The organism is Pseudomonas sp. TMP9 (assembly GCF_037943105.1).
In the GTDB taxonomy this organism is placed as follows: Bacteria; Pseudomonadota; Gammaproteobacteria; order Pseudomonadales; family Pseudomonadaceae; genus Aquipseudomonas.
In genome coordinates this window covers 980,418-1,903,163 of the sequence record NZ_CP149803.1, presented here as the reverse complement: position 1 = coordinate 1,903,163, position 922,746 = coordinate 980,418, and the positions used below count along the sequence as shown (strand labels likewise).

Sequence of the window (922,746 nt, the reverse complement as noted above, 5' to 3'; positions counted from 1 at the left end):
GCCGCTGAGAGCAAGGAAGCTAGAAATGCTGCTACGGAGTGTTAAACACAAACCCCAAACCGCCCACGGCAAACAGCATCGGAAACTGATGCTGGGAAGGCTGAAGGCGGCAAAGGCCGTGAAAGAAACTCATCCTTACATCCGTTGGATTGCAGTCGAAGATTTATCTTCATGCACAGAATGCCGGCTTCTGCACGGTAAGCACTTCAGTGTCATGGACTCTGCGTGGAAAGACTGTCTACCGCCGATACATGAGAACTGCCGTTGCCGCATAGTGGGCGCTCGGAAATTGCCAGACGACACTTTTGCTGAGCTACTTTTAGATTTTTTTGATACTTGAAGGAGAGCCTGCAAGGCATGGCTGCTTATTCAAAAAATTCGCATACCCTAAGTCAGAGACTGTCAGGGATAAGCGGATAACTGTGCATCGACGCACAACAATACTAGGGGTATGAGAATGACCGCTGCTGAAAAGCTAGTAGAGACTCAGTTCAAATTTGATGGCGTGATGATCGAGCATGTCATCATGCACCGTATTCATCCGAAATCTCCCGAGAAAGAACTGACCGATCCGACCACCAGCAATAAGGTGATTACGCTCTCACAGCCGGCATTGGATACCCTTCAGAAAAGAATTCAGCATGCCCTCGGAAACAAGTCTCATGGCATAGAAATGTCTATTGCAAGCACAGAGGCTGATAGCTTTTTCCAAGTGGCTTCGGGGATGGTTCACGCGCTCAAAGAAGACTTCATCGAAGAATCTAAGGGGCTGGCCAAATCACTCAGTAAGGCACAACTAAGTACAAACGCTCCAGGCGGGATGCTTGTAGTGATTCGCGGTCGAGTAGGTGAACAAACACTGCCGTTTGTCGCCGTAATCAAGGCGGAACCTCAAGATGGTTTCCGTGCCAAAGAACATGACGGCCAAGTAGATGCTGAGTACCTCTCGGAAATTCTGCTGACGGAGACTCAGCGACTCTACAAAATTGGTTTTCTCGTTGAAGTTGCTAGCACACCTGCTGGCAAGGACGGGCGCTCGGCAGGAGGCTATCGGGCCTTCTTGTTCGACCATCTGATGACAGCAACAGAGACTAGAAGCGCTGCTGCTTATTTTTACAGCGGTTTCCTTGGAATGAGTATTCAGGCGTCATCCAAGAAACTGACCCAAGATTTCTTCGAGTTCACTAGGGCATTTATCGATACTGCACCGATCCCGCAGGACGACAAACTGGATCTACACGAAGCGCTACGGACAGAGTTGAAAAGCCAGGATGCCACCATTAGCGTTTCGGCTTTTGCAACCAAGCACATGCCGGACCCTATACGGGCTGAGTACTCCGGCTTCATGAGTGCCAAAGGGTTTCCTGAAAACGCGATCAACAAAGACACAGGCTATATTCAAGCCAAGCTCAAACGCCGCAGGAAGTATGTGTTTACTAACGGTGTTTGGTTGGTCACTCCACCAGGAGAAGCCAAAGATATGGTCGAAATAGATACGACCAACGATGGCGAAACAGTCGTCACAATTAAGGGTGGCCTTGAACGGCAGCAATAGTGGACATTGAAGCGTTCCAACAATATCTCCAGAAAACTCATTTGTCTTATAAGCAGTGGGGGCTGCATGTTGCCCAAAAAATAGAGGCGCTACTTAGGGCTGATGGTCTGCCGGTAAGCTTCATCAAGATACCTGTAACGCCACGAGTGAAGGCGCCTGAGTCGGCCCTTGGCAAGCTGGGCCGCAAGGGTTACACCGACCCACTCCGGCAGATGACTGATTTGGTGGGTGTCCGCTTTGTTGTGTTGCTCGCGGAAGAAGTGGATCTTGTCTGCGATGCAATTCAAAGAGAAACGTCATGGGATGCCAACGTATCCCGAGATGTCGAAGAAGAAATCAAAAAAAACACCAAAATTTTTGACTATCAGTCGCAACACTTTGAAGTACGGCCACGGGAGCCGATGGTTTTGGACGGAGAGACCATCTCCACTGATATGTGTTGTGAAGTTCAAGTTAGAACCTTGTTGCAGCATGCCTATGCAGAAATGGTTCACGACAACATCTACAAGCCTAGCGGTTTAGTGCCCGTTAAGGCCGAAAGATATGTCGCTCGAAGCATGGCTCTGATGGAAACGACAGATGAGCTATTCAGCCAAACAATGGGGTGTTTGAAAGAAGCAAATGCCCCGCGCGTAGAGCTGCTGAAAGACATCACCGCAATCTATCGCGATAAAGTTGGCGGCCAGTATTTGGCTGCTGATGACAAGAGCGCCATCGTACTGATAGACGAATTCCGTGAGCGACTTAGTGATGGATTGGCGAGCGATATCCGTGCGCTCCTAGAGTGCAAGAAGTACATCCCTTTACAGATCACTAAGCGGGCAGCCTCTGTGCCATTGTTCAACCAAGCAGCAGTATTGTTCGTGTACTGGTTGGCACTCAACCACGATACCGATGACTTAGTGAATAGGTGGCCTCTTCCAGGCTATCGGAGTTCGCTGGACACTATTCTGAGTGATCTTGATCGCCGACCGAGCCGCTGATGCTACTTTGGTTGGTCTGTAAGTTATCTCTTTAAACCCAATTAAAAGCTCTCCTGCAGCACGCCGCCGATTATGGCGGCGTGTTCGTTTCTGGCGCTCAGTCTTCCTGAGCGCCCAGCAGCAGGAAGCGCTATGCGACCTGAAACCCCACGCGGTATCCGCAACTTTAACCCTGGCAATATCGACCGCGTAGCCGGCGTGCGTTGGCAGGGCCAGGCCACTGACCAGAGTGGCGACGCGCGCTTTGTCGTGTTCAACGGCCCGCGCTGGGGCGTCCGTGCTATTGCGCGGGTGCTGATCACTTATCAAGACAAACGCCGCGCCAAAGATGGCAGCCGCATCGACAGCGTGCGCGAGTTCATTGAGCGCTGGGCACCAGCCAGCGAGAACAACACCGACGCCTACGCCAAGGCCGTTGCCAGTGCCCTGAGCATTGGTCCGAATGATGAGGCCGTAGACGTTTACCGCTACGACACCATGCGCGCCCTGGTACTGGCCATCATCCGCCACGAAAACGGCCTCGGCCCACTGCCTGGTGGCGCTTGGTATGGCGAGCCCATTATCGCTGATGGCTTGGCTTTGGCCGGCATCGTGGCGGGTGCGCAGCACGGCCAGCTGCAGGTGGAGGTATGAAGCTGATCGCCGAGTGGCGTCGTTGCCATACCTTCTACAGCGTGCAACTGGCGGCGTTGATCGCCTTGTTTGGTTTCCTGCAGGTCACGCTGTTGCCGATCTGGCAGGTACAGCTGTCGCCCACGGCTTACGCCGTACTCAACAGCCTACTGGCCAGCTTGTTGTTTGTCGCCCGCCTGATCAAGCAGGGGCCAAAGACAGAGGTGTCGCCATGAGCGCACGCATGCTTGGCCGTCGCCTCGGCGGGTTGGCACTGTCGGTGCTTGGCCTCTTGGTGGATGCATGCCGTTGGGTCGACACCTGCTCTGCGGGTAGCTCGGCGGGTAGCTGGATATCGCCGCGTGTGATCCCCATGGGTCGCCCTGGTAAGACAGGCATTGCCGCCGCGCGCCGCCATGCCCGGAAAGCCCGTAACAAGCGCCGAGCACGCCGCCATGCTTGAGCGCCTGAGCACGCCGCTGCCGTCCGGTTTAACCCTAGCCCTGCTGGCCTGCCTTGTGAGCGGCGCAGCAGGTGCTGGCATCGCCTATGGCTTCGGCTACCGCTACGCCGATGCGCAGGGCACCGCAAATTTAGAGCGCCTAGAGCGCCGTTTTTCCGACCAGGCCAGACAGGCCGCTGAGGACAACCTGCTGCGCTATCAGCAGCAGGTAACCCGTGCCAACGAAACCGAGACCCTGCTGCTGGCCACGCAGGATCTGATCGCAGGTAATGCCAAACAGATCGAGGAGCGCATCCCGCATGTCACCACCCTCTACCGGCCGGCACCTGCTGCCGAGCCTGTTGCTATCCCTCATTGCGTTTTCACTGCTGGTTGGTTGCGCGACTACAACCTCGCCCTCGGTGTGCCCGCCCCAGGAACAGGCACCACTGCCATCCACTCTGCGCAAACGGCCTGGGCTGCCCCCGGCACTGACGCCGAACTATTGGAAAGCGGCGTCACCCCAGCCGACATCCTGGCCCACGCCAAAGACTATGGAATATGGGCCCGCGCTCTACACGCCCAGCTCAATGCTCTGCTCGATCTCCAGGAAAAGGACTGACACCACATGGATGTAGCTGACCTCGCGCAAGACAACGACTTCACCGAAGCCGCGCTGCTTGCTCACCAGTCCGGCCTGCAGCGTCGCTCGGGTGTATCCGCTTACCGCTGTGAGGAATGCGGCGATGCCATTCCCGAAAATCGACGCCAGGCCGAGCCCGGTACCGAACATTGCATCGAATGCAAAAGCACATTGGAACAGCTGCAGAAGCGAGGTTTGCGATGAACTTTGAACAACTCAACTTCGGCTTCGGTGCCATGCAGTGGCTGATCACCGCTGCCATCGGTGTGTACTCCTGGTTTATGAGCCGACAGGCAGCCAGTACCCAAGAGCTGCTGGAACTGCGCACGCGCATCGTCGCCCTGGAAGAACAGGCGCGCCATCTGCCAAGCCAAACCTCAATCACAGGGTTGCTGGTTAGCTTAGAGGCTGTGCGGAGTGACCTGGGCGGAATGAAAAATACGATTGGTGGCGTGCAGCGCTCCGTCGAGAACATCAATGCCTACCTGCTTCAGGAGAAGTCGCGAGCATGAGCCAATATGCCGAATACCTGCGCCAGGATATCCGCCTGGTGATCCTGCGCCTGCTGGTTGAAATGACCGCGTACCGCGCCAACAGCTCGGTACTGACCATGGCCCTAGACAGCTACGGTCATACACTCAGCCGCGACCAGGTCAAAACCGAGTTGAGCTGGCTGGCTGAGCAAAGTGCCTTGACGCTTGAGGATGTTGGCCCGGTGTTGGTGGCCACCCTCACTGAGCGCGGCCAGGACATTGCAGCCGGCCGCGCCCGCGTGCCTGGCATCAAGCGTCCGGGGGCCTGACCATGGCTGGCAAGTCATCCATCACCCGCCTGCCACCGATGGTCAAGGCGTACATCCAGAAGCTGTTGCGCGAAGACCGCATGACGCTGGATGACATGCTGTCCGATATCCAATCTCGCTTCCCCAATGAGAAAGCCCCAAGCCGCAGTGCGCTGGGCCGCTTCAAGATGGGTTTCGACGAGCTGACAGAAAAAGTCCGCACCCAGCGTGAGATGGCTGAAGCGTTTGTCGGTGCCTTTGGCGAGGACGCTTCCGACAAGACCGGTGTGCTGCTGGTCGAGGCCATCTCGACCCTGACCTACCAGGCTGCCATGGGTGCCCACGAAAAGGACGAGGTGACCATCGCCGAAGTCTCGGCCCTGGCCCGCGCCGCCAAGGCCACCATGGAAGCCCGCACCATGAGCGTGAAGGAGCGCCTGGCTGTCGAGAAGGCCACAGAAGAGCGGCTGATACGCGAACAGCAAAGCAAGCTCGACGACCTGGGCAAGACCGGAGCCTTGAGCCCAGAAACACTCAAGCGCATCCGTCAGGAGGTCTACGGGCTATGAGCGATAAGCAGCCTGCTATCCAGTTATTCAACTACCAGAAGCAATGGCTGCTGGATCGTGAGCGCTTCAAGATCGCCATGTTCGCCCGCCAAACCGGCAAAACCTTCACCAGCACGCTGGAGATCGTCGATGACTGTTTCGATGTCGAGTCGCGCGGTGGCCGCACTCGCTGGGTGATCCTGTCCCGAGGCGAGCGCCAGGCCAAGGAGGCCATGGAGGAAGGCGTGAAGAAGCACTGTCGCGCCTACAACATGGCGGTGCAGGAGATCGAGGGCGAGTTCAAAGGTAGCAACGGTGAGCGTTTCACCATGTTGGATGTGGTGCTGCCGGGTGGTTCACGCATCACCGCGCTTCCAGCCAACCCCGACACGGCCCGTGGTTTCAGTGCCAACGTGTTCCTGGATGAATTCGCCTTTCACCAGGACAGCCGCAAGATCTGGACGGCGCTGTTCCCGGTGATCTCCAACGGCTGGAAGCTGCGCATCACCAGCACGCCCAACGGCAAGGGCAACAAGTTCTACGAGCTGATGACCGACAAGAAACTCGCCGATATCTGGTCGCGTCATGTGGTCGATATCCACCGAGCAGTGGCCGATGGCCTGCCACGCAACATCGCCGAGATGCGCGCGGCTCTCAATGATGAGGATGCCTGGGCCCAGGAGTTCGAGCTGAAGTGGCTGGACGAAGCCAGCTCCTGGCTGAGCTACGAGCTGATCAACGATGTCGAGCATGACCAGGCCGGACGCCCCGAGCTGTATACCGGTGGGCCGTGCTTTGTCGGCGTCGATATCGGCGCGCGCAATGACCTGTTCGTTATCTGGGTACTTGAGCAGATCGGTGACGTGTACTGGACGCGGGAGATCATCACCCGCAAGCGGGCTTCGTTCCACGAACAGGACGCACTGCTCGATGACGTGTTCGCCCGCTACCGCGTACTGCGCTGCTGCATGGATCAGACCGGCATGGGCGAGAAGCCGGTGGAAGACGCCAAACGCAGTCACGGCTCCACGCGTGTCGAGGGTGTGATCTTCGGTACCGCCAGCAAACTGACCATGGCCACACGTGGCAAAGAAGTGTTCCAGGACATGCAGATCCGCATTCCCTTGGGCGACACCGAACTGCGCAACGACCTGCACAAATTACAGAAAGTCGCTGGCCCAACTGGAGCCCCGCGCTTCATTGCCGAGTCCGACTCAGCGGGCCACGCCGACCGCACCTGGGCGTGCTTCCTCGCCCTCAACGCCAGCGACGGCCCTAATGGCCCAGTCACCGTCAAATCCCGTCGCCCACGTCAGGGCGTACGTATTACCCAGGGGTACGCATGAGCAGCAAAGGTCTGTGGGTTAGCCCCACCGAGTTCGTCCGTTTCAGTGAGCCTGCATCAGGCAAAGGGCTCACCGACCATATCGCCAGCCGCAGTCGCAGCTTTGACTCCCAGGCCTTGGGTATGTACCTGCCCAACCCTGACCCGATCCTCAAGGCCCAGGGCAAGGACATCACCGTCTACCGCGATCTGCGCAGTCAGGCCCTGGTAGGTGGGAATATCCGTCGTCGCAAGTCTGCAGTGCTCGCTCTGGAGCGCGACCTTAAGCGCGGCAATGCCCCGGTGCGGGTCGAGCGCTTCATCAGCGACTGGCTGGCCGACCTCGATCTCGACCGCATCATCCGCGAGATGCTCGATGCGCCGTTGTTCGGCTTCCAGCCAATCGAGCTGATGTGGCGTCCGCTGGGCTTGCACCTGGTGCCCGAGGATCTGCTGGGCAAACCGGCCGAGTGGTTCCTCTACGACCAGGACAACCATCTGCGCTTCCGTGCGCGTGATGCCGGCCTGCAGGGCGAACTGTGCGATCCGCAGCGCTTTGTGGTGGCGCGCCAGGATGCGACCTACAACAACCCCTACGGCTTCGCTGACCTGTCCATGTGCTTCTGGCCTGTGGTGTTCATGAAAGGCGGGCTCAAGTTTTGGGTGCAGTTCACCGAGAAGTACGGCACGCCCTGGGTGATTGGCAAGCACCCGCGTGGCGCGGCCACCTACGAGACCGACCTGCTGCTCGACAGCCTGGAGACCATGGTGCAGGACGCCGTGGCAGCGATCCCGGATGACTCCAGTGTCGAGATACTCGAAGCGGCAGGCAAGAGCGCCAGTGCCGATGTATTTCGCGAGTTGCTGGTGTACTGCCGTAGCGAGATCAACGTGGGCCTGCTTGGCCAGAATCAAACCACAGAGGCCGAGAGCAACCGCGCCAGCGCCACGGCTGGTCTGGAAGTTACCAAGGACATCCGCGATGGCGACAAGAGCATAGTTGCCGCCACCCTCAATGCCGCCATCCGCCTGGTGGTCGACCTCAACTTCGGGGAGAACGTCGCTGCCCCCGTGTATGAGCTGTGGGAACAAGAGGAGATCGACAAGACGCTGGCCGAGCGCGACAAGAACCTCACCGATGCCGGCGTGATGTTCACCCCGGCCTACTGGAAGCGCATGTACAACCTGGAAGAGGGTGACATCGTTGAGGCGCCTGCTGTCGAACCCGATCCGGCCTTTGCTGAGCCGACCCTGCGGCCGATCTTGGATCAGGTCGCGGTCGACCAGGTAATCGACAACCTGCCGGCCGAGCTGCTCCAGGAGCAGGCTCAGCAGGCCATCGCTCCGGTGATCGAGGCGCTGCTGCGCGGTCGCTCGGAGACCGAGGCTCTGGGCCTGCTGGCCGAGGCCTACCCATTGATGGATGACCAGGCCCTGCAGCAGACCCTGACCCGCCTGCTGTTCATCGCCGGTACCTGGGGCCAGTTGACTGCCAGCGCGGATCGGGAGGACTGATGGCCAAGGCACCGACACCAGCCGACCTGCAGGCGATCTTTGGCCTAGAGCCAGAGAACGCCATCGCCTACCTGAAGGCCAAGGACTACGCCATCACCTGGAACTGGCAAGAGATGCTCGATCAAGCGCATGACCAAGCGTTCACTGTGGCCAAAGCGATGCGCCTCGATCTGCTCTCGGACATCCGCGCCGCCCTGGAAACCGCCTTGCAGGATGGGCAAACCCTCGCGCAGTTCATCGAGCAGCTGCAGCCTGTGCTGGAAACTCAGGGCTGGTGGGGCAAACAGGTGATCGTCGACGGTGCGGGCAACGCCGAACTGGTGCAGTTGGGCAGCCCACGCCGGCTCAAGACCATCTACCAGACTAATCTGCAGAGCGCCTACATGGCCGGGCGCAAAGCCAGCATGGAAGACAGCAGCGACAGCCACCCGTACTGGCGCTACGTGGCCATCCTCGACGGCCGCACCCGGCCCAGCCACAGCGCCCTGAGTGGCAAGGTGTACCGCCACGACGATCCGGTGTGGTCGGCGATCTACCCGCCCAACGGCTTCAACTGCCGTTGCCGGGTAACTGCTTTGTCCGGTGCTGCGCTCCAGCGCAAGGGACTCCAGGCGGAGAGCAGTTCCGGCCGCATGCAAACCGAAACAGTGGAGATCGGCGTGGACAAGCGCACAGGTGAGATCCGCACAGCGCAGGTGACTGGTGTGCGCACCACCAATGCAGCCGGTAAGCCAGTGATGTTCCGTACCGACCCAGGCTTCAACCATGCACCAGGTACCGGGCTGGCTGAGGCATTGAAACGCAAGCAGGCCAGCGCTGGCCTGCAGGAGGTTTGAAGTGTTCACCGTCCAGCTGGAACACCAACGTCTGCAGGAAACCCTGCGCACTATCGAGTGGGCCATAGGTGACCTGACTCCGTTGATGCGTGGCATCGCCGCCGAGCTGGCCAGCCAGACGGAGGAGAACTTCGAGGAGGAAGGTCGGCCCGACTGGACGCCGCTGTCGGATGTCACCACCGAGCGCCGGAAGAATTCCGGCAACTGGCCGGGTCAGATGCTGCAGGTAAGTGCTGCCGGGTTGGCTGCATCCATCTCCAGCCAGTCAGACGACAGCTCCGCCCTGGTCGGCAGCAACAAGCCCTACGCGGCCATGATGCAGTTCGGCGGTAGCAAGTCCGACTTCCCGCACTTGTGGGGTGACATTCCTGGCCGTGAGTACTTGCCCATGGGTGCCGATGGCCAACTGCAGCCCGAGGCCGAGGAAGCCATCCTCGACCTGGCCATGGATCACCTGAAAAGAGCCGCCGGCCTGTAAGGCCTTCTGCTGCGTTCTGCGGGGGTATGCGCTCCGGTTCATCGCCCCACACCTCATAGAATCGCTGTAAAGGCTTTATAAAGCCGTATTGCCCCGTCCCCACCCTAGCTCTCGGATGCAAATCCAGCAGCGCATCGCGAATCCCCCAGAAAACTCTTTAAACCCGATTAAAAGTCTGTGGCCGGGTCACAGGCCAGGCTGTGCGCATGTACTACCACCCAAGCGCACAGCCCATGAAGCCAATCCATATCTTCAAGCCCGGTAAGCACGTCGCTATGAGCGGTGCGAGCCTCAATTTCAGTGAATCCGACCTGGCCGCAACGGTGCGCGTCTACGACCCAGCCTTGCACGAAGCGCCACTGGTGTTTGGTCACCCCAAGCACGACGCCCCGGCCGGTGGCTGGGTCAAGTCACTGGCCAGTTGTGCTGACGGTCTGGAGGCCGTGCCGCACGAAATTGATCCGGCCTTCGCCGAGCTGGTGGCCAGCAAGCGCTACAAGAAGATCTCCGCTTCCTTCTATCACCCTGACTCGCCGAGCAACCCAGTGCCAGGCGTTTACTACCTGCGCCATGTCGGCTTTCTCGGTGCTCAGCCACCTGCAGTGAAAGGTCTGCGCTCTGTCGATCTTGCAGAGGGCGAGGAAGGTGTCGTCGAGTTCTCAGACTACGGCCACGAAGTGGGTGCCAGCCTTTGGCGGCGCATGCGCGACTGGCTGATCTCCGACCGTGGCTTGGAGGTCGCTGACCAGGTCATCCCCGACTGGCAAATCAAATCCCTGGACGAAGTCGCACGCCGTGAAGACGAGCCGCGTCCCTCCTTTTCCGAACCAACCACCACCACGGCCGCAACCACCGAGCCATCCACCCAAGAGGAAAGCACTGTGACGCCCGAAGAAATCGCCGCTATCCAGGCTGAAAACCTGCGTCTGCAGAACCAGGTGCAACTGCACCAGGATCAACAGCTCAAGTCCCGCAAGGACACCACCCATGCCGCCAACGTGGCGTTCGCGGAGGAACTGGTGGGCACGGGCAAGTTGCTGCCTAAACACACCGCCGCACTGATCGCCGCTCTGGACTTCGCCGAAGACGGTGATGCACCGCTGGAGTTTGGTGAAGGTGATGACCGTCAGCCGGTGTCTGCCGGCCTCAAGGCCATCTTCGGTGACCTGCCGCAACAGATCGACTTCGCCGAGCAGGCCAGTGGTGCTCGCCGTGGTGGCGCTGTGCCGGCCGCTGATCTGGAGTTCGCCGAGAAGAACACCGACCCCGACCGCCTTGCCCTGCATGCCCGTGCACAGCAACTGGCCGTGGATAAGAACATCCCCTACGAGTCGGCCGTGCGCCAGCTCATCAACCACTAAGGAGTTGACCAGCCATGGCTGACCGTCTCAAGCAACTGCGGATCGTCGATCCGGTACTGACCAACATCGCGCGCGGTTACCGCAACGCACAACTTGTCGGCGAGGCGCTGTTTCCGCTCGCTGACATGGACAAGGAAGCGGGCATCGTGCCGCTGTTCGGCAAGGAAGCATTCCGCCTGTGGGATACCGAGCGCGCCATTCGCGCCCAGTCCAACGTGATGACCCCGGACGATGTGAACACCCTGGACGTGGTGCTGCGTGAGCATGACCTGGCCTACCCGGTGGACTATCGCGAGCAGGCCGAGTCGATGTTCGACGCCGAATCCCGTGCCGCCAAGCGCGTTAAGGAGAGCATCGACCTACGCCGCGAGGTGGCCTGTGCCAGCTTGGCGCAGAACACCAACACCTACCTTGCTGGTGGGAAGGTTGCACTGGCTGGAGCCAGCCAATGGAGTGCCAATGGCGGTGATCCGATCCAGGTGATCGAAACCGGTAAGGAAGTGATGCGTTCGCGCATTGGTATGCGGCCCAACACCATCTTGATGGGTGCCTCGGTATACGCCGCGTTGAAGTTCCACACCAAGCTGCAGAACGCACTCAGTGCGGGCGACAAGAAACTCCTCACTATTGAGCATTTACGCGCCTTGTTCGGCATCCAGAACATTGTGATCGGTGAAGCGCTGGCCGGCGATACCGCCACGGCGGATATCTGGGGTGACAACCTGGTACTGGCCTATGTGGCTCAGCAAGGTGCAGGCGAGAAGTCGGACTACGAGACGCCGTCCTTCGGTTACACCCTGCGCAAGAAGGGCATGCCGGAAACCGACAAGTACGACACCAACGGCGGCAAGGTGCGCTACGTGCGCCACACCGACATGTACAAGCCCGTGGTGGTCGGCGCTGACGCCGGTTACCTGATCTCCGGCATCATCACCTGAGGTGAGCCATGACTGATAAAACCAAGGCCTACCGCGTTGTAGGCATCGATCTGGACATCGACGGCGAGCGCGTGCCCGAGGGCAGCGAGATCGAACTGGTGGCCGAGCCGTCACCCAAGCTCGCTCGCTACTTGGAGCTGCTGGGCACCGTAGAACCCTCCAACCCAGAAAAGCCCACCAAGCCTGAGGCTCCGGCCAAGGCCGAGAAGCCCACCAAGCCTGAGGCTCCGGCCAAGGCCGAGAAGCCGACTAAACCTGCGGCTCCGGCCAAGGCCGAGAAGCCGGCTGCTGATGCATCGGCCACGGGTGATAACCAGGGCAACGAAGGCGACGACAAGAAGGCCGCCGACAACGCTGAGGAGAACAAAGCATGAAGTCGCAACAAGTGATTCTGACCACTTCGGTGGTCGCTGCAGCCGACCTGATTCGCCGTCGCTTCGTTGGCTTTGACGGCAACGTCTGCGCCAATGGTGTTAAAGCGCTGGGTGTGGCTGAGGCTGATACCGCTGCTGGAAATGTGGCTCCGGCCAATGTGCTCGGCGTGATCCTGGTCGAAGCCGCTGCAGCCATCTCGGCCGGTGCCGAGGTGCAGTCTGATGCCAGTGGCAAGGCCATCACCAAGGCGGCTGGTGTCAGCAACGGCATCGCCTGGGACGCCGCTACGACGGCTGGCGATGTGATCCGCATCGTTCGCGGTATCTGAGGTTAGCCATGCACTACTGCACCCGCACCGATATCGGCAAGGCCATCCCGGAGTTGACGCTGATTCAGCTCTCCAACGATGACCCTACCGCCGAGCTGCCCGATGAGAGCGTGATCGAGGACGGCGTCCGCCAGGCTGAAGAGCTGGTGGACGGTTACCTGCGAGGCCGCTACGACCTGCCGCTCGATCCGGTACCGAGCGTGCTGCGCGATGCCGTGGTGTATCTGGCTCGCCATTGGTTGTATCAACGCCGCCCCGAGGGAGCGCTCCCCGAGGCGGTGAAGGACAGCCGTAAGGACACCCTCAAGCTGCTGGAGAGCATCCGTGATGGTGTGGTCACCCTGGGCATGCCTACGGGTGAGGCGGCCCCGGAGCCGGGCAAGATTCGCGCCCGTGCTCGCCGTCAGCAGTTCGGCAGTGACCTCCTGGAGCGTTACTGATGAGCCAGACCGAGCAGCTCCTGGATGCGATTGTCGAGCGGCTGAAAACCGCAATGGGCCGCGACCTGATGGTGGAGCTGTTCCCGGAGAACCCGGCGCAGTACCGCCTCAACCATCCGCGCGGCGCTGTGCTGGTGGCGTTCGGCAAGTCCACCTTCGGTGGTTCTCAAGCCACCGATGCAATGTTCCAGGAACGCAACCTGGTCATCAGCCTGACCCTGGTGTTTCGCCAGCTCAACGGCAAGGACGGTGCAGTCAGTTACCTGGATAGCATCCGCGGCACGTTGACGGGGTGGTGGCCACCGCATTGCGACCAGGCATGCCGCCCGGTCTCCGAGCGTTTCATTGGTCATCTGCAGGGCGTGTGGCAGTACGGCCTGGACATCGCAACCCGTGCAACCCAATTGCAATCCATGGCACCAACGGCGGGCGCACCGCTGTTGCCGCCCACCTTTGAGGGAACCCTATGAAACTCAAACGTTACCGCTACTCCGGCCCACAGAGCGCCGCATCGCTGCGCGTCGGTAAGTCTGGTGAGTTGCTGGATGTACAGCTACAGCCTGGCCAGCCCGTCGACCTTCCGGCAGACCATGAATACACCCTGGTACTGCTGGCGTTGAAACACCTTGAGCCGCTGGCGGATGAACCCGCACCGACCGAGAAGAAAGGAGATAAAGCGTAATGGCTGCCAACTATCTACACGGTATTGAAACCCTGGAAGTCGAGCGCGGCCCGCGTGCCATCCGCGTGGTCAAGTCTGCGGTGATCGCCCTGATTGGCACCGCCCCGGCTGGCCCGGTGAACAGCCTTACGCTGTCGCTGAATGATCGCGATGGCGCGCAGTTTGGCCCTGAGTTAGCTGGTTTCAGCATTCCGCAAGCGCTGGGCGGGATCTATGACTTCGGTGCGGGCACCGTCATTGTGGTCAACGTTCTCGACCCGCTTATCCACCGCACGGACGTTGTGGCTGAGGCAAGTCAATTCGGCAATAACGACCGCCTCCAGCTGGCCCATGGCGCACTGCAGGTGTTGGCGCTTAAGTCGAGTGACGGTGCCACCACCTATCAGCTCGACACCGATTACACCCGCGACCTGTTGAGCGGTGTGGTGGTGCGCAAGGCAGGTGGCAGCATTCCAGCCAATGCCCAGGTGAAGGCCGATTACACCTACGCCGACCCAAGCAAAGTGACCTCGGCCGATATCATCGGCGCGGTGACGATTGCCGGCCTACGCACCGGCCTCAAGGCATTCCCGGATAGCTACAACCTGTTTGGCTTCTTCCCCAAGCTGTTCATCGCACCAGGTTTCTCCACGCTTAGTGCGGTTAGCGTTGATCTGATTGCTGCAGCAGAGATGATGGGCGGCGTGGCCTACATCGATGCACCTATCGGCACCACGCCGCAGCAGGTTCTGGCTGGTCGTGGCCCGGCCGGTAGCATCAACTTCAACACCAGCAGCGACCGGGTGCGTTTGTGCTATCCGCACGTCAAGGTGTACGACGCTGCTACCGATGGCGAACGCCTAGAGCCGCTGTCGATCCGCGCGGCAGGCCTGCGCGCCAAGATCGACTATGACAAGGGCTACTGGTGGAGCAGCTCAAACCAGGAGCTGATCGGCGTGGTCGGCCTGGAACGTCCGCTGACTGCTCGGGTGGATGACCCGGACAGCGAGGTCAACCTGCTCAACGAAGCGGGCGTGACCACGGTGTTCAACAGTTTCGGTACTGGTTTGCGCCTGTGGGGTAACCGCACGGCCGCTTGGCCGACCGTGACTCACATGCGCAACTTCGAGAACGTGCGCCGCACCAAGGACATTGTCGATGAGTCGATCCGCTACAGCTCGCTGCAGTTCGTTGACATGCCGGTTACCCAGGCGCTGCTCGATAGCGTGACGGAGAGCGTCAACCTGTTCTTCCGCAAGCTGATCGGTGACGGCGCGTTGCTGGGTGGCGAGTGCTGGTATGACCCGGCACGCAACCCACAAACGGAGCTGGAGCTGGGGCATGTGTTGTTCAACTACAAACTGACGGTACCGTTGCCATTCGAGCGCGGCACCTTCGAGACTGAGATCACCGGGGAATACCTGGCCAACCTGAAGGGGACTGCATAAATGGCAGGCGTAAACGCACATCGCATCACCAACGCCAACCTGTACCTGGATGGTCAGGATTTTTTCGCCAAGTCCGAGGAGATCGAGCTGGGCAGCGTCAAGGCGGTCATGTCCGACTTCCAGGGGCTGGGTATGGTTGGTTTGATCGAGCTGCCGGATGGCCTCGACAAGCTGGAAGGCAAGATCGTCTGGAACAGCCTGTACAAGGAAGCTGGCAGCAAATTGGCCAGCCCCTTCAAGACAGTGCAGTTGCAGTGCCGCAGCAACGTCCAGGTGTTTAACAACAGTGGCCTGGTGGACGAGATTCCGCTGGTCACCCTGATGACCATCATGCCCAAGGAGTACAACCTGGGCAGCTTCAAACCGCGCGACCCCTCGAAGTTCGAGACCCCGTTCTCGGCCATCTACGTGCGCCAGCTGCTGAACGGTGAGGAAGTACTGCTGCTCGATTACCTGGCGAACATCTTCCGCGTCAATGGCGAGGATCAGTTGGCCAAGTACCGGCGCAACATCGGGCAGGCATAGCTGTAACGGATGGGCATGGATGCCCAGGACACGGAAGTCAGAAGCCCCGCCAAGTGCGGGGCTTCTTCTTTTAAGCCTTGCGCTTCAGGGTGCTGATATAGCCGCGCAAGTGGGTCAGTGCGGCATGCTCAGGGTTGAGCCCGCGCAGCTCAGTGCGCCGCTCGCTGCCATCAGGCAGGTAGGTCAGCAGCTCGTCATCGATCTCGATATAGCTGGCCGTATAGGTCTCGCCTTCATGCTCCAGGGTTACGTCTTCTTCCATTGCAGCCTCCGCGCTGGGTGATGGGTACATCTCTTTAAATCAGATTAAAAGGCAGCGCCACGCTTAGGCGCGATGCTCAGGACTCTTGTACAGAGCAACCGATCTCATTGATCAACCTGGAGCATAAAGCATGGCCGATAAAACCAACGTCACTCTCAAGTATCCCTTCACCACTGCTGCCGGCCAGAAAGTAGAGCGATTGGAGTTCCGCCGCCTGACCGTTAAAGACTTGCGCGCAGCCAATGAGCAAGCCTCTGGCAATGCTGCAGTCGAGGAGCTGGTACTGATGTCGCGCTCCGTTGGTCTCGTTACTGAAGATCTGGATGCCATGGACATTGCGGACTACAAGGCTGCCCAGGAGCGATTTCAAAAACTGTCGGATTGATACCAGCCACCTCGACGAATGCGAAGCCTTGCTCGCCAGGTGGTTCCGCTTTCAGCCCTCGGAGATCGAGGCGCTGACAGTAGAACGCTTCCTGACCTGGTGCGAACAGGCCGAGCAACAAATCCGCCAGCAAAGCGAAGTCAGCCGTGAGCAACCGTAGCCTTAGAGTAGGTCTTGAGATCGGCGCATCCGCCCGTGGGGTTATGCCCCTGTTGGGTGGTGTGCGCCGTACCCTGATGGGCCTGGGTGATACGGCCGGCAAGCTGACCCGGCAGCATGCCGAGCTGGGCGCTTCCATCAAGCGCAACCTTGGCACGTTGGCACCCAGTACCGTCGCCGCGCTCAACCGAGACTACGTGCGCCTTGGGCAGACCCTCGACACGGTGCGGCGCAAGCAGGAACAACTGACCGCTCGCCTGGCGCGCCGCGACCAGTTGCGCAGTCAGCGCGCCGAGCTGCGCTCTGGCTTGTTAGAAACCGTGGCAATCGGTGCCAGTGCGGCGCTGCCAGTGAAGCTGGCCATCGACTATGAGTCGGCCATGGCCGATGTGAAGAAGGTGGTCGACTTCGATACGCCGGATGGCATCGTCAAGCTCGGTGACGAGTTGCTGCGCATGACCCGAACACTGCCTTTGGCCGCTTCGGATCTGGCTGCCATTGCCGCCAGTGGTGGCCAACTGGGTGTGGCTGCAGCTGATATTCCCAAGTTCACCGAGACTGTGGCGAAGATGTCCACGGCCTTCGACATGTCGGCCGAGGAAGCCGGTGACTCGATGGCCAAGCTGGCCAACGTGTACAAGATCCCTATCGCGCAGATCGGCCGTATCGGCGATGCGATCAACCACCTGTCCAACTCCTCACCGGCCAAGGCGCGCGACATCGTTCAAGGCTTGAACCGGGTGGGTGGTGTGGCCAAGCAGTTTGGTCTGGTCGAGACCCAGGCAGCAGCTCTGGTCACCGCTTTTGTCAGCCTTGGCAAGCCGCCAGAAGTAGCCGGCACCGCCATCAACGGCATGCTGGCGAAGCTGGCCACCGCCGACAAGCAACCGAAGAAATTCCAGCGTGCCCTGCAGGAAATGGGCATGACGGCTGAAGGCTTGAAAGCCTCTATCGGCAAAGACGCTCAGGGGACACTGACCAGCTTCCTCAACACCATCAGCAAAGTCCCGAAAGCCGATCAAATGGGCGTTCTGGTCGACCTGTTTGGCTTGGAGTACGCCGATGATGTAGCGGTACTGGCGGGTTCGATGGAGACCTATGCCAAGTCCCTGGCCTTGGTAAACAAGGCCTCGGACTACGATGGCTCGATGGAGAAGGAATTCCAGGCGCGAGCATCTACCACTGCAAACAACTTGCAGCTGCTGAAAAACGGCATGACTGAGCTGGGGATCAATCTCGGCTCCGCTGTGCTGCCGGGATTGAATGATCTAGTCAGTTCACTACGTCCGGTAGTGTCTGGCTTTGCCACTTGGGCCAAAGAGAACCCGGAACTGGTCAGCGGCGTGATCAAGCTGGTGGCCGGAGCCGTTGCGCTGAAGCTGGGCGTCGTCGGCCTGTCGTATGGGCTGAGTCTCGGGGCTTCTGGCCTGAACGGCGTGGGCATCGCGATCTCGCTGCTATCCGGCAAGTTCACCATGATGCGCGCGATGCTATTGCTGGGTGGCCGGCTGGGGCCGTTCATCACCGGGCTTAGTCTGTTGCGTGGTGGGGCGATGCGGCTTGCGCCTGCCCTTGGCATGGCACGCACGGCGGTACTCTGGCTGGGCCGCGCACTTTTGATGAACCCCATCGGCCTGATGATCACTGGTATCGCGCTCGGTGCTTACCTGATTTACCGCTACTGGGAGCCGATCAAGAGCTTCTTCGGTGGGTTGTGGACGGAGATAAAAGCCGGTTTCAGCGGTGGTCTTACGGGCATTCTCGGGCTGCTGGTTAACTTCAGTCCGCTGGGCATGTTCTACCGGGCATTCAGCGGCGTGATGAACTACTTCGGGATCGAGCTACCGGGCAAGTTCACCGACTTTGGCAGCATGCTGGTTACTGGTTTGGTCAACGGTATCAAGAGCATGGCCGGGGCCGCCAAGGATGCCGTTGTTGGCCTAGGTGATGATGTTACCGGGTGGTTCAAAGACAAGTTGGGGATCAAAAGTCCAAGCCGCGTCTTCATGGCAGCTGGGGCCAACGTCTCGGAAGGCGCAGCGATTGGCATCACTGCCAAGCAGGGTCTGGTCAAGCGTGCCGCCTTGGGCATGGCTGCAGCGACGGCCATCACCTTTGCCACCCCGCAACTTGCTGCAGCTGATGGGCCAGCAGCAACGGCAAGCCGCGTGGCGAACTTGGCGCGCAGTGCAGGCTCGGCCGCATTGGCAGGTCAATCCGGTGGTGGCGTCACCATCCACTACTCCCCACAAATCACCGTCCAGGGCGGTGGCCCTGGTACCCAGGAGGCAGTGCAGCAAGCCCTGCAGCTTTCGCGTAATGACCTGGAGAAATTGATGCGTGAAGTCTTGGCGGATCAACAGCGGAGGGCCTTCTGATGTGGGCAGTACTCGGCGATATCGAATTTGAAGTGAAGTATCACCCTGGCCGGCAAGATGAGCGTTCAGCCGCGGACTATGCCCAGCATGCGCTGATTCAGGGCAAGCCACGTGCGGAATGGGTGGGCGACAGCCTGGACGAACTGACGCTGGAGCTGACCCTGCACTCGATGCTGGTCGACCCCGAGCTGCAGATCCGTCGCCTCAAGGCGGCGAAGAGTGCCCATGAGCCGCTGCCGTATGTGCTGGGCTCGGGTGACTATCGCGGGATCTACCTGCTGACTGAGGTGTCGGTGACCACCCGCAAGACCGATGCCGAAGGGCGGCTGGTTTCCGCAACGGTGAGCATCAACCTGCTGGAGTACTCCGGTAAATACACCAAGCCGTTGCCCAAGCCTCGGGCGCTGGTGTCCAACCTAGCCGCCAACCCGCTGGCCCGCATTGACGGGGCAACGCCTGCGCTGGTTACACCCACGCAAAAAGTGTTGGGCCTTGCTAAAACCGCTGCCAACTACCTGCAGGCCGGGGTGGAGGCCTTGAGTTTTGTAAAAAACCTTCGTGATAACCCACTTGCCATGCTGAGCCAGGCTCCGCGTTTGCTTGGGCTGGCTGGGCAAGCGTTGGCTCCATTCCAGGGGTTGCAGAGTGCGGCAGCCGAGATGCTAGCCAGTGGCGCTGACCTTGTGACCATGGGCAACAATGTGGCCAGTGATGTGCGCCAGGCGGTGGAAGTGGTTCAGAGCCTTCGCAATAACCCACTGGCGCTGCTCGATCAGGCTCCGCAGCTACTCGGTCGGATCAGCCAGGGGATGCCCTTGGATGGCCTGCAAAGCTCAGCGGTCAGTTTGCTGGCGGGTGGTAGCGACTTGTTGAAGCTGGGCGTTGATGCAGCTGGTGACGTGCAGCGCGCGGTCGCTGCCTTTAGTCCTGTGTCCGTTGAGAGCGTGGTGGGCAAAGTTGACTACGCGTCCAGTCAAATGCAGTTAGCCGTGAGCCGTTTGGATGCCAGCTCTACTCGCTTGGCCAGTCTGGCCGTCAATGTGATTACCAGGAGAGCCTGACGTGCCTGCCGAATATCTAACCCACACCACCGTTGAGGGGGAGCGTTGGGATCAGCTGGCCTTCATCTATTACGGCGATGCCATGCGCTATGAGCCGATTGTCCGTGCCAACCCGCAGGTGCCAATAACCCGCTCACTTACCTCTGGGCTGACCTTGCGCATTCCCGTGCTCGATGTCGTTACCAGCAGCGAGGATCTGCCGCCGTGGTTCAAGTGATCGATATCCCTGGTCGTGACACGGCCGAGCCTACCGTGTGGCGTATTGGCTATCAGGGCCGCGACCTGACAGCCGATCTGGCCCCCTACGTGCTGGGCGTGACTTGGACGGATTACCTCAGCGGCCAGTCTGACGAGATCAGCATCGAGCTGGAAGACACCGACGACAAGTGGCTCACCAGTTGGTACCCAATCAAGGGTGACGCGCTGACCTTGAGCATGACCTATCCAGGGCAGGCCCCATTGAACTGCGGCAGCTTTGAGGTGGATGAGATCAACGTCAGTGGGCCGCCCTCGACGGTGGTCATGCGCGGTTTGGCGGCGGGTATCAGCAAGGGCGTGCGCACCCGCAAGGGCTATGCCTATGAGAGCACCACGCTTGCCGAGATCGCTGCACAGTTGGCCAAGCGCAATAAATTCGAGCTGGTTGGCGAGATCAAGCCTCTGCGGATCGACCGCATCACCCAGTTCCAGGAGCGTGACTTGGCTTTTATCACCCGCGTGGGCCGGCAGTATGGCTATGCCGTCAAACTGCGTGAGAACAAGCTGATCTTCACGGCCATGGCTGGCCTACGCGATGGGGCACCGGTACGCACCATCAGCCGCAAGGAGTGCAGCCGTTACGACATTAAAGACAAGATCAAGGATGTGTTCCGCACAGCCAAGAACACCCACCACGACCCGGACACCCAGAAAACTATCAGCAGCCAGGCGCAGGACACCCGCGCCCCGGATAGCCAGGTGGGCATGGAGACCAGCGCCGACGAACTGCGCATTAACCAGCGCGCCCCGGACGCCGCCAGCGCCCAAGCCCAGGCTGATGCGGCCCTCGGTGAGGCCAATGACGAGCGTGCCGGTGGCAGCCTGACCCTGCCTGCAGACCGTCGCCTGGTGGCTGGCGCAGTGGTGACACTGGATGCCACTTGGGGGCGTATGGCCGGTGACTATCTGATCAACCAAGCGCGCCACAACAAACGCCGCAGCAGCGGCACCACGGCCGATATCGAGATCCGCCGAGTCACGGCCGCGCCGGTACCGGCGATGCCATATCTGACCGGTGAATCCAGCCAGACCAACGCCGAGGCAACCGCATGAGCAGTGAAACGCTGGACGGCCTGCAGTTCGGATTGGTCAGCTCGGTGGACTACATCAGCTGCAGGGTGAAGGTGCGGCTGGAGGAGTTCGAGGGCTTAGAGAGCTGGTGGCTAAAGGTGCCACAACGGCACACCAAGGCCACCAAGAGCCGCCCACTGATGCCGGAGATCGGCGAGCAGGTGGCTGTGCTGCTTCAGCGCGACGGCGTCAACGGGGTGGTGCTGGGCGGGATCTATTCGACCGCCGAACCGCCACCCGTAACGGACGAGAACACCCACTACCTGCGCTTCAACGACGGTACGACCCTAACCTATGACCGAGCCAGCCATGCGCTGGTAGCTGACTGCGCAGGGAGCGCACTGATCAAGACCGCCACCACGGTTACTGTTGAGGCCGGTCAGCCAGTGCTGGTAGTAGCGCCCAGGGTTACCTTGGATACGCCTGAAACAATCTTGACCGGTAGCCTGCAGGTTGCTGGGGCGGTCACTCTGGCCGCAGGCCTGCAGGCTGTTGGGGATATCCAGACTCAGGGCAAGGTGCTGGATCAGGGCGGAAATTCGAACCATCACAGCCATTAAAAAGCCCCGCATGCGGGGCTTTCTTTAAGGCTTTTTCGGCGGTGGTGCGACAGGTTTACTTGCACTAACAGGTTGAGGCTTTTGCTGCAGTGTTGGTTGCCACCCATCCTTAAAGACCACTCGGGTTGAGCCTTTTTTGGGATCGTCTGCCATTAGAGAGTCTCTACTAAATCTAGGGTCATGGATTTTTGGGTGGCGGTGCGGGTGCTCTTTCGCTCGCCGGTGGGGTGTATCCGCCTTGCGCGGGGCTTCGATCATTCCGGGATGGCTGGTAACCACGCTCTTCAGTACGGTTGCCTTGACGTTTATCGCTCATGCTTCCTCTCCTTGTTGTGCATCTCTGACGTGGAACAGCTCAAGGGTTGCTATTTCTTTGGCGAGAATAATGATCCCTGCTGAATCAGTTCGGGCGCGCTCAAACCCTCCGCCTTCACTCATGATCCATGCTTCTTCTAGATATATTTGCTCCGGCGATGGGCTGCTTGAGGCAAACGATTTCCCCCCAAACCTTCCTGAAATCTGACGTCCGTCAATCAGCGTAGCAATCACCCAGTAGTGCATACGCTGACTGAAAACAAAGTCCCATGGCCTACCTGTCGGATGGGCTACTGATCGTTGAAGAAGCTGGGTTTTGCGCAGTCGCAGAAAGGCCCAAGCCCAAAGGACAGGAGCGACCAGCAGCACCATCACATAGAACAGTACGTAAAGTGTTGGGCTGATGGTTTGAAGGCCGCTGTACTCGACAGCGTAAATGGGACCTAGCAGCAGCGCGTAGTTAACAGAGCTATATGCGACGGCATCGACCAACTGCTGCGATGTGTCTTTATTGTCGGCTGGTTGTAACAGCGAATAGGTTTTCAGACTGATAAAGCCCGGCACCACGAAGGCTATAAAAATCACCAGTTTGTCGACTTCCCAGATGTCCATGATGATTCCTTGTTTGTTTACTGGAGTGATCTTGCCCATCTTTAAACCTGATTAAAAGGCCGAGCGGGTTAGTTTCATCACCATGGGCACATGACCACGCCCACCCCCTATACCAGCATTACCTCCGCCCACTGGCAGCCGGCTCTCGGTACGCCCGGTGAAGTGGTCGAGGGCCTGCGTGATATCGACCAGGCCATTCGCATCATCCTGATCACGCCGCGTGGCAGCGACCCCCACCGTCCTGAGTTCGGCAGCGACATCCACCTCTATATCGACTGGCCCACCAACCGCGTAGTGCCGCACCTGGTCCGCGAGGCTGTGGAAGCCATTCGCCGTTGGGAACCCCGCGTCACGGTGGTGACGGTACTGGTCGAGATCGTGGAGGAGCGCATCACTCTGCGCGTGCAGTGGAAGTTGGCTGATGGGGTTATCCAGCAAACCGAGGTGCCCTATGCGCGCTCTGCCGCCGCCTGAATTCGTCAAGATCGACCCTGCCGCCATTGAGGCTTCTCTGATCTCTCGGTACGAAGCTAAGTCCGGTAAGACCTTGTATCCGGCACAGATAGAGCGTCTGTTTATCGATCAGGTGGCCTACTCGCAGTCCCTGGCGCTGATGGCTATCCAGCATGCCGGCGAGCAGCTCCTGGTACGTTTCAGCTCAGCCCCGATCCTCGATTACCTGGGCGAGCTGGTTGGAACGCCGCGTTTGCTCGCGAAATCTGCACGCTGCACTCTGCAGTTCAGCGTCAGCGAGGTCGCGACACTGCCGCTGCTCATCCCTGCCGGCACCCAGGTGACCAACCAGGATGGTCGTCTGGTTTTCACTACCGACGCGGATGCCACCATCCAAGCTGGGCAGATCCAAGTGCATGTCTCGGCATCTTGCGAGACGGCAGGCTTCGAAGGAAACGGCTGGGCTGCGGGGCAGATCAGTGTATTACCAAACTCTCCCTTCGACGGACTGGTGGCCAGCAATGTGACCGTGCCGGTCGATGGTGCCGACAAAGAGCAGGATGACCGCTACCGTGAGCGCATCATCCTGGCCCCTGAGGCTTACACCAACGCCGGCAGTCGGGGCTCCTACCGTTACCACGCGCTGTCGGTTCACCAGTCGATCATCGACGTGGCCGTGCATGGCCCGGACGATGGTCAACTGGATGGCCATGTCGCCGTCTACCCGCTGACCGCTAGTGGCTTGCCGTCTGCAGAGATGCTCGCCCTTGTGCTAAACGACCTGAGCGGCGAGAAGCGCCGACCGTTGTGCGACACCGTGCATGCCTTGGCACCTCCCGAGGTTGCGTTCGTCATTCAGGCCAGCCTGACTTTTTATGCAACTGCAGACCGAGCAGGAGCTATGAAGCAGGCTCAAATAGCCGCCGATGCTTGGGCTGCTGATCGACGTGCTGGCCTGGGCCGAGACATTGTTCCCGAGCAGCTAACGGCCGTGCTGCAGGTGGCCGGGGTGTACCGCGCCGCTGTGGCCCTGCCGGTGCTGACTGACGTGCAGTCGCACCAGTGGGCCAACTGTACTGGCATCGTGCTGACGGACGCCGGGGTGGTCGATGGCTGAGCAGCAACTGCCACCGGCGCTGGCTGGTGATGAGCGCTTCGCTCAGCTGTGCGAGCTACTCGCAGAGACTTACGCCGACCTCGATATCGGGGCGATAGCGGTTTACCTGGTCGACCACGTAAAGGCATCACTGCTGCCGACTTTGGCAGAGCAGTTCTCCTTGCTCGATGAAGCGGCCTGGCTGCTTGCCGAGTCCGAATATACCAGCCGCAACTTGATCAAAAACGCCGTCACCTTGCACCGCTATAAGGGCACGCCCTGGGCGATTCGTGAGGTGATTCGGCTTTTGGGCTTCGGTGAAGTAACCCTGCAAGAGGGCCTAGCCGGCCACACCCGCAACGGCTCCATCAGCCACGACGGCAACCAAGTGCACGGTGACCCAGGCTCCTGGCCCATTTACCGAGTGTTCCTTCAGCGTGCCATCACCAACGACCAGGCCGTGCTGCTGCGTAGCCTGTTACTCACTATCGCGCCAGCGCGTTGCCGCCTGGCATCGCTCGACTATCAGGCCGTCGCGATCCGCCATAACAGCGTGGCAAGCCGGGACGGCCAATACAACTACGGGAGCAGCTAATGACAGACCTCACCGAAACGACACAGTGGGCACCGGGCATCTATCAGCTTGAAACCAGCGACCCTGTGCTCGCTGGCCCGGAAGGGATCGACAATTTACAGGCTAAACAGCTGGCCAATCGCACGGCCTGGCTAAAACAGCAGGTGGAGTCCGCGCAAGCAGGGATGATCGTTCATGCGTCAGCCCCCGATCCACACAAGCAGTACCGCTTGCGTGGGGTATTCACCAGCCTCAGTTCCAACACCACGCTTACCGCCGCCCATGAAGGCGTGATCGTGCTGGATGCAACGGCAGGCGATCGCACGCTAACGCTGCCGGTCAACGATGCCGCGTTTGGCGTGCGTGACCTGCTCATCCGCCGAACGGACAACAGCGGCAACCGGGCCAAGGTGCAGGCCAGTGGTGCGGACAAAATCAAGTTTCACACCCACCTTAATGCAGCCGGGTACAGCTTTTTGTACCTGATGGGTGCGGGCGACTGGTGGCACCTGCGTAGCGACGGAGCTGGTGGCTGGTGGCTAATTGGCCGGCATGACAGCACGCCACTTGGACGCCTGAGCTTTGAAACATCAACCGCAATCCAGCCGGGCGGCTATGCGTTGCCGCACGGCGTGCTTCTTGTTCGCGCGGAATGGCCCTGGGTGTGGGACCACGCCCAGGCCAGCGGCATGCTTGTTGATGATGCTGGGCGCGCAGGTTTTGAGGGCTGCTGGACGCGCGGGGATGGTGCTACGACTGTGCGGTCGCCAGATGTGCGCGCTGAGTTCTTGCGTGCATTAGACGAGGGTCGAGGGATTGACGCGTCTCGCATTGCGGGCAGCTATCAGAAGGGGTCGCTTGTCGCTGTAGATGTAAACGCTCCTGCCCCTTTCTCGCCTGGTTCCAACATTGCGGATGCTGCCGCATCAAGGATGCGGCTTGGCGTCGATGCCGCCACTTTATCTGATTACACAGGCGCTTCCATATCAGGTTCAAACCCTGACGTTATCTACCCACTATCTGGCGGTGCCGAGGCCGTTTCGGGCGTATCACGCTCCCGCAACCTCGCGCCCCCCGGTCGCATCAAACTAATCTGAGGAGCCCAATATGCACACATACATCGAAGACAGCGCGCGCGTCCTCACCGGCCCGGTCGAGCTGCCAGTTACTCCGGGCGTCGGCATCCAGATTCCGAGCAACGCTATTCAAGTTGAAGCGCTACTTGATGAGCCACCAGCGGGCCGCGTTTGGGCGCTGGTCAATGGCCAGCCGCAGCAGCTGGCTGACCATCGCGGCGCGGTTTACAGCACCGCTACAGGTGCCGCCGAACACCACGCCGAACTGGGCGAGCTGCCCGAAGGCCTCACTTCAACACCACGCCCGTCTGCGGATCACCTCTGGTCACGCGGTGCGTGGGCCTTCGACGCAGCCAAACAGGCAGCCAACCGGCTGGCGTTATCGGTAAGCCTCTGTGCAGCCGTGGACACTGCCGCTGACGCCGCCCGCCGTGCCGTTGCCGGTGACCCATTGCGCGCAGTGGAATATGACAAGGCCGCTGAGCAGGCCCAGGCCTTTGCCGCTGCCGACTACCTGGGTGAAGTACCGCCCATGGTCGCCGCCTGGGCCATTGGCGGGCGCACCGCGCAGCAGGCTGCAGAGAACATCTTGGAAGAAGCCGCGCAGTACAACACCGCTCTGGTGTACCTACGCACCGTGCGCCTGAATGCCAAAGAACTGATTCGCAACGCCATGGCCGCCGGCAACACCGAGCAAGCCGAAGACATTGCAGCTGAAACCATCGCCAGCATCGAGGCCGCAGTGGCTGGCATCGGCAACAACGCAGGGGTGTAGGCATGGGTAGCATTCAGCTGTTGTTCAGCACAACACATCACCCATTCAGCGGGCTAATCCGCGCAGCAACCTGGTCACGCTGGAGCCACGTTTCTCTGGTTGCTGGGGGGCATGTAATTGAAGCCGTTGCCCTAGAGGGTGTGCGTCAAGTTTCCAAGGACTACGCCATCCAGCGCGCCTCGGCTTTTAGCCTGGTCGATCTGCCAGCCCGTAATCCGCAGGCAATCATCGACGCAGCGCGTAGCCAGCTCGGCAAGCCTTACGACTGGACGGCCGTTGCCGGTCTCGGCTTACACCGTGAATGGCAGGAAGATGATTCGTGGTTTTGCTCAGAGTTGGTGGCCTGGGCGGCTGATCAGGCGGGAGAGCCATGGTTCCGGCTCGAGGCGCTGCGTCGGATAACGCCTCAGCACCTGTGGATGCTGTCGCCTGAGCGAGGGCTTTGCGCAATAGAAGGATAAGAGAGGGCTGCCAGCCTGGGTGCGCTAACACCCAAGCTGACCGCCAACCTGCAGATCAGGCCTGCAAGCCAGCCAAGGCCCCCTGCTCACGCGTGAGCGGCGGGGAGCCTACCAGAAGTGCAAAAGGTTTGCAGATGATGAAAGACATTCGTTGTGGCCAGTGTGGCCGAAAGCTGGCCAGCGCCAGTGGTTTTACCGAACTACAGATCAAGTGTCCACGTTGTCGGACGCTTAATCACCTGAAGGCCGAGAGCCTCCTGCTAACGCCATCGAGCGCAACCAGCCATCAGGAGGCACCATGCACGCACAACCGATCATCCCCTGGATAGGTGGCAAGCGCCGCCTTGCAGACCGGATCTTCCCCTTGTTCCCTCAGCACAGTTGCTACGTCGAACCGTTCGCGGGCGGCGCAGCGCTGTTCTTCCTCCGGCCGGTACCGGCCGAAGTCGAAGTGCTCAATGATGTTAATGGCGACCTGATCAACCTCTATCGGGTGGTGCAGAACCACCTGGAAGAGTTCGTCAGGCAGTTCAAGTGGGCGCTCAGTAGCCGCCAGGTGTTCAAGTGGCTGCAGATGACCCGAGTTGAAACCCTTACCGACATCCAGCGCGCAGCCCGCTTCTATTACCTGCAGCAGTCCGCCTTCGGTGGCCGCGTGGATGGCCAGAGCTACGGCACAGCCACCACACAGCCACCTGGGCTCAACCTACTGCGGATCGAGGAGGCGCTTTCAGCAGCTCACCTGCGGCTCAGCAACACCTACATCGAGCACCTGAGCTGGCAGGAGGTCATGAAGAAGTACGACCGCGAGCACACGCTGTTCTATTGCGACCCACCGTACTGGGAGACCGAGGGTTATGGCGTGCCCTTCGGGTTCGAGCAGTACCTGGAGATGGCCAGGTTGCTGAAGGAGATCAAGGGTAAGGCGATCATTAGCCTCAACGACCACCCAGCCATCCGCGAATGCTTCGCCGACTTCCACATGGAGACGACTGACATTAAGTACACGGTGGGCGGTGGTAAGGGGAGTGATGCGAAGGAGGTGCTGATCTTCAGCTGGGACGTTCAAGCTGAGCCTGCTGGTTTGTTCTGAATATCGGAAACCGCAGCCAATTGACTACGGAAGCGACTCATAGACTGGTGTTGGCCAACTCCGGTCAGTTAGAGAACTAACATGATGAACCTGATAAATAAGTTGAAGCAGCTATGTGCTTTACCGCAGAAGCAGCGTAAGGCCAAAGAAGCGGTGCAGACCGCGCAGTGGTTTGAAGCTGAACTCAAGAAGATACATAGGGATCTGGATAATCCCGAAAGGTAGAAAGAACAAAGCCGCCTCAGGGCGGCTTTGTTCTTTAATGCTGACTGGGCGCAAGGCTCACCGGGTACAATTCTTTTGCCACACTCGCAATTTGAGTAAAAGGTGATTATCTCAACTCAAGCCCCGAGTTTTTCGCGCGCGGCGTCACTTTGATAACTCAACACTCCGCACTGCGCAGGTGAACTCAGGTGCCTAATTGATACGGGCAACTCTTACGCCGCCGTCTTTGACCGCGCAGAAAAAAACCCCAGCATTTCTGCTGAGGTTTTTATCAACACATCAACCTCGATCGTAATCGGGGTTGAGTAAACCGATTCTTAGCTGAACTGGTTCATGGTGTTGTCTTTGCCGCCGGCCTTCAGAGCGGCTTCGCCAGCGAAGTACTCTTTGTGCGCATCGCCCAGGTCGGAACCGGACATGTTCTGGTGCTTAACGCAGGCGATACCTTGACGGATCTCCTCGCGCTGAACGCCTTTCACGTAGGCCAGCATGCCTTGGTCTGCGAAGTACCCTTTGGCCAGGTTGTCGGTGGACAGCGCGGCGGTGTGGTAAGTCGGCAGGGTGATCAGGTGGTGGAAGATACCAGCCTGAGCAGAAGCGTCGCGCTGGAATGTGCGGATGCTTTCGTCTGCGGTCTGAGCCAGTTCAGTGGCGTCGTAATCAACGCTCATCAGCTTGGCACGGTCGTAGGCGGAAACGTCTTTACCGGCGGCAACGAGGTTGTCGTAAGCCTGCTGACGGAAGTTCAGGGTCCAGTTGAACGATGGGCTGTTGTTGTAAACCAGCTTGGCGTTCGGGATGGTTTTACGGATTTCGTTAACCATTTCTGCGATCTGGCCGACGTGTGGCTTCTCGGTTTCGATCCACAGCATATCAGCGCCGTTCTGCAGCGAAGTGATGCTGTCCAGTACGCAGCGTGCTTCACCGGTGCCAGCACGGAACTGGAACAGGTTGGAAGGCAGACGCTTAGGACGCAGCAGCTTACCGCCACGGTTGATCACAACGTCGCCGTTCTGCATGTCAGCAGCAGAGACTTCTTCGCAATCGAGGAAGGAGTTGTACTGGTCGCCCAAGTCGCCCGGCTCTTTGGTCACGGCGATTTGCTTGGTCAGGCCAGCACCCAGGGAGTCGGTACGTGCAACGATCACGCCGTTGTCGATGCCCAGCTCGAGGAACGCGTAACGAACAGCGTTGATCTTGGCGATAAAGTCGGCGTGAGGAACAGTTACTTTACCGTCCTGGTGACCGCACTGCTTCTCGTCAGACACCTGGTTTTCGATCTGGATGCAGCAAGCGCCTGCTTCGATCATGCGCTTGGCCAGCAGATAGGTGGCTTCTGGGTTACCGAAACCAGCGTCGATGTCGGCGATGATTGGCACGACGTGGGTTTCGTAGTTGTCGATCTGATTCTGCAGGTCAGCGGCTTTGGCGTTGTCGCCAGCAGCGCGGGCAGCATCCAGAGCGGAGAACAGCAGGTCCAGTTCGCGGGCATCAGCCTGGCGCAGGAAGGTGTACAGCTCTTCGATCAGGCCGGAAACCGAGGTTTTCTCGTGCATGGACTGGTCTGGCAGCGGACCGAAATCCGAACGCAGAGCAGCAACCATCCAACCCGACAGGTAGAGGTAGCGTTTGTTGGTGGTCTTCAGGTGCTTCTTGATCGAAATCAGCTTCTGCTGACCGATGAAGCCGTGCCAGCAACCCAGCGACTGCGTGTAAACGGAGGAGTCAGCGTCGTACTCGACCATGTCTTTGCGCATGATGTCAGCAGTGTACTGAGCGATTTCCAGGCCGGTTTTGAAGCGGTTCTGTGCGCGCATACGGGCCACAGACTCAGGGTCAATGGCGCTCCAGCTGCTGCCAGCAGCGGCTTTAAGGGCGGCAACGGCTTTGATGTCGTTTTGATAAGCTGACATGGTCAATCCTTCAAAGTATGTGTGTGGTTAAGCACCGACTTCCCCGCTGAGCATCAGTGTTTGATCACCAATGTTGCTGGAGGTTGTTGCAGCCAACTGCAGATCGCCGAGACATCGACGTGAGACGGAATTGATCCGGGAGGAGGGTGACGTGCTAACAGAACGCTTGCTTCAGCTGTTGCAAATGACTAGGTCGTTTGGCGTTTCCGGCGGGTGATGGCCGTTATACGACTCAACTGGCTGTGCGTAATACGTGCTGTTGCTAAACGCTTCCCCGTCCCTCAGGACAACTTCGTTCCAGTCGCGATCTCATTGAACGGCCTTGTGAGCTTTACAACGCAAATCGGCTCTGACGGTAAGTTGGAGCGCGATTCGGAGGGCTTTTCAGCACCTCTGATTAGCGGGAGCGCGGCCATGATGCCTCCGCTCAAAGTGTTCGTCAATTATTTTGTAGTGCTTTTTGAATGACTACTACATAACCCTGAAAACCTACGCGTCATTCGCTGGGGTGGCTCTAGACGGCGGTTCGCGGCATGAGGTTTTGCCCGTGATGGAAAGCCTTTGCAGCGGCTGCACGTTTATCTGGTGAGGCGAGGTGATGAGCGGTCGTGTGCGCTGGCATTGGGTGCTGCAACACATTGCGTATGACGTGTTTAGTTCACTACGTCGACCTTGACGCGCAGGCTCATGTCTTCACGGCCTTGGGTTGCACGCTGCTGCAGAACGTCACTTTTCTCACCCTGACGTTGCTCGCTGACGCCGCCAATGCTAATCCATTCGCCCAACCGCCCACTCACTCGCGTGTCGGTGCTTTGCACATCGATAACGCCAGGTTGCGACTGGCTAAGGCGATCACGGTTGCTGCTAATAGCGATGTGCACGCGCTCGCCGCTGAGGCTGACGGTCACGTAGAAACCGCGGGTGAAAGTGCGATATTGGGTGTTGCTGTAGGGCTGGCCATACGCATCACGGCCTCGGGTAGTCAGCGGCACGCTCTGACCGACTTGAATCAGCGCCGGATAGCCTTCAGTCGCTTGGACTTGCTGAGTGCCACCGCTGCGGCTGTCGGTGCTGCGGCGAATGATGCGCACTTGGTCGCGGCCATTAATTTCGCCCTGACCAATTTGAATGTCAGCATTACCCGCACTGATGCTGCCGTCTGCGCGGTAACCACGGTCTGACTGAAAACCTGATTCATTGCTGTCAACGCTAATCAGTAAACGACGGGGTTCGGTGTCAAGTTGCAGCAGCAGGGTGCGTATTTCAGCAATTTTCTCAGGCGCAGCATTGACGATTAGCTGATTGCCATAGGCGTTAACTTTGCCTTCATGGCCAAGCACTGATTGCACCACGCTGAGTACTTCATCAGCGGTGCGGAAATTGAGCGGGATCACCTCGGTAGCGGCGCCAGCAAGCAGACTACAAAAGAGCAGGGCGGTAATAAGCAAGGCACGAACTTTCATAGCAGAAAACTCCGTAAATCAGCGTCGGTAATGCTGGTGTCCCAGGCTTGATCAAACTGTGCGCGGCGCTGGCGATTGCGGCCCGGGTCTTGGTACAGAGCGTAACCGCTGGCTTGGCCCACTTCGGGCAACAACAGCAAGCCACGGTCATCGGCCAGCAGAAACGCGAGACTTTCATTAGGGTAATCGGGGTGTAGTTTGCGGATCTGCAGGTTGCTCGACAACCGACGCGAAAGGCTTAGCAAGCGGTGACCTTCTTTGACGGCGCGGCCTGGATCGCGCAGCAGAATACGCAGTTGGTTGCGCGGGCTGGCCAGAAGAAAGCGGCTACAGGCAGCTTGCACGCTGCTGTGGTGGTAGAGCCAAGGCTCCAGATCGTGGCTGTAAATACACAGACTACGCTGCGCCTGTTGCAGCAGCGCCAAGGCGTGGGCGCGGGCTTGTTCGGGCTGGCTGAAGCGTTCCAACGTGGTGTGTACGCCAAGCGTGAAAGGTGCCGGCTCGGCGCGTGGGTTGTCTGGGCAAGAGCTGCTGGGGTTGTGCACAGTAAAACGCCCCGGTGACTGGAACTCGATGGCAGGAAGCTCTGTGGGCTCGCGGCATTCGGTTGGTTCACTCGGGGCGTTTTCGTCGTTCATCTCAGCCTCTAGGTGCTGCTGCGCACCATGTCCACATGGGGGATGCCGGCGTCCAGATACTCTCCACTGACGATGGCAAACCCAAGCTTTTCATAGAAGGCGGTGGCCTGCACCTGGGCGCTGAGCATCTGCTCGGTCAGGTTACGTTTTTCCGCCTCCGCGATCACCGCGTTGATCAGCGCCACGCCCACATTCAAGCCGCGCCAGTCCTTGAGCACCGACACCCGGCCGATATGGCCGTCGGCCAGTAAGCGTGCGGTGCCGATTGGGTATTCGCCTTCAAGGGCAAGAAAATGCACAGCATCGGCATCTTCAGCATCCCATTCGAGCTCTGGTGGCACGGCTTGTTCCGCGATAAATACGGTTTCGCGAATGCGCCGCAAATCAGCGTTGTCCTTCTGCCAGTCGGCCAGTCGAACGTGTATCTCACTCATCAGCAAACTCCAAACTGCCTTGCTTGACCAACTCAACCAGCAGATTACGCCCTTCGTCATGGGTGAGCCACGGCCCGAGGTTGTCGATGTGCAACGCATCGGCTGCGCACACCAATTTCAGTAACTCGCGCAGGCCTGCTGAAAACAGGCGGCTGTTGCCGCTGGCGAAAAGCACCAAGTCGTCGCCGACTTCTGACCAGGCCATGCGGGCGCTGGGGTTGCGGATCATCACCGCGCCGTCTTCGAGGCTTGCCAGGAAGGCGTCTTCGTCAATCTCGATGCCAGTAATCAGCTCCGGATACTTGGGCTCGGTCATAAATTGGCCGAACCAAGTCATCAGCAAGCGCTCATCACTCATGTGTTCGGTGAGCAGGGCTTTGAGCCGGTCTAGGGCGTCACGTTGAATCTGCGTCGGGTCGCTGGTAGGCATCGCGTCGGCGTCGCTGTAGCGTTCTTCATCAGGCAGAAACTGGCCGAGAAAATCAGTGAAATGGGTCAGCACTTCAGCGGCGCTGGGCGCACGGAAGCCTACGGAATACGTCATACAGTCATCCTCAGCGGTACCACAGTGGGCCAGAAGCGGCGGCAGATAGAGCATGTCGCCGGGCTCCAGAACCCATTCTTCAGTTTTAGCGAATTGAGCAAGGATCTTCAGATCCGCGTGCGGCAGCATCGGGCTGTCGGAGTTACAGACTTGGCCAATTTGCCAGCGGCGCTGACCTAAGCCCTGCAGCAGGAACACATCGTAATTATCGAAATGCGGGCCTACGCCACCGCCGGCTACGGCGAAGCTGACCATCACATCATCAATGCGCCACTTGGGCAGAAATTTGAATTCTTCAAGCAACTCGGCCACTTCCGGGACAAATTGATCGACGGCTTGAACCAGCAGCGTCCAGTCGCGTTCCGGCAGTTCGGCGAACGCGTCTTCAGCGAAGGGGCCGCGACGCAGCTCCCACGGTCGCTCGCCGTGTTCGATGACCAAGCGTGATTCGACTTCTTCTTCCAGTGCTAGGCCAGCCAGTTCGTCTGGCGAAATAGGGCTCTCGAATCCGGGGATGGCTTGGCGCACCAGCAAGGGTTTTTTCTGCCAGTAGTCACGCATGAACTCGCGTGCGGTCAGTCCACCCAGCAGTTGTAGCGGAGTATCAGCATTCATCGCTAAGCCTTTGAAGTAAGTGAATACCCATAAATAAAAACGCCCGGCGCAGCCGGGCGTCTGGGTGCAGGTGTTGTTTAAATACGTTTGGCCTGAGCGGCTGCGTTGCCGATATAGCTGGCTGGGGTCAATAACTTCAGCTCAGCTTTGGCTTCAGCAGGCATGTCCAGGCCGTCAATGAAGGTTTGCAACGCTTCAGGGCTGATGCCTTTGCCGCGGGTCAGCTCTTTGAGCTTCTCGTAGGGGTTTTCGATGGCATAGCGACGCATAACAGTTTGGATGGGCTCGGCGAGCACTTCCCAGCAAGCATTTAGATCATCAGCAATTCGTTGAGCATTAAGCTCCAACTTGCTGATTCCCTTAAGGCTGGCCTCGTAGGCAATTACACTGTGGGCGAAACCCACACCCAGGTTACGCAGCACGGTGGAGTCAGTCAGGTCACGCTGCCAGCGCGAAATCGGTAATTTGCTGGCCAAATGCTGGAGCAGTGCGTTGGCGATGCCCAAGTTGCCTTCGGAGTTCTCGAAGTCAATTGGGTTGACCTTGTGCGGCATGGTCGAAGAACCGATTTCGCCAGCAATAGTGCGCTGCTTGAAATAGCCGAGGGAGATATAGCCCCAGATATCACGGTCAAAGTCGATCAGGATGGTGTTGAAGCGCGCTATAGCATCAAACAGCTCAGCAATGTAGTCGTGCGGCTCAATCTGCGTGGTGTAGGGGTTGAACTGCAGGCCCAAGTCACCTTCGATAAACTGGCGCGCGTTGGCCTCCCAGTCGATCTGCGGATAAGCCGACAAGTGGGCGTTGTAGTTGCCCACGGCGCCGTTGATCTTGCCGAGCAGCGGAACGGCTGCAACTTGAGCGATTTGCCGCTCTAGGCGGTAAACCACGTTGGCCAGTTCTTTACCCAGGGTGGTCGGCGAGGCTGGTTGGCCGTGGGTGCGCGAGAGCATTGGCACGTCGGCAAACTTGATGGCCAGCTGACGAATTGCTTCAGCGGTTTGGCGCATCAACGGCAGTAGCACATCATCACGGCCAGCACGAAGCATCAGGGCGTGGGACAGGTTGTTGATGTCCTCGCTGGTGCAAGCGAAGTGGATAAATTCACTGACCTTGTCCAGCTCAGGCAGCTTGGCTGCTTGTTCCTTCAGCAGGTACTCCACGGCTTTGACGTCGTGGTTAGTAGTGCGCTCAATTTCTTTGACGCGTTCGGCATGCTCGACGGCGAAATTTTCGGCCAGCTCATTGAGCACGGCGTTAGCTTCAGCGGAGAAAGGCGCCACTTCGGCAATGTCTTCGTGGCCGGCCAGGCGCTGCAACCAACGCACCTCGACCAATACGCGAAAACGGATCAAACCGTATTCGCTGAAAATCGGGCGCAGAGCGCTGGTTTTGCCGGCGTAACGGCCATCAACGGGGGAAACCGCGGTGAGCGAGGAAAGCTGCATGGGGAGGCGTTCTCGGACAATCGGGCGTGGAAAAGGGCGCGTATCATACATGAAATCGGCCGCTTGGCCGTGATTGACTGTTGCCGTTCAGCGGCGCGCACTGCGCGCTATCGACAGCAAGCTGGCGCTGAAAATCAGTGCAGCACCGATCAGCGAGGTTGCGTCTGGTGTTTCACCCCAACGCAGCCAGGCGATCAGCCCAGCAAACACAATAGCCAAGTAGGCAAAGGGGCCGATCAGGCCGGGGGATGCCAGGCCGTAAGCTTTGGACATAATGATCTGGCTGGCCGTGGCCAGCAGCCCGATCACCAGCAGCAAGCCCAATTCATGTTGGTTCATGGGCTGCCAAGCCCAGGTCAAGGGAACTGCCGAGAGCAAAGCACTGAACAAGGAGAAGTAGAAGACGATGCGAAAAGCCGGTTCGCTGTCGCTCATCTCGCGAATGGAGACAAACGCAAACGCCGCAAGAACGCTGGCAGCCAGACCAACCAAGGCTTGACTGTCCAGCAGTGCAGCCGATGGCTTGGCCACCAGAAGCACTCCAACCAGGCCAATGCCTGTGGTCAGCAACATGCGCTTAGTCAACGGCTCTTTAAGCCACCACCACGCAATCAGTGGGGTAAACAGCGGCGCTGAGTAGGTAAACAGCATGGCGTCAGCCAGGGGCAGTTGGGCAATGGCGTAGAAAAAACAATACATCGCCGCCAGGCCAAAAGTGGTGCGCCACAGGTGGGATTTAAGTCGCGTGGTTTTGAGTGGGCGAAAGCCTTTAAACACAATCAACGGCAGAAAGAACAGCACCCCAACCAGGTTGCGAAAAAACACCACCGATTCGTTGTTGACGCTGACAGATACCTCACGAATACCGACACCCATCAGGCTAAACAGCAGGGCAGATACCGTCAGCAGTGCGGCGCCCTGCAGCGTTTTGTCGGCGCGCATACCCATGCTCACGTTCGCCGCAGCGGGTGGAGTTCCTTGAGCAATTTGCTGCGGCTAAACACCATCTGCCAGCGGTGACCGCCCAATTGCCGCCATAGCCGTGCAGAGCGAATACCGGCGAGGAGCAATGCGCGAATTTTTGCGGCATTGTTGGCCTGCTGCAGGTGCTGCATGTCGCCTTGTACCTGAATACGCTGGCGAAAAGTGCTGATGGTGTCTTGATAAAGGCTGCCGCAGTTGGCGATGACATTTTCATGGGTCGGACCGAAGTGCTCAACCTGCTGCTGCACCTGATCGAGACGGCTGCCCATCACTTGCAACATATCACCGCGCTTATTCAGCTGACGTTCCAGTGAGATCAAGGCCAGCGCATAGCGCAGTGGATCACGCTGCAAACTGGCTGGGTCGCGTTCAAGGGCGCTGATCAGCGCGCGGTAACCGTCTTGCAAATTAAGGTCATCACCGCCATAAACATCCAGCGTCTGCTTTGGGTCGCGCACCAGCAGGCTGTTGATCATGCAAGCTACGGCGGGTTCGCCGATTTGGCCGGTGCGGGCCAGCTTATCGACCAGAACCGCAGATTCAAATACCGCGCCGAGGGCGACCAGCTGTTCTTGTATCGGATTCATGGGCGTTGCTCTCGGCGGGTCCAGGGTTCGGCTGTTTCGATTACACCGCCGCCTAGGCAGATTTCACCGTCGTAAAAGACCACGGATTGCCCTGGCGTCACGGCGCGTTGCGGTTCAGCGAAGGTTACACAATAGCCGGTGGCGGTGCGCTCCAAGGTGCAGGCCTGATCACTTTGGCGATAACGTACTTTGGCCGTGAGCACTCGCGGTGCGCTGAGATCAACCGGGTTAACCCAGTAAATATCCGACACCCGCAGTGCACGGCTAAACAGCCATGGATGATCATTGCCTTGGCCAACCACCAGTACATTGCGTGTCAGATCCTTGTGCAAGACGTACCAAGGCTCGTCACCGGCGTCTTTGAGGCCGCCAATACCCAAGCCCTGTCGCTGCCCCATGGTGTGATACATCAGCCCATGGTGAGTACCGATCACTGTACCGTCTGTGGTTTCGATGGCGCCGGGCTGAGCAGGCAGATACTGCTTGAGAAAGTCACTGAAGCGCCGCTCACCAATAAAGCAAATGCCGGTGGAGTCTTTCTTTTTCGCCGTGGCCAGTTGGTATTTCTCGGCAATAGCGCGCACCGCAGGCTTTTCTAACTCACCGACTGGGAACAGGGTTTTAGCAATCTGTTCGCCGCCCACTGCATGAAGGAAGTAGCTTTGGTCTTTGTTCGGGTCTAGCCCTTTGAGCAGCTCGGTGCGCTCATCAACGTCACGGCGGCGCACATAATGGCCGGTGGCGATGAGGTCGGCGCCGAGCATCAGGGCATAGTCGAGGAAGGCTTTGAACTTGATTTCGCGGTTACACAGGATGTCCGGGTTGGGTGTGCGCCCGGCTTTGTATTCGGCCAGGAAGTGCTCGAATACGTTGTCCCAGTATTCGGCGGCAAAGTTGGCGGTGTGCAGTTTGATACCAATTTTGTCACACACAGCCTGCGCATCGGCCAGATCGTCCATGGCCGTGCAGTAGTCAGTGCCATCGTCCTCGTCCCAGTTCTTCATAAACAGGCCTTCGACCCGATAGCCCTGTTCTAGCAGCAGGAGAGCAGAGACGGAAGAGTCGACGCCGCCGGACATGCCGACGATGACGCGCTGGGTAGTAGGATCTGGCATGGGAATACGCGACACGGCTGAGAAAAAGAGCGCGATTCTAGCAGGCTGCAGCGCTCGGCCGTTAATCGCGGATCAGTGACAATGGAAAACACAGCCCACTGAGGTAGTCATCAATGCAGCGCAGCACTAACTCGCTGCGCCAGCGCTCAGGTTGCGCAACTAGCTCGTCGCGGGTTAACCAGTGTGGGCCAATAATGCCATCATCCAGTACGTACTCGGGGCGATGACGCAGCGCCTTGGCGGCAAAGCAGACGCGCTGGTACGTCACGCCGTTGCTGGGTGCTGTGTACAGATAAATGCCGGTCACGCCGGTTAGTTCGACATCCCAGCCCGTTTCTTCGAGGGTTTCACGAATAGCTGCCTGCGACAGGCTTTCATTGGGGTCCAGATGCCCGGCGGGCTGGTTAAAGACAGCGCGCCCTTCGGCCATTTCCTCGACTAAGAGGAAGCGACCTTGGTCCTCGATGACGGTGGCGACGGTGATGTGGGGTTGCCAATCCATTGAAATCTGACCTGTTAAGAAAAAATTGATCATAACGTGAACATACCGCTGCCAAAACGCCCAAACCCCAGCGCAAGGCTGGGGTTTGGGGTGTTACAGGGTATTCAGCGTCGGTGTGGTTTTAATTCAGGGTAGCTAAAGCTGCATTAAACGTCGCACTCGGGCGCATCACTTGACTAGTCAGTTGCGGGTTAGAACGGTAGTAGCCGCCAATATCAACAGGCTTTCCCTGCACAGCCGCGAGTTCCGCAAGAATGCTTGCTTCACCGTCACTCAAGGCTTTGGCCAGAGGGGCGAACTGCGCCTGCAACTCTAAATCTTCACGCTGCGCCGCCAGCTCCTGCGCCCAATACAGGGCTAGGTAAAAATGGCTGCCGCGATTGTCCAGTTCGCCGGTTTTGCGCGATGGCGATTTGTTGCTGTCAAGCAACGTGCCAGTGGCGGCGTCAAGGGTTGTACCCAGCAGCTTGGCTTTAGGGTTGTGGGTCTTGATACCCGTTTCTTCCAGCGAAACGGCGATGGCCAAGAACTCACCGAGAGAGTCCCAGCGCAGGTGATTTTCTTCGATCAATTGCTGCACATGCTTGGGCGCCGAGCCGCCAGCGCCGGTTTCATACATGCCACCGCCGGCCATTAGCGGCACGATAGAGAGCATTTTTGCCGAGGTGCCCAGCTCCATAATTGGGAACAGGTCGGTGAGGTAGTCGCGCAGCACGTTGCCGGTAACCGAGATGGTGTCCAGACCGCGAATCAGCCGTTCCATGCTCAGACGGATGGCTTGGTTGTAATCCATCATGCGGATGTCCAAACCGGTTAAGTCATGGTCCTGCAGGTAGGTTTCAACTTTCTTTTGCAACTCGCGGTCGTGGGCACGCTCAGGATCGAGCCAGAAAATCGCCGGGGTAGCGGACTGGCGGGCGCGGGTAACGGCCAGCTTGACCCAATCACGGATCGGCGCATCTTTGGTCTGACACGCGCGCCAAATATCACCAGCTTCTACTTCGTGCTGCATCAACACGGTGCCGTCGGCCAATACCACGCGCATGCTGCCATTGGCGGTCATTTCGAATGTTTTATCGTGGGAACCGTATTCCTCAGCCTTCTGCGCCATCAACCCGACGTTTGGTACGCTGCCCATGGTGGTGGGGTCGAATGCGCCATTGGTTTTGCAGAAGTTGATCATCTCCTGGTAGATGCGGGCATAGGTGCTTTCCGGCATCACTGCTTTTGTGTCTTTGAGCTTGCCGTCTTTACCCCACATCTGCCCGGAGCTGCGGATCATCGCTGGCATTGAGGCGTCAACAATCACGTCACTGGGGATGTGAAGGTTGGTGATGCCCTTGACCGTATCCACCATGGCCATTTCTGGACGATCGCTGTAACAGGCGTGAATATCATCGAGAATTTCTTCTTGCTGCGATGCGGGTAGGGATTTGATTTTGTCGTAGACGCTGCTGATGCCGTTATTGGGGTTAACGCCCAACTCCTCAAACAGCTTGCCGTACTTATCGAACACACCCTTGTAGTACACGCTAACTGCGTGACCGAAGACGATTGGGTGTGAGACTTTCATCATGGTTGCTTTGACGTGCAGGGACCACATGACGCCGGTCTCTTTGCAGTCTTGCAGGGTTTTTTCAAAGAATTCACGCAGCTTGCGGCAGCTCATGTACATGCTGTCGAAGACTTCACCGTCTTGCAGGGTGAGTTGTTTTTTGACCTCGACAGAGCCGTCCTCGCCAACAAACTCAATCCGCACATCACCAGCCTTGGCCATGGTGATCGATTGCTCGCTGGAGAAGAAATCACCGCCGCGCATGTAATCAGCGTGGGACTGTGAGGCCATGCTCCACTTACCCATCGAATGCGGGTGCTTGCGCACAAATGCCTTCACTGCCGCGGGCGCGCGGCGGTCAGAATTACCCTCACGCAGCACCGGATTGACTGCGCTGCCGAGCACTTTGCTATAACGCGCATGGGCCTCTTTTTCAATTGCTGTTTGCGGGTCTTCGGGGAAGTCCGGAATGCTATAGCCCTGAGCCTGTAGCTCTGTGATCGCATCTTTAAGCTGTGGCACTGAAGCACTGATGTTGGGCAATTTAATAATATTGGCTTCAGGTGAGGTTGCCAGAACTGCCAGCTTGGCTAAATCATCGTCGATCTGCTTATCGGCACCTAGCTGGTCAGCGAAACTTGCGAGGATGCGCGCTGCAAGAGAGATGTCGCGTGTTTCGACGGCAATTCCAGCAGAGGCTGCGAAGGCTTCTACAATAGGCAGGAGCGAATAGGTCGCAAGGGCTGGGGCTTCGTCAGTGAAGGTATAAATGATCTTCGAAGGGGTAGGCATTTAGAGTTAACTCTCTTCTTTGCTGAGCGTACATAAGCACTCGACATGCGCTGATAAGCGTTTGAGCCCAAGGAATAATCGGGCTTGAAATCGAGGTCTAGGCGCTGTGATGTTGGATGCACCAGTAGAGTGTTGAGCGTTCGAGCCTTTGAATCGATGTGCCAATCAAAGGTTTCAAGACCTAAGCGTTAGTTTTCACGCCTGTGCCTTATGACCTATCAGTCGTGGCCGCAGTGTATCACCGAGGCCATGCGCCGCAGAATGCCTTGGCGCATAAGACCAACGGACATATAGTTCCACCTGATTCAAGTAGGTTACTCTCGGGTAATCTGACTGTTTAACCACAAGACGGAGTCCAGCATGGGATACCAAAAGATCCAAGTGCCAGCAATCGGTGACAAAATCACCGTTAATGCCGATACCTCTCTGAACGTACCGAACAATCCAATCATCCCGTTTATCGAGGGTGATGGCATAGGTGTTGATATCAGTCCAGTGATGATCAAAGTCGTTGATGCAGCCGTGCACAAAGCCTACGGCGGCGAGCGCAAGATCTCCTGGATGGAAGTCTACGCCGGCGAAAAAGCCACTCAGATTTACGACCAAGACACCTGGCTGCCCCAGGAAACGCTGGACGCGGTCAAAGATTACGTCGTTTCCATCAAAGGCCCGTTGACCACGCCCGTGGGCGGCGGTATTCGTTCACTCAACGTGGCCCTGCGTCAGCAGTTGGACCTCTACGTCTGCCTGCGTCCAGTACGTTGGTTCGAAGGCGTGCCTAGCCCAGTGAAAAAACCGCAAGACGTCGACATGACCATCTTCCGTGAGAACTCGGAAGACATCTATGCCGGCATCGAGTGGAAGGCCGGCTCGCCGGAAGCGATCAAAGTCATCAAATTCCTCAAAGAGGAAATGGGTGTTACCAAGATCCGCTTTGACCAAGACTGCGGTATCGGCGTTAAGCCGGTTTCCAAAGAAGGCACCAAGCGCCTTGCCCGCAAAGCACTGCAGTACGTGATTGATAATGATCGCGAATCGCTGACCATCGTGCATAAAGGCAATATCATGAAGTTCACCGAAGGTGCCTTCAAAGAGTGGGCCTACGAAATTGCTGCTGAAGAGTTCGGCGCCACCTTGCTCGACGGTGGCCCTTGGATGCAGTTCAAGAATCCGAAAAGTGGCAGAAACGTCATCGTCAAAGACGCTATCGCTGACGCCATGCTGCAACAGATTCTACTGCGTCCCGCTGAGTACGACGTAATCGCCACCCTGAATCTCAATGGCGACTATCTGTCTGACGCGTTGGCCGCTGAAGTTGGCGGTATTGGTATTGCGCCTGGCGCCAACCTCTCCGACACCATCGCGATGTTCGAAGCCACCCACGGCACTGCACCGAAGTACGCCGGCAAGGACCAAGTGAACCCAGGTTCGCTGATCCTTTCCGCTGAAATGATGCTGCGCCATATGGGCTGGACTGAAGCCGCTGATCTGATCATTAAGGGCACCAATGGCGCTATCTCGGCCAAGACTGTGACCTATGACTTTGAGCGCCTGATGGACGGTGCCAAGCTGCTGTCTTGCTCGGCATTCGGTGACGCCATGATTTCGCACATGTAAGCAAATCAGAAAATAAAAAGGCCGGTCATCTGACCGGCTTTTTTGTGGCTGTCTAACTGCCGAGGACGACTCAGGCTTCTGCAGTTAAGCCTTGGGCTTGCTTGACTGGGGAAGGGGCGTCAGTGGTGACGCTAGGCCCGCCGATGTTAACCGCATGCAGCCCTTTGGGGCCTTGAATAATATCGAAGCTTACCGGCTGGCCAGCCTTCAGCGTTTTATAGCCGTCCATTTGGATGGCCGAGTAGTGGGCGAACAGGTCGTCATCTTGACCATCAGCGAGGATGAATCCGTAGCCTTTAGCGTTGTTGAACCACTTGACCTTACCGCTAACCATGCTGATATCCCTCTGCAAAGGACTCCATAGCTGGAGTATCATCCACTCATTCCACAGGCTAATTGGCGCAAGCCGGAAACCCTGTGAAACCCCTTTGTACCCACTCAAGGTACTCATTGTTTGTAACACCCTTTTGCCGATAGTCAAGGCAATGCTGCAAGTGGCTGAGAAGCCGTTCAAACTCTGTCCAGTACAGACTACTCGCCCATTAACGAAGCAATTCAGCATGCATGCACGTAGCCAGATTCGACTAACATTCAATCAGGATCGCCCCGCAGATTATGAGGACGATTCCGTGGGCATAGCTGTCCAGGAATCCAAGCCTGATCTGCAGGCTCCTCCCATGTATAAAGTGATTTTGTTTAACGACGACTACACCCCTATGGATTTTGTGGTCGAGATACTCGAGGGGTTTTTCAGCCTTAACCGAGAGCAGGCGACCAAAATCATGCTGACCGTCCATACAGAGGGGCGTGCAGTGTGTGGAGTGTTCACCCGTGATATTGCTGAAACCAAAGCAACACAGGTGAATCAATATGCGAGAGAGAGCCAGCATCCGCTACTCTGTGAAATTGAGAAGGACGGTTAACGCCGGCCACTTGGGCATGAGGTGAAGCTATGTTAAATCGAGAGCTCGAAGTCACCCTCAATCTGGCTTTTAAGGAGGCTCGTACCAAGCGTCATGAATTTATGACGGTTGAGCACTTGCTACTGGCCCTCCTAGATAACGAGGCCGCCGCCGGTGTTTTGCGCGCGTGCGGGGCCAGCCTAGATAAACTGCGGCAAGAACTGCAGGAATTTATTGACTCCACCACACCGCTGATTCCGCAGCATGATGAAGAGCGCGAGACGCAGCCTACGCTGGGTTTTCAGCGTGTTCTGCAACGCGCAGTGTTTCACGTACAAAGCTCCGGCAAACGTGAAGTGACCGGAGCCAACGTACTGGTCGCTATTTTTAGCGAACAGGAAAGCCAAGCGGTATTTCTGCTTAAGCAGCAGAGCGTCGCGCGCATCGATGTGGTCAACTTTATTGCTCACGGCATCTCCAAGGTCCCTGGTCACAGCGGTCATGCGGAAAGCGAACAAGAAATGCCGGACGAAGAGGGTGGCGAATCCGCCAGCTCCAGCAACCCTCTGGATGCTTACGCCAGTAACCTGAATGAGTTGGCTCGCCAAGGTCGCATTGACCCTTTGGTGGGTCGTGAACTTGAAGTTGAGCGCGTCGCGCAGATTCTCGCCCGTCGGCGAAAAAATAATCCGCTACTAGTCGGTGAAGCCGGAGTGGGTAAAACAGCCATCGCCGAGGGTTTGGCTAAACGCATTGTCGACAACCAAGTACCTGATCTGCTTGCCGACAGCGTGGTCTACTCACTTGACCTCGGTGCGCTCCTAGCGGGCACCAAATACCGTGGTGACTTCGAGAAGCGCCTCAAGGCGCTACTCAATGAGCTGCGCAAGCGTCCGCACGCCATCCTGTTTATTGATGAAATCCACACCATCATCGGTGCCGGTGCAGCGTCGGGTGGGGTAATGGATGCGTCCAATCTGCTCAAGCCTATGCTGTCATCGGGTGAAATTCGCTGCATCGGTTCGACGACCTACCAAGAGTTTCGCGGCATCTTTGAGAAAGACCGTGCTCTGGCGCGGCGCTTCCAAAAAGTTGACGTGGTTGAGCCTTCGGTCGAAGACACCATTGGCATCCTGCGAGGGCTCAAGGGCCGCTTCGAACAACACCACGGCATTGAGTACAGCGATGAGGCTCTGCGTGCAGCCGCCGAGCTCGCCTCACGTTATATCAATGACCGGCACATGCCGGACAAAGCCATCGATGTGATTGACGAAGCCGGTGCCTACCAGCGCCTGCAGCCAGTCGATAAGCGGTTGACCCGTATTGATGTGGCGCAGGTCGAAGCTATAGTGGCGAAAATAGCGCGTATTCCGCCAAAGCATGTCAGCAGCTCGGACAAAGAACTGCTGCGTAACCTTGAGCGTGATCTGAAGCTCACGGTGTTTGGTCAAGATGCCGCAATTGATTCACTCTCAACTGCAATCAAGCTGTCACGCGCAGGGCTGAAAGCGCCTGACAAGCCAGTGGGTTCTTTCCTTTTTGCCGGCCCTACCGGGGTTGGTAAAACCGAGGCAGCGCGGCAATTGTCCAAGGCGCTGGGTGTTGAGCTGATTCGCTTTGACATGTCCGAGTACATGGAGCGTCACACTGTTTCACGGCTGATTGGTGCGCCGCCGGGCTATGTTGGTTTTGATCAGGGCGGTTTGCTGACTGAGGCAATCACTAAAACGCCGCACTGCGTGCTGCTGCTTGATGAGATCGAGAAGGCTCACCCGGAAGTCTTTAACCTGCTGTTGCAGGTCATGGATCACGGCACCCTGACGGATAACAACGGGCGCAAAGCAGATTTCCGTAACGTAATTGTGATCATGACCACCAATGCCGGTGCTGAAACAGCCGCGCGTGCCTCTATTGGCTTCACTCACCAGGATCACACGTCTGATGCCATGGAAGTGATCAAGAAAAGCTTTACGCCGGAGTTCCGCAACCGTCTGGACACCATTATTCAGTTCGGCCGTCTGAGCCATGAGGTGATCAAAAGTATCGTCGACAAGTTCCTTACCGAACTGCAGGCGCAGCTTGAGGACAAACACGTCACGCTGGAAGTCAGCAACGCCGCGCGAAGCTGGTTGGCGGAAAGTGGATATGACGTTCAGATGGGCGCTCGACCGATGGCGCGGCTTATCCAGGACAAGATCAAGCGGCCGCTTGCTGAAGAGATCCTATTTGGTGAGCTGGCTGATCATGGTGGCGTCGTGAATATCGATATCGAAAACGGTGAGTTGACCTTCGATTTCGAAACCACAGCTGAGCTTGCCTAACAGGCAAACCTAAAGTTTGCTTTCTTGCACCCACAAAAACGCCCAGCATTGCTGGGCGTTTTTACTGGAGCTTGGTGTAACAGATGCCGGGAAAACTAAATTTCCCCAGGCCTGTTAACGGGCGCGGTAAGTGATACGCCCTTTGCTCAAGTCATAAGGCGTAAGTTCAACACGAACTTTGTCACCAGTGAGAATGCGGATGTAATTTTTGCGCATCTTTCCGGAGATGTGCGCAGTAACGACGTGCCCATTTTCCAACTCCACACGAAACATGGTGTTGGGCAGGGTGTCGACGACAGTGCCTTCCATTTCGAAGCTGTCTTCTTTCGACATGCAGTAAAGCCCTCGGTATCCAATGAATGGCCCGGTGCAACTGGCGCCAGGCAAAAGCGGCGTGCATTGTGCCCGAAATTTGTAGTTTGCGCCAAGGGCTTCGGTTAAGCGCTGATCCAGCGCTGATTAATAAACAGCTCGATAGGGCGGTATTGGGTCTTGTAACTCATCTTGCGACAGTTTTTGATCCAATAACCCAGATACACCGCTCGCAGCTCTAAGCGGGTTGCTTCGGCAATTTGCCAGAGGATGGCAAAGCGCCCGAGGCTGCGTCGTTCCTCGCTGGGCTCATAAAAGGTGTACACCGCAGACAACCCATTGGGTAGCACATCAGTGACGGCTACAGCCAGGAGACGGTTATTCTCGCGGAATTCATAAAAGCGGGTAAAGACCAGATCACGTACGAGAAATGTCGCGAATTGTTCGCGGTTTGGCGGGTACATATCGCCATCAGCATGGCGTTGTTCGATGTAGCGTACATAAAGCTCGTAATATTCTTCGGTAAATGCCGGTTTAACCAAGCGTATTTCAAGGTCTTGATTGCGTTTGAATATACGACGTTGTTGGCGATTAGGGCTGAACTGCGCAGCAGGAATGCGCGCCGGAACACAGGCTGAACAGCGCTGGCAGTGGGGGCGGTAAAGGTGGTCACCGCTGCGCCGAAAGCCCATTTCTGACAGCTCAGCGTAGACATCCGCATCCATGGGCCGACTGGGGTCGAGGAATAACGTTGTAGCTTCCTCGTCAGGCAGGTAGCTGCAGGGGTGTGGTTGAGTGGCGTAAAACTTCAGGCGGGCCAGCTCAGTCATGATTGGCTCTCAAGGACGGGTCTTGCATTCAGTGTAAGGCAGCTTAGCGCGCTCGCCTAGGCAGCCCAGTCAGCCTGATTAGGTTGGTCAAGATGCTGACTCAGGTAACGGGAAAAATCCGCGCGTGAAATCGTCTGAGCGCCAAGGCTGAGCAGGTGATCTGTTTGCATCTGGCAATCAATCAACACAAAGCCCCAATCTTTCAAATGCTGAACCAAGCTGACAAAGCCAACTTTAGAGGCGTTATCCCCACGGCTGAACATCGACTCACCAAAAAAGAGCTGGCCCATGGCCAGGCCGTATAGGCCGCCTGATAGTTCGCCATCGCACCAAACTTCGACTGAGTGCGCTACGCCGCGCTTATGCAATTCAAGGTAGGCGTTCTGCATGGGGCTGGTGATCCACGTTTCAGCTGCATAACTGCGTGGTGCTGCGCAGGCGCGAATCACCTCGGCAAACGCATGGTCAAAGGTCACCTGGTAACGACCTTGACGCAGCACTTTGGCTAAGCTGCGTGAGATGTGCAGCGCGTCGGGCAGCAAAACAGTGCGCGGATCCGGCGACCACCAGAGAATCGGCTGCCCATCCTGAAACCAAGGGAAGCAACCGTGGCGATAAGCCTGAACCAAGCGCTCAGGCCGCAGATCACCGCCGGCAGCCAGCAGGCCATTGGGCTCGCGCAGCGCTTTGTTCAGCGGCGGGAATGTCAGCGAGTCGCGTTGCAGCCAAGTCAGCATGGGCAGAGCCGAGGTTGAGCGAAGAGGAGGGTAGGGCGGACGTTGGGCCCGCCTAAAAAGTGATTAATTGTCGTCGAGGAATTTCTCGACATCCAGCGCTGCCATGCAACCTGCGCCAGCGGAGGTGATGGCTTGGCGATAAACGTGATCGGCCACGTCGCCGGCAGCAAACACGCCTTCAATACTGGTGGCGGTGGCATTGCCCTCATTGCCACCTTTAATAAGTAAATAGCCGTCGCGCATCTCCAGTTGCCCTTGGAATAAATCGGTATTGGGTTTATGACCGATAGCGATGAATACACCTGATAACGGCAGGTCGGTGGTGATACCTGTTTGTGCATCCTTGAGGCGCGCACCGGTAACGCCGGTGTTATCGCCCAGCACTTCTTCCAACGAATGATTCCAGTGCAGCACCACATTGCCGTTGGTGGCTTTGTCGAAGAGCTTGTCCTGGAGGATTTTCTCCGAACGCAGCTTGTCGCGGCGGTGCACCAAGTGAACTTCTTTGGCGATATTCGACAGGTACAAGGCCTCCTCAACGGCGGTGTTGCCACCGCCAATCACTGCAACCACTTGGTTGCGGTAGAAAAAGCCATCGCAGGTGGCGCAAGCGGATACGCCCTTGCCGGCAAATGCTTCTTCCGAGGGCAAGCCCAAGTATTGCGCCGATGCACCAGTGGCAATGATCAGCGCATCGCAGGTGTAGGTACCGCTATCACCTTTCAAGGTGAAGGGACGTGACTGCAACTCGGCGGTGTGGATATGGTCGTGGAGAATCTCGGTATCGAAGCGCTCGGCATGTTTTTGCATGCGCTCCATGAGTGCTGGGCCGGTTAGACCTTGAACGTCACCCGGCCAATTGTCGACTTCAGTGGTAGTGGTCAGTTGGCCACCCGGCTGAATGCCGGTAATGATCACGGGTTTGAGGTTGGCGCGGGCAGCGTAAACGGCAGCGCTATAACCGGCAGGACCGGAACCCAGAATGATCAAGCGTGAATGCTTGACTTCGCTCATAAAAACACCCCATAAGCCTTTGTCACAAAAGAGAATGCATGCTCCAATTGAGCTGCACGGAAGATATCGGTCGATATGCTACACCGAAGCGGCTAAAGAGCGAGAGTCAAGCGCCAGAGCCGGCCTGAGCGAATGGCTGGACATGCCACGGCCCGGTTAAACCCGTACAATCGCCACACAATTTTAATTGTTAATCCTCTATTCGGCGTCTCTGACGCAGGAACACATGCGTTTTGAAGAAATCTAGCCCAACCGCACAACTCCCTCTCTGGCGTCAGCAGCTCCCTTATCGATTAAAAGAAGGCGCGCTGATTGGCTTAGGCGCACTCTGCCTTTACCTGTGGATGGCGCTGCTTACCTATGACGCAGTGGACCCAGGCTGGACTCATACCAGCAATGTCGAGCAAGTACAGAACGCCGCCGGTCGAGCTGGCGCTTGGTTCGCTGATGTTTTATTTATGGCATTGGGCTACTTCGCGTACCTGTTCCCGCTGTTGCTGGCGGTAAAAACGTTGCAAGTATTCCGCGCCCGTCATCAGCCATGGCAGTGGAGTGGTTGGCTGTTTTCTTGGCGGCTGATTGGTTTGGTGTTCTTGGTCTTATCAGGCGCGGCGCTGGCCTTTATCCATTTTGATGTGAACACCTCCATGCCGGCTTCTGCTGGCGGTGCTCTAGGTGAAAGCATTGGGGTGTTAGCAACGGCCGCACTCAACATCCAGGGCAGCACGCTGTTGTTTATTGCTTTGTTTCTGTTTGGGCTGACGGTGTTTACTGACCTGTCCTGGTTCAAAGTGATGGACCTCACAGGCAAAATCACCCTGGATTTACTTGAGCTGATTCAAAACTTGGCCAACCGCTGGTGGAGTGCGCGAGTTGAGCGCAAAGAATTGGCGGCGCAGCTGCGTGAAGTTGACGAGCGCGTCAGTGAAGTGTCCGCACCGATCGTGCTGGACCGCAGCGAGCAGGCCAAAGTCAAAGAACGCTTGATTGCGCGCGAGGAGTCGCTAAACAAACATATGACTGATCGGGTCAACCGCCCGGCCCCTGTCATCACACCACAGGCGGCACCAAAAGCTGCAGAACCTAGCAAGCGCGTCCTGAAAGAGAAGCAGGCGCCGCTGTTCGTTGACAGCGCCATCGAGGGCACGCTGCCGCCGATTTCCATACTTGACCCCGCAGAAGTCAAAAAGGTTGCTTACTCCCCTGAGTCGTTGGCGGGAGTGGGCCATTTACTGGAGATTAAGCTTAAGGAATTCGGTGTCGAGGTCTCGGTTGACTCGATTCATCCGGGCCCGGTGATCACTCGCTACGAAATTCAACCAGCCGCCGGGGTAAAAGTCAGCCGCATTTCAAACCTGGCCAAAGACTTGGCCCGTTCATTGGCCGTGCCCAGTGTGCGTGTGGTGGAAGTCATCCCTGGCAAGACCACCGTAGGCATCGAAATACCCAACGAAGACCGTCAAATCGTGCGGTTCTCAGAGGTGTTGTCATCCCCCGAATATGACGATGCCAAATCCCCGGTAACCTTGGCCTTGGGTCACGACATTGCGGGCAAGCCGATCATCACGGACTTGGCACGCATGCCGCACTTGTTGGTCGCAGGCACCACCGGCTCGGGTAAATCGGTCGGGGTCAACGCCATGATCCTGTCGATTTTGTTTAAGTCCACGCCGGAAGAGGCGCGCTTAATCATGATCGACCCGAAAATGCTCGAATTATCGATCTATGAGGGTATTCCGCACCTGTTATGCCCGGTAGTGACCGACATGAAGGAAGCCGCCAACGCGCTGCGCTGGTCGGTGGCCGAAATGGAGCGTCGTTATAAGCTGATGTCGAAAATGGGTGTGCGTAACTTGGCGGGCTTCAACCGCAAAGTTAAGGATGCCATCGATGCTGGTGAACCACTGCCCGACCCGCTGTACAAGCGCGAAAGCATCCACGACGAAGCGCCGCTGCTGAAACCTCTGCCTACCATCGTGGTAGTGGTCGACGAATTCGCCGACATGATGATGATCGTCGGTAAAAAAGTTGAAGAGCTGATTGCGCGCATCGCGCAGAAAGCCCGTGCGGCGGGGATTCACTTGATTCTCGCGACCCAGCGACCTTCAGTGGATGTGATCACCGGTTTGATCAAAGCCAACATTCCAACGCGCATGGCCTTCCAGGTATCTAGCAAGATCGACTCGCGAACCATCCTTGATCAAGGCGGCGCTGAACAGTTGTTGGGCCACGGTGACATGCTTTACATGCCGCCGGGCACCAGTTTGCCTATCCGTGTCCACGGCGCGTTTGTTTCTGATGAAGAAGTCCACCGCGTGGTCGAAGCCTGGAAGCAGCGCGGTACGCCAGACTATATTGAAGAAATTCTTAACGGTGCTGAGGAGGCCGGTAGTGGCTTCGAAGGCAGCGGTGAGGGTGGTGACGATAGCGAAACAGATGCGCTGTACGATGAGGCGGTCAATTTCGTCTTGGAAAGCCGCCGGGCCTCTATTTCGGCGGTGCAGCGCAAGCTGAAAATCGGCTATAACCGCGCCGCACGCATGATCGAAGCCATGGAAATGGCCGGTGTGGTTACCTCAATGAACACAAATGGCTCTCGCGAGGTCATAGCACCTAGCCCCGTTCGCGATTAAAGCCTCGCCCTGAATTGATAAGGAGTCCCATGCGCCTGATTCGCATGTTGTTGCTGAGCGTATTAAGTCTTACCAGCGTGGCCGCTATGGCTGACGACGAAGTGGCGGTGCAGCGCTTAACCGAGCTGCTCAACCAAGCGCAGACCATTACGGCGCGTTTTTCCCAGCTGACCTTAGACGGCAGCGGCACCCAGCTGCAGGAAACTTCAGGCCAACTTGCGCTCAAGCGCCCGGGCTTGTTTCGCTGGCACACTGATGCTCCGATGGAGCAGTTACTGGTCTCCAACGGTGAGAAAGTCTGGCTGTATGACCCGGACTTGCAGCAAGTGACCATCCAGACGTTGGATCAGCGCTTGACCCACACCCCAGCGTTGTTGCTTTCTGGTGACGTTTCAAAAATTCGTGAGAACTTCGAAATCAGCCACAAAGAAGGCGGCAATGTGGTCGATTTCATTCTTAAACCAAAATCTAAAGACACCCTGTTCGACAGCCTGCGTCTGTCGTTTCGTAACAAGGTGCTCAACGATATGCAGCTGATCGACAGTATCGGTCAACGCACCAACATTCTTTTCCTCAGCGTGAAAATGAATGAGCCGCAGGACGATGCGCAGTTCACGTTTGAGATCCCGGCCGGCACGGACGTGATTCAAGAGTAAAAAGCCTAAGAGCACGAGATTTTAAAACGCCGTCATGGATCTATTTCGCAAGGCCCCCGTCGCTCAACCCTTGGCTGCACGCTTACGTGCGGCCAGCCTGGATGAGTACGTCGGCCAAGAGCACCTGCTGGCTCGCGGCAAGCCGTTACGCGAAGCATTGGAGCAGGGTGCGCTGCACTCAATGATCTTTTGGGGCCCGCCTGGCGTTGGTAAAACCACCTTGGCGCGGCTCTTGGCGCAGGTGTCTGATGCGCATTTTGAGACGATTTCTGCTGTGCTGTCCGGGGTTAAAGAAATCCGGCAAGCCGTGGAAATTGCCCAACAGCATGCTGCGCAATATGGCCGCCAGACCATTCTGTTCGTCGATGAAGTGCACCGTTTCAACAAGTCCCAACAAGATGCATTTCTGCCCTACGTGGAAGACGGCACGCTGATTTTTATCGGCGCCACCACAGAAAACCCCTCGTTTGAGCTGAACAACGCCTTGCTTTCGCGCGCCCGCGTGTATGTGCTTAAAAGTCTCGACGAAAGCGCGCTGCGCAAGCTGGTCGAGCGCGCGCTGAGCGACCCGAAAGGCCTGGGCGAGCGCCAACTCAGCTTGCCTGAGGAAAGCTTCAAAATCCTCCAGGCCGCTGCCGATGGCGACGGCCGTCGCTTGCTGAATTTTCTCGAAAACGCCGCTGACTTAGTCGAAGACGGCCGCGAGATTGGCAGCGAGTTGCTGCTCAATCTACTTGGCGACACCCGCCGGCGTTTTGATAAGGGCGGTGAAGCGTTCTACGACCAAATCTCAGCGTTGCATAAATCTGTACGTGGCTCCAGCCCAGACGGGGCGCTGTACTGGTTTGCACGCATGCTCGATGGCGGCTGTGACCCGCTGTACATCGCGCGACGCGTGGTGCGTATGGCCAGCGAAGATATTGGCAATGCTGACCCTCGCGCCCTAACCCTGTGCCTAAATGCTTGGGACGTGCAGGAGCGCCTGGGCAGTCCTGAAGGCGAATTGGCGGTGGCTCAGGCAATTGTCTACTTGGCCTGCGCGCCGAAAAGTAATGCGGTGTACAACGCCTTCAACGCCGCTATGCGCGACGCGGCCGAACACGGCTCGCAGGAAGTCCCTCTGCATCTGCGCAACGCCCCGACCAAATTGATGAAGGAGCTGGGCTATGGCGACGAATACCGCTATGCCCACGATGAGCCTGAGGCTTATGCGGCGGGTGAGGATTACTTCCCCGACACCTTTGAACCACGCGAGTATTACCAGCCAGTGCCGCGTGGCTTGGAGCTAAAGATTCGCGACAAGCTGCAGCATTTGAAAAATCAGGACCGCAATAGCCCTCGCCAGCGGAGAAAGCCATGATTCGTGTAGCGTTAGCCGTCGCCCTCGGCGGAGCGGTGGGCTCTGTGTTGCGTTTTCTCACTGCCAGTTGGGTCGCCGGGCAGTGGCCGCGGCATTTTTATTTGGGCACCTTTACCGTCAACATTATTGGCTGCCTGCTGATCGGTTTACTGTCAGGCTTATTCCTGCTGCGCAGTGATCTGCCCATCGAGTTGCGCAGCGGTTTGATCATTGGCCTGCTCGGCGGCTTCACTACTTTTTCCTCATTCAGCCTGGAGTTGCTCAAGCTGTTTGAAAGCGGCCGTCACAATGAAGCATTCGTCTATCTACTGTGCAGCGTGGTCGGCGGCGTGCTCGCCGTTTGGGCCGGTTTTGCCCTGGCGCGCCTTTAGCAGCAGCCATGTCAATGGCGCGCAATGTGGCACGCGACCCAGTTAAAGCCTTAAACTGCGCGGCATTGCGCGCCATGGCCACGGCCATGCAAACCCTTGTGTTGTGTTGAGACCCGAACATGCTTGATTCCAAACTCGTCCGTACCCAGCTCCTTGACGTGGCTGAGCGCCTCGCTGCCCGTGGCTTTATCCTCGATGTTGCGCGTTTTGAAGCGCTCGAAGCTCAGCGTAAAACCCTGCAAACCCGCACCGAGCAGCTGCAAGCTGAGCGCAACAGCCGCTCCAAATCCATTGGTCAAGCCAAGCAGCGCGGTGAAGACATTGCGCCGCTGCTGGCGGAAGTGGATCAGATGGGCAGCGACCTTGAGCAGGATAAAGCTGAGCTCGACACCATCCAGAGCGAACTCGATAATCTGCTCTTGAATATCCCCAACCTGCCCCATGAGTCGGTGCCGGTTGGTGCTGATGAAGACGGCAACGTTGAAGTCTCGCGCTGGGGCACGCCGCGCCACTTTGATTTTAAAATTCAGGACCATGTCGCCTTGGGCGAGCAGCACGGCTGGCTGGATTTTGAAACCGCCGCTAAGTTGTCCGGTGCACGCTTTGCCGTGCTGCGCGGCCCTATCGCCCGACTGCACCGCGCCTTAGCGCAATTTATGCTCAACCTGCACACGAGCGAGCACGGCTATGAAGAGGCCTACACGCCTTACCTGGTTCAGGCTCCAGCGCTGCAAGGCACTGGCCAGTTGCCGAAGTTCGAAGAAGACCTGTTCAAAATCAGCCGCGAGGGCGAAGCCGACCTTTACCTGATCCCGACTGCTGAAGTGTCGCTGACCAATATTGTCGCCGGTGAAATTCTCGACCCTAAACACTTGCCGCTGAAACTGGTGGCGCACACCCCGTGCTTTCGCAGTGAAGCCGGTGCCTCGGGCCGTGATACGCGCGGCATGATCCGTCAGCATCAGTTCGACAAGGTTGAGATGGTGCAGATTGTCGAGCCTAGCCAGTCCATGGAGGCATTGGAAAGTCTGACCGGCAATGCGGAGCGTGTGCTGCAACTGCTCGAGCTGCCGTACCGCAAACTGGCGCTGTGCACTGGCGACATGGGGTTCAGTGCAGTGAAGACGTACGACCTAGAAGTGTGGGTGCCGAGCCAAGATAAATATCGCGAAATTTCTTCCTGCTCCAATTGCGGCGATTTCCAGGCGCGCCGCATGCAAGCGCGCTACCGCAACCCTGAAACCGGCAAGCCAGAGCTGCTGCACACCCTCAATGGTTCAGGCCTAGCGGTGGGTCGCACCTTGGTCGCGGTGCTGGAAAACTACCAGCAAGCCGATGGCAGTATCCGTGTACCAGACGTATTGAAGCCCTATATGGGTGGTATTGAAGTCATTGGTTAACCCGGATTTCAGTTACCTGTGACGGGGCGGCCAAAGCCGCCCCGTTTTGTTTAGCCGATCGAGAGTGTGTGTCATGGATTTTCTGCCCCTGTTCCACAACCTGCAGGATCGTCTGGTATTAGTGGTTGGGGGCGGCGAAGTCGCCGTGCGTAAGTCGCGTTTATTGCGTGATGCCGGCGCGCGACTGCGGGTTGTGGCGCCCGAGATTCGTGATGAATTGCGTGAAATGGCCTTGGCGGGCAACGGCGAAATAGTGCTGCGCGATTATCAGACAACTGACCTCAACGGCGTGGTGCTGATTATTGCCGCCACCGATGATGAGCCGTTGAACGCGCGAATTTCAGTTGAAGCCCAAGCCTTGTTTATCCCCGTCAATGTGGTCGACTCGCCCAAGCTGTGTAGCGTGATTTTTCCGGCTATTGTCGATCGCTCACCGCTGATCGTGGCAATCACCAGTGGCGGCGATGCGCCGGTGCTGGCACGCCTGATTCGCGCCAAAATCGAAACCTGGATACCCGCAACCTATGGGCAATTAGCCGGTTTGGCCAAGCGCTTCCGTGCTCAAGTCAAAGGACTATTCCCGGATGTGCAGCGGCGCCGGGTGTTCTGGGAAGATGTGTTCCAAGGCCAAGTGGCCGAAAGCGTTTTTGCCGGCAAACTGCAGGAAGGTCAGCGCCTTTTGGAAGAAAAAATTGCCGGTATCGCGCCGCGTACGCTGGGTGAGGTGTACCTCGTGGGTGCAGGCCCAGGCGACCCTGACTTGTTGACCTTTCGCGCCTTACGATTGATGCAACAAGCTGATGTGGTGCTCTATGACCGGTTGGTAGCACCAGCCATTATTGAGTTATGCCGCCGCGATGCTGAGCGCATTTATGTGGGTAAACAGCGGGCCGAACATGCGCTGCCGCAGGACCAAATCAATCAGCGCTTGGTGACATTGGCTAAAGAAGGCAAGCGCGTGCTGCGCCTTAAGGGCGGTGATCCGTTTATTTTCGGCCGCGGCGGCGAGGAAATCGAAGAGCTGGCGGCCCATGGCATTCCGTTCCAAGTGGTGCCGGGTATTACCGCTGCTTCAGGCTGCGCGGCCTATGCGGGCATTCCACTGACGCATCGCGATCACGCGCAGTCTGTGCGCTTTGTCACTGGGCACCTGAAAGACGGTAGCAGTGATTTACCGTGGAGCGAGCTGACGACGCCGACTCAGACTTTAGTGTTTTACATGGGCCTGGTCGGGCTGCCCATGATTTGCCAGCAGTTAATCGCTCATGGCCGAGCAGCGACGACACCTGCCGCCTTGATACAGCAGGGCACCACGCAGAATCAGCGGGTGTTTACCGGCACACTAGCTAATTTGGCTGAATTAGTTGCGCAGCACGAAGTACGAGCACCGACCCTAGTGATCGTTGGTGAAGTGGTACAGCTACGTGAGAAACTGGCCTGGTTTGAGGATGCTCAAACCAGGCTTTGATCACGCCCAGCCCAAAGCTGCTCGGCTCGCTGCAGGGCGCTTTCACGCGATTCACCGAGTGCGCGCAACCCTAAGGCGACTGTGCTAATCACAGCCAGTTGCCCATATTCATCGGCCACTTCACCGCGCCAAAACGCCGCTAGGTGAGCGGCTTGCAAGGACGGCGGCTTGACGTGGCGAAGGGCTGAAAGCGCCGGCCATTCTTCATCCCAATTAACGCCATTGGCCGTACCGTACAGGTGGCTGGTAACGTCCGGGTTGATCTCGATCTCGCCGCCGTCACCCTTAATTACTATGGCGCTGTCGCCTAGCAATTGGCTGGCCTCACGGTGCACGGCCTGATAACCGGGATGGAAGATGCTTTGCAAACCGCAACGTGCACCCAGCGGATTGAGGATGCGCGCCAGAGAATGGATCGGTGAGCGCAGGCCGAGAATATTGCGCAGGTCGATCATGCCCTGCAGTTGCGGCATCCAATCGCCCAGCGGGATAAACGCCAACTGCTGTTGATTCAGCGCGTGCTCGACGCTTTGCCAATTACGGCACAACGGGATACGCAGGGTGTCGAGCAGCTGCTCGCTGTACATGCGCCCGGCGGTGTGCGGACCACCGCCGTGCAGCAGAATGCGAGTACCGCCATTGGCGAGCGCTTTGGCTGCCAGCAAAAACCAGGGCAGGTGGCGTTTTTTACCGGCATAGCTCGGCCAGTCCAGATCCACCGGGATAGGCGGCGCCTTTAAACGCGCACGCACGGCTTCGGCAAAGCCGGCCATTTCTTCGGCGCTCTCTTCCTTGTGCCGCAGCAGCATCAGAAACGCACCCAGTTGGCTTTCCTCAGTTTGACCATCGAGCAACATGCCCATCGCTGCGCGAGCTTCCTCGCGGGTTAGGTTGCGTGCGCCGCGCTTACCTTTACCTAAGATGCGCACAAATTGGGCAAATGGATGCTCTGCGGGTGTGACGAGATTGATGGGCTTCATAGGCAATTGGTCGGCTTAGGCAGGCCCGCCAGCTTGGCGGCGAGTTTGGCAGGAGCGCCATTGAACAGGCGATTGAGGTGAAGGCTGTTGCCTTTTTCAGGGCCGAGTGTGCTTGCAATAAATTTGATCAAGGGCCGATTAGCGGGTGACAGCTGAAATTGGTCATAAAAGCTGCGCACCAGAATTAGAATTTCCCAGTGCTCGGGGCTTAGGCTAATCCCTTCGCGCTGCGCTAACACCCCGGCCGTGGCCTCAGACCAATCCGTCAATGTGAGCAGATAGCCATCTTTATCCAGCGCGAGGCTGCGTCCTTCAACATCCAGCAGGCTCATAGCCACGTGTTCACTTTGTCGTATTGACAGCTGAGTGCCACAAAACCTGAATAATCGACCATGGTCAGCCGGGGTGGCGACGCAAGCCCACGGGCCCTAACGTCTTCATCTAAGGCGTACAGCCGAATGCGCTCAGGCATCAGCTCAAGCGCTAGCCATTGTGCGCTGCCAGCCTGCAAGGCATACACCGCATCGCCGCATAACAGCAGGGCATCCTGGCCGCCGAGAATACGCAGGCAACTGCTCAGGCGGCTGTCGGTAAAGGGGGAATGAGAGAGCACGTGCAAGGTAGCCATTAGAGCGTAATCACCTGGTCGTAACGGTCAATCAACGCGCTGATCTCAGCATCGTCCAGAGGTTGTGTGGCAATAATACTGGGCTGCTCAGGTAAACCGCGTTCTACCAAGCTGCGCTGGGAGACATAGAGCGCTTCTACGCCAAACATCGGCAACGCTTGGAGATTGGCGCTGAGGTCTTTTTGCTGCAAGCGAGCGGGCAACTGCAAGGCGCTCAATTGCAGTACGCCATCATCCAGAAACAACATGCCAATGGGCAGATCAAAAGCACCCCCGGCTAGTGCAATATCCAGTGCCTCCCGAGCACTTGGCCCCGCCCAAGGCGCTTGCCGACTGATGATTAGCAGCGACTTACTCATCTTAAGGGCCTCCAAAGCAGACTAAGCGATCCGCTAATTGCGTCGCTTCATGCAGTTGGCCGAGCCCGGAAAGCGCCCAAGGTGCATCCAAATTGGCGGCTGGGCGTGAATACCGCTGGGCTTCCTCAGCGTTCAATACGCCACGGCGTAAGGCCGCGGCGATACACACCACGGCATCTAACTGCTGAGCGTGCACCCATTCACGCCACTCACGGGTTATGTCTAGTTCATCCTGAGCAAAGACCACATTACTCGAGGCGCTGTGAACACCCTCCTGATAGAAAAACAACCGCACGATTTCATGCCCGCCCGCCAATGCCGCCTGAGCAAAACGCAAGGCGCGCCGCGAGGAGGGCGCATGAGCAGGGGAGAACAGGGCGATGGCGAACTTCATGGCGAGCCTAGTGGGCTGATTTTGCAGAATGATAAAGCTTGAGCCATCAAGATGCGCGTAGCAGGTTGATAAAAACATCAGCAGTGATTATCAACACCCTGCGCCGAACAAGAAATGAGTGATTCACGTGATAAGCAGACGTAAAAAAGCCCGCCGGGGCGGGCCTTCACAGCTGTGTGATCAGTCGCTGCTGCCCATGATGCCTAGAATCTGCAACAGGCTGATAAACAGGTTGTAGATCGATACATACAGGCTGATGGTGGCCATGATGTAGTTGCGCTCGCCGCCATGAATGATGGCACTGGTTTGGAACAGGATGCAGGCCGACGAGAACAGAACAAACCCTGCGCTGATCGCCAATTGCAGGCCGCTAATCTGGAAGAAGAAGCCAGCAACCATCGCGCCCAGCAAGACAAAAAATCCTGCTGTGATAAAGCCACTGAGAAAGCTCATGTCTTTACGAGTGGTCAACACGTAAGCGGACAGGCCGCAGAACACCAGCGCCGTCATGGCGAATGCGGAGCTGACGACCTCAGCTCCATTAGCCATTCCCATGTAGCGATTAAGGATTGGGCCTAGCGTGTAACCCATGAAGCCGGTGAGTGCGAGGGTTGAAACCAGGCCCCAAGCCGAATTACGCAACTTTGCGGTAAGGAAAAACAGGCCGTAAAAACCGATCAGTACCACAAAAATGTTCGGGTAAGGCACGTTGGCGCGTTGCGCCATATAAGCCACTAATCCGCTGAAGGCCAGCGTGATGGCTAACAGGCCGTAAGTGTTGCGCAGCACGCGGCTGACTTCTTGCTGCTCGACCTGACTGTGGTCAAGTGCATAATTCTGTTCGTTCATGGCGACACTCCTGTGGTGGCTGATGGTTGCGTAACCAAATTCAGACAGATAATAGCAGAGCGATGCATTGAACCTATACGCAGTGTTTGACAGCGTGTTGCGTTCGGGTAAGATTGCCGCCCGCAAACGCCGGAAGCGTGGCAGAGCGGTTGAATGCAACGGTCTTGAAAACCGTCGAAGGGGAGACTCTTCCGTGAGTTCGAATCTCACCGCTTCCGCCATATTCTTTATGCCGTCAGTGGCAGTGCCAAACTTAATTGGCGCTTGCTTTTTGACGGCCATGCGTCAAGCTGATTTTTAGTAAATTCTTCAGCTGTGCAACCCAACCAGTCGCAGTTAGCAACTGATTCGAAACGGGGTGACGCGTGATTAAAGTGCTCGTTGTTGATGACCATGACCTCGTACGCACTGGCATCACCCGCATGCTGGCTGACATCGACGGTTTTCACGTCGTGGGTCAAGCTGAGTCTGGCGAAGAGTCGCTGAAAAAAGCCCGCGAGCTTAAGCCTGACGTTGTGCTGATGGATATCAAGATGCCGGGTATCGGGGGTCTTGAGGCAACGCGCAAACTGACGCGCAGTCACCCTGATCTTAAAGTGCTTGCCGTCACCGCTTGTGAAGAAGACCCATTCCCCACGCGTTTATTGCAAGCCGGCGCTGCGGGCTACCTGACCAAGGGTGCTGCCCTGGAAGAAATGGTCCAAGCAATCCGTATGGTATTTGGTGGCCAGCGGTACATCAGCCCGCAGATCGCTCAGCAATTGGCGCTTAAGTCGTTTCAGCCGCAAAGCAGCAACTCACCTTTTGATTTGCTTTCAGAGCGGGAAATTCAAATCGCTTTGATGATCGCTGGCTGCCAGAAGGTTCAGGTGATTTCCGACAAGCTATGCCTGTCACCGAAAACAGTGAACACCTACCGCTATCGCATCTTCGAAAAACTATCGATCACCAGCGATGTTGAACTGGCTTTGCTGGCCGTTCGCCACGGCATGATTGATGCCGGCAGCTGACAGTGACAGCATGATCTTCGATTCAAGCGCCTTTCTCTCCACCTGCAGCGGTCGCCCTGGCGTTTACCGCATGTTCGACGCGGATGCCAAACTGCTTTATGTGGGCAAAGCCAAGCACCTGAAAAAACGCCTGGCCAGTTACTTTCGGCAAAATGGTTTGGCGCCGAAGACAGCCGCTTTGGTGGCTAAGATTGCGCAGATCGAAACCACTATTACCGCCAACGAAACTGAGGCGTTGCTGCTTGAGCAGACGCTGATCAAAGAGTGGCGGCCGCCCTACAACATTCTGTTGCGCGACGATAAATCTTATCCCTACGTATTTCTTTCCGATGGAGACTTTCCGCGGTTGAGCATCCACCGCGGCGCAAAAAAGCAGAAGGGCCGTTACTTTGGCCCGTACCCCAGCGCCGGCGCTATTCGCGAAAGCCTTAACCTGTTGCAGAAGACCTTTTTTGTGCGCCAGTGTGAGGACAGTTTTTACAAAAATCGTACCCGACCCTGCCTGCAATATCAGATCAAGCGCTGCAAGGCGCCTTGTGTTGGATTGGTCGAGCCTGCCGAGTACGCCGACGATGTACGCCACTCGGTGATGTTCCTCGAAGGCCGCAGCAATGCCCTGACTGATGAACTGTCCACCGGCATGCAAGCTGCGGCTGGCAATCTCGACTTCGAGCGTGCGGCGGCAATGCGTGATCAAATTTCGCTGCTACGCCGAGTGCAAGATCAGCAGAGCATGGAGGGCGGCACCGGTGACGTCGACGTGGTCGCAGTCATGGTCAATCCAGGCGGTGCCTGTGTGCATCTAATCAGCGTGCGCGGCGGGCGGGTGCTGGGCAGCAAGAACTTCTTCCCGCAAGTGGCCATCGAGGAGGATGTGAGCGGCGTATTGCTGGCCTTCCTCGCGCAGTATTATTTGAGCAGCCAAGAACGCGACCTGCCCACCGAGCTGATCGTCAATGCTCAGCACGAAGACTTCCCCGTGCTGATTGCTGCAATTGATGAGCTGCGCGGCCGCGAGCTGAGTATCAGCTACCGTGTGCGTGGTACGCGTGCGCGCTGGCAGCAGCTTGCAGTGACCAATGCCGAGCAAGCCCTGGCTGCGCGCTTGGCTAATCGGCAGCACGTAACCGCGCGATTTGAGGCCTTAGCTCAAGCGCTGGATATGGATGAAGTGCCGCAGCGACTGGAATGCTTCGACATCAGCCACTCCAGTGGTGAAGCGACCGTTGCCTCCTGCGTGGTATTTGGCCCCGAAGGGCCGCTGAAGTCTGATTACCGCCGCTACAATATTGAAGGTATAACCCCCGGCGATGACTACGCCGCTATGTACCAAGCCCTCACGCGGCGTTTTAGCAAAATCAAAGACGGCGAAGGTAAGCTGCCCGATATTCTCTTGGTCGACGGTGGCAAAGGCCAGCTGGCAATGGCCCGCGAGGTGCTGGAAGAGCTGGCCGTGCCAGACTTAATTCTGCTCGGTGTGGCCAAAGGCGCAACCCGCAAACCAGGTCTGGAAACTTTATACCTGAATGACGCTGCCCATGAGTTTACCTTGCCTGGTAATTCTCCGGCCCTGCACCTGATCCAGCAAATACGCGATGAGTCACACCGTTTTGCTATCACTGGTCACCGTGCGCGCCGCGGTAAAACACGCCGCACCTCAACGCTTGAGGAGGTTGCAGGGGTAGGACCTAAGCGCCGGCGTGAGTTGCTCAATCACTTTGGTGGGCTGCAAGAGTTGTCCCGCGCCAGTATCGAAGAAATTGCTAAAGCACCCTCAATCAGTAAAAAACTCGCCGAGTTGATTTATGCCGCACTGCACAGTGAGTAGAATGCTGACTCTTTCTTCCGCCAAGTTGTGTCGATGAATATCCCCAACCTGCTCACCGTGCTCCGCGTCCTGCTGATACCGGTGTTTATTATGATGTTTTACCTGCCCTTCAGTTGGAGCTACTGGGCCGCTAGCGCGGTGTTCTCGGTTGCTGCAGCCACTGATTGGTTGGATGGTTACTTGGCACGCCGCTGGGAGCAAAGCACGCCATTTGGTGCTTTCCTTGACCCGGTCGCGGATAAGTTGATGGTGGCAGTGGCTCTGGTCCTGCTGGTTGATGAGCACTCCAACCTTTGGTTGACGTTGCCAGCGGCGATTATTATTGGTCGCGAGATTGTAGTCTCGGCGCTGCGCGAATGGATGGCAGAGCTCGGCGCGCGGGCTCATGTAGCCGTGTCTAAACTGGCCAAATGGAAAACTGCCGCACAAATGGTGGCGTTGGTGATTCTGCTGGCAAATCCGGCAGCATTTACTGCCTGGGTTGTCTTAGGTTACGTGCTGCTGATAATCGCGGCCGTGCTCACTCTGTGGTCGATGGCGCAGTATCTGTTAGCCGCATGGCCACACCTGAAGATCACCTCTGATAAGAAATAAGCTTTTTTGAATCAAAGGGTTGACGGCAAGCTGCGAAGCTATAGAATGGCCGCCGTCAACACGACAAGCGGGAATAGCTCAGTTGGTAGAGCACGACCTTGCCAAGGTCGGGGTCGCGAGTTCGAGTCTCGTTTCCCGCTCCAGATTTCAACGATCAGTTTTATACGATCGTTTCGCTTTAAGGCTGAGTAGCAGAGTGGTTATGCACCGGATTGCAAATCCGTGAACGCCGGTTCGATTCCGACCTCAGCCTCCAATTAAAAGAGCCTCGTAGATCACTGATTTACGAGGTTTTTTCATATAAGTTGAAACCTTGCGAGGCGCACAAGGGCTGTATATAGTCCATGTCTTGCAATGCAGCGCTACCGCCCGAATGGCGAAATCGGTAGACGCAAGGGACTTAAAATCCCTCGGGGGTAACCCCGTGCCGGTTCGATTCCGGCTTCGGGCACCACACATAGATTTAGATGCAAAAATGCACCTGTAATCCTTTGAAACCGGCTTTTTAGCCGGTTTTTTTGTGCCTGCCATTTGTTCACGGGGCCGTGTGCAGCCTGATAGACTTACCATGCACTTTCCAAATCATTGCTCAAGGTTTCCCATGATCAAGAAATGTTTGTTCCCTGCAGCCGGTTACGGCACCCGATTTTTGCCAGCCACCAAGGCTATGCCCAAGGAAATGCTGCCGATCGTGAACAAACCGTTGATCCAGTATGGCGTCGAAGAGGCGCTGGAAGCCGGCTTGACGGAAATTGCCATGATTACCGGCCGCGGTAAGCGCGCATTGGAAGATCACTTCGACATCAGCTACGAACTCGAACATCAAATTCGCGATACGGATAAAGAAAAATATTTGGTCGGTATTCGCCGTCTGATCAACGAATGCAGCTTTTCCTACACCCGTCAGGTTGAGATGAAGGGCCTGGGCCACGCTATTCTTTGTGGCCGTCCGCTGATCGGTGATGAGCCTTTCGCCGTGGTTCTGGCGGATGACCTGTGCCTGAACTTGGACGGCGATGCGGTGTTGACGCAGATGGTTAAGCTGTTCAAGCAGTTCCGCTGCTCAATCGTTGCCATCCAAGAAGTGCCACCCGAAGAGACTCATAAATACGGCGTGATTTCGGGTGAGATGATTCGTGATGACATCTACCGAGTAAACAGCATGGTCGAGAAGCCTAAGCCGGAAGATGCGCCTTCGAACTTGGCTATTATCGGGCGCTATATTCTTACGCCGGACATCTTCGAGCTCATTGAGCAAACCGAGCCTGGCAAGGGCGGAGAAATTCAGATCACCGATGCACTGATGAAGCAGGCCCAGAACGGTTGCGTAATCGCCTATAAGTTCAAGGGCAAACGCTTCGATTGCGGCGGCGCAGAAGGCTATATTGACGCCACCAACTTCTGTTTTGAAAACCTTTATAAGACTGGTAAAGCGTTTTAACTGAACCTTTGGCGCGTCAACTAACAGCCACCTTCGGGTGGCTGTTTGCATTCAGGTCGTTAGCATAGGCTCGGCGCCGGGCCCTAGCGGCTGGCCATAGCTAAACTCGATATAATGACCGGCCGGATCTCTTACGCCGCAATAATATCCAACGGGATAGGGCTCCTCCCGAGGCTCCCAGACCAAACATCCTGCTCGTCGTGCCTGCTGAGCCATGCTGTCGACTCCGTCACGGCTCGCTAAGGCAAAGCCGAAATGGCTGTAATCATCGGCTGCTAAGTGCCGCTCCTGACCGCCTGGCATGATCACAAAAATAAAGCTGTGCTCTTTATCGGGTTCCGCCATCCAGACAATCGTTGAGCCTTTACCGGCGCGTCGGTGTATCACCCGCATTGCACAGAACTGCTCATAAAAAACTACACATGCTTCTACATCGGGCACATGTAACGCCAAATGGGTAAGGGTAGGGCGCATAACTGTTCTCCCTCTGTTGGGTAGTTTCAAGCCAAAGCCTAGCCCGGCTTGGGGTATGCTTGCAGCCTGCTATGGAGACTAAAATGACCTACGACTTCGACCTGTTTGTAATCGGTGCTGGTTCTGGTGGCGTGCGTGCTGCACGATTTTCAGCGAGCTATGGCGCACGTGTAGCGGTTGCCGAAAGCCGTTATCTGGGTGGCACCTGCGTCAACGTCGGCTGCGTACCTAAAAAGCTGCTGGTTTATGGTGCCCATTTTGCCGAGGACTTTGAGCAAGCTCAGGGATTTGGCTGGTCGCTTGGGCAAACCAGCTTCGACTGGACAACTCTGATTACCAATAAAAACCGCGAAATCGATCGACTCAATGACATCTACCGTAACCTGCTTGTTAATAGTGGTGTGACCTTGCTTGAAGGCCATGCACGCATCGTTGATGACAACACTGTCGAGCTGGGCGGCAAGCTTTACAGCGCCAAGCACATCTTGATTGCTACCGGCGGCTGGCCACATATTCCTCAAGTACCTGGGCATGAACATGCTATCGGCTCGAATGAAGTGTTCTTTCTCGAGCAGCTTCCCAAGCGCGTGTTAGTTATTGGCGGTGGTTATATTGCTGTGGAGTTTGCCTCCATCTTCAATGGCCTTGGTACGCAGACCTCACTGCTTTATCGAGGTGATTTATTCTTGCGTGGCTTTGATCAAGCGGTGCGCCTGCACTTACAGGAAGAGCTAATCAAACGTGGTCTTGATCTGCAGTTCAACAGCGACATTGCGCGGATCGATAAACAGGTTGACGGTAGCCTTCATGCCACTCTCAAAGATGGGCGCGTAATAGAGGCAGACTGTATTTTTTACGCCACCGGTCGGCGGCCTATGCTGGACAATTTAGGCTTGGAAAATACCCATGTTGAACTGGATGAGCGCGGCTACATCAAGGTTGATGAGCATTACCAGAGCAGCACGCCCTCCATCCTCGCTATCGGTGATGTAATTGGTCGCGTTCAGCTGACACCGGTGGCGTTGGCTGAAGGCATGGCGGTGGCCAGACGCCTGTTCAAACCCGAGCAATACCGCACAGTCGACTATCAAATGATCCCGACAGCGGTATTCAGCTTGCCGAATATTGGCACGGTCGGGCTGAGCGAGGAGCAGGCGAAGGAGGAGGGCTACAACGTCACCGTCTTTGAAAGTCGTTTCCGTCCGATGAAACTGACAATGACCGAAAGCCAGGAGCGTACGCTGATGAAACTGGTGGTGGACACAGATACAGACCGCGTACTCGGTTGCCATATGGTCGGCCCGGAGGCTGGCGAAATCGTACAGGGCCTGGCGGTTGCGCTCAAAGCAGGCGCTACTAAGCAGATTTTTGACGACACCATTGGCGTGCACCCAACGGCTGCCGAAGAGTTCGTCACCATGCGCACCCCTATACCGTCCTGAGGTCAGCATGACGCAATTGTTTTATCTTGCCGATTTGTTTGGCGTTGCGGTATTTGCCATTACCGGTGCGCTGATGGCGGGGCGTAAATCCATGGACCTGTTCGGCGTGCTGGTTATTGCCATCATCACCGCACTGGGCGGCGGCACCTTGCGTGACCTGATCTTAGACAACCACCCGGTCAGCTGGATTCGCAATGATATGTATATTGTCATCGCCTCATTAGCAGCTGTTGGTACCGTAATCTGGGTGCGCCTGACCAAGCCAATTCACGAGAAAGGTCTACTTCTGGCCGATGCTTTTGGCCTGGCGATATTCACCGTAATCGGTACTGAAATCGCCATGCAGCATAACGTGCCGCATAGCACAGCGATAATCATGGGAGTCATGACCGGTGTCGCGGGCGGAGTGATGCGGGATGTGATCTGCAATGAAATCCCGCTGATCTTCCAGAAGGAAATCTACGCCACCGCCTGTATTGCCGGTGCCTTGGTATTTATCGGCATGCGCCAACTGGGCACACCACACTGGGTAGATACCGGCGTCGCGATGCTCACAGTCTTGCTGACGCGTCTAGCGGCCATTCGCTGGCGCATAGCTTTGCCCAGTTTTCACTTGCTGGATCGTGATTGATTATTGAGTGGCGTGATCACCGGTAATGACGGTGATCACTGCCGAGGGCACGATTATCTTCTGCGTGAGTACGCCAACTAATCGTGATTGCGAGCGCTGGCGAGCGCAATAGTCCAGTTTGCAGACGTACGAGAAAAGGCCATGTCACAGTAAGAGCCTGCGTACGCTATTTAACATAATATACATTATACGAAGCCTTAGAGGGGCTGAGGGTTCACAAGGATGTTAGTCGTGCTTCTGCTTTCGGTCGCTCCGCTCGCTGCAGCAGCAGTACGACCGGCTAAGCGTTGTGGGTCTGAGGCCCATTGAGTTGCATCGCCGCGACCGGTCCAAGGTGCAACGCGTGTGCCGTCGACTATGCATTGCCAGTTTAGGCCATCCGGAAACAGCTCACAGTCACTAGCCAAAGCGTAGCGCGTGCCGTAAATCTGGGAATAAAGAATCACCAAGTCAGGCACGTCAGCCTGGGGAATGGTTTGGGATTCAGGCTGCCCGTATCCGGAAATGGATGGCCAAGAAGTAGAACCGGTAGTGCCACCAGTTCCGCGCTTGATGTGGCCAGAAACACGCCAAATTGAGGAATCAACAATCTGAGGCGGCGAAGGCTCAGAGTAGGTGGTAGGTGGCTGGGTTTGTAGGCCGGGTGGGGGCGGATTAGTAAGGCCGAGATGCTGAACCTGTGCTTGAGGAAGAGCGCCCTCCTCGGCTTTTTCGCTAATGCCAAAGCCGCCGGTAAAAATGCCGACGACGTACCAGAGGCCAAGCGGAATACCGATCAGCGGGCCGAGGATGCTGAAAATAATGAACGGCGAACGCCAGATAGTACCGCGCTTGTCTGCCTTAGATTCATCGCCAACAGTGCCTGTGGCTGACTGTGTAGCACTGCTGTAGTACTTATAAATGTTCTTTTTGTACTGGCCGAAAGTCTGACGGATGAGCTTACTTTTAGGGATGTTTTGGCCAGTGGGTGCGCCTAGGTAGATATCAACGCGATACTTTTTAGCAGAGCCGATGGCAGTCAGCTTGGTCATTTTGTAGGTCTGTTCAACCAGAATACGAACCCAAGAAGCAAGCTGAGACAAGTCCTGAGTCACAAGGACAATGCGCATAGAGCGACCATCAGAATCAACACGGTGGCGATGCTCAGCAAGCAGAGACTTGTCAGGCAAAGAAGCTTGGTTAGCCTTGAGGCCGGAAGGCCAACGACGCCAGAGTTCATCGAGAATCAAGACAGAGCCATTAGGGATGAAGTCTGCCAAATCTGCACGTTCAAACCAATCCTCGGGAAGCTGGGTAATCTGGCTGCCGGGTGAACCGAAGTCAGCAATTATGTCGTCGACTTCAAGCGGAATATTGGTAACGACGTGCCGCCCTTCCATGATTGAAGGCAAAACAACATGCTCAACAACGCCGTAACTTTTGCCGTGCCCTGGTAAGCCTACATAAGCCTCAATTGCCATATATCACCCAATGAACGGAATGCGGCGAAGGATGAAGCGAAGGATATACGCCGACAAAATTAGAATGATGCCCTCGCCCACTGCAAACTTTTGGGCAAAGAATAAAACATTGCCGGAAATGCCCGAGAGTGCAGAGGATGCTTGAATAATAAAATCGGGAACGGGCAAGGACTCAAAGAAAGAGGCCATGCCGTCTAAAACTTCCTCATATACCTTGCGCGGTATCCAAAGTAGTAAATCTTTTAGCCAAGTCAATATTTCGGTAAAAGTTTCGGAAAGCCAAGCCATTAGAGAATCAAACATATGTCACCTATGCGCTAAGGAATACACGAACAGCAGCCAATGCATGAATTGCAAGAAATACAAAATAGAGCGGATCAAGCCAGCTGGAGTTGTCACAAAAGGCAGAAGCGCTAACTGAGCCAATAATGGTTGTCGTACCAGACATGGAACAAGAGCCGCCGCCATTGAGTCTAATACCTTTGATGGCAGTCATTATTGGGGCCGCAGCAATTCGCCCAGTAAAGGTTGAGGTTGTTTCAGAAAATCCGGGGACTTCTTCAAGTTCGGGGGTTTCTAGAGGACCGCCAGCACCAGAGGAGCAGTTACCGTCAGTACAATCGCCGAAGCCGTCGCCGTCGCCATCGGGGTTTGTATTCTTGTCGGGGCAAGAAGATCCGGTGCATGTGCCAGATATTGAAGTTGTATTGCCGTCAGCATCTTTTTCGGTTTTAGTCGTGGTTTTAGTAGTAATGCTTGAACATGAGTTAATGCCGCTACAGGTGGTCTTTGTAGCGGTATCAGTCTTAGTAATGGTGCTAGAGCCGTCTGGCTTAGTTTCAGTTTTTACATCAGTTTCAATATTGACAGCATCTTTTGTTGGTTTAGTGTCAAAACACTTTTTAACGCCGTTAACGGTGCCACATGATTGGCCTTCTTTTTCTGTGCTTTTCTCAGAGTCACAACGAAGGGTGCCGTCTGCCTGTTCAATATATTGGCATGGCTTGTCTTTAGTAATTGTTTCGGGCTCAGGCTCTTTAGGGGAGTCGGTGTAATCAACCTCAGGGCCTGTTGTGCATTTTTGACCGGTGTAATAAGCCTTACCACGACATGTATAGTTGCCAATACCATTAACAGTACATTTTTGTTCAGTAGTTGAGACTACGCAGGAAGAAAAACAGGCGGATTGTTCTTGGCCTAGTTGGCCGCTTGGGAGGACGACAGCATAAGCATCGGGCGCAGTGCCGGACTTTGTAAAAGTGGTTGATTCGCCAGATTTGGCTTCGCATTCGTTAGGCTTAGGGGATTCGCATTCGCCGGTTTCGGTGTTGTAGGTTGAGTCAGTTGGACAAGAAGTCCCATAACGACGAATAGTCTCTGAACGACCAGTTGAATTGTTAATCTGACAACCAACGAAATCAGGGGAATACCATATAAGACCGGTAAACCTATTATTGCCACCCAAGGTTATATGAGTAGCTTCCCAAGCCTGACAAGCAGCAGTCGGATTGTCGTATACAGAACCATTGGCACGCTGCCAATAATAATCAGAGGCATATGCGAATGATGAAGTAAAAAATAAAAAACAAAACGAGATTAAAAAGCGCATATCACCACCCATGAAAACAAAGAAAAGCCGAAGCGGCACCGGTAATAAAAAGAGTCAGTAACCAGACTTGTTCCATATCGTCCTCACAAAGAAAAAGGGGGGCCGAAGCCCCCGCAGTTGCAACGGGTGGGGGTTCGCTTACTTGATCATGCCAAGCAGTTTGCGGGCGCCCATACGAGCAACCAGAGCCAGCGCGATAACGCCAGCGATACCGAGAATACCGGCAACAACATCGGTAACAGATACAGCGCTTACGATTGCTTCCATGGTGTAAACCTCACTTAATCATTGAGAGAAGAGATCGGCAGCACCAACCGGCGAACCAGCAAGTACCGACGAGTACAAATCCAGCCATAAACGCAGCCGCAAGTTGTGCGGGGTCGAGCAATTCAAGGCTGAAAGGTTGAGGCACTGGGACCAATTCCCAGATACCGGAACAGAGGGGGGCACCGTCCGGAGCGATGGCGACTGAGCCGTCACAGCGGAGAACGCCCGAAGACATTTAGGCAGACGCCTGTTGGCGAACTGGGGAAGCAACAAGCTTGCGACCTTGGCGAGGGTCTACCTCAACGTTAATACGACCATCCTTGATGCTGAGGACGACTTCGCATTCATATTCGCCAGCGGGTTGGACCTGCTGAGGAGTTTCGCAGTAGTAAGAAAATTCCTGAGGAAACGGAATATTTGGCAAATGGGCATAAGCGGTGGCCATGGTGTAAGGCTTTTGCTTTGCAGAAATACCGCTACGAGAAGTACCGGTGGTTGTAACTTTGATAAGCATTGCGGTCATCGTGTTGCCCTCTTACTTAGTGGCAGCTCAGCGCGGAGGCTGGCCGTTTGTTAGCCCAGTTGGGCGAAATTAGTAGCCCATCCATTCAGCAACGCAGGAGGTGCCTTTTTCGTCGCGAACAACAAACCAGAGCTTTTCAGGTTTGACGCCGGCTGCTTTGCGTTCGGATAAGAGCTGTTCGGTTTGCTGAACTGATGCAAGCAGGTGGGGTGCCATAAAAGAAGTTTGCACCTGGGCGCGTAGTTGCAAGTTGCGGCGCTGGGATTCGCTGACCTGAGTACCTTGAAAACTCACGGTGCGCATGGGAAGCCCTCAGGGAGTGGAAGGCCAAGGAACTCGCACGCGTCAAAAGTGCAATCAGGACAGACGGCAAAATGAGGAGCTTTGTTGTGATCACAGATAACGCCGGCAGAGGTTGGAACACCGCCGAGGATTTGGCCCATGTCATCGCCGCAGCAGTCACAAAGAACGCGATCTAAATCGATCATTTAAATAGACCTCATGTGTTTTTGTGCGTCGCGTTGTAATTGCATGGAAATATTGCCAACGTTGCGGCGTTTTTGACCTTTAGGGAAAACGTAAGAAGTCTTAAGGGCTTGGAAATAGCCACGCTCGAAAAGGTTAAATTCTGGTGATAAATCAGGGTGAGGATTTTTATAAGAATCGCCACGGTTAAAAGAAGAAAAACCAGAGTTATAAGCTTCGGATAGTGGAAACATTTAGGCCACCAATCGCAGTTGGCGAGCTTCTGGCATGCGGTACCAGGCAGGCGGCTGAATGTCGAAAGTCTTGGTGACCTCGCGAGCCTCGCGGACGATGACAGTCGCGGAACGGGTGTTGTCGTATGGGCGAGCAATATCAAGGCCGATGCGGCGAAGGCGCGCCCGGTGGGTTTTCGTCTGAGATTTGTCAAAATCAAAGGCCTGACCATTGGCCCAGTTAATGGCATACATCGCGGTGATGTTGGCGGCGTATGTTGAAGTAACGACGCCCTCATCTATCAGCTGCTGCGCAATAGTCACAATGTCCATAGCAGTCACCTTCAGGCGGTCATCGACCTTCAAAAACTCATCGTGGAGTTGGGCAAATTGGCCCTCATCGAACAGACCCCAAAAGGACAAGCCTTTGCGTTTGAGGAGTTCGCTTTTTAGTTCCTGCTCAAAACGGCAAATGCCGTTGTCTATGCAAAATTTGTGTACACGTTGGACATGGGCGTATTCAAGTGAGGTTTCGCCGTAGAGGCGTTTGACCTTGGCAAGAACGCCTTTTTTGCTGGCCATTTCGAAAGCCTTGTCGTAAAGCTTTCGGTACTGAAGCCGACCGCCCTCACCATTGCCTTCTGGCGTCCAAACACAGGTGCGGCCATTCGGGTAAAGGAAGCCGACAGAGTGGCCAATTGACTGTGTAGAAACGCCGCGAAGGAACGCCAGAACGTTGTCCTTGCCCAATGCGGCATTGGTGGTCAGGTCGATACGTTCGATGGTTGCACCGTCTGCAATGAGTGCCTGATCGAACTTGCCGCGCATACCCTTAACCTGACACTGCTGAACGGTGGTGCAACGAGTAAAACCGGGCAGCCCGTACTCGGCCAGAAGCGCGTTGTAGACGTTTACGCACTGCTGAATAGTGGTAAACCCAAAGAGGTTATCGAGGCGGTTTATCCGAGAAGGATTGCCGTCAACGGTGAGTTTGCGGCCCTGAATATTTATTGTGATCGAGGAGCAGTGGCTACCGCGGTGCTGAAACTTGGGCTGCTTGGTGCTGAGGATTTCATGGGTGTTGGCATCAATCGTCAGGCTGTAGACGTCGCAGACCGTTGGCAGGTCGTGGTCAAACGTCTGAGAGAGTCGAAGCCAGTCAATGAACATAAAAGTCCGCTTTTCGCCTTGTGACATAATCACAAATGATTTGTGCGCACTTTATAGCCTAATCACACATGACAAAGCAACACGTGCAAAAATCATATTCAATAAAAATCACGTGTGATGGCGAGGTGGAATCATGGCGAAGACGTACAGGCTCAGGGATGAAGCCGTAGAAGCGCTGAACGCTAAACGGATAAAGCTCATCGTCGAGCGGAAAGAGGACGTGAAAGAGAGCGACCTACTGGGCGCTTTGATATGGAAGCACCTGGGGACGCTAAAGGCGGAGGACGTGAAGGCTTACCGCGAGGCGGTTTTGGGAAGGGATTAATTCCGGAAAGTATGGGAGTCCATACCAAAGTGGGGGTGTAACAGCACCCCCACCCGTTCGGCGCGGAAATCTCAAAAGCAAAAGGCACCTTCGCTGCGCTTGGCAGGGGTTCCCCCTCGCTACGCTACCCCGACCGATGAAAAGTCACCTGGTGCGCACTTAGAGGCATCCGCGCTGCGCTGGATCAGGGGCAAGCCCCTGCGCCCGGAGGGCTACCCGGAGTTGATCAGTGATGAGGTGGGTTTAGAGATCGACGGCACGGCGAGCCGGGCAGTTAATTAAGGTAACGTGCAGTGCGTTACTATAAACCGGACGAACGGTATGTTTTCGGTAACGTTACCGCTGGTATATTATCGGTAACGTGACTATAATTACACCATGAACAGCAAACATGGTGACGCCGAAATGATCGACCCAACAGACAAGAAAACAATATCCCTCCCCCTGATCCAGCCTAAGCGCGGGCGCGGCAGACCATCGACCGGCGCAGCGCTGACACCAGCGCAGAAGCAGAAGGCATACCGCGAGCGTCAGAAAAGTAACGTTACCGCAAAAGGGGAATGCTCAATTGTGCTGCGCGAGGCATTGGAACGCCTGGGAGAGCGTCAAATTGTATTGGAGAAAGAACTCGGGGAATGGGCCAAAAGAGCAAGAGAAGCGGAAAGGAAATTGAAAGATATTGAAGCCGGTAACGTTACTAAAAAGGAGGTGTGGCAGCTTCAATGCAAAAACGAAAAAGGACGCTGGAGAGTGTCCGACCAATACGAAACAGAGCGGCAGGCAGAAGACGCAATGATGAAAGTGCATAACCCTGAATTCTGGCGAATTCGCAAAAAATAACGTTACTATAATTCAAGAACTGCCCTGCAAGCAGCCTGCAAAGAGTCAAGACGGGCATCCATTGCGGTGCCCTCGTCATCGAGCTGGATCAGGCGACGGCGTAACTCGCGGACCTCAGAAACAAGCCTGGGGTAATCATCAAGCAAATGCTGTACAGCTTCGGAATCACTCCGACCGGCTGCGTATAACCGCGCCTGGTCGATAGAGTGAGGGGGAATGATTACGGTAACGGGCGTTCGCATAATAAACGTTACATTAAATCGGCCCCGGAGCTTACAGCATTATCCGCAGCCGACTGAACGTAACGTTACCATTATACGAAGCCTTAGAGGGGCTGAGGGTTCACAAGGATGTTAGTCGTGCTTCTGCTTTCGGTCGCTCCGCTCGCTGCAGCAGCAGTACGACCGGCTAAGCGTTGTGGGTCTGAGGCCCATTGAGTTGCATCGCCGCGACCGGTCCAAGGTGCAACGCGTGTGCCGTCGACTATGCATTGCCAGTTTAGGCCATCCGGAAACAGCTCACAGTCACTAGCCAAAGCGTAGCGCGTGCCGTAAATCTGGGAATAAAGAATCACCAAGTCAGGCACGTCAGCCTGGGGAATGGTTTGGGATTCAGGCTGCCCGTATCCGGAAATGGATGGCCAAGAAGTAGAACCGGTAGTGCCACCAGTTCCGCGCTTGATGTGGCCAGAAACACGCCAAATTGAGGAATCAACAATCTGAGGCGGCGAAGGCTCAGAGTAGGTGGTAGGTGGCTGGGTTTGTAGGCCGGGTGGGGGCGGATTAGTAAGGCCGAGATGCTGAACCTGTGCTTGAGGAAGAGCGCCCTCCTCGGCTTTTTCGCTAATGCCAAAGCCGCCGGTAAAAATGCCGACGACGTACCAGAGGCCAAGCGGAATACCGATCAGCGGGCCGAGGATGCTGAAAATAATGAACGGCGAACGCCAGATAGTACCGCGCTTGTCTGCCTTAGATTCATCGCCAACAGTGCCTGTGGCTGACTGTGTAGCACTGCTGTAGTACTTATAAATGTTCTTTTTGTACTGGCCGAAAGTCTGACGGATGAGCTTACTTTTAGGGATGTTTTGGCCAGTGGGTGCGCCTAGGTAGATATCAACGCGATACTTTTTAGCAGAGCCGATGGCAGTCAGCTTGGTCATTTTGTAGGTCTGTTCAACCAGAATACGAACCCAAGAAGCAAGCTGAGACAAGTCCTGAGTCACAAGGACAATGCGCATAGAGCGACCATCAGAATCAACACGGTGGCGATGCTCAGCAAGCAGAGACTTGTCAGGCAAAGAAGCTTGGTTAGCCTTGAGGCCGGAAGGCCAACGACGCCAGAGTTCATCGAGAATCAAGACAGAGCCATTAGGGATGAAGTCTGCCAAATCTGCACGTTCAAACCAATCCTCGGGAAGCTGGGTAATCTGGCTGCCGGGTGAACCGAAGTCAGCAATTATGTCGTCGACTTCAAGCGGAATATTGGTAACGACGTGCCGCCCTTCCATGATTGAAGGCAAAACAACATGCTCAACAACGCCGTAACTTTTGCCGTGCCCTGGTAAGCCTACATAAGCCTCAATTGCCATATATCACCCAATGAACGGAATGCGGCGAAGGATGAAGCGAAGGATATACGCCGACAAAATTAGAATGATGCCCTCGCCCACTGCAAACTTTTGGGCAAAGAATAAAACATTGCCGGAAATGCCCGAGAGTGCAGAGGATGCTTGAATAATAAAATCGGGAACGGGCAAGGACTCAAAGAAAGAGGCCATGCCGTCTAAAACTTCCTCATATACCTTGCGCGGTATCCAAAGTAGTAAATCTTTTAGCCAAGTCAATATTTCGGTAAAAGTTTCGGAAAGCCAAGCCATTAGAGAATCAAACATATGTCACCTATGCGCTAAGGAATACACGAACAGCAGCCAATGCATGAATTGCAAGAAATACAAAATAGAGCGGATCAAGCCAGCTGGAGTTGTCACAAAAGGCAGAAGCGCTAACTGAGCCAATAATGGTTGTCGTACCAGACATGGAACAAGAGCCGCCGCCATTGAGTCTAATACCTTTGATGGCAGTCATTATTGGGGCCGCAGCAATTCGCCCAGTAAAGGTTGAGGTTGTTTCAGAAAATCCGGGGACTTCTTCAAGTTCGGGGGTTTCTAGAGGACCGCCAGCACCAGAGGAGCAGTTACCGTCAGTACAATCGCCGAAGCCGTCGCCGTCGCCATCGGGGTTTGTATTCTTGTCGGGGCAAGAAGATCCGGTGCATGTGCCAGATATTGAAGTTGTATTGCCGTCAGCATCTTTTTCGGTTTTAGTCGTGGTTTTAGTAGTAATGCTTGAACATGAGTTAATGCCGCTACAGGTGGTCTTTGTAGCGGTATCAGTCTTAGTAATGGTGCTAGAGCCGTCTGGCTTAGTTTCAGTTTTTACATCAGTTTCAATATTGACAGCATCTTTTGTTGGTTTAGTGTCAAAACACTTTTTAACGCCGTTAACGGTGCCACATGATTGGCCTTCTTTTTCTGTGCTTTTCTCAGAGTCACAACGAAGGGTGCCGTCTGCCTGTTCAATATATTGGCATGGCTTGTCTTTAGTAATTGTTTCGGGCTCAGGCTCTTTAGGGGAGTCGGTGTAATCAACCTCAGGGCCTGTTGTGCATTTTTGACCGGTGTAATAAGCCTTACCACGACATGTATAGTTGCCAATACCATTAACAGTACATTTTTGTTCAGTAGTTGAGACTACGCAGGAAGAAAAACAGGCGGATTGTTCTTGGCCTAGTTGGCCGCTTGGGAGGACGACAGCATAAGCATCGGGCGCAGTGCCGGACTTTGTAAAAGTGGTTGATTCGCCAGATTTGGCTTCGCATTCGTTAGGCTTAGGGGATTCGCATTCGCCGGTTTCGGTGTTGTAGGTTGAGTCAGTTGGACAAGAAGTCCCATAACGACGAATAGTCTCTGAACGACCAGTTGAATTGTTAATCTGACAACCAACGAAATCAGGGGAATACCATATAAGACCGGTAAACCTATTATTGCCACCCAAGGTTATATGAGTAGCTTCCCAAGCCTGACAAGCAGCAGTCGGATTGTCGTATACAGAACCATTGGCACGCTGCCAATAATAATCAGAGGCATATGCGAATGATGAAGTAAAAAATAAAAAACAAAACGAGATTAAAAAGCGCATATCACCACCCATGAAAACAAAGAAAAGCCGAAGCGGCACCGGTAATAAAAAGAGTCAGTAACCAGACTTGTTCCATATCGTCCTCACAAAGAAAAAGGGGGGCCGAAGCCCCCGCAGTTGCAACGGGTGGGGGTTCGCTTACTTGATCATGCCAAGCAGTTTGCGGGCGCCCATACGAGCAACCAGAGCCAGCGCGATAACGCCAGCGATACCGAGAATACCGGCAACAACATCGGTAACAGATACAGCGCTTACGATTGCTTCCATGGTGTAAACCTCACTTAATCATTGAGAGAAGAGATCGGCAGCACCAACCGGCGAACCAGCAAGTACCGACGAGTACAAATCCAGCCATAAACGCAGCCGCAAGTTGTGCGGGGTCGAGCAATTCAAGGCTGAAAGGTTGAGGCACTGGGACCAATTCCCAGATACCGGAACAGAGGGGGGCACCGTCCGGAGCGATGGCGACTGAGCCGTCACAGCGGAGAACGCCCGAAGACATTTAGGCAGACGCCTGTTGGCGAACTGGGGAAGCAACAAGCTTGCGACCTTGGCGAGGGTCTACCTCAACGTTAATACGACCATCCTTGATGCTGAGGACGACTTCGCATTCATATTCGCCAGCGGGTTGGACCTGCTGAGGAGTTTCGCAGTAGTAAGAAAATTCCTGAGGAAACGGAATATTTGGCAAATGGGCATAAGCGGTGGCCATGGTGTAAGGCTTTTGCTTTGCAGAAATACCGCTACGAGAAGTACCGGTGGTTGTAACTTTGATAAGCATTGCGGTCATCGTGTTGCCCTCTTACTTAGTGGCAGCTCAGCGCGGAGGCTGGCCGTTTGTTAGCCCAGTTGGGCGAAATTAGTAGCCCATCCATTCAGCAACGCAGGAGGTGCCTTTTTCGTCGCGAACAACAAACCAGAGCTTTTCAGGTTTGACGCCGGCTGCTTTGCGTTCGGATAAGAGCTGTTCGGTTTGCTGAACTGATGCAAGCAGGTGGGGTGCCATAAAAGAAGTTTGCACCTGGGCGCGTAGTTGCAAGTTGCGGCGCTGGGATTCGCTGACCTGAGTACCTTGAAAACTCACGGTGCGCATGGGAAGCCCTCAGGGAGTGGAAGGCCAAGGAACTCGCACGCGTCAAAAGTGCAATCAGGACAGACGGCAAAATGAGGAGCTTTGTTGTGATCACAGATAACGCCGGCAGAGGTTGGAACACCGCCGAGGATTTGGCCCATGTCATCGCCGCAGCAGTCACAAAGAACGCGATCTAAATCGATCATTTAAATAGACCTCATGTGTTTTTGTGCGTCGCGTTGTAATTGCATGGAAATATTGCCAACGTTGCGGCGTTTTTGACCTTTAGGGAAAACGTAAGAAGTCTTAAGGGCTTGGAAATAGCCACGCTCGAAAAGGTTAAATTCTGGTGATAAATCAGGGTGAGGATTTTTATAAGAATCGCCACGGTTAAAAGAAGAAAAACCAGAGTTATAAGCTTCGGATAGTGGAAACATTTAGGCCACCAATCGCAGTTGGCGAGCTTCTGGCATGCGGTACCAGGCAGGCGGCTGAATGTCGAAAGTCTTGGTGACCTCGCGAGCCTCGCGGACGATGACAGTCGCGGAACGGGTGTTGTCGTATGGGCGAGCAATATCAAGGCCGATGCGGCGAAGGCGCGCCCGGTGGGTTTTCGTCTGAGATTTGTCAAAATCAAAGGCCTGACCATTGGCCCAGTTAATGGCATACATCGCGGTGATGTTGGCGGCGTATGTTGAAGTAACGACGCCCTCATCTATCAGCTGCTGCGCAATAGTCACAATGTCCATAGCAGTCACCTTCAGGCGGTCATCGACCTTCAAAAACTCATCGTGGAGTTGGGCAAATTGGCCCTCATCGAACAGACCCCAAAAGGACAAGCCTTTGCGTTTGAGGAGTTCGCTTTTTAGTTCCTGCTCAAAACGGCAAATGCCGTTGTCTATGCAAAATTTGTGTACACGTTGGACATGGGCGTATTCAAGTGAGGTTTCGCCGTAGAGGCGTTTGACCTTGGCAAGAACGCCTTTTTTGCTGGCCATTTCGAAAGCCTTGTCGTAAAGCTTTCGGTACTGAAGCCGACCGCCCTCACCATTGCCTTCTGGCGTCCAAACACAGGTGCGGCCATTCGGGTAAAGGAAGCCGACAGAGTGGCCAATTGACTGTGTAGAAACGCCGCGAAGGAACGCCAGAACGTTGTCCTTGCCCAATGCGGCATTGGTGGTCAGGTCGATACGTTCGATGGTTGCACCGTCTGCAATGAGTGCCTGATCGAACTTGCCGCGCATACCCTTAACCTGACACTGCTGAACGGTGGTGCAACGAGTAAAACCGGGCAGCCCGTACTCGGCCAGAAGCGCGTTGTAGACGTTTACGCACTGCTGAATAGTGGTAAACCCAAAGAGGTTATCGAGGCGGTTTATCCGAGAAGGATTGCCGTCAACGGTGAGTTTGCGGCCCTGAATATTTATTGTGATCGAGGAGCAGTGGCTACCGCGGTGCTGAAACTTGGGCTGCTTGGTGCTGAGGATTTCATGGGTGTTGGCATCAATCGTCAGGCTGTAGACGTCGCAGACCGTTGGCAGGTCGTGGTCAAACGTCTGAGAGAGTCGAAGCCAGTCAATGAACATAAAAGTCCGCTTTTCGCCTTGTGACATAATCACAAATGATTTGTGCGCACTTTATAGCCTAATCACACATGACAAAGCAACACGTGCAAAAATCATATTCAATAAAAATCACGTGTGATGGCGAGGTGGAATCATGGCGAAGACGTACAGGCTCAGGGATGAAGCCGTAGAAGCGCTGAACGCTAAACGGATAAAGCTCATCGTCGAGCGGAAAGAGGACGTGAAAGAGAGCGACCTACTGGGCGCTTTGATATGGAAGCACCTGGGGACGCTAAAGGCGGAGGACGTGAAGGCTTACCGCGAGGCGGTTTTGGGAAGGGATTAATTCCGGAAAGTATGGGAGTCCATACCAAAGTGGGGGTGTAACAGCACCCCCACCCGTTCGGCGCGGAAATCTCAAAAGCAAAAGGCACCTTCGCTGCGCTTGGCAGGGGTTCCCCCTCGCTACGCTACCCCGACCGATGAAAAGTCACCTGGTGCGCACTTAGAGGCATCCGCGCTGCGCTGGATCAGGGGCAAGCCCCTGCGCCCGGAGGGCTACCCGGAGTTGATCAGTGATGAGGTGGGTTTAGAGATCGACGGCACGGCGAGCCGGGCAGTTAATTAAGGTAACGTGCAGTGCGTTACTATAAACCGGACGAACGGTATGTTTTCGGTAACGTTACCGCTGGTATATTATCGGTAACGTGACTATAATTACACCATGAACAGCAAACATGGTGACGCCGAAATGATCGACCCAACAGACAAGAAAACAATATCCCTCCCCCTGATCCAGCCTAAGCGCGGGCGCGGCAGACCATCGACCGGCGCAGCGCTGACACCAGCGCAGAAGCAGAAGGCATACCGCGAGCGTCAGAAAAGTAACGTTACCGCAAAAGGGGAATGCTCAATTGTGCTGCGCGAGGCATTGGAACGCCTGGGAGAGCGTCAAATTGTATTGGAGAAAGAACTCGGGGAATGGGCCAAAAGAGCAAGAGAAGCGGAAAGGAAATTGAAAGATATTGAAGCCGGTAACGTTACTAAAAAGGAGGTGTGGCAGCTTCAATGCAAAAACGAAAAAGGACGCTGGAGAGTGTCCGACCAATACGAAACAGAGCGGCAGGCAGAAGACGCAATGATGAAAGTGCATAACCCTGAATTCTGGCGAATTCGCAAAAAATAACGTTACTATAATTCAAGAACTGCCCTGCAAGCAGCCTGCAAAGAGTCAAGACGGGCATCCATTGCGGTGCCCTCGTCATCGAGCTGGATCAGGCGACGGCGTAACTCGCGGACCTCAGAAACAAGCCTGGGGTAATCATCAAGCAAATGCTGTACAGCTTCGGAATCACTCCGACCGGCTGCGTATAACCGCGCCTGGTCGATAGAGTGAGGGGGAATGATTACGGTAACGGGCGTTCGCATAATAAACGTTACATTAAATCGGCCCCGGAGCTTACAGCATTATCCGCAGCCGACTGAACGTAACGTTACCATTATACGAAGCCTTAGAGGGGCTGAGGGTTCACAAGGATGTTAGTCGTGCTTCTGCTTTCGGTCGCTCCGCTCGCTGCAGCAGCAGTACGACCGGCTAAGCGTTGTGGGTCTGAGGCCCATTGAGTTGCATCGCCGCGACCGGTCCAAGGTGCAACGCGTGTGCCGTCGACTATGCATTGCCAGTTTAGGCCATCCGGAAACAGCTCACAGTCACTAGCCAAAGCGTAGCGCGTGCCGTAAATCTGGGAATAAAGAATCACCAAGTCAGGCACGTCAGCCTGGGGAATGGTTTGGGATTCAGGCTGCCCGTATCCGGAAATGGATGGCCAAGAAGTAGAACCGGTAGTGCCACCAGTTCCGCGCTTGATGTGGCCAGAAACACGCCAAATTGAGGAATCAACAATCTGAGGCGGCGAAGGCTCAGAGTAGGTGGTAGGTGGCTGGGTTTGTAGGCCGGGTGGGGGCGGATTAGTAAGGCCGAGATGCTGAACCTGTGCTTGAGGAAGAGCGCCCTCCTCGGCTTTTTCGCTAATGCCAAAGCCGCCGGTAAAAATGCCGACGACGTACCAGAGGCCAAGCGGAATACCGATCAGCGGGCCGAGGATGCTGAAAATAATGAACGGCGAACGCCAGATAGTACCGCGCTTGTCTGCCTTAGATTCATCGCCAACAGTGCCTGTGGCTGACTGTGTAGCACTGCTGTAGTACTTATAAATGTTCTTTTTGTACTGGCCGAAAGTCTGACGGATGAGCTTACTTTTAGGGATGTTTTGGCCAGTGGGTGCGCCTAGGTAGATATCAACGCGATACTTTTTAGCAGAGCCGATGGCAGTCAGCTTGGTCATTTTGTAGGTCTGAATCGCCCCTAGTTTCGTAGACACCTCCACGCCTCATAATAAGGCCCATCAGGAGGTGCCATGAGCAACCCGCGTTTTTCCGAAGAGTTCAAAATTGAAGCAGCTAGGCAGGTTACCGAACGGGGCCTGCCGGTCGCTGAGGTGTCCGCTCGTCTGGGCATGTCGACACACAGCCTGTATGCCTGGGTGAAGCGCTACAGCAAGCCTGCGGAGCAACGCCTGCAAGAGGATGATCAGCACGCTGAGTTACGGCGCCTGCGCGCCGAACTCAAGCGTGTAACTGAAGAGCGAGACATCCTAAAAAAGGCCGCCGCGTACTTTGCCAAGGAGTGCGGCTGAAGTACGCCTTCATTAATCAGATGTCAGCGAGTTACTCGATTCGCCGTCTGTGCCTGACGTTGAAAGTACACGTCAGCGGTTACTACGCATGGCGGGCTGAGCCCAAGTCGGCGCGCGCTAAGGATGACCTGCGACTGCTTGGCTTGATAAAGCACTCTTGGTTAGAGAGCGGCGGCGTCTACGGCTACCGTAAAATTCATGACGACCTGCGCGAGCTTGGAGAGGTCTGCGGTCGGCATCGTGTTGCTCGACTGATGCGTAAAGAGGGGCTGCGTTCGCAGACGGGCTATCGACGACGCCCGGGACGTTACGGTGGTAAGCCGCCAGTTGCCTCTCCAAACTATTTGGAACGTCGCTTCAATGTCACAGAGCCCAATAAAGTATGGGTGACCGACATTACGTACATCCGAACTTACGAGGGCTGGCTGTACTTGGCAGTGGTGCTCGATCTGTTTTCGCGTCAGGTCATTGGCTGGTCAATGAAACCGAACATGACCAGCGACTTGGCAATAGATGCGTTACTGATGGCGGTCTGGCGACGTAAGCCGAAGCAGGAAGTCATGATTCACTCAGATCAGGGGAGCCAGTACAGCAGCTCAGACTGGCAAAGCTTCCTGAAGGCCAACAACTTGCTAGGAAGCATGAGCAGGCGCGGTAACTGTCATGACAACGCTGTGGCTGAGAGCTTTTTCCAGTTACTGAAACGAGAACGAATCAAGCGGAAAGTCTATGGTTCTCGGCAGGAAGCACGCAGTGACGTGTTCGACTACATCGAGATGTTTTACAACCCGAAACGGCGTCATGGTTTCAATGATCAGCTGTCACCGGTAGAGTTTGAAAAGCGATATTTCCAGAGGCTGGCCGGTGTCTAGAAAACCCGGGGCGATTCAGTGATCGAGGAGCAATGGCTGCCGCGATGCTGAAACTTGGGCTGCTTGGTGCTGAGAATTTCATGCGTGTTGGCATCGATAGTCAGGCTATAGACGTCACAGACCGTGGGCAGGTCGTGGTCAAAAGTCTGAGAAAGCCGAAGCCAGTCGATGAACATGGAAATCCCTGTCAATATCTGGATGCAGATACAAGATGGACAGGATGATAAGACTTGAATTCACCGACATGCAAGCCTTTTTGTTCCGGTATACCGGAACTGTACGAAACACCAGTATATAGGATCGACGATGAGTGGGAGCAGCCTGGAGCGAGCAATGACCATCGCAGACAACCTAAAGAGATACCGAGCAGCGAAAAAGCTCAGTCAGCGCGAGGTATGGGAAGCGGCAGGAGTGAGCAAATCGAGTTACACGTCATACGAAGCAGGACGAGCAGACCCAACAGGAGAGGTGATAGTCAGGCTGGCAAAGGCACTTGGAGTAACAACTGACGAGCTACTGCTTACAGAGCAAGAAAGGTCGGTATCCGAAGACCTAGAGCCGATCCTGAAAAGATTCGAAGCCCTGCCGCCAGAAATACGGAATCAGGCACGGATTGCACTAAAAGGCGTGCTGTTCGGGTACGAGCAAGAAGCTCTGCGCTAGGCAAATACCATGGGAGTCCGGGGTAAAGTGGGGGTGTAACAGCACCCCCACCCGTTCGGCGCGGAAATCTCAAAAGCAAAAGGCACCTTCGCTGCGCTTGGCAGGGGTTCCCCCTCGCTACGCTACCCCGACCGATGAAAAGTCACCTGGTGCGCACTTAGAGGCATCCGCGCTGCGCTGGATCAGGGGCAAGCCCCTGCGCCCGGAGGGCTACCCGGAGTTGATCAGTGATGAGGTGGGTTTAGAGATCGACGGCACGGCGAGCCGGGCAGTTAATTAAGGTAACGTGCAGTGCGTTACTATAAACCGGACGAACGGTATGTTTTCGGTAACGTTACCGCTGGTATATTATCGGTAACGTGACTATAATTACACCATGAACAGCAAACATGGTGACGCCGAAATGATCGACCCAACAGACAAGAAAACAATATCCCTCCCCCTGATCCAGCCTAAGCGCGGGCGCGGCAGACCATCGACCGGCGCAGCGCTGACACCAGCGCAGAAGCAGAAGGCATACCGCGAGCGTCAGAAAAGTAACGTTACCGCAAAAGGGGAATGCTCAATTGTGCTGCGCGAGGCATTGGAACGCCTGGGAGAGCGTCAAATTGTATTGGAGAAAGAACTCGGGGAATGGGCCAAAAGAGCAAGAGAAGCGGAAAGGAAATTGAAAGATATTGAAGCCGGTAACGTTACTAAAAAGGAGGTGTGGCAGCTTCAATGCAAAAACGAAAAAGGACGCTGGAGAGTGTCCGACCAATACGAAACAGAGCGGCAGGCAGAAGACGCAATGATGAAAGTGCATAACCCTGAATTCTGGCGAATTCGCAAAAAATAACGTTACTATAATTCAAGAACTGCCCTGCAAGCAGCCTGCAAAGAGTCAAGACGGGCATCCATTGCGGTGCCCTCGTCATCGAGCTGGATCAGGCGACGGCGTAACTCGCGGACCTCAGAAACAAGCCTGGGGTAATCATCAAGCAAATGCTGTACAGCTTCGGAATCACTCCGACCGGCTGCGTATAACCGCGCCTGGTCGATAGAGTGAGGGGGAATGATTACGGTAACGGGCGTTCGCATAATAAACGTTACATTAAATCGGCCCCGGAGCTTACAGCATTATCCGCAGCCGACTGAACGTAACGTTACCATTATACGAAGCCTTGAGTTCAAACAGTCACGCCGCCTGAGCTTAAGTTCCAAAAGCTTTGCTCTTGTTTTGACTACGTATGAATGGCTTATGTTGATCGAGTGCGTACGTTCAACAGCACACGACCTCTGCTTGGGCACGTTTGCATATAGCGATGCGCTTCGACTACGTCGTCGAAATTGAACACCTTATCGATTAATGGCTTGAGCAAACCATCAGCAGTTAGTTGATTAATACCTTGCACAGCCTTGGCCACGGCGGCTTGGTCTTGAGGAATATTCAGCTCTTCCTTGCCCGTGAAGTTGCCGATGCAGTGCACGAAAAACTGAATGTTCTTTTGGAACGCCGCACAGGCTGGAAATGGCGTTTCATTGCCGCCTTGCAGGTCAAACAGGATAAGCCGGCCACGCGGCGCGATAGCATCGCCTAACAGGCACATTTGCGGACCGCCTAAGGCGTCCATCACCACATTGACGCCACGGCCATCGGTCAGTTTGCTGACGCGGCTCACTAAGTCCTGTTCTTCAGTGAGGATGATGTGATCAGCGCCCAACTGCTTGAGAAAGGCGCTGTCGTCGGCATAGGCCGTCGCGGCGATTACTGTGGCACCTAGCGCTTTGCCCATCTGCACAATATACGGCCCCCAGCAGCGACTGGCCGCCGTTACCAGCACCGTTTCGCCCGGCTGCAAGCGTGCCAGCTCAACAAACCCGAGCCAGCCGACCATCGAGGGTAAATAGTGCACGGCAGCCTGTTGTGCGCTCAGACTTTCTGGGTATCGAGCCAGCGAGCTGCGCGGCAAAACCACGTGCTCAGCATAGCTTGGGTAATGGTTCGCGCTGTGCCCCGGGAAGCTGGCAACCCGATCGCCCACGGCTAAATCTTCAATTCCGTCACCGACGGCTAACACCACACCGGCCACTTCATGGCCAAGGCTGGCGGGCAACTGTGCCAACGTGGGTGCTAAGTTCTGCCGCCAGAGTACGTCGTGCCAGCTGACGCCCACGGCTTCAACACCGACCAGCACTTCACCCGCTGCAGGCGCAGGGATATTTCGCTCTTCGATCTTGAGGACGTCGGCCTCACCAAACTCATGGAAACGCACTATGCGGGACATCGCAAACCTCTTCGGTTGACCCATTCAGGCCACGGACTTTATCTGGGCTCTGCCGGCAATTCCACCGCTCAAGGCTGATATTCACCATGCGTGTCGGTGATGATCAATCGTCAGCCGCTCATTTACGTGTGCATATTGCCTGTTAGCAGCATTCAGCATTAGCCTGACTGGCCTGCCACACCGCCGCCACTCGAGAATGGACACTGGATGAACCGTAACGATCTTCGCCGCGTCGATCTCAACTTGCTGATCGTCTTTGAAACGCTGATGCATGAGCGCAGCGTAACGCGTGCGGCGGAAAAGCTGTTTCTGGGTCAGCCAGCCATCAGCGCGGCCCTCGCCCGTTTGCGGAGTTTGTTTGATGACCCGTTATTCGTTCGCACTGGTCGCAGTATGGAGCCTACTGCGCGGGCGATGGAGATCGCCACCCTGCTCTCACCGGCGCTGGATTCGATCTCTACAGCCGTCAGCCGCGCTGCGGAATTTCACCCTGCCACCAGTAATGCGGTGTTTCGCATTGGTCTATCAGATGACGTCGAATTCGGTCTACTGCCACCGTTGATCAAGCGCTTGCGCGCCGAAGCGCCGGGTGTGGTGCTGGTGATTCGCCGGACTAATTACCTGCTGATGCCAGCGCTGCTGGCCTCCGGCGAAATTTCCGTAGGGGTGGCCTACACCGAAGAGTTGCCAGCCAATGCCAAGCGCAAGGTCCTGCGCCGGAGCAAACCGAAGTTGCTGCGCGCGGACTCTGCTCCAGGCTTACTGAGTCTGGATGACTTTTGTTCACGGCCGCATGCGTTGGTATCGTTTGCCGGCGATCTCAATGGATTTATCGATGTAGAGCTGGAGAAACTCGGCCGTAAACGGCGGGTTGTGCTCGCCCTGCCCCAGTTCAGTGGTCTTGGCACCCTGCTTTCGGGTACGGATATTCTCGCCACCGTCCCGGATTACACCGCTGCTGCGCTGAGCTCCGCCGGAGGGGTGCGCACTGAGGAATTGCCCATTACGGCGCAGACTTTCGAGCTGCATATGGCCTGGCGCGGCGCGCAGGACAATGATCCGGCCGAACGCTGGCTGCGTTCGCGTATTCAGATGTTCTGCGGTGACCCGGACAGCCTGGAATAGGCTCGTTAGCGCTGGGTCAGGCAGTGATCACATACGTGTTCGTTGATACGTACCTGTAAATAATCATTCTGATTGATACACATCTTCGAATCGTTCGATTCGCCGCAATAGAGCGCTCGCCGCAGACTCCGCCGCCTCACAACACCCAGGCGCGGAAGCACACATGGCACAGTCGACACTAAACCTTTGGCATTTTCCTCTGGCTCTTGCGGTGGTTCTGCTATTAAGCGCCTGCGGTAATGCACAAAACAGCGCACAACAAATGCCGCCTGCAAAAGTCAGCGTGGCCGAAGTGATCGAGCAACCGATAACCGAGTGGGATGAGTTTACCGGTCGTTTGCAAGCGCCAGAGTCAGTCAATATCCGCCCACGGGTCTCCGGCTTGATTGAACGCGTTGCCTTTAATGAAGGCAGCTTGGTGAATAAGGGTGACCTGCTGTTTCAGATTGACTCACGGCCCTTCCAAGCCGAGGTAATGCGCCTTGAGGCCCAGCGTCAACAAGCGAGCGCCAGTTATTCGCGCACCCAGAGTGAAGCCCGCCGCGGCGAGCGCTTACGCAAGAGTAACGCCATCTCCGCCGAGTTAGCCGATGCCCGTGCCAGTGCCGCCGCAGAAGCCAAAGCAGCGGTGGCCGGCATCCAAGCGCAACTTGACAATGCGCGCCTCAACCTCAGTTTTACCCGTGTTACCGCGCCCATTACCGGGCGCGTTAGCCGGGCAGAAATCACCGAAGGTAACCTGGTCAATGCCGGGCAAAGCCACCTCACCACCTTGGTGAGCACCGATAAGGTCCATGCCTATTTCGACGCTGATGAGCGCGTATTTCTTAAATACGTCGAGCTGGCGCGCCAAGCTGGCAGCCAAACCCGCGATGCCAGCCCCGTGTACTTGGGCCTTTCCAATGAAGAAGGCCACCCGCACTTGGGTCAGTTAGATTTTCTCGACAATCAGGTCAATCCGCAGACCGGCACTATCCGTGGCCGCGCCGTGTTCGATAACCGCGATGGGCGCTTCACCCCTGGCCTTTATGCACGCCTCAAGCTGGTGGGCAGCGGCCAATACACGGCCGTGCTGATCAAGGACGAAGCGGTGGGAACTGATCTGGGCAAAAAATTCGTGCTGGTCCTCGATCAGGATAACGCCGTGCAATACCGCGCTGTTGAGCTGGGGCCCAAGCTGCAAGGCTTGCGCATCGTGCGCAGCGGTTTGGTCAAGGGTGAGCAGATCGTGGTTAACGGCCTCCAACGCGCCTTCCCCGGCGTAATGGTTGACCCGCAACGCGTGGCCATGGCCGATGAGCAGACCTTGGCTGAATTGACCCAACAGCGCCAGATCATTGCGCAACATAGCCGTCCAAAGGTCGCCGATAAAAACAGCCCAAGCAGCACGGCGCCTCGCGGTTAATGCGCGATTAATTAGGTAAAACGACGATGAATTTCTCGCAATTCTTTATTCAGCGGCCGATCTTTGCCGCGGTGCTGTCATTACTGATCCTGATCGGTGGCGCGATCTCGCTGTTTCAGTTACCGATCAGCGAATACCCAGAAGTGGTGCCGCCCACTGTGGTGGTGCGTGCCGCATTCCCCGGTGCTAACCCTAAAGTCATCGGTGAGACCGTAGCCTCACCACTGGAGCAAGCGATAACGGGTGTAGAAGGCATGCTCTATATGTCGTCGCAAGGCACCGCAGACGGCAAGATGACCCTGACGCTGACCTTCGCCCTCGGCACCGACTTGGACAAAGCCCAGGTACAGGTGCAAAACCGCGTCACCCGCACCATGCCAACCCTGCCGAGCGAAGTGCAGCGCCTCGGTGTGACTGTCGATAAAGCCTCGCCCGACTTGACCATGGTGGTGCACCTGACCTCACCGGACGACCGCTACGACATGCTCTACCTGTCCAACTACGCTGCGCTCAACGTCAAAGATGAACTGGCGCGCTTAGATGGTGTGGGGGATGTGCAGCTGTTTGGTCTGGGTAACTACTCGCTGCGCGTGTGGCTGGACCCCAATAAAGTCGCCTCACGCAACCTCACCGCCAGCGATGTGGTTAACGCTATTCGCGAGCAGAACCGCCAAGTCGCGGCCGGCTCGCTCGGTGCGCCGCCGTCCGATGCCGGCAATAGCTTCCAGTTGTCGATCAACACCCAAGGCCGTTTAGTGTCTGAGGAAGAGTTCGAGAACATCATCATCCGTGCGGGTGACAATGGCGAAATCACCCGTCTAAAAGACATCGCCCGCATTGAGCTGGGCTCCAGCCAATATGCCCTGCGCTCGCTGCTGAACAACAAGCCGGCGGTGGCTATTCCGGTGTTTCAGCGTCCGGGTTCTAACGCCATCGAGATTTCCGATGCAGTGCGTGAGCGCATGGCGGAACTGAAGCAGAGCTTCCCGCAGGGCGTTGATTATGAAATCGTCTACGACCCGACCATCTTCGTGCGGGGCTCCATCGAGGCTGTGGTGCACACCCTGCTTGAAGCCGTCATCCTAGTGGTGCTGGTGGTGATTGTGTTTCTGCAAACGTGGCGTGCCTCGATCATTCCACTGGTCGCAGTGCCGGTGTCGTTGATCGGCACCTTTGCCGTGATGCATATGTTTGGCTTCTCACTTAACGCGCTCTCTTTGTTCGGCTTAGTGCTGGCCATCGGTATTGTGGTGGATGACGCCATCGTGGTGGTGGAGAACGTCGAACGTAATATCGGTCTGGGTAAAACTCCGGTTGACGCCACCAAGCAGGCGATGAAGGAAGTGACTGGGCCGATCGTTGCCACGGCCCTGGTGCTGTGCGCGGTGTTTATCCCAACGGCCTTTATCTCCGGGCTCACCGGACAGTTTTACCAGCAGTTTGCCCTGACCATTGCCATCTCCACGGTGATCTCAGCCATCAACTCGTTGACCCTGTCCCCTGCCCTCGCAGCCATTCTGCTGAAAAGCCATGACGCGCCGAAAGACCGCTTCTCCAAGGTGCTCGATAAGCTGTTTGGCGGCTGGTTGTTCACGCCATTCAACCGGGTGTTCGAGCGCGCCAGCCTTGGCTATGTCGTCACGGTAAAACGCGTACTGCGTGGCAGCGGTATCGCTCTGTTTCTGTATGCCGGGTTAATCGGCCTGACCTATCTAGGCTTTGCCAGCACCCCGAGCGGTTTTGTCCCCACGCAAGACAAGCAATACCTGGTGGCCTTCGCGCAACTACCGGACGCTGCCACCTTGGATCGCACCGAAGCGGTGATCAAGCAGATGTCGGAAATCGCCGGCAAACACCAAGGCGTCGCTAACACTGTGGCCTTCCCAGGTTTGTCGATCAACGGCTTCACCAACAGCCCCAATAGCGGCATCGTCTTTACCCCGCTTAAACCCTTCGATGAACGAAGCGATCCGTCGATGAGTGCCACTGCGATCGCGGCAGAATTAAACGCGCAGTTCAGCGAGATTCAAGACGCTTATATCGCCATCTTCCCGCCACCCCCGGTGCAGGGTTTAGGCACCATCGGTGGCTTCCGTTTACAGGTGCAGGACCGCGGTAATTTGGGGTATGACGAGTTGTATGTGCAAACCCAAAACGTCATCGCTAAGGCCCGACAACTACCAGAGCTAAACCCGATGTCGGTGTTCACCAGCTACCAAGTCAATGTGCCGCAGATTGATGCCGCGATTGACCGCGACAAAGCCAAGATCCATGGCGTGGCCATCAGCGACATTTTCGACACCATGCAGATCTACCTCGGTTCGCTGTACGCCAACGACTTCAACCGTTTTGGCCGTACTTATCAGGTCAACGTGCAGGCCGAGCAACAGTTCCGCCTGGAGCCGGAGCAGATCGGCCAACTCAAGGTGCGCAACAAACGAGGGGAAATGGTGCCGCTGTCGGCCTTCCTTAAGGTTAGCCCGAGTGCTGGCCCGGACCGGGTGATGCACTACAACGGCTTCCTCACGGCCGAAATCAACGGCGCCGCCGCGCCCGGTTACAGCTCCGGTCAGGCTGAGGCCGCTATCGCCAAATTGCTCAAGGAAGAACTGCCAAACGGCATGAGCTTTGAGTGGACCGACCTCACCTACCAGCAGATTTTGGCAGGTAACAGTGCGATCTTCGTCTTCCCGCTGTGTGTACTGCTGGCCTTTTTAGTGTTGGCCGCCCAATACGAAAGCTGGAGCCTACCGCTGGCGGTGATTTTAATCGTGCCGATGACGCTGCTGTCGGCCATTACCGGGGTGATCCTGACCGGCGGCGACAACAACATCTTTACCCAGATCGGCTTAATCGTACTGGTAGGTCTGGCTTGTAAAAACGCCATCCTGATTGTGGAGTTCGCCAAGGAAAAACAGGAAGAAGGCATGGATCGCGTTAGCGCGGTGCTGGAGTCTTGCCGCCTACGCCTGCGGCCCATCCTGATGACCAGCTTCGCTTTCATCATGGGGGTTGTGCCGTTGGTGTTGTCTAGCGGCGCCGGTGCCGAAATGCGCCATGCCATGGGTGTGGCAGTGTTCAGCGGCATGCTCGGGGTGACCTTTTTTGGTCTGCTGCTGACGCCACTTTTCTATGTGCTCATCCGCGGCTTTGTAGAAAAACGAGAAGCCAAAAAAACCGCCCGCTTGCAGCAGGGGCAACGCTTGGGCTTGCCTTGAAACTGCACAGGTAAAACCGCGCAATCTTTTTTCGCCCCACGGCTGTTGCTCCTTGCCGTGGGGTTTTTTTATGCCAGAGTTGTGAGTGCGATAAAACACTGCAGATTTACGAGTGATGGTTCGCACGTTTTGCGACCATTGCTTGATCGTGCCTCAGTCACCGGTACCTGCGCCGAGTGCGGCTATTAGGAGCGTTGTACATGAACCTAGACACTTGGCTGTTGTTCGCAAGCGCTGCATTGGTGGTGATTTTGATTCCGGGGCCATTGTCACTGCTGATGGTCAGTAACAGTTTGAACTATGGCCTGCGCCGCTCAGCGCCTGCCTTTATCGGCGGCGTGTCAGCCTCAATTTGCTTGCTGAGCGCTTCGGCGCTTGGCCTAGGTGCCCTGCTGTTGGCTTCGCAGGAATTATTTAGTGCGCTGAAAATTGTGGGTGCGCTTTACCTGTTCTACCTCGCCTGGCAGAGCTGGCAAGCCTCACGCCTGGCCGCCAAACCGATGGTTGCCGATGAGCCACCCGCCAACCCAAGTGCCCGTGGCATGTTCTGGGAGGCCTTTGGCTTAGGCGCCAGCAACCCTAAAGATATTCTGTTTTTCGCCGCCTTCTTGCCGCAGTTCATCAGCGCAGCGCAGCCCATGCTTAATCAGTTGCTGGTGATGATCGTCACGTGGGCGGTGCTGGATCTGGCCTGCAAGTTGTTCTACGGCCTCAGCGCTCAAGGTGCAGCACGCCACTTGCGTTCGGGCAAAGGTCAGGTGTGGTTTAACCGCATCAGTGCGGCCTTGTTCGGCGGGGCCGGTGCTGCTTCATTGCTCAGTCGTTAGGGCGCAGCTGTCGGGTTTGGCGGCACACGCCTGAATCACCGTCAATAAATAGGCGATGGCATCACAGCCCTCGCCTTTTTTTATTGAGGCCGAGTCGCTGCCAGCGGTCAGGCTCGCAGCGCCACGCTCAGCGTTACCCGTGCAGAACCAACATCCAGCTGAAAAGTAGCCAGCACGCGCTTCCCAGTCCGAGTGGCTAATCGCCTCGCTTACGCGTGATGATCAATCAGGCAGCTTGATTAGGCAGCAACACGCTGGCCTATAACATCCCATACTGGTTGTGAGTGGTGCATTGGCGCATTAGATTAGCTAATTATCTTAGGCACCCATCATAAGTAGAAGGGATAAACATGGCGCTTACTGACCAGTCCACCCGTATCCGTGACGGCGAAGAACTCGACGCTGCGGTCATCGACCAGTACCTCAAGGCGCATATCCCCGGCCTCACAGGCGAGCCACGCATCAGCCAGTTCCCCGGCGGCGCCTCGAACCTGACCTACCTGCTCGAATACCCGGATCAAGAATTTGTTCTGCGTCGCCCGCCCTTTGGCCACAAAGCCAAGTCCGCCCATGACATGGGCCGCGAGTACCGCATTCTCAACCAGCTCAACGCCGGCTTCCCCTACTGCCCCAAAGCTTATGTGCATTGCACAGACGAGTCGCTGATCGGCGGTGAGTTTTATGTCATGGAGCGGGTCAACGGCATCATCCTGCGCTCGGACATGCCTGCTGAGCTGAATTTCAGCGAAGCGCAGACCCGCGCACTGTGCAAAAGCTTTATCGACAAAATGGTCGAGCTGCATAACGTCGACTACCAAGCCTGTGGCTTGGGTGATTTAGGCAAACCGGAAGGTTATGTACAGCGCCAGATCAGCGGTTGGAGTGATCGCTACGGAAAGGCTCTAACCCCGGACGCACCATTGTGGGAGCCGGTCAAAGCCTGGCTCAAAGATAAGATGCCGGCTGATCACCACAAGCCTGCCATCGTGCACAACGACTACCGCTTCGATAACGTGATTCTCAACCCGCACAACCCAAGCGAAATCATCGGTGTGCTGGATTGGGAGCTGACCACCATTGGCGATCCACTGATGGATTTGGGTAATACGTTGGCCTACTGGATTGAGGCGGCAGACCCTGCACCGGTTCAAATGATGCGCCGCCAACCGAGTAATGCGCCCGGCATGCTCACCCGCCAGCAGTTTGCCGATTACTACGCCGAGAGCTCTGGCATCGAGATCAAAAGCATTGATTTTTACTACACCTACGGTTTGTTCCGTCTGGCCGGTATTGTGCAGCAGATCTACTACCGCTATTTCCATGGCCAAACAAAAGACAAGCGCTTCGCTCAGTTCATCCATATGAACAAATTGTTGGAGCAGATGAGCCTCAACGTTATCAATAAATCACAGCTGTAAACGGCCGGACAGGCCTCTTAACGCGATAAGGAAAACACCATGTCCAAGACTCATCTGTTCGACCTAGACGGCAAAATTGCCTTTGTTTCCGGTGCCAGCCGCGGTATCGGCGAGGCCATTGCTAAGTTGCTGGCGCAGCAAGGTGCACATGTCATCGTCTCCAGCCGCAAAATTGATGATTGCCAGAAAGTTGCCGATGCGATCATTGCCGACGGTGGTAAAGCCACAGCGGTAGCCTGCCACATTGGTGAAATGGAGCAGATCACTAACGTCTTCGCGCAGATCAAAGAGCAGTTCGGCCGCCTGGATATTTTGGTCAACAACGCCGCCACTAATCCGCAGTTCTGCAACGTACTGGACACTGACCTGTCGGCGTTCCAGAAGACCGTTGATGTGAACATTCGCGGTTACTACTTTATGTCTATCGAAGGCGGCAAGCTGATGAAGGCCAATGGTGGTGGCAGCATCATTAACGTTGCCTCGATCAACGGCGTATCGCCGGGTGAATTCCAAGGCATCTACTCGGTCACTAAGGCGGCTGTGATCAGCATGACCAAGGTGTTTGCTAAGGAGTGCGCGCAGTTTGGTATCCGTTGCAACGCCCTGTTGCCTGGCTTGACCGACACCAAGTTTGCCTCAGCGCTGGTTAAGAATGATGCCATCCTCAAAATCGCCTTGCAGCGGATTCCGCTTAAGCGCGTAGCCGACCCAAGTGAAATGGCGGGCACCGTGTTGTACCTGGCCAGCGATGCCTCCAGCTATACCACTGGCGTAGCGCTGAACGTTGACGGCGGTTTCCTCTCCTGAGTAGAAAGGCACCTGAAGGTTTTCAGGCCTGCGTTAAGGTTTAGAACCTGGACGATGCACCTGCCCCATAAAATCCGCGGCCTATTCGGGCCGCGGATTTTTTTATGGTGCGCTCGGCACCCGCTTATTTGAGCAAATGGTCAGCTTGTGAGTGCCTCTTATCGGGCGAACGTCGTCGCCCTATTGATGTGGGCGCTTCGCCCACAGGCCAATCCCCACCATTTATGCTGTCGATAAAGGTTTTGCATGCCGCGCTCAAGCCAATTTTCCTTAGTGATACTGCCAATTTTGCTGTTGTTGATCGCCATGACCTCGATCCAAAGCGGGGCTTCCCTGGCCAAAGGCCTGTTTCCGGAAATTGGCGCAAGCGGCACCACAGCGTTGCGCTTAAGCCTCGGCGCGCTGATTCTGTGCATGCTGATGCGGCCCTGGCAGGCCAAACTGACGCTAACGTCCTGCCGTTCTTTGCTGGCGTATGGATTGTCGCTGGGCGGCATGAATTTATTGTTTTACCTTTCTCTGAAGACCATTCCGCTGGGCATCGCTGTTGCGCTGGAATTCACCGGCCCGCTGAGTTTGGCGCTGTTATCGTCACGCCGGCTGCTGGATTTCGTCTGGATTGCCTTGGCCGTATTCGGTATTTGGCTGCTGCTGCCCACCGGCCAGAGCGATGTACCGCTGGACCCAGTAGGCATGGCGCTGGCACTGGCTGCCGGGCTGTGCTGGGCGCTGTATATCGTGTTTGGGCAAAAGGCTGGGGCCGAACATGGCCGGCATACCGTGGCGCTGGGCACTGTCGTGGCGGCGTTGTTGGTGTTCCCAATAGGTGTATGGCAGGCCGGCAGCGGCATGTTTTCACTGGATTTATTGCCGATCGCGCTCTGCGTGGCGGTGCTTTCATCAGCCCTGCCTTATAGCTTGGAGATGATCGCCCTCACCCGCTTACCGGCCCGTACATTCAGCATTCTGATGAGCATGGAGCCGGCCATCGCTGCGCTCTCAGGTTTATTGTTTCTCAGCGAGCGCCTGACATTGAGCCAATGGCTGGCGATTAGCGCCATCATCCTTGCCTCAGCAGGTACTGCCGCCACCTTTAAACCCAAAGCCAAACTGCTTTAACCGCGCGGGCTGGGTGACTCTGGTTTCAAGGCTTAAGGCTCAAGCGGACCGTCAGCTTCACTGCTGAACTGCAGCTCGGCCAAGCGCGCATACAAGGGATTGCTCAGCACTAATTCGCTGTGGGTGCCGATAGCTGCCAGCTTGCCGTTTTCAATCACCGCAATGCGGTCGGCACTTTTAACTGTGGCTAAGCGGTGCGCAATCACCAGTGTTGTGCGCCCCTGCATGAGGCGTGGCAGTGCTTGCTGGATCAGGTGTTCGCTCTCAGCATCCAACGCACTGGTGGCTTCATCAAGCAGCAGAATCGGTGCATCCACCAGCAAGGCTCGGGCAATGGCTAAGCGTTGACGCTGCCCGCCAGACAAGCCTAAGCCAGCGTCGCCTAAGTGCGTTTGATACCCATCGGGCATTTTCATAATGAAGTCGTGGGCATGCGCCGCCTCGGCCGCGGCCTGCACGTCAGCCAGCGTCGCGTCTGTGCGGCCGTAGCGGATATTGTCTTCCACAGAGCCAAAAAACAGCGCCGGGTTCTGTGACACCAGGGCAAAACTGCTGCGCAAATCAACTGGATCAAGCCGCTGGATGGCTTGACCATCAATCAGAATGCGTCCCTCTTGCGGGTCGAAAAAGCGCAGCAGCAAATCAAACAATGTCGACTTACCGGCCCCTGAAGGGCCGACCAGCGCCAACGTTTCCCCCGGCGCCACCTGCAGATCGATACCGTCTATGGCAAAACTGCCGGGGCGTGAAGGGTAAGCAAACCGTAGGCCTTGTAACTCGATATGGCCCTGCACCGGCTGGGTTAATTGCAGCCGGTCAATGGCAGGCGGAGTAATTTCATTGCGCGCCTGCAGCAATTCGGCGATGCGCTCAGCAGCGCCAGCCGCCCGTTGCAACTCGCCAATCACCTCACTCAAGGTGCCAAAGGCTGAACCAACGATCAGGCTGTAAAAGACAAATGCGGCCAGCTCTCCGCCAGAAATCCGCCCGGCGATCACATCCATACCGCCCACCCAGAGCATCACTCCCACCGCACCCAACACCAGCACAATCACCACGGTAATCAGCCACGCGCGCTGGGCTATGCGTTTACGTGCCGTGTCAAAAGCGGCCTCAGCGGACAAACCAAAGCGGCGTTTGTCTTCATTTTGGTGGTTATAGGCTTGCACCGTTTTAATTTGCCCGAGCACCTCGCCGACATAACTGCCGACATCGGCGACGCGGTCCTGGCTTTGCCGCGACAACGCCCGCACCCGTCGGCCAAAAATCAGGATCGGTGCGACCACCAGTGGCAGCGCCATCAATACAATGCCACTGAGCTTGGCGTTGGTGACCACCAGCAGCACGCTGCCACCTATTAGCATGATCAGGTTACGCAGCGCCATCGACAGCGATGAGCCGATCACCGATTGCAACAGTGTGGTGTCTGCGGTTAAGCGTGACTGAATCTCTGAGCTGCGGTTGCTCTCATAAAAGCCTGGGTGCAATTCGATTAAGTGGTTAAACACGCGTTTGCGAATGTCCGCGACAAACCGTTCGCCAATCCACGACACCAAATAGAACCGGGTGAACGTGCCGATCGCCAAGGCCAGCACCAATACGAAAAAAAAGCCGATTGATTGCTGCAGCGCCGCTGGCGATTGTGTCGACAACCCCTGATCAACCAGTAACTTGATGCCCTGGCCCATCGACAAGGTGATGGCGGCGGTAAACATTAGCGCCAGTAAGGCGCCAAGCACGCGCCAGCGATACGGCGCAATAAAACGCCACGCCATGCGTAAAGCGCTGCGTTGGCGGGATGATAAGACTGAAGGCATACACACTCGCTATGGGCGCAAACGCCGCTTAGGTAAGAAAACTGCTGCGCACCACACCAAACGGCGATGGATTGAACGCCTACAGCAACAGATGGGGACGGGTTGGCAGGTGATCAAGCAGCAGGGCCAGTCCACCCTGCAGAAAACCGCCTAAAGCTTGCACGCGACAGCCGGTTTCAGGCACGCCGGTCGCATCGCCGCAAAGCTGACTGTTCGCCGGCGGCGCCGCTACTTGCCCAGCGGGTACAGCAGCTCTTCTTTATAACCGGCCCACACGCGCACTGCATCGGGGAAGGCATCGTCCAGCGTCACGTCGCCGCTGTCTACCAGCAGCGGCCTACCTTCTAAGGTGGCAAGTTTGCGTTTAGTAGCGACTACCCGCAGGTGCTCAAGGCCGATAGCACGTAACACCCGTGGGCTGATCTGTTGGTTACCGCGACCAATGATGTGACCCTGACCGCCGATAGCAGTCACCAGCAAGCGCGACGCATGGCCGTCAACTAACTCGAATAGCTGCGCCTCGGTGACATCACCGGCCAACAGGTGACCGTTCTCGATCACATCAACGCCAAGCAGCGTGGTCTGCAGCCCAAGGTTTTGCGCCAAGCCATGCAAGGTCGAGCCAGGGCCGAAAACGTAGCGCACATCGGCGTCCCAGCTTTCCTGCAACCAATCCGCCAGATCGCCCAACACCAGCTCTTCAGACTCGACACCGCCCTGCTTGACCTGCTGAACATAGCCGCCTTCCTGCGGCACGGTCAGTTCGCCATACCAGCGCGCAGTCACCCGGCCTTCGCGCAGGGCTTGTTCATCAATATCGCGCACCTCACCGCTGCTCAAGCGCACCAAGCCACCTTCGAGCAAGCGTGCGGTCAGTTCACCCGCTGCACGCGGGCTGATGGCATACACCCCAGATTGGATTTTTACCCCAGCCGGAATGCCCAATACCGGTTGACCGTCACGCACGGCGGCGCAGACATCCCGCGCCGTACCATCGCCGCCGGCAAATAAAATCAAGGCCACGCCAGCGTCTTGTAGCAACTCCACTGCTTTTCGGGTGTCGGCCGCGCAACATTCGCCCGCGCTTAATGCCCCGACCACGCGGTGGGCAAAGCCCATCTCAGTGAGTAAGTCAGCGCCCATGGCGCCGGGGAATGTGACAAAGTGCAAACGCTCGCGTAGCCCTAACAGCACCTCAAGCGCTGTCTGCGTGCGCCGTGCTGCTTTAGCCTCAACACCTAAGGCCAAGGCTTGCGCGGCCATGCCGTCACTGCCTTTAAAGCCTGCAGGGCCGCCCAGTCCCGCCACGGGATTAATAATCAAACCGATATGAAAAACCGCCATAACGTCCTCTTGTCCACAGCCTGCAAACACCTAGGCGCAGGGTTTGTATGGCGCAATGCCTGCATGGTGCCTAAATCGTGTCTGAAACGGGCACGTTGACCTGTGTCTTGCGCCGGTTTTTTGCCGTCGCAGTCACAGCGCCGTCATCTGATGCTCATAAAATCGCGCTTAACGATGAGGAGATAAGCCATGCACAGCTCGCAAAACAACCCACAAAAAACCACGCCAGCACCGATCGGTGGCTTTGTCATCGATGCCCAAGGTCGAGAAGTCCCGATCACTGAAGACATGATCCAGCACGCCTGTAATGCCCTAGAGCAAGCCCAACAGCAAGCGGCCTCATCCACAACGAAGTGACGGTAATGCTCGGGCAGCGCTCGCTGCCCTTTGCTACACCTGCTTTAACTTCGCGCCTAGCGCCTGTACCAGCCCCGCTAAAACCTCATTGTGACCGTTTAAGCAGACCTCAAGCCCGTCGATTTCGCGACGCATGGGGTAGTGTTTGCGCAGCGTGTCGAAGGCTGTGCGTCGGCTGATATCGTCGCCCTGCAGGCTGCGCCGAAAATCTGCGTCATCGCGGCGCGGGTCATACACCGCGCGGCAAATGCTCGCCAAGGCCCAAGCGGGATCGGCGCCGGCGTCAATTGTCAGGCTATTCAACCAAGCAGTTGGCATCAGCTGCGACAGCTCAATAGAGCCTGCCACCTTCAAGTGCTGACACAACGCTTGGTACACCTGCGCCGTACCCCGCAGCTTGCCATCCAGGCTGTAACCGGCAATGTGCGGCGTGGCGATACGGCACAGCGCCGCCAAGGCAACATCCACTTGCGGCTCGCCTTCCCAGACATCCAGCACCACGTGCAGATCACTGCGTTGGCTTAACAAGTCCCGTAATGCGCGGTTATCCACCACCGCGCCGCGGCTGGCGTTGATCAACCAACTGCCGGGTTTCAATGCGGCTAAGCGCTGCGCGTCAAACACGTGATAGGTCGGATGCTCACCCAGCTTTTGCAGGGGCGTGTGCACGCTGAGCACATCGCACTCATCCAGCACCTGCTGTAGGCTGACAAAATCACCCCCTTCTAACGACTGGCGTGGTGGGTCGCACACCAATACGCGCCAGCCTAAACCGCGCATAACCTTGACCAACCGACTGCCAACCTGGCCCGCACCGATTACGCCGTAGGTGCGCGATGCTAAATCGACGCCCTGCTGCTCAGCCAACACCAACAAACTGCCCAGTACATAATCAACCACGCCACGGGCGTTACAGCCCGGTGCGCTGGCCCAGCTGATGCCTGCTTGCTGAAAATAATCAAGGTCTAGATGGTCAGTGCCGATGGTGCACGTGCCAACAAACTTCACCGCTGAACCTTGCAGCAGGGTGCGGTCAACGTTCGTCACTGAGCGCACCAACAGCAGGTCGGCATCGGCGACTGCAGTGGCATCGATGCCCCGGCCAGGCAGGCATCTTATTTCAGCAAACCCGGCGAAAAACTCATCAAGCAGGGGGATATTTTCGTCGGCGACAATGCGCATGGCAGGCTCCCGTGATCAGGCCGGCATTCTAACCCGACACGCACGGTTGGCGAGGATGAGACGTTGCCCGCGAATGATTGGTTAAACATGTCGCCTTAGGATTCCTGACCACGCCGTCAAGGCGTAGACTGCGCGGTTTCCTGAATACTGCCGGATGATCGTCATGCTTGCCCAAGCCCGCCTGCAACGCAGCCGCAATGAACTGTGCAGCCTGCTGAAGCTGGCAACCCCCATTATCATTGCCCAGTTGGCCAACACTGCGATGGGCTTCGTCGACACGGTGATGGCGGGCCGAGTCAGCCCGCAGGATTTAGCGGCCGTGGCGCTGGGTAACTCGATTTGGATTCCGGTGTTTCTCTTGATGACCGGCATCCTCCTGGCCACCACGCCGAAGGTCGCGCAACGTTTCGGTTCTGGCGCGCACGCAGAAATCGGTCCGCTGGTGCGCCAAGCACTATGGCTCGCATTGGCCGTGGGTATCGCCGCTGCGGTGATTTTATGGAATGCCGAAATCGTCCTCGTGGTGATGAATGTCGATCCGGTATTGATCGAACCTGCCATGGGTTACCTGCGCGCAGTGGCCTGTGGCTTCCCGGCTGTGGCGCTGTATCACGTGCTGCGCTGCTTCAGTGATGGCCTGGGTCATACCCGCCCCAGCATGGTCATTGGCTTGTTGGGCTTAGCCCTGAATATCCCGCTCAATTACATCTTTATTTACGGCAAGCTCGGTGTGCCGGCCATGGGCGGCGTGGGCTGCGGCTGGGCCACAGGCTTGGTGATGGTGTTTATGTTCTTAAGCATGCTGTGGTGGGTGAAGTGGGCACCTTTTTATAAACAGAGCGCCATTTTTAGTCATTTTGAGTGGCCGCAATGGACAGTGATCAAGCGTTTGCTCTCAGTTGGCCTGCCGATTGGCATTGCGGTGTTTGCTGAGGCGAGCATCTTCGCGGTGATCGCTCTGCTGATAGGCGGTTTGGGAGCCACTGTGGTGGCTGGCCATCAAATTGCCCTTAACTTCAGCTCCATGGTGTTTATGATCCCCTACTCCCTGGGCATGGCAGCCACCGTGCGGGTGGGCCAGGCATTGGGTCGTGGCGAGCCACGGGAAGCACGCTTTGCTGCCGGTGTAAGCATGGCTGCGGCGTTAGGTTATGCCTGCCTGTCAGCGAGCCTGATGCTGATTTTGCGTGAGCAAATTGCGCACACTTATACGCCCGACAAAGCAGTGATCGCAGTGGCCACCACCTTGCTGGTGTACACCGCCCTGTTCCAGTTTTCTGATGCCATTCAGGTCACCGCCGCCGGTGCGCTGCGCGGGTATCAGGACACGCGCGTAACCATGATTCTGACCTTGTTTGCCTATTGGGGTATCGGCTTACCCGTGGGTTACGCACTAGGGCTTAGCGATTGGTTAGGGCCTGCCAGTGGCCCAAGCGGGCTTTGGCAAGGGTTGGTAGTCGGTTTGACCTGTGCGGCCATAATGCTGGGCATACGTTTGGCGCGCAGCGCGCGTAAACGCATCCGAGCCGTTAAGATGGCCTAATGAAAACTCACCTGCTGCTTTTAATCTGCGCACTGTTGCTGTGCGCCTGTACGCCTGCCGATGACGGCATGGCGCTGCAGGACGATTATCTGAAGCGCCTTAGCAACGCCCTAGATGTCGACCCAGCGCAGCACGTAGACTCGGCCGAGATCATCCGCTATCGCCTGCCGGCGCGCCGTGAGCGTGTGATAAACATCCCAGAGGTGCGCATTAGCCTGATTGAGTTGCTGGTCGAGGTGCGTCGCTGCCCCAAACTGCAACAGCAAATTAGCCTGCGCAATAACAGCCTAGGCAAACAACTGTCGCCCAGCAGCCGCTTAGCGTATGAAGGCGACTTGCTGCGCGCCATTGATGCCTGTATTGACTATGTGCGCGGCGATGAAGAGCAGGCGCTGCTCGGCACCTTGGCGCAACTGGCACAAGACAAACGCGCGCAGTTGCCGGCCGTATTCTGGAATGCCCTCAATGCCAGCCCCGAGGTTGAGCGTTACTTAAGGTTTGATGAGCACGCGCTGGCACTGAATGCCGATAAAGACAGCGCGGCCTTGGATGCGCTGGCGCAACTGGCGCGTATTGGCCACGCCCTGCCAGCGACCTTACCGCCGAGCGCTGAGCAGCTTGATCCGTTGTTTTTTGCCTTGCATGCCAGCGATAAAGGCGGCCAGTTGATCCACAGCCTGGTCAGCCTTACCCATAGCCTCAACCAAGGCAGCCGCATGTTGCAAAACCGCCAGCAGCAAAGGCCCGTCTGCCCCACGGGTAAGGCCACAGAGCGTGGGCGCATTTTGCAGAACATCTTCGTTAAGTATTACGCCGGCAGCCTGCAACCTTATTTAGCGCAAGTGGACCAGCGCGGGCAAAGCTGGAGTGACAGCTTGCGCTCACTCAGCAACGTGTCGCAGGTGCCGGCGGCAACTCATCAGTACCTGCAAAGCCTGAGTGCAGACCAAGACTCGTTATGGGCAGACTTCCAAAAAGCGACTGTTCGTCATGTGCGCAGTTGGCAAGACATGCTCAACAGCTGCGGCTTGGCTCCCGGTCAGTCGGGATGGAACGGCAGCGCGGCTAACGCCGAATAGTAAGCCTCAGAGAGCAGCCCACGGCCCGCCAGCAGATGCGCCAGATAGTCCTGACTCGGCAGCAAACCTTCTTCACGAAAAGCCGGGTTGGCGATATACACCCAAGCCGCTTGCACACCATGCGCCGTCCTAACCGGCAAGCACTCGCGGCTGTAGTAGATCGGGGTGCCTTCGAAGTGATCCAGCTTGGTCATTTCACGCGCGCTCTCCAAGCGATACAACACGCCCTCCACTAAACCCTCACGCGCATGCTGGATATTGGCGTAAGCCCGGCCCGGAGCCCGGTCCATCGCGCGCTTGTTGAAACACAGGCCATAGCCCGGCAGACGGCCAGGTAGTGCTTCAAGCACGGCCAACCCGCGCGCCTGCATCCGCGCCGGATTCATATTTGAGCCGTAAGCGAAGTACCAATTCATTGATCAAACTTCTTGCGGATTAAATACAAATAGGTCGCGCCGTCTTCAGCCTGCTCAACCAGTTCATGACCCAAAAATACGCAGAATTTAGGAATGTCGCGGCGGGTCGAGGGGTCAGTGGCAATCACCTTAAGCAAGCCGCCAGCCGGCAGTGCGCGCACTTTGTTGTGCAACATCATCACCGGTTCCGGGCAGAACAGGCCGCTGGCATCGAGGGTGTCATCGGGTATTACGGTCGTTTGCAAAGACATCACTGGGCTCCAATTGCAGGCCGTTATTCTCGCGCAAAGCTGGGGAAAAGGTCACCTTTGTTGGCTAATCAGGCGACCTTGTGAAGCTTCTACTTGCTTAACCGGCGTAGGTGACAAGTGACTTCTTCGCGGTCGTGATAGAGCTGCTTGCAGGCAATCGACACCTTGATTTTACGCTCAGCAAAGCCATCTTCCAGGCGCTGCAACAGCCGCCGCACCTCGGCATAGCGCTGCTTCATCGGTAGCTTGAGGTTGACCACCGCTTCACGGCAATGGCCCTCGCCGATCCAGGTTTCCAGCAGAGCAGCGCTGCGCGCTGGCTTTTCGACGATGTCGCAGACCATCCAGTCCACGGGTTGCTTGGGCTTCCAGGTGAAGCCATCCACCATTAAATGCTGCACCAGCCCACTGTCCATCAAGCTTTCAGCCATGGGCCCGTTATCGATGGCGGTGACCAACATGCCGCGCTTGACCAGCTGATAGGTCCAGCCGCCCGGTGCCGCGCCCAAATCAACGCCGGTCATCTCGCCGGACAGGCGCTCATCCCACTGCTCGCGAGGGATAAAGGTGTGCCAAGCTTCTTCGAGTTTAAGAGTGGAGCGGCTCGGCGCCTCGCGGGGGAATTTCAGCCGTGGAATGCCCATGGGCCAGATCGCTGAATTACTCGCCTCAGCCATGCCAACGAACACTTCACGGCCGCTCTTAAAGGTCAGCAGCAAGCGCGGCTTGTTGTCATCCTCGACCAACTTGCCAGCCTTAGTCAGGGCATTGCGCAACGGCGCTTCAAACTTCTTACAGAAATTCGACAGCTCCTTACCGTCGTTGGTATCCAATACCTCGAGCCACAGGCTGCCAAACACTGGGGAATCAGCCAGATGGTTGAGCAGCACGCTGATACGGTCCAGTTCCGGCAGGTTAATAAACACACCGCGCGCCCATTGCCGGGGGAAAATCAGCTGACTAAAGCGTGTGCCGCGCATCAAGCGCTCAGCACCGCCTGCCTCGGTACAGATAAATTCAGAGCAAGCCGTGCTCGGTTTAGCCTTGGCATAGCCGGCTACGTCAAGGCGCGCCGCATGCTCGGCGACTTCCGCGCACACCTCATTTTCGAAACCAGGGCGGCAGTGCAGCAGTAGCGTGTCGATCGCAGGGGTATGCATTGGGGTTCTCCTTAGGGCGCGCATCATAGCTGAGTGGGGAACCCTTAGCCCGGTGACCTGTCCAGTTAGAACTGCGGCGCTTTGGCGGGGCATTACGAATACGCGGTAAAAAGCCCAACCCCACGTGGCGGAGACCCCGCACGCACTGACCCGTCCAGCGCCTTTTAGATAGCAAGCATGACCCGACGGGGCTAATGTGAAGCTCTGCGGCAATTAACCCGGCTTGCACCGTGGCAAGCCACAGGAGATGCACAATGCCTTCTTTAGACAGCTTGAACAGCCGTCGCACGCTGGACGTTGACGGCCAGCGCTACCACTACTTCAGCCTGCCAGATGCAGCTAAAACGCTGGGTAATATCGACCAGTTGCCGATGTCGCTGAAAGTCTTGCTGGAAAACCTACTGCGCTGGGAAGACGGCAAAACTGTTACGGGTACTGACCTGCAAGCCTTGGCTGACTGGCTTAAAAGCCGCAGTTCTGAGCGCGAAATCCAGTACCGCCCAGCCCGCGTATTGATGCAGGATTTCACTGGCGTACCCGCCGTGGTTGATCTTGCGGCCATGCGCGACGCCATGGCCAAAGCCGGCGGCGACCCGCAGAAAATCAACCCGTTATCGCCCGTTGATCTGGTTATCGACCATTCGGTAATGGTTGATAAGTTCGCCACCGACGGTGCATTTGAGCAGAACGTTGCCATGGAGATGCAGCGCAACGGTGAGCGTTATGCCTTCCTGCGTTGGGGCCAGCATGCCTTTGATAACTTCAGTGTGGTGCCGCCCGGTACCGGCATTTGTCACCAGGTTAATTTGGAATACCTCGGCCGCACCGTCTGGACCAAAGAAGAAGACGGCGTAACCTTCGCCTTCCCCGACACGCTGGTGGGCACCGATTCGCACACCACCATGATCAACGGCCTTGGCATCCTCGGCTGGGGCGTTGGCGGCATTGAAGCGGAAGCGGCAATGCTCGGCCAGCCGGTATCCATGCTGATCCCCGAGGTGATTGGCTTCAAGCTCAATGGCAAACTTAAAGAAGGCATCACAGCCACCGATCTGGTGCTGACCGTGACGCAAATGCTGCGCAGCAAAGGCGTGGTCGGTAAGTTTGTCGAATTCTATGGCGATGGTCTGGCCGAGCTGCCGTTGGCCGATCGGGCCACCATTGCCAACATGGCCCCGGAATATGGCGCGACCTGCGGTTTTTTCCCAGTCGATGCGATTACCCTGGCGTATCTGCGTTTGTCTGGCCGCCCAGAGCAGGCCGTCAAACTGGTCGAAGCCTATTGCAAAGCCCAAGGTTTGTGGCGTGAACCAGGCGTTGAACCGCTGTTCAGCGACAGCCTGGAACTTGACATGAGCGGCGTAGAAGCCTGCCTCGCTGGGCCGAAACGCCCACAAGACCGCGTCACCCTGCCCAATATCAAACACGCCTTCGATGACTTTATCAGCTTGCAGGTTAAGCCTGAAGCGGGCGCAGAGGCCCTCTTGCTCAGCGAAGGTGGCGGCGGTACGGCAGTGGGCACTAACGCGCTGGTTGGCGAGGCCGACTACCAGCATGAAGGTCACACCTATCGCTTAAAAAATGGCGCAGTGGTTATCGCCGCTATCACCTCTTGCACCAACACCTCGAACCCCAGCGTAATGATGGCCGCCGGCTTACTGGCGAAGAAGGCCGTGGAAAAAGGCCTGCAGCGTAAGCCTTGGGTTAAAAGCTCATTGGCTCCCGGTTCAAAAGTAGTCACCGAATACTTCAACGCAGCGGGCCTGACCCATTACCTCGACGCGCTGGGCTTCAACCTAGTGGGCTATGGCTGCACCACCTGCATTGGTAACTCCGGGCCACTGCTGGAGCCAATCGAGCAGGCTATCCAGCACTCTGATCTGACGGTTGCCTCGGTATTGTCGGGTAATCGCAACTTTGAAGGCCGCGTGCATCCGTTGGTAAAAACCAATTGGCTGGCGTCACCACCCCTGGTAGTGGCTTACGCCCTGGCCGGCAGCGTGCGCATCGATATCACTCGCGAAGCCTTGGGTGAAGACCAGAACGGTCAAGCGGTTTACCTCAAAGATATATGGCCAAGCCAAGCGGAAATCGCTGAGGCCATGCTCAACGTTGACACGGCCATGTTCCATAAGGAATACGCCGAGGTGTTCAGCGGTGATGCGCAGTGGCAAGCGATTGAGGTGCCGCAAGCGGCTACCTATGCCTGGCAGGCTGATTCGACTTATATCCAGCACCCGCCCTTCTTCGACACCATCGCCGACGCGCCGCCGCCGGTGACTGATATCCACCACGCGCGCATCCTCGCCCTGCTGGGCGACTCAGTCACCACCGACCATATTTCCCCAGCCGGTAATATCAAGGCCGACAGCCCAGCAGGTGCATACCTGCGCGAACAAGGCGTTGAACCGGTCGACTTCAACTCCTACGGCTCACGGCGCGGTAATCACCACGTGATGATGCGCGGCACCTTCGCCAATATCCGCATCCGTAACGAGATGCTTGGCGGCCAGGAAGGCGGCTACACCCTGCACCTTCCCAGTGGCGAAAATGTGTCGATCTACGACGCTGCCATGCGCTATCAAGACGCTGGCACCCCGCTGGTGGTGATAGCCGGTAAGGAATACGGCACCGGCTCAAGCCGCGACTGGGCGGCAAAGGGCACCAACTTGCTCGGCATCAAGGCGGTTATTGCCGAAAGCTTCGAGCGCATCCACCGCTCCAATTTGGTCGGCATGGGTGTACTGCCTTTGCAGTTCAAGGCTGGACAAAGCCGTAAAAGCTTGAAGCTGGATGGCAAGGAGACGCTGACTGTCCGTGGTCTTGACGGGGTTGAATTGCGTCCATCAATGACGCTCACGCTGGAGATCCTGCGTGCTGACAACAGCTGCGAGAAAGTCGAGGTGCTGTGCCGCATCGACACCCTTAATGAAGTGGAATACTTCAAGGCCGGCGGCATCCTCCACTATGTACTGCGCCAGTTGATCGCTGCCAAGTAAGCCACTGCGTGGCTGTTCTAAAGCCTGCGCTTGAGTAAAAAGAATGCCGCACCCAGTCGTGCGGCTTTTTTTATTCAACTTTTAGCGGCGATGGCCGATCATGGATGCATTAAACGAAGGATTCCATGAGCCATGCGAAACAATCAGCCGATTACCCAGCGCGATCGTACTTTCCCAGACCAGCAACGGCTGATCTCCACCACCGACCTCAAAGGCCAAATCAGCTATTGCAACGATGCTTTTGTCGAGATCAGTGGTTTTACCCGTGATGAGCTGATTCGTGCACCGCATAATTTGGTGCGCCATCCAGACGTGCCCGCAGCGGTGTTCCAGCACATGTGGGATACCCTGAAAAAGGGCCGTCCGTGGATGGGCATCATCAAGAACCGTTGCAAGAACGGTGACCATTACTGGGTCAATGCCTACGTCACCCCGGTGACGGAAAATAATCAGCTGATCGGTTACGAATCTGTGCGCGTTAAGCCGACCAGCGAGCAAGTGCGCCGCGCCGAAGCGCTTTACCAACGCATCAACAGCGGCCAATCCGCCATCCCTAGCAGTGATCGTTGGCTGCCCGTGCTGCAAGATTGGCTGCCGTTTATTCTAATCAGCCAAGTGGGATTTCTCATTGGCGCTTGGCTTGACTCCAGCTGGGGCTTTGCCCTAGCCGCTGCCGTATCAATACCGCTGGGCCTGGCGGGGTTGAACAGGCAACAGCGCGGTCTGAAACGCTTGCTGCGGTTAGCTGACCAAACCACCTCTGACCCGCTGATTGCGCAGATGTACACCGACAGCCGGGGCGCCCAAGGCCGCCTGGAAATGTCCACTCTTAGCCAAGAAGCACGTCTGAAGACCTGCCTAACGCGCCTCCAAGACACTGCCGAGCAACTGACCTTGCAAGCCAAGCAAGCCGACACCCTGGCGCACAGCAGTTCCGCGGGTCTTGAGCGCCAACGCAGTGAAACCGATCAGGTTGCCACCGCCATCAATGAAATGGCTGCCACCACCTTGGAAGTCGCGAGCAACGTAGCCCGAACCGCCATTGCCACTCAGGACGCCAATCGCCTGACCCGTGCGGGGCGCACCATTGCCAGTGAAACCCGCCAAGCCATTCAGCGCCTGTCGCAATCGGTCGGCGATACCGGTGAAACGGTGACCCGTCTGGCTCAAGACAGTAACGAAATCGGCGGTGTGGTTGATGTGATCAAAGGCATCGCTGACCAAACCAACCTCCTCGCGCTGAACGCCGCTATTGAAGCCGCGCGGGCTGGCGAAATGGGCCGTGGGTTCGCGGTGGTCGCCGATGAGGTGCGCTCACTGGCGCAGCGCACTGCCGAGTCCACTGGGCAAATTCATCAACTGATTGCCAAGTTGCAACGCACCGCCGAAGAAGCAGTGACCGCCATGGAAGTTGGCCGCAGACAGGCCGAAGAAGGTGTTGCGCGCGTGCAGCAGGCCGATGATGCGTTGGCGGGTATCAGTGAAGCCGTGTCGAATATCAGCGACATGGCCAACCAAATCGCCGCCGCCGCCGAGGAGCAGAGCGCCGTGGCTGATGAGGTTAACCGCAGCATCACCACCATCGCCCAACTGACCGACAAAACTGCCGGTGAAGCACACGAAACTGCCCTGCTCAGCGAAGCCCTGACGGCAACTGCACACGGTCAGTACGCCTTAGTCGAACGGTTTAACCGTTAAACCTGCGTCGGCGCACAGACGTTCGGTGTGCGCCCAACAGACCTCGCCGTACCTGCAAAGCAATGCGCCACCTGTACCCAGCACACCCGCCTGCACAGGCTTGGTGTGCTGGGAGCAGGCACCTCACAGTTTGGCGTAACCATCTGTTCAGTCGTACGGCCGTCACGGGCCGACTCACCGCTGTGCATTAGACCGATGAACATTTCACACCCCTTTCTCCTTAGTCGCTTCAGCTAAATACCTTTGGCATGCGCTTGGCACTGGCAGCAACGGGCTTTCCTGGCTTGTGGTCAGCGCACGAACATGAATAGGATTCATGCGAAAGTGTGAGTCGCTGCAAAAGCGCGCAGCTTTGCTATCATCGTCGCCTTTGTTTTAGCCCTTCAGGTAGTTCCTCATGTCCGATCGTAACGCCCGTCTCCACGCCCTGCAGAAGGCTCTCTCTGAGCGCATCCTGATTCTTGATGGCGGCATGGGCACCATGATCCAGAGCTACAAGCTGGAAGAAGAAGACTACCGGGGCACCCGCTTTGCCGATTGGCCACAGGATGTGAAGGGTAACAATGACCTGCTGATCCTTAGCCGTCCGGACGTGATTGGCGCTATCGAGAAGGCTTATCTGGATGCCGGCGCGGACATTCTGGAAACCAACACCTTTAACGCCACCCAGGTGTCCCAAGCTGACTACGGCATGGAAAGCCTGGTGTATGAGCTAAACGTTGAAGGCGCGCGCCTGGCGCGTCAGGTGGCTGATGCTAAAACCCTGGAAACCCCGGATCGTCCGCGCTTCGTCGCCGGCGTCTTAGGCCCAACCAGCCGAACCTGCTCGCTGTCCCCGGATGTAAACAACCCGGGCTATCGCAACGTTACGTTTGACGTGCTGGTGGAAAACTACGTCGAGGCCACCCGTGGACTGATTGAGGGTGGTGCTGACCTGATTTTGATTGAAACCATCTTCGATACCCTGAATGCCAAGGCAGCAATCTTCGCCGTGCAGCAGGTATTCGAAGACGACAACATCGAACTGCCGATTATGATCTCCGGCACCATTACCGACGCCTCCGGCCGCACCCTGTCGGGGCAAACCACTGAAGCGTTCTGGAACTCAGTACGCCATGCTAAGCCGATTTCGGTGGGGCTGAACTGCGCCCTCGGTGCTAAGGACCTGCGTCCTTACTTGGAAGAGCTTGCTGCTAAAGCTGGAACTTATATTTCTGCACACCCCAACGCCGGCCTGCCAAACGCCTTCGGTGAGTACGATGAAACTCCGGCTGAAACAGCTGCGGTGATTGAGGAATTCGCCGCCTCAGGCTTCCTCAATATCGTTGGTGGCTGCTGCGGCACCACGCCTGCGCATATTCAGGCCATTGCTGAAGCGGTGAATAAGTACCCGCCACGGGCCATCCCGGAAATCCCCAAGGCCTGCCGCTTATCTGGCCTAGAAGCCTTCACCATCGACCGCAGTTCGCTGTTTATTAACGTTGGCGAGCGTACCAATATCACCGGCTCAGCGCGGTTCGCCCGGCTGATTCGTGAGGATAATTACACCGAAGCCCTGGAAGTTGCGTTGCAACAGGTAGAAGCCGGTGCGCAGATCATCGACATCAACATGGACGAGGGCATGCTCGACTCCAAGGCGGCGATGGTCACCTTCTTGAATCTGATTGCCGGCGAGCCCGATATCTCCCGCGTGCCGATCATGATCGACTCCTCCAAATGGGAAGTGATTGAAGCCGGCCTCAAGTGCATTCAGGGCAAGGGCATCGTTAACTCGATTTCCATGAAAGAAGGCGTCGAGCAGTTTAAGTACCACGCCAAAATGTGCAAACGCTACGGCGCGGCTGTGGTGGTGATGGCGTTTGATGAAAAAGGCCAGGCCGACACGGCTGCGCGCAAACGCGAAATTTGCCAGCGCAGCTACGACATTTTGGTCAACGAAGTCGGCTTTGCGCCGGAAGACATTATCTTCGACCCGAACATCTTTGCCGTGGCCACCGGTATCGAGGAACACAACAACTACGCAGTAGACTTTATCGAGGCCTGCGCCTTTATTCGGGATCACCTACCCTTTGCACTGACCTCGGGTGGCGTATCCAACGTCTCGTTCTCCTTCCGTGGCAATAACCCGGTGCGTGAAGCGATTCACTCGGTGTTCCTCTATTACGCCATCCAAAACGGCCTGACCATGGGCATCGTCAACGCCGGCCAGCTGGAAATTTACGACCAGATTCCCAAAGAGCTGCGTGATGCGGTCGAAGACGTGGTGCTCAACCGTACCCCGAACGGCACCGAGGCGTTATTGGCGATTGCTGATAACTACAAGGGCGATGGCAGCGTCAAGGAAGTTGAAACTGAAGAGTGGCGGACTTGGGCGGTCGTTGAGCGCCTTAAACACTCTTTGGTTAAAGGCATTACCAGTCACATCATCGAAGACACTGAAGAATGCCGTCAGCAGTGCGCACGGCCCATTGATGTGATTGAGGGCCCGCTGATGGCGGGCATGAATGTGGTCGGCGACCTGTTCGGCGCCGGCAAAATGTTCCTGCCGCAAGTGGTTAAATCCGCCCGCGTGATGAAGCAGGCGGTCGGTCACCTGATCCCCTTTATCGAGCTGGAAAAAGGCGACAAGCCGGAGGCAAAGGGCAAGATCCTTATGGCCACGGTAAAAGGCGACGTCCACGACATCGGCAAAAACATCGTTGGCGTGGTGCTCGGCTGTAATGGCTACGACATCGTCGACATGGGCGTGATGGTGCCGGCGGAGAAAATCCTGCAAACGGCGATTGCCGAGAAATGCGACATCATCGGCTTGTCCGGTCTGATCACACCATCGCTGGATGAAATGGTGCATGTTGCCCGCGAAATGCAGCGCCAGGGCATTACCCTGCCCCTGATGATCGGCGGCGCGACCACCTCCAAAGCGCACACGGCGGTGAAGATCGAACCTAAGTATCAGAACGACGCGGTGGTCTACGTCACCGACGCCTCGCGCGCAGTCGGCGTAGCCACCCAGTTGCTGTCCAAAGAGCTCAAGCCCGGCTTTGTCGAGCGCACCCGCCTGGACTACATCGAAGTACGCGAACGCACGGCCAACCGCAGTGCCCGCACCGAGCGCCTGAGCTACGCCAAATCGGCCGCCAACAAACCTAAACTCGACTGGGCCAGCTATCAGCCAACCGTCCCCAGCTTTACCGGGGTCAAGGTGCTGGACAATATCGACCTCAATGTATTGGCCGAGTACATCGACTGGACGCCGTTCTTTATCTCTTGGGACCTGGCCGGCAAATTCCCGCGCATCCTCACCGATGAAGTGGTTGGCGAAGCCGCCACGGCGCTGTATGCCGACGCCCGCGAGATGCTGCAAAAGTTGATCGACGAGAAATTGATCAGTGCCCGCGCCACATTTGGCTTTTGGCCGGCGAATCAGGTGCAGGACGATGACCTCGAAGTGTATGGCGCTGACGGTCAGCCGATTGCCATGCTGCACCACTTACGCCAGCAAACCATTAAGCCGGATGCCAAGCCGAACTTCTCCCTGGCCGACTTCGTTGCGCCAAAAGACAGCGGCATCACCGATTACATTGGCGGCTTTATTACCACTGCCGGTATTGGCGCCGAAGAAGTCGCCAAGGCCTATCAAGACGCTGGCGACGACTACAACTCAATCATGGTTAAAGCCCTGGCTGATCGCCTGGCCGAAGCCTGCGCCGAATGGCTGCACAAACAAGTGCGCACCACGCACTGGGGTTATGAGCCGCAAGAACAGCTCAGCAATGACGAGCTGATCAAAGAAGCCTACAAGGGCATCCGCCCTGCCCCCGGCTACCCAGCCTGCCCGGACCACACCGAGAAAAAAGCCCTGTTTGAACTGCTCGATCCGGTCGCCGAGTTCAACAAAGCCGGCAACAGCGCGGTATTCCTCACCGAGCATTACGCCATGTTCCCAGCAGCCTCGGTCAGCGGCTGGTACTTCGCCCACCCCCAGGCGCAGTATTTTGCCGTCGGCAAGATCGACAAAGACCAAGTGGAAAGCTACACGGCGCGCAAGAAACAAGACCTCAACGTCAGCGAACGTTGGTTAGCGCCGAATCTGGGGTATGACAACTAAGCACGGATAAGGTGTAGGTGAACATTCACCCGCGCCTTTGTTTTCACGGCTGGGAAAGTAACCGAGGGGCTTGAGGTTTTTTGAGGAGCCATGCGTTAAGAGGTCTGCGCTAAATCTCCAGCAGGCTAACCGCGACGCGAAAACGCTCAAATTGCTTTTTAAGCCCTGACGCCTGAGGTGCCCCGAGCGTTTTTCTTCAGCAGGATCATCGACGCCTCGTCGTAGGCATGCTGGAAGGCGTCTGCGCCGATCCACGCCACGGCTGTGTCTTCATCTTCATCGTGGAAGATCGCGCGATAGGTGATCAGCAGGCCCATCATAAAGTCGGTAGCCGCCTCTTCCGCTTCTTCAGCAACCACCAGCTCCAATACCGGGTATTGCAAGAACACCACACACATCGCGAGCAGGCTGATGCCTTCGCTGACCTTCATCGCCTGGAACAAGTCATCAAATTCAGCTGGGTCGAAACCGTTCTCTTCGATGTCTTTGAAGTCGAAGGTACTCAGATCGATTTCGACATCATCAAACGGCTCGTTGACCAGCGGATTAGCCAAGACCGGATGTAAGGCAATGGTCTTGGGCTTCCCCGAACGGTTTTGCTTAGCCTTGGTTTTTGCCCGCTGGGCGCGTTTGTGCTGTTTGTCAGGGGAAGCCATGCAGACGAGTTCCTTGTAAGGTGCAACCAAGTGGGAGGCCCGGAAATTAGGCGCACAGTGTATTGCGTCTTGGCCGGTGTAGTCGGCCAAAATCGCCCCTCATGTGTGCCTATAAACCAGGGTGATTGCCAGCCGCTTGCGGATTAGCTCGTGGTTTTCAACGCGGGGGCTACATCAATAGCGTGAAGCACACGATGCTGGCGCCAAGCAGGATATTGATACCCACCCAAGGCCGGATACTGGCCAGTGCTGCACCGCCCGCATCCCAATCGCCGGCTGCCACCGCACGGTCAAGGCGTTTGTACAGAGCAAACCGTATATGGAAAAAGATCGCCACCATCAAAACCCCTAAGACGGCCATCACTGTCCAGTCCAGCGGCATCTGAAATGACCCGCCCGACTGCACCGTTTGCTTAGCGACCCGCCCAATCATCCAAAGACCGCTGACAAGTGTCAGGCTGGCTGCCACCAGAGCTGCCCGAAAGAATCGGCCCAAAGCGATGTGCATTAAATTCACCCGCTGCGGCTTATCCAGCGATGATAGAGCTGGATGCAAAAAGAAATACGTAAACACCATGCCGCCAATCCAGATGATCACTGAAAGCAGATGGACAAGTTTCAGAAGGCTGTAAATCACGATGCATCCTTTTTCATAGGTGGTTTTTTGATAGGAAGAGCGTATCCGACTTCTCAGCTGATTGAGGCAGTAAAAGACCCCGATTTATTTTCAGCCTGTTACCGATTTCTGCCTGCGACCATCGTCCGCTTCAGGTCGTGAGCGGCCTGTCGTCAACAATCATCTCGACCGTGATGGGGCTTAATTAAACAGCCGCACTGGGGGGAGTAAGCGAGTGAACACCTATCAAAAAACCGCCTGCGCGTGGCGGTTTCTTGAAATTCCAGGCGCTTACTGCTGCATTTCTTGATCGGTGAACATATCCGCAAACAGCATGCTGGACAGGTAGCGCTCACCGGAATCCGGCAGGATGACCACGATGGTTTTGCCTTGCATATCCGGCTCGGCCGCCACGCGCAATGCAGCAGCCATGGCCGCGCCACAGGAGATACCGCACAGAATGCCTTCTTCACGCATCAGGCGCAGGGCAACCGCTTTCGATTCGTCATCGGTCACCAGTTCAACCCGGTCGACCATACTCAGGTCGAGGTTGCTCGGTACAAAGCCTGCGCCAATGCCCTGAATTTTATGCGGGCTGGGTTTGACTTCATCACCGGCAATGGTCTGGCTGATCACCGGCGAGGTGACCGGCTCGACGGCCACCGAGAGAATCGGCTTGCCCTGGGTCAGTTTGATATAGCGCGAAATGCCGGTGAGGGTGCCGCCGGTACCGACGCCAGAAACCAGCACGTCAATCGCGCCGTCGGTGTCATTCCAGATTTCTGGGCCGGTGGTTTTTTCATGGATCGCCGGGTTGGCGGGATTGTTGAACTGCTGCGGCATGAAATAGCTGGACGTGTCGGAGGTGGCGATTTCTGCAGCCTTTTCAATTGCGCCTTTCATACCTTTAGCCGGCTCAGTCAGCACCAATTCTGCGCCAAGCGCCTTGAGCACTTTGCGCCGCTCCAAGCTCATGGAAGCAGGCATGGTCAACAGCAATTTATAACCGCGCGCGGCGGCGACGAAGGCCAAGCCAATACCGGTATTACCGGAAGTGGGTTCAACAATAGTCATGCCTGGAGTGAGAACGCCACGCTCTTCTGCGTCCCAAATCATGCTCGCGCCGATGCGGCACTTTACCGAATAGGCTGGGTTACGGCCCTCGATCTTGGCCAGAATGGTCACTCCAGCTGGGCCTATGCGATTGATTCGAACCAACGGGGTGTTACCGATGGCGTGGGCGTTGTCAGCGAAGATGCGGCTCATGGCGGAGTCCTTTTAGGCGTTGCCGAATAAGCGTTCAAGCCTAAGGCCCGTTCGGGCAACCGTCTAGCCATGCACGCGGCACAACTGGAAACCTAATACACCAGCACCAAACCGTGATACTGCTCAAGTGACCCGCCATTCAGTGACTGAATGGGCCGTCTACGTTCACAGTCACCGAGGCCGCGCGTTATAGTTAGCCTTTAGACACTGAACCCGCAGGCATGGCCTGCCCGTTACCGTTCGAGGATTTACCGATGAAGTTTGAAGGCACTCAGTCTTATGTCGCCACCGACGACCTCAAGCTTGCGGTCAATGCCGCCATTACGCTGGAGCGTCCGCTGCTGGTCAAAGGTGAGCCGGGTACCGGTAAGACCATGTTGGCCGAGCAATTGGCCGAATCCTTTGGGGCACGCCTGATCACCTGGCACATCAAGTCCACCACCAAAGCCCACCAGGGCTTGTACGAGTACGATGCGGTCAGCCGCCTGCGTGACTCGCAGCTGGATTCGGACAAAGTTCACGATGTGCGCAACTACATCAAAAAAGGCAAGCTGTGGGAGGCCTTTGAGGCCGAAGATCGGGTGATTCTGTTGATCGATGAAATCGACAAAGCCGATATTGAGTTCCCCAATGACCTGCTGCAAGAACTCGACAAAATGGAGTTCTACGTTTACGAGACCAACGAGACGATCAAAGCCAAGGTACGGCCGATCATCATCATCACCTCGAACAACGAAAAAGAACTGCCGGACGCCTTCCTGCGCCGCTGCTTCTTCCATTACATCGCCTTCCCCGACCGTGCGACCCTGCAAAGGATCGTTGACGTGCATTACCCCAACATCAAGAAAGATCTGGTCGCAGAGGCGCTGGACGTGTTCTTCGACGTGCGTAAAGTCCCGGGCCTGAAGAAAAAACCTTCCACCAGCGAGTTGGTTGACTGGCTCAAGCTGCTGATGTCCGACAACATCGGCGAAGCGGTCCTGCGCGAGCGCGACCCAACCAAAGCCATCCCGCCACTGGCCGGTGCATTGGTCAAGAACGAACAAGATGTGATGCTGCTGGAACGCTTGGCGTTTATGAGCCGCCGCGCGAGTCGTTGATTGCCTCCCCTCTCCCGCTTGTGGGAGAGGGGCCGGGGGAGAGGGTATCAGCGACCGCGTGTCGCCTGCCCCACCCTCTCCCTAGCCCTCTCCCTGAAGTGAGAGGGGATTGTCCCCAGATGCCACGAGGATGCAGCCATGCTGCTCAACCTGTTCAATGAAATGCGCGCCGCTAAGGTTCCGGTGTCGGTGCGTGAGCTGCTGGACTTGGTCAACGCGTTAAAACACAACGTGGTGTTTGCCGACATGGACGAGTTTTACTTTCTCGCCCGCGCCATTTTGGTTAAAGACGAACGCCATTTTGATAAGTTCGACCGCGCGTTTTCGGCCTATTTCAAAGGGTTAGAAAACCTCAATCAACACATCGAAGCGCTGATCCCCGATGAGTGGTTACGCAAAGAATTTGAGCGCTCGCTGACCGATGAAGAGCGCGCCAAGATTGAATCTTTGGGCGGCCTCGACAAACTGATCGAAGAGTTCAAGAAACGCCTCGACGAACAGAAAGAACGTCACGAAGGCGGTAACAAGTGGATCGGCACCGGCGGTACCAGCCCGTTTGGTTCAGGCGGCTTCAACCCGGAAGGTATCCGGGTGGGGGATGCGGGCAAGCGCCAAGGCAAAGCGGTAAAAGTCTGGGATCAGCGCGAGTATAAAAACCTCGACGATCAGGTCGAACTGGGTACGCGCAATATCAAGGTGGCTCTGCGCCGTCTGCGCAAATTCGCCCGCCAAGGTGCCGAGGACGAGTTGGATCTGGGCGGCACCATCGACCACACCGCCAAAGACGGTGGCCTGCTCAATATCCAGATGCGTCCAGAGCGGCGCAATGCGGTCAAGCTGCTGATTTTATTCGATATTGGCGGCTCGATGGACGCCCACGTTAAGGTCTGCGAAGAGCTGTTCAGCGCCTGTAAAACCGAGTTCAAGCATATGGAGTATTTCTACTTCCATAACTGCGTGTACGAATCGGTGTGGAAGAACAACCTGCGGCGCACCTCTGAACGTTTCTCCACGCAAGACCTGCTGCACAAGTACGGTGCAGACTACAAAGTGATTTTTGTCGGCGATGCGGCTATGGCGCCCTACGAAATCACCCAAGCGGGCGGCAGTGTCGAACACTGGAACGAAGAACCAGGCTACGTGTGGATCAAACGTTTCATGGACAAGTACAAAAAACTTATCTGGATCAATACCTACCCCAAAGACGCGTGGAGCTACACCGCCTCGACCAACATCATGCGTGAGGTGTTGAACGACCAAATGTACCCGCTGACCTTAAGCGGGCTGGAAGAAGGCATGCGCTTCCTCTCCAAATAGCACGTCAGGTAAAGCACAAAGGCCCATCAGGGCCTTTGTGCTTTTTGGGCTAATTTAACGCCAATGCCGTTTCTGCACCTTCTGGCTACGGCCCACGCCGATAAGCATGCCGCCCAGTATCAGCAGGCTTTCCAGCAACCAGGCCAATAGCAGCGCGCAGGCAATGCCCCAGGCGATGGCTTGCGGTGCCAGCAGCACTTGGTAGCGATAAGCGGCAAAGGTTTCGTCCATCAGCGCAGGGTCTGCCGCTATGGCCAGGTGCCAGACCTGAGCGTACCAAGGCCCTTGCATGGCTTGGCTTTCACGCTCAAGGAAGGCTGAACGTTCAACCAGTGTGCCTAGGCTCTGGGCATCACTGCGCATTACCGGGTCAGCGCTGGCCTGGTAATGGCCGACTAGGGCGACCAGATCGCCTTTGAAGAAGCGCTTGGCCGTGTCGCGAAAGCCCTTAAGACCCAACTCTGCTTCGATGCGATGGGCTTCGACGCGTTTGCTGTAGTCATCGATAAAGCCCGGCACTTGCACGCCAATTAACAACCCCAAGGCAAACAAGGCCAACCGCAGATAACTTCTAAACATTGCACCCTCCCCCATGAATCATGTGCTGACTCAACCGCTCATGCCCTGCGCCACACACTCACCGCCGCGCCACAAACGCCACTCACCCGGCTGGTAAAGCGTCCAGCTCTCGTTCTCGGTCAGTGGTTCGGTGGCTATAACGCTGACCACGTCATTGGGCGTGGTTTCTGCCTGAAAATCCACCTGCATGTCAGCATCTTTCAAATGAGCCGGGCCAAAAGGGGCCCGCCGGGTGATGAACGCCAGCTTGCTCGAACAGAAACTGAACAGCCAATCGCCATCACTGAGCAGACAGTTGAACACACCCTGATGACGATATTCAGCGCAGGCACTGACCAGGGTTGGCAGTAACTGCTCCATCGATACCGGTTCAGGAAACGCCTGACGCAGGCGATTGAGCACATCACAGAAGGCCGCTTCGCTGTCGGTATCGCCAACCGGCCGGTAGTTATCCAACTGCGGGGCGAAATCGGTCAATTGGCCGTTATGGGCGAAACACCAGTTACGCCCCCACATCTCACGCACAAACGGATGGGTATTGGCCAGGCAAACGCTGCCAACGTTGGCTTGGCGAATATGGCCAATTACCACTTCGCTTTTAATCGGGTAACGCTGCACCAGTTGTGCGACTTGTGATTCGCTACTGGCCTGCGGGTCTTGGAATACGCGCAGGCCGCGTCCTTCGTAGAAACCAATGCCCCAACCATCACGGTGCGGCCCGGTGCGGCCGCCGCGTTGCATCAAGCCGGTAAAGCTAAAGACAATATCGGTTGGCACATTGGCGCTCATGCCGAGCAATTCACACATGGTGCAACGCCTTGCGCAGGTGTTCAGCGTGTCGCTGCAATCTGGCCTCCGGGCGCTAACGCCACACGGGTAAATACATTCAAACTAACCCGAGATACCACTGCGGTGTATGGCGTGGTAGCGGCTAAGGCTTAAGGGCAGGCTGACGGGCAGTCGCTGGTCGGCTGGCTCGACATCACCAGCAATAGGCAAGGGACATGGTTGTTTAGCGCAGGATAAGAACTGTTAAAGGCGCGGCTCAAGGCGCAAACGCCGATCGCCCCGTGCATCGTAGCGCGTGTCGCCAAAATCTTCGGTATCGCGCGTCATCATCTCGCGCAGCGTCGGCTCGTCAGCAGCAACCGGTGCGGGGCCCTTGCGTGCGCGCCACCACAGTTGCACAGGCCAGCGAATGGCCACAAACACTAGGTACAGACTGAATGCGATTAAGCCATACATGCTCAGGTCCGCCACCGCGCGCCACGCGTTGTCACCGACATCCAGCAGCAGGTCCATGGCGGTAATGGCAATCGCCGGAGCGAACTGCTCTTTGCCGGGGTCGACCACGGTTGGGCCGAACAACAGCACCAGTACCAGCACCCGCAGCGGCTCGCGCAGGTAGCGCCACATCCAAATGGTCAGACGAAACCACACCAACAGACAGCCAAGCGCCGCCAGTAAATAGGCACCCCAGGCAAACAGGTAGTCGTTTTCAGTCATAACACCTAAATTCTCTGGTAGTGAAGTTTCGGTCGGCCTATGGGCACAGGGTCGCGCAGATTTCAGCAGCCGACGGGGCAAGCGGCGCCTATGATAACGGCTTTTGCCTGCTGCGGCGTCCCCGCTGTCAGCCACAGGAGTTGTTTCATGCCCCACGCCCCCATTGCCCGCGCCGACCACGCAGCCGACCCTTATCGCTGGTTGGAACACCGTGACAACAAAGAGGTGCTGGATCATCTCAAAGCGGAAAATGCCTACCTTGAGCAGCAACTCAGCGGCCAATTAGCGCTGAGCGAATCGCTGTTTCAAGAGATTAAAAGCCGTATTCGCGAAACCGACCTCAGCCTGCCCTCGCCTTGGGGCCCTTATCTGTATTACCAGCGCACCGTCGCCGGCGATGAATACCCACGGCATTACCGCTGCAATAAGCCTGCTGATGGCACGTTGACGGTTGATGAGCACAGCGAGCAGTTACTGCTCGACCCCAATGCGCTTGCCGATGGCGGTTTTATCTCGCTAGGCACGTTTAGCATCAGCCCGGATCATCAGCGCCTGGCCTACAGCCTGGACACCAGCGGTGAAGAAACCTATCAGCTGTTCGTCAAGGAGTTGGCCGACGACAGCCTGATCGAACTGCCGTTTGCAGACTGCGACGGCAGCATGACCTGGGCCAATGACAGCCAGACCCTGTTCTTCGGCGAGCTGGACGAGACCCACCGCCCTCACAAGCTCTATCGCCATACCCTTGGCACAGACTTAGCCGACTTAGTGTTTGAGGAACCTGACGGGCGTTTCTTCCTCAGTTGCTACCGCAGCAGCTCGGAACGCCAATTAATTATTCACGTTGGCAGCAAGACCACCAGTGAAGCTTGGGTGCTGGATGCCGCAGCCCCCCACGCCAGCTTTACCTGCGTGGCGCCCCGGGAAGAAGGCCATGAATATGACATCGACCACGGCATGCTGGACGGCCAATGGTGCTGGCTAATCCGCAGCAACCAACCCGGCATCAACTTCGCCCTGTTCAGCGCCAGCGAAGCAGCCCCGAGCCGCACGCATTGGCAGCTGCTGCGCGCCCATGAGCCGCAAATCATGTTCGAAGGCTTCAGCCTTAACCAGCAGGCGCTGGTGCTCAGCCTGCGCGAAAACGGTCTGCCGATCATCGAGGTGCAGCCACAAGGGCAGCCGGCGTATCGCGTGCAACTGCCCGATGCCGCATACAGCTTGTATGTGCAAGACAGCTTGGAGTTCGACAGCCCAGCGATTCGCCTGCGCTATGAAGCGCTTAACCGTCCGGCGCAAGTGCGTCAGCTGACGTTGGCCAACGGCGCGCAACAGGTGCTCAAGCAAACCCCGGTACTCGGCCCGTTCGATGCTGACAGCTATGTCAGCCAGCGTGTGTGGGCGACTGCGGCAGACGGCACTCAGGTGCCGATCAGCCTGGTGGCCAAGCGCGAGGTACTCGGCAGCAGTGCCCCGCTCTACTTGTATGGCTACGGCGCATACGGCGAAAGCCTCGACCCGTGGTTTTCCCACGCGCGCCTATCGCTGCTCGAACGCGGCTTTGTCTTCGCCATCGCCCATGTGCGCGGTGGCGGCGAGTTGGGTGAAGCCTGGTATCGCGCTGGCAAACTTGAACATAAGCACAACTCGTTCAGCGACTTTATTGCCTGCGCCGAACACCTGATCGACAGCGGTTACACCCAGCCCAGCCAACTGGTGATCAGTGGCGGCAGTGCCGGTGGCTTGTTGATGGGCGCGGTATTGAACAAGCGCCCGGAACTGTTCGCCGCCGCCATCGCAGAAGTGCCCTTTGTTGATGTGCTCAACACCATGCAAAACCCCGATCTACCGCTGACCGTTACCGAGTACGACGAGTGGGGCGACCCCAACCAACCGGATGTCTTCGAGCGAATCAAGGGCTACGCGCCCTACGAAAACGTGCAGGCCCAGGCCTACCCGGCGATTCTCGCGGTGGCCGGCTACAACGACAGTCGCGTGCAGTATTGGGAAGCCGCCAAATGGGTAGCCAAACTGCGCGCCCATAAGACCGACAACAACCTGCTGCTGCTGAAAACCGAATTGGAGGCCGGGCATGGCGGCATGAGCGGCCGCTACCAGGCGCTCAAGGATGCTGCGCTGGAGTACGCCTTTATCCTGAAGATTCTGGGTATGGACGCCGAGCAGAACGGATAAGGGCTGAGTAGCATCCCTGAACGGCATGCCTAAGCATAGGCATGCCGTTCAGCTTTACGTCTCAGTGGGGTATGGCGAACTTCTGTTGCGGCAGAACGATTTGGCTCAGCAGTCGCAATATTGGCGAGCAATATTCGTAGCCTGCTTCAGTACGATCTCGAATACACCGAGTGGCAATACGAACAACTCGCTCTTCATCTGTGAGTAAACGCGCTTACCGAAACCCCATAAGGGTCGCCGAGATGCTTCTAGATTAACTCCAGACCAAACTGTTCAATAGCGGATAGACGACTCCAACTGCAGAGACTGCGGCAATTGCTCGGCAAGAAAATCGAACAGCCGGCGCAGACCAGCTCGCTGGCGTTGATCTTCATGTATCGCCAGCCACATCTCCAGCTCAAAGCCAAACAACTCAGGTGCCAGTGCTACCAGCTCGGACTCCTGCGCAGCCAGGCTGGCATGGCATAAGCCGATGCCCAGGCCCGCTCTTAGTGCCGCTAGGCGTGCCATGGCGCAATCTGAGCGAAATGCCAAGTCTTCGATGGACAGCGGAAAACCATGCTCCTGCCAGTGCGCATGACGCCCCAGATGTCGGTCATATCCGATCAGCCGGTGCACAGCGAGCGCATCGCGGGTATTCGGTGTGCCGTGCCGATCCAAGTAGTTGCGATGCGCATACAGGCCCAGACGGCTGCGCCCCAAGCCGCGGGCAAGCAAGGCATCCTGCTGCGGGCGTTGCATGCGGATGGCTAAGTCTGCTTCGCGGCGCAACAGGTCTTCATTGTGCTCGGTAATAGAAAGTTCCAGACGCAAACCTGGGTTGTCTGTCTGGAACTCGGCCAACAGAGGTGTCAGCACCTCAACACCGATAACCTCGGGCACGGTGATACGCAGACTCCCCTCCTCGCCATCGTCTCGGGCACTGCGTTGGATAGCCGCCACTGCACTAGCCATAGCCTGTGCAGGCTCGCAAAGGCGTAGCGCTGCTTCGGTGGGGACCAAGCCTTCCGGGGAACGAGTAAATAGACTGGTTCCGAGCTTGGCTTCCAGACGCGTGATCTGGCGGCTCACGGTTGGTTGTGTACTCAGTAGGCGCCGCGCTGCAGCGCTGAGACTGCCGCACTCGATTACCGCTAGGAAGTAGCGATATAGATCCCAATCAGCCGACGTATCCGTCGTTTTGTGCATAGCCACTCCACGTTACTGAACGTTCCCGCGTAATGCGGTGCTGACTTAAGGTGGGTAGATTAACAGCCCTTGGAATCTGCACTATGCCCTCGCCGAGCCCCTTCCCCTTTGACCGCTCCCGCCTGGCCGCCCTGCGCGCTCGCGAGGATGCCACCTTCGTCCAGCGCACGTCTCGCTCTCAGGTCTTGCGCCAAGAGGCACGCCAATTCATGCCGCAGGGCGTGCCGATGGCCTGGATGATTTCGCTCAACCGCTTCAGCCCGCCCTTTATTCACTCGGCCAGCGGCGCGGTGTTCACCGATGTGGATGGCAATGATTACCTGGACTTCAACGTCGCCGACCTGAGCATGACCATGGGCTATGGTCCGGCCCCTATCGTAGAGGCGGTAAGCCGCCAGGTTCGTCAGGGTGCGCAGTTTCTTTTGCCCACCGAAGACGCTGTGGTGGTCGGTCGCCTGTTGGCCGAACAGGTGGGCCTGCCCTGCTGGCAATTCACACTGTCTGCCTCGGGCGCGAATGTCGAGGTCATGCGCATCGCCCGGCATATTACCGGACGCGAGAAAATCGTCATCTTCGACGGCCATTATCACGGTCATATCGACGAGACCATGGTCAGCCAAAGTGAGCATGGCGCGGTGCATCAGCAGCTTGGCTTGGCCAAAGGCAGCGCAGCTAACACCCTGATACTGCCGTTTAATGACCTAGACGCACTGGAGCAGGCGCTGGCAAGAGGTGACGTGGCCCTGGTGCTGACGGAGCCGGCGCTGACCAACTGCACCCTGGTTCATCCTGCTCCCGGCTACCTGGAGGGCATGCGCCGCCTGACCCAGCAATACGGCAGCCTGCTATGCCTGGATGAAGCGCATACCTTTCAATTCGCCCATGGCGGTTTGACTGGTGCCTGGGACCTGCAGACCGATTTTGTAGTGCTCGGCAAGGGACTTGGATCGGGTATCGCATTCGCGCTCTATGGCATGAGTGCAGATATCGCTCGCCATCTGGAGCGCTTCACCGACAGTGACATTGGTCCAGCAGGCTTAGCCACTGGTGGCACGCTTTACGCTTCTGCACTCGCAGTGAGTGCTGCCCGCGCCAGCCTGGAGCAGGTGCTGACTGCTGCAAATTACCAGCGTATCGAACGCCTCGGCCAGCGCTTAGCTGAGGGCCTTCGCTTGGCATTCGCGACCTATGACCTTCCTTGGCAGGCATTCCAGCTCGGCCCGCGCGCGGGTTTCTGCCTGACTGCCGAACTGCCACGCAACGGTGCCGAGGCCAACTTGTCGATGGATGCGGAGTTCATCGACTGCCGTCGTTTGTTTATGGCCAATCGCGGTATCTGGGATGGCATTCTCTCAGCTGGGCCTCAAGTATCCTTTGCCCATAATGAAGCCGATATCGACCGCTATGTTGAAGTCGCCAGCGCCTTCCTTGCAGAACTCTTTGCCTGAGAAAACGGATGAATTACCTGAAAAACCTGGATCTAGCTAAATCCGCCGATCGCCTTCTCAACCATGGACCAACCACTCTGGTGACCTTCGAGCATGCTGGCGTACGCAACGTGATGGCTGCTTCTTGGGTCATGCCGCTGGACTTCGATCCGCCAAAGGTGCTGCTGGTTTTGGATGGCAGCACCTTTAGTTGGCCCCTGCTGGAGGGGTCAGGCAGTTTCGTGCTCAATCTACCCTCTCGTATCCAGGCTGAACTGACCCTGGCGGTTGGATCTTGCAGTGGTAACGATGTCGATAAATTCGCCACCTTCGGCATCGGCGAAGCACGCGCTCAGGTGGTACAGGCACCGATCATCCCTGGCTGCCTGGCCTACCTGGAATGTCGTGTGATCGAGGAGCCGCACATACAAAAACGCTATGACCTGTTCATAGCAGAAGTGGTGGCGGCCTATGCGGATGAGCGAGCGTTCAGCAACGGTCGTTGGCATTTCCCAAATGAAAAACTGCGCACTATTCACTATTCTGGCGGAGGCACTTTTTACCCCACCGGTATACCGTTCAACATTAATCAATAAAAATAGACACTGCGCATGAAGACCTATAAATGATTGATAACTTACATACACCAACTCAAAAAACCTATCTTACACACTCAATCATACTTGAAAAAAATACAGATAAAAGCGCCAACTGCATATTGACCCCAACAAAGAAAATCCCACCAAAAACCACCGCGCACGGCTTTAAACTTAATGGGCGACACATGATAAATCTTATTTTTTACAGGACGCAAAGAAAAATAAGATAGGCGGCCGCAAAATCTGAGTGCAACACCTGACCTTTCCGGTACGGTGCTGCCCCTATGTCTTATACCGAACTCAGCGTTGAAGAGCGCGCCACCATTCAAATCGGTCGTGCCCAGGGCTTCAGCCTGCGCGAGATTGCCTGCTTGATCACTCGATCCCCTTCGACCATCAGCCGGGAGTTGCGGCGTAATCAAGGTGCCTGTGGCGGCTACTCGGCCCGGGTGGCACAACAGCAGATGCAAGCCCGCCGGCAGGTGTGTCGACCGATGCGAAAGCTGTTGCCGGGTAGCGAGCGCTTCGCGTTGGTGACCCATATGCTGCGTGAGCGTTTGTCTCCCGAGCAGATTGCCGGCAAGCTGCGCAGCATGAATATTCCCAGCCTCAGAGAGGCCTACGTCTGTCGCGAGACGATCTATAACGCGATTTATGCCCTGCCGGTCGGCGAGCTGCGTAAGGAGTTGATCATCTGCTTGCGCCAAAGCAAGACGACGCGCAGACCGCGCTCTGGCGGCGTGGATCGGCGCGGCCAGATCCCTGAAATGGTCAGCATTCACGTGCGCCCCCCTGAAATCGAAGACCGGCTTATGCCGGGGCATTGGGAAGGCGACTTGATCAAGGGTAAAGCCAACGCCTCATCTGTAGGCACGTTGGTGGAGCGCACCAGTGGTTACTTGATGCTGGTGAAGATGAACGACGCGACGGCGACCTCGGCGATGGAGGGCTTCAGTGCAGCGCTCAATGGCATGCCGTTTGCGATGCGCAAGAGCATGACCTACGACCAAGGACGGGAGATGGCGCGGCACGCTGAGATCACCCAGAAAACGGGTGTAGCGATCTTCTTCTGTGACCCTCATAGCCCTTGGCAGCGAGGTAGCAACGAAAACATCAATGGCCTGATCCGCCAGTACCTGCCCAAAGGCACAGACCTGTCGGTACACAGCCAGGCAGAGTTGGATGCCATCGCTCTGCAACTGAACATGCGGCCGCGTAAGCGCTTCGACTTCAAGTGCCCCATCGAAGTTATGGGCGAGGTGATGCAAGCAGCCATGACAATGCGGCATGATGCTCCGACTTCAATTCATTAACCGTGTTGCACTCAGCTCCTGCAACCGCCATATATCACTTTTTTATTATTTATTTTATGCCCATCGGCATATTTGGCAGCTTGCGAAAAAACTTTACGCTGGGATGACGACCCACCTTACAGCATGCAATCAGATGCAGGCGAGGTTATTGGTATATCGGTAGATTTTAGTCGAGCCGTTATTGCTCGATTAGGATGTAAAGCAAAACTACGCAAACTCCCTTGGGCAAGAGCCTTGAAAGAGTTTGAAAATGGTAGGTTAGATATTCTACCGGACGCTTTTCGCAGTCCTGAGCGAGAATCTTATGCGTTTTTTTCTGGCCCAGTAGTACCCGCTTCTAGAAATATACTTTTCATTCATTCAAGGCTGAAAGAAAATTTTTCCGCAACCAACCTAATTGATTTAAAGAACACTTCTTTTCGTTTAGGCGCTCAAATTGGCGTAATATATGGCCAAAGCTATGAGGACTTAATGAACTCTCGTGAGTTCGCCCAGAGAACTGTAAAGGTATCAAAGCGATCCAATCTTTGGATGATGCTGGGTAAAAATCGCATAGACGGTGTGATAGCAAGCGAATTGACTGGGATGTATGAGATTAATCAGCTGGGACTTACTGACAACATAGAAGCCACACAAATAGTAGCTTCCGGTGACCAAGCTGAATTTGCCTTTAGCAAAGTATCTACAAGCGCATCATTTAATTTAGCGTTCACATCTATTGCGCGCGAACTGGTGCTGGACGGGACGTACAAACGCATCAAGGAACATTACGTTAGTTTTTAATTCAACTCGATCAAAATGAACTTCAGGCAAGTTGATACCTCTGTATTGGGCGAAGAATAGGGTCTTCTGAAGGCGCCTGGAGTCATCGAGCCACAGCACATTTGAACGCTTTGGCGATCATCACTTAACCGGTTTCCTGCAGCGTGTTTAATAACTCACTCAAGGGACATGATGCGGCGCGGGCACCGGCGCTAAGGGCCGCTGCCGTTGCTCACGCAGTAATGGCAGCTCTTCATCGCGGCGCGGCGGATTGACCGCTGGCGCTGTAGGTACGGTTAACAGGGGTGGGTTGCCGTCTCTCGGCGCTGGCAGATGAATCGGCGCAACGGGCGCATAGGGCTGCGGCGTCGCACGCCCAGGGGCGTCGTGTGCAGGAGCAGTGGTCGGCTGAGCCCAGGCCGCTGGCAGGCTGACGATCGCCACAACGGCAAGCACAAGGTTGATTCGCATTGCCTAACTCCTGATTAGTCTGAGGGCTATTAAGTGCATGGGGATGAGGCCATCTGTAAGCACTCAGATTTTGAACAGCCAAGAGTCGCAAAGTGCCGCGTTGACGATTCTAAGTGATCGTCGGTCAGGCTAGACTGCTGCAAAGCCAACCTGTGAGACACCCGATGAGCATCAGTACCCCCCCTTCCGCCACCAGCAAGCTTGATCGCATCCTCGCCGACAACCAGCGTTCGCGTGAAGAAGGCTATCGCGACAAGGCGCTCAAAATGTACCCCCACGTGTGTGGCCGCTGCGCTCGGGAATTCTCTGGCAAGCGCTTGAGTGAGTTGACCGTACACCACCGTGACCACAACCATGACAACAACCCGCAGGACGGTTCCAACTGGGAACTACTGTGCCTGTTCTGCCATGACAATGAGCATTCGCGCTATACCGATCAGCAATATTTCAGTGAAGGCTCGCTCAGTACGCCGAAGACGGCTCAGGCCACACACAACCCCTTTGCCGACCTAGCGGCACGGCTGAAGAGCAAAGAATAGGCCCCAGCCTACCCACCCCGTATAATCCCCGGCCTTTAATCTTGGTTGCCGTAAGGCACAGAAAAGGCCGGACACGTGGCAAACAAACGATACAGCTGTATTGGGTTGTTCAACCCAAAATCCCCAGAGAACGTCGGTTCGGTCATGCGTGCAGCAGGCTGTTATAGCGCAGCCTCGGTGTTTTATAGCGGCAAACGCTATGCGCGGGCCCGCGACTTTGTCACCGACACCCAGCGCATCTATATGGATATTCCACTGATCGGCGTTGAAGACCTGCAGCAGATCATTCCCATCGGCTGCACACCGGTCGCCGTGGAACTGGTCGAAGGCGCACGCCCACTGCCGCAGTACACCCACCCCGACCGCGCCATCTATATCTTCGGCCCCGAAGATGGTTCGCTGAGCAAGGAAGTCCTCGACTGGTGTGAGGATGTGATCTACATCCCCACCCAGGGCTGCATGAACCTCGCGGCCACCGTCAATGTGGTGCTCTACGACCGCATGGCAAAAGGCCTCAACACCAAATCCGGGTTGGGCCTCAAGTAGTTAGCGCAACAGCTTGCTGTCCAGCACGTCAGAGGCGCCGCCCATGACGTTCTCGCTGATCTCGATAAAGTCTTGGGTGCTGGCTTTGTCTAGACGCATCAGGCCTCGGGTCACGTCATCCAGCGAACGCGGTTGGGTTGAGCCTTTGGTCGCCTGGCGAATTTCCCGATCAAGCTCCTGCAGCAACAGAACAGCGCGAGCGGTGACCGGGCCGCTGGAATTGTCCGTGCGTAAGCTTTTTACCGGTTTACTCCAACCAATCAGCTGTTCACGGAGCTTCTGGTAGCGCTCTTCGCTGAGGCCGCCGGCGCGGCGCATCAGTTCGATGGCGTAGTATTCAGCCAGGCCTTCGGTGATCCAGTCACTGCGGTCACGGTCGCTGATGCGGCTAAACACATGCACCAATTCGTGGACCAAGGAGCTGGTGCCGTTTTCACTGACCAGCGGACGATCGCTGTGCATGTAATACGAGTTGGCTGCCGACAGGCCGCCGCGCCACATGGGGTCACCGGCGCCGACAATCAGCAATTTGGCAGGGTCGCGCGGGAATACGTCTTGGGCGTGCGGCCAGACAAAGGTCAGTAAGGTCAGGACATCCATGCGGCGCATGCCCTCACCCACTGGCGCGGCCACGGTCACATCCGTCTCACCGAGCTTGGCGCGGCGTGTGCCGACTTTACCGGCGACAATCCAGCCGGTCGGACGATCAAACTTACGCTCAGGGTTATCGATGCGGAATTTATTTTTGCCAATGCGCGGCCAGCCGGTTTCAACACTCTTCCAGCCTTTTGGCAGGTCGAATTGCAAGCGCGAGACCAGTACGGTTTTATCTTCCTGACGCAATTTTACCGCCGGCACTAAGTCGTCACCGCGCAGCAAGGCCCAGTCATTAGTCATGCGCGCATCGAAACTGCCTGAATCGCGCTTATTGTTGATGCGCACGCGGTAACTGAGGGTGGCTTTGCCATCAGCGGGCTGCCAGGTACCGCGCGCTGTGCTGTCTTGGGTCCACTCACCGTCAGCTTTAAAGTCGCTGTAAACATCATCCTTGCCCAAGTTGAAGGCCAAGCTAATGACAGGTGCGCCTTTCTCTAGGGTCAGGCTGACCTCGGCCTGATCGGTGTCCGGCAAGAAGCGCACGTGGTAGTCCAGATCGATATTCTTCGCCCACAGCGGCGCACTCAGGCTCAGCAGAAAAACAGACAACACAGCACGGCGCATCGACATGGCAAAGCTCCACAGTGCAAATAATTGATTGAGAGACCTATAGGCAGGTATTGGCCGGCGAGGTTCAGCCAGCGCGGAAAATCATATGCTCTTCCCACTCATCTTCGGCCACGCTGTTTTCGCTCAGCATGCGCCCGGCCTGAGAAATGCGCTGTTTGTGCACCTGTTCGGTGTCTCCGCACACCAAGTGATGCCACAGCAGCAAATCTTTACCCTCACTGACCAAGCGGTAGGCGCAGGTGGGGGGCAGCCATTGAAACCGGTCGGCCTGAGCTGGCGTGAGCTGGATACAGTCGGCGACGTACTTGCGCCGGTTGCTGTAATCAGTGCAGCGGCAGGTTTTCAGGTCCAGCAATTTGCAGGCGATGCGCGTGTAATAAACGCTGCCATCGTCTTCATCCTCAAGCTTTTGCAAGCAGCACAGGCCGCAGCCATCGCACAGCGATTCCCACTCATCCTGATCCAGCTGCTCGAGGGTTTTGCGTTTCCAGAAGGGTTCGACTTTGGCGGCCATGGCGAAGGTACGTGAAGGGCGAAAAGGCCGGCAGTCTAGCCGCTTGACCTGCGCCGGCCAAGGGCGGAGTGCCGAATGGACAAAGACCTGTTAATAGCCGCGAACGAAATCTATACGCCCACGTAGTGCATCACCGCCACGCCAGCGCGCTAGGTTGTCGACAAACAGCTGCACCAACAGGCGCGGATCGGTGGGTGCGGCACTGTGCCCAGTAAGCAATAGGCGTGGCGCTTGCCAGAACGGATGCCCCGCAGGCAGGGGCTCCTTGCGGCAGACATCAATCACCGCGCCGGCCAGTTGGCCCCGCTCCAACGCTGTAACTAAGTCGGCATCGACCACCGCGACGCCGCGCCCAGCATTGATAAACAATGCGCTGGGTTTGCAGCGGGCGAACAGCTCCGCGTCATAGATATCGCGGGTGCAGGCGGTGTCCGGCAGCAGGTTGATCATGTAGTCCGCCTCGCCCACCAAACAGGGTAAATCGTCAAGCCCGGACACCTGAGTAAAGGGTGCGAGTGGTCGTGGATGGCTGGCAATACCAAGCAATCTGATACCGAATGGCGCCAGAAACTGCGCCACACTCAGGCCGATATCGCCCGCGCCGACAATCAATACTGTGCGGCCAATCAGGCTATGCGGTTGGCGGTTATCCCAGCGCTGCTCGACCTGAGCGGCCAGCCTTACGAGAAGCTCGCGCTCATGGGCCAACACATGACACAGCACATACTCCGCCATCACTTGACCAAAAATACCCACAGCCCGCGTTAACGTGTAGTCAGTTGGCAAACCCTTCGCCAGCAGCGGCGTAATGCCGGCCCACGTCGATTGCAGCCACTGCGGCGGCAAGCCCTGATGCAGTAAAGGTGCGAGTAAATCGGGCTGTCCTAGCCAAACCGAGCAACCTGCAGCATGGCTTGCTAACTCAACGGGGTCAGCGCTGCTAAACACCCCTAGTTCAGGGGCCTGCTGGCGCAATAATGCTGCATACCGCTCATGCGCAGCTTCTGCGATTAACACCCGCAAGGTGGGCTTATTGGCAGCAGGCATGGCGGTTACATCGGGTCGTTGCGGCGCAGCAACTCATCCGGCAGATGCTCGATATATTCATCTTCAGGTGGCGGCATTTGCAGGTGGTAGCCCTGCTGGTCAAGGTTGGCCAGCACCTTATGAATGTCCTCACGCGCCAGTTCGCGCTCAGGGGTCAGCACCATCTCGAAGGCCAGCGCGGGCGGGCCGAAGGCCAGCAGTAAGTTTTTCGGTACGCGTTTGAGCGCATCGCTGCGCAGCACGTAGAGGTACATTTCGTTTTTGCGTGGGCTTTTGTAGATCGAGCAGATGCGCTTCACGCGGATTCTCCCGTTTCAGCCAAGCAATCAAGCAACGCTTGGCCCATCAATTCACGCCGCCAGCCGCGCAGCGACGCCGGCAGCTGATAAGGCCCTTTGGGGTAACCGGTTTTCAGCAGGGCTTCGAGGGTTTTCTTACGCAGCATGAGCTCTGGAGCAATCTGCAACCGCTCACCTTCGCGCTGGCCTATGACGCGCAGCTTTTTCAGCAAGGTTGAAGCCTCTAGCGGCAAGGGCTCGGGCAAGGTTTCAGGCCAGTCGCTTGGTGCAGTGGCAGCGGCTTGTTTAATCAGCTGCAGAATAAACTCACCGTCCTGACGCACGGTTTTCGGGTGCATGTCTTCGATGCGCGCCAAGGCCACTAAATTGTCCGGCTGGGTGCGCGCCAGCGGCCACAGCGCGTGTTCGCGGATGATGCGGTTACGCGGCTGATTGCGTTTACGCGCTTGCTCCTCGCGCCAGGTGCACAACGCTTGCAACACCGCTAGCTGTTGGCGCGAGAGTTTCCAGGCCAGCTTGGCCTCACGGTAGAGAAGTGTCGGATCGACTTCACGAGTGAGGTTACTGACCAACTCAGCACCGTCATCCAGCACCCAACTGTATTTTTCGGCAGACAACTGCTGCTTAAGACGGCTGTAAACTTCAGCCAAATGCAGCACATCTTCGGCGGCATAGCTGACTTGGGTGGCTGATAACGGCCGCTGAAGCCAGTCAGAGCGCGTCTCACCCTTGGGCAGTTCGATATTCAACACCGCCTGCACCAGACGCGAATAGCCCATGGAGAAACCAAGATTGAGATAACCGGCCGCCAGTTGGGTATCAAATAAGGGCGCCGGCAGAGTGCCCGTCAAACGCAGGAAGACTTCAAGATCCTCGCTGCAGGCATGCAGCACCTTGACAACGTTGGGGTCTTGCAGCAATTGGGTAAATGGCGTCCAGTCGCTTATCAACAGCGGATCAATCAGGTACGCCCGCTCACCTTCACTGACCTGCAGCAAGCCGGCAATCGGGTAAAAGGTGTCGACCCGCATAAATTCGGTATCAACCGCCACAAACGCAAGCGTGCGCCATGTTGCGCAATGCTGCGCCAAGCTGGCGTCATCACCAATCCACTGAATATCAATCGCCACTGGGTTCTCCCATCAAGAATGCCGCGCAGTATATATCGCCGTGGCGCATGGCCGGGCATTGACGATGCGCGACAGGCTGCATAAGCGCTATTCTGGCCTGAGCTCACTCTCTCCATGGGGAATAACAACAATGAAAAAACTGCTTGGCCTGCTTGTGGCCTTAATTGCTGCGGCGGCGATCTATCTGATCGTCACGCCCAGTCCGATTGATCCGCTGGCGTGGGACGCACCCGCCATCCCACCGATGACTGGGGTGCTGGAACCCAATGACACCTTGATGAAAGCTGAGCTGGTTGGCCGCGGCCAAGTGCATGGCCCGGAAGACACCGCAATTGATGCTCAAGGTCAGCTCTACAGCGGCTTGCATGACGGCAAAATCGTGCGCATAAAGGCCGATGGCAGCATGGAAACCTTCGCAGACACCCAAGGTCGTCCGCTGGGTATGGATTTTGATGCCCTGGGCAACCTGATCGTCGCTGATGCTTATAAAGGCTTACTCAGCATCAATGCCCAAGGCCAGATCACGGTGCTGACCACCGAGGCTGAAGGCGTACCCTTCAAATTTACCGATGACCTGGACATCGCCCGCGATGGCACCATTTATTTCAGTGATGCCTCCGCGCGCTTTGAACAACCCGACTACCTGCTCGACCTGCTAGAAGCGCGCCCCCATGGCCGACTGCTCAGCTACAACCCGGCCACTGCTGAAACCCGTGTGCTGCTAAAAGACCTGTACTTCGCCAACGGTGTGGCGCTATCCGCCAATGAAGACTTCGTGCTGGTTAACGAAACCTACCGCTACCGCATCACCCGTTACTGGCTGAGCGGCGCTAAAGCGGGCAGCCATGATATTTTCATCGACAACTTGCCGGGCCTGCCGGACAACCTGCAGGGCGACCGCAACGGCACGTTCTGGGTCGCCCTGCCCTCACCGCGCAAAGCTGACGCCGACATGCTGCACCGCTCACCGTGGGCCAAAGCACAACTGGCCAAACTGCCGCGCGCTTTCTGGCCAAAAGCGGTGCCATATGGCTTTGCCATTGCCCTCAACGAGCAAGGTGAAATCATCCGCAGCCTGCATGACACCAGCGGCACCCATCTGCGCATGATCACTTCAGTCAAACCTGTGGGCGATTACCTGTACTTCGGCAGCCTGGATAACGACCGCATTGGTAAGCTAAAAATTCGCTAACCCTTTCAAAGCAGGCCCTTGGCAAGTTTGCCAGTGGGCTTGCCGTCTGCAATAGGAATGAAGATACGCTTCGCTCAGCAACTATCAGGACGTTTTTACAAGCAGAACAGCAAAGCCAAAAACCGAACCTCTTGACAAGAAAATCGCTGCTATCTTGATAGTTCAAACCTTCTCAACAGGCTTTGTCATGGATATAAATGCTCTTTTTACCCAAGTAAACAGCTTGCCCTCAATCCCTCGTGTTGCCCAAGACTTGATCCAGCAGTTCGACAACCCGCATACCAGCCTGGACAGCGTCGCACGCAATATCAGCTTAGATCCGGTGATTGCTGCCAAGGTGCTACGCCTTGCCAATTCCGCGCGTTTTCGCGGTGCACGCGAATGCACCAGCGTTGAAGATGCCGCCATGCGCTTGGGCTTTAACACCCTGCGCACATTAGTCCTGGCGTCGGCAGTCACAGGCGCCTTCCACGCACCGCCTGGCTTTGACCTCAAGGGCTTTTGGATACATAGCTTTCAAGTCGCCAGCATCAGCCGGCTGCTGGCCAAGAATCGTGGCGTTGCAGTTGAAACGGCTTTTACCTGCGGCATGATGCACAACATCGGCGAGCTACTCATCCAGACTGGAGCGCCTGAGCTAGCAGATCGCCTCAACCAGAATGGCAAAGATATAGGGGCCGCCCAGCGGGTTGCGCTGGAAACGCTGCAACTGGGCTTTGGCTTCCCCGAAGTCGGCGCGGAACTGGCGCGTCGCTGGCAACTGCCTGAGTTGATCCAGCATGCTATCGCCTTTCAAAGCCGACCGTTCCAGGCTCCGGTCGATATGCCACTGCCTCGGGTATTGGCCCAAGCAGTGTCAATTGCCGAAGCATTACGCGAGTACCCTGGCGAAATGTCCAAAGCGGTGGAAACCTTACAGGGCCCTCTGTTTGAAGGGCTCGATGTGGCCAGCCTGCTGGACGAACTGCCGGCGATTCTGGATGCCGACAAAGGCTTTGCCGAGCTGCTTGGCTGAGCACACAGCCCCACGAAGCGTTCGCCCAGCGCTTAGTGGGTATGGCTACTTACTGGCGATCCAGATGGTGTGCCGAGTGCCCTTATTGCCGTGGGCATAGACCTGCACTTCTTCCACCTTAAAGCCCGCCTTGCGCACTTTTTCGCTGAACACTCGATCAGCGCTGGCCGACCACACCGCTAATATTCCCTTGGGGCGAAGCGCTTGAAAGCACCGCTGCAGGCCCTGAGCAGAATAAAGCCAGCCATTGCGCTTTTGCGTGAGGCCCTCGGGGCCGTTATCGACATCTAGCATGATTGCGTCATAACGTTGATCGGCACTTTTCAGGCAATTGGCGACATCATCCTGAATCACCCGTGTGCGCGGATCGAGGAGCGGATAGCCCGCTTTAGCACCAAGCGGACCGCGGTTCCACTCCACCACGCCCGGTACTAACTCGGCCACTTCCACTTCAGCCGTTTTGCCTAAATTCTGTAACGCTGCTGCCAAGGTAAAGCCCATACCGAGGCCGCCGATCAGCACCCGCGAATCCGGACGGCCCGCGACTTTCTTGCAAGGAATGGCTGCCAGCGCATCTTCGGAGCCATGCATGCGGGTGTTCATCAGCTGGCCACCATCACCGCCAGCGATCTTGATGACAAAATCCTCGCCATACTCAAATAAGCACAGCGCGCCAGAACCATCGGGAATCGGGGCGGTATCGAGCAAGACAAAACGCTTCATGTGCCGTGGCAACCTCGGTCAAAGCAAAACGGGCAGGCAGCATGCACATAAAAAGGTCACGATGCAGCGTCTATTCATAGAAATTCTTCTGCACAGGCCATGGTTATGATGCGTGCAGCCCTTTTGCCCACAGGATGACTGGCATGCCTCTCGCCCAATTGATCAGCGCCGCCCAACTGCAACAGCGCCTTGCTGAGCCCGACCTGCTAATTCTCGATTGCCGCTTTGCCTTGGAAGATCTGGCCTACGGCCAGCGCAGCTTCAGCGAAGGGCATATCCCCGGCGCGCAGTTTGCAGACCTGGAACGCAACCTGTCCGGCCCCATCCAACCCGGCATCACCGGCCGCCACCCGCTACCCGCCCCCGCACAGTTGATGCACCACCTGCGTGAATGGGGCCTGAATGCACACAGCGACGTGGTGCTGTATGACGACGGCCCTGGCGCATTTGTTGCCCGCGCCTGGTGGCTGCTGGCCTGGCTGGGTAAACGCGACGGTGTATACCTGCTTGATGGAGGCCTCAAGGCGTGGCGTGAAGCTGGCGGTGCATTGACCCACGACCTGCCCTCGTCCGCACTCGGCACCTTCATCGGTCGCGCCGATAACACCTTACTGGTCAGCGCGGCACAGTTGCAGCAGCGTTTGCACGACAACCGACTGACGCTGCTAGATGCTCGTGGCCTGCCCCGTTTTAGGGGTGATGTGGAGCCCCTTGACCCGATTGCCGGGCATATTCCGGGCGCGAAATGCGCGGCCTTCACGGACAATCTGGACAGTGATGGACACTTTCTAAGTGCCACCCAGTTGCATCAGCGTTTCGGCGCGCAACTCGATGGGCGCTCGCCTAGCGAGCTGGTGGCCTACTGTGGCTCGGGGGTAACCGCCTGCCACAATCTGTTCGCCCTTTGCTTGGCCGGCTATCCCTTGGCCCGGCTCTACGCCGGCTCGTGGAGCGAATGGATAACCGACCCTAGTCGGCCCGTCGCCACAGGTGACTAAACACCATCAAGTCATACGTTTGTCCGACAATTCAGCTGTGGTTTAGCCAATATAACCGCATATTTACCCAGCAATCCTCTCTATCTCGGGAACTTCAAAGGCTTGGCAGGGGTCATGAAAAGTTGGTAGTTTCCGCCCCCCCGCTAAACCTAGGATTATTCCGTGTCCCCAAAATTCGTTAAAACCAGCCTGTTTCTTGCCCTTGCAACGGCTGCCAGTCATGGTGTTGCCAGTGGTTTTGCCATCAACGAGCAGAGCGTCAGCAACATGGGCACCGCTTTCGCCGGTCGCTCTTCCTCTGCTGATGATGCCAGCACCGTATTTGGCAATCCGGCAGGTATGGCACTACTCAAGCGTGAACAAGTCAGCGGCGGGATTGCCCTGATTCACGCAAAAACCGATATCGACAACGCCAGCGGTTCCGCCATCGGCAGCAATGACGGCGATATGGTGCCGTTTATCGGCGCGCCAATGGGCTATTACGTCAAACCGTTGGACGATAACTGGAGCTTCGGTTTGGGGCTGTATGTACCGTTTGGCTTGGTGACCGATTACGAACGTAACTTCCAGGGCCGCTACCACGGCGACCGCAGCGACGTGCGGGTTATTACCCTGCAGCCGACCCTGAGTTATCGCGTTAATGAACAGCTGTCGGTGGGTTTTGGCCCAACCATTAACCGCATCGATGGTGAGCTGACTTCCTTTGTGCCGAACGCCCTTACTCCAGGCAGTAACGACAGCCAAGTGAAGATCAAGGGCAATGACACAGCACTGGGCTTCAACCTTGGCGTTCTGTTTCAGATCAATGAGCAAAGCCGTATTGGCATGACCTACCACTCGATGGTTGATTACACCTTAAAGGGCGATACGCAGATTGAAGGTAGCGGTTTTGGGCCCTTTTCTGGCAGAAAATTTGATACAACCCTGGCGCTAAAAACTCCAGAGTCGGTGGATTTCTCCATCACTCACGAGCTCAACGCTGATTGGACCCTGTATGCCGGCAGCACCTGGACGCGCTGGAGCCGTCTAGAAGAGATTCGTGCTGTGAATAAGGGTGTACCGGCACCGATAAACAACAAGATCGGTAATATCGTTGAGCCACAAAACTGGCATGACACCTGGGCCCATGCAGTGGGCGCTGCTTACAAACTGAACCGTCAGTGGACGCTGCGAGCGGGCTTAGCCGTGGATCAATCGCCAACCAATAACCTCAACCGCTCACCCCGTATCCCCACTGGCGACCGAAAAGCCCTAAGCCTGGGCACAGCCTGGAGCCCGAATGAGGACATGACCATCGATCTGGCCTACTCCTACCTGATGGAAAACGACACTGATATCGAGCGAAGCGACTACCGCTCTACTTACAAAAACACCGCCCATGGCCTAGGTGCCCAGGTGACCTACCGCTTCTAATTCAAGCGCTGCTTTGCGGTACACTGGCGCGACTACAACAACAATAAAGAATTGTCTGGAACAATTTTTAACGTCGCGTAGCGACCGCCCGCAAGTGGCCGCCAAGGATGGCAGGCCAACCATGCCGCCTGAGACAGCGCTTATGTCTGTACTTTGCACCACCTTGCCCGAACAGCTCAGCCTGCTGTTGGTGGACGACCACCGGATTTTTCTCGATGGCCTTAGCCTGGCCCTCGCCCCGCTCTGTAAAGACCTGCAGATTCGCACGGCCGAATCAGCCGCTGACGCCGAAATCTGCCTGCAGCACGCCAGCTTTGACTTGATCTTGCTCGACCTACGCTTGCCCGATATGCCAGGCCTAGCGTTGCTGCAACGCTGGCAACAGCAGGGCCGCATGACACCGGTAGCGATCCTCAGCGCCAGCGATTCTAACCTTGATGCTCAGGCTGCCCTGGCCGCCGGCGCACTGGGCTTTATCTCGAAAAGTGCCAACAGTGATGAACTGCGCCAAGCCGTGACCCGCGTTCTGCTGGGCGAAACCCTGCCCACACCGCAGCAGGGTGACAAAACCCAACTGACGCCACGCCAACTAGAAATCCTCCGGCTGCTGGCCGATGGTTTGCCGAACAAATCCATCAGCCGGCAACTGGGGGTTTCCGAGGACACGGTGAAGACCCATTTGAAATCACTGTTTCAAGAGTTCGCCGTGCACACCCGCACCGCCTGTGTCAGTGCCGCGCGGCAACGGGGTTGGCTGTAGGCGGCTAGGCGCACTTTCAATCAGGTAAAAGTACCGCCAGCGCCTGACGCAAGCGTGCCGGCAATAGCGGCTTGCCGAGCAAGGTGACGTGCGCGCGGGTGCAGCGCTCCTGCAGGTCTGCGCCGATATCAGCTGTAATCAGTAGGGCTGGCAGCATCAGGCCGGCCTCTTCACGCAAGCGCTCGATGGCGCGTAAGCCATCCTCGGTGGCGGCCAATCGATAATCGCTGATCAATACCTGCGGCTGGGCGTGGGCCATGCATTGCAGTGCTTGCGCAGGGTCAGCACAGGCCCAGACTTCACAGCCCCAACGCTGCAACAAACCGCTCAGGGCCTCACGTCCTGCGGGGTCGTCTTCCAATAACAGGATGCGCCCAGTCAACGCGTTTGCCGCTGGGGCGGGCGGTTGCCATTGCCCAGCATCAGCCTGCGGCAGTTGCAGAATAAACCGTGAGCCGGCGCCTAGGCTCGACTGCAACTGCAGCGGGTGATCGAGTAACTGCGCCAACTGCTGGACGATGGCCAAGCCCAAACCTAGGCCACGCTCGGCATTGCGTCCGGGATTGGCCAACTGGCGAAACTCTTCAAAGACTTGGCCCTGTTGTTCTTCGCTCAAGCCCTGACCATCATCACCGACCTCCAACTGCACCACGCCCTGCTCCACCCGGGCATGCAGCCAGACATTCCGCGCCTGAGCGTGGCGCAGGGCATTGCTGAGCAGGTTGCGTAACACTCGCTCAAGCAAAAGTGGGTCGCTGCGCACCCAAATATCAGGGCATTGCAGCTGCAACTCAGTAGCCGCGGCGCAGGCTTCGCTGCGGGTTTCATCGGTGAGGCGTGTCAGCAAAGGGCGCAAAGCGAACACTTCAAGCTTGGCCTGCACACCGCCGGGTAAGGTCAGGCGGGTGTAATCGAACAGTGACTGCAACAGCCGACTGAGTTGCTCCACGGCAACCGCCAAGCGGCTGCTGATGCGGTGCACGCCGGGGTCTTGGTTTTGCTCCAGCAGGTGCTGGGCATAAAGCCCCATGGCATTCAACGGCTGGCGCAGGTCATGGCTGGCCGCGGCTAATAAACGCAGCTTGCGCCCATCGTCAGCCTCGGCGCGTTGGCGGGCGAGGTCGAGCAGACGCAGGTTAAGCCAGGCGCCTCGTTGGCCATGCTCTTGTAAATACGCACCGGCACTGCCGATTACGTTGGCGCAAAACAAAAACATCCCCTGATAACCCAGCGTTGCGCTGCCGCCCGTGCTTAAAAAGCCCAGCAACAGGAATAATCCACAGACACCCCAAGAAGCCGTGCTCACCGCGCGAAATGAGACGCCTAGCAGCACATAGCCAAACAGCAGCACCAGAAACAGCCCGTCATAGGGCATGACCAGCCCTTGACTCCAACTCAGGTTGATAATCACCGCAACGCAGGCACCGTTGAGCCCATAAGCCGCTACATAGGCTAACAATGCACGCCGCGCCGGGCTTTGTGGCCGGCGGCAATAGAAGAATGCCCAGAGCGCGCCAGCAATGCCCACTGCACGCACAGGCAACAGGCTGAGACCGATTGATGGGGTTAGCAGTAATAAATCAAGGGCGGTGTAGACCAGCTGAAAAATCACCGCTGCGCTAATAATGAGCAATAAGCGCCGCCGAATTCGCTGCACCCGATGCTCGACAAATTCATTTTCCAGAACGTCGCTAAAACGCAGCCTGTGGTAGCCACGGCGCTGCTGGGTAAGCAGCACAGACTCCTGCTGCTCGAGGGTCATAGCAGGCCTTCGTCATTGCAATTGAGGCGTAGGTGGGTCCTGTTGTTTGGCGGCAATGGCGTCATAGGTTTCCACCCGGTGCTGATCTTCAGCGCTGAATAAACGTTGGCGTAGACGCTGTTGCTCGCGCTGCTGATCCGCAGCGCTGAGGCCGCTGCCTTGCAAGCCCGCATGCTCCTGCTGATAAGCGGCATAGCGTTGTTGCCAGGCGCGCTCGTTGCGCTGCTCGCTCAGCAAGCGCTCGATTGTTGGCGGATCATAGGTCAATGCAAGGAGTTGACGCACCTGCTGTTCGCTCGCGCCCTCCTGCCAGAGCTTCTCACTTTGTATTTGCATGGCCTGAGCCTGCGCTTGGCGCTCTTCACTGGCGCGCATGGCTTCTGGTAGTTGGCTGCGCAAGCGTTCCTGAGCGTGCGCTTTACCTTGCTCGCTGAGATCACTACGGGCCATCAACGCCAAGTTATCAAGAGTGTAACGGCCGTACGCTTCTTCGGCCCCAAACAACGCTTCAGCCGCTGCGCTGGAAAAATGCACTCGGCGTAACAGCGCCAGCTGCTCGAAGGCCTGTTGCAAGGCGACCAGCTGACCATCCGAGGTGCTTTGCTGAGCACTGCTTAGGGGTTGCTGCAGCAATGCCAGGCTCGCGCGCTTGTAATCCATGTAGTCACCAAGCAGGCCAATAAACTGGCCTAAAGCAGGCTCCGGTAAACGTTCGCGAGCATCAGCGAGCATGGTGTCTACAACTGTTTCTAGCCCCGTCTGATCGGCAGCGCTGAGGAAGTAATCCAGATAATCACGAAGTGCCAAGCTGAGCTTTAGATTACCGGCACTGTCCGCCATAAGTTCACCATCCACCTCAGTACCCTGCAAGCCCGGCAGGCTCGCTGGTGGGGCAATGACGGCAACAGACGAACTTGGTTTTGTGGCGTGCAGCGGCGCAGCGGCGGCGATGCCCCGAGGCGTATTAACGACCGACGCAACGCCGGGCGCTTCGGCTACAGCAGCAGGCCATTGCCAATAAAGCGTAAGGCCGACAACGCTGCCGGCCACTAGCACGCCTGCAACAGTTGAACGTAACGACAGGGCCATGTGGCCTCCCGAATGCGGGCTGCAGGGTACAGCCCACCGGTTTGACGGTCAGACGCCTTTATTTTTCAGGCGGTTGGCATGCTGGCGATACAGCGAAACCGGCTCGGTCCAGCCGCGCACGCCGAAAAGATGATTGATCGCATCCACGTGGTTCATGTTGTAGCTATCACCGATCACCTGCCCGAGGTACGTCGAACAGACGCCAACCAAGCCGTCGTTCTTTTCGCTGCCAAAGGCCAATCCGGTGATCGCTAAGAACGGATCAACCGCATCGAACACGTTTGTGTAAGCGCTATTACCAGTCCACGAGAAGTAACGAATAGTGTGCCCGCGCACGTTGTGCACTTCAGTGGATTTAGCGCAGTAACTGCTGGTGTTCACGCCCCATGGGTGACGATTATTGAGTGCAGCAGTGCCTGCGGTGGTCAGGGTTCTCAGCGCGGCCAAGCCATTTTGTGGGTTGTTGCTGCCGGACAGCAGGTTAATCACCCCGCCAATAGCATTGGCTAAACCGTTGGCCCCGCCTTCAATGGCACTGTTGGGTGGGATCACCCCGCGCAGCACATCGGCGACTTTGGAACCTTTATTGACGCCATTGACCGATGTCACCGACGCCACCAAATCAGGACGCAAAGACGCGGCCACTCGTGAGGTCGGCGAGCCTTGGCTATGGCCGATCAAATTAACCTTGCCGCCATTGGCACTGGCCCACGGCACAATCTGCTGGGCCAGCGCGGCGCCGCGTTGTTCGCTGTCATTGAGGGCCGAGACGCTGGCGACAAAGACCTTGGCGCCGTCACGCTCAAGGTTCCAAGGGATGGTGTGAAAATAGTTGATCAGACCGCCGATGGTGTCAAAGCCAGTCACGCCATGCACCAGCACGATCGGGTATTTAGTCTTGGTGTAATTGGCCTGTGCCTGAACTGCACCGACCAGGGCAACAGCCGCTAAAGCAGTGGTGATAACGCGACGCATGGGTGCCTCCTTGTTTTTATTGTTAGTACGCCGGGGAACTGCGTCCGGCGTACTAACAACAATAGGCAGGCACTGGCTGCTGAGCTATCGCCCAGATGGGTGAGTGAAAGGTTTCACTTTATGCATGGCCAAACGCTGTTGGCCGTGAATCGCTGCTAGGGTGGCGCCCGCAGGTTTAAAACCCACACCAACATGAGGAATGCCGTCGATGTTAACCATCACGCTGGGGCCACTCACACTGAGTACGGCCCATGTGCTGTTGATGATCAGCCTGCTGCTGGCGACTTTCGCCGGCTGGTACATCGGCCGACGCAGCGCGGTAAACCCAGAAAAGCAGCTTTTCCGCTTATTGTTGGTGGCCCTATTGGGCGCGCGGCTGGCGTTCGTTGCCGTCTACTTTGCGCACTACCGCGAGCAGCCTTGGCAGGCGCTGGATATTCGTGACGGCGGCTTTATTGCATGGCCCGGTGTGCTGGCTGCCCTGCTGTTGGGTGCCTGGCAGGCGTGGCGCATGCCGGCCATCAGAACACCCTTAGCCAGCGCACTGGCTGTCGGGGTGTTCAGCTGGGGGCTGGGCAGCCTGGCGCTGTATGGGTTTGAACAAGGCACGCGCCTGCCTGAGTTGTCATTAACAGACAGCAACGGCGATACGGTGGCGCTGCACGACTATGTCGGCAAACCGCTGGTAGTGAATCTTTGGGCTACATGGTGCCCACCGTGTCGGCGCGAAATGCCGGTATTGGCTGAGGCGCAGCGTAACCACCCTGAATTGACCTTTTTGTTCGTCAACCAAGGCGAGGGCCCTGGTGAGGTCAACCGTTACCTAGAAGCCCAAGCGCTGGGACTGGCTAACGTGTTGCTCGACAGCGGCGGCCGCCTGGGCCAGCACGTTGGCTCCATGGCACTACCAAGCACGCTGTTCTACGACGCTGAGGGCCGGCAGTTGGGCAGCCACTTGGGCGAGTTGTCCCGCGCCAGCTTGGCTCGCGCGCTTGAGGTGCTGCAAGAGGATCAATAACGCAGGAGGGGCTTGATCAGCGTGACAGTGCTCAGCGCTTTTTATGTAGCCTTAGCGCAACTTGGCTGACCTGCGGAATAACGCACGCCAGGGCTGACGGCGGCGTTAAATTCTTTGAGCGCCGTTGCCCCAATCAGCAATGGGTATTCGAAGGCGCTGCGATCGGTCAGGTTGATCTCAATATTCTTCAATTCATCGCCCACGCAAATGTCCATTTCAATGACTGGGCGAGCGCTATACAGCTGCTTGTCACCGGGTTTACGGTCATCGGCGCGACGTTTGATATAGCTCATGCGGGTCAGCGGCTTTTCGATGATTGGCGTCTGCTCAGGGTTGTCTGAACCCAGCTGGAAGCGCACCCACTCGCCGCCATCACGCTCGAACATTTGAATATTCTTAGCGCTGAGCGAGGCGGTTTCAGCGCCGGTGTCGAGTTTGGCGGGCAGATTCAAGGCCAGTTCATGCAAGGCAACGTGCTCATGCAGGCCGAATATCTGCGGTTGGTTGGCCAGCGCACCTGTGGTGAACAGCGTGCAGCCCAAGGCGCATAGGAATGCGGCGGTGGTTTGCTTACGCGTTGTGCGGGCAAGGTTTGCCATAACGAAACTCCAAGATGCTTAAACGATGCAGCGACATTACCGCTGCTCGCTGAACTGAGACTGAATCAGCCACTTGCCTAACAAAATCGCCCCGCCATGGTGACCCGTGGCGGGGCGAAGTTTGTTTCAGGCAGTGGCGGGTTTAGATCACTTCAAATCGAAGCGATCCAAGTTCATCACTTTGTCCCATGCAGCGACGAAATCGTGCACAAACTTGGCTTGAGCGTCGTTCGCGGCATACACCTCAGCCAACGCGCGCAATTGCGAGTTGGAGCCAAACACTAAATCAACTTGGGTGCCGGTCCACTTCAGCTCGCCCGTTTTACGATCACGGCCTTCCAGCACTCCATCGCTACCGGGCTTATGCCACTTGGTGCCCATGTCTAGCAGGTTGACGAAGAAGTCGTTGCTTAGGGTTTCTACGCGCTTAGTGAACACGCCATGCTGGGCTTGGCCAACATTGGCATTGAGTGCACGCAAACCGCCGATCAGCACGGTTAACTCAGGTGCGGTCAGCGCCAACAGCTGCGCTTTATCAATCAGCATCTCGGCTGCGACGCCCTCGTAACCCTTGCGCGCATAGTTACGGAAGCCATCGGCTTTAGGTTCCAGCGCCTCGAAGGATTCGACATCAGTCTCTTCTTGTGAGGCGTCCATACGCCCTGGTGCGAACGGTACCACAACCTCGACACCGGCCTTCTTCGCCGCGGCTTCAATTGCAGCAGCACCGGCAATAACAATCAGGTCCGCGAGGGAGACTTGCTTACCGCCACTGGCTGAGGCGTTAAAGGCCTGCTGAATAGCTTCCAGCGCAGTCAGCACCTTGGCCAATTCGGCGGGTTGATTGACGGCCCAGTCCTTCTGCGGCGCCAGACGAATACGCGCGCCGTTAGCGCCACCGCGCTTGTCACTGCCGCGGAAAGTGGAGGCCGACGCCCAAGCGGTGTTAACCAACTGACTGATCGACAGACCACTGGCCAATACCTTGGCCTTGAGGGCCGCGACGTCCTGTGCATCCACTAGCGCGTGGTTAACGTCTGGGATTGGGTCTTGCCAGATCAGCACTTCTGCTGGCACCAGCGGGCCGAGGTAACGAGCACGCGGGCCCATATCACGGTGCGTCAGCTTGAACCAAGCACGGGCAAACGCATCAGCAAACACATCAGGATTCTGATGGAAGTGCCGCGAGATTTTCTCGTAGGCCGGGTCCATACGCAGCGACATATCCGCTGTGGTCATCATCGGCGGGTGCTTTAGCGCAGGATCATGAGCATCTGGAATCAGGTGCTCAGGCTTGCAGTTAATCGGTGTCCACTGATGAGCACCGGCTGGGCTTTTGGTCAGCGTCCACTCGTAACCGAACAGCATGTCGAAATAACCATTGTCCCAGGTGGTGGGGTTTGGCTTCCAAGCACCTTCAATGCCGCTGGTAGTGGTGTGCACGCCGATGCCGGTGCCAAATTTGTTGATCCAGCCAAAACCCTGATCTTCGATGCCACCCGCTTCCGGCTCAGGGCCGACCAATGTCGGATCGCCGGCGCCGTGGGATTTACCGAAGGTGTGACCACCAGCCACCAAGGCGACCGTTTCTTCATCGTTCATGGCCATACGGGCGAATGTTTCACGCACGTCGCGGCCTGAACCCAGTGGGTCGGGGTTACCGTCCGGACCTTCCGGGTTGACGTAAATCAAGCCCATCTGCACGGCAGCCAGCGGGTTTTCCAGATCGCGCTCGCCGCTGTAACGGCTATTGGCCTTGTCGCTGGTGGCCAGCCACTCGGTTTCCGAGCCCCAATAGGTGTCTTGTTCTGGCTCCCAAATATCAGCACGACCACCGGCATAGCCGAAGGTTTTAAAGCCCATGGATTCAAGGGCAACGTTACCGGCCAACACAAACAGGTCAGCCCATGACAGCTTGCTGCCGTACTTTTGCTTAACCGGCCAAAGCAGACGACGGGCTTTATCCAAGTTGCCGTTATCCGGCCAGCTGTTAATTGGCGCAAAACGCTGGTTACCAGTGCCCGTACCGCCTCGGCCATCGTGGATGCGGTAAGTGCCGGCTGCGTGCCATGCCAGACGAATCATTAAGCCGCCGTAGTGACCCCAGTCAGCTGGCCACCAATCTTGGGAATCAGTCATCAACACGGTGAGGTCTTTGACCACCGCATCCAGATCAAGGCTGTTGAATTGGTCGGCATAATTGAAGCCCGCACCCATCGGGTCGGACTTGCTGGAATGTTGGTGCAAAATATTCAGGTTGAGTTGATTGGGCCACCAATCAGCATTCTTCGGCGCGCTGCCCGACATCGTATTTTTACTAGCACCACCCGAAAACGGGCACTTTGCATCATTTGACATGAATTTCTCCTGTGTATTGGCCTAACTGATGCACCTAGCATCGTGGCTAGAGCGCAAACGGGCCAATAGGATTTTGGTATGAGCGTTATAGGGGTACGACAGCATGGGCAATTCGAACCTGGATACAATCGGCGATGCCGAGGTAACGGCCTAAATTAACCGCAAGAAAAGCGCTGGGCGGGTAAATTTCAGCCTGAAAATCAGCCTAATTGCATGAACCATGGCCACTCATACGCATGAGCAATGACTGGCGACTGCGAGCAGTTGCAGCGGCTCGGTAACCCTAGAGCACGCTTGGTAAAACCCCTCTCGCCAGCAATCTGAGCTTGTTTGCCTATCCATGGGCGATCATCCTTAGGCGCCTTGGCAGCTTGGTTCGGTCAGCCAAGCCTTTAACCCGAGCCTGCACAGTAGTTGCCTGAGCCTACTTGCCAAGTCTTTTGGAGATTTAGATGTCCCGCCCCTTGTCCCTTATACCGCTCCTCAGCCTGATTGCCTTTGCATGCTTTGCCATGCTCAGTGGGGCGCTGCTGCTGCAGTATCTGCTCGGTTGGGAGCCGTGCACGTTGTGTATTCAGATTCGCTTGTGGCTGCTCTGCGGTGGCGTTGTCAGTTTGCTGATCATGGCGCTAGAGGTCGCCAGGCTGCGCTGGCTGACGCTGCCTGTGTGGCCGCTGTTGCTAGCAGCTGTCGGCATGGCGGTGTATGACAACACGCATCTGGTGTTGATCGAGACCGGCATGTTGGAAAGCTCCAGCTGCTCGCCCTTCCCCTTCTATGCCTTTTACCTGCCGCTGCATGAGTGGCTGCCCAGCGTGTTTATGAGCGCCGGTGTGTGCGGGCAAAACGACTACAACATTATCGGCTTGCCGTTTACTCACTGGACGCTGCTGAGCGTCGTTCTGCTGTTGGCCTTGTGCCTGTTCACGGCTTGGCGCGCCATTCGCCGTTAATCTGCGGATCGGCGCTTAGCCAGCCACCGCCAAGGGCTGCGATTAGCTGCACGCTGGCAGTCAAGCGGCTACCCAGTAAGCTGAGATTGGTGCGCTCGTTGTTCAGCGCCGTGGCTTGCACATTGACCACCGCATTGAAGTCGACAGTGCCGGCGCGGTACTGATTGTCGATCAAACGCAGGGATTCGCGGGCAGCGTCCAGCGCGTCTTGCTGGATCAGCGCTTCCTGCTGCAGTACACGCAGTTGCACCAAGCTGTCTTCTACCTCGCGGAAGCTGTCGAGCACCGCTTGGCGGTACTGCGCCACAGTTTGATCGTAGGCCGCTTCGCTGCGTTCCAGCTCGGCGCTGCGCACGCCGCTGCGCACGCCACCATCAAACAAGGTCAGCGCCAGTTGCGGGCCAAGCGACCAAAAACGGTTGGGCACGTTGATCCAGTCGGCAAAACTGCTGCCCCGGTAACCGCCACTGGCGGCAATGCTTAGGTCTGGGTACCACGCCGCTTGCGCCACGCCGATGTCGGCATTGGCGGCCATCACCCGGCGTTCAGCGGCGGCCACATCCGGGCGGCGCTCGAGCAATTGCGAGGGGAGTGCCACAGGAATTTCCGGCAGCGTCGGCAGTTGCTCACGCACGGCGATACTCAGCGCACTGGGCGCTACGCCAATCAACACGGCAATCGCGTGTTCCAACTGGGCGCGCTGCCAGGTGAGGTCAATGGCCTGGGCTTGGGTGCTTTTCAGCTGGGTCAGCGCCTGGCTGACATCGGATTTGGGCACGATGCCCACGTTGTACTGGTTTTGCGTAAGTTTTAGTGAGCGCGCATAGGCTGCGACCGTGGCATTGAGCAGACGCTGCTGGTCATCCAGCACGCGCAGTTGCAGGTAGTTCTGCACCAACTCCGATTGCAGGCTGAGCTTTAGCGCGGCCAAATCAGCGGCGCTGGCCTCAAAACCGGCCCGGCTGGATTCCAGTGAACGGCGCAGCTTGCCCCAGATATCCAGCTCCCAAGCAGCATTCAAGCCGAGGTCATAACCTGTGGACACCCCAGCAGCGCTTGAATTGTTGGCGCTAAAACCCCCTTGACTGCCTGCGCCCTGCCCGCTGCGGCTGGCACCTGCGCTGCTCGACAGGCTCGGATACAACGCGGCACGCGCACCCCGCACCAAGGCGCGTGCTTGGCGATACTGCGCCTCGCTGGCGGCCAGGTTTTGATTGGAGATATTCAGCCGTTTAACCAGCGCATTCAGTTCGCCGTCGCCATACAGCTGCCACCAGTTGCCGCGCTCCAGCGCATCGCCAGGCGTGGCTTGCGTCCAGCCTGCAATTTGTTTGAACTGCGTCGGCGTTTGCAGCGGCGGACGCTGGTAATCCGGGCCGATGGCGCAGGCGCTCAGGGCCACACTTAAGGCCAGCAAGATGGGCAAACGATAAGCAGCTAAAGCCTTCATAACGGGGTTTCCAGAGCAGCGTCAGTGCGCACACCGCGCCAGCGGTTAACCCGATGGCGCAGGCGGTCGAAATACAGGTAAATCACCGGCGTGGTGTACAGGGTTAACAATTGGCTCAGCACCAGCCCACCGACGATGGTGATGCCCAGCGGCTGGCGCATTTCTGAGCCTTCGGCGCTGCTGAGCATCAGCGGCAATGCACCAAGAATCGCGGCTAGCGTGGTCATCATGATCGGACGAAAGCGCAGCAAACAGGCCTGACGGATGGACTCTTCAGGGCTTAGCTGCTGCTGGCGTTCCAGCTGCAAGGCTAGGTCGATCATCAAAATAGCGTTCTTTTTAACGATGCCGATCAGCAAAAACAGCCCCAGCAGGGAGATCAGGCTGAACTCAATACTCATCAGTTGCAGCGCGAGCAACGCACCGACGCCGGCCGAAGGTAAGGTTGAGAGAATCGTCAGCGGATGGATGTAGCTCTCATACAACACGCCGAGGACGACGTACACCACCACTAGGGCCAGCAAAATCATCCATGGCTGGTTTTGCTGGGTTTGTTGAAAAGCTCCACCGGTGCCGCTGAGCATGCCTTGCACCTCAGTCGGCAAGCCGACACGCGCCACAGCACGCTCGATCGCCGCCGTGGCTTGGTCCAAGCTGACGCCTTCGGCCAGGGCAAAACCAATATTTTCCACCGCAAACTGGCCCTGATGGTTGACCCGGTCCTCTTCCAAGCTGCGTTCCCAACGGGCAAAACTGGACAACGCCACCCGCGCACCCTCGGCCGTGATCAGCTGAATTTGATCCAGCGTTTCCGGGTACTGGGCGAACTGCGGGTTGATTTCCATGACCACGCTGTACTGGTTGAGGCTGTCATAGATGGTCGAGATTTGCCGCTGGCTGAACGCGTTATTCAGTACACCAGTGATCATATTCATATCGACGCCCAAGCGCTTAGCCACGTCGCGGTTTACCACCAGACGAATTTGCTGGGTGCCTTCGGCCTCCTTGGCGTCAATATCGGTCAGCTCCGGTAGCGCACGCAGCGCATCGCGCACCGGTGGCAACCAAATACGTAATTGGTCGAGATCACCGGACAACAGCATGTATTCGTTTTCTGAGCTGCGGCCCTGCCGGCCGCCGATCTGCAAATCCTGATCGGGCATCAAAAACATTCGCCCACCGGGTACTTTTGGCACCGACTGGCGCAGACGGTTAATGACCTCCTGCGCGCCGATTTTGCGCTCGCTGATGGGTTTCAGGCGCACGATCATAAAGGCGTTGTTGATCCCGCCACTGCCGCCAATGAAGCCCGCCACACTGTCCACCGCCGGGTCAGCCAACACGGCGCGCCGGTAAATTTCCATTTTCGGTTGCATAACCTGGAACGACAGACCGTCATCACCGCGGATAAAGCCGATCAGCTGGCCAGTGTCCTGTTGCGGTAAAAAAGTTTTCGGCACGCTGACAAACAGGAAGATGTTCAGGGCAATGGTCGCCAACAAGCTGAACAGCATCAGTAAGGAATGCTTGAGTGCCCAGTTCAAACCCCGCGCGTAAAACGCCAACACGCGCCGCTGCACGGCCCCGCCCCAACGCTGCATGGCGCTGGGCGCGTGTTCAATTGTTTCGGCCTTAAGCCAGCGCGCGCAGAGCATTGGCGTCAGGGTCAGTGACACCAGCAGGGAAATCACGATGGCCACGGCCAGGGTGATGGAGAACTCGCGGAATAAGCGCTCGACAATGCCGCCCATAAACAAAATTGAGATAAACACCGCCACTAAGGAGAGGTTCATCGCCAGCAAGGTAAAGCCCACTTCACGTGCGCCCTTAAAGGCCGCTGCCATCGGCGTTTCACCGGCTTCGATATGCCGCGAGATGTTTTCCAGCACCACAATGGCGTCGTCTACCACCAAGCCGGTGGCAATAATCAGCGCCATCAGCGACAGGTTATTCAGGGAAAAATCCAACAGGTACATCGCGGCAAAGGTGCCGACCAGCGACACCGGTACCGCCAGTGCCGGAATCAGCGCCGCACGCCAACGGCCGAGGAAGGCGAAGACCACCAGAATCACCAGCACCACGGCGATCAGTAAGGTTTGCTCAGCTTCATGCAGGGTCGCGGTGATCACCGGCGAGCGGTCCATGGCCACTTGCAGTGAAATACTGGCGGGAATCACCGCTTGTAGCGCCGGCAGTTGCGCGCGAATACCGGCAATGGTTTCAATAATATTGGCCCCTGTCTGGCGGTTAATCACCAGCAGAACCGCCTGCTCATCATTGTAGAAACCGCTGTTGTAACGGTCCTCTACCCCATCAGTGACGGTGGCCACATCAGCCAAACGCACGGCGGCGCCGTCTTGGTAGCGGATAATCAACGGCAGATAATCAGCGGCTTTTTCCAGTTGATCACTGGCCTGCACCTGCCAATGCCGCTCGGCGTCTTCCACTGCACCTTTGGGCCGCTTCGCATTAGCCGCGCTGATGCTCTGGCGCACTTCATCCAGAGCAATGCCGTAGTGATCAAGCAAGCGCGGTTCCAACGCCACGCGCACCGCAGGCAGAGAACTGCCGCCAATCTGCACCTCACCGACGCCGGTTACCTGGGCGAGTTTTTGCGCCAGGATGGTCGAGGCTACGTCATACAACTGGCCTTTATCCAGTACCTCGCTGGTCAGCGACAGCACCATGATCGGTGCCTGCGACGGGTTGACCTTGGCGTAAGTCGGCATGCTGCGCATGCCGCTGGGTAGCAGTTCGCGAGCAGCATTGATGGCGGCCTGCACCTCGCGAGCGGCGGCGTTGATGTCTCGATCCAAATCGAACTGGATCATTATCCGCGTATTGCCCTGGCTGCTGCGGCTGTTCATCTGGCTGATGCCGGCGATGGTGCCGAGCGAGCGCTCCAGCGGTGTGGCCACGCTGGACGCCATGATCTGCGGGCTGGCACCCGGCAGGTTGGCCTGCACGGTAATGGTGGGAAAATCCATCTGCGGCAGCGGCGCCACCGACAGCAGGCCGAAGCTCACCCCGCCCAGCAGCAGAATCGCCAGGCTCAGCAGTAAGGTGGCAACCGGGCGACGGATAAAGGGCGCGGAGAGGTTCACGTTACGGCCTCTGCGAGCGCCCAATACCGTTTGCTTGAGGTCAGTGAGTGGCTTTTTTTGCTAGCCCGGATTGCATCCGGGCTTCGCGTTAGCGCCTTGCCCATAACAGGAGCAGGCTTGCGCGCGATCATTGGCGGCGCCAACGTATCGCCTGCAAGCTGGCGCCTACAGAAAACACTCACACCGCCACTCACACCGCCACTCCCGCTGCGCTGCGGCCGCTGATGCGCCGCGACAGGCGATCGAAATACAGGTAAATCACCGGTGTGGTGAACAGCGTCAGGACCTGGCTCAGCAGCAAGCCGCCCACCATCACCAAGCCCAATGGCTGGCGCAGTTCAGCCCCGGAGCCGGTGGCCAGCATCAGCGGGATGGCACCAAACAGCGCAGCTAAGGTGGTCATCAGAATTGGCCGAAAGCGCAGCAATGCCGCCTGGTAGATCGCCGCTTCCGGCTGCATGCCTTGGTTGCGCTCAGCGTCGAGGGCAAAATCGATCATCATGATCGCGTTCTTTTTGACGATACCGATCAGCAAAATGATGCCAATAATCGCAATCAGCCCCAGCTCATTACCGCTAATCAGCAACGCCAGCAACGCGCCAACACCGGCCGAAGGCAAGGTCGACAGAATGGTGATCGGGTGGATATAACTCTCGTAGAGCACGCCGAGGACGATGTACATGGTGACGATGGCCGCCAGAATCAGCAGTAAGGTGCTCGACAGCGATGCGCGGAAGGCCTCTGCCGCGCCTTGAAAGCGTGTTTGCACCGCGGGCGGAATAGCGATCTGCTGTTTGACCTGCTCAATTACCGCCACCGCCTCGCCCAGCGACACGCCGCTGGCCAAGTTGAAGGACAAGGTCGCCGCTGGGAATTGGCCGATATGGTTGATCAACAAACTGGCCGCGCGCTCCTCAACCCGCGCCAAGGTGGACAGCGCCACCTGCTGGCCATCAGCGGCTCTGACGTAAATCTCGCGCAAGGCGGCCGGGCCAATACTGCCGGCATTCGCGCTTTCCAGCACCACGCGGTATTGGCTGGCTTGGGTGTAGATAGTGGAAATCTGCCGCTGGCCGAAGGCGTCGTACAGCGCGTTATCAATATCGGCCACACTGACGCCGAGTCGCCCGGCGAGGTCGCGGTCGATGTGGAGAAACACCTGTAAGCCGCTGTTCTGCAGGTCGCTGGCTACATCCGTGAGTTCGGGTTGCTGGCGCAGTGCGCTGACCAACTTTGGCGCCCATGTTTCCAGCAGGTCGGTATCCGGCGACTCCATGCTGAACTGGAACTGGGTGCGGCTGACCCGGTCCTCGATGGATAAATCTTGCACCGGCTGCAGGTACAAGGCGATACCGGGAATGCGCGCCAGCTGCGGGCGTAGACGCTCGATGATCTGACTGGCGCTAACGTCGCGCTCGGCCCGTGGCGTTAAGTTGATCAGTAAACGACCGCTGTTCAGCGTCGGGTTATCACCGTCCACCCCGATATAAGACGACAGGCTGGCCACGGCCGGGTCCTCCAGCAGCACCTCGGCCAGCCGCTGCTGGCGCTCACTCATGGCCTTGAAGGAAATCGACTGCGGCGCTTGCGAAATACCCTGGATCAGCCCCGTGTCCTGCACTGGGAAGAAGCCCTTGGGCACCACGAGGTACAGCAGCACCGTCAACACCAGGGTGCCAATGGCCACCAATAGCGTCAGTGGCTGATGCTTGAGTACCCAGCTCAGCCACACTCCGTAGCGGGCGATCATGGCGTCGATCACCGCGCCCGCAGCACGGTAGAAGCGCCCTTCTTCTGCGGGCTTTTGCACGGTGAGCAAGCGCGCGCACATCATCGGCGTCAGTGTCAGCGACACCACCAGGGAAATTAAGATGGCCACGGCCAGGGTGATGGCGAACTCGCGGAACAGCCGCCCGACCACATCGGCCATAAACAGCAGCGGAATTAGCACGGCGATCAGCGAGATGGTCAGTGAAACCAAGGTAAAACCAATCTGCCGAGCGCCTTTAAGTGCAGCGTTGAGTGGTGTTTCGCCCTCTTCCAGATGGCGTGCGATGTTTTCCAGCATGACGATGGCATCGTCGACCACAAAGCCGGTGGCAATGGTCAGCGCCATCAACGTCAGGTTGTTGATGGTGAAGCCGGCTAGATACATCACGCCAAACGTGCCAACCAAGGACAGCGGCACAACGATAGAGGGAATCAGGGTCGCCGAGAGTTTGCGCAGAAACACAAAGGTCACCAGCACCACCAGCGCGATGGCCAGCAGCAGCTCATGTTGCACGCCCTTGACTGCCGCGCGGATGGTTTCGGTGCGGTCAGTCAGCACGCTGACCTCGACGCTGGCCGGCAACCCTTGGGTGAGGCTGGGCAGCAACGCCTGAATACGCTCGACCACCTCAATGACGTTGGCACCGGGTTGGCGTTGCACATTAATCAGCACCGCCTCGCTGCGGTTAGCCCAAGCGGCCAGGCGCTGGTTTTCCGCGCCGTCGACAATAGTGGCGACATCTTTCAGGCGCAGCGCTGCGCCATCCTTATAGCCGAGGATCAGTTCGCGGTATTCATCTGCGGATTTCAGCTGGTCGTTTGCATCCAGTTGCGACACCCGGGTCGGGCCGTCGAAATTACCTTTAGGCTGGTTAACGTTGCTGGCGGTGATCAGCGTGCGCACATCACTGAGGTTAAGGCCGTAAGACGCCAGCAATTGCGGGTTGACCCGCACGCGTATCGCCGGGCGCTGCCCACCGGCCAAGGTCACCAGACCGACACCACTGGTTTGCGCGAGTTTTTGCGCCAGGCGGGTGTCGACCAAGTCAAACACCTGCGGCAGCGGCATGGTTTTCGAGCTGATGGCCAAGGTCATTACCGGGGTGTCAGCCGGGTTGACTTTGTTGTACACCGGTGGCGCCGGCAGATCGTTGGGCAGCAAGTTGCTGGCGCCATTGATCGCCGCCTGCACTTCTTGCTCAGCGACACCCAGTTGCACGTCTAGGTTAAAGCGCAAGGTGATCACCGACGCGCCGCCTGAGCTGGCCGAGGACATTTGCTTAAGGCCGGCCATTTGCCCGAACTGGCGCTCCAGCGGCGCAGTGACCGCGCTGGTCATCACATCTGGGCTGGCACCTGGGTAAAGGGTCATCACCCGGATAGTCGGGTAATCCACTTCCGGCAACGCCGATACCGGCAACAGCCGATAGGCGAGCACGCCGCTGAGGAAGATCGCCAGCATGATCAGCGTGGTGGCGACCGGGCGCAGGATAAATACACGGGAAACGTTCATTCGGCGTGCGGCACTGCTGAGCGCTCAGGCGCGGCTGGCTGTGCTTGAGTGGCAGCCGGCTGGTCGCTGACCACCTCGACCTGATTGCCCGAGCGCAACCGATCGGTGCCTTCCAACACCACGCGGTCGCCCGCTTTAAGCCCCTGCTCAACCACGCTGACCTGGCCGTCGCTAGGGCCGATGCTGATGGGCGTCAGCTGCACCTTGTCTTCTGCGTCTACCACATAGGCGAAGGTGCCACCCGCGCCAAACTGCAGCGCGGCGGCCGGCATTAGCGTGACGTTCTGCAGGGTTTGCACGCGCAGGCGCACGTTGACGAATTGGTTGGGGAAGAGCATTTCTTCGGCATTGGCAAAACGCGCCTTGAGCTTGACCGTGCCGGTGGCGGTGTCGATCAGGTTATCAATGCTTTGCAGCTGCCCTTCTGCCAATTTTAATTTTTCACTACGGTCCCAAGCCTCGACCGTTAGCGTCTGGCCTGCGCGCATTTGCTGCACCACGGCCGGTAATTCAGCTTCTGGCAGAGTAAACATCACGGAAATTGGCAGAGTCTGAGTGATCACCACCAGCGGCAATGCATCGCTCGAACTGACTAAGTTGCCGGCATCCGCCTGACGGATACCCAGGCGGCCACTAATCGCTGCACGCACCTGGGTGAAATCAAGATTAAGTCGCGCTGTGGCGACATCCGCCTGCAAGCTTTTTAGGTTGCCACGGTACTGATTGACCAACGCTTCTTGGGTATCGAGGGTTTGTTTGGCAATCGAGTCTTCGGCAAACAGGCCGCGGTAGCGCGCCAAATCTAACTCGGCGTTGCGCAGCTGCGCTTGGCGCTCTTGCAGCGCACCTTGGGCCTGCTGCAGGGCAATGTCATAGGCGCGCGGGTCGATCACCGCGAGCAGTTCGCCGGCTTTGACCTGCTGGCCATCCTTGAACAGCACCTTGACCAATTCGCCGTCCACCCGGCCGCGTACATTAACGGTGTTGTAGGCCGTGACGGTACCCAAAGCCTTGAGCTCGACCGGGAAATCACCCTGGCTAACATCCGCCACCCGCACCGGTATCGGCCCCATATCGCCAAAAGGTCCGCCGCGCATAGACGACGGCTGCGGCTTATTCGGCCAAAACCACCAGAGCAGCAGAAGCAGCAACGCGAGCAAGAGCGCGCCAATCAGCCATTGGCGGGACAGATTTCGGGAACGGACGGTGGACTGTGAATCAGGCATGGCAACGATCGCTTACGTGGGGAGCCTGAACGATATGGGCTATCAGCCGGCCTGCAAAGGCTCTTTACCGGCTATTTACCTTTCTTATGCGTTACTAAATGTCTGATCCGAATAGAAAATTGTCGGAAACAGTGCTCAACGTCGCGTAGTGACGGCCCGCAGGGTGGCCACCAGGGATGGCAGGCCATGAATAAAAACGGCCTGCAGAGCAGGCCGTAATCAACATCCGGGGGTGCTTACTTGAGCACCGCCATTGCCGCTGCGTAATTTGGCTCATCGGCGATTTCACCGACCAGCTCGCTGTGCAGCACTTTGTCATGCTCATCTAGCACCAGGACTGCACGGGCTGCCACACCGACCAGCGGGCCGCTGGCAATGGCTACGCCGTAGCTCTGCAGGAAGTCAGCACCGCGCATGGTCGACAGGTTGATGACGTTGTCCAGGCCTTCAGCACCGCAGAAGCGTGCCTGGGCGAATGGCAGGTCAGTGGAGATGCACAGCACCACGGTGTTGGCCAGTTTACTGGCACCAGCGTTGAAGGTACGCACCGAGGTGGCGCAGGTAGGCGTGTCAACGCTTGGGAAAATGTTCAGAACTTTGCGCTTGCCGGCCAAGCTGGCCAGGCTCACATCACTCAGGTCAGCGGCAACTAGGCTAAACGCCGGCGCTTGTTGACCAATCTGCGGCAGTTGACCGGTGACTTCAACCGGGGAGCCTTTAAGGGTGACTTGTGCCATGGGGACGATCCTTTCAGCAAAAATGGACAGGGGTAATACGTTAGGGCGTGAACCTACCAACTGGCAAGCCCGCGCCCTCTGATGGGCAATAGGCAGCGCTAAACAAACGTCCGGCTGGCCTAACCGCCCGAACGGTACATCAATTTTTAGCGAAATGATCCTTGGTCAGTTTGACCACGATCGGGCTCAGTAACAGCAGCGACAACAAGTTAGGAATCGCCATTAGGCCGTTGAGGGTATCCGCTACCAGCCACGCAAAGTCCAGCTGGGCAATCGCGCCGAATGGCACCGCCACCACCCATAGAATCCGGAACGGCAATATGGCTTTGGTACCCACCATGTATTCCCAGCACTTCTCGCCGAAGTAGCTCCAGCCAAGGATGGTGGTAAAGGCGAACACCACCAGAGCGATGGTCAGAATGTAACCGCCAACGCCGGGCATGGCCGACTCGAAGGCTGCCGCAGAAAGCGCTGCACCGCTGACACCGCTGGTCCATACGCCAGACGTAATAATCGCCAGGCCAGTCATTGAGCAAATGATGATGGTGTCGATAAAGGTCCCGAGCATACCGATCATCCCCGAGCGGACCGGGCTGTTCGTGGTACCGGCTGCTTGAGCAATACCGGCAGTGCCCAGGCCTGCTTCGTTGGAGAAAATACCGCGGGCCACACCAAAGCGAATCGCCGCCATCACGGCCGCACCCGCAAAACCACCCGTGGCCGCCGCTGGGCTAAAGGCGTAGGTGAAAATCATGTCAAAGGCTGCTGGAATTTCCGAGGCATTGACCACCAACACCACCATGGCGGCGATGATGTAGGCCACACACATAAACGGCACCAACGTCGCCGCCACTTTACCGATACGTTTGATGCCACCGAGGATGACCATACCGACAAAGACCATGGTCACAACACCTGTGACCCAAAGCGGCACATTGAAGGTGGTTTGCAGGGCGGCGGCCATGCTGTTGACCTGGACCATGTTGCCGATACCAAAGCCGGCAAAGCCACCAAAGATGGCGAATGCGGTGCCCAGCCACAGCCACTTTTTACCCAAGCCGTTTTTGATCGCGTACATCGGGCCGCCAACGTGCTCGCCGCGCTTGTCCTTCTCGCGGTAATGCACCGCCAGCACCACTTCGCAGTACTTGGTGGCCATACCGACCAGCGCGGTGCACCACATCCAGAACAAGGCGCCCGGACCGCCAAGAAAAATCGCGGTGGCCACGCCGGCAATGTTGCCAGTACCCACGGTAGCAGCCAGGCAGGTCATCAACGCCTGGAACGGGCTGATTTCGCCGCTCTCCGCATCGCCCTTCTTGCGGCCCTGCCACATCAACTTAAAGCCTGCGCCGATCTTGGTCAGCGGCATAAACTTCAAGCGCAACATGAGGAACAGGCCGGTACCGAGAATCAGCACCAGCATGGGTGGACCCCAGACAATGCCATTAAGCTGATTAACCAGGGTGTTGAGGAATTCCATGTTCATTTCCTTATTTTTGTAGTGAACGCGAGGGAGGTAGCCTTCGCTTGTCCGAATGCCGGGTAGGCCTTGCTTTGCACCAGTAGCGAGCCGGATCGGCAGGCTGGCAAACAGCAGATCGGGTGCTGTCCGCTAGCACAACGACTGCCCGAATATCGGCAACAGTCAGTATATGAAGACTGTCATAGGGGTTTTCACTGTTTAGATTTAAACGCTTAGCTATTTTAAGCGTATCGCGCAATTTAACCGCGATTTAACTTGAATAATCCAGCTTTTAGCCGCATAAAACCGGCTTAAAAGTCACGCCGATAGAACAGATCCAGGGAACTGGCCAAGCCGCTGGCAGCCTCAAGGTAGAGCTTGCGGCTCAGCTCATAGCGCAAGGCAATGGTGTTAGCCGGCTCGAACACACCCACGCCGTAACGCAGGCTCAGGCGCTCGGACAGGTTGCCGCTGGCCACCACGCGGGTGGTGACACCGCTGCCTTGGGTGTCCAGTTGAAAGTCACCGATGCCCAAGCCCTGAGCTAAGTTGCTAATCAGCGGCGCACTGCCCGCCATGCCCAAAGCCAGAGCGGCTTGAGCAAACACGCTGTTATCACCACCGCCCTGCCCCAACGGCCGCCCCATCACCAAGTAGGACAGCGCCTGCTCTTGGCTCATGGCCGGTTCGGAAAATACCGTGCTGGTGGGTTGCGCCGCATTGCCGTTTAGGCGCAGGCCAGCGGTAACATCATTGACCTGACGCACCGCTTCGATATCCACAAACGGCTGGTCGATAGGCCCGGCGAACAGCAGGCGCGCACGCCGTAGGGTCAAGCGCTGGCCATAGGCACGAAAGCGCCCTTTGTTGAGGTTCAACTCGCCTCGCGTGTCGAGGTCATTGCCGATATGCACGCGGCCTTGTAGCTCGGCATTTAAACCAAAACCGCTGAAGGTCAGGCGCTCCTGGCCCACCTCGACATCAATGTCCATGGCAATCGCCGTGGCCGGCTGCTGCGCACTTTCGAGGCCCACCACCCGTGCATCGCTGGAAATTTGCACCGTCGACGCTGGCAGCTCGCGAACGGTAATTGCTCCACTGGGGATCAGCAGCTTACCGGCTACTGACAACTGCTGATCACGCAGGCGCAGGCGTAAATCAGGCTCAACCTCCAGTGCGGCATAGGGCTCAACCGTGACGGGCAAACGGCTGCCACGCAGCTGCACGTCGGCCTGCAGGCCATCGGCCCAGTTCAACTCGCCATTCAAACTGCCTTGGCCCTGTTCGCCGCTGCGCCAATCGCCTTCCAGCACCAGCCGCTCACCCATAACCTGCGCCTGCAGTTGTAGCTGCTCGATGTTCATCGGCAGCTCGCCACCGGCTATTTCAGCGTTTATTACCCCTAATGTGCCGTTAATCTGCGGCGCCAACAGCCCACCAGAAAGGCTACCCGCGCCATTCAATTGCCCAGCGATGCGCTCCACCATCGGCACAAATGGCCGGACCAGCGCTAAGTCCAGACCATTTAAGCGAAAGCTGCCGGACAACGGTTTGCTGGCCGGGCGCGGATCAAGCTGAGCCTGCACGGCTAACTCGCCAATGGCCGGGCCACGCAATTGCAGCGCAGCATCGATGCGCTGTGGGCGTATCTGCGTGCTCAAGCGCAGGCTGTCATAAGCAAAATCCAACCACTGTTGTTGATCGCGAATACGCCATACGCCGCTGCCGGCATCCAATTCAAGGCTGCCACTGGGGCCGCTGGGCGGCAGGTCTACCTGCAGTTTGCCGTTGAGTTGGCCCTGCCATTGGAAGTCCTTGGGCCACCACTGCGCCAGGCTGTCCATGGGTAAGTTACTCAGCTGGTAGTTCAGCTTGAGGTGCGGCAATAGACGCTGCTCCGTGCCACATAGGCTGGCTGAGCCTGAACGCCAGCAATGTGCGCCCACGCTGAGCTGCCCGCTGACCAAGTGCAGCAACGATGCCGGCTGTTGCAGTTGCCAGTCTTGACCGCCACTTTGCACCTCGCCACGGCTGAGACTGCCGCGCCAGTTGCCCTTGTCCAATGTCCCGGCCACGACCAGCTGGCTATTGAGCAAGGGACCTTGCAGTTGCAGTTCTCCGCGCTGTTGTTTTTGATCACCGCTCAGGGTGGCGGTCAGCCGACCCAGCTCGGTGTCACCGAGCTGAATACCTTGTGCATCGAGCTTTACGCGCCCGCGTTGAGCGTTGTTGAGGCTGGCGTCGAGCGTGAGCTGTTGTAAGCGCTGGGTTTTATACGCCAAGCGCTGCCCTTGCATGTGCAACTGGCCCTGGGGCGCGTGCAGCTTGCCAGCCAGGTCAAGATGGCCGTTGAGCTGGCCTTGCAGGCCCGGCCAGAGCTGACCCAAGCGTGGCATCGCCAGCAGCAACCGGCCGCTCAACCCTTGGCGCAAGGCGGCCTTGCCGCTGATGCGGTTATCGCCGAGGCGGATATCCAGCGCACTCAGCTCGCCCTGCTCCAGGCCACCGGTAAATTGCGCCAGTAACTTAGCGGGTTGGCCGCGCAAGCGGCCGCTAAGATCAATGTCGGCATTGAGGCTCAGCTGTTGGTTGCTGAAGCTGCCGGAACTGTTCAATGGCCCGGCCAATTCGCCGGGCAGCTCGGCCAACCAGTAAGAAGGGTCAAGCTGACTCAGTTGCAGGCGCACATCCCAGCTCAGCGGCTCGGCAAAGCCCAGGCTGACCTGGCCTTCAGCACGACCTTGGCCGGCTTGCACACGTAACTCGGGTAAATACAGTTTTTGCAGGTCGCCGCTCAGCGGGCTTTGCAGGCTAAAAGCCCCAGCTGGGCCGTCCAGTTCGGCGGCAAAATACCCAAGGTAATTGCCCTCTGAATACGCCAACTCACCCGTGAGCGCATGCAGGGCCACAGGCAGAGGCTCTGCCAGTGGATAGAGGCGCTGCCAAGGAAAAGCCTGCCAGTTGACCCGGCTTTCTAGGCTCAAGCCTTGTTGCCAGTTCAGCGCGCCACTGAGCTGCACCTGCTGCTCGGGGCTAGCGGTCAGGCTCAGGTTGCTGATTACTGCGCTATCAGCCTTAAGTAGCCCAGCCAGCGCCAAGGCTACCGGCCCCTCGCTTGCCGGCAGGCTGGCCGTGCCGATAACGTGATAACCGGCCTGCAGATCGCCCTCGGCATTCAGCTCAACCTGTTCAAGATTGAGGCTTTCAGGCCACTCCGCGCGGGCTTTGAACGTAGCAACCTGCACGCGCACCTGTGCGGGCATGTGCTCAGCCAAGGGCTGCAGCCAGCCGCTTAGGTTACCCTGCAGGTAACCGCTGCTGCTGGCTGTGACGTTCACCCGCTCGCGCAAGTCGCCCTCAAGGTGCACTGTCACGGGCCACGCTTGCTGCTGCGCCGGCAATTGCAGCTGGCCACTGAGCTGCAGCGGCCAGTTGCCACTGGTTTGCAGGTGGCCAGCCAACTGCAAATCCAGGTCAGCAGCACTCAGGCTGAGGCTATCGAGCTGAATGCCTTGGGCCGTCCAACGAGCAGCCAGTTGCAGGCCACGCAGTTGTTCAACGCCATTCAGCTGCAGGCTGTCGATCTGCACATCACCTAATTGCAGCGCCAGCGGCAGGCTGAAATCCGGCAGGCTAAACGGTTGCTTGTTGGGCTGCTCGCGTGCCGGCAATGACACACTGATTAGCCCACTGTGCAACTGCTCGATACACAGGGTCAGGCGCAGTAGGCAGACAGGCGACCACTGCAAACGAGGGGCTAGCACCTCAACGCGGCTATCACCCTGCTGCCAGCGCAGTTGCTGCGCGCGCCAACTGCCACCCAGGCGCCCAGTGAAACCCTCTACCTGCAACCCCGGTAGCTGCGCCAACAACCAGCGGCTGCCGCTTTGCGTACCCAGCAACACGCTTAGGCCCAGCACAAGTACCAGCAACAGAGCCAGCCCGGCGAATAGCGAGTGGCGCAGCCAGCGCTTCACAGCTCCGGCCCCATGGAGAAATGCACGCGGACACCGCCTTGATCATCCAGCGGGTGCGCCAAATCGAGGCGCAGCGGGCCCAGTGGCGAGACCCAGCGTATGCCAACGCCCACGGCGCTTTTCAGCGACGGGATTTGCAGGGAGTCGAAGGTATTGCCTTGATCAACAAAACTCGCCAACCGCCAGCGCTCGGTCAGGCTGTATTGGTATTCCAGGCTGGTGCTGAACAGGTAACGACCACCGACCTTGTCCCCCTCGTCATTTTCTGGTGACAGACTCTGGTAGTCATATCCGCGCACGCTTTGGTCGCCGCCCGCAAAGAAGCGCAGCGACGGCGGTACTTGGGCAAAGCCATCGGACTCGGTGCCGCCTAGCTGTACCCGGCCCAGCAATCGATGGCGTTTAAACACGGTGGTCAGGCCTTTGAGCTGAATATTGCCGTGCAGCACATTGGCATCCGACAACAGCCCATTAGCCGCCCCGGCCAGATCGAACTGCAGACGGTAGCCATGGTTGGGGTCGATCTGATTATCACTGCCCAGATAGGAATAGCTGATTCCCGGCATCAGCAGCGTGCTGGTGCCGGCGTCATCGCCCAGGTCGTATTGTTCGTGTCGCCACTTCAGCGACACGACTCGCTGCCAGCCATTGTCCAATTGGCGGTGCCATTCCGGCCCGAAGGTCAGTAAACGGCTTTTGCTGTCGGTATCGGCCAACTCCTCGGCCTGGTAACCGCCGGCGACCCTGAGTTTATCGGTCAGCGGCGGATCAAGCGGGACGTCGTACCACAGGCCGACATTTTGCCGGGGGGCCGACAGCTCGACTTCCGCGCCATAACTGTGACCCTGTGGATTGGCCCAATGCCGCGTCCAGTTCGCTCGCCCACGGGGCCCAACATCAGTGGAAAACCCCAAGCCCAAGCCCATGCTGCGTGGCTTACGCGCCTGTAATTGGACTTGCACCGGGATCTGCTCGGCCGCTGCGCTGCTGGGGTTGGCGTCCACCTGCACCGACTCAAAATAGCCACTGGAACGCAGCGCCTGATACAGCTCAGCGATCAGCACCGAGTCATAAGGTGTATCGGCTGGGAACGGCACCATGCGCTGCAGCAGCTGTTCATCAAAGGGTGAGTCCCCCAGAAAATGCACAGCCCCCAGTTGATAGCGTGGACCGCTGAGATAAATCAGCTCGATGTCTGCGACCCCATTATCCGGGTCGATCGTCAGACGCTGCTGGCTAAAACGCCCTGCGAAAAAGCCATAACGTGAAGCCTGGTTCTGGATGTCTCGCTTAGCAGCGTCGTAACGACCGTGATTGAGCTGGACGCCCCTACGCAGCTGTGGATCATTCGGGAGGCGAAAATCACGCAGTTGCGCCGCCGGACCTTCAATACGCACCACCACATCACGCAAGCGCACCGGCTCACCAGGCTGGATGCGCAGGGTCAGACGCGGCGTTGCGCCCTCACTGACCTCTGCTGTGATCTGCGCTTGGTAGTAGCCCAGCGCCTGGCTGGCTTTCTCGGCCTGGTTCTCGGCCACCCGGCGAAAACGCTGAAGGGCTTCAGCATCGCGCTCGCCTAGGCTGCCGATATAACCTTCGATATTGCGTTTGAGTGCGCTATTAGCCGGCTCAATACGTACGCGCAGCTCTGCCTCGGCCAAGGCCGCAGCACTCAGCAGTAAGACAAGCAGACCGGTAACAAGGTTGGGTAACACAGGCATGGGGCGATGCTAGCACGGACGCTGGGCCGGTTTAGAGCCTCCGCGCAGGGAATTAGTTGCGACTCGATAGGGCTTGGCCTATCGAGTCTTGAGGCTTAAGCGCTGGCTTTGACCGCTATTTGCGGGCTGGCATGGAAGAACACGTGCTCGATTATAGGGCCGATGGCCACTGTGCCGACCTCCTCATAACCCTGGCGTTTGTAGAAGTCCAAGTAATGCGCATTACCCGTGTCGAGCACCACGCCTTGGGAGTGGGCATCTTCTGCGCACCAGTTATGCAGGGCTTCCAGCAACTGCTCACCCAAACGCTGCCCCTGATACTCCGGGTGCACACCGAGTAATGGCAACACGTGATACTGCCCAGGCGGCAGGCAGGCGATTACCGCATCGTGGTATTCCAGATAGCGCTTGGTGCAACCGAACCCCGTAGTCAACAGCATGCGCATGCGCCAGCTCCAGCTCTCGGTGATGTCCATGCGGCGCTGCGGCGGCGCGATCAGCGCCATGCCGATCAGACGGTCATCAATCAACAAGCCAATGGCGGGCAGGTCCTCGGCAAAATGTTGCTGCACCAACTCACGCACAGTGGCGCGCACACGTTGGTCATAGCCGGGCCGCTCAGCTTCAAACAGGTAGGCGAACGTGGGGTCGTGGCGGTAGGCGTGATACAGCAGCGAGCGCGCTTCGCGATCGTAACCGCTGTCGAGCATGCGAACTTCGGCGAGAGTATTGGGCATATGTTTGACCTCTGTCGTTCTTGATTTATGGGCCTGTGGCTACGGTAACACCGCGCCCCACTGACCGCCACAGACTGGCCGCTTGCGCCTGCAATGGGCTAGCATCGGCGCTTTCCAGCGTCTTATTGAGAACTGCCGCCCATGAAGATCGTCTCCTTCAATATCAATGGATTGCGTGCGCGCCCGCATCAACTGGCAGCACTCATCGACAAGCATCAGCCGGATGTCATTGGCCTGCAAGAAACCAAGGTGGCGGATGAGCAGTTCCCCGCAGAGCACATCCGCGAGCTGGGATACCACGTGCACTATCATGGCCAGAAAGGTCATTACGGCGTCGCCCTGCTCTCACGCGAAGCCCCCTTAAGCCTGCACAAGGGCTTTAGCGGTGATGCTGATGACGCTCAGCGGCGCTTTATTTACGGCACATTTGCTGACGCCCAAGGCAACCCCATTACCGTGATGAATGGCTATTTCCCGCAAGGTGAAAGCCGCGACCATCCGACCAAGTTCCCGGCCAAGCAACGCTTTTACGCCGACTTGCAAAACCTGCTGCTGGATCAGTTCAGCCCCGAGCAAGCGTTGGTGGTGATGGGCGATATCAATATCTCGCCGGAAGATATCGACATCGGTATCGGTGAACCGAACCGACTGCGCTGGTTAAAAAGCGGTAAGTGCAGCTTCCTGCCGGAAGAGCGTGAATGGCTGGCCACGCTGAAGAACTGGGGGCTGGTCGACAGCTTCCGCCATCTCAACCCTCAGGTGAGTGACCGTTTCAGCTGGTTTGACTACCGCAGTCGCGGTTTCGAAGACGAGCCTAAGCGTGGCCTACGCATCGATGTGATTCTCGCCTCCCAAGCACTGCAGGCACGGATCGAAGATGCCGGTGTCGACTACGATCTGCGCGGCATGGAAAAACCATCAGACCATGCGCCAATCTGGCTACAACTCGGCGAATAAGCCTGTAATAGAGGCATCATTCGGGTAAGTGGCTGTCATATTGCAGTCACCTATTTGTCTTATCGTCGTGGCACTTTCACTCACCCCCATAAGGTGTTTGCCGCATGCCACGCAGCCACTCTGCTTCAGATCGTGATACTTGGGCCCGCACCATCAGCTTTTTGCTGCTCGCCTCCATCTGCTACGCCCTGCCCTGGTCGGTTTTCGCGGCCCTGCCCGCCGCAACCGATAACAGCAGCGTACTGCGCATCCAAGGCTCCAACACCATTGGCGCTAAGTTAGGCCCAGCGTTGGTTGAAGGGCTGTTCGAAGAACAAGGCCTAACGGCCATTCGTACTGAGGCCGGGGCAGTCGAAAACGAGCAACGGGTTATCGGTAAGACCGCTGATGGCCGCCGCGTAAGCATTGATGTATTCGCCCACGGCTCAGGCACTGGGTTCACTTCATTGGTCGATGGCAGCGCTGAACTGGCCGCCTCATCTCGGCCGATTAAGGACAGCGAGACCAACAGCCTGCAAGCGCTGGGTGACATGAGAAGCCCTGCGGCCGAGCAAATTATCGCGCTTGATGGCTTGGCCATCATCCTGCACCCAGATAACCCCATCTCCGCCCTCAATACTGCACAAGTGGCGCAGGTGTTTGCCGGTGAGTTCACCGACTGGGAGCAGCTGGGCGCGCGCCCTGGCGTCATCAACCTGTATGCCCGTGATGATCAATCTGGCACCTACGACACCTTCAAAGAGCTGGTACTCAGTGCCAACGGTAAAACCTTGGCCACCACTGCCAAGCGCTTTGAGTCCAGCGATAAGCTCTCTGATGCTGTAAGTCAGGACCGCAATGGCATCGGTTTTATCGGCTTGCCCTATATTCGCCAAGCCAAGGCTGTGGCCATCGCGGCCGGCGATTCGCAACCCATGCTGCCAAGCCTGACCCTGATTGCCACCGAGGACTACCCGCTGTCACGGCGCTTATTTCTGTACAACCCGCCGCAGTCGAGCAACCCATGGGCTCGCGCGCTGCTGCAGTTCGCCCACAGCCCGCGCGGCCAGGCGATTGTTGAGCAGAGTGGATTTATCGCGCAGACCGTTAAGGCGGTGAAAATTCCACCCCAGGCGACGATGCCGGCTGACTACCAAGCTCTGGCGCAAAACGCGCAACGCTTGTCGGTAAACTTCCGCTTTCAGGAAGGCAGCGCCAGCCTTGATAACAAAGCCCGGCACGACCTCAACCGGCTAATGAGCTACTTACGCGAGCAAAATAAGCTCAAGGGTGATGTGGTGCTAGTCGGCTTCGGGGATGCTAAGCCCGACCCGGCCCGCGCAGAATTGTTATCCAAGCTGCGCGCCATGGCTGTGCGTCGTGAGTTGAATCAAGGTGGCGTGACCTTCCGCGGCATCATCGGCCTTGGCGATGAGCTACCTGTTGCCATCAACAGCACCCAAGACGGTCGGATCAAGAATCGCCGCGTGGAGGTTTGGATCTACTGATACACAAGCTACCAATTCAACCTGAGCGTGCTTGACGCCAGGTCCTGCTGTCTGTGAGCCTACCTGCTGATGCCGCAGTTACTGAGTTGCTTGTTAACTTGGACAGGCATTTGAGGTGATGCAATGGATACGCTAATAACCCTTCTCACTGCTCCGCTGTTCGGCACCCCCGCCTGGTTTTGGCTGACATTTTTGCTGATCGTTATCGGGTTGTTGGTGCTCGACCTTGGTGTGCTGCACCGCGATAAACATGAAATCGAGATGCGTGAAAGCCTCCTGCTATACAGCGGCTACTTCAGCGTGGGGGTCGCCTTTGGCGGCTGGATTTGGTGGCAACTCGGGGCGACTAAAGCACTGGAGTTTTACACCGGCTTTTTGATTGAACAGTCACTGTCGATGGATAACGTGTTTGTGATGGCCGCGATCCTCAACTTTTTCGCCATCCCCAGGCGCTATCAGCACCGCGTATTGTTCTGGGGCATCGTGGGGGTGATTGTGCTGCGCGCCTTGATGATCGGGCTGGGTGCGGCGCTGGTGAATAACGTTGCCTGGGTGCTATATGTATTCGGTGTATTTTTGCTCATTAGCGGCGCGCGTATGCTGACCACGCAGGCACAACAACACCCGGACTTAAGCGAAAACCGCGTGCTGTTGTTTTTTAAGCGCCATGTAAGAATCACAAATAATACCGACCATGGGCGCTTCTTGATCCGGCAGGATGATCAAACACTTGGCAAGAGCCTGCTGTATGCCACCCCGCTGCTGCTTGCGTTGATGCTGATTGAGCTTGCTGATCTGGTGTTCGCCATGGACAGCGTGCCGGCGGTTCTGGCCATCTCCCAAGACCCTTTTATCGTTTACACCTCGAACATCTTGGCCGTTCTCGGTCTACGCGCGCTGTACTTTGCCTTGGCAGCCCTGATGCACCGTTTTATCTACCTGAAATACGCCTTGGCATGGGTGCTGATGTTTATCGGTGGCAAAATCTTGCTGCATGATCTGGTCGACGTGCCAGCCTTGCTTTCACTGGGCGTAACAGTCGGTCTGCTCGTCGGTGGCGTATTGTTATCACTGCGTAAAACCCGCGCACCTGAGGCAGAGAATCGAATCGCTTGAATACTCCCGCCATCACCATTGAAGCGCTGCTGCAGCGCGATCAACTGCACTGGCAAGTGCGCATGGGCCGCCGCTGCCTAACCTTTAATGATGAAAAAACCGCGCGCGCGTTTGCCGCGCAACTGCACATGCGCCTGCTCTGGTTACAACACAGCAGCCACCCACAGGACCGAGCAGCCCCGCCTGATAACGCGCACTGAGCCCAATACGCACAAGGCCCGCAATTTGCGGGCCTTGTGTTTTGCCATTCTGAAACGCCTTAACGGCTGGCTTTCATCATGTCTTTGGACACGTACTTGCCAATCTCGAACTTACCAATAGCGGCGCGGTGCACTTCGTCCGGACCATCAGCCAGGCGCAGCGTGCGCTGCATGGCGTACCAGTAAGCCAACGGGAAGTCGTTGGAGACGCCTGCGCCGCCGTGAATTTGGATCGCCCGGTCGATCACTTTAAGCGCCACGTTAGGTGCGACCACTTTGATCTGGGCAATTTCACTGGCAGCAATCTTATTGCCGACGGTGTCCATCATGTACGCCGCGTTAAGGGTCAACAGGCGCGCCATGTTGATCTCCATCCGCGAGTCGGCGATCAGGTCGATGTTGCCGCCCAGACGCGCTAACGGCTTGCCGAATGCTGTGCGGCTGATAGCACGCTCACACATTAGCTTCAGCGCGCGCTCGGCCATACCGATGGAGCGCATGCAATGGTGAATCCGGCCTGGGCCAAGGCGACCCTGAGCAATTTCAAAACCACGGCCCTCGCCCAGCAACACGCTATCGTAGGGCACGCGCACGTTCTCAAACAGCACTTCGGCGTGACCATGGGGGGCGTCGTCATAACCAAATACCGGCAACGGGCGCACCACTTTCACCCCTGGGGTGTCCATCGGCACCAGAATCATCGAATGCTGGGCATGGCGGGGACCGTCTGGGTTGGTCAGGCCCATAAAAATCATAATCTTGCAGCGTGGATCGCAAGCACCCGATGTCCACCATTTAGTGCCATTGATGACCCATTCGTCACCGTCGCGCACGGCGCTGGCTTGCATATTGGTGGCATCGCTCGACGCAACACCCGGCTCGGTCATGGCGAAGGCAGAACGGATCGTGCCGTCCAATAACGGCTTGAGCCACTTTTCCTTCTGCGCTTCGTTGGCGTAGCGCACCAACACTTCCATGTTACCGGTGTCGGGCGCGGCGCAGTTGAAGGGCTCGGCACCGATCAGGGAGCTGCCCATAATTTCCGCCAGCGGCGCGTATTCGCTGTTAGTCAGACCGGCGCCCAATTTCGACTCCGGCAAAAACAGGTTCCACAGACCTTCAGCCTTCGCTTTGGTTTTCAGCTCTTCCATGATTGCAGTGGGCTGCCAGCGATCGCCTTGGTTGACCTGTTGTTCAAACACGGCTTCGGCGGGATAGACATGGCTCTCCATAAACGCGCTGACGCGTTCACGCAGTTGCTGAACCTTGGGGGAGTAGGCGAAATCCATGGGGGGCTACCTTCTGACTTCTGACGCTGATTTTAGGGAACTCGATGACGTGAAATGATGCTAGAGCAGGGCTTAGGATTTATCTAATCTATTCTCACCGTGTATAAACATTCATCACCGATATATGATCCAGTGATTCCGACAACCTGCCGAGTGAGCGTGTAATGAATCTGAACAAGGTCGACCTCAACCTCTTTGTCGTTTTCGATGCTATTTACACCGAAGCGAATCTAACCCGCGCCGGGCAGATTGTCGGCATTACCCAACCGGCAGTCTCAAATGCGCTGGCGCGCCTGCGCGAAACCTTTAATGACCCGCTGTTTGTCCGCACTGCTCAAGGCATGGTGCCGACTCCGATGGCGCAGAACATCATCGGCCCGGTGCGCAATGCCCTGCAGCAACTGCGTATCTCGGTGCAAGAAAGCCGCATTTTCAACCCGCTGCAGGCCAATAAAACCTTCCGCATCAGCATGACTGACCTCACCGAGGCGATCATCTTGCCGCCGCTGTTCCAGCGTCTGCGCCGAATGGCGCCCAATGTGAATATCGAAAGCATGCTGGCCCGACGCCGCGAAACCACCAAAGAACTGGCTGCTGGCCGCTTGGACTTTGCCGTCGATGCACCGCTCAACACCGACCCGCAGGTGCGCCATGTGCGCTTGATGGAGGACCGATACGTCTGCGCCATGCGCCGCGGTCACCCGATGGCTAAGGAAAAAATCAGCCTCGAGGACTATATGGGCATGACCCACATCCATATTTCCAGTCGCCGCAGCGGCCTCGGTCACGTCGACTTAGCGCTGGGCCGCATGGGCATGCAGCGTAAAATCGCCCTGCGCTCGCAGCATTACCTGATGGCCACCACGGTACTGCAAAACACCGACATGGTGATGACCGTCCCAGAACGCTTCGCCCGGCGCAATGATCTGCACTTTGTCGATCTGCCTATTAAAGACATGACGCCATTAGAAACCCACATCTATTGGCACGAAAGCACCGACCAAGACCCCGCTAACCGGTGGATGCGTGAGCAAATCATTGAGATAGCCCAGCAAGCCTTGGCTCAGGAAGCTAAAGCAGTAAAAGCATTAACTTGACCTGTTAAGTTATTGATAGTTAATTCAATTAACCCCTCTCTGGCTCTCATAATCGCCTGCCGACGCTACCGTGCAGGCGTTCACACTGACGACTCTATCTGCTCCTTGTGCGCACCGCTGTTGACTTGACAGGCGCTTGTCGCACCTTTACGTTAACGTAAAGGTCAATCACGAGCCTATTTATGGTCATCTCCACCTACTCCATTTCCGATCTGGCCCGCGAACTGGATATCACCACCCGCGCCATTCGTTTTTACGAAGAACAACAGATGCTCAGCCCTGAACGGCGAGGGCAAGAGCGTATTTATACGGCCAAAGACAAGGTCACCTTAAAACTGATCCTGCGCGGCAAACGCATTGGTTTTTCCTTGGCTGAGTGCAAAGAACTGATTGAGCTGTACGACCCGGTACACGGCAATCGTAAGCAGTTGCATACCTTTATGAGCAAGATCGCCGAACGACGCGTGCAGCTTGAACAACAGCTTCTAGACATCCAACAGATGCAGTTAGAGCTGGACACCGCGCAGGAACGCTGCGTTGCTGCGCTGGCTGAAACCGATAAAAAACAATTGATTACCTCCTAAACCTAAGAATAAATATCACAGGTGGAACCATGAGCTATCCGTCCCTGAACTTCGCCCTTGGCGACACCCTCGACATGCTGCGCGAACAGACACAAGCCTTTGTCGCTGCGGAACTGGCACCGCGCGCCGCCGCCATCGACAGCGAAAACCAGTTCCCTGCCGATATGTGGAAGAAGTTGGGTGACATGGGCCTGCTCGGTATCACCGTCGATGAAGAATACGGCGGCTCTGGGCTTGGCTACTTGGCCCACGTGATTGCCATGGAAGAAGTCAGCCGTGGCTCAGCGTCGGTGGCCCTCTCCTACGGCGCGCATTCAAACCTGTGTGTCAATCAGATCAAACGCAACGGCACGACCGAGCAAAAAGCCAAGTACCTGCCCAAGCTGGTCAGCGGTGAGCACATTGGCGCACTGGCTATGAGCGAGCCAAATGCCGGCTCCGATGTGGTGTCGATGAAGCTGCGCGCCGACAAACACGGCGACCGTTACGTGCTTAACGGCAGCAAGACTTGGATCACTAACGGGCCGGACGCTAACACCTACGTGATCTACGCCAAAACCGATCTGGACAAAGGCGCACATGGCATTAGCGCCTTTATTGTCGAGCGCGACTGGAAGGGTTTTAGCCGTGGCAATAAGTTCGACAAGCTCGGCATGCGCGGCTCCAACACCTGCGAGCTATTTTTCGACAACGTCGAAGTGCCGGAAGAAAACATCCTCGGCCAGCTCAACGGCGGCGTGCGCGTGCTGATGAGCGGCCTCGATTACGAGCGTGTGGTGCTCTCCGGTGGCCCAACCGGGATCATGCAGGCGTGTATGGATGTGATCGTGCCGTACATCCACGAGCGCAAGCAGTTTGGCCAGAGCATCGGCGAGTTTCAGCTGATCCAAGGCAAAGTCGCCGATATGTACACCCAGCTCAACGCCAGCCGCGCTTACCTCTATGCAGTCGCCCAGGCCTGCGACCGTGGCGAAACCACGCGCAAAGACGCTGCGGGGGTGATTCTGTACACCGCCGAACGCGCCACACAAATGGCCCTAGATGCGATCCAGATTCTCGGCGGCAATGGCTATACCAACGACTACCCCACCGGCCGCTTGCTGCGCGACGCCAAGCTCTACGAGATCGGCGCCGGCACCAGCGAAATCCGCCGCATGCTGATCGGCCGTGAGCTGTTCAACGAAACCAAATAAGCCAGAGCCGCTAAAACCGTAGCCCGGATAAGCCTTGGCGCAATCCGGGGGCGATCAGTGCGGCACACAGCTCCCGGATTTGATCCGGGCTTCTTCGGAGCGAGCCAGATGGCCATCCTGCACACCCAGATCAACACCCGTTCGCCGGAGTTCGCCGCCAATAGTGCGGCGATGCTTGCCCAGGTAAACGACCTGCGCGCCCTACTCGCCCGCGTTCACGAAGGCGGCGGCGTCAAGGCGCAGGAGCGGCATACTTCCCGTGGCAAGTTGCTGCCGCGTGAACGAATCAACCGCCTGCTGGATGCCGGCTCACCCTTCCTCGAAATCGGCCAGTTGGCTGCCTACGAGGTCTACGGTGAAGATGTACCGGCGGCGGGTGTGGTGGCCGGTATCGGCCGGATCGAAGGTGTGGAATGCATGATTGTCGCCAACGACGCCACGGTAAAAGGCGGCAGTTACTACCCGCTGACGGTGAAAAAACACCTGCGGGCGCAAACCATCGCCCAGCAAAACCGCTTGCCGTGCATTTATTTGGTGGATTCGGGTGGTGCCAACCTGCCCCGTCAGGATGAAGTATTCCCGGATCGCGAACACTTTGGCCGGATCTTCTTCAACCAAGCCAATATGAGCGCCATGGGCATCCCACAAATCGCTGTGGTCATGGGCTCTTGTACCGCAGGCGGCGCGTATGTGCCGGCCATGGCCGATGAAGCGATTATGGTGCGCAACCAAGCCACCATCTTCCTCGCGGGTCCGCCATTGGTAAAAGCGGCCACGGGGGAAGTGGTCAGCGCCGAAGAGCTGGGCGGCGCCGATGTGCACTGCAAAGTCAGTGGTGTAGCTGACCATTACGCTGAGAGTGACGAGCACGCACTGGCTCTGGCGCGGCGTTGCATCAGCAATTTGAACTGGCGCAAGCTTGGTGTACTGAATAACCGCGCGCCGATCAATCCGCTGTACAGCAGCGAGGAGCTGTACGGAGTGATCCCCGCGGACGCCAAGCAGCCATTCGACGTGCGTGAGGTGATCGCCCGCACCATCGATGGCAGCGTATTCGATGAATTCAAAGCGCTGTTTGGCGCCACTTTGGTCTGCGGCTTTGCGCATATCCATGGCTATCCTGTGGCGATCCTCGCCAATAACGGGATTTTATTCGCTGAATCGGCGCAAAAAGGTGCGCATTTTATCGAACTCGCCTGCCAGCGCGGCATCCCGCTGCTGTTTTTGCAGAACATCACCGGTTTTATGGTCGGACAAAAATACGAAGCCGGCGGCATCGCCAAGCATGGCGCCAAGCTGGTTAACGCCGTGGCCTGCGCCAAGGTGCCGAAATTCACCGTGATCATTGGTGGCAGCTTCGGTGCAGGCAATTACGGCATGTGCGGCCGTGCTTTTGAGCCGCGTTTTCTGTGGATGTGGCCGAATGCGCGCATTGGCGTAATGGGCGCTGAACAAGCCGCTGGCGTGCTGGTGCAGGTCAAGCATGAGCAAGCCGCCCGCGCCGGACAGAGCTTCTCAGCCGAGGATGAAGCGGCGCTTAAGCAGCCGATCCTTGAGCAATACGAGCGCCAGGGCCACCCCTACTATTCCAGCGCCCGGTTGTGGGACGACGGGGTGATCGACCCGGCGCAAACCCGTGATGTGCTGGGCCTGGCGCTGTCCGCCAGCCTCAACGCGCCAATTGAGCCGACTCAGTTCGGCGTATTCCGTATGTAGGGTGGATGACGCTTCACCCATCCACCAACTGGATGATCCACGGTGGAAGAGAAAAACGTCTTCCACCCTACCAAAGGACCGAGTGATGACTGACTTCACCACCATCCAGCTCGAAACAGACCCGCGCGGTTTCGCCACGCTTTGGCTCAATCGCGCCGATAAAAACAACGCCTTTAATGCCGAGATGATCCGCGAGCTGATCCTCGCCCTCGATGCGGTCATGGCTGACAAAGCCCTGCGCTTTCTGCTGCTGCGCGGCCGTGGCAAGCATTTTTCTGCTGGCGCGGATTTAGCCTGGATGCAACACGCCGCCACACTCGATTACAGCGCCAACCTGGCCGACTCGCGCGAGCTGGCCGAGCTGATGCACAACCTCTATCAGCTGAAGATCCCATCACTGGCGGTGGTTCAGGGCGCCGCGTTTGGTGGTGCGCTGGGCCTGATTAGCTGCTGCGACATGGCCATCGGCGCGGTTGATGCACAGCTGTGCCTGTCTGAAGTGCGCATCGGTCTGGCCCCGGCGGTGATCAGCCCCTTTGTTGTGCAGGCCATTGGCGAGCGCGCGGCGCGCCGTTATGCGCTGACGGCCGAGCGTTTCAGCGGTGAGCGGGCCCAGGCGCTGGGTTTGTTCGCCGAATGCTATCCGCTTGCTGAGTTGGACGCTCAGGTCGAACACTGGATCCACACCCTGCTGCTCAACAGCCCGCAGGCCATGCAAGCCAGCAAAGACTTGCTGCGTGAAGTCGGCAGCGGCGTGCTGACCCCGGCGCTGCGCCGTTACACCGAAAACGCCATCGCCCGCATCCGTGTCAGCCCTGAGGGCCAAGAGGGCTTGCGCGCATTTCTGGATAAACGCCAACCCGCTTGGCAGGAGCCATCCCCGTGAGCCTTAAGCATATCGACACCTTGCTGGTGGCCAACCGTGGCGAAATTGCCTGTCGGGTAATGCGCACCGCTAAAGCCATGGGCATCAAAACCGTCGCCGTGCACAGTGCTATCGACCAGTGCGCCCGCCATGTGCGCGAGGCTGATATGGCGATTGATCTGGGCGGTGCTAAGCCCGCGGAAAGTTACCTGCTGATCGACAAAATCATCGCTGCCGCCAAGGCCAGCGGTGCCCAGGCGATCCATCCTGGCTATGGTTTTCTTTCGGAGAACGCCGGTTTTGCCCGCGCCATCGAAGCGGCCGGGCTGATATTTCTCGGCCCTCCCGCCGCCGCCATTGACGCCATGGGCAGTAAATCCGCTGCCAAAGCCTTGATGGACACCGCCGGCGTACCGCTGGTGCCGGGTTATCACGGCGAGGCGCAAGATGCGCAAACCTTCTGCGACGCGGCCAAGCAAATCGGCTATCCGGTACTGCTCAAAGCCACGGCAGGTGGCGGCGGCAAGGGCATGAAGGTGGTCGAGCGCGAGAGCGAACTGGCCGAAGCCCTGGCCTCCGCCCAGCGTGAAGCGCAGTCATCGTTCGGCGACTCGCGCATGCTGGTGGAAAAATACGTACTTAAACCGCGTCATGTGGAGATTCAGGTTTTTGCCGACAGCCACGGCCACTGCCTGTACCTGAACGAGCGCGATTGCTCGATTCAGCGCCGTCACCAGAAAGTGGTCGAAGAAGCCCCCGCACCAGGCCTGACGCCTGAACTGCGCCGCGCCATGGGCGAAGCCGCGGTAAAAGCCGCGCAAGCCATCGGCTATATCGGGGCTGGCACGGTGGAGTTCCTGCTGGATGAGCGCGGCGACTTCTTCTTTATGGAGATGAACACCCGTTTGCAAGTCGAGCACCCAGTGACCGAGCTGATCACCGGACTCGACCTCGTCGCGTGGCAAATTCGCGTGGCCCATGGCGAAGCGCTGCCGATGACCCAAGAGCAGGTGCCGCTGCACGGCCACGCCATCGAAGTGCGCCTGTACGCAGAAGATCCGGACAACGACTTTCTCCCGGCTACCGGCTCGCTCAAGCTGTACCGCGAAGCAGCAGCCGGCGAAGGCCGCCGGGTAGACAGCGGCGTTAGCGAAGGCGATGAAGTCTCGCCCTTCTACGACCCCATGCTCGGCAAGCTGATCGCCTGGGGCGAAAACCGCGAAGAGGCGCGTCTGCGCCTGCTGGCCATGCTCAAAGAAACCTGTGTGGGCGGCGTGCGCACCAACTTGGCGTTCCTTACCCGCGTGCTGGCTCACCCGGCCTTTGCCGCAGCAGAGCTGGATACCGGGTTTATTCCGCGTCACGAAGCCCAGCTACTACCAACGGTTAGCGAATTGCCTGCTGAGTTTTGGCAGTTGGCCGCCGAAGCCTTCGTGCAGAGCGAAGCGCCCCAGCAACGCCATGACGACACCCACTCGCCTTGGGCCTGTAACAACGGCCTGCGCCTGGGCCTGCCGGCAGAAACCGACCTGCACTTAAGCTGCCAGGGCGAACACCAGGTGGTGCGCCTGCGCCACGCGGCCGCCTCAACGGTGCAATTGCACGGCGAAACGCTGTCGGTAACCTGTGATGGTTTACGCCAGCAGTATCAGGCGATCCGTCGCGGCGGCACGTTGTATCTGCACTACGCCGGCGAATTACGCAGCGTTCAGCGTTTCGACCCCATCGCCGAAGTCGACGCCAGCCACAGCCAGCACGGCGGCCTGACCGCCCCCATGAACGGCAGCATCGTGCGGGTACTGGTCGAAGCCGGTCAGCAGGTCGAAGCCGGTACCGCCTTGGTGGTGCTGGAAGCGATGAAGATGGAACACAGCATCCGCGCCGCCCATGCCGGCACGGTCAAAGCGTTGTATTGCAGCGAAGGTGAGATGGTTAGCGAGGGCGCGGTGCTGGTGGAACTGGACGAAGCCAGCGCATAACAACGTAGGGTGGACATCGCGTTTAATGTCCACCAGGGCATTTGCAGCGAATGGTCATGGCGGACGGGAAAACGCCAGCTGCGCCTCTTTATCAACCATACGGAGAAAGTGCATGAACCTACCCAAACACGTGCGCTTGGTCGAAGTCGGCCCTCGCGACGGTTTACAGAACGAACAACAGCCGATCAGCGTTATCGATAAGGTGCGCTTGGTCGATGACCTGTCCGCCTCAGGTCTGAGCTATATCGAGGTCGGCAGCTTCGTTTCGCCCAAGTGGGTGCCGCAAATGGCCGGCAGCGCCGAGGTCTTTGCGCACATCCAGCAGCAGCCGGGTGTTACCTACGCCGCCCTCGCCCCCAACCTGCGTGGTTTTGAGGCCGCGCTGGAAGCCGGCGTGAAGGAAGTCGCCGTGTTTGCCGCCGCCTCTGAGACCTTCTCACACAAGAATATCAACTGCTCAATTGCCGAGAGCCTCGAACGTTTCGCACCGCTGATGGACGCCGCCAAACAGCAGGGTGTGCGCGTGCGCGGCTATGTTTCCTGCGTACTGGGCTGCCCCTATGACGGCAGTGTGCCGCCCGAGCAGGTCGCCAGCGTTGCCCGCGAGCTGTTTGCCATGGGCTGCTATGAAGTGTCGCTGGGCGACACTATTGGCGCCGGCACCGCGGGGGATACGCGCAGATTGATCGAGGTGGTAGGCCGCGATATCCCTCGCGATAAACTCGCCGGGCACTTTCATGACACCTATGGCCAAGCTTTAACCAACATTTACGCCAGCCTCCTGGAAGGCATCAGCGTATTCGACAGCTCAGTCGCCGGCCTGGGTGGCTGCCCCTACGCCAAAGGCGCCACTGGCAACGTGGCCACTGAAGATGTGTTGTACCTGCTTAACGGCCTAGGCATCGACACGGGCATTGATATGGCTAAGTTGATCGCTACCGGCCAGCGTATCTGCACCGTGCTGGACAAACCCAACGGTTCGCGGGTAGCGAGGGCCAGACAGGCCCACGCCTAGTTAGCTGAACTACGTAGCCCGGATAAGACGCGGCACGCGGCGCAATCCAGGGAATATCTCCTGGAACCGCAAGCAGCCCCGGATTGCGCCAAGGCTTATCCGGGCTACGCGGTTGTGTTTGTGTAAGGCGGCCGTGACAAAGCATGTGTTTGGCTGGCAGCTTTTACCAATGGATAGAGGGTTTACGTTCGCGTGTAAGGTTTTATTTACATACTGTAAAACGTCGCACTTAGCGTTGCCGCCCGTTGCCTGACTGCGGTGTACAGCAGCTACAAACGCGACCACTGCCAATCAGGTCTGCCGCCTAACCGGTCAACGCAAACATGCAACCAACCCGTAGCCTTGGTGCAATAAACCAACTAAGCCCTTTGGCCTAACAGCAATGATGAGGAAAGACGATGCAACAGCCCCTGTGGACGCCTTCTGCCGAACGTATTGCGGCGACCCGGATGGACGGCTTCCGTCGCTTCGTTAACCAGCGCTCCACCGTGCAACTGACCGACTATTGGGCGTTGCATACTTGGAGCGTGACGGAACGTGAAGCCTTTTGGCAGGCCATTATCGAGTTTTTCCAGATTCACTTGAGCCGGCAGCCGAACGCTGTGTTGCAGGAAGGCAGCGCGATGCCCAGTGCCAACTGGTTCCCCGGCGCTACGCTGAACTTCGCTGAACACTTGTTGCGGCGCCGGGATAATCACACCGCGTTGGTCGCTATCGGTGAAGACGGTTCCCGCGAGCAGTTGAGCTATGCCGACCTGGCTGCGCATGTCGCCGGGCTGCAACGCAGCCTGAAAGATGCTGGGGTTGGCATGGGCGACCGGGTGGCAGCCTTTATGCCCAATACGTGGCAAACCTTGGTGGGCATGCTGGCTGCCAGCAGCCTCGGTGCAACCTGGTCGAGTTGTTCGCCGGACTTCGGCACTCAAGGGGTGATTGACCGCTTCGGTCAGATCGAGCCCAAGGTACTCATCGCTGCAGCGGGTTATCGCTACGCTGGCAAACGTATCGACTTAACCGCCAAGCTCAACGAAATCCTCGAACGGCTGCCCTCTTTGCAGCAGCTGATCGTGGTGCCTTACTCCAACACCCAGACCCGCGCCGCTGACTTCCACTGCGCCGCCAAGGTCGCGCTGTGGCAGGACTTTTACCAACCCGGCGGCGAGCCAGCATTCACGCCGGTGCCATTCGACCACCCGCTTTACATCCTCTATTCCAGCGGCACCACCGGCGTGCCCAAATGCATCGTCCACGGCACCGGCGGCACCTTGCTGCAGCATGTCAAGGAGCTGGGCCTGCACACCGACCTGAGGGCCGACGACACGCTGTTCTACTACACCACCTGCGGTTGGATGATGTGGAATTGGCTGGTATCCGGCTTGGCGTTGGGTGCGACCTTGGTGCTGTTCGACGGCTCGCCCTTCCACCCCGGTGCCGAGCGCCTGATTAACTTGATCGACGCCGAGAACATCAGCATTTTTGGCACCAGCGCCAAGTTTATTGCGGCGCTTGAAAAAGCCGGTGCCAGGCCGAGCAACACGCACAGGCTGCAACACCTGAAAGCCATTCTCTCCACCGGCTCGCCGTTGTCCCACGAAAGCTTCGAATATGTGTACCGCGAGATCAAAGCGGATGTTTGCCTGTCATCAATTTCCGGCGGCACCGACATCGTCTCCTGTTTTGCACTGGGTAACCCGGTGCTACCGGTGTGGCGCGGCGAGTTGCAGTGCAAGGGTTTGGGTATGGATGTACAGGTATGGAATGAAGCAGGCCAACCAGTAATCGGCGAGAAAGGCGAACTGGTCTGTGCGCAGCACTTCCCCTGCATGCCGGTGGGCTTCTGGCAGGACGCGGACGGCAGCAAATTCCAGGCCGCCTACTTCGATACCTTCCCCGGCCTCTGGGCCCATGGTGACTATGCGGAAATCACCGCGCATGGCGGCCTGGTGATCCATGGCCGCAGCGACGCGGTGCTCAACCCCGGTGGCGTGCGCATCGGCACGGCCGAAATCTACCGTCAGGTCGAGAAGGTCGAGGAAGTGCTGGAGTCCATCGCCATCGGCCAAGAATGGGACGATGACGTGCGCGTGGTGCTGTTTGTGCGCCTGCGCGACGGCGTCAAGCTGACCGAGGCGCTGCAAGCGCAGATCCGCCTAGTGATTCGCAGCAACACCACGCCGCGCCACGTACCAGCCAAGATCATCGCCGTGACCGATATACCCCGCACCATTAGCGGCAAAATTGTCGAACTGGCGGTGCGCAATATGGTGCACGGCAAACCGGTGAAAAACACCGATGCCTTGGCCAACCCGCAGGCGCTGCAGCTTTATTGTGATCTTGCCGAGCTGCGCGACTAAACCAGCCGGCCCGGCAGTATCTACCCGGGCCGGCTATGGGCCTCAGATGCCCTTACGCCCGGGATCTTCGGGCGGCAGGTCATGCTCAATATCTTCCAGCTTCAACTCAAGGCCCCACTCACCGGCCGAAGCAGCGGGCGCTGGCGGCCGCGGCGCAGCTGCAACTGGCGCAGGGACTGCTGCTTCAACCGGCACCGATGCGGTGGGATTGTCCCGATAAAGCTTAAGCTTGAGGCGCACGTTGTTGGCCGAATCGGCGTTCTTAACGGCTTCTTCTTCATCAATCGAACCGTCATTGACTAAGTCGATGAGTGCCTGATCGAAGGTTTGCATGCCGAGGTTCTTGGATTTCTCCATGATCTCTTTGATATCGCTAAAATCACCGCGTTTGATCAAGTCACGAATGGTTGGCGTGCCCAGCAGCACCTCGACTGCCGCCCGGCGCTTGCCGTCGACGGTTTTCACCAGCCGCTGCGAAACAAACGCCTTGAGATTGTTGCCCAGGTCGTTGAGCAACTGCGGGCGACGATCTTCCGGAAAAAAATTGATGATGCGGTCCAGCGCTTGATTGGCGTTGTTGGCGTGCAGCGTGGAAATCGCCAGGTGGCCGGTGTCAGCAAACGCCAGCGCATGCTCCATGGTTTCACGGTCACGAATTTCACCAATTAAGATCACATCCGGCGCCTGACGCAGGGTGTTCTTCAGCGCGGCGTGGAAGCTGCGGGTGTCGACCCCGACTTCACGCTGGTTGATGATCGACTTTTTGTGCTTGTGCACATACTCCACCGGGTCTTCGATGGTGATGATATGGCCGCCACTGTTGCGGTTGCGGTAATCGATTAAGGCCGCCAGCGAGGTCGACTTACCTGAGCCGGTACCGCCCACAAACAACACCAGGCCGCGTTTTTCCATCACGGTTTTAAGCAACACCTCCGGCAGTTTGAGGTCTTCGAACTTGGGGATATCCAACTTGATATTGCGCGCCACAATCGACACTTCGTTGCGCTGCTTAAAAATATTGATGCGGAAACGCCCAACGCCGGCGATGGAAATCGCTAAGTTCATCTCCAACTCACGCTCAAATTCTTCGCGCTGCGCACTGTCCATCACCGACTCAGCGATTGCTGCCACCTCGCCGGCCTTAAGCGCTTCGGCACTCAGCGCCTTAAGCACGCCGTTGAACTTAGCGCAGGGCGGCGCACCAGTTGACAGATAAAGGTCGGAGCCGTCCTGACTGGACAGGACTTTGAGCATTGCATTGAGGTCCATAACGACACATCCCGCAGAGTGGATAGATTACTTTAGGCCAAGACCGGGGCGTGCCTTGAGGAAAATCCACGCACCTTTGGCTCAAGCGCTAAGCGGTTGAAATACTGGCACAATACGCCTCCTTTAAAACGAGGTGTTCGTCATGGCAAAGGCAATGGCCCGCCACATTTTAGTGAAAACAGAAGCGGAAGCGACGGCGCTGAAAAAGCGTATTGCCACTGGCGAAGCATTCGATGTGCTGGCGCGTAAACACTCCACCTGCCCATCCGGCAAAAAAGGCGGCGACCTTGGCGAAGTGCGGCCGGGGCAGATGGTGCATGCCATCGATCAGGTGATTTTTAAAAAACCGGTGCGTGAGGTGCACGGCCCGGTGAAAAGTCAGTTTGGGTACCACTTGGTGCAGGTTTTTTACCGAGAATGACTCCCCATGAGCATGACCGCCGAACAGATCGCCGCTTTCTGCCTGAGCCTGCCCGGTGCCCGTGAGGACATCAAATGGGCTGGTGTGCGGGTGTTTTCGGTGGCCGAAAGCAAGATGTTTGCCCTGTTTCATTTAAACAGCCACAACAGTTTGGCCTTTAAGGTTGATAACGAGCTGTTTCTCAGTTTCTGTGACCGCCCTGGCATCCAGCCTGCGCCTTATCTGGCTCGCGCACGCTGGGTGAGCATGGCCGCGCCCTACCCACTGGGCGACAGCGAACTGCAAGAACTGCTGATGCGCTCGCATCAGCTGGTGGTGGCTAAATTGCCTAAGCGCCTGAAGCTGGCGCTGCTGCGCTAACCACTCGGCCGGGGGGACTTACGCACTAACGAATCTTACTGGCAGTCCCGCCCATCCCATCTGCTGCCCTTTATGGCCATAAACCGCTACCACGGAAAAGGGGACGGATTTATTTATTGGCACCCTCGCCAACCGGCAAATAAATCTGTCCTCTTTTCTGTCTTTATTTATCGTCACCCTGCGCATAAAAATCTTTCTTGCTCAAACTAGGACGATCAAAATAACAGGGGACAGACCACGGTTTCAGTCAGCCTCAGCAGCGTGTTTCGGTCGCCCTGGCTTTCCGCGGGTCACCCTTCGCCCCAGCACGCGTTCCACCTCTGCCGTAAACCTTGGGCTCCCAAGCGCATAGTTCCCGTTGGTAGCTGAACGGATCTGATCCACCAAGCCAGGATCAAGCTGATGCCGAAACAGCTCACGATAGGCCTCCGCCCGTGCCCCATCCGCCTCGCCCAACGCTTGGTACAAAGAATGTCGCGTGATCAATGCTGACTGCTCAGCCTGGGCATTCGCCCGATAACTCGACCAAGGATATTCCGCCGGATGCTCCACCATTCCAGCACGCACCGGGTTCATCTCAATGTATCGATAGCAAGCCAGTACATAACTGTCCTCCTGCATCAAGCAGGAGCGGAAGCGACCTTCCCACAAAGTGCCGCTGCGGCGATAAGTACGATTGATGTATTGCACATAGCGCTGACCAAGGCCCTTCATCAGCATTCCAGCGCTTTCCGGCTTGGCTGGGGTCAATAGCAGATGAACGTGGTTGGTCATAAGGCACCAAGCATGGATCGCGCAGTCATGCTTTCTGGCTTGATCCGCAAGGTGCTCCAGATAGAACAGGTAATCTTCCTCGGCGAAGAAACAGGCCGAACGATTATTCCCTCGCTGAATCAGGTGCAACGTGACTCCCGGCAACAGCACACGCGCTCGACGCGGCATATGGAAACTCCTTTTCCATAGGATAACGCCAGAAGATTAGACTAGACGTGGATAATCGTGGTCTGTCCCCTATTATTATTTGTCTGCGTCAAGGCAAAACGACCCGCAGGCCGCGCTCTGGTGGTGTGGATCGACGCGGTCAGATCCCCGACATGGTCAGCATCCACGTGCGGCCGCCAGAAATCGAAGACCGCTTGATGCCCGGCCACTGGGAGGGTGATTTGATCAAGGGCAAAGCTAACGCCTCGTCTGTCGGCACCTTGGTGGAGCGCACGAGCGGCTATCTGATGCTGGTGAAGATGCGCGATGCGACGGCGACCGCTGCAATGGAGGGGTTTAGTGCGGCGCTTAACCGTATGCCGCTGGCGATGCGTAAAAGCATGACCTACGACCAAGGACGGGAGATGGCGCGACATGCCGAAATCACCCAGCAGACCGGGGTAGCGATCTACTTCTGCGACCCGCACAGTCCTTGGCAGCGCGGCAGCAACGAGAACATCAACGGCCTGATTCGGCAGTACCTGCCCAAAGGAACGGACTTGTCGGTGCATAGCCAGGAAACGTTGGATGCGATTGCCTTGCAAATGAACATGCGCCCGCGCAAACGCTTCGACTTTAAATGCCCAATCGAAGTTATGGGGGAGGTGATGCAAAAGGGTATGGCGATGCGGCATGATGCTCCAGCCTCAATTCAATAACCGTGTTGCACTCAGCTCCTGCAACCGCCCAGTATTCTGCGAGAACCGAATATCATCAGCCGCGTGAGCTGTAATATTCCCTACACCTTTTGCACCTCTTAAAGCGCAACGCTAACCATCAGCCCGCCGCACGCCGCTCAACTAAAGACTTTATGTACTTCAGCTGTTCCAAGATAAAATCAGAAAAGCTTGACGCCAACACATCAACCCCATCCAATTCGGAACTAATCTCTACAACTTGCCAATTATTTTTTGCGTCGAAAGCATATAGCACATCGCTAGAATTTCCACCGAATACGTAAATACCCTCATAGCCCTCAATTTCCCGGCCGCATATAGTCGAATATTTCTCCGGACCATCATCAAGATGAAATGCCGCGTCTAACTCCCCGAAACCAAACTCGGTGAGGAATTCCAGATAGTCAGCTGGAACCTGCTGACGATGTGACTCATCAACATTGCATAACGTCGCACTCGTGTCTGTTATGCGGTAGCCGTAATTACCCTCATAGTCCTCTGAGGACGTCACAGCATCAATCAATGACTTTAACTCTTCTTTATTTTTCATAATCATTTACCAAATATTTTTTTCCGCTGGCCCTTGGGCCCTGTGAATACCACCTTGGTGCTCCACACCTCTCATGGCAGGTGTAATATTCCACCATTCTGGGCGGCCGCAAAATCTGAGTGCAACACCTGACCTTTCCGGTACGGTGCTGCCCCTATGTCTTATACCGAACTCAGCGTTGAAGAGCGCGCCACCATTCAAATCGGTCGTGCCCAGGGCTTCAGCCTGCGCGAGATTGCCTGCTTGATCACTCGATCCCCTTCGACCATCAGCCGGGAGTTGCGGCGTAATCAAGGTGCCTGTGGCGGCTACTCGGCCCGGGTGGCACAACAGCAGATGCAAGCCCGCCGGCAGGTGTGTCGACCGATGCGAAAGCTGTTGCCGGGTAGCGAGCGCTTCGCGTTGGTGACCCATATGCTGCGTGAGCGTTTGTCTCCCGAGCAGATTGCCGGCAAGCTGCGCAGCATGAATATTCCCAGCCTCAGAGAGGCCTACGTCTGTCGCGAGACGATCTATAACGCGATTTATGCCCTGCCGGTCGGCGAGCTGCGTAAGGAGTTGATCATCTGCTTGCGCCAAAGCAAGACGACGCGCAGACCGCGCTCTGGCGGCGTGGATCGGCGCGGCCAGATCCCTGAAATGGTCAGCATTCACGTGCGCCCCCCTGAAATCGAAGACCGGCTTATGCCGGGGCATTGGGAAGGCGACTTGATCAAGGGTAAAGCCAACGCCTCATCTGTAGGCACGTTGGTGGAGCGCACCAGTGGTTACTTGATGCTGGTGAAGATGAACGACGCGACGGCGACCTCGGCGATGGAGGGCTTCAGTGCAGCGCTCAATGGCATGCCGTTTGCGATGCGCAAGAGCATGACCTACGACCAAGGACGGGAGATGGCGCGGCACGCTGAGATCACCCAGAAAACGGGTGTAGCGATCTTCTTCTGTGACCCTCATAGCCCTTGGCAGCGAGGTAGCAACGAAAACATCAATGGCCTGATCCGCCAGTACCTGCCCAAAGGCACAGACCTGTCGGTACACAGCCAGGCAGAGTTGGATGCCATCGCTCTGCAACTGAACATGCGGCCGCGTAAGCGCTTCGACTTCAAGTGCCCCATCGAAGTTATGGGCGAGGTGATGCAAGCAGCCATGACAATGCGGCATGATGCTCCGACTTCAATTCATTAACCGTGTTGCACTCAGCTCCTGCAACCGCCCTGCCTTACCGCCAAATTTATTCTCGATAACATGATGGGCATCGTAATTTCTAGTAGCCTGATTTCCATATTTATCAATGTACGTTTCTTTCGGCCAGCTCGCGCCCGTGTTTTTTTCCCACTCTACTCGCAGACTTGGCAACTTACTGTCAAACTCTGCCCTGTTCAACTTAACCTCTTCTTTAGATAAGCGTGAATAAGTGTTCTCTCGCAGGTCAGCTTTCAAAAGCTCCAATTGTTGAGGGGTGAACTGCCTGCCGGTCAAACTCTGGATATCCGTAAGATACGACTTTGCATCCTTCGGCGTTCTGCAAGGTAGTTGTCGCGTCAGCCGTGTTTTTAAGCTGCCATTTTCAGTGTCGTTTGCTCCCTGTCCGGATTGAGTGTGACAGCGCCTACGGGGTGCCAATTTCGAGTCGCGCCTGACCAGCGATGTGGGTGTTGATTGCGAGCATGCTGGTACAGCGCATGACGCTTGGCCAGCACCTCTTGATCCTCGCCACGATGCCGCTGCGCCGGAGTCACGAAGCGGATGCGGCTGTGCCGGTGTTCGTGGTTATACCAGCGCATAAAGTCGCGCACCCAGCTGCGTGCAGTGCCCAAACTTGCAAAGCCATCCTTGGGCCATTGCGGGCAGTATTTCAGGGTTCGAAACAGCGATTCTGAGTACGGATTGTCGTTGCTCACTCGCGGCCTTCCACGCGACGGCGTAATGCCTAGGTCGTACAATTTGCTCAGCAGCGTCACTGATTTCATCGGCGCGCCGTTGTCCGAGTGCAGCACCAAGGGCTTACCGGCGCAGCGCTCGTTGAGCACAGTGCGCTGCATCAATTCGGCCGCACGTTCGCCACTTTCCTGCTCGTAGACTTCCCAGCCGACGCCCTTGCGGCTGTAAATATCCTCGATCAAATACAGGTAGTAATACTTCCCGCGCACCTTTGAAGCCAGGTAAGTGATGTCCCACGACCAGACCTGGTTGGCCTTCGTAGCGTTGTGCGTGGTCGGCGCGGCATGCTTGTGCGGTGCATGACTGCGCCCACGTCTAAAATAATAGGGGACAGACCACGATTTACGGAGAAATTAATCGTGGTCTGTCCCCTATTGTTACTATTAGCTAAATAAGGCGCAGACGCTCCAGCTAACGCTGCCCCAAAATTTCCGCCTGCTACACCTTGTAATGCTGCCGTCACGGCCTGTGCCGCACGCTGCAAGTCACTACCCGTGCCATATTCAGCCAAGGTTTCTTTGTAGGCTTTAGTTGATTGAAGCTCTTCGGGTGTGGGGTTTTTATTACCCTGTTTCGCAAGCTCCTCTTTAGCCGCTTGGTTTGCTTTGATCTCCCCGTGAGTACGCAGGACATCGGCCACCTGACTACCGATTTCGGCAATGGCTTGCACTTCACGCAGGCGGCGTTGCTCTTTCTCTTTGTCAAAAATCGGGCTGAGCGCTTCGTGGGCGCTTTCAACGTCGCGATTGAGGCTGGCGACATCCTGCTGCTGGTTCTGTGTGTCGCGGATTTCGATTTGGCCTTCGGAGACCGCCGCGCGGGTGGCGCTGCTGTCTTCCCCACCACGGCTAAGACCGCTCAGCAGGCCGCCGGCCATGTTGCCGAGAAATTGCTGGCCGACTTCGCCGCTGCTGCTGACACTCACGCTCTGTTGCTGGCTGCTGAACTCGGCTTTGTTGCGAATATCACTCCAGCCGAGGGTACCGGTGCTTAAGCGGTTTTTCTCCGCCTCGGCGGTGCTGCCGATCACCGCGCCATCGAGCTGGGTGTGTTTGCCCGACTAAAGGGGTCGGAGTGAATTATCCAGCAGCCAAAACTCGCGAACCGATCAAAATCAATTCACTCCGACCCCTTTAACTCATTGTTGGGCGTTGCGGTCGGGCAATTAATACAGCTGTAGTTACTGTGCGGACTATCTTCGTCAAGAAGGCTGGTCACAGTAAACAGTGCACCCAGTGCTCGCTTCACGGGATCATCCGAATACTGCGCATTACCGCCCAAAAATACCGGCAAATCGGAAACCGAATCTGTCATAGGCAACAATCCGAAAAATACGCTCTTATCGGGACGGTTAACTTGAAACACACGCTGGTCGTCATTGTTAAAACCCGCTGCGGCCGCGTCTCGGTGGAACTGTATAGCGTCAACGGGCGCACCCGATAGCTGGATAGTGGTCATTTGCACGTTAGAAAAATCGTAAGCGCTCCATAAACCCCATCTACCTCTGATGGGGTTTGGCCGTCAGTATGCGGATGTCGGCGGGCAGTTCCACGGCAGCAGCGCTTCGTAGTCTTCGACACTTTTGGCCAGCGGCAGGCGTTCGAGGATGCGGCGCAGGTAAGCGTAGGGTTCCTGGCCGTTGGCCTTGGCGGTTTCGATCAGGCTGTAGATTTGCGCGCTGGCCGTGGCGCCCTTGGGCGTGTCGCTGAACAGCCAGTTCTTGCGGCCGATGACGAAGGGCCGGATGGCACGCTCGGCGGCGTTGTTGTCGATGGGCAAGTGGCCGCCTTCGACGTAGCGCGCAAGCCGGCTCCAGTTGTGGGCCAGGTAGTTCACGGCTTTGCCCAGGGCGTTCTGGCGGGTGACCTGGGGCTGGGTTGTCTCCAGCCAGGTTTTCAGTTGCGCGAGGATTGGCAGGCTGTGTTGCTGACGGCCCTGATGGCGTTGCTCGGCGCTGGCGTCCTTGAGCTCGCGCTCGATGCCGTAGAGTTTGTTGATCAGGTTCAACGCCACGTCGGCCCGCCCGGTCTTGCCCTTCGGCTGCACCTTCTGCGCTTCAATAAATTTACGCCGCGCATGCGCCAGGCAGGCCAGACGCTCGACGCCCGCTTGCGCGGCCACGGCGTTGTAGCCGGCGTAGTCGTCGGTCATCAAATAACCACGGTAGCCGGCGAGCAGGCGCAGCGGCACGTCCTGCGCACGGCTGGTTGTGTAGTCGAAGAGGATCACTGGCCTGTCTGGCGGGCCGCCGGTTTGCACCCACATCCAGGATTGGCTGCTGGGGTCGCGCCCCGGCTCTTTAAGCACCTGCACACGGGTTTCGTCGCAGTGGATCACTGGCCCCTCCAGCAGCCAATCGCGCATCAGGTTGAGCAGCGGTTGCAGATGGGCGCCGCACTGGATCACCCAAGCGCCAAGGTCTGGCGGGGGATGTCGATGCCGTGGCGGTTGAGGACCTTCTCGAAGCGATACAGCGGGGTGCCGTCGACAAACTTGGTGCTCAGTAGCATCGCCAGTACGCTGGGACTGGCCATGCTCTTTTCGATTAGTTGCGCCGGCTTATCGGCGGTGATCGGTGCGGCTTCGCAGCCCTTGCAGCCGTAAGTTTTGCGGATGTGTTTGATCACCCGGATTTGCATCGGGATGATCTCCAGCTGTTCGCTGGTTTCCTCACCGATGATCTGCTTACGGCAACCGCAGGCGCAGGTCAGTTGGTGCTCGGGCAGCTCGTGGATGACTTCGACGCGCGGCAGCTCCGCCGGCAGCGGCTTGCGCTTGCCACGACGTTTAACCGGGGCGACAACCTCTTCCTCGACGTCATCGGCAACGGCTTCAGGCGCGGCTTCGACCAGGCTTTCGGCTTCGTTGAAAATCTCCAGCTGCGGCGAATCGGGGTCGATGGTCTGCTCGGATTTGCGGCCGAACAGGCGCTGGGTCAGCAGGGTGATTTGTTCGCGCAATTGCAGAATCTGCCCATCCTTCTCCGACACCTGCCCATGCAGCGACAGCAGAAGCTGTTTCAGCAAAATAGGATCGTCAGGAAGGGTTTCGGGCATGGAAATCATGCCGTGGATTATACCGATTCAGGTGACGAAACGCGGGGTCAAAACCTTGTGAGGGCGGTTACGCCACAGATCGATACCGTCCAAAAACCAGTTCAATTCCTGAGCCGTCATCACGATGGCATCCTCGCCGGGATCGGGGTGCGACTTGAACCTTTCAGCGTCCAAACGCTTGAGCCACAAGCAGAAGCCGTTGCGCTCCCAATACAAAATCTTCACCCGGTTGCGCGAACGGTTGAGGAATACGAACAACACCGGGGCGAACACCGCGACCTTGATATCCAGCTCGACCAGGGCAGCCAGGCCATCAATGGACTTTCGGAAGTCGACAGGCTTGGGGTAGAGATAGACTTTTTCGACTTTTGCATCAGGGCGCATCATGAGCGGGCTCCAGAAAGAAATCGGGAACACAGCATCAGGTCGCGCTTGGATCATTTGAAGGTGGGGTTTATGGAGCGGTTACGAAAAATCCATCCCCTTGATGGCCACCCAGGTCAGCAAACCACCCTGACTGTGACCATAGATGCGCAGGACTAAAGGGGTCGGAGTGAACTATCCAGCAGCCAAAACTCGCGAACCGATCAAAATCAATTCACTCCGACCCCTTTAACTCAGGATACCTTCCAAACCTCCATCTTTGAAAAGTCCTCAATATCCAATCGCCACATATCTATGTCTATATAGATATTGTCACATTTACATGCCACGTTATCGTCAGGCAATGATGGAATGACATCCCCGCAACGCAGACACTTGTAGAACAGGTCCTTATCCTTGGGAACCTGTGACGTATCTGAATAGCCTGATCCAGCGACTGTAAATTTGCGACTCATCTCACCACCTCCAAGTATTTATTATCTAATAACCGCTGGAGTGACTGCCGGAATTTGTACTGCGTTGCTCCACCAGTTGCACCGAAATCAGCAACTGGAGCCGCCGGCCCTACTTTGACATCATCAATCAACTTAATTACACGATACTGAGTATATTGTCCCTGATCTGCACCTGGCACCATTCCGCGCTGGCTGCCTGTTGCACCAGGCGTACCCGCGTATCTACCACTGGGCTTACCAAACCTGTCTATGATGGTACCTGGCGGCACCGCTTGTTGCGTACTGGATACAAACCCACCACCCGAAGGCCAAGGCAAATTTCTTTCCGAAACAAATTGCCCTGTAGATACATCCCGATAACGACCTGTATTGAAATCAAAAACAAATTTTGCGCTTGCTGGGTCAATACTCTCTTTAACAACACTCCCACCCGCAGAAACACTCGTACCGGCCTGGCCTACCCCTTTTGCACCCTCAGCCGCCACTTTGGCGGTGGTGCCGTCTGGGGCCCGCAGAACCGGCACCTTCGCGCCGGGCACAGCGATGGTAGCGATGCCGAGTACGCCGAACAATATATTGCCCGCCGCGTTCCAGTAGTCACCCTCTAAACCTTGCTCGACACCCTTGCTCGCCTGCGCCGTGCCATTAGCCGCCGCCAAGACGCGGATCGTATTACCAAGCCCACCGCCAAGCAGGTAAATCGCCTCATTGCCGGGCTTGGCCATAGCCTCTTGTGCGCTGCCTATTCTGGCTACGCGCAATGCCTCACGATACAGCTGCTCGTTTTGACTTGGCTCACGAAACCAGTCCGCACCGTAGGCATTTCGCGCTTGGCTACTGCCTGCGTACTCATAGTCGTAACTGAGTGGCTGGGTGGAGTACAGCAGTTGCATCAGGGCAACCTGAGCTTGTGCCTCGCCATAAACCCGAACCTGCTCGCTCAGGTAGATTTGTAGATAGCCCGTCAGTGTCCGGAACTCTTCAGGACTCATTTTTTCAGGGCTTGCGACGTATTTCTTCAACAACTCATCGCTGCGCTGATCGGCGCGCTCAAGCATGACCAGTTGCCTAGCCGTTTCTACGGTGTACTGATTCTGCAATTGTGCTTCGCGGGCCTTGTCTCGCTGAGCTTGGGATTGCGCACCGAGAAAATTATTCTCTACCGCATTCCTCCCCCCCGACTAAAGGGGTCGGAGTGATTTATTTTTAACCACCGGCCGACCAGAGCCTTGATAGCCGACCGAGCGCCCCAACTGAATTGCTATCGACTCCCGAAAGCGATCATTACCCAGGGGGTAGTTGTGCGCGCTGGCCTCTCGCATAACGTGGATGGCATTCGGTTCGAGATGGCCAGCAAATAGCGCCCGATAGGCACACTGCCTCTCTAACTCGTTATACGCCAGTCCTTGGTAAAGAGCATGATCGCTGATCAACGGATCAGTCTTCCCCCACCCATGCCAGCCGTAGCTTGACCAGCGATACGCCTCAGGCACGGTAACCATTCCCGCACGTACAGGGTTCAATTCGATATACCTGTAGCACGTCAGTAAGTACTCAGCAGCGTTGATCAGGCTGGCCTTGTGCCGACCTTCCCACAAGGTGCCTGAACGCCGGTAAGTGCGATTCACATACAAAACATACATGCGGCCCAGATGCTGCATCACGCGGGAAATGCCCGACTCGTCAGCGGGCGTCATTAGAAGATGCACATGGTTGGTCATCAGCACGTAAGCATGCAATTGCACCCGGTAACGCCTCAATGCATCGCCCAGCACCGCAAGGTAGAACTGGTAGTCTTCATCCTGGAAAAAGCAGGCCTCGCGATTATTGCCGCGCTGCACCACGTGCGCCGGCACGCCAGGAAGATACATCCGTTGTTTTCTGGGCATGGCAAGCTCCTTTGCCAATCTCGTCAACCACTAGCCTAGCTGATCAAAATTTATTCACTCCGACCCCTTTAGTTTTATCTAGCCCGCTGCCGCTTTAGTTGGGGTGTCTCAGGAAACGGAATTTAAAGCACGTTGAGCATGTTGGCGTAGCTGCCACTCTCAAAAAGGATCGTTTTCGAGAAGCCGCCGTGAGAAAGAAGGCTACGCCAGTGCTGGTCTTGCCTATGCCATTCTTGAAAACCGCTCTCGTAACCATTAGCTGGAACTGCCGAGTTTCGAGAACGACCATAACCCCGCGTCGAGCAATAACTGCCTAGCGCAAAGCCTTGCAGTTGCTGGTTAGAGCATTCCTTAGCGTGCTTTAAATTCCGAATCCTGAGACGCCCCCTACCTACCCAGGGGGTACTTTAAATTATCGCAATGACTTTCAAGTACTTCACCCCCTTGACTCCGGCATAACTCGTTACGTACACCCACTGAAAATTATTCATTCCGTGAGTGAGCGACGATAACGCTCTGGCCTATGCGCATAAGGTGCCGGCGCTCTGAAGGTCACTCAGCCAAAATAATCGCGCCACCATCAGTAAATACAAAAGGCTCTAGTTCGCTAACAGAGATAGTTGATATTTTGTCTAAAATTGAATTTACTGATTTTTTTAGCAACCACTTATGCCTTGTTTGAGCTTGCATTTGACGATTGTCATGGCTTATTCCGCTCCATTTGAGAGAAAATTCAAATGCTAACTCATCAACTGTAGCGCCTGAATTTTCAATAACAAAATACAGTGGTTGATGGTGGCTGTATTTCATCATCTCATGCAGCGTACACATGAACGAATTAAGCATTGCGTCAGATTGCACGACATCTACACCGATGAAATTCAATGCATAATTTTTATCATGTAGTTGCCTGAATTTTTCAAACAGTGGGCTTTTGGGGTGTATAAACTTATCCGCAGATTCAATGCAGGCCATCCACATATAAAAAAGCGCAACTGAGCTATTGTAGGCATTATGTTGTTGCTGTGGTGAGGTGCTATTTATTTCTAGTAGTTTAATAGTGATTTTCTCAAGCACCGCGTCGCCAAAAAAATCATTCTGAGCAAAGGTCATTTGGATGGATGTTAAATACCAGGCATGCTGTATTTCTATTTTTGCCAGAGCTGTGGTCGTGAGGTGATCTGTTTTGTATACAGTATCCGGACTGCCAATCACAATGATTTTTATAACTCCATTCACAAAATCGCCCATGCAAAGACTAGATTTTATAAAACACCCCTTATCTAAATAAGTGAGATTATTTATAATATTGGCATTGGAAAAGAAGAAAGGATTATTATTTTTAACAGCCAAGCCTTCTTTATTTTCAATTAGAGCCATCCATTGATAAAAAAGCGAAAGTGCGTGATTTTTATTAAAAGCGCGTTCCAGCTGCATGTTCATAAATAGAGTTTTCCTGATAAATATTTTAATACATATAGTAAATCTAGCATGGTTAAGCAATTATCGGCTGGAATCTCAATGCGTTGTTGCGGTATATGGACTGGAGCGGTGGTCAATACACTTTGCGCTTTGTCGAGAGTGCGTGGAACTGAGAAGCTGAGTGCGCTGCAGTTTATTCCCAGTCTGCCAGAAAGATTGGGCGGCTTTTGCGCTGCCCCGGTCCATACTTAGCTTCGCGCAGGGAACACAAACTCGTCATGTGCGGTGCAAATAAGTCGATGATCCAGTATATGCAAAATCGCGAGATTCTCAACATCGAGTTGCCAAGCACTATGGCTTCAAATTGTCGACCGAGTCCGCAGCACGCACCTCGTTGCGATCAGGGGCGCGACCCCATGATCAGATTCAGAACATCTGGCCTCGGAGCGCCTTGCTGCTGGCGCAGCTGGCCGTTTTCGTCCGGGTAAAAAATCGCCGGCGTGGCTGAGACGCCCATCTCCGTCATCAGGTTAAGGTTGCTGTCGAGTTGTTGCTGGATCGTGTCTGGGATTTTCTTCAGTCCTTGCAACTTGCTGGCCTTACCCGCGGACTCATGCTCATGCAGCGCCGCCTGCTGATCCTTGGCGTTGAGTAATGCAGCAGCCTTGGCGACACTGTCTTGACGCAGCATGCCGACCAACACGTGACGAAGCTGCACATCACCAGCTTCGACCCAAGGCCGCGCCTGTTTCCAGAACATGTTGCAGTACGGGCAGTTGGGGTCGGAGATCATATAGATGATGCGCGGTGCCTTGGGGCTGCCGTCGGCGATCCAGGTGCTGCGCTCCAGTTTGCTCAGCATTTCCTTGCCCAGCGGTTCATACACCAGCTTATCCAGCGGCTGCTGTGAGAGGTCTTCACCCTTGGCATTGAGCAGGCTGCCAACCAGCACATGCTCGCCGTCATCGGTCAAGTACAGCGCAACACCTTGACCGTTGTAGCGAGCGGCATAGCCCTGCAGGCCGCTTGGGGCATCGAAACGCTGGATGATTTCGGCACCGCGCGCTTCGACTGCCTTGATCGGTTCGGGCCAATCCTGAGCGTGCAACAGGGGTGCGGTCAGCATGGTTAAGGCTGCAAACATTACTGTGAGATTGATTTCTTTTTTCATGCTCATGGATCCTTCTTCAATATTTCGAGTGATCGAGCCAGACTGGCGCGGGAGAGCTCGCCCAGGTGGCTGCTAACCTGGCGACCCTCGGCGTCGTAGAACAGCGTGCTGGGCAGGGCCATGGAGCCGACGTGCTGGCCCAGGCGGCCGCCGCTGTCGAGCAGTACGTTTTCCAGCCCCAGGGCCTCAGCCTCCAGGTACTGGCTGACCACGCCCTGGCCTTCACCTTGGTTGACGAACAGGATGGTCAGCTCCGGATGGTCGTGTTGCGCCTCGGCCAGTACTGGCATTTCGCGGCGACACGGCGGGCACCAGGTGGCCCAGAGGTTGACCACCAATGGCTTTCCGACATAATCCTCAAGCGCCACCGTGGCACCCTTGCTGTCCCTGAACGAAAGCTCTGGCAATCGCGTGCCTTGTTCCAGGCCGTATAGGGTCAGGCTGCCTAGGCCCCAGCTCAGTAAGCCGACAGCCAGCGCGCTGGCCAGCGAGGTTCTGATGGCCGGCGTACGCCAGGTCAACCAGGCGCCTAGCAGCAGGGCAGCCAGCAAACCAGGCCAGGCGATAAAGCCTCCGTCACGGATATCCAGTGCCTGCCAGGGCTGCTCGCGGTAGTGCTCGAAATACACCGCAACGAACGCCACTCGGGCGACCAGCATGGCCACCACCAGCAAGCGAAACAGCTGTTTCTCAGGGTTTACCGCGCCGCGCCGGCCGACGTACCAGCCGGTAAAAGTCGCCAGCAACAGGCTGAGCAGCAACAGCACATGGGCGGTGCTGAGTGCCAGCGGCCCGATACTGGTCGTTAACATCACCCACGCTCCTGGGTATTGGTCCATATCTGCAGAAACTGCTCGGCATCCACCGCGCCGGTGATCCGCTGCGAGCGGCGTTCCTCACCGTCCGGGCCGATCCACAGTAGAGTCGGCGGGCCCAGCACTTGGAAGCGGCTGAGCAGCGCACGACTCGCGGCGTTGCTCTCGGTCACGTCGGGGCGCAGCACGCGCACCCCTTGCAAGCTGGCCTTAACTTCGGCGTTGCCAAACACGGTTTTCTCCATGACTTTGCACGACACACACCAGTCCGCGTAGTAATCCACCAGCACCCATTGGCCCTCGGCTTTGGCGGCAGCCAACTCACGCTCCAGCGCGGCTGGCTCGCTCAGCCCGATAAAGTGCTGTTCGCTCGGTGCAGCGGCAACGCTGGTACCGGCATACACCTTGAGCGGCTGCAGCGGATCGCTGGCGCCACCGGCGGCACCCAATAGCAGCGCCATGCCCCAGATGCCCAGCAGTGCACCAGCGGCCTTACACAGACTGGTGTGCTGCTGCACCTGATGCGCCAGTTGCAGCAGGGCACTGGCCAGCAGAATCAGCAGCGCACCCCACAAGCCCAGCCAGATCGATTCGGCCAGCAGCGGGCGGATCACCAGCAACGCGGTAACCAGAAACAGGAAACCGAATACCACCTTGACCCGATCCATCCACGCGCCTGGTTTCGGCAGGAAGCGATTGCCCAGGGTGACCAGCAACAGCAACGGCGTACCAATACCTAGGCCCAGGGCGAACAGCACCAGGCCGCCGTGCAGCGCGTCACCACTTTGCGCGATATACAGCAGAGCAGCGGCCAGAGGCGCGGTCATGCACGGCCCGACCAACAGACCGGAGAACAATCCGAGCATGCTGGCACCGAATAGGCTGCCGCCTTGCTGCTTTCGCCCGGCGTTTTCCAACCGGTCACGCAGGGCTGCCGGCAGCTGCAACTCGAACAGGCCGAACATTGGCAAAGCCAGCAGTACAAACAAAGCGGCGAAGCTGGCGAGCAACCAGGGTTGCTGCAGTAGGCCTTGCAAGTTGGCACCCATCAGTGCGGCCACTACCCCCAGCGCTGCATACACCAGCGCCATGCTCACCACGTAGGTCGACGCCAATGCCAAACCGCGCCGCGGTGAGGCGCCACTGCCGACCACAATGCCGGCGAGAATCGGCAGCATCGGTAAAGAACAGGGGGCAAAGGCCAGCAGCAGGCCCAAGCCGAAGAACACCAGTAGGCCGAGGGCCAAGGTCTGGCTTTGCAGACCGCTGGCCAGGGCCTGGTCCTCCGCCAGGGCGGTGCCCGAATCGCTCAGTACGCCCGTTCTGGACAGATCAAGCTGCTGGGTCTGTGGTGGGTAGCAGAGCCCGGCATCGGCGCAGCCTTGCCAGCCGATCTGAATGTTGCCGCTCGCCCCGGCTGGCAGGCTCAGTTCCAGGCGATTACGATAGATCTGCGAGTCACCGAAGAACTCATCGCTATAAGGTAGCCCTGGCGGCAGCTGCGGCTCGACGCCGGCCGACAGACCGCTGAACTGCAGACGGTGCTGGTAGAGGTAGTAACCGGGGGCAATATCCCAGCGCAGCAGGGTTTCACCATTGGCTTGCGGTTCGACGCTGAGGTCGAACGCTTGCTCGGCAGGGAGGAAGTCCGCCTGCTGACTGCTATCTGTCAGCAGTGGGCTAGTTGAGAAACTGGAGGCTTGTACCGGCTGCATTAGCCAGGCACATAACAGAGAGAACAGTAGTAGCGTCCGCATGCATAACCACGTCTGTGAGTGTCGAGGTGCGGAGAATCGCAGTTGGCGGTTAAGTCAGGATTAACGATGTGATAATCGGCGGAAATTACAGTCGCCGGTTATCATTCTTTGCCTCGCATAACGCCGACTTAATCCTGACAACGGATACTTCAACCTCCACCACGGACCGGTTCCATGTACATATTGCTGACTGAAGACAATGCCCTGATCGCCAGCGGCGTCGTGGCCGGGCTTACCGCCCAAGGCTTTCGCGTGATGCACGCCTCTACAGCGGCCGAGGCCGAGGCGCTGCTGCGCACGGTGCAGTTCGACGTGCTGGTGCTGGACCTAGGCCTGCCGGACGAAGATGGTTTAAGCCTCTTGCGTCGTCTGCGCCAGCGTGGCGTGAGCGTGCCCGTGTTGTTGCTGACGGCCCGTGACTCGGTAGCTGATCGGGTGTCCGGCCTGCAAAGCGGTGCCGACGACTACCTGGTCAAACCCTTCGACCTGCGTGAACTTGCCGCGCGCCTGCATGCATTGCTGCGCCGCGCCGCCGGACGCGCCAGCCCGCAAGTCGAGCACGGCCCGCTGCGCTACGACCCGGTGGCCTGCCAAGCATTTCTGCATGAACAACCGGTCGATCTGTCCCGTCGCGAGCAGGTGCTGCTGCAGGCGTTGCTACAGAGTCCGGGGAGGGTGCTCAGCGGCGAGCAGCTCAAGGATGCGGTGTACGGCCTCGATGGCGAAGTCGAAAGTAACGCCCTCAACGTGCATATCCATCACCTGCGGCGCAAGTTGGGCAACGGCATCGTCGAAACAGTACGTGGCCTGGGTTATCGCTTGGGACCTGCCGGGCATGCTGCCAGCGCTGACGAGAGCAACAGCCCATGAGCCTGCGTCTACGCCTGACCCTGATCCTTGGTTCTGCATTTGTACTGCTCTGGTCGCTGGCCGCCGTGTGGATGCTGTTTGATCTGCGTAATCAGCTGACGCTCTCGCTCGATCAACGCCTGGCCTCCTCGGCGCGGATGGTTGCCGGACTGCTAGCCCAGCTGCCGCCACCGCAACAGGGGGAAAGCGCTACACCGCTCAGCACCGAGCAGCTGGGCATACCTGAAGGCATTGCCTGCCAGATCAGCTCGGTGCGCGGGGAAATCCTGGCCAGCAGCCGCGCCGCGCCGAACAGTGCATTTGGCTTGACGGAAACCGGCTTCAATGAGCGCACCATTGGCGATCTCACCTGGCGCACCTTCACCTTGGTCGAAGGCGATATGCGGGTGACCACCGCCGATCGGCTGGATGAGCGCGATACGCTCAAGCGTTCCATTCTGTTGGCTGCCGCCGCCCCCGTACTGCTGGCTTTGGTGGGCAGTCTGTTGGTGCTCTGGTTTGGCCTCAGCCGTGAGCTATCGCCTTTGCGGCGCATCCGTCAGGCGTTAGCCCAGCGCAGCGCCGACAGTATCGAACCTTTGCAAATCGAAGGCCTACCCCGAGAGCTGCAACCGCTGGTGGCAACCCAGAATCAACTGTTTCAACGTATCGCCCATACTATCGAGCGCGAACGCCGGCTGACCGACGATGCCGCGCATGAACTGCGTAGCCCGCTGACGGCGATCAAGACCCACCTGCAAGTGGCTGGGATGACCGAAGGGGAAGCGGCCCGCCAGGCATTGGCCAACGCCGAAGCGGGTGCCGACCGCCTGCATCAGACCCTCGAGCAGTTGCTGCTACTGGCCCGAGTGGAGGGCCGCCTGCCGTTTGACGAAAACCTGCAGTACAGCGCAGCAGAAGTGGCACAAATGGCCATTAGCGATGCTCAGCAACAAGGCAAGCCACCCATCGAACTGCAGCTGCTCGACGCCAGCGCGCAGCGCTTGCTGGACATGCCGCGGACTCTGGCAATTGCTGCGCTGCGCAACCTGCTGGAAAACGCCCAGCTACATACCCCACCGGGTACCGCTGTAAGCCTGAGTGTGCAATTTCGTCAGGGTAAACTCTGCTTTAGCGTGCGCGACTTCGGGCCTGGAGTCGCCCCGGACAAGCTCGCCAAGCTGACAGAACGCTTCTGGCGCAACTCAAGCAGCCAGGGCAGCGGGCTTGGGCTTTCGATCGTCAAGGCCATCGCCGAGCGCTATGGCTGTGAGCTTGAGTTTGTAAATACAGATGACGGCCTGTGTGTGAACTTACTGGCGGCTACCCACACGTGAAGAGCGGCGTGCTGAAAAACTAGCCTTCGTCAGCCAGCTGCGCCGGTGTTATTCATAAAACCTAACCTGATTATGTCCCTATCTCAGTCAGCGCCGTGATGTCTCTTCTGGAGCAAGGAGTTGCCAGCATGACTGCAGCAATGGCTAAGCGAGGCACCATCGCCGCCAGATCCAACGGACGCGCTGGATTTCCCTGACTCACGCGCTTAATCCAACCTCCAAGATCGTGCTGCTGTATTGCGCCCCAATACAGCGCCTTAGCACTGCTCATCGGTAAGCAAACACGCTTTCCACCAGCATCGAAAGCAACCTGTAGGCACTCGACAATACTTTCAACCGGCGTAACGCTGCCACCAAGGCTCATGTCACCCAACACCACCATCTGGCCTTGAGCTGGGCGACCCATGAGTCCTGAAGCAAAAGCAACCAAACTTGGCAGTGCCAAATGGGTCAGCGGCTCGGTTTTTTGTATTTAGACCATATGCAGATGAAAGTCATGCTCTAGCACTTTGGCTGATGCGCGGAGCGTTCGCCTTGAAGTGGTCGGAAGCGATCCTGACTTGCTCCTTGCGCGGCGCTGCTGAAATTCCAAAGCCCGGATGTAGCAAGCCTGCCGCTGCGCTTGGTGACTTGCAGTACGATCCGGTACAGCCCAGGCATACCTTTGCGGCTCAAGCCGATGGCGTGGATTAAACCAGGTTTACCTGACCCTTCGGGAATCAGTCCACCACCGCCCTGCTCTTCCACCATAACGAAATGCTCTTCGAGCGTTTCGTTGTCGATGTAGCTGAAATGCACATCGTAGAACTCCATGCCGCCGATTTTCTTTAGGGAAGCTCTGAAAAGGCCCTGTTTCGCCAAATCGCGGTCCTCTAACCCACATGGTTACTAGGCTGAATTTTTCGAGGAAAACCTTTTTCAGACCATCCTTAGCTGTTCTTTCTCGCGCCCCCCCGGTGTCAGGCTAGTTGTCGCCTGAGCTGTTTTATCAAAACGATAGATCGGGGGCGTCAAAGAGAGCTGTAATGTCGAGCTATTCACCTGAGCGTAAAGCGGCCCTTATTCGTAAATTACTGCCGCCGCAAAACATGTCCGTGGCCGAGTTGTCGCGTCAAGAAGGCATCTCCCAGGCCACCCTGTATGCTTGGCGCACGAAGCTCAAAGCAGGAGGCGCGGTAGTGCCCGGAGACAAGAACAACGCCGATGACTGGCCGGCTGAAGCCAAGTTCGCAGCGGTATTACATGCGTCCACCCTGAGCGAGATCGAGCTTAGCGAATACTGCCGCAGCAAGGGCTTGTACCCCGAGCAAATCAGCGCGTGGCGTCAAGCCTGCATCACGGGCCAGCTGTCCGCCAAAGCGCAGCTCAAGGCCGAGCGAGATCAAGTACGTGCCGACAAGAAACGCATTACCGAATTGGAGCGCGAGTTGCGCCGCAAGGACAAGGCGCTGGCGGAAACCGCCGCCATATTGGTGCTGCGAAAAAAGATGAATGCCTTCTGGGGAAACGACAGCGAGGACGTATGACCTCACTGCCAGAACGGCAACAGCTCGTTGAACGCTTTAACCTGGCCGTCGCGTCGGGTGCGCGCAAGGCGATTGCCAGTGCAGAGATCGGCCTGTCGCTACGCAGCTTGCAACGCTGGGCGCTGACACCAGTGATACAGGCCGATGAGCGTACGACCACGCGACGTCCGAGGCCGAGCAACGCCCTGGGTGCCGATGAGCGCCGCACCATTCTGGATGTCTGCAACAGCCCGCCATTCGCCAGCTTACCGCCGAGTCAGATCGTGCCAAGGCTGGCCGATCAAGGCCGCTACCTGGCCTCAGAAGCCACCTTTTACCGCGTGCTGAAAGCCGCTGATCAGCAGCACCAACGCGGCCGTAGCCATGCGCCGCACAAGCACGCCGCACCGACTACGCACAGCGCAACCAAGAGCAATCAGGTCTGGTCATGGGACATTACCTACCTGCCGTCGCCAGTGCGCGGGCAGTATTACTACCTGTATTTGATCGAGGACATCTACAGCCGCAAGGCCGTAGGCTGGGAGGTTTACGAGCAAGAAAGCGGCGAGCGGGCGGCCGAACTGATGCAGCGTACCGTGCTCGGCGAACGCTGCGCGGGGCAACCCTTGGTGCTGCACTCGGACAATGGCGCGCCAATGAAATCGGTGACGCTGCTGAGCAAGTTGTACGACCTGGGCATCACCCCATCGCGCGGACGACCGCGGGTGAGCAACGACAACCCCTACTCAGAATCGCTGTTTAGAACCCTGAAATATTGCCCGCAATGGCCGCAGGATGGCTTTGCCGATTTGGACGCAGCACGCAGCTGGGTACGCGACTTCATCCGCTGGTACAGCCATGAGCACCGCCACAGCCGCATCCGCTTCGTAACGCCTGCACAGCGCCACCGTGGAGAGGATAAAGAAGTGCTAGCGCAGCGTCATGCGCTGTACCAGCAAGCCCGTCATAAACACCCGCATCGCTGGTCAGGTGCAACGCGAAATTGGCAACCTATTGGCACCGTCACACTCAACCCAGAGAGGGAGCAGCCAGCACTGAAAATAGCAGCTTAAACACACGGCTTACGCGACAACTACCTTGCAAAACGCCGCTCCAACTATATGATCACTCCCGGCGCGACCATCAATATAATCATCACCACCCATTCCGTTTAGCCGATCACTAAATACAGAATCACTACCATATATACTGTCATTCTTATCACCACCCTCAAATTCAAGGGTGTTATACAATGACGCATCATAAACAATTGACGTTCCATTCAGAAAAGACTGGTCGAGGCTTTTGCCAAGATCATCTTTATCGTCCTTGGAATCAATCCGAGCTTGATAATTACCCTTAACATAATAATCAACAGAGCTTATAGAACCATCTGTTTTATCAATATATGAAGCCTTTCCAAGCACCCCTTTATCAACCACATGCGCTCCACCAGAAACTGCAGGCGGTGCGATTACAGGCTGATCTTTCTCAGAAACCGAAATATTAAAATTATTGGCAAACCCTGAGCCGGTAAAAAACTTACGGATAGTAACTTGACCGCCTGCCTCACCCTTAATCAGAACATGCAGATCACCATTTTCGCTACGACGATACGCATTATCATAATCATCTGTAAATTCATAACTGGAACCGCCTATTGAATATATTTCCCCAACCGCCCGCCCAAACAAATGCAATGTATTGGATCCGGACTGATCTTCGATTATGTCGTAGCCACCATCTTTCTCATAATAATAGTGCTCATTGCCGGCACCACCTTTTAGCAGGTCGTCACCTTCACCACCGTAAAGGTGATCATTCTCAGCAACGCCGACCAGAGTGTCATTACCCTTGCCACCGTAGAGTTGATCGTTGCCGCTCCCACCTTCAAGGTAGTCGTTTCCGTCTTCGCCTTTAAGAACGTCGTTACCGGCACCGCCGTAGAGACGGTCGTTGCCTTTGTTGCCTTCGAGGACGTCCGCACTATCGCCTCCAAAGTAAACGCGGTGAACCAACGGATTAAAGCCACCTACCGGGTCAGGCATAACTAGTACATCAATGCCGCTGGCAATATCTTGGTAATCGAAGCCGTCCTTGGCGGCATAGTCGGTAACTTGTTGATTCTCGCTAATAGTCCACTTCGTGATCAGGCCAGCCAACATATTGGAGCGATCAGTAATCCACTCATCAGTAATTTTGCCAGTGCCTGTTTGCTCGTTGTAAAGACTGAGTCTCTGGCCCGCCGAAAACTCAACTGGTACTCTAATCACTGATAATGCGGCTAGCGCAGCACGCGCACTAATGTCAGTACGAGCAAGCTCTGCTAAAGCTGAAGGGTCTTCAGGTAGCAACTGCACACTGGCTGCTTGAAGTTGCGCAGTGCCATATGAAGCAAAAAAAGATTGAGCAATAAGCGTAAACATAACCTCTTCGGTTGACTCAACCACTTGGCCTTGTGTAGCGCCACGAATCATGTCTAATACACGGCTAAGGCCAACCTGTTCAATCAGGGTACCGAAAGGCTTAGCCTCTTCAGGCAAGATGTATGTGAGCGATTTAGATATTAACGCCCATAGCTCATAAGGATTGCCCTTCGCCTCCCAGAGCGTTTCGGCAAGGATTCCAATATCGGGAAGGGTTTGATCGATAAATGATTGAAACGAAGTAAAACTATCAAAGCCAGCAAATAGCGCTGCTTCCCAAGCTGTACGATAAGAGTCATATGCAAACAGAAGGTTTTTTAAGTCATCAAGGCGATCCACTTGCTGGCCATCTCCCGAACTCAGCAAGCGCCAAGTCTGATTAGAGTTAAGGCCGCTAAATAAGATTGATCCAGCCCAGCCTGCGTTGACGCCGCCACCAGCCAAAGGATCCCTAGCACTGTCGCCAAAAGGCAGTTCTGCAAAAAGAACTTCACCCACACCGGTAGCATCTCTTTCGGCTATCTCGTCAATAGTGGGAAACAACCAAGTTCCGTCTGGCTGGATTCGGTCGGTACTGAGAATGTCCTCCAGCGCCCTCTCAGCCACCTTGTTCGAGGCCAACTGCATCAACTCATCAGAATACTCGACACCGCGCAAGACCATCTGTTGCGCCGAATAGGCACGAATCATAGCGGAGTACGCACCTTGGCCAGCATTCGCCTGAGCCGCGCCATGTAACCAAGTTTGCACATCATCGCCACTTCCCCCAAGCACAGAGCCCAGCATGTCAGCGATAAACTGATAAATATGGCTGTAATCGCCTAATGGATTGGATGTGCTTTGATTTTTCGGCCCTTCTGCAAACAGCGCACTAATTTGACCATGCTGTTCTTGAGTGAGAAATATATTCATGTCTGAACTTCCCTATTCTTCTACTATTAATGAATCAACAAATTTAATCACTTCTGCATTGACTGCCTTCCAGTTAAGGAAAAACTCAGGTCCGAAGTAGTATTTAATCTGAGGGCCACGGGGGTGCTGGAAGTAGGTCATGCACCCCCCCGGATTTTCTGGGGTTTCGCCCGCGCACAAAAAGATAAAGCGGCCACCGAGCGGGGTTTTTATCTGGGGATCAAGCGGTTCATAGGTGATTTTCCCCCAACCACCACCCACACGCTCCTTAACATATTCTCGCAGCCCCAATTCATGGCGATCCCTGATGGATTTCCAGCGCCACTCTTTGAAGTAGTTTTCGATGCTCTTGTCGGATTCATAACCGCTATCAATTATTTCGATGCGAACGACATTAGCACCTTCGGCGCGTCTCGATGTGGGCAATGGTTCCCCCATGCTTAGGTCGACAAATACATTCGCCCGAACTGCCTTACCCTTAAAAATTTGTCGTACATCGCGCGTGTCGGTATAGGGCTCCGGCATATACCCGACAGGAAAGCGAAATAACACGCCACCTATTTTCAAATCACTAGACTGCTCCCAGTATGCCCCATGCAAAGCCCGGTAAGCATCGGTATTCGTAGCAGGAGCACTGTAATTAGCCTTGTATTTACACCAACCCAACACTGTTAATGAAAAGCCAACCAGCACAAGCCACTTAACAGACTTTAAATACCTTCCCCACCGCTTAATTGCTACATCTTGCATTAGCATACTCCTACCAATTAATTAACTATCAAAAAAGGGGGAGGGCGGTTGCAGGAGCTGAGTGCAACACGGTTAATGAATTGAAGTCGGAGCATCATGCCGCATTGTCATGGCTGCTTGCATCACCTCGCCCATAACTTCGATGGGGCACTTGAAGTCGAAGCGCTTACGCGGCCGCATGTTCAGTTGCAGAGCGATGGCATCCAACTCTGCCTGGCTGTGTACCGACAGGTCTGTGCCTTTGGGCAGGTACTGGCGGATCAGGCCATTGATGTTTTCGTTGCTACCTCGCTGCCAAGGGCTATGAGGGTCACAGAAGAAGATCGCTACACCCGTTTTCTGGGTGATCTCAGCGTGCCGCGCCATCTCCCGTCCTTGGTCGTAGGTCATGCTCTTGCGCATCGCAAACGGCATGCCATTGAGCGCTGCACTGAAGCCCTCCATCGCCGAGGTCGCCGTCGCGTCGTTCATCTTCACCAGCATCAAGTAACCACTGGTGCGCTCCACCAACGTGCCTACAGATGAGGCGTTGGCTTTACCCTTGATCAAGTCGCCTTCCCAATGCCCCGGCATAAGCCGGTCTTCGATTTCAGGGGGGCGCACGTGAATGCTGACCATTTCAGGGATCTGGCCGCGCCGATCCACGCCGCCAGAGCGCGGTCTGCGCGTCGTCTTGCTTTGGCGCAAGCAGATGATCAACTCCTTACGCAGCTCGCCGACCGGCAGGGCATAAATCGCGTTATAGATCGTCTCGCGACAGACGTAGGCCTCTCTGAGGCTGGGAATATTCATGCTGCGCAGCTTGCCGGCAATCTGCTCGGGAGACAAACGCTCACGCAGCATATGGGTCACCAACGCGAAGCGCTCGCTACCCGGCAACAGCTTTCGCATCGGTCGACACACCTGCCGGCGGGCTTGCATCTGCTGTTGTGCCACCCGGGCCGAGTAGCCGCCACAGGCACCTTGATTACGCCGCAACTCCCGGCTGATGGTCGAAGGGGATCGAGTGATCAAGCAGGCAATCTCGCGCAGGCTGAAGCCCTGGGCACGACCGATTTGAATGGTGGCGCGCTCTTCAACGCTGAGTTCGGTATAAGACATAGGGGCAGCACCGTACCGGAAAGGTCAGGTGTTGCACTCAGATTTTGCGGCCGCCCCCTCTATTTTATCGAAGGGACCAGTCATGTATCGATATAAACTTGATAACTTGTTCTGGCGCATCTTCTAAGGAAGCCCTGTAGTCCGTAACAAAACTAATCCCCGTCAATATTCTTCCACTTTTTTTTAGAAGAAAGTCATCATCCGCATCATTAAACAAAACATCAAACTCCCTTTCTAAGCTCCGAAGATCATCCCCCACGCTGACACTATTAAATTTCCCGCGATACCCTTCACCTACGGCAATTCTATAAAGCCTTCCGGTATTTTCGAAGTACAGCGAGACCGCCTCATTCATAAATCGATATGACAATAAAAGCTCATTACCAAAACCGATCCTTCTCTTAATTCCGACCCAAGAGTTATTCTTAAGGAGAATGTCACGAACAGGTACTTCCGGACCGTACCACTCAACCTTACCAACTTTTTCGCTAACATTGGAAAGCGATTCACCTAAAGAGAATCCTGCTGCTGACATACCTGGAACAAGGTCAGAGTACAAATCAGGGAATAAATTTCTCATAGATCACTTCCAGCCCTTCCACTCACCGCTCTCATATTTCAGACGATTTCCTTGGGTATCATAGTATTGTTGATAACGCGTAATAGTGCCCGGACTAAAATCAGGCGACGGATCAATTACCCGTATTTCTATATTTTTATTGCCAATCTTCTCAGTACTAACAAGCTTATAGTACGGACTATCACCGTGGGTTCCACCGCCCGGATGGAACTCTACCTCTTTTATTGTCGGGTGTCCTTCAACGTTAAAGACCTGTGCTTTACCTGAAGTACCAGCCAATGGTGCTTTCGGCGTAAGACTCGCACCATCAAGCGTTAGCGACTGCTTGATGTCATCAATCGATTTACCCCACATGCTCGACGGCGATTCAGCAATATTTCGAGGAATCCCTGCTTGCGCGGCCAGATCGTCTCTCAGCCCAACACGCGCAATTGCAGAAGTAGCCGGCACTTCAGCTGCACCAGTCGCTTTTGCACCCTCAGCCGCCACTTTGGCGGTGGTGCCGTCTGGGGCCCGCAGAACCGGCACCTTCGCGCCGGGCACAGCGATGGTAGCGATGCCGAGTACGCCGAACAATATATTGCCCGCCGCGTTCCAGTAGTCACCCTCTAAACCTTGCTCGACACCCTTGCTCGCCTGCGCCGTGCCATTAGCCGCCGCCAAGACGCGGATCGTATTACCAAGCCCACCGCCAAGCAGGTAAATCGCCTCATTGCCGGGCTTGGCCATAGCCTCTTGTGCGCTGCCTATTCTGGCTACGCGCAATGCCTCACGATACAGCTGCTCGTTTTGACTTGGCTCACGAAACCAGTCCGCACCGTAGGCATTTCGCGCTTGGCTACTGCCTGCGTACTCATAGTCGTAACTGAGTGGCTGGGTGGAGTACAGCAGTTGCATCAGGGCAACCTGAGCTTGTGCCTCGCCATAAACCCGAACCTGCTCGCTCAGGTAGATTTGTAGATAGCCCGTCAGTGTCCGGAACTCTTCAGGACTCATTTTTTCAGGGCTTGCGACGTATTTCTTCAACAACTCATCGCTGCGCTGATCGGCGCGCTCAAGCATGACCAGTTGCCTAGCCGTTTCTACGGTGTACTGATTCTGCAATTGTGCTTCGCGGGCCTTGTCTCGCTGAGCTTGGGATTGCGCACCGAGAAAATTATTCTCTACCGCATTCCTCCCCCCCTGAGCCCCCGCTACCGCATTGGCCGCATCGCCGCCCACCGCTGCACCGGCTAAACCCGAGGCCAGGGTCGAAAGTGCCGAAACCGTCTGCTTCTGCTCTTCTGTCAGGTCTTGCGGTTTGGTGTCGCCATACAGTTGCTTGATGATTAACCCGGCCATGACTTCGCCGGTCACCGCACCCGCTGCACCTGCTCCTGCCGAGTTACCCTGGGCCTGTGCCACCACAGCCCCCAGCACGGCATGCGCCATGACTCGGGCGGCTTCGTTATCACCCAGTGTCTGTTTGATGGTTTGCGCGACATAGGGCGCGGCCGCCCCGGCAATCGCGCCGTTGATATTGCCGCCTGCCAAACCTTGCAGCGCAGCGGTGACAGCTTGCGCCACGCGCTGGTAGTCGCCGCCGGTACCGTAGGGGGCCATGGCGTCTTTGTAGGCTGTGCTGCTCACCAGCGCTGTTTGATACGCCTCGCGCTCTTTGTCGGTGGCACCCGCGCCCGGCTCATGGATGCCCTTTCGTTCCAGTTCGGCCTTGCCTTCGCGGTTGGCGTTGATCTGGCCATGCGTACGCACCACATCCATGACCTGACTGCCGATTTCGGCAATGGCTTGCACTTCACGCAGGCGGCGTTGCTCTTTCTCTTTGTCAAAAATCGGGCTGAGCGCTTCGTGGGCGCTTTCAACGTCGCGATTGAGGCTGGCGACATCCTGCTGCTGGTTCTGTGTGTCGCGGATTTCGATTTGGCCTTCGGAGACCGCCGCGCGGGTGGCGCTGCTGTCGTCCCCGCCACGGCTCAGGCCACTGAGCAGGCCGCCAGCCATATTGCCGAGAAACTGCTGGCCGACGCCGCCGTTGCTGCTGACCCCAACGCTCTGTTGCTGGCTGCTGAACTCGGCTTTGTTGCGAATATCACTCCAGCCGAGGGTACCGGTGCTTAAGCGGTTTTTCTCCGCCTCGGCGGTGCTGCCGATCACCGCGCCATCGAGCTGGGTGTGTTTGCCTACATCGACTTGATAGCCACCTTGTCCGGCAAACAGGCCAGTTTGTTCTTGCACACTGTCATAGCGTGATTTCAGTTTGTTTTGGCTGGCGCTGACATACCCGCTGCCGGTCATGGTGCCGAAGGTAAAACTGCCACCGGCACTGAGGCTTTGTTGTTTGGCGTCAAAACGGTCGCTGTCTTGCAGGCTTTGCAGCGTCAGGTCGCCGCCCACATCGGCAACGATGCGCTCGCCACTGACCTGTGCGCCTTGCAGGGCGGTATCCCGGCCGCTCACTAGGCTGACCTGCCGACCGGCATCGGCAGTCGCTTCTGTCCAGGTGGTGCCGTTACCTTTTTCTTTGCCGGTGCTGGTGTTGGCATTGGCGAAAATGCTCAACCCCGCGCCGCCGTCGCTCACGCCGAGACTGATCCCCACGTTGCCGCCACCGCTCTTGTTAGAACCGGTGACTTTCTGCGTGTTGGCCGCCGCTTCCAGCTTGAGGTCTTGTGCGGCTTTCAGTCTAAGGTCGCGACCGGCCTGCAAAGCGCTGCCGGTGATGTGCAGATCACCGCCCACACCTTGGTTGCCCGTCGCTTCAATGCTCAGATCGCGGCCGGCATTGAGGTCACTGCCTTGGCTGACCTGTTGTTCTTGGTTATTTTTCGAGCTGGATTTCTGCGTGCCCAGTGACAGGCTGATACCGAAGAATTGGCCGGCATTTTCTGCCGTCATGCCGCCGCCCATTTCCGCCGCCTGCATGGCTTGATAGCCGCTCAAGCCTGCTTTGACCCCTTGCAGCGCCGCCATGCGGCTGTCACCGCCCTGCTCTGATTCGCGCGCCGCTTGGGCGCTCTCGTAGCTGGTATTGAGCGCTGAGTCCACGCTACCCGAGAGGGCCAAGGTCAAACCGCTCTTCTTACTTTCCTGACGCTGCTCGCTGCGATTTTGGTTTTGCGCCGCGCTGATGATGACTTCCTGGCCTTTCAGTGCGATATCGCGCCCGGCTACGACATCCGAACTCACCACACTCAGCTGCTTGCCAGCCTGAATGTCCACATCGCCCTGGACGCTGCCAAGGGTGCTGGCACGGGTGGTTTCGCTTGTGCTCTTTTGGCTGCCTTTGAGGCTGGATGAACCCAAGGTGACGCCTATACCACCGCTGCTCATCAAGCCGGATTTCTTTTTCGCCTCAAAGCTTTCGCGGTACGTACTCTCGGTCACGCCACGAATGTCGACATCATTACCCGCCAGCAGAGAGGTGGCGTCGGTGGACACCACATCGCTGCCGTGCACACGGATATCCCGCTTGGCCTCGAGGTCTACCGTGTCCGCACTGATCAGGCTGCCCTGCGCTTCGCTCGAAATCGTCTTTTGAGACTTGGTCTTGCTGGAGCTGGAAAGCATTCCCTTTTTGGTTTTATGGCTATAAGACGACTGCGAGGACGTATTTTCAGCGGCGAGCAGGCTGAGATCTTTGCCGGCATACAGATAGGCCTCGCCTTCGGCCCGCAACTCACTGGCGACCAACGTCATATCATTGCCAGCAACCGCCAGCAGATCGGTACCCGCATCGACGTCTACGCCCTGCTGACGAACACTCTGCGCTTCTTTGATTTGATGCTTGCTGCTGCTCTTGCCGAAGCTTCCTTTCTTCTTCTGGAATTTCTCGTAGTAGCTGTAATCCTCATCGGCTTCAGCCAGCATACGCAGATCGTTCTTCGCCTCCAGACTGACGCTTTCTTCGGCCTTAAGCTTGCTAGCGCTGAGCACGAGGTCATTGCCAGAGTCAATACTGAGATCACCACCCGCCTCAATCACTGAGGCTTGCTGGCGCACAGAAGCATTTTCCTGGTTGATACGCTTCTTACTGCTCTTGTAGCGATACTCACTGCTGCTTTCGTTGGCGGCTGCGCCCACCAACACATTCCTGTCAGCTGTAAGCGCTACATCACCAGTTGCTTTGACCTTACTGGCAATCACCGTCAGGTCCTGATCAGCCTCAGCCTTGAGGTCACCACCGACCTGCACGTCACTGCCGTACTGGGTGGTGCTGGATTGGCTCCATAAATGGCGTTTGTCCTTGCGCATCTGGCCGTTTTCGGCCTGAGCGGAGGCGATGATCAGGTCCTGCCCGGCACTCAGGCTGGCGTCGCCGCCGGCCTTGAGGCTGCCACCGATATTCTGAATATCGCGTCCTGCGGAGAGGGTCAGGTCGTTGCTGGCTTCGATGCCTGCTGCCTTGTCGACCACACTGGTGAGCTGGCTGAAGTTACGCCCGCTGCGTGCTTCCTGGGTGATGGTTCGCTCGTTGCGGATATCACCGGTCAAGGCAATGGCTGTGACGTCTTTGCCGGCGATGATGCCGCCTTGGGCGTTGCGGATGCTGTCGGTGGCGAGCAGGCTCAGGCGCTCGCCCGCTTGCATCAAGCCGCTATTACCAATGCTGTTGGCCGTCGCGCTGAGATTGTTACTGGCGCGCAGGGTGCCGCTGTTGTTCAGGTTACTGCCGCTGATCAGCGCAACATCCTGCCCTTGAATCAAGGCACCACCCGGAGCCAAACGGTCATTGGCCTGAGCCAGGTAGAGCACTGGCACCAGAACCCTCTGACCATTCACGACCTGCTCCTGCATCCAGACGATGTCGTGGGTCAGGGCAGCAACTTGCTCGGCAGTCAGGGCAATACCGGGGGCCAGATTCAGCGCTTGTTTGCTGGCGATAGCGTTGTTCATCAGGTACTTGAACTGCGCTTCGTCAGAGTTCAAACCCGCCAGGAAGCGCTTGCCGGTACGCGCAGCAATGGCCTGCTGGATAAGGCGCTGTTCATACAGGCCATCACCCAGACGGCGTTGGGTTTGATCCGGGTTGTAACCAACGGCGTTGAGCAGGTAGCCGGAGTTAAGGAACGTTTTCAGGTTGGCAAAAGCGGGATTGGTTTCGATCAGGTAGGGGTAACCCGGGTCGTTGTTGAGCTGGAACAGACCATTCTGCCCTTGCGGCAATGTAAAACCAGGCAGTGCCAGCGGGTCGACCACGAGTTGCTGACTGTCTGCCGGTAACTGCGCATTAAGTTGTACGATCAGGGGTTGGCTGCTGCCGGTGACTTGGGTGTCGAGGCCCGGTGCAGTGCCAGCCTGAGCGGCCTGGTTATTCAGCACCGAGGAGTTGGTCAGGCTTTGCGTGGCTTGAATACTGACATTGCCGCCAGCCTGGATGATGGCTGGAGCACCAGAGCCATTTGGCGTCTGGGTCTCAATATCGCTGGTCAGTGTCCAGGCATAGAGCGCGCTGGGTACTTCCTTGGGTAAAGCTGCGGCGTTGTAGGGGTTGATGTGGTTGTCGCGGAAGCGTTCATCCGTACCATCGGTGACACGCCCGGTATTGAAGCGCCGAATACGCTCGATAATGCCACTGGCCGCGCCCATGTTTTCCAGGGTGATGCCGGTGATGTTGATATTGCCGCTGGCACTCAGGCTGCTGTAACGATTGGCAATGGCGTCGCCCTGAATAGTCAGGTTGCCACCACTGTGGATTCGCGCGGCGGCGGAGTCTTCCTCAACCGTGACGTTGAAACGCTCAGTGGCGACGTAATCGACGTTATGGTGATCTCCGCTGCAGTCGTAGCACACCACGCTGATGCTGCCAGCCGTCAGCTGCTTGCCTGATGTAAACACTTCCTTGCGGTTGGTCAGGGTGGTCGCCCGTAAGCTCATGTCGCCACTGGACTCGATGCTGCCAGAGCGGTTTTCCAGCAGGGTCGACTTATTGCCAGCACCATCCTTGGCAATGGTCAGCGCACCCAGGCTGTAGATATCGGCATACAGGTTGCTGATGCGATCAGCCAACAACTGCATATCGCCACCGCTAAACAGCAGGCCGCCCTGATTGATCAACTGCGCTGCTTCGATGTGCAATGCCGCAGCACTGCCCAGGGTGCCTTGGTTGTTGAGGCTGGCCGCCTTGACGCTCAGGTCATTGGCAGAGGTGATCTTGCCGGCATTGCTAAGGCCGGTACTGATATCAATTCGGGCACTCTCCGCACTGCGCAATTCGGCAGCGCTGCCCAGGTCGGCACGGTTGGCAGTCAGGCTCAAATCGCCTTGGGCCAGCAGCTTGCCATTGCCGGTGTAGGCATCGCTCAGGGTCAGGTGCAGTGCGCCATCGGTTTCGATACGGCCGTGGTTTTCCCAGCGCTCACCGCTGGTGGTGATGCCATCAACGGCAAGCAGGGCGCCGGTAGCGCTTTGGGTGAGACGGTTGATAGCGATGTTGAGCGTCTTGGCTTGCAGCGAGCTGATATTGCTCCACTCATCCAGGCTGAGATCGACCGCACCGTTGGTGATAAAGCGACCGCCTGCCTGACCAAGCGCCGTCAGGTCGATAGCAAAACCCTGATCACCCACGTGACGCACCGTACCGCCGAGGTTGCTCAGGCCCACGCTGCTCAGGGCAAATGCACCACTGCCAATCTCAACCAAACCGGCGTCGTTGTTGAACTGCCCGCCCAGCACAAACCGGCTCTCGCCCTCACCACCCAGGGCGCGCAGTTTGCCGCCGTTGTTGCTCAGGGTATTGGCAGCCAGTTGCAGATCACTGGCGGATTCAATCAAGCCGTTCTGGTTATTCAGGTTCGCGCTGAGATGTAGGTCAAGAGCTTCACCGGCCAGGGTGCCGCCCTGGTTATCTAGGTTGGCCGCCGTGACCTTGATGGTTTGCTGGGCCAGAACTTCACCGTCCTGGTTGTTCAACTGGTGACCGCTCAGCTCGAGGTCTTTCTGCGCAACGATACGCCCGCCCTGGTTTTCCAGTGTCTGCGCGTTGAGCGTTGCGTCACTGGCGCTGAGCAGCTTACCGGCGCGGTTATCCAACGTTTGCACATCCGTGTTCAGGCTGCCGTGGGAGGTAATGGTGCCGGGGTTTGTCACCGTGCTGGTTTGCAGGCTCAGGGTGGCCGTGTTGTTCAGGCTACCGTCGGCACGCACGCCAGCCTCGACCACGCCCTGATTGCGCAGCTCGCCGCCTTTAACGGTGAGCTGCTGGGCGGCTGCCAGGCTTTCCTTGACCAGCGTCTGCCCACTGGCGTCTACAACGGCATTGCGCCCGGCGAAGGTGTCGGCATTCAGTTCGATGCTCTCAGCCTTGAGCTGTAGATCGCGGCTGGCAGCGCTACGGGCCATGCTCAGTTGGCCATTGGCGTCGATTTGGATATCACCGGCACTGGCGGCCATGTCGCCGGCCAATTTTACGCCCACACCTTGTTCGGTGCCGACCAAACGGATTGCCCCGGCATACATGCCGCCCAACGCCGAGCTGTCGATGGCCAGTTGCGGTTTGGCGCTGCCATCATCGGCTTTGGCGGTGGCATTGAGGCTGGCGGCGTCAACTTCGTTACGCCCGGTAATCACATTCAGCTGGTTGGCATGCAATTCGGCGTTGATCTGCGCACTGCGGGTAATCAGGTCGAACTGGCTGACATTGCGCGCATTGAGGCCATCGCCTTCGATGCTGATCTGCCCGCCGTTGACATCGAAACGATCAAGCTTACCGTTCTCGACAATCGGTTTGCCGGTGCTGAGGGTGACGCGCGGGGTATTGATGAAGCCGCAACCATCGCAGCTGATGCCATGCGGGTTGGCGACGATGACCGCGGCGGACTTGCCTGCCACTTCGGTGTAGCCCTTGAGCTGACTGGGGCTGCCGCCGTTGACCTCATTGAGGATGATATTCGCCGCCCCGCCCGTGAGGTTTGGGTTACCCATCACATAGCCGCCCAACTGCGTCTGCACCAGCGCCTGGGCGCTGTTGTTGAGAATCAGGCCCTGCTGGCTGACGTTGAAGTCAGTGAACTTGTTGTGCGACAGACCACTGCCATTGGGGGTGGCGATATTGACCATGGGCACGCCATTGGCGGCCTGGGTTAGCGCAGCGTTATTGCCGGCCTGGGCATCCAGCGCCAGTTCGGCCGCGGTAGTGACGATCGGATTCAGGAAGAGTACGCCGATCAAGACACAGGCAATATTTTGGAAAAAGGGCGCGCGAACGTCCATGTAATAACTCCAACCCGTAGGGCTTTAAATTCGAAAATCAGCAAAAAATCAGAAGAACAGGTCGACCCGGAAGTACACCGGATGCTCCTGGCGCTCGATGGCGTCCGGGCGTTCCAGTGAACGGGCGAAGGTCACCGATGCGGCCAGGTGCTGGCCGCGAGCACTCAGCTCGATGGCGTTGCCGGAGAGGCGACCATGCTGGTCGGGGTTGTAACGCCCGCCGCTGATCACGCCCATGTCGTAAGCGAAAGCCACGCCGTACTCACTGACAAAGGGCTGCAGCGGTTGCCAGCTCACCGCCTTACGCCAGCGCACTTGGTTGCGCCAGTAGGCGCCGCTGTCGCCGGACAGCGATTGCTCCTTGAAGCCGCGAACCGAACTCAAGCCGCCGACGCTGATGCGTTGCGGGCTAAAGAGCACATCGTCGCTGCGCTGGCCGTTGGCCAGGCTGTCGAAGCTGAACGACTCGCCCCACAGCTGAAAGGGCTGCAGGTAGCTCAGGGTCAGGCTGTATTTGTTGTAGCGCGCGACCGGCTGGCCGCCTTGCGGGTTACCGCTGCGCTGCGCATCAAATGCGCCGGTACCGTGTTGCCAGCCGAGATCGGCGTTTACAAAAGCACTGCCAATACGCCGACCATGGTTAACGCCCAACTGCGCTTCGGACAGGCGCTGGCTGGAGACATCAATCAGGTTGCCGAGGATAAAGTTGTTGCTGCGCAGGTGGCTGACGCCAATGCTGGCGGCCGTTTTACTCAAGCTGTCGCGGTGCAGCACACGTTCGCCACGCAGGGCGTGGGTGTTGCTGTCGCCATCTTGGTCGAAGGCAAAACCGTTGGCTTGGCTCTCGGTGCGGTAGTAACTCTGGCTGTAGCTGTAATTGAAGGTCCACCAGCCATACGGCAGGCTGTAGTTGAGGCTTTGGTTGTGCGAGTGGCGGTAGCTGTCACTGACGGTATCGCCGCCGGCACGCAGGCTCAGTTGATCGGCCAGGCCCAGCGGGCTGTCCCAATCCAGCCCCAAGCCCCACTGTTGCTCACCGGTACTCAGCTGGCCATCGTTGTGCCGTGCCAGGCTGACCCGCCACGGCTTGCTGCGCTGCCCTTGCAGCTGCACGCGACTACCACCAACTTGCTCACCTGGCACCAGCTCCAATTGCGCCTGACGCGATGGTAGGCGATTGAGCTGCTCGACTAACTGCTCCAGCTCGCGCAGGTTCAGCACACGCTCGCGCGTACCGGGAAAACTCATGGCCAACTCGCGGATCGAGGCCAACTCCGAGCTATTCAACCCCTCCAGCTGGCCCTCGACCACGGTGACCTGCAGCGTGCCGCTGGCGAGATCCTGCTGTGGCAGATAGGCGCGCGTGGTGACATAGCCACGACCGAGGTAGTGGTTTGTGAGGTCTTTGAGCAGCTGATTAAGCTGGCCAATGCCAAGACACTCGCCACTGTAGGGTTTGAGCAAGGAGGCCTGATCCGCCGGGCTCAGCAGCGTGGCACCAACTAGGTTGATTTTCGCGATGACAAAACAACGCTGATCCTCCGCAACCGGCTGAGCGGGCAATGGCTCGGCTTTTTCAGGCAGCTGCTGCAGATCATCCAGACGGCGCTGCTGATCTTGCAGCAGACGTTCTTGACGTTCGCGGATAAGGTCACGTTCACCTGGCGTTTGCGCCAGTGCTACAACAGGAACAAGCAAACACATCAGGCAGACGGCCACAAAATGGCCGGAAGCCATTTTTAACGTCGCGCAGCGATGGGCCGCAGGGTGGCTGCCGAGGATGGCAGGCCATAAAGGTCTACTACAAAGCGCCATGCTTTCAGTCCTTTGAATAGCGAATATACAGAAGCAAAAATGCGGCGCGCACTAAAGCACAAGGCTTCTAGCTATCATTCAGACCATGCGTGAACTTGCGCACATACCGGCCATTCAACCTTAATCACAAAGTCCAGATGCGTTGAAAACTGACCGGGGGGTTGGTGGGCACCTGATGTGACAGGTTGGAATCAACTGATTATTAACGAGCGCTGTACGCGCCGCTCAAACGCCTAAGCAGCCCCTACAGCGCTAACTGCCGCGTAAACAGCGCATACCAATAAATGCGGCGAATAGTCCCCACCGGTCCATCTGCTGCCCTTTATGGCCGTAAACCGCTACAATCGCGCCCCTTTCGCGCCCGTGCGCCCGCTCAACTGGACCAAGATTCGTGATCTCCACCGCTAATATCACCATGCAATTTGGGGCTAAGCCCTTGTTCGAGAACGTTTCCGTGAAGTTTGGCGGCGGCAATCGCTATGGCCTGATCGGGGCGAACGGCTGCGGCAAGTCGACCTTTATGAAAATCCTTGGCGGCGACCTGGAATCAAGCGGTGGCCAAGTGATGCTGGAGCCGAACGTGCGCCTCGGTAAGCTGCGTCAGGACCAGTTTGCTTACGAAGAATTCAGCGTGATCGACACCGTGATCATGGGTCACGAAGAGCTGTGGAAGGTTAAAGCTGAACGTGACCGCATCTACTCGCTGGCAGAAATGAGCGAGGAAGATGGCATGAAGGTCGGTGAACTCGAAGGTGAGTTCGCGGAGATGGATGGCTACACCGCCGAATCGCGCGCGGGTGAATTGTTGCTGGGCTTGGGTATCGGCATCGAACAGCATTTCGGCCCGATGAGCGAAGTGTCGCCGGGTTGGAAACTGCGCGTATTGCTGGCCCAGGCGCTGTTCTCTGACCCAGAAGTGCTGTTGTTGGATGAGCCGACCAACCACTTGGATATCAACACCATCCGTTGGCTGGAAAATATTCTGACCCAGCGCAACAGCACCATGATCATTATTTCTCACGACCGTCACTTCCTTAATAGCGTATGCACGCACATGGCTGACCTGGACTACGGCGAGCTGCGCCTGTTCCCGGGTAACTATGACGAATACATGACCGCTGCAACCCAGTCGCGCGAGCAATTGCTGTCGGATAACGCCAAGAAGAAGGCGCAGATCAACGAGCTGCAAAGCTTTGTCAGCCGCTTCTCGGCCAACGCTTCGAAATCTAAACAGGCCTCCTCACGCGCCAAGCAAATCGACAAGATTCAGCTGGCCGAGGTCAAGCCCTCGAGCCGTATCAGCCCCTTTATTCGTTTCGAACAGAATAAGAAGCTGCACCGCCAGGCTGTGATGATCGACAAGATGGCCAAGGGTTTCGACGGCAAGGCTTTGTTCAAGAACTTCAGCTTTCAGGTTGAAGCAGGCGAGCGCGTGGCGATTATCGGCCCGAACGGTATCGGTAAAACCACCCTGCTGCGCACTCTGGTCGGTGAGCTGACTCCGGATGCTGGTAGCGTTAAATGGACCGACAGCGCCGAGCTGGGCTACTACGCCCAAGACCACGCCGACGATTTTGCAGACGATATCAGCCTGTTCGACTGGATAGGCCAGTGGACCACCGGCGAGCAGGTGATCCGCGGTACCCTCGGCCGTATGCTGTTCAGCAACGATGACATCCTCAAGTCGGTAAAAGTTATCTCCGGTGGTGAGCAAGGCCGCATGCTGTTCGGCAAGCTGATTTTGCAAAAGCCCAACGTGCTGATCATGGACGAGCCGACCAACCACTTGGACATGGAGTCCATCGAGGCGCTGAACCTGGCGCTGGAAAACTACCCGGGCACGCTGATTTTCGTCAGTCATGACCGGGAGTTTGTTGGCTCCCTGGCCACACGCATTATCGAGCTGTCGGCCAACGGCATTAATGACTTCAGCGGCACCTATGACGATTACCTACGCAGCCAAGGCGTGATCGTTTAATAACGCTGAAAGAAAAAACGCCCCGTTCGCAGAGTCTGTGAACGGGGCGTTTTTGTAGATGGTTGCCACTGACTCAGGCGTAGTGGCGCTGTAAAAAGTCGATTAACAGTTGGTTAACCTGTGCGGCTTGCTCGTTCTGAATCCAGTGCCCGCAGTCTTTGAGCACATGATGTTCCAGCTGCGCGATGCATTTGGGCATCTGTTTTAGGGTGTAAGCCTCCAGTGTTCCAACCGGATCTTGGTCGCCGAGCAAGAACAGCGCGGGTTGCTCGATCTGTCGGCCGGCCAACGCCTCGGTACGCTGCCAATTGCGCTCGAAGTTGCGGTACCAATTCAACGCGCCGTAAAAGCCACGACCGGCGAAGGTGTTCAGGTAATACTCGAAGGCGGCATTGTCACACCAGGCCGGCAACGTAGCTGGGTCGTGCATGCCATCGAACAGTCCGGCGCCGACCGGTTTCTCCTGCAGAAAGTGATCCCTGGGTACAGCCGCTGAGGTGTTGTGCATCATCATGCGCAGGGTGCGCGGTATGTCAGCATCCATCTCGGCCTCGGCCACACCCGGCGTCTGAAAGTGCAGGATGTAGTGAAAACGCTCGGCATACAGCTGACGCATGATGTCGATAGCTGGCTGCTTAGGCCGGCCGCCAAATGGCACGGCCATGCCCACCACGGCCTTGACCCGCAACGGTTCAAGCAATGCCAGGTGCCAGGCAATCGGGGCGCCCCAATCGTGGCCCACTACACACACCTGATGTTGACCGAGCTGCTCCATCGCAGCCTGAATATCAGCGCAGATCGTTATCACGTCATAGGCGGCGGGATCACCCGGTGCGCTGCTCTGGCCATAGCCACGCATTTCCGGGATCAGCACGCGGTAGCCGGCTGCCGCCAACGGTGCAATCTGCTGACGCCAAGAATGCCAACACTCAGGGAACCCGTGCAGCAACCAGACTGGCCGCCCTGCTAATGGCCCCGCGCTGTAAAGGCTTAGGTCGATACCGTTGACCTGGAGTATGTGATGCTCAAGCTGATCCATATGCGCCTCCCTTAGTGCTGCCACTCTGACAAAGATGCACCTTGAAGTGCGACTTTATTGAACCGCCGAATACAGCTGCAGCCATCAGCCTTGGGCAGTGCTCCAGTCAATCCATTGCAGCTGCCACGTCGCGAGAATCAGCAAGCCGAAGCCGATGCGGTACCAGGCAAAGACGGCGTAACTGTGATTGGCAATAAACTTAAGCAACGCGCGCACAGCAATCATGGCGAAGATAAACGAGGTGACAAAACCGATGGCAAACACCGGCAAATCACTGATCTGAAACAGCTCGCGGTACTTATAGCCCGAGTAAACCGCCGCACCGACCATGGTCGGCATGGCGAGAAAGAAGGAAAACTCCGTGGCGGCCTTGCGTGATAACCCAAACAGCAAGCCGCCGATAATGGTGGCACCAGAGCGTGAAGTACCTGGGATCATCGCTAAGCATTGGGCGAAACCGATTTTCAGCGCATCTTTCCACGTCATGTCATCCACGCTTTCAGCATGCACAACGTGCGTGCGCCGTTCAGCCCAGAGCATGATCACCCCGCCCACCACCAGTGCCAGCGCCACCGTGATCGGGTTAAACAGATAATGGTGGATCAGGTCGGCGAACAAAACGCCCAACCCCACTGCCGGCAGAAAGGCAATTAGCAGATTGCTGGTAAAGCGTTGCGCCTGTGGCTCATTAGGCAGCCCCACAACAATGTCGAAAATTTTGCGCCGGTACTCCCACACCACCGCCAGAATCGCCCCCAGCTGGATGATGATGTTAAAAGCGAACGCACGCTCGCCGCCGAAGCCGATCAAGTCGGCCACGATAATCTGGTGGCCCGTGCTGGAAATCGGCAGAAACTCAGTAATCCCTTCAACAATGCCCAGTATCAGTGCCTGAACAGCCACCCAAAGATCCATTACCACTCCCATGTACGTGCTTTTTCTAGCACACATAATAAATTTGATGAGCGTGCATGTGCACTGTCACCGGGTCTGTATTGCCGGTTTTAACCGGAAAAAAACAGGAAAAACACTGACTTACCTGCAAGGGCGCAAAGCCTAGCAGAGAACCAGCGCGCTTGGCGCCTGCCTGCTGCGCAGTAAAAGCCTTACGATCTAGAAAGCTGCAAACCATTTTCGCTTCGGTTGCCTGCTCATTAGCCTAAAGTCTAAGGCAACGAAGGTCGTTACTTACCCTATAAAGCTCTGCTACGCCCAAACAACATGGAAGAAGAACGCTATGAATAGCCTACGCAGCCTGCCCATCAACCGTCGTCTGTGGCTAATTCTGACGGTGGCCATCGCCATGCTGATTATTCAGGGTGGGTTATTTCTCAAGCAGGTCCATAGCGATCTGTACACCGCCAAAGCAGAGAGAACGCAACATGTGGTCCAGAGTGCTGCGGGTATTTTGCAGCACTTCCACAGCCTAGAAGCCGCAGGCACGCTGCCCCGAGCAGAAGCGCAACAGCAGGCGATGGAGACCATTCGTGGCCTGCGCTATGCCGGGCAGGAATACTTTTGGATCAATGACCAGACGCCGGTGATGGTTATGCATCCGACCAATACCAAACTGGAAGGCCAGAATTTGTCTGGGTTCAAAGACCCCGATGGCAAGGCCCTGTTCAATGAAATGGTCGCTATCAGCAAGAGTCAGGGAGCAGGCCAGGTTGATTATCGCTGGCCAAAGCCCGGGGCCAGCGAGCCCGTACCAAAGGTTTCTTATGTGCAGTTGTTTCAGCCTTGGGGTTGGATAATCGGTTCTGGCATCTATGTGGATGATGTGCAGGCCGAGTTTCAGGCCCAAGCACTGAAAGCCATTGCCATTGGCTTAACCATTGCCGTGCTGCTGGCCGCGCTGGTCGCGCTGATCTTGCGCAGTATCACCCTGCCACTGCAGCAAGCCGTCAGCGCCATGGCTAATATCGCCAGTGGCGATGGCGACCTGACTCGGACCCTCAATACCCACGGTAACGATGAGCTAACCGCTCTGTCACGCCACTTCAATGCCTTTACTGACAAGCTACGGTTGGTGATCAAACAGTCGCTCGACTCCGCTGGCAAGCTCGATGTCGCCGCCCGCGAATTAGGGCAAATCTCCTCACATGCGCAACAACATAGTGAAGAGCAGTCGCAACAAATGGAACTGGTGGCTACGGCGATTAACGAGGTGACTTATGCCGTGCAAGACGTAGCAAAGAATGCCGAGCACGCCTCAACTGAAGTCCACGCAGCTGAAAAGCATGCCTTACAAGGCCAACAGAATATCGAAAGCAGCCTGCGCAAAATCAACGAGTTGTCTGGCACCATCGACCAGGCAGTGACGGTGATCCAAGCACTGGCGCAAGAGAGCACGCAAATCGGCAGCGTTCTTGAAGTAATCCGTTCAATTGCCGAACAAACCAATTTGCTGGCGCTGAATGCTGCTATCGAGGCAGCTCGCGCCGGCGAGCAAGGCAGAGGTTTTGCGGTAGTCGCTGACGAGGTGCGTTTGCTGGCGCAGCGTACGCAAAAATCCACGGCCGAAATCCAAGTAATGATTGAACGCCTGCAAGGCAACTCTGAAGCAGCGGTTAGGGTTATTAATGACAGCAGCAAAGCCTCGCAACTGACCATAGAGCAAGCCAGTCAAGCCGGTGCAAGCCTGACGCTGATCGCCAGCGGGCTGCGTAATCTGACGGGTTTAAACGCTTCCATCGCCAGTGCGACGCTGCAACAATCGCACGTGGTAGAAGACATCAACCAGAACGTCACTCAAGCCGCCAGCCTAGCCCAAAACAATGCAACGGCTGCGCAGCAGACCAGCAATGCTGGGCAGCACTTAAGCCTGCTAGCAGAGCAGCTCAATAAGATACTTGGCCAGTTCAGGGTATAGATAAGTAATGAGCAGCATGGAGCACCAGGAAGTTGATCTGAGCAAACCGCAGAATCAGGACCTGATCTGGGACTTGGACAGCATTGCCCGACGCGAGCTGGCCGAGCGCTTTATTAGGCTGTTCGAGAACCGCCTGTGTGTTTACTCAGAATCGACGCGCCAGCTGTACACCAACTACGACTTGCACTTCCCCAGTGACATGGGCCGTAAAATGGTGGTGTTGCCCAACCCTTATGCCTTTCACGACACCTTGCACGGCATCGAATCACATGCCGTGCGCAAAACGGGGCTCTGTGTGCTGCCAGGTGTCGTACTGCACAAGCCAGGCCTGCTCCTGACCACCATGCTCAGAGACAATGGTCCTGCACCAAAAACTATGCCGTTCAAGCCTGCACTGGCGCAGATCATCAGTAATCAGAAAAAAACCGGGGATATCTTTCTACCGATCATGATGAAAGGCGATTTGCGCGAGTTCGACCAGCAAATGCCTTACATCCACCTGCACCGCTTGCAGGTCAGCCAGCTGACGCGGCTGTCCACCTTTGAGCGCGACGATATTCAGCAGACCATCACCCGCAAACTGCTGATGCTCTATCGCCAAGCAGACAGCCTTAGCTGCCAGTAGAGCGCGCTGCTCGCCCTTTAAAATTTCTTACCTGCTAGATCTTATATGGCACTTTTGTAGCGCAGTTAGTCCTGCTAACCGGCGACGCAGAAGTCAGTCCAAACATGCATGCCACAGCGCTCACCACACGCTAATCGCCTCATTGTATCGGGTGGGGTTAGGTTTAACTGAGCGGGACACAGTCAATAAAAAAGCAGGTTGTCCCGATCGACGACCTGCTTTTTTATCCACAAGAAAAGTGGTGGCTGCCCCGCTATTGCTGGCTGACCCAAAATACTGCGCTGACAACTACAATCACAATCAACGCTAATATCGCCTTGGCATCTGCCGCACTGTCTGTATTGTCCGGCTCGCTATGTTCGGTCATGGCCTACCCTCTTGTTGTGTTTATGGGTGCATTACCCATTGCAGTTAAGACCAGCGCCCCCACTTACTCAAGCCGGCGGCAATGACAGATGACCGTCTTATCTCTTTAAGTTCTTTCCATATACTCAAACATCACTTTTGCGCATAACCCTGAACTGGTATCTTGCGCAGCCTCCGCCGGGGCTGCGCGGCCGTGCGCGCTGATGATGAGCTGTAAAAAGCCTGACAACGGGACACTCCATGTACGTATATGACCAGTACGACCAAAAAATCGTCGAAGACCGCGTTAAGCAGTACCGCGATCAAACCCGCCGTTATTTGGCTGGCGAACTGAGCGGTGAAGAATTCCGTCCGCTGCGCCTGCAAAATGGCCTGTACATTCAGCGCTACGCGCCGATGCTGCGCGTCGCCGTGCCCTACGGCCTGATGTCCTCGGCACAAGTGCGCATGATGGCCAAGATTGCCCGCGACTATGACAAAGGCTATGCGCACATCAGTACCCGCCAGAACGTGCAGTTCAACTGGCCAGATTTGGAAGACGTTCCCGATATCCTCGCTGAGCTGGCCACGGTGCAGATGCACGCCATCCAAACCAGCGGCAACTGCATCCGCAACACCACCACCGATCAGTTTGCCGGTGTGGCCAAGGATGAACTCATTGATCCACGCCCCTGGTGCGAAATCATCCGTCAATGGTCGACTTTCCACCCTGAGTTCACCCATCTGCCGCGTAAATTCAAGATCGCCGTTAACGGTGCGGTCAGCGACCGGGTTGCGATTGAAGTGCATGACATCGGCCTGGAAGCGGTGCATAACGATGCTGGCGAGCTGGGTTTCCGTGTCTCCGTCGGTGGCGGCCTCGGCCGCACCCCAATCGTCGGCAGCTTTATCAACGAGTTCTTGCCGTGGCAGCACCTGATTAGCTACCTCGATGCCATCCTGCGCGTTTACAACCGCTATGGCCGTCGTGATAACAAGTACAAGGCACGCATCAAGATTCTGGTAAAGGCCCTCACCCCCGCCGTGTTCGCTGAGCGTGTAGAGGCTGAGTGGACCCACTTAAAAGACGGCTCAAGCACCCTGACTGAAGCTGAAGTGGCGCGTGTTGCCGGTCACTTTATTGACCCCAACTACAAAGCCCTCGACGACCAAGAGGCAGCGCTTGTTGCGCTAGATGCCGAGCATGTCGGCTTTGCCCGCTGGCGTCAGCGCAACACCTTTGCTCACAAAAAGCCGGGCTATGTGGCTGTCACCCTGTCGCTTAAGCCGACTGGCGTGGCGCCAGGTGATGTCACCGACAAGCAGTTTGATGCCATTGCTGACTTGGCTGATCGTTACAGCTTCTGCGAAGTGCGCAACAGCCATAACCAAAACATCATTCTGGCTGACGTCGAACAGGCGCAGTTGTTTACCCTCTGGGGCGAACTACGTGAGCATGGTTTTGCCACGCCGAACGTCGGCCTACTGACCGACATCATCTGCTGCCCAGGCGGTGACTTCTGCTCGCTGGCTAACGCCAAGTCGATCCCCATCGCCGAAGCCATCCAGCGCCGCTTCGATGATTTGGACTACCTGTTCGACATTGGCAATATCGACCTGAACATCTCTGGGTGCATGAACGCCTGCGGCCATCACCACGTCGGCCACATCGGTATTCTCGGTGTAGACAAGAAAGGTCAGGAGTTTTATCAGGTGTCCCTCGGCGGCAGCGCTGGGCGTGATGCCAGCCTGGCGCAAATCCTCGGCCCGTCTTTTGCCGAAGCAGACATGGCCGATGTGATCGAGAAAATCGTCAAGGTCTATGTCGAACAGCGCAGCGAAGAAGAGAGTTTCCTCGACACCTTCCGCCGTGTCGGTGTAGCCCCGTTTAAGGAGCGCATATATGCAGCGAATCATTAAGAATGGCCAACTGGTTGATGAAAGCTGGCACCTGCTGCCCAAAGACGCCACGTTGGACGGCATTTCCAACTGTGACGACCTGATTGTGCCGCTGAGCTTATGGGTCGAGCACAGCACCGCGCTCAAGGCTCGCGATGGCGGACTGGGTGTGTGGCTGGAGGCCGGTGAGGAAATCGAAGAAATCGCTGATCAGTTGGATAACTTCCAAGTCATTGCACTCAATTTCCCTGCCTTCACCGACGGCCGCCATTGCTCCACCGCTTACCTGCTGCGTAACCGCTATGGGTACACCGGCGAAGTGCGCGCCATTGGTGATGTGCTGCGCGATCAGCTGTTTTCGTATTTACGCGTAGGCTTTGACGCCTTCGCCCTGCGCGAAGACAAAGACCCGAAGGATGCCTTGAAAGCGTTTGAGGAATTTAGCGAGGTGTACCAAGCCTCAACCGTCCAGCCGCTGCCGCTATTCCGTCGTCGTGCCTGATTAAGCCACGCGACGCAATCTGCGCGACGCAAAAGGCCCGGGAAACCGGGCCTTTTCGTATCAACGCTGCTTAGCCTAAATTGACCAGTACGCGCCCCACTTGCTTACCCGCCAGTACTTGAGCAATCGCCGCTGGTAATTGCTCCAGCGTCACTTCACTGACCAGCGCATCCAAGTTGACCTTCCACTGCAGCGACAGCTTGTCCCACATGGACGCTTTGACCACCAGCGGCAGCTCGACCGAGTCAACCCCGAGCAAATTCACCCCGCGCAGGATAAACGGCAGTACGCTGCCCTTAAACCCCACACCAGCAGTCAAGCCACAGCAGGCTGCGCTCGCACCATAACGCAGCGATTTAACCACGTTAAACAGGATGTCCCCGCCCACGCAGTCCACCGCACCTGCCCATTGTTCTTTGAGCATCGATTTGTCGGTGCCCTCAAGTAATTCAGAGCGCAGCACAATCTGCTGCGCACCCAGCGCCTTAAGGTACTCTGCTTGCTCTGCTTTGCCTGTCGATGCCGCAACCCGAAAACCCAACGTGGTCAGCAGCGCCACTGCAACGCTGCCAACACCTCCCGTGGCGCCGGTGACCAACACAGTGCCCGCATCTGGCGTCAGCCCGACCTGCTCGAGTTTGTCCACGCACAGCGCAGCCGTCAGCCCCGCGGTGCCCAACACCATGGCCTCACGCAGCGACAAGCCTTTGGGCCGTTTAAGCGCCCAGCTGGCGGGGATGCGAATGTACTGAGCGAAGCCGCCGGAGGTGTTCATCCCCAAGTCATAGCCAGTGACAATCACCTCATCGCCTACGCTGAACTCGGCCACGCTTGAAGCTTGCACCACACCGGCGGCATCAATACCGGGCGTGTGCGGGAAGCTCTTGGTGACGCCGCGGTTACCGCTGGCTGACAACGCATCCTTGTAGTTGAGCGAGGAATATTTGACTCGAATCAGCAGCTCACCGGCTGGCAAGTCATCAATCTCACGTTGCACAATCACTTGTTCGAAACCACCCGTTGCGTTTTCACGGGCTTGCAATGCATTGAACTTACTCATGCTCTTCCTCTGTATGACGGATCGATTACCAGAAGCGCTGTTGACTCAAGCGGCTCAGCCAGTTCAGGACAAAACGATCCAGCGCTACGCTGCCCGCCAGTCCTACGCGCTCCTGCAGGGATTTCTTCTCGGCATAATGCAAATGAAACAGCTCGGCGCTTTTCGCACGCTCGGCCAGGTATTCGTCACTGGTTTTCAGCTCATCAACCAATTGCTTCTCCAATGCCGCCAGGCCCAGCCAAACTTCGCCTGTGGCTATTTGGTCCATGTCCAACTGCGGCCGGTATCGGGCAATGAACCCTTTAAACAATTCATGGGTGGTTTCTAGGTCTTCCTGAAACTTCTCCCGACCCTTTTCGGTGTTCTCGCCGAACACCGTCAGGGTGCGTTTATATTCACCCGCGGTGAGTACCTCAAAATCGATGTCATGCTTCTTCAGCAAACGGTGCACATTAGGTAACTGGGCCACCACACCAATTGAGCCGAGGATGGCGAACGGCGCGGAAATAATCTTCTCGCCAATGCAGGCCATCATATAACCGCCGCTGGCTGCGACCTTGTCAATGCAGATGGTCAGCGGCACGCCCGCTTGGCGAATGCGCGCCAACTGCGACGACGCCAAGCCATAGCTGTGCACCATGCCACCGCCACTCTCCAAACGCAGCACCACTTCATCTTGAGGTGTTGCCATAGTCAGTAAAGCAGTGATCTCGTGGCGCAGGCTGTCGGTGGCTGAGGCTTTTATGTCACCGTCAAAATCCAGCACATAGACGCGTGGTTTTTCACTGTTGGTTTTTTTCGCCAGCTTAGCCGCCTTAGCCTCAGCCTTGTCGGCTGCCTTCAACTGATCCTTGCTGAGCACCGCGTGTTGCACACGCTGGTGTAACTGCTTAAAAAAATCATTGAGCTTGCGCACCTGTAACTGGCCCGTGTTCTGGCGACCTTTGCCACGCAGCGCGGCAATCGTCACCAGCACCACCATAATGGCCACAACTAAGGTGACTGTCTTGGCTAGAAAGCCTAAGTACTCTGCAAAAAACTCCACATGTTCCCCCTTGCCCCAATGGCAGCGTCCGTTCGCCGTTAACGCTGAATTGCCTGTCAGCATACCGAGGGCATCGGTTGCCGGCCAGCAAGCAAGGTCCAGACATTCAGCGCATTCATGCAATTCAAACAAGCGTATGTTTTTACGTTGACAGCCCCTGTGCTTCCTCATACCCTCGCCAAACTTTCACCGTACCGGAAACGAGCGGACGTGGGCAGCATCTACCTGATTCGACATGGCCAAGCCTCCTTCGGTGCAGACGATTACGATGTGCTATCGCCCATCGGTATACGTCAAGCTGAAGTCTTGGGCTCGCACCTTGCGCAACTTGGTACGCGCCTTGATCGCTGCGTCAGTGGTGACCTGCGTCGCCAGCAGCACACGGCTAACAGCGCATTGCAGCAACTACGCGCTGCTGGTAGCAGCGCGCCGACGCTGGAAATTGATGCCGCGTTTAACGAATTTAATGCCGATGCGGTGATTCGCGCCCTGCTCCCGGACATGCTTGGCGAAGAACCTGAAGCGCTGCATATTTTGCGTAATGCGGCGAGCCACCGCGCTGAATTCCAACGCCTGTTCGCTAAACTCATTGGCCGATGGATTTCAGGGGACTACGACACGCCTGGGCTGCAAAGCTGGCACGATTTTGTTACACACGTTCAGGGGGGCCTCAACCGCCTGCTGGAACAAGCCGACAGTAAACAAACTATCGCTGTATTCACCTCGGGCGGCACCATTACTGCCCTGCTCCATCTGATTACTGCCATACCGCCTGCGCAAGCCTTTGAGCTTAACTGGCAAATTGTTAACACCTCACTCAGCTGCCTGAAGTTTCGCGGCAGCCAAGTGAGCTTGGCTTCCTTCAACAGTCATGTGCATTTGCAACTGTTGAAGGCGCCGGAGCTCATCACGTACCGCTGAGCGACGGCCCACCGCACCCATCACGGGCGCTAGAAAAAACCTGAAAAAAGGAAGAAACCATGAGCGTTGCAGACATCGTCAATACCATGCAGTCCAAATTCAACGCCAGCGCTGCTGCAGGCTTGGACTTGGTGTTCCAATTCAACATCGAAGACGGCGAAAACTACGCCCTGATCGTCAAAGACGGCACGTGCACCGTTGAAGAAGGCAATAACGCCAACGCCAGCGTGACCCTGATCATGGACACCGAAACCCTGAAAGGCATCACCAGCGGCGAAACCGACGGCATGCAAGCCTTTATGTCCGGCAAACTGCGCGCTGAAGGCGACATGATGCTGGCCATGAAACTGGGCGAGCTGTTCCCGGTATAAGCTGCAACGCTGTAAAGTTTCAGCAAAACCGGAGTCCTTGACTCCGGTTTTTTATTGCCTGCAGATTCCGCAAAATCCTTTAGCGCTTGAGCTTAATCGCGGCAATGCACCGATTGACCGGCGGCGAAGGTCTGCTTAACTGCGCGGTCATCACCGAGCATGATTAGGGCGAAGAGTCTCTCCTCAAGCGTCTTGGCCTGCTGCATGCGATAGCTGATAAGCGGCGTGGCGTTGTAGTCGAGCACCACGAAGTCGGCATCTTTACCCGGCTTAAAGTTGCCAAGATTGTCGTCCAGATACAGTGCATGGGCGCCGCCAAGGGTGGCGAGGTACAGCGACTTGAACGGATCAAGCTTCTTACCCTGCAACTGCATAACCTTGTACGCCTCGTTCAGCGACTGCAACTGGCTAAAGCTGGTGCCGGCACCTACATCGGTGCCCAGACCGACGCGCACACCGTGCTTCTCGAGCTTATTAAGGTCAAACAGGCCGCTGCCAAGGAACAGGTTTGAGGTCGGGCAGAAGGCCACGGCTGAACCGGTTTCGGCAAGGCGCTTGCACTCGTCGTCGCACAAGTGCACGCCATGGGCGAATACCGCGCGCGCACCGATCAGCTGGAAATGGTCATACACATCCAGATAGGCCGAACGCTCAGGGAACAGCGCTTTCACCCATTCGATTTCCTTGAGGTTCTCGGACAGGTGCGTGTGCATGTAAAGCCCCGGGTATTCGCTATACAGCTTCCCGGCTAACGCCAGCTGCTCTGGGGTGCTGGTCGGGGCGAAACGGGGCGTCACCGCATAATGCAGGCGGCCTTTGCCGTGCCAACGCTCGATCAGCTCTTTGCTGTCGGCATAGCCTGATTCTGCGGTGTCGGTCAGGTAATCTGGAGCATTGCGGTCCATCAGCACCTTGCCGGCGATCATGCGCAGGTTCAGCGCCTCGGCGGCTTCGAAAAAGGCGTCCACCGACTGCTTGTGCACACTGCCAAATACCAACGCGGTGGTGGTGCCGTTGCGCAGCAGCTCTTTCAGGAATATACCGGCCACGTCGCTGGCATGGGCCTTGTCGGCAAATCGCTGCTCAGTCGGGAAGGTGTAGACATTCAGCCAGTCCAGCAGTTGCTCACCGTAAGAGGCGATCATCCCGGTTTGCGGGTAGTGGATATGGGTGTCGATAAAGCCGGGCGTGATCAGGGCATCAGGGTAGTGAGTGACTTCCACCCCCTTAAGGCTAGGCAGCAATTCGGCTGCATGGCCGACGCTTACCACGCAACCGTTTTCGATAACCAGCAGGCCGTCTTCAAAGTACTCATAGGATTGCTCAACACCCACCACGGACGGGTCGGCGATGCTGTGCAGGATGGCGGCGCGGTAGGCTTTCAAGTTGTTATTCATTATTAAATCACTTAGTTAGTGTCTGCGAGCGTGGTGCGCTGAACGGTGAGCGTGGCGATGCTCAACGCCAACCTATTTGGACACCGTGACTTCGCCCATGGAGCAGCGCATGCGCTGCATTGCATTGCATCAGCATGCAGACGGTGTTCAAACGTAACGCGCTTGGTGTGCGGACCGCTCAACCCGAAATAAGCAGAATCGTGCTTTCAAGAATGGCGCAGTGAGTACCCGCAGGCATACGCACAGTTTACCGCTCACCTCTTCGCTGGGCATTTTTCCATCCCAATGGGTATCCGCTGCGCAGACTGGCTGCTGCACAACTGGGTCATGCACGAACAACGTCTTTCGGCCTGCCTGGGTAAAGAGACGAATGGGGCCAATGCTCGCCACTCTACACGTGTTTAGAGTGGCGATTTTCACTGAGGGTGGGCGGCTTGCTGAGCAAGCAGAATGCTGAGTAAGTTACTCAGCAAATCACTAGGCCCATTGCGGCCCGGGGTTTACTGCCAATCTTTTAGCGCCTGCTTGGCCGCCGGATTCATGGGCTCGGCCAGTAAGCCTGCGGGCGTGCGGTTGATGCTGTACACCGCATCATCAGCCAGCGGCAGGTAGGTCACACGGCGCGCCTGAGGGTCAAAGATAAACAGGTCGTGATGGCCCAACCGCAGCCAGCGCCATAGATCAATGCCGTAAGGGCTGCGCGCCAGTTCAACCCGGGTGTGCTGCGCCAGGCTCTGTTGTTCGATAGAAAGAAAACGCCCAGAGAGCGTCTCAAGCCGATACCCCGGTTGCAGACCAATCAACGCCGCCAAGCCTTTCCACTGCAAAAAACGCGCATCTAATTGCCAGAGATCACCTTCCATGGTCACTGTACGCTCACGATCACCCTCCAGCAGGGTGACGCGATACAGCGGACCGTCAGCCTTAAAACTCAAGGTGGCTAATGGCGCACCTTCGCCAATCGGTGCGTAGCTGCGCAAATCATTGGCAAGCATGCCAATCAATGCTGCCAAGGCGAGAAATGCCAGGCCACAGGTGCCACGTAACCAACCCAGAAACCACTGACGATTAAACAAAATGCGTGCCGCAATAAAAGCGACCAGCAACGCTAACACCGCCGTTACCCATGCCAGTCCGTCGTATTGCATTGCCGTGCATTCCTTATGCTTGAAATTGCCGGCATTATGCGCAGCTGCCTGCCTGGCGAACAGCGAGCGAGCAGCACAATTAGACGTAGGGCTTGTTTTTTATGGCCTGCAACCTTTAACAGCTCATTTTGATAGCGCCTTAACACCGCGCTTAACATGGCCGCCGGTAACTATATGCCGTTCCCGTTTGAACTCAGTGTTGATCTGTCGACGCTCGCGATACTGGCCATGGTGGCGTTTATTGCAGGCTTCATTGACGCGATTGCAGGCGGCGGCGGCCTACTGACTATTCCGGCGTTACTGACGGCCGGCCTGCCACCGCACTTGGCGTTGGGCACCAATAAACTGTGTGCGACTTTCGGCTCAGCAGCGGCCAGTTACACCTTCTATCGGCGCAAGTTGTTTGACCCCAGCCAATGGCGTAATGCACTGATCGGTACCGCAGTGGGTGCGTTGCTTGGCGCGGCTATGGCGCAATGGCTGCCGTCTGCATGGTTAAACCAGCTGCTGCCAGCGGTGGTATTTGCCTGCGGTCTGTACCTGCTGTTTGGCAAAACACCTGCTGCGCCACTGCTCACCGATGCGCCGATTGCCAAGGGTCGACAGTGGCCGCAAAGCCTAAGTTTGGGCTTTTATGACGGCGTGGCAGGCCCGGGCACAGGGGCTTTTTGGACGGTGAGCAGCCTGCTGCTCTACCCGCTCGATTTGGTCAGGGCCAGCGGCGTGGCACGCAGCATGAACTTTGTTAGCAATATTTGTGCACTTAGCGTGTTTATCATCAGCGGCCAAGTGGCTTGGCTGCTGGGCATCTGTATGGGCCTGGCGCTGATGGTTGGGGCGTTTCTGGGTGCGCGCACGGCGATAAAGGGCGGTTCGAAGTTTATCCGCCCGGTATTTATCCTAGTGGTGCTGGGTCTAACCGTGCGCTTAGCCTGGCAGCATTGGTTCGGGCTGGCCTAAACGGCGGGCAACATAGACATCAATCAAATAACGCGCAATTGAGCGGGCAGCCGGTAACGGTGGCAAGTCATGCACATTAAACCAGCGGGCATCTTCGATCTCCTCGACCTGCATGACGATATCGCCAGAGGCGTATTCGGCATGAAAACCCAGCATCAACGAATGCGGAAACGGCCAACTCTGGCTCGCGAGGTAATGCACATTGGTGATTTCGACGCCGACTTCTTCGCGCACTTCGCGGGCGACGCAGTGCTCCACTGATTCACCCGTTTCAACAAAGCCTGCCAAGGTGCTGTAGATGCCGCTGACAAAACGCGGAGAACGCGCCAAGAGCACCTCATCACCGCGAGTCACCAGCACAATCATGCTCGGGGAAAGCCGAGGATAATGCTGCACCTCGCAGCGCTGGCAATGCATCGCGCGGTGACCGGGAACAGCTTGCATCGACCCGCCACAACCGCCGCAGAAGCGATGTTGGCTGGCCCAGGTGCCAATCTGTGTGGCGTACCTGAGCATCTTGAAGGTGTCTGTATCACCTTCCAACATAAACTGGCGCAGGCTCTGCCACGTGCAGCCAGGCACATTAAAGGGCTGCTCCAGCTCAAGCAGGTAGACCGCGTCACCATCAAAATGACCCAAGCCATGTTCGGCGATGACCGGTAAATCTTGCTTGTTCAACCACTCACGGGGGAACAGAACGCCGTTGCTATCGGCCATAAAGTGCTGCTTAACATGCACTAGAGCCCAACCGCCGGGCTGCTGGCTATCGAGAAAACGGGCTTGCCAACGTTGCATACTCAAACTCCCAGCGGCAGGCCAAGCGCTCGCACGCTTTCAGCCGCAAGGTCGAGCACACTTGGCTGGGTTTCCGGACGCATCACTGCACCGCCTTCAAGGTAATACTCAAGGCTGCTGAGGGCATCGGCGAGGGTTTCAAGCATTTGTTCGGAGGGCATCTGCGGCGCATCAAACATTTGCTTTTGGATGTACTCAGCGCAGGCACCGACCAATGCCGCAGCGCGCTCCTGACCGAGGAACCACAACCCCCCGCGAACCGCCTGCAGGCTAAATGGCACATTGGACAAATGCATGCGTTCACCGCCTGACTCGAGGTAGGCGGTAATCGCCCGCTTAGTCATCGCCAAACCTGCTTGCGCCTCATCAACCACGACAATGCGCGCTTCATTGAGCTGATGCAGGGCAAATGATTCGGCCTCACCACCCGGCTGCGCTTGGGCTGGCCGAGCCTGTTGGCGCTCACCACGCTCTAAGCTTGCGACCATGCCTTCAACGTACAGCACGGCATCGGCCAATTTATGCAACTCCTGGGGCTGCGGCGCGCTCTGCTCGCTCCAATTGGCGACCACTTGCAATTGTGCATTTAGGGAGTTGCCAGCTGAGCTAAGGCCAACCATGCCAAGGGTCTTGCTCAACTTGCCGAGCACGGCATGCAAGCTTTGCAGGCTATCGCTCTGCAACGTGCCGCGCTCGATCAGATCGAGCATGTCCTTAACGCTAGTAAGCTCCTCACGTATCGCTGAACTCAGCGAGCGCATCACCGCCTGCCCAGGACCTGCCAGACGCTGGTATTCCTCTTCCAGCAAATGGTCGGTAAAAGGCAGCGGGGTTAAGCCAAACACTTCACCCAAAGCCGCGGCTTGCGGCCCGCGGCTATCGGCCAGTGCCACCAGATAAAGCAGCTCTTTGAGCAAGCCACGGGGCGCTTCGTACTGGCCGTTGAGTAGCATCTGTTTCAGTTCGCGATCAATACGCGAGAACAGCTGCTTACGTGACTTGCGCGCCAGTAATTGACCGTCAACTTGCGCTTCGACCGTTGCGGCACCGACCCAGCACAACCGGCCGCGCGGCTCGTTAGCGAACAGGCTGTCGAGACGGGTTAATGCACGCCCCATCAATTTAAGGCTGGCCTGTGGATTCTGCTCACGGATAAACCCGAGCAACCCCACTTGGTACATATGCCGCAAACGTCGGCCTTGGCTTTCGCGCGCCGCACCGTCAACCGTGACCGGCGCAGTGCGCGGGCGAGCGTGGTCGAGACGCACGCTAAAAAAGAAGCTTTCAGGCAAGCCGGGCTGACCGCCGGCCTGGCGTAAATCATTAATGGCCGGCAACAGCAGTTCCGGCATTTCTTGGCGATGCGCGTCGACACTTTCTAGGTAGCGGCGCAGCACGTGCAGCGCATTGCTCAAGGCTGAGAGCTGCACATCGCGTTCTTCACCGGCGCCTGCGGGGATGTCTGTGGCCTGATCCAACACTTCCTGCGCCAGCAGCTCGGCACCGGCCAGCTCAATCAGATTCAACGTACCGCGTACCTGATGCAGATTTTCCACTGCCTGCTGCAACAAGCTGCCGTTGTGACGATCGGCGATAAAGTGTTCGAGGCTCGACTCGGCCTCATCCATGGTGGTGAACAGCTCATCGCGCACCAGGTTAAGCGACGTGGCTCCAGATACCATGGGCTATTGCGCCTCCCGCGTGGGTGATAAAAGTATGTGCAAAGGCTGCATCAGTCAGCGAACTCCGGCTTCTGCTTGCTCATATGGGCCGTCATGGCCACGCGCAAATCCGCCGATTGCAACATGGCAGCGTTCCAAGTGGCGATGTATTCCAGACCATCATTCACGCTGTGGTCGCGCATGTAGCGAATCATCTGCTTGGTGCCACGGATGGCCACTGGCGACTTGCTGGCGATTTCGCGGGCAATGCCCATCACACCCTCAAGCAAAGCATCGGCATCAGCATAGGTGCGGTTAACCAAACCAATGCGCTGCGCCTCTTCGCCCTCAATGGTGCGACCGGTGAAGGCCAGTTCACGCATCATGCCATCGCCAATAATGCGCGGCAGACGTTGCAAGGTGCCCACGTCAGCCGTCATACCGATATCGATTTCTCGGATGGCAAATTGTGCATCAACCGTTGAGTAGCGCATGTCACAGGCTGAGATCAAATCGATGGCGCCACCCAAACAGTAGCCTTGAACGGCCGCCAGCACCGGTTTACGGCAGTTATCCACGGCATTAAATGAGGCCTGTAGATCGAGAATTTTGCGCCGCAGTTTTTCCGCATTACGGCCAACATCAGGGCCCATCTGGCTGCCGAGGGATGCCAGCATCATCAGATCAATACCCGAAGAGAAATGCTTGCCGGCGCCCGAGATCACCACTGCGCGCACCTCATCGGTGTCATCAGCCCAGCGAAAAATCTCGATGATCTCGCACCAAAAGTCAGCGTTCATCGCGTTAACTTTATCCGGGCGATTGATCACCACATGGGCGACCTTATCTGCCAACACGACATTAAAGGCTTTGTAGTCGGACACGGCAGTCATCCTCAGCTTGAGCGCGAGCGCACTATGAAATGTTCTTATGTTAAAAATCGAGCAACTATAACAATCAACCGCAAAAAGTCGATGCTGGCCACTGTGATGCAGAACACGCCACTCACCTTAACCTCAAATTTTACCTATCAGCGCTAAGCGCTTGATCTGCCGAGATAAGCACCAGAGCAGGCGTTTGCAGGAAACTGGCCGCGCGTCCGCGGCCAGGCAAACATCAGCCCTTGATACAGTCGACGGTGTAGACCCCCTCCTCACGCTGCAGGCCGTGCACGTCAGCGACAAAGCCTGGGAAGCTGCGGTCGAAGGCCCGCGCAAAGGCGAGGTAATCAATGATCGAGCGCGTCTGCTCAGTAAAGCGCTCGCCCGGCATAATCAGCGGAATACCTGGCGGATACGGCACCAGCATCACTGCCGCGATCCGGCCTTCGAGCTGCTCGATGGGCACCGCCTCAACCTCACCGCGCACCAGTTGGTTATAGGCATCGGCAGGCTTAATCGCTACTTCCGGCAGTACCGTGTACATACGTTTGAGTGCTTTTGCCGTGGCGTTTTCGCGGTAGCAGGCATGCAGCGCATCGCATAAATCGCGCAAACCCATGCCCTGATAAAACGCTTTACCGGCGTGAGCGATTGACGGCAGCACAGCGTTCAGCGGCAGATTAGCGTCATAGCTGCGTTTGAACTCAAGCAACTCGGTGAGCAGCATGCTCCACTTGCCCTTAGTGATGCCCATGGAGAACAGCACAAGGAAGGAGTAAAGCCCGGTTTTCTCCACCACCAGACCACGCTCCCAGAGGAACTTACTGACCACCGCCGCCGGAATTCCGCGCTCAGCAAGCTTACCGTCGGCGGTCAATCCAGGCGTCACCAGGGTCACTTTGATGGGGTCAAGCAGCACATAGTCTTCGGCGACATCACCAAAGCCGTGCCAGTCCGCCTCAGGTTGCAACAGCCAATCCTGAGTCACCACATCGTCGGCGCCTTCGGCTTTAGCGGGCTGCCAGATGCTAAACCACCAATCATCGGCGCCTAGGCTCTGTCGTAGATTGGCCAAGGCGCGGCGAAAGCTCAGGGCTTCATCGAAGGTTTCTTGAATCAGCGAGCGCCCTGCTGGCCCTTCCATCATCGCCGAGGCGACATCCAGCGAGGCGATGATGCCGTACTGCGGCGAAGTGGAGATGTGCATCATAAAGGCTTCATTGAAGCGATCCCGGTCCAGCTGGCGCAGTCCGCCATCCTGCACGTGAATCATGGATGCCTGACTGAACGCTGCCAGCAACTTGTGCGTGGAGTGGGTGGTAAACACCAGCGGCGCATTTTCGGTACGCGCGGTGCCCATGCCATAGCGCCCAGCATAAAATTCATGAAACGCTGCATAGGCATACCACGCCTCGTCGAAATGCAGCACCTCGACGCTGTTACCCAACGTCTGCTTGATCAATTCGGCGTTGTAGCACAAGCCGTCATAAGTGGAGTTGGTCACCACCACCAGCTTGACCATCGCCCCACTGCTGCTCGGCACACGCCCTCGTGCCAGCGGGCTGGCGTCGATTTTGGCTTGGATCGACTCACGGCTGAACTCGGATAATGGGATCGGTCCAATAATGCCCAGCTCGTTGCGCTCGGGGCAAAGATAGAGCGGGATGGCGCCGGTCATGATGATCGAATGCAGAATTGACTTGTGACAGTTGCGGTCCACCAGCACCAAGTCATCACGGCCAACCATGCTGTGCCAGACAATCTTGTTAGCGGTCGAGGTGCCATTGATCACAAAATACGTGTGGTCGGCACCAAAGTTACGCGCCGCGCGCTCTTCGGCCTCGGCCAAGGGCCCGGTGTGATCAAGCAGCGAGCCCAGTTCCGGCACCGACACTGATAAATCTGAACGCAAGGTGTTCTCGCCAAAAAACTGGTGAAACGCCTGCCCCACTGGACTCTTACGATAGGCCACGCCGCCGCCATGGCCGGGGGTGTGCCAGGAATAGTTGGATTGTGCGGTGTGCTGCACCAGTGCTTTGAAAAATGGCGGCAGCAAACCGTCGAGGTAATTACGTGCCGCGCGGGCTACTTGGCGGGCGAGAAACGGTACCGTGTCTTCAAACAGGTAAAGAATGCCGCGCAGCTGATTGAGATCAATCATCGCCTCGGCCGGGGCATTCTCGATGGTGACTTGCTCGCCGATGGCAAAAATCGGCAGGTGCGGCGCGCGGCGACGGGCGATGCGAATCAGCTCAAGCATGTCCTGCAACAGGTTGTTGTTTTCCCCTGCGCCCTCGGCAGCCACCAAAATGCAGGCCAGGCCGTGGTGGGTGGAGGCAACAATGCGCCCTTCCGCCGAACTTGTTGTCGAGAGAATACTGAAGCCGTCCTGCTCCAATTCTTGGGCAATGGCGCGCACGCGGTCACCAGCCACGGTATCGGCCTTGATGTCGCGGTGCACAATGAGGACGGGGAACTTGAGGTCTTTATACATTGTGGCGTCCCTGAAGGATGACAGGTGCAGGCCTGCCTATCGCTTCAGGTTAGAGGCTCGCACTGACTGGCGTAACCCCCTTTACGTGACGCTGTACGAAAAGGTCGCGGGTGAATAATTAGCCCGCCCGCTGTAACTGTCGTTGCCGGGCAATAACAGCTGAGGTGGTCAGGCGCTAGGTTGCTCCATCAGCAGCCACAGAGGCAAGGCGCCAGCAGATTTTTCGATAATCGCCAGGCGCGTCATATGCTCAGCAAGCTCGGCCGCGCTTGCCTGAATCACAGGTGTGCGAAGCCTATCTGTCGGCAAGCGACGAATAGCGCTGGGTTGCTGACGACCGTTACTGTCACCTTCGGAGCCATCACCGGCCAAGGACAGGTTGGTCTGCCCGCCGGTCATGGTCAGGTAAACGTCAGCAAGAATCTCGGCATCGAGCAATGCGCCGTGCAAGTCACGACCGGAGTTGTCCACGCCGTAACGCTTGCACAGTGCATCAAGGCTATTGCGTTGGCCTGGATGGCGTTCGCGAGCCATCATCAGGGTGTCGAGGATGCTGCAATAATCACTGACCTCGGCCCGATCATTTTGCTTGAGCAGGTTAAATTCGTTAGCAATAAAGCCGATGTCGAACGCGGCGTTATGGATGATCAGCTGCGCACCCTTGATGAACTCAAAGAACTCATCGGCGACTTCTTTAAAGCGTGGTTTGTCCTTAAGGAACTCATCGGTGATGCCGTGCACAGCGATGGCACCTTCATCGCTTTCGCGGTCCGGCTGCAGGTAGACATGGAAGTGGCGTCCGGTCAGGCGCCGGCCGATCAGCTCAACGCAGCCGATTTCGATAATCCGGTGACCATCCGCCACCGGCATACCCGTGGTTTCAGTGTCTAACACCACACTACGCATACTTGAGGCCTCGTATTTCATCCACGCCGCGATTGGCCAGTTGATCAGCACGCTCGTTACCGGGGTGGCCAGTATGGCCGCGCACCCACTGCCAGGTGACAGTGTGCCGATTAACCTGCTTATCCAACTGTTGCCACAGGTCAGCATTTTTTACAGGTTGTTTGGCCGCGGTTTTCCAACCGCGTTTTTTCCAGTTCGGCATCCAATCCTGAATACCCTGCATCACGTATTGCGAATCAGTGACCAAACGCACCTCGCAGGAACGCTTCAACTCGGCCAAGGCGCGAATGGCGGCAGTCATTTCCATGCGATTGTTGGTGGTGTCGGTTTCACCGCCCCACAGCTCTTTTTCTACGCCTTTGAAAATCATCAGCGCCCCCCAGCCGCCCACGCCAGGGTTGCCTTTGCAGGCGCCGTCGGTATAGATCTCGACCTGTTCACTCATGTATCTGCAATCTCTCGCTTGAAGTATCGACCCACATTATTTCGGCGGTATGTCGCGGCGGCTGACTTTAGCCACGGGCATTGGCAACAACTTACCCATCGTCTGTCGATTGGACTGACGTGATGGACGCAAGCCAACCACTAACTTGCGCGCCACCAGGACATAAAAGCCGCCACCGGGAAGCTGCCAAGCTGAACCGAGCCGCTCCAGCCCAGCTAACCGCGCCTGCCAAGCCGGCGAAGAAACCGGCGGACGATAGCACCCGAAGCGACGTTTCTCCAGCGCGAAACCCAGCAGGTGCAACCAGTCATGCACCCGGCTGGGCGCGATACAGCGGGCTTGGTGCAGTGCATCGCGGGTAAACACATGACGCATGCCCCAACTGCTCTTGGGATTGATGCCAACTATCAGCAGATGGCCACCCGGCCGCACGCTGCGCGCTGCTTCTCGCAACAAGCCATGAGGTGACAGACTAAAATCCAGACCATGCTGCAACACCACCACATCGGCGGCAAATTCAGTCAATGGCCAGGATTGCTCCTCACACACAATCTCAACCCCTTCGAACGGAGCCCCCAAACGTACACTGCGCTGAATTTGCTGGGCATGCGGCGGGGCGTCAGCGGCGGGCCCGTAATGAACCAAGTAGCCGCCAAAAAAGCGCGCCAACTCTTCTTCCAGTAATTGCCGCTCCTGCTCTAGCAAAAATTGCCCATGGGCGCCGCCAAACCAATTGCGCGCTGCACCCATCAGGTCAAGCCACTCGCTATCGGCATGTGCAAACGGATGATCGGACATAAAAAACACCTTCGTAGCCAGCACTGCTAATGCACCCTAAGATGAACCCTTATGCCCTGTTTAGCGACCTACTGATGATAAAAATAGACGCATTGCCTGCCTTCACTGACAACTATATCTGGTTGTTACAAGACCTCGACAAACGCCGTTGCGCCGTGATCGATCCCGGTGATGCTGCGCCAGTCGAAGCGTGGCTCGCCGCCAACTCTGGCTGGCTGTTGAGCGACATTCTGATCACCCATCATCACTTTGATCATGTGGGGGGTATTGAACGACTCAAGGCCGCCACTGGCGCACGGGTGCTCGGCCCCGCCAACGAGAAGATCCCGGGGCGTGACGTGGCGCTGAACGATGGCGACAAGATTGAAGTGCTGGGTTATCACTTCGACATCATTGAAGTTGCGGGGCATACCCTGGGACACATTGCTTACATCCAGCCCGAGCAGCACTGGTTGTTTAGCGGCGACACTTTGTTTGCCGGTGGTTGTGGTCGCTTGTTTGAAGGCACCGCCGAGCAAATGTATGCCTCGCTTAGCCGTCTCGTCGCCCTACCTGAGCAGACTCAAGTGTTCTGTACCCATGAGTACACCCTGAGCAACCTGCGTTTCGCCGCCGCTGTTGAACCTGAAAACCCCGAGATCAGCCAACGCCTAGAGCAAGTCAGACAATGGCGTGAAACAGGCCAAATCAGCCTGCCTTCATGCATGGCGCTGGAGCGTACCACTAATCCATTTTTACGCAGTGCACAGCCGGCGGTCATCGCCAGTATCGCCGAGCGCGACGGCCCTGGGAACCGCTCGCCCGTGCAGGTATTTGCCGCGCTGCGCACCTGGAAAGACCATTTCTAAACCTCGACAACCACACAAAAGACTGGTTAAAACTTGACCACAGGCATGCTGGTTTCTAGAATCGCCCGATCTTTTCGCCGGGAAGTACTTCGCCGCTAATGCCTCTATCACCACGCAAGACCTTGAATTTAAAGGCATTGGCACAAAGCGCTAAGACGCTTATGGTGATCATGTGTGTAACCCTGGCAGGCTGCCAAACCAGCAGCCCGCATCGGGTAGACAGCGGCAACGACATCGACCGCGCCGTCGGCCTTGAGCAAGACCCAGAATGGCCCACTAGCAGCGTGACGCCTGTGCCTGAAGAGCCCAAAGACATTTGGGAGCGGGTGCGCAACGGCTATCAGTTGCAAGACACCATCACCCTCAATCCACGTATTGAACAACAACGCTTGTGGTTCGTCAGCAACCCTTCTTTTATTGAGAAAGCCGGCGAGCGCAGCAGCCCGTATATCCACTTCATCGTTGAGCGCTTAGAGCAGCGCAATATGCCGATGGAGCTGGCGCTGCTGCCGATGATCGAAAGCTCGTACAACCCGTTGGCTTACTCACATGCCCATGCAGTCGGGCTTTGGCAATTCATCCCCTCAACCGGGCGCAATTTCAACCTGCGCCAGACCAACTGGTACGACGGTCGCCGCGATGTCATGGCCTCAACCGATGCGGCGATTAGCTACCTGACGCGCCTCAAAGAAATGTTCAACGGCGACTGGCTGTTGGCGTTAGCCGCCTATAACGCGGGTGAAGGTCGGGTCAGCCGAGCGATTGAGCGCAACCAAAAATTAGGTCTGCCGACTGATTACTGGAACCTCTCACTGCCGGCCGAAACGCAGAATTACGTGCCCAAGCTGCTGGCACTCTCGCAAGTGGTGATGACGCCGCGAGCTTATGGCGTAAGCCTCAACCCGATTGCCAACGAGCCTTACTTTGAGCAGGTCGAATTCAAGCAAAGCATGGACCTTGCACGCTTGGCGGCCATGGCTGATCTGGATGAAGATGAGCTTTACCTGCTCAACCCCGCCTTCAAGAAAGGCATCACTCTGGACGGCCCGCGGCACCTGCTGGTGCCAACCGATAAGGCAGAACTGCTGACCGCGAATCTGGCGCTGATGAAGCCCCAGGAGTTAGTCGATTGGCAACAGTATCGCGTGCGCTCAGGCGACAGCCTGCATAGCATTGCCAATCGCCACCAACTGACAGTGGCCACGTTAAAGGACATCAATAAGCTCTCCGGTAACCACTTACGCATTGGCCAAATGCTCAGCATTCCCGCGCAACCCGGCGTAATCGCGAGGGTACCGCTGTACCAACGCTCAGTGGCGGCCAGCACACCAAGCCGCACTTATCGGGTGAAGCGCGGCGACAACCTCTGGCAGATCGCCAGAGATCACAAGGTCACGGTTAAGGATGTAACGCGCTGGAACGCCCTCGCAGCGAATAACCTGCGGATCGGCCAGGTGTTGACCCTACAAGCGGGTCCCCCAAGCAGCGCCGGTACGGCACGAAAAAGTGCAACCTTTTACAAAGTGCGCCATGGCGACTCCCTGTACCTGATCGCCAAACGCTTCAAGGTGCCGATGAAAACGTTGCAAAATTGGAATCCCAAAGCCGGTAAAGCACTTAAGCCGGGGCAAACGCTGACGCTGTATAGCGCCGACTGATCAGGCCCTCTTGCTCATCGCCTCCAAGCAACGCCCGGTCAACTGGGTAAAGCGCTGAAAGGCGATAAATTGCTCATGCTTCAACGCACGCCCTGACACCCGGCAATCGGCATACAGCAAGCCAATTTCCCGCGTACCCGCCAGCAACGGCGCAATAAATAACATGCCTTGCCCCAGCCGCTGACGAATTGGCTGAGTGACTAACTCATTCAGGCTGTTGCTGGCTGGGACGCCCATCCATAGCGCTTCTTTATTGCGCAATGCGTAACTGAATATATGCGGCTGTTCGGACTGCGAAACCGGCAAGATAAAATCATGACGCCACGCCTCGGTGCCTTGGCCAATTACCCGCTTGGCGCGGAAACAGCTGTGTTCATCGGCCAATACCAGCAGCATGATGCGCTCAAGCCCCGCACCCTGATGCAGCCCCTTAAACAGTGTATCGAGCACCAAGCTAAGATCGGCACGCCGCGAAACCAGCAACCCAAGATCCTGCAAGGCTTGTTGCAGAATCAGTAGATTGGGCTGTAATAGCTGCGCTTTGCGCTGCTCCTGCTGCAGGCGGATCTGTTCCGGATCAGTATTGGGGATCAGCTTGCACAGCCGACTGGCGTCAAAGGTCGCCGCCATCTTCACGGTTTCATCGGCGCTGGCCAGCACCTGATGCAGGGCTTCCTGCGGCGTCACCCCAATGAAACTGGCCAACTGGCCGACCAGCTCTTCCATGGCTGGGGTATCCCAGCCCTTCAGCGCCGCCTGACTGATTTTCGCCCCAAGGGTCACCGCTTTCACAGCCGGATCATTTTGGCTGGTCGACTGATGCGCCAGGCTAACGGTGTCGCCCAGGTTCCAGCTTTTCACCAACGCCAAGCTTAACTGGCGAAAACTGGTGCCCAGCAACTGCAGCACCACCTCATCTTCATTGACCCCAGGTTGTGCCAAAGCACTGGCTAAATCATCCGCCGCATCACCCGCGCAGCCCCAAAACGCTAATTCGCCGACGTGATGCAGCAGGGCTGCAATAAACACTTCCTCATTATTTTTACTGAGTACGTAACCGGCGATATTGCGCGCCTGCACAGCCGCATGAAACGAGCACGCCAGCAGTTCAGCCAACTGATCACGGGAGCTGCGCGCCAGCAAGCCATCAATCAAACTCACCGCCAGGCCGATCTGCCGGACACTGTCGAAGCCGATCAGCACGATGGCCCGTGAGATGGTGCGGATAGGTTCTTGAGAGGTAACCGCTCCATAAACCCCACCTTCAAATGATCCAAGCGCGACCTGATGCTGTGTTCCCGATTTCTTTCTGGAGCCCGCTCATGATGCGCCCTGATGCAAAAGTCGAAAAAGTCTATCTCTACCCCAAGCCTGTCGACTTCCGAAAGTCCATTGATGGCCTGGCTGCCCTGGTCGAGCTGGATATCAAGGTCGCGGTGTTCGCCCCGGTGTTGTTCGTATTCCTCAACCGTTCGCGCAACCGGGTGAAGATTTTGTATTGGGAGCGCAACGGCTTCTGCTTGTGGCTCAAGCGTTTGGACGCTGAAAGGTTCAAGTCGCACCCCGATCCCGGCGAGGATGCCATCGTGATGACGGCTCAGGAATTGAACTGGTTTTGGACGGTATCGATCTGTGGCGTAACCGCCCTCACAAGGTTTTGACCCCGCGTTTCGTCACCTGAATCGGTATAATCCACGGCATGATTTCCATGCCCGAAACCCTTCCTGACGATCCTATTTTGCTGAAACAGCTTCTGCTGTCGCTGCATGGGCAGGTGTCGGAGAAGGATGGGCAGATTCTGCAATTGCGCGAACAAATCACCCTGCTGACCCAGCGCCTGTTCGGCCGCAAATCCGAGCAGACCATCGACCCCGATTCGCCGCAGCTGGAGATTTTCAACGAAGCCGAAAGCCTGGTCGAAGCCGCGCCTGAAGCCGTTGCCGATGACGTCGAGGAAGAGGTTGTCGCCCCGGTTAAACGTCGTGGCAAGCGCAAGCCGCTGCCGGCGGAGCTGCCGCGCGTCGAAGTCATCCACGAGCTGCCCGAGCACCAACTGACCTGCGCCTGCGGTTGCCGTAAGCAGATCATCGGTGAGGAAACCAGCGAACAGCTGGAGATCATCCCGATGCAAATCCGGGTGATCAAACACATCCGCAAAACTTACGGCTGCAAGGGCTGCGAAGCCGCACCGATCACCGCCGATAAGCCGGCGCAACTAATCGAAAAGAGCATGGCCAGTCCCAGCGTACTGGCGATGCTACTGAGCACCAAGTTTGTCGACGGCACCCCGCTGTATCGCTTCGAGAAGGTCCTCAACCGCCACGGCATCGACATCCCCCGCCAGACCTTGGCGCTTGGGTGATCCAGTGCGGCGCCCATCTGCAACCGCTGCTCAACCTGATGCGCGATTGGCTGCTGGAGGGGCCAGTGATCCACTGCGACGAAACCCGTGTGCAGGTGCTTAAAGAGCCGGGGCGCGACCCCAGCAGCCAATCCTGGATGTGGGTGCAAACCGGCGGCCCGCCAGACAGGCCAGTGATCCTCTTCGACTACACAACCAGCCGTGCGCAGGACGTGCCGCTGCGCCTGCTCGCCGGCTACCGTGGTTATTTGATGACCGACGACTACGCCGGCTACAACGCCGTGGCCGCGCAAGCGGGCGTCGAGCGTCTGGCCTGCCTGGCGCATGCGCGGCGTAAATTTATCGAAGCGCAGAAGGTGCAGCCGAAGGGCAAGACCGGGCGGGCCGACGTGGCGTTGAACCTGATCAACAAACTCTACGGCATCGAGCGCGAGCTCAAGGACGCCAGCGCCGAGCAACGCCATCAGGGCCGTCAGCAACACAGCCTGCCAATCCTCGCGCAACTGAAAACCTGGCTGGAGACAACCCAGCCCCAGGTCACCCGCCAGAACGCCCTGGGCAAAGCCGTGAACTACCTGGCCCACAACTGGAGCCGGCTTGCGCGCTACGTCGAAGGCGGCCACTTGCCCATCGACAACAACGCCGCCGAGCGTGCCATCCGGCCCTTCGTCATCGGCCGCAAGAACTGGCTGTTCAGCGACACGCCCAAGGGCGCCACGGCCAGCGCGCAAATCTACAGCCTGATCGAAACCGCCAAGGCCAACGGCCAGGAACCCTACGCTTACCTGCGCCGCATCCTCGAACGCCTGCCGCTGGCCAAAAGTGTCGAAGACTACGAAGCGCTGCTGCCGTGGAACTGCCCGCCGACATCCGCATACTGACGGCCAAACCCCATCAGAGGTAGATGGGGTTTATGGAGCGCTTACCTTGAGAGGGGTTGTAGTACACACTATTGCCGATGCGCAGCACCTTGGTGGTCAGCGCCGCGTCGCGCAGCAGAACATCAGCCAATTGCTGAACCGATGATTTATTGCCCTGCGTCAGACGATGCAGGTCTTGCACCACCGCCGCTAAGGCGGGGAGTTCAGCGTGGTTGAAGCGATCAATCCATGACTGCAAACCATGGCATGTTGTTGGCAAAATAATGTCCTCACAGTGGGTTATTTCAGTGTAGCCAGATTGCCACTCTTGCTCAGCGCCGACCTCACCCTTTTTCCAGCGGATACAAGCTGTTAATGTGCCGGACCAGTAGCCCACAAGACGCCACGGATCGGATATTTCACTTGATACGTCCCCTCCTCTCGCTCCTCCTCTGTCTGGCTATCAGTTCGCCTACTTGGGCCACCCTGTATAAAAGCCACGGCTACGCCCAATTTGGCGAGCTGAAGTACCCCGCCAGCTTTACCCATTTTGCGTGGATCAACCCAGAAGCGCCCAAAGGCGGCACACTGCGGATGATGGCCAACGGCACCTTCGACACGCTCAACCCCTACACATTTAAGGGCAGCAGCCCGATCAGCAGCGCTAATTTTCTGCAATACGGCGTCAATGAGCTTAATGCGCCCTTGATGGTCGGCACCGGTGCCTACGACCCCTCCGGCGATGAGCCCGCATCCAGTTACGGACTGATCGCCGAATCGGTGGAATACAGCGATGACCGCAGTTGGGTGGTGTTTAACCTACGTCCAGAGGCACGCTTTCATGATGGCAGGCCGATAACGGCTTATGACGTGGCATTTTCTTATCGCTTACTGCTTAAGGAAGGTCATCCGCAATACCGCAGCAACCTGCAAGACGTGCAACGGGTCGATATCCTCAATCGCCACAGCATTCGTTTTGTGCTGAAACGCGCCAATAACTCGCTGCTGATTCTACGTTTAGGTGAACTGCCAGTGCTGGCGCAGCACTACTGGAAAGATCGAGACTTTAAAGCCACTACTTACGAGCCGCCTTTAGGCAGCGGCCCTTATCGCATTACCCACGTCAGCCCTGGGCGCAGCTTGCGGTTTGAGCGAGTTAAGGACTGGTGGGGTGCAGACTTGCCGGTCAATCGCGGTAAATACAATTTTGATCGCGTTGAGGTGGAGTTCTACCGCGACAGCCATGTGGCCTTTGAGGCGTTCAAGGCCGGTGAATTTGACATTTACATCGAGCAACAAGCTAAGAACTGGGCCAACGGCTATCGCTTCCCCGCCCTGAGCCGAGGCGAGGTGATCCGCGCCGAAATTGCCCACCAAATCCCAACCCAAACCCAAGCCTTGTTTATGAACACCCGCCGCGAGGTGTTTGTTGATCGCCACGTGCGCGAAGCTCTGGGCCTGATGTTTGATTTCGAATGGGCTAACCGCGCACTGTTTAACAGCTCCTACATCCGCGCTAAAAGCTACTACCCCAACAGCGAGTTTTCGGCCACCGGTAAGCCGGAAGGTGCGGAGTGGTTGCTGCTGTCGCCCTATCGCAAACAATTACCGGCGCGTTTATTTAGCCAGCCATTCAGCATGCCGCAGACTGATGGACGAGGCATTCCCCGGGAAACCTTGCGCCGCGCCCTCGGTCTGTTGGGCGATGCCGGTTGGAAGCCATCCGGCCAACGCCTGCTAAATAGCCAAGGCAAACCGCTGAAGTTTGAAATTCTGCTGGTCAATCCGAATCTTGAACGGATTCTCCAGCCCTTTACTGAAAACCTTGCCAGCATTGGTATCCAAGCTAACTTGCGCACTGTTGATCGCGCGCAATACAAGCAGCGCCTCGACCAATATGATTTCGACATGATCCTGCTGACCCTGCCGCAAAGCCTGAGCCCAGGCCTTGAGCAGTCACTGTATTTCCATTCCTCACAGGCCAAGATCAAAGGCGGCAGAAATTACGCAGGCGTTACTCACCCCGTGGTCGATGCCATGATTGAAAAACTATTGGCAGCGCAGACTCGTACCGAACAGGTCGCTGCTACCCGCGCGCTCGACCGCGTGCTGTTATGGCAGCACTACAGCATCCCCAACTGGTATATCGATTACCACCGCCTGGCATACCGCAACCGATTTGCTTTCGTCACCCCGCCGCCCTACACATTAGGGCTGCGTACTTGGTGGCTAAAATCCATGGAGAACGCTGAATGACCCATGCATTGCGCACCCTGTTAATCCGTTTTAGCAGCATTGCTCTGCTTAGCGTAGCCGGCCTGGCCATCGCCAGCCCCAAGCATGCACAAACCCTGTACGACGAGCCGCCCAAATACCCGGCAGGCTTCACTCATTTCGATTACGTCAACCCGGATGCACCCAAAGGCGGCACGTTGCGCCAGGCTGGATTTGGCGGTTTTGACAGCCTCAATCCGTTTATTAACAAAGGCGTGGCCGCCGATGATATCGGCCTGATCTACGACACCCTGACCCGCCATGGCCTGGATGAGCCCTTTAGCGAATACGGCCTGCTCGCCGAAAAGATCGAGAAAGCCCCGGACAATTCTTGGGTACGCTTTTATCTGCGCCCTGAAGCACGCTTCCATGACGGCCAACCCGTGACGGCTGAGGATGTTAAGTTCACGTTCGAAACACTGATGAGCCAAGGCGCGCCGATGTACCGCGGCTACTATGCCGATGTCGATAAAGTAGAAGTCGAAAGCCCGCTGCGCGTACGTTTTGTCTTCAAGCACGCCGGTAACCGTGAGCTGCCGCTAATCGTCGGGCAGCTGCCCGTGTTGCCGAAACACTGGTGGGCCGAACGCGACTTCAGCAAAAGTAACCTTGAAGTCCCGCTGGGCAGCGGCCCTTACAAAGTGGCCAATGTGCAGGCCGGCCGCTCAATCCGCTATGAACGCGTCACCGACTGGTGGGGCAAGGACCTGCCGGTTAACCGCGGCTTTTACAATTTCGACACCCTACAAATCGACTATTACCGCGACAACACCGTGGCCCTAGAAGCGCTCAAGGCTGGGCAATTCGACTACTGGCTAGAAACCAGTGCCAAGAACTGGGCCACCGCCTACAACAACGAGGCTGTAGCCAACGGCCAGCTTATTAAAGAAGAAATCACCAATCACAACCCCACCGGCATGCAGGGTTTTATCTTTAATACACGGCGTCCGCTGTTCAGCGATCTCCGGGTGCGCGAAGCCCTTGGCCTGCTGTTTGATTTCGAGTGGACCAACCGCCAGTTGTTTAACGGCGCGTATACCCGCACCCGCAGCTATTTTGACAACTCCGAATTGGCTGCAACCGGCCTGCCCTCCGTTGATGAGTTGAAACTGCTTGAACCATTACGTGAGCACATCCCGACACAGGTATTCAGCGATGAGTATCAGCCTTCGCTGACCAATGGCAGCGGCATTATTCGCGAGCAGCAACGCCGTGCTTATCAGCTGTTGCAAGAAGCAGGGTGGCGCGTGGATGGCGACAAGATGCTCGACAGCAGCGGCAAGCCCGTGAGCTTCGAGTTCCTTCTGGCGCAAACCGAATTCGAACGTGTCCTGCTGCCGTTTAAACGTAACTTGGCCGACTTGGGCATCGAGTTGGTGATCCGCCGCGTGGATGTCTCTCAATACATCAACCGCCTGCGCTCGCGCGATTACGATCTCATTGTGAGTGGTTTTGGTCAGTCCAACTCGCCGGGCAACGAACAGCGTGAATACTGGCACTCCAGCAGCGCTGACAACCCCGGCAGCCGTAACTTTATCGGCCTTAAAGATCCCGCGGTAGACAGCTTGGTTGAAGGCCTGATCGGTGCCGACTCACGCCAGAGCCTGATCACCCATACCCGCGCCCTCGATCGCGTGTTGCTGTGGGGCCATTACGTGGTCCCCAACTGGCACATCAAAACCTGGCGCGTGGCTTATTGGAACCGCTTTGAACACCCCAAAGTCAGCCCAAAATATGACATAGGCCTGCACACCTGGTGGGCCCGCGAAAAAACCCCAGAAGCCGCTGCCGATGCAGCCTCCGCTCAGCCCAACGCAGACGTGGAGCAATAAGATGCTGGCGTATATCTTTCGTCGGTTGCTGCTTATCATCCCCACGTTGCTGGGCATCTTGCTGATCAACTTCATCATCATCCAGGCCGCCCCCGGTGGCCCGGTTGAACAGATGATCGCCAAACTCGAAGGCTTTGATGGCGCCACCAGCCGGATTGCTGGCGGCGGTGCTGAAGTCTCGGTCGCGGGCTCCAACTACCGCGGCGCCCAAGGCCTCGACCCCGAACTGGTCGCGGAAATCGAACGCATGTATGGCTTCGACAAATCGGCCCCGGAACGCTTCTGGCTGATGCTCAAGAGCTACGCGCAGCTGGATTTCGGTAGCAGCTTCTTTCGTGATGCCGAGGTCATCGACCTGATCATTGAGAAAATGCCGGTATCGATCTCCTTAGGGTTGTGGAGCACGCTGATTATGTACCTGGTGTCCATCCCGCTGGGCATCGCTAAGGCCACCCGCCATGGCAGCGCCTTCGACGTTTGGACCAGTTCGATCATCATCATTGGCTATGCCATCCCTGCGTTTCTGTTTGCCATCTTGCTCATTGTGCTGTTTGCCGGCGGCAGCTATTGGGACGTGTTCCCGCTGCGCGGGCTGACCTCGAACAACTTCGAGGAGCTGAGTTTTAGCGGCAAGCTGCTTGACTACTTTTGGCACTTGGCCCTGCCCGTCACGGCGCTGGTGATTGGTAACTTCGCCACCCTGACGCTGCTGACCAAAAACAGCTTTCTCGATGAAATTAACAAGCAATACGTGGTCACCGCACGGGCTAAAGGCTTGAGCAATAACCGCGTGTTGTATGGCCATGTGTTCCGTAACGCCATGTTGATTATTATCGCCGGCTTCCCAGCGGCCTTTATTGGGATTTTCTTTACCGGCTCTTTGCTGATCGAGGTGATTTTCTCCCTCGACGGCCTCGGCTTGATGAGCTTTGAGGCGGCGATTAACCGCGACTACCCGGTGGTGTTCGGCACCTTGTTTATTTTTACCTTGCTCGGTTTGGTGGTGAAATTGATCGGCGACATTACCTACACCTTGGTCGATCCACGCATCGACTTCGAAAGTCGGGAGGGTTGAGATGACACTTTCGCCAATCAATCAGCGTCGCTTCCAACTGTTCAAGGCGCATAAGCGCGGCTGGTGGTCACTGTGGATTTTCCTTGTGTTGTTTTTTGTCACGCTCGGCGCTGAACTGATCGCCAACGACAAGCCGCTGGTGGTCAGTTATGACAACGAACTGTATTTCCCGGTATTCAAGCGCTACCCGGAAACCACATTTGGCGGTGAATTCCCGCTGCAGGCGAACTACAAAAGCCCGTATATCCAAGAGCTGTTTAATGAAAAGAACGGCTGGATGATCTGGCCACCGATCCGCTACAGCTACTCCAGCATCAATTACGACCTGCAAGTGCCGGCGCCAGCGCCACCCTCTGGGGAAAACTGGCTGGGCACCGATGATCAGGGCCGCGATGTGTTGGCGCGGGTCATCTATGGCTTCCGCATCTCGGTGCTGTTTGCCCTGATTCTGACCCTCGCCAGCTCGGTGATCGGCGTGTTTGCTGGCGCCTTGCAAGGCTTTTATGGCGGCTGGGTCGACTTGGTCGGCCAGCGCTTTCTGGAAATTTGGTCGGGCTTGCCGGTGCTCTACTTACTGATCATCCTCGCCAGCTTTGTACAGCCCAATTTTTGGTGGTTGCTGGGCATCATGTTGTTGTTTTCCTGGATGAGTCTGGTAGACGTAGTGCGCGCCGAGTTCCTGCGAGGGCGCAACTTGGAATATGTGCGCGCCGCGCGTGCGCTGGGTATGCCGAACGGCTCAATTATGTTTCGGCATATCTTGCCTAACGCGATGATTTCGACCATGACCTTTATGCCGTTCATCCTCACCGGTGCGATTGGCACACTCACCGCACTGGACTTTCTCGGCTTTGGTCTGCCCCCCGGCGCACCTTCGCTCGGTGAATTAGTGGCCCAAGGCAAGTCCAACCTGCAGGCCCCGTGGTTGGGTATCAGCGCTTTTGCCGTGCTTGCCCTGATGCTCAGCCTGCTGGTGTTTATCGGCGAAGCGGCACGCGATGCCTTCGACCCGAGGAAATAACATGACCGACTCCAACACCCTCATCGAAGTCCGTGATCTGTCAGTCGAGTTCGTTACTGGCCGCCTCAAGCAGCGTGTACTCAACACCATTAGCTTCGACATCAAGCGCTGTGAAACCCTGGCCTTGGTGGGCGAAAGCGGTTCAGGCAAATCGGTGACCGCGCATTCAATTCTGCGCCTGCTGCCCTACCCGATTGCCCAGCACCCCAGCGGCAGCATTCACTATGCCGGGCAGGACCTACTCAAGCTAAACGAGAGCAAACTGCGCGGCATCCGTGGTAACCGCATTGCCATGGTCTTCCAAGAGCCCATGACCTCGCTCAACCCGCTGCACAGCATCGAAAAACAAATCAATGAAGTGCTGGCCTTACATAAAGGCCTGCGGGCTAAAGCGGCCACTGCGCGGACCTTGGAGCTGCTGGAGTTAGTCGGCATTCCCGAACCCCATAAGCGCCTAAAAGCTTACCCACACGAGCTGTCGGGCGGCCAACGGCAGCGCGTGGTCATCGCAATGGCGCTGGCCAATGAGCCAGAACTGCTGATTGCCGACGAGCCAACCACTGCGCTCGATGTCACCGTGCAGCTGAAAATCCTCGAACTGCTGAAGGATTTACAAGCGCGCTTGGGTATGTCGATCCTGCTGATCAGCCATGACCTTAATTTGGTGCGGCGCATCGCTCATCGCGTTTGCGTGATGCAGGGCGGGCATATCGTCGAGCAAGCTGCCTGCGAAACCCTGTTCCACGCGCCCCAGCACCCGTATACCCGTGAACTGCTCGGTGCCGAGCCTTCGGGTGGGCCGGTCGATCAACCACCGGGCAAGCCGATGCTCGAAGTTGATAACCTGCGCGTCTGGTTTCCGATCAAGAAAGGCCTATTACGCCGCACGGTCGACCACGTAAAAGCGGTGGATGGCATCAACTTCAGCGTGCCGCAGGGTCATACGCTGGGCATTGTTGGTGAAAGTGGCTCGGGCAAGTCCACCCTAGGTTTGGCTATTCTTCGTCTACTTGGCAGTCAAGGTGGCATTCGCTTCCAAGGGCAAGCCATTGATCAGCTCTCGCAAGAACAGGTGAGACCGCTGCGCCGGCAAATGCAGGTGGTGTTTCAAGATCCGTTTGGCAGCCTGAGCCCGCGTATGTCGGTGAGTCAAATTGTGGGGGAAGGCCTGCAAATTCATCGCATGGGCAGCGCAGCCGAGCAGGAACAAGCGATCATCGACGCCTTAGTCGAGGTTGGTCTCGATCCCGATACCCGTAACCGTTATCCCCATGAGTTTTCCGGTGGTCAGCGTCAACGCATTGCCATCGCCCGCGCCTTGGTACTCAAGCCCGCATTAATTTTGCTTGATGAGCCCACCTCGGCACTCGACCGTACTGTGCAGCGCCAAGTGGTCGAATTGCTGCGCTCGCTGCAGACTAAATATAACCTGACCTATTTATTTATTAGCCATGACTTAGCCGTGGTCAGGGCATTAAGCCATCAGGTGATGGTGGTTAAACAGGGCAAAGTAGTGGAGCAAGGCCCGGCGGCACGTGTCTTTGCCGCGCCACAGAACATCTATACACAGCAATTGCTGGAAGCGGCCTTTATGGCCCCAGCTGACTAATTCTTGTAGAGCGGAAGAGGAATCACACCCATGGGTTTTCTAAGCGGCAAGCGCGTACTGATCGTTGGCGTCGCCAGCAAACTGTCCATCGCCTCCGGCATCGCGGCAGCCATGCACCGTGAAGGCGCCGAACTGGCCTTCACCTACCAGAACGAAAAGCTCAAAGGCCGCGTTGAAGGCTTTGCCGCTGATTGGGGTTCAAACCCAGAGCTGTGCTTCCCCTGCGATGTAGCCAACGACGAAGAGATCGCCTCAGTATTCGAAGCATTGAGCAAGAAGTGGGATGGCCTGGATTGTATCGTTCACTCGGTAGGCTTTGCCCCGGGCGATCAACTCAATGGCGACTTTACTGACGTCACCACCCGTGAAGGCTTCCGCATCGCTCACGATATCAGTGCTTACAGCTTCGTTGCCCTGGCCAAAGCCGGCCGCGAAATGATGAAAGGCCGCAATGGCAGCCTGCTTACCCTGTCCTACCTGGGTGCCGAGCGCACCATGCCCAACTACAACGTCATGGGCATGGCCAAGGCGAGCTTGGAAGCCGGTGTGCGTTACCTGGCTGGCAGCTTGGGCCCTGAAGGCACTCGCGTAAATGCCATCTCCGCAGGCCCGATCCGCACGCTGGCAGCCTCCGGTATCAAAAGCTTTCGCAAGATGCTCGCGGCCAACGAAAAGCAGACCCCGCTGCGACGCAACGTGACCATCGATGAAGTCGGCAATGCCGGTGCGTTCCTCTGCTCAGACCTCGCCTCAGGCGTCAGCGGTGAGATTATGTACGTCGATGGCGGTTTCAACACCACCGCGATGGGCCCGATGGAAGAATAATTGCGCAATTGCCAGCAACAAAAAATGCCGCTCAATTGAGCGGCATTTTTAATTGCGGCGCACTGATCAGAAACGCTCGATGTCCGCGGCTTCTTCCAGTTGCTTACGGAACGCGGCGAAGTCCTGTTGACCAACGCGTGAGGCAAGGAAGCGGCTGTACATGGCCTTGTCCTCATCCGACAGCGCTTGCTGCGGTTGGCTCACGCCATTAAGACGAACGACCACATAATCGCCGTTGCTCAGGCTAATACCGTCGAAGCTAGGCTTATCGGCAGCTTCAGGCTTGGGCATGCGGAACAGCGCCTGCAACACCGCAGGCTCAACACCTTCTTGGCTGCGCGTTGCCGCCTCCACAACATCCCAACCCTGCTTGGCATCGGCCTGTGCAATCGGCGTTTTACCCGCACGCAAAGCAGCTAACTGCTCTTCAGCTTCGACTTTAACGGCCTCGCTTGCACGAACCTTGATCAACTGGGCGCGAATACTCTCAGTCACTTGCTCAAGCGGTAGCTGCTCGGGCTTGTTGTGCACGCTCACCCGTACCACCACGACGGTGTTCGGATCGAGCTCAATCACGCTGCTGTTACTGCCGCCTTCCAGCACTTCATCGCTGAACGCTGCCTGGATAACCAGACGGTTAGCGGTCAGACCTTCAGTGCCACCCTCGCGGCCGAACGCCTCAGTGGTGTTGACTTCAAGACCTAACTCTTGAGCAGGCTGCGCCAGATCTGATGCTTCAAATGCAGCATTTTCAAGATCTTTTGAGACCTCAACAAAGCGTTGCTCAACTTGACGCGTTTTCAGATCTCGTTTTAATTTTTCTTCCAAACTGGCAAAGCTGGGCACTTCCGGCGCCTGAACATCTAACAGCTTGATCAAGTGCCAGCCGAACTCACTGCGAACGGGCGCTGATACTGCATTTTTGTCCAGTGCATACAACGCCTCTTCAAAAGTCGGATCGTAAACACCTGGGCCCGCAAAGCCCAGATCACCACCCTCACCTGCCGAACCTGAGTCATCGGAGAACTCTTTAGCTAAGTCTGCAAAGTCCTCGCCTTTCTCAAGACGCTTCTGCAACTCAACTAATTTAGCTTGAGCCTGCTCGTCAGACAGCTTGTCGCTAACCTCAGCCAGAATGTGCGCAGCACGTCGCTGTTCGGCTAAGTTGGCGATTTCACTTTGATAGGCGGTTTCAAGCGCTTCATCTGTGACGTCAACCTGGTCAAAGAAGGCCTCTTTTTTTAGCTCAACGTATTCCAGCACCACTTGTTCAGGGCTCATAAACTCGCTGGCTTTGGCGTCGTAATAAGCCTTTACGTCGTCATCACTGAGGATTACCGCGCCAGGATCAGCCTTGAGGGTCAAGGTGGCGAAATCGCGGGTCTGCTTTTCTAATGCAGCGAAGGCTTGCACTTGGGCATCGGTGACGAAACCGCTGTTAGACAGGCCAGCGCGCAGTTGGCCAATCAACATTTCCTGCTCCAGCATCTGGCGGAACTGCAAACGGTTGTAACCCAACTGACGAATCACTTGATCAAAGCGCTCAGCGCTGAACTGACCATCAACCAGAAACTCAGGTGTTTTCAGAATCAATTGGTCCAACGCTTGTTGCGAGAATGCAAACTTGGCATCTTGAGCACCAGAGAGAAGCAAAGTGCGCTCAACTAGGCCGTTAAGAGCAGCTTCACGCAGCAATTTTTCGTCGAGCAAGGATGCATCGAAGTCGCGACCCAACTGCTGTAGCAACTGCCGCCGCTGCATCTCAACCGCTTGGCTAAGGTCAACGGAAGTGATTTCCACACCATTCACTTCGGCCGCGTTCTGGCTGTTACTGGTGCTGGTGAAAATCGCATCAACGCCCGTCAATGCAAGCAGCGCAACAATAATGCCGATGATGGTTTTGGCAATCCAACCTTGTGAATTGTCCCTGATATTTTGCAGCATGCGTCCCCCAGAACGGCTGTGAAAAAAGCAGCCGCGCAGTGTGGGTAAAATCCGGATAGAAGAAAGGCGCATCAGTGGATGCGCCTTCTCGTAACTGGCGAAGCGGACCGAACTCAGGTAGCAGATTCGTTGCCATCGACTGAATAAAACAAGCCGAACGTTCCACCGCGCAACAGATCAGCTATTCAGCTGACCTGCAGGGTAAAGCCGAAAGAAGCTTAGTTAACAGCGTCTTTCAGTGCTTTACCGGCTTTAAAGCCTGGGATCTTGGCTGCAGCGATGCTGATCGGGTTACCCGTTTGTGGGTTGCGGCCAGTACGAGCAGCACGCTCTTTGACAGCGAACGTACCGAAACCAACCAGTACAACAGAATCACCGGCTTTCAGAGCGCCAGTAACGGATTCAATGACTGCATCCAGCGCGCGGCCGGCAACAGCTTTTGGGATATCAGCAGATGCGGCGATGGCATCGATCAATTCCGACTTGTTCACTCTTAAGTCCCCTTAATTTATATTGAGTTTGTTTCTTGCTTTTAAATGTAAGCGAAGCTGGTACTTGAGAGCCTGCTGACACAATAAGAGCCGCTTTATAACAAGGGCTCTAAAAATGTGTCAAGGAACCTCTCCGGCTAATGCGTGCTAATTCGCTCCTTGGAATCAGTCTCGCGAGCCTCATCCTTCGCAACCATGGGAGCCGCATCAGGCAAGGGCTGCGGCGCGTATTGCAGCGCAATTTGCAGGACCTCGTCAATCCATTTAACCGGTTTAATCTGCAGGTCTTGCTTAATGTTCTCCGGAATCTCTTTCAAATCGCGCACATTCTCTTCTGGAATGATCACGGTCTTGATGCCACCACGGTGCGCGGCCAGCAGTTTTTCTTTCAGCCCACCAATCGCCAATACCTGACCACGCAAGGTGATTTCGCCGGTCATTGCCACATCAGCACGCACCGGTATCTGGGTCAGGGCTGAAACCAAGGCCGTGCACATGCCAACGCCGGCGCTGGGGCCATCTTTCGGAGTCGCGCCCTCTGGCATGTGGATATGGATGTCTTGCTTCTCATAGAAGTCCACAGGCACGCCCAAGCTTTTTGCCCGACTGCGCACAACCGTCTGTGCAGCCGTGATCGATTCAAGCATCACATCCCCAAGCGAGCCGGTCTTAATAAGCTGCCCTTTGCCGGGTACCACGACTGCTTCGATAGTCAACAACTCACCACCGACCTGTGTCCAGGCAAGCCCGGTAACTTGGCCAATTTGGTCCTGCAACTCGGCCAAACCGTAGCGATGCTTATGCACACCGAGAAAATGCTCTAACAAATCAGCTGTAGCAGTAACGTGGAAGCGTTTCTCGGTGGTGTGCTCTTTAACCACCTTGCGGCACACTTTGGCAATCTGCCGCTCAAGGCCGCGCACACCTGCCTCGCGGGTGTAGTAGCGAATAATGTCGCGGATCGCCGCCTCTTCAAAGACCAGTTCAGTCTTTTTCAGGCCATTGCTCTGTACCTGCTTGGGCACCAAGTACTTGATCGCGATGTTGACCTTTTCCGCCTCGGTGTAGCCAGGCAGTCGGATCACCTCCATGCGGTCGAGCAACGGCCCCGGGATATTCATCGAGTTGGCCGTGCACAAGAACATCACATCCGACAGGTCGTAATCGACCTCCAGATAATGGTCGTTGAAATTGTGGTTCTGCTCAGGGTCCAGCACTTCAAGCAACGCTGATGCCGGATCACCGCGCATGTCCTGACCCATTTTGTCGATTTCATCGAGCAGGAACAGTGGATTACGCACCCCCACCTTGGTCATTTTCTGAATAAGACGGCCCGGCATGGAACCGATGTAGGTACGCCGATGACCCCGAATCTCAGCCTCATCACGAACACCGCCCAAGGCCATGCGCACAAACTTACGGTTAGTGGCACTGGCAATCGACTCAGCCAACGAGGTTTTACCGACACCCGGCGGACCGACTAAACACAGCACAGGCCCTTTGATTTTCTTAACGCGCTTTTGCACCGCAAGGTACTCAAGGATGCGCTCCTTGACCTCATCAAGGCCGTAATGATCCGCATCCAAGATGCTTTCAGCGCGCGCCAGGTCAAGGCGCACCTTGCTCTGAGTTTTCCATGGCACATTGACCAGCCAATCGATGTAGGAGCGCACAACAGTGGCTTCTGCTGACATCGGTGACATCTGCTTGAGCTTATTAAACTCGGCGTTAGCTTTGGTCAGCGCTTCAGTCGTCATGCCGGCATTATCGATGCGCTTTCGCAACTCATCGAGTTCGTTATGCCCTTCCTCGCCATCGCCTAGCTCTTTCTGAATGGCCTTCATTTGCTCATTCAAGTAGTACTCGCGCTGGCTGCGTTCCATCTGCTTCTTGACGCGACCGCGGATACGCTTCTCAACTTGCAACAGGTCAATCTCTGCATCGAGCAACGCCAAAACGTGCTCAACCCGTGCAGTCAGGTCGGTGATTTCGAGGATTTCCTGCTTTTGTTCGATCTTCAGCACCATGTGCGCCGCCATGGTGTCGACCAAGCGAGCTGGCTCATCAATGCCGTTAAGCGAGGCTAGCACCTCTGCCGGTACTTTCTTGCCGAGCTGCACGTATTGCTCAAACTGGCTGATCAGGCTGCGGGTGAAAACCTCAGCCTCACGGGACGCCACGTCAACCTCGTCCAGTAGCTGCACTTCAGCACGGCAATGACCGTCGACCTCAATAAAGCGCTCAACCTCACCGCGCTGCTCGCCCTCAACCAGCACCTTAACGGTACCGTCCGGTAGCTTTAGCAACTGCAGGACAGTGGCTACAGTGCCGACACGATAGAGCCCGGCTTCATCAGGGTCGTCATCGCCAGGGTTCTTTTGCGCAAGAAGCAGAATTTGCTTCTCACCGGCCATTGCAGCCTCGAGGGCTTCAATGGATTTTTCACGCCCGACGAATAACGGAATGACCATGTGCGGATAGACCACAACATCGCGCAACGGCAGGAGAGGCAATTCGATGGTTGTCTTCATGATTTGGACTCAACGGCGGCCATAGGGCCGTAAACAGAGGGGATGACCTTGAAACTAAGATGGGGGTAGCCCAAACAAAAAACAAGCCGATAAGGAGGAAAAGCAAAGGGGCCCATAGGCCCCTTGCTTTCAACATGTTGCGAAGCTTTTTACGCGTCAGGCGCAGCCTTGGCAGGCAGCTCCTTATTTTCATAAATCATCAACGGCTTGGATGTGCCTTCGATGACGCCTTCATCGATGACGACCTTGCTGACGTCGGACTGCGACGGAATTTCATACATGGTATCGAGCAAGATACCCTCAAGAATCGAACGCAAACCGCGAGCACCGGTTTTACGCTCAAGCGCTTTGTGCGCAACCGATTTCAACGCATCTGGACGGAACTCCAGCTCAACGCCTTCCATCTCAAACAGCTTGGCGTATTGCTTGGTCAAAGCGTTCTTAGGTTCTGTCAAAATCTGCATCAGAGCCGCTTCGTCCAGCTCATCGAGGGTGGCAATAACTGGCAGGCGACCGACAAATTCAGGAATCAAACCGAATTTAACCAGATCATCCGGCTCGACAGCGCGCAGGGATTCACCCACTTTCTTACCGAAATCCTTGCTGCGTACTTCGGCATTGAAACCAATGCCGCCTTTGGTTGAACGGCCCTGGATAACTTTTTCCAGACCCGAAAACGCACCACCGCAAATAAACAAGATATTGCGTGTATCAACCTGCAAGAACTCTTGCTGCGGATGCTTGCGCCCGCCTTGCGGCGGAACCGAAGCAACAGTGCCTTCGATCAATTTGAGCAGCGCCTGTTGCACACCCTCACCAGAGACATCACGGGTGATGGATGGGTTATCTGACTTGCGCGATATCTTGTCGATTTCATCAATGTAGACAATGCCCATCTGGGCTTTTTCCACATCGTAATCGCACTTCTGCAGCAGCTTTTGGATGATGTTCTCAACGTCTTCACCCACATAACCGGCTTCGGTCAGGGTAGTGGCGTCGGCAATGGTGAAGGGTACGTTGAGCAAACGCGCCAGCGTCTCAGCTAGCAGTGTTTTACCCGAGCCCGTCGGGCCGATAAGCAAAATATTGCTCTTACCTAGCTCAACATCGTCTTTCTTTTCACGCTGATTGAGGCGTTTATAGTGGTTATAGACCGCGACCGCCAAGACTTTTTTCGCTCGCTCCTGACCGATTACATACTGGTCGAGGATTGCGCTGATTTCCTTGGGGGCAGGCAATTTGTGCGCGTTGCTTTCGGCCTGAGCTTCCTGCACCTCCTCGCGGATGATGTCGTTGCACAGGTCGACGCACTCGTCGCAGATAAAGACCGAGGGGCCGGCAATTAATTTACGCACTTCATGCTGGCTTTTGCCGCAGAAGGAGCAATAAAGCAGCTTGCCGTTGTCCTCGCCGTTGCGGGTGTCAGTCATTCGATCAATCCAATCCGGTAGGCTTAAAACACAAGATGGGGGTTTAGGCAGGCTTTTTCAAGCCTGCTGAGGGCAGGAAAACCGAACCACCCTATCCTGGGTTTAATATATTAAGCAGGACGTTTTTCAATCACTGCATCGATCAAGCCGTATTCACGAGCGGCTTCAGCACTCATAAAGTTATCACGGTTGGTATCGCGCTCGATTTCTTCCAGGGTATGACCACTGTGCTTGGCCATCAACGTATTGAGGCGCTCTCGGATAAAGAGAATTTCTTTAGCATGGATTTCGATGTCCGATGCTTGCCCCTGAAAACCGCCAAGTGGCTGGTGGATCATTACGCGAGAATTAGGCAAGCAGAAACGCTTACCTTCCGCGCCGGCAGTCAGCAAAAAGGCACCCATGCTACAGGCCTGGCCAATGCAGGTGGTCGACACATCAGGCTTAATGAATTGCATGGTGTCGTAAATCGACATGCCCGCCGTTACCGAACCGCCCGGAGAATTGATATAGAGGTGAATATCCTTGTCCGGGTTCTCCGCTTCAAGAAACAGTAACTGCGCGCAGATCAGATTGGCCATGTAATCTTCTACAGGTCCGACAAGAAATATCACGCGCTCTTTGAGCAGGCGCGAATAGATGTCGTAGGCGCGCTCACCGCGAGCGGACTGCTCAACAACCATGGGCACTAAGCCGCCAGCGGCTTGGATATCAGTCATTTGCTGCATAAAAGGATTGCGGGACATACGTACACTCGCTCCCTAAATAGTCATATTGCAAATGCGCATAAGCCAGCGCGAAGGCTGGCTTATGACGCGTTCGAACGAGGTAAAGGATCAGTCGGCCTGAGGAGTTTCTACCGGCTTGACAGCTTCTTCGTACGAGACCGATTTGTCGGTCACGTTGGCCTTCTGCAAAACAGTATCTACAACTTGTTCTTCCAGTACAACCGAACGTACTTCGTTCATTTGCTGGTCGTTTTTGTAATACCAGGCCACAACCTGCTCAGGCTCTTGGTAGGCCGACGCCATTTCTTGAATCATTTCGCGAACGCGGCTGTCATCTGGCTTCAGCTCACACTGCTTAACCACTTCAGCTACAACTAGGCCCAACACAACACGGCGTTTGGCTTGCTCTTCAAACAACTCAGCGGGCAGCTGGTCAGGCTTCAGGTTGCCGCCAAACTGCTGGACAGCCTGAACGCGCAGACGATTAACCTCATTACTGATCAGCGCCTTAGGCACTTCGATTGGGTTAGCAGCCAGCAAGCCATCCATCACTTGGTTCTTAACCTTAGATTTAACAGCTTGGCGCAGCTCACGCTCCATGTTCTTGCGGACTTCAGCACGGAAGCCTTCCAAGCCGCCTTCTTTAGCACCAAACAATGCGAAGAATTCTTCATTCAGCTCAGGCAGCTGGGGTGCTGCAATGCTGTTGAGCGTGACGCTGAACTCGGCCGTTTTGCCCGCTAGATCTAAATTCTGATAATCCGCCGGGAAAACTGGGTTGATAACAAGCTCTTCGCCTGCCTTAGCACCCACCAACGCTTCTTCAAAGCCTGGGATCATGCGGCCAGAGCCGAGAACCAGCTGAGTGCCTTTAGCCGAACCGCCAGCAAATGCTTCGCCGTCGATCTTGCCAACAAAATCGATATTCAGTTGATCGCCATTTTCAGCGGCACGCTCAACGGTTTCAAAACGGGTGTTTTGCTTGCGCAGAATTTCCAGCATGTTATCGACATCAGCATCAGCCACTTGCGCATGCAGACGCTCGATCGCGATGGATTCAAAGCCGGCAACGGTGAACACCGGGAACACTTCGAAGGTAGCCACGTATTCCAGGTCTTTGCCTTTCTCGAAAGACTTCGGCTCAACGGCCGGAGCGCCCGCTGGATTGAGCTTTTGCTCAACAACGGCTTCATAGAAGGTGGATTGGATAAGATCGCCCAATACTTCCTGACGCGCGGAGTCTTCATAACGCTGGCGGATCACGCTCATGGGTACTTTGCCAGGGCGGAAACCGGCGACTTTGGCGCTACGGGCCGTCTGCTGCAGACGCTTGTTGACTTCAGCATCGATACGCTCGACAGAAACGCCAACGGTCATACGACGCTCAAGGGCAGAAGTGTTTTCAACGGAAACTTGCATGAATAATCCTCGTTGCACAGACATAAGCCGGCCGCTTACCGACCCCTAAAGGGGTTTGCATTCTAGAGGGTCAATTTGCAGAAGTCACCCTAGGTGCAGGCGGCAAACGGGAGGGAGCTAAAAGATGGTGCGGACGGAGAGACTCGAACTCTCACACCTTGCGGCGCTGGAACCTAAATCCAGTGTGTCTACCAATTCCACCACATCCGCGTGGTAAAGCTTTATATAAAATCGCCAGGCGTTAACCTGGCGCTTTTAGAATATGGGGTGGACGATGGGGATCGAACCCACGACAACAGGAGTCACAATCCTGTGCTCTACCAACTGAGCTACGCCCACCATATTGCATTTGCTTGAGCCAAGATCGCCAATGGCGCACCCGGCAGGACTCGAACCTGCGACCATCCGCTTAGAAGGCGGATGCTCTATCCAGCTGAGCTACGGGCACTTATCCATCTGCAGATGCAGATTTAAAGCTTTCGGCTTCGGAAAAAACTTTGCAGCTTCGACCTTTGCCGTCTTACCCAGCGACAGGCTGTGCTCGACAAGCGGGGCGAATGTTATAGAGCTGATTTCCGGCCGTCAACAGGGAAAGTTAAAAAAATCAGCCATTTAAAGGAGTTACGCGATAACCCTGGCAACTGACTTTGCCCCACAGCATGGTCATGCGAGAATACGCACCACTTTTACATACTTTATTTAATGGTTAACCAAGCGCAATGACTGCACAACTGATCGATGGCAAAGCAATTGCCGCCAGCCTGCGCCAGCAGATCGCCCAACGCGTCGCCGAGCGACGCCAACAGGGCCTTCGCGCGCCCGGTCTTGCAGTTATTCTGGTGGGCAGCGATCCCGCCTCCCAGGTTTATGTGTCACACAAGCGCAAGGATTGCGAAGAAGTCGGTTTCCTTTCACAAGCCTACGACTTACCAGCGACCACCAGCCAGGCTGACCTAACGGCGTTGATCGACCGCCTTAATGATGAGCCCAGCATCGACGGCATTCTCGTGCAGTTGCCGCTACCAGAGCACCTCGACGCCTCCTTATTACTTGAGCGCATTCGTCCGGACAAAGACGTCGACGGCTTCCATCCCTATAACATCGGCCGCCTGGCCCAGCGGATGCCATTACTGCGGCCCTGCACCCCGAAGGGCATCATGACCTTACTGCAGAGCACGTGCGTGGACCTTTATGGAATGCATGCCGTGGTCGTGGGCGCTTCGAATATCGTTGGCAGGCCGATGGCGATGGAATTGCTTTTGGCTGGTTGCACGGTCACCGTCACGCACCGCTTTACTAAAGATCTGCCTATGCATGTTGGCTTGGCCGATATTGTTGTAGTGGCCGCCGGGAAACCAGGCTTAGTCGCGGGTGAATGGATCAAGCAAGGCGCTATCGTCATTGACGTCGGCATTAATCGTCAAAGTGACGGCAAGCTTATTGGCGATGTTGTGTATGAAACGGCCCTGCTCCGGGCTGGCTGGATCACACCAGTGCCCGGCGGAGTAGGCCCCATGACCCGCGCCTGCTTGCTGGAAAACACCCTGCATGCGGCTGAGCATCTGCACGACTGATTGAGTAGTGGCATGGTGATTTCAGCACAGATATCGTCAAGGCTACCCGCATCTGTTTATTAAGCGCATCCGTGTGTGGCTTTATCTATTAACGTTACAACCAAATGGAATCAAACCATTGCTCAATAAAAAACCGCTCGTGAGCGGTTTTTTATTGAGCATTAACGCTAGTCAGCCAGGCGCCAAGTCGTAGCCCCCTTACCATCCTCAAGCACCACGCCCATACCTGTAAGCTGGTCACGAATTCGATCTGATTCGCCCCAGTTTTTCTCAGCGCGGGCCTGCAGTCGCGCCGCAATCAGAGCATCAACGGCCGCTGCGTCGACCTTGCCGGTTGCCCCTGCTTGCAAAAACACCTCAGGATCAAGCTGCAACACGCCCAGGACTTTAGCCAACTCTTTCAGGTGTGCGGCAAGACCGGCAGCTGCGCGGGGATCACCCTCACGCAAACGATTGACCTCACGAACCTGCTCAAAGAGTACGGCGCAAGCTTCTGGAGTATTGAAGTCATCATCCATTGCCGCCGTAAAACGCTCAGCAAAGGCTTCGCCGCCAGCAGGAGCAACGTCAGGCAAACCCTTCAGGGCATTGTAGAAACGCTCTAATGCTCCCTTGGCTTCCTTGAGGCTGTCTTCTGAATAGTTAATCGGGCTGCGGTAGTGGCTGGACACCAGCAGGTAGCGCACCACCTCCGGGTGGTACTTTTCTAACACGTCGCGAATAGTGAAAAAGTTGCCCAGCGATTTGGACATTTTCTCGCCATTCACGCGCACTGCACCGGCGTGCATCCAAGCGTTGGCGTAGGGCTTGCCGGTGGCCGCTTCACTTTGAGCGATTTCGTTTTCGTGGTGCGGGAACACCAAGTCCGGACCGCCGCCGTGAATATCAAAGGTTTCACCTAGGCAGCAGGTCGACATCACGGAACACTCAATATGCCAGCCAGGGCGACCAGCGCCCCAAGGCGACTGCCAGCTTGGCTCACCGGGTTTGACGCCTTTCCACAACACAAAATCCAGGGGGTCTTGCTTGGCTTCGTCGACCTCGATGCGCGCGCCGACTTTTAGGTCTTCGATCTTTCTACGTGACAGCTTGCCGTAGCCAACAAATTTACCGACTCGGTAATACACATCACCATTGCCCGGCGCATAAGCAAACCCTTTGTCAATCAAGGTCTGGATCATCTGGTGCATACCAGCGATATGCTCGGTGGCACGCGGTTCCTGATTCGGGCGCAACACATTCAGTCGCGTTTCATCTTCATGCATGGCGGCGATCATGCGCTCAACCAGCACCTCAAACGGCTCACCGTTGTCGTTGGCGCGCTTGATGATCTTGTCGTCGATGTCGGTGATGTTGCGCACGTAGGTCACGTCATAACCGCGGTGGCGCAACCAGCGCGTGACCACATCGAATGCCACCATGACCCGCGCATGACCAATATGGCAAAAGTCATAAACCGTCATGCCGCACACATACATGCGCACCTGGTTACCCACCAGCGGCTTGAACGCATCTTTGCTTTTGGTCAGCGTGTTGTAGATCGAGAGCATTGCAGTTCCTTGGAAACCTCAGGCCAGCGCACCGGCCTGGCTTTAATCAAATCGCCTGAGCCTTAAGTCCAGGCATCACGCAGCGTTACAGTACGGTTAAACACTGGTGCACCCGGCTTGCTGTCCTTGATGTCCGCACAAAAATAACCTTCGCGTTCGAACTGGAAGCGCTCTTCCGGTGCTGCATTGCCCAGCGATGGCTCAGCGCGACAGCCCTTGAGTACCACTAAGGAATCCGGATTGATGTTAGCGAGGAAGCTACCACCCTCTTCGTCCTTCTCAGGGTTGGCAGAGCGGAACAAACGGTCGTACAAGCGTACTTCACACTCAACACTTTCAGCCGCTGGTACCCAGTGGATTACACCCTTGACCTTGCGCCCTTCCGGGTTTTTGCCGAGGGTATTTTCGTCATAACTGCAGCGCAGTTCGACGATATTGCCGTCGGCATCCTTAATCGCTTCGTCAGCGCGAATCACATAGCTGCCGCGCAGCCTGGCCTCACCACCTGGGATTAAACGCTTAAAGCCCGCTGGCGGGACTTCTTCGAAGTCACTGGCGTCGATATAAATCTCGCGGCTGAATGGCAGAACCCGTACGCCCATCTCTTGTTTTGGATGGCGCGCCAATTCAAGGCTCTCAACTTGACCTTCTGGGTAATTGGTGATGACCACTTTAAGCGGCTTGAGCACGCACATGGCGCGAGCGGCATTGGCGTCTAAATCATCACGGATGGCAAACTCAAGCATGCCGACATCCACCACGCCGCCAGCGCGATTGACTCCAATCATGTCGCAAAATGCACGGATCGAAGCCGGTGTGTAGCCACGACGACGAAAACCGGACAACGTCGACATGCGCGGGTCGTCCCAGCCATTCACGTGCTTTTCATCAACCAACTGCTTGAGCTTGCGTTTGCTGGTGATGGTGTAGTTGAGGTTAAGCCGGGCAAATTCGTACTGGCGCGGCTGCGCCGGTACCGGTAACTGGGCCAGAAACCATTCATACAGCGGACGATGGTCTTCGAACTCCAGCGTGCAAATCGAGTGAGTTACGCCCTCAATGGCATCTGACTGGCCGTGGGTAAAGTCGTAGCTGGGGTAAATGCACCATTTATCACCTGTCTGATGGTGATGGGCATGGCGAATGCGATAAAGAATCGGGTCGCGCAGGTTCATGTTCGGCGAAGCCATGTCGATCTTGGCCCGCAGCGCGCGAGCGCCATCGGCAAACTCACCGGCTTTCATGCGCGCGAACCAGTCGAGATTCTCTTCAACGCTGCGCTCGCGGAACGGGCTGTTCTTACCAGGCTCAGTCAGATTGCCGCGGTATTCGCGGGCCTGTTCTGGCGATAGGTCGCAGACATAAGCATTGCCAGCTTTGATCAATGCAACAGCCCAGTCGTGCAGTTGGTCGAAGTAATTGGAGGCATAACGCGCCTCGCCCGCCCACTGAAAGCCCAACCACTGCACGTCACTTTTGATTGCGTCGATGTACTCTTGGTCTTCCTTAGCCGGGTTGGTGTCGTCGAAGCGCAGGTTGCACTCGCCGCCAAACTCGCGAGCCAAGCCGAAGTTCAAGCAGATCGACTTGGCATGGCCGATATGCAAGTAGCCATTGGGCTCTGGCGGAAAACGGGTGATGATTTTCGCGTGCTTACCCGCGTCCAAATCAGCCTGGACAATGGAGCGAAAAATATTAGCGGCGGCGACAGCTTCTGGCTTGCTCATGGGGTCCTTGATCATGCAGGTGCGCGGCACAGGGTAGGCCGACTAAAACAAAGCGCTTATCATAGCCGAAGCTGTCAATCCCCTGACAGGCCCAAGAGCCGCTTCAACTCGTATTGCTGCGGCTTACGGATTTATCGACAGAGCGATTACCTCAATGATTAAGCTGCACACCAACCACGGCGTCATCACCCTTAACCTGTTCGAAGACAAAGCTCCAGAAACCGTGGCTAACTTCAAGCAGTACGTTAAAGAAGGCCATTACGACAATACGGTTTTCCACCGCGTCATCAGTAACTTTATGATCCAGGGCGGCGGTTTCGAGCCCGGCATGACGCAGAAAACCACCCGTGCCACCATCAAGAACGAAGCCAACAACGGCGTTGCTAACAAAATCGGTACCGTGGCCATGGCCCGCACCATGGAGCCGCATTCAGCTTCGGCGCAATTTTTTATCAACGTCGGGGACAACGGTTTCCTCAACCACAGCGCGCCCACCGTTCAGGGCTGGGGCTATACAGTGTTTGGTGAAGTGGTTGAAGGCATGGACGTGGTCAACGCCATTAAAGCGGTCGCCACCACCAGTAAATCCGGCCATCAGGATGTACCGGTTGATGATGTGATCATTGAGCGCGCCGAGATTATTGAGTGATCTTACTGATCTCAGATCTGCATCTTGAACAGGAGCGCCCGGATATCAGCCGGGCGTTCCTGCGCTTTCTCGAAACTCGCGCCATTCACGCTGACGCCTTGTATATCCTCGGCGATTTCTTTGAAGTGTGGATTGGCGATGATGCCATCAGCCCCTTTCAACGCTCGATTGCCCAAGCGCTTCGTCAGCTCAGTGAGCGCGGTACGCGCATTTACCTCATGCATGGCAATCGTGATTTCCTCATCGGCAAGGCTTTCTGTCAGGAAGCAGGTTGCACGCTGTTACCCGATCCCTGTGTGATCGAGCTTAACGGCGAGCGCGTGCTGCTGATGCACGGTGACAGCCTGTGCACCCAAGACATTGGCTACATGAAGTTGCGCCGCTGGTTGCGCAACCCCATCTCGCTGTTTGTGTTGCGCAACTTACCGTTGTCGACTCGGCAAAAACTGGCGCGCAAGCTGCGCAATGAAAGCCAGGCGCAAACACGCATGAAGACCCGCGAGATTGTCGACGTCACCCCCGATGAAGTGCCGCGCATCATGGCCGCAAACAGGGTACGCACATTGATCCACGGTCACACGCATCGCCCCGCTACTCATCAACTGTTGGTCAACGGCGAGCTGGCGCAACGTATTGTGCTGGGTGATTGGGATAAGCAAGGCTGGGCACTTGAGGCCAACAGGCAGGGCTTGCAGCAAAGTGCCTTTGCTCTTAGCTAAGTGTTTGCGCACCGGTTTTGATCCCATCAGGGTCGACGCGCAGTAGACAGTAAAGGGGCTTTACAGCGTCGGCACACCGCTGTGAAAGCGCAACTCGGTATCTGGCGACTCAATCAACTCGCGCTCCACCGCCCTAACCCGCTCGATGGTCTGCTCAATGTCGCGCGCATCACCATACTGGTAAGCCAGCTTCAGGTAGCCCTGAAAGTGCCGCGCCTCGCTTTTCAGCAACCCGAAGTAAAACTTACCCAGCTCTTCATCAAGGTGCGGCACTAACGCCTCGAAACGTTCACAGCTGCGCGCCTCAATAAATGCGCCCACCACCAACGTATCGACCAACTTAAGCGGCTCATGGGTACGCACCACTTTACGCAGCCCTGAGGCATAGCGCGCTGCGGACACCGGACGCAGGCCGATTTTGCGGCGTTTCATCAGGCGCAGCACCTGCTCGTGATGCACCAGTTCTTCGCGAGCAAGGCGCGACATGGCGTTAAGCAGGTCAGCATAGGTGTTGTACTTGGCCATCAGGCTTAGGGCCGTACTGGCCGCTTTAAACTCGCAGTTCTTATGATCAATCAACAGGGTCTGCTGATCAGCCAACGCCGCCGTGATCCAGGCATCTGGCGTTCGGCAACCGAGAAAATCATGGATTTCTGGTAGGTTCATGGCCGTCCCTCGCTTATCAGGCGACCAAAGACAGCCTGAAAAGGCATGAGCAGATAGGCAAAACAGCGCAACACAGCATCGGTTTCAACTGGCAGATACATAAATTCACAAAACTAGATGGGCAAGATTGATTAGGCTACAGCGCGGCCATTATACGAATGAGCACGCGAACAGCCACTCGATTGACGCCGATCAAGCACCAAGCATACGGCAGCAATCTATAGTGATGGACAGTACAACAACTGCACACGGAGATGATCATGCAAGCTATTCGCAGCATTCTGGTGGTGATGGAGCCTAAGCACACCGAAAATCTGGCACTCAAGCGCGCTAAATTGATTGCAGGCGTCACTCAATCCCACCTGCACCTGCTGGTGTGCGACAAAAAAAGTGATCACAGCGCTTACTTAAGCGACCTCACCAGCGTGCTCAACAGCGAAGGCTTCAACATATCCAGCCAGCAGGCTTGGGATGACAGCCAGCATCAGACCATCATCAACGTGCAGCAGGCCGAAGGCTGCGGCTTGGTGATCAAACAGCATTTCCCAGACAACCCGCTGAAAAAAGCCCTGCTGACGCCGGGTGACTGGAAATTACTGCGCTACTGCCCTGCCCCCGTGTTAATGGTGAAAACTGACAAACCATGGACGGGGAGCATCATCCTCGCAGCCGTTGATGTGGGTAATGCCGATGGCGAACACCGCACCCTGCACACCGGCATTGTCAGCCACGGCTTTGACATTGCCACCCTAGCCAAGGGTGAGCTGCACGTACTCACTGCTTATCCGGCGCCCATGCTCTCAGCGGCTGACCCGACCTTTCAACTGAAAGAAACCATCGAGGCCCGCTACCGCGAGCAATGCAAAGCGTTCCAGGTTGAATACGAGATCAGCCCTGAACGTTTGCACATTGTCGAAGGTCCTGCCGATGTCCTGATCCCGCAAACCGCACGCCGGCTCAATGTTGGCGTAACCGTGATTGGTACCGTGGCGCGCACAGGTTTATCCGGCGCGCTGATTGGTAACACCGCTGAGGTGATCCTCGACTCCCTTGAAAGCGATATTCTGGTGCTTAAGCCAGACGACATCATTGACCATCTGGAAGAGCTGGTGGCCCAACGCTAATCGGTTGCACAACCGCGAAAACTGCTTTGACGCGGTTGCGAGACCCAGCGGTCTGAGTAGCTAATAAAAAATACCCACATCAGCCGATGTGGGTATTTTCGTTTAGGCTCGGATGATTCAACTGCGGCACATTCAAAGGCCAGCGAGCGCTCTAGCAGAGCGTTCTAACCCATTGCACTGCAACGGACTTTGGAGCACATAAACAAACGCCCCGAACCGGTCGGGGCGTTTGTTTTATAGCTTCAGGTAACGGCGCAGTTTCACGCCGCCAGCGCAGCTACGCTTTCATAAGTCAAAAAGCCTTAAGCTTTTTTGACTTCCCAGCCGGTCAGCTCGGCCAAGGCCTTACCAATATCAGCCAGTGAACGCACGGTTTTCACGCCAGCGTCTTGCAGCGCAGCGAACTTCTCGTCTGCAGTGCCTTTGCCGCCAGAGATGATTGCGCCAGCATGGCCCATGCGCTTGCCCGCAGGGGCAGTCACACCAGCGATGTAGGAAACAACTGGCTTGGTCACATGTGCCTTGATGTAGGCAGCCGCTTCTTCTTCAGCCGAACCGCCGATCTCACCGATCATTACGATCGCCTCAGTCTTCGGGTCTTCCTGGAACAGCTTCAGGATGTCGATGAAGTTGGAGCCTGGGATCGGGTCACCGCCAATACCAACGCAGGTGGACTGACCGAAGCCGGCGTCTGTGGTCTGCTTAACAGCTTCGTAGGTCAGGGTGCCGGAACGCGACACGATACCGACTTTGCCTGGCAAGTGAATATGGCCTGGCATGATGCCGATCTTGCACTCGCCCGGCGTGATAACGCCTGGGCAGTTAGGACCGATCAGAACCACGCCCAGCTCGTCGCACTTAACTTTGGCTTCGAGCATGTCGATGGTGGCGATGCCTTCGGTGATGCAAACGATCAGCTTGATACCGCCCATGGCCGCTTCAAGGATCGAGTCCTTGCAGAACGGAGCCGGAACGTAGATCACGCTCGCAGTTGCGCCCGTCTGCTCAACCGCTTCACGCACAGTGTTAAACACTGGCAGATTCAGGTGAGTGGTGCCGCCTTTACCCGGGGTCACGCCGCCAACCATCTGGGTGCCGTAGGCAATGGCTTGCTCGGAGTGAAAAGTACCCTGCGAGCCGGTGAAGCCCTGGCAGATAACTTTGGTGTCTTTATTGATCAGGACGCTCATTATTTGCCCTCCGCAGCTTTGACGACTTGCTGAGCAGCGTCAGTCAGGCTGGTTGCCGCGATGATATTCAGACCGCTTTCGGCCAGAACCTTAGCGCCCAGTTCAGCATTGTTACCTTCCAGACGAACAACAACCGGAATCTTCACGCCGACTTCTTTCACAGCGCCAATGATGCCTTCGGCAATCATGTCGCAACGCACGATACCGCCAAAGATGTTCACCAGCACGGCAGCTACGTTGCTGTCGGACAGGATGATCTTGAAGGCCTCGGTGACGCGTTCTTTAGTGGCGCCGCCGCCTACGTCAAGGAAGTTGGCTGGCTTGCCGCCGTGCAGATTGACAATGTCCATGGTGCCCATGGCCAAGCCTGCGCCGTTAACCATGCAGCCGATGTTGCCTTCCAGCGCGACGTAGTTCAGCTCGAACTTGGCGGCATGGGCTTCACGCGGATCGTCCTGGGACGGATCGTGCATAGCGCGCAGCTTAGGCTGACGGTACAGGGCGTTGGCGTCGATGTTGATCTTGGCATCGAGGCAATGCAGGTTGCCGTCAGCCTTGATCACCAGCGGGTTTACTTCCAGCAGCGCCAGGTCGTAGTCCTGGAACAGCTTGGCCAAACCGACGAAGATTTGGGTGAACTGCTTGATCTGATCACCTTGCAGGCCCAGCTGAAAAGCCAGGTCGCGACCCTGGAACGGCTGAGCGCCGACCAGTGGATCGATGGTGGCCTTGAGGATCTTCTCAGGGGTGTCGTGAGCGATCTTCTCAATGTCCACACCACCTTCGGTGGATGCCATGAACACGATCCGACGGCTGGAGCGATCCACAACCGCGCCCAAGTACAGTTCCTTGGCGATGTCTGTGCACGACTCAACCAGAATCTGGTTGACCGGCTGGCCGTTAGCGTCAGTCTGGTAAGTCACCAGACGCTTGCCAAGCCAGTTGGCAGCGAAAGCCTTAGCGTCTTCTTTGCTCTTAACCAGCTTCACGCCGCCGGCTTTACCGCGACCACCGGCGTGCACCTGAGCCTTAACGACCCACTCAGTGCCACCGATTTTGTCGCACGCTTCTGCTGCTTCTTCTGGTGTGCTTACCGCAAAGCCTTTAGATACGGGCAGGCCGTATTCAGCGAACAGCTGCTTACCCTGATACTCGTGGAGATTCATGCTTGTCTACCGTCTTCGTTTAGGTATAGCGCATACGGTGCTGCACTTGTGATGCCGCACCACCTGTGACTGCTTCTAGAGCAGTCCGACACATCTTCCGCGCAGCGACATTGATCGTACGCGGGCAACTTGCCGTGGTTCTTCCTGCTAATCAGCCGCCTTTACCGGCAAACAACAACGGTACAGGCGGCCGCTAAATCAACTAACGACTTAACGTTTTTTGCGGTTGGCGATGTGGATGGCTTGGCCATTCACTGCCAGAGCGGCTTCATGCAGTGCTTCGGACAGGGTTGGGTGGGAGAACACCATCATCCCCAGATCCTCAGCGCTGGTGCCGAATTCCATACCGATTGCGCCCTGCTGTACCAGCTCAGCAGCGCTCGGGCCAATTACATGTACACCCAAGACGCGATCGGTCGTGGCGTCAGCAATGACCTTAACCAAACCACCGGTGTCGTTAGCTGCCATGGCGCGGCCGCTGGCTGCGAACGGGAAAGTGCCGACGTTAACGGCAACGCCTTCAGTCTTCAGCTGCTGCTCGGTTTTACCGACCCATGCAATTTCCGGATGGGTGTAGATAACCGATGGGATCAGGTCATAGTTAATCTGAGCTTTGTGGCCAGCGATGCGCTCGGCGACCATGACGCCTTCTTCCGATGCTTTGTGTGCCAGCATCGCGCCACGCACCACATCACCCACGGCATAGACGCCCGGCACGCTGGTGGCGCACTGGTCGTTGACAAAGATGTAGCCACGCTCGTCCATATCAACACCACTATCGGATGCCAACAGATCAGTGGTAACTGGGCGGCGGCCAACCGCAACGATCAGCTTGTCGAACACGATCTTCTGCTCGCCTTCGGCGTCGGTGAAGTTGACAGTCACTTGCTTTTTCTTCACTTCGGAACCGGTGACGCGAGCGCCCAGACGAATGTTGAGACCTTGCTTGGTGAAGGTTTTCAATGCCTCTTTGGCGATTTGCTCATCGGCGGCGGGAAGGAACTTGTCCAGCGCTTCCAATACGGTGACTTCAGCACCCAGACGCGCCCAGACCGAACCCAGTTCCAGACCGATCACACCCGCGCCGATCACACCGAGCTTCTTCGGCACGCTCTGGAATTCCAAGGCACCGGTGGAGTCAACGATCACATCTTGATCAATTGGCGCCGGTGGGATGTCAATTGGCTTGGAGCCAGAAGCCAAGATCACATTCTCAGCGTCGATGATCTGCGTCTTGCCATCAGAACCCGTGACTTCAACCTGCTTACCTGCCAGCAGTTTGCCGTGACCTTCAAGCAGCGTCACACCATTAGCTTTGAACAGGGTAGCAACGCCGCCGGTGAGGTTCTTCACGATATTAGATTTGCGGCTAATCATCGCCGGTACATCAATCGTGAGGCCCTTGGCTTCGATACCGTGGATAGCGAAATGATCCTTCGCTTCGTAATACTTCCACGAACTGTCCAACAGCGCTTTGGATGGAATGCAGCCGACGTTCAGGCATGTACCACCGAGGGCAGTTTTGCCCTCTTTATCCTGATATTTCTCAATGCAGGCCGTTTTCAGACCGAGTTGAGCGGCTTTGATCGCGGCTACATAACCACCTGGGCCGGCACCGATGACTACCACATCGAATTTCTGGGTCATAACGTATTCCTTCTCGGGTAAACCGGACGGCCCTTGTTACAGGGCCGCCGTGGGAGAAACTGGCTTAGATATCCAGCAGCAGACGCGCTGGATCTTCCAGCAAGTTTTTGATGGTCACCAGGAAGGTCACGGCTTCCTTACCATCAATCAGGCGGTGGTCGTAAGACAGCGCCAAGTACATCATTGGACGGATCACCACTTGCCCATTAACAGCCATCGGGCGCTGAAGAATATTGTGCATTCCCAAGATCGCCGCTTGCGGCGGGTTGACAATGGGGGTCGACATCATCGAACCGAACGTGCCGCCGTTAGTAATGGTGAAGGTGCCGCCGGTCATTTCATCAATGGATAATTTACCGTCACGGGCTTTCTTGCCGTAGGTGGCGATACCATTTTCGATTTCAGCCAGGCTCATCAGTTCCGCATTACGCAGCACTGGCACCACGAGACCACGGTCACTTGAGACCGCAACACCCACGTCGGCATAACCGTGGTAAACGATATCGGCGCCATCAATCGACGCGTTGACCGCCGGGAAGCGCTTCAGCGCTTCTGTGGCTGCCTTGACGAAGAACGACATAAAGCCCAAACGCACGCCGTTATGAGTCTTCTCGAATAGGTCTTTGTACTTGGAGCGCAGCGCCATCACTTCGGTCATATCAACTTCGTTGAAGGTGGTCAGCATGGCCATGTTCGACTGAGCTTCAACCAAACGACGAGCAACAGTGGCGCGCACGCGGGTCATCGGTACGCGCTTCTCAACCCGATCACCGGCAGCAAGCATGGGCTCGGCAGCAGCAGGCGCAGATGGTTTAGCCGATGGAGCCGACGGTGCATTCTTTTTCGCTTCAACCGCTGCAACCGCATCTTCCTTGGTCACGCGACCACCTTTGCCAGTCCCGGCAAGGCTGCTTGGGTCGATACCGTTTTCTTCAGCGATCTTGCGCGCCGCTGGCGACAAAATAGCGTCATCGCCTGAAACAGCAGGAGCCGCCGTTTGAGCAGCCGTGGCAGCAGCAGGAGCGGACGCCGGAGCAGCAGCGCCGCTGCCTTCACCTAAAGTGCCCAGCAGTTCGTTGCTGAGCACGGTGTCGCCTTCATTTTTGACAATTGTCGCGAGCACGCCGTCGGCCTCGGCCAGCACTTCGATCACTACTTTGTCGGTTTCAATGTCGACGATCAGTTCGTCACGTTTAACCGCATCGCCCGGCTTCTTGTGCCACGTGGCCACGGTGCCGTCGGCAACCGATTCCGGGAAAGTAGGGGCTTTGATCTCGATAGCCATTGTGTGTGGTTCCTTAAATTCGGTTTCTTCTAGCAGGCGACCCAGTTAGCCGCCCGCTGCGCGAAGGCGTTAAACAGTAAAGGCGTCTTGCAGGAGTTTTTCCTGCTGTTCGGCGTGCAACGATGCGTAACCACAGGCAGGTGCGGCAGAAGCATCACGACCGGCGTACTCAAGGAACAGCGTTTTCTTCAATGCTGTCGCCACGCGCCGCATGTGATGCTGACTGCAGTACCAAGCGCCTTGGTTCATCGGCTCTTCCTGACACCAGACGATGTGCTTGAGGTTCTTGTAAACGGACAGCGCCTCAGTCAGATCCTCTTCCGGAAACGGATACAGCTGCTCGATACGGACGATGGCAATATCCTCACGACCTTCACTGCGACGCTTTTCCAGTAAGTCGTAGTAAACCTTGCCGCTGCACAGCACCAACCGATCAACCTTTTTCGGATCGATGTTGTCGATCTCTGGAATAACGGTTTGGAACGAACCTTCAGCCAGATCTTCCAGCGTCGAGATGGCTAATTTGTGGCGCAACAGTGACTTCGGCGTCAATACGACCAACGGCTTGCGCAATGGACGAATCATCTGCCGGCGCAGCAAGTGGTAGATTTGCGCAGGGGTGGTCGGCACTGCAACTTGCATGTTGTGCTCAGCGCACAGCTGCAGGTAACGCTCTAGACGCGCCGAACTGTGTTCTGGCCCCTGCCCTTCATAACCGTGCGGCAGCAGCATAGTCAGCCCGCAAAGACGGCCCCACTTATGCTCACCGCTAGAAATGAACTGGTCAAAAACCACCTGAGCACCGTTGGCAAAATCACCAAACTGAGCTTCCCAGATCACCAGTGCGTTAGGTTGTGTGGTTGCGTAGCCGTACTCAAAGGCCAGTACCGCTTCCTCAGAAAGGAAAGAATCGTACAAATCAAATGCAGGCTGGCCCTCATAGAGGTTTTTCAGTGGCACATAGGCGTTTGCATCTTTCTGGTTATGCAACACCGCATGACGGTGCGAGAACGTGCCGCGGCCGATGTCCTGGCCAGTCATACGAATCGGATGACCTTCGAACAAGAGCGTGGCATACGCCATTGTCTCGGCGTAACCCCAGTTGATCGAGAGCGCACCAGCGCCCATCTTTTGCCGGTCTTCAAGAATCTTTGCCACTTGCCGCTGCACGACTAAACCTTCTGGAATTTCCAGTAGTTTGTTCGAAAGCTCTTGCAGGGTTTTCAGGTCAAAGCGGGTGTCATGGCGAGCAGTCCAGGTGTGACCTAGGTAGGGACGCCAATCGACGAATAGTTCTTTATTCGGCTCTTTAACCAGGCTCTTAACCACATGCTGACCGTTATCCAACGCGGTGCGGTACTCATCGATTTTGGCCTGAATTTGCTCAACCGATTGGCTGGACGAACCCATCAAAGCATCGGCATACAGTTCACGGGTGGTGCGCTGTTTGCTGATTTGCTGGTACATAATCGGCTGGGTGCCGCTCGGCTCGTCAGCCTCGTTGTGGCCGCGACGACGGTAGCAAACCAGGTCAATCACCACGTCACGCTTGTATTGCATGCGGTAATCGACAGCCAGTTGGGTCACAAACATGACTGCTTCTGGGTCATCGCCATTTACGTGCAGGATGGGCGCTTGAATCATTTTCGCCACATCGGTGCAGTACTCAGTGGAGCGTGAGTCCAGCGGGTTACTGATGGTGAAGCCAACCTGGTTGTTGATCACGATGTGGATCGTGCCGCCCGTTTTGAAGCCACGGGTCTGCGACATCTGGAAAGTTTCCATGACCACACCCTGACCGGCGAATGCCGCGTCACCGTGCAAGGAAACGGGTAAGACTTTTTCACCTGCAGCATCGTTACGACGGTCTTGACGAGCACGTACGGAGCCCTCCACTACCGGAGAAACGATCTCAAGGTGCGACGGGTTGAACGCCATGGCCAGGTGCACTTCGCCACCGGCGGTCATTACGTTGGAGGAAAACCCTTGGTGATATTTCACGTCCCCAGAGGACAGACCCGCAGTTTTTTTGCCTTCAAACTCGTCAAACAAGTCGCGGGGGTTCTTACCAAAGGTGTTCACCAGCACGTTTAGACGGCCACGGTGAGCCATGCCAATGACGATTTCCTTGGTTCCATAGGAGCCGGAACGCTGGATCACTTCATCGAGCAAAGGAATTAGGCTCTCAGCACCTTCCAAACCGAAACGCTTAGTGCCCGGGTACTTGGTACCTAGGTACTTTTCCAGCCCTTCAGCTGCGGTCAGACGCTCAAGCAAATGGCCCTGCACGTCAGCCGAGAACTGCGGACGACCGCGCACACTTTCAAGGCGCTGCTGGAACCAGCTGCGCTGCTCAGAATCGACGATGTGGGTGAACTCGGCACCGATGGTGCGGCAATATGTCTGCTGCAACGCATCGCGGATTTCGCGCAGGGTAGCTTCTTCCTTACCGATGAACATCCCACCCGTGCGGAAGGTGGTGTCCAAGTCGGCGTCAGTCAAGCCATAGTGATTGATGACCAGATCCGCAGGTGCAGGACGTTGCCAAAGACCAAGCGGATCGAGCTGAGCAGCCTGATGGCCACGCATGCGATAAGCCTGAATCAGGCGCAGCACTTCAACTTGCTTCTTTTCGTGCCCACTGCTCACGCTACCAGCGGACACCGGTTGGGCGCGGCGCTGATTTTTTGCGAGCAGAACGAAATGATCGCGAACTGTTGAGTGCGATACGTCTGTGGCGGCGCTGCCGTCAGTCGGCAACTTCTGGAAGTAGGTGCGCCACTCTTCTGGCACAGCGTTGGGGTCGTGCAGGTAAAGCTCATAGAGCTCTTCCACATAGGCAGCATTACCACCGGATAGGTGGGCACTGTCCCACATGCGCTGCATCACGCTTTCTTGCATGCTTGGTCACCCTCGGTAAGGGGACACCACCGGCGAAGAAACCGCACGGCTATCAGTCTTGAAGCAGCGACTGATGAGCCACTACGGGTCCCGCAGATAGTCCGGGCACCAGCCCGAATGCCCCTGCTGGTCGTCATATTGTTCAAAGTAGAACCGCCGCTTTGTGAGCAACCGTTCTGGCTAAAACTACGGCGCTGGGTTGAGTCAGCGCCGTAGGTGTTACTGGTTTAGCAAACAACCGTGAATCAAGTACCGCTTTGCAGCAACATATTACGTACGTGGCCGATTGCCTTGGTTGGGTTGAGACCCTTAGGGCAAACGCTTACGCAGTTCATGATGCCGCGGCAACGGAAAACGCTGAACGGATCATCTAGTGAAGCCAAACGCTCTTCGGTCTTGGTATCACGGCTGTCAGCCAAGAAACGATAAGCTTGCAGCAACGCGGCAGGACCCAGGAACTTATCTGGGTTCCACCAGAACGATGGGCAGCTGGTGGAGCAGCAAGCGCACAGAATGCACTCATACAGTCCATCAAGCTTCTCGCGTTCTTCTGGCGACTGCAGACGCTCAATGGCCGGAGCCGGCGTATCGTTCTGCAAAAATGGCTGCACCTTCTCATACTGCTTGTAGAAGATGCTCATATCCACGGCCAAGTCACGTATGACCGGCAGACCCGGCAAAGGACGAATGACCAGCTTGCCGCCTTTGAGACCTGCGACCGAAAGTGGCGTAATGCAGCCCAAACCATTCTTACCATTGATGTTCATGCCATCAGAGCCGCAAACGCCCTCACGGCAGGAACGACGGTAGGACAGGGTTTGATCCTGCTCTTTGATCAGGGCCAGTACGTCGAGGACCATGACGTCTTTACCGCCGACGTCGACTTGGAACTCCTGCATAAATGGCGCTGGATCCTGCTCTGGGTTGTAGCGATAAACGCTGACTTGCAACATATCAGTCACCCTTAATAAGTCCGAACCTTGGGTTCAAACGCTGGAACTGTCTTCGGCGTTAAATTGACGGCACGCTTGGTCACGCGCTTGTCACTCGGGAAATACAGGGAGTGACACAGCCAATTTTCGTCATCACGCTCTTCAAAGTCTTCGCGGGCATGGGCACCACGGGACTCTTTACGAGCCTCCGCCGCCACCGCAGTTGCATCGGCAACTTCGAGAAGGTTTTGCAGTTCTAACGCTTCGATTCGCGCAGTGTTAAACGCCTGGCTCTTATCCGCGATCTTAACGTTCGCGATCCGCTCACGCAGGTCGGCCAATTGTACGATGCCCTTCTGCATGTATTCGCCAGTACGGAACACACCGAAGTAGTTTTGCATGCAGTTCTGCAGTTCTTTACGCAGCGGCGCAACGTCTTCACCCGTGGTGCGCTCGTTGACGCCAGCCAAACGCTTCAGGGACAGCTCAATGTCAGTTTGCGAAGCGCCGCGCGCTTCAACGCCTTCTTTAAGCGCTTTTTCCAAGTGAATACCGGCCGCACGACCAAACACCACCAAGTCCAGCAGCGAGTTACCGCCCAGACGGTTAGCACCGTGTACGGATACGCAAGCAACTTCACCGACTGCAAACAGACCGTCGATAATCTTGTCGTTACCCTGAGCATCCTGAGTAATAGCCTGACCATGAATATTGGTCGGCACGCCGCCCATCATGTAGTGGCAGGTCGGTACAACTGGAATTGGCGCAACAACCGGGTCAACGTGGGCAAACGTCTTCGACAACTCGCAGATACCTGGCAGGCGGCTGTGCAGCACCTCCTCGCCTAGGTGATCGAGCTTGAGCATCACATGATCGCCATCCGGGCCACAGCCGTTACCGGCGAGGATTTCCTTGACCATGGAGCGGGCGACTACGTCACGACCCGCCAAATCTTTGGAGTTGGGCGCGTAGCGTTCCATGAAACGCTCACCGTGCTTGTTGATCAGGTAGCCGCCTTCACCGCGGCAACCCTCGGTCACCAAAGTACCAGCACCGGCAATACCTGTTGGGTGGAACTGCCACATTTCAATGTCTTGCACCGGCACGCCAGCACGCAAAGCCATGCCGATACCGTCGCCGGTATTGATCAGGGCATTAGTGGTGGACGCATAGATGCGACCAGCGCCGCCAGTAGCCAGCACAGTGGCTTTGGAGCGGATATAGACGGTTTCGCCAGTTTCGATGCAAATAGCGATGGTGCCAACGATTGCGCCGTCTTGATTTTTCACCAAATCGACTGCGTACCACTCATTCAAGAATGAGGTGCCAGCTTTCAGGTTGGCCTGGTAAAGCGTGTGCAACAGGGCATGACCAGTACGGTCAGCTGCGGCGCAGGTGCGGGCTGCCTGGGTCGGATCATCCGGCCCTTTAGACTGACCGCCAAACGGGCGCTGATAGATACGGCCCTGTTCGGTACGGGAGAACGGCAGACCCATATGTTCCAGCTCGAATACCGCTTCTGGACCTACGGAACACATGTACTCGATCGCGTCTTGGTCACCGATATAGTCGGAGCCCTTAACGGTGTCGTACATGTGCCAGCGCCAATCATCATTTGGATCAGCCGAGGCGATGGCGCACGTAATGCCACCTTGGGCAGAAACAGTGTGCGAGCGGGTCGGGAAAACCTTGGTCACCACAGCAGTCTTGTGACCACCTTGGGCCAATTGCAGCGCGGCGCGCATGCCGGCGCCACCGCCACCAATAATAATGGCGTCATACGAAAGAGTAGGAATAGTTGTCATGAATCAGTTACCCCAAAGAATCTGCACGCCCCAGGCAAAGAACGCGAACATGGCAACGCCACACGCAGCCTGAAACAGAAAACGCACGGCAGTCGCCCACTTACCCAGCGCCATCGGCGTCAGGTAGTCGGTGGAAATTGTCCACATGCCAACCCAGGCGTGAACGCTAAGCGCCAGCAGAGTTAACAGGCTAAAGATGCGCATTGCGTTATTGGAGAACAGCGAATGCCACTCGGCATAACCCAGACCTGGGTTAGCTATTACAAAGCCAAGCAGAAACAGCACGTAAGTCGCGAGAACGACAGCAGAAACACGCTGCGCCATCCAGTCATATAGACCTGAACGCGAGAAGTTCGTGACGTTGGTTACCATATCCACACCCCCAGCAACACAATCACAATCGCCGATATGACGAGAACAATTTGCGAGCCCAGTTTGCCGCCTTCCAGCGTCTCACCGACACCCAAGTCCATGATCAAGTGGCGTATGCCTGCCACCAAGTGGTAAAGCAGAGCGGACAACAGACCCCAAATCACGAACTTAGCCAGCGGGCTGGACAAGGATTCTTGCACCTGGGCAAAGCCCTCTGCAGAGGTCAGCGACTTGTCGAGGCCATACAACATAATGGCGATACCAACAAAGAGGATGACACCGGAGATACGGTGAAGAATGGAAGTGTAAGCAGTGAGTGGGAGTTTGATAGTCCTAAGGTCGAGGTTTACAGGTCTTTGGCTATTCACGGCTTTTTCATCACACTGAGAGCCCCTAACAATCCAGGGCAAAGTTGTCGGGAAGTGCACTGGTCAGGTACCCATCACCCAAGGAGTGACAACCACCAGATTACGGGCATACAGCCCGCGGTAGTTGGGAAAAGAGTATAGACAGTTAGGTTACTAATGACAATGCAAAGCACCCTACCTAATAGCGCATTGCGCACTGTTTAAAAATGTCGTAGAGCACCGCTTGCAAGCGCCGAAATGGCCCGCAAACCCTTCTGCCAGCTGGGTTTTCGCAAATTGACATTCGAATTTATCTCACTATAGTGATGCGGGCCCTACGTGGGGGCAGTCTGATGATTTCAAGCATAACTAGGAGGCCACACATGGCTGACAAAAAAGCGCAGTTGATCATCGAGGGCGCAGCCCCCGTCGAGCTGCCCATTTTAAGCGGCACCGTTGGTCCCGATGTAATTGACGTGCGGGGCTTAACCGCCACGGGCCGTTTCACCTTTGATCCTGGCTTTATGTCCACCGCCTCGTGCGAGTCGAAGATCACCTACATCGACGGCGACCAAGGCATCCTGCTACACCGCGGCTATCCTATTGAACAACTTGCTGAGCAATCCGACTACTTGGAAACCTGCTACCTGCTGTTGAACGGCGAACTGCCGAATGCAGAGGAAAAAGCCACTTTCGTCAGCACCATCAAGAACCACACTATGGTTCATGAGCAGTTGAAGACCTTCTATAACGGCTTCCGCCGTGACGCCCACCCAATGGCCATTATGTGTGGCGTAGTCGGCGCCCTCTCGGCTTTTTATCACGACTCGCTGGACATCAATAATCCGCATCACCGCGAAGTTTCGGCCATGCGCCTAATCGCCAAGATGCCAACCATCGCCGCCATGACCTACAAGTACTCAATGGGTCAGCCGATGATGTACCCGCGTAACGACTTAAATTACGCGGAAAACTTCCTGCACATGATGTTCAACACCCCGTGCGAGATCAAACCGATCAGCCCGGTGCTGGCTAAGGCGATGGATAAAATCTTTATCCTGCACGCTGACCATGAACAAAACGCCTCAACTTCTACCGTGCGCTTGGCAGGCTCTTCGGGTGCCAATCCGTTTGCCTGTATCGCCGCAGGCATCGCTGCACTATGGGGCCCGGCACATGGCGGCGCTAACGAAGCCGTGCTGGCTATGCTTGACGAGATTGGCAGTGTCGACAACATCGACACTTTTATCGCCAAGGCCAAAGATAAGAACGATCCCTTCAAACTGATGGGCTTCGGACATCGCGTTTACAAAAACCGTGACCCACGCGCCACCGTGATGAAGCAGACGTGCGATGAAGTATTGAAAGAACTGGGCATCACCAACGATCCTCAACTGGCGCTGGCCATGCGCCTAGAAGAGATCGCCCTAACCGATCCGTACTTTAAAGAACGCAACCTGTACCCGAACGTCGACTTCTACTCAGGCATCATCCTCAAGGCTATCGGCATTCCGACCAGCATGTTCACCGTGATCTTTGCTCTGTCACGGACGGTTGGCTGGATCTCGCATTGGAAGGAAATGCTCTCGAGCCCTTACAAAATTGGCCGCCCACGCCAGTTATACACCGGATACACGCAGCGCGATTTGAAAAAATAATCCAGCGTGTACTGCAAAAAGGCTGCCTTCGGGCAGCCTTTTTCATATTTGGGGCGTTGGCTTTATTGCTGTTCGGCCAGCTCACGCAGGCCCAACAGCGTATTGAATGGCGCATCAACAACGAAGGTATTGGCCAGCCACGCCGGCACGTTGCCACCCGGATCAGAATGAACTTGGTAGACCACCTCAATCTCATCACCACGCGGCGTGAAAGTCCAAAAACCTTCAACCTTACTGACGCGAACAAGACCGGGCTGACGCGGCAAATAATCAGCAACGCCACGCAGGGTTCGTGTTATCGAACCGTCAGCATCACGCACCGTCTTTACTTGCACGATTGAGTCGCGTGACCGTACCGGCCAAGGCGTGCGGAAACGACTGTAGGCCCAGCTCAGATCCCCCTGATGCTTGAGTAGCTTCTGCTCGCTGCACGCATGAATCCAAGCGCACGCCGCATTAACGTCATTTTGCAAGGCCAATAACCGCGGCATGTCCACATGCATCCGGGTGACCCCGCGAAAGGCTTGAAAGCTTGAGCCGGGGATGGCCTGCAGATAAACCTGAATACCCGCCTCATCCTTGACCAAGCGCCACTGCGCTGCCTGCGCGCTATTGATGAGCAGCACTGCCGCCATGCCCAATAACGCCCGCGTACACCTATTCATAATGTCCCCTGCAACTCATAAACCAATGCTGCAGCTTCAAACTACAACTGCGGTGCTCTGCTCTAACCAACCCAGTAACTGCATGGCCTGGGCTGTATTGCTGCCGCATACATACTCAGCCGCCTGGAACGCCGAACAGACCGCAGGGCGCTCGGGCTGACCAAATATCAGGCAGTGGTTATCCGCGCTCAGTTGCACACAACGCACCCCGGCAGGCTTGCCAGTGGGCATGCCGGGGATCGGAGAACTAATCGAGGGAGCAATGCAGCAAGCACCGCAGCCGGCACGGCAATTCATAAAGGGTAAACCTCGGGGTAAGCAAAACTGAAATTCAGCAGGAACAGAAACATCCACTGCAACCCGCCATAGCGCTAACGGTCGACCCTGCCGGGTAAAGCTCAGCTGCAGATTGATGACTAAGCGTCAGCCTGAATGGGGCATTTACCCTCAATTAGAGTGACGGCCCTGCAGCCGGGCTAACAGGCTTGAAGTGTCCCAGCGGCTGCCCCCCATGGCCTGTACGTCAGCATAAAACTGATCGACCAGCGCCGTGACTGGCAGTTGCGCGCCGTTGCTGCGCGCCTCGGCCAGAAGAATCGCAAGGTCTTTACGCATCCAATCCACGGCAAAGCCGTGCTCAAACTCACCGGCCAGCATGGTTTTATGGCGATTTTCCAATTGCCAAGACTGCGCCGCACCCTTGCTGATCACCTCCATCGCGCCCTGAGCATCAAGCCCGGCACATTGAGCAAAATGCAGCGCCTCAGACAAACCCTGAACCAGCCCGGCGATACAGATTTGGTTAACCATTTTGGTCAACTGGCCGCTGCCAGCCTCGCCCATCAACCGGACCATGCGTGCGTAGACCTGAATAACCGACTCAGCTTTGGCATAAGTCGCTGCATCACCACCGACCATAATGGTCAAAGCGCCATTCTGCGCACCTGCCTGACCACCAGAAACCGGCGCATCAAGAAAGCCTAATTGCAGTGCTGCGGCTTGTTCGGCTAATTCTCGGGCTACCTGAGCAGACGCCGTGGTGTGATCAATCAGCACTGCGCCCGGACGCATGCCAGCAAAAGCGCCCTGCTCGCCCAATACAACGCTGCGAAGATCGTCGTCATTACCCACGCAAACCATTACAAATTCAGCATCCAAAGCCGCTTCACGCGGGGTAGGCGCATGGCTGCCAGCATACTCGGCAGCCCACTGCACAGCTTTGGCTGCCGTGCGGTTGTACACACGCACCTGATGCCCCGCGCGCGCTAAATGCCCAGCCATCGGGTAGCCCATTACGCCCAAACCGATAAATGCAAGCTTTGCCATATGCACCTCAACCTCAATCACCTGTAAGCCTGCTGCCAGTCAGGCAAACAGCCTTGTTTAACTGTGCATCGGTAACACTCAGCCGATACGAATCTGACCGCAAGCATGCCCGCCACATAGGGTAAGCGCCAGCACAGCCGTGATCCAAAACTGTATTAATGCACTCAGACAAATCATCCACATCAATAAATACCCTGCCGCTAAGGGTTTTATCAGCGCAGATCGAACGCCGAGAATTGCCGCAGGTCTTAGCAGCGCAAAGCAGATGACGAAAAAAAAACCCTTGGGCATACTTACTCGGCCTTTTATCAATTGCCAGTGCAGTGGCGCGACTTTAAATCCCTCTTCTAAGGAATTACAGATGTTCAAGGTCAATGAATATTTTGATGGCACCGTAAAATCCATTGCTTTCGGCATGGCCGAAGGCCCTGCCACCATTGGTGTGATGGCCGCAGGTGAGTATGAATTTGGCACCGACCAGCTGGAGATCATGCATGTAGTCGCTGGTGCCTTGAGCGTAAAACTGCCTGGCAGCGAGAGCTGGGAAACCTTCACCAGCGGTAGTCACTTCACCGTGCCGGCCAACAGCAAGTTCCAGCTCAAGGTCGCCGCTGATACCGCCTACCTATGTGAATACCGTTAAGCCTGAAAGTCTTGGCAAACCGGATGTTTACTGGTGGCCTCTCAAACATTAAACCCAAGCTTACGCACTAAAATTAAACCCGATGCCCGCCCGAGTATCGGGTTTTTTGCTTTGTTGCCTGGGCACTTAGCAGAGCATCTAGATGATCATGTGACCAATTCTGCAGCCTGCTAATGAGCTTGATTGTGCTAGAGCCGGGGCTACCATGCCCGCCGCGGCCCAGCGCCGAACGATCGATAGAAGCAGCGAGACTTATGACCAGTATTCGCGAACGTAACAGAGAGCTGATTTTACGCGCAGCCAGTGAAGAGTTCGCCGACAAAGGCTTTGCTGCCAGCAAAACCAGCGACATCACGACCAAGGTCGGGGTGCCCAAGCCCAACGTTTACTATTACTTCAAGTCGAGACAACACCTCTACTGCGAGGTGTTGGAAAGCATTATTGAGCCCTTGCTGCAGGCCTCTTCACCGTTCAATCAGCTTGGCAAACCTGCCGATGTGTTGCGCGCTTATATCCGCTCGAAAATCCGTATCTCCCGTGAACTGCCGTCAGCCTCTAAAGTGTTCGCTAGCGCGATCATGCAAGGCGCGACTCATCTTACTGCCTAGCAAACAGCGCAACTGAATGCCCAAGCCAAGCACAATATTGCTTGCATCCAAGCTTGGATTGATCATGGCCTAATGGCCGAAGTTGACCCGCACCATCTGCTGTTCACCATCTGGGCCGCGACCCAGACCTACGCCGACTTTGACTGGCAAATCTCCACCGTGACCAGAAAAGCCACCTTGGATGAAGCTGACTACGAAGCCGCCGCGCAGACCATCATTCGCCTGGTGATCAAAGGCTGTGAAATTGAAGAAAACCAACCTATGGCCTCAGAGCACGTCACGCTTAACTGAGCGGGTGGCAGTCAGCCCCTTTGCAGCAGCCCACTTGCTGGCGATGAAGGCAACGCGCTGACGCCTTCAGCTCTTGCGTCGCCCTTTCTGGATCACCCCCGCATGCGCGGTAAGTGCAACCGACTCCACCGCCCGGATGACGCATTGCTCATGGATGTCGAACGTGAGTAAGCAATACCGTAGGATGAGTCGGAGCGCGCAGGGTGAGCCTGTGATACCCAACAGGAAGCGAGAACCGACTAAATGGGTATCGCTGCGCTCATCCTACACACCCCTTTCGATCTGCCCGGTAAAACAGTGTCACGGCCTGTTTGCCGGGTGGATCGATTCTAGTGCGCAGGACCGTCACATAAGACCCTGCGCACTAGAATTGAAGCTGGTCCAGACTTAGAGAGATCGCCATGCCTATCGATCCGTCTTTCAATCCAACTTCTCTGCTGCACGAGCTGTTCGCCAGCGCCATCAACGCCGCCCATCCGCGCCACGTTTTGGCAAATTACCTCCCCGCAGACCGCAGCGGCCGCGTCATCGTCATTGGTGCCGGTAAAGCGGCCGCAGCCATGGCTGAGGTAATCGAGCAGGAGTGGCAAGGCGACGTGTCCGGCCTGGTAGTGACACGCTACAAGCACGGTGCCAATTGCCAGAAAATTGAGGTGGTTGAAGCCGCGCATCCGGTCCCCGATGATGCGGGTGAGCGTGTCGCCCGCCGCGTCTTAGCGCTGGTGAGTAACCTCAACGAAAGCGACCGAGTGATCTTCCTGCTCTCCGGCGGCGGCTCGTCCCTGCTCGCCCTTCCCGCGGCGGGCATCTCGCTCGCTGACAAGCAGGCAATCAACAAAGCGCTGCTGAAATCCGGGGCCAGCATTGGCGAGATGAACTGCGTGCGCAAACACCTATCAGCCATAAAGGGCGGGCGCTTGGCGAAGGCCAGCTGGCCGGCCAGCGTGTACACCTATGCGATTTCTGACGTGCCCGGTGATGAAGCGACAGTCATCGCCTCCGGCCCGACCGTGGCCGACCCCACCACCTCGGCCGAGGCGCTGGCGATTCTTGCCCGCTATCAAATAGAAGTCCCCGCCAACGTGCGCAGCTGGCTGCAAAGCCCCGAGTCGGAAACAGTCAAACCCGGCGACCCGTGCCTGACGCGCAGCCACTTCCAGCTAATCGCCCGCCCACAACAGTCACTGGATACCGCTGCGGCGGTGGTGCTCGCAGCAGGTTTGCCGGTGCTGATTCTCGGCGACCTGGAAGGCGAGTCGCGCGAGGTGGCCAAGGTCCACGCTGGCATCGCCAAACAGGTGGTGTTGCATGGCCAGCCGATCAAGGCGCCCTGCGTGATTCTCTCCGGCGGTGAAACCACCGTCACCGTGCGCGGCAGCGGCCGTGGTGGGCGCAATGCCGAATTTTTGCTCAGCCTCACCAACAGCCTTAAGGGCTTGCCGGGCGTGTATGCCTTGGCCGGTGATACTGATGGCATCGATGGCTCGGAAGATAACGCCGGGGCTATCATGACCCCAGACAGCCACGCCCGGGCCGCCGCACTGGGCTTAAGCAGCAGTGATGAGCTGGACAACAACAACGGTTATGGCTACTTCGCCGCCCTCGGCCAGTTGATCATTACTGGACCGACCCGGACCAACGTTAACGATTTGCGCGCCATTCTTATTCTTGAAGGTTCTCCCCCAACGATCGCCGAAAAAAAGTAAAAACCTCGCGCCCCTTGGCTATGCGATTAAAAACATCGCTAAGGTCCGCCAGCTGGTAGAAAACGGTGCCAATTTGTTTCGCCTGAATTTCAGCTACGGTGAGCACACCGATCACGCCGAGCGTTACCATTGGGTGCGTGAAATCGAAAAACAGCTGAACACCCCGATCGGCATCCTCATGGACCTGCAAGGGCCGAAACTGCGCGTTGGCAAATTTGCCAAGGGCAAGGTCATGCTGGAGTTCGGGCAAAGCCTGCGCTTGGACCTAGACAAGACCCCAGGCAACAACGAGTAGGTCAACCTGCCGCACCCAGAAATTATCGAAACGCTGCAGCCGGGCATAAGCCTGCTGCTCGATGATGGCCGCTTGCACCTGCAAGTCTCCGCTTAACACCGTGATGCCGTCGATACCCAGGTGATCGCCGCGACTTGACCTTTAGCCTAGAGCTGGCGGCCGAATGGGTCGCACTGTCGTTTGTGCAACGCCCGAACGGCATCATCGAGGCACGCGATATGACTACAACGCCGTGCTGGCGGCTATCGCCCTGAGCCGGGTGCATCGTCAAGTTTGGTTGCCGGCTCTTGGCATCGCGTTGACGCTAGTGCTGCAACCGGGCTTCAGCACACTCGGCTTATCCGCGTAGACCATGCCTTTTATTCTTACTTGCTGGTTGATACGTGCGAGCCAACGGCTGCTGCGTAACGTCACAAACGACTGCAGACCGCTGCCGCTTCGCCAGGACAAAAGCTTGCATCGGCAGGATAAAACTCCCTAGGCTGCGCGTTTAGTCGTTGGTCTTTTGCCGTTGGTTTTGACAACCCCGGCGCAAACGGAGCTGCCAGAACGCCATGGATACGCCGCAAAATCTGCGTCAACGCCTGTACAGCATCATTTTTCATACCGATACCCCGGCTGGACAGCGCTTCGACCGCTACCTGCTGCTGACCATTCTGGCCAGTCTGGTGGTGGTGATGCTTGACAGCATCGACAGTATTCACAGCCAGCACGCAGGATTAATGGCCGGTATTGAATGGGCATTTACCGCACTGTTCGCCATTGAATACGCGGTGCGCTTGTATTGCTCACCTAAGCCGTTGCGCTATGCCTTTAGCTTCTTTGGCCTGATTGATTTGCTGGCGATTTTGTCGGGCATACTCGCGCTGTTTTTCGCCGACAGCCAGTACCTGCTGATCATCCGCGTGATCCGCATGTTGCGGGTATTTCGCGTACTGAAGCTCAGCCCTTACTTGCGCCAAGCTAATTTTCTGCTGACAGCATTGCGCGGCAGCAAGCAGAAAATCATCGTGTTTTTCGCCGGTATCGCCACCTTGGTCACGGTGTTCGGCACGCTGATGTATGTCATCGAAGGCCCGGCACATGGCTTTACCAGCATCCCCAAAGGTATCTACTGGGCCGTGGTCACACTGACCACGGTCGGGTTTGGCGATATCGTGCCGCAGACGCCATTGGGCCAAGCACTTTCGACCCTGGTAATGATCACCGGCTACTCAATCATCGCCGTACCCACCGGCATCTTTACCGCCGAACTGGCCAATGCCATGCGCGGCGATGAATTGAGCCACGAGTGCCCCAGCTGCGCCAAAGACACCCACGAACCTGCAGCGGCCTTCTGCAACCGCTGCGGCAGTTCGCTGTTTCCTCGGCAAGGCCAACAAGGTTAGTTGGCCTGCGCTGACGACAGCGCAGAGCTCTGCCCTTTTCCAGCATCTTTTGCTTGGAGAGCCGCTGTCAGCCGCGCTCGATCGGCGTTGACGTAAGCTCGAAGGGGCTGTTGCTGCGGCGCTGATTGCGGTCTTCACGCGGGGTGGCACCGAAGAAGTTACGGTAAGCGCTGGAGAAGTGTGGCCCGGAGGAAAACCCGCAAGACAGGCCAATCTGGATGATCGATTTGCTGGTTTGCATCAGCAATTGGCGGGCTTTGTTCAGGCGCAGTTCCAAATAGTACTGGCTGGGCACGCGGTTGAGGTATTGCTTAAAAATTCGCTCCAGCTGACGGCGTGACACGCACACATGCTGGGCAATTTCATCGGTGGTCAGCGGCTCCTCGATGTTGGCTTCCATCAGCAGCACCGCCTGAGTCAACTTGGGATGGCTGGAACCCAGACGGTTCTGCAAGGGGATGCGCTGACGCTCGCCGCCTTCACGGATGCGTTCCACCACCAACTCTTCCGAAACCGCACCGGCCAGTTCGGCCCCATGGTCGCGGGCCAGTAAAGCCAGCAGTAAATCGAGCACCGCTAAGCCGCCGCAGGCACTCAGGCGGTCGCGGTCCCAGTCAAACAAGTGGCTGGTCGCAATAACCTTGGGGAAGCGTTCGCTAAAGTCATCTTGCCAGCGCCAGTGCACAGAGGCGCGGTAACCATCAAGCAAGCCTAATTGCGCCAGCGGATAAACCCCGGCGGCAATAGCACCGATCACACAGCCGCCGCGCACCACCTGTTTAAGCGCCGCAGAGAGCGCGGCGGGCATTGGTCCGGGCGGTTCATCAGCCAGCAGGAAGAGCCTGTGACAGCCTTCAAGCTTGCCCACCCAAGACTCACCCGGCAGCCGCCAAGCCTCGTCGAGCGGCGCTTCAGCCTGCAAAAAGAGCAGTTCATAGACCACTTCAGGATGGACGCGCTGAGCGACGCGCAGCGCCTCCTCAGCCAAGGCTAACGTCAGGGGTTTAGTGGAAGGCCAAAGCAGGAAGCCAATTCGGTGGGCATTCATGGTCGCAGTTTAGGCTCTGTTGGCAATTATTAGCATCACTAGAATGGCTGCAGGTGTTGCCACGGGTTATTTAAGGCTGCCCGAGAGGAACTGCTGCAGACGTTCGGATTGCGGATTAACGAGGACTTCACGCGGGCAACCGCGCTCTTCCACCACGCCTTTGTGCAGGAAGATCAGCTGATTGGACACCTCGCGGGCAAAACCCATTTCGTGAGTCACCACCACCATGGTGCGGCCTTCCTGAGCCAGGTCCTGCATCACCTTAAGCACCTCACCGACCAACTCCGGGTCAAGAGCTGAGGTTGGCTCATCAAACAGCATCACCTCAGGCTCCATGGCCAGTGCACGGGCGATGGCCACACGCTGCTGTTCGCCACCGCTCATATGCGCCGGGTAGGCGTCTTTGCGATGAGCGACACCGACTTTGTTGAGGTAATGTTCGGCTTTTTCTAAGGCGTCTTTTTTACTCATGCCAAGCACATGCACCGGGGCTTCCATGACGTTTTCCAGGGCGCTCATGTGCGACCACAGGTTGAAGTGCTGAAAGACCATGGACAAGCGCGAGCGCATACGCTGCAACTGCTTGGCATCAGCAGCCTTTAGACCACCGTCCTTGTTTGGCACCAACTTCAACTCTTCGTTATTAAGCAGAATTTTGCCGCCATGGGGCTGCTCAAGCAGATTGATGCAACGCAGAAAGGTACTTTTGCCCGAGCCACTGGAACCGATAATGCTGATCACATCACCGGCCTTGGCCGCCAGCGATACGCCCTTCAATACTTCGTGGCTGCCGTAACGCTTGTGCAGGTCCTGGACTTCGAGTTTGAACATGGTCAGAGTCTCTTTACGAATACGTGGAAGGTCAGGACTTGCGCGGCGCCAGGTATGCCAACCAGCGCCGTTCGGCCAGCTTGAACAAGCGCACCAGGATAAACGTCAGGCACAGGTAGAACAGGCCGGCAGTGATAAAGGCCTCAAACGGCAAGTAATATTGCGCGCTGACGGTACGCGCCGCGCCGGTGATATCAACCAAGGTGACGATTGAGGCCAGCGACGTGGTGTGCAGCATCATGATCACTTCATTGCTGTACTGCGGCAGCGCGCGACGCAACGCCGAAGGCAACAGGATGCGCCGGTACAGCTTGCCGCGTGACATGCCCATGGCCTTAGCAGCTTCGATCTCGCCATGCGGGGTGGACTTGAGGCTGCCAGCCAAAATCTCGGCGCTGTAGGCGCTGGTATTGATGGCAAACGCCAGGCAAGCGCAAAAGGTGGCGCTGGACAGATAGGGCCACATAAAGCTGTCACGCACGGCCTCAAACTGGGCCAAACCGTAATAAATAAGAAACAGTTGCACCAGCATCGGCGTACCGCGAATCACATAGGTATAGAGCCAAGCCGGAAAGTTCACTAATGGCGATTTTGATACGCGCATCAACCCCAAGGGGATGGCCAACGCCAGGCCGCACGCTAGGGAAATCAGTAGGATTTTCAGGGTGACCAGTACGCCGCCAAAATACAGCGGCAGGCTGTCCAAAATTACGCTGAAGTCAAAAATCATGGCTGCGCTTCCCCGCTCACAGATCGGCGGCTTTGATGCCGACCGAGTAACGTTTTTCCAGGTAACGCAAGGCCAACAGCGACACACTGGTCAGCACCAAGTACAACCCTGCAACCGCGAGATAGAAGGTAAAAGGCTCACGAGTGGCGTCTGCAGCGCTCTTGGCCTTGAACATCATGTCTTGTAAGCCGACCACAGAAATTAATGCGGTGGCCTTGGTTAACACCAACCAGTTATTGGTAAAGCCTGGGATGGCGAAGCGAATCATCTGCGGCACTAAAATACGAAAGAACACCTGCAGGCTGCTCATGCCATAGGCGGCGCCCGCTTCAGACTGACCTTTGGGGATGGCCATAAAGGCCCCGCGAAAGGTCTCCGACAGGTAAGCGCCAAAGATAAAACCCATGGTGAATACGCCGGCAATAAAGGGGTTGATATCGATGTAATCGTCGTAGCCGAGCATGGGAGCAACCCGGTTCACGATGTCTTGGCCGCCGTAGAAAATCAGCAAAATCAAGACTAAATCAGGAATCCCGCGGATCACTGTGGCGTAAGTTTCGCCTAACAGCGCCAGCCACTTGATCGGCGATAAGCGTGAAGCTGCGCCCAACAGCCCCAAGACGATGGCAACTGCCATCGACGTCAGCGCCAGAATTAGGGTGAGCCAAGCACCCTCCAAAATGGTCGAGCCATAGCCGTTGAGCATGCTCTGCATACCTCATGCAAACGCCAGGCGGCGCGCGGGAGTGCAACAAAAAAGTGGCGCAGACCAAGGTAACCAAGGCCTACGCCACCTTCAGTAAAGGCGACGCAGGAAGAGCAATCAGTCGCCGTAGACGTTGAACTGAAAGTATTTGTCCTGAACGGCTTGGTACTTACCATTGGCGCGGATGGCCAAGATGGCGGCGCTGATTTTATCAGCCAGTGCTTTGTCGCCCTTGCGAACGGCAATGCCTTGACCTTCGCCGAAGTATTTAACATCGGTAAAGTCCGGCCCTGCAAACGCAAACCCTTTGCCGGCGTCGGTTTTCAGGAAGCCGTCATCGATGTTCACCGAATCAGCAAGGGTGGCATCCAGGCGGCCAGAGGACAGGTCCAGGAAGATTTCATTTTGCGAGCCGTAACGTACGATCTCGGCACCTGCTGCAGCGAAAACATCGGTGGCGTAGCGGTCATAAACCGAGGAGCGCTGCACGCCGATCTTTTTACCTTTCAAGTCAACGGCCGGGTCTTTCAGCTCAGTACCTGCCTTCATCGCCAGCTTGGCAGGCGTGGCGTAGTACTTACCGGTGAAATCCACTGACTTCTTACGGTCTTCGGTGATGCTCATCGAGGACAGCACGGCGTCGAATTTGCGTACTTTCAGTGCAGGGATCAGCCCGTCAAATTCCTGCTCGATCCATTTGCATTCAACCTTCATCTCTTCGCACAGGGCGACGCCGATGTCGTAGTCGAAACCACTGATGGCACCTTCAGGCGTTTTGAAGGCGAATGGCGGGTAAGCCGCTTCAATGCCGATACGCAGAGGCTTGGCCTCTTCAGCCATGACCAGCGGCGACAGCATGGACAGCGCCAGGGCGCCGAGAAGTGCAATCTTCTTCATCGTGTGACTCCTTCGAATGGGTATGGCATCAGGTGGCAGAGCATGTCGGTGACTGCATCCAGCCTTGCGTAAAATGTAGTGAGTCGCCGCTAAGCTGCGCAGCACGCAGGCACAAGCAGCCCCAACCGGGTGAGCGGCATTCTAGCGACAGCTCGAAAGTCGATATTTCTTCAATGCGACAACTAATTACAAAAGGCCCGGACGGGTGCAGCGGGGATATTGACAGCCGGCAAAAACAATGGGCCGGCAGAAAAGACTTTTAACCCATCACAAAAGCAATTAATGCGCCATTTTAATCAAGACCCTTTGATCATTGGGCTTGGCTGGCGATTGTGTGTTTAACCGCTGAACACGTTGCGCACCCTATCAGGGCAAAACGTTCCCGCACACCTCATAAAAGTGCGCCCTGTTACCGCTCAATACAAAACCAAAATACGCCTATACCTCAACAAAACCCGACTTTTCGCCGTAACCGCGGGCAATCCATTGGTTGATAGCGCCTTAAACGCACAACGCCCTGCCCGGCTTGTGGCCGAAACAGGGCGTTGCTTGCAGGCAGGCTAACCGAAGTCAGGCCACCTGCATCTCGCGGTGAGTGTCGATAAGGTGCTGCACCACGCCAGGATCGGCCAGCGTGGAGATGTCGCCGAGTGCATCGTATTCGGCGGTTGCGATCTTGCGCAGGATGCGGCGCATGATCTTGCCCGAGCGGGTTTTCGGCAGGCCAGGGGCCCACTGAATCACGTCCGGCGAGGCAATCGGACCGATTTCCTTGCGCACCCAGTTTTTCAACTCTTGGCGCAATTGCTCGGACGGCTCTTGGCCGTTGTTCAAGGTGACGTAAACATAAATGCCTTGGCCTTTGATGTCGTGTGGCACACCCACCACGGCAGCCTCAGCGACCTTCGGATGAGCCACCATGGCGCTTTCAATTTCAGCAGTGCCCATGCGGTGGCCAGAGACGTTAAGCACATCATCCACACGCCCGGTGATCCAGTAGTAACCATCTTCGTCGCGACGCGCACCGTCACCGGTGAAGTACATGCCTTTGAAGGTTTTGAAGTAAGTGTCAACAAAACGGTCGTGATCGCCATACAAGGTGCGCGCTTGGCCCGGCCAAGAGTCGATGATCACTAAGTTGCCCTCGACAGCGCCTTCAAGCAGGTTGCCGAGGTTGTCCACCAACGCCGGTTGCACGCCGAAGAATGGCCGGGTTGCCGAACCCGGCTTAAGTGCGGTCGCACCCGGTAGCGGGGTGATCATGATGCCGCCGGTTTCGGTCTGCCACCAAGTATCAACAATCGGGCAACGTTCTTTGCCAACGGTGCTGTAGTACCAGTTCCATGCTTCCGGGTTGATCGGCTCACCCACCGAGCCAAGCAAACGCAGGCTGGAGCCATCGGCACCGGCAACGGCCGCATCACCCTGTGACATCATCGCGCGGATGGCGGTCGGTGCGGTGTAGAGGATATTGACCTTGTGCTTATCGATGATCTTCGACACCCGGGAGATGTCCGGGTAGTTGGGGATGCCCTCAAACAACAAGGTCGTTGCGCCATTGGCCAGCGGGCCGTAAACGATATAGCTGTGACCGGTGACCCAGCCCACATCGGCGGTGCACCAGTAGATATCACCCGGCTTGTAATCGAATACGCGCTCATGGGTCATGGCCGCATACAGCAGGTAGCCACCGGTGGTGTGCTGCACACCTTTTGGCTTGCCAGTGGAGCCTGAGGTGTAGAGGATAAACAGCGCTTCTTCTGCGCCCATTTCCTTCGGCGCGCAATGGCTGGAGGCCACGGCCATCAAGTCTTCGTACCAAATATCGCGGTGCTGGTTCCACTTGATATCACCACCGGTGCGTTTGCACACGATGACTTTCTGAATGCTCGCGGTTTCCGGGTTGGTCAACGCATCGTCAACGTTGGCTTTCAGTGGGATTTTCTTACCGCCACGCAAGCCTTCATCGGCAGTGATGACCACCTTTGACTGACAGTCGATAATCCGCCCAGCCAATGCTTCTGGGGAGAAGCCACCGAACACCACCGAGTGGATAGCGCCGATGCGGGCGCACGCCAGCATCGCCACCACCGCCTGCGGGATCATCGGCATATAAATGGTTACGACATCGCCGCGGTGCACGTCCTGGCCACGTAAGGCATTAGCGAACTTGCACACTTGCTCGTGCAGTTGGCGGTAGGTGATTTCTTCGTGCTCAGAGGGGTCATCACCTTCCCAGATGATCGCCACCTGATCGCCACGCTCTTCTAGATGGCGGTCGAGGCAGTTGTAGGACACGTTCAAAGTGCCGTCGGCAAACCATTTGATATCGACACGGTGATCGTCGAAGGAGGTTTGCTTGACTTGGGTGAACGGCTTGATCCAGTCCAGGCGCTGAGCCTGCTCGCGCCAGAAGCCATCGGGGTTGATCACCGACTGCTGGTACATGGCTTTATAAGTGGCCTCATCAGTCAGCGACTGGGCCGCAAACTCTGGGCGTACGGGATACAAAGACGCAGCACTCATTAGAAACACCTCGATGGATAGTTGTTGTTCTATGCCCCATTTTGTAGCCAGCAGGCCACTGCAGGGCCATTCGACCATGGTCTTAACGCGCCGCAACCTTAGTCTAAGTGGCTGACTTGGACATTTTGCGAGCTAATAAACTTGGGTGCGTGAAGCACTGCAGCTCACCAGAGCTTAGTATCAGGCGAGGCCAGCCGCTACCTATCGCTTAATTCAAACGTAAGCGCTCCATAAACCCCATCTACCTCTGATGGGGTTTGGCCGTCAGTATGCGGATGTCGGCGGGCAGTTCCACGGCAGCAGCGCTTCGTAGTCTTCGACACTTTTGGCCAGCGGCAGGCGTTCGAGGATGCGGCGCAGGTAAGCGTAGGGTTCCTGGCCGTTGGCCTTGGCGGTTTCGATCAGGCTGTAGATTTGCGCGCTGGCCGTGGCGCCCTTGGGCGTGTCGCTGAACAGCCAGTTCTTGCGGCCGATGACGAAGGGCCGGATGGCACGCTCGGCGGCGTTGTTGTCGATGGGCAAGTGGCCGCCTTCGACGTAGCGCGCAAGCCGGCTCCAGTTGTGGGCCAGGTAGTTCACGGCTTTGCCCAGGGCGTTCTGGCGGGTGACCTGGGGCTGGGTTGTCTCCAGCCAGGTTTTCAGTTGCGCGAGGATTGGCAGGCTGTGTTGCTGACGGCCCTGATGGCGTTGCTCGGCGCTGGCGTCCTTGAGCTCGCGCTCGATGCCGTAGAGTTTGTTGATCAGGTTCAACGCCACGTCGGCCCGCCCGGTCTTGCCCTTCGGCTGCACCTTCTGCGCTTCGATAAATTTACGCCGCGCATGCGCCAGGCAGGCCAGACGCTCGACGCCCGCTTGCGCGGCCACGGCGTTGTAGCCGGCGTAGTCGTCGGTCATCAAATAACCACGGTAGCCGGCGAGCAGGCGCAGCGGCACGTCCTGCGCACGGCTGGTTGTGTAGTCGAAGAGGATCACTGGCCTGTCTGGCGGGCCGCCGGTTTGCACCCACATCCAGGATTGGCTGCTGGGGTCGCGCCCCGGCTCTTTAAGCACCTGCACACGGGTTTCGTCGCAGTGGATCACTGGCCCCTCCAGCAGCCAATCGCGCATCAGGTTGAGCAGCGGTTGCAGATGGGCGCCGCACTGGATCACCCAAGCGCCAAGGTCTGGCGGGGGATGTCGATGCCGTGGCGGTTGAGGACCTTCTCGAAGCGATACAGCGGGGTGCCGTCGACAAACTTGGTGCTCAGTAGCATCGCCAGTACGCTGGGACTGGCCATGCTCTTTTCGATTAGTTGCGCCGGCTTATCGGCGGTGATCGGTGCGGCTTCGCAGCCCTTGCAGCCGTAAGTTTTGCGGATGTGTTTGATCACCCGGATTTGCATCGGGATGATCTCCAGCTGTTCGCTGGTTTCCTCACCGATGATCTGCTTACGGCAACCGCAGGCGCAGGTCAGTTGGTGCTCGGGCAGCTCGTGGATGACTTCGACGCGCGGCAGCTCCGCCGGCAGCGGCTTGCGCTTGCCACGACGTTTAACCGGGGCGACAACCTCTTCCTCGACGTCATCGGCAACGGCTTCAGGCGCGGCTTCGACCAGGCTTTCGGCTTCGTTGAAAATCTCCAGCTGCGGCGAATCGGGGTCGATGGTCTGCTCGGATTTGCGGCCGAACAGGCGCTGGGTCAGCAGGGTGATTTGTTCGCGCAATTGCAGAATCTGCCCATCCTTCTCCGACACCTGCCCATGCAGCGACAGCAGAAGCTGTTTCAGCAAAATAGGATCGTCAGGAAGGGTTTCGGGCATGGAAATCATGCCGTGGATTATACCGATTCAGGTGACGAAACGCGGGGTCAAAACCTTGTGAGGGCGGTTACGCCACAGATCGATACCGTCCAAAACCAGTTCAATTCCTGAGCCGTCATCACGATGGCATCCTCGCCGGGATCGGGGTGCGACTTGAACCTTTCAGCGTCCAAACGCTTGAGCCACAAGCAGAAGCCGTTGCGCTCCCAATACAAAATCTTCACCCGGTTGCGCGAACGGTTGAGGAATACGAACAACACCGGGGCGAACACCGCGACCTTGATATCCAGCTCGACCAGGGCAGCCAGGCCATCAATGGACTTTCGGAAGTCGACAGGCTTGGGGTAGAGATAGACTTTTTCGACTTTTGCATCAGGGCGCATCATGAGCGGGCTCCAGAAAGAAATCGGGAACACAGCATCAGGTCGCGCTTGGATCATTTGAAGGTGGGGTTTATGGAGCGGTTACATTCAAACAGCCATGGCTCAAGCCGCCGACCAAAGATGAGCTCTGCTGTAAAGCGCTTTTGATAGCGCGCAGAGTCCGAACCAGGTTGCTCATCCAGCACCGGAAACCGATCAAACGTTGCATGCCAGCGTTGCGCCAGGTTGATGCTCTGTACACCCGGTGTATCAGCTGAGACCGACAGCCAATAGCAAGCGTGTTCGGTAGGCATAAGCCAGCAACAGCGCATAAAGCCCTAGGGCAGCATGGCGTTGATCGACGGGTTGATGCTGAAGAGCTGCCCGAGCATGGCGACGTTCAGCACAAAGTAGGTAAACGCCACCAAAGCGGCGAGCGTGCTGAAATAAGCCGACGCATCCCTCCGCTGAATAAACAGCACCGAGGCAAATGACGCCAAGCTGGCCGTTATCAGAATGGCCACTTGGCTGAGAGTGCTGAACAGCCCCCAGAACTGATACAACCAAAACAACACACTTGCCGACAACGCCAGCGCATCAAGGAACGAAGCAATGCGTATGACTGGCGATAACTGGCGCGTGTGCAAGCTGTGATCAATATCGAAAGCGGCTAGGTAGCGCTTGAACAACTGCTGCTGATACCTGTGATGGCCGGCGCGGTGCCCCTCGCTTAAGGTCAGCACCTGCTGCGATTCAAGACGTGCCAGTTCGCAGTTGAATACACCGATATCATCGACACGCTACTGCGCATCTCTGCGGTTTATGGTGCACATAGCCATCCTTGCTGCAGCCTATCAGGTGATCGGCAACTCATGCTCTAGCAGGCCTGCGCCCGACTAAACTTGCCTCACCCAGCGTTATTGGACACTGCCATGAACGAGCGACACAGCGCCTTGCTTGACCGGGCGCTGCCCAGCAAGTCACCTGCCGACACCTGGGCCAAATTGTGCTGCGAACACGCACTGCTGGCCGTCGAGCAAGGCTGTTACGGTATCGGTGCGGTTCTGATCAATCAACAGCAGGAACTGCTCTGCAGTGCGCGCAATCAGGTGTTTACTGAAGGCCACTACCACAGCGGCGGCCATGCCGAGATGCGCGTACTGGATCAGCTTGAACAGCATCACCCTCAGCTCAAGCGCGACGGCCTGACGCTCTATGTCAGCCTGCAGCCCTGCTTGATGTGTTATGCACGCATCCTGCTCGCCGGCATCACCCGCGTGCGCTACTTGGCCTGCGACAAACCCGGCGGCTTTAGCAAGCAACGGTTACCCGCCGCCTGGGCCGAACTGGCGGCACGCACCTCCATCAAGCAGGCCAGGGTCAACCCGTACTGGATCAACCTGGCCGAACAGGCAGTCAACACCCTGCAAGATCGCAGGGCGTTGCGTGAGCGGGTGGTCGCCGCATGGCAGGGCATGATACCGGACTAAACCCTACTCCTTACCCACGCCATGCTGGCGCAGTTTGTTGGCAATGGTGGTGTGTGAAACGCCAAGGCGTTTACCCAGCTGGCGGCTGCTGGGGTGATCGTAGAACAGACGCTCGAGCACGGCTTTTTCAAAGCGCCCAAGAATGTCGTCCAGCCCGCCTTCCACTGAAAACTCGCCCAGCGGCTGTGGCGCGCCGTAATCAGGCAGGCGGATGTGTTCGCCCTTCACCACGCCGTTTTCGCACAACGACACCGCCTGAAACAGCACGTTCTCTAACTGACGCACATTGCCCGGCCAGTGATAATGGCCGAGTTTGTCCAGCACCTGCGGTGCCAGTTTGGGCAGCGGGCAACCGATCTGTCGGCTGGCTTGATCAAGAAAATGCTCAACCAGCGGAGGCAGGCCATCAAGGCATTCGCGCAATGGCGGAATATGCAGGCTGAGCACGTTAAGGCGGTGGTACAAATCTTTGCGAAACTCGCCCTTGGCGCACAACTCAGACAGGTCAACTTGGGTCGCGCACATCACCCGCACATCCAAATACACCTCTTCATCACTGCCCACTCGGCGAAAGCAGCCATCTTGCAAAAAACGCAGCAATTTGGCCTGCAAGCGCGGGCTCATTTCGCCGACGCCATCGAGAAACAGCGTGCCGCCAGCGGTGAGCTCTAGCAGGCCCAACTTGCCTTCCGGGCGCGCGCCCTCAAAAGCGCCAGGGCCATAACCGAACAGCTCGGTTTCGGCCATGGATTCCGGCAGCCCAGCGCAGTTCAGCGCCATAAAGGGTGATTGCCCGCGCGGGCTGGCCAAGTGGCAGGCGCGCGCCAACAGTTCCTTGCCGGTGCCGGTTTCGCCCTCAATTAACAGCGGCGCATCCAGAGGTGCCATGCGCCGCGCTTCGCGCACCACCGCTGCCATGATTGTGGAGCTCTGGAAAATCGAGTCAAAGCCGCGCAGTTCTTGTTTACGTACGTTATAGATCCGCTCACCCACGCGATCGGCGCGGTGCAAGGTCAATACCGCGCCGGCGAGCGCATCACTTTCATCGTGCTCGGTTTGCAACGGGGCAATGTCCGCGAGAAACACGTCACCTTTAATCTTCACGCGCAGGCCATTGATTCGCGATTTATTAGTGCGCACCAGCTCTGGCAGGTCGAAATCCTCGGCGTAACGCGACAGCGCAATGCCCGGCACCTCATCCACGCGCACGCCCAGCAGCTGCGCGGCGCTGCGGTTGGCGGCAACAATTGAGCCACCCATATCGATGGACAACACGGGGAAATCCAGCGCGCCAAGCAATGCATTCAACTCTAAATGCCGCCGTTCGCTGGGCATCAGGCCCACACGTTTAACGCCGAATACCCCGGCAATGGCCTCAAACTTGGGTCGCAACGATTGGAATTGCAGGTTGATCAAGTTCGGGCAATGCAGATAGATGGCATTACCCTGCTCGCCGCCGACCTCGCCTCGGGCGACGTTGATGCCGTATTCGACCAGCAGATTGAGGATGTCACGCAGGATGCCGACACGGTTCTGACAGTGGACTTTGATACGCATGGCACGGCTCTGATCAGGCTTGTTATTGGGCCACAACGCAAAACATCGGTGCGCATGGCAGATTATTCGTCAAGAATATGTGACAGATTGACGCAACCGCAAGACGATACTTCGCCGCATTGCCGAATACGTAACCAATTCTTTACGGATTATCCGCTTCATCACGCAGCCAACAGCATCAACAGGGGCTGCACCCCGGCCACTATCGGCGTATTCCTGGCTCATACAACAACAAAGCCCCAGCAGGAAGCACTGATGACGCGCACGCACTACGTAGCTCGCGAACCAAATAACAGCGGCTTTATTGATTACCCAGAGGTTGAGCATCAGGTCTGGAACACCCTGATCACTCGCCAGCTGAAGATAATCGAAGACCGCGCCTGCCAAGAATACCTAGACGGCATCGAGCAACTCGACCTGCCCCATGAGCGCATTCCGCAGCTCGGTGAGATCAATCAGGTGCTGCACGCCAGCACCGGCTGGCAGGTCGCGCGAGTACCGGCGCTGATTCCGTTTCAGACCTTCTTCGAGTTGCTCGCTAACAGACAATTCCCGGTGGCAACTTTTATCCGCACCCCTGAGGAGTTGGACTACCTGCAAGAGCCAGATATTTTTCACGAGATTTTTGGCCATTGCCCACTTCTCACTAATCCCTGGTTTGCCGAATTCACTCACGCTTACGGCAAGCTTGGCTTAGCCGCGAGCAAGGAAGAGCGCGTTTACCTGGCGCGGCTGTACTGGCTAACCATCGAATTTGGCTTGGTCGATACCTGCCAAGGCCGTCGCATTTACGGTGGCGGTATTCTGTCCTCACTGAGAGAAAGCCAATATTGCTTGTCCAATGAACCGCAGCAGATGATTTTTGACCCAATCGAGGCGATGCGCACCCCGTATCGCATCGATATTCTGCAACCGGTGTACTACGTCCTACCGGACCTCAAGCGCCTGTTCGAGTTGGCCCATGAAGACATCATGGGCATGGTGCAACACGCCATGCGCTTGGGCCTGCATAAACCGAAGTTTGCACCGAAAGTCGCCTAACCACTTAGCGACACAGGTAGGGTGGGCTGAGCGCAGCGATACCGAACATTTTTCGATTGATGGGTATCGCGAGACTCCACCCACCCTAAGGCTCATCCTTAATTTCTGGAGAAATCTAATGTCCCTTGCCCAAGCCCAATGCGAAGCCTGCAGCGCCGATGCGCCGAAAGTCACCGATGACGAACTGGCCGAGCTGAGCCGCGAAATCCCCGAGTGGAATATCGAAGTGCGTGACGACCACAAGGAGTTGGAGCGGGTTTACCTGTTCAAAAACTTCCGGCATGCCCTAGCCTTTACCAATGCAGTCGGCGCTATTGCCGAAGAAGTCGACCACCACCCGGCGCTGGTCACCGAATGGGGCAAAGTCACCGTAACCTGGTGGAGCCACGAGGTGCGCGGCTTGCACCGTAATGACTTCATCATGGCGGCACGTACCGATGCGCTAAACGCCAGCGCCGAAGGCCGTAAGTGAATCATTTTCAAGCGGTAAGTCGAGTGCCCGGCGACCCGATTTTGGGTTTGATGGATGCTTACCGCGCGGACAGCAACCCAGCTAAGTTCGACCTAGGCGTGGGCGTGTATAAAGATGCCCAAGGCCTTACGTCCATTCCCCGCGCGGTCAAATTGGCTGAACAGCAGCTGCTTGAGAACGAAACCAGCAAAAGCTATATCGGCGGCCATGGCGACCCGCTGTTCGACAGCGTGCTCTGCCAGCTGGTGCTGGGTGTGGACAACCCGCTGCTGGCCGAGCGGGCGGCCGCCACCCAAACGCCTGGCGGCACAGGGGCCTTACGTCTGTGTGCAGACTTTATCGCCCACTGTTTGCCGGGGCGCGGTATCTGGCTAAGTGACCCAACATGGCCAATCCACGAAAGCATTTTTGCCGCCGCTGGGCTGCGCGTCAGCCATTACCCTTACGTCGGCGCCGACAACCAGCTGAATGTCGACGCCATGCTCGCCGCGCTCAGTCATGTACCCAAGGGTGATGTGGTGTTGCTCCATGCCTGCTGCCATAACCCCACCGGCTTTGACTTGAGCGCGCACGACTGGCAACGGGTATTGGCGGCGGTCAAGGCGCGCGATTTGCTGCCCTTAATCGACTTCGCCTACCAAGGCTTTGGCGATGGCCTGGAACAAGACGCCTTTGCTGTGCGCTTGTTTGCCGCTGAGTTGCCGGAACTGCTGATTACCAGCTCCTGCTCAAAGAATTTCGGCCTGTACCGTGAGCGCACGGGCGCACTGATTGTTTGCGCAGCAACGGCGGGAAAACTGCAAGATGTGCGCAGCCAGTTGGCGTTTATTGCGCGCAACTTATGGTCCACCCCACCGGCTCATGGGGCGGCAGTGGTGGCCACCATTCTGGCTGACGACGAGCTGCGGGGGCTGTGGGTCAATGAGCTGGAAGGCATGCGTAAACGGGTGGCCAGCCTGCGCGGCGGTCTAGTTGAAGCCTTAGCGGCCTTTGGTTTAAGCCAGCGTTTTGCCCATATCGACCAACAGCGCGGCATGTTCTCCTACACCGGCCTCTCACCCATGCAGGTACAGCGTCTGCGCGATGAATACAGCGTGTATATGCTCAGCAGCGGCCGGGCCAACATGGCCGGTTTGGAGGCCAGCCGCTTGAAGCAACTGGCCAGCGCGATTGCTCAGGTCTGCGCAACCTGACTGGGCTGAACGGGATCAACCGAGTAAACCCGCCGCAAACCGCGCCGCTTGAGCTCAACGTTCAAGTGGCCGCTTGCCGGCGCAGCTTTGCTATAGTCAGGCCACACCCCTCGCGTCGAGACGCCTGTGTCCCGTTTGTCCAATACCGTGTTTCGTTTATACCAGCGTACCTTGCACAGCTTGGCGCTGTATCCAACCCTGATTGCCTTAGGTTTTTTTGCGCTGTGCTTGCTGGTCATGCACATTGAATATCAGCCTTGGATGATGTCGCTCAAGCGCAGTGTTGATGTGGGCTTGGTGCGCAATGCCGAAAACGCCCGACTGATTCTCAGCACCCTAGTTGGCGGCATTCTGACCTTGACGGTGTTCAGCTTCTCCATGGTGATGGTGGTGCTCAATAACGCGGCGGCTGCCCTCTCGCCACGGGTGGTACCCGGCCTGATCAGTGACAAAGGCCATCAGAAAACCCTTGGCTTTTACCTCGGCACCATTCTTTATTCGCTGCTGCTGATCACCAGCATTGAACAAGCTAATTCAACCTTTGTCCCCAGCCTGGGTGTGCTGCTTGCGCTGGCCATGGGCATCGCGTGCCTTGGCCTATTTGTGCATTTTATTCACTCGATTTCCCGCTCGATTCAGGTCGAATACATCCTCAACAACCTGTATCAAACCACCTTGGAAAAACTCGCGGCCCGCGAGGCCAAACTGTCCTGCATCGACATCCTGCCCAGCTGGCCAGACGATGAGCGCTGGGAGCAGGTGTGCGCTCGGCATAACGGCTATTTCAAGGAACTGAACACCAACGCTATCAACACCATCTTGTGTGAGCACGACCTGCATATGACGGTGATGATCCACCGCGGTTTTTTTGTCATGAGCGGTCGGCCGTTGTTCAAGCTAAACCGCACAGTAGACGCGGACATAGCCAGCAGCCTGCTCGATTGCTTTGACTTTTTTATCGAAGAATACGCCCACGCTCACTACCTATTCGGCTGCACGCAAATCTCCGAAATCGCGGTCAAGGCCCTCAGCCCTGGCATCAACGACCCCGGTACGGCGATAACAGCCATCGACATGCTCAGCGTGCTGTTCAGTAAACGCTTGTCCCTGCCGGACCTCGATTTCGCTCCGCTAGACGATGAGCCCCCACGCTTATTCCATCACGAACTCTCGCTGGATGAATTACTGCAACTGGTGTTTGGCCCTATTCGCAACTACGGCAGCGATGATGCCAGTGTGTTGTTTGGGCTGTTACAGGCGTTCAAAAATCTGCTTTACCACCCGCTGCGGCCGCAGCAGAAAACAGATGTGCTCAGGCATGTAAGCAGCGTGCAAGAAACAGCGGATCACTGCCTGCATAACAGCCGGGACCGCGAAGCGATCAACCAATTGATTGCGCGTATTAACCAAACCAGCGAGCTCAAACAGCCTATTGCCTTGCTCGCAATACCCCGCCAAACCGCCACTCAGAAAATTAATTAGCACGCTTATCAATCGATATATAGTGTTTATAAACAATAAGTTAATGGCGGTACTTAATGCTTTATCGACCGCCTGCGATTTGCCTTATGGGGCTGTTTTGCTTAGGGTAGGTTCCTATGCGGACCTTACTTGCCCCTATTAGCTCGTTGCTAGGAGGGGTTGCACTCTTACTCCTCGGCAACGGCCTGCTTAACACCTTACTGACTCTGCGTGGCGTTGCCGAAGGCTACTCCACCTCAATGCTCGGGCTGATTATGTCCGGGTACTTCGTCGGTTTTCTCCTTGGCACCTGGCTAGCGATTCCGCTGGTTCGCCGCGTTGGGCACATCCGCGCGTTTGCCTTTTGCGCCGCCCTTGCCGCCATTACTGCACTGCTGCATGTGCTGATCGTCGATCCTTGGGTTTGGTTGGGTTTGCGTGTGCTGTATGGCTTGGCGCTGGTCAGTTTGTACATGGTGATCGAGAGCTGGCTTAACGCGCAGGTGCCAAATGAAAAGCGTGGCCAAGTGTTTGCCGTGTACATGGCGGTTAACCTTGGCGCCTTGGCTGCCGCGCAGCAACTGCTCAACTTGGCCGCTCCTACAGATTTCGTATTGTTTGTACTCGCCGCCATGCTGATCAGCGCAGCCCTAATGCCCATCACCCTGACTCGTCAGGTGCAGCCCAGCGTGCCGGATACCCTGCACACAAACCTGCGTCAGATTGCCGGTATTGCCCCGCTGGCAATTGCCGCCGCCGGGTTGTCAGGCCTTGCGCTGGGCGCGTTCTGGGGCATGGCCCCGGTGTACGCCTCTCTCAGCGGTTTTGATGCCACCGGTGTGGGCCTGTTAATGAGCAGCAGCATCCTCGGCGGGGCTCTCTTGCAATGGCCCATTGGTATTTACTCCGACAAACATGACCGCCGCTTGGTCCTGCTTTGGGTGGTAGCGCTGGCGGTGCTGGTGGCGCTGCTGATGAGTTTGTTACCGGCTGGCCCCTTGCTGCTTGGATCGATATTCGTTTGGGGCGGCCTGGCCTTTGCCATCTACCCGATCGCCGTGGCGCAGCTAATCGACCAGTTGCACAGCGATGAAATTCTCGCCGGTTCCAGCAGCTTGCTGATGGTTAACGGTATTGGCTCAGTCTGCGGCCCGCTGATCGCCGGTGTGCTGATGGACCATCTCGGCGCACAGGCGCTGCCCCTGTACTTCGCCGCGGTCCTTACCGTACTGGCCGCCTACACCTTTTACCGGCTGCGCCATGTCAGCGACTTGGTCAGCGCGCCAGCAGGGCACTTTATGCCCATGCTGCGCACCAGCCACACTGTTTTTGAACTGCTGCCTGAAGCACCGGCAATAGATGAGCCCACCGCTCACCAAGATCCGCAACACCCGGCGCAGCAGACGCCGGGATAAAAAGAGGCGAGCGCGTTACTGCGAAATCGCACCTATAGCTCGTCGGCTTTTGTCGGCGCGTCACTGCACCCAATTAACTGGACAGGAAGACAGCGCATGTTACTTGCCACCGATCTCGATGGAACTTTTCTCGGCGGCGATCCCAAGGATCGTTTAAGCCTTTACCAAACCATCGCCGCTCACCCGGAAATCCGCTTAGCGTATGTCACGGGACGCAGCTTGGAGTCGGTGTTGCCACTGCTGGCCGACCCGACCCTGCCACAACCAGATTTCATCATCTCTGACGTCGGCGCCAGCTTGGTGCATGGCGACACCTTGCAGCCGATCCAACCGCTGCAAAGCGCCGTCGACGCGCTGTGGCCCGGCGACAGCCAAGTGGCCAGCGCCATCGAACGCTTTGCCCTCGAACGCCAAGACGTGCCGCAAGTGCGCCGCTGTTCCTACTTTTGCAGCCCTGAACAAGCCGCCAACCCGGAACTGCTCACAATTGCCGAGAGTCTGGGCTGCGACCTGCTCTACTCCGCCGAACGCTACTTGGATTTTTTGCCCAAAGGCGTCAACAAGGGCAGCAGCCTGCAAGCGTTGATCGACTGGCTGGAACTGGACCACGACCAAGTGCTCACCGCCGGCGACACCTTAAATGACCTGAGCATGCTCAGTGGCCAGTTCAAAGGTGTGTGCGTAGGCGCTTCCGAAGAAGGCCTGCTGCAAGCCACCCGACAATTCTCGCGGGTTTTCCACGCTGAACGTGCTGGTTGCGGCGGCATTCTTGAGGCCTTTGTGCATTTCGGCTTTCTCGGTAAACAAGGTATTGCGGCCGAAGGCAAGCAAGTCGCCGAACCGGGCAAAGCCGATTTGGTAATGGTTTACCACCGCCTGCCATATGAAGAATTTCGTGGTAAGGACGGTAAATTGCAACGCCGTCGCCCCACCTCGCCCAACGGCATTATCCCCACCCTGCTGAGCTTTTTTGGCGACGGCCGAGCGGGCTCCTGGGTGGCTTGGGCCGAGCATGATGAATACAGCGGCGAAACCTTCGAGAGCCACACCACCGTCGATGCCGAACGCTACCCCAAGCTGACGGCTGCGCGTGTGGCGCTAAGCAAAGAAGAAGTCGACATTTTTTATAAACGTTTCTCCAAGGAAGCCTTCTGGCCGACCCTGCATACCTTCTGGGAGCGGGCCAATTTCCGTGAAGGCGACTGGCAGGTATTCCTCAAGGTCAACCGTGCCTTTGCCGAACGCACGGCCCTAGAGGCCGCAGAAGGTGCGACCGTCTGGCTGCATGACTACAACCTGTGGATGGTTCCAGGCTACTTGCGCGAGCTGCGCCCGGACCTGCGCATCGCCTTCTTCCACCACACCTATTTCCCCTCGGCCGATGTGTTCAACGTGCTGCCGTGGCGCAAGCAAATCATCGGCAGCTTGCTGCAATGCGATTACATCGGCTTTCACATCCCCCGTCAGGTGGAGAACTTTGTTGATGCCGCGCGCGGCGTAATGCCGCTGCAAACCGTCAGCCGCCAGAACTGCGCACCACGCTTTATCACCTATGGCTGCGCCGTGGGCTTGGAGCGCATGACCACTGCTGTGGACACCGGCACGCGAGTGGTCAAGCTTGGTGCGCATCCGGTGGGGTTGGATATCAACCGCGTCAGCAGCGCGCTGGAATCGCCGAAAATCAAAGACATGATGGAGCGTCTGCGCGCCGAGCTTGGTAGCGTCAAACTGATCCTCTCGGTAGAGCGCCTCGACTACACCAAAGGCATTCTGGAAAAGCTCAACGCATACGAGCGTTTACTGGAAGAAAACCCCGAACTGCTGGGCAAAGTCACCCTGGTCACGGTCTGCGTACCGGCGGCCAAGGAAATGACTATTTATGACGAGCTGCAAGGGCAAATCGAACAAGCCGTAGGCCGCATCAATGGCCGCTTTGCCCGTATTGGCTGGACGCCCCTGCAGTTCTTCTTCCGCAGCCTGCCATTTGAAGAAGTAAGCGCTTGGTACGCCATGGCCGATGTGATGTGGATTACCCCGCTGCGCGATGGCTTGAATTTGGTGGCCAAAGAATTTGTCGCCGCACAAGGCTTGCTGGGCGGGCGCGGCGTGTTGGTGCTGTCCGAGTTTGCCGGCGCTGCCGCTGAACTTAAAGGCGCATTATTAACCAACCCACATGACCCGGTAGACATGGTGCAAACCTGCTATGTCGCGCTGAACATGCCCAAAGTCGAGGCCCAAGACCGCTTGCGCGAGCTGTTTGATATCGTCAGCTACAACGATATTCGCCGCTGGGGCGATGAGTTTCTCGCCGCCGTCAGTGACCCGGAAGAAAAACTCGACCGCGCATTGGGTCTGGTGGTCTGAACCAAGCCTGCACCACAACAGCCCGACCGTTTGGTCGGGCTGTTGCATTAAGCGTTAACACATCCGCACATCCATGTTGCAATTGATCCTCCATGGCACGCCAAACCACGCAAACTACTCAACTCATTGAAAGCAGAAGAAGGAGCCGATAATGACCATCCCAAGTTCAACAAAACTGCACATCGACATTGTTTCTGATGTGGTTTGCCCGTGGTGCATTGTCGGTTACCGGCAGCTGGAAAAGGCGCTGCAAGCCAGCGGCACCGACTATGAGCTGCATTGGCAGCCGTTTGAGCTGAACCCCGACATGGCGCCCGAGGGGCAAAACCTACGCGAACACCTGAGCGAGAAATATGGGGCTACCAAGGAGCAGTCGCACGAGAATCGTCTGCGCATAACACAGGCCGGCGCAGAGCTTGGCTTCGAATTCAGCTTTGCCGACGACATGCGCATGCACAATACCTTCAACGTCCACCAGCTTCTGCATTGGGCCAATCAGCAGGGCCGCATGCACGACTTGAAGCAGGCCCTTTTCGTCGCGCACTTCACCCATCGCCGCAACCTGTCGGACCATAACGTGCTGGCAGATGTGGCTGCTGAAATCGGCCTAGAGCGTGCCGAGGCGCTGGCCGTTCTTGAAGACCAACGCTTCTCCAGCGAAGTGCGCGCCGCTGAAAGATCGTGGATTAGCCAAGGCATCAGTGGCGTCCCAGCGGTGATCTTTAACCACCGCCACCTTGTCACAGGCGCGCAGGGAGTCGAAAACTACACACGCATTTTGCAGGAGTTGGCAGCGGCGCAAGACTGAGCAGAAAATTCATCGACCAGTTCAAGAGTACCCAAAGCTTTACCCGCTCCAAGCGCACGCCGGGTAAGGCGACATTGGCCAAAACGATTGCGGTGGCGTTCGGCACAGTTTTGTTAAGTAAACCGCCCTTCTTGAACACTACCAGCACCAGCACCAGCAAGGCCATCGCCACCGTCAGTAATCAGGCCAGCCACCACACACTGCGCCATTCCACTTGCGGGGCATAAAGGGGCAAATGGAGGCTGTTGATAAACACGCCATAGCGGGTGCCGCTGGATACTAGGCCCATGGCCAAACCACGGTATTGGTAGGCGACTACACAGGCATTGAGGCTGCTGCATGAGCGCATCAAGTTGACTGTTGTCAGCGATACACTTGCAGCAACCTTCGGCACTGCCTTCCCCCGAGCATGAACGGGGCGAGCATCTGATCCGCTTTTTATCCAAAATCTGAGTCTGTTATCCATACAACTGCACTCGCCTCGCCTGAATAAGACCGACGAGGCCCTAATGAGCGAACGTATTCCCGCGCAGAGTATCGAGACCGTTGACCCGCGCAAGGCTATCTGCGTGACGCCTTGCAAAGCTGGCGGGCCGATTCATACCCACAGTGTTAACGGCCGCTTTCTCAATCTGCGTTTGTGCTGCGTAGGTTTGCTGTTGCTGATTTTCTTCGGCACGCCACCCTCTAACTGGACTGGGATTAGCGCCAGACGAATTCGGGCGCGTTATCGCCTACGTCTGCCCCGCCGCAGTGCAGGCTGTTTGCAGCGGATCGCGCATTGAGTTTGGTGGTTTGAACCAAGCCTTTACTGACTAAAAGCCCGGCGCAAGGCCGGGCTGATGGGTATTTAAGTTGTAGCTGGCTGTAATCTTCGCGCCATTGGGTAAGCCGTTAGCCCATTTGCGCATCAATGTTGCAGATGATCCGCCATGTCACGCCAAAGCGATCCGTCAACACGGCTGAACTTGTAGCCCAAAAAGTCGGCTGCAGCGGCATCTCAACGGTGCCTTGCGCTGATAACGCTGCAAACAGACGCTCAGCCTCCGGGACGTTTTCCACCTGTAAAGAAATAGCGCACCCCTTGATGCCTGCGTAAGGCGTGCCCGGCACCGTGTCGCACGCCATCAGCATCTGATCACCGCGGGTGAGGCAGCCATGAATAATCCGCTGGTGATAGTGCTCCGGCACATTCGGTGCCTCAGGGCTGTCGCCGAAGCGCATCAAGTCGACGCTGCCATTTAGGCACTCGGCATAGAACTTAAACGCTGCTTCGCACTGACCGTCGAAGGTCAAATAGGCATGAATTTTCATCTGCTGGCTCCTTAGCGTTAACTGTCGTTAGGCATACATAAGCCTGGCCATAACACGGCAAGCCTATAGAGCAGACCGCGCAGCGCTGGTGACGTTCGCCAAACACCCAGCCAGACGGCATTTGCACTGCTGGCGGCTCAGCTTGTTTGGGTCAATCGTAAAGGTGCAGTCCACGTGTTAGAAATCCACTTTGCCCCTGCCCGCCTTGATCGCTCCACGTTTAGTTTTACCTTCAAGGCGGCGCTTTTTTGAGCCCATGGTCGGCTTGGTTGGGCGGCGGGCTTTCTCGGTTTTGCCGGCATTGCGAATCAGCTCAGCCAAGCGCGCCAACGCATCCGCTCGGTTTTGCTCCTGAGTGCGGTATTGCTGAGCCTTGATGATCACTACCCCTTCGGCGGTAATACGGCTGTCACGCAGCGCCAACAAGCGCTCTTTGTAGAACAGCGGTAAAGAGGATGCTTGGCTGTCAAAACGCAAGTGCATGGCGCTGGAGACTTTGTTGACGTTTTGCCCACCCGCGCCCTGAGCACGAATGGCAGTCAATTCGACTTCGTCATCGGCAAGGTGAACGCTGTTGGTTATGACCAGCATGGGCAGGCTTCAATACAGGAAAGGGTGCGCAGGATAACGCGAACGCTTACTGCATTGCCTACACGGCGTAATCGCGTGGTGATGCCCAGGCGTGGCGCATCAGACTCAGCCGCACCAATCAGCGCCTTTGCCAAGCGCAAAAACGCGACGGCGATCAGCGCAACCTTACACATTTGTAATCGCCTAGCTTGAGCTTGCTGTCAGGGGGCGTTGGTTAATGTGGTCCCAAGCCAAGCGCTTGACCGCTGATACCAGTGGCCCACTGAACTTAAGAGGATTACCCACCATGAAATCGATCAAAACCCTGCTTGTACCGGCTGCCCTAAGTGGTGCCAACGTGACCATGGCCGAAGGCGGCGCAGACCTTACGTACCTTCGCCCGCATGGAGCAAGCCCGTGAAATGTCGATGCACGCGTACCAAGCGATCCAGCGGCAAGCCGATATCGCCACAGCCATCAGTCACGCCGAACACAGCAATAGCGTTAAGTACTAATCACCAAGCGTGTGATTAGCGCAGAAAGTTGAGAAACAGCCGCTTTACCCGAGCGACTGCAGAGCTCGTCATAACGCTATCTGCAGCCTTTGCCTGCCAAGTTACCCCCGGCTTGCCTAGCCCTTGGGCCTCAGTCGCGCCTCAGACCGAATATATTTACCCCAAAAGCCTGCTCGCTAAACCCGCCAAACTTAAGTCGCCCCTTGCCACGTAAAGAGCAAAGAGATGCAACTCAGCTTGTACAGCACTGCTCTCATCTTCTCTCTTCAAGCGGCTTGTACAACTCTGCAGGCAACCTTGTACAACTCGCATGCAAGCTCCGCGTTCAAATCTAGCGCCTTCAGCCGGTCTCTCAACCTACCTTCCCTGCTCAGAAATCCCTTGTTTTTCTGCCACTGCAGCCACATCACGAACTTAGCTGCTTCGCTCCGCCGGCTATCGATAGAATTTATCAATTCATAACTATAAATTGTACAAATCATTGTCTATGTATAAGATTTGTCCAAGAGATAAATTGCTAATTAGCGAAATCCCTTCTTATCCGCATCAAGCAGTCGCAGCCCCCAGGGGCAAGAGAGTTAATTTTATGCAATCACAAATGAGCATTGCCCAACGTTTGAGCCTTGGTTTCGGGCTTATTTTGTCGCTGATGATCGTGATTACACTTATCGGGGTGCAGCGCGTCGGCTTCATTGATGCGACCCTGGCCTCAGTAAGTGAAGGCGCTTCGCTTAAACAGCGCTATGCCATCAATTTTCGCGGCAGCGTACATGACCGTGCCATTGCCATTCGCGATGCGGTGCTGGTGGATAACAACCAAGACCTCGAGCGGCAGCTGCAGGAAATCCGGCGCCTCGATGCCCTGTATCAGGACTCTGCCCAATCAATGAATCAACTACTTCGCGAGCAGGCGCCCTCGGCCGATGAGCAGCGCATGTTGAGTGATATTCAGACGATTGAGCGCAGCACCCTAGTTCTAACCGAACAATTAATCAGCCTGCGCCGCCAAGGTGACACAGCCGCAGCCAGCAAGATTCTGCTGGAGCAAGCGGCGCCGGCTTACGCTGGATGGCTAAAAAGTATTAATGCCTTTATCGATTTTGAGGAAGCCAATGTCAGTGATGATATTGGCGCCGTTCGTGAAGCGGCTAATGGCTTTCGCTTGCTGATTTTGCTGGTGACTGCGGCGGCAGTGCTGTTGAGCGTTGGTGTGTCGGTGTTGATCATCAATAAGCTCAAATCCACCTTGGGTGCTGAACCCTACGAAGTGGCCCACGCGATTCAGCGCTTGGCCGATGGCGACTTAAACCAGCGCATCCAGACTCGCTACCCAGCCAGCGTTATGGCTGATCTGCAGAACATGATTAAGCGTTTGGCTGAAACCATCACTCAAGTGCGCAGCGCCGCCGGCGAACTGACCTTGGCCTCCGAGCAATTGCTGACCACCTCTGACAGCAACAACCAACAAATCCGCTTGCAGTCCAGCGAAGCTGAGCAAATGGCCACTGCCATTAACCAGATGGCTGCCACCGTTAATGAAGTGGCCAGTTATGCTGCCAGCGCAGCCTCTGCCACCCGTAATGCTGACAGCGAAGTGGCGGCGGGTAATCAGGTGGTCAGCGCTACCGCTACTGCCATCCAAAACTTGGCGCGCACCCTGGAAAGCGCCGCTGAGAGCGTGCAGCAAGTGTCCACCGACAGCGAAAGCATCGAGAAAATTATCGAGGTCATCACCTCCATCGCTGACCAAACCAACCTACTGGCACTGAACGCCGCCATTGAGGCCGCGCGTGCTGGCGAGCATGGCCGCGGTTTTGCGGTGGTGGCTGACGAAGTGCGCTCTCTGGCCACCCGCACCAAGGATTCCACCCGGGAAATTCGCGGCATGATCGGCAAACTGCAAGAAGGCGCTGGCAAAGCAGCCGATGTGATGTGTAACAGTCGCCAGCTGGCTCAGCAAACCGTGGAGCAAACCGGCCAAGCAGAACATGCGCTAAATAAGATTCGCAGTGAAGTCACCGCCATCAACGAAATGAACGCGCAAATCGCCAGCGCCGCAGAGGAGCAAAGCGCGGTGGCTGAAGAGGTCAACCAGAACATCAACCGCATTCACGATGCCACCTTAGAAACTTCGGCCGGCTCCGAGCAAGTGGCTGCTTCCAGCCGTAAGCTTGCGACCTTAGCTAATCGTCTGACTGACAAAGTGAGCTTCTTCAAACTTTAAGGCTGGGGTTTTCTGAGCAATCAGGCCAAGCGTGTTGGCCTGATTGCAGGAAGCTTGCGGCGTCTAGGTGAATGCTAGAAGCGGCGAAGAGGCCGGCTTACTGGTTGCCAGACTTTCCACTGAACGCGACTCGCAGGCCCTGTGGGCTCACAGCTGAAACCTTTTCTTCAACATTAGCCGCAGCCAAAACCAAGTCAGTCGGCTAATTTAGCCCCCTGTTTACTCTAGAGATCGGTCATGGATTCAATCACCCAAGCGCTGCTCGGCGCGAGCATTCAAGGCGCCTTACTCGGCCGTTGGCAGGGGCGCAAGGCGCTGCTGTATGGCGCTATGCTCGGCACCTTGCCGGATCTGGATGTGATCATCGATTACGGCGACGCCGTGGCTGACATGACCTACCACCGGGGGTTTAGCCATTCGTTATTCTTTCTCAGCGGGCTCGCAGTCCTGCTGACCTGGCTAACCCAGCGTTTTAGACACAACCCTGGTTACTCATCACAACGGTTATTTATCACCCTGTGGTTGGTGCTGATTACCCATCCGCTGCTCGACAGCTTCACCAGTTACGGCACCCAATTATTCTGGCCACTGATGCCGACCCCCACGGCGTGGTCGAGTATTTTTATCATTGACCTGCTGTACACCGTGCCGCTGTGTATCGCGGCGGCGTTGGGGCTGATGTTTGGTTTGCGCGACAAAACCGCTAAGGCCTCGGTATTTGCGCTGCTGGTTTCATCGCTGTACTTGGCATCGACCTTGGCCGGCAAATACATGGCCGAACAACGGGTCGAGGCCGAACTAGCGCGTCAGGGTATCCAAGCGCAGCAGCTGTTTAGCACGCCGACACCCTTTAACAGTTTGTTATGGCGGGTGATCGTCTTGGACGGCGAGGACTATCACGAAGCGCTGGTCAGCTGGTTCGATGATGCGCCGCCACAATTAGAGCGCATCCCCCGTGGCACCCATTTGGCGGCAGCCTTGGCCGGCTCGGCGGCGCATGCGCGCTTGGCGTGGTTCACCGATGGCGTATTGCGTTACGACCAGCTGGGCGAGCAACTGGTGGTCACCGATATACGCTTGGGCATGACCGGCTTTCACCCGTTCCGCTTCGACTTCGCCTCCCTGGAAAGTGACCAATGGCAGATACATGACGACATTCAGCGCCTGCCCACTGAACGCGGTGATTTCTCCCGATTGCAATTATTGTGGGCGCGCACCTGGCAGCCGGATGTGCAAATCCCGCTGCTGGCGTGGGCCGACGAACTGCGTAGAACGCCAATAACCAGCAGTTACGGCCAGTAGCAGCCTTTAACTGCTGAGCGCCGCCACGGTTAAACCGCACCCAGTAAAAAGGGCGCACGCGTGCCACGCCTGCGCCCTTCTCTATTGCGGCGGCGTATTGCTGGTTTAGCGCCCCGCCAGAGCCGGTACGACCCGTGGTCGTAGCACTTCCCCAAGCACCGCCAGCAGGCCGATGGCACCGGCGATCCAGTACCACTGCGCAACCGGGTCAACCATCAGCCAGCCTAGGGCGTGCAGGAACACCACCATGATCAGCACCGGGCACACATAGCGCACCATAAACAACCACAGCGCGTAGCCCAGCGGCGGCAAGCCCAGCTCATCGCGCATGATCTCGCTGCGCAGTGCGTAGCCGGCTAGCAGCACCATAAAGATCCCGCCCAGCGGCATCATCCAGCGCGAAGTCAGGTAATCCAGCCAATCAAAGAAGTTCTTGCCCATGGGCGTCCAGCCCGCCATCAGGTTGAACGAGAGCATCGCCAGCAGGCTGATCACCAGCAGTACTGCTCCCGATGCGGCGGCGGCTTTAAAGCGGCTGACGCCGTACTTCTCATTCAGGTAGGCCACCGTCGCTTCGATCATGGAAATCGCCGAGGTCAGCGCGGCAACCGAGACCATGGCGAAGAACAACACGCCAAAGGCGGTGCCAAATGGCATCTGTTGGAAGGCCAGCGGCAGGCTCATAAAAATCAGCCCAGGGCCTGCGCTCGGGCTCAAGCCGTTGGCAAAGATGATGGGGAAGATCGCCAGCCCCGCCAGCAGCGCCACGCAGGTGTCGCAGATCGCCACCACAAAGGTGGTGCGCGCAACCGATTGGCCATCCGGCAGATAGGAGCCGTACGTGAGAATCGCCCCGGAGGCCAAGCTTAGGGTGAAGAAGGCATGGCCCAGAGCAGCCAGCAGCGCTTCGCCGGTGATTTTCGAGGCATCAAAGCTAAACAGAAAATCGAAACCCGCACTAAAGCCGCCACTGGTAAAGGCATAGCCCACCAGCACCAAGAGCATCACGGCTAGGCCCGGCATCATCCAGCGCACCGCGTTCTCGATACCCTTTTGCACGCCTTTAGCGACGATCCACAGGGTCAGCAACGCCACCAATACGCTCCAGCCGCCGAGCTGCCAGGGGTTGGCGTTATGCGCTGCAAACACCCCTGCGAGCGCATCGACACTGGTCGCGGCGAGCGAGCCGTCGAGCATTTTCACCGTGTAGGCAAACGCCCAACCGGCCACCACCACGTAGAAGCACAAAATCATAAAGCCGGCGAGCATGGCCATGCCGCCCACGGCCTTCCACAGCTGGCTGCCACCACTTTCCTTAACCACTCGGCTGATCGCATCAATCGGGCTGCCACGACCGCGGCGGCCAATGGCAATCTCGGTCATCATCACCGGGATGCCGATGGCCAAGATGCAGGCCAGATACATCAACACAAACGCACCACCGCCGTATTCGCCGGTGATGTAAGGAAACTTCCAGATATTGCCCAAGCCCACAGCGGAGCCGGTTGCAGCGAGGATAAAGCCCCAGCGCGAGAGCCAGAGGTTTTTCGGTTTTTCACGGGGCATGCGTCACCTGCTTGTTTTTATCTGTGACGAAATAGAACCCACAGCGCTTGTGGCGCGGCGGAGCGATGGCTTTTATAAAGCCGGATTCGCCAGAGCCCAGCGGCCGCTAAGCCGCTGGAGTCACTGAGCGTCGGGTTGCATCTGCGGCGCCGCCTGCTTAAAGGCATCCAGAGATTCGCAACGCGCCGCCATGGCGAGGATGCGCGGGTACGCATCAAGGTCACAGTTAAAACGGCACGCATTATACAACTGCGGAATCAGACACGCCTCCAGATATCCGGGGCGCTCGCCAAGCGACAGGCCCTCATTGAACAGCGCAAGGCCTGCTTCGATGGCGCTAAACCCGCTGTGCAGCCAATGTTGATACCACGCCTCTTTGCCCGCTTCGCTCACCCCCAGCTCACCGCTGAGGTACTGCAGCACCCGCAGGTTATTCAGCGGATGCACATCACAGGCAAGGTACAGCGCCAATGCCCGCACCTGCGCCCGCTGCACCGGGTCGCAAGGCAGCAGCGTGGTTTCGGGGAAGACTTCTTCGAGGTACTCGATAATTGCCAACGATTGAGCAATGGGCACAGCGCCACGGCTATCATCGATTAAAAGCGGCAGCAACTGCTGCGGGTTCAACGCTTGATAGTCAGGGTTATGCTGCTGGCCGCCGTCTTTAACCAAATGCACTGGCACTTGCTCATAGGCCAAACCTTTAAGGTTAAGCGCAATGCGTACCCGGTAAGCAGCGCTGGAGCGCCAATAGCTGTACAACGTCAACATCAAAAAGCTCCCGCAGCCCGGATGAAATCCGGGAGGCCCTGACGATTTCCCGGATTGCATCCGGGCTGCGATTCATATCCTTCTAAAGCCTGATCCATCGCGCCAAACAGGCTGTGGCCGACGGCGTCGAACAGCTCGAATAGCGTTTCAGCAGCTATCCACCCTCGTAGCCCGGATGGAATCCGGGGGGTGTTCTGAAGATTTCCCGGATTGAATCCGGGCTACGCCTCATATTTTTCGACCACTTGGTCAATCGCGCCAAACAGGCTATGGCTGACGGCGGCGAAAAGCTCGAATAGCTCTTTAGCTTCTATCCACCCTCGTAGCCCGGATGAAATCCGGGAAGGCCCTGACGATTTCCCGGGCTGCATCCGGGCTACGCCTCATATCTTTCTACAGCCTGATCAATCGCGCCAAACAGGCTATGGCCGGCGGCGTCGAACATCTCGATACGCACTCGGTCACCGAACTTGAGGAACGGGGTTTTCGCCTCGCCACTTTCGATGATTTCCAGCATGCGTTTTTCCGCCAGGCAGCTGGAGCCGGCGCTGCGGTCGTAGTTCGATACGGTGCCGGAACCGATAATGGTGCCCGTGCCCAATGGCCGGGTTTTCGCGGCGTGGGCAACCAAGGTCGGGAAGTTAAAGGTCATGTCCACGCCAGCATCCGGCTGGCCAAATAACGCGCCGTTGATATGCGATACCAGCGGCCGGTGCACTTTGCCGTCGCGCCAGCTATCACCCAGCTCATCCGGCGTAATCGCCACCGGCGAGAAACTGGACGACGGCTTGCTCTGGTAAAAACCAAACCCTTTGGCCAACTCACCCGGAATCAAATTGCGCAGCGACACATCGTTGACCAGCATCAGCAGCTGGATATGCCCGGCGGCCTCGGCAGCACTGGCGCCCATCGGCACGTCATCGGTGATGACCGCGATCTCGGCTTCCAGATCAATGCCCCAGGCTTCATCGGCCATCTGAATTGGGCTATGCGGCGGGATAAAGCACTCAGAGCCACCCTGGTACATCAGTGGGTCATGCCAGAAGCTTTCCGGGATCTCGGCGCCGCGCGCCTTACGCACCAGCTCCACGTGATTGACGTAAGCACTGCCGTCAGCCCAGTGATAAGCGCGGGGCAAGGGGCTGTGGCAGGCGGCTTGATCGAAGGCAAATGCGCCCTCCTCCAAGCCATCGTTAAGACGCTGATACACCGCTTCCAGCTTGGCTTTGCTCACTGCCCAGTTATCCAGCGCCGCCTGCAAGGTGGCGGCGATGATTAGCACCTTGACCGCGCGCGTTAGATCACGGGAGACCACAACCAGTTCGCCATCGCGGCCGTGTTTGAGGGATGCGAGTTTCATCAGGATTCCTTGCCCGGCGCATGCCAGGAATTTACATAGTCGGGGACCTCGACGCCGGCAGCGGCGTCGCCGATTTCCAAGGCACGGCGCGTATCAATCATCACCGCCACTTCATCAATAAAAGTGGCCGGGTCGATCTGGGCCTTTTTCAACGCTTTAGGATGCGGGCCGTGGGGGAAGCCGCACGGGTGCAAAGTGACCATGCCCGGCTCAATATTGTCGCGGCTAAAGAAGTTGCCCCGGTGGTAAAACAGCACTTCGTCGTAGTCATCATTGTTGTGATAGAACGGCACTTTTAGCGCGCCGGGGTCGCTTTCCACCGGGCGCGGAGTAAAGGTGCAAATCACCAAGCCATTGGCGACAAAGGTGGTGTGCGCCGATGGTGGTAGGTGATAACGATGGCTCATCAACGGGCGGATATCGCGCCAGTTGAGCCGCACCACAGTGTTATCGCCGTGCCAGCCGACTACATCCAGCGGGTTGTAGGGGTAAGTGACGGTGCTGATCTGGCCGCGCCGCTTGATGCGGACTTGCCAGATGTTCTCGTCCTGCTGCGCCTTAAACGCCTCATCAATACGCGGATGCTCCAGCACTGCCGGGTCAAAAATCGCCTGCGGGCCAACCAAGCCTCTATCCGGCAGTTGATACGCGCCGTCGCTGCTTTCAATCAGCAACATAAAAGTCGGCTGATCGGCCTCGATACGCCATGCAGTGCCGCGCGGGATCAGCAGGTAATCACCATCGCGATAGGTCAGGTGACCAAAGTCGCAGTAAAAGTGCCCAGCGCCTTCATGGATAAACAGCAGGTCATCGCCGTCGGCGTTACGCACCAGATGACGCATGGCGCCAACGGTTTTCCACACGCGCAGCTTTACATCACTGTTATGCAGCGTCAGCGGTGCGGCCAGCGGGCAATCATGCTCACTGACGATGTTATTGAAGTTGAACGCATGCGGGCGCAGCGGCCCCTGCCAGTCAATCCAGCCAGTGGGTGGATGCGTGTGGTGCAGGTGCGCGGTGGGGCCAAAAAAGCCCTCGCGACCCATCTCGCGCTCATAGGTGCCTTCGGGAAAGTCGCAGTGCGCCTGGCGCGAACAGTCGCCTTCACGCAGGGGAAAACTGATCCAGTTACGGCTCATGGCCGGTATCTCCTCAATCCAACGCTGGCGTAGGGTGGGTTAGCGGCGTTAACCCTTATGGGTCGTATCTTGCGATGCGTGAACGCCGCGTAACCCACCAATCCGACACCGCAATGGTGGGTTGCGGCGCAGCGAAATCATGGTGAATTCCGGCCATCGTGCCCGCGCCTAACCCACCCTACGGTTTACCGATCAATCGGCGCTGATTACGCCGCGCTTGATCTGGTCTTCTTCGATGGACTCGAACAGCGCCTTGAAGTTGCCCTCACCAAAGCCCTGGTTGCCCTTGCGCTGAATGATCTCGAAGAAGATCGGGCCAATCACCGTGTTGGTGAAAATCTGTAGCAAGATGCCGTCATCACCAGGGGCGCCGTCGATCAAAATGCTCAGCTCGCGCAGCACATCGGTCGGCTCGCCATGCCCGGCCACACGGGTGTCGACCTTGTCGTAATAGGTGCCGGGGGTGACCATAAAATCCACGCCATTGGCGCGCAGTTGGCGCACGGTGGCGTAGATGTCTTCGCTGCTTAAGGCGATGTGCTGAATGCCCTCGCCGTGGTACTCGCGGATAAATTCTTCGATCTGCGACTTGTCGTCCGACGACTCATTGATCGGGATGCGAATTTTGCTGCACGGCGCCGTCATGGCGCGCGACAGCAAGCCGGTGAGTTTGCCTTCGATATCGAAATAGCGAATTTCACGAAAGCCGGCGATGCGTTCATAGAAGCCCGACCAGACGTCCATCTGCCCGCGCTTAACGTTGTGGGTCAGGTGGTCGAGTTCTTTAAGGCCCACTGAATTGTCATTTGGCGTACGGCCTGCGATGTATTCAAAGTCGACGTCGTAAATACTTTTATCGCTGCTCTCGTTGGCATAGCGGTCCACCAAGTACAGCAACGAGCCACCAATACCCTCGACGCAGGGGATGTTCAGCTCGCCAAAATTAGCGTGGCTGCCCACCAGCGTGGCGCCCTGGGACTCCACATAAGCAGCAGCTTGGGCGGCGTTTTGCACGCGAAAAGCCATGGCGCAGGCGCTTGGACCATGCTTTAAACCGAACTCACGCACATGCCCGGTCGGGCTGCCATTGAGCACAAAATTGATGTCGTGCTGCTGGAACAACCAGACTTCTTTGGAGCGGTGCTTGGCCGTTTCGGTAAAGCCCATGGCGGTGAACAGCTCACGCAGCTGCTGGATGCCTTGAGGCGTCGGTGCGGTGTATTCAACAAATTCGAAACCGTCAGTGCCAATCGGGTTGTGCGGCTGGATCTTGTTCACGGCGTTCATTGCGCCTCCTCGTTGTTGTGGTGATCAACCGCTGCGACGTCTGGTCGCACAGCAGTGATTGACCTCATAACAACTGAGCAAGGCGGCGCTCACAAGCAGGCCCAAGCCCCTAAACCGTCGCGCAAGCCAATACTTTCGGCAAGTTTTCATTACGCACAGAAAAGCGAGACGCTGAATGACCGAAAGCACCCAACACGCGTAACGATAAATTTACAAAGCGGTCGATCTACCTGCCAAGTGCAGTGCCGCCTTAGCCTAGAGGCAATCCGGGAACACTACAGGCGACCACCAGCACACCCGGATTGCATCCGGGCTACTGGCTGTTTGGAATCCGCGAGAAAGTGTCGTGCTCACAAGAACCGTAGGGTGGATGACGCCTCATCCATCCACCAATGCGAGCTCACGGTGGATGAAAATAGCGTCACCCACCCTACGCTTTTGCCCAGCGCAGCTATCAGTGCTGCAAGTTACCGTAGAGCTTGGCGTACAACCCGCCTTCGGCGATCAACTCTTTGTGCCCACCATCTTCAGCAATGCTGCCGCCGTCGAATACCAGCACCCGATCTGCCTGTTTCACCGCGCTTAAACGGTGGGCGATGATCAGCGTGGTGCGACCGCGCAAAAACTGGTTCAGCGCTTGGTGCAGGGCGTATTCGGTGGCGGCGTCCAGAGCCGAAGTAGCTTCATCGAGGATCACCACTTTGGGCTCGGCCAAGACCATACGAGCAATCGCTAGGCGCTGGCGTTGGCCGCCGGACAAACGCACACCGGAGCGCCCAACAATGCTGTCGAGGCCCTGCGGCAAGGCGCGAATAGTGTCGCCCAACTGGGCTATTTCCAGTGCTTTCCAGCAGGCGTCATCCTTGCGTTCGCGGCCCATGCACAGGTTGGCGCGCACGCTGTCGTTGAACAGCGCCGGATGTTGCAGCACCACCGCCACGTGTTCGCGCACCGCTTCAAGGCCGATTTCTTCTTGGCTGCAGCCGCCAAAACGAATAGTGCCGGCCTGCGGGGTATACAGCCCTAAGAGCAATTGCACCAATGTGCTTTTGCCGCCGCCGCTGGCGCCCACGATGGCGACCTTCTCACCTGGGGCAATGCTCAGGTTGAGCCTGTTCAATATCGGCTCGTCTTTATAGGCAAAGGTCAGTCCGCTGACGTCGATGCCGACCGTGTCGTGACCTTTAAAAGGGTCGGCGCGGCCGGGGTATTGCGGCTCGTCTTGGCGCGCCAGCAACTCATTGATTCGCGTCAGCGCGCCGCCCGCCGCGTAGTAGGCATATTGCAGGCTGAGCAGTTGCTCGACCGGGCCGATCATAAACCACAGGTAGCTGAACACCGCGAGCATCTGGCCAATCGACAAGTCGGACATCAGCACGGTGAGCATGGCCGCTGCACGGAACACATCAATGCCGAACTGAAACAGCAGACCGCTGGCGCGGTTAGACGCATCGGTCTTCCACTGAGAAGCCACGGAGTAATCACGCACTTCCCTAGCGCGACCACCGAGACGGCCAAGGAAGAAGCCTTGACGGTTACCGGCGCGGATTTCCTGAATCGCTTCAAGGGTTTCGGTCAGCGCTTGGGTAAAGCGTGAGGTGCTGTCGTTTTCCAGCTTTTTTAGGTGCTTAACGCGTTTACCCAGTTGAATGGTGGCGTAGATCACCAGAGGGTTGAACAGCAAAATCAGCAGCGCCAACTGCCAGTGCATCCAAATCAAAATCGCCGAGGTGCCAGCCAGTGTCAGCACCGCCACCAGGAAGCGGCTGAGGGTTTCCCCGACAAACTTATCGAGGGTGTCCAGGTCGGTGACCAGGTGAGTGGTCACTGTGCCACCACCCAAGCTTTCGTATTCCCCCAACGAAATACGCTTGAGCCGCTCAATCAAGCGAATGCGGATGCGGTACACAATGTCTTTTGAGAGCCGCGCGAACAGGCGCGCTTGCACCACGTTGAACACCAGCGCACCGCCACGCAGGAACAAACTTAGCACCAGCATCAAGCCGATATAGCCAGCGGCGACCTGCCATTGCGTGGGCAAAAAGTTATTCATCACCTTAAGCGCGGCATCGCCATCGTTGAGCAGCACCTCATCCACCAGCAACGGCAGTAACAGCGGGATCGGCACGCTGCACAGCGTGGCCAGTACCGCGACACAATTAGCCCAAATCAATGCCTTACGGTGTTGCAAGGCCATGCGGCGGATTTCTGCCCAACTCAAGCGTTCAAGCATGTGTAACGCGCTCCAGCCAGCGCGCTAACAGCGGCTGCAATGTATCTAAGGGTTGATATCCATTGGTCAACAGGGCCACCTGACCGTTGTTTTGCGCAAGCAACGTCGGGAAGCCGGCAATGCCCAAGTCCTGAGCCCAACTGCAATCTGCTGCCGTGGCTTCACGCTGGGCCGTGCTGTCAAACGCTTCAGCGAAGACAATCCGCGGGATGCCGGCCCGCTCAGCCAACGCCACCAAGACGCTGGCACGGGTGACGTCGACGCCTTCGGTGTAGAAAGCACGTTGGATCAATCGGGCCAGTGGCCACACCAACGCAGGGGCCAGATTGCGCGCCGTAACCAGGGCGCGACAGGCAGGCTCGGTGTCGTAGACCAAACCCTCGGGCAGGCCTTCAGTGAAATTGAACAGTTGCCCGGTGCTGGCATTCACCGCCTGCCAGTAGCCCAAGTAACGCACGCGTGCGGCCGCATCAATGGCCACGCCATCACGGCGCAAACCTCCCAGCACCAACTGCAAGCCAACATTGACCGCCGCAGCCTGCTCAGCAAGGGACTCCAGCACCGGAGCAAAGCCCCAGCACCATGAACACATCGGGTCCATCACATACAGAAGGCGCGCTTGCATGGTTAAGCCTCGCGCGCGTGGCGAGGGTTGTAACCCAGTGGGTGTGGCTGGTTGCGCGCTTTGGCCAGTTCAATCTGGTGTTGCCGCTCACGGGCGCCAGCACGGGTTTTCTCCGGCAGCGAGTCCCAGCAATACGGACAACTCACGCCTGGGGTGTAGCGTTCAGACTGACGATCAGCCACCGATACGGGCGTGCGGCACGCGTGGCATTGGTCATAATCGCCCTCGCTCAGGTCGTGACGGACGGTGACGCGGTTATCAAAAACAAAGCAGTCGCCCTGCCACTTGGTGTGCTCCTGCGGCACTTCTTCCAAGTATTTGAGGATGCCGCCCTTGAGGTGATAGACCTCATCGAAGCCTTCACCCAGCATGTAGCTGGAGGCTTTTTCGCAGCGAATACCGCCGGTGCAGAACATCGCCACCTTCTTGTGCTTGGCCGGGTCGAAGTGCGCCTTGATGTAGTCGGGGAACTCACGGAATGACTTGGTTTTCGGGTCTACCGCGCCCTCGAAGGTGCCAATCGACACCTCATAGTCATTACGCGTGTCGATCAGCAGCACCTCGGGGTCGCTGATCAGCGCATTCCAGTCTTTAGGCTCAACATAGGTGCCGACTTTCAGGTTCGGATCAACGCCGGGCACGCCAAGGGTGACGATTTCTTTCTTCAGTTTGACCTTGGTGCGGTAGAACGGCTGCTCGTCGCAATAGGATTCTTTGTGATCGATATCCGCCAAACGGAGGTCTTGACCGAACCAGGCGAGCAGCCCATCAACGCCGGCACGGCTGCCGGACACGGTGCCATTGATGCCCTCTTGGGCAATCAACAAGGTGCCTTTAATACCGTTATCCAACAGGGCTTGCAGCAGAGGCTCACGCAGTTCGTGGAAGTCCGGCAGGGACACAAATTTATACAGCGCGGCGACAACGATCTTGTCAGTCATGTGCTCAACCTTCAGTAGTCGCCCACGTAAAGGGCGGACTGGGATAGAAAAAATACGCCGAGCCAGGACGGGTTATGACCTGGCTCGGCGGGGCTGCAGTTTACGTTTGTTGCGGTGGCCCGTGTAGAGGCGAATTGCCTCAGCTGCCGCCCTTGCAGGTCGGCGAGGCTGGCGCGCGGCCCTGCTGCGACCATTCATCCGGGGTATAGGTATGCAGCGCCAGGGCATGGATCTGGCCCATCAACTCGCCCAGGCTGGCGTAGGCTTTTTGGTGGCGTTTGACCGCATTCAACCCGGTGAACTGCTCGCTGACAATCACCGCTTTGTAGTGGGTTTCTTGGCCACGGCTGTGCATGTGGCTTTCATCCAGCAGCTCAAGATGCTGCGGTTGCAGGTGCGTTAAAGCGGCCTGTAGCAGGTCTATTTTTGGCATCGTAGGCTCTCTCAGGGCTTTTTCGGGGTTAGCTTGCTGGACATTTCTGCCAGCAGTTGGTTGACCTTAGGCACTGCAGTTTCCAGTTTGCTTTGGGTCAATTGCGCCGACTGCGCGGTCAGCGATGGCATTTGCTCGAGGACTTTCTTACCCAGCGGTGATTCATAGAAGCGAATCAGGTCTTTCATCTCCTGCTCATTAAAATTGCGGGTATAGAGCTTGACCATGTCTGGCTTGAGCCTGTCCCAGCCGACTGCTTGTTCGAGTGCAGCATTGGCCTGGGCTTGGTAGGTTTCCAGCAGCGCTTTTTCGCTCTGCGGTGCGTTGCTCTCAGCAAAGCGCTGGGCGAACATCTGTTGCACTTGGGTGAACACCGGCACTGCCAGCCGGTCAGCACGCGCCAACAGCAGGAAGCGCTCAGCATCGGCGGCGTGGCTTTTGGCATCGGCCAGCACCTGAGCACTGCCGCACAGCAGCAGTAAGGCAGCGCAAAAGGCAGGTAAACGTGGCATGAACTACTCCAGGACAAAAAGAGCCTTGTTGACTCAAGTGCGCGCATTTTGTGCCCAATGCTTGCCCTACTCAAGCGTGCATCCAGTTGCAGTGCATGGCCGTTGCCGCTCAATGTTGAACCTCTAAGGCTGCAGCGCGACCTAAGCTGGCATACGCTCAGGCAAGCAAATGCTTGCGGGCAACCCACCTGCCGCACGCACAATCATCAAGGAGCCGCTATGAGCCGCACTGAAACCGACAGCCTGGGCCCCATTGAAGTAGCTGATGAGGCCTATTGGGGTGCACAAACGCAGCGCTCGCTGGTTAATTTCGCCATCGGTGAAGAACGCATGCCTTTGCCGGTGGTGCACGCCTTAGCCCTGATCAAAAAAGCGGCGGCGCGGGTCAACCAACGCATCGGTAATTTGCCCGATGACTTGGCGCGGTTAATTGAGCAAGCGGCCAATGAAGTGCTGGCCGGTCAGCACGATGAACAATTCCCACTGGTGGTTTGGCAGACCGGCAGCGGCACGCAAAGCAATATGAACGTTAATGAGGTAATTGCCGGGCGCGCCAATGAGCTGGCCGGCAACGGTCGTGGCGGCAAAACCCCGGTGCACCCTAATGATCATGTTAATCGTGCGCAAAGCTCCAACGACAGCTTCCCCAGCGCCATGCACATCGCCACGGTGCAAGCGCTGCAACTGCAACTGCTGCCGGCTCTGCATGAACTGCGCGATGGGTTGCAGGAACACACTATGCGCCATGCGCACCTGGTCAAAACCGGGCGCACGCACCTGATGGATGCCACCCCAATCACCTTCGGCCAAGAGCTGTCGGCCTTCGTCGCGCAGTTGGAGTATGCCGAGCGAGCCATCCTCGCCGCCCTGCCCGCCGTCTGCGAATTGGCTCAAGGCGGCACGGCGGTGGGCACCGGCTTAAACTCGCCGCAAGGTTTTGCCGAAGCCATGGCCGCCGAGTTGGCAGCCTTGAGCGGCTTGCCACTGGTCAGCGCGCCAAACAAATTTGCCGCCCTTGCCGGCCACGAGCCTTTGGTGGCGTTATCGGGCGCACTGAAAACCTTGGCGGTGACGCTGATGAAACTGGCCAATGATTTGCGCTTGCTCAGCTCCGGCCCGCGCGCCGGTTTTGCTGAAGTGCGTTTACCGGCCAACGAGCCGGGCAGCTCGATCATGCCAGGCAAGGTCAACCCAACCCAATGCGAAGCGCTGTCGATGCTGGCCTGCCAGGTACTGGGTAACGACAGCACCATCAGTTTTGCCGCAAGCCAAGGGCATTTGCAGCTCAACGTGTTTAAGCCGGTGATCATTCACAACCTGCTGCAGTCGATACGCTTGCTGGCCGACGGCTGCCACAACTTCCAGCAACACTGCATTGCGGGCCTGCAGCCGGACGCGGCGAAAATGGCTGAGCACCTTGAACATGGCCTGATGCTGGTGACCGCGCTCAACCCCCATATCGGCTACGACAAGGCCGCGCAAATTGCTAAACAGGCGTATGCCGATGGCACCACGCTGCGCGAAGCCGCGCTGCAGTTGGGCTATGTAAGCAATGAACAATTCGACGCGTGGGTGCGCCCAGAAAACATGCTCAAGGCAGGCCAACATGAGTGAGACGATAAAGAGCGGTGCAACACCACTTGAGGGCGACGGCAAACGCATCCTGATGATTCTCGGCACCCCGAAAAACAGCAGCTTCTGTCATGCCTTAGGTGAGGCTTATGCCCAAGACGCGCGCAGTAAAGGCCATGTGGTGCGCCTATTAAAACTCGGCGAAATGACCTTTGATCCGGTGCTGCGCGACGGCTATGAGCACAGCCAACAACTGGAACCCGACCTGCTGGAAGCGCAACGGCAAATTCATTGGGCCGAGCATTTAGTGTTTGTTTATCCGGTCTGGTGGGGTGGTATTCCGGCGTTACTTAAAGGCTTCTTTGATCGCACGTTTCTGCCCGGTTTCGCCTTCAAGTACCGCAACCGTTCGCCGCTCTGGGACAAACTGTTGAGCGGGCGCAGCGCTGACCTGCTGGTGACCATGGACACCCCGCCGTGGTATTACCGTTGGGTTTATGGCGCCCCTGGGCATCGGCAGATGACCCGCACCATTCTTGGTTTCAGCGGCATAAAGACCCGACGCTTGGCCGAATTCGCGCCAGTGCGCCCTTCCTCTGAAGAGCAGCGTCAAGGCTGGTTACGCCGCGCCGAAGCGCTGGGTGTGCGCGCCTAATTGTGCAAGCAAACATCCCGTGCTTAAACTTCAGCCTTAAGCCTTCAGCCTTCAGCCCTTAGCGGCTAAACCTCAAGCGGCTGCGGCCAAGCGCGCCTTACGGGTGCGCCAGCCGGTTAAGAGCGAAGGCCCTAAGGCAGTCAGTGCCGATCCCAGCACCACCAGCATCGCGCCGCCATAGGCCAACGCATTGATCTGCTCTGGTTGCACATACTCAGGCCACCAGCTGGCAGCAAGGGCCACCGAGGCAAAGGTGACCAGGGGGGTGATGGCTAACGCTGCGCTGACCCGCGAAGCCTCCCAATGGGCCAATGCCTCAGCAAAGGCGCCATAGGCCACTAGGGTATTTAGGCAACAGGCAAACAGCAGCCAGCCTTGCAACGGGCTTAACGTCAGCGCTTGCAACGGCTGCGCCCAGGGCGTCAGCAGCGCAGCGCACGCCAGGTAAATCACCATCATCACTTGCAGCGAGCTCCACACCGTTAGCAGCTGTTTTTGCGCCAAGCCATAAAACGCCCAAACAAACGCCGCCAGCAAAATGGTCAACACCCCGGTGGTGTAAACCGTCAGCGAGGTCAGCAACTCATCTAGGCGCTGATTGAAGAACAAGGCAAAACCGATCAGCAAGACCAACAAACCCAGGCCCTGGCCGAGGCTAAAACGCTCACGAAAGATAAACAAACTGCTGACCAACAAAAGAATCGGCGCAACCTGAATCACCAGTTGCGTGGTGCCGGGGCTAAGCAGCTTAAGACCGATCAGATAAAGCACGTAGTTGGCCGTCAAGCCGGCTATTGCCAGCATCAGCAACCACGCGCCTTTCTTGCCCAACGGGCGAAACGCCGGCAAGCGTTTACTGGCAGCCAGATAGGCCAGCAGAATCGAACCGGACACCAGCAGGCGATACCAAGTCACGGTCACCGGGTCCATCACCTGCAACACTTGCTTGAGCTTGATCGGCAGCACGCCCCACAGCACTGCCGTTGTCAGTGCCAGAAACAAACCAAACAGCCAGCGACCAGAAGAAATGTGCATACAGGTTCCGCAGTGAGCGCCGCAACCATTGCCCAGTGCTGGCTGAAGAGACGAGACGATAGTTTAAGGTGCCTGCTATAACCAGCACAGCTACAGCGGGGCATCAGCATGCCGGGCAACTGTACCGCTCACCCGGCAGTATCAGGCCAAAAGATTGACGCAGAAATCGCAAAGAGCCTGAAAAACTCCCGCAACGGTCGACAAAATGACCATCCATCGTTAAGTGGGCTGGATCATCAGGCGAGGTTTAGACTGACCTCAGCACTTCATTTTGCGGGAGGCTTACCTATGTTCGGTCAACGCACCATCGATCACAGCCCTGGCACTCACTATCGCAGCGAGCGTGTCAGCGCGGTCAACGGCCAGTACTTTTTCTCCACCCGCGAGGGATCACTGGAGGGGCCTTACTTCACCCGAACGGATGCAGAACGCGAAATTGCTTTTTATATTCGCCGGATGATTACGGCTGGCGAGATCATCGACAGCCGCACGTTCTAAGCGCAGGCCCGCAACCAGTAAACACGGTCGGCCCTATTTAAGTGCTGCAGCCAACTCGTGCTGAGTTGGCCGCCACCTGCTGTGGGCCAGCCGGCTGCATGGTCGACTCTACTCCCCGTTGCTTTGCAAATACGCCAGAAAATCATCTTGGGGCAGCGGCCGGGCGAACAGGTACCCCTGCGCGAAGTCGCATCCGGCGGCCATCAGTAGATCGCGTTGCTCGATGGTTTCCACACCCTCTGCGACCACCTGCATATCAAGCTTGTGCGCCATGACGATAATGGCCTCTACGATCGCTTGGTCGGTCGGGTCCTTGACCATATCGCGGACAAAGGATTGGTCGATTTTCAGGTAGTCGATGGGGAACGTCTTCAGGTAGGACAGCGCCGAGTAACCGGTGCCAAAGTCATCAAGCGAAATCTGCATACCGGCTGTGTGAACGCGCGACAGGCTGTCCTTGACCATAGAGCTCGCGTCGAGCAGAAGGCCCTCGGTGATCTCGATGCAAATGCTCGCCGCCGGCAGGTTGAGCTCGCCTAGATGCGCAAACCAGTCGTGCTGTAAAGCGGCATCGAAAAACTGCCGTGGCGATTTATTCACACTGACCTGAACGCACGCCGCACCCATATCGCGCCATTGCTTAACCTGCGAGGCCGCCTGACAAAAGACCCAGTAGCCAATCTCATCAATCAAGCCATTCTGCTCGGCCAACGGGATAAAATCGGCCGGCCCGACCATGCCGCGTTGCGGGTGACGCCAGCGCAACAAAGCCTCCGCCTTGACGCAGCGCAGAGTCGACAGGCGAATAATCGGCTGGTAGTAAACCATCAACTGACCGGCAGCTAGTGCTCCGTGCAGATCATTGTTTAGCTGCATACGCTCCTGCGCCACCTGCTGCATGGTCGCGGTGAAATAGCTGCAGCGGTTACGTCCCTGCGCCTTAGCCTGATACATGGCCTGATCGGCTTGTTTGAGCAGCGATTCGCTATCAGTGGCATCGGCTGGAAACAGCGTGATGCCGATGCTAGCCGAGATATGGCTGATCTCAGCACCCAAAGCAAAAGGCCGTGCAAGCGCCTGCACGATCATCTGCGCCACCTGCTCAATACGCAGAGCATTATCAACTCCGGACAAAATCACGGTGAATTCGTCGCCGCCAAGGCGTGCCACGGTATCCCCCTCGCGCACACAGTCACTGATGCGGTGCGCCGCCTCAACCAGCAACTGATCACCACAATCGTGGCCGAGGGCGTCGTTGATTTCTTTGAAGTGATCGAGGTCAATAAACAGCAGCGCCAGAGGGATTAGCTGATCACGTAGGGGCTTGATCTCCTGTTCCAGCCGATCACGGAACAAGTTACGGTTGGGTAAGCCGGTCAGCAGATCGTAATTGGCCTGCTGCCAAATAGTCGATTCCGCGAGCTTTTTCTCGGTGATGTCGGTGAACATGCCCACCCGCCGCAGCGGTGTGCCGTCTGCGTGGAAAATGGTGCTGATCTTCAGCCATTCAGCGTATATCTCACCATTCTTACGCCGATTGTAAAGCTCGCCCTGCCAGCGACCGGTGGACGTCAGCGTCAGCCACATGTCCCGATAAAAGCCGGCGGGTTGCTGACCTGAGTTCAGCAACTTGGGGGTTTGGCCAACCGCTTCTGCCGCGCTGTAGCCCGTCGTGATGGTGAACGCCTCATTAATGGCAACAATGCGGTTGTCGATATCGCACACCATGATCGCCTCGGTAAGCGACTGATAGACCAGCGCCGCCAGTTGCAGCTGCTCTTCGTTGGCGTTGCGCTCGGTAACGTCCAACACCACAACGTTATAAACCTGTTCGTCGGTGGCAAAGGTGGCGTCGACCTGCAGCGTACGTGGCGTCTGGTCTTGGCGCATCACCTCGACTTCGCAGCGTTGCGCTACATCACCGGCGGAAACCCTCAACAGGAAGGCATTGAAAGCGCACAAATTGACCTGAGTGACGAATTGAACAAACCGCATACCCGTCAGTACGGCACGCTCCATGCCAAGTTGACGGGCACCGGCTAGATTAGTTCTGATAATCGTGCCATCGGCGCGCAGCGTGAAGTAGCCCGCCGGGGCGAAGTCATAGAGATTCGTGTAGCGCACTAACGCCGCTTCGGCATCATTGCGGGCGGCTTGCAATTGCTCGTTCTGCAGTTGCAGTTCGATCTGGTGAACTTGCAGTTCGTGCACCAGCTTCTGTGCATCAAGTACCGACTGCTGAGCCTCGACCGCCGGCACATGGCCCGGCAGGGGCGCTTCGGCTCGCGCGCGCAGTTCTGCGGCAACCACCTTGCTGCTAGGCGCACTACCACGGGGAGCCTGGGTCATTCCATTCACCTCAGAAAGACTGCTACGGGGGAAGAAGTTTATACCTGCGGGATGAGTGTAGAAGAGCTCTCAGGAAAGCCCTTTACAAGAGCACATGGCACCGATGGACAGTCGATGTGTTATCCCGCAAGCCGGCCTTCACTCGCGCAGTTCCTTTTCGGTCTTTAGATCGGCCCGCGACTGCTTTAATTCGCTGGTTTGCGCACTGAACCGCTGCTCCAGCAGGGTCCGCGCTTTGTTCAATACGTTTTCCAGCAATTTTGCCTCATCCAGCTCACTGGCCTGCTCACCATAGCGACCCTGCAACACTTCCAGCGCCTCACGCAGCGTGGCCTCTAGCGCCTTGGTCACGCTGATATCAACGAAGGTGATGACCACGCCGTCAATGCGCTTAGTCTGGGTAAGGTAAGGCAAGATGCGTACGGCAAACCAACGACCATCATGGCTGACAACCTGGCGCTCACAGAAAATCAGAGTACGCAGCACTTGGTGTGCATCGTCGGCCATCCGCGGATAATCCAAGTCGCTAACAAGGTCGGTAATTGGTCGCCCGGCATCAGCGGGGATCAGCCGGATGATCTGGGTAGTTTGCGTGGTGAAGCGCCGCACCTTGAGTTTGCCATCGAGGAACAGCGTAGCGATGGCAGTGCTGTTGAGCAGGTTTGTCATGTCGTCGCTGGCCAACGACAGATCCTCTACCTTGGCGTTCAGCTCATAGTTGACGGTTTGCAGCTCCTCGTTCAGAGACTGCATTTCTTCTCTGGATGTTGTCAGCTCCTCATTGGCACTCTGTAATTCCTCGTTGGTGCTTTGTAGCTCCTCGTTGGTCGATTTGAGTTCTTCCTGAAAGGTCTGCATTTCTTCGCGGGTGACCTGCACCTCCGCGCAGTATCGTTGCAATTCCTGACGCAACTCGTCTAGTTCGGCATCAGGCGCAGTGCCAGCGCCAGCGCGGGCCAAGGCAGATTTTGCAGACGCTTTGACGACGGGAAGATCGGTAAACACGATCAATACCATGCCTTTCAGCGCAATCGGTCTCCGCAGATACTGGATCGTCACTGCCACATGCTGAGTGCCTGCGTTACTGATTACCTTTATCCGCTCTAAGGTAATTGCCTCTGTTTGTCGCAGGGCCTTGCTGAAAGCGGGATACAAGGGACCAACCAGACCTTCGCGGGCCATGGTGAAGATGCTCAGGTTGGCATGACCGGCGGCTGGCTCGAGGTATTTACCGATCCTACCGCTGATATACACAATGTCACCCTGGTCATTGGTGAGCACCGCCGCTGGGGCATAGTTCTGCAACAGCGCATCTGTCTGCGCTTGGACCTGCTGCGCAGTCTGGGCCGCGTGCGACGCTAAGGGGGCGAGTGAGGCGTCAACACGTTCGGCGCCATGACTGACGAAAATATCGCGGCTGGCACGGCTGGCGCGCGGTGCTATGGGGAATTCAACCTCGCCGGTGCGCAGACTATTCCCCAGTCGCCGGTATATCCGATTTTTACCGGGCAGTAGCGGCGCAAACAGATCGTCAGCGTGTCCGATAGTTTCCGAAGTACCGAGCAGCAAAATGCCACCAGGTTTGAGGCTGTAGTGGAATAGCGGTAGCAGCTTTTTCTGCAGATCGGCTTCCAAATAAATCAGCAAGTTACGACACGTGACCAAGTCGAGTTTGCTGAAAGGCGGGTCCATCACCAGGTTTTGCGGAGCGAATACCACCATTTCGCGGATTTCCTTACTCACGCGATAGCCACGCTCCTCTTGCACGAAGAAGCTGCGCAGGCGCTGTTCTGAGACATCAGCGGCGATGTTGGCTGGGTAAATGGCGTTCCGGGCGCGGGCGATAGCGTCAGTATCGAGGTCGGTGGCAAATATTTGTAAGGTATGCCGAGCGGCTATTGGCTTACCTGCCTGCGCTTGCTCCAGCGCTTCGCGAAACACGATGGCCAGCGAATAGGCTTCCTCGCCGGTCGAGCACGCGGTGGTCCAAGCGCGCAGCGCACCGCCTTCAGGGTTGGCGGCGAGCAGAGCCGGTATGACCTCCATCTTCAGTTGCTCCCACACCTCTGGGTCTCGAAAGAAGCTGGTCACCCCGATAAGCAACTCCTTGAACAGCAACGCCCCCTCTTGGGGGGTTTCACGTAGATAGCGCACGTATTCGGTAAGGTTATTGAGTTGATGCAGGCCCATGCGCCGTTCGATTCGACGGTAGAGTGTGCTCTTTTTGTAGAGCGAAAAATCTTGACCGGTCTGCGTACGCAGCAGCAGCACGACCTTCTCTAGCCCGCTTTGATCTGAGTCGATACGATCAATTTCGCTGCGTTCGAGCAATAACGGGGTGTGCTGAAGGTAGGTCATGATCTTCCCCGGCAGCACTTCAGCGGCGGCCACCACATCGGCTAAGCCCGCGGCGATAGCGCTGCGCGGCATGCTGTCGAACTTTGCTGTCGGCGGATCTTGAACAAACACTGAGCCTGCGCATTCCTTGATATCACGCAGGCCCAGCGTGCCATCCGAGCCCATACCAGAGAGGATGACGCCGATGGCACGCTCCTGTTGATCGGCCGCCAGCGAACGAAAAAAATAATCGATGGGCAGACGCAAACCCCGCGGCGCAACTGGCTCAAGCAGGTGCAGCACGCCATGCAGAATGGACAGGTCCGTATTGGGTGCAATCACGTAAACGTGATCAGCTTTTACCTTCATGCGGTCGGTGATTTGCATCACCGGCATAGCGGTGACGCGTTGCAGCAGCTCAACAAGGAAGCCCTTGCAGGTCGGGTCGAGGTGCTGGACGATGACAAAGGCCAGGCCGCATGCGGGTGGCACATGAGCGAGGAACAGTTCAAGCGCCTCCAGCCCCCCTGCCGAGGCACCCACACCGACGATGGGAAACGTGCCATCGGCTGGCGCAACGGTGTCCGTCAGGGCCAGATTGTTCAATGCAGCAGTGGCTTTGCGTAACGGCTTGCTGCCCTCTGCCAATGGCTGAGTACCCGCCGTGACAGCCAGCGTTGAGGATTTGACCATGGGCGAGGACTCTGTCGGTTACACCGAAGAGATGATCCTACTCTGAATGCGCCTTAAGGCATGTCCAAACCATGGGAACGGCAAGTCGGATAGGCTCACAAGGCCGCTTGCTCACGATATATTTGGTGAATGGTCGCCGTCAGGCAGCTAAAAAGCGGCCGCTGTGATGCATTCGCACAATGTAAACCTTCAGCACGCTGGCTACTGACGTTCAACCTAGCCAACGAACTGAAAGCCAAACACAGGCCAAGGCGCCGCCTTCAAAGCGCCGCCGGTTAGTTAAGATTGGCGCAATTGAGCAAAAAATCAGCGCACCGCTTCAAACAACCCGGTGGCGCCCATGCCGCCGCCCACGCACATGGTGACGATGCCGTAACGCAGGTTGCGCCGCTGCAGTTCACGCACCAGATGGCCAACCTGACGTGAGCCCGTCATGCCGAATGGGTGGCCGATGGAGATTGAGCCGCCATTGACGTTGTACTTAGCGTTGTCGATTTCCAAGCGGTCGCGGGCATACAAGCACTGCGATGCAAACGCCTCGTTCAGCTCCCACAGGTCGATATCAGCGATGCTTAGACCTTTGGCCTTGAGCAACTTAGGCACCGAGAACACCGGACCAATGCCCATTTCATCTGGCTCACAGCCAGCGGCGACAAAACCACGGAAGAACGCCAGTGGCTTGAGGCCAAGTTCAATGGCTTTTTCCAGGGTCATCACCAGCGTCATCGACGCGCCGTCGGATAACTGCGAAGCGTTGCCGGCGGTAACGGAACCGTCGTCGGCAAACACCGGCTTGAGCGCTGCCAGGCTTGCCAGCGTGGTGTCAGTACGGTTGCAATCGTCATGGGCGACGATGCCGTCGACGATGCTCTTCTCGCCGGTGGCCTTGTCCTCAACCTGATACTTGACGTGCATCGGCACGATTTCATCGTCGAATAAGCCATCGGCCTGCGCCTTAGCGGTACGCTGCTGGCTTTGCAGGGCGTAGGCGTCCTGCGCCTCGCGGCTGACGTTGTAGCGACGGGCAACGATCTCGGCGGTCTGCCCCATCGGGTAATAGATGCCCGGCACTTCTTTTTGCAAACGCGGGTTGAACAGATTCTGCGTGTTCATGCTTTTTAGGGTCATGGTGATCGACTCAACACCGCCGGCCACGATCACATCACTGCAGCCCGACGCCACCTGGTTGGCGGCAATGGCGATGGCTTGCAGGCCCGATGAGCAATAACGATTGAGGGTCATGCCCGCCACGTGAGTACCCAAGCCCGAGAGCACGGCCACGTTGCGGCCAATGTTCATGCCTTGCGCGCCTTCGTTGGAGCCCGCGCCAACGATGCAGTCATCGACCAGCGCCGGGTCAATGCCCGTGCGCGCCAGCAGTGCATTAACGCAATGAGCCGCCATGTCATCAGGGCGGGTCAGATTGAACTTGCCGCGAAAAGACTTAGCCAAACCGGTCCGTACGCTGTCAACGATCACCACTTCACGCATGCTGCACCTCATTGTTGTAGGGCTTAATGAACGATGAGAATAAGACTGAATAATCGCAGACCGCGATGATCATTCATCTGCCGTATGCGCAACCATCCCCGCGCTTAGGCGCATCGCCATTTAATGCTTGGCGAACGCCGCCTCTAGCGCCTCATTCAGGGTACGCAGCACCTTAATCCGCGCAAAGCGTTTGTCGTTGGCTTCCACCAGCGTCCACGGGGCATTTTCGGTACTGGTGCGGTCAACCATATCGCCCACCGCATCACGATAAAGCGGCCACTTGTCGCGGTTACGCCAATCGTCTTCAGTAATTTTGAAGCGCTTAAAGGGAATCTGCTCGCGTGCTTTGAAGCGCTCCAGCTGAGTTTGCTGATCAATCGATAACCAGAACTTCACCAGCACCACACCGGCTTCGCAGAGCTGCTCTTCAAAATCATTGATCTCGGAGTAGGCGCGTAACCAGTCCCCCGCTGTGCAAAAGCCCTCAACCCGCTCAACCAGTACCCGGCCATACCAAGAGCGGTCAAACAGGGTAAATTTGCCACGCGCAGGGATATGCCGCCAGAAGCGCCACAAATAGGGTTGCGCACGTTCTTCCTCAGTCGGCGCCGCCACCGGCACGATGCGGTACTGGCGCGGATCAAGCGCGCCAATTACCCGGCGAATCGCCCCGCCTTTACCGGCGGCGTCATTGCCTTCAAACACCGCGACCAAGGAGTGGCGGCGCATACGTTTGTCGCGCATTAAACTGGAAAGGCGCGCCTGCTCGCTAACCAGTTGCTCAGCGTAATCGTCTTTTTCCAGCGCCTGGTTCATGTCCAGGCTATCAAGCAGCCCTCGATGATCCAGGCTTGAGGTCAACGGCGCTGAATGGGGCTGAGGCCGAGGAAGGTCTTGGTTCTTTAGCGCGGCTTGCAGGCCATCGAGAAGAATGCGCCCCACTGTCAGGCTGCGGTAATACTCATCCACACCCTCGACCACATACCACGGCGCGTAATCGCGGCTGGTCCGGCGCAAAACACGCTCACCGACGCGCACAAATTTGTCGTAGGTTTTTGATTGCTGCCAGTCCAGCGGGCTGATCCGCCAGCTGTGCAGCGGATCATCGTGGAGGGATTTAAGCCGGGCCTTCATATGCTGCTTAGAAAGATGAAACCAGAACTTGAAGATCAACGTGCCTTCGTCGCAGAGCATGCGCTCAAAACCGAGGGTGGTATCGATGGCCTGATCGAGCACCGCATTCTTGATGCGTTTGTGCACCCGGCCACGGAGCATTTGGCTGTACCAGTTACCAAAAAACACACCGATGCGACCCTTGGGCGGCAATTGCCGCCAGTAGCGCCAGGCCGGCGGGCGAGCCAGCTCCTCATCGGTTTGCTCATCGAAGGTCTGCACCTGAATCAGCCGTGCATCCATCCACTCATTAAGCAGCTTGACGGTTTCACCCTTACCCGCACCCTCAATGCCGTTGATCAATATAAGTACGGCAAAGCGACCTTGCTGTTGCAACTCGTATTGCGCCTCCAACAAGGCCTCACGCAGGACTGGCGCTTCGGCGTCGAAGGTTTCTTTATCAATACAGCGGCCAATCTCAGCAGATTCGAACATGCTTCACTCCCTGACAATAGCGCTTGAGCCTCGCGCATTGGCGGTGACGGGTTGAGTAAAACGCAGCCCATAGAGCTAACGCCGGGTGATCAATCCTTGCTTGGCGACGCGCGTCAGCTGGCGCACAGTTTCTTCCAATTGGGCTGCCGATGGCGCCTGAATCACCGCCATATCAAAGTGATTGCTGGCGAATCGCGTCAGCGACTCACCGTCATGCACAAAGTTGATCAAAAAAGCGCGCGGCCGCGGCCAGCGCTTGGGCCAACAGTCTAGATAACGCAGCAGCGTTGGCTGATGGCTGCCGCCAAGCAGGATTTTTGGGTTCTGTGTAACCAGCCCCGAGGTGATTGGGGCCAAACGAATAAGCGGTTGGGGACTGTGCATCGCTGTGTCTCCGCCTCATTGAGTCCGCTGGGCAGCGGTGAGAGGCGACACCGAACCAGCGCTTTAGCGGTATTTCGAAGCCTCCGTGGAGTACTTCTTGGGATGTGCATTGAGCAAGCAACCCGGCGCCCCGCAAGTAGCTGTTTAAATCGGCGCATGGGTTGGCATCCTAGAGAAGCCGGCGAGAAGCTGTCAATACGCGGCCCGCTCAGCACGTCGCAACAACTATCGATTAGTCCGCGTTAGCCCTGCACACCGAACAACAGACGCCGCGTATTCATAGGTGCGGCAACCCATCAGTGAGGCCTAAACAACCCTTGCAACGTTACGCTGGGTAACAGCTAAGTCAGTTAATAGCCGGTAAAAAACTTACGCCTCGGCATAAACAACCGAAATAGAGCGCTGTAACTTGATCTTTTAGCTGCTGGCACGTTTTCTGCCAGTGAGAATGCGCTGAAGTACACGCCACTGGATAGGCGTTGGGGCTGCATGGACTGCAATGAATAACCCGATAAACCCTAGCGAGAGCATCAATGAATAATAATAAAACCCTGCTAGCACTTTGCCTGGGCGCCGGTTTAATGGCCTCCGGTACCACTCATGCATTCTGGTTCGGCTCATCTGGCTACACGCAAACTAAGTACCCGGTGGTGCTGTCCCACGGCATGCTCGGCTTCGACAGTATTCTGGGTGTCGACTACTGGTATGGCATTCCGGCTGCGCTGCGTCGTGATGGCGCCAGCGTGTACGTCACTGAAGTCAGCCAGCTGAACACCTCAGAGTCTCGCGGCGAAGAACTGCTGGCTCAGGTTGAAGACATTGTTGCCATCAGCGGCAAACCTAAAGTTAACCTGATTGGCCACAGCCATGGTGGTCCAACCATTCGCTACGTCGCCGCCGTCAGCCCCAACCTGATCGCCTCAGCCACCAGCGTTGGCGCCCCGCATAAAGGTTCAGCCACTGCCGACTTTATCCGTCAACTGCCACCCGGCTCTGCCGGTGAAGCTGCTGTATCGGGCATCATTAACGGCTTGGGCGCGCTGATCAACTTCCTCTCCGGCAGTTCCAGCACCAGCCCACAGAACGCTCTTGGCGCGCTGGAGTCGCTGAACAGCCAAGGTGCTGCACGCTTTAACGCCAAGTTCCCACAAGGCCTTCCAACCTCAGCCTGTGGTGAAGGCGCTTATAAAGTGGGTGGTGTGCGTTACTACTCTTGGAGCGGTACCAGCCCGGTGACCAACATCATCGACCCAAGTGACCTGCTGCTAGGCGCCACTGCGATGACCTTCAACGGTGAGGCTAACGATGGCTTAGTCGGCCGTTGCAGCTCGCGCATGGGTAAGGTGATCCGCGATAACTACCGCATGAACCACCTTGATGAGGTTAACCAGACGTTGGGCCTGACCAGCTTGTTTGAGACCGACCCGGTTACGGTCTATCGCCAACATGCCAATCGCCTGAAAAACGACGGCCTGTAAACGATTTGCCAGGGGCTCCCTGCAGCCCCTGGCTTTTCTAACGCCCGCCCATCGCTCGTCCGAATGCCTCGTCTTAAATACCCCGTTAAAGAGCCACCGTGAAAAAAATCCTGTTGTTGCTGCCGCTGCTGTTCGCTGCTTTCCTTGCCCTCGCCTTGTATATATCGCCTGAGGATGATGCGACTGCGCCTATCCGCGCAACAGCCGCGCAGCCTGCGCCAAACGCTTATGCGCCGCCGGTTGAGCCACCTCAAAGCAGCCCAACCCACACAGTTGAACCCCTGAAAACCCTGCCTTCTTCATTTGGCGGCACCACGGTGGATGGCGTGTTTCGCCTGGATGCCGATGGCAACCTGCTGATCAGCGAAGATATCCGCCGAATTTTTGATTACTTCCTTGCCGCAGTCGGTGAAGAGCCGCTGCGTACCAGCGTTGAACGACTGCGCGCTTACATCGCCGCGCAGCTGCCGGAAAACGCCCGTGCACAAGCCCTGAACCTGCTTAATCAGTACCTCGATTACAAACGTGAGCTCGTTTTACTTGAACGCGACCTGCCGCAAATGAGCAATTTAGAGGGCCTACGCCAACGTGAAGCAGCCGTTCAGGGGTTGCGCGCGCGTCTCTTCGACTCAGAAACCCAGCAGGCGTTCTTTGGCCGGGAAGCGGCCTACAACCAATTCACCTTGCAGCGCATGGGGATCTTGCGTGACAGCCAACTCGACGATGCTGGCAAAGCTGCCGCCGTCGACCGACTTCGCAACAGCCTGCCGGCAGAGATGCAAGACGCGGTATTGCCGCAACTGCAAAACGACCTACGCCAGCAAACTGCAGAGCTGCAGGCCGCGGGCGCTAAACCGGAACAGATTCGTCAGTTACGCCAGCAATTGGTCGGTGCCGAAGCCACGCAACGCCTTGAAGTGCTGGATGGGCAACGCGCCACATGGAAGAAACGCATTGCCCAATACAGCAGCGCTAAAGCCGCCATCCAGAACAACGCGGGCATGAGTGCCAGCGACAAGCGCGCAGCCATTGCCCAGTTGGCCGCAGAAAACTTCGATGAGCGCGAACAACTGCGTTTAGACGCCGCCGAGCAGCTGGCAAAACCCGACGCGCAATAAGCCTGAAGGTAACAAGCACAGGCAGCGTTTGATCCTGTTCGCGTGAGCTTGTGGCTAATGTGCCCAGCCCCTCAACCCTCTTCCCCGGCCCCTCCCATAAATCAACGAGGGGTGAAAAACCCGCGCGGCGCTGAGTAAACAGCAGGCTCAATTATTGGCCGGTTGCGATGAGCGCTCGCCGCCCTGAGAAGACGTTAAGGCTCCAGCAAATACCGCTCACGGTTATAGGCCAGGTAGTACTTGTTAACGCTGCTCACATAGCTAACCACGCCCATGCCCATCTGCTCCATGGCCACCCGCTCGACCTGGAAGAACCACTGGTTAGGGTTCAGGCCACGCCGGCGCGCTTCCGCCCGCAAGCCCTGCACCCGCTGTGGGCCCATGTTGTAGCCGGCCAAGATAAAGGCCATACGCTCGCGCTCGTTAAGTTGCGGGCTGTTGAAGTAGTTACGCCGAATCATCGCCAGGTACTTGGCACTGGCCTGCACATTGTTGTCCAGCACGCCAATGTTGCTGACGCCAACGCTGCGCGCCGCCGCTGGGGTGATCTGCATCAACCCAGTTGCCCCACCTGCCCCCCGTGCTGCCGGGTTGAGGGTGGACTCTTTGAACGCCACAGCGGCTAAGGTTAACCAGTCAAAATCATGCTGGGCGGCATAGCGTTGCAGCACCGGGCGGACTTTTTCCAAGCGTTGGCGCTCAACGCGGCCGAGCGGGTAATGCACCTTGTATAAACGCCGGTAGACACGCTGGAACGCTGCATCCTGATCCGCTGGGTCGCGGTATTCCTTAAGAAAGCGGTCAATGCTCGCGCCGAGAATGGGCGTATCACGGCGCACATACCAACGCATGTCACCATCGCTGGCCAGGTGCAGGTGGCGATCCAAGCGCAGCTTGGGCATCACCTTGGCCCAACGCTCGGCAATCGGCTGCTCGACCGCTGTGACGCTGAAGATGCCCGCCTGGACCATTTCCAACACATCTTCGACGGCCAGCGTCGGGTCGACCCACTCAACAACAATCGGTGAACGCTTACTGTCAATCAGTCGCTGATTAAGCGCGCGTACCGCCTCCCCGGCGACGCTGCCGGCGGGCAAGGCCAAGCTGCGCCCGGAGAGCTGTTCGAGGTTTTGGTAACGCCGGTTGCCCTGTTTGGCGACGATGATCAGCGGCACATTGCTACGAATGGCCGCGCTGGGGCTCAGTTGGCTGCCGCGCGGGATGTTTAACAGTTCACCGGGTGCAACTAAATCACCCTCGCCCCGCTGTAAGGCAGCCAGCAACTGATCTTTTGCCCGTGGGATGACCTTAAGCTTAAGCGTGCGCCCATCGCGGGCGTTACGGTTGAGGTACTGCTCAAAGGCACGCATGCGCTGGTACTCAACACCAATACTCTGGCCTTTGACCTCGCCGGAGCTGTTGCGACTCTGGTTGACCAGCACACGCAATTCACCACTGCTGCGAATAGTCGGCAGATCACGGGCGGCCTTGCTTTGCTCAACTTGCAGCGGGCCGACCACGCGCGCCACTGCTGTGCAAGACAGCAGCAATAAGCAGCAGGTAAACAGCACTCGCAGCATCAAGGTTCCTGAGCAAAATCGGCTAGGGGCCCCATGCAACGGCGTGACTAAACCGCCTGTGCACCGGGCAATTGACCGCTTACGCGGAGCGCGGAGGTTGGCACAGCACGCATCCAGATGCCAGCCAACGATCACACACAACATCATGTATAGAGCTTAAGTTATTGTATTAATTAACTTTTAATCTTATAGAAATTGCTCTGCTATGCTGCCGGATCAATTCAGCAGGGTGCACCATGCAACTCATCGACATTGGCGTCAATCTGACTCACCCAAGCTTTGCCGACCAACGCGAAGCGCTTCTCGAGCGCGCCTATGCAGCGGGCATTCAACACATGCTGCTGACCGGCACCAGCCTCAGCGAAAGCCAGCATGCCCTAGACCTGTGCCAGCAACTGGATGCGCGCGCCGAGCACCTGTTCAGCACCGCCGGCGTGCACCCCCACGATGCCAGCAGCTGGAACAGTGACAGCGTCGCCGAACTCAAGGCCTTGCTGGCTAATCCTCGGGTGCGTGCAGTGGGCGAATGCGGGCTGGACTTCAACCGTGATTTCTCACCTCGCCCGCAACAAGAACGGGTACTGGAGCAGCAGCTCGCGCTAGCAGTGGAGTTGCAGCTGCCTGTGTTCTTGCATGAACGCGATGCCGACGAGCGTTTGCTGGCGATTCTGCGCCATTACCGCGACCAGCTGCCGGCGGCCGTGGTGCATTGTTTTACCGGGGACAAGCGCGCCTTGTTCAACTACTTGGATATGGACTTGCATATTGGCATCACCGGCTGGATTTGCGATGAGCGGCGCGGCAGTCATCTGCATCCGCTGGTTAAAGAAATACCCCAAGGTCGCCTGATGTTGGAAAGTGATGCGCCGTTTTTATTACCACGCAGCCTTCGACCTAAGCCGAAAAATGGACGCAACGAGCCCGCCTTTCTCTTCGAGGTGCTGCGTGAAGTAGCGCTGCACCGTGGTGAAACCGAGCAGGCACTGGCCGATCACAGCAACGCCAGCGCTCAGGCATTTTTTCAGCTGCCCGATTTTATACATGCAGTCGAATAAGCCGCTTTTACCCGGCAATGCGCGCTACTTGACAAGCATCAATAGGCTTGCCAGCGCCTTAGGTGAAAATGCGGGTACGCTGCTGAGTAATAACACTCACTAAAGAGACATCTGCATGAGCCATTGGATTAGCGATCTTTCCCTGAAATACAAGTTCTGGGCCGTGAATGCCGTGGCCTTTTTCACCACCCTATTGCTGGTGCTCTATGCCCTGCACCTTGAGCAACAATCACTTTATGACGCCGCCAAGCAGGACGCGCAGCAGCAAGCGCAACTGCTAAGCCAGTGGCCGCAAGGTCAAGCCCTACCCAGCGGCAGTAATTTGATCAGTGTTAGCGCAGGCCAACTACCGCGCCTGCCAGATAACCAAGGCAGTGCCTTGCTTAACGCACGCGGCTGGGTCGCTTTAAATGGCAGCGACGGCGTGATCGGTGCTCACGTCATCGTCCGCGAAGACGGCCAACGCCTGGCCATCACGGCATCGGCACCGACGTTGCTGGAGGTATTTTTCACCCGTGCGTTCAGTTATGCCTGGGTGGTTGCCGTGTTGATGCTGCTGTTATTGGCCGCCTCGCAGTTGCTGATTCGCTTTCTCTTAAGCCACCTCAACACCCTTAAAGACGTGATGCTACAAGTGGAAAAAAGTGGCGATCTAAGCGCCCGTGTACCCCTCAACTGTGGTGATGAAGTCGGCCAAATGGCCAGCGCCTTCAATGCCATGCAGGCCGGCTATCAGCGCGTGGTGGGTATTGTCGCGCAATCTGCGGCGCAGCTGGATCAAGGCGCCGAGCGCCTAGCAGGCAATATGCGTGACGTGCGCCACGGCATGCTTGAGCAGCAAAATGAAACCGAACAAGCCGCCACGGCCATCAACGAGATGTCCGCCACCGTGCACCATATTGCCGAACATACAGCGACCACCCGTGATCAATCACAATCCGCCGAACAACTGACGCGCAGCGGCCAGCAGGTGGTTAATCGCGTGGCGTTGTCGATTGCTGGGTTGTCCAGTGGCGTGCAGCAAACTGCGCAGATGATTGAGCGTCTGGCAGCCGACAGCCAAAAAATCAGTGGTGTGGTCAGTGAAATTCACGGCATTGCCGAACAAACCAATTTGCTCGCCCTGAACGCGGCGATCGAAGCCGCCCGCGCCGGGGAAATGGGCCGTGGTTTTGCCGTGGTCGCCGATGAAGTGCGTAACCTGGCCAAACGCGTACAAGGTTCCACCACGGTCATTTCACAGATGATCAACACCCTGCAAAGCGGCACCCGCGACGCCGTGGATTTTATGCAAGACAGCTCGGCCAAGGCCGATGAATGTGTGCAACAAGCTGATGAGGCCGGTCAGGCCCTGACTGCCATCACTGAATCGGTGACGCAGATGCGTGAAAGCAACACGCAAATCGCTGTCGCCGCCGAGCAACAGAGCCAGGTCGCCGAAGAAATGAACCGCGCCGTGATGCGTATTCGTGATGTCACCGAACAGACTGTCAGCATGACCGGTCAATCGGCAGTCACCAGCGCCGATCTGGTCAACTTAGCCGGCGCATTAAATACCGCCATTCGCCAACTTAAGCTTTGAGACACCGGCCGTTACAGCGCAAACCGTGACTGAAATGGCCGGATTTTTTTCTCAGCCAAACACCGCCACTGTCTGCCGGCTGATTGCCAGCAACTCACCCGTTGGCGACCAAAGTGCGGCAGCCACATGGCCGTAACCGTCGCGGGCATGTTCGATTTGCGCACGGTACAGGCACCAGTCTTGGGTGGTGAGCTCGCTCATCGGTTGAATAAACTCGATGGTCCAGGTCAGCGAGCTGCCCGGTGCCGGTGAACTCAAATGCGGCAGCACGGCCGGTGGCCAGGCATCAACCAGCGCCAACATATGCGCCTCACTCACTGGCTCAGCGCTGCTTTGATCACGCAGGCGTACCCAGCCGCCCATCTCCCGCGATGGATTGCCGGTAAACGGCATACCGCCAAACGCCCAGCGCATGGCCAGGTAGCGGGTAAATTCGGGGGTTATGTTGGCGATGTAGGGCATTTCCTGGCACTCATCCACGCCCTTAGCCTGCGGAGCAGCCTCGGCTTGGACCGCGATGCGCGACTCGCGCCCAGCACCAAAGCTGCCCTGCACGATGGTTACCACTTGGCCGTCTTGTATGGCACGCCCCAGCACCTGGCTGACGGCCTTACCTTCACGCAGCACGTCCACTTCAAAACTAATCGCTACATCTGGCGCGGCTGGGCCAACAAAGGTAATGGCCAAAGAGCGTGCCGGCCGGCCATCTGGTACCCGAGCACGCATGGCCTCGAACACCAACGCTGCCACCAAGCCGCCAAAGCTGGCACGACCTTGCGCCCATTGCGGGGGAATTTGCACAGCATGCGGGTTATCGCGCACCGCCTGGAGTAACTCGGAAAAGCCCATAACCACCTCAACCACTAAAGATGGGGGTGATCTTAGGGCAAAGATGGCAGTGATTGGCATGGCATTTCAGCCAAATAAGCCGGAGGTATACCCCGTGATCATCCCGTGGTGTGGGTAAAGTCTTTGGCCAATCTTTGCAACGCCCGATCAGCCTCTTGCTCAGCCTGCTGCATGGCTTCGCGCCAACCGGTTACGCACGGCCGTAGATCAACCTCAGCCTCGGCCCGCAGCAACCACTGCCAGTGGTCATGCCAGTCGCCCAGTGCTGACTGTGCGTATTTAAGGCGCATGCGCGCGCGCCCCGAAAAACCCGCTAACTGCGGATAAGCCTCAGCGGCGTAGCGCAGACGTTTAACCAGCAAACGCAGGCGGTGGCGATCATGCGCGGGGTCAAGCAGGGCCTGCGCCAGACGTTTATGGTCTTTAGCCAAGCGCCGCCTAATCAGCTTATGCAAGCCGCGCAACTCGCCACGGCCAGCCGCCTCTCGCCACTGCTGCGGCCACTCATCCAGTGCACGCAACAACTGAGTCAAGGACGCACTGCCGAGCAAGCTGCTGTAACCCTGCAGCAATTGTGTATGACGTGATTGCGCGGCGGCATGCATGCCTTGCTGCTGCAAATAGCCCTGCAGCACCTCAAGGTCGCGTAGCGGCCCGGTCAAGCGACCCAACTCAGCAGCGCGCTGTTGCAGATCGGCGCACGCAGGTGCCGCCGTCAGAGGCCGCAGCAGGCTGCGCAACTCGCGCAAGGCGATGCGCAGGTCATGCAGTGCTTCATCGTCTGTGTGCGCCAGCAGTCGTTCACGGCAGGCAAACAGGCGGATCTGTGTACGCAGCACATGCTGCTGCACTTCATTAATCAAGCCTTGCATCGCTTCACTCCTGTGACAGTGCTCATGAGCTTACGCGCCCTGGGAGCAGCCACCAGTGGCCAATAGTCGCTACAACTCCAAGCGGGTAAAGCGCCACGGCAGTGCCCGCCGTAGCGTTATTAAATGCTGACGCAACACGGCTGCCGACGGTGCCTGCCCGGCATAACGTTGCGCTTCAAAGGCCGTAGCAAAATCAGTAATCGCTTGTGCTTGCGCAGGCAGTAGCAGGCCTGCCCGCGCCGCATAATCACGCGGCCCTTCGCCGGGCGCACGAGGCACGCCATGGCGCGTTAACAACCCCTCGAAACGGCGGAACAGACGCTGCTGCACATCACGTTCGCGCTGCCAGGGTTTGAACAGCCAGAGCGCAAGCAGACCCAGTAGCACGCCACCACCGCCGACTAAGCCTGCCACCAGCGACTTAGCATCGACCTGCCCCAGCCAGCGCTGGAGAAACTCCAACTGCTGCTGGCTCTGGTAGCCGAGTACCCAGCGCTGCCAGCCGTAATTAACGTTGTCCCAGGCCAGGCGCAGTTCATTTAGCCAACTGAGGTTGCGGTAGCGCAGCGGTGAAAAGGGGGAATCTTCGAGAAAGCTCTGCTCCCCCGCCAAGGCCTCTTCCAAGCCCATGTCGATGCGCTCGGGCGCAACCTGAAATGTGGGATCGACGCTGACCCAGCCCTGCCCCGCTTGCCAATACTCAACCCAGGCATGCGCATCAAACTGCCGCACCTGCACGTAGTTGCCCGACGGATTGAATTCACCGCCCTGATACCCTGCCACCACCCGCGCTGGGATGCCGGCAGCGCGCAGCACATAGGTCATGGCCCCAGCGTAATGGGCGCAGAAACCGCTACGCGTTTCAAAGAGGAAATCATCAATATTGTTCACCCCCAGCGTTGGCGGACGCAGGGTGTAGGCATAAGGCTCGCGGTTGAAATGGCTCAGCAGCGCCTGCACCAGTTGCTCAGGCTGAGGGTAGTCGCGCTTGAGCTGTGCAGCCCAAGCACGGCTGCGCGGCTCGCCTTGTTCCGGCAGTTGTAACGCACGGCGCAATGTTTGCTGACTCGGCTGCAGCTCACGCAACGCCTGCGGCCAGGAGGTAACCTGATAGATCAACGAGCGGTCCACCGGCTGGCGCCGTTGCAGACGAAAGTCACTCATTTGCCGAGTCTGCTCCAGCGTGGTTTCGGCCACATCCAGGGCAAACAGCCAGCGCTGTGAGCTGGGCTGCATAACGATGCTGTAGCTCAGCGCTTCACCCTGCTTTTGCCACTGCGCGCCAGGCGCAAACTCGGCGTAATCAGATTGTGACCAACGCCGCCCATCGAATTGATCAAGAGTCAGCGCACGCCAATACAACTCGCTGCGCGGCGGCGTGTCACCGCTGAAACTGGCGCGAAAAGCCAAGGCCGCTGAGCGGCTGAGATCAGCGACGTCAGCCGGTGTCATGCTGTTCGACAGGCCCGTAGTGGCTTTGTCGTTGGGCACGGGTAATGACCACAGCGGACCCATACGCGGAAAAAATACAAACAACAGCAACATCACCGGCAGCGCTTGCAGGAGCATGCTCGCGGCCAAACGCGCGGTTGGCCACGGCTGGTTGGCCAGGCTGCTTTGCTGCAGGCCAATCAATGCTGCAAGCAAGGCTGTCACGGGCAGTAGGCTGTAAAACGCCATCAGCATGCTGTCATCGAACAGGTAAGCGGTGACCACCACAAAAAAGCCGAGGAAAACCAGCACCAAGGCATCACGCCGCGTGCGCATTTCCAGCAACTTCAGCACAAAAGCGGCGATCAGCAGCACCACGCCGGCGTCTAAGCCCACCAAGCTGCCGCGCGAGAGAAATACCCCAACCGCCGCTGCCAGCATCAACGCACCCTTGACCCAAGCATTCGGGTAGCGTGCGCGCATACGGAAGATCTGAATACGCCAGGCTGCACTGCCCAGCCACAGGCCAATAATCCATAACGGTAGATGCGTCAGGTGCGGGATGATCACCAACACCTGCGCCACCAGCAGCCACGTCAGGCTGACCCGTGGGATTGAGCCTATCCGGCTCATGGCCCGCGACCGAACAAGGCCAGAGCGCGCAGACAGGCATCGCGGTGCAACTCACCACTGTCGGCGCTGAGCAGTTGGCCGGGCAAGCTCAGGGCAAAGGCCTGCTGGCGTTCGCTGAGTTGCAACACCCAGTGGCAGAGCAGCGACAGGCGCATCTCTGCATCACCGGCTAAAGCCTCGAAATCCAGTTGCACGTCTCGCCCGGTGATTGCAGCAAAATCTTTGACCAGCAGCCCTTGACCCCGGGAATAGGCCTTCCAGTGCAGACGCCGTTTGGAGTCGCCCGGCTGGTACGCCTTCAGCCCTTGGTAATCATCGACCCCTTGCCCATGAGGCCGGCTGCCCTGCTCGTCTTGATCATCACTGCTCCCGGCGGACAGCGGCAGATCACCGGGTAAAGGTCGCGGGTAAACCAGTACTTGCTGCTCTAAATCCACCCAGCTCCAGGCCACTAAAATACCCAGTGGGAAGCGGCTCTCAACCCGCAGCCGGCCTGGCCGTAGCCAGCCACGCTGGATAGCCGGCAGGTTCAACTGGCACTCACTAACGCCCTGTGCGGGCACATCCTGAACCTGCATCTCAGCCACAGGCCAACCCAGGCTGACCGCTTGATGGGGCCGCTGGCTGCTTTCTAGGCGCACGCGAAAACCGGCGGGCTCGCCAACAAACACTGCCGGCGAACTGCCAGCCTTAAGAATCAAACCAGCAAGGTTGCGGTAGGTATGCAGAATGGCGACCACAAACACCGAGGCCAAGAGGAAGGTCAGGCCATAGGCCAAGCTATTTTGATAATTGATCGCTGCCAGCAGCATCAACAGCAGCGCCAGCATAAAAGCCGCACCGACTCGACTGGGGATGATAAAAATGCGCCGTTGGTTAAGCCGCACGCTGGCAGCCGGCGGGATGCGCCGAGACAACCAGCGGTTCCAGCGCGGCCTTAACTGAGCGATCAAAGCGCTGGCACCTCACGCAGCAACCACTGCACCAAGCTGCCCGCGCCATGCCCAGCCGGGTCGGCACGCTCGCGCAAGCGATGACCAACCACCGAGGGCAGCACAGCCTGCACGTCTTCCGGGATCACATAATCACGCCCAGCCAGAAACGCCCATGCCCGCGCGGCAGCCAGCAATGCCAGGCTGGCCCGTGGCGAAAGGCCCCAAGCGAACTGCGGCTGGGTGCGGGTGGCATCAACCAAGCGCAGCACATAGTCGATGAGCGCATCGCTGGCGCGCACTTTCGGCACTTCGGCTTGAATAAGCGCGAGTTCAGCGTGATCCAGCAATGCCGGCAGAGTGGGTAGCAACGAGCGCCGCGAATCACCCAGCAGCAAGGCTTTTTCCGCCGCTTTACCGGGATAACCGAGCGACAGACGCATGAGAAAACGGTCCAGTTGCGACTCGGGCAACGCGAAGGTACCGCCCTGACTCACCGGGTTTTGTGTGGCGATGACAAAGAAGGGTTCAGGCAGCGGCCGGGTTGCGCCCTCGATAGTCACCTGGCCCTCTTCCATGGCTTCGAGCAGCGCACTCTGGCTTTTCGGCGTGGCGCGGTTGATCTCATCAGCCAGCACTAATTCAGCAAAGATCGGTCCCGGATGGAAGACAAACTGCCCGCTGTCTTTATCGAATACCGAGGTGCCGAGAATATCGCCGGGTAACAAATCGGAGGTGAATTGGATACGCTGAAAGCTTAAGCCCAGCACTTTGGCCAACGCATGGCTAAGGGTGGTTTTGCCCATGCCCGGTAAGTCTTCAATCAACAAATGACCCTGGGCTAAGAGGCAGGTCAGCGCCAGACGCACCTGCGGCTCCTTACCCAGGAGCACTTGATTGACCGTCTGCAGCACCGCTTCCAATTTGACGCGCATGTATCACTCCTTCAAAGCCTGAGCGGCGATGCTACTGCGCGGCGTTGCCACGGCATAGCGGCCAGAAACTTTTGCTGACGAACTTGTGCGGCCAATAACTCAAGAGGGCCGACGCAAATCAAAACGATCAGTGGTGCGGGTATAGGATGCGCCGCCTAAACGCCCAATCAGATCGAGCTTGCCGGCATCGACTCGCCCCTTATCATTGAGCACGTACGGGTCGATATGGGCCAGCAGCACTTCAACAAACAGCAAGTGGCAGTTGGAGGCTGTCGGCGGGTAAGGCTTAGCCTCGATCAACCGGCACTCAAACGCCACGCTCGCCGCTGCCACGCGAGGCGGCTTAACCTGCACTGATGGCACGCTGGCAATACCGCACTGCGCAAACTCGCTGATGCCGTAAGGCAGCACGGCGGCGCTTGCATTCATCGCGTCAGCCTGCTCAAAAGACACCAGCTGGATAACCAGTTCGCCGGTGGCTTGCACATTGAGCAAAGTGTCCTTGAAGCTGCCATCAGCGCGGTGATTGACGTTAACCAGCAAGGTCGCCGGGTCATCGCTGATCACGGTGAAAAAGCTAAACGGTGCGAGGTTACTGACCCCATCTGCCGACAGGGTTGAAACCCAGGCAATCGGGCGTGGGGTGATGGTTGAGGCCAGCCAACGGTAGCGCTCAAGCGGTTCGAGGGTGCTGAAATCCAGTTGCATTAGCGGCCTGCTCGCGATTCACGGATATAAAAGCGTGCACGCTCAGACTTCGCCGTACAACCCTTGTAGGCCTCAAACTGCTGCTGGGTTTTCGCCGCCGTCAGCAGCGACAAGGCTTTGGAGTAACTTACCGTACCGGTAAACCCCTCGGCTTTGGCCAAGTCCAGCTCGCGCCAAGCGGCGTCTGATTGGTTGGCGCAGCTGTTTCGATAGGCGGTTTTACCCGCACAACCGCTGAGCACCAACAGCACCAAAGGTAAGGCGATCCACAGTTTCATCTGCTCACTCCATAGGTTAAACACACGATTAATGAGTGATCAGGCCGCGCATGACGGCTAATCACAGGACAACACCACCGCCACTATGACGCGCAAACCTAATAAAAGTGCAACGCCCTAAGCCGTCGCGCAGTAGGCTGCAAAGGCGTGGATGCTAGTAAATCGCGCCTTGGCGGGGCGGCCGAGCGCGCGTATGTTCGCCGCATGAATGACGACACGACAAATGATGGAGAACATCCGCATGGGTAAGCGCATTGCGCTGGTACTGGGTTCTGGTGGCGCGCGGGGTTATGCGCACATCGGGGTGATCGAAGAGCTGGAAGCCCGTGGTTATGAAATTGCCTGCATTGCAGGTTGTTCCATGGGCGCGGTGGTGGGCGGGATTTATGCCGCGGGCAAGCTCAAGGAATACAGTGAATGGACGCAGAGCCTGGATTATCTCGACGTATTGCGCCTGCTGGATGTGAGCTTTCACTTAGGCGCGATTCGCGGTGAGAAGGTCTTCGGCAAGATTCGTGAAATGGTCGGTGAGATTGACATTGAAAACCTATCAATCCCCTTTACCGCTGTGGCCACCGACCTCACCAACCAGCAAGAAATCTGGTTTCAGGAAGGCTGCCTGCATCAGGCCATGCGCGCGTCAGCAGCCATTCCCAGCCTGTTTACCCCGGTGATCCAAGGTAACCGCATGCTGGTCGACGGCAGCTTGCTTAACCCGCTGCCTATCGTGCCGGTGGTGTCCAGCCACTGCGATTTAATTGTCGCGGTCAACCTCAACTCAACCCATCAGCAGCATTATGAGCTGCCGATCATCGAACGAACACCTGCGCTGAAGGGGCGTTTCGACCAGATGATGAGCACCCTTGGCTCACGCATGCCCTCGTTCAAACGCAAAACCGGTGACGACGATGAACTGCTGTTGCTCGATGACAACAGCAGCCCACTGCAAGCCGAAGCCATGAACCCTTGGCAACAGAACGCGCGCGGCAGCTTAGGTAAACCCGCTGCGCCAAAATCCGCCAGTGGCTCGCGAGTGGCCGACCTCAGTGGTCCGGCCTCGTTACTGGAATTGATCAACCAAAGCTTTGAGGTGATGCAAACCTCGTTGGCGCAGTACAAGATCGCCGGCTATCCGCCGGATATTCTGATCAACGTGCCCAAGCGGGTGTGCCGTTTTTTTGAATTCTACAAAGCCCCAGAGCTGATCATGCTCGGCCGCCAGATCGCCAGTGACACCCTCGACAAGTACGAGCGCGGTGAGCGTTAGAGCCTCTCAACAAGTGGGCTCTGGCAGCAACTAAACAAAACGGCCAGACGCGAGCTGCAAAGCGCGTTTGGCCGTATTAACTCTCCGGGCAACCCCTAGACGTGGTGATGCTCGCCGCGCTAAGCCTGCACCCAAGCATTTCGAATACCCACACGTGACCTAGATCATCAGCTGTACGGCTTTTCTGCTGGCTCGGCGCTGCTGACCAGCGTGCTTTTGCTGGGAATCTCAACCCAGTCACTCAGCAGGCTATAGGCCACCGCCAACAAGGTTGGGCCGAGGAACAACCCCATAAAACCGAATGCCAAAATGCCGCCAAACACCCCCAGCAACACCACGATCAATGGCAGGTTTCCGCCACGGCTGATCAGGTAAGGCTTGAGGATGTTATCGACTCCGCTGATCACAAAAACACCCCAAATCAGCAGGAAGATACCCATGCCGACTTCGCCTTGCCAAAACAACCAAGCCACAGCAGGGCCCCAGATCAGTGGCGGCACCATGATCAAACTAAAACCAAAGGTCAAAATACCCAACACCAGAGCGCCCGGCACTCCAGCGATGGTGAAACCGATCCAGGCGAGGATGGCTTGCGCGGCGGCAGTACCGATCACCCCGTTGACCACGCGCTGCACTGTACCGGCGACTAACTCCAGGTAATGGTCGGCGCGCGAACCGATCAAACGCTGCAACAGGCTTTGCGCAAAAGCCGCTAAGCGCGGCCCATCACGGTAAAAAAAGAACACCAGAATCAAGCTCAACGCCAGCTCCAGCATGCCCCCACCAATCTGCGCGCTGCGTAGCAGTAACCAGTTGCCGACTTGGCCAAGATACGGCTGCACCGTGGCAAAAAATGCTGAGCCTTGTTGATCAATCGTTAACCAAAAGCCCATCAAACGTTCGCCAATCAGCGGTACGTCAGCCAGCCAGGTGGGCGCTGGCGGAAAACCTTCAACCTGGAAGCCCTTAAGCAGCTCGGTAAAGTCCTTGATGTGATCGGCCAAGTTAAAGCCCAGCATCACCAGCGGCACCGCCACCAGCACGGTCCACACCAGTGTCAGTAAACCAGCAGCCAGCGATTGGCGGCCGCCAAGCAGACGTGTCAGTACGCGCATCACCGGCCAACTGGCAAAGGACAGCACTGCAGCCCAAAACAGCGCCGACCAAAACGGCGCCAGCACCCACAGGCTTGCGCCCAACAAAACCAGAAGCAGTATCTGCACCAGCAGCCGATCGTTATTGGCCATTCACCCAGCTCCCTGCAAAACGAAAACGGCTCTGCCATAAAGGGCAGAGCCGGATAATTGATAACGCTTAGCGAAACGCCGCAGACGTATTAGCGCAGCACGGTGAGTTGCACACCTTTCACATCAGGCTCACCCAGCTCCAAACGACTGGCGCGTATACGTTGTGCAACCAGCGCCTCACGCCACGCTTCAGCCTGCGCACCACTGATAATGACACGCAACGTGCTGTCGAGTTTAAGGCTACGCGCCATCAGCTCAACCCAAGCCGTGCTCGGTTCGACCTGCTCTACAAGGCGCAGTTCACCCGTGCTTTTCAGCTGCCGCTGCAACGTGGCCGGTGTCGGCAACACCTCACCCAAGGCCGCATTCGCCGTTAACAACTCGGCATGCAGGTAGGCGCGTTTATTGCCACGGGTGATGCTGTACAGCGCGACCAAACTGTCCTGACGCGGCGCGGCCAGACGCATCAGTGCGTAGGTTTGCTGGTTGTCGGAACCCATCAGCGTGGCGTTATTAAACACGGCGTTTGCCCACAGGCTGCTCGACCCACACTCACGGCCTACGCACCAATACAGCAGCTCAGCATCTTGGCTTTGCAAAGCGGCGCGAGCATAGGCGAACGCCTCATCGGCGGTATGGGTGCGCGGCAATTCATAGGTTACGGCGGTAAATTGGCCGCGTGTGGCCACTTCCTGCTCATAGCGTAAGGTGCCACTGATGCGACGGATCGTGCCTTGCGGGTAAATGCGTTCCTGATCAGCCGCCTGGTTAAAACTGACAATTTTGCTCCCAGCAAAACGCGGCAGCACTTCAAGATCTTGGCTGCCGGCAACGTCAGCTAAAGCAGCCGCGCTGACCAGCATCACGCTTAAGCCGAGGACGAAGCGGTTAAAGCGACTCATTTGATCAACATCGACTGGGCAGCCTTGACGATTTTTTCGCCGTCTTCTTCACGCTGCGGTACTAACAAGCCGCGCTGCACTGCCGGTCGGACCGACAGCTCATTCATCCAGCGCTGCAAGTGCTCCAGCCCTTCGACCGAAACGCCAGCCCAATCGTGAATACGCACCCAAGGGTAGGTGGCGATATCGGCGATGCTGTAATCATCGGCGAGGTACTGCGCTTGGCCCAAACGGCTATCAAGCACTTCATATAGACGCCGAGTTTCGCGCTGGTAGCGATCGATTGGGCCTTGGAGTTTTTCCGGAAAATAGCGGAAAAACACATTGGCTTGACCTTGCATCGGGCCAACACCACCCATTTGAAACATCAGCCACTGGATCACCCGCGAGCGGCCTTTGCCGTCTGTGGGCAGCAGTTGCCCGGTTTTTTCGGCCAGGTACATCAGAATGGCACCGGACTCAAACACCGCGAAATCATCGTTATCACGATCAACAATCGCCGGGATACGGCCATTGGGGTTGATGGCGAGAAAGGCTGCTGATTTCTGCTCTTGCTTGTCGAAACTCAATGCCTGCACGTTATAGGGCAGCTGCATTTCTTCTAGAGCGATGGACGCTTTATGGCCGTTTGGGGTGGCGGCGGTATACAGGTCAATCATGCGAATCTCCGTGGCTATCGCGTCACCTTTCCCCAGTTGCCTTTGCCAAGTCAAGCCGCGCCCAAGAATGCTTTGAAACAGTCTGCTACCAAGGCGGCGCCGCTGTCGTCATCCAGGTGCAAATGATGGCCGCCCGGCAGCTGAGCCACCTCGATGGCCACGCCCTCAACCAGCTGGTTAATGCTCGGTTGCGCGAGCAACATGCCCTGCTCCGCCATCACCAGTTTGGCCGGGCATTGTAGACCGGCGATAAAAGCCAGGGCGTGGTCATGGGTCAAACGCAGCGGCGATGGCAGCGTTAAGCGGCTGTCAGTGCGCCAGGTGTAACCACCGGGGACCGGCATAAGGCCGCGCTGAGCCAGCAATTCAGCCGCTTCACGGCTGACAGCACCCACGCCGCGCATACGCGCCTCCACCGCGCGGTCAAACTCGGCATACACCGGTTTGCTTTTACCGGCCAGGGCCAGCTGTGCGGTTAATGCTTCACCCAGTTTTTGCGGTGCAGTATTGGCCTCACCGGTGTAAGGGATCAGCCCATCAATCAGTGCCAGCCGCTCAACACGCTCAGGCATGGCCGCCGCCAGCAACACCGAGACAATGGCCCCCATGGAATGGCCCAACAAGGAAAAACGCTGCCAGCCGAACTGCTCAGCGACCTGTAAAACATCGTGGGCATAATCCCAAATGGCGTAACTGCCGCCTGGCGGGCGGTGATCAGAGTGACCGTGCCCGGCAAAATCCAACGCGACGATGCGCAAACCCGGTAATAACGGTGCCAGCCGGGCAAAGCTTGCGGCGTTATCCAGCCAGCCGTGCAGTGCAATCACCGGCAGGCCGTCTTCTGGCCCATACAGATGGGCCGCCAATTCAATGTGCGGCAGGCGCAGGCGCACCTCTTCAAAATTCAGGCTCATGCATGTTGCTCATCAGTGGGCTGGCCGGACCAGCGGAGGAACAATTTTTTCAGCAGTTCTGCGGTGTCTTGCGGGCGCTCCAAAGGGAACATATGGCCACCAGGCAACGTCAGGTATTCACCTTTCGGTACGCGCCGCACCAGATGCGCATGGTGCGGCATAACCACCCGGCTTTGCCGACCGCGAACCATCGCCAACGGCACCTGCAGTTGCTGGGCACGGCCGGGGCTGGTGTGCGGGACGCTGCGGTAAATACTGATTTCGGTGGCGGGATCAAAACGCAAGCGCAGGCTGGTGGTGCCTGCTTGCAAGCCATGCTGGATATAGGCGTCTAAACACTCCGGGTCGAAGCTGCGAAACAGTGTTTTAGCAGCAAAGTAACCACGCGCTTCAGCCATGTCGACAAACTCTTCGCGCCGGCCCAAGGTGCGCCCGGCAGGCGTGATGCGGTCGATAAAGCCAAAACGTTTGGCCGCGCGGATCACCATTTTGTCGGCAAAGGTCAGTACCGGCGAGTCAAGCATCACCACCCCGAGGTACAACTCAGGGCGCAGCAAAGCGGCGTGATAATGCAGCACCCCGCCCAGCGAATGACCGACGCCCCAGACCGGTTGCGGGTTGGTTTCAAGGTGATGAATCAATTCATCAACCAGGTTGCCCCAGTTGTCATTCACCGGGAAGCGCGGATCATGACCATGCTGCTCAAGGTGCTGCACCTGATAATCAGGGGCCAGCGCGGCGAACAGCTTGCCGTAGGTAGCCGAAGGAAAGCCGTTGGCATGGGCGAAGAATACAGACTGGGTCATAGCAGCGGGCTTATCAGGGAAGTTACGGATAATTGTCCGGCAGCCCTGTCGATGCAGCAATGACAAGACAGCCGGTGAATGACGGCGCTATGGCCAAAACCGCTGGGAGCCCGCCGGCGCGCAAACGCCGGCGAGTGTTTGATCAGCGCTGCGCCGGGCCGTTTTCCCCCAGCGGCACGATGGCCATGGTCAGGCGCGAGATGCAACTGGCCTTGCCGTCCTCGCCACTCAAGCGAATATCCCACACATGGGTAGTGCGGCCTAAATGCAAGGGTTTGGCCACTGCCGTTACCCGGCCGCTGCGCACACCGCGCAAGTGGTTGGCGTTGACCTCAAGGCCGACGCAATAGAACTTACTGCTGTCGATGCACAGGTGGCTGGCGGTTGAACCGAGGGTTTCGGCCAGCACCACCGATGCACCGCCATGCAGGAGGCCATAGGGTTGGTGGGTGCGTGAGTCGACCACCATGCTGGCGGTAATCGACTCGTCATCGAAGCATTCAAAGCGAATATCCAGCTGTTCGCCGATGGTATTTTTTAAAAACCCATTGAGCTGGTCGAGGTTTGGGGTTTGCTGCCAGACGGCCATAAGTCAGTCCTTCGAGTTAAGTTTTAGCGCACAACTGGCCGTCACCTGCGTGCCGGCCGTAGGCTCGATCAGTTGTGCCAAAGCACCACTTCGCTGCGTTCAGCCCACTCACCGAAGCGCTCACCATAAGTGCCTTCAATCACCGCGCGCTTGATTTTCAAGGTCGGCGTAAGGAAGCCGTTGTCCACTGCCCAGACCTCCTGCACCAGCACCAAGCGTTGCAGCCGCTCATGCTTATCGAGGCTTTTGTTGACCTGCTCCAGCAGGTTTTTCAAGCTGGTCTCCAGCTCGACACGGCTGCTATTAGCAGCTTCGCTGCGGCCTACATCAGAGAGCACACACAGCGCCATGGGCTGGGTCATACCGTCACCGACCACACAGACCATCTCAATACGCGAATGCTCGCCCAAGCGGTTTTCAATCGGCGCCGGCGCGACGTACTTGCCTTTACTGGTTTTAAAAATCTCTTTAATCCGCCCGGTCAGGCGCAGATTGCCATCGGCATCTTGCTCACCTTTGTCACCGGTGCGCAGGTAGCCATCGGCGGTCATGGTTTCCGCGGTTTTTTCGGGGTCTTTGTAATAACCCTGCATGGTTGCACCGCTGCGCACCTGTACCTCGCCGTCTTCGGCGATGCGTACCTCAACACCGGGGCTGTTCTGGCCGATCCAGCCTTGCTTGAACTTACCCGGGCGGCACACATGTGAGTAACCGCAGTTCTCGGTCATGCCATACACCTCAAGCACATCCAGACCCAGGCGCTTGTACCAATTGAGCAAGGCCTCTGGCACCGGCGCCGCGCCGGACAATGCATAGCGCACGGCATCCAAGCCCAAACCAACCAGCACTTTTTTACCAACAATGCGGCCGATGATTGGCAGCTTGAGGAGAAAATCCAGCTTCTCAGCGGGCATCTTGCTGTAAACGCCCATCTGGAACTTGGTCCAGATCCGCGGCACGCCAAACATGACCGTGGGCCGTGCGCGCTTGAGGTCTTCAAGGAAGGTGTCAAGGCTCTGCGCAAAGAAGATCGTCTGCCCCGCGTAGATCGAGGCTAACTCGACAAACATGCGCTCGGCCACATGGCACAGCGGCAAGTAGGACAAGACGCGGTCATCCTCACCCACCCCGAACAAAGTGGTGGCCTTGCTGGCTGCGAAACCTAAGTTTTTGAAGTGGTGCATCACCCCTTTCGGTGTGCCTGTGGTGCCAGAGGTGTAGATGATAGTGGCGAGCTGATCGGCGCTAGGTTTGGGGTTATCCTGAATCGGCGTGCAGGCTTGCAGGTCGTCCCAAACAAAACTGAACTCGCCTTGCGCACGCAAGGGCAGGCCAATGGTCGGCACCTCATCAGGTACACCCGGGGCCATGGCCGGCCAGTCATCCAGCTTGCCGATAAACACCAGTGCCGCCTCGGAATGGCGCAACACTTGGCCAACCGACTCAGCTGTCAGGTTGGGGTACAGCGGCACTGATACGTGACCGGCCATCCAAATGGCTAAATCGGCAACAATCCAATGCGCGCAGTTCTTCGAGATGATTGCGATGCGGCTGCCCGCAGGCAGTTCGCGAGCACGCAGCCAGTTGGCGGCGCGGCGCGCATGCTCGCCCACATCGGCCCAACTCAGTTCCTGCAACTCACCGCCCGGCAGTGGTTGCACCATGTAGCGTTTATTGGGGTGCCGAGCCTCACGCTCATAGAACACATCAAGGGGTAAACGGATTTCATCAGCCACAGGGCATCCTCCTTTGTAGTTTTTATGGAGCCAACCAAGCAATTGCTTGGTTGGACTATTCCACGCACAAAGGCGGCCCGCAAGAGGAGAAATGTTTCGGTGTGTAGTAGTGGCCTAACTGCGCGTCTGGTGCAGGTGCACAGACAGATGCATCAATCCGGCGACCAGTTCGTCGCCTTCCAATAAGGCCAAACTGGCGGTGTCCATGGGTAACGGCTGTTGCCGATGTCCGTGTATCAACAACCCGGCCAGCGCCCCCACAAGAGGCTGATGGGTCACCAGCAGGAGCTCTTGCAGCGGATACGCTGCAAGCTCTCGCAGGGTGTGGCGCAGATCGCTTTCAGGCGTTAGCCAAGGCACGGTGACCCGGTTACCGCTAAACGCCAGCGCCTCACAAAGCACATCCGCCGTCTGTTGTGCACGCACAAAGGGGCTGACCAGCACCACTTGCACCGGGCGATCGCGTAAGTGCTCAGCCGCCTCACCCACCTGTTGCCGGCCATAAGCCGTTAGGTTGCGCTGGGCATCACTGCGCGCTGTCGGCTCAGCTTCACCGTGGCGCAGCAGCCACAGTTTCATCGCCCGGCCCTGACCATTGAAGGTGTCACAGCTTGGGCTCTTCATCGCGCACCGGGTGAGCAGCGGGCGCAATGCTGTGCGGGGTTTCGCCTTGGGGTGCTTGCGGGGTTGGCCAATCAGCAAACGGCCACGGCTTTTCATCGCTGTTAAAAGTACCAAAACGACCAATCTGCGCGAGGTACTGGCTCAAGCTGTCGCCCAACCCGAGCAAAGCGCCATTCGGTGCGCCGTAAAACAAGCGATAACCCAGTTGCAGCACCACCACGGCGCCCAGAAAAATAACTGCCAGTTGCCAGACGATGGTGTAAATCACCATCCACAGCATGCGCAACAACATCGATTCGCGCTGCAGGTGTCGATTGTCATTAGTCATGTTCATCTCCTTAACAGCCCTTAACGATAAATTTCAAAAACCGCTGGTGGGAATAAAATCAACGTCGGTTTTTGCCTCTGCATTCATCAGCGCTCCAATCACCTGATCCAGCGTGCGCCCTTCAAACACGATGGCATGCAAGCCTGCCACCAGTGGCATGTAGACCTGCAACTCCTCGGCTTTAGCTTTTAACACCTTGATGGTGTTCACCCCTTCCGCCACCTCGCCCAAACGCTCAACGGCATCTTTAAGGCTCAAGCCTTCGCCGAGGGCAAAGCCAACTTGGTAATTACGACTTTTGGCCGAGGAGCATGTAACGATCAAGTCGCCCACGCCGGCCAAGCCGAGGAAGGTCATGGGGTTAGCGCCGAGCTTGACGGCGAAGCGGGTCATCTCGGCTAAGGCTCGAGTAATCAGCATGCTTTTGGTGTTTTCGCCCATGCCCATGGCCGCCGCCATGCCGGCGATAATCGCATACACGTTTTTCAACGCACCGCCCAACTCAACACCAAAACGGTCTGCGCTGGCATACACGCGAAAGGTGCGGCCATGCAGCGCTGCTTGCACTTGCTGGCAGAGGTCTTCGTCCTCACTGGCCACCACCGAGGCGGTCAGCGCGTGCTCGGCCACCTCACGGGCTAAGTTTGGCCCTGAGAGCACACCGATACGGGCTTGCGGAGCAATGTTCTGCAGAATCTGGCTCATCAACAGAAAACTCTGCGCCTCGATGCCCTTGGTGGTGCTGACCAGCAGCTTGCCGGCCAGCTGCGCCGCCACCGGCTGCAACACCTGACGCAGCGCGCTGGAGGGCAGCGCCACAAAAATAAGCTGACACGCATCAAGCGCCGCCGCCAGATCAGTCAGCGGCTCAACGCCGAGGTGAACCTTGATACCTTTAAGGTAACGCGGGTTTTCCCGGTTCTGCCGGATCGCCTCTGCCTGCTGAGGGTCGCGCATCCAGTGCAGAACGTGCTGGCCATTTTCAGCCAACAAATTAGCAATTGCAGTGCCGAAGCTACCGCCGCCAAGCACTGCGATGGGGTGCTGATCAGTCATAACGCATCCGTAGTGGCCATTTGAGTTCTTGCTGGCGCGCATTATACGGCGCTGAGCCCGTGCGACCAATTTAAGCCACGACTATCAGCCACTGCAAAAGCCAGAAGCCTCAGTTACCATGCTGCAAATCGGCAAACAAACTCGAGCGTTCGCATGGCCAAAACGCCTCCACTGGTGCACCTGATCAGTGCCCTGTCTCTTCTGGTACCACCGCTGGTAATGGCTGAAGACTTATTCGGCTTAGACCAACCGTTGCCTGAAATTCTCAGCGCCACCCGCCTGAAACAATCCCCGGCCGCCGTACCGGGCAGCGTTTCGGTGATTGACCGCGCGCTGATCGAAGCCAGCGGTGCGCGCGACATCCCCGAGTTAATGCGCTTAGTGCCCGGCATGATGGTCGGCTATGTCAAAGGCAACGAAATCACGGTCAACTACCACGGCGGCCAAGTAGGCACAGCCCGGCGCATGCAGGTGCTGATTGATGGGCGCTCGGTGTATCGACCGGGCCTGGCCACCGTTGACTGGGTCGACCTGCCACTGGCCATAGAAGATATCGAGCGCATCGAAGTGTTTCGCGGCCCTAACACCGTCAGTTACGGCGCCAATGCCCTGACTGGGGTGATTAGCATCACCACACGCAGCCCCGCTAACAACCATGGCACGCGACTTAAATACACCCACGGCCAACGTGGGATTGATGACTGGTATGGCAGCCAAGCCTTTAGCAGTGGTAATGGTGATTTCCGCCTGTCGCTCTCGGGCCAGCAAGACAGCGGCTTTGATCGCACCGACATAGAAGACTCCTACCGCGACAGCCGCCGCAGCACGCGCATGCACTTCAGCGCCACCCATGCGCTGGATGACAGCCAAACACTCGATTGGCAACTGGTCGCCAAAGAAGGCAGCAACCAAAAAAACTTCTATTCCAACGAAGAAGCACTGGTCAGGGACGTGGTTCCAGTAGGCGACACTAACAAAGACATTAAGGCCCGCGATTACTCTGCCTCAATGCGTTGGAGCCTTGACACCAGTAGCGCCCACAACCTGCAAGTGCAGGCCTATGCGCAGCGCTGGGAAAGGGTTCAGGAATGGCGTACCTGCGATCTGGCGCTTTCTTTTACCCCGGAAGTCAGTGCCCTGCAGCAACTCGACCCGAAATTGCTTGATTCGGTCGCCCGCCTCCTCAGGCAGCGTAAAGCAATACCCTTATCAGCCGGGCCACTGGCCTTCGCCATCGGTGAGAATTTCTACAAAAATGGAGGCGCGTTGCAGGCAGCAGTGTGTGGCGACATCAACAACAACATCAATGAAACTCGCTATGACCTTGAGCTGCAGGACACCCTCAGCCTCAGCGACGACCTGCGCCTGCTCAGCGGTATGAGCTACCGCAAAGATACAGCCGACTCACAAACCTACTTCCAAGGTGGCCTGCAAAACGAAGTGTGGCGCGTGTTTGGCCACCTGGAATGGCACCTGAGTGAGCACTTCGTCCTGCAGGGCGGCAGCATGTTTGAGACGGATACGCTGAGCGGGGACTCACTGACCTCGCGCATTGCCCTCAATTACCTGATTACCCCGCGCCACGGCATACGTTTTGTCTATTCCGAAGCGGTACGCTCGCCAGACATGCAGGAGAACAACGTTAACTGGTCGTATCTCATAGAAAATCTCAACCCAAACCTCAACGGTCGAGATTCGGCCTATTACTACGCCACCGCACAAGGGCCCGGCAACCTGCAGCAAGAAATCATGCGCTCGCGGGAAATTGGCTATAACGGCCAGTTCGATTTCGGCCTGCAGATCGATATCAAACTGTTTAACGAAGAAATACACCGCTTAATCGCCGAACCGCTGGATATCACCGAATTCGTGCAAAACAATGACAACTACATGTGGTTTCGCGGCGCAGAAACCGAAATCGACTGGGCCTTCACCGCTTCAGACCGTTTGCGCCTAACCTATGCTTATGTCGATTTCGAAACATCAGAAAAATCCTACCGGCGCCTAACCGCACGCTACAGCGGCTCCGCCGGCTATCTGCGTGACTGGGGTGACGGCTGGTCGAGCAGCCTGTTCTATTACGGCGCCGACTTACTAAATCAACGTCGCTTCGAGCGCGCCGATTTGCGCATTGCCAAGCGCTTCAACTTTGGCAAAAGCGATCTGGAACTGGCGCTAATGATGCAACAGCGCCTGGATGATGAAGCGCTAACCTGGCGCGAGAATTTGTATGACCAGCGCCGCATGGTTTCTGTCAGTGCGCAGCTAGAATTTTAGATGCCCGCGTTTTCAAGGATTATCACCGAGGCCAACGGATGCGCCGCCTAATAGTGTTTTGCTCATGCTTACTGCTGGCACTGCCCGCTTGGGCTGCTGAAATCATTTTCAGCGCCAGCACGGACAGCCCAGCCACTCAGGCATTCGTCAACGACCTGCAACTGCGCAGGCCGCTCGACCACATCAGCCTCGTTGTTTTAGACCAACTGCCAGCACCCTCGCAATTGCCTGAGGCCAGCCGCCTGGTTTTGCTCGACAGGCCCTCGCTGGACTGGCGTTTAGCCGACCTTGCCGGCCCGCCCACTCTGGCGCTGCGCATCAGCCACCTAGAGGCAAACTCCTTACCGACCATATTGCCTGCGCAACTGAGCCTGCTTTGGAGTGACCCCTCACCGCAACGGCAAATGCATTTGGCACGTTTATTGCTGCCCAACGCCAAGCGCGTCGGGCTTTTATTTGATGGCGGCAGTGAGTTTCTTTTGGATGAATATCAACGCGCCGCCACCGAGCACGGCATGACGCTGGTGAGCAGACACTGGAGTGACACGCGTGACAGTCGACCATTGCTTGACCTGCTGTCACACAGCGACCTGCTGCTGGGTATCAACGACCCTGAATTGTTCAATTCCCACACTGTGAAAAACCTATTGCTCACCAGCTACGCGCGTCAGCGTTCAATTATTGGCCCCAGCGCCAGCTTTGTTCAGGCCGGCAGTTTGGCCAGCAGTTACAGCGACCGGACCGATTGGTTGAATAGTGTTGAAGCGTTGCTCGATCAGCCACCGGCGGCTTGGCCACAAAGCGCTTACCCCCGTTTTTTCAAGGTCACCAGCAACCCTCAGGTTGCACGCTCGCTGGCCATTGAATTGCCCAGCAACGAATCCCTGGCACAAAAGCTCGCTGAAGGAGAAGCTCAATGAGGCTGCCACGTCGCTGGAATATCCACACCCGCACGCAGCTGATCAGCGTCGGACCAGCGTTGTTAATAACCCTCTTGTTGACTGGTTTTTTTACCTTCGCCCGCCTTCAAGAATTGCAACAGGAGCTCAAGCAAACCGGTCAGCTGATCGCCAGCCAGCTGGCTCCTGCCACTGAATACGGGGTTATATCCGGCAACCTGACGGTGCTGAAATCACTGCTTGGGGTCACCTTGCAAACCCCACATGTGCGTTTTCTGGAGGTGCGCGACCATAACGATCGCGTCTTGCTTTTCGTTGAACAGCCCAATGGTGACACCCTTACGCGCGCTGAAGTGAGCACCTTTGAGGCGCCGATCATCCTGCAGAAAGTCACCCTCAATGCTGACTTTATGCACAGTGACAACGTCGATCTTTCACCGCCACCGAATGACTACCTGGGCCGCGTGGTCGTGGGCATCGCCAGCGACGCGTTTAACAGCCGCCAACAGGAGATTTTGCTCAAAGCGGGCCTACTCGCGCTATTTGCCTTGGCGTTGACCTTTATGCTTGCCCGTAGCCTTGCCCGACGCTTGTCAGAACCCCTCAGCGCCATGGGCCAAGCGGTTAGCGCGATTCAGGCCGGCAATTACCAAACCACGCTGCCGGAAACGGGTGAGGGTGAGCTGCAATCCCTGGCGCAACACATCAACAGCTTGGCCCACGGCCTGGCCCGCGCCAGTGACGAACAACAACGGGCCATGACCTTACTGACCCAAGCACGCGAACAAGCCGAGCTGGCTAACCGGGCCAAATCTGACTTTTTAGCGATGATGAGCCATGAACTGCGCACGCCCATGAATGGTGTGCTGGGCATGTTGCAGCTGATGGAAACCACCGAAATGACTCAGGAGCAGACGGAGTACGCAGCCATAGCCACCGAGTCCACCGAGCACCTGCTCAAGGTCATCAACGACATTCTCGATTTCTCGCGCATTGAACGCGGCGCCTTAGAACTGGAACACATTCCCTTCAACCTGCCAGACCTGATGCACAGTTCCATGCACATGTTCCAGCACAGTGCCAAGCAGCGTGGCTTGCAACTGGAACTTGATATCCAGGGAGGCCTGGAGCACTTACAGGTCAAGGGCGACCCCACGCGTATCCGGCAAATTCTGGTCAACCTGATCGGTAATGCATTGAAGTTCACTGAACACGGCCGCGTCAGTGTGCACTGCACCTGGCAAGCGCTAGATGATCAGGTGTTGTGGTTCAATTGTGCGGTGCATGACAGCGGTATTGGCATTTCCCCCGAACGCCTGGAGCCTATGTTCGTTGCCTTCCAGCAAGCTGACACTTCTATTTCAAGACGTTACGGGGGCACGGGGCTGGGTTTACCTATCGCCCGTACGCTCGCCGAGCGCATGGGCGGCACCCTGCGCGCGGTAAGCCAGGAAGGTCACGGCTCGGTCTTTACCCTCGAAGTGCCGCTGCCGTTTTCTCAGCAGGTGGCCTTAGTGGCCAGTGAAGACTCGCACACACCCGATCAAGGCCAAGGCCAGTCCCTGCTGGTGGTCGAGGACAATCCGGTCAACCAAACAGTGATCGAAGCCATGCTGCGCAGCCTGGGCTATCAGGTCAGTTTGGTTGGCGACGGTGCCCAGGCCGTGCAGCACGTCAGTCAGCAGCGTTACGCCGCGATCCTGATGGATTGCCGCTTACCCATTATGGACGGCTACGAGGCCACTCGGCAGATCCGCCGTTTGCCCGGCTGCAGCGATATACCGATCATCGCCCTAACCGCCAACGCCCTGCAGGGCGACCGCGAAAATTGCCTGCAATGCGGCATGAATGACTACCTGACAAAACCGTTTAAACGGGCGGATATACAGCACATGCTGCAACGCTGGCTGCCGCATCGACCTTCGACGGGTAGTCAAGATGACGGAACTGCTGCAGGCTAATGGGCATGGACGCTTTTAAAGGCCCACACGAACAGAGTACAACTGTACTCACAACGCTGTGACTTTCACCCCAACGCAACAGTCTATGGCTAGGCTGTTGCAGGCGCAGCAGACTGCGCCGCCAGCCAGAACGTTTCGCCCAGCCTTGGCGCATGGGACATATTGAGGAGCTCGCATGACCAAACAAAATGCCTTCACCCGGGAAGACCTGTTGCGCTGCAGCCGTGGCGAACTGTTCGGCCCAGGTAATGCGCAACTGCCCGCGCCGAACATGTTGATGATTGATCGCATCACCCACATCAGCGACACGGGCGGCAAGTTCGGCAAAGGCGAAATAGTTGCCGAGCTCGATATCACCCCAGACCTGTGGTTTTTCGGCTGCCATTTTGAAGGCGACCCGGTCATGCCAGGCTGCTTGGGCCTTGACGCCATGTGGCAGCTGGTTGGTTTTCACCTCGGCTGGCAAGGCCAACCCGGCCGTGGCCGCGCGCTGGGTTGCGGCGAAGTGAAGTTCTTTGGCCAGGTCCTGCCGACCGCCAAGAAGGTCACTTACAACATCCATATCAAACGCACCATCGCCCGCTCGTTGGTCTTGGCCATTGCCGATGGCACCGTCAGCGTCGATGGCCGCGAAATCTACAGCGCCGAAGGCCTGCGGGTTGGCCTGTTTACCTCTACCGATAATTTTTAAAGGACTCACTGCATGCGTCGCGTCGTAATTACCGGCCTGGGCATCGTATCCTGCCTAGGCAATGACAAAGCCACCGTGTCTGCCAGCCTGCGTGCCGGTAAGTCAGGCATCCGTTTCAACCCGGCCTACGCCGAAATGGGCTTGCGCAGCCAGGTCTCCGGCACGGTTGATCTCAACCTTGAAGAGCTGATCGATCGCAAGGTTTATCGCTTTATGGGGGATGCGGCAGCCTTCGCTTACCTGTCCATGCAGCAAGCCATCGCTGACGCCGGCCTGAGCGCCGAAGCCATCTCCAACCCGCGCGTGGGTTTGATCGCAGGCTCCGGCGGCGCGTCCACCTTCAACCAAATGGAGGCCATGGACATCCTGCGCGAGAAGGGCGTCAAGCGCGTCGGTCCTTATCGTGTACCTCGGACCATGGGCAGCACCGTTTCCGCCTGCTTGGCCACACCGTTTAAGATCAAGGGCGTGAATTACTCGATCTCCTCCGCCTGCGCCACCAGCGCCCATTGCATCGGTAATGCCATGGAGCAAATCCAGCTGGGTAAGCAGGACATGGTGTTTGCCGGCGGCGGCGAAGAAGAGCATTGGAGCCAAAGCTTCTTGTTCGACGCCATGGGCGCCCTCTCCACCCAATACAACGAAACCCCTGAAAAAGCCTCGCGCGCCTACGACGCCAAGCGTGACGGTTTCGTCATCGCCGGCGGTGGCGGCATGGTGGTGGTTGAAGAACTGGAACACGCCCTTAAGCGTGGCGCCAAGATCTATGCGGAAATCGTCGGTTACGGCGCCACCTCCGATGGCTACGACATGGTCGCGCCAAGCGGCGAAGGTGCGGTGCGCTGCATGCAGCAAGCCCTGGCCACTGTTGATACGCCCATCGACTACCTGAACACGCACGGCACCTCGACGCCGGTGGGCGATTTAGCAGAAAGTCGTGCCGTGCGCGAAGTGTTTGGTGCCAAAGCGCCAGCCATCAGCTCAACCAAGAGCCTGTCTGGTCACTCGCTTGGCGCGGCTGGGGTGCAGGAAGCGATCTATTGCATGTTGATGATGGAAGGTAACTTTATCGCCGGCTCGGTCAACATCGATGAAATTGACCCAGAAATAGCCGACCTGCCAATCCAGCGCAGCACCGTCGAGAACGCCCAACTCGACACCGTGATGAGCAACAGCTTTGGCTTCGGCGGCACCAACGCAACCTTAGTACTCAAGCGCTGGGCGGGTAAATAAACCAACGCTTGTTTTGCATGTAAAAAGGCCACCGTGAGGTGGCCTTTTTCGTTGGTGGTGCGGCAAGCATTTTTGCTACCGCTTGCGTGGCGTGAGTCAGTGACGACACCGTAGGTAGATAAAGCACCCTGAACTGACGGGTTACGACGCAGCCAGATGTGCATCAGTCGACAACACATCTGCTGACGCCTAGCCCACCCCGATCCCAAGGTCGGCATTAGGCGGGTAAGCCAAGATCAAATCGAGAAGCGCGCCACCAACGCCGTTAGGTCAACGGCGAGACGTGACAGCTCCTGGCTGGCGGCCGAGGTTTGGTTGGCCCCAGCAGATGACTGCATCGACAGGTCGCGGATGTTGACCAAGTTGCGGTCCACTTCACGTGCCACCTGGGCTTGTTCTTCTGCTGCGCTGGCAATCACCAGGTTACGCTCGTTGATCTGTGAAATAGCCACTGCGATTTCATCCAGCGCCTGCCCGGCGGCCTTGGCTACATCCAGGGTCGAACGCGCTCGGCTGTTGCTGTTTTGCATGGCGTTTACGGCTCTATCAGTACCCTGCTGAATGCCGCCGACCATCTGTTCAATTTCCTGAGTTGATTGCTGGGTACGGTGTGCCAGCGCTCGAACTTCATCCGCCACCACAGCAAAACCCCGCCCAGCATCACCTGCGCGCGCGGCTTCAATCGCGGCGTTGAGCGCTAATAAGTTGGTTTGTTCGGCAATCGAGCGAATCACATCCAAGACTTTGCTGATATCACGCACCTTACCTGCCAGTTGTTCAACCTCGGAGGCAGTGCTGGTGACGTCTTCAGCCAAGGAACTGATTGAATCAACGGTCTGGCGCACTTGCTCGCGGCCATGCTGCGCGGTGCGGTTGGACTCTTTAGACGCCTCAGAGGTGCTGACGGCATTGCGCGCTACTTCTTCTGATGCACTGGTCATCTCATTGACAGCGGTAGCAGCCTGCTCGATTTCATCGTTCTGCTGGTGCAAACCACGGGTGGAGTCCTCTGTCACCGCACTCAGCTCCTCAGAGGCGGAGGCCAGTTGCGTTGAAGAGTCGGCAATACCCTGAATGGTGCTGCGCAGACTCTGTTGCATGGTTTTTAGCGCACCCAACAAGCGCGCCGGTTCATCGCTGCCTTGCACCTCAATTGATTGAGTGAGGTTACCGCTCGCCACCACTTCGGCCACCCGCACCGCTTCAGCCAGCGGTGCGACGATGCTGCGGGTCAGCAGCATCGCCAGAATCACGGTTAGGCCCAGCGCCAAAGCTATAACGGCAATCACCCACAAGCGCGCGCTGACAAACACCTGGTTAGACTTTTCCACCGCAGCGGTGGCGCCAATTTGGTTAATTCCCGCAAGCTCAATTAACGTCTTGGTCATGCTGTCGGCGTGGCCATTAAGCGCACCGTTAGCTATCGCCAAAGCTGCATCCAAATCGTTCTGGCGGACCGCCTGTACAATCTGCCGCTGCTCGCGTAGATAATTACCTTCCGCCTGGGTGAAACGCTGATAGCTCGCTTTTTCTTCAGGCGAAGAAATATATTTCTCATAATTATCTTTTGACTTAGCCAAGGCGCCATAGAGATCTTCAATCTTAGACAAATTAGCCGTAGCCATGCTTTCATCAGTATTGAGCATTAAACGCAGGGTCATTGCTCGAAGGCGCAGCACATCCTGGCTTAGTTCGCCCACACCTATAATGCTAGGCAGCCATTTACTTTTAACTTTATCGGCCTGCGTGTTCATTTCAGCCATTTGCAGCAGCGAAAAGCTGCCAAGCAATAGCACCAGCAGGGCTACCAAACCAAAGCCGAGCGTCGCTCTGGGTGCAATGTTAAGGTTTCTGAGTGTCATGGATGGCAGCCCTACAAAGTTTATGGTTATTAGTTGTTTAGTTGATGGGTTCAGTGCTGGCCTTAAGTAACACGGCTCTAAGTACGCTATCGACTGTGCGGTGTGATTCTTGAAGCTTTGCATATAAAAAACCCGAGCCAGGCTCGGGTTGGTAGTTGTAACTGACCCTACATCAGCGCACGGTAAAACGCTGCTCAACCAGCTTGCGGTCATCTTGAAACACCATAAAGTGCCATTCGCCAGGCACCACTTCATGCGCTTCAGTAAATTCAAAGGCCATGACTTCTTTCGCCGCATCAGTGACCAGCTTTTGCGTGACGACAAATTTGTCATGGCGTTTGCCGTCTGGGGTGACCACGCCTGGCGTGAGGTAGAGCAGAGTCAGCGGCGAGTCGCCTACCATTTTGCCCGCAAGGCTATAACGCAGACCAAATTTACTGCCCAGCTTGGCCGGGATCACCGCGCCCGACTCGATGACCTGATTGTTGCGGGCTAGCACCCGCTCACCGGCCTGAAAGTCTTGATAATCGTTGACGAAAATGCCGTATTCGACCGGGCCTTCTAGCTGAACGTCGGCCAGCGCCAAGCTGCTGCTCAATACAAGTGCAATGACACTACTTAAAGCAATGGGGTGCATGTTGCGCTCCTTTTTAGATGAGCGCGAGCCTATGACATCGGTGTGACAAGGCGATGACACGCTCACTCTGCGAGCTCGGCCTGCACCTTACGTGGCAGCACGGCGAGGAAATTATCGCGCGCCACCTGCTGGGCGACATCCTCAGGTAGGGCGTCGAGAAACGGCTTAAAGCCCGTCATATTTTCGGCCAAGCCATTAAAGCGGCCAACCACATCAGAACCCAACATAAACCGCGCCGGGTAGCTGCTGACCAATTTTACCCAAGCCGGATCAGGCTTACCCTCGGCATCCAGCAGGTAAGGCTGGAGCAGGGTCCAAGACAGGTCGATATACAGATTGGGATACTGCTCGATCATTCGCTGCAGCGTCGGCAAGAGAAATTTCAATTTTTGCTGATGCCGATGAATTTCCATGCTGGTGCCAGCATGCGCCCAGATAAAACGCACATGTGGATGGTTGCGCAGTGGGTCTTCAATTTCCTGCAAGTACAGCGGGTTGCGCTCACGCTTAGAGGTGATGTTGGAATGCAGCATCACCGGCAGGTCATACTCGGCGGCCAGATGAAAAACACGCGCCAGTGCCTCGTTATTGGCACGCGGGGTATCGCCATTGATGAGCGCGGTGAGGTCATCGTGGCGGGTAAATACCTCACCTATGCCCTGCCAAAGCCCGGGGTCAAGTTCGAGCATGCGACGGATGTGCGCGTCGGCATTCTTATCATTCGGGTTAAAGCCTGATAAAAACGGGTGCAGTCGCTTGCGCTGCTCGGCTGGCACTTGCTTGTAAGCATGTGCCACCAGCACATCAGTGGCGCTGTACCAATAGGCGTCAGCATCGTCGCCGGCGTAGTAACGTGGCCGCTTGGGCTCATCTTCATGCCACTTCTTCGCCACCGGAATACCAGAGAGCATCACATGCTCGATGTTACCGGCGGCCATTTGCTCAAACAGCTCGGTCATGCCGGCGCTTTCCTGAAAGAAATCGACGTAGTGCAGGTGGGCATCGCTGTAACGATACTCCCGGGCCTGGGCGCACTGAGCGGTGAGGCCTAGGATCAAGGCGAAACTGATTCGTAGGGCATGCAAGTGGGTGTCCTCCTGACAGACTAAGCACATAGACTCCACGTATTAAACGCAAGTTCATCCCGCTTTGTCCTCCAGCTGGCAACTCACGAGCCGAGTTACAGCTATCGCACCGCCGGCTGCACGCTGGCGGAGAAGTTTTGTTTCACTGCCAAGACATCCAAACAGCACGTGCTCGGGTATAACCTTCGGCACGCTCACACATTCAGGAACCCGTGCATGGCGCAGCCGTTGTTTGATTACGAAAGCCATCTTGAGGCCTGTGCTCAGCAGGACGAACGCGCATTCCAGGCGCTCTACCAACAGGAAGCTGCGCAAATGCTCGGGTTGGCCATCACCTTGCTCGGCCGCCGTGATCAGGCTGAAGACTGTATGCACGATGCGTTTGTGCAGATCTGGCGTAACGCCCAGCGCTTTCAGCGGGCACTTGGTAGCGGTCGTGCGTGGATCTACAGCATCCTGCGCTACCGCGCGCTGAACCAGCTACGCAGCCGGGGGCGCACGGTGGAACTGGATGACGACTTTATCGAACGCGCCGCCGATGACAGCCCGCAGGCCGCCGAACTGCTGGAACAACAAGGCGAACATCGAGCGCTACGCCGCTGCCTGCAGGGCATCGAACGCAATCGCCGTCACCCAATCCTGCTGGCCTTCTATCACGGCCTGACCCATGAACAAATCGCCAACCGCCTGACCACCCCGCTTGGCACTATTAAAGGCCGTATCCGCGCCGGCTTACGCGCACTGCAGGAGTGCTTGCACACATGATTACGCAGCAACCTGCCGAACGCCGCGCATTGATCGGCGAATACGTCTTGGGCCTGCTCGATGAGGACGACACCGCTGAGGTGCGCGAGCTGATTGAACACGACAGCGACGCCGCGCAAATGGCCCTGCAGTGGCAGCAGCACTTTCTTGAGCTGAGTGACCAATTGCCGCCACAGACACCCTCAGCGCAATTGTGGCAACGCCTGCAGGACAGCCTCGGCCTGACGCCAGCCATCAGCCGCGTCAACAGCTGGCGAGCTTGGTGGCAAAGCCTGACCACCTGGCGGCTTACCAGCGCGGCCCTAGCCTTCGGCCTGATCATCGCCGTGCTGCCTGATTTTTGGCGCACTGATACTGCGGCCAACAGCTTCACCGTGGTGCTGCAGGCCCCAGGTGAAGCAGCCAAACCAGGCTGGGTGGTTCATGTTGATGGCGCTGGCAGCCTGCGGCTGCAGCCATTACTCGATGACCAGATCCCGGACGACCGCTCCGTGCAGTTCTGGACGCTGATTGATCCCGCTGTTGGTCCGCGTTCGTTGGGTCTGGTCGAGCCAGGTCAGCCGTTGCAATTGTCCGCCGAACAGATCGGCGCCGTGCAAGCGGGACAGCTGTTCGAGCTGACTCTGGAACCGGCTGGCGGCTCCCCAAAAGACCGACCCACTGGCAAGGTGCTGTATATCGGTCGCGCAGTGATGGCTTCGCTTAATTAAAACGACCTCGGCCTGAGGTATTCAGGCTGGGAGAAATTTATTTTCAGTCCGTGACATCCAAACCCTCACTCATGGGTATAGCTATCAGGTGTTTCATCGAGGCACCTGCAAGGCAGGCATTGTTCGGCCTTGCATCGATGCTGAATAACCCCATGAGAGAACACACATGAATACGCTAAAAACTGCACTGACTGCTGCCGTTGCCACCGCTACGCTGAGCCTCGCGGCTGGCAACGTCAGCGCCGCTACATTGCTGGCGCTGGGTGCCGATGGCCAGCTGTTTAAGATTGACAGCGCCAGCCAGAAAGTCACCGCGACCATGTCTGCCAGCAGCCCAAGCCCACTGCGCGGCTTGGATGTGCGCCCGGCCAACGGCATGCTCTATGCGCTCGGCAGTGACAATCAGCTCTACACCCTGGACCTGACCACTGGCGCAGCCAGCAAGGTCGCCAGCCTGAACAAGCAGCTACCGGGCAGCGGTCAGGCAGTTATCGACTTCAACCCGGTGGCTGACAAGATGCGCATGCTGGCGGCCGATGGCACCAATTTTCGCGTCAACGTCGAAACCGGCGAAGTGGTCGTCGACGGCTCCGTAAACTATGACGCCGATGGCCCGCATAAAGACAAAAGCGCTCAAGTAGTGGCTGGCGCTTACACCAATTCATACGCCGGTACTCAGGCCACTGCGTTATACAACGTCGATCTGGCCAGCAGCAGCCTGATGCTGCAAAACCCGCCGAACGATGGCATCCAGCAGGTAGTGGGTATGGTCGCCGAGGGTCTGAAGAACGCCGCGATGGACATTGCCAGCGACGGCAAAGGCGGCAACACCGCCTACCTGCTGACCGGCACCACGCTGCATACCGTGGACCTGGCCAGCGGTATGCCAACGACGCTGGGCGATATTGCTGGCCTGCCGGGCACTATCATTGATATCGCAGTACTGCCGGGCATGTAAGCAAAGTTGAGGGGAAGGCCGCCAGGCCTTCCAGTTCAAGGTTTACTTGGCAAAGGTTTCATCGAACAGATCATCCATTGCCTTGAACGCGCGGGTTGCCACCAGCGGGTTGTAGTGGTTGTTGCCCGGCATATTCGCCTCTGGGTTAGTGAAGGAATGCACCGCGCCACCGTAGCTGACCAGCTGCCAATCGGTTTTAGCAGCCTTCATTTCGGCGATAAAGTCATCGACTTGCGCCTGCGGCACGATCGGATCATCGGCGCCATGCAAGACTAAGATCGGCGCTTTGATGTTCTGCGCATCAGCAGGATTAGGGGTGTCCAAGTTGCCATGGAATGACACAAACCCTTTTAGGTCAGCGCCAGAGCGGGCCAATTCCAGCACCGCTGTGCCACCCAAACAGAAGCCAATTGCGCCCAGCTTGCTGGCATCCAGCGCGACCTCGGCGGCTTGCGCTTTAAGCACGTCTACAGCGGCCTGGGTGCGTTTACGCAGCAGCGCACGGTCAGCGCGAACTAAGGTCGCGGCAGCCTGAGCTTCGCCGGCATTGCTTGGGCGTATCGCCTTGCCGTAGATGTCGGCCACAAACACCACGTATTGATCCCCGGCAACATGCGCGGCTTTCTTCGCCGAATTTTCAGTCACGCCCATCCAGTTAGGCACCATCACCAGACCCGGGCGTGCAGTGGTCACTGCATCGTCATAAACAAGCAGGCCTTCGAACGCTTCACCGTCAATTTCATAAGGCACCGGCTCAACCACCACTGCGGCTTGGGCGACGCCCAGCATGCCGGCACATATCAAGGGCAATAAGGTTTTCTTAGACATCGTGGAGTTCCTCTGTGTGGGTTCAGTGCAGCCACTGGCTGCGTTAACGCGATGAGCACGCACTCGACCATAAAGGCCTACGCCTTACATGCCTAGCGCCGATCACCGCGTAACGCCGCCACCTGCGCTTGTAACAGCTCACGCTTAACCACCTCGGCGGCCACCGGCGCGCCCGCAACCAAGGTGATGCGCGACCATAAGCGTTTGAACAACCCTTTGTGCGGATCACGGCTAAAAAAACTGCCCCACAAGCCTTGCAGCGCCATGGGAATGACCGGCACCGGGTTAGCGTCGATGATGCGTTCGATACCGTTTTTGAACTCACTGAGCTCGCCATCGGTGGTCAACTTGCCTTCGGGGAAGATGCACACCACTTCACCATTGCGCAGGTATTCAGCAATTTTCTTGAAGGCGGCGTCGTAGATCAGCAAGTCTTCGTTACGCCCGGCAATCGGCACCGTGCCGGCGGTACGGAAGATAAAGTTGAGCACCGGTAGGTTGTAGATTTTGTAGTACATGACAAAGCGCACCGGCCGGCGCACCGCCCCACCGATCAGCAATGCGTCAACAAACGACACATGGTTGCACACCAGCACCGCTGAGCCCTCATCAGGAATCGCCTCCAGCCCCTTGTGCTCAACCCTGTACATCGAGTGGCTGAGCAGCCAGATCATAAAGCGCATGCTGAATTCGGGAACAATCTTGAAGATGTAGCTGTTGACTGCGATGTTCATCAACGAAATGGTCAGGAACAACTGCGGGATCGACAGCTCAGCGACACTGAGAAACAAGATCGAAACAATCGCCGACACCACCATAAACAGCGCATTAAGGATGTTATTGGCCGCAATCACCCGCGCCCGCTCTTGCTCCACGGTGCGCGACTGGATCAGCGCATACAGCGGCACGATATAAAAGCCGCCAAACAAACCAATGCCAAGGATAGAGCCAAGAATCAACCAGCCTTGGCTGAAACTGAGCACGGTGAGCCAGTCATGCGCGATGGCCGCTTGTGGGAAGCCGCCCGAAAACCACCAAAGCAAAATACCGAAGACGGTTAGACCGATTGAGCCGAAGGGTACTAGGCCGATTTCAACTTTGTGTCCGCTCATGCGCTCACACAGCATCGAGCCTAGGCCAATGCCTAAGGAGAATACGGTGAGAATCAGCGTCACCACACTTTCATCGCCGTACAGCCACTCTTTGGCATAGGCCGGAATCTGCGTCAGGTACACCGCGCCAAGAAACCAAAACCAGGAGTTACCCACTAACGAGCGCGACACTGCCGGGCGCTGGCCCAGGCCGAGCTTCATGATCAGCCACGACTGACGCAGGATATTCCAATCCAATTTAAGCTGCGGCATGGCCGCTGCTGCTGCCGGTATACCGCGGCTGGCCAGGTAACCGCCAACGGCGACCAGCACCACGCAGGCAGCAACGATATAGGCGTAGCCGCTGCTGGCCATGATGATGCCAGCGCCAATGGTGCCGGCGAGGATGGCCAAAAAGGTGCCCATTTCTACCAGCGCGTTACCGCCCACCAACTCCTGCTCTTTAAGATGCTGCGGCAGAATCGAATACTTCACCGGCCCGAACAAGGCTGACTGAGTGCCCATGGCAAATAATACGGCGAGCATCAATGGCAGGTTGCCGAGCAGCACACCCGCGGCGCCCAGCAACATGATCACAATCTCGGCGAACTTGATCTTGCGGATTAACGCGTCCTTAGCGAATTTCTCACCGAACTGGCCGCCAAGGGCTGAAAACAAAAAGAACGGCAGAATAAACAGCAAGGCGCAAAGGTTGATCAACAAGGCCTTATCAGCCCCGGAACTGATCTTGAACAGAATGGCGAGAATCAGCGATTGCTTGAAGATATTGTCGTTAAAAGCACCCAGTAATTGAGTGATAAAAAACGGCAAAAAACGCTTTTTACCCAGTAACGCGAATTGTGATTGTTCGGTCATCGTCCGTTTACCTGTGTGCTGTGGCTAAGCGAGTGATCAGGCATTTGACTGCAAGAGCACCCAACAAAGCCACCGCAACAGCGATTTTTTGCTGCAGTTTCAGCAAATAAGCCGCACTAAAGCGGTAACTGCCCAAGCACACCACGCAGTAAAAAAAACACCAACAGGCCGCCACCAATAGTGGCCAGTAAATGCCGCGTGAGTGCAGCGATGGCAATGGTCAACACACCTGCCAGCAAATAGGCGTTGTCCAAGTTAAACGCCCACTGCTGACCATCGGGTATCAACATGCCCGGCAGCACGATGGCGCTCAACACGGCCGTCGGTACGTAATGCAGGCTCTGGCGCACCAAGGGTGGAAAACGCAGATCAGCAAAGGCAAACAAACTGTAGCGAATGGCAAAGGTGATCAGCGCCATACCGAGGATCAGCAGCCATATATTCATAACCCGCCCTCACCATCAGCGGCTGGCGCTTTATAGCGCTCCAACAGCACACCAATCGCAATGCCGCTCAGCGCCGCTGCCATTAATCCCAGCTTGTACGGCCAGGCATAACAGAGCAACGCCACCGCACCGGCCACCAGCGCTGCGGCAATTTGCGGTTGGCTGCGCAGCGCCGGCACCACAATGCCGATAAAAGTTGCCAACATGGCGAAATCCAGCCCCCAGCCCGCCAGGTTCGGCACACTCTGACCAAACAGCGCGCCCACCAGCGAACTGCTCACCCACGCCACATACAGCGCCAGCGCCACGCCGGCGTGGTACCACTGGCCATGCTCGACCATGCCACGGGCCAGGTAACGGCGTTGCACCACGGCAAAGGTTTCATCGGTCAAACCAAACGCCAACGGCACCCGCCAACGCTGCGCCAACCCACCTACATAAGGTTGTAATGCCGCGCTGTAGAGCACATGACGCAGGTTAACCACCAAGGTGGTGAGCAGAATTACCAGCGTACCGCTGCCCACTGTCAGCAAGCTGATGGCAATAAATTGCGCAGAGCCGGCATACACCAACAACGACATGCCCAACGCCTGACCGATGCTGAGCCCAGCAAGGCTTGCCAGCGCGCCGTAGATCAAACCAAACGGCACAATACCGACGATCATCGGGATGCTGTCACGGCACCCATAGAGAAAATGCTGCAAACGGCTCATGCGCCCTCCTTAGTGCGTAATAGCGTGCCGCATCGCAGCCGCGTCGTCTTGAACAATCGTGCGCCTCGGCGCTGCAACACACTGATTTGTCGCAATACAGCCTGCATGGCACTGGCTAAACTGCAGGCAACCTTGACCTAGGATGTGCTCATGCCAGAAACCCTCGACACCTTGCTGAATTTTGCCAGTGCCTTGGCCGCTGGCTTGTTAATCGGCGCTGAGCGCGGCTGGCAAGGCCGCAATGCGGATGACTCCACGCTGGTTGCGGGCATTCGTACATTCGCCCTGAGTAGTCTGCTCGGCGCCTTTGCCATGCTGCTCGGCGAGCACTTTGGTGCAGCGGCATGGGCTGTGATCTTCGTTGGGTTTGCAGCCTTGGTGGTGGCCTCCTATTTTGGCGAACTGCAACGCCTGGGTGATATGGGCCTGACCAGTGAAGTGGCATTGCTCTTAACCTTTCTGCTGGGCAGCCTAGCCATGGCCGGTTATGCCGGCCTCGCCGCAGCCGGCGCGGTGGCCGTGGCGCTGCTGCTTAACCTTAAGCAATCGTTGCACGGTGCTTTGCAGCGCCTTAGCGAGGCGGAGCTGTCCGGCGCGCTAAAACTGCTGTTTATTTCGCTGGTGTTGCTGCCGGCACTGCCTAATCAGGGCTATGGGCCTTGGCAGGCGTTCAACCCCTATGCCATCTGGTGGATGGTGGTGCTGATCGCCAGCATCGGCTTCGCCGCCTACGTGGCGATTCGTCTGGTGGGCATGCGTCAGGGCTTGCTGATCACTGCGCTGCTGGGCGGTGTGGTGTCGTCCACAGCAATGACCGTGACCTTAGCGCGGTTAGCACCAGGGCGTAATTTGCATGCCATTTTGGCGTGCGGCCTGCTCGCCACCTCGGCCCTGATGTTCCCGCGTATCCTGCTTGAAGTCGGCTTGGTCAATGCCAGCCTGTTACCACAGCTTTTTTGGCCTTTGGGCACGGCCACCTTGGTCTATGCCGGCGGCGCCCTGCTGTATTTTCGCCGCGCGGGCACAGAAAGTGAGGAAGCTGCTGAGCCGCCGCTAAAAAACCCATTTGAATTGGGCCCGGCGTTACGCTTTGCCGCGCTGCTGGCGTTGATTCTGCTGCTGGTCGAAGGAGCGCAACGTTGGCTCGGTGATGTCGGCGTTTACTTGGTGGCGCTGGTCTCGGGGCTGGCTGATGTAGATGCCATCACCCTTTCTTTGGCACGCACTGCCCAAGGTGATTTGAATGCCCAAGTAGCCGTGCAGGGGATTTTTCTGGCGGCGCTGAGTAACAGCGTGGTCAAAGCTTTTTTGGTGGCGGTGATTGGTGGCCGCCAGTTGGCACTGATGACCGTGCCGGTTATGGCAGCCGGCTTGCTCGCAGGCGCGGCAGTGTTGCTGTTGCTGTGAGTCAATGCAGGTAAGCCACTTGGGCGACCTAGCTGCCGATTTATTCGCTCGGCGGATCATCCAGCGCCATGACCCCAGCGGCTTGTTCGAGCAGGTCGCTGGGTAAACTCTTACTGGCGCGAGCGCCCAAGAGTTTGAGGTTTTCCACCCGACTGATGATGTTGCCCCGGCCCTCACAGAGTTTATTACGGGCGCCGGCGTAGGCTTTGTCCAGCTGCTGCAAACGCATGCCCACTTCATCCAAGTCTTGAATAAAGGCGACAAATTTGTCGTACAGCGCGCCAGCACGCTCAGCAATTTCACGGGCATTTTGGCTTTGCCGTTCCTGCCGCCAGAGGCTGTCGATCACCCGTAACGTGGCGAGCAAGGTGGTGGGGCTGACGATCACGATGTGTTGGTCGAAGGCTTCTTGAAATAGGCCTGGGTCCGCTTGCAGCGCTGCGGCAAAAGCCGCTTCGATGGGCACAAACAGCAAAACAAAATCCAGACTGTGCAGGCCCTCAAGACGCTGGTAATCCTTAAGCGACAGTCCCTTAAGGTGGCTGCGCAATGAAAGCACGTGCTGCTTTAGCGCCAGCTGGCGGGTCGGCTCATCATCGGCAGCAATAAACTGCTGGTAAGCGGTCAGGCTGACCTTGGCGTCCACCACCACCTGTTTGTCACCCGGCAGCTGAATCAGTACATCCGGCTGAAAGCGTTCGCCGTCCGCACTCTTCAGGCTGACTTGGGTGTGGTACTCGCGGCCCTTCTCTAAGCCTGCGTGCTCCAGCACGCGCTCCAACACCAGCTCGCCCCAATTGCCTTGGATTTTTTGGCCTTTGAGCGCACGGGTTAAATTGGTCGCTTCATCGCTTAGACGTTGATTGAGTTGTTGCAAGCGCTCTAACTCTTTACCCAAGGAAAAGCGCTCACGGGCTTCTTGCTGGTAGCTTTCTTCCACGCGCTTTTCAAAGGACTGGATGCGTTCTTTAAGTGGATCAAGCAACTGCCCAAGTTGCTGTTGGCTGGTTTCAGCAAAGCGCTGTTCACGCTCATCAAAGATTTTGCCGGCGAGCTCAGCGAACTGTGCACGCAATTCATCCCGCGAGCCTTGCAGGTCACTCAGGCGCTGCTGATGGCTGTCTTGCTGCTCCTTGAGTTCGGCGCCGAGGGCCGCGCGCTGCGCATCGAGGCGACGGATTTCAGCTTCTTGTTGATCACGCTGTTGGGTCGAGGCTTGCGCGGCTTCGCGGGCGATCTGCCGCTCCTGTTGGAGCAAATCGGTTTCGCGGCGCAGCGCGGCTAATTCAGCGTGCTGGTTGGCTTTGATCTCACTGATGTCGACGATTTCTTCGCGGCAATCGTCAACCTGTGCAGCCAGCCCGGCCTGAGCCAGTTGCGCATTACTCAGCCGCTCTTGCAGCAGGCTGAATTCCACGTGCCGGCTGGCGAGGCGGCGTTGCAGCGACCAAACAAGGTAAAGAAGAGGCAGCCCCGCAACGGCAACACCAAACAGTGCAGGAACCAGTGCGGTGGATAAATCGATGGGCATAAGCGGCTCCGCAGAAAAGTACTGGCAGTATAACCAGTACTAACGCCTGAGTCAGAGCTGTTTCAGCAGGTGCTGTGCCTCGAGAGAGCCCTGCCCGGCGGCCAATTCCAGCCAATGCCGCGCTTTTTGCGGCTCATGACTGCGCGACTGGCCATACAACTGACCTAGTTCCAGTTGAGCCCCCATATCGCCCGCGCGGGCAGCCTGACGTAGCAGCTCAAAGCCCATGCGTCGGTCACGTGGGTTGCCACAATCGCGGCACAGCAATTGCCCCAACCGACTTTGCGCCTGCACCACGCCCTGCAGAGCAGGTTGCTTGAGCAGGCGCCCGGCAAAGCGCTTAACACTCGGCGCCTCACCCAAGCGCGGGCTGTCGAGTAACCAGAGGGCAACGCGCGCCGGTAAACGTGGCGCGTTAACTGATTGAGCAGCAGGGATACGAATAATTACGCGAGGCATAAAAAGCAGAGGTGGCTGACGAGGCGCGCCACTCTACTCTTTTCCTCGCCGAGGTAAAGCCTTGCACAACCCGCCAACCGGCGGGCTAGAGCAAGCGCGCAGGTTAATCCACAGAAGCTGTGGATAACTTGGTGGATAACATGGGAGCAAGCGCCCTTATCGCTTACCCTGCGGGGCCCGAAGTCAAACTGGTGGTTTTTTCACCAACATAAAAAATCTATATAATTCATTGACTTATAAAATCAACAAAAAGAATCAAGCGCTTACGTCAATTACCGCATCCAGCTTGACAAGGCGCGACGCTAATGTGCACAAGTTGATGCGGCACGCCGTCGCACTGCTCTTTTTTAGCGCAAAACACGCAGTTAAAGGCGGCCCATCAAGGCTCGCGGTGATGAGCGACAATCCAACTAGAAACCCGCTAACCATGATTGGCAGTATGGCGAACATGGGGTAACGTCCGGCCACGCAACTCCCCCACTATGGATCAGTGCTTATGCCCAGCCGGCGCACCTGGCTGCGACTTGTTGCTTGCTTGGTTGTATTGCTCATCCTACTGGGTGCTTACAGTTATATGAGCCTCAGCCGCTTATTAGTTCGCGAGCAGATTGAACACCTCGAATGGCGCGGCCTGGGCCTCAGCACTCACGGTATCGCGCTGGACTGGCTCAGCTTGCAGCACCCCAATGGGACGTTTGAGCTGGAAACAATACAGCTGCCATGGCGCGGACTCAGCCTAACACTGCCTTTTTGGCAGCAGATTGACATCAGCCGTTTGCAACTGAGCGTACCCACTCAACCGACACCAATAAACTCTGATGTCGTCACGTTAGAGCAGCCGCTAGAGCAGCTGAGTGCGCTTATCCATCGGCTGCCGCAGCGCGTGCAGGTTGCTGCGCTGCATATCGAACTACCCTGCGCCGGCAAACGCTGCCAGTTGCTTGGCGATGTGCACCTGAACACGCTGAGCACAACAACTGCGCAGCAGCTGGAGGTGCAGCTCAACTTTAAGCAGCAACAGGATCAACTGCGCTGGCACGCTCAAGTAAAGGTTGATGCGGGTGCGGCGGACCTGCAACTGAAGCTGGCCATCAATGACCAGCCGCAATTTAAGCTCAGCAGCCGCCTGCAGCGCACCGATACCGAGCAGCACTGGCAAGGTGATCTAACGGCTGACCTAAGACACAGCGCGGCGCTGCAGCGCTGGCTTAGCCAATGGTTGCCCAGCGCCACGGTTAAACTGACGGCAGCGCCAACCGCTGCGCAGCTTGCCGCCAGCTGGCAACTGCAACTGGCGCCGGGGCCCCTCAGCATGGCGTTGCTGCAGCAAGCCCGCGGCCGTATCAATGCCAGCGCAAACCTCAGTGAACCTTGGCCGATACCGGCTATCGGCCAACTGCAGGGCACTTTTAAGCTGGCCGCGCAGGCGCTGGATGGGCAGTGGTTAGCCGAGAGCCTGAGCGCTCAGCTCAACCTTGAGCAGATCCCCAGCGAGCTGATGAGTGGCTTGCCGTCAGCGTTGCGGCCGGATGCGTTGCAATTGAATATCCAGGCCGCGCCACTGCCTACAGTTATTGCTCAAGCGTTGAGCGGCCGCGCCCTGCCCTTGCAACTAAACCTTACGGGTAAGGGCCGCAGCCCGTTTGCGCTGCACGGCACACTGCTCCTAGCCAATGGCCAGCCTTGGGGCTTGCAACTGCTGAACGGCGCGCTTAGCGCCAGCAGCCCTGCGCTGCAGGTAGAGGGTTGGGATATCGGCGCATTACAAACGCAGCTGCAACTTGACGGCTACCTTGATCAACAGCAGGTAGCAATCACCGTGGGCAAAGGCTCACGCCTCAACCTGCAGCACTTAGGTCGTGAGAGTTTTCGGGTGCAGAAACTTGAGGCCAGCAGCAGCAACCTGCAGCTCAAAGCCCAGCTGGCAGCGGGTGGCGTTCAGGACTGGCACGTGCAAGGCCCACTCGACCTGAGTGCACAGCCGCACCATGCGCACTTGCAAGCCCAGCGCTGGTATTGGCAAGGGCCGCTCGATGCCCGTCAGCAGCAGGTGCACCTTGACGGCACGCTGCGCAACGAGGCGGGGTTGCAGGTCAAACTGCAGGCGCAACACGACAGTGCCAAGGGCCTCAGTGTGCAGGCGCAATTGAGCGAACTGTTCCTGCGCACAGGCAATCCGCTGCAAGCCAGCTTTACTGCCTGGCCGGCTTTGCTGGAGCTGAATAATGGCCGAGTGAATGCCAGCGCCAGCCTCACGCTGGCCAGCGCTCAGCAACTGCCCACCGTCAACCTCGAACTGAGTGGCAAGGGCCTCAATGGCATTTACGACCGCACTGCGCTGGAGGGTTTAAGCGGCCAACTAAATCTGCGCATCGACCCTAAGCAACTGCAACTTGAGTTAGCTGAGCTGCGCCTCGACCAAGCCAACCCGGGCATTCCCTTAGGCCCACTGCAGTTGCAAGGTCGCTACAGTGCCGCCCTGCAAACACCCGCCTCCGGCCAATTACAGCTGCAGCACGCAGAGATGCGGGTAATGGGTGGCCACCTGACCCTCACACCTGGGCAGTGGAACCTTAGCGACCAACCCCTGCTGTTTGCGCTGCAGATGCAAGGCCTGGAACTTGAGCAGCTGTTTATCCTCTATCCCACAGAGGGGCTTGCCGGTACGGGCACCCTCGATGGCCACTTGCCGCTGCACATCAGCCACCACGGCGTGACCATCGAACAAGGCCAATTAAGCGCACGCGAACCCGGTGGCCAGCTGCAATTTCACTCCGAACGGATTCGCGCACTGGGCCGCAGCAACCCGGCCATGCAGTTGGTGACTCAGTCATTGGAAGATTTTCGCTACACCACCCTGAGCAGCCAGGTCGATTACAACCAACAAGGTACGCTGCTGTTAGCCATGCGTTTGCAGGGGCAGAACCCCGCTATCGAACAAGGCCGACCGATCCACTTCAACATCAACTTGCAAGAGGACATCCCAACCCTGCTGGCCAGTTTGCAATTGACCGACAAAGTCAGCGACATCATCAAGCAGCGCGTGCAACAGCGTATGCTGCAGCGCAACGCCAAGACGGCTCCAACCGAGCCATGATTCAGATCAAGGAGAAGCGCCATGCGCTTGCGTAATTGTTTCGCCGCCCTGCTGCTCGTGCTGTTCAGTACAGCCTGCACCCCGACTGTGCAGCTGGCGATGCCCAATGAGCCGATCAACATCAACCTCAATGTGAAGATCGAGCACGAAATTTATATCAAGGTGGATAAAGCCCTGGACAGCATGTTCAGCGAATCCAGCGGATTGTTCTAAGGAGCCCAAACATGACTATGTATAAACGCCTTGCCAGCCTGTTACTGCTGCTTAGCCTGAGCCTGCCAGCCGTGGCCTTGAACCTTAATGAAGCCATGTCAGCCCTTGGCGATGCTAAAGCCAGCGGCCAATTGGGTGAGATGCCTAACGGTTACCTGGGGGTTGTCAGCAACACCGCACAGGCAGCCGAAATCGCCAAGCTGATCAACCAAGCGCGGCGCGCCGAATACCAGAAATTAGCCGCCCAGAACGGTATTCAGCTAAGCGATGTAGAAGCCATCGCTGGGCAGAAAGCCCTCGGTAAGACCCCGGCCGGGCAGTTCATCCAGCGCCAAGGCAAATGGCAGGTTAAATAGCCTGCCGGCAAGAACCAAAGGGAGCGCATTGCGCTCCCTTTGGCTTTAACCCGCACACACTCAGCGCGATTAAATCACCGGGTGCCCGGCTTTAGGCTTGAAGTACAGGGTTTCACCGCGGCCTAGGTTGGCTAGGCTGCCATGATCCTTGGCCACTTCCGCCTCAATCAGCTCGCTTTGCCCGGCGACTTTAAGCGTCACACGGGTCGTCGCACCCAAGGGACGAATGTCGCGCACCTCCCCGGCTTGGTGCCCGTCCTGCGCGTGGCGCGAGAGGTGAATCTCGTGGGGACGGAACAGCACATGATGGTCATCGCCAACATATAAACGGTTGGCATCACCAAGGAAGTGGTAGACGAAATCGCTGGCCGGATTCTCATACACCTCAGCCGGTGAGCCGATTTGCTCGATCACGCCTTTGTTCATCACCACAATGCGATCGGCCACTTCCATGGCTTCTTCTTGGTCATGGGTGACGAACACGCTGGTCAGGTTGACGTCTTCGTGCAGCCGCGCCAACCAGCGGCGCAACTCTTTACGCACCTTGGCATCCAGCGCACCGAAGGGTTCATCCAGCAACAATACGCGTGGCTCCACGGCCAAGGCGCGGGCCAAGGCTATGCGCTGACGCTGACCGCCGGAGAGTTGTTCGGGGTAACGATCACCCAGCCAATCGAGCTGCACCAAATCCAGCAGCTCATGGACCTTGCGCTTGATCACCGCCTCAGTGGGGCGCTGTTTCTTGGGTTTCATACGCAGGCCGAAGGCGACGTTGTCGAACACGGTCATGTGACGAAACAGCGCATAGTGCTGAAAGACAAAGCCGACGTTACGGTCGCGCACATCGTGGTTAGAGACATCTTCACCATGGAACTCAATGCTACCGCTGTCGGGCGTTTCCAGCCCGGCGATGATACGCAGCAGCGTGGTCTTGCCGCAGCCAGAGGGGCCGAGCAAGGCCACCAACTCACCACTTTGAATATTCAGGTTGATGTCGTTCAGCGCTTTAAATGCATTGAAATTCTTGCTGACGTTACGAACTTCGATACTCATGCTTTATTCCTCGCCAGCATTGGCTTTAACACGGTTGATACGGGACTCACTCCACTGCTTGAGCAGGAGGATAAACAGCGCCATAAGCAGCAACAGGCTGGCCACACTGAACGCGGCGACGTGATTGTATTCGTTATAAAGAATCTCAACATGCAGCGGCAGCGTATTGGTGTAACCACGAATATGCCCGGACACCACTGATACCGCGCCAAATTCGCCCATAGCGCGCGCGGTACAGAGCACCACGCCATACATCAGGCCCCATTTGATATTGGGCAACGTCACATGCCAGAACATCTGCCAACCATTAGCGCCGAGTAGGCGTGCGGCCTCCTCTTCTTGGGTACCTTGCGCTTGCATCAGCGGGATCAGCTCGCGCGCCACAAAGGGCACGGTGACAAACACCGTCGCCAGGACGATCCCCGGCAGAGCGAAGATGATCTGGATGTCGTGCTCACGCAACCAGGGACCGATAAAACCTTGAGCACCGAACAGCAGCACATAAACCAGCCCGGCAATCACCGGCGACACTGAGAACGGTAGGTCAATCAGGGTCACCAAGATGCTTTTGCCGCGGAACTCAAATTTACTCACGCACCAAGCAGCGGCCACGCCGAAAACAAGATTGAGCGGCACCGCGATAGCCACAGCAAGCAGCGTCAGCTTCAGAGCACTGATCGCATCAGGTTCAATGATCGAGGTGAAGAATACGCCGACACCCTGTTTAAGGGCCTCGGTCACCACAACAAACAGCGGCATTAGCAGAAACAACAAAAACACCAGCCAAGCACTGACCACCAGTACGCGACGACCTTGGGCAGTGCCACGACGCGCGGCATTGGTGGCGGCACTGGCCGTCAGGGGTGTAGATGACATACCAGGCTCCTTATGAACGACTGATGCGACGCTGCAGCAAGTTAATCAGCAGCAGCAAAATAAACGACACCACCAGCATCAACACGCCAATAGCGGTTGCCCCGGCGTAGTTGTACTGGTCCAGCTGAACCATGATTAAGAGCGGCAGAATTTCAGTCTTCATGGGCATATTGCCCGCGATAAAGATCACCGATCCGTATTCACCCACACCCCGGGCAAAAGCCAGAGCAAAGCCGGTCAACCAGGCCGGCAATAGCGCGGGGAGCAGCACATAGCGCGCAATCTGCAACGGTTTAGCACCGAGACAGGCAGCAGCTTCTTCCACTTCACGGGGAATGTCTGCCAGCACCGGCTGCAGGGTGCGCACCACAAATGGCAGCGTCACAAAGGTCAGCGCGAGGGTGATGCCAAGTGGGGTGTAAGCGATTTTGAACCCCAGGTCGCTGGCGAACTGACCGATCAACCCATTTGGCGCATAGAGCGCAGTCAAGGCAATGCCGGCCACAGCAGTTGGCAGAGCAAAAGGCAAGTCGATCATGGCTTCGATAACCTTGCGCCCAGGGAAGGTATAACGCACCAACACCCACGCCAGCAGCGTGCCGATGACACCGTTGATGAGCGCGGCGAGGAAGGCGGTACCAAAGCTCAGCTTCAGCGCGGCGATGACCCTCGACGAAGAGATGATGGCCCAAAACTGATCCCAGGTAAGCTGGGCGGCATGCACAAACATAGCACCCAGAGGGATCAACACTAAGAGGCTGAGGTACACCACGGTGTACCCCAGCGTCAGCCCGAAGCCGGGTATGACGGGGGAAGTACGGCGAGACATGTTTTTGGCCTTGGCGTAGGGCGAAAGAAGGCGTGCTTTGTGTAGGGTGGAAGTCGCTTTTAACTTCCACCAGCGGCGCTCGCAGAGTGCGATGGTGGATCGGTGAAGCGTGATCCACGGGGCGGCCATCCACCCTACGAACGACGGCTTACTGCACTTGATAGATCTGGTCGAAAATGCCGCCATCGTTGAAGAACTTGGGCTGTGCTGTTTTCCAGCCACCGAAATCACCGTCGATGGTCACCAGCTTGAGGTCAGAGAACTGCTGACTAAACTCCTTGGCAACGTCCTGATTACGCGGACGGTAGAAGTGCTTAGCGGCCAGACGCTGACCTTCGTCGCTGTACAGGTAGTTGAGGTAAGCCTCAGCCACTTTGCGGGTGCCTTTCTTATCAACGTTCTGATCAACCACTGCCACCGGCGGCTCAGCCAGAATCGACAATGAAGGCGCAACGATCTCAAAGTTCTTGCCGCCCTCTTCCTTCAGCGCCAGGTATGCCTCGTTTTCCCAAGCCAGCAACACATCGCCAATACCGTTATTGATGAAAGTAACGGACGATCCACGCGCACCGGTGTCCAGCACAGGCACGTTTTTGTAGAGTTTGGCGACAAACGCCTTGGCTTTTTCTTCACTGCCGTACTTCTGCTGAGCAAACGCCCAGGCTGCGAGCAAATTCCAGCGCGCGCCACCCGAAGTTTTCGGGTTCGGGGTGATCACTTCTACACCGGGCTTAACCAGGTCATCCCAGTCCTTGATGCCTTCGGGGTTACCCTTGCGAACCAGAAACACGATGGTCGAGGTGTAGGGCGTGCTGGCATTCGGCAGGCGCTCTTGCCAGTTTTCCGGGATCAGTTTGCCGAGCTTGTGCAACTCGTCGATGTCACCTGCCAACGCCAGGGTCACCACGTCAGCACGCAGGCCGTCGATTACCGCACGGGCCTGTTTGCCCGAACCGCCGTGGGATTGCTGAACGGTGATGGCCTCGTGGCTCTGGGCTTGCCAGTGTTTGTTGAAGGCGGCGTTGAATTCGGTGTAAAGCTCACGGGTCGGGTCATATGACACGTTGAGTAAGGTCTGTGCCGCGGCCGGGCCGGCGATCAGAGCGCTGGCGAGGGCCGCCAGGGCGAAACGACGAATAGACATGGTGCTGCTCCTACTGGGACTGAATCAGAAATGGCGTTCAATGGGGTCGACTGCTTAGCTGCACATTCGTGACGTGCAGCGCGTATTCATGGGTGTGTGCATGGCTCGACTCTTTTCATTTCACGCCCTCCGGTGGTCCGGTCGGGGTGTGTTGTTGAACATGAACTCAGGTGTTGTGGCTGCTTTGAGGGTTCAGGCGGAATTTCTCCTTGCGCTCAATCTGCACCACCTGGCCGTTGTGCACGGTGATTTCCACTGCGCCAAACTTCAGCCCCTGCAGGGCTGCCTGGATTTCTCGCAGAATGCTCACTTCGTCCTGACCTTCTAGGTTTCGCACGGTTGCGGTCATTTCTAAGCTCCTTATAAAAGCCACTGGGTAGCGGGCAAATAGGCCTGGCGAGTGGCTGGGCTGCGGATAGTAGAGGCGCATCTCATATTCCTATAAATACTATTTAAGAACATTTATATAATTATTTAGCATATAAAAAATCAAAGGGTGCGCAACGTCCAATTACCACTTATGGAATAAGCAAATAATTTCTTATTCTTTTTGATATCGACCCGCTCTGCCTACACTGCAGCCATTCACACCTGCAGGAGGGCGCACGATGCGCAACCAGACGATCCGTTATCTGATAGTGCCGGGCTGGCAAGGCTCCGCCGACGAGCACTGGCAAAGCCATTGGCAACGCAGCCTGCCCGGTAGCTCTCGGGTGGAGCAACGCGACTGGCTAAACCCTGACCGCCAAGCCTGGGTTGCCGAGTTGCAGCGCAGCATTGACAGTGATCCGCGCCCGACCATTTTGATTGCCCACAGCTTGGGCTGCATCACGGTGGCGCATTGGGCGGCGCAGGCACCTGTGGAAGCACTGAGCCGAGTTCGTGCCGCGTTACTGGTCGCCCCGGCGGATGTGCAACGAGCCGACTGCCCGCCAGCACTGCAAAACTTCGCACCCATCCCCCAGCATCTATTGCCGTTTCCCAGTCAGCTTATTGGTTCGGACAACGACGGCGCCGCCAGTGCAGCCAGGGCGATTGAATTGGCTCGCGACTGGGGCAGTGAGGCGACCATCCTTGAGAATGCCGGGCATATCAATGTGACGTCTGGGCATCGGCGCTGGGAGCAGGGCTTCGCCTATCTCTATCGCCTGCAAAGTCGCAGTGAGCGGCGCACTCGCCTGCGCGCGTAAGGCTTGCGCCCTGCGGTTCGGCGCAACCAGCCTTACTTCAGCAATCTTATTAAGGTGGCTGCTCAGCGGCTAAACAGCGCCCATCAACCCTCGCATATTTGATTTCAGTTATATCAATAGCATTAAAAGTTTCTTTTTAAGAATAAAGAACCTGTGCAGTATCACCCCCTTATTCTGGCCAAAAGGTCAGGCTTCAACCCCGCGCTGCTCGTCAGCGCCGTGACGAGGAACGACTGCATCATGCTGAAGAAAATCTTGCTGGCCAGCGCCATCATCTCAAGCCTAATGGGTAGCGCCATCGCCGTGGCGGATGAGACGCCAATTCTGAATGCCTCCTACGACATCGCCCGCGAGCTGTTTGCCGAAATCAACCCCAAGTTTGTTGCTCACTGGAAAGAACAGACCGGTAAAGAGTTAAAAATTGACCAATCCTTCGCCGGCTCCTCGCGCCAGGCGCAGGACATCATCCAGGGCAAGAAGGTCGATACCGTGACGTTCAACCAAGTGACCGACGTGGATATCTTGGCCAAACGCGGTTTATTGCGTGAGGACTGGGCCAAGCAGTTCCCCAATAACAGCTCGCCCTACTACAGCACCACGGCGTTTCTGGTGCGCAAAGGCAACCCGAAGAATATCCAAGGCTGGGACGACTTGGCCCGCGACGATGTGAAGCTGGTCTTCCCCAATCCGAAAACCTCCGGCAACGCCCGTTACAGCTACCTGGGCACCTGGCTGCACGCCAACGAAAAATTCAATGGCGATGAAGCGCAAGTGAAAAACTTTGTCGGCAAAGTGCTGCGCAACGTTGAGAACTTCCCCACTGGCGGGCGCGCTGCCACAGTGGCCTTTGCCCAGAACGGCCAAGGTGACGTGCTGCTGACCTTCGAGTCGGAAGTGGTCAACATCGCCAACAGTGAAGAATTTAAATCCGGCGAATACCAGATTGTTGTGCCGCCGGTCAGTGTGCTGGCCGAGTTCCCGGTAGCGCTGGTGGACAAAGTCGTCGACCAAAAAGGCACCCGTGAGGTGTCCAAAGCCTACCTGGACTTCCAGTACAGTAAAGACATCCAGCAACTGCTGACCACCTTCAACTACCGAGTGCACAACCCAGAAGTCGTGGCGGCTACCGCGGCGCAGTTCCCGCAGATTCGCCTGATCAACCCAACCGAAGTACTTGGCACTTGGGATGAGATCACTGCCAAGCATTTCGATGCCGATGGTATCCTTGACCAACTTTTGGCCGAAGGTCGCTAAGGCTTCATCGGTTTGAGCAACAAACAGCCGCCGTCTTTACGGCGGTTTGTGCTTTCAGGGATTTATGTGTGGCTAAGACACCCCGCTTCTTTCTGCAGAACCCGCTGCTACCAGGCTTTGGTCTGAGTTTCGGCTTCAGCACCTTTTACATCTCGCTGGTGATCCTGTTTCCGCTCTCGGCGTTGCTGCTGTATGTCAGCGACATGAGCTGGGCGCAGTACTGGCGGGCGATCAGCGATCCGCGCGTGGTGCAAAGCTATAAGGTGACGATTAGCGGCGCGTTCTACGCCACCGTATTCACCGTATTGATCGGCATCTTGCTGGCGTGGATCATTACCCGGTATGACTTCCCCGGCCGCCGTTTAGTGGATGCGCTGATCGACCTGCCCTTCGCCCTGCCCACCTCGGTGGCGGGTCTGACGTTGGCCACCCTGCTGGCGCCGAGCGGTTGGTTAGGACAGTGGCTGGAACCCATGGGCATCAAACTGGCCTACGCCTACCCCGGCATTTTGATTGCCATGGTGTTTACCAGCCTGCCGTTTGTGGTGCGCACGGTGCAGCCGGTGCTACAGGATCTAGGCCGCGACTACGAGGAAGCCGCCAGCACTCTGGGCGCTAATCGTGTGCAAACGTTTTTTTACGTGGTGCTGCCCACCCTGATTCCGGCGCTGCTGACCGGCGCTTCGCAATCGTTTATCCGCAGCCTAGGCGAGTTTGGCGCGGTGATCATGATTGCTGGCAACATCCCGTTCAAAACTGAAGTGACTTCGCTGATGATTTTCGTGCGGTTGCAGGAGTTCAACTACCCCGCGGCTGCGGCAATTGCCTCGGTCATTCTGCTGGCCTCACTGGTGCTGCTGTTTAGCCTGCAAGTGCTGCAAGGCCGCCTGTTCAAATGGCAACGGCAAGGCATATGAAAAAACCTCAATACTGGCACCAATGGCTGTTGATCGGCCTTGGGCTGAGCCTGATCACCCTGATTCTGCTGGTGCCGCTGGCGCTGATTTTCACTAAAGCCTTCTCCGGTGGCCTGGCCTTGTTGTGGGGCAACCTGGGTGAGGACTTTATGCTCCACGCCATCGGCCTAACCCTGCTGGTGGCGGCGCTGACGGTGCCGATCAACCTGTGTTTCGGCATTCTGCTGGCCTGGTGCGTAACCCATTACGATTTTCGCGGGCGCAAGCTGCTGACCACCCTGCTCGACATCCCGTACGCGGTGTCACCGGTGGTGGCCGGGCTCTGTTACTTGGTGGTGTATGGGCTGGAACACGCGCTGGGGCGCTGGTTCTACGATAACGGCATGCAGTTGATGTTTGCCTGGCCGGGTATCGTCATGGTCACGGTGTTTGTCACCGCGCCCTATGTGGCGCGCATTCTGATTCCGGTGATGCAGGCCCAAGGCCAGGATGAAGAAACCGCAGCACTGTGTCTGGGGGCCAATGGCTGGCAGATTTTCCGCCACATCACCCTGCCGAAGATCAAATGGGCACTGCTGTATGGCGTGGTCATCACCAATGCCCGCGCGGTGGGTGAGTTCGGTGCGGTGTCAGTGGTGTCCGGCACCATCATCAACCAGACCCTGACCCTGCCGCTGCTGGTCGATCAGCTGAACAACGATTACAAGCCCGCCGCCGCTTTTACCGCCGCTGCGCTGCTGGCCTGCATGGCTCTGCTGACCTTGCTGCTGAAAACCTTTATGGAATGGCGGCAACGCAGCCTGATGCAACGTTCTGAGGCGGTTTAGCGGTTTACTCGCCACAGCAAAAGGCCCACTGAGTGGGCCTTCTTTTACACGGTCGATACCGTCCTGGCTGTAAGCGCAACGCCGGGCTGCTAAAGCGCGGCCGTGCTTACAAACACGGCTAATCAACCATCACGGCTGCAGGTTTACTCTTCGCTGATGATGAGCTCAACGCGGCGGTTCATCTGCCGGCCCGAGGCCGATTCATTACCGGCAACCGGCATGCTCTCGCCTTTACCTGCAGCACTCAAACGGCTTGGTGCAACACCTTGGCCTGTTAGGTAACTCATCACCGATGCAGCACGGCGCTGGGACAAGCTGAGGTTATTTTCTTCACTACCGACGCTATCGGTATGCCCTTCAATCATCACGCGCCGCTCAGGGTTCTGCTTAAGAAAAATCGCTAACTTGCCCAGGTTATTCGCCGTACCCGCACGCAACTCGGAGCGAGCCGTGGCAAACAGTACATCGCCCAGAGTCATGACCAAGCCACGCTCAGTTTGCTTGGCATTCAGCTCGTCCAGTTGCTGCTGCAACTGATCAGCCTCACGGGTGCGTGAATCCAAACGTGCGCCTTCGCGTTGGGCGCTAAGGGCTTTGCGCTGATCTTCATAAAACCGCGCTTGCGCTAAGGCGCTGGCGATTTCTACTTTACGGTCAGCCATCACCACCAGATGCTGACCCAGTGCTTGCTCCTCTGCCTCGTCTTCACGCGGTTGTTCGGCAACGATCACCGCCTGCTCAGCCGCTTTAAGCGCCACCGGTGCCCGGGTATTAAGCTGCGGGTCAGCTTGCAGGCGCGTAAGTTTAGTGCGGGCATCCGCTGCACCTTGCGGCATAGTCGGCGGAGAAGCACAGCCAGCCAGGGTCAGGCTGATGGCAGCAGCCAGCAACAGGTACTTCACGTTATGGGCCGTGTTCATTGTTGAGCTCCTGTGTTGCGCTGCATTTCTTGCTTGAGGCTGTTGGTGCTTTTACGCATTTCGTCGTTAACAACGTTGGCCTTGGTTGCTTGCGACTTGGCCAGCGCCAATTCGGCTTCAACCCGCGACTGATCCGCCAAGCGCTCAGCCATCAACATTTGTTCGCGCTGGACGGCCAAATTAGCCGCAGCCAGTTTCTCCCGCGCAACGCCCAACTCCGGCGAGGCGTAGTCAGCCACACGCGCTTGTTCGGCATTGCTGATCGCCGATTCAGCCGCTTGCAACGCTTGATTGGGCGCTACCGGCGGTGCGGCGCAGGCGCTCAGCAACAGCAGCCCAGTAAAGAGGCCGGCCAGTCGTAACGCAGTCGTGCCAGAAAGCATGGATGAAGTCCTGTTCATAGGTATGTCCTCAAAGCAATTACGGGTGAGCGGGCGGCGGTTTTTTCCACGCGCACACTCAGGTTGGCTAGACCGCAGCGCTAAGCAGCACTGCAGCGAGCATTTTTAGCGGCCGGAGCAACGGCTCACGACGCAGCTGGGCGCAGCGTTCTGCGCCATGTTTAGAGCAATCAGCAGGCTGCCCACGGCCAGCCCGGCATAAGCGAGGGCGAAGGCCAATAAAAGTGGGCGGAAGTCCATGTTCATCAGGTTTCTCCAATCAGCCGACAAGCGCCTTGGTTGCAAACAGCACCGCGCTTAAACGGGGCCACTGTCACGCTGGCTTTTGCGGGCAAAAAAACCTTGGACCTGAGCATCAGCATCGCTGCGGGAGAAGCCATAACGCGCCTGCAGCAAGCCTGCTAAACGCTGCATATGGCCGGCATGGTGCAGTTCAGGGTTGTGTAACGCGCGCGCCCATGCCATTCGCATGGCGCCTAGGTGCTGACGCCATTGGCCTTTCAGATGCTGCAATGCGGGCAGATTCATGGCCGTCCTGGCGCAGCACAACGAGTGACACCTTCATGACAACCCACACACACCATCAACTGATCAGGTCGCATAGCTGCACACATGTTGAACTCCCTTATCAGCGCTGCTCTTAGGCTAAGGACGCAGCTTGCAGAGCCAACAATCGCAGTAACAGCAGAGCCTGTCGGTACGCTGGCGCGCATAGCGTAAACATTGCGAAAAGAGTTTCGCGGCGGGTGCGTACGGCGGCGCACAGACGGGTTTGCCAGAGCCCCCTAAGCTGGTGCTCGGCCGTCAGTGACGGATCACGACAAGGAGCTGCACCATGGACCTTTACCGTCACCACGTATCAGGCTTCTTCAGCCAGCGCAGCAGCGCCGAACAGGCGCTAGCTCAGCTGATACAGCGCGGCTTACACAGCGAGCAACTGCAGATAGTTACTAGCAGCGTCGACGCAGCTACGGCGTCTGTAACACCGGCACGCCGCAACAAAGCCCTGAAAAACACGTTGTTCGACACCACCATTGGTGCCGGCATTGGCATCGGCATGGGTGCGTTGCTTGCAGTGGCATTGATCGTCAGTGAGGCCAGCCTATTCCATGCCAGCCCGCTGCTCACATCCTTCGCGCTGATGGGTGCGGGAGCTCTTATCGGTGGTTTTTTAGGCCGCGTCATTGGTGCATCAGCGTTCGCCGGCCAGCCTTATGGGCGGTCCAACATGCCGGCCAATAGCGCTACTTACAGCGATGTGGTGCTGGTGGCGCAAACTCACAACGCACAGCAAACTCACATGGCTCGCGAGGTCATTAAGGCCACAGCAGGCTTGGTTAAGGACATCAACATGACGCCGGCCAGCGCGCCACAGACCCAGCGCTAAAGCCGAGCGCAGGCCAGGAGACAGCGCAGCAGCTGAGAGCTGGGCAACGATGCCAGGCGCACGCCTCACCTCAGGTGAAAACGCGCCAACTCGCTCGCGGTCAACACGCGCATACGACGCGGCTCGGTGCTGTTAATCGCCTCAAGCAGCGCCAGCGGCACCTGCATTTCCTTAAAGTAGGCCACCTGACTGGCGCGGCTTGCACTGGCCTTAGAGGCGGAATGTACGGAATCACTGCCAGGGTAATAAGGCCGGTGTATAGCAACATGACCGCGCACTGTTTTAGCGTGGCCGGCTGCCAGTAGGTATACGCAACTGCCTTGGCACACTGCACCACTTGGCACCCACGTATCGAAGCCCGTTTCGCGCAGCAGCCGACCCATGCGAATGGCCTCACTGACGCTGCCGCCAATACTGTCGAGCATGACCACCTTGCGGTTAAATTTACCCGGGTTGGCCTTGATGCCCTTGAGCAAGGCCTCATAATCGCCCGGCACGATGTCCTCGGAGACTTTCGCCACCAGGATTGGCCCAAGGGTCTTATCCGGCCCGGCCTGCACCTCAACTTTGGCTAAGGCATTATTGGCGCAGAGCAGCACCGCGCAGCTAATTACAGCCTGAAACACTCTCCGGCGCATAAATCTGATAATCCCTAACGCAACATTATTTATCGGTGGGCAAGATACCCTGCAGCGACGCTTACGCCTACGCGCAACAACTTCAATTAAATCGCCCATTTCACCGCAGAGAGTGCCCCGTGGCCACGATGTTCGAAATCCAGCAGCAAAACCCTGAACGCTACCGCCAGCAAACCCGGCGCAGCACGCTGATCATCGCCTTGGGGTTTGTTGCCCTGGCGATGCTGTTGTCCACCGCGGCGGTCATGCTATTTGGCCAACCGGGAGGGGATAATTTTCACTGGAACATGAGCGGCGTGGTGCTCGCCTTAGTGCTGACGGTGGCCGTGGTGCGCCGTGTGATGTGGACTAAACCATGGATGGCTGCTGCTGTTTATGGCTGGCGACTAAAGCGCAGCCTCATGCGCATCACCAACGTGATGCACCATGTCAAAGCGGGCGTAGCGGTACATGATCCAGACGCGATGCACCTGCTGCGCTTCTACCACCTCGGCCTGACCCAAATGCACCAACTGGACGCCAACTCCAGCGCACTCAGCGAAGCCGTTGCGGAAATCGACCGGCATAGAGAACGCATGCAGAGCGTGGGGATGGATATTGATCAGCCAGCACTCGATTCCAACTGGATTGCAGCGGTGAAAAAAATCAGCGCGGTGCGCAGCTAAACGTTATGGCGGTTTACTGATCGGCGATTGAGCGATGGCCATAATGGCCCCGTGGACTAACCTGCGGTCAGGATCACGGCTTGGCTTGCGCCAATCATTCACTCCAAACACCCGCGGAACGCTCACCATGCACAGCCCTCGCACCCCTCGGCACCCAATCAGATGGCTATTGTTCTGCATGGCCTGGCTGGCCTCGTGCGCCTGGGCGACGGAGGCCTTGGATGCCACGGTAATGCCGGCGGGGGCGCTGTCGCTCAGCGAATTTGTCGCGCTGCTGGAAGACCCTGAGCGAAACCTGACGCTGGCAGATGTTCAAACCGCGGCACAGGCCGCGCGCTTTAAGACTGACTTACCGGCCAGCAGCTCCCTGAACCTCGGCTTTACCCGCTCCGCTTACTGGTTGCGCTTAACGTTACGCAATCACAGCAACACACCGCTTGAACGCATGTTGACGGTTGATAACCCGCGCATCGCGTTTATCCAAGCACACCTGCCCGATGCCAGTGGCCAGTACCGGTCAATCGTTACCGGCAGCGACGTACCCAACTCACGCCTCTACCCCAACCGTAATTTTGTTTTCCCCCTGACCTTAGCGCCCGCCAGCGAGCAGGTGGTGTACCTACGCATCGCGTCCAATATCGGTTTGCTGGTTCCACTGCAGCTGTGGTCACCGGCGGCCTTCCATGCCCATGAGCGCAATGACTACCTGGTGCAGGCTTGGTACTTCGGCATTGTCAGCGCCATGATCCTGTTCAACCTGATGCTGTTCTTCGCCCTGCGTGACCGCATTTACCTGCTGTATGTGGTTTTTGTAACCTGCCTGGCCTTCACCTTGGCAATCAAGAACGGCTTAGTGGGCGAACTATGGCCGGGCGGCACATTGCTTGATATGAACGCGGCCTATTACTCAGGCGCATCACTGACCCTCAGCGCGCTGCTGCTCTTTATGCGCCGCATGCTGCGCACTGATCAGCTGATGCCGCGAACAGACCGGTTGTTACTGGGCATGATCATCTTCTTCGCCCTCACGCCGCTGGCGTTTGCCTTAGCCCTGCCAACCCTGGTTCGCGCAGGTATCGTGCTGTACATGGCCAGCGTTGTAGTGATTCTGATCGTGGTGGTGGCGTGCGCCCTTAAACGTCAGCGCAATGCCTATTTCTTCTTGGCCGCTTTCGCCGTTCTCATACTGGGAGCCGCGACCACCTTGCTTAGGGCGGTGGGTGTCTTGCCAACCAACGCCTTCACGGTGGACGCTATTCAACTGGGCTCAGCCGTGGAAATGCTCTTACTGGCCTTCGCGCTGGCTGACCGCTTTAATGTGATGCGCCGTGATAAAGCCCAAGTGCAGACTGATTTACTGCGCGCCCAACAACAATTGCTAGACACCCTGCAAAACTCTGAGCGCCAACTGGAGCAGCGGGTTGCAGAACGTACTGATGAGTTGCAGTTACTCAACAGCAAGCTCGAAGCCTTGAGCCTAACTGACGGCTTAACCGGCATCGCTAATCGCCGTGATTTTGACAGCATCCTGCAGCAGGAATGGCAGCGCGCCCAACGCTTAAGCCAGCCTTTAGCGCTGGGCATACTCGATGTGGATTGGTTTAAACGCTACAACGACCTCTATGGCCACCCGGCGGGTGATGTGTGCCTGCGACAGATCGCGCAAACGCTAGCTTCCACGGTGTGCCGCGCCAGCGACTTTGTGGCCCGCTATGGCGGTGAAGAATTTGTCTTTATTGCACCCATGACCGAAGCCAGCAACGCCATGGACATTGCCCACAAATTAGTCCAAACAATTGCTGATCTAGCCATGCCGCACAACGACTCGCCCCTCGGTTGCGTCACGGTGAGCATTGGTGTGGCGGTCATGGTTCCCAGCACCGAGCACAACGCCGAGGTCATCGTGCAGCGCGCGGATGCCGCGCTCTATCAAGCCAAAACCCAAGGCCGCAACCGCACGGTATTGGCAGAATAATAACAGGCGAGCAAAACGCTGGTCGGGGCATTGCGTCGACTGTTTATAACGGCTGAAGCACGAAGCTGATGGCACTTGAGTGGGACAAGGGCATTAGTACGCGCTGGTTTGCCGGCAAACCTAGCCACGCAGCCTGTATTTTTAACAGACAAGAAAAAGCCCCGTAATTCATTGAATTACGGGGCTTTTCTATATGTGGCGGGAAGACAGGGATTCGAACCCTGGGTACTATCGCTAGTACAACGGATTTCGAATCCGTCCCGTTCGGCCACTCCGGCACCTTCCCGTGCGGCGCGCATAATAGCAGCAGAAGTGGATTTGGCGAACCCCCGTTTTTAAATTTCTCATATGCATTCAGGTGCTTGCGATTGAAGGCCAAGCGCGAACGCAACGCTTGCATGGCGCTTGGCTGAATCGCAAACAGTAAAAAGGGGCATCGAAATGCCCCTCTGTTCATTTACGAGCCAAGCAAAGCGGGTTAAACCGTCAGACGCGTCAGCGCCTCGCGGTATTTATCCGCTGTTTTCTGCGCCACATCAGCCGGTACTGCAGGTGCTGGTGGTTCTTTATTCCAACCGGTGGACTCCAACCAATCACGCACAAATTGTTTGTCGAAGCTCGGCGGATTGGTGCCTTCCACATAGCTGTCAGCCGGCCAGAAGCGACTGGAGTCGGGGGTCAGGGCTTCGTCCATGAGGGTCAGGGTACCGTCCTCATCAAGGCCGAATTCAAACTTGGTGTCGGCGATGATGATGCCGCGCGTGGACGCGTATTCAACCGCAGCGCTGTACAGGGCAATAGAGGTGTCACGCACGTTGGCGGCTAATTCGGCGCCGATGATCGCTTCGCACTGGGCGAAAGAAATGTTCTCGTCGTGATCGCCAACGGCGGCCTTGGTCGAGGGGGTGAAGATCGGCTGCAGCAGTTTGGCCGCTTCCTTAAGCCCCGCTGGCAGTTGAATGCCGCATACGGTGCCGCTCTTCTGGTATTCCTTCCAGCCAGAACCGACGATATAACCGCGCACAATGGCTTCTACCGCAACCGGCTTAAGGCGCTTAGCGACCACTGCGCGACCTTCTACCAGCGGCAGTTCCGCCGCCGAGACGATGTCTTCGACCTTGTCGCCGGTGAAATGGTTAGGCACCACATGGGCCAGCTTGTCGAACCAAAAATTAGAGATGGCGGTGAGGATTTTGCCTTTTTCCGGAATCGGTTCATTGAGGATCACATCGAATGCCGAGAGGCGGTCGGTGGCCACCATCAGCATGCGTTTGTCGTCAATCTCGTAAAGATCCCGGACTTTGCCCGAATAGATTTTCTTCAGGCTCAGGGTGGTAGCTGTGCTCATGTCGGAATTTCCGCCTTTGGTAAACAAAACAGGCGAAACCCGCCGGGTTTCGCCTATTGGTCGTGCCAATGCAGCTGTTAACTGCTGTTAGCCAAGGTTTTCCTGGATCAAGTCCAGCACCTTGCGTGCGACATCAGCCGGAGCAATGGTATTGAGGTCTTTTTCCACGGTGACTTGCACACTATCGCCAACAGCGGTCAGGCGAACCTGATAGCGCTCAGCGCGGGCGTCAATTTCTTCTTTGCTCGCCCCGCCGCCAAACACCTTGCCGAAGAAGCCTGGCTCATCATCCGGCTTTTGCGCCCGCTCAGCTAAGTTGATGAAGTACACACCCAGACTGCGATTGATGTCGTCGATGCGCACATCGGCCATTTCCAAGGAGCGACCCACACCCGACCATGCCCGGTCGAAATCAGCACCCAGGCTCAGCACTGGGTTACCGTTGCCGTCCTCGGACAGGCTGACGCGGTTAGGCGCATCGTAGTCGCGAGCGGCCAGCAAAGAGACGGAACCACCCTGCTCGGCACTTCGGGCAAGGCTGACCAGCATTTCATCCAGCAGGGCTGCATCCAGGCTTGGGTTGCTGCTACGAGTGGTGAAAGCCACATCGGCCGTGCTACCGGCTGGGCGCTCGGCGCTGACCACGAAAATTTCGCTGGTATTGCGCTGAACGCCTGGCTCGATGCGCACACGTACGCGCGTTTCGGCGTCGGTGGTAAGGCCAGCAGTGTCGCTGTTCAGGCGACGCACCATGGTCTCAGACAAGCCATCAAAACGTTGCCATGCGGTGCTGAATTCACCGGTTTGCGGACGTTCTTCAGCAATCTGGAAGCCGTTATCAGCAAAAAACTGACGCGCCACCGGCCACACTTCGGCAGGCACGCGCTGCGCCACAACCCAGCGCGACTCGCCACTTTTTTGCAGGCTGAACTCGCTCACATCAGCGCCTGTGCTTAATGACTGTGGGCGCGGCACGGTGAATTCGCCGCTATCAGTGGTGGTGGCAACTTGTTGCGGCACCGGCAGCAGGGGGTCAATACGCTTAGCGTCAACATTTGCCGGGATTTGCATGGCGGCCGTCTGACGGGCTTCGAGGTAGTCGCTGCCGCGGTCACGGAAGTAGCCGTTTTCGCCATAGATCCAGCCACAACCGCTGGTACCAGCGATGATCAGGGCTAATGCAGAGAGTCCGGTGAGTCGCTTCATGCGTCGTAATTCCTCAATTAAACCAATACGCCGGACTGGCGCAGGGCCTGACGCAGCGGTTCATGACAACGTGGGCTGAGCCAAGTCAGTGGCAGACGGATACCGTCCGGCATCAAACCCATTTCATGCAACGCCCATTTCACCGGGATCGGGTTGGATTCAATAAACAGTGCCTTGTGCAACGGCATCAAACGATCGTTGATGGCACGCGCAATAGCGGTTTCACCCCGCATGGCTGCAGCGCACAAATCACTCATGGCGCGCGGGGCAACGTTGGCGGTTACCGAGATATTGCCCTTACCGCCCATCAGCATCAACTCGACGGCGGTGGCGTCATCACCGGAATAAACCAAGAAGTCTTTGCTTACACGGTCGAGCACTTCCTGACCGCGCTGCAGGTCGCCAGTGGCTTCTTTGATGCCAATGATGTTGTCGATTTTGGCCAGACGCTCAACCGTCTCCGGCAACATGTCGCAGACCGTACGACCGGGCACGTTGTAAAGAATCTGCGGAATGGCCACCGATTCAGCAATGTGGCGAAAATGCAGGTACAAACCTTCCTGAGTCGGCTTGTTGTAATAAGGCGTAACCAGCAGGCAGGCGTCAGCGCCAACATCTTTGGCGGCGCGGGTCAGCTCGACTGATTCCCGAGTGGAATTGCCACCGGTTCCCGCGATAACTGGGATGCGCCCAGCCACCTGAGCGACGATTCGGCGGATCACTTCAACGTGCTCACCGACATCAAGCGTGGCGGACTCACCCGTGGTGCCGACCGCGACGATGGCGTTGGTGCCCTCTTGCAGGTGGAAATCCACCAGTTTGCTCAAGCTGTCCCAATCAAGATCACCTTGTGCATCCATGGGCGTAACCAGTGCAACCATACTGCCCGCAATCATGCAACCGCTCCTGCCGGAAAAAGAGAGCGTAATGGTACTGGTGCCACCTGCCTTGCACAAGGGAAGTACCGAGCCCAAGCACAGACAATCTTTATTGGCGTAACGCCGCACATTCCTCACCGCTGAGCCCTACCGGCATTCCCCTAAGCGGTGCTTTTCGCTACCCTTCGGGCTTTGATCAGTACGGTGCAGGCGAGCTGATCGTTCAACGTTTAGGAAGGCTGCATGTCCACCCCCTCAGTTCGCGAACAATTTTTGCTTATCAGCGCCCTTGGCCCCAACGCCATGGAGCTGACCAACGTGTTGTGCCGTACCAGTCACGAGAACCGTTGCGCCGTCGTCAGCACTCGCCTCAGCCGGCACGGCGAATACAGCGCTTTAGTGCTGCAAATATCGGGCAGCTGGGATGCGTTGGCGCGCCTGGAGTCGAGCTTGCCCGCGCTGGCTAAAAAGCACAGCTTCACGGTTAACGTGATTCGCAGCGCCGCCTCGGAAAGCCGCCCGCAGGCTTTACCCTATGTGGCGTATGTCAGCTCGGCCTACCGGCCGGACATCCTAAATGAGTTGTGCCAGTTTTTTATCGACCACCAGGTCGAGCTGGAGAACCTCACGTGCGACACCTACCAAGCCCCGCAAACGGGCGGCACCATGCTCAATGCCACACTGACTGTGACCCTGCCTGCCGGCACACAGATCAGCTGGTTGCGCGACCAGTTTCTCGACTTTGCCGATGCGTTGAATTTGGATGCATTGATTGAACCTTGGCGTCCACAGAACCCATAAGGAGCAGCGTTTTATGGCCGTAGCACTCGACACTCCAGTTGCAGATTTTCAAGCAGAGGCCACCAGCGGCCAGACCATCAAGCTGTCTGAGCTAAACGGCCAGCAGGTGGTGATCTACTTCTACCCCAAGGACAGCACCCCCGGTTGCACCACGGAGGGGCAAGGCTTTCGCGATCAGTACCCGGCGTTTCAAGCCGCCAACACCCGAGTGTTTGGGGTATCCAGGGACGGCATGAAGTCTCACGAGAACTTCAAGGGCAAGCAGCAGTTCCCCTTCGAACTGATCTCTGACAAAGATGAAGCCGTCTGCCAACTGTTCGATGTGATCAAATTGAAGAAGCTCTACGGTAAGGAATACTTAGGCGTGGACCGCAGCACCTTTCTCATCGACCAAGAGGGTGTGCTGCGCCAAGAATGGCGGGGCGTCAAAGTGCCAGGTCATGTTGATGCCGTGCTGGCCGCCGCCCAAGCCTTGAATAAAGCCTAAGCCCCGGTCCAGACAAGAAAAAGCCGGTCAAGTGACCGGCTTTTTTTGTGCCCGGGCCATTACGTTTTATGGCTGCGATATTGGCTCGCTGCGAGGCCAAGCATCGATCACGGCCTTGCACAGGGTCGCCAGCGGAATAGCGAAGAATACTCCCCAGAAACCCCAAATACCGCCAAACAACAATACCGCGCAGATAATAGCCACTGGGTGTAGGTTGACCGCCTCGGAGAACAACAAAGGGACCAAGACATTGCCGTCTAGCGCCTGGATAATTGCGTAAACCATCATCAGGTAGATGAACTGGTCACCAAAGCCCCACTGGAAAAGTCCGATCAATGCCACCGGCACCGTCACCACTACCGCACCGATATATGGCACGACCACTGACAGGCCGACAAACAAGGCCAGCAACGCCGCATAGTTAAGACCCAGGTAGGCAAAGGCAATGTAGGTGACCACGCCACAAATTATGATCTCAATAACCTTGCCACGGATGTAGTTGGCAATCTGCTTGTTCATCTCCTGCGCCACCTGGGTGATCAGCACTCGCTCAGACGGCAGATAGCCGCGAAACCATGCGCCAATCAGCTCACGATCCTTGAGAAAAAAGAACACCAGAATCGGCACTAAGACCAAATAGATCATGATACTGACCAGCATCGGCAGGCTGGAAAGAGAAAACGACAGCGCCCACTGACCGAACTTACCAACCTCGCCTCTTGCAGCCTCAATCAGCTGCAGAACCTGCGCATCAGTGATAAGCGTCGGGTATTGCTCCGGCAACAATAGAAATAATGACTGCCACTCACCCAACATGCGCGGCAGCTCATTAAAAAGGGTACTCAGCTGTTGCCACAGTATCGGCATCAGTACCAACACAAACAGCGCGAGCATGCTCATGAACAAGGTGAATACCAACCACACCGCTACAACTTGGGGTAAACGTAAGCGCTCAAACGCATTGACCAATCCCTGCATCAGAAACGCCAACACCAGTCCGGTCAACACCGGAGCAAGCATGCCGCCTAGGGTCAGGATGACGGCAAAGCCAACGATCAGCAGCAACGCCAGCACTACCGCCTGTTCATCAGAAAAATAGCGATAAACCCAATCCTGAAACACCTTGACCATTATTGCTCCTCGCCAGCGATACAGCATTTATATGGCACGTTTAACAGTACCCAAAGTAAGCAATCTAGGCTTTGCGTAGCCAATAGCGGTAAATACCGCCTTCGACTTCTTCGCGCAAAAAATCGTGCCCGGCCAAACTGGCGAAGACACGAAAATCGCGCTGCGAGCCGGCGTCGGTGGCTTCAACCTTAAGCACGGCACCACTGGCCATGCGATTGAGCTCCAGCTTGGCCTTGAGTAACGGCAACGGACAGTTGAGGCCGCACGCATCTAAGTGCACATCGAAGTCTTCGGCAGGCCATTGCATATCGATCATTTGTCCGCTTTTAAGAGGGCCGCAAGGATAACCAAGACCGCACAACTCTGGCCAGCACCGCTGCCAGGCAGCTACAGTAGCCCTTTGTTCGACACGAGCTTTTTGCATGAGCCTTTTGCGCCCTACCCTGTTGACGCTCGCTTGCCTGCTGGCAGCCCCTGGAATGGCCAGCGACTTGCCTTCCCTGGGTGATGCCAGTTCCGCCATCGTTTCACCTCAGCAAGAGCACCAGCTGGGGCGCGCTTGGCTGAGTTTAGTGCGCGGCCAAGTCAGCCAGCTTGATGACCCGCAACTCAAAGACTTTATCGAGACCAGTGTTTATCGGCTGAGCGAAACCAGCCAACTGCAAGACCGCCGATTGGAGTTCGTACTGCTCAACAGCCCGCAGATAAACGCCTTTGCCGCTCCAGGCGGGATCGTAGGGGTCAATGGCGGCCTGTTCTTATATGCCCAGACCGAAGCCGAATACGCCTCAGTGATGGCTCACGAACTGGCGCACTTGTCGCAGCGTCATTTCGCCCGCGGCCTCGAAGCACAGCAGCGCATGCAAATTCCGGTAATGGCCGGCTTGCTGGCGGGTATCGTTGCCGCCGCCGCTGGCGCTGGAGACTTGGGCATTGCAGCAATCGCGTCGACTCAAGCGGCAGCCATGCAGGAGCAACGACGCTTCTCCCGTCAAAACGAGCAGGAAGCTGACCGTATTGGCTTGGTCAACTTGGAAAAAGCTGGCTTCGACCCTCGCGCCATGCCGAGTATGTTTTCACGTCTAATGCGCCAATATCGCTATGACCGCAAACCACCAGAATTCTTGCTGACTCACCCTGTTTCAGAATCGCGCATTGCCGACACGCGTAACCGTGCCGAGCAATACCCGGTTTCAGGCATCACCGACAGCGTGCGCTATCAACTGATGCGCGCGCGCGTGCAGCTGATCTACGAAGAAACACCTGGGGTGGCGGCCAAACGTTTTCGCAATATGCTCGACGAAAATCCGAAGATGGAAGCCGCTCGCTACGGCCTTGCCATTGCACAACTGAAAAGCGGGCAACACAAACAGGCCCGCGAAACTCTGCAGCCGCTGCTGCAGAGCGCCCCAAACGATGTGAGCTACAACCTGGCGCACGTTGAACTGGACATGGCGGCCAATCGTTTAAGCGATGCGCAAAGCCGGATTACCCGACTGCTGAGCCTTTACCCGAACAACTACCCGGTTAACCAGGCCCATATCGATTTACTGATGAAGCAGGTACGCACCCAAGAAGCGGAGCGCGCCCTCGACGAAATGCTGAAACGTCGCGGTAAGGACCCAGACGTCTGGTATCAAGTGGCAGAAGTGCGCGGCCTAAGTGGCAACACCATCGGCCTGCACCAGGCCCGCGGCGAGTATTTTGCGTTGGTCGGCGATTACAATCAGGCCTTGGAACAGCTCGACTTCGCTAAGCGGCGCGCCACTAATAACTTCCAGCTGGCGTCACGCATTGATGCCAGGCAGCGAGAGCTGATCGAAGAACAACGCATCATCGAGCAGATGCTGCGCTAAGGCAGTCAGCTGTGCAGACAAAAGCCAGGTCAATACCTGGCTTTTTTGTATGCTGAGCTTAAGCGTTACCACTTAATTTAAGCCGCGCCGCCTGAGTAAAATCAAGCATGCGCTTGAGCGGCCTAATGGCTTTAGGGATAAGCGCCGGGTCGACAAAAATCTCGTTACTGCCCTCACGCAAGCACGCCAAGGTGCGCTCCAACGTATTCATCGCCATCCATGGGCAATGGGCACAGCTGCGACAGGCCGCGCCGTTACCGGCGGTAGGCGCGGCAATAAACTCTTTATCCGGGCACAGCTGCTGCATTTTGTAAAAAATGCCGGCATCAGTCGCCACGATAAACGTCTTATTAGGCAAGTTTTGCGCGGCAGCAATTAGCTGGCTGGTGGAGCCCACCGCATCAGCCAACTCAATCACGGCCATCGGCGACTCCGGGTGCACCAGCACGGCCGCAGCCGGATACAGCGCCTTCATGGCTTCTAACTGCTTAGACTTGAACTCCTCATGGACGATGCAGGCGCCGTCCCACAGCAGCATGTCGGCACCGGTTTTATTCTGGATATAACGACCCAAATGCTGATCCGGCGCCCAGAGAATGCTCTCGCCGTTATCCATCAAGTGCTCAACGATTTCCACTGCGCAGCTGGATGTCACCACCCAATCAGCCCGTGCCTTCACAGCTGCCGACGTATTGGCATACACCACCACGGTGCGCTGCGGGTGTTGATCGCAAAACGCCGCAAACTCGTCCACCGGGCAACCCAAATCGAGCGAGCACGTCGCCTCCAAGGTTGGCATCAGCACGCGCTTTTCAGGGTTGAGAATCTTCGCTGTTTCGCCCATGAATTTAACGCCTGCCACAAGGACTGTCTGCGCGCTGTGGGCATTACCAAAACGGGCCATTTCTAGCGAGTCGGAAACACAGCCGCCGGTCTCCTCGGCCAAGGCCTGCAGCACCGGGTCGCAGTAGTAGTGCGCAACCAGTACGGCATTCTGTTTTTTCAATTCAGCGGCGATTTCAGCCCGATAAAACGCTTCTTGCTCAGGCGTTAACGGCTTAGGTTGCTTAGCATCGAGGTGGGCTTGCACCAGCAGGCGTTCGGAAATCTGCGTCATCTCATCAGGCCCTGTGAAGGTCTATTAGCGCGGTGCTCAAGTATACCCGTCAGCATGCAGTCAGAGCAGGCAGGTAATCACCACGCAGAAGTGGTCGAGATAAAAATACGGGTATAAAAAAACCCGAAAATTCTAATTCACAGAATTTTCGGGTTTCTCGACCTTCCGAAGAAGGAAAATGGTGGGTCGTGTGGGATTCGAACCTACGACCAATTGGTTAAAAGCCAACTGCTCTACCAACTGAGCTAACGACCCAAAGCGAGGCGTATAATACTGATTTAGCTCAGAATTTCAACACATCATAGTAAATATATTAAAAATAACGAGTCGGGTCATCGATTCCCGCTGCAGCAAAACCTGCCGCACGCAGACGGCAGCTATCGCATTTACCGCAAGCGCGGCCCTGTTCATCCGCCAGATAGCAGGAAACTGTCAGCGCATAATCAACCCCTAGCTGAACGCCCGCCTGAGCAATCTGCGCTTTGCTCATATTCTGCAGCGGGGCCAAGATACGAAAGCCCGACCCATCAACCCCAGCCTTAGTGGCCAGATTAGCCATGCGCTCAAAAGCCTGGATAAACTCGGGTCGGCAATCCGGGTAACCGGAATAATCCACCGCGTTTACGCCAATAAAAATGTCCCGTGCGCCCAGCACTTCAGCCCACCCCAATGCCAGCGAGAGAAATACGCTATTGCGCGCCGGCACATAGGTCACCGGAATGCCTTCCGTCGGACTTTGCGGCACATCAATGCGGGTATCGGTCAGTGCGGACCCCCCTATGCCATTGAGATTCAGGCCAATAACCTTGTGTTCGACCGCGCCTAGCTGCAATGCAATGCGTTCGGCGGCCTGCAGCTCTGAGCGGTGGCGCTGACCGTAATCGAAGCTCATGGTGTAACAGCTGTAGCCGTCGGCTTTGGCTAACGCCACCACAGTGGCCGAGTCCAAGCCGCCAGACAGCAGGATTACTGCTCTTTTATCACTCATCTCAATGTCCCGGTTCATCATTCCAGAGGATCTTGTGCAGCTGCATCTGCAAGCGCACAGGCAGGTTGTCAGCAATGATCCACTCAGCCAACGAACGCGCACTGAGCTCATGGTGGCTGGGCGACATCAGCACCTCGCCAACACGCGCATCCAAACCGAACTGAATAAGCTTGCTCACCGCCCAGTCATAATCTTCACGAGAGCAGATAACGAACTTGACCTGATCATTGGGCGTCAGCAGCGCGATATTCTCGTAGCGGTTGCGCGCAACTTCCGCCGAACCCGGAGTTTTCAGGTCAAGCACCTTGCTCACGCGCGGGTCGACTGCCGACACATCCAGCGCCCCGCTGGTTTCCAGCGACACTTGATAGCCGGCATCACACAGGCGTTTGAGCAAAGCGATGCAATTGGCTTGTGCCAACGGCTCGCCGCCCGTCACGCAGATATAGCGCGGCGTGTAGCCGGCAACTTGCTCGACAATGGCATCCAGCGTCATGAGCTCGCCGCCACTGAAGGCATAAGCGGTGTCGCAATATTGGCAACGCAGAGGACAGCCGGTCAGGCGAACGAACACAGTCGGCAAGCCAGCGGTGCGGGTCTCGCCCTGCAGCGAGTAGAATATTTCGGTAATGCGCAGAGTTTTTTTCATATCAGCCACGGGCGTGACAGCTAAACAGGCCGTCCGCCTCCGTTGCGGGAAAAGGGCGCGGATTGTAAACGAAAAAAATCCTGGGTAAATTTTTAACGTTGCGTAGCGACCGCCCGAAAGGTGGCTGCCAAGGATGGCAGGCCATAAAAATCCCGCTAGACATTCTAAGCGTCGCGAGGTGACGGCTAGATCGGTACTCGCAAACTACGATGAGGCATAAAAAAACCGCGCAGGGCGCGGTTTTTTTAGTTAAAGATCAGCCCCTAGGGCAAACGCTGTAAATCTCGCTGCGCCAATTGCGCCGCCGAACTGCCCGGATACTGCGCGATTACTTGCTGCAGGATTCCCTTGGCCTTGTCGCTATTACCCAGGCGCTGCTCAACATCAGCCAGCTTAAATAGAGAGTCGGGCACCTTAGCGTGGTTCGGGTAGGTTTGGCTGACGCGCGCAAACGCCTGGCCGGCACCCTGCAAATCACCATTCGCGAGGTTCACCTCGCCCAGCCAATACTGCGCGTTGCCTGCGTACTGACTATTCGGGTATTTGCGCAGGAACGCTGCAAACGCCTGACTGGCCTTATCGAAGTCTTTAGCCTTGATCAAATCAAAAGCTGCTTCGTAGAACAGTTTTTCCTTGGCTGGGTCAGCCGGCTCATTACCGGCCGACGCTTGAGCCTGCCCCACTGCTGGCGGGGTTGGCGTACCGTTGGCGTTAATCGCGCCAGCGGGTGAAGAATTTTGGCTAGCTGCAGCACCTGCTGCGCCACCACTCAAACGCTTATCAAGGTCCTGATAACGTTCAAGGCTTTCTTGCTTCAGACGCTGAATCTCGTTCTGTTGCTCTTCCAGCGTACCGCGCAGTTGCGCGATTTCGCTTTGCATCTGCTGTAACTGGTTGAACAGCATGCCCTGCGCCGAGACAGGAGCCGCAGCCCCTGCCTCCGCGTAGGTGCCGGACGTACCGTAACCAGCAGGCGGATAACTGCTGCCGTAACCGGCATTGTTATCCACCACGGGAACCTCAGCCAATGCCGCAAGCGGCAGGCTGAGCACCAAAACGGTTAAAGCACGGCGGCACGTTCGCATATCGAATTACTTACGCAGTTCGACGCGACGGTTTTGAGCCCACGAGGACTCCTCGTTACCGGTAGCGATAGCGCGTTCTTCACCGTAGGAAACCAGTTCCAGCTGAGCTGGGGAAACGCCCTGCAGTACCAGGTAACGCTGCACAGCCTTGGCGCGACGCTCGCCCAGTGCCATGTTGTATTCACGAGTACCGCGCTCGTCAGCGTGGCCTTCCAGAACTACGCGAGCGCCATTGCCTTGCAGGTCTTTGGCGTGCACGTCCAGAGCGCGCATGGCCTCTGGCTTCAGGTCGGAGCTGTCGTATTCGAAGTAGAAGGTGGTGATAGCGCGCAGAGCAGCTTCTTCGCTCAGGCTGCCATCAACAGCGCCAGTGTTAGCGCCGTAACCAGCGTTAGGATCGATAGCGCCTTCGCCAGCAGCGTCGCCGCCTTTGGAGGAACAACCTACAGCCACGGCGAGAGCCAAGCTCAGTGCAGCAAACTTACCAAATTTCAGCATTTCCATCATATAGCTCCTAATGAACCCCAGTGTGTTAAGCAGTATTTCAAACAACAACGGTAAAGCGCCGCATCAGTTCAGGTAAGGGGACCAAGAAGGCTCTCGAACTTCGCCTTGAGCGGTAGGAAGAGGGAGCCTCACACGTCCATTAGTGGACGCCAGTACCAAGACTCCCCGCCCCTGCTGGCGGGTGGCGTAGATTACCATGGTGCCATTGGGCGCAACAGTAGGCGACTCATCCAGACTGGTGTCTGAAAGTATCCGCAAATTGCCGCGCTGCAGGTCTTGTGCAGCCACCTTGAACACGGTGTAACCATCCTGGCGATGAATCATAACCAGGGTTTTTTCATCCGCAGACAACTTCGGGTTGGCGTTGTAGTTACCGATAAAGGTCACACGCTCGGCCGAACCGCCGTTGATGTTGGTTTTGTAGATTTGTGGTTTACCCGAACGATCCGAGGTGAAGTACAGGGTCTGACCGTCCTTACCCCAAAACGGCTCGGTATCAATCGAGGCCTGGTTAGTCACGCGGCGAATCTGACGGCTGCCCATGTCCATCACGTATATCTCTGGGTTGCCGTCTTTAGACAGGACAAATGCCAGACGATTGCCATCCGGTGACCACGCTGGCGCACCATTCAGGCCTTCAAAGTTGGTGATCTGCTCGCGCCGACCGGTATCGATGTGCTGCACAAAGATTCGTGGACGCTTCTGTTCGAACGACACATAGGCAATGCGCCGACCGTCGGGTGCAAACGAGGGAGAAAGAATCGGCTCGCGTGACTGCAACAACGTCACCGCACGCGCGCCGTCATAGTCGGAGCGCTGCAGGGTATAGCGGGTGTTATTGACCGAAAAACGCTCGGCCGTGACGTACAACATGCGAGTGGAGAATGCACCCTTAACACCTGTTAACTTCTCGTACGACTGATCGGCGATGTGGTGAGCCATGTCACGCAGCTGGTCAACACCACCGCCCACGCTACCGGTCATCACTTGTTGCTGGGTCGTCACGTTGAACAGCGCGAACTGGATCTGCAGACGACCCGCATTCGGCACAATGCTACCGGCCAGCACGTACTGCGCACCCAGCGCTTGCCAATCGCGGTAGATCACTTCACTGGCCTGAGTCGGCAAGCTGATCATATTCTGCCGCGGGATCGGCTCAAAAACACCCGAGTTACGCAGGTCATTGCCAATAATCTCGGCCATGTCCTCAGGCAGAACACTGCCGCCTTGCCAACCAAACGGCACCACAGCAATCGGCGTGGCACGATCGGTGCCACTGCTGATCACCAGCGGATCAGCGGCCTGAACGGTACCGACCAGTAGGGTCAGGCCGAGCAGAACTATTCGCATCAGGGTATTCACAGGCCTAAATCCTCCGGTTTGAAGACAGCGCGTCGCTGCCGGTAAAGGCGATCAAAAGTAGCGCGGTCCAGTTGTTGCATTTCAGCGATACGACCAACGTTGCGTACTGCTTGCACAGCCGAGTTATCAAACGGCGAATCACCACTTGAACGCGTTACGCTGGCATTAGTAATGGTGCCATCGGGCAGCATCTCAATCAGTACCTCGACACTCATGCCGTTGCGCGCAGAGGGCGGACGCCGCCACTGCTGACTGACCAACATCACAATCAAATCATCCAAGCTGCCTGCAACCTCATCACCGACGGTGTCAGCCAGAGCCTGTTGTCGCCCAACATCATCGGACAACAACTCAGCTAAGGCTGCAGCTTTTTTGTCTTCTACCGCTTTACGATTAGCCGCCTCTGTTGCTTTTTTCTTCGTGTCGTCCGCTTTTTTCTTCTTCGCAGCTTCAGCAGCGGCTTTCTTTTTCGCCTCTTCCGCTGCTTTTTTCTTGGCGTCTTCTGCCGCCTTTTTCTTCGCGGCGTCGTCAGCGGCCTTCTTCTTGGCTACATCGGCGAGTTTTTTCTGCTCGGCGGCTTTCTTGTCGGCATCAGCTTTTTTTGCGATGTCGGCTTTCTGAGCCTCTTGGGCTTTCTTTTGTTCCGCAGCCTTGGCGGCTACTTTCTCTTGCTCGGCTTTCTTTTGTTCAAGCTGCTCGGTTTCATACACCGGCGCTGTAGTTTTCTTGGTTTCACCGGCAATTTTCTGGTTGGTCTGAATGGTCGCCTGGCTCTGCGACTGCAGCTTGTACAACGTCGCCTGCACCACCGGCTTAGCCGGCGGCAGGTCCGGGGCAAAAGCAAAGCTGACGAACAGCATGGCGAACATGATGACGTGCAGCGCCACGGCCCAAACCACAGGCCAAAACAGACTTTCCGAAGGCGAGCGCTCGCGCTGATAATGCATCAGGGGGCCTCGGTAATCAGCCCGACGTTAGCCACGTCAGCTTGCTGCAAGCCGCCCATCGCCGCCATCACCGTGCCGTAGTCAACAGACTTATCGCCACGCACGAACACTTGCACCTGCTTACCTGTGGCACGGCTCTGGCTGATGATGGCCGTGACTGCACGGGTCATTTCTTCCAGCGTCAGCGCTTGGTCCTGCACGGTATCGACATCGACTTCGGTGCCCATGTTCCAGTAATAGGTTTTGTCGGCCTTGATCGAGATGGTCAATACCTGGGAATTATTGTCCTGCGGCAAGACTTCACTGCTGACTTTTGGCAGATCGACCTTAACCCCTTGGTTGAGCATGGGCGCAGTCACCATAAAGATCACCAGCAGCACCAACATCACATCGATGTAAGGCACCACGTTCATCTCGGAGACCGGCTTGCGTCTGTTACGAATTCTGGCCATGACTTAAAACCTTTTTTGAAGAGCGCCTAAGGCTTAGTCGTCGCTGGTGTGGACTTTTCGGTGCAAAATTGCCTGGAATTCGTCAGCAAAGGTGTAGTAACGGCCGATCAGCATTTCGCCTCGCGCGGAGAAACGGTTGTACGCAATTACCGCAGGAATGGCGGCAAACAAACCGATTGCGGTGGCAATCAACGCCTCAGCAATACCTGGCGCCACAGTCGCCAGGGTGGCTTGCTGGACTTGGGCCAAACCGCGGAAGGAGTTCATGATGCCCCACACTGTGCCGAACAGGCCGATATAAGGGCTGGTGGAACCAACAGTGGCAAGAAAAGGCAGGCTCTGATCGAGCTTCTCTTCTTCACGGGAGATGGCCACGCGCATGGCGCGTGCCACGGCATCCATCACCGCGTCTGGGTCTACGCCAGGCTGCTGACGCAGACGTGAGAAATCCTTGAAGCCTGCGCGGAATATTTGTTCCAAGCCAGAATCTGGATCAGGGTTACTGCCCACCTGACGGTAAAGTTTGGACAAGTCGATACCCGACCAGAAGCGCTCCTCGAAACTATCCAAAGCACGCTTGGCCGCACGCAACAGTGCCGTGCGTTGGAAAATGATCACCCACGAAAAAACCGAGGCGGCCACCAGTGTCAGCATTACCAATTGCACCACCAAACTGGCGGCGCTGATCAAACTCCAAATCGACATGTGGTCAACGGCGTTGGCTTCCACGCTTACTCTCCTGCTTTAGATTTACCCGCGCCGCCTTGCTCGGCAAAGGCCGCGTGCAAGGTTGGGGGAATAGCCCGGGGTTTCAAATTATCGGCGCGCACACAAGCCACCATAAACTGCCCTTCACAGAGCAGCGCATCATCCGTTGCCCGCCTGACCTGCTGACGAAAACGCAGGCTGGCACGGTTTAATTCAATCACTTCGGCGCTTACCAGCAGTTCATCGTCAAGCTTGGCTGGGGCGTGATAGCGCGCTTCAGCTGAGTGCACGACAAATAACAGGCCCTCCTCGGCTAACGTCGACTGGAGAAACCCCAGATCACGTAAGCGCTCAGTGCGAGCCCGCTCCATAAATTTTAGGTAATTGACGTAGTAGACGATGCCGCCCGCATCGGTGTCTTCAAAATAAACCCGACAGCGAAAGGTGGACGGCTGAACTCCGTTTTGCGCGCGCATACTCTAGTCTTAGCTCCGGGTCTTGCCAATTGGGTAGAGCAAGTATTTTTCTTACTCCGTGACACCATCAAATGGCTCAGTTACCGGCAGCTCACCCATGCGCTTGGGTACATTAAGACCAAAATGCAGGTAAGCATGCCGGGTAACCACACGTCCGCGTGGGGTGCGCATGATGTAACCCTGCTGAATTAAGTAAGGTTCCAGCACATCTTCAATGGTGTGGCGCTCCTCACTGATGGCGGCCGCTAGGTTATCTACGCCAACCGGGCCGCCGTCAAATTTCTCAATCATGGTCAGCAGCAGGCGACGGTCTTGATGATCTAAACCGCGCTCATCGACATCCAGCAGATTCAGCGCCAGGTCCGCAATCTCGCGGGTGATATCACCCGTACCGCGGACTTCGGCAAAGTCGCGTACCCGACGCAGTAAGCGGTTGGCAATTCGTGGCGTACCGCGCGCGCGCCGGGCAATCTCAAATGCTCCGCGGGGTTCAATCGGCAAACCCAGAATGCCCGCCGAACGCGTGACGATAGTGGTCAGGTCTTCAGTGTTGTAGAACTCAAGGCGCTGGACGATACCGAAACGGTCGCGCAATGGATTGGTCAGCATGCCCGCACGCGTCGTGGCGCCAACCAGCGTAAACGGCGGCAAATCGAGCTTGATTGAGCGTGCAGCCGGACCTTCACCGATCATAATGTCGAGCTGAAAGTCTTCCATGGCTGGATAGAGGACTTCCTCGACAATCGGCGACAAGCGATGAATCTCATCAATAAACAACACATCGCCCGGCTCAAGATTGGTCAGCAAGGCTGCCAAATCACCTGGACGCTCTAGAACGGGACCCGAGGTGCTCTTGATCGAGACATTCATTTCCTGAGCGATGATGTTGGCCAAGGTGGTTTTACCCAACCCGGGAGGACCAAAAATCAGGGTGTGATCGAGCGCCTCGCTGCGCCCACGAGCCGCCTGGATAAACAGCTCCATCTGCTCGCGCACACTAGGCTGGCCGATGTAATCAGCCAGTTTTAGCGGGCGAATGGCGCGGTCCACCTGCTCATCACGCTCACGCGGGGCAGCGGTAATCAGGCGATCAGCTTCTAGCACTAGAGCATTCCCTTCAGGGCGCGACGAATCATATCTTCACTGCTCAAACCGTCTTCCTTAATAGCGGATACAGCACGGCTGGCTTCTTGGGGTTTGTAGCCGAGCGAAATAAGTGCGCTCACGGCGTCATTCTCAGCGCTTGAGACTGCACCACCCGCGCGAGGTTCCACCACTAGAGCGGACATACCGGGCACCGTTTCCCATGCTTTGAAACGATCTTTGAGCTCAACCAATAGGCGTTCGGCAGTTTTCTTACCAACACCAGGGATTCTCACCAACACCGAGGTGTCTTGCGCTTGCACGCAGCGCACCAACTCATCCACCTCAAGCCCGGACATCAAGGCCAAGGCCAGCTTTGGCCCGACGCCATTAAGGCGGATTAACTCGCGGAACAGCTCACGCTCACGCTTCTCAAAGAAACCATAAAGCAGGTGAGCATCTTCGCGCACCACCAGATGGGTGTGCAGCGTCAGCGGTTCACCCACTGAGGGCAAGCGGTACAGGGTCGTCATGGGCACTTCCAGCTCATAACCCAAACCATTTATGTCAATAATCACATGGGGCGGCTGTTTTTCCGCCAGGGTGCCGCGCAAACGTCCGATCACCGCTGCTTTTCCTTAAAAATTACCTTACAAACGAAGACGACCCGCGCGCCGCTTGGCGCCGACCAAACCGTGTGGGAGCAGGCTCTGCCGATGATGGGCATGACACAAGGCAATTGCCAGGGCATCTGAGGCGTCAATCTGCGGCTTCTGCACCAGTTTAAGTAGGTGCATGACCATCATCTGCACTTGTTCTTTGTCCGCCCCGCCGCTGCCGGCGATCGCCTGCTTAACCTGGGTGGCGGTGTATTCGGCGATATCCAGCCCTGCTTCAATGCCTGCCACAATCGCCACGCCGCGGGCTTGGCCAAGTTTGAGTGCAGAATCGGGATTGCGCGCCATAAACACCTGCTCAATGCCCATGGTCACAGGGCCGAAGGTTTCGATGACTTCGCGCACACCGCGAAACACCACTTGCAGGCGCTCCGGCATAGTGCCGTTGCCGGTGCGTATACAGCCTGAAGCGACGTACTCGCAATTGCGTCCGTTATCACGCACCACGCCATAACCGGTAATACGTGATCCGGGGTCGATACCGAGAATCAAGGTCATGCCCTACTGCCCACTCAAGGCACCAGCTAGCTCAACTGGCACACTGTCTATTTATCCAGTTGCCGAGTATAGAGCTAGGTCACTGTCGCGTCACCCAGGGAGACGCTTTAATAAATCCGGGGCTTAGGGGTTAATAAACTCGAAAAACCGCCGCTTTAGTGACCATTCAGCCAAGCTGCTCGATGAGTTCGTCAGGGATTTCAGCGTTGTGGTAGACCTCTTGCACATCGTCAAGATCCTCCAACATGTCGATCAATTTGATGACTTTTTGCGCCGTTTCTAGATCATCAATTGGTGCACTGATTGACGGGATCATGGCGATTTCCGCTTCATCCACTTTAAAGCCAGCAGCACTGAGCGCTTCGATAACGGCATGGAAATCAGCAAAGCCTGTGGACACCAGCGCCGAACCATCCTCGGCCATTTCCACATCATCGGCACCGGCTTCCAGCGCCGCCTCCATGAGTGCATCTTCATTGACGCCCGCCGCAAAGCTGAGCTGCCCTTTGCGGTCGAACATATAGGCCACCGAGCCGTCGGTGCCCAAGTTACCGCCGCATTTGGTAAAGGCATGGCGCACTTCAGCGGCCGTGCGATTGCGGTTATCGGTCATGGTTTCGACGATAATCGCCACACCGCCCAGGGCATAACCTTCGTAACTGAGCTCAGCAACATTGTCCGCTTCGTTGTTACCCGCACCGCGAGCAATTGCACGGTCAATGACATCACGCGACATGTTGGCGGTCAGCGCTTTATCCATGGCCAGACGCAAACGCGGATTGTCTGCCGCCAGAGGGCCGCCATGCTTAGCAGCCACAGTCAGCTCGCGGATGAACTTGGTAAAAATCTTGCCGCGTTTGGCGTCTTGACGCCCTTTGCGATGCTTGATGTTGGCCCATTTGGAATGACCAGCCATAACTCACTCCGTTTCATTAAACTGAAATTGCGGGGTGTGAGCGCACAAATATCTGCCCCACCCCATAAGCAAAAAGCCTGGAAAACCAGGCTTTTTGACTCGGCTTATTCGGCCTTGGGTTGCTCGCGCAGGCGGATATGCAATTCGCGCAGCGACTTGTTATCCACCTCACCCGGCGCCTGAGTCATCACGCAGGCAGCGCTCTGGGTTTTCGGGAAGGCAATCACTTCACGGATCGATTGTGCGCCGGTCATCAGCATCACCAGGCGATCTAGGCCGAAGGCCAAACCACCGTGAGGCGGCGCACCGAACTTCAGAGCATCGAGGAGGAAGCCGAACTTTTCCTGCTGCTCGTCTTCGCTGATGCCCAGCACACGGAAGACTGTCTGCTGCATTGACTTGTCATGGATACGGATCGAACCGCCACCCAACTCAGTGCCGTTCAGAACCATGTCATAAGCGCGCGACAGAGCGGCGGCTGGGTTAGCCTCCAACTCTGCTGGGCTGCAACTTGGCGCAGTGAACGGGTGGTGCATAGCCGTTAGACTGCCGTCGTCGCTTTCTTCGAACATCGGGAAGTCGACAACCCACAATGGCGCCCATTCACAGGTCAACAGGCTCAGGTCATGACCGAGCTTGATGCGCAGCGCACCCAAGGCTTCGGAGACAATCTTGGCCTTGTCAGCACCAAAGAACACGATGTCACCATCCACTGCACCGACGCGATCAAGGATCACATTGATGTTGTCCAGCGGGATGTTCTTAACGATCGGCGACTGCAGACCTTCAACACCATTGGCACGCTCGTTGACCTTGATGTAAGCCAAGCCCTTGGCACCATAAATACCGACGAACTTGGTGTAGTCGTCGATCTGCTTGCGCGGCATGCTCGCCCCGCCCGGCACGCGCAGGGCTGTCACGCGGCACTTCGGATCGTTAGCCGGACCCGCGAACACCTTGAAGTCGACATCTTTGAGCTGGTCGGCGACGTCTACCAATTCCAGCGGGTTACGCAAGTCCGGTTTGTCGGAGCCGAAACGGCGCATGGCTTCGGCCAGCGTCATATGCGGCAACTCGCCGAACTCGACGTCCAACACTTCTTTGAACAGCTGGCGAATCATCTTTTCGGTGATGGCCATGATGTCGGCCTCATCCATAAAGCTGGTTTCGATGTCAATCTGGGTGAATTCTGGCTGACGATCAGCGCGCAGGTCTTCGTCGCGAAAGCACTTAGCGATCTGGTAGTAACGGTCGAAGCCGGCAACCATCAGCAATTGCTTGAACAGCTGTGGCGACTGCGGCAGTGCGAAGAAGCTACCCGCGTGGGTGCGACTCGGCACCAGATAGTCACGCGCGCCTTCAGGTGTAGCGCGGGTGAGGATCGGTGTTTCTACATCAAGGAAGCCGTTGTCGTCGAGGTAACGACGAATGCTGCTGGTGATGCTCGAACGCAGCTTCAACTTAGCCGCCATCTCTGGGCGACGCAGGTCAATAAAGCGGTAGCGCAGGCGAGTTTCTTCGCCGACATCGGTGTATTCGTTGAGTGGGAACGGTGGGGTTTCCGCTTCGTTCAGCACTTCTAGCTCATAACCCAGTACTTCGATAGCGCCGGAGGCCATGTTGGCATTACGCGCACCCTCTGGGCGCACGCGTACTTTACCGGTGATTTTCACCACGTACTCGCTGCGCACTTTATCGGCAGCGGCAAAGGTTGCCGCGCGGTCCGGGTCGAATACCACCTGAGCGAGACCTTCACGGTCACGGATGTCGAGGAAAATCACCCCGCCATGGTCACGGCGGCGATGTACCCAACCGCAAAGGGTGACTTCCTGGCCGTCCAGGCTCTCGTTCAGTTGGCCGCAATACTGGCTGCGCATCATGGTGGTGGTCGCTTCTCTTGAGTCTTGAATTCGTTGGGCCGCAATAGTTGCGACGCTCGTTGGCCGGCGGGCGTATGCGTCATGTTGCGCAAGTGCGCTGTTTTCAGGGGCGTTAAAGGCTGGTGATGCATGTGCACCCACCCGCGAACCCCACAAAATCCGGCAGGGCTGGATTATATATGGTTAGGCCGCCACATGCAGCCGCCGCTCTGCGCGCTTTTGCCAGGCTTTTCTATACTCAAGTACGCGTCGTTGTGGTCATGAATACCCGGAGAAGCTTATGGACACATCAAACTTGACGGAAATCCCCAGCGATTTGCTGGCGGATTTTCGTTTGGAATCCAGCGAACAATTCCAACGCTGTGAGCAATTGCTGATTGAGCTTGAACACGCCCCCGATGACCGCGAACGCCTGCGCGAGTTATTTCGCTCGGTGCATACACTTAAGGGCAATCTGGGTTACATCGGTTTAGACAAACTGATGCTTATACCGCAGGCCATGGAGGATGTGCTGTCATGCCTGCGCGAAGGCCAGTTGCGCTTCGACAGTTTACTGGGTGACATTCTTCTATTGACCCTCGACCACCTTAAAGAGCAAATCCATCATGCCCTCGGAGGCCCCGCGGAGCAGCTCAGCGCCAGCCAGAGCCAAGCGTTGGGCCGAGCACTCAGCGATCTCGCGCAAACACCCACTGCACAACAAACCGCCCTGCGTAGCGCCCTGCTGCAGCAACTTGACCCCAACTCACAGCCGGCCAGTATCAGTAACCCCGCACACCTTGATGCGGCACAACTGTTGAATCGTTATGGCATCGAGCCTGACGCAGATTTGTTGTTCTTTATCGACTTGATGCAAGCCAGCGAGCGTCGCTCACACTTCTGGCAGGGCCGCGGCTTGCGCCAACTCGACCTAGCCTTGGCCATTAATCAACTAGGCGGCGAGCCAGAACAACCCGCGCAACTGACAGCGGCCATTTGTTTGCACGATATGGGCATGGCTTTTCTGCCGCTTGAGGTGCTGCACAAGGACGCTCACCTGAATCGCGAGGAGCGCCGCCAAATGCAAGCCCACCCGCGCCTTGCCCACGATTTACTCAAGCGTATGCCGCAGTGGGATGCAGCGGCGGAAATGGTCCTGCAACATCAGGAACACGCTGACGGCAGTGGTTACCCGAAAGGGCTGAAAGAAATCGAAACCAGCCCAGGCGCGCTTATTATCAACATCGTTGATACCTTCGACGCGCGCACCCATGAACGCGCGCACCAAGCGTTGAACAAACGTCCACGCCTGCGAGCCATTCTCGAAATCAATAATCTTGCTGGGAGTCAGTTCAGTGCGCATTGGGTCGCGCTGTTCAATCGAGCGCTGCAACAAAACCCCTTATTGGCCAAGCGCTGAGCCCTTTCGCTGAGCAATTGTGCTCAAGGATCACTGCGCCATCTAAAAGCTCTACGCCTAAGCATGCCTAACAGAGATAAATTGAACCCGGGCTGAGCATTGACGTCCAAACATCACTGTTATTGATTTAACCGACAACAATCCTCGGCAGCACCCATGATAGTCTCTGCCCATTACAGCGGGCAGCCGAGCCCCCTAACGCCTGGAGAGAAATGCAATGGAAATTAATATTGGAATTGCTGAGAAAGACCGCGCCGCCATCGCCGAAGGCTTGTCGCGTCTGCTTGCTGACACCTACACGCTTTACCTGAAAACCCATAATTTCCACTGGAACGTCACCGGCCCGATGTTCAATACCTTGCATTTGATGTTTGAAGGTCAGTACACCGAGCTGGCATTGGCCGTGGATGACATTGCAGAACGTATCCGCACCCTCGGCTTCCCGGCACCTGGTACCTACGCGGCTTATGCCCGCCTCTCCTCTATTAAGGAAGAAGAAGGCGTACCGAGCGCACAAGACATGATCAAGTTGCTGGTCCAAGGTCAAGAAGCAGTCGTACGCACTGCACGCGGCATTTTCCCGTTGCTGGAAAAAATCAGTGACGAACCTACCGCTGACTTGCTCACCCAGCGCATGCAAGTCCATGAAAAAACCGCGTGGATGTTGCGCAGCCTACTGGCCGCCTAGTTAAGTAATCTAGCGCCCCACAAGTAACGCGGACGTGCTCGCCAAAGTGTTGATGAAACAAGCCTTAGCGTCGGATATGTGTGGGCTACAACAGAAAACCCTCGGAAGCCTCATGGCCGAACCGAGGGTTTTCTGCTTTAGGGCGTTTGGCTCAAAGCAACTGAGTTATTCACGTCCAACAAATCCAGCATGCGCCCAGCAGCCACTGGGCTTTTGCTAGGCGAATCAACCACAGCTGTTCTATGCTTTAGCACATTGCAACCTTGACACAGTGACGTGCATGAACACCCCAAGAAAACTTCCAAATATATTAGACCTCTATCCCGAAGAAACGCGTGATGCTGCAGCGCTGCTAAAAAAAGCGGTGCCGCTGATGATGCGCCACAATATCCCGCCAAATCCGGTGCATTACGCGCTCTGGTACACCTACAGCAAAGGGCTTGAGCCTGAGCTCAATCGACGCCTGGATAAAGCCGTCGCAGACTTCGACAGTTTCCCCGTAGAGACGGCAGCCAAACTGTTTCGCGAGTTTATTATCCACGGTGAGCTTGCAGAGGCGCGCGCAGGCCAGCAGCAGGTGATTGAGCTAGTCGACGATATTGAAAGCAATGTCTCATGCAGCATCACCGGCAGCAGTAATTATCAAATCAGCCTGGAACATGGCCTGGCTGCACTGCAAGAGCCCGTCATCGACGACCTGCCAGGCGTTTTGACGGAATTGCAAGAAAGCACGCAATTGATGCAAGAGCAGCAAACCAAATTTCTCTATCGGCTAAATTCTGCACAGGAAGAGATAAAAATCCTGCGCAGTCAACTCGAACGCGCCCACGTCGCCGCAACATTGGACAACCTCACGCAGGTGTTCAACCGTAACGCCTTCAGCCGGCTCCTTGAGCAGGCCCTGCAAGCGGGACATGAAGGCCTTGCCTTGGTGATGCTGGATATCGATCACTTCAAACAATTTAATGACCAATACGGGCACCCCTTGGGCGATCGGGTGCTGCAGCATGTTGGCCAACTGCTACGTGAGTCTCTCCCGCCTCGCGCTATTGCCGCGCGTTATGGCGGCGAAGAGTTTTGCATCATCCTGCGTGACTGCCCAGACACCACCAACGCCCATGCGTTTGCCGAGCAATTGCGCCTCAAGATTCAGGCATTACGCATCAAAGTGCGTCGCACCGACGAAGTACTCAACAGTATCACCGCCTCTTTTGGCTTTGCTTTGGCGGCGCCAGACGATGATCTGGAAAGCTTACTGACCCGCGCCGACGATGCGCTGTATAAAGCTAAACGCGAGGGTCGCAACCAAGTTAATCCGATCCTTGTGCAGGCAGCGCTGCAGGCTTGATTGAGAACCCCACCTCTTTACTGTTAAATACGCCCCGTGTCGCTGAACCTATTGCAAGGCTCAGCACGCAGGCTGGTTCTTCGCGCTTTATTCCCCTTCTAAGGTAACTACGCGCAACCAGCTATTCCTGATCGTTATTTAATTAAGTGAGCTCATTGAATATGTTGAAAATTATCCACCTATTAACAGGTGCTCTGGCCCTGTTGCTTTCTTTTGCCCCAGCCCTGCGCAACACCCCAGAAACATTACTGCAACAACCTGATGCCCTGTGCCTTGGCTTGTTCGGTTTACTGAACCTGCTGCTAGCGCCCCTGCTACCCATCTGGCATGCAGGCTTGCGTCATCAAGCACAAAACCTGGTTTGCGCCTTGCTGGTGCTTGGCACCCTGCTGCAAGCACTGATTCTGCTCGCGCCTCTGCCGGTAATTGCCGACCAACCTGCCAGTCTATTTAGCCTGATCATTATCGCCGCAGCCGTAGTTATCCACCTGGCGACCAACCTGCGCATTCAGTCGCGTAACACTGCGAGCTCGCAAGACTTGGGTGATCGCGAAACAGGCACGGTTAAATGGTTTAACACCTCAAAAGGCTTCGGCTTTATTTCGCGCGACTCGGGCGACGATATTTTCGTGCACTTTCGCGCAATTCGTGGCGAAGGCCACCGCGTGTTAGTCGAAGGCCAGCGGGTCGAATTCGCCGTGATGCAACGCGACAAAGGCCTACAAGCTGAAGACGTAATCGCTGCACTGCCGCTACGACGTTAATCGTCACAACGCAAAAGGCCCGCACAGAGCGGGCCTTTTGCGTTCTAGAGCTTCAGTAATGAGGCGGCGGTGCCTCATCTTCTGCTAGGCCGAACTGCGAACCAACCTCGTCCTGACGCTTAATCAAAGCCGCCACCTGTAACTGCAAACGCTCCAACAGGCGCTGCTGCGCCACGAGCGCATCGTTCAGTGCTTGGATGGTGTCGTCCTGAAAAGCCAGGCGGCTTTGCAGATCGTTAATGCGTTCTTCTGTTTCCACCGGTCAACTCTCAACAAAACAAAAATTATCAGTGAGTACAACGCGTAATCGCGCTTTAACCTGCGCCAGCTGCTCAGCTGTATACGCCTGTGCCGGATGAAGACCCCACACCGGCGCCGGCCAAGCCGCATCATCACGACGCCGCACGATGACATGCATGTGCAGCTGATTGACCACATTACCCAGAGTTGCAACATTCATTTTATCGGCTGCAAAACAATCCTTGAGCACCACCGCAAGCTCAGTTGTTTCGTGCCAGAGCTGTAACTGATCGGGCGCATCCAGCTGAAACAACTCACTGACCGCGTCACGACGCGGCACCAAGATAAACCACGGGTACTGCGCATCGTTCATCAGCAGCAGGCTGCACAAAGGGTAATCACCCAACCAGACGGTGTCCTGCTGTAACCGCGAATCCAGAGTGAACATAACCTTTACCTCTAAGCAAAACCCGATCAGTGACGTGGAAAAGTATTTACCCCCCGAGCGACAACGCTCAGCCACCTGCTTTGACAGCCCTGATAAGCGCAAATCTAATGCGCGCGACCAACCGCAGGGCCACAAAAAGAGACAGCATTACGCCTGCATAGGATACGCCGAAGCAGAAACGCCAGCACGGCCGATCAGAGCCCGCCTCAATTGCACCAACAAACAGCACCCACCCATAAACCTTGCGCCCACATGCACCAAAATTGTTCCCTTCGGTAATAACTGGGTACAGGTGGCATACCGAGCAGTGGCGACAGGGCAGCAACGGCTTAGTTTCTGTACAAAAAACAACCCCATAAAAAGCCTTTTATTACTGATGGAAATAGAAATAACGCCCTAAAACTCATCGTAAAACCGACGCAACCCCTGAAAAACGGCTAGCAGAGGTTAGCTTGAGGATTTAAAAGTCGATTTTTGAGTTTTGTGCACGGCTTTTGCTTAGAGGATCAGTGACAAAGCGAACTGCAGCGTTTGGTAGCCCACATTTCCAGCATGCACGCTTACAAAACCGTCAGCTTTGACCTAAAGCACGCCAGCAGCCTCTACAAAATTGCGACATGATTCATAAGCTTTCGCGACATAAGCGTGAAGAAGTCGTAGTGAATAGACTGCAACTATCGCCATCATAGGCAGCGTGCTATAAGTTACCGCCGACACAAAAAGAAAGAGTCGTCTCAATAAAAACCAGCCAGACGGCGCAAATTTTCTAAACCAAGGAGCAATCACGATGCAAGTGATGAAGTGGAGCGTAATCGCCCTCGCAGTAGCAGCGGGCAGTACCCAAATGGCCATGGCTTCGAGCCAGTCTGACTCGAAAGGTTTCATCGAAGACAGCGACCTAACACTTAAAAATCGCAACTACTTCTTCCAGCGCGACTTCAAGAACAACGCCCCAGGCCAAAACAAAAGGGAAGAATGGGCTCATGGCTTTATGGCTGAGCTCACCTCAGGCTTCACCCAGGGCACAGTTGGCGTTGGTGTTGATGCGTATGGCTATCTAGGCATCAAACTTGATAGCGGCGACGGTCGTAACAACACCGGCCTGCTACCTATCGACGGTGACGGCACCGCTGAAGATTCATATTCTGAAGCCGGCGGTGCAGTTAAGGCTCGTATTTCAAACTCAGTTCTCAAGTATGGAGAAATGCGTACCGAAGCCCCTGTCTTTGCTACCTCCCACAGCCGCCTGCTGCCGGAAACTGCTACCGGTTTCAACGTAACCAGCAACGAAATTGAAAACCTGTCTCTGGAAGGCGGTTACTTCACTGCCTACAACAACCGTGCCTCCACCAACAGCGATGACGAATTGCTGTTGAACTACGGTGGTGGTGAAGTCGGCGACAGCATTGGGTTCGTTGGCGGCAGCTACAGCTTCAGCGATGATTTGAGTGTGACACTGTATGGTTCCAAGTTTGAAGAAACCTGGAACCAGTACTACCTGAACACCAACTACAACCTGAGTCTGTCTGAAGATCAGAGCCTGAACTTCGACCTGAACGTTTATCGCACTTCCGACACCGGCGATTCTCTGCAGGGCGATATCAGTAACACCACATTTAGTTTCGCTACTGTCTACTCTATCGGCTACCACAGTATTTTGGCTGCCTACCAGGAAGTAAACGGCGATACTCCATTCGACTACGTGGGGGGCGACTCGATTTTCCTGTCCAACTCCATGCAGTACTCTGATTTCAACGGCGCTAACGAAAAATCCTACCGCGCGGGCTACACCTATGACTGGACTGGTCTAGGCGTACCAGGCCTGACCACCATGGCCACTTACGTTAAGGGTACGGGTGTCGACGGCACTGATGCAGATGTTCTTGGTGGCTACGCCGGCCTGCAAGGAAAAGGCGGCAAGCATAGCGAAACCAACTTGGACATTAAGTATGTCTTTCAAGATGGCCCAGCCAAGGATCTTTCCGTACGCTTCCGCCAGGCTTTTCACTATGCTAACGACGCACAAGGCGAAGGCGATATCCACGAGTTCCGTGTAATCGTCGACTACCCACTAAGCGTTCTGTAACTCAGACTGCTTAGCTTGTAAAGAAAGCCCGACTTAGGTCGGGCTTTTTCTTGTCCGCTGAAAACTTAAATCGGCAAGGCGTAGGTACCCGTTACATGCGCGACCAACTCATCCTCGTACCCCAGCGAATACACCGATACCTCACAAACCGCCTGCCGGCGACTTAGGCGCAAGATCCGCGCGTGGGCCAATAAATCAACAGGCTTTGGCTTGACCAGAAAGTTGATATTCAAATTCGAGGTCACCGCCATTTCCACTCGCCCTAGCCTACCCAGCACCACTGCATACATCGCCGCGTCAGCCAGCGCCATAATGGTTGGGCCGGATAATGTGCCGCCTGGGCGAACCAATTTGCTGTGAAATGGCACGCGGGCTAATGCGCCGTCAGTATCCAGCCGGTCGATACACAGGTTGATATCTTCCGCCATCGGCAACCCCGCTCGAATCAGCGCCTGCACTTGCTCCGCTGTCAGTGTTGACACACATCTCTCCTTTATTGTTAAGCGCCGGCATCCTGTACGCCTGTGTACAGGCACCGTACAATGCCGGCCATTGAAAACCTCTTGCAACCGACAGAACAGCCAAATATGCGTACCAGCCAGTTCCTGCTCTCGACCCTTAAAGAAAACCCTTCCGATGCCGTAGTGATCAGCCATCAGCTGATGCTGCGCGCCGGCATGATCCGCAAACTAGCATCTGGCCTTTATACCTGGTTGCCCATGGGCCTGCGTGTGCTGCGCAAGGTCGAGAAAGTGGTGCGCGAGGAAATGAATGCCGCTGGCGCCTTGGAGGTGCTGATGCCCGGGATTCAGCCTGCGGAACTCTGGCAAGAGTCTGGCCGTTGGGAGCAATACGGCCCAGAACTGCTGCGCATGAAGGACCGCCATGGCCGCGATTTCTGCGCCGGGCCAACCCATGAAGAAGTGATCACCGATCTGGCGCGCAACGAGCTGAACAGCTACAAGCAGCTGCCAATCAACCTGTATCAAATCCAGACCAAGTTCCGTGACGAAACGCGTCCACGCTTCGGCGTGATGCGCGGCCGTGAGTTCATCATGAAGGACGCCTACTCCTTTCACGTCGACCAGGCCTCCTTGCAGCAAACCTACGACCGTATGCACCAGGCCTACTGCAATGTGTTCACTCGCCTCGGTCTAAACTTTCGCCCGGTGCACGCTGATACGGGCTCCATCGGTGGCACCGGCTCTCACGAGTTTCATGTGCTGGCCGAATCGGGTGAAGACGATATTGCCTTCAGCAATACCTCAGACTACGCCGCCAATATCGAGAAGGCTGAAGCCATACCGCGAGAAACTCAGCGCAGCGCCGCAACTGAAGCCATGCGTTTGATCGACACCCCGAACACCAAGACCATCAATGATCTGGTTGAAGGCTATAACCTGGCCATCGAGAAGACCATTAAGACCCTCGTGGTGCATGGTGCCAAGCCCGGCAGCCTGATCGCCCTGATCATTCGTGGCGACCACGAGCTGAACGAAATCAAAGCGGCCAATTTGGAGCAGGTTGCTAGCCCTTTGGCCATGGCCACTGAAGACGAACTGCGCGCCGCGATCGGTGCCGGTGCTGGCTCCCTCGGCCCGCTGAACTTGCCGCTACCGTGCATCGTCGATCGTTCAGTCGCATTCATGAGCGACTTCGCCATCGGCGCCAACATCGACGATAAGCATTACTTCGGCGTCAACTGGGAGCGCGACTTGCCGCTGCCGGATATAGCAGACCTGCGCAACGTCCTCGCGGGCGACCCAAGCCCGGACGGCAACGGCACCCTGGAAATTAAGCGCGGCATTGAAGTCGGGCATATCTTTCAACTGGGCACCAAGTACAGCGAAGCGCTGAACTGCCAGGTACTCGGCGAAAATGGCAAGCCGGTAACCCTAACCATGGGCTGCTACGGCATCGGCGTCTCCCGTGTGGTGGCGGCAGCCATTGAGCAGAACTTTGATGAGCGCGGCATCCTTTGGAATGATGCCTTGGCGCCCTTCCAGATCGCCTTGGTACCCCTGCGCTACGAAACTGAAGCGGTTCGTGAAGCCACCGACACGCTGTATGCGCAACTTACCGCAGCAGGATTTGAGGTGTTGCTTGATGACCGTGACAAAAAGACCAGCCCGGGCATCAAATTCGCGGACATGGAATTGGTGGGCATCCCGCACCGTATTGTCGTCAGCGACCGTGGTTTGGCCGAAGGCAACTTGGAATACAAGAGCCGTAAAGAAACCGAAGCTCTGGCCGTGCCTGCAGCTGACATTATGAGTTTTATCCAAGCCCGCATCAGCCACTGATCTCAGCCCTTTAGCACGAGTCATCATGTACCAGCGAAACACCCTCAGCCTCATCGCCACCCTGTTGGGTGGCAGCCTGTTCCTCAGCGGTTGCGCTAACCAGTTGCCGCAACGCAGTGAGCATGAGGAGCGCACTGAGCGCAAATTGCTCGATCACAGCCTGCAGATCGATGTGGGTGAACCACGGGTGCTGGAATTACCGCAGCGCCGCGTTCGCGTGTATGAGCAGAAGACCTTCGAGGTCACCGCATTTGATGTGACGCGTCGTTATGACCGCTACACCCCCTATCAGCCGTGGCGCGAGCTCTATGAAGTGCCACTTGGGGCACTGGCTGTGGTCGGTGGTATTAGCGCTAATGTGCTGAATGTGGCGCTGCTCGGTAGCTTGCCTGACAGCGCAACCAAGGACTGGATAAGTTACGGCTTTGCCGGCCTTAACCCGGCGATCAACGTCGAGTCCAATGGCCGCTCGCAACAGAACCTCGCCAGCTTGGAAGAACGCCGCCATGACGCGCGCTTGGAATACTCAAGCCTGCCATGGGCTGAGCGCACGGTGCTGATCAAAGCGGGCGAGCAAACCCATGAACTGTTAACCGACCGCAACGGTGTTTTACGTCTGAATTTGCTCGACAGCCCATTCGCTGAGCAGGATGTCACCCTGATTAGCACCCTACTGTTAAGCGTTGCTGATGATCAGGGTTCAGCACGCGCTGATGCTTCATTGCTGGTCAGCCGCACGCTGCGTGGCAAGCTGCAAGAAGCCCATGAGCTGATTTACAACGACCTTGAGGGCGATGACGTTGCTCAATGGGTACACCGAGTTAAACGTCTGTCGGAACTGGGCCTCGAAGAGGAAGCCAGTGAGCTGGAACAAAGCTTAATCGAGCTAACACGCAACGATCCGGAACTGCAAAAGATCTTTATGCTGGCCTTGACTCAAGATGCCGGCCGCCTGGTCGCTGACCCTGGCAACGACTAACTGTCTTGTGCAGCCGCGCTTTACCAGCGCGCTGCACGGCCTAAGTATTGGACGTCTGGCACGTCAAACCCTGAGTAAAATCTGACGGCTCAACGCCGCACGATAAACCCGGCAACCCCTTGCAGCGTCTGCTCTTGCAAATCCAATGCACTGACCTGAGCATGCTCTGGCCCTTGCTGCAGCCAACCACTCAGTTCGGCCACCCCCGCTTCTTCGCCCTCGAACAGCACCTCAACCCGACCATCCGCCAGGTTGCGCACCCAGCCATCAAGTTCAAGGCGCTCGGCCTGGAGCGCGGTTGCCTGACGGAAACTTACCCCTTGAACATCACCACTGACGTAGCCATGCATGCATATACGCGCCATGGGCTTACTGCTCAGCCTTAAGCGCAACTAGGCGGGCAGTCAGACCGGCAGCGCTCTGCTCACCCAGTAGGCGCTCACGCAGGCGGCCTTGACCGTCGACGATGTAGGTCACCGGCAGCGCTTCGGCGCGGGGTAATTGATAGCGCTCAGCCGGGTCTTGCGCGAGCACGGTGAAGGTAATACCCATGTCTTGCGCGGCTAAGCTGAGTTTTTCCCCTTGCAACGCATCGAAGTTAACCCCGAGCACCTGCACGGCTTGGTCCTTGAGTTGCACCTCTAGGGCATTCAGTTCAGGAATCTCAGTCCGGCACGGCGCGCACCATTGTGCCCAGTAATTAATCACTAACCACTGGCCATCCAGCCGCTCAGCCGCTACCTTTCGTCCATGTTGATCGACACCCATGTCCTCAGCGCAACCGGCCAGAATCAGACCTATGCCAACGCCCGCTACAGCACGAATGATTGCTTGGAAACGCATTGCCATCCATTCGCTCCCTGATTCAATAAGGTTGATATGACGTTAGATGCCTTGCGCCTAGAAGTGCCAGACATCGTCGAAACCGACGTTGCGTCACTGGCCACGCTCAACGAGCAATTGGCTCAGGCTCGCTTGCAGTCGCCAGAGGTGGCCGTGCAGCAAGTGCTCAGCCTGCTGTTTCAGCTTAACCGCAGCGCTATGACCTTACTCGAAAGGCAGCGCGCACTGCAAAGCTTGAGCGATCAGTACCGGCATTATTGCAAGGCCTACCAGGGCGAAAATCCGCCAACGGCGTTGTTCGTGCACCTGTGCAATGAACTGGCCATTGGCTTTAAGCGCCTGCTGTTGCAGATTCTGCAAGGTCGCCAGCCATCCTTGCCGCATCTGGCCTGGTGTTTGTACATGGCTCAGCACTTTCTCGCCCAAAGCCTGCTGCGTCACTATCAGTTGTATCAAGAACCGCCGCCTAGCCTATGGCGCGACAGCCATCTGCTGTATTGGATCGGTGAGTATCAGGGCTGCCTGGATGAGCCGGTGGCAGCGGCATTTATTCCGCAACCGGCGAGCACCTTGCGCGGCCTTTATCAGCAGATGTTACTGCTGGCGCTGAGCAACCCATTCCACTTAGCTGACGGTGAATGTGCGCTGCTATTTGGCGCGCTATCGCCCTTGGCCAACTTAGCCCGCCTGCTGCCTTGGGATGAGGAAGAAGAAATCGAAGGGCCGGTCATCGACCTGAGCGAAGCCCAGCCTTGCCTCAGCTATGCACAGACCCCCCAAGGCAGTGCTGATTACTTACGCCGCTTTGAACTGGGGCCCCTGCTGGTCGCCCTGCATGATCCGGCGCCCCTGCAAAGCACTGCTGAGCGCCAAGTATTGGAACGGGTGCAAATGCACTGGTCCGGTCGCCAGTTGCGCCGCCATACTCGCGCGGAGCTCAGCTCCGAATGCAATTTGATTGTTGGGCTCAACGCTATTCATGCGCAGTTGCTGGAACAACGGCCCAAGCGCAGCAGTGTTCAAATGCTCGATGCCAGCGCTGGCGGCGCCCGCTTGTTATGCAGCACTGAGGCGGCTGGGCAACTGTCAGTGGGCCAACTGGTTCTTCTTCTCACCGGCAGCGATACACCGACCTTGGCACTGGTGCGCTGGCGTCATTTAAACAATGAAGGCCTGCATCTAGGGTTGCGCTACCTGAAAGGCTTACCCCGTGCGGTATGGCTGCGCCGCGCACCGAGTGCCCAGACACACCCGGGTGTGCTGCAAAGCACCCCCGCACCGGGTAATGGCTGGCATCATGGTTTGTGGCTGCTTCACGGGCAATTCGTGGAGGGGGAAAACGTCTGGCTGCAAATGGCCAGCGCGCACAACCAGGCCATCTTGCCGCTGCCGAAGGCGAACCTGCTCACCGCCTCGGTCACTCGCTATCCGATGCAACTGGCCTAGACGCGCAGATTGTTAGGCTAAAACTGCGAGAAAGGTCACGCCGCACGGCGGCCGAGTGCACAGTTTGATCAACAGGGCCGAGCTTATAATTACGCGCACTCACGCTTGCTGCGATTTGTTACTAGCCGGGAACACCACCATGACCCAAGCCCTCGATAAGTTGGTCGGCCCAGTGCCAACTGCCATCGTTAATCTCGCCCGCTTACACGTCACCCCATACGAAGGGCGCGTGGCGGAGTTCAACGTAGCGGCATGGCTGCACCTGCCTGGCCTGGCTAATCTGCCAGTGTCACTGCTTATCAGCTACCGCGACGGCACTGCGCGCCGTGAAGTCATGGTCGATCACGGCAAGGTTAATCCGCACAGTAAAATTCTGCTGTCCAGCATCGCCCGTTTGCCGGTCAACGTTAAAATCGAAGAGATGCAGGTCCGCATGCGCTCTGCCGTTCCGGCGACGAGCCTGGTTGTTGAGGAGTTATTTGTACAAGCGGTCGAACTGGCACACGTTGACACCCGCCAAGCCCTTGCCTGATAGCGCCGTGTTAAGCCAAAACCCCGCGTCTCGCGGGGTTTTGCGTTTAACGCGACAGCCGTGCAACCGCTCCACGCAAGTAATCTGAGTCTGGCTGCATAGCCGTTTCGTCGACTTGAGCTTGCGCCCTAGAGTCGTTCAGGTTGACCAAGGAATGCGGCAAGCTGCTAAAGCGTAAACCGGTAACGCGATTGAGGCGTTTGAGGGCCTCTTGCGGGTCACGCTGATCCAGATGAATCACACTGCCTTTTGTAGCTGTCATAACGCCTTCACACTCCGCCAAGCCTTGCCCCAATGGCCACCTGATCGCTGTATGAAGGCTTATTAGCCAGAAGCGTGCCAGCTCGCCGATCGCCATGCTTGGCGAACTGCCGAATCACAAGCGCCGCCGAGCGCCAGCAGCACAACGCTGCAAACTGACGTTTTACGTCACTCCAGTGACTTAGCCTGAGGCTGCAGCCACTGCGCCAGGTCACCATCAAATAGCGCCGCTTGCGCGTTTTGCAACGTTGCCAAGCTGCTGCGTAAGGCCGGGTACCACGCCTCATCTAGCTGCTCAGGCAGGTTCTCAGCTCTTGGCAGCGGCCACGGGCTGTGGCTGAGTAATTGTTGCAGTGAGTAATGACTAAGGTCGCGGCTGAGTACCCAGTAACCCGATCCCGTTGGCGCAACAAGCTTTTGTTGTTCGAGAAAAAACAAAATCTCTTCCCACTCATGCTCAGCCAGTAACCAGCCTTGGCGATGCATATCGCGCAAACGCACCTTCAAGCCTGATTGCTGACGCTCATAAAAAACCCGCAAAACGCCAAGCGCCATCAACAGACGTGGCATCTCACGTTTGCGCCAGTGCTGGGGAACGCCCAGGTTGCAGACCAATTGAGCGCCGAAGAGGATGATCAGCCAAGACAGATAGATCCATAAAAGAAACAACGGCACCGTAGCAAACGCGCCATAAATCAGCTGATAACCAGGGAAAAGGCGCACATACAGGCCAAACAGCATCTTGGCTGCTTCAAGCAAAATCGCTACAAATAGCCCGCCCAGTAAAGCATGACGCATCGGTACATGAGCATTCGGCACCGTGGCAAACAGCAAGGTAAACGCGGCGACGCTAAACAGCAGCGGCATAAATTTGAGCAAGGCTTGCACACCCAGCAAAGCGCCCGGCCCGGAAATCAGCGAAAGTGAGGTGAAGTAGGTGCTGATGGCAAAACCACCGCCAAGCAGCAAGGGCCCTAGGCTGAGAATCGCCCAATACAGAAGAAAGCTCGACACGCCACGGCGCGGTTGGCGCACGCGCCAGATGGTATTGAAGGTCTTCTCGATGGTCACCAGCATCCAAAACGCGGTGGCGGCTAACAGTGCCACGCCAATCCAGGTCAGCTGCCGCGCTTGGGTGGTGAAGTCGCGCAGGTATTGCTGCAGGGCTTCGCCGGCGGACGGTACGAAGTTGCTGAAGATAAAACTCTGGATTTGCTCGCCCGTATCCTGAAACGCCGGAATCGCGGAGAGCATGGAAAACGTCACCGTCATCATCGGTACCACCGCAAACAAGGTGGTGTAGGTCAGTGCCGCCGCATTATTAGTGCCTTGGTCAGCAATAAAGCGCTGCAGCAAAAAGCGCCAAAATTCCCAGAGAGTGTTGATGCGTTGCAACATGCCTGCTCCTTAGCCATTTGCACCCTGGCAACCTGCTTACTGGGCGCCGTTAGCGGTTAGAATAGCTTCCATCGAAGGTGACCGGCGACCCGACCATGACCGCTATGACGCTTTACCATAACCCGCGTTGCTCTAAATCGCGTAACGCACTGCACCTGTTGCAAGAGCGCGGGTTCAGCCCAACCATCGTGCGCTACCTGGAAACGCCCCTGAACGCTGTCCAGTTGCAGACGCTGTTAAGCACGCTCGGCCTGAACGTCAGGCAACTGCTGCGTACCGGCGAAGATGACTACAAGGCCCTGGGCCTGAGCAACCTGCAATTGACTGACGAGCAACTGTTCGACGCCCTGCTCAGCCAGCCAAAATTGCTTGAACGACCCATTTTGGTTGTCGGTGACAAAGCAGTTATCGGTCGCCCGCCTGAAACCATTCTGGAGATTTTACCGTGAGCTCAGCCTACATCTTGGTGCTGTATTACAGCCGCCATGGCGCTACCACCGAAATGGCCCGACAGATTGCCCGCGGAGTGGAATTGGGCGGTTTAGAAGCGCGCCTGCGCACTGTGCCGGCGATATCCGCCGAATGCGAGGCAGTTGCAGCGGATATTCCGGCAGAAGGCGCGTTGTACGCCAGCTTGGATGACTTGAAAAACTGCGCAGGTCTGGCACTCGGCAGCCCGACCCGGTTTGGCAACATGGCCGCGCCACTCAAGTACTTTATCGACAGCACCAGCAGCCTGTGGCTGACCGGTAGCCTGGTGGGCAAACCTGCCGGGGTGTTTACCTCAACTGCCAGCCTGCATGGCGGCCAGGAAACTACTCTGTTGTCGATGCTGCTGCCGCTGCTGCACCACGGCATGCTGATTACCGGCCTGCCTTACAGCGAAGGCGCTTTGCTGGAAACACGTGGCGGCGGCACGCCTTATGGCGCCAGCCACCATGCCGGGCAAGATGGTAAACGTGCCCTCGATGAACATGAAATCGCCCTCTGCCGCGCACTCGGCCAACGCCTGGCGCAGACTGCAGTAAAACTGGAGAGTCACCGTGGCTAAAGTCGCAAAACCGTTACCCTCGCTGGAGTGGCTACAGCCACGCTTGAACATCAGCCGCGTACTCAGCCTGTTGTGTTTTTTTGGCATTGGCGCGGCGCTGGTGGTGTGGAACCTGTGGTTCGCCAACATCCCCAGTAATCTGCTTTGGATAGTCCTTGGCGCTCAACTTGCACCGCTGCTGCTGTTAACACCGGGCATGATTCTCGGCACGGCACGCGCCCACGCCTGGACCTGTTTTGTGGTGAATCTTTATTTTATCCAAGGCGTACTGGCGGCTTTCGACCCGAGCAAAGCGTTGTACGGTTGGGTGTTGTCCGGGTTGAGCTTTAGCCTGTTTTGCGCAGCGCTAATGTTTACCCGCTGGCGCTTTCAGTACGAACGTAAGTTGGCTGGGGAAATCTAGGCCAAAAAGAAGTGATTGAGCGTTGTAAAGGCGTTCAATCGGCCTTACCAGCCCAGCGTTTCCTTGAGGAAAGGAATGGTTAATTTGCGCTGGGCCTGCAGCGACGCTTGGTCAAGCCGCTCAAGCAAGTCAAACAAAGCACTCATGCTGCGCTCACCTCGAGTCAGGATAAAGCGCCCGACTTCATCGCTCATGTGCAAGCCGCGGCGCGAGGCGCGAAGCTGCAAGGCGCGCAACTTATCTTCATCGGATAATGAGTGCAGTTGAAACACTAACGCCAGCGTTAGACGCGACTGTAAGTCAGCCAACTTGATCGGTAACTCGCGCGGCGAGGTATTGGCCGCAAGCAACAACCGCCGACCGCTGTCGCGCAGACGGTTGAACAGATGAAACAGCGCTTCTTCCCACTCACTGTGCCCAGCCACTGCATCTAAATCGTCCAAGCAGACCAGCTCGCAGCCTTCCAAGTTATCCAGCAGCGCCGGACCGTACTCGACCACCTCCGCCAGAGGCAGATACACCGCTGGCTCGCCGCGTTGTTCAAACCGCAGGCACGCCGCCTGGAGCAAGTGGCTACGCCCCACGCCCTCGCCGCCCCACAGGTAGATCAGACTTTCGGTCCAGCCCGCATCGGCCTCGCACAACCGCTCGACATAGCCCAGCGCCGCAGCGTTGGCTCCGGGGTAGTAATTGGCAAACGTGGCGTCATCACGCAAACGCACACTTAGAGGCAGTTGAATGGGTGTCATGCGGGGTTGGATGGCTCATCTGGAGCGCTGGCTGGCTCACCGTAAAGATCGGAAAGTTTATAGAAATCATGCAGATGACGCACTAAAACCATCACCACTGCGGCAACCGGCAAGGCCAGCAAGATGCCAGTAAAGCCAAACAGTTGACCACCCGCCATGATCGCGAAGATCACTGCCACGGGATGCAGCCCGATGCGATCGCCCACCAGCAGCGGCGTCAGCAGCATGCCCTCGAGCATTTGCCCGACGATAAACACCGCGGCAATACCCATTAGCGGGTAGACGTCCATTCCGAACTGGAACAAGCCTGCCGTCATGGCGGCGCCAAGCCCGACCACGACACCGAGGTACGGCACGATACTGGCCAGACCCGCCAGCACGCCGATCAACAGGCCAAGCTCTAGGCCAATCATCATCAGCCCGGTGGCATACATCACGCCCAGCGCCAACATCACCAGTAACTGGCCACGCAAGAACGCGCCCAGCACTTCATGGCATTCACCGAACAGCTGCACAACCAGACTCTCGCGACCTCGCGGCAGCAGGCTGCGCAGCTTGGCAACCATCAGGTCCCAGTCACGCATCAGGTAAAAGCTCACCACTGGAATCAGCAACAGATTGGCCACCCACGCCAACAGCGCCAACCCCGAAGCGGTGGCAGTAGACAACAGCATGCCGACGATATCGGTGGTTTTACCCAGTTGCCCGGACAGCGCCTCTTTCAGCTGATCAAACCGCCAAAAACCATCGCTCAAACCTAATTTTAGCTGAACCCACGGCAACGCTTGATGCTGTAACCAATCCAGTATTTGCGGCACCAGCTCATACAAACGCACCAGTTGCTTACCGAGCATGGGCACCAACACCAGCAACAGAATGGCCATGACCAATGTAATCAGCGCAAAGACCACCACCACACCCCACGTGCGCGAGAGCTTCCAGCGCTCTAAGCGATCAACCAGCGGGTCGCCCATATAAGCCAGCAGCACGCCGATCAAAAACGGCGTGAGAATCGGCGCCAGCAGGTACAGCAAACCGCCCAGTAATAACGCGGCGACTGCCCATATCCAACGATGCGAGTCGATCATGCTCCGCCCTCCTTGTGCCAAAATTCTAGGTTGAAAGCGCCCAGGCCTGGACGCTTGAGTTACGCATAAAACACCGCTTGCGAGCTGCGATCGTTAAATCAATACCGGCACGTAACGGCGGCAAGCTACCAACTAAACCTCAGCACTGTGCCTTGCGCGACGTTAGGCGTCGCAGGCTCCGCAGCGGTGACGGGCGGTGTGACTGCAGGGTCCGCATCAACGGGTGGTACGTCTGCTGGGACTTCCTGCAGCCGCGCCAGGCTCAGTTGTGCACGCAATTGGTCGGCATTGGCGTTGACGCTAAACGTCAGCGTGTCGCCCTGAACCGTGCGCAGTTGCGCGGCGAAGGGCTCAAGAATACGTTGCAGTTCTGCGTAACGCGCCAGATCGACGCCGCGCACTTCAACGGTCAAGCCCGTGGCCGCGCCTGCCGCCACAATAAAGCGCGGCGCCAAACGCTGACTGACCTCGCGCAAGATGGCATCTGCCAGTGCGCTTTGATCGGCGCCTTTAACCGTACCTTGCTCACGCTCATCGCCCAGCCACAGCCGCCACTCAGCCTGCCACTGACCGTTGGCTTCACGCGCCAGTACGGCCAGCAAAGCGTCAGCAGCGTAACGCTCGGAGGCTTCACTCAATGCCGCCGGTTGGTTGCTTGTAAGGTTTTCTGGCACCGCAAGTAATTGCTCCGCTAAGTCAGCCAACGGCAGGCGCAGCGGCAGCCCGCGGTGCTGAGCCGCCTGCATAAAGGGAGCGGCCACCTCCTGACCATCACCCAATAAGCGGCTGCCATCGCTGGCATCACTCAGCCACCACAGCAAAATACTCGGGCGATTGGCACCCCACAGCGCCAAGCCGGCCTGGCGCATGCTACGTTCGGTGCTCAGCGGATCAAAATCAACCTGCAACACCTCGCCTTCATAACTAAATTGGCTGACGATTTGTTGCGGGTCGTTGCGCAGCGCCGCTAATGCCGGGCTTTGCGCCGCGTCGGTTTTACCGGTTAAGCGCAGTACCAAGGTGTCCAGCGCACGGCTCAGTGCAGCAGCGCGTTCCTCTGGCTGCTGGCTGCTGACCGCTTCACGGACCTGGTACAAATCACTCACAGGCGCGGCAAAAGCTGGCAGAGCAACAAATGAAAGACAGGCAAGCAGTAGGCGAGTGGCGAAACGCATCTATAAATTCTCGACGGACGGAAAGTGGCATACAGGTCAAGTGTAACAACAGCAGTGCCGGCGCAGGTCACGCGTGGCCGCTGACAAGGGCTAAGGGCAGCGAGTTTAGTGGCTGTTAAGGCCCTTTCCCAAGGCATTTTCAGTTCCGCATGGCCTGCAATCAGCAGATTGCGTGCAATTTAGCCACATTCGGCAGCTGCCCCAACGGCCACAACCGGCGCGGCTGGCCGCTGCCGGGTAAGCCTGATAAAATCGCGCGCCTTCGTAGACCGCCACCGCACGCGGCGGTGCCCATCCGAATTTCCCCTAAAGGCCTGGATCAATGAGCAAGCAACCCTCCATTAGCTACAAGGACGCAGGTGTAGATATAGATGCCGGCGAAGCCCTGGTCGAGCGCATCAAAAGCGTGGCCAAGCGCACTGCACGTCCGGAAGTCATGGGTGGGCTGGGCGGCTTCGGCGCACTCTGTGAAATCCCGGCTGGCTACAAGCAGCCCGTACTGGTCTCCGGCACTGACGGCGTCGGCACCAAACTGCGCCTGGCGCTGAACCTGAACAAACACGACAGCATCGGCCAGGACCTGGTCGCCATGTGCGTCAATGACTTGGTGGTGTGCGGCGCTGAACCGCTGTTCTTCCTCGACTACTACGCCACCGGCAAACTTAATGTTGATGTCGCGGCGACCGTGGTCACCGGTATTGGCGCAGGCTGCGAGCTGGCTGGCTGCTCATTGGTTGGCGGTGAAACGGCTGAAATGCCTGGCATGTATGAAGGCGAAGACTACGACCTGGCGGGATTTTGCGTCGGTGTTGTGGAAAAAGCGGAGATCATCGACGGCTCCAAAGTGGCCAACGGTGATGCCCTGATTGCCCTGCCGTCTTCCGGCCCTCATTCCAACGGCTACTCGCTGATCCGTAAGATCATCGAAGTGTGCGGCGCGGATATCGAAACCACCCAGGTTGACGGCAAGCCACTGGCTGATCTGCTGATGACGCCAACGCGCATCTACGTCAAGCCACTGCTCAAGCTGATCAAAGACACCGGCGCCGTTAAAGCCATGGCCCATATCACCGGCGGCGGCTTGCTCGATAACATCCCACGGGTGCTGCCAAAAGGCGCACAAGCAGTGGTCGATGTGGCCAGCTGGACGCGGCCGGCGGTATTTGATTGGCTGCAAGAGCAAGGCAATGTCGATGAACATGAGATGCACCGCGTACTCAACTGCGGCGTCGGCATGGTGATTTGTGTGGCGCAGGAACACGTCGACATCACCCTGCAAACCCTCACAGCTGCCGGTGAGCAGCCATGGGTAATCGGCCAGATCACTGCAGCGACTGAAGGTGCTGCCCAGGTCGTACTGAACAACCTGAAACAGCGCTAATGCCGGCAACGTGTAATGTGCTGGTGCTGATTTCTGGTTCCGGCAGCAACCTGCAGGCGCTGATTGACAGCACCCAAACCGGCGCTGACTCCTCCAAGAGCAGCCCGGCTCGTATCTGCGCGGTGATTAGTAATCGCGCCGATGCTTACGGTTTGGCGCGTGCGAAACAAGCCGGTATCGCCACCCAGGTGCTTGACCACAAGCAGTACGACGGCCGTGAAGCTTTCGACGCCGCGTTGATGCATGCCATCGACAGCTATGATCCGCAGCTGGTGGTGCTGGCCGGTTTCATGCGCATTCTGACCCCTGATTTTGTCCGTCATTACGCGGGGCGCCTGCTGAATATCCACCCCTCCTTGCTGCCAAAGTACAAAGGCCTGCATACCCATCAACGGGCGCTGGATGCCGGTGACAGGGAACATGGTTGCAGCGTGCATTTCGTCAGCGAGGAACTCGATGGCGGCCCCTTGGTCCTACAGGCACTGGTATCGGTGCAAGCGGATGACTCCACGACGAGCTTGGCGCAGCGCGTGCATGCGCAGGAACATGTCATTTATCCATTGGCTGTTCGCTGGTTCGCTGAGGGCCGCTTGCAGCTAACGCCGCAAGGGGCCATGTTGGATGAGCAACTGTTGCCGGCCAGCGGATACCAAACTCGAACGCAGCCTTGAACTTAACCAGGAGACACCATGGGTCGCGCCTTATTGTTCGCCCTCTCGCTTATTTGCCTGCCAGCATTGGCTGTCGAGCTAAAACCTTTCTCAGCCAGCTACACCGCCGACTGGAAGCAACTGCCCGTCAGTGGCAGCGCCGAGCGCAGCCTGCAAGCCTTGGATGATGGCCTGTGGCAACTGAGCTTTGAAGCTTCCATGCTGGTGGCCAGCGTGACTGAACAAAGCACGCTTCGCATCGATAAAGAAGTGTTCCTGCCACACACCTATCTGTACGAGCGCAATGGCTTGGGCAAAGGTAAAAAAATTGAGCATGACTTCGACTGGCAAGCCAAACAGGTCATCGGCAGCGATCGCGGTAAACCTGTTCGCCTACCGTTGAACCGCGGCTTGTTGGATAAATCGACTTACCAGTTAGCCTTGCAATACGACGTGGCCGCCGGCACCCAAAGCATGAGTTACCAGGTGGTCGATGGCGACGAGGTGGAAACTTATGATTTCCGCGTCCTTGGTGAAGAAGTGGTGCGGACCAAGGCGGGCTTAATTGATGCGATTAAGGTCGAGCGAGTGCGCGACCCGACGCAAAGCAGCCGTAAAACCATCCTCTGGTTCGCCAAGGACTGGGACTACCTGCTGGTGCGCCTGCATCAGGTTGAGACGGACGGCAAGGAATACCAGATCATGCTCAAGGAAGGCACGGTCAATGGTAAAACCGTCGCAGGTCGGCAGGACTGATCGCGCCCTGCCTACAAAAAAACCGAGCCGGTGGCTCGGTTTTTTATACAGGCTAATCGGTCGAATCAGGGCCGTTTATGCGACCTGTTTAGAGCGGATAAAACCTGACCTGCGGCAGCCCGCTAAACGGCTGCTGGTCATCACCACATCAGATCATCCGGCACTTGATAGGCCGCGTAGGGATCATCGGCATCCGGCGCTTCGGTTGGGGTGTTGAGCAACACCACACGCTGCGCATCGCGCTCCTGAATCTTCAACGCCGCTTCGCGCGGGATGACTTCGTAGCCGCCACCGTGACGGACAATGGCCAATGAGCCGCTGCTGAGTTTATTGCGCATCAGCGCGTTCACCGGTAAACGTTTAACCTTCTTATCGTCGACGAAGTTGTAGTAATCCTCAGTGGTCAGCTTGGGCAAACGCGACACTTCAATCAGTTGCTTAACCTGAGCGGTGCGGGCTTTTTGCTCGACCTTTTCTTGCTGCTGGCGGTTTAGCGCTTGATCGCGCGCGGCCTTCTCGGCCATGGCCTGTTGCGCAGCAAGCTTTTGCGACTCGTCCTTTTCAATGTGTCCTTTTTGCTCCAGACGCTGCTTTTTCTGTTGTTCCTTGCCGACCTGCTTAGCCTGCTTTTCGTTGACCAGCCCGGCTTTTAGCATCTGGTCGCGTAGTGAGAGAGCCATAACCTACCTTTCCAAGCATCAATATTGAATGGCCGCAGCCACCCGTAACATGCCGCATATGGGCATGGGGCGCCCACCTATTCAGTCGCTCGGGGTGAGCTTCTCGAGCTTCTTCGCCTCACCCCATAGCGCATCTAAGTCATCCAGGGTGCAATCTTGCATAGCCCGACCCGCTTCGCGCAATGCCTGCTCGATAAAACGAAAGCGCCGCTCAAACTTAGCATTGGCTGCACGCAAGGCCGTTTCCGGGTCAACGTTAAGGTGCCGCGCCAAGTTGCTGACCACAAACAACAGGTCGCCGATCTCCTCGCTGATGGCTCCGGCGTCGTTCTCGCTCATGGCCTCGAGCACTTCATCCAGTTCTTCGCGCACCTTATCGACCACTGGCAAGGCATCCGGCCAATCGAAACCAACCTGAGCCGCGCGCTTTTGCAATTTAATCGCCCGGCTCAGTGACGGCATGCCCGTAGGCACATCATCCAGCAGCGACAGTTGCTCGGGAGCAGCGGCTTTCTCAGCACGTTCTTCAGCCTTGATGGCTTCCCAGCGTTGCTTGACTGCCACCTCATCCAACTTGGCCACTTCTACCGCGCCATACAGGTCGCCATCGGGGAACACATGAGGGTGACGGTGCAGCAGCTTACGGGTGATGCCATCGACTACGTAGGCAAACTCGAAGCGCCCTTCTTCGCGCGCCAATTGGCTGTAATACACCACTTGAAATAGCAGGTCGCCCAGCTCACCGGGCAGGTGGTCGAAGTCAGCACGCTCGATTACATCGGCCACCTCGTAGGCTTCTTCAAGGGTGTGCGGCACGATGGTCGCGTAGCTCTGTTTAAGGTCCCACGGGCAACCATGCAGTGGATCACGCAGGCGTGCCATGAGGTGCAGCAGGTCATCGAGTTGGTACATAAATGTCTCGGCCTATACACCGGCACAGCATCAATTGCCGGCGCAAAAACATAATCATACAGCCTTGATTAGCCCCGCGCGCCGTTGCGACGCGCTGGACATGCTAGGCCGCTGTTATCGCTTCATTCGATTGTTTGATTGGCCGCCAGCGGCGCAGCAACATATACAGGGTCGGAATGACAAACAGCGTGAAGAACGTGCCGACCAACAGACCGCCAACAATCACCAAGCCAATCTGCTGACGACTCTCTGCCCCCGCACCCGTGGCAATTGCCAATGGTACCGAGCCCAGCACCATGGCCCCGGTGGTCATCAGAATCGGCCGCAGGCGCTGCACCGAAGCCTCAATCACCGCCGCCCGTACTTCATGGCCTTGGCGCAGCAATACATTAGCGAACTCGACGATCAAGATGCCGTGTTTGGTAATCAACCCAATCAGCGTCACCAGACCAATCTGCGAGTAGATATTTAGAGTGCCGCCAAACAAGGTCAGCGCCAGCAAGGCGCCAGCCATCGACAACGGCACGCTGAATAAAATGATCAGGGGGTCGGTGAAGCTCTCAAATTGCGCCGCCAGCACCAAGAAGATAAAGGCCAACGCCAAGACGAAAATCAGCGCGATACCCGAACTGGACTCTTTGAAATCCCGCGAGGTACCGGTGTAGTCATACTGAGTTTCCGGCGGGAACACCGTGCGGGCGGTGTTCTCCAGATGCGTCAAGGCTTCGCCTAAGGTGAAGCCGGCACCGACGTTAGCGCTAACGGTTACCGCGCGCAGTTGGTTGAAGTGATTAAGCTCACGTGGCGCTACGGTTTCGCGCACCTCGATCAAATTCGACAGCTGCACCATGCTGTCATCGCGGCCGCGTACATACACACGCTCAAGGTCTTGCGGGTTGCTGCGGTCGACGTCTTGCAGTTGTACCAGCACATCGTATTGCTCGCCATTTTGCTTGAAGCGGGTGACCTGGCGGCTGCCGAATAAGCTTTCCAGGCTGCGGCCGATAGTGGCGACATCAGTACCCACCGCCACCGCCTGCTCACGGTTAACCGCGACCTTGAGCTGCGGCGCGTTGAGCTTAAGGTCACTGTCCAGGCTTTCCAGGCCGGGGTAGTCTCGCAACTCGCTCAGTAATTTATCAACATAACCCTGCAACTCGCGGTACTCCATGGAGGAGCGGATGACGAAATTGACCGGCTGATTACGTGCGCTCTGCCCCAGCGGCGGACGATTGACCGGGAAGGCCCGCACGCCGGCAATCTCTTGCATCTTGGGCAGCAGTTCATTACGAATTTCGAACTGACTGCGCGAACGGTCAGCCCAATCTTCCAGTTTCATAAAGGAAATGCCTTGGGCCACAGTCGGGAAGCCGGCAATCACCAAATAACGGTTGGTTTCTTCAATGCTGGCGTAAGCCGCCTCCAGCTCACGGGCATAGCGGCCGGTGTAGTCAATGGTGGCGCCATCTGGGCCGCTAAACACGCCAATAATGGTGCCCGTGTCCTCGGTTGGTGCCAGCTCGGACTTAAGCCCAGCAAATAGCAGCACGCAGGCCACGATGGTCAGCACTAACACCCCTACAACCAGTACCCAGAGGTTCAGCGCCTTGGCCAGCGTGTGCTTGTAGCTGTAGGTCAAACCATTGAGGAAATTCTCAATGACGGTGTACACACGGTTATGCCGCTTATTGGGCTCGTGGGGCTTTAGCAACAGCGCGCACATCATCGGCGTCAACGTTAAGGCCACGAAACCCGACACCAGTACCGCGCCGGCCAGGGTCCAGGCGAATTCAGTAAACAGTTTGCCGGTGGTGCCCTGCATAAAACCAATAGGGGCGAATACAGCCGCCAGCGTCAGAGTCATGGCGATGACTGCAAAAGCAATCTCGCGGCTGCCCTTAAAAGCCGCCTGCATGGGCTGCATGCCCTCTTCGATATGCCGGTGAATGTTCTCCAACATGACGATGGCATCGTCCACCACCAAGCCGATGGCCAGCACCATGGCCAGCAGCGTCAGGGTATTAATGGTGAAGCCCATCAGCGACATCAGGGCGAATGCACCGATCAGCGACACCGGAATGGTCACCAGCGGAATAAGGGTGGCACGCAGCGAACGCAGAAAGATAAAGATGATCAGAATGACCAGCCCAACGGCTTCCCAGATGGTGATGAAGACGTTGTCGATGGACTCGCGAATAAACTGTGAGTTGTCGTTCGCCACTGCCATGTGCATGCCGTCAGGCAGTAAGGCACGCACATCCGGCATTGCCGCTTCAAGCCCATCCGAGATGTCCAGCGGGTTGGCCGTGGCCTGCTTGATCATGCCCATGGATACCGCAGGCTTGCCCTTGAAGCGCACGATGCTACGCTCATCCTGCGCACCGATTTCGGCATAACCAACGTCGGCTAAACGCAGCAGGTAACCGCGAGAATCATCGAGTATCAGCTGGTTAAACTGCTCGGGCGTGTTCAGGTCCGTTTCCGACAGCACCGTAAATTCGCGCTGCTGCGATTCAATGCGACCGGCTGGAATCTCGACGTTCTGCCGGCGCAAAGCATCTTCCACGTCCTGCACCGTGAGGTTGTGCGCCGCGAGCTTTTCTGGATCCAGCCAGATGCGCATAGCAAAGGTGCGCGCACCGCGAATCTGCACTTCAGAGACACCGGGAATGCTTTGCAGGCGATCCTTGATCACCCGCTCCAACACATCGGTGATCTCCATGGCGCTGTAGCGCTCACTGTAAAACGCCAGCCAAATCACTGGCTGCGCGTCAGCCTCAACCTTTTGCACGATCGGTTCAGCAATCTCATCCGGCAGCAAACCGCGCACCCGACCTAAGCGGTCGCGCACATCATTAGCGGCTTCGTCGGAATTACTGCCCAAGCGAAATTGCGCGGTGATCTGGGTATTTTCCGAGCGGCTGATGGAGCTGACAAAATCCAGCCCCTCGATGCCTGACAGCACATCCTCAATCGGCTGAGCGACCTGGGACTCCATGATCTCCGGGCTTGCCCCAGGGTAGGTGACGTTAACCGTGACAATCGGCACGTCGATATTCGGGTACTCGCGCACCGCCAAGCGGTCGTAGGCCATCAACCCGAGCAGCACCACAATCAATGACAGCACCGTGGCAAATACGGGCCGACGGATGCAAATATCAGACAGGGTCATGGCCGCGGCTCCACCGCCTTGGTGCGCACTGGCGAGCCCGCGCGGACCTTCTGCCAGCCGGCACTGATCAGGGTTTCACCGCCTTGCAGGCCCTCAACCACTTCGACCTTACCCGCCAAGCGCTTGCCCAACGTGACCTCGCGCAATTCAACCTTACCCGCCACCACTAGGTTGACCAGGCGCTGCTCGCCCACGGGCATCACGGCTTCTTCTGGGATGACCAGGGCATTCGGACGTTCAGCCAGAATCACCGAAACCCGGACAAATTGCCCCGGGCTCAACCGCCCTTCGCGGTTGCTGAGGTGCGCGCGGATTGCTTGGCTACGCCCCGCTTCATCTAAACGTGGGTTGATGGCAAAAATCTCACCACTGAAACGCTCCCCCGGATAGGCATCCAGGCTGACTTCAACCGATTGCTTGAGACGAATCTGGCTGACCGCTTTTTGCGGAATACTAAAATCCACTTTAAGCGGATCGAGTACCTCAAGATTAACGATATCCTGGCCTTCGCTGAGGTAATCGCCAGGGCTGACCTGGCGCAAGCCCAGCACGCCGGCGTAGGGAGCAAGAATGCGGGTCTTGTCTAGCCGTGCTTGCGAGAGGGCCACGCTGGCGCGCGAGGCTTGCTGCTGGGCGTTGGCTTCATCCAATGCCTGGGCATTGCTGGCACCCCGCTTGAACAACATCTGTGCGCGCTGAAAGTTCTTTTCCGCCAAGTTCAAGTTGGCGTTTGCCAAAGCCAATTCTGCTCGCGTAATCGCGTCATCCAAACTGACCAGCAGAGCACCGGCTTCAACACGCTGGCCTTCAGCAAAATGCAGCTGGGCTATACGGCCACTGATTTCGGGGCGGATCATCACCGATTCGTCCGGCGTCAGCGAACCAAAGGTCACCAACTCATCACGCACCAGCAGCTGTTCAGGCGTAACCACCTCAACCAGCGGTCCTTCATTGGCAGAGACCTGGGCACTGGCAAACAAACACAGCAAAGCGGCGGTGGCGAACAGAGTAGGCAAAGCAGGCGCGCGGGCAAACATATACAACCTCTAGTGCGTGTAGAGGATCAGTCTAACGGCCGGGCCATTCAGCTCAGCCGTTAAAAATGTTTCCCAATATTAAAATTGACGGCAGGTTACTGACGCATACCGCGGCCACTGATCAGCAGGCGGATGCAGATGCCGTAGAGCACGGCGGTTGCGACCAGCATGAAGCTGATGGCCACCCCGATCCGGATATCAGAAACCCCGAGGATGCCGTAACGAAAAGCGTTGACCATGTGCAGCACTGGGTTGGCAAGCGACACCGTTTGCCAAAACGGTGGCAGCATGGTGATTGAGTAGAACACCCCACCCAGATAAGTCAGCGGCGTGAGGACAAAGGTTGGGATGATCGAAATGTCATCAAAATTGCGCGCAAATACCGCGTTAATAAAGCCGCCAAGAGCGAAGATCGTTGAGGTCAGCAGCACCACTAGCACGGTCACGCCTAAGTGATGCACCTGCAGCTTGGTGAAAAACATCGACAGCAGGGTGACGATAAAGCCGACTGCCAGGCCGCGCGATACCCCGCCAATCACATAGCCAGTGAGGATGATGTGCGGCGAGACCGGCGAGACCATCAGCTCTTCAATCGAACGTTGGAATTTGCTGCCGAAGAAGCTCGAGACCACGTTGCTATAGGAGTTGGTGATCACTGACATCATGATCAGCCCCGGCACGATGTACTCCATGTAGGTGAAGCCGCCCATGTCGCCGATCTGCCGGCCGATCAGGTTGCCGAAAATCACGAAATACAAAACCATGGTGATGGCTGGCGGGAGCAGGGTCTGCGGCCAGATGCGGGTAAAACGGCGAATCTCACGATAGACGATGGTACGCAGCGCCACCATATTGGCGGCAAATTCAGAGTTCAGATACGCCGTGCTCATACCGTCCCCTTCACCAGATTTTTTTCCACTAGGGAGACGAACAGCTCTTCAAGACGATTGGTTTTATTGCGCAAGCTGAGTACCTCGATATTGTGCAGCGCCAACTGGCGGAACAGCTCGGTAATGCCTTGGGCCTTGTCCACTTGGACTTCTAAGGTGTGGTCATCAAGCAACTGCGCCGGGTAGCCAAGCAACGGCGGCGCGGCTTGCAAGGAACCTTTCACGTCGAGCAGGAAGGTCTCCACATGCAGCTTCTTCAGCAGGTCTTTCATGCTGGTGTTTTCGACAATCCGCCCGTGATCGATGATGCCGATGTTGCGACACAGGTGCTCGGCTTCTTCCAGGTAGTGAGTGGTCAGAATAATGGTGATGCCCTGCTGATTTAGCTCGGTGAGAAAACTCCACATCGAGCGGCGCAGTTCGATGTCGACGCCTGCGGTCGGCTCATCGAGGATCAGCAAGCGCGGCTCATGCACCAGCGCGCGGGCAATCATCAGACGGCGCTTCATACCGCCGGACAGTTCGCGTGACGGCACGTTGTGTTTGTCCCACAAGCCCAGCTGTGTGAGGTATTGCTCAGCCCGTGCCTTGGCAATCTTCGCGGGAATGCCGTAGTAACCGGCCTGGGTCACGACAATGTCGAAGGCCTTCTCGAACTGGTTGAAGTTGAATTCCTGCGGCACCACGCCCAAGCAGCGCTTAAGCGCCGAAGGCTGTTTATCCAAGTCGTGGCCAAACACATTGACGGTGCCACTGCTTTTGGTCACCAGGGTGGAGAGAATGCCGATGGTGGTGGACTTGCCTGCACCGTTGGGGCCAAGCAAGGCAAAAAAGTCACCTTCGGCCACATCAAGATCGATGCCATGTAACGCTTGAAAGCCGTTGCCATAGGTCTTGGTCAACTGGCGAATGGACAGAGCAGTACTCATAAAAATGTGCACACCTGGTCAATAAAAGAAATGTGCGCGGGCTGCGCCACGCAGCGTGAAGGGGGCCAAGTCTAGCCCTTGAATCGCCTTCACCGCAGCTCTTTTGCCGCACGCTGTCAGCGGCAAGGCGGTCTCGCAGCCTAGCAGCGAGCGCGCAGGAAGAAACTCGGAAGTTTCTGATGGTGCTTATCGACCTTGTCGATAGACTGCTTCAGCAGATCAGAAGCGCGTACTCAGGCTGAGGGTATTTCGCTGGCGAAGTCACCACTGATCGACAGCGCATCCTCGACAAACAGATGCGGGTAGCAGGCAGCCAAGTGCTCAAAGAACAGCTGCTCCGGCACGTCAGCAAACTGGCCGTGGTCACGCAGGTATTCCATGTGGCGTTCACCTTGTTGGTTGAATGGGTGAAACACGCTGTCGTTAACCCCGTCAAACTCCAGCGCAGCCACGTTAAATAGCTGGCACAGCGCCAAGTTAAACGCCGGTGTGGCTTTGACCCAGCGGCCATCAAGGTACAACTCGGTGTAGCCATGCATGGCGAATACATCGCTGCGCAGCAATTGCAGCAGGCGCGGGGTGGCTAAATGATTACGCACATCAGCCAGGCCAATGCGCGCGGGGATCGCGCAGTGGCGGGCGCAAGCGGCGAGCACATTAGCCTTGGGCACGCAGTAACTTTCCATCGTTTGCAGGGCGTGACTGGCTTTAAGCGTTGCGGGGTCGCGGCTGAACACATAGGGGTTGTAACGAATCTGATCACGCACGGCGTAGTACAGATTAATTGACTGTTCGCGTGGGTCGCGGCTGGCCCCGCGAAACTTTTCTGCGAACTCCACCAGCGCTGGGTGGTCACTATCGATGAAGCGGCTGGGCTTGAGGTATTCGCGCATAGGGGCTCTCCAAGGCTGAGGACCCAGTCTAGCGACGCGAGTGCGGCCGATGTAACGACGATTCAGCCAAGCTCACCGCTCTTGTCGCCATTCCCGGCGACTGCGCCCATGATGGTGCGTCATACACATCGTCATCACGGAGGATTTTGCATGCTCGCTCTCTGGTTAGTGGCCCTGCTATTTGGCACGGCCTTCCTCGCCCACCGCCGCAATGCCCCGCTCCCCGCGCTGGCAATAGTGGGTGGTTTTTTGATCTTAATGGGCATTTTCAGCCACGCACCCGCATGGTTGATGGGTGTTTTCTGGCTTCTTCTGTTAGCGGTGGCGTTGCCTCTGTTGCTGCCACAGCAACGCCGCAGCCTGCTCAGTGCGCCATTGTTTAAGTGGTTTAAACACACATTACCGCCCATGTCAGCCACCGAACGCGACGCCATTGAAGCCGGAACAGTGTGGTGGGATGGCGAATTGTTTAGCGGTCGTCCGAACTGGGACACCCTGCTCGCGTACCCCAAAGCGCAACTCACCGAGGAAGAACAGGCCTTTATTGACGGCCCAACCGAAGACCTCTGCGCCATGGTCAGCGACTGGCAGATCGGCCAAGACATGGACCTACCTGCCGAAGCCTGGGCACATATTAAGAGTCATGGTTTCTTCGCCCTGATCATCCCCAAGCAATATGGCGGCAAGGGTTTCTCCGCCTACGCCCACTCCCAAGTGGCGATGAAGCTGGCGACTCGCTCAGGCGATCTGGCCTCTACCGTGATGGTGCCCAACTCGCTCGGTCCCGCCGAATTGCTGCTGCATTACGGCACCGATGAGCAACGCGACCACTATTTGCCGCGCCTGGCCAGTGGCGAAGACATCCCCTGCTTTGCCCTCACCGGCCCGTTGGCAGGCTCCGATGCTGGCGCCATGCCAGACACGGGCATCATCTGCAAGGGTCAATGGCAAGGCGAAGAAGTCATCGGCCTGCGCCTGAACTGGGAAAAACGCTACATCACCCTAGGCCCTGTAGCGACCTTGCTCGGCCTCGCCTTTAAGGCCTATGACCCTGAGCATCTGCTGGGTGAAGAGGAAGACCTAGGCATCAGCCTGGCTCTGATCCCCACTGAGACTGCCGGGGTCGAAATTGGCCGCCGCCACCTGCCGCTTGGCGCCGCCTTTATGAATGGCCCGAACAGCGGTAAGGATGTATTTATCCCGCTGGAGTACCTGATCGGCGGGCAGGCGATGCTCGGCAAAGGCTGGATGATGTTGATGAACTGCCTGTCGGTGGGTCGTTCCATCTCATTGCCGGCCGTGGGTACTGGTGCGGCTAAATTCACCAGCTTAACCACCGGTCAGTACAGCCAAGTGCGTGAGCAGTTCAACGTGCCGCTGGCCGCCTTCGAGGGCATCCAAGAAGCCCTGGCACGCATCGGCGGCAACGCCTGGCTGATGGACAGCGCGCGGATTCTTACCGCTAATGCGGTGGACTTGGGCGAAAAACCTTCGGTGCTGTCGGCCATCCTTAAATATCACCTGACCGAACGCGGCCGCGAGTGCATCAGCCACGCCATGGACGTGCACGGCGGCAAGGGCATTATCATGGGCCCGAATAACTACCTCGCTCGCTCCTGGCAAGGTGCGCCGATCTTTATCACCGTGGAGGGTGCCAATATTCTCTCGCGCAATCTGATGATCTTTGGTCAGGGCGCGATTCGTTGCCACCCCTATGTGCTCAAGGAAATGGCCCTGGCCAACCACGCCGATCAAGACCAAGCGCTGCAGGAATTCGACGGATTACTGCTGCAACACATCGGTTTTGCTGTAAGTAATGCCGCCAGTAGCCTGCTGCTCAGCTTGGGTTTTGGCGTGTTCAGTCAGGTACCGGGCGATCACATCAGCCGTCCTTATTTCCGCGCGCTCAATCGCTTAGCCGCCTCGTTTGCCCTGCTCGCCGACACCAGCATGATGATTCTCGGTGGCGAGCTGAAACGCCGCGAACGCTTGTCTGCGCGCCTTGGTGATGTGCTCAGCCATCTGTACATGGCGTCTGCCGCCCTCAAGCGCTATCACGACCTTGGTTATCCAGAGCATTCCCAACCCCTGTTGCGCTGGGCCATGGAAGAAAGCTTGGGCAAAGCCGAACAGGCACTTGAGGCGTTGCTGAGCAACTTCCCCAACAAACTGCTCGGCTGCGCCCTGCGCGTGCTGGTACTGCCGCTGGGTCGCCGTCACAAAGGCCCAACTGATGCAATGGATGCACAGGTAGCTGCCATTATCGGCCGAAACAGCGGTGACCCGGCGCTTGAGGAGTTGCTCGAAGGCTGCTATCGCCCACACGCCGAACACGACCCGGTGGGGGCCCTGCACTATGCAATGAACCTGCTGCAAGGCGTACAAAGCCTGCAGAAGAAACTGCACAAAGCCGTCAAAGCCGGTGAAGTGCAAGCGCTGCCAGGGCAAAGCTTAATTGATGCGGCGTTAGCAGCTGGCGTTATTAGCACTGAAGAAGCGCACAGCCTGCAACAAGCAGAGGCGGCGCGCCGTGTGGTGATTGATGTCGATGACTTTGCCAAGGACGAGTTGACCCTCAGCCCCGGCAAGGTGCGCTAGGGATAAACCTCAATCAGGACAGCGGGCTGCGCCGGCTTTATACTGCGCCGCCCGTTTTACCTACAGGATTTGCCCCATGGCCAACGTTCACATCGACCACCACCTCGCCCTGCTCCAGCACGTGCGCACCATCTTGGTAGCACTGGGTGAAGCCGAGCAGATTCTCGATGACAGCCACGCCATGTATTTAGAACGCTACGACGAATTGCTCAGCGACCTGCCCAATGACCCGGAAGCTAGCCTTTATCTGGGCCAGGACCTGATCAGCCAGATATTCCAACGCTACCCACAAATTGCCCACCTGATACCGCGCGACCTGCTGTGGTTTTTTGGTGGGGACTGCCTGCACTTTATGCCAGACGAAGAAATCGAGATGTACCAGACCCTCGAAGAGCGGCGCTTTTACGCTGCAGAAAACGATGAACCCTTCGACTGGAACCGAGAAAAGCAGCTGCTGGCCATGCCCACCCAAGCCAGTAAGCACTAAACAACTCCGCTAAAACGTTAAAGCCCGCACGGCGTCACCGGCGGGCTTTTTGACGGGCAAAATCCGCACAAAAAAAACGCCGCTCAGCGAGCGGCGTTTTTGCTGTTTTCTTTCAAATATGGAGCGGGAAACGAGACTCGAACTCGCGACCCCGACCTTGGCAAGGTCGTGCTCTACCAACTGAGCTATTCCCGCAATTACAGCCTGTAGCAACAACAAAAATGGCGTCCCCTAGGGGACTCGAACCCCTGTTACCGCCGTGAAAGGGCGGTGTCCTAGGCCACTAGACGAAGGGGACCTTGGAACTTGCTGGTGATTTGCCTGAGCAAATCATCCGAATATGGAGCGGGAAACGAGACTCGAACTCGCGACCCCGACCTTGGCAAGGTCGTGCTCTACCAACTGAGCTATTCCCGCATACAACTTGGTTTTTTGCAGCACACTTCATAAAAAAGTGGCGTCCCCTAGGGGACTCGAACCCCTGTTACCGCCGTGAAAGGGCGGTGTCCTAGGCCACTAGACGAAGGGGACGCAGCCCGGAAACTACAACTTCTATCCGGCTTCATCGCGTTTTGCCCTGAGGCATTGCGCTACGAAGTGGCGCGCATTCTATGGAGCCTTGAAAGGTCCGTCAACCTCCATGTTAAAAATTATATAAATCAACGACTTCAGCGGCGAATATGAGGCGGCTCTATCAGCCTAACAGCTAAGGCATTACACTCGGGCGAAAAACCGGTGATCGAGAGGCTCCACCCCATGTCCCCACTTGTGATTACCGTATTGATCGTGTCAGGCATCTTTATTTTGATCGCCATTGCCTACATCAATCATATGGTCGAGAGCAATAAACTGGAAAAATCGCGGATCAAGGCTGACTTAGGTGATCGCCTGCGCCGCTGCGAGACCCTGTCCGAAACACTGCCAGGCCAGCTGATGACACCGCCACTCAAACAGCTTTTGAGTCGCATGCAGTTGCACTTCGCTGAACGCATATTGCCTCTTGATAAAAGCAACAAAGCGTTGCGTACACGGGTCGAGGAATTACGTTTATTGCTGACCCAAGGCGATGCAATTACTGTCGAAAACACGCAACAGCCGATCCTCAATGAAGCCAAGGCCAAAGAGGTACGTTTTCAACTAGAAAGCTTGCACAGCCAACTGACTCGCTGCGCCAAAGACGGCATCCTCGCCACCAACGAGGCCAAGCGCTGGCTTAAAGAGGTGCACACCATGTTGACCCAAGTGCACATCGAGTTTTTCGGCAACCTTGGCACGCAGGCACTGCAACAGAACCAACCCGGGCAAGCACGCCTGGCTTTCGAGCGCGGCGTTCAGTATCTGCGTAAGCAACCTGATCCTGGCCAATACAAAAACACCTTGAAGAAATTCGAAACACAGCTCGCTCACGCCAATGCACTGGTATTAGAAACCAGCAAACCCAGCACGGATGCACCCAGTGAACTGGACGCAGGCTTGGAGTCTTTAGGGGGCGATGGCGAATGGAAGAAAAAGAACATCTACGACTAAACTCCGGCGACGCGCCGTTTGCGCCATAACGCCCTAACCATGAGAGCCACACATGAGCCTGACTGTTTACGGCGCCCCACTGTCGCCTTACGTACGTAAAGTCCGCTTGCTGCTGGCCGAGAAGGCCTTGGACTATAAGCTTGAAATCATCCTGCCGTTCGCCCAACCCGCTTGGTTCAGAGACCTCAATCCGCTTGAGCGCATTCCCGCCCTTAAAGACGGCGAATTGACACTCGCTGATTCCAGCGTGATCTGCCATTACCTCGACGAGAAGTACCCACAAAGCTCAAATCTGCTGGGTCGAACCCCGGAGCAGCGCGCACAGGTGCGCTGGCTGGAGAAATACGCAGACTATGAGCTGGCGCCCCTGTGCACGTTCACCGTGTTCCGTAATCGTGTACTCAAACCGAGCATGGGCAAACCCTGTGATGAGGCTACCGTGCAGAAAGCCCTGCATGAGCAACTACCGCCTCACTTCGACTACCTGGAAAAAATCCTTGGCCCGGCCGAATACCTGGTCGGCGACAGCCTGACCCTGGCCGACCTAGCGCTGGCGTGCCAGCTGGTCAATATGCAGCATGGCGGCGAGCAACTCGACGCTGAGCGCTGGCCTAACCTGAGCGCGCATTACACGCGTATCACAGCGCGTGACTCGGTACAGGGGCTGTTGCCGGGCGAACAGAAAATGCTGGCGAAAATGGCCACCAAGGCCTGAGCACTCAGCTGCCAACAGCACAGAGCCCGGTTTATCCGGGCTCTGTGCTATCAGTGCTTTAGCAATCGGTCAGTTCAACAAACACCTCGGCTAGGCGTTCAATACCAGCCTGATCCGCGACGCTAAAGCGCCCCAGCGACGGGCTGTCGAGGTCGAGCACGGCGAATAAGCGTCCATCTTTAAACAGTGGCACAACCAGCTCGCTGTTAGACGCGCTGTCGCAGGCGATATGCCCGGCAAATGCATGCACATCATCAACCCGCTGAGTTTTCCCGGTAGCCGCCGCCGCGCCGCACACACCGCGACCAAAGGGGATCCGCACGCAGGCCACATTGCCCTGAAAAGGTCCTAGCACCAGCTCATCGCCCTTTGCCAGGTAAAAGCCCGCCCAGTTCAGATCGCTGATTTGCTGGAACAAAAATGCAGAAAATTGCGCCGTGTTAGCAATAAAGTCGCGTTCATCCGCCAGCAGTGACTGCAGTTGCATCACTAAAAACGGATAGTCTTCATGCCCTTGTTCGCTTGGTTGTAATTCAATCATCAGTCTCACTCAGTAATTGCAGCCCTACCCAGTCGCGGGCAAATTGATACGCACAGCGGCCGTTGCGGTTACCGCGGCCCAAAGCCCAGCGAATAGCAGCCTTCTCAAGGGTTTCATTCCACTGCCAGGTCAAGCCTGCCTGCGCCGCGTGTACCTCAACCCAATGACGCACCACATCGAGGAAATGCTCTTGGGTAAAGGGGTAGAACGACAGCCATAAACCGAAGCGATCAGACAAGGCAATCTTGTCCTCTACCGCCTCATTGGGATGCAACTCGCCATCCACCCGTTGCCAGCTTTCGTTGTCACGTTGTTTTTCCGCCAGCAAGTACCGACGGTTGGACGTGGCGTACAGCAACACGTTATCCGACGCGCGCTCAAGAGAGCCGTCGAGCACGGTTTTCAGCATGCGGTAATCCCCCTCTCCAGCCTCGAACGAGAGGTCATCGCAGAACAACACAAAACGCTGCGGCAGGTCGCTCAGCTGCTCGACGATACGCGGTAGATCGGCCAGATGATCACGCTCAATCTCAATCAAGCGCAGCCCAGCCGCTGCATATTCAGCCAACAGCGCGCGCACCAGCGATGACTTGCCTGTACCGCGCGCCCCCCAGAGCAATGCGTGGTTGGCCGGCAAGCCGCGGAGAAACTGCTGAGTGTTAAGCGCCAACTGGCTTCGCTGCCGATCCACGCCGATCAGATCATCCAAACCTACATCTAGGCTGACCTTAAGGGGTGCCAGAAAGCCGCTGCGCCCGTCACGCTGCCAGCGCGCGGCCAGGCTCTGCTGCCAATCTATTGCCGGACGCAGGGCCGGCAGTAAGGGTTCAAGGCGGGCCAGCACGCCCTGCGCTTGCAACAAAAAATCACTTAAACGCGCATCCACACCACACTCCAAAAATCGTTCAGACGCACAGCCTCAGTCGAACTGTTAAGCGGATGGGCTATGCTTGGCAGGCAATTCAACACGAGAACGACCCGCCAATATGGATATAGCACTCACCCAACGTCTGTCATTTAAACAAGCCAGCCTGACCGTGTTGGTCGCTTTTATCCTCGGCACAGCACTGAGCGTGTTCCAAGTGGGCACTGATTATGCCAGCGAAGACGCCTCGATTGACCGCGAGATTAACGCGCTGATGGAAATCAGCCACAATCCGGCTGCACGCATCGCCTATAACATCGACGCTGAACTGGCCCAAGAGCTGGTGTTGGGCCTGCTACGCTCCCCCGCCGTAATCAGCGCGCAAATCATCGACAATAACCAGCTGAACTTGGCCAGCGTCAGCCGGCCAGCGATGCAAAGCCCCTACCGACTCCTCAGCGACTTCATCTTTGGCGAGCGTCGACACTTCGAGACAGCCCTGTTCGTCAGCCACTCGCCCGCTGAATCATTGGGCACGCTGAGCCTTGAAGTGGACACCTATGCGTTTGGCAGCCATTTTCTGCGTCGCTCGCTGCTGACCTTTGTCACCGGTTTCGCCCGCAGCTTGTTGCTCTCACTGATTTTGCTGGTGCTCTTTTACTTTATGCTGACCAAGCCGCTGACAGGCTTTATCCGCGCACTCAGTGAGCGCGACCTGCGCAACCCCAAGCATACCAACCTGCCTTACCCGCCCAAGCATGAGCGCGACGAGATCGGCGTGCTGGTCGATGTGACCAACCGCCAGTTGACCAGCATCGCCAGTGAGATTGAACAACGCCAAAACGCCGAAGAACGTTTAACCCGCTATTTGGCCGAGCTGGAAAATAGCGTTTCGGCGCGTACCGAACAACTGGAAACCGCCAACCGCAATCTGCTCGACGCTAACCGAGAACTGGAAGCGGCTAAACGGATTGCACTGGACATGGCCCAGGCCCGTTCAGCGTTCTTGGCCAATATGAGCCATGAGATTCGCACCCCACTCAATGGCCTGCTGGGAATGCTTGCGTTGTCCATGGACGGACCATTGGATAACGAACAACGCCAGCAACTTTCTATTGCTCACGACTCCGGCAAGGTCCTGGTCGACCTGCTCAACGACATCCTCGATTTGTCAAAATTTGAAGCCGGGCAGCTGGAGCTTGAGCACATACCCTTCGATATCGGCGCCTTGGTCGAGGAAACCGCCACCTTGCTTTCACAGAACGCTGCCCACGACGTTGAGCTGACCTGCTTGATCGACCCGCGGCTGCACAACCGGCGTCTCGGTGACCCCACTCGAGTCCGCCAAGTGGTCAGTAACCTGCTGTCTAACGCCTTAAAATTCACCCGCACCGGTCGTGTTGATATCTACGTTGCAGCACGAGCATGCGGGGTCCGAATCATTGTGCGCGACACTGGAATCGGCATCGCCGAAGACGCCCAGGTGAGGATTTTCCATCCCTTCTCACAGGCTGAGGTCGGTATTACTCGGCAATTTGGCGGCACCGGCTTGGGCTTAGCCCTAACGCGCCGTCTCTGCGAGGCCATGCATGGCACGCTCAGCCTAGATACCAAGGAGGGCATTGGCAGCAGCTTCTGCGTTGACCTGCCACTGCCCAGCCAAAGCAGCCCTGCGCAACCACCTCAGCTGCACGGGCGCATTATCGGCCTAAGCTCAGCCAGCTCAGGGCTCAGCGAACAACTGGCGAGCCTGTTGCCTAGCTGGGGCCTGCATTATCAGCACCTCAACGCTGATGCAGCCGTTGATACGCTTGAGGGCGATGTGCTGATTAGCGATTGCCCACAGCGCCTGCATGAGTTGCGCGCGCTTACCCGTTTACCCATTCTTCTGGTTAGCGCCTATGGCAATTTTCTTAGCCACGAGCAGGTGCAGCCTTTGGCGCCGATTGAACAACTGGCTCGGCCGCTGTCGCGTCAAGCGCTGCTACTGGCTGTGCGGCGCGCCCTCGGCCAAGTCGAGGCAGAAACCGCTACGCCACCCAGTGAGCCGCCGCGTAACCGGCAAGCCCGGGTGTTGCTGGTCGAAGACAATGCGGTCAATCAGTTAGTCGCCAAAGGGATGCTGGGCAAACTTGGCTGTGACGTTTTGCTGGCCAAGCACGGCGCAGAAGCCTTGAATCTTCTGGAAATACACGCGGTTGATTTGGTCCTGATGGATTGCAATATGCCGATCATGGATGGCTATGAAGCCACCCGCCGGATTCGTCAGAAACCCGAGTTTGCCGGCCTGCCCATCATTGCACTCACGGCCAACGCACTGTCCGATGAGCGCGAGCGTTGCCGCGTGGCGGGAATGGACGATTACTTGGCCAAACCCTTTCGCAAAAATGAGCTGGCGGCCCTGCTTAATCAGTGGCTGGACAAAACAAACTGATCCAGCAGCAACCCCACTTTGCGGCGCAGCGCGGCAACTGCATCCAGATCAACGCCGCGCTCGCACAGCAGCTGGCTTTTAAGCGGCAGCACCTGTTCTCGTAAAGCCCAGCCGAGCGGCGTTAACCCCAGATGCACCTCGCGCTCATCACTGACCGAGCGCTTGCGCTGCAGCAAGCCTTGCAGCTCCAAACGCTTTAGCAGCGGGGTAAGCGTGCCGGAATCCAGCAATAAACGCTCGCCCAGCGCCTTGACAGTCGGCAGCACGGGCGGCTGTTGTTGCCACTCCCACAGCACCAGCATGGCCAGGTACTGCGGGTAGGTCAGGCCTAGCTGATCAAGCATCGGCTTGTACGCACGAATCACCGCCCGTGAAGCCGCGTAGAGCTTGAAGCATAGCTGATTATCCAGCTGCAACCCCTCCTCTACGGGCAGGATTTCGGTGCTCATTTCAGTAACGCTTCAATCTCGGCAGTCATGTCTTCAGGCTTAGTGGTGGGGGCGAAACGCTTAATGACCTGACCATCAGCACTCAGCAGAAACTTGGTGAAATTCCACTTAATCCCCTGGCTGCCCAGCAAGCCCGGCGCGCTTTTCTTTAGGTTGACGAACAGCGGGTGGGCAGCGCCGCCATTCACATCCACTTTTTTGAACAATGGAAAGCTCACACCGAAATTAAGCTCGCAAAACTCAGAAATCGCGCCCTCATCGCCGGGCTCTTGCTTGCCGAACTGGTTGCAGGGAAAGCCCAACACAACCAAGCCTTGATCCTTGTATTGCTGCCAAACATTTTCCAAACCCTTGTACTGCGTGGTGAAACCGCACTTGCTGGCGGTGTTAACCACTAATACGGCTTTGCCGCCGAAATCAGCCAAGGTTTTTTGCTCGCCCTTGATGGTGGTAACGGGAATATCGAAAAGTGCGTTGCTCATGTGGATGATCCTAGTAAGTGGCGATGGGTACAAGATAGCGAACAATTAGATTGCGCACAATCTAATTGATTAAAATTAAGAGCTCTATTTTCACAGCCCCACCCTGCTGCTGGTTAAAATCTAGCTCCAAGCAACAGCAGGCAGAGTCTCAAACCGAAGCCTGCAAGCATTACGCCTCAGGTTTAGCCACCAACTGAAGCGATGCCGAATTGATGCAATAGCGCAGCCCGGTCGGCGCCGGCCCATCGGGGAATACATGGCCTAGGTGGGCATCACACGTGGCGCATTTGACTTCAATGCGATGCATGCCGTGCTGGTGATCATCCACGCTGCGGATGGCTTCATTGCTGACCGGCTGAAAGTAGCTCGGCCAGCCACTGCCGGAGTCGTATTTAGCCGCCGAATCAAACAAATCAGCTTGGCAGCACGCACAGTGATAAATACCTGAGGCTTTGCAGTCATTGTACTGGCCGGTAAACGCGCGCTCAGTGCCGCCCAAACGGCACACCTGGAACTGCTCATCGGAAAGCTCTTCACGCCAGGCTTCTAAGGGTTTTTCCAGCTTATTCATGGGTAAATCCTCATAAAAGAAATCGTCTGGAACGATTTTTAAGGTCACGCAGCGATGGCACACGGGGTTGTGGCCGTAGCCAGTAGGCTATAAAAAAGCCCGACCAGTCCCTTTGCCAACATCAGGCTGCCACGTATCATTCGGCCCCAGTCTGTCACCGGCGATACAACCTGCCAAGGCCGTAGCTGTCACGCGGCGTTTCCTTCTATTGGGATCACATTCATGCAGTTCAGCAAATCCAACAAGCTCGCCAACGTTTGCTATGACATCCGCGGGCCGGTGCTCAAGCACGCTAAACGCCTGGAAGAGGAAGGCCATCGCATCCTCAAGCTGAACATTGGCAACCCGGCACCGTTTGGTTTCGAGGCGCCGGAAGAAATTCTGCAGGACGTGATCCGCAATCTGCCCACAGCCCAAGGCTACAGCGACTCTAAAGGCCTGTTCAGCGCACGCAAGGCGGTGATGCAGTACTACCAGCAAAAGCAGGTTGAAGGCATTGGTATCGAAGATATCTACCTCGGCAACGGCGTCTCCGAGCTGATTGTCATGGCCATGCAGGCGCTGCTTAACAACGGCGATGAAGTGCTGATTCCAGCCCCGGATTACCCCTTATGGACGGCTGCGGTGGCGTTGTCAGGCGGTAAGCCCGTGCATTACCTGTGCGATGAGCAGGCCGGCTGGTTCCCCGATATCGCCGATATGAAGGCCAAGATCACCCCAAACACCAAAGCCTTGGTATTGATCAACCCTAATAACCCAACCGGCGCGGTGTATTCCAAAGAAGTGCTGATGGACATCGTCGAACTGGCGCGCCAGCACAACCTGGTGCTCTTCTCCGATGAAATCTACGACAAGATTCTCTACGACGGCGCCCAACATATTTGCACCGCCTCGCTGGCCCCAGATGTGTTGTGTTTGACCTTTAATGGCCTGTCCAAGTCCTATCGGGTGGCGGGTTTCCGCTCCGGCTGGGTGGCGATTTCCGGGCCCAAGCACCGCGCGCAGAGCTACATCGAAGGCATCGACATCCTCGCCAATATGCGCCTGTGTGCCAACGTACCGAGCCAACACGCGATCCAAACCGCACTGGGCGGCTACCAAAGCATCAATGACCTGGTGCTGCCGCAAGGCCGTCTTTTGGAGCAACGCAACCGTACCTGGGAGCTGCTCAACGACATCCCCGGTGTGAGCTGCGTCAAACCGATGGGTGCACTGTATGCCTTCCCCAAGATCGACCCAAAAATCTGCCCGATCCACAACGATGAAAAGTTTGTTCTCGACCTGCTACTTTCGGAAAAGCTCCTAGTCGTTCAAGGCACGGCCTTCAATTGGCCGTGGCCGGATCACTTCCGCGTGGTCACGCTGCCGCGGGTCGATGAACTGGACATGGCTATCGGTCGCATCGGCAACTTCCTCAAGACTTACCAACAGTAACGGAGAGCAGCATGAGCCGAGGCAAACGCTACCTACTGACCGGGGCCAGTTCCGGCATTGGTGCAGCCCTAGCCCGCGAATTGGCTGCCAAGGGTTACGACCTGGCGCTGGCGGCGCGGCGTGAGGACAGCCTGCACCTGCTGGCGGCTGAACTGCAGTCACGCTTCGGCAACCGCGTTGTTGTATTGCCACTGGATGTGACGGATTACGCCGCCTGCCAAGAGGCCGTGAACTTGGCGGCGAATGCCCTAGGCGGGTTGGATGGGATTATCGCCAATGCCGGCATCGCTCTGACCGGTAAAGCCGGTGGTGGCTACTTCGACCGCGCCAAACGCACAGTAGAAACGAATCTGATTGGCGCGATTGCCTGCCTGGATGCGGCTTGTGCACTGTTTCGTCAACAAGGCTACGGGCATCTGGTGGCGGTCGCCTCGGTCGCTGGCAAACGCGGCTTACCCCACACGGCCGCCTACTCGGCAAGTAAGGCCGGGCTGATCAGCTATATGGAAGCGACTCGCGCCGAATTGCTTGGCAAACACATCGACACCACCCTGCTGCTGCCGGGCTTTATCGACACGCCGCTGAACAGCGACATGCCCAGCCGGCCCTTCTTAATCAGCGTAGAACGTGGCGCGGCGTTGATCGCCCAGCACATCGAACAACGCACACCCAGCGCTTACGTACCGGGCTGGCCATGGGCCCTGTTGGGTCGCGTGCTGCCGTATCTTCCGACCGCAGTGATTGGCAAATTCTGATGGACCTGCAAATCGACGATTTCTACAAAGACGCCGCCGCCGGCATGCTAAGCCTTTACCACGCGTTCCCGAGCAAAGCGGCGTTGTATGTCGAAGACCTGATCGGCCGTGAAGAGCCCGATGAATTCGGCCTACCAACACCGCGCCACCAAAGCTGCCTGGGTGCGTTGTTGTGGTTAGCCGAAGAAGGTTATATCCGCTTTGACACAACCATCGGCTTCGACGCACTGGACCAAGCTGTACTCACGGAAAAAGGCTTTCTGCGCCTAACCCGTGGTGTGCCGCATGCTGTGCCAGATGGCGATGCATTGCCGCCAAGCATTCGCCGCGTGCACGCCACCCTCGCCTTTCAGTTACGGGAAGCGCTAGGCCAGCAGCACGGCGAACGCATCGCCCGCCTCACTCGCTTACTGTTCGAAAGCACCCTGAGCGGCGCAAACGACATAGTTTGAAATAGTCGTCAGGTTGAAGTGCAGGGGTGTGCGCCCTTATATAGCCGACATAACTAACAGCAGGCCGCTGTAAAACCTGGCGATGCAGCCAAACCGAGGTTTTACAGCGACCTATCAGCACGTTCCCGTGAGGAGTCTCAACAGATCATGATGCGCATTATGTTGTTCCTGGCCACCAACATCGCGGTGTTGATCATTGCCAGCATCACCCTGAAATTGCTTGGGGTGGACCGCTTCACCGGGCAGAACTACGGCAGCTTGCTGATTTTCTGCGCCGTATTTGGTTTTGCCGGGTCGCTGATCTCGCTGTTCCTGTCCAAGTGGATGGCGAAGATGAGCACCAAGACCGAAATCATCACTCAGCCGCGCACACGCCATGAGCAGTGGCTGATGCAGACTGTCGAAGAACTGTCCCGCGAAGCTGGCATCAAAATGCCAGAAGTGGGTATTTTCCCGGCCTATGAATCCAATGCGTTCGCCACCGGCTGGAATAAAAACGATGCCCTAGTGGCAGTAAGCCAAGGCCTGCTGGAGCGCTTCTCACCGGACGAAGTACGCGCTGTACTGGCCCACGAAATTGGTCACGTGGCCAATGGCGATATGGTCACTCTGGCGCTTATTCAAGGCGTGGTGAACACCTTCGTGATGTTCTTCGCACGGATCTTCGGCAACTTCGTCGACAAGGTCATCCTTAAAAACGAAGGCGGCCCGGGCATTGGCTATTTTGTGGCGACCATTTTTGCCGAGCTCGTACTGGGTATTCTGGCCAGCATTATCGTTATGTGGTTCTCGCGTAAGCGCGAGTTCAAGGCTGACGAAGCCGGTGCACGCCTCGCTGGCACTGGCGCGATGATCGCCGCCCTGCAGCGCCTGCGCGCCGAACAGGAAGTACCGGTGACGATGCCTAATAGCTTAATGGCCTTCGGCATCAATGGCGGCCTAAAGCATGGCTTGGCAGGTCTGTTAATGACCCACCCACCATTGGAGCAGCGGATTGAAGCCCTGCGCCAGCGCGGCTAAATCAGGCATGCGTCATAAAATGGCGACCCTTAGGTCGCCATTTTTTCGTCTCACTCCGCCCGTTTGTGCGGGCTTAATGCGCTTAAACCGAACTTTCTCACCCCTCCTGAATCGGAATTTAACAGGGCCCATCGTAACGGCTGGCCTGACCTCGGCCTTGCGCCGGGTTTAAAAATTCTGGGGGGCAATCATATGCACTACAACTGGGATCTAATCGAACGCTTGCTGCTTGAGGTGCAAAAGTCTGCTGATGAGCATTTTGCGCCGCGCCTCTATGCACAAGAATTAGCCGCCCACTCAGATCAAACCGGGCACCCTGTCAGTGATGTTGATGCACTTAAGGCGCAAGCCACACGCTACGAAGCACAGTTGCTGGAGGCTGGTTTTATCGCCCCACGCCCAGAAATTGAGGGCGGCAATGGTGAGAATTTTGTACTGACCCCGCGAGGCTTGCAGCTTTTGAGCATGATCGACAGCAGCCTTCCCGGTGAGCAACATCCGCGTCAAGTGCTTGAAAGCCATGGCTTGGCGGCGTTGACGCCAGAGGTGTTCGACACAATCACCGTCGAAGCGTTGTGACGATAAGCTGCCCAAGTGGATCGCTCAGTCACCACTAAAGCGGCTGAGCGATCCTGCTTTAGCTCATATCTTTATTGCCGTGTAAGCTGGTACACCCGCTCATCCAAACGGCTAAGGCCGCGTTTAAGAAACCGCCAGTTCTCGCCCAACACATCGGCGCTGGTCAGGCTTTGCAGTTGCCAAGCCGGTTTAAACAAGCGCTGCACTTCAGCATCAGCCACCGCGAAAGGCGGCCCCTGCATCTGCGTTTGGTCGTAATCCAAGGTTACCAATACGCCCTGGCAGCCGGCGGGCAGAATCTGCGACAAGTGCGCCACATAGCGCTCGCGCATTGCCTGCGGCAGTGCAATCAAAGCGGCGCGATCATACAACGCGCTGCACTGCGCCACGTGCTTGGACTCTAGGGCGAACAAATCCCCACAATAAATGGTCACGGCGCCCGCTCGATAAACCTGAAACGCACCCTCATGACTGACGTGCGCTTCAAGCCCATGCTCATTGAAGAAATCTTCGACGGCACGCTGCGCCAGCTCAACGCCAACCACTGCAAATCCCTGCCCGGCTAACCAGGCCAGATCCAAACTTTTGCCGCATAACGGCACCAACACCTGTGTACCCACCGGCAAGCCCAGCGTCGGCCAGTACTGTTGCAGATAGGGATTAACCTGGGGCAGATGAAAGCCAATTTCTCTGCGCGCCCAGCGCGTTTGCCAAAAGTCTGCGTGCATACCGCCTCCGGTTAATATCGAGCTTAATATCCTGCCTTAAACCAAGCGGAAAAGTCGCATAAAAGGCTATCTCTCGGCTAATCGATGATCGGCGCAAAGCTTTTTGCAGCCACCCGCGCACTGACAATTGGGCTTTATAAAAAGCAGCGCAAGCAAGCTCACGGCTAAAGATTTCAAACGTCGACCGTTAACCTCAACACCTCGCCGAGCAACAGCCATAAAAAACCCCGCACGGAGCGGGGTTCTTTATTCAGCGAAGATCAATCTTCGCGATAACGACGCAACTTCAACGGCTTACCGCCAACACGGGTGTCTTTGAGCTTAGTCAGTAGGCGCTCAAGGCCATCTTCCGGCAGTTCGACCAAGCTGAAGCTCTCGCGCACCTGAATGCGGCCGATGTCTTCGCGGACCAAACCGCCTTCATTAAGAATGGCGCCCAGCAGGTTTTTCGCGGCGATACCGTCACGAGCGCCCAAGGCGGTACGGCAACGCGCTTTGCCTTCACTCAGCGGTACTGGAGCACGACGCTCACGGCTGCCTTCGCGATCAGGACGTTCGCTGCGTTCGCTGCTGCGCTCGCTACGTTCACGCGGACCGCCGCTGCTGCCGGGCACCAATGGCTGATCACGTTCAACTTCAGCCAGAGTCAGTGCCTGGCCATTGGTGGCCTTGCGCAGCAGGGCTGCGGCCAGCGCGCGCGGGCTGCAACCGATATCAGCAGTCAGGCGATCAAGCAACTCACCGTGGCTGGCTTCAGCATCAGCCACCAACGGCGCGAGGCTGTTGGTTAGTTTTTTGATGCGTGCATCCAGTACCTGTTTGGCGTCTGGCAGCTTTACCTCACCGACTTTTTGACCGGTAACACGCTCAATAACTTGCAGCATGCGACGCTCACGCGGCGTCACCAGCAGCAGGGCGCGACCTGTACGGCCAGCACGGCCAGTACGGCCAATACGGTGCACGTAGGACTCAGGGTCGTATGGCATGTCCACGTTCATCACGTGAGTGATGCGCGGTACGTCGAGGCCACGAGCGGCAACGTCGGTTGCAATCACGATGTCCAAACGGCCATCTTTCAACGACTCAATAACGCGCTCACGCTGGTTCTGCGCGATATCGCCGTTGAGTGCGGCAGCCTTATAACCCTTAGCTTCCAGCGCGGAGGCCAGGTCCAAGGTGGCTTGCTTGGTGCGCACAAAACCGATCAGTGCGTCGAACTCTTCGACTTCGAGTAAACGCAGCACGGCAGCTTGCTTCTGATCGGCGTGAACCATCAGGTGCACCTGCTCAATGGCAGTTACGGTCTGCGTTTTAGTTTCGATTTTGACGTGCTTAGGATCACGCAAGTGCTTTTCAGCAATAGCACGGATCGAGTGCGGCAGCGTGGCGGAGAACAGCACCGTCTGACGGCTTTCCGGCATGGCTTTGAAGATCACTTCAAGGTCATCCATGAAGCCCAGCTTGAGCATTTCGTCGGCTTCGTCGAGAACCAAGTGCTGAATAGTCGACAGCACTTTTTCGTCACGACGCAAGTGGTCAACCAGACGACCCGGTGTGGCCACAACAATTTGCGCACCATTGCGAATGGCTTTCAGCTGCGGACCCATCGGGGCGCCGCCGTAAACAGCAATAACGCTAACGCCAGGCATTTGCTTGGCATAGGTTTCAAACGCGGTGGCAACCTGCAGCGCCAACTCACGCGTCGGCGCCAGGATAAGCGCTTGTGGCTGACGCTTGGCCGGGTCAATGCGGCTGAGGATTGGCAGGGCGAAGGCAGCGGTTTTACCGGTACCCGTCTGAGCTTGGCCGATCATGTCGTGGCCGGCAAGGATCACTGGAATTGCTTGAATCTGAATAGCCGATGGCTCTTCATAGCCGGTGGCAATAACAGCAGCGAGAACATTGGGGTGTAGATCGAGAGCGGCGAAGCCGCCGATTTCCTGGGTCATGGGTCTGCCTCTAGTGCATCCGCAAAGACCCATATTCCAAAGCTGCGCATGCCGTGTAAGACCCGAAAGTCACCCTGGCAGCCATGTCGGCGGGGATTTGCGAAAACGTGTGATAAATGAATCGTCAAGGATAGTCCGCAAAAGGGACTAACTGCCAAAGTTAACCTTCGGGCGAGTTGTACTACCTGAACGTGGCCATGAATTGACCGGCGCGCAATATACCTGAAAACCTGGCCGATGTGGCTGGTTTTGCAAAATAAGCACTGAAACAGAGCAAAAATAGGTCATTAATAGTGCCAATAACGTGCTTGGTGGCCATGCTCTGATAGCCTGCAACTGTCAGCTATAACCCTGCAGCTGAATTTACTCAACCCGCGCACAAGGAACTCACCGCCATGACCCAAAGCACCAGCGGCCGCGTCAGCCGAGAAAAACGCGGCCAAATCATGATGATCGGTCTAGACCGGGCAAGCAAACGTAACGCGTTCGATTTGCCCCTGCTAGACGACATGTGCCGGGCTTATGGTGAGTTTGAGCGTGACAGCGATGCCCGGGTGGCCTTGGTATTTGCCCATGGCGAACACTTCACCGCAGGTCTAGACTTGGCCAACGTGGCGGCGCAGTTTGCCGCTGGCTGGCAAATACCCGAAGGCGGTTGCGACCCTTGGGGCGTTTTTGGCGGGCCGCGGGTGAGCAAACCGGTGATCGTCGCCGCGCAAGGCTACTGCTACACCATTGGCATTGAGCTGATGCTCGCCTCAGACATTAATCTGTGCGCCAGCAACACCCGTTTTGCCCAAATGGAAGTGCAACGCGGTATTTTCCCCTTCGGCGGTGCCACCTTGCGTATGCATCAAACGGCAGGCTGGGGCAATGCCATGCGCTGGTTGCTGACCGGTGATGAGTTCGATGCCCATGAGGCCTATCGCCTCGGCTTAGTGCAAGAAGTTGTAGCCAGCGAAGAGTTACTGCCCAAGGCACTCATACTGGCCGAACGGATTGCCGCTCAGGCGCCGTTGGGTGTGCAGGCTACGCTGGCCTCAGCACGTCAGGCTGTGGTTGAAGGGCCTGCAGCTGCAGCGGCCGGCTTGCACGCCACGGTAACTCGATTGATGGCCAGCGAAGATGCGCAGGAAGGCGTCAACGCCATGCTGGAGCGGCGCGCGGGGGACTTTAAAGGGCGCTGAACGCAATCAGCCGCCGGGCTTCGAAGAAACTGAATTTACGCGATCACACGCCAAGACCCTGCAAGCCTGCTTTTAAGGCAGCAGGGCAGACGCGCAGCAGACCCTCAACAGGCCCTTAAGTCGCTGGGCGCAGCGCCTTAATCAATGACTCCAGCGAATAACCAAACTGCGGCGCCAGCAAGGCATTGCGCCGACGCAGCTCATCGGGGTCAATCTGCTGCTCAAGGTCAGCCGGCACCAGCAGCACCACGTTGCCTTCCTTCACCGGGCATTCCCAATAATGCCGGTGATAAAGACCACGCAGCAGCGGCGCACCAAGGGGTTTGCCGTCATTGCCAGCCCATTGATTAATGATCAACCAACCGCCGGGGTTGAGCTGCTTCTGGCAGTTTTCGAGAAAACGCCAAGCCAGATGCCCCGTCGCCGGGCCGTGGTCGGTGTACAGGTCGACAAATAGCAAGTCGGTCTTTTCCGCACTCTCCAGCAACTCCAGCGCATCACCGATGCGAATGGTCAGCCGAGGGTCGTCAGCAAGGCCCATATGCTCCATAGCCAGACGCGGCACATCGGCACGCAACTCGATCACTTCAACATCGTCCAGTGGTAAAAACTTCAAACACGCCTGGGTCAGATTGCCGGCACCGAGCCCGAGAAACAACGCACTTTCGGGATGCTCATGGCACAACGCGCCGAGCAGCATGGCACGCGTGTAGTCGTACTCCAGCCAGCTCGGGTCAGGCATATAGACGCAGCTCTGCTCGATCGCCTCACCGAATTCAAGAAAACGGTAAGCACCCATTTCGACCACTTGAATAACTCCGAAGGCGTCGTGCACTTCGGCGATCAATAACGGATCCGGCATCTGACCAACCGGAGGTAAACCTGGCATGCACCCCTCTCCACCTTGATATCCCAAATTATTTTAACCTAGGTAACGGCAGCAATTGTCATTGAGGTACCCCACCGGGGTCACGCAATAATTAGCCAGCTTGCCTTCTGCACTGTGGCCGCCGCACAGCTAAACCAAGAAGAACGCATCGAGTTCTGCCACGTACACCATTATCGGTGCGGGTCCCATGGGCTGTGTACAGCGCGTCAACTGCGCCAACACGCAATCGACCGTGCCCCGCTCATGCCCAACTGCCCCGCGCTGCCCAGCCACTAGCACCTAGAGGCGTTCACGCTGCGCGATCAAAATAAAGCGTGCGTCATCATGCAGCAGCTCTATCGAGCCTATCGGCTTGAAGCATGCGGCTTATCGGTTAACATGCCAGTCCGCCCAATTTGACCAAAGCCGAGAGCCTTAATGTCGCAACCCTGGAGCCCTGAAAGCTGGAAAACCAAGCCTATCCAGCAGCAACCCATTTACCCAAACGCCGCGCACTTGCTAGACGTCGAGCAAAAGCTCGCCAGCTACCCGCCGCTGGTGTTTGCTGGGGAAGCTCGAGAGTTGCGCCGTCAGTTTGCTGAAGTCACCCAGGGTCGTGCGTTCTTGTTGCAGGGTGGCGACTGCGCGGAGAGCTTTGCCGAATTTTCCACGCTAAAAATCCGTGACACTTTCAAGGTGTTGCTGCAGATGGCTATCGTCATGACCTTCGCCGCTGGCTGCCCGGTGGTGAAAGTTGGCCGTATGGCTGGCCAGTTCGCCAAGCCACGCTCGGCCAATGATGAAACCATCGACGGCGTCACCCTGCCTGCCTACCGCGGTGACATTGTCAACGGCATCGGTTTTGATGAGAAAAGTCGCGTACCGGACCCAGAGCGTCTGTTGCAGGCTTACCATCAGTCCACCGCTTCACTGAACCTGCTGCGCGCTTTTGCTCAAGGCGGCTTTGCTGATTTGCACCAGGTGCACCAGTGGAACCTCGACTTTATTGCTAACTCCGCGTTAGGCGAGAAGTACAGCCAGTTGGCTGGGCGCATCGACGAGACCCTCGCCTTTATGCGCGCCTGCGGCATGGACGGCGCCACCCAAGTGCGTGAAACCAGCTTCTTCACCGCCCACGAAGCGTTGCTGCTGAATTACGAACAAGCCTTTGTGCGCAAGGACAGCCTGACGGGCGGTTGGTACGACTGTTCGGCGCATATGCTTTGGGTTGGCGATCGCACCCGGCAGCTGGACGGCGCGCACGTTGAGTTTTTGCGCGGTGTCGGCAACCCAATTGGGGTGAAGGTCGGCCCGAGCATGAGCAGCGAAGACCTGATCCGCCTGATCGACATCCTTAACCCGGACAACGATCCCGGCCGCCTCAACCTGATCGTGCGCATGGGCGCTGATAAAGTCGAAGCCGGCCTGCCGCGCCTGATCCAGACCGTTCAACGTGAAGGCCGCCAGGTGTTGTGGAGCTCTGACCCGATGCACGGCAACACTATCAAGGCCAGCAGTGGCTATAAGACGCGCGACTTTGCGCAGATTCTTAATGAGGTGAAGCAGTTTTTTGCCGTGCACCAAGCGGAGGGCAGCTATGCCGGCGGCATCCATATTGAGATGACCGGGCAAAACGTCACTGAATGCATTGGTGGCGCGAGGCCGATCACCGAGGCAGGCTTGTCCGATCGTTACCACACCCACTGCGACCCACGGATGAACGCCGACCAGTCGCTGGAACTGGCCTTCCTGATCGCGGAAACCCTAAAGCAGGTCCGCCGCTAGCGATCAAATCGCGGCGGCTGCCCTGACAGAACAGCCGACAACAGGTTATGGTGCAGATCCAAACCAATGAGGAACTGCCCATGCCTTGGTATATCTGGCTGTTGTTACTTCTGGTACTGGGCTCCATCGCTGGCGGCCTGATGATGGTGCTACGCACCGCTAAACCGCTGCCACTAAGCGAGGAGCAACTCAAGCAAATCCATTTGCGTGAGCTTGAACAAGAAGCCAAAGATTCCCGCGAGAATTAACTCCCGCTCACCGCACGAGCGGGGTGCAGGCGACTGATATGTCGGCCCTGCGCGGGGTCAATCGGTGGTTAATTACTGATACAGCGGCCTGCTCAAGCTCTGCCCACGGGGTCCGCAGTCAATCTTGAGCAGTGGCTGCATTAAGTCGCCGCAACGCAGCCCACACAACGCTGACCAAATTGCCAGTGCGGCTCACCCCTCACAACAATCAACCTTACAACCCTCAGTTTCCTCAGGTCAGCGTGCCTCAGGCTTTCACTCGCGGCTCGGCGTCGGAGTGCTGCGTAAATTGTAGCGGCCAAGCAATTTTTCCAGTTGTTGATCGCTATTAAGCTGTTCAAGTAGAGCGTCAAATACCTGCGGGGAAATGGCTGATTGCAGGCGAAATAAAGCCTGATGCTGATAAACCTGATCGGGGCGATCGGAAACCAGCAGCGCCGTGCTTTGCTCAGGGTAGCGCTGTTGATAAGTGCGCATGTAAGAACGCGGTATCAAGGCAATATCAGCACGGCCAAGCAGCAACATTGTTAGGTTGCTGTCGTGGGAATAGGTCAGCAGCGCATTGAAGTGCTCAGTCAAAAACTGCCTGTCCGAATTAAACCCAGCGAAGCTGTAGTGATAGCCGCTGTAGAGGGCCATACGCTTGCCCGTGAAGTCATCAAAATAGCGTTGATCGCGATCCGGCTGCGCCCGCGCCACATACACTTCAGCATCTTCGATATGCAGCCCCAAGGATTCGTGGGCTATGTGCTGCCAGCCCCACGCGGGCGACTCGAAAAGGATTAGATCGAAGCGACCGCTTTGCAGGTCGCGGTAACGGCGCATCGCTGAGGTGGCCACAAGGGTGAAGCGATATTCACCCTGCAGTTGATTAAACGCTTTCAGCAAATCTGGCAGCAGGCCACTTGCACCCGCACTTTCCGGCTTAATCAAATAGGGCGGAAAGTGGTAAGCCCCCACTCTGATTTCTGTAGCGGCCTGGGCAACACAGGCCGCTGAAAGCATAAGCGTCAATAGCATACGTTTAATCAGCATGGCCAAGAGAGGACCTCAGAACAGGCTAAATGCAGTGGTTGATTGAGTGAACCTAAGCACTCAAATATGTTGGCGCCAAAATACTATCAAATTGCCATCCAAGCGTAGCTCAATCTACTCAGATTTCTTTAATAACCAGTGACAACGCCTCTTCGGCCAGCTGATCTAACGACATGGCCCCCTCCGGGCGAAACCAGGTATTGGTCCAACTCAGCGCGCCAGTGAGCAGGCGACGCATGATAAAGGGGTCCGCCTTAAAGTAACCGGCCGCCCTCGCCTCACTGAGTACCGTCAACCAAAGCTGCTCATAGGTGTCGCGCAGCTCGAGGACAACCGCCCGGCCCTGTTCTGACAGCGAGCGCCATTCATACACCAGCACCGCCATCGCCTCACCGGTGCCGCCCATAATAGATTGCAGCTCGCAGCGAATCAGCGCCAACACGCGCCCACGTAAATCGCTGGCCTCGGACAAAGACGCCTGCATCAGGGCCGTGTTGTAGCGAATGGTTTCCTCCATCACTGAGCGCAGAATTTCATCCTTGCTCTTAAAGTGATGAAAAATACTGCCGGATTGAATACCTACAGCACTGGCCAAATCACGCACCGTGGTGCGCTCATAGCCCTTACTGCGGAATAAATGTGCTGCGGTTTGCAGCAGTTTGCCACGTGCGCTGTCCGGGTCGGTGACTTGCCCACTGGCCACCAGGTCCCGCATCACCGCCTGCGCTTGTTGATCATCCACGCTAAAAATTCTCCAGCTTTTATTGCCCTGGACCCAAAACCTTCTGTGTTTGCGCCCAAGTGCTTGTCGTTATTGATTAAATTTATGCTGCGCTAGCCACCCAAGCAAGCGCTTGGGCAGAATTAAGCAAAGAAAATACAGCGAAGGGCTTTTAAACCAAGCGCTTGCTTGGTAGCCTTCAACTCACCTTATTCATGTGTTGCGGACCTATCCCAATGACTAAAACCGTACGCATCGGCTGCGCTTCCGCCTTTTGGGGTGACACCAGCACCGCCGCCGCCCAGCTCGTAAAGGGCACCGAACTGGATTACTTGGTATTCGACTATCTGGCCGAAGTGACCATGTCGATCATGGCTGGCGCACGGATGAAAAAACCGGACGCCGGTTACGCCACTGATTTTGTCGAAACACTCGCCCCGCTGCTGACTGATATTGCCTCGAAAAAAATCTGCGTAATCAGCAATGCTGGCGGGATTAACCCCAGTGCATGCGCGGCTGCCCTGGCAGCCGCGTGTGAACAGGCTGGCGTCAACTTGAAGATTGCCGTGCTGCATGGCGACAACCTGCAAAGCAAACTTGGCGAGCTGACCAAGGCCGGCACAGTGGAGATGTTTACCGGTGCGGCGTTACCGCCCTTTTGCGTCTCGGTTAATGCCTACCTTGGCGCACCGGGCATCGTCGCGGCCCTGCAAGCCGGTGCCGATATCGTCATCACCGGCCGCATCGTCGACAGCGCAGTGGTCAGCGCCGCGCTGGTGCATGAATTCAATTGGGCGTGGAGCGATTACGACCGCCTCGCTCAAGCAGCGCTGGCCGGGCATATTATCGAATGTGGCGCGCAATGCAGCGGTGGTAATTTCACGGATTGGCAAAGCGTACCCGACTACGAGCATATCGGCTTTCCCGTGGTGGAAGTCGCCGCTGATGGCAGTTTTGTTGTCAGCAAGCCCCAAGGCACCGGCGGCTTGATTACACCGTTTACGGTCGGTGAGCAGATGCTCTATGAAATTGGCGACCCACGGGCTTATTACCTGCCTGATGTGCTGTGTGACTTTACCCACGTCGAACTCGCGCAGGTCGGTGAAAATCATGTGTCACTTAAAGGCGCACATGGCCTGCCGCCCACTGATCAATACAAAGTCAGCGCCACTCATCCAGACGGCTTTCGCTGCACCGCCAGCTGCCTGATGGCGGGCATTGATGCGGTGAAAAAAGCTGAGCGCGTTAGCCAAGCAATTATCAACAAGACCGAAGAGATGTTCGCTGAGCGCGGCTGGGGGCCTTACAAAGAAGTCAGCATTGAACTGCTGGGTTCGGAAGCCACTTACGGCGCTCAAGGTCAACGCACTGACACCCGCGAAATTGTCATCAAGATCGCCGTACGCCATGCCAAGAAAGAAGCGCTGGTGTTGTTCTCCCGTGAGATCGCTCAAGCCGCCACCGGCATGGCACCGGGCCTAACCGGCATCGTCGGTGGCCGTCCCACTGTTTACCCGGTGATCCGACTGTTTAGCTTCCTCGCAGACAAACAGGCCTGCGCCTTGGAAGTGGAAATAAACGGTCAACGTACGCCCGTTGCACTGCCGCAGATCGCGGTACTCGATAGCACGCAGATCGCCCGCGACATACCTGCCCCGCTGCCAACCGGTAAAGCCGATACCACAGTGCCGCTAATCAAACTGGCAGTGGCGCGCTCCGGCGATAAGGGTAACCACAGCAATATCGGCGTGATGGCCAGAAAGCCCGAGTATCTGGCGTGGATCGCGGCTGCGCTGACCGAGGCTGCCGTGGCCGAATGGATGCAACACGCCCTCGACCCACAAAGCAGCACGGTAACCCGTTGGTATTTACCCGCCAGCCACAGCTTGAATTTTTTGCTGGAGAACGCCCTAGGCGGTGGCGGTATTGCTTCCCTGCGTATTGACCCGCAGGGCAAAGCCTTCGCACAACAGCTGCTGGAGTTCCCAATCCCGGTGCCCAAGGCCATCGCCGAACACCTATAAAACGAAGGGTGGGTTAGCCGTAGGCGTAACCCACCGAAAGCCTCAGCCAAGCCGGTAACGAGGCACAGATCCATGGTGGGCTACGCCGCTTCGCGGCTAACCCACCCTAAAAAAGGCACGTATTCGACATGAGCTACGACTCAGTGTTTAAACCCGGTCTGTTCAACGGTCAGACCATTCTGGTCACCGGTGGCGGCAGCGGCATTGGCCGTTGCACCGCTCATGAACTCGCTCACCTAGGCGCTCATGTGGTGCTGGTGGGGCGCAAGCTGGAAAAACTCGAAACCACCTGCAGCGAAATTAACGCCGATGGCGGCAGCGCCAGCGTGCAGGTGTGCGACATCCGCGACGAAGACGCCGTCAAGGCCATGGTTAAAACGGTAGTCACCGAACGCGGGCAGATCCACCACCTGGTCAATAATGCGGGCGGCCAATTCCCCGCGCCGCTGGTTGGTATCAACCAAAAGGGCTTTGAAACGGTGGTGCGCACCAACTTGGTCGGCGGCTTTCTGATCGCCAAAGAAGTGTTTATGCAGAGCATGAGCAAGCATGGTGGCAGCATCGTCAACATGCTCGCTGACATGTGGGGCGGCATGCCCGGCATGGGCCACTCCGGGGCAGCACGCGCGGGTATGGAAAACTTCACCAAGACCGCCGCCTATGAGTGGGGTCACGCGGGGGTGCGGGTGAATGCCGTTGCACCTGGCTGGATCGCCTCCAGCGGTATGGACACCTACCCCGAATCAATGAAAACCATGATCCGCAACCTCAAAGATCACGTGCCGCTGCAGCGCATCGGCAGCGAGTCAGAAGTAGCGGCGGCCATCGTCTTTCTGCTCACCCCCGGGGCTAACTTTATCAGCGGCAACACCATTCGTATCGACGGTGCAGCGAGCCAAGGCACCCGCGCGTGGACGTTGGGCAAGGCGAAAAATAGCGAGTCTTATAACGGCTTCCACCGGGCCTATGTGCCTGATGTTTTGAAAGATCAGGAGTAGCAGCATGCCGGTGATTCAATCCGAGATCGACGTACAGGGTGAGGACTTCGCCAAAAATCGCGAGGTGATGCTCGCCGCCGTGGCCAGCTTCCGTGACATTGAACAGACCTGCCTAAACAAGGCGGCCGATGCTAAGGCCAAATTCGACAAGCGCGGCCAATTGCTGCCCCGTGAGCGCCTTAACCTGCTGCTTGACCCAGGCGCCCCGTTTCTCGAACTGTCGTCGCTGGCAGGCTACAAGCTGCATGACGATAAGGATGGCACCCAGGCCGGTGGCGGAATTATTTCCGGCATCGGCTACATTGCGGGAGTGCGTTGCCTGATAACCGCCAGCAACAGCGCCATCAAAGGCGGCACTATCTCCCCCACCGGCCTGAAAAAAACCCTGCGCCTGCAGCAAATTGCCGTCGAGAATAAACTGCCCGTGGTCACCCTGGCGGAAAGTGGCGGCGCCAACCTTAATTACGCCGCCGATATCTTTATCGAAGGCGCACGCGGCTTTGCCAACCAGGCCCGTATGTCGGCCATGGGCCTGCCGCAAATCACGGTGGTGCACGGTTCTAGCACAGCCGGTGGGGCGTATCAGCCCGGTTTGTCTGATTATGTAGTGGTGGTACGCGGCAAGGCCAAGATGTTCCTCGCTGGCCCGCCCTTGCTGAAAGCTGCCACGGGTGAAATTGCCACGGACGAGCAATTAGGCGGTGCAGAGATGCACGCCCAAGTCGCTGGCACCGCCGAATACCTCGCTGAAAATGACGCTGACGGCGTGCGCATGGCCCGCGAAATTGTCGCCATGTTGCCGTGGAATGCTCAATTACCGGCGCGCCCGGCCAAGACCTATCGCGAGCCGCTGTATGCCATCGAAGAGCTGCTTGGCATCGTCCCCTCTGATGCGAAAAAACCCTACGACGTGCGCGAAGTTATCGCCCGTATCGCTGATGGCTCAGTGTTTCTCGACTTCAAAAATGAGTTCGACAACCAAACCGTATGCGGTCACTTACAGATCGAAGGTCAACCCTGCGGCTTTATCGGCAATAACGGTCCGATCACGCCACAGGGCGCAGCTAAAGCCGCGCAATTTATTCAGCTGTGCGAGCAGAGCAACACGCCGATTTTGTTTTTTCATAACACCACAGGTTTTATGGTCGGCACCGAATCGGAACGACAGGGCGTGATCAAACACGGCTCAAAAATGATCCAGGCAGTGGCCAACGCCACCGTACCTAAGCTGACTATCGTGGTCGGCGGCTCCTATGGCGCGGGTAACTACGCCATGTGCGGCCGTGGGCTGGACCCCCGTTTTATATTCGCCTGGCCCAACAGTAAAACCGCCGTCATGGGCGGCGCACAGGCCGGCAAAGTATTGCGCATCGTCACCGAAGATAAGCATTTGAAGGAAGGTAAAGAAGCCGATCCAAAGATGCTCGATATGTTGGAAACCGTCACCGCACAAAAACTCGACAGCCAGTCCACCGCGCTCTACGGCACGGCCAGCCTGTGGGACGACGGCCTGATCGACCCCCGCGATACGCGTAAATTGCTTGGCTATTTGCTGGATATTTGCGCCGAAGCCGCCATACGCCCCCTTAAAACCAACTCGTTCGGCGTAGCCCGCCTGTAATCATCCGGAGAGAAACAATGATCTTCACTCAAGAACACGAAGAGCTACGCCGTACAGTCCGCAACTTCGTCGACAAAGAAATCAACCCACACGTTGAAGAGTGGGAAAAAGCTGGGCGCTTCCCCACCCATGAGATTTTTAAAATGGCCGGCGACCTCGGCTTGCTGGGCATCTCCAAGCCGGAAAAGTTCGGCGGCATGGGCCTGGATTACAGCTACTCAATCGTTGCAGCAGAAGAGTTCGGCACCATCATCTGCGGCGGCATCCCAATGTCCATCGGCGTGCAGACGGATATGTGCACCCCAGCCCTGGCCCGCTTCGGCTCTGACGAGCTGCGTGAGCAATTTCTGCGCCCAGCTATCAGCGGTGAGATGGTCGGCTGCATCGGCGTCTCTGAAGTGGGCGCCGGCTCCGATGTGGCCGGGCTGAAAACCACCGCCAAGAAAGATGGCGATGACTATGTAATCAACGGCAGCAAGATGTGGATCACCAACTCGCCGAGTGCTGATTTTATCTGCCTGCTGGCCAACACCAGCGACGACAAGCCGCACGTCAACAAGTCGCTGATCATGGTGCCAATGAATACGCCGGGCATCACCCTTAGCCCGCACCTGGAAAAACTCGGCATGCGCAGCTCGGAGACCGCCCAGGTGTTCTTTGACAACGTGCGCGTGCCGCAGCGCTACCGCATCGGCCATGAAGGCGCCGGTTTTATGATGCAGATGCTGCAGTTCCAGGAAGAGCGCCTGTTCGGTGCGGCCAACATGATCAAAGGTCTGGAGCACTGCATCAACGCCACCATTGATTACTGCAAAGAGCGTAAAACGTTTGGCACCGCATTGATCGACAACCAGGTCATCCACTTCCGCATGGCCGAGCTGCAGACTGAAATTGAATGCCTGCGCGCCTTGGTTTACCAGGCCACCGAGCAGTACGTACGCGGCAAAGATGTCACCAACCTGGCCTCCATGGCCAAGCTAAAGGCGGGCCGTTTGGGCCGTGAAGTCACCGACAGCTGCCTGCAATACTGGGGCGGCATGGGCTTTATGTGGGACAACACCGTTTCGCGCGCCTACCGCGACGTCCGTTTGGTTAGCATCGGCGGCGGTGCCGACGAAATCATGCTGGGCATTATCTGCAAGCTGATGGGCATTCTGCCGGGCAAAAAGAAGGGCTAAGAGCAGACACACGTAGGGTGGACGTCGCTTTTTACGTCCACCGTGGCACCGCTCGGTGGGTCAATAAAGCGTGACCCACCCTACGGCCGCCCTCTTTGCCAATACATCAAGGAACCTGCCATGGCCGACCTACCAAACTGCGAAACCCTGCTGCTTACCCTTGAGGCAGGCATGCTGCATGTGACCCTTAACCGCCCGGACAGCCGCAATGCCATGAGCCTGACCATGGTTACGGAGCTGCGTGCAGTACTGGAAAGCCTGCGCAATGATCTGAACGTGCGCGCCATCGTGCTGCGCGGCGCTGGTGGGCACTTCTGCGCCGGTGGCGATATCAAGGACATGGCCGGAGCTCGGTCTGCCGGTGATGATGCTTATCGCAACCTGAATCGCGCTTTCGGCAGCCTGTTGGAAGAAGCGCAAAACACGCCACAGGTGCTAATTGCTGTACTGGAAGGCGCGGTTCTGGGCGGTGGTTTCGGCTTGGCTTGCGTTTCCGATGTCGCGATTTGTCACCAAGATGCCAAGTTCGGTTTACCAGAGACCTCCTTAGGCATTTTGCCGGCGCAGATCGCACCCTTTGTGGTTAAACGGATCGGCCTCACCCACACCCGCCGCCTAGCCCTGACCGCTGCGCGTTTCAATGGCAGTGAGGCAGAGCGCCTTGGCCTGGTGCACTTCAGCGAAGCCAGTAACGATGCCATCGAAGCGCGCTTGCAACAGTGCCTAAGCCAGGTGCGCAGCTGTGCGCCGCACGCCAACGCGCAAACCAAAGCCTTGTTGTTAGCCGCAGAAAACGAGGCGATCGGCCCACTGTTGGACCGCGCCGCTGAACAGTTCGCGGCCGCCGTAACCGGCGCCGAAGGTGTTGAAGGCACAATGGCTTTTGTACAAAAACGCACGCCCAAATGGGCGCAGTTATAACGCCCCTCTCCTGCTTGCGGGAGAAGGAATGAATTGCAGGTGCCCGGATGCACTCCGGGAAAACCAACCCCGGAATGCATCCGGGCTACGTCTAGCAGGAGCACACAGATGCCCGCCTTTAACAAAATCCTGATCGCCAACCGCGGGGAAATTGCCTGCCGAGTGATGCGCACCGCCCAAGACCTCGGCTACCGCACGGTGGCCGTGTACTCCGAGGCTGACGCGGATACGCGTCATGTGCAGCTGGCTGACGAAGCCGTGTGCATCGGCCCAGCGCAGGTCAATCAGTCTTACCTGTTGATCGACAACATCATCGCGGCCGCACAAAAAACTGGAGCCGATGCGATTCATCCCGGCTACGGTTTCCTTTCTGAAAACGCTGATTTCGCCCGCGCTTGTGAAGCGGCAGGCATCGTCTTTATCGGCCCGACGGTAGAGGCCATTCACTTGATGGGCAGCAAGCGCCTGTCGAAGATTGCCATGCTTGAAGCCGGCGTGCCGTGCATCCCAGGCTTTGAAGGTGAGGCCCAGGACGACGAAACCCTAAGCCGAGAGGCTGCGCGCATCGGCTACCCACTGATGATCAAGGCCAGCGCCGGCGGCGGTGGGCGTGGCATGCGCTTGGTGCATGAGCCCAGCGAACTGTTGGCACAGATCCGCACCGCGCGCTCCGAGGCGCAGAACGCCTTTGGTTCTGGCGAGCTGATTCTCGAGCGCGCGGTGATCCAGCCACGCCATGTGGAAATCCAAGTGTTCGGCGACCAACACGGTCATATCGTCTACCTAGGCGAACGCGACTGCTCGGTGCAACGCCGCCATCAGAAGGTGGTTGAAGAAGCGCCCTGCCCGGTGATGACGCCGCAGTTACGTCAGGCCATGGGCGAGGCGGCGGTCAAAGCAGCCGCATCGGTTGATTATGTGGGCGCGGGCACAGTGGAGTTTTTGCTGGATCAGAGCGGCGAGTTTTTCTTTCTGGAAATGAACACCCGTCTGCAAGTTGAACACCCCGTGACGGAGCTGATCACCGGCCAGGATCTGGTCGCATGGCAAATTCGCGTCGCCGAGGGCCAACCGTTACCGCTCAAGCAGGAAGACATTCGTCTGACCGGTCACGCCATGGAAGTGCGCCTGTACGCTGAAGACGCCACGCAAAATTTCCTGCCGCAGACCGGCACCGCATTGCGCTGGGAACCCGCGCTGCGTGACGGCATCCGTATCGACCACGGCCTGGTTGAAGGCCAGGTTATCAGCCCGTTCTACGACCCGATGCTGGCCAAAGTGATCGCCTATGGCGCCACCCGTGAAGAGGCGCGGCGCAAGCTGGTGCGCGCGGTGGAGGATTGCGTGCTGCTGGGCGTGAATGGCAATCAGCGCTTCCTCGCCAATCTGCTTAGCCATCCCGAATTCGCCGCTGGTAATGCCACCACTGCGTTTATCGCTGAGCATTTTGCCACCGACCCAAGCCTCAGCCCGCAAGCGCCCGCTGCCGATGAACTGGCCATTGCTGCAGCCTTGCTGTTGCAGCGATCGGCCAATGCGCGCGCCCATCAAAACGGCCTTGCCGGCTGGCGTAATGCCGGCAGTGCGCCTTGGCGCTTTGTGCTTAAACATGGCGAGCAAATCTTTACGGTGGATGTGCACGTAGCTGCTGACGGCGCACAACCTCGTCTGTTGCTCACACTCGGCGAACAACAGATCAACCTCACGCTGCTGGCCAGTGATGGTCGCTGGGCCACTTTGGAGCTGGACGGTATTCGTCAACGCCTGGCCTACCACTTGGATGGCGACAACCTCTGGCTGTATGGCCACAACGGTAATCTGCAGCTGCTGGACATCACCCATCAGCCCGTCAGCAGTCAAGCGGGTGCAGGCTCAGGCAGCGTTAAGGCGCCGATGGATGGGGCGATTGTCGAGGTGTTGGTCGAGGTAGGCAGCACCGTCAGCAAAGGCCAGCTGTTGGTTGTGCTGGAAGCGATGAAGATGGAACACCCGCTTAAAGCCAGCATCGATGGCGTGGTCCGCCGAGTTAGCGTAAGCCGTGGTGATCAGGTGAAAAACCGGCAACTGCTGGTGGAGATCGACGCCCACGACGCTTAATGGCACAACCCTAGGATGGGGCGGATCGCGCAGGTTGAGCACAGCGATACCCATCCTCACTAGCCATCCAGGCGAATAACAATAAATCACGGAGCATGCCCATGTCTTTGCACGGTAAAACCCTGTTTATCACTGGCGCCAGCCGGGGCATCGGCCGCGAAATCGCTCTCAAAGCGGCGGCCGACGGCGCCAATATCGTCATCGCGGCCAAGAGCGCTGAGCCCCATTCCAAGTTACCGGGCACCATCCACTCAGTGGCGGCTGAGGTCGAAGCCGCTGGCGGCAAAGCCCTTGCCTTGCAGCTGGATGTGCGTGACGAGGTGGCCGTAAACGCGGCGATGGCCAAAGCCGCCGAGCACTTTGGCGGCATTGATGTGCTGATCAATAACGCCGGCGCCATCAAACTGGTGGGGGTGGAGAAGCTCGAACCCAAGCGCTTCGACTTGATGTTCCAAATCAACACCCGCGCGGTGATGGTCTGCAGCCAGGCCGCGCTTCCATTCCTTAAACAAAGTGCCGCAGGGCATATCCTCAACCTGTCGCCACCGCTGAACATGGACAGCAAGTGGTTTGCCCAGCATGGCCCCTACACCGTGACCAAATACGGCATGAGCATGCTCACCGTGGGCATGAGCGAAGAGTTTAAGAAGTACGGCGTCAGTGTGAACTCCCTGTGGCCGAAAACTATGATCGCCACCGCCGCCATCGAGTTTGAACTGGGCAGCCGCGACGCCTTCAAACGCGCTCGTACCCCAGCCATCATGGCCGACGCCGCCCACGCTATTCTCAGCAGCAGCGGGCGCAGCATCACGGGGCGCTTATTGATTGATGAAGACATTTTGCGCGAGCACGGCGCCAGCGAGTTCGAGCATTACCGCTTTGATCCTCAGGGCGGCACGTTAATTCCGGACTTGTTCGTGGATTAACCGTCCACACACAAAAGTGCAACGGCTGGCACGCTGAATAATTACAGCTGCTGGCTATTGCTTGAACTCAAACTGCAACTGCGCACCTTCTACCGATTGCCAGTAATCATCGCCGTTGTCATTGGTGATCAACTTGCCATTGAGCTGGAAGCCGTCTTGCTCGTCGACTTTTTCAGCAAAGAGTGGCGGCAAAAGCGGTGTGGAAAGATCGTTGAGCGGCTGTAACGGCTGTAACGGCTGTAATGGGTCAAACACCTCAAGACGCAGGCTCAAATCGATCGGTGCTTTGGGTTCAAACACCTCTGGCGGGCGCACCTTTACCGCCGCTTTTGGCTTGGTGTGCTCAACGACAGGCTCGGCTGGTTTGCTGCGCGGTTGCTCACGCGAATTTACTTCAGGACTTGACGCAGGCTTAGCTGCATGCCGAATAACCGCCGAGGATGTGCGTTCGGCGGGTGGCGTAACGCTCTGTGCCTGATCGACTGGCGCTTTAGGCGGCGTTGGTGGATGAGCCGATTGTTCACAGGCGACCAAGGACAACAAAGTGAACAACAACACGAAGCTTCTGATGACGGGCATGGCACATACAAAGGCTGACAGACAAGCCGCTATGCTGGCCCCAACCCAACGCCTGTGGCAAGCCAGCAATCAGCACCGCAAGTAACTGTGCCAGCGCATTGAGGCACAAACAGCTATCACCAAGGCGTCACTGCTGTTCAGTTGTCGAATCAGACACTCGCTCAGTTACAGACGCAGCGTATCCCTTACTCGGGTCGAGCAGCGGCTAAAAGCTCGCCACCCCGTCCTGGCACAGCTGCCCAGCCAGCATGCCTAAGGTCATCAACGCACGCTCTGCTTCGCGGTTCCACGGGATGCCGCAGTTCAGACGAATGCAGTGGTTAAACTGCTCGGTGTTGCTGAAGATTAAGCCTGGCGCAATGCTGATGCTCTGCTGCAAGGCACGCACGTGCAGGTCCTTGGTATTGACCCGAGCCGGCAAGCTGACCCAGAGAATAAAGCCGCCTTTAGGCCGCGTCATTTGCGTACCCTCGGGAAAATACTGCTGCACCGCCAGCTGGAACGCATTGAGGTTTTTGCGGTATTCCTGACGGATAAAGCGCAGGTGGCGGTCATAGCCGCCGTTCTCCAAATAAGCGGCCACCGCCATCTGCGTCACACTGCAGGCAGAATGGGTGCTGAAGGTTTGCAGGCGCTGGATTTCGTCTTGGTATTTACCCGCGATAATCCAGCCGATACGCACGCCCGGCGAGAGAGTTTTCGAAAAGCTTGAGCAGTACAGCACTCGTCCTTCCCGATCATGCGACTTCAGCGCTTTGGTCGGGCCCTGCTCGAACATCAATTCGCCGTAGATGTCGTCTTCAATGATCTGAATATCGTAATCACCGGCCAAGCGCAGCAATTGACGCTGACGTTGCTCAGGAATGGTGCCGCCCAACGGATTGCTCAAACGTGCCGTCAGCACCAGTGCTTTGATCGGCCATTGGTTAGCCGCTAACTGCAGAGCTTCAAGGCTAATACCCGTGGTGGGGTCACTGGGAATCTCGATGACTTTCAGGCCCAGCAAATCAGCCAATTGCAGCAGGCCGTAATAGGTCGGTGACTCGGTGGCGATCAGATCACCCGGCTTGGTCAGCACCCGCAGGCTCATCTGCAGGGCATCCACGCAGCCGTGGGTGATCACCACCTCAGTTGGGTCAACCACCACACCGGCGTCACGCATGCGGATCGCCACTTGGCGACGCAGCGGCTCAAAACCTGGGCTGAACATATAGCTAAAGGCTCTGGCACTGTGAAAGCGAGTGACTTTAGCCAGTTGTTGGTGCAACGCGCGCACTGGCAGGTAATCCACATGTGGCACTGCAGCGCCTAAGGGGAACACACCCTCGCGGCGCGACTCGGTAAGCACTTGGTTGATAATGCTGCTGCGGGTGACCAACCCAGGCCGTTCTACCCGCGCAATATCCGGGGTCGGCGCAGTTAAAGCAGGCGTCTGGTGCACATAGAAACCAGATTGCGGCCGGGCGCGGATCAAGCCCTGATCTTCAAGGTTGGCGTAGGCCTGCAACACAGTGGCGTGGCTGACACTCAGTTGCGCACTCATCTTGCGCACCGAAGGCACACGCTCACCGGGCTGGTAAACGCCGCGGCGAATGTCTTCCGCCAGTTGCTGGGCAATGCGCTGATAAAGCAACAGATTGGTCATAACCACGTTCCTGCTTGACTGAGCCGTAACAGTAAACCGGTCATTCAAAATTGCACCGGTACAGCTCACTGAATTGTGGCCGATACAGTGCTTGATGGCCAGAACTGTAACGGTTCAGTCGGTGATTGGCTCAATTGTCTCTAGTTTTAAAAAGGTATAAAAAACCCCGGGGAGCCGGGGTTTTATTTGACTGGCAGCAGCGCTAGCGCGACGAGCCTAAGCGACCTTGCTCATCAGAGAATACAACCTCCACCCGGCGATTCTGCGCCCGGCCTTTGGCTGAGGCATTCTCAGTCACCGGGAAGCTTTCGCCGTGACCCTGCACCTCGATGCGCGCGCTACTAATGCCCAAATCGCCCAGTACATCTGCAACTGCTTGCGCCCGCGAGCGCGACAGCTCGAGGTTTTCCTGTGCATCACCGCGGCTATCGGTATAGCCCTCGATACGCACAGTGCGCCGCGGATTAAGCTGCAGGAACTGCACCATTTTCAAGACGCTACGATTGGCTGAAACGTTCAGTTCACTGTGGCCCGCATCAAACAGCACATCGCCCAAGGTCATGACCAGGCCACGCTCACTTTGGCTGGTGGCTAGGCTCGCTATCTGTTCCTCAAGCCAGCTGCTTTGGTCTTGCACACTGAGCAGTTTAGCTTCACGCAAAACCAACTGCAGCCGCTGACGCTCCAACTCAAGCTTAACCGCGCGCTCCTGATTGAGGTTCAGCGCGCTCTTCTGCCCGGCAATCGAACTGAACTGCTGGCTGAGATAGGCGTAGTGCGCCACATCGTCGGTGCTGCCCCAGTAGCTGGAAAGGCGATCGGCTTTAGCCAGCGACTCTCCAGCGCGAATAAGGTCCTTGGGCGCGCTGCGCAGCACATCAGTATCGTCCTTAACGTGTTGAAAGGCCGTGTGAGCACCCTCCAGCGCTTGGTCACTGGATGTGTGCGATGAGGCGCAACCGGTCAACAGCACTGCACTGCAAATACCGCAGAGGCTGAGATATGAGCGCTTCATTGCACACTCCCCAGTTGTTTACGCAAACGATTGATGGCGTTGCTTAACTCGACCAATTGTTGGCGACTCTTCTCGGTCAAATGCTCCGCTTCGGCCAAGCGCGCATCCAGTTCTGCCTGCTCGGCAAGAACGCGTGCCTGCTTGTAGTCTTGGTCCTGCATAGCCGCTTGCGCCAGGGCGAGCTTTTCCTCAGCCAGCCGCAGCGAAGGCGATTGCTCGGTGGAAATACCCAGCGCCTTGGCCTGGCTGAGCGCTTGCTCAGATAAGCGCAGCTGCTCAGTAGGCGCGGGGTCAGAGGCACAGGCGCTGAGCATGAGCATGAGCGGCAGCAATGCCGCACAGATAAGTCGATAAATCACAGAAATTCCCTACTGTTCAGCGTCACCGGAGGCTGTGAGCTGTTGATCTTTCCAGCGCTGCAAGTTGCGCTCGCGCAAGACATCCGGCAAGCCACTGGCCACTGCCTCAGTCATCTTCTTAGCCAACATGCCACGCAGCCACGCATCGTTGCAGACCGAATTATGTGACAACGTCAGGTACAGGCCTTCACTGGAAACTGGCGGATCGAGCACCAACAGATCGTCCTGCATACCAAGGCTATCGGCCAGTGCCTGTCCTGGATAACGCTCGTAAAGGACGTAATCCGTTCGCCCCAACAAGAGCTTTTGGAACGCTTGGGTCAAACTGGAAACGCCCTCCAAGGTCAGGTTGCTCTTGGCATAGGCATCAAACTGCTGACCAAAACTGTTGTTGACCAACGTATCGCCGGTACGATTACGCAGGTCTTCCCAACCCGCATAGGGAAACTCTGAACCGCGATGCACCCACACCACACTTGGCGTGTAGTAAAACGCCGGATGCACGTAATCCATAACGCCCAAGCGTGGCATGGTGAGGAATGCACCCGCTATCAGGTCAACACGACCCGTTCTGACTTCATCTTGGGCGCGAGACCAAGGCCCGGTGTAGATGATATCCACAACCACACCCAACTCCTTGGCCAGGTGCTGGAGTAAATCGGCATTAGCACCGATTAGCTGCTGCGGATTTTTTGGGTCACGCCAGAGGTACGGCGGGTATTCCGGGTTACCGGTCGCCACCAAACGTTCGCACTTGCCGGCGGCATAGGTTACAGCCGGCATCAGCAAGAAGCCGAACAGCAGCAAAACCGACTTATACAGACCACGCTCACGCATTGGCAACTTCTCGACTTAACCTTAGATGGGCGTCTGCGCATGCAGATCAAAACGTACATGCATCATGCTAGCTTATAACGCACGCACAGAAATTCACGATTGAGCACGATAATGAAAAAACTAATTGCTGGCTTGATCTTTCTGCTTGTTGGTAGCGCTGCCCTGCTCTATCTCTCACCCGCAACCTTATTGGCAGGCATACAGCTGGTTGAGCGACAACGCGCCGGCCTTACGCTCAAGCAGATCGGGGTGGGCGATCTTAACATTCATTATTACGAGGGCGGACCGAGTAACGCAGCAACCATTCTGATGGTGCACGGCTTTGCTGCCAATAAAGATAACTGGCTGCGCTTAGCCCGCTATCTAAGCCAAGACTATCGAGTTATAGCCCTCGACCTCCCGGGCTTTGGTGCCAGCAGTAAACCCTTGGGCAGCTATGACATTGGCACTCAGACCGAGCGCTTGGCCGACGTGATTGATGCGCTGGGGCTTACCCAGCCGCATTTGATCGGCAACTCAATGGGCGGCCATATCAGTGCGCTGTATGCTGCGCGCTATCCGCAAAATATACGTTCCTTGGCGCTGCTCGACAACGCCGGCATCAGCTCACCGCAACCCAGCGAGTTACGCCAACGCTTGCAACGCAGCGAACCTAACCCGCTGGTGGTCAGAAGCCCTGACGACTTTCAACGGTTATTGGAATTTGTCTTCGTGCAGCCGCCCTACCTGCCGCCATCACTCAAACGCTATTTTGCCGAGCAGGCCATCAGCAACAGTGCGCACTACGATACGGTCTTTGCCCATTTGACTGAGCGATATATCCCGCTGGAGCCGCAGTTAGCAAAAATCCTGGCGCCGACATTGATCATCTGGGGCGCAGAAGACAGGGTATTGGATGTTTCCAGTGTTGCCGTCATGCAACCGCTGCTGCGTCATTCAAGCGCAGTCATCCTGCCAGAAACTGGCCATGCACCAATGATTGAGCGCCCTGAGTTAACCGCCCAGCATTATCGAACCTTTCTGCTAACCGTGCAGAACACGCAAAACCGATAGAGATAAAAAAACCCGCTCACTGAGCGGGTTTTTTGGGCTAGAAAACTGGCTTAAACCAGTTTTTCCAGCTCAGGCACAGCTTCGAACAGGTCAGCCACAAGGCCGTAATCAGCCACCTGGAAGATCGGCGCTTCTTCATCCTTGTTGATCGCGACGATCACTTTGGAGTCTTTCATGCCGGCCAAGTGCTGAATCGCGCCGGAAATACCAACGGCGATATACAGCTGTGGAGCGACGATCTTACCGGTCTGACCGACCTGCATATCGTTCGGAACAAAGCCTGCGTCAACGGCGGCGCGCGATGCACCAACAGCAGCACCAAGTTTGTCGGCCAGGGTGTACAGGTGCTTGAAGTTTTCACCGTTCTGCATGCCACGGCCGCCGGAAACGACGATCTTGGCAGCAGTCAACTCTGGACGGTCAGACTTGGCCAGCTCTTCGCCGACGAACGCCGATATACCCGCATCACCGCCAACAGCAACGGCTTCAATAGCAGCACTGCCACCTTCGGCAGCAACCGGATCAAAACCCGTGGCGCGTACGGTGATAACTTTTACAGCAGCAGACGACTGCACAGTGGCGATGGCGTTGCCCGCATAGATAGGACGCTTGAAGGTATCAGCGCTATCTACTGCGATTATTTCCGAGATCTGATCCACATCCAGCGCAGCAGCAACGCGCGGCAGGACGTTTTTACCGTTGCTGGTGGCAGCAGCCAGAATGTGACTGTAAGCCTTGCCCAATTCCGCTACCAGCGGTGCAATGTTTTCCGGCAACTGGTGCGCGAAAGCGGCATTGTCAGCGACCAGTACTTTGGCTACGCCAGCGATTTTGCCAGCGGCTTCGGCGGCAGCAGCGCACGCAGCACCTGCAACCAGAACATGGATGTCACCACCGATTTTTACAGCAGCCGCCACAGTGTTAAGTGTGGCCGGAGCTAGGGTGGCATTGGTGTGTTCAGCGATAACCAGGATAGTCATTTAGATTACCTTCGCCTCGTTCTTCAATTTCTCAACCAGTTCAGCCACTGACTTGACCTTGATGCCGGCGCTGCGTGTAGCAGGCGCCTCGACTTTAATGGTCTTGACGGTGGATGCGGTAGAAACGCCTAGGTCAGCCGGAGTGACTGTTTCCAGGGGCTTTTTCTTAGCTTTCATGATGTTCGGCAACGACGCATAGCGCGGCTCATTGAGGCGCAGGTCGGTGGTCACAATCGCCGGCAAGCTCAACGCAACAGTCTGCAGACCGCCGTCGATTTCACGGGTTACGTGAACCTTGTCGCCGGCCACTTCAACCTTAGAGGCGAATGTACCCTGAGCAAAACCAGTCAACGCACCGAGCATTTGGCCGGTTTGATTGTTGTCGCTGTCGATGGACTGTTTGCCCAAAATCACCAACTGTGGCTGCTCTTTATCGACAACAGCTTTCAACAACTTGGCAACGGCCAAGGAGTTCAGCTCATCCGCCGACTCAACCAGGATGGCACGATCAGCGCCCAGTGCCAGTGCGGTGCGCAGCTGCTCTTGAGCAGTAGTCGGACCGATGGTGACAACAATAATTTCGCTCGCCACGCCTTTTTCTTTCAGGCGTACAGCTTCTTCCACGGCGATTTCGCAGAAGGGATTCATCGACATCTTGACGTTGGCAAGATCAACGCCGCTATTGTCCGCTTTGACACGTACTTTAACGTTGTAGTCGACCACTCGTTTGACAGCTACAAGAACCTTCATGGATTCCTCGTTACTCTCCGGTGAATAAGAATGTCGCCAGAAGCGAACATGGCGGGAACTGCAAGCCGGCCGGGACCGGAGGTCAGCCAGTAATGGCAGACATAAAACGCTCGTATATTGACGGTAGGACCTAGGCTGGTCAATACGACCCAGTGGCCAATCGTCACCGATGTAGTAGGATTCTAACAACCCTACAGGAAATTCAAACAAACGTTTGTATTGGCCCGTTGCAAGCGGGCAGATATAATGATCCAGCGTCGCTCAAGGAACGAGCTTGATCGCCAAATAAAATTAGAGAGCCTGAGTAGGAGATAGCCTGTGGAACGCGAATTTATGGAATTCGACGTCGTCATCGTCGGCGCCGGCCCTGCTGGTTTGTCCGCCGCCTGCCGACTGAAGCAGAAAGCCGCCGAAGCCGGTAAAGAAATCAGCGTCTGCGTGGTCGAAAAAGGCTCCGAAGTCGGCGCACACATTCTTTCCGGTGCGGTATTCGAGCCGCGCGCATTGAATGAACTGTTCCCAGACTGGAAAGAGCTCGGCGCACCGCTGAACACGCCGGTTAAGCGCGACGACATCTACGTTCTCAAGAACGCAGAAAAGGCCAGCAAGATCCCTGATCTGTTTGTGCCCAAGACCATGCACAACCATGGCAACTTCATCATCTCTTTGGCTAATTTTTGCCGCTGGTTGGCGCAGCAAGCTGAAAATCTTGGTGTAGAAATCTACCCAGGCTTCGCCGCCCAAGAAGCCCTGATCGACGAAAATGGTTCGGTTTACGGCATTCTCACTGGCGACCTTGGCGTCGACCGTGAAGGCAACCCTAAAGAGGGTTACTATACGCCAGGTATGGAGTTGCGTGCTAAATACACCCTGTTTGCCGAAGGCTGCCGTGGCCATATTGGCAAACAACTGATCAAAAAATTCGACCTCGATTCCGACGCTGATGCTCAGCATTACGGTATCGGCATTAAGGAAATTTGGGACGTCGATCCAGCCAAGCATGAGCAAGGTTTGGTGGTCCACACTGCCGGTTGGCCGCTGGATATCGTCGGCAGCGAAAACACCGGGGGCTCCTTCCTCTATCACCTGGAAAATAACCAGGTTGTGGTTGGTTTTATTGTCGACCTTTCATACAGCAACCCGCACCTGTCGCCGTTCGATGAGTTCCAACGCTACAAGCATCATCCGGTAATTGCCCAATACCTTGAAGGCGGTAAACGCGTTGCTTACGGTGCACGCGCCATTTGCAAAGGTGGTTTGAACTCGCTGCCGAAAATGGTCTTCAACGGCGGCGCGCTGATTGGTTGCGACCTTGGCACCTTGAACTTCGCCAAGATCAAGGGCAGCCACACTGCTATGAAATCCGGCATGCTGGCCGCCGATGCGGTTGCGGATGCGCTCTTTGCAGGCAAAGTCGGTGGCGACCAGCTGACTGGTTATGTCGACGCCTTCAAAGCCAGCTGGCTCTACGACGAACTGTTCCGTAGCCGTAATTTTGGCCCAGCGATTCACAAGTTCGGCGTGCTGGGCGGTGGTGCGTTCAACTACATCGACCAGAACATCTTCGGTGGCAAGATCCCGTTCACCCTGCACGACACCAAACCTGATTACGCCTGCCTGAAACTGGCTGCCGACGCGCCGAAAATCAGCTATCCGAAACCCGATGGCAAGCTCAGCTTCGACAAGCTCAGCTCGGTATTCCTCTCCAACACCAACCATGAAGAGGAACAACCCTGTCACTTGAAGCTGGCTGACCCGAGCATTCCGATCAGCAAAAACCTGCCCATGTATGACGAGCCCGCGCAGCGTTATTGCCCGGCGGGTGTTTATGAAATCGTCACCAAGGAAGATGGCGAGAAGAAGTTCCAGATCAATGCACAAAACTGCGTGCACTGTAAAACCTGTGACATTAAGGACCCTTCCCAGAACATCAACTGGGTAGCACCTGAAGGTACAGGCGGGCCTAATTACCCCAACATGTAAGACCTGCTTGGTATCGGCCTCGCGTCAACGATACCGTACTAAAAATGGCCTCGGAATGCTCATTTACAACAGTAAACTCCGCCTCCTAGGTCATTTTTGCCTTGTATCGCTCTAGCTCGCGAGATCCGAAACAAGTGCTTAAAACACAAAAAAGCTCCCTCGGGAGCTTTTTTATTGAGCTGGATTAAACCGCTACGGGAGGATCAGATCAGTCTGGTTGCGGACCAATCGGGAAAAATTCTCCACCGCTCCACACACCCAACCATGCTTTGCCGTCAATTTCTCGCGTCACCGCCAACTCGACTAACTGATAGAAGACGTTGCGATGGATTAGCGCGTCAAGATTAGTTCGCACACGCAGATAAGGCGCAGGCTCTTCGGTCAACGCATCCAACTCGACCCTTAGCGGGTGCTCACCACCGGCGGCGACTTCATCCTCAACGTTGGTCGTGAAGCGCAGCACTTGCGCCTCACCCTCGCCGTCCACGCTTAGGCTGACCGCGACAAAGGGCGCATCATCAACGTGGATGCCGACCATCTCAACCGGTGTCACCAGCACATACTTATCGCCATCGCGGCGAATAATGCTAGAAAACAACTTGACCATCGGCTTACGGCCAATCGGCGTACCCATGTAGTACCAAGTACCGTCGCGAGCGATGCGCATGTCAATGTCGCCGCAAAAATCCGGGTTCCACAAATGCACCGGTGGTAAACCTTTGCCTTCACCTTTAGGAATTTGCGCCAGCAAGTCGCCGACTTTGTTTGTATCTGTCATAGGTTAATGCCCCAAGCCCAGTAAACGCCGAGCGTAATCCTGCAATGCCGGACCAATAAGATCGTCTGGTTTGGCATCATAAAGCGTCAGGAAGCCTCCGCGGCTTCGAATACGGGCAGTATCGACTAAATAGCGGGTGTTGGTTTCAAGCAACATCAACTGAATGACCCCGCGATCGGTGCCTAAACGGTCCAGCGCTTCTTGGTCTTCCCACTCCTCCACGGTGCCGATACGGTCATCGGCGAAGGCGAAGCGGCTGTACAGCAAATAATGCGCACCCGCCTCGCGTGCCTGCTCAAGGGCCTCATCAAGCCCCAACGGCGACCTAGCGCGACGAACCATGGGGAAGTACTCGATAAAGCCTTTGTAGGCTTCTTCAGCCACCACGTTGGGCCGCGGATAAGCGCCACCCGGCGGCACAAAGTGGCCTTGGGCGATGTAGATAAATGAGTCGGCCTGCAAACGCCAAGGGCTGGCGCGGCGCGTCTGGCTGTGATCGAGCACACCGACATCGCGTAATTGATAAATCGCTTCATTGGCCAGATCACTGGCCTTCATGCAGCCGCTGAGCAGTAACACACCCACTATTAGCAACAGACCACGCATCATGTTCTCCCGCAGCCGGTGACGGAAAACCGGCAGACTGGAGTTAAATGCAGATTTCACGCCAGCAGGTCGCATAAACCCCTCTTTAGGCGCTCAAAGACCACGCTGCCACTCCTGACGCAAATGTGCCTGCTGAGGCTGTTTAATGGCTTGCTGCACCTGCGCCAGTAAGCGCTGCTTGTCCGCCCCGAGGGTGCCTTTGAGCACCAAGTAGTTGGAGGCATGGTCGCTACGAAACACCGTGTCGTGCAGTTCTAACCCACTTAAAAGCCGCTCAACCTCAACAAACAGTTGCGGTTGATTAAGCGCCTGAAAATCAGCAAAGCCCTGGCGAAAACGCGCCACGCCCTGAGGAAAGCTCACCACCAGGGTCGAGAGAAACTCAGGCTGTGTTTCATTCATGAGACGCGCCGAATTATCAGCATGTTGGTCACTCAATGACGTGCCGCCCAGGCCGTTAAGAATCATCACCGAACGCGTTATACCCGCCTGGCCGAGCTTATCCAGAGCGCTCAAACTAGACGCATAAGTCTCGCCCTTGTTGACCCGCGCCAGGACCTCATCATCACCCGACTCGCAACCCACATAGGCCATACGCAGCCCAGCGTCGGCCAGCTCCTTGAGCTCTGTTACCGTCTTCTTACGCAGGTTGCGCGGTAAGCAATAGCTCGACACCCGCGAAACATCGGGCATGTGCTCACGGATAGCCTCAAGGATGGTCAGCAAGCGCCGTGTGGGCAGGACTAATGCATCCCCGTCCGCCAGAAATACGCGCTGCACAATCATTCGCTCACCGGTTAGGCGAATTTCTTCGAGTACCTGTGCTTCATCACGTGCGCGGAACTTCTTTTGCGCCTGGGTATACATTTCGCAAAACGTACAGTTGTTCCAAGAGCAGCCGTTTGTGACGGGCAAGATCAGCGAATGGGCTTCGCTCGGTGGGCGGAATACCGGTTCGATATAGCTGATAGGGAAATCGTGCATGCTCTTCACTCAAAAAAACGCTGGCCTCAGCCACCAATAATCTTCATCACGGTGATGCCGCCCGAAAACGCTACATCCTGCTTATCACCCAAAGCTTTGACCAATAAACCTTGCAGGGCCGGCAATGCTTGGTGACGCGGTTTGTCCAGTAGATCGCCGACATAGTGCCGATTACTCGATGACAAACAACCGTGCAGCCAGCCTGTTGATGATAAACGCAACCGCGAACAGGTTCGGCAAAACGGTACGCTTTCATTGGCAATCACGCCGAAAAAACCTAGCCCAGGGATTTCGTAACGCAGCGCCGTGGCATCCAGTGGCGCGGTGGCTTGGCTGTAGGCATAACGCTCAGCAATCATCGCTAACAATTCGGGCATGCCAACAAACTGGCGCTGGAAAGTGTTGCCGTCACGTGCCAAATGGCCCATGCGCATCAGCTCGATAAACCGCAGCTCAAAGCCACTTACCAAGCAATAGTCGAGCAGCGGCATGACCTGATCAAGGTTTTGCCCACGCAGGGGCACCATGTTGACTTTGATCTTCAGCCCCGCCGCTTTAGCCTGCTGCAAGCCTTCAAGGACGGTAGGCAGATCACCGCCACGGGCAATGGAGCGAAAGGCCGCAGCGTCCAGCGTGTCTAAGGAGACGTTCAGGCGGCGGATGCCGCACTCCAGTAGCAACGGTAACTTACGCGTCAATAGCTGAGCATTTGTGGTCAAGCTGATGTCAGCCAAGCCCAGCTGACTAACGCCGCGCAGAAACGCTTCTAGCTTGGGGCTGACCAGCGGCTCACCACCGGTAACACGCAGCCGTTCGATACCGGCCGCTTCAATTAAATAAGCCACGCCGCGCAGCATGGCCTCAGCCGACAGTTCATCTTGCGCGGCCACAAGACGCTTACCGTCAGGCACACAATAGGTGCAGGCGTAGTTGCAGGCAGCGGTTAGGCTGATACGCAGATTGCGAAAACGCCTGCCTTGGCGGTCAACGATCATGCAGGACTCCAGCTAAAGTAAGCGCCGAGTATAGGGTCACCGCTCACACAGCCGGCTGGTTATCTACCGGATGAATACCTCAGCTAACCGGCGTATCACCCTCACGTTTGCGTTTATTGCCCATGCGCACGCCAATATCCATAAGGAACTGGAAGAACCCTTCCTGATCTTCCAGCACGTTGCTCCAAAACGGCGAGTGATACAGCGCCACAGCGCCGTGTACCAAGGCCCAGGCGGCGCAATAATGGAAATATGGCGGCACATCCTCAAGCTTGCCTTCAGTAATTCGACCTTTGATCAGCTGCGTCAGGCGCTCAAAATTGGAGGCGCGGATTTTGTGCAGTTGTTCGACCATTTCCGGCACTTGGTTGCCCTTGACCACCTTCTCTTCCAGGCGGTCGAACAACCGATAGCGCTGAGGATCGCGCATGCGGAACTCAAAGTAGGCGCGCGACAAGGCTTCTTTGTCACGGTCGACATCAGCTGAATGCAGCAGCTCGTTCAAATCGCGCTCATAGTCGAGCATCAGGCGCAGGTATATCTCCGCCTTGGATTTGAAATGTTTGTAGATGGTGCCTTTGCCGATACCAACCGTGTCGGCAATCATTTCCACAGTCACGCTGTCTTCACCTTGGTCGAGGAAGAGCTTGAGTGCTGTGTCGAGAATTTCCTGTTCGCGGCGGCGAAACTCACGGACTTTGCGGGGTTCTTTATGCATAAAAGGACTACGGGGTCGAAAAAACGAAGGCAGGCATTATGCCTAACTAACGGCAAATTGCACGGATCATCCGACCTTCAGCGCAGTTGATGACGTGTTTGCGCAACTTCATGACTGGCACCGTATCAGCCATGCACTGGCGACACTGACTCTTGCCTATCGCCAACGGCTCGATCAAAACCCATATTGTTTGACGATATAACAGCCACTGCGGCCAGTCAGGTGCTGGTTAAGCGCTCAGCAGCATGGTGCGTATTCCAAATGCGTTTAAGAATGCCGGCAGATGAACTGGAAATTCAGCAATCTTCACCAATACTGTTACTTACTGGTGTGCGGCGTACCCCCCATGCACCCCGCCAGGCAAGGTACCGTGGACCGCGTGCCTTGATTTACTCCTAATGGTCTTAACCCGGCCCCCCCCCCAGAGGCCGGGTTTTTTTTCGTCTCAAGATTGATGCGCTGTGTTCGGTTCAGCTCACGCGCGCCAAGGGAAACAGGCGCTTAAAGTTCGCGGTGGTCTGCTCAGCTAATTGCTCGAAGCTAACCCCACGCAGCACCGCTAAGTACTCAGCCACATCGCGGACATACTCGGGTAGGTTGGGTTTACCGCGGTGCGGAATAGGCGCCAGATACGGCGAATCGGTTTCCACCAGCAAACGATCAACTGGCACCTGACGAGCAACCTCGCGCAGCGCCTCAGCATTACGGAAGGTCACAATGCCAGACAGCGAGATATAGAAACCGAGATCCAGTGCGGCCTTAGCCATCGCCCAGTCTTCGGTAAAGCAATGCAGCACGCCCGCTTGCGCCAGCGCAGCCTCACGCAGCAGCGCCAAGGTGTCGGCACGCGCCTCGCGGGTATGCACGATTACCGGTTTACCGGTAATCCGCGCCGCGTCTAAGTGTAAGCGAAAGGAGGCTTGCTGCAGCGCTGCGGACTCAGGCTCGTAGTGGTAATCGAGACCGGTTTCGCCAATGGCAACTACCCGTGGATGGTTCAACTCAGCGAGTAACCAATCCAACGCGGGCGCAGCACCCGGCTGAAGATCCAGCGGGTGCACGCCAACCGAGCAATCCACGTCGGCATAGCGTTCAGCCAGGCCTTTGACCGCAGATGCATTATCAGCACTGACACCGATACAAAGAAAATGGCCAACGCCGCGCGCCCGGGCAGCCTCAAGGGCCGCTTCGAGTGAACCGTCATAGGCGGTCAGATCGAGACGATCAAGGTGACAGTGGGAATCAACCAGCATAGGAGGCAGTCACTTGAGAGCCGGTGCTACAGAGTAGGCACCGTAAGACAAAGAAGACATTTACATGGTGTGCGTCGGACGATCCGAGGTCAGCGCGCCGGCCAAGTAGGTTTCGATCTTGTTACGCGCGGTGTTGTCGCCGTCATTGAACTGCACACCGACACCCGCGGCGCGGTTGCCCTGCGCCCCTTTGGGCGTGATCCAAACCACCTTGCCGGCGACCGGGATTTTTTCCGGCTCATCCATCAGGTTGAGCAGCATGAACACTTCATCGCCGAGCTTGTAGCTCTTGTTGGTTGGAATAAACAGGCCGCCATTTTTGATAAAGGGCATATAAGCGGCATAAAGCACGGATTTGTCTTTGATTGTCAGCGACAAAATTCCGTTACGCGGGCCCAAGTTAGGAGGCAGACTCATGCGGCATTCCTGATTTTATTCACTTAATGGCCGATTCTAGCCCGGTCCGGGCAAGCTTGCCCACTGCACCAGCAAGGCTTCGAGAAGTAAGACACGGTTAAGATTAGCCTTGCCAATAACTTTCTGACGCTGCGCCAGCAACCAATCCTGCATGTTCAGCACTTTCGCCTGCGGGGTTTTCTCCGCCAGGTACTGCACCACCTTGCGCATATCCGCCTGACCAAGACCGGCTTCGTCACCAGTCAACTGGTAACGCAAGAGTAATTGTGACCACTGGCAGAACCAGTCGAACAGCAATTGCAGGGAAATCACGTTCCAACTTTCAGCCAATTGGCTCGCTGTAATTTGCTGTTTAAGCAGCTTTTTTACGCCCTCAACTACCTGCGCACGCTGGGCGATAACGCCCTGCTCATGCATTTTCACCGCCATCAAGGGCGAGCCCGCTGCAAGGAACAGCAACTCGTGGTGCTCGTCTGCCTTACAAGCCGGCAGGGCCTGCTGCAACCATGCAAGGCTCATTGCCTCGCTCGGCAGTGGGCACGCCTGCTGCACACAGCGGCTTTTCACTGTAGGCAACAAGCGACTCGGTTGGTGGCTGATTAACAGCAACACAGTATTGCCAGAAGGCTCTTCCAGACTTTTCAGCAAGGCGTTAGCGGCATTGACGTTCATCGACTCGGCCGGCTCGACCAACACCACTTTGCGCCCAGCCAACTGCGCGGTCTGCACGACAAAACTGACCAGATCGCGCACCTGATCGACCTTGATGGCTTTATCCGCCTCTTCCGGCTGCAAAATATAGCTATCCGGATGAGTGCCAGCCGCCAGCAAGTGACAGGACTTGCACTGTCCACAGGCATTCAGGCCGTCGGGCAGATGGCACAGCAAGCGCGCCATCAACCGCTCAGCCAAGGCGCGTTTGCCGATGCCGGCTGGGCCATGCAGCAGATAAGCGTGTGCGTGTTGGCTGCGGCCAGCCAATTGTTGCCAAAGTAAATCCTGCCAGGGGTAGGCATCAGCCACGCTGCAACTCCAGCAGTTGCGGCAACAGATTATCAAGCGCCTGCTGCACACCACTTAAGGATTGCGCGGCATCCACAATGCGGTAGCGCTGCGGCTGCTCAGCGGCGCGACGCAGGTAAGTTTGGCGCACGGCATCAAAAAACTGACGACCTTCCTGCTCAAAACGGTCCAGCCGACCACGCGCGGCCGCGCGGGCCAAGCCCACTTCAATCGGCAGGTCGAACACCAAGGTCAGGTGTGGGCGTAACGTGCCCTGCACGAACGCTTCAAGTAAAGCGATACGCGCCTCGCTAAGGCCACGACCGCCACCTTGGTAGGCGTAGGTGGCATCGGTAAAGCGATCACACAGCACCACACAACCTCGGGCCAAGGCTGGGCGAATAACCTGCGCCAAATGCTGCGCGCGGGCAGCAAAGACCAGCAGCAGTTCGGTATCAGCCGCCATGGGCTCATCACTGGGGGCGAGCAGTAACTCACGCACACGCTCAGCCAAAGGCGTGCCGCCCGGCTCGCGGGTCAACATCACGTCAATGCCCTGCTCGCGCAACCGCTCAGCCAGGTAATCACGGTTGGTGCTTTTACCGGCGCCCTCTGGGCCTTCTAGGGTGATAAACAAACCGCTCACAGGCTGTCCTTAGTGGTTATGGGGCACGACTGGGGGCCGGGCTCGAACGATAGTCCGCGCGGCGCTTAAGCTGGTACTCGCGCACCGCTCGGTTGTGCTGCTCAAGGGTGTTGGAGAACACATGGCTGCCATCACCGCGGGCGACAAAGTACAGGCTACTGCCAGCGACAGGGTTGAGCGCGGCATGAATAGCCTCACGGCCAACAAGAGCAATCGGCGTTGGCGGCATACCGTCGATGGTGTAGGTGTTGTAGGCCGTCGGCTGGCGCAGATCAGCACGGGTAATTCGGCCTTTATAGCGCTCGCCCATGCCGTAGATTACCGTCGGATCCGTCTGCAGGCGCATGCCAATGCGTAGGCGCCGCACAAATACACCGGCAATCTCGCCACGCTCTTGCGGCACGCCGGTTTCCTTCTCAATCATCGACGCCATGATCAGCGCCTCATAGGGCTCTTTGTAGGGCAAATCTTTGGCGCGTTTCGCCCACTCTTCGGCCAGTACGTTCTTCAACCGCACGTGCGCCTGCTTAAGCAACTCCATATCGCTCATGCCGCGTACAAAACTGTAGGTGTCAGGAAAGAAACGTCCTTCCGGATTAAGACCCGGCAGGCCAAGTTTCTTCATTAGCTCGGCATCGCTCAGTTCACCTAGGGTCAGCTCAAGACGTGTTTCGCGCGCCAATGCGGCGCGGACTTGGCGGAAATTCCAGCCTTCGACCAGCGTTAAGCTGTATTGCAGCACCTCACCGCGACGCCACAGGTCGAGCATATCGATGGCCCTAAAACCCGGCGTCAGTCGGTATTCGCCACTGTGCAACGGTTGATCAGGCAAATTAAAACGCCAGTAAAGACGTAACCAAAAGGCCTGCTCCAGCAACCCATCCGCCTCCAAGCGATTAAGCACACCGCCAGGGGTCGCTCCGGGCGGCACATCCACCAAGTACTCCTCTGCCAATTGCAAAGGCTGATGCAGCGCCGTGTATTGCTGCCAAGCAGCAAACCCAACCAGCAAGCCGGCCAACAATGCGGCGCCTTCGAGCAGTAACAGAATTTTGCGTATCACGAATCAACAGTCCAGTAGAGCGCGGGCGACGGCCTGCAGTTTACGGGTGAGCGGGCCGACCGGCCAGTTGTGCGTAAGCAGAGCGCGTACCGGCCAAACGCCATAAACACTGTTGCACAGCAGCAACTCATCAGCGGCCAGCAATTCGGTCTGGCTGATATCTCGCACCTGACACGCAATACCGCTACTTGCAGCGTGCGCCAACAACTCTGCGCGCATTACGCCGGCAACCCCGCAACGACTTAAATCCGCGGTTACCAACGCACCCTGACTGATTAATATTAGGTTGCTGTAGACGCCCTCGATCACCCGACCGCTGGTGTCCAGCATCAGACCTTCTGCATGCTCGGCGTCCTGCCATTCACTGCGTGCTAGCACCTGCTCGAGACGGTTGAGGTGCTTCAAGCCCGCGAGCAAGGGCTGCTCCGCCAGCCGTGTGACGCACGGGAACAAACGCACGCCCTGCTCGGCATAGACAGGCGGATAAGCCGGTTTGTCACCTGCCTGCAGCATTAGCCTTGGCTGCGCAGGCTGCGGCGGTGCATAGCCACGCTGCCCGTCACCACGGGTAAGAATCAATTTAGCCACGCCATCACCCAACTGCTGACTGAAGGCCAGCAGTTGGGTGCGCACTATTGACAAATCGACGTGGATTTTCAGCCGCGCGCAGCCTTCGGCCAAACGCGCCAGATGCCGTTCCAGCAGCACCGGTTGCCCAGCGTTCACAGCAATAGTTTCAAACAACCCATCGCCGTAGGCCACGCCACGGTCTTTGACGGACAGCAGCTCAGCCGGCTGGCCATCAACCCAGCTCAGCATCACCCAACGAACCGGCGAAATACCAGAGAGCCATTGGTGCCACCAAAACCGAACGAGTTGGACAACACCACATCCAGCATCATGGCCTTAGCCTGGTGAGCGACGAAGTCGAGGTCGCAGCCTTCATCAGGGTTATCCAAGTTGATGGTGGGCGGCGCCACCTGATCGCGCAGTGCGAGAATACTAAAGATCGCCTCCACCGCCCCAGCCGCGCCGAGCAAGTGGCCAGTCATGGATTTAGTCGAGCTGACTGCCAGCTTGTAGGCATGCTCGCCAAACACCGATTTAACCGCCGCCACTTCCGCCTTGTCACCGGCCGAGGTCGACGTACCGTGGGCGTTGATGTACTGAATTTGCTCAGGATTGACGCCAGCATCGCGCAGCGCATTGGTCATGCAACGCGCGGCGCCTGCGCCATCTTCCGGTGGTGAGGTCATGTGATAGGCATCGCCGCTCATACCAAAGCCAATCAGCTCGGCGTGAATGGTCGCACCACGCGTCTTAGCGTGTTCCAACTCTTCTAACACCAGCGCACCGGCGCCATCAGACAGGACAAAACCATCACGGTCCTTGTCCCAAGGACGACTGGCCTTGGCAGGCTCGTCGTTGCGCGTAGACAACGCGCGAGCCGCACCGAAGCCGCCCATGCCCAAGCCACATGCGGCCATTTCAGCACCGCCGGCCACCATCACATCGGCTTCGCCGTAAGCAATATTGCGCGCCGCCATACCAATGCAGTGAGTGCCTGTGGTGCAGGCCGTAGCGATGGCGTAATTGGGGCCCTGCAGGCCTAAATGGATCGACAGGAAGCCTGAAATCATATTGATGATCGAGCCCGGCACGAAGAACGGAGAAATCCGCCGCGGCCCTTGCTCATGCAGCGATCTGCAGTTGTTCTCGATATTAGTTAGGCCACCGATACCGGAGCCCATTGCTACACCGATACGCTCACGATTGCCATCGTTGACGTCTAAACCAGAGTTGCGCACAGCCTGAAAGCTAGCAGCGAGGCCGTATTGGATAAACAAGTCGAGCTTGCGCGCCTCTTTAGCGGACAAGTATTGCTCGACATTAAAGTCTTTTATCGCACCACCAAAGCGCGTGGTGTAAGCGGAAAGGTCCATATGCTCGAGCAGGCCAATGCCACTGCGCCCAGCCAAAATGCCCTGCCAGCTACTCGGCACATCGTTACCCAATGGCGACAGCATGCCCATACCGGTAACTACGACGCGTCTACGCGACACAGCAATCTCCTTTTCTAGTTATCTACGCTTGGAATGCGCTTAAAGAAAAGCCGCACGCCTGATAAAGGGCGTACGGCTTTCCAAGTCGGGACCGACGAATACGTTTACGCGTGAGCGGTAACGTAGTCGATCGCTTCCTGAACAGTGGTGATCTTCTCGGCTTGCTCGTCTGGGATCTCGGTCTCGAATTCTTCTTCGAGAGCCATCACCAGCTCAACGGTGTCAAGAGAGTCGGCACCCAGGTCTTCAACGAAGGAAGCGCTGTTGGTTACTTCTTCTTCTTTCACGCCCAGTTGCTCGGCAACGATTTTCTTGACGCGTTCTTCGATGGTGCTCATACCTTGTTCTCACTCCTAATGGGACAAATCCAGGCCACGCTGTATGTGGCCAAGTGTATAGAAAGGGTTTTTAGCATTTCAAGCTTAATGCCGAGGCGCCCCACGATCCCTTCAACGATCTGCCTATAAACCTATTGCGCTTTATAACGGATTTTAGACAGCTTCTATGACAGTTTTCTGAGGCCATCCGTCACATTCAGCTCATGTACATCCCGCCATTCACAGGGATAGTAGCGCCTGTGACGTAAGCCGCGCCATCAGAAGCGAGGAAAGCGACCACTTTTGCGATCTCTTCAGCCTGCCCCAGACGGCCCAACGGAATCTGATTAAGCAACGCATCACGTTGCGCTTCTGGCAATTCGCGGGTCATATCGGTATCGATAAAGCCTGGCGCGACAGCATTCACGGTAATCGCCCGCGAGCCTACTTCACGTGCCAATGCACGGCTAAAACCTTCAAGGCCAGCCTTTGACGCCGCATAGTTGACCTGCCCAGCATTGCCCATGGCGCCCACCACCGAACCGATGCTGATGATGCGCCCGTAGCGCGCCTTAGTCATGCCGCGCAGCACCGCCTTGGTCAACCGATAGAGGCTGCTCAGGTTGGTATTGATGACATCAAACCACTCGTCATCTTTCATCCGCAGCATCAGGTTATCGCGGGTAATGCCGGCGTTATTGACCAAGATCAACGGCTGCCCGACGTGCTGCAGAATATGTTCGAGGGTGCTGGTAACCGATTCGCTATCGCTAACATCGAGCACCAGACCCGTGCCTTGGATGCCATTGGCTTTGAGCGTTTCAGTAATGCGCTCTGCACCTGAAGCCGATGTGGCGGTGCCGACAACAACCGCACCTTGACGGCCAAGCTCCAGAGCGATCGCCTGACCTATGCCACGGCTAGCGCCAGTAACCAGCGCTACTTTACCTTGCAGACTCATAATGTTTTTCCTTAATCAGACCAAGGCTGCGTTCGCCGCAGCAAACGCGTCTGGCGTGTCCAAGTTGTAAGTATTGATGCCTTTGACGCAGCGCTTATTCAAGCCCGACAGCACTCTGCCCGGCCCACACTCAACCACATCAGTGACCCCGTGCGCAGACAAAGCAACCATCGACTCAACCCAGCGCACCGGGCTATAGAGCTGAGCCAGCAAGTCACGTTTGAGCCCGTCTAAATCAGTCACGGCCGCAGCACTGACATTCTGTATCAGGGCAATCTGCGGAACCTGCCAATCAATCACTGCCACTGCCTCAGCAAAACGCTCAGCCGCGGGGCGCATGAGCGCACAGTGCGACGGTACGCTCACCGGCAATGGCAGCGCACGTTTAGCACCGCGCGCTTTACACGCCTCAATGGCGCGCTCTACAGCCGCTTTACCGCCGGCGATAACCACTTGACCTGGCGCATTAAAATTGACGGCACTGACCACTTCACCTTGGGCTGCTTCGGCGCAAGCAGCCAGCACGTCCGCATCATCCAGGCCGAGAATGGCAGCCATACCACCCTGCCCGGCCGGAACGGCCTGCTGCATCAACTGACCACGATGCTCAACCAATCGCACGGCTGCCGCGAGCGACAGGCTACCGGCTGCGACTAGCGCCGAATACTCACCTAAACTGTGGCCGGCAACAAACGCTGGTCGCACAGCGCTCTCGGCAAGCCAAGCACGCCACAGCGCTACTGAGGCTGTGAGAATGGCTGGTTGGGTTTTGTCGGTTTGGTTGAGTTGCTCTTCAGGGCCTTGCTGGGTCAGCGCCCAAAGGTCATAACCAAGGGCTGCGGACGCCTCAGCGAAGGTATCGAGGATCAATGGCCTTTGGGCACCATGCTCGGCGAGCATGGTTAAGGACTGAGAACCTTGACCCGGGAAGACGAATGCGAGAGATGCAGACATGGGAACCTGTTCCTAGATGTGCGTGATCGTCGGTAGTGCGCGCTCAGCCTTGCGGAGCGCTGGAAACTGCCAATTTGGATGGCCGCCTGCCGGCTGCGGTCACATTCTAAGGCAGGTGCTGAGCCAAGCAACCCTGCAAACGCTGCGGTAGATCTTCTTCAATCGCCGTCAACGCACAGCGAATAGCGCTTTTAAAGCCCTCAGGCCCAGCTGCACCATGGCTTTTCACTACAATGCCCTGCAGCCCGACAAAACTCGCGCCATTGTGCTTCGCAGGCGCCAGCTCACCCTGCAAGCGACGCAACAGCGGTAGCGCCAACGCACCCACTAACCGTGCAGCTAAGCTTGATTTAAATAACGCCTCAATACGCCCGGCAATCATCGACGCCAAGCCCTCACTGGACTTGAGCAAAATATTACCGACAAAACCATCACACACCACCACATCGGCTTCACCACGATAAAGCCCGTCGCCTTCGACAAAACCGATGTAATTTAGACCCTGTGCTTGCTGCAACAAACTGGCCGCCAACTTGACCTGCTGATTGCCTTTAATCTCTTCAGTGCCCACATTCAGCAGCGCCACACGCGGGCGCGCCAACCCAGAAGCCTCTGCGGTCACTGAGCCCATCACCGCAAACTGATACAGGTGCTCAGCACTGCAATCAACATTTGCCCCAAGGTCGAGTACATGGCAGAAGCCGCTTTGCGTTGGAATAGCCGTAACCATCGCCGGACGGTCAATGCCGGGGAGTGTCTTTAGCACATGGCGCGACAGGGCCATCAATGCCCCCGTGTTACCGGCGCTGACGCAGGCATGCGCTAGGCCATCGCGCACTAACTCAAGACTGATGCGCATCGAAGAATCAGGTTTACCGCGCAATGCTTGAGCAGGCTGATCATCCATCCCGATGACCTCATCAGCATGCTCAACACGCAGACGTGCGCGATCGACACCGGAGTGGCGTGCAATCAGGGATTCAATGAGCTCGGATTGGCCGACTAGGACCAGGTGCAACGAGGTGTATTCAGCCAAGCAAGAGATACTGGCTGGAACAATGCAGTGGGGACCGAAGTCCCCACCCATTGCATCTATTGCGATGATTGGAGCGGACAAGATTTACTCGTCAGCGCCCTTATCAATCACTTTACGACCACGGTAAACGCCTTCTGGCGATACGTGGTGACGCAGGTGCATTTCACCGGTGGTTTTCTCAACCGACAAAGTGCTTGCAGTGAGGGCATCGTGCGAGCGACGCATGTCACGGGCGGAACGGGATTTTTTGTTCTGCTGAACAGCCATAACTAATTAACTCCTAAACGTTTGGGTCACGCTTTAACTGCGCCAATACACTGAACGGGTTGGACCGCGTTACCTCGTCCTCGCTCGACTCGGGCTCTTCGAGGCCGGCCGGCTGCTGGCAATCTTTAGGGTCATGAGCCGGGACAATGGGCAAGGCAAGCAGAAGCTCTTCCTCAACCAGCGCCAGCAGATCCAATGGGTCTTCATCTAACTCAATAACGTCATAGCCTTGCGGCACTGACTGGGTATTGCCACCCACTTTCACCACAGCGTAATCACACTCGCTGAAGATCGGTAGGGTGACCAGCTCCAAACAACGCTGGCAAACCATCTTGACTTCAACTTCAAGCTCACTGTGAAAAACCACAGCTTTGCGCTCGTCGCGTTCGAAGGAAAACTTCGTTCGCACCATGCCTTGGTTATCGGCAAGCGGGCCGCAGAGACGCTGCAAATCTGCAAGTGGCAACACACCCTCGAGGGTGGCGTTGCGATCGGCTAATTTACGCGGATCAACGTGAAGTGGAATCGGGTCATTTGACATAGGCGGCGCATTCTATGGATGCAACCCGCTGCTGTCAAAGTAAATTCAGCCTGTGCAGTGTTTGAGGCGGCGATTAGAATCGACCACCCTCTATACAACCCACGCAAAAGGAAATCATCGTGCTGCCTTTGGTGCTCGCCTCCAGCTCACCGTATCGCCGCGACCTCCTCACCCGCCTACGCCTAGCGTTCACATGGAGCGCTCCGCACATCGACGAAACGCGACACGCCGATGAAGCAGCAGAAGCCCTCGTGCGGCGGCTATCAGGGCAAAAAGCCCAAGCGCTGAGCGCAACTCACCCGCAACACCTGATCATCGGCTCAGATCAAGTCGCCATACTTGGCACGCAGATACTCGGCAAACCCCACACGCTAGAGCGCGCCCGCGAACAATTAATGGCCGCGAGTGGCAACAGCGTGACATTTCTGACCGGGCTTACGCTATTGAACAGCGCTACCGGTTTCGAACAAACAGACTGCATCCCCTTCACCGTGCATTTTCGCTCACTCAGCGAGGCCCAAATCATGCGTTATCTGAGTGCCGAGCAACCCTACGACTGCGCCGGCAGCTTCAAAGCCGAAGGGTTAGGCGTCAGCCTGTTTCGCAGAACCGAGGGCAGCGACAGCAACAGCCTAATCGGGCTGCCGCTGATTCGCTTGGTCGACATGTTGCACGCCAGCGGTATTGACATCCCCTAAACAGAAAACCCGGCCAATGGCCGGGTTTTCTTTAACTCACCCAGGGTTAACGCAGTGCAGGCCCCTGGAACCCCATCCACAGCGCAATGCGCTCAGCCATGCTGGCACCTAGGGTTTTCGCAAACCGATCGAAAGGTGACTCCTGCACAGTGAAATCGACGACTTCTTTCTCACCGATCACTTCACGTGCCACGTAGCTGGTATTGCCCAACGCATCGATCAAACCCAACTGCAAGGCCTGTTCGCCCGACCAAATTAGGCCGGAGAACAACTCAGGGTGCTCAGCAACCTTCAAACGCTCACCACGCCCCTGTTTAACACTGGCAATAAACTGACGGTGCGTGGTTTGCAATACACCCTGCCAAAACTCAGTTTCGTCAGCCTTTTGCGGCTGGAATGGATCAAGAAACGCCTTGTGTTCGCCCGAGGTATACACGCGACGCTCAACCCCAAGCTTTTGCATCACATCAACAAAACCAAAGGTTGCCGCAGTGACACCGATAGAGCCGACCAGACTGGCTTTATCGGCATAAATCTCATCAGCCGCACTGGCAATGTAATAGGCACCCGACGCACCCAAGTCGGTGATCACTGCGTACAACTTAATTGCCGGATACTCGGCGCGCAGACGGCGCATTTCATCATAGATGTAACCCGACTGCACCGGACTGCCACCGGGGCTATTGATACGCAGGATGACACCCTTGGTATTGGTGTCTTCAAATGCCGCCCGCAGGCTGCTGATAATATTGTCAGCGCTGGCCGACTCTTGGTCTGCAATCATCCCGCGCACTTCAATAACAGCGGTATGACTGCCTGTGGTCGCGCCGGTCTTAGTCGCCAGCATCGGCGAGAACAAAGCCAGTGCGCCAAAAATATAGATGAAGGTCAGTAGCTTAAAAAATATCCCCCACCGTCTAGCGCGACGCTGTTCTTGCACGCCCGCCAGCAAGGTATTTTCCAGCAGCTTCCAACTTTTCGCATCACCATCACCATCAGCTGCTGCTGATTTCCATTCATCTGCCATGCAACATCACCTCAACTGACTGATTAGACGCACCCCGAACCAGCCAGGCGTGCAACTCGGTAAAACATTCTATTGCCAGCGTTGGCTGACACTCACGCAGCGCCTGCATTGGCTGTGCACCGTAACCGACCGCCACACAATCCATGCCGGCGCGCGCTGCCATCAACAAATCGAAGGACGAATCACCCACCATCAACGCCTGACTCGCAGCAATGCCACTTTGCTCAAGGATTTCCTGCAACATCAATGGATCGGGCTTACTCGCCGTTTCGTCAGCGCAGCGGCTGTAGTCGAAATATTCCAGCCAGCCACGATCAGCCAGCACGCGCTGCAAGCCTTGCCGCCCTTTGCCAGTTGCTACCGCTAATTGATAACCCTCAGCGCGAAAAGCCTGCAAACCTTCAGCCACGCCATAAAACAACGGCGAAGGTTCAGCCTCAAGCGCTAAATAATGCTCGCTGTAGTGCTGACGAAGATGCTGCGCTTGAGCGGGATCATGCATCTCTGGATACAGGCAGCGAATTGCCTCAGGCAAACCTAAACCGATAATCCCGCGCACTTGCTCATCCGTGCAGCGAGCCAAGCCAGAGGCATCAGCAGCCAAATGCATGGCGGTAACAATGCGCCCAATGGAATCGACCAGCGTGCCATCCCAATCGAAGATCAGCAGTTGGTATTCACGCACCGAGACGATCCAGAGTCCGCGCCCACATCTCATCGACCGGTGCCTCAAGCTTGAGCTGCCCGCCATCAGGTAACGGCACCACTAACTCATAGGCATGCAAAAACAGACGCTTGCCGCCCAGATCACGAATTTCTTTACTGAAGTCGTCGTCGCCGTACTTGCTGTCACCGGCAATGCAGTGGCCTGCATGCTGCGCGTGTACACGAATCTGGTGAGTACGCCCAGTCACAGGCTTAGCCTCAACCAGGGTGGCGAACTCACCAAAGCGGCGCAGCACACGGAAGAGGGTCAACGCCGACTTACCCTCAGTATTGACCTCAACCATGCGTTCGCCGGAGCGCAGATTACTCTTAAGAAGCGGCGCATTGACCTGCTTTTTAGCCGCTGCCCAATGGCCGCGCACCAACGCCATATAACGTTTGTCAACGCCATCGCCGCGCAACGCTTCATGCAGGTGGCGCAACATGCTGCGTTTCTTAGCAATCATCAATAGGCCTGAAGTATCGCGGTCTAAGCGATGCACTAACTCCAGCTCCTTAGCATCCGGACGCAACTGACGGAAAGCCTCGATGACACCGTAATTCAGACCGCTACCGCCATGCACGGCGATACCTGCCGGCTTATTCAGCACAATCAGCGCTTTATCTTCATAGACAATCGCCGCCTCAAGGCGCTGCAACAGCCCCTGCGCAAGCGGCTCAGGCTCATCACGCTCAGCCAAGCGCAGCGGCGGCACGCGGATAATGTCGCCGGCTTGCAACTTGTACTCAGGTTTGATTCGACCTTTATTTACCCGCACTTCGCCTTTGCGCAAAATTCGGTAAATCAATGTCTTGGGCACACCTTTCAGCTGGGTGCGAAGAAAGTTATCAATGCGCTGGCCGGCAAGTTCCGGCGCAACCTCGAGCAGCTGAACGCCAGAGGTTGGAGTAGAAGGATTTATCATCGACCGATCATAACAATTTTTTATGGAATTGAAGCACTTAATCATTACTGTTATAGTCGGAAAGGCCGCCAAAAGTGGCCCGGCTTGCGGGTGATCGTCAACACTACCACCCCCAACCAACGCAATTCATTTGGGACGCAAGGCCGTCCAACGGGTTATTCGATGAAAGCAAGCCGATTAGGCTTTGAATAACGCGGAAACAAAGCCTTTAAGCCATGATGCGTAATCTGCCCCTCTGGACAGTTACGTTACTAGTTAACCCGCTGCGGATTTTCGCGAGCGGCACCCGATTTTCAGCGATACGTGTAGGGTGGAGACGTACAACTGTTGGTCCGCGTAGCAGCTCGCTTTACCAAGACGCTTTATCTCGTCCGCTACCAACAGCTGATTCCTCCTCCTGACTTAGTGCTTACTGTTATTTACAGCGAGCAGGAGACGTCCGTCGCGGCCCAGCACAACAGGCTGATCGCCGCTAGACACCGGAACGCTTTACGACCGTTCCCGACGCACCTGACACCGACCCCTGAAGTCGTGTGTGCCGAACGCCGCTTCCGCCAGCACCGGAAACCGACGGTATTACATGAAAAGAATGCTGATTAACGCAACTCAACCTGAAGAGCTGCGTGTCGCCCTAGTAGATGGGCAAAAACTTTACGACCTAGACATCGAGTCTGGTGCCCGTGAGCAGAAAAAATCCAACATCTACAAAGGCAAAATTACCCGCGTAGAACCTAGCCTCGAAGCAGCCTTCGTTGATTTTGGCTCCGATCGCCACGGCTTTCTCCCGCTTAAAGAAATCTCCCGCGAATACTTCAGCAAGGCCCCCGAAGGCCGCGTCAACATTAAAGACGTGCTCAAGGAAGGCCAGGAAGTCATTGTTCAGGTCGAGAAAGAAGAGCGCGGCAACAAAGGCGCAGCCCTGACTACCTTTATCAGCTTGGCTGGCCGTTATTTGGTGCTTATGCCCAATAACCCGCGCGCCGGCGGTATCTCTCGCCGTATCGAAGGCGAAGAGCGTAACGAACTGCGTGAGGCCCTCAACGGCTTAGTCGCACCGAGCGATATGGGCCTGATTGTGCGCACTGCCGGTCTTGGCCGCTCCAGCGAAGAAATGCAGTGGGACCTCGATTATCTGCTGCAACTCTGGACCGCTATCAAAGAAGCCTCACTGGACCGTGCCGCACCTTTCTTGATCTATCAAGAAAGCAACGTGATCATTCGCGCCATCCGTGACTACCTGCGCCAGGACATCGGCGAAGTACTGATCGACAGCATCGAAGCGCAGCAGGAAGCCCTGAGCTTTATCAATCAAGTGATGCCGCAGTACGCCAGCAAGATCAAGCTGTATGAAGACAGCGTGCCGCTGTTCAATCGCTTTCAGATCGAAAGCCAGATTGAAACCGCCTTCCAGCGCGAAGTGAAACTGCCGTCGGGCGGCTCCATCGTTATCGACCCCACCGAAGCACTGGTGTCCATTGACATCAACTCTTCGCGCGCCACCAAAGGCAGCGATATCGAAGAAACTGCCCTGCAAACCAACCTGGAAGCGGCCGAAGAAATCGCCCGTCAACTGCGTCTGCGTGATATCGGCGGGTTGATCGTGATCGACTTTATCGACATGACCCCGGCGAAGAATCAGCGCGCAGTAGAAGAGAAAGTCCGCGAAAGCCTCGAAGCTGACCGCGCCCGCGTACAGGTCGGGCGCATCTCGCGCTTTGGCTTGCTGGAAATGTCCCGTCAGCGTCTGCGTCCGTCACTGGGCGAAAGCAGCGGCATCGTCTGCCCGCGCTGCAACGGTCAAGGCATTATCCGTGACGTTGAATCTTTGTCGCTGGCGATTCTGCGCCTGATCGAAGAAGAAGCCCTGAAAGACCGCACTGCCGAAGTTCGCGCACAAGTGCCAATCCCCGTTGCGGCCTTCCTGCTCAACGAAAAACGTAACTCGATCACCAAGATTGAGCTGCGTAGCCGCGCGCGCATTGTCATCGTGCCGAACGATCATCTGGAAACGCCACACTTTGAAGTGCAGCGCATCCGCGATGACAGCCCGGAAGCCCAGTCCACCCAATCCAGCTATGAAATGGCTGTGGTCGAAGTGGAGGAAGAAAAGCCAGCAGCCGCGACGCGCACCTTGGTCCGCCAGGAAGCCGCTATTAAAACCGCACCACAGCGCACCGCACCCACTCCAGTTGAAGCAGTGGCCACGCAGACGGTTGAAGCGGCTAAGCCGAGCCTGTTTAAGGGCTTGGTTAAATCGCTGGTCAGCCTGTTTGCCAGCGCCGAAGAAGAAAAACCTGCCGTTGTTGAAAAGAAAACCAGCGAACGCCCACAACGCAGTGATGAGCGCCGTAACGGTCGCCAGCAAAACCGCAGCCGAGGCGGCCGCAACACCGAAGAACGTAAACCGCGCGAAGAGCGCGCTCCCCGTGAAGAACGCCAACCACGTGCTCCGCGTGAAGAGCGCGCACCGCGAGAGGAACGCGCGCCACGCGAAGAGCGTGCACCTCGTGAAGAACGCAGCCCACGTGAAACCGTAGAAGTTCGTGAGCCGCAGGAAGTTCGTCAATCGCGCCCACCGCGTGAAGAGCGTCAACCACGTGACCGCAAGCCACGTGAAGATCGCCAAACACGTGAATTGCGTGAGCCGTTGGATGCCGTGCCAGGCGACAGTGCAACCGTCAGCGAAGAAGCCGTCGCTGAACGTCCGCAACGCGAACCGCGCCAACCTCGCGCACCGCGTGAAGAGCGCCAGCCGCGTGCTGAGCAGGCTGCAGCCGCTGCTGATGAAGACGTGCTGAACGCGGAAGAAAACCTGCAGGATGATGAACAAGAAGGCAGCGAAGACGGTGATCGCCCTCGTCGCCGCTCTCGTGGTCAGCGTCGTCGCAGCAATCGCCGCGAGCGCCAGAGCGATGCCAACGGCAACCCGATTGAAGGCAGCGATGAAGCAACGGAAGGGACAGCTGCTGACGATATCGCCATCACTGCAGCCGCCGTTACCAGCGTTGTTCTCACTGATACCGCCGAAGCTGATCAAACGGGCACCGAAGCCGCACCGGTTGCTGCTGAGCAAGAGCAAGAGCAATCGCGTGAAGCCGTTGCCGCTGAAGCCCCCCGCGTAGCCAGCGAAACGGCTGCTGTAGAAGCTGTAAGCAGCTGCGCTGACGATGCTAGCGAAGTAACTGCACCCGTTGTTGACGTGCATGAAGCGCCTGCAGCACCCGTTGCTGAAGAAGCGCCAATGCCTATCGCGCCGCTGGTTGAAGTGCCTGTTGCGGTGGTAGTCGAGCCAGTGGTGGAAGTCGCTAAAGCTGCTGAAGCTGCACCGGCGACAGTGGTCAGCAGTAACGGTCGTGCACCTAACGATCCACGTGAAAAGCGTCGCCTTCAGCGTGAAGCTGAGCGCTTGGCACGTGAAGCAGCCGAAGCACCCGCTGCCGAGGTGCAGGTTAACGCTGATGAGCCTTTAGCTGCAGAGCCGCAAGCAGAATTGGTTGCTGAGTCCGTTGTTGAAGCCGCAGTCGAAGCACCCGCTGAACCTGAGGTCGAAACACAGGTAAACACTGACGTGATCGCGCAGCCACAAAGCTCCCTGATTACTGAAGCAGACGCTGAAGAGCAGGTTAAAGACGCGGCTAAACCGCAAATTTAATCTGCTTAGCGCAATAAAAAAGGGGATGCTTCGGCATCCCCTTTTGCGTTGTGGCGCAGTTAAATAATCCTCTGCACGGCGACTGCTCGAGCACGCTTTACAACACGTTAGGCTCGATCTCCAAATCAACCGCGAAGCGCTGCGCAATATCCGCTTGGATACGTTTCGCCAGGGCTAATAATTGTGCACCCGTAGCCGCACCGTAATTGACCAGCACCAATGCCTGCAGACGATGCACACCTGCATCACCGTCACGAAAACCTTTCCAGCCCGCACGCTCAATAAGCCAGCCTGCGGCCAGCTTGACCTGCCCGCCCGCCTGTCCATCCACCATCTGAGGATAGGCCACCAGATCGGTATATTCATTGCGCAGACGCTGCGCCAACTCAGCGGATACCAGTGGGTTTTTGAAGAAACTGCCCGCGTTACCAAGTACAGCTGGGTCCGGCAGTTTTTCGCTACGAATGGCGCAAATCGCCTGACTCACATCCTGCGCCGTCGGTGCACTAATGCCTTGCTGCGCCAAGCGCTGACGCACCGGGCCATAGTCCAAGTGCAATGCAACAGTGCGGCTGAGGGCGAAGCGCACCCGTAAAATCAACCAACGGCCACTCTCGCGCTTAAACACGCTGTCACGGTAAGCAAAAGCGCAGTCCTGTGAAGAGAACTCGCGTAGTTCGCCGCTGCGCCGATCCAGAGCGGTCAGGCCGGCAAATAAATCTTTCAACTCAACGCCATAAGCACCGATGTTTTGCACGGGCGCAGCGCCGACTGTGCCAGGGATCAAACTAAGGTTTTCCAGACCCGCAAAGCCTTGAGTCAGCGTCCATTGCACAAACGGGTGCCAAGGTTCGCCCGCTTGCGCTTCAATTATCACTCGCTCGCCGTCATCCTCCAGCACGCGAATGCCTCGGCTAGCGATACGCAGCACCAACGCCTCAACATCAGCAGTGAGCAGCAGATTGCTGCCGCCACCCAGCAATAGCAGCGGTAGCTGCAGCGCGCGTGCGTAACTCAACGCCTCGCGTACCTGCTGATCGTTCTCAGCCTCAGCAAAATGGCTGGCCCGGGCTTCGACGGCGAAACTATTAAAGGGTTTGAGTGATACGTGAGTGCGCACCTGCAAACTCATAGACGCCCCTTAAGCTCAAGTACCAGGGCATCACAGGCCTGCTCGATCAAGTCCAACACGTGGGCAAAGCCTGCTTCACCCCCGTAATAAGGATCAGGCACTTCATCCAGCGCCACCTGATAACGACGCAAGAACAGATCCAACTCGGCTGAGGCATTGCTTGGGCGAAGTTGCTGCAAATCATGCAGATTGCTGGCGTCCATCGCCAACACCAAGTCAAAGGCCTGAAAATCTGCCGTCGTAACTTGCCGCCCACGCAGAGCGGACAAATCATAGCCGCGCTGCTGCGCGGCTTGGCAGGTGCGCGTATCCGCTGCTTTACCAATGTGCCAGTCGCTGGTGCCGGCAGAGTCAACATCGACACGCCCCTGCAAACCGGCCTCACGCAACTTATGACGCAACACGCCTTCAGCCGTGGGCGAACGGCAGATGTTGCCCAGACAGACAAACAGAACGCGCATTAAGCCCCCAGCAAGCGGCGAACCCGCTCCAAGTCTTCTGCGGTATCGACGCCGGCAGGTGGCGACTCAAGGGCGTCGGCAACATGAATTCGCACGCCATGCCAAAGCGCACGCAACTGCTCTAGGCACTCAGTGTCTTCCAACCAGCAGGGGCCCCAACTGACGAAATCATGCAAAAACTGCGCGCGGTAAGCATAGATGCCGATGTGCCGACGGTACGGTACGCCCGCGGGTAGCTGATCACGGCTCTTGGCAAAGGCATCACGCGCCCAGGCCAGCGGTGCACGACTAAAGGTCAGAGCCAGGCCGGTTTTGTCGCTGACCACCTTGACCACGTTGGGGTTGAATAACGCCTGCACATCATCAATCGGCTCGGCCAGCGTGGCGATAGCTGCCTGCGGGTTGGCGGCGAGGTTAGCGGCCACTTGGTCGATAATCGCTGGCGGAATCAACGGCTCATCGCCCTGCACATTAACCACGATGGCATCGGCCGCCAAACCGAGCGCCGTGGCCACTTCGGCCAAGCGATCAGTGCCGGAATTGTGGTCAACACGGGTCAGAATCACCTGCGCACCAAAGCCATTGCAGGCCTCAACAATGCGCGCATCGTCGGTGGCCACCACAACCTGCTGCGCGCTGCTTTTGCACGCCTGCTCCCAGACATGCTGAATCATCGGTTTTCCGGCAATATCCTGCAGCGGCTTGCCTGGCAGACGACTGGAAGCGAAGCGCGCCGGAATAACAACGGTAAAGGCAGTGCTCATTTACTTGTCCAAACGCTCGTCAACGTTGAGGGTGCGCGCTTCGCTTTCCAGCATCACGGGGATGCCATCGCGCACGGGAAAGGCCAGCGCATCGGCCTTACAGATCAGCTCGCTTTTATCAGCCACGAGCTTCAACGGCCCCTTGCACAGTGGGCAGGCGAGAATATCGAGTAGTTTCGGGTCCATGGGCGATCCTTAAGAATGAGCAACTGCATGGGCGAGATCGACTCGCGGGTGATTGCTACGGTCAGGCGCGCGGCACTAGGTGCTGCAATTGCTGATCAAACCAGGCAACAAACGCAGCCGAGGGCTGCGCATCAACCGCCAAGTACCACCAATCATCAGCCGCAAAGGCACGGCATTTAACCGCATCCTTTTCCGTCATCACCAGTGGCAGCGCCGGGCTAAAATTTAGCAACTCGGCGCTGTAAGGCGCGTGGTCGGCAAAGGCATGTGCGACAGGTTGCCAGTGTAGCCCTTCAAGGGTCATGAAGAAACGCTGCGGGTTGCCAATACCCGCGACTGCGTGCAGGGCCTGACCGGGTGGAAAATGGCTTAAGGCATGCGGCTCGCCGCTGCGCAAGTTGATCAAGGTGCGTGGCCGTAAAGTAAAGCCGTAGCCTTCCTGCGGATCATTCGATGCGCCGTTGTAGAGCAACGCATCAACACTCTGCAGGCGCTCGACCGGCTCACGCAGCGGGCCAGCCGGCAGGCAGTGACGATTACCCAGGCCGCGCACCGCATCAATCAGTACCAACTCCAGATCACGGTCCAAACGATAGTGCTGCAAACCGTCGTCACTGAGAATTAGATCCAACGGCTCAGCCGTCAGCAGCGCCGCCACTGCGCGGCTGCGATCGGGGTCGATCATCAAGGGCACGCCACTGCGCTGCACAATTAACAGGGGTTCATCGCCCGCCACACGGGCCGCCTGATCAGCCATCACTCGCCAGGGCAACTGCGGCGGCTGCGCGCCATAACCACGGCTGACCACCCCAACGCGCAACCCTTGGCTGCGACAATGCTCGATCAACCAGAGAATCATTGGGGTTTTGCCGGTGCCGCCGACAGTAATATTACCGACCACGATCACCGGCACTGGGGCGCGATAGATATCACCTTCACCCGCCAGAAAACGCGCACGCTTGCGTCTCACTACTGCGCGATACAGCCACTCCAACGGGCGCAACAGGCGCAATGCCGGGTGACCGTCATACCAGGCAGCCGTGATGCGGGAGGACAGGCTCATTAGCAGGCAAGCCTCAAGGCGCGGCTTGCGCCTCAATGGTGGTCATGCGCAGATGGGCAAAACCCAGTTTACCGGCGGCGTCCATGGCCGTAATCACAGCCTGATGCTGAGTTTTGGCATCGGCACTGATAATTAACGGCAAGCTGTTATCGCCTTCCGACTCCTTTTGCAGTGCAGCCATCAGGCTGGGCAGATCGCTTTTAAGCAACTGCTTGGCATTCAGGGAGTAACTACCGTCAGCAGCAATTAGAATTTCCAGCTGCTTCAGTTCAGTCTGTTCCGGCGGCGTACCTGTGGCGGCTTCCGGCAGGTCGACCTTGAGCTGGGTCTCGCGAGTAAAGGTGGTGGTGACCACAAAAAACAGCAGCAGGATAAACACCACGTCGATCAACGAGGCCAGGTTGATCTCGACGTTTTCCCGCGGTTTACGCCGGAATTTCACGCCTTATCCTCACCCAAATCAACATCACGATCGCCCTGTACCACTTCAACCAGGCGAATCGCTTCCTGCTCCATGCCCACCACCAGCTCATCAACCCTGCGCTGCAGGTAGCGGTGAAAGAACAAGGCAGGAATGGCCACCATCAGACCTGCTGCGGTGGTGATCAGCGCCTTGGAAATACCGCTGGCCAGTAAACCCGCGTTGGCCATACCGGAACCCATAAAGGAGCTGAAAATTTCGATCATGCCCAGAACGGTGCCGAGCAAACCCAGCAGCGGCGCAATGCCGGCGATGGTGCCAAGCGCATTGAGATAGCGCTCTAAGTCATGAACGACTCGAGCGGCAGCTTCCTGAATGCACTCCTTCATGATCTCGCGACCGTGTTTGGAGTTAGCCAGGCCAGCAGCAAGAATTTGCCCCAGCGGCGAGTTCGCGCGCAGCTCTTTAAGCTTTTGGTTATTCAGTTTTTTCTCTTTGATCCACTTCCATACCTGCCCGAGCAGATTGGGTGGGGTGATGCGGCTCGGCCGCAGCGTCCATAGGCGCTCGGCAATAATGCCGGCCGCAGCGATGGAGCACAGAATGATCGGCAGCATGATCCAGCCGCCAGCTTTTACCAGTTCCCACACGGTGGCAAATCCCCTTCACAAAAGTGCCGCTACTCTAGCATAGGGCCACTGCCTCGCCGAACGCTGCCGTTCTCATTTTTCCCGCCAAAAGCGTGCGTGATTACGCAAACCCTGTGCGGGCTCGAATGCGCCGAGGCGAATCCGCAGCGCACCCTGCACGGCGGTGTCATAAGCTCGCGCCGCAACAGCCTCATAGCGCCCCATGACGTCAGCATGCGGATGACCAAAGGCATTGTGCGCGCCACGAGAAATCAACACTGCGGCCGGTTTAACCTGCGCCAGTAGTGCAGCAGAAGACGAGCTACGGCTGCCATGATGCGGCGCTAGCAACCACTGTGCCGGCATCAGTAAAGTACTGTTGAGCAAAGCGCGCTCGGCATGACTGTCGATGTCTCCAGTCAACCACAGACGCTCACCATTGGCCTCTACCAGCAATACGCAAGACGCTTGGTTACCATCGGTTGCACCGGCCCATTGCCAAGTGCTGAAGGCAACTCCGTCCCATTGCCACTGCTCAGATTTACAGGCCTGGGCCTGCAGCGAATGCGCTACGTTATCGGGTTCACCACTGACCACCCGACTGACAGGTAAGCCACGCTTGATGGCGGCAGCGCCACCGGCATGATCGTTGTCGGCATGGCTGAGCAACAACAGATCAAGCCCACGCACATCCAGTGCGCGTAAGGATGGCAACACCACCCGCTCACCCGTATCGAACTCACCAAACCGCGGACCCGCGTCATACAGCAAATCATGCTGCTGGGTGCGCACCAGCACGGCCAAGCCTTGGCCGACGTCCAACAGCCACACCTCAGCCCGGCCATATTCGGGACGTTGTTGCGGGCTAAATAACAACGGCAATAGCAGCAACGCACCTAAGCTGCGCATGGGCAGCGCTGCGGGCAAAAGCAATACCAGCGCACCCAGCGCCACCAGCAGCCACGCCCAAAAAGGCAGCGCACTGGGCAACCACGCGGGTAGCCACACAGACAATTGGCTGAGCAGCATAAACATCAGATGCAGCACCCAGCCCGCGACCCCGATCAAGGTAGCCCCCACCCCAGGCACGGGCAGCAGCAGCGTGCCGAGTAATGCCAGCGGTACCACCAACAAGCCGATTACAGGCACTGCCACTAAGTTGGCCAGCGGCCCGCTGGCACTTACCGGTAAGCCGAGCGCCAGCAATAACGGCAGCAACCCTATCGCCATGGCCCACTGCGCTCGCAGTAAAGTGCCCCACCAAGGCCAAACACCCAAGCGGCCACTAAAAATCAGAATAAGCAGCGCCACTGCGCCAAAAGATAACCAGAACCCTGGTTGCAAACTGGCCAACGGCTCCAACAGCAACACCGCTAGCAGTGCCAACAACACGGGCAAGCCCACGCCCAAATGACGAAAACGCCAGCGCCACAGCAGCACCAAGCCGACCATCACACAGGCGCGCTGCACCGGCACTTCAAAACCTGCCAGCAGGCCGTAAGCCAGTGCACCGCTAAACGCCAAGACACAGGCGCAGGGCAACCAAGGCCAACTGCGCGGCCACCCCCCAACACGCGCTAAACCAGCAACCAGACTATATAAAAGCGTCGCTAACAGACCGATATGCTGGCCGGAGATCACCATTAAGTGCACCGTTCCAGTGTTTTGCAGAACCTGCCAGTCTGCCGTGGATAATCCCGAACCATCGCCCAGTACCAAGGCCGCCAAAGCGCCTTCACGACCATGCGCCGGAGTGGCGAGTAGGTGCTGACGCAAGCGGTCACGCCACGCACCCGTCCCGCTAGCGGGGGTCAGCAACTCGCCACTTTTCACCGTCCCCGTTGCCCCGATTCGCTGCGTCAATAACCAAGCTTCATAATCAAAGGCCTGCGGGTTGACCAACCCATGGGGACGTTTGAGGCGCACCGCTAAGCGCCACGTCTCACCCGCATGCACAGCTGGCCCGCCATACCACGAGAGGCGTAAACGCTTGGGCAATAGCTCGCGGCGAGAAACCGCCTGCTCCAGCTCGAACCGCACCACACCGCCACTGACCTCAGGCAGGCCCACCACTTGCCCCTGCAGCCAGAGAGTGCGGGCATCCACTGAGGGCGCCAAGCGGTCATCCAGCGCCCACTGCGCTGACACACAAGCCCAAGTAAAGCCGAAGAGGAATAACGCGATGGGGTAGCTGCGAAACGGCAGCAGCAGCAGCCCAGCTATCGGGAAGAGGATCAGCAGCCACAACGGCGGCAAGGCCGGAAGAAAGCGTAACAGCAGCAGCCCAGCCAATAACGCAAACATCGCTGTACGCATAAACTCGCTCCATGAGTCGGGTAAAACTTTTTATTCGCCTGATCAGTTTTTGCTTATGTGCTGTCACAAAGTGAGAAAGCGGGCGGTGATCAATGGGTGCATAATGCGCACGCTTTAACCCGCCAGAGAGCTTTCATGCCGCGTCGTTTATTCAAGCGCTTCATGCCTCACCCAGACCGTATCAAGGGCAATAAATCCTTGCGGTTTTTGGGCAGCCTGATTCATGACCCCAACCTCTGGCACCTCAACCGCCATTCAGTCTCGCGCGCCATGGCCATCGGTTTATTTTGGGCCATGATTCCAATGCCCATGCAGATGGCAGCTGCCGCTGCCGTGGCGATTTTGGCGCGGGGTAACTTGCCCATCTCGATTGGTTTGGTCTGGCTAACCAACCCGATCACCATGCCACCCGTGTTTTATTGCACCTATAAGTTCGGCGCCTGGCTGACCAACACCCCTACCCTGCAAATGCCTGATCACATCACCCTCAGCTGGATCGGCCATGTTCTGCAAACTCATTGGCAGCCCCTTTATCTGGGCTCATTGGTAATTGGACTGCTGCTCGCCGTGATTGGCTATTTCGGCACTCATGCATACTGGCGCTGGTGGGTCCAACACAGCTGGCGCAAGCGCCAAGAAAAGCGTCGGCAAACCGACGTTTAGTGCAGAAACAAAAAAGCCGTTACTCAGTAACGGCTTTTTTGTTTCTGCCAGCGTAGCTTATTCGTAGCGCAATGCATCCGCAGGCTGAATCTGCGCGGCTCGCCAAGAGGGGTAAATAGTGGCCAGGAAACTTAGGGTGAAAGCCGCACCACAAATCAGCAACACATCGGAGAGCAACAGCTGAGAGGGCAGATTACTGATGAAGTAAACATCTGAACTCATCACCTGCTGGCCACTGATGCGCTCAACCCAGCCCACCAGCTGGCTGACATTCAGCGCCGCAAAAATACCCAGCACGGCGCCGATCAACGTGCCGACAACGCCAATTACCGTGCCCTGCACCATAAAAACACCCATGATCTGCGCAGGCGTAGCACCCAAGGTACGCAAGATGGCGATATCAGCGCCCTTGTCCGCCACCACCATGATCAACGTGGCAATAATATTGAATGCGGCTACCGCAACGATCAGCAGCAACAGCAAGCCGATCATGGTCTTTTCCATCTTCATCGCACTAAACAGGCTGCCCTGAGTCAGGGTCCAGTCGCTGGCTATATAGCCCTCACCCAGCCCGCTGACGATCTGCGCAGCCACTTGGGGCGATTGATAAAGGTCTTTCAACTTCAAGCGCACGCTTTGCACCTGACCCGGCTGCATGCGCTGAATATGCGCCGCATCGGCAACATGGATCAGCGCAAGCGAACTGTCTAATTCGGCGCCGACTTTAAAGATGCCGACCACATTCAGACGCTGCATGCGCGGGCTGATACCGCCTGGCACGCTGCTCAGCTCAGGCACAATCAGCGCTAATTTGTCGCCAACCTGCAGCTGGAAACGCCGCGCGGTGATCTCGCCCAGCACCACGCCGAACTCACCTTCACGCAGGTCACTCAAACGGCCTTGCTGCATGTGCTTATCGATGATCGACACCTGCGGCTCAAGCACCGGATCAATACCGTGCAGCTGCACCGGCTGCATCGCGCCGCGGACCGAAAGCATGCCTTCAAGCTCAGCAAAAGGCACTGCCGCTTGCACCTGAGGGTTCTGCCGCGCTGCAGCGGCGACCCGCTGCCAATCATCCAACGGCTTAAGGCCGGCAATACTGGCGTGCGGCACCATACCGAGGATGCGCGTGCTCATTTCCTTCTGAAAGCCGTTCATCACTGACAACACAACGATCATCGCCAGCACGCCGAGCGCGAGGCCGATCATCGAGGTCATCGAAATAAAGGAGATAAAGTGGTTACGCCGCTTGGCCCCGGTATAACGAACACCGATAAAAATACTCAGCGGACGATACATCAGGCGGCCACCAACTTGCCGTCTTCTAGACGCAGGATGCGATCCATCTGTTGCGCCAAGGCCATGTCGTGGGTCACCACCAGAAAGGCCGTTTGCGATGAGCTACTCAGCTCTTTCATCAAATCTTCAATGCCTTGGGCGGTGTGATTATCCAGGTTACCCGTTGGTTCATCGAGCAACACCAGACCCGGCTGGTTAACCAGAGCGCGGGCAATTGCCACTCGCTGCCGCTCGCCACCAGACAGCTCTGACGGCTTGTGCGCCAAGCGATGACCAAGACCCACTCGCTCAAGTAATGCGGTGGCACGCTGACGCGCTTCACTGATCGACGTGCGACCAATCAACAGCGGCATGCAGACGTTTTCCAGCGCAGTGAATTCCGGTAGCAGATGGTGGAACTGATATACGAAACCCAGCGCGCGATTACGCAGGAGGCCGCGCTGCTTTTCATTCAGCGCTGACAGTTCCTCACCCGCCAGCCAAACACTGCCTGTGCTCGGCGTATCCAGGCCGCCAAGCATATTCAGCAAGGTGCTCTTGCCCGAGCCGGAACTGCCGACAATCGCCACGCGCTCGCCCGAGTGCAATTCAAGCTGCAGATCGTGCAGCACCACCACTGATTGCGGACCCTCGTCATAGCTTTTACCGAGGTTGCGACAACTCAACACTGCACGATCTTGCATAACCGGATCACTCATAACCTGATCATTCATAACGCAGGGCCTCTGCAGGCTGGGTGCGCGCCGCGCGCCAGGCTGGATAGAGGGTGGCAAAAAAACTTAGAAGCAGCGCCGCGCCGCACACCAACAGCACGTCCGCAAGCATCAGCTGCGAGGGTAGATAGTCGATAAAATACACATCGGCATTAAGGAATTTGATGCCCAGCAGCCCTTCCAGCGCAGCAATCGCGCGGCTGATATTCAATGCAGCGAGGCAGCCCAGCACCGCACCGATGGCAGTGCCGAATACACCAATCACTGTCCCTTGAACCATAAAGATTGCCATGATCTGCCCAGGCGTCGCGCCCAAGGTACGCAAAATAGCGATGTCGCCCTTCTTGTCAGTGACGACCATCACCAGGGTGGAGATGATGTTGAACGCCGCGACTGCAACAATGAGCAGCAACAACAGGCCGATCATGGCTTTTTCCATGCGAATAGCCTGATAAAGATTGCCATGGGTACGGGTCCAGTCGCGGGCATAGTAGTCACCCTTGCCGAGGGTTTGCGCCAATGCCCAAGCGGTGCGCGGCGCTTCAAATAAGTCGGCGAATTTCAGGCGAATACCCTGTACGTGGTCGACTGGCCAGCGCTGTAAACGAGCCAAATCTTGGACGTGCGTGAGTACCAAGTGACCATCAATCTCACCTGCGCCGACATGGAATATGCCGACCACAGTAAAGCGCTTAAGCCTTGGAAACATGCCCGCTGGGGTGACTGTCACTTCTGGGGCAACAAAGGTCACTTTATCCCCCATAGCAACCCCAAGTTTAGCGGCGGCCTTATCACCCAACACCATGGCAAATTCGCCAGGTTGAACCGCCGCTAGGCTGCCTTGCTTAAAGAAATTATCAATGATCGAGACCTTGCCTTCTTCAAGCGGGTCAATCGCATTGATTAGCACTTTCTGTACCTTGCCATTATGGGTCAGCAAACCCTGCATTTGGCTGAACGGCGCCACTGCCAACACTTGCGGATTTTCTTGCGCTTGCTCGGCGAGGCTGCGCCAGTCCTTGATCGGCGTGGCGCTCTCGACGGTGGCATGCGGCACCATACCAAGCACGCGGGTGCGCATTTCATGGTCAAAGCCGTTCATCACCGACAACACCAAAATCATCACCAGCACACCCAGTGCCAGCCCGATCATCGAGGTCAGGGAGATAAAAGACACAAAGTGATTGCGACGTTTAGCCCGCGTGTAGCGCGTGCCGATAAATATAAACAAAGGTCTGAACATGTCGGGGCTGATTCGAGGGGAAAAGAAAAGTCGTTGTGGCGGGGCTTGGCGAGCAGCCTTACAATCTGACCACTACTGCTGCAATGGGTTCGCCATGTCGATTCAAGAAGAAGATGACCGCCGCGAATACTATCGTATAGACGATACGATCGCACTGGAATTCACCCTGCTCTCGGGCCCAGAAGCACTGGCCAGCGACGAGCTTCACGACAACTCACCGCTGTTCAATTTGCTCAGCGACCTGCACTTGATGGACTTTGAGTCGCAGCACTTGCTGCGCCACATCACCGAGCGCGATCGAACCTTGGCTAATTACTTCAAGGTGATGAATAAACGCATTGACCTGCTCGGCCAGGCCGTGGCGCAAAGCTTGCTGCGCGACATTGGTACGCCGCGCAAAGTCAGCTTGTCCGAGGGCGGCGTCAGCTTCAATAATCATCAGCCAGTGAGCCTTGGCGCGCACTTAGCACTGAAGATGGTACTGATGCCGCAGGCGTTAGGTCTGTTGTTGCGGGCCAAGGTGGTGCATTGCCAGCCCTTGCCGTCACAACAATTTGAGATTGGCGCAGAATTCGAAGCCCTGACCGATGCGCAGCGCCAGCTCTTAGCCCGGCATATCCTGCAACGTCAGGCACTGGAGCGCCGGCAAGCCCGCGAACAGCCCATGCAACCCTGATAGTGAGCCACTATGTCACGCCTACTTCTGTTCCTCGCTTTGCTTCTGCCTTTGAGCACTTACGCCGAAACGCTCAACATCCCCATCGGTGAACAAGGCGTCAGCGAGTTACAATTGCCGCAACTGGGCGAAGCACAACGCGCTGTGCTGGAGCGCTTCGGCCTTGCCGATGAAGAACACCCCAGCGTCGGAAACCCACCCATCACCCGCTGGGATTACCGCGAATTCAGCGTCTATTTTGAGCATAAACACGTAATCAACAGCGTTCGCCATCATCAACCCGGCGCAGCAATGCACCATGAGGAGCAACAGTGACGGTCATCTATGGGCACCGCGGCGCAAAAGGCGAGGTGCCAGAAAACACCCTAGCCAGCTTCCAGCAATGCTTGCAGCATGGCGTGCGCCGTTGCGAATTGGACCTGCACCTGTCGCGAGATGGCGAACTGATGGTGATTCATGATCCAACCCTGAAACGCACCACTGGTCGCCGTGGCAAAGTGGTGGAGCACGACGCGGCGCAGTTGGTAACCCTTGACGCGCGCAAGGGTGGCCCCAGCGCGTTGTCGCCCTGCCCCATTCCGCGCTTGGAAGAACTGTTCCAGCAGTGCGATTTCGACCACTGGCAACTGGAAGTTAAAAGCGCTTCGAAGGTTCGCGCGGTGCGGATGGTTAAGGCTATCGACGCGTTGGCGCAACGCTACCAACTGACCGACAAGATCACCGTTACCTCTAGCTCACGCCAGGTACTCTGCGCCTTACAACAGTTCACGCCGCATTTGCAGCGCGGGCTAGTCGCTGAATATGCCTGGCTCGACCCACTGAAAGTCGCCAAACGTTATGGTTGTCACCTGCTGGCGTTGAACTGGACGCTATGCACCCCAGAGCGCCTGCTTAAAGCGCAAAAAGCGGGGCTGCATGTATCCGTTTGGACGGTGAACGAACCGGCCCTGATGCGTCGCCTGGCCGACTTCGGCGTAGACAGCATCATCACTGACTTCCCACGTTTGGGCGTGTCGACGTTGCAATAAACACCTTGCACTTAGCTGCAAAAACCAGAAAACCGGCTATGCCGGTTTTTGGGTTAAAGCTGTTCAGAAACTTTCTCGATTAGGCCAATGCCAGTCGCAAGTGCCTGCGCAAACATCCTCCCCGTCCGGCTCAGGCCACCGGCCGGAGCCGCTCAAAAAAGCCGGTTGAGCCCATCAAACGCCGCCACGCGATAAGCTTCTGCCATGGTCGGATAGTTGAACGTGGTGTTGACGAAGTACTTGATGCTATTAGCTTCGCCCTTCTGATTCATGATTGCCTGACCGATATGCACAATTTCCGAAGCTTGGTAGCCAAAGCAATGCACGCCGAGCACCTCTAAGGTGTCGCGGTGAAACAGAAGTTTGAGCATACCCACCGGCTCCTGAGAAATCTGCGCCCGCGCCATGCCCTTAAAAAAAGCCTTGCCCACTTCGTAAGGGATTTTCGCCTGAGTCAGTTCACGCTCAGTTTTACCGATCGAGCTGATCTCGGGGATGGTGTAGATACCCGTCGGCACGTCATCGACGAAACGCCAGCTGCCGTTATCGACAATGCTGCCCGCTGCCGAGCGACCTTGGTCGGCCGCCGCACTGGCCAAGCTTGGCCAGCCGATGACATCGCCTGCGGCATACACACTGGGAACTGGCGTGCGATAAGCGTGGTCGACTTCAACTTGGCCGCGGCTGTTAACCTTGATGCCAATATTTTCCAAGCCCAGCTTATCAGTGTTACCCGTACGGCCATTGCACCAGAGAAAGGCATCTGCCTTGATCTTCTTACCCGACTTGAGGTGCAGAACGACGCCGTTTTCTACCCCTTCAACGCGCTCATATTCTTCATTGTGGCGGATCAGTACGTTGTTATTGCGCAGGTGGTAACTAAGCGCATCGGAGATTTCTGCATCGAGAAAGCTCAATAGCTGATCGCGGTTATCGATCAAATCAACCAGCACGCCTAAGCCACTGAAAATTGAGGCGTATTCGGAGCCGATGACCCCAGCGCCATAGATAATGATGCGCCGCGGGGTATGCCCAAGACTGAGGATGGTGTCACTGTCATAAACGCGAGGGTGTTGAAAATCCACATCGACCGGGCGGTAAGGCCGCGAACCGGTGGCGATGACAATCTGCTTGGCCACCAGTTTTTCCACTACACCGTTGGCGCAAACCACTTCGATCGTGTGTTCATCGGCAAAGCTGCCGGTGCCAAAAAACAAGTCAATGCGGTTACGCGCGTAGTAACCGGTACGCGAACTTACCTGCTTGGCAATCACTCGCTCAGCGCTTTTCAGCACATCAGGGAAAGAGAACCAGCGCGGTTCACCGATCTGTCGGAAGATCGGGTTGGTATTGAACTGCATGATCTGTCGCACCGAGTGGCGCAGGGCTTTGGACGGGATAGTGCCCAAGTGCGTGCAGTTGCCGCCGACTTCACGACGGCTGTCGACCACGGCGACCTTTCGCCCGGCCTTGGCCGCGTTCATTGCCGCGCCTTCACCGGCTGGGCCTGAACCCAACACCACTACGTCGTAGTTGTAGACCGCCATATTTACTCCTAAAGATCACACCGGAGCGGTTGTACCTCACTCGCGGCAGGGCCAAGGCTGCGGTAAGCAGCCTGACAGTCGATGCGTTAGCGGCCGCTAGGTTAACTGGTAGGTCGCGGCACGGCGATTAGCGTTTGGTCGCGTCATAAGCCAGCGCGAGGGTCTTGCTTTGCGGGGTGCTGTTGACCTCATCGCATTTCTCGCGGCTGCCACCACAAATTGAGCATTCTTTCTCGATGCCCAGATTGGCAATGCCACCGCAGGAACCAGCGATGGGCTTGCGCCCCATAATCACGCCTATTGCCATCATGCCCACGACTAACAGCATGACTAGAAACACCACTAAAAATGTCATTGCTCGTCTCCTGCAGCAAACAGCTGCTCAAAAGCCTGTGTTGTCTGTGTGACGAAGGCGTCACCTTCATGGGTCACGAAAAACGCCGCAATTCCCATACGTTGCGCAAATATCAAGCCACGCTCAGTGCCCATGACCATCAGTACTGTAGACATGCCATCGGCGCGTAAGGTCGATTTATCAACCACGGTAACAGCAGCTAGCGTGTGCGTAATCGGCGCGCCGGTCAGAGGGTCGAGGGTATGTGAATAGCGCTTTCCCTGCTCCTCGAAGTAATTGCGGTAATCACCCGAGGTGGAAATACCGTAGCCATCCACGGCTAACACGCGCTGGGCGACGCGCTGGCCATCTTGCGGGGCTTCCAATCCAATACGCCAAGGCTGGCCATCAGGCTTTTTGCCGGCAGCTTTTAGCTCACCGGTGACTTCGACCATATAACTGACCACACCTAACGCCGTGAAACGCTGGACAATTTTATCCACCGCGTAACCTGCAGCAATGCTGTTGAAGTCGACCTGTACGTCAGCTTGCTTGCAAAGCTGATCATTTTGGCGACGCAGGTGCTGCATACCGACATGCACCATCACTTGCGCCAATTCTTCAGCGGTCGGCACCTTTTCGGCACGGGATTTGGGGCCAAAACCCCACAGATTTAGCAGCGGTTCGAGTGTTAGATCAAGCGCACCTGCGCTTTGCTCATGCAGCACAAATCCGGCATCGACCAACTGCAGCAAACCGGCCGGCATGACCTGACACGTCCCGGCCGGAGCTCGATTGAACTGCTCGATAATAGAATCATCGCGATAGGTCGACATTTGCACGTCAACCTCATCGAGAATTGCAGCGACCTCAAACTGGAGTCGCTCGGGGCTGGGCAAGCCCTCACTGCGTACATATTTAACCGTGTAGGTACTGCCCATGGTCGGGCCGGAAAACTCTTCTACACGCTCGGAAAACCAACAGCCCGTTAAGGCTGTCAGCAAGCTGACAACGATAACGGGCCGCAGTAGCAGATGCTTCATGCTTAGCCGCCGAAGTCGTCGAGCAGGATGTTTTCCTCCTCCACACCCAGGTCGATCAGCATTTTGATCACTGCAGCGTTCATCATGGGCGGACCGCACATATAGAACTCGCACTCTTCAGGGGCCTTGTGGCTCTTGAGATAGTTCTCGTACAGCACGTTGTGAATAAACCCTTTGAGCCCGTCCCAGTTGTCTTCCGGCAGCGGATCAGACAAGGCCAGATGCCACTTGAAATTAGGGTTCTCGGCCTGCAGTTGATCGTATTCCTCAACGTAGAAGGCTTCACGCATGGAGCGTGCGCCGTACCAGAAGCTGATCTTACGCGTCGATTTCAAACGCTTAAGTTGGTCGAAGATATGCGAACGCATTGGCGCCATGCCAGCACCGCCGCCAATAAACACCATTTCAGCTTCACTGTCTTTAGCGAAAAATTCACCAAACGGGCCATAGACCGTAACCTTGTCGCCCGGCTTAAGGCTAAAGGCCCACGAGCTCATCTTACCCGGTGGCAAATCGTCTTTACCCGGTGGCGGCGAAGCAATACGGATATTGAATTTCACCAAGCCTACTTCTTCCGGGTAGTTGGCCATGGAGTAAGCACGGATCACGGTTTCTTCAACCTTGGATACGTACTTCCACTGATTAAATTTATCCCAATCGCCGCGGTACTCTTCCTGGATATCGAAGTCCTTGTAACGCACTTCGTGGGGCGGGCATTCCAGCTGCACATAACCACCGGCGCGGAAGTCGACCTTCTCACCTTGCGGTAATTTCAGCGTCAATTCTTTGATAAACGTGGCCACGTTGGGGTTGGACTCAACGGTGCACTCCCACTTCTTCACACCGAAGACTTCTTCCGGCACCTCGATCTTCATGTCCTGCTTGACCGGGGTCTGGCACGACAAGCGCCAGCCAGCTTTGGCTTCGCGCCGGGTGAAGGCCGCCTCTTCGGTGGGCAGCATTTCACCGCCGCCGTGCTCGACTACGCACTTGCACTGGGCACAGGTGCCGCCGCCGCCGCACGCCGATGAGAGGAAAATATTGTTGGCCGCCAGGGTTTGCAGCAACTTGCCGCCGGCGGGCACCACAATGGTTTTTTCGCCATTGATCTCGATGCTAACGTCGCCACTGGAAACCAGCTTGGCACGTGCCGCGAGAATGATCAGCACCAACGCCAGCACAATGCCGGTGAACATGCCGATGGCGATAAGGATTTCTAAATTGATCATCTGTTAATCCCTTCCTTATAACTGCACGCCGGAGAAGGACATAAAGCCCAGAGACATCAGGCCAATGGTAATAAAGGTGATGCCCAGGCCTTGCAACCCTGCGGGTACGTCGCTGTATTTGAGCTTCTCGCGAATACCGGCTAGTGCGGCAATGGCCAACGCCCAAGACAGGCCAGAGCCAAAGCCATACACGGTACTTTCCGTCAGGTTGTAGTCCCGCTCAACCATAAACAGGGTGCCGCCCATGATGGCGCAGTTCACGGTAATCAACGGCAAGAACACCCCGAGGGCGTTGTATAGACTGGGTACGTACTTATCCAAGAGCATTTCAAGGATCTGCACGATGGCGGCGATAACGCCGATGTAGCTGAGCAAGCCAAGAAAGCTCAAATCCACTTCCGGTAAGCCGGCCCAAGCCAACGCACCATCTTTGAGCAGGTAGGTGTAAATCAGGTTGTTTGCCGGCACGGTGATGACCTGCACCACAATAACCGCGATACCCAAGCCAATTGCCGTCTCAACTTTTTTCGAGATGGCAATAAAGGTGCACATACCAAGGAAGAACGCCAGGGCCATGTTCTCAACGAACACTGCCTTAGCCAGCAAGCTGAGGTAGTGTTCCATTAGTAGGCCTCCTTGTTCGAAACTTGCGGCGCCATCTTGAAGCTGGGCTTCTCGAGCTGGTCTGTTTTCCAGCTCCGGATAGCCCAAATGAACAGGCCGATCAGGAAGAATGCCGAAGGTGGTAGCAGGAGCATACCGTTGGGCTGATACCAGCCGCCGTCGTTGATCACCGGGATGATCTCGTAGCCCATCAACTTACCGGCACCGAACAACTCACGAATGATGCCCAGAGCCACCAGAAACGCACTGTAACCGAGGCCGTTGCCAATACCGTCAAAGAACGATAGCACTGGCGGGTTTTGCATGGCAAAGGCTTCAGCACGACCCATCACGATACAGTTGGTGATGATCAGGCCGACGAATACCGACAGTTGTTTGGACAAACTGAAGGCATAAGCCTTGAGCACCTGATCCACCACGATAACCAAGGATGCAATGATCACCATCTGCACGATCATGCGGATGGAGCTGGGGATCTGACTGCGAATCATCGAGATAAATAGGTTGGAAAACCCGGTGACCAGCGTCAGCGCAATCGACATGACCAGCGCGGTTTTCAGGTTCGAGGTCACCGCCAAGGCGGAACAGATACCGAGAATCTGCAAACCAATCGGGTTGTTGTTGAAAATTGGATTAAACAGAACTTCTTTAATAGTTGGCTGCGACATAATTAAGCCTCCCCAGCGCGCAGGTTAGCGATAAACGGACCAAAGCCGTTCTGGCCCAGCCAGAAATTCAGCAGGTTATCCACGCCCTTACTGGTCAGTGTTGCACCAGCCAGTGCATCAACTTGGTGAATGGCTTTTGGGCTTTGTGGATCGACACCGCCCTTGACCACAGCAACAGACAATTTACCGTTTTCATCGAACAGGGTTTTACCCAGCCACTGATCTTTCCACTTCGGGTTATCCACCTCACCGCCTAGACCGGGAGTCTCGGCGTGCTGGTAGAAGCCCATGCCGGCAATCGTATTAAGGTCACCTTTGATGGCGATAAAGCCGTACAACGTTGACCACAAACCGTAACCGCGCACGGGCATGATCAACGTGTCCATTTCACCGTTTTTTTCCACTACATACACGGTGGTATAACGCTCCAGACGCTTGATCGACGCGATGTCTTCATCACTGCTGAGGGCGCTGGACAGTTTGGGATTTTTGGACGATTTAAGCGGATCAAAGGTCAGCGGGTCCTTGGCATCCGAGAACTTACCCGTTTCCAAGTCAACCAGCTTGGCTGTGATAGCCCCTTTAAACATGTCTTTGACCTGCGTCCCTGACATGCTCGGCTGCCCCAGCCCAGCAATCGCCAGAATGCTGCGCTGCTTGTCTAACTGACGGTTTTCAACCTGAGTCGGTTTGAGCGCAATAGCCGCACCGGCGACAAATATTGAACAGACCAAACACACCAGGAAGGCCACTGTCAGCGTGCGGACAGTGGATTCTTTTTGACTAGACATTACGCGCCAGCCTCCGCTTGATATTGGCTTGGACGACAAAGTGGTCGATCAACGGTGCAAATAGGTTGGCGAACAGAATCGCCAGCATCATGCCTTCCGGGAACGCCGGATTGATCACGCGGATCATCACCACCATCACACCGATCAGCGCACCGAAAATCCACTTACCGGTATGGGTCATGGATGATGACACCGGGTCGGTGGCCATAAAGAACATGCCGAAGGCAAAACCACCCACAACTAAGTGCCAATACCAAGGCATGGCAAACATCGGGTTAGTGTCCGAGCCCATCATATTCAGCAGCAGGCTGAATCCCACCATGCCGAGCATTACACCTGTGACGATGCGCCAAGAGGCGATCTTAGTGATGAGCAAAATGCCGCCGCCAATTAATATCGCCAGCGTGCTGGTTTCACCCATTGAGCCATGGATAGTGCCGACAAAGGCGCTTGCCCAAGTGATGCCGTTACTGACTACGTTTTCGATGCCGCCTGCCGCCGCAAGACTCAGCGAGGTAGCGCCGGCATAGCCGTCAACCGCCGTCCACACTGCATCACCGGACAGCTGCGCCGGGTAGGCGAAGAACAGGAAGGCACGACCAGTTAGCGCCGGGTTAAGGAAGTTCTTGCCCGTACCGCCAAACACTTCCTTGCCGATCACCACGCCAAAGCTGATACCCAGTGCAACCTGCCACAGCGGAATGCTCGGCGGCAGAATCAAGGCAAACAGCACCGAGGTCACGAAGAAACCTTCGTTAACTTCGTGTTTGCGGATCGAGGCAAACAGCACTTCCCAGAAGCCGCCGACGATGAACGTCACCGCGTAAACCGGCAGAAAGTAAGCCGCGCCTTGGATAAAGTTATCCCACAGGCTGTTTGGGTCAAACCCGGCCAGCGAGCCAATCAAGGCGAAGCGCCAGCCTTCCTGGGCAGCAAACAGCTCTGGGCTGTTGGCAAAAATCAGGTTGGCTTGGTAACCGGTGTTCCACATGCCGAAGAACATCGCCGGGAATGTACACAGCCAGACGGTGATCATCATGCGCTTGAGGTCGATACCGTCACGCACATGGGCAGTGGTCTTGGTTACGCTGGCAGGACGGTAGAAGAAGGTGTCGATGGCTTCATACAAGGCATACCAGCTCTCATATTTGCCGCCTTTTTCAAAGTTGTGCTCGATTTTATCGAGGAATCCACGGATACCCATGACTTAACCCTCCTTTTCGATACGCGCGAGGTTGTCGCGCAGGATCGGACCGAATTCATACTTGCCGGCACACACGTAGGTGCACAGGGCCAGGTCTTCTTCGTCGAGCTCTAGACAACCCAATTTTTGGGCCATCTCGGTGTCACCGACGATCAGGTAGCGCAAGAGTTGAGTCGGCAGGATATCCAGTGGCATCACTGCTTCGTAATTACCCACCGGCACCATGGCGCGTGGGCTGCCGTTGGTGGTGGTGGAGAATGCAAATTTCTTCGCCGCCATCAACTTAGAGACAAAAATGTTCATCACTGAGTGCTTATTCACCCCAGCACGCAGGTAATGCATCATTTCGCGCTCATTGCCTTCGGCCAGGCAAGACACCTGCAAGTGGTAGCGACCGAGGAAGGCGTAAGCGCCCTGCGCGGTTCGGCCACCCAGCACCGAGCCGGAAATAACCCGGTTAAATCCAGGCTGCAGCTCGCCGGCAGTCAACTCACTGAGGTTTGCACCCAAGCGGGTACGCAGCAAACGAGGCTGTTCAACAACGGGGCCGGCCAGCGCAATCACCCGCTCAGTCCACAGTTGCCCGGTGCTGAACAGTTTGCCGACGGCAATCACATCCTGATAATTGATCGACCAGACGCTTTTGATGGCGGTCACGGGGTCCAGGAAATGAATGTGCGTACCCACTAAACCAGCTGGGTGAGGCCCGGCAAACGCTTCGGTGCGCACGCTGCTGAGCTGCTCACCCGGCAAGCTGGCGCCCTCTGCTTTACACAGAAACACTTTGGCCAGATTACCCAACACCTGCAAACCGTTCTCAAAGTCAGCAGCATGCTCTGCAATCACCACTGTTGGGTTGGCGGCCAGCGGTTGAGTATCAATGGCGGTCACAAAGATCGAACTGGGCATGGCATCAGCAGCTGGCACCTTGCTAAACGGACGGGTGCGTAACGCGGTCCACAAGCCAGATTGCAGCAGAACCTCACGCACCTTGGCGTCGCCAATAGCTGCCAGCTTGTCCACCGCGAACCGATCAAAAGTGATTTGCTCATCACCCTCAACATCAATCACCACGGACTGCAGCACACGCTTCTCACCCCGGTGGATAGCGCTGATAACGCCTGCAGCAGGAGCGGTGTACTGCACGCCTACTGATTTCTTGTCTGAAAACAGCACCTGACCCAGCTTGACCCGATCACCGACCTCGACTTCCATGGACGGTTTCATGCCATGGTAATCGAAGCCTATGACGGCGACGCTACGTACCGGCCTTGCAGCCTCGATACGCTGCGCCGGCGCGCCTGTTATGGGCAAATCAAGCCCATGTTTTATGTTGATCATAGGTTTGCCTAACCACTGATTTATAAGCTTTTAGAATACGGGCAACACCAACGCAAAAATGCGGCGCAGCACCAAACAGATCAGGTGCTGGACAGGATGTTGGTCGCGAGAAGGATCTGGCCGATTATAAGTCGCGGCGTTAGCCACTGACCACCCAAGCGCTTGCTTTTCTCTGGTCAAACGTAACAGAAGGCAACAGATCGCCACTTGACCGCAAGCGCTGGTCGCGAGACATAGCAGCTGCGGGCCGTGAATATTCAAGCTGCTAGCGCCAACCACTGGCGTTGCACAGTGCACCTCGAGCCTGTTGTCACGTCGCATCGACACCTACTGACTGACCTATTGGAGCCTTTTTATGCGCCTACTGCTGGTATTCACCGTCTTGCTGGTGCTGAGTGGCGAGCTGTTCGCCAATAGCCGTGAGCGCTTGCAAGAAGCTGGCTTCGCCGTTAGCCACACGCTGGAGCAAAGCAGCCTGCAACGCAAAAACCAGAGCGTACTTAACTACCTGTGGATGGACGTCTACGCCGCTGCTTTTTATGCACCCGCCCAAGCCAGCGCCAGCCAGGCAGCTGCTAAACCACTGACGCAACGCCTCGAACTTTATTACTTTCGCACTATCGACAGCCAAGACGTGATCAAAGCAGCATGGGTCACCCTCGAGCGCCAACACGACACTGCCACACTTGAGCGCCTGCGCCCGAAGATAGATGCCCTGCACGCCACCTTTCGCGATATTCGCCCAGGCGACCGCTATGCCCTGAACCTCAGCACAGACAGCGGCCTTACGCTGGAGGTGAATAACAAGGTCACCTATGTCAGCCAAGATCCAGAACTGGCCAAAGCCTACCTAGGCATCTGGCTGGCACCCAACGGTCTCTCAGATAAGCTGCGCGCCAGCTTGCTCGCTGACTGAGCAGTGCAGTGATGAACACCATCCCCCTATCAACCACTCTCCCTGAGCAATAAAAACGGGAGCCGAAGCTCCCGTTTTTAGCTGTTGCCTGCGCTTAGCGCGGGAAAGCTGGCGGGTTGACCCCGGCCATGTCTTCCATGACGCGCACCACCTGACAGCTGTAACCGAACTCGTTGTCGTACCAAACGTAGAGAATCACCCGGTTATCGTTGCAAATGGTGGCTTCAGCATCGACCACACCGGCGTGGCGCGAGCCAACGAAGTCGGTAGATACCACTTCTTGCGACTGCACGAAGTCGATCTGCTTTTGCAGGTCCGAGTGCATGGCCATCTGGCGCAGGTACTCGTTGACTTCATCACGGCTGGTGGCTTTCTCAAGGTTGAGGTTGAGAATGGCCATCGACACGTTCGGCGTCGGCACGCGAATGGCGTTGCCGGTCAGCTTGCCCTTCAACATCGGCAGTGCTTTAGCCGCAGCAGTTGCCGCGCCCGTTTCGCTGATCACCATGTTCAACGGTGCGGAACGACCACGGCGATCGCCCTTGTGGAAGTTATCGATCAGGTTCTGGTCGTTGGTGTACGAGTGCACGGTTTCCACGTGACCGTTGGCAATGCCGTACTGGTCGTTGATGGCCTTCAGAATCGGCACGATGGCGTTGGTGGTGCAGGACGCCGCCGAGATGATTTTGTCATCCGCAGTGATCTCGCCATGGTTAACGCCGTGGACAATGTTCTTCAGCGCGCCTTTGCCTGGCGCAGTCAACACCACGCGATCAACACCCGGACAAGCCAAGTGCTGGCCTAGGCCTTCGGCGTCACGCCATACACCGGTGTTATCTACCAGCAACGCGTTTTTGATGCCGTACTGGGTGTAGTCGACCTCTTTCGGGTCTTTGGCGTAGATCACCTGAATCAGGTTGCCATTGGCGGTGATGGTGTTGTTGGCCTCATCAATGATGATGGTGCCATCGAACGGGCCATGCACCGAGTCGCGGCGCAGCAGGCTGGCGCGCTTGGACAAATCATTGGACGCACCCTTGCGCACGACAATGGCGCGCAGACGCAGGCCATCACCACCACCGGTTTTCTCGATCAGGATGCGCGCCAGCAAACGACCAATACGACCGAAACCGTAAAGAACTACGTCGGTGCCCTCGCGAGCTTCGCTGTTCTGTTTGCCAACCACCTCGACCAGTTCGTCTTTAACAAACTGCTCAATGCTGCGGCTTTTAGCGTCAGACTTGAACTTACTGACCATCTTACCCAGGTCCACGGAAGCGGCGCCCAGCTTGAGCTCGCTCATGGCCTTAAGGATCGGGAAGGTATCGTGCACCGACAATTCGCTGCCGTCGGCCAAACGGTGACGAGCGAAACGGTGGGCCTTGAGAATTTCGATCACTGAACGGTTGATCAGACCACGGCCGTAGATCGAGGTAACCACGTTGTTGTTACGGTAGAGCTGGCCAATCATCGGAATCATCGCTTCCGCAAGGGCTTCTCGATCGATCCACTCACCGAGACACTGGTCGGGCTTCTGAGTCACGGGCAGTACCTTCCACATGTAGGGGCTGAAAAAAGGGGCTACATTATGACGGCGCAAGCAGGCATGAGCAATGCACGACTGTCGTAACTGACACCGCATATAAACGCCCGGTACAATCGCCGCCCTGTGCCATGACCTTAGAGCAGCCTGTGTCCGTGCCGATCTCATCCGTATTGCAGTTACCTTCCCTGCCGGTTGCTGCCGGCAAACAACACTGGGGCAACCTGCCCGGTGCCGCGCTGAGCCTGGCGATAGCCGAGGCCGCCAGCCATGCCAAACGCTTCACCCTGCTGCTGACCGCCGACAGCCAAAGTGCCGAGCGCCTGCAGGAGGAGCTGAGCTTTTTCGCCCCAGACTTGCCGGTGTTGCATTTTCCCGATTGGGAAACCCTGCCCTACGACCTGTTTTCGCCGCACCAGGACATCATTTCCCAGCGTATTGCCGCGCTGTATCGCCTGCCTGAGCTGAAACATGGCGTGTTGGTAGTGCCGATCACCACCGCCCTACACCGTTTGGCGCCCAAGCGTTTTCTGCTTGGCAGCAGCCTGGTGCTGCAGGTTGGCCAGCAGCTAGACGTCAACCAAATGCGCGGCAATTTGGAGGCCGCCGGTTATCGCTGCGTCGATACGGTTTATGAGCATGGCGAGTTCGCTGTGCGCGGCGCGCTGATTGATCTGTTCCCGATGGGCAGCAAACTGCCGTATCGCATTGATCTGTTCGATGACGAAATCGAAACCCTGCGTACCTTCGATCCAGAAAACCAGCGCTCCATCGATAAGGTCGAGTCGATCAAACTGCTGCCGGCGCGCGAGTTTCCGCTGGAAAAGAAAGCCGTCACCGATTTTCGCGGGCGCTTTCGTGAGCGTTTCGATGTGGATTTCCGCCGCTGCCCAATCTACCAAGACCTGACCACAGGCATCACACCGGCCGGCATCGAGTACTACCTGCCGCTGTTCTTTGAAGAAACCGCCACCCTCTTTGACTACCTGCCTGCCGACACTCAGGTGTTTTCCCTGCCCGGCATCGAGAAGGCTGCCGAGCAGTTCTGGGTTGATGCCCGCGGGCGTTATGAAGAACGCCGCGTTGACCCTGAACGTCCGCTGTTGCCGCCTGCTGATATCTTTCTGACAGTGGATGACTGTTTCGCCCGGTTAAAGAATTGGCCGCGCGTGGTGGTCAGCCAAGACGATATCGACACTGGCGTCGGCCGCACGCGCTTCGATGCCAAGCCACTGCCCGACTTGGCTATTCAAGCCAAGGCCGGCGAACCCCTGGCGGCGCTGCGGCACTTTATTGAGGAATACCCAGGCCGGGTGCTGTTCTGCGCGGAATCCGCCGGCCGCCGCGAAGTGCTGCTGGAGTTGCTGGCACGCCTCAAGCTCAAGCCTAACGAATTCGACAGCTGGCCAGCGTTCACTGCCAGCAAACAGCGCCTGGGTATCTGCATTGCGCCAATGGATGATGGCCTGCAACTTGAAAACCTGGCCCTGATAGCGGAAAGCCCGCTGTTCGGTCAGCGTGTGATGCAACGCAGGCGCCGTGAGAAATCTCGCGATGGCGGCGACAACGCTATCAAAAACCTCACTGAGCTGCGTGAAGGCGCGCCAGTGGTGCACATTGACCACGGCGTGGGTCGCTACCTAGGCCTGGTGACCATGGAGTTCGACGGCCAAGCCGCTGAGTTTCTGGCCCTGATGTACGCCGAAGAAGCCAAGCTTTATGTGCCAGTGGCCAGCCTGCATTTGATCGCACGTTACACCGGCAGCGACGACGCCCTCGCCCCCCTGCACCGCCTTGGCTCAGAAGTCTGGCAGAAGGCCAAACGCAAAGCGGCCGAACAAGTGCGCGATGTAGCCGCCGAACTGCTGCACATCTATGCCCGCCGCGCTGCCCGCGAGGGCTATGCCTTCGCGGACCCTAAGGCTGACTACAGCACCTTCAGCGCCGGCTTCCCGTTCGAAGAAACACCGGATCAGCAGTCGGCCATCGAAGCGGTTTACAGCGACATGCTGTCCTCCAAACCGATGGATCGCTTGGTGTGCGGCGACGTCGGCTTCGGTAAAACCGAAGTGGCTATGCGCGCGGCGTTTATCGCCGTGCACGGCGGCAAACAGGTGGCGGTACTGGTGCCCACTACCCTGCTGGCGCAGCAGCATTACAACAGCTTCCGCGACCGCTTCGCCGACTGGCCGGTCAGGGTTGAGGTGATGAGCCGCTTCAAAAGCGCGAAAGAAATCAACGAGGCCATGCAGCAACTGGCCGAAGGTAAAGTCGATATCGTCATCGGCACCCACAAGCTGCTGCAGGACGACGTCAAATTCAAAAACTTGGGCCTGGTGATTATCGACGAAGAGCACCGCTTTGGCGTGCGCCAGAAAGAGCAGCTGAAAACCCTGCGCAGCGAAGTCGATATTCTTACCCTGACCGCCACACCCATCCCACGCACCTTGAACATGGCCGTCGCTGGCATGCGTGACCTGTCGATTATTGCCACACCACCGGCGCGCCGCCTGTCCGTGCGCACTTTTGTGATGGAGCAGAACAACCCGACCATTAAAGAAGCGCTGTTGCGTGAGCTGCTGCGCGGCGGTCAGGTGTACTACCTGCACAACGATGTGAAAACCATCGAAAAATGCGCCGCTGACTTAGCCGAACTGGTGCCGGAGGCTCGCATTGGTATCGGTCATGGGCAGATGCGCGAACGCGAGCTGGAACAGGTGATGGGCGACTTCTACCACAAGCGTTTTAACGTATTGATTGCCTCAACCATCATCGAAACCGGTATCGACGTACCCAGCGCCAACACCATCATCATCGAGCGCGCTGATAAGTTCGGCCTGGCTCAGCTGCATCAGCTACGTGGCCGCGTTGGCCGCAGCCACCACCAAGCCTATGCCTACCTGCTCACTCCGCAGCGCAAGCAAATGACCGACGATGCTCAGAAACGCTTGGAAGCCATCTCTAACGCCCAAGATTTAGGCGCAGGCTTTCTGCTGGCCACCCACGACTTGGAAATCCGCGGGGCTGGCGAGTTGCTTGGTGATGGCCAAAGCGGGCAGATTCAAGCGGTCGGCTTCACCCTGTATATGGAAATGCTCGAACGTGCGGTGAAGTCGATCCGCAAGGGTGAGCAACCCAATCTTGATCAACCGCTGGGCGGCGGCCCGGAGATCAACCTGCGCGTACCAGCGCTGATTCCTGACGATTACCTGCCGGACGTGCACGCACGCCTAATCATGTACAAACGCATCGCCAATGCCGCCGACGAGGATGGCCTGAAAGAGTTGCAGGTGGAGATGATCGACCGTTTCGGCCTACTGCCTGAGCCAAGCAAAAATCTGGTGCGCATTACCCTGCTTAAACTTCAGGCGGAAAAGCTCGGCATCAAGAAGGTCGATGCCGGCCCACAAGGCGGACGTATTGAGTTCGCGGCGGACACCTGCGTGGAACCCCTGACATTAATCAGGTTGATCCAGAGCGCGCCAAACCGTTACAAATTCGAAGGTGCCACACTGTTTAAATTCCAAGTGCCCATGGAGCGCCCGGAAGACCGATTTAATACCTTGGAAGCGCTGTTTGAGCGTTTAACCCCCTCTACGTAAAGGATTAACCCATGCGCGCACGCCGCATATTGACCCTACTGCCGCTTATTTTGCTGAGCCTGCTCAGTAGCAACGCAGCCCTAGCTGAAAGCCTGTATCAGGTTGAAGTCATCGTGTTCCGCCAAGCGGCGGAGCCGATTTCTGCAGGCCAACTACCGCCCGATAATTGGGCGCAAAATGCGCTGCCCGTAGACGGCAGCAACAGCCGCAGCACTGCGCTGAATGCCGAAGCGGGCAAACTCAGCCCATCCAGCGGTTATCAGGTACTGCTGCACAAAGCTTGGTCACAGAGTTTGGGGGGATCAAGCAGCAGCGTCGCAATTAGCACCGGTGATGAACAGTTCGGCCACTTCCCCATCGAAGGCACAATCAGCCTCAAAGCCGGCCGCTTGATCGAGCTGGACAGCGACATCTGGGTCAACCAACTCGACGCCAGCGGCACCCTCACTGACAGCGAGCGCATCAAGCAAAGCAGCCGCCTGAAAAGTGGCGAACTGACCTTTGTTGATAATGGCAGCCTGGGGTTGCTGATTCGCGTAAGCCCGTTGTAAGCATGCTTAGGCAATAAAAAGGGTCGCACGAAGCGACCCTTTTTATTACGCCAACATTGCCTTAGCTAGCTAAAACCCGCGCTAAAACAGCTTTAACTGTATCCATGCCCTCGTCCAGCGCACGCTCGATCTCAGCCATAGTGATCAACGCGCGCGACTTGCCGGCGGCCGGGTTTACCACCAGTGCCAGGCAGGCATAGGGCAGCGCTAATTCACGCGCCAGAGCCGCTTCCGGCATACCGGTCATACCGACTATGTCGCAGCCATCGCGTTCCATCCGCGCGATTTCCGCCACGGTTTCCAGGCGCGGCCCTTGGGTACAGCCATAAACACCATTATTACTGAATGCGCAGTACTCGGCGGTTAGTGCATTCGTCAGTTTGGTGCGCAACCCCGCGTCATAGGGATGGCTGAAATCAACATGGGTTACATGCTCAAGCTCACCTTCGAAATAGGTGTGCTCGCGCCCAGAGGTGTAGTCAATGATTTGATGCGGCAAACAGAAATGTCCAGTGCCCATGGCCGAGTGAATACCGCCTACCGCATTCACTGCAATAATCGCCTTGGCTCCAGCCTCACGCAGCGCCCACAGGTTGGCGCGGTAGTTGACTTGATGCGGAGGGATGCGATGCGGATGCCCGTGGCGGGCGAGAAACAACACCTCACGTCCGGCATAGTCACCTTTAAGCACCGGAGCAGACGGCGCGCCATAGGGCGTGTCGATATGCAGCGCAGCTTTAATGGTCAACCCGTCGAGTTTGGTCAGGCCCGTACCGCCGATGATCGCGTAAACCGTCATGCCTTACTCCTTAGTCGATTAGTTGTGCTTCACGCAGGCTGCCCAGTGCAGCTAACCAGCGCGGACTCCGTCGATACTCGGTGCCGGGGAAGGCTTGCCGGCGCATCCGCGCAAGCCCTTGCGGCGGTTCGACCTTGAGCCGTTGCAACGCGCTCAACGCCAGCTCCGCCGCCGCACGATCGTTGCACACCAAGCCCATATCGCACCCAGCTGTTAGCGCCGCCTCGATACGACACGCTGCATCGCCGACAATATGGGCTCCGGCCATGGACAGATCGTCGCTGAAAATAACGCCGTTAAAGCCCAACTCACCCCGCAAAATGTCCTGCAACCAACGCCGCGAAAACCCAGCTGGGCTGGCATCCACGCGGGGATAAATAACATGAGCCGGCATCACCGCTGCCAGTTGCTGGCTCAATTGACGAAATGGCAGCAGATCATTAGCACGAATTTCATCCAGACTGCGCTCATCCACGGGAATCGCCACATGGGAATCAGCTTCAGCCCAGCCGTGGCCGGGGAAATGCTTGCCGCAAGCAGCCATACCCGCCGCATTCATGCCCCGGATAAAAGCACCGGCCAGCAAGGTGGCGCGCTGCGCGTCACCCTCAAAAGAGCGACTGCCGACCACTGCACTGCGTTGATGATCGAGATCCAGCACCGGGGCGAAACTCAGGTCCAGTCCCGCGGCTAGTACTTCGATGGCCATCACCCAGCCACACTGCTCAGCCAAATACTCGGCATTAGCGTTATCAGCCAATGCGCGCATCGCGGGCAAACGCACAAACCCCTGACGCAAACGCTGCACCCGCCCGCCTTCCTGATCTACGGCCAAGAGCAGATCAGGGCGCAGTGCACGTATAGCGCCAGACAACTCGCGCACCTGATTGGGGTGCTCAATATTGCGCGAAAACAAAATCAGCCCGGCGACCTGCGGCTGGCGCAAGATCTGCCGGTCTTCAGCCGTCAACCAGGTGCCGGCAATGTCCAGCATCATCGAACCCTGCATGGGTGAGCTCACAATCAATCCTTAATAAAGCGTTGCAGTCGCCCAAACTGGACAGGCTGCCTCGTCAATCTGTACCGCACAGTGAAGGGGCACGCGGGCAAATAACTCAAGCAGATCGCTGTTACGCATGCGCACACAGCCATGAGAAAGGGCAACACCCATGGGCTCGCTGTCCGGCGTACCGTGGATGTAAATGTAACGGCGGAAGGTATCCACATTGCCCAAACGATTGCGTCCAGGCTCACAACCACTCAACCAGAGAATTCGCGTGAGAATCCAATCACGACCGGGAAATTGCGCGTGTAACTCAGCCGACCACACCTCTCCCGTCCAACGCCGCCCGCGCAGCACAGCGGCAGAAGGCAAGCCCTCACCTATCTTTGCTCGCACCTGATGCAGGCCACGCGGCGTACAGCCGGAACCATTGCATTCGCCCGCGCCATTACGTGCGGTAGAAACACTCAAGCGCAGCTGAAATTGGCCATTGGCAAAGCCGTAAAGGCATTGATCAGCGAGGGAGAGGTGGAGGAAATCGAGAGTAACCATGGGCGGCTAGCTTAGCGGATAGCATCCACCACGCCCACCCGTGGGGGTCAAACTTTGCTGAGGATGGCTGAAGCCTTAACGCGGGGTTTAAGCTGGGCACTGGCCAGGACTGAGTCGCTCAGGCCGGTTTCCGAACGCATGCCTGCGGCGAGAAACGGCACCATCAAGCGCATGACCTGCTCGATCGAGGTATTCACGCCAAAATCGGTTTCTGACATGGCCCGCAATGCCTTAATGCCCGACATGCTAAACGCTGCAGCGCCCAACATAAAATGCACACGCCAGAACAATTCCAGCGGCGGAATACGCGGAGCGGCTTCGTGCACCAATTGCATGTAACGGCGAAACACTTTGCCGTACACCTCTTCCAAATATTTACGCAAATGACCCTGGCTTTGGCTAAACGCCAACCCGAGTAACCGCATAAATATTGAAAGGTCGTTACCACTGCGTGGCTTTACAGCCAACGCCTGATCGACTAACAAAACCAGCAGCTCTTCTAGGTTGACCTTGGCCTCAGGCTTGGCCTGTCGGCGATCCAGCTCACGCTCCAGACTTACGCAGAAAGGCCCAAGAAAACGGGAAAAAACCGCCTGAATCAGGGCCTTTTTCGAGCCGAAGTGATAGTTCACCGCAGCCAAATTGACCCCAGCCTTACTGGTGATCAAACGCAACGATGTTTCTGCGAAACCTTTCTCCGCAAAAAGTTGCTCTGCCGCATCGAGAATGCGTTCAACGGTTTCTGACTGGGCCATGACTTTAATCATCTAAACAAACACTTGTTTGAAACATACGTTTCAGCTGCCCGCCTTGTCAAGCCGAGCCAACCATCTTATGGCCAACGGGTCACAGTTGTTCAAGTAAAGGCGAAGCCAACCCCTACTGAACGCTCGAGAAGCCACCCGAGTAACAACGTAGTTGGCAGGTGATGCGCAAGTGTCTTGCATACAGATCAAAACGCAAGGATTGCCAATCCTCGACCACTGTATATAATCCCAGCCACTGTACAAAAAGACAGAGCCGATCATGCTAAAACTAACTCCGCGCCAAGCTGAAATACTCGCCTTCATCAAGCAGTGCCTTGAGGATAACGGCTACCCGCCCACACGTGCGGAAATCGCCTTAAAACTAGGTTTCAAATCACCCAACGCGGCCGAAGAGCACCTCAAGGCCTTGGCCCGCAAGGGTGCTATCGAAATGACCCCTGGCGCTTCAAGGGGCATTCGCATTCCGGGCTTTGAGCCTAATGCCGACGAGGAAGAAGGCCTCCCCGTAATTGGCCGCGTTGCTGCTGGCGCGCCGATTATGGCGCAGCAACATATCGAAGAATCTTGCCGAATCAATCCTGCGTTCTTCAGCCCTCGAGCAGACTACCTGTTGCGTGTGCGCGGCATGAGCATGAAAGACATTGGCATCTTCGATGGCGATCTGTTGGCCGTGCACACCACCCGTGAAGCGCGTAATGGCCAAGTGGTCGTTGCCCGTCTTGATGATGAAGTCACCGTTAAACGCTTCAAGCGTGAAGGCAACAAGGTTTGGCTGATTGCTGAAAATCCCGACTTCGCGCCGATCGAAGTCAATTTAGAAGAACAGAATTTGATTATTGAAGGCTTAAGCGTCGGCGTAATCCGCCGCTAGTGGAGGATCTATGCAGTTCCAACATTCATTGAACCGTACACAACTGCCTCTGTTCGATGCGTTTCTTGCGTCGACAGTGCCTCCACTACTTGCCGATAGCAGTGAGCTGCCCTGGCAAAATGATGAGGTACACGCTTTCAGTGAGCTGTCGCTTCGTGGTGCAGCGGGGCACTGTCTGAATCTTCTCGCGCCAATATTGCGTCAACTCAGTGAAATCCACGACCAGCGCTGGCTCACCTTGATCGCACCGCCGGCCAGTCTGACTCAAGTTTGGCTGCGCGAAGCAGGCTTAAACCGCGAACGAATCTTGCTGTTACACCCACGCGGCGAGCAGGACGCACTGGAATTAGCGCAACAAGCCTTGAGGCTAGGCCGCAGTCACACCGTGGTCAGTTGGCTGCATCCTTTGCCGCGCCAAGTTCGCCAACATCTTGAATTGGCAGCACGCCAAGGTATGGCGCAGAGCCTGAATATCAGCTTGGGTTAACCAGGCGCAAGTGCGCACACGGGATGTGCGCATAGGTCATTAGAGATTTAAGAAGCGCTACAAAGACAATTAGCAAACAAGCGTGCAAGGCTCTAGAGCATATCGCCGAGCAACCCGACAATTAATGCAGAACTCGCGGCCCCTCTTCATGCTGGAAGTTATTTTCAGCCAAGCGCCCTGCCATCTGTACGCCCACACCAAGCATAGCCTTGGCCACTTCTACATGCTGGCCCTGCAAAAAAGCTTTGGCATCAGCAGAGAAATCCAGCACGACCAAAGATTCTTCATCCTCACCACGACGCAAAGCAATGCGCCCGTCGGGCAATTCAACAATTTCCAGGAAGGATGTAGGCATTCTGTTTGCTCTCCACGTAAGGCTTTAAATGTAACGGCCTGACTCTAGTCAGACTCACTCACTGACCTAATCAGCGGTCTACCACTCACTTAAGGTTTCACGAAACCGCTGCGCGAGCGACTTCAATTGCTGCCGCCATGCTTCCAGCGCTTCATGGGCGAGTGGCACGATTTCCTCATCCAAGCTAACCGCAATAATCATGGGCGTAGTGGGATCGACTTTGGCTTTTTTGCTGGCGTGTGGTGGCTTAAATAACTCGCCATACGCGTTGAGTAGCTGCGCTAGCCAACTGTCGGCTGATTGTGCCAGCTCTACCAACTCGCCTAGCTCTTGGCTGGGCGCCGCCTCCAACACAGACTGAACTAAAAAGCTTTCAGCGCGTGGCGCTGAACTGCCGGGCAAACGGTAGTAGCCGGCAATTTCGTGACAGAGCCCCAACAAGGCGCCGTAAAGATGAAACAGCGCCGCTTCACGCTCAGCCTGTATCAGGGCTAGGGCATTCAAACTTTGAGCTTGCTCAGCTTTGCGCCAGGACTCCAGCGCTAAACCTGCATAGAAGATTTTCTGATTAGTCCGGGTATAGAGTTCACTGGCCATTATGGCGCCCTCGATTAACACTCAGATAAGCAAAGGCTCGCCTGCCAGAGCAGGCGAGTAGCACGCTGAATCAACTCTTATCTTCGACCTTCCACTTGCCACCCTCGAAGAATGCTCGCCAACCCGTCGGCTTACCGTCGACCTCGGTCTGCACATACTGCTCTTTGGTCTTGCGGCTGTAACGAATCACCGCAGCGCGACCTTGAGGGTCTTTCTTTGGAGCATCGCAAAGGAAGTGATACTTAGGATCAATCTCTTCGCGATGAGGGACTATTTCCAATACCAATGGAGCGCGGGTTTCACGGTTTTTGGGAAACTGACTGGCCGCCAGAAATAGGCCAGAGGCGCCATCACGCAAGATATAGGTATCGTTGACCTTCTCGCATTTGAGCTCAGGCATTTTCACCGGGTCCATCTTCGGCGGCGCCGCCTCACCGCTTTTCAGCAGTTTTCGGGTGTTTTTGCACTCGCTGTTGGTACAGCCAAAAAACTTGCCGAAACGGCCCGTTTTCAGCTGCATCTGACTGCCGCACTTGTCGCAATCCAGGCTTGGACCTTCGTACCCCTTAATACGGTACTGACCCTGCTCTATCTCATAACCGGAACAGTCCGGATTATTGCCGCAGATATGTAGCTTGCGGGTTTCATCGAGCAGGTAAGCGTCCATCGCTGTCGCACAGATCGGGCAGCGATGCTTGCCGAGCAGCACGCGCGACTCAGACTCACCTTCATCGTCGGCAGCAATTTCATCGCCCGGCACCAAATTCACAGTGGCTTTGCAACGCTCTTTAGGCGGCAAGGCGTAACCGGAGCAACCAAGGAATACGCCTGTGGAGGCCGTGCGAATGGTCATGGGCCGGCCGCAATCACGGCATGCAATATCGGTCAGCGTCGGCGTATTAGCACGCATACCACCGTCACTGTCGCCCGCCACTTCAAGCTTCTTTTTGAAATCGCTGTAGAAGTCGTCGAGTACATGCTTCCACTCACGCTCACCGTGAGCCACATCGTCCAAGTGCTCTTCCATACCGGCGGTAAAGCCGTAGTCCATCAGGTTGGCAAAGCTCTCGGATAGGCGCTCAGTGACGATATCGCCCATCTTTTCTGAATAGAAGCGGCGGTTATGCAGCGCTACGTAACCGCGGTCCTGAATGGTGCCGATGATGGCCGCATACGTGGACGGACGGCCAATGCCTCGCTTCTCCATCTCTTTAACCAAACTGGCTTCTGAGTAACGCGCTGGCGGCTTGGTGAAGTGCTGACTCGGGTCGAGCTTGATCAGCTTGAGGGCTTCACCCTGCCCCATATCTGGCAGTACATCGTCGTCACCCGGCTTGCTCATTTGCGGCAATGCCCGGGTATAACCGTCAAATTTGAGAATACGGCCCTTGGCCCGCAGTTCGAACTGCGCTGCAGTCACGGTTACGGTGGTCGACAGGTATTCGGCAGGCGGCATCTGGCAAGCCACAAATTGGCGCCAGATCAGCTCATACAAGCGCTCTGCGTCGCGCTCCATACCCGACAGCTGCGTAGGCTTGAGATTGACGTCGGAAGGACGGATGGCTTCGTGCGCCTCCTGAGCACCTTCTTTGCTGCTGTAGGCGATTGGGTTGGCAGGCAAGTACTTCTTGCCGAACTCAGCCTCAATAAAGTCGCGCGCCATACTTACGGCATCAACTGATAGATGGGTGGAGTCGGTACGCATGTAAGTGATGTAGCCAGCCTCATAGAGACGCTGAGCCATCATCATGGTCTTCTTCACCCCAAAGCCCAGGCGGTTACTGGCGGCCTGCTGCAGGGTCGAAGTAATAAAGGGTGCTGACGGCTTGCTGCTGGTCGGTTTGTCTTCGCGCTTGCTGATGCTATAGCTGGACGCCTTGAGCGTGGTCAAAGCAGCCATGGCCTGCGCTTCGTTCAGCGGCTTAAAAGCGCTGCCACTCTCGCGTGCCACTTCAAACCGCACATTAGCGCCTTTGGTGGTGCCCAGGTCGGCGTGCACTTCCCAGTATTCTTCGGGGACAAAGGCGCGAATTTCTTTCTCACGCTCGACCACCAGCTTTACCGCTACCGATTGCACGCGGCCGGCAGACAAGCCACGGGCGATTTTGGCCCATAGCAGCGGGGAAACCATGTAACCCACAACGCGATCCAGAAAACGTCGCGCCTGCTGGGCGTTAACCCGGTTGATATCCAACTCACCTGGCTTGGAGAACGCTTCTTGGATGGCTTTCTTGGTGATCTCGTTGAACACCACGCGCTTATAGCGGCTGTCATCGCCACCGATGGATTCGCGCAGGTGCCAGGCAATGGCTTCCCCCTCGCGATCCAAGTCGGTTGCGAGGTAGATGGTGTCAGCATCCTTGGCCAAACGGCGCAATTCCTCGACCACCTTCTCTTTGCCCGGAAGGATCTCGTATTTAGCTTTCCAGCCGTGTTCGGGATCAACCCCCATGCGTGCGAACAGCTGACGCTTGGCTTTTTCCTTGGGCGACAGCGCCGGTACTTCACCCGCTGCAGCTTTCCCACGCTTAACCGGCTCTTTGGCGGTGCTCGCCGAGCCACTGGTGGGTAGGTCACGGATGTGGCCGATGCTCGACTTCACCACGTACTCGTTGCCCAAGTACTTGTTGATGGTCTTGGCCTTGGCCGGGGATTCCACGATGACCAGCGATTTGCCCATGGATTGGAAAATTCCTGAATTCGGTAAATAAATGCGGGAGGCGCTGAGCAGCCTGCTAGCGCGGCACCGCTATATATAGTGGTGGTCCGGCTGAGGTCAAGCGCAGCAATAGCCCGGTATCAGCTCAAGGCTTGGTGAACAGTGCGGTTTCAGCTTGGACCAGAGCAAAGCGTGGAACCGTCTCACCTTCCACCACAACATGCTCGCAGAACATCTCCAGTGGCCGTACCCACAGGCCAAACTCACCATAAAGCGCCTGGTAGACCACAAGTTCTTGCTCTGTTTCGGAGTGCTTGGCGACGCCAACCACTCGGTATTCTGGGCCTTTGTAATGACGATAGAGACCAGGCTGTAACGGCATGAAAGCATTCCTTGAAGATTTTCTACCGACAAAACTTCGGCTGAAATTTTCACGTTGCAGGACGACGATCCATAAGGTGGTTGCCGCCAATTGCAGGCCATAAATAAAAACCGGGGCGCTAGGCCCCGGTTTTCCGACTCTTTACGCTGTAATGCTTACAGACGCTCGAAGACGGTGGTGATGCCTTGGCCGAGACCTACGCACATTGTCGCCACGCCGAAGGTGCCGTCATTTTGCTTCATCACGTTGAGCAGGGTACCGGAGATACGTGCACCGGAACAACCGAACGGGTGACCGAGAGCAATTGCACCGCCATGCAGGTTGACCTTCTCTTCCATCTTATCGAGCACTTTCAAGTCCTTAAGCACAGGCAGGGCCTGAGCAGCGAAGGCTTCGTTGAGCTCAAAAAAGTCGATGTCGTTGATGGTCAGGCCAGCACGCTTCAGAGCTTTATGGGTCGATGGCACTGGGCCGTAACCCATGATTGCCGGATCAACACCCGCTACAGCCATGGCGCGAACCACGGCCATGGGCTGAATGCCGAGGTCCTGAGCGCGCTGGGCGCTCATGACGATCATGCAGGAAGCGCCATCCGTGATCTGCGAGGACGTACCTGCAGTGACAGTGCCGCCTTTCGGGTTGAACGCAGGTTTCAACGCCGCCAAGCTGGCCAAGGTGGTTTCCGGACGAATGGTTTCATCGTAGTCGAAGACCTTGAGGAAGCCATTCTCGTCGTAGCCCTGCATCGGGATGATTTCGTCTTTGAAGTTGCCTTCAACCGTAGCCTTTTGGGCCAGACGGTGCGAACGTTCACCGAACGCATCCTGCTGCTCACGGCTGATGCCGTGCATCTTGCCCAGCATTTCAGCGGTCAGGCCCATCATGCCCGACGCCTTGGCCGCGTACAGCGACAGGTGTGGGTTTGGATCAACGCCATGCATCATGCCAACGTGGCCCATGTGCTCCACACCACCAATGACGAATACATCGCCATTACCGGTTTGGATAGCCTGCACGGCAGTGTGCAGAGCGCTCATGGATGAACCGCACAAACGGCTCACGGTCTGGCCAGCAGCAGTGTGCGGGATCTGGGTCATCAACGACGCCATGCGCGCGATGTTCCAGCCCTGCTCTAGGGTCTGGTTAACGCAGCCCCAGATCACGTCTTCCACTTCAGCCGGATCGACTTTGGTGTTACGTGCCAGCACGCCGCTGATCAGGTTGGCCGACATAGTTTCGGCACGGGTATTGCGATGCATGCCGCCCTTGGAACGACCCATCGGGGTACGACCGAAGTCGACGATGACTGCATCTCTAGGATTCAGGCTCATAAATTCACTCTCGCTCTAGTCTGTCCGCGATTAACCGAAAAACTTCTGGCCGTTAGCAGCCATTTCGCGAAGCTTGGCAGTCGGGGTGTACAGCGCGCCCAGCTCGGCATATTTGTCGGCTAGGGCAACGAACTCGGCCACACCGACGGTATCGATGTAACGCAGTGCACCACCGCGGAAGGGCGGGAAGCCAATGCCGTAGATAAGACCCATATCGGCCTCAGCAGCGGTATCAACGATGCCATCTTCCAAGCAACGAACAGTTTCCATGCACAGCGGGATCATCATGAAATTTACGATGTCTTCATCAGTCACTTCACGCTGCTCGCTGACGATGGATTTCAGCAACTCATAAGCAACTGGGTCGATGACTTTCTTCGGCTTGCCGCGCTTGTCTGTTTCATAGGCATAGAAACCTTTGCCATTTTTCTGACCCAGACGATCAGCGTCGTACATCACGTCGACGGCCGTGCGACCTTCAACGGCCATACGGTCCGGGAAGCCTTCTGCCATGACGTCACGGCCATGATGGCCAGTGTCGATGCCAACAACATCAGACAGGTAGGCTGGGCCCATTGGCCAACCAAACTTCTCCATTACTTTGTCGATACGGACGAAGTCAACGCCCAGCTCAAGCAACTTGGAGAAACCACCGAAGTACGGGAACAGTACGCGGTTGACCAGGAAGCCTGGGCAATCGTTAACCACAACCGGGGTCTTACCCATCTTCTTGGCGTAAGCCACAGTAGTGGCGACAGCCACTTCGCTGGACTTCTCACCACGGATGACTTCAACCAGCGGCATCATGTGCACAGGGTTAAAAAAGTGCATGCCGACGAAGTTTTCCGGACGCTTGAGGGCCTTAGCCAGCAAGTTGATGGAAATAGTCGAGGTGTTAGAAGCCAGGATTGCGTCTTCGCGCACCATGCCTTCCACTTCAGCCAGCACGATCTGCTTAACCTTAGGGTTCTCAACGACAGCTTCAACAACAATATCAACTGCGCCAAAATCGCCGTACGACATAGTCGGGCGAATGGCCGTCAGCGCTTCAGCCATCTTCGCTGGGGTCATACGACCTTTCGCAACAAGACCGCCTAACAGCTTGGACGCTTCAGCCAAGCCCATCTGGATACCCTCTTCACGGATATCCTTCATCAGGATTGGGGTGCCTTTGGAGGCAGACTGGTAAGCGATGCCACCGCCCATGATGCCAGCGCCGAGCACGGCAGCCAGTTTCACGTCTTTAGCGATGTCGTCGTACTGCTTAGATTTCTTCTTCAGATCCTGGTCATTCAGGAACAGGCCGATCAAGCTGGCAGCCACTTGCGTTTTAGCCAACTTGACGAAGCCAGCCGCTTCAATTTCCAGTGCCTTCTCGCGCCCCATGTTGGCCGCTTTCTGGATGGTCTTGATAGCTTCAACAGGCGCCGGGTAGTTCGGACCAGCCTGACCTGCAACAAAACCTTTAGCGGTTTCAAAGCACATCATCTGTTCCATCGCGTTGAGCTTAAGCTTCTCCAGCTTAGGCTGGCGCTTGGCCTTGAAGTCTAACTCGCCAGAAATGGCGCGCTTGATCAGGTCAAGCGCAGCGGCGTGCAGCTTGTCAGCAGAAACCACAGCATCAACTGCACCCATTTTCAGGGCATCAGCTGCTTTGTTCTCTTTACCGCCGGCGATCCACTCAATGGCGTTATCAGTACCGATAACACGCGGCAGACGCACAGTACCGCCAAAGCCTGGGTAGATGCCCAGCTTGACTTCTGGCAAGCCAACTTTGGCGCCGTCAGCCATTACGCGGTAATCCGCGGCTAAGCACATTTCAAAACCACCGCCCAAGGCGATGCCATTGATCGCGGCAACGGTTGGAACATTAAGGTCTTCAAAATCACTAAAGATTTTGTTGGCTTCAAGATTACCAGCCACGAGTTCTTCGTCGGACAACTTAAAGTTATCGACGAACTCAGTGATGTCTGCACCGACGATAAATACGTCTTTGCCACTGGTGACAATCACGCCTTTGATCGAACCATCGGCCTTGATCGCATCGACAGATTGACGCAGTTCATTGAGGGTAAGACGGTTGAACTTGTTGACGGATTCACCCTTGAGGTCGAATTTCAATTCGACGATGCCGCTCTCAAGAGCCTTAACCGTGATGGCTTTACCTTCGTAAATCATCAACTGATCTCCACGGTATGGAAGCTGAACGTACACATCGGAGCCAACCAGCAAGCTACTCCACGGCATAGCCGATTCAGAATAGCCCCAATTAGCCTGGCACACCCACCGACGCGATAATCGGGCTGTGAAGGCGATGCCTTGTGGCAATCGCTCAATTCATACGCCCGTTTGATTTGGGTGCGCACACCTTCAAGGAAAAGCCTCGGCTTGTCAATTAGCCAGTAATGCTCGTCATGCTGTACAAAAAATTACGTTCGAACTCACCTCACAGCTCTGTTTACTCTGCTGCGAACAAGCTGACATATGCAGCGATACAGCGAAAATCTGCCATCTCAGACCATAAACACGTGTACAGCCACGAGCCTAGCAAAATGATTTAGCTACAGGTACAGTCGTTTCATACGACTGTTTCAGACCGTCCGTAACCCTAAAAAAAACAATTAGAGCCCATTCAAGGGCACACGGAGTTAGTCCATGTCGAGCCGTATGCTTGCCATCGTTTTTAGTACCCTACTGGCCTTCACCCTCCCCCTATTCAGCGCTACAACCTACGCAGCAGACGCCGCAGTTAGCCTGTTAAAACTGCACCAGCTTCGCCTCGCTGCGCAAAAAACCTTGGGCGACTTTTACATGTTTAACGGCATGGAAGGCGACCAGCGCTATTCACGAATGATCAGTGAGTCGCTGACTGAGGTGAATATTCATCTGGCTGCGCTGACAGAGATGCCGGGTGAAGGCGCGAAAGCCTTGCGCTCGCAACTGGATCAGCAGTGGAAAGGTTATCAAATCGACCTAAACAATTTGGTCAGCGCACTGAAAAGCCAAGGCTATACCGACTTACAACCAGTGGCTGATCTGGCCGCACGCAACCAGCAACTGCTGGTCTTAAGCCAAGAGCTGTACAGCAAAATCCAACAAGAAGGCAGTTACAGCGTCCCGGCAATGACCCAGCGCAGCCGCGAGCAGAGCTTGCTGATGCAGGGAATCGCCGTGGATTACGCGTCACGCAGCGCTTCAGTGGGCGCCACTTTTATGGGCGGTGGCGAGGCAAGACCGATGGAAGAGCTGGTCAGCGAATTCGCCAGCAAGATGAGCGCCTTGGAAAAAGACCCGCAAAACACCCCACAACTCAAGCAATCATGGGCTGGGGTCGCCACCAAATGGCGTTACATCGAAAACTCGTTGATTAACTACAACGAAAATAGCGTGCCCTTCTTGGTCAATAAGTATTCCAACACAATCATCCAGGGCATTGAGCAAATTTCCGCTCAGTACGCAGCCACAAGCCTTTAACCACCATCAGCGCAATCAAGCCCAGTGCCGGCGCTGGGCTTTTGTATTCAGGCTCTGGCCTGCAGAAAATCGACAATTTTCTCCAGCGCCGCACTGGCACCGCGCTCACCCCAACACATAGATAGCATCTGCTCAGTTGCCTCGACCTTGAACGCATCCGCTGGCAGAGTCTGCAGCTGCAGTAATAAAGCGTGGTCAGCACAAGGTTCGCGCCATTTATTCACCCATTGGCCCGGTTCTAACTGCCAGTAGCACCAGCTATCCACCTGCCCTGGCTGGCGAGCACAATAATATTGCGGGCACGAGTATGGCGGCTCCAGCGGCAGCCAATACGGCCATTCTTGGGGTGACAGCTGCATGGCCACACCCAGGCGCCGAGCATGCAAGCGCACATCCATCTGCCGTTGCTGTCGGCGCGACGGAGCCAGCCAGGACAGCGGGCTTAACGCTACGGCCACAAGAAAAAAGATTAACCAGAAATTCATGTCATTTTCTCGCAGGCAAAAGCCTGTCATGTGCACTTAAGAAGGCCATACTTAAAGCATCCCCACCCCGCAAGGAGCCAACCATGCCTTACCAGCACATTCTGGTCGCTGTCGATCTTACTGAGGAATGCGACCCGGTGATGCACCGCGCGCAGACACTGGCTACAAGTAGTGGCGCTAAATTATCGGTGGTGCATGTCGTTGAGCCCATGGCTATGGCTTTTGGCGGCGACGTACCGATGGACTTATCGATGCTGCAACAGCAGCAATTCGATCAAGCCCGCGAGCGATTGGACAAATTCTCCGCTAAATACCCTGAGCTTAGCGCCGATCGCTGCCACTTGGCCTACGGTCAGCCGCGCCAAGAAATTCATCGTCTTACAGAAGAACAGCAGTGCGACCTAATCATCGTCGGCAGCCATGGCCGCCATGGCCTTGCTCTGTTGTTCGGCTCAACCGCTAACGATGTATTGCATGGCGCGCCCAGCGATGTGCTGGCCGTGCGACTGAAAAAAGCTGATTAGCTTTATGCCAGCGAATAACGCAATGCAGGCACGCGTGCGTTATTCGTGGCCATCGCGCGAACCCATGACCAACGGGCGGATCTTCTGCAGTTGGGTCTCCAACGAGTAGGTCATGCTCGATGCCATGGAGAAGAAGGTCAGAAACGCCTTGAGGTTAGAATCGCCCTCACACGTGGCATGAATGCGCTGCCAAAACGCCTGATTGACCAGCTGCAATTGTTGGAACATCTGCACTAACCCCTTTAACTCCCAGTCAGCCGCATGGCCTTCACGCAAGTTGAAATACTGCTGAGTGAGGTAAAGCGACACCGTGCGCAATATGAATTCTTGGCTATTAGCAAACGGCAGATGATGCTGCGCCATGGGCTTGAGCTTACCCAGCACCGGGCAAGCACTGGTCGCCATAATCACCCCGAGTAAAGCGCGCAGTCCTTCTTCCAAGCCAACCTGCTTGTTGTACTCACGCTCCGGGGTACGCACCCAGACGGCCACTTTCTTGAACGCAGGCAGACCTTGGAAATCCTCAATGACCCGGTGCAAATCGACAGCTGCCGGACAGTGGGTGAAGTTGTCTTTGCTCAGCGGGCAATTACTGCACTGTTGATACTCAAGGCGCGTCCACGCCGGCGCACTTTGCGCAGCGTCTGCCTCATACGCTCGATCCAGTTCAATTCGGTAGCTAAACTGGTGATCGTCGTCGAGAGTGATGCGGTACTCGATAGCCATGACTGTCTCCGCCAAAAGCATCAAAAACTGTGCAGCCGTCAGGCTAATTGTTAGTGCAACGTTTACGCGTATTAGGTTTAGCCTTCTAATTCAGCCCAGCGCTCAATCAGCTGCTCCAGCTGCTGTTGCACAACCTGCAACTGCGCCAGCACTTCAGCGGTTTTTTCCGCGGGCTGCTGGTAGAAACTTGGCGAACCAATCTGCGCTTGCAGGCTGGCCGCTTGGGTTTCTAACGCATCGATCTGCCCTGGAATAGCTTCCAGCTCACGCTGCAACTTATAACTGAGCTTTTTCTTACTGGCCGCAGCCTCAACAGGCTCCGCTACCACTGGCGCCGGAACCACTGCAGAGGCTAGCTCAGCCTTGCCGGCTTTGCTTTCACCTACACCGAGCAAGCGCGGCGAACCACCCTGACGCAACCAATCTTGATAGCCGCCAACGTACTCACACACCTTGCCTTCGCCTTCAAAGACCAATGTGCTGGTGACCACGTTATCAAGGAAGGCCCGGTCGTGGCTGACCATCAGCACAGTGCCAGGGAAGGTCAGCAGAACCTCCTCAAGCAATTCCAAGGTTTCCACGTCGAGGTCGTTGGTCGGCTCATCCAGCACCAACAAGTTAGCCGGCTTGCTGAACAGCTTGGCCAGCAAGAGACGCGCACGCTCACCCCCTGAAAGCGCCTTGACTGGCGTGCGAGCGCGCTGCGGGCTAAACAGGAAGTCACCCAAATAGCTGAGCACGTGGCGGTTTTGCCCGTCGATCTCAATAAAGTCGCGGCCTTCGGCGACGTTGTCGATCACGGTCTTTTCCAAATCAAGCTGGTGGCGCAACTGGTCAAAATAAGCCACATCGATACGTGTACCTTCGGCAACGGTGCCGTTGGTAGGCTGCAAGCCGCCCAGCATCAACTTGAGCAAGGTGGTTTTACCCGTACCGTTTGCACCGAGCAGACCAATGCGGTCGCCGCGCTGCAGCACCATGGAGAAGTCCTTGATCAGGAACGGCCCACCTGGATGCGCAAAGCTGACATTTTCCAGCACCATCACCTGCTTGCCCGATTTATCCGCAGTGTCCAGCAAAATATTGGCTTTACCCGTGCGCTCACGGCGCTCACTGCGCTCCACGCGCAAGGCTTTCAGGGCGCGCACGCGGCCTTCGTTACGGGTGCGGCGGGCTTTGATGCCCTGACGAATCCACACTTCTTCTTGAGCCAGGCGCTTATCGAATAGCGCGTTGGCCGTTTCTTCGGCAGCCAGCGTGGCCTCTTTGTGCACCAAGAAGCTGGCGTAGTCGCCATTCCAGTCGATCAGGCCGCCGCGATCCAGCTCGAGGATGCGCGTGGCCAGGTTCTGTAAGAAAGAACGGTCGTGAGTGATAAACAGCACCGCGCCCTGAAAGTCGGTTAATGCTTCTTCCAGCCAAGCTATCGCGCCGATATCCAAGTGGTTAGTCGGCTCATCGAGCAGCAACAGATCCGGCTCTGACACCAGCGCCTGCGCCAGCAGCACACGGCGACGCCAGCCGCCCGACAGCTCAGCCAAGGTTTTATCAGCCGGCAGCTGTAAACGGCTGAGGGTGCTGTCGACCAGTTGCTGCAAGCGCCAGCCGTCACGGGCTTCGAGATCTTGCTGCACGTGCATCAGTTTATTAAGGTCATCTTCAGTGACGCAGTTTTGCGCCAAGTGGTGGTATTGCGCGAGGAGCTCACCGACACCGTCTAAGCCTTGAGCAACCACGTCAAACACGGTGCGATCGTCCGCCAGCGGAAGCTCTTGCGGCAGCTCACCAATCTTCAAGCCCGGCGCCCGCCAAACAGCACCGTCATCCGCTTTCTGATCGCCCTTGACCAGCTTCATCATGCTCGACTTGCCCGTACCGTTACGGCCGATGATGCACACCCGCTCGCCACGGGCAATCTGCCAAGACACCTTGTCCAACAGCGGCATTGCGCCGTAGGCCAGGGAAATATCGGTGAACTTGAGCAGGGTCATGGCGCGCCTCAACAAAAAACAACGGGTGAAAATCAGTGAAACCGTGGCTGAGCAACGGGTTAGGTTGCTTTAAACGCACAGCGGCAACCTGTAACACCGAAAAAATCATCTGCAGTTGCCCGAGGCACCCGCAAAACAGGGCGCGCATTCTAACCGAGAAGCGCGCAAGCCGAGCAGGCAATTTCAGCCACCTACAAGCTAAATCCTGCCCGCATCACGCAACACCTTGAGCGCAGGCGCTCTAGGCTGGGCGATCAGGATTTAAGCGCGGATCCGTACCGGTAATTACTCCCTGCAACGCATTGAACCTTCACCGCCCATAGGCAAACGACTAAGCTAGCGCCATACGACTTATTTGCCTGGAAGTGTCATGCGCGGTCCTCTTTTTAGCCTGTTGTCCTGCCTATTGATCTCTGCACTGGGGCTCTCTGCGGCGCAGGCCGCCACGTTGGCGCAGCAACGCCTGTATTACGATCAAGCTAAAGCTGGGCTAGCAAAGGGCGACAAAGGACCTTACGAGCGCTATGCCAGCGCCCTGCGCGATTACCCGCTGGAACCTCACTTGGCCTACGACGAGCTGACCGCCCGACTGAAATGGGCCAGTAACGATGAAATAGAGAAATTCCTTGCCGAACACGGTGACTTGCCGCAGATCAGCTGGATGAAGCTGCGCTGGTTGCGCTGGTTGGCTGAGCGGGGCGAATGGCAAACCTTTATTAACTATTACGATCCCGCGCTGAATTTCACCGAGCTCGACTGCCTCTATGGCCAATACCAAATGAGCCATGGCATGCGCGCCGAGGGCAACGCCACTGCTGAAAAACTCTGGTTGGTGGGTAAGTCGCAGCCTAATGCTTGCGATCCGCTGTTCGAGCGCTGGGCCACCGAAGGTCAACTCACTGAACAGAAACGCTGGCAGCGCGCCAAACTGGCCGCTGAGGCACGCAATTATGGCCTGGTCACTCACCTGATCAAAACAATGCCGACCTTGGGCAACCACGGCAACCTGCTGCTGCAGGTGGCGCAAAAACCTGAGTTATTAAAACAAACCAGCCGCTTCACCCAGACCGACCCGGCAATGGCTGACGTGGTCGGTCTCGGCCTGCGGCGGCTGGCCCGTCAAGACCCGGAAAGCGCGCTAACGCTGCTCGACAGCTATGCCCAGCGGATGAAATTTTCCAGCGAAGAACAGGTCGCTATCGCCCGCGAAATTGGCCTAACGCTGGCCAAGCGTTTTGACGCTCGCGCGCTGCCAGTCATGGCCAAGTACGACCCCGAACTGCGTGACAACACCGTCAGCGAATGGCGCGCGCGCCTGCTGCTGCGCTTAGGTCGCTGGGAAGAAGCCCACCAACTGACGCGTCGGATGCCAGCTGAACTGGCCAACACCAATCGCTGGCGTTACTGGCAGGCGCGCAGCCTGCAATTAGCGCAACCCAACAGCCAAGCACCTAAAGCGCTTTATGCGACGCTGGCTAAAGAACGTGATTTCTATGGCTTTATGGCGGCCGATCAAGTGCAGGCGCCTTACCAACTGAAGAACAAGCCGCTGGCCTTGAGCCCGCAAACCATCCAAAAAGTGCGTAATTCGGCAGCCATTCGCCGCGCCTTGGAGTTCCACGCCCGCGGCCAGATCGCCGATGGACGACGTGAGTGGTACAACGTCACGCGCCTGTTCAGCCGCGATGAAATGGTCGCCCAAGCCCGCCTAGCTTACGAAATGGGCTGGTACTTCCCGGCTATCCGCACCATCAGCCAGGCTCAGTACTGGGATGACTTGGACGTGCGCTTCCCCATGGCGCACCGCGAACAGTTGGTGCGCGAAGCCAAGAACCGCGACATTCATTCCAGCTGGGTGTTCGCCGTTACCCGCCAGGAAAGCGGCTTTATGGCTGACGCCAAGTCGCATGTCGGGGCCATGGGCCTTATGCAACTGATGCCGGCCACGGCCAAAGAAACCGCTAAACGCTTTGGCATTCCTCTGGCATCGCCGCAACTGGCGTATCGACCGGACATTAATATCCAACTGGGGGCCGCTTACCTGAGCCAGATTTATGGCCAGTTTAATGGCAACCGCGTCCTTGCCTCCGCAGCCTATAACGCCGGGCCAGGCCGCGTACGCCAGTGGTTGCGCGGCGCTGATCACCTTTCTTATGACGTTTGGATCGAGAACATTCCGTTTGATGAAACTCGTCAGTACGTGCAGAACGTCCTGACGTATTCAGTGATCTATGGCGATAAACTCAACGCACCGCAACCCTTGGTAGCCTGGCACGAACGTTACTTCGATCAGTAAACACCGAGCCTGAATGTTCCTCCACAGCGGTTGAGCGTGCAGGCTCAGCCTATTCCAACACCTGCACCGGCATATCCAAGCGCAAATCGCCTTCACCGTAGGCGATCAGGTTTTGCCCGAAAAACACCTCGCCATTACGCTCGCGGTAAGTTTTCAGGGTCGTCAGCGGCTCACGATCTGCGCTGCGCTCACCCGTTTGTGGGTCAAGCGTGGTCATGATGCAGCGCGAACAGCCCTTGACCACGCGAAACTCCAGCGCACCAATGCGAATACGCTTCCAGCTGTCCTCGGCATAAGGCTGGCTGCCACTGATCACCAGGTTGGGCCGGAACCGCAGCATCGGCAACGGCCTACCAACCCGCACCGACAGGTCATCCAGCGACGCTTGGCCAATTAGCAACAAAGGAAAACCGTCAGCAAACGCCACTTTGTCGCCAACCTCGGCATAGGCTTTATCGGCCTGCCGCGCACGCAGCGGTGGCATGTAGACCAAACGGCAGTCGCGGCCGAGCCATTGGCTTAGCCACAGCGCCACCTCTTCGCCGGCATCAGGTACGTGCAGGCTGTCCTTCCAGATTGTCACTGCGCGCAGCAGCGCATGCTCATCGGGCACTGCTACCCGCACATCAGGCTTACCTAGCGCACTGAGCAGAAGGTGTGCATGGCCCAGCCAGCGCGCCTGCAACTGGGTCAGTTGCGGCAGTAACCGCTGAGTAAGGAAGCGCCCAGTTTGTGTATCGACTACCATCCAGCGGCGGTCACCCTGCACGCCCAAACCGTCCACTGGCGTTTCGTGCAAGACCTCGCCCGCCGCTGATTTTAATGAATAACGGTACAACCCGGAGAGATGCAACATGATCCCAGCTTTCCTTTGGCAAAAAATACAGATACGAGCAACCCGCCGCTTTTACCAACCTATGCTAGCTCTGCCGCTGGCCCTGTTGCTCAGCGCTTGCAGCGGCAGCCCTCCGGATAACCTAGGCATCCAAGAGGGTCGTTTGGCCGCCTGCCCGGACTCACCCAACTGCGTAAACAGCCAAGCCAACGATGCCCAACATGCTATCGAGGCGCTAGCGTTACAGGGCACTCCTGAGCAAACCCAGGCCCGCTTAAAAGCCTTACTCAGCGATCAGCCGCAGGCGCGAGTGGTCGAGGAGGCGCCAGGTTACCTGCGCGCGGAATACAGCAGCAAGCTGATGCGCTTTGTCGATGATGTGGAATTTATGATCGGCGCAACAGCCGTTGAGGTGCGCTCAGCGTCGCGTCTGGGTTATGCGGATTTCGACGTTAACCGTGAGCGCATTGAGCAACTGCGCCAACGTCTGAGCGAGTAACAGCATCACACTCGTAAGCCTGGCGCACGCGCTAGGCTTACTCGGACGGATGCAGAAGCGCTAAACGTTCGCACACCGTGTCCACCAGCTTGTCTGGCTGGAATTTGGAAAGGAAAATATTGCAGCCAACCTTCTTTACCATGGCCTCGTTGAAGCTACCGGACAGTGAGGTGTGCAGCACCACGTACAAATCTTTTAGCCGCGGGTCACTGCGGATTTCCGTGGTCAGGCGGTAACCGTCCATTTCCGGCATTTCCGCATCGGTAATCACCATCAACAGTTTTTCGTGTACATCAATGCCCTCATCCGCCCAACTTTTCAGCAGATTAAGTGCACGCAAACCATCGCTGGCGGCGTGGCAACGGATATCCAGTTGCGCCATGGTGCCTTTAAGCTGGTTCATGGCCACGGTTGAGTCATCTACCAGCAACACTTCGCGGCCACGAGCAAAGCCAAGTATTGGATCGGCTAGTTTTTCTGGGGATACTTTGGTGCTCATCGGGGTAATTTCCGACAACACTTTTTCCACATCAATAACTTCGACAATTTGATCATCAACCTTGGTAATCGCCGTCAGGTAATGCTGACGCCCTGCCCCACCTGGTGGCGGCAGAATGGACTCCCAATTGAGATTGAGGATGCGCTCAACACCACCAACCAAGAATGCCTGTACTGAGCGGTTGTACTCCGTGACGATGATGGTGCTGCGTTCATCCGGCACGATTGGGCGCATGCCAATGGCCTGAGACAGATCAATCACCGGCAGGGTCTGCCCACGCAAGTTAACGACGCCGCAGACGAACCGATGGCGCTGCGGCATCAGGGTCAGCTTGGGCATCTGCAGGACTTCTTGCACTTTAAACACGTTGATCGCAAACAACTGCCGGCCGGCTAGGCGGAACATCAGAATTTCCAGGCGGTTCTCGCCCACCAGCTGGGTACGTTGGTTCACTGAGTCGAGAATACCGGCCATCATGCGCTCCTGTTCACTTGTTGGTTTAGCCTAGCTCAAATAGCCTTAATTAGGTGTATCGGCCATCGACCACGTATCTGAAGATCGATGGCGTCGGGTTACCTCTAGCAAATAAGCTGAGAAACTCGGCCGGCCTGGCTTAACCGACCAGCAATGGCGAATTTTCTGGTAGATGTAAAGATAACGCTGCGGGCAGAGCGGTAAATCGCAGCCGGTTGCTGGCCATCGGCTCACCGTCCAGATTGAAATCAAGGCATCCCGGGGCATCAACTTCCAGCCACGCCAGTTGTGCACTTAGGGCCACGCTGTGTAAGCCATTGATACTGCCAGATAATAGCGTGCCCAGCGTGCCGACCACATCCGCCGCCGCCGGAACAATAAACACATCGAGCAGACCATCGTTGACCCGCGCGCGCGGACACAGCACATGCCCGCCGCCGGCCTGGCGACCGTTGCCTATGCCAAGGGCGAGAAAATCACCTTCCCACTGAAAATCCGGCCCGGTAAAACGACCGAACGAGGACTGCACCTCGGCAAAGCGAGTCAAGCCTGTCAAAAAATAAGCTGCACCGCCAAGGGTGCGCTTGAGTTCTTCTGGGGTGTTGGCCGTGACGTTGCAGCCAAAACCACCGGTGGCCATATTGAGGAACAACTGACCGTCGACTTCGCCCAGATCAATCGGCTGCGCCGGCGTATCGAGCAGGGCCAGTGCCGCCAAGGGCTCAAGCGGCACACCGGCGGCGCAGGCGAAATCATTGGCGGTGCCCAGTGGCAACAGTGCCAAGCTTGCACCGGTCTTGGCCAATGCCATGGCTTCAGCCACATCTCGCAGAGTGCCATCTCCCCCGCCGGCGATCAGCGTTGGGTAACCTGCGTATAACGCTTCGCTGACCAAACGCCGCGCATCACCCGCCTCCCACGTTAGGCGGACATCCAGTTGCCAGCCCTCTTTGCGCCGCGCCTCCACAGCAGTGCGCACCTCAGCATTGAGGGCTTGCTTGCCGTGCAGGATCAGCAGCGCTTTACGTTGTTGGATTGCAGTCATCCCCGCCTCCAAGGCCAGATGAATCAAATAGGTGAAAAATACAGACCACAACCGCAGCTGCTTGGTTGCCTACTGGGCAAAGTAGCCAATAAATGCAGCAACCAAAAAGAGGGATGAGGGCAGCGCATTGATTAGCAGCCGCAAACTACGGCTACTGCAGCCTAGCCGGCAGGGTAATGGCCGTCTGCCAGAGTAGAGGTGATACGGGCAGGCGCCAGCGAAGGCAGTTAAATCACCTCGCTGGGTGCTGCCTGCCGAACAATTGACAGGGGTTCTATTACATAGTCCGGCCTAGGCAGGGTAACCGGTAATTTTGCGAATGCTCTGATACAAGGGTTTGAGCTGTTTGTACATGCGCTGATAAACCTGAGTGTACAGTTGCTGATACACGCGCTGCGCCTCTGGATTGGGCACAAACACACGGCCGACACGGGTCATCGCGGCGATGGCCGTCGGGTAATCCGGGTACAGCCCCAGCCCGACCGCACAGTTGATCGCCGCGCCTAAGCCGCTGGTTTCATAAAGGTGCGGGCGCTCGGCAGGCAGGCCAAAGATATCAGCAGTGAGCTGCATCGCCGCATCGCTCTGCGAGCCACCGCCGGACACACGCAGCCGAGTGATTGGCGTGCCAGAGCGTTTCTCGATCTTCTCCTTGCCTTGGCGCAGGGCGTAAGCCAAGCCTTCAAGAATCGCCCGGTAGATGTGCGCGCGGGTGTGCACATCACCAAAGCCGATGATCGAACCCTTAGCCTCCAGGCCCGGCTCACGGATCCCCGGCGACCAGTAAGGTTGCAGCATCAGCCCCATGGAGCCGGCCGGTACACTGTTGACCAGCTCATCAAACAGCACCTCTGGCTCAACATCCAGCTCTTTAGCCCGTTGCATTTCGCGCAGGCCAAACTCTTTTTTGAACCAGCTGACCATCCAAAAACCTCGGTAAATCATCACCTCGGTGTTGAAGTGATCGGGAATCGCCGAGGGGTAAGGCGGTATTAGGGGCACGGTTTCCAGATAGCGACTGCGCGTGGTGTTGATCGTTGCGGTGGTGCCGTAGGACAGGCATGCGGTGGACGGTTCTACGCCGCCCGCACCGAGTACCTCGCAGGCCTTATCCGCACCGGCTGCGATGAGTGGCAAGCCCTGAGGAATCCCGGTGTGTTGGCTGGCCATGGCACTGATATGACCGAGCAGCTCGCCCGGCTTGCATAATTGCGGCAACTGCTCTCGGCGTACAGGTATAGCCTGCCATTTCCAGTCGCCGGGTTTGGCCCATTGCAGACGCTTGTAGTCGAACGGCAGGTAGGCCACGCAACTGGTCAACGAATCGACAAAGCGCCCGCACAGGCGATGGGTAAGAAAGCCTGAAAGCAGCAATACTTTGTGGGTATTGGCCCAGATTTCCGGCTGGTTTTGCGCCACCCAATTGACCTCGGCCTGGGCGCGAAAATGATCCACCGTGTCTTGCAGCCGGAGTAGTTTGAACAGCCAGCCCCATGGCCCTTTGATCGGCCCGCGAACCTCAGCTTGGCGTTGATCCAGCCACAGCATGGCCGGGCGCAAGGGCTGCCCCTGCTCGTCAACATTGATTACCGTGCCGCGCTGGGTGGTCAGCGACACGCCCTTGATTAAGCTGCGGTCGATGTCGATCTGCTGCCACAACTGCGCGCAGGCTTGACCCAGGCTGGCCCAGTAATACTCAGGGTCTTGCTCAGCCCAGCCGGGTTGTTTGGAGTAATAGGCCTCAAGCTCGACCTTGCCTTTGGCGAGTAGGTTGCCCTGAAGATCGAACAGCAACGCCCGAATGCTTTGGGTACCGTTATCGATGGCTAGCAAGTAGCTTTTGTCGCTCAAGACGCAATCCTTCTTATTTAGTGCTGATGGGTATCGCTGCGCTCAACCCACCCTACGGTCGAGCGCGGGCTTTGCAGGATGGGTTGAGCAAGGCGATACCCATCATTTCGATGCAGGCAGGCTGTAGCTGCGCTGCCACAACGTTAGATAATCCTGTTCTTCCTGCTGCCAGCGCGCGTCATCCCAGCTCAGACGCGCCTGGCACAGCGCGCGAATGCGTGGCAGTTCGGCAGCGCCCCCTTTAGCCAGCAGCAGGCCAAGGCGAGTGCGACGCAGCAGCAAATCATCCAAGTGCAACACCAACTCTTGCTCGGCTGCCCAGGCCAATTCGGCCCAGAGCGTGTCTGTACCTGCAACCTGCTCAGCGCCAAGCTGCTCAACCAGCGCGAGCAACTGCGGTAGCGCCCGACCATAACGACCGCTCAGGCGTTTTTGCTGAGCGGGGCTGAGCATCGGCATGGGTTGGCGGGGCACAGGTGCGAAAGTCGCCGCGCCCTGATCATCTACTGCTTGCCCAACCATTGGCGCGCAGGCTTGCAGCACCTCCAGTGCGAGCAAACGGAAGGTGGTCAGCTTTCCGCCGGCCAAGGTCACACAACCCGGCTCGACCCACAGCGCATGCTCGCGCTTTTCATCCGATGGCTTACGCCCCGCGGCACCGTCGCTGACCACCGGGCGCACGCCAGCCCAGGTCGACAGCACATCGGCAGCGCCAATTTCGGCCGCAGGAAACTGCTGCGCACAGGCGTCCAGCAGGTAATCGACTTCATCAATACTGATACGCGCCTCTTCGTTCAGCGGCGCCGGATGATCAAGATCAGTGGTACCAATCACCGTCGCGCCTTCCCAAGGGAAGACAAACACCGGGCGCTTGTCGTCGGCATGCATAAAGCTGAAGGCATGCGCCACCGGCAAACGCCAAGCCGGCAGCAGCAGGTGGCTGCCGCGCAGTGGACGAATATGCTCCAGCCCGGTTTTCTGGCGCAGCTGATCAGCCCAGGCGCCTGTAGCTTGAGCCACGGCGCGAGTCGTGAAGCCATGCCGCTGGCCGGTTTCCGCGTCTTCAGCGAGCAGGCCCGTCACCCGACCATTCTCACGCAGCAACTCGACCACGCGCATGCCATTGACCGCTTCGCCGCCCTCGGCTCGGGCCTCACCCAGCACTCTCTGCACTAAGCGCGCGTCATCCGTTAGCGCGTCATAAAACTGCGTACCGCCTTGCAGCCCGTCTTCTTTCAATCCAGGCGCGAGGTAACGCAGTTGCTGCAGCGGGTAGTACAGATGGTTGCGCTTGCCGGCCAAGGCGTCATACACCGCCAGCAAGCCACCAAAGACTCGCGGGCCGGGAAAGCTGCCTTGGTAATGCGCCATGATAAAACTCAAGGGGTCGACCAGCCCCGGCGCTTCTTGCAGAAGGCGCTCGCGCTCACGCACCGAGTCACGGGTCAGGCCAAACTGGCCCTTGGCGATATAACGCAGCCCGCCGTGCACCATCTTCGATGAGCGACTGGAGGTGCCCCAGGCGAAATCGCGTTGCTCCAGCAGCAGGCATTTCCAGCCACGCCGCGCCGCTTCGCGCAAAATCCCAGCACCGCTGATGCCGCCACCGACCACGATCAAATCCCAATCGCGCGCGGCTAATTCTGGCAGTGCGTGTTCACGCCAAGCGGCGTTCCATTGAGTCATCATCAATCCTGCAGCAACACGCCGGGAGCCAAACGCTGCTCAGGGTCAAAATGCCCGGCCAAGGCTTTAAGCGCCGCCATGCCCAGCTCACCCTTCTCAACTGGCAAATAGGCCGCATGATCGCGGCCGACGCCGTGCTGATGGCTGATGGTGCCGCGGTTCTCGGCGATGGTCAGGCAGGCGGCATGTTTGAGTTTCTGCCAGCGCGCCAAGGCCTCGGCATAGTTGCTGCCGGGGCGGAATACATAAGTGGTGTAAATGCTTGAGCCTTCGTTGTAGACATGCGACAGGTGAGTAAACACATGCACCTGCTCGCCCTCCTCGCTCAAGCCGTTGCGCAGGCTGCTTTCGAGTTTGTTTAGCAGGCTGTCAACATTGCTCCAATCGGTGGCGGTTTCCAGGGTATCCACCGCGTAGCCGGCGGCCCACAGACCATGGCGCAGATACGGGAAGCGGAAGCGGTTCTCTGCCCACTTTTTACCGAGCACGGTGCCGGTAAAGATGCCGCCAAAACTCTTCAGCAGCTTCTTCGCCTGCTTCAGCGAAGCCGCGTTCTGCGTGCGGCTGCCGGTGACGCCGAAGGTCAGCATGCACTTACCCTCGCGCGCACCGCGCAAGGTCAGGTACCTTTCCAGCCAAGCGATTTGCTGCGGATGGCCGGCTAACGCCAGCTGGGTTTTAGTTTCAATAGCATTCGACAGGCGCAACATCGACAGCGGCACCCGCGCCTGGGCCAGGCTGCGAATCGCCGCCAACGCCTGCTGCCAGTTAGGCAGAAACACCGCGTAGAAGCTTTCCTGCTCGGCCAAACGGGTGATACGTACTTTGACTTCGGAAATGATGCCGAAACGCCCTTCCGAGCCCATCAGGATTTCACGCAAATCAGGACCGGCGGCAGACGCTGGGAAAGTCGGGATTTCTAGGGTGCCAGCAAAGGTTTCGACCTTGCCGCCGGCGAACAGCTGCTCAATGCGCCCATAACGCAGCGACTGCTGACCGCTGGAGCGGCTCGCCACCCAACCGCCCAGCGTTGATAGCTCCCAAGATTGCGGGAAATGACCGAGGGTATAGCCTTGGGCGCGCAGCTGGCTTTCCACTTGCGGGCCATTAGCGCCGGGCTCAAAAGTAGCGACCAGGCTGGCGTGGTCGATCTCAACCAGCTTAATCATGCGCTCCAGCGACAGGGTCAGCACCGGCTTGCCACCCGCTTGCGGGTTGATATGCCCGGCCACCGAAGTGCCGCCGCCATAGGGAATTAGGATCAAATCCTGCTGGCTGGCCCATGCCAACAGCTCGGTAATTTGCCCGGCGCTTTCCGGGTAGGCGACCCCGTCGGGGAACACGCCAAAATCGCCAGAGCGCATGGCCAGCCAATCTGGCAGGCTCTGGCCACGGGCATGACGCACGCGGTCTTCAGCATCCAAGCTGATCAGCGGATGAGCCTGCAGGCGCGAAGCCGGCACTTGAGCCACCACCTGCTGCAGGCTGGCGTCCGCCAGAACTTGGCCGGGCCCGACTAAGCTTGCGAGAAAAGCCTCGCCATGCGCCGGCAGTTCCACCACTGTTGCCTCATCACCCCAGCCATTCCAACGACGCATCTGTTTCTCCCGAATATTTCAGTCACTCTCTATGGCTGCCTATACTAGCGGGCCGCGCAAGCGCGTCACTGTCTAATCAAGCCAGGCGTTATCGCCAATCAAGACACTCAGAATAAGAAAACTCATGGAAAACCTCGGCTACACCTCAGTCCCCGCCCTGCTCAAGTACCTGCGTCATGCCGAGCAGTTAGGTCTGGACATCGATCAGGCGCTCACAGCGGCCGGTATCAGTGCCGAGGATTTGACCGACAACGGCAAACGTATCCCCAGCGAGACCCACGAGCGCCTGCTCGCGCACCTGCTCAAGGTATCTGACGACCCGCTGTTTGGCTTGCGTTGCGCACAGTTTGTGCAGCCTGGGTCGTGGAGTGTGCTGGGCTACATCACCATGAATTGCGCCACGCTGGGCGAAGCCATGAGTCGTATCGTGCCTTACGAAAAACTGGTGGGCGACATGGGCGTCAGCCGGGTTGAAGTAGGCAGCGATCACGTCAAACTGATCTGGAGTTGTCGCCACCAAGCCGAACCAATCCGCCGGCATATGGTGGAAAACGTATTGGCCTCCTGGCTGCTGTATGCCCGCTGGATCGCCGATATGCAGCGCTCACCCGATGAAGTCTGGTTCGAGCATGCTCAGCCCGCCGGCGCAGAACTTGCGCACTACCAAACAATTTTTGGCTGCCCGATTCGCTTTGAGCAAAGCTGCAATGCCTTGATCGTGCCGCTGCAATACCTCGCGGTGCCGCTGCGCCAAGCGGATGCCAACCTGTTGCGCACCTTGGAAGAACACGCTCTAACATTGATGGCCGGGCTGGACGGTAACGAGCCGCTGCCGCAACGGGTGAAGAATGCCCTGCGCCTGCTGCTCAAGGATGGCTTGCCGCGCAAGGAACGCGTGGCGGAGAAATTCAACATGACCGTGCGCACCCTGCAGCGTCACCTGCAATTAGCCGGCACCAGCTACCAGCTGATTCTCGATGAGCTGCGCCAAGAGCTGGCTGAGCACTACCTGCTACGCAGCGAACTGGCGATTCAGGACATTGCCAGTTACCTGGGTTTTACCGAGTCGCGCTCCTTCCATCGCAGCTTCAAAACCTGGACCGGACAGACCCCGGGCGAATTCCGCGAAAGCCAACGCAAAACCTAGGCTGGGTCGAGCCGCGCAGGTCTATCCAAGAATTTCACTGAATGGGATAAAGCGCAGGCTGTCGCCTTCAGCCAGTGTTGTGCCTTCCAAAATCTGCGCAAGCCCATCGGCCCAAGCGGCGCTGCGCAGCACCCCAGAACTCTGGTTTGGATAGGGCACCACCCGACCGTTTTCCAGCCGCGCACGCAAGTATTCACGACGTTTGCCTGGTTTATGCCAAGTGAAGCCTGCCGGCAGTGGGAAACCCAGCGGCTCGATTCGCTGCACACCCAAACGGCGCAACACATACGGCCGCGCGAGCAAACCGAAGGTGACCAGCGTTGCGGCCGGATTACCCGGCAAACCGATCACTGGCACGCCACGAAACTGCCCACAAGTCAGCGGTTTGCCCGGTTTGATCGCCAGTTTCCACAGTGCTAGCTCACCCTCTTCACGCAGGGCCATGCCGAGAAAATCAGCTTCGCCCACCGATACACCGCCGGTGGAGAGAATCAGATCAACATCACTCAGAGCGCCCAGCGCCGCACGGGTCAGCTCTAAGTCATCAAGCAAAATGCCGCCATCAATAACCTCACAACCTAAGCGTTGCAGCCAGGCCATGAGCAGTCGGCGATTGCTGTTATAAATCTGCCCCGGGCCCAATGGCAGCCCTGGCTCGACCAACTCATCGCCGGTAGATAGCACCGCGACCCGTGGCCGACGACGCACCACCAATTCAGCCGCACCGAGGGATGCTGCCAGGCCCAACTCGATCGGCCCTAAACGTGTACCCGCAGGCAGTACGCTGTCGCCAATACGGGTTTCCTGACCTTGCGCGCGCACGTTCTGGCGCACGCTTAGCGGCGCGCTGAATGCGACTCGCCCGTCCTCGGCGAGCACGGCATTCTCTTGCATCTCTACGGTATCGGCACCCGCTGGTAACGGCGCACCAGTGAAGATGCGGGCGCACGTCCCTGGTTGCAACGGAGTGGGCGCACTGCCAGCCTGAATACGCTGGCTTATCAGCAGCGGCTCCCCCGTCCAGTCGGCCAGGCGCAAGGCATAACCGTCCATCGCGCTGTTGTCCCAAGGCGGCAGATCCAGTTCGGCCAGCAGCGGCTCCGCCAGCACTCGCCCGTCGGCTGCGCTTAAGCTGACGCGTTCACTCTCAAAAATTTCAGAGGCCTCAGCCAGCGCCAGCAAACGTGCCAACGCCGCTTCGACGGGCATCAACCCTGGCTTATCACTGCCGCTCATCCACGGCTCTCGCAGGCAGCCACCGCTTTTAAATGCGGAACAAAATTGCACGGGCGGTGGCGGTTATCTAGTTGCTCGCCGAGGATGCCATCCCAAGCGGTACGGCAGGCATTGGTCGAACCCGGCAGGCAACAGACCAGCGTGCCATTAGCCATACCGGCCAAGGCACGTGATTGCACGGTGGAGGTACCAATATCGACCATGGAAATCTGCCGGAACAGCTCGCCGAAACCATCGACCTGCTTATCCAGCAAACAGGCCACGGCCTCGGGGGTACTGTCACGTCCAGTAAAGCCAGTGCCTCCGGTGATCAACACCACTTGCACCTGATCCTCAGCGATCCAGGTGGCTACCTGAGCGCGAATTTTGTACAGATCGTCCTTAAGTAATACCCGTGCGGTAAGCTGATGACCGGCAGAGTGCAGGCGGTCAACAAACAGTTGGCCGGAGGTATCAGTTTCCAGGCTGCGGGTATCACTGACGGTCAATACCGCAATATTCAAGGGCACAAAATGTGCCTCGGCCTTAGGGTTCATGGCAGGCTTCCAGTAATGGGCAATAATGCTCGCCGTTATATCACAGGCCCGCTTTGGGAGGCTGCGCATGCCCGATTCAATCCCTTTACCCAGATGCTCCGTACTCCTGTTATCGGGTGGTCGCGGGCAACGCATGGGCGGCGCCGATAAAGGCTTGCTTGACTGGCAAGGCCACCCGCTGATTGCCTGGTTACATCAACTGGTACGGCCGTTAACTGATGACCTGATCATCTCCTGCAACCGTAACGCCGACTATTACAAGGCTTTCGCTGATCGCTTGGTGACTGATGGCGCAGCAGGCTTTCAAGGCCCGCTGGCGGGCATACGAGCAGGATTGCAGGCCGCACATCACCCATACCTACTGGTTCTTCCGTGCGATGCGCCCCTGCTCGACATGCGAGTGCTCTTGGCCCTGCTCAAATTGGTCGGCGAGCAGCCAGTGGTGGTCAGTCAGGGAGGGTTTATTGAGCCGCTCTTTTGCGTAATCCCTCGCGCGCAATTAGCCAATTTAGAGGTCGCTTGGCAAGCAGGTGAGCGCAGCCCACAACGCTGGTTGCATGGCCTCAATCCACTGATCGTGGAATACCCAGCAAAAGACCCGCGCTTTGCTAACCTCAATACGCCAGAGCTGCTGACGCAGCGGTAATCACTATCGACTGGGGAACTTGCCCGGCAAAGTTTCGTCACAAGCTGGGTAAAACCCTACTAAACAAGGAGAAACACATGAATCAGCGGATTATTCCAGCACTGCTGCTTACCTTGGGCTTGGCTGCGCTGACAGGTTGCGCATCACCTACGGTGATCACGCTTAATGATGGCCGTGAAATCCAGACCATTGATGAGCCAAGCTTTGACGAAGAGTCGGGTTTCTACGAGTTCGAGCAACTCGACGGTAAACCTGCCAAAGTCAACAAAGACCAAGTGCGTACCGTCAAAGAACTGTAAGCCGCAAAGCCCATGCGTCGAGCAAAATTTTATTTGCACGACGCATGGGCTGTACCTGCCCGCTCAGACCACCTTCTAAGCTTGACCTTTAACACACCTAGTCGCTAATCCAGCCAAGCGCTGAGCTTCGCAGGTACACCCAGCTGCGCCGATGCTGCGGCTAAGCGCCGATGAGTTTACAACCGATCTAGCGGCCGCCTCCTAACCAAAACGCTGGCAATAAAAAACCGCGACCTAAAGGCCGCGGTTTTTAGTTTTGCTGCGTTTCTGGCTTAAGCCTTGTTGCGCAGCTTCTCTGGGTTAATCAGGAAGCGTGCCAGAGCAGGCAGCAACCAGATCGCACCGATCATATTCCAGAGGAACATAAAGGTCAGCATTAAGCCCATATCAGCCTGGAACTTGATTGCCGAGAAGATCCAAGTCGCCACACCAATGGCCAAGCAAACGCCAGTAAACAGTACTGCCTTACCCGTCGACTTAAGCGTCTCGTAGTAAGCGTCCTGCAACGACAAACCCTGTCGCAGGTAGGTTTCGAGTCGGCTATAAATATAGATGCCGTAGTCGACACCGATACCCACACCCAAGGCGATTACCGGCAGTGTTGCAACCTTTACACCGATGCCCATGTAGGCCATCAATGCGTTACCCAGCACCGAAGTCAGTACCAGCGGTAAAATCACGCAAAGTGTTGCTGCAAGCGAGCGGAATGTCAGCAGGCACATGATGCTTACGGCTGCATACACCGCGATCAACATGGTCGTTTCGGACGCGGCAATCACCTCGTTGGTGGCCGCTTCGATACCTGCGTTACCGGCTGCGAGGATGAACTCCAAGCCTTCCTTGTTGTTCTCCTTGGCAAATGCTTCAGCAACGTTAACCACACGTGTCAGTGTTTCTGCCTTGTGGTCGGTGAGGAACACCAGCACCGGAGCCACTGAGCAATCGCCGTTGTACAGACCATCGGCCCGGGCAATGGAATTGTTCAGCATGTCCTGATTGCGCGACAAGGTTTCCCATTTCAGGTTGCCCTCGTTCATGCCCTTGATCACCTGACGCGATACGGTAACCATGGAAATGGCCGACTGTACGCCTTCGGTGTTCTCCATCTTCCACATCAACTCATCCATGGCCGACAGGGTCGGGTAAGTCGAACAGCCTTCAGCTGCCGTCTTGACCATGATCACCAGTACATCGGAACTGGTGGAGTAGTTACGGATGACGAAGTCGTTATCCAGGTTGTAACGCGAATCCGGGTGCAGCTCAGGTGCACCTTGATCGAGGTCACCGATCTTCAGGTTCTGCCCGTACCAGACACCGCCAGATAGAGCAATGACAGCCACCACCACGGAAATGGGAGCGACCATGGGGTGCGCGCAATTGGAAATAAAGCGCCAGAACGGATGCTCTCTCACCGCATCTTCACGGCTGATCTTGATCGCCTTCTTACTGATACCGATGTAAGAAATCATCACGGGCAACAGGATCAGGTTGGTCAGAATGATCACCGCCACACCCATGGATGCGCCGATTGCCAACTCACGAATCACACCAATATCAATCAGCAGCAGGGTAATAAAACCCACGGCATCCGACAGGAGTGCCACCAAGCCCGGAATAAACAGTTGACGGAAGGCCATACGCGCCGCAGACAGAGAATCGGTCGCTTCGCCAGACGCCATGGCAATACCGTTGATCTTTTGCACACCGTGAGAAATACCAATGGCAAACACCAAAAACGGTACCAACATTGAGTAAGGATCTAGCCCAAAGCCCAACGTATGCAGCAACCCGAGCTGCCATACCACCGCAATAAGCGTGGCCAAAACCACTGCCAAGGTGCTCTTGAAGCAGTGGGTAAACCACAGCAACAGGACAAAGGTGATAGCAATTGCCACGGCAAAGAAGATCGCCACACCAAACAGACCATCGATCAAATCACCCACTTTCTTAGCAAAGCCGATGATGTGAATTTTGACGTTAGGGTTCTGCAATTGGTATTTCTCGCGAATCTTCTCTTCCAGCTCGTGGGAGAACTTCTGATAATCCAGCGGGATCTGCTTACTTTGATCATTCGGGTCGGCATAAGACTCCAGCAACGGCAAATCGACAATGCTCGATTTGAAATTGTTGGCGACCAACCGGCCAACCTGCCCCGACTTAAGAATGTTACTGCGCAGCTCTTCAAGACTCTCCGCAGAACCATCATACGTTTGCGGAATGACCTCGCCACCGGCAAAACCCTCTTCGGTCACCTCGGTCCAGCGCACGCTGGGGCTCCACAGTGACTTCAGACCGGAACGGTCAACACCCGGAATATAAAAGGCTTCGTCGTTGATCAGACGCAGCGTCTCCATGTATTCCTTGCTGAAGATATCGCCGTCCAACGCTTCCACCGAAATACGCACGGTGTTGCCAAGGTTAGCCAGATCATTGCGGTGCTCAAGCATCTTTTGGATGTACGGATGACCCAGCGGAATCATCTTCTCGAAGCTGGTCTGCGGACGCACTTGGGCGGCCTGATAGAACAGAAACACACTGATCAACAGGCACAGCAGAATGACCGCCGGGCGATTGTTGAAAATCAACCGCTCCAGAAAGGAGGCAGGTTGTTGTTGATGCTTACTCATGCAGAGGCTCCCGGCTTATTGTTGTTGGCCCAGATCGGCGCCCGTAGGCGCAGCAGCGTGAACACCACCCTGCCCTACCAGAATCAGATTGCCGTTTTCCATTGCTGCAACGCCGGCCAGCGATAGCCGGTCGGCACGGTTGGTCACACTGAACGTGCGGCCATTATCGGTGCTCTTGAGCACAGTGCCACCATGCCCAACCACCACAATAGAACCGTCAGCCAAACGATTGCCGTCAGCCAGTCCAAATTCCAGAGGGTCATTGTTGGCATTGTTTAGGCTAATAGCCTGCCAGGTTGAGCCGAAGTCCGCCGAGCGGAACAGATGGCCACGCAGGCCGTAAACCAACAGGGCACCCGCTTCGTCAGTGCCCAATGCCCCGAACAGCGAACCCTCATAAGGGCCTTCCAAGGTTTCCCAGGTCTGCCCCCAGTCCGGGGAACGGAACATCACGCCCTGCTCGCCGACGACAAATAGGCCGGAATCTTTAACCTCGACGATAGCGTTGAGGTGGAAAAGATCCTCGTTGCCCATGCGCTCGCCAATATCAGCCCAACTGGCACCACCGTCAGTGGTTTCCAAGAGAGCACCGTAGGCGCCAACGACATAGCCGTTGTTGCGATCTTTAAACCAGACGTCAAGAAACGGAGCACCCTCTTCACGCTCAAGGTCCTCGAACTGCTTGACCCAAGTAGCGCCACCGTCGGTACTGGCAAGAATCTGCGCATCATGACCAACCGCCCAGCCATGGCTGTCATCGACAAAGAATACGGCCGTCAGCATTTGCTTGGTCGGTACCTTAGCCTGCAACCAGCTCGCGCCATTGTCGTCAGAGGTGAGGATGTGCCCACGATCACCTACGGTAACCAAACGCTTGCCAACACTGGCAACATCCAGCAGCAAGCTGTGTTGGGCCTTGGCAGACATCACCGAGAAATTATTACCCTCTTCACTGGCAGCTTGCAGTGGAGTACTGGCAAGCATCAGCATGGACAGCACACCGCACAACGACAGCGCTTTGGCTATCGGCGAGTGGCGGAACGCCGAAGTGCGGGACGAAGCCACAACACAACCGGCTTGGGTGCGCCGCTTAACGGGCTCACTCATAGACCTTCCCCCTTATTCTTATAAGTAGCACTACCCTTTTAGCAGTGCGCCTATCCTACTGAGCTTTCAAAAGGCCTGACAATCAGCACGACGTTATGTTTTGTTAAACCCGGCCGCCTACCATGCCCTACTCGACTGACAAATAACAAAAGGCCGCTACAACAGTAGCGGCCTTTCACTCAAACCACACGCAGATTAACGCGTACCGCGGCGACGCAGCGCAGCAGGTTTGAAGTAGCCGTCATCCGGCACTGCTTGACTGAAATCAATGGTGCTTGGCTCTTCGTTATCCAGGTTCTGTACGTGGTAACGACGGGCCTGCAGATCATGGAAGCTGTCCAGCGCAGACCACGTGGTCGGCAGGTCGTAGTAGTTCTTCAGGTAGGCAATCGAGACGCGCCACAGCTCGCCGCGACCGTCGTACTGATCAACCACTGCAGCTTGCCAGCTGTCTTCGTCGAGAAACAGGGTGCGCTTGGAGTAGATGTGACGCGAGCCTGACTTGAGCGTGCCTTCAACCACCCAAACACGATGCAGTTCGTTGCGCGTAAACGCTGGATTAAGGTGACCGACTTGCAGCAAATCCTTGTACTTCACCTGCGGACTGGTGACTTTGTAGCTGTTGTAAGGAATGTAGATTTCCTTCTTACCCACCAGTTTCCAGTCATAACGATCTGGCGAGCCGTTGATCATGTCGGTGTCGTCTGCAGTACGCAGGCCGTCAGCTGCGGCGATCGGGGTGTCATAGGCCAAGTTCGGCGCGCGACGCACACGACGCTGACCGGCGTTATAGCCCCATGCCTGACGCGGCTCTTTTACCTGATCCAACGTTTCGTGTACCAATACCGCACCGCCAGCCAGACGCGCCGGGCTTTTGGTGAACGACAGGTAATAGAACATGATGTTGTTCAAGTCGGCTGCAGTCCCTTTCGGGTTGTAGAACTTGAACATGGCTTCCTGCTGCGAGGTCACCAGGGAGTAACTGCCGTTACGCTGCACGGCCACTTCGGACGCGCGACGCACGATGTAGGTACCGCGATAGCGCGCGATGTGGTTCCACAGCGCTTCAACGCCATTTTGCGGAATTGGGAACGGGATGCCGCCGTAGGCATCGGAGAAGCCGTTACCGCCGTCAAGCAGCTTGGCAGTGGTGGCGTTCTTCAAGGTGTTGTCATACACCCACTGCGGCGCAGAACCGGAGCGGCGTGTCTGGTAGACCGGCATCTGGTAGCTGTTCGGGTAGGTGTTGAACATCGCAATCTGACCTGGAGTCAGGTTGTTTTTGTACTGCTCCAAGTTAGCCTTGGTGATGGTGAACAACGGCTTGTCACCGGCAAAAGGGTCTACATGGTGCTGACCTGGCGTGGTGTAACCCGCCGGAACGCTAGTAATACCACCGGTCCACTCAGGAATGGTGCCCGCCGCGTTGCCGGCTTTCTCGGCACCAAATGGGGTGAGGCTTGCACCCAATTTAGCCGCCTCCGCAGGTGAAACTGCAGCGAACGCGCTACCAGCGGACAGCACCAGCGCAATGGCGGCACCTATCAGCGTGTGCTTTTTCAGCATCTTGATTCTCCGTGAAAATAAGTCATCAACCGAGCGCCCGTAGGCACTCGGTATTTTCTAGTTATATTTAGAAGGAATACTTAACGTTGACACCAACGTTATCGCGGTCGCGGCTGCCGTTATTCTGACCACCCCCGAAGAACTCGGTGTATGCCAATTCAGCTTCCAGGCTATTCAGGTAGCTGGCTTTCACACCGAGGGTATAAGCCTTGCGACCTTCAATAAAGTTACCGGTCTGGTAGGAGTTACCTTCGAAGTCATCCTTATAGACGGCGTACGGAGAAACGTTCACACCGGCGTAAACATCATTCCAAGTACCGGATAACACCATGGTGTAACCATAGGCATTCTTATTGACCTGATCATTACGGTCGGCACCACTGACATAAGAATTATTGCCGCGACCGGAGTAGTAACGGATAGCGCCGTCCTTGGTTGTGTACTTCAGGTCTGAACCGCGAAGGTGCTCGGAGCCAAGCTCAAACACACCGAACAGTGAGTCGAAACCAGCGGTTGGGCCAAAATTGTAGATGGTACCTAACGTAGTGTTGTAGGCCTCAACACGCTCAACGTTATGGATTACATCCCCGAGACTAACTTGTTGACCTCCAATATTTACGGCGCGGCCACTGGCAAGCGGGGCCGCCTGCCCCAACAAATCGCCTAATAGGTCATTAGTGGTCGCAACACCTATTGGCAGATTTGGGCGGTAAGCCAGCTCACCAAACACCGAAGCGTTACCAACGGTTGTGTTGAAACTTAAACCGTACATACGGATATCTTCAGCGTATTCACGACGTGCATTAACTTGGTTAGCAACGTCAATAGTAGCAACACCACCAACCGCACTGCTCAAAGCGTTACGGTAGGCAGTAGCAAGAGCACCAGTAGGAGCTAATGCGATAGCACCTTCTAGCTGTGCAACAGTAATATTCTGACTAGCTGCGACCGACTGCTTAATTCCAGGAGTCGCACCTGCTTGTATATCAGCAAGATTTAACCCCGCATAGCTACCTAGGTCTGCAGCGATCGTAGGTTCTTTGGAGTGATAATTAACAAAATAAGCTCCGAATTCGGTGGAATTAAGCTCTTCGGCAATATATTTAAAATTGAATCCATACTGACCATCATTCTTTGCGTTGATATCAGAGCCGATTTTTGCAACCTGTATGTTCCCGCTAGAATCTACACTACGGCCACCAACCAAGCCACCAACGTTAACTGCACTTAAGCCTTTATATAAATTACCGACTGGTAGGAGAGCAGTTTGGGTTGAGTAAGCAGTGTTACCACCGTCAGCAAACAAGTCAGTCTCCGAGAAGTAAGTGCCGACCGGGTCGATAGCCGACTCTTTCCAGTTGAACTGGTAGAAAGCTTCCATTGAAAGGTTATCGGTCAGGCCTACGTTGAAGCTTAGGGCCTCAACCGGTACCAGCACTTCTTTCAGCTCAGCACCTGGCAGGCGGAACTTGGCAGCATCTACCGGGTTGGTGGTATTGATACCACCACGGTAGAACAAGCCTTCACCCCAGTTAAACACCTGCTTACCGAAACGCCCGGAAACTGGCATATCAGCAACATCCCAATTGCCATATACATAGGCATCGAGAATTTGCGCACCGCGGCCGGCCTTGTGGCGAGTCTCATAGGTGAAACTTGAATCGTTCGGCGTGTTTTGGCTCGGCTGCGAGGGATTATTCTGGCTCAGATAGTCGTTGCGCTTATCCATGATCTGGGTGTCATAGAAGGCCGTACCACGGACAAACACGCCGTAGTTCTGATAGCGCGCTTCCATATCCGTAGTGATTTTGAACACTTCGGAAACAAGGCCGGTGTCGAAGTTACGGTTACCGTCATTGGTGTTGATGTCGTTGTTAGTCTTGTCCTGACCCTGCACACGCCAGAGTTGGCCGTAGGACACGGTGGAGTCGATGGAGCCGGTGATTTCATTGTCGGCGAAGCTGAATTCAACCGCTTGCGCATGCATCGCCACAATCAGCGGAAGGAGGCCGACAAAGGCGAAGCCTGCTTTGGCAGGTGCAAAACGCAATACGGGCTTGCGGGACTTAATTTCCATCGAAACATTACTCCGTGGACAGATCATCTTTTTTGTACCTCAGCTATTGAGGCGTAATAGCCGTACTGATGACGGCCTTAAGTGTTGGCTGGGACGTTAAATTCTCAGCGCGCTTGCACGCACCTCACCACCTGGCATGCACCATTTCGAGGTCAGTTCGACTTGACACTTGCAACCATGGTGCCAATTCAAACGAGCGTATAAAAATAGCTGACCGCAAAACCAAGAACTATCAGCCCGCAGTGTGACTGGTCATTCAGCAACCAGATAAGCCACTGCTACGGCGTATTTATCCTTTTTTGTCCTACCATCTGGCGCGATCTACCACCCGCGCCTTGAGTGCAGCGCTCAAGCGCCCGAACAACTCAAGCAAGGTCAAGCCAAGCGATCAATAAAAAATTTCGTAACGTTGACGTGTAGCGGGACAGGTAACACAAAAGTGTTACCTGTCTTTAACAGGTAACACTTTTGTGCGGCTATTGAGGCCTGAATCGATAGGTAGCCGCTCTATGCATTGCACACAGATCGATAAGATCAACCTTTAGCGTTAGCGCCGCCAACCCAAGAACTGGCAGGCGCTAGCACTGACTGTTACGCCACAGCGATCAATCAACCAGGCTCTTGCTGACCACTTCATAGACATCGCTGGACAACTCGCCCGAGGCCAGAATGCGCTGCAGCTCAGCCTTCATCTGGGCCTGGCGGGCACTGGCGTATTTGGCCCAGCGGGTCAGCGGCGCCAGCAGACGTGCAGCAATCTGCGGATTAAGCGCGTTGAGGGTAATCACCTGATCCGCGAGGAAGCGGTAGCCACTGCCATCTGCTTGATGAAAGCCCTGCAGGTTTTGCTCAGCAAAGGCGCCGATCAAGGCACGGATCTTATTAGGGTTCTTCAGGGTAAACGCAGGGTGCTGCATCAGTTGCTCGACTCGCTGCAACGCGCCGGGCAAAGAACAGGCCGCCTGCACGCTGAACCACTGATCCATCACCAACGGGTTGTCTTTGAAGTTTTCAGCGAAGCTGCTCAAGGCAGCGGCTTTCTCAGCCTCGAAGGGCGAGTTGACCAGCACAGCCAAGGCAGCCAAACGCTCGGTCATATTGTCGGCATTCTCGAACTGCTCTAAGCATGCCGTTAGCACTTCAGCCTTTTCGCTCAGCATGAGGTAGGACAATGCGATGTTCTGCAGGCTGCGACGAGCAAAATGCTCGGCCTGCGCCACATAATCGCTGTTGCGAGAATCCTTGCGATTGTTCTGGTAGCGCTGCCACAGCAGATCAAATAGGGCGTCTGCCAATTGCTGACGTGCAAATTCACGCGCGGCGTGGATGGCAACGACATCGGCCACTTCACTGATTTGAGTCAGATACGCCTCACCTGGCAGCGAGAGCATCTCAGCGATCATGGCTTGGTCCAATGCGTCATCCGCCAACAGGGTGCGGAAAGCCTCAATTAGGCGCTGATCAAGCACCAGTGACTCACCGCGCTGATGCTGACCAATCAATTCCTGCAGCATCTGCACGGACAGTTGCTGGCCAGCCTCCCAACGATTAAAGCCATCGTTGTCGTACTGCATGAGGAACATCAGTTGATCACGGCTGTAAGGGAAACTCAGTTTGATCGGTGCCGAAAAACCGCGTAGCAAGGATGGCAGCGGCTGTTCGGTCAGATTGACAAAGGTGAAGGCCTGCTCAGCCTCAGTTATCTGCAGCACGCGCGAGAGCCCAACCGCAGCGTCCTCACCCACCAACTGCAGAGGCAGTTCACGCCCTTGGCCGTCCATCAGCGCCAGCTCCACGGGGATAACAAACGGCAATTTCTGCGCCTGCCCAGGGGTGGCCGGGCAACTTTGGCGAAATTGCAGGCGATAGCTGTTAGCAGCAGCATCGTAACTTTCGCTGACATCCAAGCGCGGCGTGCCCGCCTGACTGTACCAACGCTTGAATTGAGTCAGGTCAATGCCATTAGCCTCCTCCATCGCGCGGATAAAATCGTCGCAGGTTACGGCTTGGCCGTCATGGCGGTCGAAGTACAGATCGCTGCCTTTGCGGAAGCCTTCTGCGCCGACCAGGGTGCGGATCATGCGCACCACTTCCGAGCCTTTTTCATACACCGTGAGGGTGTAGAAATTGGAGATTTCCATAAAGGCATCTGGTCGTACCGGATGGGCCATTGGGCCGGCGTCTTCGGCGAACTGGTGGGTGCGCAGGTAGGCCACATCCTCGATACGCTTGACCGTGCGCGAGTGCATGTCGGCGCTGAACTCGGCGTCGCGAAATACGGTAAAGCCTTCCTTGAGCGACAACTGGAACCAGTCGCGGCACGTCACGCGGTTGCCCGACCAATTATGGAAATACTCGTGGGCCACCACGGCTTCGACGCGCTGGTGCGCGGCATCGGTAGCGGTTTCGGCTTTTGCCAGCACGCAGCTGGAATTAAAGATATTCAGGCCCTTATTTTCCATGGCGCCCATATTGAAGTCGTTAACCGCGACGATCATAAAGATGTCGAGGTCATACTCACGCCCGTAGACATCCTCATCCCACTTCATGGATTTTTTCAGGCTATCCATGGCGTGCTGGCATTTGTCGATGTTTTCCGGCTCGACATAAATGCGCAGCGCCACATCACGGTTATTCATGGTGGTAAAGCTGTCTTCCACACACCAAAGGTCACCGGCGACCAGCGCAAACAGATACGCCGGCTTCTTAAACGGGTCTTCCCAAGTCGCCCAATGCCGACCGTCGTCTTCGCTACCGCTGGCAATCGGGTTGCCGTTGGACAGCAATATCGGGTAGTCATGCTGAGGCGCGCTGAGGGTGGTGGTGAACGTGCTCATCACATCCGGGCGATCGAGGTAGTAGGTAATCTTGCGAAACCCCTCAGCCTCGCATTGGGTGCAGAACATGCCGCTGGATTTGTACAACCCCTCCAAAGCCGTGTTGCTCTGCGGATTAATACGCACGCTGCTGTCGATCACGAAGTTAGCCGCGGACGGCTGCAGCGTCAGGTGACTGTCCGTCAGCTGATATTCGCCAGTGCTCAGCTCGCGGTCATCCAACGCCAGCGACAGCAGCTCCAGCTCTTGGCCATCCAGCATCAGCGGCGGCAGGCTGGCTGGAGATAAACCGCTGCTAGCCGCTGGGTTGCGGCGCATGACTAACTGCGCATGCACCAAGGTCTGATCCTCGAACAACTCGAAGGTCAGGTGCGTTTCATCGATCAGATAATCCGGGGCCTGGTAATCCTTGAGGTAGATCATCTTCGGCTGTTCGGTGCGCATGGCGTGTGGCCCTTTATCGACGGCGCAAGGCGCCGGATTAGCAAATGGAAACTTAGCCGGCCACTTCGTGGATGGCCAGCTGATAAGCGGTGTATTTGCGGATATTAATCACGCCGGTGTCGAACATCAGGTATTGGCCCTTAATGCCCAACAACGTGCCCTCGGCCAGCGGATTTTTGTCCAGATTGAAACTGCTGATCTTGGCCGGGTAGGCTTCAATCGGAAATGTAATCTGCACCACAGGTTGATCACTCAGCGGCTGAATGGCTTGGATACCAAAGCGCTGCTGAAGCTCAGTCAGTCCGTCGCTGCAACTGTCAAACAGCTGCTCGCGAACGGCCAGCAGATCCACCGGCGCCGCATCACCTTTGAGCAACGCGCGCCAGTTGGTTTTATCCGCCACGTGGCTGCGCAACAGGTCTTCGACAAAGCCCGACTGCTGGCGAGTCGCGACGCGCAAAATCGGCAGCGCTTGGCTCGCGCCTTGATCGATCCAGCGGGTGGGGATTTGCGTGGCGCGGGTAATGCCGACCTTCACCCCGCTGGAATTGGCCAGATAGACCACATGATCAGTCATGCAAAACTGCTCACCCCAGCTCGGCTCACGGCACGTACCCGCATCATAATGGCAGCGCTCAGGGCTCATGATGCACAGGTCGCATTGCGCCAGTTTTTGCATGCAGGGGTAGCAATAACCTTGGCTGTAGCTGCTCTTGGTCTTGCGCCCGCAATGGCTGCAATGAATCGCACCCAGAAACTCCAAACGCAGCGTCTTACCGATCAGCGGATTGACCGGCAGCAGCTCGTCACCTAAGCGAAAGCTGTATTGCACCGGCGCATCTAACTGCGCCGCCATTTTACTTAGGGCGCCACGCGCCAACTCACTCATCAGTGCAGGGTATCCGAGGACTTAAACAGCAAATTAGGTATCGGCTCAGCCTTTGAGCTGCATTCCTGCGGGCCCATATAACCGGTGCGCTGTTCCTCTGGCAGGTTTTGCGTTTCCCAAGCAATTAATGCTTGCAGGGTCAGCTCTTTTTGCTCGCGCGTCAGCTTGCGGCCATCCGGCCATTTGCCGATTTCCACAGCCAGCTTGAGGCTCTGATAAATCTCTGGGGTGATGTTTTCAATCGCTTCGATAAAGGATGACATAGCGCCTCCGAATGCAAAAATGGCAGTTTACCAGCCTGTTGATTAACTAACTGCGCTGCTGACGCGCCAGCACACCGCCCACCAGCCCAGTCAGACAACCTGCTAGCAGGCCACCGACGTGCGCGGCATTGGCAATCGCGCCGAATTGCAGTAACTCAAAAATACCGGTCATGCAGATCAGCAGCCAAGCCAGCATCATCACCAGCACGCCGGGCGGCAGTCTGTAAGCGTTATTTGGGGCCAGCCGCTGGAAGATCCAGCAATGCCCGAGCAGCCCGTAAAGCACCCCAGACAAACCGCCAAATAGCGAGGGACCCGCATGCAGGTATTGGGCAAAATTGGCCGCCAGGCTGAATAACAGCGTCAGCACGAGCAGCGTCCATGGCCCTTGCCGCGCTTCAATGCGGCGCCCCAGCTCCCAGAACCACAGGGTATTCATCGCCAGATGCAAGATGCCAAAGTGAATCAGCATGGGTGTAAGCAACCGCCACCACTGACCGCTGGCCAAGGTGTCGCTCAGGTCACTGAAGTAGATGTAATCGCCCTGCAGACGGTAATCAACAAAGCTCAACCCGCTGACCGTCGTTAGGTTATCGCCGAGCACGGTGATGGCTGCGGCGATAAAGGTCAGCAGCAGCACGGCAGCCGTCATGCGGCTGGCGCGCAATTGCTGGGCAACGCTTGGCGCGGTGTTGGCTGCCAGAGGCAATGACTGCGCGACAGTCGCATCGCCGTGCGGATAACGCGCATAGAGCGCGCGCACGTGCTCAGCTAACGACTCTTCAGGCACCCAGAGCACCTGCTCACCCGCCTCCTCCGCCACGCGATGGGGCACCTGCAAACGCTGCAACAGTTCGATAAAACCACTTAGGTCAACCTGTTCAGGCAGGCGCATGGCCGCTATTGCACTCATGGTCGCGCCTCTGAGCTGTCGACATTTACCCAAATAAATTTATTGGGCTCTAGGCGTGTTTCTTGATCGAGGCGATAAGCGACCAGCTTACCGTTGAGCACGGCGCTGTAATCCAAGCAAGCCAAGTTGCTGCGAATCGGCGCGGGTTCGCCGCTGCGCCAATAGTGACCGACAAACAGCAAAGGCTGATCGGCCGGGTATTTGAGCAATTGGATTTTTTGCGACTCACTGAGCGGCATCTGCGCTGCAAGTTCCGGCAGGGCATCGGGCTGAAAAACGATATCGCCGTAGGTTTGTGGGTCTTCTTCCCAAAACTTGGTGCGAAAGTGCGCACGGGTAAAACCGTCATCACTGGTCAGGGTCATACCGTGCGGCAGGCGCATGTCAGTGCCGCGTAACAGACGGTCCAGCGCAGTTTTGGCAAAACTGCCATACACCGCAGCGGCTTGGATAAAATGTTCATCAATACAACCATCGGCAAACTGCGCACGCAGTGGATGGATCAAGCTGTCATCCCAGCAGGCATGTACCACGCGGAAATGCCCGGCATCGATAAACAGTGGCAACTCATAAAACCAATCAAGAAATGCCTGCCATTCGCTCGGATAAGCCTCGAACTGCTGCAGCGTTTCCTTGATCAACCGGGCATGTCGTGGCGTGTGCTCACGAACAAACTGCCCGCCACTGCCGGGCGCTGCCGGGGTACTCCAGGCCAGCGCATTGAATTCGTGGTTGCCCATGATGCACAGCGCCTGGCCAGCTGCGACCATATCGCGCACCAAATGCAGCGCCTCACGAATACGCGGCCCACGGTCGACCAGATCCCCAAGGAAAATCGCCATCCGCTCAGGGTGACGCCAAACACCTGCTTGTCGGCGATAGCCCAAAAGAGTCAACAGATGTTCCAGGGTTTTCGCGCAGCCATGAATATCGCCGATCAGATCGTAACCACGCGCAGGGTCAAGGTGCATTATTCTCCCCCGCCGAGCCGGCTACCCCAACCCAGCTTGTTGCGGCAGACCTCATAGAAATTATGATCAAGAGGGTGAATCAGACGCAGCTTTTGCGGCCGTTTAGCCACGGTAATGGTGTCCCCAGGGGCGCAGGTGAAATGGTTTTGCCCGTCGCAGGAAATCAGCGGATAAATCTGTAAATCTTTAGACACCACGATTTTCAGTTCGCTGTTGCCATCCACCACAATGGGCCGACTGGACAACGTATGCGGGTACATCGGCACAATAACAATCGCATCCAACTTGGGGTGCATGATCGGCCCACCCGCAGACAGCGCATAAGCCGTCGAGCCGGTTGGCGTGGCGACGATTAAGCCGTCAGCCTTCTGACTGAGCACAAATTGGCCGTCGATATACAACTCGAACTCAATCATCCGCGTCGACTTACCAGGGTGCAGCACCACGTCGTTAAGCGCATCGCCTTGGCCGATGGGGTCACCATTGCGGCGCACTTCGGCCTCAAGCAGAAAACGATTTTCTGTCAGGTAATGCCCTTCAAGCACCTGCGCGACTTTAACTTCCAATTCGTCAGGGCGAATGTCGGTGAGAAAGCCCAAGCTGCCACGGTTTATACCCAGTACTGGCACCTTGTGCCGTGCCAACGCGCGGGCGGCGCCGAGCATGCTGCCGTCGCCGCCAACCACAATCACCAAGTCGCAGACTTCACCGAGAATTTTCCGCGAACAGGTCTGCAGGCCATGACCTGGCAGCACTTCGGCAATGGTGTCTTCGAGAATCACATGCAGGTGCCGCGCGAGCAGAAACTTCTTCAGCCGGCGAATAGTGTCGAGGGCCTGGGTGCTGCCCATCCGACCGATGATGCCGATATTACGAAATTGCTCCATGGTGCTCCCGCCAGGCTCTGTATCCAGTGATTTGGATTATGGGCGAAAGGCCATGGCAGCGGCAAACCGCTGACCGGCTAGAAGCGTTTACGCTTTCACCCGCTTGAGCCAAGCAAGGCGCTGCGTGAGCAAGAGCCTGCGGCTGGCGAAGCCAACGAACAAGCCGTCTGGACTCCCATCCAAGGCTTTTAACGCAGCAGGACCAACACGCAGCAGATCGAAATAGGCTCTACGCGCTGTGCTCTTCGCATGACGCCCCTCCCCTCACTCATTGACCTGCCCTTGCAGCTGCGCCAACCGGCCGTGCGTGATCTGGCCTGGGTACTGCTTTCGCCGCCCTTGCTGGCGCAATCACCCTGGCCGCAACGCCACCCACTCAAGGCCAGTCGCTGGAGCCAGCAACCCGACGCATTGGCTGACTGGTTAATTGGAGTGGATGCCGACAGTCACGCCCTGCAACAGTGGCTGAGCCAACGCTCGATACGTCGCCTAGGGCTTTATTACGAACGGCTTTGGCAATTTGCTTTGCATGCCGCTCCCGATATCGAGGTGGTGGCCGCCAACGTGCCTATTCGCCAACAAGGCCATACTTTGGGCGAACTGGACCTGTTGCTGTGTGATGACGAAGGCACGCACCACCTAGAACTGGCCATAAAGTTGTACTTGGGTCGGACGCAGTGCAGCGGTGTTGATCCAGCACACTGGCTCGGCCCGGGCAGCCATGATCGGCTGGATATCAAACTGGCGCATTTGGGTCAGCACCAGCTTCCACTGTCTGCAAGTGCACAGGCTCAACACAGACTGAGCGAATTAAATATTCAGCCACCACAGGCAGCGCTTTGGCTGGCGGGCTATCTGTTTTATCCCTGGCAGCAAGCCTTTGCCGCGCCGCGTGGGGGTAACCCGGTACATTTGCGTGGGTATTGGTTACACCGTGCAGACTGGACCTCGTTTGTAAGGCGAGATCAAGGTCGCTGGCAGCCGCTGCCAAAGTCAGCGTGGTTAGCACCGGCGCGGATTGAAGAGGAGCATCTATGGACGCGCGAGCAATTCAGCCAATGGCTCGCCGCATTGCCAAACGAGGCTAACGCACAGTTACTCGTGCGCATGGTTGAAGGCCCGCAGCACAGTTGGCTGGAAGCTGAGCGGGTATTTTTGGTTAATGATCGCTGGCCGGCACAGCCGACCGATTAACACGAAACGTTCACAGGCTGCGCTCGGTGCGCCCGCCCGAACGCGCCAGATAACCCGAGCCACTCTCACACATCAGCCCATCGCGCTGCACGGCCGGTAACGCATCGACGCCATCGCGAAGTGCGTAAGCGCTGTAACCCAACTGCGAAAGCAGAAACACCGCACTGGCACTGCGCTTACCACTGTCGCAGTAACACAGGTAGGTGCGCGTTTTATCCAGTAAGCGGGCTTTTAAGCGCAGCAATTGCAGCGGCATGTTCAGGGACTGCAACGCATGGGCTCGCTCGTACTCTTCCTGCAGGCACACATCTAGCCATTGCGCCCCCGCCGCCAGTAGCCGCGACGCTTCACCCAACGACACCTCGTTGACCACCGGCGCTTTGAGTAGGGCGAAGAAGTCCTGGCGGTCCAGTCGCATTACCGCTCCGTCTTCCAACATGGTCACGGTGGCATTGCGTGGGCTATCAGCCAGCAGGGCTTCTTCACCAAAACAGGCGCCAATCTCCAGCTCAGCCAACACCTGCTGAGCACTGCCCGCGCCGCGAATCACCTCGGCGCGACCATGCTTAAGGAAGTAGCAACTGTCGCCGATATCACCTTCCTGCAACACCGTACTGCCCGCCACTAACTCGATACGCTGTAAACGCTCGAGCATGGCGCGTACGTTGGACGGCGGCACCTTGGCAAAAAGCGGGTTTTCCAACAGGCGTTCCAGCCATTCGACTTCGGCATGGTTTTGCCCCAGCTCCAGCAACAGGTCCTGATAAGCCAAGCGCCAAGTCAGCAACCGGTTGAGGGTGGCGGTATCCAGTGCCAGCACGCTTGCATCGGTCAGGGCGCGAGCCTCATGCAAACGCGGCAGACTCGGCGACAACGGATGGCAGCTGGCCTCACTGCCCGCTTGCAAACGCTGCTCCTGACCATCAACCGATTGCAGGCGTAATGTGCCGGCCAGCAGGTAGTAGGTCAGGCGCGCCTGATCCCCCAGACGAAACAATAATTGCCCTGCCAGTAACGGCTGCGGGACTAATTGCCCACGCAACTCACGCCACTGCTGCTCCGACAACACATTAAGTGGCGTCAGGCTGCGCAACTGCTCGGGGTTAAGGGGTTCGCTCATGGAATATCCAGGCTCCGCTGGTGAAGTTCAGTCTAGCCATGTTCGGCCTGTGCAGGCTGCGACAATGCCGCAGCACGGCCTTGCAGCCCGCCCGTATGGACAAATACCACGCGGCTGCCGCGAGCAAAGTAACCGGCCTCGACCTGCTGGCGCAACGCCATTAACGCTTTGGCGGTATACAACGGCTCCAGCAGGACGCCACTTTGCGCCTCAGCTGCCTGCATAAAATTGAGCAAATCAGCATCCACCTTGGCAAAGCCACCGCGGCTGGCCGCCTGCAACTGATAACGCCCTACGGGCAGCTCGGCAGCGTGCACAATCGCCTGCACGTTTTGCTCGACGCCATGGTCAACCGGCACGGCTAATGCGGCATACACCGGGTGCGCCGCCGCTTCAGCCAAAAGCAAGCCGGCTAACGTGGTGCCCGTGCCAGCAGCCAGCCACCAGGCGTCATAATCCGTCCAGCCGACAGCAGGCAGTTGCTCGCGAACCTGCCTTACCAAGTCCATGCAGCCCAGCGCACCTGGCAGGCCACCGCCGCCCTCAGGTAGCGGATAGAAACCGGGATAATCGGCCTGCCAAGGTAACCAGAAACCCGGCGCATGCCGGGCTCGATAGCCGGCGTAGCCCAGCCAATGTACCTGCATGCCAAAGGCCTGCAGGTCATTCACGGTCGAAGTCTGCTGCGCATGCCCACGCAGAAGTCCGACAGTCGGGAAATTGAAGCGTTTACCGGCAGCCGCTAGCGCGTGCAAATGGTTGGAATGGGCACCACCGAGGCTGATAACGCCTAAAGCGCCGCTCGCTTCGGCTGCACGCAAATGCTCGGAAAGCTTGAACCATTTATTGCCACTGATCAGTGGATCAAGCAGATCCAAGCGCAACACCGCCAGCTCGACCCCGGCGGCGGCTGACCAATCCAGCTGCAAGGGTTGTAAAGGGGCGCTTGGTGCCCAGTCAGGCAGGACAACAGACAAGGTTAACTGACAGTGCGTAGGCGACTGCTGGCTTTGTGCCGCGTGCAGCAATTAGATTGCCCTGAGGCGAAACGACTGGGCGAATCGACACGGTCAATCGGGATGGCGCAGCGCTCGCCGCTCGGCAGCAGAGCCTCACAACTGGGTTGCTGGTAGTGCGCCAGCCAGTGACGGTATTGCTCTTCGCTGACAAAACATTTGCCGGCGGCGTAGGCCATTGGGTTGTCTTGGTAGGCGGCGATATCTTGCAAGGCAATGGTCAGATGGCCGGCACCTGGGTGATACACCACAAATACCACGCCAAGCTTGGCCAACCGCTCAAGGATCTGCTCACCGCCTTGGCTGGCTAAGTCAGCATAGGCGCGCTTGAGGCGAGTGATTTCTTGCAGCGCCTGGGTGTCTTGTTCGCCGCGATAGGCTAACTCGACATCGCGAATGGCAATTTGCTCTTTGTATTCGGCCACCGCAGAGACGATTTTGGCCTGCATTTCACCTTCGTACTGCGCCCGCAGGCTGTCACTGTCACTGCGGCCAACACGCTCTAGGGCGCGCAATTGTTCGGTCATTTTCTCCCGTGAGGTCTGGAAGTTCGCCGCCTGAGCCGCCAGTTGCGCCTTAAGCGCGGCGTTGTGTTCTTCCTGCTGGCGCAGCGTTTGCTGCAGGCTGTGGATCTGCGCCTGCAAACTGCTGCCCTGCTGCTCGCTGGCCAACTTAAATTTAGCCAGTTCATCTTCGTATTGTTGAGTCAGGCTGCTGATGCGTAAACGCTGCTGCTTAATCAGCTGCGCCGCTTTTGCGCGTTGTTCCTGGTCTAGCTTTTCATTGGCTTTGGCGGCTTCATCTTGGCCAGGATCGGGGGCGTACCATTTGTCCTCAGCGGCCATTTGCAAGCGCTCTAAGGAAACTGCTTGAGCATTTTCGTCTTCAACCAGCAAACCCAAGCTGTTGCGTTTGGCCACGTCGCGCAGCAGCGCAAGATCGTTATTGCCTGGAGTCAGGCTGGGGTCCCAGAGGTGCATCTGGTGCCAAGACACTGGGCATTGGCTGCGGCAGGCTAGGCGGATCGGTCCAGCGCCTAAATCAGGACCACGGCCCGCGCGCTCGGCCAGCGCCTGTAACGGAATATTCCAGCCAGAATCTGGCGCGCCCTTCTCATCGAAATCCAGGTAGAAAAACACCAACGCTTTGATCAGCAGGCGCGGGTTGATGAGCACATAAGCCACGCGCATTTGCTGGTCGGCAAACTCTGGCATATTGACGACGCCATCGAGCAGGGCTTCAAACTCGGGGAAAAACATTTGCTTGCAGATGCCGCCGCGCTCACTGAAGAACATTACGGCCTCAACCATCTGCGGCTTATTCTGCATGCTCATCGGTTTTCCTCTTGGCCGAAACGGGTGCCCCGCTCAGCGGATGACATATCCTGCCTATGCTGCGCAAAAATTGGCACATATAGCAAGACTGCCAATATCCTGACAGGCCAACCGTACCTTGAAATTCAGGTACGAAAACCTTGTCGAGCAAGTCTAGGGGAAAACCTACGCCCCGCATTGTGACTGGGTTGGCAGTCACCCAGCCAGCCAACCGATAAAAACGTTCGGCTGGGCGAAACTGTGATGGGTTTGGTGCAACGTTTCAGCCTTTGGCGGCCTTGAGAAAAGGCGCAAGCCGCCGACCCATTTCTTCACCTAAGGCTTGTAAGCCGCTCATGGGGCGAATCATCACCTCGAACTCGATGATTTTGCCGGCCTCATCGAAGCGGATCATGTCGATCCCTTTGAGCTCACGCTCACCGACCTTGGCGCTGAACTCCAGCACCACACTGAGGCCATCAGCGCTGGCCAGCTCGCGGTGGTAGGCAAAATCGATAAACACCTTGCTGACGGTATTTAGAATTAGCGAGACCACTGGCGCACCGGCATAGGGATTAAAGGCCATGGGCGAGCGAAACACTGCCTGCGGGTGTAAAAGCTCTGGCAGCTTGCTGAGGTTGTTGTTTTGCATCAGTTCATGCCACTGCGCAAGCGTTGCAGCGGCGGCTGATTGAAGATGGGCAGCACTGGTCACGGCGTTCTCCTTGTTATTCTGGGCCACATACAAAACGCCCCGCACTGGGCGGGGCGTTGCGTACTCAGAGTTCAGCGGCGAGGCGTGAACCTTGGTTGATCGCCCGTTTAGCGTCCAACTCACCCGCCACATCCGCACCGCCGATCAGGTGCACATTCTGTCCGGCAAGCTCAAGGCCTTCCTGCAGCTCGCGCAACGGGTCTTGGCCGGCGCAGACGATGACCGTATCAACCGCTAGCAGCTGCTGCTCGCCACCGGCGATGCTGATATGCAGGCCTGCATCGTCGATTTTCAGGTATTCGACCGAATTGAGCATTTGCACGTTCTTGTTCTTCAGGCCGGTGCGGTGAATCCAGCCCGTGGTTTTACCCAAGCCATCACCGACCTTGGTTTTCTTGCGCTGCAGCAGGAACACTTCACGCGGCGAGGGGTGCGGCTGCGCTTGAATACCCGCCACACCACCGCGCGCTTCCAGCGAGCCATCGATGCCCCACTCCTTCCAGAACGCCTCACGATTGAGGCTGGTCGCCTCGCCCTGATGAGTGATGAACTCGGAAACGTCAAAACCAATGCCACCTGCACCAATCACCGCGACCTTCTGGCCGACCGGCTTACGCAGCAAAATGGCATCTAGATAACTAATAACCTTGGCATGCTCGATACCTGGGATAGGCGGTGTACGCGGCACGATGCCTGTGGCCAGAATAATTTCATCAAAACCACCTTTGCCCAGATCTTCAGCTGAAACACGGGTGTTTAAACGAAGATCAACGCCGGTGGTTTCAATCTTGCGCTTAAAGTAACGCAGCGTTTCAAAGAACTCTTCTTTGCCTGGCACACGCTTGGCCACGTTGAACTGCCCGCCAATTTCACTCGCCGAATCAAAAAGAGTCACGCTGTGGCCGCGCTCAGCCGCCACAGTAGCAGCGGACAAACCAGCAGGACCCGCACCGACCACTGCAATTTTCTTCACGGCGGTGGTCGGGATGTAATTGAGTTCCGTCTCGTGACAGGCGCGCGGGTTAACCAGGCAGCTAGTTAACTTGCCGCCGAAGGTGTGGTCCAGGCAGGCCTGGTTGCAACCGATGCATGTGTTGATCTCATCACTGCGGCCTTCGGCAGCCTTATTAACGAACTCCGGGTCAGCCAGAAATGGCCGCGCCATTGAGACCATGTCAGCGTCGCCTTCGGCCAATACCTGCTCAGCGATTTCCGGGGTGTTGATACGGTTGGTGGTGATCAGCGGAATGCTGACTTCGCCACGCAGTTTGGCCGTGACCTTGGTAAACGCGGCACGCGGCACCTTGGTGGCAATGGTCGGGATACGCGCTTCGTGCCAGCCGATACCGGTATTGATCAGCGTGGCGCCGGCTTTCTCGATGGCTTTGGCCAGAAGAACAATTTCATCCCAGGTGCTGCCACCTTCGACCAGATCAAGCATCGACAGGCGATAAATGATGATGAAGTTCGGGCCGACGGCTTCACGCACACGGCGGACGATTTCAACCGGTAGGCGCATGCGGTTTTCGTAGCTGCCGCCCCAGCGATCGGTGCGGTGGTTAGTGTGGGCAGCGAGGAACTGGTTAATGAAATACCCTTCCGAACCCATGATCTCAACGCCGTCGTATTCGGCCTGCTGGGCCAGTACGGAGCAGTTGATAAAGTCAAGAATCTGCTTCTCGATGCCTTCCTCGTCCAGCTCGCGTGGCTTGAACGGGTTGATCGGTGCCTGAATCGCACTTGGTGCGACCGATTTAGGGCTGTAGGCATAACGGCCAGCGTGGAGAATCTGCATGCAGATTTTGCCGTCTGCCTCGTGCACGGCACGGGTGACAATTTTGTGTTTTTCCGCTTCTTCAGGGGTGGTCAGCTTGGCTGCACCGGAATACACACCGCCCTCATCATTCGGGCCAATGCCGCCCGTGACCATCAAGCCGACGCCGCCACGGGCGCGTTCAGCGAAATAAGCGGCCATGCGCTCAAAGCCATTGGCCTTTTCTTCCAACCCCGTGTGCATCGAGCCCATCAGGGTGCGGTTCTTCAGGGTGGTGAAGCCCAGATCGAGCGGGGCCAACAGGTGCGGGTAATGAGCAGTCATAGAACTCTCCACATCGGGTGTTTGTATTTCACGGAAGCGCTGCCACCTCTTAAAGGGCGGCAGTCGATATGGCTTAGACGATAATCAGCCGGATCGAACCTCTCAATGACTTAAAGTGACAACTTACTGACCATAAACAACAGTAACGCTTGGCAACGTCCCGAGGCTTACCTACCCTGCAGCGTGTTGAGCACCCTCATACCGCCTTAAGCAGGCACGCACCGGACGCTGAACGAACAATGCAAAACATGCGAGTCAAACTCGGCGACCTGTCGGTTGGTTTTGTCGCAAGCCTGGCTGATGCCATGCGCAGCTGCGGCAAAGATCCGCTGCCCTTGCTGGAACGCTTCGGCTTAGACGCCGCGAGGCTTGCCGAGCCGCGTGCACGCTTGTCCATCCCGCGCTATATGCGCCTAGGCCACACCGCCATTCAGCAATGTGACGAGCCAGGCCTTGGGTTATTGATGGGGCAAGTCAGCCGTTTGAGCCAGGTCGGCCTGGTCGGCGTAACGGCCGCACAAGCGCCAACTGTGCGGGAAGCGGCGCGCGCGCTGATCCGCTTCGAGCCGTTGTATGCCGGCAATTATCGAGGCCAGTCGAGCCTGCATGAAGATCATCAGGGCGCTTGGCTGCGGTTTTACTCAATCAGCCCCTACAACGCTTACAACCGTTTTGTGGTTGATTCAGTGCTGGCCAGTTGGGCGCAACAACTGAGCGCACTGGCGCAGCAGGCAATGCCGGTTGAGAAAGTACAGATCGAATTCTCAGCGCCTGACTATGCAGGGCAATACGCAGCGCTGTTTGCCTGCCCGGTGGAGTTTGCCAGTGAACATAATCAGCTGCGTTTGAACCAACCGAGCCTGAACCTGCGCAACCCGCAACACTGCCCCGGCACTTGGCGGCATTTACTGGAAATATGCGAACAGGAACTGCAGCAGCTAACCCACACACGCAGCTTGCGCGAGCGCATCACCCAACTGCTTGGGCCACTGCTGCATGGCCGCGAGCCGGATTTGGCAGAAGTCGCGGCGCGCTTGCAACTGCCAACCTGGACCCTACGGCGCAAGTTAGCCGAGGAAGGCACGCAGTTTCGTAGCATCCTCAACGACACTCGCCGCGATCTGGCCATGGCCTATATCCGCGACACCGAACTGGCCTTCGGCGAAATCGCGTACCTGCTGGGCTTTGCTTCAGCGGAAGCCTTTCAACGCGCGTTTAGACGCTGGAATCAGCAAACCCCCGGCGAATATCGACGGGCGCAAAAGCGGGTGAATTAAAGCTCGGTGGCGTCTTCTTCCAGCTCAGGCACATCAAGCTCAACAGAACGCGCATCGAGCAGCTCTTCTTGATAATCATCCATTGCCTTCTCCTTACTCAAGTCAGTTGAGCGGCGCGCAGTGATCGAAGCAGCGCGCTTGCTAATCAAGCTAGAGCATGTGTGTGAAGGCAAGATGACAGTTTGTCGCGTGCAATAAAAAACCCTCAGGTATCACTACCTGAGGGTTTCGTATTTGGCGCAGCGGACGGGACTCGAACCCGCGACCCCCGGCGTGACAGGCCGGTATTCTAACCGACTGAACTACCGCTGCGTGTCGGTGGACTTGCGTCCATGTAGCTCTTGCTTCATCTGACAGATAAGCCTTAGCTTTTCTGCCTCATGTCGAGTGAACTCAACATGGAAATATGGCGCAGCGGACGGGACTCGAACCCGCGACCCCCGGCGTGACAGGCCGGTATTCTAACCGACTGAACTACCGCTGCGCGTCGGTGGACTTTCGTCCGATTCACAAGAGTGGTGGGTGATGACGGGATCGAACCGCCGACCCGCTGCTTGTAAGGCAGCTGCTCTCCCAGCTGAGCTAATCACCCGCTGCTTGCGAGGCGCGAAATCTACGCAAGGGCCGCATCTAAGTCAATACCCTGCTTCAAGTTTTTCTAAAAAAGCAGATAAATCGCCAGCACCCTGAGGCGCAGATACGCCACCCGCCCGACTCGCTACTGCGCCACCTTCAGGCTCAACCGTGCGGCCACCTGGTTATCTGCCGCGCGATCCAGCCCTGCTTCAGCGATTTGCACGCCCTGCGCTTGCAGCATGGTGAACCAGCGCAGCAGCTGAGCAAAGGGCGCCGGTTGCAGGTTGAGCTGCAAGGCACCGTCACCGGCATTATCCAGCCGTTCGATACTCAAGCCCTGCGCCGCGGCGGTAGCCGTTACCAGCCCTTGCAGCCGGGCCGGATCAACACTGGCCTGCGGCGCGCTGGCAAGAGTGCGCGCGGCGGGGGCTTGGCTGTGCAGGTAGGCATTCAGTTCACGTTGCGCCTCGAACGAAGCACGCGCCGCCAACAAGCGCTGTTGCGTTGGCTGCCAAAGCATCACATACAGCAGCACCAACACTAAAAACCCAGCCAAGCTGGCCAACGATAGCCGCTCACGTGGCGCCAAGGCTCGCCAACGCTGCGCCAGCAACGAACTCTCCAGCTGCGCGGTAAACCCTTTATTTTGCGAAAGCATATTCATCCCCCGATCACCACGCGCGCGCTGACGCGTGCACCTTCTCGGCTGGCCGAACCCAGCTGCACAGCCAAACCGCTTTCCTGCAAGCGCTCACGCAGACGCTCCAACTCGGCAAACCCGGCGGCCTGCACCTGCAGGGCCAGATCACCACGCGCCTCGCTGAAATCCACTTGGCTGATCTGCACGTATCCACCCTCGGCTGCTACTGCCCCGCTGACCTGAGCCAGCAAGCCAAGCAAACGGCTTTGCCCGCTGCCACTGCTGGTCTGCAGGTGCTGATCAAATTGTGCACGCAGATTGACCAGCTTGCTGTCCTGTGGGAACAGCTTTTGGTACAGCGCGGCGCTGGCGGCGGCGTACTCATTAGCTTGGTGTTGCAAATGCCAACCTTGAGCCAGATTGAAGCCCCACTGCAGCACCAGCCACAGACCAACCAGCCCGAGTAAAGGCTGCCAGCGTTGCCAATGACCTTTACTGCTGTGCCCGGCGAACTCGCCCTGTGCGAGGTTATTGTGCAGCGACTGCTGCGCCAGCCACACGAAAGGCTCGGTTACAGGCAAGCACTCATCCACCGGCTGCGGCACCAAATGCTGCGGAACACACCACGCGATCTGCGGGTGCGCGCACAAAGAACTCAGTTGCGGCCAATCCTGCGCGTGGACGGCCATGCGCGTGACATTCTCGCCGCCTATTAACCAGCGGCCATAGAGCGGCAAAAGTGCAGTCCCAGGCCCAGGCAATAGGTCCGCATCCACAGCTATCGCCTGAGGCGCCGTGGGGCATAACGCCAGCCAGGCCGCTAACCAGCTGCGGCGCACGGCAAACACCCGGTGACGACCATCAGCCAGCTGCTCACCTAAAGCCAGATGCATTAACTCAACATCCTCGGCGAATAACTCTTCCACCGCAAACGGCAACGCCTGACGCAACCAGCGCGCTTTACGGGTCGGCAAGTTGACTGCACAGGCGGTCACCGCTTCGACGGGCATAACCAAGGTCCAATTACCGGCAAGCTGCACCAGCACTTGGCTGAATGTAAGAGATTCGCTTATGCCATCGGCAACCCGCTGCACAGTTAGCGCTGCCTGCGCACCCGCACAGGCAGCGGGCGGCAAAAATACAAAGGTTTGACTCATGGTTCGACTTCCTCAACGGGCACCAGCAGCATCCCGCTCTGCCCTAAATCACGCGCTAACACATACACCTGACCATCACTGGCGCGTTGCAAGGTGCTGCGCAAAACCTGACGGCGCTCACCCACAGTCACGTCGCTTAGCACCTGAAAATACTGACTGCCCACCGCCAAACCCTGGCTCTGCACCTGAGGCCCACTGAGCTGAGCTAAAAAACTCGCCACGTCGCGGTAACTCTCAGCACCACGCGCTGCAACCAGCCCTTGCGCCATGCTTAGCGACAGCCCGTCTGCCAAACTGGCCAACACCCGCGCACTGGCGGTATTGACGTTAAGCGTGGCATCCGCTGGCAAGGCGCTGACATACGGCGACAAGCGCTGGTAATCCGCCGCAGTCATCTCCAGCAACAGGCGCAGTTCGGAAATATCTGTTAATTCGCGGTTGGCCGCGCGATAAGCCGGTTTCGCGAGCAGGTACTGATTGTCTTCGGCGCCATAACCGCCGCTGGGTTGATCATCAGCATCCAACCAGTCCTGCAAGCGTTCGGCATAGGGCGCGTTGATCTGCAGACCCAGCAGCAGGCGGCGTAGCTGCGCCAACGCAGCTTCATTGGGCTGGCCCTGACGCAACAGGCTGTTGAGGTTGAAGCGCCCGCTCGGGTCGCTGATCTGCACGCGCAAAGCGCCGCCCTCATCCAAAGCAAAGGGCGCGCGGGTCGCCGCCCACACTTCGCCCAAATGATCGATTGGCGCGCGCGGGTCACCCTGGCGTAGATCACGTTGCAGAATGGCCTTGGCTAACGTCTCGCCACCCAGTGCGTAATGCCAGGCTTGGCGCACATGCAGTTGATTGGCGCTGCTGCGGATCGACAGCTGTTGCCGGGCGATGATCCCGGCGCTGACCACCGTGACCACCGCCACCACCAGCAAGACGGTGATCAGCGCCATGCCGCGCTGACGGTTCATGACGGCGGCTCCACGGCCGCTTCATCGGAAAGCTCGGCCGATTCATCAGGATTTTGTCCCGGCTCCAGCGCCAAGCGCGCTGGTAAGCCTTCAGGTAAACGCAGCAAGCGGCGCAGTTCACCATAGCGGCGATGCTCCAGCACCAGTTCAATGGCCTGCGGCAACAGCTTGAGTGAAACATCCGGGTTATTGCCCAGCGGCGGCCAACTGGATTGCCAAGCACCCTGCTGATCCAAATAACGCAATTGCAGGCGCATTACCCCATCCAGCGCTTGTTGAATTTGCGGCTGACTGTCCTGCGCCTGATCCAAAACGGTCCAGTATTGGCGCTGCCACTGCTCACCACTGAGCTGCCAGCGCACCCGCTGCAAGCTGGAGCGCGGCTGATTGAGGGGATTGCGCCAACCACTGCGCGTCAGTTCTAACGCGGGGTTATCCTGGTCCTCACCGAGCAGGGCGGCGCGCGGGTCACCAAAGGGGTCGCGTGCAGGCCTGGCCTGAGCCTGCAGCACGTCACGCTCGAATGCCGCCAGCGCGCGAACCAACTCGCGCAATTGCAGCTCATGGGCGCGGGTAACTTTATCGGTTTGCAGCACGCTGTCGAGCATGCGGTAGGTGCCCAGCCCCAACAGGGCAAAAATGGCGATAGCAATCAGCAATTCGAGCAAGGTAAAGCCGCGCGTCACCCTCATGGCATCACCCCGAGAAAACCATTCAGGCTCACCACCGCACGCTCGCGCACATCCCCAGCCACAGGCCCAAGCGCCAACGGTGCGACCCACAGGGTCACGCGGCGCATATCCGCCTCGCGGGTGGCCAGCACCTCGCTTTGCCACTGCCACTGCCTGCCAGCAAATTGCACAGCGCCTGTATCCATGCCCTCGGCCACTGGGTTAGGCGCCAGTTGCAGTTCTGTTAAGCGATTATCGGCAATCCACATCGCCAAGGTTTTTTCCTCGAGGCGTGCAGCAGTTTGCACACTGCGCGCGGTGGCGGTCAGCACACTGGCGGCAACCAAGGCGAAAATAGCCAAGGCAACCAGCACCTCAAGCAAGGTAAAACCGCCACTGCGCTTCATCGGCTACTTCCGGCAGGCTGTTCAATCTCAACGCGGGGTAACTGAAAACCATCACTGACTATTTGCAGGCGCACGCCATCGGTGCGGCGCTCAGCCAGACGTAAACGGAACGGGCTGATCTCGCCGCTGGACAGCAGCAGTAACTGCGGCGTCAATGTGCTCTGGCTGGGCGTTCCACCCTCGAGCTGCGGCAGCTGCAACGCAGTACCTTCCAGATCAACGCTCAACTGCGCCCATCCAGGCAATTGATGCGGCTTGCTACTCAGCGCCTGCCAGCTCTGCTTTAGCGAGTCATAACGCAGCACTTGATAGGCCTCGCGACTGAGCAGCAGCCCATATTCTTGATTATCCAGCACTGCTTCCTCAGCCAGCACGCCTATCAGCCCCGCCAGCCGCTCGGCTTCGTTGTGCAGCTCGCGACTGGGACCGGCGATGCCGACGCTGAGCACGGCAATGCCGATCAAGCTGCCAAGAATCACCAGCACCACCAGCAGCTCAATCAGGGTAAAACCCTTGGCCTGATTCGGTCGCTGGCGCACGGGAATCAGAGGTCCCAATTACCGATATCAGCATCATTGTCGCTGCCGCCATCTTTGCCATCTGCGCCCAGCGAATACAGGTCGAACGCGCCCTTGGTGCCGGGAGCGAGGTATTGATAAACATTGCCCCAGGGGTCAATCGGCAGACGCTTGAGGTAACCGTCGCGGTTCCAGTTTTTTGGCTGCGGATTGCCCGATGGTTTTTTCACCAGCGCCTCTAACCCTTGCTGGGTGCTGGGGTAGGCGTAGTTGTCCAATTTGTACATATCCAGCGCAGCGGCGACCGCTTTGATATCACCCTTGGCCACGGTGATCTTGGCCTGATCAGGGCGACTCATCACCTGCGGCACCACCAGCGCGGCGAGAATGCCGAGAATCACCACCACCACCATGATTTCAATCAGCGTAAAACCCTTCTGCGTCGTGTTCACTGCTTACCCCACCAATTGGTTCAACGAAAGAATCGGCAGCAGAATGGCCAGTACGATCACCAGCACCACCGCGCCCATAAACACCAACATAAACGGCTCAAACAGCCCGACCAGCAGGGCCACCTGAGCACTCAGGTCGTTTTCCTGATTGCGTGCAGTGCGTGCCAGCATTTGGTCCAGCTCACCGGAGCGTTCGCCGCTGGCAATCATGTGCAACATCATCGGCGGGAACTGCCCACTGGCTTCCAACGAGCGGGTCAGGCTGCCGCCCTCGCGGACCTTTTGCGCAGCAATCACCACGTCAGCACGGATCACCCGATTGGCGATCACCTGCGCACCAATCCCCAGCGCCTCCACCAACGGCACACTGCTGCGGGTCAGAATCGCCAAAGTCGAGGCGAAACGTGCGCAGTCAGTGGCGCGAATCAGCCGCCGCACCAACGGAACACGCAAAAGAAAACCATGCCAGCGCGCCTTAACGGCGTCATCGCGCAGCGCCCAGCGCAAGGCAAATACCGCCACTGTCGCTAAAATAACTGCCAGCCAGCCCCAGCTCTTGACCCAATCACTCAAGGCAATCAGGCCACGGGTCAGCGCCGGCAACTGCTGGCCTGAGTCGATAAACACCCGCACCACATCCGGCACAACGTAGCCGAGTAGAAAACCGACGATCAGCAAGGAAGCGCACATCAAAATCAACGGATAAAGCAGCGCCAGCTGGATTTTCTGCCGCGACTGCTGGCGCTGCTCTGTGTAATCAGCCAGTTGTTCCAGCACCGGGCCGAGATGACCCGCATGCTCACCCGCAGCCACAGTGGCGCGGTATAGCTCGGGGAACGCTGAAGGGAACTCTTTCAGGCTACTGGCTAAATCATGGCCTTCCAGCACACGCGCCCGCACCGCCAGCAACATACTTTGAATACGCGGCGAACTGGCCTGAGCGGCTGCCGCACGTAAAGATTCTTCAATCGGCAACGCGGCCTGCACCAGCGTCGCCAACTGGCGAGTAATCAACGCCAGATCACTGGCAGAAATACCCCGGGCAAAACTGAAGTGCGAACCTGCGCCGGCATGTTCTCGGGTGCGAGTGGCTTTCACATCCAAGGGCGCCAGTTGCCGCTCACGCAGCATTTGCCGCACCTGACGGGCGCTGTCGGCTTCCAGTACGCCTTTCTGCTGGCGGCCGTTACCGTCCAAGGCCAGGTATTCGAAGGCGGCCATTATGCTTTCCTGCTCATTCTTCGCGTGTCACGCGCAGCACTTCTTCGACCGTGGTCGCGCCTTCCAGCACTTTGCGCCGGCCATCCTCACGAATGCTCGGGCCAAGCGTGCGGGCGTGACGGGTCATGTCCTGCTCGGAAGCGGCGTTGTGAATCAGCGTGCGCAGATGCTCATCGAACACCACCAGCTCGTAAATACCGGTACGGCCGCGATAACCCTGTTGATGACACTCAACACAGCCGCGGGCGTGATACAGGGTCGGCGGTGTTGCAGCATCTAGTCCTAGTAACGTGCATTCAGCGCTATCCGCCTGATAGGCCTGCTTACAGTGCGGACACAGCACGCGCACCAAGCGCTGGGCGAGTACGCCGAGCAAAGATGACGACAACAAAAACGGCTCAATGCCCATATCCACCAGGCGGGTGATTGCGCCAATCGCGCTATTGGTGTGCAAGGTCGAGAGCACTAAGTGGCCGGTCAATGAGGCCTGCACAGCGATCTCGGCGGTTTCTTTATCACGAATCTCGCCGACCATCACCACGTCGGGGTCTTGACGCAAAATGGCGCGCAGACCGCGGGCGAACGTCATCTCAACTTTGGCATTGACTTGAGTCTGGCCGATGCCTTCAAGGTGATACTCAATCGGATCTTCGACGGTAAGAATATTGCGCGTGCGGTCATTCAAGCTGACCAAGCTGGCGTACAGCGTGGTGGTTTTGCCTGAACCGGTAGGCCCGGTGACCAGCAAGATGCCATGAGGCTTGCGCACAGTGGCTTCCATCAGGTCGCGGTCGCGGGCGCTCATGCCCAAGTGTTGCAAATTCAGACGGCCGGCCTGCTTGTCGAGCAAACGCAACACCACCCGCTCACCGTTGGCCGAAGGCAAGGTCGAGACCCGCACATCCACCTCACGGCCGCCAACTTTCAGGGAAATCCGCCCGTCCTGCGGAACGCGCTTTTCAGCAATATCCAGGCGCGCCATCACCTTTATTCTTGAGACCAGCAGCGCTGCCAACTCGCGCTTAGGCTCCAGCACTTCACGCAGAATACCGTCCACGCGAAAACGCACGACGAGACGTTTCTCGAAGGTTTCGAGGTGAATATCTGAGGCATTTTCCTTGATCGCCTCACCGAGAATGGCATTGATCAAGCGAATAATCGGCGCGTTGTCTTCCTGTTCCAGTAGGTCTTCGGTTTCTGGAATCTGCTCAGCCAAGGCGGCAAGATCGAGGCTACCGCCAATGTCTTCGGCCAACTGCATGGATGCTGAATCGTGCTGATAAGCCTTGGCCAGGGCTTGCTCGAAGGCATCAGGCGACAATGATCGCAGCGGTAACTGCACCCCGGCAAAACGCTGCGCTTCAGCCAGCGCAACTAAATCAGCACCCACACGGTAGGCTAGCGCTGGCAGGCCATCGGCCGTGAGCAGCACCACGCCATGACGCTTGGCAAAGCTAAAAGGCAAACGCCTTGCGGGTACGTCTATAAGCAACGCATTCATTCGTAACAGGCCTTAGACACAGTAACTCGGCGGCACGCACGCGCCACAGGGCGAATGCTCAACGTCAGGGGTTCTGCGGATTAATTGTTATAAGCGGCTCGTGCTGAAGCGAAAAACAACACTATCTTTAGCACATTGAGCGAAGCGAAACACTACCCCAGGCGGGGGCTGTCAAATGCCCGGTAACTGTTTATTATCAGTGCGCTAAGCGCCACATAATAAAAAGTTCTGGAGTGACGCCACTTGCCTCTTTTGGCTTCCCAGCATTGGCTGCAGCGTTATGCCATCACACTGGTGGGCCTTGCGCTGGTAACCGCTATGAGCGTAAGCCTGGCCTGGCAGAGCGCCGATTGGCTGCGGTTGTTGCGTGCGCCGGTGACTGTCAGCAACAACAGTGCGAACCCATCTGCAGTACCGGCGCAAAGCGCTGAGATTAGCCAATTGTTCGGCAACAACGTTACCAACAATGACCTCGCCCCCAGCACTACCCTGCGCCTGACGCTGTTGGGCAGTTTTGTGCACGCCGACCCCAAACGCTCCAGCGCCATCATCCGCAGCGAAGGCAGCACTGCACAACTCTACAGCGTCGATGGCGAAATCAGTAATGGCGTGCGCTTGCATTCAGTGGCGGCTGATCGTGTTGAATTGATCCGCAATGGCCGTCGCGAGAGCCTGGCTTTTGCGCTTAACAGCTCGCCTGCGGGCACCCTCAAAAACAGCGCGCCGCAAGCAGCCGTTGACCCTGTTGAACAGCTGAGCGAGATGCAATCGGATGACCTCAGTCAACTGCGCGAGCGCATGGACGCGCTGCGCCAGCAAATGCAGGACTCAACCCTCTTGCCTGACGCTGCAACCTCCACCAAACAGACCACGGAAAACAACTGACACGATGACCCCGACTCTCTCGCGCCTTACCTTTGCCCTATTGGCTGCGGGTCTCGCCTGCAGCGCGTTGCCGGCGAGCGCCGCTGTGACAGCCGTGGCGCCGAGCGCCAGCCAGCAGGAAGAAAGCTGGACTATCAACCTTAAGGGCGCCGATATCCGCGAGTTTATCGACCAGGTGGCGCACATCAGCGGGCAAACCTTTGTCGTCGATCCACGGGTCAAGGGCCAGGTCAGCGTGGTATCCAATAGCCCACTGACGTTAAGTGAGGTCTATCAACTGTTTCTCTCGGTGATGGCCACCCACGGTTTTAGCGTGATCACTCAGGGTGACCAAGCGCGCATCGTGCCCAACGCTGAGGCCAAGGCCGACGCTGACGCTGGCCGTCCGGCACCGGACCGTTTGGAAACTCGCTTGATCCAAGTGCAGCATGGTTCGGCCGCTGAATTGATCCCACTGATCCGCCCCCTGGTGCCGCAATATGGCCACTTAGCGGCAATCAGCAGCGCTAACGCGATCATCATCAGCGACCGCAGCGCCAATATCGAACGCATTGAAGATTTATTGCGCCAACTCGACCAGAAGGGCCAGAACGACTACAGCGTGCTCGACCTGCAGCATGCCTGGGTCATGGACACCGCTGAAGTGCTGCGCAACGCCGTGGATCGCGGCCAGGCCAAGGGCGCGTCCGGCACGCAAGTGATTGCCGACGGGCGCACCAATCGCTTGATTGTGCTCGGCCCACCGGCAGCACGGGCCAAGTTGCTGGCGTTGGCGCAAACACTGGACACCCCCGCCAGTCGCTCGGCCAATACCCGGGTGATTCGTCTGCGTCACGGCGATGCCAAAAGTATGGCGGAGACCCTCGGCGAGATTTCTGAAAAACTCAAACCTGAAGCAACCGGGGAAGCCACCGGCAAACCCCAAACCGTATTGATTCGCGCAGATGAAAGCCTGAACGCGCTGGTGTTATTGGCTGAGCCGGATGTGGTTGCCACGCTGGAAGATATCGTCCGTCAACTCGATGTGCCGCGCGCCCAAGTGATGGTTGAAGCGGCAATTGTCGAGGTCTCCGGCGATATCAGCGACGCCCTCGGTGTGCAATGGGCCATGGATGCCCGTGGCGGTAGTGGCGGCTTGGGCGGTACTAATTTCAGCGGTACCGGGTTATCGGTGGGTCGGGTCTTACAAGCCATCCAAGACAATAAAAACGATGTCGACAACAACACCCTGAGCAACCTGCCTGACGGCGCAATCATTGGCCTAGGTACCGACAGTTTCGGCGTGCTGGTCACCGCACTGTCAGCCAACAGCAAGAGTAACTTGCTGTCCACGCCCAGCCTGCTGACCTTGGACCACCAGAAAGCGGAAATCTTGGTCGGGCAAAACGTACCCTTCCAGACTGGCTCCTTTACCACCAGTGGTTCTGGCGCCGATAACCCCTTTACCACCATCGAACGTCAGGACATCGGCGTGACCCTAAAAGTCACCCCGCATATCAACGATGGCGCTAGCCTACGTCTGGAAATCGAGCAGGAAATATCCTCCATCGCGCCCACCAGCCAAGGGGTGAATGCGGTCGACCTGATCACCAACAAACGCTCGATCAAAAGCACCATCCTCGCTGAAAACGGCCAGGTGATAGTGCTTGGCGGCTTGATCCAGGATGACGTCACCCAGGCTGATTCGAAGGTGCCGCTGCTCGGTGATATTCCGCTGCTCGGCAGACTGTTCCGCTCGACCAAGGAAACCCGGATCAAACGCAACTTAATGGTTTTTCTGCGCCCGACGGTGATCCGCGATGCCGCCGGCATGGCCGCGTTGTCCGGCAAGAAATACAGCGATATTAGGGTGCTCGGTGATGTGCGCGAGGATTATCGACCCGGCATCCTGCCGCGCGATCCGCTGCAGCTGTTCGACAAAGCTGAAGCTGGAGCCGTCGATCTGCGCGAATAGAACAGCAAAAAATGCCCTGCTCAATTAAAAGCAGGGCATTTTTATCTACCTTAACCACCGCGTTAACGCGTCAGAGCGCCGCCAGCCCTCGGGCCAGATCAGCCTGCAAATCGACCACGTCTTCGAGGCCAACGGCAACGCGAATCAGGTTGTCACGAATACCGGCATTGGCGCGTTCAGTAGGTGTCAGGCGACCATGGGACGTGGTCGCCGGGTGGGCGATGGTGGTCTTGGTATCGCCTAAGTTGGTGGTAATGGAAATCACCCGTGTGGCATCAATAAACCGCCACGCCGCCTCTTTACCGCCCTTCACCTCAAAGCTGACCACCGCACCAAAAGCACTCTGCTGGCGTTTGGCTAACTCATGCTGGGGGTGACTGGGCAAACCGGCGTAATACACCTGCTCGATGCCCGGCTGCTGTTGCAACCACTGCGCCAGATGCAGGGCGCTGGCGCAATGCGCCTGCATGCGGATACGCAGCGTTTCCAAGCCCTTGAGGAAAATCCAGGCATTAAACGGGCTAAGTGTCGGCCCGGCGGTGCGTAAAAAGCCCACCACATCGGCCATCAGTTTGGCACTGCCGGCCAACACGCCGCCCATGCTGCGGCCCTGCCCGTCAATGTACTTGGTCGCCGAGTGCATGATGATGTCGGCGCCCAGCTTCAGTGGCTGCTGCAAGGCCGGGGTACAGAAGCAATTGTCTACCGCCAGCAATGCGCCTTTGCTGTGAGCGATGTCGGCCAAAGCGGCGATGTCCACCAACTCAGCCAACGGGTTGGAAGGCGACTCAACAAACAACAGCTTGGTGTTAGCTTTGCAGGCAGCCGCCCAGCCGTCGAGGTTGGCCAGCGGCACATAATCGACCTGCACACCGAAGCGTTTAAGGTATTTTTCGAACAGGCTGATGGTCGAACCAAATACGCTGCGAGAGACCAACACATGGTCACCTGCGCTGCACATACTCATGACCATCGCGAGAATGGCCGACATGCCCGATGAAGTCGCAACCGCTTGCTCGGCGCCTTCCAACGCGGCGATGCGCTCCTCAAAAGCGCGCACCGTCGGGTTGGTATAGCGCGAGTAGACGTTACCGGGTACTTCACCGGCAAAGCGCGCAGCGGCATCGGCGGCGCTGCGAAACACGTAGCTGGACGTGGGGTAAATCGCCTCACTGTGCTCGCCTTCTGGCGAGCGATGTTGCCCAGCCCGCACGGCTAAGGTGTCAAAGCCGACGCCTTCGAGGTCGCTGTCCAACCGCCCGGCTTGCCATTCTTGCTTCATGTTGCTACCTCAGAGCCGGGCTACACACTCAGTTGTTATAAAGATCAATAATCGCGCTGACCGCTTGGGATTTGACCTTCGACAGATCGTTGCGGGCCTGTTCAATCTTGTTCAGGTAAGCCTCGTCAACATCACCCGTCACATACTTGCCATCAAACACCGCGCAATCGAAGTGCTCGATCTTAACCTTACCGCCACCCACCGCTTCAATTAGGTCTGGCAGGTCTTGGTAGATCAGCCAATCAGCACCGATTAGCTCGGCCACCTCTTCGGTGCTGCGGTTGTGGGCAATCAGTTCGTGAGCGCTGGGCATGTCAATGCCATACACATTGGGGTAACGCACCGCAGGTGCCGCCGAGCAGAAGTAGACGTTTTTCGCACCCGCTTCACGCGCCATCTGGATGATCTGCTTACAGGTGGTGCCGCGCACGATGGAGTCGTCCACCAGCATCACGTTCTTGCCACGGAACTCCAGCTCAATGGCGTTGAGCTTCTGGCGCACGGATTTCTTCCGCGCCGCCTGCCCCGGCATGATGAAGGTACGGCCAATGTAGCGGTTCTTCACAAAGCCTTCACGGAACTTCACGCCCAAGTGATTGGCCAGCTCCAAGGCCGACGTGCGGCTGGTATCTGGGATCGGGATAACCACATCAATGTCGTGCTCAGGGCGTTCGCGCAGAATCTTATCGGCCAGTTTCTCACCCATGCGCAGGCGCGCCTTGTAAACCGAGACGCCATCCATGATCGAGTCAGGGCGAGCCAAGTAAACGTGTTCGAATATGCAGGGCGCGTATTTTGGATTGGTCGCGCACTGGCGGGTGTGCAGCATGCCGTCTTCAGTGATGTACACCGCTTCACCCGGCGCAACATCACGAATCAGGGTGAAGCCCAGCACATCCAGTGACACGCTTTCGGAGGCAATCATGTACTCCACACCTTCATCGGTGTGGCGTTGACCAAAGACAATCGGCCGGATGCCGTTAGGATCGCGGAAACCGACAATACCGTAACCGGTGATCATCGCCACCACCGCGTAACCCCCCACGCAGCGCTCGTGAACATCCGTCACGGCGGCGAAAACATCTTCCTCGGTAGGCTGCAACTTGCCGCGCTGAGCCAGCTCATGGGCGAAGACGTTGAGCAGCACTTCGGAGTCAGAGTTAGTGTTCACGTGGCGCAGGTCAGACTCGTAAATCTCCTTGGCCAGCTGCTCGACATTCGTCAGGTTGCCGTTGTGCGCCAAGGTGATGCCATAAGGCGAGTTGACGTAGAAAGGCTGCGCCTCAGCTGAACTGGAGCTGCCTGCGGTTGGGTAGCGCACATGGCCGATACCCATGTGACCAACCAGCCGTTGCATATGCCGCTGCTGAAAGACGTCACGCACCAGCCCGTTGTCTTTGCGCAAGAACAGGCGGCCATCATGACTGGTAACAATACCGGCAGCATCCTGGCCGCGGTGCTGGAGGACGGTGAGGGCGTCATACAGCGCCTGATTGACGTTCGATTTACCGACGATACCGACAATGCCGCACATGCGATGCAACCTCTACTCAATAAAACACGATAAGTCTGGATGCACTTACGGCAGTTTGGGCTGCAGCAAGGCTTCTTTGAAAGGGAATTCCACCGGCGCGCTAATACCGCTGGCGAGCCACTGACTGGAGAGACCAAGAATTAGATTCTTCGACCAGTCAGCCACCATCAGAAAATGCGGCACAAGTGTCGATTGCTGCCACCACAGGTCTTGCTGAACCGGAGCCAAACTGATCAAACCCACCAGCACCACCACCAATAAGCCACCGCGCGCCGCGCCAAAGACCATGCCGAGGAAACGGTCAGTACCGGACAACCCAGTGACCCGGATCAACTCACCAATCAGGTAATTGACTAATGCACCGACTAACAAGGTGACTACAAATAGGAGTGCGCACCCCGCTATTACCCGCGCTGAAGGCGTGTCGATATAACCGACCAAGTGCTGCGACAACGCGCCACCAAACATCCAAGCGACGACGCCAGCAATTATCCAGCTCAGCAATGACAGGGCTTCTTTGACGAAGCCGCGGCTCAGGCTGATCAGACTTGAGATGGCGACAATGGCGATAATGGCCCAATCGACCCAGGTGAATGCCACGATGCAGGTTACCGACAATAAAGGCGCTGTATTTTAGCAGAGCACCTGTGCGGGGAGTAAACAAAGGATTGGCTACGCACTGAAAACCAGCGCGCCGGGGCGCACCCAATCGGCTAAGCGAAGAGCCTAGGCCGCTGAATCAGCCGGCTTCGGGCTGAAAGCGCACGACAAAACCATTGAGCTTGTGCTGACGATTGAGCTGATCACGCAGGCGGTCCGCCTCGGCGCGCTCGATCAACGGCCCAACAAACACCCGATTCATGCCATCAAAGGTGCGGATATAGGCGTTATAACCTTGGCTGCGTAAGGTTTTCTGCAGCTTTTGCGCACCCTCACCACTGGACAGGCTTGCCAGCTGCACCGACCAACTGATCGGCAGGCTATTGGCATCCAATTTACTTGGCGTAGCCTGCGGCGGCGTTGCTACAGGTTCAACTTTTACGGGTGGCGTGGAACCAGCCGCTGCGATGGCCGGCGGCTCAGCAGATTCCAAGCTCTGCGCCGCTTCAGCGCCGATAGGCTCGTCGGGCAGTAGCTGCGGCTCAGGAACGACCACCTCCTGCAACTCGACATCCGCCACGTCGGGCGTCGTTGGCATGGGCGGCGCATCAACCTGAACCTGCTGCGACTCATCTTCACGCGATAGCAACATTGGCAGGAAAATCACCGCCAACGCCAGCAATACCAGCGCTCCGACCATGCGCTGCTTCAAACCTTTATCCAGCAAAGCCATCCTGCACGCCCCCATTGGCTTGTTGGGCCAGCCAATCTAGGGCCTCGGCCACGCAGTAGAAAGATCCAAAAAGCAGCACTTCATCATCCTCCGAAGCCTGCTCAAACTGAGCTTCGAGCGCAGCCTGCACGCTTGAATAAGCGCTCACACGCGCCCCATTGTGATGTAAATGCGCGTTGAGTTCAGCGGCAGTCCGCGTGCGGCTATTCGGCAAAGCCGTTACCGCCCAACTGTCCACCTCACTTAACAATGGCGCCACTACACCCGGTAAATCTTTGTCAGCCAGTAAACCGAACACAGCCAAGCGCTTACCTGGGATCACTCGATTGGCCAGTCGCTGCGCGAGGTATTCGGCGGCATGCGGATTATGCCCAACATCGAGCAGCAGCGTGACTGACTTGCCCTGCCAATTAAGTTTGCGATGATCAAGCCGGCCAATCATCCGCGTTTGCTGTAAGGCCAGGCTAATCACCTCAGGCTGCCAGGGCAACCCCAGCGCCGCGTATGCTTGTAGCGCCAACGCTGCATTTTCCATGGGCAAATCAAGCAGCGGTAAATGCGCCAGACTCAGCACTTCCCCTTGAGCATTGAGCCCGTACCACGACCAGTCTTGCGCATTAACCGCGAGGTCGTAGTCGCGACCACGCAGGAAGAACGGCGCATCGAGCATGGCCACACGCTCAAGTAAAGGTTGCGGCGGCTCAAGATCGCCACAAATGGCAGGCTTACCCGCACGGAAGATTCCAGCTTTCTCAAACGCCACTGACTCGCGGCTATTACCCAACCACTCGATATGATCGATACCGATGCTGGTAACCACGGCGATATCAGCATCCAGTAGATTGACCGTGTCCAATCGACCACCGAGGCCGACTTCCAGCACCAGCGCATCCAGGCTGGCCTGCTGAAACAGCCAAAATGCTGCCAGCGTGCCCATCTCGAAATAGGTCAGTGAAACCTCGCCACGCGCCGCCTCAACAGCAGCGAAGGCTTCACAGAGCATGGCATCACTGGCTTCGATTCCGCCAATGCGCACCCGCTCGTTGTAACGCAGCAGGTGGGGTGAGCTGTAAACACCGACCTTGAGCCCCTGCCCTTGCAGCAGCGCGGCAATAAATGCACAGGTTGAACCCTTGCCATTGGTCCCAGTGACGGTAATCACTCGTGGGGCCAACTTAGCTAAGCCAAGACGCTGGAGCACTAGGCGAGAACGCTCCAAGCCCATATCAATGGCGATGGGATGCAGTTGCTCCAAATAACTCAGCCAGTCGGCAAGAGAACGCTCGGTCATGCCGTCGCCGGCAACGAGACAGGAGAAGGTAGCCCCATAAATTGCGCCAACAAACGGGCCAAGCGCGGACGCAGTTCAGCACGGTGAATGATCATGTCGATAGCACCGTGCTCCAGCAAGAACTCACTGCGCTGAAAGCCTTCCGGCAGTTTCTCGCGCACGGTCTGCTCAATCACGCGTGGCCCAGCAAAACCGATCAGCGCACGGGGCTCAGCCACGATCACATCGCCAAGCATGGCTAGGCTCGCAGATACGCCGCCGTACACCGGATCAGTTAACACCGAAATAAATGGAATGCCCTCTTCGCGCAGCCGCGCTAACACGGCAGAGGTTTTGGCCATCTGCATCAGTGAGATCAGCGCTTCTTGCATGCGCGCACCGCCCGATGCGGAAAAACACACTAACGGGCAACGTTGTTCCAAAGCGGCATTGGCTGCACGAACAAAGCGCTCACCCACAACCGCGCCCATAGAGCCGCCCATAAATGAGAACTCGAAGGCGCAGGTGACAATCGGCATGCCTTCCAGTGTGCCGCGAATGGCGACCAAAGCATCTTTTTCACCCGTCTGTTTCTGCGCACCAACGAGGCGATCTTTGTACTTTTTACTGTCGCGAAATTTTAGCCGGTCAACCGGCTCCAACTCAGCGCCCAGCTCCTCGCGCCCTTCAGCATCGAGGAAGATATTCAAGCGCATGCGCGCATCAATACGCATGTGATGATTGCACTTGGGGCAAACATCCAAGGTTTTTTCCAGCTCAGGTTTGTACAGCACTGAGTCGCAGGATGGGCACTTGTGCCACAAGCCTTCAGGCACCGAACTCTTCTTGATCTCGGAACGCATGATCGATGGGATCAGTTTGTCTACCAACCAGTTGCTCATGCTCTTGACTCTCCAAAGCTGTTAACCGGGCAGACCGCGCTGTATGCGACCAAGCCTGTCCGGGAAAATTCATCAGTGCAGTTTAATCAGGGACCGGTGCATCGCCGTTACAGCAGCACGTGCACACCCGCCACCCTCGAACAACCGCTGCAGCGTTTATATCACCTGCAACACAGGGTTATGGACGGCCAAGCCCGCAATGCCGTCACATCAAGCCAGCACAGCTCAAGCAGCCCTTACTGCTTGCATAAAAGCGCGAATCTTCGTGGCAGCCTTAATGCCTTTGGCCAGCTCTACACCGCCACTCACGTCTACGGCATAAGGACGCACTTGGGCGATAGCTTGGGCAACGTTTTCAGCCGTCAAACCACCCGCGAGAATAACCGGCTTGTCCACGTTGTCAGGCACCAGCGACCAGTCAAAGGCTTCACCCGTGCCTCCCGGAATCCCTGGCACATAGGTATCCAAAAGCAAGCCGCTGGCATTTTTATACAAGGCAACCTGCGCGGCGATGTCGTCGTCGGGCCTGACCCGCAGCGCTTTGATGTAAGGCCGATGGTAGCCATCACAATCATCCGGAGTTTCATCACCATGAAACTGCAACAAATCCAGCGGCACAGCATCAAGAATCTCACCCAACTCGCAGCGACTGGCATCGACAAATAAACCAACCGTGGTCACAAAGGGCGGCAAGGCCGCGATAATCAAACGCGCCTGCTGCAGCGTGACGCAGCGTGGGCTTGGTGCGTAAAAAACCAGGCCAATTGCGTCTACACCTGCCTCAACAGCCGCCAGTGCATCTTCTATGCGGGTAATGCCGCAAATTTTGCTGCGAACGACTGACAACGCGATGACCTCGATTTATTCAGTGGATGGCCGATCCTAGCAAATAGCTTTTCAGGCGTCAGCCGCAACATCCGCCAAGCCGGAGAGAAAGTGCGGACCAAGATAACGCTTGGGCAGGTCGAACTCTTGTGGGTAGTCGACTTGCACCAAATAAAGCCCATAAGGGTGCGCAGTCACTCCACCGGTACGACGCACACGGTTTTCCAGCACTTCTTGCGCCCACTCAACAGGCCGCTCGCCGGTACCGATCGTCATCAGCACTCCAGCGATATTGCGCACCATATGATGCAAAAAAGCGTTGGCGCGGATGTCCAGCACAATAAACCGGCCATGTTGGAGCAACTCAAGGTGATGCACGGTTTTGATCGGTGATTTGGCCTGACACTGGCGCGCACGAAAGGCACTGAAGTCATGAGTGCCCAGGAATGCCTGAGCAGCCTGACGCATGCGCTCAATATCCAGCGGCCGGTGATTCCAGGTCACTTCTTCAGCCATGTGTGCGGGGCGGATTGGATCGTTATAAATCACATACCGGTAGCGCCGCGCCTGAGCGCAGAAACGCGCATCAAAGTGCGCGGGCATGGACTTTGCCCACGTCACGCTGATATCACCGGGCAAGTTCATGTTCGCGCCCATGACCCAGGCATGCATGGAACGGTCAACCGGCGTATTAAAATGCACCACCTGTGCACTGGCGTGCACAAGTGCATCGGTTCGCCCTGCGCAACTCAGGGTAACGGGGACGCCACCGGCAACTTTAGCCAAGGCTTTTTCCAGCGATGCCTGAATGGAAGGCACACCGGCGCGCTGGCGCTGAAAACCGCGATAGCGCGAACCTTTGTACTCGACACCCAGGGCTATCTTGAAAACGCCAACGGCAGCCCAATCGGCTGCCGTTGTAGTAAGACCATCAGACATGTATCAAACCAATTTAGCGATCAGCTCACGGGCTTCCAGTTGCTGACCTTCATTACCTTCGGTGACGACTTCGTCGAGAATATCGCGAGCACCTTCTGTATCACCCATATCGATGTAAGCGCGGGCCAGATCTAGCTTAGTGGCCGTTTCATCGGTACCCGAGAGGAAGTCGAAGTCATCGTCATTGTCCATTTCGGTAGCAGTTGCACTTACTGGCGTAACCGCATCAGCAGGCTGATCGAGATCATCAGAGAGCAAATCCAATTCAGCGCTGACTTCATCCAGATGAGCGGCAAAGCTGTCGCTCGAAGGTTGCGCCGGTGCTTCATCGCTCAGCGATAAGTCAAAATCAGCAGGCAGATCAAATGCCCCATCAGTTTCTTCTGCAGGCAGCTCAAAGCTGGGCTCGGCAGCAGTTTTTGCCGCAGTTGGCTCATCATCCAAGCTAAGCAGGAAGTCATCCTCGGCAGTCGTCGCCGATTTTGCAGGGGTGTCCAAATCCAAACTGAAGTCAGCCATGTCGTCGCTTAAGTCCAAACCGCTGCCGTTGCTATCAGTCAGGCTCAGGTCAAAATCCAGCTCATCGTTTTTGCTGTCGGCTTGCTCAACCGGCGAACTAAAATCTAGGTCGCTGTCGAGCGACAAGCTGTCCAGATCGTCTAGCGCAGCATTATTGCCAGAGGCTTGCAGATCACGATCCAGCTCGGACTCAAGGTCGTCCAAGCTCAGATCAAAGGCATCATCCTGATCGCCAGCGGTCGCTTTCGGGCTCGGCTCATCAAAGGTCAGGTCGTCCAAACTAAACGTATCAAGACCCTGTTCAGCGCCAGTAGCGGCAGCCAACCCTACGCCAGCTGCAACAGCCATGGCAGGGTAACGCGCTTTAATCTGATCAAGCTCGGCGGCGCTGCCGCCAATTTCACGTAATTCATTGTCCTGACGGGCAAAACCGTTGCGGTCACCCATTTCTGCATAGACCTCCATTAACTTCAGGCGAAGATCACTGCGTTGCGGCTCGTCATTAACAGCGCTTTGCAGCAGCTCAGCAGCCTGAGGGAAACGGCCATAAGCTATATATATATCAGCCTCACCCAAGGCATCCCCGGTTTGCGCGGTGACACGCTCCTCTTTTGCCAGATCGCTTTGCGGGGAATCAAAGTCGTCAGTCACGCCGGCAAAACTGTCGTCTGCCAGATCCAGACCTTCGCCCAACTCAGATGAGCCATCCTCAGCCGCCAGTCGGTCCTGCAATTCCGCTTCTTTCAGTGCATTGCGGCGTGACAGCATCATCAACGCAACCAGCAGTAGCAGCAGTGCACCGCCACCGGCAGCGCCCAACAACAACGGGTTGGCTAGCAGGCTGTCCAAGGGGTTACTTTCAGCTGGCGACTCAGCCACAGCGGGCGCCTCAACAACCGGCGCAACAGCAACCACCGGCGCCGGCTCAGGCGCCACAACCGGCGCGGGCTCTGGAACCGCTGGTGGAGCAGCAGCCTCAGGCTGTGCGACAGGCTCTTCGCTGTAATTAAAATCTGTTTCAGCAGAGGTAGCAGGCACGACTGGGGCCGCTACGGGATCTTGTGGAACAGCTTCTGCGGCCGGCTCAACTGCGGCAGGTGCTGCTTCAGCAACGACAGCAGCTTCTGCGGCAACGGGTGCAGCAGCAGGCGGCTGATTTTGAGCGGCAAGGTCAGCCTGCAGTTTTGCCATTTGATCGTCTTTTAGCTGGATCAGGCGCTGCAACTTATCCAGCTGGCTCTGCAAGTCAGTCATGCGGCCTTTAAGCTCGTCGTTTTCGCGACGGCTGGAATCCAAGCTTTCTTGGGTCACGGCCAGCTTGTCAGTCAATGCCTTGCTGTCGGCAGCACCCTTATCGCTGCCGGCAGTCGCTTTGCCGCTGTCAGCTGCGACTAATTTCAGGCTGTCGCCGGTGTCAACCTTGGCTGGCGCCGCTGCAGCGCTGGTGCGTTTGGTTGCATCCAGCTGGCGAGCACTGGCAGCGACATTGCGGCCTTCGCGCCAAGCGGTATTCTGTTCGGCGACCTGAGCGATGGCTTCGCCTTGGGCGCGGCTCTTGACCTGCTGCTCATCAGGTAGACGCAGCACTTGACCACTTTTAAGGCGGTTGATATTACCGCCGATAAAAGCGTCCGGATTGAGGTCCTGAATTGCCAGCATGGCTTGATGCACACTGCCGCCCGCGCGTGCACGTTGGGCAATTTCCCAAAGCGTGTCATTGGCGGTGGTTTTGTATTCATTGCCATTCAGCGGCATAGCGGCCGGGGCGGCTGGAGCCGAAGGAGCTGCCGGTTGAACAGCTGCAATGGCTTGGCGCGCAACTGGGGGCTGGATGCGAGGTGCTGGAGCTGGAGCTGGCGCGGCGACTGGTAACTGCGCGGCAGCAGGGATTACGCTTTGCGGGGTGTAGAGCGGCGGATCAAGCAGCAGCGTGTATTCACGCAGCAAACGGCCGTTAGGCCAAAGCACTTCTACCAAAAAGTTAAGGTAGGGCTCACGCATTGGCTTATTCGAGGTGACCCGAATGACGCTTTTGCCATTGGGTTTAAGCACCGAGGTGAATTTCAAGTCCGTCAGGAAGAACTGACGATCAACTCCAGCCTTATTAAATGCTTCGGGAGACGCCAGGCTCGGTAAGACCTCACCAGAGGCTAGGTCGCGCACCTCCAGCAACTCGATCTCAGCGATCAGTGGCTGATTGAGCGCTGATTGCAGGGTCACTTCACCCAACCCCAGCGCGTGCGCCATACCGGATGACAGCGACGAAGCAGCTGCGATTGCCAGCACCAGTTTGCGAACCCGAACCATAGCGTTATCCCTTGTTTTATCTTTTTTTCTCGGCCAGCGAGAGGATCTTGAAAATTGCCGCCTACCACGCCCTCAGGCGCGATCCCAATCAGCAATCAACTCAGCCAGTATTGCTAAGCTCGAAAGATTCTTCAAATTTCTTGGTAAGTATCTTTTACAGATAGTGTTTTATCAACAACTCGGCTAATTGCACAGCGTTCAGCGCCGCGCTTTTTCTCGCGTTATCAGACGCAATCGACAAATTGAGCTCAGTCGAATCAGCCATGTCTACACCTAGCCGATCCACATTGATTACATTTTGACCTACAACATCGAAAGGCGTCGCTGGATAATCGTCCAATTAAAGCAACCGTAAGGCCGCAATTGTAGGGCTGGTCCGCCACATACAAAGAAGTGGGCGGTTACCCGCTCGGCTTGGCTCGAACGCGTAACAACCCACCCTCTATGGATCAACCTCTAACCTGCCAGAACGACGCTATTAGCGCTCCAACAAGATGCGCAGCATGCGCCGCAGCGGCTCAGCAGCACCCCATAGCAACTGGTCGCCAACGGTAAATGCGCCCAAGTACTGCGAGCCCATATTAAGTTTGCGCAGACGACCAATCGGTACGCTCAAGGTGCCTGTCACGGCAGTCGGCCCCAAATCACGAATGCTCGCTTCGCGCTGGTTCGGCACCAGTTTGACCCATGGGTTGTGCTGGCTGATCAAGCCTTCGATGTCCGCCAGCGGCACATCTTTGTTCAGCTTGATGGTCAACGCCTGGCTATGGCAGCGCATCGCACCAATGCGTACACACAGCCCATCGATTGGGATTGGGCTCTTGAAACGACCGAGAATCTTGTTGGTTTCCGCCTGACCTTTCCATTCTTCACGGCTCTGCCCGTTCGGCAGTTCCTTATCGATGTAAGGAATCAGGCTACCGGCCAGCGGCACACCAAAGTTATCCACTGGAAAGGACTCACCGCGCATGGCCTCAGCAACTTTACGGTCGATATCGAGAATGGCGCTGGCCGGGTCTGCCAGCTCATTGGCAACTGAACCGTGAATCGCGCCCATTTGCTTGATCAGCTCCCGCATGTTCTGCGCGCCAGCGCCGCTTGCGGCCTGATAGGTCATGGCGCTCATCCACTCGACCAACCCGGCTTCATACAGACCGCCCAAGGCCATTAGCATCAAGCTGACGGTGCAGTTACCACCGATATAGTTCTTGGTGCCGGCATCCAGTTGTTGATCAATCACCTTGCGGTTGACCGGATCGAGCACGATCACCGAATCATCGGCCATGCGCAGGCTGGATGCCGCATCAATCCAATAACCCTGCCAGCCGGCCTCGCGCAGCTTGGGGAAGACCTCATGGGTGTAGTCGCCGCCTTGGCAGGTCAGGATCACGTCTAGGCTTTTCAGCTCGTCAATACTGTAGGCATCCTTCAAGGCTGCCGTTTCCTTGCCAATCGCCGGGCCTTGGCCGCCGACATTGGAGGTGGTGAAGAACACGGGCTCGATCAAATCGAAATCCTGCTCTTCCAGCATACGTTGCATCAGCACGGAACCGACCATGCCACGCCAACCGACTAGACCTACACGCTTCATAACCACTACACCTATATAAGCTGACCGCCGGAACCGTCCGACGGGCCAGGAAGATTACAGACTGCGCAACGCTTCGACTACCGCATCACCCATTGCTGCGGTGCCGACCTTGGTCGTACCGGCGCTGAAGATGTCACCGGTGCGCAAGCCCTGATCCAGCACATTGCTCACCGCCAGCTCGATGGCATCGGCGGCGGCCGTTTGATTAAAGCTGTAACGCAGCATCATTGACACCGAAAGGATGGTCGCCAACGGGTTGGCAATGCCCTGCCTGGCGATATCTGGCGCGCTGCCGTGGCACGGCTCATACATACCCTTGTTATTGGCATCCAAGGAGGCCGACGGCAGCATGCCGATGGAGCCGGTAAGCATGGACGCTTCATCCGATAAAATATCGCCGAACAGGTTGTCGGTGACCATCACATCGAACTGCTTGGGCGCGCGCACCAGTTGCATGGCAGCGTTATCGACATACATGTGACTGAGTTCGACGTCGGGATAGTCCTTAGACACTTCAATCACCACGGCGCGCCACAGTTGGCTGGACGCCAATACGTTGGCCTTGTCCACGGAGCACAGCTTCTTGCCGCGCACACGGGCCATGTCAAAACCAACACGAGCAATCCGGCGAATTTCACTCTCGCTATATGGCAAGGTGTCGTAAGCCATGCGCTCGCCATTTTCCAGCACCTTGCTCTCACGTGGGCTGCCGAAATAGATGCCGCCGGTCAGCTCACGCACGATCAGAATATCCAGACCCGCAACGATCTCACGCTTGAGGCTGGAGGCATCCGCCAGTTGCGGATAGAGAATGGCTGGGCGCAGATTGCCGAACAGGCCCAGCTGCGAGCGGATTTTCAGTAGGCCACGCTCCGGTCGGATGCTTGGGTCAATAGCATCCCACTTCGGACCACCGACAGCGCCAAGCAAAATGGCATCAGCCGCACGAGCTTTGGCCAAGGTTTCGTCAGCCAATGGCACGCCATAACGGTCGATGGCCGCGCCACCGAGGTCATCAAAGCTCAGCTCAAAACCCAGGCTGTACTTGTCGTTGGCCAGGTTTAATACCTTGACCGCTTCGGCCATGATTTCTGGGCCGATACCGTCGCCTGGCAGAATCAGAATTTGCTTGCTCATTACATCTCTCAATTTTTCGGAGGGTGGATCGGGACGCGTAGTTGACGCTGTTTTCATCCACCGAAACCCAGCACGGTAGATGGATGAAGCGCCATCCACCCTACCCTTTCATTTATTTGATGGCGCCGAACAGCCACGGGCTGCGCTGCTGATAGGTGCTTTCAAAAGTTTTGATCGCGTCGCTGTCCTGCAAGGTCAGACCGATATCATCCAACCCATTGAGCAGGCAGTGTTTGCGGAACGCATCTACCTCAAAGCTGTACTGCACACCATCGATACGGGTCACGGTTTGCGCCGCTAAATCCACCGTCAGTTGACAACCCACAGTCGCTTCAGCCTGCTGGAACAACGCCTCAACTTCGTCTTCCTTGAGGATGATCGGCAACAAGCCGTTCTTAAAGCTGTTGTTGTAGAAGATGTCAGCAAAGCTCGGCGCGATGATGGCGCGAAAACCGTATTCTTCCAGCGCCCAAGGCGCATGCTCACGGCTGGAACCGCAGCCGAAGTTTTCCCGCGCCAGCAGCACGCTGGCGCCCTGATAACGGGCGAAGTTCAGTACAAAGTCCTGATTAACCGGCCGCTGGGAGTTGTCTTGGTTTGGCTGGCCGATATCGTGATAACGCCACTCATCGAACAAGTTCGGGCCAAAGCCACTGCGCTTGATCGACTTCAAGAACTGCTTGGGGATGATCTGATCGGTGTCAACATTGGCGCGGTCCAGTGGAGCGACCAAGCCGGTGTGTTGGGTAAACGCTTTCATGGTCAGCTCCTTAGGCCTGGATCAATTCACGCACATCGATAAAGCGACCGGTCACCGCCGCCGCCGCGGCCATGGCGGGGCTGACCAAATGCGTACGCCCACCGGCGCCCTGCCGGCCTTCGAAGTTACGGTTGGAGGTGGACGCGCAATGCTCGCCACTGCCGAGTTTGTCTGGGTTCATGGCCAGGCACATGGAGCAACCCGGCTCGCGCCATTCAAAACCAGCTTCGATAAAGATCTTATCCAGACCTTCGGATTCGGCCTGAGCTTTGACCAAGCCAGAACCAGGCACCACCATCGCTTGCTTGATGGTCGCGGCCACCTTGCGGCCTTTAGCAACCTCGGCGGCAGCGCGCAGGTCTTCAATGCGCGAGTTGGTGCAGGAGCCGATAAACACGCGATCAAGCTGGATATCAGTGATGGCCTGATTAGCCTGCAGACCCATGTACTTCAAGGCGCGGATGATCGAATCTTTCTTCACCGGATCGCTTTCAGCGGCCGGGTCCGGCACCTTCTGGTCGACGGCCAAGACCATTTCCGGCGAAGTACCCCAGCTGACCTGCGGCTTGATGTTTTCGGCACGTAATTCAACCACGGTGTCGAAGTGCGCATCGGCGTCGGACACCAAATCCTGCCACTGCGTCACGGCGGCGGCCCAATCGGCACCCTTCGGTGCAAATGGACGGCCTTCAACGTAAGCGATGGTTTTCTCATCCACCGCCACCAAACCAACGCGGGCACCGGCCTCAATGGACATATTGCAGATGGTCATGCGCCCTTCCAGCGACAGATCGCGGATGGCGCTACCGGCAAATTCCAAGGCGTGGCCATTGCCGCCGGCCGTGCCAATTTTGCCAATCACCGCCAGCACGATGTCCTTGGCCGTGACGCCGAACGGCAACTGGCCTTCGACCAACACCTGCATGTTCTTCATCTTTTTGGCCACCAGGCACTGAGTCGCCAGCACGTGCTCGACTTCCGAGGTGCCGATACCGTGCGCCAACGCGCCGAATGCGCCGTGGGTGGAGGTGTGTGAATCGCCGCAGACCACGGTCATCCCTGGCAAGGTTGCACCCTGCTCCGGGCCGACCACGTGAACGATGCCCTGACGCACATCATTCATCTTGAATTCGAGGATGCCGAATTCATCGCAGTTCTCATCCAGGGTTTGCACCTGAATGCGCGAGACTTCATCGGCAATCGACTCCAAACCGCCCTGACGCTCAGCCTTGGTGGTCGGCACGTTATGGTCTGGAGTGGCAATGTTGGCGTCAATGCGCCATGGCTTACGGCTGGCCAAACGCAACCCTTCGAAGGCCTGTGGCGAGGTCACTTCATGAAGGATGTGCCGATCGATATAGATCAGCGACGAACCATCGTCACGGCGCTTCACCTCGTGCATTTCCCAGAGCTTGTCGTAGAGCGTTTTGCCGGCCATAAGCGGTTCCCTCATCAGCGTCTTTCGGGCACCTCTAAAAACTACCTGCGTTGCCATCGCGGCGTTAAAAACAGCCTCAGAATGCTCATTTACAACACGTAAACTCCGCTTCTTCGCCTGTTTTTGCCTTGCGCTGGCTGCCTCGCCTACGTTTTTAGAGATGCCCTTTCTATGCCTGGGCGAATAGCCCTTTGGCTTATGGGGTAATCCTATGGACTTAGGATAAATTACTCAAATTCATATTTTTCATCTTATGGATTCCAGTCTGGAATACAGATAAATTAAAAGCCTGTCCGCACCTCCACTCTGCCTACCCACAGGGGCTAAACAATGGATCTCGCCACCCTTAATGCCTTTATCGCGATTGCCGAGGTGGGTAGCTTTTCTGAAGCGGCAGAGCGACTGCACCTGACCCAACCGGCGGTGAGTAAACGTATTGCCAGCCTAGAGCTGCAGCTCAATGTGCGTTTATTCGACCGTTTGGGCCGCGAGGTCAGCCTGACCGAGGCTGGTCGCGCCCTGTTACCGCGTGCGTATCAGATTCTCAATGTGCTGGATGACACGCGCCGCGCGCTGACTAACCTAAATGGTGAGATCAGCGGCCGCCTGACCCTGGCCACCAGTCACCACATCGGCCTGCACCGTTTACCGCCGTTGTTGCGAGCCTTTACCAGCGCACATCCGCAAGTAGCGCTGGATATTCAATTTCTCGACTCAGAGGTGGCCTACGAAGAAGTGCTGCACGGACGTGCTGAGTTGGCCGTAATCACCCTCGCCCCAGAAACCCGCGAGCCGGTGCATGCAGTCCCGGTGTGGGACGACCCACTGGATTTCGTTGCGGCGCCCGAGCATCCGCTGGCGCGTAATGGCGCGATCAGCCTGGCCGATGTGGCGCTGCATCCGGCGGTCTTTCCCGGCGGCAACACCTTTACCCACCACATTGTGCGGCGCCTATTTGAAACCCAAGGGCTGACGCCGAACATCGCCATGAGCACCAACTACCTAGAAACCATCAAAATGATGGTCTCTATCGGCCTGGCATGGAGCGTGTTGCCGCGCACCATGCTCGATGAGCAAGTGGCGCGCCTACCCTTACCGGGTATTCAACTGACCCGCCAGCTCGGTTACATCTGCCACACTGAGCGCACACTATCCAATGCAGCTCGGGCGTTTATGGAGCTGTTGGATGCCCAGCGTGATGGCCTTGCACCGGCTTAGAACTTAACGCTAACGTGGGTACATAACGATAAAAAGGTTTGTGCATGACTCAGCCCAGTTGCTCAGCCAATAGCCGCAAAACCGGGTTACATAGAGGAACAGTAGACCGTGGCCAAATCCAGCAATCGCTTCCCGCCCCTGCCGTTTATCCCCGTACTCGACCCTGCTGAGCTCGACAGCGCGTGGAACGATGCCTCGCGCCTGCAGCGCGCCCTCGACAGCGCCAAATTGGGCACTTGGTACTGGGATATCGAAAGCGGGCAGATTAACTGGTCGCGCAGCGCGCAAGCCTTGTTCGGCTTCGACCCCAAGCAGCCGCTGCACAAGCCGATCAACTATATCGAACTGATCCCAGAAGATGATCGCGCCGAAGTCCTGCAGTTATTTGAGCAAATGCTCGCGGGCAAGCTGAGCACTACGCCCGTTCGCCATCGCGTGCACAGGCCTGACGGCAGCCTGTGCTGGCTAGAAATCAGTGGCAGCCTGCAATTGGATGGCGACGGTAAACAACGGGTGATTGGTATCATCCGAGATATCAGCAACCAACAGGCTCACGAACAGGCATTGCGCAGCAACCAAGACAAATTTGCCAAAGCGTTTAACTACAGCCCAGATGCCGTAGTTATCACCGATAAAGCCAGCGGACGTTTTATCGAGGTAAACGCAGGCTTCGAACGTCAGTTTGGTTGGACCAGCGAGCAGGTTATCGGCCGTAGCTCAGTGGAAATGGGGGTTTGGGCGCACGCTGAAGATCGCCAGCGGATGATAGACGCGATCAACAATGACCGCCTCAATGGCCTTGAAGCCACTCTTCATCATCGCGATGGCAGCGTGCGCATAAACCTTTTGTTCGGGGGTGAAATACTGTTGCAAGGTGTTCCCTGCTTGGTCTTGTCGCTGCGCGATATCACCCAGCAACGTCAGCAGGAAAAAGCACTGTTCGACAGTCAAGAACACCTCAATCTAGCCCTGGATTCAGCCGACCTAGGCACTTGGGACTGGCATATCCCCAGCAATATGCTGTTCGGCTCGGCCCGCGCGTCGAAATTACACGGCTTGCCCGACGAACCTTTTCATGACGATTTTCGTAAGTTCTTCAGTTTTGTCCCACTAGAAGATCGCCATGCCATGCGCAAGCTATTCAATAGCCTGGCCAAAGGCGATACCGAGGATTATCAGGTTACTTATCGCGCGGTCTATGCCAACAAGGAAGTTCACTACTTAGAAAGCACCGCCAAGCTTTACCGCAGCGCCGACGGCAAGCCCGAGCGCATGGCTGGTATTTTGATCGACATCAGCGAGCGAGTTCGCCGAGAACAGCATCTAGCCGCCTCGGAAGAAAAATTTGCCAGCTTGTTCCAAGCCAGCCCCGACCCAATCACCCTCACCACCATGCCTGACGGCGTTATCCTAGAAGTTAACGCAAGCTTCAGCCAAACCTTCGACTGGCAGCCTGGCGAAGTGATCGGGCGGAAGATGGTCGACCTGAACTTCTGGGCTGATTTAGCCACACGCGCTGCTTTTTACCGCAAGCTTGAGCGCAATCAGAGCCTTAACAATGAGGTAGCGGATTACATCGACAAGCATGGCCGCACGGTCACCTGTGTGATCTCGTCACGGCCACTGCTGCTGAACAACCAAGCCTGCATGCTCACCACCTTCCGCGATATCAGCGAGCGACAGCGGGCTCAGGCACAGTTGCAGGCCAGTCAGGAGAAATTTGCCCTAGCGTTTCACTCCAGCCCAGATGCGATCACCATCACCGAGCGCGACAGCGGTCGCTTTATTGAAGTCAATGAGGGTTTCGGCCGCCTGACTGGCTATGACCCTAAGGAGGTGATTGGCAAGACCTCTATTGAGCTCGATATATGGGCTGACCTGTCGGAACGCGAGCTATTGATAGAAACGCTCAAGCGCGAGGGTCACGTTTACCACATGGAAATGCACAGCAGGCAACGGGACGGTTCAGCCAAGCTGGTCGAAGTATCGGTTGAGTCGATTGAACTGAACGCGGTGCCCTGCCTGCTGCTGACCGCCCGCGACATGAGTGAACTTAGAGAAGCCCAAGCTCAGGTGCAGCACTTGGCCTACCACGACTCACTGACCAACTTGCCTAACCGCGCGCTGCTGCTTGACCGCTTGACCCAGCAAATAGCGCTGCTCAAGCGTCACGACCTACGCGGCGCGCTGCTGTTTATCGACCTTGATCACTTCAAACACATTAACGACTCGCTCGGCCACCCGGTGGGGGATGCCGTGCTCAAACTGATCACCGCGCGCCTGCAAGCCAGCGTACGCGAGGAAGACACCGTGGCGCGCTTGGGCGGCGATGAATTTGTTGTGTTGATTTCAGGCCTTGAAGGCAAACTTTCCGCGGTAGTCAATCAGGTGCGCAGCGTGGCAGAGAAGCTGCGCCAGTTGCTGGCCGAACCCATGTTGCTCGACGGCCACCAACTGCAAGTAACCCCGAGCATCGGCATCGCGCTGATTCCCGACCATGGCGACACCCCCTCGGACCTGCTCAAGCGTGCCGACATTGCCCTTTATCGGGCTAAGGATTCGGGGCGTAACACCATCCAGCTGTTTCGCAACACCATGCAGAAAGCCGCCAGCGAGCGCTTACGTCTGGAAAATGAATTGCGTTTAGCCTTGGCGAGGGGCGAGTTTGAGCTGCACTTCCAGCCGCAAGTGGACGCGCGCACTAACCAAATTATCGGAGCAGAAGCCCTGCTGCGGTGGATGCACCCAACGCTGGGCGCGCAATCGCCGGCGCTGTTTATCCCAATTCTTGAAGAAAGCGGGCTGATTCTTGAAGTGGGCGGCTGGGTGCTCGCCGAAGCGTGCCACGCCTGTGCGCAATTGCTGCAAAAGGGCATGGTTGATGCGGCGCAGTTCAGCTTGTGCGTGAATATCAGCCCGCGGCAATTTCGCCAAAATGATTTTGTCGAGCGAGTCGAAAGCAGTCTGGCCAACAGCCGTTTGCCGGCCACAATGCTCAAACTGGAAATCACCGAAGGCATCGTCATCCAGAACATCGACGACACCATCGCCAAGATGAATCGTCTCAAGCGCCTCGGTGTCACCTTCGCCATGGACGACTTCGGCACCGGTTACAGCTCACTGACTTACCTCAAGCGCTTACCGGTGGATGTGCTGAAGATCGACCAGTCCTTCGTGCGTGACGCCACCTTAGATGCCAACGACGCGGAAATCATCCGCGCCATCGTTGCCATGGCTCGCAGCTTAGGCTTGGGCATCATCGCTGAAGGGGTTGAACAGATTGACCAGCTGGACTTTCTGCAACAACAGGGCTGCCATCACTATCAGGGCTGGTTATTCAGCAAAGCAGTGCCATTGGAGCAGTTCTGCCAGTTGCTGCACGACAACCGTCTGCCCGCTCACCCTTAGGGCTAAAGGCACCTGATTAGGTGCCTTGTGTCACTCAGCCAGCCACTGTGATTGAAATAACAAGGCTGCTTAGCCAAGTGCAGGCTGGTGGCGGGCTGTCTGCGGCAACTCGACACCGAGTAGGGCATCAATACGCAGGCAGTCGCTCTCACGGCGCAACAGGTTGAACAGCTCGGTGGCCTCGGGGTAACTTAGGGTCAACATGGCCAGCCATTGCTTGAGGCGTCCGGGGGCGTAACGCGGGGAAATTTTGCGCCGCGCTTGCAACCAAAAATCCGCCAACAGCGGCTGCAGTTCGGCCCAGTCCATGGCGACCACCGCCTGCCCTGCTCGTGCGGCAGCGATCTGCCGAGCCAAGTCTGGCCGCGCCACCAAACCGCGGCCGAGCATGATGTTCTCAACGCCGCTGACCTCGCGGCAGCGCTGCCAGTCATCCAAGTTCCAAACCTCGCCATTGGCGAACACCGGCACCTTGACGGCTTCCTGCACCCGCGCCACCCATTCCCAGTGCGCCGGCGGTTTATAGCCTTCAACCTTGGTCCGCGCGTGCACCACGATCTGGGCGGCGCCGCCATCAGCCAACGCTTGAGCGCACTCCATGGCCGCGTCTTTGTGGTCAAAACCCAAGCGCATCTTCGCGGTTACCGCAATGGCCGCCGGCACCGCACGCCGCACTTCGCGCACAATGGCATGCAGCAGCTCAGGCTCTTTAAGCAGCACTGCACCGCCACGGGATTTATTTACCGTTTTAGCCGGGCAGCCAAAATTGAGGTCAATCACCGGCGCTCCGAGGGTGCAAGCAAAGGCGGCGTTGTCCGCCAAACAACTTGGATCTGAACCCAGAAACTGCACGCGCAGCGGCGTACCCGCAGCCGTTTGCGCGCCACTGAACAGCTCGGGTGCGAGCTTTTCATAGGTGCTGGCTGGCAATACCCGTTCGGTGACCCGAATAAATTCGGTCACGCACCAGTCGATGCCGCCGACTTGCGTCAGCACATCGCGAAGGATTTCGTCGACCAACCCCTCCATCGGGGCCAGGGCGATTTGCATAAGCTCAGCTCTCAAAAAATCTCGCAGGCACTGTTTTAAAAAGCTCAAAAACGGTGCCGAAGGATAAGTAACCATCGGTAGTGGGCATAAAAAACGCCGCGCAGCTTACGCTGCGCGGCGCATCAGCACTCAGGCTTTATTCAGCTTTAAACTCAATGGCGCGTCAAAGCTCCATGGGAAAAGCCGGCTGCAAGGCAGCACCATACCCTTCAACAAATTCGACGGGCATGCGCTTGGGTTTGCCGCTGGACAGCTCGATGCAAACAAATGTGGTTTTCGCCCGCAGCAAGGTGATGCCATCTTCGGGGCGAATCAGCTGGAAACAGCGGTCCATCTTTAAGCGCTGATCGGATTCAACAATCCAGGTAGCCATCTGCAACTGCTGGTCTTCATAGGCGCTGGCCAGGTAATCAATTTCGTGACGCAGCACGGCCATGGCCCGGTCCAGACGCCGGTATTCAGACAAATCCAGACCAAGAAACTGCGAATGCCGCCAAGCGCAACGCTCCAGCCAGCTCACATACACCGCGTTATTGGCATGGCCGAGGCCGTCGATATCATCGGCCGTTACCTCAATATCGATGACGAAAGGGTTGCTGCGATCCCACGTCATACGTTTTGCTCCACGCTGCCCGCCAGTGCCCGAGCTTCGGCGGCTAATTGGGTGATTTGGTCCCATGCGCGCGCGCGCACCAAGTTGCTCGGGGCGATCCAAGTGCCGCCGACACAGGCGACATTGGGTAAACGCAGAAAGCCCAGCAAATTATCCGGGGTGACGCCGCCCGTAGGGCAAAAACGAATCCCGGTGAACGGTCCCTTAAAGCTTTTCAGCATCTTGATGCTGGTCGCGCCATCGGCTGGGAATAACTTTAACGAGCGGTAACCATATTCCAATGCCAGCAGCACTTCGGACGGCGTCATCACGCCAGGCAAATAAGGCAGACCGCAATCGTCAGCCGCTGCCGCTAGGCGCGCAGTGCAGCCGGGGCTGACCGCGAACTGCGCGCCAGCCTCGCGGGCTTCTTTAAACTGCTCGGCATGGATCACGGTGCCTGCGCCGATCAACAAGTCCGGCAACGCTTTGCGCATCGCGGCCAGTGCATCCAAGGCACCTGGGGTGCGCAGAGTCACTTCCAGCACACGAATGCCACCGGCGTGCAACGCACGGGCTAGGTCCACCGCCAAGCTGACGTCTTCGATCACCAGCACCGGCAATACCGGGCGGGCCTGTTGCAGCACCGCGTCCATGGTCAGGCTCATGCTTTGCTCCCCGCTGTCAAAATTCACGTTCAATCTTCAAACAAACTGCTGGCGCCCTGCTCGGCCGAGCTCACGAGACGGCGCTGGGCGGCGAACATTTCTAGACCATAACCCAATTCCAGCTCGGCACTGGCAGAGGCTAATGGCCGCGCGGCGAGTTGTTGCTCAGTCAGTTCCACCTGCAACAGACCATGCTGCGCATCCAGCAGCAGCCAGTCGCCATCCTGGAGCCGTGCTAAAGCACCGCCCGCGGCAGCTTCCGGGGTCACATGCAAGGCCGTGGAAACCTGCCCAGAGGCCCCGGACATGCGCCCGTCGGTCACCAGCGCAACACGTTGGCCGGCTTGCTGCAAATTGGCCAACAAAGGCATCAGCTTGTGCAGCTCCGGCATGCCATTGGCTTGTGGGCCTTGGAAGCGCACCACCAGCACCAAGTCACCTTGCAGCTCGCCTGCACGGTAAGCCGCCTGCACCGCTGCTTCTGAATCGAACACGCGCGCCTGAGCACGGATCTGCCAAAACGCTGGGTCCACCGCTGAAGTTTTTAGGATGGCGCGGCCTACGTTGCCGCTGAGCAGCACCAGCCCGCCCTCTTCGGCAAACGGCTCGGCGGCGGGCCGGACAATATCTAAGGCTGGGCTCAGCGCGGGCAAGTCACGCCAAGCTAAGCGCTCGTGCTGCAACCAAGGTTCGCGGGTATAGGCACGCAACCCATGGCCGGCGGCGGTGGCCACATCGTTATGCAGCAAGCCGGCGCCGAGCAGTTCACGCAACAACCAAGCTGGCCCGCCGGCGGCCTGAAACTGATTCACGTCTGCCGCACCATTGGGATACACCCGCGCCAGCAGAGGCACAACCTTAGACAGCGCAGCAAAGTCATCCCAACTCAGCTCATAACCCGCTGCCCGCGCGATCGCCGGCAGGTGCAGGGTGTGATTGGTCGAGCCGCCGCTGGCGAGCAACGCCACCACGGCGTTAACCAGCGCCCGCGCATTAATCTGCTGGCCGACCGGCAAGTAGCGCTCACCTTGGCGGCTGTTGTGGGCCACTAAGCGCGCAGCTTCGTCCGTCAACGCATCACGCAGCGGCGTATACGGGTTGATAAAGGCACTGCCAGGCACATGCAGGCCCATCACTTCCATCAGCAGCTGATTGGTATTGGCCGTGCCATAAAAAGTACAGGTGCCCGCCTGGTGGTATGCCGCCTGCTCTGCCGCCAGCAGCTCGTCACGGCTGGCCTCGCCGCGGGCAAAGCGCTGGCGAATGACAGCTTTTTCCTTGTTTGGCAAGCCGGACTGCATGGGCCCGGCGGGGACGAACACCGCCGGTAAATGGCCGAAATGCAGAGCGCCGATCAACAGGCCCGGGACGATTTTGTCGCACACTCCCAGGTACAGCGCGCCGTCGAAGATGCCATGGGTCAGGCCGATAGCGGTGGCTTGAGCAATCAAGTCGCGCGAAAACAACGACAACTGCATACCGCCTTCACCTTGGGTGATGCCATCGCACATGGCCGGTACTCCGGCGGCAAACTGCGAGGTTGCACCGGCTTTAGCCAGCGCCGCTTTAAGCCGTTCAGGGTAATCACGCAGCGGCGCATGGGCCGAGAGCAGGTCGTTATAGCTGGAAATGATCGCAACGTGCGGCGAGCCGCCTTGCTTCATGATTAATGTGGCATCTTCAGGCTGCGCAGCCATGGCATGGGCCAGATTAGAACAACCCATGGCCTTATGCGGATCGCGTTCTGCCGCAATGGCTAGGCGCTGCACGTAACGCTCGCGGCGCCTGGCCGAGCGTTGTTCAAGGGCGGCGGTGACCTGCTCAACAACCGGATGCAACATGACAGCTCCCTTTGATCGGCGAGTTAAGGTGTGCAGTGTAACGGCTTAACACTGGCCGTACCGCCGCAGTGCCAACAAGCAATGGCACCAAACCGCGCTCAGGGAGCCCAATAAATATGAACCGGCAACGGGCTGCGCCGCAGCCATGCATACACAGGCAACTCACGCGCCGAAGGCTCATCAGCCAGCACCGCATCAATCAACTCACGCTTGCGTTCACCGAATGCCAGCAAGCCTAACCACTGCCCGCGTTGCAACATGCTCAGGTTCAGCGACAGCCGCTCATAAGGCGCGTGCGGGGCTTGCGCGGATAAAGTCGCAGGCTCAGCGCCGGGGTTGAGCGCCACGGCAAGGCCCGGCATACCAGGGAACAGCGAGGCGATATGACCGTCTTCCCCCATCCCTAACAACACCGCGCTAAAAGCTGGCCATCGCTTTAATCGCTCAGCCCAAGCCACCGCGGCTTGCTCACGGCTTGTGCCTTGGCGTGGGTCTGGGCAGTTGGCGTGCGGCAAGCCTTGGCTGAGCAACCACCAATTGCTCTCAGCAGCCTGCGTCGGCACCCAACGCTCATCGCTGGGGCTTAGGTCGATACGTCGCGTATCCAGTTGCTGCGCCAGTAAGGGCAGCAACGCCTGCGGGCTGTTGCCACCAGGCAGCACCAGACTGGCGCGGGGCTGCTGTGCCAAAGTGCCTTGCAGTTGTGCCACAAGATCAGCGGCCAACGTCTGTAAACAAGATTCACGCTGGTTATAGCAGTGCAATAAAGTTTCGCTCATAAGCCACCCGCCTTAGCTTTTGTATGTCACAGGGCTGCGCAATGATGCACCCTTGCCGCACAGGCCAACACCCTCGTCATGAGAAACTCGTTTTGACTGCACTGCTACGCATCTTGTTACTGCTGTTATTGCCAGTAATGGCACAAGCAACCAGCCTGTCTCTGCTGGCCAGCGACACGCGCTTGCTGCCCGGCCCAGCCATGCACTATTGGCCGGACCCCGATGGCCTAGCGGATATTCACAGCGTTCGCCAGCTCGCAGACTCAGCCTGGCAGCCAGTGGCACGCCGCGACGCCAGCTTCGGCTATAGCAAACAGGCTTATTGGCTGCGCGTTACCGTGCACAACCCTGCTGACGAGCCGATCAACTGGGTGTTGCTGATCGGCAATCCGCTGCTGGATAAATTGGATGCCTATGGCCTAGACGGTGACCGTGTTTACCAAGCCGGCGATCAACGCCCATTTGAGCAACGCTGGGTTGATCACCGCCAACTGGTGCTGCCTTTTAGCCTGGCTGCCGGCGAAGAGCGCGAGCTGATCGTGCGCATGCAAACTGACGGCTCGGCTAACCTCAGCGCCAGCCTGATGAGCGCAGAAGCGTTTAACCATCACGAACAATTTATGTTGCTGCTGCAAGGGCTGTTCTTCGGCGCTCTGCTGGCGATGATGATTTATAACCTGTCGATTTTCATCATCACCCGTGACCGCAATTACCTGTGGTACAGCCTGTTTGTCGCCAGCTTCAGCTTCTACCAATTCATTCAGTTAGGCTTTGCCCTGCAGTGGTTATGGCCGAACTTGCTGGCGTGGCATCAAATGAGCTTCCCCTTCAGTTCAGCGTTGGCAACCCTGTTCGGCATTCTTTTCACCTACAGCATTCTGGATTTTAAGCACCAACACCCTATCTATACCTGGATCAGCCGCAGCCTGATCGCCAGTAGCCTGCTGGTAATGGGCATGGCGCTTAGTGCGCCCTACACCATGGCGCTGATTGGCAGCTTTATTTTGTTGGGTGCTTGCGCAATTTTTGGTGTTATCGCCACCTCACTGCGCTGGCGCGACGGTTTTCAGTCAGCCCGGTTGTTCGCCCTCGGCTGGTCAGCCTTAATCGTTGCCAGTTTATTCAGCGTGCTCAGCGGCGTTGGTTTAATCGCTAATTCTTTACTCACCCTGCATGCCCAGCAGATCGGCATGTTAATAGAATTGGTGATCTTCTCAATCGCCCTCGGCGTCCGCATCCGCCATGCGCAAAGCGACTATCAATTGGCTCAGGTGCAGCTCTTTGCCAAAGAGCATCAAGTCCGCCTGGAGCAGGCTAAGAGCCTGGACTTGCAGCGCCAGATAAATGATGGGCTCGAAGCCAGTGTGCAAGAGCGCACAGCCTCGCTGGAGCAGGCCATGAGGGAGCTCTCAACCGCTAATCAACAACTGGCCGAACTCAGCCGTCACGACAACCTGACTGGGCTGTTCAATCGCCAGGTCCTTAATCAAGAACTGGAACGCCTGCTAGCCCAGGCTAAACGCAGCCGACAGCCGATTGCCATGTTGATGATGGACTTGGACCACTTCAAACAGGTCAACGATCAGCATGGGCACCTGATTGGTGATGCCTGCCTGCAGCACGCCGCGCAGCGCATGTCGCAGCGTATGCGAGTCAACGACCTACTGGTGAGGTTCGGCGGCGAAGAGTTTGTGGTCGTACTTTGCGACACCGACCTGCCGGGGGCGATGTACTTGGCCGAGAAATTGCGCAATGACATCGCCACGCATCCCTGCGAACACCAAGGGTTGAGCATCAACCTAAGCCTCAGTATTGGTGTGTATGCGCTGGTGCCAGATGCCGACACCAGCCGTGAACAGCTGCTACGCCATGCCGACCAGGCGCTGTACCGAGCCAAAGCGGCTGGCCGTAACCAAGTGATTGACTATCAAGCCTTCGTCTCAGGCAACAGCTGAATCAGTGGTTTGAAGAACCCGAGCTGAGCGCGCAGCGTGCCAATCAGCAAGCAGCGGCGTGATGAATTTCAGCGGTCTGAAAAAACAAAAGGGCCATTCAGTTAAGAATGACCCTTCAAAGTCCCGCAGAGCGGGCAAAAATGGCGTCCCCTAGGGGACTCGAACCCCTGTTACCGCCGTGAAAGGGCGGTGTCCTAGGCCACTAGACGAAGGGGACGAAACCTTCGAAAAACTAGGCCAGCTTGTCGGCTGGCCCGTGGCAGTTGTTACAACTGCAAAATTGGTGGAGATAAACGGGATCGAACCGTTGACCTCTTGCATGCCATGCAAGCGCTCTCCCAGCTGAGCTATACCCCCAGATTTATCGCCTCTCGGCTCACAGCCCCACCCGGCACTGCTTTTTGAAACTGGCGTCCCCTAGGGGACTCGAACCCCTGTTACCGCCGTGAAAGGGCGGTGTCCTAGGCCACTAGACGAAGGGGACGTAACCCTTCTACAACGCAATCAGCTGCAAGAGCTGACTGTGGCAAGCCTTTCGACTTTAAAGATGGTGGAGATAAACGGGATCGAACCGTTGACCTCTTGCATGCCATGCAAGCGCTCTCCCAGCTGAGCTATACCCCCATCACAAGGACGGGGCGCATGTTAAGAGTGCGCCCCAACGCTGTCAACATTATTTTAATCCACACACCTATTCTTTATGCTGTCAGAACAACCACTTACCCAACTCGGATAACCACTGAAAACCCCGACCGGCGGACGGACATTGCTCAAGCGATGTGGGTCAGTAGCTTTTCCCACTCTTTGTTTTCTTTCTTCGACACGCCACCGAGCAGCTCGATGGCCTGACGCAGACGGAAGCGGGTCAGGTCTGGGCCGATAATTTCCATGGCATCCAGCACTGACACCGAACTGGCATGCCCAGTGATCGCCGCAAACATCAGCGGCATGGCGTCACGCAGCTTGAACTCTAAGTGATCGACCACCGCTTGGATGCAGCCGGTAATCGGCTCTTTTTCCCACTGGCGCAGCGCTTCGAGCTTCCACAGAATCAACTGCATAACCTGGCGCACTTGGTCGGACGAAAGTTTTTTATGGGCGAATAGCGCAGCATCCGGCGTCACGCCACCGGCGAAAAAGAAGCTGGCCAGCGGCGCAATCTGACTGAACGTCTCAACCCTACCCTGCACATGCGGGGCAATCTGCATTAAATAATTGCTGTTGAACGCCCATTTCTGCGCGCCGGCGGCGAACTCTTCGACGCTCAGTTCGCGCATCCACTGACCGTTGAGCCAAGACAGTTTTTCCAGATCGAAGATCGGCCCACCCAAGGACACCCGGTTGATGTCGAAGTGCTCAACCATCTCATCAAGGCTGAATTTTTCGCGTTCATCCGGCATCGACCAGCCCATACGGCCGAGGTAGTTGAGCATCGCTTGCGGCAAGAAGCCCATGCGCTCGTAGAAGGTGATCGAGGTGGGGTTCTTGCGCTTGGACAGCTTGCTCTTGTCCGGGTTACGCAGCAGCGGCATGTAGCAAAGCTGCGGCTTGTCCCAGCCGAAGTACTCGTACAACAGAATCAATTTAGGTGCCGACGGCAGCCATTCTTCGCCACGCAGCACGTGGGTGATGCCCATCAAGTGGTCGTCGACCACGTTGGCCAAAAAGTAGGTCGGCAGGCCATCGGTCTTCATGAGCACTTGCATGTCCATACGGTCCCACGGGATCTCGACCTCACCACGCAGCATATCCGGCACCACGCACACCCCTTCAGTCGGCACTTTCATACGTACCACATTCGGCTCACCGGCGGCTAAACGTTGCTGCACGTCGGCGGCAGGCAGGTGCATGCAATGGCCGTCATAACGCGGCGTTTGCTTAGCCTCCATCTGCTCAGCACGCACTTGATCCAAGCGCTCAGCACTGCAGAAGCAATGAAAAGCATGGCCCTTCTCGACCAGCTCAGCGCTGTATTTCTGGTAAATATGGCCACGCTCGCTCTGCCGATAAGGGCCGTGCGGACCGCCGACATCCGGGCCTTCGCTCCATTCGATGCCCAGCCAGCGCAGGGCATCGTAGATCTGCTGTTCCGACTCGCGGGTCGAGCGCACTTGGTCGGTATCTTCGATACGCAGGATAAATTCGCCACCGTGCTGACGGGCAAAGCACAGGTTAAACAAGGCGATATAGGCAGTGCCTACGTGCGGATCACCAGTGGGCGACGGTGCGATACGGGTACGGACGGTGGTCATTGGGAGTCTCGAAGAATTGCAGTGAGCACGGATTAAGACGTCGATGTTAACAGGCCAGCCCTAAGCGGCTCCAGCAAATGGCCCATCCGTGACAACCGACTGCACAGCTGAACTCCCCAAAAGCCTTCACCTAGATTGCCTAAAACCGTGATCCGCCCTGCACCGTCCTACGCTCACCAACAAGTGGATGTCTCGGCCAGTCGCTACACCCGCAGCGCAGCGCTTGATCAGACTCGATTGAGTCAATACATACCAAGCACTGCTCAAGCTAGGCAAAGCACCAACTGAATTGTCGACTTCTGCATAACCAACCTCTGCGCAGCCAACGTAAAAATGCGACGCTCGACCACACGGGGAAACAGCAACGCATCATCCAGCCTCATTATTGCTGCCTATAAGCAGCAGCGTTTCCGAGGCTGGCGATTACAGGCGCGAAGGGAATGCTGTTAAATTTGCTTACACTTTTGCCTAAGCTTCGAGCATCGTCATGCCCGCCCAACTGAAACACCGTCTGTTTATCTTCCTGACTATTTTGGGCCTGATTGGCGCTGCCCTATTCAGCCATTGGCTGCTGATCGGGCGCCACTTCGAAAGCACTGACAACGCCTACGTTCAGGGAGAAATCACCCGCGTGTCCAGCCAGTTGGGTGCGCGTATCGACAAGGTATTGGTGCAGGACAACCAGTATGTCGAACAGGGCGAGTTGCTGTTGCTACTGGAAAGCACTGATTTCGAACTGGCCAAGCAGCGCGCACAGGCCACCTTGGCCACTCGTGAAGCCGAGCTGAGCCAGGCGCGTAGCACCCTAAGCCAACAGGACAGCCTGATTGCTGCCAGCCGCGCCGATGTATCGGCCAGCGAAGCCATCCTAGACCGCACAAAAATCGACTTGTCACGCGCACAGACGTTGCGCAAACCTGGTTTCATCTCTGAGGAACGCGTTACCACCTTGGCCGCTGACAGCCGCATCGCGCGCTCGCAGGTGAGTAAGGCGCAGGCTGATTTGCAAGCGCAGCGCCAGCAGATCCAGACCCTACAAGCCGAGAGCAAACGCCTCGAAGCGCAAATCAGCAGCGCCCGCACCGACTTGGCACAAGCCGAGCTGAATATCGCTCGTACTGAAATCCGCGCGCCCATCAGCGGCTTTGTCGGCCAGCGCGCCGCCCGCCATGGCCAGTACGTGCAAACCGGTGCCTACCTGCTGTCACTGGTACCGGATCAGGACATCTGGGTTCAAGCCAACTTCAAGGAAACCCAAATCGGCCACATGCACCCCGGGCAAAGCGCCGAGCTGATTTTCGACAGCTTCCCCGACACGCCGATCGAGGCGCAGGTCGAAAGCCTATTCGCCGCCTCGGGCGCTCAGTTCAGCCTGCTGCCGCCGGACAACGCCACCGGCAATTTCACTAAAGTGGTGCAGCGCATTCCGGTCAAACTGACCTTTGCCGCCGATAACCCGCTTAAGGGCCTGATTCGTCCGGGCATGTCTGTCGAGGTCAAGATCGACATCAACACTGACACCCGCCATGGCGGCTGATGCACTGACTCGTCCGATCGGCGAACCGAGCCGGCGCGATTGGATCGCGGTGATGAGCGTGATGCTTGGCGCCTTTATGGCGGTGCTGGATATCCAGATCACCAACTCCTCACTGAAAGATATCCAAGGCGCACTCTCAGCCACACTGGAGGAAGGCTCGTGGATATCCACGTCCTACTTGGTGGCCGAGATCATCATGATCCCGCTCACCGCTTGGTTGGTACAGGTGCTTTCAGCACGGCGCCTGGCGGTGTGGGTGTCACTGGGTTTTTTGGCCTCTTCACTGCTCTGTTCGATGGCGTGGAGCCTAGAGAGCATGATCGTGTTCCGCGCCATGCAAGGCTTTACCGGCGGCGCGCTGATCCCGCTGGCGTTCACCATGACCTTGATCAAACTCCCCGAGCACCATCGCGCCAAGGGCATGGCACTGTTTGCCCTGACTGCCACCTTCGCCCCCTCAATCGGCCCAACTCTGGGTGGCTGGCTCACGGAAAATTTCGGCTGGGAATACATTTTCTATATCAACGTGCCGCCGGGCCTGCTGATGATCGCTGGGATTCTGTACGGTCTGGAGAAAAAAGCCGCGCAATGGGAGCTGCTCAAGAGCACTGACTATGCGGGCATTCTCACCCTTGGCATGGGCTTGGGCTGCCTGCAGGTGTTTCTTGAAGAGGGTCATCGCAAGGATTGGCTAGAGTCCAGCTTGATCAGCGGCCTTGGCAGCATCGCGGCGATTAGCTTGGTGCTATTTGTCATCTTGCAGGTATCGCGACCCAACCCGCTGATCAATCTCGGCGTACTCCGTGAGCGTAACTTTGGCCTTTCGAGTATTTCCAGTGTTGGCCTGGGCATGGGCCTGTATGGCTCGATCTACGTACTGCCGCTGTACCTGGCACAGATACAGGGTTACAACTCCATGCAGATCGGCGAGGTGATTATGTGGATGGGGGTGCCACAGCTGTTCATCATTCCGTTTGTGCCCTTGCTGATGAAGAAGATATCGCCTAAATGGCTGTGCGCTTTGGGCTTCGGTCTGTTTGGTGCGGCCAGCTTTGCCTCCGGGGTGCTTAACCCAGACTTTGCCGGCGAGCAGTTCAACCATATTCAGATTATTCGCGCCCTTGGCCAGCCGCTGGTGATGGTGACGATTTCTCTGATCGCCACCGCTTATGTAATGCCCCAGGATGCTGGCTCAGCCTCCAGCCTATTTAACATCCTGCGCAACCTCGGCGGCGCCATCGGCATCGCGCTACTGGCGACCCTGCTCGACAGTAGGGCCAAGGTGTATTTCGACTATTTGCGCGAGTCGCTGGTACCCAGTAACCCGCAAGTTGCCGAGCGCTTGGCATTACTCACTGAGAAGCTGGGCAATGAGCAAGCGGCTCTAGCCAAACTCAGCGAAATCACCCATCAACAAGCCGCGATCATGGCCTACAACGATGCCTTCCACTGCATCGGCATCGCCCTTGGCGTCAGTATGATTGCCGTGCTGCTGACTAGAAAACTGCCTGCGAACGCTACGGGCAATGCGGCGCACTAAGCCGCCCACGCGCCATCTGCTGGCGAGTGGGCGTTTCAGGCAGCCCTATCCAGCCCTGCCTTACGCAGCCGCGAAGGTTGCTAAGCTCGCCTGTAGTTAGACCTGCAATAAGCGGTCACGCAGCTTTTGGATTTCATCGCGCAACTGCCCTGCGGCTTCAAACTCCAGATCACGCGCCAAGCTGTACATCTTCTCTTCAAGCTGGCGAATGCGCTTGGTGATCTCGCTCGGTGAGCGCAATTCGTTCTCATAACGCGCGCTTTCTTCTGCCGCCTGGGCCATGCCCTTACGCTTTTTACTGCGCGAACCGGGCACCACAGCACCTTCAAGAATGTCTTTGACGTCTTTGAATACACCCTTGGGGGTGATGCCGTGGGTTAGGTTGTAAGCGATCTGCGTGTTACGACGGCGCTCGGTTTCGCTAATGGCACGCTCCATGGAGCCAGTCATGCGGTCGGCATACAGAATCGCCCGGCCGTTGAGGTTACGCGCGGCGCGACCGATGGTCTGGATCAGCGAGCGCTCAGAACGCAAAAAGCCTTCCTTATCCGCATCAAGAATCGCCACCAGCGACACTTCCGGCATGTCCAAGCCTTCGCGCAGCAGGTTGATCCCCACCAGCACATCGAATGCACCGATGCGCAGGTCGCGGATGATTTCAACGCGCTCCACGGTGTCGATGTCAGAGTGCAGGTAACGTACCCGAACACCATGATCCGCCAAGTAATCGGTCAAATCCTCGGCCATGCGCTTGGTCAGGGTGGTGACCAACACACGCTCTTCGATGGCCACGCGTTTGTGGATTTCTGAGAGCAGGTCGTCAACCTGAGTCAACGCCGGGCGCACTTCAATCTGCGGATCGACCAGCCCGGTTGGGCGCACCAATTGCTCAATCACCCGCCCAGCATGTTCGGCTTCATAGTTGCCCGGTGTGGCGGAGACGAAAATGGTCTGCGGGCTGGCAGCCTCCCACTCCTCAAACTTCATCGGCCGGTTATCCAGTGCCGAAGGCAGGCGGAAACCATACTCGACCAAGGTTTCCTTACGTGAGCGGTCACCTTTGTACATCGCACCGACCTGCGGCACCGACACGTGAGATTCATCGATGATGAGCAGCGCTTGATCCGGCAGGTAGTCGTACAAGGTGGGTGGCGGCTGGCCAGAGTCACGTCCAGAGAGGTAGCGCGAGTAGTTTTCGATGCCGTTGCAATAACCCAGCTCGATGATCATCTCTAAATCAAAGCGGGTGCGTTGCTCCAAGCGCTGCGCTTCCACCAGCTTATTGTTGCTGCGTAGGTACTCCAGGCGCTCGACCAACTCGACCTTGATCTTCTCCACCGCCTCCAGCAGCACCTCGCGCGGGGTGACGTAATGGCTTTTGGGGTAAAAGGTGAAGCGCGGCAGTTTGCGAATCACTTCACCGGTCAACGGGTCAAAAGCCGAAATACTTTCAACTTCATCGTCAAACAGCTCAATGCGAATGGCTTCTAGGTCGGATTCAGCCGGGAAAACATCGATTACATCGCCGCGTACGCGAAAGGTCGAGCGGGCAAAATCCATGTCATTGCGGGTGTATTGCAAATCAGCCAGGCGACGCAGCAAGGCGCGCTGGTCCATTTTGTCGCCTCGGTCGACGTGCAACACCATCTTCAAGTACGACTCGGGGCTGCCCAAGCCGTAGATGCACGACACGGTGGTGACGATGATCGCATCTGGCCGCTCTAACAACGCCTTGGTCGCCGACAAGCGCATCTGCTCGATATGGTCGTTGATCGAGGCGTCCTTCTCGATAAAGGTATCTGACGACGGCACATAGGCTTCCGGCTGGTAATAGTCGTAATAGGAAACGAAGTACTCCACCGCGTTGTTCGGGAAGAAGCTTTTAAACTCGCCATACAGCTGCGCAGCCAGGGTTTTATTAGGCGCTAGCACCAGCGTTGGTCGTTGGATTTGCGCAATCACATTGGCGATGGAAAACGTCTTGCCCGAGCCCGTCACCCCAAGCAGAGTCTGGTGTGACAGGCCTGCTTCTAGGCCTTCGACCATCAGACGAATGGCCTCCGGCTGATCGCCCGCGGGTTGAAAGCGAGTGACTAATTGAAACTCGGACATAAATGACCTCAATAAAACGCGCGTGACCTGACTGCAAAGCCTACGTCATAACAGCTGAAATGCGTGTGTGACGTTGTCGCGGCACACGTGTTGGGCCGGTATACTACCGGCCGACTTCCGCAACCCCTAGCACCAGTCGTAGCCGGGCGTTGCATGACTCTCACCCTCCTCTCGAGTTGCCGCATCCCATGAGCCTGTTCTCTGCTGTCGAAATGGCGCCGCGCGACCCAATTTTGGGCCTCAACGAAGCATTCAACGCCGACCCACGTGCCACCAAGGTCAATCTGGGTGTTGGCGTATACACCACCGAAGAGGGTCGTATCCCGCTGCTGCGCGCCGTGGCCGAAGCGGAAACCATATTGACAGCAGCCTCTGCGCCACGCGGTTATCTGCCTATTGAGGGCATCGCTGCCTATGACCAAGCCGTGCAAGCCATGCTGTTTGGTCAGGACTCAGCGTTGATTCAACAAGGCCGTGTGATCACCACTCAGGCCTTGGGCGGTACGGGGGCGTTAAAAATCGGCGCAGACTTCCTCAAGCGCTTGCTCCCTGACGCCGCGGTGGCCATCAGTGACCCAAGCTGGGAAAACCATCGCGCACTCTTTGAAGCGGCCGGCTTCCCAGTGCGTAATTACCGTTATTACGATGCCTTCAGCAATGGCGTGAACCGCGGTGGCCTGCTCGAAGATCTGAAAAACCTGCCCGCGCGCTCCATCGTGGTTTTGCACGCCTGCTGCCATAATCCAACCGGTGTTGACCTGACGCTGGACGACTGGAAAGCCGTGCTGGAGATTCTTCGCGAGCGCGAGCATGTACCTTTCCTCGACATCGCCTACCAGGGCTTTGGTGATGGCATCGAAGAAGATGCTGAGGCGGTGCGCCTGTTTGCTCAGTCCGACCTGACCTTCTTTGTTTCCAGTTCGTTCTCCAAGTCGTTCTCGCTTTACGGCGAACGGGTGGGCGCCCTGTCCATCGTCACCGGCTCGCAAGAAGAAGCCGGACGCGTGCTGTCGCAGGTCAAGCGCGTTATCCGCACCAACTACTCCAACCCGCCGACCCACGGTGCCAGCGTGGTGGCTACCGTGCTCAACAGCCCAGAACTACGCGCCATGTGGGAAGTCGAGCTGGGCGAGATGCGCGAGCGCATTCGCGGTATGCGCATGAGCATGGTTGAGCAACTGGCGGCCTTGGGCGCTAAACGTGATTTCAGCTTTGTGGCTGAACAACGCGGCATGTTCTCTTACTCAGGCCTGACCACCGAACAGGTTGAACGGTTGCGCAACGAGTTCGCTATTTACGCCGTCGGCACTGGGCGCATCTGCGTCGCCGCACTCAATCAGCGTAACCTGCCCGCCGTAACGCAGGCGATTGCAGCCGTTCTCTGAGCACAGAGGAAGTCAGTCAAGTATTGACTTCCTCTTTTCAATCAGTAGGATACGCATCGTTGTAACGCGACATGTCGGCCACTGAAGCAAATGACTGCTAGTCATTCCTTGAACACTGGAACGCATGTCGCACAGTCAGTAGTTCATCGGGGTATAGCGCAGCCCGGTAGCGCGCCTGCTTTGGGAGCAGGATGTCGGGAGTTCGAATCCCCCTACCCCGACCATTTTTGGGTCGTCAGTTAAGCTAGTTCAGCGATTGATTTTATCGATTGCTCCCACGCTTAAAGCAATACCGCCCACACTTTCAAGCTCGCTTGAAAACCAAAAACCCGCCTTGAGCGGGTTTTTTATTGGCTGTTTATCCGTGAGCAGCTGAATGAGTGGCCCACCGATAAATTGTTAAAAACTATTGAAGCCATCGATATGAAATATTTTAACAATAACTCTTCAGCACTTAAGCTAGTCCTTCAATAAAGAATCATTCTTAATCGAGGTGCATCATGCTTAAGACAGTGACGTTTACCCTGATGCACTTTTGTATCGCCTTCGGCGTCACCTACGCGTTGACTGGCAGCATCGCCGCAAGCGGTCTGGTGGCCGCTATTGAGCCGCTGTGCAATTCGGTGGGTTTTTACTACCACGAAAAAATCTGGAAACGCATCGAGGGTCGCTCAGCACCGGCCGAGGTACGGCCCACACATGCTTGGTTACACCATCAGGCATAAGGCGTATGCACCTGCTGACCCGCTAAACAGCGGGTAAAACAGCCAGCGCAGTGCTGGAGCAATCCGCTACTATGCGCGGCTTAGCCACCATACGCGCCCGATCATGCCAGCCACTTCTCGCTTTCCTGTAGCGCCTTATTTGTTTGCTTGCCTGCTCGGCCTCATGGCGCTTTTTGGCTTATGGTTTGGCATCGGTAAACCGGTTGAACTGGCCGATGCCGCCACACCAACGCACAAACTGCAGTGCGCGTCGTACACGCCGTTCGATAAGGATCAGTCGCCCTTCGATCAACCGATCAAATTACGCCCAGAGCGCATGGATGCAGACTTGGCGATACTGGCCAAACGCTTCGAGTGCCTGCGCACCTATTCGGTGACGGGGCTGGAAGACCTGCCGAATATGGCGCGCAAACATGGCTTGAAATTAATCGTCGGCGCCTGGGTCAGTCGCAACTCCGCCGATACGGCCATTGAGATTGCTGGCCTGGTGAAGGTCGCTAATGCGCACCCGGATGTTATCCAAGCGGTAATCGTCGGTAACGAGGCATTGTTGCGCAAAGAAGTCACCCCCCAGCAACTGGTGACGCTGATCGAGCAGGTCAAAGCGCAGATCAAGCAGCCCGTAACCTATGCCGATGTCTGGGAGTTCTGGCTCAAGCATCCGCAAATTGCCCCGGCCGTGGACTTCATCACCATTCACTTGCTGCCTTACTGGGAAGACAACCCAGCCGGGATTGAAACTGCATTGCATGAAGTGGCTGAAGTGCGCCGCACCTTTGGCAGTGCCTATGCACCGAAAGATATTCTGATCGGTGAGACCGGTTGGCCCAGCGAAGGGCGACAGCGTGAAACGGCCGTGCCGAGCTTAGTCAACCAGGCAAAATTTATCCGCGGCTTTGTCGCCATGGCTGAGCAAAATGGCTGGCGCTATAACCTCATTGAAGCGTTTGACCAACCTTGGAAGCGCGCCAGTGAAGGCGCTGTGGGCGGTTATTGGGGCTTGTATGACGCCAGCCGCGAGGATAAGTCGATCCTCGCGGGCCCCGTGTCTAACCTGCCGCACTGGCCTGCTTGGCTCGCCTTAAGCCTGGGCTTGTTTGCCACCACGTTGCTGCTTGCCGGCCGCCCGCGTTCACCTCGCGCCGCGCTACTCTTGCCACTGCTGGCGGCATTGGGCGCCGCCTGTATTGGCCTGTTTGCAGAGCTGATGCTGGTCACCAGTCGCTACGTTGGGGAATGGCTCTGGGCCAGCTCACTAATAGCCCTGAACCTACTGGTGCTGGCACATGCGGCGCTTTTGCTCAGCCAGCAACGTGGTTGGCGCGTGCGCCCGCTGCGCTGGCTGCATACTAGAGGTGCGTTGTGGCTGGGGCTGAGCGGCTTTGCCGGGGCAGTGATGATGCTCGCGCTGGTGGTAGATGCACGTTACCGCAGCTTTCCCAGCGCTGCGCTAATTCTGCCTGCAGTGGTTTATCTATGCCGACCGGTAGGCGGCTACCGGCGCGAAATCGCATTACTGGCCCTGCTAATCGGCGCGGGCATTGCTCTGCAGCTGTATCAAGAAACCCTGAGCAACTTACAAGCCTTAGGCTGGGCGATGACCAGCGCATTATTGGTCGCCGCGCTGTGGCGCAGCCTGCGGCTGAAGCCACGCACCGCCTAATCAAGCGGTGCGTGGCGCCCGCACTAAGCGTAAAAGAGCCAGCACTACAGCAAATACGGCGAGGCTGGCGCTGTATAACACCAGCGCCGGCAGACTCAACAGCAGTGCCGGTGCGGCTAAGCGCGTACCCCAAACGCCCGGCAGCACAAACCCAAGCACGGCAAGAATCAGTGCAGCCCAGGCCAGTATGCGTAAGTGGATAAGCCAGCCAAGCAAGGCGCGCAATTCACAGCCTAACCGCTCAGGCGCTGCCACACACAGGCCTACCCAGCGGTCGTTCTCCATCAACTGGTAGCGCAGTACAAAACTCAGCGCTAAACACACAACTGCGGCGATAAACAAGGCAACCCAAGGCAGGTAACGAGGCATAGATAACTCAAGTAAATAAACGGGCTGCGTAGAATATGCTGCGCCGGCGCAGATAACATCCTCAAGCTACCCACTCACAGCCGCTGTGACTAGAACCCGATCATGCTTATACGTCGCTTAATACTCATCGCTGCCAGCCTACTCGGCCTCTGGATGGTCTGGGTCATCGTGCTGCCTACGTCCAATAACCTGTCGCCGAGTGCCCCGCTGACCAGCGGCAGTTGGCGTGTGGCGGACAATATTGTCAGCGCATTGCAACCTTTTCAGCTGGAAGCCCGCATCCTCGCTCGCGAAGACTATTACTTTGACCGCGGTGCCAAGCTGTCACCGACCGATCTAGCGCTCGGCTGGGGACCGATGGCTGACCCCGAGGTGCTGCGCCATATCAGCATCAGTCAGCGTAATCGCTGGTACTTCTGGCGTGCCGAACAGCTACCCATTGAACGCCAACAGATTGAACTGCACAGCGCCAATATGCATTTCATACCTGCCAACCCTCAGGTGGCCAGCACCCTGGCGCAGATCAAAGAGGGCCAGCAGATTCGCCTCAGCGGGCAATTGGTGAGTGTTGACGGCGATGACGGTTATCGCTGGGTCAGCTCGCTGAGCCGTGAAGACACCGGCGACGGTGCGTGCGAACTGATCTGGGTCGAGGAGCTGGTTCTGTTGCCTTGATAGGCGGCGTTGCGCTGGCAACGCTTAGCACAGGGGCGCTGGCCGGTATTTACTGACCTGTAACGCCCCGCTTTAACCAGGCGCCTGCACCCACCATCTGTAAACAGCCGCCTACGACTGGCCGTCCACTACTGGCCGTCCGCAACTGGTCGTCCACAACTGGCCGTCCGCAACAAAAAGGCACTTAGCCTGGCTTGTGTGGTCAAATCGAGCCGTCGCACCCGACCTTAGGCTCTCAAGAGATTCAGCCATGCCGCATTTCCTTCGCCTGCTCGCCCTTGTCAGCTGCCTGGCACTGATCAGCACCGTCAGCGCTGCCGATATTGACGCCAGCAGTTATGGCTACCCGATCAGCAACCCATTCGAAGCCACTCTGGCCACCACTCCGCCAGAACTGCGGCCGCAATTACCCGCCGATGCTGACATTAACCAGCGCGATTACCAGATCAAACTACGCCCAGAGCGTGAGTTTGAGTTGCCAGATAATTTCTGGCCGGTCACCAAAATGCGCTACCGCCTGGCCAAGCAGCCAGGTGAAGCGCCGCTGATCTTTATCATCGCCGGCACCGGTGCGCATTACGCCAGCAGCACCCCGGAATACCTGAAAAAGCTCTTTTATGGCGCGGGTTACCACGTGGTGCAATTATCATCACCCAGCAGCTATGACTTTATGACCTCAGCCTCGCGCCTGGCCACGCCCGGCATTACCCGCGATGACGCCGATGACCTCTACCGCGCCATGCAGGCTGTGCGCGCCCAGCACCCGCGCCTGAAAGTCAGCGCGTTTCACCTGACCGGCTACAGCCTCGGCGCGTTGCAGGCTGCTTTTGTCAGCGAACTGGATGAAACCCGTCGCAGTTTTAACTTTAAACGCGTGCTGCTGCTCAACCCACCGGTCAATCTGTACACCTCGGTGACCAACCTCGACCGTATGGTGCAGACCCAGGTCGAGGGTATCAACGACAGCACCACCTTCTATGAACTGGTACTGGGCAAGCTGACTCACTATTTCCAAGATAAAGGCTATGTCGACATCAACGACGCCCTGCTTTATGACTTCCAAAATTCCAAGGAGAAACTCAGCGACGAGCAGATGGCCATGCTGATTGGCGCGGCCTTTCGCTTCTCTTCGGCTGATATTGCCTTTACTTCGGACCTGATCAACCGCCGTGGCTTGATCACCCCGATCGACTACCCCATTACCGAAACCACCAGCCTCACTCGGTTCTTCGAACGCGCCCTGCAATGCGACTTCGACTGCTACCTCACCGAGCAAGTAATCCCGATGTGGCGCGCACGCACAGATGGCGGCAGCTTGGCGCAGCTGATTGATCAAGTCAGCCTGTATGCAGTGGCCGATTACCTGAAAAACAGCAACAAGATCGCCGTCATGCACAATGCCGACGACATCATTCTCGGCCCGGGTGATTTGGGCTTTTTGCGCCGCACCCTCGGCGAGCGCCTAACTGTTTATCCGCTGGGTGGCCATTGCGGCAACCTCAACTACCGCGTCAACAGCGACGCCATGCTGGAGTTCTTCCGTGGCTAAGCCCATTTCTTTTGCTGTGTTCTTTGCCCTACTGCTGGGCAGTGGCCTGACCCATGCTCAGCATCCGGCTGATGCCGACGGCTTTAAGCGGCCAATGCAACACCTGCAATTCAACCCGGGGCTGGATGAGCGTGAGTTCGAGCGCTCCACCTTCAATGCGTTGAATGTCTATGACCCAATAGAGTCCTGGAACCGCCGCGTTTATCACTTCAATTACCGTTTTGATGAATGGGTTTTTCTACCGATTGTCGATGGCTACCGCTATATCACCCCGACCTTAGTGCAGAGCGGTGTGAGCAATTTTTTCAGTAACTTGGGGGATGTGCCTAATCTGCTCAATAGCGCCCTGCAATTCAAAGGCAAGCGCGCCATGCAGACCACTGCTCGCCTGCTGCTCAACACCACCCTTGGGGTGGCTGGCCTTTGGGACCCCGCCACACGCATGGGCCTGCCTAAGCAGCACGAAGATTTTGGCCAAACCCTCGGCTACTACGGCACTCCAGCCGGGCCTTACCTGATTCTGCCACTGCTGGGGCCCTCTAACCTGCGCGACACTGGCGGCCTGGTAGCCGACTTCACTGCGAAGGGCCAAGTCAACTGGTTAAATGTCGCCGAAGTCAGCACCAGTCACCCTGAAATCACCCTGTTAGAGGTGGTCGATCAACGCTCCACGGTGAACTTCCGCTACGGCCAGCTCAACTCTCCGTTCGAGTACGAGAAAATTCGTTTCTTCTACCACGAGGCGCGCAAGCTGCAGATCGCCGAGTAAGCACCGCCCGCTGACGAAAAAAAGCCGCCGGCAGAGCTACCTGCGGCGGCTTTTTACTGTTTAACCCGGTGCTATGCGCAGACCAAGCGTTTTGACCGATAGGCTACTGGACGTAACGACGATACAAGCCTGGCGGCACGCCGCTGCTGTCGGTGGCCAACCATGGTCCTTGCGGATTACTGGCCCAACTCCAGCCAGCATCCCAGCGGTAGTACGTGCGTTCGCGGTAGTACAGATCAGACGTGCCGCCCACCACATAAACACCCAACCGAGCATCCCACTGGCTGGCTACACCAGGTGGTGGGGCAAACCGTGGATGGTTGCTGCTGGGGCTCGGCGTTATCACCGGCGTCGAAGTGAGCGGTGTTTGCACGCATGCGCCAAGCCCCAATAGGCTAAGGAGTAAGACGCCGCGCACACACTTACTCATGGTTTTTTACTGTCTGCGCTGTCGATCAGTAATTGCTGCAACTCAGTGGTCTTGCTGGCAATCGGCTGACCATTACCTATCCACTCACCGGCCGTAGCGTTGCCACCGCGTGAGATGCGGGCAACCAGTTGTACTTGCTCGAAACCTGAGATCTTCAACTGCGGCATCATCGCATCGCTGTCCGACAGGCTGACTTCAGCCGGGAGGTCAGCCACGGTGAGACGCTTGACCGCGAGTGGCATCGGCGGGCCGGAAACAGCCCGGGCGAAGATAAATACCGAGTCGCCCGGCTGCACCTTGGCTTGCAACTCAGCGGCCAGTGCAACGCGCACCGTTATGCCAGGGCTGGAAGCGCTAGCTGCATCAGCCGCATTGGTTGAACCAGCAGCATCTGCAGCGGGGAGACCAAGTTGCTCACGGGCACGCTCAATACCACCCTGAATGGCCTGGCTGGAGGGATCATCAGCCGGCAATACCGCCACCAGCTTCTGCCAGTGACCGATCGCTTGCTGGAACGCCCCACTCTCATAAGCGGCGATACCTAATAAGCCAAGGCTGGTGACTTCTGCCGGGTTAGCCTTGAGAGCCTCATCCGTGAGTGCCTGCAGCTGCGACGTCCACTGTTTATCACCGGCAAAATACAGCGCTTGTGCCCACTGCCCGAGCAACTCAGGCTCGCGCCCAGCGTTATCAATAGCGCGCTCAAAGGCCGTAGCGGCATCGCCGGCGCGCTCTTGAGACATATAAGTGCGGCCCAGGAAGTACCAGCTTTCAGCCGATTTCGGATCGTTTTCAACCGCCGCTTCTAAACGTGCGGTCATTTCCTCGAGGGTCTTCGGCTGCTCGGCAAAAATACGCGCCCGCTCCATGTCGTCAATAGCGCCCCAATGCATATACAAACCAGTGCCCAGCAACGGCATGAGCAGGGCTGCGATCAGCGGGATTTTGCCGCCCAGCGAGCGCCGTTTCGGCAATGCCTGGGCTCCTTCGGTGTCAGCCAAGAGCTCACGAGCCGCTTCGTCGCGACCACCGGCAAGCTGCTCAGTATTCAGTGCGCCAGAGGCGTGCTGCGCTTGCAAATCTTGCAAGTGTTCCTGATACAGCGTGACGTTAAGAGCGGTACGGTCCTCTTCAGTCTGGAGCTTGCGCCCACGGACTACCGGAATCAGCAAAAAGGCCAGGGCTGTGAGTAACAGCAGGCCTGCGCACAACCAGAATTCAATCATCAGTCTCTCTTATCCACAGGCGGTTGAAAGGTGGACGGCTGGCTCAGTAGAGCGGCCAAACGCTGCTGTTCATCGGCAGACAGGCCGTTGGCGGCGGTGCCGGGCTTACGTCGACGGCGTACCAAAATGACCCCAACCAAGACAAAGCCACCGGCCAGCAAACCAGCCGGGCCGTACCAAAGCAGCAGCGTGCGCGCAGTGACCGGCGGCTTGTAGAGCACAAAATCGCCATAGCGACTGACCAGAAAATCAATGATTTGCGGGTCAGTTTGGCCTTCACTGAGCATGCGGTAGATTTGCCCACGCAGGTCCATGGCTATCGGCGCATCCGAATCGGCAATGTTCTGGTTCTGACACTTAGGGCAGCGCAGCTCTTCAACCAAGGTGCGATAACGTTCCCGCTCGGTCTCGTTGGCAAACTCATAGGTATCAATAGCTGCCTGAGCCGTGCCGATTAAGACCAGCCCCAAGACGGCAGCCGTGAACAAACGCTTCATGGCTGAACCTCGTCGACCAATTCCTGATACAGCGGCGCGAGCTGCTCGCGCCACACGCGTTCATCAATCACACCGACAAATTTGTGCCGAATGATGCCCTGCTTGTCGATGAGGAAGGTTTCAGGTGCGCCATACACGCCTAAATCTAAACCCAAGGTACCGCGGGCGTCATTGATATTGAGCTGGTAGGGGTCATGAAACTCCACTAACCACTTCTGCGCGGCGGCGTTGTCATCCTTGTAATTGACCCCATGGATGGTCACACCCTGCTTAAGCAGTTTATTTAGCATCGGGTGCTCAACACGGCAGGCCACACACCACGTCGCCCATACATTGACCAGCGCAGGCTTACCCTTGAGGTCAGCCTCAGTCAGGGTTTGGCCGCTCTGCACCGACGGTAGGCTGAAGGCCGGAAATGGCTTGCCGATCAATGCCGAGGGCAGCTCGGAGGGATCAATAAACAACCCACGGTAAAGAATCACCGCCAAGGCCAGAAACATCGCCAAGGGCAACAGCAACAGCAGTCGCTTCATGCCTTCGCCCCTGCCATATCCAGAGCATCACGCACGCGGGTGCGCACTTTCATCCGATAACGTTTATCGGCTGCCGCTAGAAAGCCACCCAAGCCCATTAACAGTGCGCCAAACCAGATCCAGCGAACAAAGGGTTTGATGTGCACACGCACCGCCCAAGCGCCCTCACCCAACGGCTCACCCAAGGCGACGAAAAGGTCGCGGGTGATCCCGGCGTCGATCCCGGCTTCGGTCATCACGGACTGCTGCACGGTGTACAAACGCTTCTCCGGATGCAGCACGGATATTTGCTTACCGTCTTGGATGACGCGCACGGTGCCTTTATCCGAGGTGAAATTCGGCCCTTCAAAATGCTCCGCGCCATCGAAGATGAACTGGTAACCACCAATATCCACCGACTCGCCGGGGACCATGCGCATGTCGCGTTCATAGCTGCCAACGCTGGCCAACACCACGCCCAAGGCGCATACCGCCATACCTAGGTGCGCGGTTTGCATGCCCCAGTAACTGCGGGTCAAGGTCGGCAACCCCTTGATTAGGCCCTTGTGCCGGGTTTTCTCAATAATGTCGCGGACCCCGGCCAACACCACCCAGACAGCCAACAAGCAGACCCCGAGTACCGCCCAGTTGAAGTCACCAATCAGGAATGTCGCGATCACTGCCAGCACTACACTACCAATCAGCACGGGAAGCAGCATGCTCAATAGCCATTTCACCGGTGTGTTTTTCCAACGCACCAGCACACCGACCGCCATCATGGCCATCAACAAGCCCATGAGGGGCATAAACAACGCATCGAAATACGGCGGCCCTACCGACAGTTTGGTGCCGGTGATGGCATCAAGCACCAGCGGGTAAAGGGTACCGAGCAGAATCATCGCGGCGCTGACCACCAGAATCAGGTTATTCACCAGCAGCAAGGTTTCCCGCGACCACAGGGTAAAACCAACATGACTCTTGACCACTGGAGCACGGATAGCGAACAACGCGAGCGAGCTGCCCACTACAAGCAGCAGGAAGGCCAGGATAAATACGCCGCGCTCAGGGTCACTGGCGAACGCATGCACCGAGGTCAGTACCCCAGAACGTACTAGGAAGGCACCCAGCAGGCTCAGGGAGAACGCAGCAATTGCCAAGAGCACAGTCCAGCTCTTGAATACACCGCGTTTTTCCGTCACGGCCAAGGAGTGAATAAGCGCTGTACCCACCAACCAGGGCATAAACGAGGCATTTTCCACCGGGTCCCAGAACCACCAGCCGCCCCAGCCAAGCTCGTAGTAAGCCCACCATGAACCGAGGGCGATACCAATGCCGAGGAAGGCCCACGCGACGAGGGTCCATGGCCGCGACCAGCGCGCCCAGGCTGCATCCAATTTACCGCCCAGTAAGGCGGCAATGGCGAAGGCAAAAGCTACGGAAAAACCGACATAGCCCATGTAAAGCATCGGCGGATGAACGATCAGACCGAAGTCCTGCAATAACGGGTTGAGGTCTCGCCCGTCAGCCGGCGTATCAAACAACAGCCGTTCAAAGGGGTTGGAAGTGATGATCAGTAGCAGCAAGAAACCGACACTGATGATGCCCATCACACCGAGCACGCGGGCGAGCATTTCCTCGGGCAACTGCCGCGAGAAGATCGACACAGCAAAGGTCCAGCCGGCGAGCAGCAGCCCCCACAGCAGCAATGAGCCTTCGTGAGCGCCCCACACTGCGCTGAACTTGTAGTACCAAGGCAGCGCACTGTTGGAATTATTGGCGACGTAGGCAACGCTGAAGTCGTCGACCATAAAAGCGTAAGTCAGGCAGATAAAGGCGATCAACAGAAAAGTAAACTGCCCCCAGGCGGCTGGCGCCGCCAAACTCATCCACTGGCGATCACCGCGCCAGGCGCCAATCATTGGCAATGTTGACTGCACCAGCGCCATACACAGGGCGAGAATCATCGCCAGATGGCCGAGCTCGGGGATCATTGCGCACGCTCCGTTTGATAGGTTTTCTTCTCAGCATTAGCCGCTTCGTGCTGTTGCAGCATTCCACTCTGTTCCAGCGCCTGCATCACTTCTGGGGGCATGTAGTTTTCGTCGTGTTTGGCCAACACTTCATCGGCAATCAGCACGCCACTGGCATTCAGTTTGCCCATGGCAACGATGCCCTGGCCTTCGCGGAACAGGTCCGGGAGGATGCCGTGGTAGCGAATGGTCACGCTTTTCACGCCATCGGTGACGACAAAGTCGGTGTCCAGCGTTTCACTGGAGCGTTTCACCGAACCTACCTCGACCAAGCCACCTGCACGGATGCGGGTGTCTTCAGGCGCATCGCCATTAGCGATTTGCGTCGGCGTATAGAACAGGTTGATGTTTTGCTGCAACGCACTCAGGGCAAGGGACACGGCGATGCCCACACCGGCAATGATCGCCAAGACAATAAACAGACGTTTCTTGCGCTGCGGATTCACTTCAATTCCTCCCGGCGCAAACGGCGCGCTTCGTCATGAAGATATCGGCGACGTGCCAGGATTGGCAGCGCCACATTCAGCCCCAGAACCACCAGGCTGATGGCATAACTGGACCACACATAAGGTCCGTGGGTGCCCATGGCGAGAAACTCGCTAAAGCTGACAAAACTCATCGGCCTTTCTCCACCAGCAATTTAATTTCAGCCTTGGCCCAACTACTGCGGGCCTCGCGCTTGAGCACTTCCAGGCGCATACGCAGCAGCAGCAGCACAGCAAAAAGACAGTAAAACCCGAGCACCATGAGCAGCAACGGCATCCACATTTCAAACGGCATGGCAGGTTTGGCCACAATGCTGAACGTTGCAGGCTGGTGCAGGGTGTTCCACCACTCCACCGAATATTGAATGATCGGAATATTCACCACCCCGACGATCGCCAGTACGGCGCAAGCTTTGGCCGCACTGTCACGGTTGGTAATGGCATTACCCAGGGCAATGACGCCGAAATACAGGAACAGCAAAATCAGCATGGACGTCAGGCGCGCGTCCCATACCCAGTACGTGCCCCAGGTTGGCTTGCCCCATACCGCACCGGTGACCAGCGCAATCACCGTCATCCAAGCACCAATGGGCGCCGCTTGTTGCAGCGCCACATCAGCCAGTTTCATCTTCCATACCAGGCTGACGGTACCGGCTATCGCCAGCATTATGTAGATCGACTGGGCCAGAAACGCGGCGGGCACATGCATGTAGATAATGCGAAAGCTATTGCCCTGCTGGTAATCCGGCGGCGCGAAAGCCAGGCCCCAAACAGTCCCGATCGTCAGTAACAGCAGCGCAGCCACGGCTAACCAAGGAAGCCAGCGACGGCTGATTTCATAAAACAATTTGGGCGAGCCGAGCTTGTGAAACCACGTCCAGTTCATCAGGTTACTCATCAGTGCTAGGGCTGATCGCGGCGCATGTGAGCGCTAAAATCAAGCAGCTATTCAGGCTTATCATCTACTCAGCAACGCTAATCGTCAGACCAGCGGCGATGGCAAAAGGTGTCAAGGTCACGGCTAACGCGGTGAGGCTGGCCAACCATAACAAGTGGCCGACCGCCGGCAATCCTTGCAGGCTGGCTTGTAACGCACCGCTGCCAAGAATCAGCACCGGGATGTATAACGGCAAAATCAGTAGCGCGAGCAACAAACCACCGCGCTTAAGGCCAACGGTCAGCGCTGCGCCGACGGCACCCAGCAAGCTCAGCACCGGTGTACCCAGCAGCAGGGAAACCAGCAGCACCGGCAAACAACGCTCCGGCAACCCAAGCATCAACGCAAGGATCGGCGCCAACAGCACCAGCGCCAAACCGGAGAACAGCCAGTGTGCCAGCACCTTGGCCAGAACCAGAAGAGCCAAGGGGTGCGGCGAAAGGACCCACTGCTCAAGTGAGCCGTCTTCGAAATCACTGCGAAACAGCCCGTCCAGCGAGAGCAGCACGGCCAATAGAGCCGCTACCCATATCAAGCCTGGGGAAAGGCTTTGTAACAACTGTGTTTGCGGACCCACCGCCAGAGGAAACAGGGCAATCACAATGGCGAAGAACACCAGTGGGTTAGCCAGCTCGGCTGGACGCCGAAATAACAAGCGCGCTTCGCGGGCCAGTAGCAGAGTGAAGACGTTGCTCATGGTGTACGCGTTCCTAAGTCGAGCTCCCGGTAGCCGGTCGGCTTAACGTTGAGCTCATGGTGCGTGGTCAGCACCACAAGGCCACCTTGCTCACAATGGGCAGCTAAATGATGCTCCAGCTGCGCCACGGCGGCCTTGTCCAGCGCGGTGAAGGGCTCATCCAGAATCCACAGCTTGGGTCCCGGCAAATAAAGACGCGCTAAAGCCACGCGACGCTGCTGCCCCGCAGACAGGGTGTGGCACGGTACATCTTCAAAGCCGCGCAAGCCCACCGCCGCCAGCGCCTGCCAGATAGCTTCGTGCCCGGCTGGCTCATGCAGAGCGCAGAGCCAGCCAAGGTTCTCCTCAGCACTGAGCAAACCCTTGATCCCGGCTGCATGGCCAATCCACAGTACATTGCGCGCCAGTTCGGCACGCTGCGCCGTCAACACCACACCATTCAGGCGAACTTCACCCGCAGTCGGCTGCATCAATCCCGAAAGCAAACGCAGTAGGCTGGTCTTACCGCTGCCATTGGGCCCGGCCACTTGCAACATTTCGCCGGGAACTAGACGCAGCTGCAGCCGCTCGAAAAGCATGCGCCAATCCCGCTCACAGGCGAGCTCCACGGCTTCGAGAAGAGGACTGGTCAAGGCATCGTTACCTAAAATGGATAGCAAAAGCGGCTCAAGTCGGCAGAGTCTTGGCCGCTATACTGTCGCAAGTAAGATGCGCAGCCGGCCCAGACGGGGCGCGATTATACATGCCAGGCCCCGCCTTCCGCAGTGGGCATTTTCGACAGGGTGTAACCCATTAATGAGCGAAATCAGCAGCTCACGCCCCCTCCCCCCTTCGCCCCCCAGCAGCCGTCCCAGCGCCGTAGCTGCTGACTTGGCAGTGAAACTGTTGCAGCCCATGCAGGGCCTGCTAGCCAGCGGTGAAACGGCTAAGGCTGAGGTCATTGCGCTCAAAGAAGTCGCGCAGAGCTTCCAACTGCTGCTCAAACTGACGCTGGCTAATGGCCGCCAAACAACCCTTGAAGCCAGTAGTTCAAGGCCCTTAGCCCAAGGTACAGCGCTTACCGTAACAGCCCTGTCAGAAACCCGCCTAGCCCTCGCCGTACTGGCAGGCGGTGACAAGGCACTGACCAGCTTGGACCTCAAACAACTGCCCGTTGGCACCCTGCTGCAAGGCAAGGTGATCAGCCGTGAATCGCTGCTGCAAGGCCGCTCGCAACAGGTCTTTTACAAAATACTGGTCACCCTGCTCAACACGCCGCTGGCGGGCAGCACGCTATCCCTAGAAAGCCCACTGCAGCTGCCTCTGGGCAGCTTGCTTAGCGCTCAGGTGCAAGGTAGTCAGGCCCTAAACTTTCTACCGTTAAGCGGCCGTCTGGATCAACTGGCGCTGAACCAGCAGCTCGGTACTCAAAGTAATCGCCAAGGCTCACTGGAAGGATTGTTCAGTGCGTTGCAGGGCTTGCGCGGCAACGCAGACATGAGTGAAGGGCTGCGCACTAGCATCGACAAACTGTTCGGCTCCCTGCCCGACGCGGCTCAACTGAGCACGTCTAAAGGTCTGGCCATGGCGCTGGAGAACAGCGGTATCTTGCTCGAAAGCAAACTTCTGGGAGGCCAGGGCCAAGCACTGCCGACTGATCTTAAGGCTAACCTGCTGCGCTTGATTACCCAATTGTTGCCCAATCTGGCACTCGGCGCGCCACTGGCTGGCGCCAATGCAAGCTCGGCTATGGCCCAAGCTATGCCAGCCTTGGCCCGCGATCTGCTCGGTAGTTTGGGTAAAGCCAGCCTGCGCCAGCAAGCACTGAACTTCCCCCTGCCTTCACGCCTACTTCAGGACATGGAAGGTGAGGCTGACCTGGAAACCCTGCTGAAACTTGCCGCGGCCGCCCTCTCACGCCTGCAAACCCATCAACTCTCCAGCTTGGCGCAGAGCCAGGTCGGCCCGGAGGGTAACCTGCTCACCACCTGGCAACTTGAGCTGCCCATGCGCAACCAGCAAGAGTTGGTGCCTCTGCAAGTGAAAATCCAACGCGACGAAAACAACCCGCAAAACAAGGCAGAGAAAAAAGAAACGCTGTGGAAGATCGAGCTGGCATTCGACCTTGACCCTCTCGGACCCCTGCAGGTACTGGCGCAACTGGCTCAGGGTCGCCTGTCCAGCCAGCTCTGGGCCGAGCAGAGCAGCACAGTCAACCTGATTGATGCAGAACTGGATAATTTGCGCCAGCGCTTAAACGCTGCTGGCGTTCAGGTCGGCGAGTTGGCATGCAGCCAGGGCATGCCACCGCGTGGCCCGCGCACAACCTTGGAACAACGCTGGGTGGATGAAACCGCATGAAAAAAACCGCGCCACGTCAAGCTATCGCCTTGACCTACGACGGCAAGAGCGCGCCAACACTCAGCGCCAAAGGCGATGCTGAGTTAGCCGAAGCCATTCTGGCCATTGCCCGCGAGTATGAAGTGCCGATCTATGAGAACGCCGAACTGGTCAGCTTGCTGGCACGCTTGGAGCTAGGAGATGCGATACCGGAACAGCTGTATCGCTGCATCGCAGAAATCATCGCGTTTGCTTGGTACCTGAAGGATAAAGCGCCGGCCGGCAGTCAGCGCGACACAGATATCACGCCGCCGCTGCGCCTACTTGAAGGCCCGACGCATTAGGGTGGGGCCGAATCACGAGCGCTGCAGCTTAGCCTGCTGCATTTTACTGACCAATTCAGCCTCCGCTTTGCTCAGGCCGCAGGACTGGGTCAGATCATCGACACTGGCACCCATACCAGCCAGACGCGCGGCTTGAGTGAACGACAGACTGCTGGGGTCACGCTGCTCAATCTGACTGAGCTTGTCTGGCAATGGTGCAACCACACGCCGCAACTCATGCAACTCTTCGCCCATCTGCACGCTGCCAGTCAGATAGGCATCCAGCCGCCGGCTGAGCTCCTTGAGCCGCCGATCACGCACCGCGTCACGCTCGCCCTGCAGCTTAACCGCGTCGCGCAGCTGCCGGGAAAGCCATACGCACGCGCCTACTAACCCCAGACAAACCAGGGCTAGCGTGATCAGCAGCGCGTCGGGCATAACTTAGAAGCTCTCCAGATCGGACCACTCTTCTTCGCTCATCATCTTGTCTAGCTCAACCAGAATCAGCAACTCGCCGTTCTTGTTGCACACGCCTTGGATAAACTTAGCGGATTCGTCGTTGCCGACGTTCGGTGCGGTTTCCACTTCGGATTGGCGCAGATAAACCACCTCAGCCACGCTGTCGACCAGAATGCCGACCACTTGCTTGTCCGCCTCGATAATCACAATACGGGTGTTATCGGTAACCTCAGTGGAATCCAGACCGAAGCGCTGACGCGTGTCGATCACGGTGACCACATTGCCGCGCAGGTTAATGATGCCCAGCACATAGCTCGGGGCACCCGGCACAGGGGCAATCTCGGTATAGCGCAAGACTTCCTGCACCTGCATAACATTGATGCCATAGGTTTCGTTGTCTAAACGGAAGGTCACCCATTGCAGGATCGGATCGTCTGAACCTTGTGCCGAACTTTTCTTCATGTCCCTAGCCTCGTCATAAACCGCTCGCGGCGGCAATCGCGGGTGTGTGCCCCGCTGTCGTTACTATAGTTGCAAAGCTGCGCACCTCGCACAGCCCGCGGTTATTCAATGCGGCTGTTTAGCCACCATACGCTTGGCTGCACCACTCGCAATCAATTCAGCCAGGGATGCGATATCCAACAGCGCGCACATGTGTTCGATCACCGTGCCCGCCAACCACGGCCGCTGCGTGCGCTGGCTGCGCCATTTCACTTCGCTGGGGTCTAGGCGAATCGAGCGGCTAACATGATGCACCGCCAAACCCCACTCGTAGCCCTGAATAGAAATCACAAACTGTAAGCCTTGGCGAAAATCATCGCGGTAACGATCAGGCATCACCCAGCGTGCAGTATCCAGCACCTTCAGGTTGCCCGCCTGGCAGGGCAGTATGCCGAGAAACCAGTCTGGCTGGCCAAATAATGGCGTGAGCTCTTGGCCTTCCAAGGGGTAAATCGAGCCCAAGCACACCAACGGAACCGCCAGAGTCAACCCCGCCACGTCGAATAATAGGCACTCGAAAGGTCCTTGCGCCCACTCTGGCCGCCCATGCAGCATCGGCTCAGGCACCAACAGCATTTGGGCAGGAGCTGGCGCAGTCTCAATCACAACTGCGCTCTCAACTACCTGCTGCGGCGCTTCGACACGCAATTCGATTGCGGGCGTTACCAACTCGATCGCGGGCAATACAAGGGGCCGCGCACTCAGTTCAGCAAAAGGCTTTGTGGCGGCCGCTTGCGCTTCAGGCATAGCCCGAGCGTCACGCACCTGCTCCTCAAGCACCGCCGCCTCAAACTCATCCAACGAGAGGCTGTCAGCAAATTCGAGCGCAGCCTCCTGCAGTAAGCCGTCCAGATAGGACTGCAAAGCCAGTTGCGGATGTGTGGCAGTGAGAAGCGGACGACTCATGAATAAAACCTGTAGTAACGATCTGTACAGGCTATCGGCCGCGCTGGCGGCAGACTTGAGCCTATCTCTTCAGCATAGTCGTTCATTTCAGGCGACCTGGGCGGCAAGCTGCTGTGACAGCAAGTGTTTGAGCAACGCCCGGTAGGCCATTACGCCGCGGCTGTTGTTGTCAAATTGCGACGGCGCAAGCCCCGCCCGACTGGCATCGCGCAAGCGCGTATCAACCGGAATGTAAGCCGGCCATAGATGCTCAAGGTAACTGTTACGCAGTTGCCGCAAGGTGCTCATTGAGGCCTGCGTGCGGCGGTCAAACAGAGTCGGCACGATGGTATAGGGCAACGCTTGTTGCCGCGAACGGTTGATCATTGCCAAGGTATTAACCATGCGCTCAAGCCCTTTGACAGCGAGAAACTCGGTTTGCACCGGTATCACCAACTGCTGACTGGCTGCTAGCGCATTAACCATCAACACGCCGAGCAAGGGCGGACTGTCGATCAACGCGTAATCAAACTCTTGCCAGAGCTGCGCCAGGCTCTTGGCAATCACTAAACCCAGGCCACTCTGCCCAGGTGATTGGCGCTCAAGGGTGGCCAGTGCAGTACTGGAAGGCAGCAATGAAATACGCTCATGGCTGGTTGGCAAGAGCAATTGCTGGGGCAAGCCTTGCGGCACGCTGCCTTTATGTTGGAAAAGGTCAAAGCTGCTGTGTTCCAAGCTATCCGGGTCGTGCCCGAAATAACTGGTCATTGAGCCGTGAGGATCGAGGTCAACCACCACTACGCGCTTGCCAGCATCGGCCAGCAGGCCTGCCAAGGCGATTGATGTGGTGGTCTTACCGACTCCACCTTTTTGATTGGCTACTGCCCAGACTCTCATCGTTATCATCCTCTCGAGTCAGCTATACACCTGACCGAGAACGGGGCCACCTTATGGGGCCGGCGACGGGGGTTTGACGGCACCCGTTTGCGGGGCCGGCGCTGGCGGAGCTTTTGCAGGTTGCGTGCCAGCCCGCTGCAAGGCTGCATCGGGTTTGGCATTGGCACTGCCCACACCACTCACACTGCGGCGCACATCTAGATTACGCGAGATCACCAACACCACTCGACGGTTACGCCCACGTCCTTCCAATGTGGCGTTATCAGCGACGGGTTGAAACTCGCCATAACCCACAGCAGCCAGACGACTTGGCTTAACGCCATCCATGGCCAACATTCGCACGATACTCGCAGCCCTCGCGGTAGAAAGCTCCCAGTTAGTGGGGAATTGCGCGGTCTGAATCGGCAGATTATCGGTAAAGCCCTCAACATGGACCGGGTTCTCATAAGGTGCCAGAATTTTGGCGACCTTCTCGATAATATCGAACGCAGCGTTATTAGGGACTGCATCGCCGCTGGTGAACAGCAAACTGGAGCTGAGCTCAATCTCAATCCATAACTCATTGCCACTCACCTTGAGCTGATTGGACTGAATTAAATCGCTAAAAGCCTCACGCACGCTGTTGGCGATACTTTCCAGTGAGTCGGCAGCCGACAGGGTGCTTTCCTCATCCACCAGCGAACGGTCCGGCTCGGTGGTACGCGGGCGCTCATCGCCCACAGGTATTGGTTTGATCGCACGGTCAGGTTGGTTGAACACGCCAGTCAGGCTGTCTGAAAGGATTTTGTACTTGCCTTCATTGATCGACGAGATCGAATACATCACCACAAAAAACGCAAACAGCAGGGTGATGAAATCTGCATAAGAGACCAGCCAACGCTCGTGGTTTTCATGCTCTTCTTGGTGACGCCTGCGGGCCATAACGTGTCCCCATCAATCCATAAAGCCTTGCAGCTTTAATTCGATGGAGCGCGGGTTTTCACCCTCGGCAATCGACAGGATGCCTTCGAGCAACATCTCACGATAACGCGACTGACGCTGGGCTATGGCCTTGAGTTTGCTACCAATAGGTAACAACAGCAGGTTAGCGAAACCTACGCCATAGATGGTGGCCACGAATGCGACGGCAATCCCGCTGCCGAGCATGCTCGGATCAGCCAGATTGCCCATCACATGAATCAGCCCCATAACGGCACCGATAATGCCAATGGTTGGAGCGTAACCGCCCATACTTTCAAACACCTTGGCAGCCTGAATGTCTCGCCCTTCTTGGTTGTACAGGTCGACTTCAAGAATGCTGCGAATGGCCTCAGGCTCAGCGCCGTCGACCAAAAGCTGCAAGCCTTTACGCGCATAGGGGTCTGCCTCGACATCAGCCACCGCCTCAAGGCCCAACAAACCCTCCTTGCGCGCGGTCATACTCCAGCCGACTACGCGATTAATGCCACCTACAAGGTCTATCCGAGGTGGAAAAAAAATCCAGCTGACAATGGCCAGAGCCCGCTTAAATGAGTGCACAGGCGCCTGAAGAAAAGCTGCGCCGAGCGTGCCACCAATGACAATTAGTGCCGCTGGCCCATTGAGTAACGCGCCGACATGGCCACCCTCAAGGTAATTGCCGCCGAGGATGGCAACAAACGCCAAAATGACCCCAATAAGGCTCAGCACATCCATTAAATACAGGTCTCCGCCAAGTGCCTGCCGATATCGTCCAGCGGGTAGATTGCATCGGCTAAGTTGGCTTTGACGATGGCCATGGGCATGCCATAAATCACGCAACTGGCTTCATCCTGAGCCCATACTTGGCTGCCGCACTGCTTGAGCAGACGCGCACCTTCACGGCCATCAGCGCCCATGCCTGTCAGCACGACCGCTAGCACTTTATCCGCATAAGATTTGGCGACCGAACCAAAGGTGATATCGACGCAGGGTTTGTAGTTCAAGCGTTCATCGCCAGGCAGGATTTTCACCACGCCGCGAGCATCGACCATCATCTGCTTGCCGCCAGGCGCGAGCAGTGCAAGCCCCGGACGCAGTACATCACCGTCTTCAGCCTCTTTGACATTGATGCGGCACAACTTATCGAGACGCTCAGCAAATGCCTTAGTAAAGGCGGCAGGCATGTGCTGGATCAGCACGATGGGGGACGGAAAATTAGCCGGCAATTGAGTCAACACACGTTGCAACGCGACCGGCCCGCCCGTTGAGGTACCAATTGCCACTAGCTTATAAGACTTACGCTTGGGCGCTGCGCTAGAAGCCGTAGGCGCGGAGGCGACAGCAGGACGAAGCTGCGCCGCGGGCGCGGGTGCAGCACGCACCGCCGGCTTAGCTTGTGAGGCAGGCGTTGCAATGGTTGGCGGGCTAAGGCTGCGTCGATTACTGCGGGCAATGGTATGAATTTTTTCGCAGAGCAGCTGCTTAACTCGCTCAGGATTTCGCGAAATATCCTCAAAATTTTTCGGCAGAAAATCAACTGCACCCGCTTCCAGCGCATCCAGCGTGACTCGCGCGCCTTCGTGGGTCAGCGAAGAGAACATCAATACCGGCGTTGGGCAGCGCTGCATGATATTACGCACAGCCGTGATGCCATCCATCATCGGCATCTCATAATCCATGGTAATCACATCAGGTTTAAGCGCTTGCGCCTGCTCAATGGCTTCGCGGCCGTTAGTGGCTGTGCCAATCACCTGAATATTCGGATCGGCTGAAAGAATTTCCGACACCCGTCGACGAAAAAAACCGGAGTCATCGACCACCAACACCTTAACCACCATAAACACTCCTAAACGACGCGACAGAAACCTGCGCCGCTAACAATCAGATGCGCCGTGCGTAACGTTTGAGCATGCTCGGCACGTCAAGAATCAAGGCAATACGTCCATCACCGGTAATGGTCGCACCTGACATACCTGGAGTGCCCTGCAGCATTTTGCCCAAAGGCTTAATCACCACCTCTTCCTGGCCAACCAATTGATCAACCACAAAGCCGATACGCTGGCTGCCGACAGTCAGAATCACCACATGACCTTCCCCTTGCTCAACGTGAGCGGCATTACCGATCAACCAACGCTTGAGGTAAAACAACGGCAAGGCTTTGTCACGTACGATCACCACTTCTTGGCCGTCGACGACGTTGGTGCGCGACAGGTCGAGGTGGAAGATTTCATTGACGTTAACCAGCGGGAAGGCAAACGCTTGATTTGCCAACATGACCATCAGCGTTGGCATGATCGCCAGCGTCAACGGCACTTTAATGACGATCTTCGAACCCTGGCCCTTAACCGAAAACACGTTAACGGTGCCATTGAGCTGGGAGATCTTGGTTTTCACCACATCCATGCCCACACCACGGCCAGATACATCTGAAATCTCGGTTTTAGTCGAGAACCCCGGCGCAAAAATCAGGTTGTAACATTCAAACTCGTTGAGGCGATCGGCAGCGTCTTTATCCAACAGACCTTTTTCCACGGCTTTGGCGCGCAGTACGTCAGCGTCCATGCCCTTACCGTCATCAGAGATCGACAAGAGAATATGATCACCTTCCTGCTCGGCGGAGAGGATTACCTTACCACCACGTGCTTTGCCCGACGCTTCGCGCTCTTCCGGCGTTTCAATACCATGGTCGACCGCGTTACGCACCAAGTGCACCAGCGGGTCGGCTAGCGCCTCTACCAAGTTCTTGTCGAGGTCGGTTTCTTCACCGACCAGCTCTAAGTTGATCTCTTTTTTAAGGTTGCGGGCAAGATCACGAACCAGACGCGGGAAGCGCCCGAAGACCTTTTTGATCGGCTGCATACGGGTTTTCATTACCGCCGTTTGCAAATCAGCCGTAACCACATCCAAGTTTGAAACTGCCTTGGACATGGCTTCATCGCCGCTGCTGGAACCCAGGCGGACCAGACGGTTACGCACCAATACCAGCTCACCGACCATATTCATGATCTCATCCAGCCGCGCGGTGTCGACCCGCACAGTGGTTTCTGCTTCGCTGGGTGGCGAGGCCTTCTCTGCTACAGGCGCGGAGGGTGCTGAAACTGGCGGCTTGGCCGGTGCAGGTTTAGCTTCGGGCGGGGCTGCGGGCTTAGCTACAGCTTTAGGGGCTTGCGCTGGCTTGGGCGCTGAAGATGGTGCGGGTGCGGGTGCGGGTGCGGGTGCAACAGGCTTGATCACCTCAGGCTCGACAAACCTACCTTTACCGTGAAGTTGATCGAGCAAGGCCTCAAACTCATCATCGGTAATATCACCACTCGCTGCCTCGGCAGGCTTAACGCTGGCAGCTGGAGCAACAGGTGCTGCTGCAGCCGGCGCCGCGAACTGGCCTTTGCCATGCAATTGATCGAGTAGTGACTCAAATTCGTCATCGGTAATTTCGTTACTGCCCGCCGTTGCAGGGGCCGGAGTTGTAGGCGCAGAGACGACTTCAGGCGCTACAAACTGACCCTTACCATGCAGCTGGTCGAGCAACGATTCAAATTCATCATCGGTAATTTCATCGCCACTGGCCGCGCTGGCCGCCGGCGCCTGCACATTATCCAGGGAGCCGAGTAACTGCTCGAACTCAGTGTCAGTTATGTCGTCAGCGACTGGCTCAGGTTCGGGTGCTGCAATCGCGTCAGGCAACGCGCTATCATCGGCGCCGCCTGGTTCAGCCATACGCGCCAAAGCGGCTAGTAACTCAGGGGTAGCAGGAGTCAGGCTGGTACGTTCGCGTACCTCAGTGAACATACTGGTGACGGCATCCAGTGCTTCCAGCACCACGTCCATCAATGCGGAGTCGACGCGTCGCTCACCCTTGCGCAGGATGTCGAAGACGTTTTCTGCGATGTGACAGCATTCCACCAACTCATTGAGCTGGAGAAACCCGGCACCGCCTTTGACCGTATGAAAACCGCGGAAAATAGCATTTAGCAGATTCTTATCGTCGGGTCGACTTTCCAGCTCTACAAGCTGTTCAGACAACAGTTCAATAATCTCGCCGGCCTCTACCAGGAAGTCCTGAAGGATTTCTTCATCGGCGCCGAAGCTCATAAGACGTGCTCCTAAAATCCCAGACTGGAAAGCAGGTCGTCGACATCATCTTGATTAGATGCGACGTCTTCACGCTTATCGGCATGAATCTGCGGACCTTCACCATGGGAAGGTTCTTTTTGTTTTTCTTGTTCGGCGCGGAGCATCTCGCGGTTGTGCTCAATGCCGGCAAACTGATCCACTTGGCTGGCCATTAGCACCAGTTTCAGCAGGTTACTTTCAACTTCAGTGACCAACTGGGTGACGCGTTTAATCACCTGCCCTGTTAAGTCCTGAAAATCTTGGGCCAGCATGATGTCGTTCAGATTGGCCGACAGTTTGGCGCCATCACGCTCGCTGCGATCGAGAAACGACTCAACCCGTTTAGCCAACTCACGAAAGTTGTCAGCGCTCATCTCGCGGCGCATAAATCGCCCCCAGTCAGCACTTAAACTATGCGCTTCATCGCTAAAACCATTGACCAGCGGGGTACTTTGCTCGACCAAGTCCATGGTGCGATTAGCCGCTTTCTCGGTCATCGTCACCACGTAATTCAAACGTTCAGTGGCATCGGTGATTTGTGAAACCTCGGTAGCATGCGGCATACGAGGGTCGAGTTGGAAATTGACGATGGCGTTATGCAGCTCTCGGGTCAGCTTGCCGACCTCATGATACAAGCCACGGTCGCGCGCCTTGTTCAGGTCATGTATCAGCTGTACCGCTTCACCAAAGTTGCCACGTTCAAGGCTGTCTACCAGTTGGCGAGCACTGTGTTTCAAGGACGACTCAAGATCACCCTGAGCGGAATCATTATGTTCCATAGAACCCTCATGGCAGACATCAGCCGTTGACGCGCTCGAAGATTTTCTCAATCTTCTCTTTAAGTACCTGAGCAGTGAACGGCTTAACTACATAACCGTTAACACCCGCTTGGGCGGCCTCGATGATCTGATCGCGCTTGGCTTCTGCCGTGACCATCAGTACCGGCAGCGTTTTTAGGCGATCATCCGCACGCACAGCGCGCAGCAAGTCGATACCGGTCATGCCAGGCATGTTCCAGTCCGTGACCAAAAAGTCAAAACTGCCGCTTTGCAGCATCGGCAGCGCCGTTACGCCGTCATCCGCTTCGGCGGTGTTGGTAAACCCCAAATCACGCAAGAGGTTCTTAATGATTCGTCGCATCGTTGAAAAGTCATCAACGATGAGGATTTTCATGTTCTTGTCCAAGTCGACCTCCGTACAGTCCCAAACGCACCCAGCGACCTGTGTGCGCCTTTAATCGTGAAATCGGCGAGCATTAACGTGCAATTCAGCGGGCACGCCATTCAGCTAGGCGGGCACGCAAGCGAGCAGCACACTGACTGTGTAACTGGCTTACTCGTGACTCGCTAACCCCCAACACTGCACCAATCTCTTTTAGATTTAATTCTTCATCGTAATACAGTGCTAACACTAGGCGCTCGCGCTCTGGCAAGCCAGCAATGGCATCTGCTAGGGCCGCTTGAAAACGTTGATCTTCCAAATCACGAGAGGGTTCAAGGTGATTGCTGCCAGCATCCTCATCCATCGCGCCGTGCTCGCCGTCCTGCAACAGGTCGTCGAAGCTGAATAGGCGGCTGCCTAGCGTGTCGCCAAGAATGCCGTAGTAATCTTCAAGACTCAATTCTAGTTCGGCCGCAACCTCTTGATCTTTAGCGTCTCGACCCGTTCTGGCCTCAACTTTCCTAATCGCGTCACTGACCATGCGGCTATTACGGTGCACCGAACGCGGCGCCCAATCACCTTTGCGCACCTCGTCAAGCATGGAGCCACGTATGCGGATGCCCACAAACGTCTCGAAACTGGCTCCTTTGCTGGAATCGTATTTTTTTGAAGCTTCAAGTAGGCCGATCATCCCGGCTTGAATCAAATCGTCAACCTGCACATTGGCCGGTAAGCGCGCCAGCAGGTGATAGGCAATGCGTTTGACCAGAGGCGCGTAGCGCTCGATCAACTGGTGCTGTGCGTCTTGCGCCTGCGCCTTGCTATACATACGTAGTCCAGAGGCTGCTGTCATAGGGCCGCGTCTGCGAGCGGTTGTTGCACCAAACGCTCAACGAAAAATTCCAAATGCCCGCGCGGGTTAGCGGGTAGCGGCCATGCGTCAACTTTTTGCGCGATGGCTTTAAACGCCAGCGCGCACTTGGAGCGCGGGAAGGCTTCGTAAACCGCGCGCTGCTTCTGTACCGCCTTGCGCACGGACTCATCGTAAGGCACCGCACCGACATATTGCAGGGCAACATCGAGGAAACGGTCTGTGACTTTAGTCAGCTTAGCAAACAGGTTACGACCTTCTTGCGGGCTGTGAGCCATATTGGCTAAAACGCGAAAGCGATTCATGCCGTGGTCGCGGTTGAGCAATTTAATCAGGGCGTAGGCGTCGGTAATTGAGGTTGGCTCATCACACACGACCACCAGCACTTCCTGCGCTGCACGCACGAAGCTGACGACGCCATCACCAATTCCAGCAGCTGTGTCGATGATCAATACATCCAGGTTGTCGCTAATATCACTAAACGCTTGGATTAACCCGGCATGCTGCATAGGCGACAGCTGCACCATACTCTGAATACCTGAGGCCGCCGGGACAATGCGGATACCACCCGGGCCCTGCAACAACACATCGCGCAGATCACATTCGCCACTGATCACATCTTCCAGAGTGCGCTTGGCTGTCAGCCCCAACAACACGTCGACGTTGGCCAAGCCAAGGTCGGCGTCCAACAACATCACTCGCCGACCTAGATCAGCCAGAGCTATCGCCAGATTGACTGAGACGTTGGTCTTACCGACGCCACCCTTGCCGCCGGTCACCGCAATCACCTGTACGGGATGCATACCCATAATTTCTAACACCTTGTCTAACGTCGACTGGAGCCACTTGATCGGTTAAGTACCGTCCCACCTAACAGCATGGCGCTTAACTGACGCGCTGTGTGGGCTGCTGGTACAGGTCGGCAAACATCTCCGCCATCGTATCCTCGCTCGGTTCTTGGGTCGCCTGCAGCCCAACGGCTCGGCTGACCAATTGATGACTGCGCGGGATCTGCAGATCATCAGGAATACGTGGCCCATCAGTTAGGTAGGCTACCGGTAGACGCTGGCTAATAGCCAGACCTAAAACCTCACCCAAGCTGGTGGCCTCATCGGCCTTGGTGATAATGCAACCGCTCAAACCACAACGCTTGTAACTATGGTAGGCGGCTTTGAGCACTTGACTCTGACTGGTAGAGGCCATAACCAGATAATTTTTTGCATTAACGCCTCGACTGGCCAGGGTTTCCAGTTGCATACGCAACGCTGGATCATTAGCCGGGAGACCCGCTGTATCAATCAGCACCACCCGCTTACGCGCCAGCGGGGCAAGGGCTTGAGTCAAGGACTGGCCTGGATCAACCAAGGTGACGGGCACATTAAGAATACGACCCAAGGTTTTCAGTTGCTCCTGCGCACCGATGCGGTAGCTGTCCAAACTGACCAAGGCAATATGTTGCGCACCGTATTTAAGTACATAGCGTGCGGCGAGCTTGGCTAAGGTGGTGGTTTTACCCATGCCGGCAGGACCCACTAATGCAATAACACCGCCGTCTTCCATCGGCTCCTGCTTCGGTGTTTTGATCGCATGAGCCAAATGCGCCAACAGCATGCGCCAGGCTTGGCGGGGCTCGGAAATAGTGGAAATGCGCTCAAGTAAAGCTTTTGCCAGCTCGGCAGATAAGCCCATGCGCTGCAGTCGACGCCATAAATTGGCTTGCTGCGGGCGACGCGTTTGCAGTTGCCCCCAAGCGATCGAACCCAACTGCACTTCAATTAATTCGCGCAAGCCATGCAGCTCGAAGCGCATGGCATCGAGAGCGCCCTGATCCGTTGTGGCAGTCGACGCGCGCGCCGGGCGCAAAACATCAGCAAAGCTAGCAACGGGCGCAGTGGCAACCGCGCCAAACAACTGGCGATCTTTACCGGCATCAACCTGAGCACGGGTTGTCAGCTCAGCCTGCGCGGTGGCGATCTTCGCTTGAGTTTTGCGCAATTCGGCTTCCAGTGCCGGATTAGGCTGGCGCGATGGCGCAGCGGGCACTTGGTAGTCCAATGCTGCCGTCAGCTCAACGCCACCAGCAACCCGGCGATTGCCTATGATCGAGGCATCGGCACCCAGCTCATCACGCACCAGCTTCATGGCGGTACGCATATCGGCGGCGAAAAATCGTTTGACCTGCATGGCCTGTAACCTCGGTTAGTTCTGACCCACCGTCGCAACGATGGTGACCTGCTTGTTATCCGGAATTTCCTGGTATGCCAGCACATGGATACTCGGAACTGCCAGCCGCGCGAATCGCGAGAGCATCGCCCGGACCGGACCGGCCACCAGCAGTATCACTGGTTTGCCGAGCATCTCCTGACGCTGCGCCGCTTCCACCAGGGATCGCTGCAGCTTCTCAGCCATGCCAGGCTCCAAGAGGATGCCCTCCTCTGAGCCTTGCCCGGCCTTCTGAATACTGTTGAGCAATATCTGTTCCAACCTAGGTTCTAAGGTGATCACAGGCAGCTCAAGCTCTAGTCCCACAATGCTTTGCACGATTGCACGAGCCAGCGCGACGCGCACCGCCGACACCATCGCGGCGGGATCTTGACTCTTCACTGCCACATTGGCGATGGCCTCGGCGATGGTGCGAATATCACGCACCGGCACCTGCTCTTGCAGCAAACTCTGCAAGACCTTGAGCAGGGTCGACAGGCTGATCATGCCAGGTACCAGCTCCTCGGCCAGCTTGGGCGAGCTTTTGGCTAGCAACTGCATCAACTGCTGCACCTCTTCATGGCCAAGCAACTCGTGGGCATGCTTGTGCAACACTTGGTTGAGGTGCGTGGCAACCACGGTACTGGCATCCACCACGGTGTAACCCAGCGACTGCGCCTGGTCACGCTGGCTCGGGTCGATCCACACCGCCTCAAGACCGAAAGCCGGGTCTTTAGCAGCAATGCCATTGAGTGGGCCAAACACTTGGCCGGGATTGATCGCCAACTCACGATCGGGATACACCTCTGCCTCGGCCACGCTGACGCCCATCAGGGTCAATCGGTAGGCGTTGGGCTGCAGGTCGAGGTTGTCGCGAATGTGCACCGAAGGCATCAAAAAACCCATCTCTTGGGACAGCTTCTTGCGTACGCCTTTAATTCGCGCCAGCAACTGACCACCCTGGTTGCGGTCAACCAGTGGGATCAGCCGATAACCCACTTCTAGGCCGACCATGTCCACTGGCGTGACGTCATCCCAACCTAACTCTTTGACCTCTTGAGACTTCTGCGCCGGCAGCAAGTCTTGCTGGCGCTGCACTTCCTTGACTTCGCTTTCCGCGACCACACGTTGCTTGTTAGCAATCCAATAAGCCGCACCCGCTGCCGCCAGACCCAAGCTGATAAAGAAGAAATGTGGCATGCCGGGGACCATGCCCATGATGATCATGATCGCAGCGGTCACGGCCAGCGCGCGAGGCGAGGCAAACATCTGCCGATTAACCTGCGCGCCCATGTCTTCTGAGCTGGACACCCGCGTCACCATCACCGCCGCAGCCGTTGACAGCAGCAGTGAAGGAATCTGCGCGACCAGACCATCACCAATGGTCAGCAGGGTGTAAATCTTGCCAGCCTCAGAGAATGGCAGGTCATGCTGGAAAATGCCGATGGCAATGCCGCCAATCAGGTTAATAAACAGAATCAGCAGGCCAGCAATCGCATCGCCGCGCACGAATTTGCTGGCACCGTCCATAGAGCCGTAAAAATCCGCTTCTTGAGAGACTTCCGAGCGGCGTTTTTTGGCTTCAACCTGATCAATCAATCCGGCATTTAAGTCAGCGTCGATGGCCATTTGCTTGCCGGGCATGGCATCCAGGGTGAAACGCGCACTCACCTCGGAAATACGCCCGGCGCCCTTGGTGACCACCACAAAGTTGATGATCATCAAAATAGCGAACACCACGATACCGACCACGTAGTTGCCGCCGATCACCACCTCACCAAACGACTGGATAACCTTACCCGCGGCGCCATGACCATCTTGACCGTTGAGCAAAACCACGCGTGTGGAGGCGACGTTGAGCGCCAGGCGCAACAGGGTCGCGGCCAGCAGAACAGTGGGGAAAACCGCGAAATCTAGGGGGCGCAACGCATAGATCGCAACCAACAGCACCACAATCGACAAAGCAATGCTGAAGGTAAACAGCACGTCGAGAAGAAACGGTGGAATGGGCAACATGACCATGCCGAGCATGACCAGCAGCATGAGCGGTATGCCCAGGTTGCCCTGCTTCAACCCTGACAGGTTGCTGCGCACATCACCGATCATTTGCGAGCGATCTATTGCCACACCACTACCCCAACCCATTCAATCTTTTGACGCTTGATGCGCCTTCGGGAAGGGTTTTGCAAGAAGCTGTCCAACTTTGCCTGGCTCAGGTAATCAGCAGGCAAGTGACGTGATGGCAGCGCATGGAAAATCAGTCGTCACGACGTAAATCAGGCGGGATAGGGATATCGGGGAGAGGGCCGGGACGCTTGCCCTTGCCTGCTTGGTATTGACGCAGTTGGTAGACGTAAGCCAGTACCTGAGCAATTGCCAGATACAGGCCAGCAGGGATTTCCTGATCCAAATCGGTGGAGTAAAACACCGCTCGCGCCAGCGCCGGAGACTCCAGCACCATGACCTTGTGTTCATTGGCGATTTCGCGAATTTTCAATGCGGTAAAGTCACCACCCTTGGCCAGCAGCACCGGCGCACTGCCCTTGGCTGGATCATATTTGAGCGCCACGGCGAAGTGCGTCGGGTTGGTGATGACCACATCGGCATCCGGCACCGACTGCATCATGCGCCGTTCAGCCATTTCCCGCTGCAGCTGGCGAATCCGCTGTTTGACCTCCGGCTTACCTTCACTGTCCTTGTATTCGTCGCGCACTTCCTGCTGGGTCATCATCAGCTTCTGCTTGCTGCTCCAGAGCTGGAATGGCACATCTACAGCCGCAATCAAAATCAACCCGCAGGACATCCACAGGGCGCTCCAGCCAACAACCGTCATGGAATGCAGAATGGCCGACTCAAGCGGCTCATGGACAATCGCTAGCAAGTCGCCCTGCCAGGCTGACAATACGGCAACGCCTACCAGCAGAATCAGCACAAATTTGGCAAAGGCTTTGAGCAACTGAGCCAGCGCTTGTACAGAAAACATCCGCTTTAACCCCGCCAGCGGATTCATTCGACTGGCCTTGGGCGCCAGAGCTTCAGTAGAAAAGATCCAACCCCCCAGGGAAATGGGGCCAACAATAGAGGCAATAAGCAGCAAAATAAACAACGGGAACAATGCTTCCAAGGCCATCTGCCCGGACGCTGCTAACCAAAGGCCCATGCTGCGCTCATCCATAATCACCTCGCGCGGCAAGGAGAAATTGCTGCGCATGATGTCCAGCATGGAATTGCCCATACTGCCGCCAAAGGCGAGGAGGCCGCCAAAGCCGCCCAAGGTAATTGCGAGGGTATTGAGTTCCTGAGAGCGCGCCGTCTCACCCTTCTCACGGGATTCACGTACCCGTTTTTCCGTGGGTTCTTCACTTTTTTCGGCACCGCTCTCGGATTCAGCCACGGCTTATCTGGCTCCTGCCATTTCACGGAGAAACTGCAGCGCCTCAGTGGCAAACCGCTGGTACTGGGAGAGGATGTCGGCCATGCCAATCCAGACAATAACCAAACCCAAAACCAAGGTCAGCGGAAAACCGATTGAGAAGATATTTAGCTGCGGCGCGGCGCGGGTCATAACGCCAAATGCCAGGTTAACCACCAATAGCGCGGTAATCGCCGGCAATACTAAAAGCAAAGCGGCACCGATGACCCAACCCAGTTTGTTGGCAATTTCCCAGTAATTTTCAACCAGAAAGCCACCACCGACTGGCAAGGTGAAAAAGCTTTCAGTGAGCACTTCAAACACCACCAAATGGGCGTTCATGGCAAGAAATAGTAAGGTCACTAGGATCATAAAGACCTGCCCGATCACAGGCACTGAAATACCATTAGCGGGATCGACCATGGACGCAAATCCTAGGCCCATCTGCATGGCCACAATCTGCCCGGCGATCGCAAAGACTTGAAAAAGTAACTGCAGGACAAACCCCAGCATCACCCCGATCAGAATTTCCTGGGCAATCCAGATAAACGCCTGAATGCTGATCGCATCTATGACTGGCATCGGCGGCAGGGTCGGCATGATTGCCAGGCAAATGGCTAAAGCCAAATACAGGCGTATACGCGCCGAAACCAATTGGGTGCCGATAATGGGCATAAACATCAGCAGCGCCGCGATGCGAAATAGCGGCAGCAAGAAGCTACCCACCCAAGCGCCGATCTGCTCGTTACTTAACTCAAGCATGTCAGCCGATCAGCATCGGAATATTCATGATCAGATTTTCGGTGTACTCCATCAACTCGCGCACCAGCCATGGGCCGAGCACAATCAAGCAGATCAGAATCACTAGCAACCTGGGTAAGAAACTAAGTGTTTGCTCGTTGATTTGGGTCGCTGCTTGGAACATCGCCACCAACAAACCCACCAAAAGGCTGGGCACGACCAGTACAGCCACAATCATCGCGGTCAGCCATAACGCATCTCGCACCAGATCAACCGCAACTTCAGGGGTCATGGCTAAGTGCCTCCAAAACTGGCGGCAAGCGTGCCCATGATCAACGCCCAACCATCAATCAAAACAAACAGCATGATTTTGAACGGCAGTGAAATGATCAAAGGTGACAGCATCATCATGCCCATTGCCATCAAAATACTGGCGACCACCATGTCGATGATCAGAAACGGGATAAAGATCATAAAGCCAATTTGAAAAGCGGTTTTAAGCTCTGAAGTCACGAATGCCGGCACCAGAATAGTCAACGGCGCCTCTTCGGGAGATGCAATGTCAGTGCGCTTGGACAGGCGCACGAACAGCTCTAAGTCGCTTTCGCGGGTTTGCGACAGCATAAAGTTCTTAATCGGCACTTCAGCTTTGAGAAGCGCGTCCTGCGCGGGTAACTGCTCGTTCAAGTAGGGCTGCAACGCCTCGCGGTTAATTTGATCGAACACCGGGGCCATAATAAACATAGTCAGAAACAACGCCATGCCAACCAATATCTGGTTAGAGGGCGTCTGCATCAGCCCGAGGGCTTGGCGCAGAATCGAGAAGACAATGATAATGCGGGTAAAGCTGGTCATCAGCATAACGAACGCGGGTATAAAGCTCAGCGCGGTCATAATCAGCAGAATCTGCAGGCTGACCGAATACTCTTGTTGCCCTTCGGTATCGGTGCTCAGGGTGATCGCCGGAATGGATAACGGGCTGCTACCCGACTGAATCAGCGTGCTGCCCAAAGGCGGATCTGCCGCGAATGCAAGCGAAGCTCCAAGGCTAAAAATCAATACCCATAAGAAACGCAGCATCACGTTTTGTCCTTCTGATCTTTGCCCAACAGCTCCATCAAACGCTGAGCAAACTCCCCACTGGCCGGCTGCGCTGTTGGCATGCTCACGGGCTCTTTGAGCACATGCAATGAAGTGATGCGACCCGGCGTAAGACCCAGCAGCACCTGCTCACTCCCCACCTGCACCAGTACCAACCGATCACGCGGCCCCAGCGCTTGAGTGGCTACGATATTGATCACTTGGCCACCGCGCGGCACGATCTGCTGCACTCGGCGCACTAACCAAGCCAGCAAAAAAATCAAGCCAATCACCAGCAACAAACCCAACAACAGCTGCAGCAATTGCCCGCCCATGCCTGAGCTGGTAAGAGGTGCAACCGCTTGCGCTGCTGGTTCGGCGGCTGTTGCTGCAAATGGCAAGAACAAGCCCAACAAAAGAGTCCTAGCCATGCTTAACGCAACTTCTTGATGCGTTCGCTTGGGCTGATCACGTCGGTCAGGCGAATGCCAAATTTCTCATTCACCACCACCACCTCACCGTGCGCAATCAGGGTGCCGTTAACCAATACATCCAGCGGCTCACCGGCCAGGCGATCCAATTCAACAACCGACCCTTGGTTGAGCTGCAGTAGGTTACGAATGGTGATGTCAGTGCTACCCACTTCCATGGAAATCGATACCGGGATATCCAGAATCACATCCAGATTCGGCCCATCCAGATTAACCGGCAGGCTCATCTTCGGCGCGCTGTTGAACTCCTCCATCGGCGCCCGTGGAGCGGCAGGCGCCGTGTTGCTGGCTGCAAGCATGGCGTCAATATCGTCCTGGCCGGCATCACCGGCTTCAGACAATGCGGCCGCCCACTCATCAGCAAGTGCCTGTTCCTCAGGGGAGCTGGCTTCTTCACCCTCGCCTGCATGTTCGTTTTCGTCTGCCATCGTTTTTCCTCGGCTGGCGTGAATAGGATTTAACAGTTAGCGCAGGCGCTCGATCGGATCGATCACCTGCAACGCCAAGTTGCCTTTATGGGCACCTAACTTGACCTTGAAAGAAGGCACGCCATTAGCGCACAGCAGAATATGCTCTGGCAGATCGACAGGGATCACATCGCCAGGCTGCATGTGCAATATGTCGCGCAACTTAAGTTGACGCTTAGCCACGGTGGCGCTCAACGGCACGCTAACGCCGAGAATGTCTTCACGCAGGGCTTTGATCCAACGCTCATCTTGATCGTCCACATCAGACTGAAAGCCTGCGTCGAGCATCTCGCGAATCGGTTCGATCATTGAATAAGGCATGGTGATGTGCAGGTCGCCGCCGCCGCCGTCCAGCTCGATATGAAAGGTCGAGACCACAATCACTTCACTGGGGCTGACGATGTTAGCCAGCGCCGGGTTGACTTCCGAATTGACGTACTCGAAGTTGATATCCATCACCGCATGCCAGGCTTCTTTCAGGTCAATAAAGGCCTGATCCAGCACCATGCGCACTACGCGCAATTCGGTCGGGGTAAATTCACGCCCCTCGATCTTGGCGTGACGACCGTCGCCGCCAAAGAAGTTATCCACCAATTTGAACACCAGTTTGGCGTCGAGGATAAATAGACCGGTACCGCGCAGCGGCTTCATTTTCACCAAGTTGAGGCTGGTCGGCACGTACAGCGAGTGCACGTACTCACCAAACTTCATGACCTGCACGCCGCCCACCGCCACATCAGCGGAGCGGCGCAGCAGGTTGAACATGCTGATACGGGTGTAGCGGGCAAAACGCTCATTGATCATCTCAAGCGTCGGCATGCGCCCACGGACAATACGGTCTTGGCTGGTCAGGTCATATTGCTTGACGCTTCCCGGCTCGGCGTCTTCCTCGGTTTCAACCAGGCCGTCGTCGACACCATGCAGCAGGGCGTCGATTTCATCTTGGGAAAGCAGGTCTTGCACAGCCATATACCGCTCCTGGTTACTGCAACACGAGGTTGGTGAACAGCACTTGCTCGACGGTGACCTTGCCGGTTTCTTTCTCGGCCAGCTCTTGCACACTGGCTGTCGCCTGCTGACGCAGCATTTCTTTGCCCACTGGGGTAATCAAGGAGGCAAAGTCTTGACCGGAAAACAGCATCACTAAGCGGTTGCGCAACACCGGCATATGCACTTTCAGGGCATCCAACGCCGCCTGATCACGGGTCATCAGGGCCACGCTGACCTGCATATAACGCGCACGGCCTTGGTAATTGAAATTCACTACAAATGCTGGCGTCAGCTCTTCATAAATTGCTGGTTGCTTGACCGGCACCGCAGGTTCGGCACTGGCTGCGGCCTTGGCTTCATCAACGCCAGCATCCTTCTTGCCCAAAAAGAACAAGGTGCCGCCCACGGAAAGACCGATGGCCAGCAAAACGGCAATTACGATGATAATGATCAGCTTCATTTTGCCGGCTGGTTTCGCCTCGGCATCTGCCGGCGCTTGCGCTGCTTCTTTCTTAGCCATGCCAATAATCCGTCGTAATTCGGAGTTTTATCCGTTATCAAAGGGTTAAGAGCAAGTGTTATGCCAGTCTGTCAACAAACCTGCTCAATCTGGGCAGCCCTCACCAACAGGGTGATAGGGCTAAGACGCACTTAACGCACGCCCAAAAAAATCGCCCGGCTCCCACACGCTGGGACCGGGCGAAATGCAGTTTAGATCAGTGGGCCATGCAACTACAGCAGCACGCGCGTCAAGCGTAGTAATCGACTAAGCCGCGGATGCTGCTGGAGGTCGTGCGGGCCGACTCTACCGAGCTGATGTGCAACTCCTCGTCCGTGCCCAGAGTATCGCCAGAGCTGCCACCGCGGCCTCTACTGCCGCTTCCGTCCTGACCTTGCCAGCCGCGGCTGAGCGACTGATCGGAGACATTCACATCCAGTTGGTTCATGCCTTGTTGGGCGAACAGTTCACGCAAGCGATACATTTGCGAATCCAGCGCCTCACGCACTCCGGCATGCGGGCTGGCGAACGTGACCTGGCTTTGCTCTTGGTTAATGCTGATGCGCACTTCCAGACGACCTAGATCAGCAGGGTCGAGTTGAATTTCAGCGGACCTAAGATTTTGGCTGGACATGATCATCACGCGGTCCACTACCGCCTCACTCCAACCGCCCTGCTGCATGGGCACTGGCTGCCCAACCACAAGTGGCGCGCGCGCAGACAGTTGGTTTTGCTGGCCAATAGCTTGGGTCAGGGCATTAAGTTTGCTGACAAAATTCTCGGGCGCGCTATTCGCCGTGCCTTCCTTGAGCGCTTCAAGACTTTTACCCGTCAACGCTTCTAGCTGGAGTTCTGGCAGCTCAAGGGCATCGCCTTCGATGGGCATCTCGTCCTGTACCAATTGGCTGGCCAGCATGCTTTGGCTAGCACTTTGCGTGGCTAAATTGGCCTGCGCGACGGGTGTGGCCGCTTGTTCAGCCAAGGCTTTTTCCTTCGCACCCATCTCTAACGCCATACGCACTGCCGGCAGTTGGTTAAGGGCATCCAGCTCAGCATCGAAGCTGGCCTCGGTCATGCTCGCAGGGCCAGAACCGGTCAAACCGCTGGTTACCAACAGGGGCGCCGGCTTACTGTCGACCAGCAACTCTTGGGTTTCTGGCGCTGGCAACTCTCCGGTTATGCCGAGCAACAACAGTGGATCAAGCACCGCGCCTTCACTGGCCGGATCAGTCGGCAAAGGCTTGCCGCTATCGGCAACCTCAGTCGGCCCGACAGCGGCAACAGCTTGCGGCTCCTCTTCTAGTTTTTCTGCAGGTTTGCTTGCGCGCTCGGACTTAGCAGAGTCCTCATTTCGCTCTGCAGCCTTGGCCTGACGCTCCTTGGCGTACACCTGAGAGAAGCTAGAAGCCTCATCCCTATTGGGCTGCGCGGGTCTTTCCGGAGGCCTTGATGCAGCGGCCCTGGACTTTACTTCAGGTGCTGACTTGAGCAGCAGATCGGGGGCAACGGACATGGATACTCTCCGCTCGGGGTTGGTCGTGCAGAGGGTTTTGCAAAGGACGGGCCAACTTGTTAACGCAAGGATGAGGCGGAATGAAAGGCCGTCAACACGGACGTAGCGCGTTACAACTAGTGCCGATAACGCTGACGCTCAGTCTTGAGCAGGATGCGCACAATGGCAAATTCACGCTCAATTTGCTCGACTAACTGAGGCGTCTGCTCAAGCTCCTCACGCCGCCCAGCCTCTTCCAGTTGCTTGCACAGCCCGGCCAGCATCAGCGCACCCATGTTGCTGCAACTGCCTTTAAAACTATGCGCCGCCAGCTGCAGGGCCAATGCGTCAGCAGCCTGCTCAGCCTGATGCAGAATCAACAGGCGCTCTTCGGAATCAACCAAAAAGGTATCCAGCAGCACGGGGTATTCGTCTTCCATGACATCCTGCAATGTCACCAATACTGAGCTATCTAGGTGAATATCGGACAACTGCTCACTCCCTTGGCGTATCCAGAGATTATGCCCCAGGCAACCAGGAAAACTCCACGCGCACCCCAGGCTCTCCGTCGCCCCAACTGCAGCGCTCGCTCAATTGCCTGACCAGCGCCAGCCCACGACCGCTCAAACTATAGGTGTCACCAGGATACATCGGCACTCGACGTGCATCGAAACCTGAACCACTGTCCTCGACCCGCACAATTAAACGTCCGCCCGTGCCCTCGGGCAGTAATTGCAAATGAAAGCGGACAAAGCCATCCGTCAGCGCAGCCAAGCGCATGCTGCGTTGACGGTAATACTCAGCAAACCCTTCAGCATTCGCCTTGAGCGTCGAATCCAAGCCGAGCACGCCATGCTCTAGGGCATTCGAATACAGCTCAGCCAGCACACTGAACAATGCACCGCCTTGGGGCCGTAATCCTTGCACCTCAAGCAGCAACTGCAAGAGGAATGGCAGCGGGTTGAAGTGACGCAAGGTTTCACCGCGAAACTCGAAGCTGGCCGACCAATCCAGTGAGTGGCTCTGGCCGCTGTCAGCGAAAGCCAGTGGCGGACGGTTTAGCTGCCCTTCTTCGACCAAGCTGACCTCAAGCAAGCTGACGTCGTCCTGCTGCTCCCCGCTGAAGCGCGTCAGCGCCTGCTGAATGTCGGAAAACAGCGCCGCCTGCTGCCGATTAGCCGCGAATACTTCGAGCAAGCGCTGCTCCCCAAACAACTCACCCTGCTTGTTACACGCCTCTAGTACGCCGTCAGAAAGCAGGAAAACGCGGTCACCCAGCGCTAACGGATAGACTTCGCGCTTATCGTTGAATGCGCTGGGCTCAAGGATCCCCAGTGGCAAGTGCTGCGAAACAAGTGGCTGCCGATCACCATTGCCGCGCAATAAATAGCCATCTGGCAAGCCGCCATTCCAGACTTCAACGACTTGGCGCTGGAAGCTGATATTGAGCACAGCGGCGCAGCAAAACACCCCCACGGGGAGGATATGTTTGAGCTTGGCGTTGATCTCGCGCAGCACTTCCGCCAAGGAATAGCCCTTGGCCGTCATGCCATAAAACACCTCAGCCAGCGGCATCGCGCCTATCGCAGCAGGTAAGCCGTGGCCGGTGAAATCACCCAACAGCACGTGCATGCCACCCGAAGGCTTGAACGCTGCAAGCAGCAGATCGCCGTTGAACACCGCATAAGGTGACTGCAAATAGCGGATGTTCGGTGCGTCCAGGCAGCCGGAATGGGTCACCTTGTCGAAGACCGCCTTGGCCACCCGCTGCTCATTGAGCAGATGCTCGTTGTGTTTGGCAATTAGATCGCGCTGCTGCAACACGGTGTCCTGCAAGCGGCGCAAACGATCCATGGCCTTAATCTTGGCTTCGAGAATGACCCGGTTGTAGGGCTTTGGCAGAAAGTCATCACCGCCCGCTTCCAGGCAACGCACCAGCGCTTCACCTTCGGTCAGGGAGGTGAGAAAAATAATCGGCACCAGCTCCTCGCCGGCCGCTAGCTTGATCCGCCGCGCCGCCTCAAAGCCATCCATCACCGGCATTAAGGCGTCCATCAGCACCAGCTGTGGGCGCTCCTGCTTAAACAACGCGACCGCTTCAAGACCATTACTGGCCGTCAGCACGCGGTGCCCCTGCCGGCTGACAATAGCCGACAGCAGCATGCGGTCGGCGGGGCTGTCCTCGGCGATGAGGACAGACAAAACCTCTAGCATGACAGGCGCTCCGGTCAAGCGATCTTGAATAACTGCTCGAAATTCGAAATGGCCAAAATTTTGCGCACATCTGGGTTGCAATTGAGCAGGCTGATCTGCGCGTGGTCGCCGCCGGCGTGATCGCGCAACAGCAACAACATGCCGAGCGCCGAGCTGTCCAGATAAGTGGTGTTTTTCAGGTCGATCATATAGCGCTGCGGGGGGCTCTCAATACGCTCGTAAGCATCACGAAAATCTTGATGCGCGGCAAAGTCAAAACGACCTTGAATCAGAATGGTCAGCTCGTGGCCATCAGATGAAAACAGTGAGGTGATAGTCATGGGTGACTCCTAACAACGAAAAAGCCAAACCGCATGCTCTAGTGACTCGGGTTACGGCTTGTATGTGATCAAGATGTAGCATCGCAGCAGTCAGGCGGCAACTGTTTCGCCGACATTGAGGCGTGACTCAGCCCAGCGAAGCTGCTTGTGAGGGTTTCAGAAGTGTGAGCCACGGGCTGACAAACGCTGCGAGAGCTCATCGAGAAGTTTTTGCTCACGCTTATCTTCAGCCATACGCGCTTCGTCTTGATAACGCTTGACCAGCTTGCGCAAACCTTCAAGGCGCGCATAGCGCTGCTGCCAAACATCGCGCACTTTGTCCATATTGGCGCGGTGCCAATCGACGCTGCCACGTTGCTGGCCAATGGCCGTTTCCAGCTGAGTGAGGAAGCGCTGGTAGTTCATCAGCCATTGCCCGGAAACGCCGTGCTGGCCTTCGTTGATCCACTGTTGCTGGTAATCACCGCGGTAGCGTTCCAAATCCCCCAGCTGCACTTCAGCCTGACGCAGCAGACCTTGGCAATGGCCCAGTTGCAGGGCGGCCTCGCGCTCAGCGCGTTCGGCCATATCGACCACTGGGGCCAGCCGCGCGGCGCGGCTTTGTGCCATGGCTTATGTACCAGTTGCAGGGTTGAAGATCGCTGACAACTGCGTACTGCTGGTTTCTAAGCTTTCGTTGTCCTGCAGGTTTTGCCGCAAATACTTGACCATAGCCGGCTGGCGCGCGATGGCCAGGTCGGTGTCTGCATCGCCGCCCGGCACATAGGCCCCGACACTGATCAGATCGCGACTCTGCTGGTAACGCGACCACAGTTGTTTAAACCGCTGAGCCACGCGCATGTGCTCTGCGCTGACCACTTGCGGCATCACCCGGCTGATCGACGCTTCTATATCAATGGCTGGGTAATGCCCCTCTTCGGCGAGGCGGCGCGAGAGCACGATATGACCGTCGAGCACACCACGGGCGGCGTCAGCGATCGGATCTTGCTGGTCGTCGCCTTCGCTGAGTACGGTGTAAAACGCGGTAATCGAACCACCGCCCTTCTCCGCATTACCTGCGCGCTCCACCAGTTTGGGCAGGCGCGCAAACACGGAGGGCGGGTAACCCTTGGTCGCAGGCGGCTCGCCAATGGCCAGAGCGATTTCACGCTGGGCTTGGGCAAAACGAGTCAGCGAATCCATCAGCAGCAGAACATTCTTACCTTTATCGCGGAAGTACTCAGCTATTCGCGTGCAGTACATGGCCGCGCGTAAGCGCATGAGCGGCGCGTCATCGGCCGGCGAAGCCACCACCACCGAGCGTTTGATGCCCTCCTGACCGAGGATTTCGTCGATAAACTCTTTAACTTCGCGGCCCCGCTCACCAATCAGCCCGACCACAATAATGTCGGCTTCGGTAAAGCGCGTCATCATGCCCAGCAATACCGATTTACCGACACCGGTACCCGCGAACAAACCCAGACGCTGGCCACGACCCACCGTCAACAGGCCGTTAATTGAACGGATGCCGACATCCAGCGGCTCACTGATCGGGTGACGGTTGAGCGGGTTGATGGTCGGACCGTCCATTGGCACCCAGTCTTCCGCCTTCATCCCGCCTTTACCGTCGAGGGCACGGCCAGTGCCGTCGAGCACCCGGCCGAGCATCGACATACCCATGGGTAAGCGACCCGTGTCTGGTAAGGGCACCACGCGAGCGCCCGGCGCGATGCCGGCCAGGCTGCCAACCGGCATCAGGAAGATTTTGCCGTTGGAAAACCCCATGACCTCAGCCTCAACCTGCACCGGCCTGTAGCTGTCATCGTTGATCACCATGCAGCGGCTACCCAAGGCAGCGCGCAGGCCTTCAGCCTCCAGAGTCAAACCGACCATTCGTAACAAGCGGCCTTCGACCTGCGGCTGAGTCGGTAACGCCACGGCCTCGCTGTAACCCGCCAGGCGCTTGGCAAAGCTCACCCGCTCAAGGCGCATCCGCACGCGCCTCAGAAACCGCCTCTAGGTTCGCCTCTGCGGGCGCCGGTGCAAGCGCTTCTTTATTCGCTGGGGCGGCGTCCAGATCAGTATGCAGATCAGCATCTAAAGGATGCACCGCTTGCTCGCGCTGCTGTTCGAAGAGTTGTTTGATGGCTTGGTTCAGCCGAGTTTCGACGCTGGCATCAATGCGGCTGAGTTCGCTTTCTACCCGGCAACCGCCAGGCAATAGAGAGGCATCTTCAAGAATCCGCCAGCTCTCTTCATGGCGCTCACGCAAAGCTTTGACCATCTCGAAATCTTGCGGGTTGAGGTGAATGCGGATATTGCCAGTGCCCATCGGCAGCAGCTTAAGTGCCTCACCGAGCACCTGACGAATCTGGCTGGAGTCGCTGACCAACTCGCGCTGAATCACGTGGCGCACCATCTGCTCCAGCAGCTTGATCAGCGCTTCTTCAAGTTGCTGGTCTTGCTCGGCAATCGGCTCAAACAGCTGGGTCATCACCTGTTCAAGCCCGGCTATTTTTGCAGCCAAGGCCATGTCAGCCTCTTGCTTAGCTTTCAGCTGGCCGGCATGGAAGCCATCTTTCTCACCGGTGGCAAAGCCTTCGTTGTAAGCGTCCTGACGGATGGCTTCAAGCTCATCCAACGTCAAAGGCTTGACGTCTTCTAGAGCGACTTCTTCGCTTTCGGCCTGAGCATGTTGCTCAGCGCTGGCTGATGGCTCGACAGCGTCATCTGCGCTGGGTTCTGGCACTTCTACTTGTGGGTCAAAGCTGGGCAACGCCCAGACATCAACGCCGATTAGATCTTTGGCGCGTATCAGCTCACTCGCCGGCTCTTTACTGGACATGCGTTACACCATTTCCTCGCCGCCTTTGCCGCCGAGGACAATTTCCCCGGCTTCAGCCATGCGCCTGGCGATGGTGAGGATTTCTTTCTGTGCGCCCTCAACGTCACTGACACGCACTGGACCTTTGGCTTCCAAATCATCGCGCAGCAATTCGGCAGCGCGTTTGGACATATTCTTGAAGATTTTTTCCTTGATGGCCTCATCAGCACCTTTAAGCGCCAGTACCAACACATCCGAGGACACTTCGCGCATCAGCGCTTGGATGCCGCGGTCATCGACATCCGCCAGGTTATCGAAGACGAACATCAGGTCCTCGATCTTGCTGGACAAGTCCTCATCCACTTCACGAATGGAGTCCATCAGCTGGCCTTCGACCGAGCTGTCAAGGAAGTTCATGATATCGGCAGCACGCTTTACCCCGCCCAGTGCGGCGCGGGTCGAACTGGAACTGCCAGAGAACTGTTTCTCCAAGATCTGGTTAAGTTCTTTCAACGCCGCCGGTTGCACCGTGTTCAGCGATGACACGCGCAACACGATATCCAAGCGGACCTTGTGGTCAAAATGGCCCAGCACTTCGCCGGCCTGATCGGGGTCGAGGTAGGCTACAACGATGGCTTGGATTTGCGGATGCTCGTAACGGATAACATCGGCCACAGCGCGCGGCTCCATCCACTTCAAGCTGTCCAAACCACTGGTGCTGCCACCCAGTAGAATTCGATCAATCAAATTACCGGCTTTGTCTTCGCCCAAGGCCTGATTGAGCATCTTGCGAATATAGCCATCAGCACCAACACCAAGGCTGGTCTGGTCGCCAACGGTTTCGACAAACTCGCCCATGACCTGCTCAACCTGCTCGCGCTGGATATTGCGCATGCCGGCCATGGCCACGCCAACGCGCTGCACTTCCTTGGGTCCCAGATGGCGCAGCACCTGGGCCGCATCCGTTTCACCAAGCGACAGCAGCAGGATCGCGGCCTTGTCGACTTTGTTCAATTTAGTCGCGGTGCGGTTATCACTCATCAGCGTTAATCCACTCTTTCACAACCTGGGCTACGCGGCCCGGGTCTTCAGCGACCAGGCTTTTAATAGCATTGAGTTGTGCATCATACCCCTCACTCGGGCTGGGCAGGAGGATGCTTTGCGGGCCACCTAAGCTGACCCGGTCCTCGGCCAAATCACCACCCAATGCCCCCATTTCGCCGAGTTCAACATCACCACCACGGCCATCGCCTTGGTCTCTGCCGGCGCCGGTGATGTTCTTCATCACTGGGCGCAAGACAAACCAAACCAATATAAAGATCAGCAGAGCCGGCATCAGTTGCTTAAGGCCGCTCATGGCCAGCAGGAACAACTCACTCTGGTACCACGGCAACGCCGCAAGATCCTCGCCCACCTCGATGGAGAATGCGGTATTGATAACACTCACGCTGTCACCCCGGCTGGCGTCGAACCCTACTGAGTCCTGCACCAGGCGGGTAAAGCGTGCCAGATCATCACTGCTCCACGGCACCCGCGTGACGTCACCGCTGGCCGCATCAATCTTGACCTGATCATCCACCACCACGGCCACTGATAAGCGGCGAAGACGGCCCTGTTGCTGCTTGGTGTAGCTAATGGAGCGGTCCAGTTCGAAGTTGCGGGTGGACTGCTCGCGCTTGTCCGCCGGATACGGTGCGAGCATGGCTAAGCCAGTGGCCGGGTCGATGATCTGCTGACCATTGACATCCAGCAGTGGCTGGCCTGCAGCGATTGGCCCTGGCACAGCGGCAGCGCCCGCGCCAGCCACTTGCGGCGCAGCTGCCGCGCCAGGCGGCTGATTGCTCAGAGCGCCCGGCACGCCTTGTGGCGGCAGGCTGCTGGTGCGTTGTTCATTAACTTGCTGTTCGCTGCGCAGCGCCGGTTGATCGGGGTTGAACATTTCCGAGGTGGATTCCACCGCGCTGAAATCTACGTCCGCTGACACTTCAGCCTTATAGCGACCTGAGCCAAGCACCGGATTCAAAATATTGTGCACGCGCTGGGTAAACAGACTTTCCATGCGGCGGCTGTAATCAAACTGCTTGCCCGCCATGGTCAGCTCGGACATTTCCTGAATGTCCGAGAGCAGGTTGCCCTTCTGGTCGACCACGGTGACCTGCGCCTTGTCCATCTCCGGCACGCTGCTGGCAACCAAATTAACAATGGCCATCACCTGGCTTGGCTCCAGGCCGCGCCCGGAATACAACTCGACCAATACTGAAGCACTGGGCTTGCGCTCATCACGCACGAACACTGAGCTTTTCGGGATGGCCAGGTGCACCCGTGCACCCTTGACGTTGTTTAAGCTGGAAACTGTGCGCGCCAACTCGCCCTCCAAGCCACGGCGATAGCGGGTTGCCTCCATAAACTGGCTAGTGCCCAGGCCTTGCTCTTGGTCGAGAATCTCAAAGCCAATGCTGTTATCAGTCGGTGATACACCCGCAGCCGCCAAGCGCATACGCGCACGAGCCAGGTCACCGGACTTGACTAATAGCGCACCCGAATTGGGTTCTACGGTGTACTGGATATCGGCGGCCGATAACGTCTCCATCACCTGAGACGCATCCATGCCATCAAGGCTGCCATAGAGCGGCTGATAATCGGGCTGCTGGGACCACAACACCACCGCAAAGCCGATGGCCACGCTAGCGGCCAGGCCGACCAATAGACCAATTTGCCGCAACATCGACATGTCGGCGAGATTTTCCAAAAAGGTTAAGCCAAACAATGGCTTACTTGGCTCACCAGTGGTGGTAGCAGGTACGTTTGCAGCGACGGCTTCAGCCATGATTCAGCCCTACCCTTAAACCGGCATCTGCATAATGTCTTGATAAGCCTGAACCAGCTTGTTGCGCACCTGGGTCATGGCCTGCATTGATACGCTGGATTTCTGCGCGGCGATCATCACATCCGTCAAGTCCACACCGCTGGTACCCATCTCAAAGGCAGTAGCGAGCTTGCTGGCGGCCTGCTGATTTTCGCTGACTTTGCCAAGGGCCTGGCCAAACATCTCAGAAAAGCTCGGCGCACCCGCTTCAGGCGTGCTGGCAACAGGCTTTTGACGCGCCATGGCATCGGCCTGCATAGAGCGCATTTCCAGCATCAAGCGATTGAATTCAACACCTTGGCTCATCATTACCTCCACAGGCCGCGGTTTTTTGACGCTTCGCGGCGTTTGCAGAAGTATTGCAACAAGGGTGCCAGCTTATTGAACGGGTTCTAAGCGCCTATTTACGCGGTTGCGAGCGAATAAACAGGGCTTCGACCTTCTCCCGCGCCCACGGCGTTTTACGCAAAAAAGTCAGACTGGATTTGATACTCGGCTCGCTCTTAAAACAGCGGATGTCGATGCGTTGCGCCAAACCATCCCACCCGAACTGAGCAACCAGGGCGATGAGAATGGTCTCAAGGGTGACGCCATGCAGCGGATTATTAGATGATTGAGTCATGTAAAACCTGTTTGAGCAGCCTAAGTGAACACACGCACCACCATAGCCAAGCGCACGCTTGATCGATAGCGAGACTTTCTTTAGGCCTAACATTTATCTGATCTATTTTTGACGTAGCAAGGCGATAGTTCGAAGAAGAATCACCATGGTTTGCCCATAAAAAAACCGGCCCACACAAAAAGTGTGGGCCGGCAAAGTATGAGTGAGTCGTGCGAGCATTAGTCAAAAATACTGGCTCGCAAGCTACCTGCGCAGGACCGCAGGCTATGTATGGCTTAGGCCAGCTTGCGCTTAACCTCATCGAACTGCGCCTGCAACGCAGCTTCAGGCTCTTTAGTCATCAAGCTGACGACGATGATGGCAATGCTTGCCAAGATAAAGCCGGGGATGATTTCGTAAAGACCAAACACACCGCCAAGGCTAGACAGCTGCTTCCAGACCACCACAGTCAAACCACCCAAGATGATGCCGGCCAGAGCGCCGTTACGGTTCATGCGCTTCCAGTACAACGACAACAGGATGGCCGGACCAAAGGCAGCGCCGAAGCCAGCCCAGGCATAGGACACTAAGCCCAGCACGGTGTTGTCCGGGTTCATCGCTAAGACCAGAGCAATAATGGCAATCAGCACCACCGCGCCACGGCCAATCCATACCAGCTCAGCATCACCCGCATCTTTTTTCAGGATGGCTTTATAGAAGTCTTCTGCCAATGCAGAGGAGCTCACCAGCAACTGCGAGTCGGCGGTGGACATGATCGCAGCCAACACGGCGGCCATCAGAATACCAGCCACTACGGGGTGGAACAGGCTGTTGACCAGCACCATAAACACGGTCTCAGCATCAGCCAGATCCGTTTCTAAATAACCCAAAGCTACCCAGCCAATGGACAGCGCAGCAACTAGGGTCAGCGCGGTCCAGCTGACCGCAATACGGCGGGCTGTAGGAATATCTTTGTCATTAGAAATCGCTTTGAAGCGCGCAAGGATGTGCGGTTGACCAAAGTAGCCAAGGCCCCAGCCGAGCAGCGAAAGAATGGCGATAATACCCAACGGCTGGCCCTTGGCGTCGTTGAAGAAGGTCAGCAGCTCAGGGTTTTTCGTGGCGATGGCCAGGTGCGCCGCTTCGAAGCCGCCCACCGCGTTGAGCGCGAAAACCGGCACTAACACCAATGCAGCAGCCATCAACAAGCCCTGCACCACATCGGTCCAGGCTACCGCGAGGAAGCCACCGAACAAGGTGTAGGAGACCACCGCTAAGGTGCCGACGATCACGGCGATTTTATAGTCAAGGCCAAACACGGTTTCGAACAGCTTGCCGGATGCCACCAGGCCAGAGCTGGTGTAGAACAAGAAGAAAGTCAGAATGATTAACGCCGAAACCACACGCAGGGCACGGGATTTGTCGTTGAACCGATTCTCGAAGTAGGACGGCATGGTCACCGAGTCATTGGCCGTGTGCGAATAAATGCGCAGGCGCTGGGCGACGAAGAGCCAGTTTAACCAAGTACCCGCTAGCAGGCCGACAGCGATCCAAGTGGCTTCAAAGCCGGCGACCAGGGCGTAGCCAGGCAAACCCAGCAACAGCCAGCCACTCATGTCGGACGCGCCCGCTGACAATGCGGCGGTGGTCGGGCCGATCGAACGCCCCCCCAAAATGTAGTCAGACAGGTTGCTGGTGCGCTTGTAAGCCACAAGGCCCAACCACAGCATCAAGGCGAGGTAGACCGTAAAGGTCACCCCCACAACAAAAACGTTTTGCTCATTCATATTATTGTTCTCGTGTTGGCACGGATCGAACCGTGACTCTAATTAAAAGCGACCACTGCTCGCGATCACTGCTTTGAAACCACTCGCCAAACGCGCGCACACTAATGGCGTAACACACAGCTAAGCCTAGCCTGCCACATGAGCGACCGCCCCGTGCGACAGATACTGGCTAATAGTTTTAGCGCAGGCTCGCCTGCACAACCCAAGAAATGGCCTGCACTTGCGTGCCACGCGAATCTTAAAAAGCAATTTAGTGGCATAAGCCGACTCGCTTCTTACAAAATACTCTGGAGTTTTTGCAAAACCCTCCAAGCAAGGAACTTCCGCTAACCGCTGGTTTAAGGCGCAAACTGTAGGTGCTGCGGTAGCCTACTGCCCCAGCTTACCCGCACAGTGCCTATTTAGACTGCCTGCGCCCAACATGGAGGTGTGTATTGCAGAGCGCAACATCCGATTATTCAATCTACCGGACCTTGGTTTCGCAGTTAATGCAGGGCGAGGAACAATTGCCCAGCTTACCCACCATTACCTTGGATATACGCCGCGCTCTGAGTGATCCAGCCATCTCGCTTACGGCCCTAGCGCGCTTGATCAGCCGTGACCCGGCGCTCAGCGCCCTGCTGATGAAACATGCATCCAGTGCCTTATTTCGTCAGACCATGGCACCGAAAACGCTGCTTGACGTGGTCAGCCGGCTCGGCATGGCTGAAGTAGGTCGGATTACCATGGTACACAGCGTCAAAAGCCTGTTTACCCTGCACAGCGCTGGGCATAAAAAATTATTTGTGCAGGCATGGGAGCGCTTAGTCATTAAGGCCAGCACCTGCGCCATGCTCGCGGGCTTGCTTGGCACTGTGACGGCAGAACACGCCCTGCTGGCCAGCCTGCTCAGTGAGGTGGGCTCTCTGGCCGTACTCTCGGCGTTTCGTAATGACAGCGTGACGCCCTCCAGCGAGCTGTATGACAAGCTGTGCAGCGAATACAGCCAATCACTCGGCATTATCGTGCTGAAGAAATGGTCAGTGGATGACAACTACATCGAAATCATCCGTAACACGGGCAATTGGCACTCCAGCCCAGGGCACAAGCTGCAATTACTGGACATGGTTAACTTGGCGCTTTATCACGTGAGCAAGGCACAGGGCACAGAGGCTCAACTGCCACCCCTGCAGGAGCTCGCGGCCTATCAAAAGCTAATAGCGCCGCAGGATCATATCGATGACAACGGCGAGCTCAGCCTGCTGAGTAACCACCGCGCCGATATTTTGGCGATTGCTCAGACCTTGCGCTGAAACTGCCTTTTAACGGTAGATTATCTGCGCGCGCATGGGCGCAAGGCGTGCCAGCAGGCGGTTCTGCGCGGGCATGGCCACGCCCTGGCTACTCATGGCCGCCTGCAAGTTCTCAACCAAGGCGTTGAAATCGCTCGGCGTGAGGTTTTGGCCCTTGTGGCTTTCCTCCATGCTGTCGCCGGTGTAGGTGCAGGGACCACCGGCTTCAACGCAGACTTGCTCAACCAGCTTATCGCGCAGGCGCACGATATCGATGCTCTCGAAATGCCGAACGATGCGCGGATCACCGGCGATATTCAGCAGCATGCCCTCGATGATACGGGTAATCCCGGCCTGCTCGCCTAAGTCACGGTAGAGGCTGTCATCTTTAGGCGGCTGTTGGACGCACGCTGTTAGGGTGATAAACATCATCAGCAGCAGGCTGCGCATGCTCAGAAACTCCCCTGTACGGACAGATAAACACCGTCCTGATTATCCAGCGTGGCGATTTCACCCAGGCGTGCATAGGCCAGCACCAGCGCGACATGCTTGTTGGGGAAGTAGCCCAGAAACAGATCGGCCCAGTCACTCTCCCCGGCAAAGCTTAAATTGTCGGGCTTCTCGCGGTATTCCACCCCCAGCGCCCAACGTGGGTTGAACAACACAGCCACTGAACCTTCTTTAAGCACCGAGTGACGATCCCGGCGATCACCACCAAAACCCAACAGGCCCAGCTCGTTGGCCCGGCTATAGCGCAGGCCGCCGTTAAGCAGCAAGTTGTAGCCAAAAGCGCCGCCAAGGATCAGTCGACTGGCGCTGATATAGCCTTCAGTGTCTTCGCTGCGCTGCGCGCCAATCAGGCTGGGAATCGGGAAATCTTTCTGCCGTTTGTGCTGAATGCCCACTGACACCTGCGGCAGCTGGTCGTAGATCAGGTCGCCAAATAGGCGCACTTTGAGACCAAAAATATCTTGGCTTAAGCTGCTTTCTGGCAGGCTCAGGTTGCGCGCTAGCGTGCTGAGGTCCAAGCGCTGGCGCGCGTAAGACAGCTCGATACGGTTATCAAACGCTGCGCTAATGCCGGCCACATCCAAGCGATAGTCAGCGCTTTGCACCCGCGTGGCGAAAACGTCCGCGCCCCACTCACCGCGCTCACCATAACCGGCCAGCACAGCCCAAGGCGTGATCCCGCCACCCGCAGCACCTTCAATACTGCTGGCACCACCAGTGGCAAGCAAACGGCCGTCAGCCCACGCCCAATTGGCTAATAGCCCGAGTAATAAAACCATACCGCTGAACAGGTTTTTCATGCTCACTGCACCGCGCTTGTGGCGGCGTCCGCACGCTGCGCCATCCAGGTTTCAAACGCTTGCGCCGCCAATGGCCGGCTAATTAGGTAGCCCTGCGCGGTGTCGCAGTTCCAGCGCGCCAGCAGCTGCAAGCTGCGCTCCAACTCAACCCCTTCAGCCACTACTTTAAGACCCAAGCTGTGGCTCATTTCGATAGTTGAACGCACGATCACCGCATCCTCACTGGCGTCGTCCAGATCACGGATAAACGATTGATCGATCTTCAACTCCTGCACCGGCATGCGCTTGAGCTGGGCCAGGGACGAGTAACCCGTACCAAAGTCATCCACCGACAAGCTGATACCGCACTCACGCAGGCCATGCAGCACTTGCAGGGCGATCTCTGGATTGAGCATCACCCCGCTTTCAGTGATTTCAAAAATCAGCTGCTCAGCAGGCACCTGATACTTGACTAATAATTCGCGGACTCGCGCCGGTAACTGCGGGTCAATCAGGTCTTCGGTGGCAATATTCAACGACACCTGAACATGCAGGCCACGCCCGGACCATTCGCGCCATTGACGCATGACCTCCTCTATTACCCAAGCGGTCAGCAAGGTGATGCTGCCGCTGCGCTCAGCTAACGGAATAAATTCTCCGGGTGAAACCATACCCAACTCAGGGTGTTGCCAACGCAACAGGGCTTCAGCCTGGCGTACTTGGCCGTCGGCAATATCCAGTTTGGGCTGGTAGTGCAACTGCAGCTCGGCCCTGGCTGGGGCATGGCGCAAATCACGAATCAAGCGGATCTGCCGCTGCTGAGCATCATCGCGGCCGCGTTGGTAGACCTGCAGGTTGCTGGCTGTGCCGGCGGCGTCCTGCATGGCGATGGTCGCCCGACGCAGCAGCTCTTCTGGCGCGTTGCCATCCGCCGGGTAGCTGGCAATACCGATACGGCATTCCATAACGACATCTTGGGTGCCGACCCGCAACGGTTTGAGCAGCAGCTGCTGAACCTTATCAGCGATGCCTACAGCACCGTCGGTGTCGGTATGTTCCAGCAGCAACAGAAATTCATCGCCAATAATCCGCGCCACACTGTCACCAGGGCGCAGGGTCGTCTGTAAACGAGCGCTCAGCTGTTGCAGCGCCACGTCCCCGCCTTGTGGCCCCAAGCTTTCATTGACGGCGCGAAAATTCGCCACGCCCACGTACAACAATGCCGTAGGCCGCTGCGCTGTGATGGCGCTGCCGAGGCGTTCCAGCGCCAGTGTGCGGTTGGGTAACTCGGTGAGCGCGTCATGCAAGGCGTTGTGCGCCAGCTGTCGTTCACGGTCGGCAATACCCTGTTGCATGGCCTTAAACGCCGTGGCCAAGCGACCCAATTCATCACTGCGGTGCAAATCCAAGCTGGCTTGATAATCCCCTTGGCGTATCCGCTCGGCAACTGCAGCCAGTTGCTGCACGGGCTGCGACACAGAGCGCGCCAGCAGTAATGCGCCGCCCAGAGAAGCGCTCAGTGCCGCCATGGCAATCAGCAGAATATTCTTATCCAGCGGCGCAAAGGCCTGCTGCGCTTGATTCAAGGATTTGTGCAGCAGCGCATGCACGGCAAAACCGTCGCCACTGGCCAGTACCAAGGTCTGATTGAGATAGGACTCAGCACCGATCAAGCTCACCGCATCATCCGGCAACGCAGCCATGCTGCCTTGTAGCTGTTCACGCTGTGCCGGCGGCAGGGTGCTGATCCAGATATCGGCGACACCGTCTTGGGTTGCCAGGAGGGTCAAGTCCAAGTGGGCCAATTCACGCAGTTCGGCGGCAAAGGCGTCATCCACCTGAAAGCCCATCATCACCCGGGCAATCGGCAACGGCGCCGCGACGGTGGCTTGGACCAGCAAATAGATTTTGTCGGCAATCGGCATCAAGAAAATCTGCGTGCCATCACGCTGGCGCTGCATCACTTCGACGCTCAGGCGCTGGGCTGTCTCGCCGCTGATCTGTCGATCGGTGCTGATTTCAAGATTGCCATCCAGGCTCAGCATCATGACTGCACTGGCATTGATCCGCGCACCATGGTTGGCCAACGCCGAGCGAATGGTCTCCGCGTCAGCACTGGCCACGGCAGCTTTAAAACCAAAATCAGCAACCAACACCTGCACTGCATCATGCAACTGCCGGCCGCGCATCTCGAGCAACCGCTGAAACACTAAGCTACCGACATCCAGCTGCTCACGCGCTTGGCTGCGTACTGCCGCATCAGTCGCCGCTTGCACGGCCACATACAATGCACCAATCACAACCAACAAGAGCATGACCAATACGCCGGCAATGCGGGCCTGAAAACTATTGCGCAGCATCGCGAGCCTTCTTAAATGCATCACCAAAAGCACTCACCGGCGCACTCGGCGCGGCCTGAGCAGCGGGGGCCTGCGTGGCCAGGGTAAAGCGCTGCTCAAGGACGGCCTCAGTCACCTGCACCTCGCCCGCCGCTTGCGGCAGCATCTGCGGTGCTTGCGGGTGCCAAATACTCGCTGTGTAGCGGCCCGGCGGCAACTGATCGAGGTTCAACCGCCCTTGTTCGTCACTGACGGCGAACCACGGGTCATCGGTGACATAGACATAACCCACCATCCAGTCATGGATGTTGCAGCCGAGCACCACCACTCCGGGTTTATCGAAGATCACCGGTTCACTGGGAGTGCCTTGGTATAAGCGCAGTTCAAAGCGCTTGGCCAAGGAGAAGGAATAGACGTGGTGGCGAATATTATCGCTGTTAGGGAACGTCACCGAGGTACCGCTGCGCACTGCAAGCACGGTGGGTGCAAACTGCTGCAAGCGTTGATCCATGATGGCGGTAGCCGACACAGCCGCCGGGTCAGCCAGGCTGCGCAAGCTGAGCACCCCATTAGCAAGAGGCTGGCCTTGGCTGTCCACCAGTTCGGCGCGCAGGCCGGCTGCCTGCAACGGGGCACTGAGCAGCAATGCGCCCAGCAACGAAAACGCTAACGACACTTGCAGGTACTGGCTCATCAAGGCTTCTCAAGGGGGCACACTTGATTGTCACGGCTTCCTTGCCTGGCACAGTGAATGCCTCGGTAGGTCCCAGCTTAGCCGGCCAAGCGGAGAAGTTCACCCCCACTGTGAACGTGCGCCGCTGAATCATTTGTACAGGTAAGACGCAGCGGGTCGAAGAGGGAGCGTTTAGTTAGCAGCGCGCAGGCGCTTGGGGGTTAGGCCAAGGTAGCGGTGCATGGCTGTGGTCAGCGCACTCTGGCTGGAGAAGCCGCACTCCTCAGCAATGCGAATAAGCGGCAAAGTGCTCTCGCGCAGTAATCGCGCCGCGTGATCAAGGCGGGTTTTCAGCAAGTATTGATGAGGCGTCAGGCCGACGCAGTCTTTGAACTGCGCATGGAAATGACTGGGGCTCAGGCAAGCCACTTGGGCCAGTTCAGCCACACTGATACGCCGCGCGAGGTGCTCGGCGATATAGCGGTCGAGTCGCTCCACGTTCAGCGAGCCCACGGCCCGCACGTGTTGCTCGCCGAACAAACGCAGGTGCAAGGCACGCAGCAAGACGCCGCCAAGCGCCCGCGCCAGCAGCGGATCAGCGCCGTAACGCTGCAGCTCGGCGCCGGCGTAGCTGAGGAGATTCTGAAAATCGGCATCCAGCTGGGGATAACGTGGCTTTTCAAACAAGCCGGTTAGCAGTTGCAGGTCATCGCTGGAAAGGCCTTGCTCATCCAGATCGATGATCAGCATGCGGTTGTCGCCCATACCGGCGAACTGATGGTCTGCATCCCCTGGCACCAGACAGGCGCGCATGCGACACACCTCACCACCCCGGCCATTAACCTCAAACTCAGCGCGCCCAGCCAACGACAACACCAACTGATGATGGTCGTGGGTGTGTTCATGGGCTTGGTCATCGAGACGTATCAAACGCGCGTTGAGCATTAAAAGTGCAACCCCAAGTGGCAGAGGTGCAACTTTAACCCTTTAGCCAGTAAAACTGCAGCCTGTATGACCAATGACCGCTGTTGAGTGGGGGTCATGCAGCCTGATTAAACGCTCTAAAAACAGCGTGCACAGGCGGCAAGCATTGGCATAACTCGCCAGGACACGCGTCAAGCGGCGAGGCTAAATCATGCTCAGTTGGCACGTGCTGCAGAATTCCGCAGGCACGCCTTAACGGCTATGCTGCAAACCTAAACGTTCCCATGGAGCTCAGCATGGTTGTTCCCCGCCTGACCCTGGCGCTAAGCCTTGTATTACTCACAGCCTGCGTCCAAACACCCAGCAGCATCACTCTGGAGCAAAGACAGCAAAACAAATGCCCGCTGTCACTGCAGGTCGGCCAACAGTTTATTTTGCGCTTGCCAAGTAACCCCACCACCGGTTTTCGCTGGCTGCTGCGTGACTCTGCGCCGCAGGTTTTGCAAAGTCTTGGCCCGGAGGTTTACAGCAACCCGGAAGACGAAGGGCTGGTGGGTAGCGGAGGGATTTCTACTTGGCGTTTCAAAGTGGCCAAGGCTGGTGAGGGCCAATTGGCCCTAACTTATGAACGGCCTTGGGAGGTCGGCGTGGTTCCCGCGCAGCGTTTTGACTGCGCACTCACGGTTGAGTGAAGCTGCACGAGGGTCTTGTTGCCGATTGCACCGCTATTTTGCGACCAATAGCTGCAATCAGCGTTGGGCTATAGCCTGCACTTGGCTAAGATGCTTGGCCTTATCGACCAGTGCGCAACCAACGTGAGCAAACAGCCCGACCGTCTTTTCGCCCAACCCTTGGCCTCGGTGCCGGACTTCGTGTTTAACGAGGATGTGGTGCGGGTATTCCCTGACATGATCAAACGCTCGGTGCCGGGCTATCCGACCATTGTTGAGAATATTGGCGTGCTCGCGGGCCAATTTGCCCAACCGCACAGCGTGCTCTACGACCTTGGCAGCTCCCTTGGCGCCGTGACGCAAGCCCTGCGCCGGCATGTGCAGATCGAAGATTGCCGAGTGATTGCCGTGGACAACTCCAGCGCCATGGTTGCGCGCTGTCGCGAGTACCTGCACGCGCAAGACTCAATGTTTCAGGAATTATTGCCCGTCGAGGTCATCGAAGCCGACATCCTCACCCTCGATTTTCAACCCACCTCACTGGTGGCCCTGAACTTCACCCTGCAATTTATCCAGCCCGAACAACGCCTCGAATTGCTCGCGCGCATTCGCCAGGCGCTACTGCCCGGCGGTGCACTGATTCTCTCGGAAAAACTGCACTTTGCAGATGCCAAACACCATGCCCTCCTCGGCGATCTACACATCGCCTTCAAGCGTGCCAACGGTTACAGCGAGCTGGAAATCGCGCAAAAGCGCAGCGCCATCGAGAAAGTCATGCTCCCAGACAGCCTTGAACAGCACCGCGAACGTTTACTGGCCGCAGGTTTCAGCCAAGTCGTGCCGTGGTTCCAGTGCCTTAACTTCGCCTCAGTGATTGCCCTGCCATGATCAGCCGTCTCGACCTCGACGCCCTGCAAGCCAAACTTGCCGGCACGCCCTTGCAGGAGTGGTCAGCCGACCTACCCGGGCAGATCGATGCCAAACTGGCCATCGGCCATGGCGATTTGCAACGCTGGTACGGCGCAATTGAAGCGCTGCCGACGCTCAACGTTGAACAATTAGAGATGCTGCATCACTTTAGTTTTAACGGACGTTGCGACGAGCCGACGCGCGCAACGCTAAAAGCCGCGCTGCAGGGCCTGATCCCTTGGCGCAAAGGACCGTTTCATTTATTTGATGTACACGTCGACACCGAATGGCGCTCGGACTGGAAGTGGCAGCGGGTCGCGCCCTACCTCGACCTCAAAGGCAAACGCGTGCTAGATGTCGGCTGCGGCAACGGTTATTACATGTGGCGCATGCTCGGCGCTGGCGCAGACAGCGTGGTCGGCATTGACCCCAACTGGTTGTTCCTCTGCCAGTTTTTAGCAATAAAGAATTACCTACCTGACTTATCGGCCTGGCATCTGCCGCTGGCTTTTGAGGAATTACCCGGCAAGCTACAAGGCTTCGACACAGTATTTTCAATGGGTGTGCTGTATCACCGCCGCTCGCCCATTGATCACCTGATTGACCTCAAGGATTGCTTGGTTAAAGACGGCGAGCTGGTGTTGGAAACGTTGGTGGTCGAGGGCGATGCGCAGCAGGTACTGGTACCTGAGGATCGCTACGCGCAAATGCGCAACGTTTGGTTCTTGCCGTCGGTGCCGGCGCTCGAACTTTGGCTACGCCGCGCCGGTTTTGTTGACGTGCGCTGCGTAGATGTCAGCACCACCCGCGTGGAGGAGCAACGCTCAACCGAGTGGATGCGCTTCCAGTCGCTGCCTGAGTTCCTCGACCCCGCTGATCACAGCCGCACCGTCGAAGGTTTGCCAGCGCCAAGCCGCGCTGTGCTAATCGCGCGTAAGCCTTAGGATGAGTTAGTCACGCAGCGGCCTAACCCATCTTGCAAATAAGCCCCCAACTAGCCGCGATTCGCGGCTGCGGTGATCAGTTGTTTCATTTCCAACACTGCCTGCTTAAAGCCGACAAACAGTGCATGCGATACCAGCGCGTGGCCGATATTCAGCTCGTTGATCCCGGCAATCGCCGCCACTGGCTCGACGTTGTGGTAATGCAGGCCGTGGCCCGCATTAACGATCAGTCCATGGGACAGACCGCAGGCCACGCCGTCACGAATCCTTGCTAATTCGCGCGCCGCTTCTTGCGGCGTTTGTGCATCGGCATAGCGGCCTGTGTGCAGCTCAATAGCCGGCGCACCGACGCGTTTGCACGCCTCAATTTGCGCGGGCTCGGGGTCGATAAACAGCGACACTTCGCAGCCGATCTTACTTAAACGCTGCACGGCGGCGCGAATACGCTCTTGCTGCCCGGCCACATCCAAACCACCCTCAGTGGTCAGCTCTTGGCGGGTTTCCGGCACTAAGCAAATGTGCTCGGGGCGAATACTCTCGGCAAACGCAAGCATCGCTTCAGTCACGCCCATCTCAAAGTTCATGCGCGTCTGCATGACCTCTTTGAGCAGACGCACATCGCGTTCTTGGATATGCCGACGATCTTCACGCAGGTGCACGGTAATGCCGTCAGCCCCAGCTTCTTCAGCGTCCAGGGCGGCCTTGACCGGGTCTGGATAGCGAGTGCCACGGGCCTGACGTAAGGTCGCCACATGGTCGATGTTCACACCCAACAAAATACGATTGGCATCAGTCACGGTTTGGCTCCTTGAGCGTCATAAACAGTTCGCGGCTGACCAACGGCCTACCGCCTAAATGAGGGGCTAGCGCCTGACGCATCAAGCGCTTGGCTGCCGCTAAAGCTCCCGGCGCAGCCCAGTCGGCTTGCGCCATGGCCAGCAACTCGGCCCCCTGAAAAACCCCAGGCTGCAAGTGCCCAACCGGCACCAGCCCGGTTTCGGTCTGCAGCCGATACAGGCCGTCCTCAGCAATGGCTTGGCCTTCGCTGTCCAGATCCAAGGCGAAACCATAGCCCAGCTCATCCAACAAACGCCATTCAAAAGAACGCAGCAGGGGTTCAATTGCGCGGCCTTCGGCCAGCCCGAGCACGGTCATGGCGTAATGTTGAAAAATCGCGGGGTTCGGATCTTCAGCGGGCAGCAAGCGAATCAGCAGTTCATTAAGGTACAAGCCGCTGAATAACGCCTCGCCGCCGAGTAGGTTGGGGATACCCGCCGGCTCAAGGCGCGCGACGTTCTTCAATTCGCCGCGCCCGCGAAACTCAGCTTCTAGCGGGATAAAAGGGCGCGCCAGGCTGCCCGCCTTACCTCGCGCGCCCCGCATGACCGCACGCAGGCGACCTTGCGGGGTGAGAAAATCCACCAGCGCGCTGCTTTCGCGGTAAGCACGGCTGTGTAGAACGTAGGCCGGCTGGCTGGGGGCAAGCATGGGGCTTACTCAAAATGGCAGGCGCATGGCGCGCCCGCAGAGGCATCAGATGTCGCTGTAACCTAAAGAACGCAACGCGCGCTCATCATCCGACCAGCCACTTTTAACCTTGACCCAAAGGTTTAGCATCACTTTGGAGTCGAACATCACTTCCATGTCCTTGCGCGCTTCTTGGCCAATGCGTTTGATGCGCTCACCTTTGTCGCCAATGATGATTTTCTTCTGCCCATCACGCTCCACCAGAATCAGCGCATGGATATGCAGAATGCGCCCGTCGCGCTTGAATTCCTCAATTTCTACGGTGATCTGGTACGGCAGCTCAGCGCCGAGTTGACGCATGATTTTCTCGCGCACCAACTCTGCAGCGAAGAAACGGCTGGAGCGATCGGTGACCTGATCTTCCGGGAAGAAGTGAACGCCTTCCGGTAAACGCTCGCCTACCAGTTTTTCCAGAGTATCCAAGTTGTGCCCATGCTGGGCGGACACCGGCACGATTTCAGCCTTTGGTAGCTGGGTAGCCAGCCACTCTAGATGCGGCATCAGATCGGCCTTGTCTTCGACCCGATCCGTCTTGTTGATCGCCAGAATCACCGGACCCTCAACGTATTGAATACGCTCAAGGACCATCTGGTCTTCGTCGGTCCAGCGGGTGCGATCAACGACGAATATCACCACGTCGACATCTTTCAGTGCCGACGAGGCGTTTCTATTCATATAGCGGTTGAGTGCCTTCTCATTGTTCTTGTGCAGGCCGGGGGTGTCGACATAAATCGCCTGTACATCACCTTCGGTCTTGATGCCGAGCATGTTGTGTCGCGTGGTTTGCGGCTTGCGCGAGGTGATTGCGAGTTTTTGCCCGAGGATGTGATTGAGCAACGTCGACTTGCCCACGTTAGGCCGGCCAACGATGGCGACATAGCCACAGCGTGTAACAGGTGCATCAGTCATTGCCATTCTCCACACCTAGGGCGATCAGCGCGGCAGCAGCAGCCACCTGCTCGGCAATCCGCCGGCTAGCGCCCTGCCCCAGGGTTTTATCATTCAGTAAGGTAATCTGACACTCGACGACAAATGACCGACAGTGCGGCTCGCCTTGTATGTCCACCACTTCGTAACGTGGCAGCTCACAACCACGCGATTGCAGAAATTCCTGCAGGCGGGTTTTCGGGTCTTTATTGGTGTCGACCAGCGTCAGGCTTGCAATTTCAGTGGTCAGCCAGGCCAGCACACGCTCGCGGGCCGCCTCCATGCCGGTGTCCAAGTAGATAGCGCCGATCAGCGCTTCTAGGGCATCAGCCAGGATCGACTCACGGCGAAAACCACCGCTTTTGAGCTCCCCCGAACCCAGGCGCAGGTATTCACCCAAATCAAAGCCGCGGGCCAGTATTGCCAGCGTCTCACCCTTGACTAAGCGCGCACGCAAGCGAGAAAGCTGGCCTTCACGGGCCAGAGGAAAGCGCTGAAACAGCGCTTCACCGGCAACAAAATTGAGGATTGCATCACCGAGAAACTCTAAGCGCTCGTTGTTGCGCCCAGCGAAGCTACGGTGAGTAAGCGCCAGGATCATCAATTCCTGATCTTTGAAGGTGTAACCGAGTTGCCGCTCAAGACGGGCTAACGACGCACTCACGGCATACGCACGCGGAATTCTTTATCGAAACGCACCACCAAATCGATATTCTCAATCAGAGGCTCACGTTTCTCGTACTTCATGTGCACACGAAATTCGTTGTTTTCGATTTTGATTTTGATCGCATCCTGCATGTTCAAATCACGAATGCTGTTGACCTGCATGCCTTTGCTGAGGTGGCTGTAGAAATCGCCTACACCGCGAACATCAAGCGCTTTATCAGTCTCAACGGAGGTGATCATTTTTTCCAAGGCCATATTGTCGAAGTAGTGCGGCAATACCTTGAACGCCGCGCTGGCCAAAAAGGCGACAACGGCAAGGACCATCAGCCAGCTGAGAATCGACATGCCTTTTTGTGAGTGCATCGAGTTCATATTTGTCCCCAAATTCGAGTGATGTGTAAGCCATTAAGGCTGCAGGCACGGTTATATATAGCCTGCTACACGGCATTTAGCCGCGCCGCAACGTAGCCAGCAGGTCAGTGAATCAGACCAACACGAGAAAAATTAGGCAGGTTGCGCGATTTTGGGTCCGGCCAGCTCAACCAGATCGCGAAGGCTTTGCCGACGATATTTTGATCCGGCACCATACCCAGCAGCGGCTTAGGGATGCTCGGGTCATTCCAGTAGCGGCTGTCATTAGAGTTGTCGCGGTTATCGCCCATCATAAAGTAGTGCCCTTGTGGCACCACCCACTCGCGGCCAGGCTCAAGCCGATAACGCTGCATTTCCTTGCGGATTTGGTGCTCCGCTTCCCCAAGCCGCTCGGTATACAACGTGGCACTGCCCAAGCTGCCCGGCTCATCGCTGATCAACTGCTGAGCCACAGATTGACCATTGATGGTCAGGCGCTTATCGCTGCTGTAGGCAATACGATCACCAGACAAGCCAACCACACGCTTGATGTAGTTGATGTTGGGGTCGCTTGGGTAACGAAACACCATCACATCGCCGCGCTGCGGATCACCCACCTCAATCACCTTGGTGTCGAGCACGGGCAAGCGGATGCCATAGGCAAACTTATTCACCAGAATAAAATCGCCCACTTCCAAGGTCGGCTTCATCGAGCCGGATGGAATCTGAAAGGGTTCAACCAGAAACGAGCGCAACACCAGCACAATCGCCAGTACGGGGAAGAACGACTTGCCGTATTCCACCAGTAACGGCTCTTTATTCAAGCGTGCCACCACCGCCTCATCAGGCGCACTGACTTGGCTGTGGTAGGTGCTGATAGCCGCTCGCCGGCGCGGCGCCAGAAAGATCAGGTCGAACAACGCCAGCACGCCACACACGGCGACAGCGATAACCAGTAACAGCGGGAAATTGATCGACATAGAGTTTTAACTATCCAACCTGAGCACGGCGAGGAAGGCTTCTTGTGGAATTTCCACATTGCCGACTTGCTTCATGCGTTTTTTACCGGCCTTCTGCTTTTCCAGCAGCTTGCGTTTACGGCTTACGTCGCCGCCATAACATTTAGCCAAAACGTTCTTACGCAACGCTTTGACCGTGGTCCGTGCCACGATTTGCCCGCCAATAGCGGCCTGAATAGCCACATCGAACATCTGTCGGGGTATCAGCTCTTTCATCTTCTCGGTCAACGCACGGCCTTTATAGTGGGCGTTGTCACGGTGCACGATCAGCGCCAAGGCATCGACTTTCTCAGCGTTGATCAGCACATCCAGCTTGACCAGATTGGCCGACTGATAGCGATCAAAGTGATAATCCAGCGAGGCGTAGCCACGGCTGGTGGACTTCAGACGGTCAAAGAAGTCCAGCACCACTTCGTTCATCGGCAGGTCGTAGGTGACTTGCACCTGTGAGCCTAGAAACAGCATGTCGTGTTGGACGCCGCGCTTCTCGATGCACAGAGTAATGACGTTACCCAGATGCTCCTGCGGCACCAGGATATTGGCGCGCACAATCGGCTCACGCATGTCTTCAATCGCCGACAAGTCAGGCAATTTAGACGGGTTGTCGACGTAAATGGTCTCACCCGTTTTGAGCAGCAGCTCAAAAATTACCGTCGGCGCGGTGGTGATCAGGTCTAGGTCATATTCGCGCTCTAAGCGCTCCTGAATGATCTCCATGTGCAGCATGCCAAGGAAGCCACAACGGAACCCAAAGCCCAGTGCGTCCGAGCTTTCCGGGGTGTATTGCAAAGATGAGTCGTTTAGCGTGAGCTTTTGCAGCGCCTCACGGAAATCCTCGAAATCATCGGAGCTAACCGGAAACAGGCCGGCGTACACCTGTGGTTGGATGCGCTTGAAGCCCGGCAATACATCAACGTCCGGCGTCGAACTCAGGGTCAGGGTATCGCCCACAGGCGCGCCGTGAATATCTTTGATGCCGGCGATGATAAAGCCCACTTCACCGGCCTTAAGATCAACGGTTGAGGTATGTTTCGGGTTGAACACGCCAACACTGTCAACCAAATGAATCTTGCCAGTGGATTTCACCAGCACCTTGTCGCCTTTTTTGATCCGACCATGGCGAACGCGCACCAAGGAAACCACGCCCAGGTAGTTGTCGAACCAAGAATCGATGATCAAGGCTTGCAACGGCGCGTCGATATTTCCGGTCGGCGCGGGGATGACTTGCACTAAACGCTCAAGCACCTCATCGACGCCTAAGCCGGTCTTAGCGCTGCACGTCACGGCATCGGTGGCATCAATGCCGATGATCTTCTCGATCTCGTCCTTGACGCGGTCCGGATCGGCCTGCGGCAAATCAATTTTGTTCAACACCGGCATGACCTCAAGGCCCTGCTCAATAGCGGTGTAGCAGTTGGCAACCGATTGCGCTTCAACGCCCTGCCCTGCATCGACCACCAGCAGCGCACCTTCACAGGCGGCCAGCGAACGGCTGACTTCATAGGTGAAGTCAACGTGGCCTGGAGTATCAATAAAGTTCAGCTGGTAGGTAATGCCGTCGCGAGCCTTGTAATACAAGGTGACGCTGTGCGCTTTAATGGTGATTCCGCGCTCGCGCTCTAGGTCCATGGAATCCAGCACCTGGGCTTCCATTTCACGGTCAGCCAGGCCACCACACATCTGGATAAAACGGTCAGCCAGGGTCGACTTGCCGTGGTCAATGTGGGCGATGATGGAGAAATTGCGGATATGACTCAAATCACTCACGGATCAACACTCGAAAAGGTCGCAGGCGACTGCCCGCCGAAAATAGCGGCGAAGTGTACCCGAAAGCCAGCTTGTACGTCACCAAACCCCGCACAACAGGACAATGCAAAAGGGCGACCGAAGTCGCCCTTTTATCTAACCAACGCGGTTAATCAGCCAGCTTGAAGGTAATAAAGCTGGCACGCCCCTGACGCAAGACACGCATCGACACCGAACGGTTTTTCGGTAGCGCTTGCGCCACGTCGGTAAAGGTCTTGGCTGAGCTGATCGCCTGATTGTTCAGGTGCGTGATCACATCACCCGGGCGCAGACCAATAAGCGCCGCTGGGCCATCCTGCACCTCAGAGATCACCACGCCGCCCTTGAGATCGAGGCTCTTGCTCTGCTCGGCAGTCAATTCAACCACCTTGACCCCAAGACGATTGCTGCTGAGTTCAGGCCCAGGGCCGGCGTTGCCGGCTATGGTTTCACCCTCTTCTGGCAACGCACCAATGGTCAGCTGCAATTTCTTGCGCGCCCCATCACGCACTACACCCAACTCGGCGCGAGCACCGGGCTTGAGTGCGCCAACCAAATGCGGTAGATCAGCAGACATGATGATCGGCTTACCATCCAAACTCAGGATGACATCACCCACCAGCAAACCGCCTTTAGCTGCAGGGCCGCTCTCAAGCACCTGAGCAACCAGCGCTCCCGCCGGCTTATCCAAACCGAATGATTCGGCTAAGTCCTTATTCACTTCCTGAATCACTACGCCCAGCCAGCCACGGCTGACTTTGCCGCTCGCCTTGAGTTGGTCGGCCACATCCATGGCCACGCTCATTGGGATGGCGAACGACAAGCCCATAAAACCGCCGGAGCGAGTGAAAATTTGCGAATTGATGCCGACCACTTCCCCTGCAAGGTTAAACAGTGGACCGCCAGAGTTACCTGGATTGATCGCTACATCTGTTTGAATAAACGGCACATAACTCTCATTGGGCAGGCTACGGCCTTTGGCGCTGACAATGCCGGCGGTTACCGAATGGTCGAAGCCGAATGGCGAACCAATTGCCAAGACCCACTCGCCTACTTTCAGCTCTTCCGACTTGCCCAGCTTGACGATTGGCAAGCCCGTGCCCTCAACCTTGAGCAGCGCCACATCGCTACGCGGGTCAGTGCCCACTAGCGTGGCTTCCAATTCACTGCGATCGGCCAACCGCACGATGATTTCATCGGCATCGGCAATCACATGGTTATTGGTCAACACATAACCATCCGCAGAAATGATAAAGCCCGAACCTAAGGACTGAGCCTCACGCTGACGACCATCACTGGGCTCTCGTGGCACCTGAGGGATATTGCGCTCAAAAAACTCGCGGAACATCGGCGGCAAACCCTCTAGATCAGGCATATTGAGCTGCCCAGCCCCAGCCACTGCGCGCTCCGGTATTTTCTGCCGGGTACTGATGTTGACCACGGCCGGTGACGCTTGCTCAACCAACTCGGTGAAGTCCGGCAAGTTTGCCTGGGCATAAAACGCCTGCCCCATCAGCAGCACAGCCCATAACGCAGTAAAAGTAGATTTCAGACTAGGCTTCGACATACAGCTCCCCATCAGGCCAACAAAAGTCTTAAAACGCTGCTGCGGCACCCGCAAGCAAGGCACGCAACACCACCGGTTGTAAGTCTGGATCACCCGCGGTGAGGCGACTGCGCCAACGCACCGCGCAGCATGCAAGGAGAAACCCGATTAACGCACTGAATATTACCCAAGGTTCGCTCAAGGCCATTTGCTCAGCCAGAACAGCTGCCGCAAACAAGCCAAATAATGGCAGCAGGTAAACCAACACCGAGCCGCGCACTAGCAAGTCTTCACGCACACCAATAACGACGGCATCACCCACATTCAACTGTAGATGTGACAGCGCACGAACATAACCGCGACGACCGCTTGCGCCCAGTTGCTCGAGCAAACCTTGGCCACAACCGGCTTTAACTGAACAACTGGAGCAGGTACTTTTACGCACCGTCTCAACCCAAACTGCGCCAGGCTCGACAGCCACGACTCGTCCTTGCTCCTCAATCACTGCGCTGCCTCGTTGCTTGCACGCATCGACAACGCCACACGCTCAGCAGTGCCCAAGGGTATTTCACCTACTACGGTGACCATGACGTCACCCTCAGCAGTCTTTAACCTACGCGAGACAGCCACGGTAGGTCCCAGCTGTGTGCGGGCGTCCTCGACGGGCTCACCGCGCAGCGGCTCGATAAATACCGAAAAACGCGCCAACCCATCGTCATACACCTGGCAGGCCACCGGCTCGTCTGATGCAGGACTAATACGCTGGGTCGTGGTACTCAGGCTAAACCCTGGCGGCAGCCAGTCCGACTGCCAAGCGTTGGAAATCTTAGCCTGTACGGGTGACACACTCACCGCACGGCACTCAACGCTGGCTTCTAGGTTAGCCGCTGCAGGAGCTCCGACCTGTAATTGAGTAAATTGGAAGCGCTCAAGCAATTGGCCTTTGTCATTCACCAACAATGACTTTAATGGCAAGCCCGTTTGTTGGTCGAGGTGCAGCTCAATACCGTAGCGATGCTGGTCGCGCGGCACCAGCGCCAACACATCGGTAGCCCGCCCTGCCACGCGAGATTGGCCGACCACACGCAGCTCGTACCATTGGCTCAGCTGCTCGGCATCCAGTGCCCGAGCAGGCCATAGCTGGCTGTCGACAACCTGCTCAGCCAATGCAGCGCTGGCGCAGTGCACCTGACCATCAACGCGCAGCACTTCCTGTGCAGCACCATCCAGTTGCAGCAAACGCTCGCGCACCATTCCGTCATCTTTGACGTGGTGCCAGATACTGTGCGTGGAGAAACTGCCGTTACGCTCGTAAACAAAGGTGCCTTGGAAGCTCTGCGTGCGCTCGGCATTTGCCAAACGCTGCAGCAGCATCTGCCCTTCATCAGCGACCGCAGGCAGCGCCAGCAGACTACTCAGTATCAGGACGCTGGAGGTTATGAAGCGCATGCGAATCCTTAACGTCGGCCCGTTAACGGTTTTCCAAGCTGGCAGCACGCGCATAGGGCAGCGCACCTTCACTCGTACTCATGGTTGCTTGCTGTGCATGCTGACGCAGGTAAGCCGGCAGACGCTGTTCGTGCCATCCAGGCTGCCCCTTACCTACGGCGCTGAGCGTGGGAGCTGCTTGCTGCTCGGAGGTATTGAAGCCTGCCAGCATTGCTGGACCGCTGATCTGCGGAATGCTCAGCATCGGTTGGCTGGCCTGCTGGGCCAACTGCGTACCGGCAATTTCATCTTGGTTGTAAAAGCGCACACCCGCCAGCACTGCAACAGTTACCGACGCCGCCACAGCCAAGCGACTGACGGTGCGCCAAAGATTTCGCTGTGCGGCCGGTGCAACCGGTGCAGCATCAGCAGCCAGCGCGGCCGAAATACCAGCAGCAATATCAAGACGTGGTTCAAGCAGTTCTTTGTGCATCACCGCTCGGGCAATTTGGTAGCGCGACCACGTTGCGCGCAGCTCAGGGTCGTCACTGGCCGCCAGCACTCGCCTTAATTCAAGTTCATCCGCTTGGTTATCCATCACCGCGGACAGCGATTCCTGCAGGGTTTCACGACTCATGGCGGTTCCTCTCTTGGCTGACGCCGCTGTCTCAAGTGTCCTGCAGCAAGGGCTGCAGGGATCGATCAATGGCCTCACGTGCCCGGAAAATTCGCGAACGCACGGTGCCAACCGGACATTGCATGACACTGGCAATGTCCTCGTAACTCAGACCATCAAATTCACGCAAGGTTAGGGCTGTGCGTAAATCTTCCGGCAATTGCTCAATGCTGCGGTGCACGGTGGCCTCAATCTCATCGCGCAGTAGCACGCGTTCAGGAGACTCAATATTCTTGAGGGCATGATCGCCATCGTAGAACTCAGCATCTTCAGCGCTTACATCACTGTCTGGCGGCCGACGGCCGCGGGACACCAGATGGTTCTTCGCTGTGTTAATGGCAATCCGATACAGCCAGGTATAAAACGCACTGTCTCCGCGAAAATTACCCAAGGCTCGGTAGGCCTTGATAAAAGCTTCCTGCGCCACATCCTGTGCTTCATGGGTGTCGTGCACAAAGCGCACGATCAACCCGAGAATCTTGTGCTGGTACTTCAGCACCAATAGATCAAATGCACGTTTGTCGCCGCGTTGTACGCGTTCGACCAGCTGCTGATCATCATCCTGGGTTAGCATGAAAACTCCTCATTAGGTTTGAAGGAGCGCAACGCCAACCTGTTAACCGGTCTGCCAAAGTAGACTTGGGCATTGCGCAAAAGTTCTCTCCTTCAAACAAGCTTCCTGCAGAACACTTAAAAGTCCTGCACGGAAGGGTGCAGCAATGGGGCTCCGCTGCTGCACTTTTAATCTAACTCCCTCATAAGCGAGGCGCGCATGCCGTGCTCGGAGCACGCATACCCCGGATAAGAGAGCCGCGTATGGAACTGTAAACACTTAAAAAGTTCCTGAGTAACCTACTTGGTCATAAGCCGGCTATTGTGCCGTCCACCCCCTCTATATACTAGGGGTCGCTTTTCGCGGAATTCAGACATGAGCCAACATTACCAACACGACGTTCTGGTTATCGGTAGCGGCGCCGCCGGTCTGACCCTGGCCTTGATGCTGCCTGAGCACCTGCGCATTGCTGTGCTGAGCAAAGGTAACTTGGCTAATGGCTCGACCTACTGGGCGCAAGGCGGCGTGGCGGCGGTTTTAGATGATACCGACACCGTCGAATCGCATGTCGAAGACACCCTTAACGCGGGTGGCGGCCTATGCCGTGAGGACGCAGTGCGCTTTACCGTTGAGCACAGCCGCGAAGCCATTCAGTGGCTGATTGATCAGGGCGTGCCTTTTACCCGCGATGACCACAGCGCCGGTGAGGACAGCGGTTTTGAATTCCACCTAACCCGTGAAGGTGGCCACAGCCATAGGCGCATCATTCACGCCGCCGATGCCACTGGCGCCGCGATCTTCAACACCCTGCTCGCGCAAACCAAACAGCGCAGCAATATCGAATTGCTTGAGCAGCGGGTCGCCGTTGATTTGATCACTGAGCGCAAACTCGGCTTGGCTGGCCAACGTTGCCTGGGCGCTTACGTACTCAACCGCGCCAGCGGCGAAGTTGATACCTTTGCCGCGCGCTTCGTGATTCTTGCCACAGGTGGCGCGGCCAAAGTCTACCTATATACCAGTAACCCGGACGGCGCTTGCGGTGACGGCATTGCCATGGCTTGGCGCGCGGGCTGTCGGGTCGGCAACTTAGAGTTCAACCAATTCCACCCAACGTGCCTGTATCACCCAAAGGCTAAGAGTTTTCTGGTCACTGAAGCTCTGCGCGGTGAGGGTGCCCTGCTCAAACTACCCAACGGCGAACGCTTTATGCCGCGGTTCGATGAGCGCGCTGAATTAGCGCCGCGCGATATCGTCGCCCGCGCCATTGACCATGAAATGAAGCGCCTCGGCATAGACTGCGTGTTTCTGGATATCAGCCATAAACCTGCTGAATTCATTAAGACGCACTTCCCAACCGTGTATGAGCGCTGTCTAGAATTTGGCATCGACATTACTAAAGAACCTATTCCAGTGGTGCCGGCTGCTCACTACACCTGTGGCGGCGTGCTGGTCGACCAAAGCGGCCACACCGACGTACCCGGTTTGTATGCCATCGGCGAAACCAGTTTTACCGGCCTGCATGGTGCCAACCGCATGGCCAGTAACTCGCTGTTGGAATGCTTCGTCTACGCGCGCTCGGCGGCGGAAAATATTCTCGCGCAACTGGATCAAATCAGCATACCCAGCGAGCTTCCCGGCTGGGACGCCAGCCAAGTGACCGATTCCGACGAAGACGTAATCATTGCGCACAACTGGGATGAATTACGCCGCTTTATGTGGGACTACGTGGGCATCGTACGCACCAACAAGCGCTTGCAGCGCGCCGAGCACCGGGTGCGCATGCTGCTTGACGAGATCCATGAGTTTTATAGCAATTACAAAGTCAGCCGTGACCTGATTGAGCTGCGTAACTTGGCCCAAGTCGCCGAATTGATGATTCGCTCAGCCATGCTGCGCCACGAAAGCCGAGGCCTGCACTACACCTTGGACTATCCGCATCAATTGGCCGAGGCCAAAGACACTATTTTAGTGCCGCCCACCTATGACGACTGAATTTAAGCCGCACCCGTAAACGCCGATGCTGCTTGCGCGCCAAGCTGTCGCGCGGGATGCACAGCGAACGCACGCGCCGCTGCCCGGCCAAACGAAAGCGCAGCAGCACAGCCAACGGCAGCGCCAAGCTATCAGGGTGCAGCTCAATAGTTTGCCAACCCGAGACTTCGCTGAACACCTGCCAACCCAGCGTATTGCAACGCAACGCCCGGTAAGCCGAAGGCCGTGTCAGCAGCAGATACCGCGGTACGACCCAAAGGGCATGTGCGACGCAGAACGCCGCGCCGAGCATCTGCGCCCACAGCACAATATCCACCAACCCCACACTGAGCAGTGCCAGCCCTTGGATCAGGCCATAGCACGCCAGCAGCCAGCGCGAAGGCTGCCACCAGCACTCGAAGGCATCACTTGGGCTGGACACGGTCCAAAATCATCCGAACCATGCGCTTGAGATCGTCATCTTCAGGCTGATTGCGCTGCATAAACCAGCCAAACATGTCCTGATCCTCAGACTCAAGCAGTTTGCGGTAGCGCTCACGGTCTTCTGCATCCAAGTGCGGATACACCTCACGTACAAATGGCACCAACAATACGTCCAGCTCCAGCATGCCGCGGCGGCTATGCCAAAAAAGACGATTGAGTTCAACTGAGTCAACCATGGGTATGCTCCTTGAAAAGTGGCATGGAGCCACTTTAATGTCGCGCAGCGACTGCCAGATGGGAGGCTGCCATGCATGGCAGCCATAAGTATGTCGCGCAGTATACCGGTGAAAAGATCGTCTGCAGCAGCCTGCCGGGCAATCCGCCGTCACAAGCTGCGGCAAGCGCTGACAAGGCGCCAAGTGCGCTCTATGATGAGCCCCCTAACTTTTATTCAGCGATAGCTAACTCACCATGGCCGACACCGCGTTTTATTGCACCCTCAGCCACGAAGGCCTCCTCGCCGTACGCGGCCCAGACGCCAACAAGTTCCTCCAGGGTCAAATCACCTGCAACCTTAATTACCTCAGCGAAAGTTACTCCAGCCTAGGTGCGCGCTGCACGCCCAAAGGTCGTATGCAGTCAAGCTTTCGTGTGGTCGCAGTCAGTGATGGCTACCTGTTAGCGATGGCCAGCGATCTGCTTGAAGCGCAGTTAAACGACCTGAAAAAATACGCAGCCTTTAGCAAATCTAAACTCGCTGACGAAAGTTGTGCCTGGCTGCGCCTGGGTTTGAGCGGTGGCGACAGCGTCCTGATTAGCCTCGGCTTAGCGTTGCCAGAGGCTACTGACAGCGTGGTGCACAACAATGAATTGCTAGCCCTTCGCTTAAGCGATGGCCGCGCCGAGCTGTGGATACCCGCCAACCAGAGCGAAACCGTCAAAGCGCTAATAGCCAGTCAACTGCCAGAGGCACCGCTTAATGCTTGGCTGTTGGCGCAAGTCCGGGCCGGCGTTGGCCAGGTCATGGGCGGCACCCGCGAGCTGTTCATTCCGCAGATGATCAATTTGCAAGCCGTGGGTGGCGTCAGCTTCAAAAAAGGCTGTTACACCGGGCAGGAAATCGTGGCGCGCATGCAATACCTCGGCAAGCTCAAACGCCGCCTGTACCGCTTAGAACTGCATGACAACCAAGTGCCAGAGCCCGCCACTGCATTGTTTTCGCCTGCGCGCGCATCCAGCGTCGGTGAGGTCGTGTTAGCAGCCCGCAGCGCAACGGGTATCGAACTGCTGGCGGTACTGCAAGAGGATGCCGCACAGGATGGCCATATTCACGTGGGTTCTGCCGAGGGCCGCACGCTGAGCGTCCTCGAATTGCCGTATACACTGGACTCAGATCGCGACATTCAGCGCTAAGCGCCACTTACCTTCACTTATTAGCCTCACCGTCTAAAGAGAATGACCCATGAGCAAGCTTGCCGAAAAAGTCCAAAAGGAGCTGATCCAGGCCATCGACAGCGATGAACTGGTACTGCCGACCCTGCCAGAAGTCGCGTTAAAAGTCCGCGAGGCAGCAGAAGACCCGGATATCGGCATCCCGCAACTGAGTAAAGTCATAGGCAACGACGCCGCCTTGACCGCGCGTATCATCAAAGTGGTCAACAGCCCGCTGCTGCGCACCAACAAAGAAATCACCGACATACAAATGGCTGTTGCGCGTCTGGGCATCAACTACACCTGTAACTTGGCCACAGGCCTTGCCATGGAACAGATGTTCCAGGCCACCAGCGATGTAGTTGACCGGAAAATGCGTGAAGTGTGGAATAAAAGCACCGAAATCGCCGGCATTTGCCACGTTCTCTGCAAGCACTACACCCGCCTGTTACCTGACCAAGCCACCCTCGCCGGCTTAGTCCATCAGATCGGTGTGTTGCCGATTCTGACCTACGCCGAAGAACACAGCGAACTGCTGGCCGACTCCATCAGCCTCAACCATGTGATTGAGCAAATACACCCGATCATCGGCGATAGAATCCTTCGCACGTGGGAGTTTCCCGAGCAGATCGCCATGGTCCCTAGCCAGTACCTGGACTTCACGCGCGACAGCGCCAAGGTCGATTATGTCGATATCGTCCAGGTCGCCACCCTGCAGAGCTATTTGGGCAGCGAGCACCCTTACACCCAGCTGGACTGGAGCCAGATCCCGGCATTCCGCAAGCTCGGCTTAGACCCAAGCCAGAATCTCAATGATGACGAAGACTTGTCGGCCGCCATGGAAGCCGCCATGAGCATGCTGCAGTAACCAAGGCCCGCTGAGCTGCAGTGCTGACTTAGTCGGCACTGCAGCAAGAACCTCCCCACACCCGCGCCACCCGACTTAAACGAACCGCCATCGACAGCGCTCTGCTGCGGCGAACTGCCTACGCTTTACAGCGCGCGGTTTAAACAGGCTCTGGCAAGGGCGCTTGGTTAGGCCTTGCAGGGCAAATTTTTTGTTTAACAAATATGTTCACAGTCACGCAGGACCATTGCGTAGGCGTACTCTCAGGCCTGAATCAATGAGGCACTGTTAATGAACCTTCTGCGCTGGCCTATCCTAAAAACCCTGTTGCTATTGCTCTGCGTCAGCCTGTTGGTCAGCGCTTGCAGCCGCGCCGGCCTGGCGTATCGCAACCTAGACTGGCTGGTGCCTTGGCGGCTGAACGACTATCTAAACTTGGATAGCCAGCAGCAGGCCTGGCTAAAGCCTCGCCTAGAGGCGCACTTGCAATGGCACTGCAGCGCCGAGTTGCCGCGTTATATCGACTGGCTGCAAACCACTGAGGGCATCCTCAACCAGCCGCAACCGGATAACCGCCAATTACTTGAGCAATTCAGCCAGTTCGATGCTGCACTTAAACGCATCAGCGTGGAAATCACCCCAACGGCGATCGAACTGCTGCAAGGGTTAAACGATGAGCAAATCAACGAATTCTATGCAGCACTCGATGAAGACAACCTAGAAGACCGCCAAGACTACCTTGAGCCACCGCTGGCTTTACAAATCAGCGAGCGACGCGAGCGCATGCAGGCACGGACGAAGCCTTGGCTGGGGCGCCTGAACAGCGCACAAACAGACCACATTGCAGACTGGGCCAATGGCCTCGGCGAGCAGAACCGGCTGTGGTTGGAAAACCGCCAACAATGGCAGACGCAGTTACGCGCCGCCTTCGCCCAACGTCACAGTGCCGACTTCGCCGAACAGCTGACACGCTTGCTGCAGCAACGTGAGGCGTTTTACAGCGACGAATACCGCGCCAACTATGATCGCTCACGCCAGGCGCTGGCGTTGTTGTTTGGCCAGTTGCTAGGCAGCGCTGATCAAAGCCAGCGTGAGCGCTTAGGCCATCGCCTGCGTGACCTGCGCAAGGACCTCAGCGAGCAGCAATGCAAAGCCTAAACCCGATTTAGCTGCCTGCTGCGCGCTGCACGCTGGCAGGCCGACGTAGGCGTTAACACGCCTCAGGCAAACGCCAATCGATCGGGCTCAGTTCATGCTGCACAAGGAATTTATTGCAGCGGCTGAAATGGCCATTACCGATAAAACCACGGTGCGCTGACAGTGGCGAAGGGTGCACTGATTTCAGCACCAGGTGCTTGCTGGTATCGATCAGCTTTTCCTTGCTCTGCGCATGCGCGCCCCAGAGCAGAAACACCAGCCGCGCTTGCTGCTGGCTGACCACCTCGATCACCTTGTCGGTAAAAGTCTGCCAGCCAATCTTGGCGTGGGAGCCGGCGATGCCATGCTCAACCGTCAACGAGGTGTTGAGCAGCAGCACGCCCTGCTCCGCCCAATGCTGCAGGTTGCCATGGCCGGGAATATCAATATTCAGGTCACGCTTGAGCTCTTTATAGATATTCACCAGCGACGGCGGCGTCTTCACCCCCGGCTGCACCGAGAAGCACAGGCCGTGAGCCTGACCCTCGCCGTGATAAGGGTCCTGGCCAATCACCACCACCTTGACCTGAGCCAGTGGAGTGGAGTTGAGCGCATTGAAGATCAGCGCACCAGGCGGATAAATCTGCTTGCCTGCGGCCTTTTCCGCCCGCAGAAAATCACCCAGCTCACGCATATAGGGCTTCTCGAACTCTTCATGCAGAGCGGCCTTCCAGCCCGCTTCGAGTTTGACGTTATCGGCAGTGCTCATGCCAGAATCCTGCTTAATCCAACGGAGACGGCACGCTAAGGAACGCGTCTAGGCAAGTCAAGGCAAACGGCATTGCAGCGCCGGTTGTAGCGCCAGGTGATACCTTGAGTTGCGGTGCTTGCGAAGATGGTGCGCAGAGACGGATGCTGTCACTCAGCAAAATCTCCCCAAGCAAACAGATCAAGGGGCTTCTGCACTAGGCTATTACTGGCCTAGACTGTGAAAAAGCAAAGGCCATTACCGTGCCATTACGCTCACTGCTACCCATACTCCTACTGTGCCTACTCAGCCTGCCATTAGAGGCCAAGCCACTGCTACGCGTCCTGACGTGGCCTGGCTATGCCGATGCCGACTTAGTCGCAGCTTTTGCTGAACGCTATAACGTCGACGTAGAGGTCACCCTTGTCGGTAACGATGACGAGTTGCGGTTTAAGCTGAGTAAGGATGGCGGCAAGCATTACGATGTAATCACCGCCAACACCTCCGAAATCAACCACTTCGTACAGCAGCAGCTGCTGCAACCCTTACGCTTGGCAAATTTGACCAATCGCAACGGCCAACTCCAGCAGTTTCGTCAGATCAACGACATTCCCGGCTTAATGCATAAGGGGCAGGCCTACGGAGTCCCTTATGTCTATGGCGAGATGGGGCTGATCTATAACCGCAAGATGATGGATCGCCCACCGAACTCGATTGACAGCCTCTGGGATCCGCAATGGCAGGGTCAAGTGCTGGCCTATGACGGCAGCAGTCACAGCTTCTCCCTGGCCCGCCAAGCCCTTGCTAAACCTCCCTTCGCGACACCAAACGAAGAGATGCCCGCCACGCTAACCAAGCTGATTGAGTTGCGGCGTAACGTGCTGAGCTTTTACAGCTTGCCGGAAGAGTCAGTAAGCCTGTTTACGCAAAACCCCGTTGCCTTGATGTATGCCAACTACGGTCGTCAGCAACTTAAGCTGTTACAGGATGCAGGCGCCGATGTGGGTTACGTGATCCCTCAGGAAGGTGCGTTTGCCTGGCTGGACTGCTGGGCAATTACTCGCACTTCGCCCAACCGTGACCTGGCTGAGCAATGGATCAACTACAGCCTTGAGCCACAAGTCAGCGTCGCCTTGACTGAGCGCCAGGGCCTGGAAAACACCTTGCGCACCCTGCACGCCTCAAACGCGCCCTTGCACCTGATTTGGCTTGAGCCTGTGGCAAACGCTGAACTGCGCGCCAAATTGTGGCAATCCATACTCGCCGGGGAGCGCCCGGAAAACGTAGTGCAGCCTTGAAACTCAGCCTTGGCAGTAAGCTCACCGTATTGCTCTGCTTATTCGGTTTGCTGCTCAGTGGGCTGGCCAGTTACTACGCCCTGAGCAGCAGCAAGCAAATCTTGATTGCTGCTGCCAAGCGCGATCTGCTGCTGGCCAATCAAGTATTGGGGCGTAACCTGCAGATCAGCCTGGAAAATTTCGCCGATGACCTCAAGGTACTCAGCACCCAGTCGCAACCGGTTGACGTGCTTGCAGACATGCCAAGGAGCAACAAAGAGTTTGCGGAGTTAACTCAGCTATTTACCTCCATGCTCAACGCCCACCCCGAGTACCAGCGTATTCGCCTGATCGACGCGAAAAACCATGGTTTGGAGCGCATCAACGTTGATCGCCACGGCATGGTTGCCAGCAGCGCTTTACAAGAAAAAGGCCATTTCCCCTATGTGTTTAAAACGTTGAAGTTAGTGCCAGGCCAGCTGTTCTTTTCTGAGATAGCCCCTTCGCGCCTTGATCCGGACAAAGGGTTAACACTCCACCTGGCCAGCCCTATTTGGGCCAATGACCAGCACGTACTCGGTCTGATAGTGCTGAGCATCAATATCAAGAAGCTATTCAGCCGCTTGCAGCGCGATCTGCCCGACTACTATCAGTTTTTTCTGGCCAACAGTCAGGGCGAACTGCTGCTCAACCCTGAGCGCAACAAGTCCCAGACCAACGGGCAAGGCCCCAGCGTAATGATTCAAACCCAGCTGCCGGAACTGCTTGCTTTACTTACAGGGGAAAGCAGCAACATGCTCAGTATTCTGCCAGCCAAACGTGAGCAGCCGACCCGGCTAGCGGCCTTTACCACCGTCAGCTTCGAAGCTGAGAGCAAGCATTTACTACTGGGCCTGGCAGTACCCGAGGAACATATCCTCGCAGCATCCCGCGAACTCGATCAGCGCCTGATACAAATCATCGTGGCGCTTAGCTTGATCACCCTGCTGCTCTCACTGTGGCTTGCGCGCAAGATGATTCGACCCCTGAATCAAATAGGCTTGGCAATCGCCCATTTCAGCAAAGACCTCAGCCTGCAGCCACTGCCAACCGAGCGCGGTGACGAACTTGGTAAGTTGGCCCGAGATATCCGCGCCATGCAGGAAAAAATCCTCACTCAGATAGTCGAACTCAACACGAACCAGAAAGAGCTGCAGCGCATGGCGCACAACGACCCGTTGACCGGCCTACCCAATCGCCGCCTGTTTTTCGATCGCCTGCAACACGCCATCAGTAACGCCGAACGCAGCGGCAAGTTGTTAGGCCTGCTTTATGTTGACCTCGATCACTTTAAGGAAATTAACGACAGCCTCGGCCACGCCGCCGGCGATGAGGTACTGAATAACGTGGCTCACTTGCTCGCCTCGGTGACCCGCAGTGGCGACACCGTGGCCCGCTTGGGCGGTGACGAGTTCGTCATACTCTTCGATGAGGTTGAGAGCCACGCCACCCTGCTGGGTATTGCCCAGAAGCTATTGGCCTTGCTGCAAAACCGCCTGTTGATCGATGGCAAAGACCTGCAGGTACGTGCCAGCCTCGGTATCAGCCTTTACCCGCAAGACGGTAGCGATGCGCAAACGCTGCTACAAAATGCCGACCGCGCCATGTACAACTCGAAGCGCAGTGGTCGAAATACCATCACCAGCGCCTAAGTAACTGCACGCGGTCACTGCCTCGCGTGCTACGGGCGCCGGCTTAGCGTATTGACGCCTAACCTAGCCCTGATGCAGCGCCCGGTAATGGTTGGGCGCCATGCCCACCACTTTGCGAAACAACCGCGAGAAGTAATACACGTCTTCATACCCCAGCTGCTCCGCCACCTGGCGAATGCCCTGCTCACCTTCGTCGAGTAGGCGGCAGGCGTGGGCCATTTTCAGTTGGATAAATTCCTGAATCGGCGCGTGCCCGGTCAGTGCGCGGTAGGTCTTGGCGAAGTGAAAGCGCGACAGTTTGAACTGCGCAGCCAGCTCATCGAGGTTCAGCGAACCATGTAAGTGGGCACGCATCACTGCCTGCACCGCATCCACATCCAGCACCCGCCCAGACTTCAAGGTGGCGCGCGTTGGCAACACCGCCAAGGACGTCAGCAGCACCTGCAACTGATGCGCCGCATGAATAAAGTGAGGCAGGTTAAGGCCTTGTTTACGCAGGTTAAGTAACGCATCAAGCTCAGCCAACAAGCGTGGCTGCACACCGATACGCCACAGCGGCCCCTTGCCCAGCGGTTTAACAAAATCGGCCACCAAGTCGCCATCGAAGTGCACCCAATACAACGTCCAAGGTTTTTGGGCATCTGCGCCATAGGCGTGAGCAATACCTTTTGGCAACAGCAGCAGATCACCACCACTGACAGCTAATCGTCCATCCGGCGTGTCCAACCAGCCCTGCCCGGCGCGGCAGTAGATCAACAGGTGATCGTCTGGCGCGGTGCGCTGCATACCGTGCCCTTGCGCTTGCGGGTAGAAACCCAATGCCAGCGGGTAGCAGCCACTCGCCAGTGGGCTTTTGACTAATAAACGCCGTAGTCGAGGTGGCGTGATAAAGCGCACACCGTTGACAGGCAGAGGCCAATTAGAGGTATCCACATAGGCAGGCATTCGGCTCTCCGCGCGTCTTTCAATCACAAGATAGTCCATCCACTGACCAAGATCGTCAATCCACAAAGTGGATTAAGGCCGCTATAACACGGACAAATAACCACCGAGTCCCGCGTGAGACTCACCCGGAGGAACAATGGCCAAGGCAATCCCACAGTTGATCGACGGCGAATGGCGCGAAAGCCGTACCCGCGAATTTATCGAAGTCACCGACCCGGCGACCCAGCACGTTTTGGCGCTCACGCCCAAGGCCACTGCCGAGGAAATTGAAGCGGCGATTGCCAGTGCCAAGGCAGCCTTCCTGACCTGGCGTGAAGTGCCAGTGTCTGACCGCGCGCGGGTGATGCTGCGGTATCAGCACTTGCTCAAAGAACACCACGATGAGCTGGCGGAAATCCTCGCAGGCGAAACCGGCAAAACCCTGGCCGACGCCAAGGGCGATGTGTGGCGCGGTATCGAGGTGGTCGAGCAGGCGTGCAATATCGCCAGCCTGATGATGGGCGAGACCATGGAAAACGTCGCCCGCGACATCGACACCGCCAGTTGGATTCAGCCACTCGGCGTATGCGTGGGCATCACCCCGTTTAACTTCCCGGCGATGATTCCGCTGTGGATGTTTCCCCTGGCCATCGCCGCCGGCAACACCTTTATTCTCAAGCCCTCCGAGCAAGACCCACTGACGCCTAATCGCCTCGCCGAGCTGTTTATCGAAGCCGGCGCCCCCAAAGGTGTGCTGCAAGTGCTGCACGGCGCTCGCGAAGTGGTCGACAGCTTGCTCACCCATCCGGACATTCGCGCTATCTCTTTTGTCGGTTCAGTGCCGGTTGGCCAGCACATCTACCGCACCGGCACCGCGCACCTAAAGCGCGTGCAAGCCTTTGCCGGGGCCAAGAACCATATGGTGATCATGCCCGACGCCAATAAACAGCAGGTACTGAGCAACTTGGTCGGCGCCAGTTGCGGCGCGGCCGGGCAGCGCTGCATGGCGATCAGCGTGGCGGTGTTCGTTGGCGAATCCAAGCAGTGGATTGATGAGCTGCAGGCACAAATGGCCGACCTGCAACCCGGTTACTGGACCAATGGTCACGCTGCCTTTGGCCCACTGATCAGCCAACAAGCCAAACAGCGGGTCATTCGCATCATTGCAGAAGGCAAAGCGGAAGGCGCCGAATGCCTGCTGGATGGTTCGCACTGCACGGTCGAGGGTTACCCGAACGGCAACTGGATCGGCGCCACCTTGTTTCGCGGTGTCACTGCAAAAATGAGCCTGTACCGCGAAGAAATCTTCGGCCCGGTACTGGTGTGCATGCAAGTCGACACGCTGGATGAAGCCATCGAACTGGTCAACGCCAGCCCCTACGGCAACGGCACCTCGATTTTTACCCGCTCCGGCGGCGCGGCGCGGCATTACCAGCACACGGTAGAAGTTGGCCAAGTGGGCATTAACGTACCGGTACCGGTGCCGCTGCCGTTCTTCTCGTTTACCGGTTGGAAGGGCTCGTTCTATGGCGACCTGCATGCCTATGGTAAACAAGGGGTACGGTTCTTTACCGAAACGAAAACGGTGACCAGCCGCTGGTTTGATGACGACGCCCTCGCCAGCGCTGCACCTGCCGGGCCGAATATGACCATACAACTCAAATAACCTATTACCGGGCCGGTCACGAGCCGGCCCGGCTTTATGAATCGGGGCATCACGCCCAAAAGGATGCGCAATGGACTTTGAACTTAGCGAAGAACAACGCCTGCTGGTCGAAAGCGCTCGCCAATTCGCCAGCCGTGAACTGGCCCCGCATGCTGCCGACTGGGACCGCGACCACCACTTCCCGGTGGACGTGATCAAGCGCGCGGCCGAACAGGGCTACTTGGCCCTCTATATCGATGAAGACAACGGTGGCCTTGGCCTTTCCCGGTTATCCGCCTCGCTGATTTTCGAGCAGCTGTCAGCCGGTTGCATCTCCACCACCGCCTTTCTCACCATTCACAACATGGCGGCGTGGATGCTCGCCTCCTTCGCTGATCAGGCACTGAAAGACACCTGGCTGCCGCGCTTGGTCAGTGGCGAGCTGCTGGCCTCCTACTGCCTCACCGAACCGGATGCTGGCTCAGACGCCGCGCACCTGCGCACCCGCGCTAAGCGGGATGGCGATGATTATGTGTTGGACGGCAGCAAGTGCTTTATCTCCGGCGCAGGCGCAACCGATGTATTAATTGTGATGGCCCGTACTGGCGAAGACAGCGGCGCCAAAGGCGTGTCATGTTTCTTGGTGCCGGCCGATGCCGAAGGCGTGAAGTACGGGCGCAACGAATTGAAGATGGGCTGGCGCGCCCAACCAACACGCACCATCACCTTTGACGGGGTGCGCATTCCGGCCGGTAACCGCATCGGCCCAGAAGGCCAAGGCTTCGTCTATGCCATGAAGGGCTTGGATGGTGGACGGATCAATATCGCCAGCTGCTCTTTGGGCGCGGCGCAGGCGGCGCTGGAACAGTCACTGCGTTATGTGGAGGAGCGCAAACAGTTCGGCAAGCCCCTCAGTGACTTTCAAGCGCTGCAATTCAAGCTCGCCGACATGCTCACTGACCTCACCGCCAGCCGGCAGATGGTGCGTTTAGCCGCACATAAGCTGGACCACGGCCACAGCGAAGCCAGCTTGTATTGCGCCATGGCCAAGCGTTTTGCCACTGACCATTGCTTCACCCTGTGCAACGAGGCACTGCAACTGCATGGCGGTTATGGTTACCTCAATGATTACCCGTTGGAGCGCTGGGTGCGTGACAGCCGCGTGCACCAGATACTGGAAGGCACCAACGAGATCATGCGTGTGATCATCGCCCGTCGCCTGCTTGACCAAGGCGGCATGCTCGATCGCTTGCTCTAACGAACCCAACCTGTAGAAATGAGGACGCTTATGAGCCACGCCATCGAAGCCTACAAAACCGGGGTCTTCGACTTGACCCACAAGATCACCGTGGAAAAGCACGGCCACACGGCGCTGATCACCCTCAACAACCCGCCGGCTAATACCTGGGATCGCGATTCGTTGATCGGTCTTAAGCAGCTGATTGAGCACCTCAACCATGACGATGACATTTACGCCCTGGTGATCACTGGCCAAGGCGCTAAATTCTTCAGTGCGGGCGCTGATCTCAAGCTGTTTGCTGATGGCGACAAAGCCCGCGCCCGCGAGATGGCTAAACGGTTTGGCGAGGCTTTCGAGGCCCTGCGTGACTTTCGTGGCGTGTCAATTGCCGCGATTAACGGCTACGCCATGGGCGGTGGCCTGGAATGTGCGCTGGCCTGCGACCTGCGCATTGCTGAACAGCAGGCGTACATGGCGCTGCCAGAAGCCACGGTGGGCCTGCTGCCCTGCGCCGGTGGCACGCAGCACCTGAGCTGGTTAGTCGGTGAAGGCTGGGCTAAGCGCATGATTCTGTGTGGCGAACGGGTTGATGCGCAAACCGCGCTGCGTATCGGCCTGGTCGAGCAAGTGGTCGACAGCGGTGAAGCCCGCGGCCATGCCCTTTTGCTCGCAGCCAAGGTAGCGCGGCAGAGCCCGGTGGCCGTGCGCACCATCAAACCGCTGATTCAAGGCGCCCGTGAACGCAGCCCAAGTACGTGGCTGCCAGAGGAGCGTGAGCGCTTTGTCGATCTGTTCGACGCTGACGACACCCGTGAAGGGGTCAACGCTTTTCTGGAAAAACGCGACCCGCAGTGGCGCAACAAGTGATCCGAACGGTGCGAAGCCCTGCGCAATTTTCTACCTAGGCAACGCAAATCCGTAGGGTGGATGTAGCTTTTTACATCCACCGTAGCCCAACTCGGTGGATGGATAAAACGCCGGCTACGCGCCCCGACCCACCCGACTCTGGAAACGCTGATGAACGTGCATTTTGAAGAACGCCCGGCCCAACATGGCATGCGCATCGGCATTGCCAGCCTAGACGCCGAAAAGAGCCTTAACGCCCTCACGCTGCCGATGATTGAGGCGCTGGATGCCACGCTTAAAGCTTGGGCCGAAGACCCCAGCATCGCCTGCGTGCTGCTGCGCGGTAACGGCCCTAAGGCGTTCTGCGCCGGCGGTGATGTGGTGCAATTGGTGCAGCAGTGCCGTGAACACCCCGGCGAAATACCGCCTTTGGCGCGGCGTTTTTTTGCCGACGAATACCGCCTCGACCACCGTATCCACACCTACCCGAAACCTTTTATCTGCTGGGCTCACGGCCACGTCCTGGGCGGTGGCATGGGCCTGATGCAAGGCGCCGGTATTCGTATCGTTACCCCCAGCAGCCGACTGGGCATGCCCGAAGTGAATATCGGCCTGTACCCGGATGTCGGCGGCAGTCGGTTCCTCGCCCGCCTGCCCGGCAAGCTCGGGCTGTTCCTTGGCCTGACCGCCAGCAGCATTAACGCGCGCGATGCGTTAGATCTCGATCTGGCCGACCGCGTGTTACTCGACGAGCAGCAAGATCCGTTGCTCGAAGGTCTGGTGCAGTTGAACTGGTTGGAGCAACCGCAACAACAACTGCATAGCCTGCTTAAAGCCTTGGAAAACCAGGCCTTAGGCGAGCTACCCGAAGCCCAGTGGTTGCCGCGCCGAGCGCGTATTGATGAATTACTCGACACAGCCGACCTGCCCCACGCCTGGCAGGCCATCCAGGCTTTACAGGACAACCACGACCCGCTATTAGCCCGCGCCGGCAAAACCCTCGCCGGCGGTTGCCCGCTGACCGGGCACCTGGTGTGGGAGCAAATCAAGCGTGCCAAGCAGCTGTCTCTGGCCGAGGTATTCCGCATGGAATACGCCATCAGCCTGAACTGCTGCCGTCATCCGGAGTTCCCGGAAGGTGTTCGTGCTCGCCTGATCGACAAAGACCACGCGCCACAGTGGCACTGGCCCGATGTAGCGAGCATCCCGCAGCAGGTAATTGACGCGCACTTCGCACCGGCCTGGGACGGTGAGCATCCGTTGACGGATCTGTAGTGTAGATAACGTTCTTTTCATCCACCGACCAGACCGAAACTGGTGGATGGGTGAAGCGCCATCCACCCTACACCGATACACAGCCCCTCGTAGCCCGGATGCAATCCGGGAGGGGTTGATTTAACAACCTGCCCGGGCTGCATCCGAGCGACAACGTTCAGCGCTAAGGGAGCATAACAATGACAACAATCGCTTTTATCGGCCTCGGCCATATGGGCCTGCCCATGGCCCGTAACCTGCTCAAGGCCGGCTTTAACCTTAAGGTATTTGATCTGGTGCAGGCGGCCATGGATCAACTGGCCGGCGAAGGTGCACTCGCCGCCGTCAGCGCCATTGAGGCCGTGCAGGGCGCGCAGGTCGTGGTCAGCATGCTGCCCGCCAGCCGCCATGTCGAAGGCCTGTACTTGGGTGCTAATGGCCTGTTCGCCGCGCTCAAACCCGGCACCCTGGTGTTGGAATGCTCGACCATCGCCCCAGAAGCCGCGCGCAACGTGCATGCGGCGGCGCGCGAACGTGGCATTCAACTGCTTGATGCACCGGTGTCTGGCGGCACTGCCGGTGCGGCGGCAGGCACTCTAACGTTTATGATCGGCGGCCAGGCAGAAACCTTGGCCAAGGCCCAGCCCTTCTTTCAGGCCATGGGCAAAAATATCTTCCATGCCGGCCCCGACGGCGCAGGCCAGGTGGCCAAGGTGTGCAACAACCAAGTGCTGGCAGTCCAGATGATCGCCACGGCCGAAGCCATGGCCATGGGCGTGGCCAACGGCCTAGAGCCGGCTGTGCTGGCCGAAATCATGCGCCAGAGTTCAGGCGGTAACTGGACGCTGGAGAAATACAACCCCTGGCCCGGCGTGATGGCTAACACGCCGGCATCCAACGGCTACAGCGGTGGTTTTATGGCCGAGCTGATGACCAAAGACCTAGGCTTGGCCCAAGAAGCCGCGCAAGCCAGCGGCAGCAGCACGCCGATGGGCGCATTAGCCTTACAGCTGTATCGCCTGCTGCTCAAGCAAGGTAAGGGCAAACAGGACTTCTCGGTGGTGCAGCAGCTGTTTGTTGAATAAATGCGAAGGGCTGGTAGATCGAATGCAACCCGCGAGTAGGTGCAGAGCCTTATAACGACCCCGGATTGCATCCGGGCTAGGCGCTGTTTATCGATAAAGAGCGCGCGTTTTTCACAGTAAAAACAGACCCCGCTCGCACGCTCCGTCAGCCACCACATGCCCAGCACATTGCGCTCGGCCTGATAATCGGCTTGGTGCATGAGTCCGCACACGTGTGTGGGCACAAACGCCCCAGCCCTTCGCCCATTTATGGTGAAGGGCTGCAAAACTCGAACGGCTTACATTGAGCAGCATCCGCCGGCTTATTCCAAACGCACGCGATAAACCTCACCCAGCGAAATCAGCCGATCACGGGCCAAAGACAACGCGCTCTGCGTCAGCGGCCGCATGCCATCAGCAATCGCCTGTTGCTCAATCTTCTGGGCCGCTACATCCGGCTGGATCAGGGCGCGCAGCGCCGGGGTCACTTCCAACAACTCGTAGGCAGCAATACGTCCGGCAAACCCCTTGCCGTTGCAATGGCTGCAACCGCGGCCGACATAGAAGACCTCATCCGCGGAGAGACCCAAGCCCTTGCGCACATAATCCGACACCTGCTCCGGCTCCAGGCACTTGGGGCAATTACGCCGCACCAGACGCTGAGCCAACACCCCAAGCAGGCTGGCATTGAGTAGATAAGGCGCGATGCCGATTTCGAGTAACCGCGTCACCGTGGTCGCCGCGCTGTTGGTGTGCAGGGTGGACAGCACCAAGTGCCCAGTGAGGGCGCTTTCAGTGGCCATCATGGCGGTTTCCTGATCGCGGATTTCGCCGACCATAATCACATCGGGGTCGTGGCGCAGGATGTGCCGCAAGGCGTGGGCAAAGGTGTAGCCAATTTGCGGTTTGACTTGGATCTGGCGAATACCGTCGATCTGGTACTCCACCGGATCTTCCACGGTAATGACATTCACCCCCGTGTCTTTGATGCCATTCAACGCGGCATACAACGTGGTGCTTTTACCTGAGCCAGTAGGGCCGGTGACCAGCACAATGCCTTGGCTGTGGCTGGTGAGCTGGCGAAAGCGTTCGGCATCGCGATCATTGAAGCCAATTTGGCTCAGGGTCTTCATGCTCTGCTGGGTATCGAGGATACGAATGACCACGCTCTCGCCATGCACGGTTGGCATGATCGACAGGCGCAGGTCGATATTGCGCTCCCCCATAACCACCAAATGCCGGCCATCTTGCGGTAAGCGCCGCTCGGCGATGTTCATGCCGCCGATGATTTTGATCCGGCTGACAATCGCGGCCAAGTTGCCTGGCTTGATCCGACGCACCTCGGTCAACACGCCATCGATGCGAAACAGAATGGCCACCTCATGCTTACCCGGCCGCAAGTGAATATCTGAAGCCCGACGTGAGATGGCATCTTCAAGCAGGCTGTCGACAAAGCGCACCGTGGGCTTTTCTTCGGCCAACTGCTTCATCCGATGCAGGCTCATCTCCGGCTCGCGGCTCTCACTCTCGGGCAACTGCAACGCGGCTTCCGCGCCGTAGAGCCGATTGATGGCCCTGTCGAGTTGTTCATCTTGAGCCTGGATCGCCTCAACCTGCTTACCGGTGATAAAGCCGATGAGGTGCAGCAGATCGCAGTCCGATGGGTTAGGCGTGGCCACCACTAGCATCTCGCCTTGGACCAACAATGGCAGCACCCGGCGCTCGCGGGCGAGGTTCTCCGGCAACAACTGCACGGTTTGCGGCTCAAGCTGGAAGGTTTCTAGATTGACTTGGGCTATATCAAGCTGCTCAACCAGAGCGCTGGCCAAGGCGTGCCGGTCGACCAGCTCTTGTTTAAGCAGAATCTGCCCCAGACGCCCAGAATGACTGTCTTGCTGTTGCTGGGTCAGGGCGTTTTGCAGCTGCTGCTGATTGATCCGACCCTGGTTGACCAGCAACTCACCGAGCCGCCGATGGCGGCGTGGGGAGTCGGTGCGCTGCTGCAAATAATCGAACAGTTGCTGGTGGTCATTGATGATAGATGGCACGTCCGATACTCCTCGATTACCCAATAAAGCCAGCATATCGCCATTACGCATGCACTGATTGTTCTGCGTCAATTTCGCACAACGTAATTTATACCGATGGTCACCTTACTGATAACCGGCTGTTTGAGCCCCCTAACGCGTGAGTACCCGCACGCATCGAAACGAAATACTCAGCCCCAACGCGGTCACACCAACTGCACATCACGGCCAATGGCGAAGGCTGAACATACATTGCAGATAACAAAAAGCCGCAGCGAACTGCGGCTTGATTCTGTGCACGGCCTGCCTAACTCAACGTTCGCGCAGCGCCTCAGCACGGGCGCGGATGATCGGTTTAAGCAGGTAACTGAGCACACTTTTCTTGCCCGTGATGATATCCACCGAAGCCACCATGCCAGGAATAATCAGCAGCGGACGCTCTGCAGTGCCCAGATGGCTTTTATTGGTGCGCAGCTTGATCTCGTAAAAACTGTTGCCGTCGTCGTCCGTCACGGTATCTGCACCGATCTGCTCCAACTCGGCCTTGAGCCCGCCGTAAATAGTGAAGTCATAGGCGGTGAACTTGACCATGGCTTCCTGCCCCGGATGCAGAAAGGCGATGTCTTGCGGACGGATACGTGCTTCAACCAACAGGTTCTCACCCAACGGCACAATTTCCACCAAGTCGCTGCCCGGCTGAATCACCCCGCCGATGGTGTTGACCAGCAACTGCTTGACGATACCGCGCACCGGCGACACCACCAGCGTTCGGTTGACCCGGTCCTCCAGCGCTTTGCCGGTGGACTGGATTTTACTCAGATCGGTTCGCGCCTCGTTTAGCTGAGTCAGCGCCTCACTGCGAAAACGCCCACGGGTTTCATCAATTTTGCGCTGCACTTCATTGATCGCCGCCTGAGCCCTTGGCATGGCCAAGGTGGTGGCATCTAGCTGACCGCGCGCTTCCACTTCGGCCCGCTTAAGGCGCAACACTTCCACCGGAGAAATGGCACCTTCAGCCACCAGCGGCTCGGACATGTTTATTTCCTGGCGCAGCAGGCTGAGGCTATTGCGAAACTGGCCTTGCTTAGAAGCGAACTCGCGCAACTCCTGCTGACGCTGAATCAACTGCTCTTCTAAACCCGCCACCTCATCGAGCAATTGCTGTTTGCGGCTGTTAAAGAGCTGAATCTCGTTATCCGCCTGACGACCAGCTTTTTCCCGTATCTCATCAGTGATCAGCAGTTCGCGGTCCTGCACTTCGGCGTTGAGGCGCTCCACGCGCAGCAGCAAGGCCAGGCGATCAGCCTCAGTTTCGCCCACATTGGAGGCAAAACGGGTGTCATCCAGACGCAGCAATGGAGCGCCCACCTCGACAATTTGCCCTTCGCGGACAAACAACTCAGCGACGATGCCGCCTTCCAAGTTCTGAATTTTCTGCAAGCGCGAGGACGGGATGGCCTTACCATCGCCACGCGTGACCTCGTCAACCATGGCGAAATTGGCCCACAGCAGGCAAAACACCACAAACGCGATCAACCCCCAGATGGTCAGACGCACCACCCGCGGCGCGTCCTCGATCAGCGCTTTGTTAACCTCAGGCAGCGGCTCATCGCCGAGCTCATCGCGGCTGCCGAAATAAGCGGCAATAGCCTGACGCAGGCTCTTCTTCTCGGGCTCTTTAGCTGACACTGATCTGCCCCTTCTTCAGCGCTTCCATGACGCTACCTTTAGGCCCGTCAGCAATGATTTGCCCACGATCGACGATGACCAGCCGGTCAACCAAGCTAAGCATTGAGGCACGGTGGGTGACCAACAGCAGGGTTTTGTTGCCAATCACGGCAGCCAAACGCTGTTTGAGGCGCTCCTCGCCGGTGTTATCCATAGCGCTGGTCGGCTCATCCAGCAGCAAAATCGGCGGATCAAGCAGCAGCGCACGAGCGAGAGCGACGTTCTGCCGCTGACCGCCGGAAAGGTTCTGCCCACGCTCCCCCACCTGCAACTCATAACCTTTCGGGTGCAGGCGAGCGAACTCATGCACGCCGGCCAGCTCGGCGGCCTGCAACACCAGCTCGTCTTCCACATAGCGCGCGCCGGACACTAAGTTGTCGCGCAGGGTACCGCTGAACAGCTGAATATCCTGCGGTACATAGCCGATGTTGTGGCGCAGGTCGCTGACATCCAGCTGACGCACATCAATACCATCAACCAACAGGCTGCCTGCATCAGGCTGGTATAAGCCGACAATCAGTTTGGCCAGCGAGCTTTTGCCCGAACCACTGCGGCCGATAATGCCTATTTTTTCACCCGGGCGAACCACCAGGTTAATGCCCTGCAAAGCGGCCTGCTGTTGATCCGGGTAGTGGAAATCCAGCTGGCGAAACTCGATGGCGCCCTGCAACGACTGACGCTTGAGCGGACGCTCGTCGGCGTGACGCTCTTGCGGCAGCTCCATCATCTGATTAACGGATTCAAGAGTGACGCGCGCTTGCTGATAACGAGTAAGCAAACCAGAAATCTGCGTCAGCGGCCCAAGCGCACGACTGCTGAGCATGTAACAGGCAATCAAACCGCCCATGCTCAGCTTACCGTCGATAATCTGGTACACCCCGAGCACAATCACAATCACCCCAGCGAGTTGCTGCAGCAGCATGGTGGCGTTCATCGCGAAACTGGAAAGCATGCGTGCGCGCAGCTCCAAACGGCTGAGGGTGCCGATGGTCTGCTCCCATAGATATTGCCGCTCGCTCTCAGCGTTATTGACCTTGACCGCATCCAGCCCAGCCAAACTTTCAATCAGGCTTGACTGACGCTCACCCGCCAACGCCATGGTGCGCTGCATCGTCTCGGCCAGCGGCCGCTGCAAGGCCCAGCCGATCAAAGCTACCAGCGGGAAAGCCAGCACCGGAATCCACACCAAGTGCCCGCCAATCATGGCAATTACGGCGAGAATCAACAGGGTAAACGGCAGGTCGATAACGCTGGCCAGCGTCAGCGAGGCGAGGAAATCGCGCAGGCTTTGGAACTCATGAATGTTCTGGGCAAAACTACCGACCCGTGCCGGACGAAACTTCATGGCCATGCCAACGATGCGTTCGAACAGCGTGGCGGAGATGATCAAGTCAGTCTTTTTGCCGGCTAAATCCAGACACAGCCCGCGCAAGGTTTTTAGCAATAAATCAAAGAAAAACACCCCCGTGATGCCAATCGCTAACACCCATAAGGTGGCTTCTGCTTGGTTGGGCACCACGCGGTCATACACATTCATCACAAACAGCGGCGTAGCTAAGCCAATCAAATTGATCAAAAAACTCGCCGCCACCGCATCGATATACAGCCAGCGCGACCGTTTGAGGGTGTCGCGAAACCAGGACGTGGCGCGCGGGATCATCTCGCCACGGTTGAAATCAAACTTGTGCTGCGGTTGAGCAAAAAACACTCGACCGCTGTAATCCTCAGTGAGCGCCTCGGCACTCACCCGCACCTCACCACCCTCGCTTTCGCTGGGCATGATGCGCGCGTGCCCCTGTTCATCCCAACCGAGCAAAATAGCGCTACGGCCATCGTTTAGCAGCAGCAAAGCAGGCATGGCCAAAGACGGGATTTTATCCAGCGCACGGCGTAACCATCGCCCCTGCAAACCTGCACGAGCCGCTGCACGCGGCAGCAACTCGGCACTCAGGCGCTGCTCAGGCAGCGGCAGCCCAGCGGTAAGCATGGCCCGACTCACCGATTTTTGGTGCAAGCCGCACAGTGATAACAAGCTGTCTAGGAGGGGGTCATCGTAGCGATCACGAGGATCGCTACGAACTTGCATCGGGCTTGGCTCTACTGCCACAAGGAATCACTCTTCACGACTGCGCTCAATTAAGGCCCGGCAAGCTAACTTGAGCCTTGATCTCGTCTAACGGTGCGGCAGCCATTGGCGCAACTACACCCTGACTCTTGAGCAGGGTGCCCATGGTGGCCTTGATCCGATATTGAGTAAACATCTCGATGAAGCGAACTTCTTCAAGGCGACGCGAAGCGGTGAACAGCTCGTTTTCACTGTCGAGTAAATCCAACAACGTACGCTCACCCAGACCGAACTGCTTCTGGTAAGAGCCGCGCACCCGGCTGCTGTAATCTACGTACTGCTGGGCAATCGGTAATTGCTGACGGGCATTTTCCATGGCGTTCCAAGCCAGACCTAACTCTTCATTTAATACCCGCAGCGCATTGTTACGGATATCCATGGCTTGACCGGTCTGATAGGCCTTGGACTGCAGGTCAGCTTTATTACTACCGCCCGCGAACAGGTTGTAGCGCATGCGCACCATCGCCTGCCACTCGTTGCTGTGACCATTAACACCATCGATATTGTTGTCCAAACCGCGCGACAACTCAGCATCAAAGCGTGGATAGAAACTCGACTTAGCGGCTTCATATTGCTGCTCGGTGGCCTGAACATCCGCCTCTGCCGAACTCAGCAGTGGGTTATTGGCGAGCATTTCTTGGCGCGCAGAACTTAGGCTTTGCGGTAAATGCCCGGCCAAACCAGCAGGCCGACTCAACTCGCTGGCATCACGACCGACCACACTGAAATAATTGACCTGTGCATCAGCCAAGTTAGTCTGCTCGGTAATCAGGTTGTTACGCGCCTGAGCCAAACGCGCCTCGGCTTGATCAAGGTCTGCGGTGCGGCCCACACCACTTTCGCTGCGGCGGGTGATTTGGTCATAAATACGCTCGTGACTGGCCAGGTTAGTCTCAGCCAGACGCACCAATTCCTGACGCGTCAGCAAATCGAGATAAACCTCTGCGACTGTCAGTGCAGTCCGCTCGGCAGTTCCAAGCAACTCATAAGCACGGGCATTAACGGTGGCACGCTGGCGGCCCACTTCGCTGCTAGTGGCAAACCCATCAAACAGCATCTGTTGCACACGCAGGCTCGACTCGCCGCGATTCAGCGTTTCGGTATTATGAGTAGTGCCACGGGTGCCGGGGCTGTCAGTGCCCTCACGGCCATAACCTGCCAACAGGTCGACCCGCGGCAGGTAACCGCCTTTGGCAGCCTTCATTTGTTCTTCAACTGACAAACGCGCATTGATGCCCGCCTGAATCTCAGGATGCACATCAAGGGCACTTTGCATGGCTTCATTAAGAGTCTGACCGTGGGCAGCCATCGACACCGCAAGAGCAAGAGGGAACAGTGCAAAAAAACGCATTGAGTGAATTCCTTATCAGGTTGGACTAGCGACTTGAGCCGTGAAACATTACACCTATCAAGCGCGGCCGGAAGAATACACAAGCAACCGACTAAGCGTGAACTGCATCACAGAGTTTTTATGCCAATATCAAAGTGACATCAGGTGCCGCATTGTTTATTATCCCGAGCAGTCGGTCAATAGTTTGGCATATAGCTAATTTCGAAAAGAAATAAGCCAAATTAATGACATGACTTAAAGTCAAAACGCTGTCGCAATAAACACACCGTTCTGACGAGAAACTCAACGAATATCACCGCACGTAAACCATGGAGCTTCACCTATGAGCACTATCGCCGCCATCGTCAAATCTCTTGTAGGACAAGTGTTTGCCGTTTCTATCGACGGTCTAAAACGTCAGATATTTGAAGGCGAGCGCCTGCTGATGGGTGAGCAAGTACTCACTGGCTTGGGCGGCGAAGTGACGCTGCAACTGGCCAATGGCGAGCTGGTTAGCGTGGGGCAAAACAGTAACTGGCAAGCAGGCCCGGATGCTAACGCCAGTGATGAGCGAGCGCCGGACTCTGAATTAGAACAAGCCTTAGCCGCCGGCTTCGACCCCACCACCGACCTTGAAGCCCCCGCGGCAGGCGCTGGAACAGGCGCAGGCACTGGCGGCGCGGCGGGCGGCGGGCATAGCTTTGTATTACTGGATGAAACTGGCCAGCAACTGGACCCGACAGTAGGATTCGATACCGAGGGTCCAAGCTTGGCAGGCCAGACCGCAGCTGAAAATGTGGCCGCCAACGCCACCCAGGCCGTCGACATCGGCGCGCCAACGGTTGCCAGCATTGTGATGGCTGACACCGCCCTCAGCGTCGGCGAGACCAGCTTGGTCACCATCACCTTCAGTGAGGCGGTCGTCGCCTTTGATAACACCGATGTGACTGTCGAGAACGGCACCCTCAGCGCCTTGAGCAGCGCCGATGGCGGTGTGACGTGGACCGGTACCTTCACCCCAAGCGTCAATGTTGAAGACACCACTAACCTGATCACCGTGGCCGCGACTTACACCGACACCGCCGGTAACGCCGGCACCGGGGCCAGCAGCGCCAACTACCAGATCGACACCCAGGCCCCTGTGTTGAGTATCAGCGACAACGTCGCCGGTGTGGCCAATGGCCCGGTGACCTTTACCTTTAGCTTCACTGAGGCCGTCACCGGCTTCACCGCTGATGACATCAGTGTGGCCAACGGCACCAAAGGCGCCTTCACCAGCGTCGATGGCCAGACCTACACCTTGGTCGTGACTCCGACCGGTGGCCAGATCACCGTTGATGTCGCGTCTGGCGCCGCCCAGGATGCTGCCGGCAACGCCAGCACTGCAGCCAACGCGACACAGGCCGTGGACATCGGCGCGCCAACGGTTGCCAGCATTGTCATGGCCGACACCGCCCTCAGCGTCGGTGAGACCAGCTTGGTCACCATCACCTTCAGCGAGGCGGTCGTCGCCTTTGATAACACCGATGTGACTGTCGAGAACGGCACCCTCAGCGCCTTGAGCAGCGCCGATGGCGGTGTGACGTGGACCGGTACCTTCACCCCAAGCGTCAACGTGACCGACACCAGCAACCTGATCACCGTGGCCGCGACTTACACCGACACCGCCGGTAACGCCGGCACCGGGGCCAGCAGCGCCAACTACCAAATCGACACCCAGGCCCCTGTGCTGAGCATCAGCGACAACGTCGCCGGTGTGGCCAATGGCCCGGTGACCTTTACCTTTAGCTTCACTGAGGCCGTCACCGGCTTCACCGCTGATGACATCAGTGTGGCCAACGGCACCAAAGGCGCCTTCACCAGCGTCGATGGCCAGACCTACACCTTGGTCGTGACTCCGACCGGTGGCCAGATCACCGTTGATGTCGCGTCTGGCGCCGCCCAGGATGCCGCCGGCAACGCCAGCACTGCAGCCAACGCGACACAGGCCGTGGACATCGGCGCGCCAACGGTTGCCAGCATTGTGATGGCCGACACCGCCCTCAGCGTCGGTGAGACCAGCTTGGTCACCATCACCTTCAGCGAGGCGGTCGTCGCCTTTGATAACACCGATGTGACTGTCGAGAACGGCACCCTCAGCGCCTTGAGCAGCGCCGATGGCGGTGTGACGTGGACCGGTACCTTCACCCCAAGCGTCAACGTGACCGACACCAGCAACCTGATCACCGTGGCCGCGACTTACACCGACACCGCCGGTAACGCCGGCACCGGGGCCAGCAGCGCCAACTACCAGATCGACACCCAGGCCCCTGTGTTGAGTATCAGCGACAACGTCGCCGGTGTGGCCAATGGCCCGGTGACCTTTACCTTTAGCTTCACTGAGGCCGTCACCGGCTTCACCGCTGATGACATCAGTGTGGCCAACGGCACCAAAGGCACCTTCACCAGCGTCGATGGCCAGACCTACACCTTGGTCGTGACTCCGACCGGTGGCCAGATCACCGTTGATGTCGCGTCTGGCGCCGCCCAGGATGCCGCCGGCAACGCCAGCACTGCCGCCAACGCCACCCAGGCCGTCGACATCGGCGCGCCAACGGTTGCCAGCATTGTGATGGCCGACACCGCCCTCAGCGTCGGCGAGACCAGCTTGGTCACCATCACCTTCAGTGAGGCGGTCGTCGCCTTTGATAACACCGATGTGACTGTCGAGAACGGCACCCTCAGCGCCTTGAGCAGCGCCGATGGCGGTGTGACGTGGACCGGTACCTTCACCCCAAGCGTCAACGTGACCGACACCAGCAACCTGATCACCGTGGCCGCGACTTACACCGACACCGCCGGTAACGCCGGCACCGGGGCCAGCAGCGCCAACTACCAGATCGACACCCAGGCCCCTGTGTTGAGTATCAGCGACAACGTCGCCGGTGTGGCCAATGGCCCGGTGACCTTTACCTTTAGCTTCACTGAGGCCGTCACCGGCTTCACCGCTGATGACATCAGTGTGGCCAACGGCACCAAAGGCGCCTTCACCAGCGTCGATGGCCAGACCTACACCTTGGTCGTGACTCCGACCGGTGGCCAGATCACCGTTGATGTCGCGTCTGGCGCCGCCCAGGATGCTGCCGGCAACGCCAGCACTGCAGCCAACGCGACACAGGCCGTGGACATCGGCGCGCCAACGGTTGCCAGCATTGTCATGGCCGACACCGCCCTCAGCGTCGGTGAGACCAGCTTGGTCACCATCACCTTCAGCGAGGCGGTCGTCGCCTTTGATAACACCGATGTGACTGTCGAGAACGGCACCCTCAGCGCCTTGAGCAGCGCCGATGGCGGTGTGACGTGGACCGGTACCTTCACCCCAAGCGTCAATGTTGAAGACACCACTAACCTGATCACCGTGGCCGCGACTTACACCGACACCGCCGGTAACGCCGGCACCGGGGCCAGCAGCGCCAACTACCAGATCGACACCCAGGCCCCTGTGTTGAGTATCAGCGACAACGTCGCCGGTGTGGCCAATGGCCCGGTGACCTTTACCTTTAGCTTCACTGAGGCCGTCACCGGCTTCACCGCTGATGACATCAGTGTGGCCAACGGCACCAAAGGCGCCTTCACCAGCGTCGATGGCCAGACCTACACCTTGGTCGTGACTCCGACCGGTGGCCAGATCACCGTTGATGTCGCGTCTGGCGCCGCCCAGGATGCTGCCGGCAACGCCAGCACTGCCGCCAACGCCACCCAGGCCGTCGACATCGGCGCGCCAACGGTTGCCAGCATTGTGATGGCTGACACCGCCCTCAGCGTCGGCGAGACCAGCTTGGTCACCATCACCTTCAGCGAGGCGGTCGTCGCCTTTGATAACACCGATGTGACTGTCGAGAACGGCACCCTCAGCGCCTTGAGCAGCGCCGATGGCGGTGTGACGTGGACCGGTACCTTCACCCCAAGCGTCAATGTTGAAGACACCACTAACCTGATCACCGTGGCCGCGACTTACACCGACACCGCCGGTAACGCCGGCACCGGGGCCAGCAGCGCCAACTACCAGATCGACACCCAGGCCCCTGTGTTGAGTATCAGCGACAACGTCGCCGGTGTGGCCAATGGCCCGGTGACCTTTACCTTTAGCTTCACTGAGGCCGTCACCGGCTTCACCGCTGATGACATCAGTGTGGCCAACGGCACCAAAGGCGCCTTCACCAGCGTCGATGGCCAGACCTACACCTTGGTCGTGACTCCGACCGGTGGCCAGATCACCGTTGATGTCGCGTCTGGCGCCGCCCAGGATGCTGCCGGCAACGCCAGCACTGCCGCCAACGCCACCCAGGCCGTCGACATCGGCGCGCCAACGGTTGCCAGCATTGTCATGGCCGACACCGCCCTCAGCGTCGGCGAGACCAGCTTGGTCACCATCACCTTCAGTGAGGCGGTCGTCGCCTTTGATAACACCGATGTGACTGTCGAGAACGGCACCCTCAGCGCCTTGAGCAGCGCCGATGGCGGTGTGACGTGGACCGGTACCTTCACCCCAAGCGTCAATGTTGAAGACACCACTAACCTGATCACCGTGGCCGCGACTTACACCGACACCGCCGGTAACGCCGGCACCGGGGCCAGCAGCGCCAACTACCAGATCGACACCCAGGCCCCTATGTTGAGTATCAGCGACAACGTCGCCGGTGTGGCCAATGGCCCGGTGACCTTTACCTTTAGCTTCACTGAGGCCGTCACCGGCTTCACCGCTGATGACATCAGTGTGGCCAACGGCACCAAAGGCGCCTTCACCAGCGTCGATGGCCAGACCTACACCTTGGTCGTGACTCCGACCGGTGGCCAGATCACCGTTGATGTCGCGTCTGGCGCCGCCCAGGATGCTGCCGGCAACGCCAGCACTGCCGCCAACGCCACCCAGGCCGTCGACATCGGCGCGCCAACGGTTGCCAGCATTGTGATGGCTGACACCGCCCTCAGCGTCGGCGAGACCAGCTTGGTCACCATCACCTTCAGCGAGGCGGTCGTCGCCTTTGATAACACCGATGTGACTGTCGAGAACGGCACCCTCAGCGCCTTGAGCAGCGCCGATGGCGGTGTGACGTGGACCGGTACCTTCACCCCAAGCGTCAATGTTGAAGACACCACTAACCTGATCACCGTGGCCGCGACTTACACCGACACCGCCGGTAACGCCGGCACCGGGGCCAGCAGCGCCAACTACCAGATCGACACCCAGGCCCCTGTGTTGAGTATCAGCGACAACGTCGCCGGTGTGGCCAATGGCCCGGTGACCTTTACCTTTAGCTTCACTGAGGCCGTCACCGGCTTCACCGCTGATGACATCAGTGTGGCCAACGGCACCAAAGGCGCCTTCACCAGCGTCGATGGCCAGACCTACACCTTGGTCGTGACTCCGACCGGTGGCCAGATCACCGTTGATGTCGCGTCTGGCGCCGCCCAGGATGCTGCCGGCAACGCCAGCACTGCCGCCAACGCCACCCAGGCCGTCGACATCGGCGCGCCAACGGTTGCCAGCATTGTCATGGCCGACACCGCCCTCAGCGTCGGCGAGACCAGCTTGGTCACCATCACCTTCAGTGAGGCGGTCGTCGCCTTTGATAACACCGATGTGACTGTCGAGAACGGCACCCTCAGCGCCTTGAGCAGCGCCGATGGCGGTGTGACGTGGACCGGTACCTTCACCCCAAGCGTCAATGTTGAAGACACCACTAACCTGATCACCGTGGCCGCGACTTACACCGACACCGCCGGTAACGCCGGCACCGGGGCCAGCAGCGCCAACTACCAGATCGACACCCAGGCCCCTGTGTTGAGTATCAGCGACAACGTCGCCGGTGTGGCCAATGGCCCGGTGACCTTTACCTTTAGCTTCACTGAGGCCGTCACCGGCTTCACCGCTGATGACATCAGTGTGGCCAACGGCACCAAAGGCGCCTTCACCAGCGTCGATGGCCAGACCTACACCTTGGTCGTGACTCCGACCGGTGGCCAGATCACCGTTGATGTCGCGTCTGGCGCCGCCCAGGATGCTGCCGGCAACGCCAGCACTGCCGCCAACGCCACCCAGGCCGTCGACATCGGCGCGCCAACGGTTGCCAGCATTGTCATGGCCGACACCGCCCTCAGCGTCGGCGAGACCAGCTTGGTCACCATCACCTTCAGTGAGGCGGTCGTCGCCTTTGATAACACCGATGTGACTGTCGAGAACGGCACCCTCAGCGCCTTGAGCAGCGCCGATGGCGGTGTGACGTGGACCGGTACCTTCACCCCAAGCGTCAATGTTGAAGACACCACTAACCTGATCACCGTGGCCGCGACTTACACCGACACCGCCGGTAACGCCGGCACCGGGGCCAGCAGCGCCAACTACCAGATCGACACCCAGGCCCCTATGTTGAGTATCAGCGACAACGTCGCCGGTGTGGCCAATGGCCCGGTGACCTTTACCTTTAGCTTCACTGAGGCCGTCACCGGCTTCACCGCTGATGACATCAGTGTGGCCAACGGCACCAAAGGCGCCTTCACCAGCGTCGATGGCCAGACCTACACCTTGGTCGTGACTCCGACCGGTGGCCAGATCACCGTTGATGTCGCGTCTGGCGCCGCCCAGGATGCTGCCGGCAACGCCAGCACTGCCGCCAACGCCACCCAGGCCGTCGACATCGGCGCGCCAACGGTTGCCAGCATTGTGATGGCTGACACCGCCCTCAGCGTCGGCGAGACCAGCTTGGTCACCATCACCTTCAGCGAGGCGGTCGTCGCCTTTGATAACACCGATGTGACTGTCGAGAACGGCACCCTCAGCGCCTTGAGCAGCGCCGATGGCGGTGTGACGTGGACCGGTACCTTCACCCCAAGCGTCAATGTTGAAGACACCACTAACCTGATCACCGTGGCCGCGACTTACACCGACACCGCCGGTAACGCCGGCACCGGGGCCAGCAGCGCCAACTACCAGATCGACACCCAGGCCCCTGTGTTGAGTATCAGCGACAACGTCGCCGGTGTGGCCAATGGCCCGGTGACCTTTACCTTTAGCTTCACTGAGGCCGTCACCGGCTTCACCGCTGATGACATCAGTGTGGCCAACGGCACCAAAGGCGCCTTCACCAGCGTCGATGGCCAGACCTACACCTTGGTCGTGACTCCGACCGGTGGCCAGATCACCGTTGATGTCGCGTCTGGCGCCGCCCAGGATGCTGCCGGCAACGCCAGCACTGCCGCCAACGCCACCCAGGCCGTCGACATCGGCGCGCCAACGGTTGCCAGCATTGTCATGGCCGACACCGCCCTCAGCGTCGGCGAGACCAGCTTGGTCACCATCACCTTCAGTGAGGCGGTCGTCGCCTTTGATAACACCGATGTGACTGTCGAGAACGGCACCCTCAGCGCCTTGAGCAGCGCCGATGGCGGTGTGACGTGGACCGGTACCTTCACCCCAAGCGTCAATGTTGAAGACACCACTAACCTGATCACCGTGGCCGCGACTTACACCGACACCGCCGGTAACGCCGGCACCGGGGCCAGCAGCGCCAACTACCAGATCGACACCCAGGCCCCTATGTTGAGTATCAGCGACAACGTCGCCGGTGTGGCCAATGGCCCGGTGACCTTTACCTTTAGCTTCACTGAGGCCGTCACCGGCTTCACCGCTGATGACATCAGTGTGGCCAACGGCACCAAAGGCGCCTTCACCAGCGTCGATGGCCAGACCTACACCTTGGTCGTGACTCCGACCGGTGGCCAGATCACCGTTGATGTCGCGTCTGGCGCCGCCCAGGATGCTGCCGGCAACGCCAGCACTGCCGCCAACGCGACACAGGCCGTCGACATCGGCGCGCCAACGGTTGCCAGCATTGTCATGGCCGACACCGCCCTCAGCGTCGGTGAGACCAGCTTGGTCACCATCACCTTCAGCGAGGCGGTCGTCGCCTTTGATAACACCGATGTGACTGTCGAGAACGGCACCCTCAGCGCCTTGAGCAGCGCCGATGGCGGTGTGACGTGGACCGGTACCTTCACCCCAAGCGTCAACGTGACCGACACCAGCAACCTGATCACCGTGGCCGCGACTTACACCGACACCGCCGGTAACGCCGGCACCGGGGCCAGCAGCGCCAACTACCAGATCGACACCCAGGCCCCTATGTTGAGTATCAGCGACAACGTCGCCGGTGTGGCCAATGGCCCGGTGACCTTTACCTTTAGCTTCACTGAGGCCGTCACCGGCTTCACCGCTGATGACATCAGTGTGGCCAACGGCACCAAAGGCGCCTTCACCAGCGTCGATGGCCAGACCTACACCTTGGTCGTGACTCCGACCGGTGGCCAGATCACCGTTGATGTCGCGTCTGGCGCCGCCCAGGATGCTGCCGGCAACGCCAGCACTGCCGCCAACGCCACCCAGGCCGTCGACATCGGCGCGCCAACGGTTGCCAGCATTGTGATGGCTGACACCGCCCTCAGCGTCGGCGAGACCAGCTTGGTCACCATCACCTTCAGTGAGGCGGTCGTCGCCTTTGATAACACCGATGTGACTGTCGAGAACGGCACCCTCAGCGCCTTGAGCAGCGCCGATGGCGGTGTGACGTGGACCGGTACCTTCACCCCAAGCGTCAATGTTGAAGACACCACTAACCTGATCACCGTGGCCGCGACTTACACCGACACCGCCGGTAACGCCGGCACCGGGGCCAGCAGCGCCAACTACCAGATCGACACCCAGGCCCCTATGTTGAGTATCAGCGACAACGTCGCCGGTGTGGCCAATGGCCCGGTGACCTTTACCTTTAGCTTCACTGAGGCCGTCACCGGCTTCACCGCTGATGACATCAGTGTGGCCAACGGCACCAAAGGCGCCTTCACCAGCGTCGATGGCCAGACCTACACCTTGGTCGTGACTCCGACCGGTGGCCAGATCACCGTTGATGTCGCGTCTGGCGCCGCCCAGGATGCTGCCGGCAACGCCAGCACTGCCGCCAACGCGACACAGGCCGTGGACATCGGCGCGCCAACGGTTGCCAGCATTGTCATGGCCGACACCGCCCTCAGCGTCGGTGAGACCAGCTTGGTCACCATCACCTTCAGCGAGGCGGTCGTCGCCTTTGATAACACCGATGTGACTGTCGAGAACGGCACCCTCAGCGCCTTGAGCAGCGCCGATGGCGGTGTGACGTGGACCGGTACCTTCACCCCAAGCGTCAACGTGACCGACACCAGCAACCTGATCACCGTGGCCGCGACTTACACCGACACCGCCGGTAACGCCGGCACCGGGGCCAGCAGCGCCAACTACCAGATCGACACCCAGGCCCCTGTGTTGAGTATCAGCGACAACGTCGCCGGTGTGGCCAATGGCCCGGTGACCTTTACCTTTAGCTTCACTGAGGCCGTCACCGGCTTCACCGCTGATGACATCAGTGTGGCCAACGGCACCAAAGGCACCTTCACCAGCGTCGATGGCCAGACCTACACCTTGGTCGTGACTCCGACCGGTGGCCAGATCACCGTTGATGTCGCGTCTGGCGCCGCCCAGGATGCCGCCGGCAACGCCAGCACTGCCGCCAACGCCACCCAGGCCGTCGACATCGGCGCGCCAACGGTTGCCAGCATTGTGATGGCCGACACCGCCCTCAGCGTCGGCGAGACCAGCTTGGTCACCATCACCTTCAGTGAGGCGGTCGTCGCCTTTGATAACACCGATGTGACTGTCGAGAACGGCACCCTCAGCGCCTTGAGCAGCGCCGATGGCGGTGTGACGTGGACCGGTACCTTCACCCCAAGCGTCAATGTTGAAGACACCACTAACCTGATCACCGTGGCCGCGACTTACACCGACACCGCCGGTAACGCCGGCACCGGGGCCAGCAGCGCCAACTACCAGATCGACACCCAGGCCCCTGTGTTGAGTATCAGCGACAACGTCGCCGGTGTGGCCAATGGCCCGGTGACCTTTACCTTTAGCTTCACTGAGGCCGTCACCGGCTTCACCGCTGATGACATCAGTGTGGCCAACGGCACCAAAGGCGCCTTCACCAGCGTCGATGGCCAGACCTACACCTTGGTGGTCACCCCCACCGGCGGCGAAATCACGGTCACTGTGGCGGCCGATGCCGCCCAGGATGCGGCCGGCAACGCCAGCACTGCCGCCAACGCCACCCAGGCCGTCAACGATGCGCCTGTGGCAGTTGCCGATAGCGCTACAACCAACGAAGACACGCCTGTAATTATCAATGTGCTGGCCAACGACACGGATGTTGACGGTGACCTCCTGACGGTAACCGGGGCCACGGCCAGCAATGGCAGCGTGGTAGTGAACGCCAACAACACCCTGAGCTTTACCCCGGCCAGCAACTTCAGTGGCACGGCACTGATTCAGTACAGCATTACTGATGGCAAGGGTGGTACCTCCAGCGCCCAGGTAAGCGTGACGGTCACACCGCAAGCCGATGCACCATTGCTCTCGCCGGTGTCCAATATTTTTGCCCTCAACCCAGGTGCCACAGTCATTTCGACGGGTAGCACCGACACGCCAATCAACACCGCCGCATTCAACGCCGGTGATGGTATTTCACAAGCCAATCTCGAGGCCGAACTGGGCCTGACTGCTGGTTTCCTCGACAATCGCTTTAATCCAAGCGGGCCGAATGTTAATCACAGCGGCAATGTTGATGTAGTCGACGGGAAAACTACTCAGTCGAACTACAGCATGGCAGGCGGCACCACCGTCAATTGGAACTATGCCTTCACCAATGGAGAGAATCTCTCGTCCGAAGTGCAGGCTGGTTACAACGACCTGGTGGTATTGATCGTAACGGGCCCTAACGGCACCCGTGAAACCTTCCTGGTGGACTCCTCAGAGTCGAAGTTTCCAAGTCTCACCAATAACGGCACATTTAGTTATACCGCGACTCAGAGTGGCAACTACAGCTTCAGCTGGCTGGTACTCAATGGCCGCGACAGCCTCAAAGACTCATCACTGTCGTTGTCCAGGGCTAACTTCAGCCAAAGCGGCAGCGCCATGCTGTATGGCGCTCCAATTGCGCTGCTACTCGCAGCACAGCTGGTCGACCAGGATGGTTCAGAGTCCCTGAGCCTCGTGCTTTCAGGACTGCCCAACGGTGCCAGCCTGAGCGCTGGTACCAACAATGGCAACGGCAGCTGGACGCTGGCCGCCAGCGATCTAAGCAACCTGCACTTGTTGCCGCCTGCTGGCTACACCGGAACGCTGAACCTAACGCTAACCGGCACCGCGACAGAAACGGCTAATGGCAGCACGGCGAGCAGTGCGCAGTCATTTAGCGTGACTGTCGATGAGACCACCAACACTGTGACCACGGCGACTGCCGGTAACGACACGCTTACAGGCACATCAGGCAACGACCTAATCCGTGGTTACAACGGCGATGACACCCTTAACGGCGGCGCCGGTAACGACCTGATCTATGGTGGTGCAGGCAATGACACGCTAAACGGTGGAGCCGGTAACGATCACCTTTATGGCGGTATCGGTAACGACACGCTGAATGGCGACGCCGGTAACGATTACCTCAGCGGTGATGCCGGTAACGACATCCTCAATGGGGGCGAGGGCGATGACATACTGCGCGGCGGCCTGGGCAACGACACGCTCACCGGCGGCACAGGCAGAGACTTACATCTCTGGCAGCGTGGCGACCTGGGTAATGATGTGGTCAGGGATTTCAATATCAGCGGCACATCGCGAGACACCATCGACTTGCATGACCTGCTGCAAGGCGAAAATGACGGTAATATTCTTAACTACCTGCGCGTAGACACCGCCACCTCCACTCTGCAAATCAGCATAACTGGGGGGCTCAATGCCACAGGTAGCAACGCCGACATGACCATCAAACTGGAAAACGGTGGTAACCCGATCAATATCAACCCTGGCAATCTGAGCCAAGGTGATCTGGTCAACTCGCTGATTGCGGGTGCGGACCCCATGATCAAAGTCGACCACACCTGATCAACCCAACCCCGCTACCCTATGGCAGCGGGGTTTTTATTTAGGGCTGATGTAACAAGGTAAGGAGTGGTCGATGTTGTATGTGAAGCGGGATGCCTGGGGTAATTTGCAGCAGGTGGAGGCAGCGCCATTTGAGGGTATGGATGGCGAGTTGCTGGCGGACAGCGACGAAGCGCAAAGCTGGTATGCCAACCAGACAGTTGAAAGCAGCCTGTTGCAGCTGGAGCAAAGCGACCTGGACATGATCCGGGTGCTAGAAGATTTGATTACTGTGCTGATCCGCAAGGGCGTGGTACGCATCACGGATCTACCGGAAGCAGCGCAGGGCAAACTGGTCGGCCGTAGCAAGGCGCGGGATGCCCTGGGCGGCCTGCATCGGCTAATCAATGATGATGAAGCGAAGCTGATCTGACTGCTAATTTTACTTCAGTAGTTTGTTTGCACCTGATAAAGCGTGCGTGCAGGCTTGAACCTGTGTAAACGCACCATAGACCCCACCCCCGATGGTGGGGTTTTGCGTTTTACAGAGTGGGCATTTACCAATAGGCAAATTCGGTTGGCGATTCGCCGAAAATCTACACAGCAGTGTAGCCAAAGCAGCTAAAACTACTGATGCAAGCCGCACACTGAACAGGGCTAGGCTGGCATATTCAGACTGCAAACCTTGGCTTGGGGATTTAATGTGATCAATGGTTTTTTGCTGCACTACCGCCTGCGTTTGCTGTTTTTTGCCAGCGCGCTTTTAACCGGCGTCATGGGCTGGCCAGCGCTTTCGGTATGGCCGGAATGGGCGGCGTTTTTGCTGTTGGTGTTGGCCGGCATCAATACGCTGCGGCACAAGCGGGTTTTTATGACCATGCTGTTGGTATTAGGCCTTTCTAACCTGCTGCTGTTGGCGCTGGAGAAGCTGGTCAACCTGCCTGCAGCGATGAGCAACGGCATCGGCTTGGTGGTGTTTTACCTGGCGATGGTGATCTCGCTGTTTCATCGCGTGATTCACGAGCGGCCGGTCACTGGCGAATTGATCTATGGCTTGCTGGCTTTGTACCTGCAACTGGCGATGGCATTTGCCATCGCCTATCACGTGGTCAACCGCTTTGTTGCCGATGCCTTTTGGAGTGCGCACGGGCCGTTGCAGCTGCATGACTTCGTCTACTACAGCTTGGTTACCTTGACCACGGTGGGCTATGGCGACATCCACGCCCTAGCACCCGCCGCTCGCTTATTGGCGGGTGCAGAAGCAGTGGCTGGGGTGATGTTTATCGCCATTGCAGTGGCCCGCAGCCTGATGCTGATGAGTGACCGTGGCGAGGAGGTATAAGCGCCTTATGCCGGTTGATTGAGGTTGCGTAATAACTGTGCCGTTCTACTGATGATCCGTGGCATTGCCGCTGGCATGCGCTGATGCCATTGCTGCATACAGCGGCTCACCGCCAGTAGCGATGCTGCCTCTCCATCCGCACAGCTAACCCTCGATCCACCCTTCATCAGCCGCCTTTCTCGCTCGCCGCTGGCTACCCAGCCCTGCGGCGCAAACCCATGGCGACCAGCGCTTTAACGAGCCCAGCAGAGTAGATCCGCGAGACTGACGCAGCGCGATCCGCTGCACTTGTGTGCTGATCGAGTTTGCCTTGCTGGTTTACGACGCTTAACGCTGCCGCTCCCAACCCCGACGGTTGTCTTCGTAGCGCTCAGCGCGGTGCGCCGCGTCATGGCGTGGTTGGCGGTGCTGCTTGTAACTGCGCGAATAATCGCGATCACGGCGGCCATCCCAACCCGCATGCGGTTGGGGCATCCGGTAGCCATGGCCTTTCTGGTACTTGTGCGTTTGGTAATGGCGCGGCTGCGGGGCCGGTATGTAGTAACGCGGGGGTTGGGGGTGATCATAGCGCCGCCCGTCATGGCGATAGGTCGGCTGCCGGTGATACTGCGGCGCCCCATACACCGGGTAATGCTGCACGTGGTAATAGCTCTTCGCGTGCCCTCGCTCATAACCGCGCTGGCCATAGCCATTGTTGCCGCCATAGACCGCGCAACCGCTTAACGACAAAACTAACAACGCCAACAATACGGATTTAAACGACATAGCGGCCTCCTTCGACCGCAGGTGCAACAGCGACCGTTGTCGCTGCCAGGGATTGCTCCCGCAATATGAGACCTACGCTTGCGCATCCCGTGCGGTAACGCTCTGGATCAGATTGCATGACAAATTATTTCAGTCGCACGCCTGCCTCGTCACTGATTCAGCGCAGTCCGCGAACCTGGCACAGTCCTCGCTTACGGTTCTGATCATCAAGGAAGGGTGCACGGTGGCAACACGTTTGCCGTCAGCCAATTTGCAATAGCCGACTAGGGTTCCGGCCTGCTGAAGACGCTCAGCGGGTGGCTGGTCCGAGAGTCGACGACCTCCAGCAATGGACTTTGCCATGGGGTTACACGGCGGGATAAAAGCCCGGGAGAACGCACCGCACCGCTGCCAGATGCACGCTTTCTTATTTCCGCTGACTGACTGAGGTTATCCATGCCAATGCGCACCCTATTTCTGCGTCTATCCGTTTGCCTACTCGCTGTCACGCTGGCCCTTCCGGCACAGGCCTCTGAAGAACCACCCACCTTCAAACTGTGTTGGTCGATCTTCGCCGGCTGGATGCCTTGGGGCTATGCCGACAGCGAGGGCGTGATGCAAAAGTGGGCCGATCGCTATGGCATTCGCGTCGAAATCAGTGAGGTGCCAGATTATGTCGGCTCCATCGAACGCTACAGTGCAGGCGAATTCGACGCTTGCAGCATGACCAATATGGATGCATTGACCATCCCAGCTGCCGCCGGAGTGGACTCCACCGCGCTAATCATCGGCGACTTTTCAAACGGTGCGGACGCCATTCTGCTGCGCGGCCCAGGCCTAACTATTCAGGATCTCAAGGGCAAAACCGTGCTGCTGGTGGAGAACTCGGTGTCGCACTACCTGCTGAGTCGCGCGCTGGAATGGGCCTTACTGAAACCTGAGGACGTGACCATCCAGCACGTTTCTGACACTCAAATTGCCGAAGCCTTCCTCGCCGGCCAAGGTGATGCCGTGATCACGTGGAATCCGGTTCTGGCCAAAATCAAGCAGCAGGCTCAGGTCAGCCAAGTGTTCAGTTCCAACCTGATTCCCGGCGAGATTGTCGACCTGACTGTAGTTAATACAAAAGTCCTGGCTGCCCATCCGGAGCTGGGCAAGGCACTAACCGGCGCCTGGTTCGAAACCCAGCGTTTAATGGGCATGCCCACCGAAGCAGGGCGAACAGCACGGGCAAAAATGGCCAGTGCTGCCGGCACCAGTGCAGAAGACTTTGACCGGCAACTCGACACCCTTCGCTCGTTTTACTCGCCGCGTTACGCCTTAGCGTTCGCCCGCGCCAACAAAATGCCCGAGCTGATGCAGCGAGTCGCCCAGTTCGCTGACCAACAGAAGCTGCTCGGCAACGATGGCAAAGGCCTGGAGAAACTCGGCATCGCATTCAGTGGTGAACGCAGCCTGGGCAATGCCGATAACATATTGCTGCGCTTCGACGGTAGCTACATGCAAATGGCCGCCGAAAAGAACCTCTGAGCGCAATCAACGATCACGCCCTGCAATGCAGCATGGCGCTCTCGGCACGCACCGCCAAGGCGCATAAAAACCGGTGCCATGTGAGGCAAGCCCGACGCACGGGGGCTCAGCGACAATGGCACGATGTTCGCAACGTTTAAGTTGTGCAGGAACAACCCGCTCCGGCGGGATCGCGGTACCACGAGATGTGGCACCACAGATGTGGCACCATAATTTGCAATGGCTGACTAGGGTTCCGATCCGCGATCACACGATCTGCGGATGACTGGTCCGAGAGTTAGCGACCTCCTTCGAGGTTACACGGCGGGATAAAAGCCCGGGAGAACGCGACCCACTCGAGGGGAAACCGCCGCGCACTCCTGCCCGCCCATTTCGAACTGGAGGTTCCACCATGCGTAAGACCCGTCTGTATTCAGTGCTTGTCGCCGGCCTTGCTGCCGCCATCAGCCTCAATAGCCACGCCGCACCCAAATCTGACTTCAGCGTCTGCTGGACCATTTATGCCGGCTGGATGCCTTGGGAATATGGCGAGGCCTCCGGCATCGTCGACAAATGGGCGAAGAAGTACGACATCAATATTGATGTGGTTCAGATCAATGATTACGTCGAGTCGATCAACCAATACAGCGCCGGCCAGTTCGATGGCTGCACCATGACCAACATGGACGCCCTGACCATCCCAGCGGCTGGCGGTATCGACAGCACGGCGCTGATCATCGGTGACTTCTCCAACGGCAACGATGGCGTTGTGCTCAAGGGCGAGAAGAAAACCCTGGGCGATCTAAAGGGCCAAAACGTCAATCTGGTTGAACTTTCGGTATCTCACTACTTGCTCGCCCGTGGCTTGGAAAAAGCCGGCCTCAGTGAGAAGGATCTGAAAGTGGTCAACACCTCAGACGCCGACTTGGTCGCGGCCTTCACCACCGACGACGTCACCGCCGTGACCACCTGGAACCCGCTACTGGCTGAAATTGAAGCCACTCCAGGGGTGACCAAGGTCTTCGACTCAAGCCAAATCCCCGGTGAAATCATCGACCTGATGGTGGTCAACAGCGACACCCTCAAAGACAACCCCGCTTTTGGCAAAGCACTGACCGGCGCTTGGTACGAAATTATGGCCACCATGAGTGCCGACACGCCCGCCGGTAAAGCAGCGCGCGAGCACATGGCCAAAGCCTCTGGCACCGACCTGGCCGGTTACGAAGCACAGTTGGCAGCCACCAAGATGTTCTATTCCGCTAAAGATGCTGTGGCCTTCACCACCAGCCCAAAGCTACCCGCCACCATGACCAAGGTTGCCGAGTTCTCCTACAGCCACGGCTTGCTGGGTGAAGGCGCAACAAGTGCCGAAGCCATCGGCATGAGCTTCGCCAAAGGCATTATCACCGGCGATAAGAGCAACTTAAAACTGCGCTTCGACCCAAGCTTTATGCAGATGGCGGCCGACGGCACGCTGTAACCGGACGCCTTTGCGTAAACGGCACCTCGTAGGGTGGATCGGGGCGCGTAGTTGACGCTCTTTTCATCCACCGTGAATCCGCTGTGAAGGTGGATGGATAAAGCGCCATCCACCCTACGTTCGACGAGATAACTATGCGCCTGATCAACCGCCACCCGGATCGCAGCGGCCGCTTGCTGCTGGTTCTGCTGCCTTTTGCCCTGCTGCTGTTTGCCTATTTTGCAGGGTCGGCGCAGCGACTGGCCGACAACCCTAACGACAAGCTGTTGCCCAGCGCCAGCCAGATGGCCGCAGCTGTTGATCGACTGGCCTTTACCGAGGACAAACGCACCGGCAAGTACCTGTTCTGGGTAGACACTGCCGCCAGCCTCAAGCGCTTGGCCATGGGCATCGGGATTGCTGCCGTGCTCGGCCTCTGCCTGGGTATTGCAGCCGGCATTGTGCCGCTGTTTAGTGCGCCACTGTCACCCTTACTCACGGTGCTATCAATGGTTCCACCGTTGGCGATCCTGCCAATCCTGTTTATTACCTTTGGCCTTGGCGAGCTGTCCAAGGTCATGTTGATCGTCATCGGTATCACCCCGGTGCTGGCCCGTGACCTCGAACAACGGGCGCGCGAAATCCCCACGGAAATATTGATCAAAGCACAGACCTTGGGCGCCAGCACCTGGACGCTAATCCTGCGAGTGGTGCTGCCGCAATTGCTGCCGCGCTTGCTGATTGCTCTGCGGTTGGTGCTGGGTTCAGCCTGGTTGTTCTTGATTGCAGCTGAAGCCATCGCCAGTACTGATGGCCTTGGCTATCGGATTTTCTTAGTGCGCCGCTATATGGCCATGGACGTGATCCTGCCTTACGTGGCCTGGATCACTCTGCTCGCCTGGTTGATGGATTTGGGCCTGCGCCGCCTGACTCTGCTGGCCTTCCCTTGGTTTGAAGGGAGTAAGGCATGAAGCCCTTTATCGAGGTGAAGAATGTATGGCAGGCGTACGGCGACCAAGTGGTGCTCGAACGACTCAATTTAACTGTCGACGAAGGTGAGTTCTGTACCCTGGTCGGCGCGTCCGGCTGCGGTAAATCGACCTTTTTACGCCTGCTGCTGGGCCAGGAACGGCCGAGCAAAGGGCATATTTTACTCAACGGCGCAGCATTGGCGGGTGAGCCGGATGCCAGCCGGGGCGTGGTGTTCCAGCGTTACTCGGTGTTCCCGCACCTCAGCGTATTGGACAACGTCGCCATCGGTCTGGAGCTGCCGCGATCAAAGCTACTGGGCCGCCTGTTTGGCACGGCCAAGCGCCAAGCACGCGAGCAGGCTGCCGTTATGTTGCACAAGGTCGGCCTTGGCCATGCCCTCGACAAATACTCCAGCCAACTCTCTGGCGGTATGCAGCAGCGACTGGCTATCGCCCAAGCGCTGATCATGCAACCGCGCGTACTGCTACTCGATGAGCCCTTCGGTGCCCTCGACCCCGGCATTCGCAAGGACATGCATGCGCTGCTGCTGGAGCTGTGGCACGCCACCGGCCTGACCGTATTTATGGTCACCCACGATTTGAGTGAGGGCTTCAGCCTCGGCACCCGCCTGCTGGTGTTCGACAAAACCCGTATCGACCCGCATGCACCAGGTGCCTTTGGCGCGCGCATCACCTATGACATCCCCCTGAACACTGACCGCCGCGCGGCTCGTGCTGCCGTTGACGCCTTGCCGGCGCATCTGCAGCCGGCCTCGTAAGGAGCGACTATGACCACCGCATTAACCCTGCGCCCAACACTGTATGAAGAATTCCTGCCCGGTGGTGGCCACACTTCTTTTGTGCTCAGGCGCGGCCAACTGCTGCGCATCACTGACCCCGAAGGCGGCGCCAATGCCAGCCTGTTGCTACTCAGTGCCAGCGAGAAAAGTGAGCGCCTCAACCTGCCCGATACACTCAAGTGCCAGCACACCGCCAAGCTTACTGTCGGCCACTGCCTGTATTCAGACATGGGTCGCGTACTGGCCGCCATCACCGCCGACACTTGCGGCTGGAATGACAGCTTTGGCGGCGTACTCAACGCGGCCGAAGTCGCCGAAAAATACGGTGCCGGTCGTTATCAGGAGCTGCGCAACGGCTTTTTCCGCAACGGCGTGGATAACCTGCTGGTGGAAATGGGCAAGTGGAACCTCAACCTGCAAGACCTGTTGATGAACCTCAACCTGTTCAGCAAGGTGACGGTGGACGCGCATGGCAGCTTCCAGTTTGCCCCAGGCAATTCCAAGGCGGGCGACTACATCGGGCTGTATGCACCCATGGACACCTTGGTCGTGCTGACCGCCCTGCAACACCCCATGGACCCAGACCCTGTCTACGCACCCAAACCGTTGCAACTCAGCTGGCACAAGGTCGATAGCGATGGCATCAGCGTGCTGTGCCGCACCTCGCGTCCGGAGAACGGGCGCGGCTTCCACAACACCGAACGTCAGTACCTTTGAGGGCCGCAGCATGTCTCTAACCGAAAGCACCCTTATCTCCAGTAACAAAGAGGCTGAAACCGCCGTTTACCGCGCTGTGATCGCGGCCGGCGAACCGTTCCTCTGCGAAGTCAAAGCCGGGCAAACCCTGCGCTTGCTGGATATGCAAGGCAACCAGGCGGTCGACACCCTATTTTTTAGCGCGAAGAACCCGCGCGAGCGCTTCGATCCGCAGCGCACCCTGCGCAAACAGAACAACGTGTACCTGACCACCGGCACCGTTCTGTACTCCAACCTAGGCAACCCGCTGCTGACCATCAGCGCCGATACCTGTGGCCGGCACGACACCTTGGGCGGCGCCTGCGCGCAAGAAAGCAACACAGTCAGATACGCACTCGACACGCGCTACATGCACAGCTGCCGCGACAACTTCCTGCGCGCCAGCCTGCACGACGGTCGCCTTGAGAAGCGCGACATCGGCGCCAACATCAACTTCTTTATGAACGTACCGGTCACGCCCGAAGGCGGTCTGACCTTCGAGGATGGCATCTCCGCGCCGGGCAAATACGTTGAGCTGATCGCGCACATGGACGTCATCGTGCTGATCTCCAACTGCCCGCAGCTGAATAACCCCTGCAACGGCTACAACCCGACCCCAGCCGAGGTGCTGGTTTGGGATTGAGTTTCTCCCCTCTCCCGTATGCGGGAGAGGGGTCGAGAGAGAGGGAAAACGGGCCTGCGCCAATATAAGTCCCCTCTCCCCAGCCCTCTCCCCGAGGGGAGAGGGAGTAAAAGCATTTCAACCGCGGACGACCGTGGTGCAGACCGAATACTGCGGGACGGCCCGCCCTTTCGAGGACACCTCGAATGTTTAACAAATTGCTGATCGCCAACCGTGGCGCCATTGCCTGCCGCATCCTGCGCACCCTGCGTGCCCTCGATGTTCAGGGCGTAGCCGTCTACTCCGAAGCCGACGCCGCCAGCCTGCATATCCAGCAGGCCGATGAAGCCTTTAGCCTCGGTGAAGGCCCAGCCGCCGGCACCTACCTGATGGTCGAGAAGATTCTCGCTGTGGCCAAGCAGACTGGCGCCACCGCCATCCATCCCGGTTACGGCTTTCTCTCGGAAAACGCCGCCTTCGCCGAAGCCTGCGAAGCGGCCTGCATTGCCTTTGTCGGCCCCACGCCCGAGCAACTGCGCGTATTCGGCCTCAAGCACACCGCCCGCGCCCTGGCCAAGCAGCACGGCGTGCCGATGCTGGAAGGCACCGACCTGTTGGAAAACCTCGAAGCGGCCCTGATTGCCGGCGACGAAGTCGGCTACCCGGTGATGCTAAAAAGCACCGCCGGCGGTGGCGGCATCGGCATGCGCGTGTGCAACAGCGCCGCCGAACTGAGTGATGCCTTCGACGCGGTCAAACGCCTGGGGCAAAACAACTTCAGCGACAGCGGCGTGTTTATCGAGAAGTACATCCAGCGCGCCCGCCACCTGGAAGTGCAGGTGTTCGGCGACGGCCAAGGTGAAGTCCTGGCCCTTGGCGTGCGCGACTGTTCGGTGCAGCGCCGCAATCAAAAAGTGCTGGAAGAAACGCCCGCGCCCAACCTGCCGACTGGTATGGCCGAGGAGCTCTGCGCCGCCGCGATCAAGCTGGCCAAGGCGGTCAACTACCGCAGCGCCGGCACCGTCGAATTTGTCTACGATAGCGAGGCTGCGCGCTTCTACTTCCTTGAGGTCAACACCCGCCTGCAAGTCGAACACGGCGTGACCGAACAAGTGTGGGGCGTCGATCTGGTGCGCTGGATGATCGAGTTGGCAGCCGGTGACCTGGCGCCACTTAGTCAATTGAGCGAGGGCTTGAAAGCCAGCGGCCACGCGATTCAGGCACGGCTGTATGCCGAAGACCCGGGCCGCGATTTCCAGCCAAGCCCGGGCTTGCTCACCGCCGTGGACTTCCCCGCTGCCGATGGCAAAGCGCTGCGCATCGACACCTGGGTCGAAGCCGGCTGCGAGATTCCGCCCTACTTCGACCCGATGATTGCCAAGGTCATCGCCTGGGCACCCACCCGCGATCAAGCCAGCGCCGCACTCAGCCAGGCCCTCGCTGATACAGTGCTATACGGTGTGGAATCCAACCGCGACTACATTCGTCAAATCCTTGTCGACGCACCGTTCGCCAGCGGCCACCCCTGGACCCGCTGCTTGGAAGGGCTGGCTTATCAGGCCACGACCTTCGAGGTGCTGTCCGCCGGCACCCAAACCACCGTGCAGGACTACCCCGGCCGTCTCGGCTACTGGGCCGTTGGCGTGCCACCGTCTGGGCCAATGGACAGCCGTGCCCTGCGCTTGGGCAACCGCCTGCTGGGTAACGAAGAAGGCGCCGCTGCGCTGGAAATCACCATGAGCGGGCCGCTGCTGCGCTTCAATACTGATGCGGTCATCGCCGTCACCGGCGCGCCCATTCCGTTGAGCATCGACGGTGCCGAGCAGAATATGAACAGCGCGCTGCTGATCAAAGCCGGCAGCACCCTTAGCCTCGGCACCATCTCAGGCGCAGGCGCACGCAGCTACCTGTGCCTGCGCGGCGGCCTGCAAGTGCCGGACTATTTGGGCAGTAAAAGTACCTTCACCCTCGGCCAGTTCGGCGGCCATGGTGGCCGCGCCCTGCGTGCCGGCGACGTGCTGCATATCCCGGCATTGGTTGACCAGGATGCAGGCGCGCAACTCCCTGCAGAGCTCTGTACCGCACTACCGGCGGTGCGCGAAATCCGCGTGATCTACGGTCCCCATGGCGCACCGGAATACTTCACCGAAGGCTACATCGACACCTTCTTCGCCACCGCCTGGGAAGTGCACTTCAACTCCAGCCGCACCGGCGTGCGCCTGATCGGCCCGAAACCTGAGTGGGTACGCGACAGCGGCGGCGAAGCCGGCCTGCACCCCTCCAATATCCACGACAACCCGTATGCCATCGGCGCGGTGGACTTCACCGGCGACATGCCCGTCATCCTCGGCCCCGACGGCCCGAGCCTGGGCGGTTTCGTGTGCCCAGTAACCATCATCGAGGCCGACCTCTGGCAACTCGGCCAGCTCAAGGCGGGCGATAAGCTCAAGTTTGTACCGGTGGATATCGCCACCGCGCGGCAGCTGGCTAGGGTGCAAAACGAAGAGGCTCAGACCCTCGTAGCCCGGATGCAATCCAGGACAGATGTGTCGCCGGCTTCCCGGATTGCATCCGGGCTACAGAGCCCCATTATTCTCGACATCGGTGAAGCCGACAAACGCTTGGTCGCGCGCCTTTCCGGCGACACCCACCTGCTGCTTGAAATCGGCGCGCCCGAGCTGGACTTGGTGCTGCGCTTCCGTGGTCATGCATTGATGCAGGCGCTGGAAGCCAAGAACCTCAATGGCGTGACTGATCTCACTCCTGGCATTCGCTCGCTGCAAGTGCACTATCAGCCCGAGACGTTGGCGCTGAATGATCTGCTCGACATCGTTGCCGGTGAATGGGACGCCGTGTGCAACACCCAAGACCTTAAGGTGCCATCACGCATCGTGCATTTACCGCTGTCGTGGGACGACCCGGCCTGTCAGTTAGCGATAGAGAAATATATGACCACCGTGCGCAAGGACGCCCCTTGGTGCCCGAGCAATCTGGAATTTATCCGCCGCATCAACGACCTGCCTAATCTGGACGAAGTCTACAAAACCGTCTTCGACGCCAGCTATCTGGTGATGGGCCTGGGTGATGTCTACCTCGGCGCACCCGTGGCCACGCCATTGGACCCACGGCATCGCCTGGTGACCACCAAATACAACCCGGCCCGCACCTGGACCGCCGAGAACTCGGTGGGCATCGGCGGCGCCTATATGTGCGTGTACGGCATGGAAGGCCCCGGCGGTTACCAGTTCGTCGGCCGCACGCTGCAAATGTGGAACCGCTACCGCGAAGTCGCCGCCTTCAACGGCAAGCCTTGGCTGCTGCGCTTCTTCGATCAGATTCGTTTCTACCCGGTCAGCGCCGACGAACTCACCCGCATCCGCCGCGACTTCCCGCTGGGCCGTTATGACCTGTGCATCGAAGACAGCGAGCTGAAGCTGGCCGACTACCAAACCTTCCTTAACGCCGAAGCCGAAGGCATCGAAGCCTTCCGCCAGCAGCAACGTGCGGCGTTTGATGCCGAACGCCAGCGCTGGATTGCCTCCGGTCAGGCGCACTTCGAAGTGGAGGATAGAGGCCCGGACATGGGCGAAGACGCACCGCTCGGGGCCGGTCTGCACAGCATCGAAAGCCATATCGCCGGCAACCTCTGGCAGGTGCAGGTCGAAGAAGGCGCAACAGTCAAAGCCGGCGATGTGCTGGTGATACTGGAGTCGATGAAGATGGAAATCCCCCTGCTCGCCCCACGTGACGGCATTATCCGCGAGGTGCGCGTGCAACCCGGCTCGCCCATCCGCGCCGGACAACGCGTGGTGGTATTGGCAGAGGCCTAAACCTTGGCCCATGCCACCTAGCACCTCAGGCATGGGCTCTACGCAAGCCGCTTATTAGCCAGAGCCTTAGGTTTAGGCTCTGGCTAATAAGCGGCTAAGGGCCGGTTAACACTCGGGAGGCGCAGGCCGTCCACACTGGCCGTCCACACTGGCTGTTAATGGCGCAAGGCCGTTTTTTGAGCAGCAGCACACCCACCCAAACGCTACACTGCAGCCATCATTTAGTCAGCAGAGCGTTGTATGCCGAAGCCATCCTCCCTAACGCGCCAATGGCCCTTAATTGCGCTGCTGCTGGTATTGCTTGGTTGTGGCTTCCTCGCTACATCATTAGCCAGCTATTACGCCGCCCTCGACTCGATCCGTGAAGGGATCATCAACACCGAACTGCCACTGACCTCGGATAACGTCTATTCGGAAATACAAAAAGATTTGGTCAGGCCCATCTTGATTTCCTCGATGATGTCGCGCGACACGTATGTGCGTGATTGGGTGATTGCTGGCGAGCAGGATGCCGAGCAAATCACCCGTTACCTGCGCGAGGTGCAGGAGCACTACGCCACGGTCACCAGTTTCTTCGTTTCCGAAAAAACCCACACGTACTACCAAGCCAAAGGCGTGCTCAAGCAGGTTAAAGAAGCCGAACCCCGCGACGCTTGGTACTTTCGCGTGCGTGACATGCAGGCCCCCTATGAGATCAATGTTGATGTTGACCTGGCCAACAACGACCGTATGACCGTGTTTATCAACTACAAAGTGTTCGATTTTCAACATCGCTTTATCGGCGCAACCGGGGTCGGCCTGACCGTGGATGCAGTGGTTAAGTTGATCGATACCTACCAGCAGCGCTACAACCGCAGCGTGTTTTTTGTCGACACCGAAGGCCGTTTAGTCCTCACCGGTGCCAGCGGTGGACCGATGGGCGCGCATATTGGCCAATCGCTCAGCGATATTCCTGGGCTGGAAGCGCTGATGGCCAAGTTGCCAAAGCCGCAAAGTGGTGATTACGAATACCAGGAGCAAGGCCGCGATCACTTTCTCAATGTGCGCTTTATCCCTGAGCTGAATTGGTACCTGTTTGTCGACAAATTAGAAGACGGCGCCGTCGCCGGCATTCGTAAGTCGCTGTACCTCAATTTGCTGATCTGCCTGGTCGTTACGAGCCTAATCATCGGTATCGTCAGTTTAGCGCTGCGCCGTTATCAGCGGCGAATCAGCGCTCTGGCCACCACCGACTCGCTTACCGCACTGCCCAACCGCCGTGGCTTTGACCTGTTAGCCAGCCAAGCGGTACAGGAGGCCTGGCGTAATTCAAGTGCGCTGTGCGCGCTGATACTCGACCTGGACAACTTCAAACAACTTAACGACAGCCACGGCCATATGGCCGGTGATGAAGTATTGCGCAGTTTTGCCCACCACCTGCGTAACACCGTGCGCCAGTCCGACATCATCTGCCGATGGGGCGGTGAGGAATTTATCCTGCTGCTCAAAGACACCACACCCGAACAGGCCCGCGAGCTGGGCGAGAAAATCCGCCTGCAAACCGAGCAAACCCTTATCCGCTTCAACACCGTCGACCTGCAGATCACCACCAGCATTGGCTTGGCGCAACTGCAAGCAGATGAATCGCTTGAGCAGTTGATCACCCGCGCCGACCGCGCGCTGTACCGGGCTAAACAAAGCGGCCGCAACCGCCTGTGTGAAGAGGTCACGTGACTGATACGGCCACTCTTTGCCCCTGCTGCGGGCAACTCAACCGCTGCGCCCAGGCCACAGCCGATGCGCCAGTCAGCCAGTGTTGGTGCTTTAGCGTAAAGGTAGATGCCCAGCAATTGGCTAACCTGCCGCCCGAGCAGCGCAACCGCAGCTGCCTGTGCCCACGCTGCGCCCAAGGCCTGCCACCTGATTCGCCGCTCCTGGCGGATTAGCCATGCGCCTTGACCGCTTTCTCAGCAACCTAGCGCAGTACAACCGCCAAACCGCACGCCAGTTGCTGGTCAGCGGCCACGTGCAGGTGGATGGGGTGGTGGTCTGTGAGGGTCTGTGCAACGTCAGCCAATTCAGCCGCATCGAGGTGGATAACCAGCTGCTGCAAGCCGGCAAACCCGCGCGCTATTTTATGCTGCACAAGCCAATAGGGGTGGTCAGCGCCACCGAGCACGATGAACACCGCACGGTGCTCGATCTACTCGATGAGCCGGACAAAGCCGACCTGCACCTGGCCGGCCGTCTGGACCTCAATACCAGCGGCCTGTTACTCATCACCAATGATGGCCAATGGTCGCGCCGCCTAACCGAACCACGCAGCCTCTTGGGCAAGGTCTACCGGGTCACCACCGAACAGCCGATCAGCGCCGAATACATCGAGGTATTCGCCCAAGGTTTGTACTTCGCCTATGAAGGCCTCACCACCCTGCCCGCTGAACTGGTAATTCTCGACAGCCACAGCGCCCTACTGACCCTGCACGAAGGTCGCTACCATCAGGTCAAGCGCATGTTTGGCCACTTCCAGAACAAAGTCATCGACCTGCACCGCCTGAGCATGGGCAGCATCGAACTCGACCCACAACTCGCCCCCGGCCAATACCGCGCCCTTAACTCTGCAGAAATCGCCAGCTGCTAAGCCGCTCGCCGCCCTCTCTCACACCCGACAAGTGCCGAAAGCAAAACCGCGCCACGACTTATTTGTGCAATACAGCGCTGTTTAAATCCAAGCCTACAGCTAGGGATGATCAAGCAATCTCCAGAGCCCTCTCAGCGCTTTATCGGCTACCTGCACGCTGCGCGAAAGAGTTTCTGTCTGGTCAAGCCGCTGCCAAATGCCGGTCGCTATAAAGGCTGTGGTTGGCGCGTGGCTTGCGCTCTAACTGGTTGAAAATAAATGACTTATAAAAACCTTACGACTGACATCGTGCTGTCACGTCCAGGCGTTTAGCTGTCTGCCTTATACCGCCTGGCTCAACGCCGCTGCCGTTAGCCATGGTCACGTATTGCGCCCGGAGGAAACGCCATGAAACCAGCCACCGCTGTCGTCGATATTCACAGGACGTTTAAGGTTCACACGGAGTTCTACGCCAACCCCAGCGCGCGCAAGACCATCATCCTGATCAACGGTTCGCTGGCCACCACCGCCGCCTTTGCACAAACCCTCAAGTACCTGCGACCGCAGTTCAATGTGGTGCTTTACGACCAGCCCTATGCCGGCCAATCCAAGCCGCACAACCGCCATAGCCGGCCGATCAGCAAAGAAGATGAAGCAACCATTTTGCTGGAGCTTATTGAGGTGTTTAAGGTCGACTATCTGCTGTCGTTCTCTTGGGGTGGCGTCGCCGCTATGCTGGCTTTGGCGCAACGCCCGGCGCGGATCGAAAAGGCGGTGATCACCTCCTTCTCGCCGCTGCTGAACAAAGCGATGCTCGACTACTTAGCAAGAGGCATGGTCTGCCTGCAAGCCGCAGACGGTGAGCAAGTCGGCCAACTGGTCAACAGCACCATCGGCAAGTACCTGCCCTCGCTGTTTAAGCGCTTTAACCACCGGCACATCAGCCGCCTGGACCGCCACGAATACCTGCAGATGCACGCGCACATCAATCAGGTGTTGCAACTAGACAACCACGGCCAGATGCAATGCTTGGCGACCATCGACATCCCACTGCTGTTTATCAACGGCGATCGCGATGAGTACACCGCCGCGCAAGATGTGCGGGTGTTTGCCGAGTACCTGAGCGACTGCCAGTTCGTCATCATCAACAACGCCGGGCACTTTCTCGATATGGAGCACAAAGGCGCATGCCTGCAGAGCCAGACCGCCCTGCTTAACTTCCTGCAGCCCCCGGCGCGCAACAACTGCAGCTACCACCGAGTGCCTAACCAGCACCATGCGATTGCCGTATAAAGTACCGCCAAGCCCCACTCCTGCCGCGCATTGCCACCGATTAGCTGCGCAGCGCGCTTCATTTCGGCCAAGACTTCCGGTATAAAGGCACCCGCTGCGGGCGTCGTATAGTGGTAATACCCTAGCTTCCCAAGCTAGAGCTGTGGGTTCGATTCCCATCGCCCGCTCCAAATCGCAGAATCTAAAGCCCTGAAACCAACCGGTTTCGGGGCTTTCTGCTTTCTGGTTCAAGCCTTGGTTAAAGGAAACAGCAAGCTAAAGCGTGTGCCCGTCTCATTACTGATAACGCTGACCCGCCCGCCATGCGCCTGCATGATCGAGCGCACGATGGCCAGACCCAAGCCGCCAGAGTCGTCCGGTTGGTTGCGTGACGGATCGCAGCGGTAGAAGCGCTCGAACAGGCGTGGCAGGTGTTCGGCGGCAATCGCAGGGCCGGCGTTATGCACGCTGATTTCACAGACGCCGTCCTGCAGCCGGCTGCTGATCGTCACCGTATTGTCCGCTGCACCGTAGCGCAGTGCATTGGCCAGCAGGTTGGCCAGGGCGCGACGTAATAATTGTGGGTCGGCGGTTAGCGTGCCGCTGGCCTGGTTGAGCAGCGCCATGGCGCTCTCTTGCGCGGTGCCTTCGAAGTACTCGCAGAGCTGTTCGAGCAACTCGTGCAAATCGAGCGTTTGCTGGTTGATCGAGGCATTGGCCTGCTCGGTACGTGCGAGAAACAGCATGCTGTCGATCATTCGCGCCAGCCGCTCATATTCCTCAAGGTTAGACACCAGCAGGTTCTGATATTCATCCAGCGGGCGGCTCCGCGCCAGGGTTTGCTGCGCGTGGCCCATCAGGTTGCTCAGCGGGGTGCGCATCTCGTGGGCCAGGTCTTCGGAGAAGCGCGAGAGCTGGGCGAAGCCGTCTTCTAAGCGCGCGAGCATTTGGTTAAGGGCGTGGCTGAGCGCCTGTAACTCGCTGACGTCTTTAAACTCATCCAGGCGCAGGTGCAGGTGCTGCACGTCAATGGCGGCGGCGCGCGTTGCCAGTTGCCGCACCGGACGCAAGCCGCGCACGCTGACCAACCAGCCCAGCCCAAAGGCCAATAACGCACCCACAGATAAGGCCAGCCAAAGCTTGAGGCGATAGGCCGCGAGCATCTGCTCACGCTCGCTGAGCAACTTGCCGGCAATCAGGGTCAGGCGACGATCGCCACGGTTTACATCCAGCCAAGCCAGGCGCAATGGCTCGCTGCCCGCGCTGTCGCCGAGCATCACTTGCTGCGCGGCCGGCAATGCTGGCAGCGGCAATACGCCGGGGTTGATCTCGATCAGCCGGTGCCCGGCGTCGTCGACTATCCACAGCAGGCTGTCGCGGTTGCCCAGCATATTTTCATAAAGCTGCGGCCTACGGCGCAGGGCTTCGATGCTCTCGCTGTCATCGAGCAAGGCTTGCATGCGTTCCAACCGGCCGAGCAGTGCCTGGTCGTCACGCCAGGCGATTTCGCGCTGCAGCGATTGGTACAGGTAAAAGCCAATTGCACCCAATAACAGCGCGCTAACCAACGCGAACATCAACGCCAGTTTTACGCTTAGCGCGCGCGGCCACAGCCTCACGACTGCGCCTCCAGCATGTAGCCCATGCCGCGCACGGTATGGATCAGCTTGAGCGGATAGGGGTCATCAACTTTGGCGCGTAACCGGCGGATGGCGACGTCGACCACATTGGTGTCGCTGTCGAAATTCATCTGCCACACATGAGAGGCAATCAGGGTGCGCGACAACACTTCACCTTCGCGGCTGAGCAGCAGGTGCAGCAGGGCAAACTCTTTGTTGGTCAGGGTCAGGCGATCGCCATTGCGGGTGACCTTGCGCCGCAACAGGTCTAGGTGCAGGTCGGCGATCTGAAACTGCTCAACCTCACGCGGCGGGCCACGGCGCAGCAAGGTGCGCACCCGCGCCAGCAACTCAGCGTAGGAAAAGGGTTTGACCAGGTAATCATCCGCACCCAGCTCCAAGCCTTTAACCCGGTCTTCCACGGCATCGCGCGCCGTGAGAAACAGCACCGGCGTTTGCAGCTTGCGCCGGATGATCTGCAACAGCTGCCAGCCATCCAGGCCGGGCAGCATGACGTCAAGAATGATCAGGTCAAACTCGTGCTCTTGCACCAGATGCTGACCATCCAAGCCGTTAAGGGCCACCTCCACCCGATAGCCCGATTCGCTCAGACCCTTGCACAGGTAGTCCGCCGTTTTTACTTCGTCTTCAACGAGCAGAATTCGCATGTTTTCCTCCAACACAGGCGCATAGCCTAGGCCGTTACGCGCAGCGCTCCCATTACAAATTGGTAATGCACGCGCAATCAGTTTGACCCAGGCGCCTAGGCAGTATGGCCAGCAACCGCTCAGCCGAGCCTAACCCTGGAGAACGACATGCACCTTCGCAGCGCCGCTACCCTGTCACTACTCGCACTGGCCATGGCCTCTTCTACCACTTGGGCCGCCAATGAGCCGCAGGTTGCTCAACGTCAGGACGTCACCCTGGCCTTGGCCAATGACTTGCTCAACGCCACGCTGGCCGCTTGCCATGCTGACGGCCGCACCGGCGTGGCGGCGGTGGTTGACCGTGGCGGCAACCTGGTTGCCGTGCAGCGTGACGATAACGTCGGCCCGCACAACACCCTCGCGGCGCAGCGCAAAGCATTCACCGCGCTGTCGACCAAAACCGCGACGCGCCTGCTGTCTGAGCGTGCTCGCAATAACCCCGATGCTGAGAACCTCAACACCCTCGACGAGCTGCTGTTGCTCGGCGGCGGTGTGCCTTTAAAGGTCGGCGATCAGGTGATCGGTGCCATCGGTGTCGCCGGTGCCGGCGGCGCTGAGATTGATGAAGGCTGCGCCCTGAAAGCCATTGCTCAAATTTTGCCCTCCACACACTAATCTAGGAACCACACCATGAATCTGCTGAAAACTCTATTTGTCGGCGCTGTACTGAGCGGCCTCTCCTCCCTGGCCTTGGCCGCTGGCAACCCGCTAAGCGTGCACGTACTGAACCTGCAAGACGGCCTGCCTTCACCTGAAGTCAGCGTGACCCTGGAAAAGCAGGACGGTAAAAGCTGGGACATGCTCAACAGCGGCGTGACCAACGAACAAGGCCGCATCCCGGCCCTATACCCGGCAGACAAGGCGTTGGAAAAAGGCACCTACCGCGTCACGTTTAAGACCGGTGAGTGGTTCAAAAAGCACGCCACGGCGAGCTTCTTCCCAGAAGTACCGGTGATCTTCGAAGTAGACGGCACCGTGCCGCACTACCACATTCCGCTGCTGCTCAGCCCTTACGGCTTCTCGACTTATCGCGGTAACTAAGCCGTCAGCGGTCGGCTAATGCGCAGACCCGCTCGCGCTTTAGCCTGAAGCCTATAAAAAATGCCCGCATTGCGCGGGCATTTTTGTGTGCGGCAGAACCTGCCTGAGTCGAGGCGGGTTAAACCACACCCTGGGCCAGCATGGCATCGGCGACTTTAACGAAGCCGGCGATGTTGGCGCCTTTGACGTAGTTGATCCGACCGTTCTCTTCGCCGTAGCGCACGCACGCGCTGTGGATGCTTTGCATGATGCTGTGCAGGCGCTCGTCCACCTCACCCGCCGTCCAGTTCAGGCGCATGGCGTTCTGGCTCATCTCCAAACCGCTGGTGGCTACGCCGCCGGCGTTCGAGGCTTTGCCGGGTGCGAAGCAAATGCCGGCGTCGATAAACAGGTCCACCGCTTCCAGGGTCGACGGCATGTTGGCGCCTTCGGCCACACAGAAGCAGCCATTGCTCAGCAGCGTGCGGGCGTCTTCGGCATCCAGCTCGTTTTGCGTGGCGCATGGCAGGGCGATATCGCACGCCAAGTGCCAAGGGCGCTGACCGCCAAGGAAGTTCAAATTGAAGTGCGCGGCCATTTCGCTAAGGCGTCCGCGGCGCACGTTCTTCAGCTCCATCAGGTGCTGCCACTGTTCTTCGCTCAGGCCGTCCGGGGTGTGCAGGGTGCCTTCAGAGTCGGACATGGAGATGACCATGCCGCCCAACTCAATGACCTTTTGCGCAGCGTATTGCGCCACGTTGCCCGAGCCAGAGATGGCCACACGCTGGTCCTCAACGCCACGATCAATGCGCTTGAGCATTTGCTGAGCGAAGTACACGCAGCCGTAACCGGTGGCTTCCGGGCGGATTAGGCTGCCGCCGTAGCTGATGCCTTTGCCGGTCAGCACTGAGGTGAACTGGTTAGCCAGGCGCTTGTACTGACCGAACATATAGCCAATCTCGCGGCCGCCAACGCCAATGTCACCGGCCGGCACGTCCACATCAGCACCGATGTGGCGGTACAGCTCGCTCATAAAGGCCTGACAGAAGCGCATCACTTCGTTGTCGCTTTTGCCCTTCGGGTTGAAGTCCGAGCCGCCCTTGCCGCCGCCCATGGGCAGTGAAGTCAGCGAGTTCTTGAACACTTGCTCGAAGGCAAGGAACTTGAGCACGCCGAGGTTGACCGACGGGTGGAAGCGCAGCCCGCCCTTGTAGGGGCCAATGGCACTGTTCATCTGCACCCGGTAGCCACGGTTGACCTTGACGCGCCCGGCATCATCAACCCAAGACACACGGAACATGACCACCCGCTCCGGCTCGACCATGCGCTCAACGATGCCCGCCTGCAGATAATGCGGGTTGGCTTCTAGGAATGGCCACAGCGAACGCAGCACCTCTTCCACGGCCTGATGAAACTCAGGCTGATCAGGGTCACGCTGCTTTAGGCGGGAGAGGAAAAGCTCTACGGATTCGATCATGCACATACCCCAAAATGCCCGCGATACAGGGCAGATCAACTTAAAAGTGGCCGGCACTTTAGCAGCCAGTTATGCACTTAAACAGCGCAAAATGTCGCCTTAATGAATCTTTTAGGTGCATTAGCATATAGAACACCGCTCCTCGGCCCATATAGCAGGGCACTGCACCGCTCCTATAAAGGGCGAGACCGCACAACTCTGAAGCATTCGGTGCTGCATGCTTAGGCAATCAACCCCGTGACGCTAAGAGCGCAGAGGCAAACAATAGGGAAAATCATGCGGAAGGCGAGGCCGGCCGTTACGGCTGGGGTGGCAAAGATGGCGTTCCCAACTGGATTCGAACCAGTATCTAGCCCTTAGGAGGGGCTTGTTCTATCCATTGAACTATGGGAACCAAGGCTGGAAGACAGGCTACCAGCGGGCGGCATCTTAGCGAGGATGGGCTGGTTTGTCATGCCGCTGCCGCTATCGCTGTGCCAACAGGCTGACTAAGCGGGGCAACGTTTCGCCCTCAAGCGCTTATTAATGATGAGCGGGCAACGTGTGGCGAAGGCATTGGCCGCTGACTTAAATGCGTGACGCGACCACTGGCTTAGCCGGCGAAGCGCTCTTCGGCCAGCTGGTCGGCAATCTGCGTGGTAGTTTTACCGGCTGCATCTGAGCGCTGGAATATCTGCGTTAGCGTCACGCCAATCCCCTCGATATGCGCCTTAAGTTGCGCGGCGCTGCCGCCGCTGCGGCCGTAGTAGACATCAATAATACCGCCGGCATTAATGGCGTAATCCGGCGCATACAAGCACTCGTTACGGCGCAGCGTTTGCGCCAGGCTGGCATCGGCCAACTGGTTGTTGGCAGCCCCGGCGATAATCGGCGCGCGCAGGACCTCCAGGGTTTGTTGGTTGATGATGCCGCCCATGGCGCACGGTGCGAACACATCGACATCCAAGGCAAAAATCGCCTGCTGGGTGACGGCAGTTGCGCCCAGTTGCTCGACAGCACGGCGCACATTGGCCTCGACAATATCGCTTACCCACAGCTCGGCACCGGCTTCCCTCAATTGCCGGGCGAGATCAAAGCCCACCTGCCCGACGCCTTGAATCGCTACTTTGAGGCCGCGCAAATCATCACGCTGCAAACGGTGTTTGACCGCTGCTTGAATACCGATAAACACCCCAAAAGCCGTGGCCGGTGACGGATCGCCATTGCGCGTGCCACCGGCGATGGCTTCACGCGATTCAGCACCGGATACGTGGCGGGTACGCTCAGCCATGATCTGCATTTCTGCAACCCCGGTGCCGGAGTCGGCGGCGGTGATGTAGCGCCCACCGAGACTGTCGACAAAATCACCCATGGCCTGGAACAGCGCCGCGCTTTTGCCGGTGTGCGGGTCACCGATAATCACCGCTTTACCGCCACCCAGCGGCAAGTTGGCCAAGGCTGATTTGTAGGTCATGCCGCGCGACAAGCGCAGCACATCGCGCAGCGCTTCATCATCATTGGCGTAATTCCACATGCGGCAACCGCCGAGGGCCGGGCCAAGGTTGCTGTTATGAATGGCAATAATCGCCTTCAGGCCGCTGGCCTTCTCGTGGCCATAGACCACCTGTTCGTGGTGGTCGAAATCGATATGAGAAAACACGGACATGGGGGTTCCTTGGCTGTCTGTTGGTTGTTGTAGCTTGGTTAAGGCACCCTCTCCCGTAAATGGGCGAGGGGTGCATGTAGCTCCCTCTCCCGCCTGCGGGAGAGGGTTGAGGAGAGGGTAATTTAGGCAGCCGGCTCGAAAAGCTGAATCGCTTGAATCTCGCTGACCAGCATGCGCGCCTTGAGCTGGCTGCTTTGCTCGCGCACCTTGGCCAGGCTGCGCTCTTTGACGTGGCCATAGCCGCGGATCTGCTCCGGCAGCTCAGCCAGGGCCACTGCGGTACGGTAGTTGTCAGCGTTGATCTCCTTGAGCAGGTAATCCAGGCTCTGCTCATAGTCGTCGATCAACTCCAGCTCCATCTTGCGCTCAGCGCTGTAGCCGAATACATCCAGCGGTGTGCCACGCAGAAACTTGAATTTAGCCAGCACGCCGAAGGCCGTGAGCATCCAAGCGCCAAACTGACGCTTGCGCGGCTCGCCGGTACTGGCGTCCGGCGTGCTCAGCCAGCTGGGTGCCAGATGGAATTCCAAGCGGTAGTCGCCGCTGAACTGCGCCTCCAGTTGGCGGATAAAGCTGCCGTCGCTGTACAACCGCGCCACTTCATACTCGTCCTTGTAGGCCAGCAGCTTGAAGTAATAACGCGCCACGGCCTTGCTCAGCGCCTGATCAGCGCTCTTGTCGACGTGCTGCACACGCGCCACCTGCTCGCGATAACGCTCGGCGTAGGCGGCGTTCTGGTAGGCAGTCAGACGTACCACGCGGTCAGCGATGATTTCGTCCAAGGTCTGGCAACGCGGCGCCTCAATCACCTCAGGCTTGGCCAGGCGCTCAACGGCGGTCGCATCATGGGCGGCACGACGGCCCCAAAGAAACGCCTGTTGATTAAGTTGCACAGCCACCGCATTCAACTCGATGGCCTTGTTGATGGCTTCGGCAGACACCGGCACCAAACCCTTTTGGTAAGCGAAACCGAGCATAAACATATTGGTGGCGATGCTGTCGCCAAGCAGGCGCGTGGCCAGGCGGCTGGCATCGACAAAGTGAGTCTTGCTCGCGCCCACCGCTTCGAGCAGCGCTTCACGCATGGCCGCACCGGGCACCTGAGCGTCCGGGTTACGGGTGAACTCTGCGGTGGCGGCTTCATGGCTGTTGACCACCGCATGAGCGATCTTGTCATTTAGCTTGGCTAAGGCCTCTTCGCTGGCCGCTACCACCAAGTCGCAACCCAGCAGCAGGTCAGTTTCCCCGGCAGCGATACGCACAGCAAAGATATCGTCCTGCTTGGCGGCAATGCGGATATGGGTGATCACCGGGCCGAATTTCTGCGCCAAGCCGGCTTGATCGAGCACGCTGCAGCCCTTGCCTTCGATGTGCGCAGCCATGCCAAGCAATGCGCCAACGGTGGTCACACCACTGCCGCCAACGCCGGGCAAGAGGATATTCCAAGGCCGCTCAAGTGTCGGCTGACGCGGCTCTGGCAAGGCAATAAACAGCGCACTCAAACCCACCGCTTGCGGTTTGCGCAGGCTGCCGCCGTGCACGGTGACAAAGCTTGGGCAGAAGCCCTCAACGCAGCTGAAATCCTTGTTACAGGAATTCTGGTCGATCTCGCGCTTACGCCCTACTTCGGTTTCCAGCGGCAACACCGACAGGCAGTTGGATTTGACGCTGCAATCACCACAACCTTCGCACACCGCCGGGTTGATAAAAGCGCGCTTCTGCGGGTCGACTAGCTTGCCGCGCTTGCGCCGACGGCGTTTCTCGGTGGCGCAGGTCTGGTCATAGATGATCACCGAGCAACCCTTGAACTCGCGCAGCTCACGCTGCACCGCATCCAGATCGCGGCGATGATGGAAAGTGACGATAGGCGCGAAGGTGCTGCGATCCGGGTATTTCTCCGGCTCATCGGTCACCAGCGCAATACGCTTAACGCCCTCGAAAAACACTTGCTGGCTGAGTTGGTCAACCCGCAGTTCGCCGTCAATCGGCTGCCCGCCAGTCATCGCTACCGCATCGTTGTAGAGGATCTTGTAGGTGATATTCACCCCGGCCGCCACGGCAGCGCGGACAGCCAGATGGCCGGAGTGGAAGTAGGTGCCGTCGCCGAGGTTTTGGAAGATGTGCGGGGTGTCGGTAAACGGCGCCTGGCCGATCCAGGTCGCGCCCTCGCCGCCCATTTGGGTAAAGGTGTCGGTGTTACGGTCCATCCACTGGGTCATGTAGTGGCAACCGATACCGCCCTGAGCGCGGCTGCCTTCCGGCAGTTTGGTCGAGGTGTTGTGCGGGCAGCCGGAGCAAAAATGCGGCGTCCGCAGGGTGGTATGTTTGGGCGCTGCCAGCGAGGCTTCTTTGGCGGCGAGAAATGCCAGACGCTCATCAATGCTGGCACTGCTGTAGATCGGCGCGAGGCGTTTGGCGATGGCGCGGGCGATCATCGCCGGCGTCAGTTCAGAGAGGTTCGGCAGCAACGAATGGCCGGCCTCGTCGAACTCGCCCACCACCACCGGGCGCTTGCCCACCGGCCAGTTGTAGAGCTGGCCGGTAAGCTGGTCTTCGATGATGCTGCGCTTTTCCTCGACCACCAGAATTTCATCCAGGCCTTCGGCAAACTCATGCACCGACACCGGCTCCAGCGGCCAGCTCATGCCAACCTTGAGCACGCGCAGCCCCACTTGAGCGCACAGCGTTTCATCTAAGCCAAGGTCATCCAAGGCCTGACGCACATCCAAATAGGACTTGCCGGTGGTGACAATCCCCAGACGCGGATTGGGCGAATCGAGCATCACCCGATTAAGGTTATTCGCTCGAGCAAAAGCACGGGCGGCGTAAATTTTGTAGGTATTGAGGCGCGCTTCTTGAGCCAAGGGCGGGTCGGGCCAACGGATGTACACACCGTCTTCCGGCAGCTGGAAGTCTTCGGGGATGTTTACCTGAATGCGCAGCGGATCGACATCCACTACGGCGGAGGAATCGACGTTTTCGGCGATGGTTTTCAGCGCCACCCAACAGCCGCTGTAGCGCGACAGCGCCCAGCCGATGATGCCGTAGTCGAGAATTTCCTGAACGTTGGCCGGATTAAGCACCGGAATCGAGGCGGCGATAAACGCATGCTCGCTCTGGTTGGCGATGCTGGAGGATTTACAGCCATGGTCGTCGCCGGCCAGCAGCAGCACGCCACCGTGCTCAGAAACGCCGGCCGAGTTACCGTGCTTGAACACATCACCGCAACGGTCCACACCCGGGCCTTTGCCGTACCACATGGCAAACACGCCGTCGTAGCGTGCACCGGGGAACAGGCTGGTTTGCTGGCTGCCCCACACCGAGGTGGCAGCCAATTCTTCGTTGACGCCCGGCTGGAAGTGGATGTGGTTGTCTTTGAGGTACTGCTTGGCATCCCACAGGCTCTTGTCGAGGTTGCCCAAGGGCGAGCCCCGATAGCCGGAAATAAAGCACGCGGTATTCAGGCCATGGGCGGCGTCGCGTTGCTTCTGCAGCATCGGCAGGCGGGTCAGCGCCTGGGTGCCGGTCAGGTAGAGGTGACCGGTAGCAAGGCGGTACTTATCATCCAGGCGGATCTCGGCCAGGGACATATCTGCGCTCCTTTTATTATTTTGGCGAGCGGGGCTGGCACCGGTGAATGCCAGCCTTGTTAAGCCTAGTGCGGGATCACCACACAGGCGCATGGCTAAGAATATGACCGAGCAGTACTGAGAATTTCTTTCTTTTTGCTGGCTGTTATTCAAATACTGCGCATGATTAATCCAATAAATACAAAAAAATGGAAACAGTCATGCAAGAAAAACTCAGCCCCATTGATCGCAAGATTCTCCGCCTGCTGCAACGTAACGCCGACCTCTCAGCCGCCGAGATCGCCGAAAAGGTCGAGTTGTCACAATCGCCTTGCTGGCGGCGGATTCACCGCATGCAGGAAGACGGCATTATCGAGCGCAAGGTGGCCCTGCTCAGCCACAAGCAACTGGGCTTTAGCATCACCGTATTTGTCGACATCAAGCTCTCGGCGCACGGGCGCAGCAACCTGGAAGAATTCGAGAAAGCCGTGGTCGGCTACCCGGAGGTGCTGGAGTGCTTCACCATGGCCGGCGGCTCGGACTACCTGCTCAAGGTGGTGGCCAAGGACATCGCCAGCTACGAGCGCTTTCTGCGCGATCACCTGCTGCAACGCCCGCATGTGCACGAAGCGCACTCGCACATCGCCATGAGCGAGGTGAAGCGCACCACCGAGTTGCCGTTGGATTGAGCATTTTTGTAGCCCGGATGTAATCCGGGGCATGGACTGCAAGACTCCCCGGATTGCATCCGGGCTACTGGCGGTTTATCGCGGCTAAAGCGCAGCACCCAAGGTTGCATAACATCTGGCAAACGCAGACTCGTAGGGTGGGTTAGCGACGCCGAACACCACTCGACAATTCAACTTCGATAGCAGCGCGGCGCGTAACCCACCAGACAATCGAACACGTTGCGCCGATGGTGGGTTACACCGCGCCCCAAGTCACGTGACACCTGACAAGCGCAGTAAGCAGCTAACCCACCCTACGAACTGCACATCGTGGCTTTATAAAGTCTGTGCACGCTGCAGTAAGGCGCTGTTGGGCTGCGCCCTTCCCGCCCACCACAACGCCAGCGGGCCGAGTAGCAGTAGCAGACCCATCAGGGTAAACGCGGCCCACCAGCCAAGCAGACTCTTGTCGCCCAGTAGGTCCAGGCTAATGCCGAATAGCAGCGGACCAAGAAGGGCGCCGCTAAAGCCCGTGCAGGAATACAGCGCCATGGCCGCGCCACGGTGGCTGGCCGGTGCAACGGCTATCAGGCCAGCAGTCAATGACGCTGAATCAGCGGTCACGGTGACGCTGTAAAGAAGCACCAGCACCAGCATCAGCCAGAACGGTAAGGCAGCACTGAGACCGATAAACAGCGCCAGCATGGTCGAACTGAGCATCACGGCGATCAGCCAGCGTTGCCGGCCGAAACGCAGTGCCAGTTCATTACCGAAGATGCTCGCCGGCATGCCAATCAGGGTTACCAACATCGCCACCCACGTGCCAGAGAGCCAGGGATCGCGGCCCTGTAAGTGACCCGAAAACACCACAAAGGCCACTACCCAAGCGCGCAGGGCAAACAGCTCAAGGTTATGCACCGCATAAGCTACGCAGTAGGCCGCCACCGCGCGGCTTTTCAGCGGGGCCAGGTCCAACAGTTTGCGCGGCGCATGCTGCACCACCGCCTTGGGCTGCAAACCCCAATAGACCATCGCCCAGGCCAGCAACGCGCACACGCCGCTGAGCAAGGTGGGCAAATGCCAGCCGCCGACCTTGGCCAACTCGCCGGCGAGGATAAAAGACAGCGCCGTGCCCAAGCCGAAGCTTGCCGTATAAATCGCGATTGCACGAGATTGCGCCGGCCCCTCGATACGCTCGGACAAGGCCTTGAGCCCCAGCATATAAGTGCCCGCCATGCCGATCCCTGCCAGCACCCGCCAGGCCAGCGCCGACCAGAAGCCATCAGCGAAAACAAAGCCGGCATTGGCCACCGCTGTTAACAGCATCGCAGCCAGGTAGATCTGCCGCGCATCGTATTTGTCGGTCAGCCCGGTGAGAATCGGCACCGCAACCATATAGCCGAGAAAGAAACCGCCTCCGATCCAGCCCGCCTGGGTGTTGCTCAACCCCCACAACGCCTGAAAGTCTGGCAACAGTGCGGCGAACAACGCAAAGCCGGCCATGCCCAAGGTTTGTGCACCGCACAGCAGCAGGGTGATGCGGCGAGCGCTAGTCATAACACCACCGACACGTAGGGTGGGTTAGCGACGCCGAGCACCACTCGAAAAGCCAACCGCGAAAACGGCGCGGCGTGTAACCCGCCAGGCAATAGAACGCGTTGCGCCAATGGTGGGTTACACCGCACCCCATATCGCGTACAACCCGGCATATGCGTTGGGCGGCTAACCCACCCTACACACTGGGTGTTATTCATAACACCTGCCCGTCAAAAGCCAGACTCACGCCTGACGGCAGAGCATTCGGGTTATCCAGCAGCCAGGCATCGAAGCTGTGGCCAATATGAGTCAGCACGGTCTGCTTGGGCTGCACATGCTCAACCACTTCCAGTGCGCGGGTTAGGTCGTTGTGGTTGAGCGGCGCAATGATTTGCGGCGCGGTGGAGCAGTCCAGCACCAGCAGATCCAGCGGCTGCTGCATCAGCACGGCGGCACTGGCGTCCGGCACGCCGAGGGTGTCGGTGAGATAGGCCATGCGCTGGCGCTCGCCATTGACCGCTGGGCTCTCGAACAAATAACCCAGCGTCGGCTTGGAGTGATTCAGCGGCAGCGCCGTGACGCTTAACGCGCCTAACTGGCGCTGTTCGAACGCTGCAAAAGGCTGGCTGAAATCAAGGATGCCGGGGTGTTTGTAGAGGTCGGCTAGCCCTTCCGGATCATCCGGGCCATGCACCGGGATAATCAACCCCTGACCCCAGCGCAGGTGCAGTAAACCTTGGGCATGGTCGGCGTGGTAATGGGTTTGCAGAATGCCGCTCAAGCTATGCGGCGGGAAGCGCTCAGCCAGGTCGGTCAAGCCCGCATCAATCAGCCAGCGCTGCGTACCGCACTCGATCAGCGCACTGCAGGGGCCGCGGCGGCGTGCGGGATAGACCCGCGCGCTGTCGCAGGCCACGCAGTTGCAGTTGTACACCGGCACCTGCCGTGCATTGCCCGTGCCGAGCAGGGTCAGGCGCATGTGCGGGCATCGCTAAGCAGTTGCAGCAGCTGGGTAACTGTTTGCTCGAGCGGCCCGGAGTTATTCAGCAACCATTGCGATTCGGCCTCTCCCCTCTCCCCAGCCCTCTCGGCTTGAGCATCCTGCGTCGCCCTACCTCCTGCATCCCTGCAGTCGTCCCCGGAGGGGCGAGGGAGCGGTTGCAGTTCGCGGCTGCGTGCCAGGCGGGCCTCAATCTGTTCGGCACTTTCCCGTCCGCGAGCTTGCAGACGCTGACGCAGCGCGGCTTCATCGACCTGCAAAAGGATGGCCTGCAGCTCTGGGTAGCGCGCGCGCGCCGTGGGTAGGTAGCCGCGCGAACCATTGACCAACACATCCTGCCCCACCGCTAACCAGTCATCTATCTGCCTCGGGATGCCGTAGGCCAGGCCATTGGCGCGCCAGCTCAGGGCAAAACCGCCAGCAGCCTCCTGCTGATCGAATTCGGCCGGGGAAACGCCAATGGCGTCCTCACCGACCGCTTCCGCCGAACGGGTGATCACTCGTCGCACAATCACGCAATCACGCGCGGCTAGACGCTCACGCGCGGCATTCAACAGGCTGTCCTTGCCCGAGCCTGAAGGCCCCATCAAATAGATCAACCTGCCGCTCATCAGAACACCCTATTGGCTTGTCGCCACACTTGCTGAATCACCGCCTGGCCTCCGTGCAGCTTGGCGTGAACTAGATCAGCACGCAGGCCGACACGGATTTCACCGCGATCATGCAGCCCCGCCGCATGGGCCGGCTGGCGACTGACGGTGGCAATTGCCCGGGGCAGATCATAACCGTTGTCTTGTGCGGCCAGCATAAAAGCGGCCTGTAACAGGCTGGCCGGGTAATAGTCGCTGGAGAGGATATCCAGCACCCCATGACGGGCCAGTTCGGCAGCGGCGATATTGCCCGAGTGCGAGCCGCCGCGAACGATATTTGGCGCGCCCATTAATACCTTTAAACCCAGCTGATGGCTGGCCTTGGCGGCCTCTAAGGTGGTGGGGAATTCAGCGATGGACATGCCAAAACCAGCCGATTCCTGCACATGGGCCAGGGTCGCGTCATCGTGGCTGGCCACTGACAAACCACGGGCATGGCAGTCCTCGACAATCGCCCGGCGATAACGGTCGCTGAACTCGAGGGAGTTGGCCACCTGCTCTTTGACAAAGGCGTCCATCTCCGCCTCGCTCAGGTGGTATTTGCCCATGTAGTACTCACGGTATTTATCTTCCTTGGCGAACTGGCGCTGGCCTGGCGAGTGATCCATCACCGAGACCAGCGCTACCTGCGGGTGTTCCACCAGATCACGGAACACCGCCAGGCTATCCGGGTGGCACAACTCACAACGCAGGTGCAGACGGTGATCGGCACGCAGGAGCCCGGCTGTGGCCGCCGCGGCGATGGCTTCGAGCATGGCCGGCAGCTGCTGCATGCGCTTGCCACGCGGGTTAACGTCGCCAATCGCCAGGGCATCGAACACCGTAGTGATGCCCGCAGAAACAATCTGCGCATCATGGGTCAGCACCGCCGAAGCGGACGGCCAGTCCACGCCGGGGCGCGGGCTCATGTACTTTTCCAGGTTGTCGGTGTGCAGTTCGACCAGACCCGGCAGCAGGTAGTCGCCGCCAAAATCGATAGCGTGGGGCAAGCCACTAATGCCCTCTTCCACCTGCGCAATCACGCCATCACGCAGTACCACCGTGCCGACGAACTCCTGTTCGGCCGTGACCACCCGCGCATGGGTAAAAATTTGTTCAGCTGGCATACACATACTCCTGCTTGGGCGCTGCATCGGGGGTCATATCGAGGAAACGATCGGCCACTGCCTCGCGGGCAGCGCGGTCGTGGAAGATGCCGATCAATGCGCTACCCGCCGCTTTGGCCTCGTTGATCAGTTCCAGCACCACTCGGCGGTTGGCGTCATCCAGTGAGGCCGTTGGCTCATCCAGCAGCATCAGCGGCCAGGCGACCATAAAGCCGCGCGCAATATTTACCCGTTGCTGCTCGCCGCCAGAGAAAGTGCCAGGCGCCAGCTGCCACAAGGCTTGTGGGATATTTAGGCGACTCAGCAAGCGCTCGGCCCGCGCCTGCGCGTCGGTCTTGCTCCAGCCACGGGCGAGGGCAGGCTCCATCACCACATCCAGGGTGACGACACGCGGAATCACCCGCAAAAACTGGCTGACATAGCCCAAGGTTTGCCTGCGCACGGCCAACACCTGACGCGGCTCGGCACCGACCAAATCAACCCAAGCGCCGTCGTGCAGCATGCGGATGCTGCCGCCTGCTGCCAGGTAGTTACCGTAAAGGGTACGCAGCAAGGTCGACTTGCCTGCGCCAGATTGCCCGTGCAACACCAAGCACTCGCCGGCACGCACACTGAAGCTCAGGCCGTTCAATACATTCAGCACCACGCCATGCTGCTGGTGCAGGGTGAAAGTCTTGCTGAGGTCGGAGACCTCGATAAGCGTATTCATATAAACCTCAGATACCAATAATTTGCCGATGCCATGCGCGATCTACCCCCTCTCCCATGCATGGGAGAGGGCTGGAGAGAGGGTGTTACAGGCGACTCGGGGCGGTGCACAGGCCCTCTCGCCCGGCCCCTCTCCCGCATGCGGGAGAGGGGAGACAAGCACCGCGTTAAGGCTGCAAGACTGACGACACCAGCAGCTGCGAATAGGGATGCTGCGGATCGTCGAGAATCTGATCGGTCAGCCCGGCTTCCACCACATGTGAGCGACGCATCACCATCAGCCGATCCGCCAGCAAGCGCGCCACTGCAAGATCATGGGTGACGATGACCACCGCCAGGTCCAGCTCGCGCACCAAGCTGCGCAGCAGGTCGAGCAGGCGTGCCTGTACCGACACATCAAGGCCGCCGGTGGGCTCGTCCATAAAGATCAGGCGAGGGCTGGAGACCAGATTGCGGGCAATCTGCAAACGCTGCTGCATGCCGCCAGAGAAGGTGCGCGGCAGGTCGTCGATGCGCAGTGGATCGATTTCCACCTGGCTCAGCCAATCGATGCCGGCAGCGCGCAATTCGCCGTAATGGCGCACGCCTTGAGCCATCAAACGTTCGCCGATATTGGCGCCGGCCGACACGCCCATGCGCAGGCCGTCACGCGGGTTCTGCTCAACAAAGCCCCACTCGGTGCGCAGCAAGGTGCGCCGTTGCGCTTCACTGGCGCTGTACAGATCAACCCAGTTGCCGTTCGTGTCGCGATAACTGACCGTGCCGCGATCCGGCGGGCAGCGCCCGGAGAGCAGACTGAGCAGGGTCGACTTGCCCGAGCCCGACTCACCGACAATACCCAGCACCTCACCCGGATACAGATCAAACGACACACCCTGGCAGCCCTTCTCCGGGCCATACAACAGGCTCAAATCGCGCACACTGAACAGCGGCTGCACGGGCTCGTTGTGCAGCTGTAATTTCTCGGCCGCACTCATTGCGCACCCTCCTCTTCAAGATCGCGGCGTTGCATGCAGTAATCGGTGTCGGAACAGACAAAGCGCTTGCTGCCGGCGTCGTCGACAATCAGCTCATCCAGATAGGAGTCATGGCTGCCACAGAACGCGCAGCACTCATCCCAGCTTTGAATCGCGAACGGGTGGTCGTCGAAATCCAAACTCACTACGCGGGTAAAGGGCGGCACGGCATACAAGCGTTTCTCACGGCCGGCACCGAACAGCATCAGCGCCGGGCTCATGTGCAGTTTGGGGTTGTCGAATTTAGGAATCGGCGAGGGGTCCATCACGTAACGCTCATCCACCGTCACCGGGTAGGCGTAGCTGGTGGCGATGTGGCCGAAGGTGGCGATGTCCTCGTACAGCTTGACGTGCATCACGCCGTAATCTTCCAGCGCGTGCATGGTGCGGGTCTCAGTTTCCGACGGTTCGATAAAGCGCAGCGGTTCGGGAATCGGCACTTGATAAACCATGATCTGACCACCGTGCAGCGGTGTTTCCGGGATGCGGTGGCGGGTCTGGATCACCGTCGCTTCGGGCGTACGGGTGGTGGTTTTCACTCCAGCAGTGCGGGCGAAAAAGCGCCGGATTGACACCGCGTTAGTGGTGTCGTCCGCACCTTGGTCGATCACCTTGAGTACATCCTCGGCGCCGAGGATCGCGGCAGTCAGCTGCATGCCGCCGGTGCCCCAACCATAGGGCAGCGGCATCTCGCGCCCACCGAAGGGCACTTGGTAACCAGGAATCGCCACGGCTTTAAGCAGACCACGGCGGATCATTCTTTTGGTTTGTTCATCGAGGTAGGCGAAGTTGTAGCCCACTTCGGTGGCTGGCTGGGTTTGGGTCTGGGCATTCATGTGCGCTGCTCCTCGGCGGCGGGCTGCTCACGCTTCTGCGTATGCAGTTTGCGGATCAGCTCCAGCTCGGATTGGAAGTCGACGTAGTGCGGCAACTTCAGGTGCGAGACGAAGCCTGCGGCCTCAACGTTGTCGCAGTGCATCAGCACGAACTCTTCCTGCTGCGCCGGCCCTTGTACTTCTTCGGCGTACTCGGCCGCGCGCAGCGAGCGGTCGACTAGGGCCATGCCCATGGCTTTGCGCTCGGCGTAACCAAAGGCCAGGCCATAGCCGCGAGTGAATTGCGCATCGATGCCTTTGCCGCCGACGAACTGGTTGACCATTTCGCACTCGGTCACTTCGATATCACCCAGCGGCACGGCAAAGCCCAGCTCTTCCGGCTCCAGCCAAACCTCCAGTTCGCCGATGCGAATCTCACCGGCGAACGGGTGATTACGGCCATAGCCGCGCTGGGTGGAATAGCCCAGCGCCAGAAGAAAACCCTCGTCGCCACGGGCTAAGGCCTGCAGGCGCTGAGCACGACTAGCGGGGAAATCCAGCGGCTCGCGGGTGATATCGGGCACCGTGGCGCCGTCGTCGACTTCGCGGGCCATCAGGCCTTCGTCGGCAAGAAAGTCGAGTACCCGTGGGCAGGGCGACAGTTCAGCGTATGGATCGACGTGCGGTCCCGGCTGCTCGCCTTCAGCCAGCAAGGCAAAATCCAGCAGGCGATGGCTGTAGTCGAAGGTCGGACCGAGCAGCTGCCCACCGGGCAGGTCCTTGAAGGTGGCCGAGATACGCCGGCTCAGTTGCATCTGCGTGGTTTCCAGCGGCACGCTGGCGGCAAAGCGCGGCAAGGTGGTGCGGTAGGCGCGCAGCAGGAAGATCGCCTCCATCAGGTCGCCGGCCGCTTGTTTGATGGCCAGTGCGGCTAACTGCGGGTCGAACAGCGAGCCTTCACTCATCACCCGGGCCACAGCCAAGGGCATTTGCTCACGCACCTGATCGACGCTGAGTTCCGGAATCGCGGTATCGCCACGGCGTTTTTTGGCCAGCAGCAGGTGGGCATTGTCGATGGCGCGCTCGCCACCTTTGACGGCAACGTACATCAGGCCACCTCCTCGGCATTGAGCAGCACGTGGGTGCTGCGTGGCAGACCGATCACCTGTTCGCCAGCAGCAAAGAAGGCATCCAGGCCACGTGGAAATGCGCTGCGCGCCTGACGCTGCTGCCAGAAGCTGGGGCGCAACGGCAATTCGACGGCACGCACATCCTTGATCCCCGGCCCACGCCAGCGCAGGTGCTCACCGCCCTCCAGGGCATCGAGTTGAATCAGCAGGGTGCAGGATTGATCCGGATAGCGCTCGCTGCCGTTGTCGAACGCAGACAAATCATCGGCGCCCGCCTCATCAAGCAAGGCAAACAGCGCCAGCTCACGTTCAGCAACAACCGGGCAGCCGCAGTGGAATGACAGGTTGGCGCGAATCGCCGGGGTATCAAAGCAGGGCGCCAGCCACAACGGTGTGTCGCCATCGAGAAAGGCCAAGCACAAGGCGTAAGTCGCCGGGTGCAGGTTTTCCAAGGCCAAGGCGCGATTCATCGGCTGCAGCAAGCCCGGTTCTGCCAGCCCCTTGAGAGCGCTGCGAAAACTGGCCTGCGCATCTAACACCGGGTCGTTGAAGGCCGGTTGCAGCCATTGCGAGCTATTCGCCGCATTCATCAGTCTTCTCCTCTAACCAGGGTGAAGAATTCAACCTGGGTCGTTGCGGTTTCTGCCGCTTTGGCGGCGTATTGACGCTGCTGGCCAGCAGCCAACGGCTCAATCATTCGGGTTAACCAGGCCTGCTGTGCAGGGCCTTGCAAATGCGCGTCAGCCAGTGCGGCGAGTTCGGCATGTTGCTTGTCGCGGCCCGCCACGTAGCTGTAACCGGTACAGCCATCAGCCAGACGCACCACACAGCGGGTCACGGTCATTTCCCCTAGGTTGAACGGGCTGCCGGTGCCGCCCATGCGCCCACGCACGAGCGTCATGCCGATCTCCGGCGCACGGATCAGGCTGTACGCGGCTTCTTTCAGGGCCGACTCATAGGCTGTTAAGCCAGTGCCAGCTCGGGCAAGCACGCCCATCCAGCGTTGACGTGTGGCGATTTGCGGGTCGCTGTGCAACAGGTTGCGGTTCATCACAGGCCTCCATCAAAGAGCGAGCTGGTACTGGAAACGGTCGGCGCGGCTGGTCGATAACGACAGCTCCACCGGCTGGCCAGCCAGATCGCGGGAAAGGGTTTGCACGCTGAGCAGCGGCGCATGTTTGGGCATCATTAAGCGCGCCGCCTCTTCACGGCTGGGCAGGCGCGCGCCGATCAAACTGAAGGTGCGGGTTAGCGGTAGTTCACGTTGGCTGAGGTACTGGCGCAGCGAGCCGCCCTGGTAATCCGCCAACAACGGCGCGTGAAGCACGCTGAAGGCATGCCGAATCAAGCTGACGGGCTGCCCTTCAATCAGGCGCAAGGTGGTCAATTCCAGCAGCTGCGCACCTTCTGGCAATTGCAGGTAGCCACGCTCCTCATGGCTGGCCGGGCGCACGCGGCGTTGCAGCAGCTGCGCGTCAACCTGATGACCGAGCGCCGACAGCGAAGCGCTATAAGCGCTTGCGGCCTGCATTGGGTAGATCAGCGGCTTGGCCAATACCCGCGTGCCTTTGCCCTGCTGACGCAGCAAGCGGCCTTCGAGCACCAGCTCATCGACGGCGCGGCGCAAGGTGTGGCGATTTACTGCAAAACGCGCCGCCAACTGCACCTCCGCAGGCAAGTAGTCACCAGGACTCATGTGCTGCAGCTCATCACGCAGCACGGCAGCCAGTTCGCGGTACAGCGGCTCGGGTTGTCTAGACAAGTGCATGGCTAATAAAGGGCATCCGCAGATGCCCAATCTCCGTTATCAGACTGTTGAGAAACTACCTGCGTTGCCATCGCGGCGTTAAAACAGACTCAAAATGCTCATTTACAGCTCGTAAACTCCGCTTTTTCGCCTGTTTTGCCTTGCGCTGGCTGCCTCGCCTACGTTTTCAACAGCCTGCTAGATAAATTGTTTACGCAGACGCTGAGAGATGATGTCGAGCACGCTCACCACCATGATGATCACCAGCAGCAAGGCGCAGGTTTGGGCGAACTGGAAGCCACGAATCGCCTCCCAAAGAATCACCCCGATACCGCCCGCCCCGACCATGCCGACCACGGTGGCCGAGCGCACGTTGGACTCGAAGCGGTACAACGAGTAGGAAATCCACAGTGGCAGGACTTGCGGGATCACCCCGTAGATCACTTCCTGCAAGGCACTGGCGCCAGTGGCGCGTACACCTTCGACCGGGCCGGGATCAATCGCCTCCACCGCCTCGGCAAACAGCTTGGCCAAAACCCCGGTAGTGCCGATGAATAGCGCCAGCACCCCGGCGAATGGACCGAGACCCACCGCCACCACAAAGAGCATGGCGAAGACCATTTCATTGATTGAGCGGCAGGCATCCATCACCCGGCGAATCGGCTGATAGACCCACCACGGCACAATATTTTCAGAGCAGAGAATGCCCAGCGGAATGGCGCAGACAATCGCCAGCACCGTGCCCCAGAGGGCGATCTGTACGGTGACGATCATCTCCTTGAGGTACAGCTCCCAGTTGCTGAAATCCGGCGGAAAGAAGTCCGCAGCAAAGGTCGCCATGTTGCCGGAGTCACGGATCAGGCCGAGCGGATTCATCTCCGCGCCCTGCCAAGACCAGGCCAGCACGGCGAAGAACAGCCCCCAGCCAATCAGCTGCGTCCAGGAACGCTTGGCCGATAAATCAGGCACAGGTGCGGTAGTCAAAGTGGTCATAACGACTTCTCGATTAAAACGACAAAGACGATCGGCCCGCCCTTAGGTCATGCAAGGCGAGCCGACCCAGGCCATCAGCCCGCGCTGGCAGGGCTTTGCTTGGCGATTTCAGCCAGGCGCTTTTCCAGCTTGGCCAGCTCGCGGTCCAGCTCTGTGAGCTGTACTTGCTTGTCGCTGTCCGAAAGTTTGTCGTTGTTGGCCACTTCGGTGCGTTTCTTGAACAGTTCCAACTGACGGATCGGCAGCAGTTGATCGTCATCCGAAGACTTGAACTTGGCCCATTGCAGGCCTTCAAGCACCTTCATCTCAGCCGGCTTGTCGCCGTAGGTTTTGAAGAAAGTACGCAGTTTGTTCTTGGTGGCGTCATCCAGGTTCTTGCGCCATACCATCGGGTCTGACGGAATCAGCGGCGAGGTCCAAATCACTTTCAGTTGTGCCGCCTTATCCGGCGCGGTCACTTCAAGACGCTCCATGCCTTCGCTGTTGAAGGTGCCGATATCAATCTGCTTGTTGGCCACCGACAGGGCGTTGACTTCATGGCTGCCGTTAAGCGCGCGTTTGAAGATCTTGTTGGCGTCGGCGTTGTTTTGCGCAAACACGTAATAGCCCGGCACCAGATAGCCCGAGGTTGAATTCGGGTCACCGTTGGCGAAGGTCAGGTCTTTAGCATTTTTCAGCATGTCTTCGATCGAATTGATCGGGCTGTCCTTGTGCGCCACCATCAGGCTGTAATAACCCTGAGTGCCGTTGGCGGCGACGGTCTGGGCAAATACCTGACCACCGGCGCGGTCTACGGCTTCCATGGCCGCTTTGTTGCCGTACCACGCCATATCGACTTTGTCGAAACGCATGCCCTGAATAATCCCTGCATAGTCAGGGGCGAAGAAGGCATTGATCTTCAGGCCGGTCTGCTGGCTCATGTCCGCCAAGAAGGGGTCCCACATAGTCTTGAGGTTCTGCGACGACTCAGTGGAAATGATGCCAAAGTTGATCTCCTGCTCAGCGGCCTGAGCAGCGCCCAGAACCGAGCCTGCCAGCAGCGTGGACGCGACGAGAACGCGACTGATACGTTTGAACATGCAAAGCACTCCTAGTGCGGATGGATATACAGGGATTGGCATAACAGCGGACGTAACTCAGGCCTTGGCCAGAGCCAGCGGTACTTTCGGTGTGCGTGCGCGGCGGGCTTTCTCGATGGGCAGCGGCTCTTCTTGAAGCTCGGCGCCATAGAGATCGTTGAGGAAGTTGGGATGCAGCTCGGCGGCGGTACCGTCGAAATAAATACGCCCCGCTTTCAACGCCACAGCGCGCTGGCAATAACGCATGGCATAGTCAACCTGATGCAAGGTGACCACCACGGTGGTGCCGTCTTCGCGGTTGATGTCGGCGAGAATCTGCATGACCTTGCGTGCGGATTCGGGGTCCAGCGAGGCAATGGGCTCGTCGGCCAGAATTACTTTGGCGCGCTGGCACAAGGCACGGGCAATCGCCACACGCTGCTGCTGCCCGCCGGATAAAGTTGAAGCGCGCTGCTGGGCTAAATCCGCCAAACCAACACGAGCCAGTGCTTGCAAGGCACGCTGCTTTTCTTCGGTATTGAACAAGCCAAGCGTGCCGCGCCAGCGCGGCATGCGCCCCAGGCAACCCAAGAGTACGTTCTGCAACACACTGATACGGCCAACCAAATTAAACTGCTGAAAGATGTAGCCAATGTCTGAGCGCAGCCGGCGCACATCGCCATTCAAGCGACCTTCGGCCTGCACTTCACGGCCTAGCACCTGAATGCTGCCGCCGCCATTGCGATCACAACAGGCAAGGCCTGCAACATGGCGCAGCAGGGTCGATTTGCCGGAGCCCGATGCACCGATGAGGGCGACCATTTCACCGGGCTCAACAGACAGCGCCAAGTCAAACAGCGCCTGTTTACGGCCGAACGTTTTGTTCAGACTCTCAACCCGGATCACTGCGCTCATGGAATGCCTCCTTTATTGACGGTTACACCGCGACTCAAGGCCGCTTACTGATGTAAACCAAGGTAGGCAAATCGTGTGTCAGACCGGTTAATAAGCCGTGACACTTAGGTGACCATTGTTTGAAGCTTTTGCTGGGTGAGGCTCAAATTCTTAGCTTTTTGCATAGCGCAGCGCATTTCTGATGACTAGCGCTGGCATTGCGCCGTTGTCCAAAGCAAAATGCGACACAAGATTGACGTCAATTTATAGACCTTCAGCTGAAGATTCATACGTGATGTAAGCGGCCTTTTGGCTGAACGGTTAGTGCTAATGATGGTCAGAAAGGTGACAATCCATAGCTCATTGCCAGCATCGCTTTCCTGAACCAACGGGTTTAATGTACGCGCCCTATGAAACCAGCACTCTATTCCAGCCGTACGGCTGACAAGTTCGTAGTTCGACTGCCTGATGGCATGCGCGAACGCATTGCGGATGTCGCACGCAACCACCACCGCAGCATGAACTCGGAGATCATTGCTCGCCTCGAGCAAAGCATGCTCCAAGAGAGTGCTCTGGGTGATGACCTCAATATGCGCCTAGACAGCAGCGAGCTGTCCTTGCACGAGCGCGAGCTGTTACAACGCTTTCGCCAGCTGTCGCGTCGTCAGCAAAATGCCTTGGTGGCACTGATTGCCCACGACACCGAGATGGCCAGCGAAGAAACTTGATTGCACTGCACAACGAAAACCGGCTTCTGGCCGGTTTTTTCGTTATGGGTAAAAAGCCGCGCCATTTAACGGCGCATCGCAACGGCCCAGAGGCTGCACACCATAAATAGCCGGCCCAAAAAACCGCCATTTTGGCGGTTTTTGTTGATTGCGGTAATCAGCCTACAAAACTGAGCAGCACGCCTGCGGCTACTGCCGAGCCAATCACTCCAGCGACGTTGGGCCCCATAGCGTGCATCAGTAAGAAATTTTGCGGGTTCGCTTCCAGGCCGACCTTGTTCGACACCCGCGCCGCCATCGGCACCGCAGACACACCAGCCGAACCGATCAACGGGTTGATCTTGTTGTGGCTAAACAGGTTCATCAGCTTGGCCATCAACACCCCGGCAGCCGTGCCGGCGCAGAACGCAACCATCCCCAAGCTTAGGATGCCTAAAGTCCTGAGTTGCAGGAATGATTCTGCCGAGAGCTTCGAACCTACAGTCAAACCGAGAAAGATGGTCACGATATTGATCAGCGCGTTGCGTGATGTGTCGGCCAAACGCTCGACCACACCCGCCTCGCGCAACAGGTTACCGAGTGCAAACATGCCGATCAGCGGCGCGGCATCTGGCAGCAGTAGGCCGATCAACAAACACAACATAATCGGAAAGATAATCTTCTCCGCTTGCCCAACAGGGCGCAGTTGCTGCATGACGATGCCGCGCTCTTCTTTAGTGGTTAGCGCACGCATGATGGGCGGCTGAATCAGCGGCACCAGCGCCATGTAGGCATAAGCGGCCACCGCAATGGGGCCGAGCAGGTGTGGCGCCAGTTTTGAAGTGACGAAAATGGAAGTCGGACCATCCGCGCCACCGATGATGGCAATTGATGCAGCTTCTTTAAGGGTGAATTCCAATCCAGGAATCCCTAGGGACGTCAGCGCCAGCGCTCCCATTAGCGTACCGAAGATGCCGAACTGGGCCGCCGCACCGAGCAACAGGGTTTTCGGGTTGGCCAGCATCGGCCCGAAGTCGGTCATGGCGCCGACGCCGAGGAAAATTAGCAGCGGGAAGATACTGGTAGGCAGGCCCACCTCGTAAATCATATGCAAGAAACCACTGCCCTCGGCCATATTGGCCACCGGGATATTAGCCAGCAGGCCACCAAAACCAATCGGCAATAGCAGCAGCGGCTCGAAGCCCTTCTTGATCGCCATATAGATCAGCAGAATGCACACCGCGATCATAAAAACCTGACCCACCTCGATGTGATACAGGCCCGTGCTTTGCCAAAGTTTGAGCAGCTTATCCATTACCGCGCCCCTTAGCCGATGGTCAGCAGGCTATCGCCCACTGACACCGCGTCGCCCACCTTGACGTTGACCGCACCGATGGTGCCAGCCTTGAACGCGCGAATCTCAGTTTCCATCTTCATGGCTTCGAGGATAATCACCAGCTGCCCCTCTTCCACGGCATGCCCTGGCTGCACCAGGACCTTGAAAATATTGCCGGCCAGCGGCGCATTCTGCGGCTCGCCTGCACCCGCCGGCGCCGCTGCAGAAGTGGCGCTGCCAACAGCTTTAAGCCCCTGAATATCGCCACCTTCGTTAACCTGCACCACATAGGCTTTGCCGCTCACTTCAACGGTGTAAACCTCAGGCTTACCGGCCTCACGAACAGGTATTTCTTGACCCGTCGGCGCCGGTTCAAAGGCCGCAGGATTACCGCGGTTTTCCAGGAACTTCAGGCCGATCTGTGGAAACAACGCATAGGTCAGTACATCGTCGATTTCATCGACCGCAAGCTTGATGCCCTTCTCTTTGGCAATGCCTTTGAGCTCAGCGGTGAGCTTATCCATTTCAGCTTCAAGCAGATCAGCCGGGCGGCAGGTGATCGCAGCCGCACCAGCCAACACCCGAGCTTGCAACTCTTTATTGAAAGGCGCAGGCGCTGCGCCGTACTCACCTTTAAGTACGCCGGCGGTTTCTTTGGTGATCGACTTATAGCGCTCCCCGGTCAATATATTGATCACTGCCTGAGTGCCGACGATTTGCGAGGTCGGAGTGACCAGCGGGATAAAGCCGAGGTCTTCACGCACGCGCGGAATTTCTGCCAGCACTTCGTCAAAGCGATCTTCAGCGCCCTGCTCTTTCAGCTGGCTTTCCATATTAGTCAGCATGCCGCCCGGCACCTGGGCGACTAAGATGCGCGAATCCACACCTTTGAGATTGCCTTCAAATTTGGCGTATTTCTTCCGCACATCACGGAAATAGGCGGCGATTTCTTCAAGCAGCGGCAGGTTTAAGCCGGTGTCACGCTCGGAACCCTGGAAAATTGCCACCACAGATTCAGTCGGCGAATGGCCGTAGGTCATCGACAGCGAGGAAATCGCCGTATCGACGTTATCGACGCCCGCCTCTACCGCTTTGACGATGGAGGCGGTCGACAAACCGGCGGTGGCATGGCAATGCAAATGAACCGGGATGGACAAGGTCGCCTTCAAACGCGTGACCAAATCAAACGCAATGTAGGGGTTGAGAATGCCCGCCATGTCTTTAATCGCGATAGAGTCAGCGCCCATGTCTTCAATCTGTTTGGCCAGATCAACCCACATCTCCAAGGTATGCACCGGGCTGGTGGTGTAGGAGATTGTGCCTTGGGCATGTTTGCCCAGTTGTTTGACCGCTTTGAGCGCGGTTTGCAGGTTACGCGGGTCGTTCATCGCATCAAATACGCGGAACACATCGACACCGTTAAAGGCGGCGCGCTCAACAAATTTCTCCACCACGTCATCGGCATAATGACGATAGCCGAGCAAATTCTGCCCACGCAGCAACATCTGCTGGCGGGTATTGGGCATGGCCTTTTTCAACTCGCGGATACGCTGCCATGGGTCTTCACCCAGGTAACGGATGCAGGCATCGAAGGTCGCGCCGCCCCAAGTTTCTACTGCCCAAAAACCGACCTGATCGAGCTTAGATGCGATCGGCAGCATATCTTCTAGGCGCACACGGGTGGCCAGAATGGACTGGTGGGCGTCACGCAGCACCACATCAGTGATTCCGAGTGCTTGTTTTATGACAGTCATAGAGGTGCTCCCTGTCGAACCTGACTCACCCACGACGGGCGCGGTGCTGATGGATGGCGGATTGAATAGCAGCTAACACATCAGCGCTCGGTACATCGGTGCTCGACATATCGGAGGCCGGCTTGACTGCTGAGGGTGCCGATACGGGGGTTGGCGTCTTCGCAGTAAACTGCCCGATGACCCACGACATCACGCGGATCATCAGCACCAATAAGATCAGAAAGAGAAATACGAAGCCCAAGCCGAACAGCATGAGTTCGACACCCTCGAGCAGGAGTTCACTAGGGGTCATCTTGGCTCCACTACCCGCTCACGCGAGCTGTATTAATTATTAGAGAGGAGCGCCCGGGATCCGATCCCGGGCAAAGCTGGCAGACCTTAGCGTGAAAGAAGTGTTTGAGGCAAACCCAGAGTCAACTAATGAGACATTTACCGTCAACAAGGCGTCATCATCTAGAGCAGAAACAGACTGGCCAAGCCCAAAAAGATAAAGAAACCACCACTGTCGGTAACCGCTGTAATCATCACGCTGGCACCTAAGGCTGGATCACGCCCCATGCGCACCAACGTCATAGGGATCAGCACACCCATCAGCGCCGCCAGCAACAGGTTCAAGATCATCGCCGCAGTCATCACCACACCCAGTGACCAGCTGTCGTAAAGCAGGCAAGCCACCCCACCAATCACACCACCCCAAACGATGCCGTTGATCAAGCCCACGCCCAGCTCCTTGCGAATCAAGCGCGAGGTGTTGCCGGTGCTGACCTGATCCAACGCCATGGCGCGAACAATCATGGTGATCGTCTGGTTACCCGAATTACCGCCGATGCCCGCGACAATTGGCATCAGCGCCGCCAACGCCACCAGCTTCTCGATGGAGCCTTCAAACAGCCCGATGACGCGCGAGGCCATAAAGGCGGTTACCAGGTTGATAGCCAACCAAGCCCAGCGATTGCGCAGGGACTTCCACACCGAGGCGAAGATGTCTTCCTCCTCGCGCAAACCGGCCATATTGAGGACTTCGTTTTCGCTCTCCTCACGGATCAGGTCGACCATTTCATCGATGGTCAGGCGGCCAATCAGCTTGCCGTTCTTGTCCACCACCGGGGTTGAAATAAGGTCGTAACGCTCGAATGCCTGGGCAGCGTCGTAGGCATCTTCATCAGGATGGAAACTCACTGGATCAGTGGCCATTACCTCGCTGACCAGCTTGTCTGGGTCGTTCACCAACAACCGCTTAACCGGCAACACGCCCTTGAGTACGCCATCGTAATCAACCACAAAGAGCTTGTCAGTGTGCCCTGGCAGCTCCTTAAGACGACGCAGGTATCGCAACACCACTTCCAGGCTGACATCTTCGCGGATGGTCACCATCTCGAAGTCCATCAGTGCGCCCACTTGGTCGTCCTCATATGACAGCGCCGAGCGCACGCGCTCACGTTGCTGCGCGTCAAGGGTTTCCATCAGCTCAAGGACGACGTCACGCGGCAGCTCAGCGGCGAGATCGGCCAGTTCGTCGGCGTCCATCTCTTTGACCGCAGCGAAAATCTCGTGGTCATCCATGTCCGCGAGCAGGGTTTCGCGCACCGCATCGGACACCTCGAGAAGGATATCGCCGTCGCGCTCGGCCTTAACCAGTTGCCAAACAGTTTGGCGATCATCCAGTGGCAAGGCTTCGAGGATGTGAGCCACGTCAGCGCAGTGCAGATCATCGAGCTTGCGCTGCAATTCGACCAGATTCTGCCGATGCACCAGGTGTTCCACCCGGTCGCGGTGCTGGCCTTCTTGGCGATGCGCCAAGTCTTCTACCAGCTTGTGCCGATGCAACAACTCGACCACCAGAGCGAGGCGATCTTGCAGGCTTTCTTGCGGCTTTTTTGCTTCTATTTCAGTCATGGCGCGCTCCACCCCCAGCGGCAGCGCACGCCAAAGAGGGTCAATCAGTCAACACGTGATTGCACAATCGAGATTCAACGTAACTACTGGGTAAGTCCATGGTGGCAATCCACAAGCCCCGGCGGGGCTGACGCGGCGGATGATATCACCGCTCCAGCACTTTGCCTGTGACAAAAACAACGCAGAACACGCGCCGGTTAACCATTCGTCAACGCACCTGCACATCGCACAATGCGACGCGTAAGGCACTTATAAAGACACGTCTGGCGCAGCGGGAGGCTTCGTCTACGCTTGCCAATCAACCGCCACGGAGGACACACCCATGCAAGGACTGCGCTGCGCAGCTTTCTGCGCCATTTTGCTCTGCCCACTGGCCACACTTGGCGCAAACGTCTATCGCTGCGAAGACGCCAAGGGCCACGTTACCTTCACCCGCCAGGGTTGCCCTGAGGACCACAGCCAGCGTGTGCAGGAAGCCTATAACCCCACACCTGGCAGCGGTAAGCCGGTGCCACTGGCCAAACCGCGTAAAAGTAACCGCGAGAGCAAGTCACAAACCGAGCAAGAATTGACCGTGGTCGGCGCCAAGCAGCACGGCTGTGGCAACGCGCTAAGCAACAGCGAACGCCGCGCTGCCATCATCAAGCAACAGATACAACCCGGCATGAGCCGCGCCGATGTCGAGAGCAGCCTGGGTAAGCCGGACACGATCACCGAGCAAAACGGCAAAACGCGTTACGTGTACCAGGTCAAAAAAGGCAATAAGCGCAACGTCAGCTTCGATGAAGCCGGCTGCGTCACGGGCAAGAGCAAACGCTAGAAGCGCGCTTTAATAGCTGCCCAGCTGTTTTGGCGCCGCAGAAAGACAAGCGTGAACAGGCCGCAATAAAAAAGCGGCAACAAAAAAGGGCCTGCATCGCTGCAGGCCCTTCTATTTGGTGCACTCAGGAGGATTCGAACCTCCGACCGCTCGGTTCGTAGCCGAGTACTCTATCCAGCTGAGCTATGAGTGCAAATGGCGCTTTTAACCAGATCACCGCTGGTTGAAACAAAATAGCCTGCATTGCTGCAAGCCATTTCTATTTGGTGCACTCAGGAGGATTCGAACCTCCGACCGCTCGGTTCGTAGCCGAGTACTCTATCCAGCTGAGCTATGAGTGCATGAAGCGTGCGCATTATAAGGATTTGGCTTTCAGAAACAAGCGTTATAAGTGAGCAATTTCAATAACTTATCGCTCTAACGCAGCCACACCTTACAACACTAAATATGGCGGAGAGGGGGGGATTCGAACCCCCGACACCCTTTTGAGATGTACTCCCTTAGCAGGGGAGCGCCTTCGGCCACTCGGCCACCTCTCCGCAACACGGGGCGCATGATAACCATGTTTCCCCCGTTTGCAAAGCCAAAATTTCGATAAAAATTAGTGGCTTGGTTCTTCGCCTTTCTCTTTCTGGATGCGCTGGTAAATTTCTTCGCGGTGCACGGCAACCTCTTTTGGCGCGTTAACGCCGATGCGCACCTGATTACCTTTAACACCCAGCACGGTGACAGTGACTTCGTCACCCACCATCAGGGTCTCTCCGACCCGACGAGTCAGAATCAGCATTACTTTCTCCTTACGGACAACAGTTCGGGACAACAACAATCTGCAAAAATAAAATGATGTCAGCCCCAAACAACCTAAGCAGAGCTTTCATCAAGTATTGACCAGTGTAAGCAGAAATAAAGCCCCTGCTCATGCCAACCAAAAACACGAAAGGCGCGGTAAAAACCGCGCCTTTCGGATGATGCTTCAGTCCGCTTTTCGGGCCGGAGCATCCAGTTCAAAAGCAGTGTGCAGGGCGCGCACCGCCAACTCCAGATATTTTTCCTCTATTACCACGGAGACTTTGATTTCCGAGGTTGAGATCATCTGGATATTGATATTTTCCTTGGCCAGCGCCTCGAACATGCGGCTGGCAACGCCGGCGTGGGAACGCATGCCGACGCCTACAATCGACACCTTAGCGATCTTTATATCGCCAACCACTTCGCGGGCACCCAGCTCGCGGGCGGTATTTTCCAATACCTGCTGGGCAGCGGCGTAGTCGTTGCGGTGCACAGTGAAGGTGAAATCAGTGGTGTTATCGTGCGCTACGTTCTGCACGATCATGTCCACTTCAATATTCGCGGCACTGATTGGCCCGAGAATTTTGAACGCTACGCCCGGGATGTCCGGTACGCCACGGACAGTCAGCTTGGCTTCGTCGCGATTGAAAGCGATGCCGGAAATAATCGGCTGTTCCATGGATGCCTCTTCATCAAGGGTAATGAGGGTGCCCGGCCCCTCTTGGAAGCTGTGCAATACGCGCAGCGGGACGTTGTATTTGCCGGCAAATTCCACCGAGCGGATTTGCAGCACCTTGGAGCCAAGGCTGGCCATTTCCAGCATCTCTTCGAAGGTGATTTTTTCTAAACGCTGAGCCTGTGGCACCACACGCGGGTCGGTGGTGTAAACACCATCAACGTCGGTGTAGATCTGGCACTCATCCGCCTTGAGGGCTGCGGCCAACGCCACGCCCGTGGTGTCTGAACCACCACGCCCGAGGGTGGTGATGTTGCCGAGCTCATCGACACCTTGGAAGCCTGCAACCACCACCACGCGGCCGGCCTTAAGGTCCGCACGCAGCTTTTGGTCGTCAATTTGCAGGATGCGCGCTTTGTTATGCGTGCTGTCAGTGAGAATACGTACCTGACTGCCGGTGTAAGACACCGCCGGCACACCGATTTTGATCAGCGCCATGGCCAACAGGGCAATAGTCACCTGCTCACCGGTTGAAACCATTACGTCGAATTCACGTGGTACCGGCTGACCATCGCTGACCTGTTTGGCCAGCTCAACCAGACGATTGGTTTCACCGCTCATGGCGGAAACCACAACCACAATGTCATCGCCATTTTCACGGAATTTCTTAACTTTCGCGGCTACCTGCTGAATACGCTCAACAGTGCCGACGGACGTGCCGCCAAATTTCTGTACGATTAAAGCCATTTCAAAGCCGCCTCAGCCCGTGAAGGGCGTCCATTAGACATATAACTTAATTCTCTACCAAGATCCGCCGGGCGTATGCCGGACCTTGGGCTGTGCATTTGTATACTGGATATTTAGAGGCCTTGTTCAGCGAACGTCACCGCCAAGCCCAAGGCACCCTCCAGCGCAGCAGCATCGACACCGCCGCCTTGGGCCATGTCTGGACGACCACCGCCCTTACCACCCACAGCCGCCGCGGCTTGCCTCATCAAATCGCCAGCCTTGAGCTTGGCAGTCAGGTTCTGCGTCACGCCAGCCACCAGCACGACCTTGTCGTCCTGCACGCCGCCAAGCAGGATCACCGCGCTGCCCAGCTTGTTCTTCAGCTGATCAACCATGGCCAACAATGCCTTGCCGTCCAAACCATCTAGGCGTGCACTAAGCACCTTAATGCCTTTGACGTCGACAGCCGAACCGGCCAGATCATTACCTGCCGCACTGGCGGCCTTGGCCTTGAGCTGTTCCAGCTCTTTCTCCAGCTGACGGTTGCGCTCCAGCACGCCGGCGAGCTTATCCAGCAGGTTGTCACGGCTACCTTTAACCAGCGCAGCCGCTTCTTTCAGCTGTTCCTCTGCACCATTGAGGTAGGCCAATGCCGCAGCGCCGGTGACCGCCTCAATACGTCGCACGCCGGCGGCCACGCCGCTTTCGCTGATGATTTTGAACAGGCCGATATCACCGGTGCGCTTAGCGTGGATGCCACCGCACAGCTCAACGGAGAAGTCGCCGCCCATGCTCAACACCCGTACCTGATCACCGTACTTCTCGCCAAACAGCGCCATCGCCCCTTTGGCCTTGGCGGTTTCGATGTCAGTTTCCAGGGTTTCCACGTCGCTATTGCCGCGTATTTGGCGGTTGACGATGGTTTCCAGCTCTTTCAATTGCGCGCCAGTGATTGCCTCGAAATGACTGAAGTCAAAGCGCAGGCGCTGACTGTCGACCAGCGAACCCTTCTGCGTAACGTGCTCACCGAGCACCTGACGCAGCGCGGCGTGCAGCAAGTGAGTGGCCGAGTGATTGAGCGCCGTAGCCTGACGCACACTGGCGTCTACTTCGGCTTTGACCGAGGGGCCGACACTCAAGCCGCCTTTGACCGCAACACCGTGGTGCAGGAACGCTCCACCGGCCTTGGTGGTATCGCGCACATCGAAACGCACGCCAGCACCCTCCAGGGAGCCGCAATCACCAATCTGGCCACCGGATTCGGCGTAGAACGGCGTTTGATCGAGGACCACCACGCCCTCCTCGCCTTCATTCAGGCTGTCCACCGCCTCACCTGCTTTAAACAGCGCAATGATTTTGCCGCTGCCGCTGGTGCCCTGGTAACCGAGGAAAGCGGTGTCGCTGTCGACTTTGACCACACTGTTGTAGTCCATGCCGAACGCGCTGGCAGACCGCGCGCGCGTGCGCTGCGCCTGCATTTCGCGCTCAAAACCTTCTTCGTCTAGGGTCAGCTCGCGTTCACGGGCGATGTCGCCGGTGAGGTCCATGGGGAAACCGAAGGTGTCGTACAACTTGAAGATCACATCGCCGGGAATGACCGTGCCTTTAAGCTCGCCCAAGTCCTGCTCAAGAATTTTCAGGCCCTGCTCCAAGGTCTTGGCGAACTGCTCTTCTTCAGTCTTGAGTACGCGCTCAATATGCGCTTGCTGCTGCTTAAGCTCCGGGAAAGCATCACCCATCTCGGCCACCAGCGCGGCAACGATCTGGTAAAAGAAGCTGCCCTTGGCGCCGAGCTTGTTACCGTGACGGCAGGCACGACGGACAATGCGGCGCAGCACGTAGCCGCGGCCTTCATTGGATGGGGTGACGCCGTCGGCAATCAGGAAGCCGCACGAGCGGATGTGATCAGCCACCACTTTCAGCGAGGCCTGCGCCTCATTGGCGCAGCCGATGGCCTGGGCGGCTGCATTGAGCAGGCTCTGGAACAGGTCGATCTCGTAGTTCGAGTTGACGTGCTGCAGCACGGCACTGACGCGTTCCAAGCCCATACCGGTGTCAACGCTCGGCGCGGGCAGCGGATGCAACACGCCGTCAGCCGTGCGGTTGAACTGCATAAAGACGTTATTCCAGATTTCGATGTAGCGATCACCGTCCTCTTCTGGCGAGCCGGGCGGGCCGCCCCAGAGGTGCTCGCCGTGGTCGAAGAAAATCTCGGTGCACGGGCCGCACGGGCCAGTGTCGCCCATGGTCCAGAAATTGTCGGAGGCATAGGGCGCGCCTTTGTTGTCGCCGATACGGATCATCCGCTCAGCCGGCACGCCGATTTCTTTGTTCCAAATGTCATAGGCTTCATCGTCAGTGGCGTAGACGGTGACCCAGAGTTTGTCTTTAGGCAGTTTTAGCCAGTTGTCGCCGGTGAGAAACTCCCAGGCGAAGTGAATGGCATCGCGCTTGAAGTAGTCACCAAAACTGAAATTGCCGAGCATTTCAAAAAAGGTGTGGTGGCGCGCGGTGTACCCCACGTTTTCCAAATCGTTGTGTTTACCGCCGGCGCGCACACACTTCTGGCTGCTGGTGGCGCGGGTGTAGGCGCGCTTTTCCAGACCAAGGAAGCAATCCTTAAACTGATTCATCCCGGCGTTGGTGAACAGCAGGGTCGGGTCGTTACCCGGAATCAGGGAGCTGGAGGCGACACGGGTGTGCCCCTTCTGTTCAAAGAAGCTGAGGAAGGCTTCACGGATTTCTGCGCTTTTCATAGGAATCTTCCAAAAACCAGCGGCCACAACAAAGCCGGCAAAGGGCCGCATTATATCGGCCTTGCGCCAAGGGGCTAGTGTCTTTATTGATAGATAACCGCTATTGGCTTACCAGTTTCATTCAACTCGCACGGAAATCTGCGAAGGCGGCGATGACCTGATTGATCGCCTCCGGCGTGATATCGAGATGAGTGACCATGCGCAGTCGCGGCGCGGCAGTGAGCGTAATCCCCCGCTTAGCGCAGAAAATTTTCAGCGCGCCAGCCTGCTCGCCAAGCTGGGCATAGACCATGTTGGTTTGCACCGGCTCAACCACATAACCCACCTCCCGCAGGCCAGCGGCCAGCCGTTCGGCGTTGGCATGGTCGTCGGCCAACCGCTGCACCTGATGCTCAAGCGCATACAACCCTGCTGCGGCGAGCATGCCGGCTTGGCGCATGCCGCCACCCACCATCTTACGCAGGCGCCGTGCTTTACCGATCAACTCGGCTGAACCGCACAACACCGAGCCGATCGGCGCACCAAGACCCTTGGATAAACACACCGAGACCGAATCAAAGTACTGGGTGATCTGCCGCGCCGGCACGCCTAACTTAACTGCCGCGTTATACAGCCGGGCGCCATCCAGATGCAGGGCCAAGCCACGGCGGGTGGTCAGCTCGCGCGCCGCCTGCAGGTAGACAAGGGGCAGCACCTTGCCCTGCATGGTGTTTTCCAGCGCCAGCAGGCGAGTGCGGGCGAAGTGGAAGTCGTCGTGTTTGATGGCGGCTTCGACCTTGACCAGATCGAGGGAGCCATCCGCTTCGCCCTCGATGGGCTGGGGCTGAATAGAGCCAAGCACGGCCGCGCCGCCGCCTTCATATTTATAAGTGTGCGCCTGCTGACCGACGATGTATTCGTCGCCGCGCGCGCAATGGGCCATCAGCCCGAGCAGGTTGCTCATAGTGCCGGTAGGGACGAACAGCGCCGCCTCAAAGCCCAAATCGGCCGCGAGGTAATGCTCCAGCCGGTTGACCGTAGGGTCTTCGGCGTATACGTCATCGCCCAGTTCAGCCACTTGCATGGCGGCGCGCATCGCGGGTGTCGGTTGGGTGACGGTGTCGCTGCGCAGGTCGATGATGGGCATGGCGGGCGATCCTAGAACAGAGGGGGCACCGATGCTAAGGCGCCACGTATTGGGGAACAAGGTACAGCTAGGGATAAGCACAGCGGGTCAGATTGGCCCGGCACGCATGACGGTAATCGCGGATTGCGCTGGCGCTTATTCGGGCTACTGCTTAACGCCGCGCGATAGTCGGGGAATGCCAAGCAGCACTTAAGACAGCGGTACGTCTTCAGCGGGCACAATCAAGATGCCGGCACGCAGGCCGTTTTTGACCTTGGGGTTGGGGAAGATGATGCATGTACCAGGCTCGCTGATCACCCAGCGGGTATCACTGAGGTCTTCAGCCAACAGGTAGCCGACCGGCAGTTCGCTGAAATTTTCGATATCCGCCGGCAGGTGCAACTGAAAGGCATCGCTGTGCTTGATCACCTCTTGGGCCACGGCAAACAACTTGAGTTTACTCAGGTCATCCGTTACGCCCTCAGGCTCACGCCCTTCGATGAGGGCCTGCAGGTGCAATTCAAGCAAATCCAGGTTGACCAACTCGTTCTGCCCGAACGGCCGCGCCTTGCCCAGTTCCAGAGTAAAGGCCTCGGCTCCTAGCTGAGTGTAGGTGTAGGCACTGAAGGTGACGGAGCTCTTGTTGTGCAGCAGCACCGCTTCGATCCCCGCGGCGCTCAAGCGCGCCAGCTCACGCTGGCTGCGGGGCCGATCTGGCTGAAACGGATACAGGGCAAACTGCTCGATCTTCGACGCGCGGATGGCGGTGTGCAGGTCGTAATGCAAGCGCGCGCGCTCAGGCTTGCTGAAGAAATTGGCAGCCAGGTGCTCCAAGTCGCAGGCGCGCAGCGCTTCGGCGCCGGTGTGCTGATCGTGCTGGCCGTTAAACAGTCGGTTGATGTCCTGTTCGATATAGCGGGCTCCGCTGCGCATGGCGGCGGGGTTGCCGAACAGAAAAAGAAGGCGCGCACAGGGTTGCAACTGACTGCGCGCGATGGCCTGAAGCAGGTCATCAAGCAATTCAATAGGTGCGGTTTCATTGCCATGAATGCCGGCTGACAGCAGCAGGTCTTGGCCGTTGTCGCGGGCCGCGGGCGGCGTCACTTCTAACGCACCTTCAGCCAGCCAACGCAAACGCGTGCCCTCGGTGGTCAGCTGAATTTTCACTGCTGGCTCATGGCCGGCCAAGGTCAGTTCAAGCAATTTACCGAGAGCAAGCATGGGCGGTTCCTCAATCGTGGTGGCAGTCAGGACCGTGCACGTGCTCGTCGTCATCGCTGAGGTCAGCCGCTTCCATTTCCAGCTCCAGGCTGACCAAGTTGGTGGCCAGCGGACGCAGCAGCAGGTTGGCGTATTCAGCAGCGCCCTCCTCGACTTCGACACCGATCATCAACTGGTTATTGCCCACTTGCTGAAACCAGATTTCTTGGCCCTGCCAGATCACGGCAAACCGTGTGCAAGAGGTTTCCAGCTGGGTGCCGTCAGTGTCTTCAAGGATCAGTTGCAGGGCGTCGCTCATAAAATCTCCACAGTGTTGGGTGTCGGGTGGGTGTCGCTTTTGACACCCACCGATGGGTCGATCAAGCGCGACTCACCCTACTCACGCTAATTGAAAGGGATAAACCGCGCCCAGTTTAAGGATCTGCGTCAGTTCATCCAAGGCCGTGCGGCATTCGTTAAGCAATTGTGGGTCAGCCAAGTCATTTTCGCTCAAGCGATCACGGTAATGCGTATCCACCCAAACGTTCAGCGTTTCATACAGCGCCGGGGTCATGATCACGCCCTGATTAACTGCCGCCAGCTCATGTTCTTTAAGCGCCACACGCAGGCGCAGGCACGCCGGGCCGCCGCCGTTTTGCATGCTCTGCTTAAGGTCGAACACCCTGACTTCGCGGATCGGGCCATTGCTGCGGGTCAGCTGCTGCAGGTAATTCCACACGTTGGCGTTGTTGCGGCACTCCTCCGGCACGATCAGCAGCATGCCGCCATCGGCGCGGCTAAGCAGTTGACTGTTGAACAGGTAAGACTTGACCGCATCTTCCACAGCCACTGCACCACGCGGTACGCACACGGCCTGGAAGTTGCCGCCACGGCGGGCGAGCTTATCGCTTAGCTCAGCCAATACCTTGTCTGTATCGAGGAAGGCGTCTTGGTGATAAAACAGCACCTCGGCGTTACCCACCGCGATCACGTCATTGTGGAACACGCCTTGATCGATCACCGCAGGCGTTTGCTGGGCGTAAACCACGCCGTCATCGCTCAGGCCATGCAAGCGAGCCACTGCCTGCGAGGCTTCCAAGGTTTGCCGCGCCGGGTAGCGCTGCGGCGCGGGGAAGCGGCTGTCAAAGGCGCTGCGGCCGAACACAAAAAACTCTACACCAGCATCGCCGTAGCCTTTACAAAAGCGCGTGTGGTTGGCTGCGCCTTCATCGCCAAACTGACCCACAGCCGGTAACGCGGCGTGGTGGGCAAAGTGCTGGTCGCTGGCGAACATCGCGCCAAGCACGCGGCTGGTGGTGGGGTGTTCAATCGAGCGGTGGAATTTGCAGTTGAGGTTGGCGGCAGTGAAATGCACGCGACCGTCGGCCGTATCTGCACTGGGGCTGACGGTGCAGGCGTTGGCCGTCCACATGCTGGAGGCCGAACAACTGGCGACTAACAGCGGCATGGCGTCTTTCGCGGCTTTCTGGATCACCTGCGCATCCGTACCGGTAAAACCTAGGCTACGCAGAACGGCGACATTCGGGCGCTCCTGCGGGGCCAGCACACCCTGCTTGAAGCCCATCTCCATCAGCGCCTGCATTTTCGCCAGGCCTTGCTTGGCCGCCTCTTTGGGGCTGGATGCAACCTGACTGTTGCTTTGCGAGGCGACGTTGCCGTACGACAGACCGCCATAGTTATGCGTCGGCCCGACTAAGCCGTCGAAGTTCACCTCAAAAGCAGACGCATTATCGACGTGGCTCATAGGCTTACTCCCGGCGTTAGGGTGGCAGGCAGGCTCAGGCTATCGGCTTCCAGCGAGGCCACCGGATAGGCGCAATAGTCAGCCGCATAATAGGCGCTGGCGCGGTGGTTACCAGACGCCCCGACACCACCAAATGGCGCGGTGCTGGCCGCACCGGTCAGCTGTTTGTTCCAATTAACGATACCGGCGCGGCTGTGCAGCCAGAACTGCTCATAGTGGGCCTTGGAGTCGGACAACAGCCCCGCCGCCAAACCGTACCGGGTGTTGTTAGCCTCGGCGATGGCGGCGTCGAAATCGGCGTAGCGAATCACCTGCAACAGCGGGCCAAAGAATTCCTCATCCGCACGCTCGGGCACATCCGTCACATCGATAATGCCTGGTGTGAGCAAGGCTGCGCCCTGCAGCGGTTGGGTCATTTCCAGCAACGGCTTCGCACCTTGATTCAGCAAGTGCTGTTGCGCCTTGATCAGGTGCCGCGCGGCGTCCAGGGAGATCACCGAACCCATAAAAGGTGCCGGCTGTGCATCAAAACTACCAACCTTGATGCTGGCCGCCACCTCCACCAAACGTTCCAGCAAGCTGTCGCCCCACGCGCCTTGCGGCACCAGCAAGCGCCGCGCACAAGTGCAACGCTGGCCGGCCGAGATAAAGGCCGACTGGATAATGGTGTACACCGCCGCGTTAAGATCGCTGACCTGTTCGACCACCAGCGGGTTATTGCCGCCCATTTCCAGCGCGAGGATTTTATCTGGACGCCCGGCGAACTGGTTGTGCAGCAGGTTGCCCGTGCGGCTGGAACCGGTGAAGAACAAGCCGTCGATACCATCATGCGCAGCCAAGGCCACGCCAGTATCGCGCGCGCCCTGCACCAAGTTGAGCACGCCGGCTGGCAAGCCCGCCTCAATCCAGCACTTGACGGTCAGCTCGGCAACTTTTGGCGTCAGCTCGCTGGGTTTGAACACCACGCAGTTGCCGGCCAAGAGCGCGGGGACAATGTGCCCGTTAGGTAAGTGGCCAGGGAAGTTATAGGGGCCAAACACCGCCACCACGCCATGCGGCTTGTGCCGCAAGACGGCAGTGGCATCCGCCAGCGGGCCGCTTTTCTCGCCGGTGCGCTCACGGTAACTCTGGATCGAGATGGCGACCTTATTGGCCATGCTGGCGACTTCAGTGGCGGTTTCCCACAGCGGCTTACCGGTTTCTTCACCGATGCAGTAACCCAGCGCGTCGGCATGCTGTTTAAGGGTCACGGCAAACTGTTCAAGCACACCGATGCGCTCATCCAGCGAGCGCGAGGCCCAGGCTGGGAACGCTGCGCGGGCAGCTTGCACGGCAGCGTTTACCTGTTCAACGCTGGCCGCCTGACCCTGCCAGATGGCTTCCTGGCTGACCGGGTTGAGTGATTCTAGGGCTTCGCCCTGACCTGCGTGCCACGCACCGGCGATGTAATGAGTGCTCATCTTGTTTTATCACTCCCAGCAAGGTGTAGACCCGGCATCCGCCGAGTCGGCAATTTAGACACAGCCGCGCTGCATAGCGGCGCGTAGCTTTTAGCCGCGAGCGGAGACAGCGACCGCGCGCACCTGATCGCCCGCTGACAGCTGCAAGCGCTTAGCGGTTAGCGCATCAACCACCAGCGTGCCGGCGGCCATACGTGCGGCGGCGGCGGTAATTCGGCAGTTTTCGCGTTTGCGGTTGTGAATGAGGTACTGCGGGGCGTCATCGCCCGGCGTGCCAATGGCCAGCACCAGCACCTGGCTGTCATGCACCGCGCGGATTTTTGCGGTTTCGGCTTCAATCGCCGGGCCGGCGTCGAAAATATCGACATAGCCTTGATAGCTGAAACCCTCGCCCTTGAGCATGGCCAGCGCCGGTTCGGTATCGGGATGGACACGGCCGATGATGTTGCGCGCATCCTCGGAAAGAAAGCACGTGTACAGGGGGAACTTGGGCATCAGCTCGGCAATAAAGGCCTTATTACCAACCCCGGTAAGGTAGTCAGCTTGGCTGAATTCCATCTTAAAAAAGTGCCGCCCCAGGCTTTCCCAGAACGGCGAACGGCCCTGCTCATCGGACATGCCGCGCATCTCGGCAATCACCTTGTCGCCAAACAGCTCACGGAACTCGGCGATAAACAAAAAGCGCGCTTTCGACAACAAACGACCATTGAGGCCGCTGCGCTGGTCGCTGCGCAAAAACAGCGAGCACAGTTCGGAGTTGCCCGTCAGGTCGTTAGCCAGAAACAGCGTGGGGATTTGCCGGTGGATATTCAGCTCTTGGGACGCGCTGACAGTCAAGCCGACGCGGTAGTTGTACCAAGGCTCACGCAGACCAACGGCGCCTGCGACCGCCGAGATACCGACCACCTCACCGTTGTCGTCTTCCAGCACAAACAGGTAGTCCGCATCGGCGCGCGCAGCTTCGCCGCTGAAGGTTTTTTCGGCCCAACCGACGCGGTGCGCCAAGCGCTCCTCATTGGCGGGCAAGGTGGTCAGACCAGCGCCGGTGCTGCGCGCCAACTGGAACAGGGCAGGCAAATCGGCGCTGCGGACGGGACGAACGATCATGCGTTAACTCCTTCCTTAAACCGCAACCAAGCGCACGCTCACGCCTTCACCGACGCCCAAGGCCTCGGCGGCCGCAACACTGAGGGTAACGGGCTTACCCGGCACCCAATCCAGCTCCGCGACAATCGCGCGGAAATCCTGCAACTGGCCATTGCAGACCAAGTAGGGTCGACTGCCCTTACTCGGCTCGCTTTTTTCTACCGCAACGCGCACGGGCACCACGCGGCTCTGAGCAATCGAGCGGATGCCCGAGGTGCGCGCATGCAGGGTCGGGCCGCCATCGAAGATGTCGATGTAATGATCAGTCTCGAAGCCTTCACGCATCAGAATGTCAAAGCTGATCTGCGCGCGCGGGTGCACTTGGCCCATGGATTCTTGAGCGGCATCGGGCAGTAATGGCACGTAAATCGGGTAATGCGGCATCAACTCAGCAAGGAAGGTGCGACTCTTCAGGCCACACAAACGCTCGGCCTCGGTGTAATTCATGTCGAAAAAGTTGCGCCCCACCGCATCCCAGAACGGCGAATCACCCGCCTCATCGCTGGTTCCGACGATTTCCACCACCACCGCATCGGCAAAGCGCTCCGGGTGATTGGCCAGAAACAGTAAGCGTGCCCGCGAGTTCAGCTCCGACCAGGCGGTGTTCACCAAGGCCCGGTCAACATAGAAGCTGGTCAACAAACTGTTGCCGGTGAGGTCATGGCACAGCGAGAGGACGTGAATCTTGTTATGGATTTTCAACTCACGGGAGTTGTGCACAAAGGTTTCGTTACGGAAGCTGTAAAACGGCTCGGAATAACCCGCCGAAGCGACGATGCCGGAGCAGCCGACCAGACGGCCGCTGGCGCTGTCTTCCAGCACGAAGAAGTAACTTTCTTCACCGTTAAAGCTGACTTCAGCGGCAAACGAGGCTTCCGAAGCAGCAATTTTTTCACGCAGACGATCACTGTCGTCCGGCAGTGAAGTCACACCAACCGGGCTGTCCGCGGCCAGACGCTGCACGTCAGTCAGGTCAGCCATTTGCGCGGGGCGCATCACCAGCATGGTGCCACTCCTTTTGATAAAAACTCTAAGAGGCGCTTGCGAGCCACTTAGAGAAAACCGCAACCGTAGTTACGGCACACACAGAGACGGGCGTCCTTGCTGTTAGCTCAACCCTTCCATGGGTCGAGCGAACCGGCTATCAGGCCTGCGTTAGCTTGGCCACTGCACGCTCTAGGCGGGCCAGACCTTCATCGATATCGGCGTCTTCGACCACCAGGCTTGGGGCGAAGCGCACCACGTCCGGGCTGGCCTGCAGGACCATCACGCCTTCAATCGCCGCTGCATCGAGAATGGCCTTGGCCTTGCCCTTCCAGGCATCAGACAGCACCGCACCGATCAACAAGCCCAGACCGCGCACCTCGCTGAATACGCCGTATTGCTGGCCGATCTGCTCCAGCTTGGTTTTGAAGCGCTGATGCTTGGCGCTGACGCCCGCTAGCACCTCGGGGGTGTTGATCACATCGATGACCGCTTCACCCACCGCACAGGCCAACGGGTTACCGCCGTAGGTGGTGCCATGGGTGCCGACGGCTAGGTGCTTGGCCAGCTCATGAGTGGTGAGCATGGCGCCAATCGGGAAACCGCCGCCCAAGCTCTTAGCGCTGGAGAGAATATCGGGTGTGACGCCGTAATGCTGATAGGCAAACAGCGAACCGCTGCGGCCCATACCGCTTTGCACCTCATCAAACACCAGCAGGGCATTGTGCTGGTCGCACAGTTCGCGCGCGGCTTGCAGGTAAGCCAAATCGGCTGGCATAACGCCGCCCTCACCCTGAATCGGCTCCAGCACCACGGCGCAGGTTTTATCCGACACGGCGGCTTTCAGCGCTTCGATATCGTTAAAAGGAATGTGGCTAATGCCCTGAATTTTCGGACCAAAGCCCTCGGAGTATTTCGGCTGACCACCCACGCTGACGGTAAACAGGGTGCGGCCGTGAAAGCTGTTGGTCGCCGCAATGATTTCGCATTTGTCTTCGCCGTATTTATCAAACGCGACGCGACGAGCCAGCTTGAACGCCGCCTCGTTGGCTTCAGCACCGGAGTTACAGAAGAACACCCGGTCAGCGAACGTGGCGTCGATCAGCTTGCGGGCTAGGCGCAGGGCCGGCTCGTTGGTAAACACGTTGGACACATGCCAAAGCTTGCCGGCCTGTTCAGTCAGTGCCGCAACCAAGGCAGGATGGGCGTGGCCCAGCACATTAACGGCGATGCCGCCGGCAAAGTCGATCAGCTCGCGACCGCTTTGATCCCACACACGCGAACCGGCGCCGCGCACGGGGATAAACGCTGCGGGTGCGTAGTTGGGCACCATCACCTGATCGAAATCGGCGCGCTGCACCGGGTCACGTTGAACCGGGTGGCGCTCCACCGGATCGTGCTGAACAGACATCTGAACTCTCCTGACAAGGAACACCTGTATTGGCAAACAGGTGACGTAAGCGATTGTAGGGACTGAGCCAAGGTTGGCATTGCCGCCATGCGACAACTTCTTACAGCGCCAACCCAAGGAAAACCGCTGCTTGCGCAAATGCGACAGAAAGCATCGGGAAGGCGCAGTTTAAATGCAGCTCGCCACCTTGGCGCGGTTTAATCGGCCCTGGGCAAAAGGTTTTTATCGCTTACGGCTCCCTGCGCACGGGCTCTGCAGGCTCGGCGCACATGCGCCACCTAAGTCGCGCACCAAGAGGCTCGGTTTAGCTCACGCGGGGACGGGAATACTGGCCGGCACAGGCGGAGTTTCCAGCTGCAGAAACTCAATCAGCTGAGCTTTCTGCGCCATGGCATCTTGGTAACCCAACTCGATCAACTCGCTGCAATAACCCGGCTCAAATAACAGGTAACTCAGCACACCAGCGCCGCTGGCCTTGGTTGCCCCCGGGCCACGCAAAAATAGACGCAGTGCTTTGGGCAGCTCATGCCGATGACGCGCAGCAATTCGGTCCAGCGGCTGGCTGGGTGAAATCACCAACACATCCACCGGCTTTAGACCCAACCCGCGCGGCTGATTCTCAGCCGGGATCAGCCGGCCCATCTGATTCAGCCGCTCCAGCAACTCGATATCGCTTTCCAAGTTGTCAATAAAGGTGCTGTTGAGCATATGCCCGCTGATCTGCGCCAGGCTCGGCGGGCGGGTTTGCCGCGAGCGCACCACCGGCGCCTGTGCCTGCGGGCCAACCGGGTTATCACTGACCCCCACCACTAACACCCGACTCGCCCCCAGATGCAGTGCTGGGCTGATCGGTGCGGACTGACGCACCGCACCATCGCCAAAGTATTCGCGGTTGATCTTTACCGGCGGGAATATCAGTGGAATCGAGGCACTGGCCAGTAGATGCTCCAGTGCCAGACGGGTCGGCACGCCCACACGGCGATGACGAAACCAAGGGTCGATAGCCGCACGGCCTTGATAAAAGGTCACCGCTTGGCCGCTTTCATAGCCAAAGGCGGTGACGGCCACCGCACGCAGCTTGCGGTGGCGCACGGCAGCGGCAATCCCGCTGAAGTCCATCTCCTTCGCCAGCAATTTGGCCAGCGGCGCACTGTCGAGCAGCGCCACCGGCACCTCGCCGCCCAAGCCGAGCAGACTGTGGCCGATAAAGCGGCTGGCTTGGCGTAGCACGCCCGGCCAATCACTGCGGTACACCTGGTGGGTATGAAAACCCTGCCAAACACTGGTCAGCCGGCGCACTGCCTCTCGGAAGTGCAACGCCCCGCAGGCTAAACCCACGGCATTGATGGCGCCGGCTGAGGTACCGACGATCACCGGGAAGGGATTATGCGATGCATCAGGGAGCAGATCAGCAATCGCCGCCAGCACACCCACTTGGTAGGCCGCCCGCGCACCACCGCCGGAAAGAATCAGCCCGGTAATTGGCTGACTGGTTGAAGCGCTGTGCGACATAGGCTGTTCCCCACTTTTTTGCCAGTATAGGAGCCAGCCAAGCGCACGCGGAACCCGCACACGCCAAGAAAACGAGCCTTATTGCGCAGTCCGCCAATTGAATGACAGCTCAGCGCTTCTTTTTATAGAGCTTTGCCTCACCTTGCGGCCGCGTCTTGAAGCGTCGATGCGCCCACAGATACTGCTCAGGACAAACGCTGACGGCCTGCTCAATCCATTGATTAATCCGCAGGCAATCCGCTTCATCGTTTTCAGTGGGAAAATTCACCAGCGGCGGATGGATCACCAATCGATAGCCTTGGCCGTCGGGTAAACGCTGCTGGGTAAAGGGTATTACCTGCGCCCGGCCCATGCGCGCGAACTTACTGGTCGCTGTCACCGTGGCGGCGGGCACGCCGAACAACGGCACAAAGATACTGCGCTGGGCGCCGTAGTCCTGATCCGGCGCGTACCAGACGATGCCGCCGCCACGCAGCAGCTTGAGCATGCCACGCACATCATCACGGCCAATCACGCCAAGCAGGCGCTGCTCGCGGCCGCAGCGCTGCACATAATCGAATAGCGGGTTCTTATGCGGTCGGTACATGCCATACACGCCTTGCTCCAACCCTAAAAGGCCGCCGCCCATTTCCAGGGTGGTGAAATGCAGCGCCATCAAGATCACCCCCTGACCGTCAGCCTCGGCTTGGCGCAAATGTTCCAGCCCCTCGACGGTGCCCAGCCGACGCAGACGCTCGGCGGGCCACCACCAAGCAATGGCCATCTCAAAGAAGGTAATCCCGGTCGAAGCGAAGTTTTCTTTTAATAGCGCCTTTCGGTCAGCCGCCGTCATGTGCGGGAAACACAGCCCTAAGTTGCGCGCCGCGATCTGCCGCCGCGAGCGGGCCAGGCTGTACATCAACGCGCCAAGACCACGACCCAGCAGTAGCAGCGCTTTATAAGGCAGCTGGGCGATCAGCCATAACAGGCCTAAGCCAAGCCACAACAGCCAGAAACGCGGGTGCAGAAAATAAGTGCGGAAAACAGGACGATCCATAACACAGGTCCAAAGCATGCAACAAAGCGCGGCATTCTATCAGGAGTTTTCCGCGCCCTTGGTTTAGCCGCTTGCAACTTGCTAGCGCGCGGCGTTCTCGCTATAAGTCCGGCTTAATTTATTAGGCCGCGTCAGGCAAACCATGAGCCAAGCTGATCTTCTCGAGCAAGACCCTGTATTCCAGCTAAAAGGCAGCATGCTGGCTATCACCGTGATGGAGCTGGCGCACAACGACCTCGCCCGCCTCGATTTGCAACTGAGCGAAAAAGTTGCGCAAGCCCCAGCTTTTTTCAGCAATACCCCGCTGGTGTTGGCCCTCGACAAATTGCCGGAGGGTGAAGGCGAGCTCGATCTAGCTGAGCTAATGGCCGTGTGTCGCAAGCATGGCCTGCGTACGTTAGCGATCCGTGCCAACCGCGAAGCTGACATTGCAGCGGCTGAAACACTGGACTTACCAGTACTGCCGCCCTCGGGCGCGCGCGAGCGGCTGATCGAACTCGCACCGCCGACACCACAAAAACCTGCTGAGCCGGAGCTCAAACCGAGCAAAATCATTACCAGTCCAGTACGCGGCGGCCAGCAAGTGTATGCCCAAGGCGGCGACCTCATTGTCTTGGCCCCGGTTAGCGCCGGTGCGGAACTTCTCGCCGATGGCAACATCCATGTGTACGCCCCGATGCGCGGTCGTGCGCTAGCGGGCATCAAGGGCAACCTAAAGGCGCGGATTTTCTGTCAACAAATGGGCGCCGAGTTGCTCTCCATCGCTGGCCACTACAAGGTCTCTGAGGACTTACGCCGTGAGCCACTATGGGGCGAAGCGGTGCAGGTCAGCTTGTCGGGTGACGTGTTGAACATCACCCGCCTTTAACGGATACTGCCGCCACTTTTCAAACAGGGCATCCGGACGCCTGAATAGGCCACGGAACCTGCGTTTTCTCTACCTTTTAGGGTGAATCACCTTGGCCAAGATCCTCGTTGTTACGTCCGGTAAAGGTGGTGTTGGTAAAACCACCACCAGCGCTGCCATTGGTACCGGCCTTGCCCTTCGCGGGCACAAAACTGTCATCGTCGATTTCGACGTCGGCCTGCGTAACCTTGACTTGATCATGGGCTGCGAACGACGCGTGGTGTATGACTTCGTCAACGTGGTCAACGGCGAAGCGACCCTGTCGCAGGCGCTGATTAAAGATAAGCGCCTGGATAATCTGTTTGTGTTGGCTGCCAGCCAGACGCGCGACAAAGATGCGCTGACCCAGGAAGGCGTTGAGAAAGTTATCAACGGGCTGCGTGAAACCTTCGAATACGTGGTCTGCGACTCGCCGGCCGGTATCGAAAAAGGCGCGCACTTGGCCATGTACTTCGCTGATGAAGCGATTGTGGTGACCAACCCGGAGGTTTCCTCGGTGCGTGACTCAGACCGCATGCTCGGCCTGTTGGCGAGCAAATCGCGGCGTGCCGAGAAAGGCGAAGAGCCGATCAAGGAACACTTGCTGCTGACCCGCTATAACCCAGAACGTGTGGTCAAAGGCGAAATGCTCGGCGTGGAAGACGTTGAGGAAATCCTCGCCATCCGCCTGCTCGGCGTGATCCCTGAGTCGCAAGCGGTGCTCAAGGCCTCGAACCAAGGTGTGCCGGTGATTCTGGATGACCAGAGCGACGCAGGCCAAGCCTACAGCGACGCGGTTGACCGCCTGCTGGGCAAGGAAGTGGCGCATCGGTTCCTCGATGTGCAAAAGAAGGGATTCATGCAGCGCATGTTTGGGGGTCGTGAATGAATATTTTTGATTTCTTTCGTGAGCGAAAGAAAGAAACCACGGCGTCTATTGCCAAAGAACGCCTGCAAATCATCGTCGCCCACGAGCGCGGCCAGCGCAGCCAGCCGGACTACCTGCCAGCCCTGCAGCAAGAGCTGGTTGAAGTGATCCGCAAGTACGTCAACATCGACTCGGATCAAGTCCAGGTCGCACTGGAAAACCAAGGCAGCTGTTCCATTTTGGAACTCAACATCACCCTGCCAGACCGCTAAACCGGTTATCACAGCAGAGCCTGTATCAATGGCGGCCTTAATGGCCGTCATTTTATTTCAGCCTTACACAAAACCTGTAGGTGCGGACTTGTCCGCGAAGCGTTTAAGCAGCACCGGCAAAGTCATCGCAGGCAAGCCCGCTCCTACACCAGCAGACCGACGCGCACTCAAGAAGCCCATGCCCCTCAGCCAAGTAGAAATTCTCCACCAAGACGCCGCCCTGCTGGTGATTAACAAGCCCACCCTACTGCTGTCGGTGCCCGGCCGCGCGGAAGATAATCGTGATTGCTTGGTCACCCGCCTGCAGGAAAACGGTTACCCAGAAGCACGCATCGTCCATCGCCTGGACTGGGAAACCTCAGGCATCATCGTTCTCGCCCGCGACGCCGACAGCCACCGCGAACTGTCGCGCCAGTTCCACGACCGCGAAACCGAGAAAGCCTACACCGCGCTGTGCTGGGGCCAACCCGAGCTGGACAGCGGCAGCATCGACCTGCCACTGCGTTACGACCCACCGACTAAACCACGCCACGTGGTCGACCATGAACAAGGCAAACATGCGTTGACCTACTGGAAAGTGCTGGAGCGTTGCGGCGATTTTTGCCGCGTCGAGCTCACACCGATCACTGGCCGCTCACACCAACTGCGCGTGCACATGCTCTCCATCGGTCATCCGCTGCTCGGCGACGGCCTGTATGCCCACGCGCAAGCGCTCGCCGCCTACCCACGCCTGTGCCTGCACGCCCGCATGCTCTGCCTGACCCATCCGCAAACAGGCGAGCGCATGCGCTTTGAGTGCCTGGCACCGTTTTAAGGACAGATCGCATTGATAAGCACTGTAGGGTGGATGACGCTATTTTCATCCACCATTGCCGTTGGTGGATGGGTAAAGCGCCATCCACCCTACGAGGCTGAAAGCACTCCGTAACCCTGATTGCATCCAGGCTGCTTTCACCCCTGCTTACGCGGCCAGATCAGGGTAAAGCACGCTCCACCGAGGCTTTCGCTGCGGCTGATTTGCGCACGACCGCTGTGCCAGTAGGTGATACGGCGCACGATGGACAAACCCAGACCATGTCCGCCAGAGGCGCGGGTGCGGCTGTCGTCCAAGCGCAAAAAGGGTGTAAAAATGTGCTCCCAGGCCTCTTCCGGCACGCCGGGGCCGTCATCTTCGACATCCACCCGGCAACGCTGCGCGCCTATCTGGTAACTCACCCGCACCCGCGACTCAGCATGGCGCATGGCGTTGCTCACCAAGTTCTGCAGGGCACGGTGCAGGTAGCGCAGCTCAGCCTCAACACAGGCGCCGCCGCCATCCAAGGCATCGCGTGAAGGGCCGTGTTCAACCCGCACGCTGGCGCGCAGCGGAGCCAGCTCGGTAACCACTTGATCGATCAGCTCATTCAGGTCGACCTGCTGGAAGTTCAGCGCTGGCGCACCCTGCTCGAGGCGTGCGTAGGTGAGCATTTCGTCGACCAACTTGTCGAGGTCCTGAATATCATTGTCCATGCCCGCCATGTATTTACGCCGCGCCGCATCGGTTTGCGCATCACCGATCATCTCCAGGCCGAAACGCAACCGCGCCACTGGCGTGCGCAGTTCGTGTGACACCGCCCGCACCATCTCCCGCTGAATACCCAAAGACCGCTGCAGGTGCTCAGCCATGGCGTTAAAAGCCGCTGCCAGCCGCGCCACTGAATCTGTGCCACGGGTTGGCGCGCGGGCATCCAAGCGGCCACTGGCAATCTGCGTGGCCGCCGCCTCGACGTCACGCAAGCGCTGCTCCAGCGGCCGCACCAACAGGTAAACCATCATGCCGATCAGGCTCAGGCTAAGTGCGCCGATCAGCACCAACCATTGCGCCGGGTAAGGGTCCATCTGGTAAAGAGGACCGATTTCCAGCACCCAAGGCGTGTCGACGATGCCGGAGAACACATAAATGCTGTCACCGCCACGGCCCAAGGCCATCACCGTATCGCCTTCATCCACGCGGCGACGCTGGTCAGGGTCGAGGTCGGCCTGATCGAGGCGCACTAGGCGCAGGTCGAAACCGAAGCGCTTATCGCGCTTAAGCGCGGCCAGCCGGCTTGGCTGCTCGTCCCAGGGGTAGCGCACCAGCTCATCAATCAACAAAAAGCTGGTGGCACGCGCCAGTTGCTCACTGACCTGCTGCACATCGGCGACCAGCAACAGCGGCTGTTCCCCCAGCTGGCTGTAAATGCGCGCCTCGTGCGGGCCGGTCTGCTGCACCAGCACCTGGCCACGGCGCAGGTTGTTGCGCGCGCTGCTGTCGAGGCCAGCCTCAGGCAGCGACGAGACCTGCATCGGAATACCGAGCAAACGCCCCCACACCGCGACGGCGCGGCGCCGCTCAATGTCCACCATCGGCGTGAGGTTATCAGCCATCAGGCGGAAGGTGCCCTGGGCCAGACGTTCGCGGTATTGATCCACACGCACGTCGTTAAGTAACTGCAGCGCGCCGACACCGAGCAATGCCACCAGCACCAGCACGGCCAGCATGCCGGCATAGATACGCAGGAAGATCGAATTCATGGGCGGCTCACGGCGCAGTTCATGCCATGGCCTCGGCTGCCTCGGCCACAAACAGATAACCCTTGCTGCGCACCGTTTTGATCAAGCGCGGGTGCATCGGGTCATCACCGATTTTCGGCCGAATACGCGAAATACGCACGTCGATGGAGCGGTCCTGGCCGTCGTACTCAATGCCGCGCAGGGCGTTGAAGATTTCCTCGCGGGAGAGAATCCGCCCGGCGTTGGAGGTCAGCAGCCACAACAAATCGAACTCGGCACTGGTCAGCTCAATGCCCTGCTCACCCAGCCAGGCCTCGCGCATGGCACTGTCGATCACCAGCGGGCCGAACTGCAAACGCCGGCGCTCGCTCAGCTCTTGCGCCTCATTGCTTTCATGGCGGCGCAGCAGCGCGCGGATACGCGCCAGCAACACGCGCGGACGCACTGGCTTGTAGACATAGTCGTCCGCACCCATCTCCAGGCCGAGCACCTGATCCATGTCGTCGGTGCGTGCGGTCAGCATCAGAATCGGCCCCTCGTATTGCCCGCGCACCTTGCGGCAGATCGATAAGCCATCCTCGCCCGGCAGCATCAGGTCGAGAATCACCAGGTCAGGTTGCTCCTGCAAAATCCGCGCAGCCGCCTTGGCACCGTCCATTTCAATGGACACATTAAGGCCGTTGCTTTGCAAGTATTCACGGGTCAACTCAGCCAGACGTTGATCGTCTTCCACGATTAGAATTTGCCAATCTTGCTGCTCCACCACATTCACTCCTGACACGGCTGCGCCCCGATCGAGGCGCGCCGCATTGTAACAATGCACAGCCCTCAGCACAGCGCATGCCAGCCATTAGGCAAAACACAACATATAGTGTTGAGCTGTGATGCCTTACACATCTTCAAAGGTCGTTGTCAAAGCCATTTAACTGGCGACGAGTGGTCATACCAGAGCAACCCCAAGGCCCATGCGGGCTGGCCAAAGTTACCCAAGGTTAACCCACAGGGTTATCCACAAGGCGCACACAACTGTCGCCTTGCAATGATCTGTTTAGCGCTCTATCTTGTATCCCCATCGCGCCAAACACCTATATGTTGGGTTTTGCTGATTTACCGGCCTTAGCACAAACGTCCTGCTTAGGTCTCCTAGCAGGCCAACTCCGGTGGTTAAAACCGTTCTTTGCAACAACCATCCACCGCCCACGCGATGGGTGCTAATAAAGCCCAAACAAAGCGTGACGGTGGCTTTAATTCGGTGTAGTGCCCACAGGCACGCACCACTAGGTATTGTGGTTCTGGCCCTTAACGCCAGCGCCAGTGACTTTTGAGCCAGGAAGGTGCTTGAGTCGTGCCCTTTCCGACCTCAATGATGATGTACGCGCCGGCCCGAGCTGGCGTGTGACGTTGTTACAGCGATGAACGAACGGTCAGCACGCCACGTGTCCAACCTTATAAATACAGAACACGGAGACATTTAATGCATACCGACAGCACTCGCGAGACGCCCAAGGCCGCTGCGCCACAAGCCAGCGACAACCTTGACGTGGCCGCTACCGCGCCAGGTCAGCTGCGTGTGATCAAGCGTAATGGCACCGTGGTGCCGTACACCGACGACAAGATCACCGTGGCCATCACCAAGGCTTTTCTCGCTGTTGAAGGCGGCACCGCTGCCGCCTCGTCGCGTATTCATGAAACCGTTGCGCGCCTGACCGAACAAGTTAGCGCCACCTTTAAGCGCCGCATGCCATCAGGCGGCACTATCCATATCGAAGAAATCCAAGACCAAGTCGAATTGGCCCTGATGCGTTCCGGCGAGCAGAAAGTGGCCCGCGACTACGTGATCTACCGTGAGTCGCGCAGCCAGGCGCGCAAGAGCGTTGCAGCCACTGATATCGCCCAGCCGCACCCCAGCATCCGCGTCACCCACCTCGACGGTACTGTTGCGCCGCTGGACATGGGCCGCCTGGACACCATCATCCGTGAGGCCTGCGAAGGCCTGGCTGAAGTCGATGGCGCCCTGATCCAGAAAGAAACCCTGAAGAACCTCTACGACGGCGTTGCACAAAGCGACGTCAGCACCGCGCTGGTGATGACCGCCCGCACCCTGGTTGAGCGTGAGCCGAACTACAGCTACGTCACCGCCCGCCTGCTGATGGACAACATCCGCGCCGAAGCGCTGAACTACCTCGGTGTCGCGGTCAGCGCCACCCACCATGAAATGGTCGACTTCTACGCCCAAGCATTGCCGGCCTACATCGCCAAAGGCATTGAGCTGGAACTGCTCAACCCGGTGCTGGCCACCTTTGACCTGGAAAAACTCGGCAAGGCGATCAACCACGAGCGCGATCAGCAGTTCACCTACCTGGGCCTGCAGACTCTTTACGACCGCTACTTCATCCACAAAGATGGCGTACGCATCGAGCTGCCACAGGTGTTCTTTATGCGCGTGGCCATGGGCCTGGCGATTGAAGAGAAGCACAAAGAAGACCGCGCCATCGAGTTCTACAACCTGCTGTCCTCGTTCGACTACATGTCGTCCACGCCGACCCTGTTCAACGCCGGCACCCTGCGTCCGCAGCTGTCGTCGTGCTACCTGACCACCGTGCCGGATGACCTGTCGGGCATTTATCACGCCATCCACGACAACGCCATGCTCTCCAAGTTTGCCGGTGGTTTGGGTAACGACTGGACCCCAGTGCGTTCGCTGGGCGCCTACATCAAGGGTACCAACGGCAAATCCCAGGGCGTTGTACCGTTCCTTAAAGTGGTAAACGACACCGCTGTTGCAGTTAACCAGGGCGGCAAGCGCAAGGGCGCGGTCTGCGCCTACCTGGAAACCTGGCACATGGACATCGAAGAGTTCATCGAGCTGCGTAAAAACACCGGTGACGACCGTCGCCGCACCCACGACATGAACACGGCCAACTGGATCCCTGACCTGTTTATGAAGCGCGTGTTCGACGATGGCCAATGGACCCTGTTTTCGCCAAGCGAAGTACCCGACCTACACGACCTCACCGGTAAAGCCTTCGAGGAGCGCTACGAGTACTACGAAGCCCTGACCCAGTTCGGCGGTAAGATCAAGCTGTTCAAGACCATCCAAGCCAAAGATCTGTGGCGCAAGATGCTCTCCATGCTGTTTGAAACCGGCCACCCATGGCTGACCTTCAAAGACCCATGCAACCTGCGCAGCCCGCAGCAGCACGTGGGCGTGGTCCACAGCTCGAACCTGTGCACCGAGATCACCTTGAACACCAACGCCGACGAAATCGCCGTGTGTAACTTGGGCTCGATCAACCTGCCGAACCACATCAAAGACGGCAAGCTGGACACCGCAAAGCTGGAAAAAACCGTCAACACCGCTGTACGCATGCTCGATAACGTTATCGACATCAACTACTACAGCGTGCCGCAGGCGCGTAACTCCAACTTCAAGCACCGCCCGGTAGGCCTTGGCATCATGGGCTTCCAGGACGCGCTGTACCTGCAGCACATCGCCTACGGCTCGGACGCCGCCGTTGAGTTCGCCGACAAGTCGATGGAAGCGGTCAGCTACTACGCCATCCAGGCTTCCTGTGACCTGGCCGACGAGCGCGGCAGCTATGAGACCTTCCAAGGTTCGTTGTGGAGCAAAGGCATCCTGCCGCTGGATTCGCAGCAGATTTTGATCGAGCAGCGCGGCCAGAAGTACATCGACGTTGACCTGACCGAGTCCCTGGACTGGGCACCGGTGCGCGCCCGTGTGCAGAAAGGCATTCGTAACTCCAACATCATGGCCATCGCCCCGACCGCCACCATCGCCAACATCACCGGTGTGTCGCAGTCGATCGAACCGACCTACCAGAACCTCTATGTGAAATCGAACCTGTCGGGCGAATTCACCGTGATCAACCCCTACCTGGTTCGTGACCTCAAAGCCCGCGGCCTGTGGGACTCGGTGATGATCAACGACCTCAAGTACTACGACGGCTCCGTGCAGCAGATCGAGCGTATCCCGCAAGAGCTGAAAGAGCTCTATGCCACCGCGTTTGAAGTCGACACCAAGTGGATTGTTGACGCCGCCAGCCGCCGCCAGAAGTGGATCGACCAAGCCCAGTCGCTGAACCTGTACATCGCTGGCGCCTCGGGCAAGAAGCTCGACGTGACCTACCGCATGGCCTGGTACCGTGGCCTGAAAACCACCTACTACCTCCGTGCTCTGGCTGCGACCAGCACCGAGAAGTCCACCATCAGCACCGGCAAACTGAATGCAGTGTCCAATGGCGGCATCGACGAAGGCTTTAGCGCCGCACCGGCCAAGGCAGCGGATGTAGAAATGAGTGCCGGTCCAGCACCCGTGCCAAAGGCTTGTGCGATCGACGAGCCAGACTGCGAAGCGTGTCAATAAGCGCGCGGATCTGAGCGGCGCGCGCGTTGTTGCCTAGTCGGTCGGCCCCCATCACATACAGTCGTGTGCTCAGGGGCTCCAACCGACCAGGTGCCTAGCGCTCACTCGCTCAGCTACACGCTCGAATGTCGAGCAAAGAGCACAAGCAACACAGCAGTATCGGGAGAAGGGCAAGCAACACAGCCCTCCCCACTTATTACCAGCCCCCGCCCTAACCGGCGTGGGCCTCGGGGCAACGGCCAGCCACTAGAGCCACCCCCGACCAGCGGTACCTGTTTTGCCTTTGCGCGCTGTATGCAACGGAACACACTTAATTTGTATATCCACACAGGTCGGTTATTTCACCGGCCCGTAAGCAGGAGCCAAGCCATGCTGAGCTGGGATGAATTTGACAAGGAAGACGGCAGCGATGCCGTTGTAGCTAACAACGCCTCTGCCCACCTGGCAGACATGAGCTTCGACAAACTCGACCAAGTTGGCGGTGCTGCCGCCGTTGAAGCTCGTGCCGTGGCTGGCGATGACAGTGCTGCTGTAGCACGTGCAAAAGCCTCACTCGACCAACTCGACATCGCCGAAGGCCTGGCCGAGCTGGAAGGCACTGCCGCGCGCGTTGCCGTTGATGAAAAACGCATGATCAACTGTCGCGCCGACCTCAACCAACTCGTACCCTTCAAGTACGACTGGGCTTGGCAGAAGTACCTGGATGGTTGCGCCAACCACTGGATGCCGCAAGAAGTGAACATGAACGCCGACATCGCGTTGTGGAAAACCCCAGACGGCCTGACCGACGACGAACGCCGCATCGTTATGCGCAACCTCGGCTTCTTCTCCACCGCCGACAGCCTGGTGGCTAACAACCTCGCCCTGGCCGTGTACCGCCTGATCACCAACCCGGAGTGCCGCCAGTACATCCTGCGCCAGACCTTCGAAGAGGCGATCCATACCCACGCCTACCAGTACTGCATCGAATCGCTGGGCATGGATGAAGGCGCGATCTTCAACATGTACCACGAGATTCCATCGGTCGCGAAGAAAGCCAGCTGGGGCCTCAAGTACACTCGCTCGATCTCCGATCCGACCTTCAACACCGGCACGGTCGAGACCGACAAAGAACTGCTGCGCAACCTGATCGCCTACTACTGCGTACTGGAAGGCATCTTCTTCTATTGCGGCTTCACCCAGATCCTCTCCATGGGTCGCCGCAACAAAATGACCGGCGTGGCTGAGCAGTTCCAGTACATCCTGCGTGACGAGTCCATGCACTTGAACTTCGGCATCGACGTGATCAACCAGATCAAGATCGAAAACCCGCACCTGTGGGATGCCCAGCTCAAAGACGAAGCCACCCAGATGATCCTGCAGGGCACTCAGCTGGAAATCGAATACGCACGCGACACCATGCCGCGCGGCGTACTGGGCATGAACGCCGCGATGATGGAGGACTACCTCAAGTTCATCGCCAACCGTCGTCTGACCCAGATTGGTTTGAAGGAAGAGTACCCAGGCACCACTAACCCCTTCCCATGGATGAGCGAAATCATGGACTTGAAGAAAGAGAAGAACTTCTTCGAGACGCGGGTTATTGAGTATCAGACCGGTGGGGCGTTGAGCTGGGATTGATTCCGGTCACTCACTAAAGAGATTAAGAGCGCTTTACCTGAAATGGATGTTTGGGGTGGCGATTTAAAGTAAGAGCCCCGCCTAGTGCGGGGCTTTTTATTAACAGACCAAAAAGCTCCACACCATAATCATTAAAAAACTAAACCCGGCATAGGTCTTTATCAAAAATAAAAAATAAACTTTTGAAAACCTAGACATCTCGAAGGAAAAAACTGCAATGCGCTTAGAGGGAATTTGGAAGCGTGATCATATACGTCGAAAAAAAGACTCCGCTCGTAAGGCGCGTATGAATTGCAACTGGCCAATACATGCCGAGATCATTGCTAATGCTTTCAAAAAATTCTCAGAAATTGCGGCCCGTGACGGAGTTTATTTATATATTAACGAGCCATGTTTAAATTTCTCGAAAGCCCTAGCCGAGATTGAAAGCCCTGGACAGTCTAGACCATGGGGACAAACAACTCTAAATTTAAGCTTTGGTAATACTTGGACTGGCGAAGGAGTCGTTAACAGAACTGAAAAAGGCACGGAAAATTCGCCTGACATGGAGATTGGCGCCGCATTGTTTGTGCACCACTCTCCAGCTCAAGGAGTCATTCAAGTATTCTTAGAAAAACCATATATTCGAGCAGGCGACAGCAAGGCATGGAATGGAGAAGGGCTTCTAGTTGAACACACTTTAAATACAGATGACTTAACCCTCCACTGGGCCGAGACACAAATCAATAGACTACTTACTTTTAACAGAGTTGAAAGCGTGCTATTGCGCCCTAGCCAACTAGACAAACTCAAAGTAAGAGCATGGCATTTTCTCGATATTCGAAACCGCAGGGGCTACCTTAAAACCTTCCAACATATATTCACCCAATGGGAATTGGTTGTCCTAGCAGGTGTAATATTTATTGCGGGAATTTTGTTTTCAAACCTCCTGAACTCATAGAATAGGAAAAAGGGGACAGATTTATTTTCTGAGCGACTGCGCTGAACCAACCCTCCCTTTTCGCCCTTGCGGCGAGTTACTTTCTCTTTGCGCGCGCAAAGAGAAAGTAACCAAAGAGAAAGCGCGCCCGGCATCCGGGTTTCGCTGCGCTCAACTCCCCTCGCTACGGGATTCGGGGACCGCGCTGTTTGGGTGATTTGTGGAAAGCGGAGCGAAAGGCAAAAGCGATATAAAAGCAGAGCAACGGCAGCAAATAGCCCGGACAATCACCGCAGCGGTGGATGGGTAAAGCGTCATCCACCCTACGCATACTGTCGTGTAGGGTGGACAACGCGAAGCTTGTCCACCACGGTTGAACGACCCCACCGCTCAAGGATGAGTCGCCATGCCCAACTACCGCCGCGCCCGTGTTGCCGGTGCCACTTACTTCTTTACCGTCAACCTGCGTGACCGCAGCAGCAATCTGCTGATCCGTGAAATCGAGCTATTGCGCGAAACGGTGCGCGCAACGCGGTTGCGGCATCCCTTCCATATCGATGCCTGGGTGGTACTGCCCGAACACATGCACTGCATGTGGACACTGCCACCCGGCGATGCCGACTTTGCGCTGCGCTGGAAGGTCATCAAATTCGCCTTCGCCAAACGTATGCTACTCACGGAGACGCGCACCATAAATCAACAACGCAGGCGCGAGCGTGGCATCTGGCAACGGCGCTACTGGGAACACCTGATCCGTGATGAACGGGATTACCAACGCCACTTCGACTACATCCATTACAACCCCATCAAACACGGGCATGTCGAACGGCTGGCGGACTGGCCCTATTCAAGCTTTCACCGTGCCGTGGCACAGGGGGTGTATTCAGAAGATTGGTGCGTCGAGCCGGAGCCGGCGGCGAGCGGTTTTGGGGAGTGAGCCTGTAACGCACCAACCACCGCAACGGTGGATGGATAAAGTGTCATCCACCCTACTCGCTAAAGCCTGCCTGGCCTCTGGCTATTTTTTCTTGTCGTCTTTACCCACTTCGTGACCAATCACCCCGCCAACAGCAGCGCCAACGCCGGTGCACAGCACGCCGCCGCACAACAAATGACCGGCCACCCCGCCGACCACGGCGCCGCCTGCGGTGGTTTTGTCTTGGTGAGACATATTCGAGCAACCACTCAAGCCCAAAGTGGACAGCAGAATGCCGGTGAACAGCAGTTTTGAAATGCTCATGTGATTGACTCCAGTGCGACAACTTATGCAGTGCGCTGGCGAGTTGCCCGACTGCATAGAAGGCGCAGCGTCATTTTGTACTCATTACGGGTTGCCGTCTGTGCGTCAGCGAGCTTAAGCCACAAAGCGACTAACGCCCTGCTCGCAGACGGTGTAGCGCATGGCAACAGCCAACCAGCGGCAACCCGCGCAGAGGTCCAACTGAAGCCTGCGCCTGTCACCGGCCTGTCACACCTGGACTCGACACTGAGCATTCTGGATACACCAACGAATGGAGCCCTCATGCCTAACCTCACCCTGCCCCGCACGCTGCTTGCTTCAATACTGCTCAGTGCATTGAGCATCAGCAGCCTGTCTGCGGCTGAAATCGACAACAGCTCGCTGGAGTCAGCTGATTTCAGGCAGCACGTTGCCACCTACGGCCTGGTTTACCGTTTGCCGGAAGCGGTTAATGCAACCCTCAACAACAACGTCACGCCGCTGGTGGAGCAGACCTTGCGCGAGCAGAAGCTCAGCGGCGAGTTGAAAACAGTCAATATTCCGCACATCACGGTTGTGCATATCCATAGTGCCGACCCAACCACCCCGGAAAAAATGCTTGCCGCGCTGCCGAAGCCACCGGCACCGCTGATGATCACGCTAAAAATCTTCTCGAAAACCGAAGCCGCCAAAGATGCCGGCCGGCCCTGGTGGATTGACCTGGCCGTGGTCAAACAAAGGGCTGGATTTGAGCAGATGATGAGCTACAACACCGCCGCCACCGCCGCTTTGGCACCACTGCGCGATGGCCCACTGCCGAGGGTGACGGGCCCGGTTTACGCGAAAATGAGCGACGCCGGTCAAGCACTGGTTAAGCAGGTGGGCGTGAGCGGAGTTAACGTCATCAAAGACGGCCAACCGCTGCTAGCACACAACCCGCATAACACCTTGGTGTACAGCATGACCCCGCTCACCGCCGAGCTGAACGCTGGGCTCGACACACTGGTTGCCAAGCTGAATCAGGCGCAACCCGTGGGTATTGAGACGACCCTCAACGATGTGTCCATCGTGCAATTAGAGTTCGCCGGTAACGTTATCCGCGAGCTTTACCGCATCAGCTTGGTTGACGGCAACGTCAGCGACCTACGCAACAGCCAATAGCCTTGGCCCGCTCGTCTCCGCGCCATACGTGGGGATGATCAGCCGATTTTTACGCAGGCAAACAAGGCATTCCCAGACGCCCCGTCCCACGGGATGAGCTTCTGGTAATCATGCGCCAGTACATGCACCTCAAAGTACGGCTGTAGCAGCGCCTGCAACTCAACGAAACTCAGCGCAACCATCGGGTGTTCGTCGTGCCACACCTCGGTTTGCCCGGCTGTCACCTTCTCAATCCGCAGCTTCAATAACTGCTGCTCACCCTCACCCGGGTAATGCCAGCCAGAGCTAAAGATGAACTGGCTGTGGTCATGCTCGGCGTTGTGTGCGGTAAACAGGCTGTTATCGATCTTGCCCTTATCAACCACGTTAAAGCAGAACAAGCCATTGGCGGCGAGCGCCGCATGCACACTGGCGATGCAGGCTTTTAGCCGCTCAATGCCAGCGCTGTAGTGGATGGAATAGAGAAAGCAGGTGATCAGGTCCTGCGGCTCGCTCATGCTGAAAGCGCACATATCCTGCACCGAGAAGTGCGCCTGCGGGCAGCGGATGGCGGCCTTGTCCAACATCGGCTGGTTGATATCCAGGCCGCTGCTGGTGTAGCCCGCATCGAGAAAATAGCGCACATGCGGCCCCGTCCCGCAGGCCAAATCCAGGTGGCGACTGCCGGCGTTGCCAAACAACCGCTGCAGCCGATGGATGCAGTGGCTTTGCGCCTGGTAGTCGATATCGGCGCACATCAGGTCGTAATAATCAGACAGGTCAGTATAGAGGGCATTAACGGGCATAGTGACCTGATGATTAAGGGGCGGTTTTTGCGGGTGGCGCATCATATAGGAAGCCTGCCCCCAGGGAGGCTACCGTTGCGCCGAGGCGCGTAGATTGCACAGCGCGTTGTCAGCGTCGCGTTGCAACGGGTTCGTGCCGAGGGCGTTACAATGCCTCCACCGCTAACGCCCCGGAGCCCGACTGATGTTCACCCTCGTACACCTGGACACCCCGCCACCCGAGTCGCTGAAAAGCCAGGTGCTGCAGATGGTGGTGGACTACCTCAGTGACATCAGCCCGGTGTCACTGACACCCAGCAATCCGCTGTATCAGCTGTACCAATACGTAATCGGCTACGAAATGCATCTGTATTTACAGGCCATGAACAGTGCTTTGGACAGCCGCGCGCAGTTGGTGCTGGCGCTGGATGATCTCGACCCGTCACAGGTGCTGGGCTTTGCCCTGTACCTGCCGGCCAAGGATGACCCCGAGGCCTGCACCCTGGCCTATATGGCCGTGCAGGCCAGCCAGCGTAGACACGGGATTGCTCGGGCCATGCTGCAGCACATAGTCACGCGCCACCCGCATGCCGAATTGGCCTGTGTGGCCAGCAAAGTACCGACCTTCGAGGCCATGGGTTTTCGCGTGCTGGCGGCGCAGGGGCCGCAGGTGCTGATGAATACCCGTGATCACAGCTCGGATGGGCTGTTTGCTGTGCAGGACCTGAGGCCCATCTTCCAGTCCAAGGAAGTCCAGCAGATCCACACCTACCTGCTCAAGCAGCACGGTAAAAAGGCCATGAGCGACGCGGAAAAACAGCGCGACCGCCTGCTCGACCAGATGACCCAGCGCGCACTGACGCTGGTACACGAACGCCGCGCCTCAGGCTCCGTGCACTGAGCCCACTGGGCAGTGGATTAATAACTGGATTGGGTTAACTAACCTGCCACAACCACCGATTTTCCTGTGGCAACAACTTGATTTGTGAATAGTTCCCGATAGAGTGTCGGCCGCCGGCAAACTGTCACTGCGCCGGCCCAACTCTCTACTCAGGAACGAGTACCCCATGTATAAAAAAATAAAGATGTGTGCAGCAGTTCTCGGTATCGCACTGCTGTCTGGCTGCGCATCTGTGCCGATGGAATCAGCGCAGAAAGACCAGGCTCTAAAGGCTTTCCCAGCACCACCTGAGAACCAGGCCGGGCTGTATATCTTCCGCGACTCGATGCTGGGTACAGCCGTGAAGAAAACAGTCAAAATCAATAACGAAGTAGTCGGTGAAACTGCCATGAACACCTACTTCTATCGTGTAGTAAGCCCAGGCCCACTCGTTTTGGCCACCGAGTCCGAGTTCAGTGACAACACCATCAACCTAAATGCTGTAGCGGGTAAAAACCATTTTGTACGTCAGTCGATCAAGATGGGCGTCTTCGTAGGCGGAGCAAAGCTGCAGGAAGTATCCGAAGCAGAAGGTAAGAAGGGCGTAATGAGCACCGAGCTTGCGCGCTAACCTGCCAGACGAACATAAAGCGCAACGACTCAAGCTCGCCTCCCTCAATGCCGAGGGTGGTGTAAGGCAAGTCAACGGTTGCCGCTAGCGTCCTCTGCTACATGCAGATAGCCCAACTACACCGGGTTATCTGCTCTACTCCCCTCAAAAACCCCTGCGCCATCAGCCTACTGCTAATGGATTGGCGGCAATAAACGTGTTCACTACCGCTGCCAATGCCTCGCCCTGGTCTTCTTGTAAGAAGTGGCCGCCATTGACGATGGTGGTGTGAGCCTGGCCTTGGGTGCCGGGGATCAGCTTCTGCATAACCTTGTCGCCCCCGGCCGTGATCGGGTCAGCGTCGCTGAAGGCGGTGAGAAATGGCTTATCCCACTTCATCAACACCGCCCAAGCGGCGCGATTTTTATCGGAGGCGGGGTCTGTAGGGGTGATCGGCACCAGCAGGGGGAATTGTCGGGCGCCTTCTTTGTAGGACTCATCCGGATAGGGCGCGTCGTAGGCGTCGATCACTGCTTGCGAAAGCTCAGTGGTGGTGGCGCGGCTGATGATGGCGCCCGCCGGAAACTCGGGGACCTTCTGTGAGTAGTCCTGCCAGCTTTTGAAGGCGTCACCGGGGTTGTGATCGCCGGTGGGCAACATGGTGTTGGCGGCAACTACGCGGGCAAAGCGCTGTGGGTTTTCCGCCACCAAGCGCAGGCCAATCAAACCGCCCCAGTCTTGGCACACCAGGGTGATGTGCTGCAAGTTAAGCTGCTCAAGCACGGCCTGCATCCAGTCAACATGGCGTTGGTAGGTGTAGTCGCTGCGCTTGCTCGGCTTGTCGGAGCGGCCGAAGCCAACAAGATCAGGGGCGATGACCCGGTGACCGGCGGCGACCAGAATAGGGATCATCTTGCGGTACAGGTAACTCCACGACGGCTCGCCATGCAGGAGCAACACCGGCGGCGCATCGGCAGGGCCTTCATCCAGATAATGCACGCGCAACTGGCCACCTTCGTCGTCATCGACAATCAGGTAATGGGGGGCGAAGGCGTAGCCTGGCAGGTTGGCAAAGCGGCTGTCTGGGGTGCGAAGGACGTGCATAAATAAGCCTCTAGCGCTGGGTGAAACTCAGCATGTACCGACACCCACCCGCGTTCAAGACTGAGCGTGACGTGAATGCTGCCTTATACAGCCGGCAAGGCCGTGCGAGCCGGTGCGCCGCTCGCACGACTGACTAAGGCGCGCCAAACATGGCCGTCCAGTAAATCCCGGCATCGCTTCGCGGGTCGTTGGCGTAGCCCGCGCCCAGCTCGCTGAACTGCGGGTTCATCAGGTTGGCGCAATGGCCGGGGCTGGCCAGCCAGCCGTCGACCACTTTATTCGCGGTGTCCAGTCCGGCGGCGATGTTCTCACCGACGCGCTGGCCGCTGTAGCCAGCAAGTTCAGCGCGGTCGCCCGGAGTTCGGCCGTCGGGGTCTTGGTGGTCGAAGAAGTTGCCATTGGCCATGGCGCGGCTGTGGGCTTCGGCGGTACTGCCCAGCGTGGCATTCCACAGCAACGCGCCGGTGGCAGCGAACGAACGGCCGCCGCATTGACGCGCCTGACTGCGTGCAGCATTGGTCAATGTCAGCAGCTTCTGCCCTTCTGCCTGCCAATCGCCCAAACGTGAAGTCATGAGCGGTCGGGCCAGCAGGATGCGCCAGTCGCGACCCTGCTGGTTAACGCCAATATCGACAAACTGCGGGTCCAGTACGATCGCGCAGAAGCTTTCTTGCAATACCTTTAGCGCTGCCGACGCATCGCGCGGGCCAGACAGGCTGATGGCCTGCACGTTGACCATGGGGTAACCCGCTGCACTCATCGCCTGCTGTAAATCACCGGCGCGACCAACTGGCTGACGCAAACGCGGATCGGCCGTTAAGGGCGGTAACTCAGCAGAAGCCTGCACGCCGCAGCGCTGCACGTGGCTGCGGTAGTCGTTGATCAACTTAACCAGCTGTTGCTCATCAGCAGCCTGCGTGCCGGTCACGCTCAACAGCCCCACTACCAGGGCAGCTAACGCCCGACTGAGTAACCTTGTGCCCATAAAATCCCTCGCCCTGACAATGCCGATACGGCGTGTTTACAAAGGTTGTACGGTGACGGTGGCGCACCTCGCAGGCTTACACCAGCCCCGTGAATACCACGACAGTGATGCCGCACTAGCTGCCACATTGGCCATCGCTCACGGCCTGCCTACCGTGATGCTGGCGCCATATGCAACGGCCGATTGCCAATAGCGTGCTAAAACGACAGCGCCTCCGCAGAAGGCTGCGGAGGCGCATGGGTAAAAGGTTATGGCAGCGCAATTAGCGCCTGCCTGTGAGCGTTAGGTTAGAGCGCGGAGCCGCTCCTCAGCGAGGAAGTCCTCTTCCAGCAGTGCATCACGAGCGGGAATATCACCGGTTTCATCGGCCTGTAACGGCGTGGCGCGCTTGCTGCGCATCTTGCCGAATTGGTGATCAAGCGCGTGGTGCATCTTCTCGATGGCACCGTCGATGGCCTGTTCTAGCGTTTCAGACTTGTGGGTAACAGAGAGCGGTTGCAGGCCTTTTGGCCGTGCTTCGATCTGGCAGCGCTTGTCTTGCGCACCAGCTTTGGCACCGTTGTCATCGTGCAAGTGGACAACAATACGAGTTAATTCATCATCGAAACGCGCAAGCTTGCTCGCTACGCTGTCGCTTACCCACTCAACCAACCGGGCGCTGCCTTCGATGTGGTTATCGCTGTGAACTTGGATTTGCATAAAGCTTTCCTTCTTCAACTGTTCGCGAATGCGTTGCCTCCCAAGGCAACAACTCCAGCCTACGCCATTGAGCCCCCCTTTAGGCAAGCCCTAAGACGTTGGTCTTAGCCACAAACGTGCGCTGCAACGCGCCTTAACACCCTGTAACCCTTGTGCCCTGTACGTTACAGCGCTGCGTTTGATATCAGACAATTCTTTTCAACTCAGGCGTTTACACCCGAAAAAGCAGCTCGTTAGCCGGCTAACTTTTAAGCCGATAACCGGTTTTGAAGATCAGGCCTACCGCCAAGATGCACAGCAGCAGAAAGCCGAGAATCATCACCAGGCTCAAGCCAACGTTGACATCAGATACGCCGTAAAAGCTCCAACGAAAAGCGCTGATCAAGTACACCACCGGGTTAAACAGGGTCACCGTCTGCCAGGCGGGCGGTAGCATGCTGATGGAGTAGAACGCCCCGCCGAGAAAGGTCAGCGGCGTGACAATCAACGCCGGCACAACTTGTAGCTTCTCCCAACCATCGGCCCACACCCCGATGATGAAACCGAACAAGCTGAAGGTCAGCGCGGTGAGCACCAGAAACGCCAGCATCCATACCGGGTATAGAATCTCGAAATCAACAAACAAGCGGGCGGTAAGTAGAATTACCAAACCGAGAATGATCGACTTAGTGGCCGCCGCGCCGACGTAGCCAATAAGGATTTCCAGATAAGACACCGGGGCCGACAGCAGCTCGTAAATACTCCCCGAGTACTTGGGCATGTAGATGCCGAACGAGGCATTGGAGATGCTCTCAGTCAGCAGCGCCAGCATGATCAGCCCCGGTACGATAAACGCACCGTAGCTGACGCCCTGCACCTGGGTCATGCTCGAACCGATGGCCGAGCCGAACACCACGAAATACAGCGAGGTGCTGATCACCGGGGTGGCGATACTTTGCAGCAGAGTGCGCCAGGTGCGCGCCAGTTCGAACAAGTAAATGGCGCGGATTGCATAGAAATTCATCGACGCGACTCCTGTACGAGGTTGACGAAAATATCTTCCAGCGAACTCTGGCTGGACTGCAGGTCTTTGAAGTCAATGCCATGCTGGGCAAGGTCTTTGAGCAACTCGGCAATGCCCGTGTGCTCGCTCTGTGCATCAAAGGTGAAGACCAAAGCGTGGCCATCACCTGCCAGCTCTAGGGCATAGCGCGCCAGTTCGGCGGGGATGCTCGCCAGCGGCTGCTGCAGGTGCAGTGTCAGCTGTTTTTTACCGAGCTTGTGCATCAGCGCCTGCTTGTCTTCCACCAGGATGATCTGGCCTTTGCTGATCACGCCGATGCGGTCGGCCATTTCTTCGGCTTCTTCGATGTAGTGCGTGGTGAGGATGATGGTCACCCCACGCGCGCGCAGGCCACGCACCATGTTCCACATGTCGCGGCGCAGCTCCACATCAACGCCAGCGGTGGGCTCATCGAGAAACAGAATCTGTGGCTCATGGCTCAGCGCTTTGGCGATCATCACCCGGCGCTTCATGCCACCGGACAGCTCGAAAATCTTCGCGTCTCGTTTGTCCCACAACGACAAATCCTTGAGCAGCTGCTCCAGGTAGGCAGGGTTGGGCTTTTTGCCGAACAGGCCGCGGCTGAATTTCACCGTGGCCCAGACGGTTTCAAACACATCGCTGACCAGCTCCTGCGGCACCAGGCCAATTTGCGAGCGGGCGGCGCGGTAATCTTTGATGATGTCGTGGCCGCTTACCAGCACCCGCCCGCCGCCCGGATTAACGATGCCGCAAATGATGCTGATCAAGGTGGTCTTGCCCGCGCCATTAGGCCCGAGCAAGGCGAAAATCTCGCCTTGGCGAATATCCAGATTGATATTTTGCAGCGCCGGATGGCCGCTGGCGTAGGTCTTGCTCAATTGTTGAATCGAGATCACCGCTTGCACAGGACTGCCTTCTCTGGGGGAAAGCGCAATTGTAAGGAACTTGCCAAGGCTTGCGGAAATACTGACGCCCAAACTGAACGTATTTGTCAGCCACGGCGTTGAGCTGCAGCCGACTGGACTGCTAGGCTGCGGTCGGTTTTACCCAAACAAGGAAATAGCTCATGGCTCTTCGCCACTCATTTTTTGCCCTCAGCCTGCTCGCTCTGTTGGCCGGCTGCAGCGCATTACCGACAGCGCATCACGGCGCTGCACTCAGCGACCACTGCAACATCGACAATGTGCAGGGTGCACTCGGGCAGAGCGCCAGCGCGAAACGTATCGAGCAAACGCTGCGACAAGCCAAGGCCCAAACCTTACGCGTACTTGCCCCAGGCGACGCCGCCACCTTGGATTACGACCTGCAACGGCTGAATATTTATATTGATGAAAGCGAAACCATCGTGCGCCTAAGTTGCGGCTAAACCGCGCTCGGTTAACTAAGCCCGATAGACCGGGCATAATGGCGCACCCGTAAGCCAGCCGGTCGCCCGCCTCCATGCGTATTCACGTCACCTTTATCGACCGCGTTGGTATCACCCAGGAAGTGCTGGCCCTGCTCGGTGGACGCAATCTCAATCTGGATGCGGTGGAGATGGTGCCGCCCAACGTCTACATCGACGCGCCGACCTTGAGCCCTGACGTGCTGGATGAGCTGCGCGAGGCGCTGTTCAAGGTGCGCGGTGTGCAGGCGGTAAGCATTGTCGACATCCTCCCCGGCCAGCGCCGTCATTTACAGCTCGACGCCCTGCTCGCCGCCATGACCGACCCCGTATTAGCGGTCGACAGCCAAGGCCGCGTGCTGCTGGCTAACCCGGCTTTGCTTGAACTGTGCGGCCAGCCGCCAGAGGGGCTGAGTATCGGTGAATTGTTTGCCGACCCGCAGCTTGAGTCGGAATTGCTGGCGCAAAGCTTTCGCCTGCCCATGCGCGAGATCACCCTCAAAAACCATGCCCTGCTACTGGATGCACAACCCATCACAGAAAGCGTGGACGGTGGTGCGCGGCGCTTGGCCGGCGGCCTGCTTAGCCTGTATGCACCGAGCCGTATGGGTGAACGCCTAGCGGCGCTGCACCATGACCACGCTGAGGGTTTTGACTCACTGTTGGGTGACTCTGCGCCGATCCGCCACCTCAAAACCCGGGCCCAGCGCGTCGCCACTCTGGATGCACCGCTGCTGATTCAAGGTGAAACCGGCACTGGCAAAGAGTTGGTGGCACGCGCTTGTCACGCTATGAGTACACGGAGCAACGCATCGTTTTTGGCGTTGAACTGCGCAGCATTACCGGAAAACCTTGCCGAAAGTGAGCTATTTGGCTATGCCCCCGGCGCATTCACCGGCGCTCAACGCGGCGGCAAACCAGGGCTGCTAGAACTGGCTAACCAAGGCACGGTGTTTCTCGATGAGATCGGTGAAATGTCGCCTTACCTGCAGGCCAAGCTGCTGCGTTTTCTCAGCGACGGCACGTTTCGCCGGGTTGGCGGCGAACAGGAAGTGAAAGTCAATGTGCGCATCCTCAGCGCCACCCACCGCGACTTAGAGAAAATGGTCAACGAGGGCGCTTTTCGTGAGGATTTGTTCTACCGCTTAAACGTACTCAACGTGCAAGTACCGCCACTGCGTGAACGTGATCAGGACATCCTGCTGCTGGCGCGACACTTTATGCAGCAAGCCTGCGCGCAGATCCAGCGCCTGCCCTGCCGCCTCGCCCCAGACACCTTCCCGGCGCTACTGAGTAACCGCTGGCCGGGTAATGTGCGCCAACTGCAAAACGTGATTTTCCGCGCCGCCGCCATTTGCGAGAGCAATGTGGTGCATATGGATGACCTGGACATCGCCAGCACCGCCGTCGGCGCGCAGCAACCCGGGGGCGACGTGAACAGCTTGGAAGCCGCCGTGGCCGAGTTTGAGAAAGCCTTATTGGTAAAACTCTACCCCAGCCACCCTTCAACTCGGCAGTTGGCTGCCCGCCTACATACCTCGCACAGCGCCATTGCAATGCGCCTACGCAAATACGGCATACCGGATAAAGACTAAAACATGGGTGTGCTCCGCACTTACGGTGACGTGCACCGCCTTCTTAATAAGCGCTGCACTTCAGCCCGCAATTGGCGCCAAACAGCGACCGCCTTTCACCAAAAAATACGTTAGCCATTGCCATCGAAGAAACACGGAAACTGCTCAGAATACGTGTATAAATTGATTGCATGGCCCGTGTATTTCTATAGGTATTGGTTCTCTACAAGTTCGGCGTTAGTAGCCCTTAATCTAAATTCTGTAGCGCACCACACTAGTACCGCTCAAAGGGCCACAACCCCCGCCCCGCATGCTGCCGATGCTTATCCAACCATGGTATTGGAGGGTTCAAAACGCCCAATGATGAGGTCAACGTGTTAGGGTGAATTTTATCTGATTAAAAATTAAGGACTAAATTTATGGCATGGCGTAAGCACGGTTGAGCCCGAGCCCGCCTTAGGAAGGAGTGAGAAATGCCGAATAGTTTTTTTGATGAGATGTATGACAGTCTGGGGGACCCACGAGCCCACTATCAAGGTTTCTCCCGCTGGCTGGCGAGCACTCCACCGGAGCTATTAGCCCAGCGTAGGCGTGAGGCTGATCTATTGTTTCACCGGGCCGGTATTACCTTCACCCTGTACGGTGATGATCTGGGCACCGAACGCTTAATCCCCTTCGACATCATTCCACGCAGCATCCCGCGCAGTGAATGGAAGATCATTGAGAGCGGCTGCATCCAGCGCGTACAAGCGTTGAACATGTTCCTCACTGACCTGTATCACGATCAACGCATCATCAAAGCTGGGATCATCCCGCCTGAGCAGATCCTGGCCAACGAAGGCTATCAAATGGCCATGCAGGGCCTAGACCTGCACCGCAATATCTACGCCCACATTGCGGGCGTCGATTTGGTCCGCGATAGCGATGGTACCTACTACGTACTGGAAGACAATTTGCGCACCCCTAGCGGCGTCAGCTACATGCTGGAAGACCGCAAAATGATGATGCGCTTATTCCCAGAGCTGTTCGCCTCTCAACGTATAGCGCCGATCGATCACTACCCCAGCATGCTGCTCTCAACCTTGAAAAACTCAAGCCCGGTTGATGATCCTCATGTTGTAGTGCTGACGCCAGGCCACTTCAACAGTGCCTATTTCGAGCATGCGTTTCTCGCCCGAGAAATGGGTGTAGAACTGGTCGAGGGCGCTGATCTGTTTGTACGCGACGATAAGGTGTATATGCGCACCACCGCTGGCCCCAAGCAGGTTGATGTGATCTATCGACGGCTGGACGATGCGTTTATGGATCCGCTGGCGTTTAACCCGCAATCGATGCTGGGTATACCCGGGCTGGTGTCGGCTTATCGAAGTGGCAACGTGTCGCTGGCGAATGCCCTTGGCACGGGCGTGGCGGACGACAAATCAGTCTACCCCTACGTTCCAGACATGATTCGTTTCTACCTGTCTGAAGAACCTATTTTGGCCAACGTACCGACGTGGCAATGCCGTAAGCCGGCCGACTTATCCCACGTACTGGCGAACTTACCGGAGCTGGTCGTAAAGGAAACGCAGGGTTCCGGTGGCTACGGCATGTTAGTCGGCCCGGCCGCCAGCAAAGCGGAGATCGAAGACTTCCGCGCACGTTTAATCGCTAACCCAGCGGCCTATATCGCCCAGCCCACCCTGTCACTGTCTACATGCCCAACCTTTGTTGAACAAGGTATCGCGCCTCGGCATATCGACTTGCGACCGTTTGTGATGTCCGGCCGAGAGACGCGCTTAGTTCCCGGCGGCCTGACTCGAGTGGCACTGCGCGAGGGCTCGCTGGTGGTCAACTCGTCCCAAGGTGGTGGTACTAAAGACACCTGGGTAGTTGAAGAATAAAACAAGGGAGTGCATGACATGTTGAGTCGCACCGCCGCATCGCTGTATTGGATGTCCCGTTATTTAGAGCGTGCTGAAAACCTAGCGCGCATGTTGGACGTCAGTTATTCACTGTCTTTGATGCCCCATGATGAACACGGTGCGGGCCTAGATGAACTGGCCATGTCACTGAAGATCACCGGCACCTTTGAGCAATACCAGCAACTACACGGTGAGCTGGATGCAGATCGTTTATTGCATTTTTTCGCCTTGGATGGCGAAAACCCCGGCAGCATTTATTGCTGCCTGCGCGAAGCACGGAGCAATGCCCACGCAGTTCGCGGTCGCATCACCTTAGAAATGTGGGAAAACATCAATGCCAGCTGGCTGGAAGTTCGGGAAATAGCCGAGCAAGGCCTCAGCAGTTATGGCATTGGCCCATTTTGCGAATGGGTAAAGTGCCGCTCACACCTATTCCGCGGCTCTGCGTATGGCACCAGTTTGCGCAATGATGCATTCCGCTTTATGCGCTTGGGCATCTGCATTGAGCGCGCGGACAACACCCTGCGCTTGCTCGACTCGCGGTATGAGATGCTCGGTGAAGATGCCGACAACATTACCGACGGCTCGGCCTATGACTACTACCAGTGGAGTGCGCTGCTGCGTGCACTGTCGGTGTTCGAAGCTTTTATCGAGCTCTACCGTGGCTCGCCGGGCAAACGCAAGGTCGTTGAATTGCTGATTTTGCATGAAGATGTACCGCGCTCACTGCGTGCCTGTGTAGTCGAGATCAAGCAGATTCTTGATGAGCTGCCCGAGCGTAGCGGTCGCCCGGCGCAGTACATGGCCGATGAGATGGAAGAGCGCTTACGCCACATAGGCGTCGGTAAAATCCTTAGCACCGGACTGCACCCATGGCTATCTGAATCCATTGTGCAAGTGCGTGAGCTGGCTCATGCGATCCGCATCGCTTATCTGGAGGTCGCATGAAGCTATCCATTAGCCATGACACCACGTACAGCTATGAACATCAGGTGCGCTCGAGCGTGCAGTATCTGCGATTAACACCACAGAACAGCGAGCGCCAGAAAGTGCTTGATTGGCAATTGAAGTTGCCGGGGCCGGCGCGTGCGCAGCGCGACCCCTACGGCAATATCTTGCATGTATTAACACTTGAAGAGCCGCATGACTCGCTGGCGATTCACGCCAGCGGACAGGTAGAAATCGACACCAGCTTTGACGGCGAGCCAGACCCACAAGCGCCACACCCCTTTATGCGCACCACCGCGCTGACAGCTGCCGACGCAGCCCTGCGCGAGTTTGCGCTGAAGCACTGCGGTGAACGACGTGACCGCGCGACCCTAATCGAGTTGATGCAGGCGCTGGCGCTGGCCATGCCGTATCAGCCCGGCTCGACCGAAGTGGACAGCACAGCCGCAGAAGCATTTGCACGTGGTGCCGGCGTCTGCCAAGACCATGCCCATGCTTTTTTAGCCTGCGTGCGCAGCTTAGGCCTGCCGGCGCGCTATGTGTCTGGCTACTTGTGCAGTGAAGACAGCGCGCACCTAGCCAGCCATGCGTGGGCCGAAGTCTGGATAGAGGGCGTCTGGTACAGCTTTGATGTGACGAACGGCCTGTCCCGCCCCGAGCGCCATCTAAAACTCGCGGTGGGCATGGACTACCTCGACGCATGCCCAGTTCGAGGCATGCGTCGCGGCGGCGGAAGTGAACAGATGCATGCCCAAGTGCAGGTCAGCGAACTGAGCATGCAGATGCAGTCACAGAAGCAGTAAGCGTGCGGTTTAAGCGAGCGGCAGGGCTTCGTCCGCCGGTAGCACCGTGACCTTAACCTCGAGCGTCTGCTCGCCTCCCCCCAACACCACCCCGCGCAGCGGGGTGACATCACTGAAGTCTCGGCCCCAGCCCAAGGTGATGTGCTCATGCTTTACCAAGCAGCGGTTAGTCGGGTCAAAATCGATCCAGCCCAAGTTTGGACAAAATACCGAAACCCAGGCGTGCGAGGCATCGGCGCCTATAAGGCGTGGCTTCCCAGGTGGTGGCTGCGTCAGGATGTAGCCAGAGATGTAGCGCGCCGGTAAGCCCAAGCTGCGCAGGCAACCAATCATCAACTGAGCAAAATCCTGGCACACGCCTCGGCGCCCGGCGAGCACCTCAGTCAGTGGGGTGGAAATCTCCGTAGCGCTAGGGTCGAATTCGAACTCATCAAAAATCTGCTGCGTTAAGGCCAGTGCCGCCTCCAAATGAGGACGGCCCGGCGTGAAGCTTTGTCGGGCATAGTCGGCCAGCGCGGTATCGCAACAGATATGCGGCGAGTCGAAGAGAAAGGGCATCGCCTCAAGGGATTCTGACGTAGGAGCAAGCAGCATGTTCTGGGCCAGCCGCTCCCAAGCCAGGCTACCTTGTATCTGCTCAAGTCCAGGGCGTGGACTTACTACCACGCGAAAGTCGGCTAACACGCTCAGTGCGTGATGAGGTTCGGTGAGCGTGAAGTGCCGGGTCAGGTTGCCGAAATAATCCAGCTGTGACTGCTGATGCTCAGGCTGCGGATCAATCTGTATACGCTGAGACTCACATTGCTGGTAGGGGAAATCGCGCGGGCTCAAATGCAGATATTGCTGGGATAGGCTGACCTGATACAGATAGCTGTAGTGAGTTTCATGCAGCACACGGTATGCGATGGGCGCGTTTTCGCCCTCATGATTACTGCTCATGCCGGCCTCTGTTTTTCATCAAAGCGTGCGGTATAACTGAAGAAGCGTGCGCTGAGCTGCTCGGAGAGCTGCTCGCTGGCTGTTTTGATTTGCTGCAGCAGGTCGAGCAAAGCACTGTTACCGCAATATAAATCTTGGTCAGGGTCGAGTGCTTGCAACGCATTGAGCACGGGTGACAACAGCATTTCGCCAACGTTGTCATAGCGCAGAGCAAGTTTACTAAGGTTTTTGTTTAAGCCTTCTAGCTGAAATAATACCGAGCGTGGGTTGCCTGGATCGAGTAACAACAGATCCAACACCGGCAGCCATTCGGCTTGAGCCCGATAGCGCGAACGGTACGTGACGATGCTGTCAGAGAGTTCCAGTAACCAATCCAGGTCGGTTTCTTCCGGCATTTGTAGGGCCTGGATGATGGCTTGAGCCTGAAACTGCAGGCGCTCCACGCGCCGACCGATAGACATAAAGCTCCAACCTAAGTCGCGCGTCATACCGTCGAGTGCAAAGCCGGACAAGCTCATCAGCGTAGCCGTGGCCTCATCAAGGCGGTGCATGCTTTCAGCCTGAGATAAGGGCGTGTCGTCTTCAACATGGTGCTGCAACATGTGATTGAGTGCGCGCCAGTTATCAGCGGAAAGTCTTTCTCGGAGCTGGCCAGCACTGAAATATAAATTCTGCTGCTGACGAGCCAAACCAGGCGTACGTGGTGAGACCACACCTAACAACAATGCAGCCTCAATTTGCTCATCAGTTAGAGGCGCAGGATCCTTATTGCTGTCCTCCTCCTCGCCAGGGGCAGGGTCAGCCTGTGGAAGCTTTGGTGCGGGCTGAACGAGCTGACTCCAATAGCACAGCGCTTTCACCGCATCCCACTCTTCGCCACGCTCTTGCGGCGTGAATAACTGGTTTAAGGCTAGACGCGTCAGCCGGGCGACGTTGTCACAGCGCTCAGCATTGCGCCCCAGCCACAGCAGATTTTCCGCCAGTCGACTGGACAGGTGGGCGTTGTCGCGAATCAGGTCTTTTGCACGGGTGGTCCGGCTGGTTTGCCGTGGCGCATTATGAGCGCTGCGGCCTAGCACCCAAGTGTCCTTACTACCACCGCCACGCTGCATGGAGATGACCCGCGAATCGACACCCGTGGCTACCCGCGTTAGGCCCCCAGGCATCACACGGTAGCCATTTGGCGTCGCGCAGGCATAGACCCGCAGGCCAATAGCGCTTGAGGCCAGGCCTTGCGGGACGGTGCTGTTCCAAATTGGCGCATGGGACAGGCGCACCAGTTCCTGCGCCACGTAGTTGCGCGGCGTAGCGCGCATCTTGGCGATCAATTTGTCGCGTGCGGGGCCTTGCAGGTCCTTACCGAACACGGAGCGCTGACGCAGTTGCGCGAAGCTGGGTTTGATCACTAATTGATCGAACTTTTCCAGCACTTCCTTCAACGCAGCGGGTTCGCCGCACCACCATGTGGCCACCGAAGGCATAAGTAATTCTTCGCCTAGCAAGCGCTGGCTCAGACCGGGCAAAAAACCAAGCAATGCGCCCGACTCGAGCAGATTGGAACCCAGGCTATTGGCAATCAGCACGTTACCCAGTCGTGCGGCCTCAGTCAGACCCGCGACGCCAAGTGCCGACTCCGTAAGCAGCTCCAGAGGGTCACAAAAGTCATCATCGACCCGGCGCATGATGACGTGCACGCGCTGCAGCCCTGACAGGGTTTTCAGGCAGACAATTCCGTCGCGCACAGTCAGGTCACTGCCCTCCACCAACGGAAAGCCCATGTGGCGCGCCAAATAGGCTTGCTCGTAATAGGTTTCGTTATAGGGGCCAGGCGTTAACAGCACGACCAAAGGGGCTTCACTGGCGTGCAAAGGCGCGCCGCTGCGTGCTGCACATTGCCGACCCCAGTGCACCAGACTGTTACGCATACTGGAGAAAAAATCGCCAAGGTCCTGCACCTTGAGCTCACGCAATAGATTCGGATAGCTGCGCGAAAGCACACTTCGATTTTCCAGGGCGTAGCCTGCTCCTGAAGGCGCCTGAGTTCGGTCTGCCACAACCCACCACTTGCCATCCGGTGCGCGGGCCAAGTCTGCTGCATAAAAGTGCAGGGCCACCTGATCCGGGTGTTTGATGCCATGGGCTGGACGCAGAAAACCTGCATTACCGTGCACCAAAGCGGCGGGCAGCAGCCCTTCTTTCAGTAAGCGCTGCTCACCATAAACATCGCCCAAAATCTGATTAAGCAGGCCGGCGCGCTGAATGACGGCCGCTTCAATTGCAGCCCACTCGTCATCGGGCAAAATCAGCGGCAGCAGATTCAAGTCCCATGGCCGTTGAATGCCTTTGGTGTCGGTGTAGACGTTATACGTCACGCCGTTTTCACGAATCTGCTGGGTGACGGCATCAAGCCGTTGGTTCATGCTCAGTGCCGACTCGCGCGCGAGGCTATTGAGCATGCCACGCCAGTGCGCACGGGGCTGTTGCTGGCTGTCGAACAACTCATCAAAGCTGCCGGGAGCTACACGGTAGTCAGCTATAAACTTTTCAAACATAGGTTACTTTCTTATCTTCGCGAGTTATGCGGCTGTGCACAGGGCCGCAGCATGCGGATGCCATTGGCGCAAATTGAACCTGCGCATCCTCGCACAAGTAGGTGTAAAGCAAACTAGCCGCTGAGACTCTATTGACCATAGGTCAATGAGTACACAGCGGCTGCCATAAATGGCTCAGGTTCTATAGCGGTTTAAAAAGGCATCCAGCGCAAATCGAGGGTCAGCGGGAAGTTAGGATTCAGCGCTTCGTTAAATACGCGCATCGGTCCCGGTGTATGGCCGTGCGACCAGAAACGAGCAAAACGCCGAGCTTCAGCCGCGTTAGCATTAACCGGTGAACTTTCCTCGCTGCGACCACCTGGGTGCACCACATGATAGGTGCAACCGCCAATCGCCCGACCACTCCAGTTATCCACCAGATCAAAGGTCAGCGGCGCCTGCACTTTAATGCTCGGGTGCAACGCCGACCAGGGGCTCCACGCGCGGAAGCGAATACCCGCGACGTATTCACCCGGCACGCCGGTTGGGTGTAACGGTACGCGACGACCATTGCAGGCAATTTCATGACGCCCATCGGTAAGCCCGCGCACCCGCAGCTGCAAACGCTCGACCGATGAGTCGACATAGCGCGCCGTGCCGCCAGCACTCATTTCCTCACCCAGCACATGCCAAGGCTCGATTGCTTGGCGTATTTCCATTTCAACCCCGGCATAGACCACTGTGCCAAAGCGCGGAAAGCGGAACTCGATAAAGGGGTCAAACCAACGCTCTTCGAAGGCATAGCCGTGAGCACGCAGGTCTTGCACCACGTCGCGGATGTCTTGGGCAATAAAGTGCGGCAGCATCCAGCGATCATGCAGAGCAGTGCCCCAATTGACCAGCTTGGCTTGATACGGCTCGCGCCAAAAACGCGCGACCAACGCACGCAGCAAGAGCATTTGCAGCAGGCTCATGCGCGCATGTGGCGGCATCTCAAAAGCCCGAAACTCAACCAGCCCCAGGCGCCCTGTAGGACCGTCTGGGGAATACAGTTTGTCGATAGAAAACTCGCTGCGGTGGGTGTTGCCAGTCAAATCCACCAGCAAGTTGCGCAGCAGCCGATCAACCATCCAGGGCTTATCCCCCGGATGCATGGTGGGCAAGAGTTGATCCATCTGCTGAAAGGCTATCGCCAGCTCATAGAGGTTGTCGTCGCGCGCCTCATCGACGCGCGGTGCCTGGCTGGTCGGGCCGATAAAGGTGCCCGAGAACAGGTAGGACAAGGCCGGATGGTTCTGCCAGTAGGTGATCAGGCTTTTCAGCAAATCGGGGCGCCGCAACATCGGGCTGTCTTCAGCCGTCGCGCCACCGAGGGTGGCATGGTTGCCACCGCCCGTGCCGGTGTGCCGGCCGTCGAGCATGAACTTCTCAGTGCCCAGACGGATCAGCCGAGCCTCTTCATACAGGGTTGAGATGTTGTAGACCAGCTCATCCCAGCTTGCCGCCGGGTGAATGTTTACCTCAATCACGCCTGGGTCTGGGGTGACGCTAAGCAGCTTGATCCGTGGATCACGGGGTGGCTGATAGCCTTCCATACGAATTTTCAGTTGGAGCTTGCTGGCGCTGTGTTCAACCGCCGTAACCAGGGCCAAGTAATCTTCGATGCGCTGCAGTGGCGGCATAAATACATGCAAGCGACCGTCACGCACCTCGACACATAAGGCGGTGTGGATAACGTCTTTTGCGGACTGTTTTTCAGCCGTGCTTTCCGCGTTTTTCTTGCGCGTTACGCTGATGTGTTTGGTTGTGCCACTGGGTGCTGGGGCCGTGCCAGGTAAGGGCGATCGGGGCGCGAAGGGATCGACCTCAACATCGAGCGGGCGCTCCTTTGGCAAAACCCACGGCAATGTATTCAACGGCAAGCGCAGGCCTAACGGCGAATCGCCTTCAGTTAAATACAGGTGCTCACGCTTAAGGGGCCACACTGACGTGCGCCAAGCAGTGCCCAAGGAAATTTTAGGGTCCGGAGCGTGCGCTGCAAGGGGGATGACATAGCCGGCCACCGCCCCTAAGCCTTTACCAAGCAGACGCGCCAGACGTTGCCGCTCTTCTGGTGCGGCCAGGTCGAGCTTGAGCGGGTCAAGGTTATTCGGTAACTGTTCCTCGCGCTGCGCCTGCAACACAACGTCTTCATAAGCCGCAATGGCCGAACCTTGGGCTAAGTTCAGACTACGCAGCAGTTGTTGAGTGAACGCCTTAGCCTGCTCGTCGGTGTATCCGTCTTCAGCATCGTCGGCTGAAAACAAGCTTTCATCCAACCACATCGGCAGACCGTCTACACGCCAGTAAATATTCAACGACCAGCGCGGCAACGGCTCACCTGGGTACCACTTGCCTTGGCCGTAATGCAACATGCCGCCGGGGGCAAAGTGGTTTTTTAGACGATGGGTTAACTGCCCAGCCAGCTGGCGTTTTTCCTTACCGTGGGCTTCAGTGTTCCACTGCGCGCCATCCATATCATCAATGGAGACAAAGGTCGGCTCGCCGCCTTGAGTCAAGCGCACATCCTGCTGTTTTAAATCGCGATCAACCTGGTGGCCAAGCTGTTCAATCAGCCGCCAATCGTCTTCGCTGTAAGGCTTACTTACCCGCGGATCTTCATGGATACGGGTGATGGTCATCTGGTGATCGAAGGTGACTTCAGCCTTGTCAGATAGACCGCTGATGGGCGCTGCCGATGAAGGCATGGCGGTACACGCCAGCGGAATATGCCCTTCGCTGGCCAGCATGCCGGAGGTGGGGTCGAGGCCAATCCAGCCAGCGCCCGGGATAAACACCTCAGTCCAAGCGTGCAGGTCAGTAAAGTCTTGTTCGGTGCCGCTAGGGCCATCAAGTGCCTCTTGATCGGCGCGCAGTTGGATCAAGTAGCCTGAGACAAAGCGTGCTGCCAAGCCAAACTCACGCAGTATCTGCACCAGCAGCCAGGCCGTATCGCGGCAAGAACCGAAGCGCTTTTCAAGGGTTTCTTCCGGCGTTTGCACACCCGGCTCCATGCGCAAGGTGTAACCAATATCACCCTGCAGACGCTGGTTTAAGGCCACCAGGAAGTCATTGACAGGCAATGGTTTCTTCAGCAGTTCAGCGCGAACGGCTTTCAGCCATTGCTGAACCAATGGGCCGGCCTCGGTCGCTTTTAAGTACGCGGCCAACTCATCATTCAATTGCTCGGGATAGCTGAAGGGGAACTGCTCAGCATACTTTTCGACAAAAAAATCAAATGGGTTAATCACCGTCATATCGGCGATCAGGTCCACGGTAAACTCTAAAACGTCGGTTTTCTCCGGGAAGACAAAACGACCAATGTAATTGCCGTAGGGGTCTTGCTGCCAGTTGATAAAGTGCTTTTCCGGCGTGACGCTTAAGGAGTAAGACAATATCGGCGTGCGTGCGTGAGGCGCCGGACGCAGGCGTACTTCGTGGGGCGACAGGCCCACGCGACGGTCGTAGTGGTACGTAGTCTTGTGGTGCAGCGCGACGCGAATAGCCATAGAAAATACCTTTAATTTAAAGGATTGCATTTCGGCAGGATCGGCCCGGCCCTATCACAATGCTTTGGTAAGGATTGAAAGCAGGTTTCATGCCTTCGCGCGCTGATCAGCTCGAGAGAACCATTCAGATCAGTTAGACCGCAGCGCAATGAGTTAAAACAGACCGCATGCCCATTGTGCACACGCAAGATGAACGCCCCGCAATGGCGCGATTGAATGATGCGGATCTGAGGACGATTCCAACTATACCCCCTGCAGCGCACTGATCACACCCTAGCCTCAGTTGAAGCGAGAGGCTGCTGGGCCAATAGAAACGTACAAAACACACGCAACAGTCCGCCACAACCTGTTCACGCCAAACATCTGCTGGCGATACTGCACAGGGCTTTAAAACGCCTCATTGATCGGACTGCCGGTAATTGTGGCGCGTTTAGCCGAGCCTCTTCGATGCGACTCAATAGGCTAAGCGCACCAAATAGAAGCAACCAAGAAATCACACGCCCACATAGAAAAAGGCCGGCATTTAGCCGGCCTTAACGCTAACCGATATGGGACGAAGACATCAGCTTGCTGATCGGCTTCCCCGCCACATCGCTGGGATCAAATCGCGAACTTTTGCAGATTGGCCATCATCTCTTTCATCGCTTCGATGTTGTCCTTCGGGTGAGCGGCGCCCTCGAAGTCGCAAATCTGCGCGAAATTGGCCGCAACATCTTCTGGGCTGTAACCCTCGCGCGGGTCAAAACCGGCGCCTAGGCTGCGCTCCCAACGCACTTTGCCCATCCAACCACCTCCAACTTCGAACAGCCCGGAGGTTTCTTCGCAGGCTTTGCTGGCCAGGTACACCACCAGCGGGCTGACCAGCTCGGGCTTGAGCTGCTCAAATACCTGCGGCGGGATCAAGCCTTCAGTCATGCGCGTGCCGCCAGTTGGGGCGATGGCGTTGACCAGGATGTTGTTCTTGCGCCCTTCAATGGCCAGGGTGCGGGTCAGGCCGTAGAGGCCGAGCTTGGCCATGCCGTAGTTGGACTGGCCGAAGTTGCCGTAAATACCCGAGGTGGACGCGGTGAAAATCACCCGGCCATAGCCTTGTTCGCGCATGTGCGGCCAAGCCGCACGCGTGACCTTGTAGGCGCCCTCAACGTGAACTTTGTACACCAGGTCCCAGTCGGCGTCGTCCATCTTGATGAAAGATTTGTCGCGCAGAATGCCGGCGTTATTCACCACCACATCAATGCGGCCGTAGGTATCCAGTGCGCACTGCACGATTTTCTCACCGTCGGTCACCGAGTCATGGTTAGCCACTGCTGTGCCGCCGGCCGCACGGATTTCTTCAACCACCTTATCGGCTGCCGAAGCGTTAGCGCCTTCGCCGTGGGTGCTGCCGCCGAGATCATTCACTACAACCTTAGCGCCGTGCTTGGCGAACAGCAGCGCATGGGCGCGACCCAGGCCACCGCCGGCGCCGGTAACGATTACAACTTGGTCTTGAAAACGGATCGCGTCGCTCATGCAGCATTCCTCAGCAGATTAACAATGCCCTGAGTGTCTAGCAGGCGCGCCTTGGTCACAATAGACACGAGCCGCGCTGAATGGCGCGCAATAAAGCAGCGGGATAATCAGGCGCAACCCCCCGCGCCCGTTTATCACGCCGCGGCCAAGGCCTGATGAAAGGCCAGATAATGCTGCAAAACTTGCTCAGGAGCCTCGGTTTGTGGGTAATGGCCAATACCGGCGAGCAGCACCGTATCAGCATTGGCGATCAACTCCCGGTAACGCGCGACCATGTGCGCGCCGGAAATTGGATCCGCCGCGCCGTCAATCACCCGCAACGCCACACCGCCTTGTTGCATTGCACTCACCCAGCGCTCGCGCTGCACACGGCGCTCGGGCATGTAGCGAATCAGCCGATGCATTACGGCTGGGCCATTATTCTTGGCGATCAAACTCCAGAAATCATCCAGCTCACCTTCGCTCGGCTGGGTCTGCGGGCCAAAGACTTTGGCAAAGCTTTCGGCCAGTTTTTTACGGCTGAACAACCTGCCGATCAGTGCACCGACAGGGCTGAGCAGCATCTTTTGCACCAGCACCGGACGATGGGTTTCCGGAAACAAGCCGCCATTAAGAAACACGCAACTGCCTAGCGTGATTCGCTGTTCATGGTGCCGCGCCAGCAACTCCTGCGCCACGCTGTCGCCATAGTCATGGGCCAGCACGTGCACTGGCGCGCTGACGCCCAAGTGGCTGAGCAGGGCCTGCTGCAGATCAGCTTGTTCCAGCAGGCTGTAGGCATGGCCGCGCGGTTTGGCCGAGTCGCCAAAGCCGAGCATGTCGCAGGCAATCACCCGATAACGCGTCGCCAGAGGCGCCCACAAGTAATGCCAATCCCAACTGGCGGTGGGGAAACCATGGATCAACAACAATGGCTCGGCATGCTCATCACCCGCCACCCAGTAGCGCATGGCATGGCCTTGAAAGGTGAAGCTCAACCCTTGGCTGCGCCACTGCGCTAAGCCGATGCCGGGCAAGGCACTCATGCGGCGTAACCGGGCATGTACTGGTCGAGTTTGCGCAGCAGAGCCGGCCAAGCCAGCGAGCCGCCCATGCCTTGGGCAGACTTCATCACGCCGGCGACCATGGCTTTAGCCCCATCGAGAACCTGTTGTGGAATATGGATCAGCTCAGCGCCGCCGCCTTGCGCCATCACCTGAATTTCGCAAGCACGCTGCAAGGTGAACATCATCAAGAAGGTGTCAGCGATGCTGCTGGAGGCGGTAAGCAAACCGTGGTTGGGCAGGATCATAAAATTCTTGTCGCCCAAGTCGGCCTGTAGGCGGGCCTTCTCGTCATGGTTGAGCGCCACGCCTTCATAGCCGTGATAAGCCAGGCTGGCGAGCACAAACAACGACTGCTGCGACAGTGGCAACAGGCCTTGTTTTTGCGCGGATACGGCAATCCCCGCTGGGGTATGGATGTGCACCACGCACGCCACATCATGACGCACCTCGTGCACCGCGCTATGGATGGTGTAACCGGCGGGGTTGATGGTGTAAGGGCTGTCCATCAGCTTGTTGCCGGCCAAATCGATTTTCACCAAGCTGGAGGCGGTGATCTCGTGGAACATCAAGCCGAATGGGTTGATCAGGAACTCTTCGCTGCCTGGAATCTTTGCCGAAATATGAGTGAAGATCAGGTCATCCCAGCCATACAGCGCGATAAGGCGGTAGCAAGCGGCTAGGTCGACGCGGGTTTGCCACTCGGCGACGGAAACTTGATCCTGAAGGCTTATAGCAGGCAGAGCGTGGGCGACGGTCATGGCAATTTCCTCGGCTGTTGTTATTCGACGTCACAGCAGTCTAGCGAGGGATAGGGCTTAGGTGAGTCGCTCTGGCGGCCAGGCTGCTGACCTTAGGAGTCAAACCAGTTCAGGATAGTGCAGCAGCAATGGCCAATCGCGTTGCGCTTGGGCGTCATCGCTCAGCAAACCAAAGCCCGCAAAGTCGAAACCCGGTGCCACCGTGCAACCGACTAACGTGAAGTCACCCAAACTCCGCGCCGCTTGCCAAGCGTGTGCCACCACGGCGCGCTGCGGCAGTTGCTCGGCGGCCACCGGGCCTAGGCGCTCATGTCGAACAGCATCGGGCTGCTCGGCAATGAGCAACTGCAATGGCGCGCCTTCATAAAAATGCCAAAGCTCATCAGCATCCACCCGATGCCAACGACTGACTGCACCGGCAGGCAACAGAAACACAATCGAGCTGCTGCACACGCGGTCATTAGCCGCGCGTTGCGATGACTCAAACAGCCGGCGGTAATAGCCGCCTTCAGGATGGGCCTGCAGGTTCAGCGCCTCGATCAGCTCCAGCGCGCGCGGATGCATCAACTGTGCAGCGCGCTAATAAAGCTCGCCAGCCAAGGCTCAGCATCGCTTTCCGGGGTTACGCTTTCGCTGCTGTCCAAGCGCAGCATAGGCTGCACTTCAACAATGCCCAGCTCAGCAAACAACTCACGCATCAGCTCGCCGCCCGCACAGAACGTATCGCCGTAACTGGAATCACCCAAGCCAATCACCCCGCCCGGCAGCCCGCTCCAGGCCGGCATTGCATCGCGCAGGGCGAAGTACAGAGGCTGTAGGTTATCCGGCAATTCACCCATGCCGGTGGTCGAGGTCACTGCAAGAAACGCTTCAGGGGCGAACCCTTGCACATCGGCCACACTGGCCCGTGGGTTGTGCCATGCTTGATGGCCAGCCGCGTTCAACAAGCCCTCGGCGTGGCGGGCAACTTCTTCGGCGGTGCCGTACACCGAGCCGGAAAAGACAGCGATCTTCATGCAAAACTCCGAAACATACAGAACCAAGTCGATAAGGCGGGCATTATGCCGCAAGTAGACAGTCCGCCCGGATGTTTTAGAATGCAGCGGACATAGACAGGGAAACCGCATCATGATCAACGCCAAACTGCTGCAACTGGTGATCAACGCCTCTAACGACGGCATCGTGGTTGCCGAACAGGAAGGCGATGACAACATTCTGATCTACGTCAATCCGGCCTTTGAAAAACTCACCGGCTACACCAGTGAAGACATCCTCTATCAGGATTGTCGCTTCCTGCAGGCTGGCGACCGTGATCAGGTGGGTTTACATGCCATCCGCGAAGCGGTTAAGCAGAACCTTCCGTCCCGGCAGATCATTCGCAACTACCGCAAAGACGGCAGCGTGTTTTGGAATGAGCTGTCGATCACCCCCGTGGTCAATGACGCCGACCAGTTGACCTATTACATCGGCATCCAAAAGAACGTGACCGAGCAGGTGCAGGCGCAGGAGCGGGTTAAAGAGCTGGAAGCCGAAATGGTCATTCTCAAAGCTGAACTTCTGCGTTTGCAGATGAAGCCAGGCAGTAACTAATTCAGACCTGAGCGGTCACAACATCTCCAGGGCTAGATATAGACCGCTCCCATGCAAGAACAGGCACTCCTGACCCCAGCAGAACTGGCCTTTATTCGCCAATTGAACGGCCCCGTAACGACTGAGCCGCTCAGCGAACCGCGCCCGCAGACAAATAATATTATTGGTCAGCAACTCAGCGAACTGCTTTCCAACTGTACGGCCAATCAACAGTTGAGCCTGCACGCGCACATCGCCAACCAGCGCCTGACCTTTGACCTGCACCTTAGTCAGAGCGGGAAAAGCCTCCCAAACCTGCAACTCAGTGCACCGCATATTTTCGATGAGGGTGAAATAGACCGCGCCTGGCGCTCACCCCTGCCCGAACCCCTGCGCCTGCAGATGCGTAACGCAAAACCCAGCAACCTATTGATTCACCAACTGTCGATGAATGGCGCACTGATTGAGCATCAAGCGCAGTACAAAGCGCCCAAGCGCTTTAATCTGCTGCTGGCGCTGAACGAGCACACCGCCATTGCTTTAACTGGGGTTTTTGTCCGCGAAACCGCTGACGGCCTGCTGGCCTACCAACTGAATGCGCTTGACTCACAAAGCGGTGAGCTATTGCGTGCGTTCATCTACCAGCAACATCGCCTGCAAGAGCAACGGTCAAACGCGGCCCACAAAAATACTTAGCTCACGCTCAAGGGTGGCGCCATGCTGCACGCTAATCGCGGATACACACAGACTGGCTTAACGCCTGCATAAACTGCAGGCAAAAAAAGACCCGCAATCGCAGCGGGCCTAAAGTGCAGGAGAGACTCCTGCAACAGGGATAAAAAAATCCGACAGTCGAAAAGGGCGGAAGACTGACCATCGGATTGCGCAGTCGTATTAAGCGGCGAATTCCTCGTCGCTGAATGCCATTAGTGTTGCTTTGCCGGCCTTCACTTCAGCCAGCAAGCTGTCGGTTTCAGTCAAGATGCGCGCCATGTAGAAGTCAGCCGACTTCAGCTTGGCACCATAGAATGCTGTTTCGCTGCTACCGGCAGCCAATTTGGCCTTGGCCACAGCAGCCATGCGCGCCCACATCCATGCCAGGCTCGTCAACGCAAACAAACGCAGGTAAGGCGTAGCAGCAGCGCCGGCTTGCTCAGGGTCCTTCATCCCTTCGCTGGCGACCCACAGGGTGGCCTGCTGCAGTTGCTTGAGTGCAGCACCCACTGCCGCAACATGGTCTTCACCAGCGTTGTCTTTGAGCCAACCTTCAACTAACGCAAAGAAGTTGCGCACTGCACGGCCGCCACCTAAGCCCAGCTTGCGCCCGACCAGGTCAAGCGCCTGAATACCGTTAGTGCCTTCGTAAATACGGGTGATGCGGGAGTCACGAACCAGCTGCTCGATGCCCCAATCTTCGGTATAGCCTGAGCCACCCAAGACCTGCAGGCCTTCGTTGGCACAATTAAAGCCTTCATCGGTCAAGAATGACTTCACCACCGGGGTCAACAACTGCACTAAATCATCAGCCTGCTCGCGCACGGCAGCGTCTTCATGGTCGTGGGCGACGTCTTCATGCAGGCCGGTGAAGTAGGCCAGAGCACGAGATCCTTCAATCATGACTTTCTGACGCAGCAACATGCGCCGCACATCGGGGTGCACGATGATCGGATCAGCGGGTTTGTCTGCCGCTTTCGGGCCCGACAACGAGCGACTCTGTAGACGCTCTTTGGCAAAACCCAAGCTGATTTGATAGGCGCCTTCAGCAATGCCAAGGCCCTGCATGCCTACCATCAGGCGTGCGGAGTTCATCATGGTGAACATGCACTTGAGGCCTTTGTTCGGCTCACCAATCAGCCAGCCTTGCGCACCTTCAAAATTCATCACGCAGGTAGCGGAGCCTTTGATGCCCATTTTGTGTTCCAAGCCGCCGCAGAACGCTGGGTTACGGCTACCGTCTTCAAGAATTTTCGGCACCAGAAACAGAGAGATACCTTTTACGCTGTCTGGCGCATCCGGCAGCTTGGCCAAAACCAAGTGCAGAATGTTGTCAGCCAAGTCGTGCTCGCCGCCGGTGATCCAGATCTTGGTACCGGTGACAGCGTAACTACCATCTGCTTGCGGCACAGCGCGGGTGCGGATCAGGCTTAGGTCAGTGCCGCACTGTGGCTCAGTCAAGCACATGGTGCCCGTCCACTCGCCGCTGATAAGTTTTGGCAGGTAACGTTCCTGCAGCTCACGTGCACCGTGAGCGGTCAGGGCGTTGATGGCGCCATGCGTGAGGCCGGGATACATACCCAAGGACAAGTTGGCTGAACAGACCATTTCCTCAACCATCATGTTCAGCACAGACGGCAGACCCTGACCACCGAACTCAGGGGTACATGCCAAGGCGGTCCAGCCGCCCTCAGCAAACTGCTTGTAGGCCGCGCGAAAACCATCCGGCGCCTTGACTGTCTTGGTTACCGGGTCGAAGTGGCAGCCTTGCTTGTCGCCTGATGCGTTTAATGGAGACAGTACGTTTTCCGCAAGCTTGGCGGCTTCCTCCAAAATTGCGCCACCCAGATCGTCGCCAAACTCACGTTGAGTTGGCAGCGTCTTCAGGGTGGTGTAGGCGTCGAGCACCTCGTCGAAAACGAAACGCATGTCACGGAGGGGTGCGCGGTATTGGGCCATGGTACTCAGTCCTCGAGCTGTACAAGTGAGAGCAAGCTATACACATCAAAATAATGTACAGCTTTTGTATAGCCTAACGACTCGAATGGCAAGCAATAGTTGTACAGGATGTACAACTAAATGAAATCAGCGACAAATTACAGCCACACGAATACGCCGCCATTGCTCCGCAAGACGGGTTTTTTAGGAGCAGTCAGGAGACAGGATCAGGTGTCTAGGTGCCCAGCAAGAAACTGCTGCAGGCGACGCTGCATCAAACGCCCTTCGTTGCCCAGGCAGGCAATCGGTGAACCGCTAAGGCTTTCTTCTGCCAGGTCAGCACCGTCACCGGCCAGCACCAGCGAGCAATCCAGCGACAGCGCCAGGCGTGACAACAGCTTGGGCAAGTCATCACTGGGCGGCTGATTGGAAAACAGCACCAGCGCTTGGGGCTGCATTTTTCCGCAGACCAGGGTCAGCTCTTCAAGCGGCTGGCCCAAGCCAAGCACGCTGACCGCGGTATTGGCACTGCTGAGCAACAAACCCGCCACCAGCAGTTCAAGCTCACGGCAATGGCCAGGCAAGGCGGCCAGCAACACGCGCTCCTCGACGTGCCCACGCGATACCTGCAGGCGTTGCAGGGTGCGGGCGCGTAAAAAAGTGTCAAACAACAACCACTCGCTGGTCTGGCCGAATTCATCCTGACGCAGCAGTAACTCTTGCCAGAGCGGCATCAGAATGTCCTGAAACACTACAGGCAGCGGGTAACTGGAGAATATCTGGCCATACAAACGGTCTAATCGCAGCTCGTCGAAGGCACTGATTGCGGTGCGCAGCTGAGCCTGCCACTCACCCCACTCACTAGCGCTGACTTCTTCATAAACGGGGGAGCTGGCAGCTTTAATTAAGCTGCTTTTAGCCAGGATTTTGCCGACTTTGCTCACCGCTACGCCGCGCTCGATCCACGCCAGAATACTGCGCACTGACTCAATGTCGACTTGCGAATATAGGCGATGACCGCTGTCAGTTCGAGTCGGCTGAATAAGCCCGTAGCGCCGCTCCCACGCACGCAGGGTGACCGGGTTCACGCCGGTCAGGCGCGCGACCTCACGAATAGGAAATAGCTCTTCCTGCCTGAGGGCACACGTTACGGGAAACGAAGCACCAATGAGATCGGACATGGCGGGCGGCATCACAGAAAAAATGTTGCGCGCATTGTAACTCAGCTACTTAACGCATACTTTGTACAAAACTTATACAAAGGTTAAGACCATGATTAAGCAACCTAACTGGCCATTGACGCTCTATTACGACGGCGACTGCCCGCTGTGTGCGCGCGAAATTCAACTGCTGCGCAAACGCGCCAGCAGCGAGCGCTTAAGCCTTGTTGATATCAGCTTGAGTGACTTTCAGGTCGAGAGCACCGGCCATTCCAAGGAAACCCTGCAAAACCGCCTGCATGCTCACTTTGCTGACGGGCAATGGGTCACTGGCCTGGATGCCACATTATGGAGCTGGCGCGCCGCCGGCATGGACCGCTGGGCTGCACCACTGACATGGCCGGCACTGCGCCCGCTATTGGAGCTGGGTTATCGGTTGTTCTGCTGGCTACGCCCGCACCTCACGTGGTTGCCGCATCCGGATGCCAGCAAACGTTGCAAAGACGATCAGTGCGAGATCAAGCCACCGCGCTGAGTGGATCAAACCAGCGGCAACCACAGGCCAGGGTCGGGCGCGAGCAGCTCAGGGCGGCCGATGATTTCATCGTGGCTTTCCGGCTGCAGTAAAAGTACCCGTCGTACCCCGCAACGGCGTAACCGCGCTTTTAGCAGCGACAGCCCGGGCCACTGCGGACGCCTCGGCGCATAGTCCAAGGTGAGCACACCTTTAGTCTGAGTAACCACCCGCACCCGGTAACCGCACGAGCGCAGCGCCAGCACCTCAACCCGGTTTACCTGCCCACACAGCATTGCAATGCTCAACTGCCAAGGCTTCATGCGCCCATACCTGTACAAGAAAACCTATCTTGTACACGATATAAATAATTTTATTCAGTCTGTATTTGCCGAAAATAGCCATGCAGCTCAATGGAATAGGCGAAAACCGTGCAAATAACGCAGTACCCATACAGGCCGCATGGTTGTACAAATGCTGCCGCTGGTATAACTTTAATACCGGTTCAGTCGAGGCCGCGTCTTACTGGTCAGGTATCCCGGCGCAGCGTCGCTGAACCCACCTTATTTTTCTGTTGAGCCGACCATGAGCGCTAACGCTGTTCCTATCTTGATCACCGGAGCCAGTCAGCGCATTGGTCTGTTCTGCGCCGAACGGCTGCTCGATGACGGCCATGCACTGATCGTGACTTACCGTACGGAGCGCGAAATCATTGAGCACCTCAGGCAGCGTGGCGCAATCGCCATACAGGCTGACTTTTCCAACGAAGCCGGGATTCTGGCTTTTATTGAAACGTTAAAGAGCCACACTGACAGCCTGCGCGCCATCGTGCATAACGCATCCGACTGGATGGTTGAAGCAGCGGGTGAAGAAGCTGCCGTGTTCGCCCAGATGTTTAACGTGCACATGCTTGCGCCGTACTTGATCAATCTGCATTGCCAAGCATTACTGGCACGCTCTACACCGGCGGACATCATCCATATCAGTGATGACGTTGCGCGCAAAGGCAGTGCTAATCGCCCCGCCTACAGCGCCAGCAAAGCCGGGCTGGACAGCCTCACCTTGTCATTTGCCGCACGCTTCGCACCGCACATTAAAGTGAACGGCATTGCCCCTGCGTTGATTATGTTCAACCCGGACGATGACGCTGACTACCGTAAGAAAACCTTGAACAAGTCGGCACTGGGCATCGAGCCCGGGCCCTTGGTGATTTACCAAAGCCTGCGTTACCTGCTTGATAACAATTATGTCACCGGAACTACACTGACTGTCAACGGCGGCCGTCATCTCAAATGAATATGGCCGCGAGGACCTTTGCAATGAACACTGAACTGCCTAATCACTACCGCGAAATTCTCCTAGGTGTTGGTGAAAACCCTGAACGCGAAGGCCTGCTCGACACGCCCAAGCGCGCAGCCAAAGCCATGCAGTACCTGTGCAACGGCTACCACAAGAGCTTGGACGAAGTCGTCAACGGCGCGCTGTTTGAGTCGGATAACGACGAGATGGTGATCGTCCGCGACATCGAGCTGTATTCGCTGTGCGAGCACCACATCCTGCCGTTTATTGGCAAAGCGCATGTGGCTTACATCCCTACCGGCAAGGTATTGGGCCTGTCAAAAGTGGCACGTATCGTTGATATGTTTGCTCGCCGCCTGCAGATCCAAGAGAACCTCACCAAGCAAATCGCCGACGCGGTCCAGCAGGTAACTAATGCTGCTGGCGTTGCGGTGGTCATTGAAGCCAAACACATGTGCATGATGATGCGCGGCGTGGAAAAGCAGAACTCGGTGATGACTTCCTCGGTGATGCTCGGTGCCTTCCGCGAGTCGTGCAACACCCGCCACGAATTCTTGCAACTGATCGGACGAGGTAAGTAATGCCGCGACTGGAACCTGGAATGGCGCGTATTCGCGTCAAGGACTTGCGCCTGCGCACCTACATTGGCATTAAAGAAGAGGAGATCAACAATAAGCAGGACGTGTTGATCAACTTGACCATTCTTTATCCGGTTGCCGATGCCGTGCGCGATAACGACATTGACCACGCACTGAATTACCGCACCATCACTAAAGCGGTTATTCGCCACGTTGAAGAAAATCGCTTTGCTCTGCTGGAGCGCATGACTCAAGAGATTCTTGATCTGGTCATGGTCAACGCCGCCGTGCGTTATGCCGAAGTGGAAGTGGACAAACTGCACGCCCTGCGCTTTGCCGAGTCGGTGTCAATCACCCTCGCCGGTCACCGTTGATGCCTGCTAGTTTCTAGCCCTGAGTTAATCCCGGCGCGCCCTGCGCCGGGGCCGTTGCCGCCAGGCAGGCATGCTTCTATCATCGCCACCACGGCCCCTCCTCCCCTGCCTGCCCAGAGAGCATCGCCATGAATGATCAACAACGCCTCGAACTTGAAGCCGCCGCTTTTCGTCGCTTGGTCCAGCACCTGCGCGAACGAACGGATGTGCAGAATATCGACCTGATGAACCTCAGCGGCTTTTGCCGCAACTGCTTATCCAAGTGGTTTAAAGCGGCCGCCGATGACAGCGGCGTCACTGTTACCCTCGATGAAGCACGCGAGGAGGTTTATGGCATGCCTTACGCGGACTGGAAGGCTCAGTACCAGAAGGAAGCCAGCGCCGATCAGCAGGCCGCCTTTAACCAAGGTAAACACTGATGAGTGCCTTGAGCGACTTTCGCGCCAAATTGCACAGCGAACGCTTTACCTTCGCTGAGACACTGGCGTTTATCGCTGAGCACTATCAGTACCAGCCCCGTGCCTTTAGCAATGGCCAAGTAGAAAGCGCTGCCGGGCAGAACGAAGGTTCGTGCAAAACCCTTGGCTTGGCCTTGCTTGAAGGCTTGAGCGTGGAAGAAACCCTGCAGTGCTTTGGCGAGCATTACCGCAGCGTGTTGGCCAACCCAACAGGCAAGGACCACGGCAATATCCGCGCATTAATGGACACTGGCTTGGCCGGCGTACGCTTTGCGCAAACGCCCCTGCAGCGCAACAGCATTTGAGCGCCTTGGCGTTGCCGACCTGAGCCGTTGCAAATAGCGGTCTTGGCTGCATAGCCCGGATGGTATCCGGGCTACAAAAGCCCTAGGCATTGCATCAAGCAATGCCAATAGGCAGTTCGGCCTTAGTCTATTAGCCCAAGCATTTGCCGCGCTCGGCATTACTGGTCGTCGAGATAACGCTCAACATCCAGCGCCGCCATGCAGCCAGCCCCAGCTGAGGTAATGGCTTGGCGATAGACGTGGTCGGCTACATCGCCTGCAGCAAATACGCCCGCTATGCTGGTGGCCGTGGCGTTGCCATCGCGCCCGCCATTGACCACCAAATAGCCATCCTTAAGCGCCAGTTGCCCGTCAAATAACGAAGTATTGGGCGTATGGCCAATGGCGACAAACAGGCCATCAACCGTTAGCTGGTCGACGCTGCCATCGTTATTTCTCACCTGCACACCGGTCACGCCCATGTTGTCACCCAGCACTTGGTCCACTTCGGCATTGAGCTTAAGGATGATCTTGCCTTCGGCGATGCGCGCTTGCAGTTTGTCTTGCAGGATTTTTTCGGCGCGAAAGCTCTCGCGGCGGTGAATCAAGGTCACCGTGCTGGCGATATTAGCTAAATACAGGGCCTCCTCCACCGCCGTGTTACCACCGCCGACCACTGCCACCGGGCGGTTGCGGTAAAAGAAGCCGTCGCAGGTGGCACACGCTGAAACACCTTTGCCCATAAAGGCCTGTTCACTGGGTAAACCCAGATAACGAGCGCTGGCGCCGGTGGCGATAATCAACGCATCGCAGCTGTAAGTGCCGCTGTCGCCCACCAAGGTAAAGACCTTACCCGCCAGGTCCACGGCATTGATGTGGTCAAAAACAATCTCGGTTTCAAAACGCTCGGCATGCTCTTGCATGCGCTGCATCAGCGCCGGGCCCGTCAGGCCGTGAACATCGCCGGGCCAGTTATCCACCTCAGTGGTGGTGGTTAATTGACCACCCGCCTGCAACCCGGTGATCAGCAACGGTTTCAGATTGGCCCGTGCGGCATACACCGCCGCGCTATACCCGGCTGGGCCGGAACCTAGAATGATCACGCGAGCATGACGATCAGCAGACATCAGCAACTCCTACAAGCAGTCATAAAAGGAGGCTTCCACAATAACCAAGGGGAGGTAATAAGGCTGGAAGCCCCACAAAAGGCATAAAGGTCGGTGCCGAGCAGGCTATGCCTCGCGGCTGCGCAGCGGAAATATGCTTTACCAATGCACCGCATAGGCAAGCCCTATGACGACTGCAACGCAATCGTTAGCGCCCATTGCAGACGCTATCGCCTACAGCACAAAGCCGGTAAGGTCGGCGCGACTTTCAACCCTCGCGGAGACCCCCACCATGTCTGCTCCCGTGCTGACCGGCCCACAGTACCTAAGCCAAGGCCTGAAGCTGGTCCTAAGCCCCGGCTTACGCCTGTTTGTGCTCTTACCCCTGTGCATCAACCTGATTCTGTTTGTTGGGCTGATTAGCCTGTCCATGCAGCAGTTTGGCGGCTGGGTTGAGACCTTTATGCCTAGCCTGCCGAGCTGGCTAAGCTTTCTTGAATATGTGCTATGGCCACTGTTTGTGGTGTTGGTGCTATTGATGGTGTTTTTCACCTTCACCTTGCTGGCCAATATCATCGCCGCGCCTTTTAACGGCTTTCTCGCGGAGAAAGTCGAAGTGGTGGTGCGTGGTCAGGATGATTTCCCGCCCTTCAGCTGGGCTGAACTGACGGCCATGGTGCCGCGTACCCTGGGCCGCGAAATGCGCAAATTGGGCTACTTCCTGCCGCGCGCCATTGCTTTGCTGATTTTGACCTTTATCCCGGTACTCAACATCATCGCCGCGCCACTGTGGCTGCTGTTCGGCGTATGGATGATGGCCATCCAATACATCGACTACCCCGCCGATAACAACAAGATGAGCTGGCAGGACATGCTCGCCTGGCTGCGCGAGAAACGTTGGCAGAGCCTTGGGTTTGGCGGCATCACCTACGCAGCGTTGTTGGTGCCGGGGCTGAATATCCTGATGATGCCAGCGGCGGTTGCCGGTGCGACGGTGTTCTGGGTGCGTGAGCGCGGCTAACAGCGCCCACCCGCTATAAAGCAGTGGCGCTTAAAGCAACACCTCTAAGCGTTTGATCAGCCGCACTTCTTGCGCGCTGATCGCCGCGCCATAGGCCAGCACTTCAACGCCTGCGCTCAAGGCTTCATGCAGGGCGGCGGCATAGGCTGGGTCGATTTCTACGGCTGGGCGCACCGCATCAATGTCGCTGAGGTTGACGCAATACAGCTGCACCGCACGAATCCCCTCACGGGCCAGTGCAGCCAGTTCGCGCAGGTGTTTGCTGCCACGCTCCGTGCGCGCATCAGGAAAGGCGGCAACGCGAATGCCCTCAAACCCCAGGGTCACGCTCTTAACTTCGACAAACGCCGCACCTGTCGGGTAGTCCAGGCGAAAGTCGATACGGCTGCGCTCTTGGCCATACGGTACCTCGCGCTTGAGGCTGGTAAAGCCGTTCAGCTCGGTAATCAGCCCGGCGCGTAACGCCTCTTCGACCAGGGCATTAGCGCGCCCGGTATTGAGCATCGCTAAACGGCCGTGAGGGGTTTCGCCGATTTCCCACGTACCCGGCAGCTTACGTTTGGGGTCGTTGCTGCGGCTAAACCAGACCTTTGCACCGTCGTGCATGCAATTGAGCATCGAGCCGGTGTTGGCACAGTGAATGGTCAGCAACTCGCCGCCGGCGGTCTCGATATCGGCGAGAAAGCGCTTGTAGCGGCGCAGCAGGCGCCCTTCTTCTAATGGCGGATCAAAGCGCATGGGGCTTCCAAGTGTTTAGGCCATGGGCAATGCGCTCAACCGCCTGTTGCAGGCGCGGTAAATCTTGGGTGTACGAAAACCGTACATGCTGAGTGGCTAAGTAGCGGCCGAAATCCAAGCCGGGCGTAAAAGCCACGTGCTCGGTTTCGAGAAAATGCTGGCAAAAGGCAAAGGCATCGCCGCCAAAGGCGCTGATGTCGGCATATAAGTAGAAAGCGCCTTCCGGCTCCACGGCAATCTTGAAGCCCAAATCACGCAACGCCGGCAACAGGAAATCACGACGCCGCTGAAACTCATGGCGGCGCTGTTCAAGGATGTCCAATGTCTGCGGCTGAAAACAAGCCAACGCCGCGTGCTGGGCCATAGTCGGCGCGCTGATATAAAGGTTCTGCGCCAGTTTCTCCAACTCCGGCACAGCCGCCGGCGGCGCCACTAACCAGCCAAGACGCCAGCCGGTCATGCCGAAATACTTGGAGAAACTGTTGAGTACGAAGGCCTCATCGTCCACTTCCAGCACGCTGGCCGCGTCCACCCCGTAGGTCAGTCCGTGGTAAATCTCATCCACCACCAAGTGCCCGCCGCGGGCTTTTAACGCCTGTGACAAGCCGGCTAACTCATCGCGACTGAGTAGCGTGCCGGTCGGGTTGGCCGGGGATGCTACCAACGCACCGACGCTGTCTTTGTCCCAATAACGCTCGATCAGGCCGGGCGTCAGCTGGTAACGCACCTCGGGCCCCACCGGCACCAGCTGCGCGGCCCCTTCAACTAAACGCAAAAAGTGGCGGTTACAGGGGTAGCCCGGGTCAGCCAGCAACCAATGCTTGCCAGGGTCGACCAGCAAACTGGTGGCCAGCAGCAACGCACCGGAGCCGCCGGGGGTAATCAGGATGCGCTCGGGATCGATACTCAGCCGGTAACGCTCGGCGTAAAAGCCGGTAATCGCTTCGCGCAGGGCCGGCAAGCCGCGTGCGGCCGTGTAACGGGTATGGCCATTGGCCAAGGCGGCTTGCCCGGCGGCAACGATCGGCGCGGCTGTGGTGAAGTCTGGCTCGCCGATTTCCAGGTGGATGACATCATGGCCGTCAGCCTGCAATTGATTGGCGCGGGCCAACAACGCCATCACGTGAAAAGGTTCTATGGCGCGGCTGCGCGCACTGTAGGACTGAGCCATGGGGCCGCCTTGGTCTGAATTTAGAGGCGGATTCTAAAGCAAACCAGCGCAGCGTCGACAACCGGGAGTAGCGCAGGGGGAGTTGTTCTGGTAAGTTCGCCCGCTTTATAGCCGCAGGGCCAGTTCTACGCGACGTAGGATCGGCAAGGGACACCGTCCTGCGCAGTGGATTAGAAGAGTGAGAGGCGGTCATCCATGCCCACCAAAGCAAAAGCAAAAAGCAGCCAGTTGATCCGCGGTTTCGAGCCCTACAAAGAATCAAAGGGTGAGGAATACATGGGTGCACCGATGCGTGCCCACTTCACCGGCATCCTCAATAAGTGGAAGCTGGAGTTGATGCAGGAAGTTGATCGCACTGTGCACCACATGCAGGACGAAGCCGCTAACTTCCCAGACCCAGCGGATCGTGCAAGCCAGGAAGAAGAATTCAGCCTTGAACTGCGTGCCCGTGATCGCGAGCGTAAGCTGATCAAGAAAATTGACCAGACCATGCAGCTGATCGAGGACAACGATTACGGCTGGTGCGATTCGTGCGGCGTTGAAATCGGCATCCGCCGACTTGAAGCCCGCCCCACCGCCACACTTTGCATTGATTGCAAAACACTGGCGGAAATCAAAGAAAAACAGGTCGGTTCCTGACCTAACCCAGAGGGTGCTTCGGCACCCTCTGTTGTTTCTGTCTTCCTGTGTGTGCGATTACCAGTGAACACACCTGCCTATACCGGCCGCTTCGCCCCCACGCCCAGCGGCTATCTGCATTTCGGTTCTCTGGTCGCAGCCCTCGCGTCCTACTTGGACGCACGCGCCGTAAACGGCCGCTGGCTGTTGCGCATGGAAGACCTCGACCCTCCCCGGGAAGTCGCCGGTGCGCAGCACGCCATTCTCAGCACCCTAGAATGCTATGGCTTCGAATGGGACGGCGAACTGGTGCGCCAGAGCAGCCGCCAAAGCGAATATGCAGCGTTAGTCGAACGGTTGCTCAGCCAAGGCCTGGGCTACGCCTGCACCTGCTCGCGCAAACAACTGGCAGACAGCCAAGGCATTTACCCCGGCACCTGCCGCAATGCCGGCCATGGTTTTGCCGATGCAGCGATTCGTTTACGCGTACCCGAGCTGACCTATCACTTTATCGACCGGGTGCAGGGTGATTACCGCCAGCACTTAGGCCGTGAGGTGGGTGATTTTGTGATTCGCCGGCGCGACGGTTTGTACGCCTACCAACTGGCGGTGGTGCTCGACGATGCCTGGCAGGGCATCACCGATGTGGTGCGCGGGGCTGACTTGCTTGATTCCACCCCGCGCCAACTTTACCTGCAAGAACTGCTGGGCTTGCCGCAGCCGCGCTACCTGCACGTACCGCTGATCACCCAGCCAGATGGCCATAAGCTCGGCAAAACTTACCGCTCACCGCCATTGCCCGCCGACCAAGCCACCACAGTACTGATGCGCGCCCTGCGCGCCCTTGGCCAACAGGTGCCAGACGGCGCCGATTACGCCACGCCCGCCGAGCTGCTGCGCTGGGCCAGCCAGCATTGGGACGCTGCGCGTATACCGCGCAGCCTGACCCTGGCAGAAGCCCAACTGCTGTAAACAACCGCAGCGGGCGAGACTGTAGGCACCTTCCTCAGCGGCGCATATGCGCCTATGTCGGCTAACGAACAGAGGCCGCGAGGCCTCTGCTGTAGGGTGCAGCAATGCTGCGACAGCATTCTTCACGGGGGTGCAGCTTTAGCCTCACCACTGAGGCACCTAGGCTTTGCCTGTTGGCTAACAGGCAAAGCACGCACAACGAAGCAGTAGGGGCACGGCAACCATAACTTCGTAGGTCCGCTGTCGCGGTCTCTCAGATGGGTTTCGTACCTCGATGCCCGTCGCGCATGCCAATGATGGCTGGAACCGCGCCCCATGACCTCAGTCTTCACCGCTCTATTTCGTCCCAATGCTGCCCCTTCGCCATGGCGTGATCACGCCCCGGTGCGCGAAGAACTGTTTGGCATCGAACGCCTTGAACAACACGCCGCCACCTTGGCGGCCGCACAAAAGGTCACGCCCAAGCCGCCCGCCGTGCAGTCGCTGCACCGACGCCTCAAGGACAATGCCAAGGTCTTGCTGGCCGCTTACCGCGCCAGCGCTGCTGAGCTGGCCAAGGGGCATGCCGTGGTGCCCGCAGCGGAATGGCTGCTGGATAACTACCATTTGGTGGAAGAGCAGATCCGCGAAATTCGTGATGACCTGCCGCCTGGCTATTACCGCCAGTTGCCGAAACTGGCCACTGGGCCGTTTGCCGGCTACCCGCGAGTACTGGGCTTGACCTGGGCTTTTATTGCCCACACTGACAGCCACTTTGACCCGGAAATTTTGCAGGGTTATCTCATTGCCTACCAACAGGTGCAGCCACTGACCATTGGCGAACTGTGGGCTGTGGCGATCACCCTGCGCATTGTGCTGATCGAGAACCTGCGCCGCCTTGCCGACCAAATTAGCGCTGGGCGCAGCGCGCGTGAGGACGCTGACGCGTTCGCCAGTCGCCTGCTGGATAAAAGTGCGGCGCCAACGCTGGCCGATAAAGAATTGCTCGCCCGCGCACGCTTACCGCTGAGCGAGCCCTTCGCCGCACAACTGGCCAAACGCCTGCGTGACCATGATCCATTGACCACACCGGCACTGGGCTGGCTCAGCGAACACCTGAGCGCCCAAGGCAGCAGCATTGATGCGGTGGTGCAACATGCGCAGCAACGCCAGGGCGCATCCAACCTGACGGTGCGCAATATCATCAACAGCATGCGCCTGATTTCGTCCATCGACTGGGCCCAGCTGTTTGAGAGCGTCAGCCTAGTGGATGCCCGCCTGGCCACGGGCAGCGACTTTGCCGCAATGGATTTTGCCACCCGCAACCAATACCGTAGCGCCATCGAGCAACTGGCTCGCGGCAGCGCTTGCAGCGAACTGGACGTGGCTGACCACGCCCTAAAGGCTGCGCAACACGCGCATGCCAGCCACGCCGATGATGACGACCCGCGCCTCAGCGACCCCGGCTACCACCTGATTGCTGAAGGCCGGCGAGCGCTGGAACAACGCATCAATTTTCGCCCACCGCTGCGCCTGCGTATAAGCCGTATGCACCTGCGCCTCGGCATGCCCGGTTACGTCGGCGCCATCGTCAGCTTGGCCTGTTTGCTGCTCGGCTTGGCCCTGTTGCTGTTGGCCGACAAAGGCGTCAGTGGCGGCTGGTTGCTGGCGCTTGGCTTGCTGGGCTTTTTGCCGGCCAGTGAAGTGGCCACCGCGATGGTCAACCGCGCAGTCAGTGCCAACTTCGGCGCCATGGGTTTACCCGGTTTAGAGCTGATAGACGGCGTGCCCAGCCACCTGCGCACGCTAATTGCCGTGCCCACCCTGCTGGCCAGCGAGGCCGATTTGCTGGAGCAGATCGAACGTTTGGAAGTCCATCACCTGTCCGGTCAAGGCGGCGACTTGACCTTTGCCCTGCTCACCGATGGCCTGGATGCCGCGCAAGAACACCTGCCCGGCGACGCCGCCTTGCTGCAACTGGCCAGCCACGCCATTACCCAACTCAACCTGCGCTATGGCCCAGGCGTGGCGGGCAGTCGCTTTTTACTGCTGCACCGCCGCCGCCAGTTCAACCCCAGCGAAAATGTCTGGATGGGCTGGGAGCGTAAACGCGGCAAGCTGCATGAACTCAACCGCCTGCTGCGCGGCGCCGAGGACACCCGCTTTATCCCAGTCCCGGGGCTAAGCCAGCGCGTCCCAACCGATGTGCGCTATGTCATCACCCTAGATGCCGACACCCGTCTGCCACGTGACACGGCCCTGCGCCTGATCGGTAAAATGGCCCACCCACTGAATCGGCCGCGCTTTAGTCAGCAGCTGCAACGGGTGATCGGCGGTTATGCGATTTTGCAGCCACGGGTCACTCCGTCATTGCCGCTGCAGCGCGAAGGCTCGTTGTATCAAAAAGTCTTCTCCAGCCCCGGCGGCATGGACCCCTACGCCGCTGCTGTTTCTGATGTGTACCAAGACCTCTTCGGTGAAGGCTCTTTCACCGGCAAAGGCATCTACGACATCGATGCCTTCGAGGCTGCGCTAGCCGGCCGCGTAGCGGACAACAGCATGCTCAGCCATGACCTGTTTGAAGGCGTTTTCGCCCGCGCCGGTTTGGCCTCAGATGTTGAAGTGGTTGAAGAATTTCCCTCACGCTACGACGTCGCGGGTAAACGCCAGCACCGCTGGACCCGAGGTGACTGGCAGTTGCTGCCGTGGATTATTTGGCCATTCAACGGCGCTCGTGCGCTGCCGACTATTGGCCGCTGGAAGATGCTGGATAACTTGCGTCGCTCCGTATTAGCTCCGGCCACACTCGCGGCGCTGGCCGTGAGCTGGCTGCTGCCGCTGCCCGCCGCGCTGACCGCCAGCCTATTGCTGGTCGCCAGCCTGCTGATCCCGGCCCTACTGCCACTGTGCTTTGGCTTGCTGCCTGCGCGCGCCGGTATTCGCTGGCGCAGCCACCTGACCAAGTTGCGCGATGACCTGCTGCTGGCCCTGCTGCAAAGTGCGCTAACCCTGACCTTTCTCGCTGACCAGAGCGGGCGCATGCTCGATGCCATCAGCCGTACCCTATTCCGCCTGCTGATCAGCCGCCGGCACCTGTTGGAATGGACCACCGCCGCGCAAACCGCGATCAGCCCACGCCTGAAATTACTCGGGTTCTACCGTGGCATGGCCGGCGGCACCTTGCTCGGTTTGCTGCTGTGCGGCCTGGCCCTAATATTTTCGCAAGCCTGGTCGCCGGCCATCTGGCCGCTGGTGCTGCCCTTCGCCCTGCTTTGGCTAAGTGCGCCCACCATTGCCCTGCTGGTCAGCCGCTCGCCGCGTGCGGCCAAGCGCTTGCAGGTCAACCCTGCACAAACCACTGAATTGCGCCTGATTGCCCGGCGCACATGGCGCTTCTTTGAAACCTTCGTGGGCGCTGCCGACAACCAACTGCCACCGGATAACTTTCAAGAAGATCCCAAACCGGTGATTGCCCATCGCACCTCACCGACCAATATGGGCCTGTACCTGCTGTGCACCATCGCGGCCCGTGATTTCGGCTGGATCGGCACCCAACGTAGCCTCGCACGCTTGCAAGCAACGTTGACGGTGATGGAGCAACTGCAACGCCATCGCGGGCACTTCTTCAACTGGTATGACACCCAAGATTTACGTCCGCTGCCGCCCGCTTACGTCTCCTCGGTGGACAGCGGCAACCTGGCCGGGCACCTGCTGGTGGTCGCCAATGCGTGTGAAGAATGGCTCACAGCCCCAGTCAGTAAAGATGCTCGCGAAGGCGTGCTCGATAACCTGCAACTGGCCAGCGTCGCCTTGGCTGATCTGCCGTTAAGCGGCAGTGAACGCGGCCAGCAGCTAGATGAATTGCTGCAGCAAATCGAGGCTGACCTGAAAGGCCCGCAACCCCTGGCCAGCCTGCTGCCCAGCTTGCTGCGCCTGAGTGATAAAGCCGCTCAACTGGCTGGTAGCCATAACCCACAGGACCACGACCACGAGACCGCCGACCTGCTGTTTTGGCTGCAGGCGTTAACTCAAGCCATGACCGACCTGCAGCATGACGCGCAGTTGAGCGACGCTGAACGCACGCGTTTACACGGCACCTTACGCGCCGTGGCCGAGCACGCGCGGGGCATGGCGTTGGCCATGGATTTCGCCTTTCTGCTGGAGCCCGAACGCAAACTGTTGTCGATCGGTTTCTGCCTGAGCGACAACAGTTTGGACAGCAGCTGCTACGACCTGCTCGCTTCCGAAGCACGGCTGGCCAGCCTGTTTGCCATCGCCAAGGGCGATGTCAGCACCCGCCACTGGTTCCGCTTGGGCCGCACCGCAACGCCCCTGGGAAATGGCTCAGCGCTGATTTCATGGTCCGGCTCGATGTTCGAATACCTGATGCCCTCGCTGGTTATGCGTGCTCCGGCCGGCAGCCTGCTGGAACAAACCAACCGTTTAGTGGTGGCTCGTCAGGCCGATTACGGCAAGGCACTCGGCATCCCTTGGGGTATTTCTGAATCCGCTTACAACGCCCGCGATCTGGAGCTGACTTACCAATATTCGAACTTCGGCGTACCCGGCTTGGGCCTTAAACGCGGCTTATCGGCCAACCGGGTGATTGCCCCTTATGCCACCGGGCTGGCCACCATGGTCGACCCGCACGCCGCGCTGGCCAACTACCAACGCTTGGCCGAGATGGGCGCACTGGGCCGTTATGGCTACTACGAAGCACTGGACTTCACCCCGACACGCCTGCCGGAGGGTCAGCCCTTCGCCATCGTGCGCAACTTTATGGCCCACCACCAAGGCATGAGCATCGTCGCCATCGCCAACACCCTGCATGGCGCGCAGATGCGCGAACGTTTCCACCGCGAGCCGATGATTAAAGCCTGCGAACTGTTGCTGCAAGAACGCATGCCGCGCAATGTCGCCGTCGCCCACCCACGCGCCGAGGAAGTCAGCGCCTGCGCCGCAGCAGGTGATTACGCCCAGCCCAGCGAACGCCGGCTCAACCACGTCAACGGCAACCCGCCGATCACTCACCTGCTCAGTAACGGTCGCTACAGCGTAATGCTTACCGCCAGCGGCGCCGGCTACAGCCGCTGGCGCGACATCGCCATCACCCGCTGGCAAGAAGACACCACCCGCGACCAATACGGCTCATTTATCTTCCTCTGGGACACGCAGAACGACAGCCGCTGGTCCATCGGAGCGCAACCCAGCGACAACATGCCCTACAACGAGGTGGTATTCGCCGAGGACTACGCCAGCTACAGCCGCCAGGACGGCAACCTCAGCACCGCCCTGGAAATCCTCGTTTCCGGTGAAGACGACGGCGAAGTGCGCCGCGTATCCCTGACCAACAGCGGCCGGGTCGCGCGGGAAATCGAACTGACTTCCTACGCCGAATTGGTGCTGGCCAGCCCCGCCAGCGACAACGCCCACCCGGCGTTCTCCAAGTTATTTGTGGTCACCGAATACCTGCCCGCGTTTGCCGCATTGATTGCCACCCGCCGGCCGCGCGCCGCCGGCGAACAGCCTTTATGGGCGGCGCACTTTGCTGTGGTTGAAGGTGAGTTAAGCGCCGCGCCACAGTATGAATCTGACCGCGCGCGCTTTCTTGGGCGCAGTTGCGCGCTGCATGCCGCAGCGGTGATTCGCCAAGGCTTGCCCTTGTCTAATACCGTCGGCACCGTGCTCGACCCCATCTTCTCGCTGCGTCAACGCGTGCTGGTCGGCCCGGGCAAAATCGCCCGCGTGGCGTTTTGGACGCTGGTCGCGCCGTCCCGTGAAGCGCTGCTTGACCTGATCGACAAGCACCACGACCGCAGCGCTTTTGAGCGGGCGAAAACCTTAGCCTGGACCCAAGCGCAGGTGGAATTACGCCACCTGGACATGCACGCCGCCGAGGCCGCTGACTTCCAGCGCTTGGCCGCGCCTATCCTGTTTTCCGATGGGCGTTTTCGCGCGCCGGCGGCCAGCTTGCTGCGCGGCCTTGGCAGCCAAGCGGGCTTATGGCCGCAGGGGATATCGGGCGACTTGCCGATTGTCCTGCTGCGCATTGCCGATGCCGAAGACATCGCCCAAGTGCGGCAACTGCTGCGCGCCCACGAATACTGGCGGATGAAACGCTTGGCTGTGGACTTGGTGATCATCAATGAGCACGCCTCCTCCTACCTGCAGGATTTACAGATCGCCATTGAAACCGCGGTGCGCAGCAGCCAGTCACGCCCAGCCTTTGCCACCGAACTGGCGCAAGGCTCGGTGTTTGTGTTGCGCGCCGACCTGCTCAGCGCTGAATTTCGTGAGCGCCTTCAAGCAGTGGCGCGGGTGCTGTTGGTGGCGCATCGCGGGCCTGTCGCTGAACAACTGGCGCGGATTCAGCCCATCACCGCGCCCGTACCCGCCAGCAGCGGCAATCACAACCCGCAGCACATCAGCGTGCAACGCACCCAACCAGTGCCCGACATGCTGGAGTTTGCCAACGGCTTGGGCGGCTTTGATCTCGATGGCCGCGAGTATGTGGTGCGCTTAAACGCCTGGAGCAACACCCCGGCGCCGTGGATCAACGTGATCGCCAATCCGCAGTTTGGTTTTCACGTTTCAGCCGAAGGCAGCGGCTACACCTGGGCCGACAACAGCCGGGAAAACCAGCTCACGCCGTGGTCCAACGACCCGGTCAGCGACCCACCCGGCGAAGCCCTGTATGTGCGCGACGAAGACAGCTTGGCGCTCTACAGCCCCACCGCCCAACCGCTGCGCGACAGCGGCCACTACGAAGCCCGTCATGGTTTTGGTTACAGCCGCTTTAGCCACCAGGCCGGCGGCATTGGTATGCAGTTGCTGCAATATGTGCCGCTGCATGACCCAATCAAAATTTCTCGGCTGACCCTACGCAACCTCTCCGACCGACCACGGCGGTTGAGCGTCAGCGCCTACGCCGAATGGGTGTTGGGCACTACACGGGCAGCCAGCGCGCCGTATATTATCAGCCGCCAAGACGCCGCCACCGGCGCTATTCTGGTGCGCAACCCGTGGAGCATCGCCTTCGCCGGGCGCAGCGCTTTCAGCGACTTGGGCGGCCAGCAGAGCAGCTGGACGGCCGACCGCTGTGAGTTTATTGGCCGCAACGGCAGCCTTGCCGAACCCGCTGCATTAGCCCGGCAAAGCGCATTAAGCGGCCGCCTGGGCGCTGGCCTCGACCCCTGCACCGCGCTGCAATGCCAGCTGGAACTGCAACCCGGAGAAAGCACCGAAGTGCTCTGGTTACTCGGCCAATGCGCCAGCGAGCAAGACGCCAGCGCGTTGGTTGAGCGCTATCGCCAGGCTGATCTGGACGCGGTATTGGCTGAAGTGCAAGCACATTGGCAGCACGTCCTAGGCGCGGTACAGGTGCACACCCCAAGCCGCGCCATGGACATCATGCTTAACGGCTGGCTGCTCTACCAAACCTTGGCGTGCCGCGTGTGGGCGCGCTCGGCGTTTTATCAAGCCAGCGGCGCCTATGGTTTTCGCGACCAGTTGCAAGACGGCATGGCCCTGACGTTCGCCAGACCAGACATGACCCGCCGGCATATTCTGCGCGCCGCCAGCCGCCAGTTTGTTGAAGGCGATGTGCAGCACTGGTGGCTGCCGCATTCCGGTCAAGGGGTGCGCACGCGCATTTCCGATGACCGCGTGTGGCTGGCCTACGCCACTGCGCAATATATTCAGAGCACGGCGGATACAGGGATTCTCGATGAGCCCGTGGATTTTCTTGAAGGGCCGTTATTGGCAGCAGGCGAGCACGATGCCTTCTTCCAGCCCATGCAAGCGGATGCGCCCGCCTCGCTGTTTGAGCACTGCGCCCGTGGCCTCGACCAATGCGTGGCCCTGACCGGCGAACTGGGGCTGCCGCTGATGGGCGGCGGCGACTGGAACGACGGCATGAATCGCGTCGGCGAACACGGCAAAGGCCAAAGCGTCTGGTTGGGCTGGCTGCTGCTACGCACCATCGCCCTGTTTGCGCCCTACGCCGAGGTGCATGACAGCGCCCGCGCGGTGCGCTGGCAGGCGCACGCCGCCCAACTGCGTACAGCACTGGAGGCGCATGCCTGGGATGGCCAGTGGTACCGCCGCGCCACGTTTGATGACGGCACCTGGCTCGGCTCTGCGCAGAACACGGAGTGCCAGATTGACTCAATTGCCCAGTCCTGGGCGGTATTGTCTGAGGCGGCTGACCCGGTGCGCGCAAACATGGCCATGGCCTCATTGCAGCGCCAGTTAGTGCGCGAAGACGACGGTGTCGCCCTGCTGTTCACCCCACCCTTCGACAAAACCCCGCTGGAGCCTGGTTATATCAAAGGCTACCCGCCCGGCCTGCGCGAAAACGGTGGGCAATACAGCCACGCGGCGATGTGGGCAATTTTGGCGTATTGCAAACTCGGCTCAGGCAAACAGGCGTTTGCATTGTTTGACCTGGTCAACCCGATCAACCACGGCAACAGCCCTGAGGCCTGCCAGCGTTACAAAGTCGAACCCTACGTGCTCGCCGCTGACGTGTATGCGGTAGCGCCACATATCGGCCGTGGCGGCTGGACCTGGTACACCGGCGCAGCGGGTTGGATGTACCGCGCCGGCGTTGAGGGCATCCTCGGCATCAGCCGCGAAGGCGACTGGCTGCTGCTCAAGCCCTGTATACCCAACGATTGGCCAGGCTTTACCGCGCACATAACCTTGGGCGATAGCCAGTACCAGATCGAGCTGAGCAACCCAGCACAACACGGCCAAGGCATCCGCCATGCCTGGCTGGACGAGCAACCAATCGATTGCCTGGAAGGACAAATCAAAGTGCCATTAGACGGCGCCGCGCATCAACTGCGCGTGGAGATGTAGCGCGAGGTGATGCGCGGCAGAACCGCATCGCATAGGACGCCTTGATCAAACCCGTAGGGGGCTTATACCCCGTAGGATGCTTGTACCCGTAGGGTGGGTTAGCGGCGCAATAACCTGTTGGCCGATTCACCGCCCACTCTGCGCGCCGCGTAACCCACCAAGCGTTAATCGGCAGAGCACCGATGGTGGGTTACGGCGCAGCCCATAACGCAGCCGCCATTCATGCGCGGTATGCGCCTAACCCACCCTACAAAAGCAGCGTGGCATTTGCGCAGATACTTGATTCGCACGCTGCGTTGGTTGGCTTGTACCCCGTAGGGTGGGTTAGCGGCGCAATAACCTGTTGGCCGATTCACCGCCCACTCTGCGCGCCGCGTAACCCACCAAGCGTTAATCGGCAGAGCACCGATGGTGGGTTACGGCGCAGCCCATAACGCAGCCGCCATTCATGCGCGGTATGCGCCTAACCCACCCTACAAAAGCAGCGTGGCATTTGCGCAGATACTTGATTCGCAAGCTGCGTTGGTTGGCTTGTACCCCGTAGGGTGGGTTAGCGGCGCAAGAACCTGTTGGCCGATTCACCGCCCATTTTGCACGCCGCGTAACCCTCCAACCGCTAATCGGCAGAGCACCGATGGTGGGTTACGGCGCAGCCCATAACGCAGCCGCGATTCATGCGCGGTATATGCCTAACCCACCTTACGTATGCTGGCTGGCGAGCCGTGATCAAGCGGTGCTGAGGAATGAAACGACGAAGCCCAACAAGCCTGTTATTGCCTGTTGGGCTTCGCTGCGCTCGGCACCGACGTAATTGGTGGGTAAACCAACCGCTGTAGGTCTGTGAAGCGCGCTATCTACTGCACAAAGTAGCTAGCCAGTGGTTCGGCTTTTACCAGCCGGCTAGATGCGCCCCAGTAACAGCAGCACGACCAGCACAATCACCACCACACCTAAACCACCGGTGGGCCCGTAACCCCAGTTTTTGCTGTGCGGCCAAGCCGGTATGGCGCCGATCAATAACAGCACCAGCACGATCAATAAAATGGTACCCAGGCTCATGGCGTTCTCCTTGATGAGTCACTGCAGCACGCCGGAATATCAGGTGCCGAGATGGCACCCAAGCGTTGCATCATCCTGTGCGCTGCAGTGGCTGCTGTCGGTGCGCTATCGAACCAAGGAGCATTGGTTATTGGGTTGCTAACGCCCCATCCACAATGTGCTGTGCCTCGCTAAAAATGCGTTGCAGGTGCGCAGGATCGCGAAAGCTCTCGGCGTAGATTTTATAGATATCTTCGGTACCCGACGGCCGCGCGGCGAACCAGCCGCCTTCGCTGATGACCTTGATGCCACCCACCGCAGCATCATTGCCCGGGGCTTTATCGAGCACTTGGGTGATGACGTCGCCAGCCAGTTCACGGCTGCTGATCTGCGCAGGCGAGAGTCTGCTGAGTGCTTTTTTCTGCGCAGTGTTGGCGGGGGCGTCGACGCGGTCGGCGTAGATCGCACCGAACTCATCACTCAAGCCTTGATACAACTCGCCCGGGTCTCGACCCGTCACGGCGGTCATTTCTGCGCCTAACAGCGCCAGGGCGATGCCGTCTTTATCAGTGGTCCAAACCCGGCCATCGCGGCGCAAGAAGGTCGCGCCGGCGCTTTCTTCACCGCCAAAGCCTAAGGTGCCGTCGAACAAACCGCTGGCAAACCACTTAAATCCCACAGGCACTTCCAGCAACGGCCGACCTAGACGTGCACTGACGCGGTCGATCATCGCGCTGCTGACCAAGGTTTTACCTACGGCCGCGTTGGCGCTCCACTGCGGGCGATGCTGAAACAGGTAATCGATGGCCACACTGAGGTAATGGTTGGCCGGCAATAAGCCGACACTCGGCGCGACGATGCCGTGGCGGTCGTAGTCGGTATCGCAGGCAAACGCGATGTCGTAGCCATTTTTCAGGCCGATCAGGCGCTGCATCGCGTGGCTGGAGGATGGGTCCATGCGGATCTGCCCATCCCAATCCAGGCTCATAAAGGCGAACTGTGGATCAATGGTCTGGCTGACCACATGCAGATTGAGGCCATACTGCTCGGCGATCCGTGCCCAGTAATGCACCCCAGCGCCACCCAGCGGGTCGACGCCCAGGCGCAGGCCTGTCGCACGGATCGGGGCAAAGTCGATGACATTACCCAGATCATGCACATACGCGCTGAGGTAATCGTATTCCTGCACATTGGCGGCCTGGCGTGCCTGCGCCAGGGGCATGCGCTTGACCTCACGCAGGCCGTCTTCAAGCAAGGCATTGGCACGGTTCTGCACCCAGGTGGTGATGTCGCTGTCGGCTGGGCCACCATTGGTGGGGTTGTACTTAAAACCGCCGCTGTCCGGTGGGTTGTGCGAGGGAGTAATCACGATGCCATCGGCCAGCGCGCTGCTGCGGCCTTGGTTGTGCACCAAAATGGCCTGACTGATCGCAGGCGTCGGGGTGAACTCGCCAGCAGCAGAGATCATCGTCTGCACGCCATTAGCTGCCAGCACTTCAATCGCGCTGTCCAGCGCCGGCTGCGACAACGCGTGGGTGTCCGCGCCGATAAACAGCGGCCCGCTGATGCCCTGCGCTGCCCGGTGATCGCAAATCGCTTGGCTGATAGCCAGCACGTGCGCCTCATTGAAGCTGCACGCCAGCGAGCTGCCGCGATGCCCCGAGGTGCCGAAGGCCACGCGGTGGCTGGGCACACTGAGGTCGGGTTGCAAGTCGTAATAGGCAGCCAGCAAGGCGCTGATATCGGTCAACATCGAAACAGGTGCCGGCTGACCGGCCAAAGGGTGAATACGCGGGCTCACAGCAAACTCCAGATAATCGCACGGCAATAAACGTGCGCCAGTCTAACAGTCCTGCCGGTGCGGCTGGCTAAGTGCGGCTGGCTAGGTGCGGCCTGCTAGGTGCGATGGCGCACCGACAACACGCGGCCAATCACCGATCCTCGTGCTGCGCTTCTCATGCCTGCTAGGCAAGGTAAGCGCCAGTGATGCGCTGGAGTGCCCTGAGCGTTATCAGGAGCAGGCTCACCGAACAGGCTTAAGGAGCACGTGTTGACGTCATGCCGCCGGTCATCGCGGCCACTGCACGCCGTGCGTTATGGAGCGACGCCTAGCAAACGTCCACTGCCATGGAGAGTTATCATGCACAGGTTTGGATACGCTTATTCAATCGTCCAGAACAGCGCCTTTGCCCTGTTGCTGCTCAGCACCGGCGCGCAGGCTGAGTTGTTATTTGCCCCGCAGGTTTTTATCACCGCGCCTCAACAGGCCATGACGCTTCGCCCAAACTTGCGCAGCGCTGCACGCAGCGGCCTGCAACAGGCCACTTTGCAGCCAGTAATAACCCATCGACAACCAGCGGCTAGCCGCCGCGCAAGCCAATGGTTGGGCCACGCAGAAATGCCAACCAACACCCCTGCTGCCCTGCCGCCTAGGCTGCGCTTCTAAGCACCAGCTGTACGAATGCGCAAAAGGATTGACGCCGTATTGGCAACCCCAGGGGCACTCAGCCCCGCGTAACGCTCGCAAGGAAGTGTGTGTGACATGCCCAATCATATTCTGATTATCACCGCTAATAGCCACGACGCTGCCACCCTTGAGGACGCTCTGGACAGAGCCCACGACGGCCCTTTTATCATCGAGTGGGTGACCAAACTAAGCCTGGCCCTGGCGCGATTACACGCGCCGCAGCGCACACCGATCGATGCCATTTTGGTCGACCTGACCCTGCCAGACAGCCAAGGCTTAGCCACCTTTAACCCGCTGTTTGCCCAAGCATCGGGCATCCCCATCATGACCCTCAGCGACTTGGATGCCGACCCGCAAACTGCCGAGGCCATCCGCCTAGGCGCTCAGGGCAGTTTGTCTAAGGGGCATTTCAGCAGCGCCCTGGTGCCACAAGCGCTGCGCAACATGATCTTGCGCAAAGAAGTTGAAGACGCCTTGTTTGTTGAAAAAGCGCGCTTGGCCATTACGCTCAACTCCATCAGTGATGCAGTCATCAGTACCGACCTGCATGGCAAGGTTGACTACCTAAATACGGCTGCCGAAGACCTGACCGGCTGGTTGCTAGCGGACGCACAAAACCAGCCCATTGACAGCGTAATGCGCCTGGTTAATGAGCAAACCCGCGACCCGGTAGCCAACCCTATTTTTAAGGTGCTACGTGACGACGCCTGCAAGCTGTTGGCTGCCGGCACCCTGTTGATACGGCGCGACGGCAGCGAGTCAGCCATTGAAGATTCCGCTGCACCGATCCATGACTCAGCCGGTCGCCTCAAAGGCGCCGTGATGGTCTTTCATAAGACGCCCGCTGCCCATGTCATGACCGAACGAATGCTCCATCAGGTGCAGCACGACAGCCTCACCAACCTGCCTAACCGCACCCTGTTAAATGATCGCATCGGCCAAGCCATTGCCTTAGCGCAGCGGCACAACAGCAACGTGGCGTTGCTGTTTATTGACCTAGATAACTTCAAAGACATTAACGACTCGCTCGGCCACGACATCGGCGACCAATTGCTCCAGGCCGTGGCGCTGCGCTTGTGCAGTTGTGTGCGCAGCGCCGATACGGTTAGCCGCTTAGGTGGCGATGAGTTCGTGGTGCTGCTCGACCAAAACCACTCAGAGGAAGACGCCGCACGCACCGCTGAGAAAATCCGTGAAGCCCTCGCTAGCACCTTTGAGATTGCCCAGCAGCCGCTGCATATCAGCGCCAGCATCGGCATCAGCACCTACCCCAATGATGCTGAAACCGCGCCAGACCTGATCAAAAAAGCCGACACCGCGATGTACCAAGCCAAGGCGGAGGGCCGCAACAACTACCAGTTTTTCCGCCGTGACATGAATGTGCGTGCGGAGGAACGCCAGGTGATTGAAGCGCATCTGCGCAAGGCCATGGATAACGGCGAGTTCATCCTTCACTACCAGCCAAAAATAGATTTACTCAGCGGCAAAATCACCAGTGCCGAGGCGCTGATCCGCTGGCAGCATCCGTGCTGGGGGATGATGTTGCCCACGCGCTTTATCGCCATTGCCCAAGCCAGCGGCCTGATGCTGCAGCTTGGTCGCTGGGTGCTGATGCAAGCCTGCACGCAGGGCAAACGCTGGGAGAACTGCGGCTACTCGCTGGACTCAATCGCGGTGAACATCTCAGCCTTGGAGTTTCGCCATAAAAGCTTTGTCGAGAGTGTGAGCAACGCCCTCGCCGTCACCGGGTTAGCAGCGCAGCGCTTGCAGCTGGAAATCTCCGAAAACGTGTTGATGCGTGACGTACAAGCCAGCGCGGTAATTTTGCAGCAGCTAAAAATGCTGGGGGTGCAACTGGCCGTGGATAACTTCGGCACCGGTTACTCCTGCTTGAGTTACCTCAACCAGTTCCCCATTGATGTGTTGAAAATTGACCAATCCTTTGTCCGGGACATTCGCAACGGCAATGGCACCGTTGTTAGCGCCGTAATCGCCATGGGCCTCAGCTTAAAGCAGCGCGTGGTGGCAGAAGGTATCGAGGAGGCCGCGCAACTGGCGTTTTTGCGTGAGCACCAGTGCTCGGAAGGTCAGGGCTTTTTGTTCAGCCAGCCGGTCAATGCCGAGCAATTCGCCAACCTGCTGCGGTGCGGCATCCGCTCACCGATCAATACCCTGCAGCAGATCACAGGCACCTAGCCTTGGCTGCCGCTGCAGCGCATACACAGCGCTGCACCGGCAGCATGCCAAGGCCACTAGAATTGCGCGTTGTAGTCAGCCGTTAAGGCGGCGTAACACTCACATGAAGCATGCTCCAAGCCCTTACGGTCGAGGATGTAGATTTCGCCTCGGCTGTAGCTGATCAATCCGCGCTCCTGCAACACAGCGGCGGCAATCGAGACGCCACTGCGGCGCACCCCGAGCATGTCCGCTAAAAACTCATGGGTCAGGTGAAAGTGGTCGGCATGAGCGCGGTCATGGGTCATCAGCAGCCAGCGGGCTAGCCGTGGCTCAATCGCGTGAAAGTGCGTGCACGCCGCGCTCTGGGACAGCTGCGCCGTCACCACATACAGGTAGCGTTTGAGGGTACGCAACAGGGCTGGGCTGCTCAGCATTTCTTGCTTAAACACTCCGCTGCTGATGCGCAGCGCGCTGCCCGACCCCTGCACCACTGCACGCATGGGCGCCTGTGCCACGCCCAGCGCCAAGGTAGCGCCGAGCATGCCTTCGTTGCCGATCAAGCCCATTTCCAAGGGTTGGTGGCCTTCCAGCGTGGTCACCAAAGAGATAAACCCACTGAGCGGGAAATACACATGCCGAATCGGCTCTTCGGCCTCATGCAAAATATTGCCGAAAACCAAGTCCACCGGTTCGCAGGCATTCAGCAGTCGTTTACGTTGTTGACTCGGCAGCCCTTCAATTAAGCGGCTAAGGATGTGCAGCGGTGCTTTAACAGACATTCATGTGTCCCGAGCACGACGCTTGCCAAAGAATGGCGCGACAGCGGTGCTTGACGCTAACGCCGTTGCAGTGTGCCTGAGCAACCGGCAGCGCTCTGTGCGCTGCGGCACTCAAACCAGGTGATTAAATTGTTAACTGCGCGCGTAACAGATCAATGCGCTTAATGCTTCGCTTTATAGGGCAGCAGGCGGTCTGTTTCGGACTTAACCACGGCGTAGCACTCGCAACTGAGGCGTTCGAGTTTGTCTCGATCGAGCACAGAAATCAGCCCACGGCAGTAATTAATCACGCCCAAGCGATGCAGCTTACCCGCCGCTTCAGTGACCCCTTCACGGCGCACGCCGAGCATATTGGCGATCAGCTCTTGGGTCATGGCCACCTCGCTGCCAGTCAGGCGGTCCAGCGACAGCAGTAACCAGCGGCACAGTTGCTGATCAATGGTGTGGTGGCGGTTGCACACCGCTGTTTGCGCCATTTGGGTAATCAGCGCTTGGCTGTAGCGCAGCATCAAGTGCAGCATATCGCCGTGGCGGTTGAACTCCTCTTTAAAGCGCTTACCCAAGACCCGGTACGCGCTGCCAGCACTTTGCACAATGGCGCGACTGGTGGTGCTTTCGCCGCCCATAAACAGGGCCACGCCAATAACGCCATCGTTACCTACCACGGAAATCTCTGCAGATGCGCCGCTTTCCATCACATACAGCAAAGAGATAATCGAGTCGGTCGGGAAATATACGTGGCGCAACGTGTCGCCGGACTCGTAGAGCACCATGCCCAGCGGCATGTCCACCAATTCAAGGTCGGGCAACAGGCGGTCTAGCGCCGCAACAGGCAACATGGCAAGCAGATGGTTTTGTTCGGGATTAGGTTCTACGGACATCACTGTCTCCGGTCATCTAGGACCTGCTGGCGATTGGTATGTGCTCGCTTACAGAGCCTCAAATTCACCCACTAGCATAGTCCACTCTATTTTTAAGTCTGTACGCTATCGCACAGACAAGCTTTATAGCGAGTCGTTATAAGAATGGGAAAATAGTCCAGCTATGGGTCTGCAAAAAGCGCCGAGTGCAGCGTCATTGGGCATTTCCAGCTATCCTGCCCGCCCACTTTTTGCCCAGGATGACCCGCATGAAAGCCCAGCTCGACGAACTCATCAGCAAAATTAGCTCGGGCTGCATGCAAGCCGACGACGTCACGCGAATCGCTGATGAGGCCGCCCAAGCCTACGCCGACCCACACGCGTTCCTCGCTGCCAACCCGGACATCAACTACGACGACAGCTTCCCCATCCCGCTGGGTGAATGGATGGTGGTTGGCAGCCTGCCGGAAACCGTGCTGTTTCAAGCTGACAGTTATGAAGCGCTGTTCCAGCAAATCGTCGAATCTTTCGGACCAGAGGTGAGCTTTGTGCTTAAGCCCAAGCAACTGGCCAAAGTCGAACCGCTAAAAGCGCTTAACCGCATCCAAGTGCAACTGGCCAGCCTGTCGCCGGAAACCAAGGGGTATGTGTTGCTGGATTTCAGCGAGCCGCTGGATGACGCGCTGCAAGCTGTGCTGGTCTACAGCAGCGATGTGCAGAGGGTGATGGCATTAGCGGTGGAAGTCGGCATTTACGCCGCACCCGCCTACGACGCACTAAAAGCGGCGCTGGCTGACGAGTAAAGCGCAGTAAGCCATGGGCTAAGGACTAAGGAAGGGGCGATCAGAGGTTGTTACGGCGCAACGCTGCCAGTTTGTCGGCTAACGCATCCAGCTCCGCGCTCTGCCCAGGTGGCAGTGTGCGCAGCACGGCCTGGCTCAGGCGCATTTGCCGGATAAACCGTCGGCAGTGCTGGCACATCGCGAGGTGCATACGCACTGACATGCGCTGGCGCAGGCCCAGTTGGCCATCGAGAACCTCGCTGGCGCGGGCCACCAACTCTTTACAGCTCAGCATTGGCCGGTCTCCTCAAAATGCTCCAAGGTGGCGAATACCTTGAGCCGTGCGCGGTGCAGCAACACCCGCACATTAGAGAGAGACACCTGTAAAAGATTACAAATTTCCTCCAGCTCCAGCCCTTCGCGCTCACGCAAGTGCAAAACGCTGCCCTGCATCTCGGACAAGCTGGCTAGGGTGTTTTCTAGGCACTCACGCAGCTCTTGTTCAGTCAGCAGTGCTTCCGGGGAGTCGTGATGCCAAGCATGTGGCGCAAGCAACCAATGGCCATCGCCTTGGAAGCGCTCGTCGCCGAGCGTGCCATGGGGTGAGGCAATATCGTCGAGCAGTACTTCACGGCGATTGCCCTTGAAGCGAGTTTTTGCAGTGTTAGCGGTGATGGTCAGCAGCCAGGTTTTCAAGCTAGAGCGCGATTGAAAACCATCAAGCCCACGCACTACAGCCAACCAAGCGTCCTGCACCACTTCATCAGCATTGCGGCTACCGACAATCGCAAAAGCCACCGCACGCATCGCCCCTTGATAGGTGGTGACCAGCTCGCGATAGGCCTTCTGCTCGCCTGCACGTAGACGGGGAAGGAGATCGGCGTCATTTACCGGCATGGTCAAAATCGCCTTAATGTCGTAGCGAGCGCAGGGCAGGCAAGGCGAAAACAGGCGAGGACGCGGAGTTTACGAGTTGTATATGAGCAGTCCGAGCCTGTTTTCAACGCAGCATCCCCAAGCGCAGTAGACATTAAGGTGATTTTTAGTGCTTACGCAGGATCACGCTACCAATCGAGTAGCCTGCACCAAACGAACTAAGTACGCCCAGGGCGCCGCTCGGCAGGTCTTCATGATATTTGTGCAGGGCGATGACCGAGCCGGCTGAACTGGTGTTGGCGTAGGTGTCGAGAATCACCGGGGCTTCGCCTGGCTCGGCATCGCGACCAAGCAGTTTGCGGGCGATCAACAGATTCATATTGAGGTTGGCTTGGTGCAGCCAGAAGCGCTTCACGTCACTGACGTTCAGCTGGTTTTCCGCCAGGTGCGCAGCAATCAGCTCGGCGACCATGGGGCATACATCCTTGAACACCTTACGGCCTTCCTGCACAAACAGCTTGTCACGCGCGCCGGCAGCGTCCTCCGCACAGCGGTTGAGGAAGCCGAAGTTGTTGCGGATGTTGTTGCTGAACTGGGTAATCAGCTTGGTGCCGACAATATCGAACTGATACGCCGAGGTGGCTTGGTCAGCACGCTCAATGATCACCGCAGTGGCCGCATCACCGAAAATAAAGTGGCTGTCACGGTCACGGAAGTTCAGGTGACCGGTGCAGATCTCTGGGTTGACCATCAAAATCGCCCGCGCCTGGCCCAGCTGCACGCTGTTGGCGGCGGCCTGAATACCGAAGGTGGCAGATGAGCACGCCACGTTCATGTCATAACCAAAACCCTTAATACCTAACGCGGCTTGCACTTCAACCGCCACTGCCGGGTAGGCGCGCTGCAGGTTGGAGCAGGCAACGATCACCCCGTCGATATCGGCGGCCGTTTTACCGGCACGCGCCATGGCATCTTTAGCGGCGCCAACCGCCATTTCACACAGAATGCCCCACTCGTCATTGCTGCGCTCAGGGATGCTCGGCGCCATGCGCTTGGGGTCGAGAATGCCAGTTTTATCCATCACAAAACGGCTTTTGATACCGGAAGCTTTTTCGATAAAACCGCTGCTCGACTCGCTCAGCGCGTCGACATCACCGCTGGCGATCGCCACCGCATTGTCGGCATTGAATTGCTGCACATAGGCATTAAACGACTCAACCAACTCATCGTTGGAAATACTGTTTGCCGGGGTATAGAGGCCGGTACCGCTGATCACGACGTTATGCACAGTCATTCCTCATATTCTTCGCCGCAGGCAGCGGCCGGTTATCCAGTACACCCAAGGCGCAGAGGCCAAGGGCAAAAATCAGCTGACAGGCTCACGTGAAACGTCCTGTTACGTGCGGTGGAGTTTGCCACAGCCACAGGGCCTGCGTCCGCTCAGCGCGTCAAGGCAACTGCACACGGCTGTTGGCCAGTCAGGCAAAGATGCTCTTAACGGTGCGCAAGGCACATCCCGGCGAAGGTCTATTGGCCACTCGATAGCGGCTGCAGCACAAGAAAAAGCTAACCCTGCAACCTCAATCTGCCGCGTTTGTGCGACCGCAGCGAAGAATCCTACCGCTGACTAATAAAGGTGTGACCACCCGCCGCTTGACTAGCCGCGCAGCACATGAAAAAACACACACAAAGCTCTTTGCCCTTGGATACCTATTGTATGGCCCTGCATACCTGGCTTTTGTTTGTCGCCGCAGTGTTCGGTTTGGCGTTGACGCCAGGCCCCAACGGCTTGCTCGCGCTCAGCCATGGCGCGCTGTATGGCCCTCGCAAAACGCTGTTTACGGTCAGTGGTGGGGTCATCGGTTTTACCCTACTGATGGCATTATCGATGCTTGGCATTGGAGCGTTGCTGCAAGCATCAGTGCAGGCGCTGATTATTCTCAAATGGCTGGGCGGTGCGTACTTGATTTGGCTGGGCATTCAACTCTGGCGCGCCCCAGCGCTGCACCTGAGCATGGCCGAGAAAACTGGCACGGGTCGCGGTTTGACGCTGTTCCGTCAGGGGCTGTTGTCGGCGCTGTCAAACCCTAAGGTGATCTTGTTTTTCGCAGCCTTCCTGCCGCAGTTTCTCGATCCGGCTGCTGATCTTTGGCTACAGTTTGCTCTTATGGCCTTAACCTTTGCCGTGGTCGAGGGCAGCGTCGAATGCCTGCTAGCACGTATGGCTCATCACGTGCGCCCTTGGCTGCAACGCAGTGGTAGAGGCTTCAACCGCTGCTGCGGCGGGTTGTTTGCACTGATGGGCGCCGCCTTGCCAATGACCCGCTAAGCGGTTCACCCAACCACACGGAGGCTGCCTTGGTCTTGAAGGTGTTGCTGACCCTGCTGTTGCTCATGCTGAGTGCTGCGCCGTTTGCGGAGGAGCGGCCCATCCGCTTTTCCGTTAATGACAGCTGGGCCATGCCGATGGCGCGGATCAAAAATGGCCGCACCGTGGAAGGCATTCTGGTTGATCTGCAGCAGCGCATGGCGGCCAAGATTGGGCGTAAAGCAGCGTTTATGGTGATGCCACGGATGCGCGTTCAGCACGCCATGAACAGCGGCGACATTGATGTGCGGTGCTACATCACTCCAAGCTGGGTCAATGCGGGCCACCATCGCTTCATCTGGAGCCTACCCTTTATGACTCAGCGCAATGTGCTGTTGGGCACCCAAGCACAATCGCTGCAGGCCGAACAACTCAGTGGCGAGCGCGTGGGCACCATACTCGGCTTTAACTACCCGCGCCTGGAGCCGTTGTTCGCCAGCGGCCAACTCGAGCGAGAAGACGCGCGCACTCAAGAGCAAGTGCTGCTAAAACTGCAGGCCGGACGTTACCGCTTCGCCGTCAGCGATCAACTGTCATTAGATTGGTTTAACCGTCAGCAAGCACCCGCAGAAAAACTCCACGTACTCAGTGAATTTGCTGCCGATCCGGTGGCCTGCATTGTCCGCGATGCGCCGGATGTGCCGACCATGGCCCTGCTGCGCGCCATGGTGCAGATGAAACAGGACGGCGAATTCGACGCCCTGCTCGATCGCTATCGGTAAATGCTGCACCCAAGATCACCGGGCTATGGCTCTACCGGGAGGATATCGAAGCCCTTGCGGTTATCGCTGACAATGCGAAAGTCCTGCTGCGAACCCGGTTCTACCTTCACTGCGAGCTCACGGCGCAGGCGGCCCATGCCGCATAGGGTGTCGTCCATCTTATCAATGCCAATACTCAACACCCGCGTGCCTACGGGCACCTGAAAGCGCACCTGCTCACCGACACCAATACGCGCAGCCACTGTGCGGTCTACCAACACGGCCACATAGCAGCCGCCGCCCATACCGCCCACGTCACGCTTGACTGATAACTGCCCGCCCCTCTCCAGCGCAGTCTGATAGCCGAGCAAACGTTCAGCCGGCACGGGTTTTATATCCTCCGGCGCGGGCTGCCAAGACGAACAGCCGACCAACAGCAACAGCGGTAACACAGCACCAATCAATCGCATGGGAGCCCTCCATGGGCGCAGTTCAGAAACCAAGCACGCAACAGTAAGCGGTTTGCATAGCGGCCGCTACCGGCCACAGAACAGCTTAGCCGCACGGGCGCAGCTGCCGATTTAAGCAGAGGTTTTTAGCTGGCAATGCGCTTGAGCAGTCGCGCCTGCAGCGCTTCTAGTTGCTGCGGCTCAGCTTGGCCGGCGCCGTGGGTATTCAGCGCGTCACCCTCGTAACGCGGCACGATGTGCATATGAATATGAAACACCGTTTGCCCCGCTGGCGCGCCATTAAACTGCATCACCTGCACGCCGGCTGGGGCTAGCTCAGCCACCAGTACGCCTGCAAGTTTCTGCACCACAGCCATTACTTTGCTCAGGCTGGCGGCATCAATATCGAGAATAGTACGGGCCGCTGCCTGCTTAGGGATCACCAGCGTATGCCCGTAGGACTGCGGGAATACATCGAGAAAGGCCAACACATCGTCATCTTCGTAGAGCGTGTAGCAAGGCACTTCACCGCGGATGATCTTGGCAAAGATATTTTGGCTGTCGTAGTCGCCATGCAAGCTCATCGTGTTCTCCATTACCTAGGTTGAATGCCCTCACCATACCGGCTTATGCGCGCCGGGAAAAACCTAGCACCTGACCAAATGCTTAATCACCGTTATCCTGCAGCGCTGCGCCATCCTCAACGGGCCGGACAGGTAAGGCCATAAAGCCGGCCTGTAGGCTCGACGCCATTGAGTGCCACGAGAATTAATATGAACAGCTATTTTCACAGCCGTGAGGCCCGCGCCGCCAAGCAGCCGCGCGCAGCGGGCATTCACACCAACCCCCTTCAACAGTTAGCGGTGACAGCATGATCGAGGTAACCGAGGTTTCCATTGCCCAACTGCGCGCCGCGCTTGAAGCCGGCCAGACCACAGCGGTCGAGTTGGTGCAGGCCTATCACGCGCGCATCGACGCGTACGACGGCCCCGAAAGCGCGACCCGGCTCAATGCGTTGGTGGTACGCAACCACGACGCACTCAAGGAAGCACAAGCCTCCGATGCACGCCGCGCCCGTGGTGAGTGTCTCGGCCCGCTCGACGGCATCCCCTACACGGCCAAAGACAGCTACTTGGTCAAAGGCCTGACCGCCGCCTCTGGCAGCCCCGCTTTTAAGGATTTACGGGCGTACCGCGACGCCTTCACCATCGAACGGCTGCGGGGCGCTGGCGCTATTTGCCTAGGCAAAACCAATATGCCGCCCATGGCCAACGGCGGCATGCAGCGCGGCGTGTATGGCCGCGCGCAAAGCCCGTACAACGCTGACTACCTCACCGCGCCGTTCGCCTCAGGCTCATCCAATGGGGCGGGCACGGCCACTGCGGCAAGCTTCGCCGCCTTTGGGCTAGCCGAAGAAACCTGGTCGAGTGGGCGCGGTCCAGCCTCCAACAACGGCTTGTGCGCGTATACGCCTTCACGCGGGGTGATCTCGGTGCGCGGCAACTGGCCACTGACCCCGACGATGGATGTGGTGGTGCCGTTCGCGCGGACCATGGCTGACTTGCTGGAGGTGCTCGATGTCATCGTCGTCGATGATGCCGACCCGCGCGGCGATTTGTGGCGACTGCAGCCTTGGGTGCCCATTCCGTCCGCCTCCACGGTGCGCCCAGCCTCTTATGCCAAGCTGGCCGCCGGCGCTGATGCGTTAGCCGGCAAACGCTTCGGTGTGCCGCGCATGTTTATCAATAAAGATGAACTGGCCGGCACCAGCGAAGCACCGGGCATCGGCGGCCCTACCGGCCAACGTACCCAGACCCGACCCTCGGTGATTGCCCTGTGGGAGACGGCGCGCAAGGCATTGGAAGCCGCCGGCGCCGAGGTGCTTGAGGTTGATTTCCCGCTGGTGTCCAACTGCGAAGGCGACCGCCCCGGCGCACCCACGGTGTTCAACCGTGGCCTGGTCACCCCGGCGTTTCTTCATCACGAACTCTGGGACTTAACGGCGTGGGCCTTCGATGACTTCCTCCAAGCGAACGGCGACCCAACACTCAACCGTCTAGTCGATGTCGACGGCCCGCAAATATTCCCTCACGACCCCGGCACCCTGCCCAACCGCGAGGGTGATCTGGTCGCGGGCATGGATGAATACGTGCGCATGGCCGAACGCGGTATCACCCCGTGGGATGCGATCAGCAGCTTGCCCGATGGCCTGCGCGGCCTGGAGCACACCCGCAAACTCGACCTGGAGGATTGGATGGACAGCCTCGGCTTGGATGCCGTGCTGTTCCCCACCGTCGCCGACGTGGGCCCAGCCGATGCCGATATAAACCCAGCGTCCGCTGATAGCGCCTGGAGCAACGGTGTTTGGGTGGCCAATGGCAACCTCGCCATCCGCCACTTGGGGGTGCCGACGGTTACTGTGCCGATGGGGATAATGGCTGATATTGGCATGCCTGTTGGCCTGACGTTTGCCGGCCGCGCCTATGATGACTCAGCCCTGCTGCGCGTGGCGGCGGCGTTCGAGTCAACCGGCAGCAAGCGTTTAGTACCGCCGCTTACACCGCCACTGTCGCGCGGCTAAAAGTGGTTACAACCTTCATCTTATTTATCGTGGCCGATAGGCTAATCTGCGCGCCCTAGCCGCCTAATAGACCGAGCGTTGACTGATGCAAACCGCAGCTTCATCCCATCAACCCCAGGTCTGGACGCTGCTGGTGTGCGCCTGGCTGCTGGCCCTTACAGCCACCTTTGCCGCGTTGTTTATCGGTGAAGTGATGGGGCAAGCACCCTGTGTGCTCTGCTGGTTCCAGCGCGCATTTATGTTCCCCTTGGTGCTGGTGCTGGGGGTGGCGTGCCTGCTCTCAGACGCTGGGGTCTGGCGCTACGCCTTGCCGCTGGCGGTTATGGGCTGGCTGATCGCGCTGTACCACAACCTGCTGTATTTCGGCCTGATCCCTGCAGACATTCAGCCGTGTGGGGCAGGCCCATCCTGCTCAGGGGATGACATGACGCTGTTCGGTGTCATGCCGTTGCCCCTGCTATCACTGGGCGTCTTCAGCCTAATGATCTTTGTTCTCGTACTAATCCGTCGGAGAGTTACCCCATGAGCAGACGCAACGTCGTCCTCGCCATTAGCATCCTGGCCATCGTCGGTTTTGCGATTGCTGCGCTTTTGTACAATCGCGCCACGACAGTGCCGCAAACCACGGCAGCCGTGGCGCAAAGCAGCGCGCTGGAGCGCTTTGGCTCACCGAGTATTGGCCCAGCCACTGCGCCGGTTACCGTTGTCGAATTCTTTGACCCGTCCTGCGAAAGCTGCCGAGCCTTTTACCCCATCGTCAAACAAATCATGGCCGAGTACCCCGAGGATATTCGCCTGGTTGTGCGCTACCTGCGGCTGCATGTCGGCTCCGAAGAAGTGATCCGTATGCTCGAAACGGCACGCAAACAAGGGGTGTATGTGCCGGTACTCGAAGCCGTGCTGGAGGCGCAACCGCAGTGGCACGACGATGCCAAGGCGTTAGCTGCATGGGACGCGGCTGCTCAAGCCGGTTTGGACATTGCCAAGGCGCGCGAGGAGATGATGGCGCCGGCCATTACTGCCACTATCGAACGGGATGCTGCCGATGGCAAAACCCTAGGCGTCAGCGGCACGCCAACATTCTTCGTCAACGGTAAACCGCTGACCAACTTTGGCGCCCAACCGCTGTATGAACTGATTGTGAGTGAAATCAACGCCGCGCAGTGACCCCCAATCAACCCCGCGCAAGGGCGGTTTGACTTGCCCTGCAAGCCAAACCGCTGACCTTACATGATGCGTTGAGCCAGCCTTATAACCGGCCATGCCGGTTATAAGGCTGAGGCGCTTTGTGTCATATCAATCAAAAATCCTGCGAGGTCGGGCGCAGGACAATTTCATTAATGTCGACATCGGCCGGTTGTTCGATGGCATAGACAATCGCCCGCGCTACAGACGCTGCCGGAATGGCTTGCTTGTAAAAATCCACCACAAAATCTCGGCTCTGCTCATGAGAGCTACCAAACTTGAGTTCAGAATCCACCGCGCCAGGCTCGATGGTGGTGGTACGGATGTTACCGCCCACCTCATGACGCAAGCCTTCAGAGATCGCCCGCACCGCAAACTTGGTACCGCTGTAGACCGTGCCACCTGGGCTAAAGACCTTCAAACCCGCGACCGAAGCAATGTTGATGAAGTGCCCGCTGTTCTGCCGCTGGAACACCGGCAACGCGGCGGCAACGCCATACAGCAGGCCCTTGATGTTGATATCAATCATGCGGTCCCACTCATCCACCCGGCCTTCGCTGAGAGGGGCGATGGCCATCAATCCTGCGTTGTTAATCAACACATCGATGCGGCCAAAGGTGTCCACGGCACCTTGGATCATTGCATTTACATCTTGCTGGGAGGTGACGTCGGTTTGGTAAGCCACCGCCTCGCCACCCGCCTCGATGAGTTCAGCGACCAAGCTGTCGAGCTTGTCTTTGCGCCGTGCGGCCAGCACAACTCGCGCGCCAAGTGCGCTGAGATGGCGTGCAGTGGCCTCACCCAAGCCACTGCTTGCACCTGTGATCACTACAACTTTGCCGGAAATATTAGTGCTCATAGCGGGTTCCTCACTTATGCGTTTAGGTAACGTTGCGTAGCCATAACGGCCGCGTGCTTTAGAAGTGAATCAACAGTAAACCCTCAATTGATCTCAATAAATGGAAAGAATTGGATTAGGCTATTCCACTATTAGGAACCGATGGGTGAGGCCAATGCTCAATCGCATGGAGATGGTCAGGATTTTTTGCGCGGCAGCCGAGTCAGCCAGCTTTCGTGAAACCGCCTCGCGTTTGGGTATTTCCCCTCAAGGCGTGACGCGAGCCATTCAGGCACTGGAGGCGGAGCTGGGCGAGCCGTTATTCCATCGCAACACCCGCCACGTGCAGATCACCGCGTTCGGCGAGGGTTACGCCCAGCAGGCGCGGTTGGCTCTTGAGCAGTTTGATTTGCTGTTCAGGGCGAACCGAGCGGAGTCAACGTTCAGCGGACGCATCGGCATCACCGCACCGCAGGCGATTGGCCGGCGCTACTTGGTGCCATTTCTGCAGCCGTTGATTAGCGCGCATCCGGCGCTGCAGTTTGACCTTCGCCTTGAAGATCAAATGACCGATGCCGTTGAATCTCAAATAGACATCGGCATCCGTGTGGGGCTGATTAAGGACCGGCGCTACGTAGCGCGCTCGCTGGCCCCCGTGCCCCTTTGTGTAGTGGCCAGCCCAGCGCTTATAGATGCTGTTGGTGTGCCGAGCTCACTGAACGACCTGGATAATTACCCACTTTCCGCCTTGATTGACCGCAAGAATGGTCGTCCATGGCCATGGCTATTTGCTGACGGGCACTCCTTTACCCCTAAATGGCCTTCTATTATTTGCGACGACGCCGAGACTGAGCTGAACGCCTTACTTTCAGGTGTCGGCTTTGGGCAAATCCCCCTGTACTTGGCGCAGCCCTACCTGCAAGCCGGGCAGCTGCGTGCCGTGCTGTCGTCGTGCTCACCGCCACCTTGGGAGTTGTTTATTTATCGCCCCCAGCAAGGCCCCGTGTCGCATCGGGTTCGACTGGTTTTTGATCACTTGAAACTGGCTTTTTCAGACTCAGCCCGCTTTCCCCAGCGCCCTCTCGTTCCATAGCTCAATAATGCGGCGATTATCGTGCCGGGGGTCGAGGCTCAGTAGGCTTATTGAAGCGGTGTGCAGCGCAAAATGCTGGCCCTCGACCAGCGCCAGGCCGATCCAGCGAACAGCCAATGCGGTGCTGAAATGGCCATGTGAGAACAACGCCACTGTGCCCTGCCGCTGACAAAGGTTGGCGATTACTCGGTCAGCTCGGGCGCTGACTTCGGCGGGTGATTCGCCACCGGGGCAGCCGTGTTGCCAAATGCTCCAGCCCGGGTTGTCGCGGCGAATATCCGCAGAGCGCCGGCCTTCATAGTCGCCGTAATTCCATTCCGCCAAGTCCGCTTCGATCACGCTTGTCGCAATCAAGCCGGCGAGCGCGCAGGTCTGCTGTGCACGCAAGCGTGGGCTGACCAACACCTGCGAGAAGGCCATACCGAGCACGCGCGGGGCTAGGCTGCGCGCCTCTTCTTCACCGCGCACCGTCAGCCCTATGTCAGTGGTGCCCGTGTGTTTACCGGTCAGCGACCAAGCGGTTTCGCCATGGCGGATCAAGCAGACTTGCATGCTGAGCATCCTGCAAAAACAGTGCGCTGGAACAATCTCGCTATGCCGGTGCAGAACCCGGCTGTGCATGCTCGATACGGTCCAGCGCCTGCCGAACGGCGGTGATGATCAGCGTGATTGCCAGGGGCTCGTTGATCTCCGGCACATCCCATTCCGCGATGGTTAAGTACTTATCGACCAGCTGCCTCACGTCGGCTTCCAGCTGTTCGCGATGGGCTTCCAGTTCCAGCTGTTCAAGGTGTGGCATGGTGGTCTCCATTGGCGGTAAGCGTTGCAGCGGCTCGTTAGCGATTTGCCGCAGACTAAGGCCCGCGCCGTGCCGGCGTCTGTACGTCAACGCACACCGGCCTTACTGAATGGGCGACGGCTGAGCGCGGCAAGATCGTCTACTGGCGCTCTCACCACGGCCCAGACGATCCGCCTTCGGGCTTAGCGGAACTCGAAAAGCTCAATATGCAAGTTGGTCAGCGGAATATGATGAGCGGTCATAAGCTCACGCACCTTCAGCAGCAAGCCTTTAGGGCCGCAGAAGCTGACATGCACGTGAGCGGGCTCGGTGCGGCCGACAGCCTGGCGGAGGGTATCGACTAATGGCTCAAGCCCACCCGGGTTGCTGATGAACTGCACGCCTCGTTGCTCAGCCATGGCCTGCAACGTCTCAACCGGTGGAAACGCACGCGAGGGGTTAAAGCAATACACCAAGGTGGCTTTGTCGAAGTCTTTTGCCTGCGGGTCTTGCAGCCAAGCAATAAACGGCGAGATACCGACGCCAGCCCCGATCCATACCTCCTGCTTAGCGTGAGCCGGCCGTTTAAAGCGCCCGTAGGGCGCATAAATATCGGCATACATGCCAACTTTTGCGCACTCACACAGCTTCGTCGTGTAATCCCCCAACCCTCTGATCACAAACTCAACCTGCCCATTGGCGGCATGCGCGCTGGCGATAGTGAATGGGTGCGGCTCGCGCAGACTCTTTTCCTGCATCGCCAGAAACGCGAACTGTCCTGCTTTAAAATCAAACTTCTTGCGCACCGGCTCCAGCGTCACATGCACAGCGCCTTTGTCTCGGCTAACAGCCGTCACCCGGTACTCACCCGCGCGGGCAACAAATGGGTAAAGCAGCAATTTATAAACAGCGGCCAGCACGCCAGCTGCACAGAACAACGCAACCCAAACGCCTACAGGGCTGTTCAGAGTGATCGGGGATTTGAAGCTCAGCCAATGCACGATCACGATCAAAAACAACGGACCGGAAAGCTTGTGCCACCAGCGCCATTGGCTATAGGGGATTTTGCGGTTTAACGCGAGCAGCACAATCAGCCCTAACGCCACATAGCTCAATTGCCGAGCAAGGCGTGTCCAGTATTTGGGCAGCTCGAAAATAGGCACGCTGTTCCACGCATCCACATTTGCCTTGAATACAAAGTGATAGGAGGCAAACACAAGCGCCCAAATACCCAACCATTTGTGCGTCTCATAAACACGATCCAAGCCGCCAAACACGCTCTCAACCGCTCGCCAACGGCTGCCCAACAAACACGAGGCGGCCATATAGACCAGTGCGGTGGTGCCAAAAATCATGCTCAAGGTCGCTGACGTGAGCCAGGTATTAGCGGGTATTTCCAGCAGCAACGTAAGTGCTGTGATAAACAAAATACCCACGATGCAGTGCCAGGTTTTCAATTGGAATGCTCCATTAATGTTCAGGCGGAAAAGACCGCAAACGGTTCATTCACGTATTACCTAAACATGCACCCATCCTACCTGCCCAGCCGGAAACGCTGATGACCTGGGTCACTGCCATGGGCGAAACCGCATAAACCTTAATCACAATGGCGCTGGAACTGACCGATTAGTCGCGCTTGTGCCGAACGTCAATTGCAGCTGAGTTGACTGAATACCTCCAAGAGTCGATAGGAGGAATCTGCCTAGAGCGTATGAAAAATCGATGCTAACTTTGATATGATTTAGTCGAGACTTTATCTCGGCAAATGAATTCGACAGCTGATGCTTGTGCAGAGAAACTAACGACCTCGCGGATATTTATTCAACTTATTACTGGATGACGCAGTGCCTAAAAATAAAACCATATTAGCTTTCTTCGGTGTATTAATATTCGCCGCCTCAGCTATGTTACTTTTTATTAAGTACCAGGAAAAATCATTAAATAGCCCTGAGTGGGTTTTGAAAAACTTATGGGGGTCAGACTATGTAAGGGCAACAGGTGGAAAACTTGAATATTATGATGAAATATTTATAGCCAGCCTCAATGATGGCGACAATCAAAGAGTTCTTGATTTTGTATGGAAGAATAAATGCAGGGATGGTAGCGAAAAATGCTATGTGGTTATGGCTTCCGCTGCAAATATACTAATTAATTCGTTTGAGACCGACTCAGGATTAACCGCATTAGTAGAGGCAAAGAATAGACGTGAAGATAAGAATTCATGCCCCATCATCTATGAACTCTCCATCATCAGATACAAAATTAAAACCCTTGAAAATACCAACAACCGTCCTAATGATTTAGCATTATCTTTATTACGAAAGATCAAAAGGAGCGGAGGTATTATTGAAGACGTTAGAATAGATGCTTGCTTGGCTCTTGCTAAAGAAAAACCAGAACTATTCCGCGCCTATGCTCTTATGATTGCTCAAATAATGTCTTTTGCGGGAGGTACAACCACAGATGCTGGAAGAAAAATAAATAACGCTATAGGCATATAGGATAAGGTTTATAACTAGCCTCGCTATCCAGCCTAATCCGGCTCCCTATTTTAGTAACCACTCCTGAATAGCAAGTTGCCCCCGTTGTAACGAGGAAGAATGGACCAAATTTATTTTCCAGATCATGCCTTGGCACCCTATGAGGGTCGATTGACTATCAAGCGTTAACTTATCAATAGCGATTGAGCATGGGTAACAGCGCGCTCAGTCTGAACGACCCAAGCCACCCCGAAGCCCTTCAGGGTGCGAGCTTGGCTTAGCCTTCAACGCTGCTCCATTGTTTGCTTAGGCGCTTATCCGACACCGGCAGTTTGGTGCCGAGTTGCTGGGCGAACAGCGACACCCGGTATTCCTCGAGCAACCAGCGATAGAGTTGCAGGGGCGCATCGCGTTTGCCGTCTTGACTGTGTTTACTTAGGCGCGTTTGGTATTGCTCCCAGTAACCGGCCAGCTCAGCGCTCCACACCCGGTCGCGTTGCACTTGGCCGACGATTTTGTCCAAGCGTTGCTCGATGGCCTTAAGGTAGCGTGGCATTTCCTTGAGCCATTGCGCCGGGGTTTCGCGGACAAACCCTGGGTACACCAGGTTGCTCAATTGGAGTTTGATGTCGTTAAGCGCCATGGCCTGAGCCAGATCAATTTTGCCTTTAAAACGCTTCTGCAAACCGTGCCAAAGGGTCAGTGTTTCCAGCGTCAGCTTGGCCAGACGCTCGGCATGGCCGGTCCAGTCGCTGCGTTTGCGCTCAGCCAGTGCGGCCAAGCCTGCACCGTCGCGAGGCAAGCTGGCTTCACCGTCGAGGATGCAGCTGTCGAGGCTGGCTAGCAGAATATCTTCGACCAACGCATCGATGCGGCCCATGTCGCGGTAGAGCAACGCCAGCTGAGTCAGCCCCGGCAGCTTGCCACGCAGAAACTTGGCCGGCTCAGCCAATTGCTGCAAGAGCAAGCGCTGCAGGGCGCGGCGGTGCTGGAACTCAGCTTCGGCCTGAGTCGGGAAGCGTCCTTCTTTAACCACGCCGGCCTCCTCCACCAGCGCGGGGTAGACGGTCATGGACAAGCCAGCGACTTGCTGCTGAGTTTTCGCGGCCACTTCACTGAACACTTTGGCCTCAACCGGCTGCTGGCTTTTGGCGGTTTTGGGCAGGGCCAAGCCGGCTTGAGTCGCTTCAGTAAAGCGTGCAGTCAGCTCGGCCAGATCGCGGCCTTCGCCGAGCAGTTTGCCTTGGTTGTCGACCACTTCTATGTTCATGCGCAAATGGCCATCCAGCTGCGCTGCGGACTCAGCCCATGCCTCATCGCTGACCCGCGCGCCCGTCATGCGGGTCAACTCACGGCCCAAGGAGAGCGGCAAGCTGCCTTCGGCAAACTGCACTTTGCTCAAGGCCGCACCAACAAAATCCGGCACTGGTACAAAGTTCTTGCGCAGCGCTTTAGGCAGGCCACGCACCAAGGCCATGCATTTGGCTTCCAGCAGCCCCGGCACCAACCATTGCAAACGTTGCGGCGGCAATTGCGGCAGCAACGGCGCCGGCACGCGCAGAGTCACGCCATCGCGCGGGTGATTGGGCTCAAAGTGATAGGTCAGCGGCAGGGTTAGTTCGCCCAAGCTGAGACTGTCTGGGTATTGCGCGGCGGTGACTTCTTTGGCGTCGCGGGCCAGCACGTCTTCTTCACGCATGATCAACAGTTGCGTGTTTTTCGCGCTTTCGGTTTTGTACCAACTGTCGAAGGTCGCGCTCTGGTAGATGTTTGCCGGCAGGCGCGCCTCGTAGTAGGCGTAGAGGGTTTCATCGTCGGCCAAGATGTCACGGCGACGCGCTTTGGCTTCCAGCTCGTCAAGCTTTTCCAGTAACTGCCGGTTGGCCGTTAGGCACTTGGCGCGGCTGTGCATTTCGCCGCCCACCAGCCCTTCGCGAATAAACAGCTCACGCGACACCACCGGCTCAATCGGGCCGAAATGCACAGCGCGGCGCCCGACCACAATCATGCCGTAGAGGCTGATTTGCTCATACGCCACCACTTGGCCACGTTTCTTTTCCCAGTGCGGTTCCAGGTGGTTTTTCTTGATCAGGTGGCCGGCCAGCGGCTCGATCCAGTCCGGTTCAATTTTGGCCACCATGCGGGCGAACAACTTGGTGGTTTCCACCAGCTCACTGGCCATCAGCCACGTAGGTTTCTTACGCCCGATAACGGAGGATGGATGCACCCAAAAACGCCGCTGGCGAGCGCCAAGGAAATCGCCATCTTCAGTTTTTTGGCCAATCTGGCTGAGCAAACCGGCAAGGATGGCTTTGTGCACGGCGGCGTAGCCTTTGGCGCGCTGGGCGGTCTGCTGTTTTTCAGCCAGCTCCTGCTCTTTTTGCTCAGCCGACAGCTCAAGCCCATCTTTAGGCGGCTGTTGGGCAGAGCGATGCGCATTATCTGCACCCGCTTGGGTATCGCTGCGCTCCACCCCTCCTACGTTGCCCTTAGCCGCTGCTAGCTGCAGATCACGGCTAATCAGCACGAGCTGGCGGTGCGAGTCGCGCCACTCGCGCAGGCGCAAATAATTGAGGAAGTTCTTCCGGCACCAACTGCGCAGCGCGCCTGAGCCAAGGGCTTGGCGCTGCGCCTCAAAACCGCGCCAGATATTAACCAGCGCGGCGAAGTCAGAATCAACATCCTTCCACTGCGCGTGGGCTTGGTCGGCTGCTTGCTGGCGATCAGAGGGACGCTCACGCACATCCTGCACCGAAAGCGCACTGGCGATGATCAGGATTTCTTCCAAACTGCCCTGCTTAGCCCCTTCTAGCACCATACGGCCCAAGCGCGGGTCCACCGGCAAACGTGCTAACTGGCGACCCAACGGTGTGAGTTGGCCCTCGCGGCTGACCGCCGAGAGTTCTTGCAGCAGGTTGAAACCGTCGCTGATGGCTTTGCCATCTGGCGGCTCGATAAACGGAAATGCCTCAATTTCACCCAAGCGCAGATGGAGCATCTGCAGGATGACCGCCGCCAGGTTGGTGCGCAGAATTTCTGGATCGGTAAAGGCTGGACGGCCGCTGAAGTCTTCTTCACTGAACAGGCGAATGCAGATGCCCGGTTCAACCCGCCCGCAACGGCCTTTACGCTGGTTGGCGCTGGCCTGGCTAATCGCCTCAATGGGTAACCGCTGCACCTTGGCGCGGTAGCTGTAGCGGCTGATGCGCGCCGTGCCGCTATCAATCACATAGCGGATGCCCGGCACGGTGAGCGAGGTTTCCGCGACGTTGGTGGCCAGGACAATCTTGCGCGCACCCATGGGCGCAAAAATCTTCTGCTGTTCGGACGGGGTCAGCCGCGCATACAGCGGCAGCACTTCGGTCAGGCGCAGGTTGGCTTTGCGCAGCACCTCGGCAGCGTCGCGAATCTCGCGCTCGCCAGGAAGAAACACCAACACATCGCCAGGGCGTGTGCCTTCGGCTTGCTCGAAGGCGGCGATTTCATCGAGGGTGGCGAGTATCGCCTGATCAACGCTGAGGTCTTCCTCAACCCGGTTACCGTCTTCATCCTGCTCGGCCGTCAGTGGCCGGTACCAAATGTCTACCGGGAAGGTGCGGCCAGACACCTCGACAATCGGTGCGCCGTCGAAGTGTTCAGAGAAACGCTGCAAATCGATGGTGGCTGAGGTGATGATCAGCTTGAGGTCGGGGCGGCGCACCAGTAGGGTTTTCAGAAAGCCCAGCAAAAAGTCGATGTTGAGGCTGCGTTCGTGGGCCTCGTCGACGATGATCGTGTCGTACTTTTCTAGGTAACGGTCGTGCTGGGTTTCCGCCAGCAAGATGCCGTCGGTCATCAGTTTGATCAGGCTGCGCTCGTTGCTCTGGTCCTCGAAGCGCACCTGATAGCCGACTAATTCACCCAGCGGCGTGCCGATTTCTTCCGCCACCCGCATAGCGACGCTGCGCGCGGCGAGCCGGCGCGGCTGGGTGTGGCCGATCAGCCCGTGCACGCCGCGGCCCAGCTCCAAGCAAATCTTCGGCAGCTGAGTGGTTTTGCCCGAACCGGTTTCACCGGCGATCACCACCACTTGATGCCCGGCGATGGCGGCTTTGATCTCCTCGCGTTTGGCCGCAATCGGCAGTGCGTCGTCGTAGCGCATGGCCGGCACGCTCAAACGGCGCGCCTCAACCTTGGCCACGGAGGCTTCAAAACGCTGCAGCCACTGCGCCAGTTTGGCCTCGTCCACCGGGCTCTGTTTGCGCAGCTCATGCAACTGGCGGCGCAGACGATGACGATCACCGAGCAGGGTTTGGTCGAGGTTTTTCAGCAGTTGATCAACAGCGGGCGTGGCATCGGTCATCAGGCAATCGCGGGGTGGGTTCAAGGGGAAGATCAGGAGGGTGGCGATTGTCGCAGATTTGGCTGCATGAAAACGACCGCAGGCACAAAGCCGTTAACCTGCCGGCACGCTTGCAGGCAGGGCCACAAAAAACACAGGGCCGCATGAGCGGCCCTGTGTCGGTGCGGCGGTTTAGCCGTGCTTGCGCCGGCGCCACAGCCACAGCGCCAGCACGCCGAGGGTCAGCAGCAACGGCACCAAGGCAATATTGAGGAACTTGAGCGTGCCGCCCAAGGCTTCAATATCGGCATTGAGCTGGTAGCGCACATCACGCAGCTCTTTGCGGATGGCCAGCTTTTGCTGCACAAACTGCTGCACGGCAGTTTGCTGCTCGGGGGTCAGCTCCATGGTTTTGCTGGGGTCATCGCTTTGCTGCAGAACGGCCAGCTTTTCCTCAGTTTCAGCCAATTGCGCCTGCAGGGTCTGCTCCTTCTCGCGGAACTTAACCTCAGCGTCACGCTGAATGCTGTCCACCACATCAAAGGGGCGGGTAAAGCGCCCGCGTGAACGCACGCTGATCAGCGCTTCGGAACCGGCAAGGTTATCCAGCGCGTTGATGGCAAAGCCGGCGTTGTCTGCCCATGGCTGCGGGATACGCTGGCCAAAAAACTCTTGCACTTGCACCCACATGCGGTCGGTGAGCATGTCGGTGTCTGCCACCACAATCACGTTGATGGTATCCGCCTGCTTAAGGCCGTCTTTGTGCCCCTCAATGCCCTCCGGGAAAGCCGTTTGCGCCGGGCCGCTGATGCGCGCAGCCAAGGTGTAACGCTCACCGGTCGGCTCAAGCTCACGGATCAACTCTTCGGGGTTAGCCAACATGCCAAGGCGCTTAACATCAAACGGCATGGCGTACTGCGAGCTGCGAATCAGCGGGGTGAATTGGGTTTTCGCCCCTTCCAGCGGTTGCAAAATACCGGCAGTGGCCACCGTGATGGTTTCCAGCGAAGCGGTGCTGATGTCATCGGCATCGAGGGCATTTTTCGGCAGGCTCAACCAGGCCGCATGACGCACCGGGCGCTGGCCCTGACCCATGCTGACTGACATGGCGTAAGCGCCATCGCCGACCACTTGGTCCGGCACCATGCGCATGCCCCATGCCTTGAACAGCTCAGGCAGATCAGACGCTTTGTCGAGCACCCGTTCGCCCGGCATTTCAGCTTGGGTATCGGCCTCGCTGAACGGGTCCACAAAGGTCAGCAGCTTGCCGCCACGCAGAACGAACTGGTCAATCGCGTAGAGGGTCTGCTCGGACAGCTGCTTGGGGTGAATCAGCAGCAACACTGAGACATTCTCCGGGATCAGGTCGACGTCCCGCTTGAGGCTTTCGATCTGGAACAGCTGACGAATTTCTTCAATCAGCATCCACGCCGGTGTCGGCTGGCGCGCCGCCATGTCAAAGCCACCGTTGACCTGCAGGCCAGAAAGTATGCCGACCACTGGACGCGCAGGCTGAGCCAAGGTTTGCACCAAGCGGCTGAGTTCGTATTCCAAGAACTCTTCCTGATCGAGGGCAAAAAACGGAATGACTTGAGTCTGGCCTTCAGCGTTTTTACCGGCCAAGCCGAAGTAGATCGAGTCCCCGCCCTGCTGCAGAGGAATACCCTGCAGGCCGTATTCGGCGGCTTTGTCTTCATCCTCAGAGAACGGCGCCGGGTCGATAATGCTCAGCTTAAGTTTGCCATCCGCTTCGCGCTGGTAAGCCTTGAGCATTTCCTCAACGCGCTTAGCGTAAGTACGCAAGGCCGGCAGGTCTTTGGTGGCGGTGTCGGAATAGAAGAAGCTCAGCTCCACCGGCTCATCCAGGTCAGCGAGAATTTGCTCGGTGCCGCTGGAGAGGGTGAAGAGCTTTTGCTCGGTCAAATCCAAGCGCAGGCCGCTAAGGCTGAAACTGGAGAACAGGTTAAATGCGAGAAACGCCAGGGCAATGAGTACAAGCCCGGCGCTGGAAACCATCAGCTTTTTCATGGGCGTCCTCAATCAGCTTTTTTCAGGTCGATAACCACCGCCGTCGCAGCCAGCCAGGCAGCGATCAGGGTGAGGAAATACAGCAGGTCGCGCAGGTCAATCACGCCCTTACTGATCGCATCGAAACGGGTGAGGAAACTCAGCGATGCCACAGCATCGATTAGCCACTGCGGCGCCCAGGCGCTGAAACCGTCGAGCACCATGGGAAAGCCGCTGACGATAAACAGGAAGCACACGCTGACCGACAGAATAAAGGCAATCACCTGATTTTTAGCCAAGGCCGACATGCACGAACCAATCGCCAGGTAAGCCCCGGCCAGCAACCAGCTGCCGATATAGCCGGTGATGATCGCGCCGTTATCCGGCTCACCGAGGTAATTGACGGTGATGATCATCGGAAAGGTCAGCAGCAACGCCAAACCGGCAAACACCCAGGCGGCGAAGAACTTACCCGCGACCGCATCGAAGCGGGTGATGGGCAGGGTCATCAGCAATTCGATGGTGCCGCTTTTGCGCTCCTCAGCCCACAGGCGCATGGCAATTGCCGGCACCAGAAACAGGTACAACCACGGGTGGAAGTTGAAAAATGGCGCCAGGCTCGCCTGGCCACTCTCAAAAAAACCACCCAAGTAGAAGGTGAACACCCCAGACAGCACCAAGAAAATCAGGATAAATACATAGGCCAGCGGCGTGCTGAAGTAGCTCGCCAGCTCGCGTTTAAAAATCACCGGTAACTGACTCATAGCGCCTCCCCCCGCGTCAGGCTGCGGAACACTTCGTCCAAGCGGCCGCGTTCGACATTTAATTCACGCACCTGCCAGCCACGTTCTGCGATCAGTGCATTAACCTGCGGGAAGATCACCTGACCCGGCTTGGCCAAAATACTCAGGCTGTGTTCCAGGGTGTTTTCCTCCACCCCAGCAACGCCCGGCAATGCCGCCAGCGCGTCTTTATCCAGTGGCTCTTGGGCCACTAAGGTAACGGCCTGGTGATAGCGCGAGCGGCTTTCTAACGCCAGCGGCGTGCCATCAGCCAACAGCTTGCCGTCGGCAATCACCACCGCGCGCGTGCACACGGCCGAGACTTCTTCGAGGATGTGGGTCGAAATAATCACGATTTTATCGTGGGCCAAGCTCTGGATCAGCTTGCGCACCTGATGCTTTTGATTCGGATCAAGACCATCGGTGGGCTCATCAAGGATCAGCACTTTGGGGTCATGCAAAATCGCCTGGGCCAGACCCACACGGCGTTTAAACCCTTTAGACAAGGTTTCGATGCTCTGCTCAAGCACCGCCTCAAGCTCAACGTGGGCCACTGCTTTCGCCACCCGCGCATGCTTCTCGGCACCCTTAAAGCCACGAACTTCGGCAATAAACAGAAGAAACCCACGCACGGTCATGTCGCCATAGCAGGGCGCGCCTTCAGGCAGATAACCAATCAGCCGCTGGGCCTTGAGGGTGTCTTTTTGGATGTCGAAGCCGAGAATGCTAGCGCTGCCGGACGTGGGCGCAAGAAAACCGGTGAGCATCTTCATGGTCGTTGATTTACCCGCCCCGTTCGGGCCGAGAAAACCCAATACTTCGCCAGGCTGAACGCTGAAGGACAGGTCATCAACGGCGGTGTGCTGGGCGAAACGCTTCGTTAGTTTTTTTATTTCGATCATGGCCTCTCACCATTGCGGTAACAGGCCCTGCTTGCAGCCGCTGCTGACGCAAGCCGGGCGCTTAAGTGCCGGCGGACTATAAGGAGTCACACACAGACTGCGCAAGCCAAGAACCGCTAAGTCATGTATCCGTTCGCTACAGCGCAACATTGCACATACATCTTTAATTGCGCACAAAAACAGCCGCTTTTGCGGGCACCGCCGAGGTTAGTCACGCGTTGACCCGCATTAATGCACGCCAGCAACGGGTTATGCAGGCAAAACCAAGGCGTCAGGCGCTATTAATGCAGTTCCGCCCCTGTTGTTTGCTGCGATACAGGGCTTGATCAGCCAAGCGCAGCAGATCATCCACCGGATGCTGGGGCGCAGCGGCGATGCCGATACTGACGTGCATGAACAGATCATGTGCAACCGCCTGCAGTTGCTGTTGCAAGCGCTGGCCGAGTATTTCCAACCCACTGGCATCGGAGCCAGGTGCCACCACGACAAACTCATCACCGCCTAAGCGGCAGACAAAATCCTGCTTGCGTGTCACGCGGCCTAGGGCGCTGGCAACATGGATCAAGGCTGCATCTCCGCGCTCATGTCCATGCAGGTCATTCAATTTTTTGAAGTGGTCAATGTCGATCATCATTACCGCTAAGGAACTGCCGGTGATGGCACTGTGGGCCATGGCGCGCTGCCACTGCAGGGTAAAGCCGCGGCGGTTGAGCAGCCCCGTCAACGGATCGGTCGAGGCCTGCTGGTGCAGATCATCAATCAACTGCTGACGGTCTTCAGCACGCTTGTGCAACGCTTGATACTCAAGTTCTAAGTGGAACTGATATGACAATGCATCGCTGATCAGCTGCAACTGCTCCAGCACCTGCTCATCCAGCTCGACCCGCTCAAGGCTGGCGACGCAAAACGTTCCCAACGTGCGATCGGCCAGCACCACAGGCAACACCACAAACGATTTAATGCCCATGCCCGCGCCTGGCGTATCGGCAAACAAACTGTCGATGTTGCAGCTCTGCACGTCTCCGTTGGAAAACATACGCCGGCACAGCGATTCACTCCAATCCACCACTGTGCCTTCGGTGATCGGCAATGCAGGGTCGCTGTCGCAGTGCAGCACGCTCTGGCGCATGTTGTTCCAGTCAATCAGCGTGATAAAACTGGTCTGCATGCCGCACAACATCTTGGCCAGTTTGAGCAACGGTCTTGATACAGCTTCCAAGGAAGAAGTGGCGAGGGGTTCATCCATTGGTCTACATCCTTTCGAATAACAGCCGGCTGCTGCAAAAGCGCAGCCTCAGTGCCTACAGCCTAGGTGCTTATGACCGGTTATCGCACGGTTTTTTGCCTAAGAAGCGCGGCGCAATGCATTGCCCCCAGCAGCGAGGGTGAGAACCTCGGCTGAATAACGCCATGGCGCTTGGCTCACCAATACCATTTCATCTGTCCCATGCCCGCTTTAGCGGTTTGAGCGGGCGCGATTATAGGTACCTTGCCCTGCAGCCCAGACCGAGGTAGGTCAGGACAGGCCACTGCCTATTCGGCAGCGGCACTTAACAACCAGCTACGCGGCTGCATCGGCAAAAAACCACTGGCTACATGTCGCTAAGAAAGGCTTGCAGCGCTGCCACGGTGCGCGCGGGGTCTTCTTCTTGGGGCACATGGCCTAAGTCGTCGAATAGCACGACGCGGCTGCCTTCGACATCCCGCTGGAAACGTTCGGCGTTGACCGGCGGGATCAGCTGATCGCGGCCACCCCAGATAATCAGCGTCGGCACTTTCAGCTCAGCAATGCGGGTATAACCTGACCCGCCGTCGGCTTGAGTAAAGCGCTGACGCAGGGCTTGCCGGTTGCCGGCGCGCAGGGTCAGCTCATAGTAACGATCAATCAGCTCATCGCTCACCTGGCTCGGGTCGCCATAGACATTGCGGATGCTCGCTTCAATCATCGCGCGCGGCAGCAGGTTGTCCATCAACGGCGCCAATGCGGGAATTTGCGCCAAGCGAAAACCGATGGGTATGGAAGTGGCATTGCGCGGGTAACCCGCCGCATCCACCAACACCAGACGCTCGACCCGCTGCGGATGATCCAAGGCGAATTGCCAGGCCAATTGACCACCAAAGCTATTGCCCGCCACCACTGCACGCGGCACCTGTAGCTGATCCAGCACGTTGGCAAGAAAAGCGCTGTAGTGAGCCATGCGGTAATCACCGCCAGGGAATGGCCCAGTCAGGCCAAAGCCGGGTAAATCCAGGCTAATCACCCGACGTTTATTCTGCAGCGCGGCCACCCAGCCTTCCCAGGTGTGCAGGCTGGCCGAGGTGCCATGCAGCAGCACAATTGGCGCGGGGTCATCGCGCGGGCCTTGATCACGCAGGTGCACCTGCATGCCGTCGAGGGCCACGAACTGTGAGGGCGGCAAGGCCCAACGCGGTTTAAGTTGCGCCACGGGGCGATCTGGCGCCCAGTTCCAAGCGGCCGCAGCCGTTAGCGCGACCAAAGCCAGCAGGACGACGCTGATTAAAATGTTGGCAAAACGCTTCATGGTGAATCCTTGTGGTCAAAACCGGCCAGAGCCAATAGTCGTTAATCCAACTCGCCCTACCGCACAGGCTGTTGGCGTGCAGTTGCGCGTTTTGCACCGGCAAAAAAAAGCCCCGATGTGCCGGGGCTGAGGAGCGTGGCGCCGTTTTGCGGCGCACACAAAAATAGTACCGCTTAAACCAGGCTCATCAGCGCTTCACGGCTGAACGGCAGAATGTCCTGCTCGCGGCCATCGCGCACCTTCACCGCCCAATCCGGGTCAACCAGCAAGGCGCGACCCACTGCCACCAGATCAAATTCTTGGTTGTTCAAACGCTCCAGCAGGTTTTCCAGGCTGGCCGGCTGGGCGACCTTGTCGGTGTTGACCATGAACTGCAGGAACTCGCCATCCAAACCAACACTGCCGACGGTGATGGTGGGCTTGCCGGTGAGTTTGCGTGTCCAGCCGGCCAGGTTGAGGTCGGAGCCTTCAAACTCAGGCTCCCAAAAACGGCGCGTCGAGCAATGGAAAATGTCCACGCCGGCGTCAGACAGCGGCTTGAGGAAAGCCTCCAGCGCTTCTGGGGTCTGCACCAGGCGTGCGGTGTAGTCCTGCTGCTTCCACTGCGAGAAACGCAAGATAATCGGGAAGTCCGGGCCGACAGCGGCGCGCACGGCTTGGATCAGCTCAATGGCAAAGCGCGAACGCTGGGCCAGATCACCGCCGTATTGGTCAGTGCGCTTGTTGGTGCCTTCCCAGAAAAACTGGTCGACCAGATAGCCGTGAGCGCCGTGAATCTCTACGCCATCCATGCCGATGCTCTGTGCATCCTTAGCGGCTTGGGCGAAGGCGGCGATGACTTCGTTGATGTCATCCTGGGTCATGCCATGCACGACGACGGTGCCGTCTTTGATTTTTTCACTCGGGCCATAGCCCGGAACGCTGGCATCCGGCTCAGTGCCCAGCTTGCGCACATTGCCCACGTGCCACAGCTGCGGAACGATCTTGCCGCCTTCGGCATGGACCGCCTCGACCACTTTCTGCCAGCCGGCCAGGGCATCTGCACCATAGAAGCGCGGCACGTTGGGGTAGCCGTTGGCAGCCTTGTGACCCACCGTGGTGCCTTCGGTAACGATCAGGCCAACACCGGCCGCCGCACGGCGACGGTAGTACTCGATGACCTTGCTGTTCGGCACGCCGCCTGGGGAGAAGGAGCGGGTCATCGGCGCCATCACCACGCGGGTTGGCAGCTTCAGGTTGCCTAGGGTGAAGGGTTGGAACAGCGCTTTAACAGGGTCGGTCATCATCATTCCTCTGGCCGGTAAACGACCGGTCGTCTTGTTTGGGTGTTTTTTAAAAGGTCAGGCCTGCAACAACCGCTGCAGGCGCTGGATAAAGTCGGTTAAGGCTTGGCAATTGTTCGCCACTTTCAGCCGGGTCAACGCGCCCTGCCAGGCATTGGCGATAAAGCTCGCCAGGTTGCGACAGTCTTCATCAGCGGGCAGCTCACCGGCGCTCTGCGCCTGTTCCAGGCAGCGCTGCAGAATGTCAGCCGAGGTTTGCAGAATCGCATCCACTTGCACGCCCAAGGTCGGCGACAGCTCCGCCATCTCGAAGCTCAGGCTGCCAATAAAGCAGTGGTATTCCAGCCGCTCTTGCCGGGCGAAGTGCTCAACTAACTCAGCGTAATAACCGAGGATGCGCTCACGCGGGCTGAGCAGCGGATTGCCAAGCGCTTCGGCATAGCGGGCTAACCGTGGCTGATAAACCTGCTGCAGGGCCTGCAGGGCGAACTCTTCTTTGCTGGCAAAGTAGTGGTAGAAAGAACCTTTCGGCACCCCTGCCGCTTGGACGATTTCCTGAACGCCAGCGCCGTGATAACCGCGACGGGTCATCACCTCAGCGCCTTTGGCGAGGATCAGGTCACGCTTGTCGACACGGATACTGGAGTTCATGCCGCTAGGATATGACCGGTCGTCTAGGGCCGCCCAGCACTATTGATTTGCGTGATTATCGGCAAGAAATAACCAGTACCTCAGAAACCACTGAGCCGCGAACAAGTCGCGGCTCAGTGGCAGGCATGATTCATGTTCCAAGCAGCAAACGCTGACTTCGCGCTTAGCCGCGGGCGGCTTTGATCACGTCTACGTAGGGTTCGGCAAAGCGTTGATCCTGAATCAAGGCGATAAAGTCATTACCTTGGGCATCCTTGGCGTTCAGGTCAAACCCTTCAGCAACGAAGAAACCCACAAACCGCTCAAAATCATCAATACGCAGGCCACGGTAGGCCTTGACCAGCTTATGCAGCGACGGCGGCGTGGCATCGGCCGGCTCTACGCTGAGGAACAGCTTGATCGGCTCATCCGCAATCGCTTCGCCAATCACCTGCTTCTTGTCTTTACGCATCATTCACTCCAACTCACCAAGCCACACGGGGCCGGCAGTGTAACGCCGGCGCAGCAGCCGGCTCAACGGATGCAGACTTACAAGCACAAGCCAGCCAGCGCTAACTACAAGCCTTTAACCGCGTAAATACCCGCCGCATTGCGCCAGTAGCCTTTGTAGTCCATGCCGTAACCGAAAATATAACGGTCAATGCAGGGTAAACCAACGTAGTCGGCCTTCAGCTCTGGGCGGGCTTTACGGTCGTGATCTTTGTCGATCAACACAGCGGTGTGCACCGCGCGGGCGCCGGCGTGATGGCAGAAGTCGATGATTGCACCGAGGGTGTGCCCTTCATCGAGGATGTCATCGATGATCAGCACGTCGCGGTCAATAAAGGAAATTTCTGGCTTGGCCTTCCAGAACAGCTCGCCGCCGCTGGTTTCATTGCGGTAGCGGGTGGCGTGCAGGTAGGACAATTCCAGTGGGAAGTTGAGCTTGGGCAGCAGCTTGCCAGAGAAGATTAAGCCGCCGTTCATCACACAAAAAACCACGGGGTTGCGTTCGGCCAGGTTGGCATTGATCGCGACCGCGACCTGATCAATGGCCACTTCAACTTCAGCCTCGCTGTACAGGCAATCGGCTTCGGCCATAACGTTGCGGATGTGCGCGAGATCAACGGACATGCTGTTTCCTCTTGGAAGCGGGACGGCACCGAGCTTAAAGCTGATCAATGCGTCAAAATAAAAGGGCGCAAATTTACCCATCTGCACAGCCCAGAGCAAGCGTTGGCACAACACCTGTTGCAATTACCGGCCATGGTCAGCGCATTGGTATGTTTTTACTGACTTTATGCCATTAAGCCGCAGCGCGTGGCATCACCAATGCTTTAATCTAACGCAATTTTTCGCCCGTCCTGCCGGAGACCCCTGCCCATGCCCGTCCAAGAGATCCGCCACCCGCTGATCCGCCACAAACTCGGTTTGATGCGCCGAGCCGATATCAGCACCAAGAACTTCCGCGAGTTGGCCCAGGAAGTTGGCGCGTTGCTGACCTACGAGGCGACCAAGGATCTACCCCTGGAGAATTACCAAATCGAAGGCTGGTGCGGCGCCGTTCAGGTTGAAAAAATCTCCGGCAAAAAGATCACCGTGGTCCCTATCTTGCGCGCCGGTATTGGCATGCTCGAAGGCGTACTGAGCCTGATCCCCGGGGCAAAGGTCAGCGCCGTAGGCGTGGCTCGCAATGAAGAAACCCTGCAAGCACACACGTATCTGGAAAAACTGGTGCCGGAAATTGACGAACGCCTGGCGATGATTATCGACCCGATGCTCGCCACCGGCAGCTCCATGGTCGCCACTATCAGCTTGCTGAAAAAAGCCGGCTGCAAAGAAATCCGCGCCATGGTGCTGGTCGCCGCGCCCGAAGGCATCAAAGCTGTCCACGACGCGCACCCGGATGTAGTCATTTACACCGCATCAATCGACCAATGCCTAAATGAACAGGGTTACATCATTCCGGGCCTCGGCGATGCCGGCGACAAAATCTTTGGCACCAAACAAAAGGACGCCTGACCCATGACTGACGAATTCAACGATCCTATTTGGCGGCAAAGTATTTCCGGCGCGCAGATGCTGTTTGTGGCCTTTGGTGCCTTGGTGCTGATGCCACTGATCACCGGCATGGACCCCAACGTCGCGCTGTTTACCGCCGGCGTCGGCACCTTATTGTTCCAACTGGTGACCGGTCGCCAAGTCCCGGTATTCCTAGCCTCCAGCTTTGCCTTTATTGCACCAATCCTCGCCGCTAAAGGTGAGTTCGGTTTGCCAGCCGTGCTGGGCGGCATCGTCGCCTCCGGCTTGGTCTACATCCTGCTCAGCGCTGTGGTGCGCATCAGAGGGGCGGGCTTTATCGACCGTCTACTGCCGCCGGTGGTGATCGCCCCCGTGATCATCTCCATCGGCCTGGCGCTTTCACCGGTGGCCGTAAACATGGCCATGGGCAAAGCCGGCGATGGCAGCGCACAACTGGTGCCGTATGAAATCGCCATGTTGATTTCCATGTCCGCGCTGATTACCACTGTGCTGGTCGCGGCCATGGGCCAAGGCTTGCTGCGCCTGCTGCCGATTCTTGCCGGGATTATTGTCGGCTGCACCGTCGCCGCTTTTTGTGGGGTGATCGATACCAGCCAAGTGGCCGCTGCGCCTTGGTTGGCGCTGCCAGCCTTTGTCGCACCCGAGCTGCATTGGGGCGCGATTTTATACATCGTCCCCGTGGCCTTGGCGCCGGCGATTGAGCATATTGGCGGGGTCGTGGCGATTGGCAGCGTCACCGGCAAAAACTTTATCAAGAAGCCTGGCTTGCACCGCACCTTGCTCGGTGATGGCCTGGCCACTTCAGTTGCCGGCATGCTCGGCGGCCCACCTAATACCACGTACGCGGAAGTGACCGGCGCGGTGATGTTGACCAAAAACTACAACCCGAAAATCATGACGTGGGCAGCTTGCTTCGCCATTGGCTTGGCCTTTGTGGGTAAGTTCGGCACCGCGCTGCAGAGCATCCCAGTACCGGTAATGGGCGGCATCCTCTGCTTGCTGTTCGGCTCTATCGCGGTGGTCGGCTTGAACACCTTGATTCGCCATCAGGTTGACCTGTCCGAGGCGCGTAATCTGATCATCGTTTCGGTGACGCTGGTGTTCGGCATCGGCGGCATGGTCATGGGTAACAGTGAGTTTGCCCTGTCCGGCATTTCGCTGTGCGCCATCAGCGCGTTGGTGCTCAATTTAGTCCTGCCAGGTGGCGCGGGCTGGCGCAGCAAAACGGTACTGGAAGACCCAGACCTATAAAGCACTCAGACAAAAAAGCCCCGAACCTTTCGGGGCTTTCTTTTGCGCGGTGAAACCTTAGGCATGGCTGGCCGCCCACCCTTGCAGCCGCACCACGCTTTCGCGGTAAGGCTTCAGGCCCATGCTCAGCAGTACGATGGCGCTGAATACTGCCAGCGCGGTGACGATCAGCAGCGAGTAACGCAGTGCATTGTCATCGGCAAATACGTAGTCGGTCACCAAGGCAACCGCTGTTGGGCCGATGCCTAGGCCAATCAGGGTGATCACAAACAGGTAAATCGCCGAGGCCTGACCGCGCATGGAGTTGGGCATGATTTCCTGAATGGCTGCCGGAGCGACACCAAACGGCATGCTCAGGAAGAACACAGTCGGTGCGATCAAAACCGCCGCCCAGAACGCGCTGTCCATCAACGGAAACGCCAACACGAATGGCACAGCACCTATGGCGGCGTAGAGGCCGACGCGCATATTGGCGTCGCTGCTGCCGCGTTTGGCCATCCAGTCCGCCAACCGCCCGCCGAAAACAATGCCCAGGCAACCAAATACCGCGACGATGCTGCCGTAGACGATGCCGACCTGCCCGGCGTCCCAACCATAGGTGCGAATAAAGAAGGTTGGCACCCAGGCCGCGCTGCCATAACCGGCAAACGCCAAGCCTGCGAAACCGAAGTTATGGCACAACACCGTGCGGCGATTGGCGCGAATGTAACGACCCACCTCCGCCAGCGGCACGGCAACGCCGGCACCTACACCACGACGAGCCGGCTCTTTGACGGCCAGCATCAGTAGAGTAAACAACACCCCTGCCGCGCCGAGAATCAGGAAGATCAACTGCCAAGGGCGCACTTCACCGATCACGGGCAGCACCACATCGCCTTGCGCCGAGGCAAACTGAATCACCAGCCCGCCGAGCAGGAAGGCCAGCCCGGAGCCCAAATAAACCCCCATGGAATACACGCTGATCGCTGTGGCGCGGCGCTCCGCCGGAAAGCTATCAGCAATCAACGAATAAGCCGCCGGCGACAAGGCCGCCTCACCCACCCCCACGCCAATACGGCAGATCAAAAATTGCCAATACAGCTTGGCCATACCGCAGGCAGCGGTCGCCATGCTCCAAAATATAATGCCGACGGCAATCAGCCCGCGACGGCTTTTAGTGTCAGCCAAACGACCCAGAGGAATGCCGCAGACGGTGTAAAACAGCGCAAAGGACAAGCCCATCAGCAGGCTCATTTGCGTATCACTGATCATCAAATCGCGGCGGATCGGACCGACTAAAAGATTGAGAATTTGCCGGTCGATGAACGACAGCACATAGGCCACCATCAAGATGGCAACAGTCACCCAGGCGCGGGTGGAAGAGGGATAGTCGTTGTTATTGTTGAGCACTGACAGCCTCCACGGCACCGTGCAAGACGGTGCGCGACGGTTAAATGAACTGTCAGCTTAGGTGCACAAACGGCACGATGCGCATCGCCTGCAGGTGTTATCCAGCAGGCGAATACAACGCACCGGTGTAAACGAATAAACGCTGTGCCAACGCGCGGTTAGAGCATCAACGGGGCGCGCTCGCTGAGGACTTTAAGCGCCTCGACCCAACGTGGATGGTCATTCAGGCACGGGATTAACTGCAAGCTCTCGCCACCCGCCTCGGTAAACTGCTCGCGGCCACGGTCGCCAATTTCTTCCAGGGTTTCAATGCAGTCGGCGACAAACGCCGGGCACATCACCAGCAGCTTCTTCACGCCTTGCTGAGCAAGCTCATCGAAGCGTGTTTCGGTGTAGGGTTCGATCCACTTGTCGCGACCCAACCGCGACTGGAAAGACACCGACCACTGCTCAGGCTTAAGCCCCATGCGCTGGGCAAATAGCTCGGCGCTGCGCAGACATTGCGCGCGGTAACAGGTGGCCAGCACTTCAGGCGAGGCGGTACGGCAGCAATCAGGGCCTTTCAAACAGTGTTTGCTGGGGTCGAGCTTGCGCAAGTGACGCTCGGGCAGGCCGTGAAAACTCAGCAGCAGGTGATCAAACTCTTGCTCAAGGTAGGGCTTGGCGCTTTCGACCAAGGCCTCTAAGTATTCCGGCTGCTCGAAGAACGGCGGCAGTATCGAGAAACGGATCGGCAGTTGCTGCTCACGCACCACTCGGCGCGCTTCTTCAATCACCGTGGTGGTGGTGCTGTCGGCAAATTGTGGGTAGAGCGGCGCCAGTGTGACCTTTTTAATGCCCTGAGACGCCAGGCGGGTCAGCACGGTTTGCAACGATGGTTCGCCATAGCGCATGGCCAGTTCAACCGGACCATGGGTCCACGACGCTTTCATCTCGTCTTGCAGGCGCTTACTCAGCACCACCAGCGGCGAACCGTCTTCCCACCAGATTGAGGCATAAGCGTGCGCCGAGGCTGCCGGACGCCGAATAAGAATCAACGAAACCAAGAGACGGCGCAGTGGCCAGGGCAGATCAACCACATAGGGGTCCATCAGGAACTGGTTGAGATAACTGCGTACATCGGCCACCGAGGTGGAGGCCGGCGACCCTAGGTTTACCAGTAACAAGGCGTGATCAGTCATGCGCAATCCTAGTGAGGCTGGCCCAGCAGATCTGCCAGGGCTACATCCAAGTGAGTGAAACGAAAATTAAACCCTTCGGCCTGCAGGCGCGTCGGCAGTGCGCGCTGGCCACCCAGCAGCAAGCCTGACATCTCGCCCAGGGCTAAGCGCAGAACAAACGCAGGCGCCGGTATAAAGGCCGGCCGATGCAGCTCACGGCCCAGCGCTTGGCTGAAGGCGCGGTTACGCTCGGGCGTCGGTGCGCAGGCATTATAAGGACCGCTGGCGTGCTCGTGCTGCAGGAGAAAATCAATCAACGCGACTTGATCGGCAATATGAATCCACGGCATCCACTGCCGACCATCACCCAGCGGGCCACCCAAACAGAGTTTGAATGGCAGTAACAAGCGCTTGAGGAAACCACCCTCGCTGGCCAACACCAGCCCTGTACGCACCAGCACCACACGGATGCCAAGCGCCTCGGCGCGCAAGGCGGTTTCTTCCCATGCGCCGCACAGTTGCGCAGCAAAGTCCTCACTGACGGGCAACGACTCCTCACTCAATTCGCGCTCACCCCCATCGCCATACCAGCCCACGGCTGAACCTGAGAGCAACACGGCTGGCTTTTGCTCACGGCGTTGCAGCCAGGCCAACAACTCTTCAGTCAGGCCAATGCGACTGGCCCAGAGCAAGGCTTTACGTTTGCGTGTCCATGGCCGATCGGCAATCGGCGCCCCGGCGAGGTTGACCACCGCATCCACCGGTTCTTCGGCCAACTCTTCAAGCCGGCCAATGCCACGTACCGCTTTGCCGCACAGCGCCGCGACCTGATCGGGACTGCGGCTCCAGACTGTTAACTGATGGCCTTGCTGCAACCAATGCTGGCAAAGCGCGCGGCCGATCAAGCCGGTGCCGCCGGTGAGAAGTATGTGCATCAGTTTTCCCTCGCATGTCGTGTACTGGGCGGACAACAGCCGACTGATGTAGGCAGCACGTGGCTTCAATCTGACCGCAGGTTGTATCAACTATAGGAAAGCAAAATTGACTCGGCCTAAGCTTATACAAAAAATCAATATTGTATAGCTTTTGTCTAAAGCGTAGCCTAAAGCCTGAACACATGAGGTAGACCATGACTGCACTTCATCCCATCGCCATTATTGGTACCGGCCTTGCCGGGCTTTCCGCGGCCCAAGCACTGCACGCTGCCGGCCATCCGGTACAGCTGTTCGACAAGAGCCGCGGCAGTGGCGGCCGCATGTCCAGCAAACGCAGTGATGCCGGCGCGCTGGATCTTGGCGCCCAGTATTTCACGGCCCGTGATCGCCGCTTTGTCGAGGTGGTGCAGCAGTGGCAAGCGCGCGGCTGGGTCGCCGAATGGACACCCAGTCTTTACAACTTTAAAGATGGCCAACTCAGCGCTTCGCCAGATGAACAAGTGCGATGGGTTGGCACCCCGCGCATGAGCGCAATCGCTCGCGCCATGCTCGGCGCCCTGCCGGTGAGCTTCTCTTGCCATATCACCGACGTGTTTCGCGGTGAACAGTACTGGCACCTGCAAGACGCTGGCGGCAATAGTCACGGTCCCTTTAGCCATGTAATTGTGGCGACACCGGCGCCGCAAGCCGCCGCACTGCTGTCCAGTGCACCGAAATTGGCGGGGGCTGCAGCCAGCGTGGCCATGGACCCAACGTGGGCCGTTGCCCTTGCGTTCGAGACAGCCCTGGAGACAACGGTTGAAGGCTGCTTTGTCCGGCACGGCCCGCTGGATTGGCTGGCCCGCAACCGCAGCAAACCGGGCCGCGACACGCAACTCGACACCTGGGTGTTGCACGCCACCAGCCAGTGGACCAAACAGCATTTAGACCTGCCTAAAGAAGCGGTGGTCGAGCACCTGCTGGGCGCCTTTGCCGAGTTAATCGGCTGCACAGTACCGGCCCCGACGTTGAGCCTGGCGCACCGCTGGCTTTATGCACGTCCTGCCAGTGCTCACCAATGGGGCGTATTGGCCGACGCCGACTTGGGCATTTATGCCTGCGGTGACTGGTGCCTGTCCGGTCGTGTGGAGGGCGCGTGGCTGAGTGGCCAAGAAGCCGCGCGGCGCTTGCTGGGTCATCTGCAATGAACGCTCACACACCCGTTGTAACGGCTAAGCACCGGCTCAACCCGCGCAAACTGCTGCTGTCAAAATGGACAGCAGCGCAGCCACAAAACCGCGAGAAGCATTTTCTCGTCACCGAACTGTTCTGCGACGAAGACGGTACGGTGTTGCAGGTTGAATTACAGGCCGTGCTCAACCAGCGCTGCCAGCGTTTGGACTGGCGCACGCTGGAAAACGCCGAGCAATGGCGCATGGGTTGGACGTAACAGCCTCACACACAAAGCAGTACAGTAGTTGTACAAATATATTGACTTGTACAATCACAAACCTATGATGAATTCAAGTTGTACATCCACCGGGATCTGTACAAGTCGTCATCAGAGGTTGCCCATGGCCCCATTAACAACCAGCACCGGCAAATCCATACCCTGCCTCAGTTCAGGCCAGCTGGGCAGCGCGGTGCGCTATGAGCCTTGAGTCAAATGACCTCGGCGCTAACGCCGATGATTACCAAGCGGCCATTGCCCAAGGCTTTATGCCCATCCGCGATGTCGCACGCATCACCGGGGTCAACGCGGTCACCCTGCGCGCTTGGGAACGTCGGTATGGCTTGATCGTGCCGCACCGCACGCCCAAGGGCCATCGCCTGTACTCAGATGAGCATGTCACGCACATTCAAGCGATCCTCACGTGGCTCAGCCGTGGCGTCTCGGTCAGCCAGGTCAAGGGCCTGCTGCGCAGTAACCAGCCCGCCTTTGCCGAAGCCAGTACGCAGTGGGAAGCCAAGCGCCAGCTGTTGCAAGAAGCCATCTGTAACCTCAACGAGCGCCGCTTAGATGATTGCTTCAACACCGAATTAGCGCTCTATCCGCCCAGCACCCTCTGCGAGCAATTGCTCCTGCCGTTGTTTGAGGAACTTGAGTTGCGCTGGCGTAACCAATTTGGCGCGCAGGCGGAGCGGGTGTTCTTCTATTCTTGGCTGCGCAGCAAACTAGGTGCCCGGCTCTACCACAACAACCGCCAGTCGACTGGCGCACCTTTGCTGCTGATCAACGTCTCCGACCTGCCCATGGCCCCCGGCTTATGGTTGACCGCGTGGCTGGCGAGCAATGCCGGGGTGGCGGTTGAGGTATTTGATTGGCCGCTGCCACCGCCCGAACTGGCCCTGGCGGTTGAGCACATTCAGCCGCGGGCAGTGGTGCTGTATTCCAGCCAAGCGCTAAACAGCACACATCTTCAGCGACTGCTCGGCGGGTATGAGTGCCCCTGCCTACTGGTCGGACAAGTGGTGCAGATTCATGCCGATGAGTTAAAAGTCATTAGTTTGGGGAACGATGACCTGAGCCTGGCCGCCGATCCATTGGCCGCGCTGCAACACCTCTACGACCTTAAACTGCTGCAAAGCCAACAGGACTGAACATGCTGCAACTGATCTGGTTTCGCACCGACCTTCGGGTACAAGACAACAGTGCTCTGGCTGCGGCCATGGGCAATGGCCCGACCGTGGCGCTCTACTTGATCAGCCCCGGTCAGTGGCTTGAGCACGATGATGCGCCAAGCAAGGTCGATTTCTGGCTGCGCAACCTAAAAACTCTGGCCGCCGAATTGGCCGCGTTGAATGTGCCGCTGCTAGTGCGCCACGCCGATGACTGGAGCGCCGCACCCCAGGTCATCAGTGAGCTGTGCCAGCAGTTGCAAATAACCAATGTTGAGGTCAACGAAGAATACGCGGTGCACGAAAGCCGTCGCGACCAGGCGGTGGCTGATGCGCTGGATACACTGGGGATCAATTTCAACCGGCACCTTGATCAAATTTTCTTCAAGCCCGGCACTGTACTGACCAAGTCCGGGACCTATTTCCAGGTCTACAGCCAGTTCCGCAAGGTCTGCTACCAGCGTCTGCACACGGCGTTGCCGGCGGTGATTACCACGCCCACGGCGCAGGCGCCGCTGGCCATTGCCGGCGACGCCCTACCCGAACACGTCGCCGGCTTTGCGACGCCGAGTGATGTGCTGCGCCAGTTGTGGCCTGCCGGTGAAGCAGAGGCGCGGCGGCGGCTGGATGATTTCGCCGCGCAGCAAATCGACTTCTACCAAACGGCGCGCGACTTCCCCGCCCAGCCTGGCACCAGCCAGTTGTCTGCTTATCTCGCCGCCGGGGTGATTTCACCGCGCCAATGCCTGCATGCCGCCTTGGCCGCTAACCAAGGCGAGTTCGACAGTGGCAATAACGGCGTGGTGACGTGGATCAATGAGCTGCTTTGGCGCGAGTTTTATAAACATATTCTGGTCGGCTACCCGCGCGTTTCCATGCGCCGCGCCTTCCGCCCGGAAACTGAAGCATTGGCCTGGCGTGATGCACCGCAGGAGCTGAAAGCGTGGCAGCAAGGCCGCACCGGCTTTCCCATCATTGATGCCGCTATGCGCCAGATGCTGGCCACCGGCTGGATGCACAACCGCCTGCGCATGATCGTGGCGATGTTTCTGACTAAAAACCTGCTGATTGACTGGCGCGAAGGCGAGCGTTTTTTTATGCGCCACCTGATTGATGGCGAACTGGCAGCAAACAATGGCGGTTGGCAGTGGAGCTCCTCCACGGGCACTGATTCGGCGCCTTATTTTCGGATCTTCAACCCACTCAGTCAGTCACAGAAATTCGACCCCGATGGGCGCTTTATTCGTCAATGGCTGCCCGAGCTGGTGGGATTGAATAAGAGCAATATCCATAACCCGGCAGGTATGGGGGGCTTATTTGGCGTTGCCGATTATCCTTCGCCGATTGTTGATTTGAGCAAGAGCCGCACTCGCGCCCTCGCCGCGTTCAAAAGCCTGCCGCACTTTGCTGGCACGGAGGCGCCATGAGCAACTTCTTGCGGCAGTTCGCTCAGGACTTTGCCGGGCTGAACAAGGATAATCTGGATCGCTTAGGCAAGCTTTATAGCGACGACGCGCTGTTCTGCGACCCCCTGCATGAGGTGCGTGGGCTGGTAAACATGCAGCGTTATTTCGCTGAGATGTACGCCAACGTCAATGAATTGCGCTTTGATTTTTATGGGTTTGACCAAGTGCGCGAAGGCGAAGGTTACTTGCGCTGGACCATGAGTTATCGCCATCCGCGCTTGGCCGGCGGTCAGCTAATACGCGTGGAGGGTTGTTCGCACCTCCTGTGGCACGACAAGGTCTATCGGCATCGTGATTATTTCGACGCCGGCAGCTTGCTCTATGAGCATCTGCCGTTACTCGGCTCGGCAATTCGCTGGCTGAAAAGGAGGTTGGCATGAACGCACGACGTATCTGGCTTACCGGTGCCAGCAGTGGCATCGGCGCGGCACTGGCTGAACAGTTGCTGTTGCAAGGTCATCGCTTAGCGCTTAGCGCACGTACCATTGAGCCCATGCAGGCGCTGGCCAAACGTTACCCACAGCAGGTCTTGGTCGTCGCTGGCGACCTCAGCGAGGCCACGCAAG

Annotated in this window: 838 protein-coding genes, 26 tRNA genes, 15 pseudogenes and 2 riboswitches (2 of these 881 running past the window's edge); of the genes and pseudogenes, 339 read left to right on the top strand and 540 right to left on the bottom strand. The window is 57.3% G+C overall.

From position 1 onward, the window contains the following. The 24 genes from WF513_RS09075 to WF513_RS08960 all read left to right on the top strand — a co-directional run. Nucleotides 1-8: the 3' end of a hypothetical protein gene (locus tag WF513_RS09075; RefSeq protein WP_339079059.1), read on the top strand. 538 nt of this gene lie to the left of the window's left edge; 8 of the gene's 546 nt are visible here — the last part of the coding sequence; the start codon falls outside the window, past its left edge; it ends in the stop codon at nt 6-8. A gap of 449 nt (nt 9-457) precedes the next feature. Beyond that, entirely contained in the window at nt 458-1,555 is a 1,098-nt protein-coding gene (locus tag WF513_RS09070) for a nucleoid-associated protein (protein WP_339079058.1), read from the top strand. Next, nucleotides 1,555-2,538 (top strand): RelA/SpoT domain-containing protein, encoded by a 984-nt coding sequence (locus tag WF513_RS09065; protein ID WP_339079057.1) that lies wholly within the window; start codon nt 1,555-1,557, stop codon nt 2,536-2,538. The genes WF513_RS09070 and WF513_RS09065 overlap by 1 nt, the downstream gene beginning before the upstream one ends. Nucleotides 2,539-2,670: 132 nt before the next feature. After that, nucleotides 2,671-3,171 carry a structural protein gene (locus WF513_RS09060; RefSeq protein WP_339079056.1) on the top strand — a complete coding sequence of 167 codons (501 nt, stop codon included), beginning with the start codon at nt 2,671-2,673 and terminating at the stop codon, nt 3,169-3,171. Then, nucleotides 3,168-3,386: a hypothetical protein gene (locus WF513_RS09055; RefSeq protein ID WP_339079055.1), complete on the top strand. Its 219-nt coding sequence runs from the start codon at nt 3,168-3,170 to the stop codon at nt 3,384-3,386. The genes WF513_RS09060 and WF513_RS09055 overlap by 4 nt, the downstream gene beginning before the upstream one ends. Next, nucleotides 3,383-3,613: a hypothetical protein gene (locus tag WF513_RS09050; RefSeq protein WP_339079054.1), complete on the top strand. Its 231-nt coding sequence runs from the start codon at nt 3,383-3,385 to the stop codon at nt 3,611-3,613. Before WF513_RS09055 ends, WF513_RS09050 begins: the two co-directional genes overlap by 4 nt. Continuing rightward, nucleotides 3,606-4,214, top strand: a complete 609-nt coding sequence (locus WF513_RS09045) for a lysis protein (RefSeq protein WP_339079053.1) — start codon at nt 3,606-3,608, stop codon at nt 4,212-4,214. Before WF513_RS09050 ends, WF513_RS09045 begins: the two co-directional genes overlap by 8 nt. A 6-nt stretch (nt 4,215-4,220) precedes the next feature. Further along, nucleotides 4,221-4,439, top strand: a complete 219-nt coding sequence (locus WF513_RS09040; protein ID WP_339079052.1) for a TraR/DksA C4-type zinc finger protein — start codon at nt 4,221-4,223, stop codon at nt 4,437-4,439. Further along, a complete protein-coding gene (locus WF513_RS09035; protein WP_339079051.1) occupies nt 4,436-4,747 on the top strand; it encodes a DUF2730 domain-containing protein in 312 nt (103 codons plus the stop codon). The genes WF513_RS09040 and WF513_RS09035 overlap by 4 nt, the downstream gene beginning before the upstream one ends. Further along, nucleotides 4,744-5,037: an ArsR family transcriptional regulator gene (locus WF513_RS09030; RefSeq protein WP_339079050.1), complete on the top strand. Its 294-nt coding sequence runs from the start codon at nt 4,744-4,746 to the stop codon at nt 5,035-5,037. Before WF513_RS09035 ends, WF513_RS09030 begins: the two co-directional genes overlap by 4 nt. Nucleotides 5,038-5,039: 2 nt before the next feature. Beyond that, nucleotides 5,040-5,585, top strand: coding sequence for a phage protein Gp27 family protein (locus WF513_RS09025; protein ID WP_339079049.1), 546 nt, complete (start codon nt 5,040-5,042; stop codon nt 5,583-5,585). Further along, nucleotides 5,582-6,910, top strand: coding sequence for a terminase family protein (locus tag WF513_RS09020; protein ID WP_339079048.1), 1,329 nt, complete (start codon nt 5,582-5,584; stop codon nt 6,908-6,910). Before WF513_RS09025 ends, WF513_RS09020 begins: the two co-directional genes overlap by 4 nt. Further along, nucleotides 6,907-8,403: a DUF935 family protein gene (locus WF513_RS09015; protein WP_339079047.1), complete on the top strand. Its 1,497-nt coding sequence runs from the start codon at nt 6,907-6,909 to the stop codon at nt 8,401-8,403. The genes WF513_RS09020 and WF513_RS09015 overlap by 4 nt, the downstream gene beginning before the upstream one ends. After that, nucleotides 8,403-9,239 (top strand): phage minor head protein, encoded by an 837-nt coding sequence (locus WF513_RS09010; RefSeq protein ID WP_339079046.1) that lies wholly within the window; start codon nt 8,403-8,405, stop codon nt 9,237-9,239. Before WF513_RS09015 ends, WF513_RS09010 begins: the two co-directional genes overlap by 1 nt. Nucleotide 9,240: 1 nt before the next feature. Continuing rightward, on the top strand, nt 9,241-9,717 hold the full coding sequence (locus WF513_RS09005) for a phage virion morphogenesis protein (RefSeq protein ID WP_339079045.1): 477 nt from the start codon (nt 9,241-9,243) through the stop codon (nt 9,715-9,717). A 233-nt stretch (nt 9,718-9,950) separates the two neighbouring features. Beyond that, nucleotides 9,951-11,078: a peptidase gene (locus tag WF513_RS09000; RefSeq protein ID WP_339079044.1), complete on the top strand. Its 1,128-nt coding sequence runs from the start codon at nt 9,951-9,953 to the stop codon at nt 11,076-11,078. Nucleotides 11,079-11,092: 14 nt separating this feature from the next. Then, nucleotides 11,093-12,016 (top strand): hypothetical protein, encoded by a 924-nt coding sequence (locus WF513_RS08995; RefSeq protein WP_339079043.1) that lies wholly within the window; start codon nt 11,093-11,095, stop codon nt 12,014-12,016. 8 nt (nt 12,017-12,024) lie between these two features. Continuing rightward, on the top strand, nt 12,025-12,390 hold the full coding sequence (locus WF513_RS08990; RefSeq protein WP_339079042.1) for a hypothetical protein: 366 nt from the start codon (nt 12,025-12,027) through the stop codon (nt 12,388-12,390). Beyond that, on the top strand, nt 12,387-12,719 hold the full coding sequence (locus WF513_RS08985; RefSeq protein ID WP_339079041.1) for a DUF2190 family protein: 333 nt from the start codon (nt 12,387-12,389) through the stop codon (nt 12,717-12,719). The genes WF513_RS08990 and WF513_RS08985 overlap by 4 nt, the downstream gene beginning before the upstream one ends. Nucleotides 12,720-12,727: 8 nt before the next feature. Then, on the top strand, nt 12,728-13,159 hold the full coding sequence (locus WF513_RS08980; RefSeq protein WP_339079040.1) for a DUF1320 domain-containing protein: 432 nt from the start codon (nt 12,728-12,730) through the stop codon (nt 13,157-13,159). Beyond that, nucleotides 13,159-13,629, top strand: a complete 471-nt coding sequence (locus WF513_RS08975; protein WP_339079039.1) for a Gp37 family protein — start codon at nt 13,159-13,161, stop codon at nt 13,627-13,629. The genes WF513_RS08980 and WF513_RS08975 overlap by 1 nt, the downstream gene beginning before the upstream one ends. Next, nucleotides 13,626-13,841, top strand: coding sequence for a hypothetical protein (locus WF513_RS08970; RefSeq protein WP_339079038.1), 216 nt, complete (start codon nt 13,626-13,628; stop codon nt 13,839-13,841). Before WF513_RS08975 ends, WF513_RS08970 begins: the two co-directional genes overlap by 4 nt. Further along, entirely contained in the window at nt 13,841-15,268 is a 1,428-nt protein-coding gene (locus tag WF513_RS08965) for a phage tail sheath subtilisin-like domain-containing protein (RefSeq protein ID WP_339079037.1), read from the top strand. The genes WF513_RS08970 and WF513_RS08965 overlap by 1 nt, the downstream gene beginning before the upstream one ends. After that, a complete protein-coding gene (locus WF513_RS08960; protein ID WP_339079036.1) occupies nt 15,269-15,793 on the top strand; it encodes a phage major tail tube protein in 525 nt (174 codons plus the stop codon). A gap of 70 nt (nt 15,794-15,863) precedes the next feature. Here WF513_RS08960 and WF513_RS08955 read toward each other — a convergent pair whose 3' ends face one another. Continuing rightward, nucleotides 15,864-16,055 (bottom strand): hypothetical protein, encoded by a 192-nt coding sequence (locus tag WF513_RS08955; RefSeq protein WP_339079035.1) that lies wholly within the window; start codon nt 16,053-16,055, stop codon nt 15,864-15,866. A 130-nt stretch (nt 16,056-16,185) separates the two neighbouring features. Here WF513_RS08955 and WF513_RS08950 point away from each other — a divergent pair, with 130 nt between their 5' ends. The 7 genes from WF513_RS08950 to WF513_RS08920 are packed head-to-tail and all read left to right on the top strand — an operon-like array spanning nt 16,186 to nt 21,927. Further along, a complete protein-coding gene (locus tag WF513_RS08950; RefSeq protein ID WP_339079034.1) occupies nt 16,186-16,440 on the top strand; it encodes a phage tail assembly protein in 255 nt (84 codons plus the stop codon). 28 nt (nt 16,441-16,468) lie between these two features. Then, the gene (locus tag WF513_RS08945; RefSeq protein ID WP_339079033.1) at nt 16,469-16,600 is read left to right on the top strand and encodes a hypothetical protein; all 132 of its coding nucleotides are present in this window, start codon (nt 16,469-16,471) and stop codon (nt 16,598-16,600) included. Continuing rightward, nucleotides 16,587-18,977: a phage tail tape measure protein gene (locus WF513_RS08940; protein WP_339079032.1), complete on the top strand. Its 2,391-nt coding sequence runs from the start codon at nt 16,587-16,589 to the stop codon at nt 18,975-18,977. The genes WF513_RS08945 and WF513_RS08940 overlap by 14 nt, the downstream gene beginning before the upstream one ends. Then, the gene (locus WF513_RS08935) at nt 18,977-20,038 is read left to right on the top strand and encodes a phage tail protein (RefSeq protein ID WP_339079031.1); all 1,062 of its coding nucleotides are present in this window, start codon (nt 18,977-18,979) and stop codon (nt 20,036-20,038) included. The genes WF513_RS08940 and WF513_RS08935 overlap by 1 nt, the downstream gene beginning before the upstream one ends. A gap of 1 nt (nt 20,039) precedes the next feature. After that, on the top strand, nt 20,040-20,255 hold the full coding sequence (locus tag WF513_RS08930; protein ID WP_339079030.1) for a tail protein X: 216 nt from the start codon (nt 20,040-20,042) through the stop codon (nt 20,253-20,255). Further along, entirely contained in the window at nt 20,243-21,349 is a 1,107-nt protein-coding gene (locus WF513_RS08925) for a contractile injection system protein, VgrG/Pvc8 family (RefSeq protein WP_339079029.1), read from the top strand. Before WF513_RS08930 ends, WF513_RS08925 begins: the two co-directional genes overlap by 13 nt. Beyond that, nucleotides 21,346-21,927 (top strand): phage baseplate assembly protein V, encoded by a 582-nt coding sequence (locus WF513_RS08920; protein ID WP_339079028.1) that lies wholly within the window; start codon nt 21,346-21,348, stop codon nt 21,925-21,927. The genes WF513_RS08925 and WF513_RS08920 overlap by 4 nt, the downstream gene beginning before the upstream one ends. 312 nt (nt 21,928-22,239) lie before the next feature. On the opposite strand, the gene WF513_RS08915 is transcribed toward WF513_RS08920, so the two are convergent. Continuing rightward, nucleotides 22,240-22,893 carry a DUF6338 family protein gene (locus WF513_RS08915; protein WP_339079027.1) on the bottom strand — a complete coding sequence of 218 codons (654 nt, stop codon included), beginning with the start codon at nt 22,891-22,893 and terminating at the stop codon, nt 22,240-22,242. Nucleotides 22,894-22,944: 51 nt separating this feature from the next. Here WF513_RS08915 and WF513_RS08910 point away from each other — a divergent pair, with 51 nt between their 5' ends. The 8 genes from WF513_RS08910 (at nt 22,945) to WF513_RS08875 (ending at nt 28,382) form a co-directional block, all read left to right on the top strand. Next, nucleotides 22,945-23,328, top strand: coding sequence for a GPW/gp25 family protein (locus WF513_RS08910; protein ID WP_339079026.1), 384 nt, complete (start codon nt 22,945-22,947; stop codon nt 23,326-23,328). Then, nucleotides 23,306-24,424, top strand: coding sequence for a baseplate J/gp47 family protein (locus tag WF513_RS08905; RefSeq protein WP_339079025.1), 1,119 nt, complete (start codon nt 23,306-23,308; stop codon nt 24,422-24,424). The genes WF513_RS08910 and WF513_RS08905 overlap by 23 nt, the downstream gene beginning before the upstream one ends. Then, on the top strand, nt 24,417-24,998 hold the full coding sequence (locus WF513_RS08900) for a phage tail protein (RefSeq protein ID WP_339079024.1): 582 nt from the start codon (nt 24,417-24,419) through the stop codon (nt 24,996-24,998). Before WF513_RS08905 ends, WF513_RS08900 begins: the two co-directional genes overlap by 8 nt. Next, nucleotides 24,998-26,074 (top strand): phage tail protein, encoded by a 1,077-nt coding sequence (locus WF513_RS08895; protein WP_339079023.1) that lies wholly within the window; start codon nt 24,998-25,000, stop codon nt 26,072-26,074. The genes WF513_RS08900 and WF513_RS08895 overlap by 1 nt, the downstream gene beginning before the upstream one ends. Nucleotides 26,075-26,084: 10 nt before the next feature. Beyond that, the gene (locus tag WF513_RS08890; protein WP_339079022.1) at nt 26,085-26,828 is read left to right on the top strand and encodes a hypothetical protein; all 744 of its coding nucleotides are present in this window, start codon (nt 26,085-26,087) and stop codon (nt 26,826-26,828) included. Nucleotides 26,829-26,830: 2 nt separating this feature from the next. Continuing rightward, nucleotides 26,831-27,289 carry a YiiX/YebB-like N1pC/P60 family cysteine hydrolase gene (locus WF513_RS08885; RefSeq protein WP_339079021.1) on the top strand — a complete coding sequence of 153 codons (459 nt, stop codon included), beginning with the start codon at nt 26,831-26,833 and terminating at the stop codon, nt 27,287-27,289. A gap of 134 nt (nt 27,290-27,423) precedes the next feature. After that, nucleotides 27,424-27,618: a Com family DNA-binding transcriptional regulator gene (locus WF513_RS08880; RefSeq protein WP_339079020.1), complete on the top strand. Its 195-nt coding sequence runs from the start codon at nt 27,424-27,426 to the stop codon at nt 27,616-27,618. Continuing rightward, nucleotides 27,588-28,382, top strand: a complete 795-nt coding sequence (locus WF513_RS08875) for a DNA adenine methylase (protein WP_339079019.1) — start codon at nt 27,588-27,590, stop codon at nt 28,380-28,382. Before WF513_RS08880 ends, WF513_RS08875 begins: the two co-directional genes overlap by 31 nt. 542 nt (nt 28,383-28,924) lie before the next feature. On the opposite strand, the gene WF513_RS08870 is transcribed toward WF513_RS08875, so the two are convergent. The 11 genes from WF513_RS08870 to WF513_RS08820 form a co-directional block, all read right to left on the bottom strand. Further along, entirely contained in the window at nt 28,925-30,520 is a 1,596-nt protein-coding gene (locus tag WF513_RS08870) for an isocitrate lyase (RefSeq protein WP_339083364.1), read from the bottom strand. A gap of 653 nt (nt 30,521-31,173) precedes the next feature. Continuing rightward, entirely contained in the window at nt 31,174-31,983 is an 810-nt protein-coding gene (locus tag WF513_RS08865; RefSeq protein WP_339083362.1) for a secretin N-terminal domain-containing protein, read from the bottom strand. After that, the gene (locus WF513_RS08860) at nt 31,980-32,621 is read right to left on the bottom strand and encodes a histone acetyltransferase HPA2 (RefSeq protein WP_339083360.1); all 642 of its coding nucleotides are present in this window, start codon (nt 32,619-32,621) and stop codon (nt 31,980-31,982) included. The genes WF513_RS08865 and WF513_RS08860 overlap by 4 nt, the downstream gene beginning before the upstream one ends. An 8-nt stretch (nt 32,622-32,629) precedes the next feature. After that, entirely contained in the window at nt 32,630-33,055 is a 426-nt protein-coding gene (locus tag WF513_RS08855) for a GNAT family N-acetyltransferase (protein WP_339083358.1), read from the bottom strand. Continuing rightward, entirely contained in the window at nt 33,048-34,214 is a 1,167-nt protein-coding gene (locus WF513_RS08850; RefSeq protein ID WP_339083356.1) for a cupin domain-containing protein, read from the bottom strand. Before WF513_RS08850 ends, WF513_RS08855 begins: the two co-directional genes overlap by 8 nt. A gap of 77 nt (nt 34,215-34,291) precedes the next feature. Continuing rightward, a complete protein-coding gene (gene purB, locus WF513_RS08845; RefSeq protein ID WP_339083354.1) occupies nt 34,292-35,662 on the bottom strand; it encodes an adenylosuccinate lyase in 1,371 nt (456 codons plus the stop codon). Nucleotides 35,663-35,749: 87 nt separating this feature from the next. After that, complete coding sequence (locus WF513_RS08840) at nt 35,750-36,604, bottom strand: DMT family transporter (RefSeq protein WP_339083352.1); 855 nt, start codon at nt 36,602-36,604, stop codon at nt 35,750-35,752. Between the two features lie 8 nt (nt 36,605-36,612). Next, nucleotides 36,613-37,233, bottom strand: coding sequence for a high frequency lysogenization protein HflD (hflD, locus tag WF513_RS08835; RefSeq protein WP_339083350.1), 621 nt, complete (start codon nt 37,231-37,233; stop codon nt 36,613-36,615). Next, the gene (mnmA, locus tag WF513_RS08830) at nt 37,230-38,348 is read right to left on the bottom strand and encodes a tRNA 2-thiouridine(34) synthase MnmA (RefSeq protein ID WP_339083348.1); all 1,119 of its coding nucleotides are present in this window, start codon (nt 38,346-38,348) and stop codon (nt 37,230-37,232) included. Before mnmA ends, hflD begins: the two co-directional genes overlap by 4 nt. A 61-nt stretch (nt 38,349-38,409) precedes the next feature. After that, entirely contained in the window at nt 38,410-38,850 is a 441-nt protein-coding gene (locus tag WF513_RS08825) for an NUDIX hydrolase (RefSeq protein WP_339083346.1), read from the bottom strand. A 121-nt stretch (nt 38,851-38,971) separates the two neighbouring features. Further along, complete coding sequence (locus WF513_RS08820) at nt 38,972-41,197, bottom strand: NADP-dependent isocitrate dehydrogenase (protein WP_339083344.1); 2,226 nt, start codon at nt 41,195-41,197, stop codon at nt 38,972-38,974. Nucleotides 41,198-41,557: 360 nt separating this feature from the next. Here WF513_RS08820 and icd point away from each other — a divergent pair, with 360 nt between their 5' ends. Then, nucleotides 41,558-42,814, top strand: a complete 1,257-nt coding sequence (icd, locus tag WF513_RS08815; protein WP_339083342.1) for an NADP-dependent isocitrate dehydrogenase — start codon at nt 41,558-41,560, stop codon at nt 42,812-42,814. 70 nt (nt 42,815-42,884) lie between these two features. On the opposite strand, the gene cspD is transcribed toward icd, so the two are convergent. After that, nucleotides 42,885-43,148: a cold shock domain-containing protein CspD gene (gene cspD, locus WF513_RS08810; protein ID WP_339083340.1), complete on the bottom strand. Its 264-nt coding sequence runs from the start codon at nt 43,146-43,148 to the stop codon at nt 42,885-42,887. Nucleotides 43,149-43,374: 226 nt separating this feature from the next. On the opposite strand from cspD, the gene clpS reads away from it, so the two are divergent. Together clpS and clpA are read left to right on the top strand one after the other, a co-directional pair. Beyond that, complete coding sequence (gene clpS / locus WF513_RS08805) at nt 43,375-43,737, top strand: ATP-dependent Clp protease adapter ClpS (RefSeq protein ID WP_339083339.1); 363 nt, start codon at nt 43,375-43,377, stop codon at nt 43,735-43,737. A 29-nt stretch (nt 43,738-43,766) separates the two neighbouring features. Continuing rightward, complete coding sequence (gene clpA / locus WF513_RS08800) at nt 43,767-46,037, top strand: ATP-dependent Clp protease ATP-binding subunit ClpA (RefSeq protein ID WP_339083337.1); 2,271 nt, start codon at nt 43,767-43,769, stop codon at nt 46,035-46,037. Between the two features lie 114 nt (nt 46,038-46,151). On the opposite strand, the gene infA is transcribed toward clpA, so the two are convergent. The 4 genes from infA to trxB (WF513_RS08780) all read right to left on the bottom strand — a co-directional run bounded on the left by infA (nt 46,152) and on the right by trxB (WF513_RS08780) (nt 48,930). Next, on the bottom strand, nt 46,152-46,370 hold the full coding sequence (gene infA, locus WF513_RS08795) for a translation initiation factor IF-1 (RefSeq protein WP_002553999.1): 219 nt from the start codon (nt 46,368-46,370) through the stop codon (nt 46,152-46,154). Nucleotides 46,371-46,474: 104 nt separating this feature from the next. Continuing rightward, on the bottom strand, nt 46,475-47,179 hold the full coding sequence (locus WF513_RS08790; RefSeq protein ID WP_339083335.1) for an arginyltransferase: 705 nt from the start codon (nt 47,177-47,179) through the stop codon (nt 46,475-46,477). 56 nt (nt 47,180-47,235) lie between these two features. Beyond that, the gene (gene aat / locus WF513_RS08785) at nt 47,236-47,916 is read right to left on the bottom strand and encodes a leucyl/phenylalanyl-tRNA--protein transferase (protein WP_339083333.1); all 681 of its coding nucleotides are present in this window, start codon (nt 47,914-47,916) and stop codon (nt 47,236-47,238) included. Between the two features lie 63 nt (nt 47,917-47,979). Continuing rightward, the gene (trxB, locus tag WF513_RS08780; RefSeq protein ID WP_339083331.1) at nt 47,980-48,930 is read right to left on the bottom strand and encodes a thioredoxin-disulfide reductase; all 951 of its coding nucleotides are present in this window, start codon (nt 48,928-48,930) and stop codon (nt 47,980-47,982) included. A 233-nt stretch (nt 48,931-49,163) separates the two neighbouring features. Here trxB (WF513_RS08780) and ftsK point away from each other — a divergent pair, with 233 nt between their 5' ends. The 6 genes from ftsK to cysG all read left to right on the top strand — a co-directional run bounded on the left by ftsK (nt 49,164) and on the right by cysG (nt 56,818). Then, nucleotides 49,164-51,563, top strand: a complete 2,400-nt coding sequence (gene ftsK / locus WF513_RS08775; RefSeq protein WP_339083329.1) for a DNA translocase FtsK — start codon at nt 49,164-49,166, stop codon at nt 51,561-51,563. A 29-nt stretch (nt 51,564-51,592) separates the two neighbouring features. After that, complete coding sequence (gene lolA, locus WF513_RS08770) at nt 51,593-52,219, top strand: outer membrane lipoprotein chaperone LolA (protein ID WP_339083327.1); 627 nt, start codon at nt 51,593-51,595, stop codon at nt 52,217-52,219. Nucleotides 52,220-52,253: 34 nt separating this feature from the next. Then, the gene (locus WF513_RS08765; RefSeq protein ID WP_339083325.1) at nt 52,254-53,579 is read left to right on the top strand and encodes a replication-associated recombination protein A; all 1,326 of its coding nucleotides are present in this window, start codon (nt 52,254-52,256) and stop codon (nt 53,577-53,579) included. Next, complete coding sequence (gene crcB / locus WF513_RS08760) at nt 53,576-53,950, top strand: fluoride efflux transporter CrcB (protein WP_339083323.1); 375 nt, start codon at nt 53,576-53,578, stop codon at nt 53,948-53,950. Before WF513_RS08765 ends, crcB begins: the two co-directional genes overlap by 4 nt. Nucleotides 53,951-54,069: 119 nt before the next feature. Further along, nucleotides 54,070-55,350 carry a serine--tRNA ligase gene (gene serS, locus WF513_RS08755; RefSeq protein WP_339083321.1) on the top strand — a complete coding sequence of 427 codons (1,281 nt, stop codon included), beginning with the start codon at nt 54,070-54,072 and terminating at the stop codon, nt 55,348-55,350. A 73-nt stretch (nt 55,351-55,423) separates the two neighbouring features. After that, nucleotides 55,424-56,818 carry a siroheme synthase CysG gene (cysG, locus tag WF513_RS08750; RefSeq protein ID WP_339083319.1) on the top strand — a complete coding sequence of 465 codons (1,395 nt, stop codon included), beginning with the start codon at nt 55,424-55,426 and terminating at the stop codon, nt 56,816-56,818. Here cysG and WF513_RS08745 read toward each other — a convergent pair. From WF513_RS08745 to WF513_RS08720, 6 genes are all read right to left on the bottom strand, one after another. After that, a complete protein-coding gene (locus WF513_RS08745) occupies nt 56,803-57,798 on the bottom strand; it encodes a glycosyl transferase family protein (RefSeq protein ID WP_339083317.1) in 996 nt (331 codons plus the stop codon). The two genes, cysG and WF513_RS08745, sit on opposite strands and share 16 nt — an antisense overlap. Then, nucleotides 57,795-58,130, bottom strand: coding sequence for a TusE/DsrC/DsvC family sulfur relay protein (locus WF513_RS08740; RefSeq protein ID WP_339083315.1), 336 nt, complete (start codon nt 58,128-58,130; stop codon nt 57,795-57,797). Before WF513_RS08740 ends, WF513_RS08745 begins: the two co-directional genes overlap by 4 nt. Beyond that, nucleotides 58,127-58,426 carry a sulfurtransferase complex subunit TusB gene (gene tusB / locus WF513_RS08735; protein ID WP_339083313.1) on the bottom strand — a complete coding sequence of 100 codons (300 nt, stop codon included), beginning with the start codon at nt 58,424-58,426 and terminating at the stop codon, nt 58,127-58,129. Before tusB ends, WF513_RS08740 begins: the two co-directional genes overlap by 4 nt. Then, nucleotides 58,426-58,785 (bottom strand): sulfurtransferase complex subunit TusC, encoded by a 360-nt coding sequence (gene tusC / locus WF513_RS08730; RefSeq protein ID WP_339083311.1) that lies wholly within the window; start codon nt 58,783-58,785, stop codon nt 58,426-58,428. The genes tusB and tusC overlap by 1 nt, the downstream gene beginning before the upstream one ends. Nucleotide 58,786: 1 nt before the next feature. Further along, on the bottom strand, nt 58,787-59,179 hold the full coding sequence (gene tusD, locus WF513_RS08725; protein ID WP_339083309.1) for a sulfurtransferase complex subunit TusD: 393 nt from the start codon (nt 59,177-59,179) through the stop codon (nt 58,787-58,789). Nucleotides 59,180-59,359: 180 nt separating this feature from the next. Continuing rightward, entirely contained in the window at nt 59,360-60,028 is a 669-nt protein-coding gene (locus tag WF513_RS08720) for a Bax inhibitor-1/YccA family protein (protein WP_339083307.1), read from the bottom strand. 131 nt (nt 60,029-60,159) lie between these two features. Between WF513_RS08720 and WF513_RS08715 the strand changes: the two genes are divergently transcribed. The 8 genes from WF513_RS08715 to galU all read left to right on the top strand — a co-directional run bounded on the left by WF513_RS08715 (nt 60,160) and on the right by galU (nt 64,901). Next, nucleotides 60,160-60,249: transfer RNA gene (locus WF513_RS08715), tRNA-Ser, on the top strand. A 144-nt stretch (nt 60,250-60,393) separates the two neighbouring features. Further along, on the top strand, nt 60,394-61,038 hold the full coding sequence (uvrY, locus tag WF513_RS08710) for a UvrY/SirA/GacA family response regulator transcription factor (RefSeq protein ID WP_339083305.1): 645 nt from the start codon (nt 60,394-60,396) through the stop codon (nt 61,036-61,038). A gap of 10 nt (nt 61,039-61,048) precedes the next feature. Next, complete coding sequence (uvrC, locus tag WF513_RS08705) at nt 61,049-62,866, top strand: excinuclease ABC subunit UvrC (protein WP_339083494.1); 1,818 nt, start codon at nt 61,049-61,051, stop codon at nt 62,864-62,866. 33 nt (nt 62,867-62,899) lie between these two features. Continuing rightward, a complete protein-coding gene (gene pgsA, locus WF513_RS08700; protein ID WP_339083303.1) occupies nt 62,900-63,460 on the top strand; it encodes a CDP-diacylglycerol--glycerol-3-phosphate 3-phosphatidyltransferase in 561 nt (186 codons plus the stop codon). Nucleotides 63,461-63,527: 67 nt separating this feature from the next. Next, nucleotides 63,528-63,603 (top strand) — tRNA-Gly (locus tag WF513_RS08695). A 39-nt stretch (nt 63,604-63,642) separates the two neighbouring features. Further along, nucleotides 63,643-63,716, top strand: a tRNA-Cys gene (locus WF513_RS08690). Between the two features lie 111 nt (nt 63,717-63,827). After that, nucleotides 63,828-63,914: transfer RNA gene (locus WF513_RS08685), tRNA-Leu, on the top strand. 147 nt (nt 63,915-64,061) lie between these two features. Next, the gene (galU, locus tag WF513_RS08680) at nt 64,062-64,901 is read left to right on the top strand and encodes a UTP--glucose-1-phosphate uridylyltransferase GalU (RefSeq protein ID WP_339083301.1); all 840 of its coding nucleotides are present in this window, start codon (nt 64,062-64,064) and stop codon (nt 64,899-64,901) included. Between the two features lie 51 nt (nt 64,902-64,952). Here galU and WF513_RS08675 read toward each other — a convergent pair whose 3' ends face one another. After that, entirely contained in the window at nt 64,953-65,375 is a 423-nt protein-coding gene (locus WF513_RS08675; RefSeq protein ID WP_339083299.1) for a VOC family protein, read from the bottom strand. An 83-nt stretch (nt 65,376-65,458) separates the two neighbouring features. On the opposite strand from WF513_RS08675, the gene gorA reads away from it, so the two are divergent. After that, nucleotides 65,459-66,817 (top strand): glutathione-disulfide reductase, encoded by a 1,359-nt coding sequence (gene gorA / locus WF513_RS08670; protein WP_339083297.1) that lies wholly within the window; start codon nt 65,459-65,461, stop codon nt 66,815-66,817. Nucleotides 66,818-66,824: 7 nt separating this feature from the next. Then, nucleotides 66,825-67,448, top strand: a complete 624-nt coding sequence (locus WF513_RS08665) for a trimeric intracellular cation channel family protein (protein ID WP_339083295.1) — start codon at nt 66,825-66,827, stop codon at nt 67,446-67,448. A 197-nt stretch (nt 67,449-67,645) separates the two neighbouring features. Here WF513_RS08665 and WF513_RS08660 read toward each other — a convergent pair whose 3' ends face one another. From WF513_RS08660 to WF513_RS08625, 8 genes are all read right to left on the bottom strand, one after another. Then, nucleotides 67,646-68,908, bottom strand: coding sequence for a zonular occludens toxin domain-containing protein (locus WF513_RS08660; RefSeq protein ID WP_339083293.1), 1,263 nt, complete (start codon nt 68,906-68,908; stop codon nt 67,646-67,648). Between the two features lie 3 nt (nt 68,909-68,911). Further along, nucleotides 68,912-69,211, bottom strand: a complete 300-nt coding sequence (locus tag WF513_RS08655) for a hypothetical protein (protein WP_339083291.1) — start codon at nt 69,209-69,211, stop codon at nt 68,912-68,914. 7 nt (nt 69,212-69,218) lie between these two features. Continuing rightward, nucleotides 69,219-70,517 carry a hypothetical protein gene (locus WF513_RS08650; protein ID WP_339083289.1) on the bottom strand — a complete coding sequence of 433 codons (1,299 nt, stop codon included), beginning with the start codon at nt 70,515-70,517 and terminating at the stop codon, nt 69,219-69,221. Between the two features lie 138 nt (nt 70,518-70,655). Then, nucleotides 70,656-70,784 carry a hypothetical protein gene (locus tag WF513_RS08645; RefSeq protein WP_339083287.1) on the bottom strand — a complete coding sequence of 43 codons (129 nt, stop codon included), beginning with the start codon at nt 70,782-70,784 and terminating at the stop codon, nt 70,656-70,658. A gap of 235 nt (nt 70,785-71,019) precedes the next feature. Beyond that, on the bottom strand, nt 71,020-71,298 hold the full coding sequence (locus WF513_RS08640) for a propanediol utilization protein (protein ID WP_339083285.1): 279 nt from the start codon (nt 71,296-71,298) through the stop codon (nt 71,020-71,022). A gap of 78 nt (nt 71,299-71,376) precedes the next feature. Beyond that, the gene (locus WF513_RS08635) at nt 71,377-71,610 is read right to left on the bottom strand and encodes a hypothetical protein (protein ID WP_339083283.1); all 234 of its coding nucleotides are present in this window, start codon (nt 71,608-71,610) and stop codon (nt 71,377-71,379) included. A gap of 185 nt (nt 71,611-71,795) precedes the next feature. Continuing rightward, nucleotides 71,796-72,026, bottom strand: a complete 231-nt coding sequence (locus WF513_RS08630; RefSeq protein WP_339083281.1) for a hypothetical protein — start codon at nt 72,024-72,026, stop codon at nt 71,796-71,798. After that, the gene (locus WF513_RS08625; protein ID WP_339083279.1) at nt 72,027-73,175 is read right to left on the bottom strand and encodes a phage/plasmid replication protein; all 1,149 of its coding nucleotides are present in this window, start codon (nt 73,173-73,175) and stop codon (nt 72,027-72,029) included. It abuts the gene before it with no gap. Nucleotides 73,176-73,308: 133 nt separating this feature from the next. Between WF513_RS08625 and WF513_RS08620 the strand changes: the two genes are divergently transcribed. Both WF513_RS08620 and WF513_RS08615 read left to right on the top strand, forming a co-directional pair. Continuing rightward, nucleotides 73,309-73,500, top strand: a complete 192-nt coding sequence (locus WF513_RS08620) for a hypothetical protein (protein ID WP_339083277.1) — start codon at nt 73,309-73,311, stop codon at nt 73,498-73,500. A 378-nt stretch (nt 73,501-73,878) separates the two neighbouring features. After that, on the top strand, nt 73,879-74,340 hold the full coding sequence (locus WF513_RS08615) for a hypothetical protein (RefSeq protein ID WP_339083267.1): 462 nt from the start codon (nt 73,879-73,881) through the stop codon (nt 74,338-74,340). A gap of 325 nt (nt 74,341-74,665) precedes the next feature. Here the strand turns inward: WF513_RS08615 and WF513_RS08610 are convergent, their stop codons facing one another. From WF513_RS08610 to WF513_RS08575, 8 genes are all read right to left on the bottom strand, one after another. Then, nucleotides 74,666-75,928 (bottom strand): zonular occludens toxin domain-containing protein, encoded by a 1,263-nt coding sequence (locus WF513_RS08610; RefSeq protein WP_339083293.1) that lies wholly within the window; start codon nt 75,926-75,928, stop codon nt 74,666-74,668. A gap of 3 nt (nt 75,929-75,931) precedes the next feature. Next, nucleotides 75,932-76,231, bottom strand: a complete 300-nt coding sequence (locus tag WF513_RS08605; protein WP_339083291.1) for a hypothetical protein — start codon at nt 76,229-76,231, stop codon at nt 75,932-75,934. Between the two features lie 7 nt (nt 76,232-76,238). Next, a complete protein-coding gene (locus WF513_RS08600) occupies nt 76,239-77,537 on the bottom strand; it encodes a hypothetical protein (protein WP_339083289.1) in 1,299 nt (432 codons plus the stop codon). Between the two features lie 138 nt (nt 77,538-77,675). Continuing rightward, the gene (locus tag WF513_RS08595) at nt 77,676-77,804 is read right to left on the bottom strand and encodes a hypothetical protein (RefSeq protein WP_339083287.1); all 129 of its coding nucleotides are present in this window, start codon (nt 77,802-77,804) and stop codon (nt 77,676-77,678) included. A gap of 235 nt (nt 77,805-78,039) precedes the next feature. Next, nucleotides 78,040-78,318, bottom strand: coding sequence for a propanediol utilization protein (locus tag WF513_RS08590; RefSeq protein ID WP_339083285.1), 279 nt, complete (start codon nt 78,316-78,318; stop codon nt 78,040-78,042). Nucleotides 78,319-78,396: 78 nt separating this feature from the next. After that, nucleotides 78,397-78,630, bottom strand: coding sequence for a hypothetical protein (locus tag WF513_RS08585; RefSeq protein WP_339083283.1), 234 nt, complete (start codon nt 78,628-78,630; stop codon nt 78,397-78,399). A 185-nt stretch (nt 78,631-78,815) separates the two neighbouring features. Beyond that, on the bottom strand, nt 78,816-79,046 hold the full coding sequence (locus tag WF513_RS08580; protein ID WP_339083281.1) for a hypothetical protein: 231 nt from the start codon (nt 79,044-79,046) through the stop codon (nt 78,816-78,818). Then, on the bottom strand, nt 79,047-80,195 hold the full coding sequence (locus WF513_RS08575; protein ID WP_339083279.1) for a phage/plasmid replication protein: 1,149 nt from the start codon (nt 80,193-80,195) through the stop codon (nt 79,047-79,049). 133 nt (nt 80,196-80,328) lie between these two features. On the opposite strand from WF513_RS08575, the gene WF513_RS08570 reads away from it, so the two are divergent. Together WF513_RS08570 and WF513_RS08565 are read left to right on the top strand one after the other, a co-directional pair. Further along, nucleotides 80,329-80,520, top strand: coding sequence for a hypothetical protein (locus WF513_RS08570; protein WP_339083277.1), 192 nt, complete (start codon nt 80,329-80,331; stop codon nt 80,518-80,520). A gap of 378 nt (nt 80,521-80,898) precedes the next feature. Continuing rightward, the gene (locus tag WF513_RS08565; RefSeq protein ID WP_339083267.1) at nt 80,899-81,360 is read left to right on the top strand and encodes a hypothetical protein; all 462 of its coding nucleotides are present in this window, start codon (nt 80,899-80,901) and stop codon (nt 81,358-81,360) included. Between the two features lie 325 nt (nt 81,361-81,685). Here the strand turns inward: WF513_RS08565 and WF513_RS08560 are convergent, their stop codons facing one another. Next, a complete protein-coding gene (locus tag WF513_RS08560; RefSeq protein ID WP_339083275.1) occupies nt 81,686-82,555 on the bottom strand; it encodes a hypothetical protein in 870 nt (289 codons plus the stop codon). Nucleotides 82,556-82,591: 36 nt separating this feature from the next. Here WF513_RS08560 and WF513_RS08555 point away from each other — a divergent pair. Then, a protein-coding gene (locus tag WF513_RS08555; protein WP_339080610.1) for an IS3 family transposase occupies nt 82,592-83,742 on the top strand; the annotation gives its coding sequence in 2 pieces (ribosomal slippage) (nt 82,592-82,838 and nt 82,838-83,742; 1,152 coding nt in all). Here WF513_RS08555 and WF513_RS08550 read toward each other — a convergent pair. Continuing rightward, a complete protein-coding gene (locus tag WF513_RS08550) occupies nt 83,739-83,918 on the bottom strand; it encodes a hypothetical protein (RefSeq protein WP_339083272.1) in 180 nt (59 codons plus the stop codon). The genes WF513_RS08555 and WF513_RS08550 overlap by 4 nt on opposite strands. Before the next feature lie 157 nt (nt 83,919-84,075). Here WF513_RS08550 and WF513_RS08545 point away from each other — a divergent pair, with 157 nt between their 5' ends. Together WF513_RS08545 and WF513_RS08540 are read left to right on the top strand one after the other, a co-directional pair. Continuing rightward, entirely contained in the window at nt 84,076-84,405 is a 330-nt protein-coding gene (locus tag WF513_RS08545) for a helix-turn-helix domain-containing protein (RefSeq protein ID WP_339083269.1), read from the top strand. 376 nt (nt 84,406-84,781) lie between these two features. Further along, nucleotides 84,782-85,243, top strand: a complete 462-nt coding sequence (locus WF513_RS08540; RefSeq protein WP_339083267.1) for a hypothetical protein — start codon at nt 84,782-84,784, stop codon at nt 85,241-85,243. Between the two features lie 400 nt (nt 85,244-85,643). Here WF513_RS08540 and WF513_RS08535 read toward each other — a convergent pair whose 3' ends face one another. Then, complete coding sequence (locus tag WF513_RS08535; protein WP_339083265.1) at nt 85,644-86,672, bottom strand: zinc-dependent alcohol dehydrogenase family protein; 1,029 nt, start codon at nt 86,670-86,672, stop codon at nt 85,644-85,646. Between the two features lie 207 nt (nt 86,673-86,879). Here WF513_RS08535 and WF513_RS08530 point away from each other — a divergent pair, with 207 nt between their 5' ends. The 7 genes from WF513_RS08530 to rhtA all read left to right on the top strand — a co-directional run bounded on the left by WF513_RS08530 (nt 86,880) and on the right by rhtA (nt 96,591). Then, nucleotides 86,880-87,797, top strand: a complete 918-nt coding sequence (locus WF513_RS08530; RefSeq protein WP_339083263.1) for a LysR family transcriptional regulator — start codon at nt 86,880-86,882, stop codon at nt 87,795-87,797. A gap of 163 nt (nt 87,798-87,960) precedes the next feature. Further along, nucleotides 87,961-89,202, top strand: coding sequence for an efflux RND transporter periplasmic adaptor subunit (locus WF513_RS08525; protein WP_339083262.1), 1,242 nt, complete (start codon nt 87,961-87,963; stop codon nt 89,200-89,202). A 26-nt stretch (nt 89,203-89,228) separates the two neighbouring features. Further along, the gene (locus WF513_RS08520) at nt 89,229-92,420 is read left to right on the top strand and encodes an efflux RND transporter permease subunit (RefSeq protein WP_339083260.1); all 3,192 of its coding nucleotides are present in this window, start codon (nt 89,229-89,231) and stop codon (nt 92,418-92,420) included. Between the two features lie 200 nt (nt 92,421-92,620). Next, the gene (locus WF513_RS08515) at nt 92,621-93,247 is read left to right on the top strand and encodes a LysE family translocator (protein WP_339083258.1); all 627 of its coding nucleotides are present in this window, start codon (nt 92,621-92,623) and stop codon (nt 93,245-93,247) included. A gap of 350 nt (nt 93,248-93,597) precedes the next feature. Beyond that, on the top strand, nt 93,598-94,665 hold the full coding sequence (locus WF513_RS08510; protein ID WP_339083256.1) for a phosphotransferase family protein: 1,068 nt from the start codon (nt 93,598-93,600) through the stop codon (nt 94,663-94,665). A 39-nt stretch (nt 94,666-94,704) separates the two neighbouring features. Beyond that, nucleotides 94,705-95,472 carry an SDR family oxidoreductase gene (locus WF513_RS08505; RefSeq protein WP_339083254.1) on the top strand — a complete coding sequence of 256 codons (768 nt, stop codon included), beginning with the start codon at nt 94,705-94,707 and terminating at the stop codon, nt 95,470-95,472. A gap of 246 nt (nt 95,473-95,718) precedes the next feature. After that, nucleotides 95,719-96,591 carry a threonine/homoserine exporter RhtA gene (rhtA, locus tag WF513_RS08500; protein WP_339083252.1) on the top strand — a complete coding sequence of 291 codons (873 nt, stop codon included), beginning with the start codon at nt 95,719-95,721 and terminating at the stop codon, nt 96,589-96,591. A 32-nt stretch (nt 96,592-96,623) separates the two neighbouring features. Here the strand turns inward: rhtA and WF513_RS08495 are convergent, their stop codons facing one another. Both WF513_RS08495 and WF513_RS08490 read right to left on the bottom strand, forming a co-directional pair. Next, complete coding sequence (locus WF513_RS08495) at nt 96,624-98,408, bottom strand: ABC transporter transmembrane domain-containing protein (RefSeq protein ID WP_339083250.1); 1,785 nt, start codon at nt 98,406-98,408, stop codon at nt 96,624-96,626. 228 nt (nt 98,409-98,636) lie between these two features. After that, nucleotides 98,637-99,752, bottom strand: a complete 1,116-nt coding sequence (locus WF513_RS08490) for an ATP-NAD kinase family protein (RefSeq protein WP_339083247.1) — start codon at nt 99,750-99,752, stop codon at nt 98,637-98,639. 189 nt (nt 99,753-99,941) lie between these two features. Between WF513_RS08490 and WF513_RS08485 the strand changes: the two genes are divergently transcribed. Then, nucleotides 99,942-100,109, top strand: a complete 168-nt coding sequence (locus WF513_RS08485) for a PA1571 family protein (RefSeq protein ID WP_339083245.1) — start codon at nt 99,942-99,944, stop codon at nt 100,107-100,109. Between the two features lie 33 nt (nt 100,110-100,142). On the opposite strand, the gene pdxB is transcribed toward WF513_RS08485, so the two are convergent. Continuing rightward, on the bottom strand, nt 100,143-101,291 hold the full coding sequence (gene pdxB, locus WF513_RS08480; protein WP_339083243.1) for a 4-phosphoerythronate dehydrogenase PdxB: 1,149 nt from the start codon (nt 101,289-101,291) through the stop codon (nt 100,143-100,145). A 163-nt stretch (nt 101,292-101,454) separates the two neighbouring features. Between pdxB and WF513_RS08475 the strand changes: the two genes are divergently transcribed. Together WF513_RS08475 and WF513_RS08470 are read left to right on the top strand one after the other, a co-directional pair. Next, entirely contained in the window at nt 101,455-102,834 is a 1,380-nt protein-coding gene (locus WF513_RS08475; protein WP_339083241.1) for an MATE family efflux transporter, read from the top strand. Then, nucleotides 102,834-103,913, top strand: a complete 1,080-nt coding sequence (locus WF513_RS08470) for a DUF3080 family protein (protein WP_339083239.1) — start codon at nt 102,834-102,836, stop codon at nt 103,911-103,913. The genes WF513_RS08475 and WF513_RS08470 overlap by 1 nt, the downstream gene beginning before the upstream one ends. Here WF513_RS08470 and WF513_RS08465 read toward each other — a convergent pair. The 3 genes from WF513_RS08465 to rlmM all read right to left on the bottom strand — a co-directional run bounded on the left by WF513_RS08465 (nt 103,874) and on the right by rlmM (nt 105,725). Then, the gene (locus WF513_RS08465; RefSeq protein WP_339083237.1) at nt 103,874-104,329 is read right to left on the bottom strand and encodes a gamma-glutamylcyclotransferase family protein; all 456 of its coding nucleotides are present in this window, start codon (nt 104,327-104,329) and stop codon (nt 103,874-103,876) included. The two genes, WF513_RS08470 and WF513_RS08465, sit on opposite strands and share 40 nt — an antisense overlap. After that, nucleotides 104,326-104,580 carry a sulfurtransferase TusA gene (tusA, locus tag WF513_RS08460; RefSeq protein ID WP_339083235.1) on the bottom strand — a complete coding sequence of 85 codons (255 nt, stop codon included), beginning with the start codon at nt 104,578-104,580 and terminating at the stop codon, nt 104,326-104,328. Before tusA ends, WF513_RS08465 begins: the two co-directional genes overlap by 4 nt. An 89-nt stretch (nt 104,581-104,669) precedes the next feature. Then, on the bottom strand, nt 104,670-105,725 hold the full coding sequence (gene rlmM / locus WF513_RS08455) for a 23S rRNA (cytidine(2498)-2'-O)-methyltransferase RlmM (RefSeq protein ID WP_339083492.1): 1,056 nt from the start codon (nt 105,723-105,725) through the stop codon (nt 104,670-104,672). Between the two features lie 269 nt (nt 105,726-105,994). Between rlmM and acnA the strand changes: the two genes are divergently transcribed. The 3 genes from acnA (at nt 105,995) to metH (ending at nt 114,545) form a co-directional block, all read left to right on the top strand. Beyond that, a complete protein-coding gene (gene acnA / locus WF513_RS08450) occupies nt 105,995-108,739 on the top strand; it encodes an aconitate hydratase AcnA (RefSeq protein WP_339083234.1) in 2,745 nt (914 codons plus the stop codon). A 132-nt stretch (nt 108,740-108,871) separates the two neighbouring features. Further along, complete coding sequence (locus tag WF513_RS08445; protein WP_339083232.1) at nt 108,872-110,437, top strand: PAS domain-containing methyl-accepting chemotaxis protein; 1,566 nt, start codon at nt 108,872-108,874, stop codon at nt 110,435-110,437. 397 nt (nt 110,438-110,834) lie between these two features. Then, nucleotides 110,835-114,545: a methionine synthase gene (metH, locus tag WF513_RS08440; protein ID WP_339083230.1), complete on the top strand. Its 3,711-nt coding sequence runs from the start codon at nt 110,835-110,837 to the stop codon at nt 114,543-114,545. 158 nt (nt 114,546-114,703) lie between these two features. Here the strand turns inward: metH and WF513_RS08435 are convergent, their stop codons facing one another. The 3 genes from WF513_RS08435 to cysK form a co-directional block, all read right to left on the bottom strand. After that, a complete protein-coding gene (locus tag WF513_RS08435) occupies nt 114,704-115,201 on the bottom strand; it encodes a hypothetical protein (RefSeq protein ID WP_339083228.1) in 498 nt (165 codons plus the stop codon). A 169-nt stretch (nt 115,202-115,370) separates the two neighbouring features. Further along, a complete protein-coding gene (locus WF513_RS08430) occupies nt 115,371-115,838 on the bottom strand; it encodes a CopD family protein (protein ID WP_339083226.1) in 468 nt (155 codons plus the stop codon). 270 nt (nt 115,839-116,108) lie between these two features. Continuing rightward, the gene (cysK, locus tag WF513_RS08425) at nt 116,109-117,083 is read right to left on the bottom strand and encodes a cysteine synthase A (protein ID WP_339083224.1); all 975 of its coding nucleotides are present in this window, start codon (nt 117,081-117,083) and stop codon (nt 116,109-116,111) included. A gap of 254 nt (nt 117,084-117,337) precedes the next feature. Here cysK and WF513_RS08420 point away from each other — a divergent pair, with 254 nt between their 5' ends. Both WF513_RS08420 and WF513_RS08415 read left to right on the top strand, forming a co-directional pair. Further along, the gene (locus WF513_RS08420) at nt 117,338-118,183 is read left to right on the top strand and encodes a MoxR family ATPase (RefSeq protein ID WP_339083490.1); all 846 of its coding nucleotides are present in this window, start codon (nt 117,338-117,340) and stop codon (nt 118,181-118,183) included. Nucleotides 118,184-118,321: 138 nt separating this feature from the next. Further along, nucleotides 118,322-119,500, top strand: coding sequence for a VWA domain-containing protein (locus WF513_RS08415; RefSeq protein ID WP_339083222.1), 1,179 nt, complete (start codon nt 118,322-118,324; stop codon nt 119,498-119,500). A gap of 54 nt (nt 119,501-119,554) precedes the next feature. On the opposite strand, the gene WF513_RS08410 is transcribed toward WF513_RS08415, so the two are convergent. From WF513_RS08410 to WF513_RS08400, 3 genes are all read right to left on the bottom strand, one after another. Next, nucleotides 119,555-120,079, bottom strand: a complete 525-nt coding sequence (locus WF513_RS08410; protein WP_339083220.1) for a DUF2937 family protein — start codon at nt 120,077-120,079, stop codon at nt 119,555-119,557. Between the two features lie 30 nt (nt 120,080-120,109). Then, nucleotides 120,110-120,886 (bottom strand): class II glutamine amidotransferase, encoded by a 777-nt coding sequence (locus tag WF513_RS08405; protein WP_339083218.1) that lies wholly within the window; start codon nt 120,884-120,886, stop codon nt 120,110-120,112. A gap of 225 nt (nt 120,887-121,111) precedes the next feature. Beyond that, nucleotides 121,112-121,585, bottom strand: a complete 474-nt coding sequence (locus tag WF513_RS08400) for an MFS transporter (RefSeq protein ID WP_339083215.1) — start codon at nt 121,583-121,585, stop codon at nt 121,112-121,114. A 147-nt stretch (nt 121,586-121,732) separates the two neighbouring features. Between WF513_RS08400 and WF513_RS08395 the strand changes: the two genes are divergently transcribed. Further along, nucleotides 121,733-123,778 (top strand): S9 family peptidase, encoded by a 2,046-nt coding sequence (locus WF513_RS08395; RefSeq protein ID WP_339083213.1) that lies wholly within the window; start codon nt 121,733-121,735, stop codon nt 123,776-123,778. Nucleotides 123,779-124,051: 273 nt separating this feature from the next. On the opposite strand, the gene WF513_RS08390 is transcribed toward WF513_RS08395, so the two are convergent. Beyond that, the gene (locus tag WF513_RS08390) at nt 124,052-124,966 is read right to left on the bottom strand and encodes a LysR family transcriptional regulator (RefSeq protein ID WP_339083211.1); all 915 of its coding nucleotides are present in this window, start codon (nt 124,964-124,966) and stop codon (nt 124,052-124,054) included. Nucleotides 124,967-125,049: 83 nt separating this feature from the next. Between WF513_RS08390 and WF513_RS08385 the strand changes: the two genes are divergently transcribed. The 4 genes from WF513_RS08385 to WF513_RS08370 all read left to right on the top strand — a co-directional run bounded on the left by WF513_RS08385 (nt 125,050) and on the right by WF513_RS08370 (nt 129,088). Further along, the gene (locus WF513_RS08385; RefSeq protein WP_339083210.1) at nt 125,050-126,414 is read left to right on the top strand and encodes a transaminase; all 1,365 of its coding nucleotides are present in this window, start codon (nt 125,050-125,052) and stop codon (nt 126,412-126,414) included. Between the two features lie 8 nt (nt 126,415-126,422). Further along, the gene (locus WF513_RS08380; protein ID WP_339083208.1) at nt 126,423-126,989 is read left to right on the top strand and encodes a flavin reductase family protein; all 567 of its coding nucleotides are present in this window, start codon (nt 126,423-126,425) and stop codon (nt 126,987-126,989) included. 287 nt (nt 126,990-127,276) lie between these two features. Then, nucleotides 127,277-128,305 (top strand): IS30 family transposase, encoded by a 1,029-nt coding sequence (locus tag WF513_RS08375; RefSeq protein ID WP_339080618.1) that lies wholly within the window; start codon nt 127,277-127,279, stop codon nt 128,303-128,305. Between the two features lie 123 nt (nt 128,306-128,428). Continuing rightward, a complete protein-coding gene (locus WF513_RS08370; protein WP_339083206.1) occupies nt 128,429-129,088 on the top strand; it encodes a transporter substrate-binding domain-containing protein in 660 nt (219 codons plus the stop codon). A gap of 159 nt (nt 129,089-129,247) precedes the next feature. Here the strand turns inward: WF513_RS08370 and WF513_RS08365 are convergent, their stop codons facing one another. After that, a complete protein-coding gene (locus tag WF513_RS08365) occupies nt 129,248-129,538 on the bottom strand; it encodes a hypothetical protein (RefSeq protein ID WP_339083204.1) in 291 nt (96 codons plus the stop codon). A 164-nt stretch (nt 129,539-129,702) separates the two neighbouring features. On the opposite strand from WF513_RS08365, the gene WF513_RS08360 reads away from it, so the two are divergent. Both WF513_RS08360 and WF513_RS08355 read left to right on the top strand, forming a co-directional pair. Continuing rightward, nucleotides 129,703-130,077 (top strand): YajD family HNH nuclease, encoded by a 375-nt coding sequence (locus WF513_RS08360; protein WP_339083202.1) that lies wholly within the window; start codon nt 129,703-129,705, stop codon nt 130,075-130,077. Nucleotides 130,078-130,152: 75 nt separating this feature from the next. Next, nucleotides 130,153-130,623, top strand: coding sequence for an RNA methyltransferase (locus tag WF513_RS08355; protein WP_090241884.1), 471 nt, complete (start codon nt 130,153-130,155; stop codon nt 130,621-130,623). On the opposite strand, the gene WF513_RS08350 is transcribed toward WF513_RS08355, so the two are convergent. The 5 genes from WF513_RS08350 to rnd all read right to left on the bottom strand — a co-directional run bounded on the left by WF513_RS08350 (nt 130,624) and on the right by rnd (nt 134,840). After that, complete coding sequence (locus WF513_RS08350) at nt 130,624-131,850, bottom strand: hypothetical protein (protein ID WP_339083200.1); 1,227 nt, start codon at nt 131,848-131,850, stop codon at nt 130,624-130,626. It abuts the gene before it with no gap. Nucleotides 131,851-131,914: 64 nt separating this feature from the next. After that, nucleotides 131,915-132,364: a YcgN family cysteine cluster protein gene (locus tag WF513_RS08345; RefSeq protein ID WP_339083198.1), complete on the bottom strand. Its 450-nt coding sequence runs from the start codon at nt 132,362-132,364 to the stop codon at nt 131,915-131,917. 90 nt (nt 132,365-132,454) lie between these two features. Beyond that, a complete protein-coding gene (locus WF513_RS08340) occupies nt 132,455-133,387 on the bottom strand; it encodes a D-2-hydroxyacid dehydrogenase (RefSeq protein ID WP_339083488.1) in 933 nt (310 codons plus the stop codon). Nucleotides 133,388-133,416: 29 nt separating this feature from the next. After that, on the bottom strand, nt 133,417-133,710 hold the full coding sequence (locus tag WF513_RS08335) for a YcgL domain-containing protein (RefSeq protein WP_339083196.1): 294 nt from the start codon (nt 133,708-133,710) through the stop codon (nt 133,417-133,419). Continuing rightward, a complete protein-coding gene (rnd, locus tag WF513_RS08330) occupies nt 133,707-134,840 on the bottom strand; it encodes a ribonuclease D (RefSeq protein ID WP_339083194.1) in 1,134 nt (377 codons plus the stop codon). The genes WF513_RS08335 and rnd overlap by 4 nt, the downstream gene beginning before the upstream one ends. Nucleotides 134,841-134,970: 130 nt before the next feature. On the opposite strand from rnd, the gene WF513_RS08325 reads away from it, so the two are divergent. Both WF513_RS08325 and WF513_RS08320 read left to right on the top strand, forming a co-directional pair. Continuing rightward, entirely contained in the window at nt 134,971-136,032 is a 1,062-nt protein-coding gene (locus WF513_RS08325; protein ID WP_339083192.1) for an SMP-30/gluconolactonase/LRE family protein, read from the top strand. A gap of 187 nt (nt 136,033-136,219) precedes the next feature. Further along, the gene (locus tag WF513_RS08320; RefSeq protein WP_339083190.1) at nt 136,220-137,047 is read left to right on the top strand and encodes an HDOD domain-containing protein; all 828 of its coding nucleotides are present in this window, start codon (nt 136,220-136,222) and stop codon (nt 137,045-137,047) included. Between the two features lie 45 nt (nt 137,048-137,092). Here WF513_RS08320 and WF513_RS08315 read toward each other — a convergent pair whose 3' ends face one another. Next, nucleotides 137,093-137,770: an MnmC family methyltransferase gene (locus WF513_RS08315; protein ID WP_339083189.1), complete on the bottom strand. Its 678-nt coding sequence runs from the start codon at nt 137,768-137,770 to the stop codon at nt 137,093-137,095. A gap of 143 nt (nt 137,771-137,913) precedes the next feature. Here WF513_RS08315 and WF513_RS08310 point away from each other — a divergent pair, with 143 nt between their 5' ends. The 3 genes from WF513_RS08310 (at nt 137,914) to WF513_RS08300 (ending at nt 140,941) form a co-directional block, all read left to right on the top strand. After that, a complete protein-coding gene (locus WF513_RS08310; protein ID WP_339083188.1) occupies nt 137,914-138,768 on the top strand; it encodes a sulfurtransferase in 855 nt (284 codons plus the stop codon). Between the two features lie 162 nt (nt 138,769-138,930). Beyond that, nucleotides 138,931-140,181: an outer membrane protein transport protein gene (locus WF513_RS08305; protein ID WP_339083186.1), complete on the top strand. Its 1,251-nt coding sequence runs from the start codon at nt 138,931-138,933 to the stop codon at nt 140,179-140,181. 142 nt (nt 140,182-140,323) lie between these two features. Continuing rightward, nucleotides 140,324-140,941, top strand: a complete 618-nt coding sequence (locus tag WF513_RS08300) for a response regulator transcription factor (RefSeq protein WP_339083184.1) — start codon at nt 140,324-140,326, stop codon at nt 140,939-140,941. 16 nt (nt 140,942-140,957) lie between these two features. Here WF513_RS08300 and WF513_RS08295 read toward each other — a convergent pair whose 3' ends face one another. The 3 genes from WF513_RS08295 to WF513_RS08285 are packed head-to-tail and all read right to left on the bottom strand — an operon-like array spanning nt 140,958 to nt 144,767. Then, nucleotides 140,958-142,703 carry an ATP-binding protein gene (locus tag WF513_RS08295; RefSeq protein WP_339083182.1) on the bottom strand — a complete coding sequence of 582 codons (1,746 nt, stop codon included), beginning with the start codon at nt 142,701-142,703 and terminating at the stop codon, nt 140,958-140,960. A gap of 12 nt (nt 142,704-142,715) precedes the next feature. Beyond that, complete coding sequence (locus tag WF513_RS08290) at nt 142,716-143,792, bottom strand: lipase secretion chaperone (protein WP_339083180.1); 1,077 nt, start codon at nt 143,790-143,792, stop codon at nt 142,716-142,718. Between the two features lie 48 nt (nt 143,793-143,840). Beyond that, nucleotides 143,841-144,767, bottom strand: coding sequence for a triacylglycerol lipase (locus tag WF513_RS08285; protein WP_339083178.1), 927 nt, complete (start codon nt 144,765-144,767; stop codon nt 143,841-143,843). 208 nt (nt 144,768-144,975) lie between these two features. Here WF513_RS08285 and WF513_RS08280 point away from each other — a divergent pair, with 208 nt between their 5' ends. Further along, the gene (locus WF513_RS08280; protein ID WP_339083176.1) at nt 144,976-145,785 is read left to right on the top strand and encodes a TlpA disulfide reductase family protein; all 810 of its coding nucleotides are present in this window, start codon (nt 144,976-144,978) and stop codon (nt 145,783-145,785) included. 41 nt (nt 145,786-145,826) lie between these two features. On the opposite strand, the gene WF513_RS08275 is transcribed toward WF513_RS08280, so the two are convergent. Continuing rightward, complete coding sequence (locus tag WF513_RS08275) at nt 145,827-146,384, bottom strand: ATP-dependent zinc protease (RefSeq protein WP_339083174.1); 558 nt, start codon at nt 146,382-146,384, stop codon at nt 145,827-145,829. A gap of 147 nt (nt 146,385-146,531) precedes the next feature. Beyond that, complete coding sequence (katG, locus tag WF513_RS08270) at nt 146,532-148,742, bottom strand: catalase/peroxidase HPI (RefSeq protein WP_339083172.1); 2,211 nt, start codon at nt 148,740-148,742, stop codon at nt 146,532-146,534. Nucleotides 148,743-149,194: 452 nt separating this feature from the next. Between katG and WF513_RS08265 the strand changes: the two genes are divergently transcribed. Beyond that, nucleotides 149,195-149,695, top strand: coding sequence for a disulfide bond formation protein B (locus tag WF513_RS08265; protein ID WP_339083171.1), 501 nt, complete (start codon nt 149,195-149,197; stop codon nt 149,693-149,695). Here the strand turns inward: WF513_RS08265 and WF513_RS08260 are convergent. The 9 genes from WF513_RS08260 to WF513_RS08220 form a co-directional block, all read right to left on the bottom strand. Then, a complete protein-coding gene (locus tag WF513_RS08260) occupies nt 149,667-151,145 on the bottom strand; it encodes an efflux transporter outer membrane subunit (RefSeq protein WP_339083169.1) in 1,479 nt (492 codons plus the stop codon). The two genes, WF513_RS08265 and WF513_RS08260, sit on opposite strands and share 29 nt — an antisense overlap. Next, nucleotides 151,142-154,249 (bottom strand): efflux RND transporter permease subunit, encoded by a 3,108-nt coding sequence (locus tag WF513_RS08255; protein WP_339083167.1) that lies wholly within the window; start codon nt 154,247-154,249, stop codon nt 151,142-151,144. Before WF513_RS08255 ends, WF513_RS08260 begins: the two co-directional genes overlap by 4 nt. A 190-nt stretch (nt 154,250-154,439) precedes the next feature. Continuing rightward, nucleotides 154,440-157,532, bottom strand: a complete 3,093-nt coding sequence (locus WF513_RS08250; protein ID WP_339083165.1) for an MdtB/MuxB family multidrug efflux RND transporter permease subunit — start codon at nt 157,530-157,532, stop codon at nt 154,440-154,442. Next, entirely contained in the window at nt 157,529-158,758 is a 1,230-nt protein-coding gene (locus WF513_RS08245; protein WP_339083163.1) for an MdtA/MuxA family multidrug efflux RND transporter periplasmic adaptor subunit, read from the bottom strand. The genes WF513_RS08250 and WF513_RS08245 overlap by 4 nt, the downstream gene beginning before the upstream one ends. 236 nt (nt 158,759-158,994) lie before the next feature. Continuing rightward, nucleotides 158,995-159,495: a thiol peroxidase gene (gene tpx / locus WF513_RS08240; protein WP_339083161.1), complete on the bottom strand. Its 501-nt coding sequence runs from the start codon at nt 159,493-159,495 to the stop codon at nt 158,995-158,997. A gap of 139 nt (nt 159,496-159,634) precedes the next feature. After that, nucleotides 159,635-160,978 carry a sodium:alanine symporter family protein gene (locus WF513_RS08235; RefSeq protein ID WP_339083159.1) on the bottom strand — a complete coding sequence of 448 codons (1,344 nt, stop codon included), beginning with the start codon at nt 160,976-160,978 and terminating at the stop codon, nt 159,635-159,637. A 293-nt stretch (nt 160,979-161,271) separates the two neighbouring features. Next, nucleotides 161,272-164,937: a translocation/assembly module TamB domain-containing protein gene (locus WF513_RS08230; RefSeq protein ID WP_339083157.1), complete on the bottom strand. Its 3,666-nt coding sequence runs from the start codon at nt 164,935-164,937 to the stop codon at nt 161,272-161,274. Next, entirely contained in the window at nt 164,934-166,661 is a 1,728-nt protein-coding gene (locus WF513_RS08225) for an autotransporter assembly complex family protein (protein ID WP_339083155.1), read from the bottom strand. The genes WF513_RS08230 and WF513_RS08225 overlap by 4 nt, the downstream gene beginning before the upstream one ends. A 95-nt stretch (nt 166,662-166,756) precedes the next feature. Further along, a complete protein-coding gene (locus tag WF513_RS08220; protein ID WP_339083153.1) occupies nt 166,757-167,398 on the bottom strand; it encodes a GNAT family N-acetyltransferase in 642 nt (213 codons plus the stop codon). A 141-nt stretch (nt 167,399-167,539) separates the two neighbouring features. Between WF513_RS08220 and xthA the strand changes: the two genes are divergently transcribed. The 4 genes from xthA (at nt 167,540) to WF513_RS08200 (ending at nt 171,158) form a co-directional block, all read left to right on the top strand. Then, entirely contained in the window at nt 167,540-168,355 is an 816-nt protein-coding gene (gene xthA, locus WF513_RS08215) for an exodeoxyribonuclease III (protein ID WP_339083151.1), read from the top strand. 104 nt (nt 168,356-168,459) lie between these two features. After that, on the top strand, nt 168,460-169,842 hold the full coding sequence (locus WF513_RS08210) for a phosphate ABC transporter substrate-binding/OmpA family protein (protein ID WP_339083149.1): 1,383 nt from the start codon (nt 168,460-168,462) through the stop codon (nt 169,840-169,842). A 123-nt stretch (nt 169,843-169,965) separates the two neighbouring features. Then, a complete protein-coding gene (locus WF513_RS08205) occupies nt 169,966-170,958 on the top strand; it encodes a TerC/Alx family metal homeostasis membrane protein (protein WP_339083147.1) in 993 nt (330 codons plus the stop codon). Beyond that, the gene (locus WF513_RS08200) at nt 170,955-171,158 is read left to right on the top strand and encodes a hypothetical protein (protein ID WP_339083145.1); all 204 of its coding nucleotides are present in this window, start codon (nt 170,955-170,957) and stop codon (nt 171,156-171,158) included. The genes WF513_RS08205 and WF513_RS08200 overlap by 4 nt, the downstream gene beginning before the upstream one ends. Before the next feature lie 59 nt (nt 171,159-171,217). On the opposite strand, the gene WF513_RS08195 is transcribed toward WF513_RS08200, so the two are convergent. Continuing rightward, the gene (locus tag WF513_RS08195; protein WP_339083143.1) at nt 171,218-172,447 is read right to left on the bottom strand and encodes an acyl-CoA dehydrogenase; all 1,230 of its coding nucleotides are present in this window, start codon (nt 172,445-172,447) and stop codon (nt 171,218-171,220) included. Between the two features lie 164 nt (nt 172,448-172,611). On the opposite strand from WF513_RS08195, the gene WF513_RS08190 reads away from it, so the two are divergent. The 8 genes from WF513_RS08190 to WF513_RS08155 all read left to right on the top strand — a co-directional run bounded on the left by WF513_RS08190 (nt 172,612) and on the right by WF513_RS08155 (nt 183,250). Further along, nucleotides 172,612-173,544: a LysR family transcriptional regulator gene (locus WF513_RS08190; RefSeq protein WP_339083141.1), complete on the top strand. Its 933-nt coding sequence runs from the start codon at nt 172,612-172,614 to the stop codon at nt 173,542-173,544. 182 nt (nt 173,545-173,726) lie between these two features. Next, a complete protein-coding gene (locus WF513_RS08185) occupies nt 173,727-174,128 on the top strand; it encodes a MerR family DNA-binding transcriptional regulator (protein ID WP_339083139.1) in 402 nt (133 codons plus the stop codon). A gap of 29 nt (nt 174,129-174,157) precedes the next feature. Beyond that, nucleotides 174,158-175,321, top strand: a complete 1,164-nt coding sequence (locus WF513_RS08180; RefSeq protein WP_339083137.1) for an isovaleryl-CoA dehydrogenase — start codon at nt 174,158-174,160, stop codon at nt 175,319-175,321. Between the two features lie 108 nt (nt 175,322-175,429). Beyond that, nucleotides 175,430-177,037 carry a carboxyl transferase domain-containing protein gene (locus WF513_RS08175; protein WP_339083135.1) on the top strand — a complete coding sequence of 536 codons (1,608 nt, stop codon included), beginning with the start codon at nt 175,430-175,432 and terminating at the stop codon, nt 177,035-177,037. A gap of 85 nt (nt 177,038-177,122) precedes the next feature. Continuing rightward, nucleotides 177,123-177,923 (top strand): gamma-carboxygeranoyl-CoA hydratase, encoded by an 801-nt coding sequence (locus tag WF513_RS08170; RefSeq protein ID WP_339083133.1) that lies wholly within the window; start codon nt 177,123-177,125, stop codon nt 177,921-177,923. A gap of 59 nt (nt 177,924-177,982) precedes the next feature. Next, nucleotides 177,983-179,881, top strand: a complete 1,899-nt coding sequence (locus tag WF513_RS08165; protein WP_339083486.1) for an acetyl/propionyl/methylcrotonyl-CoA carboxylase subunit alpha — start codon at nt 177,983-177,985, stop codon at nt 179,879-179,881. 112 nt (nt 179,882-179,993) lie between these two features. Then, nucleotides 179,994-180,896, top strand: coding sequence for a hydroxymethylglutaryl-CoA lyase (locus WF513_RS08160; RefSeq protein ID WP_339083131.1), 903 nt, complete (start codon nt 179,994-179,996; stop codon nt 180,894-180,896). 398 nt (nt 180,897-181,294) lie between these two features. After that, on the top strand, nt 181,295-183,250 hold the full coding sequence (locus WF513_RS08155) for an acetoacetate--CoA ligase (protein ID WP_339083129.1): 1,956 nt from the start codon (nt 181,295-181,297) through the stop codon (nt 183,248-183,250). Nucleotides 183,251-183,292: 42 nt separating this feature from the next. Here the strand turns inward: WF513_RS08155 and WF513_RS08150 are convergent, their stop codons facing one another. Continuing rightward, on the bottom strand, nt 183,293-184,519 hold the full coding sequence (locus tag WF513_RS08150) for a PilT/PilU family type 4a pilus ATPase (protein WP_339083128.1): 1,227 nt from the start codon (nt 184,517-184,519) through the stop codon (nt 183,293-183,295). Between the two features lie 142 nt (nt 184,520-184,661). Here WF513_RS08150 and WF513_RS08145 point away from each other — a divergent pair, with 142 nt between their 5' ends. Further along, a complete protein-coding gene (locus tag WF513_RS08145) occupies nt 184,662-184,940 on the top strand; it encodes a peptidylprolyl isomerase (protein WP_339083126.1) in 279 nt (92 codons plus the stop codon). Nucleotides 184,941-184,946: 6 nt separating this feature from the next. Further along, nucleotides 184,947-185,300: an MmcQ/YjbR family DNA-binding protein gene (locus WF513_RS08140; RefSeq protein WP_339083124.1), complete on the top strand. Its 354-nt coding sequence runs from the start codon at nt 184,947-184,949 to the stop codon at nt 185,298-185,300. Between the two features lie 243 nt (nt 185,301-185,543). Here the strand turns inward: WF513_RS08140 and WF513_RS08135 are convergent, their stop codons facing one another. Further along, nucleotides 185,544-186,242 (bottom strand): transposase, encoded by a 699-nt coding sequence (locus tag WF513_RS08135; protein ID WP_339083122.1) that lies wholly within the window; start codon nt 186,240-186,242, stop codon nt 185,544-185,546. Between the two features lie 71 nt (nt 186,243-186,313). On the opposite strand from WF513_RS08135, the pseudogene WF513_RS08130 reads away from it, so the two are divergent. Beyond that, a pseudogene (locus tag WF513_RS08130) lies at nt 186,314-186,940 on the top strand (IS30 family transposase); the annotation flags it as partial. Between the two features lie 118 nt (nt 186,941-187,058). Here WF513_RS08130 and WF513_RS08125 read toward each other — a convergent pair. Beyond that, nucleotides 187,059-187,508 carry an SMI1/KNR4 family protein gene (locus WF513_RS08125; RefSeq protein WP_339083120.1) on the bottom strand — a complete coding sequence of 150 codons (450 nt, stop codon included), beginning with the start codon at nt 187,506-187,508 and terminating at the stop codon, nt 187,059-187,061. 156 nt (nt 187,509-187,664) lie between these two features. Between WF513_RS08125 and WF513_RS08120 the strand changes: the two genes are divergently transcribed. Then, on the top strand, nt 187,665-188,693 hold the full coding sequence (locus WF513_RS08120; protein ID WP_339080618.1) for an IS30 family transposase: 1,029 nt from the start codon (nt 187,665-187,667) through the stop codon (nt 188,691-188,693). Between the two features lie 368 nt (nt 188,694-189,061). Here WF513_RS08120 and WF513_RS08115 read toward each other — a convergent pair. The 9 genes and pseudogenes from WF513_RS08115 to dsbD all read right to left on the bottom strand — a co-directional run. Then, a pseudogene (locus WF513_RS08115) lies at nt 189,062-189,766 on the bottom strand (IS3 family transposase); the annotation flags it as partial. A gap of 1,204 nt (nt 189,767-190,970) precedes the next feature. Further along, nucleotides 190,971-192,514, bottom strand: a pseudogene (locus WF513_RS08110) (IS66 family transposase). Between the two features lie 18 nt (nt 192,515-192,532). Further along, a complete protein-coding gene (gene tnpB / locus WF513_RS08105) occupies nt 192,533-192,892 on the bottom strand; it encodes an IS66 family insertion sequence element accessory protein TnpB (RefSeq protein ID WP_339083118.1) in 360 nt (119 codons plus the stop codon). 448 nt (nt 192,893-193,340) lie between these two features. Further along, nucleotides 193,341-194,402, bottom strand: coding sequence for a TNT domain-containing protein (locus tag WF513_RS08100; RefSeq protein WP_339083116.1), 1,062 nt, complete (start codon nt 194,400-194,402; stop codon nt 193,341-193,343). 123 nt (nt 194,403-194,525) lie between these two features. After that, nucleotides 194,526-195,233, bottom strand: coding sequence for a transposase (locus tag WF513_RS08095; protein WP_339083114.1), 708 nt, complete (start codon nt 195,231-195,233; stop codon nt 194,526-194,528). Nucleotides 195,234-195,785: 552 nt separating this feature from the next. Then, entirely contained in the window at nt 195,786-196,676 is an 891-nt protein-coding gene (locus WF513_RS08090) for a hypothetical protein (protein ID WP_339083112.1), read from the bottom strand. Between the two features lie 379 nt (nt 196,677-197,055). Continuing rightward, on the bottom strand, nt 197,056-197,826 hold the full coding sequence (dsbG, locus tag WF513_RS08085; RefSeq protein WP_339083110.1) for a thiol:disulfide interchange protein DsbG: 771 nt from the start codon (nt 197,824-197,826) through the stop codon (nt 197,056-197,058). A 2-nt stretch (nt 197,827-197,828) separates the two neighbouring features. Further along, nucleotides 197,829-198,638 carry a TlpA disulfide reductase family protein gene (locus WF513_RS08080; protein WP_339083108.1) on the bottom strand — a complete coding sequence of 270 codons (810 nt, stop codon included), beginning with the start codon at nt 198,636-198,638 and terminating at the stop codon, nt 197,829-197,831. Next, nucleotides 198,638-200,356, bottom strand: a complete 1,719-nt coding sequence (gene dsbD, locus WF513_RS08075) for a protein-disulfide reductase DsbD (RefSeq protein ID WP_339083106.1) — start codon at nt 200,354-200,356, stop codon at nt 198,638-198,640. Before dsbD ends, WF513_RS08080 begins: the two co-directional genes overlap by 1 nt. A 216-nt stretch (nt 200,357-200,572) precedes the next feature. On the opposite strand from dsbD, the gene WF513_RS08070 reads away from it, so the two are divergent. Both WF513_RS08070 and WF513_RS08065 read left to right on the top strand, forming a co-directional pair. Then, nucleotides 200,573-201,268: a response regulator transcription factor gene (locus tag WF513_RS08070; RefSeq protein ID WP_339083104.1), complete on the top strand. Its 696-nt coding sequence runs from the start codon at nt 200,573-200,575 to the stop codon at nt 201,266-201,268. Next, nucleotides 201,265-202,584: an ATP-binding protein gene (locus WF513_RS08065; protein ID WP_339083102.1), complete on the top strand. Its 1,320-nt coding sequence runs from the start codon at nt 201,265-201,267 to the stop codon at nt 202,582-202,584. The genes WF513_RS08070 and WF513_RS08065 overlap by 4 nt, the downstream gene beginning before the upstream one ends. Before the next feature lie 501 nt (nt 202,585-203,085). Here the strand turns inward: WF513_RS08065 and WF513_RS08060 are convergent. Then, on the bottom strand, nt 203,086-203,397 hold the full coding sequence (locus WF513_RS08060) for a hypothetical protein (protein ID WP_339083100.1): 312 nt from the start codon (nt 203,395-203,397) through the stop codon (nt 203,086-203,088). 212 nt (nt 203,398-203,609) lie between these two features. Between WF513_RS08060 and WF513_RS08055 the strand changes: the two genes are divergently transcribed. Further along, a protein-coding gene (locus WF513_RS08055) for an IS3 family transposase (protein ID WP_339083098.1) occupies nt 203,610-205,162 on the top strand; the annotation gives its coding sequence in 2 pieces (ribosomal slippage) (nt 203,610-204,072 and nt 204,072-205,162; 1,554 coding nt in all). Nucleotides 205,163-205,171: 9 nt separating this feature from the next. Here the strand turns inward: WF513_RS08055 and WF513_RS08050 are convergent. From WF513_RS08050 to WF513_RS08025, 6 genes are all read right to left on the bottom strand, one after another. Continuing rightward, on the bottom strand, nt 205,172-207,427 hold the full coding sequence (locus WF513_RS08050; RefSeq protein ID WP_339083096.1) for a calcium-binding protein: 2,256 nt from the start codon (nt 207,425-207,427) through the stop codon (nt 205,172-205,174). 12 nt (nt 207,428-207,439) lie between these two features. Next, nucleotides 207,440-208,177, bottom strand: coding sequence for a hypothetical protein (locus tag WF513_RS08045; RefSeq protein ID WP_339083094.1), 738 nt, complete (start codon nt 208,175-208,177; stop codon nt 207,440-207,442). Between the two features lie 72 nt (nt 208,178-208,249). Then, entirely contained in the window at nt 208,250-209,278 is a 1,029-nt protein-coding gene (locus WF513_RS08040) for an IS30 family transposase (protein WP_339080618.1), read from the bottom strand. 64 nt (nt 209,279-209,342) lie between these two features. Continuing rightward, nucleotides 209,343-209,858 (bottom strand): hypothetical protein, encoded by a 516-nt coding sequence (locus tag WF513_RS08035; protein ID WP_339083092.1) that lies wholly within the window; start codon nt 209,856-209,858, stop codon nt 209,343-209,345. A 3-nt stretch (nt 209,859-209,861) separates the two neighbouring features. Beyond that, nucleotides 209,862-218,066, bottom strand: a complete 8,205-nt coding sequence (locus tag WF513_RS08030) for a hemagglutinin repeat-containing protein (protein WP_339083090.1) — start codon at nt 218,064-218,066, stop codon at nt 209,862-209,864. Between the two features lie 48 nt (nt 218,067-218,114). Beyond that, nucleotides 218,115-219,770: a ShlB/FhaC/HecB family hemolysin secretion/activation protein gene (locus WF513_RS08025; RefSeq protein WP_339083484.1), complete on the bottom strand. Its 1,656-nt coding sequence runs from the start codon at nt 219,768-219,770 to the stop codon at nt 218,115-218,117. A gap of 502 nt (nt 219,771-220,272) precedes the next feature. Here WF513_RS08025 and WF513_RS08020 point away from each other — a divergent pair. Next, complete coding sequence (locus WF513_RS08020; RefSeq protein WP_339083088.1) at nt 220,273-221,859, top strand: ABC-F family ATPase; 1,587 nt, start codon at nt 220,273-220,275, stop codon at nt 221,857-221,859. A gap of 73 nt (nt 221,860-221,932) precedes the next feature. Here the strand turns inward: WF513_RS08020 and WF513_RS08015 are convergent, their stop codons facing one another. Next, the gene (locus tag WF513_RS08015) at nt 221,933-222,898 is read right to left on the bottom strand and encodes an alpha/beta hydrolase (RefSeq protein WP_339083086.1); all 966 of its coding nucleotides are present in this window, start codon (nt 222,896-222,898) and stop codon (nt 221,933-221,935) included. Between the two features lie 84 nt (nt 222,899-222,982). Further along, nucleotides 222,983-223,813, bottom strand: a complete 831-nt coding sequence (locus WF513_RS08010) for an undecaprenyl-diphosphate phosphatase (RefSeq protein ID WP_339083084.1) — start codon at nt 223,811-223,813, stop codon at nt 222,983-222,985. 322 nt (nt 223,814-224,135) lie between these two features. Between WF513_RS08010 and WF513_RS08005 the strand changes: the two genes are divergently transcribed. From WF513_RS08005 to WF513_RS07990, 4 genes are all read left to right on the top strand, one after another. Further along, nucleotides 224,136-225,770 carry a methyl-accepting chemotaxis protein gene (locus WF513_RS08005; protein ID WP_339083082.1) on the top strand — a complete coding sequence of 545 codons (1,635 nt, stop codon included), beginning with the start codon at nt 224,136-224,138 and terminating at the stop codon, nt 225,768-225,770. A gap of 16 nt (nt 225,771-225,786) precedes the next feature. Continuing rightward, nucleotides 225,787-226,395 (top strand): hypothetical protein, encoded by a 609-nt coding sequence (locus tag WF513_RS08000; protein ID WP_339083080.1) that lies wholly within the window; start codon nt 225,787-225,789, stop codon nt 226,393-226,395. 606 nt (nt 226,396-227,001) lie between these two features. Then, nucleotides 227,002-228,660, top strand: a complete 1,659-nt coding sequence (locus WF513_RS07995; RefSeq protein WP_339083078.1) for a nitrite/sulfite reductase — start codon at nt 227,002-227,004, stop codon at nt 228,658-228,660. Further along, on the top strand, nt 228,644-229,141 hold the full coding sequence (locus tag WF513_RS07990) for a DUF934 domain-containing protein (protein WP_339083076.1): 498 nt from the start codon (nt 228,644-228,646) through the stop codon (nt 229,139-229,141). Before WF513_RS07995 ends, WF513_RS07990 begins: the two co-directional genes overlap by 17 nt. A gap of 70 nt (nt 229,142-229,211) precedes the next feature. On the opposite strand, the gene WF513_RS07985 is transcribed toward WF513_RS07990, so the two are convergent. After that, the gene (locus WF513_RS07985; protein ID WP_339083074.1) at nt 229,212-230,201 is read right to left on the bottom strand and encodes a YhdH/YhfP family quinone oxidoreductase; all 990 of its coding nucleotides are present in this window, start codon (nt 230,199-230,201) and stop codon (nt 229,212-229,214) included. Nucleotides 230,202-230,226: 25 nt separating this feature from the next. Continuing rightward, nucleotides 230,227-231,246 carry a protease SohB gene (sohB, locus tag WF513_RS07980; protein WP_339083072.1) on the bottom strand — a complete coding sequence of 340 codons (1,020 nt, stop codon included), beginning with the start codon at nt 231,244-231,246 and terminating at the stop codon, nt 230,227-230,229. A 210-nt stretch (nt 231,247-231,456) separates the two neighbouring features. On the opposite strand from sohB, the gene WF513_RS07975 reads away from it, so the two are divergent. Together WF513_RS07975 and WF513_RS07970 are read left to right on the top strand one after the other, a co-directional pair. Continuing rightward, on the top strand, nt 231,457-232,167 hold the full coding sequence (locus WF513_RS07975; protein ID WP_339083070.1) for a histidine phosphatase family protein: 711 nt from the start codon (nt 231,457-231,459) through the stop codon (nt 232,165-232,167). Between the two features lie 59 nt (nt 232,168-232,226). Then, nucleotides 232,227-232,538: an SCP2 sterol-binding domain-containing protein gene (locus tag WF513_RS07970; protein WP_339083068.1), complete on the top strand. Its 312-nt coding sequence runs from the start codon at nt 232,227-232,229 to the stop codon at nt 232,536-232,538. Nucleotides 232,539-232,630: 92 nt separating this feature from the next. On the opposite strand, the gene guaD is transcribed toward WF513_RS07970, so the two are convergent. Together guaD and WF513_RS07960 are read right to left on the bottom strand one after the other, a co-directional pair. Beyond that, nucleotides 232,631-233,935 (bottom strand): guanine deaminase, encoded by a 1,305-nt coding sequence (gene guaD, locus WF513_RS07965; RefSeq protein WP_339083066.1) that lies wholly within the window; start codon nt 233,933-233,935, stop codon nt 232,631-232,633. Nucleotides 233,936-234,435: 500 nt separating this feature from the next. Next, on the bottom strand, nt 234,436-235,083 hold the full coding sequence (locus WF513_RS07960) for a hypothetical protein (protein ID WP_339083064.1): 648 nt from the start codon (nt 235,081-235,083) through the stop codon (nt 234,436-234,438). A gap of 174 nt (nt 235,084-235,257) precedes the next feature. Between WF513_RS07960 and WF513_RS07955 the strand changes: the two genes are divergently transcribed. Then, nucleotides 235,258-236,043: a TSUP family transporter gene (locus tag WF513_RS07955; RefSeq protein ID WP_339083482.1), complete on the top strand. Its 786-nt coding sequence runs from the start codon at nt 235,258-235,260 to the stop codon at nt 236,041-236,043. Here the strand turns inward: WF513_RS07955 and nudC are convergent. The 7 genes from nudC to WF513_RS07920 form a co-directional block, all read right to left on the bottom strand. Further along, nucleotides 236,011-236,838 (bottom strand): NAD(+) diphosphatase, encoded by an 828-nt coding sequence (gene nudC / locus WF513_RS07950; RefSeq protein ID WP_339083062.1) that lies wholly within the window; start codon nt 236,836-236,838, stop codon nt 236,011-236,013. The two genes, WF513_RS07955 and nudC, sit on opposite strands and share 33 nt — an antisense overlap. A 2-nt stretch (nt 236,839-236,840) precedes the next feature. After that, the gene (locus tag WF513_RS07945) at nt 236,841-238,520 is read right to left on the bottom strand and encodes a ferrous iron transporter B (protein WP_339083060.1); all 1,680 of its coding nucleotides are present in this window, start codon (nt 238,518-238,520) and stop codon (nt 236,841-236,843) included. 50 nt (nt 238,521-238,570) lie between these two features. Next, entirely contained in the window at nt 238,571-239,383 is an 813-nt protein-coding gene (locus WF513_RS07940; RefSeq protein ID WP_339083058.1) for a crotonase/enoyl-CoA hydratase family protein, read from the bottom strand. 232 nt (nt 239,384-239,615) lie between these two features. After that, a complete protein-coding gene (locus WF513_RS07935) occupies nt 239,616-241,874 on the bottom strand; it encodes an Orn/Lys/Arg decarboxylase N-terminal domain-containing protein (protein ID WP_339083056.1) in 2,259 nt (752 codons plus the stop codon). 168 nt (nt 241,875-242,042) lie between these two features. After that, nucleotides 242,043-242,780 carry a DNA polymerase III subunit epsilon gene (dnaQ, locus tag WF513_RS07930; RefSeq protein ID WP_339083054.1) on the bottom strand — a complete coding sequence of 246 codons (738 nt, stop codon included), beginning with the start codon at nt 242,778-242,780 and terminating at the stop codon, nt 242,043-242,045. Next, nucleotides 242,773-243,225, bottom strand: a complete 453-nt coding sequence (gene rnhA, locus WF513_RS07925) for a ribonuclease HI (protein WP_339083052.1) — start codon at nt 243,223-243,225, stop codon at nt 242,773-242,775. Before rnhA ends, dnaQ begins: the two co-directional genes overlap by 8 nt. A gap of 36 nt (nt 243,226-243,261) precedes the next feature. Beyond that, nucleotides 243,262-244,023, bottom strand: coding sequence for a methyltransferase domain-containing protein (locus tag WF513_RS07920; protein ID WP_339083050.1), 762 nt, complete (start codon nt 244,021-244,023; stop codon nt 243,262-243,264). Between the two features lie 74 nt (nt 244,024-244,097). Between WF513_RS07920 and gloB the strand changes: the two genes are divergently transcribed. Then, nucleotides 244,098-244,871 carry a hydroxyacylglutathione hydrolase gene (gene gloB / locus WF513_RS07915; protein ID WP_339083480.1) on the top strand — a complete coding sequence of 258 codons (774 nt, stop codon included), beginning with the start codon at nt 244,098-244,100 and terminating at the stop codon, nt 244,869-244,871. 98 nt (nt 244,872-244,969) lie between these two features. Further along, on the top strand, nt 244,970-246,529 hold the full coding sequence (locus WF513_RS07910; protein ID WP_339083048.1) for a LysM peptidoglycan-binding domain-containing protein: 1,560 nt from the start codon (nt 244,970-244,972) through the stop codon (nt 246,527-246,529). Here the strand turns inward: WF513_RS07910 and WF513_RS07905 are convergent. After that, nucleotides 246,530-247,768: pseudogene (locus WF513_RS07905) on the bottom strand (HDOD domain-containing protein); the annotation flags it as partial. It lies immediately after the preceding gene. 83 nt (nt 247,769-247,851) lie between these two features. Here WF513_RS07905 and tnpB (WF513_RS07900) point away from each other — a divergent pair. Both tnpB (WF513_RS07900) and WF513_RS07895 read left to right on the top strand, forming a co-directional pair. Further along, nucleotides 247,852-248,190, top strand: coding sequence for an IS66 family insertion sequence element accessory protein TnpB (gene tnpB, locus WF513_RS07900; protein WP_339082968.1), 339 nt, complete (start codon nt 247,852-247,854; stop codon nt 248,188-248,190). 38 nt (nt 248,191-248,228) lie between these two features. After that, nucleotides 248,229-249,772 (top strand): annotated as a pseudogene (locus WF513_RS07895) (IS66 family transposase). Nucleotides 249,773-249,818: 46 nt separating this feature from the next. On the opposite strand, the pseudogene WF513_RS07890 reads toward WF513_RS07895, so the two are convergent. Continuing rightward, nucleotides 249,819-250,010, bottom strand: a pseudogene (locus WF513_RS07890) (HDOD domain-containing protein); the annotation flags it as partial. A 167-nt stretch (nt 250,011-250,177) separates the two neighbouring features. Here WF513_RS07890 and WF513_RS07885 point away from each other — a divergent pair. The 6 genes from WF513_RS07885 to fabI are packed head-to-tail and all read left to right on the top strand — an operon-like array spanning nt 250,178 to nt 258,387. Next, nucleotides 250,178-252,007: an extracellular solute-binding protein gene (locus WF513_RS07885; RefSeq protein ID WP_339083478.1), complete on the top strand. Its 1,830-nt coding sequence runs from the start codon at nt 250,178-250,180 to the stop codon at nt 252,005-252,007. Beyond that, nucleotides 252,004-253,857: an extracellular solute-binding protein gene (locus WF513_RS07880; RefSeq protein WP_339083046.1), complete on the top strand. Its 1,854-nt coding sequence runs from the start codon at nt 252,004-252,006 to the stop codon at nt 253,855-253,857. The genes WF513_RS07885 and WF513_RS07880 overlap by 4 nt, the downstream gene beginning before the upstream one ends. 1 nt (nt 253,858) lies before the next feature. Further along, the gene (locus WF513_RS07875) at nt 253,859-254,932 is read left to right on the top strand and encodes a microcin C ABC transporter permease YejB (protein WP_339083044.1); all 1,074 of its coding nucleotides are present in this window, start codon (nt 253,859-253,861) and stop codon (nt 254,930-254,932) included. Between the two features lies 1 nt (nt 254,933). Continuing rightward, complete coding sequence (locus WF513_RS07870; protein ID WP_339083042.1) at nt 254,934-255,953, top strand: ABC transporter permease; 1,020 nt, start codon at nt 254,934-254,936, stop codon at nt 255,951-255,953. A gap of 1 nt (nt 255,954) precedes the next feature. After that, on the top strand, nt 255,955-257,562 hold the full coding sequence (locus WF513_RS07865; RefSeq protein ID WP_339083041.1) for an ABC transporter ATP-binding protein: 1,608 nt from the start codon (nt 255,955-255,957) through the stop codon (nt 257,560-257,562). Between the two features lie 30 nt (nt 257,563-257,592). Next, the gene (fabI, locus tag WF513_RS07860; protein ID WP_339083039.1) at nt 257,593-258,387 is read left to right on the top strand and encodes an enoyl-ACP reductase FabI; all 795 of its coding nucleotides are present in this window, start codon (nt 257,593-257,595) and stop codon (nt 258,385-258,387) included. A 66-nt stretch (nt 258,388-258,453) separates the two neighbouring features. Here fabI and WF513_RS07855 read toward each other — a convergent pair whose 3' ends face one another. The 9 genes from WF513_RS07855 to WF513_RS07815 all read right to left on the bottom strand — a co-directional run bounded on the left by WF513_RS07855 (nt 258,454) and on the right by WF513_RS07815 (nt 267,378). After that, on the bottom strand, nt 258,454-260,331 hold the full coding sequence (locus tag WF513_RS07855) for a SurA N-terminal domain-containing protein (RefSeq protein ID WP_339083037.1): 1,878 nt from the start codon (nt 260,329-260,331) through the stop codon (nt 258,454-258,456). A 218-nt stretch (nt 260,332-260,549) separates the two neighbouring features. Then, on the bottom strand, nt 260,550-260,822 hold the full coding sequence (gene hupB / locus WF513_RS07850; protein WP_010490206.1) for a nucleoid-associated protein HU-beta: 273 nt from the start codon (nt 260,820-260,822) through the stop codon (nt 260,550-260,552). 137 nt (nt 260,823-260,959) lie between these two features. Continuing rightward, the gene (gene lon, locus WF513_RS07845) at nt 260,960-263,353 is read right to left on the bottom strand and encodes an endopeptidase La (protein ID WP_339083031.1); all 2,394 of its coding nucleotides are present in this window, start codon (nt 263,351-263,353) and stop codon (nt 260,960-260,962) included. 149 nt (nt 263,354-263,502) lie between these two features. Next, a complete protein-coding gene (clpX, locus tag WF513_RS07840; RefSeq protein ID WP_339083029.1) occupies nt 263,503-264,783 on the bottom strand; it encodes an ATP-dependent Clp protease ATP-binding subunit ClpX in 1,281 nt (426 codons plus the stop codon). A 110-nt stretch (nt 264,784-264,893) separates the two neighbouring features. Continuing rightward, a complete protein-coding gene (gene clpP, locus WF513_RS07835; protein ID WP_339083027.1) occupies nt 264,894-265,529 on the bottom strand; it encodes an ATP-dependent Clp endopeptidase proteolytic subunit ClpP in 636 nt (211 codons plus the stop codon). 90 nt (nt 265,530-265,619) lie between these two features. After that, the gene (gene tig / locus WF513_RS07830) at nt 265,620-266,930 is read right to left on the bottom strand and encodes a trigger factor (RefSeq protein ID WP_339083025.1); all 1,311 of its coding nucleotides are present in this window, start codon (nt 266,928-266,930) and stop codon (nt 265,620-265,622) included. Nucleotides 266,931-267,055: 125 nt separating this feature from the next. Further along, nucleotides 267,056-267,140, bottom strand: a tRNA-Leu gene (locus WF513_RS07825). 53 nt (nt 267,141-267,193) lie between these two features. Next, nucleotides 267,194-267,269, bottom strand: a tRNA-His gene (locus WF513_RS07820). A gap of 32 nt (nt 267,270-267,301) precedes the next feature. After that, a tRNA-Arg gene (locus WF513_RS07815) sits at nt 267,302-267,378 on the bottom strand. Between the two features lie 271 nt (nt 267,379-267,649). On the opposite strand from WF513_RS07815, the gene folD reads away from it, so the two are divergent. Then, nucleotides 267,650-268,504 (top strand): bifunctional methylenetetrahydrofolate dehydrogenase/methenyltetrahydrofolate cyclohydrolase FolD, encoded by an 855-nt coding sequence (gene folD / locus WF513_RS07810; RefSeq protein ID WP_339083023.1) that lies wholly within the window; start codon nt 267,650-267,652, stop codon nt 268,502-268,504. A 167-nt stretch (nt 268,505-268,671) separates the two neighbouring features. Here folD and cysS read toward each other — a convergent pair whose 3' ends face one another. After that, the gene (gene cysS, locus WF513_RS07805; protein ID WP_339083021.1) at nt 268,672-270,054 is read right to left on the bottom strand and encodes a cysteine--tRNA ligase; all 1,383 of its coding nucleotides are present in this window, start codon (nt 270,052-270,054) and stop codon (nt 268,672-268,674) included. A gap of 62 nt (nt 270,055-270,116) precedes the next feature. Beyond that, nucleotides 270,117-271,781: a glutamine--tRNA ligase/YqeY domain fusion protein gene (locus WF513_RS07800; protein WP_339083019.1), complete on the bottom strand. Its 1,665-nt coding sequence runs from the start codon at nt 271,779-271,781 to the stop codon at nt 270,117-270,119. A 154-nt stretch (nt 271,782-271,935) separates the two neighbouring features. On the opposite strand from WF513_RS07800, the gene WF513_RS07795 reads away from it, so the two are divergent. After that, nucleotides 271,936-272,430: a peptidylprolyl isomerase gene (locus WF513_RS07795; RefSeq protein WP_339083017.1), complete on the top strand. Its 495-nt coding sequence runs from the start codon at nt 271,936-271,938 to the stop codon at nt 272,428-272,430. Next, nucleotides 272,427-273,149, top strand: a complete 723-nt coding sequence (gene lpxH / locus WF513_RS07790; protein WP_339083016.1) for a UDP-2,3-diacylglucosamine diphosphatase — start codon at nt 272,427-272,429, stop codon at nt 273,147-273,149. The genes WF513_RS07795 and lpxH overlap by 4 nt, the downstream gene beginning before the upstream one ends. A gap of 60 nt (nt 273,150-273,209) precedes the next feature. On the opposite strand, the gene miaE is transcribed toward lpxH, so the two are convergent. Beyond that, a complete protein-coding gene (gene miaE, locus WF513_RS07785) occupies nt 273,210-273,815 on the bottom strand; it encodes a tRNA isopentenyl-2-thiomethyl-A-37 hydroxylase MiaE (RefSeq protein WP_339083015.1) in 606 nt (201 codons plus the stop codon). 260 nt (nt 273,816-274,075) lie between these two features. Here miaE and WF513_RS07780 point away from each other — a divergent pair, with 260 nt between their 5' ends. Further along, entirely contained in the window at nt 274,076-274,939 is an 864-nt protein-coding gene (locus WF513_RS07780) for a universal stress protein (RefSeq protein WP_339083013.1), read from the top strand. Between the two features lie 302 nt (nt 274,940-275,241). Here the strand turns inward: WF513_RS07780 and sucD are convergent, their stop codons facing one another. The 9 genes from sucD to sdhC form a co-directional block, all read right to left on the bottom strand. Further along, on the bottom strand, nt 275,242-276,129 hold the full coding sequence (sucD, locus tag WF513_RS07775) for a succinate--CoA ligase subunit alpha (protein ID WP_339083011.1): 888 nt from the start codon (nt 276,127-276,129) through the stop codon (nt 275,242-275,244). Continuing rightward, a complete protein-coding gene (sucC, locus tag WF513_RS07770) occupies nt 276,129-277,295 on the bottom strand; it encodes an ADP-forming succinate--CoA ligase subunit beta (protein ID WP_339083009.1) in 1,167 nt (388 codons plus the stop codon). Before sucC ends, sucD begins: the two co-directional genes overlap by 1 nt. A gap of 210 nt (nt 277,296-277,505) precedes the next feature. Further along, nucleotides 277,506-278,942 carry a dihydrolipoyl dehydrogenase gene (gene lpdA / locus WF513_RS07765; RefSeq protein WP_339083007.1) on the bottom strand — a complete coding sequence of 479 codons (1,437 nt, stop codon included), beginning with the start codon at nt 278,940-278,942 and terminating at the stop codon, nt 277,506-277,508. A gap of 64 nt (nt 278,943-279,006) precedes the next feature. Then, nucleotides 279,007-280,227 (bottom strand): 2-oxoglutarate dehydrogenase complex dihydrolipoyllysine-residue succinyltransferase, encoded by a 1,221-nt coding sequence (odhB, locus tag WF513_RS07760; protein ID WP_339083005.1) that lies wholly within the window; start codon nt 280,225-280,227, stop codon nt 279,007-279,009. 69 nt (nt 280,228-280,296) lie between these two features. Further along, nucleotides 280,297-283,128: a 2-oxoglutarate dehydrogenase E1 component gene (locus WF513_RS07755; protein WP_339083003.1), complete on the bottom strand. Its 2,832-nt coding sequence runs from the start codon at nt 283,126-283,128 to the stop codon at nt 280,297-280,299. 245 nt (nt 283,129-283,373) lie between these two features. Next, on the bottom strand, nt 283,374-284,081 hold the full coding sequence (locus WF513_RS07750) for a succinate dehydrogenase iron-sulfur subunit (RefSeq protein ID WP_339083002.1): 708 nt from the start codon (nt 284,079-284,081) through the stop codon (nt 283,374-283,376). An 11-nt stretch (nt 284,082-284,092) separates the two neighbouring features. Continuing rightward, entirely contained in the window at nt 284,093-285,865 is a 1,773-nt protein-coding gene (gene sdhA, locus WF513_RS07745; RefSeq protein WP_339083000.1) for a succinate dehydrogenase flavoprotein subunit, read from the bottom strand. Nucleotides 285,866-285,868: 3 nt separating this feature from the next. Then, nucleotides 285,869-286,237 (bottom strand): succinate dehydrogenase, hydrophobic membrane anchor protein, encoded by a 369-nt coding sequence (gene sdhD / locus WF513_RS07740; RefSeq protein ID WP_339082998.1) that lies wholly within the window; start codon nt 286,235-286,237, stop codon nt 285,869-285,871. Then, nucleotides 286,231-286,605: a succinate dehydrogenase, cytochrome b556 subunit gene (sdhC, locus tag WF513_RS07735; RefSeq protein WP_339082996.1), complete on the bottom strand. Its 375-nt coding sequence runs from the start codon at nt 286,603-286,605 to the stop codon at nt 286,231-286,233. The genes sdhD and sdhC overlap by 7 nt, the downstream gene beginning before the upstream one ends. A 362-nt stretch (nt 286,606-286,967) precedes the next feature. On the opposite strand from sdhC, the gene gltA reads away from it, so the two are divergent. After that, nucleotides 286,968-288,242, top strand: a complete 1,275-nt coding sequence (gene gltA / locus WF513_RS07730; RefSeq protein ID WP_339082994.1) for a citrate synthase — start codon at nt 286,968-286,970, stop codon at nt 288,240-288,242. Between the two features lie 62 nt (nt 288,243-288,304). Here gltA and WF513_RS07725 read toward each other — a convergent pair whose 3' ends face one another. The 3 genes from WF513_RS07725 to WF513_RS07715 all read right to left on the bottom strand — a co-directional run bounded on the left by WF513_RS07725 (nt 288,305) and on the right by WF513_RS07715 (nt 290,233). After that, complete coding sequence (locus WF513_RS07725; RefSeq protein ID WP_339082992.1) at nt 288,305-288,907, bottom strand: START domain-containing protein; 603 nt, start codon at nt 288,905-288,907, stop codon at nt 288,305-288,307. A gap of 36 nt (nt 288,908-288,943) precedes the next feature. Further along, nucleotides 288,944-289,204: a YkgJ family cysteine cluster protein gene (locus tag WF513_RS07720; RefSeq protein ID WP_339082990.1), complete on the bottom strand. Its 261-nt coding sequence runs from the start codon at nt 289,202-289,204 to the stop codon at nt 288,944-288,946. Nucleotides 289,205-289,354: 150 nt separating this feature from the next. After that, nucleotides 289,355-290,233, bottom strand: a complete 879-nt coding sequence (locus WF513_RS07715; RefSeq protein ID WP_339082988.1) for an NAD(P)-dependent oxidoreductase — start codon at nt 290,231-290,233, stop codon at nt 289,355-289,357. A 361-nt stretch (nt 290,234-290,594) separates the two neighbouring features. Here WF513_RS07715 and WF513_RS07710 point away from each other — a divergent pair, with 361 nt between their 5' ends. The 6 genes and pseudogenes from WF513_RS07710 to WF513_RS07685 all read left to right on the top strand — a co-directional run bounded on the left by WF513_RS07710 (nt 290,595) and on the right by WF513_RS07685 (nt 295,164). Next, on the top strand, nt 290,595-290,876 hold the full coding sequence (locus tag WF513_RS07710; protein ID WP_339082986.1) for a pyrimidine/purine nucleoside phosphorylase: 282 nt from the start codon (nt 290,595-290,597) through the stop codon (nt 290,874-290,876). Between the two features lie 254 nt (nt 290,877-291,130). Next, a pseudogene (locus WF513_RS07705) lies at nt 291,131-291,775 on the top strand (TetR/AcrR family transcriptional regulator). A gap of 401 nt (nt 291,776-292,176) precedes the next feature. Continuing rightward, nucleotides 292,177-293,481, top strand: a complete 1,305-nt coding sequence (locus WF513_RS07700; RefSeq protein WP_339082984.1) for a glycerate kinase — start codon at nt 292,177-292,179, stop codon at nt 293,479-293,481. Further along, nucleotides 293,444-293,997: pseudogene (locus WF513_RS07695) on the top strand (pyruvate kinase); the annotation flags it as partial. The gene WF513_RS07700 and the pseudogene WF513_RS07695, both read left to right, overlap by 38 nt. A gap of 2 nt (nt 293,998-293,999) precedes the next feature. Further along, nucleotides 294,000-294,122 (top strand): annotated as a pseudogene (locus WF513_RS07690) (urea transporter); the annotation flags it as partial. Nucleotides 294,123-294,330: 208 nt separating this feature from the next. Further along, nucleotides 294,331-295,164: an ion transporter gene (locus WF513_RS07685; RefSeq protein ID WP_339082982.1), complete on the top strand. Its 834-nt coding sequence runs from the start codon at nt 294,331-294,333 to the stop codon at nt 295,162-295,164. A 67-nt stretch (nt 295,165-295,231) separates the two neighbouring features. Here the strand turns inward: WF513_RS07685 and argR are convergent, their stop codons facing one another. The 9 genes and pseudogenes from argR to WF513_RS07640 all read right to left on the bottom strand — a co-directional run bounded on the left by argR (nt 295,232) and on the right by WF513_RS07640 (nt 304,806). Continuing rightward, nucleotides 295,232-296,212, bottom strand: coding sequence for a transcriptional regulator ArgR (gene argR, locus WF513_RS07680; protein ID WP_339082980.1), 981 nt, complete (start codon nt 296,210-296,212; stop codon nt 295,232-295,234). Nucleotides 296,213-296,278: 66 nt separating this feature from the next. Beyond that, a complete protein-coding gene (locus tag WF513_RS07675) occupies nt 296,279-297,043 on the bottom strand; it encodes an ATP-binding cassette domain-containing protein (protein ID WP_339082978.1) in 765 nt (254 codons plus the stop codon). A 31-nt stretch (nt 297,044-297,074) separates the two neighbouring features. Further along, complete coding sequence (locus WF513_RS07670; protein WP_339082976.1) at nt 297,075-297,773, bottom strand: ABC transporter permease; 699 nt, start codon at nt 297,771-297,773, stop codon at nt 297,075-297,077. Between the two features lie 16 nt (nt 297,774-297,789). Next, the gene (locus WF513_RS07665; RefSeq protein ID WP_339082974.1) at nt 297,790-298,479 is read right to left on the bottom strand and encodes an ABC transporter permease; all 690 of its coding nucleotides are present in this window, start codon (nt 298,477-298,479) and stop codon (nt 297,790-297,792) included. A gap of 117 nt (nt 298,480-298,596) precedes the next feature. Next, nucleotides 298,597-299,376 (bottom strand): ABC transporter substrate-binding protein, encoded by a 780-nt coding sequence (locus tag WF513_RS07660; RefSeq protein ID WP_339082972.1) that lies wholly within the window; start codon nt 299,374-299,376, stop codon nt 298,597-298,599. 570 nt (nt 299,377-299,946) lie between these two features. Beyond that, the gene (acs, locus tag WF513_RS07655) at nt 299,947-301,902 is read right to left on the bottom strand and encodes an acetate--CoA ligase (protein ID WP_339082970.1); all 1,956 of its coding nucleotides are present in this window, start codon (nt 301,900-301,902) and stop codon (nt 299,947-299,949) included. Between the two features lie 264 nt (nt 301,903-302,166). Then, a pseudogene (locus WF513_RS07650) lies at nt 302,167-303,710 on the bottom strand (IS66 family transposase). Between the two features lie 38 nt (nt 303,711-303,748). After that, complete coding sequence (gene tnpB, locus WF513_RS07645; protein ID WP_339082968.1) at nt 303,749-304,087, bottom strand: IS66 family insertion sequence element accessory protein TnpB; 339 nt, start codon at nt 304,085-304,087, stop codon at nt 303,749-303,751. A 314-nt stretch (nt 304,088-304,401) separates the two neighbouring features. After that, nucleotides 304,402-304,806 carry a DUF2157 domain-containing protein gene (locus WF513_RS07640; RefSeq protein WP_339082966.1) on the bottom strand — a complete coding sequence of 135 codons (405 nt, stop codon included), beginning with the start codon at nt 304,804-304,806 and terminating at the stop codon, nt 304,402-304,404. 189 nt (nt 304,807-304,995) lie between these two features. Between WF513_RS07640 and WF513_RS07635 the strand changes: the two genes are divergently transcribed. Next, entirely contained in the window at nt 304,996-305,553 is a 558-nt protein-coding gene (locus WF513_RS07635) for a nucleoside deaminase (RefSeq protein WP_339082964.1), read from the top strand. A 3-nt stretch (nt 305,554-305,556) separates the two neighbouring features. Here WF513_RS07635 and WF513_RS07630 read toward each other — a convergent pair whose 3' ends face one another. Then, entirely contained in the window at nt 305,557-307,110 is a 1,554-nt protein-coding gene (locus tag WF513_RS07630; RefSeq protein ID WP_339082962.1) for a sigma-54-dependent transcriptional regulator, read from the bottom strand. A 255-nt stretch (nt 307,111-307,365) separates the two neighbouring features. On the opposite strand from WF513_RS07630, the gene phhA reads away from it, so the two are divergent. From phhA to WF513_RS07595, 7 genes are all read left to right on the top strand, one after another. Continuing rightward, the gene (gene phhA / locus WF513_RS07625; protein WP_339082960.1) at nt 307,366-308,151 is read left to right on the top strand and encodes a phenylalanine 4-monooxygenase; all 786 of its coding nucleotides are present in this window, start codon (nt 307,366-307,368) and stop codon (nt 308,149-308,151) included. Between the two features lie 118 nt (nt 308,152-308,269). Beyond that, nucleotides 308,270-308,623 carry a 4a-hydroxytetrahydrobiopterin dehydratase gene (locus WF513_RS07620; RefSeq protein WP_339082957.1) on the top strand — a complete coding sequence of 118 codons (354 nt, stop codon included), beginning with the start codon at nt 308,270-308,272 and terminating at the stop codon, nt 308,621-308,623. Next, on the top strand, nt 308,620-309,816 hold the full coding sequence (locus WF513_RS07615; protein ID WP_339082955.1) for an amino acid aminotransferase: 1,197 nt from the start codon (nt 308,620-308,622) through the stop codon (nt 309,814-309,816). Before WF513_RS07620 ends, WF513_RS07615 begins: the two co-directional genes overlap by 4 nt. A 126-nt stretch (nt 309,817-309,942) precedes the next feature. Then, the gene (locus WF513_RS07610; protein WP_339082953.1) at nt 309,943-311,298 is read left to right on the top strand and encodes a DUF2254 domain-containing protein; all 1,356 of its coding nucleotides are present in this window, start codon (nt 309,943-309,945) and stop codon (nt 311,296-311,298) included. Nucleotides 311,299-311,414: 116 nt separating this feature from the next. Next, nucleotides 311,415-312,692 carry an MFS transporter gene (locus tag WF513_RS07605; RefSeq protein WP_339082951.1) on the top strand — a complete coding sequence of 426 codons (1,278 nt, stop codon included), beginning with the start codon at nt 311,415-311,417 and terminating at the stop codon, nt 312,690-312,692. Nucleotides 312,693-312,788: 96 nt separating this feature from the next. Then, nucleotides 312,789-315,056, top strand: coding sequence for a glucosylglycerol-phosphate synthase (gene ggpS / locus WF513_RS07600; RefSeq protein WP_339082948.1), 2,268 nt, complete (start codon nt 312,789-312,791; stop codon nt 315,054-315,056). A gap of 151 nt (nt 315,057-315,207) precedes the next feature. Continuing rightward, nucleotides 315,208-315,864, top strand: a complete 657-nt coding sequence (locus WF513_RS07595; RefSeq protein ID WP_339082946.1) for a DsbA family oxidoreductase — start codon at nt 315,208-315,210, stop codon at nt 315,862-315,864. A 181-nt stretch (nt 315,865-316,045) separates the two neighbouring features. On the opposite strand, the gene WF513_RS07590 is transcribed toward WF513_RS07595, so the two are convergent. Further along, complete coding sequence (locus WF513_RS07590) at nt 316,046-316,213, bottom strand: hypothetical protein (RefSeq protein ID WP_339082945.1); 168 nt, start codon at nt 316,211-316,213, stop codon at nt 316,046-316,048. A gap of 160 nt (nt 316,214-316,373) precedes the next feature. Between WF513_RS07590 and WF513_RS07585 the strand changes: the two genes are divergently transcribed. Next, nucleotides 316,374-316,649 carry a hypothetical protein gene (locus WF513_RS07585; protein WP_339082943.1) on the top strand — a complete coding sequence of 92 codons (276 nt, stop codon included), beginning with the start codon at nt 316,374-316,376 and terminating at the stop codon, nt 316,647-316,649. A 109-nt stretch (nt 316,650-316,758) separates the two neighbouring features. Here the strand turns inward: WF513_RS07585 and WF513_RS07580 are convergent, their stop codons facing one another. Beyond that, nucleotides 316,759-317,178 (bottom strand): VOC family protein, encoded by a 420-nt coding sequence (locus WF513_RS07580; protein ID WP_339082941.1) that lies wholly within the window; start codon nt 317,176-317,178, stop codon nt 316,759-316,761. A gap of 177 nt (nt 317,179-317,355) precedes the next feature. Further along, nucleotides 317,356-317,769, bottom strand: coding sequence for an alternative ribosome rescue aminoacyl-tRNA hydrolase ArfB (arfB, locus tag WF513_RS07575; protein WP_339082939.1), 414 nt, complete (start codon nt 317,767-317,769; stop codon nt 317,356-317,358). Between the two features lie 286 nt (nt 317,770-318,055). On the opposite strand from arfB, the gene WF513_RS07570 reads away from it, so the two are divergent. The 3 genes from WF513_RS07570 (at nt 318,056) to WF513_RS07560 (ending at nt 321,789) form a co-directional block, all read left to right on the top strand. Continuing rightward, nucleotides 318,056-318,169 carry a co-regulatory protein PtrA N-terminal domain-containing protein gene (locus WF513_RS07570; protein WP_339082937.1) on the top strand — a complete coding sequence of 38 codons (114 nt, stop codon included), beginning with the start codon at nt 318,056-318,058 and terminating at the stop codon, nt 318,167-318,169. Between the two features lie 680 nt (nt 318,170-318,849). Then, on the top strand, nt 318,850-320,487 hold the full coding sequence (locus WF513_RS07565; RefSeq protein WP_339082935.1) for a methyl-accepting chemotaxis protein: 1,638 nt from the start codon (nt 318,850-318,852) through the stop codon (nt 320,485-320,487). Between the two features lie 237 nt (nt 320,488-320,724). Then, nucleotides 320,725-321,789: a metal-dependent hydrolase gene (locus tag WF513_RS07560; RefSeq protein WP_339082933.1), complete on the top strand. Its 1,065-nt coding sequence runs from the start codon at nt 320,725-320,727 to the stop codon at nt 321,787-321,789. Nucleotides 321,790-321,894: 105 nt separating this feature from the next. Here WF513_RS07560 and WF513_RS07555 read toward each other — a convergent pair whose 3' ends face one another. The 10 genes from WF513_RS07555 to WF513_RS07510 form a co-directional block, all read right to left on the bottom strand. Next, nucleotides 321,895-323,355 (bottom strand): sodium-dependent transporter, encoded by a 1,461-nt coding sequence (locus WF513_RS07555; protein WP_339082931.1) that lies wholly within the window; start codon nt 323,353-323,355, stop codon nt 321,895-321,897. Between the two features lie 120 nt (nt 323,356-323,475). Further along, nucleotides 323,476-324,126: a maleylacetoacetate isomerase gene (gene maiA, locus WF513_RS07550; RefSeq protein WP_339082929.1), complete on the bottom strand. Its 651-nt coding sequence runs from the start codon at nt 324,124-324,126 to the stop codon at nt 323,476-323,478. Between the two features lie 376 nt (nt 324,127-324,502). Next, entirely contained in the window at nt 324,503-325,486 is a 984-nt protein-coding gene (locus tag WF513_RS07545; RefSeq protein ID WP_339082927.1) for a fumarylacetoacetate hydrolase family protein, read from the bottom strand. Then, the gene (locus WF513_RS07540) at nt 325,486-326,625 is read right to left on the bottom strand and encodes a homogentisate 1,2-dioxygenase (RefSeq protein ID WP_339082925.1); all 1,140 of its coding nucleotides are present in this window, start codon (nt 326,623-326,625) and stop codon (nt 325,486-325,488) included. Before WF513_RS07540 ends, WF513_RS07545 begins: the two co-directional genes overlap by 1 nt. A 192-nt stretch (nt 326,626-326,817) precedes the next feature. Continuing rightward, nucleotides 326,818-327,912 carry a 4-hydroxyphenylpyruvate dioxygenase gene (gene hppD / locus WF513_RS07535; RefSeq protein ID WP_339082923.1) on the bottom strand — a complete coding sequence of 365 codons (1,095 nt, stop codon included), beginning with the start codon at nt 327,910-327,912 and terminating at the stop codon, nt 326,818-326,820. Nucleotides 327,913-328,366: 454 nt separating this feature from the next. Next, nucleotides 328,367-330,145 (bottom strand): ABC transporter ATP-binding protein, encoded by a 1,779-nt coding sequence (locus WF513_RS07530; protein WP_339082921.1) that lies wholly within the window; start codon nt 330,143-330,145, stop codon nt 328,367-328,369. Further along, a complete protein-coding gene (locus WF513_RS07525) occupies nt 330,138-330,770 on the bottom strand; it encodes a DsbA family protein (RefSeq protein WP_339082919.1) in 633 nt (210 codons plus the stop codon). The genes WF513_RS07530 and WF513_RS07525 overlap by 8 nt, the downstream gene beginning before the upstream one ends. 2 nt (nt 330,771-330,772) lie before the next feature. Further along, on the bottom strand, nt 330,773-331,711 hold the full coding sequence (locus WF513_RS07520) for a rhodanese-related sulfurtransferase (RefSeq protein ID WP_339082917.1): 939 nt from the start codon (nt 331,709-331,711) through the stop codon (nt 330,773-330,775). A gap of 139 nt (nt 331,712-331,850) precedes the next feature. After that, nucleotides 331,851-332,144 carry a BolA family protein gene (locus tag WF513_RS07515; RefSeq protein WP_339082915.1) on the bottom strand — a complete coding sequence of 98 codons (294 nt, stop codon included), beginning with the start codon at nt 332,142-332,144 and terminating at the stop codon, nt 331,851-331,853. 11 nt (nt 332,145-332,155) lie between these two features. Continuing rightward, entirely contained in the window at nt 332,156-332,656 is a 501-nt protein-coding gene (locus tag WF513_RS07510) for a DUF2059 domain-containing protein (RefSeq protein WP_339082913.1), read from the bottom strand. A gap of 219 nt (nt 332,657-332,875) precedes the next feature. Here WF513_RS07510 and WF513_RS07505 point away from each other — a divergent pair, with 219 nt between their 5' ends. After that, nucleotides 332,876-334,270 carry a class II fumarate hydratase gene (locus WF513_RS07505; protein WP_339082911.1) on the top strand — a complete coding sequence of 465 codons (1,395 nt, stop codon included), beginning with the start codon at nt 332,876-332,878 and terminating at the stop codon, nt 334,268-334,270. Further along, the gene (locus tag WF513_RS07500; protein ID WP_339082909.1) at nt 334,263-334,883 is read left to right on the top strand and encodes an NAD(P)H-dependent oxidoreductase; all 621 of its coding nucleotides are present in this window, start codon (nt 334,263-334,265) and stop codon (nt 334,881-334,883) included. Before WF513_RS07505 ends, WF513_RS07500 begins: the two co-directional genes overlap by 8 nt. Nucleotides 334,884-334,955: 72 nt before the next feature. Here WF513_RS07500 and WF513_RS07495 read toward each other — a convergent pair whose 3' ends face one another. Continuing rightward, nucleotides 334,956-335,918 (bottom strand): DMT family transporter, encoded by a 963-nt coding sequence (locus tag WF513_RS07495; protein ID WP_339082907.1) that lies wholly within the window; start codon nt 335,916-335,918, stop codon nt 334,956-334,958. A 288-nt stretch (nt 335,919-336,206) separates the two neighbouring features. Here WF513_RS07495 and WF513_RS07490 point away from each other — a divergent pair, with 288 nt between their 5' ends. Then, nucleotides 336,207-336,416, top strand: a complete 210-nt coding sequence (locus WF513_RS07490; protein WP_339082905.1) for a DUF6316 family protein — start codon at nt 336,207-336,209, stop codon at nt 336,414-336,416. Nucleotides 336,417-336,524: 108 nt separating this feature from the next. Here WF513_RS07490 and WF513_RS07485 read toward each other — a convergent pair whose 3' ends face one another. From WF513_RS07485 to WF513_RS07465, 5 genes are all read right to left on the bottom strand, one after another. Next, nucleotides 336,525-338,765: an EAL domain-containing protein gene (locus WF513_RS07485; protein WP_339082903.1), complete on the bottom strand. Its 2,241-nt coding sequence runs from the start codon at nt 338,763-338,765 to the stop codon at nt 336,525-336,527. 138 nt (nt 338,766-338,903) lie between these two features. Then, nucleotides 338,904-341,795 (bottom strand): chemotaxis protein CheB, encoded by a 2,892-nt coding sequence (locus tag WF513_RS07480; protein WP_339082901.1) that lies wholly within the window; start codon nt 341,793-341,795, stop codon nt 338,904-338,906. A gap of 306 nt (nt 341,796-342,101) precedes the next feature. Then, the gene (locus WF513_RS07475) at nt 342,102-343,286 is read right to left on the bottom strand and encodes a thiolase family protein (protein WP_339082899.1); all 1,185 of its coding nucleotides are present in this window, start codon (nt 343,284-343,286) and stop codon (nt 342,102-342,104) included. A gap of 120 nt (nt 343,287-343,406) precedes the next feature. Next, the gene (gene pap, locus WF513_RS07470; protein WP_339082897.1) at nt 343,407-344,894 is read right to left on the bottom strand and encodes a polyphosphate:AMP phosphotransferase; all 1,488 of its coding nucleotides are present in this window, start codon (nt 344,892-344,894) and stop codon (nt 343,407-343,409) included. A gap of 75 nt (nt 344,895-344,969) precedes the next feature. Continuing rightward, nucleotides 344,970-345,278 carry a class I SAM-dependent methyltransferase gene (locus WF513_RS07465; protein WP_339082895.1) on the bottom strand — a complete coding sequence of 103 codons (309 nt, stop codon included), beginning with the start codon at nt 345,276-345,278 and terminating at the stop codon, nt 344,970-344,972. A gap of 533 nt (nt 345,279-345,811) precedes the next feature. Between WF513_RS07465 and WF513_RS07460 the strand changes: the two genes are divergently transcribed. Both WF513_RS07460 and WF513_RS07455 read left to right on the top strand, forming a co-directional pair. Continuing rightward, nucleotides 345,812-346,756 (top strand): triacylglycerol lipase, encoded by a 945-nt coding sequence (locus WF513_RS07460; RefSeq protein ID WP_339082893.1) that lies wholly within the window; start codon nt 345,812-345,814, stop codon nt 346,754-346,756. A 98-nt stretch (nt 346,757-346,854) separates the two neighbouring features. After that, a complete protein-coding gene (locus WF513_RS07455; RefSeq protein ID WP_339082891.1) occupies nt 346,855-347,874 on the top strand; it encodes a lipase secretion chaperone in 1,020 nt (339 codons plus the stop codon). A gap of 194 nt (nt 347,875-348,068) precedes the next feature. Here the strand turns inward: WF513_RS07455 and WF513_RS07450 are convergent, their stop codons facing one another. Beyond that, nucleotides 348,069-349,454, bottom strand: a complete 1,386-nt coding sequence (locus WF513_RS07450; RefSeq protein WP_339082889.1) for a transglycosylase SLT domain-containing protein — start codon at nt 349,452-349,454, stop codon at nt 348,069-348,071. A 236-nt stretch (nt 349,455-349,690) separates the two neighbouring features. On the opposite strand from WF513_RS07450, the gene WF513_RS07445 reads away from it, so the two are divergent. Together WF513_RS07445 and WF513_RS07440 are read left to right on the top strand one after the other, a co-directional pair. Then, complete coding sequence (locus tag WF513_RS07445) at nt 349,691-350,509, top strand: TatD family hydrolase (protein ID WP_339082887.1); 819 nt, start codon at nt 349,691-349,693, stop codon at nt 350,507-350,509. 115 nt (nt 350,510-350,624) lie between these two features. After that, nucleotides 350,625-352,091, top strand: coding sequence for a methyl-accepting chemotaxis protein (locus tag WF513_RS07440; RefSeq protein ID WP_339082885.1), 1,467 nt, complete (start codon nt 350,625-350,627; stop codon nt 352,089-352,091). A 51-nt stretch (nt 352,092-352,142) separates the two neighbouring features. Here the strand turns inward: WF513_RS07440 and WF513_RS07435 are convergent, their stop codons facing one another. The 7 genes from WF513_RS07435 to WF513_RS07405 all read right to left on the bottom strand — a co-directional run bounded on the left by WF513_RS07435 (nt 352,143) and on the right by WF513_RS07405 (nt 358,729). Beyond that, complete coding sequence (locus WF513_RS07435; protein ID WP_339083476.1) at nt 352,143-352,940, bottom strand: thioesterase family protein; 798 nt, start codon at nt 352,938-352,940, stop codon at nt 352,143-352,145. 98 nt (nt 352,941-353,038) lie between these two features. Next, complete coding sequence (locus tag WF513_RS07430) at nt 353,039-353,812, bottom strand: CHAD domain-containing protein (protein WP_339082883.1); 774 nt, start codon at nt 353,810-353,812, stop codon at nt 353,039-353,041. Between the two features lie 69 nt (nt 353,813-353,881). Beyond that, the gene (locus WF513_RS07425; RefSeq protein ID WP_339082881.1) at nt 353,882-355,876 is read right to left on the bottom strand and encodes a DUF3488 and transglutaminase-like domain-containing protein; all 1,995 of its coding nucleotides are present in this window, start codon (nt 355,874-355,876) and stop codon (nt 353,882-353,884) included. Beyond that, complete coding sequence (locus WF513_RS07420; RefSeq protein WP_339082879.1) at nt 355,873-356,829, bottom strand: DUF58 domain-containing protein; 957 nt, start codon at nt 356,827-356,829, stop codon at nt 355,873-355,875. Before WF513_RS07420 ends, WF513_RS07425 begins: the two co-directional genes overlap by 4 nt. Then, complete coding sequence (locus tag WF513_RS07415; protein ID WP_339082877.1) at nt 356,826-357,743, bottom strand: AAA family ATPase; 918 nt, start codon at nt 357,741-357,743, stop codon at nt 356,826-356,828. The genes WF513_RS07420 and WF513_RS07415 overlap by 4 nt, the downstream gene beginning before the upstream one ends. 99 nt (nt 357,744-357,842) lie before the next feature. After that, nucleotides 357,843-358,451, bottom strand: a complete 609-nt coding sequence (locus WF513_RS07410) for a flavin reductase family protein (protein ID WP_339082874.1) — start codon at nt 358,449-358,451, stop codon at nt 357,843-357,845. Then, nucleotides 358,451-358,729, bottom strand: a complete 279-nt coding sequence (locus tag WF513_RS07405; protein ID WP_339082872.1) for a hypothetical protein — start codon at nt 358,727-358,729, stop codon at nt 358,451-358,453. Before WF513_RS07405 ends, WF513_RS07410 begins: the two co-directional genes overlap by 1 nt. 241 nt (nt 358,730-358,970) lie before the next feature. Here WF513_RS07405 and WF513_RS07400 point away from each other — a divergent pair, with 241 nt between their 5' ends. Further along, nucleotides 358,971-359,996, top strand: coding sequence for a patatin-like phospholipase family protein (locus WF513_RS07400; protein WP_339083474.1), 1,026 nt, complete (start codon nt 358,971-358,973; stop codon nt 359,994-359,996). Between the two features lie 167 nt (nt 359,997-360,163). On the opposite strand, the gene WF513_RS07395 is transcribed toward WF513_RS07400, so the two are convergent. The 10 genes from WF513_RS07395 to WF513_RS07350 form a co-directional block, all read right to left on the bottom strand. Next, nucleotides 360,164-361,243 carry an AI-2E family transporter gene (locus tag WF513_RS07395; RefSeq protein ID WP_339082870.1) on the bottom strand — a complete coding sequence of 360 codons (1,080 nt, stop codon included), beginning with the start codon at nt 361,241-361,243 and terminating at the stop codon, nt 360,164-360,166. A gap of 89 nt (nt 361,244-361,332) precedes the next feature. Next, nucleotides 361,333-362,145, bottom strand: coding sequence for a DUF4892 domain-containing protein (locus WF513_RS07390; RefSeq protein WP_339082868.1), 813 nt, complete (start codon nt 362,143-362,145; stop codon nt 361,333-361,335). Then, nucleotides 362,142-362,804, bottom strand: coding sequence for a glutathione S-transferase N-terminal domain-containing protein (locus WF513_RS07385; protein ID WP_339082866.1), 663 nt, complete (start codon nt 362,802-362,804; stop codon nt 362,142-362,144). Before WF513_RS07385 ends, WF513_RS07390 begins: the two co-directional genes overlap by 4 nt. Before the next feature lie 50 nt (nt 362,805-362,854). Further along, nucleotides 362,855-363,718, bottom strand: a complete 864-nt coding sequence (locus WF513_RS07380; RefSeq protein WP_339082864.1) for an alpha/beta fold hydrolase — start codon at nt 363,716-363,718, stop codon at nt 362,855-362,857. Continuing rightward, nucleotides 363,715-364,524: an alpha/beta hydrolase gene (locus tag WF513_RS07375; RefSeq protein WP_339082862.1), complete on the bottom strand. Its 810-nt coding sequence runs from the start codon at nt 364,522-364,524 to the stop codon at nt 363,715-363,717. Before WF513_RS07375 ends, WF513_RS07380 begins: the two co-directional genes overlap by 4 nt. A gap of 142 nt (nt 364,525-364,666) precedes the next feature. Then, a complete protein-coding gene (locus WF513_RS07370; protein WP_339082861.1) occupies nt 364,667-365,113 on the bottom strand; it encodes a hotdog fold thioesterase in 447 nt (148 codons plus the stop codon). A 68-nt stretch (nt 365,114-365,181) separates the two neighbouring features. Beyond that, nucleotides 365,182-366,777 carry an AMP-binding protein gene (locus tag WF513_RS07365; RefSeq protein ID WP_339083472.1) on the bottom strand — a complete coding sequence of 532 codons (1,596 nt, stop codon included), beginning with the start codon at nt 366,775-366,777 and terminating at the stop codon, nt 365,182-365,184. A gap of 186 nt (nt 366,778-366,963) precedes the next feature. Then, nucleotides 366,964-367,428, bottom strand: a complete 465-nt coding sequence (sixA, locus tag WF513_RS07360) for a phosphohistidine phosphatase SixA (protein WP_339083469.1) — start codon at nt 367,426-367,428, stop codon at nt 366,964-366,966. Between the two features lie 25 nt (nt 367,429-367,453). Beyond that, a complete protein-coding gene (locus WF513_RS07355; protein WP_339082859.1) occupies nt 367,454-367,801 on the bottom strand; it encodes a DUF4389 domain-containing protein in 348 nt (115 codons plus the stop codon). A gap of 33 nt (nt 367,802-367,834) precedes the next feature. Continuing rightward, nucleotides 367,835-368,857, bottom strand: coding sequence for an NAD(P)H-dependent glycerol-3-phosphate dehydrogenase (locus WF513_RS07350; protein WP_339082857.1), 1,023 nt, complete (start codon nt 368,855-368,857; stop codon nt 367,835-367,837). A gap of 153 nt (nt 368,858-369,010) precedes the next feature. Here WF513_RS07350 and WF513_RS07345 point away from each other — a divergent pair, with 153 nt between their 5' ends. From WF513_RS07345 to fabB, 5 genes and pseudogenes are all read left to right on the top strand, one after another. Then, nucleotides 369,011-371,134: a TonB-dependent receptor gene (locus tag WF513_RS07345; protein ID WP_339082855.1), complete on the top strand. Its 2,124-nt coding sequence runs from the start codon at nt 369,011-369,013 to the stop codon at nt 371,132-371,134. Nucleotides 371,135-371,172: 38 nt separating this feature from the next. Further along, the gene (locus tag WF513_RS07340; protein ID WP_339082852.1) at nt 371,173-372,054 is read left to right on the top strand and encodes an ABC transporter substrate-binding protein; all 882 of its coding nucleotides are present in this window, start codon (nt 371,173-371,175) and stop codon (nt 372,052-372,054) included. Next, a complete protein-coding gene (locus WF513_RS07335) occupies nt 372,051-373,994 on the top strand; it encodes a response regulator (RefSeq protein ID WP_339082849.1) in 1,944 nt (647 codons plus the stop codon). Before WF513_RS07340 ends, WF513_RS07335 begins: the two co-directional genes overlap by 4 nt. Before the next feature lie 175 nt (nt 373,995-374,169). Then, nucleotides 374,170-374,750, top strand: a pseudogene (gene fabA, locus WF513_RS07330) (3-hydroxyacyl-[acyl-carrier-protein] dehydratase FabA). After that, nucleotides 374,698-375,918: a beta-ketoacyl-ACP synthase I gene (fabB, locus tag WF513_RS07325; protein WP_339082847.1), complete on the top strand. Its 1,221-nt coding sequence runs from the start codon at nt 374,698-374,700 to the stop codon at nt 375,916-375,918. Before fabA ends, fabB begins: the two are co-directional and overlap by 53 nt. A gap of 236 nt (nt 375,919-376,154) precedes the next feature. On the opposite strand, the gene WF513_RS07320 is transcribed toward fabB, so the two are convergent. The 3 genes from WF513_RS07320 to WF513_RS07310 form a co-directional block, all read right to left on the bottom strand. Then, nucleotides 376,155-377,780: a methyl-accepting chemotaxis protein gene (locus WF513_RS07320; protein ID WP_339082845.1), complete on the bottom strand. Its 1,626-nt coding sequence runs from the start codon at nt 377,778-377,780 to the stop codon at nt 376,155-376,157. Between the two features lie 172 nt (nt 377,781-377,952). Continuing rightward, complete coding sequence (locus WF513_RS07315) at nt 377,953-378,417, bottom strand: DUF3859 domain-containing protein (protein ID WP_339082843.1); 465 nt, start codon at nt 378,415-378,417, stop codon at nt 377,953-377,955. A 62-nt stretch (nt 378,418-378,479) separates the two neighbouring features. Continuing rightward, the gene (locus WF513_RS07310) at nt 378,480-379,502 is read right to left on the bottom strand and encodes an amidohydrolase family protein (RefSeq protein ID WP_339082840.1); all 1,023 of its coding nucleotides are present in this window, start codon (nt 379,500-379,502) and stop codon (nt 378,480-378,482) included. Between the two features lie 216 nt (nt 379,503-379,718). Here WF513_RS07310 and WF513_RS07305 point away from each other — a divergent pair, with 216 nt between their 5' ends. The 3 genes from WF513_RS07305 (at nt 379,719) to WF513_RS07295 (ending at nt 381,935) form a co-directional block, all read left to right on the top strand. Further along, complete coding sequence (locus WF513_RS07305) at nt 379,719-380,267, top strand: sigma-70 family RNA polymerase sigma factor (RefSeq protein WP_339082837.1); 549 nt, start codon at nt 379,719-379,721, stop codon at nt 380,265-380,267. Next, nucleotides 380,264-380,977 (top strand): anti-sigma factor, encoded by a 714-nt coding sequence (locus tag WF513_RS07300; protein WP_339082835.1) that lies wholly within the window; start codon nt 380,264-380,266, stop codon nt 380,975-380,977. The genes WF513_RS07305 and WF513_RS07300 overlap by 4 nt, the downstream gene beginning before the upstream one ends. A 166-nt stretch (nt 380,978-381,143) precedes the next feature. Then, complete coding sequence (locus WF513_RS07295) at nt 381,144-381,935, top strand: DUF4394 domain-containing protein (RefSeq protein WP_339082832.1); 792 nt, start codon at nt 381,144-381,146, stop codon at nt 381,933-381,935. A gap of 42 nt (nt 381,936-381,977) precedes the next feature. On the opposite strand, the gene WF513_RS07290 is transcribed toward WF513_RS07295, so the two are convergent. The 4 genes from WF513_RS07290 to WF513_RS07275 all read right to left on the bottom strand — a co-directional run bounded on the left by WF513_RS07290 (nt 381,978) and on the right by WF513_RS07275 (nt 385,889). Beyond that, the gene (locus WF513_RS07290; RefSeq protein ID WP_339082830.1) at nt 381,978-382,763 is read right to left on the bottom strand and encodes a dienelactone hydrolase family protein; all 786 of its coding nucleotides are present in this window, start codon (nt 382,761-382,763) and stop codon (nt 381,978-381,980) included. A 92-nt stretch (nt 382,764-382,855) separates the two neighbouring features. Next, the gene (locus tag WF513_RS07285) at nt 382,856-384,730 is read right to left on the bottom strand and encodes an MFS transporter (RefSeq protein WP_339082828.1); all 1,875 of its coding nucleotides are present in this window, start codon (nt 384,728-384,730) and stop codon (nt 382,856-382,858) included. A gap of 116 nt (nt 384,731-384,846) precedes the next feature. After that, the gene (locus WF513_RS07280; RefSeq protein WP_339082826.1) at nt 384,847-385,176 is read right to left on the bottom strand and encodes an AzlD domain-containing protein; all 330 of its coding nucleotides are present in this window, start codon (nt 385,174-385,176) and stop codon (nt 384,847-384,849) included. After that, nucleotides 385,173-385,889, bottom strand: coding sequence for an AzlC family ABC transporter permease (locus WF513_RS07275; protein ID WP_339082824.1), 717 nt, complete (start codon nt 385,887-385,889; stop codon nt 385,173-385,175). Before WF513_RS07275 ends, WF513_RS07280 begins: the two co-directional genes overlap by 4 nt. 150 nt (nt 385,890-386,039) lie before the next feature. Between WF513_RS07275 and WF513_RS07270 the strand changes: the two genes are divergently transcribed. After that, nucleotides 386,040-387,296, top strand: a complete 1,257-nt coding sequence (locus tag WF513_RS07270) for an MgtC/SapB family protein (RefSeq protein ID WP_339082822.1) — start codon at nt 386,040-386,042, stop codon at nt 387,294-387,296. Nucleotides 387,297-387,336: 40 nt separating this feature from the next. Here the strand turns inward: WF513_RS07270 and rmuC are convergent, their stop codons facing one another. Both rmuC and WF513_RS07260 read right to left on the bottom strand, forming a co-directional pair. Then, nucleotides 387,337-388,701, bottom strand: a complete 1,365-nt coding sequence (rmuC, locus tag WF513_RS07265; RefSeq protein WP_339083467.1) for a DNA recombination protein RmuC — start codon at nt 388,699-388,701, stop codon at nt 387,337-387,339. A 177-nt stretch (nt 388,702-388,878) separates the two neighbouring features. Next, nucleotides 388,879-389,286 (bottom strand): sel1 repeat family protein, encoded by a 408-nt coding sequence (locus WF513_RS07260; RefSeq protein WP_339082820.1) that lies wholly within the window; start codon nt 389,284-389,286, stop codon nt 388,879-388,881. A 574-nt stretch (nt 389,287-389,860) separates the two neighbouring features. Between WF513_RS07260 and WF513_RS07255 the strand changes: the two genes are divergently transcribed. Genes WF513_RS07255 through WF513_RS07245 form a run of 3 tightly spaced genes read left to right on the top strand, consistent with a single transcriptional unit; the run spans nt 389,861 to nt 392,952 of the window. After that, on the top strand, nt 389,861-392,383 hold the full coding sequence (locus WF513_RS07255; RefSeq protein WP_339082818.1) for a YdbH domain-containing protein: 2,523 nt from the start codon (nt 389,861-389,863) through the stop codon (nt 392,381-392,383). A 21-nt stretch (nt 392,384-392,404) separates the two neighbouring features. Further along, on the top strand, nt 392,405-392,596 hold the full coding sequence (locus WF513_RS07250) for a YnbE family lipoprotein (RefSeq protein ID WP_339082816.1): 192 nt from the start codon (nt 392,405-392,407) through the stop codon (nt 392,594-392,596). Between the two features lie 11 nt (nt 392,597-392,607). Next, nucleotides 392,608-392,952: a YdbL family protein gene (locus WF513_RS07245; protein ID WP_339082814.1), complete on the top strand. Its 345-nt coding sequence runs from the start codon at nt 392,608-392,610 to the stop codon at nt 392,950-392,952. A gap of 69 nt (nt 392,953-393,021) precedes the next feature. Here WF513_RS07245 and WF513_RS07240 read toward each other — a convergent pair whose 3' ends face one another. The 5 genes from WF513_RS07240 to oscA all read right to left on the bottom strand — a co-directional run bounded on the left by WF513_RS07240 (nt 393,022) and on the right by oscA (nt 397,203). Further along, a complete protein-coding gene (locus WF513_RS07240; protein WP_339082812.1) occupies nt 393,022-394,005 on the bottom strand; it encodes a sulfate ABC transporter ATP-binding protein in 984 nt (327 codons plus the stop codon). Between the two features lie 3 nt (nt 394,006-394,008). Next, complete coding sequence (cysW, locus tag WF513_RS07235) at nt 394,009-394,881, bottom strand: sulfate ABC transporter permease subunit CysW (RefSeq protein WP_339082810.1); 873 nt, start codon at nt 394,879-394,881, stop codon at nt 394,009-394,011. Between the two features lie 10 nt (nt 394,882-394,891). Next, the gene (gene cysT / locus WF513_RS07230; RefSeq protein WP_339082808.1) at nt 394,892-395,710 is read right to left on the bottom strand and encodes a sulfate ABC transporter permease subunit CysT; all 819 of its coding nucleotides are present in this window, start codon (nt 395,708-395,710) and stop codon (nt 394,892-394,894) included. A gap of 148 nt (nt 395,711-395,858) precedes the next feature. Continuing rightward, on the bottom strand, nt 395,859-396,854 hold the full coding sequence (locus WF513_RS07225; RefSeq protein ID WP_339082806.1) for a sulfate ABC transporter substrate-binding protein: 996 nt from the start codon (nt 396,852-396,854) through the stop codon (nt 395,859-395,861). A 166-nt stretch (nt 396,855-397,020) separates the two neighbouring features. Then, nucleotides 397,021-397,203, bottom strand: coding sequence for a sulfur starvation response protein OscA (gene oscA, locus WF513_RS07220; RefSeq protein ID WP_339082804.1), 183 nt, complete (start codon nt 397,201-397,203; stop codon nt 397,021-397,023). A 259-nt stretch (nt 397,204-397,462) separates the two neighbouring features. On the opposite strand from oscA, the gene WF513_RS07215 reads away from it, so the two are divergent. The 4 genes from WF513_RS07215 (at nt 397,463) to cysW (WF513_RS07200) (ending at nt 401,042) form a co-directional block, all read left to right on the top strand. After that, entirely contained in the window at nt 397,463-398,044 is a 582-nt protein-coding gene (locus WF513_RS07215; RefSeq protein WP_339082802.1) for an alpha/beta hydrolase, read from the top strand. A 240-nt stretch (nt 398,045-398,284) separates the two neighbouring features. Further along, nucleotides 398,285-399,298 carry a thiosulfate ABC transporter substrate-binding protein CysP gene (gene cysP / locus WF513_RS07210; protein WP_339082800.1) on the top strand — a complete coding sequence of 338 codons (1,014 nt, stop codon included), beginning with the start codon at nt 398,285-398,287 and terminating at the stop codon, nt 399,296-399,298. 68 nt (nt 399,299-399,366) lie between these two features. After that, nucleotides 399,367-400,215 (top strand): sulfate ABC transporter permease subunit CysT, encoded by an 849-nt coding sequence (gene cysT, locus WF513_RS07205; protein WP_339082798.1) that lies wholly within the window; start codon nt 399,367-399,369, stop codon nt 400,213-400,215. Continuing rightward, a complete protein-coding gene (gene cysW / locus WF513_RS07200; RefSeq protein WP_339082797.1) occupies nt 400,212-401,042 on the top strand; it encodes a sulfate ABC transporter permease subunit CysW in 831 nt (276 codons plus the stop codon). The genes cysT (WF513_RS07205) and cysW (WF513_RS07200) overlap by 4 nt, the downstream gene beginning before the upstream one ends. Nucleotides 401,043-401,185: 143 nt before the next feature. Here the strand turns inward: cysW (WF513_RS07200) and WF513_RS07195 are convergent, their stop codons facing one another. The 4 genes from WF513_RS07195 to WF513_RS07180 form a co-directional block, all read right to left on the bottom strand. Continuing rightward, entirely contained in the window at nt 401,186-401,962 is a 777-nt protein-coding gene (locus tag WF513_RS07195; protein WP_339082795.1) for an OmpA family protein, read from the bottom strand. Beyond that, entirely contained in the window at nt 401,959-402,363 is a 405-nt protein-coding gene (locus tag WF513_RS07190) for a DUF4398 domain-containing protein (RefSeq protein WP_339082793.1), read from the bottom strand. Before WF513_RS07190 ends, WF513_RS07195 begins: the two co-directional genes overlap by 4 nt. 105 nt (nt 402,364-402,468) lie before the next feature. After that, nucleotides 402,469-402,609: a hypothetical protein gene (locus WF513_RS07185; RefSeq protein ID WP_339082791.1), complete on the bottom strand. Its 141-nt coding sequence runs from the start codon at nt 402,607-402,609 to the stop codon at nt 402,469-402,471. A 51-nt stretch (nt 402,610-402,660) separates the two neighbouring features. After that, the gene (locus WF513_RS07180; protein ID WP_339082789.1) at nt 402,661-402,891 is read right to left on the bottom strand and encodes a CsbD family protein; all 231 of its coding nucleotides are present in this window, start codon (nt 402,889-402,891) and stop codon (nt 402,661-402,663) included. A gap of 307 nt (nt 402,892-403,198) precedes the next feature. On the opposite strand from WF513_RS07180, the gene WF513_RS07175 reads away from it, so the two are divergent. Beyond that, nucleotides 403,199-403,750: a hypothetical protein gene (locus WF513_RS07175; RefSeq protein WP_339082787.1), complete on the top strand. Its 552-nt coding sequence runs from the start codon at nt 403,199-403,201 to the stop codon at nt 403,748-403,750. Nucleotides 403,751-403,815: 65 nt separating this feature from the next. Here the strand turns inward: WF513_RS07175 and WF513_RS07170 are convergent, their stop codons facing one another. Continuing rightward, the gene (locus WF513_RS07170) at nt 403,816-404,388 is read right to left on the bottom strand and encodes a hypothetical protein (protein ID WP_339082785.1); all 573 of its coding nucleotides are present in this window, start codon (nt 404,386-404,388) and stop codon (nt 403,816-403,818) included. A gap of 128 nt (nt 404,389-404,516) precedes the next feature. Between WF513_RS07170 and WF513_RS07165 the strand changes: the two genes are divergently transcribed. After that, nucleotides 404,517-405,053 carry a DUF3087 domain-containing protein gene (locus tag WF513_RS07165; RefSeq protein WP_339083465.1) on the top strand — a complete coding sequence of 179 codons (537 nt, stop codon included), beginning with the start codon at nt 404,517-404,519 and terminating at the stop codon, nt 405,051-405,053. A 127-nt stretch (nt 405,054-405,180) separates the two neighbouring features. Next, nucleotides 405,181-407,028, top strand: a complete 1,848-nt coding sequence (locus WF513_RS07160) for a diguanylate cyclase (protein WP_339082783.1) — start codon at nt 405,181-405,183, stop codon at nt 407,026-407,028. A gap of 196 nt (nt 407,029-407,224) precedes the next feature. Here the strand turns inward: WF513_RS07160 and WF513_RS07155 are convergent. From WF513_RS07155 to dapA, 4 genes are all read right to left on the bottom strand, one after another. Then, nucleotides 407,225-407,314: transfer RNA gene (locus tag WF513_RS07155), tRNA-Ser, on the bottom strand. 192 nt (nt 407,315-407,506) lie between these two features. Continuing rightward, the gene (locus tag WF513_RS07150) at nt 407,507-408,376 is read right to left on the bottom strand and encodes a phosphoribosylaminoimidazolesuccinocarboxamide synthase (protein WP_339082782.1); all 870 of its coding nucleotides are present in this window, start codon (nt 408,374-408,376) and stop codon (nt 407,507-407,509) included. Nucleotides 408,377-408,463: 87 nt separating this feature from the next. Continuing rightward, nucleotides 408,464-409,582, bottom strand: coding sequence for an outer membrane protein assembly factor BamC (bamC, locus tag WF513_RS07145; RefSeq protein WP_339082780.1), 1,119 nt, complete (start codon nt 409,580-409,582; stop codon nt 408,464-408,466). A gap of 17 nt (nt 409,583-409,599) precedes the next feature. Continuing rightward, a complete protein-coding gene (gene dapA / locus WF513_RS07140) occupies nt 409,600-410,478 on the bottom strand; it encodes a 4-hydroxy-tetrahydrodipicolinate synthase (protein WP_339082778.1) in 879 nt (292 codons plus the stop codon). Between the two features lie 225 nt (nt 410,479-410,703). Here dapA and WF513_RS07135 point away from each other — a divergent pair, with 225 nt between their 5' ends. Both WF513_RS07135 and WF513_RS07130 read left to right on the top strand, forming a co-directional pair. After that, nucleotides 410,704-411,261, top strand: coding sequence for a glycine cleavage system protein R (locus WF513_RS07135; protein WP_339082776.1), 558 nt, complete (start codon nt 410,704-410,706; stop codon nt 411,259-411,261). A 13-nt stretch (nt 411,262-411,274) separates the two neighbouring features. After that, complete coding sequence (locus WF513_RS07130) at nt 411,275-411,748, top strand: peroxiredoxin (protein ID WP_339082774.1); 474 nt, start codon at nt 411,275-411,277, stop codon at nt 411,746-411,748. A gap of 66 nt (nt 411,749-411,814) precedes the next feature. Here the strand turns inward: WF513_RS07130 and WF513_RS07125 are convergent, their stop codons facing one another. Both WF513_RS07125 and WF513_RS07120 read right to left on the bottom strand, forming a co-directional pair. Beyond that, a complete protein-coding gene (locus WF513_RS07125) occupies nt 411,815-412,879 on the bottom strand; it encodes an AI-2E family transporter (RefSeq protein WP_339082772.1) in 1,065 nt (354 codons plus the stop codon). Nucleotides 412,880-412,943: 64 nt separating this feature from the next. Continuing rightward, complete coding sequence (locus WF513_RS07120; RefSeq protein WP_339082770.1) at nt 412,944-413,195, bottom strand: sulfurtransferase TusA family protein; 252 nt, start codon at nt 413,193-413,195, stop codon at nt 412,944-412,946. Between the two features lie 106 nt (nt 413,196-413,301). Here WF513_RS07120 and WF513_RS07115 point away from each other — a divergent pair, with 106 nt between their 5' ends. Then, complete coding sequence (locus WF513_RS07115; protein ID WP_339082768.1) at nt 413,302-414,735, top strand: M48 family metalloprotease; 1,434 nt, start codon at nt 413,302-413,304, stop codon at nt 414,733-414,735. A gap of 58 nt (nt 414,736-414,793) precedes the next feature. On the opposite strand, the gene nadA is transcribed toward WF513_RS07115, so the two are convergent. From nadA to aspS, 16 genes are all read right to left on the bottom strand, one after another. Next, nucleotides 414,794-415,852, bottom strand: coding sequence for a quinolinate synthase NadA (nadA, locus tag WF513_RS07110; protein ID WP_339082766.1), 1,059 nt, complete (start codon nt 415,850-415,852; stop codon nt 414,794-414,796). Nucleotides 415,853-416,031: 179 nt separating this feature from the next. Then, nucleotides 416,032-416,107 (bottom strand) — tRNA-Lys (locus tag WF513_RS07105). A gap of 58 nt (nt 416,108-416,165) precedes the next feature. Then, on the bottom strand, nt 416,166-416,840 hold the full coding sequence (gene queC / locus WF513_RS07100) for a 7-cyano-7-deazaguanine synthase QueC (protein ID WP_339082765.1): 675 nt from the start codon (nt 416,838-416,840) through the stop codon (nt 416,166-416,168). A gap of 1 nt (nt 416,841) precedes the next feature. Then, on the bottom strand, nt 416,842-417,489 hold the full coding sequence (gene queE, locus WF513_RS07095) for a 7-carboxy-7-deazaguanine synthase QueE (protein ID WP_339082763.1): 648 nt from the start codon (nt 417,487-417,489) through the stop codon (nt 416,842-416,844). A 263-nt stretch (nt 417,490-417,752) separates the two neighbouring features. Next, nucleotides 417,753-418,574 (bottom strand): tol-pal system protein YbgF, encoded by an 822-nt coding sequence (gene ybgF, locus WF513_RS07090; RefSeq protein ID WP_339082761.1) that lies wholly within the window; start codon nt 418,572-418,574, stop codon nt 417,753-417,755. A 6-nt stretch (nt 418,575-418,580) separates the two neighbouring features. Continuing rightward, on the bottom strand, nt 418,581-419,078 hold the full coding sequence (gene pal / locus WF513_RS07085; RefSeq protein WP_339082759.1) for a peptidoglycan-associated lipoprotein Pal: 498 nt from the start codon (nt 419,076-419,078) through the stop codon (nt 418,581-418,583). Nucleotides 419,079-419,144: 66 nt separating this feature from the next. Beyond that, nucleotides 419,145-420,443, bottom strand: a complete 1,299-nt coding sequence (gene tolB, locus WF513_RS07080; protein WP_339082757.1) for a Tol-Pal system beta propeller repeat protein TolB — start codon at nt 420,441-420,443, stop codon at nt 419,145-419,147. After that, nucleotides 420,440-421,390, bottom strand: a complete 951-nt coding sequence (gene tolA, locus WF513_RS07075; protein WP_339082755.1) for a cell envelope integrity protein TolA — start codon at nt 421,388-421,390, stop codon at nt 420,440-420,442. The genes tolB and tolA overlap by 4 nt, the downstream gene beginning before the upstream one ends. Continuing rightward, entirely contained in the window at nt 421,390-421,842 is a 453-nt protein-coding gene (gene tolR / locus WF513_RS07070) for a protein TolR (RefSeq protein ID WP_339082753.1), read from the bottom strand. Before tolR ends, tolA begins: the two co-directional genes overlap by 1 nt. Nucleotides 421,843-421,875: 33 nt before the next feature. Further along, complete coding sequence (gene tolQ / locus WF513_RS07065) at nt 421,876-422,571, bottom strand: protein TolQ (RefSeq protein ID WP_339082751.1); 696 nt, start codon at nt 422,569-422,571, stop codon at nt 421,876-421,878. Nucleotides 422,572-422,573: 2 nt separating this feature from the next. Then, a complete protein-coding gene (ybgC, locus tag WF513_RS07060; RefSeq protein ID WP_339082749.1) occupies nt 422,574-423,026 on the bottom strand; it encodes a tol-pal system-associated acyl-CoA thioesterase in 453 nt (150 codons plus the stop codon). A gap of 51 nt (nt 423,027-423,077) precedes the next feature. Continuing rightward, nucleotides 423,078-424,130 (bottom strand): Holliday junction branch migration DNA helicase RuvB, encoded by a 1,053-nt coding sequence (ruvB, locus tag WF513_RS07055; RefSeq protein WP_339082747.1) that lies wholly within the window; start codon nt 424,128-424,130, stop codon nt 423,078-423,080. Further along, nucleotides 424,130-424,735 (bottom strand): Holliday junction branch migration protein RuvA, encoded by a 606-nt coding sequence (gene ruvA / locus WF513_RS07050; protein WP_339082745.1) that lies wholly within the window; start codon nt 424,733-424,735, stop codon nt 424,130-424,132. The genes ruvB and ruvA overlap by 1 nt, the downstream gene beginning before the upstream one ends. A gap of 24 nt (nt 424,736-424,759) precedes the next feature. Then, nucleotides 424,760-425,284: a crossover junction endodeoxyribonuclease RuvC gene (ruvC, locus tag WF513_RS07045; RefSeq protein ID WP_339082744.1), complete on the bottom strand. Its 525-nt coding sequence runs from the start codon at nt 425,282-425,284 to the stop codon at nt 424,760-424,762. A gap of 166 nt (nt 425,285-425,450) precedes the next feature. Next, nucleotides 425,451-426,200, bottom strand: a complete 750-nt coding sequence (locus WF513_RS07040; protein WP_339082742.1) for a YebC/PmpR family DNA-binding transcriptional regulator — start codon at nt 426,198-426,200, stop codon at nt 425,451-425,453. A 104-nt stretch (nt 426,201-426,304) separates the two neighbouring features. Continuing rightward, nucleotides 426,305-428,080, bottom strand: a complete 1,776-nt coding sequence (gene aspS, locus WF513_RS07035; RefSeq protein WP_339082740.1) for an aspartate--tRNA ligase — start codon at nt 428,078-428,080, stop codon at nt 426,305-426,307. 280 nt (nt 428,081-428,360) lie between these two features. On the opposite strand from aspS, the gene WF513_RS07030 reads away from it, so the two are divergent. From WF513_RS07030 to WF513_RS07010, 5 genes and pseudogenes are all read left to right on the top strand, one after another. Beyond that, on the top strand, nt 428,361-429,479 hold the full coding sequence (locus tag WF513_RS07030) for an HD domain-containing phosphohydrolase (RefSeq protein ID WP_339082738.1): 1,119 nt from the start codon (nt 428,361-428,363) through the stop codon (nt 429,477-429,479). Nucleotides 429,480-429,696: 217 nt separating this feature from the next. Further along, the gene (locus WF513_RS07025; protein WP_339082736.1) at nt 429,697-430,167 is read left to right on the top strand and encodes a Dps family protein; all 471 of its coding nucleotides are present in this window, start codon (nt 429,697-429,699) and stop codon (nt 430,165-430,167) included. A 280-nt stretch (nt 430,168-430,447) separates the two neighbouring features. Beyond that, the gene (locus WF513_RS07020; protein ID WP_339082734.1) at nt 430,448-431,515 is read left to right on the top strand and encodes a GGDEF domain-containing protein; all 1,068 of its coding nucleotides are present in this window, start codon (nt 430,448-430,450) and stop codon (nt 431,513-431,515) included. Between the two features lie 161 nt (nt 431,516-431,676). After that, nucleotides 431,677-431,949 (top strand): annotated as a pseudogene (locus WF513_RS07015) (cold shock domain-containing protein membrane protein); the annotation flags it as partial. 105 nt (nt 431,950-432,054) lie between these two features. Continuing rightward, nucleotides 432,055-432,279: a cold-shock protein gene (locus WF513_RS07010; RefSeq protein WP_339083462.1), complete on the top strand. Its 225-nt coding sequence runs from the start codon at nt 432,055-432,057 to the stop codon at nt 432,277-432,279. A gap of 52 nt (nt 432,280-432,331) precedes the next feature. Here the strand turns inward: WF513_RS07010 and WF513_RS07005 are convergent, their stop codons facing one another. Together WF513_RS07005 and WF513_RS07000 are read right to left on the bottom strand one after the other, a co-directional pair. Then, nucleotides 432,332-432,538 (bottom strand): SlyX family protein, encoded by a 207-nt coding sequence (locus tag WF513_RS07005; RefSeq protein ID WP_339082732.1) that lies wholly within the window; start codon nt 432,536-432,538, stop codon nt 432,332-432,334. Between the two features lie 3 nt (nt 432,539-432,541). After that, nucleotides 432,542-432,967, bottom strand: a complete 426-nt coding sequence (locus tag WF513_RS07000; protein ID WP_339082730.1) for an HIT domain-containing protein — start codon at nt 432,965-432,967, stop codon at nt 432,542-432,544. Nucleotides 432,968-433,754: 787 nt separating this feature from the next. Here WF513_RS07000 and WF513_RS06995 point away from each other — a divergent pair. Continuing rightward, nucleotides 433,755-435,053, top strand: a complete 1,299-nt coding sequence (locus WF513_RS06995) for an OprD family porin (protein ID WP_339082728.1) — start codon at nt 433,755-433,757, stop codon at nt 435,051-435,053. Between the two features lie 65 nt (nt 435,054-435,118). On the opposite strand, the gene WF513_RS06990 is transcribed toward WF513_RS06995, so the two are convergent. Continuing rightward, nucleotides 435,119-435,526, bottom strand: coding sequence for a PaaI family thioesterase (locus tag WF513_RS06990; protein WP_339083460.1), 408 nt, complete (start codon nt 435,524-435,526; stop codon nt 435,119-435,121). A 114-nt stretch (nt 435,527-435,640) separates the two neighbouring features. On the opposite strand from WF513_RS06990, the gene WF513_RS06985 reads away from it, so the two are divergent. Further along, on the top strand, nt 435,641-437,356 hold the full coding sequence (locus WF513_RS06985) for a proline--tRNA ligase (protein WP_339083458.1): 1,716 nt from the start codon (nt 435,641-435,643) through the stop codon (nt 437,354-437,356). Between the two features lie 25 nt (nt 437,357-437,381). Then, entirely contained in the window at nt 437,382-438,335 is a 954-nt protein-coding gene (locus tag WF513_RS06980; RefSeq protein ID WP_339082726.1) for a hypothetical protein, read from the top strand. A gap of 89 nt (nt 438,336-438,424) precedes the next feature. Here the strand turns inward: WF513_RS06980 and WF513_RS06975 are convergent, their stop codons facing one another. Together WF513_RS06975 and WF513_RS06970 are read right to left on the bottom strand one after the other, a co-directional pair. Then, nucleotides 438,425-438,700 carry an acylphosphatase gene (locus tag WF513_RS06975; RefSeq protein WP_339082724.1) on the bottom strand — a complete coding sequence of 92 codons (276 nt, stop codon included), beginning with the start codon at nt 438,698-438,700 and terminating at the stop codon, nt 438,425-438,427. Nucleotides 438,701-438,704: 4 nt separating this feature from the next. Beyond that, nucleotides 438,705-439,184, bottom strand: coding sequence for a TlpA disulfide reductase family protein (locus tag WF513_RS06970; protein WP_339082722.1), 480 nt, complete (start codon nt 439,182-439,184; stop codon nt 438,705-438,707). Nucleotides 439,185-439,214: 30 nt separating this feature from the next. Between WF513_RS06970 and WF513_RS06965 the strand changes: the two genes are divergently transcribed. Together WF513_RS06965 and WF513_RS06960 are read left to right on the top strand one after the other, a co-directional pair. After that, entirely contained in the window at nt 439,215-440,624 is a 1,410-nt protein-coding gene (locus WF513_RS06965; protein WP_339082720.1) for a PilZ domain-containing protein, read from the top strand. A 139-nt stretch (nt 440,625-440,763) separates the two neighbouring features. Beyond that, nucleotides 440,764-441,156, top strand: coding sequence for a hypothetical protein (locus WF513_RS06960; protein ID WP_339082718.1), 393 nt, complete (start codon nt 440,764-440,766; stop codon nt 441,154-441,156). A gap of 46 nt (nt 441,157-441,202) precedes the next feature. Here the strand turns inward: WF513_RS06960 and WF513_RS06955 are convergent, their stop codons facing one another. After that, nucleotides 441,203-441,418: a hypothetical protein gene (locus tag WF513_RS06955; protein ID WP_339082716.1), complete on the bottom strand. Its 216-nt coding sequence runs from the start codon at nt 441,416-441,418 to the stop codon at nt 441,203-441,205. A 167-nt stretch (nt 441,419-441,585) separates the two neighbouring features. After that, a complete protein-coding gene (locus WF513_RS06950) occupies nt 441,586-442,815 on the bottom strand; it encodes a YihY family inner membrane protein (RefSeq protein WP_339082714.1) in 1,230 nt (409 codons plus the stop codon). Nucleotides 442,816-442,910: 95 nt separating this feature from the next. Between WF513_RS06950 and arsC the strand changes: the two genes are divergently transcribed. From arsC to WF513_RS06935, 3 genes are read left to right on the top strand one after another with little or no spacing between them, the layout of a single operon-like run. Beyond that, nucleotides 442,911-443,264 carry an arsenate reductase (glutaredoxin) gene (gene arsC, locus WF513_RS06945; protein WP_339082712.1) on the top strand — a complete coding sequence of 118 codons (354 nt, stop codon included), beginning with the start codon at nt 442,911-442,913 and terminating at the stop codon, nt 443,262-443,264. Continuing rightward, complete coding sequence (gene wrbA / locus WF513_RS06940) at nt 443,261-443,866, top strand: NAD(P)H:quinone oxidoreductase (protein ID WP_339082710.1); 606 nt, start codon at nt 443,261-443,263, stop codon at nt 443,864-443,866. The genes arsC and wrbA overlap by 4 nt, the downstream gene beginning before the upstream one ends. Next, nucleotides 443,859-444,269, top strand: coding sequence for a DUF2069 domain-containing protein (locus WF513_RS06935; protein WP_339082708.1), 411 nt, complete (start codon nt 443,859-443,861; stop codon nt 444,267-444,269). Before wrbA ends, WF513_RS06935 begins: the two co-directional genes overlap by 8 nt. Before the next feature lie 44 nt (nt 444,270-444,313). Here the strand turns inward: WF513_RS06935 and hda are convergent, their stop codons facing one another. From hda to WF513_RS06920, 3 genes are all read right to left on the bottom strand, one after another. Beyond that, nucleotides 444,314-445,018 carry a DnaA regulatory inactivator Hda gene (gene hda, locus WF513_RS06930; RefSeq protein ID WP_339082707.1) on the bottom strand — a complete coding sequence of 235 codons (705 nt, stop codon included), beginning with the start codon at nt 445,016-445,018 and terminating at the stop codon, nt 444,314-444,316. Further along, complete coding sequence (locus tag WF513_RS06925) at nt 445,015-446,106, bottom strand: AI-2E family transporter (RefSeq protein WP_339082705.1); 1,092 nt, start codon at nt 446,104-446,106, stop codon at nt 445,015-445,017. Before WF513_RS06925 ends, hda begins: the two co-directional genes overlap by 4 nt. A 125-nt stretch (nt 446,107-446,231) precedes the next feature. Continuing rightward, nucleotides 446,232-447,281 (bottom strand): DUF2066 domain-containing protein, encoded by a 1,050-nt coding sequence (locus WF513_RS06920; RefSeq protein WP_339082703.1) that lies wholly within the window; start codon nt 447,279-447,281, stop codon nt 446,232-446,234. Nucleotides 447,282-447,603: 322 nt separating this feature from the next. Here WF513_RS06920 and purM point away from each other — a divergent pair, with 322 nt between their 5' ends. From purM to WF513_RS06905, 3 genes are read left to right on the top strand one after another with little or no spacing between them, the layout of a single operon-like run. Beyond that, nucleotides 447,604-448,662 (top strand): phosphoribosylformylglycinamidine cyclo-ligase, encoded by a 1,059-nt coding sequence (gene purM / locus WF513_RS06915; RefSeq protein WP_339082701.1) that lies wholly within the window; start codon nt 447,604-447,606, stop codon nt 448,660-448,662. Then, a complete protein-coding gene (purN, locus tag WF513_RS06910) occupies nt 448,662-449,333 on the top strand; it encodes a phosphoribosylglycinamide formyltransferase (protein ID WP_339082699.1) in 672 nt (223 codons plus the stop codon). The genes purM and purN overlap by 1 nt, the downstream gene beginning before the upstream one ends. Before the next feature lie 18 nt (nt 449,334-449,351). Beyond that, nucleotides 449,352-450,068, top strand: coding sequence for a DUF3108 domain-containing protein (locus tag WF513_RS06905; RefSeq protein WP_339082697.1), 717 nt, complete (start codon nt 449,352-449,354; stop codon nt 450,066-450,068). 140 nt (nt 450,069-450,208) lie between these two features. Here WF513_RS06905 and WF513_RS06900 read toward each other — a convergent pair whose 3' ends face one another. The 7 genes from WF513_RS06900 to WF513_RS06870 form a co-directional block, all read right to left on the bottom strand. Beyond that, the gene (locus tag WF513_RS06900) at nt 450,209-450,748 is read right to left on the bottom strand and encodes a DUF2058 domain-containing protein (protein ID WP_339082696.1); all 540 of its coding nucleotides are present in this window, start codon (nt 450,746-450,748) and stop codon (nt 450,209-450,211) included. 81 nt (nt 450,749-450,829) lie between these two features. Beyond that, nucleotides 450,830-451,660, bottom strand: coding sequence for a nucleoside triphosphate pyrophosphohydrolase (mazG, locus tag WF513_RS06895; protein WP_339082694.1), 831 nt, complete (start codon nt 451,658-451,660; stop codon nt 450,830-450,832). Between the two features lie 103 nt (nt 451,661-451,763). Further along, on the bottom strand, nt 451,764-454,832 hold the full coding sequence (locus tag WF513_RS06890) for an efflux RND transporter permease subunit (protein ID WP_339082692.1): 3,069 nt from the start codon (nt 454,830-454,832) through the stop codon (nt 451,764-451,766). Then, the gene (locus tag WF513_RS06885; protein WP_339082690.1) at nt 454,829-455,869 is read right to left on the bottom strand and encodes an efflux RND transporter periplasmic adaptor subunit; all 1,041 of its coding nucleotides are present in this window, start codon (nt 455,867-455,869) and stop codon (nt 454,829-454,831) included. The genes WF513_RS06890 and WF513_RS06885 overlap by 4 nt, the downstream gene beginning before the upstream one ends. Nucleotides 455,870-455,964: 95 nt before the next feature. Beyond that, entirely contained in the window at nt 455,965-456,744 is a 780-nt protein-coding gene (locus WF513_RS06880; RefSeq protein ID WP_339083456.1) for an ABC transporter permease, read from the bottom strand. A gap of 11 nt (nt 456,745-456,755) precedes the next feature. Then, on the bottom strand, nt 456,756-457,688 hold the full coding sequence (locus WF513_RS06875) for an ABC transporter ATP-binding protein (RefSeq protein ID WP_339082688.1): 933 nt from the start codon (nt 457,686-457,688) through the stop codon (nt 456,756-456,758). Between the two features lie 233 nt (nt 457,689-457,921). Next, nucleotides 457,922-458,581 (bottom strand): transglutaminase family protein, encoded by a 660-nt coding sequence (locus tag WF513_RS06870; protein WP_339082686.1) that lies wholly within the window; start codon nt 458,579-458,581, stop codon nt 457,922-457,924. 150 nt (nt 458,582-458,731) lie between these two features. On the opposite strand from WF513_RS06870, the gene WF513_RS06865 reads away from it, so the two are divergent. Continuing rightward, nucleotides 458,732-461,179 carry an acyl-CoA dehydrogenase gene (locus tag WF513_RS06865; RefSeq protein WP_339082684.1) on the top strand — a complete coding sequence of 816 codons (2,448 nt, stop codon included), beginning with the start codon at nt 458,732-458,734 and terminating at the stop codon, nt 461,177-461,179. Between the two features lie 76 nt (nt 461,180-461,255). Further along, nucleotides 461,256-461,666 carry a PA2817 family protein gene (locus tag WF513_RS06860; protein WP_339082682.1) on the top strand — a complete coding sequence of 137 codons (411 nt, stop codon included), beginning with the start codon at nt 461,256-461,258 and terminating at the stop codon, nt 461,664-461,666. Nucleotides 461,667-461,785: 119 nt separating this feature from the next. Here WF513_RS06860 and WF513_RS06855 read toward each other — a convergent pair. From WF513_RS06855 to WF513_RS06840, 4 genes are all read right to left on the bottom strand, one after another. Then, nucleotides 461,786-461,861: transfer RNA gene (locus WF513_RS06855), tRNA-Gly, on the bottom strand. Nucleotides 461,862-461,888: 27 nt separating this feature from the next. Then, nucleotides 461,889-461,964 (bottom strand) — tRNA-Glu (locus WF513_RS06850). A 43-nt stretch (nt 461,965-462,007) separates the two neighbouring features. Continuing rightward, a tRNA-Gly gene (locus tag WF513_RS06845) sits at nt 462,008-462,083 on the bottom strand. Between the two features lie 38 nt (nt 462,084-462,121). Beyond that, nucleotides 462,122-462,197, bottom strand: a tRNA-Glu gene (locus tag WF513_RS06840). 225 nt (nt 462,198-462,422) lie between these two features. On the opposite strand from WF513_RS06840, the gene WF513_RS06835 reads away from it, so the two are divergent. After that, a complete protein-coding gene (locus WF513_RS06835; protein WP_339082680.1) occupies nt 462,423-463,193 on the top strand; it encodes a hypothetical protein in 771 nt (256 codons plus the stop codon). Nucleotides 463,194-463,245: 52 nt separating this feature from the next. After that, nucleotides 463,246-463,908 (top strand): glutathione S-transferase family protein, encoded by a 663-nt coding sequence (locus WF513_RS06830; RefSeq protein WP_339082678.1) that lies wholly within the window; start codon nt 463,246-463,248, stop codon nt 463,906-463,908. A gap of 58 nt (nt 463,909-463,966) precedes the next feature. Here WF513_RS06830 and WF513_RS06825 read toward each other — a convergent pair whose 3' ends face one another. Then, a complete protein-coding gene (locus WF513_RS06825) occupies nt 463,967-464,449 on the bottom strand; it encodes a GAF domain-containing protein (protein WP_339082676.1) in 483 nt (160 codons plus the stop codon). Beyond that, on the bottom strand, nt 464,442-465,335 hold the full coding sequence (locus tag WF513_RS06820; RefSeq protein WP_339082674.1) for an ATP-binding protein: 894 nt from the start codon (nt 465,333-465,335) through the stop codon (nt 464,442-464,444). The genes WF513_RS06825 and WF513_RS06820 overlap by 8 nt, the downstream gene beginning before the upstream one ends. A gap of 100 nt (nt 465,336-465,435) precedes the next feature. Between WF513_RS06820 and WF513_RS06815 the strand changes: the two genes are divergently transcribed. After that, nucleotides 465,436-467,748 carry a response regulator gene (locus tag WF513_RS06815; protein ID WP_339082672.1) on the top strand — a complete coding sequence of 771 codons (2,313 nt, stop codon included), beginning with the start codon at nt 465,436-465,438 and terminating at the stop codon, nt 467,746-467,748. Here the strand turns inward: WF513_RS06815 and WF513_RS06810 are convergent. The 3 genes from WF513_RS06810 to msrB form a co-directional block, all read right to left on the bottom strand. Beyond that, on the bottom strand, nt 467,724-468,197 hold the full coding sequence (locus WF513_RS06810) for a MarR family transcriptional regulator (RefSeq protein ID WP_339082670.1): 474 nt from the start codon (nt 468,195-468,197) through the stop codon (nt 467,724-467,726). The two genes, WF513_RS06815 and WF513_RS06810, sit on opposite strands and share 25 nt — an antisense overlap. Further along, complete coding sequence (locus WF513_RS06805) at nt 468,194-468,679, bottom strand: glutathione peroxidase (RefSeq protein ID WP_339082668.1); 486 nt, start codon at nt 468,677-468,679, stop codon at nt 468,194-468,196. The genes WF513_RS06810 and WF513_RS06805 overlap by 4 nt, the downstream gene beginning before the upstream one ends. 169 nt (nt 468,680-468,848) lie before the next feature. After that, nucleotides 468,849-469,250: a peptide-methionine (R)-S-oxide reductase MsrB gene (gene msrB / locus WF513_RS06800; protein ID WP_339082667.1), complete on the bottom strand. Its 402-nt coding sequence runs from the start codon at nt 469,248-469,250 to the stop codon at nt 468,849-468,851. A gap of 222 nt (nt 469,251-469,472) precedes the next feature. On the opposite strand from msrB, the gene WF513_RS06795 reads away from it, so the two are divergent. The 5 genes from WF513_RS06795 to WF513_RS06775 all read left to right on the top strand — a co-directional run bounded on the left by WF513_RS06795 (nt 469,473) and on the right by WF513_RS06775 (nt 473,490). Beyond that, nucleotides 469,473-470,684 (top strand): pyridoxal phosphate-dependent aminotransferase, encoded by a 1,212-nt coding sequence (locus WF513_RS06795; protein WP_339082665.1) that lies wholly within the window; start codon nt 469,473-469,475, stop codon nt 470,682-470,684. 11 nt (nt 470,685-470,695) lie between these two features. Further along, nucleotides 470,696-471,439, top strand: coding sequence for an SDR family NAD(P)-dependent oxidoreductase (locus WF513_RS06790; RefSeq protein ID WP_339082664.1), 744 nt, complete (start codon nt 470,696-470,698; stop codon nt 471,437-471,439). Next, nucleotides 471,439-471,891, top strand: coding sequence for a hypothetical protein (locus WF513_RS06785; RefSeq protein ID WP_339082663.1), 453 nt, complete (start codon nt 471,439-471,441; stop codon nt 471,889-471,891). The genes WF513_RS06790 and WF513_RS06785 overlap by 1 nt, the downstream gene beginning before the upstream one ends. A 147-nt stretch (nt 471,892-472,038) precedes the next feature. After that, nucleotides 472,039-472,911 carry a protease HtpX gene (htpX, locus tag WF513_RS06780; protein ID WP_339082662.1) on the top strand — a complete coding sequence of 291 codons (873 nt, stop codon included), beginning with the start codon at nt 472,039-472,041 and terminating at the stop codon, nt 472,909-472,911. Between the two features lie 192 nt (nt 472,912-473,103). Beyond that, on the top strand, nt 473,104-473,490 hold the full coding sequence (locus WF513_RS06775; protein WP_339082661.1) for a transcriptional regulator: 387 nt from the start codon (nt 473,104-473,106) through the stop codon (nt 473,488-473,490). A gap of 71 nt (nt 473,491-473,561) precedes the next feature. On the opposite strand, the gene WF513_RS06770 is transcribed toward WF513_RS06775, so the two are convergent. Next, the gene (locus WF513_RS06770; RefSeq protein WP_339082659.1) at nt 473,562-474,218 is read right to left on the bottom strand and encodes a thiopurine S-methyltransferase; all 657 of its coding nucleotides are present in this window, start codon (nt 474,216-474,218) and stop codon (nt 473,562-473,564) included. 260 nt (nt 474,219-474,478) lie between these two features. Further along, nucleotides 474,479-476,200: a DEAD/DEAH box helicase gene (locus tag WF513_RS06765; protein ID WP_339082657.1), complete on the bottom strand. Its 1,722-nt coding sequence runs from the start codon at nt 476,198-476,200 to the stop codon at nt 474,479-474,481. Between the two features lie 362 nt (nt 476,201-476,562). On the opposite strand from WF513_RS06765, the gene WF513_RS06760 reads away from it, so the two are divergent. Further along, a complete protein-coding gene (locus WF513_RS06760) occupies nt 476,563-477,354 on the top strand; it encodes a crotonase/enoyl-CoA hydratase family protein (protein ID WP_339082655.1) in 792 nt (263 codons plus the stop codon). Between the two features lie 115 nt (nt 477,355-477,469). Here the strand turns inward: WF513_RS06760 and WF513_RS06755 are convergent, their stop codons facing one another. Continuing rightward, nucleotides 477,470-478,243, bottom strand: a complete 774-nt coding sequence (locus tag WF513_RS06755; RefSeq protein ID WP_339082653.1) for a spermidine synthase — start codon at nt 478,241-478,243, stop codon at nt 477,470-477,472. A gap of 417 nt (nt 478,244-478,660) precedes the next feature. On the opposite strand from WF513_RS06755, the gene WF513_RS06750 reads away from it, so the two are divergent. Then, nucleotides 478,661-480,007, top strand: coding sequence for a 3-deoxy-7-phosphoheptulonate synthase class II (locus WF513_RS06750; RefSeq protein WP_339082651.1), 1,347 nt, complete (start codon nt 478,661-478,663; stop codon nt 480,005-480,007). An 80-nt stretch (nt 480,008-480,087) separates the two neighbouring features. Beyond that, nucleotides 480,088-480,255: a DUF2897 family protein gene (locus tag WF513_RS06745; RefSeq protein ID WP_339082649.1), complete on the top strand. Its 168-nt coding sequence runs from the start codon at nt 480,088-480,090 to the stop codon at nt 480,253-480,255. A 255-nt stretch (nt 480,256-480,510) separates the two neighbouring features. Here the strand turns inward: WF513_RS06745 and WF513_RS06740 are convergent, their stop codons facing one another. Together WF513_RS06740 and WF513_RS06735 are read right to left on the bottom strand one after the other, a co-directional pair. Next, nucleotides 480,511-481,275 carry an ABC transporter substrate-binding protein gene (locus tag WF513_RS06740; RefSeq protein WP_339082647.1) on the bottom strand — a complete coding sequence of 255 codons (765 nt, stop codon included), beginning with the start codon at nt 481,273-481,275 and terminating at the stop codon, nt 480,511-480,513. A gap of 133 nt (nt 481,276-481,408) precedes the next feature. Then, complete coding sequence (locus WF513_RS06735; protein WP_339082645.1) at nt 481,409-482,032, bottom strand: TetR/AcrR family transcriptional regulator; 624 nt, start codon at nt 482,030-482,032, stop codon at nt 481,409-481,411. Between the two features lie 215 nt (nt 482,033-482,247). On the opposite strand from WF513_RS06735, the gene WF513_RS06730 reads away from it, so the two are divergent. The 7 genes from WF513_RS06730 to WF513_RS06700 all read left to right on the top strand — a co-directional run bounded on the left by WF513_RS06730 (nt 482,248) and on the right by WF513_RS06700 (nt 491,776). Then, a complete protein-coding gene (locus WF513_RS06730) occupies nt 482,248-484,035 on the top strand; it encodes an acyclic terpene utilization AtuA family protein (protein ID WP_339082643.1) in 1,788 nt (595 codons plus the stop codon). Between the two features lie 128 nt (nt 484,036-484,163). Further along, nucleotides 484,164-485,033: an SDR family oxidoreductase gene (locus WF513_RS06725; protein ID WP_339082641.1), complete on the top strand. Its 870-nt coding sequence runs from the start codon at nt 484,164-484,166 to the stop codon at nt 485,031-485,033. Nucleotides 485,034-485,037: 4 nt separating this feature from the next. Beyond that, the gene (gene atuC, locus WF513_RS06720) at nt 485,038-486,654 is read left to right on the top strand and encodes a geranyl-CoA carboxylase subunit beta (RefSeq protein ID WP_339082639.1); all 1,617 of its coding nucleotides are present in this window, start codon (nt 485,038-485,040) and stop codon (nt 486,652-486,654) included. Between the two features lie 17 nt (nt 486,655-486,671). Further along, nucleotides 486,672-487,832 carry a citronellyl-CoA dehydrogenase gene (atuD, locus tag WF513_RS06715; protein ID WP_339082637.1) on the top strand — a complete coding sequence of 387 codons (1,161 nt, stop codon included), beginning with the start codon at nt 486,672-486,674 and terminating at the stop codon, nt 487,830-487,832. A 120-nt stretch (nt 487,833-487,952) separates the two neighbouring features. Beyond that, the gene (locus WF513_RS06710; RefSeq protein ID WP_339082635.1) at nt 487,953-488,753 is read left to right on the top strand and encodes an enoyl-CoA hydratase-related protein; all 801 of its coding nucleotides are present in this window, start codon (nt 487,953-487,955) and stop codon (nt 488,751-488,753) included. A 108-nt stretch (nt 488,754-488,861) separates the two neighbouring features. Next, complete coding sequence (locus WF513_RS06705) at nt 488,862-490,850, top strand: acetyl/propionyl/methylcrotonyl-CoA carboxylase subunit alpha (protein WP_339082633.1); 1,989 nt, start codon at nt 488,862-488,864, stop codon at nt 490,848-490,850. 101 nt (nt 490,851-490,951) lie between these two features. Then, nucleotides 490,952-491,776 carry an NAD(P)-dependent oxidoreductase gene (locus WF513_RS06700; RefSeq protein WP_339082631.1) on the top strand — a complete coding sequence of 275 codons (825 nt, stop codon included), beginning with the start codon at nt 490,952-490,954 and terminating at the stop codon, nt 491,774-491,776. Between the two features lie 54 nt (nt 491,777-491,830). On the opposite strand, the gene WF513_RS06695 is transcribed toward WF513_RS06700, so the two are convergent. From WF513_RS06695 to WF513_RS06675, 5 genes are all read right to left on the bottom strand, one after another. Beyond that, nucleotides 491,831-492,355 carry a hypothetical protein gene (locus tag WF513_RS06695; RefSeq protein WP_339082629.1) on the bottom strand — a complete coding sequence of 175 codons (525 nt, stop codon included), beginning with the start codon at nt 492,353-492,355 and terminating at the stop codon, nt 491,831-491,833. A gap of 205 nt (nt 492,356-492,560) precedes the next feature. Further along, nucleotides 492,561-494,000, bottom strand: a complete 1,440-nt coding sequence (locus tag WF513_RS06690; RefSeq protein WP_339082627.1) for a PLP-dependent aminotransferase family protein — start codon at nt 493,998-494,000, stop codon at nt 492,561-492,563. Between the two features lie 202 nt (nt 494,001-494,202). Then, complete coding sequence (locus WF513_RS06685; RefSeq protein WP_339082625.1) at nt 494,203-495,015, bottom strand: OmpA family protein; 813 nt, start codon at nt 495,013-495,015, stop codon at nt 494,203-494,205. After that, the gene (locus WF513_RS06680) at nt 495,012-495,335 is read right to left on the bottom strand and encodes a DUF4398 domain-containing protein (RefSeq protein WP_339083454.1); all 324 of its coding nucleotides are present in this window, start codon (nt 495,333-495,335) and stop codon (nt 495,012-495,014) included. Before WF513_RS06680 ends, WF513_RS06685 begins: the two co-directional genes overlap by 4 nt. A 48-nt stretch (nt 495,336-495,383) precedes the next feature. After that, nucleotides 495,384-496,211, bottom strand: coding sequence for a transporter substrate-binding domain-containing protein (locus WF513_RS06675; RefSeq protein ID WP_339082623.1), 828 nt, complete (start codon nt 496,209-496,211; stop codon nt 495,384-495,386). 111 nt (nt 496,212-496,322) lie between these two features. On the opposite strand from WF513_RS06675, the gene WF513_RS06670 reads away from it, so the two are divergent. Next, nucleotides 496,323-497,264 (top strand): alpha/beta hydrolase, encoded by a 942-nt coding sequence (locus WF513_RS06670; RefSeq protein WP_339082621.1) that lies wholly within the window; start codon nt 496,323-496,325, stop codon nt 497,262-497,264. Between the two features lie 50 nt (nt 497,265-497,314). On the opposite strand, the gene WF513_RS06665 is transcribed toward WF513_RS06670, so the two are convergent. Beyond that, nucleotides 497,315-498,244: an FAD-binding protein gene (locus WF513_RS06665; protein ID WP_339082619.1), complete on the bottom strand. Its 930-nt coding sequence runs from the start codon at nt 498,242-498,244 to the stop codon at nt 497,315-497,317. Beyond that, nucleotides 498,245-498,994, bottom strand: a complete 750-nt coding sequence (locus WF513_RS06660) for an electron transfer flavoprotein subunit beta/FixA family protein (RefSeq protein WP_339082617.1) — start codon at nt 498,992-498,994, stop codon at nt 498,245-498,247. 318 nt (nt 498,995-499,312) lie between these two features. Between WF513_RS06660 and WF513_RS06655 the strand changes: the two genes are divergently transcribed. Next, nucleotides 499,313-500,977: an electron transfer flavoprotein-ubiquinone oxidoreductase gene (locus WF513_RS06655; protein ID WP_339082615.1), complete on the top strand. Its 1,665-nt coding sequence runs from the start codon at nt 499,313-499,315 to the stop codon at nt 500,975-500,977. A 208-nt stretch (nt 500,978-501,185) separates the two neighbouring features. Here WF513_RS06655 and WF513_RS06650 read toward each other — a convergent pair whose 3' ends face one another. From WF513_RS06650 to WF513_RS06565, 18 genes are all read right to left on the bottom strand, one after another. Continuing rightward, the gene (locus WF513_RS06650; RefSeq protein WP_339082613.1) at nt 501,186-501,755 is read right to left on the bottom strand and encodes a DUF1285 domain-containing protein; all 570 of its coding nucleotides are present in this window, start codon (nt 501,753-501,755) and stop codon (nt 501,186-501,188) included. A gap of 3 nt (nt 501,756-501,758) precedes the next feature. Next, nucleotides 501,759-502,361 (bottom strand): DUF4823 domain-containing protein, encoded by a 603-nt coding sequence (locus tag WF513_RS06645; RefSeq protein ID WP_339082611.1) that lies wholly within the window; start codon nt 502,359-502,361, stop codon nt 501,759-501,761. Nucleotides 502,362-502,454: 93 nt separating this feature from the next. Further along, nucleotides 502,455-503,345: a radical SAM protein gene (locus WF513_RS06640; protein ID WP_339082609.1), complete on the bottom strand. Its 891-nt coding sequence runs from the start codon at nt 503,343-503,345 to the stop codon at nt 502,455-502,457. A gap of 26 nt (nt 503,346-503,371) precedes the next feature. Beyond that, nucleotides 503,372-504,340, bottom strand: coding sequence for a radical SAM protein (locus WF513_RS06635; protein WP_339082607.1), 969 nt, complete (start codon nt 504,338-504,340; stop codon nt 503,372-503,374). A gap of 79 nt (nt 504,341-504,419) precedes the next feature. Continuing rightward, nucleotides 504,420-505,058 (bottom strand): TetR/AcrR family transcriptional regulator, encoded by a 639-nt coding sequence (locus tag WF513_RS06630; RefSeq protein ID WP_339082605.1) that lies wholly within the window; start codon nt 505,056-505,058, stop codon nt 504,420-504,422. 470 nt (nt 505,059-505,528) lie between these two features. Further along, a complete protein-coding gene (locus WF513_RS06625; RefSeq protein WP_339082603.1) occupies nt 505,529-506,311 on the bottom strand; it encodes a TatD family hydrolase in 783 nt (260 codons plus the stop codon). 60 nt (nt 506,312-506,371) lie between these two features. Continuing rightward, on the bottom strand, nt 506,372-506,728 hold the full coding sequence (locus WF513_RS06620; protein WP_090238100.1) for a PilZ domain-containing protein: 357 nt from the start codon (nt 506,726-506,728) through the stop codon (nt 506,372-506,374). Between the two features lie 36 nt (nt 506,729-506,764). Then, on the bottom strand, nt 506,765-507,751 hold the full coding sequence (locus WF513_RS06615; RefSeq protein ID WP_339082600.1) for a DNA polymerase III subunit delta': 987 nt from the start codon (nt 507,749-507,751) through the stop codon (nt 506,765-506,767). Continuing rightward, on the bottom strand, nt 507,744-508,376 hold the full coding sequence (gene tmk / locus WF513_RS06610; RefSeq protein WP_339082598.1) for a dTMP kinase: 633 nt from the start codon (nt 508,374-508,376) through the stop codon (nt 507,744-507,746). The genes WF513_RS06615 and tmk overlap by 8 nt, the downstream gene beginning before the upstream one ends. Nucleotides 508,377-508,392: 16 nt before the next feature. Continuing rightward, nucleotides 508,393-509,439 (bottom strand): endolytic transglycosylase MltG, encoded by a 1,047-nt coding sequence (gene mltG, locus WF513_RS06605; RefSeq protein WP_339082596.1) that lies wholly within the window; start codon nt 509,437-509,439, stop codon nt 508,393-508,395. Between the two features lie 3 nt (nt 509,440-509,442). Beyond that, nucleotides 509,443-510,258, bottom strand: a complete 816-nt coding sequence (gene pabC, locus WF513_RS06600; protein WP_339082594.1) for an aminodeoxychorismate lyase — start codon at nt 510,256-510,258, stop codon at nt 509,443-509,445. Beyond that, nucleotides 510,258-511,502, bottom strand: coding sequence for a beta-ketoacyl-ACP synthase II (gene fabF, locus WF513_RS06595; RefSeq protein WP_339082592.1), 1,245 nt, complete (start codon nt 511,500-511,502; stop codon nt 510,258-510,260). The genes pabC and fabF overlap by 1 nt, the downstream gene beginning before the upstream one ends. A 104-nt stretch (nt 511,503-511,606) precedes the next feature. Then, complete coding sequence (gene acpP, locus WF513_RS06590) at nt 511,607-511,840, bottom strand: acyl carrier protein (protein WP_058066290.1); 234 nt, start codon at nt 511,838-511,840, stop codon at nt 511,607-511,609. 196 nt (nt 511,841-512,036) lie between these two features. Then, entirely contained in the window at nt 512,037-512,780 is a 744-nt protein-coding gene (gene fabG / locus WF513_RS06585; protein WP_339082583.1) for a 3-oxoacyl-ACP reductase FabG, read from the bottom strand. A gap of 15 nt (nt 512,781-512,795) precedes the next feature. Further along, nucleotides 512,796-513,734 (bottom strand): ACP S-malonyltransferase, encoded by a 939-nt coding sequence (gene fabD / locus WF513_RS06580; protein WP_339082581.1) that lies wholly within the window; start codon nt 513,732-513,734, stop codon nt 512,796-512,798. A gap of 106 nt (nt 513,735-513,840) precedes the next feature. Next, a complete protein-coding gene (plsX, locus tag WF513_RS06575) occupies nt 513,841-514,821 on the bottom strand; it encodes a phosphate acyltransferase PlsX (RefSeq protein ID WP_339083452.1) in 981 nt (326 codons plus the stop codon). A 33-nt stretch (nt 514,822-514,854) separates the two neighbouring features. Further along, a complete protein-coding gene (gene rpmF, locus WF513_RS06570) occupies nt 514,855-515,037 on the bottom strand; it encodes a 50S ribosomal protein L32 (protein ID WP_090238127.1) in 183 nt (60 codons plus the stop codon). Nucleotides 515,038-515,050: 13 nt separating this feature from the next. Next, entirely contained in the window at nt 515,051-515,578 is a 528-nt protein-coding gene (locus WF513_RS06565) for a YceD family protein (RefSeq protein ID WP_339082576.1), read from the bottom strand. 119 nt (nt 515,579-515,697) lie between these two features. On the opposite strand from WF513_RS06565, the gene WF513_RS06560 reads away from it, so the two are divergent. Beyond that, on the top strand, nt 515,698-516,276 hold the full coding sequence (locus WF513_RS06560) for a nucleoside triphosphate pyrophosphatase (protein ID WP_339082574.1): 579 nt from the start codon (nt 515,698-515,700) through the stop codon (nt 516,274-516,276). A gap of 46 nt (nt 516,277-516,322) precedes the next feature. Here WF513_RS06560 and sppA read toward each other — a convergent pair whose 3' ends face one another. From sppA to rluC, 3 genes are read right to left on the bottom strand one after another with little or no spacing between them, the layout of a single operon-like run. Then, nucleotides 516,323-517,303 (bottom strand): signal peptide peptidase SppA, encoded by a 981-nt coding sequence (sppA, locus tag WF513_RS06555; RefSeq protein ID WP_339082572.1) that lies wholly within the window; start codon nt 517,301-517,303, stop codon nt 516,323-516,325. After that, nucleotides 517,293-517,988 carry an HAD-IA family hydrolase gene (locus tag WF513_RS06550; protein ID WP_339082570.1) on the bottom strand — a complete coding sequence of 232 codons (696 nt, stop codon included), beginning with the start codon at nt 517,986-517,988 and terminating at the stop codon, nt 517,293-517,295. The genes sppA and WF513_RS06550 overlap by 11 nt, the downstream gene beginning before the upstream one ends. Beyond that, nucleotides 517,981-518,934, bottom strand: a complete 954-nt coding sequence (rluC, locus tag WF513_RS06545) for a 23S rRNA pseudouridine(955/2504/2580) synthase RluC (RefSeq protein ID WP_339082568.1) — start codon at nt 518,932-518,934, stop codon at nt 517,981-517,983. Before rluC ends, WF513_RS06550 begins: the two co-directional genes overlap by 8 nt. 580 nt (nt 518,935-519,514) lie before the next feature. Here rluC and rne point away from each other — a divergent pair. Continuing rightward, entirely contained in the window at nt 519,515-522,586 is a 3,072-nt protein-coding gene (gene rne, locus WF513_RS06540) for a ribonuclease E (RefSeq protein WP_339082566.1), read from the top strand. 97 nt (nt 522,587-522,683) lie between these two features. Here rne and murB read toward each other — a convergent pair whose 3' ends face one another. From murB to WF513_RS06500, 8 genes are all read right to left on the bottom strand, one after another. Continuing rightward, nucleotides 522,684-523,718 carry a UDP-N-acetylmuramate dehydrogenase gene (gene murB / locus WF513_RS06535; protein WP_339082564.1) on the bottom strand — a complete coding sequence of 345 codons (1,035 nt, stop codon included), beginning with the start codon at nt 523,716-523,718 and terminating at the stop codon, nt 522,684-522,686. Further along, a complete protein-coding gene (locus WF513_RS06530; RefSeq protein ID WP_339082562.1) occupies nt 523,715-524,179 on the bottom strand; it encodes a low molecular weight protein-tyrosine-phosphatase in 465 nt (154 codons plus the stop codon). Before WF513_RS06530 ends, murB begins: the two co-directional genes overlap by 4 nt. After that, nucleotides 524,179-524,943, bottom strand: a complete 765-nt coding sequence (kdsB, locus tag WF513_RS06525) for a 3-deoxy-manno-octulosonate cytidylyltransferase (RefSeq protein ID WP_339082560.1) — start codon at nt 524,941-524,943, stop codon at nt 524,179-524,181. Before kdsB ends, WF513_RS06530 begins: the two co-directional genes overlap by 1 nt. Next, complete coding sequence (locus tag WF513_RS06520) at nt 524,944-525,129, bottom strand: Trm112 family protein (RefSeq protein WP_339082559.1); 186 nt, start codon at nt 525,127-525,129, stop codon at nt 524,944-524,946. It abuts the gene before it with no gap. Between the two features lie 61 nt (nt 525,130-525,190). Beyond that, the gene (gene lpxK, locus WF513_RS06515) at nt 525,191-526,192 is read right to left on the bottom strand and encodes a tetraacyldisaccharide 4'-kinase (protein ID WP_339082557.1); all 1,002 of its coding nucleotides are present in this window, start codon (nt 526,190-526,192) and stop codon (nt 525,191-525,193) included. Between the two features lie 13 nt (nt 526,193-526,205). Beyond that, a complete protein-coding gene (locus WF513_RS06510; RefSeq protein WP_322948974.1) occupies nt 526,206-526,634 on the bottom strand; it encodes a biopolymer transporter ExbD in 429 nt (142 codons plus the stop codon). Continuing rightward, entirely contained in the window at nt 526,631-527,263 is a 633-nt protein-coding gene (locus tag WF513_RS06505; RefSeq protein WP_339082553.1) for a MotA/TolQ/ExbB proton channel family protein, read from the bottom strand. Before WF513_RS06505 ends, WF513_RS06510 begins: the two co-directional genes overlap by 4 nt. 72 nt (nt 527,264-527,335) lie before the next feature. Further along, the gene (locus WF513_RS06500) at nt 527,336-529,546 is read right to left on the bottom strand and encodes a DNA internalization-related competence protein ComEC/Rec2 (RefSeq protein WP_339083450.1); all 2,211 of its coding nucleotides are present in this window, start codon (nt 529,544-529,546) and stop codon (nt 527,336-527,338) included. Between the two features lie 147 nt (nt 529,547-529,693). Here WF513_RS06500 and WF513_RS06495 point away from each other — a divergent pair, with 147 nt between their 5' ends. Beyond that, entirely contained in the window at nt 529,694-530,221 is a 528-nt protein-coding gene (locus WF513_RS06495; RefSeq protein ID WP_339082551.1) for a DUF2062 domain-containing protein, read from the top strand. Between the two features lie 57 nt (nt 530,222-530,278). On the opposite strand, the gene WF513_RS06490 is transcribed toward WF513_RS06495, so the two are convergent. From WF513_RS06490 to WF513_RS06480, 3 genes are read right to left on the bottom strand one after another with little or no spacing between them, the layout of a single operon-like run. After that, entirely contained in the window at nt 530,279-531,523 is a 1,245-nt protein-coding gene (locus WF513_RS06490; RefSeq protein WP_339082549.1) for a lipoprotein-releasing ABC transporter permease subunit, read from the bottom strand. Further along, a complete protein-coding gene (lolD, locus tag WF513_RS06485) occupies nt 531,523-532,206 on the bottom strand; it encodes a lipoprotein-releasing ABC transporter ATP-binding protein LolD (RefSeq protein ID WP_339083448.1) in 684 nt (227 codons plus the stop codon). Before lolD ends, WF513_RS06490 begins: the two co-directional genes overlap by 1 nt. A gap of 22 nt (nt 532,207-532,228) precedes the next feature. Next, on the bottom strand, nt 532,229-533,479 hold the full coding sequence (locus WF513_RS06480; RefSeq protein ID WP_339082547.1) for a lipoprotein-releasing ABC transporter permease subunit: 1,251 nt from the start codon (nt 533,477-533,479) through the stop codon (nt 532,229-532,231). Nucleotides 533,480-533,573: 94 nt separating this feature from the next. Between WF513_RS06480 and WF513_RS06475 the strand changes: the two genes are divergently transcribed. The 3 genes from WF513_RS06475 to WF513_RS06465 are packed head-to-tail and all read left to right on the top strand — an operon-like array spanning nt 533,574 to nt 535,183. Continuing rightward, nucleotides 533,574-534,155, top strand: a complete 582-nt coding sequence (locus WF513_RS06475; RefSeq protein WP_339082545.1) for a PilZ domain-containing protein — start codon at nt 533,574-533,576, stop codon at nt 534,153-534,155. A 12-nt stretch (nt 534,156-534,167) separates the two neighbouring features. Then, nucleotides 534,168-534,470 carry a phosphodiesterase gene (locus WF513_RS06470; RefSeq protein ID WP_339082543.1) on the top strand — a complete coding sequence of 101 codons (303 nt, stop codon included), beginning with the start codon at nt 534,168-534,170 and terminating at the stop codon, nt 534,468-534,470. Then, the gene (locus tag WF513_RS06465; RefSeq protein WP_339082541.1) at nt 534,467-535,183 is read left to right on the top strand and encodes a glycerophosphodiester phosphodiesterase; all 717 of its coding nucleotides are present in this window, start codon (nt 534,467-534,469) and stop codon (nt 535,181-535,183) included. The genes WF513_RS06470 and WF513_RS06465 overlap by 4 nt, the downstream gene beginning before the upstream one ends. Nucleotides 535,184-535,335: 152 nt before the next feature. On the opposite strand, the gene sthA is transcribed toward WF513_RS06465, so the two are convergent. The 9 genes from sthA to WF513_RS06420 all read right to left on the bottom strand — a co-directional run bounded on the left by sthA (nt 535,336) and on the right by WF513_RS06420 (nt 543,964). After that, the gene (gene sthA / locus WF513_RS06460; protein ID WP_339082539.1) at nt 535,336-536,730 is read right to left on the bottom strand and encodes a Si-specific NAD(P)(+) transhydrogenase; all 1,395 of its coding nucleotides are present in this window, start codon (nt 536,728-536,730) and stop codon (nt 535,336-535,338) included. A gap of 127 nt (nt 536,731-536,857) precedes the next feature. Next, the gene (gene nqrM / locus WF513_RS06455; protein WP_339082537.1) at nt 536,858-537,085 is read right to left on the bottom strand and encodes a (Na+)-NQR maturation NqrM; all 228 of its coding nucleotides are present in this window, start codon (nt 537,083-537,085) and stop codon (nt 536,858-536,860) included. Further along, the gene (locus tag WF513_RS06450) at nt 537,082-538,107 is read right to left on the bottom strand and encodes an FAD:protein FMN transferase (RefSeq protein ID WP_339082535.1); all 1,026 of its coding nucleotides are present in this window, start codon (nt 538,105-538,107) and stop codon (nt 537,082-537,084) included. The genes nqrM and WF513_RS06450 overlap by 4 nt, the downstream gene beginning before the upstream one ends. Nucleotides 538,108-538,109: 2 nt before the next feature. After that, nucleotides 538,110-539,336, bottom strand: coding sequence for an NADH:ubiquinone reductase (Na(+)-transporting) subunit F (nqrF, locus tag WF513_RS06445; RefSeq protein WP_339082533.1), 1,227 nt, complete (start codon nt 539,334-539,336; stop codon nt 538,110-538,112). 15 nt (nt 539,337-539,351) lie between these two features. Then, nucleotides 539,352-539,960 (bottom strand): NADH:ubiquinone reductase (Na(+)-transporting) subunit E, encoded by a 609-nt coding sequence (gene nqrE / locus WF513_RS06440; RefSeq protein ID WP_339082531.1) that lies wholly within the window; start codon nt 539,958-539,960, stop codon nt 539,352-539,354. After that, on the bottom strand, nt 539,960-540,628 hold the full coding sequence (locus tag WF513_RS06435) for an NADH:ubiquinone reductase (Na(+)-transporting) subunit D (protein WP_339082529.1): 669 nt from the start codon (nt 540,626-540,628) through the stop codon (nt 539,960-539,962). Before WF513_RS06435 ends, nqrE begins: the two co-directional genes overlap by 1 nt. A gap of 2 nt (nt 540,629-540,630) precedes the next feature. After that, nucleotides 540,631-541,419: a Na(+)-translocating NADH-quinone reductase subunit C gene (locus WF513_RS06430; RefSeq protein WP_339082527.1), complete on the bottom strand. Its 789-nt coding sequence runs from the start codon at nt 541,417-541,419 to the stop codon at nt 540,631-540,633. Beyond that, nucleotides 541,412-542,623: an NADH:ubiquinone reductase (Na(+)-transporting) subunit B gene (locus WF513_RS06425; protein ID WP_339082525.1), complete on the bottom strand. Its 1,212-nt coding sequence runs from the start codon at nt 542,621-542,623 to the stop codon at nt 541,412-541,414. The genes WF513_RS06430 and WF513_RS06425 overlap by 8 nt, the downstream gene beginning before the upstream one ends. A gap of 3 nt (nt 542,624-542,626) precedes the next feature. Then, the gene (locus WF513_RS06420; RefSeq protein WP_339082523.1) at nt 542,627-543,964 is read right to left on the bottom strand and encodes a Na(+)-translocating NADH-quinone reductase subunit A; all 1,338 of its coding nucleotides are present in this window, start codon (nt 543,962-543,964) and stop codon (nt 542,627-542,629) included. Between the two features lie 355 nt (nt 543,965-544,319). Between WF513_RS06420 and WF513_RS06415 the strand changes: the two genes are divergently transcribed. After that, nucleotides 544,320-544,880, top strand: coding sequence for a chalcone isomerase family protein (locus WF513_RS06415; protein WP_339082521.1), 561 nt, complete (start codon nt 544,320-544,322; stop codon nt 544,878-544,880). 94 nt (nt 544,881-544,974) lie between these two features. On the opposite strand, the gene WF513_RS06410 is transcribed toward WF513_RS06415, so the two are convergent. After that, nucleotides 544,975-546,441, bottom strand: a complete 1,467-nt coding sequence (locus WF513_RS06410; RefSeq protein ID WP_339082519.1) for a glyceraldehyde-3-phosphate dehydrogenase — start codon at nt 546,439-546,441, stop codon at nt 544,975-544,977. 143 nt (nt 546,442-546,584) lie between these two features. On the opposite strand from WF513_RS06410, the gene mfd reads away from it, so the two are divergent. Next, a complete protein-coding gene (mfd, locus tag WF513_RS06405; RefSeq protein ID WP_339083446.1) occupies nt 546,585-550,025 on the top strand; it encodes a transcription-repair coupling factor in 3,441 nt (1,146 codons plus the stop codon). Between the two features lie 11 nt (nt 550,026-550,036). Next, a complete protein-coding gene (locus WF513_RS06400; protein WP_339082517.1) occupies nt 550,037-550,576 on the top strand; it encodes a CsiV family protein in 540 nt (179 codons plus the stop codon). A 61-nt stretch (nt 550,577-550,637) separates the two neighbouring features. On the opposite strand, the gene WF513_RS06395 is transcribed toward WF513_RS06400, so the two are convergent. The 4 genes from WF513_RS06395 to WF513_RS06380 are packed head-to-tail and all read right to left on the bottom strand — an operon-like array spanning nt 550,638 to nt 553,685. After that, the gene (locus tag WF513_RS06395) at nt 550,638-551,375 is read right to left on the bottom strand and encodes an S-methyl-5'-thioinosine phosphorylase (protein ID WP_339082515.1); all 738 of its coding nucleotides are present in this window, start codon (nt 551,373-551,375) and stop codon (nt 550,638-550,640) included. A gap of 10 nt (nt 551,376-551,385) precedes the next feature. After that, on the bottom strand, nt 551,386-552,384 hold the full coding sequence (gene nagZ / locus WF513_RS06390; RefSeq protein WP_339083445.1) for a beta-N-acetylhexosaminidase: 999 nt from the start codon (nt 552,382-552,384) through the stop codon (nt 551,386-551,388). A gap of 21 nt (nt 552,385-552,405) precedes the next feature. Next, nucleotides 552,406-552,930 carry a L,D-transpeptidase gene (locus WF513_RS06385; protein WP_339082513.1) on the bottom strand — a complete coding sequence of 175 codons (525 nt, stop codon included), beginning with the start codon at nt 552,928-552,930 and terminating at the stop codon, nt 552,406-552,408. A gap of 47 nt (nt 552,931-552,977) precedes the next feature. Further along, on the bottom strand, nt 552,978-553,685 hold the full coding sequence (locus tag WF513_RS06380; protein WP_339082512.1) for a TetR family transcriptional regulator: 708 nt from the start codon (nt 553,683-553,685) through the stop codon (nt 552,978-552,980). 271 nt (nt 553,686-553,956) lie between these two features. Here WF513_RS06380 and lexA point away from each other — a divergent pair, with 271 nt between their 5' ends. Further along, entirely contained in the window at nt 553,957-554,568 is a 612-nt protein-coding gene (gene lexA, locus WF513_RS06375; protein WP_339082510.1) for a transcriptional repressor LexA, read from the top strand. Between the two features lie 10 nt (nt 554,569-554,578). Continuing rightward, complete coding sequence (gene sulA / locus WF513_RS06370) at nt 554,579-555,055, top strand: SOS-induced cell division inhibitor SulA (protein ID WP_339082508.1); 477 nt, start codon at nt 554,579-554,581, stop codon at nt 555,053-555,055. A 121-nt stretch (nt 555,056-555,176) separates the two neighbouring features. On the opposite strand, the gene WF513_RS06365 is transcribed toward sulA, so the two are convergent. From WF513_RS06365 to fadB, 6 genes are all read right to left on the bottom strand, one after another. Then, entirely contained in the window at nt 555,177-555,410 is a 234-nt protein-coding gene (locus WF513_RS06365; protein ID WP_339082506.1) for a hypothetical protein, read from the bottom strand. Between the two features lie 78 nt (nt 555,411-555,488). Beyond that, complete coding sequence (locus WF513_RS06360; RefSeq protein ID WP_339082504.1) at nt 555,489-556,007, bottom strand: DUF6586 family protein; 519 nt, start codon at nt 556,005-556,007, stop codon at nt 555,489-555,491. Between the two features lie 70 nt (nt 556,008-556,077). Then, nucleotides 556,078-558,687 (bottom strand): type I DNA topoisomerase, encoded by a 2,610-nt coding sequence (topA, locus tag WF513_RS06355; protein WP_339082502.1) that lies wholly within the window; start codon nt 558,685-558,687, stop codon nt 556,078-556,080. Nucleotides 558,688-558,811: 124 nt separating this feature from the next. Continuing rightward, on the bottom strand, nt 558,812-559,048 hold the full coding sequence (locus WF513_RS06350) for a DUF1653 domain-containing protein (protein WP_339082500.1): 237 nt from the start codon (nt 559,046-559,048) through the stop codon (nt 558,812-558,814). A 155-nt stretch (nt 559,049-559,203) separates the two neighbouring features. Beyond that, entirely contained in the window at nt 559,204-560,379 is a 1,176-nt protein-coding gene (gene fadA, locus WF513_RS06345) for an acetyl-CoA C-acyltransferase FadA (RefSeq protein ID WP_339082498.1), read from the bottom strand. A 30-nt stretch (nt 560,380-560,409) separates the two neighbouring features. After that, complete coding sequence (gene fadB / locus WF513_RS06340; protein ID WP_339082496.1) at nt 560,410-562,557, bottom strand: fatty acid oxidation complex subunit alpha FadB; 2,148 nt, start codon at nt 562,555-562,557, stop codon at nt 560,410-560,412. Between the two features lie 477 nt (nt 562,558-563,034). On the opposite strand from fadB, the gene WF513_RS06335 reads away from it, so the two are divergent. After that, nucleotides 563,035-563,853, top strand: coding sequence for a hypothetical protein (locus WF513_RS06335; RefSeq protein ID WP_339082494.1), 819 nt, complete (start codon nt 563,035-563,037; stop codon nt 563,851-563,853). A 47-nt stretch (nt 563,854-563,900) separates the two neighbouring features. Here WF513_RS06335 and WF513_RS06330 read toward each other — a convergent pair whose 3' ends face one another. Further along, nucleotides 563,901-564,338 carry a hypothetical protein gene (locus WF513_RS06330; protein ID WP_339082492.1) on the bottom strand — a complete coding sequence of 146 codons (438 nt, stop codon included), beginning with the start codon at nt 564,336-564,338 and terminating at the stop codon, nt 563,901-563,903. Between the two features lie 83 nt (nt 564,339-564,421). Here WF513_RS06330 and WF513_RS06325 point away from each other — a divergent pair, with 83 nt between their 5' ends. Continuing rightward, the gene (locus WF513_RS06325; protein ID WP_339082490.1) at nt 564,422-564,862 is read left to right on the top strand and encodes a universal stress protein; all 441 of its coding nucleotides are present in this window, start codon (nt 564,422-564,424) and stop codon (nt 564,860-564,862) included. A 39-nt stretch (nt 564,863-564,901) separates the two neighbouring features. Here WF513_RS06325 and WF513_RS06320 read toward each other — a convergent pair whose 3' ends face one another. Together WF513_RS06320 and WF513_RS06315 are read right to left on the bottom strand one after the other, a co-directional pair. Continuing rightward, on the bottom strand, nt 564,902-565,588 hold the full coding sequence (locus WF513_RS06320) for a hypothetical protein (protein WP_339082488.1): 687 nt from the start codon (nt 565,586-565,588) through the stop codon (nt 564,902-564,904). Nucleotides 565,589-565,665: 77 nt separating this feature from the next. After that, entirely contained in the window at nt 565,666-567,579 is a 1,914-nt protein-coding gene (locus tag WF513_RS06315; protein ID WP_339082486.1) for an ATP-binding cassette domain-containing protein, read from the bottom strand. Nucleotides 567,580-567,949: 370 nt separating this feature from the next. On the opposite strand from WF513_RS06315, the gene WF513_RS06310 reads away from it, so the two are divergent. Beyond that, nucleotides 567,950-569,875: a transglycosylase SLT domain-containing protein gene (locus WF513_RS06310; protein ID WP_339082484.1), complete on the top strand. Its 1,926-nt coding sequence runs from the start codon at nt 567,950-567,952 to the stop codon at nt 569,873-569,875. Between the two features lie 49 nt (nt 569,876-569,924). On the opposite strand, the gene WF513_RS06305 is transcribed toward WF513_RS06310, so the two are convergent. Next, a complete protein-coding gene (locus WF513_RS06305; RefSeq protein WP_339082482.1) occupies nt 569,925-570,731 on the bottom strand; it encodes an MOSC domain-containing protein in 807 nt (268 codons plus the stop codon). Here WF513_RS06305 and WF513_RS06300 point away from each other — a divergent pair. Then, nucleotides 570,730-571,209 carry a DUF1499 domain-containing protein gene (locus WF513_RS06300; protein WP_339082480.1) on the top strand — a complete coding sequence of 160 codons (480 nt, stop codon included), beginning with the start codon at nt 570,730-570,732 and terminating at the stop codon, nt 571,207-571,209. The genes WF513_RS06305 and WF513_RS06300 overlap by 2 nt on opposite strands. A gap of 37 nt (nt 571,210-571,246) precedes the next feature. On the opposite strand, the gene WF513_RS06295 is transcribed toward WF513_RS06300, so the two are convergent. From WF513_RS06295 to WF513_RS06275, 5 genes are all read right to left on the bottom strand, one after another. Beyond that, nucleotides 571,247-572,182 (bottom strand): chemotaxis protein CheV, encoded by a 936-nt coding sequence (locus WF513_RS06295; protein WP_339082478.1) that lies wholly within the window; start codon nt 572,180-572,182, stop codon nt 571,247-571,249. A 139-nt stretch (nt 572,183-572,321) separates the two neighbouring features. Then, on the bottom strand, nt 572,322-573,218 hold the full coding sequence (gene yegS, locus WF513_RS06290; RefSeq protein ID WP_339083443.1) for a lipid kinase YegS: 897 nt from the start codon (nt 573,216-573,218) through the stop codon (nt 572,322-572,324). A gap of 300 nt (nt 573,219-573,518) precedes the next feature. Then, nucleotides 573,519-575,078 (bottom strand): FGGY-family carbohydrate kinase, encoded by a 1,560-nt coding sequence (locus WF513_RS06285; RefSeq protein WP_339082476.1) that lies wholly within the window; start codon nt 575,076-575,078, stop codon nt 573,519-573,521. Nucleotides 575,079-575,180: 102 nt separating this feature from the next. After that, on the bottom strand, nt 575,181-576,764 hold the full coding sequence (locus tag WF513_RS06280; RefSeq protein ID WP_339082474.1) for a glycerol-3-phosphate dehydrogenase/oxidase: 1,584 nt from the start codon (nt 576,762-576,764) through the stop codon (nt 575,181-575,183). Nucleotides 576,765-576,766: 2 nt separating this feature from the next. Further along, on the bottom strand, nt 576,767-578,362 hold the full coding sequence (locus tag WF513_RS06275) for an FAD-binding oxidoreductase (RefSeq protein ID WP_339082472.1): 1,596 nt from the start codon (nt 578,360-578,362) through the stop codon (nt 576,767-576,769). Nucleotides 578,363-578,486: 124 nt separating this feature from the next. On the opposite strand from WF513_RS06275, the gene WF513_RS06270 reads away from it, so the two are divergent. Beyond that, nucleotides 578,487-579,509: an AraC family transcriptional regulator gene (locus WF513_RS06270; protein WP_339082470.1), complete on the top strand. Its 1,023-nt coding sequence runs from the start codon at nt 578,487-578,489 to the stop codon at nt 579,507-579,509. A 21-nt stretch (nt 579,510-579,530) separates the two neighbouring features. On the opposite strand, the gene glp is transcribed toward WF513_RS06270, so the two are convergent. Together glp and moaB are read right to left on the bottom strand one after the other, a co-directional pair. Beyond that, on the bottom strand, nt 579,531-580,745 hold the full coding sequence (gene glp, locus WF513_RS06265) for a gephyrin-like molybdotransferase Glp (protein ID WP_339082468.1): 1,215 nt from the start codon (nt 580,743-580,745) through the stop codon (nt 579,531-579,533). Then, the gene (gene moaB, locus WF513_RS06260; protein ID WP_339082466.1) at nt 580,742-581,281 is read right to left on the bottom strand and encodes a molybdenum cofactor biosynthesis protein B; all 540 of its coding nucleotides are present in this window, start codon (nt 581,279-581,281) and stop codon (nt 580,742-580,744) included. The genes glp and moaB overlap by 4 nt, the downstream gene beginning before the upstream one ends. Before the next feature lie 67 nt (nt 581,282-581,348). On the opposite strand from moaB, the gene mobA reads away from it, so the two are divergent. Both mobA and WF513_RS06250 read left to right on the top strand, forming a co-directional pair. Beyond that, nucleotides 581,349-581,927, top strand: a complete 579-nt coding sequence (gene mobA, locus WF513_RS06255; RefSeq protein ID WP_339082464.1) for a molybdenum cofactor guanylyltransferase MobA — start codon at nt 581,349-581,351, stop codon at nt 581,925-581,927. Nucleotides 581,928-582,004: 77 nt separating this feature from the next. Further along, nucleotides 582,005-582,226 (top strand): YgdI/YgdR family lipoprotein, encoded by a 222-nt coding sequence (locus tag WF513_RS06250; RefSeq protein WP_339082463.1) that lies wholly within the window; start codon nt 582,005-582,007, stop codon nt 582,224-582,226. 272 nt (nt 582,227-582,498) lie between these two features. On the opposite strand, the gene WF513_RS06245 is transcribed toward WF513_RS06250, so the two are convergent. The 10 genes from WF513_RS06245 to WF513_RS06200 all read right to left on the bottom strand — a co-directional run bounded on the left by WF513_RS06245 (nt 582,499) and on the right by WF513_RS06200 (nt 596,807). Then, complete coding sequence (locus WF513_RS06245) at nt 582,499-584,853, bottom strand: RND family transporter (RefSeq protein WP_339082461.1); 2,355 nt, start codon at nt 584,851-584,853, stop codon at nt 582,499-582,501. A gap of 15 nt (nt 584,854-584,868) precedes the next feature. Continuing rightward, a complete protein-coding gene (locus WF513_RS06240) occupies nt 584,869-585,960 on the bottom strand; it encodes a YCF48-related protein (protein ID WP_339082459.1) in 1,092 nt (363 codons plus the stop codon). Nucleotides 585,961-586,155: 195 nt separating this feature from the next. Further along, nucleotides 586,156-587,526 (bottom strand): DUF1329 domain-containing protein, encoded by a 1,371-nt coding sequence (locus WF513_RS06235; protein ID WP_339082457.1) that lies wholly within the window; start codon nt 587,524-587,526, stop codon nt 586,156-586,158. 67 nt (nt 587,527-587,593) lie between these two features. Next, entirely contained in the window at nt 587,594-589,603 is a 2,010-nt protein-coding gene (locus tag WF513_RS06230) for a DUF1302 domain-containing protein (protein WP_339082456.1), read from the bottom strand. 605 nt (nt 589,604-590,208) lie between these two features. Further along, nucleotides 590,209-592,884 (bottom strand): aminopeptidase N, encoded by a 2,676-nt coding sequence (gene pepN / locus WF513_RS06225; RefSeq protein ID WP_339082454.1) that lies wholly within the window; start codon nt 592,882-592,884, stop codon nt 590,209-590,211. 52 nt (nt 592,885-592,936) lie between these two features. Continuing rightward, entirely contained in the window at nt 592,937-593,773 is an 837-nt protein-coding gene (locus tag WF513_RS06220) for a DUF2797 domain-containing protein (RefSeq protein WP_339082452.1), read from the bottom strand. Further along, nucleotides 593,773-594,036: a DUF1315 family protein gene (locus WF513_RS06215; protein ID WP_339082450.1), complete on the bottom strand. Its 264-nt coding sequence runs from the start codon at nt 594,034-594,036 to the stop codon at nt 593,773-593,775. Before WF513_RS06215 ends, WF513_RS06220 begins: the two co-directional genes overlap by 1 nt. Before the next feature lie 46 nt (nt 594,037-594,082). Then, nucleotides 594,083-594,949, bottom strand: coding sequence for a rhomboid family intramembrane serine protease (locus WF513_RS06210; protein ID WP_339082448.1), 867 nt, complete (start codon nt 594,947-594,949; stop codon nt 594,083-594,085). Continuing rightward, nucleotides 594,946-595,920 carry a metallophosphoesterase gene (locus WF513_RS06205; protein ID WP_339082446.1) on the bottom strand — a complete coding sequence of 325 codons (975 nt, stop codon included), beginning with the start codon at nt 595,918-595,920 and terminating at the stop codon, nt 594,946-594,948. The genes WF513_RS06210 and WF513_RS06205 overlap by 4 nt, the downstream gene beginning before the upstream one ends. Continuing rightward, nucleotides 595,920-596,807 (bottom strand): NAD(+) kinase, encoded by an 888-nt coding sequence (locus WF513_RS06200; RefSeq protein WP_339082444.1) that lies wholly within the window; start codon nt 596,805-596,807, stop codon nt 595,920-595,922. The genes WF513_RS06205 and WF513_RS06200 overlap by 1 nt, the downstream gene beginning before the upstream one ends. A gap of 249 nt (nt 596,808-597,056) precedes the next feature. On the opposite strand from WF513_RS06200, the gene WF513_RS06195 reads away from it, so the two are divergent. Continuing rightward, nucleotides 597,057-598,001: a DUF1853 family protein gene (locus WF513_RS06195; RefSeq protein WP_339082442.1), complete on the top strand. Its 945-nt coding sequence runs from the start codon at nt 597,057-597,059 to the stop codon at nt 597,999-598,001. Between the two features lie 10 nt (nt 598,002-598,011). On the opposite strand, the gene WF513_RS06190 is transcribed toward WF513_RS06195, so the two are convergent. From WF513_RS06190 to WF513_RS06170, 5 genes are all read right to left on the bottom strand, one after another. Beyond that, the gene (locus tag WF513_RS06190) at nt 598,012-599,121 is read right to left on the bottom strand and encodes a cyclic nucleotide-binding domain-containing protein (protein WP_339082440.1); all 1,110 of its coding nucleotides are present in this window, start codon (nt 599,119-599,121) and stop codon (nt 598,012-598,014) included. Between the two features lie 32 nt (nt 599,122-599,153). After that, complete coding sequence (locus WF513_RS06185) at nt 599,154-600,098, bottom strand: pyridoxal-phosphate dependent enzyme (RefSeq protein WP_339082439.1); 945 nt, start codon at nt 600,096-600,098, stop codon at nt 599,154-599,156. Between the two features lie 2 nt (nt 600,099-600,100). Beyond that, nucleotides 600,101-601,471: a chromosome partitioning protein ParA gene (locus WF513_RS06180; RefSeq protein WP_339082437.1), complete on the bottom strand. Its 1,371-nt coding sequence runs from the start codon at nt 601,469-601,471 to the stop codon at nt 600,101-600,103. Between the two features lie 262 nt (nt 601,472-601,733). Next, complete coding sequence (locus tag WF513_RS06175) at nt 601,734-602,102, bottom strand: nuclear transport factor 2 family protein (protein WP_339083441.1); 369 nt, start codon at nt 602,100-602,102, stop codon at nt 601,734-601,736. Nucleotides 602,103-602,229: 127 nt separating this feature from the next. Beyond that, nucleotides 602,230-604,263, bottom strand: a complete 2,034-nt coding sequence (locus tag WF513_RS06170) for an NADPH-dependent 2,4-dienoyl-CoA reductase (protein WP_339082435.1) — start codon at nt 604,261-604,263, stop codon at nt 602,230-602,232. 239 nt (nt 604,264-604,502) lie between these two features. Between WF513_RS06170 and WF513_RS06165 the strand changes: the two genes are divergently transcribed. Continuing rightward, nucleotides 604,503-605,540, top strand: a complete 1,038-nt coding sequence (locus tag WF513_RS06165; protein ID WP_339082433.1) for an AraC family transcriptional regulator — start codon at nt 604,503-604,505, stop codon at nt 605,538-605,540. Here the strand turns inward: WF513_RS06165 and WF513_RS06160 are convergent. From WF513_RS06160 to gspE, 13 genes are all read right to left on the bottom strand, one after another. Next, complete coding sequence (locus WF513_RS06160) at nt 605,537-605,689, bottom strand: hypothetical protein (RefSeq protein ID WP_339082432.1); 153 nt, start codon at nt 605,687-605,689, stop codon at nt 605,537-605,539. The genes WF513_RS06165 and WF513_RS06160 overlap by 4 nt on opposite strands. A gap of 86 nt (nt 605,690-605,775) precedes the next feature. After that, a tRNA-Asp gene (locus WF513_RS06155) sits at nt 605,776-605,852 on the bottom strand. A gap of 95 nt (nt 605,853-605,947) precedes the next feature. Next, nucleotides 605,948-606,024: transfer RNA gene (locus WF513_RS06150), tRNA-Asp, on the bottom strand. A 32-nt stretch (nt 606,025-606,056) separates the two neighbouring features. Beyond that, a tRNA-Val gene (locus WF513_RS06145) sits at nt 606,057-606,132 on the bottom strand. A gap of 126 nt (nt 606,133-606,258) precedes the next feature. Further along, nucleotides 606,259-606,780, bottom strand: coding sequence for a type II secretion system protein M (locus WF513_RS06140; protein WP_339082430.1), 522 nt, complete (start codon nt 606,778-606,780; stop codon nt 606,259-606,261). Next, complete coding sequence (gene gspL, locus WF513_RS06135; RefSeq protein ID WP_339082428.1) at nt 606,777-607,913, bottom strand: type II secretion system protein GspL; 1,137 nt, start codon at nt 607,911-607,913, stop codon at nt 606,777-606,779. The genes WF513_RS06140 and gspL overlap by 4 nt, the downstream gene beginning before the upstream one ends. After that, on the bottom strand, nt 607,910-608,875 hold the full coding sequence (gene gspK / locus WF513_RS06130; RefSeq protein WP_339082426.1) for a type II secretion system minor pseudopilin GspK: 966 nt from the start codon (nt 608,873-608,875) through the stop codon (nt 607,910-607,912). Before gspK ends, gspL begins: the two co-directional genes overlap by 4 nt. Beyond that, complete coding sequence (gspJ, locus tag WF513_RS06125) at nt 608,872-609,567, bottom strand: type II secretion system minor pseudopilin GspJ (protein WP_339082424.1); 696 nt, start codon at nt 609,565-609,567, stop codon at nt 608,872-608,874. Before gspJ ends, gspK begins: the two co-directional genes overlap by 4 nt. Beyond that, complete coding sequence (gene gspI, locus WF513_RS06120) at nt 609,564-609,953, bottom strand: type II secretion system minor pseudopilin GspI (protein ID WP_339082423.1); 390 nt, start codon at nt 609,951-609,953, stop codon at nt 609,564-609,566. The genes gspJ and gspI overlap by 4 nt, the downstream gene beginning before the upstream one ends. Further along, nucleotides 609,950-610,492 carry a type II secretion system minor pseudopilin GspH gene (gene gspH, locus WF513_RS06115; RefSeq protein WP_339082421.1) on the bottom strand — a complete coding sequence of 181 codons (543 nt, stop codon included), beginning with the start codon at nt 610,490-610,492 and terminating at the stop codon, nt 609,950-609,952. Before gspH ends, gspI begins: the two co-directional genes overlap by 4 nt. Before the next feature lie 5 nt (nt 610,493-610,497). After that, on the bottom strand, nt 610,498-610,884 hold the full coding sequence (gene gspG / locus WF513_RS06110) for a type II secretion system major pseudopilin GspG (protein ID WP_339083439.1): 387 nt from the start codon (nt 610,882-610,884) through the stop codon (nt 610,498-610,500). Between the two features lie 42 nt (nt 610,885-610,926). Beyond that, the gene (xcpS, locus tag WF513_RS06105) at nt 610,927-612,144 is read right to left on the bottom strand and encodes a GspF family T2SS innner membrane protein variant XcpS (RefSeq protein WP_339082419.1); all 1,218 of its coding nucleotides are present in this window, start codon (nt 612,142-612,144) and stop codon (nt 610,927-610,929) included. Between the two features lie 13 nt (nt 612,145-612,157). Further along, complete coding sequence (gspE, locus tag WF513_RS06100; protein WP_339082417.1) at nt 612,158-613,645, bottom strand: type II secretion system ATPase GspE; 1,488 nt, start codon at nt 613,643-613,645, stop codon at nt 612,158-612,160. 318 nt (nt 613,646-613,963) lie between these two features. Here gspE and WF513_RS06095 point away from each other — a divergent pair, with 318 nt between their 5' ends. Beyond that, the gene (locus WF513_RS06095) at nt 613,964-614,530 is read left to right on the top strand and encodes a type II secretion system protein N (protein WP_339082415.1); all 567 of its coding nucleotides are present in this window, start codon (nt 613,964-613,966) and stop codon (nt 614,528-614,530) included. 4 nt (nt 614,531-614,534) lie between these two features. Further along, entirely contained in the window at nt 614,535-616,484 is a 1,950-nt protein-coding gene (gene gspD, locus WF513_RS06090; RefSeq protein ID WP_339082413.1) for a type II secretion system secretin GspD, read from the top strand. Between the two features lie 70 nt (nt 616,485-616,554). Here the strand turns inward: gspD and WF513_RS06085 are convergent, their stop codons facing one another. The 14 genes and pseudogenes from WF513_RS06085 to leuC all read right to left on the bottom strand — a co-directional run bounded on the left by WF513_RS06085 (nt 616,555) and on the right by leuC (nt 632,321). Continuing rightward, nucleotides 616,555-617,766 (bottom strand): O-succinylhomoserine sulfhydrylase, encoded by a 1,212-nt coding sequence (locus WF513_RS06085; protein ID WP_339082411.1) that lies wholly within the window; start codon nt 617,764-617,766, stop codon nt 616,555-616,557. A 28-nt stretch (nt 617,767-617,794) separates the two neighbouring features. Further along, nucleotides 617,795-619,300 (bottom strand): amidophosphoribosyltransferase, encoded by a 1,506-nt coding sequence (purF, locus tag WF513_RS06080; RefSeq protein WP_339082409.1) that lies wholly within the window; start codon nt 619,298-619,300, stop codon nt 617,795-617,797. 45 nt (nt 619,301-619,345) lie between these two features. Then, complete coding sequence (locus WF513_RS06075) at nt 619,346-619,900, bottom strand: CvpA family protein (RefSeq protein WP_339082407.1); 555 nt, start codon at nt 619,898-619,900, stop codon at nt 619,346-619,348. A gap of 139 nt (nt 619,901-620,039) precedes the next feature. After that, entirely contained in the window at nt 620,040-620,633 is a 594-nt protein-coding gene (locus WF513_RS06070; protein WP_339082405.1) for an SPOR domain-containing protein, read from the bottom strand. Continuing rightward, nucleotides 620,617-621,924, bottom strand: coding sequence for a bifunctional tetrahydrofolate synthase/dihydrofolate synthase (folC, locus tag WF513_RS06065; RefSeq protein ID WP_339082403.1), 1,308 nt, complete (start codon nt 621,922-621,924; stop codon nt 620,617-620,619). The genes WF513_RS06070 and folC overlap by 17 nt, the downstream gene beginning before the upstream one ends. After that, a complete protein-coding gene (gene accD, locus WF513_RS06060; RefSeq protein WP_339082401.1) occupies nt 621,921-622,805 on the bottom strand; it encodes an acetyl-CoA carboxylase, carboxyltransferase subunit beta in 885 nt (294 codons plus the stop codon). The genes folC and accD overlap by 4 nt, the downstream gene beginning before the upstream one ends. A gap of 225 nt (nt 622,806-623,030) precedes the next feature. After that, on the bottom strand, nt 623,031-623,651 hold the full coding sequence (locus WF513_RS06055) for a phosphoribosylanthranilate isomerase (protein ID WP_339082400.1): 621 nt from the start codon (nt 623,649-623,651) through the stop codon (nt 623,031-623,033). Between the two features lie 51 nt (nt 623,652-623,702). Then, nucleotides 623,703-624,569, bottom strand: coding sequence for a tRNA pseudouridine(38-40) synthase TruA (truA, locus tag WF513_RS06050; protein WP_339082399.1), 867 nt, complete (start codon nt 624,567-624,569; stop codon nt 623,703-623,705). 3 nt (nt 624,570-624,572) lie between these two features. Further along, entirely contained in the window at nt 624,573-627,395 is a 2,823-nt protein-coding gene (locus WF513_RS06045; protein ID WP_339082398.1) for a FimV/HubP family polar landmark protein, read from the bottom strand. Nucleotides 627,396-627,549: 154 nt separating this feature from the next. Further along, a pseudogene (locus WF513_RS06040) lies at nt 627,550-627,708 on the bottom strand (N-acetyl-gamma-glutamyl-phosphate reductase); the annotation flags it as partial. Between the two features lie 165 nt (nt 627,709-627,873). Then, entirely contained in the window at nt 627,874-628,986 is a 1,113-nt protein-coding gene (asd, locus tag WF513_RS06035) for an aspartate-semialdehyde dehydrogenase (RefSeq protein ID WP_339082396.1), read from the bottom strand. A 54-nt stretch (nt 628,987-629,040) separates the two neighbouring features. Continuing rightward, nucleotides 629,041-630,123, bottom strand: coding sequence for a 3-isopropylmalate dehydrogenase (leuB, locus tag WF513_RS06030; RefSeq protein ID WP_339082394.1), 1,083 nt, complete (start codon nt 630,121-630,123; stop codon nt 629,041-629,043). A 112-nt stretch (nt 630,124-630,235) separates the two neighbouring features. Further along, on the bottom strand, nt 630,236-630,883 hold the full coding sequence (gene leuD / locus WF513_RS06025) for a 3-isopropylmalate dehydratase small subunit (RefSeq protein ID WP_339082392.1): 648 nt from the start codon (nt 630,881-630,883) through the stop codon (nt 630,236-630,238). 10 nt (nt 630,884-630,893) lie between these two features. Continuing rightward, nucleotides 630,894-632,321, bottom strand: coding sequence for a 3-isopropylmalate dehydratase large subunit (leuC, locus tag WF513_RS06020; protein ID WP_339082390.1), 1,428 nt, complete (start codon nt 632,319-632,321; stop codon nt 630,894-630,896). 330 nt (nt 632,322-632,651) lie between these two features. Here leuC and WF513_RS06015 point away from each other — a divergent pair, with 330 nt between their 5' ends. Continuing rightward, a complete protein-coding gene (locus tag WF513_RS06015; protein ID WP_339082388.1) occupies nt 632,652-633,539 on the top strand; it encodes a LysR family transcriptional regulator in 888 nt (295 codons plus the stop codon). A 108-nt stretch (nt 633,540-633,647) separates the two neighbouring features. Further along, nucleotides 633,648-636,947: a PAS domain S-box protein gene (locus WF513_RS06010; RefSeq protein ID WP_339082386.1), complete on the top strand. Its 3,300-nt coding sequence runs from the start codon at nt 633,648-633,650 to the stop codon at nt 636,945-636,947. 69 nt (nt 636,948-637,016) lie between these two features. Here the strand turns inward: WF513_RS06010 and WF513_RS06005 are convergent, their stop codons facing one another. The 5 genes from WF513_RS06005 to pgl form a co-directional block, all read right to left on the bottom strand. Further along, complete coding sequence (locus WF513_RS06005; RefSeq protein WP_339082384.1) at nt 637,017-637,997, bottom strand: tRNA-dihydrouridine synthase family protein; 981 nt, start codon at nt 637,995-637,997, stop codon at nt 637,017-637,019. Between the two features lie 163 nt (nt 637,998-638,160). Continuing rightward, a complete protein-coding gene (locus tag WF513_RS06000) occupies nt 638,161-638,610 on the bottom strand; it encodes a thioesterase family protein (RefSeq protein WP_339082382.1) in 450 nt (149 codons plus the stop codon). After that, nucleotides 638,607-639,257 carry a bifunctional 4-hydroxy-2-oxoglutarate aldolase/2-dehydro-3-deoxy-phosphogluconate aldolase gene (locus WF513_RS05995; RefSeq protein WP_339082380.1) on the bottom strand — a complete coding sequence of 217 codons (651 nt, stop codon included), beginning with the start codon at nt 639,255-639,257 and terminating at the stop codon, nt 638,607-638,609. Before WF513_RS05995 ends, WF513_RS06000 begins: the two co-directional genes overlap by 4 nt. Before the next feature lie 29 nt (nt 639,258-639,286). Continuing rightward, entirely contained in the window at nt 639,287-641,095 is a 1,809-nt protein-coding gene (gene edd, locus WF513_RS05990; protein WP_339083437.1) for a phosphogluconate dehydratase, read from the bottom strand. A 101-nt stretch (nt 641,096-641,196) separates the two neighbouring features. After that, the gene (gene pgl, locus WF513_RS05985; RefSeq protein WP_339082378.1) at nt 641,197-641,877 is read right to left on the bottom strand and encodes a 6-phosphogluconolactonase; all 681 of its coding nucleotides are present in this window, start codon (nt 641,875-641,877) and stop codon (nt 641,197-641,199) included. 92 nt (nt 641,878-641,969) lie between these two features. On the opposite strand from pgl, the gene WF513_RS05980 reads away from it, so the two are divergent. Continuing rightward, entirely contained in the window at nt 641,970-643,832 is a 1,863-nt protein-coding gene (locus WF513_RS05980; protein ID WP_339082376.1) for a diguanylate cyclase, read from the top strand. Between the two features lie 141 nt (nt 643,833-643,973). On the opposite strand, the gene WF513_RS05975 is transcribed toward WF513_RS05980, so the two are convergent. From WF513_RS05975 to WF513_RS05950, 6 genes and pseudogenes are all read right to left on the bottom strand, one after another. Beyond that, a tRNA-Glu gene (locus WF513_RS05975) sits at nt 643,974-644,049 on the bottom strand. A 64-nt stretch (nt 644,050-644,113) separates the two neighbouring features. Further along, nucleotides 644,114-644,189: transfer RNA gene (locus WF513_RS05970), tRNA-Ala, on the bottom strand. Nucleotides 644,190-644,240: 51 nt separating this feature from the next. After that, nucleotides 644,241-644,316, bottom strand: a tRNA-Glu gene (locus tag WF513_RS05965). A gap of 64 nt (nt 644,317-644,380) precedes the next feature. Continuing rightward, a tRNA-Ala gene (locus WF513_RS05960) sits at nt 644,381-644,456 on the bottom strand. A gap of 146 nt (nt 644,457-644,602) precedes the next feature. Next, nucleotides 644,603-646,084: a glutamate--tRNA ligase gene (gene gltX, locus WF513_RS05955; protein ID WP_339082374.1), complete on the bottom strand. Its 1,482-nt coding sequence runs from the start codon at nt 646,082-646,084 to the stop codon at nt 644,603-644,605. Between the two features lie 287 nt (nt 646,085-646,371). Then, nucleotides 646,372-646,467 (bottom strand): annotated as a pseudogene (locus WF513_RS05950) (LysR family transcriptional regulator); the annotation flags it as partial. A 104-nt stretch (nt 646,468-646,571) separates the two neighbouring features. On the opposite strand from WF513_RS05950, the gene WF513_RS05945 reads away from it, so the two are divergent. Further along, the gene (locus tag WF513_RS05945) at nt 646,572-647,621 is read left to right on the top strand and encodes an HlyD family secretion protein (protein WP_339082372.1); all 1,050 of its coding nucleotides are present in this window, start codon (nt 646,572-646,574) and stop codon (nt 647,619-647,621) included. 49 nt (nt 647,622-647,670) lie between these two features. Next, nucleotides 647,671-649,161 carry an MDR family MFS transporter gene (locus tag WF513_RS05940; protein ID WP_339083435.1) on the top strand — a complete coding sequence of 497 codons (1,491 nt, stop codon included), beginning with the start codon at nt 647,671-647,673 and terminating at the stop codon, nt 649,159-649,161. A gap of 96 nt (nt 649,162-649,257) precedes the next feature. Here WF513_RS05940 and uvrB read toward each other — a convergent pair whose 3' ends face one another. Then, on the bottom strand, nt 649,258-651,273 hold the full coding sequence (gene uvrB / locus WF513_RS05935) for an excinuclease ABC subunit UvrB (protein WP_339082370.1): 2,016 nt from the start codon (nt 651,271-651,273) through the stop codon (nt 649,258-649,260). A gap of 188 nt (nt 651,274-651,461) precedes the next feature. On the opposite strand from uvrB, the gene WF513_RS05930 reads away from it, so the two are divergent. From WF513_RS05930 to WF513_RS05915, 4 genes are all read left to right on the top strand, one after another. After that, entirely contained in the window at nt 651,462-652,658 is a 1,197-nt protein-coding gene (locus tag WF513_RS05930; protein WP_339082368.1) for an amino acid aminotransferase, read from the top strand. 147 nt (nt 652,659-652,805) lie between these two features. Next, nucleotides 652,806-652,882: transfer RNA gene (locus WF513_RS05925), tRNA-Pro, on the top strand. A gap of 276 nt (nt 652,883-653,158) precedes the next feature. Beyond that, nucleotides 653,159-653,383: a DUF2061 domain-containing protein gene (locus WF513_RS05920; protein ID WP_339082366.1), complete on the top strand. Its 225-nt coding sequence runs from the start codon at nt 653,159-653,161 to the stop codon at nt 653,381-653,383. A 103-nt stretch (nt 653,384-653,486) separates the two neighbouring features. After that, the gene (locus WF513_RS05915; protein WP_339082364.1) at nt 653,487-655,046 is read left to right on the top strand and encodes a beta (1-6) glucans synthase; all 1,560 of its coding nucleotides are present in this window, start codon (nt 653,487-653,489) and stop codon (nt 655,044-655,046) included. On the opposite strand, the gene WF513_RS05910 is transcribed toward WF513_RS05915, so the two are convergent. Then, nucleotides 655,047-655,415 (bottom strand): hypothetical protein, encoded by a 369-nt coding sequence (locus WF513_RS05910; RefSeq protein WP_339082362.1) that lies wholly within the window; start codon nt 655,413-655,415, stop codon nt 655,047-655,049. 102 nt (nt 655,416-655,517) lie between these two features. On the opposite strand from WF513_RS05910, the gene WF513_RS05905 reads away from it, so the two are divergent. From WF513_RS05905 to WF513_RS05895, 3 genes and pseudogenes are all read left to right on the top strand, one after another. Next, the gene (locus tag WF513_RS05905) at nt 655,518-656,090 is read left to right on the top strand and encodes a hypothetical protein (RefSeq protein ID WP_339082360.1); all 573 of its coding nucleotides are present in this window, start codon (nt 655,518-655,520) and stop codon (nt 656,088-656,090) included. A 250-nt stretch (nt 656,091-656,340) separates the two neighbouring features. Next, nucleotides 656,341-657,639, top strand: coding sequence for a serine/threonine protein kinase (locus WF513_RS05900; protein ID WP_339082358.1), 1,299 nt, complete (start codon nt 656,341-656,343; stop codon nt 657,637-657,639). A 70-nt stretch (nt 657,640-657,709) separates the two neighbouring features. Next, nucleotides 657,710-658,408, top strand: a pseudogene (locus tag WF513_RS05895) (VacJ family lipoprotein); the annotation flags it as partial. A 103-nt stretch (nt 658,409-658,511) separates the two neighbouring features. On the opposite strand, the gene WF513_RS05890 reads toward WF513_RS05895, so the two are convergent. The 10 genes from WF513_RS05890 to ccmA form a co-directional block, all read right to left on the bottom strand. Further along, nucleotides 658,512-658,838, bottom strand: coding sequence for a hypothetical protein (locus WF513_RS05890; protein WP_339082356.1), 327 nt, complete (start codon nt 658,836-658,838; stop codon nt 658,512-658,514). Then, nucleotides 658,835-660,064 carry a c-type cytochrome biogenesis protein CcmI gene (gene ccmI / locus WF513_RS05885; protein ID WP_339082354.1) on the bottom strand — a complete coding sequence of 410 codons (1,230 nt, stop codon included), beginning with the start codon at nt 660,062-660,064 and terminating at the stop codon, nt 658,835-658,837. Before ccmI ends, WF513_RS05890 begins: the two co-directional genes overlap by 4 nt. Further along, nucleotides 660,064-660,561 (bottom strand): cytochrome c-type biogenesis protein, encoded by a 498-nt coding sequence (locus WF513_RS05880; RefSeq protein WP_339082352.1) that lies wholly within the window; start codon nt 660,559-660,561, stop codon nt 660,064-660,066. The genes ccmI and WF513_RS05880 overlap by 1 nt, the downstream gene beginning before the upstream one ends. Continuing rightward, a complete protein-coding gene (locus WF513_RS05875; RefSeq protein ID WP_339082350.1) occupies nt 660,558-661,094 on the bottom strand; it encodes a DsbE family thiol:disulfide interchange protein in 537 nt (178 codons plus the stop codon). Before WF513_RS05875 ends, WF513_RS05880 begins: the two co-directional genes overlap by 4 nt. Further along, nucleotides 661,091-663,064 carry a heme lyase CcmF/NrfE family subunit gene (locus WF513_RS05870; RefSeq protein ID WP_339082348.1) on the bottom strand — a complete coding sequence of 658 codons (1,974 nt, stop codon included), beginning with the start codon at nt 663,062-663,064 and terminating at the stop codon, nt 661,091-661,093. Before WF513_RS05870 ends, WF513_RS05875 begins: the two co-directional genes overlap by 4 nt. Further along, the gene (gene ccmE / locus WF513_RS05865) at nt 663,061-663,549 is read right to left on the bottom strand and encodes a cytochrome c maturation protein CcmE (RefSeq protein ID WP_339082346.1); all 489 of its coding nucleotides are present in this window, start codon (nt 663,547-663,549) and stop codon (nt 663,061-663,063) included. The genes WF513_RS05870 and ccmE overlap by 4 nt, the downstream gene beginning before the upstream one ends. Next, nucleotides 663,546-663,722, bottom strand: a complete 177-nt coding sequence (gene ccmD / locus WF513_RS05860) for a heme exporter protein CcmD (RefSeq protein WP_339082344.1) — start codon at nt 663,720-663,722, stop codon at nt 663,546-663,548. The genes ccmE and ccmD overlap by 4 nt, the downstream gene beginning before the upstream one ends. After that, nucleotides 663,719-664,477 (bottom strand): heme ABC transporter permease, encoded by a 759-nt coding sequence (locus tag WF513_RS05855; RefSeq protein WP_339083433.1) that lies wholly within the window; start codon nt 664,475-664,477, stop codon nt 663,719-663,721. Before WF513_RS05855 ends, ccmD begins: the two co-directional genes overlap by 4 nt. Nucleotides 664,478-664,550: 73 nt before the next feature. Further along, nucleotides 664,551-665,222, bottom strand: a complete 672-nt coding sequence (gene ccmB / locus WF513_RS05850; protein WP_339082342.1) for a heme exporter protein CcmB — start codon at nt 665,220-665,222, stop codon at nt 664,551-664,553. After that, a complete protein-coding gene (ccmA, locus tag WF513_RS05845) occupies nt 665,219-665,800 on the bottom strand; it encodes a cytochrome c biogenesis heme-transporting ATPase CcmA (RefSeq protein ID WP_339083430.1) in 582 nt (193 codons plus the stop codon). Before ccmA ends, ccmB begins: the two co-directional genes overlap by 4 nt. A 217-nt stretch (nt 665,801-666,017) precedes the next feature. Between ccmA and WF513_RS05840 the strand changes: the two genes are divergently transcribed. Then, on the top strand, nt 666,018-667,562 hold the full coding sequence (locus WF513_RS05840; protein ID WP_339082341.1) for a flagellar hook-length control protein FliK: 1,545 nt from the start codon (nt 666,018-666,020) through the stop codon (nt 667,560-667,562). Further along, nucleotides 667,559-667,885 (top strand): EscU/YscU/HrcU family type III secretion system export apparatus switch protein, encoded by a 327-nt coding sequence (locus WF513_RS05835; protein ID WP_339082339.1) that lies wholly within the window; start codon nt 667,559-667,561, stop codon nt 667,883-667,885. Before WF513_RS05840 ends, WF513_RS05835 begins: the two co-directional genes overlap by 4 nt. 12 nt (nt 667,886-667,897) lie before the next feature. Here WF513_RS05835 and WF513_RS05830 read toward each other — a convergent pair whose 3' ends face one another. From WF513_RS05830 to putP, 34 genes are all read right to left on the bottom strand, one after another. Next, entirely contained in the window at nt 667,898-668,302 is a 405-nt protein-coding gene (locus tag WF513_RS05830) for a DUF2802 domain-containing protein (protein ID WP_339082337.1), read from the bottom strand. Nucleotides 668,303-668,305: 3 nt separating this feature from the next. Then, nucleotides 668,306-668,785 (bottom strand): chemotaxis protein CheW, encoded by a 480-nt coding sequence (locus tag WF513_RS05825; RefSeq protein WP_339082335.1) that lies wholly within the window; start codon nt 668,783-668,785, stop codon nt 668,306-668,308. 105 nt (nt 668,786-668,890) lie between these two features. Then, nucleotides 668,891-669,730, bottom strand: coding sequence for a CheW domain-containing protein (locus tag WF513_RS05820; protein WP_339082333.1), 840 nt, complete (start codon nt 669,728-669,730; stop codon nt 668,891-668,893). 87 nt (nt 669,731-669,817) lie between these two features. Next, on the bottom strand, nt 669,818-670,606 hold the full coding sequence (locus WF513_RS05815) for a ParA family protein (RefSeq protein ID WP_339082331.1): 789 nt from the start codon (nt 670,604-670,606) through the stop codon (nt 669,818-669,820). 51 nt (nt 670,607-670,657) lie between these two features. Continuing rightward, nucleotides 670,658-671,527 (bottom strand): flagellar motor protein MotD, encoded by an 870-nt coding sequence (gene motD, locus WF513_RS05810; protein ID WP_339082330.1) that lies wholly within the window; start codon nt 671,525-671,527, stop codon nt 670,658-670,660. A gap of 12 nt (nt 671,528-671,539) precedes the next feature. After that, nucleotides 671,540-672,280, bottom strand: a complete 741-nt coding sequence (locus WF513_RS05805) for a flagellar motor protein (RefSeq protein WP_339082328.1) — start codon at nt 672,278-672,280, stop codon at nt 671,540-671,542. Beyond that, nucleotides 672,280-673,383, bottom strand: a complete 1,104-nt coding sequence (locus WF513_RS05800; protein WP_339082326.1) for a chemotaxis response regulator protein-glutamate methylesterase — start codon at nt 673,381-673,383, stop codon at nt 672,280-672,282. Before WF513_RS05800 ends, WF513_RS05805 begins: the two co-directional genes overlap by 1 nt. Nucleotides 673,384-673,426: 43 nt before the next feature. Beyond that, nucleotides 673,427-675,637 carry a chemotaxis protein CheA gene (locus WF513_RS05795; protein ID WP_339082324.1) on the bottom strand — a complete coding sequence of 737 codons (2,211 nt, stop codon included), beginning with the start codon at nt 675,635-675,637 and terminating at the stop codon, nt 673,427-673,429. 11 nt (nt 675,638-675,648) lie between these two features. Continuing rightward, nucleotides 675,649-676,437, bottom strand: coding sequence for a protein phosphatase CheZ (locus tag WF513_RS05790; protein ID WP_339082322.1), 789 nt, complete (start codon nt 676,435-676,437; stop codon nt 675,649-675,651). Between the two features lie 19 nt (nt 676,438-676,456). After that, nucleotides 676,457-676,831: a chemotaxis response regulator CheY gene (locus WF513_RS05785; RefSeq protein ID WP_090254048.1), complete on the bottom strand. Its 375-nt coding sequence runs from the start codon at nt 676,829-676,831 to the stop codon at nt 676,457-676,459. Between the two features lie 94 nt (nt 676,832-676,925). Continuing rightward, a complete protein-coding gene (gene fliA, locus WF513_RS05780) occupies nt 676,926-677,672 on the bottom strand; it encodes an RNA polymerase sigma factor FliA (protein ID WP_339082318.1) in 747 nt (248 codons plus the stop codon). Then, on the bottom strand, nt 677,669-678,499 hold the full coding sequence (fleN, locus tag WF513_RS05775) for a flagellar synthesis regulator FleN (RefSeq protein WP_339082316.1): 831 nt from the start codon (nt 678,497-678,499) through the stop codon (nt 677,669-677,671). Before fleN ends, fliA begins: the two co-directional genes overlap by 4 nt. A 76-nt stretch (nt 678,500-678,575) precedes the next feature. Then, nucleotides 678,576-679,874: a flagellar biosynthesis protein FlhF gene (gene flhF, locus WF513_RS05770; protein ID WP_339082314.1), complete on the bottom strand. Its 1,299-nt coding sequence runs from the start codon at nt 679,872-679,874 to the stop codon at nt 678,576-678,578. Between the two features lie 15 nt (nt 679,875-679,889). Continuing rightward, nucleotides 679,890-682,013: a flagellar biosynthesis protein FlhA gene (flhA, locus tag WF513_RS05765; RefSeq protein WP_339083428.1), complete on the bottom strand. Its 2,124-nt coding sequence runs from the start codon at nt 682,011-682,013 to the stop codon at nt 679,890-679,892. Between the two features lie 136 nt (nt 682,014-682,149). Beyond that, nucleotides 682,150-683,286: a flagellar biosynthesis protein FlhB gene (gene flhB, locus WF513_RS05760; protein WP_339082312.1), complete on the bottom strand. Its 1,137-nt coding sequence runs from the start codon at nt 683,284-683,286 to the stop codon at nt 682,150-682,152. Nucleotides 683,287-683,289: 3 nt separating this feature from the next. Beyond that, complete coding sequence (fliR, locus tag WF513_RS05755; RefSeq protein WP_339082310.1) at nt 683,290-684,066, bottom strand: flagellar biosynthetic protein FliR; 777 nt, start codon at nt 684,064-684,066, stop codon at nt 683,290-683,292. Between the two features lies 1 nt (nt 684,067). Then, nucleotides 684,068-684,337 carry a flagellar biosynthesis protein FliQ gene (gene fliQ, locus WF513_RS05750; RefSeq protein WP_339082308.1) on the bottom strand — a complete coding sequence of 90 codons (270 nt, stop codon included), beginning with the start codon at nt 684,335-684,337 and terminating at the stop codon, nt 684,068-684,070. A 2-nt stretch (nt 684,338-684,339) separates the two neighbouring features. Then, on the bottom strand, nt 684,340-685,125 hold the full coding sequence (gene fliP / locus WF513_RS05745) for a flagellar type III secretion system pore protein FliP (RefSeq protein WP_339082306.1): 786 nt from the start codon (nt 685,123-685,125) through the stop codon (nt 684,340-684,342). Further along, the gene (gene fliO, locus WF513_RS05740; protein ID WP_339082304.1) at nt 685,125-685,556 is read right to left on the bottom strand and encodes a flagellar biosynthetic protein FliO; all 432 of its coding nucleotides are present in this window, start codon (nt 685,554-685,556) and stop codon (nt 685,125-685,127) included. The genes fliP and fliO overlap by 1 nt, the downstream gene beginning before the upstream one ends. Nucleotides 685,557-685,558: 2 nt before the next feature. After that, the gene (fliN, locus tag WF513_RS05735) at nt 685,559-686,044 is read right to left on the bottom strand and encodes a flagellar motor switch protein FliN (protein ID WP_339082302.1); all 486 of its coding nucleotides are present in this window, start codon (nt 686,042-686,044) and stop codon (nt 685,559-685,561) included. A 36-nt stretch (nt 686,045-686,080) separates the two neighbouring features. After that, a complete protein-coding gene (fliM, locus tag WF513_RS05730) occupies nt 686,081-687,052 on the bottom strand; it encodes a flagellar motor switch protein FliM (RefSeq protein WP_339082301.1) in 972 nt (323 codons plus the stop codon). Between the two features lie 13 nt (nt 687,053-687,065). Continuing rightward, nucleotides 687,066-687,593, bottom strand: coding sequence for a flagellar basal body-associated protein FliL (gene fliL / locus WF513_RS05725; RefSeq protein ID WP_339082299.1), 528 nt, complete (start codon nt 687,591-687,593; stop codon nt 687,066-687,068). Nucleotides 687,594-687,822: 229 nt separating this feature from the next. Further along, nucleotides 687,823-689,085, bottom strand: coding sequence for a flagellar hook-length control protein FliK (locus tag WF513_RS05720; RefSeq protein WP_339082297.1), 1,263 nt, complete (start codon nt 689,083-689,085; stop codon nt 687,823-687,825). A gap of 116 nt (nt 689,086-689,201) precedes the next feature. Further along, entirely contained in the window at nt 689,202-689,555 is a 354-nt protein-coding gene (locus WF513_RS05715; RefSeq protein WP_339082295.1) for an Hpt domain-containing protein, read from the bottom strand. 28 nt (nt 689,556-689,583) lie between these two features. Next, nucleotides 689,584-691,278: a fused response regulator/phosphatase gene (locus WF513_RS05710; protein WP_339082293.1), complete on the bottom strand. Its 1,695-nt coding sequence runs from the start codon at nt 691,276-691,278 to the stop codon at nt 689,584-689,586. 14 nt (nt 691,279-691,292) lie between these two features. Continuing rightward, the gene (locus WF513_RS05705; RefSeq protein WP_339082291.1) at nt 691,293-691,598 is read right to left on the bottom strand and encodes an STAS domain-containing protein; all 306 of its coding nucleotides are present in this window, start codon (nt 691,596-691,598) and stop codon (nt 691,293-691,295) included. 156 nt (nt 691,599-691,754) lie between these two features. Next, nucleotides 691,755-692,207, bottom strand: coding sequence for a flagellar export protein FliJ (fliJ, locus tag WF513_RS05700; RefSeq protein ID WP_339082289.1), 453 nt, complete (start codon nt 692,205-692,207; stop codon nt 691,755-691,757). Nucleotides 692,208-692,210: 3 nt separating this feature from the next. Continuing rightward, nucleotides 692,211-693,569, bottom strand: a complete 1,359-nt coding sequence (gene fliI, locus WF513_RS05695; RefSeq protein ID WP_339082287.1) for a flagellar protein export ATPase FliI — start codon at nt 693,567-693,569, stop codon at nt 692,211-692,213. Then, a complete protein-coding gene (fliH, locus tag WF513_RS05690) occupies nt 693,559-694,422 on the bottom strand; it encodes a flagellar assembly protein FliH (RefSeq protein WP_339082285.1) in 864 nt (287 codons plus the stop codon). Before fliH ends, fliI begins: the two co-directional genes overlap by 11 nt. A gap of 3 nt (nt 694,423-694,425) precedes the next feature. After that, on the bottom strand, nt 694,426-695,442 hold the full coding sequence (gene fliG, locus WF513_RS05685) for a flagellar motor switch protein FliG (RefSeq protein WP_339082283.1): 1,017 nt from the start codon (nt 695,440-695,442) through the stop codon (nt 694,426-694,428). Beyond that, the gene (gene fliF / locus WF513_RS05680) at nt 695,435-697,228 is read right to left on the bottom strand and encodes a flagellar basal-body MS-ring/collar protein FliF (protein ID WP_339082281.1); all 1,794 of its coding nucleotides are present in this window, start codon (nt 697,226-697,228) and stop codon (nt 695,435-695,437) included. The genes fliG and fliF overlap by 8 nt, the downstream gene beginning before the upstream one ends. A 15-nt stretch (nt 697,229-697,243) precedes the next feature. After that, nucleotides 697,244-697,573: a flagellar hook-basal body complex protein FliE gene (gene fliE / locus WF513_RS05675; protein ID WP_339082279.1), complete on the bottom strand. Its 330-nt coding sequence runs from the start codon at nt 697,571-697,573 to the stop codon at nt 697,244-697,246. A 94-nt stretch (nt 697,574-697,667) separates the two neighbouring features. Continuing rightward, nucleotides 697,668-697,889 (bottom strand): VF530 family protein, encoded by a 222-nt coding sequence (locus WF513_RS05670; protein ID WP_339082277.1) that lies wholly within the window; start codon nt 697,887-697,889, stop codon nt 697,668-697,670. Nucleotides 697,890-698,164: 275 nt separating this feature from the next. Further along, nucleotides 698,165-699,655 (bottom strand): sodium/proline symporter PutP, encoded by a 1,491-nt coding sequence (gene putP, locus WF513_RS05665; RefSeq protein WP_339082275.1) that lies wholly within the window; start codon nt 699,653-699,655, stop codon nt 698,165-698,167. Nucleotides 699,656-700,089: 434 nt separating this feature from the next. Between putP and WF513_RS05660 the strand changes: the two genes are divergently transcribed. Then, nucleotides 700,090-700,947: an HDOD domain-containing protein gene (locus tag WF513_RS05660; RefSeq protein WP_339082273.1), complete on the top strand. Its 858-nt coding sequence runs from the start codon at nt 700,090-700,092 to the stop codon at nt 700,945-700,947. A 9-nt stretch (nt 700,948-700,956) separates the two neighbouring features. On the opposite strand, the gene WF513_RS05655 is transcribed toward WF513_RS05660, so the two are convergent. The 5 genes from WF513_RS05655 to WF513_RS05635 form a co-directional block, all read right to left on the bottom strand. Next, nucleotides 700,957-701,376, bottom strand: a complete 420-nt coding sequence (locus tag WF513_RS05655) for a group 1 truncated hemoglobin (RefSeq protein ID WP_339082271.1) — start codon at nt 701,374-701,376, stop codon at nt 700,957-700,959. A gap of 2 nt (nt 701,377-701,378) precedes the next feature. Then, entirely contained in the window at nt 701,379-702,215 is an 837-nt protein-coding gene (locus tag WF513_RS05650) for a DUF3034 family protein (RefSeq protein ID WP_339083426.1), read from the bottom strand. 23 nt (nt 702,216-702,238) lie between these two features. Beyond that, a complete protein-coding gene (locus WF513_RS05645; protein ID WP_339082269.1) occupies nt 702,239-704,575 on the bottom strand; it encodes an EAL domain-containing protein in 2,337 nt (778 codons plus the stop codon). After that, nucleotides 704,562-705,248 (bottom strand): methylamine utilization protein, encoded by a 687-nt coding sequence (locus tag WF513_RS05640; protein WP_339082267.1) that lies wholly within the window; start codon nt 705,246-705,248, stop codon nt 704,562-704,564. The genes WF513_RS05645 and WF513_RS05640 overlap by 14 nt, the downstream gene beginning before the upstream one ends. 171 nt (nt 705,249-705,419) lie before the next feature. Beyond that, nucleotides 705,420-706,172, bottom strand: a complete 753-nt coding sequence (locus WF513_RS05635; protein ID WP_339082265.1) for an AraC family transcriptional regulator — start codon at nt 706,170-706,172, stop codon at nt 705,420-705,422. 275 nt (nt 706,173-706,447) lie between these two features. Between WF513_RS05635 and WF513_RS05630 the strand changes: the two genes are divergently transcribed. The 3 genes from WF513_RS05630 to cmoB all read left to right on the top strand — a co-directional run bounded on the left by WF513_RS05630 (nt 706,448) and on the right by cmoB (nt 708,675). Then, complete coding sequence (locus tag WF513_RS05630) at nt 706,448-706,843, top strand: protease inhibitor I42 family protein (RefSeq protein WP_339082263.1); 396 nt, start codon at nt 706,448-706,450, stop codon at nt 706,841-706,843. Nucleotides 706,844-706,966: 123 nt separating this feature from the next. After that, nucleotides 706,967-707,710, top strand: a complete 744-nt coding sequence (gene cmoA / locus WF513_RS05625; RefSeq protein ID WP_339082261.1) for a carboxy-S-adenosyl-L-methionine synthase CmoA — start codon at nt 706,967-706,969, stop codon at nt 707,708-707,710. Then, the gene (gene cmoB / locus WF513_RS05620) at nt 707,707-708,675 is read left to right on the top strand and encodes a tRNA 5-methoxyuridine(34)/uridine 5-oxyacetic acid(34) synthase CmoB (protein WP_339082259.1); all 969 of its coding nucleotides are present in this window, start codon (nt 707,707-707,709) and stop codon (nt 708,673-708,675) included. Before cmoA ends, cmoB begins: the two co-directional genes overlap by 4 nt. Nucleotides 708,676-708,725: 50 nt before the next feature. On the opposite strand, the gene pdxJ is transcribed toward cmoB, so the two are convergent. The 12 genes from pdxJ to rpoE form a co-directional block, all read right to left on the bottom strand. Next, the gene (gene pdxJ / locus WF513_RS05615; RefSeq protein WP_339082257.1) at nt 708,726-709,472 is read right to left on the bottom strand and encodes a pyridoxine 5'-phosphate synthase; all 747 of its coding nucleotides are present in this window, start codon (nt 709,470-709,472) and stop codon (nt 708,726-708,728) included. Next, a complete protein-coding gene (recO, locus tag WF513_RS05610; RefSeq protein ID WP_339082255.1) occupies nt 709,465-710,163 on the bottom strand; it encodes a DNA repair protein RecO in 699 nt (232 codons plus the stop codon). Before recO ends, pdxJ begins: the two co-directional genes overlap by 8 nt. Nucleotides 710,164-710,208: 45 nt before the next feature. Then, nucleotides 710,209-711,111, bottom strand: coding sequence for a GTPase Era (gene era, locus WF513_RS05605; RefSeq protein ID WP_339082253.1), 903 nt, complete (start codon nt 711,109-711,111; stop codon nt 710,209-710,211). After that, on the bottom strand, nt 711,104-711,793 hold the full coding sequence (gene rnc / locus WF513_RS05600) for a ribonuclease III (RefSeq protein ID WP_339082251.1): 690 nt from the start codon (nt 711,791-711,793) through the stop codon (nt 711,104-711,106). Before rnc ends, era begins: the two co-directional genes overlap by 8 nt. Next, the gene (locus WF513_RS05595; protein WP_339082249.1) at nt 711,790-712,167 is read right to left on the bottom strand and encodes a DUF4845 domain-containing protein; all 378 of its coding nucleotides are present in this window, start codon (nt 712,165-712,167) and stop codon (nt 711,790-711,792) included. Before WF513_RS05595 ends, rnc begins: the two co-directional genes overlap by 4 nt. 104 nt (nt 712,168-712,271) lie before the next feature. After that, on the bottom strand, nt 712,272-713,126 hold the full coding sequence (lepB, locus tag WF513_RS05590) for a signal peptidase I (protein WP_339082248.1): 855 nt from the start codon (nt 713,124-713,126) through the stop codon (nt 712,272-712,274). Nucleotides 713,127-713,132: 6 nt separating this feature from the next. Next, a complete protein-coding gene (lepA, locus tag WF513_RS05585; protein ID WP_339082246.1) occupies nt 713,133-714,932 on the bottom strand; it encodes a translation elongation factor 4 in 1,800 nt (599 codons plus the stop codon). 148 nt (nt 714,933-715,080) lie between these two features. Beyond that, entirely contained in the window at nt 715,081-716,517 is a 1,437-nt protein-coding gene (locus WF513_RS05580) for a DegQ family serine endoprotease (RefSeq protein WP_339082244.1), read from the bottom strand. A gap of 28 nt (nt 716,518-716,545) precedes the next feature. Continuing rightward, complete coding sequence (locus WF513_RS05575; RefSeq protein WP_339082242.1) at nt 716,546-717,001, bottom strand: SoxR reducing system RseC family protein; 456 nt, start codon at nt 716,999-717,001, stop codon at nt 716,546-716,548. Further along, nucleotides 716,998-717,945: a MucB/RseB C-terminal domain-containing protein gene (locus WF513_RS05570; RefSeq protein WP_339082239.1), complete on the bottom strand. Its 948-nt coding sequence runs from the start codon at nt 717,943-717,945 to the stop codon at nt 716,998-717,000. The genes WF513_RS05575 and WF513_RS05570 overlap by 4 nt, the downstream gene beginning before the upstream one ends. 22 nt (nt 717,946-717,967) lie before the next feature. After that, nucleotides 717,968-718,561 (bottom strand): RseA family anti-sigma factor, encoded by a 594-nt coding sequence (locus WF513_RS05565; protein ID WP_339082237.1) that lies wholly within the window; start codon nt 718,559-718,561, stop codon nt 717,968-717,970. A gap of 31 nt (nt 718,562-718,592) precedes the next feature. Then, nucleotides 718,593-719,174: an RNA polymerase sigma factor RpoE gene (rpoE, locus tag WF513_RS05560; RefSeq protein WP_339082235.1), complete on the bottom strand. Its 582-nt coding sequence runs from the start codon at nt 719,172-719,174 to the stop codon at nt 718,593-718,595. Between the two features lie 354 nt (nt 719,175-719,528). Between rpoE and nadB the strand changes: the two genes are divergently transcribed. After that, on the top strand, nt 719,529-721,145 hold the full coding sequence (gene nadB, locus WF513_RS05555) for an L-aspartate oxidase (protein ID WP_339082233.1): 1,617 nt from the start codon (nt 719,529-719,531) through the stop codon (nt 721,143-721,145). Here the strand turns inward: nadB and WF513_RS05550 are convergent. Both WF513_RS05550 and WF513_RS05545 read right to left on the bottom strand, forming a co-directional pair. Next, a complete protein-coding gene (locus WF513_RS05550) occupies nt 721,114-721,566 on the bottom strand; it encodes a protein YgfX (RefSeq protein ID WP_339082231.1) in 453 nt (150 codons plus the stop codon). The two genes, nadB and WF513_RS05550, sit on opposite strands and share 32 nt — an antisense overlap. Continuing rightward, nucleotides 721,550-721,804 (bottom strand): succinate dehydrogenase assembly factor 2, encoded by a 255-nt coding sequence (locus tag WF513_RS05545; protein ID WP_339082229.1) that lies wholly within the window; start codon nt 721,802-721,804, stop codon nt 721,550-721,552. Before WF513_RS05545 ends, WF513_RS05550 begins: the two co-directional genes overlap by 17 nt. 235 nt (nt 721,805-722,039) lie before the next feature. Here WF513_RS05545 and WF513_RS05540 point away from each other — a divergent pair, with 235 nt between their 5' ends. The 3 genes from WF513_RS05540 (at nt 722,040) to WF513_RS05530 (ending at nt 725,004) form a co-directional block, all read left to right on the top strand. Continuing rightward, nucleotides 722,040-722,981, top strand: coding sequence for a folate-binding protein YgfZ (locus WF513_RS05540; protein WP_339082227.1), 942 nt, complete (start codon nt 722,040-722,042; stop codon nt 722,979-722,981). Between the two features lie 49 nt (nt 722,982-723,030). Continuing rightward, a complete protein-coding gene (locus tag WF513_RS05535) occupies nt 723,031-723,867 on the top strand; it encodes an HDOD domain-containing protein (protein ID WP_339082226.1) in 837 nt (278 codons plus the stop codon). 270 nt (nt 723,868-724,137) lie between these two features. Beyond that, nucleotides 724,138-725,004, top strand: coding sequence for a DUF6279 family lipoprotein (locus WF513_RS05530; RefSeq protein ID WP_339082224.1), 867 nt, complete (start codon nt 724,138-724,140; stop codon nt 725,002-725,004). Between the two features lie 52 nt (nt 725,005-725,056). Here WF513_RS05530 and ung read toward each other — a convergent pair whose 3' ends face one another. Next, the gene (ung, locus tag WF513_RS05525; protein WP_339082222.1) at nt 725,057-725,752 is read right to left on the bottom strand and encodes a uracil-DNA glycosylase; all 696 of its coding nucleotides are present in this window, start codon (nt 725,750-725,752) and stop codon (nt 725,057-725,059) included. A 242-nt stretch (nt 725,753-725,994) separates the two neighbouring features. On the opposite strand from ung, the gene WF513_RS05520 reads away from it, so the two are divergent. Together WF513_RS05520 and WF513_RS05515 are read left to right on the top strand one after the other, a co-directional pair. After that, nucleotides 725,995-727,029 (top strand): extracellular solute-binding protein, encoded by a 1,035-nt coding sequence (locus WF513_RS05520; RefSeq protein WP_339082220.1) that lies wholly within the window; start codon nt 725,995-725,997, stop codon nt 727,027-727,029. Next, a complete protein-coding gene (locus WF513_RS05515) occupies nt 727,026-728,699 on the top strand; it encodes a diguanylate cyclase (RefSeq protein ID WP_339082218.1) in 1,674 nt (557 codons plus the stop codon). Before WF513_RS05520 ends, WF513_RS05515 begins: the two co-directional genes overlap by 4 nt. Before the next feature lie 63 nt (nt 728,700-728,762). Here WF513_RS05515 and WF513_RS05510 read toward each other — a convergent pair whose 3' ends face one another. After that, the gene (locus WF513_RS05510) at nt 728,763-729,644 is read right to left on the bottom strand and encodes an AraC family transcriptional regulator (protein ID WP_339082217.1); all 882 of its coding nucleotides are present in this window, start codon (nt 729,642-729,644) and stop codon (nt 728,763-728,765) included. Between the two features lie 136 nt (nt 729,645-729,780). On the opposite strand from WF513_RS05510, the gene WF513_RS05505 reads away from it, so the two are divergent. From WF513_RS05505 to mmsB, 5 genes are all read left to right on the top strand, one after another. Next, nucleotides 729,781-731,289: a CoA-acylating methylmalonate-semialdehyde dehydrogenase gene (locus WF513_RS05505; protein ID WP_339082215.1), complete on the top strand. Its 1,509-nt coding sequence runs from the start codon at nt 729,781-729,783 to the stop codon at nt 731,287-731,289. 70 nt (nt 731,290-731,359) lie between these two features. Beyond that, a complete protein-coding gene (locus WF513_RS05500; protein ID WP_339082213.1) occupies nt 731,360-732,526 on the top strand; it encodes an isobutyryl-CoA dehydrogenase in 1,167 nt (388 codons plus the stop codon). A 30-nt stretch (nt 732,527-732,556) separates the two neighbouring features. Beyond that, on the top strand, nt 732,557-733,375 hold the full coding sequence (locus WF513_RS05495; protein ID WP_339082211.1) for an enoyl-CoA hydratase: 819 nt from the start codon (nt 732,557-732,559) through the stop codon (nt 733,373-733,375). Between the two features lie 150 nt (nt 733,376-733,525). Further along, nucleotides 733,526-734,629 carry an enoyl-CoA hydratase/isomerase family protein gene (locus WF513_RS05490; RefSeq protein ID WP_339082210.1) on the top strand — a complete coding sequence of 368 codons (1,104 nt, stop codon included), beginning with the start codon at nt 733,526-733,528 and terminating at the stop codon, nt 734,627-734,629. Nucleotides 734,630-734,808: 179 nt separating this feature from the next. After that, nucleotides 734,809-735,693 (top strand): 3-hydroxyisobutyrate dehydrogenase, encoded by an 885-nt coding sequence (gene mmsB, locus WF513_RS05485; RefSeq protein ID WP_339082209.1) that lies wholly within the window; start codon nt 734,809-734,811, stop codon nt 735,691-735,693. Nucleotides 735,694-735,995: 302 nt separating this feature from the next. Here the strand turns inward: mmsB and WF513_RS05480 are convergent, their stop codons facing one another. The 4 genes from WF513_RS05480 to WF513_RS05465 all read right to left on the bottom strand — a co-directional run bounded on the left by WF513_RS05480 (nt 735,996) and on the right by WF513_RS05465 (nt 742,903). After that, nucleotides 735,996-737,720: a GspE/PulE family protein gene (locus WF513_RS05480; protein ID WP_339082208.1), complete on the bottom strand. Its 1,725-nt coding sequence runs from the start codon at nt 737,718-737,720 to the stop codon at nt 735,996-735,998. A gap of 291 nt (nt 737,721-738,011) precedes the next feature. Further along, complete coding sequence (locus WF513_RS05475) at nt 738,012-739,358, bottom strand: HlyD family type I secretion periplasmic adaptor subunit (protein WP_339083424.1); 1,347 nt, start codon at nt 739,356-739,358, stop codon at nt 738,012-738,014. A 19-nt stretch (nt 739,359-739,377) separates the two neighbouring features. Beyond that, on the bottom strand, nt 739,378-741,534 hold the full coding sequence (locus WF513_RS05470) for a type I secretion system permease/ATPase (protein WP_339082207.1): 2,157 nt from the start codon (nt 741,532-741,534) through the stop codon (nt 739,378-739,380). A 25-nt stretch (nt 741,535-741,559) separates the two neighbouring features. Further along, on the bottom strand, nt 741,560-742,903 hold the full coding sequence (locus tag WF513_RS05465) for a TolC family outer membrane protein (protein ID WP_339082206.1): 1,344 nt from the start codon (nt 742,901-742,903) through the stop codon (nt 741,560-741,562). A gap of 322 nt (nt 742,904-743,225) precedes the next feature. On the opposite strand from WF513_RS05465, the gene WF513_RS05460 reads away from it, so the two are divergent. The 3 genes from WF513_RS05460 (at nt 743,226) to WF513_RS05450 (ending at nt 756,207) form a co-directional block, all read left to right on the top strand. After that, a complete protein-coding gene (locus tag WF513_RS05460) occupies nt 743,226-754,886 on the top strand; it encodes an Ig-like domain-containing protein (protein ID WP_339082204.1) in 11,661 nt (3,886 codons plus the stop codon). 73 nt (nt 754,887-754,959) lie between these two features. After that, on the top strand, nt 754,960-755,298 hold the full coding sequence (locus WF513_RS05455; RefSeq protein WP_339082202.1) for a tryptophan synthase subunit beta: 339 nt from the start codon (nt 754,960-754,962) through the stop codon (nt 755,296-755,298). A gap of 270 nt (nt 755,299-755,568) precedes the next feature. Then, nucleotides 755,569-756,207, top strand: a complete 639-nt coding sequence (locus WF513_RS05450) for an ion channel (RefSeq protein ID WP_339082200.1) — start codon at nt 755,569-755,571, stop codon at nt 756,205-756,207. 327 nt (nt 756,208-756,534) lie between these two features. On the opposite strand, the gene WF513_RS05445 is transcribed toward WF513_RS05450, so the two are convergent. After that, nucleotides 756,535-756,972, bottom strand: coding sequence for a hypothetical protein (locus WF513_RS05445; RefSeq protein WP_339082198.1), 438 nt, complete (start codon nt 756,970-756,972; stop codon nt 756,535-756,537). Between the two features lie 252 nt (nt 756,973-757,224). Further along, nucleotides 757,225-757,347: riboswitch (guanidine-I (ykkC/yxkD leader) on the top strand. 60 nt (nt 757,348-757,407) lie between these two features. Between WF513_RS05445 and WF513_RS05440 the strand changes: the two genes are divergently transcribed. The 12 genes from WF513_RS05440 to WF513_RS05385 all read left to right on the top strand — a co-directional run bounded on the left by WF513_RS05440 (nt 757,408) and on the right by WF513_RS05385 (nt 770,939). Beyond that, complete coding sequence (locus WF513_RS05440) at nt 757,408-758,481, top strand: putative urea ABC transporter substrate-binding protein (protein WP_339082196.1); 1,074 nt, start codon at nt 757,408-757,410, stop codon at nt 758,479-758,481. 216 nt (nt 758,482-758,697) lie between these two features. Continuing rightward, nucleotides 758,698-758,806: riboswitch (guanidine-I (ykkC/yxkD leader) on the top strand. Between the two features lie 66 nt (nt 758,807-758,872). Next, nucleotides 758,873-759,940, top strand: a complete 1,068-nt coding sequence (locus tag WF513_RS05435; RefSeq protein WP_339082194.1) for a putative urea ABC transporter substrate-binding protein — start codon at nt 758,873-758,875, stop codon at nt 759,938-759,940. A gap of 134 nt (nt 759,941-760,074) precedes the next feature. Further along, entirely contained in the window at nt 760,075-760,890 is an 816-nt protein-coding gene (locus WF513_RS05430) for an ABC transporter permease (RefSeq protein WP_339082193.1), read from the top strand. Then, the gene (locus WF513_RS05425; RefSeq protein WP_339082190.1) at nt 760,887-761,669 is read left to right on the top strand and encodes an ABC transporter ATP-binding protein; all 783 of its coding nucleotides are present in this window, start codon (nt 760,887-760,889) and stop codon (nt 761,667-761,669) included. The genes WF513_RS05430 and WF513_RS05425 overlap by 4 nt, the downstream gene beginning before the upstream one ends. A gap of 9 nt (nt 761,670-761,678) precedes the next feature. Continuing rightward, nucleotides 761,679-762,407 carry an urea amidolyase associated protein UAAP1 gene (locus tag WF513_RS05420; protein ID WP_339082188.1) on the top strand — a complete coding sequence of 243 codons (729 nt, stop codon included), beginning with the start codon at nt 761,679-761,681 and terminating at the stop codon, nt 762,405-762,407. Between the two features lie 10 nt (nt 762,408-762,417). Next, nucleotides 762,418-763,068 (top strand): urea amidolyase associated protein UAAP2, encoded by a 651-nt coding sequence (locus WF513_RS05415; RefSeq protein WP_339082185.1) that lies wholly within the window; start codon nt 762,418-762,420, stop codon nt 763,066-763,068. A gap of 185 nt (nt 763,069-763,253) precedes the next feature. Beyond that, entirely contained in the window at nt 763,254-766,877 is a 3,624-nt protein-coding gene (uca, locus tag WF513_RS05410; RefSeq protein WP_339082182.1) for an urea carboxylase, read from the top strand. A gap of 240 nt (nt 766,878-767,117) precedes the next feature. Continuing rightward, a complete protein-coding gene (locus WF513_RS05405; RefSeq protein ID WP_339082179.1) occupies nt 767,118-768,590 on the top strand; it encodes a diguanylate cyclase in 1,473 nt (490 codons plus the stop codon). Next, complete coding sequence (locus WF513_RS05400) at nt 768,587-768,802, top strand: cysteine-rich CWC family protein (RefSeq protein ID WP_339082177.1); 216 nt, start codon at nt 768,587-768,589, stop codon at nt 768,800-768,802. The genes WF513_RS05405 and WF513_RS05400 overlap by 4 nt, the downstream gene beginning before the upstream one ends. A 2-nt stretch (nt 768,803-768,804) precedes the next feature. After that, on the top strand, nt 768,805-769,497 hold the full coding sequence (locus WF513_RS05395; RefSeq protein WP_339082173.1) for a 16S rRNA pseudouridine(516) synthase: 693 nt from the start codon (nt 768,805-768,807) through the stop codon (nt 769,495-769,497). A 387-nt stretch (nt 769,498-769,884) separates the two neighbouring features. Further along, nucleotides 769,885-770,769, top strand: coding sequence for an alpha/beta hydrolase (locus WF513_RS05390; RefSeq protein WP_339082171.1), 885 nt, complete (start codon nt 769,885-769,887; stop codon nt 770,767-770,769). A 96-nt stretch (nt 770,770-770,865) separates the two neighbouring features. Further along, a tRNA-Gly gene (locus tag WF513_RS05385) sits at nt 770,866-770,939 on the top strand. A gap of 57 nt (nt 770,940-770,996) precedes the next feature. Here the strand turns inward: WF513_RS05385 and WF513_RS05380 are convergent. Together WF513_RS05380 and WF513_RS05375 are read right to left on the bottom strand one after the other, a co-directional pair. Further along, nucleotides 770,997-772,367: a heavy metal sensor histidine kinase gene (locus tag WF513_RS05380; RefSeq protein ID WP_339082168.1), complete on the bottom strand. Its 1,371-nt coding sequence runs from the start codon at nt 772,365-772,367 to the stop codon at nt 770,997-770,999. After that, a complete protein-coding gene (locus WF513_RS05375; RefSeq protein ID WP_339082165.1) occupies nt 772,364-773,035 on the bottom strand; it encodes a heavy metal response regulator transcription factor in 672 nt (223 codons plus the stop codon). Before WF513_RS05375 ends, WF513_RS05380 begins: the two co-directional genes overlap by 4 nt. A 147-nt stretch (nt 773,036-773,182) precedes the next feature. On the opposite strand from WF513_RS05375, the gene WF513_RS05370 reads away from it, so the two are divergent. Both WF513_RS05370 and uraH read left to right on the top strand, forming a co-directional pair. Further along, nucleotides 773,183-773,689: a heme-binding protein gene (locus tag WF513_RS05370; RefSeq protein ID WP_339082163.1), complete on the top strand. Its 507-nt coding sequence runs from the start codon at nt 773,183-773,185 to the stop codon at nt 773,687-773,689. Nucleotides 773,690-773,704: 15 nt separating this feature from the next. Continuing rightward, the gene (uraH, locus tag WF513_RS05365; RefSeq protein WP_339082161.1) at nt 773,705-774,115 is read left to right on the top strand and encodes a hydroxyisourate hydrolase; all 411 of its coding nucleotides are present in this window, start codon (nt 773,705-773,707) and stop codon (nt 774,113-774,115) included. A gap of 118 nt (nt 774,116-774,233) precedes the next feature. Here uraH and gdhA read toward each other — a convergent pair whose 3' ends face one another. The 4 genes from gdhA to WF513_RS05345 all read right to left on the bottom strand — a co-directional run bounded on the left by gdhA (nt 774,234) and on the right by WF513_RS05345 (nt 780,806). Next, nucleotides 774,234-775,571: an NADP-specific glutamate dehydrogenase gene (gene gdhA / locus WF513_RS05360; protein ID WP_339082159.1), complete on the bottom strand. Its 1,338-nt coding sequence runs from the start codon at nt 775,569-775,571 to the stop codon at nt 774,234-774,236. 319 nt (nt 775,572-775,890) lie between these two features. After that, nucleotides 775,891-775,965 (bottom strand) — tRNA-Arg (locus tag WF513_RS05355). Nucleotides 775,966-776,163: 198 nt separating this feature from the next. After that, nucleotides 776,164-777,216, bottom strand: coding sequence for a Glu/Leu/Phe/Val dehydrogenase dimerization domain-containing protein (locus WF513_RS05350; protein ID WP_339082157.1), 1,053 nt, complete (start codon nt 777,214-777,216; stop codon nt 776,164-776,166). 122 nt (nt 777,217-777,338) lie between these two features. Beyond that, nucleotides 777,339-780,806 (bottom strand): indolepyruvate ferredoxin oxidoreductase family protein, encoded by a 3,468-nt coding sequence (locus WF513_RS05345; RefSeq protein ID WP_339082155.1) that lies wholly within the window; start codon nt 780,804-780,806, stop codon nt 777,339-777,341. A 200-nt stretch (nt 780,807-781,006) separates the two neighbouring features. On the opposite strand from WF513_RS05345, the gene WF513_RS05340 reads away from it, so the two are divergent. Beyond that, nucleotides 781,007-781,474: an Lrp/AsnC family transcriptional regulator gene (locus tag WF513_RS05340; protein WP_339082153.1), complete on the top strand. Its 468-nt coding sequence runs from the start codon at nt 781,007-781,009 to the stop codon at nt 781,472-781,474. A gap of 315 nt (nt 781,475-781,789) precedes the next feature. Here WF513_RS05340 and WF513_RS05335 read toward each other — a convergent pair whose 3' ends face one another. From WF513_RS05335 to phnC, 14 genes are all read right to left on the bottom strand, one after another. Beyond that, nucleotides 781,790-783,010, bottom strand: coding sequence for an MFS transporter (locus WF513_RS05335; protein ID WP_339082151.1), 1,221 nt, complete (start codon nt 783,008-783,010; stop codon nt 781,790-781,792). Nucleotides 783,011-783,203: 193 nt separating this feature from the next. Next, a complete protein-coding gene (phnP, locus tag WF513_RS05330) occupies nt 783,204-783,968 on the bottom strand; it encodes a phosphonate metabolism protein PhnP (RefSeq protein WP_339082149.1) in 765 nt (254 codons plus the stop codon). Next, on the bottom strand, nt 783,959-784,600 hold the full coding sequence (gene phnN / locus WF513_RS05325; protein ID WP_339082147.1) for a phosphonate metabolism protein/1,5-bisphosphokinase (PRPP-forming) PhnN: 642 nt from the start codon (nt 784,598-784,600) through the stop codon (nt 783,959-783,961). The genes phnP and phnN overlap by 10 nt, the downstream gene beginning before the upstream one ends. Then, a complete protein-coding gene (locus tag WF513_RS05320; RefSeq protein ID WP_339082145.1) occupies nt 784,600-785,745 on the bottom strand; it encodes an alpha-D-ribose 1-methylphosphonate 5-triphosphate diphosphatase in 1,146 nt (381 codons plus the stop codon). The genes phnN and WF513_RS05320 overlap by 1 nt, the downstream gene beginning before the upstream one ends. Beyond that, nucleotides 785,735-786,454 (bottom strand): phosphonate C-P lyase system protein PhnL, encoded by a 720-nt coding sequence (gene phnL / locus WF513_RS05315; RefSeq protein ID WP_339082143.1) that lies wholly within the window; start codon nt 786,452-786,454, stop codon nt 785,735-785,737. The genes WF513_RS05320 and phnL overlap by 11 nt, the downstream gene beginning before the upstream one ends. A gap of 166 nt (nt 786,455-786,620) precedes the next feature. Then, nucleotides 786,621-787,430, bottom strand: a complete 810-nt coding sequence (gene phnK, locus WF513_RS05310) for a phosphonate C-P lyase system protein PhnK (protein ID WP_339082141.1) — start codon at nt 787,428-787,430, stop codon at nt 786,621-786,623. Beyond that, nucleotides 787,427-788,305 (bottom strand): alpha-D-ribose 1-methylphosphonate 5-phosphate C-P-lyase PhnJ, encoded by an 879-nt coding sequence (locus WF513_RS05305; RefSeq protein ID WP_339082139.1) that lies wholly within the window; start codon nt 788,303-788,305, stop codon nt 787,427-787,429. Before WF513_RS05305 ends, phnK begins: the two co-directional genes overlap by 4 nt. Beyond that, on the bottom strand, nt 788,302-789,393 hold the full coding sequence (locus WF513_RS05300; RefSeq protein ID WP_339082137.1) for a carbon-phosphorus lyase complex subunit PhnI: 1,092 nt from the start codon (nt 789,391-789,393) through the stop codon (nt 788,302-788,304). Before WF513_RS05300 ends, WF513_RS05305 begins: the two co-directional genes overlap by 4 nt. Further along, complete coding sequence (gene phnH / locus WF513_RS05295; protein ID WP_339082135.1) at nt 789,393-790,004, bottom strand: phosphonate C-P lyase system protein PhnH; 612 nt, start codon at nt 790,002-790,004, stop codon at nt 789,393-789,395. The genes WF513_RS05300 and phnH overlap by 1 nt, the downstream gene beginning before the upstream one ends. Continuing rightward, entirely contained in the window at nt 790,004-790,465 is a 462-nt protein-coding gene (phnG, locus tag WF513_RS05290) for a phosphonate C-P lyase system protein PhnG (RefSeq protein ID WP_339082133.1), read from the bottom strand. Before phnG ends, phnH begins: the two co-directional genes overlap by 1 nt. 12 nt (nt 790,466-790,477) lie before the next feature. After that, nucleotides 790,478-791,182, bottom strand: a complete 705-nt coding sequence (gene phnF, locus WF513_RS05285) for a phosphonate metabolism transcriptional regulator PhnF (RefSeq protein ID WP_339082131.1) — start codon at nt 791,180-791,182, stop codon at nt 790,478-790,480. Nucleotides 791,183-791,359: 177 nt separating this feature from the next. Then, complete coding sequence (gene phnE, locus WF513_RS05280) at nt 791,360-792,154, bottom strand: phosphonate ABC transporter, permease protein PhnE (RefSeq protein ID WP_136665821.1); 795 nt, start codon at nt 792,152-792,154, stop codon at nt 791,360-791,362. 74 nt (nt 792,155-792,228) lie between these two features. After that, a complete protein-coding gene (gene phnD / locus WF513_RS05275) occupies nt 792,229-793,233 on the bottom strand; it encodes a phosphonate ABC transporter substrate-binding protein (protein ID WP_339082128.1) in 1,005 nt (334 codons plus the stop codon). Between the two features lie 57 nt (nt 793,234-793,290). Next, the gene (gene phnC, locus WF513_RS05270; protein WP_339082126.1) at nt 793,291-794,127 is read right to left on the bottom strand and encodes a phosphonate ABC transporter ATP-binding protein; all 837 of its coding nucleotides are present in this window, start codon (nt 794,125-794,127) and stop codon (nt 793,291-793,293) included. Between the two features lie 389 nt (nt 794,128-794,516). Between phnC and WF513_RS05265 the strand changes: the two genes are divergently transcribed. Next, nucleotides 794,517-794,834, top strand: coding sequence for an Arc family DNA-binding protein (locus WF513_RS05265; protein WP_339082124.1), 318 nt, complete (start codon nt 794,517-794,519; stop codon nt 794,832-794,834). Between the two features lie 157 nt (nt 794,835-794,991). On the opposite strand, the gene WF513_RS05260 is transcribed toward WF513_RS05265, so the two are convergent. The 4 genes from WF513_RS05260 to mgtE all read right to left on the bottom strand — a co-directional run bounded on the left by WF513_RS05260 (nt 794,992) and on the right by mgtE (nt 799,799). Then, complete coding sequence (locus WF513_RS05260) at nt 794,992-796,128, bottom strand: sodium ion-translocating decarboxylase subunit beta (RefSeq protein WP_339082122.1); 1,137 nt, start codon at nt 796,126-796,128, stop codon at nt 794,992-794,994. Between the two features lie 11 nt (nt 796,129-796,139). Further along, the gene (gene oadA / locus WF513_RS05255) at nt 796,140-797,903 is read right to left on the bottom strand and encodes a sodium-extruding oxaloacetate decarboxylase subunit alpha (protein ID WP_339082120.1); all 1,764 of its coding nucleotides are present in this window, start codon (nt 797,901-797,903) and stop codon (nt 796,140-796,142) included. A gap of 25 nt (nt 797,904-797,928) precedes the next feature. Further along, nucleotides 797,929-798,195: an OadG family transporter subunit gene (locus WF513_RS05250; protein ID WP_339082117.1), complete on the bottom strand. Its 267-nt coding sequence runs from the start codon at nt 798,193-798,195 to the stop codon at nt 797,929-797,931. Between the two features lie 161 nt (nt 798,196-798,356). Beyond that, nucleotides 798,357-799,799, bottom strand: coding sequence for a magnesium transporter (gene mgtE, locus WF513_RS05245; protein ID WP_339082115.1), 1,443 nt, complete (start codon nt 799,797-799,799; stop codon nt 798,357-798,359). 322 nt (nt 799,800-800,121) lie between these two features. On the opposite strand from mgtE, the gene WF513_RS05240 reads away from it, so the two are divergent. Continuing rightward, nucleotides 800,122-800,619, top strand: coding sequence for a DUF4124 domain-containing protein (locus tag WF513_RS05240; protein WP_339082113.1), 498 nt, complete (start codon nt 800,122-800,124; stop codon nt 800,617-800,619). A gap of 116 nt (nt 800,620-800,735) precedes the next feature. On the opposite strand, the gene WF513_RS05235 is transcribed toward WF513_RS05240, so the two are convergent. From WF513_RS05235 to WF513_RS05160, 16 genes are all read right to left on the bottom strand, one after another. Then, nucleotides 800,736-800,812 (bottom strand) — tRNA-Arg (locus WF513_RS05235). A gap of 71 nt (nt 800,813-800,883) precedes the next feature. Then, a tRNA-Arg gene (locus WF513_RS05230) sits at nt 800,884-800,960 on the bottom strand. Nucleotides 800,961-801,067: 107 nt separating this feature from the next. Beyond that, a tRNA-Ser gene (locus WF513_RS05225) sits at nt 801,068-801,158 on the bottom strand. A 62-nt stretch (nt 801,159-801,220) separates the two neighbouring features. Further along, nucleotides 801,221-801,406 carry a carbon storage regulator CsrA gene (gene csrA, locus WF513_RS05220; RefSeq protein ID WP_025165378.1) on the bottom strand — a complete coding sequence of 62 codons (186 nt, stop codon included), beginning with the start codon at nt 801,404-801,406 and terminating at the stop codon, nt 801,221-801,223. 186 nt (nt 801,407-801,592) lie between these two features. Continuing rightward, nucleotides 801,593-802,831: an aspartate kinase gene (locus WF513_RS05215; protein ID WP_339082108.1), complete on the bottom strand. Its 1,239-nt coding sequence runs from the start codon at nt 802,829-802,831 to the stop codon at nt 801,593-801,595. A gap of 113 nt (nt 802,832-802,944) precedes the next feature. Further along, complete coding sequence (gene alaS / locus WF513_RS05210) at nt 802,945-805,569, bottom strand: alanine--tRNA ligase (protein WP_339082106.1); 2,625 nt, start codon at nt 805,567-805,569, stop codon at nt 802,945-802,947. 121 nt (nt 805,570-805,690) lie between these two features. Further along, nucleotides 805,691-806,695 (bottom strand): low-specificity L-threonine aldolase, encoded by a 1,005-nt coding sequence (gene ltaE, locus WF513_RS05205; RefSeq protein WP_339082104.1) that lies wholly within the window; start codon nt 806,693-806,695, stop codon nt 805,691-805,693. Between the two features lie 189 nt (nt 806,696-806,884). Beyond that, nucleotides 806,885-807,895, bottom strand: a complete 1,011-nt coding sequence (gene astE, locus WF513_RS05200; protein ID WP_339082102.1) for a succinylglutamate desuccinylase — start codon at nt 807,893-807,895, stop codon at nt 806,885-806,887. 10 nt (nt 807,896-807,905) lie between these two features. Then, the gene (locus WF513_RS05195) at nt 807,906-808,193 is read right to left on the bottom strand and encodes a topoisomerase II (protein WP_339082100.1); all 288 of its coding nucleotides are present in this window, start codon (nt 808,191-808,193) and stop codon (nt 807,906-807,908) included. An 81-nt stretch (nt 808,194-808,274) separates the two neighbouring features. Further along, nucleotides 808,275-809,639 carry an N-succinylarginine dihydrolase gene (gene astB, locus WF513_RS05190; RefSeq protein ID WP_339082097.1) on the bottom strand — a complete coding sequence of 455 codons (1,365 nt, stop codon included), beginning with the start codon at nt 809,637-809,639 and terminating at the stop codon, nt 808,275-808,277. Continuing rightward, complete coding sequence (gene astD / locus WF513_RS05185) at nt 809,636-811,099, bottom strand: succinylglutamate-semialdehyde dehydrogenase (RefSeq protein ID WP_339082096.1); 1,464 nt, start codon at nt 811,097-811,099, stop codon at nt 809,636-809,638. The genes astB and astD overlap by 4 nt, the downstream gene beginning before the upstream one ends. A 90-nt stretch (nt 811,100-811,189) precedes the next feature. Next, nucleotides 811,190-812,206 (bottom strand): arginine N-succinyltransferase, encoded by a 1,017-nt coding sequence (gene astA / locus WF513_RS05180; RefSeq protein ID WP_339082094.1) that lies wholly within the window; start codon nt 812,204-812,206, stop codon nt 811,190-811,192. Between the two features lie 15 nt (nt 812,207-812,221). After that, complete coding sequence (gene aruF, locus WF513_RS05175) at nt 812,222-813,250, bottom strand: arginine/ornithine succinyltransferase subunit alpha (protein WP_339082092.1); 1,029 nt, start codon at nt 813,248-813,250, stop codon at nt 812,222-812,224. 139 nt (nt 813,251-813,389) lie between these two features. After that, nucleotides 813,390-814,640: an aspartate aminotransferase family protein gene (locus tag WF513_RS05170; RefSeq protein WP_339082090.1), complete on the bottom strand. Its 1,251-nt coding sequence runs from the start codon at nt 814,638-814,640 to the stop codon at nt 813,390-813,392. A 309-nt stretch (nt 814,641-814,949) separates the two neighbouring features. Beyond that, the gene (locus WF513_RS05165) at nt 814,950-816,152 is read right to left on the bottom strand and encodes a patatin-like phospholipase family protein (RefSeq protein ID WP_339082088.1); all 1,203 of its coding nucleotides are present in this window, start codon (nt 816,150-816,152) and stop codon (nt 814,950-814,952) included. 109 nt (nt 816,153-816,261) lie between these two features. Continuing rightward, nucleotides 816,262-817,188 (bottom strand): lipid A biosynthesis lauroyl acyltransferase, encoded by a 927-nt coding sequence (locus WF513_RS05160; protein WP_339082085.1) that lies wholly within the window; start codon nt 817,186-817,188, stop codon nt 816,262-816,264. 142 nt (nt 817,189-817,330) lie between these two features. Between WF513_RS05160 and minC the strand changes: the two genes are divergently transcribed. The 4 genes from minC to WF513_RS05140 all read left to right on the top strand — a co-directional run bounded on the left by minC (nt 817,331) and on the right by WF513_RS05140 (nt 820,028). Further along, nucleotides 817,331-818,056: a septum site-determining protein MinC gene (gene minC / locus WF513_RS05155; protein ID WP_339082083.1), complete on the top strand. Its 726-nt coding sequence runs from the start codon at nt 817,331-817,333 to the stop codon at nt 818,054-818,056. Nucleotides 818,057-818,147: 91 nt separating this feature from the next. Then, a complete protein-coding gene (gene minD, locus WF513_RS05150) occupies nt 818,148-818,963 on the top strand; it encodes a septum site-determining protein MinD (protein ID WP_339082080.1) in 816 nt (271 codons plus the stop codon). Continuing rightward, nucleotides 818,960-819,214 carry a cell division topological specificity factor MinE gene (gene minE / locus WF513_RS05145; protein WP_025165363.1) on the top strand — a complete coding sequence of 85 codons (255 nt, stop codon included), beginning with the start codon at nt 818,960-818,962 and terminating at the stop codon, nt 819,212-819,214. Before minD ends, minE begins: the two co-directional genes overlap by 4 nt. Nucleotides 819,215-819,392: 178 nt before the next feature. After that, nucleotides 819,393-820,028 carry an RluA family pseudouridine synthase gene (locus WF513_RS05140; protein WP_339082072.1) on the top strand — a complete coding sequence of 212 codons (636 nt, stop codon included), beginning with the start codon at nt 819,393-819,395 and terminating at the stop codon, nt 820,026-820,028. Nucleotides 820,029-820,165: 137 nt separating this feature from the next. Here WF513_RS05140 and WF513_RS05135 read toward each other — a convergent pair whose 3' ends face one another. Beyond that, on the bottom strand, nt 820,166-821,767 hold the full coding sequence (locus WF513_RS05135; protein WP_339082070.1) for an ATP-binding protein: 1,602 nt from the start codon (nt 821,765-821,767) through the stop codon (nt 820,166-820,168). A gap of 19 nt (nt 821,768-821,786) precedes the next feature. Continuing rightward, on the bottom strand, nt 821,787-822,509 hold the full coding sequence (locus WF513_RS05130) for a response regulator (RefSeq protein WP_339082068.1): 723 nt from the start codon (nt 822,507-822,509) through the stop codon (nt 821,787-821,789). Between the two features lie 711 nt (nt 822,510-823,220). Here WF513_RS05130 and WF513_RS05125 point away from each other — a divergent pair. The 4 genes from WF513_RS05125 to WF513_RS05110 all read left to right on the top strand — a co-directional run bounded on the left by WF513_RS05125 (nt 823,221) and on the right by WF513_RS05110 (nt 829,606). Continuing rightward, nucleotides 823,221-826,130: a ribonucleoside-diphosphate reductase subunit alpha gene (locus tag WF513_RS05125; RefSeq protein ID WP_339082066.1), complete on the top strand. Its 2,910-nt coding sequence runs from the start codon at nt 823,221-823,223 to the stop codon at nt 826,128-826,130. Nucleotides 826,131-826,499: 369 nt separating this feature from the next. After that, nucleotides 826,500-827,750: a ribonucleotide-diphosphate reductase subunit beta gene (locus WF513_RS05120; RefSeq protein ID WP_339082064.1), complete on the top strand. Its 1,251-nt coding sequence runs from the start codon at nt 826,500-826,502 to the stop codon at nt 827,748-827,750. 217 nt (nt 827,751-827,967) lie between these two features. Continuing rightward, complete coding sequence (locus WF513_RS05115; RefSeq protein WP_339082061.1) at nt 827,968-828,690, top strand: hypothetical protein; 723 nt, start codon at nt 827,968-827,970, stop codon at nt 828,688-828,690. A 385-nt stretch (nt 828,691-829,075) separates the two neighbouring features. Next, nucleotides 829,076-829,606: a transposase gene (locus WF513_RS05110; RefSeq protein ID WP_339082059.1), complete on the top strand. Its 531-nt coding sequence runs from the start codon at nt 829,076-829,078 to the stop codon at nt 829,604-829,606. Nucleotides 829,607-829,687: 81 nt separating this feature from the next. Here the strand turns inward: WF513_RS05110 and WF513_RS05105 are convergent, their stop codons facing one another. Next, nucleotides 829,688-829,909 (bottom strand): glycine zipper 2TM domain-containing protein, encoded by a 222-nt coding sequence (locus WF513_RS05105; protein WP_339082057.1) that lies wholly within the window; start codon nt 829,907-829,909, stop codon nt 829,688-829,690. A gap of 282 nt (nt 829,910-830,191) precedes the next feature. On the opposite strand from WF513_RS05105, the gene WF513_RS05100 reads away from it, so the two are divergent. After that, nucleotides 830,192-831,049, top strand: a complete 858-nt coding sequence (locus tag WF513_RS05100) for a hypothetical protein (RefSeq protein WP_339082055.1) — start codon at nt 830,192-830,194, stop codon at nt 831,047-831,049. Between the two features lie 38 nt (nt 831,050-831,087). Here the strand turns inward: WF513_RS05100 and WF513_RS05095 are convergent, their stop codons facing one another. Continuing rightward, the gene (locus WF513_RS05095; RefSeq protein WP_339082053.1) at nt 831,088-831,834 is read right to left on the bottom strand and encodes a class I SAM-dependent methyltransferase; all 747 of its coding nucleotides are present in this window, start codon (nt 831,832-831,834) and stop codon (nt 831,088-831,090) included. 184 nt (nt 831,835-832,018) lie between these two features. On the opposite strand from WF513_RS05095, the gene WF513_RS05090 reads away from it, so the two are divergent. Together WF513_RS05090 and WF513_RS05085 are read left to right on the top strand one after the other, a co-directional pair. Continuing rightward, nucleotides 832,019-832,714: a GNAT family N-acetyltransferase gene (locus WF513_RS05090; RefSeq protein WP_339082051.1), complete on the top strand. Its 696-nt coding sequence runs from the start codon at nt 832,019-832,021 to the stop codon at nt 832,712-832,714. 166 nt (nt 832,715-832,880) lie between these two features. Continuing rightward, complete coding sequence (locus WF513_RS05085; RefSeq protein ID WP_339082049.1) at nt 832,881-833,324, top strand: DUF2846 domain-containing protein; 444 nt, start codon at nt 832,881-832,883, stop codon at nt 833,322-833,324. A gap of 162 nt (nt 833,325-833,486) precedes the next feature. Here the strand turns inward: WF513_RS05085 and WF513_RS05080 are convergent, their stop codons facing one another. The 5 genes from WF513_RS05080 to WF513_RS05060 all read right to left on the bottom strand — a co-directional run bounded on the left by WF513_RS05080 (nt 833,487) and on the right by WF513_RS05060 (nt 838,020). Then, nucleotides 833,487-834,407, bottom strand: a complete 921-nt coding sequence (locus WF513_RS05080; protein ID WP_339082047.1) for a haloalkane dehalogenase — start codon at nt 834,405-834,407, stop codon at nt 833,487-833,489. 133 nt (nt 834,408-834,540) lie between these two features. Next, the gene (locus tag WF513_RS05075) at nt 834,541-835,392 is read right to left on the bottom strand and encodes a CAP domain-containing protein (protein ID WP_339082045.1); all 852 of its coding nucleotides are present in this window, start codon (nt 835,390-835,392) and stop codon (nt 834,541-834,543) included. A gap of 282 nt (nt 835,393-835,674) precedes the next feature. Beyond that, nucleotides 835,675-836,091 (bottom strand): HPF/RaiA family ribosome-associated protein, encoded by a 417-nt coding sequence (locus WF513_RS05070; RefSeq protein ID WP_339082043.1) that lies wholly within the window; start codon nt 836,089-836,091, stop codon nt 835,675-835,677. A gap of 241 nt (nt 836,092-836,332) precedes the next feature. Continuing rightward, entirely contained in the window at nt 836,333-837,094 is a 762-nt protein-coding gene (locus tag WF513_RS05065; protein ID WP_339082041.1) for an ABC transporter permease, read from the bottom strand. After that, the gene (locus WF513_RS05060) at nt 837,091-838,020 is read right to left on the bottom strand and encodes an ABC transporter ATP-binding protein (protein WP_339082039.1); all 930 of its coding nucleotides are present in this window, start codon (nt 838,018-838,020) and stop codon (nt 837,091-837,093) included. The genes WF513_RS05065 and WF513_RS05060 overlap by 4 nt, the downstream gene beginning before the upstream one ends. 161 nt (nt 838,021-838,181) lie before the next feature. On the opposite strand from WF513_RS05060, the gene WF513_RS05055 reads away from it, so the two are divergent. From WF513_RS05055 to WF513_RS05035, 5 genes are all read left to right on the top strand, one after another. Further along, nucleotides 838,182-838,481 carry an I78 family peptidase inhibitor gene (locus WF513_RS05055; protein WP_339082038.1) on the top strand — a complete coding sequence of 100 codons (300 nt, stop codon included), beginning with the start codon at nt 838,182-838,184 and terminating at the stop codon, nt 838,479-838,481. Nucleotides 838,482-838,555: 74 nt separating this feature from the next. Further along, nucleotides 838,556-840,094 carry a sigma-54-dependent transcriptional regulator gene (locus WF513_RS05050; RefSeq protein ID WP_339082036.1) on the top strand — a complete coding sequence of 513 codons (1,539 nt, stop codon included), beginning with the start codon at nt 838,556-838,558 and terminating at the stop codon, nt 840,092-840,094. 452 nt (nt 840,095-840,546) lie between these two features. Further along, nucleotides 840,547-841,956 (top strand): circularly permuted type 2 ATP-grasp protein, encoded by a 1,410-nt coding sequence (locus tag WF513_RS05045; RefSeq protein WP_339082034.1) that lies wholly within the window; start codon nt 840,547-840,549, stop codon nt 841,954-841,956. Between the two features lie 18 nt (nt 841,957-841,974). Then, nucleotides 841,975-842,925, top strand: a complete 951-nt coding sequence (locus WF513_RS05040; RefSeq protein ID WP_339082032.1) for an alpha-E domain-containing protein — start codon at nt 841,975-841,977, stop codon at nt 842,923-842,925. Continuing rightward, nucleotides 842,922-843,728 (top strand): transglutaminase family protein, encoded by an 807-nt coding sequence (locus WF513_RS05035; RefSeq protein WP_339082030.1) that lies wholly within the window; start codon nt 842,922-842,924, stop codon nt 843,726-843,728. Before WF513_RS05040 ends, WF513_RS05035 begins: the two co-directional genes overlap by 4 nt. A 9-nt stretch (nt 843,729-843,737) precedes the next feature. On the opposite strand, the gene WF513_RS05030 is transcribed toward WF513_RS05035, so the two are convergent. The 8 genes from WF513_RS05030 to WF513_RS04995 form a co-directional block, all read right to left on the bottom strand. After that, on the bottom strand, nt 843,738-844,667 hold the full coding sequence (locus tag WF513_RS05030) for a transglutaminase family protein (protein WP_339082028.1): 930 nt from the start codon (nt 844,665-844,667) through the stop codon (nt 843,738-843,740). Beyond that, nucleotides 844,664-847,219 (bottom strand): circularly permuted type 2 ATP-grasp protein, encoded by a 2,556-nt coding sequence (locus tag WF513_RS05025; RefSeq protein ID WP_339082026.1) that lies wholly within the window; start codon nt 847,217-847,219, stop codon nt 844,664-844,666. Before WF513_RS05025 ends, WF513_RS05030 begins: the two co-directional genes overlap by 4 nt. A gap of 191 nt (nt 847,220-847,410) precedes the next feature. Further along, nucleotides 847,411-850,746 (bottom strand): transglutaminase family protein, encoded by a 3,336-nt coding sequence (locus tag WF513_RS05020; protein ID WP_339082024.1) that lies wholly within the window; start codon nt 850,744-850,746, stop codon nt 847,411-847,413. Between the two features lie 600 nt (nt 850,747-851,346). After that, nucleotides 851,347-852,258, bottom strand: a complete 912-nt coding sequence (locus WF513_RS05015) for an SDR family oxidoreductase (RefSeq protein ID WP_339082022.1) — start codon at nt 852,256-852,258, stop codon at nt 851,347-851,349. A 134-nt stretch (nt 852,259-852,392) separates the two neighbouring features. Next, nucleotides 852,393-853,283, bottom strand: a complete 891-nt coding sequence (locus WF513_RS05010) for an alpha/beta hydrolase (RefSeq protein ID WP_339082020.1) — start codon at nt 853,281-853,283, stop codon at nt 852,393-852,395. Then, nucleotides 853,280-854,062 (bottom strand): class II aldolase/adducin family protein, encoded by a 783-nt coding sequence (locus tag WF513_RS05005; protein WP_339082018.1) that lies wholly within the window; start codon nt 854,060-854,062, stop codon nt 853,280-853,282. Before WF513_RS05005 ends, WF513_RS05010 begins: the two co-directional genes overlap by 4 nt. A gap of 99 nt (nt 854,063-854,161) precedes the next feature. After that, the gene (locus WF513_RS05000; RefSeq protein ID WP_339082016.1) at nt 854,162-854,626 is read right to left on the bottom strand and encodes a cupin domain-containing protein; all 465 of its coding nucleotides are present in this window, start codon (nt 854,624-854,626) and stop codon (nt 854,162-854,164) included. After that, entirely contained in the window at nt 854,626-855,078 is a 453-nt protein-coding gene (locus tag WF513_RS04995) for a flavodoxin (protein WP_339082013.1), read from the bottom strand. The genes WF513_RS05000 and WF513_RS04995 overlap by 1 nt, the downstream gene beginning before the upstream one ends. Before the next feature lie 112 nt (nt 855,079-855,190). Here WF513_RS04995 and WF513_RS04990 point away from each other — a divergent pair, with 112 nt between their 5' ends. Together WF513_RS04990 and WF513_RS04985 are read left to right on the top strand one after the other, a co-directional pair. Beyond that, entirely contained in the window at nt 855,191-855,652 is a 462-nt protein-coding gene (locus WF513_RS04990; RefSeq protein ID WP_339082011.1) for a PAS domain-containing protein, read from the top strand. Nucleotides 855,653-855,703: 51 nt separating this feature from the next. Beyond that, nucleotides 855,704-856,327 carry a PilZ domain-containing protein gene (locus WF513_RS04985; protein WP_339082008.1) on the top strand — a complete coding sequence of 208 codons (624 nt, stop codon included), beginning with the start codon at nt 855,704-855,706 and terminating at the stop codon, nt 856,325-856,327. A gap of 198 nt (nt 856,328-856,525) precedes the next feature. On the opposite strand, the gene WF513_RS04980 is transcribed toward WF513_RS04985, so the two are convergent. Together WF513_RS04980 and WF513_RS04975 are read right to left on the bottom strand one after the other, a co-directional pair. Beyond that, nucleotides 856,526-858,304 (bottom strand): acyl-CoA dehydrogenase C-terminal domain-containing protein, encoded by a 1,779-nt coding sequence (locus WF513_RS04980; protein ID WP_339082005.1) that lies wholly within the window; start codon nt 858,302-858,304, stop codon nt 856,526-856,528. Nucleotides 858,305-858,510: 206 nt separating this feature from the next. Then, a complete protein-coding gene (locus WF513_RS04975) occupies nt 858,511-859,464 on the bottom strand; it encodes a MerR family transcriptional regulator (RefSeq protein ID WP_339082003.1) in 954 nt (317 codons plus the stop codon). Nucleotides 859,465-859,555: 91 nt separating this feature from the next. Here WF513_RS04975 and WF513_RS04970 point away from each other — a divergent pair, with 91 nt between their 5' ends. Then, nucleotides 859,556-859,978, top strand: coding sequence for a DUF393 domain-containing protein (locus tag WF513_RS04970; protein ID WP_339082001.1), 423 nt, complete (start codon nt 859,556-859,558; stop codon nt 859,976-859,978). A 5-nt stretch (nt 859,979-859,983) separates the two neighbouring features. On the opposite strand, the gene WF513_RS04965 is transcribed toward WF513_RS04970, so the two are convergent. Further along, the gene (locus WF513_RS04965) at nt 859,984-860,280 is read right to left on the bottom strand and encodes a DUF6482 family protein (RefSeq protein ID WP_339081999.1); all 297 of its coding nucleotides are present in this window, start codon (nt 860,278-860,280) and stop codon (nt 859,984-859,986) included. A gap of 262 nt (nt 860,281-860,542) precedes the next feature. Here WF513_RS04965 and folM point away from each other — a divergent pair, with 262 nt between their 5' ends. From folM to WF513_RS04940, 5 genes are all read left to right on the top strand, one after another. Then, nucleotides 860,543-861,253 (top strand): dihydromonapterin reductase, encoded by a 711-nt coding sequence (gene folM, locus WF513_RS04960; RefSeq protein WP_339081996.1) that lies wholly within the window; start codon nt 860,543-860,545, stop codon nt 861,251-861,253. Between the two features lie 23 nt (nt 861,254-861,276). Next, nucleotides 861,277-861,837 carry a GTP cyclohydrolase I FolE gene (gene folE / locus WF513_RS04955; RefSeq protein ID WP_339081994.1) on the top strand — a complete coding sequence of 187 codons (561 nt, stop codon included), beginning with the start codon at nt 861,277-861,279 and terminating at the stop codon, nt 861,835-861,837. Continuing rightward, on the top strand, nt 861,837-862,208 hold the full coding sequence (gene folX, locus WF513_RS04950) for a dihydroneopterin triphosphate 2'-epimerase (protein ID WP_090244513.1): 372 nt from the start codon (nt 861,837-861,839) through the stop codon (nt 862,206-862,208). Before folE ends, folX begins: the two co-directional genes overlap by 1 nt. A 128-nt stretch (nt 862,209-862,336) precedes the next feature. Further along, on the top strand, nt 862,337-862,627 hold the full coding sequence (locus WF513_RS04945) for a DUF1244 domain-containing protein (RefSeq protein ID WP_339081988.1): 291 nt from the start codon (nt 862,337-862,339) through the stop codon (nt 862,625-862,627). Next, nucleotides 862,627-862,971: a HopJ type III effector protein gene (locus WF513_RS04940; RefSeq protein ID WP_339081986.1), complete on the top strand. Its 345-nt coding sequence runs from the start codon at nt 862,627-862,629 to the stop codon at nt 862,969-862,971. Before WF513_RS04945 ends, WF513_RS04940 begins: the two co-directional genes overlap by 1 nt. Nucleotides 862,972-863,129: 158 nt before the next feature. Here WF513_RS04940 and trxB (WF513_RS04935) read toward each other — a convergent pair whose 3' ends face one another. Then, a complete protein-coding gene (gene trxB, locus WF513_RS04935) occupies nt 863,130-864,077 on the bottom strand; it encodes a thioredoxin-disulfide reductase (RefSeq protein WP_339081984.1) in 948 nt (315 codons plus the stop codon). Nucleotides 864,078-864,348: 271 nt separating this feature from the next. Here trxB (WF513_RS04935) and cysZ point away from each other — a divergent pair, with 271 nt between their 5' ends. Further along, the gene (gene cysZ, locus WF513_RS04930) at nt 864,349-865,077 is read left to right on the top strand and encodes a sulfate transporter CysZ (protein WP_339081982.1); all 729 of its coding nucleotides are present in this window, start codon (nt 864,349-864,351) and stop codon (nt 865,075-865,077) included. 30 nt (nt 865,078-865,107) lie between these two features. On the opposite strand, the gene sfsA is transcribed toward cysZ, so the two are convergent. Next, nucleotides 865,108-865,815, bottom strand: coding sequence for a DNA/RNA nuclease SfsA (gene sfsA, locus WF513_RS04925; RefSeq protein WP_339081980.1), 708 nt, complete (start codon nt 865,813-865,815; stop codon nt 865,108-865,110). After that, on the bottom strand, nt 865,805-866,986 hold the full coding sequence (locus WF513_RS04920; protein WP_339081978.1) for a pyridoxal phosphate-dependent aminotransferase: 1,182 nt from the start codon (nt 866,984-866,986) through the stop codon (nt 865,805-865,807). Before WF513_RS04920 ends, sfsA begins: the two co-directional genes overlap by 11 nt. Nucleotides 866,987-867,181: 195 nt before the next feature. Here WF513_RS04920 and dksA point away from each other — a divergent pair, with 195 nt between their 5' ends. The 3 genes from dksA (at nt 867,182) to WF513_RS04905 (ending at nt 877,417) form a co-directional block, all read left to right on the top strand. After that, the gene (gene dksA, locus WF513_RS04915; protein WP_339081976.1) at nt 867,182-867,625 is read left to right on the top strand and encodes an RNA polymerase-binding protein DksA; all 444 of its coding nucleotides are present in this window, start codon (nt 867,182-867,184) and stop codon (nt 867,623-867,625) included. 63 nt (nt 867,626-867,688) lie between these two features. After that, nucleotides 867,689-868,576, top strand: coding sequence for a tRNA glutamyl-Q(34) synthetase GluQRS (gene gluQRS / locus WF513_RS04910; RefSeq protein ID WP_339081974.1), 888 nt, complete (start codon nt 867,689-867,691; stop codon nt 868,574-868,576). Nucleotides 868,577-868,891: 315 nt separating this feature from the next. Beyond that, nucleotides 868,892-877,417, top strand: coding sequence for a glucoamylase family protein (locus WF513_RS04905; RefSeq protein WP_339081971.1), 8,526 nt, complete (start codon nt 868,892-868,894; stop codon nt 877,415-877,417). A gap of 900 nt (nt 877,418-878,317) precedes the next feature. Here WF513_RS04905 and WF513_RS04900 read toward each other — a convergent pair. Both WF513_RS04900 and pgm read right to left on the bottom strand, forming a co-directional pair. Beyond that, the gene (locus WF513_RS04900) at nt 878,318-878,476 is read right to left on the bottom strand and encodes a DUF3309 family protein (protein ID WP_339081969.1); all 159 of its coding nucleotides are present in this window, start codon (nt 878,474-878,476) and stop codon (nt 878,318-878,320) included. A 127-nt stretch (nt 878,477-878,603) separates the two neighbouring features. Then, nucleotides 878,604-880,208, bottom strand: a complete 1,605-nt coding sequence (gene pgm, locus WF513_RS04895) for a phosphoglucomutase (alpha-D-glucose-1,6-bisphosphate-dependent) (protein WP_339083422.1) — start codon at nt 880,206-880,208, stop codon at nt 878,604-878,606. A 387-nt stretch (nt 880,209-880,595) separates the two neighbouring features. Between pgm and WF513_RS04890 the strand changes: the two genes are divergently transcribed. Continuing rightward, the gene (locus tag WF513_RS04890) at nt 880,596-880,901 is read left to right on the top strand and encodes a hypothetical protein (protein WP_339081966.1); all 306 of its coding nucleotides are present in this window, start codon (nt 880,596-880,598) and stop codon (nt 880,899-880,901) included. A 96-nt stretch (nt 880,902-880,997) separates the two neighbouring features. Next, a complete protein-coding gene (locus tag WF513_RS04885; protein WP_339081964.1) occupies nt 880,998-883,118 on the top strand; it encodes an EAL domain-containing protein in 2,121 nt (706 codons plus the stop codon). Between the two features lie 56 nt (nt 883,119-883,174). Here the strand turns inward: WF513_RS04885 and WF513_RS04880 are convergent, their stop codons facing one another. Both WF513_RS04880 and WF513_RS04875 read right to left on the bottom strand, forming a co-directional pair. Continuing rightward, nucleotides 883,175-883,879, bottom strand: a complete 705-nt coding sequence (locus tag WF513_RS04880; protein WP_339081962.1) for a Crp/Fnr family transcriptional regulator — start codon at nt 883,877-883,879, stop codon at nt 883,175-883,177. 161 nt (nt 883,880-884,040) lie between these two features. Further along, on the bottom strand, nt 884,041-884,760 hold the full coding sequence (locus WF513_RS04875) for a Crp/Fnr family transcriptional regulator (protein WP_339081960.1): 720 nt from the start codon (nt 884,758-884,760) through the stop codon (nt 884,041-884,043). 248 nt (nt 884,761-885,008) lie between these two features. Between WF513_RS04875 and WF513_RS04870 the strand changes: the two genes are divergently transcribed. Then, nucleotides 885,009-885,542, top strand: coding sequence for a hypothetical protein (locus WF513_RS04870; RefSeq protein ID WP_339081958.1), 534 nt, complete (start codon nt 885,009-885,011; stop codon nt 885,540-885,542). Between the two features lie 40 nt (nt 885,543-885,582). On the opposite strand, the gene WF513_RS04865 is transcribed toward WF513_RS04870, so the two are convergent. The 3 genes from WF513_RS04865 to WF513_RS04855 form a co-directional block, all read right to left on the bottom strand. After that, nucleotides 885,583-885,816, bottom strand: coding sequence for a zf-HC2 domain-containing protein (locus WF513_RS04865; RefSeq protein WP_339081956.1), 234 nt, complete (start codon nt 885,814-885,816; stop codon nt 885,583-885,585). Then, nucleotides 885,810-886,418 carry an RNA polymerase sigma factor gene (locus tag WF513_RS04860; protein ID WP_339081954.1) on the bottom strand — a complete coding sequence of 203 codons (609 nt, stop codon included), beginning with the start codon at nt 886,416-886,418 and terminating at the stop codon, nt 885,810-885,812. Before WF513_RS04860 ends, WF513_RS04865 begins: the two co-directional genes overlap by 7 nt. Nucleotides 886,419-886,563: 145 nt before the next feature. Continuing rightward, the gene (locus WF513_RS04855; RefSeq protein WP_339081952.1) at nt 886,564-887,685 is read right to left on the bottom strand and encodes a beta-ketoacyl-ACP synthase III; all 1,122 of its coding nucleotides are present in this window, start codon (nt 887,683-887,685) and stop codon (nt 886,564-886,566) included. Nucleotides 887,686-888,114: 429 nt separating this feature from the next. Between WF513_RS04855 and WF513_RS04850 the strand changes: the two genes are divergently transcribed. Together WF513_RS04850 and WF513_RS04845 are read left to right on the top strand one after the other, a co-directional pair. After that, the gene (locus WF513_RS04850) at nt 888,115-888,726 is read left to right on the top strand and encodes a LysE family translocator (protein ID WP_339081950.1); all 612 of its coding nucleotides are present in this window, start codon (nt 888,115-888,117) and stop codon (nt 888,724-888,726) included. A gap of 29 nt (nt 888,727-888,755) precedes the next feature. Further along, nucleotides 888,756-889,487, top strand: a complete 732-nt coding sequence (locus WF513_RS04845; protein WP_339081948.1) for an ABC transporter substrate-binding protein — start codon at nt 888,756-888,758, stop codon at nt 889,485-889,487. Nucleotides 889,488-889,510: 23 nt separating this feature from the next. Here the strand turns inward: WF513_RS04845 and WF513_RS04840 are convergent, their stop codons facing one another. Next, nucleotides 889,511-889,936: a 3-isopropylmalate dehydratase gene (locus WF513_RS04840; protein WP_339081946.1), complete on the bottom strand. Its 426-nt coding sequence runs from the start codon at nt 889,934-889,936 to the stop codon at nt 889,511-889,513. Between the two features lie 125 nt (nt 889,937-890,061). After that, nucleotides 890,062-890,499: an HIT family protein gene (locus tag WF513_RS04835; RefSeq protein WP_339081944.1), complete on the bottom strand. Its 438-nt coding sequence runs from the start codon at nt 890,497-890,499 to the stop codon at nt 890,062-890,064. 287 nt (nt 890,500-890,786) lie between these two features. Between WF513_RS04835 and WF513_RS04830 the strand changes: the two genes are divergently transcribed. From WF513_RS04830 to WF513_RS04820, 3 genes are all read left to right on the top strand, one after another. Then, complete coding sequence (locus WF513_RS04830; RefSeq protein ID WP_339081942.1) at nt 890,787-892,496, top strand: amidase; 1,710 nt, start codon at nt 890,787-890,789, stop codon at nt 892,494-892,496. 85 nt (nt 892,497-892,581) lie between these two features. After that, complete coding sequence (locus WF513_RS04825; RefSeq protein WP_339081940.1) at nt 892,582-893,022, top strand: disulfide bond formation protein B; 441 nt, start codon at nt 892,582-892,584, stop codon at nt 893,020-893,022. Next, the gene (locus WF513_RS04820; RefSeq protein ID WP_339081938.1) at nt 893,019-893,663 is read left to right on the top strand and encodes a thioredoxin domain-containing protein; all 645 of its coding nucleotides are present in this window, start codon (nt 893,019-893,021) and stop codon (nt 893,661-893,663) included. The genes WF513_RS04825 and WF513_RS04820 overlap by 4 nt, the downstream gene beginning before the upstream one ends. 133 nt (nt 893,664-893,796) lie before the next feature. On the opposite strand, the gene WF513_RS04815 is transcribed toward WF513_RS04820, so the two are convergent. After that, nucleotides 893,797-894,540, bottom strand: a complete 744-nt coding sequence (locus tag WF513_RS04815; RefSeq protein WP_339081936.1) for an SDR family oxidoreductase — start codon at nt 894,538-894,540, stop codon at nt 893,797-893,799. Between the two features lie 154 nt (nt 894,541-894,694). Between WF513_RS04815 and WF513_RS04810 the strand changes: the two genes are divergently transcribed. Continuing rightward, a complete protein-coding gene (locus WF513_RS04810; protein WP_339081934.1) occupies nt 894,695-895,612 on the top strand; it encodes a LysR family transcriptional regulator in 918 nt (305 codons plus the stop codon). On the opposite strand, the gene WF513_RS04805 is transcribed toward WF513_RS04810, so the two are convergent. From WF513_RS04805 to WF513_RS04795, 3 genes are all read right to left on the bottom strand, one after another. Beyond that, nucleotides 895,577-896,164 carry a histidine phosphatase family protein gene (locus tag WF513_RS04805; RefSeq protein ID WP_339081932.1) on the bottom strand — a complete coding sequence of 196 codons (588 nt, stop codon included), beginning with the start codon at nt 896,162-896,164 and terminating at the stop codon, nt 895,577-895,579. The genes WF513_RS04810 and WF513_RS04805 overlap by 36 nt on opposite strands. Nucleotides 896,165-896,204: 40 nt before the next feature. Beyond that, the gene (locus WF513_RS04800; protein WP_339081930.1) at nt 896,205-896,411 is read right to left on the bottom strand and encodes a hypothetical protein; all 207 of its coding nucleotides are present in this window, start codon (nt 896,409-896,411) and stop codon (nt 896,205-896,207) included. A 182-nt stretch (nt 896,412-896,593) separates the two neighbouring features. Next, nucleotides 896,594-897,847 carry a ferredoxin reductase family protein gene (locus tag WF513_RS04795; RefSeq protein WP_339081928.1) on the bottom strand — a complete coding sequence of 418 codons (1,254 nt, stop codon included), beginning with the start codon at nt 897,845-897,847 and terminating at the stop codon, nt 896,594-896,596. A gap of 387 nt (nt 897,848-898,234) precedes the next feature. Here WF513_RS04795 and WF513_RS04790 point away from each other — a divergent pair, with 387 nt between their 5' ends. Continuing rightward, a complete protein-coding gene (locus tag WF513_RS04790) occupies nt 898,235-898,891 on the top strand; it encodes a hypothetical protein (RefSeq protein WP_339081927.1) in 657 nt (218 codons plus the stop codon). A gap of 256 nt (nt 898,892-899,147) precedes the next feature. Here the strand turns inward: WF513_RS04790 and hrpA are convergent, their stop codons facing one another. From hrpA to WF513_RS04740, 10 genes are all read right to left on the bottom strand, one after another. Beyond that, a complete protein-coding gene (gene hrpA, locus WF513_RS04785; protein WP_339081925.1) occupies nt 899,148-903,212 on the bottom strand; it encodes an ATP-dependent RNA helicase HrpA in 4,065 nt (1,354 codons plus the stop codon). A 171-nt stretch (nt 903,213-903,383) separates the two neighbouring features. Continuing rightward, entirely contained in the window at nt 903,384-905,219 is a 1,836-nt protein-coding gene (locus WF513_RS04780) for a Gldg family protein (protein WP_339081923.1), read from the bottom strand. An 8-nt stretch (nt 905,220-905,227) separates the two neighbouring features. After that, on the bottom strand, nt 905,228-905,962 hold the full coding sequence (locus WF513_RS04775; RefSeq protein WP_339081921.1) for an ABC transporter permease subunit: 735 nt from the start codon (nt 905,960-905,962) through the stop codon (nt 905,228-905,230). Continuing rightward, nucleotides 905,959-906,882 (bottom strand): ATP-binding cassette domain-containing protein, encoded by a 924-nt coding sequence (locus WF513_RS04770; protein ID WP_339081919.1) that lies wholly within the window; start codon nt 906,880-906,882, stop codon nt 905,959-905,961. Before WF513_RS04770 ends, WF513_RS04775 begins: the two co-directional genes overlap by 4 nt. Nucleotides 906,883-907,153: 271 nt before the next feature. Continuing rightward, entirely contained in the window at nt 907,154-908,128 is a 975-nt protein-coding gene (locus WF513_RS04765; RefSeq protein WP_339081917.1) for a sensor domain-containing diguanylate cyclase, read from the bottom strand. A gap of 346 nt (nt 908,129-908,474) precedes the next feature. Further along, complete coding sequence (locus tag WF513_RS04760; RefSeq protein WP_339081915.1) at nt 908,475-909,425, bottom strand: alpha/beta fold hydrolase; 951 nt, start codon at nt 909,423-909,425, stop codon at nt 908,475-908,477. Nucleotides 909,426-909,598: 173 nt separating this feature from the next. Next, a complete protein-coding gene (locus tag WF513_RS04755) occupies nt 909,599-910,708 on the bottom strand; it encodes an NADH:flavin oxidoreductase (protein ID WP_339081913.1) in 1,110 nt (369 codons plus the stop codon). A gap of 57 nt (nt 910,709-910,765) precedes the next feature. Next, nucleotides 910,766-911,359: a TetR family transcriptional regulator C-terminal domain-containing protein gene (locus WF513_RS04750; RefSeq protein WP_339081911.1), complete on the bottom strand. Its 594-nt coding sequence runs from the start codon at nt 911,357-911,359 to the stop codon at nt 910,766-910,768. Between the two features lie 163 nt (nt 911,360-911,522). Further along, the gene (locus WF513_RS04745; RefSeq protein WP_339081909.1) at nt 911,523-911,810 is read right to left on the bottom strand and encodes a PA4642 family protein; all 288 of its coding nucleotides are present in this window, start codon (nt 911,808-911,810) and stop codon (nt 911,523-911,525) included. 104 nt (nt 911,811-911,914) lie between these two features. Next, nucleotides 911,915-912,472 (bottom strand): hypoxanthine-guanine phosphoribosyltransferase, encoded by a 558-nt coding sequence (locus WF513_RS04740; RefSeq protein WP_339081907.1) that lies wholly within the window; start codon nt 912,470-912,472, stop codon nt 911,915-911,917. Nucleotides 912,473-912,721: 249 nt separating this feature from the next. On the opposite strand from WF513_RS04740, the gene upp reads away from it, so the two are divergent. Both upp and WF513_RS04730 read left to right on the top strand, forming a co-directional pair. Next, entirely contained in the window at nt 912,722-913,360 is a 639-nt protein-coding gene (gene upp, locus WF513_RS04735; RefSeq protein WP_339081905.1) for a uracil phosphoribosyltransferase, read from the top strand. A 3-nt stretch (nt 913,361-913,363) separates the two neighbouring features. After that, the gene (locus WF513_RS04730; protein ID WP_339081903.1) at nt 913,364-914,632 is read left to right on the top strand and encodes a uracil-xanthine permease family protein; all 1,269 of its coding nucleotides are present in this window, start codon (nt 913,364-913,366) and stop codon (nt 914,630-914,632) included. A 57-nt stretch (nt 914,633-914,689) separates the two neighbouring features. On the opposite strand, the gene WF513_RS04725 is transcribed toward WF513_RS04730, so the two are convergent. The 3 genes from WF513_RS04725 to WF513_RS04715 all read right to left on the bottom strand — a co-directional run bounded on the left by WF513_RS04725 (nt 914,690) and on the right by WF513_RS04715 (nt 918,116). Continuing rightward, the gene (locus WF513_RS04725) at nt 914,690-916,021 is read right to left on the bottom strand and encodes an MFS transporter (RefSeq protein ID WP_339081901.1); all 1,332 of its coding nucleotides are present in this window, start codon (nt 916,019-916,021) and stop codon (nt 914,690-914,692) included. A 158-nt stretch (nt 916,022-916,179) separates the two neighbouring features. Further along, nucleotides 916,180-917,202, bottom strand: coding sequence for a ferrochelatase (hemH, locus tag WF513_RS04720; protein WP_339081899.1), 1,023 nt, complete (start codon nt 917,200-917,202; stop codon nt 916,180-916,182). Nucleotides 917,203-917,210: 8 nt separating this feature from the next. Then, nucleotides 917,211-918,116 (bottom strand): TIGR01777 family oxidoreductase, encoded by a 906-nt coding sequence (locus WF513_RS04715; protein ID WP_339081897.1) that lies wholly within the window; start codon nt 918,114-918,116, stop codon nt 917,211-917,213. A 194-nt stretch (nt 918,117-918,310) separates the two neighbouring features. Between WF513_RS04715 and WF513_RS04710 the strand changes: the two genes are divergently transcribed. The 6 genes from WF513_RS04710 to WF513_RS04685 form a co-directional block, all read left to right on the top strand. Continuing rightward, on the top strand, nt 918,311-919,303 hold the full coding sequence (locus WF513_RS04710; RefSeq protein WP_339081895.1) for an NAD(P)/FAD-dependent oxidoreductase: 993 nt from the start codon (nt 918,311-918,313) through the stop codon (nt 919,301-919,303). Then, the gene (locus WF513_RS04705) at nt 919,300-919,545 is read left to right on the top strand and encodes a TIGR02450 family Trp-rich protein (protein ID WP_339081893.1); all 246 of its coding nucleotides are present in this window, start codon (nt 919,300-919,302) and stop codon (nt 919,543-919,545) included. The genes WF513_RS04710 and WF513_RS04705 overlap by 4 nt, the downstream gene beginning before the upstream one ends. A 200-nt stretch (nt 919,546-919,745) precedes the next feature. Then, entirely contained in the window at nt 919,746-920,696 is a 951-nt protein-coding gene (locus WF513_RS04700) for a MerR family transcriptional regulator (RefSeq protein ID WP_339081892.1), read from the top strand. Between the two features lie 5 nt (nt 920,697-920,701). Beyond that, on the top strand, nt 920,702-922,141 hold the full coding sequence (gene phrB, locus WF513_RS04695; RefSeq protein ID WP_339083420.1) for a deoxyribodipyrimidine photo-lyase: 1,440 nt from the start codon (nt 920,702-920,704) through the stop codon (nt 922,139-922,141). Further along, nucleotides 922,138-922,560: a nuclear transport factor 2 family protein gene (locus WF513_RS04690; protein ID WP_339081890.1), complete on the top strand. Its 423-nt coding sequence runs from the start codon at nt 922,138-922,140 to the stop codon at nt 922,558-922,560. The genes phrB and WF513_RS04690 overlap by 4 nt, the downstream gene beginning before the upstream one ends. Further along, nucleotides 922,557-922,746, top strand: partial view of an SDR family NAD(P)-dependent oxidoreductase gene (locus WF513_RS04685; RefSeq protein ID WP_339081888.1) — the start only. 584 nt of this gene lie beyond the right edge of the window; only the first 190 of its 774 coding nucleotides appear in the window; the start codon lies at nt 922,557-922,559; its stop codon lies beyond the right edge, outside the window. The genes WF513_RS04690 and WF513_RS04685 overlap by 4 nt, the downstream gene beginning before the upstream one ends.

Coding starts and splice junctions, on each gene's coding strand:
- WF513_RS06165 (WP_339082433.1), top strand. CDS start 604,503: ATGCAAAACATGCGAGTCAAACTCGGCGACCTGTCGGTTGGTTTTGTC.
- sdhA (WP_339083000.1), bottom strand. CDS start 285,865: ATGACAACTATTCCTACTCTTTCGTATGACGCCATTATTATTGGTGGC.
- WF513_RS08535 (WP_339083265.1), bottom strand. CDS start 86,672: ATGTCCCGCATAGTGCGTTTCCATGAGTTTGGTGAGGCCGACGTCCTC.
- tolA (WP_339082755.1), bottom strand. CDS start 421,390: ATGCATTATCAGCGCGAGCGCTCGCCTTCGGAAAGTCTGTTTTGGCCT.
- WF513_RS08765 (WP_339083325.1), top strand. CDS start 52,254: ATGGATCTATTTCGCAAGGCCCCCGTCGCTCAACCCTTGGCTGCACGC.
- WF513_RS08935 (WP_339079031.1), top strand. CDS start 18,977: ATGTGGGCAGTACTCGGCGATATCGAATTTGAAGTGAAGTATCACCCT.
- clpP (WP_339083027.1), bottom strand. CDS start 265,529: ATGTCCCGCAATCCTTTTATGCAGCAAATGACTGATATCCAAGCCGCT.
- WF513_RS05830 (WP_339082337.1), bottom strand. CDS start 668,302: ATGCCCGACGCGCTGCTGATCACGCTAGCCCTGGTTTGTCTGGGGTTA.
- WF513_RS07190 (WP_339082793.1), bottom strand. CDS start 402,363: ATGAACAGGACTTCATCCATGCTTTCTGGCACGACTGCGTTACGACTG.
- WF513_RS07855 (WP_339083037.1), bottom strand. CDS start 260,331: ATGCTGCAAAATATCAGGGACAATTCACAAGGTTGGATTGCCAAAACC.
- WF513_RS08600 (WP_339083289.1), bottom strand. CDS start 77,537: ATGCGCTTTTTAATCTCGTTTTGTTTTTTATTTTTTACTTCATCATTC.
- WF513_RS08550 (WP_339083272.1), bottom strand. CDS start 83,918: ATGTTCATCGACTGGCTTCGGCTTTCTCAGACTTTTGACCACGACCTG.
- WF513_RS04850 (WP_339081950.1), top strand. CDS start 888,115: ATGGCCCTGCATACCTGGCTTTTGTTTGTCGCCGCAGTGTTCGGTTTG.
- cspD (WP_339083340.1), bottom strand. CDS start 43,148: ATGGTTAGCGGTAAGGTCAAGTGGTTCAACAACGCTAAAGGCTACGGA.
- WF513_RS06750 (WP_339082651.1), top strand. CDS start 478,661: ATGTCGCAACCCTGGAGCCCTGAAAGCTGGAAAACCAAGCCTATCCAG.
- WF513_RS08540 (WP_339083267.1), top strand. CDS start 84,782: ATGAACAGCAAACATGGTGACGCCGAAATGATCGACCCAACAGACAAG.
- ybgF (WP_339082761.1), bottom strand. CDS start 418,574: ATGCGAACGTGCCGCCGTGCTTTAACCGTTTTGGTGCTCAGCCTGCCG.
- WF513_RS04980 (WP_339082005.1), bottom strand. CDS start 858,304: ATGGCCCAATACCGCGCACCCCTCCGTGACATGCGTTTCGTTTTCGAC.
- WF513_RS08960 (WP_339079036.1), top strand. CDS start 15,269: ATGGCAGGCGTAAACGCACATCGCATCACCAACGCCAACCTGTACCTG.
- gspD (WP_339082413.1), top strand. CDS start 614,535: ATGACCCCGACTCTCTCGCGCCTTACCTTTGCCCTATTGGCTGCGGGT.
- WF513_RS08165 (WP_339083486.1), top strand. CDS start 177,983: ATGCGCACCGCTAAAGCCATGGGCATCAAAACCGTCGCCGTGCACAGT.
- WF513_RS07030 (WP_339082738.1), top strand. CDS start 428,361: ATGGACACATCAAACTTGACGGAAATCCCCAGCGATTTGCTGGCGGAT.
- WF513_RS06480 (WP_339082547.1), bottom strand. CDS start 533,479: ATGTTCAGACCTTTGTTTATATTTATCGGCACGCGCTACACGCGGGCT.
- WF513_RS06275 (WP_339082472.1), bottom strand. CDS start 578,362: ATGCGTCGTTGGAATGGCTGGGGTGATGAGGCAACAGTGGTGGAACTG.
- lon (WP_339083031.1), bottom strand. CDS start 263,353: ATGAAGACAACCATCGAATTGCCTCTCCTGCCGTTGCGCGATGTTGTG.
- WF513_RS06970 (WP_339082722.1), bottom strand. CDS start 439,184: ATGGCAATGCGTTTCCAAGCAATCATTCGTGCTGTAGCGGGCGTTGGC.
- WF513_RS08745 (WP_339083317.1), bottom strand. CDS start 57,798: ATGAAGCCCATCAATCTCGTCACACCCGCAGAGCATCCATTTGCCCAA.
- WF513_RS06960 (WP_339082718.1), top strand. CDS start 440,764: ATGACCCAAGCCCTCGATAAGTTGGTCGGCCCAGTGCCAACTGCCATC.
- aruF (WP_339082092.1), bottom strand. CDS start 813,250: ATGCTGGTGATGCGCCCCGCGCAAATGGCTGACCTGACTGACGTGCAG.
- lpxK (WP_339082557.1), bottom strand. CDS start 526,192: ATGAGCCTGTCCTCCCGCATCACGGCTGCCTGGTATGACGGTCACCCG.
- WF513_RS05570 (WP_339082239.1), bottom strand. CDS start 717,945: ATGCGCTTCATAACCTCCAGCGTCCTGATACTGAGTAGTCTGCTGGCG.
- lolA (WP_339083327.1), top strand. CDS start 51,593: ATGCGCCTGATTCGCATGTTGTTGCTGAGCGTATTAAGTCTTACCAGC.
- WF513_RS06905 (WP_339082697.1), top strand. CDS start 449,352: ATGGGTCGCGCCTTATTGTTCGCCCTCTCGCTTATTTGCCTGCCAGCA.
- WF513_RS06180 (WP_339082437.1), bottom strand. CDS start 601,471: ATGAGCATGCAGAATAAGCCGCAGATGGTTGAGGCCGTAATGTTCTTC.
- atuC (WP_339082639.1), top strand. CDS start 485,038: ATGCCGGTGATTCAATCCGAGATCGACGTACAGGGTGAGGACTTCGCC.
- lexA (WP_339082510.1), top strand. CDS start 553,957: ATGCTAAAACTAACTCCGCGCCAAGCTGAAATACTCGCCTTCATCAAG.
- WF513_RS05905 (WP_339082360.1), top strand. CDS start 655,518: ATGCTTATACGTCGCTTAATACTCATCGCTGCCAGCCTACTCGGCCTC.
- WF513_RS06520 (WP_339082559.1), bottom strand. CDS start 525,129: ATGGACCCGAAACTACTCGATATTCTCGCCTGCCCACTGTGCAAGGGG.
- fliL (WP_339082299.1), bottom strand. CDS start 687,593: ATGGCTAAGAAAGAAGCAGCGCAAGCGCCGGCAGATGCCGAGGCGAAA.
- WF513_RS06690 (WP_339082627.1), bottom strand. CDS start 494,000: ATGACCAATCTGTTGCTTTATCAGCGCATTGCCCAGCAACTGGCGGAA.
- WF513_RS06280 (WP_339082474.1), bottom strand. CDS start 576,764: ATGACTCAATGGAACGCCGCTTGGCGTGAACACGCACTGCCAGAATTA.
- WF513_RS08470 (WP_339083239.1), top strand. CDS start 102,834: ATGAAAACTCACCTGCTGCTTTTAATCTGCGCACTGTTGCTGTGCGCC.
- WF513_RS07285 (WP_339082828.1), bottom strand. CDS start 384,730: ATGACCGAACAATCACAATTCGCGTTACTGGGTAAAAAGCGTTTTTTG.
- WF513_RS08905 (WP_339079025.1), top strand. CDS start 23,306: ATGCGCGCTCTGCCGCCGCCTGAATTCGTCAAGATCGACCCTGCCGCC.
- astA (WP_339082094.1), bottom strand. CDS start 812,206: ATGATCGTTCGTCCCGTCCGCAGCGCCGATTTGCCTGCCCTGTTCCAG.
- WF513_RS07430 (WP_339082883.1), bottom strand. CDS start 353,812: ATGCAAGGCTTGATTAATGAAGTGCAGCAGCATGTGCTGCGTACACAG.
- WF513_RS05790 (WP_339082322.1), bottom strand. CDS start 676,437: ATGGAACATAATGATTCCGCTCAGGGTGATCTTGAGTCGTCCTTGAAA.
- WF513_RS09045 (WP_339079053.1), top strand. CDS start 3,606: ATGCTTGAGCGCCTGAGCACGCCGCTGCCGTCCGGTTTAACCCTAGCC.
- WF513_RS04835 (WP_339081944.1), bottom strand. CDS start 890,499: ATGAGCTTGCATGGCGACTACGACAGCCAAAATATCTTTGCCAAGATC.
- WF513_RS04715 (WP_339081897.1), bottom strand. CDS start 918,116: ATGCACATACTTCTCACCGGCGGCACCGGCTTGATCGGCCGCGCGCTT.
- WF513_RS05805 (WP_339082328.1), bottom strand. CDS start 672,280: ATGGATGTGCTGAGCCTTATTGGGGTCATTTTGGCGTTTGTTGCCATC.
- serS (WP_339083321.1), top strand. CDS start 54,070: ATGCTTGATTCCAAACTCGTCCGTACCCAGCTCCTTGACGTGGCTGAG.
- mmsB (WP_339082209.1), top strand. CDS start 734,809: ATGACAACAATCGCTTTTATCGGCCTCGGCCATATGGGCCTGCCCATG.
- WF513_RS07685 (WP_339082982.1), top strand. CDS start 294,331: ATGGATACGCCGCAAAATCTGCGTCAACGCCTGTACAGCATCATTTTT.
- WF513_RS05085 (WP_339082049.1), top strand. CDS start 832,881: ATGTATAAAAAAATAAAGATGTGTGCAGCAGTTCTCGGTATCGCACTG.
- WF513_RS07020 (WP_339082734.1), top strand. CDS start 430,448: ATGAACACCCCAAGAAAACTTCCAAATATATTAGACCTCTATCCCGAA.
- gltA (WP_339082994.1), top strand. CDS start 286,968: ATGGCTGACAAAAAAGCGCAGTTGATCATCGAGGGCGCAGCCCCCGTC.
- WF513_RS04920 (WP_339081978.1), bottom strand. CDS start 866,986: ATGGCTCAGTCCTACAGTGCGCGCAGCCGCGCCATAGAACCTTTTCAC.
- WF513_RS05650 (WP_339083426.1), bottom strand. CDS start 702,215: ATGGTTTTATTACTCGGGCTATTAGCCAATTGGGCGTGGGCTGACGGC.
- WF513_RS06330 (WP_339082492.1), bottom strand. CDS start 564,338: ATGAATTTCTGGTTAATCTTTTTTCTTGTGGCCGTAGCGTTAAGCCCG.
- WF513_RS08620 (WP_339083277.1), top strand. CDS start 73,309: ATGGCGAAGACGTACAGGCTCAGGGATGAAGCCGTAGAAGCGCTGAAC.
- WF513_RS08970 (WP_339079038.1), top strand. CDS start 13,626: ATGAAACTCAAACGTTACCGCTACTCCGGCCCACAGAGCGCCGCATCG.
- gspL (WP_339082428.1), bottom strand. CDS start 607,913: ATGAGTCAAACCTTTGTATTTTTGCCGCCCGCTGCCTGTGCGGGTGCG.
- WF513_RS05565 (WP_339082237.1), bottom strand. CDS start 718,561: ATGAGTCGTGAAACCCTGCAGGAATCGCTGTCCGCGGTGATGGATAAC.
- WF513_RS05075 (WP_339082045.1), bottom strand. CDS start 835,392: ATGGGCACAAGGTTACTCAGTCGGGCGTTAGCTGCCCTGGTAGTGGGG.
- WF513_RS06830 (WP_339082678.1), top strand. CDS start 463,246: ATGAGCCTGACTGTTTACGGCGCCCCACTGTCGCCTTACGTACGTAAA.
- WF513_RS07280 (WP_339082826.1), bottom strand. CDS start 385,176: ATGAATATATGGCTGCTGATCCTCGGTATGGCGCTGATCACCTTTGCC.
- WF513_RS07270 (WP_339082822.1), top strand. CDS start 386,040: ATGCCAGAAACCCTCGACACCTTGCTGAATTTTGCCAGTGCCTTGGCC.
- WF513_RS07945 (WP_339083060.1), bottom strand. CDS start 238,520: ATGGTATCTGGAGCCACGTCGCTTAACCTGGTGCGCGATGAGCTGTTC.
- fliG (WP_339082283.1), bottom strand. CDS start 695,442: ATGAGTGATAACCGCACCGCGACTAAATTGAACAAAGTCGACAAGGCC.
- trxB (WP_339083331.1), bottom strand. CDS start 48,930: ATGAGCGAAGTCAAGCATTCACGCTTGATCATTCTGGGTTCCGGTCCT.
- WF513_RS08475 (WP_339083241.1), top strand. CDS start 101,455: ATGCTTGCCCAAGCCCGCCTGCAACGCAGCCGCAATGAACTGTGCAGC.
- cysT (WP_339082808.1), bottom strand. CDS start 395,710: ATGTCTCGCCGTACTTCCCCCGTCATACCCGGCTTCGGGCTGACGCTG.
- folD (WP_339083023.1), top strand. CDS start 267,650: ATGACTGCACAACTGATCGATGGCAAAGCAATTGCCGCCAGCCTGCGC.
- WF513_RS07115 (WP_339082768.1), top strand. CDS start 413,302: ATGAGCCTTTTGCGCCCTACCCTGTTGACGCTCGCTTGCCTGCTGGCA.
- WF513_RS08820 (WP_339083344.1), bottom strand. CDS start 41,197: ATGCCTACCCCTTCGAAGATCATTTATACCTTCACTGACGAAGCCCCA.
- hemH (WP_339081899.1), bottom strand. CDS start 917,202: ATGACTGATCACGCCTTGTTACTGGTAAACCTAGGGTCGCCGGCCTCC.
- WF513_RS08295 (WP_339083182.1), bottom strand. CDS start 142,703: ATGACCCTCGAGCAGCAGGAGTCTGTGCTGCTTACCCAGCAGCGCCGT.
- WF513_RS08910 (WP_339079026.1), top strand. CDS start 22,945: ATGACCACGCCCACCCCCTATACCAGCATTACCTCCGCCCACTGGCAG.
- WF513_RS05870 (WP_339082348.1), bottom strand. CDS start 663,064: ATGATCCCCGAGCTCGGCCATCTGGCGATGATTCTCGCCCTGTGTATG.
- WF513_RS08575 (WP_339083279.1), bottom strand. CDS start 80,195: ATGTTCATTGACTGGCTTCGACTCTCTCAGACGTTTGACCACGACCTG.
- WF513_RS07305 (WP_339082837.1), top strand. CDS start 379,719: ATGGCGCAGCCGTTGTTTGATTACGAAAGCCATCTTGAGGCCTGTGCT.
- WF513_RS08160 (WP_339083131.1), top strand. CDS start 179,994: ATGAACCTACCCAAACACGTGCGCTTGGTCGAAGTCGGCCCTCGCGAC.
- WF513_RS09010 (WP_339079046.1), top strand. CDS start 8,403: ATGGCCAAGGCACCGACACCAGCCGACCTGCAGGCGATCTTTGGCCTA.
- WF513_RS05500 (WP_339082213.1), top strand. CDS start 731,360: ATGGACTTTGAACTTAGCGAAGAACAACGCCTGCTGGTCGAAAGCGCT.
- msrB (WP_339082667.1), bottom strand. CDS start 469,250: ATGAATAAGCTGGAAAAACCCTTAGAAGCCTGGCGTGAAGAGCTTTCC.
- WF513_RS04750 (WP_339081911.1), bottom strand. CDS start 911,359: ATGAACTCCAGTATCCGTGTCGACAAGCGTGACCTGATCCTCGCCAAA.
- tig (WP_339083025.1), bottom strand. CDS start 266,930: ATGCAAGTTTCCGTTGAAAACACTTCTGCCCTTGAGCGTCGTATGACC.
- WF513_RS04800 (WP_339081930.1), bottom strand. CDS start 896,411: ATGCCACACCTTGAACAGCTGGAACTGGAAGCCCATCGCGAACAGCTG.
- WF513_RS08095 (WP_339083114.1), bottom strand. CDS start 195,233: ATGCCCAGAAAACAACGGATGTATCTTCCTGGCGTGCCGGCGCACGTG.
- WF513_RS08495 (WP_339083250.1), bottom strand. CDS start 98,408: ATGCCTTCAGTCTTATCATCCCGCCAACGCAGCGCTTTACGCATGGCG.
- WF513_RS08825 (WP_339083346.1), bottom strand. CDS start 38,850: ATGGATTGGCAACCCCACATCACCGTCGCCACCGTCATCGAGGACCAA.
- WF513_RS05305 (WP_339082139.1), bottom strand. CDS start 788,305: ATGAATGCCCAGACCCAAACCCAGCCAGCCACCGAAGTGGGCTACAAC.
- cysG (WP_339083319.1), top strand. CDS start 55,424: ATGGATTTTCTGCCCCTGTTCCACAACCTGCAGGATCGTCTGGTATTA.
- WF513_RS05670 (WP_339082277.1), bottom strand. CDS start 697,889: ATGACTCAATCATCTAATAATCCGCTGCATGGCGTCACCCTTGAGACC.
- WF513_RS08870 (WP_339083364.1), bottom strand. CDS start 30,520: ATGTCAGCTTATCAAAACGACATCAAAGCCGTTGCCGCCCTTAAAGCC.
- arsC (WP_339082712.1), top strand. CDS start 442,911: ATGACCGCTATGACGCTTTACCATAACCCGCGTTGCTCTAAATCGCGT.
- pepN (WP_339082454.1), bottom strand. CDS start 592,884: ATGCGCACCGAACAGCCGAAGATGATCTACCTCAAGGATTACCAGGCC.
- WF513_RS05140 (WP_339082072.1), top strand. CDS start 819,393: ATGCCCCTCAGCCAAGTAGAAATTCTCCACCAAGACGCCGCCCTGCTG.
- WF513_RS06500 (WP_339083450.1), bottom strand. CDS start 529,546: ATGTTTGCGTTATTGGCTGGGCTGCTGCTGTTACGCTTTCTTCCGGCC.
- uvrC (WP_339083494.1), top strand. CDS start 61,049: ATGATCTTCGATTCAAGCGCCTTTCTCTCCACCTGCAGCGGTCGCCCT.
- purM (WP_339082701.1), top strand. CDS start 447,604: ATGAGCAAGCAACCCTCCATTAGCTACAAGGACGCAGGTGTAGATATA.
- WF513_RS06530 (WP_339082562.1), bottom strand. CDS start 524,179: ATGCGCGTTCTGTTTGTCTGTCTGGGCAACATCTGCCGTTCGCCCACG.
- WF513_RS07870 (WP_339083042.1), top strand. CDS start 254,934: ATGACACTTTCGCCAATCAATCAGCGTCGCTTCCAACTGTTCAAGGCG.
- rnhA (WP_339083052.1), bottom strand. CDS start 243,225: ATGAGTGAACAGGTCGAGATCTATACCGACGGCGCCTGCAAAGGCAAC.
- WF513_RS05825 (WP_339082335.1), bottom strand. CDS start 668,785: ATGAAGAAAAGTTCGGCACAAGGTTCAGACGATCCGATCCTGCAATGG.
- cysW (WP_339082810.1), bottom strand. CDS start 394,881: ATGTCATCTACACCCCTGACGGCCAGTGCCGCCACCAATGCCGCGCGT.
- ruvC (WP_339082744.1), bottom strand. CDS start 425,284: ATGACCTTGATTCTCGGTATCGACCCCGGATCACGTATTACCGGTTAT.
- WF513_RS07875 (WP_339083044.1), top strand. CDS start 253,859: ATGCTGGCGTATATCTTTCGTCGGTTGCTGCTTATCATCCCCACGTTG.
- WF513_RS07435 (WP_339083476.1), bottom strand. CDS start 352,940: ATGGGCTTTTCCGAGTTACTCCAGGCGGTGCGCGATAACCCGCATGCT.
- WF513_RS07400 (WP_339083474.1), top strand. CDS start 358,971: ATGGGTAAGCGCATTGCGCTGGTACTGGGTTCTGGTGGCGCGCGGGGT.
- WF513_RS07380 (WP_339082864.1), bottom strand. CDS start 363,718: ATGAGCCTGAATTTTGAAGAGGTGCGCCTGCGCCTGCCGCACATTGAA.
- aspS (WP_339082740.1), bottom strand. CDS start 428,080: ATGATGCGCAGCCAGTATTGCGGCCAACTGAACGAGAGCCTGGACGGC.
- queE (WP_339082763.1), bottom strand. CDS start 417,489: ATGAAAAAAACTCTGCGCATTACCGAAATATTCTACTCGCTGCAGGGC.
- WF513_RS06975 (WP_339082724.1), bottom strand. CDS start 438,700: ATGGCGCGTATATGCATGCATGGCTACGTCAGTGGTGATGTTCAAGGG.
- WF513_RS05460 (WP_339082204.1), top strand. CDS start 743,226: ATGAGCACTATCGCCGCCATCGTCAAATCTCTTGTAGGACAAGTGTTT.
- WF513_RS08280 (WP_339083176.1), top strand. CDS start 144,976: ATGTTAACCATCACGCTGGGGCCACTCACACTGAGTACGGCCCATGTG.
- WF513_RS07040 (WP_339082742.1), bottom strand. CDS start 426,200: ATGGCTGGTCATTCCAAATGGGCCAACATCAAGCATCGCAAAGGGCGT.
- WF513_RS08665 (WP_339083295.1), top strand. CDS start 66,825: ATGACGCAATTGTTTTATCTTGCCGATTTGTTTGGCGTTGCGGTATTT.
- accD (WP_339082401.1), bottom strand. CDS start 622,805: ATGAGCAACTGGTTGGTAGACAAACTGATCCCATCGATCATGCGTTCC.
- WF513_RS06430 (WP_339082527.1), bottom strand. CDS start 541,419: ATGTCTAGTCAAAAAGAATCCACTGTCCGCACGCTGACAGTGGCCTTC.
- WF513_RS06220 (WP_339082452.1), bottom strand. CDS start 593,773: ATGAGTGAGTTGGCGCGTGGCGCCCTAAGTAAAATGGCGGCGCAGTTA.
- WF513_RS06825 (WP_339082676.1), bottom strand. CDS start 464,449: ATGATTGAATTACAACCAAGCGAACAAGGGCATGAAGACTATCCGTTT.
- fleN (WP_339082316.1), bottom strand. CDS start 678,499: ATGGGTATGCATCCCGTACAGGTGATTGCGGTGACCGGCGGCAAGGGT.
- WF513_RS04740 (WP_339081907.1), bottom strand. CDS start 912,472: ATGTCCGTTGATCTCGCGCACATCCGCAACGTTATGGCCGAAGCCGAT.
- WF513_RS06240 (WP_339082459.1), bottom strand. CDS start 585,960: ATGAGTGAGCCCGTTAAGCGGCGCACCCAAGCCGGTTGTGTTGTGGCT.
- WF513_RS05445 (WP_339082198.1), bottom strand. CDS start 756,972: ATGTCGTTTAAATCCGTATTGTTGGCGTTGTTAGTTTTGTCGTTAAGC.
- WF513_RS05430 (WP_339082193.1), top strand. CDS start 760,075: ATGCGCCTGATCAACCGCCACCCGGATCGCAGCGGCCGCTTGCTGCTG.
- uraH (WP_339082161.1), top strand. CDS start 773,705: ATGAATCTGCTGAAAACTCTATTTGTCGGCGCTGTACTGAGCGGCCTC.
- WF513_RS06350 (WP_339082500.1), bottom strand. CDS start 559,048: ATGCCGTTACAGCCTGGTCTCTATCGTCATTACAAAGGCCCAGAATAC.
- folM (WP_339081996.1), top strand. CDS start 860,543: ATGAGCGCTAACGCTGTTCCTATCTTGATCACCGGAGCCAGTCAGCGC.
- WF513_RS05370 (WP_339082163.1), top strand. CDS start 773,183: ATGCACCTTCGCAGCGCCGCTACCCTGTCACTACTCGCACTGGCCATG.
- WF513_RS06770 (WP_339082659.1), bottom strand. CDS start 474,218: ATGCACGCAGACTTTTGGCAAACGCGCTGGGCGCGCAGAGAAATTGGC.
- fabB (WP_339082847.1), top strand. CDS start 374,698: ATGCGTCGCGTCGTAATTACCGGCCTGGGCATCGTATCCTGCCTAGGC.
- WF513_RS05785 (WP_090254048.1), bottom strand. CDS start 676,831: ATGAAAATCCTCATCGTTGATGACTTTTCAACGATGCGACGAATCATT.
- acpP (WP_058066290.1), bottom strand. CDS start 511,840: ATGAGCACCATCGAAGAACGCGTCAAGAAAATCGTTGCCGAGCAACTG.
- WF513_RS05440 (WP_339082196.1), top strand. CDS start 757,408: ATGCCAATGCGCACCCTATTTCTGCGTCTATCCGTTTGCCTACTCGCT.
- WF513_RS07185 (WP_339082791.1), bottom strand. CDS start 402,609: ATGAACATGGACTTCCGCCCACTTTTATTGGCCTTCGCCCTCGCTTAT.
- WF513_RS06870 (WP_339082686.1), bottom strand. CDS start 458,581: ATGCGCGAATACCTCAAGCCCAGCCGCTTCATCGATAGTGACCACCCA.
- WF513_RS08520 (WP_339083260.1), top strand. CDS start 89,229: ATGAATTTCTCGCAATTCTTTATTCAGCGGCCGATCTTTGCCGCGGTG.
- bamC (WP_339082780.1), bottom strand. CDS start 409,582: ATGAAGCGACTCACCGGACTCTCTGCATTAGCCCTGATCATCGCTGGT.
- WF513_RS05035 (WP_339082030.1), top strand. CDS start 842,922: ATGAAGCTATCCATTAGCCATGACACCACGTACAGCTATGAACATCAG.
- csrA (WP_025165378.1), bottom strand. CDS start 801,406: ATGCTGATTCTGACTCGTCGGGTCGGAGAGACCCTGATGGTGGGTGAC.
- WF513_RS08265 (WP_339083171.1), top strand. CDS start 149,195: ATGTCCCGCCCCTTGTCCCTTATACCGCTCCTCAGCCTGATTGCCTTT.
- WF513_RS09025 (WP_339079049.1), top strand. CDS start 5,040: ATGGCTGGCAAGTCATCCATCACCCGCCTGCCACCGATGGTCAAGGCG.
- WF513_RS05375 (WP_339082165.1), bottom strand. CDS start 773,035: ATGCGAATTCTGCTCGTTGAAGACGAAGTAAAAACGGCGGACTACCTG.
- WF513_RS06365 (WP_339082506.1), bottom strand. CDS start 555,410: ATGCCTACATCCTTCCTGGAAATTGTTGAATTGCCCGACGGGCGCATT.
- WF513_RS07425 (WP_339082881.1), bottom strand. CDS start 355,876: ATGAGCCGGATAGGCTCAATCCCACGGGTCAGCCTGACGTGGCTGCTG.
- WF513_RS04775 (WP_339081921.1), bottom strand. CDS start 905,962: ATGAGTCAGTTACCGGTGATTTTTAAACGCGAGCTGGCGAGCTACTTC.
- cysZ (WP_339081982.1), top strand. CDS start 864,349: ATGTCTGCTCCCGTGCTGACCGGCCCACAGTACCTAAGCCAAGGCCTG.
- WF513_RS06085 (WP_339082411.1), bottom strand. CDS start 617,766: ATGAAGCAAGAATGGCAAGCCGGGCGGTTGGACAGCGACCTCGAAGGC.
- tnpB (WP_339083118.1), bottom strand. CDS start 192,892: ATGATGCGCCCTGATGCAAAAGTCGAAAAAGTCTATCTCTACCCCAAG.
- WF513_RS07410 (WP_339082874.1), bottom strand. CDS start 358,451: ATGCAACTGGATTTCAGCACCCTCGAACCGCTTGAGCGCTACCGTTGG.
- WF513_RS04870 (WP_339081958.1), top strand. CDS start 885,009: ATGAAAGCCCAGCTCGACGAACTCATCAGCAAAATTAGCTCGGGCTGC.
- folC (WP_339082403.1), bottom strand. CDS start 621,924: ATGACCGAGCGTTCTCTTGCCGACTGGCTGAGTTATTTGGAGCAACTG.
- icd (WP_339083342.1), top strand. CDS start 41,558: ATGGGATACCAAAAGATCCAAGTGCCAGCAATCGGTGACAAAATCACC.
- WF513_RS06650 (WP_339082613.1), bottom strand. CDS start 501,755: ATGACAGATACAAACAAAGTCGGCGACTTGCTGGCGCAAATTCCTAAA.
- WF513_RS05350 (WP_339082157.1), bottom strand. CDS start 777,216: ATGTCCGTGTTTTCTCATATCGATTTCGACCACCACGAACAGGTGGTC.
- WF513_RS07495 (WP_339082907.1), bottom strand. CDS start 335,918: ATGCACATTTCTTCTGGTCGCTGGCTGTTTGGTTTGTTTCTGGCACTG.
- WF513_RS07195 (WP_339082795.1), bottom strand. CDS start 401,962: ATGAACACGGCCCATAACGTGAAGTACCTGTTGCTGGCTGCTGCCATC.
- WF513_RS08565 (WP_339083267.1), top strand. CDS start 80,899: ATGAACAGCAAACATGGTGACGCCGAAATGATCGACCCAACAGACAAG.
- WF513_RS06695 (WP_339082629.1), bottom strand. CDS start 492,355: ATGCCCGTCATCAGAAGCTTCGTGTTGTTGTTCACTTTGTTGTCCTTG.
- WF513_RS08040 (WP_339080618.1), bottom strand. CDS start 209,278: ATGTCTTATACCGAACTCAGCGTTGAAGAGCGCGCCACCATTCAAATC.
- WF513_RS08915 (WP_339079027.1), bottom strand. CDS start 22,893: ATGGGCAAGATCACTCCAGTAAACAAACAAGGAATCATCATGGACATC.
- WF513_RS06995 (WP_339082728.1), top strand. CDS start 433,755: ATGCAAGTGATGAAGTGGAGCGTAATCGCCCTCGCAGTAGCAGCGGGC.
- WF513_RS05815 (WP_339082331.1), bottom strand. CDS start 670,606: ATGAGAGTCTGGGCAGTAGCCAATCAAAAAGGTGGAGTCGGTAAGACC.
- WF513_RS07565 (WP_339082935.1), top strand. CDS start 318,850: ATGCAATCACAAATGAGCATTGCCCAACGTTTGAGCCTTGGTTTCGGG.
- tpx (WP_339083161.1), bottom strand. CDS start 159,495: ATGGCACAAGTCACCCTTAAAGGCTCCCCGGTTGAAGTCACCGGTCAA.
- WF513_RS05240 (WP_339082113.1), top strand. CDS start 800,122: ATGCAAGGACTGCGCTGCGCAGCTTTCTGCGCCATTTTGCTCTGCCCA.
- WF513_RS05835 (WP_339082339.1), top strand. CDS start 667,559: ATGAAAAAAACCGCGCCACGTCAAGCTATCGCCTTGACCTACGACGGC.
- WF513_RS05435 (WP_339082194.1), top strand. CDS start 758,873: ATGCGTAAGACCCGTCTGTATTCAGTGCTTGTCGCCGGCCTTGCTGCC.
- WF513_RS07415 (WP_339082877.1), bottom strand. CDS start 357,743: ATGCGCGTCAAATTGGAAGCGGTGCTGCAGACGGTCAATCAAGTGCTC.
- WF513_RS08400 (WP_339083215.1), bottom strand. CDS start 121,585: ATGACTGAAAACGACTACCTGTTTGCCTGGGGTGCCTATTTACTGGCG.
- WF513_RS08880 (WP_339079020.1), top strand. CDS start 27,424: ATGATGAAAGACATTCGTTGTGGCCAGTGTGGCCGAAAGCTGGCCAGC.
- maiA (WP_339082929.1), bottom strand. CDS start 324,126: ATGTTGACGTTGTACAGCTATTGGCGCTCCAGCGCTGCTTACCGGGTA.
- WF513_RS08415 (WP_339083222.1), top strand. CDS start 118,322: ATGCTGCTCAACCTGTTCAATGAAATGCGCGCCGCTAAGGTTCCGGTG.
- rne (WP_339082566.1), top strand. CDS start 519,515: ATGAAAAGAATGCTGATTAACGCAACTCAACCTGAAGAGCTGCGTGTC.
- WF513_RS08315 (WP_339083189.1), bottom strand. CDS start 137,770: ATGAAGCGTTTTGTCTTGCTCGATACCGCCCCGATTCCCGATGGTTCT.
- WF513_RS05405 (WP_339082179.1), top strand. CDS start 767,118: ATGCCGAAGCCATCCTCCCTAACGCGCCAATGGCCCTTAATTGCGCTG.
- sucC (WP_339083009.1), bottom strand. CDS start 277,295: ATGAATCTCCACGAGTATCAGGGTAAGCAGCTGTTCGCTGAATACGGC.
- fliE (WP_339082279.1), bottom strand. CDS start 697,573: ATGAGCCAAGGTGTTGAATTCAATCGCTTGATGCTGGAAATGCGCTCT.
- hrpA (WP_339081925.1), bottom strand. CDS start 903,212: ATGACCGATGCCACGCCCGCTGTTGATCAACTGCTGAAAAACCTCGAC.
- WF513_RS07175 (WP_339082787.1), top strand. CDS start 403,199: ATGGACCTTTACCGTCACCACGTATCAGGCTTCTTCAGCCAGCGCAGC.
- WF513_RS04820 (WP_339081938.1), top strand. CDS start 893,019: ATGAGCAGACGCAACGTCGTCCTCGCCATTAGCATCCTGGCCATCGTC.
- WF513_RS05265 (WP_339082124.1), top strand. CDS start 794,517: ATGAAACCAGCACTCTATTCCAGCCGTACGGCTGACAAGTTCGTAGTT.
- WF513_RS06685 (WP_339082625.1), bottom strand. CDS start 495,015: ATGAAGCGCTCATATCTCAGCCTCTGCGGTATTTGCAGTGCAGTGCTG.
- lpdA (WP_339083007.1), bottom strand. CDS start 278,942: ATGACCCAGAAATTCGATGTGGTAGTCATCGGTGCCGGCCCAGGTGGT.
- WF513_RS06980 (WP_339082726.1), top strand. CDS start 437,382: ATGTACCAGCGAAACACCCTCAGCCTCATCGCCACCCTGTTGGGTGGC.
- tusD (WP_339083309.1), bottom strand. CDS start 59,179: ATGAAGTTCGCCATCGCCCTGTTCTCCCCTGCTCATGCGCCCTCCTCG.
- WF513_RS05000 (WP_339082016.1), bottom strand. CDS start 854,626: ATGCATCCGCGCGCGCTGGAGCTGATCGAGGCGCTGAACCTGCAGGCC.
- WF513_RS06470 (WP_339082543.1), top strand. CDS start 534,168: ATGTCACGCCTACTTCTGTTCCTCGCTTTGCTTCTGCCTTTGAGCACT.
- leuD (WP_339082392.1), bottom strand. CDS start 630,883: ATGAAAGCGTTTACCCAACACACCGGCTTGGTCGCTCCACTGGACCGC.
- WF513_RS07450 (WP_339082889.1), bottom strand. CDS start 349,454: ATGCTGCGAGTGCTGTTTACCTGCTGCTTATTGCTGCTGTCTTGCACA.
- WF513_RS08635 (WP_339083283.1), bottom strand. CDS start 71,610: ATGCGCACCGTGAGTTTTCAAGGTACTCAGGTCAGCGAATCCCAGCGC.
- sthA (WP_339082539.1), bottom strand. CDS start 536,730: ATGGCGGTCTACAACTACGACGTAGTGGTGTTGGGTTCAGGCCCAGCC.
- WF513_RS07355 (WP_339082859.1), bottom strand. CDS start 367,801: ATGACTAATGACAATCGACACCTGCAGCGCGAATCGATGTTGTTGCGC.
- WF513_RS09060 (WP_339079056.1), top strand. CDS start 2,671: ATGCGACCTGAAACCCCACGCGGTATCCGCAACTTTAACCCTGGCAAT.
- WF513_RS07510 (WP_339082913.1), bottom strand. CDS start 332,656: ATGCCACGTTTACCTGCCTTTTGCGCTGCCTTACTGCTGCTGTGCGGC.
- WF513_RS07440 (WP_339082885.1), top strand. CDS start 350,625: ATGAGCCATTGGATTAGCGATCTTTCCCTGAAATACAAGTTCTGGGCC.
- WF513_RS05710 (WP_339082293.1), bottom strand. CDS start 691,278: ATGCTAGAGGTTTTGTCTGTCCTCATCGCCGAGGACAGCCCCGCCGAC.
- moaB (WP_339082466.1), bottom strand. CDS start 581,281: ATGAACCCTAAGGCCGAGGCACATTTTGTGCCCTTGAATATTGCGGTA.
- WF513_RS08250 (WP_339083165.1), bottom strand. CDS start 157,532: ATGAACGTTTCCCGTGTATTTATCCTGCGCCCGGTCGCCACCACGCTG.
- WF513_RS06415 (WP_339082521.1), top strand. CDS start 544,320: ATGCGCCTACTGCTGGTATTCACCGTCTTGCTGGTGCTGAGTGGCGAG.
- phnE (WP_136665821.1), bottom strand. CDS start 792,154: ATGACCACTTTGACTACCGCACCTGTGCCTGATTTATCGGCCAAGCGT.
- topA (WP_339082502.1), bottom strand. CDS start 558,687: ATGGGCAAATCGCTGGTCATCGTGGAATCCCCGGCCAAGGCCAAGACC.
- WF513_RS08605 (WP_339083291.1), bottom strand. CDS start 76,231: ATGTTTGATTCTCTAATGGCTTGGCTTTCCGAAACTTTTACCGAAATA.
- purN (WP_339082699.1), top strand. CDS start 448,662: ATGCCGGCAACGTGTAATGTGCTGGTGCTGATTTCTGGTTCCGGCAGC.
- pap (WP_339082897.1), bottom strand. CDS start 344,894: ATGTTCGAATCTGCTGAGATTGGCCGCTGTATTGATAAAGAAACCTTC.
- fliP (WP_339082306.1), bottom strand. CDS start 685,125: ATGCTGCGTTTCTTATGGGTATTGATTTTTAGCCTTGGAGCTTCGCTT.
- WF513_RS05630 (WP_339082263.1), top strand. CDS start 706,448: ATGGTTGTTCCCCGCCTGACCCTGGCGCTAAGCCTTGTATTACTCACA.
- phhA (WP_339082960.1), top strand. CDS start 307,366: ATGACGCGCACGCACTACGTAGCTCGCGAACCAAATAACAGCGGCTTT.
- WF513_RS05025 (WP_339082026.1), bottom strand. CDS start 847,219: ATGTTTGAAAAGTTTATAGCTGACTACCGTGTAGCTCCCGGCAGCTTT.
- WF513_RS06385 (WP_339082513.1), bottom strand. CDS start 552,930: ATGGTTACTCTCGATTTCCTCCACCTCTCCCTCGCTGATCAATGCCTT.
- WF513_RS08225 (WP_339083155.1), bottom strand. CDS start 166,661: ATGCCTGTGTTACCCAACCTTGTTACCGGTCTGCTTGTCTTACTGCTG.
- WF513_RS08515 (WP_339083258.1), top strand. CDS start 92,621: ATGAACCTAGACACTTGGCTGTTGTTCGCAAGCGCTGCATTGGTGGTG.
- galU (WP_339083301.1), top strand. CDS start 64,062: ATGATCAAGAAATGTTTGTTCCCTGCAGCCGGTTACGGCACCCGATTT.
- WF513_RS06190 (WP_339082440.1), bottom strand. CDS start 599,121: ATGAGCGAACCCCTTAACCCCGAGCAGTTGCGCAGCCTGACGCCACTT.
- oadA (WP_339082120.1), bottom strand. CDS start 797,903: ATGACTGTCATAAAACAAGCACTCGGAATCACTGATGTGGTGCTGCGT.
- WF513_RS09070 (WP_339079058.1), top strand. CDS start 458: ATGACCGCTGCTGAAAAGCTAGTAGAGACTCAGTTCAAATTTGATGGC.
- WF513_RS08145 (WP_339083126.1), top strand. CDS start 184,662: ATGGCAAAGGCAATGGCCCGCCACATTTTAGTGAAAACAGAAGCGGAA.
- WF513_RS08435 (WP_339083228.1), bottom strand. CDS start 115,201: ATGGCTTCCCCTGACAAACAGCACAAACGCGCCCAGCGGGCAAAAACC.
- WF513_RS09040 (WP_339079052.1), top strand. CDS start 4,221: ATGGATGTAGCTGACCTCGCGCAAGACAACGACTTCACCGAAGCCGCG.
- WF513_RS05120 (WP_339082064.1), top strand. CDS start 826,500: ATGCTGAGCTGGGATGAATTTGACAAGGAAGACGGCAGCGATGCCGTT.
- WF513_RS05920 (WP_339082366.1), top strand. CDS start 653,159: ATGCTTAAGACAGTGACGTTTACCCTGATGCACTTTTGTATCGCCTTC.
- WF513_RS05535 (WP_339082226.1), top strand. CDS start 723,031: ATGAGCAAGCTTGCCGAAAAAGTCCAAAAGGAGCTGATCCAGGCCATC.
- tolR (WP_339082753.1), bottom strand. CDS start 421,842: ATGGCCAGAATTCGTAACAGACGCAAGCCGGTCTCCGAGATGAACGTG.
- WF513_RS08065 (WP_339083102.1), top strand. CDS start 201,265: ATGAGCCTGCGTCTACGCCTGACCCTGATCCTTGGTTCTGCATTTGTA.
- WF513_RS08420 (WP_339083490.1), top strand. CDS start 117,338: ATGAAGTTTGAAGGCACTCAGTCTTATGTCGCCACCGACGACCTCAAG.
- WF513_RS07515 (WP_339082915.1), bottom strand. CDS start 332,144: ATGCCAAAAATAGACCTGCTACAGGCCGCTTTAACGCACCTGCAACCG.
- WF513_RS07675 (WP_339082978.1), bottom strand. CDS start 297,043: ATGTTCAAACTCGAAGTCCAGGACCTGCACAAGCGTTACGGCAGCCAC.
- phnG (WP_339082133.1), bottom strand. CDS start 790,465: ATGAACCGCAACCTGTTGCACAGCGACCCGCAAATCGCCACACGTCAA.
- WF513_RS08050 (WP_339083096.1), bottom strand. CDS start 207,427: ATGAATATATTTCTCACTCAAGAACAGCATGGTCAAATTAGTGCGCTG.
- tnpB (WP_339082968.1), top strand. CDS start 247,852: ATGATGCGCCCTGATGCAAAAGTCGAAAAAGTCTATCTCTACCCCAAG.
- rhtA (WP_339083252.1), top strand. CDS start 95,719: ATGCCGCGCTCAAGCCAATTTTCCTTAGTGATACTGCCAATTTTGCTG.
- WF513_RS08155 (WP_339083129.1), top strand. CDS start 181,295: ATGCAACAGCCCCTGTGGACGCCTTCTGCCGAACGTATTGCGGCGACC.
- dsbD (WP_339083106.1), bottom strand. CDS start 200,356: ATGCAGCCGGTACAAGCCTCCAGTTTCTCAACTAGCCCACTGCTGACA.
- WF513_RS06620 (WP_090238100.1), bottom strand. CDS start 506,728: ATGAGTCTGCCTCCTAACTTGGGCCCGCGTAACGGAATTTTGTCGCTG.
- pabC (WP_339082594.1), bottom strand. CDS start 510,258: ATGCTGAGCTGGGTTGATGGCCAGCCGGCTGAGCTGCTGTCCGTCAAA.
- gspG (WP_339083439.1), bottom strand. CDS start 610,884: ATGGTGGTGGTGGTGATTCTCGGCATTCTCGCCGCGCTGGTGGTGCCG.
- fliA (WP_339082318.1), bottom strand. CDS start 677,672: ATGACAGCAGCCTCTGGACTACGTATGTATAGCAAGGCGCAGGCGCAA.
- WF513_RS06665 (WP_339082619.1), bottom strand. CDS start 498,244: ATGACTATCCTGGTTATCGCTGAACACACCAATGCCACCCTAGCTCCG.
- WF513_RS07315 (WP_339082843.1), bottom strand. CDS start 378,417: ATGCACCCCATTGCTTTAAGTAGTGTCATTGCACTTGTATTGAGCAGC.
- WF513_RS08660 (WP_339083293.1), bottom strand. CDS start 68,908: ATGGCAATTGAGGCTTATGTAGGCTTACCAGGGCACGGCAAAAGTTAC.
- flhF (WP_339082314.1), bottom strand. CDS start 679,874: ATGCAGGTCAAACGATTTTTCGCCGCCGATATGCGTACCGCCATGAAG.
- WF513_RS08195 (WP_339083143.1), bottom strand. CDS start 172,447: ATGGATTTCGCCTACTCCCCCAAGGTTCAGCAACTGCGTGAACGCGTC.
- putP (WP_339082275.1), bottom strand. CDS start 699,655: ATGAATGAGCAAAACGTTTTTGTTGTGGGGGTGACCTTTACGGTCTAC.
- folE (WP_339081994.1), top strand. CDS start 861,277: ATGAACACTGAACTGCCTAATCACTACCGCGAAATTCTCCTAGGTGTT.
- WF513_RS06380 (WP_339082512.1), bottom strand. CDS start 553,685: ATGGCCCAGTCAGAAACCGTTGAACGCATTCTCGATGCGGCAGAGCAA.
- WF513_RS04900 (WP_339081969.1), bottom strand. CDS start 878,476: ATGAGCCTGGGTACCATTTTATTGATCGTGCTGGTGCTGTTATTGATC.
- WF513_RS04945 (WP_339081988.1), top strand. CDS start 862,337: ATGAATGATCAACAACGCCTCGAACTTGAAGCCGCCGCTTTTCGTCGC.
- pgsA (WP_339083303.1), top strand. CDS start 62,900: ATGAATATCCCCAACCTGCTCACCGTGCTCCGCGTCCTGCTGATACCG.
- WF513_RS08720 (WP_339083307.1), bottom strand. CDS start 60,028: ATGAACGAACAGAATTATGCACTTGACCACAGTCAGGTCGAGCAGCAA.
- phnK (WP_339082141.1), bottom strand. CDS start 787,430: ATGAGTGCGGCCGAGAAATTACAGCTGCACAACGAGCCCGTGCAGCCG.
- WF513_RS07375 (WP_339082862.1), bottom strand. CDS start 364,524: ATGACCCAGTCTGTATTCTTCGCCCATGCCAACGGCTTTCCTTCGGCT.
- trxB (WP_339081984.1), bottom strand. CDS start 864,077: ATGTCTGCTGATCGTCATGCTCGCGTGATCATTCTAGGTTCCGGCCCA.
- WF513_RS08120 (WP_339080618.1), top strand. CDS start 187,665: ATGTCTTATACCGAACTCAGCGTTGAAGAGCGCGCCACCATTCAAATC.
- argR (WP_339082980.1), bottom strand. CDS start 296,212: ATGAATGCCCACCGAATTGGCTTCCTGCTTTGGCCTTCCACTAAACCC.
- WF513_RS07465 (WP_339082895.1), bottom strand. CDS start 345,278: ATGCACAGTCCCCAACCGCTTATTCGTTTGGCCCCAATCACCTCGGGG.
- tusA (WP_339083235.1), bottom strand. CDS start 104,580: ATGTCTTTGCAAACGACCGTAATACCCGATGACACCCTCGATGCCAGC.
- WF513_RS06710 (WP_339082635.1), top strand. CDS start 487,953: ATGGCCGACCTACCAAACTGCGAAACCCTGCTGCTTACCCTTGAGGCA.
- WF513_RS08190 (WP_339083141.1), top strand. CDS start 172,612: ATGAATCTGAACAAGGTCGACCTCAACCTCTTTGTCGTTTTCGATGCT.
- WF513_RS07320 (WP_339082845.1), bottom strand. CDS start 377,780: ATGACACTCAGAAACCTTAACATTGCACCCAGAGCGACGCTCGGCTTT.
- WF513_RS07500 (WP_339082909.1), top strand. CDS start 334,263: ATGAGTGAGACGATAAAGAGCGGTGCAACACCACTTGAGGGCGACGGC.
- crcB (WP_339083323.1), top strand. CDS start 53,576: ATGATTCGTGTAGCGTTAGCCGTCGCCCTCGGCGGAGCGGTGGGCTCT.
- WF513_RS06920 (WP_339082703.1), bottom strand. CDS start 447,281: ATGCGTTTCGCCACTCGCCTACTGCTTGCCTGTCTTTCATTTGTTGCT.
- WF513_RS08100 (WP_339083116.1), bottom strand. CDS start 194,402: ATGCTTGAGCGCGCCGATCAGCGCAGCGATGAGTTGTTGAAGAAATAC.
- WF513_RS07160 (WP_339082783.1), top strand. CDS start 405,181: ATGCACAGCCCTCGCACCCCTCGGCACCCAATCAGATGGCTATTGTTC.
- WF513_RS06760 (WP_339082655.1), top strand. CDS start 476,563: ATGACCCAAAGCACCAGCGGCCGCGTCAGCCGAGAAAAACGCGGCCAA.
- WF513_RS07700 (WP_339082984.1), top strand. CDS start 292,177: ATGCCTATCGATCCGTCTTTCAATCCAACTTCTCTGCTGCACGAGCTG.
- clpS (WP_339083339.1), top strand. CDS start 43,375: ATGCATGCACGTAGCCAGATTCGACTAACATTCAATCAGGATCGCCCC.
- WF513_RS08390 (WP_339083211.1), bottom strand. CDS start 124,966: ATGCACAAAACGACGGATACGTCGGCTGATTGGGATCTATATCGCTAC.
- WF513_RS07960 (WP_339083064.1), bottom strand. CDS start 235,083: ATGCAATACGACGGACTGGCATGGGTAACGGCGGTGTTAGCGTTGCTG.
- WF513_RS04825 (WP_339081940.1), top strand. CDS start 892,582: ATGCAAACCGCAGCTTCATCCCATCAACCCCAGGTCTGGACGCTGCTG.
- WF513_RS06730 (WP_339082643.1), top strand. CDS start 482,248: ATGACTAAAACCGTACGCATCGGCTGCGCTTCCGCCTTTTGGGGTGAC.
- WF513_RS07670 (WP_339082976.1), bottom strand. CDS start 297,773: ATGATTTTTGACTTCAGCGTAATTTTGGACAGCCTGCCGCTGTATTTT.
- WF513_RS04770 (WP_339081919.1), bottom strand. CDS start 906,882: ATGATCGAAATAAAAAAACTAACGAAGCGTTTCGCCCAGCACACCGCC.
- WF513_RS08025 (WP_339083484.1), bottom strand. CDS start 219,770: ATGTGTTTGCTTGTTCCTGTTGTAGCACTGGCGCAAACGCCAGGTGAA.
- WF513_RS05020 (WP_339082024.1), bottom strand. CDS start 850,746: ATGGCTATTCGCGTCGCGCTGCACCACAAGACTACGTACCACTACGAC.
- WF513_RS07665 (WP_339082974.1), bottom strand. CDS start 298,479: ATGCTCAACGGCTATGGCTCGACCATTTTGGAGGGTGCTTGGCTCACC.
- WF513_RS05160 (WP_339082085.1), bottom strand. CDS start 817,188: ATGGATCGTCCTGTTTTCCGCACTTATTTTCTGCACCCGCGTTTCTGG.
- fliH (WP_339082285.1), bottom strand. CDS start 694,422: ATGTCCAGTAAAGAGCCGGCGAGTGAGCTGATACGCGCCAAAGATCTA.
- WF513_RS06475 (WP_339082545.1), top strand. CDS start 533,574: ATGTCGATTCAAGAAGAAGATGACCGCCGCGAATACTATCGTATAGAC.
- minC (WP_339082083.1), top strand. CDS start 817,331: ATGAGCCAAGCTGATCTTCTCGAGCAAGACCCTGTATTCCAGCTAAAA.
- WF513_RS05910 (WP_339082362.1), bottom strand. CDS start 655,415: ATGCCTCGTTACCTGCCTTGGGTTGCCTTGTTTATCGCCGCAGTTGTG.
- WF513_RS08595 (WP_339083287.1), bottom strand. CDS start 77,804: ATGGAAGCAATCGTAAGCGCTGTATCTGTTACCGATGTTGTTGCCGGT.
- plsX (WP_339083452.1), bottom strand. CDS start 514,821: ATGGGTGGGGACTTCGGTCCCCACTGCATTGTTCCAGCCAGTATCTCT.
- WF513_RS09015 (WP_339079047.1), top strand. CDS start 6,907: ATGAGCAGCAAAGGTCTGTGGGTTAGCCCCACCGAGTTCGTCCGTTTC.
- alaS (WP_339082106.1), bottom strand. CDS start 805,569: ATGAAAAGCGCAGAAATCCGTGAAGCCTTCCTCAGCTTCTTTGAACAG.
- asd (WP_339082396.1), bottom strand. CDS start 628,986: ATGAAGCGTGTAGGTCTAGTCGGTTGGCGTGGCATGGTCGGTTCCGTG.
- WF513_RS08290 (WP_339083180.1), bottom strand. CDS start 143,792: ATGGCCCTGTCGTTACGTTCAACTGTTGCAGGCGTGCTAGTGGCCGGC.
- WF513_RS07595 (WP_339082946.1), top strand. CDS start 315,208: ATGACCATCCCAAGTTCAACAAAACTGCACATCGACATTGTTTCTGAT.
- WF513_RS06200 (WP_339082444.1), bottom strand. CDS start 596,807: ATGGAGCAATTTCGTAATATCGGCATCATCGGTCGGATGGGCAGCACC.
- WF513_RS08035 (WP_339083092.1), bottom strand. CDS start 209,858: ATGAGAAATTTATTCCCTGATTTGTACTCTGACCTTGTTCCAGGTATG.
- fliJ (WP_339082289.1), bottom strand. CDS start 692,207: ATGGCACAAAGCCGCGCCGCGCGGCTGGCCCCAGTGGTCGATATGGCC.
- WF513_RS08080 (WP_339083108.1), bottom strand. CDS start 198,638: ATGTTAACGACCAGTATCGGGCCGCTGGCACTCAGCACCGCCCATGTG.
- WF513_RS06315 (WP_339082486.1), bottom strand. CDS start 567,579: ATGACCCTGCTCAAGTTCACCGATATTTCCCTGGCCTACGGCGCAATG.
- WF513_RS06205 (WP_339082446.1), bottom strand. CDS start 595,920: ATGCACCTTGACCCTGCGCGTGGTTACGATCTGATCGGCGATATTCAT.
- sulA (WP_339082508.1), top strand. CDS start 554,579: ATGCAGTTCCAACATTCATTGAACCGTACACAACTGCCTCTGTTCGAT.
- cysP (WP_339082800.1), top strand. CDS start 398,285: ATGCTGAAGAAAATCTTGCTGGCCAGCGCCATCATCTCAAGCCTAATG.
- WF513_RS06785 (WP_339082663.1), top strand. CDS start 471,439: ATGGACCTGCAAATCGACGATTTCTACAAAGACGCCGCCGCCGGCATG.
- WF513_RS06790 (WP_339082664.1), top strand. CDS start 470,696: ATGAGCCGAGGCAAACGCTACCTACTGACCGGGGCCAGTTCCGGCATT.
- WF513_RS05040 (WP_339082032.1), top strand. CDS start 841,975: ATGTTGAGTCGCACCGCCGCATCGCTGTATTGGATGTCCCGTTATTTA.
- ybgC (WP_339082749.1), bottom strand. CDS start 423,026: ATGCGCGCGCAAAACGGAGTTCAGCCGTCCACCTTTCGCTGTCGGGTT.
- WF513_RS07755 (WP_339083003.1), bottom strand. CDS start 283,128: ATGCAAGAAAGCGTGATGCAGCGCATGTGGGACAGTGCCCACCTATCC.
- WF513_RS07920 (WP_339083050.1), bottom strand. CDS start 244,023: ATGTCCGATCATCCGTTTGCACATGCCGATAGCGAGTGGCTTGACCTG.
- WF513_RS04860 (WP_339081954.1), bottom strand. CDS start 886,418: ATGCCGGTAAATGACGCCGATCTCCTTCCCCGTCTACGTGCAGGCGAG.
- sdhD (WP_339082998.1), bottom strand. CDS start 286,237: ATGGTAACCAACGTCACGAACTTCTCGCGTTCAGGTCTATATGACTGG.
- WF513_RS04840 (WP_339081946.1), bottom strand. CDS start 889,936: ATGCGATTGATTGGTGCTGTGTTACCGCTGTTGCTGTTGGTCGGCTGT.
- ggpS (WP_339082948.1), top strand. CDS start 312,789: ATGTTACTTGCCACCGATCTCGATGGAACTTTTCTCGGCGGCGATCCC.
- WF513_RS05170 (WP_339082090.1), bottom strand. CDS start 814,640: ATGTCTGTTCAGCACGATCCGGTGGAGCGCCACCCGGTTCAACGTGAC.
- WF513_RS06700 (WP_339082631.1), top strand. CDS start 490,952: ATGTCTTTGCACGGTAAAACCCTGTTTATCACTGGCGCCAGCCGGGGC.
- WF513_RS08405 (WP_339083218.1), bottom strand. CDS start 120,886: ATGTGTGAATTGCTCGGCATGAGCGCCAATGTGCCAACCGATATTGTC.
- ccmD (WP_339082344.1), bottom strand. CDS start 663,722: ATGAGTTTTGTCAGCTTTAGCGAGTTTCTCGCCATGGGCACCCACGGA.
- WF513_RS04830 (WP_339081942.1), top strand. CDS start 890,787: ATGATCGAGGTAACCGAGGTTTCCATTGCCCAACTGCGCGCCGCGCTT.
- WF513_RS06885 (WP_339082690.1), bottom strand. CDS start 455,869: ATGTTTGCCCGCGCGCCTGCTTTGCCTACTCTGTTCGCCACCGCCGCT.
- WF513_RS05875 (WP_339082350.1), bottom strand. CDS start 661,094: ATGAAGCGACTGCTGTTGCTGTTGCCCTTGGCGATGTTTCTGGCCTTG.
- WF513_RS05165 (WP_339082088.1), bottom strand. CDS start 816,152: ATGTCGCACAGCGCTTCAACCAGTCAGCCAATTACCGGGCTGATTCTT.
- WF513_RS05395 (WP_339082173.1), top strand. CDS start 768,805: ATGCGCCTTGACCGCTTTCTCAGCAACCTAGCGCAGTACAACCGCCAA.
- WF513_RS05945 (WP_339082372.1), top strand. CDS start 646,572: ATGCCCGCCCAACTGAAACACCGTCTGTTTATCTTCCTGACTATTTTG.
- WF513_RS08950 (WP_339079034.1), top strand. CDS start 16,186: ATGGCCGATAAAACCAACGTCACTCTCAAGTATCCCTTCACCACTGCT.
- WF513_RS05545 (WP_339082229.1), bottom strand. CDS start 721,804: ATGGTTGACTCAGTTGAACTCAATCGTCTTTTTTGGCATAGCCGCCGC.
- WF513_RS08275 (WP_339083174.1), bottom strand. CDS start 146,384: ATGGCAAACCTTGCCCGCACAACGCGTAAGCAAACCACCGCCGCATTC.
- WF513_RS05135 (WP_339082070.1), bottom strand. CDS start 821,767: ATGAATTCGATCTTCCTGCGTATCTATGCCGGCATGCTGGCCGTGCTG.
- oscA (WP_339082804.1), bottom strand. CDS start 397,203: ATGACCGCAACCGTGCGAAACCTAGAAGGTCAGGACGAAGTGAGCATT.
- WF513_RS08365 (WP_339083204.1), bottom strand. CDS start 129,538: ATGCGAATCAACCTTGTGCTTGCCGTTGTGGCGATCGTCAGCCTGCCA.
- WF513_RS09055 (WP_339079055.1), top strand. CDS start 3,168: ATGAAGCTGATCGCCGAGTGGCGTCGTTGCCATACCTTCTACAGCGTG.
- fliF (WP_339082281.1), bottom strand. CDS start 697,228: ATGGCTGAAGCCGTCGCTGCAAACGTACCTGCTACCACCACTGGTGAG.
- ccmA (WP_339083430.1), bottom strand. CDS start 665,800: ATGCTTTTCGAGCGGCTGCAGCTGCGTCTAGTTCCCGGCGAAATGTTG.
- mgtE (WP_339082115.1), bottom strand. CDS start 799,799: ATGACTGAAATAGAAGCAAAAAAGCCGCAAGAAAGCCTGCAAGATCGC.
- WF513_RS07460 (WP_339082893.1), top strand. CDS start 345,812: ATGAATAATAATAAAACCCTGCTAGCACTTTGCCTGGGCGCCGGTTTA.
- WF513_RS07225 (WP_339082806.1), bottom strand. CDS start 396,854: ATGTCTATTCGTCGTTTCGCCCTGGCGGCCCTCGCCAGCGCTCTGATC.
- astE (WP_339082102.1), bottom strand. CDS start 807,895: ATGCTTGCTCTCGGTAAATTGCTTGAACTGACCTTGGCCGGCCATGAG.
- WF513_RS08385 (WP_339083210.1), top strand. CDS start 125,050: ATGCCCTCGCCGAGCCCCTTCCCCTTTGACCGCTCCCGCCTGGCCGCC.
- WF513_RS06490 (WP_339082549.1), bottom strand. CDS start 531,523: ATGTATCGTCCGCTGAGTATTTTTATCGGTGTTCGTTATACCGGGGCC.
- WF513_RS08045 (WP_339083094.1), bottom strand. CDS start 208,177: ATGCAAGATGTAGCAATTAAGCGGTGGGGAAGGTATTTAAAGTCTGTT.
- purF (WP_339082409.1), bottom strand. CDS start 619,300: ATGTGCGGCATTGTCGGTATCGTCGGTAAATCGAACGTCAATCAGGCG.
- WF513_RS04815 (WP_339081936.1), bottom strand. CDS start 894,540: ATGAGCACTAATATTTCCGGCAAAGTTGTAGTGATCACAGGTGCAAGC.
- metH (WP_339083230.1), top strand. CDS start 110,835: ATGTCCGATCGTAACGCCCGTCTCCACGCCCTGCAGAAGGCTCTCTCT.
- WF513_RS08350 (WP_339083200.1), bottom strand. CDS start 131,850: ATGTCGATGCGCCGTGCTGTGTTGTCTGTTTTTCTGCTGAGCCTGAGT.
- WF513_RS07490 (WP_339082905.1), top strand. CDS start 336,207: ATGTTCGGTCAACGCACCATCGATCACAGCCCTGGCACTCACTATCGC.
- WF513_RS05505 (WP_339082215.1), top strand. CDS start 729,781: ATGGCCAAGGCAATCCCACAGTTGATCGACGGCGAATGGCGCGAAAGC.
- WF513_RS07180 (WP_339082789.1), bottom strand. CDS start 402,891: ATGAATCTGCCCGCATTGCAGCATCTGAAAGGCCAATGGCGTCAGCAC.
- WF513_RS05655 (WP_339082271.1), bottom strand. CDS start 701,376: ATGCGCAGCCTGCTGCTGATGATGTTTATCACCCTAACAGCGTGCGTC.
- WF513_RS05030 (WP_339082028.1), bottom strand. CDS start 844,667: ATGAGCAGTAATCATGAGGGCGAAAACGCGCCCATCGCATACCGTGTG.
- WF513_RS05080 (WP_339082047.1), bottom strand. CDS start 834,407: ATGCACGTCCTTCGCACCCCAGACAGCCGCTTTGCCAACCTGCCAGGC.
- WF513_RS05320 (WP_339082145.1), bottom strand. CDS start 785,745: ATGCCAGCTGAACAAATTTTTACCCATGCGCGGGTGGTCACGGCCGAA.
- WF513_RS06325 (WP_339082490.1), top strand. CDS start 564,422: ATGCCTTACCAGCACATTCTGGTCGCTGTCGATCTTACTGAGGAATGC.
- WF513_RS08360 (WP_339083202.1), top strand. CDS start 129,703: ATGAGCATCAGTACCCCCCCTTCCGCCACCAGCAAGCTTGATCGCATC.
- leuB (WP_339082394.1), bottom strand. CDS start 630,123: ATGAGCAAGCAAATTCTGATTCTGCCAGGCGACGGTATCGGCCCAGAA.
- infA (WP_002553999.1), bottom strand. CDS start 46,370: ATGTCGAAAGAAGACAGCTTCGAAATGGAAGGCACTGTCGTCGACACC.
- WF513_RS04965 (WP_339081999.1), bottom strand. CDS start 860,280: ATGAAGCCTTGGCAGTTGAGCATTGCAATGCTGTGTGGGCAGGTAAAC.
- WF513_RS06640 (WP_339082609.1), bottom strand. CDS start 503,345: ATGCACGATTTCCCTATCAGCTATATCGAACCGGTATTCCGCCCACCG.
- WF513_RS07865 (WP_339083041.1), top strand. CDS start 255,955: ATGACCGACTCCAACACCCTCATCGAAGTCCGTGATCTGTCAGTCGAG.
- WF513_RS08890 (WP_339079022.1), top strand. CDS start 26,085: ATGCACACATACATCGAAGACAGCGCGCGCGTCCTCACCGGCCCGGTC.
- WF513_RS05595 (WP_339082249.1), bottom strand. CDS start 712,167: ATGAACTCGATGCACTCACAAAAAGGCATGTCGATTCTCAGCTGGCTG.
- fadB (WP_339082496.1), bottom strand. CDS start 562,557: ATGATTTACGAAGGTAAAGCCATCACGGTTAAGGCTCTTGAGAGCGGC.
- WF513_RS08675 (WP_339083299.1), bottom strand. CDS start 65,375: ATGCGCCCTACCCTTACCCATTTGGCGTTACATGTGCCCGATGTAGAA.
- WF513_RS08380 (WP_339083208.1), top strand. CDS start 126,423: ATGAATTACCTGAAAAACCTGGATCTAGCTAAATCCGCCGATCGCCTT.
- WF513_RS07365 (WP_339083472.1), bottom strand. CDS start 366,777: ATGGTGCAACCACTGCCGGGCGGTGAGTTGCAGGAACTGAGTTGGGCC.
- WF513_RS08855 (WP_339083358.1), bottom strand. CDS start 33,055: ATGAGTGAGATACACGTTCGACTGGCCGACTGGCAGAAGGACAACGCT.
- WF513_RS07725 (WP_339082992.1), bottom strand. CDS start 288,907: ATGAATAGGTGTACGCGGGCGTTATTGGGCATGGCGGCAGTGCTGCTC.
- WF513_RS04805 (WP_339081932.1), bottom strand. CDS start 896,164: ATGCAAGTCTGCTTGATCCGCCATGGCGAAACCGCTTGGTCGCTGACC.
- WF513_RS08985 (WP_339079041.1), top strand. CDS start 12,387: ATGAAGTCGCAACAAGTGATTCTGACCACTTCGGTGGTCGCTGCAGCC.
- WF513_RS05635 (WP_339082265.1), bottom strand. CDS start 706,172: ATGCTCAACGCGCGTTTGATACGTCTCGATGACCAAGCCCATGAACAC.
- WF513_RS05005 (WP_339082018.1), bottom strand. CDS start 854,062: ATGACCGTCGCCCACGCTCTGCCTGCTATAAGCCTTCAGGATCAAGTT.
- WF513_RS05095 (WP_339082053.1), bottom strand. CDS start 831,834: ATGCCCGTTAATGCCCTCTATACTGACCTGTCTGATTATTACGACCTG.
- WF513_RS05465 (WP_339082206.1), bottom strand. CDS start 742,903: ATGCGTTTTTTTGCACTGTTCCCTCTTGCTCTTGCGGTGTCGATGGCT.
- WF513_RS07525 (WP_339082919.1), bottom strand. CDS start 330,770: ATGCAAGCGCGCCTTCTGTATGTGATGGACCCGATGTGTTCATGGTGC.
- phnF (WP_339082131.1), bottom strand. CDS start 791,182: ATGCACTTGTCTAGACAACCCGAGCCGCTGTACCGCGAACTGGCTGCC.
- WF513_RS06630 (WP_339082605.1), bottom strand. CDS start 505,058: ATGCATAAAGAACCCCGCAAAGTCCGTGAGTTTCGCCGCCGCGAACAG.
- fliQ (WP_339082308.1), bottom strand. CDS start 684,337: ATGACCCCTGAAGTTGCGGTTGATCTGGTGCGAGATGCGTTATGGCTG.
- WF513_RS04885 (WP_339081964.1), top strand. CDS start 880,998: ATGCCCAATCATATTCTGATTATCACCGCTAATAGCCACGACGCTGCC.
- WF513_RS06400 (WP_339082517.1), top strand. CDS start 550,037: ATGCGCGCACGCCGCATATTGACCCTACTGCCGCTTATTTTGCTGAGC.
- WF513_RS06395 (WP_339082515.1), bottom strand. CDS start 551,375: ATGACGGTTTACGCGATCATCGGCGGTACGGGCCTGACCAAACTCGAC.
- WF513_RS08850 (WP_339083356.1), bottom strand. CDS start 34,214: ATGAATGCTGATACTCCGCTACAACTGCTGGGTGGACTGACCGCACGC.
- WF513_RS08180 (WP_339083137.1), top strand. CDS start 174,158: ATGAGCTATCCGTCCCTGAACTTCGCCCTTGGCGACACCCTCGACATG.
- WF513_RS08015 (WP_339083086.1), bottom strand. CDS start 222,898: ATGGATCAGCTTGAGCATCACATACTCCAGGTCAACGGTATCGACCTA.
- WF513_RS08395 (WP_339083213.1), top strand. CDS start 121,733: ATGCCCCACGCCCCCATTGCCCGCGCCGACCACGCAGCCGACCCTTAT.
- acnA (WP_339083234.1), top strand. CDS start 105,995: ATGCCTTCTTTAGACAGCTTGAACAGCCGTCGCACGCTGGACGTTGAC.
- WF513_RS06660 (WP_339082617.1), bottom strand. CDS start 498,994: ATGAAGGTTCTTGTAGCTGTCAAACGAGTGGTCGACTACAACGTTAAA.
- cmoB (WP_339082259.1), top strand. CDS start 707,707: ATGATCAGCCGTCTCGACCTCGACGCCCTGCAAGCCAAACTTGCCGGC.
- WF513_RS06215 (WP_339082450.1), bottom strand. CDS start 594,036: ATGTCATCCTTTATCGAAGCGATTGAAAACATCACCCCAGAGATTTAT.
- WF513_RS04730 (WP_339081903.1), top strand. CDS start 913,364: ATGACTGACGAATTCAACGATCCTATTTGGCGGCAAAGTATTTCCGGC.
- hppD (WP_339082923.1), bottom strand. CDS start 327,912: ATGAACGCCGTGAACAAGATCCAGCCGCACAACCCGATTGGCACTGAC.
- phnN (WP_339082147.1), bottom strand. CDS start 784,600: ATGAGCGGCAGGTTGATCTATTTGATGGGGCCTTCAGGCTCGGGCAAG.
- WF513_RS07935 (WP_339083056.1), bottom strand. CDS start 241,874: ATGTATAAAGACCTCAAGTTCCCCGTCCTCATTGTGCACCGCGACATC.
- WF513_RS05900 (WP_339082358.1), top strand. CDS start 656,341: ATGCCGCATTTCCTTCGCCTGCTCGCCCTTGTCAGCTGCCTGGCACTG.
- WF513_RS09020 (WP_339079048.1), top strand. CDS start 5,582: ATGAGCGATAAGCAGCCTGCTATCCAGTTATTCAACTACCAGAAGCAA.
- WF513_RS07480 (WP_339082901.1), bottom strand. CDS start 341,795: ATGGTCAAATCCTCAACGCTGGCTGTCACGGCGGGTACTCAGCCATTG.
- WF513_RS08140 (WP_339083124.1), top strand. CDS start 184,947: ATGAGCATGACCGCCGAACAGATCGCCGCTTTCTGCCTGAGCCTGCCC.
- WF513_RS05340 (WP_339082153.1), top strand. CDS start 781,007: ATGCAAGAAAAACTCAGCCCCATTGATCGCAAGATTCTCCGCCTGCTG.
- WF513_RS06950 (WP_339082714.1), bottom strand. CDS start 442,815: ATGTTGCAACGCATCAACACTCTCTGGGAATTTTGGCGCTTTTTGCTG.
- WF513_RS04970 (WP_339082001.1), top strand. CDS start 859,556: ATGATTAAGCAACCTAACTGGCCATTGACGCTCTATTACGACGGCGAC.
- WF513_RS05045 (WP_339082034.1), top strand. CDS start 840,547: ATGCCGAATAGTTTTTTTGATGAGATGTATGACAGTCTGGGGGACCCA.
- WF513_RS06140 (WP_339082430.1), bottom strand. CDS start 606,780: ATGAATATGCTTTCGCAAAATAAAGGGTTTACCGCGCAGCTGGAGAGT.
- WF513_RS07445 (WP_339082887.1), top strand. CDS start 349,691: ATGCAACTCATCGACATTGGCGTCAATCTGACTCACCCAAGCTTTGCC.
- WF513_RS08875 (WP_339079019.1), top strand. CDS start 27,588: ATGCACGCACAACCGATCATCCCCTGGATAGGTGGCAAGCGCCGCCTT.
- WF513_RS04875 (WP_339081960.1), bottom strand. CDS start 884,760: ATGTCCGTAGAACCTAATCCCGAACAAAACCATCTGCTTGCCATGTTG.
- miaE (WP_339083015.1), bottom strand. CDS start 273,815: ATGAACCTACCAGAAATCCATGATTTTCTCGGTTGCCGAACGCCAGAT.
- WF513_RS06835 (WP_339082680.1), top strand. CDS start 462,423: ATGTCCCCACTTGTGATTACCGTATTGATCGTGTCAGGCATCTTTATT.
- WF513_RS08900 (WP_339079024.1), top strand. CDS start 24,417: ATGGCTGAGCAGCAACTGCCACCGGCGCTGGCTGGTGATGAGCGCTTC.
- WF513_RS04865 (WP_339081956.1), bottom strand. CDS start 885,816: ATGCTGAGCTGTAAAGAGTTGGTGGCCCGCGCCAGCGAGGTTCTCGAT.
- WF513_RS08955 (WP_339079035.1), bottom strand. CDS start 16,055: ATGGAAGAAGACGTAACCCTGGAGCATGAAGGCGAGACCTATACGGCC.
- leuC (WP_339082390.1), bottom strand. CDS start 632,321: ATGGCCGGCAAAACGCTCTACGACAAGCTCTGGGAAATGCACGAGGTG.
- WF513_RS08410 (WP_339083220.1), bottom strand. CDS start 120,079: ATGTTTAGAAGTTATCTGCGGTTGGCCTTGTTTGCCTTGGGGTTGTTA.
- WF513_RS09050 (WP_339079054.1), top strand. CDS start 3,383: ATGAGCGCACGCATGCTTGGCCGTCGCCTCGGCGGGTTGGCACTGTCG.
- WF513_RS05580 (WP_339082244.1), bottom strand. CDS start 716,517: ATGTCGAAGCCTAGTCTGAAATCTACTTTTACTGCGTTATGGGCTGTG.
- phnC (WP_339082126.1), bottom strand. CDS start 794,127: ATGAGCGCAGTGATCCGGGTTGAGAGTCTGAACAAAACGTTCGGCCGT.
- gspK (WP_339082426.1), bottom strand. CDS start 608,875: ATGAACCGTCAGCGCGGCATGGCGCTGATCACCGTCTTGCTGGTGGTG.
- WF513_RS05125 (WP_339082066.1), top strand. CDS start 823,221: ATGCATACCGACAGCACTCGCGAGACGCCCAAGGCCGCTGCGCCACAA.
- ccmI (WP_339082354.1), bottom strand. CDS start 660,064: ATGATTGAATTCTGGTTGTGCGCAGGCCTGCTGTTACTCACAGCCCTG.
- WF513_RS08860 (WP_339083360.1), bottom strand. CDS start 32,621: ATGAACGACGAAAACGCCCCGAGTGAACCAACCGAATGCCGCGAGCCC.
- WF513_RS06015 (WP_339082388.1), top strand. CDS start 632,652: ATGGATCTCGCCACCCTTAATGCCTTTATCGCGATTGCCGAGGTGGGT.
- WF513_RS06295 (WP_339082478.1), bottom strand. CDS start 572,182: ATGGCCGGTATTCTCGACTCAGTGAACCAACGTACCCAGCTGGTGGGC.
- WF513_RS08740 (WP_339083315.1), bottom strand. CDS start 58,130: ATGAGCCTGCTGGATGTTGAAGGACGCAGCCTCGCGCTGGATAAAGAT.
- fabI (WP_339083039.1), top strand. CDS start 257,593: ATGGGTTTTCTAAGCGGCAAGCGCGTACTGATCGTTGGCGTCGCCAGC.
- WF513_RS07260 (WP_339082820.1), bottom strand. CDS start 389,286: ATGCCTCGCGTAATTATTCGTATCCCTGCTGCTCAATCAGTTAACGCG.
- WF513_RS08285 (WP_339083178.1), bottom strand. CDS start 144,767: ATGCGTCGCGTTATCACCACTGCTTTAGCGGCTGTTGCCCTGGTCGGT.
- WF513_RS08030 (WP_339083090.1), bottom strand. CDS start 218,066: ATGGACGTTCGCGCGCCCTTTTTCCAAAATATTGCCTGTGTCTTGATC.
- WF513_RS06875 (WP_339082688.1), bottom strand. CDS start 457,688: ATGAGTACTGCTCTGTCCATTCGCCAGTTGACCAAGACCTATGGCAAC.
- WF513_RS05420 (WP_339082188.1), top strand. CDS start 761,679: ATGACCACCGCATTAACCCTGCGCCCAACACTGTATGAAGAATTCCTG.
- gspI (WP_339082423.1), bottom strand. CDS start 609,953: ATGAAGCGCAGTGGCGGTTTTACCTTGCTTGAGGTGCTGGTTGCCTTG.
- gorA (WP_339083297.1), top strand. CDS start 65,459: ATGACCTACGACTTCGACCTGTTTGTAATCGGTGCTGGTTCTGGTGGC.
- WF513_RS04745 (WP_339081909.1), bottom strand. CDS start 911,810: ATGCGTAAAGACAAGAAGCAGGTGATTGGCGAAGCGATTGCGGATGAG.
- cysW (WP_339082797.1), top strand. CDS start 400,212: ATGAAAAAACCTCAATACTGGCACCAATGGCTGTTGATCGGCCTTGGG.
- clpA (WP_339083337.1), top strand. CDS start 43,767: ATGTTAAATCGAGAGCTCGAAGTCACCCTCAATCTGGCTTTTAAGGAG.
- sucD (WP_339083011.1), bottom strand. CDS start 276,129: ATGAGCGTCCTGATCAATAAAGACACCAAAGTTATCTGCCAGGGCTTC.
- WF513_RS05880 (WP_339082352.1), bottom strand. CDS start 660,561: ATGAAGCGTTTGTTCACGGCTGCCGTCTTGGGGCTGGTCTTAATCGGC.
- fliO (WP_339082304.1), bottom strand. CDS start 685,556: ATGGCTAGGACTCTTTTGTTGGGCTTGTTCTTGCCATTTGCAGCAACA.
- WF513_RS07250 (WP_339082816.1), top strand. CDS start 392,405: ATGCGCTTGCGTAATTGTTTCGCCGCCCTGCTGCTCGTGCTGTTCAGT.
- WF513_RS06815 (WP_339082672.1), top strand. CDS start 465,436: ATGGATATAGCACTCACCCAACGTCTGTCATTTAAACAAGCCAGCCTG.
- mazG (WP_339082694.1), bottom strand. CDS start 451,660: ATGTACCAACTCGATGACCTGCTGCACCTCATGGCACGCCTGCGTGAT.
- WF513_RS08585 (WP_339083283.1), bottom strand. CDS start 78,630: ATGCGCACCGTGAGTTTTCAAGGTACTCAGGTCAGCGAATCCCAGCGC.
- WF513_RS04705 (WP_339081893.1), top strand. CDS start 919,300: ATGAACGCTCACACACCCGTTGTAACGGCTAAGCACCGGCTCAACCCG.
- WF513_RS06680 (WP_339083454.1), bottom strand. CDS start 495,335: ATGCTCATGCTCAGCGCCTGTGCCTCTGACCCCGCGCCTACTGAGCAG.
- WF513_RS05335 (WP_339082151.1), bottom strand. CDS start 783,010: ATGACTAGCGCTCGCCGCATCACCCTGCTGCTGTGCGGTGCACAAACC.
- dsbG (WP_339083110.1), bottom strand. CDS start 197,826: ATGAAAAAAGAAATCAATCTCACAGTAATGTTTGCAGCCTTAACCATG.
- tnpB (WP_339082968.1), bottom strand. CDS start 304,087: ATGATGCGCCCTGATGCAAAAGTCGAAAAAGTCTATCTCTACCCCAAG.
- WF513_RS05795 (WP_339082324.1), bottom strand. CDS start 675,637: ATGAGCTTCGGCGCCGATGAAGAAATCCTTCAGGACTTCCTGGTAGAG.
- ltaE (WP_339082104.1), bottom strand. CDS start 806,695: ATGCCCATCATCGACCTGCGCAGCGACACCGTCACCCAACCGACACCC.
- WF513_RS08650 (WP_339083289.1), bottom strand. CDS start 70,517: ATGCGCTTTTTAATCTCGTTTTGTTTTTTATTTTTTACTTCATCATTC.
- WF513_RS07370 (WP_339082861.1), bottom strand. CDS start 365,113: ATGGCCGTCTGGCAGCAAACCCCAAACCTCGACCAGCTCAATGGGTTT.
- WF513_RS07560 (WP_339082933.1), top strand. CDS start 320,725: ATGGATTCAATCACCCAAGCGCTGCTCGGCGCGAGCATTCAAGGCGCC.
- rpoE (WP_339082235.1), bottom strand. CDS start 719,174: ATGCTAACCCAGGATGATGATCAGCAGCTGGTCGAACGCGTACAACGC.
- WF513_RS05495 (WP_339082211.1), top strand. CDS start 732,557: ATGAGCCACGCCATCGAAGCCTACAAAACCGGGGTCTTCGACTTGACC.
- WF513_RS08000 (WP_339083080.1), top strand. CDS start 225,787: ATGGAGCACCAGGAAGTTGATCTGAGCAAACCGCAGAATCAGGACCTG.
- WF513_RS06410 (WP_339082519.1), bottom strand. CDS start 546,441: ATGTGGAAGGTACTGCCCGTGACTCAGAAGCCCGACCAGTGTCTCGGT.
- WF513_RS07990 (WP_339083076.1), top strand. CDS start 228,644: ATGCAGCGAATCATTAAGAATGGCCAACTGGTTGATGAAAGCTGGCAC.
- WF513_RS07555 (WP_339082931.1), bottom strand. CDS start 323,355: ATGCCCCGTGAAAAACCGAAAAACCTCTGGCTCTCGCGCTGGGGCTTT.
- WF513_RS06420 (WP_339082523.1), bottom strand. CDS start 543,964: ATGATCAACATAAAACATGGGCTTGATTTGCCCATAACAGGCGCGCCG.
- fliI (WP_339082287.1), bottom strand. CDS start 693,569: ATGCGCCTTGAGCGGGTGAGCTTTGCCAAGCGCCTGGCGGGTTACAGC.
- WF513_RS05050 (WP_339082036.1), top strand. CDS start 838,556: ATGCGTATTCACGTCACCTTTATCGACCGCGTTGGTATCACCCAGGAA.
- WF513_RS06360 (WP_339082504.1), bottom strand. CDS start 556,007: ATGGCCAGTGAACTCTATACCCGGACTAATCAGAAAATCTTCTATGCA.
- WF513_RS08980 (WP_339079040.1), top strand. CDS start 12,728: ATGCACTACTGCACCCGCACCGATATCGGCAAGGCCATCCCGGAGTTG.
- WF513_RS05645 (WP_339082269.1), bottom strand. CDS start 704,575: ATGCTGCGCAATAGTTTTCAGGCCCGCATTGCCGGCGTATTGGTCATG.
- WF513_RS05995 (WP_339082380.1), bottom strand. CDS start 639,257: ATGAGCCTGACCATGGACGCGGTGCTGCAACAGGCCCGCCCGGTATTG.
- WF513_RS07630 (WP_339082962.1), bottom strand. CDS start 307,110: ATGCGTATCAAAGTCCACTGTCAGAACCGTGTCGGCATCCTGCGTGAC.
- WF513_RS07475 (WP_339082899.1), bottom strand. CDS start 343,286: ATGCGTGAAGTGGTGATCGTTGACAGCGTACGGACCGGTTTGGCTAAG.
- WF513_RS07025 (WP_339082736.1), top strand. CDS start 429,697: ATGGAAATTAATATTGGAATTGCTGAGAAAGACCGCGCCGCCATCGCC.
- WF513_RS07135 (WP_339082776.1), top strand. CDS start 410,704: ATGTCCACCCCCTCAGTTCGCGAACAATTTTTGCTTATCAGCGCCCTT.
- WF513_RS08490 (WP_339083247.1), bottom strand. CDS start 99,752: ATGGCGGTTTTTCATATCGGTTTGATTATTAATCCCGTGGCGGGACTG.
- WF513_RS07985 (WP_339083074.1), bottom strand. CDS start 230,201: ATGAGTAAGTTCAATGCATTGCAAGCCCGTGAAAACGCAACGGGTGGT.
- WF513_RS06635 (WP_339082607.1), bottom strand. CDS start 504,340: ATGATCGTTGACCGCCAAGGCAGGCGTTTTCGCAATCTGCGTATCAGC.
- WF513_RS08625 (WP_339083279.1), bottom strand. CDS start 73,175: ATGTTCATTGACTGGCTTCGACTCTCTCAGACGTTTGACCACGACCTG.
- WF513_RS07995 (WP_339083078.1), top strand. CDS start 227,002: ATGTACGTATATGACCAGTACGACCAAAAAATCGTCGAAGACCGCGTT.
- WF513_RS05425 (WP_339082190.1), top strand. CDS start 760,887: ATGAAGCCCTTTATCGAGGTGAAGAATGTATGGCAGGCGTACGGCGAC.
- htpX (WP_339082662.1), top strand. CDS start 472,039: ATGATGCGCATTATGTTGTTCCTGGCCACCAACATCGCGGTGTTGATC.
- WF513_RS07390 (WP_339082868.1), bottom strand. CDS start 362,145: ATGAGTCGCTTTAACCGCTTCGTCCTCGGCTTAAGCGTGATGCTGGTC.
- WF513_RS07880 (WP_339083046.1), top strand. CDS start 252,004: ATGACCCATGCATTGCGCACCCTGTTAATCCGTTTTAGCAGCATTGCT.
- WF513_RS06670 (WP_339082621.1), top strand. CDS start 496,323: ATGAAAAAACTAATTGCTGGCTTGATCTTTCTGCTTGTTGGTAGCGCT.
- WF513_RS06765 (WP_339082657.1), bottom strand. CDS start 476,200: ATGGGTCTTTGCGGATGCACTAGAGGCAGACCCATGACCCAGGAAATC.
- WF513_RS06235 (WP_339082457.1), bottom strand. CDS start 587,526: ATGCTGAAAAAGCACACGCTGATAGGTGCCGCCATTGCGCTGGTGCTG.
- clpX (WP_339083029.1), bottom strand. CDS start 264,783: ATGACTGACACCCGCAACGGCGAGGACAACGGCAAGCTGCTTTATTGC.
- fliM (WP_339082301.1), bottom strand. CDS start 687,052: ATGGCTGTGCAAGACCTGCTTTCCCAAGATGAAATCGACGCCCTGCTG.
- WF513_RS08325 (WP_339083192.1), top strand. CDS start 134,971: ATGAAAAAACTGCTTGGCCTGCTTGTGGCCTTAATTGCTGCGGCGGCG.
- WF513_RS08320 (WP_339083190.1), top strand. CDS start 136,220: ATGGATATAAATGCTCTTTTTACCCAAGTAAACAGCTTGCCCTCAATC.
- WF513_RS07240 (WP_339082812.1), bottom strand. CDS start 394,005: ATGAGTATCGAAGTTCGTAACGTCAGCAAGAATTTCAATGCATTTAAA.
- WF513_RS04765 (WP_339081917.1), bottom strand. CDS start 908,128: ATGGATGAACCCCTCGCCACTTCTTCCTTGGAAGCTGTATCAAGACCG.
- WF513_RS07970 (WP_339083068.1), top strand. CDS start 232,227: ATGAGCGTTGCAGACATCGTCAATACCATGCAGTCCAAATTCAACGCC.
- WF513_RS06000 (WP_339082382.1), bottom strand. CDS start 638,610: ATGACGTGGGATCGCAGCAACCCTTTCGTCATCGATATTGAGGTAACG.
- WF513_RS08965 (WP_339079037.1), top strand. CDS start 13,841: ATGGCTGCCAACTATCTACACGGTATTGAAACCCTGGAAGTCGAGCGC.
- fadA (WP_339082498.1), bottom strand. CDS start 560,379: ATGAGCCTGAATCCTAGAGATGCAGTCATCGTCGACTTCGGTCGTACC.
- WF513_RS05260 (WP_339082122.1), bottom strand. CDS start 796,128: ATGGATAAGCTGCTCAAACTTTGGCAAAGCACGGGCCTGTATCACATC.
- WF513_RS09000 (WP_339079044.1), top strand. CDS start 9,951: ATGAAGCCAATCCATATCTTCAAGCCCGGTAAGCACGTCGCTATGAGC.
- nqrE (WP_339082531.1), bottom strand. CDS start 539,960: ATGGAACACTACCTCAGCTTGCTGGCTAAGGCAGTGTTCGTTGAGAAC.
- WF513_RS04890 (WP_339081966.1), top strand. CDS start 880,596: ATGCACAGGTTTGGATACGCTTATTCAATCGTCCAGAACAGCGCCTTT.
- WF513_RS06435 (WP_339082529.1), bottom strand. CDS start 540,628: ATGTCGCAGCCAACTATTAAAGAAGTTCTGTTTAATCCAATTTTCAAC.
- WF513_RS07520 (WP_339082917.1), bottom strand. CDS start 331,711: ATGACTGACAAGATCGTTGTCGCCGCGCTGTATAAATTTGTGTCCCTG.
- WF513_RS08645 (WP_339083287.1), bottom strand. CDS start 70,784: ATGGAAGCAATCGTAAGCGCTGTATCTGTTACCGATGTTGTTGCCGGT.
- WF513_RS06250 (WP_339082463.1), top strand. CDS start 582,005: ATGAATCAGCGGATTATTCCAGCACTGCTGCTTACCTTGGGCTTGGCT.
- WF513_RS05490 (WP_339082210.1), top strand. CDS start 733,526: ATGAACGTGCATTTTGAAGAACGCCCGGCCCAACATGGCATGCGCATC.
- cysS (WP_339083021.1), bottom strand. CDS start 270,054: ATGCTCTCGATCTACAACACGCTGACCAAAAGCAAAGATGCGTTCAAG.
- WF513_RS07580 (WP_339082941.1), bottom strand. CDS start 317,178: ATGAAAATTCATGCCTATTTGACCTTCGACGGTCAGTGCGAAGCAGCG.
- WF513_RS06645 (WP_339082611.1), bottom strand. CDS start 502,361: ATGCGTGGTCTGTTGCTAATAGTGGGTGTGTTACTGCTCAGCGGCTGC.
- WF513_RS06495 (WP_339082551.1), top strand. CDS start 529,694: ATGCCGCGTCGTTTATTCAAGCGCTTCATGCCTCACCCAGACCGTATC.
- atuD (WP_339082637.1), top strand. CDS start 486,672: ATGATCTTCACTCAAGAACACGAAGAGCTACGCCGTACAGTCCGCAAC.
- WF513_RS07795 (WP_339083017.1), top strand. CDS start 271,936: ATGATTAAGCTGCACACCAACCACGGCGTCATCACCCTTAACCTGTTC.
- WF513_RS08170 (WP_339083133.1), top strand. CDS start 177,123: ATGACTGACTTCACCACCATCCAGCTCGAAACAGACCCGCGCGGTTTC.
- WF513_RS07255 (WP_339082818.1), top strand. CDS start 389,861: ATGAGCCTCAGCCGCTTATTAGTTCGCGAGCAGATTGAACACCTCGAA.
- WF513_RS06320 (WP_339082488.1), bottom strand. CDS start 565,588: ATGGCTATCGAGTACCGCATCACTCTCGACGACGATCACCAGTTTAGC.
- WF513_RS07660 (WP_339082972.1), bottom strand. CDS start 299,376: ATGAAGAAGATTGCACTTCTCGGCGCCCTGGCGCTGTCCATGCTGTCG.
- WF513_RS05820 (WP_339082333.1), bottom strand. CDS start 669,730: ATGAGTCGTCCGCTTCTCACTGCCACACATCCGCAACTGGCTTTGCAG.
- WF513_RS06625 (WP_339082603.1), bottom strand. CDS start 506,311: ATGCTGGTTGATTCCCACTGTCACCTTGATCGTCTCGATCTGACCGCC.
- lolD (WP_339083448.1), bottom strand. CDS start 532,206: ATGCAAGATCGTGCAGTGTTGAGTTGTCGCAACCTCGGTAAAAGCTAT.
- WF513_RS07800 (WP_339083019.1), bottom strand. CDS start 271,781: ATGAGCAAGCCAGAAGCTGTCGCCGCCGCTAATATTTTTCGCTCCATT.
- WF513_RS08300 (WP_339083184.1), top strand. CDS start 140,324: ATGTCTGTACTTTGCACCACCTTGCCCGAACAGCTCAGCCTGCTGTTG.
- WF513_RS05890 (WP_339082356.1), bottom strand. CDS start 658,838: ATGAGTAAGTGTGTGCGCGGCGTCTTACTCCTTAGCCTATTGGGGCTT.
- WF513_RS08920 (WP_339079028.1), top strand. CDS start 21,346: ATGAGCAGTGAAACGCTGGACGGCCTGCAGTTCGGATTGGTCAGCTCG.
- fabD (WP_339082581.1), bottom strand. CDS start 513,734: ATGTCTGCATCTCTCGCATTCGTCTTCCCGGGTCAAGGTTCTCAGTCC.
- tusC (WP_339083311.1), bottom strand. CDS start 58,785: ATGAGTAAGTCGCTGCTAATCATCAGTCGGCAAGCGCCTTGGGCGGGG.
- upp (WP_339081905.1), top strand. CDS start 912,722: ATGCCCGTCCAAGAGATCCGCCACCCGCTGATCCGCCACAAACTCGGT.
- WF513_RS06810 (WP_339082670.1), bottom strand. CDS start 468,197: ATGAGCACCGAAATCCTGCCCGTAGAGGAGGGGTTGCAGCTGGATAAT.
- nadA (WP_339082766.1), bottom strand. CDS start 415,852: ATGACGCAGATTTCCGAACGCCTGCTGGTGCAAGCCCACCTCGATGCT.
- WF513_RS05195 (WP_339082100.1), bottom strand. CDS start 808,193: ATGAGCGACGCCCTGCAACTGATCCTTGAAGACACTGACGGCACCCAG.
- WF513_RS05345 (WP_339082155.1), bottom strand. CDS start 780,806: ATGTCCCTGGCCGAGATCCGCCTGGATGATAAGTACCGCCTTGCTACC.
- WF513_RS08010 (WP_339083084.1), bottom strand. CDS start 223,813: ATGGATCTTTGGGTGGCTGTTCAGGCACTGATACTGGGCATTGTTGAA.
- WF513_RS07910 (WP_339083048.1), top strand. CDS start 244,970: ATGCCTCTATCACCACGCAAGACCTTGAATTTAAAGGCATTGGCACAA.
- WF513_RS08630 (WP_339083281.1), bottom strand. CDS start 72,026: ATGTTTCCACTATCCGAAGCTTATAACTCTGGTTTTTCTTCTTTTAAC.
- WF513_RS07395 (WP_339082870.1), bottom strand. CDS start 361,243: ATGGCCAATAACGATCGGCTGCTGGTGCAGATACTGCTTCTGGTTTTG.
- purB (WP_339083354.1), bottom strand. CDS start 35,662: ATGCAGCTTTCCTCGCTCACCGCGGTTTCCCCCGTTGATGGCCGTTAC.
- WF513_RS05100 (WP_339082055.1), top strand. CDS start 830,192: ATGCCTAACCTCACCCTGCCCCGCACGCTGCTTGCTTCAATACTGCTC.
- WF513_RS08840 (WP_339083352.1), bottom strand. CDS start 36,604: ATGCGCGCCGACAAAACGCTGCAGGGCGCCGCACTGCTGACGGTATCT.
- WF513_RS08865 (WP_339083362.1), bottom strand. CDS start 31,983: ATGAAAGTTCGTGCCTTGCTTATTACCGCCCTGCTCTTTTGTAGTCTG.
- WF513_RS08220 (WP_339083153.1), bottom strand. CDS start 167,398: ATGCCCAATACTCTCGCCGAAGTTCGCATGCTCGACAGCGGTTACGAT.
- WF513_RS07955 (WP_339083482.1), top strand. CDS start 235,258: ATGCCGTTCCCGTTTGAACTCAGTGTTGATCTGTCGACGCTCGCGATA.
- WF513_RS07620 (WP_339082957.1), top strand. CDS start 308,270: ATGTCCCTTGCCCAAGCCCAATGCGAAGCCTGCAGCGCCGATGCGCCG.
- WF513_RS08150 (WP_339083128.1), bottom strand. CDS start 184,519: ATGGACCTCAATGCAATGCTCAAAGTCCTGTCCAGTCAGGACGGCTCC.
- queC (WP_339082765.1), bottom strand. CDS start 416,840: ATGAGTGATAAAAGAGCAGTAATCCTGCTGTCTGGCGGCTTGGACTCG.
- WF513_RS08210 (WP_339083149.1), top strand. CDS start 168,460: ATGCCACGCAGCCACTCTGCTTCAGATCGTGATACTTGGGCCCGCACC.
- WF513_RS07530 (WP_339082921.1), bottom strand. CDS start 330,145: ATGCTTGAACGCTTGAGTTGGGCAGAAATCCGCCGCATGGCCTTGCAA.
- WF513_RS04985 (WP_339082008.1), top strand. CDS start 855,704: ATGCAAGAACAGGCACTCCTGACCCCAGCAGAACTGGCCTTTATTCGC.
- WF513_RS09030 (WP_339079050.1), top strand. CDS start 4,744: ATGAGCCAATATGCCGAATACCTGCGCCAGGATATCCGCCTGGTGATC.
- WF513_RS08885 (WP_339079021.1), top strand. CDS start 26,831: ATGGGTAGCATTCAGCTGTTGTTCAGCACAACACATCACCCATTCAGC.
- WF513_RS07350 (WP_339082857.1), bottom strand. CDS start 368,857: ATGACTGATCAGCACCCCATCGCAGTGCTTGGCGGCGGTAGCTTCGGC.
- pdxB (WP_339083243.1), bottom strand. CDS start 101,291: ATGCGCATTGTCGCCGACGAAAATATCCCCCTGCTTGATGAGTTTTTC.
- mobA (WP_339082464.1), top strand. CDS start 581,349: ATGCCCGATTCAATCCCTTTACCCAGATGCTCCGTACTCCTGTTATCG.
- WF513_RS06745 (WP_339082649.1), top strand. CDS start 480,088: ATGCCTTGGTATATCTGGCTGTTGTTACTTCTGGTACTGGGCTCCATC.
- WF513_RS06965 (WP_339082720.1), top strand. CDS start 439,215: ATGACGTTAGATGCCTTGCGCCTAGAAGTGCCAGACATCGTCGAAACC.
- WF513_RS07385 (WP_339082866.1), bottom strand. CDS start 362,804: ATGATTGACCTGTATACCGCCGCCACCCCAAACGGCCATAAAGCGTCC.
- WF513_RS05110 (WP_339082059.1), top strand. CDS start 829,076: ATGCCCAACTACCGCCGCGCCCGTGTTGCCGGTGCCACTTACTTCTTT.
- ccmB (WP_339082342.1), bottom strand. CDS start 665,222: ATGAGCAACGTCTTCACTCTGCTACTGGCCCGCGAAGCGCGCTTGTTA.
- WF513_RS06705 (WP_339082633.1), top strand. CDS start 488,862: ATGCCCGCCTTTAACAAAATCCTGATCGCCAACCGCGGGGAAATTGCC.
- cysK (WP_339083224.1), bottom strand. CDS start 117,083: ATGAGCCGCATCTTCGCTGACAACGCCCACGCCATCGGTAACACCCCG.
- WF513_RS05010 (WP_339082020.1), bottom strand. CDS start 853,283: ATGAGTGCCTTGCCCGGCATCGGCTTAGCGCAGTGGCGCAGCCAAGGG.
- WF513_RS08235 (WP_339083159.1), bottom strand. CDS start 160,978: ATGGAATTCCTCAACACCCTGGTTAATCAGCTTAATGGCATTGTCTGG.
- WF513_RS08135 (WP_339083122.1), bottom strand. CDS start 186,242: ATGCCGCGTCGAGCGCGTGTGCTGTTGCCGGGAGTCACGTTGCACCTG.
- WF513_RS06805 (WP_339082668.1), bottom strand. CDS start 468,679: ATGAGCAACGCACTTTTCGATATTCCCGTTACCACCATCAAGGGCGAG.
- WF513_RS08640 (WP_339083285.1), bottom strand. CDS start 71,298: ATGCTTATCAAAGTTACAACCACCGGTACTTCTCGTAGCGGTATTTCT.
- WF513_RS05015 (WP_339082022.1), bottom strand. CDS start 852,258: ATGAGCGACGCGATCCGTTTTCAAGACCAAGTTGTAATCGTTACCGGC.
- folX (WP_090244513.1), top strand. CDS start 861,837: ATGCCGCGACTGGAACCTGGAATGGCGCGTATTCGCGTCAAGGACTTG.
- WF513_RS08505 (WP_339083254.1), top strand. CDS start 94,705: ATGTCCAAGACTCATCTGTTCGACCTAGACGGCAAAATTGCCTTTGTT.
- WF513_RS08975 (WP_339079039.1), top strand. CDS start 13,159: ATGAGCCAGACCGAGCAGCTCCTGGATGCGATTGTCGAGCGGCTGAAA.
- WF513_RS08580 (WP_339083281.1), bottom strand. CDS start 79,046: ATGTTTCCACTATCCGAAGCTTATAACTCTGGTTTTTCTTCTTTTAAC.
- WF513_RS07590 (WP_339082945.1), bottom strand. CDS start 316,213: ATGCGCTCATGCAGCAGCCTCAATGCCTGTGTAGTCGCCTACCAATAC.
- phnL (WP_339082143.1), bottom strand. CDS start 786,454: ATGAATACGCTTATCGAGGTCTCCGACCTCAGCAAGACTTTCACCCTG.
- WF513_RS06900 (WP_339082696.1), bottom strand. CDS start 450,748: ATGGCTCTCTCACTACGCGACCAGATGCTAAAAGCCGGGCTGGTCAAC.
- WF513_RS05115 (WP_339082061.1), top strand. CDS start 827,968: ATGCGCTTAGAGGGAATTTGGAAGCGTGATCATATACGTCGAAAAAAA.
- phnP (WP_339082149.1), bottom strand. CDS start 783,968: ATGCGCCTGACCCTGCTCGGCACGGGCAATGCACGGCAGGTGCCGGTG.
- WF513_RS06860 (WP_339082682.1), top strand. CDS start 461,256: ATGGCCAACGTTCACATCGACCACCACCTCGCCCTGCTCCAGCACGTG.
- WF513_RS08655 (WP_339083291.1), bottom strand. CDS start 69,211: ATGTTTGATTCTCTAATGGCTTGGCTTTCCGAAACTTTTACCGAAATA.
- WF513_RS05930 (WP_339082368.1), top strand. CDS start 651,462: ATGAGCCTGTTCTCTGCTGTCGAAATGGCGCCGCGCGACCCAATTTTG.
- WF513_RS07275 (WP_339082824.1), bottom strand. CDS start 385,889: ATGAGCCGTTTGCAGCATTTTCTCTATGGGTGCCGTGACAGCATCCCG.
- WF513_RS08510 (WP_339083256.1), top strand. CDS start 93,598: ATGGCGCTTACTGACCAGTCCACCCGTATCCGTGACGGCGAAGAACTC.
- WF513_RS05090 (WP_339082051.1), top strand. CDS start 832,019: ATGTTCACCCTCGTACACCTGGACACCCCGCCACCCGAGTCGCTGAAA.
- aat (WP_339083333.1), bottom strand. CDS start 47,916: ATGCTGACTTGGCTGCAACGCGACTCGCTGACATTCCCGCCGCTGAAC.
- WF513_RS06095 (WP_339082415.1), top strand. CDS start 613,964: ATGAGCGTAAGCCTGGCCTGGCAGAGCGCCGATTGGCTGCGGTTGTTG.
- WF513_RS04755 (WP_339081913.1), bottom strand. CDS start 910,708: ATGACCGACCCTGTTAAAGCGCTGTTCCAACCCTTCACCCTAGGCAAC.
- hflD (WP_339083350.1), bottom strand. CDS start 37,233: ATGAATCCGATACAAGAACAGCTGGTCGCCCTCGGCGCGGTATTTGAA.
- WF513_RS04690 (WP_339081890.1), top strand. CDS start 922,138: ATGAGCAACTTCTTGCGGCAGTTCGCTCAGGACTTTGCCGGGCTGAAC.
- dksA (WP_339081976.1), top strand. CDS start 867,182: ATGCCCACCAAAGCAAAAGCAAAAAGCAGCCAGTTGATCCGCGGTTTC.
- murB (WP_339082564.1), bottom strand. CDS start 523,718: ATGAGTTTGCAGGTGCGCACTCACGTATCACTCAAACCCTTTAATAGT.
- WF513_RS05800 (WP_339082326.1), bottom strand. CDS start 673,383: ATGGTGGTTAAGGTGTTGGTGGTCGATGACTCCGGTTTTTTTCGTCGA.
- WF513_RS04940 (WP_339081986.1), top strand. CDS start 862,627: ATGAGTGCCTTGAGCGACTTTCGCGCCAAATTGCACAGCGAACGCTTT.
- odhB (WP_339083005.1), bottom strand. CDS start 280,227: ATGGCTATCGAGATCAAAGCCCCTACTTTCCCGGAATCGGTTGCCGAC.
- WF513_RS06070 (WP_339082405.1), bottom strand. CDS start 620,633: ATGGCTTTGCTGGATAAAGGTTTGAAGCAGCGCATGGTCGGAGCGCTG.
- minE (WP_025165363.1), top strand. CDS start 818,960: ATGAATATTTTTGATTTCTTTCGTGAGCGAAAGAAAGAAACCACGGCG.
- WF513_RS06210 (WP_339082448.1), bottom strand. CDS start 594,949: ATGAGTGCAATAGCGGCCATGCGCCTGCCTGAACAGGTTGACCTAAGT.
- WF513_RS05530 (WP_339082224.1), top strand. CDS start 724,138: ATGAACCTTCTGCGCTGGCCTATCCTAAAAACCCTGTTGCTATTGCTC.
- WF513_RS06890 (WP_339082692.1), bottom strand. CDS start 454,832: ATGACCCTGTCTGATATTTGCATCCGTCGGCCCGTATTTGCCACGGTG.
- nudC (WP_339083062.1), bottom strand. CDS start 236,838: ATGCAACGTTGGCAAGCCCGTTTTCTCGATAGCCAGCAGCCCGGCGGT.
- WF513_RS04780 (WP_339081923.1), bottom strand. CDS start 905,219: ATGAAAAAGCTGATGGTTTCCAGCGCCGGGCTTGTACTCATTGCCCTG.
- WF513_RS04810 (WP_339081934.1), top strand. CDS start 894,695: ATGCTCAATCGCATGGAGATGGTCAGGATTTTTTGCGCGGCAGCCGAG.
- WF513_RS08990 (WP_339079042.1), top strand. CDS start 12,025: ATGACTGATAAAACCAAGGCCTACCGCGTTGTAGGCATCGATCTGGAC.
- WF513_RS06305 (WP_339082482.1), bottom strand. CDS start 570,731: ATGTTGCATCTCTCCGGGTTGTACCGTTATTCATTAAAATCAGCGGCG.
- nadB (WP_339082233.1), top strand. CDS start 719,529: ATGAGCCAACATTACCAACACGACGTTCTGGTTATCGGTAGCGGCGCC.
- WF513_RS07605 (WP_339082951.1), top strand. CDS start 311,415: ATGCGGACCTTACTTGCCCCTATTAGCTCGTTGCTAGGAGGGGTTGCA.
- WF513_RS05415 (WP_339082185.1), top strand. CDS start 762,418: ATGTCTCTAACCGAAAGCACCCTTATCTCCAGTAACAAAGAGGCTGAA.
- WF513_RS04990 (WP_339082011.1), top strand. CDS start 855,191: ATGATCAACGCCAAACTGCTGCAACTGGTGATCAACGCCTCTAACGAC.
- WF513_RS05390 (WP_339082171.1), top strand. CDS start 769,885: ATGAAACCAGCCACCGCTGTCGTCGATATTCACAGGACGTTTAAGGTT.
- WF513_RS06675 (WP_339082623.1), bottom strand. CDS start 496,211: ATGCGTGAGCGTGGTCTGTATAAGTCGGTTTTGCTGCTGTTCGGCTTC.
- xthA (WP_339083151.1), top strand. CDS start 167,540: ATGAAGATCGTCTCCTTCAATATCAATGGATTGCGTGCGCGCCCGCAT.
- WF513_RS06865 (WP_339082684.1), top strand. CDS start 458,732: ATGCTCGCTCTCTGGTTAGTGGCCCTGCTATTTGGCACGGCCTTCCTC.
- hda (WP_339082707.1), bottom strand. CDS start 445,018: ATGACACCCATTCAACTGCCTCTAAGTGTGCGTTTGCGTGATGACGCC.
- WF513_RS07130 (WP_339082774.1), top strand. CDS start 411,275: ATGGCCGTAGCACTCGACACTCCAGTTGCAGATTTTCAAGCAGAGGCC.
- WF513_RS07635 (WP_339082964.1), top strand. CDS start 304,996: ATGAACGAGCGACACAGCGCCTTGCTTGACCGGGCGCTGCCCAGCAAG.
- WF513_RS07720 (WP_339082990.1), bottom strand. CDS start 289,204: ATGAATTGCCGTGCCGGCTGCGGTGCTTGCTGCATTGCTCCCTCGATT.
- WF513_RS08245 (WP_339083163.1), bottom strand. CDS start 158,758: ATGCCTGATTCACAGTCCACCGTCCGTTCCCGAAATCTGTCCCGCCAA.
- WF513_RS07335 (WP_339082849.1), top strand. CDS start 372,051: ATGAGGCTGCCACGTCGCTGGAATATCCACACCCGCACGCAGCTGATC.
- WF513_RS04700 (WP_339081892.1), top strand. CDS start 919,746: ATGAGCCTTGAGTCAAATGACCTCGGCGCTAACGCCGATGATTACCAA.
- WF513_RS04995 (WP_339082013.1), bottom strand. CDS start 855,078: ATGAAGATCGCTGTCTTTTCCGGCTCGGTGTACGGCACCGCCGAAGAA.
- rluC (WP_339082568.1), bottom strand. CDS start 518,934: ATGATAAATCCTTCTACTCCAACCTCTGGCGTTCAGCTGCTCGAGGTT.
- WF513_RS07295 (WP_339082832.1), top strand. CDS start 381,144: ATGAATACGCTAAAAACTGCACTGACTGCTGCCGTTGCCACCGCTACG.
- WF513_RS08525 (WP_339083262.1), top strand. CDS start 87,961: ATGGCACAGTCGACACTAAACCTTTGGCATTTTCCTCTGGCTCTTGCG.
- WF513_RS08310 (WP_339083188.1), top strand. CDS start 137,914: ATGCCTCTCGCCCAATTGATCAGCGCCGCCCAACTGCAACAGCGCCTT.
- WF513_RS04975 (WP_339082003.1), bottom strand. CDS start 859,464: ATGTCCGATCTCATTGGTGCTTCGTTTCCCGTAACGTGTGCCCTCAGG.
- arfB (WP_339082939.1), bottom strand. CDS start 317,769: ATGCTGGTCATAACCAACAGCGTTCACCTTGCCGATGACGAAGTCGAA.
- gloB (WP_339083480.1), top strand. CDS start 244,098: ATGATAAAAATAGACGCATTGCCTGCCTTCACTGACAACTATATCTGG.
- astD (WP_339082096.1), bottom strand. CDS start 811,099: ATGAGCACTCATTACATCGCCGGTGCGTGGCACGCAGGTCAGGGCGAA.
- WF513_RS07150 (WP_339082782.1), bottom strand. CDS start 408,376: ATGAGCACAGCTACCACCCTGAGCCTGAAGAAAATCTATTCGGGCAAA.
- sppA (WP_339082572.1), bottom strand. CDS start 517,303: ATGGCAGATGAATGGAAATCAGCAGCAGCTGATGGTGATGGTGATGCG.
- WF513_RS05455 (WP_339082202.1), top strand. CDS start 754,960: ATGTTGTATGTGAAGCGGGATGCCTGGGGTAATTTGCAGCAGGTGGAG.
- WF513_RS08545 (WP_339083269.1), top strand. CDS start 84,076: ATGACCATCGCAGACAACCTAAAGAGATACCGAGCAGCGAAAAAGCTC.
- WF513_RS05055 (WP_339082038.1), top strand. CDS start 838,182: ATGGCTCTTCGCCACTCATTTTTTGCCCTCAGCCTGCTCGCTCTGTTG.
- xcpS (WP_339082419.1), bottom strand. CDS start 612,144: ATGGCCGCCTTCGAATACCTGGCCTTGGACGGTAACGGCCGCCAGCAG.
- WF513_RS06335 (WP_339082494.1), top strand. CDS start 563,035: ATGTCGAGCCGTATGCTTGCCATCGTTTTTAGTACCCTACTGGCCTTC.
- WF513_RS05300 (WP_339082137.1), bottom strand. CDS start 789,393: ATGTACGTTGCCGTCAAAGGTGGCGAGCGCGCCATCGACAATGCCCAC.
- WF513_RS06170 (WP_339082435.1), bottom strand. CDS start 604,263: ATGACTGCTCATTACCCGCACCTGTTGGCCCCGCTCGATCTGGGCTTC.
- WF513_RS05215 (WP_339082108.1), bottom strand. CDS start 802,831: ATGGCTTTAATCGTACAGAAATTTGGCGGCACGTCCGTCGGCACTGTT.
- WF513_RS08790 (WP_339083335.1), bottom strand. CDS start 47,179: ATGACTGAGCTGGCCCGCCTGAAGTTTTACGCCACTCAACCACACCCC.
- gspJ (WP_339082424.1), bottom strand. CDS start 609,567: ATGAGGGTGACGCGCGGCTTTACCTTGCTCGAATTGCTGATTGCTATC.
- WF513_RS08570 (WP_339083277.1), top strand. CDS start 80,329: ATGGCGAAGACGTACAGGCTCAGGGATGAAGCCGTAGAAGCGCTGAAC.
- recO (WP_339082255.1), bottom strand. CDS start 710,163: ATGCTTGCCCCCAGCCAGCCGGCCTACGTTCTACACAGCCGTGCTTAC.
- glp (WP_339082468.1), bottom strand. CDS start 580,745: ATGAGCGGCAGTGATAAGCCAGGGTTGATGCCCGTCGAAGCGGCGTTG.
- lepB (WP_339082248.1), bottom strand. CDS start 713,126: ATGTCGATCAATTTCCCGCTGTTACTGGTTATCGCTGTCGCCGTGTGT.
- WF513_RS08125 (WP_339083120.1), bottom strand. CDS start 187,508: ATGAAAAATAAAGAAGAGTTAAAGTCATTGATTGATGCTGTGACGTCC.
- phnD (WP_339082128.1), bottom strand. CDS start 793,233: ATGTTCAAACGTATCAGTCGCGTTCTCGTCGCGTCCACGCTGCTGGCA.
- tusB (WP_339083313.1), bottom strand. CDS start 58,426: ATGGCTACCTTGCACGTGCTCTCTCATTCCCCCTTTACCGACAGCCGC.
- WF513_RS04760 (WP_339081915.1), bottom strand. CDS start 909,425: ATGAAGCGTTTTGCCAACATTTTAATCAGCGTCGTCCTGCTGGCTTTG.
- gltX (WP_339082374.1), bottom strand. CDS start 646,084: ATGACCACCGTCCGTACCCGTATCGCACCGTCGCCCACTGGTGATCCG.
- WF513_RS06195 (WP_339082442.1), top strand. CDS start 597,057: ATGACGCCCCTCCCCTCACTCATTGACCTGCCCTTGCAGCTGCGCCAA.
- gdhA (WP_339082159.1), bottom strand. CDS start 775,571: ATGATCGAATCCGTAGAGCTTTTCCTCTCCCGCCTAAAGCAGCGTGAC.
- WF513_RS06310 (WP_339082484.1), top strand. CDS start 567,950: ATGCGCGGTCCTCTTTTTAGCCTGTTGTCCTGCCTATTGATCTCTGCA.
- sfsA (WP_339081980.1), bottom strand. CDS start 865,815: ATGCGCTTTGATCCGCCATTAGAAGAAGGGCGCCTGCTGCGCCGCTAC.
- WF513_RS07000 (WP_339082730.1), bottom strand. CDS start 432,967: ATGTTCACTCTGGATTCGCGGTTACAGCAGGACACCGTCTGGTTGGGT.
- pgm (WP_339083422.1), bottom strand. CDS start 880,208: ATGTTGACCGATATCAGCGCCTTGCTGGCTGCCTATTACGACTTGCAA.
- WF513_RS06925 (WP_339082705.1), bottom strand. CDS start 446,106: ATGATCGACTCGCATCGTTGGATATGGGCAGTCGCCGCGTTATTACTG.
- dapA (WP_339082778.1), bottom strand. CDS start 410,478: ATGATTGCGGGCAGTATGGTTGCACTGGTTACGCCCATGGATGCACAA.
- WF513_RS06300 (WP_339082480.1), top strand. CDS start 570,730: ATGATCCCAGCTTTCCTTTGGCAAAAAATACAGATACGAGCAACCCGC.
- WF513_RS08465 (WP_339083237.1), bottom strand. CDS start 104,329: ATGAATTGGTACTTCGCTTACGGCTCAAATATGAATCCGGCGCGGATG.
- truA (WP_339082399.1), bottom strand. CDS start 624,569: ATGTCTGATGGTCTTACTACAACGGCAGCCGATTGGGCTGCCGTTGGC.
- WF513_RS06740 (WP_339082647.1), bottom strand. CDS start 481,275: ATGCTATTGACGCTTATGCTTTCAGCGGCCTGTGTTGCCCAGGCCGCT.
- WF513_RS07405 (WP_339082872.1), bottom strand. CDS start 358,729: ATGAAACTGTGGATCGCCTTACCTTTGGTGCTGTTGGTGCTCAGCGGT.
- WF513_RS04905 (WP_339081971.1), top strand. CDS start 868,892: ATGACCTCAGTCTTCACCGCTCTATTTCGTCCCAATGCTGCCCCTTCG.
- pal (WP_339082759.1), bottom strand. CDS start 419,078: ATGGAAATGCTGAAATTTGGTAAGTTTGCTGCACTGAGCTTGGCTCTC.
- WF513_RS07570 (WP_339082937.1), top strand. CDS start 318,056: ATGAAATCGATCAAAACCCTGCTTGTACCGGCTGCCCTAAGTGGTGCC.
- mnmA (WP_339083348.1), bottom strand. CDS start 38,348: ATGCCAGATCCTACTACCCAGCGCGTCATCGTCGGCATGTCCGGCGGC.
- pgl (WP_339082378.1), bottom strand. CDS start 641,877: ATGAGCGAAACTTTATTGCACTGCTATAACCAGCGTGAATCTTGTTTA.
- WF513_RS06985 (WP_339083458.1), top strand. CDS start 435,641: ATGCGTACCAGCCAGTTCCTGCTCTCGACCCTTAAAGAAAACCCTTCC.
- WF513_RS07345 (WP_339082855.1), top strand. CDS start 369,011: ATGGCCAAAACGCCTCCACTGGTGCACCTGATCAGTGCCCTGTCTCTT.
- WF513_RS07540 (WP_339082925.1), bottom strand. CDS start 326,625: ATGAGCCGTAACTGGATCAGTTTTCCCCTGCGTGAAGGCGACTGTTCG.
- fabG (WP_339082583.1), bottom strand. CDS start 512,780: ATGAGTCTGCAAGGTAAAGTAGCGCTGGTTACTGGCGCTAGCCGTGGC.
- WF513_RS06755 (WP_339082653.1), bottom strand. CDS start 478,243: ATGCCAGGTTTACCTCCGGTTGGTCAGATGCCGGATCCGTTATTGATC.
- astB (WP_339082097.1), bottom strand. CDS start 809,639: ATGAGCCACGTCGATAATGCGTCTGCTTTTGAGGTGAACTTCGACGGC.
- WF513_RS07715 (WP_339082988.1), bottom strand. CDS start 290,233: ATGGCAAAGCTTGCATTTATCGGTTTGGGCGTAATGGGCTACCCGATG.
- WF513_RS05065 (WP_339082041.1), bottom strand. CDS start 837,094: ATGAATTTCTATGCAATCCGCGCCATTTACTTGTTCGAACTGGCGCGC.
- WF513_RS07300 (WP_339082835.1), top strand. CDS start 380,264: ATGATTACGCAGCAACCTGCCGAACGCCGCGCATTGATCGGCGAATAC.
- WF513_RS08060 (WP_339083100.1), bottom strand. CDS start 203,397: ATGGAGTTCTACGATGTGCATTTCAGCTACATCGACAACGAAACGCTC.
- WF513_RS08090 (WP_339083112.1), bottom strand. CDS start 196,676: ATGAACATGCAGCTGGAACGCGCTTTTAATAAAAATCACGCACTTTCG.
- WF513_RS07485 (WP_339082903.1), bottom strand. CDS start 338,765: ATGACCCAGGCTCCCCGTGGTAGTGCGCCTAGCAGCAAGGTGGTTGCC.
- WF513_RS05510 (WP_339082217.1), bottom strand. CDS start 729,644: ATGCCTGCCTATGTGGATACCTCTAATTGGCCTCTGCCTGTCAACGGT.
- nqrF (WP_339082533.1), bottom strand. CDS start 539,336: ATGATCAATTTAGAAATCCTTATCGCCATCGGCATGTTCACCGGCATT.
- WF513_RS07170 (WP_339082785.1), bottom strand. CDS start 404,388: ATGCGCCGGAGAGTGTTTCAGGCTGTAATTAGCTGCGCGGTGCTGCTC.
- WF513_RS05915 (WP_339082364.1), top strand. CDS start 653,487: ATGCCAGCCACTTCTCGCTTTCCTGTAGCGCCTTATTTGTTTGCTTGC.
- WF513_RS07340 (WP_339082852.1), top strand. CDS start 371,173: ATGCGCCGCCTAATAGTGTTTTGCTCATGCTTACTGCTGGCACTGCCC.
- WF513_RS08260 (WP_339083169.1), bottom strand. CDS start 151,145: ATGAAGGCTTTAGCTGCTTATCGTTTGCCCATCTTGCTGGCCTTAAGT.
- WF513_RS08175 (WP_339083135.1), top strand. CDS start 175,430: ATGGCCATCCTGCACACCCAGATCAACACCCGTTCGCCGGAGTTCGCC.
- WF513_RS08995 (WP_339079043.1), top strand. CDS start 11,093: ATGGCTGACCGTCTCAAGCAACTGCGGATCGTCGATCCGGTACTGACC.
- WF513_RS07290 (WP_339082830.1), bottom strand. CDS start 382,763: ATGTCTAAGAAAACCTTATTGCCCTTGATATGTGCCGGCATGCTGGGC.
- WF513_RS06775 (WP_339082661.1), top strand. CDS start 473,104: ATGCACTACAACTGGGATCTAATCGAACGCTTGCTGCTTGAGGTGCAA.
- WF513_RS05540 (WP_339082227.1), top strand. CDS start 722,040: ATGGCCGACACCGCGTTTTATTGCACCCTCAGCCACGAAGGCCTCCTC.
- rpmF (WP_090238127.1), bottom strand. CDS start 515,037: ATGGCTGTTCAGCAGAACAAAAAATCCCGTTCCGCCCGTGACATGCGT.
- WF513_RS08070 (WP_339083104.1), top strand. CDS start 200,573: ATGTACATATTGCTGACTGAAGACAATGCCCTGATCGCCAGCGGCGTC.
- WF513_RS06795 (WP_339082665.1), top strand. CDS start 469,473: ATGCAGTTCAGCAAATCCAACAAGCTCGCCAACGTTTGCTATGACATC.
- gspE (WP_339082417.1), bottom strand. CDS start 613,645: ATGAATGCGTTGCTTATAGACGTACCCGCAAGGCGTTTGCCTTTTAGC.
- WF513_RS08005 (WP_339083082.1), top strand. CDS start 224,136: ATGAATAGCCTACGCAGCCTGCCCATCAACCGTCGTCTGTGGCTAATT.
- WF513_RS07545 (WP_339082927.1), bottom strand. CDS start 325,486: ATGAAACTCGCATCCCTCAAACACGGCCGCGATGGCGAACTGGTTGTG.
- WF513_RS05250 (WP_339082117.1), bottom strand. CDS start 798,195: ATGACCCCTAGTGAACTCCTGCTCGAGGGTGTCGAACTCATGCTGTTC.
- WF513_RS07215 (WP_339082802.1), top strand. CDS start 397,463: ATGCGCAACCAGACGATCCGTTATCTGATAGTGCCGGGCTGGCAAGGC.
- WF513_RS07780 (WP_339083013.1), top strand. CDS start 274,076: ATGCAAGCTATTCGCAGCATTCTGGTGGTGATGGAGCCTAAGCACACC.
- WF513_RS08345 (WP_339083198.1), bottom strand. CDS start 132,364: ATGGCCGCCAAAGTCGAACCCTTCTGGAAACGCAAAACCCTCGAGCAG.
- WF513_RS09035 (WP_339079051.1), top strand. CDS start 4,436: ATGAACTTTGAACAACTCAACTTCGGCTTCGGTGCCATGCAGTGGCTG.
- phnH (WP_339082135.1), bottom strand. CDS start 790,004: ATGAATGCGGCGAATAGCTCGCAATGGCTGCAACCGGCCTTCAACGAC.
- WF513_RS06245 (WP_339082461.1), bottom strand. CDS start 584,853: ATGAGTAAGCATCAACAACAACCTGCCTCCTTTCTGGAGCGGTTGATT.
- WF513_RS06270 (WP_339082470.1), top strand. CDS start 578,487: ATGGAAAACCTCGGCTACACCTCAGTCCCCGCCCTGCTCAAGTACCTG.
- WF513_RS05705 (WP_339082291.1), bottom strand. CDS start 691,598: ATGACTATCACCTCACTGTTTTCATCTGATGGCCACGAGCTGACCATT.
- kdsB (WP_339082560.1), bottom strand. CDS start 524,943: ATGAGCACTGCCTTTACCGTTGTTATTCCGGCGCGCTTCGCTTCCAGT.
- WF513_RS07710 (WP_339082986.1), top strand. CDS start 290,595: ATGTTCAAGGTCAATGAATATTTTGATGGCACCGTAAAATCCATTGCT.
- nqrM (WP_339082537.1), bottom strand. CDS start 537,085: ATGACATTTTTAGTGGTGTTTCTAGTCATGCTGTTAGTCGTGGGCATG.
- sixA (WP_339083469.1), bottom strand. CDS start 367,428: ATGAAACTGTGGCTGCTGCGCCACGGTGAAGCTGAGCCGACAGCGCGC.
- WF513_RS05105 (WP_339082057.1), bottom strand. CDS start 829,909: ATGAGCATTTCAAAACTGCTGTTCACCGGCATTCTGCTGTCCACTTTG.
- fliR (WP_339082310.1), bottom strand. CDS start 684,066: ATGCTTGAGTTAAGTAACGAGCAGATCGGCGCTTGGGTGGGTAGCTTC.
- WF513_RS05640 (WP_339082267.1), bottom strand. CDS start 705,248: ATGAGCCAGTACCTGCAAGTGTCGTTAGCGTTTTCGTTGCTGGGCGCA.
- WF513_RS06005 (WP_339082384.1), bottom strand. CDS start 637,997: ATGCAAATCGCCCTGGCCCCGATGGAGGGGTTGGTCGACGAAATCCTT.
- uvrB (WP_339082370.1), bottom strand. CDS start 651,273: ATGTCCGAGTTTCAATTAGTCACTCGCTTTCAACCCGCGGGCGATCAG.
- WF513_RS07165 (WP_339083465.1), top strand. CDS start 404,517: ATGTTCGAAATCCAGCAGCAAAACCCTGAACGCTACCGCCAGCAAACC.
- WF513_RS08375 (WP_339080618.1), top strand. CDS start 127,277: ATGTCTTATACCGAACTCAGCGTTGAAGAGCGCGCCACCATTCAAATC.
- WF513_RS06725 (WP_339082641.1), top strand. CDS start 484,164: ATGAGCTACGACTCAGTGTTTAAACCCGGTCTGTTCAACGGTCAGACC.
- WF513_RS07125 (WP_339082772.1), bottom strand. CDS start 412,879: ATGGTCAAGGTGTTTCAGGATTGGGTTTATCGCTATTTTTCTGATGAA.
- WF513_RS06230 (WP_339082456.1), bottom strand. CDS start 589,603: ATGGAAATTAAGTCCCGCAAGCCCGTATTGCGTTTTGCACCTGCCAAA.
- WF513_RS08530 (WP_339083263.1), top strand. CDS start 86,880: ATGAACCGTAACGATCTTCGCCGCGTCGATCTCAACTTGCTGATCGTC.
- WF513_RS08610 (WP_339083293.1), bottom strand. CDS start 75,928: ATGGCAATTGAGGCTTATGTAGGCTTACCAGGGCACGGCAAAAGTTAC.
- uca (WP_339082182.1), top strand. CDS start 763,254: ATGTTTAACAAATTGCTGATCGCCAACCGTGGCGCCATTGCCTGCCGC.
- dnaQ (WP_339083054.1), bottom strand. CDS start 242,780: ATGCGTAGTGTGGTGTTAGACACTGAAACCACGGGTATGCCGGTGGCG.
- WF513_RS08205 (WP_339083147.1), top strand. CDS start 169,966: ATGGATACGCTAATAACCCTTCTCACTGCTCCGCTGTTCGGCACCCCC.
- WF513_RS08615 (WP_339083267.1), top strand. CDS start 73,879: ATGAACAGCAAACATGGTGACGCCGAAATGATCGACCCAACAGACAAG.
- era (WP_339082253.1), bottom strand. CDS start 711,111: ATGACTGATGCACCTGTTACACGCTGTGGCTATGTCGCCATCGTTGGC.
- WF513_RS05070 (WP_339082043.1), bottom strand. CDS start 836,091: ATGCAAATCCAAGTTCACAGCGATAACCACATCGAAGGCAGCGCCCGG.
- ung (WP_339082222.1), bottom strand. CDS start 725,752: ATGAGCACTGCCGATAACGTCAAACTCGAAGCGGGCTGGAAGGCCGCT.
- WF513_RS06450 (WP_339082535.1), bottom strand. CDS start 538,107: ATGAAGCATCTGCTACTGCGGCCCGTTATCGTTGTCAGCTTGCTGACA.
- WF513_RS06425 (WP_339082525.1), bottom strand. CDS start 542,623: ATGGGTATCCGTGGATTCCTCGATAAAATCGAGCACAACTTTGAAAAA.
- fliN (WP_339082302.1), bottom strand. CDS start 686,044: ATGGCAGACGAAAACGAACATGCAGGCGAGGGTGAAGAAGCCAGCTCC.
- WF513_RS08445 (WP_339083232.1), top strand. CDS start 108,872: ATGCGAAACAATCAGCCGATTACCCAGCGCGATCGTACTTTCCCAGAC.
- WF513_RS07585 (WP_339082943.1), top strand. CDS start 316,374: ATGAGCGAACGTATTCCCGCGCAGAGTATCGAGACCGTTGACCCGCGC.
- WF513_RS08485 (WP_339083245.1), top strand. CDS start 99,942: ATGCACAGCTCGCAAAACAACCCACAAAAAACCACGCCAGCACCGATC.
- WF513_RS08370 (WP_339083206.1), top strand. CDS start 128,429: ATGCAATCAGATGCAGGCGAGGTTATTGGTATATCGGTAGATTTTAGT.
- WF513_RS08895 (WP_339079023.1), top strand. CDS start 24,998: ATGACAGACCTCACCGAAACGACACAGTGGGCACCGGGCATCTATCAG.
- WF513_RS04710 (WP_339081895.1), top strand. CDS start 918,311: ATGACTGCACTTCATCCCATCGCCATTATTGGTACCGGCCTTGCCGGG.
- WF513_RS06175 (WP_339083441.1), bottom strand. CDS start 602,102: ATGCAAAACAACAACCTCAGCAAGCTGCCAGAGCTTTTACACCCGCAG.
- acs (WP_339082970.1), bottom strand. CDS start 301,902: ATGAGTGCTGCGTCTTTGTATCCCGTACGCCCAGAGTTTGCGGCCCAG.
- WF513_RS07750 (WP_339083002.1), bottom strand. CDS start 284,081: ATGTTGCAAGTCAGCGTTTATCGCTACAACCCAGAGCAGGATCCAGCG.
- WF513_RS07120 (WP_339082770.1), bottom strand. CDS start 413,195: ATGATCGATATGCAATGGCCTGCCGAAGACTTCGATGTGCACTTAGAT.
- WF513_RS05720 (WP_339082297.1), bottom strand. CDS start 689,085: ATGTCCGTTGCCCCCGATCTGCTGCTCAAGTCAGCACCTGAAGTAAAG.
- guaD (WP_339083066.1), bottom strand. CDS start 233,935: ATGAATAACAACTTGAAAGCCTACCGCGCCGCCATCCTGCACAGCATC.
- WF513_RS08185 (WP_339083139.1), top strand. CDS start 173,727: ATGGTCATCTCCACCTACTCCATTTCCGATCTGGCCCGCGAACTGGAT.
- motD (WP_339082330.1), bottom strand. CDS start 671,527: ATGGCCCGCAGGCGTCACCAAGAAGAGCATGAAAACCACGAGCGTTGG.
- WF513_RS06565 (WP_339082576.1), bottom strand. CDS start 515,578: ATGTCAAATGACCCGATTCCACTTCACGTTGATCCGCGTAAATTAGCC.
- WF513_RS06045 (WP_339082398.1), bottom strand. CDS start 627,395: ATGGTTCGGGTTCGCAAACTGGTGCTGGCAATCGCAGCTGCTTCGTCG.
- WF513_RS07505 (WP_339082911.1), top strand. CDS start 332,876: ATGAGCCGCACTGAAACCGACAGCCTGGGCCCCATTGAAGTAGCTGAT.
- nagZ (WP_339083445.1), bottom strand. CDS start 552,384: ATGCAGGGTTCGATGATGCTGGACATTGCCGGCACCTGGTTGACGGCT.
- katG (WP_339083172.1), bottom strand. CDS start 148,742: ATGTCAAATGATGCAAAGTGCCCGTTTTCGGGTGGTGCTAGTAAAAAT.
- WF513_RS07245 (WP_339082814.1), top strand. CDS start 392,608: ATGACTATGTATAAACGCCTTGCCAGCCTGTTACTGCTGCTTAGCCTG.
- WF513_RS04880 (WP_339081962.1), bottom strand. CDS start 883,879: ATGTCTGTTAAAGCACCGCTGCACATCCTTAGCCGCTTAATTGAAGGG.
- WF513_RS06955 (WP_339082716.1), bottom strand. CDS start 441,418: ATGACAGCTACAAAAGGCAGTGTGATTCATCTGGATCAGCGTGACCCG.
- WF513_RS08590 (WP_339083285.1), bottom strand. CDS start 78,318: ATGCTTATCAAAGTTACAACCACCGGTACTTCTCGTAGCGGTATTTCT.
- WF513_RS05840 (WP_339082341.1), top strand. CDS start 666,018: ATGAGCGAAATCAGCAGCTCACGCCCCCTCCCCCCTTCGCCCCCCAGC.